Here is a 910,322-nt window from a genome sequence, read left to right as displayed (position 1 = left end):
CTTCTCGAGCGTGTTCCCGGACGAGGTGGACGGCGGCTACGTCGCCACCCGGCAGCTGATCGAGGCGGGTCACGAGCGGATCGGCTACATCGACATCCAGCCGCCCGAGAGCACGCTCCCCGCCGGAATCGGCCGACGCGAGGGCTACCGTCGCGCGCTCGAGGACGCCGGACTCGCCGCCGACCCCCGGCTCGTCCGGTACGGAACGGGCGTCGTCGAGGACGGGCTCGCGCTCACCGCCGAGCTGCTCGACGAGCACGACGCCCCCACCGCGATCTTCTGCGGCAACGACCGGACGGCCTGGGGCGCCTACCGCACCCTCGAGGCCCGCGGACTGCGGGTGCCCCACGACGTCTCGATCGTCGGCTTCGACGACCAGGACACGGTCGCCCCCTACCTCGACCCCGGCCTGACGACCATGGCGCTGCCCTACGAGCGCATGGCCCGGGAGGCCGTCTCCCTCCTCCTCGCGGAGAACCGCGAAGAGCCCCGACCCCATCCCCTCGAATGCTCACCGGTCCTCCGCGGATCGGTGGCGAGTGCAAAGGTGCGCGCATGACGGCAACGCAGTCCCCCGCCCGGGTCGCCCGACCCCGGCGCCTCCTGAGTCCGAGGCAGCGCCTCGGCTCGCATCTCCGACGAGCCCTGCGGTCCTGGCAGTTATACGTACTACTGGCTCCCGCCGTCGTCTTCGTGCTGCTCTTCAAGTACTGGCCGATGTACGGCGCGCAGATCGCCTTCCGCGACTACAACCCGTCGCTGGGCTTCTCGGGGAGCCCGTGGGTGGGCCTGGACAACTTCACGCGCTTCGTGACGTCGTTCCAGTTCGGGCGGCTGATCGAGAACACGCTGACCGTCAATGCGCTCGGCCTGCTGATCGCGTTCCCGGTGCCGATCGTGCTGGCGCTGATCGTGAACCAGCTGCAGAGCGAGCGGTTCAAGAAGTTCACGCAGACCGTGCTCTACTCGCCGTCGTTCATCTCGGTCGTGGTCGTGGTCGGGATGATCCACCTGCTGTTCTCGCCGCGCTCCGGCATCGTGAACAGCGCGATCGTGGCGCTCGGCGGCGAGCCGGTGTTCTTCATGGGGTCGCCGGAGTGGTTCCGGCCGCTCTACATCGGCTCCGACATCTGGCAGAACGCCGGCTTCTCGATGATCGTCTACCTCGCCGCACTGACCGCGATCGATCCGGCGCTGCACGAGGCCGCCAGGGTCGACGGCGCCAGCAAGTGGCAGCGGATCCGGCACATCGACATCCCCGGGATCCTGCCGGTGATCACCATCCTGTTCATCCTCGCCATCGGCAACCTCTTCAACCTCGGCTTCGAGAAGGTGCTGCTCATGCAGACCGACCTCAACCTGCCGACCTCCGAGGTCATCCAGACCTACGTCTACAAAGCCGGCCTGCAGCAAGCGCAGTTCAGCTACTCGGCCGCGATCGGCCTGTTCAACTCCCTGATCAACCTCGTCCTCCTGGCGACCTTCAACCAGGTCGCCCGCCGGGCGGGCCAATCGAGCCTGTGGTGACGACGACATGACCCAGACCCTCCGCCCCGAGCCCGCCCTCCGCCCCCGGACCGCACCGACGGCCCGCAGGCAACCGGCCCCGCCCACCCGCGCACGCTTCGCGGATCCCGTCTTCAACACAGTCGCGATCGGCGTCCTGCTGCTGGCGATCGTCGCGATCGTCTACCCGATGTACTTCATCGTCATCGCCTCGTTCAGCGAGCCGTCCCAGATCCTCAACGGCAACGTCTGGCTCTGGCCCGAGGGCTTCACGCTCGAGGGCTACGCCCGGATCTTCTCGGACGGGGCGATCTGGCAGGGCTTCGGCAACTCGGTCCTCTACACGGTCGTCGGCACCGCCATCAGCGTCGCGACGATCCTCTGCGCCGCGTACGCGCTGTCGAGGAAGGACCTCTACGGGAGGACCTTCTTCCTCCTGCTGTTCATCGTCACGATGTTCATCGACGGAGGCCTCATCGCCCGCTACCTCGTGGTGCGCGATCTCGGGCTGCTCGACAGCATCTGGGCGGTGGTCCTGCCGGGAGCGGTCGGCGTCTGGAACCTGATCATCGCCCGCTCGTTCTTCGAGAACAACGTGCCCGGGGAGCTGCGGGACGCGGCGCAGATGGACGGCGCCAGCGACTTCCGCTTCTTCTTCAGCATCGTCCTGCCGCTGTCGAAGCCGCTGATCTTCCTGATGATCATGATCCACCTCGTGGCCAACTGGAACGCCTTCTTCGACGCCCTCATCTACCTCGACGACGAGAGCAAGTACCCGCTCCAGCTGGTGCTGCGCAACGTGCTCATCCAGTCCGAGGTCACGTCCGCCGGCGGCTCCGGAGCGATGGACTCCTACGCCGCGGCGCAGCGCCTGGGCGAGCTGATCAAGTACGGAATGATCGTCGTCTCGACGATCCCCCTCCTGATCGTGCTGCCCTTCATGCAGAAGCACTTCACCAAGGGCGCCCTCCTCGGCGCCGTGAAGAGCTGACCCCTCCCTCCTGCACCACCCGCGGCTCCGCCGTTCCCTCCCGCTGCCCCGCAGCACCCTCCCGCGACCCCGTCGCACCCTCACACGAGAGAGATCACACCGATGAGACACCGCAGTTTCCTCACCCTCACCGCCCTCGGCCTGTCCGGGAGCCTCCTGCTCGCCGGCTGCACGGGCGGCGGCGGCTCCGACCCGGTCGAGGACCGCTCCGCCGAGGCCGGCTTCCACGAGACCGGCCTGCCGATCGTCGACGAGAAGCTGTCGCTGACCTTCGGCGGCACGAAGTCGGCGCTCGCCCCCGAGTACTCGACTATGCAGCTCGTGCAGCAGTGGGAGGCGGACACCAACATCGCGATCGAGTGGAAGAACCTGCCCGAGCAGGTCTACGCCGAGAAGAAGAACCTCCTCCTCGCCAGCGACGACGTGCCGAACGTGCTCTTCAACTCCGGTCTCACCGACGCCGAGATCGTGCAGTACGGCGAGAACGGCACCCTCCTGCCGCTCGAGGACCTGATCGAGGAGCACGCGCCGACGCTCTCGGGGATCCTCGACGAGCGGCCCGACATCCGCGCGGCACTGACCGCCTCGGACGGGCACATCTACACGCTGCCCTCGGTCGAGGAGCTCGGGATCCTGCAGTACCCGAACTTCCTCTTCATCAACACGGCCTGGCTCGAGAAGCTCGGCATCCCGATGCCCACCACGATCGAGGAGTACCGCGCGGCCCTCGAGGCGTTCACGACGCAGGACCCGAACGGGAACGGGAAGGCCGACGAGCTGCCGCTGTCGTTCCGCACCGACTCCTTCTGCGCGAACCCCCACGACCTGATCGCGGCGCTCGGCGGCCAGCCCGAGAACAACGACCACCGCATCGTCGTCGACGGGGAGGTGCAGTTCACCGCCGACACCGACGGCTACAAGCAGGGCGTCGAGGCCCTCGCCGACTGGTACGCCGACGGCCTGATCGATCCGGAGTCGTTCTCGCAGGACGACGTCGCCTACCTCTCGAAGGGCAAGGCCGACACCGAGATCCTCGGCTCGTTCTTCTGGTGGGAGGCGAAGGAGATGATCGGCGAGGACCGCCTCGGCGACTACGCCGTGCTCGGCGTGCTCGAGGGCGTGGACGGCGAGAAGCGCGCCAGCGTCACCAGCAACCAGGAGATCAACCGCGGGGCGATGGCCATCACCCGCTCCAACGAGTACCCCGCCGCCACCATGCGCTGGGCCGACCGCCTCTTCGACCCCGAGATGAGCGCTCAGACCAGCTGGGGCCCGATCGGCACGACGCTCGAGAAGGACGCCTCCGGGATGCTCGTGCAGATCCCCGCCGCGGCCGGAGAGGCCGAGGGCGAGCGCCGGCAGAAGGTCGCCCCCGGCGGCCCGAAGATCACCACCGAGGAGGACTTCGCGACCGTCGTGGCTCCGGAGCCGCGCGCGAAGGAGCGCCAGGACCTCGTGAACGAGTACTACCTCCCGTTCAAGGCGAACGACGCCTACCCGCCGGTGCTGCTCTCGAACGACGAGCTCGACCGCGTCTCGTACGCCCTCACCGACATCAACACGCTGGTGAAGGAGAAGTTCGCGGCCTGGATCGTCAACGGCACCGTCGAGGACGAGTGGGACTCCTACGTCTCGCAGCTCGAGTCGATGGGCGTCGAGGACGTCACGGCCACGTACCAGGAGGCGTACGACCGCTTCCAGAGCGGCGGCGAGTAGTCCCGGAGGCGCGGGCGGACGTCCGTCCGCGCCTCCCCTCCCTCCCGCGCTTCGCCGACCGGCCGCACCGACCCCCTCGCACCCAGGAGCCCCTGTGACCCTCACCACGACCACCGACGCCTGGCGTCCGTCCGCGCACTTCACCGCCCGCGACACCTGGCTGAACGACCCCAACGGACTGCTCTTCCACAACGGCGTCTACCACCTGTTCTTCCAGAACAACCCGACCGGCAGCACCTGGGGCAACATGTCGTGGGGCCACGCGACCTCGACCGATCTCGTGTCGTGGGAGGAGCAGCCCGTCGCGATCCCCGCCCTCGACGGCGAGATGGCCTTCTCGGGTAGCGCGGTCGCCGACGTCCGCAACACCGCGGGCTTCGCGGGGCCGGGCGAGACCGCCCTCGTCGCGGTCTACACCGCCGCCCGTGCGCCGGGTGCCGACGGCACGGGCGCCTCCCAGGCGCAGGCGCTCGCCTTCAGCGTCGACGACGGGCGCACGTGGACGCGGTACGCCGGCAACCCGGTGCTCGACATCGGCTCGGCCGAGTTCCGCGACCCGAAGGTGTTCCGGTTCGGCGGGGACGACGGCCACTGGGTGATGGTGGCCGTCGAGGCCGTCGACCGCCGCGTCGTCGTCTACACCTCGGACGATCTGAAGGAGTGGACCCGGCGCTCGCACTTCGGCCCCGCGCACGCCGTCGGCGGCGTCTGGGAGTGCCCCGACCTGTTCCCCCTGCGCGTGCGCGGCACGGACGAGGTCCGCTGGCTGATGATCGTGAGCCTCAACCCGGGCGGCATCGCGGGCGGGTCCGGCAGCCAGTACTTCGTCGGCCGCTTCGACGGCGAGCGGTTCACGGCCGACCGGATCAGCGACTCCGACGACCCGGCCGACTACGACTGGCTCGACTACGGCCGCGACTACTACGCCGCCGTCTCGTTCAACGACGCCCCGGACGACCGCCGCCTCACCATCGCGTGGGCGAGCAACTGGGACTACGCGAACGAGACGCCGACCGGCCCCTGGCGCTCGTCGATGTCGCTCGTGCGCGAGCTCGACCTGGTCGCGGGAGCCGACGGCCGCCTCGCCCTGGCGCAGCGTCCGATCCTGCCCGCCTCCTCCGCTCTGCGCGTCTTCGACGTCGACGTCCCGCGCCGGCCCGGTGACCGCACGGAGCTGCGCCTGCTCACCGACGCGACGGACGAGGTGGTGATCCTCACGGTCGACGCCGACGAGGGGGTCCTCACCTGCGACCGGACCCGGAGCGGAGCCGTGGACTTCGCGGCCTCGTTCCCGTCGGTCGACTGGGCCCCGCTGCCTCCTCGCGGGGACGCGGACCGCGTGTCGATCCGGATCGTCGTCGATGCGACGGTGCTCGAGGTGTTCCTCGGCGGCGGGCTGAGCACGCTGACCCAGCTCGTGTTCCCGTCGGCTCCGTTCACGATGCTGCAGGTGCGCCCAGCGGCGGAGTGAGCGGCGGGCTCGCGCGCGGGCCCCGGACCTGCACGGCCCGCCCGCTTCCGCGCGAGTGGACGCGGAGCGGGCGCTGAGGCCGGCGCAGGGCCCGGAACGCGTCCCGTCGGAGCCGGCCCGAGCCGTGAGTGGACGCGGAACGGGCACTGGACTCCCCGCAGGGCCCGGGGCGCGACCACTCGTGCGTCAGGGGCGCCCGCCCCGGGACGACGGACGGCCGATCCCCTCCGACCCGAACGGAGGGAACCGGCCCCTGGAGCCCCGCCCGCGCGCCGGCCTCGATGGGCGGACGCGGGGCGGGGAGTGCTCGCTAGAAGACCTGCCACTCCTTGATGCCCAGGCTCCCCTTGCCCGAGACGGTGCCGCGGGCGGTCAGCAGCAGGCGCAGTCGCGTGGTGCTGACGGGCGCGAACGTCACCGTGTTCCAGCCGTTCGCCGCGGTGCCGTAGGCGCTCGGCGAGCCCACCGGCCGCCACGCCGCTCCGTCCCAGTACTCGGCGCTCCACGACGCGGGCACCGAGATGCCCGTGCCGGAGGCATCGAGGTTGTCGACGAAGTACGTCGCGAGGCGGCGGACCGTGGTCGCGGCGCCCCAGGTGTACTGCACCCACTGCGGCCCGACCTGCGGGTAGGCGCCCCAGGTCGTGGCGTTGTCGTCGGGGACGACGTCGCGCGAGGTCTGCGGCTCGGAGCCGTCGTTCAGACCGGTCACCCGGTTCCAGCTCGCGGTGAAGGACGCGGCCGCGGTGGCGGTGGCCGCGACGTTCGCGTCGCGGACGATCCGCACGACCGGGGCGGCCGCGCTCGTGGCCGGCACCGCGACCCGCACCGGCGAGCGGCCGTCGCTGCGGACGGTGGCGACCGCGGCTCCGCCGTCGACCGTCACCGAATAGCTCCCGGCGGGCAGGTTGACGAGGTCGATCCGCGGAGCGAAGCCCGCGCCGCGGGTGTTGCGCAGCGTGAGCCGGATGTCGGCTCCGCGCTGCTGGATCTCGGCGCGGGTGTAGGTGCCGCGCTCGATCCGGATGTCGAGCTTGCCGAGGGTGAAGAGCGTCATCCGGCGGCGGACGCCGTCCTTCGGGACGAGCACGATGCCCGTCGCCGTCGTCGTCATGTCAGCGCCGTACGCGTAGGGGCCGACGATCGGGTCGTCGACGACCGACACCGTCGCGGTGCGCAGTCCGCCCCAGAAGCCCAGCGCCGCCTCGCCCGACCAGGCCCACCAGCCGTCGAGGATCGGCATGAAGCCGTACTCGTTGGTGCCCTTCTCGCTCTGGTAGATCCACGACGCGGCGCCGATGTTGCCGGCGAGCGGGCTGATCTGACCGGAGTTGATGTTCGCCCAGCCCGAGAAGTAGGCGCCGTTGGTCGAGCGCACCGAGTCGGCGAAGTCGCGGCTCGCCGTGTCGCCGTAGGTGAGGAGGTAGTCGTGCTGCTGCCACGCTCCGAGCTGGCACTCGTAGCCGAGGTTCCACCACGACTCGCCCATGTGCCGGTTGTCGGAGCCGTAGAAGTACCAGAGCGGCTGCATCCCGCGGCAGGTCAGCGAGGCCTTCTGCACCTTGTCGGCGAGCGCCCGGTTGCCGTACTTCTTCGCCAGCAGGTACGAGACCTCGAACCCGGTCGTGTCGATGCTCATCTCGGAGCCGAACGGGTACTTCTCGGCGAAGAAGAAGTCGCGCTTGGGGAGGAGGAAGCGCTCGATCGCGTCGGCGTCCGCCGCCATCCCCTCGGCGCGCAGCGCGGCGATGATGTCGGGGTAGGTGTGCTCGCCCATCATCCCGTGCTTGATCGCGCCGTCCCCGATCGGGCTGGGCAGCGGGATCTTCGTGAACATCGCCTCGAGCGTCTTGAACGCGAGCCGGAGGTACTCGGACGCCGACCGCCTGGTCAGCGTCGGCTGCCCCTGCGCGATCCGGTACATCGCGTAGTACGTGTTCGCGATGTGGATGTAGTTGTAGGAGCGCCAGACGCCCTCGTCGTTCGGGGTGCCGTCGCGGCCGTCGTACCAGCGGTACACCTGGTATGTGAGCTGACCGGCCGAGTCCCTCCGCCCCTGCAGGTAGCTCAGGAGGAAGGTGTCGATGTAGGTGTCCACCGCCGCGATCTCGCCGGCGACGGGGGTGTCCACGTTCTTCTCGGCGAGGAAGACGGCCGGAGCGTGGCCGAGGTCGTCCGATCCGCCCGCCATCCACTCCTTCCAGCCGCCGCCGGGGTAGTCGTCCCAGGTGACGAGCTTCTGGTTGCTCATGTCCCACTGCAGGAACGCGCCGTTGTAGCCGCGGGTGGTCTTCGCCTGCTGCTTGGCAGCGATGAAGGCGGCGTGCATCCCGATCAGCTTCTCGATCGGCTCGATCGAGTAGTACTGCAGGACCGAGGTCTTCGTGCCGCCGTAGGTGACGGTGACGGAGCTCGCCCCCAGCTGGGGCAGTCCGATCTCGTAGAGGGAGTAGCCGTTGCGGACACCCTTCGCCACGACGGTGACGCCCCGTCCGGCCTGGCCGACGACGGAGGTGATGCCGGCCTTGGCCCGCAGCGCGAGCGTCGCCTTCGTGTCCTGCGGCACGACCATGCCGGGGAGCGAGACGACGTCGACGACTCCGGAGTCGAAGAGCACGTCGCGCAGGTCGGTCGCGTCGGCGGCCCAGCGGAAGGTGAAGCCGTAGGTCTTCTCCTGACCCGGTGCGAGCGTGAGCGAGGTCGAGGGCAGGTAGGACCCCGCCTGATTGCGGCGCCGGGGCACGACGGCCGTGGAGTGGAGGTAGAACTCGACGAGCCCCTCCCACGACGGGTCCTGCTCGGCGAAGGGCCCTCGCCCGGGCGGGCCTTGTCCTTGAACTCGAGCGAGGTGCCGTCCTGCGGGACGAGGACGAGAGTGGAGCCGTCGCCGTTCGGCCGCTGCCAGGTGATGTACGAGCCGTCGCGGCCGAGGAAGGAGTGCCGGGCCACGTTCTTCTCGTAGATGCCGGTCTGGTTGCCGCCGTCCCACCAGGCGTTCATGAGGAACGGGATGCCGATGTCGAGGAACTCGAGCGACTCGGTGGAGGTGTTGCGGAGCGTCATCGTCCAGCTGACGCGATCGCGCTGGGTGCCGGTCAGCTGGTAGCGCTGCGTGAGGGCGAAGTCGCGGATGCCGTTCGCGTCGGCGGCGCGGCCGGAGTAGGCGACGGTGACGGCGTCGGCCGAGGTCGAGACCGTGCGGATGTCGTCGGAGCGGCCGGTGACCATCGCGGTCCCGCCGGTCGCGGCGCCCTTGCGCACCGAGAAGACGGCGTCGCCGGTCCAGCGGGAGTCGTCGACCGAGAAGATCGGGCGGACGTCGGGGTTGGCCACGTAGTTCGTCCCGTAGCCGTCGCGCGGATCCGAGAGGACGAACACGCCTCCGGTGGCCCGGTCGACGCGGAAGTCGAAGGCCGGGGAGGAGAGGTCGGCAGTGGGGCCGAGTGCGAAGGCGGACGACGGGGCGGCGTTCGCGACGAGGGCCGCTGTGCCGGCGGCGCCGGCCGCGCCGAGGAGGACGGTGCGGCGGCGGGGGCCGGGGCCGGCGTTCGAGGAGGACGAGGGGACGAGGGTCATGGGGTCTGCTTTCACATCGATGGGAAAGAGGAGGCCGAGGAGGCGGGCGGCGCCGAGGACCCACGAAAGCTTTCTTCGCGAGAACGGCGGCGGACGGCCCTTCGGTCGAAACCGGCGAAATGCCTTTCGACAGTAAAGACCGCGCAGTGCGGTGTCGTCAAGGCGGGGACACGGGACGCACAGGAAGCAGATCCGGCGACAGCGGCCCGGCCGTCCGCGACGGGTCGCCGCACACCGGCTCCTCCTCGGGAGCACCCACGGCTGGTCCCCTCCGCTCCGGGCGGTCTGGCCCGCCCGTCGCGCCGTGCACGGGTCAGACTCGACGGACCCCTCGATCCCGGAACGGAGAACCGTGCTCACCGGACTCGGCGCCGTCCCGCTCACGCCCCTCCGCGACGCGCCCGCCGCGGCCGATCCGCGGTCCGGGCGCCTCCGCCCGGGCTCGGGTCGCGGAGGTCGTCGCGGCGCTCGACCGGGATGCGCGCGCCGGCTGAGGAGCGGTCGCTCCTCCGGCCGTCAGCGCCGCGCGATCGTCGAGCCGCGGATCACCAGTCGCGTCGGCAGGTACTCCGTGCCCGCGGCGGGCGAGCCGCCGATCGCCTCGAAGACCCGGTGAGCCGCGGCGCGCCCGAGCTCCTGCAGGTCGGCGTCGATGCTCGTCAGCTGGGGACGCGCGTTGGTGGCGAGGACGAGCCAGTTGTCGAAGCCGACGACGGCGACGTCCTCCGGCACCTTCCGGCCGAGGTCGCGAGCGCTGTCGAGGGCGCCGCGGGCGATCTGGTCGGAGCCGCAGACGATGCCGTCGAGGTCGGCGTGGCGCTCGAGCAGCACCGCCGTGCCGTCGCGTCCCCACGACTCCGACCACTCCGAGAACATCACGTCGCTCACGAGCTCGAGATCGGCGTCGCGCATCGCATCGCGGACGCCGCGCGCGCGGTCCTGCGCGGCCTGGTAGCTCGGGTCGCCGGTGAGGTGGGCGATCCTGCGCCGGCCCAGCCCGAGGAGGTGCTCGGTCGCGAGCCGGCCGCCCTGGTAGTTGTCGGCGGCGAGGGAGACGTCGGTCGGGTCCTCGGACGGCGCGTAGACGTAGACCACCGGGACCGGCAGATCGTGCCCGAGCGACGGGCGGGGGTTCGTGCTGCTGCCGACGACGAGGATCCCGTCGACCCGGCGGTTGAGCAGCGCCGCGAGGTGGTGCTGCTCGCGGATCGCATCGCCCCGGGCGTCGCAGAGGAACACGTTGACGGCACCGGCGCCGAACGCGTCCTCGGCGCCCATCAGGATCGGGATGACGAAGCGGCCCTCGAGGTCGTTCGTGAGGATGCCGACGGTGCCGGTGCGGCCCTCGACGAGACTCCGGGCGAGCGCGTTCGGCGTGAAGGAGAGCTCGCGCGCCGCCTCCATGACCTTGACCCGGGTGGCGGGTGCCACGCTCCGCCCGTTGATCGCCTTCGACGCGGTCGCCATCGACACGCCCGCGAGCTTCGCGACGTCGCTCAGGGTCGAGGTCCTGGACCCTGACGATCGTGATTGCGCCATGTTTTCGCCTCCGTTACGCAACGGTAACAGTCGGCTCTCTTGACGGTGGTGCGTCGCGTCGTCTTTACTGAGCGAAACGCATTTCGGTGTTTTCGCTAGACCTGGCTCCAGCCCCCACCAGGTCGGCTCAATGAAGAGCAATGAGGAGAAAGATGAACGTCACTCATCGTCGGTTCGGCCGCCTGGCCGCCGCAGCACTCGCCGGAGCGATGGCCCTGTCGCTGGCCGCCTGCTCGGCCTCGGCCGGAGGCGGCACCGCCGACCCGGCCGCCGGCGGCGCGGAGGGAACGGACGACGGCACCACGCTCACCCTGTGGACCCGCGCCCCGCTCGAGAAGCAGGCCAAGGCACTCGTCGAGGCCTACAACGCCAGCCACGAGAACCAGGTCGACCTGACCGTCGTCCCCAACGACGACTACGTCGCGAAGGTCGGAGCCGCCGCCGGCTCCGACGGACTCCCCGACCTCTTCGCGGCCGACATCGTCTACATGCCCAACTGGACCGAGCAGGGCCTGTTCCAGGACCTCACCTCGAGCATCGACGGCCTCGACTTCAAGGACTCGATCAACGAGGGCCACCTCGCGGCCGGCACCTACGACGACAAGGAGTACGCGCTCCCCTTCGTCCTGGACCTGTCGATGCTGTTCTGGAACAAGGAGCTCTACGCCGAGGCCGGTCTCGACCCCGAGCAGGGCCCGAAGGACATGGCCGAGTTCGCCGAGCACGCCAAGGCGATCCAGGCCCTGAACAAGCCCGACACCTACGGCACCGCGACCGGCCTCAACTGCGGCGGCTGCCTCGTCTTCACCTGGTTCCCCACCATCTGGGCGGGCGGCGACGAGGTCATGAACGAGGACGGCACCGAGTCGCTCCTCGCGAGCGACACCGCCAAGGAGGTCTACTCCACCTGGAAGGACCTCTGGGACTCCGGCGCGGTCCTCCCCTCGTCGCAGGACGAAGCCGGTCCGACCTGGACCGCCGGCTTCACCGAGGGCAAGGTCGGACTGCAGTTCTACCCGGCCACGCTGCTCTCCTCCACCCCGTTCGAGGCGGGCGTCTCGGGCATCCCGGGACCCGACGGCGGCAGCTCCACATTCGTGGGCGGCGACGGCATCGGCATCTCGAAGGACTCCGAGAAGTCGCCCCAGGCGTGGAACTTCCTCAACTGGATGATGTCGGAGGACGCCCAGGTCGGCGTCCTCGCCAAGAACAACGACGTCGTCTCGCGCTCGGACCTCGCCAGCAACCAGTACTCGGAGCTCGACCCCCGTCTGGTCACGATCAACGAGGTCGCGTCCGAGGGCGACACCCCGTTCTCGACGAGCTTCCAGCAGGCCTTCAACGCACCCAGCAGCCCCTGGCTGACCCTCGTGCGCGACGCGGTCCTCGGTGACGGCGAGTCCGTCGACGCCGACAACGACGCCATCACGTCGATCCTCGGTCAGTAGGCCGCTCCACCCGCCCGCTCGGGCCGGACGCCTCCCCGGCTCCGGCCCGAGCGCCCCACAGAAAGCGTCAGCACACGATGACAGCCACCGCCAGCGACGTCGGCCGCACCCGGGTCCGCCGCCGCGCCCCCGGCCTCCTCGGCTGGGCGTACGCCGCCCCGACAGCGCTGTTCGTCGCGCTGCTCTTCCTCGTCCCCCTCGGACTCGTCCTGCAGATGTCGGTCTCGGACTGGCCGCTGCTCGCCGGGAACCGCGGGGTGAACTTCCCCACCAACTTCGGCGACGCCGTGACGGACCGCTTCTTCTGGGCGTCGATCCGGTTCACGCTGCTGTACACCGTCCTGACGACGGTGATCCTGCTGGCCCTGAGCCTGACCCTCGCGCTGATCGTGCAGGAGTCGACGCGCTGGAAGACCTTCCTCCGCACCGCGTTCCTCATCCCGACCGCGCTCGGCCTCGCCTCGGCGTCGCTCCTCTTCTACGTCCTCTACTCCCCGCTCGCCGGGCCGTTCGCGGGGTTGATGGAGAGCTGGGGCATCACGTTCCTCGGCACCCCGACCGGCGCGCTCTGGTCGACGATCTTCCTGATCGTCTGGCGCTTCGCCGGCTTCTACATGCTGCTGATGATGGTCGGCCTCCAGGGCATCCCCGAGGAGGTCTACGAGGCCGCGCGCATCGACGGCGCCTCGCGACTGCAGACGTTCACCGGAGTGACGCTGCCGCTGCTCAAGCCCACCCTCGCCCTCACCACCGTGCTCTGCGTCACCGGGTCGCTGCTCGCGTTCGAGCAGTTCTACATCCTCACCAAGGGCGGACCGGACAACTCCACGATCACCGTGGTGCAGCTGATCTACAGCGTCGCCTTCCAGGGCCAGAACGATCTCGGGGTCGCCGGCGCCCTCTCGGTGATCGTGCTGCTGGCCCTCGTGATCCTCAACATCGTCCAGATCCGCTCCTTCGGCAAGAAAGACGACTGATGACCAGCTCTCTCGAAATCGACCGCCTCTCGACCCGCGCGATCGCCACCGCGGACTCGAGCACGCCGTCGCCGCGCCGACCGCGCGGCTCGCGCCTGGCCGGCATCGCCGTGCAGACCCCGTTCTACGTCCTCACGGGCGGTCTCGCCGTGATCTTCCTCTACCCGCTGATCTGGACCGCGGTCTCCTCCGTCGCCCCGCGCGCCGGCACCGGTCAGACCGACGGCTGGGGGCTCGGCAACTACGGGACCCTCGTCGACTACCAGGCGGGGATCTGGGTCTACCTCGGCAACTCGCTGCTCGTCTCGGGGCTCACCGTCGTGCTGACGCTGGGCACCTCGCTGCTGGGCGGCTACGCGTTCTCGCGCTTCGAGTTCCCGGGCAAGAACCTGCTGTTCCTCTCGACCCTCGCGATCCTGATGGTCCCGTACGCGACGCTCCTGATCCCGCTCTACGTGCTGCTGAACATCGTCGGCCTCTCGAACTCACTCGTCGGAGTCGCCCTGGTCCTGACGATGTTCCAGCTGCCGCTGTCGACGTTCCTCATGCGGATCGGCTTCGACGCGGTGCCGCGCGAGCTCGACGAGGCGGCGAAGATGGACGGCTGCACGACCTGGTCGGTCCTCTGGAAGGTGCTGCTGCCGGCCGTGAAGCCGGGGCTGATCACCGTCGGACTCTTCGCGTTCCTCGCCGCCTGGAACGACTTCATGGCGCCGCTGATCCTCATCACCGACTCCGACCGCATGACCATGCCGCTCGCGATCTCGAACCTCCGCGGGCAGGTGCAGGGAGTCGTCGACTACGGAGCGACCGAGGCCGGCGTCGTCGTCCTCGCACTGCCGTGCATCCTCCTGTTCCTGCTCCTGCAACGCCACTACGTCCGCGGCTTCATGTCCGGCGCCTTCAAGGGATGACCATGACCATCGACACGCACCCCCGCACCCCCTCCTCCCGCGACCGCGACGCCCTCGCCCGCACCATCGCCCCGGCCGTCCCCGCCGCCGGCGCCCTCACTCCGCTCGGCCTGGACGAGGTCGTGCTGACCTCGGGCTTCTGGGCCGACCGCCAGCGCACCAACGGCTCCGCCACCCTCGACCACATCGAGTACTGGCTCGAGCGCGAGGGCTGGCTGCCCAACTTCGACCTCGCCGCCGCCGGCACCCTCTCCGGGCGCCGGACGGGCCGCGAGTTCGCGGACTCGGAGGTCTACAAGTACCTCGAGGCGCTCGCCTGGGAGATCGGCCGCACGGACTCCGACGCCCTGGACACCCGCTTCCGTGCGCTCGTCGCCCGGATCGGCGCGGCGCAGGAGCGCGACGGCTACCTCAACACCCGCTTCGGCCGCGAGGGGCAGCAGCCCCGCTGGTCCGACCTGGAGTGGGGCCACGAGCTCTACTGCCTCGGTCACCTCTTCCAGGCGGCGGTGGCGCGCGAGCGCACCCGCCCCGGCGCCGACGACGGACTGCTCGTCATCGCGCGCCGCGCCGCCGACCTGATCTGCCTCGTCTTCGGCGAGGGCGGCATCGAGTCGGTCTGCGGCCACGCCGAGGTCGAGACCGGGCTCGTCGAGCTGTCGCGGGTGACCGACGACGACCGCTACCTCGAGCTGGCGCGCCTGTTCGTCGAGCGCCGCGGCCACGGCGCGCTCGCCGACATCGAGTGGGGCCGCTCCTACTACCAGGACGACGAGCCGATCCGCTCCTCGACCGTGCTGCGCGGCCACGCGGTGCGGGCGAACTACCTCGCGTCCGGAGCGGCCGACCTCGCCGTCGAGACCGGCGACGAGGAACTGCTGGACGCCCTGGACCGCCAGTGGCACGCCACCGCGTCCCGCCGCACGTACATCACCGGCGGTCAGGGCTCGCACCACCAGGACGAGGCCTTCGGCGACGACCACGAGCTGCCGCCGGACCGCGCCTACTCCGAGACCTGCGCCGGCATCGCGTCGGTGCAGTTCAGCTGGCGCCTGCTGCTGGCCCGCGGCGGCAGCGAGTACGCCGACCTGATCGAGCGGACGCTGTTCAATGTCGTCGCGACCTCTCCCTCGCGCGACGGCCGGGCGTTCTACTACGCGAACACGCTGCACCAGCGCCGCCCCGGTGCTCCCGCCGACCCCTACGAGGCGTCCGTGCGGGCCTCCTCCTCGCTGCGCGCACCCTGGTTCGAGGTCTCCTGCTGCCCGACCAACGTCGCGCGCACGTTCGCCAGCCTCGGCGCCTACCTGGCGACGAAGGACGCGCACGGGATCCAGCTGCACCAGTTCGCGTCCTCGCGGATCACCACGACGCTTCCCGGCGGCCAGCCGATCGACCTCTCGGTCGAGACCGCCTACCCGGACGACGGCAGGATCACGGTGCGCGTGCTCGAGAGCGGGCCCGCGCCCTGGACCCTCAGTGTGCGCGTGCCGAGCTGGGCCGCGGAGCCCGCGGTGACGCTCCGCCGCGCCGACGGCACGACCAAGACCTTCGAGAAGCGGCTTCGCGAGGGCTACCTGGAGCTCGGCGCGACCTTCGCTCGGGGCGACGAGCTCGTGGTGGAGCTCGCGCTCTCCGCCCGCTTCGTGCGCGCCGATCCGCGGGTCGACGCGGTGCGCGGCTGCCTCGCCGTCGAGCGCGGGCCCCTCGTCTACGCGCTCGAGTCGACCGACGTGCCCGAGCAGCTGCACGCCGCCGACGTCTCGACCCTGCGTCTGGACGCGGGCGTCGAGCCGCGCGTCGTGGGCTCGGACGTGCAGGTGCGGCTGATCTCGATCGCTCCGACGGAAGGGCCGTGGCCCTACGCGTCCGGACCGTCGGGGAGCAGCCGGGTGGAGGGGCACTGGCCCGTCTCGCTGACCCCGTACTACGACTGGGCCGAGCGGGGTCCCTCGACGATGCGGGTGTGGATCCCGGTCGCCGACTGACATCGCAGCGCGGTCGCCGACCGCGCAGGAAGGGCCGTCGTGGAGCAGTGCTCCGCGGCGGCCCTTCGTCCTTCTCTGGGCCGTGCACGATCGGGGGTTTTCGAGACTTTCGCCGTGATCATGGATTCAAATGTCCTTAACGGCGGCGATCATCCTCGTTGCGAGGCGCGCCGAGCGAAACACTTAAAAAGGCTTTCGTTCGCCTGAGGAAATTGTTACCGTGCTCGTGGCCCCTCCTGCCCACCGGCGCGAGCGACCCATCCCTTCCTCACTGCCGAACAGAACGGGAGCGTCCGCGACGATGCGAACACCCAGAAGATCCCGAGCGGCCACGGCCGCACTCGCCACCGCCCTCACCGCGGTCCTCGCCGGATCGGTCCTGGTCGCGGCTCCCGCCTCCGCCGCCACCGCGTGGGATCCCTATTCCGAGGGCCTGCAGAACAGCAACGAGAGCCTCGGCTACCCCACCTTCACCAACGGCGCCTCGGCGATCCCGTCCACGACGGCGACCTACGACCCCACCGTCTCCCACCTCGGGAAGATCTACGCCGCCGATCTCGCCGCCGGCGCCGGCTCCGCTCCGGGCGAGGACTTCTGGCTCGACCGGATGCTCTCCCGCGACGGCGTCCAGCCCGACGAGCCGGGCGGTCTCGACTTCACCACCGATCAGCCGGCGAACGTCGACTACGACAACAACGGCGTCTTCTTCTCGCGCGGCCGCGCGGTCTACATGCAGAACTCCGACGCGGGCCTCGGCTTCCGCGGCCGCATCGCCTACATCGAGGACCTCGGCCAGAGCGGATCGACGCTCACCGCGAGCGTGAACGGTGCCGCCGTCACCCTCACCGAGAACCAGGCGAAGCGCCACAACACCCCCAGCTACTGGTACTCCGAGTACACCGGCGGCGGCCTGCTGGTGAAGCAGACCAAGTTCGTCTCGCGGCAGAACGTCGCGGTCGAGCGGCTGCAGATCAGCACCACCGACGGATCCACGAAGACCGTCGCCCTGCGCGCCGAGTCCGGCCTGGCCCGCACCGCGGCGGGCACCGAGCTGACCGGCTCCGTCACGACCGCGAACAACGTCACGCAGGTCTCGACCCGCTACTCGGGTGACGGCTTCGGCGTCGACGGCACCGCGCTCACCCGCACCGTCTCGGCCTCGGCCACTGCGGCCGACGTGAAGCTCCAGCTCGGCTTCACCACCACCGAGATCCCCGAGAGCACCACCGAGTTCCAGTCGATCGCCGCGGCGACGCCGGCGGCCGCGTTCACGACGCAGACGACGAGCTACAACACGTGGTGGGTCGAGAACATCCCCTACCTCGAGACCCCCTCGGGCGAGATCGACAAGACGCTCTTCTACCGCTGGTGGCTGCTGCGCACGAACTTCCTCGACGCGCAGGTGCCGGGCAACGACTACCAGTTCCCCACCTCGATGGAGGGCGTCTTCGGCGCCGCGTACAACAACGCGATCGTCCTCACGGCGGGCATGTTCATCGAGGACATGAAGTACTTCCGCGACCCCTCCAGCGCCTACGGCACCTGGCTGTCGGCCGGTGAGACCGCGCGTGAGAGCCGCTACATCGACAACCCGGGCAACCCCGCCCACTGGAACAGCAGCTACACCAACTACATCTCCGAGGCCGCGTGGAACTCCTACGCGCTCCACGGCGGTGACGCCGCGATCGCCGACAAGCTCGCGACCTACGCCGAGGACGACATCGCCGGGCAGCTGGCCGAGTTCGACAAGAACGGCAACAACCTCCTCGAGTACTCGAACCCCGCCCTCACCGGCAACGACGTCGACGCGGTCTCGTTCTCGTGGCGCAACACCGCCGCATGGAACTCGTACCCGATGGACCGCCCCGAGAGCGCCTACCTCTACTCCGGTGCCGTGGCCGCGGCCGAGGCGTACCGGCTCGCCGGCGACACCGCCGGCGCCGACCGCATGACGGCCAAGGCCGAGGCGATCAAGAAGTCGGTCCTCGACGTCCTCTGGGAGGACAAGCGCGGCACCGCCGACGAGGCGGGCTTCTTCGGCAACATGATCAAGGCCTCCTACTCCGACGGCTCCTCGGGCCTGCCCGCCGGATCGAAGATCCCGTGGAAGGAGGTCAACATGTACTACCCGTACACCGTCGGCCTCATGCCCAAGCCCGGAGACGCCGATTTCGACCAGAAGTACCTCGACGCCTTCCGCCTCTTCGTCGACAGCGAGCAGTACGCGCCGTTCCCCTTCTACACCGCCAACCAGAAGGACGCGAAGGCCCGCGCGCTGCGCGACGCCGGATCGGGCAAGCACTACTCGAACAACTTCTCGACCATCAACTCGACGGTCATGTTCCGCCTGCTGTCCTCGACGCTGCGCGACTACCCGAACTCGTACCTGACCAGCGACTACTACAAGAAGATGCTCTACTGGAACGCCTGGGCCAGCTACGAGAAGGGCGACGTGACCCGCCAGAACGAGAACGAGTTCTGGTCGCACGGCTCGGCCGCCGACGGCGGATCGATCAAGTACCGCTCCTGGATCCACCAGACGCAGCTCGGCACGACCAACTTCACGGTCGTCGAGGACGCCATGGGCCTGCAGGCCCGCACCGACTCGGTCCTCGAGCTCTCGCCCATCGACATCGACTGGGACCACTTCACGGCGAACAACCTGAAGTACCACGACAAGGACCTCACGATCGTGTGGGACGAGCCGGGCGGAACCCGCCACTACGGCGACACCCCCGAGGGCTACTCCGTCTACCTCGACGGGAAGCGCGCCTTCACGATCGACAGCCTCGTGCCCGTCGAGTTCGACACCGTCACCGGTGAGGTCACGACCGACGCGACCGTGCTCTTCTCGGCCGCGAACGCCGTGAAGCCCGCGCAGGACGTGCGCTTCGCCTCCACCGACCGGGTCGTCGACCTGCTCGGCAAGGCCGGCGTCGACGTCGACCCGGTGACCAGCGCCGCTCCCCAGCTCGCCGAGGGCAGGACCGCCACGGCCTCCTACTCGGCCGGCGGCAGCACTCCCTCCGGCAAGAGCCTCGTGCCGGCCAACGCCGTCGACGGCTCCACCGTCAACGAGCCCTTCTGGGGCACCGCGGGATCGCCGAACGCGAGCGACTGGCTCGAGATCGACCTCGGCAGCGCGCAGAAGGTGAACCAGGCGGGGATCTACTTCTACCGCACCTCCTCGGGCACGACCGTGCAGGGCTACTCCGCTCCGAAGTCGTACTCCGTGCAGTACTGGGACGGCGCGGCGTGGAAGTCGGTGACGGCCCAGGCCCGCACGCCGAAGGTCCCGACCGGCAACGAGAACACCGTCCGGTTCGCCGACGTGACCGCCCAGAAGTTCCGGGTCCTCGTCGCGCACCAGCAGGGTCAGAAGACCGGCATCAAGGAGGTGCAGCTGAAGAACGTGGCTGCGGCCTACACGCCGGCCGAGAACGCGGCACCCGTCGTGTCGATCCAGCGCCTCGCCGTCGCGGACCCGAGCATCGCCCGGTTCGTCGGCACCGCGTCCGACGACGGACTGCCGATCGGCGAGCTCACCCAGGCGTGGACCGTGGTCGCGAAGCCCGCGGACTCGACGGCGACCTTCACCGACGCGGCCTCCGCCGCGACGACGGTCCGCTTCTCGAAGCCCGGCTCGTACACGCTGCGCTTCACCGCCTCGGACACCGTGAAGCAGACGACCTCCGAGCAGGTCGTCGAGGTCTCGGACGTCCGCCCGCTGGGTCCGGAGGTGGGGTCGTACGCGACTCCGTCCGCCTCGTACGTCGCCCCGTGGAACCGCCTCGCCTCGATCAACGACGGTGAGACCGTGCCGAGTGCGCAGACCGAGCAGACGAAGCTCTGGGGCACGTACGCCGACGGCGCCCGTCCCGCCAGCCAGACGCTGACCTACACCTGGGCCACCCCGACACGGCTCGCCGGCGCGGGAGCCTCGTTCTGGAACGACGCCGAGCAGGGCAGCGGGGGCGGCGTCGCCCTCCCCGCCTCCTGGTCGCTCGAGTACCTCGACGGCACCACCTGGAAGCCGGTCGCCCTGCGCGCCGGCACCCAGTACCCGGTGAACGCGATGGGCGCGCCCAGCGAGGTGGCCTTCACCCCGGTGACGACCACGCAGCTGCGCGCGACCTTCCAGGCCAGCCGCTCGACCAGCGGCGCCTACTCGGCGATCGGCGCCTCGGAGTTCGACGTCTACGCCGACTACCCGGCCTCCTTCGAGGCCGTGGCCAAGCGCACCACCGTCAACACCCCGGTGACGCTTCCCGCGACCGTCATCGGCGTCTACTCCGACGGATCGCGCGGCGAGCTGCGCGCGACCTGGGACGCGATCCCCGCCTCCCGCTTCGCCACTCCCGGCACGATCACCGCGACCGGTGTGCTGACGGGCTCGACGCAGGTGGTCACCGCGACCATCAGCGTCGGCGACAGCGGCAGCGAGATCGCCTCGATCGAGCAGCAGACCGCCACCACCGCCCTCGGCACGGCGCCCGTCCTCCCGCGCACCGCGGTCGCCGTCTTCAGCGGCGGCACCGGGGCGAAGGAGTCGCGCCCCGTCACCTGGGACGCCGTCGCTCCGGCCTCGTACGCGACCGCGGGGACCTTCACCGTGCTCGGCGCGATGGCGGGGACCACGGTCCGGCCCAGCGTGACCGTCATGGTCGAGCCGGGCGCCGCCACCGCTCCGAAGGCACCGGCGGCACCCACCGTCACCGTCGCCGGCGACGCGGCCACCGTGTCGTGGACGGCTCCGGCCGACGGAGGAGCGGCGATCACGGGCTACACCGCGACCGTCACTCCGACCGCAGGCGCGGCGATCACGAGGACCGGCACGACCACGAGCGCGGTGTTCGCCGCCCTGCCTGCAGGGACGTACACGGCGAGCGTCGTCGCGACCAACTCGATCGGCACCTCCGCCGCGTCGCCCACCGCGTCCTTCACCATCGCCGCGGCCCCCGCGCTGAAGGTGACGGCGTCGGCGAGCTCGCGCTGCATCAGCGGCAAGGTCGTGCTCACGGTGACGGCGAAGAACGAGGAAGCGACTCCGATGGGCATCACGCTGCGCACCGCCTACGGCACCAAGGTGTTCACCGGAGTGAAGCCCGGCTCCTCGGCCACGCAGGCGTTCACGACCCGCCTCGGCTCGATCCCGGCGGGCACCGCCACGGTCGACGCCACGGCCACCGTGAACGGCGCGGCGCTGAGCCGCACCGTCGAAGCGCCCTACACCGCTCGCACCTGCTGAGCACCGGAGGGGTGGGAGCGGCCATCCGCTCCCACCCCTCCTCACCCCGCGACACCCTCCCGCGCTCGCCGCGGCGAGTCCCACCCGAAAGAAGACGCGATGACGCCTCGAACCCTCTGGACCCGCACCGCGGCCGCCGCCGCCGGCTGCCTCCTTCTCACCGCCGTCGCCGGCCAGGCGGTCGCCGCTGAGCTCGACGACGACTCCGTCTCGGTCGACGTGACCATCACTCCGCTTACCACGCCCGGTACCCTGTCGATGACCGTCGACGGGGACGCCGCCGCTCTTACCGAGACCGGATCGACTCCCGAGCTCCGCCGCTTCACCGGCTCCCTCCCCACCGTGACGGTCACCGACACCCGCGCGGCCGACGAGATCCCCGACGGCGCAGGCTGGTACGTCCTCGGCTCCGCCTCCGAGTTCATCGGCAGCGCGGGCCAGGCGCCGATCCCCGCGTCGCAGCTCGGCTGGTCGCCCCGCCTGATCGACGGCGGCGACAGCGGCATCGTGTCGGCGGGTTCCGACGTCGGCACGGTGTTCGACGACGCTCCCGGCAACGTCGGGCTCGTCGACCAGGAGTTCCTCGCCCTCACCGACGACTCGGCGGGCGTCGCGACGGAGGGCAGCTGGACGTCGACCGCCGAGCTCGCCCTCGAAGCCCTGCCCACGACCGAGGCGGGCGACTACAGCTCGACGCTGACGCTGACCCTGATGGAGTAGCGAGGCCGCCATCCCTCCGGCCCGTGCCCGCCCGACGCGGCACCACGAGGGGACGCGGAACGGGCGCTCAGTGCGAGTCAGGGGCCCGTTCGCGCCGACTCGCGCGCGTCACGCGTCCGAGTTGCCCGCCCAGCGGACCGTGCCCTCCGCCTCCTCCTTCGTGATGCGCGAGACCGTCCCGCAGTTGTCGCACTCCAGCAGGTACCGCGACGACACCGTGAACAGCGGGACGAAGAAGAGGGACAGCCTCGTCCGGCTCCTGATCACGCGCTGCTCGTCGCGCACTCCGCAGACGCGGCAGACGAAGACGAGCACGCGCAGGACGTCCTCGACGGAGCGGGTTCCGAAGATCAGCAGCATCCGGCGACTCTACGGATGCGCGGGGCGGCGGCGGAGGGGGTTGCGCGCCCTCCCCGGGGCCGTCGCCGCGTACTGCTGTGCGAAGAGGACCGTGACGAGCGCGAGTTCGAGCAGGTCGCCTCCGTAGTACAGGAGCTGCGCGGCCTGCCGCTCGACGTCGCTCGCCGCCTCGGCGTAGAGGGTCGTGCCGAGCAGCGCGTGCGCGGCGATGCTGCCGAGGACCACTCCGAGCCGCAGTCCGAACGGCGCGCGGTGCGGCGCCGGGTCGACGCCGACCAGCGCCGCGGTGAGCAGGCAGCCCGAGGCGAGGAAGTGCACGCCCAGCAGAGCGTGCAGCAGCGGATCCGCGTGCGCGGCCTCGAGCAGGCCCGTCGCGTGCACGATCCACAGCGACCCGGTCGAGAGCAGCACCGCGGGGATCGGATGCGCGAGCACGCGGGCGGGGCGGCTCCGGAGCACCCGCGACAGGCGCCGCGCGGCGGTGACGTCGAGGGCGCGCAGGGCGAGGGTGACCGGAGCCGACGCGATGATCAGGAGGGGCGCGAGCAGGCCCAGGGCGAGGTGCGAGAGCATCGCGCCGCGCGGATCCGCGTGCGACCACTCCGCGAACGGCCCGGTCAGCGAGGCGATCGCGACTCCGAGGCCCGAGAGCAGCAGGAGGAGCCGGCGCACCGGCCAGGGGCGGCCGCGACGGGACTCGGCCCGGCTCGCTCCCACGGCGAGCGCCGCCGCGACGACGAGGGGCAGGCTCAGCAGGAGCCCGGGAGCGATCAGGGGGTGGTCGTGCGGGGTCACGCGGCCCGCCGCGCGCGCACCGACAGCACGATCCCCGCGGCGAGCAGCAGCGCGCCCGAGACGATCCACGCCACGTCGTACGGCAGCAGGTCGACGTCGTAGCGGACCTGGTGCACGCGGAGGAGCTTGTGGTCGACGACGCCGTCCCACAGCTGGAAGAGGCCCGCACCGGTCAGGCCGCCGGCCACCGCGACGCCCGCCCGCAGGGCCGAACGACGCCGTGCATCCAGCAGCAGGAAGAACCCGGCGACCAGCGCGACGATCTCGACCGCGTGCAGCAGCCCGTCCGACAGCAGTCCGATGGCAGGCGTGGACCGGTCGTAGAAGTGGTGCCAACCGAGGATCTGGTGGAACACGATCTCGTCGACGGCCGCCATCAGTGCGACGCCGATCAGGAACCCGCCCTGGTAGGCGCGTTCGCGCACGAGCCGTCTCCGCGCCGTCGTCCCCGCGTGCTGCGTCGTCCCCACGGTCTCCAGACAAGCGGAGCCGCCGCGCGGACGGGAGGGGCTTGACCGGTTCGCTGCGTCGATCCGTCGCGGACGGCGGTGCGCACCCACGCGGTCGCCGATCCGTCACGAACGGCTCCCGGCGACCCGCGCGAGCCGTCGATCCGTCACGAACGGCGCCCGGACGCGGGAGCGCGGGGCCGTCCGTGACGGATCGATCCGCTCGGACAGCCGTCCGCGACGGATCGACGGGCGGGGACTCCGCGGCGGCCCCGGGGCGATGTCGCACGGGATCGGGGATCAACAGGAGCGCGCCGAGTAGTCGTGCTCGGGGTCGTGCCCCGGCCAGACCTCGGTCGCGGCCTGCGCGGCCAGGTCGGCGAGGCGGTCGATCGACGCCTGAGCCGCGTCCGCCTCGCCGGGGCGCGCGGTCCAGCCGCAGGGTGTGCGCTCGTCGAGGTTGCGGCGGAGATCGGCCGCATCGCAGGCGAGCACGACGGCGGTCTCGCCGAGCTCGACCCGGAACGACTGGTGCCCCGGCGTGTGCCCGCGGGTGTCGAGCGCCGTCACTCCGGGGGCGAGCGCGGTGTCGCCGTCGAGCAGCAGGATCTCGACGTCGGCGTCGAGCAGGTCGGCGGGGACCACCGTCTCGCGCCGGCCGATGCCCTCGGCGAGCCACTCCCACTCCCGGCGCTGCAGCGCGACGGGCGTGCCGGCGGGGACCAGCCGCAGGCCGCCGGTGTGGTCGAGATGCAGGTGCGAGAGGGCGCAGAGCGCGAGGTCCTCCCAGCGCAGGCCGGCCGCGGCGATCCCCTCGGCCAGGGCGTCGCCGGGCGGCACGACAGCGGTGTAGCTCTCGTAGTCGTAGTGCGCCGCCCGCAGTGCGGCATCGCGCACCTTCGCGAGGTCGAACCCTCCGTCGATCAGGATCCAGCCGCCCGGATGGACGATCGCGGCGGCGGTCACCGGTTCGAGCAGGAACCGCGCGGAGTCGCCGCCGCGCAGCGAGATCGACTCGGGGATCGGCTCCCAGCCCACGACGAGCGGCACGAGTCGCTCGGGCGGCCCGAGGAGCGGGAGCGGAGCGGTCCAGTCGCGGACGGTGGGCACCGGGTCTCCTTGCGGTCGGCAGAGATTGGATCCAATATGGAGGGAACGGAATCCATTCTGCACGACGGAGGAGCACATGTCCGGCGCGATCCCCCTGAACATCCCGATCAGCACCGAGATGCTGCATTGGGGCCGCCGCCCGACCTACGAGATGGTCGAGCGGATCGAGGACGGCTACCCCTCCGACGTCTCGCGCTGGCTGATCGGCGCGCACACCGGGACTCACGTCGACGCTCCCTCCCACTTCGTGCCGGGCGGCGCGACCGTCGACGAGATCGCGCTGGACAGCGTCGTCGGCCCGGTCCGCGTGCTCGATCTGCGCCACGTCGAGGTGGAGATCACCGCCGACGACCTCGCGGCGGCCGGGGCCGACGGGGCGCAGCGCGTGCTCTTCCGCACCCGCAACTCGGTCGACGCGCTGACCCGGACCACGAAGTCCGAGACCTGGGTGGGGCTCGGCCCGAGCGGAGCGCAGTGGCTCGTCGAGCGCGGAGTGCTGTTCGCCGGGATCGACTACATGACCATGGAGGCGCCCGCCCACACCGAGGAGTGGCCGACGCACGTCGCGCTCTGCGGTGCGGGCATCGTGATCCTCGAGAACGCGGACCTCTCGCGCGTGGAGCCGGGCGACTACCTGATGGTCTGCCAGCCCGTGGCGTTCGAGGGCCGCGAAGCCGCTCCCGCGCCGACCGTCCTGCTCCCACTGCCGGCGTGACCGGCGACGCCGGGGTGCGCCCGCGCTCTGCGGGGCACCCCGGCGGTGGTGTCCGGGTGCGCCCTCGCTCTGCGAGGCACCCCGGCGGTGCGGTCCGGTGCGCGTCAGACGCCCGCGGGCTCGAGGACTCCGGCCTGCTCCTCGTCGAGCTCGCGGCGCACGGTGCGCTCGTCGTCGAGCTCGCGGGAGGAGCGCGGAGCGAGCAGCCCGACGACCACGAACGTCCCGAACCCGATCGCCGCCGCGACGAGCGGTGGCGTAGCCGTCGAAGCCGGCTCCGATCAGATCGTTCGGCACGTAGAGGATGTCGTTCGGCACTCCGTAGAGCGTCGGGGTGAGCGCCAGGAACACGATCCGCACGGCGAAGCCGACGCCCGCCGCGACGAGCGCGGCCGTCACCCCCGGGCGCTTCCAGAAGAGCCCGATGAGGAACGGCGCCGCGAGGCACGCCAGCATGAGGTCGAAGGCGAGCGTCAGCAGGATGCCGGTCTGGCTCACCCGGATCGCCAGGAACGACCCGAGGATCACGATGGGGATCATCGCGACGCGGGTCCACTTCAGCAGCGGGTCCGCACCGGCGCCGGTGTGGCGGCGGACCGAGAGGACGTTGCGCACAACGATCGCCGACGTGGCCAGGATCGCTCCGGACGCGGTCGAGAACGAGGCGGCCACGACTCCCGAGAGCACCAGGATCGCGATGAGCGGTGGCGCGTAGTCGTCGAGCAGGGTGAACAGGATCGGCCCGTCGGCCGTCGTGATGCCCAGGACGGCGCTCGCGGTGAGCGCCACGATCGCGAAGATCGTGCCGATGGCCGCGGTGCCGGCGGCGGCGGCGAAGCACGCGCGACGGGCGACCTCGGGCGACTTGGCGCCGAAGATCCGCTGCATGAAGTCGATGGCGACGAGATCGCCGATGCCGAGAGCGACCAGCGTGGCCCAGTTCACGGGAGCGCCCATGGCCGGGTCGGTCAGCTGCTCGAAGTCGAACGGGCCCATGCCCTCGGGGATGACGATGCCGTAGGCCAGCGCGACCCACACGAGCAGCGAGACCGCGGCGACGACGGTGATGACGGTCTGGATCGCGGCGGTGTAGGCGTCCGAGAACAGGCCGCCGGCGATCGTGTAGGTCAGCACGAGGGCGACCGAGAGGATCACGCCCCAGGCGTAGGGGATCGCGGCGAAGCGCTCGAGCAGGAAGCCGCAGGCGACGAGGTTGCCCGCGAGCAGGATCGTGAACGAGAGCACCATGATCACCGACGCGACGATCTCGGTCGTGCGGTCGTAGCGCATCCGGAAGAAGTCGGCGAGCGTGAAGAGCTTCATCGCGTTCATGGGCCTGGCCAGGAACAGTCCGGTGATGAGCAGGCAGATCGCGAGTCCGATGGCGAGCGAGGCGCCCGCCCAGAAGCCGAACTGCGAGGTGAGGTCGGTGTTGCCGACGGTGGCGTTGGAGTCGACCGCCGCGGCGGTGAGCGAGACCGCGACGAGCGGGATGCCCAGGCGGCGGCCCGCGACGAGGTAGTTGGCGCTGTCGCCGTCGATCTTGCGGGCGACCGCGATGCCGACGGCCAGGACCACCAGGACGGTGATCCCCACTCCGAGGATGATCATGCGTGCTCCAGGATGCTCGGTGGTGCGGCGGGGTGTTTCTATCGGTTGATAGACACGGATCCTGCCGCGCCCGGAGGCGCCGAGTTTTTCGGGCGTGCAACGATCGCGTTAACTCCGGCGCGCGGGGCGGTGGGCGGAGCGGCGGGCTGGCCGGTGGGCGGGCGGCCGGGTGCCGCGGTCGAGTGTCCAGGAGTTGTCGTACTCGAGGGCCGAGTACGACGACTTCCGCGGAGTGGGCGGGTCTGGCGGGTGCGAAGGAGCGGACGCGCGAACGAGTCTCCAGGAGTTGTCGTACTCGAGGGCCGAGTACGACGACTTTTGAGGAGTGGGCAGGACGGCCCGGCGCAGAGGGAGCGACGTGCGGGCGAGTGTCCAGAAGTTGTCGTACTCGAGGGCCGAGTACGACGACTTTTGAGGAGTGGGCGGGCCGCCCCGGCGCAGAGGGACGGACGTGCGGGCGAGTATGCAGAAGTTGTCGTACTCGAGGGCCGAGTACGACAACTTCTGAGGAGTGGGCGGGCCGGCGGGTCAGCGCAGGTGCGCGAGGGCTCCGGGTCCTGCGGCGAGCGCCTCCGCGATGTCCGCGCGGTCGAGGTCGAGGACGCGCAGGGCGGCGAGCGCGACGGCCTCGCCCTGGCGCTCGAGGTCGACGCCGGGTCGCCGGCGCTGCAGGATCACGTTCTCGACGAGGGCGAGCACGAGCCCCGCTCCGACCTCGACGTCGTCGGCCCCGCACGCCGCGACGAGCGTCCGGTAGGCGGTCTCGAGCTCGGAGCGCCGCTCGCGGAACGCGGCGAAGCGCTCGTCGGCGAGCTCGGGCAGCAGGTACAGCGCGCCGACGTTGTGCTCGCCCGCCGAGAGCAGGCGCACGTCCGACACGCAGAGCGCCCACAGCCGGGCAGCGGGGGACTCGTCGCGCGCCAGGAGCTGCGCGGCCGCGTCGAGCGAGGGCTGCACGGTGCCGAGCAGGAGCTCGAGCAGCACCGCGTGCTTGCCCGCGAAGTGGTGGTAGAGCGACGCCTGGCGGATGCCGGCCGCCGCCGCGATCGCGTGAGTGCTCGTGCTGCCGAAGCCCTCGGTGCAGAAGAGCGCCGCGCCGGCGGCGAGGATGTCGGCGCGGGTGCCGAGGCCGGTGAGCGAGGCTCCGGAGGCGCGGGGCCGTCCGGTGGGTGCGCTGGCCATGCGCTCGACGGTAGCAGCGGGGCGACGCCGGCCCCGCCGGTGCCGCTTCCGCGCTCCTCCAGCCCTCATCCAGAAGTTGCGGTGATCGCACGCACTTCCCGCAACTTCTGAGGAAGGACGACGGCCCGGGTCGCCACTGCCCGCCGGAGCTGCCGCCGATGGAGCCGCGCTCCTCCAGAAGTCGCGGTGACCGCGCGCACTTCCCGCAACTTCTGGAGGACGGCGGCGAGGGCGGCGGCCGCCGCGCCCGAAACACGATCGCAACACCGGGGTCACGCCCGCGACACCGGCCCATGATCGACTTCCTGTCGACCGACAGAAAGCCCGGGCGACTCGGAGCCCCACCGAGAGAAGGCGCAGAGCGATGACCGCATCGACCACCTCCACCACGGCGGGCGCCCGCGCGCACGCCCGCGCCCAGGAGGGCACGGCCGCCGAGACGGGCCCGCTCGTGCCCGCGAGCCTGCACACCGATCCGCCGGCGGACGTCGCCGCGGGGGACCTCCGCTGGTCCGAGCGGATCGCCGGGGGCGGCTACGGCCACCGGGCGCTCGCCCGCGGCACGCACCTCCGTCTGACCGACGTCACCGGAGAGGCCTGCGTCTCGCTCCTGCTCTACAGCGCGACCGGCACCCATGAGCGCCTCAACGTCGCCGACACCGTGAAGGTGCAGTGGCAGGTCTACGCCGGCGCCGGGCAGCTGCTCCTCAGCGATCAGGGCCGCGTGCTCGCGAGCACCGTCGCCGACGACTCCGGCCGCCACGACACGATCTACGGAACCACCGCGCTCGCCCGCAACGTCGAGCGCTACGGCGACGGCTCCCCGCAGGGCCCTCCCCCGCAGGCCGCGAGCTGCTGCTGCTGGGCGCCGAGAAGCAGGGGCTCGGCCGCCGGGATCTCGCGCCGAGCGTCTCGTACTTCCAGGGCGTGCGGATCCGCGCGGACGGCTCCCCCGAGTTCCTCGGCAGCGCCGGGCCGGGCCGCTCGGTCGTCCTGCGCCTCGAGATGCCCGCGATCGTCCTCCTGGCGAACACCGCGCATTCGCTCGACCCCCGGCCGGAGTACTCGTGCGGACCGGTCGACGTCCTCGCCTGGCGCGGCGAGCCGGCGGGACCGGACGATCCGCTCCGCTCGGCCACTCCGGAGGGGCGCCGCGCGTTCCTCAACACCGACGACATCCTGCAGGCGAGGGGCATCGCATGAGCACCGACCACGGCACCGAGATCCACCGCGAGACCGTCGCCGCGCGGGCGCCCTGGTCGCGCGTGCTGCGGGCGGGCGAGATCCTCGTGATCGTCGACGTCGACGGCAACCAGGCCGTCGACTTCCTCGCGTACGACGCCGAGGACCGCACCGCGTACTCGGCGGCGGCCACCCTGCAGGCGCAGGCGAGCGTCTACCTCACCACCGGCTCGGTGCTGCGGGACGCCGAGCACCGCCCGCTGCTGAGCGTGATCGCGACCGACGTCGAGCGCCACGACACCCTCGGCGGCGCCTGCTCGAAGGAGAGCAACACGCTCCGCTACGGCTTCCACACCTACTCCCAGCACGCCTGCGCCGAGAACTTCGTCGCCGAGCTCTCGCGCCACGGGATGGGCAAGCGCGACCAGGTGTCGAACGTGAACTGGTTCATGAACGTGCCCGTCGATCCGGACGGCGCCCTCGGCATCGTCGACGGCATCTCCTCCCCCGGCCTCAGCGTCACCCTGCGCGCCGAGCGCGACACCCTCGTGGTCGTCTCGAACTGCCCGCAGATCAACAACCCGTGCAACGGATTCGACCCCCTCCCGCGCCGAGATGATCGTCTTCGACGGAGTGGCCGCGCGATGACCTTCGACACCCTGCTGGTCGCCAACCGCGGCGAGATCGCGGTCCGGATCCTGCGGACGGCGAAGCGGATGGGGCTGCGCACGGTCGCCGTCCACTCCGACGCCGACCTCGGCGCCGCCCACGTCGCGCTCGCCGACGAGGCCGTGCGGATCGGCCCGGCGGCCGCGAGCGAGAGCTACCTGCGGATCGACCGGATCCTCGAGGCCGCCCGCGCGACCGGCGCCGGCGCGATCCATCCCGGCTACGGGTTCCTCAGCGAGAACGCGGACTTCGCCCGCGCCTGCGAGGCCGCCGGGATCGTGTTCGTGGGCCCGACCCCCGAGCAGCTCGAGGTCTTCGGCGCCAAGCACACAGCGCGCGACGCCGCCGAGCGCGCCGGGGTGCCGATGCTGGCCGGAACCGGCCTGCTCGAGGACGCCGACCACGCCGCCGCCGAGGCCGCCCGCATCGGCTACCCCGTGATGCTCAAGGCGACCGCGGGAGGCGGCGGCATCGGCATGCGCGCCTGCCGCGACGAGGCCGAGCTGCGCACCGCGTGGCGCGAGGTCCGCCGCCTCGCCGAAGCCGGCTTCTCCTCGGCCGGCGTGTTCCTCGAGCGGCTCGTCGAGCGGGCGCGCCACGTCGAGGTGCAGGTCTTCGGCGACGGCCTCGGCCGAGTCGTCACCCTCGGCGACCGCGACTGCTCCCTCCAGCGCCGCAATCAGAAGGTGATCGAGGAGAGCCCCGCCCCCGATCTGCCCGAGGCCGTGCGCATCGGCATCGCGGAGGCGTCGGCCCGACTCTGCGCCGACGCGGGCTACCGCAGCGCCGGCACCGTCGAGTACATCTACGATCCGGTGCGGCAGGAGGCGGCGTTCCTCGAGGTCAACACGCGCCTGCAGGTCGAGCACCCGGTGACGGAGTCGCGCTACGGCATCGACCTCGTCGAGTGGATGCTGCGGCTCGCGCAGGGAGAGACGTCGTTCCTGGACGCGGTGCCGGAGCCGTCCGGCGCCGCCGTCGAGGCCCGCCTCTACGCCGAGAACCCGGACCTCGGCAATGTTCCGAGCTCGGGCACGATCACCGCCGTCGAGTACCCGGACGTCGCGCGGATCGACGGCTGGATCAGCGCCGGCAGCGAGGTCTCGACGGCGTACGATCCGCTCCTGGCGAAGGTGATCGTGCACGGCGAGGACCGCGCGGCGGCCTGGGCCGCGCTGGGCGAGGCTCTCGCGGCCACCCGCGTGGACGGCATCGCCACGAACACCGGCCTCCTGCGCGCGATCGCGGCCGAGCCGTCGGTGCTCGCCGCCGAGCACTCGACCGCGACCCTCGACGGGATCCGCGACGCGACTCCGCGCCTCGAGGTGCTCAAGGGCGGGATGCTCACCACGGTGCAGGACCTGCCCGGCCGGCTCGGCTACTGGCCGGTCGGCATCCCGCCGTCGGGGCCGATGGACGCGCTGTCGTTCCGACTGGGGAACGAGGCGCTCGGCAATCCGGCGTCGGCCCCCGGCCTCGAGATCACGATGACCGGACCGACCCTCCGCTTCCACAGCGCGGCCCGCGTGGTGCTGACGGGCGCCCCCGCTCCGGCGACGCTGGACGGCGCGCCGATCACCGCGTGGGAGCCGATCGAGGTTCCCGCCGGCGGCGTGCTCGCGATCGGCACGGCCGAGCGCGGCATGCGGATGTACCTGCTGGTCGAGGGCGGCCTCGACGTCCCGCTGATCCTCGGCTCGGCGAGCACCTTCGACCTCGGCGCGATCGGCGGCCACGCCGGGCGCGCCCTGGCACCGGGCGACGTCCTCGGGATCCGGACGCCCGCGACCGCGCACCCCGTCGCTCCGGTGCCAACGGCAGCGCGGCCCGAGTTCCCCACCGCGTGGGAGATCGCGGCCCTGGAGGGTCCGCACGCCGCTCCGGACTTCTTCACGGAAGACGACATGGCCGTCTTCTACGCCACCGACTGGGACGTGCACTTCAACTCCGCCCGCACCGGTGTCCGCCTCGTCGGCCCGAAGCCGCGCTGGGCCCGCTCGGACGGCGGCGAGGCGGGGCTGCACCCCTCGAACATCCACGACACCCCCTACGCGGTCGGCGCCGTCGATTACACGGGCGACCTGCCGATCCTGCTGGGACCCGACGGGCCGAGCCTGGGCGGATTCACCTGCCCCGCGACCGTCGCGACCGGGCACCTCTGGCGCCTCGGTCAGCTCCGCCCGGGCGACACCGTGCGGTTCGTGCCGGTCACGTCCGCCCAGGCCGCGACGCTGCTCGACGCGCCGCTGGACGTGCCCGCCGCGGGTCGCGCCGCCGTCGAGGACGAGGGCGTCCTGCACCGCCTCCCCGCCCGGGACGGCGCGCCCGCGGTCGTGCTGCGGCGCAGCGGGGACGCGAACCTGCTCGTCGAGGTCGGCGAGATGAGCCTCGAGATCGCCTCCCGCATGCGGGTGCACGCGATCGCGGAGACGCTCGAGGCCGCGGGACTGCCCGGTGTGATCGAGCTGACCCCGGGCATCCGCTCGCTGCAGGTGCACTTCGACCCCCGCACCACAAGCACCGAGGCGATCGCCGAGGCGGTCCTCGCGGCGGAGGCGGTGCTGCCCGCCACCGCGGACCTCCGCGTCCCGAGCCGCACCGTGCACCTCCCGCTGGCGTGGGACGACCCCTCCACGCGCGAGGCGATCCGCCGCTACACGGCCGGCGTGCGCGACGACGCTCCGTGGTGCCCCTGGAACATCGAGTTCATCCGCCGCATCAACGGGCTCGAGAGCGTCGACGACGTGTACCGCACGGTGTTCGAGGCCGAGTACCTGGTGCTGGGGCTCGGCGACGTCTACCTCGGCGCGCCCGTCGCGACTCCGCTCGACCCCCGGCACCGCCTGGTCACGACCAAGTACAACCCCGCGCGCACCTGGACCCCGCAGAACGCCGTCGGCATCGGCGGCGCGTACCTCTGCATCTACGGGATGGAGGGACCGGGCGGCTACCAGTTCGTCGGCCGCACCGTGCCGATCTGGTCGACGCACCACCAGGCCGGGGCGTTCGAGGAGGGCGTGCCGTGGCTGCTGCGGTTCTTCGACCGCATCCGCTGGTACCCGGTCGAGCCGGAGGAGCTCCTCGAGCTGCGCGCTGAGATGGCCGCCGGGCGGCTGCCGCTGCGGATCGAGGAGGGCGAGTTCTCGCTCGCCGAGTACGAGGAGTTCCTCGCGCAGAACGCGTCGGGCATCGCCGAGTTCCGCGAGGGGCAGGCCGCCGCGTTCGGCGCCGAGCGCGACGCGTGGCGCGCCTCGGGCGAGTTCGACCGCGAGGACGCGGTGCCCGCTCCCGCCGACGGCCCGGCGGTCGTCGTGCCCGAGGGCTGCGAGGCGGTCGAGGCGCCGTTCGTCGCGACGGTGTTCCGGCTCGACGTGGCCGTGGGCGACCTCGTCGAGGCCGGTCAGACCCTCGTCGCCCTCGAGGCGATGAAGATGGAGGCGCCCGTCACCGCTCCGACGAACGGCCGCGTGGTCGAGGTCGTCGCCGAGGTGGGCGTCCAGGTGGCGGCGGGCGCTGTGCTCGTCGTCCTCGAACCGATCGCCGAGGAGGCAGCGGCATGACCGTCCAGGATCCCGCGGCGCACGTCGCCGAGCGCTACGCGCGGCTGCGCTCCCGACCGGAGGCGTTCATCTCGCTCCGCCCCGAGGCCGAGGTGGCGGCCGAGCTCGCTGCGGTCGATCCGGCGCTCCCGCTCGCGGGGCTGCTCTTCGCCGTGAAGGGCAACATCGACGTGGCGGGCCTGCCGACGACGGCCGCCTGCCCGGCGTTCGCGTACGACCCGGCCGAGGACGCGACGACCGTGGCGCGGCTGCGCGCGGCCGGCGCGGTGGTGCTCGGCTCGACCAACCTCGACCAGTTCGCGACCGGGCTCGTCGGCAGCCGCTCCCCCTACGGGGCGGTGCGGCACGCGGTCGACGAGTCGCGCATCTCCGGAGGCTCGTCGTCGGGATCCGCGGTCGCCGTCGCCCTCGGTGCCGCGGACTTCGCGCTCGGGACCGACACGGCCGGCTCCGGGCGCGTTCCGGCCGCGTTCCACGGCCTCGTGGGACTGAAGCCGACGAAGGGCTGGGTCAGCGCGGCGGGCGTGGTGCCCGCGTGCCGCAGCCTCGACGTGGTGACGGTGATGGCCGCGGACGCCGAGGTGGCGCGGCGGGCGCTGGAGGTGATGGCGGGACCGGATGCCCGGGATCCGCTGAGCCGGACGGGAGCCGCTCCGCTCCTGGAGAGCGCGCCCCGGATCGGAGTGCCGCTGCCCGGGCAGCTCGGCGAGCTGGCTCCCGGCTGGGCCGAGGCCTTTGACGCGGAGGTCGCCCACTGGACCGCGACGGGAGCCGAGGTGATCGAGCTCGACATCGAGGTGTTCCTCGAGACCGCACGCGTGCTCTACGACGGCGCGTTCGTGGCCGAGCGCTACGCGGCCGTCGGCGCCTTCGTCGACGCGCACCCCGACGAGGTCGACCCGACCGTGGGACGCATCATCGGCGCGGCGCGGGAGCTGCCGGCCTGGAAGCTGTTCCAGGACCAGGAGCGCCTCGACCGCGCCCGGGTCGTGTCCGACGCGGTCTTCGAGCGGATCGACGCCCTGCTGCTGCCCACGACCGTCGAGCACCCGACGCTGGCGGCCGTGGCCGAGGATCCCATCGGCGTGAATTCGCGCCTGGGCCGCTTCACCAACTTCGCCAACCTGCTCGACCTGGCCGCCGTGGCCTACCCCGCCGGCGCCGTCGACGCTCTGCCGTTCGGCGTGCAGCTGATCGGCCCCGCCTTCACCGACCACCGACTCGCCGACCTCGTCTGGAACCGCTCATGACCGTCCTCCTCGCCGTCGCCGGCGCCCACCTGACCGGCCAGCCGCTGAACGCGCAACTCACGGATCGCGGAGCCGAGCTCGTCTCGACCACCGCGACGAGCGCCGACTACCGCCTGGTCGCGCTCGCGACGACTCCGCCGAAGCCCGGAGTGGTGCGCGTCGCCGACGGCGGTGCGGCACTGGAGGTGGAGGTGTGGCGGCTGGACGACGCCGGCTTCGGCTCGTTCGTCGCCGCGCTACCGCAGCCGATGGCGATCGGGAAGGTGACGCTGGCCGACGGATCGCTGGTGAGCGGGTTCCTCGTCGAGCCGATCGCCGTCGAGGGCGCCGAGGACATCACGCGCTTCGGCGGCTGGCGCGCGTACCTCGCGTCGCGCTGAGGGTCCGGCCTCGCCGCTCGAGCAGCCGGCGCCGCCCCGAAGCGCACGCGCGGCGCGGGCGGATCTCGATACGGCCGCTGCGCGACCTACTCGATCAGCAGGGGGCGGGCGTGCGTCCATCCGGCGCGAACGGTCGCTGCGCGGGACTCTGGGGAGCCGTTCGCGACGAATCAGCGCGACTGCGCGAGAGGCGGCCCCTCCTCCGCTGGTCGAGTAGCCCCGCAGGGGCGTATCGAGACCCACCACAGACGGAGGCGCGGCAATGCGAAGCGCACGCCCGCTGCGGGCGGATCTCGATACGGCCGCTGCGCGCCCTACTCGATCAGCAGGTGGCGGGCGTGCGTCCATCCGTCACCAACGGTCGCCGCCAGCGAACGATCCGGCGCGAACGGTCGCCGCGCGGGACTGTGGGGAGCCGTTCGCGACGGATCAGCGCGACGAGCGCCCCTCCTCCGCGGGTCGAGCAGCCCCGCAGGGGCGTATCGAGACCCACCCCCACCGGAGGCGCGGCCGCGAGACGCTCACGACGCGGCGCGGCGGTCCAGGTCCTTCACGACGCGACCCGACTGCAGCACCAGGCGCACCGCGTCCGGATGGGCGAGCGCCGAGACGTCCCGCAGCGGATCCACGGTGGTCACGACGAGGTCGGCGAGCTTCCCCGCCTCGACCGAGCCGAGGTGCGCGTCGAGTCCGAGCAGGCGCGCGCCGCCGAGGGTGCCGGCGGTGATCGCCTCGAGCGGCGAGAGGCCGACGGCGACCAGCTGCTGCAGCTCGGCGAGGTTGGTGCCGTGCGGATGCACGCCCGCGTCGGTGCCGAGTGCGACCGGCACGCCCGCCGCGACCGCGCGGCGCACCGAGTCGAGGCCCTGCTCGCGCAGGAGCGCGCGCTGGCGGAGGCGCTCGGCCGTGGTGGTCACGGGGTCGAACTCCCGCACCAGGATGCTGAGCGTGGGCACCAGCACCGTGCCGCGCTCGAGCATCAGCGCGATCGTCTCGTCGCTGAGGTCGTAGCCGTGCTCGATGCTCGCCGCTCCGCCGAGGACCGCGGCCCGCGCCGCCCCGTCGCTCAGGGCGTGCGCGGTGATCGGCCGCCCGCCGCGCTCGTCGAGGAGCCGCGCGATCAGGCGCACCTGCTCCTCGGTGATCCCGACGTCGCGGGCGTCGTCGTTCGGCGAGCCGAGTCCTCCGGAGGTCGCGACCTTGATCACGTCGGCGCCGGTGCGCACGAGCGTGCGGATCATGCGGATCACGTCCTCGTCGGTGTCGACGACGCCGATCGGAGGCATGCCGGGCCGCACGGCCCAGGACGGCAGGCTGCCGTTGCGGTGCTGGGGATCGGCGTGGCCGCCGGTCGGCGACAGCATCGACAGGGCGAGGTGCAGGCGCGGGCCCTCGACGGCGCCGCGCGCGACGGCCTCCCGATAGCCCGGCGAGAGGCCGTCGAGGTCGCGCGCGGTGGTCACTCCCGCCTCGAGGGTGCGGCGGAGCAGGCCCGCGATCTCGAGCACGTCCTCCTCGGGGAAGCGCTCCCGCTGGACGGCCGGCGGCACCGGCACCATCGCGAGGTGCACATGGGCGTCGACGAAGCCGGGCAGGAGGAACGCGCCGGTCAGATCGATCGCGGGAGCGTCGCTCGGGGCCCGGCGCCGACCGGCGTAGGCGATCACTCCGTCGCGGAGCTCGACCTCGGAGTCGGGCAGCGCAGGCGCCCCCGTCCCGTCGAGGAGCGTCGCGCCGAGGAGGCGGAGGACGCCGTCGGCGCGGGGGGTCAGCGGCAGGCGAGCGGTCATGGCGGTGGTTCCTTCTGCGGAGTGCGGGACGTGCGCGCGGCGGGCGGCGCACGTCGGTGCGCGGGCGGCGACGGACGGGGCGTGGCGGGGGCGTGACGGACGGGGCGTGACGGAGGGGCGGACGTCGATCCCGGGTCAGCCCGCCAGGCTGAATCCGGGCGAGCCGGGGTCGGCGTCGAGCAGCCGCCTGGTGTACCAGTGCTGCGGGTCGGAGTAGACGGCCTCGACCGTGCCGGCCTCGACCACCTCTCCGCGGTAGAGCACGACGACCTCGTCGCTCACCCGCTGGACGACGGCGAGGTTGTGCGAGATGAACATCATCGTGAGGCCGAGCGACTCCTTGATGCCGGCGAGCAGATCGAGGATCTGGCCCTGCACCGAGACGTCGAGCGCCGAGGTGATCTCGTCGGCGATCACGAACGCGGGATCGATGATCAGTCCGCGCGCCACGGCGACGCGTTGGCGCTGGCCGCCGGAGAACTCGTGCGGGTAGCGGTGGCGCATGTCGGCGGTGAGGCCGACGCGCTCGAGCCACGAGACGATGAGCTCCTCGTGGCGCGCGACCCGCGGGCGGACCGGGTCGATCGCCTCGGCCAGCGTCTGCGCGATGGTGCGCCGCGGCGAGAGCGACGAGTAGGGGTCCTGCGGGATCATCTGCGTGCGCCGGCGCGAGGCGTGCAGAGCCGAGCGGCTCGCCCCGACGACGTCGAGGCCGTCGATGCTCGCGCTGCCGGACTCCGCCTTGACCGAGCCGACGAGGACCTTCGCGAGCGTCGACTTGCCCGAGCCGGACTCGCCGACGACGCCGACCGTGCGGCCGCGCTCGAGCACCAGGTCGATCCCGTGCAGCACGCGGGTCGCGCCGAACGAGACGTCCAGGCCGTGGATCTCGACCATGGCGCTCACGGGCGGACCTCCTCGGATGCAGCGGCGGGTGCCGTGCCCGGTGCCGCGACGGCGGCGGCGGCGCCCGGCGCCTCGACGGCGTGCACCACCGGGGTCGCCGCGAGCAGCTGGCGGGTGTACGGATGCGTCACGGTGTCCTCCGACAGGTGGGCGATGTCGTCGATGCGCTCGACGACCCGGCCGTCCTTCATCACGAGCACGCGGTCGCACAGCGCCCGGACGACGCCGAGGTCGTGCGAGATGAACAGCACCGCGGTGCCCGACTCGTCGTTGAGCCTCTTGAGCACGGTCAGGACCTCCCGCTGCACGGTCACGTCCAGCGCGGTGGTGGGCTCGTCGGCGATGAGCAGATCGGGGTGCGCGCTCATCGCCGAGGCGATCATGGCGCGCTGCTTCATCCCTCCGGAGAGCTGGTGCGGGTACTGCCGCAGCCGCCCCTCCGGGTCGGACAGCAGGACGGAGCGGAACCCGCGCAGGAGCAGATCGAGGGCCGCCCGGCGGGTGTGCCGCAGGCGGATGCGGAGGACGTCGGTGAGCTGGGTGCCGAGCACCAGGGCCGGGTTCAGCGCGGTCCCGGGGTCCTGGTAGATCAGCCCGATCTTCGCGGCCAGCACCCGGTCGGGGACGGGGCCCAGCAGGTCGGTGCCGCCCAGCTCCAGGCGGCGCGCGGACGCCTCGAGGCCCTCGCCGAGGAGCTTGGCGACGACCGACGCCGTCAGCGACTTGCCCGAGCCGGACTCGCCGACGATGCCGAGGACCTCGCCCCGGCGGATCGTGAAGGAGAGGTCGGAGACCAGTTCGCGGCCGGTGGCCCCGTGCCTCACGGTGATGCCGTCGGCCACGAGCACCGCGTCGTGCTCGACGGCGAGGGTGCTCGTTCCCTCGCCGCGCACCATGCGGGCGCGGGTGGTGTTCGAGCGCGGGTTGGCGGCCGCGGCGAGGCCGTCGCCGACGAGCAGCGCTGCGAAGGAGGCGAGGGTCAGCGCGATCGCCGGGCCGAGGATCACGACCGGGTTCACCGAGATGCGGCTGAGCCCGTCGTTGAGCAGCGTGCCCCAGTCGAAGGCCGGCGTCTGGGCCCCGAGTCCGATGAACGAGAGGCCGGAGATCTCGACCAGCGCCCCCGAGAAGGCCCCCGCGATGAGGATCAGCGTCGGCTCGGACATGTTCGGCAGCACGTGGCGCACGGCGATCAGGTGCGCGGGCACGCCCATCAGCCGCGCCGTCGTCACGTACTCGCTCGACGCGATCTTCGCGGCGAGGTTGGCGGTGAGCCGCGCGAATCCGGCGACGTTCGCGACCGCGATCGCGACCACCACCTGAACCACTCCCTGCCCGAGGATCGCGGCGACGATGATCGCGACGAGCATGGTCGGGTAGCTGACGGCGAGCTCGATGGCGCGCAGCCCGAGCTCGCGGACGCGGCGCGGCGCGAGCCACACGCCGATCCCGAGGGCGATGCCCGCGAGGGCCGACAGCACGGTCGCGGCGAGCGCCATGAGCACGGTCGAGCGCGTCGCGACCAGCGTGCGGGCGAGCATGTCGCGGCCGAGGGTGTCGGTGCCGAGCGGATGATCGGCGGAGGACCCCTGGCTGGGCGAGCCGCCGAGGCCGGTGGCCTGGGCCTGCAGGGCGATCGGGGCGATGATCGCGGTGAGCGCGATCACGCCGAGGATCGAGAGGCCCACGACGAGGCCCGCGTTCCAGCGGAACGCGCGGGGCCGATCGGTCAGGGCGCGGACGGCGGGGAGGGACTCAGCCACGCTGCTCTCCGAGGGTGCGCGGGTCGATGAGACCCAGGACGATGTCGATCACGAGGGTGATGACGAGCGAGATCAGCCCGATGACGAAGACCGCCGCCCGGATCACCGGGTAGTCCTTGTCGATCGCGATCGCCTGCACGATCACGCCGCCCAGGCCCGGCCAGGCGAAGACCGCCTCGGTGATCAGGGCGGAGCCCAGCAGGGCCGTGAGGATGATGCCCGAGAGCGTCAGGGCCGTCGTGAGCAGGTTGGGCAGCATGTGCTTCGCGTAGAGCGTGAGCGCGGGCAGGCGCCAGCCGCGGGCGGTGCGCATGTAGTCCTGCTCGAGGATCACGGCCGTCTCGCGGCGCACGATCCTGGCGACGGAGCAGGTCCCTCCGATGGTCAGCGAGGCGATCGGGAGGATCGCAGCAGTGCCGAACCCGTAGGCCGGCGAGTAGGCGGGCGGCAGCACCTTCAGCAGCACCGCGAAGACCACGACGAAGCCCGTCGCGAGCACGTAGGTGGGGATCGAGGAGACGAGGCCGGTCACCGTGCTGAACAGCACGTCGAGCCAGCGGCGCCGGTCGCCGCGGGTGGCGACTCCGACCGCCGTGCCGAGCGCGAGACCCAGGATCAGCAGGAGCAGGACCGCGGCCAGCGTGATCGACAGCGTGTACGGCATGGCGGTCATGACCAGGTCCATCGCGGGGATGCGGTACCGGTAGGAGTCGCCGAAGTCGCCCTGCACCACCTGCGCGAGGTAGGTCCACAGCTGCACGAGCACCGGCTGGTCGAGGCCGAGCTGCGTGCGCACGAGCTCCACCTGCTCGAGCGAGGCCGACTCCCCCGCGATCGCGATCGCCGGGTCGCCCGGGATCAGCTGCACGATCAGGAAGGTCACCAGCACGAGGAGTGCGAGGTTGACCAGCAGACCGAGCCCGCGGCGCAGGAGGAATCGGCGCCACGCTCCGGTCAGGCTCGCGGCGCGGACGACGTCGCCCGGGCCGGGCACGGGTGCCGCGGCGGTCGTGGTGCTCATCGCTGTGTCTCCTCGTCGTGCGGGGCGGACGGTGGGTCGGGGAACGGGGACGGAGGGACGCCCCGGCACGGCGGCCGGGGCGTCCCGAGTCGGATCAGGCCGTGATGCGCATGGCCGACGGGTCCCAGTAGCCCGAGAACACGTACGTGGCGAAGCCGGAGCGGGCGACGTAGCGGTGCGTGTCCGTGATCAGCGGCGTCATGTCGGCGCGCTCGAGGATCGTCTCCTGGGCCGCGAGCAGGTTCTCGCACTGCGTGTCGGGGTCGGACGCGGCCATCGCCGCGTCGTAGAGCGCGACACCCTCGGGGTTGACGCTCGAGGACACGTTCGTGCCGCCCTCGGCGTAGGTCGGGCCGAGGTAGCGCGCGATGGAGGTGTGGATCAGACCGGGGCCGGCGTTCTCGGCCGCGACCGCGACGTCCCAGGTGCCGGGCTCGGTGCGCATCTGCTTGGTCCAGTCGGCGGGGTCGGGAGCCGAGACCGTGACCGTCGCTCCGGCGGCGCGCAGCGACTCCGCGAGGAAGTCGGCGGCCGGGTCCCAGTTCGACATGATCAGCAGGCGGATGCTCTGCCCGGTCAGCGCGGACGCCGCCGCGGCGGGGTCGTACTCCTGCACCAGCGACTCGTCGTCGAGGGCGCAGCGGTAGGACGCCGCGTTGACCGTGTACTGCGGCACTCCGAGACCGTCGAGGCCGGCGGCGTTGAAGCCCTCGGTGTCGATGGCCTGGGCGACGGCCTCGCGCAGCTCCTGGTTCCCCTCGAAGACCGATCCGGAGCCGGCCGCCTCGTTGAAGACGAGGTTGTAGGCCGAGCTGGCGAAGGTCACCGTGGTGTATGCGTCGTCGCTCTCGAAGCGCAGCGCGTTGGAGTCGTAGAAGCGGGCGAGGTCGACGCCGCCGGACTCGAGCAGGTTCGCGCTCGTGTTCGAGTCGGACTGCACCGTGAGGTTGATGGTCGTCGCGGGGACGCCCTCGACTTCCTCCCAGGCGGGCCAGGCGTCGTAGTCGTCGCGCAGGGTGTAGCTCGCGCTGACTCCGGCCGAGAGGTCCGAGAGCGTGTACGGACCGGACCAGGCTCCGTCGACCGTGCCCGCGGCGAGGCCCTCGGGGTCGGCGAGGCCGGCGGGGCAGATGATGCCGGTGCCCGGGCGGGTCATGCCGCCCAGCAGCTGGGAGTAGGGCTCGCTGAGCGCGACGGTGAGCGTCCCTGCGGCGTCGTCCGCGGTGAAGGTCGCGTCTCCGGAGCCGAACGCCTGGTTCTTCCAGGTCTGGGCTCCCGCGTCCTCGAGGCCGGTGAGGTACTCGAAGGAGTCGGCGACGACGGTCGGCGTGATGGGAGTGCCGTCGGCGCAGGTGGCGTCGTCGCGCAGGGTGAAGACGTAGTCCAAGGCCGAGAGCGACTCCCACTCGGTGGCGAGACCGCCGATGTAGCCCTCGGTCTCGCCCTGGCGGAGCAGGGTGTCGAAGCCGAGTCGGGCGACCGTGACGTCGGCGTCGGCCGAGGCCTTCGCGGGGTCGAAGGTGGCGGGCGCGTACCAGAGCTCCGCGTTGATCGTGTCGGGCGCGGGAGCGTCGGCGTCGGGCTCGGCGCTCGAGGTCCCGCAGGCGCTGAGCGCGAGACTCGCGATCGCCGCGAGCGCGACACCGCCGAGCATGCTCTTCCTGACCATGGTGCTGTCCTCCAGGGGATTCGGGTGGTGCGTCGGGGCGGATCAGGGGGCTGCGGGCGGAGCCCGCCGGCCGGGGTCGAGGCAGGACGAGCAGGGCCCGTCTCTTCAACTTGGATCCAATGTAACCGGGACCGCATCCAATTGTGTTTCGTCTGGATTACATCTGCCGAGACACCGAGTGGACGAGCACGCCTCCGACCTCCGTCCGCAGCACCCGCGCGGCGCCGAACCCGTCCGGCGTGCACGAGAGCGGATCGACGTCCAGCTCGACCAGATCGGCGAGGAACCCCGTGCGGAGCACGCCTCGAGAAGCCTCGGAGAACGAGGCGTGCGCGGCCCCGCGCGTGCAGGCCTCCACGGCCTCCTGCACCGAGAGCGCCTGGGCGCCGCCCACGGGCCTCACGAGGCCGCGCATCCGCCTGCCCGCCGCCATCGCGACGAGCGCCCGCGGATCGAACGGGAAGTACGGGGCGTCGGAGCCCATCGCGATCACCGCGCCCGCGTCGTGCCAGGCCCGCATCGGATTGACCTCCTCGACCCGCTCCCCCAGCCGCCGGGCGAGGCCTGCGGCGTTGCTCCAGGCGATGGAGGGCTGCAGGGACGCGACGACGCCGAGGCTGGCGGCTCGCTCGAGGCTCGCGGCGGAGGGGCTCGAGGTACGCGTGGATGAGCTGGCAGCGCAGCGGCTCGAGCACCTCGGCGGGTGCGGCGTCCTCGAGCGCGTCGAGCACCTCGGCGACCGCCCGGCTGCCGACGGCGTGCACGCCCAGCCCCCAGCCCGCGGCGACGCAGGCCGCGGCGAGCCGCGCGAACTCCGCGGTCGCCAGGCGCTGGACGCCGTGGTCGCCGCCCGGCCAGGCCTCCTCGAGCAGCGCCTGCCCCTTCATGCCCTCGCCGTCGTAGTAGACCTTGATCGGCCCGAGGCGCAGCCGGTCGTCGCCGTCGCTTGTGACTCCGTCGATCCCCGCGAGCACCGCGAGCGCCTCGTCGACCCCGGGCACGGCGTCCGACCCGAGCTGCGGCCAGGGCATCGCCACCACCCGCAGGCTGAGCTCGCCCCGGCTGTGCGCCTCGCGGTAGGCGGCCAGCTCGTCGAGCGTGACGGCGGGATCGATCACTCCGGTGATCCCCATCGCGTGCAGGAGCGGCTGCACGCGCAGCAGCGCCGCGCGCCGATCGGCGGGGGTGGGCGGAGTACCGCCGAGCCAGTCGGGAGCGTCCGGATCGGCGTCCGCGTCGGCCAGCATCGCCGCCGAGAAGGCGGCCGCGTCGGCCCCCTCGTCGAGGAGCTGCAGCGCCTTCAGTCCCGCTCGCTGAGCGTGGGAGTGCGCGTCGATGAAGCCCGGGAGCAGCACGCCCTCGAGCACCTCCTCGCGGGCGCCGGCCGGAGCGGCCGCCCGGACCTCCTCGACCGAGCCGACGGCTCCGATCCGCTCGCCGACGACCAGGAGCGCCTCGGCGACCGGGCGCTCCGGATCCATCGTGCGGATGCGGCCGATCAGGATCCGCGCCTCAGCCACGGCCATCGAGCCAGTCGTGCACGTCGGCGGCCGTGACCAGCGCGTCGCGCTGCAGGTACTGGATCGCCTCGAGCGCGGCGTCGTGCGCCCGCTCGCTCGAGCCCGCCACGCAGTCGGTCAGCACGCGCACCGCGTAGTCGTGCTGGTGCGCATCGGCCGCCGTGTAGTGGATGCAGACGTCGGTGAGGCCGCCGACCAGCAGCAGCGTGCCGGCGCGGTAGGCCTTCAGCACGATCTCGAGCTCCGTGCCGAAGAAGGCGGAGTAGCGGCGCTTGCGGATCACGAACTCCTCGGGCCGCGGCTCGAGCCACGAGGCCAGCTCCGTCGCCGGATCACCCTCGAGGCAGTGCGGGCCCTCGGCCCCGTCGAGCTCGCGACCGATGTCGACGAGATCGCGCTTGTGCACCTCCTGGATGAAGACCACGGGCACTCCACTGCTCCGGCAGTGGGCGATCAGATCGCGCACGCGCGGCGCCCGCTCCTGCCTCCCGCTCATCACGGGGATGCCGGGCGTCGGCGCCGTCGAAGCGGCACCGCCTTGGATGTCGACGACGACGAGGACGGGGGTGCCGGAGACGGCGAGCATGCGGGTGGATCCTTCCGGTGGTGCGCGGAGTCGGGTGAGGGTGCCCCCGCGACTCCGGCGGAACGGGGTGGTGACCCGCCCTCGTCCGCCCGGTCATTCTCGGATCCGGAGCGTTCCGGCGCGGGTCGGCACTGTTTCACCGAGGTAAAACCTCGGCTTGTTCGGGATGTGGAGGAGCCTCTGCGAGGCGCTCCGGTCAGACGGGTCGCGCCGCCTGCCGGCGCCGGAACGGCAGCAGCTCGGCGACCGGCACCGGCGCGAAGGCGTCGCCCACGGCCACCCACACCCGCGCCCGGGCCGCGTGGTCGCCGAGCAGCTCGGCGCAGACGCCGCACGGCTCGATCAGGTGCCTGCTCCTCCGGGTCGCTGCAGCACGCCCACGATCGAGACGATCGGGGACCCGGCGACGACCGCGGCGCTCAGTGCCGCCGACTCCGCGCAGACGGAGGCGCGCCCCGCGCCGGCCTCGACGTGCAGCCCTGTGACCACGCGGCCGTCCGCGAGGCGCAGGGCGGCCGCCACCTCGTGGATCCGCTCGGCGTAGAGCCTGTCGAGCAGCCCCGACGCGATGGCCAGCAGCTCGCGGTCGCCCTCGCCCATCGCCTCGGGCGGCCCGTCGAGGACCGGCCGGTCGGCGCTCACGACCAGCCCAGGATCCGCGCCATGTTGCCGCCCTCGACCAGCGCGCGGTCGGCCTCGTCCGGGATCGCCTTGGCGATCTTCATCCGCTCGAGGTCGAAATCGCTGCCGGGCCACTCCGAGCCCAGCAGGATCTTCTCGGCGCCCAGCCGCGCGTAGGCGCGCTTCACGTCCGACATCAGCGTCGCCGACGTCTCGAGGTAGATGTGCGGGTTGCGCTCGGCGACGATGATCGCCTCGGGGACGTTCCACACCGCTCCCATGTGGGCGATGATCGTCGGCACTCCCGGGAAGCCCTTGGCGATCTCCTCGATGGCGAAGGGCGCGCAGAACGCGTCGTCGAGGGCGTTGATGAGCACCGGCAGTCCGAGCTCCTCGCAGACGGCGAAGAGCGGATCGAGCAGACCGTGGTCGGCCACGTGGTAGCCGTGCAGGCTCGGGTGCAGCTTCAGCCCGACCAGGCCCGCCGCGGCGAAGCGCCGGATCTCGTCGACCGCGTTCTCCCACTGCGGCATCACCTGGCCGAAGCCGAAGAGCCGGTCGGGGTGGGCCGCGACGAGGTCGATCAGGAAGTCGTTCTCGATGCCCTGGGCGAGCGAGCAGACCATCGCCCGGTCCACGCCCGCCGCGTCCATCCGGTCGAGGATCCGCTTCGGGTCGAACGGCGTGTAGGCCGGCGGCTGCTCGCCAGGGCGGACTCCGCTGAGGTAGTCGCTGCGACCGCGGCGGTCCTGGGTGGTGTTGTAGGCGTCGATGATCATGCGGCGTGTCCTTCTCGGATTGAGGGCGTGGGGGCGGGCGGAGTCACGCGACGGACATCGCGCCCATCGCGACGATCCCGGCGAGGGAGGCGAGGCGGCGGGCGGTGTCGAGGCGGTCGGTCCGGTCGGCGAGGGCGGTGCGCGCCGCGACGACGGAGTAGGCGGCCACCCCGAGTGCGAGCGGCAGGGCGAGGGAGGAGTGCGCGTGCGCGTCGGGCGTGGCGACGGGTGCCGCCGACAGCAGCACGAGCCCCGCCGCGAGCAGCATGCCGACGCCGTGCAGGGCGTCGGTGGCGTGGCGACGGGCCGTGCCGCGATTCCGGCGGATCCGGTCGACGAGGGCGGCGGTCACCGCGCATCCCGCCAGCAGGAGCGACCAGAGCGGAGGGGGGACGAGATGCAGGGCGGGAACGTGCACGTCGAGCATCGCCGCGACCATCGCGACCTCGGCGACGAGCCAGGTGCGGCCGATCCTCCGGCGACCGGCGACGCCCAGGGCGAGGGACGCGAGCGCCGCGAGCAGGACGACGACGAGCAGTGCGGTCACACCGGCCTCCTGCTCGTGGTCGAGAGGAGCATGATCGCTCCTGATTGGATCCAATCGTAGGCGCTGCGGATCCACCCGGTCAACGAACCGCGTCATCGGAGGGCTCCGAGGCCGTCGACGACTCGGAGAAGGGATCCATCGAGTGTCATGATTGGATCCCGGCCGAGCTCGCGGCCGTCCGATCAGAGGGGATCACGACGTGACCACCCAGGGCGACAACGCACTCGTGGACGATCTCGCGGCCCGCATCCGCGCCAAGATCATGTCCGGCGAGATCCCCATCGGCGCCCCGCTGCGCCAGGCCGACCTCGCCTCGCAGTTCGGCATCAGCCGGACCCCCGTGCGCGAAGCGCTGCGCCAGCTGCAGACCGGCGGGCTGATCGAGGTCGTCCCCAACCGCGGAGCCGTCGTGCGCGTGCCCGTGCCGTGGGAGGTCCGGGAGGCGTACGAGGTCCGCGCGGAGCTCGAGTCCCTCGCCGCCCGCCGCGCCGTCGACCGGCTGGACGACGCGACCATCGCCGAGCTGCGCTCCGTCAACGCCGCGATGTACGAGCGCTCGCTGGCGGTAGCGGCCGGCACCGCGACCGAGCGCGACGGCAGCGCCAACGACCAGTTCCACGGGCTGATCTACCAGGCGTCGGGCAACACCCGCCTCGGCCGGATGCTCGTCGAGATCAACGACGCGTTCCCGCGCAACGTCTCGGGCCTCGTCCTGCGCGAGAACTCGCGCCACCGCGAAGAGAACTTCCGCGAGCACGAGGAGATCGTCGACGCCTTCGTCGCGGGCGACCACGACCGCGCGGCCGGCATCATGCGCGAGCACGTGCTGCGCGCCGGCGAGCACCTCGCCCACTGGTACGAGCGCCGCTCCTCCACGGTGTTCACGGGCTGACGGCTCCGTTCACGGGCTGACGGCTCCGTTCACGGGCTGACGGCTCCGTTCACGGGCTGACGGCTCGGTTCACGGGCTGACGGCTCCGAGACCGCCCGGGCGTCGACCAGTCGAAGACGGTCGACGGCGCCGATGGGCGGCGGCAGATCGCGACGGATCGGAACCCGCGGGCCGCGCATCCGGGATCGGCCCTACCGTCGGCGCCCCGGGATCGGCCACGGTGGACCCCGTGACCGAGATCCTCCGCCTCGCCGCCTTCCCCGCGACTCCCGACGGCGGCAATCCCGCCGGCGTCGTGCTCGACGCCTCCGCCCTCGACGACGCCGCGATGCAGGCGATCGCCGCCGACGTCGGGTACGCCGAGACGGCCTTCGCGACCGAGCGCACCGGAGAGCGGCGGTTCCGGATGCGCTACTTCTCGCCCGTCGCCGAGGTGCCGTTCTGCGGCCACGCGACGATCGCCACCGCGGTGGCGCTGGCGGAGCGGGACGGAGCCGGCCCGTTCGTCTTCGACACCCCCGTCGGCGAGGTCGCGATCGCGACCCGCGTCGAGGACGGCGCGCTGCTCGCCGCCTTCACGAGCGTCGAGCCCCGGGTCGTCCCCCTGCCGGACGCCGACACGGACGCGATCCTGGCACTGCTGGCCCTGGACCGCACCGCGCTGGACGCGCGCTTCGCGCCGGCCGAGGCGTTCGCCGGCAACCGGCATCCGATCCTCGTGCTCGAGAGCGCCGCGGTCTTCGACGGGTTCTCGTTCGAACCGGCGGCGATGCGTGCGCTCATGGACTCGCGCGGCTGGAGCGGCACGATCACGATCGCGCGCGCCCTGCCGGACGGCGCGTTCGAGACCCGCAACCTCTTCCCGGTCGGCACCCTGGCCGAGGACCCCGCCACCGGGTCGGCGGCCGCCGCGCTCGGCGGCTGGCTGCGCGCGATCGGCGCCGTCGCCCCTCCGGCGCGCGTCGTCGTGCACCAGGGCCGCCACGTCGGCCGGCCGAGCGTTCTGCTCGTCGACGTCCCCGCCTCCGGAGGCGTCACGGTGAGCGGCACGGCGCACGCGATCGAGGCGTAGCCGGCCTCGTCGGCGCGGCACCCCGCCGCTAGTGTGAGCCGCGCGCCGACCCCGCGGCGCCCCCTCGAGGAAGGCCCGCCGTGGTCCCCGACATCAACCCCTGGGCCGTCGCCCTCGCCACCCTCTCGACGATGATCGTCGGCTCGGTCTGGTACACCCCGAAGGTCTTCGGCACGCTCTGGATGCGCCTCACCGGCATCACCGACGAGAGCATGCGGACCCGCAGCGCGGTGGTGCCGATCCTGGTGACGCTCGTCGTCAGCCTCGTCACCGCGCTGGTCCTGGCCGGCTGCGTCGACATCGCGCACGCCTTCTACGGCGGCAGCTGGTTCGCGAACTCGCTGATCACCGGCCTGTTCCTCTTCGTCGGCTTCACCGCGGCCCGGATGATCACCCACGACGCCTTCGAGGGCCGCCCCGCGAAGCTCACGATCCTCAACGTCACGCACGAGCTCGTGACGATCCTCGTGATGTCGGTGATCATCGGCCTGCTGCCGGCGTGAGTCCGCGCTCAGCTGCCCGGAACGGCTCCCGACACGCCGCGAGAACGCGCCGTCTCGGGCGACTCGGCGCGCGGGCCGGAGTGGCGAGCGCTCTGGTGCTCGCGCTGGCGGGCTGTGCGCCCGGCCTCTCCGCATCCGCGACCGACGCCTGCAATCATCACGCCGACTGGGTGAGCGGGGGCGGCTGGAGGAGCGGCGCGATCGCAGCGTCGAGACCATCGCGGAGCTGCTGACGGGCGAGGATCCGGCGGAGCTCCGGAGCGCGTCGGCCGCGATGACGGCGGCGCTCGACTCCGATGACGAGGCCGGCTCCGCCACCGCGTCGGCCGCCTTCGCGGACGCCTGCCGCGACAACGGATGGGAGCCTCCGGAGGGCTGACGCCGACGGTCCGACGAACGGGCACGCGGGTCTCGATACCGCGCCTGCGGCGCTGCTCGACCTGCAAGGGGGCGCCGCTGCGCGCGCTCGATCAGCAAGGGGTGCCGCTGCTCAGCCACTCGACCAGCGACGCGGCCGACGCGCGGCTGCTCGACCAGCAGGATCCACTCCCGAGCCCGATCGCCCCTGCTGATCGAGTAGGCCGCGCAGCGGCCGTATCGAGATCCCCCCACCGATCCCCGCCAGCGCCGGAAGGGGGGTCGGATCGCCGTCAGACGACCTGCCAGGCTCGGGGCATGAGCACCCCCAGCGATCTGCTCGCCGTCCTCGTCGACGCCGACAACGTCCCTCCGTCCCGGATCGGAGCCGTCCTCGCGGAGGTCGCTCGCTTCGGCACGGCCTCGGTGAAGAGGGTCTACGGCGACTGGACGAGCACGCAGCTCACCAGCTGGAAGACCGCGGCGAGCGAGCACGTCATCCAGCCCATGCAGCAGTTCGCGCACACCAAGGGCAAGAACTCGACGGACAGCGCGCTCATCATCGACGCGATGGACCTGCTCTACACGGGCCGCTTCCAGGGGTTCTGCATCGTCTCGTCGGACAGCGACTTCACCCGACTCGCGTCCCGGATCCGCGAGCAGGGGATCACCGTCTACGGATTCGGGGAGCGCAAGACGCCGACGTCCTTCCGCAACGCCTGCGACCAGTTCACCTACCTCGAGGTCCTCGAGGTCATGGACGGCGATGTGACCGCCGTCGCCTCGATACCGGAGCGGCCGGTGACGTCGTCACCCCGAGACGACCCGCGTCTCATCGAGGGGGCTCCGGAACAGCGTGAGCACCGCGTCGTCCGAGGACGGATGGGCGAGCCTCAGCGCCGTGGGGCAGCTCCTGCGCAAGTGGCGATCGGACTTCGACTCCCGCAACTGGGGCTACGCGAAGCTGTCGGAACTCGTCCGGGCGACAGGGCAGTTCACGGTCGAGTCGACGGCGACGGGGCACCGAGTCCGCACGGGAGTCTCCTCTCCGGCACGATCCCGTCGCGAGACGGCAGGACGCGGCGCCGAGGCGTGACCCCCTCCCATCGGACCCACTGACGGAGAGACGTCCCCGTGCCGTGCCCGCCGTCCACGGTGAGGAGAACCACGCCGCGGCGCGCGCAGGCTCCGACCAGTTGGACCTCGGTCCTCTCACCCGCATGTTCGACAAGGTCGTGACGGCGCCGGAACCGGTAGACGAGCCCGACTGGTCGATCAGCGAGATCCCGCGACTCTCGATCACAGCGACCGAGACGAGCTGACCGGCGGGCGCGGACGCCGGTGGTCGACTCCTCCGAGAGATCGGGCACCCAGGAGTCCTCCGTCGCACACGATGAGCGAGCGATCGCTCGTGCCACGATGACCGGATGAGCGAATTCACGGTGCTGGGGATCGTCGCCGCGAACTTGACCCCGCAACCCGACCTGACCCTCGATGGACGTCCGGTGGGTGCCTTCGCGGACGACGCGGATCCGCCGAGCCCCCCGGGCATCTACTCGGCGCCGTGGGCCGAGTGGCCCGCCTTCCTCCTCTCGCTGCTGGGCGAAGAGCCGTCGGTCGAGGGGTCCATGCTGCCCGGACGCATCGCCGTGGCGTGCTGTGCGTCGTGCGGCGATGCGAGCTGTGGAGTCCTCTACGGCGCCGAGCTCGTGCGGAGCGAGCGCACCGTCCAGTGGAGGAACGCGCAGTGGGAGGTGGAGACCGACCGGCCACTGCCTCCTCCCTCCACCGCGCTCGCCCGCCTGGCTCGGCGAGCCGGGTTCGGTGCGACGTACGAGTTCACAGGCTGGAGGCCCGGCATCGGTCGGGTCCGGACCGTGACCTTCGACCGGGAGCAGTACGACGCCGTCATCCGCGAGGCCCTTCGCGCACTCCCGGACTCCCCTGCACCCTGACGACGAGACGTCCCCGTGCCGTCGAGACGTCCCGCCGCTGCGGGCTGTCTCGACGGTCCGAGGACGTCTCCTGGGGGTGGTTCTCGACACATTCGACCGGCCGGGGCCGATCCCGCACCGGCAGGGCATTGACTCCCGCCCCTCCGCTCCTTAGTGTTCCCACAGGTTGAAGCGCTTCAGTCTTCACCGACTCAACGACGAGGACCAGCACATGCATCTGAAGAAGGACTCCCCGACGACCCGACGAGGACGGTGGGCCGTCGTCGCGGCCACTGCTCTCGCCTTGACCGCACCCGCTCTCGGAGGTGCCACTCCCCGCCCCCGCGGCCGCCGCCGACTGCTCGACGGTCGCCTGGATGGACGCGGCGAAGACGCCGGAGCAGCGCGCCGACGCCCTCCTCGCCGCGAGCACGCAGCACCAGAAGTACCGCTGGCTCGTGGAGCAGCCGGCGAACAGCCCGCAGCAGACCGACTTCCAGGGCGTCCTCTACCCGGCTCAGCTGCCGTGCACCCCGCTCGTGACGTACACCGACGGCCCGGACGGCGTCCGCTTCACCGAGGGCGTCACTGCGTTCCCCGCGCCGATCTCGGTCGCCTCGACCTGGAACACGGCACTGGCTGAGCAGAAGGGCGCCGCACAGGGCGCCGAGGCGTTCGACAAGGGGAAGAACGCGGTCCTCGGCCCGGGTCTCGCGAGCGGCCGGACCCCGTTGTCCGGTCGCACTCCCGAGTACTTCGGCGAGGATCCGCTCCTCACCGGCCTGCTGACCGCGGCCACCGTCAACGGCCTCGGAGGACGGGAACCCCGACAAGCCGGTGATGTCCGACCTCAAGCACTACGTCGCCAACGAGCAGGAGCTCGACCGGCAGACCAGCTCGTCGAACATCGACGAGCGCACGCTGAAGCAGGTCTACGAACTGCCCTTCGAGATCGCGCTCAGCAAGAGCAGTCCCGAGAGCGTCATGTGCTCGTACAACCGGATCAACGGCGTCTACGCCTGCGAGAACCCGCTGCTGAACACGAACCTCAAGGGCGACCTCGGGTTCGACGGCTACGTGGTCTCGGACTTCGGAGCGGTCCACTCGACCGCCGCCTCGCTCGTGAACGGCCTCGACCAGGAGCTCAACCGGCCGAAGTTCTACACGCCCGCCCTGCTCGACGCGGCTCTCGCAGCGGGTGAGATCAGCCAGAAGCACATCGACGACGCCGCGAAGCGGGTGATCTCGTCCTACGTCCGGGCCGGGCTCTTCGACAACCCGGTGCCGACCACTCCGGTGGCGGACGCCTCGACCGCCGAGCACAAGGCGATCGCCCGCGAGCTCGCGGAGCAGGGCACGGTGCTGCTGAAGAACGACGGTGCGCTCCCGCTCGCCGTCGCACCGGGCGCGACGATCGCCGTGATCGGCGCCACGGCGTCCAGCACCGTCACCGACGGAGTCAGTGCCGCCTCGGTCTGCAGCATGGCCTGGCGCTTCAACAACGCAGGCACGCTGAACTGCGAGGACCTCGTGTCCCCCGAGACCGCGATCCGCGAGCGTGCGGCCGCGGCCGGCGCGTCCGTCGTCTTCAACCCCGGCACCGACCCGGCGAGCGCCGCCGCCGATGCCGCCGCGGCCGATGTCGCGATCGTCTTCGGCTACCAGCGGATGGGCGAGTTCAGCGACCTCCCCGACCTCCGCCTCGCCGGAGCGGGCGACGAGCTGATCGAGACGGTGGCCTCCGCCAATGACTCGACGATCGTGGTCCTCAACACCGGCAGCGCCGTCGAGATGCCCTGGATCGACAGCGTCTCGGGCGTCTTCGAGGCCTGGTACGGCGGCGAGCAGGTCGGACCGGCTCTCGCCGGCCTCCTCTTCGGCGACGTGAACCCCTCGGGCAAGCTGCCGATGACGTTCCCGAAGTCGCTGGCCGACACCCCGACCAGCACGTCGCCCGAGCGGTACCCCGGCGTCTTCGCCGACGGTTCGACCGTGCGGCCCGAGGGCAGCCAGGAGGTCCGCCAGGTCGAGTTCTCGGAGGGTCTCGCGGTCGGCTACAAGTGGTACGAGTCCCAGGGCATCGATCCGCTCTTCGCGTTCGGGCACGGCCTCTCGTACACGAGCTTCGACTACGCGAAGGCGAAGGTGTCGCCGAAGATCACCTTCGACAAGAAGGCGAAGTACGGCATCAAGGACATCGGCATCGACATCTCGTTCCGCGTCACGAACAGCGGCGACCGCGCCGGCACCGAGGTCGCCCAGGCGTACCTCACCCTGCCGGCCGCGACCGGGGAGCCCGCGCAGCGGCTCGTCGGCTGGGAGCGCGTGGCGCTGGAGCCCGGGCAGTCGAAGACGGTGACGGTCTCGCTGTCGGCCAAGGACGTCGCGGACCTCCGCCTCCTGCAGTACTGGGACGCGACGAGCGATTCCTGGGTCGCCTCGCGCGGCACCTACACCGTGTCGGTCGGCGGCTCGGTCGACGCGTCGACGTCGACGACCGTCCGCATCCCCTAGGCGACCTCGAGCGACGACGGCCCCGGAGATCCTCCGGGGCCGTCGTCGCGCCCGGCCCTGGTACCGTGACTGCGCCGCCGCGGCGACGGCGCGCAGCAGGACGGAGGACCGCCATGACCGGGCTCCCACCCGCTCGGCAGGGCTCTCCCCGGATGGAGGACGTGGCGCGTCGCGCCGGAGTGGCGCTGGGCACCGTCTCGAACGTCCTCAACCGGCCCGCCCTCGTCTCGGCGTCGACGCGGGCGAAGGTCCAGCAGGCGATCGACGAGCTCGGCTTCGTGCCCAACCGCGCGGCCCGCGCCCTCGCCGCCGGAACCAGCAGCACCGTCGGCTTCGTGGTCATCGACCTCAGCAACTCCTTCTTCCTCGACATGACCCGCGGGGCCGAACACGCCGCCGAGGCGGCCGGGATGACCGTGGTGCTCGGCAACACCGACATGCGCTCGGCGAAGCAGCGCACCTACCTCGACCTGTTCGTCGAGGAGCAGGTGGCGGGGATCCTGCTCGCGCCCCTTCCGGGAACCGCCGAGGAGGCGGTCGCGAAGCTGCCGCCCGGGCGCCGGCTGGTCTTCCTCAACGACTCCGCCGTCGAGGGCGCCTGCACGGTCAGCGCCGACGACGAGCACGGCGGATACCTCGCCGCCCGGCACCTCATCGACCTGGGCAGGCGCCGCCTCGCGTTCGCCGGCGACCCGGGCATCGCCGTGCCGGTGCGCGACCGCCTCCGCGGGGTCGAGCGCGCGATCGCCGAGACGAACGGCGCCGTCTCGCTCGAGCTCGACCTCACCGCCGAGGTGCAGGTCGAGGACGGCCGCCGGTTCGGGCACGCCCTCGCCGGTCGGAGCGGGGGTGAGCGTCCGGACGGCGTGGTCGCGGCCGCCGACCTGCTGGCCCTCGGGATCCTGCAGTCGCTCCTCGCCACTCCGGATCTCCGGATCCCCGAGGGCATCGCCGTGACCGGCTACGACGACAACCGGTCGGCCTGGGACAGCATCGTCCCGATCACGACCCTCGCGCAGCCCGGCGAGGCGATGGGCGCGGCCGCCACGAAGCTCCTCCTCGACGAGATCGCGGACCCGGCCGGACACGAGCACCGCCACGAGGTCCTGCGACCGCAGCTCGTCGTGCGCGGGAGCACCGTCGCGGATGCGGCGCCGCGCCGCGGGCGCTGAGGCCGCGGGCCCCGACCCCACCCCGCCCGCCGCAACGCGAGACGCGCCGTCAGCCCGCCGCCCGGGGTGTCGAGCAGCTCGATGGTGCCGGAGTCGTGCTCGACGACCTGCCGCGCGATCGCGAGTCCCCGGCCATCGCCGTGCGCGGCCGCTCGAGGGGCGGGGGCCGCTGCGCGGCTGCTCGACCGAAGAGAGAGGAGCGCCTCGTGAGGTAGTGGTCGCCGGACGGGGTCTGCCGCCTTCGCGGGCCCCGTTCCGGGTCGACTCGGTGAGCGCTGATGGTGCGAGTGGTCCCTGAATGGGGCCGGCCAGGGCCGCGAGCGCCGTTCCGCGACCGTTCGCATCCTGTGCGGGGCGGGGGGTCGAGGTTCTGTCGGACGTGGGTCTCGATACGCGCCTGCGGCGCTACTCGACCAGCGAGGGCGGCCCTGCGCAGCTGCTCGACCAGCGCGGCGAACCCTGCTGATCGAGTAGGCCGCGCAGCGGAGGTATCGAGATCCACCCCTCCAGCCCTCGCACTGACAGCGAGACGTCCCCGTGCCGTCGAGACGTCCCGCTGCTGCGGGCTGTCTCGACGGTCCGAGGACGTCTCGTGGGGGCAGGTCTCGAGACGCCGCTCCGCGGCTGCTCGACCAGCGGAGGGCTACTTCTTCCGGCGCGACTCCTTCGGCACCGTCCGGATCCCGGTCGTCCCCGTCACCTGGTTCACGCCCGTCGTGTCGATGTCGGTCGGCCGCTCGCCCGGGCGGTAGGCGGTGTCGACCGCCGACTGCACCGACTCGTCGACGACCGTCGCCGCGGCGATCGCCCGCTCCATCCGGCTCTGACGCGAGCGGAGGTAGAGGCCGAGCGCGATGATCACGATCAGCGCGAGGTACGCGAAAGCCGCGAACGGACGGGTGACCAGCGCCGTGAGGTCGCCCTGCGAGAGCTGCAGCGCGCGGCGCAGCTGCGCCTCCGCCATCGGGCCGAGGATCAGCCCGATCACCAGCGGCGCCACGGGGTAGCCGAAGCGGCGGAGGAAGTAGCCCACCACTCCGACGACCAGCAGGATCACGATGTCGACCGTCGAGAAGTTGACGGCGTACGCGCCCAGCACCGCGAAGGTCAGGATGCCCGCGTAGAGGTACGGACGCGGGATCTGCAGCAGCTTCACCCACATGCCCACCAGCGGCAGGTTGAGCACCAGCAGCATCACGTTGCCGAGGTAGAGGCTCGCGATCAGCGCCCACACGAGGCCCGGCTGGTTCGTGAACAGCTGCGGTCCCGGCTGGATGCCGTAGCTCTGGAACGCCGAGAGGATGATCGCGGCGGTCGCGGTCGTCGGCAGGCCCAGGGTCAGCAGCGGCACGAGCACGCCCGCCGCCGCCGCGTTGTTCGCCGACTCCGGACCGGCCACGCCCTCGATCGCCCCGCGGCCGAACTCGTGCTTGTGCTTCGAGAGCTTGCGCTCGGTCGCGTACGACAGGAACGTCGCCACATCCGCGCCGCCGGCCGGGATCGTGCCGATCGGGAAGCCGATCGCGGTGCCGCGCAGCCACGGCTTCCACGAGCGCTTGAAGTCGTCGCGGGTCATCCAGCTGCGCCATCCGCGGGTCACGGGGATCACCTGGATGCCGCCGTGCCGCATCCGGGACGCCACGTAGAGCGTCTCGCCGACCGCGAAGAGGCCGACCGCCACGAGCACCACGTCGATGCCGTCGGCCAGCGGCAGCAGGCCGAACGTGTAGCGCTGCTGCCCCGAGAGGATCTCGGTGCCCACCAGGCCCACGAACAGGCCCAGGCCCAGCGAGCTGAGTCCGCGCCAGACGGAGGAGCCCAGCAGGGCGCCCACGGTGATGAACGCGATGACCATCAGCGCCACGTAGTCGGCGGGAGCGAGGTTCACGGCCCAGGCCGCGATGGTCGGGGCGAGGAGGGTGAGCAGCACCGTGGCGACGGTGCCGGCCACGAACGAGCCGAGCGCCGCGGTGGCGAGGGCCGCGGCTCCGCGCCCCATCTTCGCCATCTTGTTGCCCTCGAGCGCGGTGACGATCGAGGCCGACTCCCCCGGCGTGTTCAGCAGGATGCTCGTGGTCGAGCCGCCGTACATGCCGCCGTAGTAGATGCCGGCGAAGGTGATCAGCGCCGCGGTGGGGTCGAGCGTGTAGGTCAGCGGGAGCAGCAGCGCCACCGTCATGGCCGGGCCGATGCCGGGCAGCACGCCGACGGCGGTGCCGACCAGCACGCCCAGGAACGCGAAGATCAGGTACTGGGGCTGCGCGGCGATCGCGAAGCCCTCGAGCAGTGCCGAGATGTTGTCCACGTCAGCCTCCGATCGCGTCGAGGACGGGCTGCAGCCAGCCCAGCAGCGGACCCAGCGGCAGCGAGAGCCCGAGCAGACCGCCGAAGACGATCTGCACGACCAGGCCCAGCGCCAGACCCACGAGGATCGCGACCCACCACTTCCTCGCGCCCAGCGACCACGCGACTCCGCCGAAGAGCACGGCCGCGGCGAGCGCCCAGCCGATCAGGTCGACGAGGACGATGTGCGCGATGACGAAGGCGACGAGCTTGCCGAGGGTGACCCAGTCGGTCTTGGCGGTGGAGTCGATGTCCTCGCCCTCCTCCTGCGGGCCGAGGCGGCCGCGGAGGACGTCGATCAGCACCATGACCGCCGACAGGGTGAGGATGCCGCTGACCAGGAACGGGAAGACCCGCGGGCCGACCTGCGAGCCGGCGCCGGGAGCGCGGATCGAGAACGCGCCGACGAAGACGAAGATCCCGAGGGCGACGGCGAGCACCGCGAAGACCAGCTCGCCGATCAGGCGGCCCCGGTCGGCGCGGGCCGCGTCCGTCCCCGGGGCCACCGGAGGAGCGGAGGTCGACATCAGTCGACCAGCCCGATGTTCTTCAGCGTCGCGCCGACCTCGGTGATGTCGCTCTCGAGGAAGTCGCCGAACTCGTCGCCGGTGAGGAACGCGTCGGTCCAGCCGCGGGTCGCGAGCTCCTCGGTCCACGCCTCGGTGCCGTGCAGCTCGGTGACGAGGTCCGTGAGGGCCGCGGTCTCCTCCTCCGTGATGTCGGAGGGGGCGAGCACGCCGCGCCAGTTGGTGAGGGTCACGTCGTAGCCGGCCTCGGTCATGGTCTCGACGTCCGGCAGCGATTCGACGGGCTCGGCCGACGAGACGGCGAGGGCGCGCATGGTGCCGGCCTCGATGTGCTCGAGGAACTCGCCCACGCCGGAGATGCCGGCGCCCACGTTGTTGCCGAGGATCAGCGAGACGGCCTCGCCACCGCCCGAGTTCGGGATGTAGTTGAGCTTCTCGGCGATCTCGTCGCCCGACAGGCCGGCCGACTCGAGCAGCAGGCCCGCGAGGATGTGGTCGGCGCCGCCCGCGGAGCCGCCGGTGACGGTGATCTCCTGGCCCTTGTCGACGATGGCGTCGGCGAGGTCCTCGAGGGTCTCGAACTCGGACGCGGCCGGCACGACGACGACGAGCGACTCCTCGGTGAGGCGGGCGATCGGAGTGGTGTCCTCCATCCGCACGTCGGCGGCGTTGGTCTCGACCGCGCCGACCATCACGAGGCCGGTGACCATCAGGGTGTTCGGGTCCTTCTCGTTGGCGAGGGACGCGAGGCCGACGGTGCCGCCCGCGCCGCCGACGTTGGTGACGGGGGCCGAGCCGACGAGCTCCTCCGCGGTCAGCAGCTGCGACATGGCGCGGCCGGTCTGGTCCCAGCCGCCGCCCGGGTCGGCGGGGACGATGATCTGGAGCGACTCGACGGCACCGCCGGCGGCGGGCTCCGAGGCGGTCTCGGTGCCTCCCGATGAGCAGGCGGTGAGGGCGAGGGTCGAGGCGGCGAGCACGACGAGGAAGGGCTTGGATCGCATGGTTCTTTCTCTCCTTTGAGAACTCCCGAGTGCGAGATCGGGTGGATGCGCCGCTGCGGCGCGCGAGACAGAACCTAATGAGAGGGATGCCGCGGCCGCGGCTTCGGTAACTAAGAGCGGGCTTTCGTAACTATTGGTCGGCGACCCGCGGGTCTCGATCCGGTCCCGGAGCGACGCAGCACGTCCCGTGGCGCGCCATGATGGGCGGGTGGTTCGGGCAATGTCGCTTCGAGTACAGCTCCTGCTGCTGCAGGCGCTGATCGTCGCTGTCGCCGTCGTCGCGACCGGACTCGTCGCCGGATCCCTGCAGGAGCGCTCGCTGCGCTCCTCCTACCTCGACCGCATGACCGGAGTCGCCCGCTCGGTCGCGAACCTCCCGGCGATCACCGAGGCCTTCGACGACGAGGACCCCTCGATCGTGATCCAGCCGATCGCCGAGGTGATCCGCGAGGCGTCCGACGTGACCTACGTGGTCGTCACCGACCGCGCGGGCGTGCGGTTCTCGCACCCCGACACCGAGCGGATCGGCGAGCGCGTCTCGACCGACCCTTCGGTGCCGCTCGCCGGGCAGACCTTCGTCGGCACGCAGACCGGCACGCTCGGGGAGTCGTGGCGGGTCAAGGTGCCGGTGTTCGGCTCCGACGGCGAGGTGATCGGCACGGCCTCGGTCGGGATCCTCGAGTCGGCGCTGCGGAAGGACTTCCTCGGGCACCTCAGCTGGCTGCTCTGGGCGATGGCGGGCGCCGCGGTGCTCGGGATCTTCGGGGCGGCCTGGGTCACCGCGATCATCCGCCGCCGGATCTTCCGCCTCGAGCCCGAGGAGATCGCGTCGCTCGTGACGCAGCAGGAGACGATGCTGCACCGGCTCTCGGAGGGCGTGGTGACGGTCGACGCGAGCGGGCGGATCGTGCTGGTCAACGACGCGGCGACCGCGCTGCTGGGCTGGTCCCCGGATCCGACCCAGCCTCCTCCGCTGGCGCGCGACGTGCTCGAGCCGTCGCTGCTCGAGGTGCTCGAGTCGGGCGAGCGCGAGGGCCGGCTGGTCCTCGCGGGCGAGCGGATCCTGATCGCGCGCGGCACCGGCACCCGCCGCGGGGATCGCACGGTCGGCGCGACTCTCCTGCTCCGCGACCACACCGAGCTGCACCAGCTGATGCAGGACACCGACGGCGCGCAGTCGCTCGCCGCCGGCCTGCGCGCCCAGGCCCACGAGTTCGCGAACACCATGCACGTCGTCTCCGGGCTGCTGGAGCTCGACTGCGTCGACGAGGCGCGCGCGTTCATCGCGCGGCTCGGCAGCGGTGGGCCGCTCGGAGTCGGCGGTGCCATCGCCCCCGAGATGCTGATGGAGGATCCGGAGCTCACGGCGCTGCTGATGGTCAAGAGCGCCCACGCGCGCGAGCTGCGGATCGACCTCGCCGTCTCCGCGACTCCCGAGGCCGAGTCCCTCGCCGGACGCCTGCCCTCGACCCTGCGCGACGACGTCGTCACCGTGGTCGGCAACCTCGTCGACAACGCCCTCGAGGCCTGCTCGGCCGGGCACCGCGTGCGCGTGCAGTTCTCGATCGACGACGGAGACCTCGTGATCGAGGTCGATGACGACGGAGTGGGGATCCCGCCGGAGCAGCGCGAGCAGGTCTTCGAGGAGGGCGTGTCGTCCAAGGGCGGCCGCGATTCCGGGGTGCGCGTGCACGGCCGCGGCATCGGCCTCGCGCTCGTGCGCCGGGTCGCGCAGCGCAACCGGGGCGCGGTCGCGGCCGGGGCGTCGGAGTGGGGAGGGGCGCGTCTCACCGCCCGCCTGCACCTCCCGCCCGTGGCCGTGGGGGGTGTCGTGACCACCCCGCTGTCGGTCGTCATCGTCGACGACGACTCCGCCATCGCCGCCCTGCACGAGCGCTTCGTCGCCGCGCATCCGGGCTTCGAGGTGCGGGAGGTGGCGGGAGACGGACCGTCGGCGGTCGCCGCGATCCAGGCGCACCACCCCGACGTGGTGCTGCTCGACTTCCACCTGCCCGGCTTCTCGGGGCTCGACGTGCTGCGCGCGGTGCGGGCGACGGCGGGGCCGCAGCCCGACTTCATCGCGGTCACGGCGGTGCGGGATGTGGAGAGCGTGCGCGCGGCGCGGGCGGCCGGCGTGCACCACTACCTGGTGAAGCCGTTCAGCGCGACGGCGCTGCGGAACCGGCTGGACGAGGTGGCGCACGACCGGCGGTTGTTCGAGGGGGCGGCGGGGCTGCACCAGGACGAGATCGACGTGCTCTTCACCTCGGGCGCGCGGACGCAGGCGCTGCCGAAGGGGCTGAGCACCGAGACGCTCGCCTCCGTGCAGGGGGCGCTGCGTCCGGATGCGGACGCGTCGGCCACCGAGGTCAGCGTCGCGGTCGGCATCTCACGGGTGAGCGCGCGGCGCTACCTCGAGCACCTGGTGGCGTCGGGCCGCGCGGCGCGGACGCTCCGCTACTCCACGGGGCGCCCGTCGAGCGTGTACACGCTGGTGGAGTGACCGGGCGTCCGGATCCCGCGGATCTCCCTACGCCACTGTGCGGCTACTTGATCAGCGAGACGCGCGCGAATCGGGCCCTGCGCCTCCGTCAGCGCCCGGTTCGCGACCACTCGCCGCACCAGGGCTCGCTGAGTCGGCCCGAAACGGAGCCCACGGAGACGGCAGGCCCCACCCGGCGACGACTCGCCCGCCCCCGGCTGGTCGAGGAGCACCGCGGGCGCGTATCGAGACCCCCCGGGACACGCGGATCTCGATACGCCCGCTCCGCGGGCTACTCGATCAACAGAGGAGGCTCAGGCCCCCGCGACCGTCGACCCGCGGACCAGCAGCTCCGTCGGCATGATCGTCACGCGCTCGACCGTCTCGCCGGCGAGCAGCCGCACCAGCACCTCGGCCATCGTCGAGCCGAGCTCGGTCGAGGGCTGGCGCATCGTGGTGATGGGCGGGTCGGCCGCCTGCGCGAAGTAGTCGCCGTCGAAGCCGGCGAGCGCCACGTCGCCGGGCACCGAGAAACCGCGCTCGCGCAGGGCGCCCAGCGCTCCCGCCGCCATCTGGTCGTTGGAGGCGAAGACCGCGTCGATCGGGCGGCCGGAGTCGAGCAGAAGGTGCATCGCCGCGGCTCCGTCGGCGGGCGAGTAGTCGCCGATCTCGACGCGGGAGTCGTCGAGCCCGGCCTCGCGCACCGCGTCGCGCCAGCCGAGCAGGCGGTCGACGGCGGCGGGCATGTCCTGACGGCTCGCGATCATCGCGGGCTCGCGCCGGCCCAGGCCGAGGAGGTGCTCGGTGATCTCGCGCGCCGAGGCGATGTTGTCGACGTCGACGAAGTAGCTGCCCTGGCCCTCGTCGCTGAGCGGCCGGCCGCCGAAGACCACGGGGAGGCTCGTGCCGAGCCGGGCGTAGGAGTGGTCGCCGCTGTGGTGCGAGACGACGAGCGCCCCGTCGACGTTGCCGCCGAGGAGGTAGCGCCGGGTCTTCTCGGGCGCCGCCTCCGACGCGATGACGATGTTCAGCGTGTACGCGGTGTCGGCGAGCCGGAGCGCCGCCCCCTGCACCACCGAGGCGAAGAACGGATCCGCGAACACCTTGGCGGTCGACTCCGGCACCACGAGCGCGATGACCTCGGTCTTGCGGCTGGCGAGCGAGCGGGCGGCGCGGTTCGGCACGTAGCCGAGCTCCTCGATCGCCTTGCGCACCGCCTGGGCGGCGTCGTCCTTCACCCGCGGGGAGTTGTTGACGACGCGGCTGACCGTGGAGCGCGAGACGCCGGCGCGGGCGGCGACCTCTTCGAGCGTCGGGGCGGCGGAGGCGGTGTCGGGACTCATGGGGGGCCTCTCGGTTCAGTGCTCCGAGGGTAGTGGAGCCGCGACCCCGCCTCGCACGGCCCTAGCCCTTGACCGCGCCGCTCATGATGCCGGCGATCAGCTGGCGGCCCGCGAGCACGAAGAGCACGAGCAGCGGAACGATCGACATCACGGCTCCGGTGAGCACGATCGAGTAGTCGATGTAGTAGCCGGACTGCAGCTGCGCGAGCGCCGTCTGCAGGGTCGGGTTCGTCGGGTTCAGCACGATCAGCGGCCAGAGGAAGTCGGTCCACGCCATCATGAACGTGAACAGCGCCAGGATCGCCATGGCCGGTCGGGCGGCGGGGACCGCGACGGTCAGGAACGTGCGGAACTGGTTCGCCCCGTCCATCCGGGCCGCCTCGATCAGCTCGTCCGGGATCACGTCGATCAGGTACTGGCGCATGAAGAACACGCCGAACGCGGTGACGAGGGTCGGCACGATGACCGCCCCCAGCTCGCCGGTCCAGCCGAGTTGGCGCATCAGGATGAACAGCGGGATGATGCCCAGCTGCGTCGGGATCGCCATGGTCGCCACGACCGTGATCATCAGCCCGTCGCGTCCGCGGAACCTCAGCTTCGCGAAGGCGTAGCCGGCCAGCGTCGAGAACGTCACGACCGAGACGGTGATGACGCCCGAGACGATGATGCTGTTCAGCAGCGCCGTCCAGAACGGGAGGGCGTCGAACACCTTCGCCGCGTTGGCGAGGAAGTTGCCGCCCGGCACCATCGGCAGCGTCTCGCTGCGCGTGGCGTTGGTGCCGCTCGCGACCACGAAGGACCACCACAGCGGGTAGGTCGATCCGAGGATGAACGCGCTGAGCAGTCCGTAGACGAGGAAGCCGGGGCGGTCGACCCGGCCGGCGCCCTTCCGGCGGCGGCGCGGCTCCTTCACGGCGGCCTCCCCCTCGACGGGGCGGCGGACCGGGAACGCGGCAGTGGGGGCGGGGGCGGTCATCGCTCGCTCGCTTTCTGGCCGAGGCCGGTGGAGGACAGGAGGGGGTCGGTCGCGGCGATCTCGTCGGCGCGGTCGGCCGACGCTGCCAGCACGGCGGCCGCCTTGCGCTGCGCCCGCTTGCCGAGCACCCGGTTCTCGACCGAGGCGATCCTCCGCGAGACCGCGAAGTTCACCAGCCCGATCAGCACGATCAGGAGGAACAGCAGCCAGGCGATGGCGGCCGCCTCGCCGAAGTTGCCGCGGAAGAACGCCATCTCCCAGAGGTAGAGGACGGTGGTCTGGAACTGGCGGTCCGAGCCGCCGATGCCGCCCGCGTTCGACACGTCGAAGAGGCGCGGCTCGGCGAAGATCTGCAGTCCGCCGATGGTCGCCGTGATGACGACGAAGATCAGGGTCGGGCGGATGTTCGGGATCGTGATCGAGACGAAGCGGCGGAACGCACCGGCTCCGTCGATCGCGGCCGACTCGTGCAGATCGCGGGGCACGGCCTGCATCGCGGCCAGGAGGATCAGGGCGTTGTAGCCGGTCCAGCGCCAGTTGACCATCGAGGCGATGGCGACGTGGCTGGCCAGGCGGTCGTTGATCCAGTCGATCTGGGGGACGCCGATCAGGCCGAGGAGGTTGTTGGCCAGGCCGTCCTGCTCGCTGAACACGCTCGAGAAGATGAGCGCCACGGCGACCGGGGACACGATGTAGGGCAGCAGCACGCTCATCCGCCAGAACGTCCTGGCGCGCAGCGACTGGTCGAGAGCGGCCGCCAGGAGGAGCGCGACGAGCAGCTGGGGGATCGTGGACAGCAGGAAGATGCTGACGGTGTTGACGATCGAGTTCCAGAAGAACCGGTCGCCGAGCACGGCCGCGAAGTTGCCGAGGCCGACGAAGTCGCCCTGGCCCTGCAGCAGCTCCCAGTCGTAGAGCGAGACGACGAGCGTGTAGACGAGGGGGAACGCGCCGGTGATCGCGAAGAGCAGGAAGAACGGCGAGATGTAGAGGTACGGAGAGGCCTTCACATCGAAGCGGCCGAGCCGCTGGCGGAAGGTCAGGGGGACGCGGGGCGCGGCGGGCCGCCCGCCCCTGGGCGGTGTCGCCGTCGCCGGCGGGGTCAGTGTGCTCGTCATGGCGCGATCGCTTTCCTCGGAGGGAGGGGCTCCCACCCGGCGGAACGGTGCCGCCGGGTGGGAGCCAGTCGGGAGGGAGGGGTGGGAGGGGCGCGTCAGTCGACGAGCTCGCCGAGGAGCGTCAGCGCCTCGGCCCAGGCGGCGTCGCCGTCGAGCTCACCGCGGTCGACCTTCTGCAGCACGGGGCCGAAGACGTTCTCCTGGATGAGCGAGTCGTCGGGTCCCTTGTACTGGGCGACGACGCCCTCGGCGCGCTTCGCGAGGATCGCACCGGTCGGCGAGTCGTTCAGCGCCGGGTCCGGCTCAGCGGCGGAGGCGAGCTCCTCCTGAGCGGCGAGGGTGCTCGGGAACGGACCGGCCGCCTCGAACGCCTTGATCTGCTGCTCGGGCTCGCTCAGCCACGAGGCGAGGGCCGCGGCCTCCGCCGGGTGCTCCGACTGCGTCGGGACCGAGAGGAAGGAGCCGCCCCAGTTGGCCGCGCCGCCGGGGAAGACGTCCGCGAAGTCCCAGCCGGTGCTCGCGGGGTCTCCGCCTCCGGCCTCCACGCCGCCCTTGAGGGTGCCGAACATCCACGCGGGGCAGACGAAGGTGGCGAAGGTCTGGTCGGTGAACGACTTGCCCTTGTTCCAGTCCCAGGCCTTCTGACCGGCCGAGAGGCCGGAGGCCGCGGCGTCGGTCAGCTGGCCCCAGCGCTCCTCGAGCTCGGGGTTGCCCTCGATGTTGAGCTCGCCGTCGGCGGTGTAGTACCCCTCGGGGAGCTGGTTGACCATGGCGTTCCAGACGAATCCGGAGTGGTCGAACCAGGCCTTGCCGGTCGCCTCGTTGTACTGCTCGCCCGCGGCGAAGTAGTCGTCCCAGGTCGCGTCCGCGCCGCCGAGCAGCTCGGCGACGGCCTCGCGGTCGGTGGGGAGTCCGGCGGCCTCGAAGGCGGCGGTGCTGTAGCAGAGGCCCTCGGGCCCGATGTCGGTGCCGTAGCCGATGACGCGGCCGTCGGGGTCGGTCGCCTGCTCGTACTTCCAGTCGACCCAGTCGGCCTTGCGGTCCTCGATGCCGTGGTCGCGGAGGTCCACGAACTGGTCCGAGACCTCCATGATCTGGCCGAGCCAGCCCTCCTCGATCGCGAGGACGTCCGCGAGGCCGGAGCCCGCGGCGAGCTTGGTGAAGGCGTCGGTCCGGGCGTTTCCGCCGGTGTCGATGTTGTTCGGGACGATGGTGATCCCGGGGTTCGCCTCCTCGTACTCGGCGTAGAGGTCGTCGAACCCCATCGCGTTGAACGTGGTGACGGTCAGTTCGATGTTCTCGCCCTCTGCGGCGTCGGATCCGGATGACGAGCATCCGGTGACGACGAGGGCGAGGGTTGCGGCGCCCGAGATCGCTGCGGCGATCCTGGCGCGTCGTGATGCGAGCACGGTCACTCCTTCGTGATGGGATGGGCACGTCGGGGAGCGCTCTCACGCTGGACTGCTGCGTCTGTGAGAGCGCTCTCACGAGGTGTAGGGCGAGTGTACGAACACTTCCGCAGAGAGGTCAAGAGTTTCGAGAGAGCGCTCTCATAACGGTCCGGTCACCGTCGTGAAGCCGACTGCGGGTCGGGAATTCCGGCGGGTCGCGTCCTGCGGAGGGGTGCGGCGCAGAACCTCGGCCGAGAGCGGTGCTCAGCGACGATCGTGCGCGAGCGGCACTCGTGGCCGAGGTTCTGCATCGGCGTCTGCACAGGAACCCCCGTCCACGCGGCACCGGCACCAGGAGTGAACACCCCTGGTCGATCCGTCACGGACGGTCGCCTCCGAGCGATCCGAGCGGCCGTTCGCGACGGATCGACGCGGGAGACCCGACCGTTCGTGACGGATGGACGGAGACCCGACCGTTCGCGACGGATCGACGGACACGCGCCCGCCGATCCGTCACGAACGGTCGGGCGTCAGCCGATCAGCACCGCGAAGCCCTGAGCGGGCAGCTCCACGGAGGCGCCGGCAGCCGCCGCGGACTCGCTCACGAGCACGCCGTCGGCCGAGTAGACGCGCAGCGTCCCCGAGCCTTCGAGCGTCGTCGAGCGCGCCGTCGCGGTCGAGTTCCGCAGCAGCTCCGTGCGTCCGCCGTCGCCCTCGACCACGAGGCGCGACACCACGGGGCGCACCAGCAGCGCGTCCAGCTTCGTCTCGCCGGTCAGCCCGCGCACGTCGATCGTGGTCGCACTCGCGGGCACCGTGCGGCGCAGCTTCTGCGGGAGCAGGGCTCCCGACGCCTCGGTGATCCCCTGCTCGCCGACCGTGCTCGTCAGCAGATCCAGCGGGCGGCGTCCCGTGTTCCAGGCACTCCGCGGAGTCGTCGCCGTGCCCTTCTCGACCTGCCAGAGCACCGGCTCGATCACGCGCTCCTGGATGGAGGAGCCGAGGCCGATCGTCGCCGCGCGGCGCCAGTTCGTCAGCGACAGGTACGAGCCGCTCCACGACGACTCCCCCGTCCAGCTCGATTCCGGAGTGACGACCGTGCCGCCGCGCGCCGTCTCGGCCTCGACGACCTCGAGGCCCTCGCGGCTCACCTGGGTCGCCACCGACCGCGCGCGGTCGGCCAGCTCGGGTCGGTCGTCGAGCGCGATCATGGCGAGGAGGCCGTGGATGGTGCTCTCGGCGCCGCTGTTGCGGTTGACGCTGCCGTCGGCCTGGACGCCGTCGAACGTGATGCCCGTCGCGGGGTCGTAGACGGCCGCACCGCTCCGGTTGAGGCCGAAGAACCAGGCACCCTGCACACCGGCGAGGTCGGTGTAGGCGCTCGACCCGGTCGCGTCGGCGAGGGCGAGCGAGTTCTGCAGCCGCGAATCCGCTCCGTAGGCGATCTGCACCGTCTCGGTCGGGCTCGGGTAGCGGCCGTTGTCGGGGCCGCCCGAGGTCAGCAGCTCGGGCGCGAAGCGGGAGCCGTCGACGACGGCGGGCTCGAGGAGCGAGGCGTCACCGAGGGCCACCGAGGACTCGGCGAGCGCCGCGGGCATCTGCGACGCCCAGGAGTGCCAGAGCGAGCGCGACTGCGCCCACGGCAGGATCGCGCCGTACGGCCACGACGTGGTGTCCCCCTCCGTCGTCGTGCGCGCGAGCGCCGCCACGCCCTCGGCGAGCTTCTCGGTGCTGTCGCGCACCGCGGAGTCGTCGGGCACGGCCTCGACGTACACCGAGAGGCCCAGCAGGGCCTCGGCGGTGGCGTCGGCACCGTCGACGATCAGCCACGCGGGCACGTCGACGCCGTCGGCCTTCTCGTACTCGCCGTAGCGGCCGAGCACCTCGCGGTCGACCGCGGCGACTCCGAGGCGGAGGCGCTCCTGGAGGAAGGCGGCGAACCCGGGGTCGTCGTCCTCGAACGCCGCGTAGCCCTCGCCGAGCGCCCACAGCGTGCGGGCGAGCCAGTAGCTGTCCTCGGAGTCGCTCGGGTCCGGCAGCTCGATCGGCTCGGCGCTGGGGTTCAGGTCGCCGTCGGGCTGCATCCAGAGCACCACGTTGCCGGCGTCGTCGCCGTCGGTGGTCTGGAAGTAGGCGAGGGCGCGCAGGGTCTCGTAGGCGTTCTCGCGGCTGGCCGTCGATCCGGTCTGCTGCCAGTGCCGCAGGTAGGCGACGGCGGCCCGGGAGATGTCGTCGGTGTTGAAGGCGCCCTGCCCCCAGTCGCCGGTCGCGGCATCGAGGGGACCGCCGCCGACGCGCTCGAACGTGCCGCCGTCGCGAGCGTCGGCGTACGTCCACGGCATCACCAGCTCGGGCTCCTCGGCGAGGCGGTAGGTCGTGTGGCCGGGCTCCGGAGTCGGAGTGGCGGTGTCGAGCAGGAAGTCGAGGTGCGCGGTGTTCGCGAGGGGGCCGCCGCCTGCGCGGGGGCCGCGCCGAGGGCGAGGCCCCCGGCGACGAGGGCGGTGGCGGCGAGTGCCGCCGCCGTCCGGGTTCTGGCGTTCGTCATTGAACTCTCCGATGTGTGGGTGGGGATGGAGCTTCTGGGGGTGGGGGATCTCGAGACGCCCGCTCCGCGGGCTACTCGATCAGCAGGGGTGAGGCAGCCGGCTCCACCGCCCTCATCCGTCCGTCCGCACGAGCCGGGCCGCGCCGATCCTCGAGTCGGCCATGCCGTAGAAGACGAAGTGCTGCCCGTCGATCTCCTCGATCGCCGTCGGGAAGACGACGTTCGGAACGATGCCCGAGCGCTCGTCCTCCGTCTCGGCCTCGAGCAACGGCTCGCTGGTGCGCGCGATCACGCGCGAGGGGTCGTCGCCGTCGAGGAGGATCGCTCCGGCCGCGTAGTTGACGTTCTGCTGCTGCGAGAACGCGCTGTCGATCACGCCGGTCACCCCGTGGTGGATCAGCAGCCAGCCCTCGGGCACCCGGAGTGGCGCGGGGCCGCCTCCGACCTTCAGCTCCTCGAAGGGGAACTCGGGCCCCGCGAGGAACCGGTGCCGGGTCCACCGCGTGAGGTTCGCCAGGTCGCGGTCCACCTCGGCGACCGGGACGTAGCTGATCCAGATGCTCTGGCGCGGATCCTCGGTGCCGGCGGGCAGGCGGACGCCCTCCCCCGGCTTGGTCTCGCCGAGGTCCCACATGGGCCGGTGCAGCACGGCGAAGGACCGCGTGCCGTCGGGCGCCGTCACGATCTCGGGGAAGAACACGGTGTCCTTGTTGTGGAACAGCCCGAGGTCGATGTCGAGCGCGTCGTCGTACGCGAAGGTCACGGGGCCGAGCCGACGCCAGTCGCGCAGGTCCTCCGACACCGCGAGCGCCGTCCGCGGACCCAGCGGCCCGTACGCCACGTACGTCATGACGTGCAGGCCGAGGGCCTCGATCCACGTGACGCGCGGGTCCTCGACTCCGGCGTTCGCGGCACCGCGCTCGAACCCGCGGTCGGGCGCCAGTACGACCCCCTGCCGCTCGACGCCGACGGGCACGCCGTTCTCGACGAGCACGCGGGCGAGCCCGATCCGCGAGACGTTGCCGGTCGCGACCATGCGAGGCAGCAGGTACAGCTCGCCGTCCGGGCCGCGACCGCTGCCCGGGTTGAGCACCCCCTCGGCCTCGAGCTGGTCGCCCGGCAGGGGCTCCATCACGATGCCGACGCGCTCGAGTCGGTAGGGGACGGTGGTGAGGGTGGGAGTCATGGTCATCCTTTCACTCCGGATCCGAGATCGGTCGAGACGAAGTAGCGCTGGAACACGATGAACAGCACGACGACGGGGGCGGCGAGCACGACGGCGCCCGCCAGGATCGCCCCGAACGGGTTGTCGGTCGACGACGCGACGTTCGAGATGTAGTTGGCCAGGGACACGGCGAGCGGCTGCAGCGACGCGTCCTTGGTGATGAGGAAGGGCCAGAGGAACTCGTTCCAGGGGCCGATGAAGGTGAGGAGGACCGCCGTGACGAGCGCGGGCCGCACCAGCGGGAGGGCGACGTTCCAGAGCAGCTTCAGCTCGCCGGCGCCGTCGATCCGGGCCGCCTCGAACAGCTCCTTCGGGAGCTGCAGGAAGTACTGCCGGAAGATGATCACCGCTGTGGAGTTGATGGCGAACGGCAGGATCATGCCCACGTGGCTGTCGGCGAGACCGTAGTCGCGGGCGATCAGCACGTAGAGCGGGATCTGCAGCAGCTGGAACGGGATGACCTGCACGAGCAGGGCGAGAGCGAACACGGCGTTGCGTCCGCGCCACTGCAGCATCGCGAGCGCGTAGCCGGCCAGCACGCCGAACACGACGGTGCACAGCAGCACGCCGCCCGTGAAGATCCCGGAGTTGACCAGGCCGGTGAGCAGGCTGATCCGCTCGTTCACGTTGACGTAGTTGTCGAGCGTGAGGTTCGCGGGGTCCGGGACGGCTCCGGCGAGGGTGGGGTCGGGGTCCGTCTGCAGCGAGCCGACGACCATGTAGTAGAAGGGGAACAGGAAGACGATCGCGCCCAGCCCGAGGACCACGCCGCGCAGGACGACCGCCGAGCGGCTCATCCCCACGGGGCGTCGACGCGTCCTGATCGGAGTGACGGCGGGCACGGCCGAGGCCGCTGCTCCCGCGCTGACCTGCGCGCTCATGAGTTCCTCTCCCCGGCGAACCGGTTCTGCAGGTAGGCGATGACCAGGACGCCGATGACGAGGACGACTCCGATGGCCGACGCCACGTCGGGCTGCCCCTGCTGGAGGCCCAGCTGGTACATCAGCAGCACGGGCGAGGCGGAGGCGCCGTTGGGTCCGCCGCCGCCGGTGAGGAGGTACGGCTCGGTGAAGAGGTTCGCTCCAGTGACCGTCGAGACGAGCAGCACGAGCAGGGTCGCGGGCCGCACGCTCGGCACCGTGACCGAGAAGAACTGGCGCACCCGGCCGGCTCCGTCGGTCGAGGCCGACTCGTAGAGCTCCTTCGGCACGTTCTGCAGCGCCGCGAGGTACAGCAGGATGTAGAACCCGAGCTGCTTCCACGTGACGAAGATCGCGATGACGGGCATGGCGAGGTCGTCGTTGATCAGCCACGACGGATCCGGCGCCAGCGGGCCGAGCAGGCTGTTGACCAGCCCGTTCCCGTTGAACAGGAACAGCCAGACCGCGACGATCGCGACGCTCGCCGTCACGTAGGGCACGTAGAACGAGACCCGGAGGAACGTGCGCAGGTGCACGACCTTGTCCAGCGCCGAGGCGAGCAGCAGCGCCAGGATCACCGTCAGCGGCACGTTGATGATCAGGAAGATCCCGATGTTGCCGAACGAGCGGATGACCTGCGGATTCGAGAACGCGGTGACGAAGTTCTCGAGCCCCACGAACGGCCGGTCGACCTGCACGCCGGGTGCCGCGAAGAAGAAGTCGTGGAACGCGATGTAGACCGAGTACCCGACCGGGAACGCGAACACCGCGAGCACGAAGACCAGGTACGGGCCGCCGAACAGCAGTCCGAGCGGCTGGGGTCCGAGCACGCGGCGGAGCAGGCTCCGCTTCGCGGCCGGGCCCGGGGCCCCGGCGCCCGTGGACGCCGGAGCCTTCGGGGTGAGCGTGGTCACGGCCGGCTCACTGCTGGCCGGCGAGCCCGGTGACGGTCTCGGCCGCTCCGTCGAGCGCCGACTCGACGTCGCCCTCGCCGAAGATCACGGTCTTGCCCCACGCGTCGCGGATCGCCTGCAGCATCTGCACCGTGTTCGGTCCCGACGGAACCTCGATGGTGCGGCTCGCCTGGTCGCCGAAGCGCTGGTAGGCGGGGTTCGCCTCGAAGTAGTCGGCGTAGGTGGTCTGCAGGTCGGTGCGCAGCGGCATCTGGCCGGTGGTCTCGAGGAGCGAGCGGTCCTGCTCCTCACTGGTCGCGAACTTCAGCACCTCCCACGCGGTGCCCTTGTTCTCGCAGGCGGAGTAGAGACCGACGTTCTTCGCGTCACTGAAGGTCCAGGTGTCCTCGGGCGCAGTGCCGTCGGGGGTGGGCACCGAGACGGAGCCCCAGTTCAGGTCCTCGTAGACCGAGACGGCCCACGGGCCCACGATCGACATCGCGGCCTGGCCGTCGGCGAACGCGTCGCCCTGGTACTGCTCGCGACCGGCGAGGCCCTGGTCGTACAGGCCCTTCCAGAACTCGGCGACCTCGTAGCCGTCCTCGCTCGCGAAGGTGGCCTCGCCGTCCTCGACCAGACCCGTGCCTCCGGTGGCGGCGGCGTACAGCGGCATGAAGTCGAACTGGGTCTGGAAGAACTCGCTGGTGGGCGCGGGCTGGATCGCGGCGGGCGCGGCTCCGGACTCGACGAGCGTCTTCGACGTGGCGACGAATTCGTCGTAGGTCGCCAGCGACGGGTTCTCGGGGTCGAGACCGGCCTGCGCGAAGAGGTCCTTGTTGTAGAAGATGACGACCGGATTGCTCTTCCACGGCATCTGGAAGTAGTCGCCGTCGGCGTTCTGGTACTGCTCGGCGAGGTCGCCGCTGCGGGTCTCGATGTAGTCGTCGCCGTCCTCGAACTCCGACAGGTCGACGAGGCCGCCCTGCTTCTCGAACTGGCCGACCGCGCTGGGGGCCGTGTTGAAGACGAGGCAGGGCGCGTTGCCGGCGGTGATCGCGGCTCCGATGACCTCCTCGCTGCTCTTGCCGGCCGGGATCTCCTGACCGGTGATCTCCTGGTCCGGGTTGTCCGCGTTCCAGGCCTCGACCATCGCCTCTCCCCAGGCGACCTCCTGCTCGTTGTTCGAGTACCAGATCGTGATCGGGCCGGTCGCGGTGAGGTCGGTGGAGGCGCCGCCTCCCCCGCCACTGCACGCGGTGAGGCCGATCGTCGCCAGCGAGGCGATGCCGATCCCGGTGAGCCATCGTCTCGTCGTCGAGCTGCTCATGGTGTTCTCCTTGTCCTGTGCTCGGCGCGCGCGGCGGTGCGCGCGCCTCTCAGTGGGTCGGCCGCGGCGGAGCGGTCGAGTGGCGCACGACGAGCCCGGCGGGCTCGAGGTCGACATCGGGGGCGCTCCCGGTCTCGATCAGATCGAGGAGCGTGCGGGCCGCCGCCTCTCCCCAGCGCGCGGGGCGCGTGCGGGCGGAGGTCAGCGTCGGGTAGACGTGGGCGGCGATCGCGGAGTCGTCGAACCCCGTGATCGAGAGGTCGTCGGGCAGCCGGAGCCCGCGGGTGTGCGCGACGCCGAGGCCGGCGATGGCCATCGGGTCGTTCGCGTAGACGACCGCGGTCGGCGGTTCGGCGAGGTCGAGGAGCTGCTCCGTGGCGCGCGCGCCCTGGCCGGCGCTGAAGTCGGTCGCGACGACCGGGCCGGGCTCGAGCCCCGCGTCGCCGCACGAGCCGAGGAACGCCGCGCGGCGGCGGCGCGAGTGCAGCAGGTGATCGGGACCGGCGACATGGGCGATGCGCCGGTGGCCGAGCGCGGCGAGGTGCGCGACGGCGTCCGCGATGCCGGCGGCGTCGTCCATGACGACCGCGGGCGACGGCGATCCGTGGAAGCGGCCGAGGGTGACGGCGGGCAGGCCGAGCTCGGCGAGCAGGGCGGGACGGGAGTCGTCCCCGCGCAGATCCGTCAGGAAGATCCCGTCGACGCGGCGGTCGGCGGCGAGGGTGCGGTACACCGCCTCCTCCGAGGCGCCGGGCTCGACCACGCTGAGCACGAGCACCCGGCCGTTCTCGGCGAGCACGCGCTCGACGCCCGAGATGAACGAGGGGAAGAACGGATCCGCGGCGATCACTTCGGGATCGCGCGCGACGACGAGGCCCACCGCGAACGAGACGCTGATCGAGAGGGAGCGGGCGGTGACGCTGGGGCGGTAGCCGAGGTCGGCCGCGACCTGGAGGATCCGCTCGCGGGTGCCGGCGGAGACACCGGGCCTGTCGTTCAGCGCGAACGAGACGAGCGCCTTGCTGACGCCGGCCTCGCGGGCGACGTCGAGGATCGTGGGCCTGTCGGCCATCTCGCGCCTCCCTCTCGATTCTGAACCGGTTTACTCAACCGGTTCAGAGCACGCTAGCAGGGGGAATGGCTTGGGCGGAAGGGCCCCGAAGCGACCGCCCGCTGCAGAACGTCGGGTGAGAGGGGGGTGCGTCGGGCTGTCGGTCGACAGGGGTGCCTCCTGGCCGAGATCGCGCCGGGACGAGCTGCCCCTCGCGCTCGTCGAGGTCCGGTCAGGCGCCGAGGCGTGCGGTGACGCGGCAGAGCACCTGGATGTGCGGCGGGGCGTCGGGGCTGACCTTCTCGGCGACGGCATCGAACCGCCAGCCCGATCCCGCGAGCTCGGCGATCTCGCCGCAGAGCCAGTCGGGGATGCGGCCGATCGGCTCGCCCCGCCGACAAAGGACCCGGTAGGCGTCCGGATTCTTCGTGTTGTCCGGCTCCGGCTCGAGGATCAGCGGGTCTCCGTCGGACATGACGGCCAGCAGTTCCGGGGTCTCGGGCTGGTGACGGACCCCTGAGACGAAGAAGCGGCTGGTGAAGTTCCGCGCGCCCCGAGAAGGCATCTCGACCACGTGGAAGGTGTCGGTCGCGCGACCCGCCCCGGTTCGCACGAGGATCTCGAGCGGGAGCTCGGGAGAGCCCTGGGCGAGTCCGAGCCAGCCGAGGTAAGAGTCGTAGGAGTCTCTGGCGGACGACATGATCCTGTTCGCGAAGAACGGAGGGATCGACGACGACGCGTACTCGTCCTCGAGGCGAGGGAACTCGTCGAGCGGGAAGAAATCGGGGTCGGCCCCTACGTCTTCTGCGTAGCGGAACACGAAGCCCGCGTCCGACACGGAAAGGATCCCGACCTTCGAGAAGCGGCCGGTCCGGCGGTTCTGCCAGATCAGCAGCAACTCGCGAGTACCGCCCTCGTGGAAGACGGCGGGACGATCAACGAGCAAGGTCATCGAGCAACCTCCTCCGGTTCAACGCGAGCAGCTCTTCTGTGAAGCTAGCGCAGGCCGCCGACATCAGCTCCCGGGGAACGGCGGCGATGACCGAACTCACGCGATCGAGGCTCACTGCCGAGAGTCGATCGAACCAGAACGTCCTCGCTTCCGGCGAGGCCATGCCGAGCGCCTCGCCCGCGAGGTCGGTCAGCAGCGGGCGTCCGGGAAAGTGGTGGCTGCGGCCGCGACGGAGCCACCCCTCGAACACCAGCGGGTCGGAGAGGCATGCGAGCCGCTTCGCGTCCGACTCCTGGAATCCGAGAGAGTTGCCGTGGTCGTAGGACGGGGACAGTCGACGATGTCCTCTGCCGCTGATCACGCCCCAGTTCTCGTGATGCCGGTCGCGGCCCGCGACCCAGGCGTCGAAGAGCAGGTAACCGGCCCAGACGTCGAATCCCGACATCCCGCGGGGGCCGACGAAGGCGAACGGCGCGTCGACACCGTCGAGTGCGGCGAAGACCGCCGACACGGTGTAGCGCTCGTTACCTCGCGTACGGCTCGACTCGTAGAAGCGATCCGACTCGGCGAGCACGCTGTTCCCGTTCTCGAGTCGCTGGCCGATGTCGATCTCGACGACGTTGCGCGACATGATGCCCCGGCGTCCCGCCACCGTGGCTGGTCGGACCTCCGCGCAGGGAACGGCGAGCTCTCCGGCGAGGTGGAAGGACACCCACTCCGCCCAGTCCTCACCGCGCGTCGTCTCGCCACTCCCTCGAGCGAACTTGAAGAGCCAGAGCTCGCGCTCGGCGACCAGCCAGAACTTCTCCTTCGTGCCCAACGGCTCGTCGAAGGCATGGCCGTCCTGCGCCCTCTCGATGTCCGTCGACACCCACTGCACAGCCATGCCTCACCGTAACGCGATCGATTTCGGGACCGTTCGCGCGCACGAGCGGAGGCGCGGACCGTGTCAGAACGACGGAACCCGGGCGATCCAGCCCGTCGCCTCCTCGATCGCGCGGGTCACCGCGAGCAGCTGCAGCTCGCGGCCGTGGCGGCCCACGACCTGCACGCCCACCGGCAGCCCGTCGGCGGTGAAGCCTGCCGAGGTGACGACCACCGGATGCGCGGCGAGCGTCAGGCGGTTCGCGAGCATCTGCCAGGTGAAGTAGCGGTCGAACCGCACGCCGTCGACCTCGGGGACCCACTCGAGCTCGGCGGGCGGTGCGGCGACGGGGGTCGCGGGCAGGATCAGCACGTCGTGCCGCTCCAGCACCGCGGCGGTGTCGCGGAACAGGCGCGTGCGGCGCTCGTAGGCGTCGGCGAGCTGCGTGGCCGACATCGCCCGGCCCTGCTCGACGTTGCGCACGTAGTCCGGGCGGAAGCCCGTCGCTCCCGCGTCGACGGCGTGCCGGCCGCCGAGGAAGAACTCGAAGGTCTCGATGGTCTCCCAGGCCTCGTCGGCGCCCGCGAAGTCGGGCTCGTCGGCCTCGACGACGGCCCCGAGGGACGAGAGCTGCGCCGCGAACGCCGCGTGCACCCGCCGCACCTCGGGGTCGATCGGCAGGCCGCCGGCGTCCGCGCTCCACGCGATCCGCAGGCCGCCGACGGCCACCGGGCGCGGCTCGTGCACGGGCAGGGACGACAGCGGCCACACGCTCTTCTCGACCGAGAGGCCGCGGAGGAACAGAACGGCGTCGGCGGAGTCGCGCGCCATCGGTCCGGTGACGCCGTGCGGGGTCCACGCGTTGCCCGTCCGTCCGCTCGCGACGCGGCCGGGGCTCGGGCGCACGCCGACGACGTTGCAGAACGCGGCCGGGTAGCGGAGGCTCCCACCGCTGTCGGAGCCGTCGGCGATCGGCAGCATGCGCGCGGCGAGGGCGGCGGCCGCCCCTCCGCTCGACCCGCCTGCGTGGCGCGTCGTGTCCCACGGGTTCACGGTCGTGCCGAAGACCGGGTTGAAGGTCAGCACGCCCTGGCCCATCTCGGGGGTGTTCGTCTTGCCGATGATCAGCGCGCCCGCCTCGCGGAGCAGGGTCGCGAGAACACTGTCGTGCGCGGCGGGCGCGGCGTCGGCGAACGCGGCCGAGCCGTTCGTGGTCGGGAAGCCGGCCACGTCCATCAGGTCCTTCACCGCAGTCGGCAGACCGTGCAGCGGAGGCAGGGGCTCCCCCGATGCGCGCGCCTCGGCGGTGCGGCGGTCGGCCGCCTCCGCCGCTGCGAGCGACACCGAGTCCGGCTGCTGCGAGACCACGGAGCGGAGCGCGGGGTTCCGCTCCTCGATCCGCTCGAGGTGCGCCCGCATCACCTCCACGGCCGAGACCTCGCGGGAGGAGATCGCCGCTGCCAGCGCGGTGGCGCTGCGGTCGGCGAGGTGCTCCTCGGCCATCAGCGGCCGCCCTCGTGGCCGTGCTGCTGCTCGGCGTGCGCGTGGCCGGCGTGGGCGTCGTGCCCGTGGGCGTCGTGCCCGTGCCCGGCGGAGTCGTGCCCGGAGTGGTCGTGCCCGGCGTGTCCCTGCCCCGGCGCGCAGTGCGCCGACTCCGACGCCGGCACGTCCAGCGACGGATTGCGGTCGAAGAACCCGTCCGGCTCGAGCCTCAGGCTGATCCGGTCCACCGGCATGATCGGCCACTGCTCCGGGCGCGGGAAGTGGTGCACGCCGAGCACCGGCCAGAGCACGAGGCGCTCGTTCTCGAGTGAGCGGTCGGCCCGCTGCCACACGTGCACGCCGTCGTCGCCGAGCTCGCCCTGGTTGGGGTACTCGCCCGCGATGAAGCGCTCCTCCGCGTCGAAGGCGCTCGCCCACAGGTGCTGCGCGACGAACGGCGCCTTGCGCTCGACCACGCTGCCGGGGCGCGCGTAGAGCTGCGCGGTGTTCTGGATCGCGAGGCGGTAGGCGGTGCTCTCGCCGTAGCGGTTGGTGGCCGACTCGCTCTCGACGCGCCAGTGCAGCGCCCGAGCAGGGTCCGCGCGCCGCGCGCCCTGAGCCTCCGAGGCGATCGGGGTCTCGACGGCGAGGCACGCGTTGCCGTACGGGTTCGTCGTCTCGTCCGGGTCCACCTCGGCGTGCACCTCGACGAGGCGGTTCAGCGGTCCGTCGATCGCGGTGTCCAGGCGCACGGCGAAGTAGTGCTGGTGGGTCGGCGCCTGCACGTTCGGAGCGACGAGGCGCCCCGACCGCGGGGTCTCGCCGTCGGCGATGCCCGAGACCGACATCAGGCCGGTGAGCTTCACCTCGAGCTCGATCGAGCCGTCCTGGTGCAGCGACCAGTAGAAGCCGTAGTCGTAGTTCGCGACCGTGGCGAAGCTCGAGACCACGAGCTTGCGGCTGCGGCGCACCTCGGCGCTGCCGGTGCGCGTGTTCACGTGCTTCCAGAGGATCGAGTCGTCCTCCTCGTGCAGGCAGATGCCGTTCGCGATGGTCTGCGGCTCGCCGTGCCCGTCGAGGTACTCGACGTCGAAGTAGCGGATCTCGCCCAGGCAGTCGCAGCCCAGCTCGAGGCTCGCGGTCAGGGGGCCGGCGCCGTACTCGCCCCAGTCGAAGAAGTTCTTGCGGTAGGCGGTCGGGTCGCTGTCGAGGTAGGGCACGTACATCTCGTTGACCGCGGCGCGCTGGAGCACGGGGCGCTCGACATCGCCGTCGCGGTAGGTCAGCTCGTGCAGCACGAGCCCCTCCCGGTGGCTGAAGCCCACCCGGAACGACCAGTTCTGCCAGGTGACGCGGTGCCCCTCGATCGCGAAGCCGGGGCCGTCCGCCTGCACGATGTCGAGCATCGACACCTCACGGTCGGGACCCCAGGTGCCCGCCGTGTAGACGCCGGTCTCGCTCGCCATCGGGATCACGCCGTGGTCCTCGATCCGGATCACCTCGAGCGTGTCGAGGTCGAGGATCGGCACGAGTCCGGCGACCGGGCGCGCGTAGCCGTTGTCCTCCGGGAACTCGCGGTACCAGACCGTGCCCCAGCTGAGCCGGCGGTCGGCGAGGTCCTCGGGCACGAAGCCGGTGATCGACTCCGGGTCGACCCAGACGAGCGAGGTGTCGGTGATGCCGCGCAGGGCCAGAGCGTCCTTGAGCAGGGGCGAGTTGCGGGCGGCCTGTGCGATCATCCGGGCCTCGTCGCTCGGGACGCCCGGGCGGCGGTGGTCGACGTCGGTCCACACCTCGACGACGGCGGAGCCGCCCGGCGCCGCGGTCCAGCCGCGCACCTCCCAGGCGGCGCGGGCGTCCGGATCCATGACCACCAGGCGCACCGGTCGCGGGTCGCCCGGCGACGTGCCCCGCGCCTTCTCCTCGTCCAGGGCGATGCCCCAGAAGCGCGGTCGCTCGCCGAGTCGGCCGCTCGCGCGCACGGCGGCGACGAAGGAGGAGATCTCGGCGGAGGTGAGCGGGTCGAGGACGTGGGCGGTGGAGCTCATCGGGTTCCTTCGGGTCGGAGGGTCGGGTTCGGGGACGCGGGGACGACGGCGGCGCGGCCGTCCGCGCGCGGGTCGCTCGCCGCGTCGAGCCGCCCGTCGGAGTGCAGGCGCACCAGCTGCACGTGACCGGCCTCGTCGACGGGTCCGGCGGTGCGGACGATGGGCAGACCGAGCGCCTCGGCCGCCGCGATCGCCTCGCCGGCCCCGGGCTCGGCGACGAGCGTCGTGCGCTCGTGGCCGAGGTCGCGGGCGCCGACGACGAAGCGCGGCCGTGCGAGCACCTCGTCGGGCTGCGACGTCGGCCGCAGCAGGTCGCGCACCAGCTGGGCGAGGATCCACGGCTGAGCGCTGCCGCCCTGGCAGCCGAGCCCGAGCACCAGCTCGTCGGTCTCGGCGACGACCGGCAGCAGGGTGTGCGGCGGCCGCAGTCCCGGCCCCACGTGCCCCGGATGGGCGGGATCGGTGCTGAAGGCCGAGCCGCGGTTGTGCAGAACGACGCCCGTGCCGGGATCGAGGATCCCGGAGCCGAAGAGCTGGTAGACGCTCTGGATCAGGGTGACGACAGTGCCGTCGGCGTCCGCCGCGGTCACCGCCACGGTGTCGCCGAGGGCACGTCCGGCGCGGGGCAGGGAGCCGTCGCGACCGCGCGGGTTCCGCAGCGCGTCGACGTCGATCGCTCCTCCGCGGGGATCGCCCAGCTCGGCCTGGCGCACGAGCGCGGCCTCGCGCACGGCGGCGACGAGCTCGGCGGTCTCGCCCCCGAGCGCCTCGGGCAGGACTCCCAGCAGCACCGCGCCCTGGCTGGGCGGCGGGGCGACCCACCAGCGCGCGCCTCCGATCGTCTCGGTGAGCGGCTCGACGAGCTCGGCCTCGTGCGCGGCGAAGTCGTCCTCGGTGTGAGTGCCGCCGAGCGAGCGGAGCCGCGCGGCGAGCGAGGCGGCGATCCGCCCGGAGTAGAAGGCGGCCGGGTCCTCGGCCAGCTCGCCGAGGGTCGCGGCGAGCGCCGGCTGCACGAGCGCGTCGCCCTCGCCCAGCAGTCCGCCGCGGCCGTCGCCGAACACTCCGCGCATGCCCTCGTCGGCCTGCAGCTCCTCGCTCCGCTGGCCGATCGCCCGCGCCAGACCGGCCGAGACGGGCACGCCCTCGGCGGCCAGCCGCGCAGCGCGCCGCAGAGGCGCGGCGAGTCCGAGGCGACCGCCCAGGCCGGCGATCGCGCGCCAGCCGGCGACGGCTCCGGGGATCGTCACCGTCTGCGCGCCCTGGCGCGGCATCCGGTCCTCGAGCGCCAAGCGCGCGACGTCGATGCCGGCCGGTGCCGCTCCGGCCGAGATCACCGCGGTCACTCCGGCCCCCGGACGGCGCACCAGGGCGATGAGGTCGCCGCCCAGACCGCACTGGTGCGGGTAGACGACGGTGAGGGCCGTCGCGGCGGCGAGGGCCGCGTCGATCGCGTCCCCTCCGTCGGCGATCGCCTCGGCCGCGGCGTCGAGAGCCGCCGGGTGGGGCGCGGCGACCGCGATGCGGGAAGAGGCGGAGGTCGCAGCGACGGGGCCGGTCGGCGAGGCGGGTGCGGTCATGCGGGGGTCACGCTCCGAGCGGGGGTGAGGAAGTCGAGGTCGGATCGGTCGATCCCGTCCACGAGGTCGGCGAGGGCCTCGCCGATCGCCGGGCCGAACTTGAAGCCGTGGCCGGAGCAGGCGGCCGCGACGAGCACCTCCGGCCGGCCGGGCAGCTCGCCGAGGACGAAGCGCTTGTCGGGGGTCATCGTGTAGAGGCAGGCGACGGCCTCGCCGCCCTCGACGTCGATGCCCGGCACGAAGCGGCGCAGCAGCGCCTGCAGGTGCGCGATCTCCTCCGTGGTGGGCGGGGCGACGGGCACGGCCGGGTCCCACACGGGCCCGGCGTCGATGCCGATCTTCGCTCCCGAGCCCGCGGCCTCGGGGAGCCCGAAGACGAGCCCCTCCGGCAGGTCCACCGAGAAGCAGCCGAGGGCCGGCGGGCGGGCGGCGTCCTGACCGGCGCGGGCGGTGTAGGTGAGGATCCGCTGCACCTCGAAGAACCCCGCCGCCTCGGGCAGGAGCCGCGCGATCCAACCGCCGGCGGCGAGCACGAGCCGGCGCGCGCGGAGCTCCCCCGCGGTGGTGCGGACGGTGACGACTCCCGCGTCCGTGGACCAGCCGAGGACCTCCTCCTCGAAGCGCAGCTCGGCGCCCGCGGCGGCGGCGTCGGACTGCGCGAAGGCCAGCGCCCGTGCGGCCTCGACCACTCCGGCGTCGGGGTCGTGCACCACACCCCAGCCCTCCGGCGGCGCCAACGACGCGGCGACGGCACGGGCGTCCTCGACGGGTCGGCTCCGGCCGCCCTGCAGCGTGGGGACGCCGCGGTGCGCGTACAGCCCGCCGGTCGTGTGCACGAACGGCTCTCCGGCGTGCACGCCCCAGCGCTCCCAGCCGCGGAAGGCGCGGTCGACCAGGTCGTTCCAGACCGGGCTCGGGTAGGCGCGGCGGATCATCCGCGTCGCTCCGTGCGACGAGCCGCGCGCGTGCGCCGGGCCGAACTGCTCGACCCCCACGACGTCGCGCCCGCGCCGCGCGAGCTCGCGCACCGTCGCCGACCCGTGGATCCCGAGCCCGAGCACCACCGCGTCGTGCACCGTCATCGGGCGCCTCCTGCGATCGCCGCGACCCGCTCGAGCAGGGCGTCGACGTCGGAGGCGTCGGTGTAGACGTGCGGAGACACGCGGACGACGCTCGCGATGCCCCGGGCGCCGAGGTCCCACTGCGCGTGGCCGGCCGGCACGGCGAGCGAGTCCACGCCCGCCTCGCGCAGCCCGGCCGAGACCTGCTTGGCAGCGACCCCGTCGACCGTGAAGGTCACGATGCCGGAGGGGGAGGCGGGCGGATCGGCGAGGGAGACGCCGTCGAGGGCGCCGAGCCGCTCGCGCAGCTGCGCGCCGAGGGCCACGAGGTGCTCCTGGGTGGCCGCGGGACCGCGCTCGAGGGCCTCGCGGAGCGCCACTCCGAGGCCCAGACGGGAGGCGACCGACGACTCCCAGGTCTCGAGGACCCGCGCCGTGCCGTCCATCGTCCACTCCTCCGCGCTCGTCCAGCTCGAGCCTCGCACGTCGGGCGCCCAGGGTCCGAGTCCGTCGAGCAGGCCCCTGCGCAGGTGCAGCAGGCCGGTGCCCCGCGGTCCGCGGAGGAACTTGCGCCCGGTGGTGACGAGGGCGTCGCAGCCGATCGCGCGCACGTCGATGTCGAGCTGCCCGACCGACTGCGTCGCGTCGAGCACGGTGATCGCCCCGTAGCGGCGGGCCAGTGCGCCGATCGCGGCGACGGGCTCGACGAGCCCGGAGGAGGTGGGGATGTGCACCGCGCTGACGACCGTGCGCCCGGTCGCGGTCGCCAGGGCGCTCTCGAGCGCCTCGAGATCCATCCCGCCCGAGGAGTCGTTGGGGAGCACGTCCAGACGCACGCCGTCGTGCCGACGCAGGGCGAGCATCCGCAGCGCCTGGCTGATGTAGCTCGAGCGCGGCGCGAGGACCGTGTCGCCCGGACCCAGGCGCAGGGCGTCGAAGACCGCGCGCAGACCACTCGTCGCGCTGTCGAAGAACGCGATCTCGTCGACATCGGACTTGAGCAGCTGCGCGGCCGACGCGTAGGCCGCCTCGAGGTCGTCGGCGGCGAGATTCGCGGCCTCGTAGCCGCCGATCCGCTGCTCCAGGCGCAGGTGCCCGATGACCGCGTCCAGGACGCCGTCGCTCATCAGTCCCGCTCCGGCGGCGTTGAAGTAGTGCCGCCCGACCGTGCCGGCAGTGCGGGCGCGCTCGGCCGCGACGTCGATGGTCGCGGTCGCGGCGGGGGTGCCGCCGTCCAGGCCGAGTGTCATCCAACAGGTCCTTCCGCGCGGCGTCGTCCTGCGAACGACTGAATGGATCCCATCCTAAACAGGTTGTATCCATTAATGCCACCGCCGGATACGCTGGACCGGCCGGACAGCGCGCATCGCCCTCCGGCCCGCACCCCGTCCCGCGAGAGGCCGCCATGACCCACTCCCCCGAAGCCCGCGCCCTCGAGCTCGGCCTCGTGATCCCGGACTACGCGAACCCGCCCTACGGCGGGCGCTACGGCTCCTCCCTCCGCGCGTTCCACCGCACGGGAGACCTCCTCGAGCTCAGCGGCATCACCCCCGAGTCCCGCGACGGCGCGCTCCTGCACCCGGGCGCGGTCGGGGTCGACATCACCCTCGAGCAGGCGCAGGAGGCGGCCCGCTACGCCGCCGTCAACGCCCTCGGCATGATCCGCCTCGCCCTCGGCTCGCTCGACGAGGTCGTCGCCCTGTCCCGGGGCCTCTGCTTCGTCCTCTGCCCGCCCGGTTTCGAGCGCCTCAACGAGGTCTCGAACGCCGCGAGCGACCTGCTCCTGGACGTCTTCGGCCCCGACGCCGGCCGCATGGGCCGCGCCTCCATCGGAGCCACCGCCCTCTCGCGCAGCGCCTGCTTCGAGCTGTGGCTCAGCCTGGAGTGCCGCCCGCGCTGATCACCGCGCACCGGTCGGGAACACCCGCCGCCCCTCGCGCGTTGCCCTCTGACATGACCGTTCCCCTCTCGATCCTCGACCTCGCCCCCATCGCCCCCGGAGAGACCGCGCGCGACAGCTTCGCCGCCTCGGTGGCGCTGGCGCAGCAGGCCGAGCGCAGCGGGTACCGCCGGGTCTGGTACGCCGAGCACCACAACATGGCCTCGATCGCGTCGAGCGCCACCTCGGTGCTCATCGCGCACGTGGCCTCGCAGACCTCGACCATCCGCCTCGGCTCCGGCGGCGTCATGCTGCCCAACCACTCCCCCCTCACCATCGCCGAGCAGTACGGAACGCTCGAGACCCTGCACCACGGCCGCATCGACCTCGGACTCGGTCGCGCCCCCGGCAGCGACCAGGCGACCTTCCGCGCGCTGCGCCGCGATCCCGAGTCGTCCGAGCGCTTCCCGCAGGACGTCGTCGAGCTGCAGGCGTTCCTCGCCGGCGAGTCCCGGATCCCCGGCGTCAGCGCGACGCCCGGCGCCGGCACCCGCGTGCCGCTCTACATCCTCGGCTCGTCGCTCTTCGGCGCGCAGCTGGCCGCGGCCCTCGGCCTGCCCTACGCCTTCGCCTCGCACTTCGCGCCCGACGCGCTGCACCAGGCCGTCGCCGAGTACCGCCGCGGCTTCCGCCCCTCCGAGCAGCTCGACGCGCCCTACGTCATCGCCGGAGTGAACGCCATCGCGGCCGACACGACCGCCGACGCCGAGCGCCAGTTCGCCGAGATGAAGCGCGCCCGCCTCACTGATGCTGCTGCGCCAGAGCGGCCAGATCCCGCTCGAGCAGCAGTTCTCGGACGACGAGCTCGACAGCCTGCTGAGCGCCCCGGTCGGCGCCCACGTCGCGAGCATGACCCACTACACCGGGGTCGGCACCGGCGAGGAGGTCGCGGACTACGTGGCCGGATTCGCGCGCTCGGCCGACGCCGACGAGGTCATCGTCGCCCACGCGTCGCTCGCGACCCCCGCGCGACTGCGCTCGGTCGAGCTGCTGGCCGACGCGCACGCCCGCGTCGCGGCGTAGCCACCTGCAGAAGCAAGGCTGAGCGGCCGGACACCGCGACGAACCCGCGATTCCGGCCTCTCAGCCTCCGTTGTGCGGGTCCGGCACGCGATCGCGCACGCAACCGAGGGCGAGATCCGCCGATCGGCTGCGAACGGTGCCGCCGGCGCCTCCCGACCTCGGTTGCGTACGCCTCAGGCCAGCCCCGCCCCGCCCACCGCGAGGCTCACCACCACCGTCAACGCCGTCGTCCACAGCACGATCGCGACGCCCTGCCACAGCAGCACCCGCCCCTTGGCCACTCCGGCGCCCGCGAGCATCACCGCGGTGAAGTGCGTGGGCAGCAGCAGCGGCCCGAGCAGGCTCACCCCGGGCACCCCGTAGCGGGTGAACGCCCGCTGGAACTTCTCACGGCGAGCCGACGCCCGGGGCGTCCGCCCCTTCGTCACGGCCGAGCGGACGCCCGCGCCCAGCAGCACCAGCAGGGCCACGCAGAGGAAGTTGCCGATCGCGCCCGAGACCGCGGCGATCACCGGGTTGATGCCGCCGATGATCCCGATGGTCGCGGCCCCCTCGCCCTCGATGAAGGGCACGGCCCCGGCGAGCGCCACCACCAGCGGCTGCACGAGGTCGGGGACCCGCGCGAGGAGGTCCTGGAATCCGAGGATGGCGTCTGCTGCGATGTTCGACATGTCGTCTCCGCTCTGCTGACCGCGTCGGCGGCCCTCCCGTCTCTCGGGATGACTCCATCCGACCGCGGGAGCGAGCGCCCGGGCAGTGCCGCCGGGTCACCTCCGCAGGGGAGGAACGCACCCCCGAGGGGTGACATCCGTCATGGTCGTACTGTGGGCGGCATGAGCACTGCGCCCGAGACGATCGATGTCCCGCCCTCCGGCCGTGGCGTCTCGGCCACCTGGTGGTACACCGTCCTCTCGGCGGCGTCCTTCGTGCTCGTCGTCCTGTTCGTGTGGGGGCTGCCGGTGGTCGTCGGCGCGACCGAGCTCTGGCGCGTCGTCCTCTACCTCGGCGGCACCGTGCTGTGGTCCGCCGCGTTCCTCGTCACCGCCCTGCGCTACCGAGGGGTGCCGAAGGAGGCGCCGTTCCGGCTCCGCGCGCAGGCGACCGGAGTGTTCGCCGCCGGTCTCGCAGGCTCGGCGGCCGGCGGGATCGCCACCGGCAGCGTCACCTTCGCCCTCTCGCTCGCGTTCGTCCTGGTGGGCGTGCTGCCCTGGCCGCGCGGCGTCCGCGGGCGGCTGACCGGCCTCGCCACCCTCGTCCTCGTGGTCGCCGCAGTGCTCGAGCACGACCACCTCGGCACCGGTCTGCTCGCGGACTCCCCCTCCGACATCCGCCCGCTGCTGCTGTTCTTCGCGATCGCCCTGCCGGCGTCGGTCGTCAGCATGCTCTGGTGGTGGGACATCGTGCGCGAGCTCGATCGCGCGCGGGCGGCGGAGGGGCGCCTCGCGGCCGCCCAGGAGCGGCTGATCCTCGCGGGTGACGTCCACGACCTGCAGGGGCACCACCTCCAGGTCATCGCCCTGCAGCTCGAGCTCGCCGAGCGTCTCCTCCGCGACGATCCGGACGCCGCACTGGAGCAGCTGCGCGCCGCTCAGCGCAGCGTCGACGGGGCCCGCACGGGCACCCGCGAGCTCGCCACCCGCTTCCGCAGCGTCTCGCTCTCGGACGAGCTCGAGAACGCCGCCGACCTCCTCCGCTCGGCCGGGCTGCGCGTGCAGCTCGACATCGGCGCCGGTGCGGACCTCGCGCCCGCCGATGCGCTCGGCCCGGTCGTCCGCGAGAGCACGACCAACATCCTCAAGCACGGCGGAGGCGAGTCGGCCCGGCTGCGCCTGGCCCGCGAGGGCGGCGAGTGGCGCTTCCTCGCCGAGAACGACCTGCCGCCCGAGCCCGAGGATCCCGATGAGCACGGCTCCGGCATCGCCGGCATGACCGAGCGGATCGAGCGGGCCGGCGGCACCCTGCGCACCCGCCCCACCCGCCGCGCGTTCGCGGTCGAGGCGCGCCTGCCGATCGGAGGAGCGGAGTGATCCGCGTGCTCCTCGCCGACGACGAGGACATGATCCGCACCGCGCTCGCGGCGCTGCTCCGCCTCGAGGACGACCTCGAGATCGTCGGCGAGTGCCGCGACGGCGAGGAGGCGGTGGCCGAGGCGCTGCGCCTCGAGCCCGACGTCTGCCTCTTCGACGTCGAGATGCCGGGCATGGACGGCATCGAGGCCGCGGAGCGCCTGCGCCGCTCGTCGGCGACCCGCGTGGTCGTCGTCACCCGCCACGCGCGTCCCGGAGTGCTGCGCCGCGCGCTGGCCGTCGGAGTCGCGGGCTTCCTGCCCAAGTCGCGTCGCGTCGAGGACGTCGCGCAGGTGATCCGCCTGGTCGCGAGCGGACGCCGCTACGTCGATCCCGAGATCGCCGCCGACGCCCTCGCCACCACCCGCAGCCCGCTCACCGACCGCGAGCTCGACGTGCTGAGCGCCGGCTCCCGCGGCGAGACGATCGGGCAGATCGGAGCCGCGCTGCACCTCTCGAACGGCACCGTCCGCAACCACGTCTCGTCGATCCTCCGCAAGCTGCAGGTCGACACCCGCCAGCGCGCGGTGATCGAGGCCCGCGAGCACGGCTGGATCTGACGGCCGCGCCCGCGGCCCGACGGCAGCGTTTTCGGAGGTTAGAGCGTTTTAGGAGATCTGGATAAAACGCTCTAACACTCCTAAAGTCGTCGTCATGGACGCCGCATCGACGAGGTCCAGTTCCTCGACTCGCCTCAACTCGAAGCGCTGATCCAGGCCATCCACAAGACGGTTCAGCGGAACCTGCCCGTCACCTTCGTCGGCGCCGGACTGCCGCAGATCGCCGAGCTCGTCGGAGACGCGAAGTCGTATGCGGAGCGGCTCTTCAAGTTCCCTCGCATCGATTCCCTCGATCGCGACGACGCCGCAGCAGCACTCCGGGAGCCGGCCGCGGCGGAAGGAGCAGTGTACGAGGACGAGGCCGTCGAACTCGCCGTCGAGATCACGAGCGGATACCCCTACTTCATCCAGGAGTTGGGGTATCAGGTCTGGACCGTGGCGAGGAACAACCGGATCTTCAAGGAGGACGTCGAACTCGCCAGGGAAGCTTACGAGGCCAAGCTCGACAGCTCCTTCTTCCGCGTTCGACTCGATCGAGCGACGCCGCTTCAGACCGCGTACATGCGTGCGATGGCCGAACTCGGTCCCGAACCTCAGAAGGCGGGGGACGTCGCCGTCCTCCTCGAGAGGTCGTCCCAGCAACTCGGCCCGACACGAGCCGAACTGATCGAGATGGGGCTTCTGTTCACCCCTCAGCACGGTTATGCGGCGTTCACGGTCCCGGATTTCGACCGCTTCATGAAGCGAGCCGTTCCGATCCTCGAGGTGCCGCCGATCGTGAGCCGAGGCTCCCGCCGGGCGCAGCCCAGCGGCGAGTGACAGTACTCGTGGAGGAGCATCAACGACCGCTGCCGACGACCATCCGCTGGTAGTCGATCGCTTCACGCGGTCGTGGGCATGCCGGCGGTGAGGCGCACCGTTGACGGCTCCGACCGACCTCGGCACGTCGCCTTCAGTGCCCGCGCGCGATCCACTCCTCGCGGTGCGGCGCCTCCGCCCCGATCGTCGTCGAGTCGCCGTGCCCGGTGCGCACGACCGTCTCCGCCGGCAGCGTCAGCAGCCGGTCGGTGATCGAGTCGATGATCGTGGGGAAGTCGCTGAAGGAGCGGCCGGTCGCGCCCGGTCCGCCCTGGAAGAGCGTGTCTCCGGTGAAGACCGTTGCGAGCTCCTCGGCGACGAAGCAGACCGCTCCGGGCGAGTGACCCGGCGTGTGCCGCACCTCGAGCTCGAGGCCGGCCACGGCGATCCGCTGGCCGTCGACGAGCGCCGCGCTCGGCGCGCTGTCGGGGTGCACCACGTCCCAGAGCATGCGGTCGGAGTCGTGCAGCAGCACGGGCGCACCCGTCGCCTCCCGCACTCCCGCGACCGCGTCGATGTGGTCGTCGTGCGCGTGGGTCAGCAGCACGGCGACGAGCCTGCGGTCGCCGACCGCCGCCAGGATCGCGTCGGCGTCGTGCGCCGCGTCGATCACGACGCACTCGGAGTCGTCGCCGACGATCCAGACGTTGTTGTCGACGTCCCAGGTGCCGCCGTCGAGGCTGAACGTGCCGCTGGTGACGAGGTGGTCGATCCGCGCGCCCATCAGAGCACCACCACCGAGCGCAGCACGTCGCCGCCGGCCATCGTGGCGAAGGCCTGCTCGATGTCTCGGATGCCGATCCGCTCGCTCACGAACTCGTCCAGCGGCAGCCTGCCCTGCAGGTAGAGGTCGGTCAGCATCGGGAAGTCGCGCTCGGGCAGGCAGTCGCCGTACCAGCTGGATTTGAGCGATCCGCCGCGGCCGAAGACGTCGAGCAGGGGGATCTCGAGCGTCATCTCGGGAGTCGGGACGCCGACGAGGACGACCGTGCCGGCGAGGTCGCGGGCGTAGAACGCCTGGCGCCAGGTCTCGGGCCGGCCGACCGCGTCGATCACGACGTCGGCGCCGAACGTGTCCGTCAGCTCCTGCACCGCGGAGACGACTCCCGCCTCGTCGAGACCGCTCGAGTCGACGACGTGGGTCGCGCCGAGCTTCTGCGCGGCGACCAGCTTCTTGGGGTCGCGGTCGATCGCGATGATCGTGCTCGCTCCGGCCAGCTTCGCGCCGACGACCGCGGCGGTGCCGACTCCGCCGCAGCCGATCACGGCCACGGAGTCGCCCCGCGTGACGTTGCCGGTGTTCATCGCGGCACCGAGGCCGGCCATGATGCCGCAGCCCAGCAGGCCCACGGCGGCGGGGTCGGCCGTCGGGTCGACCTTCGTGCACTGCTTCGCGTGCACCAGCGTCTTCTCGGCGAAGGCCCCGATGCCCAGCGCGGGGCTCAGCTCCGTGCCGTCCTCGAGGGTCATCTTCTGCGTGGCGTTGAACGTGTTGAAGCAGTACCAGGGCTCCGCACGGACGCAGGCGCGGCACTCGCCGCACACGGCCCGCCAGTTGAGCACGACGAAGTCGCCGACGGCGACGTGCGTCACCCCCTCGCCGATCGCGCTGACCCGGCCCGCGGCCTCGTGGCCGAGCAGGAACGGGAAGTCGTCGCTGATCCCGCCCTCGCGGTAGTGGTAGTCGGTGTGGCAGACACCGCAGGTCTCGATGTCGACGACGGCCTCGCCGGGCCCGGGGTCGGGGATCACGATGTCGACGAGCTCGACGGGAGCGCCCTTCGATCGGGCGATGACGCCGCTCACAGTGGTGGGCATGGGGGCTCCTTCGTCGGGGCGGGTGGTGCTCGGATCCGTTCCACCGTACCCGCCGGACGGGGCGCGGCCGCCGGAGCACTCGGACGGAGGCCGGGCGGAGGCTCCGCTCTCCGGAGGAGGTCTAGGGTCGGAGGGCAGCGCCGCGACCGCCGTGCTCCGAGCGACGAGGAGGACGGCGTGGAGCGTCAGCAAGCCGAGGGCCACGTCCGCACCGCGCAGAGCCGCTCCGGATCCTTCGGCCGCGGGCGCCTGGTCTCGACGTTCTCGGTGCGGCACCGCGCCGGACTCGACGTCGCCTTCGTGCTCGACGGCGCAGAGGGCGACTTCCAGATCGGCATGGGCGCCGCCTCCGAGGACTACAGCTCGGTCATGTCGCTCGGAGTCGACAGCCGCGAGGGCCGCCTGCGCGCGGTCGGGCACTGGACCGTCGACGGCCGCGCCGAGCGGCTCACCGCCCGCATCGTCCTGCACGACCGCGGGCTGATCGTCGTCGAGGCGACTCCGCTCCCCCTCGCGAAGCGCCCGCGATCGCTCAAGTGCTGGTCCTTCCTCCGTCAGGACGGCGTCGACCACCACTCCGACGTCATCGGCCTCGTCGCACCGGAGCTCGCCTCACTGCCGCCCGTGACCCTGAGGACCTACCCGCCGCGCTGACCGACGTCCACGGCCGTCTGCTCCTAGCCCAGCTCTGCCATCAACTCCTCCGGAGGAGGAGTCAGCCACATGAGGGGAGACTCCTCCTCCGAACAGCTCGAACCGGGCCGCGAGCGAGAAGGCGCCATTCGCGCAGTTCTCCTCAGCCCAGGCGAGGGCCTCGCGCACCGACGCGGCGTCGATGTCGAAGGCGCTGACTCGACGTCCGGATCTGACGAGCATGACCCGGTAGCCACTTGCTGGCATCTCCTCCACGGAGTCTCTCTCGTCGACGGAATAAACCCTCATGTTCCGAGGGTAGCCGTCGCGTTCATCGCCTCCGGAGTCCGAGAACGCCGATCGCGAGCTCCAGCTCCTCTCGTCTCACCGCGGCCAGCATCCGGCACCTCCGTGTTCAGTTCCCAACTGAACAGTCGGATCGCAGACGCGAGCGCGAGTGCTGGCATGGACTGGCGGGGGCGCCCCCTACAGCGCGATGACCACGCTCTTCGACTCGCAGAACGAGCGCAGCGCCTCCTCGCCCAGGTCGCGGCCGAGGCCGGACTCGCCGACTCCGCCGAACGACAGCGCGGGGTCGAACAGGTTGTAGGTGTTCACCCACACCGTCCCCGCGCGCAGGCGCTTCCCCAGACGGTGCGCCCGCGAGAGGTCGCGCGTCCACACCCCTGCGGCCAGTCCGTAGCTCTGGTCGTTGGCGATCGCCACGGCCTCGTCCTCGTCGTCGAACGGGATGATGCCGACCACGGGGCCGAAGATCTCCTCGCGCGCGATGGTCATCGAGTTGCTGACACCCGTGAACAGGGTCGGCTCCACGTAGTAGCCCGGCCGGTCCGGCACCCCGCCGCCGACAGCGACGACCGCCCCCTCGGCCTCGCCCTGGGCGATGTAGCCGAGCACCTGCTGCCGCTGCTCCTCCGAGACCAGCGGACCGACGGTCACTCCCCCGGCGAGACCGTCGCCCAGCGGGACGCGGCGCACCGCCGCAGCCAGACGCTCCGTCATGTCGTCGAGGATCGAGCGCTGCACCAGCAGGCGGCTGCCCGCCGTGCACATCTGACCGGAGTGGCCGAAGGACGCGCGCATCGCGGTCAGGACCGCCGCATCCAGATCCGCGTCCTCGAACACGATGTTGGGGCTCTTGCCCCCGAGCTCGAGCGTGAGCCTCTTGAAGTCGGCCCCGGCGGCGAGCATCACCTTCCGGCCCACCTCGGTGCTGCCCGTGAACGACACCTTGTCGACCCCCGGGTGCGCGGTGAGCGCCGCTCCGACGCGGCCGTCGCCGGTGAGCACCTGCACGACTCCGGAGGGGACGCCCGCCTCCTCGCAGATCGCGGCGAGCCGCAGCATGGTCACCGGAGTCTGCTCCGCCGGCTTCACGACGACGGTGCAGCCGGCGGCGAGCGCCGGGGCGAGCTTGAAGCTGGCCGTCATGATCGGGAAGTTCCAGGGCAGGATCAGCGCCGCGACTCCCACCGGCTCGAGCGTCGTGTAGACGTGGTGCGCCCCGTCGACCGGGACGACGGTGCCCGTCAGGCGCGACGGAGCGCCCGCGTAGTAGCGGAACACCCGCGCCGAGGTCGCGGTGTCGGCGCGCGAGCGCTCGATCGGCTTGCCGTTGTCGCGCGTCTCGAGCACCGCGAGCTCCTCGAGGCGCTCCTCGATCAGGTCGGCGACGCGGCCGAGGATCCGGCTGCGGTCGTGCGGGCTCATCCCGCTCCAGCGCGCGTCCTCGTGCGCCCGCCGTGCGGCGGTCACGGCGGCGTCGACGTCGGCGGCCGTCGCCTGGGGGACGCGGGTGAGCAGCTCCTGGGTCGCGGGATCGATCACGTCGAGCAGCTCGGCGCCCTCGGGCGCGATCCAGGCGCCGTCGAGGAGGAACGGCTCGAGCGGAGCCAGGGGGGCGAGGGTGTCTCTCATCGGTCGTCTCCTACGGTCGGTCGAGCAAGCGCACGGGCTCCTCGACGCTGAAGCGGTGCAGCACGGCGTCGTCGATGCCGAGCAGGCGCAGGCCCGGCAGGACCCGCGCGGCGAGGTGGTCGAAGCCGTGCCCGCCGAAGCGGCGGAGCTGGCCCTTGGTCCAGGTGCTGTGGCCGAGGACCCAGCGGCCGTCGGGATCCTCCGAGAGCAGCGCGAGCAGGGCGTCGACCCGCTGGGGGTCGCTCGCGTTCCTGATCCGCCCGACGTGGGAGCCCTCGTTGCCGAAGCACATCTCGAGAACGGCCCCGGCCTGCGAGAGGTCGCGCAGGTACGGCAGCTCGAGGAACTCGTCGACGGTGGTGAACACGACGCGCGACGGATCCACGCCCTCGGCCATCACGTGGGTCAGCACGTCCAGGCCGTTGCGGGCGTCGGCCGCGAGCCGCACGCTGATCGCCGCGCCGGTCGAGGCGGCGGCCCGCGCGGCGGCGGTGAGCCCGAGGCGCTCCTGCTCGCCCTCGGGCGCGGTGAAGGCTCCCGTGGTGCCCATCAGCCCGAGCAGACCCGCGCGGTAGGAGGTGCCCGGGATCGCCTCGGTCAGAGCCCGCTCGAAGAGCGCGGTGCGCGCGTCCACGTCGAGGTCGAGGTACCACGACGGGAGCAGCCGGGGCAGGTACGCGCCGTAGCCGGCGACGATCGCGACTCCGCTGCGCTCGGCGAGCTCGGGGAAGCGGTCGCGGTCGGGCCCGAAGCCGAGCGAGCTGAGATCGACGACGACGCTCGGCGCGGAGGGGATGCGCAACTCGTCGACGAGCAGATCGACGTCGTCGAGGCGGAGATTGTCGGCCAGCGCGAGCTGGCTCCAGCGCAGGGCCGCGGCGAGCTCGGCGGTGACGGGCTCGTGCGGATCCAGCTGCTCGACTCCCGGGCGCTGCAGAGCGCTCGCGTCGGTGAGCAGGTGCTCGTGCATCGAGACGCTGCCGACCCCCTCGGGGTCGACCGGTCCCAGAACGGTCTGGATCACCATGCACGCCTCTCCCGCGGCACCGCACCGCTGGATCCAATGTACAGCAGTGTGGATCCAGAACACGGGCGCCATCGGCCGTGGGACTGAGGTTCTTCTCAGGTTGACGCGTTACGCCTCTCCTAGAATCGTCTCCAGCAAGGGGAGTACTCCCGTCTGCGGTGAGCCCGTCATTACGGATGCGACTGAGCATCCCGGGCCATCGGCTCCGCCTCGGAAGGCCATCAGGTCGCCGGCGGAGTGGAGGAGACCTTGGTGTCGTCCACCGAACCCCTTGGAGCACCTCCGTGCAGATCACCCCCGCCGTCTGGCTCATCACGATCGCCGTGACGATCGCGTTCTTCGTCTACGAGTTCTTCGTCCACGTGCGCAAGCCGCACGAACCGACCATCGGCGAGTCCGCCCGCTGGTCCGCGTTCTACATCGGCCTCGCGCTGCTCTTCGGCGTCGGGATCGGCGTCGTCGCCGACTGGCGCTACGGCGGCGAGTACTTCGCCGGCTACCTGACCGAGAAGGCGCTGTCGCTCGACAACCTCTTCATCTTCCTCATCATCATGAGCGGCTTCGCGGTGCCGAAGAAGTACCAGCAGAAGGTGCTGATGATCGGCATCGTCATCGCGCTGATCATGCGCGGAGCCTTCATCGCCGTCGGTGCGGCGCTGATCGAGAACTTCTCGTGGGTCTTCTACCTGTTCGGCGCCCTGCTCTTCGTCCTCGCCTACCAGCAGATCAAGGGCGACCACGGCGACCCGTCGAACAACGCCTTCATGCGCCTGGTGCGCCGCATCCTCCCCGTCACCGACGAGTACCACGGCGACAAGCTGACGGTGAAGAAGGGCGGCAAGCGCTTCGTCACCCCGATGCTGCTGACCATCGTCGCGATCGGCTTCATCGACCTCGTCTTCGCGCTCGACTCGATCCCCGCGATCTACGGCCTGACCAGCGAGGCGTACATCGTGTTCACCGCGAACGCCTTCGCCCTGATGGGACTGCGCCAGCTGTTCTTCCTCATCGGCGGACTGCTCGAGCGCCTCGTCTACCTCAGCCAGGGCCTCGCCGTGATCCTCGCGTTCATCGCCGTGAAGCTCGTGTTCCACGCCCTGCACGTCAACGAGGTGCCGTTCATCAACGGCGGCGAGCCGCTGCTGTGGGTGCCCGAGATCCCGATCTGGTTCTCGCTCACCTTCATCGGAGCGACGATCGCCGTCGCCACCGTCGCGAGCCTCCTCAAGACCCGCGGCGACCGGGGCAAGGCCGACCGAGCGAGCGTCGAGGGCGAGCCGATCGAGACCGCGAAGGACGTCGAGTCCCGCACCGACGCGTAGCACTCCGCACCGTACCCAGCGCCGCCCGGGAGGCTGTTCCTCCCGGGCGGCGCTGCGTCGTCAGCGCTCGAGCACGAAGTCGACCGGTGTCGACACCACCCCGTTCGCCTGGACCGTGACGGAGTGGGCGCCCGGGTAGTGCCTCCGCGTCGTGATCTCGCGGAACGAGTGCGTCCGGGTCACGGTCGCGCTCTCGCCCGCGGCGAGGCGCCGGGTCGTGAGGCGGAAGGTCTTGGGGCGCACCGAGCCGTCGGCCCGCTGGAACCCGATCGAGTAGTCGATCACGACCGTCGCCTCCGTCCCGCCCTCGTTGACGATCTCGGCCGAGATCCCGACCGAGCCGCCCCAGGGCACGGCGTCGACGGAGAGACGCGGCCGGCCGACCCGCAGCAGCCCGCCGTCGAAGCCGGCGAGGACGAGCGCGGCCGGGCGGCCCTTCTTCAGCAGGGTCCTGAGTGCGTGGCGCACCACCCGCGGCGTGTTCGCGTCCGGATGCGCCGACCAGTCCGCAGCCGTCTCGATCACGATCTCCGGATCGACGCGACTGAGGTCGTTGAGGTGGTTGGCCGTCGAGCGGCGCACGTACTCGGACTCGTCCCGGTAGGAAGCGTCGAGGATCCCCCGGGTCGCGCGCGGGTGCGCGAGCAGCCACGGCACCCGCTTCGCCCAGGGCAGGAAGGCGCGCGAGCCCTCGGTCGCGAGCCGCCGCACGTGCTCGTTCTCGTGGTCCGTCCAGGCGAGCATCACCGCGAGCGCCCGCTCCGGCCGGGCGATCAGCAGGTCGCGGATCGCGAACTCGCCGGTCAGGCCGACGGTGAGCCGTGCGAGGAGCGCGAGCGCCGCGTCGAAGTCCTCGGCCGAGCCGCTCTCGAGAGCGCGCGCGGTGACGAGCTCGGTCACCGGCCAGATCATCCACCCCTCGAGGAGAGGCTGCTCGACGAGATCGAGCACGAGGCTCTCGACGGCCGGGAACCCGGCGGGCAGATCGCTCAGCAGCGCGTCGCGCACGAGGTCCACGCGCTGCCGGAGCCGGAGGCCGTCCAGCGATCCGCTCACCGCGGCGAGCGCCGGCAGCTCCCCCGGGCCCGCCGTCCGGATCGAGGCCGCCAGCCGCTCGACGACCTCCGGGCCGATCAGGTCGTCCATCGCGCCCATGACGCTCCCTCCGTTGCTGTCCTGCACGACATCGTTCCAGGTAGGATCCCCGGGTGGACCAGGAGCGCGCGACCGACCGGGCCACGACTCCCGATCCCGCCGACTTCCCGTACCGCTCCGCCCTGCTGGCCGATCTGAGTGCGCTGATCCTGCTCTGGGAGTCCCCCACCCTCCAAGCCCAGATCCTCGCGAAGACCGGCGAGTCGCTCGATCAGCCGTCGCACCAGACCCTCCGTCACCTCCTGGCGTGGGGGCCGATGCGCCCGACCGCCCTCGCCGAGGCCCTCGGAACCGGCGCCTCCTACATCAGCAAGATCGTCGGCCGGCTCGAGGGAGACGGGCTCGTGGTCCGGACGACGGATCCCTCCGATCGCCGCGCGAACCTGATCAGCCTGACCGAGGCCGGTGAGGCGGCCGCACGGGGCGTGTACGCGCTCGGCGACAGGATGATCGCCGAGGTGCTCGAGGACTGGTCCGACGACGACGTCCGCCGCTACACCGAGCTGACCGAGCGCTTCGTCGCCGACGCGATCGCCTCGGCGGCCCGGATGCGCGAGCGCGGGCTCCTCCCTCCCGACCGCTCCCGCTAGCGGGGCACGACCGCCGCCACCAGCACCGGGGCTCCCGGCACCGTGTCGAAGCTTTGGATGCGCTCGAGCCCGCGAGTGCTCAGCCGCTCGGCGACCTCGTCCCTGGTCAGCGTCCCGCCGCCCGTGAGCGTCGCGAGCCACGCGTCCGCCGCGCGCAGCCGCTCGTCGGCGACCGGCGGGAGGGTGCCGAGCACCAGCAGACCACCAGGCCGCAGCGCTGCCACCGCCCGGTCGAGCGCTCGGTCGACGATCGCGTCGGGCAGGAACGGCAGCGGCATCCAGACCAGGTCGTAGGCGGAGTGATCGCTCAGCTCGGTCACGTCCTCGCGGCGGAGGAGGATGCGGTCGGCGACGCGCGGGTCGGCATCGCACAGAAGGGCGCGGGCGATCGCGAGCGGGCGATCGGCGATGTCGATCCCGACGACGGCCGCCGACGGCATCCCCTCGGCGAGCGCCGTCGCGATCGCTCCGATGCCGGTGCCGACGTCGAGCACCCGGGTCGGCGTGGCGACTCCGTAGGCGGGCGCCACCGACTCCAGCAGCACACGCGCCATCAGAGCGGAGGAGCGGCCCTGGGCGATCATCACGTCGTCACCCAGATCCGACCACGCCCGCACGGTGCCGCCCGCCGCGGCCGCGGCCTGGCTCAGACCGCTGACGAGGCTGCCGCTCCTGGCCCGGCGCTGCTCCCACAGCTCGACCAGCACCGACTCCGCGTCGGGCAGGGCGGCCAGGACGGCGGCTCGGGCGGGGTCCCGCGCGAGAGCCTCGGCGGGAGTGGCCGAGTGCTCGTCGCCCAGCGCCGACGCGAGCGCCGCGGTCACCAGGGCGGAGAACCGCAGCTCCGCGAGGATGCCGGGGACTCCCGGGGCGTCCGTCATCCGCCGTTCTCCTCGTGCAGGTGACGGTCGAGGGTCATCCAGTTCTCGCGATTCAGCCGGGCCGCGCCGTCGACGTCGCCGTCGCGCAGGCTCTGCACGATCGCGCGGTGCTGCTCGACCGAGTCGCGTCCGGCCAGCGAGCCGAAGCGCCGGCGCTCGGCCCGCCGGATCAGCGGAGTCGCCTGCTCGAGGACGTCGTCGATCATCGCGTTGCCGCTGAGGCCGGTGAGCACTCCGTGGAACGCGTCGTCCGCGCGCAGCGCGCCGTCGACGTCGCCGGTCTCGAGCGCCCGCGCGAAGTCGGTGTTCGCCGACTCCATCTCCGCGAGCGACTCCGGAGTGACGGACGGGCCGGCCAGGCGCGTCGCGAGGTCGTGCATCGAGGCGGCGATCTGCTGGGCGTCGGTGATGCTCTTGCCGGTGGCGGGCGTGACGATCGTGGCCCGTCCCGGCTTCGCGCTGACCAGCCCGACGCGGGCGAGGCGGAGCAGCGCCTCGCGGATAGGAGTCCGACTGACGCCCAGCCAGGCCTCGAGCTCCTGATCCCGGAGGCGCTCGCCCGGTTCGAACGTGCCGTCGACGATCGCGTCGCGCAACGCCTGGTAGACGTCGTCGCGCAGGAGGGATCGGGGGGTGACGGCGGTCGTCTTCGGGATGGGCATGCAGCGACGATAACACCCAGCGATATATTGCATGCCGTGAAACCGAGTGCTGATCGTCATTCGGTCATAGTCGCCGCTGTCCATTCCGAGACCGCGAGACGGGTGTCGAGCGGGCAGCAGCACCGCGACGAGGCGTCCCGGAGGGATCATCGCTCCTCCTTCAGGGGAGTCGTGGACGGGGCCGGCCCGCTCCGTGCAGCGAGCCGGCCTCTCGGGGGATCGTCAGCGGGTCGCGCGCACGGCGTCGAGGATCAGGTCCGCGACGGCGTCCGTCTCCGAGACGGTGACGGCGTGCGAGGCGTCGATCTCGACCGCGTGCGACTCCGCGCGGGCGGCCATGAAGCGCTGCGAGTCGGCCGGCACCGCGAGGTCCTGACGGGTCACGAGTGTCCAGGACGGGATGCCGCGCCAGCCGGCGCGCGTGGCGGCGTCCTCGAGGGCCGCAGCGGCGATCGGACGCTGGGTCGCCGCCATCAGAGCGGCGGTCTCCTCGTCCACGTCGGCCGCGAAGACCTCGCGGAACCGGTCCTGCTGGATGTAGAGGTCGTCGCCCGAGAAGCTCCCGGCCGAGAACGGGACGGGCGTGAGAGCCGGGCCGAGCTCGCCGCCGGGGAACCTCCCCGTGAGGTCGCCGGTGCTCTCGCCCGGCTCGAGCAGGAAGCTCGCGACGTAGACCAGGGCCCGCACGTTCGAGGCGCCCTCGGTCGCCTCGCTCGCGACGGAGCCGCCGTAGGAGTGTCCCGCGACGACGACCGGTCCCTTGATCGCGTCGAGCACGGTGCGGAGGTACTCGGCGTCGGCGGCGAGCCCGCGCAGCGGATTGGCGACCGCGAGGACGGGCAGCCCCTCGGCGCGGAGCCGGGCGACGACCCCGTTCCAGCTCGACGACTCGGCGAAAGCGCCGTGGACGAGCACGACAGTGGGGTGGTCGTCCTCAGGGGCGAAGGCGGTGGCGGACATGGTCTCTCCTCGGGTGTGAAAAGGGTGTTATCGGATGCAATATATTGCATGTAGGAAGAAGAAGGCGAGAGGCCGCAGGAAATTCCCGATCGGTCAGATCGTCCCGCGGATCAGGACGGGGCGGCGCTCAGGCCGCCCGGATCTCGAGCCGTGCGATGCGGCCGGCCGTCTCGGTGACGTCGAAGGCGAAGCGCAGCGGCCCGCCGGGGAAATCGCCGTCGACGGAGGCGAGGAGTCGTCCGCTCTCGAACGACATCGGCGTGATCACCACGCGGGGCTCGATCTGGTGCACGGTCAGCCACTCGCGGATCCGGTCCTGAGTGTCGTAGGTCGTCCCGTCGTCGATGACGACGGCATCGGCCGCGAACACCGCGACCAGCGCCTCGGCGTCGTGGGCATTGGTGGCGGCGACGAACTCGTCGACGGCGTCCGGGAGGGTGATGGTGCTCATGATCGTCTCTTCTCTCGTCTCGGGGGGTTCCAAGCTCGACTTTAGCAGGTTTACTGTCCTGTACGACAGTAAATGTCCTCCGCTGGGCGAGTAGGCCCGAAGGGGCGTATCGAGGCCCCGCCACTGGCACGCGCATCCGCGCCATTCCGTCGAGGAGGTCCTCGAGTGGGTGCACCGCGAGAAGGGCGAGCGGAGGTTCGAGCTGTTCGTCGAGACCCTCGACCGCGCGCAGACACGGGAGTCGGACTGGATCGACCACGGGAAGCGGATCCGCCTCGCGGGAGACTTCCACCCGGCGGGCACGACGACCACGATCACCTTCTCGGCGACCCGAACCGAGCCGGCGTCAGTCGATCCGGAGCGGATCGACCGAGCGATCGACGTCGACGACCTCGCGCCGCAGCTCCTCGGTCGCCTCCCGCTCCCCCTTCACCGACGCCACCCGGAGCGTCACGCGCTCGACGGGCACGACGGTCCTGGTGATCCCGATCCGCTCCTCGTGCAGGATCAGGACGACCGGCTCGACAGGAGCGGCCGCTCCGTCATCCGGCAGCGGATCGTCGCCGGGCAGCGGCTCCCGCACGAGTCGGATCTCCTCGCGGCGGACGTCGACGGTGATCGTCCGCTGCTCGGTGACGACGACGCGCTCGAGCCGGACGCGCTCGGTCGCGAACCGCCGCGTCGAGACGACGAGTCGCTCCTCGTGCAGAACGACGGACGGAGGGGTCTCGGGTGACGTGCTCATGCGAGGAGCCGGGAACAGGAGTGCATGGTCTCTCCGATGCGAGGAGCGAGCCGGCCGCGGGAGCGCCGGCGGAGAAGGGAACGGCCGGCCCCGCTCGAAGGAGCAGGGCCGGCCGGAGGAGTGCTGTCGGATCAGACCGCGCGGCGGGCGCTGGTCTTCTGACCGGTCTGCTGCTTCGCGGCCTCGGCGGCACGCGAGGCCTGCTCCGTCACGGACGGGGCCTTCTTCGCCTCCTGCTGGATCTTGGGAGCCTCGGCCTCGGCCTTGGTGAGGATCGCCTCCCAGCGCTGCTGCATCGGCTTGATGAGTCCGCCACCGGCACCGACGATGATGACGCCGGCGACGATCGCGAGCACGGCGATGAGGATCGGCGTGGTGACGGTCGTGGCGACCTCGATCTGGTTCAGGGCCGCGGTGGCGCCGATGAACAGGATGAAGACGGCGACGATGTTGCCCAGGAGCTTGCCGTAGGACAGGCCGCCGAGGGTGTTCTGGATGAGGCCCTTCGCGCCGGCCGCGATGGCTGCGGCGATCACGATGATGATGATCGCGACGATGATCTTCGGCAGGAAGCCGATGATGCCCTGGAGCAGGTCGCTGACCGGGTTGGGTCCGAAGACACCGAACGCGAACTGGAGCACGAACAGCACGAGCGTGTAGTAGATGATCTTCGACACGATGTCGGAGGCGTCGAGCTTCGAGTTGGCGAGCGCCTTCTTGATGCCGCCGCGCTCGACCGCGCGGTCGAAGCCGACCTTGGTCAGCAGGCGCGAGAGGCCCTTCTCGATGAGCTTGGCGACGATGAGGCCGACGATGAGGATGAGCAGGAAGAGCAGCGCGAGCGGGACGAACGCGATGACCGCTGCCAGTCCGTTCTGCAGAGCGGCGGGGAAGTTCATGGGGGGAGCCTTTCGGGGGGTGGTGCGGGGAAGGGGAGCGCGGCCGACCCGATCGGGATCGGACCGGCCGCGCGATGACGACTAGGAGCGGGTGCCCGTTCCGTCGTCGGTGGTGGTGCGGGTGGTGGTCGGGTCCACGAGCTCGATCTCCTCGTGCGAGACCTCCTCGTCCACGCGCTGCTGCTCGGTGACGGTCTCGGTGCCGAGGCTCACGCGCTCGACGGGGACGGTCTCCTTGGCGGTGACGACGCGCTCCTCGGTGAGGACCACCTCGTGCTCCTCTTCGCTGAGGTCGGGGCCCGCGAGGGCGTTCCCGGCGTTCGCCTCGGTGATCGGCTCGCGGGTGAGGGTGACCTCGTCGTGGCTGACGGGGACGGTGCGGGTGACCTGCTCGGTGACGATGTGCTTGCGCAGGCGGGCGCGGCCGGCCTCGACGCTCTCGGTGCCGACGCGCAGACGCTCCTCGGAGCGGGTCATCGCGTCGTCGGTCGTCGGGCCGGAGGTGTCGTGGCCCTCGGTGCCGTGGCCCTCGGTGACGTGGCCCTCGGTGACGAAGTCCGTGGTCGTGCCGGCGTCGGCGTCCTGGTCGTAGAGCGGGCTCTCGGCGCGGGTTCCGCCGACTCCGTAGTACGAGTACAGGGCCTCCTCGTCGTCGGCGGTGAGCGCGCCGTCGTCGTCGATGCGCGGGGCGTCCTTGACGAACGACTTCTCGTAGGCGACGCGGACCACTCCGCCGTCGAACGAGGCGTCGCTCAGCGGGGCGAACGACTCCGAGGAGCCGAAGAGGCCGGTGCGGATGGTGACCCAGGTGGGCTGCTGGCTCTCGTTGTCGACGTAGACCTGGCCGACGGTGCCGATCTTCGCGTCGTCGGTGCCGTGGACGTCGGCGCCGATCAGGTCGTTGACGGTGCTGCTGTCGATCATGGTGCACTCTCTTTCGCCGGGCACTGGCCCGGATAGCGGTGACGGATGGACGAGCGGACCGGAGACGCGTCCGTACGGGAGCACTCTCCGATTCCTCCGGAGGAGCAGGACCGGCCGGAGAGCGAGCCCCTGCAGTCACTCCGCTGGGAACGGACTTACGGTGTAAGCCACTGGTGAACCTTACGGTGTAAGCATCAGTAGGGTGGAAGAGCTTGCGCGTTCCTCCAGGACCTGATATCCGGGCCAGGTGAGCACGCAGAGAGGTGTCTTCCGTGGCCGACCGCGAACGAACGGGCAAGTCCGGCTCCTCCGCGCCACGGCTCACTCGTGATCTGATCATCGAGACCGCTCTGGCCCACATCGACCGCTCGGGGGCCGAAGCCCTCTCGATGCGATCGCTCGCTCAGGAGCTGGGCGTCGAGGCGATGTCGCTCTACCGCTACGTGCACGGCAAGGAGGACCTCCTCGAGGGGGTCATCGCCGTGCTGATGACGGACCTGACCACGAGCCTCGCCGAGGCGGACGACCAGCACTGGCAGGAGTTCCTGCAGACGGCGGCCCACGCGGTGCGGCGCATCGCGACCGACCACCCGAGGGCGTTCCCGCTGGTCGCGACCCGGCACCCGGCCGCTCCGTGGCTGCGTCCGCCGCTGCGCAGCATCGAGGTCGTCAACACCTTCCTCACGACCCTGACGGCGAACGGCTTCACCGACGCTCAGGCCGTGGGCGCGTACCGCTCCTTCAGCAGCTTCCTGCTCGGTCAGCTGCTCCTGCAGTCGGCCGTCAAGGGCGCCGAGACGTCGCCGACGGACCTCCCGCTCGACGAGGGGGACGCCGACATCCCGCAGCGGGACGGCAACCTCTCCCTCGACACCGCGCCCGAGGTCCGGCGCCTCCGCGCTCTCCTCAGCGAGGACCGCAGTGAGGAGGAGTTCGAGATCTCCCTCGAGACCCTCCTCGACCGCCTCGACCTGCAGCTCTCGCAGTAGGGCTCGGTCGGCGAGTGCCCCCTTGCTGGTCGAGTAGCCCCAGAGGGGCGTATCGAGACCCGCCGCCGCTGGGACACGGGGATCTCGATACGCCCTCTCCGAGGGCTACTCGATCACCGGAGCTGCTGGTCGAGCAGCTGCGCAGCGGCGCATCGAGACCGGGCTGCTCTGCAGAACGCCCGCGGAGGCGCGGATCACCCGAAGATCCGCCCCTCCGCGAGCACCCCCCGATACTCCGCGATCAGAGCGCGGGAGTCCAGATCCGCATCGTCGACGGTCCGCGGTTCGCCCACGTGTAGTAGGGCCGGAACTCGGCCTCGAAGCGCTCGCCGACGAGTGCCGATCCGGCCCCGTAGGCCCATCCCGCCTCCCCCGCCGACACCGCGGCGAGCGCCACCCGGGCGCCGTCCGGCGTCACGACGGGCTCCACCGAGCGGTCGACCGCGAGGTGCTCGGTGTCGAGCCCCTCCGGCAGGTCCGCCGACTCGATCGCCAGCACGAACGGTCCGCGCTCGAGAGCGACCTGGCCGCGAACGGCGTCGATCCGCGGATGGGGTGTCACGAATCGCGCGGTCATCGGGAGCGAGAGGCGCACGGTCTCCCCGGCGCGGAACGCGCGGCGCACGGTCACCGTCTCGAGTGACGCCTCCACCGGCGCCCCGTCGAGCAGCGCTGAGCCGCGCGCCCACGGCGGGATGCGGAGGGTGAGCGCGAACTCGGCGTCCTCCTCGATGCGCACGACGATCTCCCCGTCGGCCGGGTACTCGGTCTCGACCTGCAGCGCGATGCCGTCGGTCTCGACGCGGTAGGACCCGTACTGGTGCAGCTGCACGCCCTCGTCGTCCGCGGTCGCGAAGCCCAGCTCGACGCTCGCCAGCGTCCGCGCGGTGTTCGTCGGGCAGCACGACACCCAGAACCACGGGGCCCGCAGGCTCGACTGCGCCCGGTCGGTCTCGACCGACTCGTCGGGCTCCACTCCGTCGGCCCGCTGCTGCAGCGTGTTCGTGTAGAAGAAGGCGCGCCCGTCGGCCCTGATCGCAGGCAGCACCGCGTTGAGCAGCGTGCGCTCGATCAGATCCGCGTGGGCGGTTTCCCCCGAGCGCAGCAGCAGGCGCCAGCTGAGCATGTCGGACGCGATGGCCGCGCAGGTCTCGGCGTAGGCGCGGTCCGGCGGCAGCTCGTAGTCGGCGCCGAACGCCTCGTCCTGGTGGTGCGAGCCCATCCCGCCGGTGATGTAGGTGCGCCGCGCCACGGTGCTCGACCACTGGCGGCGCACCGCCTCCTCGAGCTCGGCGTCGTCGGTCTCGACCGCCACGTCGAGCGCTCCGGAGGCGAGGTAGAGCGCGCGGACCGCATGGCCCCGCAGCACGTCCGCCTCGCGGACGGGGACGTCGTCCTGGAAGTACTCCGCGCCGAACTGCACGGGTCCGAGCGTCCCCGTTCCGCGGCGCTCCACGAAGAGCCTGGCGAGCTCGAGCCAGCGGCCCTCCCCCGTCGCCCGGGCGAGCTCGGCGAGCGCCGGCTCGATCTCGGGGTGCCCGCAGACCGCGACGCGCCCCTCCGGACCGAACTCCCGCCAGACGTGCTCCGTCAGCCGCCGTGCCACCGCGGGCAGCAGGTCGTCGTGCCCCGTGCGCAGCCGGGCCACGGCCGCCTGGATCAGGTGCCCGAACGAGTACAGCTCGTGCCCCCACTCCAGGTTCGAGTAGCGGGCCGGCTGCCCCGGGCGGCCGAAGCTCGTGTGCAGGTAGCCGTCCTCCTCCTGTGCCGCGGCGACCCGGGCGACGAGCGCCTCGTACGAGGCCGCGAGCTCCGCGTCGTCCGAGCGGCCGAGCTCCCACGCCATCGCCTCGAGCAGCTTGTAGACCTCCGAGTCGACGAACTCGATCCCCGCGTGGTGATCGCCCGAGGCGTCCGAGATCGTGCCGTCGGCCGCCCGGTCGAAGTTGCCGGCCCAGCCGACCCGCTCGATCCACGAGAGGCAGTGCCCGATCACGGCCCCCGCACCGAGCTCCTGGTACCGCTTCCAGAACCCTCCGGTCAGGCGGATCTCGTGCTGCCCGAGCGGGCGGAGCCGTCCGGAGCTCGGCGCGACCGGGCCGCCGAGGGCGGAGGCGGAGGCGGTGGCGGGAGGGAGGGTCGGAGTGGGGGACGTCGTGGTCACGGAGTTCTCCTAGGTGGGACGGTCAGTCCTTGACGGCGCCGGCGGTGACTCCTGCGGAGACGTAGCGCTGGGCGACGACGAGGAGCACGGCGGCGGGGAGGGAGGCGACGACGGCGGTGGCCATGATCGAGTTCCACTCCTGGTTGTTGTTGCCGATGTAGCGGTAGATGCCGAGCGTGATCGGCTGCAGGTCCCCTCCGCTGTCGAGCGTCGAGGCGAAGACGAAGTCGGACCACGCCCAGAGGAACGCGAAGAGCGAGACGGTGACGACGGAGTTGCGGCTGATCGGCATGATCACCGACGTGAAGGTGCGCCAGGCGTTCGCGCCGTCCATCCGTGCAGCCTGCGTCAGCTCGTCCGGGATCCCGGACATGAAGGCGGTGAAGATCAGCACTCCGAACGGCACGGCGATCGTGGAGTCGGCCACGATCAGCCCGGCCACCGAGTTCAGCAGCCCCAGGTTGAGGTAGATCGCGTAGAACCCCATCGCCATGATGATCGCCGGGATCATCTGCGCGATCAGGAGCACGAACGAGAGCCCGTTCCCTCCGCGGGGCCGCAGCTTCGCCAGCGAGTACGCGGCCGGAGCGGCGATCGCGACGGTGAGCACGACCGTCCCGAGTCCCACGATCAGGCTGGTGCCGAGGAACGGCAGCTGCTCGCGCAGCACCGCCTCGTAGCCGGTGAACGTGGGCGAGAGCGGGAACCAGTCCGGCGGATCCTTGCGCATCGAGCCGGTCGGAGTGAGCGAGACGTTCACCATCCAGTAGACGGGGAACAGCATGATCCCCGTGAGCACCAGGCCGATCGCGGTCAGCCACCAGGGCCTGCGCGCGGTCACGACTGCGCCTGCTTCCGCTGCACCCGGATGTAGACGACGCCGAAGACGAGAGCCAGGAGGATCAGCAGGTTGCCGACCGCCGCCGCGGGTCCGAAGTCGGGCAGCATCGAGCCGAAGCCGAGCTGGTAGGTCCAGGTCGCGAGCGTGGTGGACGAGTCGGCCGGGCCGCCCTTCGTCATGATCCAGATGATGTCGAACACCTTCAGCGTGTAGACGAGGCCGAGCAGGATCGTGATCGCCGAGACCGGCCGCAGCAGCGGCAGCGTGATGCGCCAGAAGGTCTGGAACCCGTTCGCACCGTCGAGCGAGGCCGCCTCGTAGAGGTCCTGCGAGATGTTCTGCAGACCGGAGTAGAGGATCACGAGGTTGAACGGGATCCCGATCCAGATGTTGGCGATCAGGACCGCGATCAGCGAGGTCGACGGCGACGTCAGCCAGTTGATCTGCCCGATGCCGAACGACTCCAGGAACGCGTTGACGATGCCCGACTCGCTGTTCAGCATCCACGACCAGGTCGACGCCGACACGATCAGCGGCAGCAGCCACGGCACCAGGAACAGCGCCCGCAGCGTCGCCGAGAGCGGGAACGTCCGGTAGAAGAAGACCGCCAGCGCGAGGCCGATCGAGAACTGGAAGGCGATCGAGACGACGGTGAAGACGGCCGTGTGCAGCAGCGCGGGCCCGAAGGTCGCGTCCTGGAACACCCGCAGGTAGTTGTCGACGCCGATGAACGCCGCATCGCCCTGCACGAACGAGCGGACCGTGTAGTCCTTCAGGCTCAGCTCGAGGTTGCGGTAGAGCGGGAGGGCGTAGAAGACGAGCAGGTAGGCGACGAGCGGAGCGAGGAAGGCCCACGCGATCAGCTGGCTCCCGTCCGGGCGCGCTCGGCGCCGGCGGGGGGCGACGTCCGCGGGGGCGGAGTCCCTCCGCTCGCCGCCGCGCTGCAGCAGCCGGGCGGTCTCGGTGGTGGTGGTCATGATTCCCTCTTCCGGGGTGGGGCGGGGGTCAGGGGGGCCGGGCCGGTGCGCACGGCACCGGCCCGGCCGTCCGCCTACTTCGTGGCCGACTCGGCCGCGGCCTGCGCGGCCTTCAGTGCGTCCTCGGGCGACTGCGCGCCGCTCAGCGCGTTCTGCACGGCCGTCCAGAGCTGCTCCGAGATGCGCGGGTACTGCGTGCCGAGGTTGTCGGAGGTGCGGCCCTTCGCGGCCTGCACCGCCTCGACCCACGGCTCGAGGTCGGCGTTCGCCGCCACCTGCGCCGCCTGGGCGTCCGCGGTCGGCGCGATGTACGAGAGCGTCGTGTCGGTGGTGACGAGGTTGTCGGTCGACGTCAGGCACTCGGCGATCGCCGCGGTGGTCTCGTAGCGCGCGTCGTCGTCCTGCACCGGGATCGTCAGGAACTCGCCTCCGGTCGGTGCCGGAGCCGAGCCGCCGTCGATCGCGGGGATGGTCAGGATCCCGTAGTCGATGCCGGACGCCTTCGCATTGGCCAGCTGCCAGGTCCCGTTCTCGCCGAACGCGTACTCGCCGGTCTCGAACTCCTGCCAGCTCGTCGTCTGCGTGTTGCCGATGACGGAGTCGGGCGCGTAGCCCTTCTGCACCCAGTCGGTCCAGAGCGAGACGGCCTCGACGGCCTCCGGCGAGTCGAGCTCGGTGAGCTCTGCGCCCGATCCCCAGAACCACGGGAGGAACTGGAAGCTCCCCTCCTCGGTGCCGATGCCCGAGAACGTGATGCCCTTGCCGCCCGAGGCGGTGACCTTCGCGAGCGCCTCGGTCAGGCTCGCCCAGTCGGTGACCGAGGCGATGTCCACTCCGGCCGCCGCGAGCACCGCCGTGTTGTAGTACAGCGCGAGCGTGTTGGCTCCGATCGGGACGCCGTAGGTGTCGCCGTCGACCTCGCCCGCGGCCAGGATGTTCGCGTCGATGTCACCGGTCTCGAGTCCGTTCTCGGCGGTGGTCGTCAGGATGCCCGACTCGGCCAGCGTGGACACGACAGGGTTGTCGACGAGCAGGATGTCGGGCGAGTTCCCCTGCTGCCCGGCGAGCAGCGCCTTGTTCGTGAGGTCCGTGGTGTCGTACCCGGTGCGCTCGATGCTCACGCCCGCCTCCGTGCCGCAGGCGTCGATCAGGGTGGCCCAGTCGCTGCTCTCGTCGAACTGGGGGTACGGGTCCCAGAACGTGTAGGTGCCCCCGGCGGCCGAGGTGGAGTCGCCTCCCGAGCCCCCCGCGCAGCCGGTCAGCACGGCCGCGGCCGCTCCCAGAGCGACGGCGGCGCTGAGGCCCCGTGCGTACTTCCTCGTCCTCACGAGATGATCCCTTCGTCGTTGACGGGTCGCCGGTCCGCTTCACCGCGGCACCGAAACTACTTTCTGCCGTTGAACCTAGGCATCGACGGGGGCTGCGTCAAGAGACGTGATCGTTTCGGTCTTTTCGGTTTCCATGCGAGGATCGTGCGGAGCGCCGACCAGCGCCGCCGATCGGAGGACGCCGTGACCCCGCGCAAGCCCACTGGCACCATCACCCTGACCGACGTGGCACGGGTCGCCGGAGTCTCGGTCGCCACCGCGTCGAAGGCGCTCAACAACCGCGATCAGGTCCGCGCCGAGACCCGTCAGCGAGTCCTCGACGCCGCCACCTCGCTCTCCTTCACGCCGAACCCCTTCGCGAAGGCGTTGAACTCGACGCGCACCGGCACGATCGGCATGCTCACCAGCGACCTCGACAACCGCTTCGTGCTCCCGGTCCTCCTCGGCGCCGAGGACGCCTTCGGTGCCGGCTCCACCTCGGTGCTCCTCTGCGACGCCCGCGGCGACGCCGTCCGCGAGCAGCACCACATCAAGAACCTGCTCGCCAAGCGCGTGGACGGCATCGTGGTCCTCGGTCGCACGACCAACTCGCGCCCCTCGATCACGAGCACGATCCCCGTGCCCGTCGTCTACGCGTACGCCCCCTCCGAGGATCCCGCCGACTCGTCCTTCACCCCCGACAACGCGCAGGCCGGTGTCCTCGCCGCCCGCCACCTCGTCGAGAGGGGCCGCCGCCGCATCGCCCTCATCAACGGCGAGCCCAGCTACGCCGCCGCCCGCGACCGCGCCGCCGGCGTCCAGGAGGCGTTGACGGAGGCGGGCCTGCCGCTGGTCGGCGGCGACGTCCTCTACGGCCAGTGGTCCGAGCGCTGGGGCCGCCAGTGCGCGGAGGAGCTCGTGAACTCCCACCCCGATCTCGACGCCCTCATCTGCGCGAGCGACCAGATCGCCCGCGGCGCCCTCGACCACCTCCGCGAGAGCGGCCGCCGCGTCCCGCGGGACGTCGCAGTGGTCGGCTTCGACAACTGGGACCTGCTCGTCGAGGCGGCCCGCCCCCCGCTCTCGAGCATCGACATGCAGCTCGAGACCCTGGGCCGCGCCGCGGCGGAGGAGCTGTCGCACGCGATCCGCGGCGGAGCCACTCCGGGCGTCCGGCGGATGCCGGTGCGGCTCGTTCCGCGCGAGTCCTCGGCCTGAGGAACCCCGCTCGAGCAATCGTGCGGCCGCGATGGATTGCTCAGAGGCCCAGCGGGACGCGCCTCTCCGTCGGATCAGCATCGGGTGCTGCTTCCACGTCCGCTTCTGGGAGGAGCGGCTGGGATTCGATGTGGACGTAGGCGGTGAAGCGCGGGTCTCGGTTCCGTGCCTGTGCTGCGGTGAAGTCCGTGTCCGGCGCGAAGGCGATACCGGGACCGGGCCAGTCGGAAACGGTGAGGGCATCGACTCGACGGTATCGCTCACGCAACGAGTCCAGGACGGGCCGGGCCGCCTCTGCGACGAGGGTCCGCACAGCGTCGATGAGATCGTCGAATTCTGCGGCGATCGCGCCCGGCATCTGCTGTGTGACGGAGAGCCCACGCACATCGGTGACGAGACCGCGAGTGTCGAGGACCGCGAGAGCGACTGGCAGCACGAGAGTCGACTGGGAGTGCGCGACCGTCGTGTTCCGGTACCTCCGGATGGTCTCGTGGAGCGAGCGCCGCTCGTCCGGAATGCCGGGGAAGCAGGACATCTCATCGAGGCGGGGTCGCACGGCGGAGAGTATGAACGGCCGGACATACGCAGTGACCGCGTGCATGGTGAGCGGCATCCACAAGGCGCTGCCTTCGCCCGCCTCCCGCGCGAGCTCGAGGCTCTGAGCAGCTTCCGAAAGGTCTGATGCGTGACTGACGAGGGCTGTGGCCAGCCTGTTCTCCGGACTGTCGGGCAGAAGCGCGAAGCCGGTACCGCGGGAATCGGTCATCGCCGCCGCACGGGGGACGCGGTCGAGACGAGCTGCCCGAGCCGACCGCGGACCGCCGAGTACGCCGCGGCTCCATCGCCATCGAGGACGGGGACGCGAACGATCGGAGGACGGCCCATGGCGGGTGCCGTGATGTCTCGAAGAGAATCGTTGTACGCCCGCTGGCGGGGCCTGCCGGAGGGGCCGAAGCCGACCGCTCGTCTGCCGTGACGATACCTGTCCGCGCGAGGGCTCCACTCGTCGCAGAGCTCCAGGTAGCGAGTCAGGGAGTATCCGAGTGGAGTATCGCTCGGGTAGAGCATGAGTGCCTGGCGTCGGAAGCTCGTGAAGTGCTGGAACTCGTCGATCTCGATGAGGGTCCCGGTCGGCTGGTGGATGAAGTCGCCCGGAAGGGACTGCGTCCCCTTCGCGGTTTGATCCGCGCGGATGCCGCCCAGCGCGTCGAAGATCACCTGCAACGGCTCACGGGCGGCGGCTGCTGCCTCCGGGAGATGGAAATGCCCGCGCCGATTGACCCAGGGGAGTCGAGCTCGTTCCAGTTCGATCCCGTCAGCCGCCGCCGCGGCCTGAAAGGCTCGCTCCGCATCTCCTACTGGCATGCGCGCAGGCTACAGGGGTCCGGCAGGACGCTGATCCGGTAGGGCGTCCCGCTCTCCAGACTGTCGGCCGGAGGCGCGGACCAGACGTGTCAGCGGCCGCCTCGATCCACACTCGGAGTCGTTCCCACTCGTCCGTCGACGACGCCGATGAGGCCTGGAAGCGCCTCATCTCGGTACAGTCGCGGCTGGCCACTGCCACCCTTCTAGCCGCAAGAATGAGTAATCCATCGACCGAAGCACCCGTCTACTGGGGTCGCCGACCGGATGAATTCGGCACCGATGTGCACTATCGACCGCGACTCCCGCGGCGCTACGGTCAGGTGCCCGAGTAGCACACCGATCCGAACGGTGCCCTCGGCTTCTCAAAGGAGAGAAGATGACAGCCACGACACGCGGCCGAATCGCCGCTGCAGCCATCGCGCTGCTGACTTCCGCCGCACTGATGCCACTGGGGGCCGGCGCGGCCTCCGCGGCGACCAGCGGCGGACCGGTGGTGCTGATGGGCATCGACGCCGAGGACGGAGGGGTGGGCGGTCACGGCCCCCTGAGTGTCTACGTCGACGTGGTCGAGAGCATCCTGGCCGAGAGCTCGGGCGGCGACGGCATCGCCGTGATCGGAGCGAACGGCTGCGGTGCCAGCGAGTTCTGGGACGCGATCGGTGTCGAGACAGCCGAGACGATCGACTACCTGAACGGCGCCGAGATCACGACGACGGCCTTCGCGCCGTACCTGATGGTCGCCGTCGTGAGCTCCTCGTTCGACACCTGCGGCGGGATCACCGAGCCCGAGAACATCCTCCTCACCGAGCGGCGGATCGACATCGCCGACTACGTGAACTCCGGACGCGGACTGCTCGGGTTCAACCAGCAGGGGCTCAGCCAGCCCTACGGCTACATCAGCGGGCTGGGATCGTTCACCTTCAGCTTCCCCGACCAGTACCGCGACATCACCCCCACCGCCGACGGCCTCGAGATCGGGATCACCGACGCGCTCGACATCTGCTGCTGGCACGACGAGTACGACACCTTCCCGGCCTTCCTCTCCGTGCTCGCGACGAACTCCGTCACCGGTGAGGCGGCGGCGCTGGGCGGCGCCAACGTCGTCCTCCCCGGAGCGATCACCCTCGACCCGGCGACGGCGACGCTCGATGTCGGCGCGACCCACACGGTCACCGCCACCGTCCTCGACGGCGAGGGGAACCCGGTACCGGGCGAGCTCGTCACGTTCCAGGTCACCGGCGCGAACACCGCCGCAGGGACGGCGACGACCGATGCGAACGGCCGAGCCGTCTTCAGCTACGTCGGCACCGTCGCCGGCACCGACTCGATCTCGGCGAGCTTCGACGATGACGGCGACATCCGCACCGCCACGGCCGAAGCGATCTGGGAGCTCCGCAACCTGCCGCCGGTCTGCACGACCGCGACGGCCGGCCAGTCGGTCTGGCCGCCGAACCACAAGCTGGTCCCGGTCACCATCACCGGCATCACCGATCCCGACGGCGACCCCGTCACGGTGACCGTCACCTCGATCTACCAGGACGAGCCGGTCAACACGGTGGGTGACGGCAGCACCGCCGTGGACGGCGCAGGCGTCGGAACGAGCACGGCCCTGATCCGAGCGGAGCGCAGCGGATCCCCGAAGGTCCCCGGCAACGGACGCGTCTACCACGTCTCGTTCACCGCGGCCGACGGCAACGGCGGCACCTGCTCCGGCACCGTGAAGGTCTCCGTGCCTCACGACCAGCGAGGCGCTGCGGCGAAGGACGACGGTCCGCTCTACGACTCGACCCGGCCGTGAGGTGAGGTGACGGTCTGACCGACTGCGAAGTCCTGTACGACGACCGAGGGGTCCCCATCCGGGGGCCCCTCTCTCGTGTCGGCGGGCGTCAGAGCCCCGCCGCAGGCACGTACCGCGGCGGGGCATCCGTCGTCACGGCGACGTCCTCCCCGACGCCCCGTGACCCTCCGCCACCCGCATCGTCCCGCCCGCCTGCGCCGCGAAGGCCCGTGCCGTCGCCGCGATCGTCCGCTGCATCACCTGCACCGCCGCCGTCGGCGCCAGATCCGCCGGCCTCGCCAGGCTGATCGTCCGCGTGAGCCGCGGCCGATCCGACGCTGTCTCCTCGATCCGAATCGACCGCAGCCCCGGCCGACCCTGCAGCACCATCGCCGGGACGATCGCGATGCCGAGGCCGCGCTCGGCGAAGCGCAGCACCGCGTCCATCTCGGCTCCCTCCAGCACGACGTCGGGCGTCAGGCCGGCCGCCGAGAACGCGGCGTCCGTCGTGCGGCGCAGGTCGTAGCTCGAGTTGAAGACGATCTGCGGGAGGCGGGACACCGCCGCGAGATCCAGGGCGCCCGACTCCGCCAGCGCGGGCTCCGCGGCGGAGGAGACCACGACGAGCTCCTCGACGAGCAGCGGAGTCACGGTGAAGGCGCCGACGGTCGCCGCGGTCGACGTCGTCACGAGCGCGAGATCGAGCTCGCCCCGCGCGAGGCGGTCGAAGAGACTCCGCGATCCGTCCTCGGCGAGGTGCAGCTCGATGGCGGGATGCGCCGCGTGGAACGCGTGCAGCACCTCCGCGACGAGGCTGATGCAGAGGGTCGGAGTCGCGCCGAAGCGCACCCGGCCGCGCTCGAGTCCGGCCAGCTCGGCCAGCTCGCGGCGCACCGACTCCGCGTCGGCGAGCATGCGCCGCGCGAGCGGCAGGAGGAGCTCGCCGGCCGGGGTGAGGGTATTGCCGCCGCGGGCGCGGTGGAACAGCTCCGATCCCAGATCCTGCTCCAGCGCGGCGATCTGCCGGCTCAGCGAGGGCTGCGCCAGGTGCAGCTCCTCGGCCGCGCGGGTGAAGCTGCCCTGGCGCGCGACCTCGACGAATCCGGTCAGCTGCTCGAGGTTCATGGTCATACCCTAAGCGCATGGTCCGTAGCCGATATATGCATTGGAGTAATCGATGCGCGAAACCTAGCGTGGGGTCATGACCACTTCAGGCACCACCACTCCGGAGCGTCGGATCTCCACCTCCGTCCTCGTCATCGGCACGGGCGGATCGGGCCTGCGCGCCGCGATCGAGCTGGCCGAGGCCGGCGTCGACGTGCTCGCGCTGGGCAAGCGCTCCAAGTCGGACGCGCACACCTCGCTCGCCGCCGGTGGGATCAACGCCGCTCTCGCCACGATGGACCCCGACGACAGCTGGCAGCAGCACGCGGCCGACACGATCACCGAGTCCTACCTGCTCGCCAACCCGCACACCGTCGAGATCGTCACCTCAAACGCCGCCCGCGGCATCCAGGACCTCGAGCGCTACGGCATGCCGTTCGCCCGCGAGGACGACGGACGCATCTCCCAGCGCTTCTTCGGCGCGCACACCTATCGCCGCACCGCCTTCGCGGGCGACTACACCGGCCTCGAGATCCAGCGCACGCTCGTCAACCGCGCCGCGCAGCTCGAGATCCCGATCCTCGACACCGTCTACGTCACGCGCATCCTCGTCAACGACGACGGAGCCGTCTTCGGCGCCTACGGCTTCGACCTCGTCGACGGCACCCGCTACCTCATCCACGCCGACGCGGTGATCCTCGCCGCCGGCGGGCACAACCGCATCTGGCGCCGCACGTCCTCGCGCCGCGATGAGAACACGGGAGACTCGTTCCGCCTGGCCGTCGAGGCCGGCGGTCGCCTGCGCGATCCCGAGCTGGTGCAGTTCCACCCGTCGGGCATCATCGAGCCCGAGAACGCGACCGGCACCCTCATCTCCGAGGCGGCACGCGGCGAGGGCGGAATCCTCCGCAACGGACTCGGTGAGCGCTTCATGGGGAAGTACGACCCGGAGCGCCTCGAGCTCTCGACCCGCGACCGGGTCGCGCTCGCCTGCTACACCGAGATCAAGGAGGGTCGCGGGACGCCGAACGGTGGAGTGTGGCTCGACGTCTCTCACCTGCCGCGCGAGACGATCATGACCCGGCTCCCCCGCGTCTACCAGACGATGCTCGAGCTGCAGATGCTCGACATCACGAAGGACCCGATCGAGATCGCGCCGACCGCGCACTACTCGATGGGCGGAGTATGGGTCCGCTCGGACGATCACAGCACCGACGTCCCCGGGCTCTACGCCATCGGCGAGGCGTCCAGCGGACTGCACGGCGCGAACCGGCTCGGCGGCAACTCGCTGATCGAGCTGCTCGTCTTCGGACGGATCGTCGGACAGGCTGCCGCGGAATACTCCGCCTCACTGACGGCGCAGACCCGCTCGGCCGCCTCACTGCAGGTGGCCCGCGACGAGATCGCGGATCTGCTCGCTGCCGACGGCACCGAGAACGTCCGCGCCCTGCAGCGCGCGATCCGCAACACGATGACCGAGCACGCCGGAGTCGTCCGCGACGAGGCGGGTCTGGTGGCCGGCCTCGCCGAGCTCGACGCGATCGAGGCGCGCATCGCCGACATCGGAGTGCACCCGGACATCGCCGGGTTCCAGGACCTCGCGCACGCCTTCGACCTCAAGTCGGCCGCCATGGCGGCGCGGGCCACCCTCGAGGCGGCGCTCGAACGCCGCGAGAGCCGTGGCTGCCACAACCGCAGCGACTACCCGGACCTCGACCCGGCCCTGCAGGTGAACCTCGTCTGGTCGCCCTCGACGGGCATCACCCGCGAGGAGATCCCCGCAGTCCCCGAGGAGATCCAGTCCCTCATCCGCGAGGTCGCCACCGCAGGCAAGCTCCTCGAGTAGTGGACCGCTAACGACGAAACGCCGACCCGGAGCACACCGGGTCGGCGTTTCGTCAGTGACGGACCAGCTCCGCCCTGTCTGCGCGTCGATCTGACCTGCAAAGCCTTGCCGATAAGCCGACCCGGTCGCAGGCACAAGCGGCAACCGTCTTCTCAGTCGGAGAGAGAACCCTCGTTGAGCCGGCAGTTGGAGAGCGACGGAGGTGAGCGCACTCGTCGTCGAGCGCCATCAGAGTCTCCGACGCGTGCATCGGGATGGCGGGTTAGAACAGCGATGGCCACCCAGTGTCTGGGTGGCCATCGTGTATGGTGTCCGGCGGTGTCCTACTCTCCCACAGGGTCCCCCCTGCAGTACCATCGGCGCTGAGAGTCTTAGCTTCCGGGTTCGGAATGTGACCGGGCGTTTCCCTCTCGCTATAGCCGCCGTAACCCTTGCGACACACCCGCCAGCGAACTGGTGGGGGTCAAATCTGGGGTTACACGTCTTGCGTGTATTCAATTATGTGCACCACCCCTCACAGGGTGGTGCGGTGCCCGTCTTCTGGGAACCACAAAGTGGACGCGAGCAATCTTCTAACCACTCCTACCAGCCTTTACAACGGTATGAGTGTAGTGATTGTCAAGTTATCGGCTTATTAGTACCGGTCAGCTCCGACAGTCTTTAGTCCTGTCTTCCACATCCGGCCTATCAACCCAGTAATCTGGCTGGGAGCCTCTCCCCCGAAGGGATGGAAATCTCATCTCGAAGCCGGCTTCCCGCTTAGATGCTTTCAGCGGTTATCCGTTCCGAACGTAGCTAATCAGCGGTGCTCCTGGCGGAACAACTGACACACCAGAGGTTCGTCCATCCCGGTCCTCTCGTACTAGGGATAGATCTTCTCAAATTTCCTACGCGCGCAGCGGATAGGGACCGAACTGTCTCACGACGTTCTAAACCCAGCTCGCGTACCGCTTTAATGGGCGAACAGCCCAACCCTTGGGACCTACTCCAGCCCCAGGATGCGACGAGCCGACATCGAGGTGCCAAACCATGCCGTCGATATGGACTCTTGGGCAAGATCAGCCTGTTATCCCCGAGGTACCTTTTATCCGTTGAGCGACAGCGCTTCCACAAGCCACTGCCGGATCACTAGTCCCGACTTTCGTCCCTGCTCGACTTGTCAGTCTCACAGTCAAGCTCCCTTGTGCACTTACACTCGCCACCTGATTGCCAACCAGGTTGAGGGAACCTTTGGGCGCCTCCGTTACTTTTTAGGAGGCAACCGCCCCAGTTAAACTACCCATCAGGCACTGTCCCTGAACCCGATTAGGGTTCGAAGTTAGATATCCAGAGTGACCAGAGTGGTATTTCAACAATGACTCCACGAACACTAGCGTGCCCGCTTCACAGTCTCCCACCTATCCTACACAAGCCACACCGAACACCAATACCAAACTATAGTAAAGGTCACGGGGTCTTTCCGTCCTGCTGCGCGTAACGAGCATCTTTACTCGTAATGCAATTTCGCCGAGTTCGCGGTTGAGACAGCTGGGAAGTCGTTACGCCATTCGTGCAGGTCGGAACTTACCCGACAAGGAATTTCGCTACCTTAGGATGGTTATAGTTACCACCGCCGTTTACTGGGGCTTAAATTCTCAGCTTCGCCTTGCGGCTAACCGTTCCTCTTAACCTTCCAGCACCGGGCAGGCGTCAGTCCGTATACATCGTCTTGCGACTTAGCACGGACCTGTGTTTTTAGTAAACAGTCGCTTCCCACTGGTCTCTGCGGCCATCGAACGCTCCCGGAGCAAGTCCGTTCACGCCTCAGGCCCCCCTTCTCCCGAAGTTACGGGGGCATTTTGCCGAGTTCCTTAACCACGATTCTCTCGATCTCCTTGGTATTCTCTACCTGACCACCTGAGTCGGTTTGGGGTACGGGCAGCTAGAACCTCGCGTCGATGCTTTTCTTGGCAGCATAGGATCACCGATTTCGACTTGCGTCTACCCATCAGATCTCAGGCTGTGTGAACGACGGATTTGCCTATCGTTCGCCCTACATCCTTAGACCGGGACAACCATCGCCCGGCTCGGCTACCTTCCTGCGTCACACCTGTTAATACGCTAAACGCACCAGCACGGGGTCGTACGCTAGGCCCAACGCTTCACCCCGAAGGGATCCATCAGAGGGATTCAGATACTTAGCACTACTGGATTGTCTTGGGCGGTTCTTCGCCGGTACGGGAATATCAACCCGTTGTCCATCGACTACGCCTGTCGGCCTCGCCTTAGGTCCCGACTTACCCAGGGAAGATTAGCTTGACCCTGGAACCCTTGGTCTTCCGGAGGACGGGTTTCTCACCCGTCTTTCGCTACTCATGCCTGCATTCTCACTCGTGTGGCGTCCACGGCTGGTTCACACCGCCGCTTCACTCGCCACACGACGCTCTCCTACCCATCAACACGGCTGGACCACGAAGGCCTACCACAAAATGTCAATGCCACAACTTCGGTGGCGTGCTTGAGCCCCGTTACATTGTCGGCGCGGAATCACTTGACCAGTGAGCTATTACGCACTCTTTCAAGGGTGGCTGCTTCTAAGCCAACCTCCTGGTTGTCTGTGCAACTCCACATCCTTTCCCACTTAGCACGCGCTTAGGGACCTTAGTTGGTGGTCTGGGTTGTTTCCCTCTCGACTATGAAGCTTATCCCCCACAGTCTCACTGCTGCGCTCTCACTTACCGGCATTCGGAGTTTGGCTGACGTCAGTAAGCTTTTGGGCCCCATCGGCCATCCAGTAGCTCTACCTCCGGCAAGAAACACGCAACGCTGCACCTAAATGCATTTCGGAGAGAACCAGCTATCACGAAGTTTGATTGGCCTTTCACCCCTATCCACAGCTCATCCCCTCCATTTTCAACTGAAGTGGGTTCGGTCCTCCACGACGTCTTACCGTCGCTTCAACCTGGCCATGGATAGATCACTTCGCTTCGGGTCTAGACCCTGCGACTAAAATCGCCCTATTCGGACTCGCTTTCGCTACGGCTGCCCCACACGGGTTAACCTCGCCACAGAGCACTAACTCGCAGGCTCATTCTTCAAAAGGCACGCCGTCACCCCAACAAGGAGGCTCCGACGGTTTGTAAGCAAACGGTTTCAGGTACTATTTCACTCCCCTCCCGGGGTACTTTTCACCTTTCCCTCACGGTACTTGTCCGCTATCGGTCATCTGGGAGTATTTAGGCTTATCAGGTGGTCCTGACAGATTCACACGGGATTTCTCGGGCCCCGTGCTACTTGGGATACTCTTCACGCCATAACACCATTTCGACTACGGGGCTCGCACCCGCTCTGGCCAGGCATTCAAACCTGTTCGTCTATGATGCGCTGTAACGTTCCGTGCTCGGCAGAACACGACGAAAAGTCCCACAACCCCGACCATGCAACCCCTGCCGGGTATCACACATGGCTCGGTTTAGCCTCTTCCGCGTTCGCTCGCCACTACTAACGGAATCACTGTTGTTTTCTCTTCCTGTGGGTACTGAGATGTTTCACTTCCCCACGTTCCCTCTACCCGCCCTATATATTCAGGCGGGAGTCACCAGGTCACCACAAGGGGCCTGGCGGGGTTTCCCCATTCGGAGATCCTCGGATCACAGCTCGTTTATCAGCTCCCCGAGGCTTATCGCAGATTACGACGTCCTTCTTCGGCTCCAGATGCCAAGGCATCCACCGTTTGCTCTTAAAAACTTGAAAATCACATGAGTTAAGAAACTACAATTCGAAGATTGCAGATTTCAATGATTTGCAGGAACACCCGAAAGCATCCCTGCGCCTCTATCGACCCAACACCCGAAAGTGTTGAATCTAAAGATGCTCGCGTCCACTGTGTAGTTCTCAAAATACGGGCGGTACCCTCCCCCCACACACCCAGGCATGGAGAAAGGATCCAGAAGGTCGACCCGAACCACCCGAAGGCAGCCGGCCCGGTCCCTCAGGACCCAACAGCGTGCATGTGCAAGCCACCCTCCGTACCGTGCGTTCCCAACCCGAAGGCTGTACTGACACGAGACGAACTCGACCTGCACCCAGTTCAATGTTCCACCCATGAGCTACCAGCGAAGACATTCGCTTCGATCTGGCGCCTGGAACACACAACGCTCACAAGGAACGCGGTGTCCAGATGCTCCTTAGAAAGGAGGTGATCCAGCCGCACCTTCCGGTACGGCTACCTTGTTACGACTTAGTCCTAATCACCGATCCCACCTTCGACGGCTCCCTCCCACAAGGGGTTAGGCCACCGGCTTCGGGTGTTACCGACTTTCATGACTTGACGGGCGGTGTGTACAAGGCCCGGGAACGTATTCACCGCAGCGTTGCTGATCTGCGATTACTAGCGACTCCGACTTCATGAGGTCGAGTTGCAGACCTCAATCCGAACTGAGACCGGCTTTTTGGGATTCGCTCCACCTTACGGTATCGCAGCCCTTTGTACCGGCCATTGTAGCATGCGTGAAGCCCAAGACATAAGGGGCATGATGATTTGACGTCATCCCCACCTTCCTCCGAGTTGACCCCGGCAGTCTCCTATGAGTTCCCACCATGACGTGCTGGCAACATAGAACGAGGGTTGCGCTCGTTGCGGGACTTAACCCAACATCTCACGACACGAGCTGACGACAACCATGCACCACCTGTATACCGACCTTGCGGGGCAACCATTTCTGGAAGTTTCCGGTATATGTCAAGCCTTGGTAAGGTTCTTCGCGTTGCATCGAATTAATCCGCATGCTCCGCCGCTTGTGCGGGCCCCCGTCAATTCCTTTGAGTTTTAGCCTTGCGGCCGTACTCCCCAGGCGGGGAACTTAATGCGTTAGCTGCGACACGGAGACCGTGGAAAGGTCCCCACATCTAGTTCCCAACGTTTACGGCGTGGACTACCAGGGTATCTAATCCTGTTCGCTCCCCACGCTTTCGCTCCTCAGCGTCAGTAACGGCCCAGAGAACTGCCTTCGCCATCGGTGTTCCTCCTGATATCTGCGCATTCCACCGCTACACCAGGAATTCCATTCTCCCCTACCGCACTCTAGTCTGCCCGTACCCACTGCAGGCCCGAGGTTGAGCCTCGGGTTTTCACAGCAGACGCGACAAACCGCCTACGAGCTCTTTACGCCCAATAATTCCGGACAACGCTTGCACCCTACGTATTACCGCGGCTGCTGGCACGTAGTTAGCCGGTGCTTTTTCTGCAGGTACCGTCAAACCGAAGTCCTTCTTCCCTACTAAAAGAGGTTTACAACCCGAAGGCCGTCATCCCCCACGCGGCGTTGCTGCATCAGGCTTTCGCCCATTGTGCAATATTCCCCACTGCTGCCTCCCGTAGGAGTCTGGGCCGTGTCTCAGTCCCAGTGTGGCCGGTCACCCTCTCAGGCCGGCTACCCGTCGTCGCCTTGGTGAGCCATTACCTCACCAACAAGCTGATAGGCCGCGAGTCCATCCTTGACCGAAAAACTTTCCACCCGCACCCGATGCCGGGGCAGGTCGTATCCGGTATTAGACGCCGTTTCCAGCGCTTATCCCAGAGTCAAGGGCAGGTTACTCACGTGTTACTCACCCGTTCGCCACTAATCCACCCAGCAAGCTGGGCATCATCGTTCGACTTGCATGTGTTAAGCACGCCGCCAGCGTTCGTCCTGAGCCAGGATCAAACTCTCCGTAAAAAAATTACGACAACCAACCCCGAAGAGAAGGAAGTCAAGTTTGACCTCTAGCAAATAAGACATCATTACTGACATCAATTTCCAAAGGAATCCCAACCAGATCAAAAACCCGGCCGGGGTATAAAATTGGCATTGAACATAGTGCACGCTGTTGAGTTCTCAAGAATCGGACACACCCCGCCTCCACACCACAAAAAGTGCTTCACAACGAGAGTGATCGAAAATGTTGTTCTGTTGCTGTTGCGCTAGGACCTGCACTGCAGATCGCCGGGACTATCGAACCGCTTTCGCGGCGACCGTTCCGGCCGTTGGCAACTCGAATAACTTAGCACACCCGCGGGCCGTGTCAAGTCCACGGCGGAGAACTTCTGGGGTCCGTCTCCTCGAGGACCGCTCCGTCACTCCTCCGGCATCGAGAAGTCGGCGAAGTCGAACCCCGGTGAGACGAGGCAGCTGACCAGCGCGGCCTCTGCCGACGGCAGCGTCCGCTGCCAGACGTCGGCCGGCACGAGCGCCTGAACCGCGAACCCGTCGACCGCGGATCCCAGCACGACGGTCTCCCCGTCCTCCGGCTCCTCGCCGCTCCCGCCGTACTGCAGGTCCACCCGACCCGGTCCGTTCCAGATCCACGTCTCGGCGGACGACACCCTGTGCCATGCCGACGACTCCCCCGGCGGCAGCAGGAACACGATCAGCGTCGCCGCCGGTCGTTCGCGCACCGAGCCGTCGGGCGCCGTCAACGTCAACCGCTCCGGCGAGGTCCAGGTGCGGCGGTACCAGCCGCCCTCCGGATGCGGCTCCAGCCCCATCGACGCGGCGAGCGCGGGTCGGCGCACGCTCTCGAGCACGCGTCCGTCCACGCTCAACCGGTCCACCAGCTCGCCCGTCAGCTCCGCGCCCATCGGACCTCCCCCGAGATGATCGTGGCGAGGGCCGTGCCCTCACCGGCTTCCACTATCGCGGCGACCAGGTCGTCCGCGGTCGCGGCGCTCACGTCGAGCACCGCCAGGTCGGCGAGGGCTCCCGGCACCAGCGCGCCGAACGAGTCGGCCGCCCCCATCGCCAGCGCCCCGCCGAACGTCGCCGCGTGCAGGAGCCGCGTGTGCAGATCCCTCCCCGTGTAGCCCTGCTCCCGCGCGATGCGGTGCAGCTCGGCCACATCGCCGAGGAGGTCCAGCGAGGGAGTCGACGAGAGCGAGTCCGTGCCCACGGCGATCGCGTTGCCCTCGCGCAGGTAGTCGGCGACCGGGGCCTCGTCGAGTCCGATCACCGCGTTCGAGCGCGGGCACAGGGCGACCGAGGTGCCGGAGCGGCGCAGCGTCGCCCTGTCCTCGGCGTCCACGTAGATGCCGTGCGCGATGTGCACGTCGTCGCCGAGCGCTCCGATCGTCTCGGCGTAGGCCACGGGCCGGAGCGCGCTGCCGCCGTTGCGGAGCAGGTGGAAGCCGTCGTACCCCCAGCGGCGCCACTGCTCGGCCAGCGCACCGCGGCCGTGCATCGTGTACTCCGCCTCCCACGCGGACTCGGCCAGGTGCAGGTGCCGGCGCACGCCGAGCTCCTGCGACAGGCCGGTCAGATCGCTGAGCACCGGGGTGTCCAGGGAGTAGGGGGCGTGCGGAGAGAGGCCGATGCGCGTGACCCCGGAGGTCCGCACGAGCTCCGCGGTGATCGCGCGGCCGCTGCCGCGCCAGTCGTCCTCGAGGAGGCTCATCAGCTCCCAGTAGGCGATGCCGTGCACGCGGCCGGCCTCGAGCACGTCCAGCGCCTCGAGGTCGGTGACGATGTCGGCGATCGCGGTCGTGCCGGTCGAGACCGCGATCGCGAGTCCGTCGGCGGCCGAGGCGGCCCAGTCGTGGGGCTGCTCGTAGACCACCTGGAACGCGCGAGACCAGTCCTCGAAGCCCTCGTAGCGACCGGCGCCGACGGCCGCCATGCAGGTGTACTGCAGGTGGGAGTGCGCGTTGACGAGCCCCGGAGTGATCACTCCGACCCACTCCCGCACCCGGTCGGCCCCCTCGGCGAGGACCTCGTCGCGCGGACCGACCGCGAGGATCCGCTCGCCGCGCACCGCCACGGCGCCGCCGCGGATCGGCTCGCCGGCCACCGGCACCACCCAGGGCGCCAGGTGGACCTCGACGCCCGTCACGGGATCCACGCCGACGGCATGATCCCCGCGATGCTCGCGACCGAGGCGGCGGCGGCGAGCAGCACGGCGAGCGCCGTCACCGCCCAGTCGGCCGGCGCGTAGCGGATCTCGCGGAGCCAGGTGCGCTTCGCGGTGCCGAAGCCCCGCAGGTCCAGCGCGTCGACCGTGTCCTCCGCGTCGACGAACGAGGTGATGGTCACGGGCACCATGAGCGGGGCCACCTCGCGCAGGCGCCGCACCGGGTTGCGGGTCTCGGCGCGCTCGTAGCCGCGCAGCCGCTGGGCGGCGGCCGTCTCCTGCAGGTTCGCGGCGGCGCTGGGCAGGAACTTGAAGGTCAGGTCGATGCCGTACGCGAAGCGCGCCGGCACTCCCAGCCGTGCGAACGCGACCGCGAGGTCGCCCGGGCGGATCGCGAAGGCCAGGGGGAAGCCGACCGCGACCAGGGCGAGGAAGCGCAGCAGCATGTTCACCGCGTACGAGACGGCTCCCTCCGTGATCGGCAGCCCGATCAGCGGCACGGTGAACAGCGTCGCGCCCGTCTCGGGCTCGCCCGAGCTCGTCGCCCCGACGATCAGCCCGTTGATCCCCGCGAAGACCACCACGAACACGGCCACGACGGCCCAGTTCGAGCGGACCTCGCGGAACGGGATCCGCGCGCTGAGGTAGTAGGCGAACGCCACCACGGCGAGCGCCGCCATCCACCTCAGGTCCTTCACCTGCGTCGCGGTGATCACGAGCATCACCGGGACGACGATGAGCACGCGCGGATCCCGACGGCCGAGGAAGGAGTCGCCGCCGAGGTATCGAGGCGAGACCTCCATCTGTCAGCGTCCGGCGAGGTTCTGGAGCGGCTTCCAGACCCGGTCGAGCACGGGGACCAGGATCGCCGCGGTGATGCCGGTCGCGAGGATCGCGAGGAGGTAGGAGCCGAAGAACCAGTACTCCACGGTGACGCCGAGCAGCAGGTCGGTGACGGTGAAGAGCAGTCCCACGACGACCGCGGCGACCGCGATGGCGGCGGCCCAGACGACCTGTCGGCCGGTGGTGCGCGGCTCCTTGGCGTAGTAGCCGATGAGGCCCGCGAGCAGGCCGACGAGTCCGTTCGCGATGCTCCAGTTCCAGTACGTCAGGAATCCGTAGCCCATGATCTGGTCGACGATCGCGTTGCCGACGGCGCCGGTGAAGAAGCCGGCGATCGGGCCGAAGCGCAGGCCCACGAAGGGGATGATCGCGATCGCCGGGCGGATCGAGATCATCGTGCCGGGGAGCACGAAGCTGAGCGCCCCGAGCGCGCCGTAGAGCGCGGCGCCGACGGCGCCGAAGACGATCGTGCGGGACGAGACGGCCCAGGGGCCGGTCCGGGCGGGAGTCGCGGTGGTGGTCACGGGTGTGTCCTTTCGAGGGGATGGGGAGGAGCGTCGAGGGAGTGAGGAGCGTCGAGGGCGAGGCGCAGGCGCCGGGCCAGGTCGAGGGGGCGCGGGAGGCGGCCGGCAGCCGGTCCGTGCTCGCGGGCGGCGCGCACGAAGTCGGTCCCGCGCAGCACGGCGCGCCCGCCGACGGCCTCGCCGGGCTCGTGCCACAGCTCGAGGTCGTGCACGATCTCGGCCGGGGTCGCGTCGGCGACGATCCCGCCGCCGTCGACGACCACGACGCGGTCGGCCCGCGCGAGCGCCATGTCGACGTCGTGGGTGATGAAGTAGACGCTGTCGATGCCCTCGATCGCCCAGACGGCGTCGAGGAAGTGGCGCGACGAGCGCTCGTCCTGGCCGGCGGTCGGCTCGTCGAGGATCAGCGTGCGCGGGCGGAGCGTGAGGGCCAGCGCCACGGCCAGCCGCCGCTGCTGCCCGAAGGACAGCGTGCGCGGCGGCCTCTCCATGATTCCGGGCACGTCGTGCAGCGAGACGGCGCGCAGCGCGGCGTCCGAGATCGCGGGGATCTCCTCCTCCGGGACACCCAGATTGCGCGGCCCGAAGGCCAGCTCGGCGCCGACGTTCTCGCTGAACAGCGCCTGCCCTGGGTTCTGGAAGAGGTAGCCGCAGGTCGAGACGAGCTCGGCGGCGCTGAGCTCGTGCACCGGCCTCGCGTCGAGCAGCACCCGTCCGCGCGTCGGAGCGACGAGCCCGACGGCGGCGCGCATGAGGGTCGACTTGCCCGCACCGTTGCGGCCGAGGATCGCGACGCGCTCCCCCGCCTCGAAGCGGCGTTCGACGGCCGAGACGATCGTGCGCGCTCCGTAGCCGAGCTCCGCCCCCTCGAAGTGCAGGCGGGCCGCGGCTCCCGGAGCGATCGGCGCCGACTCCGGCAGCGCCTCCTCCTCGCCCGACGCGCTCGCGAGCAGCGCCGAGAACGGCAGCTTCACCGACTCCGGTGACGCGACCTCGAGGAAGCCGTCGACGCCGCCCGAGTAGACGACACCGCCCTCCTCGAGGTAGACCACGCGGTCGGGTGCGAGGGCGAGCACCTCGTCGACGCGGTGCTCGACGATCACCGCCGCCCCGCCGCCGTCGACGTAGGCGCGGACGGCGGCGAGCAGCACGTCGGCCGCATCGGGATCGAGATTGGCGAGCGGCTCGTCGATCACGATGACCTTCGGATCGAGCACGAGGATCCCGGCGAAGGCGACGAGCTGCAGCTGACCGCCCGAGAGCTCGTGCGGCGGGGTCGAGAGCAGCGCGGAGAGCCCGAGCCGCTCGGCGACCCGGTGGGCGCGCTCGCGGATCTCGCTCGGCGGCGTGCCCCGGTTCTCGAGTCCGAACGCGATCTCGGCGAGCACGCTGTGGCCCACGACCTGCTTCGCCGGGTCCTGGAGCAGCGTGCCGACGACCTCGGAGATGTCGCGGAGGGCGAGCGGAGCGGCGTCGCGGCCCTCGACCTCGATCCGGCCCGTCACCTCGGCCCGGTACGAGCGCGGCACGAGGCCGTTGAGCACGCGCAGCAGAGTGCTCTTGCCGCAGCCCGACGGGCCGGCGATCAGCACGACCTCACCGCTCGAGACCGAGAAGGACGCATCGACGAGAGCGGGCACGGTGGCGCTGCGGTAGGTGACTCCGACGCCCTCGAGGCGGAGCAGCTCGCTCACGAGCGCGCTCCGTCGCGCTGGGGAGCGGCACGGCGACCCGTCGGGGTCCAGCTGCCGAGGAAGTCCTGCTGGGCGCGGCTGGCGCTGTCGATCGCGACGCCGAGGGAGGCCAGCTTGGCGCGCGCCACCCGGTCGTCGACCTCGGGTGGGAGCAGGTGGACCGCCGGAGCGAGAGTCCCCGCCTCCCGTGCCAGCACGTCGATCGCCGCCGCCTGCACACCGAAGGAGAGGTCCATGATCTCGATCGGGTTGCCTTCTCCCGCCGTGCAGTTGATGCAGCCGCCGTCGTCGAGCACCACGATCGAGCGCCCGGTCGGCAGCACGAAGCGCTCGAGTGCGTGGCCGATGCTCTCGCGGACCGCGCCCGCGGCGACGGCCGCGTCGATCGCGATCTCCTGCGCCACTCCGCCCGACACCGCGACCGCTGCTCCCTCGGGCAGGACGAGCAGGTGCTCGACGTCGATCGTGTGCGCGATGCCGGTGGCCGACACGAGGAGGTCGGCCGTCCGTGCGGCGTCCTCCAGCGGAGCGACGTCGTAGCCCGCGAAGGCCGCCTCCAGCGCGCGCACCGGATCGACCTCCGACACCGTCACCCGCGCGCCGAGTGCGCGGGCGTGCTGCGCCACTCCGCGGCCCACGTGGCCGAAGCCGGCCACGACGACGTGCGCGCGGTCCAGCGGAGCGGCGAGCAGGTCGAGCATCGTGAGCAGCGTCGACTGCCCGGTGCCGTGCCGGTTGTCGAAGAGCGTCTTGCAGCGCGCGTCGTTCACGGCGAGGACCGGGATGCGCAGGGCGCCCTCGCGCTCCATGACCCGCAGCGGGCGGAGTCCGCTGGTGGTCTCCTCCGTGGCGCCGCGCAGGGTCTCGAAGACGGCGGGGCGCTCGGTGTGCGCGAGGCGGGTCACGGAGGAGCCGTCGTCGACCAGGATGTCGAGCCGGCGGTCGAGGAGGTCGAGCGCGAAGGCGTGGTCCTCGGCGGCGGTCGCGTCCGAGCGGGCGAACACGCTCACTCCCGCGTGCTCGAGGGCGGCCGCGGTGTCGTCGTGGGTGTTGGAGGCGCCGCACATCACGCTGACCTCGGCACCGGCCGCCGCGAGCTCGAGGGCGAGGGTCGCGGTCTTGGGCTCGAGCACCAGGACGAGCCCGATGCGCAGCCCCGCGATCGATCCGCTCTCGCGCAGCTGCCCGACGACGCTGCCGGTCACGGGCATGAAGCGGGATGCCCAGTCGATCTTGTCCTGGCCCTGCCGCCAGAGCGAGGCGTCGCGGATGCGGCCGCTCACGCGAGCACCTCGAGGGCGAGGGCCCGGTCGGCGCGGGCCGCGAGCTCGGCACCGTCGGCTCCCGGGTCGGCCGCGCGCGCTTCGGCGAGCGCCGCCGAGAAGGCGGAGGAGAGCTGCTCACGGGTCCGCCGGGTCGAGCCGTCGGCCGCCTCGCGCGCGATGAGCACGAAGGCCTCGCGGTCGGCGCCGAGGATCCTCGCGATGCCCGGCCGGCCGGAGGAGGAGTCGGTCTGGGCGGAGACCGCGGGCGCGTCCTCCGCCGCGTCGACGACCAGCACGGGGCCTCCGCGGCCGAGTGCGGCGGCGTCGACCGGGCGGTCGAGCTCCCCCGTCGCGAAGGCGAGCACGACGTCGTCGAGGCGGGCGCCGTCCGTGACCGAGACGGCCAGGCCGAGCTGCGCGAGCTCGACGAGGGCCACCGGGTCGTCCCCGACGACGAGGACACGGGCGCCCATCGCCGCCGTGCGGGTCGCCAGCTCTCGGGCGAGCGGACCGGCGCCGAGGACGGCGATGCGGGTGTGCGCGAGGGAGAGATTGCTCGCCGACGCCGCGGCCCGCAGCACGGCCTGCGCCCACGCGGCCCGGGCGATCGCCGTCACGACGCGGGAGTCGGAGGCCTCGACCGGCTGCGGCTCGAGCCGGGCGAGCCGCTCGTCCAGGAGCGCCCGCGCGCGCTCTCGGCGCAGCGGGGTGAGGGTGGCGGACATCGGCGCTCCAGGGGGTCGGGTGCTGCTGGCGCTCCGCGGGCGCACAAGGCTCTAAGCGGTTAGCGTGTGACCATAGTCGCGCTGTGTTTCGCGGCCGCGCTCGTTTATTACGGCGACGTGAAACATTGCGAACGGCGGGGCGCTGGGATCCGCAGTCAGCCGGCCAACCGCCCGCGCAGCACCAGCGAGGTCGGCAGGACGAGCCGCCGCGGCTCTCCGTCCAGATCCGCGAGCCGGGCGAGTGCGAGTCCGACCGCCTCCGCCCCCATCCGCCGCGGGTCGTGCGCGACCACGCTGATGCCCAGCTCCTGGGCGACCTCCGAATCGTCGAAGCCGATCAGCGCCACGTCGCGCCCCGCGAGGGCGCGGTGCACGCCGAGCGTCGCGCGGTTGTTGCCCGCGAAGACGGCGTCCGGAGGCGTCGCACCGGCGAGGAGGTCGCGCGCGGCCGCCTCCGCCCCCTCGGCGCTGACGCCGTCCTCCCGCACCGGACCGGAACCCTCCAGCGCGTCCTCGAACCCCGCGAGCCGCTGCCCGTGCGTGTAGAGCGTGCGCGGACTGCCGACGAACGCGATCCGTCGACGACCGGCGGCGAGCAGGGCGGTGACCGCGGCGCGCGCCCCGCCCCGGTCGTCCAGCAGCACGCTGTCGGACTCGGCGCCGACGAGGGGACGGTCGAGCGCGACCACCGGGGTGCCGAGGCGCCGCTCGCCGTCGAGGTAGCCGTGATCGTGGGCGCTCGGCACGAGCAGCAGCGCGCGCACCCTCCGCTCGAGCATGCCGGCGACCGCGGGCCGCTCCCCCTCCGCCACGTCCCCCGACGCGGCGACGAGCACCGTCAGCCCGCGAGCGGACGCGGCGTCGATCGCGCCTGCCGCGAGCGCGCCCGAGAACGGGTTCGTGATCTCGCCCACGAGGAGCCCGATCGTCGAGCTCACCCCTCCGGTCCGCAGCTCGCGGGCCAGCGCGTTCGGACGGAACCGCAGTGCCGCCGCCGCCTGCTCCACCCGGGTGCGGGTCGCCTCCGCCACCTTCGCCGAGCCACCGAGCGCGCGGGACGCGGTGCGGATGCTCACCCCCGCCGCCAGTGCGACGTCGGCGATCGTGGCGCGGCCTCGGCGAGCGTCGCGCGGGTCGGTGCTCACCCTGCGAGTGTACGGAGGCGGCGCCCGGCGACGGTCCCGCCGCACGACCCGCAGCAGGTGCTCCGCCCCGACTCCTCCTCGGCCGGCATCGTGCGCGAGCACCGGTGGGAGCCGATGTCGCGCGCGGTTTCGCAGGCCCGGTCGGGGTGCTCGGGTGTCCTAGGCTGACCGGATGTCCCCCCGGCCCCGGCGACCGACGCTCGCCGACGTGGCGCGCGCGGCCGGGACGTCGAGCACGGTCGTCAGCTACGTCGTGAACGACGGACCGCGCCCGGTGTCGGCGGAGCTCCGCCAGCGCGTGGAGGAGGCCATCGCCGAGCTCGGCTACCGCCGCAACTCCCTGGCGGAGGCGCTCAGCATCGGCCGCTCGAGTCTGGTCGGCCTGCTCGTCCCCGATTCCTCCAACGCCTTCTTCGGCGAGCTGGTGCGGCACATCGAGCACGAGGCCCGCCGACGCTCGCTGCTGACGCTGCTCGGCAACACCGAGTACGAGCCCGAGGTCGAGCGCGGCTACGAGCGCACCTTCGCCGACCTGCGCACCGCGGGCGTCCTGCTCGTCACGATCGATCCGGCGAGCGCCGCCGACACCGCCCCGCGCGTCTTCCTGCACTCCTCGCCGCCCACGGGCGACGAGCCGAGCGTCGTGTTCGACGACGAGCAGGGCACCCGCTCGGCCGTCGAGCACCTCCTCGCCCACGGCTACGACGACGTGCACTGCGTCACCGGACCCGACGACTTCGGTCCGTCGGGCCTGCGCGCGCGCTCGTGGGCCGGAGCGGTCGCGGAGGCAGGAGTCGGCGGTCGCCTGCACCGCGTCCCGATGGACCGCGTCTCCTCCGAGCAGGCGCTCCGCTCCGTGCTGCGCGAGGAGCGGCCCCGCGCCATCTTCGCGACGACCGACGAGCACGCACTCGCCCTCCTCCGCGCCGCGTCGCAGGAGGGGATCCACGTCCCGTCCGAGCTCGCGGTGGTCGGCTTCGACGGCATCCGGGAGGCGCTGCTCGGAGGGGTGCGCGTCACCACCGTGGCCGTGCCCGTTCCCGAGATGGCGCGCATCGCGTTCGAACTCCTGGGCGACACCTACAGCGACGCTCCCGTCCGCCACGTCCGCCTGCAGACGACCCTGGTCCTCGGCGAGACCTGCGGTTGCCCGACCGCGCCTGCGCCGGTCGAGTAGTCCCGCCCCCCCGCTGGTCGAGTAGCGCCGCCCTTCCTGCCGATCGAGCAGCCCCGCAGGCGCGTCTTCTGCCGGGCGACCAGCCCCGCAGGCGCGTCTTCTGCCGGGCGACCAGCCCCGCAGGCGCGTCTTCTGCTGGTCGAGCAGCGCCGCAGGCGCGTCTTCTGCTGGTCGAGCAGCGCCGCAGGCGCGTATCGAGACCCCGGGAACGCGGATCTCGATACGGCCGCGCGCGGCCTACTCGATCAGCAAGGGAGCCGCCGGTGGCAGCAGACGACGGGACGCTAGCCCAGCTCCCCCAGCCGCCCGATCACGCTCTCGCCCAACCGCGCCACGTACCCCTCCGGGTCCGGCCCCTGCGGCGCCAGCTCCACCAGCGTGATCCCGATCGCCGCGTACTCCTCCATCGCCCGCACGAAGCCGTCCGGGTCGCCGATCGGATCCCCGCCGCCGATGATCGTCTTCGTGATCGCGTCGTAGTCGCGCCCGAGCTCGTCGCAGTGGCGCCGCAGCACGTCCAGCTTGTGCGCGACCGCCTCGGCGCCCGTCGCGAACAGGTTGCACGCGTCGCCGTACTGCGCCACGAGCCGCAGCGTCTTCTTCTCGCCCCCGCCGCCGATCAGGATCGGCGGACCCGGCTTCTGGATCGGCTCCGGGTGGTTCAGCGTCTCGGCCAGCCGGTAGTGCTCGCCCTCGAACGGCCCGTCGTCCTCGCTCCACATCTGCCGGCAGATCCGCAGCGTCTCCTCGAGGCGCTCGAACCGCTCCTTCAGCGGCGGGTACGGCACGCCGAGCCCGAGGTGCTCTCGCTCGTACCAGGCGGCGCCGATGCCGAGCATCGCCCGCCCGCCCGACAGCACGTCGAGCGTCGTCACGATCTTGGCGAGCAGCCCCGGGTGCCGATAGGTCACTCCGGTCACGAGCAGTCCCAGGCGGAGCCGCTCCGTCCGCCCCGCGAGGAACCCGAGCGAGGTGTACCCCTCGAGCATCGGATCCTCGCTGGTCGCGAACTGCTCCATCTGGAAGTAGTGGTCCATCAGCGTGAACCACTCGCAGCCCACGTCCTCGGCCGTCCGCGCCGTGGCGCCCAGGATCGGAGCGATCCCCGTGCTGCCTCCCGGCAGCGTGAAGTCCATGAAATGAATGCCTACCTGCATGCAAGATCCCCTGTCGTCCGCGAGGCGACGTCCGGGTCCGCGCGGATCACGCGGAGCACCCGGGTGCCGAAGTACTCCGAGCCTGGCACCCGCGCCCCCGCGGAGGTTCTGCTTGACAGCATCCACGGCTGCGCACCGCGCCGCCCTCAGCAGGACGGGATCGCCCCTGCATCGCCGCCCGGTGGACGATCAGTGCTGGAGGCTCGCTGTCACGCCGTGACGCGGTATCGCCGCCCGCCGAACCCGACCACGTCGCCGACCGCCAGCTGGCGCCCGCGACGCCGGTCGACCTCGCCGTTCACGCTCACGAGTCCGTCCGCAACGGCCTCCTTCACCTCGCCACCCGAGTCGAGGATCCCGGCGAACTTCAGGAACTGCCCCAGGCGGATGGCCTCCCCGTCGAGGGGGACGTCGTCGATGGGTGCGGGCACAGGCGCTACACCGCCGGGATGTCGGCGAAGCGCGAGAAGTGGCCGTGGAAGCCCACGGTGACCGTGCGGGTCGGGCCGTTGCGGTGCTTCGCCACGATCAGGTCGGCCTCGCCGGCGCGCGGGTTGTCCTTCTCGTACGCGCTCTCGCGGTGCAGGAGGATCACCATGTCGGCGTCCTGCTCGATCGAGCCGGACTCGCGGAGGTCGGAGATCGCGGGGAGCTTGTCGGCACGCTGCTCCGGACCACGGTTCAGCTGCGACAGCGCGATGACCGGCACCTGGAGCTCCTTCGCGAGGAGCTTGAGCGCACGGGAGAACTCCGAGACCTCCTGCTGGCGGCTCTCGACCTTCTTGCCCGAGGTCATCAGCTGCAGGTAGTCGATGACGACCATCTTGAGTCCGATGCGCTGCTTGAGCCGGCGGCACTTCGCGCGGATCTCGACGAGCGTGAGGTTGGGCGAATCGTCGATGTAGAGCGGAGCGTCGTTGATGCGGCCGCGGGTGGATGCGATGGTCGTCCAGTCGCGCTGGTCGACGGTGCCCTTGCGCATGTGCTGCAGCGGCACGGAGGCCTCGGCCGAGAGCAGACGCATCGCGATCTCGCTGCGCCCCATCTCGAGAGAGAAGAAGATCGTCGGCATCTGGTGCTTGATCGCGGCGGCGCGGGCGAAGTCGAGGGCGAGCGTCGACTTTCCGAGCGCGGGTCGCGCGGCGACGATGATCATCTGGCCCGGGTGGAATCCGTTGGTGAGGTCATCGAGGTCGGCGAAGCCGGTCGGCACGCCGGTGAAGGCGCCGTCCTTGTGCGCGGCCGCCTCGATCTCGTCGATGGCGACGGTGACCGCGTCGGTCAGCGGAACGTAGTCCTCAGCCGCCTCGGACCCGGTGACGTTGTAGATCTCGGCCTGCGCGGTGTTGACGAGATCGAGGACCTCGCCCTCGCCCTGGTAGCCCATCTGCACGATGCGGGTGCCGGCCTCGACGAGGCGCCGCAGCAGTGCGCGTTCGGCGACGATCGAGGCGTAGTAGCCGGCGTTCGCGGCCGTCGGCACCATCGCGGTGAGCGAGTGCAGGTAGTCGGCGCCGCCCGCGCGCTGCAGCTCGCCCTGCTTGGTGAGCTCGTCGGTGACCGCGATGACGTCGGTCGGCTCTCCGTGCGAGTAGAGCTGCAGGATCGCGTCGAAGACGATCTCGTGCTTGGGGATGTAGAAGTCGGTTGCCTTGACGCTCTCGACGACGTCGGCGACCGCGTCCTTCGAGAGCAGCATGCCTCCGAGTGCCGACTGCTCGGCGAGCAGGTCGTGCGGAGGGGTGCGCTCGTGGCGCGGGGAGTCGCCCCGGCCCTCGCCTCGAGCCTCGCTCCGTCCGTCCGAACCGGGAACCGCCAGGTGCGCGATCGTCATGCCTTCGCCTCCTGTCGTGGGGTGCCTCGCGGGAACGGTAGGACCGCCGGCCGAGCCGTGATCACGTGCGTCGGATCCGGTCTACCAGCGACCTCCGACAGCGTCGGCGCCGGTCGTCCGGACGCCTCGACCCGCTCCCCTCGCGGGGCGCTGCGCCACACTACGTACCGCTCGCCGCCACGGTCAAACCGCCCTGTGGAGGAAACTGTGGACAACTGTGGTGAAACGCCGGACCACGTGTGGGGAACATGTGGAGAATCCTGTGGAATCGTGAGCCCTGGTGATCTTTTTTCTACCCTTTGACCTGGGCTTTACCTCATTCCACAGGTGTGTGTGGAAAAGAGTCTCCAGACCACGTTGAAGGTTGTCCCCGCGATTGGGTGTATGTGGATGGAGCTGTGGAGAACGGGACGACGAAGGGCGGTGCAGCAGGACCCGGAGATCCCGCCGCACCGCCCTTCGAGGCGTGTCTCGCGGCCTTACTTGGCCGCGACCACCTGGAGCTTCACGGTGGCCTGGATGTCGTCGCGCAGACGCACCACGGCCTCGTGCTCGCCGACCGTCTTGATCGCGTTCGCGATGACGATCTTGCGCTTGTCGAGGTCGCCGAAGCCGGCGGCCGCCACAGCGGTGGCGATGTCGCTCGTCTTGACCGAGCCGAACAGGCGGCCGTCGCGGCCCGCCTTGACGGTGAGCTTCACCCGGTTGGCCTCGAGGACCTGCTTGGTGTGCTGCGCCTCTTCGATCGTCTTGTGCTCGCGCGCGGCGCGGGCCGACTTGATCTGCTCGACCTGCTTCTCGCCTCCACGGGTCCACGCGACGCCGAAGCCCTGCGGGATGAGGAAGTTGCGGGCGTAGCCGTTCTTGACGTCGACGACGTCACCGGCGGAGCCGAGACCGTCGACCTCGTGGGTCAGGATGACCTTGGACATACCGTTACCTACCTTCCGCTGCCGGCGTAGGGCAGGAGCGCCATCTCGCGGGCGTTCTTGACGGCACGGGCGATGAGGCGCTGCTCCTGGACGGAGACGCCGGTGATACGACGGGCGCGGATCTTCCCGCGCTCCGAGATGAACTTGCGGAGGGTCGCGACATCCTTGTAGTCGATGACACCCACGCGGACCGACTTCGCGGGGGCCGCGTTCTTCGCGCCCTTGCCGCGGATCGGCTTGCGGCGGTCGCCGCTGCTCTTTCCAGCCATAGTGGTTTCCTTAGATTCTGGTTCGCCCCCCTCCGCGGCCGCTCGTGCGGCGTGCGGAGAGAGCGTGATTCAGGTGAGGTCGCGTCCGAGCCCGAGGCTCAGAACGGAGTCTCGTCGTTGTAGCTGCCCGGCGTGCTCCAGACGTCGCCACCGGCCGGCGCGCTCGGCGCCCACGGCTCCTCGGCCTGGCCACCGCGGTTGCCTCCCGCGTTGCCGCCGGAGCCCCCCTGGTTGCCGCCGAAGCCGCCCTGTCCGCCCTGGCTCGCGCCCTGACCTCCGCCGACCTGTCCGCGTCCGCCGCCCGCGCCTCCACCGGAGGCACGCGTGACCTGTGCGGTCGCGTAGCGGAGCGAGGGACCGATCTCGTCGATCTCGAGCTCGATGCTGGTGCGCTTCTCGCCTTCCTTCGTCTCGTACGAGCGCTGCTTCAGGCGGCCGGTCGCGATGACGCGGCTCCCCTTGGTCAGCGATCCCGCGACGTGCTCGGCGAACTCGCGCCAGACGGAGGCCCGGAGGAACAGCGCTTCGCCGTCCTTCCAGTCGTTCGCCTGACGGTCGAAGGTGCGCGGAGTGGAGGCGATGGTGAAGTTCGCGACCGCGAGCCCGTTCTGCGTGTAGCGCAGCTCGGGGTCGGAGGTGAGGTTCCCCACCACGGTGATGATCGTCTCGCCGGCCATGAGCGCTACGCCTTGGGAGCGGCCGAGGCCTTGGCAGCCTTGCGGGCGGCCTTCTCGTCGGCGAGCTTCGCAGCGGCGGCGACCTGGGCAATGCCCTCTTCGGCCCGCAGCACCTTGGTGCGCATGACGGCCTCGGACAGCTTCAGCTGACGGTCGAGCTCGTTCGCAGCGGCAGAGGTCGACGTGAAGTCGACGACGGCGTAGATGCCCTCGGACTTCTTGTTGATCTCGTACGCCAGACGACGACGGCCCCAGACGTCCACCTTGTCGATGGATCCACCATCGGTGCGGATGACGTTGAGGAACTTGTCGAGACTCGGAGCGACGGTGCGCTCATCGATCTCGGGGTCCAGGATGACCATGATTTCGTACTGATGCGTCACTAACCCACCTCCTTCGGACTGAACGGCCACGGTATTTCCGTGACAGGAGGGTATGTAGCATCTGCCCACCTCCCGCGGACGCGAGTGCGTCTGGTCGTGGACAACCTGGACACCTTACCACCGCGGCCGTTCCCGCGGTCGGGAGATCTGCGCCCGATCCGGCGGCCCGACCGGGTACCCCGGGCCGGCGGATCAGCGATGCGGATCGGCGATGCGGCTCAGCGCGCCGCCCACCACTCCTTCAGCCGCTGCGTCGCGAGCTCCTCGCCCAGCGGTCCCTCCTCGAGCCGCAGCTCGAGCAGGAAGCGGTACGCCGCACCGACCTCCGGCCCCGGCGGCAGGTCGAGGATCCGCATGATCGCGGTGCCGTCGAGGTCGGGCCGCTTGGACGCGAGCTCCTCCTTCTCGGCGAGCTCGGCGATGCGCGTCTCGAGGTCGTCGTACGCGTGCGCCAGCCGGTCGGCCTTGCGCTTGTTGCGCGTGGTCACGTCGGCCCGCGTGAGGATGTGCAGCCGCTCGAGCAGGGGCCCGGCGTCCGTCACGTAGCGGCGCACGGCGGAGTCGGTCCAGGCGCCGTCGGTGTAGCCGAAGAACCGCAGGTGCAGCTCGATCAGCCGGGCCACCTCGGTCGTCGACTGCTTGTCGAACTTGAGCGCGCGCATCCGCTTGATCGCCAGCTTGGACCCGACGAGGTCGTGGTGGTGGAAGCTCACGGCGCCGCCGGCCTCGAGGCGGCGCGTCGCGGGCTTGCCGATGTCGTGCAGCAGCGCGGCGAGGCGCAGCACGACGTCCGGGGCCGCTCCGGGGTTCCGCGACTCCTCGAGCGAGATCGCCTGCTCCAGCACGGTCAGGCTGTGCACGTAGACGTCCTTGTGGTGGTGGTGCTCGTCCTGCTCCAGGCGCAGGGCGGGCAGCTCCGGGAGGAAGTAACCGGCTAGACCGGTGTCGACGAGGAGCTCCAGGCCCGCGCGCGGGGACGCGGTGGACAGCAGCTTGCGCAGCTCCTCCTGCACCCGCTCGGCCGAGACGTCCCGGATGCGCGGTGCGAGCTCGGCCATCGCCCACTCGACCTCCTCGGTGGTGCGGAACCCCAGCTGCGACGTGAAGCGGGCGCCCCGCAGCATGCGGAGCGGATCGTCGCCGAAGGACACGTCGGCGTCGGCGGGCGTGCGCAGGCGGCCGGCCAGCAGGTCCTCCACACCCCCTGAGGGATCGACGAGGACGACCTCCGGGATCCGGAGCGCCATCGCGTTCACCGTGAAGTCCCGCCGCACCAGGTCGCCCTCGAGGGTGTCGCCGAACTCGACCTCGGGCTTGCGGCTGACTCCGTCGTAGCTGTCGCTGCGGTAGGTCGTGATCTCGACCGTCTCGCCCGCGATCCGAGCGCCGATGGTGCCGAACGCTCGGCCGATGTCCCAGTGCGCCTCGGCGATGGGAGCGACGACGCGCTCGATGTCGTCCGGGCGCGCCGAGGTGGTGAAGTCGAGGTCGTGCACTCCGTGCCCCAGGAACGCGTCGCGGACGGGACCGCCCACCAGGGCGAGCTCGTGCCCCTGGGCGGCGAACGCCTCCGCCAGTCGCGCCACGGTCGGCGTCGCCGCCAGAGCACGGAGGGTCTCGAGGGCGGCCTGGACGCTGTGCATTCGCACGAGTGTAGTCGCGGCGCACGGCTGGAGAAGGGGGCCGGGAGAGGCCCTAACCTGTTTAGCCGGTTACCGGTCCCGCCACGCCCGCCGTCGTCCGCCGCGGGCCTGCACGTAGAATCAGCCGCATGGAGGCCGAGTGAGTTCGATGCATCGGCGCGGCCCCACTCTCTCCGACCGCCTCGCGGTCCCGCAGCTGCTCCGCGCCGTCGGCGCGGCGGCTCTCGCCGTCGCGCTCGTGGGGGTCGCGCCGCCGGCTCTCGCGACCACGCCGACGCCCGGCACCACAGCCTCGCCCCTGGCCGAGGAGCCGGCCGAGGGGATCGTGACCGCCACCGTCGGCGCCGCGGACGACGGCGTCCTCTTCCCGGGCCAGGACCTGCAGATGTCGGTCTCGGTGCGCAACGGCACGACCGAGACGATCGACGGCGCCCGCATCGAGGTGACGATCGACTCCGACACCCTCGACTCGCGAGCCGAGCTCGCGGACTGGCTCGGGGGAGAGGACGACGACGCGGGCTCGCCCGTCGGCGACGGCGCCGACGTCCGCCTGCTGCCGTCGAGCTCCGCGCAGGTGCCGCTGACGGTGCCCGCGGCAGGCATCCCCTTCTCCTCCGATCCGAGCGCCCGCGGCACCCACGCCGTCGCCGTCACCGTGACCGGTCCGGGCGGCACCGTCGCCACGGCGCGCACGGCGGTCGAGCTGACCGACGGCGTGCCGTCCGGAGAGGAGACCGGCGTCGACGTCCTCGTCCCCCTCACCGTGCCCGGCAGCAGCGACGGCCTCATCCCCGCCGACGCGCTCCAGGACTACACGCAGTCCACCGGCACCCTCTCGCGCCAGCTCGACTCCGTCATCGGCCGCGGAGTCGCGATCGGGGTCGACCCGCGGATCCTCGCGTCGATCCGGATCCTGGGCGAATCGGCACCCGAGTCGGCCGTCTCGTGGCTCGACCGCCTGGAGGCCGCGCCCAACGAGGTGTTCCCCCTGGCTTACGCCGATGCGGACGTCGCGGCCCAGGCCCAGTCGGGCCTGTCGACGCTCCTCACCCCCCACCTCGTTCGAGTACGGCATCGACGCCGCCCTCTTCGCCGAGCCCGCGACCACACCGGCTCCGGGAGCCACTCCCGAGCCGACGCCGACCGAGGCGCCCGCCGGCGAGGAGCTCGAGCCGCGTCCCACGGCGGAGTCGCTCCTGGACTTCCGCTGGTCGCCCACCGTCGGCAGCCTCGCCTGGCCCGACGATCTGACCGTCCGCGCCGAGGACCTCGCCGTCTATGCCACGAGCGGCATGAACCGCACCGCCGTCGCCTCCGCGAATCTCGAGCTCCCGTCCGCGACGGGGACCGCCACGCGCGCGGTCATCGACGGGCACGACGTCGTCATCACGGACAGCGCCCTCTCGACCGCCCTCGACGGGGCGGCGACGGCGACGACCGACGCGGAGTGGCGCGCGCACATGACAGCGCTCACCGTCGATCTCGCCCAGGTCCAGCGCGAAGGGGAGGTTCCCCGCGTCGTCCTCGCGCTCGAGCGCGGGGCGGCGGTCGACGGCGTCCGGCTCGCGCAGACGCTCGACGCTCTCGACCGGCTGCCCTGGGCCGAGGGCACCTCGCTCGGCGCCGCCCTCGCCGTCCCCGCGACCGACGACGTGGTCCTCGTCGACGCACCGGAGTCCGAGGAGCGTCTCGAGCGGGTCTCCGACCTCCTCACCGCCGCCTCCCGCGTCGAGGCCTTCTCGGCGGTGCTCACCGACCCGCAGCTGTTGAGCGGGAAGCGCCGCAACGACCTGCTCGCCCTCCTCGCCGTCGTCTGGCGCGAGGACGAGGCAGGCTGGGACGAGGCCGTCACCGGGAGCGTCGACATGGCCGACACGACGCTCGGCTCGGTCTCGATCGAGGCGACCAGCACCCTCCTCCAGGTCTCCCGCGACTCGAGCATCCCCGTGTACGTCCGCAACGACCTGCCGTGGCCCGTCTCGGTCGAGATCAGCGCCTCCACGTCGAACGCCGTGCTCGACATCGACGAGAGCTCGGTCGAGCCCACCGCCATCGACGGCCGCTCCCAGGGCCGGGTGCTCATCCCCGTGAAGGCCCGGGTCGGCAGTGGCGAGACGACGCTCCGGATGCAGCTCACCGCCCTCGACGGCACGCCGATCGGCGCCCCGGCGAGCGTCGGGACGAGCGTGAGGGCCGACTGGGAGACCGTCGGGACCCTCGTCCTGGGTCTCGTCCTCGTCGTGGTCTTCGGCGCCGGCATCCTCCGCAACATCCGCCGCCGCCGCCGTGGCGGCGCAGCTCCGGAGGAGGACGACGAGGACCCCAACGCCCCCCTCGCCGTCCAACCCGGCCTCGACGAACGAACGGACCCGCGTGGCTAGCTTCTCCCTCGGACGCGCGAGCGCCGTCCTCGCCTCCGGCACGATGGTCTCGCGCATCCTCGGCTTCGTCATGTCGCTGGTCTTCACCCAGACCATCGGACTCACGGGTCAGGGGTCGGATGCGTTCACCGTCGCCAACGGGCTGCCCAACACGATCTACGCGATCCTCGCGGGCGGTGCTCTGAACGCCGTCCTGGTGCCGCAGATCGTGCGGGCGGGCCTGCAGGCCGACGGCGGGCGCAAGTACATCGACAAGCTCCTGACGCTCGCTCTTCTCGTGCTCGTCGCCGCGGCCGCCGTCGCCACGCTCGCGGCTCCGCTGCTCGTCCAGCTCGCCGCGGGGCAGTTCGGACCGGAGCAGACCCGGCTCGCGGTCACGTTCGCCTACTGGTGCCTCCCGCAGGTCTTCTTCTACGGGCTCTACACGATCCTCGGCGAGGTCCTGAACGCCCGCGGGTCCTTCGGTCCGTTCACCTGGACCCCGGTCGTCAACAACGTCGTGACCATCGCCGGCCTGATCGCCTTCCAGCAGCTGTTCGGATCGGACACCGAGGGCGATCTCCTCGCCACCGACTGGACTCCGGCGATGATCACGCTCCTCGCCGGCTCCGCGACCCTCGGAGTCGCACTGCAGGCGATCCTGCTGGTCTTCTTCTGGAAGCGGGTGGGGCTGCGCTACCGCCCCGACTTCCACTTCCGCGGCGTCGGGCTCAGCCGCGCGGGCCGCATCGCCGGCTGGACCTTCGCGACCCTCCTGCTGACCGTCGCCGTCGGATTCCTCGAGAACAACGTGGTCAGCGGCGCCTCCGGTGAGAACGCCTCCGCCACCGCCCTGCAGAAGGCCTGGCTGGTCTTCATGCTGCCGCACTCCATCGTCGCCGTGTCGATCGCGACGGCGTACTTCACCAAGATGAGCGGGCACGCCTCGCGCGGCGAGATGACCGACTTCCGCCGCGACGTCTCGACGTCGATCCGCGTGGTCGGCCTCCTCCTCTTCTTCTGCGCCGCCGCCCTCGTGGTCTGCGCCACCTCGTTCGCCAGGATGTTCTCCTCGGATCCCGGCGACACCTTCCAGATGGCCCAGATCATCACCGCCCACGTGGTCGTCCTCCCCTTTTCTCCACGCTCGCGATCGTCCAGCGCGCGTTCTACGCCCTCAACGACGGTCGGACGCCGTTCTTCTACACGCTCGTGCAGGCGGTGGTGATCACCATCGGCTGCCTCCTCGCCTTCGGGCTCCCGCCGGAGTTCACGACGATCTTCGTCGCGTCCTCGATCTCGGTCGGAGTCGCCGTGCAGTCGCTGCTCGCCTGCGTCCTCCTCCGCCGCAAGCTCGGCGGCTGGGGCGGCACCCGGATCGTCTTCCGCTTCGCGCAGTTCACCCTCGCGACGCTCCCTGCGATCGGTGCGGGAGTGCTCGTCATGTTCGTCCTCGCGCAGAACGACGGCTACCCGACGAGCGGTGTGCTGGAGGCGCTCCTGTCGATGATCCTCACCGGCGTCGCGATGGCGGTCGTCTACTTCGGCATCCTCTGGGTCGTCCGCAACCCGGAGCTGCGCCTGATGGCCGCTCCCGTCCTCCGCCGCCTGGGCCGCTAGCCGCAGCGGAGAGGGGGTCGCGGGGCCGCCGCCGAGCAGGTGCACGGCGGCGCGCCACGTGCAAGGGTGGAGGCGTCCGGCAGAGCCGCTCCTCCTCACCCGCCGATCCGGAAGGCGCGATGCGCTCCACCTTCGTCCTCGTCCGACTGCTCGTCGCCGTCGCGATCCTCGCGGCGACCGTCGTGAGCTTCCTCGACTCCTACTCCTTCTGGGTCGAGGCCCGGTTCCGCGACCGCGCGACCCTCGTCGTGAACTTCTTCAGCTACATCACGGTCGAGACCTGTCTGGCGGCGGCCGTCGTGCTCCTGATCGGAGCGGTCCTCCTCGCGCGGGATCGGCTCCCGGACCCGCGCTGGTTCTCGTGGCTGCGGGCGGGCGTGGTCGCCTGCATGGTGGTCATCGGAGTGGTCTACAACCTGCTCCTGCGCGGCACGGTGGTCACCGGTGCCGGCGCACCGCTGGAGTGGACGAACGAGGTGATGCACGTCGTCGCCCCGCTCGCGCTCGTGCTCGACTGGCTGTTCGCTCCGGGCCGCCGCCGGTTGTCCTGGGGAGTGATCCCGGGTGTCCTGGCGGTCCCGATCGCCTGGTTCGCCTACACGGTGCTGCGGGCCCCGCTCGTCTACGACCAGATGAAGCACGAGCAGGTCTGGTACCCGTACCCGTTCCTCGACCCCCGCCTGGCGGATCCGCCGATCCTCCCCGGGGGAGGCATCGCGGTGGTGTTCTACGTCGTCGCCCTGACGTCACTCTTCGCGGCCTCGGCCTGGTTCACCGTGTGGATCTCGCGTCGTCCGAGCCGCCGGCAGGGGCCGGCTGTGACGAGGAGAGAGGAAAACCAGGTCAGAGCTCGGATCGGTGGATCCGCGAAGAAGTGTTTCCCTCGACCCTGATCGGCGGCCGAGTGCCCGCCCGGGGCTGGAATAGCCCCGCCTAGGATGTGTTGTAGCCCGTGGAGCCGGGAACGACCGAGCGACCGGATCCGGGCTCCGCAGGCGAGACGAACACGGTGCACCGCGCTGGCGGTGCACGACGAAGACCCAGCAAGACGACGGCGCAGCACTTCGGGCGCCGTCCCCCGATCAGCCCCCGCTCAGCACAGACCTCAGGAGTTGCCGTGCAGGACATCGTCATCATCGGATCCGGCCCCGCCGGCTGGACCGCCGCCATCTACGCGGCCCGCGCCGACCTGAAGCCGATCGTGGTCGCCTCCTCGGTCGAGATCGGCGGCGACCTCATGAACACCACCGAGGTCGAGAACTTCCCCGGCTTCCCCCAGGGCATCCTCGGACCCGAGCTCATGGCCGCCATGCAGGCTCAGGCCGAGCGCTTCGGAGCGACGACGTTCTACGACGACGTCGCCGGGCTCGACCTCGAGGGAGAGACGAAGACGGTCCACCTCGGATCGGGTGAGAGCATCCAGGCCAAGACGGTCGTCGTCGCCACCGGCTCCGCGTACCGCAAGCTGGGTCTCCACGACGAGGAGCGCCTGTCGGGACACGGTGTCTCATGGTGCGCCACCTGCGACGGCTTCTTCTTCAAGGGGAAGACGATCGCGGTCGTCGGCGGCGGCGACTCGGCGATGGAGGAGGCGACCTTCCTCACCAAGTTCGCCGAGAAGGTGTACGTCATCCACCGCAAGGACACCCTCCGCGCGTCGAAGGTGATGCAGAAGCGCGCCCACGACAACGAGAAGATCGAGTTCGTCTGGAACTCCGAGGTGACCGGCATCGCCGGTGAGAGCCACGTCAACGGCGCCAAGCTCCGCAACACGGTCGACGGCACCGAGTCGCGACTCGACATCGACGGGCTCTTCATCGCGATCGGCAACGACCCGCGGACCCACATCGTCCACGGGAAGCTCGACCTGACGACCGACGGCACCATCTCGGTCGTCGGCCGCTCCTCGCAGACCTCCGTTCCCGGCGTCTTCGCCGCGGGCGACGTCATCGACCCGACCTACCGTCAGGCCGTCACCGCCGCCGCCTCCGGAACGGTCGCCGCCCTCGACGCGGAGCACTACCTCGCCGCGCTCGCCGACGGCACCGCCCACACCGAGGGCACCCCCCAGGTCGACGCATCGGTCGAAGCCGAACTCGTCACCCGCTGACCCACCCCATCACCACGAGTGGAACCGGCTCGTCCGGCTCACGAAGGAGAATCCCTATGTCCACCGCGAAGAGCGTCACCGACGCCTCGTTCCAGTCCGACGTCCTCGACTCCGAGAAGACCGTCCTCGTCGACTTCTGGGCCGAGTGGTGCGGCCCCTGCCGCATGGTCTCGCCGATCCTCGACCAGATCTCGGCCGAGCACGGCGACAAGATCGAGATCGTCAAGCTGAACGTCGACGAGAACCCGCAGACCGCGGCCAAGTACCAGATCACGTCGATCCCCGCGATGAAGGTCTACCAGAAGGGTGAGGTCGTCAAGACCGTCATCGGCGCCAAGCCGAAGCCGGCCCTCGAGGCCGACCTCGCCGCCTTCCTCTGATCATTCCCGATCGGATCGCCGAAGCCCTCGTCTCCTCCGGGAGACGGGGGCTTCGTGCCGTTCGAGAGCGTTTCACGTGAAACACCGGACGGTCCACCCGCACCGGAGTGGAGCCGCCGTGACCCGACCCGCCGTCGGACCTCCCGGATAGGGTGGATCAACCCCGGCCTCCGCACCGGACTCCCCGCCCGACGACCGAAGCGACGTGATCGTGATCAACCACGGAACCACTCTCGACCCCTGGTACGACTCCTACGCGGAGCGCACAGCCGGCCTCGCCGCCAGCGAGGTCCGAGCACTGTTCGCTGTGGCATCCCGACCCGAGGTCGTCTCGCTCGCGGGCGGCATGCCGTACGTCGCCGCACTCCCGCAGGATCTCGTCAGCAGTGCCATCGACTCCGTCATGCGCGAGCAGGGCCCGGTCGCGCTGCAGTACGGATCGGGCCAGGGGGTGCCGAAGCTGCGCGAGCAGATCCTCGAGGTCATGGCGCTCGAGGGCATCTCGGCCAGCGCGGACGACGTGGTCGTCACCACCGGATCGCAGCACGCCCTCGAGCTCTTCTCGAAGATCTTCCTCGATCCCGGCGATGTCGTCCTGTCCGAGGGACCCAGCTATGTGACCGCCATGGTGATCTTCCGGTCCTATCAGGCCGAGATCGAGCACGTCGCCATGGACGAGCACGGCCTGATCCCCGCGGCCCTGCGGGAGCACATCGCTCGCGTGCGTTCCTCCGGCAAGCGGATCAAGTTCCTGTACACGATCCCCACCTTCCACAATCCCGCGGGAGTCACCCTCAGCTGGGAGCGGCGCGTCGAGATCCTCGAGATCTGCAAGAGCGAGGGGATCCTCGTTCTCGAGGACAACCCGTACGGCCTCCTGTACTTCGACGGAGCGCCACCCAAAGCGATGCGGTCGCTCGAAGAGGACGGCGTCGTCTACCTGGGTACCTTCTCGAAGACCCTCGCCCCCGGCTTCCGGGTCGGTTGGGCTCTCGCGCCGCACGCCATCCGCGAGCGTCTGATCCTCGCGAACGAGGCCGCGGTACTCAGTCCCTCGTCGTTCAGTCAACTGGTCATCTCGAAGTACCTCGACTCCGCGGACTGGAAGGGTCAGATCGACATCTTCCGGGGCGTGTACCGGGAGCGCAAGGAAGCGATGCTGCGCGGACTCGAGACCCACCTGCCGTCTCTCACCTGGACGGATCCGAGCGGCGGCTTCTACGTCTGGGTGACGCTTCCCGACGGGCTCGACTCGAAGGCCATGCTGCCCCGGGCCGTGAAGGAGCTCGTGGCCTACACACCCGGTACCGCTTTCTACGGGAACGGAGACGGACGCCGCAACATCCGACTCTCCTTCTGCTATCCGACGCCGGACCGGATCACCGAGGGGATCAGGCGGCTCGCCAAGGTTATCGACGGCGAACTCGACCTCCTCACGACCTTCGCCGGCACGGGAGCTCTGCGGACCGCCGACGCCGGCCGTCCGGCGCACACCCTTCCTCCGAGCGTCGCGTGACGATGCCCGTCCGCTTCGCGATCCCGAAAAAGGCCTGGTCATGACCGATTTCTCCATCGGGTCCCGCGCACTCGACATCGTCGTGGTCAGCGGAGGCATCAGCCACGAGCGGGACGTCTCGCTCCGCTCCGGGCGCCGCGTCAGAGATCGGCTCGTCGCCATGGGCCACCGTGTCGTGACGCGCGAGCCCGACGCCGAGCTGCTGCCGTTCCTCGTCTCCCGCCGACCAGATCTCGTCTGGCCGGCCGTCCACGGGGCCAGCGGAGAGGATGGAGCTCTGCTGGGGCTTCTCGAGGCTGCAGGCCTGCCCTACGTCGGGTCCGACGCGGACTCAGCCCGACTCGCTTGGTCCAAGCCCACCGCGAAGACCCTGGTGCGTCGTTCCGGACTCGCCACGCCGGACTCACTCACGCTCCCCCGCGACACCTTCCGCGAACTCGGCGCAGCGGCGATCCTCTCGCAGGTCCGGGCGATGCTGCCCGGCGCCCTCGTGGTGAAGCCCGCACAGGGCGGTTCCGCACAGGGGGTCACCCTCGTCGACGAAGACTCCGAACTCCCCCAGGCCATGGTTTCGGCGTACACGTACGGAGATGTCGTCCTCGTCGAGCAGCTCGTCCGCGGCACGGAGGTTTCTGTCGGTGTCATCGATCTCGGAGACGGGCCCCTCGCACTTCCGCCAGTCGAGATCGAGCCCGTCGCAGGCTCGTACACGTTCGACGCCCGGTACAACGCCGGTGAAACTCGGTTCTTCACGCCCGCTCGGCTCGACACCTCAACGACCGCCGAGGTCTCCCGCGCCGCAGTGCAGATCCACGAGCTCCTCGGCCTGCGTCATCTCTCCCGCATCGACTTCATCATCTCTGAAGACGGCACGCCCTGGTTCTTCGATGCGAACGTACTGCCCGGGATGACCGAGACCTCCCTCGTCCCTCAGGCCATCGAGGCGTCGGGCCGATTCCTCGGCGATGTCTACTCGACGCTTGCACATCTCGCCGCTGCGCTGACCACTTCGCGCGACTGAACGCCCTTCGAGCTGTGATCCCCGCTGCCGAAGTTTCACGTGAAACGGTGCCTCAGCCGGGCATACTTCGTGTGCGAACTGGGATAGCCGCGGCGCTCGAGCGTTCCACGTGAAACATCGGTCTGGCGATGGCTCTTGAGCGTCCCAGTCCGGAACCACGAAGCACTCTTCAGATCGCTTGTGTGCAACCGCGGACCGCTGTGCACCGTCCGACGTGAGGGAGGAGCCGATCGGTCAAGGCGCCATGAGGCCGATCCATTGCAGATCTCGGGATGCGCTGCATCTGTCCGAACGTTTCACGTGAAACGGAGATGAAGGAGTCTCTCACCAGCTTGGCGCGCAAGCCTTATAGGATCCGCGCACGCGGGAGCTCCCTTCAACGAGGCGTCGGCTCTGTGAGCAAGCCTCTCTGACGCATCGGGCGAATCTGCTCAGAGCGAAGAAAAGCCCCGGCGGGAGAGACCACCGGGGCGTTTCACGTGAAACATCAGAGAGCTACGGGGCAAGAGACACTTCGGACGGCTCGCCGATCTCGGCCAGAATGCGGTTCAAGTCCTGAATAGTGGCGAAGTCGATGACCATCTGGCCTTTGCGAGCCCCCAGAGTCACCTTCACGCGAGTGTTCAGGCGATCCCCGAGGTGATCCGCGATCGAGCTGAGGTGTCCAGCGTGTCCCCCACGCTCCTCGGGCAACTCCCGGACCGACGTCCGCGGCTTCTTCATCTGCGCCGCCGCAGCCTCAGCGGCGCGGACCGACAGGTCTTCGTTCACGATCTTGTCCGCGAGCCGGCGCATCTGATCGACATCCTCGAGCGACAGCACCGCACGAGCATGTCCCGCGGTGAGCACTCCGGCAGCCACCCGTGCCTGCACGTCCGCAGGCAGGCGGAGCAACCGGAGCGTGTTCGAGATCTGCGGACGGGATCGCCCGAGCCGGGACGCGAGCGCCTCCTGCGTGATTCCGAAGTCACTCAGGAGCTGCTGGTAGGCGGACGCCTCCTCGAGGGGGTTCAGCTCCGCCCTGTGCAGATTCTCGAGCAGAGCATCACGGAGCATGTTCTCGTCTGCGGTGTCCTTGATGACGGCCGGGATCGTCGTCAGTCCTGCCGCCTTCGACGCACGGAACCGACGCTCCCCCATGACGAGCTCGAACTTCGCACCACCGCGGCCCGACACCGGACGCACGACGATCGGCTGCAGCACCCCGAACTCGCGGACACTGTGGACCAGCTCGGCGAGATCGTCCTGGTCGAAGACCGCACGGGGCTGCGCAGCATTCGGCACGATGTCCTCGAGGGGGAGTCGTGCCAACCGCGCACCGGGGACATCCAGCAGATCGTCGGCCGGCTCCACGCCGAGGTTCTGGTCCGGGAAGAAGACGTCGACGGGTCGCGACCGCGTCTCGTCGCTGGTCGGGATCAGCGAGCCGATTCCACGGCCCAGTCCTGTGCGCTTCGTCGCCATCAGCGTGCCTGCCCTTCGTTCTCGGTGGTAGCGGCCTTCCGTGCACCTCGGCGTGCGATCTCCGCAGCGGCCTCCAGGTAGGCCAGCGAGCCGGAGGACTGCGGGTCGTAGGTGATCACGCTCTGCCCGTAGCTCGGTGCCTCCGAGATGCGCACGTTCCGCGGGATGACCGCCCTCAGCACTTCCTTCGGGAAGTGCTCGCGCACGTCCGCGGCGACCTGATGCGAGAGGTTCGTCCTGCCGTCGAACATGGTCAGCAGGATCGTCGAGACCGCGAGGTTGGGATTGAGGTGACGCTCGATCAGGTCGATGTTCTTCAACAGCTGACTGAGACCTTCGAGTGCGTAGTACTCGCACTGGATCGGGATCAGCACCTCGCGGGCGGCGACGAAGGCGTTGATCGTCAGGAGCCCGAGCGACGGCGGGCAGTCGATGAACACGTAGTCGAACGGGTCGTCCATGCCCTCGAGCATCCGATCGAGCGCTCGACGGAGGCGCTGCTCGCGCGCCACGAGGGACACGAGCTCGATCTCGGCGCCGGCGAGATGGATCGTCGCCGGAACGCCGTACAGAGAATCGAACTCCGGGCTCTTCTGGACCACTTCGGCCAGCGGGGTGTCGTTCACGATCACGTCGTAGACGCTGCGCGTGTCCGCGCGGTGCTCGATGCCCAGCGCGGTCGACGCATTGCCCTGGGGGTCGAGGTCGATGACGAGAACCTTGGCGTCACCGCGCGCCAGCCCCGCCGCCAGGTTGACGGTGGTCGTCGTCTTGCCGACCCCGCCCTTCTGGTTCGAGATCGTGATCACCCTGGTCGACTCCGGCTTCGGCAGAGGCTGTGCGTTGAGCAACGCTCGTCGACGGGTCATATCGGCGATCTCGCGGGCCAGGGGAGTGGAGGAGTCGAAACCCCCGGCCTGTCCGGTCACGTCGGAATCGGGTCGTTTCACGTGAAACCTTCGCTCAGCAGATGGATCAGGGCGGGTGCCACCGAGGCCGGGAGTCGAGGATCCGAGACGGATCGCGCGCGACAGGGCCGGATCAACCCACTGTAGCCCGGACCACGCGCGTGACCTCGGAGAGCACGCCGTCGCCGAGCACGACGACCTCGGGCGTCGAGACCTTGAACCGTCGGAGCACCTTCTCGGCCGCCAGGATCTCCTTCTCGGCGTTGATCCCCTTGAGGAGCACGAGCTCGCCCCCCGGTCGCAGGAGCGGTGCTGTGAGAGGAACGAGCTTCGAGAGAGCACTGACGGCGCGTGCCGTCACCTGATCGAGCGGTTCCGGGAGGCGGACCTCCTCGGCCCGGGCACGGAGAACCGAGACATTCTCGAGTTCCAGCTCTTCGACCTGCTCGCGGAGCCAGAGGATGCGCCGCTCCATCGGCTCGATCAGCACGAAGCGCACGTCGGGCCGCACGATGCCCAGGACGAGGCCGGGAAGGCCCGCACCACTACCGACGTCACCCACCAGCCCCGGACGCAGCAGAGGCGCCACCAGGGCGCTGTTGAGCACGTGCCGGGTCCAGAGGCGGGGAAGCTCCAACGGGCCGATGAGGCCGCGCTCCTCGCCCTGCGCGGCGAGCGACTGCGTGAACCGGCGCAGGACCGGCAGTCGGTCGCCGGCGATCGCTGCGGCGGCGGCGGGTTCGGCCTCGAGGGTCGGCTCCACGGGTCTCAGCCGCGGGTGATGACGGTGTGGCGCTCGCGTGCCTCGCCGCGCGACTCCGACACGAAGCCGCGCTCGCTCACCATGTCGTGCACCAGCTTGCGCTCGTAGGAGGACATCGGGGGCAGGGACGCCGACGTGGCGCCCTCCTCGATGCGCTCGATCGCCCGGTCGACGAGCTGCGCGAGCTCGGTCTCGCGGGCATCGCGCGAGCCGCCGATGTCGAGGATGAGGCGCGAGAAGGCACCGGTGCGGGTCTGCACTGCGAGGCGGGTCAGTTCCTGGAGGGCCTGAACGGCATCGGGGCGCGACAGCACGCGGAGGTTGGAATCTCCGGACGCGGTGACGGACAGGTAGGCGCGGCCGTTCCGCACCTCGATGTCGATGTCGCCGTCGAGGTCGCAGATGTCGAGGAACTCCTCGATGTAGTCCGCAGCGACGTCGCCCTCGTCCTCGAGCTGCTTGAGGGTCGACTCCGGAGCCGGCGCGGCGCTCTCGCCGGCGGGCACGATCGTGGCCTCGTCCACGGCGGGTGCACCGTCGAACGACGGTGCCTGCGCGGGGACGGCGGTGGTCTGCGTCGAGTCGGTCATGACGGTCCTACTTCTTTCCGGCTTGCTTCTTGGCGCGGTTCTTGCCGACGGGCTGCTGGCGCTGAACGGCCTTCTTCTCGACGAGCGTGGTCTCGCCGGCGACGTTCGTCTCCTCGACGAGCTTGCCCTTGCGGCGCAGGCGCTCCTCGCGGGCCTTGGCGGCCTCGCTGCCCGGGGTGGGCATGTTCCGGATGACGATGAACTGCTGGACCATCGTCCAGATGTTCGAGGTCAGCCAGTAGAACATCACGCCGAGGGGGAACGCGAAGCCCGAGAAGGCGAACACGAGGGGGAGGATGTACAGCAGGATCCGCTGCTGCTTGAAGGTCGGCGAGGCCTTGGCCTCGGGCGACATGTTCTTCGAGACGATCTGCAGCTGCGTGATGAACTGCGAGGCGGTCATCAGGACCACCATGATGACGGCGATCACGACGACGAGCTCCTGGCCGCCCTCCTGGAGGGCGCCCTGGATCGACTGGTGCAGGGGCGCGATGCCGAAGAGGTTCGCCTCGCCGAACTGGCGGGCGAGGGCCGCATCGAGGGGTCCGACGCCCCGCTCGCTCCGCTGAGCGTCGTTCAGCACAGAGAAGAGGCTGAAGAAGATCGGCATCTGGATCAGCAGCGGCAGGCAGGAGGCGAGCGGGTTGGTGCCCGTGCGCTTGTAGAGCTCCATGGTCTCGCGCGACATCGCCTCGCGGGAGAGCTGGTCGCGCTTGCCCTTGTACTTGTCCTGGATCTTCTTGAGCTGCGGCGCCACCTCCATCATGCGGCGCTGGCTCTTGATCTGCTTCACGAAGATCGGGATCAGAGCGGCACGGATGACGAGGACGAGGCCCACGATCGACAGCACCCAGGTGATGCCGGCCGCCGCCTCCAGACCGGTCAGCGTCAGCAGCTGATGGAAGGCGACGAGGATCAGCTCGACGACCCATTTGAGGGGCCAGAGGATCGTGCCAAGGAGGTCCATGGGAGGGGGTCAGTCCTTTCGAGGGCCCGCGACGAACCCGAGACGCGTCACAGCGAATCGGATGCGACCCGGAGCCGGCCGGTGCAGAGGGATCGAGGTCGGTACGTCATCGACGCCGCCGGCCGCCCACGGGGTGGCAGCGGAGGAGTCGACGCGCAGCGAGGACGGAGCCGAGTACGAGTCCGTGGAGCTGGACGGCCTGCAGCGCGTACGAGGAGCACGAGGGGTAGTAGCGGCAGACGTCGCCGTACAGAGGGGAGACGACGGTTCGGTAGACCAGCAGGAGCAGGATCCCGAGATTGCGGGGGAGGAGGAGCAGGCCCCAGCCCAGTCGCGCCGGCCACGAGAGCGGACGGCCGACGACGGAAGTGGTCACGAGCGGACCTCGGACGACCGGCCGGAGCGCGGGTTCCGCGACATCGCGCCCACGACCTCCCGGCGGAGATCCGCCCACGGAGCCGTCGCGCTGCTGGGCAGCGCGCGGATCACGATGTCGGTCCCGTGCTCGGTCTGCGCCACCAGCTCGAACGCGATCGCCTTCAGGCGCCGGCGCACGGTGTTGCGCGTCACGGCCGATCCGACGGTCTTGGCCACGATGAAACCGAATCGCGGGGGAGTCGCCGAAGACGACCTCCGGACATACGTGACGGTGTGCGGTCCTGTGGACCGCACACCGCGACGGACGACTGCCCGGTACTCGTCACCTCGGACGATGCGATGGGCTCTGGCCAGCACCGCTGGTCGGTACCAGTGGGCTCTACGCCGAGAGCTCGGTGCGGCCCTTGGCGCGGCGTGCGCTCAGGATGCCGCGGCCGGCGCGGGTGCGCATGCGCAGGCGGAAGCCGTGCACCTTGGCGCGACGACGGTTGTTCGGCTGGAAGGTTCGCTTGCTCATAGTTCAATCTCCACGTACGTGTTCCTCGGTACCGGCGGGGCGACCGCCGGGGCGGTGCTCCGGTCTCCCGGGAAGAAAGGGAGCCCGGCTCCGATCAGGACGTGTCCCTGAGGACCGACCGAGCGACCCCGGGCAGGCGTCAACTGATTAAAACTACGGCCTGTCCCGCCACCGGTCAAATGGGACCGGGCCGAAACCTCGATTCTGCCCGCGCGACGGCGTGTTCCGCGCATTGACACGCGGAGTCGGCTGTGGTGGATTTGTCTCCCGTCGGCTCCTTCGTTACCGTGTTGAGCCGCAGTTATCCACAGGCCCAGGCCGCCCGTTCCCGCGTCCGCGCTGGCATCGGCTCCCTCCTGTGGAGGGCCCTGTGGACGACGTTCGACCCCCGGACGGGCCGGATCACCGACGGACTCCGCGCGTTCGCACTGCGAACGGCGCCGCCGCACGGCGATGAGCATTTCGACAGCGACCGAGGACCGGAGACAGATGCCAGAGGACACGTCGATCGTCGACGCGTGGAAGGTGATCCTCGGGGCCCTCTCGCAGGACGATCGCATCACGGCTCCGCTCTACGGATTCGTCTCGCTCGTGGAGCCCAAGGGCATCATGGCGGGCACCTTCTACCTGGAGGTCCCGAACGAGTTCACCCGCGGCATGCTCGAGCAGCGCGTGCGCGTGCCGCTGCTCAGCGCGATCGGCACCCTCGACGACTCCTTCGGCGTCTCCACCTTCGCCTTCGTCGTGAACCCGGACATCGAGCACGAGCCGTTGAGCTCGCCCGCCTCGTCCGAGTCGCTGAACCCGTTCGAGCCGATCACCGGTTCCTCCCCCGCCCTCACCCCGGTGCGCGTGGTCGAGGAGATGCGGACCGTCCCGGCGACGGACACCCGGCTGAACCCCAAGTACAGCTTCGACAACTTCGTCATCGGCGGATCCAACCGGTTCGCGCACGCCGCGGCGGTCGCGGTCGCGGAGGCGCCGGCCAAGGCGTACAACCCGCTCTTCGTCTACGGCGACTCCGGACTGGGCAAGACCCACCTCCTGCACGCCATCGGCCACTACGCGATGAGTCTCTACCCGGGCATCCGCGTGCGCTACGTGTCATCCGAGGAGTTCACCAACGACTTCATCAACTCGATCGCCAACAACCGGGGCAACGCGTTCCACGGCCGGTACCGCAACGTCGACATCCTCCTGATCGACGACATCCAGTTCCTGCAGGGCAAGGCGGAGACGCAGGAGGCGTTCTTCCACACCTTCAACCAGTTGCACGATCACAACAAGCAGGTCGTGATCACGTCGGATCTGCCGCCGAAGGCCCTGACGGGGTTCGAGGACCGGATGCGCTCGCGCTTCGAGTGGGGCCTGATCACGGACGTCCAGGCGCCCGACCTCGAGACGCGCATCGCGATCCTCCGGAAGAAGGCCGTCAGCGAGAAGCTGCTCGTGCCCGACGACATCCTCGAGTTCATGGCGTCGAAGGTGTCGAGCAACATCCGCGAGCTCGAGGGGACGCTCATCCGCGTCACCGCGTTCGCGAGCCTCAACCGCACTCCGGTCGACATGTCGCTCGTGCAGACGGTGCTGAAGGACCTGATCACGCTCGACGAGGACAACGTCATCTCGCCGGTCGACATCATCAATCACACCGCGGACTACTTCAAGCTCACCGTCGACGACCTCTACGGCTCGTCCCGCTCGCAGGCCGTCGCCACCGCACGTCAGATCGCCATGTACCTCTGCCGCGAGCTGACCAACCTGTCGCTGCCCAAGATCGGCCAGCTCTTCGGCAACCGCGACCACACGACGGTCATGTACGCGAACAAGAAGATCTCGGAGCTCATGAAGGAGCGCCGCAGCATCTACAACCAGGTCACTGAGCTGACCACCCGCATCAAGACGAACCGCTAGCGGCCCTCCACGGCTCACTCCTCTGCCGGTCGAGCACCCGCGCTACGGGCCCCGAGCTGCTCGTCGGACCCCCTTCCCGCTGGTCGAGTAGCCGCACCGCGGCGTATCGAGACCCGCCCACCCTGTGACGGGGATCTCGATACGCGCCCTGCGGCCGCTACTCGATCAGCAAGCAGAGGGTGCAGGCCGTCTCCGGTCGGCACCGCGAATTCCTCCCGCTGGTCGAGTAGCCGCACCGCGGCGTCTCGAGACCCTGCCCTCGACGACTCCGACACGCCGTCGCCCCCCTCCGCGTTCGACGCATCGAACGGATTCCGACGCTTTCCACACGTGTGCAGAACCTGTGGATAACTGTGGACAACCGAGCTCGAACTGTGCGGCCGATCGGCCCGCCTGTGGAATCCGGTCGACGCGCTCGGATCTCTCAACAGGGCGTCCACCGGCGCGCTCACAACTCCTCCACAGAGGCAGGGGGTCCGGATGCCAGCGGGGAGTAGGGGCCACCAGCGCTTTCCACAGTTTCCACACGTGTTAACACTGTTAACGCAGTTCTCTCTTTAATCAGGGCGCGAACGACAACCTTGTGGACGGCGCGAGGAGAGGTCGGAGGAGTCCACCCCTTCTGAGCGCGGCGAGACACCCGGGTACGATGGGCGACGGTCTTCGTCCGCGACTCGTCAGGGGTGTTCTCGTGAGGTTCCAAGCCAACCGCGATGTCTTCAGCGAGGCCGTGTCCTTCGCGGTCAAGCTGCTGCCGCAGCGCACCACCCTGCCGATCCTCTCCGGCGTCCTCATCGAGGCGACGAGCGAGGGCCTCACGCTCTCCTCGTTCGACTACGAGGTCTCGGCGCAGACGCAGATCGCGGCCGACGTCGAGGAGCCCGGCACTGTCCTCGTCTCGGGACGCCTTCTCGCCGACATCGCCAACCGTCTGCCCAACGCCCCCGTCCGCATCGCGACGGAGGAGTCCCGCGTGACGGTCTCGGCCGGATCCGCGCGCTTCACCTTGCTGCAGATGCCCGTGGAGGAGTACCCGTCGATCCCCGAGATCGACGCGTCGACCGGGCTGGTCCCCGCCGATGCCTTCTCGGCCGCCATCTCGCAGGTCGCCGTCGCCGCCTCCCGCGACGACGTGACTCCGGTGATCACCGGCGTGCAGCTCGAGATCACCGAGAACACCATCGGCCTCGTCGCGACGGACCGCTACCGCGTCGCCGTCCGCGAGATCGACTGGGACAACGGCGACAACCCCGCTCCGAGCCAGCCGCTCACCGCTCTCGTGCCGGCGCGGACCCTGCAGGAGGTCGGCAAGACGTTCGGCCACTCCGGCACTGTCTCGGTCGCGATCACGCAACGCGACGAGCGCGAGCTCATCGCCTTCACGGCCGACCGCAAGACGGTCACGTCGCTCCTGATCAAGGGGAACTTCCCCCCGGTCAAGCGCCTCTTCCCCGCCTCGGTCGAGAACTACGCGGTCATGGCGACCAGCGACCTCATCGAGGCCACGCGCCGCGTCTCGCTCGTCCTCGAGCGCGAGGCCGCCCTCCGCTTCAGCTTCAGCAGCGACGGCCTCACCCTCGAAGCCATCGGATCGGAGCAGGCGCAGGCGTCCGAGAGCATCGACGCGATCCTGACGGGCGGCGACGTCGTCGTCTCGCTCAAGCCGCAGTTCCTGCTCGACGGGCTCGCCGCGGTGCACTCGGAGTTCGTGCGCATCGCGTTCACGAAGACCGAGAATCCCAACAAGCCCGGTCCGGTCCTGCTCACGGCCCAGACCTCGCGCGAGCAGCCCGGCAACGACAGCTACCGCTACCTGCTGCAGCCCAACCTGCTCCTGCGCTGACCCCCCTCTTCGATCGCACCGTCGCGACCCTCCCCGCTCCCGACGAGCGCCCGCCCGCCGGCTCATGAATCCAGGAAGGTTCACCATGCACATCGGACTCGTCGGACTCGGCAAGATGGGCGACAACATGCGCTCCCGCCTCCGTGAGAAGGGGGTGGAGGTGACCGGATACGACCGCAACCCGGACGTCTCCGACGCCGCCTCCCTCGACGACATGATCGCCGCTCTGCCCGCGCCCCGCGTGGTGTGGGTCATGGTCCCCGCCGGAGCGATCACCGACAGCGTCGTCACCGACCTGTCCGAGAAGCTCTCGGAGGGCGATCTCGTCATCGACGGCGGCAACTCCCGTTTCACCGAGGACTTCAAGCACGACGCGCTGCTGAAGCCCAAGGGGATCCACTACATCGACGCCGGCGTCTCGGGCGGCGTCTGGGGTCCCGAGAACGGCTACGGCCTCATGGTCGGCGGTCCGAGCGAGCTCGTCGAGTACGCGATGCCCGTCTTCGACGCACTGCGCCCCGAGGGACCCCGCGAGGAGGGCTTCGTCCACGTGGGCGAGGTCGGCGCGGGCCACTACGCGAAGATGGTGCACAACGGCATCGAGTACGCGCTCATGCAGGCGTTCGCCGAGGGCTACGAGCTGCTCGACACCCGCAAGGACATCATCAAGGACGTCACCGGCACCTTCAAGGCGTGGCAGCGCGGCACGGTCGTGCGCTCCTGGCTCCTCGAGCTCCTCGTGCGCGCGCTCGAGCAGGACCCGGAGTTCGAGCACATCGAGGGCTACGTCCAGGACTCCGGCGAGGGCCGCTGGACCATCGAGGAGGCCATCAACAACGCCGTCCCGGTGCCCACGATCAGCGCCTCGATCTTCGCGCGCTTCGTCTCACGCCAGGAGGACTCCCCCGCGATGAAGGCCGTGGCGGCGCTGCGGAACCAGTTCGGCGGGCACTCCGTCAAGGCCGTGGACTGAGTTCACGGGCTCGGACCGGCTGTGCCGGTCCTCGCGGCGGTCGGCTTCCTGAGGCGGTCACGTTCCGCAGAGCCGGTCGCGTCCGGCGACCTGCGGCCCGCCGCCACCCTGAGGCAGAGATGCTCTCAGGGCGTCGGCGGGCCTCCGGCCGCCTGCTGCGTTCATCGGCGAGGACTGCCTGCGGCGGTCCTCCGGCGGTCGGCTTTTCGAGGTGGGCGCGTTTCGCAGAGCCGGTCGCGTCCGGCGACCTGCGGCTCCGCCGCCACCCTGAGGCAGCAGATGCTTCAGGGCGTCGGCGGGCCTCCGGCCGCCTCCCTCCTTGCTTCCGCAGGGTGCGCGTCCTGCGGACGGCGGCGCTCGATGCTTGCTGGTCGAGTAGCCCCGCAGGGGCGTATCGAGACCCACGTGATCCAGCAGCCGGGCCGATCGTCGGGTCGGTGTCACGGACACGGGGCGGCGGGGATCCCGGCTGATCCCTCCGCTGGTCGAGGGGCCCCGGAGGGCCGAGTGCTCCAGCGGAGGAGGGCACAGGCGCATCGGGCAGAGTGGGACGGAGGAGGTGGTGACGTGCACGTGGTGCAGCTGGCGCTGAGCGACTTCCGGAACTACGGATCCGTCGACGTCGCGCTCGTGCCCGGGCCGAACCTCTTCGTGGGGCGCAACGGGCAGGGCAAGACGAACCTGGTCGAGTCGCTCGGGTACCTCTCCACCCTGGGGTCGCACCGGGTCTCGAGCGATCAGGCGCTCATCCGGGCCGGCCGGGACAGCGCCGTGGTGCGGGCCCGACTCCGCAACGGCGATCGCGAGCTGCTGGCCGAGGTGCAGATCAACCGCTCCTCCCCCAACCGCGCCCAGATCAACCGCGGCGGCATCAAGCCGCGCGAGCTGCCGCGCTTCTTCTCCAGCGTCCTCTTCGCACCGGAGGACCTCCTCCTGATCCGCGGCGACCCGTCGGCCCGGCGCCGCTTCCTCGACCAGCTGGTGATCCTGCTCTCCCCCCGGATGAGCGCGGTGCAGGCCGACTACGAGCGGGTGCTGCGCCAGCGCAACTCGCTGCTGAAGTCGGCGCGGGCGAGCGGCATCCGCGACGTCTCCAAGCTGAGCACCCTCGACATCTGGGACGAGCGGCTGATCGCCCTCGGCTCCGAGATCATGCAGTCGCGCCTCGCTCTCGTCGACGAGCTGAGCGGACCGGTGCGCCGCGCCTACGAGGCGGTGGCCGGGGCGGACCAGCGGCCGGTCCTGCGCTCGCGCCTGAGCATCGAGGGCGCGGTCGACGACGACGGCGAGCCCGTCGAGAGCGCCGAGCCGGGCTCACCCGTCGAGCGCGCAGGGCTGACCGATGCCTTCGCCACGGCGCTGACGGCGGTGCGCCGCAAGGAGCTCGACCGCGGGATCTCGCTGGTCGGACCGCACCGCGACGACGTGCAGTTCGAGCTGAACGACCTGCCGGCCAAGGGGTACGCGAGCCACGGCGAGAGCTGGTCGTTCGCCCTCGCCCTCAAGCTGGGCGCCGCGGAGCTGCTGCGCCGCGACTCCCCCATGGGCGATCCCGTCCTGATGCTCGACGACGTGTTCGCGGAGCTGGACTCGCGCCGCCGCGAGCGGCTCGCCTCCGTCGTCGCCGACTACGAGCAGGTGCTCATCACCGCGGCGGTCCTCGACGACGTGCCGGCCGCACTGGCGGCGCACACGGTGAGGATCGAGGCGGGCAGCATCGTCGAGCCCGAGACCCCGGGTGGCGCGGCGATCGCACCCGAGCCGGGGGTCTCCGGTTCGGAGCGGTCGGCCGACGCGACGGATTCGGACCTCGCGCACTCCGAGCAGTCGGCCGACGCGGCACCCGAGGCCGAGCCCGCCGCCGAGGAGCCGGCCCGTGGCTGACACCCCTCGTCGCGGCTCCCCCGCGCCCGAGACCGAGGCCGCGCGCGTCTACCGGCACCTCAAGGAGGTGTTCGGCGGCGACGGTCCGCGCCGCGTCCGCAGGACCGTCGAGCGCGCGGAGCCCAAGGGCGACGCGATCCCGTTCGGGAAAGGACGCGACCCGCACGACCTCGGCGACGTGCTCGAGTCGCTCACCCGCAAGATGGACTGGACCGCTCCGCTCGCGCAGGGCGACCTCATCTCGTCGTGGACGGCGATCGCCGGCGAGGAGACCGCGAAGCACTCCACTCCGCTGGGCGTCGTCGACGGAGTGCTGAGCGTCGCGTGCGAGTCGACGGCCTGGGCGACGCAGCTGCGGCTCATGCGGATCGAGATCATGAACCACATCGCGGTGAACTACCCCGAGGCGGGGATCGCGTCGATCCGATTCCAGGGCCCTGACGTACCGAACTGGAAAAGGGGCCCCAGGTCGATTCCAGGGCGTGGTCCGCGCGACACCTACGGCTGAGGACGCATTTTCGGTCGACCCCGCCGATCCAGGGCGTCAGATCGCCGCAGAGCGCCGCGGATCGTCCTCCCGCGCGGTAGAATGGAGGGCCGCCGAACCGCAGCGACGCCGCTCCCGAGTCCGTTCGGGAGCAGCGCGGTCCACCACTCGTGGGACCTCGCGCAGCGGGAGCGATCTCCAGATCCTCCCCCGCGTCGCATCGGACCGTCAGAGGAGAACTCCACAGCTATGACATCTGAGCCGACCGACTCCACGTCAGCCCCCGCAGCGAACGACCTGGACGCGAACGGCTCCACCGACGCACCGTCCTCCGGGATGTCGACCAAGTCCTCCGGCGACTACGGCGCCAGCCAGATCCAGGTCCTCGAGGGCCTCGAGGCGGTGCGCAAGCGCCCCGGCATGTACATCGGATCCACGGGGCCGCGCGGTCTGCACCACCTGGTCTACGAGATCGTCGACAACGCCGTCGACGAGGCGCTCGCCGGGTACTGCGACAACATCGAGGTCGTCATGCGGGCCGACGGAGGCGTGACGGTCGCCGACAACGGCCGCGGCATCCCCGTCGACATGCACCCGACCGAGGGCATCTCGACCGTCGAGCTCGTCCTGACCGTGCTGCACGCCGGCGGCAAGTTCGGCGGCGGCGGCTACGCGGTGTCCGGCGGACTGCACGGCGTCGGCTCGTCCGTCGTCAACGCCCTCTCGACGAAGCTCGAGGTCGAGGTCAAGCGCCAGGGCAGCGTCTACCGGATGTCCTTCGCTGACGGCGTGCCCGTCGCGCCCCTCGAGAAGGGCGAGGCGAGCGACGAGACCGGCACCACGATCACCTTCTGGCCCAACGGCGAGATCTTCGAGACCACCGAGTTCGACTACGAGACCCTCCGTGCCCGCTTCCAGCAGATGGCGTTCCTCAACAAGGGCCTGCGGATCGCGCTGACCGACCAGAACGAGGTCGAGTTCGACGGCGAGGGGGAGGACGAGACCGTGGGCGTCCGCGGCGACGTCTTCCACTACGAGAAGGGCCTCGTCGACTACGTCGAGTACATCAACTCGCTCAAGAAGTCCGATCTCGTGCACTCCGAGATCATCGACTTCGAGAGCGAGGACAAGGAGCGCCGCATCTCGCTCGAGGTCGCGATGCAGTGGACGACGGCCTACACCGAGAGCGTCCACACCTACGCGAACACCATCAACACCCACGAGGGCGGCACCCACGAGGAGGGCTTCCGCGCGGCGCTCACGACCCTCGTGAACAAGTACGCCCGCGCGAAGAACCTCCTGAAAGAGAAGGACGACAACCTCTCGGGCGAGGACATCCGCGAAGGCCTCACCGCGGTCGTCTCGATCAAGCTCGGCGAGCCGCAGTTCGAAGGCCAGACGAAGACCAAGCTCGGCAACACCGAGGCCAAGGCGTTCGTGCAGCGCGTGACCGGCGAGCAGCTCGCCGACTGGTTCGACCGCAACCCCACCCAGGCCAGGGACATCATCAGCAAGTCGATCCAGGCCGCGTCGGCCCGGATGGCGGCCCGCAAGGCGCGCGAGACCGCCCGCCGCAAGGGCCTGCTCGAGGGCGGCGGCATGCCCGGCAAGCTCAAGGACTGCCAGTCGAAGGACCCGTCGCTCTCCGAGATCTTCATCGTCGAGGGCGACTCGGCGGGCGGATCCGCGGTGCAGGGCCGCAATCCCGAGACGCAGGCGATCCTCCCCCTCCGAGGCAAGATCCTGAACGTCGAGAAGGCGCGCCTCGATCGCGCACTCGGCAACAACGAGGTCCAGGCCATGATCACGGCCTTCGGCGCCGGCATCGGGGAGGACTTCAACCCCGACAAGGCCCGGTACCACAAGATCATCCTGATGGCCGACGCCGACGTCGACGGCCAGCACATCACGACGCTGCTGCTGACGCTGCTGTTCCGCTACATGCGACCGCTGATCGACCTCGGTTACGTCTACCTCGCGCAGCCGCCGCTGTACCGCCTCAAGTGGTCGAACTCGCCGCACGAGTACGTCTACAGCGACCGCGAACGCGACGCCTTGATCGCGCACGGCGCCGCGTCGAACAAGCGCATGCCGAAGGAGAACGGGATCCAGCGCTACAAGGGTCTCGGCGAGATGGACTACAAGGAGCTGTGGGAGACCACGATGGATCCGGCCACCCGGACCCTCCTCCAGGTCACGCTCGACGACGCGGCCGCCGCCGACGAGATCTTCTCGACCCTGATGGGCGAGGACGTCGAGTCGCGGCGCTCCTTCATCCAGAAGAACGCCAAGGACGTGCGCTTCCTCGACATCTAGATCGCATCGCGATCTACAAGGCGGCAGCCCCGCGGCACACGGCCGCGGCGAGCGACCATCTCGACAACGTGACGGCGGCCCTCAATGGGCCGCATCAGCCCTATAACGACTGACACCCAGCGCGACCGCCGCCCCCGTCCACCCGGGGCCCGGACCCACCTGAGAGACCAGAGATCATGGCAGACGAACCCACCACCCCCACCGGTCCGGACGACAGCGAGGACATCGTCACCGAGACCGGTGTGGTGATCCACGGGCACGACAAGATCGAGCCCGTCGATCTGCAGCTCGAGATGCAGCGCTCGTACCTCGACTACGCGATGAGCGTCATCGTGGGTCGCGCGCTGCCGGAGGTGCGCGACGGGCTGAAGCCCGTGCACCGCCGCGTCATCTACGCCATGTACGACGGCGGCTACCGCCCGGACAAGGCGTTCTCGAAGTGCTCCCGCGTCGTCGGCGACGTGATGGGCCAGTTCCACCCCCACGGCGACTCCGCCATCTACGACGCACTCGTGCGCCTGGTCCAGCCGTGGAGCCTCCGCTACCCGCTCGCGCTCGGCCAGGGCAACTTCGGCTCCCCCGGCAACGACGGCGCCGCAGCACCCCGGTACACCGAGACCAAGATGGCCCCGCTGGCCCTCGAGATGGTCCGCGACATCGACAAGAACACCGTCGACTTCCAGGACAACTACGACGGCCGCACCCGCGAGCCCGCCATCCTGCCGGCGCGATTCCCCAACCTGCTCGTCAACGGCTCGGTCGGCATCGCGGTCGGCATGGCCACGAACATCCCGCCGCACAACCTCCGCGAGGTCGCGTCGGGTGCGAAGTGGGCGCTCGAGCACCCGGAGGCGTCCCGCGAGGAGCTGCTCGAGGCGCTGCTGCAGCGCATCAAGGGCCCCGACTTCCCCACCGGCGCCCAGATCCTCGGCGTCCGCGGCATCCAGGACGCCTACCGGACCGGTCGCGGCTCGATCACCATGCGCGCCGTCGTCTCGATCGAGGAGATCCAGGGCCGCACCTGCCTCGTCGTCACCGAGCTCCCGTACCAGGTGAACCCCGACAACCTCGCGATCAAGATCGCCGAGCTCGTCAAGGACGGCCGCGTCTCGGGCATCGCCGACATCCGAGACGAGACCTCGGGACGCACCGGTCAGCGCCTCGTCGTCGTGCTCAAGCGCGACGCCGTCGCCAAGGTCGTGCTGAACAACCTCTACAAGCACACCCCGCTGCAGGAGAACTTCGGCGCGAACATGCTCGCGATCGTCGACGGCATCCCGCGCACGCTCTCGCTCGACGGCTTCATCCGAGCGTGGGTCGACCACCAGGTCGAGGTCATCGTCCGGCGCACGCAGTACCTCCTCGACGAGGCCGAGGCGCGCATCCACATCCTGCGCGGCTACCTCAAGGCGCTCGACGCGCTCGACGAGGTCATCGCCCTCATCCGCCGCTCCCCCACGGTCGAGGAGGCGCGCGACGGCCTGATGGAGCTCCTCGACATCGACGAGGTGCAGTCGCGGGCGATCCTCGACATGCAGCTGCGCCGCCTGGCCGCGCTCGAGCGCCAGAAGATCATCGACGAGCACGACCGAATCCAGGCCGAGATCGAGGACTACAAGTCGATCCTCGCGAGCCCGGAGCGCCAGCGCAGCATCATCTCGGACGAACTCGACGAGATCGTCGACCGCTTCGGCGACGACCGCCGCACCGAGATCCTCTTCGGCTTCGACGGCGACATGAGCGTCGAGGACCTGATCCCCGAGGAGGAGATGGTCGTCACCGTCACCCGCGGCGGCTACCTCAAGCGCACCCGGAGCGATTCGTACCGCGCGCAGCACCGCGGCGGTCGGGGGTCCGTGGCGCGCAGCTGAAGGCCGACGACATCGTCGAGCACTTCTTCGTGACCACCACGCACCACTGGCTCCTCTTCTTCACGAACACCGGACGCGTGTACCGCGCCAAGACGTACGAGCTGCAGGAGGCGAGTCGCGACGCGAAGGGTCAGCACATCGCGAACCTGCTCGCACTGGAGCCGGGCGAGCAGATCGCGCAGATCCTCGACATCCGCGACTACGAGGCGGCGCGCTACCTGGTGCTCGCCACCCGCGACGGACTGGTGAAGAAGACCGCGCTCGCGGAGTACGACACCAACCGCTCCGGCGGCATCATCGCGATCAAGCTCCGTGAGGGCGACGAGCTCGTCTCGGCGCTGCTGGTGGACGAGGACAGCGACGTGCTGCTGGTCTCGCGCAAGGGCATGTCGATCCGCTTCACCGCCTCCGACGAGGCGCTGCGGCCCATGGGCCGCTCGACCTCGGGAGTGCGCGGGATGTCGTTCCGCGGCGAGGACCGTCTGCTCGACGCGAACGTCGTGAGCGACGAGGGCTTCGTCTTCATCGTGACCGAGGGCGGCTACGCGAAGCGCACCGCGGTCGACCAGTACCGCCTGCAGGGCCGGGGCGGACTGGGCATCAAGGTGGCCAAGCTGGAGGAGAAGCGCGGCGACCTGGTGGGCGCGATCATCACGGGGGAGGACGACGAGGTGCTCGTCGTCCTCGCCGGAGGCAAGGTGGTACGCTCTGCCGTGGCCGAGGTACCGGCCAAGGGTCGCGACACCATGGGAGTCGTCTTCGCACGATTCGCAGAGGACGACCGCATCATCGCACTCGCCAAGAACACCGAACGCAATCTCGACGCCCCGGACGAGGATCCCGACGCCGCAGCGGCGTCCTCCGACTCCGACACGGTGTCGGAGGAGGATGGGTCCGTAGATGAGTAGCACGGTCGCCGAGAAGCTCGCCAGGAAGTCCGCGAAGAGCCCGGCGGCGAAGCAGGTCCGCCTGAAGCTCGTCTACGTCGACTTCTGGTCGGCGGTGAAGCTCTCGTTCCTGCTCGGGCTCACGCTCGCGATCATCACGATCGTCGTCGTCTACCTTGTCTACACGGTGCTCGCGCAGACCGGAGTCTTCGACCAGGTCAACGGCCTCGTCCAGGACATCGCCGGCGCCGAGGCGTTCGATCTCAACACGATCATCTCGCTCCCCCAGATCATGGGCTTCGCGGTCGTCGTGGCCGTGCTGAACACCATCGTCACCACTGCGCTGGGTGCGATCGTGGCGCTGCTGTACAACCTCAGCGTCAAGATCACGGGCGGTCTGCTCGTCGGCTTCACCAACCAGTGAGCCGCACGGGCCTCGGTACGCGCCGGGGCCCGGGGCCCGATTGGGATTCTGGCGGTTCGTCAGGTAGAGTCTCATCTGGCCATTTCGGGGGTATAGCTCAGGCGGTTAGAGCGCTTCACTGATAATGAAGAGGTCCCAGGTTCAAGTCCTGGTACCCCCACCCGTGCCGAACGGCCCGTCACCTCGCGGTGACGGGCCGTTCAGCTCTCGGGGACGGATCGCCCCGTCTCCGGCCCGGGGCCTTAGCTCAGTTGGTAGAGCGCCTGCTTTGCAAGCAGGATGTCGGGAGTTCGATTCTCCCAGGCTCCACAGTCCTCATCGTCCGGTGTTCCCGGACATGCGCTCCCTAGCCTCCAGATCGCCTGGAGCGGGATCGACGTCATCCGTAGCGTGAATCTCTCGACGCAGACAGCATGCTCGATCGTTCACTGCCCTGGGCGTTGTCGGCGTGCGCGAGCGCCGAAGTCATCCAGCGCCTGGAGCACCTCCGATGATTGGAAGTGCCTATTGCGTCGGCCCGCGCTCGATTGAGTCAGGATGTCGGCTTGCACGAGTTTCTGGACTGAGGCGTCTGCTGCTGGGAAGCTCACGTTCAACTCATTCGCGACGATTCCGGTCGTGACGACCGGTTGCCGCAGGAGGAGGCGCTTGAGGGCGTGAACCGAGGAATCCCGTCGGGCTCGGACAAGTTCATCCCAGCGCGCCGCGATCCGCGTGATGTCTCTCTCCAGAGTGCGGCCGTTGGAGATCGCGGAGAAGACTGCTTCTGAGAGGGTTTCGATGATCGGGCGAAGATCGCCCGCCCTGTAGGCAGTCAGAGCGTCGAAATAATGCTCCGTGCTTCCGAGCAGGCCGGCAGACACGGGAACAGTGACGTTGGTGGTCACGCCACCGGCGCGGAGCATGCCCTGAATGAGGGCACGACCTGTACGACCGTTGCCGTCCGGAAACGGATGGATCGTCTCGAACTGGGCGTGCGCGATGGCGAGTTGTGCGATGACGGGAAGATCGACTCTTCTCGAGAACTCCATGACATCGTCCATCAATTCGGGCACGAGGTCGTGGTGCGGCGGGACGAAAGAAGCTCCGTGCGGGGACACGCTTCCTCCTCCGATCCAGACCTGCTCCCTGCGCCACATTCCGACGATCTCAGGATTCGTCTTCTCAAGCAGCACTCGGTGCATCGTGAGGATCGCTTCCCCGTCGAGATCGTCGCAAAGCGCTACGGCGGCCTTCATCGCTTCAGCATTTCTCACCACGAGTCTCGCGTTGGCTGACGTCGAATCACCGATCTCCGCAAGGGCGACCTGCTTCGCGCTCGCCGTGAGATTCTCTACTTCCGAGCTTGATGCGCTCTCCGTGCGGAGCAGGATCGACGCGAAAGGCGCAGCCAGGCTTCCGACTTCTGTGTCGAACCTTGTTAGTTCGCGGCCTGCGTCCTCGCTGAGAGCCACGAGGTCGGCAGGGAGCGTCACATCACGGGCTGCGATGAGAGGCGGTACTGCGGCGAGGTACGGTCCGTGAGCAGCTCGTATGCGTCGCCGGGATCCGACTTCGTCGCCTGTGGGCGTCCACGGCCTGGTCTCGTAGGAAGTGGACGGCCACGCCGTCATGACTCCGGCCGATTCTGCATCACTGGACATGACACCATCATATTAAAGGATCAGGTCCTAACATAGAATATAAACGGGTTCGCACCAGCCCTTGTCGGTGTGGCGGGTGGGGGACCATGGCCGTCACGCGCCCTCGCAGGCCAGTCCGAGGAAGTTCTCGACCGACAGGACCTCCGACGTCTCGTCACGGACGTCGCCGACGATGATCTCGCCGACCGACAGGGTGTCGAACTGCTCCGCGCGGAACACCACGGGGCGCGCCGACATCGAGCGGTCCTCCGCATAGGCGCTCAGCGCGTAGTCGACTCCCGGAGCGAAGCGCTCGACGACAGGGTCGGCCGGCCAGACCGTGCGACCGACGAGATCCGTGGCTCCGAGATCGACGATCGTGTCCGGCGACTCCCACCGGGTGATGCGGCGCAGCCCGTCTCCGAGGATCAGCGGGGCTGAGTCGTCGACCGCGAGATCCAGGCCGTCCACCGCTCCGGAGCAGACGACGACCACGCCGATGACCTCGCCGCGCTGTCCGCCGCGTCCGAGTCCGACGACGGCGCTGGCCTCCTCGGCACTCGAGCATCCTGAGAGGGTCGCCGCGGCGATCGAGGCGAGCGCAACGGCGGCGCTCACGACCGCGAGGCGATGCCGCATGAGACCTCCTGCGGCCACCCTACGGCGCGTCGGCGGCAGCGGACTCCGGCAGGGCCCGGGCGAGGGCGGCGAGGGCCTGGGGGAGCGACGGCGCCCCCTCGGCGCGGAACACGGCACTGCCGTCGGACGACCGGACGACCACGGTCGGAGTCGAGCGGACCTGCTCCGCCTCGGCCAGATCGGCCCGGAAGGCCACGTCGTACTCGCGCAGCACGGCCGCCGGCACCAGCTCGACGGCGTGCTCCAGGACCGCGCGAGCCGCGTGGCAGGCGCCGCAGAAGGCGGAGGAGTACAGCTCGACGATCACACGGGGGACAACGTGCCGGCGGAGCGTGCGATTCCCGTCAGCGGACGAGCCAGGCCTCGTTCATGCCGAGCGCGACGTCGACGAGCTCGACCCGCTCGGAGAGCCTCGACGTCGCCGAGGGGGAACCAGGATGCGGCGTCCGTGGATCCGTCGACCTCGTGGGTCAGCTCTCCGCCGGTGATGCGGGCGCGGTAGACGATGCGGATGGCGTGCAGCGGGCCGGCCTCGGGGTCGCTGCGGCGGTGCGCCGGGATCACGTGGGAGTCGACGCCGATGAGGGCCTCGAGCTCGGAGTGGTAGCCGGTCTCCTCGAAGATCTCGCGCACGGCGGCGTCGGCCGGGGACTCGCCCTCGTCGATGCCGCCGCCGGGCAGCGTCCACGCCTGCCAGGGTCCCTGGCTCCAGTGCGCGAGGAGCATGCGGTCCCCGTCGATGATCACGCCGTACGCGGCGACACGGATATCCACGGCAGAAGCCTAACTCCGGACGCTTCCGGACATGCGGCAGGCCCGGACCCCGCGAGGCGGAGTCCGGGCCGGACGGGGAGGATCAGGAGGCGGTCGATGCCGCGGACTGCGCGGCGCTGGCCGGCTCGTCCTCGGCGACCCACAGCTCGTCGTCCGCGCGGAACGTCTGCCAGACGGCGTAGCCGATGCCGCCGACCGCGACGAGCGCAGCGCCGATGGCGACGACCATGCCGGCGCCCGACTTCTTCTTGGGGGGAGTGGTCAGCTCCTCCCAGCGCGCCTTCGAGATCTCGCCCAGCTTGGCGCGGTTCTTCGAGTCCTTGGCCGCCTCGAACGCGGCAGCGGCGGTTCCTCCGACAGCGGCGAAGGTCGGGACGACCTTGTGCAGCACGGTGTCGCGAGCCGAGGAGTAGGTGCCCTCGACCGCGTGGACGCCGTTGTCGTACACGGGCTTCACCCGCGTCTGGTACGTGTCCTTCGCGAAGGGGACGAGCTCCTTCTTCGCGTACTTGGTGGCGTGAGCGCGGCTCTTCTCGAGAACGGAAGCCGCGTGCGCCAGCACCTCCTGCTGCTCACTCCAGACCGCCTCGGCGTTCTTGCGGAGGCGCTTGAGATCCTTCTTGTGCTTACGTGACAGACCCATGTGTGGTCCTCCATCGGCTACGAGCAGCGAACTCTTCAATACTGCCACTCATCGTTCCGGCTCCGCATCGCGCACCCAGCGCATTGACACCGGGCACAGGGGACCCCTACATACGCGCTGTGCGAGAATCCCCCCATGCCTTTGCACACCGCAGTCGCGACGTTCCACACCAACAAGGGCGACATCGTCGTCAACCTCTACGGGAATCACGCTCCCAAGACGGTCCGCAACTTCGTCGGTCTCGCGACCGGCGACATCGAGTGGACCCACCCGGCCACCGGCGCGAAGACGAAGGAGCCGCTCTACAACGGCACCGTCTTCCACCGCGTGATTCCGGACTTCATGCTCCAGGGCGGCGACCCCCTCGGCCAGGGCATCGGAGGCCCGGGCTTCCAGTTCGACGACGAGATCAACCCCGAGCTCGACTTCACGCAGCCGTACATCCTCGCGATGGCCAACGCCGGCAAGCAGGCGGGGCGCGGGACCAACGGCTCGCAGTTCTTCATCACCGTGGCGCCGACGACCTGGCTCCAGGGCAAGCACACGATCTTCGGTGCCGTCGCCGACGACGCGTCGAAGCAGCTGGTCCAGTCCCTGTCGACCGTGGCCACCGACGGCCGCGACAAGCCGCTCGAGGACGTCGTCATCGAGAGCGTCGAGATCACCGAGGTCTGATCCCCTCTTCCACCTTCTCCTCGAGGGCCGGGTCCGTCTGGATCCGGCCCTCGTTCTCCCCGGAGGCGAATCCGTGACCCAGGTCCCGCCGACCAGCGCGTACGCGTGCTACCGCCACCCCGACCGGCAGAGCTTCGTGCGCTGCCAACGGTGCGGCCGCACGATCTGCGGCGAGTGCCAGACGCCGGCCCCGGTGGGAGTGATCTGCCCGGACGACATGGCGCAGCAGCGCTCGGAGGCCCCGCGCACGCGCAGCCCGCTGGTCTCGAGGGTCCGCGCCATGACCCGCGCCGATCAGCCGACCGTCACGTACGCGATCATCGCCCTCTGTGTGTTCCTCTGGATCCTCGAGGTCCTCCCCGTCGTGGGCAACCTCGTCATCGGCGGGCTGGCCTACGTCCCCGCCTACACGCTCCCCGGCTTCGGCGCCGGGTTCGAGCCGTGGCGGATGCTCACCTCGGTCTTCCTCCACAGCACCTCGGTCTTCTTCGTCATCCCGTTCCACCTGGCGCTGAACATGTACACGCTGTGGATCTTCGGCATGGCTCTCGAGCGGATGCTCGGCCGCGGCCGCTACCTCGCGCTGTTCCTGCTCAGCGGCTTCGCGGGGTCCGTCGGCGTCCTCCTGCTCGCCGGACCGCTCACCACGGTCATCGGCGCCTCCGGAGCGATCTTCGGCCTGATGGGGGCCTACCTGGTGATCCTCCGGCACCTCGGCGGCCAGGCGTCGCAGCTGCTGGTGCTCGTCGGCCTCAACCTCGTCATCGGATTCCTGCCCGGGATGAACGTGGCGTGGCAGGCGCACGTCGGCGGCCTCGTGGCCGGCGCGCTCATCGGTCTCGTGTTCACGAAGACGCGGCAGCGTGCGCAGCGCCGGACGCAGAACCTGCTCGTCGGCCTGATCGGCGCCGGCCTGGTCGCGATCACCGCGGGAGCGTACCTCCTGGGCTGAGGCGCTCGTCGGCCGCGATCCGCGAGGGCGGGGCGGGGTCTCTGAGGAGAAGTCACCACCCGGGTCGGCTGCAGCCTGCTGATCGACCATCCCGCGCAGCGGGCGTCTCGAGATCCACCGGAAGGCCGGACGATGACCCGGATCCGCGGGCGGACGCGGGTCCCGGGACGCCCCAGCGGGGCTACTCGGCCGACGAGCTGACGGGCAGGCACTCCTTCGCCCACTCACCGGGACGCGACGCGGCTCCTCCGCTCGACACGTGCTCGGGGCGGCCGCCTGACCAGCGGGAGGACGCTTGCCTCCGGACGTAACCGCATCGTGAGGTTAGTGCTGGAACCGCGGAGTAACCGGTCGAAGTGGTTGCGGCGCGAGGCGATGTAACCGGCTCGAGGGGTTCTTCCACAGGCACTCTCCCCAGGTGGGGAGAAAGTTATCCACAGGGTTGTTAACAATGGGGAGAACTACGCGGCTGTCATTCCGCGGACCCCGAGCGAGGTGGTCGGGGGCCCTCGATCCTGCCGCGTCCTGATGCGGATCGCTCTCGGGAGCCGCGGGATCCCGGGGATGCGCGCGCCGCCCCCGTCTCTCCACAGGAGTTTGCACAGCTGGGGATAATTACAGGCGTGTAGTTCGGACGAGCCGAGCCACGACGACCGTCGCGCCCCGCTCGTCGTCCCTCCGCACCTCGGCGGTGAAGCCCGCGTCGGCGAACGCCGCGGCGCTGACGGGTGCCTGCTCCCGACCGACCTCGATCACGACCGCACCGCCCGGAGAGAGCCACGCGGGCGCCTCCCGGGCGATGCGTCGGTGCAGCACCAGGCCGTCGGTCCCGCCGTCGAGCGAGACGGTCGGCTCGTGCAGACGCGCCTCCGGCGGCATCAGCGCGATCGCCTCCGTCGGCACGTAGGGGGCGTTGACGACGACGAGGTCGAGAAGGCCGCGCTCTCCCACAGGCAGGGCGTCGAAGAGATCGCCCTCGACGACCGTCGCGAGTCCGGCGAGATTCGCCCGCGCACACGCCACGGCCTCGGGGGAGACGTCGGCGGCCAGCAGGCGCAGACCGCTCCGCTCGTCGAGGAGGGCACGACCGATGGCGCCGGAGCCGCAGCACAGGTCGAGCACCGTGGTGCCGTCTCCGACGGCGTCGCCGAGGACGGTCAGGGCCGCATCCACGACGAACGCGGTGCGCTGCCGGGGGACGAAGACGCCCGGAGCGATCCCGATCCGCAGACCGCGGAACTCGACCCACCCCAGGATCTGCTCGAGGGGCTCGCCCGTCTCGCGGCGCCGCAGGAGCGGCTCGAGCTCCTCCTCGGAGTGCGCCGCCTCCTCGAGGAGTGCGGCCTCCTCCTCGGCGAAGACGCAGCCGGCGGCCCGCAACCGCGCCACCGACGACGAACGCCCCGTCGGAGGTCCGGACGGGGCGTCGTTCACGCGAGGGGCGCGGTCAGCGCCAGCGGGTGGTCATCAGGAAGCCGATGAAGGCGATCCCGAAGCCGATGAGGATGTTGACGTTGCCGAGATCGGGGATGGGCAGGAGGCCCTGGCTCACGTAGAAGACGATGATCCAGGCGAGTCCGAGCAGCATGAAGCCGAACATCACCGGCTTGAACCAGACCGGGTTGGGGGAGTTCTCTCCGGTCCGGGCCTCGTCGCGCTCCGGCTTCGGGCTCTTCGTCGCTCGTGCCATGGGGAACACTGTACCGGGCCGAGCCCTCGGACCGGGAGCGGGGTGCCCTCGACGAGCCGCGGCACCGGTTCTCCACAGGGCGCGGAGGGCGTCTCCCCAGGCGGCCGAGGAGGCCGGAGCCCGCGGGAACGGCCCGATTAGACTCGAGCCATGTCCGCCCCGCAGCCCTCCGACGCCCCTCGGCGGCGTCGATCGACGCGCACCGCCGCCCGTCCGCGGCGCCGCCTCTCGTTCTTCGGAGTCGTGGGTGAGCTCCTGATGACCGCCGGGGTGCTGGTGCTCCTCTTCCTCGGCTGGCAGCTGTGGTGGAACGACGCAGTCATCGCGAACCAGCAGACCTCCGAGGCCGCGGAGCTGCGGCAGAGCTGGGGAGGACCGCAGTCGTCGGAGTCGCCCTCCGCCGAGGTCCCGCCCGCTGCCGAGGGTGCTCCGGTCGACTTCGGGGCGCCCGTCGTCTCTCCGGCGTCGGCGATCGACGCCTCGTTCGGCAATCTGTACATCCCGAGGTACGGCGAGGGATGGGTGCGCACGATCGCCGAGGGCGTCGACGCGGCGAACGTCCTCGACGAGGGCAGCATCGGCCACTACCCGACCACGCAGATGCCGGGCGAGGTGGGCAACTTCGCCCTCGCCGCGCACCGCAGCGCCTACGGCGGCGGGATGCACCTGATCGACGAGCTGCAGCTGGGCGATGCGATCTACATCGAGACCGCCGACGGCTGGTACACCTACCGCTTCCGCAACCTCGAGTACGTGCAGCCGTCGGACGTGCAGGTCATCGACCCGGTGCCGTGGACGACCGACGTCGCTCCCACCGACCGGCTGATCACGCTGACCAGCTGCAACCCGCTCTACTCGACCGCCGAGCGGATCATCGCCTACGGCGTGCTCGAGTCGTGGCAGCCCCGTTCCGCGGGTCCGCCCGCCGAGATCGCGGCCACGGTCGCCGAGGAGGGCTGACGTGTACGCGGCACTGTGGCGGGTCCTGCCCGGACCCTGGTGGGTCCGGCTCCTGATCGTCCTCGTCCTGGTGGCGGCGGTCCTCGTCGCCCTCGCCGAGTGGGTGTTCCCGTGGGTGCAGTCGCTGGTCCTGGACCGGGACGTCACCGTCCAGGAGTGAGCAGGCCGAGGAGCGCGCGGTGATCCGGATCCTCGTCGTCGACAACTACGACAGCTTCGTCTTCACCCTGGTCGCCTACCTGCGCGAGCTGGGGGCCGAGGTCGAGGTGGTCGAGGGCGCCGAACTCGCGGCGCCCGAGGCGATCCGCCGTGCCGAGGCGGTCGACGCCGTGCTCGTCTCTCCGGGGCCGGGACGACCCGAGGACGTGCCGACGTCGGTCGCCCTCGTGAGGCACGCGGTCGAGCACGCGCATCCGCTGCTGGGCGTGTGCCTCGGCCATCAGGTGATCGCGCACGCGCTCGGCGCGCGCGTCGGCGAGGCGCCCGAGCCGCTCCACGGGCGCACCTCGCCCGTCGAGCACAGGGGGGATGCGCTCTTCGCGGGCATCCCCTCCGGATTCGACGCCATGCGCTACCACTCGCTGGCCGTCGAGCGCACCTCGCTGCCCGTGGAGCTCGAGGTGACCGCGACGTCGTCCGAGGGCGTCGTGATGGCCCTCCGGCACCGCTCCGCGCCGGTGGTGGGCGTGCAGTTCCATCCGGAATCGGTCCTCACGCCCCACGGGCGCGCGCTTCTGGCGAACTGGCTGACGGAGGTGGGAGCACGGCGCTCGGCTCCTCCCGTGGCGGACCTCCCGGCGTAGAAGCCCTCGGCGCCCCGTCCGTTCGCGACGTGCACCGCGAGGTCCCGGTCATCAAATTGCCGCCCACAGTGGGGACGCGTTCGCCCGCCACGACCCGCGCGGATTGCGCCTGAAATGCGCTATGGATGTCGGATAGAGGGGAGCGATCCGCGGATCTACAGGGGTCGTCCCGCACGATGCGAGGCTCCGTCGACCGGCCTGCTGGCGTGTTTTGACGGGCCTCCGGCGGAGGATGCGGTAGTCCTTCCCGGCATAATCGGAGGACATCCGGCAAGGGGATCGACTGCCGGAACGACACATCCGGGGGCGCAGATGGTGGAACAGATCTCCTGGGCGTACACGGGCATACGGGAACTCGAGAGCCTCGGACCGCGCATCGTCGTGAAGCCGGGAACGGTGCCTCGCATCACGGGCTCGGGCTTCGGCTCCCAGGACGTCAGCGTCGTCCTGATCACCTCCTCCCCGCTCCGGGTCCTGCGCGGAACCTGGGGGGCCGATGACTGCTCGGTGCTCACCTTCTCGTTCCTCCTCGAGGGCTTCGTGCGGATGGTCGGTCCGGAGCGCACCACTCTGCTGCGTCCGGGCTCGATCTCGTACCAGCCCGGCACGACCACGTTCACCACGGAGTCGACGACGCCCGTGAGCCTGCTGCAGGTCTCCCTCCGCGCGGACGAGATGCGCCGCTACGGCTTCGACACGAGCTCGGGCGTGCACGCGCTCGATCCCGATGCGCGGACCACGCGCGCGGCCGCCGCGTTCACGACGGCGTTCGCGCTCGCGGCGGAGTCGGGAACGGGCGTCCCCGGCGAGGCCGAGCTCGCGAACTTCGCCCACGTCGTGAAGCAGCTGCTGGTGAGCGCGTTCCTCGCCTCGCACGGCGCGCAGTCGGGTGCGACGAGCATCCGGGCCGCGACCCTGGGGCGGGCGAGGACCGTGATCGACCGCACGCACCGCACCCCGCGCTGCACCCCTGAGGCGGTGGCCGACGCGGTGAACGTCTCGACCCGCTCGCTGCAGCGCCTGTTCGAGGACGCCGGCACCACGGTCGCGAGCGAGATCGAGCGCGCCCGCGTGGCCAGTGCGGTCGAGCTGCTGCGGCGTCGTCCGCGCGAGGTGCCGCTCGAGACCATCGCGGCCTCCTCCGGGTTCTCCTCGGCCGATCATCTGCGCCGGGCTCTGAAGCGCCGCGAAGGGCTCACTCCGAGCGACATCCGGGGCAGGATCTCGCCTGCGGCGGAGTCGGCGGCGTCGAGCGACCTGCTCCGCCTGGAGCAGCCGCTGGTCGACGCCCGCCGCGCCTGAGACCGGGCGCGCCTCCGACTCGTCCGGGCGCTCCTCCGTCTCGGTGATGCGGAGCATCCGCTCGTCGCGGCGCCTCCGAGGAGCGGCGGCCGGCCCCGTGCTCGTCGGTCGGCCCGACTCCGTCAGCCGGCGCAGTACCCGAGCTCGACGGTGGAGCCCTGCGGCACCTCGCCGGGGGCGAGCGACTGCGTGATGATCGGCGGGTTCGCCCGCACCGACTCGCACGACTCGTCGGGCGCCTCGACGCCGACGAGCTGCAGCTCCTCGGCCTCGAGGGCCGCCAGAGCCGCGCTGAGCGACTGGCCGACCAGATCGGGCAGAACGACCGTGCCGGAGGAGACGACGAGATCGACCGGCGTGCCGGGGACGACCTGCTCGCCCGCCGACGGAGTGGTGGAGAGCACCACATCGGCGGCGATCGTCGGGGAGTTCTGGCGCGTCTGCGACCCCTCCGCGAGGCCCGCCCCGGTGAGAGCGGCGATCGCCTCGCCGAGGCTCGTGCCGGCGGTGCCCGGAACGGCGACGGGCTGGACGCCCTGCGAGACGTAGACGCGGATCACGGTGTCCGGAGCGACGATGGTGCCGGATCCGGGATCGGTGCGGACCACCTCGCCCTCCGGGACGGAGTCGCTGAACTCGGTGACCTGACTCGGGACGAGATCGAGCGCCGTCAGTGTCGACTGCGCGCTGTCGTAGCTCGTGCCCGTGAGGGTCGGCACCTCGCGCGACTGCGAGGGGAGCGTGGTCGTGGGCTGGAGGGTGAGCACCCAGATCACCAGGGCGGCCACGATCACCGCGAGCACGACGATCGACGACCAGATCCAGAGGACCGGCGGGCGGCGCTGCGTGCGCACGGCCGAGTTGTCCTCGGCGAGCTGACGCAGCGCGAGCTCGGAGTCGTTCATGCCGCCCTGGCTGCGCGCGGCGAAGAGCGAGGTGGTGAGCTCGTCGATCGGCCGGTGCTCGGCGAGGCGGCCGGCCGCGGCGTCGCGGAGGTCGTCGCGGAACTCGGCCGCCCCCTGGAACCGCTCGTAGCGGTCCTTCGACAGCGCCCGGGCCACGATCGAGTCGAGGGCGGGGCTGACGGCGGGGTTGATGGAGCTCGGCGCGGGAGGCGTCTCGCTGACGTGCTGGTAGGCGACGGCCACCGGGGTGTCGCCGCGGAACGGCGCCCGCCCGGTGAGGAGCTCGAAGAGCACGATGCCCGCGGAGTAGAGGTCGCTGCGCGCGTCGACCTGCTCGCCCTTCGCCTGCTCGGGCGAGAAGTAGGCGGCGGTGCCGAGGATCGCGGTCGTCTGGGCGACGGTCGCCGCCGAATCGGAGACGGCGCGGGCGATGCCGAAGTCCATCACCTTCACCTGGCCCGACGGGGTCAGCATGATGTTGCCGGGCTTGATGTCGCGGTGGACCACACCGGCGCGGTGGGAGTACTCGAGCGCGGTGAGGATGCCCTCGGTGATGCGGACGGCCTCGTCCACGTCGACCGGGCCCTCGGCGATGACGTCCTTGAGCAGGCGTCCCTCGATGTGCTCCATCACGATGAACGGGCGGCGCGACTCGGCGCCCTGCTCGTCGACGGTGACCTCCTCGCCGGCGTCGAAGACGCGGACGATGGTGGGGTGCGACATGCGCGAGGCGGACTGGGCCTCCTGTCGGAACCGCAGGCGGAACGCGGAGTCGGAGGACAGCGAGAGCTTGAGCTCCTTGATCGCCACGGTGCGTCCGAGCCGGGTGTCGGTGCCGAGGTAGACCTCGGACATGCCGCCGCGTCCGAGCCGGGGCCCGACCTGATACCGTCCCGCGATCAGGCGACCCTCTTCCGTCACGCGTGCGCTCCCGCCCTGAATCCCGTATGGCCCTGCCCCCGCAGGAGCCACGGCAAGTGTACCCGCGGGTCCGACGTGATCCCGCTGGACGCGTCGGGGACGACGACGGGCCCGGAGGATCGCTCCTCCGGGCCCGGTGCGTCGCCTGCTGCCTACTCCTCGGGAGCGTCGGTGGGAGGCGCGGTCGCCGAGCTCGAGTTGGTCGGGGTCGGCGTCGGCGTCGGGGCGGGGGCGTCGACGGTGACCGTCAGGGTCGGCGAGGCGGCCGACTCCGTCTCGCCGCAGATCACCGTGTAGGTGACGTCGATCGAGCCGGCGGCGGGCCCCGCCTGGATCGCCGCCGTGGTGGAGTTCGACGGGTTTGTGCTCGTGACGGAGGCGCCCTCGCCGGTCGCGGTCACTCGGTAGCCGGAGACCGAGGTGCCGCTCGGGCACTGGTTGTAGTTGCTCCAGGTGACGTTGAACGTCGCACCGGCGTCGACGCTCGACGCGGCCGGAGTCACGGTCGGCACCGCCGTCGGAGCATCAGGAGTGGCCACGTCGGTGAAGACGGACACCTCGATGGTCGTGCCCTTGACCACGTTCGCCGTGGGGTTCACGCCCTCGACGAGGCCGACCTGATCGGCGCTCGGCGCGTTCGGGCCGTCGACCCGGTCGACGCCCATGCCGAGCGCGGCGAGCTCGGCCTCGACCTCGTCGAACGGACGGCCGACGTAGTCGGCCTCGTTGATTGGCACGAAGTTCGAGGTCTGCGTGGGGGTCGGCGTCGGAGTGGGGGTCGGCGTCGGGGAGGGGGCCTGGGTCTGCGTGACGGTGGGCGTCGGCTCGGCCTGGTCGCCGTCGCCCGTGGTCAGCGCGAAGATCGTGCCGCCGATGACGATGGCGAGGATCACGATGAGCGCGATCAGCGGCCAGGTCCACGGGCTGCGCTTGCGCGGCTCCTCGACCTCGTCCTGGAGCTCGGGGGCGCCGACGAGCGAGCCGGCGGCGACGGCCGCCGTGTTGGAGGGCAGCACGGTGGTGGCCTGGGTGGCGCCCGCGGCCGAGGGCAGAACCGTGGTCGCCTGCGTGGTCGGAAGGTCGCCTGCGACGGCGGGGACCGCGAGGGCCGCTCCGCGGACGTCTCCGGTGCGCAGCGCCTGCGCGGCCCGCGCCAGGTGCGCGGCGGTGGCCGGACGGTCGGCGGGCTTCTTGGCGATGCACGAGTAGACGAGGTTGCGCACCGGCTCGGCCACCGTGACGGGCAGCTCCGGGGGAGTGTCGTTGATCTGCGCCATCGCGATGGCAACCTGCGACTCGCCCGTGAACGGACGGCGCCCGGCGAGGCACTCGTAGGCGACGATCCCCAGCGAGTAGATGTCGGTGGCGGGCGATGCGGGCTGGCCGCTCGCCTGCTCCGGCGACAGGTACTGGACCGTGCCCATGACCTGGCCGGTCGCGGTGAGGGGGACCTGGTCGGCGATGCGGGCGATGCCGAAGTCGGTGATCTTGACGCGGCCGTCGGGCGTGATGAGCAGGTTGCCCGGCTTCACGTCACGGTGGACCAGGCCGGCGGCGTGGGCCGCGTGCAGCGCGAGCGCGGTCTGCGCGACGATGTCGAGGACCTTGTCGGTCGAGAGCACGCGCTCGCGCTCGAGCACGGTCGAGAGGGCCTCGCCGGGCACGAGCTCCATGACGAGGTACGCGGAGCCGTCCTCCTCGCCGTAGTCGTAGACGTTGGCGATGCCCTCGTGGTTGACGAGCGCGGCGTGGCGGGCCTCGGCGCGGAAGCGCTCGAGGAAGCCCGGATCGCCGAGGTACTCGTCCTTCAGGATCTTGATCGCGATGGTCCGGCCGATCACCAGGTCCGTCGCCTGCCACACCTCGCCCATGCCGCCGATGGCGATCCTGGACTGCAGTTCGTAGCGTCCCCCGAAGGTGAGGCCTGTGGTGGGTCTCATTTGTTCAGCACCGCCTCTAGTACCTGTTGTGCGATGGGTGCGGCGAGAAGATTGCCGTACCCGTTCTGTCCGAGTCCTCCGCCGTTCTCGACGAGGACGGTGATGGCGTACTGCGGATCGTCCGCAGGAGCGAATCCGGTGAACCAGAGGGTGTAGGGGTCGTCCCCGCCGTTCTCGGCTGTGCCGGTCTTGCCGGCCACGGTGACGCCACCTATTGTCGCATTGGTCGCGGCGCCGTCCTCGACGCTGGCGACCATCATCGCCTTCACGGCGTCCGCCGTCTCCTCGCTCACGGCGCGGCCCAGCGGGTTCTCCTCGAACTGCTCCAGCACGCTCAGATCCTGCGAGCGGATGACGTCGACGAGACTCGGCTCCATCACCTCGCCGCCGTTCGCGATCGCCGCCGAGACCATCGCGATCTGCAGCGGAGTGGCGCGCACCTCGTACTGGCCGAACGCGGTGAGCGCGGTCTGCGCGTCGTCCGTCGTCGCGGGGTAGGTGCTGGCCTCGACCGACATCGGGATCTCGAGCTCGGTGTCGAAGCCGAACTTCTCGGCCGTCTCGCGGATCGCGGAGGCGCCCAGCTGCACGCCCATCTCGGCCATCGGCACGTTGCAGGAGAGCTTCACCGCGGTGGCGAGCGTGACCGTGTCCCCGGGGCCGCAGAGGCCCCCTCCGGAGTTCGTGACCTGGGTGCTGGTGCCGGGCAGGGTGAACGCCTGCTGGTTCGGGAAGCTCGAGTCGGGCGTGAAGCGACCGGACTCGAGCGCCGCCGAGGCGACGACGAGCTTGAAGACGGAGCCGGGCGGGTTCAGCGAGCCGCCGATGGCGCGGTTGATCAACGGATCGCCCGGGTCGTCGTTCAGCGCCTGGTACGCGGCCAGCACGTCGTTCGTGTCGTGCGACGCGAGGGAGGTGGGGTCGAAGGTGGGCTTGGAGACCATCGCGAGGATGCGGCCGGTCGCCGGCTCCGTCACCACGACCGCGCCGGTGTAGTCGCCGAGGGCGTCGAAGGCCGCCTGCTGCGCGACCGGGTCGATCGAGAGCTCGACGGAGGCGCCGGTGGGGTCCTGACCCGAGACGAGGTTGTCGATCTCGTCGAAGAACTGCGAGTTCGAGGTGCCCGAGAGGTAGTCGTTGAGCGAGCGCTCGATGCCGGTCGTCCCCTGGTTCAGGGTGAAGTAGCCCGTGACGCCCGAGTAGAGGGGCCCGTTCGCGTACTGGCGCTGGAACTTGTACAGGTCGTCGCTCGGCACGGAGGAGGCGATCGGCTGGCCGTCGACCAGGATCGCTCCGCGCTCGGTCGAGAAGCTCTCGTAGAGCGTGCGGGTGTTGCGCGAGTCCTCGGACAGCGCATCCGCCTGGATCACCTGGATCGTGGTCGTGGAGAGGAAGAGGGCGACGAACATCGTCAGGACGACGATGCTCACGCGCTTGAGTTCACGGTTCATCGACGGATCACACCACCAGACGGGGCTGGCTGCGGACTGTGTCCGAGAGGCGGAGGAGGACCGCGACGATCATCCAGTTGGCGACGAGGGAGGAGCCTCCCGCGGCGAGGAACGGCGTCGTGAGGCCGGTCAGCGGGATCACCCGGGTGACGCCTCCGATCACGATGAAGCACTGCAGGGCGATGACGAACGAGAGGCCGACGCCCAGCAGGCGGCCGAAGTCGTCCTGCCCGGCGAAGCCGATGCGGAAGCCGCGCGAGACGAGCAGCAGGTAGAGGCCGAAGATCGCGAAGAGACCGGCGAGGCCGAGCTCCTCGCCGAGGCTCGCGATGATGTAGTCCGACTGGGGGACCGGCGTGATGTCGGGCATGCCCTGACCGAGTCCGGTGCCCAGCAGGCCGCCGTGCGCGAGTCCGAACAGGCCCTGCACGAGCTGGAAGCTGCCGCCCGGGTCGGCGCCGTATCGGTCGGGGTTGAAGGGGTCGAGCCAGTTCGCGAAGCGGTTGCCGACGTAGCCCAGCGTCTGGCTCGCGAGGATCGCGCCGCCGAGGAAGAGGCCGACGCCGATGATCACCCAGCTGGTGCGGCCCGTGGCGACGTAGAGCATCACGAGGAACAGGCCGAAGTAGAGCAGCGCGGTGCCGAGATCGCGCTGGAAGACGATGACCGACATCGAGACGGCCCAGACCACGAGGATCGGGCCGAGATCGCGCAGACGCGGGAACCGCATCCGGAGGAACGTCCTGCCGACCATCGAGAGGGAGTCGCGGTTGCGCACCAGGTAGCCCGCGAAGAAGACCGCGAGCGCGATCTTCGCGATCTCGCCGGGCTGGAAGCTGAAGAAGTCGCCGATGCCGATCCAGACGCGCGCACCGCTGACCTCGCGGCCGATGAACGGCAGCAGCGGCAGCAGGAGCAGCACGATCGCGGCGAAGCCGGCCACGTAGGTGTACCGGAAGAGGATGCGGTGGTTGCGGATGACGACGAGCACCACGACGGCCGCGACGATCGCGAGGCCGCTCCAGATGATCTGGCGCACCGCGACCGACTCCCAGCCGGTGGCTCCGTCGGCGATGTCGATCCGGTAGATCTCGGCGACGCCGAGGCCGTTGAGGACCGTCGCGATGGGGAGGAGGAACGGGTCCGCCTCCGGAGCCGCGAAGCGCAGCACCACGTGCACCACCAGCACGAGCGCCGAGAGGCCGGCGCCCAGCGAGACGAGGGTGGTGTCGACGGCGCCGAGGGCGCCCAGCTGGACCAGCAGGATCGCGGAGGCGTCGATCAGGCAGGCGCCGATCAGGAGCAGGAGCTCGAGGTTGCGCATCTTCTGCTTGTGGAGGCGGGGGCGTCGGCGCTCGACGGCCGCGGGGGCGGGGGGCGCGGTCACGGTGCTCCGTTCGCGTCGGTCAGGCGCTCGACGATGTCGACCGCTCCGGCGTAGGACTCGGCGCTGATGGTCTGCTCCAGCTGCTCCACGTCGTACTCGCGGAGGGAGTCGAGGGGGATGCCCGTGTCCTCCTTCACGCTGGAGAGCGAGAGCGGGCCCACGGACTGCTGGATGCCCTGGTAGATGATCACGGTGTCGCCGTCGGTGCCGACGTAGAAGCGCGACTGCGTCCAGTCGTAGGCGAGCAGGACGCCGAGGAAGCCGGCGATCAGGACGAGCGAGAGGCCGACGAGCCAGGTGATCCGGCGGCGCAGGTGGCGGCGGCGGTCCTCCTCGATCAGCTCGTCGAGGTAGTCCTCGGACTCCGGCTCGAAGTGGGTCGGGCCCTGCGCGGCCGGGGCGCGGGTGTGCAGACGGAGCCCGGGGATGCGGAGGCGGTTCTGCGAGTCGTCGGTGCTGATGGGCGTCGGTGCCGCGGCCGACCCGACGACGACCGGCTCCGGGGTCGGCACGAGCGCCTGCGCGGTGTCGTTCTCGCCGGGGACGTCGAGGATCACGACGGTCACGTTGTCGGGAGCTCCGTGCGAGAGGCTGTCGCGGATCAGGCGGTCGGCCACCTGCTGGGCGGTCTCGCTGCGCGACAGCTCCTTGAGGATCTCGTCGTGCGGGACCACGCCCGAGAGGCCGTCGGAGCAGATCAGCCAGCGGTCGCCGGGCTCGGTCTCGAGCGTGAGCGTGTCGATCTCGGGGTTCGTGTGGACGTCGCCGAGCACCCGCATGAGGACGGAGCGGCGCGGGTGCGTCATCGCCTCCTCCTCGGTGATGCGACCGGAGTCGACGAGGCGCTGCACGAAGGTGTGGTCGGTGGTGACCTGCTCGAGCTTGCCGTCGCGCAGCACGTAGATGCGGGAGTCGCCGATGTGGGCGATCGCGACGGAGGCGCCGACGCGCACGATCGCGCTGACCGTGGTGCCCATGCCGGTGAGCTCGGGGTGGTCGATGACGGCCTCGGCCAGGAGGGTGTTCGCGGCGAGGAGGGTGCGCTTGAGCTCGTCCTCGGCCTCGTAGGTCGACGCGTAGGTGCGGTCGGCCTGGGCGATGCGCTTGATCGCGATGGAGGAGGCGACGTCGCCTCCCGCGTGCCCGCCCATGCCGTCGGCGACGACGAAGAGCTGCCGGCCCGCGTAGCCGGAGTCCTGGTTGTTGGAGCGGATGCGGCCGACGTGCGACACGGCGGCGCTCTCGCGCGCCGCGCCGACGGCGCTGTCAGGAGTGGGTGTCACAGGTCGCCTACGACCGTCGCAGTTCGAAGGTGGTCGTGCCGACCTTGACGGGGGTGTTCAGCGGCACCTTGGTCGGCGCGCCCACGCGGCGGCCGTCGAGGAACGTGCCGTTGGTGGAGTCGAGATCCTGGATCATCCACTCGTCGTTCCAGATCAGCAGGCGCGCGTGGTGCGTGGAGGTGTAGTCGTCGCGGATCACGAGGGCCGACTCGGAGGAGCGGCCGATGGTGAGCGGCTCGCCGTTCAACTCGAGCTCGGTGCCGCGCTTGGGGCCCGAGGTGATGACGAGGCGTTGCGCCGTGTGGACCGTGGCGACGCCTCCGGAATCGGTGCGCTCGGCCGCGGCCTCGCGGGAGCGGCGGGCCGACGGGGCCTGCTGCTGCACGGGCGCCGGCTGCTGCGGGGGGAGCCGAGGCCGCCACGACCGGCTGGGCCGCGGTGACGAACGGAGCGTCGTCGGTGCCCGCCTGCGCGGCGGTCGGGAGCTTGCGCACCCGCTGCCCGAACAGGTCGGAGCGCAGCGCGTAGACGATGCCGAACACGAAGAACCACAGCAGCGCGAGGAACGCGATGCGCAGGAGGAAGAGGGTGAGCTCGCTCATAGCCGGTCGTCCCAGAATCCGTCGGAGGCGCGTCCGGAGCGACCGGACGGCGAGCGGTCGGCGCGCGCGGGTGCGGCGCCCTGAACGATGCGGAACACGATCGACGTGCGCCCGATCGTGATGGTCTGCTCGGGGGAGAGGACGGCCTGCGTCACGGGCTTGCCGTCGAGCTTGGAGCCGTTCGTCGATCCGAGGTCGTGCACCTGGGCGCGGGAGCCGTCCCAGAGGATCTCGACGTGCTTGCGGGAGGTGCCGGAGTCGTCGACGGTGATGTCGGCGTCCGCTCCCCGGCCGATGACGGTGCGGGACTTGGTGATCGGGTGGCGACGGCCGGCGATGTCGAGGACCGGCGTGTAGGCGACGGTGCCCTTGACGCTACGGGAGTCGACCTCGACCATGCCGGCGCTGAGCGAGGCGTCCTCGGCGAGGCGGATGTCGATGGGACCGGGGAAGCGGAAGCCCTGCTTCTTCGCGTGCTCGGTGGCGACGGTCGTGAGCTCGTCGATCAGCGTGGCCCCCATCCGCTCCATGCGGGCGAGATCTGCGGCGGACATGCGCAGGGTCAGGCTGTTCGGCACGAGGATGCGGTCGCGGGTGACGACGGCGGCCGTGGTGTCGAGCTCCCTGCGGAGAGCGGACGCGAGCTCGACCGGCTGCAGCCCCGATTTGAAGGTCCTCGCGAACGCGCCGTTGACGACGCGCTCGAGTCCCTTCTCGAAGTTGTCCAGTATGCCCACAGTCTTCCGATCTCCCGTTTCGTCGCCTTCTCGGCGGTCGCGCACGGATCGAGCTGTCTGCGCGCTCACGTGGCTTCCGATGTCGTCTGCGCCGCGCACGGCTACGGGCATGTTACTGGGATGCTCTGGATACGGGCGCCTCGGGGCGTTTTCGCGGGGTTGTCGGAGGGTGCGGGGATCGCCCGGCCGAGGCGCGCGCCTCCGATCGACGCCTCGATCCGTCGCGAACGGATGACCGCTGCCGCTGATCCGTCGGGGACGGTCGTCGTCTGCGCCGGTGGGGAGCGTTCTCCGACGGATCAGGGGACGCGAGGCGGGTCGACGAGGTCGAGTTCACGGGTGGGCTCGGAGGGTGGTAGTCTTTCTCGTCGGTGCTCAGGCATCGTGGTGAGCGCGAGTGGCGGAATAGGCAGACGCGCACGGTTCAGGTCCGTGTGCCCGAAAGGGCGTGGGGGTTCAACTCCCCCTCGCGCACCAGCAGAAGACGAAGCCCCCGATCGGATGTCCGGTCGGGGGGCTTCGTCGTTCGCGGACTCCTGCCGGTCAGGAGTCGCCGCGGACGCGGTGGACCCGGGCGGTGCGGGGGTAGGCGGCGGGGTCGCGCGGGCCCTCCTCCGGGAACTCGAAGAGGTCGATCATGAGCTGCAGGGGGTAGGGGAGCGACTGGGCGACGCGGTGCACGACGGCGCCGTCGACCGAGAGGGACACTCCGTCCTCGGACCAGTTGGCGGAGTAGAGGTGCGGCTCGGCGGTGTCGATCGGCAGGTCGACGTCGACGACGTCGGTGCGCAGGCGCGGGTCGTTCACGGCCTTCACGCCAGTGCGGACGATCGAGCGGCGCTCGCCGCGGAGGGAGCCGAAGAGCTCGGCGACGGTGATCTCGCCCGAGTCGTCGGGGCCGGACTCCTCGGTGCCGACCAGCCAGATCGCGAGCATGCACGAGGGGTCGGGGCTCGCCGAGAGGAGCGCCTCGACGTGTCCGCCGGTGGGGGTCCAGAGGCGGCGGGTCGGCACCTCGGTGCGCACGCGCAGGTCGGGGCGGTGGCGGTGGGTGCCGCGGGTGCTGCCGAGCGGACCCGAGAACGACGCGGTCTGCAGGTTCGAGACGCGCATCGCTCCGTCGTCCTCGTGCCACGGCGGCTGGTCGGCGTCGATGCGGAGCAGCAGCCCGTCGTCGTCGAGGGACCAGCGGGCACGGGAGCGCTCGGGCTCGGTCCACTGGGGGAGGTAGTGGTCGATCCAGCGCTCGGGGTCGAGGCGGCCCTCGTCGAAGCCGTCGGTGAAACGGGTCATGGCGGTCATCCTGCCGTGGTGCGCCGCCGCGGGCCGCTCCGTGCGGTGCGTCCTGTGCTGAGCCGGTGTCTCGTGGAGCGGAGCAGGGGGAAGGGGACGCCGGAGGGACACCGGGGGAGGGGCCGACGTTCACCCGGCGGACGTCGGCGGGCGCGACGCTTCGCGGGTGATCCCGCTGCGTGCCGATGTGACTCCGCTCGATGCCCTCGCTCTGCCCGTTCTGCTGCGCCGGCTGCGCGACCACCGGCACGTGCAGGTCGATGCGCAGCGGTTCCTCGCCCTGATCCCGGGAGTGGGATCGACGCTCGTCACGGAGGCGGGAGTGCTCGCGATCGACGTGATGGTCGAGCACCGCGGGCTGGCCCCGCTCGTGATCGACGCGCTCGAGACGGAGCTGCGGCGAGACGGGTTCCGCGAGCGGATCGCGCTGCGCTGGAGCACTCCGGACATCGTGCCGGTGCCGTTCCGCTGATCGCGACCTCGTCTCCTCCGGACGAGATGCCACTCCGGTGCGCCTTCTCCGGCGCGTCGCGCACCGGAGAGGCATCTCGCGGCGGGGGTCAGCGGCGGGTGAGCTCCACGACGGGGATGACGACACGGGCGCGGACGGGGACCGTTCCGTCGTCGGGGGTCTCGATCGCGGTGTCGGGCTCGGCGACGAGGTCGTGGAACCAGGCGGGGTGCTTCGGCGCGCCCGCGGCGGAGGCGGCCAGAAACCGGACGTCGGCGGAGGGGTGCAGCGCCATGAGGGGGGCGACGCGCTCCTCTCCGGAGCGTGCGCCGACGTGGTGCAGGAGCGCGAGCGAGCGGCCGAAGCCGGCGGTCGTCACCGTTCCGCCGTTCGCGCGGAACTCCTCGATGATCATCTCGTCGACGTCGGCCACGGCGTTCCCCTTCTTCTGCGGCGAGCGGCGCTCACCGGTCCCGGGCGCCGGTCGGCGCTCACCAGCGGGCGTCGACGGAAGCGGTCGCGTCGACCGCATCCGACTCGGGGGATCCGGCGCCGACGGCGGCGGGATCCGCGAGTGCCCGCCGCCAGGGCAGCTCCGCCGCGCCCACGAGCTCCAGGCGCGATCGGAGCGCCGCGCGCTCGATCCGGACCCCGCGGGCCAGGTCGCTGAGGGCGCGCGCCGACACTCGGGCGGCGAGGCGCTCGCGGTCGACGGTGAGGAGGGAGCCGAGGAAGCCGCCGAGGACGACGGAGGTGGGGTTGAAGAGGTTGACGAAGGTGGACAGGCCCTCGGCCAGCAGGTCGACCTGGCGGGCGACCTCGGCGAGGACGGCGGGGTCGCGGGAGGTGCCCAGCGCGATGTCGAGCTCGTCCTGGTCGAGGACCCGCGCGCCGAGGACGTCGAGGAGGGAGCGCATCCGCACCTCGGCCTCGAGGCAGCCGTGGCGGCCGCAGCCGCAGCGGGTCCCGCCGGCCGCGACGAGGGTGTGGCCGAGCTCGGCCGCGAAACCGGAGGAGCCGCGCAGCGGGAGGCCGTCGATGATCACTCCGCCGCCGATGCCGCTCGCGCCCCCGGTGACGTAGACGACGTCGGCGACGCCGCGTGCGGCTCCGAAGAGCGACTCGCCGATCGCGCCCAGGCTCGCGTCGTTGCCGACCGAGACCGGCAGAGCGAGTGCGCGGCCCAGGCGCTTCGCGAGATCGACGTCCCTCCAGCCCAGGTGGGGCGCGATCTGCACGAATCCGGAGTCGGCGTGCACCAGGCCGGGTACCGCGACTCCCGCGCCGACCAGGATGCGGTGCCCCTCCTTCTCGGAGCGGAAGCCGTCGACGATGCCCGAGACGACGCGCGCGACGGTGTCGGGGGTGGCCGGAGTGGGAGTGTCGAAGCGCACGCGGCGCAGGAGGTCGCCGTTCATCCCGACGAGGCCGACGACGATCGCGTCGGTGTCGAGGTGCACTCCGACGACGGCGAAGGCCCGGCCGGGGACGACGGTGGCGCTCGGGCGGCCGATGCGTCCGGTGGGGGCGGTCGTCTCCTCCTCCACCCAGCCCAGGCCGGTCAGCTCGCCGACCAGGTTCGCGACGGCGGATCGGTTGAGGCCGGTCCGCTGACCGAGCTCGGCGCGGCTGAGGGGCCCTGAGCGGTGGACGAGCGTCGCGATCGCGGCGAGGTTGTGGCGGCGGAGCAGAGCGTTGCTCGACGCGCCGACTGCTCCTGCCATGCTGATCCGTCTCTCGTCGGTGCGGCCCGCGGCGCGGTCGGACGACTCGGGCGGGCCCCGTCATAGTAGAGGGCCCCGCCCGAGGCGGTCCGGGAGCGGCTAGCGGCCGCCCGCCCGCCGCTTGTTGAAGATGTCGAACGCGACGGCGAGGAGCAGCACGAAGCCCTTGATGGCCATCTGCCAGGCGGCGTCGACCGACAGGATCGACAGTCCCATGTTGAGCACGCCCATGACGAGTCCGCCGATGACCGCGCCGACCACGGTGCCGACTCCGCCCTGCACCGCCGCGCCTCCGATGAAGACGGCCGCGATCGCGTCGAGCTCGTAGTTCTGACCGGCGGAGGCGACGGCGCCGCCCGCGCGGGCCGTGCTCACGACGCCCGCGACTCCGGCCAGCACGCCCATGTTCACGAAGATGAAGAAGTTGACCCACTTCGTCTTCACGCCGGACATCATCGCGGCGAAGAGGTTGCCGCCCATCGCGTAGATGTGGCGGCCGAACACGGTGCGGCCGAGGACGAAGCTGTAGGCGAGGATCAGCGCGGCGAGCACGATCAGGATGATCGGGGTTCCGCTGTAGCCCGCGAGCAGCCAGGCGAGGGCCATGATCGCGACGACCGCGATGCCGGCCTTGATCCAGAAGGACGCGATCGGCTCGCGCGGCAGCTCCAGGCGGCGGAGCGTGGCGCGGGTGCGCAGCTGCTGCACGACGAGGACCGCCGAGACGACGACTCCGAGCAGGAGGGTGAGCGCGTCGCGGCCGAGGATGCCGCCGAGCACGCCCGGGAGCCAGCCGGCCCCGATGGCGGTGAAGGCGGTCGGGAGGCCGTTGATCGTGCCGCCGGTGAGTAGCACCAGCGTGAATCCGCGGAAGATCAGCATGCCCGCGAGGGTCACGATGAACGCGGGTATGCCCACGAATGCCACCCAGAAGCCCTGCCAGGCGCCGACCAGCGCTCCGGTGAGCAGCGCCACCACGACGGCGACCCCCCAGGGCAGGCCCCAGTTGTTCATCGCGATCGCCGAGATCGCTCCGACCATCGCCACGACCGAGCCGACCGAGAGGTCGATGTGGCCGGCGATGATCACCATCACCATGCCGATCGCGAGGATCAGCACGTAGGCGTTCTGCTGGATCAGGTTGTTGACGTTGCCGGGCAGCAGCAGGCGCCCGCCGGTCAGGAGCTGGAAGAGCAGGATGATGACGCCGAGCGCGGCGAGGATGCCGTACTGCCGCAGGTTGACGTTCATCCGGAGCCCGCGCCGCGGCGGCGTGGACGGCGTGTTCGCGGGCGTGCCGCTCGGCGCTGTGGTGGTCGTGGCGCTCATCGGGCCTGGTCCTTCCCTGCGGTCATGAAGTGCATGAGGTGCTCCTGGGTCGCATCGGCACGGGCGACCTCGCCCGAGATGCGGCCTTCGGAGATGGTGTAGATGCGGTCGGAGAGCCCGATCAGCTCGGGCAGCTCGGACGAGATCACGACGACGGCCTTGCCCTGGGCCGCGAGCTCGTTGATGATCCCGTAGATCTCGTACTTGGCCCCCACGTCGATGCCGCGGGTGGGCTCGTCGAGGATCAGCACGTCGGGACCCGAGAAGATCCACTTCGAGAGGACGACCTTCTGCTGGTTGCCTCCGGAGAGCTTGCCGGTGACGGCCGAGACGCTCGGGGCCTTGATGTTCATCTTCGAGCGGTACGAGTCGGCGACCTTGTACTCGCGGTGCTTGTCGATCACTCCGAGACGGGCGAGGCGCGAGAGCGCGGCGGCCGAGACGTTGACGGTGATGTCGCCGATGAGGTTCAGGCCGTAGCGCTTGCGGTCCTCGGTCGCGTAGGCGAGGCCGTTGCGGATCGCCTCGTCGACGGTGCGGGTCTGGATCTCCTTCCCGTCCTTGAAGACGCGGCCCGAGATGCCGGTGCCGTAGCTGCGGCCGAAGATGCTCATCGCGAGCTCGGTGCGGCCGGCGCCCATCAGCCCCGCGAATCCGACGATCTCGCCGGCGCGCACGGTGAAGGAGGCGTTCTCGACGACCACGCGGTCGACGTCGACGGGGTGGTGCACGGTCCAGTTCTCGACGCGGAGCTTCTCCTCGCCGATCTGCGGATCGCGCGGCGGGAACATGCTGTTGAGGTCGCGGCCGACCATCGCGCGGATGATGCGGCTCTCGCTCGCCTGCTCCGCCGTCATCGCGAAGCTCTCGATCGTGCGGCCGTCGCGGATGATCGTGACGGTGTCCGCGATCGCTCGGATCTCCTTCAGCTTGTGGCTGATGATGATGCAGGTGATGCCCTGGCGGCGCAGCTGGTCGATCAGCCCGAGCAGGTGGTCGCTGTCGCCCTCGTTCAGGGCCGCCGTGGGCTCGTCGAGGATGAGGAGCTTCACGCGCTTGGCGAGGGCCTTGGCGATCTCGACGAGCTGCTGCTTGCCGACTCCGAGCTCGAGGATCTTGGTGGCGGGGTTCTCGGCGAGGCCGACCCGCGCGAGCAGCGTCGCGGCCTCGGCGTTCGTCGCGTTCCAGTCGATGACTCCGCGCTTGGACTTCTCGTTGCCGAGGAAGATGTTCTCGGCGATGGAGAGGTAGGGGCTGAGGGCGAGCTCCTGGTGGATGATCACGATGCCGTCGGCCTCGCTGTCGTTGATCGAGCGGTACTGGGCCGCCCGGCCCTCGAACTCGATCGAGCCCTCGAAGCTGCCGGTGGGGTAGACGCCGGAGAGGACTTTCATCAGCGTCGACTTGCCGGCGCCGTTCTCGCCGCAGATCGCGTGCACCTCGCCGGGCTGCACCGAGAGCGAGACGCCGTCGAGAGCGCGGACGCCGCCGCCGAACTCCTTGACGATGTCGCGCATGATGAGGATGGGACTGGCCAACGGGGCCTCGCTTCGTGGTCGTGGTGGGTGAGGACGGGGTGGGCGGGAGCGGGGAGGACGTCGCTCCCCCCGCCCCCGCCTCGGGATCAGAGCCCGACGTCACCGGCCTTCAGGAAGCCGGAGTCGACGAGGGTCGACTGCACGTCGTCCTTCACGACGACCTGCGGCTCGAGGAGGTAGGAGGGGACGACCTTCTCGCCGTTGTCGTACGTCTCGGTGTCGTTCACCTCGGGCTCCTCGCCCGCGACGATCGACTGAACCATCTGGAAGACGCGGTCGCCCAGGGTGCGGGTGTCCTTCCACACGGTCATCGACTGCTCGTCGGCGAGGATCGCCTTGACGTTGGCCTTGTCGGCGTCCTGACCGGTGATCACCGGGTAGTCGGCGCCCGGCGCGTAGCCGGCCGACTTCAGCGAGGCCTCGATGCCGATCGCGAGGCTGTCGTTGGGCGAGAGCACGACGTCGACCTTCTGGTCTCCCGTGTAGAAGGAGGAGAGGCGGTTGTCCATCTCGGACTGCGCCTTGTCGGAGGCCCAGCCCTGGATGCCGATGGAGGCCCAGTCGTCGTTCGAGGCGGGCGACTTGCCCGAGGGGACGACGAGCTTGCCGCTCTCGACGTAGGGCTGCAGGACGTCCCACGCACCCGAGAAGAAGAACTTGGCGTTGTTGTCGTCGGGGCTGCCGGCGAAGGGCTCGAGGGTGAAGGGACCCGCGGCGTTCGCGAGGTCGAGGGTCTCCTCGATGTACTGGCCCTGGAGCTGGCCGACCTTGTAGTTGTCGAACGTCGCGTAGTAGTCGACGTCGGCGGTGCCGTTGATGAGGCGGTCGTACGCGATGACGGTCGCGTTCTGCTTCTTCGCCTCGGACAGGACCGGCGCGAGCGCCTCTCCGTCGATGGCCGCGATCACGAGGATCTTGGAGCCGCCGGCGATCTGGTTCTGGATCTGCGAGATCTGCTGGTCGGTCTTGTTGTCGGCGTACTGGAGGTCGACGGTGCAGCCCTCGTCCTCGAGCTGGGACTGGAGCCCCTCGCCGTCGTTGATCCAGCGCTCGAGGCTGCGGGTGGGCATCGAGATGCCGACGGTGCAGTCGCCTTCGGCGCTCTCGCCGCTCGCGGCGCCGCCGGAGTTGGCGGGGCTGGCCGAGCAGGCGGCGAGGCCGAGGGAGATGATGCCGGCGGTGGCCAGCGTCGTGAGTCCACGCGAGAACTTCATGGAGTGCATTCCTCTCTGAAAGCAGTGTCCGAGTGAGAAGGACGGCGCGAGAGCGTGCACGGATGGATGCACGCCGTCGTGTCGTCGCCCGGGAGGGGCGGGGAGCCCCGAGGGGCTTTGTCCACGGAGACAACATATTGCGCAGTGTGTCCTCTGTAAAGCGCGCAGGGGACCGATGCGAAACCGTGACCTTCGCGGCAGCACCCCCGCTGCTGCAGGGGGAGACCGCTCTCACGGTCGTCGCCGTAGGGGAACCGTGAGCATTCGGCGGCGGGCCGTAGGGAAACCGTGAGGAGCGGATCCGGGGGCCTCGGGCGGGTGTTGCATCGGGACTCGTGCGCTCGATCGAGCGCCGTCCGCCTCCGGATGGAGTCCTCCGTGCTCGACCTCGCCTACCTCCTCGGCGTGCTCGCCCTGTTCCTCGTCATCGGCCTCGCGGCGAAGGGGGTCGAGAAGATCGGCCCTCCTGTCCGCTCCGCCGACCCCCGTGCGGCCCGCGTGCCGGAGGAGTCCCGGTGATCGTCTTCGATGTCCTCGCCGTGGTCCTCGCGATCGGCGCCGTGGTGCTCCTGCTCGTCGCCCTCGTCCGACCGGAGCGCTTCTGATGGACACACTCCTCGCCGTCCTCCAGGTCGCGACCGTCGGCCTCGCCCTGGCCCTGCTGCACCGCCCGCTGGGCGACGGCATGGCCCGCCTCTACACGTCGAGCCGCGACCTCGCCCTCGAGCGCGGCCTCTACCGGGTGATCGGAGTCGACTCCTCGTCCGAGCAGAGCTGGCGCGCGTACCTGCGCGCCGTGCTCGCGTTCTCGCTGGTCGGGATCCTCCTCCTGTACGGGATGCAGCGGCTGCAGGCCGTGCTGCCCGGCTCGCTCGGTCTGCCCGCCGTGCCCGAGGGGCTCGCGTTCAACACGGCGGTCTCGTTCGTCACCAACACGAACTGGCAGTCGTACTCCCCCGAGCTCACCCTCGGCTACGCCGTGCAGCTCGGCGGGCTCGCGGTGCAGAACTTCGTCTCGGCCGCGGTGGGCCTGGCCGTCGCGGTGGCGCTGATCCGCGGCTTCGCGCGGCGCTCCTCCGGCACGCTCGGCAACTTCTGGGTCGACCTGACCCGCGGCGTCCTGCGCCTGCTGCTGCCGCTGTCGGTCGTCGGCGCGATCGTCCTCGTCGCGGGCGGAGTGGTGCAGAACCTCTCGTCGCCCCTCGAGGTCGAGACGCTCACCGGCGGAGCGCAGAGCATCCCGGGCGGGATGGTCGCGTCGCAGGAGGCGATCAAGATGCTGGGGACGAACGGCGGCGGGTACTTCAACGCCAACTCCGCGCATCCGTTCGAGAACCCCTCCGCCTGGACGAATCTCCTGCAGATCGTGCTCATGCTGGCGATCCCGTTCAGCCTGCCCCGCACCTTCGGCCGCATGGTCGGCGACGTGCGGCAGGGGCGCGCGATCCTCGCCGCGATGGCCGTGGTCTTCACCGTGTCGCTCGGCGCCTTCACCGCGCTCGAGCTGGCCGGCGGCGGATCCGCGGCGCAGGCCGCAGGAGCCGCGATGGAGGGCAAGGAGACGCGCTTCGGTATCGCCGGCTCGACGCTGTTCGGCAGCGCGAGCACGCTCACCTCGACCGGTGCGGTGAACGCGATGCACGACTCCGCGACTCCGCTGGGCGGCATGATGCCGATGCTGAACATGATGCTCGGAGAGGTCGCGCCGGGCGGGGTCGGCTCGGGGCTCTACGGGATGCTCGTGCTCGCGATCCTCGCCGTGTTCGTCGGCGGGCTGCTCGTCGGCCGCACGCCCGAGTACCTCGGCAAGAAACTCGGTCCGCGCGAGATCACCCTCGCGAGCCTGTACATCCTCGTCACTCCGACGCTCGTGCTCGCCGGAACGGCGCTGAGCTTCGCGATCCCCGGAGTGCGCGAGGACGTCGAGAGCACGTCGATCTGGAACCCCGGACTGCACGGGCTGTCGGAGGTGCTCTACGCGTTCACATCGGCCGCGAACAACAACGGCTCGGCGTTCGCGGGGCTCACCGCGAACACTCCGTGGCTCAACACGGCCCTCGGAGTCGCGATGCTGCTCGGCCGGTTCCTGCCGATGGTGCTGGTCCTCGCGCTCGCCGGATCGCTCGCCGCGCAGAAGGCGGTGCCCGCGAGTGCGGGCACCCTGCCGACCGCACGGCCGCAGTTCGTCGGCCTCCTCGTGGGCGTGACGGTCGTCGTCACCGCTCTCACCTACTTCCCCGTACTCGCGCTGGGACCCCTGGCGGAAGGGCTCTGATCATGTCGTCCACTCTCACCGCACCGCCTGTCGAGCCGGCTCCGGCTCCCCGCTCGGCGCGTGCCGCGTTCGGCCCGCGCCAGCTCGCCGCGGCACTCCCGGGTGCCGTCCGCAAGCTCGATCCGCGCCTGATGCGGCACAACCCGGTGATGCTCCTCGTCGAGGTCGGCGCGGTGCTGCTCACCCTGCTCGCGATCGCCGAGCCGTTCCTCGGCGGGCCGGAGCCGTCCGGCGGCTCGGCCGTGCCCGTCACCTTCACCGCGGGCATCGCCCTGTGGCTCTGGCTCACCGTGGTCTTCGCGAACCTCGCGGAGTCGGTGGCCGAGGGCCGCGGCAAGGCGCAGGCCGAGAGCCTGCGGAGGACGCGCACCAGCACTCCGGCTCGCCGCGTCCTGGACTACGACCCGGCCGATCCGTCGGCGGCGTCGGCGGAGCTGCGCGAGGTGCCGTCCTCGTCGCTGCAGCTCGGCGACGTGGTCGTGGCGGAGGCCGGCGACCTCGTGCCCGGCGACGGCGACATCGTCTGGGGCATCGCCTCCCTGGACGAATCCGCGATCACGGGAGAGTCGGCTCCGGTCGTCCGCGAGAGCGGTGGGGACCGCAGCGCGGTCACCGGCGGTACCCGGGTGCTCTCGGACCGCATCGTCGTGCGCATCACCTCGAAGCCTGGCGAGACCTTCGTCGACCGCATGATCGGACTCGTCGAAGGCGCCTCCCGGCAGAAGACGCCGAACGAGATCGCGCTCGACATCCTGCTGGCGAGCCTGTCGATCGTGTTCCTGATCGTCGTGCTGACCCTGAATCCGATCGCGTCGTACGCGGCGGCGCCGGTCAGTGTTCCCGTGCTCGTGGCGCTGCTCGTCTGCCTCATCCCGACCACCATCGGAGCGCTGCTCTCGGCGATCGGCATCGCCGGGATGGACCGCCTCGTGCAGCGCAACGTGCTCGCGATGTCGGGCCGCGCGGTCGAGGCGGCGGGCGACGTGACGACGCTGCTGCTCGACAAGACCGGCACCATCACGTACGGCAACCGTCGGGCCACCGAGTTCCTCCCGGTGGCGGGAGTGGCGCAGGCCGCGCTCGCGGACGCCGCCGCGTCGTCGTCGCTCAGCGATCCGACTCCGGAGGGCCGGTCGATCGTGGATCTGGCGATCGCCTCCGGTCGTGTCGTCCTCGAGCCCGAGCGCGCGGTCGTCGTGCCGTTCACGGCGCAGACCCGGATGAGCGGGCTCGACCTGCTCGACGGGACCGCGATCCGCAAGGGCGCCGCCTCGGCGGTCCGCGCCTGGGTGGAGCAGGAGGGGCCGCTCGCCGCGCCCCTGGCCGAGCAGCTCGCGCAGACGGTCGACGCGGTCTCGGGCAGCGGAGGCACTCCGCTCGTCGTCGCCGTGAAGGACGCCTCGGGCGCCCGGGTGCTGGGCGTCGTGCACCTCAAGGACGTCGTCAAGGACGGTCTCGCGGAGCGCTTCGCGGAGCTGCGCGAGATGGGCATCCGCACCGTGATGATCACGGGCGACAACCCGCTGACCGCGCGGGCGATCGCGGCCGAGGCGGGGGTCGACGACTTCCTCGCCGAGGCGACTCCCGAGGACAAGCTCGCCCTGATCAGGCGCGAGCAGGAGGGCGGGAGCCTCGTCGCGATGACCGGCGACGGCACGAACGACGCGCCCGCGCTCGCGCAGGCCGACGTGGGCGTGGCGATGAACACGGGCACCTCGGCGGCGAAGGAGGCCGGCAACATGGTCGACCTCGACTCCGACCCGACCAAGCTCATCGACATCGTGCGGATCGGCAAGCAGCTGCTGATCACCCGCGGGGCGCTCACCACGTTCTCGATCGCGAACGACGTGGCGAAGTACTTCGCGATCATCCCGGCGATGTTCGCGGGGGTGTTCCCGGGTCTCGCGGTGCTCAACGTGATGCAGCTGCACTCGCCCGCCTCGGCGATCCTCTCGGCGATCGTGTTCAACGCCCTCGTGATCGTGGCCCTCATCCCTCTGGCGCTGCGGGGGGTCGCCTACCGGCCGCTGTCGGCCTCGAAGGTGCTCGGCCGCAACCTGCTCGTCTACGGGCTCGGCGGCGTCGTCGCCCCGTTCGTCGGGATCAAGCTCATCGACCTCGTGGTCGCGACGATCCCCGGGTTCTGACACCCGTTCCTTCCCGCGAGATGCCACTCGCGTCCGCCCTCACCGGGGTGTCGCTCACTGGAGTGGCATCTCGCGGGGCCCACCCACTGCTTCCGGAAGAAGAGAGACCATGTCACTCCGCCCCTACTCCGTCGCCCTGCGCGCGATGATCGTGATGACCGCGGTCCTCGGGCTCGGGTACCCCCTGGTCGTCCTCGGCGTCGGTCAGCTCGCCCTGCCCGCTCAGGCGAACGGCTCGCTCGTGTCCGCCGACGGGCGGGTCGTCGGCTCGTCGCTGATCGGCCAGTCGTTCACGGACGCCGACGGCGCTCCGCTGCCGGAGTGGTTCCAGTCGCGGCCGTCCGCCGCCGGCGACGGCTACGACGCGGGCGCCTCCAGCGGCAGCAACCTCGGCCCCGAGAACGCCGACCTGGTCGCCGCGATCCAGGAGCGCCGCGCCTCGATCGCCGCGGTCGAGGGTGTCGACCCGGCCGAGGTGCCCGCCTCCGCGCTGACCGCCTCCGCCTCGGGCCTCGACCCCGACATCAGCCCCGAGTACGCCCTGCTGCAGGCACCGCGGGTCGCCCAGGCGCGCGGACTCGCCGTCGACGACGTCCGCGAGCTCGTCGAGAGCTCGGTGCAGCCGCGTGCGCTCGGCTACCTGGGCGAGCCCACCGTGAACGTGCTCGAGCTGAACCTCGCGCTGGCCCGGCTGTGACGCGCCGCGCCACGGCTCGTAGACTCGCGACCGGCCCGCTGGTTCCCGCGAGCCGGGGCCGGTCCGGCGAGCCGAAGGTGAGGCCTGGAGCATGACGAAGGGCCGCCTGCGCGTGCTGCTCGGGGCGGCGCCCGGCGTCGGCAAGACCTACACGATGCTCGAGGAGGGCCGCCGGCTCGCCGACGAGGGCCGCGACGTCGTGGTCGCCGTGGTCGAGACGCACGGCCGCTCGGCCACCGCCGCCGTGCTCGAGGGCCTCGAGGTGGTGCCGCGCCGCCGCCTCGAGCACCGCGGAGTCGCGCTCGAGGAGATGGATCTGGAGGCGGTGCTCGAGCGCCGCCCGGACATCGCGCTGGTCGACGAGCTCGCGCACACCAACGCCCCCGGTTCGCGGAACACCAAGCGCTGGGAGGACGTCCGCACCCTGCTCGAGGCCGGCATCACCGTGTTCTCGACGGTCAACATCCAGCACATCGAGTCGCTCAACGACGTGGTGCAGGCGATCACCGGGGCACCGCAGCGCGAGACGATCCCGGACGCGGTGCTCCGCTCCGCCGACCAGATCGAGGTCGTCGACTTGGCGCCCCAGGCCCTGCGCGACCGGCTCGCCGACGGCCGCGTCTACCCGCCGGAGCGCATCGACGCGGCGCTCTCGAACTACTTCCGCCTCGGCAACCTCACCGCGCTGCGCGAGCTCGCCCTGCTCTGGCTCGCGGACGAGGTCGACAGCGCGCTGCGCGACTACCGCGTCGAGAACGGCATCGACAGCACCTGGGAGGCGCGCGAGCGCGTGGTCGTGACGCTCACCGGAGGGCCGGAGGGCGAGACGCTGCTGCGGCGAGGGGCGCGGATCGCGGCGCGCTCCTCCGGGGGCGACCTGCTGGCCGTGCATGTGGTGACGCCGGACGGACTGCGCACCCCTCGGCCGGACCTGCTCGAGGCGCAGCGCGCGCTGGTCGAGTCGCTCGGCGGCAGCTACCACCAGGTCGTCGGCGAGGACGTGCCGCGCGCGCTCGTCGAGTTCGCCCGCTCGGTCAACGCGACCCAGCTGGTGCTCGGCGTCAGCCGCCGCAGCCGGATCGCCGCGGCGCTCACCCCCGGCATCGGCGCGACGGTCATCCGCGAGTCCGGCAACATCGACGTGCACATCGTCAGCCACTCGGCCGCGGGGCGGAGCGCACTGCTCCCCGGCGCGCGGGCGCGCTGACAGTGCGGCGCCGGCTGGCCGGGGCGGGCCTCGCCCTCGTCGGCGGACCGCTGCTCACCTGGCTGCTGTCGATGCTCAGGAACGACGAGTCGATCACGAGCGACGTGCTCTCGTACCAGCTGCTCGTGGTGCTGGTCGCGCTCGTCGGCGGCATCTGGCCCGCGCTGTTCGCGGCCGTGCTCTCGGGACTGACGCTCGACTTCTTCTTCGTCGATCCGCTCTACACGATCACCGTCGACGAGCCGCTGCACGCGCTCGCGCTGGTCCTCTACGTGGTCAACGCGGTGCTGGTGAGCTCGGTGGTCGACGTGGCAGCACGGCGCTCGCGGGCGGCGAAGCGCTCGGGGGCGGAGTCGGAGCTGCTCGCGACGATCGCCGGCGGGGTCATCCGCGGCCAGGGCGCGGTGCAGGCGATCCTCGAGCGCGCGCGCGAAGCCTTCGGGCTGACGGGGGTGCGGCTCGTGCGCGACGGGACCGTGGTCGCCGTCGACGGAGAGCCTCAGGAGGAGCCGGTCTCGGTTCCGGTCGGGCGCAGCGCCGTGCTCGAGCTGCACGGCCGCGAGCTGGAGGCGAGCGAGCGGCGGTTGCTGCAGGTGGTCGCGGCGCAGCTCGACTCCGTCCTCGAGAACGCGGCGCTCACCGAGACGGCGAGCGAGCTCGCTCCGCTGGCCGAGACCGACCGGGTGCGCAGCGCTCTGCTGTCGGCGGTCAGCCACGACCTGCGCCGCCCACTGGCCGCCGCGACCGCCGCGGTCAGCGGGCTGCGCTCACCCGACATCGCATGGAGCGATCGCGACCGGCAGGAGCTGCTCGCCACCGCCGACGAGAGCCTGACCGTGCTGGCGGCCCTCGTCACCGATCTGCTCGACGTCACGCGGCTCGAGGCGGGGGCGCTCGCCGTGGCGCTCGCCCCGCTGGACGCGGCCGACGTCGTGCTGCCGGCGCTCGACGAGCTGGGGCTCGGACCGGGCGAGGTCGACCTCGACCTGGACCTCGACGGGCCGGAGCTGCTCGCCGATGCGGGACTCCTGCAGCGCGTGATCGTGAACCTGCTGGCGAACGCCTCGCGCTACGCGCCTCCCGGGACCCGTGTGCGCATCGCGACCAGCGCCTTCGGCCGCTCGGGGCAGATCCGCATCGTCGACCACGGCCCCGGGGTCGCTCCCGAGCGGCGGGAGGAGATCTTCGTGCCGTTCCAGCGCCTGGGCGACGACGACAACCTGACCGGGCTGGGGCTGGGGCTCGCACTGTCGAAGGGGTTCACGGAGGGGATGGGCGGCACGCTCGAGACCGAGGACACCCCGGGGGGCGGGCTGACGATGGTGGTGACGCTGCCGCTGGCTCCGGCCGCTCCTGCTCCCATCGCTCCTGAGGAGGACGCGTGAAGATCCTGATCGCCGACGACGACCCGCAGATCCTGCGGGCGCTGCGCATCACCCTGACCGCCCGCGGCTACGAGGTGGTGACGGCGGGAGACGGGACGGAGGCGGTGAACCGCGCGGTGGACGAGCATCCGGACCTCTACATGATCGATCTGGGCATGCCGCGGCTCGACGGCGTCGAGGTGATCCACGCGCTGCGCGGCTGGACGAGCGCGCCGATCCTCGTGGTGTCGGGGCGGACGGGGGCGGCCGACAAGGTCGACGCGCTCGACGCCGGAGCGGACGACTACGTGACCAAGCCGTTCTCGATGGACGAGGTGCTCGCGCGCATCCGGGCGCTGTCGCGGCGCGTGCAGCCGGCCGACGGCGAGCCGCTCGTGGTGATCGGCGACGTGACGATCGACCTGGTCGCCAAGAGCGCGACGCGGGCGGGCGCGGGGGTGCGGCTCACTCCGACGGAGTGGCAGGTGCTCGAGATCCTGGTGAGGAACGCGGGGAAGCTGGTGACGCGACGCTCGCTCCTGGACGAGATCTGGGGGCCCGCACACGTCACCGACACGGGCTACCTGCGGCTGTACCTCGCGCAGCTGCGGAAGAAGCTCGAGCCGGATCCGTCGCATCCGCGGTACCTGCTGACGGAGGCGGGGATGGGGTACCGGTTCGTTCCGGGGGTGTGAGGGGGGTTCTCGATACGCCCCTTCGGCCTGATCGACCAGCGCCGACGGTGCTCGACATGCGGTTCTCCGGTGATCGAGTAGCCCGCGCATCGAGATCCACCCGTCCCGGTACAGGCGTCAGCCGGCGTGCGGGAGCAGCACTTCCACGACACCTTCGGTGACGCGGGTCTCGAACCTCGGCTGGGGCGACGTGGCGGGGCCGCGGAGCACCTCGCCCGACTCCAGGGAGAAGGAGCTGCCGTGCCAGGGGCACGAGACGCAGGCCTCGCCGTCCTTCGCCTCCTGCAGCTCGCCCTCGTCGAGGGGGCCCGAGAGGTGGCTGCAGACGTTCGACAGCACGTTCACCTTCCCGCCGTGGCGGAAGGCGAGCAGCGGAGTGCCGGCGACGACCTTATTCACGAGCTCCTTCTCGGGCAGCTCGCTCAGGGGGCCCAGCTCCTGCCAGCCGGCGGGGAAGCGGTGCGGCACGTCCTCGGTGTGGTTCGCTCCGGACGCCTGCCGGTAGCTGAGGTGCCCGCCGAGGTACCCGCCGCCCGAGACGACGGCCAGGCCCAGCATGCCCAGGACCTTCCCGCTCGTGCGGTGGCCGCGCCCGCGCTCGATGAAGGAGGCCGCGTAGAGGGCCGTCGCGACGATGTTGGCGGTGGCGTGGACGAGTCCGACGCGGGTCTGCTGCTCGTGCAGCTCGGACCAGTCCGTCCAGCCCGTCGCGGCGGTCGGCAGGACGCTGACCACTCCCAGCCCGACCAGGGCGCGGGCGGCGCGGTCGTTGCCGGGCAGGAGGTCCAGGACCGCGGCCGACACCCAGGCGCCGGTAGGGACGAGGACGAGCAGCGGATGCACGGGGTGCCCGACCGGGACGCCGTGCAGAACGTCGCGCACCGGCTGAGGGCGGACGACCGCGTTCACGACGTTCTTCACGCGCCCGACGAGCGGGTCGAGGGCGGCGGCGTTCTCGAGGCGGCTGACGAGCTTGACGAACTTCATTTCGCGCATGCCCCCAGCGCACTCCGCCGGGGCCCGCGACAACAGGGGTTGCGGTGTGCGCCGTGAGGGAACCCCGGACCGTCGAGGGAACCGGCTGTTGCGGGATGTCTCGACGGTTCGGGGTTCCCCCGGTGCGGGCGGAGGAGAATGGGAGGACCCCCAGCGAAGGAGAACCCGTGGATCAGCCGCGCATGAACGTCGAGTCGTTCAACCTCGATCACCGCACCGTCGCCGCGCCGTACGTGCGCCTCGCCGACGCCAAGACGCTGCCGGGCGGCGACCACCTCGTGAAGTACGACGTGCGCTTCACCCAGCCCAACCGCACCCACCTCGAGATGCCGACCGTGCACTCCCTCGAGCACCTGTTCGCCGAGAAGTCGCGCAACCACTCCGACCGCGTCGTCGACTTCTCGCCGATGGGCTGCCAGACCGGCTTCTACCTGATCCTCTCGGGCGAGCCCGAGCTGCCCGAGGTGCTCTCGCTCGTCGAGGACACCCTCCGCGACATCACCGAGGCCGACGAGGTCCCCGCCGCCAACGAGACGCAGTGCGGCTGGGGGGCCAACCACTCGCTCGAGGGCGCTCAGGAGGCGGCGCGCGCGTTCCTCGCGCAGCGCTCCGAGTGGGAGACGGTGACCGCGTGAGCGACGCGATCGTCCTGGTGGCGATGGACGAGGAGGCGCAGCCGTTCCTCGAGAAGGCCGAGCGCGCCTCCGAGCCGCGGACCGTCGGCAACGCTCTGCAGTACGACCTCGAGATCGACGGCGGCACCGTGCTGCTCGTGCGCACGGGCGTGGGCCTCGTGAACGCGGCGGGCGGACTGACGGCCGCGGTCCTCCAGGATCCGTCGCCGCTGGTGATCAGCGCCGGCTCGGCCGGCGGGCTGGGCGCGGAGGTGCGGGTCGGCGATGTGGTCGTCGGCGACGAGTACGTGCAGACGGACGCCGACGCCCGGGCCTTCGGCTACGAGCTGGGGCAGGTCCCCGGCATGCCGGCGCGCTACTCCGGGCACGCCCCCGCCCTGGCGGCCGAGCTGGTCGCGGAGGTGCCGAACGGTGCCGTCCCGGTGCGTCGCGGGTTGATCGTGTCGGGGGACGTCTTCGTCTCGGGCGACCACGTCGAGCGCGTGCGCGGAGCGTTCCCCGCGGCGCTCGCGACCGACATGGAGTCGGTGTCGCTCGCGCAGACGGCGCACGTGCACGGCGTGCCGTTCGTCTCGGTGCGCGGCATCTCGGACCTCTGCGCTCCGGGGCAGTTCGAGGCCCACGTCGATGACGCGGCGGACCGCTCGGCGGTCGTCGTGCTGGCGCTGCTGCGGGCGCTGCGCGCCGCCTGAGCCGGCCACCGCTCGCGAGTCGACCCCCTCCGGGGTCTGCGTGGACTGCAGGCCCCGTTCCGCGCCGACTCGGTCGAGCGGTCAGGACCGGGTGGACGCGGAACGGGGCCCGCGCCGTGCGCAGGGCCCCGTTCACGTCGAGTCGACGGAGGCGCTACTCGTCGCCGATGCGCTGGTCGGCGGCCTTCTCGGCACCGTCGATCTGGCCGTCGAACTTCCCGCCGGAGGCCTTGCCCGCGGCGTCGCCCGCCTTGTCCAGACCCTGATCGGTCATCTTCTCGCCCTTGTCGCTGTTCGCGAAGTCCTTGGCCTTGTCGCCGAGTCCGCCGAGGTCCATGGTTGTTCCTTCCATCGGAGAGCGCCCGCCGGTCGGCGGGTCCAGGCCAGTCTGCGCGCGCTGCGGGGAGTCCCCCAGGGGTTGCCGCGGGCCCGCCGCCGGGTGCACCCTCGGCGCCGACGTCCTGCTGCCGGCGCGGGCTGCGACTCGACGCGAACCGGGCGCGCTCACGGCATCAGCGGCAGCCGCCCCACGATCTTGTCGACGCGGTTCCGCGGGCCGACCAGGCTCACGGCCAGGTACTCGACCACGTCCGACCCGCTTCCCGCGACCGAGGCGAGGAACTCGTCGTACACCCGCGTCGCCTGCGCGGCGACCGGCACGTCCGCGACGAACACGTCGGGGTGCGCCTCGGCCTTCGCGCGGAGGGAGGCGAGCGCCGCCGCGTCGGCGACCAGGATCGAGCAGCCCGCCCAGGGCAGTCCGACGTGCACCGAGCCGTCGGCGTCGGGAGCATCCGGACCGAGCAGGCCCGCGACTCCGGACGACGTGGCCGCCGCCGCGCAGACGGCCGCGTTGACCGCGCGGCCCGCGGGCAGCGACCCGTCGACGACGATCACCCACTTCAGTCGGGCGGAGCGGGTGGATGCGGCGGTGTCGATCTCGTCGGGCGCGAATCCGATGGTCATGGTGGTCTCCTCCTGAGCGGTGTGCGGGGTCGATGCTAGGGGGATGTGCGGAGCAGCTGCGCGATGACCGTACGAAGTACGGAGGCGACCCTAGAATCGCCCCCATGGACGAACTCGATGCGGCGATCCTCCGCGAACTGCAGTCGGATGCACGGAAGTCGAACCGCGACGTCGCGGCCGCCGTCGGGGTCTCGCCCACCACGGCGCTGGATCGCACGCGGGCGCTCCGGGCCCGCGGAGTGATCCGCGGGGCGGTGCTCGACGTCGATCTCGGAGCGATCGGCCGTCCCGTCCAGGCCCTGATCGCGGTCCGCATCCGCCCGCCGTCGCGCGTCGCGATCGAGGCGTTCCGCGACTGGGTGTCGGCGCTGCCCGAGACGATCGGCCTGTTCGTCACCGCGGGCACCGACGACTTCGTGATCCACGTCGCCGTGCCCGACAACGACGCTCTGTACGCGTTCGTCATCGATCGGCTGACCCAGCGGCGCGAGGTCGCGGACGTGCGCACCTCGGTGGTCTACGAGCACCTGCGGAGCACTCCGGCGATCCCGTGACGGGAATTCCTCCGGAGATGTCGATATCCGTCCTCGCCGTTCGACGTCACAGTAGGAGGACGCATCCGGCGCCCCGGACACGAAGGAGAGAACCGTGAAGTACATGCTCATCATGCGCGCGACCGACGAGGCCAAGAAGGCCTACGAGTCGATCCCGTTCGACGAGATCATCACCCGGATGGGCCAGTACAACGAGACCCTGATGACCGCTGGCGTCCTGCTCGCCGGAGAGGGCCTCGCGGACGACGTCGACACGACGGGCTTCGTCGTCGACTTCTCGTCCGAGCCGCCCGCCGTCACCGACGGCCCGTACGGCGAGACCCATGAGCTGTTCAACGGGTTCTGGATGATCCAGGTCTCGTCCAAGGAGGAGGCGAAGGAGTGGGCGCTGCGCTGCCCGCTCGTCCCCGGCAACAAGCTCGAGGTGCGCCGCGTCACCGACGAGAGCGACTTCGCGGACTTCGCCGACAACGAATTCCTCCAGAAGGAGGAGGGCTGGCGCGACGAGCTCGGGCAGGCCCGCTGACGATGGACGCAAGCAGGGCGGCCGTCGACGCGGTCTGGCGCATCGAGAGCGCCAGGATCGTCGCGACGCTCGTGCGGACGACCGGCGACGTCGGCCTCGCCGAGGACCTCGCCCAGGAGGCCCTCGTCGAAGCGCTGAAGCAGTGGCCGGAGTCGGGGGTGCCGCGGAACCCGGGCGCGTGGCTGACCGCGGTCGCGAAGCGCCGGGCGGTCGACGGCTGGCGGCGGCGCGAGCGGCTCGACGAGCGGTACCGCGCGCTGGCCCACGACCTGCAGGAGGGCGCGGAGGACGAGTGGGAGCCGATCGGCGACGACGTCCTCCGCCTCGTCTTCGTCGCGTGCCACCCGGTGCTCTCGCGCGAGGCGAGCATCGCGCTGACCCTGCGACTGGTCGGGGGCCTCAGTGCCGAGGCGATCGCGCGGCTGTTCCTCGTGCCCGTCGCGACGGTGCAGCAGCGCATCGTCCGGGCGAAGAAGTCGCTGGCCGCGGCCGGCGTGCCGTTCGAGACTCCCGAGCCGGCGGAGTGGAAGGGGCGGCTCTCCGCCGTGCTCGGCGTGGTCTACCTGATCTTCACCGAGGGGTACGCCGCCACCTCCGGCGACCGCTGGGTGCGGAGCGAGGTGGCGCAGGAGGCGCTGCGGCTGGGCCGCGTCCTCGCCGGCCTGCTGCCGCGCGAGCCGGAGGTGCTGGGGCTGCTCGCCCTGATGGAGCTGCAGGCGTCGCGCCTCGCCGCGCGCACCGCGGCCGACGGCACTCCGGTGCTGCTCGAGGACCAGGACCGCACGCGCTGGGACCGCGCGCAGATCACTCGGGGCCGCGAGGCGCTGCTCCGCTCGGATCGGCTGGGCCGCGGGCGCGGCTCCTACGCGCTGCAGGCGGCGATCGCCGAGTGCCACGCCGTCGCCCCGAGCGTCTCCGCGACCGAATGGGAGCGGATCGCGCTGCTCTACGAGGTGCTGGGGCGCATCGCTCCGAGCCCCGTCGTGGAGCTCAACCGCGCGGTGGCGGTGTCGATGGCGACGGGTCCCGCGTCTGCCCTGCTGATCGTCGACCGCCTGGCGTCGGAGGGGGCGCTGCGGGGATCGCACCTGCTGCCGAGCGTGCGGGGGGAGCTGCTCGCGCGCTTGGACCGGAGGGAGGAGGCGCGCTCGGAGTTCGCGACGGCCGCCGCCCTGGCCGGCAACGACCGCACGCGCGCGCTGCTGGAGGCGCGGGCCGCGTCGCTGTGATGCCGCACCTGCCCGCCCCGCGAACCGGGTCCAGTTCCACTCTCCAGAAGTTGTCGTACTCGAGGTGCCGAGTACGACAACTTGTGAGGACTCGCTTCTTCGGCCGGAAACGAGTGTCCAAGAGTCGTCGTACTCGAGCTCGAGTACGACGACTTTCGAGAGTGGTGTGGGGCGGGGCGGGGCCGGGCTACGCCTCCGTCACCACGCCGCCCTCGACGCGCCACTGCCGGTTCAGCTGCACCGTCTCGAGCATGCGCCGGTCGTGGGTGACCAGCAGCAGCGTGCCCTCGTACGACTCCAGGGCCTGCTCGAGCTGCTCGATCGCCGGCAGGTCGAGGTGGTTGGTCGGCTCGTCGAGGACCAGCAGGTTCGTGCCGCGCGCCTGGAGCAGCGCCAGCGCCGCGCGGGTGCGCTCGCCCGGAGACAGCTCGCCCACCGGCCGCCCCACGTGGTCGGCCTTCAGGCCGAACTTCGCCAGCAGTGTGCGCACCTCGGCGGTCAGGTACTCCGGAACGAGCGCCTCGAAGGCGTCGGCGAGTGGTGCGTCGGAGGCGAGCATCGCCCTCGCCTGGTCGATCTCGCCGATCGCGACGCTGGTGCCGAGCGAGGCCGACCCGTCCTCGGGCGCGGCGCGGCCGAGCAGCAGCGACAGGAGGGTCGACTTGCCGGCGCCGTTGGGTCCGGTGATCCCGATCCGGTCGCCCGCGTCGACCTGCAGCGAGACGGGGCCGAGCGTGAAGGAGCCGCGGCGCGCGACCGCTCCGCTCAGCGTCGACACGACCGAGCTCGAGCGCGGCGCCGTGCCGATCGTGAAGGCCAGCTGCCACTCCTTGCGCGGCTCCTCGACCTCCTCGAGGCGCGCGATGCGGCTCTCCATCTGGCGCACCTTCTGCGCCTGCTTCTCGCTCGACTCCGACGACGCCTTGCGCCGGATCTTGTCGTTGTCGGGCGCCTTCTTCATCGCGTTCCGGACGCCCTGACTCGACCACTCGCGCTGCGTGCGGGCCCGCGAGACCAGGTCGGACTTCTGCTCCGCGAAGTCCTCGTACTTCTCGCGGCGCTGGCGGCGCGCGGTCTCGCGCTCCTCGAGGTACGACTCGTAGCCGCCGCCGAACACGGTGGTGGTGCCCTGCGCGAGATCGAGCTCGAGCACGCGCGTGACGCTGCGGCGCAGGAACTCCCGGTCGTGGCTGACCAGCACGACCCCTCCGCGCAGGCCGCGGACGAACGCCTCGAGGCGCTCGAGCCCGTCGAGGTCGAGGTCGTTCGTCGGCTCGTCCAGCAGCACGACGTCGAACCGCGACAGCAGGAGCGCCGCGAGCCCCACGCGCGCCGCCTGCCCGCCCGACAGGGAGGTCATGAGGGAGGAGGCCGCCACTCCGCCCTGCCCCAGCGCGAGTCCGAGGTCGGCCAGCACCACGGGGGTCCGCTCGTCGAGGTCGGCCGCGCCGCTCGCGAGCCAGCGGTCGAGCGCGAGGGCGTAGCGGTCGGCGATGCTGCCGTCCGGATCGGGGTCGGCGAGAGCGGAGGCGGCCGCGTCCAGCTCGGCCGACGCCTCGGCGCAGCCCGTGCGGCGGGCCAGGTACGCCGAGACGGTCGCGCCCTCGCGCCGCTCGTGCTCCTGGGGCAGCCAGCCGACGAACGCGTCGCCCGGGGCCAGCACGACCCGGCCGTCCAGCGGAGCGGTCTCGCCGGCGAGGATGCGCAGCAGGGTGGACTTGCCGGCTCCGTTCGCTCCCACGACGCCGACCACGTCCCCGGGGGCGACCGTGAGGTCGAGTCCGTCGAACAGGGTGCGGTGCGCATAGCCTCCGGAGAGGCCCTTGGCGACGAGGGTGGCGGTCACCGGTCCAGCGTAGGCGGCGCCGGGAGGTCGGTCCGGATCGCTAGAGGCTCTGATAGCACGCGCGTCTAGGATGGCCGGATGAGCGAGACGACCCAGAGGAGCGGCGCCGGGTACTGGTATCCCGACGAGTCCTCCACCCGGCGCGCCGTCGAGGTGCTCAGCGCGATGCGCACCTACCGCGTCTCGGAGGTGGCGATGCGCCGCCGCACCCGCGAGAAGATGGCGATGGGCGAGACCGATCTGATCGCCATCCAGTACCTCCTGCGGCGCCAGCGGAGCGACGAGATCGTGAGCGCGAAGGACCTCGCTGCGCACCTCTCCATCTCCTCCGCCTCGACCACCGTGCTGATCGACCGGCTCGTCCGCAGCGGCCACCTCGTGCGGAAGCCGCACCCCACCGACCGGCGCGGCATCGTCGTCGAGGCCACCGTGGACAGCGACCGCGAGGTGCGCGAGACGCTCGAGCACATGCACCGGCGCATGCTCGAGATCGCCGAGGGCCTCGAGGCCGGCGAGGCCGAGGTCGTCGTCAACTTCCTCCGCCGGATGAGCTCCGCAGTCGACGAGATCGACGCCGAGATCGAGGACGAGGACGCCGATCAGCCGCATTCCGAGAGTTAGCTAGATTCTCTAGTAGAAAGTCTGTCTAGAGATAGGCTGAGGCCATGGGTCAATTCCTCTACGGCACGCCGCCGGCCGTCATCGAGATCGAGGACCGGACCCTGGCTCATCTCCAGATCGTGATCTACGCCAAGTTCCGCCGCGACGAGCGCTTCCCGCTCACCCTCGACGCCATGCCCGAGGGGGCCCGTGGCCGCCACTCCTTCTGGATGAATCCCAACATCGCTCTGCAGTTCCACTTCGCGGGCAGCCGCCAGCCGACGATCAACCCGGCCTGGGTCGAGCTGCTCATGGACGCGGCGAACGGCGGAGGCGGCCTGCGCATGCTGCCCGAGCCGCACGCCTGAGCCGGACGCGGCGCGTCCGACGCCGGCGCCCGTCTCCTAGGGTGGACCCGAGTGCCCGGGGCGGGGGCTCCACGAGGGGCGGGGACACATGCGCGCAGCACGGGCGGGATCGGCACGGCGCCACGCGGTACGGAGTGACGCGGCACGGAGCGGGGGCGCGCTGCTGGCGCTCGCCGCGGCCCTCGCGCTCGCCGGCTGCTCGGCGCCGAGCCCGACCCCGACGGTCACCGTCACGGTCTTCGCGGAGGCGACTCCCACTCCCGACCCCACCGTGACCGCCGCGCTGCCGCAGGCCACGGCCACCGTGTTCGTGCCGCAGCCCGAGGTCACCGTGACCATCACTCCGAATCCCGTTCCCGAGATCCCCGAGACCGCCTTCGCGACCGACTTCGGCTCGGCTCCGGGAGCGACCGGCACGCCGACGACGAACGGCGCGGGCGCGATCGTCAGCTACACGGTCGTGGCGGGCGACACGTTCTTCGACATCGCGCAGCGCTTCGGGATCCCCGTGCAGCAGCTGCTCCGGATGAACACGGAGGTGGCGGGGGCCGGCGAGGCCGTCTACATCGGGCGCGTGATCAACCTCGACGCGAGCACGCTCGGCTGACCGGCCGAGGGGGGACGGGCCGGACGGACCGGCCGAGCCGACCGGCACGCTACTGCGATTTCGGCAGGATGTGGAACGCGACGGCCAGCGACAGCGAGATCGCCGCGATGCCGCCGAAGAAGATGAACCCGGCCAGCTCGGGGAACAGGAAGGCGTTCCCGAGGGCGAGGATCCCGCCGAGGAACAGCGCGAACGCGAGGACGACGCCCAGACCAGTCATTCCCTCATCGTACCGGGCTCACGGGAGCAGGAGGGTCGCGAGCTCCTCCGCCTCGGACACCACGGCCACCGTGCCGGCCGCCTCGGCGGGGGACCCGTAGCCCCACTCGACCATGATCGTCGGGATCCCGTGCGCCGCGGCGCCGTGGACGTCGTGCTCGCGGTCGCCGACCATGACCGGCGCCGAGAGGTCGACGTCGAGCTCGCGGAGGCGGCGGAGCGCCTCCTCGACGACATCGGCTTTGGCGCTGCGCACCTCGTCCTCGGAGGCGCCGCAGATGACCGTGAAGTACTGCGCGAGACCGTAGTGCTCGAGGACCCGGCGCGCGGCCGACTCGGGCTTCGACGTCGCCAGCGACAGGGGCACGCCCGCCTCGGCGATGCGCGCGAGGACGTCGGGGACGCCGGGGTAGACGGAGGAGTCGAAGAGACCGCCGGCGTTGTAGCGGCGGCGGTACACGACGAGGGCGGCCTGCGCCTCCTCGGCGCTCATCCCGCCGAGCGCGCGGAACGCGTCGAGCAGGGGCGGGCCGACGTAGGCCAGGAGCTCGACCGGCGTGGGGACGGGGCGGCCCAGCTCGACGAAGGTGTCGACGAGCGTCCCGGTGATGCCGGGCGCCGAGTCGGTGATGGTGCCGTCGAGGTCGAAGAGGATGCAGGTCCAGGTTCCGGCGCGTTCGCCGAGTCCGGTCGGGGCGAGTGTCGTGTCGGACATGGCGGGGCTCCTGACCTCGGGTGACGCGGGGGACGCCGACGCTGCCCCGTCGGGGGAGAACACTCTACGGGCGCTCGGTGCTCTCGAGTGCGTTCTCGATGAACGAGCGGGTCACGACCTGGGCGATCGAGCCGGCGTCGAGCTGCACGGCGACGAAGTCGGCGGTGCGGATGAGCGCGAACGCCTCGCGCCCGGGCAGCACCAGCATCTGCACGCGGGGGTGCTGCTGGCGCGGGATCGCGGTGCGGACCTCGTCGGTCGAGGTGAAGAGCGGGAGCACCTGCTCACCGGTCGTCGTCGCGACCGTCCGCACGTGCGGCACGCCTCCGGGCTGCGAGCCCGTGACGTCGACCACGAGCGAGCCCTCGAGGCAGGCGGTGAGGAGGCGATCGACGGCCTCCGTGGACGGAGCGGCGACCAGTGCCTCCAGAGCCTCGCGCGCCGGGGCGTTGCGGTAGGGCCCGGGCCGTGCCGGGCGGGCGGGGGGTCCGACTCTCCGTGCCATGCCTCTCACGCTATCCGGGATCGCTTCGCACTCCGAATCGGCGGATCGGTTCTGATCGGCGCCTTTCCCGCGTGAATCCCCCGCGGAGAAGTCGTCCTCCGAGAGGAATGCCGTCATCGGCGAATGCAGTGTCCGACGAGTGCTGTGCAAGTCGTGGGAGTCCGCTATTGCGGCGATTCTTCGCGACAAGGGACCGGATAAAGAGCGCGACGGGCTCGAATCATCACCGAGAATGATCTCTGCTCGGGAGAAAAGGGGTAATGTCTTCTCTCGTCCAGTACTTAACAGGAGGAAAAGTGGCTCAGAAGATCACTCTCGTCGACGACATCGACGGAACGCCCATCGATTCCGGAGAAGGCGGAACCGTCCGCTTCAGCATCGACGGCGCCAACTACGAGATCGATCTCGGCCCCGACAACATCGAGGCTCTGCACTCCGCTCTCGGAGAAGTTCGTCTCCAGCGCCCGTCGGGTCGGCTCCCGCCCCGCGGCCGCCTCCTCGGTCGCCTCGGCGTCCAAGAGCGACCCCAAGCAGCTCAAGGCGATCCGCGAGTGGGCGAACGCCAACGGGCACCAGGTGTCCGACCGCGGCCGCATCCCGGCCGAGGTCCAGGCGGCCTACGCCGCCGCCAACAAGTAGAGCGTCCCGCTCGAACGGCGAAGGCCCCCGCGGAATCCCGCGGGGGCCTTCGCCATGAGCACTAGAACAATCTGGTGTGCGAATCGTCCACGCCGCGCATGGACTCGTAATCGAGGACGACGCAGCGGATACCGCGGTCCTGCGCCAGAGTCCGCGCCTGCGGCTTGATCTCCTGCGCGGCGAACACTCCGGTGACGGGCGCGAGATGAGGATCGCGATTCATCAGCTCGAGATAGCGGGTGAGCTGCTCGACTCCGTCGATGTCTCCGCGGCGCTTGATCTCGACCGCCACACTCGCTCCACGGGAATCCCGCGCGAGGATGTCGACCGGCCCGATCGCCGTCATGTACTCACGGCGGACGAGGGTGTGACCGTCGCCGAGGAGATCGATCTGCTCGGCGAGCAGGCGCTGCAGGTGCGCCTCCACTCCGTCCTTCACGAGACCTGGATCCACGCCCAGTTCGTGGGCGGAGTCGTGCAGCACCTCGTGGATCGAGACGACGAGGGCGTCTCCGGTCTTCTTGTGCGCGACCGTCCACTGCTCGACGACGCCCGACTCCCGGGCGGTCTCGTCCGGCTCCGCGGCGATCAGCGTGCACGGCGGGCTCATCCAGTTCAGCGGCTTGTAGGAGCCGCCGTCGGAGTGGACGAGCACGCTGCCGTCGGCCTTGACCAGCAGCAGTCGGGTGGCGAGGGGGAGGTGGGCGCTGAGACGGCCGGTGTAGTCGACGGAGCAGCGCGCGATGACGAGACGCACCCGTCGAGGATAGACGCGGGCGCGGGCGGCCGCTCGGGGTTCAGGCCATGCGGACGACGTTGCCGGTGACGCGCCGGCCGGCCGGGGACACGAGGTACGAGACGAGGTCGCCGACCTCCTCCGGCTCGGCGACGTCGAAGAACGAGTCGTTCGCGGCGACGGCCTCGCGGACGTCGTCGGTCACCCAGCCCGTGTCGGTGACGGGCGGGTGGACGGCGTTGGCCGTGATGCCCAGGGGGCTCAGCTCGAGCGACGCCGAGATCGTGTAGTTCACGAGGGCGGCCTTAGCGGCTCCGTAGGAGACCTCGCCGGGGAAGCCCCGCTCGCCGCCGGAGGTGAGCGAGACGATGCGGCCGCCGTGGCCGCCGCGGGCCTCGAGCCGCGCGGCGAGCTCCGAGATCAGCAGGGCGGCGGCGCGGGCGTCGACCGAGAGGACGGCGTCGATGCTCGCGGCGTCGACCCGGCGCTGCGGGCGCCCCATCCAGTCGCTCTCGCGGGCGCGGAAGGTGTCGATGACCGATCCGGTCGCGTTGTTGACGAGCACGTCGACCGGGCCGAGCGCCTGCTCCGCGGCGTCGAACAGCGCGGCGGCCGAGCCGGCGTCGCGCAGGTCGGCCGAGACGGCGATCGCCCGCCCGCCCGCGGCGCGGATCCGCTCGGCGACCCTCTCGCCGTCGCTCGCGTGGGCGCGGCGCTGGCGCTCGGGCTCGTACTCGGGCAGGTCCTCGGCGAGGAACGCGACCAGCACGGCGAGGCCGTCGGCCGCGAGGCGCTCGGCGATCGCGGCTCCGATGCCGTGGTTCGCCCCGGTGACCAGGGCGACCCGGCAGGGCTCGAGGCTCGGGGCGGTCATGCGGACTCCGTCACGCGCGCGGGACGAGCCGCGGGGGAGGCGAGGCCGGCGACGACCACGAGCGTCAGCACCAGGAAGAGGGCGTTCAGGAGGCCGAAGTGCTCGCCGAGGAAGCCGATCGCGGGCGGGCCCACGAGGAAGGCGACGTAGCCGAGCATCGCGACCGCGCTGACCCGGGCGGCCGAGTGGGCGCCCTCCGCGGCGGCCGACATGCCCACGGGGAAGCCGAGCGAGCAGCCCAGACCCCAGGCGACGGCTCCGGCGATCACCAGCGCGTCGACGGGAGCGAGGATGAAGAGCAGGATGCCCACCACGGCCAGCAGCGCGGAGGCGCGCAGCACGGGCACGCGGCCGAAGCGGTCGAGCACGGGCCCGCCGATCACGCGGCCGACCGTCATCGCCGCCACGAAGACCCCGAAGACGACGGCGGCCGTGGTCTGGTCGGTGCCGTGGCCGTCGACCATCGCCAGCGTCATCCAGTCGTTCGCGGACCCCTCGGCGAAGGCCATGCCGAGCATGATCAGGCCGATGAAGACCAGGCGCGGATCGCGCCAGACGCCGAGCGAGGCGGCCACGCGCTCGCGCACCGGCGCCTTGGCGGTGGCGACGCCCTGCGTGTCGAGATCGGTGCGCACGGGCACGGAGCGGATCGCGACGAGGACGGTCGCGACGATGACCACGGCGACGCCGACGAGGTGCGCGGCCACGGGGACACCGAGGGCGGAGGCCCCGGCGCCGATCAGCGCGCCCGCGACGGTGCCGAGGCTGAAGAAGGCGTGGAAGAGCGGGAGGAGGGTCGTGCCGAAGGCCTTCTCGTTCGCGGCTCCCTCCACGTTCATCATCACGTCGACCGCGCCGTTGCCGAAGCCGAGCAGCGCCATGCCCGCGAAGGCGAGGGGGAGGGTGCCGAGCGAGTCGGCGGCGACGCCGAGGATCGCGACTCCCGAGGCGCACACGGTGAGGCCCGCGATCATGCCGCGGCGCGCGCCGAGCATCGACATGATCGCCGTCGAGAGCGCCAGGCCGACGATCGCGCCGATCGACATCGCCAGGATCAGCACGCCGACGTCGGCGGTGCTGAGGCCCAGCTCGTCGCGGATCGCCGGGGTGCGCGACACCCAGGTGGCGACGGCGAGACCGCTCAGCACGAAGATCGTGAAGACGGCGTTGCGCCACGCGACGAGCTGTCGGCGGGTGAGGTCGGAGGTGCTGGTCATGATCGTGTTCCTGGAGCGGGCGCGGCCCGAGCGCCCGCTGCGGCGTCTCGGGCCCGCGAGGCGGGACGGGGGCCCTTGTCGAATCGATTCGAGAGGGGCCGGACTAAGCTATCCAGAACCTGCGGGACGGTCAAGGACACGGTCTCGGCGGTGGAGTCGAGGAGGATCGTGGAGTCGCAGAAGCCCCGCGCCGAGGAGCGCCCCGGACGTCCGACGCTGGCCCGGGTGGCGAGCCTCGCCGGAGTCTCGGCCTCGACCGCCTCACTCGTGTTCAGCGGCGCCGGCCCCGTCTCGGCCTCGACCCGCGAGCGGGTGCTGAAGGCGGCGGCCGACCTCGACTACGCCGGTCCGGACCCGCGCGCGCAGTCGCTCCGCCGGGGCCGCTCGGGCATCGTCGGCGTCGTCGTCGACGAGCGCGTGCTGCACGCGTTCCGCGATCCGATCAAGATCGCGATGCTCGACGGCATCGCCGACGTGCTGGGCGGCGCGGACGCCGGGATCCTGCTGCTCACCGAGACCGGCGACGGCTCGGGGCTGATGGCGACGGCGCCCGTCGACGCCATGATCCTGATCGGCTGCAGCCCGACCGTCGACGAGTCGGTGGCGCTGCTGCAGCGCCGTCGCGTCCCGGTCGTCGTGGTGGAGGGGGTGTCCGAGTTCGGCTCGGCGATCGTCACCCTCGACAACCGCGACGCCACCCGGGCCCTGGCCGAGCACCTCCGCGACCTCGGGCACGAGCGCCCGGCGACGGTGACGCTCCCGTTCTCGAAGGACCGCCGCCGCGGGCCCGTGCCGGACGACTGGCGCTCGAGCTCGAGCATCACGGCCGTCGAGCGGCTGCTCGGGGCGCGCGACGTGTTCGACGGGCTCGAGGCCGTGGCGGCGTCGGCCAGCACGGTCGACGAGGGGGTGGCCGCCGGGCGGGTGCTGCTCGATGTGCCGGAGCCACCGACCGCGGTCCTCGCCCAGAGTGATCTGCTGGCGGCGGGCGTGATCCTGGCTGCCGAGCAGCTGGGGCTGCGGGTGCCGGAGGACGTGTCGGTCGTCGGCTTCGACGGCGTGCAGGTGCCGGGGCTCGCGGCGGGCTACGACCTCACGACGATGGTGCAGCCGGCGGTCGACAAGGGCCGGGCGGCGGGACGAGCGGCGCTGGCGCTGCTCGCGGGCGAGGAGGCGGCTCCGGTGTGCTTCCACGCGGTCTTCCACCCCGGGAACACGAGCGCCGCGCCGCGCTGATCCCGGCCTCCCAGCCGGAGTTCTCCACAGGGTTCTCCACAGCCTGTTCGAAACTTCGTTCGAGCGCTCAGCGGAGCCACGCCTCGCCCCGGACGCGCAGTCCGAGGGTCAGCGCACGGGCCCCCAGGTAGCCCACGGCGAAGGCGATCCAGAGCGCCAGCAGGCGCCCGTCCGCCGGCGCCGAGGACGCCAGGGCGGCCAGCGGCACGAACACGGCCAGGTTCACGAGCCCGCTGAGGGCGAGGTAGCGGCCGTCCCCGGCGCCGATCAGGACCCCGTCCAGCACGAACACGTAGCCCCCCAGCGGAGCGGTGACGCCGACCACCGCGATCAGCGCGGGCAGCAGCCGCAGCACCTCCGGGTCGCTCGAGAAGGCGAACGGCAGCACTCCGCTCAGTCCCGCGACCACCGCGCCCAGCACGAGACCGGCACCGATTCCCCAGGTCACACAGCGTTTCGTGACCGCGCGGGCCTGCGCGCGATCGCCGGCTCCGAGCAGGCGTCCGAGCAGCGCCTGCGCGGCGATCGCGACGGCGTCGAGGGCGAAGGCGACCGCGCTGAAGAGCGTCATCGCCACCTGGAACGCGCCGAGCTCCTCCGCCCCGAGGGAGCCGGCGACGGCCACGGCGAGCAGGATCGCGGCCCGGAGGCTCGCGGTGCGCAGCAGCATCCACCCGCCCGACCCCGCGGAGCCGAGAACGCCCCCGAGGTGGGGACGCAGCGGTGCGCCGACCCGCCGCGCGAGCCGGGCCGCGATCAGCGCGTAGGCGGCGAACATGGCCCATTGGGCGATCACCGTCCCCAGAGCGGACCCGGTTATCCCCAGGCCCGCGGGGTAGATCAGCACGGCGTTCAGGCCCGCGTTGAGCGCGAATCCGGCCACCGCGATGACGAGCGGAGTGCGGGTGTCCTGGAAGCCCCGGAGCAGGCCCGTGAGTGCGAAGACGCCGAGCATCGCGGGGATCCCGGCCATGCTGACGGCGAGGTAGCGCACACCCGCCTCGGTGACGGCGGGCTCGGCTCCGAAGAGGCCGATGACGGCCGGAGCGCCCACCGCGCCGGCCACCGCGAGCACGGCTCCGAGCGCCAGTGCGAGCCAGCCGCCGTCGATCCCGGCCGCGACCGCTCGGCGCTCGTCGCCCTCGCCGAGGGCGCGGCCGACCCGGGGGTCGTGCTGTAGGCGAGGAACACCATCAGTCCGACGACCGTCTGCAGCACCGCCGCGCCGAGTGCGAGGCCCGCCAGCGGCACCGCGCCGAGGTGCCCGACCAGCGCCGAGTCGGTGAGGAGGAACAGCGGCTCGGCGACGAGGGAGCCGAGCGCGGGCACGGCGAGCCGCAGGATCCTGCGGTCCAGGGTGCGGCGATCGGGCGAGGTCACCGTCCGACGCTACGCGAGCGGCGTCGGCGGCGCTCCCGCCCGATCCGGAGTCAGCCGCCCTCGCGCCCCGCGGTCTCGCGGAGCTTGCGGCCGTCGGCGACGTCCTCGGCGTGCTTCTCGGCCTTCTTGTCGCTGGAGCGGGTGTCGCGCGGCGGGAGCTGGATGTGCTCCTCCGCCTCGATGCCCGCCTGCAGCTGGCGGCCGCGCTCGAGCTCGGCGTCGAACTCGGCCCCGAAGAGCAGTGCGAGGTTCGTGATCCAGATCCACAGGAGGAAGACGATCACGCCACCGAGGGCGCCGTAGGTCTTGTTGTAGTTGCCGAAGTTGGCGACGTAGAACGCGAAGCCGGCGGACGCGAGCGCCCACACCACGAGCGCGAGGATCGAACCCAGGCTGGTCCAGCGGAACTTCGGCTGCTTCACGTTGGGCGACCAGTGGTAGAGCACCGCGATGATGACGATCATCAGCGCGATGAGCACGGGCCACTTCACGATGCTCCACACGGTGAGCGCGACCTCGCCGAGGCCGATCGCCTCGCCGATCGTCTCCGCGACCGGGCCGCTGAGCACCAGGAGCAGCCCCGCGATCACGAGCAGCGCGACGGTGAAGAGGGTGATGCCGAGCATCGTCGGGCGCAGCTTCCAGACCGGCCGGCCCTCGTCGATCTCGTAGACGCGGTTCATGGCGCGGCCGAACGCGCCGACGTAGCCGGAGGCGGACCACAGGGCGCCCAGCAGACCGGTCACGAACGCGACACCGGCGGCCGGGGAGGAGGTCAGCTCCTGCACCGGGCCGCGGATCGTGTCGAGCACCTCGGGTGACGCGAACCCGCCGAGGATGTCGAGCACCGTGTCGGTGGTCGTCTCGGCCTGGCCGAAGAGGCCCAGGATCGACACCACGGCCAGCAGGCCGGGGAACAGCGCGAGGACCGCGTAGTAGGTGAGCGCCGCGGCGAGGTCGGTGCACTGATCGGCGCCGAACTCGCGCAGCGTCTTCTTGAGGACGTAGCCCCAGGAGCGCTTGGTGACGTCGGTGGGGTCGTCGGGCTTGCGGGTGTCGTCGGGGTCGGGCGCGGTGCGCTCGCGCTCGGTGCTGGTCTGGGCCACGGGGATCCTCCGGTGCTGGCTGCTCGCGCCGGAGCATGCGGGAACCGGCGCGAGGACGTAGGGGCGTCCTCGCCTTCGACGGTAGGGCGGGACGTCGCGGAAGGGACGGAGGTTGACAGGCCGCCGCACGGCGCGGGATCCTCCGCGGGCGCGCGGGCCTCCGCGGCCGGCGCGCGGGTCCGCGCGGGGTCGGCGCTCCGCAGTCAGCGCTCCGGGATCACACGCGGCACGATCCGCACCAGCAGCACCATCGCGATCAGCTCCACGAGCGTCTGCGTGACCACGACGACCGGCGCCACCGACAGCGCAGGAGGCAGCGCCAGCGCGAGCGGCAGCACCACCAGCGAGTTGCGGGTGACTCCGCTGAACAGCAGGGCGCGACGCGCGGGCACGTCCAGACGGGCGACCCGACCCGCCCCCGCACCGAGCGCGGTCATGATCACGACGAAGGCCGCGTACAGCAGCACGAGCAGCCCGAGCCGCGGCAGGGCGTCGGCGACGGCTCCGGCCTGGGACGCGACCACCGTGAACAGGGTCGCGACCATCAGCGGCACCATCGAGCCCAGCACCGCGTCCCGGAGGCGCCGCCCGAGCGCCGACCGGGTGGCGAGCAGCTGCAGCCCCGCCGCCGCGGCCAGCGGCAGCACGATCAGCAGCACGAAGGCCTCGGCGAACGGCCTGATCTCGACCGCGGCCGCTCCGGTCGGCCCGAGGAAGAGCAGCAGGAGCAGGGGCAGCAGGAGGATCTGCACGAGCATCAGGAGCGGCGCGGCGGCGAGCAGCCGGGCCGACGCCCCTCCCGCCAGAGCGCTGAACACGATCACGTAGTCGATGCAGGGCGTCAGCAGCACGAGCAGCACCCCGATCAGCAGGGCGGGCTCGCCCGCGATCGGCCGGGTGAGCACGAAGACGACCGCGGGCACGACGCCGAAGTTCAGCACGAGCACCGAGGCGAGGAAGCGGCGGTCGCGCAACGCCCGCAGCACCGAGCCGAACGGCACGCCGAGGAACGTCGCGAACAGCAGCAGGGCGAGCACCGGCGTCACGGCCGCGTCGAGCTCCTCGGCCGCCGGCACCAGCGCTCCCGCGCCGAGGGCGACCGCGAGGGCCAGCAGGTACAGCGCGACCTGGTGCCGCTCGAGTGCGGCGACCAGGGTCCGTCCGTCACCGCTCACGGGTCGATTCTCCCGTGCGAGCACCGGCGCCTCGTACTGTGAGCGGATGAGCGGCCCCGAGCACGAGCACCGGACGGCGCGCCTGCTGCTGCGTCCCCTCCGCCTCGACGACGAGTCGGCCGTGACGGCCTACCGGGGGGATGCGCGCGCCGCGCGGTTCCTCCGCCACCCGCCGCTGGCGCCCGGCGGCTACCCCGCGTGGTTCGCCGAGCGCTCGGCCGAGTGGGAGCTCGCGCAGCCGGGGCACCGTCGCGTCCTCGGCATCGAGGAGCTCGCGACCGGACGGCTCGTCGGGGACGCGGTCATCGTGCGGCGGACGGACGAGTGCGAGCTCGGGATGTTCCTGCATCCGGACACCGCGGGTCTGGGCTACTCGCTCGAGGCCGGACGCGCGCTGCTCCGCCTGGTCTTCGAGACCCTCGGCTCCCGGCGGGTCGTCGGACGGGCCGACCCGCGCAATCGCGGCTCGGTGAGAGCGATGGAGCTGCTGGGGCTGCGGCGTCGCGAGCAGGCGGAGGGCGACGCCTTGGTCGAGTACGCGGTGACGGTGGAGGCCTGGCGGGCCGGACTGCAGCGCGCGCCGCGTCCCGCCGCGTCTACGGTGGGGGCACCCCTCCCGGACGGAACGAGCACCATGGCACCCAGCACCGCGAGCATCGGACTCGGCCTGGCGGCCGTCGGCCGGCCGGCCTACATCACCGCGGGTCGCGACGGCGACCTGGGCCCGCCCGGCCTGCGCAGCGTCGACGCCCTCCGCGCCCGCACGCACGAGCTGCTCGACACGGCCTGGAGCGAGGGCGTGCGGTTCGTCGACGTCGCCCGCTCGTACGGCCGTGCGGAGGAGTTCCTCGGGAGCTGGCTCGCCGCGCATCCCGAGCGTCGAGCCGGGCTGACCGTCGAGTCGAAGTGGGGCTACGAGTACGTCGGCGACTGGGCGATGGACGCGCCGGTGCACGAGCGCAAGGAGCACTCGGTGGCGATGTTCGAGCGGCAGTGGTCGTCGACGCTCGAGGCGCTGGGCTCGGCCCCCGACTGCTACCTCGTGCACTCGATCACGCCCGAGAGCCCGGCGCTGACCGACCGGGCGCTCCTCGACCGGCTTCGGGGCCTCGCGGCGTCAGGGGTCCGGGTGGGCCTCTCGACGAGCGGACCAGGGCAGGGCAGGACGATCGCACTCGCGCTCGCGATCCCGGAGTCGCCCTTCAGCGCTGTGCAGACCACCTGGAACCTGCTCGAGCGGTCGGCGGAGGCGGCGCTCGCCGACGCGCACGACGCCGGGTGGCTCGTGGTGGTGAAGGAGGCGCTCGCCAACGGTCGGCTGGTGGGCGAGCGCGCTCCCGAGTCGGTGCGCCGACTGGTCGATGCGCCCGAGGACCGGGCGCTCGGCGCCGCGCTCGCCCAGCCGTGGGCCGACCGGGTGCTCAGCGGTGCGGCGACCCCCGCGCAGCTCCTCGAGAACCTGCGCGCACGTCCGGCGGCGCTGCCGGAGGGTCTGGAGCCGCAGGATCCCGAGCAGTACTGGGCCGAGCGGTCGGCTCTCACCTGGCGGTGATGCAGAACCTCGGCTGAGACCCTCCCTCGGCCGCGATCGTGGCCGGCGCTCGGTCTCAGCAGAGGTTCTGCAGAGGTCGATCCGGTCGGACGACGGGCCGCGCTGCGTGAACGGACTGGCCGGATCAGACCGGAGGGGCCACCAGGAGCAGCGCACCGGCGGCCGCGCTGATCGCCGCGAGGACGCACCAGCGGTCGGCGCGCGTGCCGCAGCCGCCGGCCCGCGCGAGGGCGGCGAGGCCGGTGGCGAGCACCGCGACTCCGATCTGCAGGGTCGACGACGTGCGCATCAGCGACCACGCCTCGAACGCGGGCACCGGCGCGGGGGCGGGCAGCAGACCGGCGAGGCTCGCGGACACAGCGAGCAGCAGCAGCGATCCCATGACCAGGGCCACCACGAGGTGCGCCAGGACCTCCGCCGCGGCGCGCTGGCGGGCGCGGACGGCGGAGGAGCGCGGAGCTGCGGAATGGACGATCGCGACGCTGCGGAGGTGCATGCGCCGAGAGTAGATCCGAGCGCCTCCCCGACGGACCCCCTTGTCGGTCCCCCGTCCGGGAGTGATCCGAGTGGGACTTCCTCCCGAACCCGCCCCGAACGGTTCCCGAGTGGTGGCTGAGCGCTGCGGAGGGGGATCGACCCGCCGCGCGAGCCCGATCTAGCCTGGAGGGACGGAGGTGACCGATGTCCGAGGCCAGGAACCACGCCGCCCGCTACCTCGCGAAGCGGGCGGAGGGCGAGTCGTCGCCCGACACCTCCGAGGAGGACGAGGCGACGATCCCGGAGGATCCCGCCGAGCGCGCCGCCTTCATCGAGACGACGATCCAGCAGGCCATCCGCCGAGGGGACTTCGACGACCTGCCCGGCGCGGGCAAGCCGCTGGAGGGGCTGAACGGCGGCCACGATCCCGACTGGTGGATCCGCCGCAAGATCGAGCGCGAGAACCTCACCGGCATCGGACCGGCCGCGTTCCTCCTCCGCGCCGAGGACCGTCAGCTCGACGAGCGCCTCGACCGACTGCACCGCGAGTCGGAGGTGCGAGCGCACCTCGAGGAGTTCAACACGCGCGTCGTCGAGGCGCGTCGGCAGCTGCTGGGCGGGCCCCCGGTCGTGACGCCGCTGCGCGACATCGACGTCGAGCTCGCCCGCTGGGCCGAGCGGCGCACCGCCCGCGCGACTCCGGCGCCCGAGCCCGAGCGGCCGCGCCGACGCTGGTGGCGCGGCCGCTAGGGCGCGCCGATCACGAGATCGCCGTCGCCGCAGATCGTGCGGAGCGCGCGGGATCCTGTTCGACGGACCCTAGGACGTCGTTCCCCTGCGCAGCCGCAGCCGCGTCTCCTCGAGATCGAGCAGCGACTGCGCCTGGGTCAGGATCCGCTGCGGGTAGGCGCGGCGCGAGCGCGCGTCGAGCAGGGCCTCCCGCTCGGCGGTGACCACGGCCAGCCGCAGAGCCCGGTAGAGGCGGTGCGGAGTGTCGACGACGTCGCGCTCCGCTCCGCGCGCCCGCTCCCAGGCGGCCTCCGAGCGGAGGAAGGAGGTCTGCCGCACCCGCTCGAGGACGTCCGGATCGACGTCCGTCGCGCCCTCCACGACGTCGGCCGGGTGCTCGAGGATCGAGAGCCCCTTCTCGGTGATCTCGTCGAGCAGCCCCGCCAGGTAGCGCTGGTCCTCCGGCTCGTCGACGCCGCGGATCCCCGTCGCCCGGATGAGCAGCGGCAGGGTGCTGCCCTGGATCAGGAGCGTCGCGACCGCGACCGTGAAGGCGATGAGCACGAGCTGATTGCGGTACGGGATGTCCTCGGGCAGCGACTGCGCGGCCGCGAGGGTCACCACTCCGCGCATCCCCGACCAGCCCAGCACGAGCCCGCCGCGCCAGCCGAGGCCGCTGGTGCTGAAGTGGCGGTAGTCGGCGCGGCGCAGCTGGTAGCGGCGGCGCGCCTTCGTCCGCTCCTCCCGGGGGAGCTCGGCGGACGCGTCGAGCACCTCCTTCTGCTCACGGGCCCGACGCTCCGCTCGACGGGTCTGCCAGCGCTCGCCGACCAGCACCGGCCCGACCCAGAGGAAGCGGACGACGATGAGCCCCACGGTGGCGAGGAGTCCGATGCCGACCGCGGCGGGGACCGTGAGCGCGGAGTCGTCCGCATCCTGGATCAGACTGCGGATCTCGAGCCCGATCAGGAGGAACACGCCGTTCTCGAGGAGGAACTGCACGGTGCGCCAGTTGACGCGATCGTTCACCCGGGACTGGGCGGTGAAGGAGCGGGAGGAGGCGTGACCCGTGTGCAGGCCCGCGACGACCACCGCCAGCACGCCCGAGGCGCCCAGGCCCTCTGCCGGGATGAAGGCGACGAACGGCACGGTGAAAGAGACGACGGTGTTGAGCACCGGGTCCTCCAGGCACGAGCGCACGAAGACGGTGAGGATGCTCGCCACGAGGCCGACCACGACCGCGACGGCGACCGCGTAGAGGAAGTCGCCGATCGCGGCCCACGGCGTGGCGAGCGTGCCGGCGGCCGCGGCGAGGGCCGAGCGCAGCAGCACCAGCGCGGTCGCGTCGTTGATGAGGCCCTCGCCCTCGAGCAGGGTGAGCAGTCGCGGCGGGAGGCCCAGGCGTCGGCCGACGGACGTGGCGGCGACGGCGTCGGGCGGGCTGATGACGGCGCCCACGGCGATCGCGAGCGGGAGCCCGAGCTCGGGCAGGAGGACGAACAGCAGAGCGCCGACGCCGGCGGCCGAGATGACGACCAGCACGACCGAGAGGCCGGTGATGGTGGTCAGGTTCCGGCGGAAGTCGATGAACGGGACGCTGATCGCGGCGGCGTAGAGCAGCGGCGGCAGCACTCCGTCGAGCACCCACTCGTGCGGGACCACGACCTCCGGCACGCCGGGGAGGTACGAGAGGGCGACTCCGGCGAGCACGAGGACGATCGGAGCGGCGACGCCCAGCCGCCGCGCGAACACGGCGACCGAGACCAGGACCGCCACGGCCACGATCCCCGCGATCCCGAGCATCATCGGTGATCGCTCCTGCGGGCGCGGGGCGGGCGGTGGTCGGGCATCGGTCTCGTCTCCGGTCGTCCCGCGCCGTGCCCGGGAGGGGCGGGCGTCGGGGACCGTCGTCGAGTCTGCGCCCGGCGCCCGCCGCCGACCAGGGGGTTGCGGGCTACCGCCGGTCGAGGACCCGCTCGAGGCCGATCAGCAGCGCCAGCCCGCCGAGGGCGGCGACGACGACGGCGGTGACGGCCCCCGGCGAGAGGGTCAGGGCGGCGTCGACCAGCTCGGATCGCAGCCGCTCGTCGCCCGTGGTCATCAGGAGCCCGACGGCGACCGCGCCGGCGAACAGCCCCCAGACGATCGCGCCGAGGCGGATCCGCGGGCGCTTCGGCGTCAGCGCGCCGGGAAGGGGAGTGGTCTCGGTGCTGCTCATCGCGGGTCCTCCGTCGTGGTCTGCGGGATGCCGGCCTCGCCGGTGCCCGTGGTGCTGTCGTCGGTGGTGCTCTCGTCGGCGGGCTCGGCGACGGTGGTCTGGTCGTGCACCGTGATCGTCCCGGCGCCCTGCTCGATCCGGACGACGACCGGCTCGGCCGTCGGATCGCCGAAGGTCTGCGTCCACCGGGAGCGGCCGTCGACGATCGGGACGTCCTCGGGCGCCGTCACGTTCCGGCCGTCCGCCGAGACGATCTGGAGCTGCCCGCTCGCGGAGACGGCCTCGACCCGGACGGTCGTCCCGGGCAGCGGCCAGATCGAGACCTCGCCGGCGCCCTGCCAGACGTCGATGACCGCACCGTCCTCGCCCGCACCGGGGACGACCGTCACGTCGAGGAGACCGGAGAGCATCGCGTAGTCGCCTGAGCGCTGGTTCGACAGGCCGTACGTCCCGCTCAGGGGCAGGATCTCGCGATCCGGGGGCAGCATCGCCGCGATCAGCGCCGTCGCCAGCGCGAGCACCGACGCGGCGACCAGGAGGGCCGCCCTCCTGCGCACGAGACCCGCCAGCACGATCGCCGCGGCGAGCACGAGCGCGGCGGCGGCGAAGCCGGCCGCCACCGCGGTGGTGCCGGTGGCGGTGAGCGAGACGATCGCTCCGACCACCGCCGCGGCGCCCAGCACGACGAGGGTGATGCTCGCCCGCAGGCGCGGATTCTGCGCCCGGCGCACCCGGCGGCGCTCCTCGCGCACCGCGGCGACCGCGCGGGACCGCGCCCGCGCCTCCTCCGCGCGCTGACGGGCCGTCTCGCGCGCCGACGCCGACTGCTGGGCGCGGAACGCCTCGCGCTCGGTCTTCCAGGCGTCCTGCCGGGCGCGCCAGGCGGCGACGTCCTCGGGCGACTCGGGGCGCACGTCCGTGGGACGAGGCGGCGGGAAGAGGGGGACGGAGCCGGGACGGTCGTCGGTGGTCGCGGGCGCCTCCTCCGGGCCGGCGCCGCGGGCGGAGCGGCCGGAGTTGCGCGCCACCCAGACGACGAGGGCGATGACGAGCCCGATGACCACGAGCGTCCAGATCGTGCGGCCGGCGGCGGGCGACCAGGGGGAGGCGCCGGTGTAGGCGCCGCCGAGCGACCAGAACCCCTGCGCGAGGGGGAGCATCGACGCGAGGACCATCGCTCCGATGCCCGCGTGGACGCGGTCGATCCGGCCGCGGAGCAGCCGCTCGATCGGCAGCACGTCGTCCTCGTCGGGGAGCAGGAGCCAGGCGGCGGCGTAGAAGAGGAGCGCCGGGCCGCCGAGGACCGCCACGACGGCGAAGATCCCGCGGACGATCAGGGGGTCGATGCCGAGGCGCTCCGAGATGCCGGCGCAGACGCCGCCGATCCAGCCGGGGCGGCGGGTCAGGCCGAGGCCGCGCAGCCAGAGGAGGAAGCGGTTGTCGGTGCAGGGCTCGGTGCCGTCGCCGGCCGCGGCCGGGTCGGGCGCCGCTCCGGAGCGCTCCTGCTCCTCGGAGTCGGGAGCCGTCGTGGTGCGGGTGGAGTCGTCGCCGCCCGGTCCGTCCGCGCCGCCGATCGGCGGGGGAGTGCTCGCTGCTGTCATGGTGAGAGTGTCCCGCTCCTCCCCAGGCGGCGACCATCGGGGGAACCCCTGACTCGACCCTCGTTTCCTCCCCGGCGACCCCGACGACCTGTTTGGATGCACGTGTGAGCATCTCGAGCACCGCGGTCAGACCGCCGTTGCGACGCCCCAGGAGGGTCGTCCTCGGCGGTGTCTGCGCGGCGCTCGCCGAGCACCTCGGCTGGACCCTCTACTCCACCCGGTTCTTCACGGTCTTCGCCGCTCTGCTGGGCGGGGGCGGCGTGCTCCTCTACCTGTGGCTGTGGGCCCTCGTGCCGCTCGCCCCGTCCGAGGGCGAGTCCGATCGGGCCGTCCGCCGCGTCGTCCCCGTCGCCGGGCTGCTGTCGGTCGCCGCCGTCGTGGCCGCCGGAGCCGTGCTCCTCGCGCTCGAGGCGCGCGACGACGTCGCGGTGACGCGCGCGCTGGCGGCGGTCGCGGCGCTCGCCGGATCGGCGGTCGCCTGGGCGCTCGGGCCGGGCCGCGACGATCCGTCCGCGACGGCCCGCGCCTCGCTGCAGGTGCGCCTCGCCTCCTGCGCCGCCCTGCTCGTCGCCGGAGTCGCGGTGCTCGTCGCCCGGCCGAGCGCCGTCAACGCGGTCCTCGCGGTGGGCCTGCTGATCGCCGTCGCAGGCGTCCTCGCCGCACCGGGCGTCGTCCGGCTCTGGACCGAGCTGATGGGCGAGCGGGCGGCCCGGGTGCGCGAGGAGCAGCGCGCCGAGATCGCCGCGCACCTGCACGACTCCGTGCTGCAGACCCTCGCCCTCATCCAGAACCGCGCCGGAGCCTCGAGCGAGGTCGCCCGCATCGCCCGCGCCCAGGAGCGCGAGCTGCGCGACTGGTTGTTCGAGCGCGACGTGCCGGTCGCCAACGATCTCGCCGCCGAGATCCGCGCCATCGCGGCCGCCGTCGAGCTCGACTACCCCGCCACCATCGAGGTCGTGGCGGTCGGGGTCTCGCTGCCGGGCGCCGCTTCGCTGCTCGCCGCGACCCGCGAGGCCGTGCTCAACGCGGCACGCCACGCGGGCGGCGAGATCTCGGTCTACGTCGAGTCGGCCGTCGACGGCGTCGACGTCTTCGTGCGCGACCGGGGCCCGGGCGTCGATCTGGGCGCGCTGCCCGGCGACCGGCTCGGCATCCGCGAGTCGATCATCGGCCGGATGACCCGCGCCGGCGGCAGCGCCGTCGTGCGCCCGGGGGTCGGCGGCTCGGGCACCGAGGTGCACCTGCGGCTGGGGGCCGCGTCGTGACGCGCGTCGTGCTGGTCGACGACCACTCCATCTTCCGGTCGGGGCTGCGCGCCGATCTGGCGCCGGGTCTCGAGGTCATCGGCGAGGCGGCCGACGTCGACTCGGCCGTGCGCCTGGTCGCCGAGACGCGGCCCGAGGTGGTGCTGCTCGACGTGCACCTGCCGGGCGGTGCGGGCGGGGGCGGCGCCGAGGTCCTCCGGCGCAGCGCCGCGCTCCTCGACTCGGTGCGGTTCCTCGCGCTCAGCGTCTCGGACGCGGCCGAGGACGTGGTGGGCGTGATCCGCGCGGGGGCCCGCGGCTACATCACCAAGACGAGCTCCGGCGCCGAGGTGAGCCGCGCGGTCGAGGCGGTCGCGGGCGGCGACGCCGTGTTCTCCCCGCGTCTCGCCGGGTTCGTCCTCGATGCGTTCGGCGCTCTCGCGGGCGAGCAGGCCGAGTCGGTCGACGAGCTCGACCGGCTCTCGGCCCGCGAGCGCGAGGTGATGCGCCTGATCGCCCGCGGCTACGCCTACAAGGAGGCGGCCGCCGAGCTCTTCATCTCGGTCAAGACCGTCGAGTCCCACGTCTCCGCGGTGCTGCGCAAGCTCCAGCTCTCGTCGCGGTACGAGCTCACGGCCTGGGCGTCGGCGCGGCGCCTGCTCTGAGGCGCCCGAGCTCCATCCCGACTGCTGACGCGCCCTGCGAGATGCGCTCTCCTGGAGAAGCCGCCTCCCTCGTACGGCCCCCTCCACCGTGCTGATCGAGTAGCCCGCCTTGCGGGCGTATCAAGATCCACCACTACGAGAAGGCCCGGTCGGAGGCGCGATCTGCTGGCTGCGGCCGGTCTCGATACGCCCCCGCGGGACTAGTCGACCAATGGGCGTTCCGCCACCGAGACGCGGAGTGGCTTCGCCGTTGATACTCGACCCGCGAGGGCGCCAGGGTGCATCGAGTGGCCGCGAAGCGGGGTCCGCCGTGGGTGCACGCCCCGACGCGGGTCCAGTCGCGGCATGCCGGGACCCCCGGTCGCCGCGAAGCGGGGTCCGACGCATGCGCCAGGCCCGGCTCGCGTCGACTCGCGGGACGAGCGACTCCCCCGGCCCCGCTGATCGAGTAGGCCGCGCAGCGGCCGTATCGAGATCTGCACCACCTGGACACGGGGGTCTCGATACGCGGCCTGCGGCCGCTACTCGACCAGCGAGGGCGCGGGGGTCTCTCAGGAGAAGTCACGTCGTGTGTGTGGTGATCGGATCGGCTGCGGGGCAGCCGACTCCTCCCTCACAACCGAGACGCGAGGGGGTTCCACCGCTCGAGACGACCGCGAGCGGACCTCGCAGAGACCGTCAGTCGCGCGAGACCAGCACCTGCACGTCCCAGGGTCCGAGCTCCAGCACGTCCCCGGCCGCAGACGCCTCACCCGAGAGCACGTCCTCGACCGCCTCGGGCAGCGCGAACGTCGACGGCTCCCACGACCAGTTGTGCACGAAGCGCACGCGCTCGCCGTGCCGGTTGGTCGCGCTCGTCACGGTCTGCGTCGGCGAGGCCGCACGCCACGGGGTCGTCGCCGCGGACGACTCCGACACCGCCCACTCCATCAGCGCCTTCGCGAGCGCGAGGTCGGGCACCGTGCCCACGTAGGTCACGCGTCCGGCTCCGTGCGAGCGGGTCGTGACCGCCGCGAAGCGCCCGTAGTGCGGGTGCCGGTAGCGCACGAGCACGGTCGCGTCGTCGACCTGCACCCCGTCGGCCCAGACCGTCGCGCGGGCGCCGTCGGGCAGCGGGAAGCCCGACTCCGCCTCCACCGGCAGGGGCACCGCGAGGTTCGCGAACTCGTCGTAGTGCACGCCGGCGGCCGCGTCGAGGAACGCGGGCTTGCGCTGCAGGCGGGCCCGGCCCTCCTCGTCCTCGTAGCCGGTGCGGACGCCCACGACGAGGTGGCCGCCCGCCGCCGCGTAGGCCTCGAGCCACTGCAGCTGCGCGTCGTCCGCGATCGTGAACGCCGCGGCGACGAGGACCGGATGCGCGGCCGCGTACTCTGCGGCCGACACGGCGGTCAGCTGCGACGGGTGCACGGTCGAGGCCTGCAGCCCCGCGTCGAAGGCACCGCGCGCGAAGGCGTCGCGGGCCGTCTGGAAGCTTCGGCGGTCCGGCACCGGCATGCCGCTCGCCGCGTCGGCACCGAGGGCGGAGTCGCTGAAGGCGGGGTGCTCCTCCAGCGCCCACTTGCTCTCGTTCGAGAACAGGATCGCGACGTCGGAGTCGGGCACCAGCTCGGACACCCGGTCGCCCGCCGCGGCGAAGTCGGCGCCCAGCGCGGCGATCTGCTCGTAGGCGCGGCCGGGCTCCTGCGAGTGCGGCAGCACCCCGCCCCAGTACGTCTCCGCGCCGTGGTGGAGCGTGTGCCAGTGCCAGTACTCGATCATCGTCGCGCCGCGCGAGACCAGCGCCCAGGCCGCCTGGCGCCACTGGCCGTCGTAGGCGGGCTCGTTCGACCATGACATGCCGATCGCCTGCGCGTCGGTCTCGGTGACGAGGAACGGCGCCTGCTTCGAGCCGTACATCCGGTCGGCGGTCGCGTAGAGCGCCCACGTGCCGGAGGTGGTCCAGTGCTGGTCGAACGGACGCGCGTCGGGCAGTTCGAGGCCGTCCTGCATCCGGTAGTACGGGTTGCCGGCGGTCACGTCGAGGCGGCGCACCAGCTCCTCGTCCTGCACGGTCGTCCGCTCGTACGAGATGCAGGTGGTGACGAACTGGTCGTCGCGCCCGACCCGCTCGGTGATGCCGCGCACCAGGTCGGCCTGCCAGCCGATGAAGTCCGTCGTCAGCGAGGCCTGGAAGCGGCGCCACGCGAGGTCGTACTGCGGCTGCGCGTTCGCATCCGGGGTCCACAGGTCGGACCAGGTCGAGAGCCGGTGCGACCAGTAGGTCAACCCCCATTCGTCGTTGAGCGCCTCGACCGTGCCGTACGTGGCGCGCAGGTGGTCGACGAAGCGCTCGAAGACCTGCCGGTTGTGGAAGATCTCGTTGCCCGGCTCGTTGTCGACCTGGAAGCCGATGACCGCGGGGTGCGCGGCGTAGCGCTCGACGATGCGGCGGATCACGCGCTCGGCGTGGAAGAGGAACGCGGGGTGCGTGTAGTCGATCTCCTGGCGCGCGCCCCAGCCGATCGGCTGCCCGGTCGCGCGGTGCGCGTTGATCTCGGGGTACAGCCGCGCGAGCCACATCGGCACCGCGTAGGTCGGCGTACCCAGCACGACCGAGATGCCGTGCTCGTGCGCCCCGTCGAGGACCGGCTGCAGCCAGTCGAGGTCGAAGACGCCGTTCTCGGGCTCCCAGGTCGACCAGACGGACTCGCCCACGCGGATCACGGTGAACCCGGCGGCCTTCATGAGCCGGAGGTCCTCGGCCAGGTCGCGGCTGCCGAGCCGCGAGGTGGGCTGGTACTCGTGGTAGTAGGCCGCGCCGAACAGGATGCGATCGGTGAGGTGCTGCATGGTCGCCTTTCAGTGGTGGGGAGGTGGTGGGCGTCAGCTCCTTGACGGCGCCCGCGGTCAGACCGTCGAGCAGCTGCCTGCGCAGGAGGAAGAAGACCAGGATGGTCGGTACCGAGGCCAGCACCGCGCCGGCGAGGACGAGATCGTACGAGCGGTTCTCGGAGGCGAAGAGGATGTTGAGCCCCAGCGGGATCGTGTACTGCGACGAGTCCGAGAGCAGCACGAGCGGCCAGAGGAAGCTGTTGTAGCTCTGCAGGAACCCCCAGACTCCCAGCGCGCCGAGCGACGGGCGCAGCAGCGGCAGCACCACTCGCCAGAAGATGCCGAACTCGGAGTTGCCGTCGATGCGGGCCGCCTCGATGATCTCGTCCGGGATCGATTGCACGATGAACTGCTGCATCATGAAGATCCCGAACGCGGGAGCCACCCAGGGCACGATCAGCGCGAACCACGGATTCGAGAGTCCCGCCTTCACGACCAGGATGAACAGCGGCACCAGGATCACGACGAACGGCACCGACAGCGACGAGAACATGATCGTGAACAGCACCCGCTTGCCGCGGAAGGCGAACTTCGCGAAGCCGTAGCCGGCCATCGCGCAGACGAACACCGAGACGGCGGTCGCGATCAGCGAGGTGCCGATGCTCATCCCGAACCAGTTCCAGAACGGCTGGGTGGTGAGCAGATTGGTGTAGTTCTCGGTGGTCGCGGGGTTCGGGAGGAGCGACGGCGGCGTCGAGAAGATGTCGCCGCGGTTCTTGAACGAGCCGCTGAGCGCCCAGACCAGGGGCAGGACGAACACCAGCAGCAGTGCCGAGAGGGTGACGTAGAGCAGCCCGCGACGGGCGCGCTCGCCGCCGGACGCCTTCCGCTGCCGAGGACCGGGGGTGCGTCCGGAGCGGGCGGTGACGATTCCCGTGGTGGCGGTCATGAGGTTCTCCCGATGGCGAGGGCGCGGTTGAGGATCTGGCTGACGGCGAAGACGAGCACGAAGAGCACGACTCCGGCAGCGGCGGCGTAGCCGAACTGCTGGCGCTCGAAGGCGGCGCGGTAGATGAACATCGAGACCGAGAGCGTCGCTTCTCCGGGTCCGCCTCGGGTCAGCAGGTACGGCTCGTCGAAGAGCTGGGCCGCGCTGATGAACGAGGTGACGACGACGAACGCCGTCACCGGTCGGATCGCGGGCAGGGTGACGGTGCGGAACTTGGCGAGGACTCCGGCGCCGTCCAGCTCGGCGGCCTCGTACAGCTCCTTCGGCACCGCCTGCAGAGCGGCGAGGAAGAAGATCGTGAGGTAGCCGACCGTGCGCCAGAGCAGCACGAAGCCGATCGCGACCTTCGCGAGCGAGGGGTCGCCGAGCCAGTCGATGTCGCCCAGGCCGAAGAGGGCCCGCAGGAGCGAGTTCAGCAGTCCGTAGCTGCGGTCGAAGATCAGGCTGTAGATCAGCGCGATCACGATCGGCGAGAGCACCATCGGGATGAAGAAGGTGAGCCGGAACAGGTCGCGCGCCTTGAGCCCGCGGGCGTTCAGGCCCTGCGCGATCATCAGCGAGCACGGCACGATCACGAACACCGCGATGAGCGTGTAGATCAGCGTGTTGACGAGGGCGACGCCGAAGCTGGTGTCGCCGAGCAGGTCGGCGTAGTTGCCCAGCCCGATGAACTCCGGCGATCCCAGGCCCACCCACTCGGTGAGGCTGAGCCAGATCGCCGCGCCGACCGGCACGATCATGAACAGTGCGTAGAGCACGTAGAACGGCGCGATGAAGAGGTACGGAGCGTTCCCGCCCGTCGTGTTCAGGCGCTTGCGCTTCGATCCGCGCGCCTCGAGCGAGGAGCCGCCGCGGCCGTCCTGGGCGGAGGCGGGGGCTCCGGCCGTGGTGAGAGTCGACATCATCGATCCTTAGCTGCGGGCCTGGCCGCGGAAGTCCTCGGCCGTCGCGCGGAGCGCCTGCGCCGGGGAGAGGGTGCCCTTGTAGGCCTGGAGGAGGTAGCCCGACAGCACGGTCGTGAGGATCTGCTGGTCCTGGCTCTGGTACAGCGACGGGACCTCGTCGATGATCTCGCCGTAGACGTCGAACAGCGCCTGGCCGCCGAAGTACTCGTCGGTGATCACGGCCAGCTCCGGGTCGTCGAAGACCGAGCGGAGGGTCGGGAGGTAGCCGAGATCGCGGTAGCGCTTCACCTGCTGCGCCGGGTCGAGGTACGCCGCGAGGATCAGCTCGACCGCCGCGTCGCTGTTCGCCTTGCCGGTGACCGCCGCGAAGCCGGTGCCGCCTCCGACGGCCGTGCGGCCGCCTCCGTTCTCGAAGCGCGGCAGCGCCTTCACGCGCCAGAGCCCCGCCTGCTCGGGCACGTTGGGCTTGATGCCGTAGCTCGAGTACCAGGTGGGCATGTCGACGCCGAGGATCGTGCCGTCCTTGAGACCGCTCTGCATGCTCGGGCCGTAGTAGTCGGCGACGGTCGTGAGGAACCCGGTGGCGAGGCCGTCGACGGCGAATCGCAGCGCCTCCTCCGCCTCGGGGGTCTCGAGGTCGAGCCGGCCGTCGCGGTCGAAGAGCTGCCCGCCGCGCTGCATCAGCAGCAGCTGATAGCCCTGCACGACCTGCGGCAGGTCGCTGCCGACCGAGAGGGCGCCGAACGACACCCCCTCGCGGGCACTGATCTCTCCGCCGACCTGGGCGAACTCCTCCCAGGTCTCGACGTCGACCGGCACCCCCAGGCGCTCGAACTCGTCGGCGCGGTAGTAGTAGACGGCCAGCGGGGTGTCGGAGTCGAGCGCGTAGAGGCTGCCGTCCTTGCTGAACGCGTCGACCCGCGCGGCGATCAGGTCGTCGCGGTAGGGCGCGGTCGCCTCGGTCAGATCGACGAGCAGCTCGGGGGCGATGGAGCCGCGCAGCGTGCGGGCGAAGTTCGCGACCTCCAGGCCGACGACGTCCGGAGTGCCGGTGCCGGCGACGGCCTGCGCGATCAGCTTGGTCACGATGTCGGTCGCACCGATCTTGGTGACGTCGAGCGAGTAGTCGAACGCGCTGCGCTGGGCCGCGAGGGGGAGCGCCTCGGTGAAGAACGAGACGTAGCCGTCGTCGTGCGTCCAGAACGAGAGGTCGACGGCGCCGGACTCGAGGGCGGCCTGCGGGCCCTGGGTCGAGCAGGCGGCGAGGAGGGACGCGAGGGCGGCCGATCCGCCGGCGGCGGCTCCGAGGCGCAGGAGGCCCCGGCGCGAGAGCGCCGAGCGGGGCGGTGGGGAGAAGGGATGCATTCAGGTGCTCCTCGGGGAGGGACAGGGACAGCGGAGGGCCGGCGGGCGCGCCAGAGGGACCGCGGTGCGGGTGCAGTGCGGTCGGAAGGGAGAGGCGGGTCTAGGGGACGGCGGTCGGGGGCGCCGGCCGCACCGGAGCGCGCTCGGGGTTCGCGGGCCCCGAGGACGAGCGGACGATCAGCTGGGCGGGCACCGAGCGGTGCCGGTCGGCGGGGGCGTGTCCTTCGAGCGTCCGGATCAGGCGGTGCATGGCGATGCGCGTGACCTCGGCGAAGTCCTGCTTCACCGTGGTGAGAGGGCGATGCAGGTACTCCGAGAACGGGTCGTCGTCGAAGCCGACCACGCTGACGTCCTCGGGGACGCGCAGGCCCGCGGCCTCGACGGCGTGGATCGCTCCGACCGCCATGTGGTCGTTCGCCGCGAACACGGCGGTGACGTCGGGTCGGTGCAGGATCGACGCCATCGCCTCCGACCCGGAGCGCGGACTCCAGTCGCCGCTGAGCACCGGCGGCTCGGGGGCGTCGGCGTCGGCGAGGGCGGCGCGCCAGCCGTCGATGCGGCGGCGGGTCGCCGACCAGGTGCTCGCCCCGGCGATGTGCCAGACGGTCTCGTGGCCGAGGGCCAGGAGGTGCTCGGTCGCGCTGCGGGCGGCACCGGCCTCGTCGGTGCCGACGACGAGCTCCTCCGGCCGGTGGTCCTCGCTCGGGTGGTCGAAGCTCAGCACGGTGACGCCCTCGGGGATCCGCAGCCGCGGGTGGCCGAAGTCGACGGGCTCCGAGAGGATGATCCCGTCGACGCCCTGGTCGACCAGCGTGTCGACCGCCTCCTGCAGCTCGGCGCCGCTGTTCTCGTGCGTGCGCACGACGCTGAGGAAGTACCCGGCGGCGCGGGACGCCTGCTCGACGCCGTCGAGGATCGAGGACGGCCCGTAGAGGGACGTGCCCATGGTGACCATGCCGATCCGGCGGCTGCGCTGGGTGGCGAGCGCGCGGGCGGTGGCGTTGGGGCGGAAGCCGAGTTCCGCGATCGCGTCGGCGACCCTCCGCTCGATCGCGGGGGAGACGTGGGCCTCGCGGTTCACCACCCGTGAGACGGTCTTCTGCGAGACGCCCGCGACGCGGGCCACGTCGGCCATGGAAACCCGGCGGCCGCGCTCCTCCGCGCCGGTGCCGGCTGCTGATGCGTCCACGGGGCTCCTTCGCTCACTCGTCCTGACAGCGCAGTCAACCGCGCTGTGGTAGGAGTAGACCACGGATTGACAGCGCAGTCAATCACGCGGCCGTCCGGTCCCGCACCCCGGAGTCAACCCCGTGGAGCCCACCGGGCCCCTCGTCGGAGACTGTCCGGACCCCGATGGGAAAGGACGACACGGATGCCGACCATTCACGCACTGCGGACCCTCGCCGACGTCTACCGCGACCTCCGACCGGTCTCGCAGGTCTACCTCGACGTCTCGATCGACTCGGGCGACCCGCCGGACATCGCTTTCGAGCGCGGCACCGCCGTCGCCGACGAGCTGCGGCGGCAGGGCGCCCCGCAGGGCGACATCGACGCGCTGACCGCGCTGCTGACCGGAGCGGGCCGGCCGCAGGGCCGCTCCTGCCTCTTCGCGGTCGCCGCCGCGGGCTCGATCGTGCTGTCCGAGGTGCTGCCCGGGCTCGCCGTCGCCCCCGAGCACATCTCCTACGGGCGCCTGCCCGACGTGGTGCCGCTGCTGCAGCACCGCCCCGACGTCCGCTACCTCGTGGTCGAGACCTCGCGCGACGGCGGAGAGATCCGCCTGCACCGTCTCGGCGCCGAGCGGGCGGAGTCGGAGGAGTCGATCCAGGGCAGGACCGACACGCTGCACAAGCCGCAGGCCGGCGGCTGGCGGCGCGACCGCTTCCAGAACCACGCCGAGGAGATCTGGCGGCAGACGCAGGCCGAGCTCGCCTCCTCGGTCGACGAGATCGTGCGGACCCGGCGCCCGCAGCTGCTCGTGGTCGCCGGGGACATCCGCGCCCGGCAGCTGCTCGCCGACCAGCTCTCGCCGTCGAGCGCGGCGATCCTGGCGGTGCTGCCCACCAACACCCGAGCCCCCGGGAGTGACGACAGCGCTCTCGACGAGTTCGTGCGGGAGCAGATCGACCGTCTCCTCCGGCGCGAGAAGGAGGACGTGCTCGACGCCCTGCGCACGCACGAGGGCCGGCACGACAACACGGTCGAGTTCTCGCTGGGCGCGATCGTGCAGGCGCTCGCCGCGGCCCAGGTGTCGACGCTCGTGATCGACCCGGAGCGGCTGCGCGAGCGCGAGCTCCTCGCACTCGCGGGCGAGCCGTGGGTCGCGGCGGCCCCGGAGGAGGCGCTGGGCGCCGAGGTCATCGGCCCGGTCGACGCGGCCGTCGCCCTCGTGCGCGCCGCCCTGCTGACGGATGCGCGCGTGCTGTGCACCGACTCCCGCACCGCTCGGGACGGGGAGGACGTGGTCGCACTGCCGAACGACGCTCCCGTCGCGGCACTGCTGCGCTGGCGCACGGGGCCGCCGGTGCCCGGCGCCTGAGAGGACCGGCCGGACGTCGTGCAGGACCTCGGCTGAGGAGGGGGTCTCTCCGCTGTCGGCGGACATCCCCTTCTCTCAGCCGACGTTCGCGGCCTACGACACCAGCGGCAGAAGCGGCAGCACGGCCAGCGCCGTGAGGGCGCCGAGCGCCGCTCCCGCGAGCACGTCCGTCGGGAAGTGCATGCCGAGCGCGAGGCGCGAGAGCATCATCGCGACCACGAGGAGCACCGCGAGCGGCCAGAGCGCCGGCAGCATCACCGCGAACACGATCGCGGCGGCGGTGGTCGAGGTGGCGTGCGAGCTCGGGAAGCTGAGCTTGCTGGGCGCCTTGCCGCGCACCTCGACGCCCTCGCCGAGCGGGCGCGGGCGCCGTACGACGCGCTTCACGCCGATCGAGAGCGCGTGCGCGACGACGATCGCGACGTCGCACAGGGCCCAGGCCCAGAACCGCGACGGGTCCAGGAACGCGGCCAGCACGCCGAGCAGGAGCCAGCCCGCGGCGTGCTCGCCGACGAAGCTCAGCCCGCGCGCGACCGGCAGCAGGGGGCGGGTCAGCGGGAACCGCTGCACGGCGGTGATGATCGCCGACTCGCGGCTCCTGAGGGTCGGCATCGGGTCATCCTAGCGAGGTCGCGGGGAGGGGGCGGCGGAGGATCGCTCCGCCGCCCCGGTGGGTCACGCCTCGGCGTCGCCCTCGGCCTCGACCTTGCGGCGACGGGCGTTCAGGCCCAGGGCTGCGGCGCCGGCGGCCAGCAGGGCCGTGGCTCCGCCGATCAGGCCGACCGACTCGACACCGGTCGAGGCGAGGCCTCCACCCGAGCCGCCGACGGGCAGCGGAGCGGCGGTGCCGGTGGGCACCGCGGTCGGCACGGGGCCGGCCGTGGGGGCCGTGGTCGGCGCGGCGGTGGGAGCCGTCGTCGGGCCGGCGGTCGGAGCCGTGGTGGGCGCGGCCGTCGGCGTCGAGGTCGGAGCAGTGGTCGGTCCGGCGGTCGGCGTCGGAGTCGGCGCCACGACCTGCGAGGCGGGCAGGATCTGCACGATCGAGGGACGCGGGGCCGCGAAGGCGCCGGAGGGGATCGCTCCGGTGCCCGCGAAGTCGGGGAAGTACGAGGTCGGCGCCTCGAACGTCCCCTCCTCGCCCGGGTGCTGCACGGCGACGAAGACGTGCTGGTCCTGGTCGTGCACGATCGGGCCGCAGGTCTCGGCGTCGCGCGGGACCGACAGGAACTGCTCGACCTTGCCGCGCTCGGCGCCCTCGAGCGCCACCTTGAACAGGCCGTCGTTGTAGCCGATGCCGCTGGGCGCGCCGTCGGTCGAGATCCAGAGGTTGCCGACGGAGTCGAAGGCCAGGTTGTCGGGGCACGAGATCGGCGAGACCTTCTCGGCCGGGAAGCCGGAGAAGTAGACGACGTCGCCCTGCGCCGCGTCGCCGCAGAGCATCAGCAGGTTCCAGGTGAAGGTGCGGCCGGTCTGGTCGCCGCCGTCCTCGATGATCTCGACGATGTGGCCGTCGCGGTTCTCGGTGCGCGGGTTGACCTCGGTCGGCCCCTCCTTGCCCTCCGTGCCGCGGTTGGAGTTGTTGGTGCAGGCGACGTAGATGCGGCCGCTGATCAGGTTGGGCTGCACGTCCTCGCAGCGGTCCATCTTGGTCGCGCCGGCGAGGTCGGCCGCCTGGCGGGTGTGCACCAGGACCTGCTCGACGCTCATGCCGGGGATCGTCGAGGCGCCGTCGAGCACGAGCGGCAGCCACTCGCCGATGCCGTCGAAGCCGCCGTCGGAGGGAACGGCGCCGGTGCCGGTGATCTCGGCCACGGGCGAGTCACCGGTGAAGCGGGCGACGTACAGGTCGCCCTCCTCGAGCAGCGTCTTGTTGTGGGCGCGGTCGCCCTCGAGGTAGCGCTTCTTCGAGACGAACTTGTAGAGGTAGTCGAAGCGCTCGTCGTCGCCCTGGTAGGCGACCACGCGGCCGCCGGGCGCGATGATGACGTTCGCGCCCTCGTGCTTGAGGCGGCCGAGCGCGGTGTGCTTCTTCGGGGTCGACTCCGGCTCGAAGGGGTCGAACTCGACGATCCAGCCGAAGCGGTTCGGCTCGTTCTCGTAGCCGGGGGTGCGGGCGTCGAAGCGCGGGTCGTCGAGCTCCCAGAGGCGGGAGGTCTCGGCGTCGGTCAGGCCGTAGCGCTTCTCCTCGGCGCTGAGCCCCGTCGCGCGGAAGTAGCCGTTGAAGTTCTCCTCGCCCGAGAGGATGGTGCCCCACGGGGTCGTGCCGCCGGCGCAGTTGCCGAGCGTGCCCAGGACGGTGCGTCCCTCCGGGTCGGCGACGGTCGTCAGGAGCGGCGAGCCGGCGGCCGCGCCGGTCACCTCGTAGGGGGTGTCGAGCAGGTAGCGGCGGTTGTGCTCGCCCCCGCGGACGTACGCCCAGGGGCGGTCGACGGCGGTGCGGACGAGCTCCACGACGCTGAGGCCGTGGGCGGCACGGCCCACCTCGCGCACGCGCTCCGGCTCGGACTCGAGCTGCGCGGCCGGGAACATGATGTTCTCGTTCGTGTACTCGTGGTTCACGACCAGCAGGGCGCGCAGGCGCTTGGAGCCGGGGATCTCGACGATGTCGGTGTAGTCGTTGTTGTAGCCGAACTGGCCGGACTGCGCCGCGCCGGTCTGGTCGGCGATGTCGAACTCGGTGCTGTCGGCGAAGAGCGGGTCGCCCCAGCGGATGATCGGCTGCCAGGCGAAGCCCTCGGGCACCGTGAACTCGTCGACGGTGTACGGCACCGGCGCGATCGGCGAGAAGACGAGCGGGGAGCCGTCGCCGGCGGCGGTGGCGGTGGCGGCCTCGGCGGTCGGGGCGCCGGGGGAGGCGACGGCGATCGTGACGGCACCGGCGAGGCCGAGGCCCAGGGCGCCGCGGCGCGAGATCTGCGCTCCGACGATGTCGCGGAAGTAGCTGTTGTGCGAGGTGTTGCAGGTCGCGGCCGAGCACGCGTTGGCGCACTTCAGCGCGCACGTGACGGGGCTGCGCTTCCCCCGGGTGTGCCCGGCCATGGGCAGCAGCAGTCGGCGGGAGGTGTCGGTCATCGTCGTCTCGTCCTTCGATTCGCAAGCGGGGGAGGTCTCGAGGGAACCAAAGCGAGCGGGCGGGCACGTCACCCGGCGGCGGATCCGCCCTGAACGGGAGGTGAACGTCGATCGACGTAGGAGAGGCTGTCCTCACTCGCCGGGCGTCGCCACACTTCGCCGGGGAGTCTCGGTACGGCGCTGCGCTGCTACTCGGTCAGCAGGGGCGGCGAGTCGCCGCGAACCGGCCCGTGCGCCTGGGCTGGGCACCGGTTCATGGCCACTCGCCGCAGCAGCCCGCACCGAGTCGACCCGGAACGGGGTCTGCGACGGCGCCAGACCCTGAGGTGCGACCACTCGGGACGAGGCGCCCGCCCCGGCCGGTCGAGCGCCCCTCGCCGGCTGGTCGAGCGCGCCTCCCGGCCGGTCGAGCGCCCCTCCCGGCCGGTCGAAAGGCCCGACCCCTGCTTGTCGAGCGCCCGACCCCTTGCTGGTCGAGTAGCCCCGAAGGGGCGTATCGAGACCCGCGCTCTCTTACCGGCCTCAGCGCTGCCGCGCCTCCCGCGCCGCGAGCAGCGGCACCGCGTGCTCCTCGATCCAGTCGACGACCGGCAGGAGCCGCTCGGCCAGCTCCGCGCCCAGCGGGGTCAGGCTGTAGTCGACCCGCGGCGGGATCACCGGGTGCGCCTCGCGGTGCACGAACCCGTCCTCCTCCAGCGTGCGCAGGGTCTGCGCGAGCATCTTCTCGCTGATGCCGCCGATCCGCCGCCGCAGCTCGGCCCAGCGCTGGGTCCCGGGGGCGAGCGCGGCGAGCACGAGCACCGCCCACTTGCTGGTGACGTGCCCGAAGATCTCGCGGCTGCCGCAGTCGGCCGAGTAGACGTCGGCGACGAGGGGAGTGCTGGCGGTGGTGAACACGGGTCCTCCTGAAGTGGTGTCACTGAGTACTAACGAAATAGTGCGTACTGCATTCCGGGAAGTACTCGCGCGGGTCCGCGGTTGCAGGGTGGGTCGGCGGAACCTCGTCGCACCGCCCTACGGAAGGACCACCTCATGACCCTCGTCGTCACCGGAGCCACCGGCCACCTCGGCCGCCTCGCCGTCCAGCACCTGCTCGCCCGCGGCACCGCCGCCTCCGAGATCGTCGCCACCGGCCGCGACGCCGCGAAGCTCGAGGCGCTCGCCGCCGACCTCGGCGTGCGCACCGCCGTCGCCGACTTCGAGGACCCGGCTTCGCTCGACGCCGCATTCGCGGGTGCCGTGGCCGTGCTGCTCGTCTCGGGCTCCGAGGTCGGCAAGCGCGTCGCGCAGCACACCGCCGCGATCGACGCCGCCGTCCGCGCCGGCGCGCGCCTGGTCTACACCAGCGCTCCGAAGGCGACCACGAGCACGCTGATCCTCGCGCCCGAGCACAAGGCGACGGAGGAGGCCATCGCCGCCTCCGGCGTCCCCGCCGTCGTCCTCCGCAACGGCTGGTACAACGAGAACTACGAGCAGACCGTCGCCGAGCTCGCCTCCACCGGCACCACGCTCTCCAGCGCCGGCGAGGGACGCGTCGCGAGCGCCGCCCGCAGCGACTACGCCGAAGCGGCCGCGGTCGCCCTGGTCGACCCCTCCCTCGTCGGGACGGTGCACGAGCTCTCCGGCGACACGGCCTGGACGTTCGACGAGTTCGCCGCCGTCGTCGGCGAGGTCGCCGGTCGCGAGACCTCGATCACCCACGTCGACTCCGCCGAGCACGCCCGGATCCTCACGGACGCGGGCGTCCCCGAGGGCGGCGTCGGCTTCGTCGTCGGGCTCGACGCGAACATCGCGGAGGGACTGCTCGGCGACACCGACGGCTCGCTCGCGCGCCTGATCGGCCGCCCGACCACCCCGATCCGCGCGTACGTCGAGTCGCAGGTCGGCTCCTCCGCGACGCAGGCCTGACCGACCTCCGGCTCGCGGGATCCCGCTCGGCTCGCGGAATCCCGCGGTTCCCGCGAGCCGGACCCGTTCCCGCGAGCCGGACCCGTTCCCGCGAGCCGGACGCCCGCTCCGGGCCCGCGCCCGGCGTCACATTCCGTCATCCTCCGTCACGCGCCGTCATCGCGCCCCGTAGCCTGAAAGACCGTTCATCCCGCACCGACGGCCGTCAGGAGCCCTGCCCGTGATCACCGCGACCGGACTCTCGAAGACGTTCGGGGGCGCCCGCGCCGTCCGCGCGCTCGACGACGTCAGCCTCCACGTCGACGAGGGGACCATCTTCGGCGTCGTCGGCCAGTCCGGCGCGGGCAAGAGCACGCTGCTGCGCGCGGTCAACCTGCTCGAGCGCCCCGACTCCGGCACCGTCGAGGTCGGCGGAGTGACGCTCACCGACCTCGACGAGCGGGCATTGCGCCGTGCCCGCCACGACATAGGCATGGTGTTCCAGCACTTCAACCTGCTCTCGAACCGCACCGTGCAGCAGAACGTCGAGTTCGCGCTCGAGACCATCGGCGTCCGCGGCTCCGAGCGCCCCCGGCGCGCGGCCGAGATGCTCGACCTGGTCGGCCTCTCGGCGCACGCCGGCAGCTTCCCCTCCCAGCTCTCCGGCGGTCAGAAGCAGCGCGTCGGCATCGCGCGCGCGCTCGCCGGCCGTCCGAGGGTCCTCCTCTCGGACGAGGCGACCAGCGCCCTCGACCCCGAGACGACCCGCTCGATCCTCGACCTGCTCCGCCGCCTCAACCGCGAGCTGGGGCTCACGGTGCTGCTGATCACGCACGAGATGGACGTCGTCAAGCGCGTCTGCGACTCCGCCGCTCTGATGGAGTCGGGCCGGATCCTCGAGCAGGGCGAGCTGGTCCAGCTCGTGTCGACCCCGGGTTCCGCCCTCGCGCGCGAGCTCTTCCCCCTGGGCGCGCTGCCCGAGGACGACGGCTCGGCGATCATCGACATCACCTTCTCGGGCGGCTCGGCCGATCGCCCGGTGATCGCGCAGCTCGCCCGCGGCTACGACATGGACGTCTCGATCCTCGGCGCCGTCATCGAGACGATCGGAGGCAGCCAGGCCGGCCGCACCCGCCTCGCGCTCCCGGGCGATCGCGGCACCGTCGCCCGCGCCGTCGCCGACCTGCGCTCGCAGGGGCTCGCGGTCGAGTGGCTGCGGGGAGGCGAGGCCGCGTGATCGACGTGAACTCGCCCACGTTCTGGAGCGACCTCATCGAGGTCGTGCTCAAGGGCCTCGGCGAGACCCTCTACATGGTCGGCGTCGCCACCCTGGTCACGATCCTCGTCGGCCTGCCGCTGGGCATCGTCCTCGTCGGCACCGAGCGCGGCGGGTTCCTCGAGCGCCTGGGCGGATCGAGGGCGCTGGGCGCCGGGGTGAACCGCGTCCTCGGCTTCATCGTCAACCTCGGCCGCTCCGTGCCGTTCATCGTGCTGATGATCGCCCTCATCCCGCTCACGCGCCTGATCATCGGCACGTTCATCGGATCGACGGCCGCCATCGTGCCGCTGGCCATCATCGCCATCCCCTTCTTCGCGCGCATGGTCGAGATCGCGCTGAAGGAGGTGGACCCCGGGCTGTACGAGGCCGCCGCGTCGCTCGGCGCCTCCCGTTGGCAGCTCGTGCGCCGGGTCCTGCTCACCGAGGCCCGCCCGGCGATCGTGCTCGGCCTCTCGACGACCATCACCTCGATCATCAACTTCTCGGCCATGGTCGGCGTCGTCGGCGGCGGCGGACTGGGCAACGTCGCCCTCACCTACGGCTACCAGCGCTACAGCTGGATCCACATCGTCGCGGTCATCGTCGTGCTCTTCGTCATCGTGCAGATCGTGCAGGCGTTGGCGACCCTCGCCGCGCGCCTGGTCGGGCACGACCGGCGTGCGAAGCCCGAGCAGGCGATCGCGGCGCTGGAGTCGGACTCCGCCGGCTCCCCGCACCCCTCCCCTCAGAACCCGGACCGAGAGAAGACGTCATGACCCGCTCCCGCACCACCCGCACCGCCGCCCTCGCCGCCGCGGGGATCCTGATGCTCGGCCTGTCCGCGTGCTCGAGCGACTCCGGCTCCGACGCGTCCGCCGACTCCGGCGACCTCGGCACGATCAAGGTCGGCGCCCTCGCGACCCCCGCCGGCGACCTGCTGACCTGGGTCGACGAGAACCTCGCCGAGGAGAAGGGACTCGACATCGAGTGGGTCGAGTTCAGCGACTACAACACCCCGAACCCCGCGCTCTCGGACGGCAGCACCGACGCGAACCTCTTCCAGAACGCCACGTTCCTCGAGACCTACAACTCGCAGGCGGGCGGCTCGCTGGTGAGCGCGGGCGAGGTCTACCTCCCCGCCGCGGCCTTCTACTCCGAGTCGCTCGAGAGCCTCGACGACCTCGAGGACGGCGCGACCGTCGCGATCCCCAACGACCCGACCAACGAGGGCCGTGCGCTCAAGCTCCTCGCCTCGGAGGGGATCATCGAGGTCGACGACGACGTGACGAACCTGCAGGGCATCACCTCGAACCCGCGGGACCTGCAGTTCACCGAGATCGAGAACGCCTCGCTGGCCCTCGCCCTCCCCGACCAGGACGCCGTCTTCGTGACCGCCACCTTCGCTCTGCCCGCCGGCCTCACCGAGGACCAGTCGATCCTGATCGAGGGCACCGACAGCACCTACTACAACGTGCTCGCCACGACCCCCGAGCTCGAGGACGACCCGCGTGTCACCGCGCTCTACGAGCTGCTCACCGACCAGCGCACCAAGGACCACCTGCTGGAGGAGTGGGACGGCCTGATCGTCCCCGTGTCCTGAGGTGGCCCCGTCTCGGAGGTCCCGGTCGCCGGTGACCACCTCCGGCTCGTGAGAACGCATTCGGCTCGCAGGAATCCACGGATCCTGCGAGCCGGACGTGCTTCTGCGAGCCGGAGTTGATTCTGCGAGCCGAAGGTCCGCCGTGGTTCTCGCCGGTCTCGACGAGAACCCAGCAGTCCTGGGGGATGTCGGCGGAAGCTGCACCGGTCGTGGTGAGGGCGATGCTCGATGCGAAGGCGGTACTGGCGAGCCCAGTGAGGAGCCGGCGTGCGATCCGAGAGTTCATGAAGGTTTCTGTCTGACGAAGTGACGTGGGAGAGGAGCCGGCCGGACTCACGGCCGTCAAGTAGCGTTCGGCGTTCGTGGGCCGGAAGACGTTTGAGACGGTTTCTCGGTTGTGGAAACTCATGGGCAGAACACCCCGTCCCACGGGTGACACCACGACCAGACTTTGAGACGACCTCATCTCTCGACACACTCTTCTCGGAGCGGAAGGACGGCCAGCAGATGCAGTCATTAGCGTCGGACCTCGAGCTGCTGCGGCGGTTGAGCGGTGACAGCTCGGCGGCGATGCGCTCCCTCTACGACAGGCACGCGCCCGCAGTGTTCCGTCTCGTCGGCAGCCGAGCGACCGACGCCGCCTCTGCCGACGACATCGTCCAGGAGACGTTCGTCGTGCTCTGGAGAAAGCGCGCCGTCGTGCGGATCGCCGGCGATTCGGTGCTGCCCTGGCTGCTCGTGACCGCCCGGAACCTCACCATGAACGAGAACCGGGCAGGCTCACGGCGATCGCTCGCCAGTGACCTCGAGGCCGCGGAGACGGATGCCGTCGACGGCCCGGAGCGTGCAGCCGAGATCGCCGCGCTTCTGCGCTCCGTCCAAGACATCGTCGCGACTCTGCCCGATCTCGACCAGCGCCTCTACCGGGCCTGCATAGAGCAGGGGCTCAACTACGAACAAGCGGCAGCTGCCCTCGATGTGAGCCCGGCTGCAGTGCGCAGCAGAAGATTATCGAATCTTGTCAAGAGGGGTGAGAGGGGCCTGAGCGGAGTGCATCTGGTGGGTCAACCACTCCGAGCTTCACATGGGCGCCCTGCCGCTCACAGAGAAGCCACTCACGGGCGCGACGGACGAGAACCTGCCGGGTGACTCACTGCCGTACGAGAAGCCGCATTAGGGGATGTTCGACCCGACAGGAACCCGTAGCGCGGCCCCTGGTGGCGCTGCGGCCGGGGACAGAAGAGGGCTCTGTCCACGTACGAACTCGAGAGCACTCGTGAATGCTCATTCACTCGCTGCAGAGGACGGTGACCGACGACATCGCGGTCTCGCTGATGTACAGGTCAACGCTGCCGAGAAGCTCCAGTTGCGTGTCGCGGACGAGCCGCTTGCTCAGTCCGGGCTGCGCGAGAACGATGTTCAGCTTCGGGCGGAGAGCCTCCGATCTCTCGTAGAGCCGTTGTAGGTCTTCGAACGAACCGTGAACGAATCCGGACTTGCCCTGTGACGCTCGAGTCCGCTCCCGACGCAAGAGGCGCTGTAGCATCTTCTCCACGTTCCGGCGCCATCCGGCGGAGCGTTGGGCCTGACCTGCGAGCTCGTAAAGATCCGCTAGCCGCCCCCCAGGCTGGTCTTCGCTGGAGAACTTGCAGTGTGTGAGCTCGACAACGAGGGTCCCGTCGACCTCGCGCAGGGCGACGATGTCGGCCACCTCCCCCGAGCCATCGTCGTCGAGAATGACGTCCCACACTTCGCCGGAGACACGACCCATGACGTGGCCCTGCACCGTAAGTGGGTCCCGGGCCGCTCCCCACGCTTCGCGGCGGATATTCACATCGCCCCAGTCGATCGCGGTAAGGGCTGTGGCTGCGTATGGCGGCACGTCGCGGTTCGGTTTGAGCAGCAGTCCGGGCGGCTCGATGACGGAATCTTTGTCGAGGAGCACTCGCATCCCTAGCTTGTTCGCCAGCATCGAGAAGTTCTGCAAGCTCCTGGGCCGGACGATACCGACCTCCTGACCGGCGGTGGCCGGCTGGACGTTCAAACCTGCGGGTGTGAGGTGCATGACGTAGGGCGCTGACCACGAGGGCGCCTCGACGGTGAAGGCATGGCCGGTCTCCGATTCCCGATCTCCGACGACGATGGAGACGTCTGCAAATGATGCCGATACGCCGTTGAAGGCGACGTCTGACGGTTCAAGTACGTCACTCAGAGCTGTCGTCGGTTCGAATCCGAGGACGATCTGATCGGGCCATTCCTCGATGGAAACGGGGCGGATGAATCCGCGCATGATCTCGTCGACGCTCAATGTGCCGTCTATGATCTTGGGTCCGACTACGTCGCACCAGTCTGTCCACTGCTTGAGACCGGCCGCTGTTCGGTGGCTCCAGACTCGTCCTTTCAGGGATCCGGCGATGGAGTAGGAGGCGCCGTTGAGGAAGCCCGATCCGGCGATGTGGGTCTGCGTCTTCGTCTGCGCCTCTACTACGGGGAAGGCCTCCGTGACATCACTCCCATGGTGGCTGGTGTATCGCCGACTTCTGTTTCTCGCATCCACGAGTCCCACATTGGTCGGCGTTAGCCGTTGCACCTCATGGAAGACCCGAAAGACGTTCTCGCCGGAGAGAGGGGTGATCCCGGCCTGTCCGGTGATGGCGGCGGCGAGTTCCTCGTGGACGGAGCTGTTGTCGGAGCTGTGGATGTAGAGAAGTCCGTTCTGATCGTCCCAGTAGGCGATGAAGAGGTCGTAGGTGATGGCCTCCACGTCTTCGACGCGGCCCCAGCGAGGTTCTGCCCTGGTGGCAGTGACGTACCAGAGCACGTGGTCACGTTCGTTGGTCGGGATGGGTGACGTGAGCAACGTCTCCGGAGGGACAAAGTCGTTGACGTTCTCTGGATGCCAGGTCAGGGTCCCCGGCTGGTACACGACGGCGCTGAGTGCTGGCGTGAGCGAGTGAATCGAGATGGCGTCCGGCAAGCTCCCGAATGCTTTGGAGAACTCGTCAATCTCCTGCTGCTGTTCTACCGCCTGCTTGGTCAGGTCCTCGATGAGGAGGTTCCAGTCCGCGTCCTGTGCGTAGAGCCGACGAAGCTCGTCGGTATGGCGGACCTCGCTCCGCGCTGCGATGACGGTGGCGGGACCAAGCGCTTCGCCACCGCTGCGGGCGAACCGCCCGACGAACTGCAACGTGACGCCCAGAGTCCGATGCTGGTCGTGCAGGGCGGCGATCTTAAGCTGGGGAAAGTCGAACCCCTCGCCGAACATGTCGACGCAGACGAGGATCCTCGATTCGCGAGAGGCGAGTTTCGCTAGTGCCTCCGTGGTTTTCGTCTTACCCGTACCGTGATGGATGAGGATCGGCTGGAGGTCAGGCGCCTCTTTCTCGTAGATCTCGAGGATGGCCTGAGCTCGGATGATCGACTTCGCCCGCGCCATCACGAGATGGTCGAATCCTGCCTCCAGGTCGGCGCGGAGTGCCCCGAGCGCTGTCGTTGCTACAGCGACGTCTGGGGTCACCAGCTCGAGCACGGATTCGAATCGGATCTTCGAGAAGTAGCCCTGTCTCTGTAGCTTCGCGGAGCGGGAAGGCGAAGATCAGGTTCCCTCCGAGGTGCTGACCGTCCTCTCGGTGAGGGGTGGCGGTGAACTGCACGACCGGCTTCGGCCTGAAGGCGTCCCGGATCGCTCGCCACGTTGTTGCTGAGACGTGGTGTGCCTCGTCGATGAAGAGGTGAGTGAACTCAGAGAGGAAGCTCGAACGAACCTCGGGGGACGTGTTCGTCAGAGCGTTCGGAGTAGAGACCACGACGTTGCAGGCAGACGCGAGTGCCCTCGCGTCAGCGTCGTCCTTGAGCGCCCCCGAAAGCTTGCCGACGACCGGCATCGCGGCCGAATTGGGAACCAGTCCGAGCGTGGACAGGACGCCGAGCGTCTCGAACTTCGAGGCAAGCTGATCACGGAGGGCATCCGAGGGCACCACGACCAGCAATCGCTCAATCCGAGCGGCCACCAGCGCGGCGACCATCGTGTCCGTCTTGCCCGTCCCGGTCGGCATGACGATCGTTGCCGGATCTCGTGGGTCAGTCGTCCAGTAGCCAAGGAGCGCGTGTAGCGCACCGACTTGGGGTCTTCTAAGACCTTTCACCTCCTCGCTCTCTTCGATGAGCTGGAAGCCGCGTGGCCACGATTCGACGACGGCGGCGGGCTCCATCGACCGCTCGTCCTCGCTGCCGACACCGGATCTGAGCTGTCGAGCACGCCACTTGGCCCCTCGCGCCCCCTCGACGTATGACCACGTCGTTACATTGCCATCCGTCATCAAGTGCCCCAAATGTTCTCGGCGATGGTGATCTCCTTCGCGCCGCAATGCGCGAGGTCCGAAGATCCTTTGTCAGCATCATCCCGGACACGGTGATAACCACGTCGAATTCAGGATGCCCTGCGAGCACCCCGTCTCGGATACCGACGACCGGCACGGAGCCCGATTGATATTGAGGATTAATCAATATCCCCCCAGGCCGTGGGACTATTCCTCCGTCACCTCGCTGCCGTCGATCGCGGCGATAATGCGTTGCTTGTCAGGGAGCGCCAGGCGCTCGGCATCGGGGAGAGCGTCGTAGGTGTAGTTCGCGACAGCTCGATGTCAGGTAAGTGACATGACGTCCATTATCGGGTTTGCGTAAACTGAAATAGACGCGCCTGTCGTGCCTCGGGCTCTGTGAGCAGTCCTGCCACGCGAACATCGACGCCTGCAGCGTCGGCTGTTCGAACAAGCCGTCGACCTCGATGCGTCGACCGCTCACTGCGCTCCAGCATTCGACGCCGCGCTCTCCCTCTCGGATCCGAGTGAGACGTACCGGGTGCGCGACAGCTGCTCCATCTCCGAGAGCTCCCTCTGGATTCCGCTGGGCGTGGGCAGCTCGGCAGTCCATCCGGTGTCGACGGCCGCAGCCCTGATCGTCGCCGGCGATGGTCCGTCGCGGCCTCCGCAACGGGCAGGCCGGAGGACGGGTCGTCCTCGGGCGGGTGTCGGCGGCCCGTCGTAGGGTGGTCGCCATGACCTCGACGACGCCTCGCTCCGGTATCGACCGCTCCGAACTCGACCCCGCGACGCGCCCGCAGGACGACCTCTACCGCCACGTCAACGGGCTCTGGATCGACCGCACCGAGATCCCGAGCGACAAGGCGCGCTACGGCTCCTTCCACGTGCTCCAGGAGGAGGCCGAGAAGGCGGTCCGCGACATCATCGTCGAGGCCGCGACCGCTCCGCAGGGCTCCGAGGAGCGCCGCTTCGGCGACCTCTACACCTCCTTCATGGACGAGGCCAGGGCCGAGGAGCTCGGTGCCGCTCCGATCGCCGACGACCTCGCCGCCGTCCAGCGCGTCGACTCGGTCGCAGGCCTGCTGGCCGCCGTCGGCGCCTTCGAGCGCACGGGCGTGCCCGGGCTCTTCGGGCTCTTCGTCGACAACGACCCGGGCGACCCCGAGCGCTACCTCGTCTTCGTCAACCAGGGCGGCCTCGGCCTGCCCGACGAGAGCTACTACCGCGAGGAGGAGTTCGCCTCCGTCCGCGAGAAGTACACGCCCTTCGTGGCGCGCATGCTCGAGCTCGCGGGCGTCGGAGCACCCGAGGAGCGCGCCGCGCGCATCGTCGCCCTCGAGACAGAGCTCGCCGCCGTGCACTGGGACAAGGTGCGCAGCCGCGACAGCCAGGCCACCTACAACCTCCGCTCCTGGGCCGAGGTCGAGGAGCTCGCCGCCGGCATCGACCTGGGAGTCTGGCTGACCGCGATGGGCGCTCCGGAGGGGGCGCTCGCCGAGGTCGTCGTCCGCCAGCCGAGCTTCCTCCAGGGCCTGGCCGGCCTCCTGACCGACGAGAACCTGCCCGCATGGCGCGACTGGCTGTCGTGGCAGGTGGTCCGCGGGGCGGCCGCCTACCTCTCGAGCGACTTCGTCGACGCGAACTTCGACTTCTACGGCCGCACCCTGACCGGCACCCCGCAGAAGCGCGAGCGCTGGAAGCGCGGCGTCTCGCTCGTCGAGGGGTCCCTCGGCGAGGCGGTCGGCCGCATCTACGTCGAGCGCCACTTCCCCGAGAGCGCCAAGACCGAGATGGACGTCCTGGTCGCGAACCTCATCGAGGCGTACCGCCGCTCGATCGGCGAACTCGACTGGATGGGCGCCGAGACCCGCGGACGGGCGCTCGAGAAGCTCGAGAAGTTCACCCCCAAGATCGGCTACCCGGTCCGCTGGCGCGACTACTCCGCCCTGTCGATCGACCCGGCCGACCTGGTGGGCAACGCGCGCCGCGTGGCCGCGTTCGAGTTCGACCGCGAACTCGGCAAGATCGGGAAGCCGCTCGATCGCGACGAGTGGTTCATGACTCCGCAGACCATCAACGCGTACTACAACCCGGGCTTCAACGAGATCGTGTTCCCCGCGGCGATCCTGCAGTTCCCCTTCTTCGACGAGACCCGCGATCCCGCGGCCAACTACGGCGCGATCGGCGCGGTCATCGGCCACGAGATCGGCCACGGCTTCGACGACCAGGGCTCGCGCTTCGACGGCGACGGCCGCCTGACCGACTGGTGGACGCAGGCCGACCGCGAGGCGTTCGAGGAGCGGACCAAGGCGCTCATCGCGCAGTACGACGCCCTCGCTCCCGCGACCACCCCCGGGCACCACGTGAACGGCGCCCTGACCATCGGCGAGAACATCGGCGACCTGGGCGGGCTGAGCATCGCGTGGAAGGCGTACGTGCTCTCGCTCGAGGGGCAGGAGCCTCCCGTGATCGACGGTCTGACCGGCGCCGAGCGCTTCTTCCTGTCGTGGGCGCAGGCCTGGCAGCAGAAGTCCCGCGACGAGGAGACGATCCGCCTGCTGGCCATCGATCCGCATGCCCCGGCAGAGTTCCGGTGCAACCAGATCGTCCGCAACATCGACGAGTTCTACGCTACTTTTGACGTCACCGAAGGCGACGCCCTCTGGCTCTCCCCGAGCGAGCGCGTCACCATCTGGTAGTCACCGGCGACTGCCGTTCCGCACCGCGGACGTCCACCCCCGGGCATCGAGAGCCGACCGATGCCGACGGGGCCGTCCGTGCATCGCGCGCCGTCCCGACGCGTCGACGGACCCCCGCGTCCGCCCCTCCGCACGACCCGCTCAGCCGACCCGTAGAGGGGCCCGACCCGTGGTGATCCCCACCCACGACACCCGCCGTGACAACCGACGAGCCCGCCGCGGCCGGCACAAGGGCTCGCACGATCACGACAACTTCCAGCGCGGCTTCGACGCGCTCGGCCGGCTCGCACTCGACGGAGTCGTGGTCTCGGCCCGTGCCGTCGACGTCGCGACCGGGCGCACCCTGTTCGCGGTCGACGACTCCGTCTCGATGCCCACCGCCGGCATCGGCAAGATCCTGCTCCTGATCGAGGTGGCGGCCCGCCTCGCGAGCGACCCGCAGGAGAACCTCCGCCTGGTCGACCGCACGGCGGCCGACGCCGTCGCCGGCTCGGGCGTCTGGCAGCACCTGCAGGTGCCGTCGATGCCGATCGCCGATCTGGCGGCGCTGGTCGGCGCGACGAGCGACACGCTGGCGACCAACGTGCTGCTGCGCCGCGTGGGGCTCGACGCCGTGCGTGAGCGTGCCGAGGGCCTCGGGCTCTCGCGCACCGCGCTGCTCGACGTCGTCCGCGACGACCGCGGCCCCGACGACGCCCCGCAGCTCTCCATCGGCTCCGCCCGCGAGCTGACCTGGCTGCTGGCGACGCTGGCGAACGGCGAGATCGTCGACTCCGCCGTCAGCTCGCGCGTCATCGGCTGGCTGTCGCTCAACTCCGACCTGTCGATGGTCGCCTCCGCCTTCGGCCTCGACCCGCTCACGCACCGTCAGCCCGACCACGGCGTGCTGCTCGTCAACAAGACCGGCGCCGACGCCGGCGTGCGCGCCGAGACCGGAGTGCTGCGCGGCCCCCGCGCCTCGGTCGCCTACGCGGTGACGACCCAGTTCGACGACACGACCCTGCACTACCGCCTCGCGGTGCTCGAGGGCATGCGCACCCTGGGTGTCGATTTGCTGGAGTACGTGCACTGACGCGGGCGGCGTGCGATGTCCTCGGACTCGGCGACGCGGCGTTCGCCGCGGGTGCGGCGCGCGGTGTCCGCCGATTCCGCGTGAAGCCCGCGGGTCGGGGGCCCTGCGTGCCGCGGCGATCGTGCGGGGTTCGCCGGTCCGGGTGCTCGATCGCCGACGTCGCAGCCGCCGGATCGAGTGGGCGGCGGCCGCCCGTCAAGTCCATGACCGGCGTGCGGACCGCGACCTAGGCTGCCGACAGCGGGACCGCCTCCGGTGCGGGCCGCGGAGGAGGAACCATGAGCAGCTTCGGCTTCGACGCCCCCGAGGACGTCACCGACACCACCCGCCCCGACCCCGACTCGATCCCCGCGCCTCCCGAGGACCCGGCGCAGATCGACGACCCCGAGGCCCTCGACGAGGCGCTCGACGAGGGCGCCGACGCCCGCCTCGGCGACGACCAGGATCCGCCGGAGCAGCCGGTCGTCCCGTCGCCGAGCTGAGGCCCGCGGGAGCGCTGCGGCTTCCCTTTTGCTGATCGAGTAGCCCGCGTACCGGGCGTATCGAGATCAACCATCGCCAGAAGGCCTGGTCCTCAGCGGATCTGCTGGCGGACGTGGGTCTCGATACGCCGCTGCGCTGCTACTCGACCAACAGGCTGACGATCAGCCGAGACGCAACGCGGCTTCGCCGCCCGAGGCGCCCCTGTGGAGTTGGTCGACCGGCGGGAACGACGGCGCTACCGGATCCCGCTGCGCGCGAAGCCCTGCACGAAGTACCGCTGGAACGCCAGGAACAGCACCACCATCGGCAGCACCGACACGAGGGCCAGCGCCATGCTCGCGCTGTAGTCCGGCGTCGACTGCCCCTTGAGGTAGAGCAGCCCGATCGGCAGCGTGAACAGGTCGTTGTCCTTGAGCGCGATCAGCGGCCAGGCGAAGTCGTTCCACGAGCCGAGCAGCGTCAGCAGCACCAGCACCGCGATCAGCGGGCGGCTGAGCGGCAGCACCACCTGCAGGAAGACGCGCAGCTGACCGGCTCCGTCGATCCGCGCGGCCTCGAGCAGCTCCTCCGGGATCGACAGGAAGAACTGCCGGGCGAGGAAGATGCCGAACGCCGCAGCGGCTCCCGGCAGGATCACCGACCAGTACGTGCCGTAGATCTGCAGGCCGGCGACGAGCCGGAACTGGGCGACCATGATCGCCTGCACCGGGATCATCATCGTCGCCAGCGCCAGGAGGAACAGCGCGTTGCGCCCCGGGAAGCGCAGCCGGGCGAACGCCCAGCCCGCCGTGAGGTTCACCACCACCGTCAGTGCCGTCACGAAGGCCCCGATCACGACGGAGTTGACGAACCAGTCGCCGACCGGGAACCGCTCGAACACGGTGGCGAAGTTCTCGAGGCTGAGGGTGCTCGGCCAGAACCGGGGCGGGCCCGGCGCGAAGACCTCTCCGCGGGGCGAGAACGCGATGACGAGCATCCAGTAGAGCGGGAAGAAGACGATCGCCGAGGCGATCACGGCGACGACGATGCGCAGGGCGACGCCGGCGCGGGAGCCGTCGCGGCCGCCGCGGCGACGGCGAGTACCGGAGGCGGTGCGCGTCGCGTCGACCGCGGGGGCGATCTGAGTGAGGGTCGAGGAGGTCATCGGGGGTCCTATTCGACGAGATCGCGGGTGCGGCTGGTGCGCCACTGGACGTAGGTGAAGGCGAGCGTGATGAGCAGGATCACGACGCCCAGCGCCGCTCCGTAGCCCTGCTCGCGCACCTGGAAGCCGTTGCGGTACGCGTAGGTGCCGAGCACCGAGGTCGAGAAGCCCGGTCCTCCGCCGGTCATCACGAAGACGATGTCGAAGACCTGGAACGAGGCGATCACGTTCATGATCAGCAGGAAGAACGTCGACGGGCCGACCAGCGGCACCGTCAGTGCGCGGAACTGCTGCCAGCGCGTCGCTCCGTCGATCCGCGCCGCCTCGTAGAGCTCGGGCGAGACGCTCTGCAGGCCGGCGATGTAGATCACCATGTTGAAGCCGATCCGGAGCCAGATCGCGGTGATCATCACCGAGACCATCGCCGGGCCGCCCTCGGACTGCCACGACACGGGCGAGGCGCCGAGCGAGGTCAGCACCTTGTTGACGATGCCCGAGGACTCGCTGAAGATCGTGACCGCGATCATGCCGGAGGCGACTCCGGAGATGACCAGCGGCAGCACGATGATCGTGCGGTAGACACCGCGCGCGGGCAGCACCGAGTTCAGCAGCACGGCCAGGCCCAGCCCGCCGATCAGCTCGAGCGGCACCGTGACGGCCGTGAAGAGCAGCGTGTTCGCGAGGCTCTGCCAGAAGACCGGATCCGCGCCCATCCGCAGGTAGTTCGCGAATCCGACCCACTCCGGCGTGCCGAAGCCGCGCGAGTCCTGGAACGAGAGCTGGACCGCCCAGAGGATCGGCACGAAGAGGAACAGCGCCATCAGCAGCATGTTCGGCGCCACGAAGCCGTAGCCGGTGAGCACCTCGCGGGTGCGGGCGGCCGACCGCCGCCGAGCGGGCGCGGGGGCGCCCTCCCGGCGGCGGAGTGCGGCGGTGGTCATCAGCTGGTCGCCTGCCCGATGGCGTCGGACAGATCGGCCAGCGTCTCCTCGGTGCTGCGGCCGTTCACGAAGGCCTGCTCGAGCTGGTCCTGCATCGCGACCGAGATCTGCGCGAGGAACGGCGAGGTGAGCTGCTGCACGTCGCGCGGCGTGATCGTCGAGGCCTGCTCGACGAAGACGGGCATGACGTCCGGGCGCACCGCGAACTCGATCGAGGCGGGGTCGATGTCGGAGCGGGTGGGCAGCTCGTTGGTCGCCGCGCAGAACTCGGCCATGTTCTCGGCCTCCGTCATGAACGTCAGGAAGTCGGTGGCGAGCTCGGGGTTCTCGGTCTCGGCCGTCGCGACCAGCGCGTTGCCGCCGAGGTCGGTGGCTCCGCGCTCGTCGACGGGCATCGGAGTCGCGACCCAGTCGAAGTCGGCGAGATCGTCGATGTCGGGCACGAGGAACGAGCCGGCGAACGCCATCGCGACGGTCTCCTCCGTGAAGAAGGAGTCGGCGTAGGTGGCCGACTTGACCGAGCTGGTCGGGGGCACCCATCCGTTCTCGAAGAAGCTCTTGGTGTAGTCGAGCGCCTTCGCGCCCTCGGCGGAGTCGATGGCGGGGGTCGTGCCGTCCTCCTCGAGCAGGGCGCCGTCGGCCTCGAACAGCCAGCTCAGCCAGCGCGGGGTACCGCCGAGCTGCCAGTTGTAGACGAAGGGGTACTGCTCGGCGGGGAGGGAGGCGCGCAGCGTGGTGGCCACGTCGGCGAACTCCTCCCAGGTCCAGGCCTCGTCGAGCGTGGTCGGCACGTCGGTGATGCCCGCGGCGGCGAGCAGCTCGGTGTTGACGAGCAGCGCCGAGACGTCGGTCTGGTGCGGGACTCCGTAGGGCACGCCCTCGAAAGAGACCGCCTCCCAGAAGGCGGGGGTGAACGCGTCGATCTGCTCCTGCGAGACGTACTCGCTCACGTCGAGCAGCTGCTCCTGGCTCGAGTAGACGCCGAGGTTGCCGTAGTCGACGCGGAACACGTCGGGCGCCTCGCCCGAGCTCAGCTGCGCGTCGATGTTGCTGAACATCTGGTCGTAGGGCACGACGTTGAGCTGCACGTCGACGCCGTCGTTCGCGGCCTCGAAGTCGGCGATCAGGGTCTCGAAGGCCGCCTCCTCCGACTCGCTGGCCCAGGTGGTGAAGGTGAGGGAGCCGGCCTCGGATCCGCCGCCGCCCCCTCCTCCGAAGCCGCTGCAGCCGGTGAGGGCGGCGGTGACCGCCAGGACGGTGGCGGTGGGTATCAGTCGTCGTGTCGTCATGATCGTGTCCTCTGCTGTGGTGTGCGGTGCGGTGCGGTGTGCGGAGTGGTGTGCGTGCGGTGGTCAGGGGTCCAGGCGGTCGAGCGCGTGCTCGACCAGCGAGACGAGGCCGTGCGGGCCGAGCTGTCCCTCGAGCGACTCGACGAGCTCGCGACGGTCGGCGGGCGCGTCGCATTCGAGGGCGGCGTGGGCGGTGGCGGTCGCGTCCTCGATCGCGCGGACGCAGCCGAAGCGGGCGATGCGGGCGTCGTCGAGAGCGGCCTCGCCGTACCCGGAGCGGAACGAGCGGCGCTGCTCGTCGGTGATCGGCTGCGAGAAGATCACGCCGAGCTCGATCAGCAGCAGGTCGACCTCGCGCGGGGCGACCGTCGCCTCGTCGAAGTCGATCAGCCAGGGGCTGCCGTCGGTGCCGATCACCACGTTGCCGGGGTGCGGATCGCCGTGCAGCGGGACGCGCGCGGTCGGCGTGCGCTCCCGCTTGAGGCGCCGCTCCGCCCGGGCGAGCGCCTCCAGGCGCGGACGGTGGGCGCGCCAGAGCCGGGCGGTCTCGTCGTCGGGGGCGTCGCGCATCCGCTCGTCGAGGCCTGCCAGACGCGCCGTCGGCGGCGCGCCGGCCCGGCGGATCCCGCGGCGGACCGGGGTGCCGGCCGGGGGAGCGGAGTCGTGCACGGCGCGCAGCACGACGCCGAGCCCCTCCCACGAGAGGGCATCGGGGCCGGAGTCGACGGCGTCCTCGCCCAGGATCCACGGGGCGACCGACACGAGCACGCCGTCGTCCTCGCTCCAGGGACGGCCGTCGGCGGCGCGCAGGGGGGCGATGACGCCCGGGACCCCGGCCTCGGCGAGGGATGCGGCCAGCGACAGCCCGAAGCGCCCGTCACGGCGGCTCGCCTTCACGCTCCACAGGGCTCCGGAGTCGTCGACTGCGCACCAGACGCGGGCGCGGTCGTCGAGGCCGCCCGTCACCGGCTCGAGCGCGGTGATCGGCACGCCGAACTCCCGGCGGACACGATCGTCCACGGCGGCTTCGAGAATGCTCATCCCTGTCATCGTGACGCCCGAACAGGGCTGAAACACGGACTTGCGGATCCGGCGCGGAGGTGCGCGGAGGGCGGGAGAGCTGGGAGTGGGGGAGCGGGGCGCGAGGCGTGCGGGCCCGCGTGGCTCAGTGCGGAGCGACCGCCGCCAGCCACTGCCGCACGAGCGGCACGAGGAGGGCCGGGTCCTCGTCCGCCTCGAGCGCGCGCACCGCCCGGTCCGCCGCACGCCATTGGACCCGGTCGTCGTCGAGCACCGGTGCGACGTCGTCCGCGCGCGCCGCGACTCCGCGGTGCAGCACGACCTCGACCCGGTCGCCCGGCCGCAGGCGCAGCGTGACCAGGTGCTCGCCGATCGCATAGCTGGGCGCGTTCCACTTCACCGATTCGACGAGCCGCGGATCCGCCGACAGCACCGCCTCGCGTACGCGCCCGATCTGCTCGTGGCGCGGGTGCCGCATCGCGGCGACGTGGGCGGTGGCGGCGGCGTCGAGTCGTGACATGGAGTCACCGTGGCACGGGATCGGACGCGGCGGGTGTTCGCAACCGAGGTCAGGATCCGGAGAAGGGCACCGGGAGGGCCGCCGCGGCCCTCCGGACCTCGGCTGCGCACTGCGTCAGGCCGCGACTCGGTGCGCGGACGCCCCACTCGGCCGCGGACGTGCGCAAGGCTGGAGCAATGCAGTTCAGAGTCTTCACCGAACCCCAGGAGGGCGCGAGCTACGAGGACCTCCTCGCCGTCGCCCAGGCGACCGAGGCCCTCGGCTTCGACGGCTTCTTCCGCTCCGACCACTACCTCCGCATGGGCGAGGGCGATCCGGGCCCCGGACCCTCCGACGCCTGGACCTCGCTCGCCGGCCTCGCCCGCGAGACCGAGCGGATCGCGCTCGGCACGCTGGTCTCCTCCGTCACCTACCGCCCGCCGGGGATCCTCGCGATCCAGGTCGCCCAGGTCGACGCCATGTCGGGCGGACGCGTCGAGCTCGGACTCGGCACCGGCTGGTTCGAGAAGGAGCACGCCGCGTACGGCATTCCCTTCCCGCCCCGCCGCTTCGACCTGCTCGAGGAGCAGCTCGAGATCGTCACCGGCCTCTGGTCGACCCCGGTCGGCGAGCGCTACTCGTTCACGGGCGAGCACTACACGCTCACCGACTCGCCGGCGCTGCCCAAGCCCGCGCGGCTGCCCGTCCCGGTGATCGTGGGCGGAGGAGGCCCGAAGCGCACCCCGCGCCTCGCGGCCCGCTTCGCCAGCGAGTTCAACCTGCCGTTCCCCGAGTTCGACTCGATCCGCGGCTCCTTCGACCGCGTCGACGAGGCGTGCCGCGCCATCGGGCGCGAGCCGTCGTCGTTGGTGCACTCCGTCGCGCTGATCGCGGTCGCAGGATCGTCCGAGGCGGAGTTCGCGCGCCGGGCCGCGGCCGTCGGGCGCGAGCCGGCCGAGCTGCGCGAGCACGGCATCGCGGGCGGCGTGCAGGAGGCGGTGGACCGCCTGGAGTCGCTGCGCGAGTCGGGCGTCGAGCGCGTGTACCTGCAGATCATGGACCTGCACGACCTCGAGCACCTCGACCTGTTCGCCCGCGAGGTCCTGCCGCGCCTGTCGTCCTGAGTCGGCGCCCGCGCCTCCCTCCTCCCTCCTCCAGAAGTTGCGGTGACCGCTCGCGCTTCCCGCAACTTCTGGAGAGTCGACGGCTCGGCCGGCTCCACTCCGCAATAGTCGTCGCACTCGAGCGCGAGTACGACGACTTCTGCGGACTCGAATGCTCGTGCGCCGTCTCCGGAGTCGCTTCGTTCCTCGACTCCGCGAAAGTTGTCGTACTCGAGCCTGAGTACGACAACTTCTGCGGACTCGGCGGCGCCACACTCCGGCCCGACGGCTACGGCCTCCTGCAGCCCGCGCTCCTCGAGAAGTTGCGGTGACCGCTCGCGCTTCCCGCAACTTCTGGAGAAACGACGGCTCGGCGGCTCGACTACGCGAAAGTCGTCGTACTCGAGCGCGAGTACGACGACTTCTGCGGACTCGATGGTGACTTCTGCGCGCGAAGCGGCGGCTTCCGCGGAGGCGCGGGCCGCGCCTCGCGGCCCGGCCCCGACCTAGGCTGGACACGTGCCTGAGACCATCGAGCGCCCCGACGAGCGGCTGCGGACCCGCTCCGCCGCCGACGTCCCGTGGATCGTGCTCGTCTGGGACGACCCGGTGAACCTCATGTCGTACGTCTCGTTCGTCTTCCGCAGCTACTTCGGTTTCGGGCGCGCCGAGGCGGAGCGGCTGATGCTGCAGGTGCACACGGAGGGTCGTGCGGTGGTCGCGACCGGCAACCGCGAGGAGATGGAGCGGCACGTGGAAGCGATGCACGGCTACGGCCTGTGGGCGACGCTGCAGAAGGCCGACGCGTGAACAGCGCCGTGCGGACTGCGCCCCCGATGACGCCCGCGGACGCCCCCACCCCCTTCCCCGCCCCCGCGATCGGCCCCCGCTGATGCGCGCGTTCCGTCGCGACGCCTCCGGAGCCGCTGTCGCCCGCTTCGATCGCGAAGAGGCCGGGATCCTCCGCCACCTCGCCGGCGAGATGCTCGAGCTCCTGGACCGCAGTGCCGACGACGACCAAGCGCGGAGCGATCCGGCGCTCGCCCGGCTGCTCCCCGACGCCTACCGTGACGACGCCGAGGCCGCGGCCGAGTTCCGGCGCTTCACCGCTCCCGACCTCGCCGGCCGCAAGATGGACGACGCGCGGGCGGTGGCTGCGGCGCTCGACGCGGGGGACGACTCCGCTCACCGCGGTGTCTTCGCAGGGCTGGGCGAGGTCTCGGTGCGCCTCGAGGAGCGGCAGGCGCTCTCGTGGATGCGCGCGCTCACCGACATGAGGCTGGCGCTCGCCGCACGACTCGGCATCCTCGACTCCGACGACGGCCTCGAGCCCGCCGACGAGAACGCCGCCGCCATCCTCAGCGTCTACGACTGGCTCGGCGCTGTGCAGGACGGCCTCGTCCGCGCGGTCGACGTGTAGCCGCTCCGCCAGGCCCGGGTGACCACGATCCCGCGTCAGGCTGTGCTGGCGACGGCGCTCTCGCGTCCACCGGCCCGCTAGTCGTTCTAGGGAATCCACAGCTGTGGACAACCCTGTGGAGAACTGTGGACAAGGGTGGGGAGAACCCGCTCCGGATCTCGCAGAACCGCGGCGCGCCTGTGCAAGGGGCTGTGGGGACCTGTGGAAACGCGTACCGTCCATCCTGTGAATACACCGAGTGGCAACCAGGCCAAGCAGGCAGCGGACGACGCGCAGGACTCGACGGCGGTGCGCACGCTCGCCCGGTTCGGCTACGCGGCGAACGGGCTCGTGCACATCCTGATCGGAGTGATCGCCCTCGGAGTCGCCCAGGGCGGAGGAGGCTCGGCGGACCAGTCGGGCGCGCTCGGCGCGCTCTCGTCGACTCCGGGCGGAACCGTCGTGCTCTGGGTCTGCACGATCGGACTCTTCGGACTGGCGCTGTGGGGGATCCTCGAGGCGTTCCTCGTCGTCAAGGGCGACACCGAGCTGAAGAAGTGGGGCAGCAGGCTCAAGGAGGCGGCGAAGGCCGTCGTCTACGCGGCGCTCGGCGTCACCGCGCTCCGCTTCGCGATGGGCGACGGGGCGAACTCGTCGGAGTCCTCGAAGAGCGCGAGCGCGCAGGTCCTGGCGGCTCCGGGCGGCGTGGTGCTGCTCGTGCTGGTCGGCGTGGCCGTCCTCGCGGTCGGCGGCGTGTTCGTCTACCGGGGTGTGTCGAAGAAGTTCCTCGAGAACATCGCGGAGCCCGGCGGCACGGCCGGCACCGTCGTCACCTGGCTCGGCATCGTCGGCTACACCGCCAAGGGCATCGTGCTGGGAGCACTGGGCGTGCTGCTGATCGTCGCCGCCGTCCGGCACGACCCGGAGCAGGCGGGCGGACTCGACGAGGCGCTGAAGTCTCTGACCGAGCTGCCGTTCGGAGTCTTCCTGCTCGGCTTCGTCGCCCTCGGACTCATCGCCTACGGCGTGTACTGCTTCGCGCGGGCGCGCTGGCCGCGCCTCTGACCGGTCCTACTCCTCGGCAGCCTCCCGCGCAACTGGTGACACGGTCACCGTCGCGGTGACACGCTGAGCCTGTGAGCGCAGGGACCGACGACGAGGTCGCGATCGGGGTCTACTCGGTCGGGATCTCGGCCGCGCGCCTGCTGCGCTCCGCCGCCACCGGCGACCGGGCCGCGTTCGCCGAGCTGTTCGACCGCTTCAGCGGTCTCTTCTCGGCCTCGATCGCCGCCGTCCACTCCGATCCGGCGACGCGCGACCGGCTCTGCACCGAGGCCTTCGCCGAGGTCTGGCGGCGCTCGGCCGAAGGGGCCGGCTCCCGGACCCCGGTGCTCTGGCTGCTCGAGGTGCTCTGCGAGACCCTCGGCTCCTCCCGCGCGATCGCTCGACGCCCCCTCGGCGAGGGCCTGCTCGCGCTCGCCTGCCCCGACCGGGAGCTGCTGCTCCTGGCCGTCGCGGGGCGGTACTCCCAAGCCGAGATCGCGGCGCTCACCGGAGTGGGCGAGCCCGCTCTGCGCAGGATGCTGCGGAACGCCCTCTCGTCCCTCCGCGAGCTCGACGACGGTCGTCTCACCGCCTGAGGCCCTTCGGGAATACACCGCCCCGCGGTAAAGTTGAGTCAATCGAACTCAACTCTCGATCATCAGGAGGACACCCCAGATGCAGGCCGGTCGCACGCCCCAGCAGGACGAGCAGCAGTCCGCCCTCGAGCAGTACGGAGTCGACCTCACCGCGATCGCTGCGAGCGGCAAGCTCGATCCGGTGATCGGCCGCGACGCCGAGATCCGCCGCGTCAGCCAGGTGCTGACCCGGCGCACCAAGAACAACCCTGTGCTCATCGGCGAGCCCGGCGTCGGCAAGACCGCCGTCGTCGAGGGGCTCGCCCAGCGCATCGTCGCCGGCGACGTCGCCGACAGCCTCAAGGGCAAGCGCCTCGTCAGCCTCGACCTGTCCGCCCTCATCGCGGGCGCCAAGTACCGCGGCGAGTTCGAGGAGCGGCTGAAGGCGGTCCTGAAGGAGATCAACGACTCCGACGGCCGCATCATCACGTTCATCGACGAGCTGCACACGCTCATGGGCGCGGGAGGCGGCGACGGCTCGGTCGCGGCCGCCAACATGCTCAAGCCCATGCTCGCGCGCGGCGAGCTGCGGATGATCGGCGCCACGACCCTCGACGAGTACCGCGAGTACATCGAGAAGGACGCCGCACTCGAGCGCCGCTTCCAGCAGGTGTTCGTCGGTGAGCCGAGCGTCGAGGACACGGTCGCGATCCTCCGCGGCCTGAAGGAGCGCTACGAGGCGCACCACAAGGTCGCCATCGCCGACTCCGCCCTGGTCGCCGCCGCCTCGCTCTCGAGCCGCTACATCACCGCGCGTCAGCTGCCGGACAAGGCCATCGACCTCATCGACGAGGCCGCGTCGCGGCTGCGGATGGAGATCGACTCCGCTCCCGTCGAGATCGACGAGCTGCGCCGCTCCGTCGACCGGCTGAAGCTCGAGGAGCTCGCGCTGAAGAAGGAGAAGGACGAGGGCCTCGAAGGCGCGGCTCGAGAAGCTGCGCGAGGACCTCGCGCGGCGCGGCGCCCAGCTCGAGGAGCTGCAGAAGCGGTGGGAGCGCGAGCGCGCCTCCCTCAACCGCGTCGGCGACCTCAAGAACAAGCTCGACGCCTTGCGGATCGAGGCCGAGCGCGCCCAGCGCGAGGGCCGGCTCGAGCGCGCCTCGCGGCTGCTCTACGGCGACATCCCCGTGATCGAGCGCGACCTCGCCGCCGCCGAGAAGGAGGAGGAGCCGGCAGAGGGCCGCATGGTCAACGAGCAGGTCACCTCCGACGACATCGCGGCCGTGATCGCCGCCTGGACGGGGATCCCCGTCGGCCGGCTGATGCAGGGCGAGACCGAGAAGCTGCTGCACCTCGAGCGCGAGCTGCACCGCCGCCTGATCGGGCAGGAGCGGGCCGTGTCGGCCGTGTCGGACGCGGTGCGCCGCACCCGCGCGGGCATCTCGGACCCCGACCGGCCCACCGGCTCGTTCCTCTTCCTCGGCCCGACCGGTGTCGGCAAGACCGAGCTCGCGAAGGCGCTCGCCGACCATCTCTTCGACGACGAGAAGGCGCTGGTGCGCATCGACATGTCGGAGTACGGCGAGAAGTTCGCCGTCTCGCGCCTGGTCGGCGCCCCTCCCGGCTACATCGGCTACGAGCAGGGCGGCCAGCTGACGGAGGCGGTGCGGCGGCGCCCGTACTCGGTGGTGCTGCTCGACGAGATCGAGAAGGCGCACCCCGAGGTCTTCGACGTGCTGCTGCAGGTCCTCGACGACGGCCGCCTCACCGACGGGCAGGGGCGGACGGTCGACTTCCGCAACACGATCCTGATCCTCACCTCGAACCTCGGCTCGCAGTACCTCGTCGATCCGACGCTGTCGATCGAGCAGAAGGAGGAGGCGGTGCAGCAGATGGTGCGCCAGGCCTTCAAGCCCGAGTTCGTGAACCGCCTCGATGACATCGTGATCTTCCGGACGCTGGACGAGACCGAGCTGGGCGAGATCGTGTCGCTGTACGTCGACCGGCTGTCGCGCCGGCTGTCGGAGCGACGGCTCGACCTGGCCGTCACGCCCAGCGCCCGCGGGTGGCTGGCCGAGCGCGGCTACGACCCGCAGTACGGCGCCCGGCCGCTGCGCCGACTGATGCAGCACGAGATCGACGACCAGCTCGCGACCGCTCTGCTGGACGGCTCGATCCGCGACGGCGACGTGGTGCTGGTCGACGTCTCGGACGACGGCGAGGGCCTCGTGGTGAGCGCCGGGCTGCCGGCTGCGGCGTAGGGCGGCTCCACTCCGCGGAAGTCGTCGTACTCGAGCTCGAGTACGACGATTTCTGCGGACTCGAGCGCGCGGCTGCCGGCGGAGGCTCCTCCACAGAGGGGAGGGGCCGCGAAGTCGTCCACAGCGTCGGGGGAGCGGCCCTCGCGGCCCCGGCCGCACCGGTACCGTCGCCGCCGTGTCCCTCCCTCCACCGGCTCCGCGCATGGCCGACCTCGCTCCCGAGCAGCGCCCACGCGAGCGGCTGCGCGCGCACGGCCCGGCGGCGCTGACCGACGCAGAGACCCTGGCCGTCCTGATCGGCAACGGCATCCGCGGGGCGAACGCCACCGTCGTCGCGCAGCAGCTGCTCGCCCGGTTCGGCGGCATCGACGCGGTCGCGCGGGCCGGAGTCGTCGATCTCGCCCGGCAGCGCGGCATCGGCGAGGTCGCGGCGTGCCGCATCGTCGCGTCCTTCGAGCTGCGCCGGCGGATGAACCGCGCGCACCGGGCGCCGCGCGTCACCACCGCCGCCGAGCTCGCCGCTCTCGTGGGCCCCCTGCTGAGCGCGCGGCCCGACGAGACCGTGCTCGCCGTCGCGCTCGACGCCTCCGGGGCGGTGCGCGACGTCCTCGCCCTGGCCGACGGAGGCGCCTCCCACGCCGATCTCCCCGTGCCCGCGGTCCTGGCCGAGGTCCTCTCCCGCGGAGCCGCCGGCGTCGCACTCGCGCACAGCCACTCCGGCGACGCGACCGTGCTCCCCCTCCGACCGCGCAGCCACCCGCGTGCTCGCCGAGGGAGCCCGAGCGTGCGGCCTCGGGTTCCTGGCGCACGTGATCGTCGGGCGCGACGGCTGGGCGGAGGCGCCGCCCTGACGGCCGCCCTGACGAGCGGGGCGGCTGCGCCTCGGCGCCTCTCCTCCATGCCCCGTCTCCTCCGTGCCCCGTTCCGCACGCCCGTGCAAGCCCCCGCCCCGCGCCGCCTCCCGCGCGCACCCGGGCGTAGCGTGGAGACGACCCCACCCCACTTCTCGAGCAGGAGATCCCTCATGCGAGCAACACTCATCCACGGCGAGCGCGACGTCCGAGTCGAGGACGTGCCCGAGCCGACCCTCTCGACCGGCCGTGACGCGATCGTCCGCGTGACCGCGGCCTGCGTGTGCGGCTCCGACCTCTGGCCCTACCGCGGTGTCACTCCCACGAAGGAGGCGCACCGCATCGGCCACGAGTTCGTCGGCGTCGTCGAGTCGGTCGGCGACGACGTGCGCGACATCTCCGTCGGTGACTTCGTGATCGCTCCGTTCTACGTCTGCGACGGCACCTGCGCCAACTGCGCCAACGGCGTCTCGACCTCGTGCCTCACCGGCGGCTGGTGGGGCTCCGAGGTCGGCGACGAGGGCTTCGCCGACGGCGCGCAGGGCGAGAAGGTCCGCGTCCCGCTGGCCGACGGCACGCTCTTCAAGGTCGGCACCGACCCCGACCCGGCGCTCATCCCGAGCCTGCTGACCCTGGCCGACGTCATGGGCACCGGCCACCACGCGGCAGTCTCGGCCGGCGTGACCGAGGGCTCGACCGTCGCGGTCGTGGGCGACGGAGCGGTCGGCCTCTGCGCCGTGCTCGCCGCCAAGCGGCTCGGCGCCACCACGATCATCGCGATGTCGCGCCACGAGTCCCGGCAGAATCTCGCCACCCGCTTCGGAGCCACCCACATCGTCGAGACGCGCGGAGACGAGGGAGTGGCTCGCGTGAAGGAGCTCACCGGCGGCATCGGCGCCGACTGCGTGCTCGAGTGCGTCGGCACCAAGGAGTCGATGCAGCAGGCGCTCGACTCGGCCCGCCCCGGCGGCATGGTCGGGTACGTCGGTGTCCCGAACGGCGGCCCGGAGCTGCCCGTCCGCCAGATGTTCGGCTCGAACGTGGGCGTGAACGGCGGAGTCGCCCCTGTCCGCGGCTACATGGAGGAGCTGCTCCCGGACGTCCTCAGCGGTGCGATCGAGCCCGGCCTGGTCTTCGACCTCGAGCTCCCGCTCGAGGAGATCGCGGAGGCGTACGCCGCGATGGACGAGCGCCGCGCGATCAAGACGCTGGTCCGCCCGTAGTGGGGGAGAGGGGCGTCCGCGCCGACGGAGGGAGTAGCCTCCCGCGCATGACCGCGTCAGCCCGCGCCGCCGCGACGGCGTCCCTCTTCCACCCGGATCTCGCACTCGGCCGCTGGATCCCGCCCGTCTCGCTCGGCCCGCGCCTGCTCCGCCTCGCCACTCGGCGCGAGGCGGCGGGCGGGAGGCGCCGGCCGACCTCCTCGTCGAGGACCTCGAGATCCCAGGTGCTGACGGCGCGCCTTCGATCCGCGCGCGCAGCTACCGCCCCCGCATCCTGCGCGGCGCCGCTCCCGCCCTCGTCTGGGTCCACGGCGGCGGCATGGTCCTGGGCAGCCACCTCCAGGACGAGTCCTCGAACATCGCGTTCGCCCGCACCCTGGGCATCAGCGTCCTCTCCATCGACTACCGACTCTCGCCGGCCCACCCCGCCCCGGCCGCGCTCGAGGATGTCGTCGCCGCGTTCCGCTGGCTCGTGGAGCACGCGGACGAGCGCGGTGTCGATCCGGCCCGCATCGCGATCGGCGGGGCCAGCGCCGGTGGAGGCCTCGCCGCCGGCGCGACCCTGCTCGCCCACGACCGCGGAGGAGCGCAGCCCGCCTTCCAGCTCCTCGTCTACCCGATGCTCGACGACCGCACGGTGACCCGTCCCGGCCCGACTTCCCGGGGCGTGCGCGTCTGGACCCCCGGCAGCAACCGCTTCGGCTGGACCTCCTACCTCGGCACCGAGCCCGGCGGCGCGCACGTCTCGCCCTACGCCGCCCCCGCCCGACGCGACGACCTCGCCGGCCTCCCGCCCGCCTGGATCGGCGTCGGCTCCCTCGACCTCTTCCACAACGAGGACGTCCGCTACGCCGAGCGCCTCCGCGCGGCCGGGGTGCCCTGCGAGCTCGAGATCGTGCAGGGTGCGTTCCACGGCTTCGACGCCCTGTTCCGCCGCACCGGAGTGGCGAAGCGCTTCTGGGCCGCACAGGCCGCCGCGCTCGAGGTGGCGCTCACCCCGTAACGAGAGCGTGCCGCGAAGGTAATCCGCTCGAAACAGCCGGGGCCTAGGTTCGTTCTCGACCCTGCACCGACCGGGTCTCGCCCGACGCACTTCTGCTACAACGTCGCATAATCCGGACCGAACCGGAGCGAGCGACCCCCGCACCTCCTCCGCACCACCTCGCCCTGCGCCCACTTCCGCTACAAAGTAGCGAAAAGCGCCCGGACTCCAGGAGCCTCCATGAAGCGCACCGCCCGCACCGCCCGCACCTCCCGCCTCGCCCTCGCCGGCACCGTCGTCGCGGCACTCGCCCTCACCGGATGCGGCCGCTCGGCCGACACCGGAGCCGCCGCCGACACCACCACGGTCGACGACTCCGCCGCCACCGGCACCGTCACCCTCTGGGCCCCCGACGGCGACGCCACCCAGCTCGACGCGGTGCTCGCCGACTACACGGCCGAGAATCCGGACCTCGACCTCGAGATCACGCTGGTCCCCTCCGACGAGTACAACACCAAGCTGCAGACGGCGGTCGCCGCCGGCACCGCCCCCGACATCGCGTTCCTCTACACGGAGGCGCAGACGCAGTTCCTCGCGTCCGACGCCTTCGCGCCGGTGCCCGACGGCCTCGTCGACTCCGACAGCTTCTTCGAGGGCTCGTGGGAGGCGGGCGAGCACGACGGCACGACCTACTCGGTGCCCTGGTACGCCTACACGCGCGTCCTCATCTACCGCTCCGATCTCGCGGAGGCCGGCGGAGTGAGCGCGCCGTCGACGTGGGACGAGGCGATCCCGTTCTTCGAGGGCCTCCAGGCAGGCGGCGCCGAGAGCGGATTCGGCGCCGACGTCGGCTGGGACACCTACAACGGCCAGACCCTCGCGACCTTCGCGCACCAGGCCGGCGCCGACCTCCTGAGCGAGGACGGCTCGGAGTGGACGATCGACACCCCCGAGATGCTCGCGGCCGCCGAGTACAACGCCTCCGTCTTCGCCGACGGCATCTCCTCGCCCGACACCCCGCAGTTCCTCGACGCGCAGCCCTACCTGGTGTCGGGGAAGACGGGATCGATGATCAGCGGCCCGTGGGTCGTCGCGACGCTCGACACCACCGCCGAGCAGGAGGGCTGGACCGAGGAGCACATCGGCACCGCCGTGCTCCCCGCCGGCCCCGACAACGCGTCCGGTCAGCTCGCGGGCGGCAGCTGGGGCGTGACCGCCTCCTCCGACAACGCCGCCTCGGCCTGGAAGGTCGTGCGGGCCACCGCCGAGCAGGACACCCAGATCGCGCAGTACGAGGCCGCCGGCAGCATGCCCGCCGTGGTCGACGCCTGGCAGGACCCGGCGATCGCCGACCAGCCCCTGCTCGACGCGTTCTTCGAGCAGCTGCAGAACGTCGAGCCGCTGCCCGCCGTCTCCACGTGGACGCAGGTCTCGACACTGCTCGGCCAGGAGATGGAGAAGGTCGCCCGCGGCAACGAATCGGCCGCCGACGCTCTGAAGGCCGTCCAGCGCCAGGCCGACTCGATCGGCACGGAGTGATCCTGTGGCTCTGACCGCCCTCGCCGGCCGGTCCACGGCGGGAGCGCTGCGCGAGCGCCGCTCCCGCCACGGACGCCACTCCGGCATCGCCTGGCTCTTCCTCGCGCCGTTCGCCGTGATCTTCGCGGTGTTCACGGCGGTCCCGGTGCTCGCCTCCGTCGGCATGAGCCTCACCGACATCCGCGGCACCGATCTGCAGCAGCCGTTCGGAGTCGACTTCACGGGCCTCGAGAACTACGCGGTCCTCCTCGGCGACGGCGCGTTCCTCCGCTCGGTGCTCAACACCCTCTACTTCGTCGTGATCGGGGTGCCGCTGACGATGATGGTGGGCTTCGTGCTGGCCCTGGCGCTGAACTCGGGCATCCGGCGGCTGCGCGGTGTGTTCCGGGCGCTCTTCTACGCTCCGGTCGTCACCAACATCGTCTCGGTGGCGCTGATCTGGCAGTACGCGTTCAACCAGAACGGCACCGTCAACGAGGTGCTCGGAGCGATCGGCTTCGCGGGGCCCAACTGGCTCGGCGACGAGCAGCTCGCCATGCCCGTCGTGATCCTGCTGGGCGTCTGGCGCAACTTCGGCACCGCGATGCTCCTGTTCCTCGCGGGGCTCCAGTCGGTCCCCGAGGACGTCCACGAGGCCGCCTCGCTCGACGGCGCGACCCCCTGGCGCCGCCTGGTCTCGATCACCGTGCCGCTGCTGATGCCCACGACCCTGCTCATCTCGGTGCTGCTCTCGGTCTTCTTCCTCCAGGTGTTCGACGAGCCGTACCTGCTCACGGGCGGCGGTCCGGTCGGCTCCACGGAGTCGATGGCGCTGTACACCTACCGCCAGTTCGGCTTCGGCAACATCGGTGTCTCGTCGGCGGCGTCCTTCCTGCTCCTGCTCATCGTCGCGCTCGTCAGCGCGCTGCAGTTCCGTCTGCTGAGGTCCCGCTCATGACCACCACCGCCGCTCGTCCGCCCGTCGCCCCGCCGCCCGCCGCACCGCGTCCGCCGGCCCGCGAGACCACCACGCGCGCGATCGCCGAGCGCCGACGGCACCTCGTGCTCTATCCGGTGCTCGCCGTTCTCGCGGCGATCACCCTGCTCCCCTTCGTCTGGGTGATCTCCGGGTCGCTCCGCACCACGGCCGACATCAGCGCGGACCCCGGCGCTTGGCTCCCGTCGGCGGTGACGCTCGACAACTTCGCGCGCCTGTTCTCGCAGGCGGGCTTCAGCGGCTACCTCGCCAACAGCCTCGTCGTCGCCGGCGTCGTGGTGGCGGGTAACGTCGTGGCCGCGGCCGCCGCCGGCTACGCCCTCGCGAAGCTCGACTTCGCCGGGAAGCGGTTCGCGATGGCCGCGGTGCTGATCTCGCTGATGATGCCGTTCTCGGCGGTCTTCGTGCCGCAGTTCGTCGTCACGGTGCGCCTGGGGCTCGTGAACACCCTGGCCGGCATCGCGCTGCCCTCGCTCGTGCTGCCGATCTCGATCTTCATCGTCCGCCAGTTCGCCGAGAGCATCCCGGAGGAGCTGCTCGAGGCCGCGCGGATCGACGGGGCGAGCGAGCTGCGGATCTTCGCGCAGGTGTTCCTGCCGCTGGCCGGACCCGCTCTCGCGACGGTGACGATCATGTCGTTCCTCGCCGCGTGGAACAACTTCATCTGGCCGCTCCTGGTCGCGCAGGACGCCTCGACCTACACGCTCCCCGTCGGGCTCGCGGCGACGCGGCAGGCGGCCCAGAACGTGACCGACTACGGGCTCGTGCTGGCCGGCGCGGTCGTCGTGATGCTGCCGGTTCTGGTGCTCTTCCTGCTCCTGCAGCGTTACTTCGTGCAGGGTATCGTCGCGACGGGGATGAAGTGAGCGGAGCGTCGGGCGTGGAGATCGTGGTCGAGGCCGCTTGCGGAGCCGTCGTCGGACGGGCGGCGGGGGGCGTCGCCCGGTTCCTCGGGGTGCCGTTCGCCGAGGCGCCGACGGGTGCGCGCCGCTTCACCCCGCCCGAGCCCCGAGCCGCCTTCACGGCGCCGTTCGACGCCTCGAGCTACGGAGCGACCCCGCAGCGGGGCCGGCCGTTCGAGTTCACGACGATCCCCGAGCACTCGATCCCCGGCGAGGACTCGCTGAGCGTCAACGTGTTCGCCCCGCTCGGCGCCGACGCCCTCCCCGTGCTGGTCTACCTGCACGGCGGCGGATACGTGACCGGAGCCGCCTCCAGCGACTGGCACGAGGGTTCGGCCTTCGCGCGGGACGGCGTGATCGTCGTGACCGCGTCCTACCGGCTCGGCGTCGACGGCTTCGGCGTGGTCGACGGCGACGCCAACCGCGGTGTCCGCGACTGGCTGCAGGCGCTGCGCTGGGTCCGGGTGAACATCGCGTCCTTCGGCGGTGACCCCGATCGGGTGACGATCGCCGGGCAGTCCGCCGGGGGCGGCGCGGTCCTGACCCTCCTCGGCTGCGCGGAGGCGCAGCCCCTGTTCGCCCGCGCCGTCGCGATCTCGCCGACCGACCGCAGCGTGCCGCTCGCGGAGGCGGAGGAGCAGCTCGCGGCGTTCGCCCACTCCCTCGGCGTCCCGCCGACCGCCGTGGGGCTCGCCTCGCTCGACCGCGACGGCCTGTCCGAGACGGTCGCGCTGACGATGATGCCCGGGTCCGCGCACTCGATCGTGCTCGCGCCCGTCTGGGGCGACGCGCTGCTCCCGCTCCCGGTGGCGGAGGCGACCGCGCACGCCGGCCGCGACACGCCGCTCCTGATCGGGGCGACCGCCGACGAGTTCGACAGCCCGCGCATCGAGCGCGCGGAGGGCGCACCCCGCGCGCCACCGACCTGCTGTTCCGCCGGGCGGTCCTGCAGGCCGCGCGCAACCGCGGCTCCGCGCCCACCTGGCTGTACTCCTTCGACTGGGTCTCGCCGGTGGTCGGCGGCGCCGCGCACTGCCTCGATCTGCCGTTCCTCTTCGACCACCTCGACGCCGAGGGCGCCGAGCGCGTGCTGGGAGCGGTTCCTCCGCAGGCGCTCGCCGACGTGATGCACGCCGAGCTCGTCGCCTTCGTCCGCGGCGAGGATCCGCACTGGCCGTCGGCGAGCGGAGTCGCGGGAGACGCGGTCCGCGTCTACGACATCGCCCCCTCTGTCGTGCCCGGGCGCTTCGACGACGTGCTTCCCCTCCTCGCGGATGTCCGCGCATGAGGGCCGGAGTCGACCCGAGCACCCTCCGCCGCCTCAACTCCGGAGTCGTGCTGCGCGCGCTCGCCGAGCACGACGCGCCGGTGACCACGGCGGTCCTGGTGCGCGAAGTCGCCCTGTCGCGCCGCACGGTCGAGCTGATCCTCGCGGGCCTGTCCGCCGCGGGCTGGGTGGACGAGACGGCGCCCGACCCGGCGCGATCGGACGTCGGCCGCCCGCCGCGCACCTTCCGCTTCCGCGCCGACCGCGCGCTCGTCGCAGCGGTCCGCATCGACACGGACTTCGCCACCGCGGTCGTCTGCGACATCCGCGGCCGGATCCTCGGCCGGTCGATGCGGGCCCTGCGCGACTACCACTCGCCCGAGGCCGCCGTCGAGGACGCCGTCCTCGCGGTCGAGGCCGCGGTCGCCGAGTCGGGGCTTCCGCGCGAGCGGATCCGCGCGGGTGCGATCGCCGCGGGTGGCGCGATCGACGAGGACGGCGTCGTCAGCCGACTCGTCAACTCCGAGCGGTGGAACGGGTTCGCCCTGGCCGACGCCGTGTCGGCGCGGCTGGGCGTGCCGGTCTTCGCCGACAACGACGCCAACCTCGCGGCGCTCGCCGAGCGCTGGCGAGGGGTGTCGTCCGACGCCCCCACGTCGGCCTGGTGCATCTTCGGCAACCGCACCGGCATCGGCCTGGTCATCGGCGGCTCCGTGCACCGCGGCTTCCGCGGAGCGGCGGGCGAGGTGGTCGAGGCCGGCGCGATGGGGGCGAGCCGGATGGAGGACACTCCGTTCGGCCGTCTGACCTCGCCTCGGCGCAGCGACCGGGAGGCGGCTCTCGCGGCCGTGGAGGCGGCGCGCGCCGGCGATCCGGTCGCGTTGCGGGAGCTCGACGCCTTCGCCGCGCACCTCGCCGAACTGCTCTCGACCCTGGCCTGGACGGTGTCGCCCGATCTGTTCGTCCTCGGCGGCGGGCTGGAGGATGCGGACGACCTGCTGCTCCCGCGCGTGGCCGAGGCGATGCGCCGGCTGCGCACCCTCGACGTGTCCGTCCGCTCGACGGGCCTCGGGGCCGACGCGCCGCTGATCGGCGCCGTCAAGTCCGTGCTGGACCGCATGGACGCCGAGTTCTTCGGTCCGACCCTGGCCGCCACGGCCGACTGACCCCTCTTCTTCCCCTCACCCGCGCCGCCGCGCGGCACGACAGGAGCACCATGCCCGAGACCACCACCCCCGTCGACGTCCTGCTCGTCGGCAGCGGCATCATGGGGGCCGCGATCGCCCGGGGGCTGCGCGACGCCGACCCCGCCGTCCGCCTCCTGATGATCGACGGCGGCCCGGCCGTCGGCTCCGTCCCCGGACTGCACCTGCACGACAGCGAGGAGCCCGAGATCTGGAGCCGCTACAACCAGCGCGTGGCGACCGGGGTGCAGGGCATGTACACCGGCGCCGACGTCACTCCGGACATCACCGACGAGCTCCGCTCGGTCGCGCCCGGCATGTACAACCTCTCGGCGATGGGCGAGGACGCGGCCGCGATGCCCGCGACCGCGGTGTCGTGGAACGTCGGCGGCATGGGCGTGCACTGGACGGCGGCGACCCCGTGGCCGGCCGGTGACGAGGTCTTCGACGGCGGCGACCCGGTGCAGTGGGAGGAGGACCTCGCCCGGGCGCGCGAGCTGCTCGACGTGCACGACTCCCCGCTGGGTCCGACCGCTCCGGGACGCATCGTGCTGGACGTGCTCGAGGACGCGTTCGGCGCGATCAGCGCCGACGGGCGCCACCCCCAGCCGATGCCGATGGCCGTCGCCGGCAACCCCTCCGGCCCCCTGCTGCGCACCGGCCCCAGCCGGATCTTCCCGCCGATCGCGCACGGCGGCGACGAGGCGTTCGAGCTGCGTCCCGGCACCCTGGCGATCGCGATCCTCCGCGACGGCGATCGCGCCGTCGGAGTCCGCGTGCGCGAGACGGCCACGGGCCGCGAGTACGACATCGAGGCGCGCACCGTGATCGTCTGCGCCGACGTGGTGCGCACTCCCCAGCTGCTGTTCGCGTCGGGCATCCGGCCGGCGGCGCTCGGCCGGTACCTCAACGAGCACGCCTTCGTCACCGGCCGGGTCGTGATGGACCTCGAGCGCTTCGGTCTGACCCCGGAGTCGCTCCCGCGCCTGCGCGAGGGCGAGTTCGCCGTCGATTCGCTCTGGCTGCCGCAGAACGGCGAGGACCAGCCGTTCCACGGGCAGATCATGAACACCGTCTTCATCGATGAGGAGCACCGTCCGTTCGCCTACTCGGTCGGGCTGTCGTTCTACACGCCGGTCGAATCGCGCTCCGAGAACCGGCTCGTGTTCTCGGAGGAGGAGACCGACGTGACCGGTCTGCCCCGGCTCCGCGTCGAGTTCGAGTACAGCGACCGCGACCGCGAGCTGATCGCGGCGGCGCAGGAGCGGATCCGCGACATCGCCGAGCGCTTCGGGTTCTTCGACCCGCTGACCGAGAGCGCGGTGCTCGCTCCCGGCTCCTCGCTGCACCTCACCGGCACCGTCCGCTCGGGAGCCGTGGACGACGGGACGAGCGTCTGCGACCCGTCCGGCCGCGTCTGGGGCGTCGACGGCCTCTACGTCGCTGGCAACGGAGTGATCCCGACCCCGGTCGTCTGCAATGCCACGCTGACGGGGACGGTCACCGCCGTCCGCGCGACGCGGGCCGTGCTCGCCGAGCTCGCCGCCGCCCGCGTCTGATCCCCTCTTACCCACCCGAACCGTCCCCAGGAGGACCCGTGAAGATCGACCAGCTCGCCACCCGCTACGAGATCGCCCTGCCCGCGTGGATCGAGGACGCCCTCCGCGACGTCCCCGAGGTCCTGCCCGAGCGCGAGGACCGCATGGCCCTCGTGCACGCGCTCGCCGACCGCAACTTCCGCGAGGGCAACGGCGGCCCGTTCGCCGCGATCGTCGTCGAGCGCGACTCCGGCCGCCTCGTCTCGGTCGGAGTGAACGTCGTCCTCGCGAGCGGAGTCTCCTCCGGGCACGCGGAGGTCACCGCCCTCGGCCTCGCCCAGACCGCGATCGGCGCCTGGGACCTCGGCGGCGAGGGGCAGCCCGCGCACGAGCTCGTCGTCAACTGGCGCCCGTGCGTGCAGTGCTACGGAGCCACGCTGTGGTCGGGCGTGCGCCGTCTCGTCGTCGCGGGGTCGGGCCCCGAGCTCGAGGAGATCACGACGTTCGACGAGGGCCCCATGCGCGAGGACTGGGCCGCCGCCTTCGAGGCGCGCGGCATCGAGGTCGTCGACGGCGTGCTCCGCGACGAGGCGCTCGCCGTCTTCCACGCCTACCGCGCCCACGTCGACGAGGGCTCCGTCCTCGTCTACAACGCCCGCGCCGCCGACTGACCGACCGCACCACCGCTTCAGGAAAGAGGACCGCCGTGCTCCGCCGCTCCCAGTTCGCGCTCAACGCCATCCAGTGGATCAACGTCAAGGCTGATCCGACCGACCCGTCGAGCGAGTCGCTCTGGCGGTTCGCCGATCCGCACTTCCGTGCCGAGTACCCGGACGTGCTCCGCGAGATCCGCGAGGCGGGCTTCGGGGCGACCATGCTCGAGGTGCTCTCGACGCAGACGCTGCAGGACTACGCCCGCATGATCGAGGAGTCGGGGCTCGCGCTCGCCCCCGGCTACGCCTCCGTCGCGCTGCCGGAGGACTCCGGCCGGAAGTTCGCCCGCGGCTCGGCGGAGTGGATCCACTGGTTCGACGGAGTGCGGCGCAAGGCCGAGGAGTCGAACTACGTCGGCCTCGACACGGTCTTCCTCGCCCCCGAGGTGAGCTTCGAGCCGGGCGTCGTGCGCACTCGCGAGGCGGTGGCGGTCGGAGCCGTCTTCGACGAGGGCCGGCTGGACCGCGTCATCGAGATCCTGGGCGAGGCGGCGGAGGTGCTGCGTGCGGAGGGGGTGCACGCGGGCCTGCACAACCACGTGGGCACGTGGGTCGAGACCGAGTACGAGATCGACCGCGTCCTCGGCGCGATCGACGCCGACCTGCTGGGCGCCTCGTTCGACATCGGCCACCTCGTCTGGGCGGGCATCGACCCGATCGCGATCCTCGAGCGCCACTCCGATCGCCTCGTCGATCTGCACGTGAAGGACCTGCACCTGGGCATCGCGGAGTCGAGCCGGGCCGTGCCCACGGCCTACGACCGCGCGACCGACGCCGGGATCTTCCTCGAGCCCGGGCTCGGCGGCATCGACCTCGACGGCGTGCTCGCGGCGCTGCCCGAGGACTTCGGCGGCTGGATCATCGTCGAGGTCGACCGGGCGAGCATGCCCCCGGCCGAGAGCGCGAAGGTCAGCGGGGCCTGGCTCGACCGGGTCGCGATGGCCTGAACGGGCGAGCCGCCCCCGATCGGTCGGGGGCGTCTCGGGAGTCAGCTGCTGCCGGGCGTGTACGTCTCGGAGGCGCGCCACCAGTCGTCGAACATCGAGAGCGGCACCTGCCGCTTGTGCTCGGTGGCGGCGTAGCGCGCCTCGATCGCCTCGGCGACGGCGGGATCGACGTCTCCGCCTTCGAGGTACTCGTCGAGATCGGCGTAGACGAGTCCCAGGTTCGACTCGTCGGTCTGCCCGGGGTTCTCATCGAGGAGGTCGGCCGTCGGCGCCTTCTCGTACAGGCGCGCGGGGGCGTCGAGGTGCTCGAGGAGGGAGCGGCCCTGGCGCTTGGTGAGGCCCGTCAGCGGGAGGACGTCGGCTCCGCCGTCGCCGAACTTCGTGAAGAAGCCGGTCACGGCCTCGGCCGCGTGGTCAGTGCCGACGACGAGCATGCCCGCCTGCCCGGCGATCGCGTACTGCGCGATCATGCGCGCGCGGGCCTTGACGTTGCCCTTCACGAAGTCCGAGATCGGCTCGCCGACCGCGTCGCCGAAGGCCGCGGCGATGCCGTCGACGCCCTGGTGGATGTCGAAGGTCACCTGCCGGTCCGGACGGATGAAGGACAGCGCGAGCTGCGCGTCCTCCTCGTCGGCCTGGACCCGGTAGGGCAGGCGCACCGCGATGAAGGAGGCGTCGCCTCCGCCCGCGCGCACCTGCTCGACGGCGAGCTGGCAGAGCCGGCCGGCCAGGCTCGAGTCCTGCCCGCCGCTGATGCCGAGCACGAGGCCCTTGGCGCCGGTGTGGCGGAGGTAGTCGGCGAGGAAGTCGACGCGCCGTTCGACCTCGACGGCCGGATCGACGGTGGGGGAGACGTGGAGCTCGGAGATGATCTGCTGCTGGAGGTCACGCACGGCTTCACGCTACTCCCGATGCCGCCGCCCGTCCGGAGTTCCGAGCCGACCCGGAGTGTTCGACCCGCCTCTGCTGGTCGAGTAGCCGCCGCAGGGGGCGTATCGACTCGGCGCGGCGCGCGTCCTCGAGTCGCCGCGAGTCGGGCTCCGCAGTGTCCGCGGACCGCGTTCCGCGACCACTCGCGGACGCGCTCTCCTGTGCGCGACGCCCCGCGTCCCCCTCAGCCGCGCGCCGCGACGATCCGCGCGATCCGCTCGGGCACCGTGTCGTCCTGCAGGCTCGTCACATCGCCCAGGGCCCGTCCGTCGCGGATGTCGCCGAGCAGGCGCCGCATGATCTTGCCCGAGCGGGTCTTCGGCAGGTCCGGCACGATCACCACGTCGCGCGGCTTCGCGATCGGCCCGATCGCCGTCGCGACGTGCTCGCGCAGCACGTTCGAGAGGTCCGAGGCGAGCCCGTTCCAGTAGGCGGGGTCGTCCTGCGCCCGATCGACCGCCTCGTCGGAGGGGATCACGAAGGCCGCGATCGCCTGACCGGTCGTGGCGTCCTCGACTCCGACGACCCCCGCTTCTCCGACGGCCGGGTGCGCGACGAGCGCCGATTCGATCTCGATCGTCGACAGCCGGTGGCCGGACACGTTGATCACGTCGTCCACGCGCCCCAGCACCCAGATGTCACCGTCGGCGTCGTACTTCGCGCCGTCGCCCGAGAAGAAGTAGCCCTGCTCGGCGAAGCGCGCCCAGTAGGAGTCGCGGTACCGCTCCGGGTTCCCCCAGACGGTGCGCGCGAGCGCCGGCCCGGTGCGGTCGACGACGAGGTAGCCGCCCGACCCGTTCGGCACCCGCTGCCCCGCGTCGTCGACGACGAGCGTCGTGAGCCCCGGCAGCGCACCGAGCGAGGATCCGGGCTTGAGCGTCGAGACGCCCGGCAGCGGGCACATCACGGCCGCCCCGGTCTCGGACTGCCACCACGTGTCGACGATCGGGCAGCGTCCGCCGCCGATCCGCTCGTGGAACCACACCCACGCCTCGGGGTTGATCGACTCGCCGACCGTGCCGAGCAGTCGCAGGCTCGACAGGTCGTACTGCGCGGGCACCCCCTCGGGGAACCAGGTCATCAGCGTGCGGATGAGGGTGGGAGCCGTGTAGTAGACGGTCACTCCGTAGCGCTCGATGATCTCGAAGTGCCGCGCCGTGTGCGGGGTGTTCGGCGTGCCCTCGTAGATCACCTGCGTCAGTCCGTTCGAGAGCGGACCGTAGATCTCGTAGGTGTGCGCGGTCACCCAGGCGAGGTCGGCCGTGCACCAGTGCACGTCGTCGGGCTTCGCGTCGAAGAGGGCCCAGTGCGTCCACGACGCCTGCGTGAGGTAGCCGCCGCTGGTGTGCACGAGGCCCTTGGGCTTCCCGGTCGTGCCCGAGGTATAGATGATGAACAGCGGCGTCTCGGAGTCGAAGGCCTCGGCCTCGTGGACCTCGCTCGCGGTGTCGACGACGTCGTGCCACCAGACGTCGCGGCCGGGAGTCCAGGGCAGGTCGGGCGTCTCGTCGCCGGTGCGTCGGACGACCAGCACGTGCTCGATCGACTCGACGCCCGCGACGGCGTGGTCGGCGTTCGCCTTGACCGGAACGGCCGCCCCGCGGCGGAACTGGCCGTCGGTCGTGACGAGCAGCTTCGCTCCGGTGTCCTCCACGCGGAACCGGACCGCCTCGGCCGAGAAGCCGCCGAAGACGAGGGAGTGGATCGCTCCGATGCGGGCGATCGCGAGGGTGATCACGACGGTCTCGGGGATCACCGGGAGGTACACGACGACGCGGTCGCCCTTCCCGACGCCCAGCGCCGTCAGGGCGTTCGCGGCCTTCGAGACCTCGCGCTGCAGGTCGGAGTAGGTCAGGGTGCGGCGGTCGCCGCGCTCACCCTCGAAGTGCAGGGCCGCCTTGTCGCCGCGCCCGGCGTCGACGTGGCGGTCGACGCAGTTCACCGCGACGTTCAGGCGACCGCCCTCGAACCAGGTCGCGCGGGGCACCGAGAGGGTGCCGTCGGCCTGTGGCAGCGCGGGCTCCCAGGTGTGCGCGGTCGTCCACGGCTCGGCCCAGTCGAGGCGCCGGGCGGCCTCCTCCCAGAACGCGACCGGATCGGCGGCCGCCCGCGCGTACTCGTCCGCGCCCACGTTCGCCTGCGCGGCGAACGACTCGGGGGCGGGGAAGCGGCGGGTCTCCTCGAGGAGGTTCGCGATCGTGTCGGTCATGACGTCGTCCTTTCGGAGGGGGAGGGCACGGTGCTCACGCCCACTTCGCCACGGCGTAGCGCTGGAACACGCCCACCACGGCGTCGGTGAGCTTGCCGAGCACCGCGAGCAGGATGATCGCGAGGAACACGCGGTCGATCCGCCCGTTGTTCTGGCTGTCGATGAGCCGGAAGCCCAGACCCATCGACGAGGCGATCAGCTCGGACGCGACGAGGAACAGCCACGACTGGGCGAGGGCGAGCCGGAGCCCCGCGATGACCGCGGGCACGACGGCCGGCAGCTGCACGGTGGTGAAGAGCCGGACGCCGGACAGCCCGAAGGCGCGCCCCGCCTCGACCAGGTGGCGGTCGACGTGGCCCAGAGCCGTGGCGACGGTGGTGAACACGGGGAAGAACGCACCGATCGTGATCAGCGTGATCTTCGACTCCTCGCCGATGCCGAGCCAGAGCAGCAGCAGGGGCACCCACGCGAGCGAGGGCACCGCCCGGATCGCGCCGAGGGTCGGGCCGAGCACGACCTCCCAGACCCGCGAGAGCCCGAAGAGCGCCCCGATCACGAGGCCGAGGGCCGAGCCGATCGCGAAGCCGATCAGCACGCGCTGCGTCGAGATCGCGACGTCCTGGCCGAGGTCGCCGCGCTGGGCGAGATCCAGCCCCGCCGCCCACACCATCGCCGGCGAGGGGAACACCGACAGCGACACGAGGCCCGTGGTGGTCGCGATCTGCCAGGCGAGCAGCAGCACGATCGGCAGGACCGCCCCGCCGACCACGACGAACCAGCGCTTCGACGTCAGCGGACGGGCGTGCGCGGCGGAGTCGTCACGGAGCCGCTTCTGCGACGCCCCCACGCTGGGCCCCACGACCGCGGTGCCGACCGCACCCGGCGCCTGCACCGTCCCGGTGCTGCGCCTGATCAGGTCGGCGTCGGTCGTCTCGACGTCGGTCGTCCGGTCGTCACGGATCGCCATGGTCGTCTCCTCGTGAGCGGTGGATCGGGGACGGAGCGGCTCAGCCGATCGCGTCGGGGTCGGCGGCCTTCGCGTAGGTGTCGTCGAGCAGCGTGTCGAGCGCCTCGTCGACCTGGTCCTGCGAGGCGACGTCGCCGTTCGCGACGAAGATCGGGCCGATCACCGCGAGCACGTCCGTCTGCGCGGAGCCGGGCACGTTGTCGACGTCGAGGTTGCTGCGCTCGGTGACGACCGTGGTGGCGACCGCGACGTCGAGACCGGCGACGGAGGCGAGGATGCTCGCGGTCTCCTCCTGGTTCTCGAGCGCCCAGGCCCGGGCGTGCTCGTAGGCGTTCACGACGGTCTGCGCGAGGTCCGGCTTCTCGGCGAGGAAGCTCTCGGTGGCGTTGAGCAGGCCGTAGGAGTTGAAGTCGACGTTGCGGTAGAGCAGGGTCGCTCCGGCCGCCTCGGCGCCCGCCATGATCGGGTCGAGCCCGGCCCACGCGTCCACCGAGCCGTTCTGCAGCGCGGCCCAGCCGTCGGCGTGCTGCAGGTTCTGCACGGTGACGTCGTCGATGCCGAGACCGGCCTCCTCGAGCGCCTGCACGAGGAAGAAGTAGGGGTCGGTGCCCTTGGTCGCGGCGATCTGCTTGCCCGCGAGCTGCTCGACGCTCGTGATTCCCGAGCCTGCGGGGACGACGAGCGCGGACCACTCCGGCTGCGAGAAGATGTCGATCGTCTTGATCGTCGAGCCGTTGGAGCGGGCGAGCAGGGCCGCGGAGCCGGCGGTCGAGCCGACGTCGATCGCTCCGGCGCGCAGCGCCTCGTTGGCCTTGTTGGACCCGGCCGACTGCACCCAGGTGACCGTGACCTGCTGCTCGGCGAGAGCGGTCTCGAGCCAGCCCTTCTCCTTGATCACCAGGCTCAGCGGGTTGTAGGTGGCGAAGTCGAGCGTCAGCGTGCCGCCCTGCGTGACGGCGCCCTCGGCCGCATCGGCGGTGGCGGCCGCGGCGCCGCCGGAGCCCTCGCCCTGCACGCAGCCCGCGAGCAGGGGAACGGCGGCGGCGGTGAGCAGGCCGGCGAGGGCGGTGCGGCGCGTGAGCGCGGTGGTGGTGAACGACATGGTGGCCTCTGCTTCGGTGCGGTTCCGGGGGTGGAACGAGTGTGGGGCGGGGGAGACGGGGGAGGGGAGGGGAACGGAGGAACGGGGGAGGACCGGGCGGATCCGAGCCTGGGGAGGGCTCAGTGCCGGTCGATGCCGAGACCGGCGAGCAGCTCGGCACGGCGCTCCGCCAACTCGGCCGACCCGCGGTCCCGCGGGCGTGCGCCGGGGACCGTCATGACCTGCTGGATGCGCGAGACGCCTCCCGGCTCGTCGCGGCCGAGCAGCACGATGCGGTCGGCCAGCTGCAGCGCCTCGTCGACGTCGTGGGTGACCAGCAGGATCGTCGCGGGTGCTGCGGCGTGCACGTCCAGGAGGAGGTCCTGCATCCGGATGCGGGTGAGGGCGTCCAGTGCGCCGAACGGCTCGTCGAGCAGCAGCACACCGGGATTCCGCGCCAGCGCGCGGGCGAGCGAGGCGCGCTGCGCCATCCCTCCCGACACCTCGCGGGGTCGCGAGGAGGCGTGCGCCGTCAGCCCGACGAGCGAGAGCAGTTCGTCGACGGCGTGCCGGGCCGCGGCGCGCGCGGTGCCGCGGGGCAGTCCGAGCGCCACGTTGGCGGCGATCGTGCGCCACGGCAGCAGTCGCGGCTCCTGGAAGGCGACGGCGCAGCGGGTGTCGATGCCCGACACCGGGCGCCCGTCGATCAGCACCGAGCCCGCCGATGCCGTGTCCAGGCCCGCCGCGATGCGCAGAAGCGTCGACTTGCCGCATCCGCTGGGTCCGAGGATCGCGATGACCTCTCCGGCCGCGACCTCGAGGTCGACCCCCTCGAGCACCGGTGCTCCGGGCGAGAACGTGCGGCCGACCCCGTCGAAGCGCACCGGGAACGCCGACTGACCGAGATCGGCGTCGAAGGCCAGGCTCGTGCGGGAGGGCGTGTCGGACATGGGGCTCCGGGGCGGCGGGGCGGGCGGGCGGACCGTCCCGATCGTACGGACGGCGGCTCATCCCTCCGATTCCGCGATGACACGCGGAGTAACAGAGCGATCGAGCGGAGTGACGCCCCGCGTCCGCAGCGCCCGCCGCCCGCTCCTCCTCCCGCGCCCGCAGAGCGGCCCCCAGCGCCCGCCGCAGCCCCGGACGTCGCCCCGGACGCAGAACGGCCCGGCCCGCGGAGAACCGCGGACCGGGCCGAGCAGTGCGGCGACTACGCGCTGACGAGCACGAGCTCCTCGAGGGGGAGGCGGGTGCGCGGGGCGACCTCGCGCTCGCGCAGCACGTCGTTCTCGAGCGACTCCGGGTCGCCGACGACGCCGATCGCGGCGACGGTCACGGGGTCGAAGCGCTCGTCGATCGCGAACTCCTCGCGGAGCCCGTCCTTCTCGAAGCCGGCCATCTGGTGCACGTGCAGCCCGTCGTGGTGGGCCTGGATGCTCAGGTGCGCGACGGCCTGGCCGAGGTCGTAGACGGCCCAGGGGCGCGGCTTCCCGTCGGTGTCCACGGTCTCGGCGAGGGCGACGACGAGCGCCGCGGCCGAGCCGGCCCAGGCGGCGTTGAAGCCGACGAGGTTCTTCGCCACGCGGTCGAACTCCGGCGTGCCGCGGCGGGCCACGATGAAGCGCCAGGGCTGGGAGTTGCTGGCGGAGGGGGACCAGCGTGCGGCCTCGAGCAGCGAGGCGAGGGTCTCGTCCGAGATCGCGGCCGTCGTGTCGAACGAGCGCGGGCTCCAGCGCTCGGCGAGGACGTCGAGGATCGGCGCGCTGGTGGTGGCGGTGCGGGACGCGGTGGCGAGGGGCATCGGGGGAGCTTCTTTCCGGGAGGGGGCGGATTCGACCGGGGCTCCATCGCCCGCGCGGTACAACGCCGCACGGCGAGCACGCATTCCCGCCGACGGGGTCCGGGTAAGGCATACCAGGACCGTTCGCCCTCGGAGGACCCCCGGGTCGGGCGCGCTCGGAACGGTACGCTCGGAGACGGCGTGGTTCCCCGCGCGCAACGTTCACGACTCTGATGGAGGATCATCCATGGCCCAGCACTTCGACGTCGTCGTCCTGGGGGCGGGTCCCGGCGGGTACGTGGCTGCGATCCGAGCGGCGCAGCTCGGCAAGTCGGTCGCGATCGTCGAGAAGCAGTACTGGGGCGGCGTCTGCCTCAACGTGGGCTGCATCCCGTCCAAGGCGCTCCTGCGCAACGCGGAGCTCGCCCACATCTTCCACTCGCAGGCCAAGCAGTTCGGCATCTCGGGCGACGTCTCCTTCGACTTCGGCGCGGCGTTCGACCGCAGCCGCACGGTCGCGGACGGACGCACCAAGGGCGTCCACTTCCTGATGAAGAAGAACAAGATCACCGAGTTCGACGGCACCGGCGCCTTCACCGGCCCGAAGGGCCTCGACGTGCAGCTCACCAAGGGCGGCTCGGAGTCGCTGACCTTCGACGACGCGATCATCGCGACCGGCGCGTACGTCCGCCTCCTGCCCGGCGTCGAGCTCTCGGAGAACGTCGTCACCTACGAGACCCAGATCATGACGCGCGACCTGCCCGACACGATGGCCATCGTGGGCGCCGGCGCGATCGGCATGGAGTTCGCGTACGTCCTGAAGAACTACGGCGTCGACGTCACGATCATCGAGTTCATGGACCGTGCCCTCCCCAACGAGGACCCGGACGTCTCCAAGGAGATCCAGAAGCAGTACAAGAAGCTCGGCGTCGAGATCCTGACCTCGACCAAGGTCGAGTCGGTCGTCGACAAGGACGGCTACGTCACCGTGACCTACACCGCGAAGGACGGCACCCAGTCGACCCTCGAGGTCGACAAGGTCATGATGTCGATCGGCTGGGTCCCCCGGGTCGAGGGCTTCGGCCTCGAGAACACGGGCGTCGAGCTGACCGAGCGCGGAGCGATCGCGATCGACGACCACATGCGCACCAACGTCCCGAACATCTACGCCATCGGCGACGTGACCGCGAAGCTGCAGCTCGCGCACGTGGCCGAGGCGCAGGGCGTCGTCGCCGCCGAGACCCTGGCCGGCGCCGAGACCCAGACCCTGGGCGACTACCGCATGATGCCGCGCGCGACGTTCTGCCAGCCGCAGATCGCCTCCTTCGGCCTCACCGAGAAGCAGGCGACCGACGAGGGCCACGAGATCACCGTCTCGACCTTCCCGTTCATGGCGAACGGCAAGGCGCACGGCCTCGGCGAGCCGACCGGCTTCGTGAAGCTCATCGCGAGCAAGCAGTACGGCGAGCTCCTCGGCGCGCACATGATCGGCCCGGACGTGTCCGAGCTGCTCCCCGAGCTCACGCTCGCGCAGAAGTGGGACCTCACCGCGACCGAGCTCGCGCGCAACGTGCACACCCACCCGACGCTGTCGGAGGCGCTGCAGGAGGGCTTCCACGGCCTCAAGGGGCACATGATCAACATGTAGGTGCCCGCACCTGCACCGCACCTCCGGCTCGCAGGAACCGGTCCGGCTCGTCCGGATCACCGGTTCCCGCGGGCCGGAGGTGTTTCCACGCGCCGGAAGCAGTCCCCCGTGCCGGAGGCGTTCGCGTGCAGGAGGCGTTCCCGCCCCTCCCGCTACCGTCGACCGCATGGACCCCCGCCTCCTCGACCACCTCGCCGCCGACGCCTGGCCGCCGCTCGAGAGCCGCGCGCTCGACGGCTGGCGTCTGCGCGCCGCCTCGGGAGTCACGAAGCGCGCGAACTCGGTCCTCACCTCCGGACCCGTCGCCGACCCCGAGCGCGCGATCGACGCCGCCGAGGCGTTCGCCCGCGAGCACGGCATCCCTCCGCTCCTGCAGCTCGGCCCCGCGACCCTCCCCGCCGACCTCGCCGACCGCCTGAGCGCCCGCGGCTACTCCCCGCACGATCGCACGCTCGTCCTCACGGGCACCGTCGGGGAGGCGCTCGCCGCGCTGAGCTGCCGCCCCGCCGAGATCGAGGCGCACCCGTCCGACGAGTGGATGCGGCTCTGGTGGTCGGTCGACGGCCGGGGAGGCGACGCCGAGCTCGACGTCGCGCGGCGGATCCTCGCGGGCTGCGACTCCTCCTACGCCCTCCTCCGCGATGAGGAGGGCCCCGCCGCGTGCGGCAGGCTCGCCTTCGCGACCGCGCTCGACGGCGAGGCGTGGTGCGGCCTGTTCGGAGTCGCCACGCGTCCCGATGCGCGCCGCCGGGGGCACGCCTCCTCGGTTCTCCGCTCCCTGCTCGGGCAGGCGCGGGACCGCGGGATCGAGCGCCTCTGGATCCAGGTCCTCGGAGTCCAACTCCGGCGCCCGTCGCCTCTACGCGGCACTGGGCTGCGAGCAGTCCTCCTGGTACGAGTACTGGCGCCGCCCCTGACCCGCTCGCCCGGCCCCGGCTGATCCCCCGCCACGAGACGCCACTCCGGTACGCGACACCCCGGCCGGGGCGTAGCGGAGTGGCATCTCGCGAGGACGTCAGTCCAGGACCGCCCGGGCCACGGAGTCCGCGCGCGCCGAGTCCCCGGTCACGAGCACCCGCCACCACACGTCGTCCGCGAGCACGTCGACCTCGCAGGTGCCGGCCGAGCAGCCCGAGATCGCGCGCTCGCCGAGGCCGTCCACGGGCGAGAGCGGGATCGCCAGCCCCGTGGTGAGCGAGAGAGTGCGCCAGCCCTCCTCGCCCGAGGGGAGGGCGTCGACGCTGATCCCGGAGTAGGCGGCGTCGGCCGCATCCGTCCAGGTGCACGAGGTGTAGCCCGCGCGGGCCGCGGCGGCGGCTCCGGCGGTCGTGATCGGCGCCCCCTCGGTGCCGGCTCCCGGAGTCGGCTGCGCGAGTCCCGCGAGCGACGTCAGCTGCTCGGTCGTCAGCAGGTCGGCGCAGACCGGCCCGGAGCCCGCGACGACCTCGTCGAGCCGACCGGAGGCGGAGTCGGCCGTCGCGGAGGCGAGCGCGGCGAGATCCAGTGCCGTCGGTGCGCCGGTCAGCGCGAGCGAGACCCAGGTCGAGCCGACGAGCACCTGGGCGGTGCAGCTCCCGTCGGTGCACGATCCGGAGGCGGAGTCGCCCGCGGCCAGCGCGGGACCGGCGGGGAGGGCGGCGAACGCGTCGGCCGCGTCCTCGGCCGCCGAGGCGACGACCGACGCGGGCCCGTCCGTCTCGAACCAGGAGCAGGTCAGCAGCCCGCCGTTCTCCTCGGCGGCCGCGCGGATCAGCTCGGCGGAGCTCTGCACCGCGCCGTCCCGGCTGCCCTCGAGCCGATCCGCGGGGAGCCTCAGCGCCTCCGACGCCCTCGAGACCGGCAGCAGGGAGTCGCAGTCGAGCTCGGAGGCGGGCGCCGCGGAAGCGGAGGCCGAAGCCGACGCCGAAGCGGAAGCGGACGCCGAGACGGAAGCGCTCCCCTCCGGAGCCGGCGCCCCCGAGCATCCCGCGAGCGCGAGCCCCGCGATCAGCCCGAGCGCGACGAGCCGCGCCCTCACGCCGAGAGCTCGCGCTCGATCGCCGCCGTGAACACGTCGATGTCGTCCTCGGTGGTGTCGAACGAGCAGACCCAGCGCACCTCGCCCGTCGCCGGGTTCCAGTCGTAGAAGCGCGACACCTCGCGCAGGCGGTCGGCCACTCCGGCCGGCAGTGTCGCGAAGACCGCGTTCGCCTGCGTCGGCTGCGTGAAGGCCAGGCCCTCGATGCGACCCGCCGCCACCGCCTCCTCGAGCCGGGAGCGCAGCCGCGCGGCCATGGCGTTCGCGCTCCGCGCCGAGCGCAGCCACAGCGGCTCCGTCTCGCCGTCCTCGCCGAGCATCGCGAGCAGCTGCGCCGAGAGGAAGCGCATCTTCGACGACAGCTGCATGTTGGTCTTGCGCAGATAGTGCAGTCCGCTCGACGCCTCGGGATCGAGCACCACGATCGCCTCGCCCAGCAGCATGCCGTTCTTCGTGCCGCCGAACGAGAGCACGTCGACGCCGGCATCGGTCGTGAAGGAGCGCAGCGGCACTCCGAGCGCCGCCGCCGCGTTCGCGATCCGGGCGCCGTCGAGGTGCAGCCGCATGCCGTGCGCGTGAGCGTGGTCGGCGAGCGCGCGCACCTCCTCGGGCGTGTAGACCGTGCCGAGCTCGGTGGACTGGGTGATCGAGACGACCAGCGGCTGCGAGCGGTGCTCGTCGCCGTAGCCCCAGGCCTGCTCGTCCACCAGCGCCGGAGTGAGCTTGCCGTCGGGGGAGGTCACCGTGAGGATCTTGATCCCGGCGACCTTCTCGGGCGCTCCGCCCTCGTCGGAGTTGATGTGCGCGGTGCCCGCCGAGATCACGGCGCCCCAGCGCGGCAGCATCGACTGCAGTCCGGTGACGTTCGCGCCGGTGCCGTTGAAGACCGGGAACGCCTGCGCCTGCTCGCCGAACTCGCGCCGGAACGCGTGCTGCAGGCGCTCGGTGTAGACGTCCTCGCCGTACGCGACCTGGTGCGCGCCGTTGGCCGCGGCGATCGCGGCGAGCACCTCCTCGTGGACCCCGGAGTAGTTGTCGGAGGCGAAGCCGCGGACCGTCGGATCGTGCAGAGAGCTCATGGCTTCATCCTCGCAGCCCGTCGCCGGAGGGTCCCTCCGGGTGCGCGTTCAGCGGGTGCTCATGTTTCCGGCATGTGAACAGCCCGGGAGCGACGAGCCGATCTCCGTCAAGAAGTTGGTATCGGCTGAGCGAACGGCCACTCTTGTCCTATGCGCATGGACACATCGGGGGCGGTCCGCGATATGCCGGCCCCTCCCGGGGTGGACGAGATCGCGGCGCGCTTCGGCGACCCGGTCCTCGCGTTCGCCCCGCAGCCCCGACTCGAGGAGTTCGCGGCGGCTCAGACCATGGCGCTCGGGCGGTTCGTCGAGATCTCCCTGTCGTACTCGTTCTTCAAGAATCCGCGCAATCGCGCCGATCCTGTGAACCACGTCCCGCTCACTCCGGAGCAGAAGCGGGCGATCGACCGGGCCGAGAACGACCACCTGCCGCCGTGGATGGTCGACCAGGTCACGCGGATGCGGTACCCCGTTCTGTGGGAGGCCGTGCGCACCTCGGTGCCGATCCCCGCCGAGCGCAGCAGGCCGCTGGAGTCGCGCCTCGCCGCCCACATGGGCGATGTGCTCCGCAACACGTTCCCCGGCCGCGTCCGCAGCCGTCGGGGCGGCATGCCCGTGGTCGCCGCGGCGCTGCGCGACGAGGACGTCGTGCGAGGCGTGCCGGTCGTGGTCGACGGAGAGGCCCTGCGCGGCTACCGCGTCGACACCGATCCCGACGTGGTCGCCATCGGCGCCCGCGTGGACGGCCGCTACATGACCGTGGTGCTCGACCGGAAGATCGTCCCGGACATCCGCATGGAGTTCGTGCGCCGCACGCCTCCGCGCGGTTCGGCTCCGATCGCCCGCCGCTGACGCGCTCTCCGCGATCCCCCGCCGGGCGCCGACGAGGTCAGGACCGCCCGGGCACCGCGATCCCGTGCTCGTAGGCGAACACGACCGCCTGGATCCGGTCCCGCACCCGCAGCTTCATCAGGATCTTCGACACGTGGGTCTTCACCGTGGCCTCGCCCACGAACAGCTGGGCGGCGATCTCGGCGTTCGACCAGCCCCGCGCGAGGTACACCAGCACCTCGCGCTCGCGATCGGTGAGCTCGGCGACGCCCGGGTGCTCCCGGGGGCTCCGGGCGGGGTCCGCGGCGAAGCGCTCGATCACACGGCGGGTGACGTCCGGGGCGAGCATCGCGTCGCCGCGGGCCACGACCTGCACGGCGTCGACCAGGTCCTCGGGCGAGGCGTTCTTGAGCAGGAAGCCGCTCGCTCCGGCCGACAGCGCGTCGAAGAGGTAGTCGTCGCGGTCGAAGGTCGTCAGGATCAGGACGCTCGAGCACAGCCGCGGGTCCTTCACGATCTCGCGGGTCGCGGCGAGCCCGTCCATGCCCGGCATCTGCACGTCCATGCAGATCACGTCGGGGCACAGTTCGGTCGCCCGCGCGATCGCCTCGGAGCCGGTCCGGGCCTCGCCCACGATGACGATGCCCGGCTCGGACTCCAGGATGATGCGGAACCCCGCGCGCACCAGCTCCTGGTCGTCCACCAGGAGGACGCGGATGTCGTCGGTCATGCGCGGCCCCCGCTCGCTGCGTCGAGGCGCCCCCGCGACGCCCCGGTCGACGCTACCGGGTCCGGGAGCGGCTGCGGGCCGACCACCGGCGCCAGCGGGACGTGCACGTGCACGAGGTAGCCCTCTCCGCGCCGGCCCATCTCGATCCGCCCGCCCACGGCCGCGGCGCGCTCGCGCATGCCGGTCTGCCCCAGGCCGCAGGAGGCGGGTGCGGTCGGGTGCGGACCCGTCCCGCCGTCGTCGGCGACCTCGAGCTCGACCGCGTCGGGCAGGTAGCGCAGGCGCAGCTCGGCCCGTGCGCCGGGGCCCGCGTGCTTGCGGACGTTCGTGAGCGACTCCTGCGCGATGCGGTAGAGGCTGAGGCCCACCGTCGCGGGGATCTCGCGCGGGAAGCCGATCGTGCGGAACGCCGTCGGGAGCCCCGAGCCGGCGGAGGCGCCGACGAGCTCCTCGAGCTGCGCGACGCCGCGGGTGGAGGCGGAGTCGGTCGGGACGGTGTCGAGGGGCCCGGCCGCGGGCGACTCCTCGGCGCGGAGTGCGACGAGGATCCGGTGCAGCTCGTCGATCGCCGAGCGGGCGTCGCTCTCGATCGCGCTGAGCGAGCGCGCGGCCTTCTCGGGGTCGCGGGCGAGGACGCGGCGCGCTGCTCCCGCCTGCACCCCCATGACGCTGACGTGGTGCGCCACGACGTCGTGCAGCTCGCGGGCGATGCGCAGGCGCTCCGAGGTGACCGCCTGGCGCGAGGAGCGCTCGCGCTCGTCGTCCAGCTCGGCTGTGCGCGCCTCGAGCGCCTCGAGCCGGCGCGCCGACTGCCACGACGCCTCACCGAAGACGAAGGCGCTGCCGAAGTAGAGCAGGTTGACCAGCAGGACCAGCGCCGATTCGGCGACGTAGGGCGAGAGCGGTCCGACGGACTCGGTGGCGGGCAGCGCCCGGTCGAGCCACTCGCCCGTGATCAGGGAGGTCACCAGCCATCCGAGCATGGCGATCGCGATCACCAGGCGCACTGCGAGGGCGGTACGGCGGTCGCGGCTCCACGCGCCGACCGTGTAGATCGCGAGGAACAGGCAGATCTGGTTGAAGAGCGACTCCGGCACCTGGAGCACGAGACCGAGCGTGTAGACCACCGCGAGGACGATCGCGACGGTGGCCGGGTACCTCCGCCGCAGCGCCAGCGGCAGGGTCAGCGCGACGGCCCAGTGGGCGCTCACGACGGGGTGCGCCGCGGCGGGGAACCCGGCCGAGGTGTACAGCAGCACCGAGATCACGGTCGCGAGCAGGAGGATCCCGGCGGCGACGGCGTCGCGGATGTACTGCGGCCGCGTGGGGGGTCGCCTCGTCCAGCCGGCGTCGAAGGGATCGGCGGCGGCGACGGCGTCGGCACCTCGGGACATGACGTCCACGGTACGCGACCGGGCCGCGGCGGAGGCGGATCCGCAGTCGCCCGCCCCCGCCGCCGGCTCAGTCGCGCCCCGTGATCCCCTTCGTCGACGCGATCACGTCGCGCATCTTCTTCTCGAGGGCCTCGTAGAACATCGACAGCGGGAACTCGTCGTCCAGCACCGCGTCGGTGAGGCCGCGGGGCGGCCCGAGCAGCACCTCGTCAGGCAGTCCGCGGGCCCAGGCCGACGCGGGATGCGGGTGAGCACCGACGCGATCAGGGCGTGCGCGGCCAGCCAGTGCGCGGTCTTCGGGCGGTCGATCGAGCGCCAGTACAGGTCGTCGATCGCGTCCGACAGGGCGACGACCACGTCGGCGACGCCGTCCCACTCGAAGGCGAGGCGCGTGTCCGTCCAGTGCAGCACCCCGTGCCGGTGCAGCCAGGCGAACAGCAGCTGGCCGCCCAGACCGTCGTAGTTGCGCACGCGCGAGCCGGTGAGCGGGAAGCGGAAGAGGCGGTCGAACAGGATCGCGTACTGCACCGAGCGCGCTCGCCCGGACAGGCGCTCCTCGTCCTCGTCGCGGTGCTCGGCCGCGGCGAGACGGCGCTCGATCGCGACCGATTCGCGGAACGCCGTCAGATCGCAGCGCAGCTCCTCGAGCGAGTAGAGGAAGAAGGGCATGCGCTGCTTGATCATGAAGGGGTCGAAGGGCAGGTCGCCGCGCATGTGCGTGCGGTCGTGGATGAGGTCCCACATCACGAAGGCCTCCTCCGCGAGGTGCTGATGGGCGATCAGGCGGCGTGCGTCCTCGGGCAGGTCGAGGCGCGTGACCTCGGCGGCGCTGCTCACGACGCGGCGGAAGCGGGCGGCCTCGCGGTCGGCGAAGATCGCTCCCCAGGTGAAGGTCGGGATCGCGCGCATCGCCACGGTCTCGGGGAAGAGCACCGCGCTGTCGGTGTCGTAGCCGGCGGTGAAGTCGACGAAGCGGACCGGCACGAAGAGCGCGTTCGAGTACTCGCCCGCCTCGAGCTCGGCGACGAAGCGCGGCCAGACCACCTCGACCAGCACGGCCTCGACGTGCCGGTCGCGGCTGCCGTTCTGGGTGAGCATCGGGAAGACGACGAGGTGGCGCAGCCCGTCGATCCGGTCGAGCTGCGGCTGGAAGGCCTGCAGCGAGTCGAGGAAGTCGGGGACGCCGAGCCCGTCGGCGCTCCACCGCTCCAGGTCGACGACGAGCGCGTCGAGGTACGCGGCGTCGTGCGGGAAGCGCGGGGCCAGGGCGCGGACGGCGGCGACGATCCGCTCGAGCGCGGTGCGCGCCTCGAGCAGCATCGCCGGGTCGGCGAGGGAGCCGTCGGACGTCTGCAGAGGCTGCAGGTCGCCGACCGCGGCCTTGAGGTCGAGCCAGGCGGAGGAGGACTCGACGCGGTCCTCGAGGACCTCCGGCTCTCCGACGACTGTGCTCTGCACGAACTGCGACATGGTGATCCTCCTCACGCTTCGAATCCTCGGTGGAACGGGTCGGATGCGACCCGACTCCGAGCGTAGGGCCGCGTGCGCGCGCTTTTCTTGCGTGGGAGCGGAGCGGAGCGGCGACGTCGGCGCTCGCCGCGCACGTCTGCGCCGCGGGGGCGGCAACGGCGCTCAGGAGCGGTTCCGGACGTCGTCGGCGCAGGATCCCGGGGACTTCTCCACGTGTCCGATCAGCACTCCACCAGGGCTCTCGCAGGTTGGACCCCCCGTCCGGGGCTAGATTCCTCCACGACCCACCGTGGCCCCGGTCAGGGGGTCAGGATGGTGCGGACATCGCGGCCGCATCCCGAGTGCGGCCCATCCGATCGACCGGCCACTCCGAACACCTGGCGGAGGAGCACGGCCGACGAGCCATCCTGAGAGAGAGGATCGGAGCGCGTGACGGGACCCGAACCCGGAAGCGACCACAGCACAGTCAGCATCGATCAGCACTCCTCGACCCTCCGCCTGCTGCCCTGGCCGCAGGCGGGCACCGCCGCACTCCGCGTCACCCGCGCGGAGTCCGACACGGGTCGTGGGCACGACGAGGACGGAACCCTGCACGACCGCTACCTGCGCGGTTGGGCCGAGGGCACCGCCTTCTTCTACGCGATCGAGCTCGACGGCGACTGCGTCGGCTCCATCGGCTATTGGTACGGCCACTCTCGCGGCATCGTCGCGTACGAGACGGCCTGGAGCCTCGCTCCCGAGGCGAGGGACGCGGCGTGGCCGCGCGCTCTGTGCGCCTGCTGCTCGACGAGGCCGCGGCGTTCCCGCTGCCCCGCTTCGTGCACGCGTTCGTGCGCACGGACGACGCGGAGGACAGCGCGATCTGCGTCGAGGTCGGCTTCGACCGCGTCGACATCGTCGAGAAGGGCGATCCGCCGAGCCTCTGGGCCGACTGGGCGTTCGATCTGGCGGCGGTCGCCTAGGGGCGGATGAGCGCTCGAGCTCGGCCCGATCGTGCGGTCGAGCCGAGCTGAGCACGCGGGATCGTGTTCACCGGGCCCTGAGGGCGAGCGCCGCCCGACCCGCCGCGTCGCGCGGCGCTCACACCCCGTGAGCGGCGAGCCACGGCCGCAGGACCGCGAGGAACTCCTCCGGCCGCTCGACGCTGGGCAGGTGCGCCGCCTCGTCGAAGACGCAGGAGTCGGCGCCGGGGATCGTCTCGGCGAGGTACTCGTGCACGGGGAACGACTCCGAGAGGTCGTGCGCGCCCACCACGATCAGCGCCGGCAGCGCCAGATCGACCACCCGGTCGTAGGCGGGCGGCTCGAGCGGGATCGGCCGGGGCTTCTCGTGCTCGTGGCCCGCGCGGCCGCGCGCGAGCTCCCGCACGGCCTCGACGAAGGACGCATCGAGCGAGTCCGCGGAGCGCTCCGGCCCGAAGGCCCACAGCTCCGCTTCCCGCCGGGCGACCAGCTCGTGGTCGCCGCGCGTCAGCAGGGCGTCGATCTCGTCGAAGAGGGCGTCCTCCCGCGCGGTCAGCTCCGGATACGGGAAGCCGCCGACACCCGGGCAGATCGCGACGAGCGCACTCACCCGGTCGGGATGGGCGATCGCGAGGTCGAGCGCTGCGGATCCGCCCCGCGAGCAGCCGATGACGGCGGCGCGCTCCACGCCCAGGTGCTCGAGCACCGCGAGGAGGTCGGCCCGCTCGTCGAAGTCGACGTCGTCCGTCGTGGTGCCGCCGAAGCCGCGGGAGTCCAGGCGCACGACGAGATGGTCCTCGGCCAGGGCCGGGACGATCGGGTCCCACATCCTCAGATCGGCGATGCCGGCGTGCACCAGCAGCAGCGCGGGGGAGGAGGCGTGGCCGTCCGCCTCCCAGTGGAGGCTCGCGCCGGGGACGTCGAGATGCGGCATGCGGCCACCGTAGGCCCGGCCCCGTCGGGGTGCAACGGCACCCGACCCTAGGCTGGAGGGACGCCTGCGAGCCGCCCGCTCGCCCGAGGGACGGAGGACGCCGTGGAGGGAGTGCTCACCGGATTCGCGATCATCGGCGTGATCATCGCCGTCGGCTACCTGATCGCCCGCTTCGGCCTGGTGCCTCCCGAGGGCCGCCTGGTCCTCTCCCGCATCGCCTTCTTCGTGACGACCCCCGCTCTGCTGTTCACGGTGCTCTCGAGGGCCGACGTCACGGTGCTCTTCTCCTCCTTCCTCCTGGTGTCGCTCTGCACGGTGCTGCTCGTGGCGGCGGTCTACGTGCTCGCTTCGCGCCTCTTCTTCCGCCGGCCGCTGCCCGAGACCGTGATCGGCACGGCGTCCTCCTCCTACGTCAACGCCAACAACATCGGGCTGCCCGTGGCCATCTACGTCCTGGGCGACCCGCAGTGGGTGGCTCCGACCCTGTTGCTGCAGCTGCTCCTGCTCGCGCCGACGATCCTCACCGTGCTCGACATCTCGACGAGCGGGCGCACCTCGGTCGGCGCGATCCTGACCCAGCCGCTGCGGAACCCCATGATCATCGCGTCCGGGCTCGGCCTGCTCGTCGCCGTCACGGGGGTCGATGTGCCGGCCCCCGTGCTCGAGCCGTTCTCGATCATCGGCAACGCGTCGATCCCGCTGGTCCTCATGGCCTTCGGCATGTCGCTGCGCGGGCAGCGGCCGCTGGAGGCGGGTCCCGCGCGGATCGAGGTCGTCGTCGCGTCGACGCTGAAGTCGCTCGTGATGCCGGCGGTGGCGTGGAGTCTGGGGCGCTTCGTCTTCCAGCTCGACGCCGAGCACCTCTTCGCGGTCACCGTGACCGCCGCGCTCCCCACCGCGCAGAACATCTTCAACTTCGCGACGCGCTACGACCGCGGAGTCGCCGTGGCGCGGGACACGGCCCTGGTGAGCACTGTCGCGGCCGTTCCCGTGCTCATCGCCGTGTCCCTCCTCCTGGGTTGACGCGAACGCGCCCAGCCCGACCCGTCGCGGTGGCCGTCGCCTAGGCTCTCTCGAATGAGCACCACGACGACCTCCTCTCGCCGCGCCTCCGGACAGCCCCGCCGCCGTCGCCGCGGCCTCTGGATCACGCTGAGCATCCTGCTGGTCCTCGTGATCGGCGCGATCGTCGCGGTGCTCCTGGCCGTCCAGACGTACGACAAGGCGATGACGGTCCGCGCCAAGCTCACCTCCGCCATCCCGCTCGTCTCGCAGGTCGCCGACCAGCTCACCGGATTCGACACCGCGGGAGCCGAGGCGACGGCGGGTCAGATCGCGACCCTCACCGGCGAGGCGCGCGACGAGACCGACGACGGCGTGTGGCGCGTGATGGAGATCGTGCCGATCCTCGGGCCCAACCTCTCTGCAGTCCGCGCCGCGACCGAGATCGCCGACGACGTGTCGGGCAAGATCGTCACTCCGCTCTCGGGCACCTCGCTCGACGTGCTGAAGCCGGTCGACGGCCGTGTCGACATCGCCGCGATCACCGACCTGTCGGCCAAGATCGACGTCGCGAAGCAGGTCGTCGACGAGTCGCAGGCGCGCGTCGAGGCGATCGACCGCGGCGCCCTCGTGCCGCAGGTCGCCTCGGCCCTCGACGCCTTCGCTCCGCAGCTCGAGACCGCCACGAAGGCGATGGACCAGGTGCAGCCGATCACGGCGATCCTGCCCGACGCGCTCGGGGCGAACGGGCCCCGCAACTACCTCGTCATGTTCCAGAACCTCGCCGAGGCGCAGGCTCTCGGAGGCGGCGCCTCCTCGGTCATGCTGCTGCAGGCCGACGGCGGAGCGATCTCGATCACGGAGCAGCAGTCCAGCCAGGACTTCCGCGGGCTGGAGTCGGTGGACGTCGATCAGAGCGCGCTCGACACCTTCGGCGGCAACCTCGCCACGACCTTCAACGTGTCGACGAGCCGGCCCGACTTCCCGACCGCGTCGTCCATCGCGACGCAGTTCTGGGCCCAGAAGTTCCCCGACCAGAAGATCGACGGAGTGCTGGCGATCGACCCGGTCGCGCTCTCGTACCTGCTCGACTCGACCGGCCCGGTGGTGCTCACCGACGGCACGGAGCTGACGAGCGAGAACACCGTCTCGACGCTCCTGAACAAGATCTACTTCCGCTACCCGGCCGAGACGGTCGGCGAGCAGACCGACGAGTTCTTCTCGGAGGCGAGCGCCACGATCCTCGGGAAGATCCTCGGCGGCGAGATGGAGCCGACGCGCATGCTGCCGGCGATCGTCAAGGCGGTCGGCGAGAGCCGCATCCTCGCGTACAGCACCGACCCCGACGAGCAGGCCCTCCTCGCTCCGACGCCCATCGCGGGCATCCTGCCCACCGCGAACACCGACACGACCACCACCGGCGTCTTCTTCCAGGACGCGTCGATCGGCTCGAAGATGGACTACTACCTCGACACGGCGGTGACGCAGGCGAGCGCGAACCGCTGCGCCGCCTCCGGAGCGACCTTCACCACGCAGGTCACGCTGACCAACACGATCACCGAGAAGGTGGCGCGCACCCTGCCGCCCTACGTCGCGGCGAACGGCGGCAACAGGTTCCCGCTCGGCGACTTCGTGACCAACGTCTACGTCTACGGCCCTCCCGGCACGAGCGTGACCGGCGCGACCTGGGCCTCCGGGCTCGGCACCGTCGTGCAGACGACGGACGACCTCGGGCGACCGGTCTCGAAGATCGCGGTGCAGCTCTCGCCCGGCGAGTCCGACACCGCCACGGTCACCTTCACGGCGGCCCAGGCGGGCGAGTACGGCGAGCAGGCCGTCCGCGTCACCCCGATGATCAACTCGACCGAGGTCACGCTCCAGGACGACCCGAGCTGCGTCGGCTGACCGGTCGCGCCCTCTGCGGCCGGACGGTCAGCCTGCTGGTCGAGCAGCCCCGCAGGGGCGTCTCCAGACCCGCTACCGCCCCGCATCCCGGCGCGGAGGCAGCCCTCGCGTCAGACCAGCGCCGATCCCGGGATCGAGCTGGTGACCAGCCACGAGGCGAGCAGCGCCGCGCCGAAGCACAGGGCGAGGCCGACGAGCGGGACCCACCAGGCCCGGCGTCCGACGAGGTAGCGCACGACCGTCACGGCCACGGCGATCAGCGTCAGGATCGGCGGACCGAGGAGGGCGAGCGAGACGCCCCAGTCGATGCGGTCGTAGTCGCACGCGATGTTCTGCCCCTCGCACTGCGCGGGGAACACCGAGAGCACGGCGGCGAGGTAGCCGAGGACGATCGCCACCAGGCCCAGCGCGAGGCAGCCGAGGATCGAGAGCACGAGGTCCCAGCGGCGGCGCAGCGGCCGCCCGGCCGCGACCACCTCCCGGACGGTGCGGTAGGCGTCCGTCCGCAGCTCGTCGTGCGCGCGACCGGCCGGACCCGGGCGCGGTGCCGGCCGCGCGGCCGGTGTCCGGGATGCGGCCGGACGGGCGGAGGACGAGCCGCTCGCGGCCGCGCGCGCCCGCTTCTTCTTCGAGGAGGCCACGGTCAGAAGATCATCGGGCGGTCGTCGTCGAGGGTCGTCTCGAGATCGAGGTCGACCACCACGGGGACGTGATCGCTCGGGGCGTCGCCCTTGCGCTCGTCGCGGTGGATCGAGGCGCCCGTGACGAGCTCGCCGAACGCGTGCGAGCCGAGCACGAAGTCGATCCGGAGCCCCTCGTTGCGCGGGAAGCGCAGCTGCTTGTAGTCCCAGTAGGTGTAGCCCTCGGGGACGAGCGGGCGCACGACGTCGTGCAGCCCGGCGGCCTTGAAGGCGGCGAAGGCCTCGCGCTCCGGCGGCGAGACGTGCGTGGATCCGGGGCCCAGCGTCGGGTCGCCGACGTCGCTGTCGAGCGGAGCGACGTTCCAGTCGCCCATCAGCGCCAGCGGCAGGTCGGGTTCGGCGGCGAGCCACTCGCGGGTGCTCGCCTCGAGCGCGGCGAACCACTCGAGCTTGTAGAAGTAGTGCGGGTCGCCGACCGCGCGGCCGTTGGGCACGTAGAGGCTCCAGACGCGCACGCCGTCGACGGTCGCGCCGATCGCCCGCGCCTCGAGGGGGAGGGTGCCGTCCTCGGCGGGGGCCTTGGCGAAGCCGGGCATGCCGGGGAAGCCGATCCGCACGTCCTCCATCGGCAGGCGCGAGGCGATGCCGACGCCGTTCCACTGGCTGATCCCCGCCATCTCGACGTGGTACCCCGCCTCGGCGAAGGCCTCGTGCGGGAACTGCTCGGGCTTGCACTTGAGCTCCTGCATGGCGAGGACGTCGACGTCCTCGCGGACCAGCCAGTCGACGACGCGGCCCGTGCGGGCCCGGATGGAGTTCACGTTCCACGTGGCGATGCGCATCCTCGAAGTGTAGGAGCCGCCGCCGACAGCACGGTGCGGACGGCGGCCGTCCCCCGCGCTCCGGTCATCCGTCCGGCGGATTGCGGAACCGGTGTCGGTGGTCGATGGTTGTCTTGCGCCGTCCCGATCGGCGCCCCGCGTCGTCCCCGCGCCGCCGCCCGCGGCCCGCCTCCCCGCCCGACTCCGACCAGGCGGCCGTTCCGGCGGATCCGCCGTCGATCCGCCCGAGCCGTTCCCGCGGCCGTCCCCGCTCCCGCCCGCTCCAGCCGTCTCGAGGAACCCCGTGATCCTGCTCCGACTCGCGTCGTCCTACGCGAAGCCCTACTCCCGGTGGATCGTCGCGGTCGTGGTGCTGCAGCTGATCTCGACCCTCGCGGCGCTCTACCTGCCGAGCCTCAACGCCGAGATCATCGACCAGGGCATCGGCACCGGCGACACCGACTTCATCTGGGCCACGGGCATGACCATGCTCGTCGTCTGCCTCGTGCAGGTCGTCACCGCGATCGGGGGCGTGTACTTCGGCGCCCGCACCGCCATGGCCGTCGGCCGCGACCTGCGCCGCGACGTCTACCGCCGCGTCGACTCGCTGAGCGGGCTCGAGGTCGGCCGCTTCGGCACCGCCACCCTCATCACCCGCGGCACGAACGACGTGCAGCAGGTCCAGATGCTGGTCCTGATGACCCTCAACTTCATGGTGTCGACGCCGATCATGTGCATCGGAGGCATCGTCTTCGCCCTCCGCGAGGACGTGGGCCTCTCGTGGCTGGTCTGGGTCTCGGTGCCGGTGCTGTTCGTCGTGGTCGGCGTGCTCGTCTTCCTCCTGCTGCCGCTGTTCCGCCTCATGCAGGACCGCATCGACGGCATCAACGGCGTGCTGCGCGAGCAGATCACGGGCATCCGCGTGGTCCGAGCCTTCGTGCGCGAGCCCTTCGAGTCCGAGCGCTACCGCCGCGCGAACGCCGCGATCACCGAGGTGTCGATCAAGGTCGGCAACATCTTCGTGCTGATGTTCCCGGCGATCATGATGATCCTGCACCTCGCCACGGCCGCCGTCCTCTGGTTCGGCGGGCAGCGCGTGGATGCGGGTCAGATGCAGATCGGCTCGCTGACGGCGTTCCTCCAGTACCTGCTCCAGATCCTCACCGCGGTGATGATGGGCGTCTTCATGGTGATGATGATCCCGAGGGCCGTCGTCTGCGCCGAGCGCATCGACGAGGTGCTCGGCACCCGCACGAGCCTCACGAACCCCGAGGGGGAGCGGTCACGCCGACCCTCGGCCGCGTCGAGTTCCGCGACGTCGTCTTCGGCTACCCCGGCGCCGAGCGCCCCGTGCTCTCGGGAGTCGACCTCGTCGCCGAGCCCGGCCGCACGACCGCGATCGTCGGCTCCACCGGCGCCGGCAAGACGACGCTGCTCGGTCTCGTGCCCCGCCTGTTCGACCCGCAGGAGGGGTCGGTGACGATCGACAGCGTGCCCGTCTCGTCGCTCGACCGCGCCCAGCTCGCCGAGGTCATCGGCCTCGTCCCGCAGCGCCCCTACCTCTTCTCGGGCACGATCGCCTCGAACCTCCGCTTCGGCCGCCCCGACGCCACCGACGCCGAGCTGTGGGAGGCGCTGCGCATCGCCCAGGGCGAGGACTTCGTCCGCGGCAAGGAGCACGGGCTCGACGAGCCGGTGTCGCAGGGCGGCACGAACGTGTCCGGCGGCCAGCGCCAGCGCCTGTGCATCGCGCGGGCGCTCGTGGCCCGTCCCCGCGTCTACCTCTTCGACGACTCCTTCTCGGCGCTCGATGTGGCGACCGACGCGAGGCTGCGCGAGTCGCTCGCGGCGGCGACCACCGACGCGACGGTGATCATCGTCGCCCAGCGCGTCTCCACCATCCGCCACGCCGACCAGATCGTGGTCCTCGACGCCGGCCGCGTCGTCGGCAAGGGCACCCACGACGACCTCCTCGAGACGAACGCGACCTACCGCGAGATCGTCGAATCGCAGCTGAGCACCGAAGGGGTGGCCTGAGATGGCACGCGTCCGCGACACCGCGCAGGAGCAGCCGACCGAGCCGGAGTCGCTCGCCCCCGAGTTCGAGCCCGGCGAGGCCGACGGCGGCATGTTCGGCGACGGCCCGCCCGCCCGCAAGGCCCAGCACTTCTGGCCCTCGGCCAAGCGGCTGTTCAGCCTCCTCGGCCCAGAGAAGGCCCGGATGATCGTGGTCGTCGCCCTGGTCTCGGCGTCGGTCGTCCTCACCGTCATCGCGCCGAAGATCCTCGGCCAGGCGATGGACACGATCTTCAACGGCGTGATCGGCTCGCAGCTGCCCGCAGGAGTGCCGCTCGAGCAGATCATCGAGCAGCAGCGGGCCTCGGGCAACGGCACCTTCGCCGACATGCTCTCCAAGACCGACATCGTGCCCGGGCAGGGCATCGACTTCGTCGTGCTCGGCCGGCTCATCATCATCGTGCTGCTGATGTACGTGGTCGCCTCCGTCCTCATGTGGGCGCAGGGCTTCCTCCTCAACGGGCTCGTGATGCGCGTCGTCTACGGCCTGCGCCAGGACATCGAGGCCAAGCTCAACCGCCTGCCGCTGCGCTACTTCGACACCCGGCAGCGCGGCGACGTGATGTCGCGCGTCACGAACGACGTCGACAACATCCAGACCGCCCTGCAGCAGGCGTTCTCGCAGCTCGTCCAGTCGGTGCTGACGATCATCGGCATCGCCGCGATGATGTTCATCGTCTCGTGGCAGCTCGCGCTGATCGCGCTGATCTCGCTGCCGCTGTCGGGCATCATCGCCGGGGTCATCGGCGCCCGCTCGCAGAAGCTGTTCGCCGCCCAGTGGAAGAACACCGGCGCGCTGAACGGCCACATCGAGGAGTCGTTCTCGGGCCTCGAGATCGTGCGCGCCTTCGGTCGCGACCGCGAGATGCTCGAGGAGTTCGACCGTCGCAACGACGACCTCTACAGCGCCTCGTTCGGCGCCCAGTTCGTCTCGGGCATGATCATGCCCGCGATGACCTTCGTCTCGTACCTCTCCTACGTCCTGATCGCCGTCGTCGGCGGGCTGCGCGTGGCCTCGGGCCAGCTCACCCTCGGAGACGCCACCGCCTTCATCCAGTACTCCCGCGAGTTCACCCAGCCCGTCACGCAGCTCGCGAGCATGGCCAACATGCTGCAGTCGGGCGTCGCCTCGGCCGAGCGCACCTTCGAGCTGCTCGACGCCGACGAGCAGGACCCCGAGACGATCACCGACTCGCTGCCCGAGCGGACCGACGGCCACGTCGAGTTCCAGGACGTCTCGTTCTCGTACGACCCGGAGCAGCCGCTCATCGAGGGCCTCTCGTTCTCGGCGCAGCCGGGCCAGACCGTCGCGATCGTCGGCCCGACCGGCGCGGGCAAGACGACCCTCGTGAATCTCGTGATGCGCTTCTACGAGCTCACCGGCGGCCGCATCCTGCTCGACGGAGTCGACATCACCCGCCTCGCCCGCGGCGACCTCCGCTCGCGGGTGGGCATGGTGCTCCAGGACGCCTGGCTCTTCCAGGGCACCATCCGCGAGAACATCCGCTACGGCCGACTCGACGCGACCGACGACGAGATCGCCGACGCGGCGCGCGCCACCATGGTCGACCGCTTCGTGCAGCAGCTGCCCGACGGCTACGACACCGTCCTCGACGCCGACGGAGGGAGCGTGTCGGCGGGTGAGCGCCAGCTGATCACGATCGCCCGCGCGTTCCTCGCCAATCCCTCGCTGCTGATCCTCGACGAGGCCACGTCCTCCGTCGACACCCGGACCGAGCTCCTGGTGCAGCACGCCATGGCCGCGCTGCGCACCGACCGCACGTCCTTCGTCATCGCCCACCGCCTCTCGACGATCCGCGACGCCGACACGATCCTCGTGATGGAGGCGGGGCGCATCGTCGAGCAGGGCGCGCACGACGAGCTGCTGCGCCGTCGGGGCGCCTACTACGAGCTCTACATGACGCAGTTCCGCGGAGGGAGCGAGGAGCAGACCGCTGCGATCTCGCCCGCGGGCCTGCCCGGAGGCGCCGAGACCGCACCGTAGAGTGGCCCTGTGAACGACGCACGCCAGCAGCTCATCGAGTACATCGGCTCCGACGCCGTCTTCCACGGGGACTTCACCCTGACGAGCGGCAAGAAGGCGAGCTACTACGTCGACCTGCGCCGCGTCAGCCTCGACCACCGCGTCGCTCCCCTGATCGGGCAGGTCATGCTCGACCTCATCGCGCCGATCGAGCGCGTCGACGCCGTCGGCGGACTGACGATGGGCGCCGACCCCATCGCCTCGGCGATCCTGCACCAGGGCGCCGCCCGCGGTCTCGCCTACGACGCGTTCGTCGTGCGCAAGGAGCCGAAGGACCACGGACGCGGCCGTCAGGTCGAGGGCCCGGATCTCGAGGGCAAGCGCGTGGTGGTCGTCGAGGACACCTCCACCACCGGCGGCTCCCCGCTGAAGGCGATCGAGGCGCTGCTGAAGGTCGGCGCCGAGATCGCCGGAGTCGCGGTCGTCGTGGACCGCGCCACCGGTGCCCGGGAGATCATCGAGGACGCGGGCTACCCGTACTTCGCGGCGATCGGGCTGGCCGACCTCGGACTGAGCTGATGGTCGACGAGGGGGACCGCACGCGCCGCGGCGACTCCGGGGGCGAGGAGCGTCCGAGGGAGCAGGAGCGACAGGCCGGCGGCAGCGAGTGGCTGCTGCAGCAGCTCAGCGGCGGGCGTCTGAAGAGCATCTTCGAGGCGCCGCGGCAGGCCGCTCCGGAGTCGACCGGGACGACTCCCGCGCCGGCTCGGGACTCCGAGGACGAGCCGACCGGGATGCCTGACGAGGCGGCCCTCCCCGAGGAGTCCGACGCGGCGGAGCGCGAGGACGCGGCCGAGCCCGCGGAGCGCGCCGAGTCCTCGCCCGCGGACGACGCGGAGAAGCCCCCTGCGGAGACGACCGCGCAGGTGCCGCCGCCCGCCGCGGCGGAGGCGTCGGCTCCGCCGGAGCCCGTGGTCGTCCTCGAGCCGACCGCCCCGCTGCAGTCGGCCCAGCAGCCCGAGCCCGCGGAGGAGGTGCGGGAGACCGCGCCCGAGCAGGACCCCGAGATCCACCCCGTGGCCGAGCAGGCGGCCGAGCCGGACAGCTCCGTCGGGTCGCTGAGCGCGCCCGAGCCTGCGCCGGCCCCCGAGCACGAGAGCCGCCCTGAGCCGGAAGCCGGCGACGAGCCGGAGCACCAGCGCGAGGCCGAGCTCGAGCACGAATCGGAGCCCGAGCACGCACCCGAGCCTGAGCGCTCACCCGCTCCTGAGCGCTCACCCGCTCCGGAGCCCGAGCGCTCACCGGAGCCCGAGCAGGTGCAGCAGCCGGAGAGCGCACCGGCACCCGCGCCCGTCCCTCCCGTGGCCCCCGAGCGCGAGCGCCCGCAGCCCCGCTTCGACGCCGCCCGCCGCGACCCGGCGGAGGAGCGCGCCTCCGCTTCCCGTCCGGTGCTGCCGGTCGCCGAGCCGCCGCGCGATCTGCCGACCGCGCCGCCCGCGCTCCGCGTCGAGCCCGAGCACCGCGAGCCGCGCGGCGACCGTCCCGAGGGCGCGACACCGCCGTCGCAGCGCGACACCGCTCCGAGCGGCACCGTCTACCACTGGCCGGACCCCCGCGGCGGGTGGGACGAGCCTCCGGTGTGGGAGGACGTCGTCGCTCCGCAGGAGGACCCGGACGACGACGGCGGCGACGAGGAGCTCTGGCGCGGCACCGCCTTCGCCTGGAACCTCGAGCCCACCGAGCCCGGCACCGAGGCGAGCGGAGACGGCGCGGACGCCGGAGAGACCTCCGACCCGGACGCCCCGCCGACGCCCACGACCGCCGGGACCGCGGACGACGGGAAGCCGTTCTCCACCACGCCCGCCGCGGCTCACGTCAACGCGCCCGCCGCGCGGGAGAGGACTCCTCGCAGCCGGCCCGCCAAGGAGCCGCGCGAGAAGACGCCGCGCACGCCTCGCGAGAAGACCCCGAGGACGCCTCGCGAGAAGACCCCGCGGACCCCGCGAGGGAGGACGGCACCGCCCGCCGCCACGGCTCCTCGGTCCGACAGCGCCGCGTCCGTCGGCTCGGCCACCGAGCCGCCCAGCATCACCGCGCTCGCCGCGCCCTCCCCCGACCGCACCAGGAGCCGTCGTCGACTCCTGATCGGGCTGATCGCGCTCGGCGTCGTCGTGCTGCTCGCCGCGCTCGCGGTCGTGGGCTACCGGATCGCGGCGGGGAACGACTCCGATGCCTCGGCACCCGCTCCGGCCGCCACGACTCCCTCGGAGCAGGCGAGCGCCGCACCGACCGCGGAGCCCACGGCCGAGCTGCCGACCGTCGGACCGCTGCCCGCCGGCACCTACGCGTGGAGCGACCTGCTCGGCGGCGAGTGCCTGCAGCCCTTCGACTCCGTCTGGGCCGAGGAGTTCACCGTCGTCGACTGCGCCACCGCGCACACCGGCGAGATGGTCGCGACCGCTCAGCTGACCGAGGAGGCGTTCCCCGGCCAGGACGCGCTCGCGCTCTCGGTCGCCTCGCTCTGCCAGGCCACCGGAGTCGTCGACGTGCTCGGCGCCGAGGCGTACGGCGACGTCCAGGTCTCGGCGTCCTTCCCGGTCACCCAGGAGCAGTGGGACGCCGGCGAGCGGCGCTACTTCTGCTTCGTCGACCGCGCGGGCGGCGGCGAGCTGATCGGCGCGCTCACCGGCACCCCCGCCGGCTGAGGCTCAGACGAGCCCGCAGCTGTAGGGCCCCCCGTCGCTCGCGTAGAGCACGAGGGGCTCCTCGGTCAGAGCGTCCACGTGGGCGAAGACGACCAGATCGGTCGACTTCAGCACCTCGAAGGTCACGCTCGAGCGATCGCCGACGAGCGTGTACGCGTCCACGTAGTCCGGCGAGTCGGAGCGGGTCTCGATCGCCGTGCCGCCGTACGCCTCCTCGACGGCGGAGCGGGGCGAGCCGATGCCGACGCCCTCATCGGTGGTGATCGACGGACTGCCGATGACCAGGCTGAGCAGGGGACCGGACTCCCCGTCCACGAGGGGCCAGAACGGAGCGCCGCCGAGCGCCTCGGACGCGGGATCGCGCGGGTAGTTCGCGAGCCAGCGAGCGGGGGAGCCGATCGGCTCGACTCCGTTCTCCGCCCAGACCTGCTCGCAGAAGTCCGGATCGACGATCGCGACGGCGGCGCCTCCGGCATCGGCCGGCACGGGCTCGCCCTGGATCAGCGAGCCCGCGCCGTCGGGGGTGTGCAGACCGTCGACGTCGAGCACGAGGTCGGTCAGGGCCGGCGGAGCGGTGGGAGCGGCACCGCTCGCCGTCGGAGTGCTCGAGGGAGCGCTCGTCGCACTGCTCGTCGGGGTCGTCGCGGGAGTGGACGGCGCGGGTGCGGTCCCCGACGCGGTGGGCTCGGGTGCGCTCGGAGTGCAGCCCGCGACGGCGAGCAGGACGGCGCCGGCGACGGCGGTGGCGCGCAGGGCCGGGTGGAAGCGGATCATCGTGGTCTCCTCGCGGGAGCCGTCTCGTCGTGCCCCCGCGCCAGTATCGAGCCGCGCGGCGAGGTGGCGGAAGGCGCCCCGCGCGCTCGTCACCGAAGCGTGTCCTGCTTGTAGGGTTGCCGATCGTGGACGAGAACGAGACGCCGCGCGAGGCCGGCCCGGCCGCCTCCGTCGAGGCCACGACGAACGGCGTGGGGCCGTGGATCGGCGAGCGTCCGCAGGACGAGCGCCTCGACCCGGAGCTGCTCGAGAAGGGCGATTCCCGCAACGTCGTCGACCGCTTCCGCTACTGGCGGATGGAGGCGATCGTCGCCGAGCTCGACCGCACCCGCCATCCGTTCCACGTCGCCGTCGAGAACTGGCAGCACGACATGAACATCGGCTCGATCGTGCGCAGCGCCAACGCATTCGGCGCGCGGGGCGTGCACATCGTGGGCAGACGGCGGTGGAACAAGCGCGGCGCGATGGTGACCGACCGCTACCAGCACGTCCAGCACCACGAGGCGGTCGCCGGTCTCGTCGACTGGGCGCGCGAGGAGGGCCTGCCGATCATCGCGATCGACAACGTGCCCGGGTGCGTGCCGATCGAGACCTTCGCCCTGCCCGAGCGCTGCGTGCTGCTGTTCGGGCAGGAGGGACCGGGGCTGTCGGAGGAGGCGCTCGCCGCCTCCGAGGCCGTGCTCGAGATCTCGCAGTTCGGCTCGACGCGCTCGATCAACGCGTCGGCGGCCGCCGCGGTCGCGATGCACGCCTGGGTGCTGCAGCACGTCCGGTTCTGAGCGCGACCGGTTCTGAGCGCGACCCCGGGATCAGACCACGACGTCCGGCGGGAACTCCGACTCGAGCGGCTCGCCCGACAGCAGCTCGTGGACGCCGCTGAGCACCTCATCGGGGCGGAACGGGTAGCGCTCGATCTCGGCCGCATCGCTGATGCCCGTCATCACGAGGACCGTGTGCAGACCGGCCTCGATGCCCGCGACGATGTCGGTGTCCATCCGGTCGCCGATCATGCCGGTGTTCTCGCTGTGCGCGCCGATCTTGTTCATCGCCGAGCGGAACATCATGGGGTTCGGCTTGCCGACCACGTACGGGTCCTTGCCGGTCGCCTTCGTGATCAGCGCGGCGATCGCCCCCGTCGCGGGCATGACGCCCTCGGAGCTCGGACCCGTGGCGTCCGGGTTCGTGACGATGAAGCGGGCGCCGCCGATGATCAGCCGGATCGCCTTGGTGATCGCCTCGAAGGAGTAGTTGCGGGTCTCGCCCACGACGACGTAGTCGGGGGAGGTCTCGGTCATGATGAAGCCGGCCTCGTGCAGCGCGGTCGTGATGCCGGCCTCGCCGATCACGAAGGCGCTGCCGCCGGGCATCTGCGAGGCGCAGAAGTCGGCGGTGGCGAGCGCGCTCGTCCAGATGCGCTCCTCCGGGACGTGCAGGCCCGAGGCGCGCAGTCGCGCGGCCAGGTCGCGCGGAGTGAAGATCGAGTTGTTGGTCAGCACCAGGAACGGGACGCCCGCGTCGGTCCACTCCTGGATCAGCTCGGGCGCGCCGGGGAGCGCCTTGTTCTCGTGCACGAGCACGCCGTCCATGTCCGTGAGCCAGGCCTCGACCTCGCCGCGATGTGCTGCCATCCCCCGATGCTATCGGCGGGGCCTCCGCTCCGCAGGGTGCGGGCGGAGGCCCCGCATCAGCCGATCAGCGAGGGCTGCAGGTCGCGCAGGGTGCGGAACCGCGTCATGCGGACCACTCCGATCATCGCGAGCGCGAGGCCACCGGCGAGCCAGCAGAGCAGCACGAGGGAGTCGCGCAGCGCCGCTGCGCCGTCGCCGCCGTACATCAGCTGCCGGACGGCGTCCGTCGCGAAGCCCATCGGCAGCACGTGGTGCAGGGCGGCGAGCGGAGCGGGCAGCGTCTGCCAGGGGAAGGTGCCGCCCGCGGTCACGAGCTGCACCACCATCAGCACGAGGCCGAGGAACTGCCCCACGCTGCCGAGCCAGACGTTGAGCGCGAGGATCATCGCGGCGAACGTGAGCGAGGCGAGCGCCATCACGCCGTAGACGCCGACCGGCGACGCGACGTCGAAGCCCAGCGCCAGTGAGATGATCGCGAACAGCCCGGCCATCTGGACCACCCCGAGCAGTCCGGGGGTCAGCCAGCCGGCGAGGGTCACCCGGATCGGCGAGTGCAGGGCGGTGATGGCGCGGCGCGAGACCGGCTTCACGATGAGGAACAGCGCGTAGATCCCGATCCAGCCGGCGAGGCTCGCGAAGAACGGGGCGAGGCCGGCGCCGTAGGTCCCGGCCGAGGCGACCTCGCTCCGGTCGACCTCGACCGGATCGGCGATCGCCGAGGCCTGGGCCGCCTGCTGCTCGGCCGAGCGGTCGGGGATCGCGACGACTCCGTCCTCGAGGCCGTCGCGGAGCGTCGCGGCACCCGTGGTGAGGTCGTCGAGGCCGGTGGTGAGATCTCCCAGCCCGTCGCGGAGCGTCGCCGATCCGTCGCGGAGGGAGCCGGCGCCGTCGCGGACGGTCGCGGCGCCGTCGGCCGCGGACCGCGCTCCGGTCGCGGCGGTCGCCGCTCCGCTCGCCAGCTGCGACGATCCGTCGGCGGCGGTCGAGATGCCGGCGGTGAGGGTCGGCGTCGCGTCGGCGAGCGCCTGCGCGCCGGTGGCGACCTGCTGCGCTCCTCCCGCGAGCCGGTCGATCAGGGCGACCTGGCCCTGCGCCTGCGCGTTCGCGGCCAGGGCGTCGTCGCCCAGTGGGTCGAGCAGCGCGAGGATCTCGGCGGTCCGGGCGGGGTCGACCCCCGACTCCTGGAGGCTCGCCTCGATGTCGCCGCGGACCACCGGGACGCTGTCGGCGACCTGCTGGGAGGCGGCCCCGACGGCGTCGACCTGCGTCGCGAGGGCGGCGTCGCCGGCGGCCACCTGCGCCGCGCCGTCGGCGAGGGTCGCGGTCTGCGCCGGCAGGTCGGCGGTCGCGGTGCGGAGCTGCTGCAGCCCGGAGTCGAGCGCGGTGCCGCCGTCGGCCAGCTGCTGCACCCCGCCCGCGAGGGAGGCGGTGCCGTCGGCGAGCGAGGACGCTCCGTCGGCGAGCTGCGCGGCTCCGTCGGCCAGGGTTCCGGCACCGGCCTGCGCGGACGCGGCGCCGCTCGAGAGGGTCGTGGCGCCGTCGACGAGCTGCGTGCCTCCGTCGACCGCGGTGGTGAGGTCGCCGCGGATCGTCGCGAGGCCGACCAGGAACTGCGCGGCCGCCTCCTCGTCCACCTTCTCGACGATGGAGGCGCGCAGGGTCTTCGCCGCCTGCTCGCCGATCGTGCTCGCGAGGTAGCTCGTGGCGTCGTTCGTGGTGAGGACGACGCTCGCGCGGTGCGGCGCATCGCTCCCCGCCGAGGCCAGCGCGGCGGAGAAGTCGGCGGGGAGGGTGACGCTGAAGTCGTACGTCCCGTCGTCCACACCCGCTGCGGCGTCGGCGGACGAGACGCGGTGCCAGTCGAACGCGTGGTCCTCGAGGAGCTGGTCGGCGACCTCGTCGCCCGTGTTCGTGACGGTGCCGTCGTCGGCCGTCGTGCCGGTGTCGTCGACGACCAGGGCCACCGGGACGTCGGTGAGCTTCGCGTACGGGTCCTGGTTGGCCCAGAGGTAGAGGCCGCCGTAGAGGATCGGCACGAGCATCAGTGCGATCAGCGCGAGGCGGGCCATCGGAGTGGCGGTGAGGCGGCGTAGCTCCGCCTGGATCATCTGGGGGATGCGGATTCTCATGAGCGGGTTCCGTCGAGAGGTTCGGGGTCGGCCGCGGTGGGGTCGATCGGTGGGGTGGGGAGCGGAAAGGCGTCCTGGGACGCGTGCGGAAGGGCGGCGGCGAGTGCGCCGACCGTCTCCTCCTCGAAGCCGTCCTCGAGGGTCCGGAGGGCGACGGGTGCCGTCTGCACCGGATCGAACTGCGTGCGCAGCAGATCCGTCGCCGCGATCGCCGACGCGGAGGCGGTGCCGGCGATCACGAGGACGGCGACGCCGCGGGCGGCGAGCTCCTTGGCGAGCGCCCACCAGCCGGCCGGGTCGCCGCCGTGCCGGTCGGGCGACACGATCACGAGGGCCTGCACCCCCGAGCGGAGCAGGGCCAGCTCGGCGAGCACGCGGACGCGCTCGAGTGCGGGGACCTCGGACATCGGCCGACGCGCCAGAGCGGTGACGCCCAGGCCCTCGAGGGCGCGGGCGACGGCCCGGGGGTGCGAGGGGCGGCCGGCGAAGACGAGCTCCTCGGCGGTGACTCCGCCCAGCGTGACGTCGGGGGCCGGCTCGCTGACGGCGGGGGCGTCGACGAGCGCGACGGCGGCGCGCATCCGCTTCGGGTCCTCGGCGCCGTCGACGGTGATCCGGCCGGTGCCGGGGCGCATGCGGCCGCTCGCGAGCAGGCCGAGGACCGTGGGGCGCTGTTCCGTCTCGGTGAGGGCGAGGGTCGCGGATCCGCTCGAGAACGAGAGCGAGACGGGTGGGAGCGCGCCGTCCTTGGCGACGTCGTGCAGCTCGATCCTCACGCGCGGCCCCTCGGCGAGGACCCGGGTCGCGAGGGCGTCGGCGTCGGCCCAGCCGAAGCCCGCGATGGCGAGCACGTCGACCATGACGAGGCGCTCGGCCTGCGCCTCGCCGAGACCGGAGTCGGCCGCCTCGTCGAGCACGGCGATGGCGGCGTCCTCGATCAGGCGGGCCAGGCGTCCGGGGTCGACGTCCGGACGGAAGCGGCCGGAGGAGATCCCGCGGGCGGCGGTCGCCCGCAGCTGGGCCCGCACGGGCTCCAGCGTCCCGGCGACGATCTCGGCGTAGGGCGAGCGGAGCGCGGCGCGAGCGGGGAGGCGGATCGCCTCGACCTCGTGCCACATCCGCGCGCCGATCAGGGCGAGCTCGCAGGCCGCATCCTCGTGCCGCACGGGGGAGAGGGCGGCGGCGATGCGCGCCGCTCCCTCCTGGAACACGGTGGTCAGCAGCTGCTCCCGGGACGAGAAGTGGCCGTAGACGGTGCGGCGGGTCACCCCGGCCTCGGCCGCGATCGCCTCGAGGGAGGCGTCGGGGTCGGTGCGGAGGAGGGTCCTCGCCGCGAGGAGGATCGCGGCGCGGTTGTCGGTCGCGTCCCGCCGGGGAGCTCTGCTGGTGGTCACCGGTCCATCGTACGAAGTTGCACAACGCTGTGCAAGATAGGAGAGGCGATCCCCGGCCCCGCACAGGGGACGGGGTTAGCCTGGACACATGAACGGCGAGAACCTGCTGGGCCCCGAACCGACCCTCCTCCCCGAGGACCCCGCGGTCACCGCGGCCCTCGCGAAGCACGCGACCCCGGGAGCCGTCGAATTCGCCGCCCTCGCTGCGGCCCACCCGCGCTCACCGCTGGCCTGGGCGCTGCTCGCCGACAGTGTGTGGGGCATCGACGCTGCCCTCCCCTCCTACGCCTACGCGCGCGTCGGCTACCACCGCGGCCTCGACCTGCTCCGCGGCGCCGGCTGGCGCGGCCAAGGCCCCATCCCCTGGCGCCACGGCCCCAACCGCGGCTTCCTCCTCGCCCTCTACGCCCTCCGCCGCGCCGCCGAATCGATCGGCGAGACCGAAGAGGTCGACCGCCTCACCACGTTCCTCCAGCAGGCCGACCCCGCCGCGATCCCCGAGATCGAGCGGTACCACGAGGACGCGTTACCCCCCACCGCCTCCATAGTCATCCTCGGCGCAGACTGATCGGCGCCCGGTCACGGTGCTCGCGGCGTTGTCGTCGGGCGCCGTAGCTCCGCTACGACTTCCTCCTCCGCCTTGCGATCACCGCAACCGGACGCCGATCAGTCCCCCCTCCTGGAGAGGAGGGGCGCCGTGCCTGCGGCACGAGCGGACGGGGGCCGTGCCTGCGGCACGAGCCGGTCGAGGTGCCGTGCCTGGGCACGAGCCGGTCGAGGGGCCGTGCCTGCGGCACGAGCGAGGGGCCGCTTCTCGGATATGCCGTCCCCTTGCTGGTCGAGTAGCCCCGCAGGGCGTATCGAGACCCGCGTCCGCCGGAGGGCGGTGTCAGCGGCGGCGCAGGGTCGCGGACGTGGCCAGGGTCAGGAGGGCGCCGAGGGCGGCGGAGGCCGCGGTCACGGCGAAGCCGGACTGGGGGCCCAGGGACTCGACGGCGAGGCCGCTCAGGGAGGAGCCGGCGGTGACTCCGATGGCGAGGCCGGTGGGCGGCCAGGCGAGGGCCTCGGTGAGGCGGGCGCGGGGTGAGATCGACTCCACCAGGCTGGAGCCGGTGATGAGCAGCGGCGACGTCGCGAGGCCCGCGACGAAGGCGAGTGCCACGAGGACGGGCAGAGAGCCCGAGAAGACGAGGACCGGCACGACGAGGCCGAACACGACGCCCGCGACGACGAAGCGCGAGAGCGGGCCGCCGGGCAGCCGCGCGGCGCCCACGACGACTCCGGTCAGCACGCTGCCGATGCTGTAGACCGACAGCAGCAGGCCCGACGCGGCGTCGGCGCCCGCGGCCTCGGCCGTCGCGATGGCGGCGACGTTGAACGAGCCGAACACCCCTCCGATCGTCGCGAACACCGCGGTGACGCCGACCAGCGCGAGCGGGAGGCGCACGGCGGCCGCCCTGCTCTCCGGCGTGCGCGCGGCGAGCGGCGGCTGCGTGCGCACCTGCGCGAGGAGCGCCGTGCTGCCGATCACGCCGATCCCGAGGCCGACCAGCACCCCTGCCGCCGGGTGCACGAGCGAGGCCAGCAGGGTGACGATCGGCGGAGCGACGACGAACGCCGCTTCGTCCGCCACCGACTCCACCGAGTAGGCGGTGTGGCGGAGGCCGGGGTCCGAGGTGGCCGCACTCCAGCGCGAGCGCACGGCCGAGCCGATGTCGATGACGGCGAGTCCGGCGAGCACCGCGAGCGCGAACCAGGTCCACACCGGCGCCCCGAGCAGCACGGCGGCGACGAGTCCGAGCGAGGCGGCGACCAGCACCGGGAGCGACAGGGCGAGCGCGCGGCGCTGGCCCCAGCGGTCCATCACCCGCGACCAGACCGGGCCCGCGGCGGCGAGCGAGAGGGTCAGCGTGCCCGACACCGCGCCGCCGAGCGCGTAGCTGCCCGAGACATCGGTGACGAGGACCAGCACGCCGATCGCGAGGCTGCCCTTGGGGAACCGGCCGAACCAGCCCGAGGAGGAGAAGGCGAGCGATCCGGGGAGGGCGAACGCCTGCGCGTAGCGGCCCGCCGCACGGCCGAGCGCCGAGGACCGCGGCGCGGAGGGAGCGGCGGACGAGGAGGGCGCCGAGGAGTCAGGCATGCGTCGGTTTCCGATTCCGGCCGACCGAAAGCGGAGGCGCTCCACTGGCTGCTCGGACGACCCGGCGAGTCTACCGGCCGCCTCCACGACGCCTCCGGATGCGTCGACGCCCCGTCTCGCGGCACACTTGCTCCGTGGATCCCGACGCGCTCGAGCAGCTCCTCTCCGACCTCCCCGGCGCCGAGCCGGGGTTCCCGTTCGGGCCTGGCACCCGCGTCTGGAAGGTCGGCGGCAAGGTCTTCGCCCTCGAGTCGGAGCTGCAGGGCCGCGCCTGCATCAGCGTGAAGGCGCTGCCCGAGAACGTCGTGCACCTGGTCGCGGGCGCCGACGGCGTCGGTCCGGGGTACCACCTCAACAAGACCCACTGGGTGACGGTCGACCTCGACCGGGTCGATCCTGGGCTCGCCGCCGAGCTGGTGCAGGAGTCGCACGCGATCATCGTCGCGAAGCTGCAGCCCCGCCTCCGCCTCGCCCTCGACGGCACCGCGAGCGGCTCGCTCTCGGAGGACGTCTGACGCGCTGTTGCGCCGTGTGACGCGGCCGGATGCGGGCCGCCGCGCGGCGATCTAGCGTGGCTGCACCCACCCGCTCCCCCGAGAGGACGCGCCATGCCACCCCGCACCCGCCTGCAGTCGACGGTCGAGACCGCCTGCGAGCGCGGGGCGATGTGCGTGCACGACCGGGCCAGGCCACGGGCTCGGCGCACTGCAGCTGCGTCTGGCGCGCGCCACTCCGGGGGGCTGGGCCGACGCGCTCGTCACCGCGGTCGACGGGGACGGCTGGATCTCGCTCGAACTCTGGGAGTCGGGCGGCGTCGAGCGCGTCTGGCACCACGCGGAGGCGGCGCTCGCCGTCGGCGCGCCGGTGTCGCTCCACGTGCGCTACGGCGTGCTGGCCTCGGGCGCACTGCAGATCAGCGTCGCCCGCGGCTGACGCTCAGGCCGGCATCGACGCGAGCATCGCCTCGCACGCCGACGCGCAGTCCTCGCACGCCATCGCGCAGAGACGGCAGGTCTCGCTCATCTCGGCGTGGGAGGAGCACTCGGCGGCGCACGCGCGGCACATCGCGAGGCACGCCTCGAGCATCGGGCGCAGCACGGCGGCGTCCATGCTCTTCGGGCGCATCATCATGCGCATCATCGCGAGGCACACGTCGGCGCAGGTGGCGCACATCGACGCGCACCGGCCCATGCCGTCCATCGACGCCATGGCGTCCGAGCACATCGTGCAGGCCTGGAGACAGGCGGAGCACGCGTCGATGCAGGCCTGCATCGCGGTCGTGTCCATCGTCGCGGCGTCGGCCATCGGCATGGCCTTCATCATCTCGTCGGTGCTCATGTCGCTTCTCCCTCGATCGGGGCGGTGCGGAGGCACGTCCAGCGGGCGTCCGCGGTGGCTGCCTCCGATGCTAGGCCGGTCGACTCCTCGCGTCACCCCCGCCGAGGCGCTCGCCCGGACGGATCCGTCACCCCCTGCCGAGGTGCGCGCCTGGACGACGCGAGGCCCCTGCCGGAGCAGAGGGCCTCGCGGGGCGGTTCGATCCCGCGGGTCAGATGCCGTACGACTCCAGGTACGCGGCGGTGTCGTGCCAGCCCTCGACCGCGAAGCACTCGACGCCCATGGCCTTCACCGGGTAGTCGTTGCCGTCGGGGTCGAGGCGGTCGCCGACGAAGATCATGTCGTCGAGGGGGATGCCGGTGAGCTCGGTGAGCTTGTTCATGCCGTAGGACTTGTCGATGCCCTTGCGGGTGATGTCGACCGAGGTGGAGCCGCCGGAGCGGACCTCGAGGTCGGGCAGCACGGCCTGGACGGCCTCGCGGAGGGTGTTCTTCTTCTCGCCGGTCGGGTCCCAGGCCTGCTTGACGGGGACGGGCGCCGCCTGACCGAGGGCCGAGAAGGTGATCTGCGACTCGCGGTCCTCGAGGATCGGGCCCCAGGTCTCGGACTCCCAGTAGCCGAGCTCCTTCGCCTTCTCCTCCACGGCCGCGAGGGCGCGGGACTTCTCGTCCTCGGTGAGGTTCTCGGCGTAGATCTGCGTCCAGTCGCCGCTCTCGAAGCGGTAGTACTGGGTGCCGCAGGTGGGCATGAGGTGGAGCTTGGCGAGCGCCTCGGGGTCGGCGCCCTGGAGGCGGTCGAGCACCTGCATCCGGAACTGACCGATCTGCCCGCCCGAGATGATGCAGACCTCGGTCGCCTTCAGCAGGCGGACGAGGAGGTCGGCCATCGCCGGGTCGACGGGGGACTTCGAGGCGGCGAGGGTGTCGTCGAGGTCGAAGGCCATCAGGCGGGGCAGGGTGCTCATGGGTCTCGTTTCACGGTCTGCGGACGGGGCGGTATAGAGGATACGGGGCGGCGCCGGAACGCGCGTCCGGCGGGACGCGCGACTGCTCGGGGGCGAGTGCGGCGAGCCGGCGGGCGGTCCTCCCGCCGAGGAGATCGCCGTCCGAGCGCAGACTGGGGGCATGCCCGACTCGCCGTCCCCCGCCCGCCGAGCGCGGCGCTCCGTTCCGCGCACGTTCGCCCGGATCCTCCTGGGCCTCGTGCTCGTCTTCGCGGGGGTGGGCCACCTGACCTTCGCGCGCCAGGCGTTCCAGGCGCAGGTGCCGCCGTGGCTCCCGCTCGATCCGGATCTCGTGGTCGTCGCCTCGGGAGTGGTCGAGATCGCGCTCGGGTCGGCGCTCGTGCTGCTGGCCCGGTGGCAGGTGGTCGTCGGAGTCGTGGTCGCCGCGTTCTTCGTCGCCGTGTTCCCGGGCAATGTCTCGCAGCTCGTCACGCGGACGCCGGCCTTCGGGCTCGAGACGGACGCTGCGCGTGCGATCCGCCTCCTCTTCCAGCCGCTGCTGGTGATCTGGGCGCTCTGGTCGACCGGCGCGTACTCGGCGTTTCGGTTCCGCCGGCATCGACCCTGACGCCTCACCGAGGGAACCCCGGTCGGTCGACGGAACCCGCTGTTCGAGGCTCCCTCGACGGGTCGGGGTTCCCTCGCGGAGTCGGACGGGGGCTCAGCCGCCCGACGACCGCGCCAGGTACGCGGCCTCGGTGCGCGTCGCCGCGCCGAGCTTGCGGAGGATGTTCGAGACGTGCACGCTCGCCGTCTTCACGCTGATGAAGAGCTCCTCGGCGATGGCGCGGTTGCCCAGGCCCTGCGCCACGAGTGCGAGGACCTGGCGCTCGCGGTCGGTCAGAGGCTCCGCGCCGCCCGGAGCGGCGCCGGCGCCCACGACGGGATCGCCGCGCCCGAGGCGCCGCTCGAACCGGTCGAGGCCGTCGACGAGGAGCCCGAGCCCGGCGCGCTCAGCGATGACGCGGGCCTCGCGCGCCTCCCGCTCGGCCTCCTCGCGCCGACCGGCGGCCGCCAGCGCCTCGGCGAGGCGGAGCCGCGAGTAGGGGAGCAGGTGCACCTCCGCGGTGTCCGCCTCGTTCGCCGTGGCGGCGGCCGCCCAGGCGGCGGGGTCGTCGCCGGTTCCGGAGGCGCCGCTCAGCTCTGCCTCGATCACCGCGATCAGCGCGGCACCCGTCGGCCAGAGGGCGGCCGTCGCGAGGATCTCGCGCAGTCGCGCCTCCGCCTCCATCCGCTCGCCCCGCTCGTCGAGGAGCCCGACGCCCTCGCGTCGGGCGGCGGCGATGATGCGCGCCACCACCACGAGCAGGAAGAGGTCGGCGGAGGGGAGGGGGCGGTGGCCGGGTCCGATGGCGTCGCGGACCTCGGCCCACGCGGCCGCGACGTCGCCGTTCTCGAGTGCGATCGCTCCGGCGACCTTGGCCAGACCGACGAGCGAGAGCCGCTCGGTGCGCAGCTGACGGCTGAGCTGCTGCCGCCACCGGGCGAGCAGGGACGCCGCCTGCGCGGGATCACCGCGCCAGAGCACGATCCAGATCTTGCGGCGCTGGAGGTGCGCCGCGAAGCCCAGCGGGGCGTCCAGCTCGAGCGCGCGGTCGAGCAGCTCCTCGGCGCGGCGCCACTCGCCGGTCGAGGCGAGTGCATCGGCCGTGTTGGCCATCAGCATCGCGCCGAGGGTGCGCGCGACCCCGTGCCGCCGGGCGTGCTCGGCGCCCTGCTCACCCGCGGCGATCGCCTCGCGGAACCGCCCGAGGAGCGAGAGGGCGTCCGACAGGTTGAGCCAGTACCGCAGGCGGGCGGAGTCGTCCTCGCCCGCGAGGGCGCCGGCCAGCTCGAGCTGCTCCAGCCCGTCGTCGGTCCGGCCGAGCTCGACGAGCGCCATGCCGCGGATGTTCGCCGCGACGCTCCTGCGCCCCTGCGAGCCGACCGCCTCGGCCTCGGCGGACGCCGCATCGGCGACCGAGACCGCCTCGACGAGATCGGCCTCGAGCATCAGCCGGGCGGCCAGCTCGCCCAGGATCCGCGCGCGCAGCACGCTCGGCTCACCGCCCTCGAGCAGGGCGAGCGCCTCGCGCAGCAGGGCGACGGAGCCGACCTGACCGAGGTTGGCGAGGTAGGACGCCTTGTCGCGCAGGAGCGTCGCCCGGCACGGGGCGCCCAGGCCCTGGATCGCGAGCGCCTCGTCGACCAGCGCGACCGCGCGCTCGCTCTCGCCCGCGTCGCGGAAGTGGTGGGCGGTGGAGCCGAGGAGGTCGGCTCGATCGCGCCCGTGCGACCCGGCTGGCACCTGCTCCCACAGCTCGAGCGCGCGCTCGCCCATCCGCGCGGCCAGCGCGTGGGCGAAGGAGGCCCGCGCGTGCGCCATGGCGTCGAGCGAGGCGGCGAAGGCCCGCTCGGAGTCGTGCGCCGCCATCCAGTGGTACGAGATCTCGGAGGCGGCGGCCGGCCCCTGCTCTCGAGGGCCTCGGCGTAGCAGGTGTGCGCCCGCACGCGCTCGCCCGGCAGCAGCTCGTCGTGGATCGCGTCGCGCACGAGCGCGTGCCGGAAGCTGTAGCTGCTGCCGTCGACGACGAGCACGCCGCCCGCGATCGCCTCGCGCGCCGCCGTCTCGACGGCGTCGGCGTCGCCGTCCACCACGGCGATCAGGTCGTGCTCGACGCACGTGCCGCCTGCCGAGAGCGTGCGCAGGATCCTCTGCGTCGGCTCGCTGAGCCCGTCGTACCGGGCGAGGAGGACGTCGCGGAGCGATTCGGGGTAGCACTCGGGCACGTTCGCCGCCTCGGCGCGGGCGAACTCCTCGACGAAGAACGGCACCCCCTCCGTCCGCTCGACCACGAGGGCGAGATCGCGCGGAGCGACGGCCGTGCCGCGGAGGAGGCGACCATCGCCTCGACGCCGCGCCGGTCGAGCCGCGCCAGCTCGCGCCGCTGCACCCGGTCGCTCCGCTCGAGCTCGGGGAGCCAGGCGCGCATCGGATCGCCGCGGCGCAGCTGATCGCTCCGGAACGTGAGGACCACGAGGATCCGGCCGGCGCTCGCGACGCGCACCAGGAAGCGCAGGACCCCGATCGTGGCCGGGTCGACCCAGTGCAGGTCCTCGACCACCAGCACGATCGGACGCAGCCGCGACGCGGTCTCGAGCGCCACCGTGACCGCCTCGAGCACCGGGGAGCGGCCGCCGCCGGTTCACCGCTCGCGGGCAGCTCGGGGAGCAGGATGCGCAGCCCCTCGGCCGACGGACCGGCCATCGCCGCGAGCTCGTCGGAGCCGACCACGCGCGCCAGCTCGCGCAGCGGTGCGGTGATCGGGGCGTAGGGAGGGGCGTCGCGGTCGAGATCGACGCACTGGCCGCGCAGCACGAGCGCCTCGGCCGGAAGCCGCTCGGTGAACTCCGCGACGAGCCGGCTCTTGCCGATGCCGGCCTCGCCGCCGACGACCACGGTCCGCGCCCCCTCGACGAGCATCCGCTCGTAGGCGCGCCGGAGGGCGGCGAGGTCGTCGTCCCGTCCGACGAGGACGGACGGAGAGGGGGGAAGGGGCATGGGAGTCATGGTGCCAGCGGACGCCGACACCGGAGGGGTCCGATGGCGTGCGATGTCGGTTTCCCGCGGGTCCTCGACCGGAACCCGGCGCGCGGCACTTCAGGCGCCGGCGTGATGGGCCCGGTGCGCGAGCGCGCGGCGCAGGATCGCACGGAGTCGCGGCCGTGCGGGACGTGCTTCACGACGCTCCCGGCGGACCCGCTCGTGCTCGAGCTCGCGTTCGAGGCTGCGCTCGCGCTCCTCGAGCAGCGCGGGGAAGGAGTACTCGCTCAGCATCATCTCGGTCCTCTCGTCGTCGTGGGGACGACGCTCCTACAGGACCGGTGCCGAGGGCATCGGGCGGTCGCCCTATCCCGGGCGGTGCTCGGCGCGTCCGGTCTGAGGCGGGAGGGGATCGGCGCGCTCCTGCGCGGGCAGAACCGGCGGAGCAGTCGCGCGGATCCGCGCCGTTCCGGGCCGGGACGGGGATAGGGCGATCGCCCGATGCGCGGAGGGTGGGCTCGGGCGGACCGTTGTCGCAGGGCGCAGAGCACGCCCGGTGCAGAGCAAGGAGTTCGAGATGGTCTTCCTCATCGTCGTCGCCGCCGTCATCGTCTGGGCGGTCGCCGCGGCCGTCGTCGCCGTCCTGCGGGACGGTCACGGCCCCCGGCCGACATGGACGGGCACCGAGCGCATCGTCGCCCGCCGCTGAGGCGGCCCGAGCCGGACGGTGTCTCACGAGGCGGAGCCCGGCCGGCTCGCTCGTGCACGGGTTTCGGCTCGCGGAACGACGTCCGGCTCGCGGAACCAGGACGATTCCGCGAGCCGGACGCGATTCTGCGAGCCGGAGGTGCCGCTAGGCGGTGCGACGACGGCGCAGCACCGTCAGCGCCGCTCCCGAGAGCAGCAGCACGAGTGCTCCGCCGAGGAACCCGGACGCGTCGGCACCGGTGTTCGCGAGCGAGCCGTTGTGGCCCCCTCCCGTCACCGGCACCGCCGTCGCGGTGGGCTGCGGCGACGGAGCGATGGTCGGCTGCTCGGTCGGCGTCGGGGTGCCCGGCTCGGTCGGAGCGGGGACGACCGGAGCCGCGACCGACGTCAGCGACCAGTTCGCGTCGAAGAAGTCGGCCTGGTCGATCACTCCGCGCGCAGTGGCCCAGTCGATGAGCAGCTGACGGATCTCGAGGCGCTCGTCGTAGACCAGCGGAGCCGCGGCGACGGCCGGGTAGGCGCCTCCACCGCTCTGGCGGTAATTGTTGACCGCCATCACGAAGACGTCGTCATCGGCCACAGGGGTGCCGTCGGGGTGCGCGAGGTCGCGGATCCGCGAGCCGGCCGGCTGCGAGATGTCGATCACGTAGTCCACGCCCGAGAGCGCGTCGTAGTTGTAGTCCGGGATGCCCGTGGGCCGGTCCTCGGTGACCGCGTTCGTGCCCGTGGCCGGATCGAACGGGGCGCCGGGGGCGACCTGGGTGAAGTACCGGGCCGAGAACTCGAGGTACTCGCGCACCTCGGCACCCGTCATCTCGACTCCGCGCAGGGTGTTCTCGTAGATGTAGAGACCGGCGATGTCGCGGATGGTGACCTGCCCCTTCGGGAAGACCGCGGTGCGCGAGAACGGCGAGGCCTGCGAGATCACCGGGACGTCCGCCCACTCCGTGCCCTCGAGCGCCGTGTCGACGGTCTCGGCCTGGACGTTGTTGATGAAGTCGATGATCGGGGTGTCCTCGTAGCGCGAGGTCTCGGCCGAGAGCTCCTCGAGCGACTCCGCGACGGGGGTGTTCACGTAGTCGATGGTCGTCGCGTGCTGCTCGGCGACCGCGTCGAGGACGGCGGCCGACTCCTCCGGGATGTCGCGCGCGTAGACGGCTTCGGCGACGGGCGCCTCGCCCTCCGACCAGTCGACCTGCAGGTCGCCGGCGGCGTCGGGCACCAGGTTCAGCGTGACCTCGGTCAGGCCCTGCGCCCAGTAGTAGGGCTGCGTGACGAGCACCTGCTCGCCGGCGACGTTCGTGAAGAGCGTCTGCGGCACGTCCTGATGGCTGTGCCCGGCGACGAGCACGTCGATGCCGGGGACCTGGGTCGCGATGTTGTTCACGACGTCCTCGTTGAGGTCGGCCGGGTCGTAGTCGGCGTCGGCGACGGTGCCCTGACCGGTGTGCGCGAGCACGACGACCACGTCGGCCTCGGCCTGCACCTTCGGGACCCACTCCTTCGCGGTCTCGACCATGTCGCGGAACTCGAGCACGCCGTCGACGTACTGCTTGTCCCAGACGCGGACGCCCGGGGTGACGAGGCCGAGGACGCCGACCTTCACGGTCTCGCCGTCGATCTCGCGCTCGATCACGGTGAACGGCCTGTGGTACGGATCGCCGGTGGCGACGTCGACGACGTTCGCGCCCAGGAGCGGGGCGTCGAGGTCGTTCTCGTACGCGCTGAGCATGTCGAGCCCGTAGTTGTACTCGTGGTTGCCGACGACCTGGGCGTCGTAGCCGATCGTGTTGAAGGCGGCGGCCATCGGATGCGTCGTCTCGTCCGCGAGGACGCCCGCGGCTCCGTCGCCGAGTCCGTAGTAGTAGGTGAGGGGAGTGCCCTGGATCGCGTCGCCGTTGTCGAAGACCAGGACGGACTCGTCGCCCTTCTCGGCGCGGAGGCGGTCGACCTCGGTCGCGACGCGCGTGAGTCCGAGGGTGTCCTCGCCCTCGTACGGCGCGTTCGCGAAGTAGTCCCAGTTGTAGACGTGGCCGTGGGTGTCGGTCGTCGACACGAGCGTGAGCTCGAGGCCGTCGTCGGTGGTGGCCGCGGTCGCCGAGGGGGCGACGGTGGCCGCTCCGAGGGCGGCGACGACGAGGAGGCTGGCAGCGCGGTATCGGCGCATCGGTGTCCTGTTCGCGTGATGGGTGGAGAGTGAACGTCTTCGAACCTAGGCCGGATGTGTGAACGCGTCATTACGTGTTCGAGAGCATTGCTCGGCAATGCGGTCGGCCCGCGGTCCCCGGAGCGGTGCCGGAGCCGCTCCGCTAGAATCGAGCGGCTGGTCGCGCAGAAGCGGCATCTCGATGCCGGGCCGGCCCGCCGAGGCCCGGTGGACCCGAAACGGGCCGGGCGCCCACCTCCCCGTCGAGAAGGACACGCCATGCCAGCAATCGTCATCACCGGCGCCCAGTGGGGCGACGAGGGCAAGGGACGCGCCACCGACCTCCTCGGCAGCCGCGTCGACTACGTCGTCAAGTTCAACGGCGGCAACAACGCCGGCCACACCGTCGTCGTGGGCGACGAGAAGTACGCGCTGCACCTGCTCCCCTCGGGCATCCTGACGCCGGGCGTCGTCCCCGTCATCGCGAACGGCGTCGTCGTCGACATCGAGGTGCTCTTCCACGAGCTCGAGGCGCTGAGCGCCCGCGGCGTCGACGTCTCGAAGCTGCTCGTCAGCGCCAACGCGCACGTCATCACGAGCTACCACCGCACCCTCGACAAGGTGACGGAGCGGTTCCTCGGCAAGCGCCAGATCGGCACCACGGGCCGCGGCATCGGCCCCGCCTACGCCGACAAGATCAACCGCGTCGGCATCCGGATCCAGGACCTCTTCGACGAGAACATCCTGCGCCAGAAGGTCGAGGGCGCCCTCGACCAGAAGAACCACCTGCTGGTGAAGGTCTACAACCGCCGCGCGATCCTGGTCGAGCAGGTCATGGAGGACCTGCTGCAGTACACCGAGCGCCTGCGCCCCATGGTCGCCGACACCTCGCTCGTGCTCGCCCAGGCGCTCGACGCCGGCAAGACCGTGCTGTTCGAGGCGGGTCAGGCCACCATGCTCGACGTCGACCACGGCACCTACCCGTTCGTCACGTCCTCGAACGCGACCTCCGGAGGAGCGGCCACCGGCTCCGGAGTCGCCCCCAACCGCATCGAACGCGTCATCGCGGTCATCAAGGCGTACACGACCCGCGTCGGTGCGGGCCCCTTCCCGACCGAGCTCTTCGACGAGTGGGGCGAGTACCTCCGCAAGCAGGGCTTCGAGTTCGGCACCACGACCGGCCGCCCGCGCCGCTGCGGCTGGTACGACGCCCCGATCGCCCGCTACTCCGCCCGGATCAACGGCGTCACCGACTTCGTCCTCACCAAGCTCGACGTGCTCTCGGGCCTCGAGACGATCCCCGTCTGCGTCGCGTACGACGTCGACGGCGTGCGCCACGACGAGGTCCCGGTCTCGCAGAGCGACTTCCACCACGCGAAGCCGATCTACGAGGAGTTCCCCGGCTGGCAGGAGGACATCACCGGCTGCCGCACGTTCGCCGATCTCCCGCAGGCCGCGCAGGACTACGTCCGCGCGCTCGAGGCGATGAGCGGCGCGCGTTTCTCGGCCATCGGAGTCGGCCCGGAGCGCGAGCAGGTCGTCGTCCTGCACGACCTCCTCGACTGACCGGGTCAGAGGCGGTGCAGGCCGCGTGAGATCGCGGTCACGATCGCACGCTCGACCTCCGGCCACCGCGTCAGCACCTGCGCTGCGGAGAAGCGGAGGGTGACGTAGCCGTCGACCGCGGCGGCCGTGTCACGGCGGCGGTCGTTCTCGAAGTCGTGCGTCGACCGGCCGTCGAGCTCGACGATGAGGCTGCGGCCGATCAGGAGGTCGACCCGTCCGACGCCGGGGATCCACGCCTGTGCGACGGCGGTGATACCGAGCAGATGGAGCCGCCAGCGCGCGAGGGACTCGAGACCGCTCTGGGCGTCGTCGCGGCAGAAGTCGAGCACCTCGTGGAGTCGGACCGGGCAGAGCCGTCGCAGCTCGACGAGATCGTCGCGGGAGACGAGACGCTGCTCCCTCGCCGACTCGACGGCGACCAGCATGTCCTCGACTCCCACGGAACGTCCGAGCTGCAGTAGCGAGTGCGGGGGAGAGACGCGCAGGGGCTCGTCGTCGGGCCACGCGGGATCCCAGTGGAGCCGGACACCTCGGGGTGCGCCGATCCGGGCAGCGTTCGGCACGACGTGCACGTGGAGCTGCGGTGATCGCAGGACCCACAGCCCGTGGGACCGCGCCGCATCGGTCGCGCCGAGCCTGCCCCCGATCCGGAAGGCCGTGAGCACCTCCGGAGGCAGCCGAGGAGAGGCGTACTGCCCCCGGCGGCCCCGCACGAGCGCGCCGTCGGCGACGGCGGCGGCGAGACGGCGGGTGCTCATCCCCGATTCGACCAGTGCCGCCCGACTGGCGGTGCCGCCGTGGCGGAGCAGTACCGCTTCGATGTCCATGGGCGGAGTGTCGCGGAGGAGAGCCGGACCAGGAGTGCACGGCCTGGTCCCTCGGCGCGGATCTCCTGGGTGGGAGGGCTGGGGAGGAGTGCCGGCGCTCGGGTCGCGTTCACAACGAAGGAAGGATCTGCAGGCGGCGGCGGGGCGGCGGGGTTCGCAGGCCCGGCAGACCAGTTCTTCCTTCGTTGTGAACACGAGTGGACCCGGGCGGGGCATGATCGGCGGATGCAGATCTACGCCGACCTCCCCGCCGTGCGCGCCCGGCAGATCACGGCCGACGCCCTGGCGATCGCCGTCGCCGCCGTCGCGATCGCCGCCGGCATCGCCGTCGGCAGCCTGATCGCCGGGCTCGCCGAGATCGGCCGCCGCCTCGGAGAGCGCGGGCAGCGGCTTCGGCTCGACGATGACCGACGCCGGATCCACGCTCGGCGGCATCCCGCTGCTCGGCGACGCCGTGCGCGCGCCCTTCGACGAGGCGAGCGGAGCCGCCTCCGTGCTGGCCGCCGCAGGACGCGATCAGCAGCAGCTCGCGGGAGCCCTCGCGATCGTGGCGGGCCTCGCGGTCGGTGGACTGCCCCTCCTGCTCCTGGCGGTGCTCTGGCTGCGCCCGCGCCTGCGCTTCGCCCGGCGCGCCGCCGAGCTCCGAGCCCTCGGCGCCACCCCGGCGGGCGGCGAGCTCCTGGCGCTGCGCGCGCTGACGGAGGCGACCCCGCGCGAGATCCTCGCGGCCCACCCCGACGCCGTCCCCGGCTGGCGCACCGGCGACCCCGCCGCGACGCAGGCGCTCGCCGCGCTCGCCCTCCGGCGCGCGGGGCTGAGCCCCCGCTGATCCGCCCGGGAGCACAGAGGACCATTCCCCGTCCCCCGCAGGGATGACCTCCCGACCACCCCGGGGCGACGCCCGCGACGGGACCCGCTCCGTAGCGTCGAGGACATGCAGAACCAGACCTCCACCGTTGTGGCGCGCGTCGAGAACGTGCGCAAGCTGTACGGCAGCACGCCCCCCGTCGTCGCCCTCGACGGCGTCACCCTCTCGATCCAGCGCGGCGAGTTCACCGCCGTCATGGGACCGAGCGGATCCGGCAAGTCCACCCTCATGCACGTCCTCGCCGGTCTCGACACGGCCACCGACGGCCGTGTGTTCCTCGGCGACACCGAGATCAGCGGCCTCGGCGACGCCGAGCTCACGCTGCTGCGCCGCCGCCAGGTCGGCTTCGTCTTCCAGGCGTTCAACCTCATCCCCACGCTCGACGTGCGCGGCAACATCCGTCTGCCCTTCGAGCTCGACGGACGCCGCGTCACCGCCGACGAGGAGGCGTGGATCGCGAGCCTCATCGAGTCGCTCGGGCTGCGCGACCGCCTCACGCACCGGCCCTACGAGCTGTCGGGCGGCCAGCAGCAGCGCGTCGCCATCGCCCGCGCGCTCGCCACCCGGCCCCAGCTGATCTTCGCCGACGAGCCCACCGGCAACCTCGACTCCCGCACCGGCCGCGAGGTCCTCACCCTGCTGCGCGCCTCCACCCGCGAGTACGGCCAGTCGATCGCGATGGTCACCCACGACCCGATCGCGGCCGCCTACGCCGACCGCATCGTCTTCCTCCGCGACGGGGCGGTCGTCGACGACCGCCGCGGCATGACCGCGGAAGAGGTCTCGCGCACGATGCTCGAGATGGAGACCGCGGCGTGAGCGGCGTGCGCACGGGCTCGAAGCAGGGCGGAGGCGCGATCGTCACGGTCGCCGCCCTGTCCGCCGCATTCGGCGGAGTGCTCGTCATGGTCGTCGCCGACATGGTCGCCGCGTTCGAGGCCGCCGGCCTGGACGGCATCGAGCAGGCCGCGACGACGCTCGGAGTGGTCGGCGTCGTGTTCTTCGGCATCGCCGTGTTCGTGGGCGGCATCGTCACCTCGAACGCGGTCTCCACGGTGATCGCGGGCCGCACCCGCGAGATCTCGCTCCTGCGCCTGCTGGGAGCCTCCGGTCGCTCGCTGCGCGCCGAGGTCGTGCGCAACGGCCTGATGCAGGGCCTGCTCGGCGCGGTGATCGGCCTCGTCGCCGCGGTCGTGCTCGTCGCGGCCGGTGCCGAGCTCGCGTTCGCCACGGGGACGTTCACCCGAATCGAGCTCCCGCTCGTCTCGCCGGGACTGCTGCTGCCGGCGGTGGCCGTCATCGCGTCGACCGTCATCGCCTCCTGGGCCGGATCGCGCCGCGTGCTCTCGGTCTCGCCGTCCGAGGCTGCGGGCTCCTCCGCCGAGCCGCGCTACGACGAGCTGAGGGGCCGCCGAGGCCGCAACGCCCTGGCGATCGCGTTCGTCGTGCTCGGATTCCTCCTGCTGGGCGCGGGCGTCGTGGTCGGGCTGCTGAGTCCGTTCGGGGTGCTGATCGGCCTGGTCGGCGGCATGGTCTCGTTCTCCGGCATCATCCTCGGCGCGCCGGTGCTGCTGCCTCCGCTGACGTCGCTGGTCGGTCGGGCCTTCGGCGCCGGACCGGTCGCGCGCCTCGCCTCCGCCAATGCGATCAGGAACCCCGCCCGCAGCGCGCGGGCCGTCATCGGCCTCGTGATCGGAGTGACGCTCGTCACGATGTTCGCGGTCGCCGCGGCGACCTTCGCCACCATCATGCGGATGTCCGAGGACATGAGCCCCGAGGTCTTCGAGGCGCTCGACCAGTTCGTCTCGGTCAGCACCGCGATCATGAGCGTCCTGCTCGGCTTCTCGGTGCTCCTCGCCGCCGTCGGCATGGTCAACACGCTCTCGCTCAGCGTGCTCCAGCGACGCCGCGAGCTGGGGCTGCTCCGGGCACTCGGATTCACGGGTTCGCAGGTGCGCTGGATGGTCGTCGTCGAAGCGGCGCAGATGGTGATCGCCGCGGCCCTGCTGGGCCTGGTCCTCGGCGTGGTCTACGGATGGAGCGGGGCGATCGCGATCTTCGGTTCGATGAAGGGCATCGGCCTCGTGCCGCCGACGATCCCGGTGGGGATCCTCGTCTCGGTGGTCGTCGTCGGTGTGCTGATCACGGTGGTCTCGGCGGTGCTGCCCGCCCGACGCGCGACGACCGTCTCGCCGGTCGCGGCGCTCGCCGTGGCCTGAGCGGCACGCGAGGTCTGCAGGAGGGCCGTCGCCCCGGAGGGATCCGGAGCGGCGGCCCTCCGTCGTGCACGGACCGATGGAGCCGGAGTCACACCACCGAGAACCCGGCCGCCAGCCGCTCGCGCCCGCTGACCGCCATCAGGAACTCCTCCGCCCGACCGCCGCGTGCCGCGAGGGACCCGGTCAGCGCACAGCTCGCCTCGACGGCGGGAGCGGGCAGCTCGTGCGGCACGCCGGTCGCCCGCGACAGGTCGATCGTGTGCACGACCAGCTCGAGCACGCGCGTGCGGAGGTACTCGTCGAGGGCGATCGCGTGCGGGCCGATCGCGACCAGGCGACCGGGCCGCTGTTCCGCGAGCAGAGCGGTCGCGCGCCGCAGCGCGTCGCGAGCGGTCTCCTCGGGACGGTCGCCCAGCGCCGTTCCCGCCTCCACTCCTCGTCGTGCGACGGCCGCCGGGTCGCCGACGTTCCCGGCGAGTGCTGCGTAGTAGGCGAGCGCGTCGGGCACCGTCGCTTCGGCGGGCTCCTCGGCGCCGAGGTACGTCTCGACGGTGAGGATCGCGCGCGACGTATGCCCGGCGAGCCCGCGGACGTCCCAGTCGCCGAGTCCGGGGAGCGCCCACTCATCGTCGCCGATCCGCGAGAGCAGGCGGACGAAGGCGGCGACGGAGGTCTCGAACAGCGCGGAGTCGGCCATGGACCCCATGCTGGCACGCGGTCTGGACCACCCGCGGCGGCGGTGGCGACCCCAGAATGGCCGGGTGACCGACTCCGCCCCCGCCTCCCCCCGCCGGCCGAGCCCTGTGCGCCTCCTCGGAAGGACCGTGGTCCTCGAGCCGCTCGCCGACGAGCACCTCGACGGACTGCGCGACGCGATCGCGCGGCCCGAGGTCTTCGCGGGCGGCTACGGAGGAGGGGCCGCCGGCCTGGACCCCGACCCGGTCGCGTTCCGGGCGTTCCTCCTCCGCTACTACCCCTGGGGGACGGGTCTGCCGTACGCCGTGCTGGTCGACGGGCGCGTGGTCGGAGCGACGGCGCTCGCCGACTTCGACGAGACGCGCGAGGCCGCGCACCTGGGCTGGACCGCGTACGCCCCCGAGGTGTGGGGCACCGCGGTGAATCCCGAGACGAAGCGCCTGCTGCTCGGGCTCGCCTTCGACAGCGGCTATTCGCGCGTGAAGCTGCAGGCCGACGCGGCCAACGCCCGATCGCGGGCGGCGATCCTGCGGCTGGGCGCGACGTTCGAGGGGGTGCTGCGGCACGACCAGCGCAGGGCCGACGGATCGTGGCGCGACACGGCGGTGCACTCGATCCTGCGCGAGGAGTGGCCGGCGGTTCGCGAGGGACTGGAACGCCGGCTCACCGCCCTGCGCTAGCAACCGCAGCGCCGCTCCCGCAACCGGTGACCGCTGTCGGAGGAGAGGAGTAGGAAAGAGGGATGGAACGGATTCACTACGCGGGCAGCTCGGTGCTGACCGGCAGCGCCATCGCCCGCTCGCTGGTGCACTACGCCGAGGCGCTCGCGCAGCGGAGGGGATCCGCGGCGGTCCGGATCCCCGTGCGTCTCGAGGACGGTGGGATCGGCAGCGCCGATCTGCTCATCGGCCCCGCCAGCCAGCTCCTCAGCGAGCCCGAGGAGAGCGACGCCGAGGAGATCGTCGACGACGCGCTCGTCGAGCGGATGGACCGCGAGGCCGGTCGACTCGGGGTGTCGCATCCGGTCGCCGAGGCCGACGACGAGATCGTGCGGCTCCCCGACCTGGACCTGCCCGAGTACGACGACGAGGGCCGCTGACATGGCCGCGCGAGGTGCTCTCGGTAGGATCGGCTCCTGCCGCGGGTACCGGAGCGGGAGCGCTGCCCCGGCGTCACCCGGCCCCCACCGAGCACCGCAGGCTGAACGGAGAGTGCCCTGATGGGCCGATTGATCTACGACTCCACCCTGGAGGCCGACTTCGACGACCGCCTGCTGGCGCACCTGCAGATCGTCATCGGGTCCAAGCTCGCACGCAACGAGTCCTTCTACTTCTCGTGGAAGGACTCGCAGGCGGTCGGCGACGGACGCACCTCGATCTGGGTGCACCCCGCGATCCCGCTGCGGTTCAAGTACCACGGGGGCCGCGCGCCCTCGATCAATCCCGAATGGATCCGCCAGCTCCTGGCCGATTCGCACACCGCACACGGTCTGCGCATCAGCGAGGAGCCGAGAGGAGCCGGTCGGCCGAGCGAGGAGCCCATCCTGTGAAGCGCGTCGAGATCACCTACGGCGGATCGCCGTACAGCCTGTCGGACACGACCGCCGAGGCGGTGCAGGCCGACGTCGAGCGCGCGCTCGACGGCGAGGCCTCGCGCTGGCTCGTCGTGAACCAGGGCGAGGGGGAGCCGCGGCAGACGTCGATCCTCATCACTCCCGGAGTCGCGTTCTCGGTCGCCGACGTCGCGCTCTGAGCGCTCGGCGAGCAGCGCATCTTCTGCTGATCGGGTAGGCCGCGCAGCGGCCGTATCGAGATCCACGTCCTCCGGGAGTCGTGGGTCTCGACACGCCCCCGCGTGGCTGCTCGACCCGCAGGGGTCAGCTGCGCAGCAGCGCCGGGAACTCGGCGGGGATCTCGCTCGCGAGGTAGCCGGCGGGGCCGATGCGCTCCGCGAGGCGGGTGTCCGCCTCCGTGTGCAGGTGCACGCCCCACGCCGCCGCGCCCGCTCCGTCGATGCCGCGCGCTCGGAGGCCCGCCGTCGCACCGGCGAGCACGTCGCCGCTGCCGGCCGTCGCCAGCCCCGGGTGCTCGCCCTCGGCGCGCACGAGCACGCCGTCCGGATCCGCGACGACGTTGAAGAGGCTCACGACCGCCTCGTAGCGGCGGGCGATCGCCCTGGCGGCGGTCTCGACGTCCTCGATCTCGGCGCCCAGCAGCCGCTCGGCCTCCGCGGTGTTCGGAGTGATCAGCAGGCGTCCGGCGAGAGAGCGGGCGACGCGCTTCTGACCCGGCAGCACGCCGAGCGGGAACGCGTCCAGGTGCACGGCGGGCACGTCGCGCAGCAGCGGTGCGAGCGCCCGGAGGGTCGCGGCGGTCGCCTTCGGGTCGTCCAGTCCCGGGCCGACGAGGGCCACGTCGGCCGAGGCCAGCTCGCCCTCGAGCGCCTCGAGTCCGCGGCCGGTGATGGATCCGGTGCGCGACTCCTGCAGCGGGACGACGCCGCACTCGGGCAGCGCGACCGCCGTGGCGGAGGCGACGGACTCGGCGACGCACAACGTGATGCGGCCGGCGCCGACCCGCAGCGCCGCGATGCCCGCGAGCAGAGCGGCTCCGGGGGTCTTGCGGGCACCGCCGACGATGACGACGTCGCCGCGGGCGTGCTTGGATCCGGACGGCTCGGGCAGCGGCCAGCGCTGCTCCAGCAGGGCACGGTCGATGGTCTCAGTCATGCGGGTCTCCCTCTCCCTCGTCGCGGTCGTCGTGCCGGGTGACGGGCGCGCCCGTGCGCTCCAGGTGCTCGGTGCTCGAGAAGCGCTCGACGCTCCAGCCGTCGTCGCCGCGCAGGAGCCGCGTCACCGACGCGTTGGCGACCGGGGTGGAGGCGCCGATGTCGAGGAGCTCGCGCTCGGACAGGCCCTCGCAGACGTAGCGGGTGATGAGCACCACGGCGTCGTGGCAGAACAGCACGGCGGGACCGGTGGGCGCGGCGGCGTCGAGGTGGTCGAGGAACGACCGCATCCGCAGGGCGAGATCGGTCCAGGACTCGCCCCCCGGCGGTCGGTAGTAGAACTTGCCGTGCCACTCGCGGCGCTGCGCCTCCTCGGGGAAGCGCTCGCGGAACCCTGCGGAGGTGAGCCGGTCGGCGATGCCGAGGTCGCGGTCGCGGAGCCGCTCGTCGACTCCGAGCGGCAGATCGAGCCCGGCCTCGGCCAGGGCGATCCTCGCCGTCGAGGACGCGCGGACGAAGGGCGAGCTCCAGGCGGAGGCGGGTGCAGCCTCGCCGGCCAGCCAGCGTCCGAGGGCGTGCGCCTGCTCCTGCCCGGCGTCCGAGAGCTCGACGTCGGCGTCGCGGCGGTCGACGGCGATCTCGAGCGCCCCCTGCGCCTCGGCTGCGCTCGCTGCGACGTTGGCGACGCTCTCGCCGTGACGCACCAGGAGGAGCTCGGTCGGTCCGGTCGTTCTCGCGGGGGCCATGACTCCACCCTCCGCTTCCCGGCCCACGCCCGGAAGGGAGTTGCGGGCGGGTCGGAGCGCGCGCTACAGGCGCCCGCCCACCAGGCCCTAGGGTCGTTCTCGTGACTCGGATGCGGACGGCACTGGCGGCGGCGACCCTCCTCGGCGCCCTCGCGCTCGCCGGCTGCACGGACCCCGCTCCCGCCGTTCCGGAGCGGACCGACAGCGCCTCGCTGCTCGGTGCCCGCGACGACGCCCGCGAGCGGTTGCGCACCCTGACCGCCGCGCTCACCGGCCCGCAGGACGACGCGTTCGACTTCGCCCGCGCGGCCGATGCCGCACCCGTCGAAGGGGTCGAGCTGATCGGCATCGAGTCGTACGACGCGCCGAGCGCGGAGGAGCCGTTCGGCTCGCTGTCGTTCCGCACGCCGGTCGACGCGTCCGAGTACCCCGAGGCCGACGACGTGCCCGAGGCCTTCTGCTTCCAGGTCCCCTTCGCGTCGACGGGTGCCGTCGAGGGCGATTTCGCCGCGGTCGAGATCGACTGCCCGGCCGACGCCGTCGTCATCACCCCGCCGCCGACGAGGGCTGAGCTCAGTCCGCCGACACCGCGGTGATCACGGCCGCGAGGGTCTCGGTGTTCCCGAGGATCCGGAAGTGGCCACCGGTCTCGATCCGCACGTTGACCGCGCCCTCGAGCATGCTGCCCTCGGGGATGTGCGGGTCGAAGACGCCGAAGACCGAGGTGATGCGGGCGTTCGCCCCGGCCCGGCTCGCGAGCAGGAGGGTCGTCGCATCGCGGGGCGAGAACGAGCGGAGGCTCTTCAGTACGAGGTAGGGCGCGTAACGCGAGCCGCCGAACGGGGTCGACACGGCGACCATGCGGTCGACGCGGCCGTCGGGGTCGAGCTCGGTCATGACGTACTTGCCGATCAGGCCGCCCTTGCTGTGGGCGACGATGACGACGTCGCGGAGGTCGTGCCGCTCGAGGTAGGCGGCGACGTCCTCCGCGGTGCGCGCCACGGGCCGGCCGTTCCGGCCGAGGTCGTCGAGCACGTGCAGCGGGTGACCGCGCCGGTGCAGCGGATCGATGATCGGGCGGAGGAAGGACCACGTCTCCCAGATCCCGGGCAGCACGAGCACGGGTCGGCGATCGCCGTCGAGGTAGTCGTCGGGGGCGCGTCGCGAGACGAAGCCGCGCACCTGCCAGGCGACGGCGTAGGCGTAGTCCTGGATCCACCAGAGGCCGTCGCGGACGATCCGGTTCACCGGGCGACCTCGACGACGGCGGTGCCGGCGGGCGGCTCGACGGAGGTCTCGGCGGCGGTCGCGGGGGACGTGCCGATCGAGGCGGCGAAGCGCCCGAGCTCGCGGGCGAGCTCCTCGGGCTCCGTGCGCGGGACCACGTGGCGGGAGCGGCCGAGCTCGAGCACGCGGGCGTCGGAGCAGGCGGCGGCGAGCCGTGCGCACCAGTCGCGCGTGCCGATCGGGTCGTCGTGGCCGCGGACGATCAGGACGGGCTGAGCGAGCACCGCGGCCCGGGCGACGATCGGGTGGTGCAGCATCTCGGGGAGTTGGCGGAGGTACCAGCCGATGCCTCCGCGCAGGTAGTCGCCGAGGACCAGCGCGTCCACTCCGATCGGCTCGCCGAGGCAGTCGCGGGCGAGCGCGAGGCCCTGCCGGACTGCTCCGGGCCGTTCCGGATCGACGACGGGACCGATCAGCACCACGCCCTCGACGAGGTCGGGGGAGAGGGCGGCGAGCTCGACGGCGACCTGGGTGCCCATGGAGTGCCCGACGGCGATCGCGCGCGTGACGCCGCGATCCTCCAGCACCCGTGCGACGAACCGGGCGTGGTCGGCGATGCCGACGCGGCGCCGCGGCGAGCGGTTGGCTCCGAAGCCCGCGAGGTCGACGGCGACCACGCGGCCGTGCCGCCGCAGCGGGGCGACCAGGCGCGAGAACGTGCGGTGGGACATCCCGATGCCGTGGAGGAGCACGAAGGTGTGCGGCGCGTCGAGCGAGCCGACGGCGTACGAGCGCAGCTGCACGCCGTCGACCTCGTGATGGACGGCGGAGACGCGGCGGGGCATTGCTCCAGGCTAGGCAGCCGGTGGCTGCGGCGCGGGGGGATGCGCGGGGGCGGTGGGCTGGGGTAGGGAGCGGCGGGGCGCAGCGCTCGCTCCGGAGCCGCGGTGGTAGGTGGTTCCGCTCACCGCGGACGCGAGCGGGAACGGTCGATGATCTCCCTCGGATCCGAGACAACCCCGCCGCGGCGGGCTCGAGGCGGGTCGGCTGTGCACCGGACCCCCCGAACGGGTCCCTCGGGCTGCCTGTGAATCCACCAAGATGAGACGCCTCCCCCGATGGACGCGGTCTCGACGCACTCGGACTCTGCAGGCGCAGCACCACCACCCGATCGCACGCCCTGGAGTCCCGACATGCCCTCGTTCCGTCCTGCCCGCTCGCGGGTCCTCGCCCTCGCCACCGCCCTCGCGGTCGGCTTCGGCGTCCTCGTGGCTCCGGCCGCCGTCGCGGCGGCCGCCGAGCCGCCGACCGCGGTCGCGGGTGCATGGCACACCGAGGAGCCTGCCGCGCGCCTCGCCGCGCCGGAGGCCGCCGCTCCCCAGGCGCTCGCCGCAGTCGCGCCTCCTGCGAACGACCTGCGCGAGAACGCGACGGTCGTCGCGAGCCTGCCGTTCTCGACCTCCAACGCGCAGTACGAAGGCGCGACCCTGTCCGAGGGTGAGGACTCGACGTGTCGGACGACCGATCCGGACTACTCGGAGTTCTTCGAGAGCGGCAACGGCTCGATCTGGTTCAAGTACGTCTCCACGAAGAGGCAGACGCTGACCTTCGGAGGGTCCTCGCCGGGCGGACCGTCGATCGTCAGCGCCTTCGCCGACGGGCCGACGACGGACGCCACCCGGATCAGCTGCACGGAGGTCGGATTCCGCCATGAGAACCACGTGCAGGCGGAAGCCGGCAAGACCTACTTCTTCCAGGTCAGCTCCGAGTACTACTCGTCCGAGGAGCCGGCAGGATTCGCCGAGTTCTTCCTGACCGCCAGTGCCGCGGTCCCGAACACGACCTATTCGACGGCATCCGTCGTCTCGACGCTGCCGGCCACGATCCAGGGCTCGACCGCGAAGGTCGACAACAACTGGTACGAGCCGTACGCGGGGTGCGACTACAACCCCTTCATGGGCTCCGTCTGGTACAAGTACCGCGCGACCTCCAACGGAAGCGTCGAGGCGGACCTCGGAGACAGCTTCTCGCCCGTGAACCTCGGGGTCTACGACTCCGATGGAGTCACTCCGGGCGCAATGCTCGAGTGCCCGTTCCAGTACACGGAGACGGGCAGCACGGGCGAGTACGACTACTCCTTCGACCGAGCTCACGCGAGCTTCGCCGTCCAGGCGGGCAAGACCTACTTCCTGCAGGTCTCGAACTTCGACTTCAACAAGGGTGAGTTCGTTCTGGAGCTGACGAACGTCGGCACCCTCACCTCTCCGACTCCGACCATCACCGGCTCCGGTGCTGTCGGTGACACTCTGACCGCCGTGCCCGGCGCCTGGGGCCCTCAGCCCGTCGCGCTGAGCTACCAGTGGCTGAACAACGGCTACCCGATCGAGGGTGCGACCGGCTCGCAGTACGTCGTCCCCGACTACTCCAGCGGCACCTTGAGCGTCGAGGTCACCGGCACGAAGGCCGGCTACGCGGAGGCGACACGCACCAGCGCCGCCGTCGCCGTCACCCTCGGCTCGCTCACCAACTCCGTGCCGACCGTCACCGGTTCCTCCTCGGTCGGCGGCACCCTGACGGCGAACCCGGGCAACTGGGGCCCGGCGCCGGTCACCCTCTCGTACCAGTGGAAGCGCAACGGCACCGCGATCACCGGTGCCACCAGGAGCACCTACGTCGTCGCGTCGGCCGACTCCGGCACCGCGCTCACCGTCAGCGTGACGGGAACGAAGCAGGGCTACACGACGGCCACCCGGACCAGTGCCGCGGTGCAGGTCGGCCTGCCGCTGATGACGCTGATGCCCACTCCGACGATCTCGGGCTCGACCATCGTCGGCTCGACCCTCACGGCCAACCCGGGCACCTGGGATGCGGGCACCGTGCTCACGTATCAGTGGAAGAAGAACGGCGGGGTCTACCTCTCGGGAGCCACCGCGAAGACCTACGTCCTGAAGGCGGCCGACGCCGGGGCGACGCTCACCGTGTCCGTCACCGGCACCAAGCCCGGGTTCTCGCCCGCCACGAAGACGAGCGCCACGACCGCGGCCGTCACGAACGGCGCCGTGCTCACCGGGCCCATCCCGACGATCACCGGCACGGCGACCGTGGGGCAGAAGCTGACCGCTGTTCCCGGAACCTGGGCTCCCGCGCCGGTGACCCTCGCGTACCAGTGGAAGCGCGCTGGAGTCGCGATCAGCGGAGCCACTGCGTCCACCTACACGCTCGTCGCCGCCGATGCGGGCGCCGCGATCACGGTGAGCGTCACCGGGACCAAGACCGGCTACTCCGCCCTGACGAAGACCAGCACCGCGACCACGGTCAAGGCCGCGCTGCAGACCCTCATGCCCACCCCGACCATCACCGGCACCAAGACCGTCGGCGCGACCCTCACCGCGAATCCCGGCACCTGGGACGCGGGGACCACGCTCACGTACCAGTGGAAGAAGAACGGCGGCACGTACATCACCGGCGCCACCTCGAAGACCTACGTCCTCAAGGGAACCGACGCGGGCGCCACGATCACCGTCTCGGTCACCTCGACCAAGCCCGGCTTCGCGCCGGCGACGAAGACGAGCGCCGCCACGGCGACGGTCGCGAAGGGCACGCTGACCGGCGCGACCCCGACGATCTCGGGCACCGCGCGGGTCGGATACACCCTCACCGCAGCCCCGGGCGCGTGGACGCCGTCACCCGTCACCCTGAGCTACCAGTGGTACCGCGGCACGACCGCGATCACCGGAGCGACGGCGGCGACCTACAAGCTCGTCACCGCCGACAAGGCCGCGTCGATCACCGTCAAGGTCACCGGCACGAAGGTCGGCTACACGACCCTCGTCAAGACGAGCGCGGCGGTCAAGCCGAGCTGATCGACGGAGGCGTGCGCGGCGCGAGCGCGCACGCCTCCGCCCCGCGACCGGCCGGAGCGGCACTCCGACCTGGCGCTCCGGGCCGAGCATCGACCGGTGAGCGGCGCGGGACGGCTGCACCGTCACAGAGCCAGGTCCACGAGCACCCCCTGTCAAGCCGCCGCGTCCCTCCAGCACCACTGCCTAGCCTCGAACCACGGCGGCGCCTGCCGACCGGGGAGGACATCGACATGCGGATCGCGATCGTCGGAGCGACGGGCAATCTGGGCACGGCACTGCTGCGGCGGCTCGAGCGGGAGGAGTCGGTGGAGGTCGTCGGCATCGCGCGCCGGGCGCCCCGGCCCGACTCCTCCGAGTACCGGGGAGCGACGTGGAAGGAGATCGACGTGGCGTCGAGCGCGGCGCCGCGGCAGCTGCGCGAGGCGTTCGCGGGCGTCGACGCGGTGGTGCACCTCGCCTGGGCGATCCAGCCCAGCCACGACCCGGCGTTCCAGCGGCTCGTCGACGTGGGAGGGACCGCGAAGGTGCTCGAGGCGGCGGCCGACAGCGGGGTGGGCCAGGTGCTGGTCGCCTCCTCGGTCGGCGCCTACAGCGCGGCGCCCAAGTCGGAGCGGGTCGACGAGAGCTGGCCCACCGGCGGGCTGCACACGTCGACGTACAGCATGCACAAAGCGGCGAACGAGCGCGCGCTCGACGTGTTCGAGGCGGAGCATCCGGAGATCGTCGTCACGCGGCTGCGGCCGGGGATCGTGTTCCAGAAGGCCGCGGCCACCGAGATCGCCGGTCTCTTCGCGGGACCCCGCTACCCGACGCGGTGGCTCGGAGCGATCCGGCCGCCGGTGCTGCCGCTGCCGCGCACGATGATCTTCCAGGCCGTGCACGCGGACGACGTCGCCGACGCCTTCTGGCGGGCGATCGACCGGCGGGCAGGCGGGGCGTTCAACATCGCGGCGGAGCCGGTGCTCACGCCGAAGCGGATCGCGGACCTCGTCGGCGCGCGGTGGATCCCGGCGCCGACCGGCCTGATCCGCTCGCTCGTCACCGCCACCTGGCACCTGCGCATCCAGCGGACGGACGCCGGATGGATCGACATCGCGACCAACGTGCCGGTGATGTCGACGGACCGGGCGCGCGAGGTGCTCGGCTGGGAGCCGACGCGCTCGGCCGAGGACGCGTTCCGCGAGCTGCTCGACGGGCTCGGCGACCGCACCACGAAAGCCGGATCAGCGCCGCTGCGGGGCTGAGGGAACACGGAAGGGCGGCGGATCCGAGGATCCGCCGCCCTTCCGGCGTGAGGGGAGAGGCTAGGCCTGTCCGTTCTCCTGCACCGCGTGCTTGGCCTCGCGGGCCGAGTCCTTCACGTCCTCGGTCGCCGAGGTGCCGGCGCCCTTGACGTTCGCGGCGGCGTCGGTCGCGGTCTCCTTGACGGAGGCGAAGGCCTGCTTGGCGGGCTCCTGGAGCTCGCTCGCGGCCTCCTTCGCGGCGTCGGTCACCTTGTCGACGACCGGCTGGGCCGACTCCTTGACCTTCGAGGCCGCCTGCTTCTCGGCGCTGGACGCCGGGATGAGGGAGGCGACGAGGAGGCCGGCGCCGAGCGCGATCAGCCCGACCGCGAGCGGGTTGCCCTCGGCCTTGCCCTTGACCGAGCCGGCGGCGCCCTTGACGGAGTCGCCCGCGCCCGAGACGCTGCCCGACACGGAGTCGGTCGCGTCGTGGACGCTGCCCATGACCCGGTCGCGGACCGAGCCGACGGCGTTCTTCACCTTGTCGGTCTGGCGCTGCGCGATGGCGTGGGGGCTGACCTTCTCGGCCAGCGCGTCCACGTCGGTGCCCAGCTCTCCGCGGGTGCGCTCGATGTCGGCGCGGATCTCGTCCGCGGTCTTGTTCTGTGCTGCGTCGTACGTCATCGTCCTGCCCCGTTCGGCTTGAGTGATTCGGGAATCTTCTTGAGGGAGTCGACCGTCTCGGGAGCGCCCTCCACCTGCTTCAGGCTCTTGCGCCCGATGGAGTAGAGGACCGCGGCGATGATGCCCCAGATCACCGCGACGACGACGGCGGACCAGCCGTTGTCGATCAGGTGGCCCAGGCCCCACCAGAGGGCGATCGAGAGGAACAGCACGGCCATCGCGCCGGCGTACCCGGCGCCGCCGAGGAGGCCTGCCCCTTGCCTGCCTTGCCGGCGGATTCCTTGATCTCGGCCTTGGCGAGGGCCATCTCCTGACGGATCAGGGTGGAGAGATCGCGGGAGACCTCGCCGAGCAGATCGCCCAGCGACGTGGTGGCGGCGCGTTCGTCGGGGGTCGGCTCACCGAACCCGGCGCGATGCGCTCCGGTCGGATCGCTCACAGCCGGCCTCCGCCCGGGAAGGTGTCACCGCTCGAGTAGGTGCCGCCGGTCGAGGTCGGCGGCACGCTGAGCGGGTCGGCGATCGGCTCGGTCGGCAGGTGGTCGCGCTCGAGCGAGCTGCCACCGGTGGTGCCGGTGTAGGTGCTGCCCGGGTAGGTCGTGTCGAGGGTCGACGCGCTCGGCGCTGCGAGCTCGGGGCCGGACGTGGAGGCGGCGGCCTCCTTCTCGTCCTTGGCCTCGGAGGTGAGAGCGCGGATGAGGCGCCCGCCGACGAGCCCGGTGGCCGCGGCGATCAGGATGAAGGCTCCCGGGCGGCGGCGCGCGAAGGACTTGACGTCCTCGAGCAGCTCGGCGGGCTCGCGGTCCTCGAGCCAGGACGCGACGCCCTGGGCGCGGTCGGCGAGCTGCGAGACGAGGTTCGTGGCGGCGTTGCTCCCGCCCTCGCCGTTGGCGAGCGACGTGAGGTCGTCACCGAAGGCGCGGACGCCCTTGGCGGCGTTGTCCTTCTGGGCGTGCGCTTGCTCGGTCAGCTGGCCGCGGCTCTGGTCGAGCAGGTCCTTGACCTGGACCTTCGCCTCGTGGGCGACGTTGGCCGCCTCGTCCTTGCCGGTGGAGAGGACGTCTCCGGCAGCCTGCTTGGCGTCGCCGGCGACGGAGCCGGCCTGCTCCTTCGCGGTGCCCGCGGCCTGCTTGGCGGTGTCGACCGCCCCGGAGGTTCCGGAGCCGCTGGTGCTCCCGGAGGTGGTCCCGGTGGTCGTCGTGGTGTCGTAGCTCGCCTCGGTCGCGCCGTAGTTGGCTGCGCCGTTGCCGAACGGAGGTGAATCGGGATCGATGGTGGACATCGTCAGTCCCTTCCAGGATCGAGTCGGGGGATGGTGGGTGCGCCGCCCTCGCCGATCGGGTGGGACCGGTTCGTGCGGCAGTGGCCAGTCTGGGCAGGGGGCGGGAGCGGCGGGAAGGGCGTAGCGCTCGAGGCTCGAACGGGGCTACCATCGCGCCCCCGCCCGCGGCACGACGGCGGTTCGAGGGTCGGGGTCGCGCCGCCTCGGAACAGACTGCGGCGAGGCCGTGAAACGCCTGTGGAACGTGTCGGTCCTGTCCGGCCGCGCGGCCCCGTCAAGCCCCTTCTGGCCCACGAACAGGGCTGCCTACGGTCGAAGGGACACCGGGGTCGCACCCGCCCGTATCTGTGAGGAAAGGGAACCATCAGCATGTTCTTCCACAAGCAGGAATTGCAGTTCACGTCGTCGCCGTCCAAGCCCGACGCGGTCTTCGCGAGGAGGTTCCAGGAGGTGCTCGGCGGCCAGTACGGCGAGATCAGCGTGGCGATGCAGTACGGCTTCCAGGCGTGGAACTCGCACGAGCCCGGCAAGTACCGCGACCTCCTGTTCGGCATCGGCGCGGAGGAGTTCGGCCACGTCGAGATGATCGCCGTGATGATCGCGCAGCTGCTCGAGAAGGCTCCGATCGAGCAGTCCGAGGACGCGATGAAGAAGGACCCGGTCCTCGCGGCGGTCATCGGAGGCACCGACATCCAGCACGCGATCGTCGCCGGCGCCGGCGCCCGCCCGGTCGACAGCATGGGCAACCCGTGGCAGGGCTCCTACATCACCGCGAGCGGCAACCTGCTCGCCGACTTCACCGCCAACGCGAACGCCGAGATGCAGGGCCGCCTGCAGGTGGCGCGGCTGTACCACATGACCGACGACCACGGCGTGCGCGACCTGATGTCGTTCCTCCTGGCCCGCGACACCATGCACCAGAACCAGTGGATGGCGGCTGCGGCCGAGCTGCGCGCCGAGGGCAAGGAGGACCTGCCGGTGCCCTCGAACTTCCCGCTCGCGAACGAGGAGCGCTCGGTCTCGTACCAGTACCTCAACTTCTCGGACGGGCAGGCCGCCAAGGAGGGCACCTGGGCCTCGGGCCCCACGCCCGACGGCAAGGGCGAGTTCACCTATCACGACGGGCCGACCACCAGCGCGCCGATGCCGCCGGCCACGCAGCCGGACCCGCGCTTCTACGGCACCGACCCGAAGCCGAACATCGTCGAGAAGGTCACCGGCGCCGTGAAGGACGCGGTGAGCAAGAAGTGAGCGCCCGACGGATGGCCGGGGCGCTCGGCGCCTCCGCGCTGATGCTGGGACTCCTCGCCGGCTGCACCGGGGACGCGCAGACGCCGAACCAGTCGGGCAGCGCGGTGCCCACCAGCGCCGACGACGGCTCGACGCAGACGCCGACGAATCCGCCCTCGGACACTCCGGCATCCGAGACGGCGACGCCGGCCACGTGACGCGAGCGGGGGAGGAGCTTGGCCCTCCGACTGGCGGGACGCAACCCCCTCCCCCTGTTCAGGTAGCCGAGAGCTTCGGTGCCTAACGTCGTGCTCAACGATCAGTGAAGGAGGCACCACCTATGGGGCTCGATGACAAGATCAAGAACGCCGCTCAGGACATCGCCGGAAAGGCGAAGGAAGCCGTCGGCGACCACAACAACGACAGGGACCTGAAGGCCGAAGGCCAGAAGGACCAGACCGCCGCATCGACCAAGAAGGTCGGCGAGGACGTCAAGGACGTCTTCAAGTAGGCAGTCGCTCACGTCGGCGGCGCTCCCCTCGCGGGGGCGCCGCCTTCGTGCGTCAACGGGCACGGAGGCCTCGGTCGGGCAGAACGTCGGCCAGGGAGTGCCCGTCAGCCACGATGGTGGCTGAGCCCTGCTCCTGGCCGACGTTCCGAACGCGGGAGGGGGAGTCCCTACGGCTGCAGCACGACCTTGATGCAGCCGTCCTCCTTCTTCTGGAACGTCTCGTAGAGACCCGGGGCGTCCTCGAGCGGCGCGTGGTGCGTGACGAGGTCCATGACGCCCAGCGGGTCGCTCGGGTCCTCGACCAGCGGCAGCAGCTCGTCGATCCAGCGCTTGACGTTGCACTGGCCCATCTTGAGCGTGACCTGCTTGTCGAACATCGACTTCAGCGGCAGCGGGTCGGCCTCGCCGCCGTACACGCCGCTCAGTGACACGGTCCCACCGCGCCGCACCAGCTCGAGTCCGCCCTGGATCGCGGCGAGCCGGTCCACTCCGACCGTGTCCATCGCCTTCCGCGCGAGCGGGTCGGGCAGCAGCCCGGCCATCGACTGCGCGAGCGAGCCGACCGGCGAGCCGTGCGCCTCCATGCCGACCGCGTCGACGACGGAGTCGGGGCCGCGGCCCTCGGTCAGGTCGCGCAGCTCGGCGACCACGTCGTCCGTGAGGTCGAACACCTCGACCCCGTGGCGCGCCGCCATGGCGCGGCGCTCGGCGACCGGGTCGATCGCGAGCACCCGGAAGCCCTTGTGCACCCCGATGCGGGCGGCGAACTGACCCACCGGACCGAGCCCGTAGACGGCCAGCGTGCCTCCCTCCGGGACCTGCGCGTAGTCGACGCCCTGCCAGGCGGTCGGCACGATGTCGCTGAGGAAGAGGTAGCGGTCGTCGGGCAGGTCGGTGCCGACCTTGACGGTGTTGTAGTCGGCGAGCGGCACGCGGAGGAACTCCGCCTGGCCGCCCGGGACCTGGCCGTACATCTTCGTGTAGCCGAAGAGCGCGGCGCCCGACTGGTACTCGGTGACCTGCGTCGTCTCGCACTGCGACTGCAGTCCGCGGCGGCACATGAAGCACTCGCCGCAGGCGATGTTGAAGGGGACGACGACGCGGTCGCCGACCGACAGCGAGGTCACTCCGGCGCCCACCTCCTCGACGACGCCCATCGGCTCGTGGCCGAGGATGTCGCCCTTGTCGAGGTACGGGCCCAGGAGGCGGTAGAGGTGCAGGTCCGAGCCGCAGATCGCGGTCGAGGTGATCCGGACGATCGCGTCCGTGGGCTGCTGGATGCGGGGGTCGGGAACGGTCTCGACCGAGACCTTCTCGATGCCCTGCCACGTGAGTGCGCGCATGCTTGCTCCGTTCTGACCGGCGCTCGCCGGTCGTGCCCCTCCAGGCCACACCGCGGGGGCGGGAGCTGTCACGGGGTTGACGCCCTGCTGGAGCGGATGTCCCCGGACGGCGAACGGGCGGCGCTGAGCACACGTGCATCCGGCGTTCACCCTCCACACGGGCGCCGAGTGGTGTGATGGGGGGATGGAAGCTCTCTACACCGCTATCGCCCACGCCTCCGGTGGAGGACGCGACGGCCACGTCCGCACCGAGGACGACCGCCTCGACCTCGACACCCGCCCGCCCCAGGAGCTCGGCGGCTCCGGGGACGGCACCAACCCCGAGCAGCTCTTCGCGGCGGGGTACTCGGCCTGCTTCCTCGGCGCGCTGCACGGCGCCGGACGCGAGCTGAAGATCGACACGACCGACGCCGCCGTCTCGGCGAGCGTCTCGATCGGCAAGAACGACGACGGCGGGTTCGGCCTCGCGGTCGAGCTCGACATCCACGTGCCGAACGCGAGCCCGGAGCAGGCGCAGGCCGTCGCCGACAAGGCGCACACGCTGTGCCCGTACTCGAACGCGACCCGCGGCAACATCCCCGTGGAGCTGACGATCGTCTCCTGACGATCGTCTCCTGACGACCGGCCCCGATGACGGCCCCTGCTCCTCGCGGAGCGGGGGCCTTCGTCGTCGAACCGGGTCCGTTAGGGTCGGACGCATGACCGAGAACCCGTCGCTCGAGGAGTCGGAGGCCCGGGCCGAGCTCGAGCAGATCCGGCAGAGCATCGACAACATCGACGCCGCCCTGATCCACCTGCTCGCGGAGCGCTTCAAGTTCACGCAGAAGGTCGGACGGCTGAAGGCGGCGCACGGACTTCCGGCCGCCGACCTCGACCGCGAGGCGCGCCAGATCGCTCGCCTGCGGTCGCTCGCGGAGGAGTCGCACCTGGATCCGGCGTTCGCCGAGAAGTTCCTCGGCTTCATCGTCGCCGAGGTCATCCACCACCACGAGCAGATCGCGAGCGGCGCGGAGGGCTGAGGGGCGCCGGGCTTGCTGATCGAGTAGGTCGCGGAGCGGCCGTCTCGAGATCCGCGTCTCCTGGGGTGGTGGGTCTCGATACGCCCCTGCGGGGCTACTCGACCAGCAGGGGGTCTTGCTGATCGAGTAGGTCGCGGAGCGGCCGTCTCGAGATCCGCGTCTGCTGGGGTGGTGGGTCTCGATACGCCCCTGCGGGGCTACTCGACCAGCAACGGGGGGCCTACGCCGCCGCGGGCCGGCCCAGCGCGCGCACCGAGGTGACGCGGCGGCGGGCGATCGCGGCGACCGTCAGCAGCAGGCCGAACAGCAGCCAGATCACGAGGCCGACGACTGCGCCGCCGACGCCTCCCGTGCTCTCGACCACTCCCGACAGCGCGTTCTGCGCGGCCGACAGCGGCAGGAAGCCGAGGGCGTCCTCGAAGATCCCGGGCACCGTCGAGATGATGCCGGCGCCGAGTCCGATGACCGCGGCCAGCATCGCGAGGAAGCGCCCCACTCCGCCCAGCAGCGCCACCAGGCCCTGGTTGACGGAGGCGAAGGACGCGCCGACGAGCATCGAGAGCAGCGCGAACCCGACGAACGAGCCGGCGTCGAGGTCGGCGACGAACTGCATCACGATCGCGACGGCGAGGCCCTGCACGAGCCCGATCACCAGCGCGGGTGCGTAGGACGAGAGCGCGAGCGCCGCGGAGGAGCGGGTCGACGACAGCGCGCGGTGCGAGAAGGCGGCGAGCACCAGGAACGTCGCCAGGGCGCCGAGCCAGAGGGCGATCGTCGTGAAGAACGGCACGGAGGAGGCGCCGAACAGCGAGGTGTCGCTGCTCGCGTTCTCGACCGGGTCCGCGACCACGTCGGCCAGGTTCTGCGACTCCGACTCGGTGTACGTCGGCAGCTGGGCGACCGCCGCGTCGAGGCCCGTCGCGAGGGTGCGGGTGCCGTCGGCGAGCTGCAGAGCTCCGTCCGAGACGCCGGTCGCGCCCTCGGCGAGCTGGTCCGCCCCGTCGGCGGCGGAGGACGCTCCGGTCGAGAGCTGCTCGGCGCCCTCGGCGGCCGAGGTCGCGCCGGTGGCGAGCTGCGCGGCTCCGGCGGCGGCGGATCCCGCTCCGGTCGAGAGCTGGGCGGCGCCGGCGGCGGCCGAGTCGGCCCCGTCGGCGAGCTGCCCGAGCCCGGTCGAGAGCGACGTCACTCCGGTCGCGACCTGGCGGGCGCCGCCCGCGGCCTGCTGCGTGCCCGCGACGAGCGACGGCGTCTCGGGGAGTGCCGACGCGGATGCCCGCGTCGAGCGCCTGCGTCGCTCCGGCGGCGGTCGCGGTCAGCACGACCGGTCCGTCGGGAGCGGTCAGCGCGTTCGCGACGATGCCGCTCGCGGCCAGGCACTGCGGAGTCTCGCAACCGGCCAGCGCCTGCTGCAGAGCCGCGAAGGTGCCCGCGGTCGACTGCGCGGCGCCGCCCGAGAGCGTCGCGATCTGCTGCGTGCTCTCGCCGATCGTGACGGTGCTGGCGCTCAGCTGGTCGAGTCCGTCGGCGACGGCGGTCGCTCCGGTTCCGAGCTGGGCCGCGCCGGTCGCCGAGTCGCGCGCGCCCGTGGCGAGCTGCGCGACTCCGCCCGACAGATCGGAGGCGCCCGTGCCCAGCTGCGCGACGCCGCTGGAGAGGGAGGACGCGCCGGTGCCGAGCTGCGCGACTCCGTCCGACAGCGACGACGCGCCGGTGGCCAGCTCGTCGATGCCGTCGGCGAGGGAGCTGGTGCCGTCGGCGAGCGAGGACGCGCCGGTGCCGAGCTGGGTCGCTCCGTCGGCGAGGGTGCCGGCGCCCTCGGCCGCCTGCCCGATCTGCTCGTTGAGCGTGTTGAAGCCGACGTAGACGTTCTCGAGGTACGAGGTGGTCAGCTGCGTGTTCAGGAGCGAGGTCGCAGTGCTCGTGACGGTGGCCGAGATGGCGTCGTCGACGAGCTTGGCCTTGTCGCTGGTGGCGATGTCGATCGTGGCCTTGGTCGCCTCGGCGGCGTCGCCCGCGTACGACGTGGCCGCGGCCGAGAAGTTCGAGGGGATCGTGACGACGGTCGCGTACGAGCCGTCGGCCAGGCCCTCGGCCGCGTCGTCCTTGTCGGTGAGCACCCAGGTGAAGTTCGAGGTGGAGTCGGAGCCGGAGACGTTGGGGGCGGGCGTCGCGCTCGCGGAGGGCGAGGGAGTCGACTCCTCCGTCCCTCCGGTCACGAGCCCCGCCGCGAGCTGGCGCCCGAGCGGCACGGTCTGCCCGTTCAGCTCGACCGGGGTGTCCTCGTTCACGACCGCGGCCGTCACCTGGTCGAGGCGCTGGGTCGGGTCCCACAGGGCCCAGACGAGCAGCCCGCCGATGGCGAGGGGGACCAGGACGATCCCGAGGAGGGTGAACCAGGACACCTTCTTGGCGCCGCGGGGGCGCTCGAGGGAGAAGAGAGCCATCTGTCAGAGGACCTTTGCGATCGCGCGGCCGGCGGCCGCAGTCGAGACCGCGCGCACGTCGCGGTCGGAGGGGAGGAGATCGTCGAGCGCGTCGGGCTCGACGGCGGAGGCGACGACGGTGAAGGAGCGCTCGTTCTCGAGTGCGTAGGCCAGGGCGCCGTCGAGCTCGACCCGCAGGCCGTCGCGCAGCCGCGGGTCGGTGACCGTGTCTACGTCGTCGAGCACCAGGAGCGCCGGGTGCGTCGAGAGCGCCGCGCGCACCTCCTCGATCGGATCGGCGGCACCGGCCAGGCGCACGAGCCCGACCCGGCCGCGCACCGCGGAGGCGCGGATCGGCACCACGAGTCCGTCGACCTTGAGGCGTCCGGAGTCGGGCGCCAGCCGGCCCGCGAGGGTCAGCAGCAGGGCGGTGCGGCCCGAGCGGTGCGGGCCGTGCACGACGAGCGCGGCGCCGGCGGGCACCCGCACGGCGACGTCGCGGTAGAGCGGTCCGTCGGGCCCGTCGAGCGAGAGTCCCTCGGCGGCGATCGCGTCGGTCGCTCCGCGCTCGGGCCAGTCGGCGAGCGCGAGCTCCTTCGTCAGGCCCTCGCCCTCCACGTCGAACGACGGGAGGATCCGGTCGAGCCAGCGCGGCATGTGCCAGGCGCGGTCGCCGAGCAGGTGCAGGACCGCCGGGACCAGCGTCATCCGCACGATGAACGCGTCGACGAAGACGCCGACGGCCAGGCCGAGCGCGATCGGCTTGATGTTGGTGTCGCCCTCGGGGACGAACGCGGCGAAGACCGAGAACATGATGACCGCGGCCGCGGTGACGACCTTCGCCGAGCCCACGAAGCCCGACTCGACCGCCGCGCGCGCCGACCGGCCGTGCACGTAGTCCTCGCGCATCCGCGAGACGAGGAAGACCTCGTAGTCCATCGCGAGGCCGAACAGCACGCCCATCAGGATGATCGGCATGAAGCTGATGATCGGGCCCGTCTTGTCGACGTGCAGGGCGTCGGCGAACCAGCCCCACTCGAACACCGCGGCGACCGCGCCGAACGAGGCGCCGACCGACAGCAGGTAGCCCAGCGTCGCCTTCAGCGGCACCCAGAGCGAGCGGAACACCATCGTCAGCAGGACCAGGGAGAGGCCGACGACCAGGATGCCGAACGGCAGCAGGGCGTTCGCCAGCGTGTCCGAGATGTCGATGCCGACCGCGGTCTGGCCGGTCACGGCGAGGTCGACGCCGTACTCCTCCTGGAAGTAGTCGTGCTTGTCGCGGATCTCGGCGACCAGCGCCTTGGTCTCCTCGGAGTCCGGGCCGCCCTCGGGGATCACCTGGATGATCCCGGTGTCGGCGGTCTCGTTCGGAGTGGCCAGCGGCACCGAGGCGACGCCGTCCAGGCCCTCGATCTCGGTCTTGAGGTCGGCCATCAGGCCCAGCGGATCGGTCGAGCCGATGATCGTTCCCGTGACGATGAGCGGGCCGTTGTAGCCGTCGCCGAAGTTCTCGGCGAGGAGGTCGTAGGTGTCGCGGGCGGGGGTGCCCTCGGCCTGGTAGCCGGCGTCGGGCAGCGCGAGGCGCAGGCTCAGCGCGGGGATGCTCGCGACTCCGAGCACGCCGACCACGGCGATGATCGTGACGATCGGGAACCGGGTGACGGCGCGGACCCAGCCGCGGAAGAAGCCGCGCGGGACCTCGGCGTGCACGTGGGTGCCGGGCGAGGCGGGCGCGGTGTCGGGCTCGACCTCGGGGTCGGCGTGGGCGCCGGCGACCTGCTTCGCGGTCGCCGCCTTCTTCTTCGCGCGGCGCTCCTTCGGGCGCAGACGCTCGCCGGCGAAGCCGAGCAGCGCCGGAGTGAGGGTGAGCGCGATGACCACCGCGATCGCGACTCCGCCCGCCGCCGCGATGCCCATGGTCGTCAGGAACGGGATGTTGGCGACCGAGAGTCCGACGAGGGCGATGATGACGGTCAGGCCGGCGAACACGACCGCGGAGCCGGCGGTCGCGACCGAGCGGGCGGTCGACTCCTCCGGGTGCATGCCCTGCTTCAGCTGGTCCTGGTGGCGGCTGATGATGAAGAGGGCGTAGTCGATGCCGACGGCGAGCCCGAGCATCAGGGCGAGCAGCGGAGTCGTCGACGAGATCGACGCGAACCGGGTCGCGATGAAGATGGCCGACATCGAGAGGGCGACGCCGAGCAGGGCGGTGACGAGCGGCATGCCGGCGGCGAGGAACGAGCCGAAGGTCAGCACGAGGACCACCAGCGCGACGATGAGGCCGATGGCCTCGGTGATCGTCACTCCGGGCAGGTTCTGCGAGAAGAGGTCGCCGCCGAGCGAGACGACGGAGCCGGCGGGCAGCGCGTCCTCGAGCGTCGTGGCCTCGGCCTTCAGCGCGTCGCGCGACTCGACCGAGGTCGTGGTGGCGGAGCCGTCCATCTGCGCGGTGATGACGAGGGCGTTCCCCTCGTCCGAGATCGTGCCCTCGACGGTGTCGGAGTAGGGGTCGGTGACCGCTGCGACGCCTTCGATGCCGGTCAGCGCCGCGACGGCGTCGGCCACGGGTCCGGTGATGTCCGCGTCGTCGACGCTGCCGCCGTCGGGTGCGACGACCACGTAGCGCGCGGACGTGCCGCTGACCTGCGGGAAGGTGCGCTCGAGCTGGTCGAGCGCGGTCTGCGACTCGGTGCCCGGGATCGAGAAGCTGTTGTCGGTGCCCTGGTTCAGCAGCACGGCGCCGCCTCCCGCGAGCACGACGACGGCGAGCCAGAGGACGGCGACGAGACGGTGGGCCTGGTAGACCCATCGCCCGAGTCGGTAGAGCAGCGACGACACGCGGTCTCCTGATGATCGAGGGAGAGGAGGACGATACGACGGTGTACCCGATACACGAATGTATCCGATACAGGAACGTATCCGATACAGTGATCCCGCTCAACGCCCCTTGACAGCTCTCGGAGAGGATCCAGGAATGACGGTGGTCGACGCTCCCGAGCAGTCTTCCCGACGCAGCCGCACCCGCGAGCGGCTGCTCGACGCGGCCTACGACGTGTTCGCCGAGACCGGAGTGCACTCGGCCTCGGTCGAGCAGGTGTCGGAGCGGGCCGGTTTCACCCGCGGCGCGTTCTACTCGAACTTCACGAGCAAGGAGGAGCTGTTCTTCGCCCTGATGGAGCGCGAGAACGGCGCCCGCCTCGCCGGGCTCGTCGACCAGATGGGCCGCACGCTGCCCAAGCTCGCCGGCACCGCGGAGCCGCTGACCACCGAGGCGCTCGGCGCGGTGGTGCTCGACTTCCTGCACGGCCCCTTCGACGACGACCGCCGCTGGTGCCTCGTGCAGGCCGAGTTCGAGCTGCTGGCCCTGCGTGACCCCGCCATCGCGACGCGCTACAGCGGGTTCCGGGCGCGCTTCGACGCCTCCCTCGTCGACATCATCGGCTCGGCTCTGCGGGAGGTCGGCCGGGACTTCGCACTCGAGCCCACCGCTGCGGTCCGGCTGGTGCTGGCGAGCTACGAGGGTGCCGTGAAGCAGTCCCTCCTCGACGGCGACTCCGACGACCAGAGTCTCGAGCGGCTCCGCTCGTCCCTCACAGGAGTCGTGATCGCGGTCTCGACGCCCGTCTGAGCCCCGGGTCCCCGACGGCGCCCGCGCGCGGCGAAGATGGACCCATGGAACTGCGTCAGCTCGAACACTTCCTCGCCGTGGCGAAGGAGCAGCACTTCACCCGCGCCGCGAGCGCGCTGCAGATCTCGCAGTCGGGCCTGTCGGCGTCCATCCGCGCGCTCGAGAGCGAGCTCGGCAGTCCGCTGTTCACCCGCAGCACCCGGCGCGTGGAGCTGACGCCCGCCGGTCACGCGATGCTCGAGGAGTCGGAGCGCTCGGTCGCCAGCGCGCTCGCCGCCCGCGACGCCGTGCGCGCGGTGCAGGGCGTGCTGCGGGGGAGCCTCGCGGTGGGCACCGAGGAGTGCCTGGGCGGCGTGCACCTGCCGCGCGAGCTCGCGACCTTCCGCGGGGAGCATCCCGGAGTGGCGCTGCGGCTGACGCACGACGGATCCGGCGCGCTGCTCGAGGCCGTGGCGGCGGGCCGGCTCGATCTGGCGCTCGTCGCCGACATCGGAGCGACGCCCGCGGGCGTGCGGACCCTGCCGCTCGCGAGCGAGGGCTTCGCGGTCCTGACGCACCCCGATCATCCGCTCGCCGACCGCGTCTCGTGCCGCGTTCCCGACCTCGTCGGCGAGACGATCGTGGGGCTGCAGGACCACTGGGGTGCGAGCCATCTGGCCGCGCGGGCCTTCGCGGAGCACGGGCTGCCGTTCGAGGTCGAGCTCGAGGTGAACGACGTGCACACGCTGCTCGACCTGGTCGAGTACGGGATGGGCGTCGCGGTGGTGCCGGCGCACTTCGCCGAGAAGCGGCCGGGTGCGCTGACGGCGGTGCCCCTCGAGGATCCGCTGCTCGTCTGGCGCACGATGGTGGCGCTGCCGGAGCGGGCGACGTCGGCGGCCCGCGCGTTCGTGGCCGCACTGCCGTCGCCGTCGGCGGTGCCGGTCGAGTAGCGCCGTCCTGCTGCGGGTCGAGTAGCCCCGGAGGGGCGTATCGAGACCCACGAGCCCGGCGCTGGTGGATCTCGATACGCGCGCTGCGCGGGCTACTCGATCAGCAGGAGCTGCCGCAGGTCGCGTGTCCCGATCCCTGCTGGTCGAGTAGCCCCGGAGGGGCGTATCGAGACCGCCCGGCGCTCAGTCGAGCGACGCGAGCTCCTCCGGGGTCAGCTCCAGGTCGGCCGCCGTGGCCGAGTCGCGGATGCTCTCGGGACGCGAGGCGCCCGGGATCGGCAGCACGACGGGGGCCTTGGCCAGCTCCCACGCGAGGCAGACCACCTGCGGCGAGACTCCGTGCGCCTCGGCGACGGTGGCGAACGCGGAGTAGCGCGAGCCCAGGTCGGCCGCCGACGAAATGCCGCCGAGCGGGCTCCACGGCAGGAACGCGATGCCCAGCTCCGCGCAGAGCTCGAGCTCCGGCTCGCTCGAGCGGAACGACGGCGAGAACTGGTTCTGCACCGAGACGAGGCGGTCGCCCAGGATCCCGTGCGCCTCCCGGATCTGCGCCGGATCGGCGTTCGAGATGCCGGCGCGCAGGATGACCCCCTCGTCGAGCAGCTCGACGAGCGCGCCGAGGGAGTCGGCGTAGGGCACCTCCGGGTCGGGCCGGTGGTACTGGTACAGGTCGATCGCTTCGACCCCGAGGCGCTGCGCAGAGGCGCGGGCCGCCTCCTTCAGGTACTCGGGACGTCCGTCCTGCGTCCAGACGCCGGGCTCGGGGCGCAGGTGCCCGCCCTTGGTGGCGACGAGCACTCCGGAGGTGTCGCCCCCGTAGCTCCGCAGCGCCTCGGCGATCAGCAGCTCGTTGTGGCCGAGGTCGCCGTCGCCGCCCTGGTGATAGGCGTCGGCGGTGTCGATCAGGGTGACGCCGGCGTCGAGCGCGGCGTGGAGGGTGGCGATCGACCGCTCGCGGTCGGGTCGGCCCTCGATCGACATCGGCATGCCGCCGAGGCCGATCGCGCCGACGGAGACGTCGCCGAGAGTGCGCTGCTTCATGGGTCCTCTTCGTTCGTGGGGGAGTGGGGGGACGGGGGTCACCAGGCGTAGTCCTCGGGCGCCGTGCGGTGCCCGGGGAAGATCTCGTCGAGGCGGGCCAGGTCGTCGGAGTCGAGCGTCACGTCGACGGCCGCGACCGCGCTCTCGAGCTGCTCCATCGTGCGCGGGCCGGTGATCGGCCCGGTCACCGCGGGCTGGTGCAGGAGCCACGCGAGCGCGAGCTCGCCGGGCGCCACACCGCGCTCGCGGGCGAAGGCCTCGTACTGCTCGAGCGCGGGGCGGTTCTTCTCGATCGCCTCCGCGGCGCGACCGGCGTTGCGCCGGCTGCCCGACTCCGTCTTCTCGATCACTCCGCCCAGCAGGCCGCCCTGCAGCGGCGACCAGGGGATCACGCCGAGTCCGTAGTGCAGCGCGGCGGGCAGCACCTCGCGCTCGATGTCGCGGGTGAGCAGGTTGTAGATCGACTGCTCCGACGCGAGACCGGTGAAGTGCCGCGACCGGGCCGCCTCCTGCGCCTGGGCGATGTGCCAGCCCGCGAAGTTGCTGGAGCCGACGTAGAGCACCTTGCCCTGCTGCACGGCGACCTCCATCGCCTGCCAGATCTCGTCCCACGGCGTCGTGCGGTCGACGTGGTGGAACTGGTACAGGTCGATGTGGTCGGTCTGCAGGCGGCGCAGGCTGTCGTCGAGGGCCCGGCGGATGCTGAGCGCCGAGAGGCGGCCGCCGTTGGGCCAGGAGTCGCGGCCGCGCTCGGCGCCGGGCGCCGCGTACTGCTCCATGTCTCCGTAGACCTTCGTCGCCAGGACCGTGCGCTCGCGGCGCTCGCCGCCCTGGGCGAACCAGCGGCCGACGATCTCCTCGGTGCCGCCGCGGTTCGCCCCGCCCCCGTAGACGTTCGCCGTGTCGAAGAAGTTCACGCCCAGCTCCTGCGCGCGGTCCATGATCGCGAACGAGTCGGGCTCGCTGGTCTCGGGGCCGAAGTTCATGGTGCCGAGGACGGCGCGGGAGACGGACAGGCCGGTGCGGCCGAGATGCGTGTACTTCATGCTCCCAGCCAACGCCTCGCGGGCCGCGGTGTCCAACAGGGGCTCGTCATGGGTCCCATCGACGGCGGAGGTCAATGCGCCCCGGTGCGGGGACGCGGTGCTCCGGCCCCCGCGGGTTAGAGTCGCCGAGTGGCACGGCAGACGACGACCCAGCGCATCCTGATCGCCCTCTCCTCGACCCTCCTGGTGGCGGGGCTGTCGGGCTGCACCGCGGCGGAGCCCGTCGCGAGCGCACCGGTCGAGTCGAGCTCCGAGTCCGCCTCCGCTCCCGCCTCTGAGTCCGCTTCCGAGACGGAGGGCCCGCGCCCCGTCCCGAGCGCCGTCCTCACCCCGGCCCCCGTGTCGGTCGTCCCGGGCGGATCCACTCCCCTGCCCTCGACGGGACCGTGCGAGATCGCCTACGTCGATGCGGCCGAGGCCGGCACGATCGGCGGCGTCGACATCGAGTTCGCGCGCGACCGCGGATCGCGCACCGGTGCCACGGGATCCGTGACGACCGCGGACGACGGCACCCCCGCCTCCTACCTCGTCGCCGCGGGCGACATCACCGCGCAGATCGCCGACCGCTTCTGCATCAGCACCGACTTCCTCGACGCGCTGAACTCGGTGCGCCGCGACGGCGTGAGCATCGACAGCCTCTTCGGCGGCGACACCCTCAACCTCGCCCCGTCGACCGTCCTGAGCGTCGGCGATCAGAACGGCGCGGTGCTCGACAACCCCGAGCCCGATCCCCTGCCCGAGCAGGCGGAGTAGCGGGCCGCGCGCTCCGGTTCAGACCGCGACGAGGCCGATCAGGGCCGCGGTGACCGCCGCGGAGGCCGCGAGCCCCGCGCTGCGACGACCGACCCGGGCTCCCTCCTCGAGCCAGGGCAGCGACTCCCACCGGAGGGCGGCCCCCGCCGCGGCCGCCGCCGTGACCGCGACCAGCAGGAACCAGGGCGCGAGCGTCACGGCGCCCCAGTCGGCGAAGACGCGCACGAGGGCCAGCACGGCGACGGAGTCGATCAGGTGCGACAGCACGCGGAGCCGATCGCGGGCGAGCAGCTTCGCGGACCCGCGCACCGGGAGCAGGGCGAGAGCGGTGCGCCCGACGACCCAGACTCCGATCGCGAGCGCGACGAGTGTAGGGACGATCACGACTCCTCCTCCAGCACGTGGGCGAGCAGCCGCATGCCGAGCTCGTCGACGGAGGCGGCGGTGTTCCCGGTGACGAAGACGGCGACGCCGCGCTCGCGGTCCAGGGCGAGCAGCGTGGAGTAGCCCCCGGTCCCGCCGTTGTGCCAGGTCGTCTCGCCGCCGTCCTCGCGCTCTGCGATGAGCCAGGCGAGGCCGATGCGGCCCAGATCGCCCGCCTCGTGCCGCGGTGCGAGCACCTCGGCGGCCGGGACTCCGAGCGCCGGATCGTCGGTGAGCAGCGCCTGCGCGTAGCGGGCCATGTCGGCGGCGGTCGAGCGGACGCCTCCCGCCGGCGCGTAGCCCTCCATCGCCCACGCGTCGACCGCGCGGCCGGTCGCGGAGTATCCGGTGGGAGCGTCGGGTCCGAGGCCGTCCGCAGTCGTGGGGACGCGGCTGGCGGTCATGCCGAGCGGGGCGAGGATCCGCTCCTGCACGAGATCGGCGTACGCGGCGCCCTCGGCCCGGGCGAGCACCTGCCCGAGCACGGCCGGCCCGAGGTTGGAGTAGAGGACGGTGCCGTCTCCGCGCGTGGCATCGGCCGCGTGGCGCAGGACGTCGTCAGCGGAGTAGCCCGCGTACGGATCGGTGCCGCGCAGCTGCGACAGCACCGACCGCACGAGCACGCCGGCGTCTCCCGGCAGCCGCGGCAGGCCCGAGCGGTGGGTCGCGAGCTCCTCGAGCGTCGCGGGGAGGCCGCCGACATCGGCGTGATCGGCGGCGCGGTCCTCGAGGGAGACGGTGCCGGAGGCGGCGCTCTGCGCGAGCAGCAGCGCGGTCATGGTCTTGGTGACGGAGCCGATCTCGACCTCGGTGCTCTCGTCGGCCCCGAAGCCGGCGAAGCGCACGTCGTCGGGAGTGACGACCGCGGCGACGAGCTGGTCGCGGGCGCCGTCGCCGAGGTGATCGGCGATCCAGGTCGTGAGCTCGGCGTCTCCCGTGGTCTGGGGTGAGAGGGACGGCGTCGGCGGGCGCAGGAGCACGCCGGCGGTGAGGACGGCGACGGCCGCGGAGGCGGCGACGACGAGGGTGCGGGTGCGGGTGCGTGCGGTGCTCGTGCGGGTCATCGGGGGCCTCCGGAGGCGAGCAGGATCACGAGCAGGGGGACGAGGCGCTCGGGCGGGATGCCGTAGCGGCCTCGCCCGCGGGCCTCGAGCCAGCCCGCCGCGACGAGCTGGTTGACGTGGTGGTAGATCTGCCCGGTCGTCCCGGCGCCCTCGCTCTCGGCGAGCTGCGCGACGGTCTCGACTCCGCCGGCGATCGCCTGGAGGAAGCGCAGGCGCACCGGGCTGCCGAGCGCGGCCAGGGCGGTGGGGCCGGGGCTCGCGCCCCAGTCGCGCTCGAAGAACGCGTCGGTGGTGAGGCCGTACTGCCATTCCACCGGGCCGGCGGGGGTGCCGACGGAGCCGGCGAAGACGACTCCGCCCGGTGGGGAGAGCCGCTCGCGGAGTGCGGTGAGGGCCCAGAAGGGGTCGTCGCGGGCCGATTCCGGATCAGCCGCGACGGCTCCGCTCGCTTCGAGCAGATCGAGGCGAGCGCGGAGCTCGTCGAGCTCGGCGGCGAGATCGCGGGAGGTCATGCCTCCACTATTACAAGAATTCCGTAATGACGGAACCCGGTCTCGCCGCCTCCGCCCCTCCCTCCTCCGGAAGTCGCGGTGACCGCGAGCCCTTCCCGCAGCTTCCGGCGAACCGCGCGAGCCTGCACGCTCCCACTCGCGCCGCGCGCCTCGAGTCCGCAGAAGTTGTCGTACTCGAGCCCGAGCACGACAACTTCTGGACACTCGACGGGCGCGACGGCGCCGTCGGCGGCTGCACTCTCCACGAGCTGCGGGACGCGCGCCGTTGCCGCAACTTCTGGCACAGCGTGCGCGCTGAAATCCGCTTGCCGGGCGGCGACCCCTAGTCCGCATGATTCGTCGTACTCGAGCCCCAGTACGACAACTTCTGAACAGTCGACGGGCGCGACGGCCATGTGGGCGGATCCATTCGCCACAAGTTGCGGGAAGCGCGAGCCGTTACCGCAACTTCTGGTACAGCGTGCGCGCTGAAACCCGCTTGCCGGGCGGCGACCCTCGAGTCTTCTGGTCGGTCGACGGGCGCGGCGGCCCTAGCGGCAAGCCACTCGCCAGAAGTTGCGGGAAGCGCGCGCCGTTACCGCAACTTCTGCGGAAGCGCGCGGCCTCAGCCGAAGTGCTTCGGCAGCACCGCGCCGTTCACCGCGCGCAGCTCCTCGAGCGGCAGCGAGAACAGGCCCTGCACCTCGACGGCCGGAGTCGCCGCATCCGTCACGCCGATGCGCAGCACGGGGTAGCCGCGCCCCTCGCACAGACCGCGGAACTTCACGTCGTCCTCGCGGGGCACCGACACCAGCACGCGGGCGGTCGACTCCGAGAAGAGCGCCGCGGTCGCGTCGACCCCGTCGCGCTCCATCAGCTCGTCGAGCCAGATCCGCACGCCCACGCCGAAGCGCAGCGCCGACTCGGCGACGGCGACCACGAGTCCGCCGTCGGCGAGGTCGTGGGCGGAGGCGATGAGCGACTCCCGAGCGCCCGCCGCGATCAACTCGGCGAGAGCCTTCTCCTGGCCCAGGTTCAGCTGGGGCGGCAGGCCGCCGAGGTGGTCGTGCACGGTGCCGGCCCATGCTGAGCCGTCGAGCTCGTCGCGGGTCGTGCCCAGGAGGTAGACGTTGTCGCCCTCGTCCTGCCAGCCCGACGGGATGCGGCGCGCGACGTCGTCGATCACGCCGAGCACGCCGACGACCGGAGTCGGGAAGATCGGCACGTCGCCGGTCTGGTTGTAGAACGAGACGTTGCCGCCCGTGACGGGGATCTCGAGCTCGAGGCACGCGTCGGCGAGGGCGGTGACCGCCTCGCGGAACTGCCACATGACCTCGGGGTTCTCGGGGCTGCCGAAGTTGAGGCAGTCGGAGACGGCGACGGGGGAGGCGCCGGTGACGGCGACGTTGCGGTACGCCTCCGCCAGCGCGAGACGGGCGCCCTGCGCCGGGTCGAGCTGGCACCAGCGGCCGTTGGCGTCGGTCGCGACGGCGAAGCCGAGGCCCGACTCCTCGTCGACGCGGACCATTCCGCCGTCGTCGGGGTAGCTGAGGGCCGTGTTGCCGAGCACGTAGCGGTCGTACTGGGAGGTGATCCAGCTCTTGTCGGCGAGGTTGGCCGAGCCCAGCAGCGCGAGCGTCTCGGCGCGCAGCCCGTCTCCGGACGACTTGCGGGGCAGGCGCGAGGAGGAGTCGGCCTGCAGGGCGTCGAGCCACGCGGGGTACTCGAGGGGACGCTCGTAGACCGGTCCGTCGACGGCGACGGTGCGCGGGTCGACGTTGACGATCTCCTCGCCGTGCCAGTTGATGATCAGGCGGCCGGAGTCGGTGACCTCGCCGAGCACGCTGGTCTCGACGTCCCACTTGCCGACGACCTCGAGGAACGCGTCGAGCTTCTCGGGCTTCACGACCGCCATCATGCGCTCCTGCGACTCCGACATGAGGATCTCCTCGGCCGTGAGCGAGGGGTCGCGCAGCAGCACGGAGTCGAGCTCGATGAACATGCCGCCGTCGCCGTTGGACGCGAGCTCGGAGGTCGCGCACGAGATGCCGGCCGCGCCGAGGTCCTGGATGCCCTCGACGAGGTCGCCGCGGAACAGCTCGAGGCAGCACTCGATGAGCACCTTCTCGGCGAACGGGTCGCCGACCTGGACGGCCGGGCGCTTGGTCGGGCCGCCGTCGGCGAAGGTGTCGGAGGCGAGGATCGACGCGCCGCCGATGCCGTCGCCGCCCGTGCGCGCCCCGAAGAGCACGACCTTGTTGCCGACTCCGCGGGCGTTCGCGAGGTGCAGGTCCTCGTGGCGCAGCACTCCGACCGCGAGGGCGTTCACGAGCGGGTTGCCCTGGTAGACGGAGTCGAAGTAGGTCTCGCCGCCGATGTTCGGCAGGCCGAGGCAGTTGCCGTAGAAGGAGATGCCGGCGACCACGCCGTGCACGACGCGGGCGGTGTCGGGGTCGTCGATCGCTCCGAAGCGCAGCGCGTCCATGACCGCGACGGGCCGCGCGCCCATCGAGATGATGTCGCGGACGATGCCGCCCACTCCGGTCGCCGCGCCCTGGAACGGCTCGATGTAGCTGGGGTGGTTGTGGCTCTCGATCTTGAAGGTGACGGCCCAGCCCTCGCCGACGTCGACCACTCCGGCGTTCTCGCCCATGCCGACCATGAGGTTCTTCTTCATGGCGGGGGAGACCTTCTGCCCGAACTGGCGGAGGTACATCTTCGACGACTTGTACGAGCAGTGCTCGCTCCACATCACCGAGTACATCGCCAGCTCGCCGCTCGTGGGGCGCCGGCCGAGGATCTCGCGGATGCTCGCGTACTCGTCGGGCTTGAGGCCGAGGGCCGCGTACGGCTGCTCCTTCTCGGGAGTCGCCTCCGCGTTCGCGGTGGTGTCGGGGACGGCGATGCGGCTCTGTGCCATGTGCTCGAGGCTCCTGGAGAGGGGGCGGGGGATGCGCGACGATCCTACCGGCCGCCGCCCGCCGGGCTCCGGCCGGGAGGCGGCGCCTCGAGAGGTCGCTCCGATCGGGCGGGAGGCCGTGCCTCGATCCTGCCCGCGCTCCGGGACTCGCCGACCTCAGCGCGAGACGCAGGCCCCCGGGTCGACCGCCGCGGTCAGGGACGGCGCCTGCGCCGCGACCGGAGACAGCACCGAGAGCGGGATCGCGTAGCCGACGTTGTCGACCGAGGCCGCCTTGCCGAACACCACTCCCGAGACCGAGCCCTCGAGCGACAGCAGCGGGCCGCCCGAGTTGCCCTGGTTGACGACGGCGGCGAGCGTGAGCACCTCGCGCGAGGTCGGCGCGCCGTCGACCATCAGCGAGACGGTGGAGTCGGAGGAGACCTGCGCGGATCCCAGAGTCAGCGGCCCGCCGAAGGGGTAGCCGGCGACCACCGCGGCGTCGCCCGCGGCGACCGCGTCGTCGAGCGGGAGCGGAGCGGCCGAGAGCCCGTCGACCGCGACGACCGCCAGATCGGCGGCAGCGTCGACGTAGACGACCCGGCCGGTGCGCGGGGGCTCTCCGGGAGCCTCGACGACCGGCTCCGTCACTCCCGCGACCACGTGCGCGTTGGTGATCACGCGGTCGTCCGCGACGACGAAGCCGCTGCCGGTCACTCCCACATCGCAGGCCCAGGCCGTGCCCGAGACCCGCACGACGGAGTCGGACGCCGTCGCGACCTCGGGGTCGTCGGTCGCCACGTCCGGGATGCTCGGCGCCTGCGTCGGCCCGTCGATGGCCTCGACGATCCACGACGTGCCCTCGTCGACCACGGTCGACTGCAGCTGCGCGAGGAACCCGCGGACCGGGCTGGGGGTCAGGTCGTCGATGGTGCGGATGACGGTGGAGCCCGCGACGGAGGTGGTCACGAGCGGCACGCCCAGCAGCGAGACGGCCGAGGTGATCGCGATCCAGACGAGGGCCGAGATCGCCACTCCGGCGACTCCTCCGGCCAGGCGGTCGAGCAGGCCGAGCTTCACCTTGTCGGCTCCGCGGCTGAACGCGGCGCCGATCGACGCGCCGATCGCGTAGCCGAGGCCCAGGCACAGCACCGCGGTGCCGATGACGGCCAGCAGGCGCCACTCGCTCCCCGCAGCCCAGCTCGAGACGGCGGGCACGGCGAAGGAGGCGCCGATCGCGCCGGCGACGATGCCCGCGAGCCCTCCCGCGGTGCGGAGGAACCCGCGACGCAGCCCGTCGACGAGCGCGCCGATCAGGCTCAGCACGACGATGACGTCGACGATCACGGATGCGCCCACACGGACCTCCAGGTTGGGGTCCTCCAGCATGACCGACGCCGCATGCGCGGACGCCCGGAGGAGCCTGCGAGTCGCGAGGCCCACGGAACGAAGGCTCAGCGAGCGGATCGAGCGGATCGCGACCCGTTCGGGCTGTCAGCCTCACTTCCGCGGGCGCGGAGGCGATCCTCCTGGCGCGGAGACGCCCACCGGAGAGACGACTCTCCGGTGGAACGACTCTCCGGATCAGAAGAACGAGATGCAGTACGGCTCCGCGACCGGCGCGAAGAAGCGGTCGACCCGCTCGCGGTCCTCGGGAGCCAGGACGACGGCGCCCGCGCGGGCGAGCGTCGACGGGCGGGCCGAGCCGAGCAGCAGGGTGCCGAGATCGGCCACGTCGAGCTCGAGCACCGGGGAGTCGTCGGTGCGCTCGACGCGCCCCTCTCCGCCCTCGACCGTGATGCGGTAGCCGCCGTCGACGAGTCCGAGCGCGTCGCGGACCGCGATCACCAGCTCGCCGTCGCTCGTCCACGGCCGAGCGCCGAACGCCGCGGCCACGTCCAGCACGCGGGTCCAGATGAGGTCGCCGACGGTGGTGACCTGCACCACGCGCGCGTCGCGCAGCGCCCAGGTCAGCGGGTCGTCCAGCGGAGCCATGTCCCACGTCACGGTCGAGGCGAGGTCGACGGCGCCGAGGAAGCCCCAGAGCCCGAGGTACGCGTCCTCGGTCGCGGCGACGAGGTCGACGACAGCGAGCGTGCGGTCGTCGTCGTCCGGACCGGTCGCGCGGTAGGTGACGTAGCCGTCGAGCACGCCGTCGGAGTCGAGGTGCACCGCCGAGCGGACGGAGCGTCCGGGCTCGGTCTCGCCCGTCTCCATGCCCACCGCGTTGCCCGCCGCGCGCGACTGCCGCGTGATCGAGCCGGGGGTGCGCGCGTGGAAGGCCGCGAAGACCTCCTCCGCGTGCGACTGCAGCCACGAGGTCGTGACGACCTCGACGCGCCCGGCCGGCTCTGCCTGCAGGGCGAAGCGCGGACCGGTGTCGACGCGGATCGAGCGCGTGAACGCCGAGCGGCCGAAGCCGAAGCGGCGGTAGATCGAGGCCTCGCTCGCGGTGAGCAGCGCGACGGCGGCTCCCGACTCGCGGGCGCGATCGAGGTCGTCGGTGATCATGGCGCGCAGGATCCCGCGGCGCCGGTGGGTCGCCCGCACCGTGACCTGCGAGACGAGGTGAGCGTCGAGCGTTCGCCCGCGGCCGACCTGCAGGGTGCCGGGGAACGCGGCGTACGTGGCGACGGGCACCGCCGCTCCGTCGAGGCCCTCGGGGGAGGAGGAGTCGTGCACCGCCGTCAGGAAGCGCTGGTCGGCGACCATGTGCTCGGCCCAGTCGCGCCACTGAGCGGGCGTGTACTCCTTCTCGTGGAACCCCGCGTTGATCGCGGCGCCCCAGGCGGCCGTGGCGGCGTCGGGGCCGCCCTCGGCGGTCAGGGCGGCGGGGAAGTGGCGGAACTCGAGACCGGGGAGGGACATCCGTCCAGCCTATTCACCCGGCCTGCGGGTCCGCTCGGCGGGCGCGCGACGACCACGCCTCAGAGCACCCCCCACCGCTTCTCCAGCGCCGCGTCCACCGCGACGGCCAGCTCCTCCACGCGCGCCGATCCGTCCGCCGCCCGGATCCGCTCCGCCGCCGCCGCGATCGCCGTGCGCCGCCGGGGAAGCGTCGCCGTGAACGCGCAGTCCCGCAGCACCAGCAGCAGCTCCTCCGCCGGCGCCGCGACGCGCGAGAGCACCGACAGGCGTCGCTCGAACGGCGACTCCGGCGCGATCACCCGGAGGAACCCCTCCGGATCCTGGAACGCCGCCGGCGGATCCGGCACCCGCGCGAGCAGCGCGAGGGCCGAGGCCAGCGCGTCGAGATTCCCGGCCGCAGCGAGCGCCCTCAACCGGGTGTCGATGTCCGGACCGGGCCCCGGTCCGAGCGCGACCGCGGCGAGCGCCGCCGCGTCGATCCGCCGCTCCTGTGCCTCGTCGGGCACCGTCCCGACGGCCGACCACCACGAGAGCAGCGGAGTCGCGGCTACGGCGAACTCGCCCGCCCGCCGCTCCAGCGCGACGAACAGGTCCTCCCGCGCCGCGAGCGCGACGAGCGCGTCGACGTCGATCGCGAGCACCGTTCCCGAGACCTCGGGCGGCATCACGAGATGGCGACCCGAGGGAGGAGTGAGCTCCGCGCGGGTCCGCGCCCCCGGCCCGCGCGTGCTCGCCTGCAGGATCGCGTCCTCGAGAGTCGGCTCCGCGCGTCGTCGTCCGCTTCCCAGCACCATGCCGTCACGCTACCGTCGCGGCATGTCCCGCTACCTGGCGCTGCTGCGCGGAGTGAACGTCAACGGCCGCACCGTCCGCAGCGCGGATCTCGCCGCGGTCGTCGAGAGCGTCGGGGGCGCCCGGGTCCGGACCGTGCTCGCGAGCGGCAACGCCGCCTTCGACTCCGATCGCGCCCCCGCCGAGCTGAAGCCGGCGCTCGAGGCCGCCCTCGGCGAGCGCTTCGGCTACGACGCGTGGATCGTGCTGGTCGAGCAGGAGGCGCTCGCCGCGGTGGCCCGCGCGTACCCGTTCGAGCGGATCGACGCGGTCGCGCATCCGTACGTCGTCTTCGGCTCGAGCGACGCCGCCCTCGACGCCGTGCTCGAGGCGGTCGGCGAGAGCCCCGTCGATCTCCTGCAGCGCGGCGCCGGAGTCCTCTACTGGCGCTGCCCTCGGGGCTCGTCGACCGACACCCCCGCCGCGAGGATCCTGGCCCGCGCCGCCTACCGCTCCACCACGACCACCCGGAATCTGCGCACCGTCGAGAAGCTCGCCTCCGCCTGAAGAATCCCTCACATATTGGTTAGGCTATCCTTACTCTCGGTCCTCCCGACCGACACTCCAGGATCCGTCTTCCGAAAGGGAACAATGCCCCGCGTCACCCAGCCGATCGCCCTGCTCGCGACCGCACTGCTCACCGTCGGCCTCGCCGGCTGCTCGTCGGCCGCGACCGGGTCCGAGGGCACTGACAGCGACTTCACGCCCATCACCATCGAGCACGCCCTCGGCACGACGACCATCGAGTCGCAGCCCGAGCGCGTCGCCACGGTCAACTGGGCCAACCACGAGGTCCCGCTCGCACTGGGCGTCGTCCCCGTGGGCATGGCCGCCGCGAACTTCGGCGACGACGACGGCGACGGGCTGCTCCCGTGGGTCTCCGAGAAGCTCGAGGAGCTCGGCGGCGAGACCCCCGTCCTCTTCGACGAGACCGACGGCATCGACTTCGAGGCCGTGGCCGACACGCAGCCCGACGTGATCCTCGCCGCCTACTCCGGCCTCACGCAGGAGGACTACGACACCCTGAGCGAGATCGCTCCCGTCGTCGCCTACCCCGAGACCGCGTGGGGCACCTCATGGCGCGACACCATCACCTTCAACAGCGAGGCCATGGGCATGGCCGCCGAGGGCGAGGAGCTCGTCACCGAGCTCGAGGGCGAGATCGAGGAGGCCGCCGCCGCCTACCCGCAGCTGGAGGGCACCTCGGCGATGTTCCTCACGCACGTCGACCCGACCGATCTCAGCCAGGTCAGCTTCTACACGACCCACGACACCCGTCCCGCGTTCTTCGCGGACCTCGGCCTCATCACTCCCGGCAGCATCGAGACCGCCTCGGCGACCACCGACGCGTTCTCGCTCACGCAGAGCGCCGAGCAGGCCGATGCGTTCGACGACGTCGACGTCATCGTGACCTACGGCGACGACGAGCTCGTGAACACCCTCAAGGCCGACCCGCTGCTCTCGCAGATCCCGGCCGTCGCGAACGACGCCATCGTCCGCCTCCCCTCCACCCCGCTGGGCACCGCCGCGAACCCGACTCCGCTGTCGATCTCGTACGTCCTCGACGACTACCTGGGCCTCCTGGCCGAGGCCGCCGACAAGGCGAAGTGACCCTCACCGCCCCTCCTGCCGCCTCGGGCGTCGCCGCCGTGCGACGTCCGAGGCGTCTTCGCGCGCTCTGGCTGCTCGTCGCGATCGCGGCGCTCGTCGGCGCGGGCGTGCTCTCGGTCATGATCGGCTCGCGCGACGTCTCGTGGAGCGACGTGGTCGCGGCGTTCGGAGGATCGACCGACGGCTTCGAGCAGGCCGCGGTGGCCAAGCGCCTCCCGCGCACCGTGCTCGCGATGATCGCCGGGGCCGCCCTGGGCGTCGCCGGCGTGCTCATGCAGGGCGTCACCCGCAATCCGCTGGCCGACCCCGGCATCCTCGGCGTCAACACCGGCGCCTCGCTCGCCGTCGTCACCGGCATCGTCTTCTTCGGCCTGAGCACCGCCACCGGCTTCATCTGGGTCGCGATCGGAGGCGCCGCCGTCGCGGCCGTCTTCGTCTACGTCGTCGGATCCCTCGGCCGCGGGGGAGCGACTCCGCTCAAACTCGCGCTCGCCGGGGCCGCGACGTCGGCCGCCCTCGTCTCGGTGATCAGCGCGATCGTCCTGCCGCGCGCCGACCTGTCGGGCGGCATCCGCTCGTGGCAGATCGGCGGAGTGGGCGGCGCCACCTTCGCGAGCCTGGGCCAGGTGCTGCCGTTCCTCGCCGCGGGACTCGCGATCTGCGTGCTGTCGGCGAAGAGCCTCAACACCCTCGCGCTCGGCGACGAGCTGGCCGCGGGCCTCGGCGAGCGCGTGGCGGTGGCGCGCGGTGCGGCCGCCCTGGGCGCCGTGATCCTCTGCGGAGCGACCACCGCGATCACCGGCCCGATCGGCTTCGTCGGCCTGGTCGTCCCGCATGCCTGCCGCCTGATCGTCGGCGTCGACCACCGCTGGCTGCTCCCCTTCTCCGCGGTCACCGGCGCGATCCTGCTCACCGGCGCCGATGTCGTGGGCCGCATCGTCGCCCGCCCGAGCGAGATCGACGTCGGCATCATCACCGCGCTGATCGGCGCTCCCGTCTTCATCGCGATCGTCCGCCGCCAGAAGGTGCGCGAGCTGTGACCGCCGTGCTCGAGCGGAGCCACTCCGCCACCGCCGCCGCCGTCGCGTCCGGCCGCCGTCGCCGCGGGGCCCGCCGCCGCACGGTCGTCGCCGTGCTCGCCGTCTCGGTCGTCCTCGCCTTCGCGCTCTCGCTCGTCTTCGGCCAGACCGTCTACACCCCCGACGAGGTGCTGCGCGTGATCCTCGGGGAGCAGGTGCCCGGCGCCTCCTTCACCGTCGGGCGCCTCCGCCTCCCGCGCGCGGTGCTCGCCGTGCTCGTCGGCCTCTGCTTCGGCCTCGGCGGCGTCAGCTTCCAGACCATGCTGCGGAACCCCCTCGCGAGCCCCGACATCATCGGCATCAGCGCGGGCGCCTCGGCCGCCGCGGCGTTCGCCATCGTGACGCTGTCGCTGGGATCCACACAGGTGTCCGTCCTCGCGATCACCGCCGGCCTCGCGGTCGCCCTGGTCGTCTACGCGCTCGCGTACCGCAGCGGAGTCGCGGGCACCCGGCTCATCCTCATCGGCATCGGCGTCGCCGCCATGCTCGACAGCGTCACCGCCTACGTCCTGTCCCGCGCCGCCGCCTTCGACTTCCAGGAGGCGAGCCGCTGGCTCACCGGCAGCCTTAACGGCGCGCGCTGGGAGGAGGTCGTCCCGGTCCTCGTCGCCGTGGTCGTGCTGACCCCGGTGCTGCTGCTCAGCTCCCGCGACCTCGCCGGCACGCAGCTCGGCGACGACACCGCCTCGGCCCTGGGCATCCGGGTGAACCGAACGCGCCTCGTGGTGATCGTGGCGGCCGTCGGCCTCATCGCCTTCGCCACCGCGGCCGCCGGGCCGATCGCCTTCGTCGCGTTCCTCTCCGGACCCATCGCCGCGCGCCTGATCGGCCCGGGCGCCTCCCTCCTGGTGCCGTCGGCCCTGGTCGGAGCCCTGCTCGTGCTCGTCGCCGATCTGGTCGGCCAGTACGCGCTGGGGCTGCGCTACCCGGTCGGAGTCGTGACCGGGGTCCTCGGCGCCCCGTACCTGATCTACCTCATCGTCCGCAGCAACCGATCGGGAGGCTCCCTGTGAGCGCCGAGCACACCCTGACCGTCGAGCACCTGACGCTCGGCTACGGCGACCGCACCGTGGTCGACGGCCTCGACCTCGTCGTCCCGCCCGGCCGCATCACCGCGATCGTCGGCGCGAACGCCTGCGGCAAGTCGACGCTCCTGCGCTCGATGTCGCGCCTGCTCGCCCCGCGCGCCGGCACCGTGCTGCTCGACGGCAAGGCCGTGCACCGGATGCCCGCGAAGCAGCTCGCGCGCACGCTCGGCCTCCTCCCGCAGTCGCCGATCGCACCGGAGGGGATCACCGTCGCCGATCTCGTCGGTCGTGGACGCCATCCGCACCAGGGCATCCTGAGCCGCTGGAACGCGCACGACGACGAGGCCGTCGCGACGGCGCTGGACGCGACCGACACCGCCGCCCTCGCCGACCGCGCCGTCGACGAGCTCTCGGGCGGGCAGCGCCAGCGGGTCTGGATCGCGATGGCCCTCGCGCAGGAGACCGACCTGCTGCTGCTGGACGAGCCGACCACGTTCCTCGACGTCAGCCACCAGGTCGAGGTGCTCGACCTCCTCGTCGATCTCAACCGCACGCGCGGCACGACCGTCGTCATGGTGCTGCACGACCTCAACCTCGCCGCTCGGTACGCCGACCACCTGGTCGCCCTGGCCGGCGGCACGGTGCACGCCTCGGGCGCCCCGGTCGACGTGCTCACCGAGGACACGGTGCGCGCCGTGTTCGGCCTCGACAGCCGCATCATCACCGACCCGACCTCCGGCACGCCGCTGATGCTCCCGCTCGGGCGGCACCGGCTCGCGCCGCACGGGGAGGACGCCTCGGTCCCGCAGAAGTAAGGCCCGTCGGCCCGAAGCGCCGAGAACCGCCTCGGGGAGCGATCCGGCCTTCTCCTGCGGTGCGCCTCGGGACGGCGGACGGGTGCCGGGTGCGATGACGACGGATCGCGTGACGCGAGCTCGGCGATTCGCGCCGGTCCCGGTGTAGAACGCCGTGCCGGACGGCGCGCACATGACGGACGTGTAAACGGTTCCACACGGCGCCCGGGCGGCGTATACGATTCTTTCCAGTCCGCGTCGGATGGCCGTCGTCGGTCGACGCCCCCGCCAGCCTGCCCCCGACCAGAGGTCCCCCGCCGTGTCTGCTCCCTCCGCGCGCCCCGACGCCTCCGCTCTCCGCGGGCTCCGTGCGCTCCTGTTCGACCTCGACGGCGTGCTGACGCCGACCGCCGACGTGCACATGCACGCCTGGGCGCGGCTCTTCACTCCGTACCTGGAGTCGAAGGGCATCACCGAGGGCTACACCGACGCCGACTACTTCCGCTACATCGACGGCCGCCCGCGCTACGACGGCGTCCGGGCGCTGCTGGCGTCGCGCGGCATCGTCCTGCCCGACGGCGATCCGAGCGACGATCCCGCGCTCGAGACCGTGTGCGGTCTCGGCAACCGCAAGAACGACGCCTTCAACGCCGTGCTCGCGGCCGACGGAGTGGCACCGTACCCGGGCTCGCTCGCGTTCCTCGACGCCGCCATCGCGGCGGGCGTCGAGGTCGCCGTCGTGACCTCCTCGCGCAACGGCGTGCCCGTGCTCGTCGCGGCCGGCATCCGCGACCGCTTCGAGATCGTCGTCGACGGACTCCTCGCCGCCGAGCGCTCCATCGCCGGCAAGCCCGCCCCCGACACCTACCTCTACGCGGCCGAACTGCTGGGCCTCACCGCGGCCGAGTGCGCCGTCGTCGAGGACGCCCACTCCGGAGTCGCCGCCGGCCGCGCGGGCGCCTTCGGCCTGGTCGTGGGCGTCGACCGCGGAGTCGGCGCCGAGACCCTCCTCGAGCACGGAGCCGACATCGTCGTCGACGACCTCGCCGAGCTCCTCCCCTTCCTCCCCGTCTCCATCCCCGAGGACGCCGCATGAACCCCATCACCTCCGACCCGCTCGACCGCAACCGCTTCCCGGTCGACGAGTGGGCCCTCGTCGAGACCGAGTTCGCGAGCGAGCTGCAGGGCCGCACCGAGACGCTCTTCGCGACCGGCAACGGCTACCTCGGCCTCCGCGGGAACGTCGAGGAGGGCCGCGACGGCTACGCCTACGGCTCCTTCATCAACGGCTTCCACGAGACCTGGCCGATCCGCCACGCCGAGGAGGCGTTCGGCTTCGCCCGCGTCGGCCAGACGATCGTCAACGTGCCGGACGCCAAGATCATCCGCCTCTACGTCGACGACGAGCCGTTCGTGCTCAGCGAGGCCGACATCCTCTCGTACTCGCGGCGCCTCGACTTCGCGAACGGCGTGCTGCACCGCGAGCTCGAGTGGCGCACGCCCTCGGGCAAGCGGGTGCTCATCCGCTCGCGTCGGCTCGTGTCGTTCACCGACCGCCACCTCGCGATCCTCGACTACGAGGTCGAGCTGCTCGACGGCGACGCGTCCGTGCTCATCTCGAGCCAGATCCTCAACCGTCAGGACGGCGTGGACGAGTACCACGCGCCCTCCGGCAGCGAGGCGGCCGGCTTCGACCCGCGCAAGGCCGAGTCCTTCGAGGACCGCGTGCTCCAGCCGCGCCTCAAGCGCGTGAACGGCACCCGCTACCTGCTGGGCTACCGCACCACCAACTCGCAGATGACGGTCGCGTGCGGCGCCGAGCACGTCCTCGAGACCGAGAACGAGTGGGACCAGACCTCCCAGATCGACGACGACCTGGCCAAGCACGTCTACCGCGTCAAGGCGAAGGCCGGCCGTCCGATCCGCCTGGTCAAGACCCTGACCTATCACACGTCCCGCGGCGTGCCGGTGCGCGAGCTCGCCGACCGCTGCGACCGCACGCTCGACCGCGCCCGCGAGACCCCGGTCGAGGAGCAGTTCGTCAAGCAGCGCGAGTGGCTCGACGACTACTGGGCCCGCTCCGACGTGCAGATCGACGGTCAGGCCGCGATCCAGCAGGCCACCCGCTGGAACCTCTTCCAGCTCGCGCAGTCCACCGCGCGCACCGACGGCGGCGGAGTCGCGGCCAAGGGCGTCTCGGGGTCGGGCTACGGCGGCCACTACTTCTGGGACACCGAGGTCTACGTCCTCCCGTTCCTCAGCTACACCGCCCCGCTGGTGGCGCGGAACGCCCTGCGCTTCCGGCAGAACATGCTCGAGGCGGCCCGCTCTCGCGCGGCCGAGCTCAACCAGCGCGGCGCGCTCTTCCCGTGGCGCACCATCAACGGGCAGGAGTCGTCGGCGTACTACGCCGCCGGCACCGCGCAGTACCACATCGACGCCGACATCTCGTACGCCCTGATGCAGTACGTGGCCGCGACGGGCGACGACGACTTCCTCGCCCGGGGGGCCATCGACATCCTCGTCGAGACCGCGCGCATGTGGGCCGATCTCGGCTTCTGGCGCAGCAACGGCGACGACCACTTCCACATCCACGGAGTGACGGGGCCGGACGAGTACACGACGGTCGTCAACGACAACCTCTACACGAACGTCATGGCGCGCTCGAACCTGCGTGCCGCGGCCCGTGCGGTGGAGCTGCTCAAGGCGGTCGAGCCCGCCGCGTTCGAGCGGATGGCGTCGCGTCTCGCCCTCGACGAGGACGAGGTCCTCGAGTGGGCCCGCGCGGCCGACAAGATGCACATCCCGTTCGACCAGCGCGCCGGGATCCACCCGCAGGACGCCGCGTTCCTCGAGAAGGAGCTGTGGGACCTCGAGAACACGCCGGCGAGCAAGCGGCCGCTGCTGCTGCACTTCCACCCGCTGGTGATCTACCGCTTCCAGGTCCTCAAGCAGGCCGACGTCGTGCTGGCGCTCCTCCTGCAGGGCAACGAGTTCACCGCCGAGCAGAAGCGCGCCGACTTCGAGTACTACGACGCGCTCACCACGGGCGACTCGACGCTGTCGGCGGTCGTGCAGTCGATCATCGCGGCCGAGGTCGGCTACCACGAGCTCTCGAAGCACTACTTCCTGTCGGCCCTGTTCGTCGACCTGGCCGATCTGCACCGCAACACCGCCGACGGCATCCACGTCGCCTCGACCGGCGGCGTCTGGAGCGCCCTCGTCTACGGCTTCGGCGGCATGCGCGACCACGGCGGACGGATCACGTTCGACCCGCGACTGCCCGGCGACTGGGAGCGGCTGACCTTCCGCATCACGCTGCACGGCACGCGCGTGCGGGTCGAGGTCACGCAGGACGCGGTGCTGCTCACGGTCGAGGAGGGCGACGCCGCGGCGATCACCGTCCGCGACGAGCGCGTGCACGTCGAGGCCGGCAACCCCGTCCGCGTCGCCCTGGGGCACCAGGGCCCGCGCCTCACGGGAGCGCCGACCACGTCCGACATCGAGGGCACCCGTCGCTCGGACGGCACGGTCATCACGGCGTCCATCCCCACCATCTCGATGACCCCGGAGCCCGAGGTCCTGACCGGCCCGTAGGCCTCCGCTGATCGAGCAGCCCTCGGAGAGGGCTCCTTCCTGCTGATCGAGTAGCCCGCGCAGCGGGCGTATCGAGATCCCCGTCGGCCAGCAGCGCCCCCGGGGAACGACGAACGGCCGGGACCCCGAAGGATCCCGGCCGTTCCGGTGGAGCGTCGAGCGCTACGCCGCCGCGACCAGCGCGCGGACCGCCGACGTGAAGAACGTCAACCCGTCCACGCCCGAGCGCATCGCGGCGCGGGTGTCCGGACCGAAGCCCGCCTCGACCGCGTGCTCGGGGTGCGGCATCAGGCCGACGACGTTGCCGCGGGCGTTGCTGATGCCGGCGATGTTGTTCATCGAGCCGTTCGGGTTCTCGCCGAGGTAGCGGACGACGACGCGCCCCTCCGCCTCGAGCCGCAGCAGCGTGTCGGCCGAGGCGATGTAGCCGCCCTCGCCGTTCTTCAGCGGGATCGTGATCTCCTGACCGGGCTCGAAACCGTTGGTCCAGGCGGTCGCGGTGCTCGCGACCATCAGGCGCTGGTCGCGGCAGACGAAGGATCCGGCGTCGTTGCGGATGAGGCCGCCGGGCAGCAGGTGCGCCTCGGTCAGCATCTGGAAGCCGTTGCAGATGCCGAGCACCGGGGTGCCGGCGTTCGCCGCATCGATGACCTCGCGCATGATCGGCGAGTGCGAGGCGATCGCTCCGCAGCGCAGGTAGTCGCCGTACGAGAACCCGCCGGGCAGCACGATCGCGTCGACGCCCTGCAGGTCGTGGTCGCCGTGCCAGAGCGCGACGGGCTCGGCATCGGCGAACCGGATCGCGCGCTGCGCGTCGCGGTCGTCGAGGGAGCCGGGGAACGTGATGACGCCGATCCGCATGTCGGTCAGACCTCCGGGTAGTGGATGCCGACGACGTCCTCGATGACCGAGTTCGAGAGCATCTCGTCGGCGATGCGGGCGATCGCGGTGCGCACCTCGTCGGTGACCTCGTCGACCGTGATCTCGAAGCGCTTGCCGACGCGGACGCCGCTCACCGACGAGTGGCCGAGGCGCGAGAGGGCGCCGGCGACGGCCTTCCCCTGGGGGTCGAGCAGCTCTGCCTTGGGCATGACCTCAACGACGATCGTGGGCATCGTGTCTCTCCGGAGTGTCGGGGGAGTGTGCGGGAGTCCGCGCGCCCATGGTACCGCCCGTCGAATCCCGGAGGCGGTGCCGTCAGCGACCAGCGGCCGTCACCCGGATCGCGTTCGCCCACGGGTCCTCGAACCCCAGCGTCCGCCCGTCGTCCTGCGTCGCGACGCGCGCGTGACGGAGCCGCTCCTCGAGCGCTCCGACGTCGTCGGCTCCCGGCACCACGATCTCGACCTGCCCGAGTCCGAGCGCGAGCTGCCGCCGACCCGCGCCGAGCGAGTTCCACGTGTTCATGGCCATGTGGTGGTGGTAGCCGCCGGCCGAGACGAAGAGCGCCTGACCGCCGTACGCGATCGTCGTCTCGAAGCCGAGCCGGTCGACGTAGAACTCCTTCGCCGTCGCCACGTCGCCGACGCTGAGGTGCACGTGGCCCACCGAGGCGCCGCCCAGGCGCGGCTGCGCGATCGACTGCTCGGTGAGGTGCTCCTGGAGGAACGTGTTCGGGTCCAGGAACACGGTGCCCATCTCGATCCGTCCGTGCGTCCACGACCACTGGGTGCGGTCGCGGTCCCAGTAGAGCTCGACGCCGTTGTGCTCGGGGTCGTCGAAGTAGAAGGCCTTGCTGACCAGGTGGTCGGAGCTGCCGGTGAAGGAGCCGGGGTGGCGGGTGGCGACGCTGTAGACCGCGGCCGCGAGTGCCGCCTCCGACTCGAAGAGGATCGCGGTGTGGAAGAGCCCGGCGGCGCGGGGGCCCGCGTGGCGCAGCTCCGGCGCGTGCTGCAGGATCACGGCGGCGGTGCCTCCGCGCCCGAGCACGGCGACGGAGCCGTCCTGCGAGAGGACGTCGAGGGTCACGGCGTCGCGGTAGTACGCGACCATGCCGTCGAGGTCGGCGACGCGCAGCGTGACCGCGCCCATCGTGGTGTCGGGAGCGAGCAGGTCGGGGGAGACGGTGTCCATCGTGTTCACGCTAGACCCAACTCAGTTGTAGCCACAACTATTTCCCCGACGCGACGTCTGTCTCATAGGCGGCTCATCGGATCCGTCCAGCCCGCCCCGAACGCGCGGGCGTCCACTGGGTCCTGCCGCCGAGAAGGGCGGCACCGGCTGGAGGACGAACCATGAACGAGACGCACGCACCCGATGGAGCAGAGCACGGGCCCGAGACGGCGCCGGCACCGGAGCCGGTCGAGGACCGCACGGCGCTCCGCCTCGACGACCGGCGCCGCCGCCGTCGCGCGCTGATCGCCGGCGGCGCCGGGCTCGCCGTGCTGATCGCCGTCGCGGCGGGCGGGGTCTCGTACGCCGGCGCCGCCGAGGCCGCGTCGTCGTCCTCCTCGAGCACGGCGACGATCGTCTACCCGGGCGGCTCCCGCGGATCCTTCGGCGGCGGCTCCACGATCTCCCCTTACGGCAGCGGGTCGGGCTACGGGTCCGGGTCCTCGTCGAGCGCCGGCGCGGCCACCTCGACCGACGCCGTCCCCGCCTCGACCGCGCAGACCGCGGGAGTCGTCACGATCGTGTCCGACCTGACCTACGAGGGAGCGCGCTCGGCCGGGACCGGCGTGATCCTCACCTCGGACGGCATGATCCTGACCAACAACCACGTCGTCGAGGGCTCGACGAGCATCGCCGTCACCGTCGAGTCGACCGGCGAGACCTACACCGCCCGGGTGGTGGGCACCGACGCGACGAACGACGTCGCCGTGCTGCAGCTGGAGGACGCCTCCGGCCTCACTCCCGCGACCCTCGACACCGACGGCGTCGCGATCGGCGACGCCGTGACCGCGGTCGGCAATGCGGAGGGGACCGGCGACCTCGTCGCCGCCGCCGGCACCGTGACCGCTCTCGGCCAGAGCATCACGACGCAGTCCGAGACCGGCATCGCGGGGGAGACCCTCGCAGGGCTGATCCAGGTCGACGCCGACATCGTCTCGGGCGACTCCGGCGGACCCCTGGTGGACGCCTCCGGCGCGGTCGTCGGGATCGACACCGCGGCGTCGAGCGGATCGGCGGACATCACCGGCTTCGCGATCCCGATCGCCACCGCGCTCGACATCGTCGCGCAGATCGAGGCCGGAGCCGACACCGCCACCATCGAGATCGGCTACCCGGCGTTCCTCGGAGTCGCGCTCTCGTCGGGCGCGAGCCCGTACGCGTCCGATGCCGCGGGCGCCGTGATCGGCGGAGTGATCGAGGGCACCCCGGCCGCGTCGGCCGGCCTCGCCGCCGGCGACGTGGTCACGGCCGTCGACGGCACTCCGGTCGCCTCGGCCGACGCGCTCTCGGCGGCGCTGGCCGAACGCGAGCCCGGCGAGTCCGTCACCCTCTCCTGGACCGACGCCTCCGGCACCGCCCACTCCGCCCCCGTCATCCTCACCGAGGGCCCCGTCGCCTGACCTCCGCGGGAGGCCGTCCGTCCTTCCGGCACGCTCGTGCATCCGCACGATCTGCAGGCACTTGTGCGATCTGGAGGGGATCCGGCCCGCACGCGTTCCGCGCTTGCGGCGGAAGGGGCATTCCCGGCCGGATCACCTGCAGATCGCACATCCGCCCCGCTCGACCCGCCGCGTTGTTTTGACTCACTCAACACAACTCCGGTAGTGTCACCGGCATGACGACACCGGACGACCGCCTCCGAGCCTCTGGGCTCAAGGCCACCGCCACGCGGCGGGCCGTCCTGCACGCACTCGAGGAGCATCCGCACTCCGGGGTCGACGAGGTGCTGGCGCGAGTGCGTGCCGAGCTCCCCGACACGTCCGCGCAGGCGGTCTACGGAGTGCTGTCCGCCTTCACCGACGCCGGCCTCACCCGCCGCATCGAGCCGGAGGGGCATCCGCGCCGCTTCGAGCTGCGCGTCGGCGACAACCACCACCACGTCGTCTGCCGCGCGTGCGGAGCCGTCGCCGACGTCGACTGTGTCGTCGGAGCAGCACCGTGCCTGCACCCGTCCACGTCGAGCGGCTTCACCGTCGACACGGCCGAGGTCACGTTCTGGGGCACCTGCCCCGACTGCCTCCGGGCATCCGCGAACTGACCCGACACCATCACCGCAGCGGCGCGCCGGAAGGCCCGCCGCCGACAGGAGGAACATGACCGAGGAACGATTCACGACGACGAACTCCGGAGCGCCGGTCGCGAGCGACCAGCACTCCCTGAGCGTCGGGGCCGACGGCCCCCTCGCGCTCCACGACCACTACCTCCTCGAGAAGCTCGCCCAGTTCAACCGCGAGCGCATCCCGGAGCGCGTCGTCCACGCCAAGGGCGGCGGAGCGTTCGGACGCTTCATCACCACGGCCGACGTCAGCGCCTACACCCGTGCCGCGCTCTTCCAGCCCGGCGTCGAGACCGAGATGCTCGCGCGCTTCTCCACCGTCGCCGGTGAGCAGGGCTCGCCCGACACGTGGCGCGACCCCCGCGGCTTCGCGCTGAAGTTCTACACGAGCGAGGGCAACTACGACCTCGTGGGCAACAACACCCCGGTGTTCTTCCTCCGCGACGGCATCAAGTTCCCCGACTTCATCCGCTCGCAGAAGCGCCTCCCCGGCACGCACCTGCGCGATCACGACATGCAGTGGGACTTCTGGACGCTGTCCCCGGAGTCGGCCCACCAGGTCACGTGGCTCATGGGCGACCGCGGTCTGCCGAGCTCGTGGCGCCACATGGACGGCTTCGGATCGCACACCTACCAGTGGATCAACGCGGCCGGCGAGCGCTTCTGGGTGAAGTACCACTTCAAGACCGACCAGGGCGTCGAGATCCTCAGCCAGGAGCAGGCCGACCAGATCGCCGGAGAGGACGCCGACTTCCACATCCGCGACCTGTCCACCGCGATCGACAGCGGCGACTACCCGACCTGGACCCTGTCCGTGCAGGTCATGCCCTACGAGGACGCGAAGTCGTACCGGTTCAACCCGTTCGACCTCACCAAGGTCTGGCCGCACGCGGACTACCCGCTGATCGAGGTCGGCACGATGATCCTCGACCGCAACCCCGAGAACTACTTCGCGCAGATCGAGCAGGCCGCGTTCGCCCCGTCGAACTTCGTGCCCGGCATCGCGGCGAGCCCCGACAAGATGCTGCTCGCGCGCATCTTCAGCTACGCCGACGCGCACCGCTACCGCGTGGGCGCGAACCACGCGCAGCTCCCGGTCAACGCTCCGAAGTCGCCGGTGCACTCGTACTCGAAGGACGGGGCCATGCGCTTCGACTTCCAGAAGTCCGAGGTCCCGGTCTACGCGCCCAACACGATGGGCGGCGCGCACGCCGACCCCGCTCGTGCGGCGGAGTCCACCGGCTGGGAGAGCGACGGCGAGCTGACGCGCGCGGCGGCGACCCTGCACCCGGAGGACGACGACTTCGGCCAGGCGGGCACGCTCTACCGCGAGGTCCTCGACGACGCCGCCCGTGCGCGTCTCGTCGCGAACATCGCCGGGCACGTGTCGAAGGTCACGCGCCCCGAGCTCCGCCAGCGGGTGCTGCAGTACTGGGCGAACGTCGACAGCTCGCTGTCGCAGCGCGTCGCCGAGGCGCTCGAGCCGTCCGCGCCGGGTGCCGGTGTGGCCCCGGAGGAAGTGGGCATCGGGGCCTGACCCCGCCGCCCGAACGAGTGCGCGGTGCCGGGCTGGACCCCGGCACCGCGCGAGTCCGATGAGATACCCGACCGTGAAAGACGAGAGATGACCACCGAACGATCTTCAGAGTACGTGCCCGCGCCCCTGTGGGGCTCCTACGTGTCGAGCGGATCGGCGAACGCGCCGATCGTCGGCCGGTACACCGATGTCGAGCCCGCCCGGCCCCGCCGGTCGAGGGAGTACGCGGCCGCTGCGACCGGCGCCGTCGCGCTGCCGTCGACCTGACCTCCGCCTCCGCGGACCACGATCAGCGGACGGTGCGGGCTGTCGCGTGCGGCCCCGCACCGTCCGCTTCCCCTGTGCGGCGGCCTCCCGCTGGGCGGCCTTCCGCTCAGTGCTGGAGGGCGGCCTCGCGAGCGCCCGTGCTCCCGCGGCGCACTCCCGGCCACCAGAACGCGTCCCCGGTGAGGAACACGAGCGCCGGCACCAGCACCGTGCGCACCACCAGGGTGTCCAGCAGCACTCCGATGCAGACGATCACGCCGATCTGGGTCAGCGCGACCACCGGCAGCACTCCGAGCACCGCGAACACCGCGGCGAGGAGGATCCCGGCGCTGGTGATGACGCCGCCGGTCGAGGCGAGCGCGCGCACCATGCCCTCGCGCGTGCCGTGGGCCGCCCGCTCCTCCCGGGCCCGTGTGACGAGGAAGATGTTGTAGTCGACGCCCAGCGCCACGAGGAACAGGAACGCGAAGAGCACCACGTTCGCGTCGAAGGCCGGGAAGCCGAGCACCCCGCGGAACAGCAGGTTCGCGGCGCCGAGGCTGGCGAAGAAGGTCGCGAGCACGCTCGCGATCAGCAGCACCGGAGCGACGAGCGAGCGCAGCAGCAGCGCGAGGATCAGGAACACGATCGCGAGGATGATCGGGATGATCAGCGCCTGGTCCCGCTCCGAGGCGGTCTGCGTGTCGAGCGCGGTCGCGTCGCTCCCGCCGACGAGGCTCTCGGAGGCGTCGCCGTCCGCGTCCGCGTAGGCGTCGCGGAGCGCGGTGATCGTCTCGAACGCCTCGGCGCTCTCGGGCTCGCCGGCCAGGGTGAGGCTGAGGGCGGTCCTCCCGTTCGCGCTCTCGCCGGGGCGCACGGAGTCGACGCCGTCGGTCGCCTCGGCGATCGTGACCGCGTCGCCCACCGCGTCGTCCGGAGCGAGGACCGTCGTCTGCGCGGTGAGCCCCGCGCCGAAGGACTCGTCGATCACGACCTGCGCCCGCACCGACTCCGGATCGCCGAGCAGCTGGTCCGTCTGCGACAGCCCGACCTTCGCGCCGATCAGGCCGAGCGAGAGGAGGGCCACGCCCAGGGTCGCGACGACGGCGATGCGGCCCGGTCGGCGCGCGACCCCGCGGCCGAGCCGGGTCCAGAGCCCCGGAGTCCGCTCGCGGTGCACGTGCTTCTCGTCGCGCTCGGCGTCGGGGCGGGGGACGAACGGCCAGAACAGGCCTCGGCCGCAGAGCACGAGAGCGGAGGGGAGCACCGCCAGGGCGAACAGGATCGCGATCGCGACGCCGATCGCGCAGGCGAAGCCGAGGGCGCGGTTGCCGGCGAGTTCGGCGAGCAGCAGGGTCAGCAGACTCAGCGCGACGGTGCCGCCACTGGCCGCGATCGCGGGGCCGGCGCTGCGGACGGCGGTCGACATCGCCCGGTGCCGGTCCGGCTCGTGGAGCAGCTCCTCCCGGTAGCGCGCCACGAGCAGCAGTGCGTAGTTCGTGCCGGCACCGAAGACGAGGACCGAGAGGATCCCGCTGATGGAGGCGTCCAGCGGCACCCCGGCCGCGTCGGCGAGGGCCGCGACGACGACCCGCGCGAGGCCGTCGGCGATGCCGACCACCACGAGGGGCACGATCCACAGCACGGGACTCCGATAGGTCGCGATCAGCAGGACCGCCACGACCAGCACCGTGATCAGCAGCAGTCGGAAGTCCGCTCCCGCGAAGGCGTTCGAGATGTCGGCCTGGAATCCCACCGCTCCGGTGAGGTAGCTGTCCAGGCCCGCCGGCAGCCCCTCGGATCCGGCGGCGCGCAGCTCCGTCGCGACCGACTCGACGTCGTCCACCACCGAGGACTGCGCGAGCGGCACCGCGACCAGTGCCGCCGCGCCGTCGTCGCTGAACTGCGGTCGCACCGCCTCCGGAGCGGTGGACAGATCCGCGAGGGCGACGGCCCGTTCGGCGATCGCGGCCCGGTCCTCCTCGGTGAGCCCGTCCGTCCGGTTCCAGAGCAGGATGCCGGCCGTCATGTCGGCCGAGGGGAACGCGTCGAGCAGCGCGGCGACCTCGGAGGACTGCGCCGAGTCCGGCAGCCCGGACTGCGGGAACCCCGACTCCGAGCTCTGCGGCAGGAGGGCGAACAGCGCGCCGACCGCGAGGAGCGCGGCGAGCAGGGTCAGCCACGCGTGGCGGCGGGTGCGGACGAGGAGGACGAGCGGTGTCATGGTTCACTTCCGGCGGGATCGAGGAATTAGTCAGCCTACTGACTAGTAGAAAAACTAGCTATCCAGGAACCCCGGGAACCCGAGCCGGCGCTTCCACTCGTCGAGGACCTCCCCGCTCACATCGAAGAGCTCCGTTCCGCGGTGCGGCGCCTCGATCTCGGTGCTCGTCACCCGGACCCCGCTCGGCAGGACGTCGACGATCGCCGCTCCCGACGCCGCGACCGACCTCTCGTGCGACGGCCCTGCGAGGACGTCCGTCCGATTGGCGGCACCCGGGGCGACGACGACAGGAGCCGGCCCGCTCGTGTCGACGAACGCGTGGTGCCAGTGCCCGGAGAGCACGGCCAGGACGGTGGCGCCCGAGACCGCCTCCCAGAGGTCGTGCGGATTCACGAGTCCCATCACCGTGTGCAGCGGAGCCACCGCGGCGATCGGCGGATGGTGCAGGACGAGGACCACCGGGGCGCCGGGGTCCTCGGCGATCCGCTCCCGGAGCCACGCGAGGGTCGGCTCGGTCAGCAGTCCCCACGAGGCGCCGCCCGGCACGGAGGAGTCCAGCGTCAGGATCCGGACTCCCCGCACCTCGGTCGCGGCGTTGCCGGGGCCGGTGGATCCGAAGCCCTCCCGATCGTCGTGGTTGCCGAGCGCGAGCACGAGCTCGGCGGCTCGGGCAGAGCACCAGGCCGAGAGGCGCTCCCTGAGCGCGGAGTACGACGCCGGGTCGCCGTCGTCGGCCAGATCCCCCGAGACCACCACGGCGTCGATCCCCTCGACCGCCTCGTGCGCCTCGAGCACCGCGTCGAGGCTCGCCCTCGTGTCCACGACCCGGTTGTACCGCGCGTCCGGGTCGGCGAGCAGGTGGGTGTCCGAGAGGTGCAGGAGTCGGAGCGGCCGGGGTGCCGCGATCTCGAGGATCGCGTCCGCCCGGGAGGCGGCCTCCTCGATCAGTCGCGCGTTCGCCTCGTCCGGACCGTCGGTCCAGGCGAGAGCCTCCTCGAGCGTCTTCCCGTAGCGGAGGTGCCGGGCCGCGAGGCGACTGCGCCGGATCCGGGGCGCGAGTGCGAGGTGCAGACGCAGGTCGAGGAGCGGAGCGACGTCCGCCCAGCCGTCCTGCTCGAGCAGCAGATGGTTGCCTTCGACGAACACGACCGTCCCCTCCTCGACGGGAAGGGGGAGAGAGTCGGGCACCGGCTCCTCGATCGAGCGATCGAACGACGAGACGCGCACGACGGACCCGGGCGCCGCGTCGCGCAGCCGGTGGAGCGCGTCGACGAAGGCGCTCGTGTCGAAGGTGTCGGGAGCACCCATCCGCTCCCGGCGACCGAGCTCGCGGAGACGCTCCTGCGAGAGGTGGTAGCCGTCGAGGGGGAGCACCACTGAACCGGGGACCTGCGCCCGCAGTTGCTCGGCGAGGGTGGACTTGCCCGACCCGGGGGAGCCCGAGAGCCCGACGAGCAGCAGCGCTCGGCCGACCCGCGCCGACGCGACGAGCCGAAGCGCCTCGGGCAGCGAGGTGAGCACCGGCGGGCCGGTGCGGGAGGAGGGGGGACCGTCGACAGGAGGCATGCGCCCATTCTCGTGACGCGAGCAGTCGAGAGGTGGGCGAGGCCGCCCGGCTGGGGAGGGTTCCGCCGACCGTCGTCCTGGGGAGGGCGGTGGCCTCGACACGCCCGGGATGATCGATTCCACCCCGCCGTTTGACACAGTCCCGATCGCTGCGTAACTTATTCCGAGTCGCCACATAGGCCGCAGGGAAACGGAAGAGACCGGCTCGCAAGAGCCTCTCCTACGTCCCGGCCTCAATCGGGACCATCCACTCAGACAGCAGCTCTTCGGAGCAGGCTCCCTGCAGAGGATGTAAAGCCTCCGCAGGATCCTCGGGTCCAGCAGCTTCGCCGCCCGCGAAGGACTTCGGTCCCGATCGGGAAGCTTCGGAGCGCCTCTCGGCGCGAAGACATGGCGAAGAAGCCGGATTTGACACGGCCTGCGAATGTGCTAAGTTATCCAAGTTGCCAAAGCGGCGAAAGAGAATAGCTTCTCTCAAGCTTAGCCGGTCACAGGATGACAAGCAACAAGGATTTACAGCAACATCTTCGATCACTCTCGTTGTGAAGCACTTTTTGTGGTGTGGAGGCGGGGTGTGTCCGATTCTTGAGAACTCAACAGCGTGCACTATGTTCAATGCCAATTTTATACCCCGGCCGGGTTTTTGACCTGGTTGGGATTCCTTTGGAAATTGATGTCAGTAATGATGTCTTATTTGCTAGAGGTCAAACTTGACTTCCTTCTCTTCGGGGTCGGTTGTCGTAAATTTTTTTACGGAGAGTTTGATCCTGGCTCAGGACGAACGCTGGCGGCGTGCTTAACACATGCAAGTCGAACGATGAAGCCCAGCTTGCTGGGTGGATTAGTGGCGAACGGGTGAGTAACACGTGAGTAACCTGCCCTTGACTCTGGGATAAGCGCTGGAAACGGCGTCTAATACCGGATACGACCTGCCCCGGCATCGGGTGCGGGTGGAAAGTTTTTCGGTCAAGGATGGACTCGCGGCCTATCAGCTTGTTGGTGAGGTAATGGCTCACCAAGGCGACGACGGGTAGCCGGCCTGAGAGGGTGACCGGCCACACTGGGACTGAGACACGGCCCAGACTCCTACGGGAGGCAGCAGTGGGGAATATTGCACAATGGGCGAAAGCCTGATGCAGCAACGCCGCGTGGGGGATGACGGCCTTCGGGTTGTAAACCTCTTTTAGTAGGGAAGAAGGACTTCGGTTTGACGGTACCTGCAGAAAAAGCACCGGCTAACTACGTGCCAGCAGCCGCGGTAATACGTAGGGTGCAAGCGTTGTCCGGAATTATTGGGCGTAAAGAGCTCGTAGGCGGTTTGTCGCGTCTGCTGTGAAAACCCGAGGCTCAACCTCGGGCCTGCAGTGGGTACGGGCAGACTAGAGTGCGGTAGGGGAGAATGGAATTCCTGGTGTAGCGGTGGAATGCGCAGATATCAGGAGGAACACCGATGGCGAAGGCAGTTCTCTGGGCCGTTACTGACGCTGAGGAGCGAAAGCGTGGGGAGCGAACAGGATTAGATACCCTGGTAGTCCACGCCGTAAACGTTGGGAACTAGATGTGGGGACCTTTCCACGGTCTCCGTGTCGCAGCTAACGCATTAAGTTCCCCGCCTGGGGAGTACGGCCGCAAGGCTAAAACTCAAAGGAATTGACGGGGGCCCGCACAAGCGGCGGAGCATGCGGATTAATTCGATGCAACGCGAAGAACCTTACCAAGGCTTGACATATACCGGAAACTTCCAGAAATGGTTGCCCCGCAAGGTCGGTATACAGGTGGTGCATGGTTGTCGTCAGCTCGTGTCGTGAGATGTTGGGTTAAGTCCCGCAACGAGCGCAACCCTCGTTCTATGTTGCCAGCACGTCATGGTGGGAACTCATAGGAGACTGCCGGGGTCAACTCGGAGGAAGGTGGGGATGACGTCAAATCATCATGCCCCTTATGTCTTGGGCTTCACGCATGCTACAATGGCCGGTACAAAGGGCTGCGATACCGTAAGGTGGAGCGAATCCCAAAAAGCCGGTCTCAGTTCGGATTGAGGTCTGCAACTCGACCTCATGAAGTCGGAGTCGCTAGTAATCGCAGATCAGCAACGCTGCGGTGAATACGTTCCCGGGCCTTGTACACACCGCCCGTCAAGTCATGAAAGTCGGTAACACCCGAAGCCGGTGGCCTAACCCCTTGTGGGAGGGAGCCGTCGAAGGTGGGATCGGTGATTAGGACTAAGTCGTAACAAGGTAGCCGTACCGGAAGGTGCGGCTGGATCACCTCCTTTCTAAGGAGCATCTGGACACCGCGTTCCTTGTGAGCGTTGTGTGTTCCAGGCGCCAGATCGAAGCGAATGTCTTCGCTGGTAGCTCATGGGTGGAACATTGAACTGGGTGCAGGTCGAGTTCGTCTCGTGTCAGTACAGCCTTCGGGTTGGGAACGCACGGTACGGAGGGTGGCTTGCACATGCACGCTGTTGGGTCCTGAGGGACCGGGCCGGCTGCCTTCGGGTGGTTCGGGTCGACCTTCTGGATCCTTTCTCCATGCCTGGGTGTGTGGGGGAAGGGTACCGCCCGTATTTTGAGAACTACACAGTGGACGCGAGCATCTTTAGATTCAGAACTTCGGTTCTGGATCGACAGAGGCGCAGGAATGCTTTCGGGTGTTCCTGCAAATCATTGAAATCTGCAATCTTCGAATTGTAGTTTCTTAACTCATGTGATTTTCAAGTTTTTAAGAGCAAACGGTGGATGCCTTGGCATCTGGAGCCGAAGAAGGACGTCGTAATCTGCGATAAGCCTCGGGGAGCTGATAAACGAGCTGTGATCCGAGGATCTCCGAATGGGGAAACCCCGCCAGGCCCCTTGTGGTGACCTGGTGACTCCCGCCTGAATATATAGGGCGGGTAGAGGGAACGTGGGGAAGTGAAACATCTCAGTACCCACAGGAAGAGAAAACAACAGTGATTCCGTTAGTAGTGGCGAGCGAACGCGGAAGAGGCTAAACCGAGCCATGTGTGATACCCGGCAGGGGTTGCATGGTCGGGGTTGTGGGACTTTTCGTCGTGTTCTGCCGAGCACGGAACGTTACAGCGCATCATAGACGAACAGGTTTGAATGCCTGGCCAGAGCGGGTGCGAGCCCCGTAGTCGAAATGGTGTTATGGCGTGAAGAGTATCCCAAGTAGCACGGGGCCCGAGAAATCCCGTGTGAATCTGTCAGGACCACCTGATAAGCCTAAATACTCCCAGATGACCGATAGCGGACAAGTACCGTGAGGGAAAGGTGAAAAGTACCCCGGGAGGGGAGTGAAATAGTACCTGAAACCGTTTGCTTACAAACCGTCGGAGCCTCCTTGTTGGGGTGACGGCGTGCCTTTTGAAGAATGAGCCTGCGAGTTAGTGCTCTGTGGCGAGGTTAACCCGTGTGGGGCAGCCGTAGCGAAAGCGAGTCCGAATAGGGCGATGTAGTCGCAGGGTCTAGACCCGAAGCGAAGTGATCTATCCATGGCCAGGTTGAAGCGACGGTAAGACGTCGTGGAGGACCGAACCCACTTCAGTTGAAAATGGAGGGGATGAGCTGTGGATAGGGGTGAAAGGCCAATCAAACTTCGTGATAGCTGGTTCTCTCCGAAATGCATTTAGGTGCAGCGTTGCGTGTTTCTTGCCGGAGGTAGAGCTACTGGATGGCCGATGGGGCCCAAAAGCTTACTGACGTCAGCCAAACTCCGAATGCCGGTAAGTGAGAGCGCAGCAGTGAGACTGTGGGGGATAAGCTTCATAGTCGAGAGGGAAACAACCCAGACCACCAACTAAGGTCCCTAAGCGCGTGCTAAGTGGGAAAGGATGTGGAGTTGCACAGACAACCAGGAGGTTGGCTTAGAAGCAGCCACCCTTGAAAGAGTGCGTAATAGCTCACTGGTCAAGTGATTCCGCGCCGACAATGTAACGGGGCTCAAGCACGCCACCGAAGTTGTGGCATTGACATTTTGTGGTAGGCCTTCGTGGTCCAGCCGTGTTGATGGGTAGGAGAGCGTCGTGTGGCGAGTGAAGCGGCGGTGTGAACCAGCCGTGGACGCCACACGAGTGAGAATGCAGGCATGAGTAGCGAAAGACGGGTGAGAAACCCGTCCTCCGGAAGACCAAGGGTTCCAGGGTCAAGCTAATCTTCCCTGGGTAAGTCGGGACCTAAGGCGAGGCCGACAGGCGTAGTCGATGGACAACGGGTTGATATTCCCGTACCGGCGAAGAACCGCCCAAGACAATCCAGTAGTGCTAAGTATCTGAATCCCTTTGATGGATCCCTTCGGGGTGAAGCGTTGGGCCTAGCGTACGACCCCGTGCTGGTGCGTTTAGCGTATTAACAGGTGTGACGCAGGAAGGTAGCCGAGCCGGGCGATGGTTGTCCCGGTCTAAGGATGTAGGGCGAACGATAGGCAAATCCGTCGTTCACACAGCCTGAGATCTGATGGGTAGACGCAAGTCGAAATCGGTGATCCTATGCTGCCAAGAAAAGCATCGACGCGAGGTTCTAGCTGCCCGTACCCCAAACCGACTCAGGTGGTCAGGTAGAGAATACCAAGGAGATCGAGAGAATCGTGGTTAAGGAACTCGGCAAAATGCCCCCGTAACTTCGGGAGAAGGGGGGCCTGAGGCGTGAACGGACTTGCTCCGGGAGCGTTCGATGGCCGCAGAGACCAGTGGGAAGCGACTGTTTACTAAAAACACAGGTCCGTGCTAAGTCGCAAGACGATGTATACGGACTGACGCCTGCCCGGTGCTGGAAGGTTAAGAGGAACGGTTAGCCGCAAGGCGAAGCTGAGAATTTAAGCCCCAGTAAACGGCGGTGGTAACTATAACCATCCTAAGGTAGCGAAATTCCTTGTCGGGTAAGTTCCGACCTGCACGAATGGCGTAACGACTTCCCAGCTGTCTCAACCGCGAACTCGGCGAAATTGCATTACGAGTAAAGATGCTCGTTACGCGCAGCAGGACGGAAAGACCCCGTGACCTTTACTATAGTTTGGTATTGGTGTTCGGTGTGGCTTGTGTAGGATAGGTGGGAGACTGTGAAGCGGGCACGCTAGTGTTCGTGGAGTCATTGTTGAAATACCACTCTGGTCACTCTGGATATCTAACTTCGAACCCTAATCGGGTTCAGGGACAGTGCCTGATGGGTAGTTTAACTGGGGCGGTTGCCTCCTAAAAAGTAACGGAGGCGCCCAAAGGTTCCCTCAACCTGGTTGGCAATCAGGTGGCGAGTGTAAGTGCACAAGGGAGCTTGACTGTGAGACTGACAAGTCGAGCAGGGACGAAAGTCGGGACTAGTGATCCGGCAGTGGCTTGTGGAAGCGCTGTCGCTCAACGGATAAAAGGTACCTCGGGGATAACAGGCTGATCTTGCCCAAGAGTCCATATCGACGGCATGGTTTGGCACCTCGATGTCGGCTCGTCGCATCCTGGGGCTGGAGTAGGTCCCAAGGGTTGGGCTGTTCGCCCATTAAAGCGGTACGCGAGCTGGGTTTAGAACGTCGTGAGACAGTTCGGTCCCTATCCGCTGCGCGCGTAGGAAATTTGAGAAGATCTATCCCTAGTACGAGAGGACCGGGATGGACGAACCTCTGGTGTGTCAGTTGTTCCGCCAGGAGCACCGCTGATTAGCTACGTTCGGAACGGATAACCGCTGAAAGCATCTAAGCGGGAAGCCGGCTTCGAGATGAGATTTCCATCCCTTCGGGGGAGAGGCTCCCAGCCAGATTACTGGGTTGATAGGCCGGATGTGGAAGACAGGACTAAAGACTGTCGGAGCTGACCGGTACTAATAAGCCGATAACTTGACAATCACTACACTCATACCGTTGTAAAGGCTGGTAGGAGTGGTCAGAAGATTGCTCGCGTCCACTTTGTGGTTCCCAGAAGACGGGCACCGCACCACCCTGTGAGGGGTGGTGCACATAATTGAATACACGCAAGACGTGTAACCCCAGATTTGACCCCCACCAGCTGACTGGCGGGTGTGTCGCAAGGGTTACGGCGGCTATAGCGAGAGGGAAACGCCCGGTCACATTCCGAACCCGGAAGCTAAGACTCTCAGCGCCGATGGTACTGCAGGGGGGACCCTGTGGGAGAGTAGGACACCGCCGGACACCATTCACGATGGCCACCCAGACACTGGGTGGCCATCGCTGTCTAACCCGCCATCCCGAGACCGACGGCCCTGTGCGAGCAGGAGAGCCGGGGTTAGGGTGGACGGGACGACGGCCTCGAGCCGTCCGCCGCCTCGAGCGGTTCAACTCCACAGCGCACGATCACGACAGGCGAGGAACGCATGGACGACAGAGCACCCGAGGGCGACGACCGGGGAGCCGGCAGGCGCGACCAGCGTCCGGATCGTGCGGCAGGAGCGGGCCGCTCCTCCGCCCCGCGCAGCGGCGGACGTGACGAGCGTCCTCGGCGCGAGGGCGATCAGCGTCCGCGCCGGGAGGCCGACTTCCGTCCCCGGACCGAGGGCGATTCCCGTCCCTCGCGGGGTGGCGACGCACGTCCCGCGCGTGACGGCGACTCCCGTCCTCGTCGGGAGGGCGACTACCGTCCTCGGACGGACGGCGACTCCCGTCCTCGCCGTGAGGGTGATTCGCGTCCGCGTCGGGAGGGCGACTTCCGTCCCCGGACCGATGGTGATTTCCGCCCCCGCCGTGATGGCGATTCGCGTCCGTCTCGTGATGGTGGTTCGCGTCCTCGCAGGGAGGGCGACTACCGTCCCCGGACCGATGGTGATCCCCGTCCCCGCCGGGACGGCGACGCACGTCCCGCCCGTGACGGTGACTCCCGTCCCCGCCGTGAGGGCGACTACCGTCCCCGGACGGACAGCGACTCCCGTCCGCGCCGGGACGGTGATTCCCGCCCTCGTCGTGATGGTGATTCCCGTCCCTCGCGTGACGGCGATTCGCGTCCGCGGCGGGAGGGCGATTTCCGTCCCCGTGCCGATGGTGATCCGCGTCCTCGCCGCGACGGAGACTCTCGACCTCCGCGTGACGGCGATTCACGTCCGCGGCGGGAGGGCGACTTCCGTCCCCGGACCGACGGCGATTCGCGTCCTCGTCGTGACGGCGACTCGCGTCCTCGTCGCGAGGGCGACTTCCGTCCTCGGACCGACGGGGATCCGCGTCCCCGTCGTGACGGTGACGCGAGGGGTGGCCGCGATGGTGGGCGGTCCTTCTCGGACGATCGGCGTGGCGCCGGTGACCGTCAGGGCGGTCGCGGCTTCGCCGGCCGAGGTGCTCCTCGTGAGGAGCCGGAGATCACGGAGGAGGAGCGCGAGCGCCGGTCGCTCCAGTCCGTCCGCCCGCGTCACGACGACCCCGAGCTCCCGGACGACGTGCAGGCCAAGGACCTCGACCGCGTCGCGCGCAACGAGCTCAAGACGCTGACGAAGGAGAACGCCGAGTGGGTGGCGATGCACCTGGTGATGGCGGGGAGGCTCCTCGAGGAGGATCCCGAACTCGCGCACCGGCACGTGCTCTCTGCCGCCCGTCGGGCGGGGCGCATCGCCATCGTCCGCGAGTCGCTCGCCATCTCTGCCTACGCGATCGGCGACTTCGCTCTCGCGCTGCGGGAGCTGCGCACCTACCGCCGCATCTCCGGATCGGATGAGCAGGTCCCGCTGATGGTCGACAGTGAGCGCGGGGTCGGACGTCCTGACAAGGCGCTCGAGCTCGGCCGCTCCGTCGACCGCAGCACGCTCAGCGTCGGGGCGCAGGTCTCGCTCGCGATCGCGATGTCGGGCGCCCGCCTCGACCTCGGTCAGACCGAGCTGGCTCTGATGGAGCTCGAGATCCCGCAGCTCGAGCCCGACCGCGCCTTCTCGTACAGCCCTGATCTGTTCGCGGCCTACGCGGCGGTGCTCGAGGAGCTCGGTCGTACGGAGGAGGCCGCCCAGTGGCAGCGCCGCGCCGACGTCGCGGCCCGTGCCGTGTTCGTCGCGGAGGGCGGTGGAGACGACGAGACCATCGAGGTCGTGGAGGAGGAGGACGACGCGTTCGCGGTGCTCGACTCCGAGGACGACCTCGACAGGGACGAGCCGTCCGACGCTCCGCGCGCGGAGCAGGACGACGAGGACGACGACTCGGCCTTCGGGGACGAGTCCGGTGACGACGACGAGCCCGTCCAGGACGACGCGCCCGTCCAGGACGACGAGTCGGCTGAGGACGACGAGCCCGCCGAGGTCGACGAGCCGATCGAGCTCGACGATCCTGCCGACGCCGACGCCGACGCCGACGCCGACGCCGACGCCGTTCTCGAGCGGGACGGCGACATCGACGAGCAGGCGGACGCCATCGGTACGCCGGCTTCCGACGTCGACGTCCCGGACGACGGCGCACCCGTCACCGACGATGCACCCGTGACCGACGACCCGTCCGACGCCGACAGCCCGTCCCACACCGACGGCACCCCCGACACCGACGAGGAGCCCCGTGTTCAGAACTCCGAAGGCTGACCCCTCTCCGCTCGACGGACGCGATGCGGTCCTCGCCGACCTCGACGGCGTCGTCTACAAGGGCGCCGACGCGATCCCCTTCGCGGTCGAGAGCCTGAACAGGGCCGGCGAGACCCTCCGCGTGGGGTACATCACGAACAACGCGTCGCGGACCGACGCCTCTGTCGCGGGGCACCTCTCCGACCTCGGTCTGAGCGTCGTCCCCGAGGACGTCGTGACGTCGCCGCAGGCGGCGGTCGTGCTGCTCGCCGATCTCGTGCCGGCGGGGGCGACGATCCTCGTCGTCGGCGGAGAGGGCCTGACGACCGAGGTCGAGCGTGCGGGCTTCACCGTCACGCGCAGCGCCCAGGACTCTCCCGCCGCGGTGATCCAGGGCTTCGCTCCGACCGTCGGCTGGGAGCAGCTCGCCGAGGCGTCGTTCGCGCTGCACACCGGGATCCCGTGGGTCGCCACGAACACCGACTGGACGATCCCCGTCGCGCGGGGCATCGCTCCGGGCAACGGCACCCTCGTCTCGGCCGTGCACACCGCCGTCGGCCGACTGCCCGTCGTCGCGGGCAAGCCGGAGCGCGCCATCTTCGACGCGGCGACGGCTCGGTTCGGCTCGACGAACCCGCTGTTCCTCGGCGACCGGCTCGACACCGACATCAAGGGCGCGAACGCCGCCGGGATGGAGAGCGCGCACGTGCTCACGGGCATCGATCGCGCCAAGCAGCTGCTGGCGGCCGACGCGAGCCTGCGGCCGACGTACATCCTCGGCGACCTGCGCGAGCTGCATCTGCCCTACCCGGCGACGTCGATCGCGCGGAACGGGACCCACTCGGTGCGCTCGGCGAAGGTGCGCCTCGACGGCGACTCCGTCGTGATCGTCGCCGCGGGCGACGACGAGGTCGACCTCCTGCGCGCGGCCTGCTCCGTCATCTGGAGCTCGGGCCGCGCCATCTACGGCCTCGAGGTGCCGGAGTCGCTCTACAGCTGACCGCCGCCGGCGGGCTCCTCGACACGGAGGAGCCCGCCGAGGCGAGCCGCGAGCAGCACCGCGAGCAGCGCGATCAGCGCCCCGTACGCGAAGGTGACGGTGAACACGGCCGATCCGGCGCCGACCAGTCCGGTGACCGCCGCGGCGATGAGCCCCGTCAGGGCCAGCGAGACGGAGGCGCCCGCCGAGTCCGAGATCTGGAGCGCGGAGCTGTTGAAGCCCTCGCGGCCGGGCTCCGACCGGGCGAGCGTCAGCGTCCCCATCCTCGGGAACATGGAGCCCATGCCGCCGCCGGCGACGAACCAGCCGACCGCGGCGGTCCACGGCGGAAGAGCGAGGGCGGAGGTGAGCAGCACCACCAGGACGCCGGCCAGCAGGAGGGACGTGCCCAGCCGCATGGCGCCCGCGTGCGAGAGCCGCGTCCCCGGCCGCCCCTGGAGGTTCGACCCCAGGGCCCAGGACACGGCGCCGGCGGTCAGCGTCGCGCCGGCGAGCCACGGCGGGAGCCCGTACTGCTCCGAGAGCAGCAGCGGCAGGTAGACCTCCGTGCCGAAGAACGCGGCGGCGACGGTGCCGCGCAGCAGGATCGTCGACGGCAGGACACCGCGCGCACGCAGGGTCCCGGCGGGCAGGAGCGCGCGAACGGCGAGGACGACGACCGCGATGGCCGCCACGGCGATCACGCCGGACGCGTCGGGGGCGAGTTCGGCGCTGGTGCTGAGCACCACGACTCCGCCCGCCACGATCACGGCTCGGACGATGCGGGTCACCGCCCCGCGGTCGAACGCCCGCACGTCCTGGCGCTCGAGGGCGCGCAGCGTCGGGGCGACGATCGCGCTCGCGACCGCCACCAGCAGGACCACGCCGAGGAAGACCCAGTGCCAGCTCGCCAGCTCGGCGACGACTCCGGCGGCGAACGGCCCGACGAGCGACGGCACCACCCAGGCGGCGGCGAAGGCCCCGAAGATCCGCGGATGCAGATCGGCGGGGAACACCCGCGCGACGAGCACGTAGAGGGTGACGGTGATCCCTCCGCTGCCCAGGCCCTGCAGCAGGCGCGCCGCCACGAAGACCTCCATCGAGGTCGCGAGCCCGGCCGCGATCAGTCCGAGGGTGAAGAGCAGGATCGCCGTGACGAGCGCCGGGGTGGGACCGCGCCGATCGGCGGAGGAGCCCGCCGCGACCATCCCGACGACGCCCGCGGCCAGAGTGGCGGCGAACGCGAGCGGGTAGAGCGCCCGCCCGTCGAGGTCGGCCGAGACGATCGGCATGATCGTCGTCACCGCCAGCGCCTCGAAGGCGCAGAGGAACACGAGGCTCGTCGCGCCGATCGTGGTCAGGAGGTAGGGCGCGGAGGTGATGCCGCGGCGATCGACTGCACGCACCCGCTCCACACTACGCCGGGCGCGCGCGCTCAGCGGTAGACGGCCCAGTCGTCTTTCGCGAGCACGGTGGGGGTGCCGTCGACCTCGACGAGCCAGCCGGCGTCGTCGCGCTCGAGGTAGCGGCCCTGCACGATCTCGGGCGCCCAGCCGCCGTCGCGCGAGGAGACCCAGCGGACGAAGCGGACCGTGCCGCCTCGGCGGAAGAGTGTGCCGTTGTGATCGCTCATGCGTGTGCCGTCCTCGCTCGGGACGGGTCCATCTCCGTCGTGGGTTCGGGGAGGAGGTGCAGGCCGCGGCGCCCGTTCGCGGCGGCCGAGAGCTCGCGCAGCCAGTGCGCGTTGACCTCCGGGCCGACGGGGGCGTCGTACTCGTACTGCAGCGGGATCGCGGGGTGCAGCCACAGCTCGCTGTGCTTGCCGCAGTCGTCGGCCTCGATCGTCAGGATGAAGCCCTCGCTGCGTCGCAGCTTGGCCGTGACGACGAGCTGCAGATGCGCGAGCGCACGGTCGTCGAACGGGTGAGCGCTCGGCGGCGTTCCGTACAGCAGGCGACCCATCACGCTGCCTTCCTCTTCCGGGGGCGCTCAGGTCGGGGATCCCGCAGCGTCTCCCTGGACTCTAGGTACTCGCTAAGTCGGTTAGCTAATGAATGATGGGCTCAGTGCGCTTTCGGTACAGACGGCATCGGAGGCGGTCCGAGGTGCTTCTATGGAGGGAGCGAGTACCCGCCCGGGGCGCCTGCCCCGGCCCAGGAAGGCGCACCGCATGGAAGCCCGCCCCGATCTCTTCTCGCTGCTGACCCGACTCCGTTCGGCCGAGCGCGAGTACGACGGCAGGGTCGAGGCCCGCCTCGGCATCGGCACCACGGATCTCGCCGCGCTCCGGCTGATCGGACTCGGCGCGGATCGCGACGAGATCGTGCGCGCGGTCGACCTGGCCGCGGCCATCCGCATCACGACCGCGGCCGTCTCGCTGATGATCGATCGGCTGGCGCGTGCCGGATACGTCGACCGGGTGCTGGACCCCTCCGACGGCCGCGGCCGCATCCTCTGCCTGACGGACAGCGCCCGGAGCGCGATCAGCGGTACGGACGTGCCGACGTACGGGGCGATCCGCACGCTCTCGGCCGGCATCCCCGACGAGGAGGCGGTGCGCTTCGCCGCGCTGCTGACCGGTGTGAGCGCGATCCTCGAGGGTCACCCGCCGCCCCTGGTCGCGTCCCAGGCCTGATCCCGCGTGCTCCGCTCGGCCTTCTCGCACGGCCCGCGGCGTCCGGATCCTCGTTCGCCTAGCGCTGCAGGGTGGCACTCGGGTACTCGCCGAAGCGGGCGAGGTACGCGGAGCTGAACCGCCCGGGATTGCCGAAGCCCCAGGCGTGCGCGATCTCCGTGACGCTCCTGGTGCGCGGATCCGCCGCCGCGAGCTCGGCGTGCGCCGCGTCGAGGCGGACCAGGCGGATGTAGGCGATGGGGCGCACGTCGAGAACCCGCTGGAACGCGGACTGCAGTCCGCGGACGCTCAGCCCGGCGGACGCGGCGACCTCGGTCGGCCCGATCGGCTCGGACGCGTGCGCGTGGATGAACTCGACGGCGGTGCGCAGTCGCGCGTTCCGCGGCAGGAGGAGCTCGGGCGGGGCGACCGCCGCCTCCGGAGGGTAGAGCTCGAGCAGCGCCGACACCGTGCCCCGGGTCAGCTCGTCCCACAGCAGGTGGCTGACGCGCTCGCTCCGCAGGGCCTGGGCCGATGCGGACACCGCGCGGCGCCAGTGCTGCACGGCGTCCGCGGTCGGCCGGGCGCGGTGGTCGAAGCGCAGCGGCCCCAGCAGACCCCGCTCGGCCGCCACCTTCTCGACCGCCGAGCGCCCCAGGTGGACGAGCTTCTGCTCGTAGTCGACGTACTCGAAGGCGAACGAGCGGCCGACGGGGAAGAGCTGCGGCCGGCCGTGCACCAGGGCGATCGGCTCCTGGCCGTCGTCGACCGTCGCGCGACCGGCGACGATCCACTGCACGACCACCTCGTCCGTGACTCCGACGGCTCCCTGCAGGTCGCCGGTCATGCGGGAGGTGCGCAGGGTCATCGCGGCGTCGCCCAGTGCGGCGTACCGGTACGAGAAGGCGGAGTCGGTGGGCAGCGCCGACCACTCCTCGCCGTTGTACAGCACGGCGAGGCGGTGGCGGGCCTCCTCGGGGTCTCCGCCACCGGTGTCCAGTCGGACGCGGGTGCGCTCGTCGTTCACGGGTCGTTCCGAGGGGTTCTCAGCGGGTCAGGCGCTCGATGAGCTCGCGGTAGCGGGCGGCGGTCCGCTCGACGATCTCGTGCGGGAGCGTCGGGGGGAGGCCCTGGCCGTCCCAGTTGTCGCTGAGCCAGTCGCGGACGATCTGCTTGTCGAAGGACTGGCCGCGGACGCCCGCCTCGTACTCGTCGGCGTCCCAGTAGCGGGAGGAGTCGCTCGTCAGGACCTCGTCGCCGAGCGTCACGAGGCCGTCGGCGTCGACGCCGAACTCGAACTTCGTGTCGGCGAGGATCACGCCGCGTGCCAGGGCGATCGTGGCCGCCTCCTCGTACACGTGCAGCGAGAGGGTGCGCAGCGCCTCCGCGGCCTCGTCGCCCACGATCTCGACGGTGCGCTCGAAGGTGATGTTCTCGTCGTGCTCGCCCTGCGGAGCCTTCCAGGCGGGCGTGTAGATCGGCTCGGGCAGGCGATCGCCGTCGGACAGGCCCTCCGGCAGCTCGACACCGCAGACCGTGCCGCTCGCGCGGTACTCCTTCCAGCCGCTGCCCGAGAGGTAGCCGCGCACGACGCACTCGATCGGGAACATGTCGAGCGTGGTGACGAGCATCGCCCGGCGGGCCACCGCCTCCGGGATCGCACCGCGCACGAGGTGGTTGGGAACGTCCTTCAGCTGGTGGAACCACCACATCGACAGCTCGGTGAGCAGCTCGCCCTTGCCGGGGATGCCCGGCTCGAGGACGTGGTCGTACGCGCTGACGCGGTCGCTCGCGACGACGAGCATGCGGTCGGCGCCGAGCACCGGATCGGCGTCCTCGGGGGTGTAGAGGTCCCGGACCTTGCCCGAGTAGGCGTGCTGCCAGCCGGGGAGCGGGGTGGAGGAGTCGAAGGAGACGGTCACCCCTCCATTCTCCCGGTTTCCGGCGCCTGCGCGGAGCGCTCTCTCGGAAGCGTTCCGCTGTCAACCACCGGCGCTCGCAGGGGGTGCGCGCCTACCGTCGAAGAATGACTTCCGAGAGCACTGCAGACCAGTACACGTTCCAGGACCCGACGAAGATGTACTCCGAGATCGACACGGAGGAGCAGTACCAGGAGGGCTCCGGCCTGGACTCGAAGATGGACGACCTCGCCGACCGCGGCGAGTCGACCTACCGCGGCTCCGGCCGCCTGACCGGCCGCAAGGCGCTCGTCACCGGTGGCGACTCCGGGATCGGCGCGGCCGTCGCGATCGCCTACGCCCGCGAGGGCGCCGACGTCGCGATCGTCTACCTCCCCGAGGAGGAGAGCGACGCGAAGAAGGTCGTCGCGCTGATCGAGGACGCCGGCCGCACCGCGGTCGCGATCCCCGGCGACATCACCGACCACGACTTCGCGGTCGGCGCGGTGGCCACCGCGGTCGAGGGCCTCGGCGGCCTCGACATCCTCGTCAACAACGCCGGCAAGCAGCAGTTCGTCGAGGACTTCCTCGAGCTCTCCGACGAGCAGTTCGACGAGACCTTCAAGACCAACGTCTACGCGATGTTCTGGATGACGAAGGCGGCCCTGCCGCACCTCGCCCCCGGATCCTCGATCATCAGCACCTCGTCGATCCAGGCCTACCAGCCGTCGCCGACGCTGGTCGACTACGCCAGCACCAAGGCCACGATCAACACGTTCTCGAAGGCGCTCGCGCAGCAGCTGGCTCCCAAGGGCATCCGCGTGAACGTCGTCGCACCCGGCCCGATCTGGACTCCGCTGCAGACGGCCGGCGGCCAGCCGCCCGAGAAGCTGCCCGAGGTCGGCTCGCAGACGCCGCTCGGACGCTGGGGCCAGCCGGCGGAGCTCGCTCCCGCCTACGTGTTCCTCGCCTCGCCCGAGTCGAGCTACGTCGTCGGCGAGACGCTGCACGTCAACGGCGGCATGCCCACGCCGTGATCCTCGGCGGCACTCGTTCGCCGTAACACTCGGCGACGCTGAAGGCCCGGCAGGCGCTCGGGGACCACGGTCCTCCGTGCGCTTGCTGGGTCTTCGCTTTTGGTTGTCGTAACAATCGCTCCGGAGAAGGCGAACTGCGCAAGGCTTTCCCCATGACCGATTCCCTGCCGATCCTCGACCTCTCCCGTCTCGACCAGGGCGAGGACGAAGCCGCCGCCTTCCGCCGCGACCTCCGCGAGACCACGCACGACGTGGGCTTCTTCTACCTCGTCGGCCACGGCGTGCCGCAGGAGCTCCTCGACGACGTCGTCGCCGTCTCCCGCCGCTTCTTCGACCTCCCGGAGGAGGACAAGCTCGCGATCGAGAACACGGCCAGCCCGCAGTTCCGCGGCTACACCCGCTTCGGCGCCGAGCTCACCAACGGCGACGTCGACTACCGCGAGCAGGTCGACATCGGCATCGAGCGCGAGGTCGTCCCGGCCGGCCCCGACGTGCCGGACTACCAGCGCCTCGAGGGCCCGAACCTCTGGCCCGAGGCCCTGCCCGAGTTCCGCACCCTCTTCGAGCGCTGGCACGCGGAGCTCGCCGCCGTCGCGATCCGCCTCCTGCGCACCTGGGCGGTCGCCCTCGACGCGCCGGCCGACGTCTTCGACGAGGCCTTCGCCGAGAAGGCGTTCCCCCTGGTAAAGGTCGTCCGCTACCCCGGCACCTCCGACCCCGAGCCCAAGCAGGGCGTCGGCGCGCACCGCGACGGCGGCGTGCTGACCCTGCTGCTGGTCGAGCCCGGAAAGGGCGGACTGCAGGTCGAGCACGACGGCGAGTGGATCGAGGCGCCCGCGCTTCCCGGCGCGTTCGTCGTCAACATCGGCGAGATGCTCGAGCTGGCGACCGGCGGCTACCTCAAGGCCACGCTGCACCGCGTGATCTCGCCGCTGATCGGCACCGACCGCATCTCGATCCCGTACTTCTTCAACCCCTCGCTCGACGCGACCATGCCCTCGCTGCCGCTGCCCGAGGAGCTCAAGTCGGGCCTGTCGGTCGACCCGACCAACAGCCCGATCCTCGAGACGTACGGCGAGAACGCGCTGCGCTACCGCCTGCGCGCGCACCCGAACGTGGCCGAGGTGCACCACGCGGATCTGCTGGCGCCGACGAGCTGACGCTCGGCGCTTTCCGGGACGGGGCGTCCCTCCTCCGCTGCGTGCGGGGCGAGGGGCGCCCCGTTCGTCGTTCCGACGCCGTTCGGCAGGATCCGCTGCTTCTGCGGGTGCGGAGCAGCGAGAAGTGTCGAACGGCGGTGGCGAAGCACAGGTCGCGCACGTGTCATCGCGCAGGACGCGCCAGGCGACCGTCCCGCACGAATCGGGGGAAGGATCGAGGGATGCGGAGATCCGGGACGCGGGCCGCGGTGACGGCCGCGGTGGTGTGCTGCTTCCTCGTTCTCGCGGTGCTCATGGTCGGTTCGGTGCCGCACGCGTGCAACGGAGTCCAGCTGTGCCCGACCGCGGGACTCCGGGCGTCGCGAGCACTCGGGTGGGTCGCGGCCGTCGTCGTCGGCGGGGTCGCCGCGTGCGCATCGTGTCTCCTACGGCCGGCGTCCGCGCCGATCGCGCTCGTCCTCCTCGCCGTTCTGGGCGCTGTCGGCGCGGCAGCAACTCTCCTGGCTGCGGGATTCTGAGGGCTCAGAGCCAGAGCACCACGTGCCGGCCGGCGATCGGCTCGACCGCGACCGGGGTGTCGTAGAGCGCCTCGAGGTGCGGCGCCGTCAGCACCTCGGCCACGGGGCCGTGGTGCACGACGCGGCCGTCGCGGATCGCGACGATGTCGTCGGCGAACTGCGCGGCCACATTGATGTCGTGCAGGACCACGACCACGGTCATCCGCCTCTCGTCGGCGAGCCGGCGCAGGAGCTTCATCAGCACGACGCCGTGGCGCGGGTCGAGGTTGTTGAGCGGCTCGTCGAGGAGGAGGTGGTCGGTGTCCTGCGCGAGGGCCATCGCCACGAAGGCGCGCTGGCGCTGGCCTCCCGAGAGCTCGTCGAGGTAGCGCTCGCGGACGGCGCCCAGATCGAGGGCGTCGATCGCGGCGTCGACGAGGGCGCGATCCTCGGGGGTGCGGCCCGTTCCTCCGTGCGGGAAGCGGCCGTAGGCGACGAGGTCGTCGACGCTGAGGCGGATCGCGAAGTGGTTGTCCTGGCGGAGGATCGCCAGGCGCTTCGCGATGTCGCGGGAGCGGGTGGTCGCGACGTCCAGGTCGTCGACGGAGACGGCTCCGCTCTCGGCCTTCAGGAGGCGCCCGATGGTCGACAGCAGCGTCGACTTGCCGGAGCCGTTGGGCCCGATGATCGCGGTGAGGCCGGTGCCGAGCTCGAGCGAGACGCCGTCGACCGCGAGGGTGCGGCCGTGGCGGGTGGTGACCGAGGTGGTGCGGATCATGTCAGCGAGCCCTTCCGGTGAGCACGAGCAGGATGAAGAGGACGCCGCCGACGAACTCGACGACGACCGGCAGCTCGGTGCCGAAGCCGAGCACCCGGTCGAGCACGAGCTGCCCGCCGACCAGCGCGACGACTCCGATCGCCACCGCCGCGGGGATGCTGCGCGCGTGCCGGTGGCCGACCGCCCCGTAGGCGACGTTCGCGACGATGAGCCCGAAGAAGGCGACGGGCCCGACGAGAGCGGTCGACGCGGCGACCATGAGGGCGATCGCGACGATCGTGTGCAGCACGACCCTGCGGTGCTCGACTCCGAGCGACACCGCGGTCGCCTCGCCGAGGGCGAGCACGTCGAGGGAGCGGCGGATCGGCCACAGCGACGCGATGGCCGCGACGACCACGAGGCCGGTCGGCAGCAGCAGCTCGCGGTCGACCGAGGTGAAGCTCGCGAAGGTCAGGTTCTGCACGATCGCGAAGGTGTCCGGATCGAGGAGCCGCTGCAGGAACGACGTCACCGACCGCAGCAGCACGCCGAGCACGAGCCCCGCGAGCACGATCACGTGCAGGTCGAGCCTGCGGCGGACGAACAGCCAGGAGTAGAGGGCGACGACGACGCCGGCCATCAGCAGGAGCTCGACCAGCCACGAGGCGAGCGGCGGCGCGGCGACCAGGATCGTGGGGCCGATCGCGAACGCGCTCACCACCTGGATCATCAGGAAGACGGCGTCGAAGCCCATGATGCCGGGGGTGAGGATGCGGTTGGCCGTGACGGTCTGGAACAGGACGGTCGCGACTCCGATGGCCGCGGCGGCGATGACCATGCCCAGCACGGTGCGCCCGCGGAGGCCCAGGGCGTACTCCCACTTCCCGGGCAGATCGGTGAGCAGGTAGAGCGCGATCGAGACGGCGGCGGCGCCCGTCAGTAGCGCCAGGCGGACGGAGGGGGAGCGCAGCGCGGTCACGGGGCGACGCTCCGCCGGCGGCGGCGCGCGGTGTCGGCCGGGCCGATGAGCAGGCGGAGGAAGACGACTCCGCCGACGACGCCCATCACGAGCGAGATCGGCAGCTCGAAGGGGAAGCGGACCGTGCGGCCGATGAGGTCGCAGACCAGGACCAGCGCGGCTCCGAGCAGCGCGACGAGCGGGACGGAGCGGCGCATGCTGTCGCCGACCATCCTGCTGACGAGGTTGGGGACGATGAGACCCAGGAACGGGAGCGCGCCGGTGACCACGATCATCACTCCGGTGACCGCGGCGATGATGACGACGCCGGTGAGCATGACCGCCCGGGTGTCGAGGCCGAGACCGCGCGCGGTGTCCTCGCCGAGGGCGGCGACGGTGAAGCGGTCCGCCGCGATCCAGGCGACCGCCGCGGCGGCCGCGGCGACCCAGAGCATCTCGTAGCGGCCGCGGAGGATGCCCGAGAAGTCGCCGATGCCCCAGTTGAGCAGCTCCTGGAGGGTGTCGGTGCGGTAGGCGACGAACGCGGCGACGGCGCCGATCACTCCGCCGTAGAGGATGCCGACGACCGGCACGAGCACGCTCGAGCGGGACGGGATGCGGCGCGCGAGCGCGAGGAAGCCGAGCACGCCCGCGAGGGCGCCGAGCGCGGCCAGCGCGGCCTTCGCTCCGACGGGCAGCTCGGGGGCGAGGAGGAGGACCGCGAGCAGGGCGAGGGTCGCGGCATCCGTCGCTCCGGTCGTGCCCGGCTCGACGAGGCGGTTGCGGGTGAGCAGCTGCATGATCAGGCCGGTGACGGCGAAGGCCGACCCGGCGAGCACGAGGGCGAGGGTGCGGGGGAGGCGGCTCTCGACGAGCACGAACAGGTCGAGCTCGGCGACGCCGAGGAACAGCGAGATCGCCGCGAGGACGGCCACGAGGACCGTCCCCGCGACGATCAGCGCGCGGGGGGAGGGGCGGGTCACGCTCGGGAGCGGCTCCGGTCAGCTCTGCATCGCGTCGTGCACGGTCTCGAGCACGTTCTGCACGGCGGTCAGGCCGTTGATGACGATGTAGAGCTCGCTCGCGGGCAGCAGCACGACGTGGTCGTCCTGCGCGGCGGGCGTCTGGGCGACGAGCGCGTTGTCGAGGGTCTGCTCGGCGGTGCTGCCCTCACCGGTCGCGGCACCGCGGTCGAACGCGAAGATCCACTCGGGAGCGGCGCTGAGGATGAACTCGTTCGTGACGGTGTCGCCGTGCGGGGAGCCCTCTGCTCCGGGCAGCTCGGCCGCGGCCACCGCGGGGGTGAAGCCGAGGCCGTCGAAGAAGTAGCCGAAGCGCGAGCCCTCGCCGAAGGCGCCGTACTCGCCGCCCGAGACCGAGAGGACGAGGGCGGTGCCGGAGGCGTCGGCGGTGATGGACTCGACGAGCTCCTCGGTCGCGGCGGCCTGCTCGGCGACCTCGTCCTCGCGCTCGAAGATCTCGCCGAGCTGCGTGGCGCGCTCGAGGGCTGCGGCCGGGTCGAACGTGCCGGCGTAGCTGCCGGTCAGGTCGATCGTGGTCGCGATCTCGGACAGCTCGTCGTACTGGCCGGTGCTGCGCGCCGCCGTGACGATGAGGTCGGGCTCGAGCTCGGCGACGGCCTCGAAGTCCGGCTCGAAGAGGGTGCCCACCTTGGGCAGGTCGGCGTACTCCGAGAGGTAGTCGGGGAGCGTGACGTCGGGGATCGCGACGACCGCGTCTCCGGCGCCGATCGTGTGCAGCGTGTCGAGCGTGGCGATGTCGAAGGTGACGACGGCCTCGGGGGAGGCGGGCACCTCGACCGACGCGCGGGCGGTCTCGCGGTCCTCCTGGTACGACTGCTCGCCGTTCTCGTCGACGAGGACGAGGGTGGGCTTCGCGTTCTCGACGACGATCGTCTCGACGGTGGCCGGGGCGGCTTCGGACGCGCCGGAGGAGCACGCCGAGAGGGCGAGTGCGGCGACGGCGAGGCCGGCGAGGGGCAGGGCGGAACGGAGTCTCGGTGAAGGCTGCATGAGGGTAGGCTACCCTAAGTGTGAGAGCGGCTCTCAGGTGTGGCGCGGGAGGCGGCGGGTGCCTCGCGGTGTCCCGGCGGGGCTACGCGCCGCACCAGAACTGCAGCTCGGCGCCCGCGCTGTACACGTAGTGCAGACCGGTGAAGCCGTGACCGCCCGCGTACTCGGTCCGGAACGCGTCGGTCGTCGCGTCGAGCTGGTAGAGGATCCGCATCAGCTCACGACCCTCCGCGTCGGACGCCGCGATCGAGACGGACGTGCCCTCGTAGTCATCGCTCGGGTAGGAGACGGTGAGGGTGATCTCGGGGTGGGCGGCGGTCGCCGAGGCTCCGAGGTCGACGGGGAGCGCGACGGCCTCCTGGTCGTTCTCGGCTCCGCTGACCGGGTTGTAGTACGTGCTGCACGCCAGCTGGTCGGGCGGAGCGATCCTGTCGGAGCCTCCGCCGCTCGCGGTCGCGCATCCGCTCATCGCACTGCCGATCAGCAGCACCGCGCCGACGGCCTGGAACGTTCGAGACCTCATCCGCTGACCCCTCTCCCCGGCGGCACCGTAGCAGGGGAGGGTATCGACGCGGGTCCGCGGGCCCGACGGGCGTCGAGTGCGGTGCCGCTGCCCGCCGTTCGCCACTTCCCGCTGCTCCGAGTGCGTCGGAGCCGCAGAACGTGTCCAATCGCGATCGGCCTGAACGGGGGAGCCCGCCGTGGCTGCCGACGCGCCAGACTCAGGTGCCGCCGCTCGGCGCCCCCGCAGGAGGAGACCGCCATGACCGCGACCGGCCAGCGCCCCACCGACGACGGCATGACCGAGTTCGGCTACCGGCCGTCGCTGCGGCGCGGAATCGGCCGCTTCGGCAGCTTCGCGGCGGGAGTGAGCTACATCTCGATCCTGACCGGCACGTTCCAGCTCTTCTACTTCGGCTTCGGACTCGGCGGCCCCGCCTACTGGTGGTCGTGGCCGATCGTGTTCGCGGGTCAGCTGACCGTGGCGCTCTGCTTCGCCGAGCTGGCCGGCCGCTACCCGGTCGCCGGCTCCGTCTACAACTGGAGCAAGCGGATCGCGGGCCCGACGGTCGGCTGGCTCGCGGGCTGGATGATGGCCACGGCCTCGGTCGTCACGCTCGCGGCCGTGGTGCTCGCGTACCAGGCGACGCTGCCGCGCATCTGGAGCGGCTTCCAGCTCGTCGGCGACGGCACGGGCGCGAGCTTCGGCGTCAGCGCGGTGATCTGGGGCGCGATCCTCATCCTCTTCACGACCTTCGTGAACGCGGTCGGCGTGAAGCTGATGGCGCGGATCAACAGCACCGGAGTGCTGATCGAGCTGATCGCGGCCGTGCTGCTGGTGATCGTCCTCGCGGCGAGCGTCGTGAATCCGCCGACCGTGCTGCTCGACACGACGGGCTACGGGGACGCGGGCGGCTACGCGGGCGCCTTCCTGATCGCGGCCATCGCCTCCGCCTACGTGATGTACGGCTTCGACACCGCCGGCTCCCTCGCGGAGGAGACGGTCGATCCGCGCAGGACCGGCCCGGCCGCGATCCTCCGCGCCGTGATCGCGTCGTTCGTGCTGGGCGGTCTGATCCTGCTGCTCGGGATCCTCGCGGCGCCCGACCTCGCCGACCCGGCGCTCGGCGAGGCCTCGGGTGGACTGCAGCTGATCGTGCTGCAGGCGCTCGGCGGGCCGCTCGGCACCGTCTTCCTGCTCTGCATCGTGGTCGCGATCACGGTCTGCGCGCTCGCGGTGCACACGGCGGGCATCCGACTCGTCTTCGCGATGGCGCGCGACAACGCCCTGCCGGGCAGCGCGGTGCTCGCCCGCATCGATCCGCGGCGACGCACCCCTCTCGCGCCCGCGATCGTGATCGGCGTGCTCGCGGTGCTGATCCTGGCGGTGAACATCGGCACCCCCGAGATCTTCACGGCGGTGACGAGCGTGGCGGTGGTGCTGATCTACCTGGCGTACCTGCTGGTCACGGTGCCGCTGCTCGTGCGGCGCCTCCGCGGGGAGTGGCCGCGCGTCACGGGCTCGTTCTCGCTCGGGCGGCTGGGGCTGCCGGTGAACGTCGTCGCGGTGCTGTGGGGTGCGGCGATGACGGTCAACCTGGCCTGGCCGCGCGTCGAGGTGTACGGCGACGCGGGGGCGCTGCAGTACATCGCGCTGATCGCGGTCGCGGTGGTCGTGGTGGTCGGACTGGGTTGGTACCTGCTGCGCGGGCGCCACCGCCTGGGGACGCTGCCGGAGCACGCTCGGGAGGAGTGACCGACGCGCGCCCTCCGCGAGAGCTCAGTCGCGTGCCAGCTCGACGGTCGTCGTCACTCCGAGGGCCGACACCTTGTAGCTGATGACGTCGTCGTCGTAGCTGAAGGTCTTCGTGGCGTCGCTCGACGCCAGCATCGCCGTCGCGGTCTGCGTCGTGTCGTTCTGGGAGTCCCAGGTGTACGAGGTCCCGGCGTCGGTCGGTGCCGCGTACGTCCCTGCCCAGTAGAGGGCGGTCGTGTCTCCACCGTCCGAAACCCATTCGACTGTGATCGCGGAGTCGGTGATCGTCGCGGTCTGGAAGCTGTCCGGTGAGTTCTTGTTCGACTGGGTCCACGTGCCGGTGAGGTCGAGCGGGGCGGCCGCAGGCTGACTCGCTTCCGTTCCGGCTTCGGCGGGCGTCGTCTCGGATGCTGTCGAGGAGCATCCCGAGAGAAGGAGGAGGGCCAGGGCGAGGGGAGCGGCGCGGCGGATCACCACCGAAGCCTATGGTCCGCTGCGGACTCTGCTGCACCTGACTTCTTTCGAGGTCAAGCTGACCTTCGCGAAACGAGTTGCCCGAATCGGTCGGCGTCGGCGGCGTGCCGGGGACCTTTCCGGGCAACTCGGCGGAGGCGGACGCTCACGCCGGCCGCGTCACTCCGCGCGGACCTCGCTCGCGGACTTGTCGGCGCGCCAGCCGCGCCAGACCGGCTGGCGCAGGGTGCCGGAGGAGGTGCGCTCGCGGTAGCGGACCTCGCCGACCAGCACGGGCTCGACCCAGTGCACGCCGCGGGCGTCGAGCGGCGGGACCGAGACGGCGGGCTCGTCCGTCTCGTGCTCGCCGAGACGGGCGACGAGGCCGCGGCGCTCGCGGTCGCTGAAGCCGGTGCCGACGCGGCCGGAGTAGGCGAGGCGGCCGTCCTCGCCGGGGATCGCGGTGAGCAGCGAGCCGACCGAGCCCTGCAGGCCGCCCTCGCCGGGCCGCCAGCCGACGATCACGACCTCCTGCACGCGGTGGTGGGTCAGCTTGATCCAGTCGCCCGAGCGCGCGCCGACCCGGTAGCGGGAGTCGCGGCGCTTCGCGACGACGCCCTCGAGGCCGAGCGCGAGGCTGGTGGCCATCGCCTCGTCGAGGTCGCCGTCGAAGACGTCGGGCACGTGCACGCGCTCGTTCTCGGCGACGAGCTCGACCAGGGCCTCGCGGCGAGCGGAGTAGGGGGAGGCGGTGAGGTCCTCGCCGGCGCGCTCGAGCAGGTCGAACACCATCAGATGCACCGGGGTGGAGCGCGCGGCGGCCTCGATCTCGCGCGCCTTCGTCAGGCCGCCGCGGGTCTGCAGGGCGCCGAAGTCGGGGCGTCCGCGGGCGTCGAGCGCGACGATCTCGCCGTCGAGGACCGCGTCGCCGGCGGCCTCCGCGAGCGGTGCGTGCAGGTCGGGGAAGGCGGGGGTGAGGTCGTTGCCGTTCCGGCTGGTCAGGGTCACGGCGCCGTTCTGCACGCGGACGATCGCGCGGTAGCCGTCCCACTTCATCTCGACGGCGGAGTCGTCGCCGATGTCGAGCGGGCGGCCCTTGGTCGCGAGCATGGGGCGGTACTCGCGGCGCGGCTCCGGTGCCCCGGTCTCGACCGGGGACTCGTCGAGGGCGGCCGTCGTCGCCTTCGCGGCCCGCGCCTTCCCGGCCGCCGGCCGGCCCTTGGTCCCGTGCCCCCCGTGCGCCCCCGGCAGCATCAGGTGCAGCAGCCAGTTCTTCTCGTCCCCGCGCCCGCCCTTCGCCCCCGTGTGCAGCAGCGCGTACCGGCGCGGCTCTCCGCCGAGCCCGCCGTCGGGCCGCCCGGTCAGCACCGCGATGACCTCCTCGCCCTCGCGCCACTTCTCGAGCGCGAACGTGCCCTCGTCCCAGATCCGCACCTCGCCTCCGCCGTACTCGCCCGCCGGGATCGTGCCCTCGAAGGTCGCGTACTCGAGCGGATGGTCCTCGGTCTGCACCGCCAGCCGATTCGGGTCGCCCTCGAGCGGCGGCCCCTTCGGCACGGCCCAGCTCACGAGCACCCCGTCGTGCTCGAGTCGGAAGTCGTAGTGCAGGCGCCGCGCGTGGTGCTCCTGGATCACGAACGAGTCGCCCGACGACGTCGCTCCGGTGCCCGGTTCGGGGACGGGCTCGGGCGTCTTCGCGGCGTCGCGCATACTGCGGTAGGCGGCGAGGCGGTCGGCGGAGGCGTCGGTCGCCGCGAACCCGGAGAGGCGCTCCGGAGTCGGCTCGAGACCCGCCTCCCGCGCGGCGAGCAGCGGGCGCAGCAGGTCGCCGCTCTCGCGCAGGCGCTCGACGACCTCCTCCGGAGAGAGATGGCGCAGTCCCTCCGCCCCGATCTCCTCCCAGGTGCGCGGCGCGGCGGCGAACGGCCGCAGCCGGCCCCGGAGCGAGTAGGGCGCGATCGTGGTCTTCGCCGCGTTGTTCTGACTCCAGTCGACGAGCACCTTGCCCTCGCGCAGGGTCTTCTTCATGTCCGAGACGACGAGGTCGCGGTGATCGGCCTCGAGCGCCTTCGCGAGCTCGTGCGCCACCGCCGAGATCTGATCGCTCGAGGCGGACGCGTCGAGCGGGCAGTAGAGGTGGAGTCCCTTGCTGCCGCTGGTCACCGGGTAGGGCTCGAGCCCCATGCCCTCGAGCAGATCGCGGGCGAGGAACGCGACTTCGGCGCACTCCGCGAGCCCGGCTCCCTCGCCCGGGTCGAGGTCGAGCACGAGGCGGTCGGGCGGGCGGCGCTCGCCGCCGGATCCGACCCGCCACTGCGGCACGTGCAGCTCGAGCGCGGCCTGCTGCGCGAGCCAGGTGAGGCCGGCGACGTCGTCGACGAGCGGGTACTCGACGTCGCGCGAGCTGTGCGCGAGGCGCGTGCGGCTCAGCCAGTAGGGGGCGGAGGAGGGCAGGTTCTTCTCGAAGAAGACCTCGCCCGGCTTCTCGGCCGTGCCCACTCCGTCGACCCAGCGCTTGCGGGTGACGGGTCGGCGGGCCAGGTGCGGCAGCAGGGCGTCGGCGACGGACGCGTAGTACGCGAGGACGTCGGCCTTGGTGAACCCCGCCTCCGGGTACACGAGCTTGTCGAGGTTGGTCAGCTTCAGCCGCCGCCCGCCGACCGAGACGAGCTGCTGCGCGGATGCCATCTCCTCATCGTGGAGCCCCGCACCCGCCGAGGGAACCCCGGACCGTCGAGGGAGCCCAGTACTGCGGGTTCCCTGGACCGTCCGGGGTTCCCTCGGCGACGGCGAGTAGCGTCGAGCCACCACTTCGAAGGAGACACGTGCTCACCGACATCCCCCTGACCACCATCGACGGAGCCGCGTCGACCCTCGCCGACTACGCCCCGGTGAAGCTCATCGTCAATGTGGCCTCGCGCTGCGGCCTCGCTCCCCAGTACGAGAAGCTCGAGGAGCTGCAGAAGACCTACGGCGACCGCGGATTCACGGTGCTCGGCTTCCCCAGCAACCAGTTCCTGCAGGAGCTGAGCGACGAGGACAAGATCAAGGAGTACTGCTCGACGACGTGGGGCGTGACGTTCCCGATGTTCGAGAAGGTCAAGGTGAACGGCAAGTCCGCGCACCCGCTCTACGCGGAGCTGACGAAGGCCGAGGACGAGGCGGGCGAGGCGGGCAAGGTGAAGTGGAACTTCGAGAAGTTCCTGGTCACGGCCGACGGCACCGTGCACCGCTTCCGCCCCACCGTCGAGCCCGACGACCCGCGGATCGTCTCGCTGATCGAGGCGTCGCTGCCCACTCAGTAGCGGGGGACGCGCAGAACGTCGGACGGGGAGAGGCGGACAGTCGCCTCTCCCCGTCGACGTCGGGGGAGTCAGCCCGCTCGCAGACCCGCTTCGACACGCGCCGCCGACGGCTCGACGCCCTCGGGGCACACGATGTCGGTCACCTCGAAGGGCGTGCGGCGCGTGATCGGGATCATCTCGATCCCGTCGACGTGACGCAGCAGCACGAGTCCGCCGTCGCCCGCGCGGAGGCTGCGGCGCACCTGGCGCAGGAAGATGCCGGCCATGTCGAGCTCGACGACGAACTCGCGTCCGTTGACGGTGATCCGCGAGCCGATGACCGGCTGCGACGAGGTCGTGACCGAGTCGGGCAGCCGTCGCACGTCGGCCGCGGCCCTGCGGGCGAACGGTGCGGGGGTGGCCGGTCCGGAAGTGGTCAGGGTGCTGAATCCGGTCGCTCGCGCGGTCTCGGTCATCGTCGTCTCCGTCCGTGACGCGCACGGTCAGTATCGACCGGCGCTGTCAGTTCAGGCTAGGATCCGGCCCCTGATCGGGGGATGGGCTTGACTGCCGGGCGAAGCGGTTCGGTCCTGTCAGCCGCGCGACTCCTCCGGTTCGGGGGTCACTGCGAGCTCGCCGCGCATGCTCGCGGCGCTGAGCATCTGCTCGATCCAGGCGCGGTTGAGCCTCTGGGCGTGGGCCTCGCGGAAGCGGAAGTGCAGGGGCACCGCGGGGTGCAGCCAGACGGAGCTGCGGCCGTGGCCGGTGGAGGCGTCCTCGGCCCAGGACAGGGAGAACGCCTCGTTGCGCCGCAGCTTCGAGAGCACGGCGACCTTCAGGTGGGCGAGGACGCGCTCCTCGAACTCGATCTCGAGGTTCTGCGGTCCGTAGATGAGAGTGGCCACGGGCCCCCTTCGTGTCAGCGGGCGGCCCGGCGCGGACGGCTCCGCTGGGAAGGTATCCGCTGCTCCCGCTCGAGCGGGAATCGGCCGGGAGACACGCCGTACCCCCCATTGACACCCCGCGCGGGGTGCGGCAGTCAGTCCTCGTCCCATCCGGTCTGCGGAGTCGCGCACGTGCCGCGGAACACGTACTGCGAGGGCGCCTTCCGCTGGTGGGAGGACCAGTCGATCGCCGGTCGCCGCTGCTCGGGGGGCAGGTAGCCGAGCCGGTAGACCGCCATCAGCTCGAGCTCGTCCGGCACCGCCAGGAGCGACTCGATGCGCGCCCAGGCGCCGGGCACCTCCATCGGGAACGAGACGAACTGGATCCCCATCCCGAGTTCCACAGTGCTCAGCCAGACGTTCTCCATCGCCGCGCCCATGCTGAACACGGAGTAGAAGGAGGAGAGCTCGCCCGGCCGGTACTCGGAGCGGTCGAGCATCACGCCGAGCAGGAGCGGCGACCCGGCGACGAGCTTCCGGTTCTCCTCGCCGAGGGTCTGCGGCACGCGCAGCGAGTTCATCAGGAGCTGCCCGCGCTTGGTGAACACCTGCTTGGTGAAGGGGCGCAGCGGAGCGGGGAGCTTGTCGAACAGCATGCCGTCGCGGCGCTGCTCCATCTCCTCCCGACTGAAGCGGAAGTAGGGCTTGTAGCGCTCGAAGAAGGTGCCGTTCGACATGGCGGTGGTCATGCTCGAGCCGCTGATCTCGGCGATCCGCTCGATCGTGTCCCGCTCCTCGATCAGCACGAAGCGCCACGGCTGGCTGTTCAGCTGCGAGGGAGCACGGCCCGCGACCTCCATGAGGAGGCGCTGGTGCTCCTCGGAGACGGGGTCGGGCAGGAAGGGTCCGTTGGTGGTCGAGCGGCGACGCACGACGTCGAGGAAGTCCATGCCCTCATCCTGCCCACTCGCCCCGGAAGGGGCACGGGGCTGGACCGGGTACGATTTCCGAGCCCGCGCCTCGGCGGGCCGACAGGAGCGGTGCCCGATGAAGAACTCCCGAGTGGTCTTCTACCTCATCGGAGGCGTCCTCATCCTCGGCTCCGGCATCTCGTCGGCGATGCAGGGCGACGTCTCGGTCCCCGACATCATCACGATCGTCTGCGGACTCGCGATCCTGGCGCTCGCCGCGTGGGAGTACTTCCGCACCCAGAAGCGCGAGTCGGGGTCGAACGACCCGAAGGCCGGACCGCCCCGCTGACCCCGCGCCGACCGTCAGCGCTGCGAGGGCGCTGAGCGCCGCCGCGAGAGCACGAGCCCGGCGGCGACGAACGGAGCCGCGGCCAGCGCGATCGCAGGATGCCGGCGTCCGCGCGTCCCCGCGAACGGGACGACCGCGAGCGGCAGCGCCGCCGGGGCGAGCGCGGCGGCGGCCCTCGGCTCCGAGCGCAGCAGCGCGACGAACGCCGCGGCCGCCAGCGACGAGGTCGCGATGTACAGCGCGTGGTGGATCCAGTGCCAGCGCCCGGTCCGGACGGCACCGGTCGCCACGGCCGTGCCGAGCGCGCAGTTGGCCGCGTAGCTCGCCGCGGCGGCGCGCATCAGAGCGCGACCGGCGCTCACTCCGCGAGGCCCCGGGTCAGCAGCAGCCGGTACGGAGCCGCCCGCTCGACGCTCCAGCCCGCGGGCGCGACCGCGCGCAGCTCGGCAGCGGTGTAGCTGCGCCGCACCGACAGCGAGCCGTCGTAGTGCAGGAACGAGCCCGCGGCGAGCGGGCGGGTGGCGACGGAGTAGGCCGTGTACGCCAGGCGCGAGCGCTCGATGTCGTTGTGCAGCGCGCGGGGGGCGAGGCGCTCGCTGTCCTCGAGGAGCGAGGCGAGCGACTCCGGGGTCAGGTGGTGCAGCAGGTGGTTCGAGACCACGACGTCGAACTCGGCTCCCTCGTCGACCAGTTCCGAGCTGCTCGCCCGGCGGAACTCGACGCCGGGCGTCCCGGGTCGGGCGGTCGCGAAGGCGTAGGCGCGCTCGTCCGGATCGGCGGCCGTGATCGCGAGCCGCAGACCGTCCTCCCGCGCCCAGCCGGCGAGGGCGAGTGCGACGTCGCCGCCGCCCGAGCCGATGTCGAGCAGCCGGGTCGGCTCGTCGCGGTTCAGCAGGGTGCGCAGGCGCGAGCGGTACAGCCCGCGCCAGCCCGAGACCAGGCGGTTCACGGCGCCGAAGCGCGCGTAGGTCGCGTCGAGCAGCGTGCGATCGCAGTCCGGGTCGTCCATCAGCTCCCGGGCGTCGAGTTCGCGGTGCCGCAGGTCGGGAGCGAGGGGAGCCCTCACTCCCCGCCCCGCTTCGTCAGCAGGCCCATCTCGACGGTCAGGCCCGGTCCGAAGGCCATCGCCCCGATCCGCTCGCCGTCGGCCGCCTCGCCGTGCAGCAGGCGGCGCAGGATGAACAGCACGGTGGCGCTCGACATGTTGCCGTTCGTGCGCAGCACCTCGCGCGACGGGTGCATCTGCTCGTCGTCGAGCCCGAGCGCGGTCTGCACGCGGTCGAGGATGCTGCGGCCGCCCGGGTGGACGGCCCAGCGCTGGACGCCGCCCGCGCCCGCCTCGCCCAGCAGCGGAGCCAGCGCCCCGGTGATGTTCTGGCCGATGATCGCGGGCACGTAGGTGCTCAGCCGCATCGTGAAGCCGTGGTCGCCGATGGTCCAGGCCATCTCGTTCTCGCCCTCGGGGGTGAGGGTCGTGTCGAGCGCGTCGATCTCGAGGACCGCGGCACCCGGCTCGGGGGCGCGCGCGGTGACGACGGCCGCCGCCCCTCCGTCGGCGAAGACCGAGGTGGCGACGATCTGCTCGGGATCGTTCGAGGAGGTGAGGTGGATCGTGCAGATCTCGACGGCGACGACGAGGACCACCGCGTCCGGGTCCGCCTCGCAGAACGCCGTCGCGGCGCGCAGCCCGGGGAAGGCGCCGTAGCAGCCCATGAAGCCGAGGTGGAAGCGCTGGGTCGACGGCGAGAGGCCGAGCGCGCGGACCAGCTGGTAGTCGGGGCCGGGCGCGTAGAAGCCGGTGCACGACACGGTGACGACGTGGGTGACGTCCGAGGCGGTGAGCGACGCCGCCTCGAGGGCGCGGCGGGCGGAGTCGGCGAAGAGCTCGGGAGCGCGCGCCGCGTAGAGCGCGTTGCGCTCGGCGGTGCCCGGGTTCAGGACGGCGTTCGAGCGGGCGTCGTAGAAGGCGCTCGCGCCCTCCCGCACCTCGCGGTCGAGCTCGTCGACGACGGTGTGCCGGGAGTCGATGGCCGACGCGTCGAACGCGGCACCGAGGATCCTCGAGCCCAGCCGGGTGATGCCGTCCTGCGACGCGAAGAGATCGCGCACGTCGGACTGGCGGAGGACCGTCGCGGGGACGGCCGTCTCGATGCTGCGGATGTGCACGCTCACCCGCAGGAACCTATCCCAGGAACCTGCGGGTGAGCGCTCGTGAGCGGAATCAGAGGATCGGCTTCCCGCCGGTGACGGCGATCGTCGCTCCGCTCATGTAGCTGCCCTCGTCGGACGCGAGCAGGACGTAGGCGTGCGCGACCTCGGCCGGCTGGCCGGGGCGGCCCAGCGGCACGTTCTCGCCGAAGGAGGCGACCGCCTCCGGGGGCATCGTCGAGGGGATCAGCGGGGTCCAGATCGGGCCGGGGGCGACCGCGTTGGCGCGGATGCCCTTCTCGCCGAGAGCCTGCGCGAACGAGGCGGTCATGCTCAGCATCCCCGACTTCGTGGCGGCGTAGGGGAGCAGCTGGTAGGACGGCTGGTCCGACTGCACCGAGCTGGTCGCGATGATCGACGCGCCGGGCTGCAGATGCGGGATCGCCGCCTTGACCAGGTGGAAGTAGGCGCCGAGGTTGGTCTCGATCGTGCGGTCCCACTCCTCGTCGGGGATGTCGGTGATCTCCTCGTGGCTCATCTGGAAGGCCGCGTTGCTCACGAGCACCTCCAGGTGGCCCAGCGTCGAGACGGTGCTCGAGACGATCTCGCGGCAGTGCGCGGGGTCGCGCAGGTCGCCGGGCAGCAGCAGCGCCTCCCGGCCGGCCTCGCGGATCCACTTCGCCGTGTCCTCGGCGTCCTCGTGCTCGTCCAGGTACGAGACGGCGACGTCGGCGCCCTCGCGGGCGAACGCGATGGCGACGGCCTTGCCGATGCCGCTGTCGGCTCCCGTGACGAGTGCGACCTTGCCGCTCAGTCGGCCGGTGCCGCGGTAGCTCTGCTCGCCGTGGTCGGCCTTCGGGGTCAGCTCCGCCTCGGTGCCGGGCGGTGTCTGCTCAGGGGATTCCGGAGTCATGACTCTCCCTCTCGTGTCGGTGGGTGGGTCGTTCCATGGAAGCCGACGCCGGCGCGGGAGCGCAGGGGGTTGACGCCCCTCCGGGGCCGCACGAGGCGTCGGGCCCGCGCCGGAACGGCCGGATCCGAGCGCTGCCGCTCGCCGTCAAGCCCGCGACACCGAGGCCCCGCAGGGCCCGACTGGCCTCACCGCCGAACTCCGTCGGCGGTCCCCCAGGAGGTCGTCATGAGCATCCCCACCGACTCCGGTCGCGACAGCAGCGACCCGCGACGCGACGACACGACGGCCCACGCCGCCGGAGAGACGCGCCGTTTCGAGACCGCCCCGCAGGGCGGGAGCACCTCGAGCACCACCTCGACGAGCACTCCGGACCGGTCCGACCGGTCCGACTCGTCGAGCGCCCCCGAGCACCGCGCGCCGGTCGCCCCCGACTCCGCCGAGGCGAAGCAGGCCAGGGCCGCCGCCCGCAAGGACATCCACGACCGCGAGCGCGAGCGCTTCGGCGGGCTGAAGATCGGCTGCGCCTTCTTCGGCTGGCTCGCCGCGACCGGCCTCGCGGTCATCCTCACCGCCCTGGTCACGGCGATCGGAGCGGCCGTCGTCGGCACGCAGGACGTCACCGCCGATCTCGCCGCCGACCCGGTCGCCTTCGGCTGGGTGGGCGCGATCGCGCTGCTGGTCATCCTCTTCGTCGCCTACTACTCCGGCGGCTACGTCGCGGGCCGCATGGCGCGCTTCAACGGAGCGAAGCAGGGCGTGGCCGTCTGGGCGTGGGCCGTCGTGGTCGCGATCCTCGTCGGCATCGCCTCGGCGATCACCGGAGGCACGCAGCTGCTCTCGGCGGTCAGCAGCTTCCCCCGCATCCCGCTCGACGGGAGCGACGCCACGATCGCCGCGGTCCTGACCGCGCTCGCCGCGCTCGTCGTCGCGCTGATCGCGGCCGTGCTCGGCGGACTCGCCGGTATGCGCTTCCACCGCCGCGTCGACCGCGAAGGACTGGCCGGCCTCGCCGTCTGATCCCCCCTCTGCCGAGACGCCACCTGCACGGCCCTCCCCCGGGTGCCGCTGCAGGTGGCGTCTCGTCTACGCTCGCGGGGTGATCCCCCGCGCCGCCGCTCTCGCCCTCGATCTGCAGGAGTGGGCGGCCCCCGCTCGGCTCTCGGCACTCCGCGCCGAGTACCTCGCGTTCCTCGCCGAGCACGGCGAGCAGGCTCTGGAGCGCTCGCTCGGTCCCGAGCACATCACCGCGAGCTGCTTCGTGCTCTCGCCGGGGCTCGACCGTGTGCTGCTCTGCTTCCACCGCAAGGGCCGGTTCTGGGTGCAACTCGGCGGGCACATCGAGCCCGGCGACTCCTCCGTCGCCGAGGCTGCTCTGCGCGAGGCGCGCGAGGAGAGCGGAGTCGCGGCGCTCACTCCACTCGGATCGCTGCCGCTGGATGTCGACCGGCACGGTCTCGGCGACGGCTTCGGCCGGTGCGCCCGGCACTGGGACGTCGGCTACGGCGCGATCGCGGACCCGTCGGCCCCCGTCGCGGTGAGCGAGGAGAGCGAGGACGTGGCCTGGTTCGCGGTCGATGCGCTTCCCGAGCAGGTGCCGCCCGGGTTCGCGGGGCGGCTGGCGGGTGCGGTGCGGGCCGCTCGCGCCGTGGCGCGTCCGTAACCGAGGTCGGATGGCGCCGGGCCTGCGCTGGAGCGGGCCCGAGCCGCGCTCACCCTCGGTTGCGCACCGGTCGCGCAGTGCCGTGCGGCACGATGGGGCGATGAGCACCGCGCAGCGCCCCGTCGTCGTCCTCGCGGGGGCGAGCGGCTTCCTCGGCACCGATCTCGCCCGCCGCTTCGAGCTGGAGGGCTGGAGCGTGCGCCGTATCGGCCGCTCGGGTCCCGACGCCCGCTGGGGCGACTCCGCGGGGCTCGTCCGCGCCGTCGACGGAGCGCGCCTGCTCGTGAACCTCGCGGGGAAGAGCGTCGACTGCCGCTACACGGCCGCGAATCGCGCCGAGATCCTCCGCTCGCGCGTCGAGACGACCGCCGAGCTGCACCGCGCGGTCGCGGCGGCCGCGACTCCGCCGCACGTCTGGATGAACTCGAGCACCGCGACGATCTACCGGCACGAGGAGGAGCGCGCGAACACCGAGCGCGACGGCGTGATCGGCGAGGGCTTCTCGGTCGACGTGGCCACGGCCTGGGAGGCGGAGTTCTTCCGCGGGGACACGCCCGCCACCCGCCGGATCGCGCTGCGCATGGCGATCGTGCTGGGCGACGGACCGGCGACCGGCATCCTGCTGCGCCTCGCGCGCCTGGGTCTCGGCGGTCCGCAGTACGACGGCCGCTGGCCTGCGACCCGCGATCGCCGCGAGGCGGGCGTGCACCACGAGTACCGGCCCACGCGCGGTCGTCAGCACTTCAGCTGGATCCACGTGGAGGACGTGTTCCGCTCGATCCTGTTCCTGGAGGAGTCCGCGCTCGAGGGCCCGGTTAACCTCGCGTCGCCGAATCCCAGCGACAACACGGAGCTGTCGCGCCTGCTGCGCGCCGCGGTGGGCCGCCGCGTCGGCCTGCCCGCCCCGCGCTTCGTCCTCGAGCCCGCGATGCTGCTGCTGCGCACCGAGCCCGAGCTGCTCCTGAAGAGCCGCTGGGTCGTCCCCGGCCGCCTCGAGGACGCCGGCTTCGCCTTCGCCCACCCGGACCTCGCCGAGGCCCTCCGCGACGTCGCCGCCCCCGCCTGACCCGTCGGCTCCCTCCGAGCGCCTGCACGACTAAGGCTCACCGCCCCGATCCGACCACTTCCCCCGGTTCTCGGCCGCCCAGCCTCACTTCTGCCTCCGCCCGCCGTGGAAGGCGCCACCCCGGCGACCCCCCATTCCCGAGAGGCACCCCTTGCAGACCGCTTCAGCCCGCGGAGCCCCCAGTCCCGGCACCGTCAGTTCCGCAAACCGACAGCCCCGGAAGGCCCGAGTCCCGGGAGGCATCATTCCCGGCAGGCCCTAGTCCCGGAACCACAGTCCCGTGAACTAACAGTCCCGGCAGGCATCAGTCCCGGGAGTCAACGGTCGCGGCAGGCATCAGTCCCGGGAGTCAACGTTCGCGGGAGGCATCAGTCCCGGGAGGCTCGAGTCCCGGGAGGCATCAGTTCCCGGCGGCAGCAGTCCCGGGAGGCCCCGGTCGCGGAAGGCTCGAGTCCCGGGAGGCAGCAGTCCCGGGAACTCACAGTCCCTGGAGGCATCAGTCCCTGGAAGCTCTCGTCCCGGAAGGCTCGAGTCCCGGGAGGCGCACCCTCCCGAATCCCCGCACCCCGCGACGAGGCGAAGCCGAGAACGCGTGCCAAGCGTTGTCGGCGAGCCGTGCGCAGGACGCTCTGCGGTACGCAACCGTCTCTGCAAGCCGACCGCGCCACGCCGCACAAGGGGCGGCGTGGACGACATCGCGCGAAGCGGTCGCGCTACTGCGCGACCCTGAGCGCGATGTCGCGACGGTACTGCCCGCCGTCGAGGTGGATCAGGTCGAGGGCCTGGTATGCCCGCGCCCGCGCCTCGGCGAAGTCCGCGCCGCGTGCGACCACGTTGAGCACGCGCCCGCCGGTGGCGACGAAGCGCCCGTCGACCAGCTGCGTCGCGGCGTGCGCGATGGTCACGCCGGGGACGGCCTCGGCCGCCTCGAGTCCGCTGATGCCGCGGCCGGTGACGGAGTTCTCGGGGTAGCCCTCGCTGGCCAGCACGACGGTGACGGCGACCTCCTCGGTGAAGGCGGGCCACGGCACGGAGGCGAGCGAGCCCGTGGACGCGGCGAGCAGCAGCGCCGAGAGGGGGGAGGCGAGGCGGGGCAGGACGACCTGCGTCTCGGGGTCGCCGAAGCGGGCGTTGAACTCGATCACGCGGATGCCGGCGTCGGTGACGATGAGGCCGCAGTAGAGGAGTCCGACGAACGGCGTGCGCTCGCGCTCGAGCTGGCGGATGGTCGGGATGGCGACGGTGTCGATGACCTCGTCGACGAAGGCGCGCTCGCTCTGCCAGCGGTCGGCGAGCCAGGGCAGGGGGGAGTAGGCGCCCATGCCGCCCGTGTTGGGACCCTCGTCGCCGTCCGCGAGGCGCTTGTAGTCCTGGGCGGGCGAGAGCGGGACGACGTCGTGGCCGTCGGAGAGGAGGAAGAGCGAGACCTCCTGACCGGCGAGGAACTCCTCGATGAGGACGTCGCCCGACTGCAGCCAGAACTCGGCGTGCGCGACGGCGGCGCTGCGCGACTCCGTCACCAGGACGCCCTTGCCGGCGGCCAGGCCGTCGGCCTTGACGACGTAGGGGGCGCCGAACTCGTCGATGACGCGGGTGGCGTCGACGAGGGTCGAGACCCGGGTGGCGCGGCCGGTGGGCACGCGGGCCATGTCCATGACGCGCTTCGCGAAGGTCTTCGAGCCCTCGAGCGCGGCGGCGGCCCTGTCGGGTCCGAAGGTGGGGATGCGGCGCTGGCGCAGGGCGTCGGCGACTCCGGCGACCAGCGGCGCCTCGGGGCCGATGACGACGAGCTCGATGCCCTGCTCGACGGCGAAGTCGGTGACCAGGCGCGGGCTGTTGGTGTCGAAGTGGATCACCTCGACGTCGCGGGCGATGCCCGCGTTGCCGGGCGCGGCGATGATCTCGTGCTGCTCCTCCTCTGCGAGGAGAGCCGTGATGATGGCGTGCTCACGGGCACCCGAACCGAGGACGAGGATCTTCACCTGAACAGGATAGGCCCGGGGCCTCGCGGGGCGGACTTCCGCCGTCACGCCCCCGCACGGCCCGCTCGGGCCGGTTCTGCGGACCCGCCGCGAGATGCCGCTCCGGTACGGGTTCTCCGGCGTGTCGCGTACCGGACCGGCATCTCGCGGAGGGGGCCGCACGTCCCCGGCACGGCAGGATGGGATGCATGGCCAAGGGGAAGATCGACGAAGCGTCCGGTCAGGCGGCGGTGCGCGCGGCGCTCGCCGGAGCGGCGGACCGCACCACCACCGCGACCGCCGTGCGGTTCCTCCTGCAGATCATCGAGACGCGCGTACCGGGTCGCAGCGTCGAGGTGCGCGTGCCCCCCTTCGGCGCTGCGCAGTGCGTCGAGGGCCCGGGCCACACCCGCGGCACCCCGCCGAACGTGATCGAGATGGACGCCGCCACCTGGCTGGCCCTGGCGACCGGCGGCCTCCCGTGGACCGATGGCCTCGCGAGCGGGCGGATCCACGCGTCCGGGGTCCGCGCGGACCTCACGCCGTTCCTCCCTCTCCTGCGCGTCGGCTGACCGCGTCCCTCCGCCGTGCCTCCGCGTCGGCTGGGAGAACCCCGGCAGTCGTCGGATTAACTTCTCGTAAACGAGGCCGCCGAAGCACGGACCGGCGTTTGACCTGGGGCCGACCCTCAGCTTGGCTGGGAAAGTCCCCCTCATGCGGCCGGAGTCCTCTCCGAGTCCCCGCTCGACGCTTGGAGATCTCGACCAGATGCGAAGCAACACCCCCGGCCGTCGACGCGGCCTGATCAGAACACTCTCGGCGACCGCGGTCGGCGCCGTCGCCGGCGCCGCCCTGCTCGGCGCGGCCCCCGCGATGGCCGCCGAAGCGAAGGTCATCGACATCTACACGATGAACGACTTCCACGGCCGCCTCGAGGCGTCCGCAGGGAGCTCGGTCGACAACAGCTTCCCCGGTGCCGCCTCGCTGGCCTCGGCCTTCGCGACGCTCAAGGCCGAGAACCCCGAGAACTCGATCCTCGTCTCCGCCGGCGACAACATCGGCGCCTCGACCTTCACGTCCTTCGTGCAGCAGGACAACCCGACCCTCGACGCGCTGGGCCTCATGGGAGTGAGCGTCTCGGCGATCGGCAACCACGAGTTCGACCAGGGCCGTGCCGACCTCGACGACCGCGTCATCCCGCGGGCCGAGTTCGAGTACATCTCGTCGAACGTGCTCGAGAAGGGCACGAGCAAGCACGCCTACGCCTCGTCCTCCGTCGAGGACTTCGACGGCGTGACGGTCGGCTTCATCGGCGCGACCACCGCGAGCCTCCCCTCGCTCGTGACGCCGTCCGGCATCGCCACGCTCGACATCGCCCCGATCATCGACTCGGTCAACGCCGAGGCGGCACGCCTGCAGGACGGCGTCGACGACTCCGCCGACGCCGCAGTGCCCGCCGAGTCCAAGAACCTCGAGGCCGACGTCCTCGTCGCAGTGATCCACGAGGGCGCCGAGAGCGCCTCCGCGGACCTCGATGACGAGAACACGCTCTTCGGCGGCATCGTCGACGGCATCGGCGGCGGGATGGACGCGATCGTCTCGGCGCACACGCACCAGGCCTACGCCTCCGAGGTCACGGTCGACGGCAACACGCTCCCCGTCGTCCAGGCGGGCCAGTACGGCAACCGCCTCGGTCACATCGAGCTCACCGTCGACCCCGAGACGAAGGAGGTGACCTCGAGCGCGCAGAACCTCGTCGAGACGCTGGCTCCCGTCCAGGTCACCAACCCGACCACCGGAGTCGTCTCGACGGCCTACCAGCCCGCGTACGCCGCTGATTCCACCCCCGAGGGCGTGGCGGTCGCCGCGGTCGTCGCCGACGCCGTCGCGGTCGCCGAGGTCGAGGGCGCCGTGCCGGTCGGCGAGATCACCGCCGACGTCCGCCGCGGCTCCCAGTCGGACGGCTCCGAGAACCGCGGTGCCGAGTCGACCATGGGCAACCTCGTCGCCGACGCCCAGCTCTGGGCCACGCAGGAGGACCTCGGCACGCAGATCGCGTTCATGAACCCCGGCGGAGTGCGCGCCGACCTGCTCTTCGCCGCGAGCGGCGCGGGCGACGAGGACGGCAAGGTCTCCTACAAGGAGGCGGCCGCCGTTCAGAACTTCGCGAACACCCTCGTCACCGAGACGCTCACGGGTGCTCAGATCAAGACGGTCCTCGAGCAGCAGTGGCAGCCGGCGACCTCCAGCCGTCCGGAGCTGCACCTGGGCATCTCGGCCGACCTGTCGTACACCTACGACCCGACCGCCGAGGCTGGCTCGCACGTGACCGGCGTCTTCTTCCAGGGCGAGCCGGTCGCGGACGACGAGACGTTCAAGATCGTGACGAACTCGTTCCTCGCTTCCGGCGGCGACAACTTCACCGAGCTCGCCAACGGCGCGGACAAGGCCGACTCCGGCCGCGTCGACCTCACGGCCTTCACCGACTACATCGCCGCGTTCTCGCCGGTCACCCCGGACCCCGCGTCGCGCTCGATCGGCATCGTCGACACCAGCGCGGAGGGAGCCCGGACGCTCACCTACGACCTGTCCTCGCTCGACGTCAACAACTCGACGGTCCGCGACGACGAGGTGCAGGTGCTGATCGACGGTGAGCAGGTCTCCTCGGCTCCGATCGACCACACGGTCGTCGACACCACCGACGAGCAGGGCCGGGCCTCGGTGAGCGTCGACATCAGCGGCCTCGCCGCCGGTGACCACGAGCTCGAGTTCCGCCTCCCCGTCACGGGAGTGTCGGTCGGCTCGACCCTCACCGTCACCGGAGCCCCGGAGGCGACGCCCACCCCGGCGCCGACCCCCGTCGAGACCGTGATCCCGACGACCCCCGCCACCACCGCTCCGGTGGCCGGCGGCTCGACCGGCGGCGGCACGCACCAGCTCGCCGCGACCGGGTTCGACACCACCCCGGCGCTGCTCGCCGGTGCCGTCGCGCTCCTGCTCGGAGCGGCGATGAGCGTGGCGCACCTGCGCCGCCGCACCGTCTCGAAGTAGCGGACAGCACGGAGGGCCCCCGACGACTCGTCGGGGGCCCTCCGTCGTTCCCGGGGACGACGGAACGCCGCCTCCCTGTCGGGACGGCGGCGTTCGGGTGCGTGCTGGAGCCGGAGGCTCAGTAGCGGGTCGGGACCTGGCGGTACCCGTCGCGACGCGTCACGAGAACGGTGGCGACGGCGCCCCAGGCGGAGACGGCGGCGAGGAGGACGGCGACGGCGATGCTCATGAGTGTTCTGCCTTTCGTTGCGGCGGAACCTGATCCATCCGCCGGGATGCTGTGTACAACGTCCACTCTGGCCACTCCTGTTCCTAAGGACAATCGATGAGTTCTTGCCCTGACGTGTAGCGTTGCTTCATGGACGTGCGGCGGCTGGAACTGCTCAGAGAGCTCTCGATGCGGCGCTCGATCACCGCGGTGGCGGAGGCGACGCACCGCACTCCGTCGGCCGTCTCGCAGCAGCTGAAGGTGCTCGAGCGCGAGGCCGGCGTGCCGCTGATCGAGCGCTCGGGACGCGGTGTGGTCCTGACCGGAGCCGGCCGGGAGCTGGCCCGCAGCGCGACCGAGATCGCCATCGCCCTCGAGCGGGCGGACGCGGTCTGGCAGACGTTCAAGAACAACCCGATCGGCGAGGTGACGATCGCCACGTTCCCCACGGCCGGGCAGATGCTGCTCCCGGACGCCCTGGTGGCGCTGCGCAGCGTGGAGGGACTCGTCGTGCAGTGCGAGGACGTCGATCCCGGCACGGACGAGTTCGCCGACCTCACCGCCGACTTCGACATCGTGCTCGGGCACTCGCCGACGGGTCGCAGCGCCTGGGCGGGGCGCGGCCTGGCGATGGCCGAGCTGATGGTGGAGCCGCTCGACATCGCCCTGCCGGTGGGGCACAGGCTCGCCGACCGGGCCACGGTGACCGCGGCCGACCTGGTCGGGGAGACCTGGATCGGAGTGCCCGACGGCTTCCCGTTCGAGCGGGTCATGCAGGAGATCGAGACCGCCTCGGGCGAGGCCGTGCGGGTCGAGCAGCGCTTCGCCTCCACCCGCGTGACGGAGGCGTTCGTCGCGGCCGGGCTCGGCATCGCGGTGCTGCCCCGCTACACGGCCGGCGGTGTCGGAGTGGTGGTGAAGCCGCTCCGGGGGGTCAGCTCGGTACGGCACATCGTGGCGCTGATGCGGCCGGACAGGGCCGAGCGGCTGTCGGTCCGGACCGTGGTGCGCGAGCTGCGCGCGCAGGCGGGGCGGATCGTCCATTCGCTCTGAGGGGCAGCTCCGTCGAGTGGGCGCGATCCGGGGTCCGGAGGAGGGGTGAGGCCCGGTTCGGGGCGACTCGCGCAGGTGCGCACGGTCGAGTGGACGCGATCCGGGGCGCGGAGGGACGGGCAGGCCCGGTTCGGGGCGAGTCGCGCAGGTGCGCACGGTCGAGTGGACGCGATCCGGGGTGCGGAGGGGCGCGAGGGCCCGGAACGCGACCATTCGCGAACCCGGCGTGCCTGCAGAGCCGCTCGGCGGCCGGGTCCCGCCCGCTGGGCACCGCACGGCCCGCTCCGAGCCGCGTTCGGGGGAGAATGGAGGCATGACCGATCCGCTCGACCCCCCGCAGCACTCCGACGACGTCGAGGTGACCCGCGAGGAGGTCGAGGTGCGCCGATCGCCGCGCATCTGGCGCATCCTGGCGCTGGGCGCCGGGCTCGGAGCGATCGTCGCGTTCGTGCTGACCTTCGCGCTGCCCGAGACGCAGGGCTTCTCGCAGGGTCAGGTCTTCGGCTTCAGCCTTCTGCTGTTCGTCACGCTCTTCGGAGCCCTCGCGGGGCTCGTCGTCGTCGTCCTCGACCGCGTCGTCGGTCGGCGCGTGGTCCGCGCCACGGCCGAGCGCACGGTCGCCCGCGAGACGCCGGCCGGTGAGCCGGAGGCGGACGGCGGCTCGCCGGAGGATCCGGGCACCGCCGTCCGCTGACGGGTCAGCGGCCCTTGCGCGCGGTCCTGCGCGCGGCGTTCTGCATCGTGCGCTTCGCCTTCTGCGACTTCGTGAGCTTGCGCGCGATGAACATCAGCAGGTAGGGGATCAGGCGGTAGATCACGGGAGGCTCCTCGTCTGCGCGCCCGGGTGGCGCGCGGATTCGAGTCTGGACGCCCGGGCGCCGCCCCGGCACCCGGTTGCGGACGCTCGGAGGCTGTGCTGGTCGCGAGCGCGCCGAGCGGACAGGCCGACCCGGCGCTCCGGTCCCGCGCTCTGCTCGGGGCCCGATCCGTCCTCACTCCAGGCCCCGGCTCGGCGCCCGGAGTCAGCTGAGCTGCGTGCGCTCCACCCAGTCCAGGTACTCCGGAGTCACGGTGCCCGTGATGTAGTCGCCCGTGAAGCAGCTGGTCTCGAGGTCGGTGACGTCGGATCCCTCGAGGATCGCCGCCTTCATGTCCGCGACCTCCTGGTAGATCAGGTAGTCGGCGCCGATGGCGTCCGCGATCTCGGGGATCCGCCGGTTGTGGGCGACGAGCTCCTGACGCGAGGGCATGTTGATGCCGTACACGTGCGGGTAGCGGACGGGCGGCGCGGCGGAGGCGAACGTGACGGTGTTCGCTCCGGCCGTGCGGGCCATGTCGACGATCTCCTTCGACGTCGTGCCGCGCACGATCGAGTCGTCGACGATCAGCACGTTCTTGCCCTTGAACTCGCTCGACATGGCGTTGAGCTTCTGGCGCACCGACTTCTTGCGCACCGCCTGGCCCGGCATGATGAACGTCCGGCCGACGTAGCGGTTCTTGTAGAAGCCCTCGCGGTACTCGATGCCGAGCTTCTGCGCGACCTGCATCGCGGCGGGGCGGGACGAGTCCGGGATCGGCATGACGACGTCGATCGCCCCGCCCGGCGTGTACGCGGCGATGGTGTCGGCGAGGCGGTCGCCCAGGCGCAGTCGCGCCTCGTAGACCGAGATGCCCGACATGACGGAGTCGGGGCGCGCGAGGTAGACGTACTCGAACGAGCAGGGGATGAGGCGCGGGTCCTTCGCGCACTGGCGGCTGGCCATGGTGCCGTCGGGGGTGATGAAGACCGCCTCGCCCGGCGCGACGTCGCGCACGATCTCGAAGCCCTGGGCCTCGAGCACCAGCGACTCGGAGGCGACGACCCAGTCGTCGGTCGCGCCGACGTTCGAGCGGCGGCCGACGATCAGCGGGCGGATGCCGAAGGGGTCGCGGAACGCGAGGAGTCCGACTCCAGCGATCAGCGCGATGGTGGCGTAGGAGCCCTCGACGCGCTCGTGCACGCGGGCGACGGCGTCGAACACCTCGTCGGCGTCGAGGTCGCGGCCGGACATCGAGGCCTGCAGCTCGTTCGCGAGGACGTTCACCAGCAGCTCGGTGTCGGAGGTGGTGTTGAGGTGGCGGCGGTCGACGCGGAAGAGCTCCTCGGTGAGCTCGCGCGTGTTCGTCAGGTTGCCGTTGTGGACGAGGATGATGCCGTAGGGCGCGTTCACGTAGAACGGCTGCGCCTCCTCCTCGCGCTCCGCGTTGCCCTTGGTGGCGTAGCGGACGTGCCCGAGGCCCATGGTCCCGAGCAGCGAGCGCATGTCGCGGGTGCGGAACGCCTCGCGGACCTGGCCCGCGGCCTTCTTGATGTGGAGGGTGCTGCCGTCGGCCGTCGCGATGCCGGTCGAATCCTGACCGCGGTGCTGCAGGAGCGACAGGCTGTCGTAGATGGACTGGTTGACGGGTCCCGAGGAGACGATTCCTACGATTCCGCACATGCCGGATGGGCTCCCAATCGGGTAGCAGGGGGGGATGACGGTCCATCCTGACATGCGGCGACCGCATCCCCTAATGGTTCGCCGTGGGCGGATCGGCCGGAGCGCGGCGGTGCCCGGGCGCGGTGTCGGGCGGATCCGCCGAGGTCGTCGCCGGTGCGCAGAAGCCTCGTCGCGGGCTCTCGGCCGGGCGGGCCAGTCGGTAGGGTCGTCGCGTGAGTGATGAGACGAGCAGCTACGCCCGCGCCGGAGTCGACACCGCGGCGGGTGATCTCGCGGTCGAGCTGATGAAGTCGGCCGTGTCGGCCACGCACGACCGGCACGTGCTCGGCGGAGTCGGCGGGTTCGCCGGCCTCTACGACGTGTCGTTCCTCAAGGACTTCCGCGCGCCGCTGCTCGCGACCTCGACCGACGGAGTGGGCACCAAGGTCGCGCTCGCGCAGGCGATCGACAAGCACGACACGATCGGCCAGGACCTCGTCGGCATGGTGGTCGACGACATCGTCGTGGTCGGCGCCCGTCCCCTCTTCATGACCGACTACATCGCCTGCGGCAAGGTCGTCCCCGCGCGCATCGCCGACATCGTCGCCGGGATCGCACGCGCCTGCTCCGCCACCGGCACCGCGCTCGTCGGCGGCGAGACCGCCGAGCACCCCGGCCTGCTCGGGCCCGACGACTACGACGTGGCCGGAGCGGCGACCGGAGTGGTCGAGGCGGACGCGGTGCGCGGCGCCGACCGCGTGCGCGACGGCGACGTCGTGATCGCGATGGCCTCCTCCGGTCTGCACTCCAACGGCTACTCGCTCGTGCGCCACATCCTCGCCGAGCGCGGCATCGGCTTCACCGACCACTCGGCCGAGCTCGGCGGAGTGGTGGGCGAGGTCCTCCTCGAGCCGACCCGCCTCTACACGCGGCCGCTGCTCGACGTGCTCGAGCACGGGACGCTCGGCTCGGCCGTGCACTCGATCAGCCACGTGACCGGGGGCGGCATCGCCGCGAACCTGGCCCGCGTGCTGCCGCGCGGCTCGTGGGTCGAGGTCGAGCGCTCCTCCTGGAACCCGTCCGACGTGTTCCGCGCGCTCGCCGGGATGTCGGGCGCGACGCTCGAGAGCACGGAGGGCACCTGGAACCTCGGCATCGGGATGTTCGCGGTGGTCGACGCGGCCGCCGCCGAGCCGGTCATCGCCTCGCTCGAGGCGTCGGGGGTGCCGTCGTGGATCGCCGGGCGCGTGTCGATGAGCAGCCGGTCGTTCGAGGGCTTCGAGCAGGGCGCCAAGGGCGTCGACGGCGGCGCGGTGCGCCTGATCGGGGCGTACGCGGGCTGACGCCGCGGCTCCGGAGTCGACCTCCTGCTGGTCGAGCAGCCGCCGCAGCCGGCGTATCGCGACCCGCGTCTCCGGGAGGCGTGGATCTCGATACGCCCGCTGCGCGGGCTACTCGGTCAGCAAGGGAGCTCAGGCCGCGCGGTGGTGCCGGGCGCGGGAGTGCTCGCGCTCCCAGGCGTGCTCGTGCCGGGTCAGCAGCCACGAGCCCCACGCGCACAGCGCGAAGGCCGCAGCGGTCGCCAGCAGCGCCGCGATCCAGGTCGGAGCGTCGCGGCTGACCAGCAGGTTCGCCGCCGCGATCAGGACGCCGAGCGCGGATCCCGAGCTCGTGCCCGCGACGAAGGCGGCGTCCCTCCGGCTGACCGCGCGGATCGTGACCATGCCGGCTATCGCCCCGGCTCCGCCCGCGAGGCCGATGCCCGCTCCGGAGAGCACGCCCATCAGCATCCCGAAGCTCACGAGCCCCGACGGGTCGAGTGGTCCGGACGCGAGCGCGGCCGGGAGGTAGAGCACCAGGGCGACGGCGGCGCCGACAGCGCCTCCGACGAGGACCGCACCCAGCAGCAGGGCGGTGGTGACGTAGCTGAGCCGTGCGACAGGGTGCACGGATCCTTCGGGTTCGAACATCGCGGCTCCATCGACGCGAACGCGCGGACCGTTCCGCGCGCCGTCCTCGGACACTACGCCCGCGGGGGCCGCCGCGGTGAGGGCTTGCGGCGGCGGCGGGTCAGCGCGTGAGGATCCACGCGAGGAGGTAGCTCCGCGAGTTCGCGCTGTCGATCTCCGCGTCCGTCAGCTGCGCCGCCCTCGACAGGGCCGCCTCCGGATCGCTCGTCGCCTGCAGCATCACGACGTAGTCGGCGAGCGGCGAGCCCGGCGCCCCGGCGACGAGCTCGTCCACGCGGTCCGGGCTCGGGAGGAACGCGGTCGCGGGCGGGAGGGGGAGCAGCTCGATTCCCAGGATCGCCGACGGCGTCGCGTCGAAGAACGTGGCGTAGTCGCGCTTGCCGCCCCAGTTGATCGCGAGGAAGGGGGCGTCGAAGCCCGGAGGCGTCGTCGGGCTCAGCCAGAGGTCGGCGGCGGCCTCGGTCTCCAGGCTCAGCATCCAGCGCGCCTGCTCGAGCAGGGCCTCGTTCTCGGACGCCGAGGCCCAGAGCGCGAGCCCGTTCCACGCGTTGACCGCCTCGGACACCGACTCCTGGTTGTTGCCGTCGCGGGCGGGGGCGAGGCCCGAGGCCCAGGAGTGGCCGCGGTAGGCGTCGAACACGCGCAGGCGCGGGAACTCCGCGGTGTCGACGGGGGAGGCCAGATCGAGCGCGAGCAGGTCGGCGACGGTGCGGTAGCGCTCGACGAGCGAAGGGTCCTCCTCCGCCAGCATGCCCAGCGCCGAGAGGAAGTACCCGTAGTGGAAGTGGTGGTCGTTGAACTCCTCCGATCCGAACGAGGGGGCGGAGCCGACCATCCCGCCCAGCACGGGGTCGTAGACGAAGCACTTCACGGCACCGGCGGTGCAGCCGGTCGGATCCAGCCACAGGTCGAGCTCCGCCAGGAGCTGCTCGTGGAGGACGGCGGCGGTCTCGTCCAGGCCGAGGTCGGTGGCGAGCCGGTGGAGGGTGGCCGCCCGGTAGAGCTCCTTGCCGGCGCCGTAGGTGTCGGTGGCGGCGAAGCGGACGTCGGCGGCGTCGAGCGGCACCTGCCGGCGGAGGGCGCCGCGCTCGTCGTCGGTGAGGCGCGTGAGATCGAGCGCCCCCGACTCCGCGATCGCCGCAGTGCTGCGAGAGAAGGTCGTGCCGGATTCGAGCCCGACCCGTCCGTAGAGGGTGTCGTAGCCCGGATCCCCCTGCGAGCCGAGACCGAAGAACGTCGACGCGCTGCCTTCCGTCCGCAGCGTGTAGGTCGTCGTCGTGCGGCCCCCCGCGGTCGAGTGCGCGACGGTCGCGCCCTCGAGCGCGACGGCCCCCCTGCGCAGTGCGTCGATCTGCACCCGGCTCGCCCCCTCCGGCACGGCGAAGACGACGAGGCGCCCCTCGAGCCTCATCCGGGGGAACGCGTCGAGGGCGGAGGCGGGCGCCACCAGGGCGTACCGCTGCCCGCCCGCCGAGACGAGCAGCAGGCCGTCGGCCGCTCGCTCCGGCTCCGTGGCGCCCTCGACGATCACGTCCTGCGGCTCCCGCGCGCGGTAGGAGGCGTACGGCCAGCCCTCGGCGGTGACGAGCTCTCCGGCGCCGGCGAAGCTCCAGGTCGAGACGAGGTCGTCGAGCGCGGTGAGCTCGACCGACGACGACGGCACGGTCACCGTGAGGTCGTCGCGCGCGAGTCCGAAGAGGGCCCGCGGCGTCGCGTCGACCTGCGGCAGCCCCACCGAGAAGCCGTCGGGGCGCGGAGTGACCGAGAGGATCCCCGTGTAGAGCGGGAGGCCGTCGGTGAAGACCGGCCCCGACACCCACGAGTTCGTCGGAGGGGGGACCTCCTCGGCGAGCCGCGGTGCCCCCGCGTACGGCCCGGCGACCTGAGGCAGGCGCCCGGCGTGCGCGGAGGCCTCGACAGCCCAGTCGGGGAGGGGTGCACGGGTGGCGTGCATCCGACGAGCAGGAGCAGCGCGAGGGCGGAGGCTGCCCCCGCGCCGCGCCTCACCGGGCGAACCCGCCGGGTGTGACGAGGTCCCCGAGGCGGGCGACGAGCCACCCGCCGAAGCTCTCGTCGTCCTGCAGTCGGAGCTCCGCCCGCACCGGCGCGCCGATCACGTTGTAGTCCTGCGTGGTGATCTCGTCGGTGCGGGCGCGCACGACGGTCGTCGCCCGCCCGTTGCGGTACCGCTCCACCTCGACGTCGTAGATCTCGGCGTCGACAGTGGTGCCGTCGGGCATCGCGACGGCGACGGTGCCGCCGACGGGGATGCGCGAGTAGTCGCGCGCGCCGAGCGAGAACTCGCTCTCGAGGTGGATGGAGTCGGCGATCGCGACGACGGCGAGGATCTCGTCCTCCTCGACGAACGCCCCGATCTCGGTGTCGACCTGCTTCACGACGCCGTCGAGGGCGGCGGTGAAGACCATCAGCCCCCCGGGCTCGATCGTGTAGCCGACGTCGGCGCTGGTGAAGTCCTTCGTCTGCATGTCCGACTCGAGGATCGCGCTCTGCAAGCTGAAGAGCACGTCGCCCTTCTGCACGGAGTCGCCGCGCGAGATCGTGAGGTCCTGGATCGTGCCGGCGAACGGCGTCCCCAGGGAGTAGTCCTCGGTGATCAGCTGGGCGCTCGCCGCCCTGACGGTCAGCGACGAGACGTTGGCGTAGACGAGGCCGGCGGCGGCGATCCCCACGGCGGCGACGCAGGAGAGCACGAAGCCGAGCCAGCGCAGCGGCTTCATGCCGCACCCGCTGCGAGCCGGCGGCGTCCGGTGACGAGGACGGTGCCGGCGAGCTCGGCTCTCGCCGCCCGCTTGAGGGCGATGTGCTCCCGCGCCGCGATCACGGCGAAGGCGCCGAGGGTGAGCGTGTTCAGGATGTTCCAGACGAGCGCCACCGAGTACTCGGCCGTCCACTCCGCCTTGAGGAAGCCGACGACGGTCGTCGCCGACAGGAAGACCAGGAACACCATCTGCACCTTGATGAAGTCGAACGGGGAGGCCGCCCGGCCCGTCGCTCCGGTCGAGGTCCAGCTGGGCTTGCGGCCGGCCACCGCCAGGAAGAACGCCTTGGTGTACATCGGGAAGGTGACGGTCGACAGCAGCAGCGTCTCCCACCGGAAGGAGCCGATGATGAAGAGCGCGAGTCCGATCTGCAGCACGTAGAAGCCGCAGTAGAAGAGGATCCACTGCAGCAGCGGCACCTCGAGGCTCACGGGAGTGATGTTCAGGTAGATCTGCATCGGGGGCAGCACGATCAGGCCCAGCGGCACGATGCCGGTGAAGTAGAAGGTCACCGTCATGAAGTACTGCATGCGCTGATCGGTCGTCAGGCGGCGCCGGGGCGAGAACGGGTTGTGCCGGAGGAAGATCTCGAACCCGCCGACCGCCCAGCGGACCTGCTGCCGCACGAAGGCCTCGATGGTCTCCGGAGTGCGCCCGACCGCCAGGGTCATCGGCACGAAGATCGAGCGCCAGCCGCGCTCGTGCACGAAGATCGATGTCCAGATGTCCTCGGACTGGGAGCCCTCGTACATGCCGCCGATGTCGTCCAGCGCCGTCCGGCGGAAGACGGCGTTGGTGCCGACGCAGAACGCGGAGTTGTACTTGTTCTTGCCGGGCTGCGTCAGCGCGTAGAAGACGATCTGCATGTACGCGGATCCCCGCGAGATGAAGTTGTGCGCGTTGCCGTAGACCTGCAGGGCCTGCACGAACGCGACGTCGTCGTGCAGGAAGAACGGCAGCGTCTCCTCGAGGAACTCGGGGACCACGACGAAGTCGGCGTCGATCATCACGGCGAAGTCCGCGGTCGAGAGCCGCAGGGCGTGGTTCACGTTGCCGGCCTTCGCGCCGGAGCGGTCCTCGCGCACCACGTAGCGGATGCCCAGGCGCTCGGCGATCTCGGCGACCCGGGGGTCGTCCCCGTCGTCGAGCAGCCAGGTCCCGTGGGTGCCGTGCGTGTCGCGCGCCGCCCGGGCGGTGCCCTCGATGATCACCGGATCCTCGTTGTAGGTGGTGATCAGGACGTCGACCGTGATGCGACGGCGACCGAGGAAGAGGTCGTCCCCGATGGGGATCCCGTCGACGGGGCTGCCGAAGAGCGTCGCGCGGGCCGCGTGGAACGTCGCATCCCGCGGGTCGTACGTGCTCGAGAGCGCCGTCCACATGGTGAGGGCGGCCTGGCCGATGAGGTACAGCTCGCAGATGATCACGATGGCGAAGGGGAGCGGATCGCCGATGTTGCGCGGGTTGAGCAGGAAGCCGCCGTAGAGCAGCGCGCCCAGTCCGGCGAGCAGCACGATCGAGATGAGCGACGGCGACTGCAGCCGCGCCCGGCTCGTGACGGTGCGGGGGCTGGCCACGCGCGCCTGCTTGATCTGCAGACGCGTGAGGGCGGGGGGCGGGGTCTCGGGGGCGGGCAGGGCGTGCGTGGGGAAGGTGGGGCTGAGGAGGGCGGTGTCGGGGGTGTCTGGGGTGTCTTGCGTGTCGGCTCCGGAGGCGGAGGGTCGGCGGACGAGGGTTCGACCAGGGTGTCTGAGGGTCACGGGTACGGCTTTTCGGGTAGGCGGGAGCGGGTGCTCGGGCGCCGATCCGGAGGACGGGTTCTGCGGAGGCGCGCCGAAGAGGGCCTGCGGTGCGCGGTGCGCGGCAGGGGGAGAGCCGGGTGGGCGCCACGTGTGCCGTCGGGGTGCGGCGTGGCGGTCTCAGTGTCTGTGCCCCACCCCGGGGGGACAAGATCCGCTTCAGGACACGTCCGGAAGCGGACACGGTGTCCGCGGTCGCGATCAGCGCCGCAGCGTCTGGCGCGGGAGCTCGCCGAAGCGGCGGGCGTAGTGCTGGGCGAAGCGCCCGGTGTTCACGAAGCCCCAGCGGGCGGCGACGTCGCCGACGACGAGCTCGCCGGGAACGGCGGCGCTCGGCCGGTCGGGTGCTCGAGAACCACGTGCGGCGTCGTGGTCGCCGGTGCGCGCTCGCTGAACGGCTCCGCCTCCACCTCGAGAATCCGCCTGCTGGTTCGGACGCCCCGGACACGGAAGCCGTCAGAGCAGCGGCCGTAGCGCTCCCCTCGCAGCAGCGCGACCTCGTCACCCTCGTGCACGGGGAAGGGTTCACCATCGCGGAGGCCGCCGCGATCCTCCGACTCACTGCGTTGACCGCTCGCAGTCGTCACGCGCGGGCGAAAGGACAGCTCGCGAGGGAACTCCATCCTTCCGCGATCACCCGATCGGGGTCCCGTATGGGGATGGCTCTCCGGTCATCGCTGGCGCCGCCTCAGCTCACGTCGTACTGATCCTTCCTCGTCGCGGAGTCGGCGCTGCAATAGGTGAGTCGGGGCGGAGGAGTTCACGGAGTGTGTTGCGGGCGCGTTGGTGTCGTCCGTGCGCAGTCGACGTGCTGACCCCGAGGATCGCGGCGGCTTGGGGGAGGGTGAAGCCGTCCCAGAGGATCAGACGCACGAGCTCGCTCTGGTCGGGGGGCAACTGGTCGAGTGCGTCCTGCACGTCGAGGGTCGCGGTATCGGTCGGTTCGATGGGCTGGGTTTCGAGGTGCTGGCGCAGCTTGAGGGTGAGTTCGGCGTGTCGGAGCGTTCCGCGGGCTGCGTTGGCGAGGAGTCGGCGGGCGACTCCGAACAGCCACATCCGCGCCTGCTCCGGATCGGAGGGCAGCTGGTCGATGCGTCGCCAGGCGACGACGAACGTCTCGCTGAGCAGATCAGCGGCATCGGCCTGGACGCTGACGCGCCGGCCGAAGTAGCTGAGGAGGTCGGCTGCGTTGGCGTCGTGCAGGCCCTCGAGAGTCGCCTCCCGGTGATCGCGGCGCCTCCTCCCCATCACTCGGCACCCCCGGCGCCGCACTGGCCCGCCATCTCGAGTGAGACGCCGCCGGCCAGGTGGCCGGCATCCTCGAACACGCGGGAGATCTCGTCGCCCATCAGCGTGCTCGCGACGACCCCGCGATCCGCATCGGGAACGTCGCCCGGGTTCCCGCCCTCGGCCGCGATCCGTTCCTTCAGCGCCTGCCGCTCGGCCTGCTCCTCGACCAGTCCGGTGTCGATGTCCTGGACGGTGATCGCCGTCACGAGGGGAGACCAGTCGTATCCGGCCAGGAAGTCACGGGCTTCCTCGGTGCGCTCGTTCACCTCGGCGTCCGAGAGCTGTCCGCCGTACTCGGGGACGACGCGCGCGACGACGGCGCAGAGACCGACGTCGCTTCCTGCGCTGAGCTCGAAGGTGCGTTGCACGGCGGCATCCGGAGCCCAGCCGACCCAGCTCAGCAGAGTCGGCCCGGCGACCGCGGCCGTTGTCCCGACGCCCACGAGCCCGATGCTCAGGGCCGCGACGCCGAGACCGGACCGCAGCCGGAAGCGTCGCGGACGGCGCTCGTCCGCGACGGCGCGAGCGATCGCCCGCGCCTGCGCCGCGTTCCCCGGATCCGACCCCAACGCCGGCGGTGCAGCTCGACGCACCCGCTCATCGATGTCATCCATGTCGTTCCCCCTCAGTGATCGCCCTTCACTGTGGACATGTCCGGACAGCGCTCCGTCGTAATGCGAAGCCTCAGATCGTTTCGCGAACCGAGCGCAGAGCGCGCGAACTGTGTGTCTCACGCGCAACGCTTGGCACTACCTTCCGGCTATGACCAATCGCACGCTCGGCAACGCGTACGCCGCCGTCCTTCTGATCGTCGGTGCGGCACTGACCCTCATCGGCTCGCTCACCTCAGGGTCAGTGGGTGCCACTGCCGCCGTCGCCTTCGGCGCAGCGGCGGTGGCGGCGGGGCTCGTGCTCATCGGCATCCGCTTGATCATCCCCGCCCGTTAGCCGCGCCACGAGGAGACTCGGCGAGCTGTCCCGTATCGGGATCGTCGTCCGGACGGTAGAACTACCCACTGCCGTCCGGGCGCCCGGTAGGGACCGCAACGACGTGACGTCGCCGAGCGTCGGATTGGGGGCGGCTATCGTTCGCTCGAAGCGGCTTCCTGGTCGACTGTGGTGGTGAGGTGTATGCGGAGGAGTTCCTTGGCGCGCGCGTAACGACTCCGAGTCGTCGACGCTGGGATGCCCAGGTGCGCCGCCGCTTGCTCGAGCGTGAATCCGTCCCAGTGGATGAGGCGAATCAGCTCGGCGTGTCCAGCGGAGATTTTGGTGAGGGCGAGACGGACGTCGAGATCCTGGTCGAGGGTGTCCGCGGTGACCTCCGAGATGGTGTGCCCGAGGGTCGACAGGAGAGCGTCACGTCGGATCCGACCTCGATCGTGATGGCGGAGGACGTTGCGGGCCACTCCGAACAGCCACATACGTGCCTTTTCGCTGTCGTCCGGCAAGCGTCGTGCGACTCGCCAGGCTTCCGAGAGTGTCTCTCCGACGAGGTCGGCGGCGTCTTGGGGGTCGGTGGTGCGGTGGAGGAAGTAGCCGAGGAGGTCTGCTGCTGTCTCTGTCAGCACCGATTCGACGTGGGACCGGTTCATCGGCTGTCAGTGTCGGTGGGGAGTGCATCGGTGGAGCACTGCGTCTCGGAGTTGCTCTGGAGGGTGTTGGCGAGGTCGGGCCACTGGGTCACGAGATCGGCCGTCAGCGAGTTGAACACCACCTGCGTGAGACCGTCTTGCAGAATCCGGGCGTCGGACGCGATCGGCCCGGTCCACACTTCCCCGTCGTTGTGCACGTTGAAGTCCTCGATGTCCGCACCCGCGACCAACCGGCCGAGGTCGTCCGGTCGTCCCACGGCGAGCAGCCGGCTGGCGATGAACTCCGGGTCGGGCTGCAAGGAGTCGACGTCGAGAGCTTTCAAGTAGGCCTGGGTGGCAGCGCGCTCGTCGCCGGAGAGCGAGTCGGTCGCGAAATGGGTCTCGCAGGAGCCCAGAGCGCGGCCTTCCACGTCGAACCACTCTCTCGAGAACACGACGTCCGGCTCGGTGACGTACGTCCATGGTGCCCACTGCGAAGCTGCTGCGGCTCCCGTCCCCAGCACTCCAAGGGCCAGGCCGATGGCGACGGCGGGGCCGAGGCGACGGCGGGGCCGAGGCGCCGGCGCGGCCGCATCCGTGCGGATGCCGCACGATCCTCAACGAGAGCGTGAAGAGCGATCCTCACGCGCACGTCGTCGGTCGGTCGGCGTCCTGCGGAGTCGAGTCGGTTGTCGAGCTGGTCGGTCATGATGCCCCCTGAGAAGTGCGGTCATCTTGTACATGCCCGCTCAGGTGCGTTTCGTCCATCGTGATCCGAGATTGCCTGGTCGGGGCAAATCGGAGGTTTCAGTCAGCTGTTTCGGTAGGGGGTGGTTCGCCGGACGCCTCCGGGGCGTCGAGAGATATCGCGAGTTTTCGAGGTATCAACCGAATGTGAGCAGCTTCGTCCGGTGTCGTCGTTCTCGCACCGCTCCGTGTCGTGATCATGTCCCGGGTCATTCGAGCGGGGAGGACGCTGAAGCCGGACTGGAGAATCGTGGCTGCTCAGGAAGCCCTGTCCTGTGGAGGGTCAGGTGACCCAGACGTAACCGTCGATGCGTTCGCCACCGAACCCGGGCTCGTAGGAATTGAGGTCGTAGACGTCGCCGGGTCTGGCCCAGGGGGCGAGCGTGCCGGTGAAAGTGGCGAGACCCGTGGCATCGGTCGGGGCGTATGCCGTGGTATCGAGCACCCCGGGAGTGCTGTACGCGCTGGCGAGGCCCAGTCCAAGGCCAGGGCCGGGATCATCCGGACCTGCGTAGCCGTTTGTGCTGGTCGGGCCGGTGCTGAGCATGAGGAAGTCGTCGGTCACCTGGCCCGCAGCGCCACGATAGGTGAGCTGGATGGAGAAGGTGGCGCCAGGAGCCGCGTGGATCTCCGACTGGACGAATCGCAGACCGGGCATCGAGGCGGGCGCACTCGCGGCGGAAGCAGGGGTGGCGACGGAGAGAGCGATGACCGGGGCACTCCACGCCAATCCGGTCATCGACCGGCGCGTCAACGGTCGGGCAGGCGGCTGCTGGATGTCGTGGTGCTCCATGAGACTCCTTCAAGAGGGGGGCGGCGACGCGATGGATCGCTGGCAGGCGGAAGAAGTTCCGAAGAGTTCAAGCGTGCGCGCTCAGCAGATCACAGGTCGCCGCCTGCGCGCACCTCGTTCGGCCGCTCACCGCCCACCGGCAGCAGCAGGGGATCAGCGTCGCAGCGTCTGGCGCGGGAGCTCGCCGAAGCGGCGGGCGTAGTGCTGGGCGAAGCGCCCGGCGTTCACGAAGCCCCAGCGGGCGGCGACGTCGCCGACGACGAGCTCGCCGGGAGCAGCGGCGCTCAACTCGTCACGCGCGCGTTCGAGGCGCACGCCGCGGAGGTAGTGGCGCGGAGTGGTGGCGAAGGAGCGCTGGAAGGCCAGCTGGAGTCCGCGGGTCGAGAGCCCGGCGGCCTCGGCGATGTCCGCGATTCCGAGCGGGAGGTCGGCGTTCGCATGGAGGAACTCGACCGCTCGGCGCAGGCGCCGGGCGCTCACGGTCGGCGGAGTGACGGGGAGCGGCACGACGCGGTGGACGAAGGTGCGCAGCACGGCCTGCGCCGCGAAGCGCGAGGCGGAATCGCGCTGCAGCGTGGTGGGCGCGTCGGCGACGGCCAGGGTGTCGCGCAGCCCGCGCACCGCAGCCCACCAGGGCGCCGGATCGCTCGCGACGGGGGCGAACAGGATCGGCCCCGGCTCGGTGCCGTGCAGCTCGGCGGCCGCGCGCTCGAGGTAGGCGGCCTCGAAGTGGACGAGCGCGTCCCGGTACTCGTGCGCCTCGAAGCCGAAGGGGCGGCCCGTCGGGAACACGGCGGGCCGCCCGACGACGAGCCGGTTGTCGTCGCGCCCCAGATCGACGACGGCGCGGCCCTGGGTCAGCCAGAGCACCACGTAGATGCCCGCGGGCTCGACGGATCCGCGCACGTGGCCGAGGAACGACGCGGAGTGCAGGCTCACCGGGCCCTCGCCGGTCGTCGCGTAGCGGTAGGCGAACGGCGTCGTGGAGCGCTCGGCGCGGAAGCCGGAGCCGTTGTACCCCTGCTCGTAGAAGGCGCGGGCCTCGTCGAGGTCGCGGCCGCGGCGCTCGGACCGCCACACGGGGAGCGGCACGGCGGGGGTCCGCGGCGGGGGCGGCGGAGTCATCCGCCGAGCATGCCGGTGACCACCGACATCGCGCGGATCACGGGACGAGCCCGCGGTCCATCCAGAACAGCCCGAGCGCCGCGACGGCGGCCGTCTCGACGATTCCGCCCGAACGGACGAGCTCCGCGACCTCGTGGTCGGAGAACCACCGCTGCTCCATGTCGGACTCGGTCGCCTCGCGCGCGTGCTCGCCGTGCTCGAGCTCCTCCGCGAGGAACACGTCGACCGCCTGCGACACGAAGCCGTAGGCCTCGCTCAGGCGCCCCAGGTGCCGGAGGCGTCCCGCGCGCAGCCCGGTCTCCTCCCGCAGCTCGGCGGCGGCGAGGGCGAGCGGGTCGCCGCCGGGGGAGCCGTGCGGCCAGCCGCCGGCCGGGAACTCCCACGCCCGGCGCCCGATCGGGTAGCGGAACTGCTCGACGAGCCAGAAGCCCTCGCCCTCGCGCGGCAGCACGAGGGCGTAGTCGTCGCGCTCGACGACCGAGTAGACGCCCGTGCTCCCGCCCGGCCAGAGCACCTCGTCCTCGCGCACGCGGATCCACGGTGTCTCGTAGGCGATGCGGGTCGACAGCTGCTCGACGCGGGCCGCGGACGCGGTGCCCTCGCCGATCGGCGGCTCGGTGCCCGAACGCAGATCGGGGCCGTCCGAACCGGACGACCCCGACGACGACTGCGCGTCACGCACGCTTCTGGTGCTGCTCCTCGACGAAGTCGGTGTCGTCGCCGTCGTCCTCGGCGTCGATCCACTTCGAGTAGTCCGGCTCGTCCGGGTGGCTGAGCTCGCGCTCGAGCGCACTGTAATCGACCGCCGGGCTGAACGACTTCAGCTCCCGGGCGATCTTGGTGTTCTTCGCCTTCTGACGGCCGCGCCCCATGGGTGACCCCCTCACGATGACAGGCCAGACGGGCGATGAAGCCGGCTGGATGTGTGATTGACAGAACAGGTTGTGATCGGTCCGAGCGGATGGAGAAGAGCCCGAACTGAGAACAGTGAAATCTACCCGGTAGTTTAGCAGACGGGGCACACGCCACTCCGGGGCTCCGGCATCCCGGCAGCGACCGCCCCTCGAGGACGTGGGGAGCGGCGTGGACACCACCCCCGATCCGCGCCCGGTCGTCGTCATCGGCGCCGGTCAGGCGGGCCTCGCGGTCGCCTACTACCTGCGCAGACTCGGCCTCGAGCCCGGTCGCGACGTCGCCGTGCTCGACCGGGGACCGTGGCCGGGAGGTGCCTGGCAGTTCCGCTGGGAGGCCCTGCGGCTGGGGTCGGCGCACCGCGTGCACGACCTGCCCGGGATGGACCGCATCGGCTTCTCCTTCGCCACTGCCGACCGTCGCCGCCCCGCCCGCGACGTGGTCCGCGAGTACTACGCGCGCTACGAGGACGCCTACGAGCTGGCCGTGCGCCGGCCGGAGGCGGTGCGCAGCGTCACGAGTGCGACGCCGGGCGACCGCTCCTCCGCTCTCGTGATCGAGACCGACCGCGGGGTCGAGCACGCTCGGATCGTCGTGAACGCGACCGGCACGTGGGGCTCGCCCTTCGTGCCCTACTACCCCGGCCGCGACCGGTTCCGGGGCGTGCAGATCGACACCACCGAGTACGTGCGCGCCGAGGACTTCGCGGGGAAGCAGGTCGTCGTGGTGGGCGGCGGCACGTCGGCGATCGGCTTCCTGCTCGAGCTCGAGCGCGTCGCCCGCACCGTCACCTGGGCGACGCGCCGCCCGGTCGACTACCGCGACGGCGAGCAGCTCGCCCTCGAGTCGGCGGTCGAGGCGGTGCGCGAGCAGGACCGGGCCGCCCGCGAGGGCCGCGCCCTCCCGAGCATCGTCGGCGGCACGGGCGTGCAGCGCACCCGACGCGTCGTGGCCGGCATCGAGCGCGGGGTGCTCCGCGAGCGCGGCGTGTTCCGCTCGATCGAGGAGGACGGGGTGCGCTGGCCCGACGGGAGCTTCACCCGCGCCGACGCGATCATCTGGGCGACGGGGTTCCGCCCCGAGCTGCGCCATCTCGCGCTGCTCGGCCTGCGCGAGCGCGAGGGCGGAGTGGCGGTGGCCGACGGGGCGTCCCTCACCGATCCGCGGGTGTTCTTCGCGGGCTACGGCCCGACCGCCTCGACGATCGGGGCGAACCGCTCGGGGCGCACGATCGCGCGCGCGGTGGTGGCGCGACTGCCCTGACGGCTGCCCGGTGCGACCCCGTCGCGCAGCCGCGACCCGGTCGCCAGCCGTCTCCTCAGAGGCGCCCGTCCCAGTCGACCGGCACGAGGGAGCCGCGGTGGCGGATCCCGTCGACCCGGATCGGTCCCGCGAGTGCCGGCGAGAGCGGAGCGACGACCAGCGTCTCCCCGCCCGGAGCGAGGCCGAGCGCGGCCGACAGCACGGCGACGGCCGATGCCGCCGACCAGGCCTGCGGGCGGCAGGCCGCGGGGTAGGGCACGGGTGCGGGCGATACGTCGGCGGAGTCGCCGGAGTGCAGCTCGGGCATCCGGTAGCCGAAGCCCTCGGCGGCGGCGAGGAGGCCGCGCGCGAGCGTCGTCGCCTCGGCGCCGAAGCCGTCGCGGGCGAGCCCCGTCACGGCGATGGCGGTGTCGTGCGCCCAGACGGTGCCTCCGTGGTACGAGAGCGGCCAGTAGCCGTCGGAGTCGGTCGACATCGTGCGCAGGCCGTAGCCGGACGAGAGCTCCGGCGAGACGAGCAGCTCGGCCACGCGCGCGGCGCGGTCGGGGGCCAGGATGCCGGTGCCCAGCAGGTGGCCGATGTTGCTCGTGACGGTGTCGACGGGGCGCTTCTGCGCATCCAGGGCGATGGCGGGGTAGCCGCCGTCGGCCGTGTCGATCCAGAACGACTCGGCGAAGCGGGTCTTGAGCGCGGCGGCCCACTCGCGCCAGTCGGAGCCGTCGCGGCCGAACCGGTCGAGCAGCGCCGCGCCTCCGATGGCCGCCTCGTAGGCGTAGGCCTGCACCTCGCAGAGCGCGATCGGACCCTCGGCGAGGGAGCCGTCGCGCCACTGGATCGAGTCCCCCGAGTCCTTCCAGCCCTGGTTGGCCAGGCCGTGACCGGTGGTGTCGACGTACTCGAGCAGGCCGTCGCCGTCGGAGTCACCGGAGTCGCGGAGCCAGCGCAGCGCCGCCTCGAGAGCGGGCAGCAGCGCCTCGACCTCGGAGTCGGGGAGCCCCCAGCGCCAGGCGTCGTGCAGCAGGCAGACCCAGAGCGCCGTGGCGTCGACGGTGCCGAAGTAGAGCGGCGGGAGCGAGACGCCCTCTCCCGGGATCTCGAGGGTCGTCGAGCGCAGCTCGTGCATGATCTTGCCGGGCTGCTCGGCGGTGCCGGCCACGTGCTCGGTGCCCTGGAGCCCCGCGAGCACGCGCAGGGTCGACCCGGCGATGCCGGTGCCGAGCGGGAGCAGCATCCGCGCCGCCCAGATCGAGTCGCGGCCGAAGAGGGTGAAGAACCAGGGCGCTCCGGCGGCGAGGAACGGCTCGTCGGGGCGGTCGACGGTGACCATCCGCAGCGCGTCGAGGTCGTCGAGGGCGACCCGGCACCAGGAGGCGAGCCGCGAGTCGCCCGCGTCGACCGTCGTGCCGCTCCACTCCGCGGGTCCGGGGGCCCCAGCGACGACGGCGGCCGAGTCCTCCATCGCGATGCTCCACTCCACCTCCACGGCGCCGTGGGCGGGGACCACGACGTCCCACGCGAGGGTCGTGGTCGATCCCGCCGCGATCGAGGCGCCCGGGGCGCGCACGTCGGCGCGGGTGCTGCCCGAGGTCCAGACGACGGAGCCGTCGCCCGCCTCGGTGCGGACGTCGGCATCGCCGCGCAGCCCGGCCTTCACCACGTGCACGAGCGAGAAGTCGGGCTCGAGCGCGAGCTCGAGACGGGTGGCGACGGCGTCGGGCAGAGCCGACTCGAGCCGGATGCTCTCGCGGAGCGACCCGGCGGCGACCGTGCGCGAGCGGACCACGCGGAAGCGCGGGTCGGCCGCGGCGTCGTCGAGGCGCCGGGCGAGGCCGGTGAAGCGGGCGGAGGAGGCGCCGTCGCGACCCGCCGAGATCGGCTCGAGGGGGAGTCCGCCGACGAGGAGGGCCGCGCCAGCGAGGACCCGGACGTCGCCGTGGTACAGCCCGTGGATCGGCTGCCCGCCGACCTCTCCGGCCTCGTCGCACCACAGCTGCGAGGGCGCGCGGAGGAGGACGACGGCCTCGTGGAGGAGGGGCTGGAGGGGCGTGCTGCTGCGGTCGTCGCGCTCGGTCGTCACGGTCGACTCCTCACTGAATCGTCGGTGCGGGGCGCGTCGTGCGGCGCCCGGGGGATCGGTCCGTCGGTGGCTGCCGGTTGACAGCACCGCGGTCGGAGGTAATGTAGCACTCAGATTGGATCGATCAAATCAGCGGTCCGCGCACGATTTGAACGATCAAAGCACCGGGACCCGTCGAGGAGGACGCATGGCACTGCCGACCGTCGAGGACGTCGCCCGCGCTGCCGGCGTCTCACGCCAGACCGTCTCGAACGTGCTCAACAGCCCGTCGATCGTGCGTCCGGCCACCCGCGAGCGCGTCGAGAAGGCGATCGCCGATCTCAAGTACCGGCCGCACGCCTCCGCCCGCCGCCTGCGCACCCGCAAGTCGGGCACCATCGGGGTCCGGATGGACCGGGTGCTCGACGGCATCTCGGGCAGCCTGCTCGACCGGTTCCTCCACGCGGTCACCGAGCAGGCGGACGCCCGCGGCATGCGGATCCTGCTCTACACGGCGAGCACCCCCGAGGACGAGATCGCGCAGATCGGACGGCTCCGCGACGGGGCCGACGTGGACGCCTTCGTCCTCACCTCGACCTTCTACGGCGACCCGCGCACCGCGTGGCTCCGCCAGCAGGGCGTGCCCTTCGTCACCTTCGGGCGCCCCTGGGGACTGGACGATCAGGGCGATCCGCAGCACCTCTGGGTCGACGTCGACGGCGCCTCCGGGGTCGAGCAGGCCAGCCGCCACCTCGCCGACGAGGGATGCGAGACGCTCGCGTTCTTCGGCTGGCCGAGCGGATCCGCGACCGGCGACGACCGCCGCAGCGGCTGGGAGCGGGTGATGGGGGAGCGGTTCCCCGGAGTCGCGCTGCTGCAGGCCGAGGCGGAGGACGACGTGCAGCAGGCGCGGTCCGCCGCGATCGCGTTCCTCGAGGCGAACCCCGCGGTCGACGGTCTGGTCTGCGTGTCGGACTCCCTCGCGCTCGGCGCCTCGATGGCCGCCGTCGCCGTCGGGCGCCCGGACCTCTCGATCGTCGGCTTCGACAACACCCCGGTCGCGGCCGCCGTCGGCCTCTCGAGCGTCGAGCAGGACCTCGGTGCGGTCGCCGCCGGCGCCCTCGAGCTGCTCCTCGGCGAGCACGGCGACGACATCGTGCACCGCGAGCTCGCCGCCGGAGAGGCCCACCGCCTCATCGAGCCGCACCTCGTCGTGCGGACCCCCCTCCACCTCTGACTCCCACAGCCCCGAGCACCTCCCGGTGCGCCTCCCGATCACGAAAGGTCAGGCCATGACAACCACCTCCACCGCGGCACGCTGGGGTGCCGCGATCCTCGCGAGCGGCCTCGCGGTCACGCTCGCCGCCTGCTCGAGCGGCGGCTCCTCCTCCGACTCGTCGTCCGACGCCGGACTCACGGTGATGATCGGATCGTCCGGCGACGCCGAGACGACCGCGGTCACCGACGCCGTGAACGCCTGGGGCGAGGAGAACGGCACCACCGTCGAGGTCGTCGCCGCGAGCGATCTGACCCAGCAGCTCGGCCAGGGCTTCTCGGGCGGCAACCCGCCCGACCTCTTCTACATGAGCTGGGACCAGTTCCAGACCTACGCGAGCAACCGCTACCTCGAGCCCTACGCCCAGGACGCCGGCAACGCCGACGCGTTCTACCCGGCGCTGCGCGAGGCGTTCACCTACGACGACCAGTTCTACTGCGAGCCGAAAGACTTCTCGACGCTGGGTCTCGTCATCAACACCGACCTCTGGGCGGCCGCCGGTCTCACCGACGCCGACATCCCGACCGACTGGGCGGGCCTCGAGTCGGCTGCGGCGAAGCTCACCGCGAACGGAGTGACCGGACTCTCCTTCGGCGCCGAGTACGCGCGCATCGGCACCTTCATGAACCAGGCCGGCGGCTCGCTGCTGTCCGAGGACGGCGAGACCGTCACCGCGGACACCCCCGAGAACGTGGCCGGACTCACCGAGGTGAAGAAGCTGCTGACCGACGGGACGCTGAAGTTCCCCGCCGACCTCGACTCCGGCTGGGCCGGTGAGGCCTTCGGCAAGGGCGCCGCGGCGATGGTCGTCGAGGGTCCGTGGATCAACGGCGCGCTCGAGGCCGACTACCCGGACGTGAACTACACCGTCGCCGAGCTCCCCGCGGGCCCCGGCGGGAAGTCGACCTTCACGTTCAGCAACTGCTGGGGCATCCCGGTCGGCAGCGAGACGGCGGAGCAGGCGCAGTCGCTCGTCGAGTCCCTGACCGCGGACGAGCAGCAGCTCGCCTTCTCGGACGCGTTCGGCGTGATCCCCTCGACCGAGTCGGGTGCTGCGGAGTACGCGACGAAGTACCCCGAGAACGCCGCGTTCGTGACCGGCAACGACTACGCCGTGAGCCCCGTCGCCTTCGCGGGCGCTGCCACCGTGATCACCGACTTCAACTCGGCCCTCGAGGGCCTGGCGTCGGGCGACCCGGAGGCGATCCTCGCCGACCTGCAGACGAACCTGCAGGACGCGCTCGACACCGCGAACGCGAAGTAGCCGCGCGAGGAGGGCCGGGGCTCCCCGCCCCGGCCCTCCTCCTCCCCGAGGCACGGCGGTCCTCACGAAGACCGCCCCCGACACGTCGAAGGAGACGCATCGATGACCGCCCCCGCACCCGCCCGCAGGCGCCGCTCCGGCATCCGCGGGCACGAGGCCCGCTACGGCTGGCTCTTCACCCTCCCCGCGATCCTCGTCATCGGCGTCTTCCTCGTGCTGCCCATCGGCCTCGCCCTGTGGGTCAGCGTCAGCAACTGGAACGGCCTCGGCTCCCCGCTGGGACCGACCGCGCAGTTCGTCGGCGGAGAGAACTACCAGGCGGTGCTCACCGAGCCCGGCCTGGCGCAGAAGGACTTCGGCACTGCGATCCGCAACAACCTTTACTACGTGCTGCTCGTCGTGCCGCTCCAGACGGCCCTCGCGCTGTTCCTCGCGGTGCAGGTGAACCGGCGGATCCTCCGCGGGCGCGGCTTCTTCCGCACCGCCTTCTACTTCCCCTCCGTCACGTCCTCGATCGCGATCACCGTGATCTTCCTGTTCCTCTTCAGCGCTTCGGGCGTCGTGAACGCGGTGCTCGGCTGGTTCGGCGCCGACGGTCCGACCTGGATGGCGGACCCCTCCGGGATCCTGCACAGCGCGCTGGGCGCCGTCGGCGTCGACGGCTCCGGTCCGCTGGCCGCCGCTGCTCCGCTCGGCCTCACCTGGTGGGACTGGCTGTCGGGCCCCTCCGTCGCGATGTGCGTGCTGATCACGATGGCGATCTTCACCACCTCGGGCACCTTCATGCTGCTGTTCCTCGCGGCGCTGCAGAACATCGGAGCCGAGATCGACGAGGCCGCACTGATGGACGGGGCGGGGCCGCTGCGCAAGTTCTTCTCGGTCACCCTGCCGATGCTCAAGCCGACGCTCTTCACGGTGCTGACCCTCGGCCTCATCGGCACGTGGCAGGTCTTCGACCAGATCTACCTGACCGGAGGGGGCTCGCCCGGCAAGACGCTGCTCACGCCCGCGTTCCTCGCGTACGAGTCCTCGTTCACGGACCTCCGCTGGGGCCAGGGCGCGGCGATCGCGTTCATCCTGTTCTTCATCATCGTCGTGCTCACGCTGCTGCAGCGGGCGCTGCTGCGCGACAAGGGCGAGCCGCGCACCCGCCGCCGTGCCGCCCGGGCCGACGCCGCCACGACCCTCACCACGGGAGGTGTGCGATGAGCACCCTGATCGACTCCGGCACCCGCACCGCCGAGGAGACGCCGGCCGCGCCGCTCCGCGCCGCCGCGTGCACCTCGGGGCCCGCGGCCGTGCCTCGCTGATCGGCGGCTACCTGCTGCTGATCGCGCTGGCGCTCGTGTACATCTACCCGTTCCTGATCTCGGTCGCGTCGTCGTTCAAGACCGACGCCGACGCGACCTCGAACCCTCTGTCGCTGCTCCCGGCGACCTGGTCCTTCGCCTCGTACGAGCGGCTCTTCACCGATGTGCCGCTGCCGCTGTGGACGCTGAACTCGGTCATCGTGACGGTGTTCGTCACCGTCGGACGCGTCTTCTTCGACTCGCTCGCGGGCTACGCGCTGTCGCGGCTGAACTTCCGCGGGCGGGGCTTCCTGTTCGCGCTGTTCATCGGAGTGATGAGCGTGCCGGCGGTCGTGCTGCTGATCCCGCGGTTCCTGATCCTCAAGCAGCTCGGTCTGTACGACAGCTACGCCGGGATGATCGTGCCGCTGATCGTGGACGCGGCGGGCATCTTCATCATGAAGCAGTTCTTCGACTCGATCCCGCTGTCGATCGAGGAGGCCGCGCGGATCGACGGGGCCGGCGTGTTCCGCACCTTCCGCTCCATCGTGGTGCCGATGGCGCGGCCGGCGATCGTGACGCTGTTCATCCTGTCGTTCCAGGGCTCGTGGAACGAGTTCTCGCACTTCGTGGTCTCGCGGCAGTCGCCGGAGCTGAACACGCTGACGACCGGAGTCGCCTCGCTCGTCTCGGGGCAGCTGGGCACGGGCAACCAGTACCCGCTGCAGTTGGCGGCGGCGGTGCTGATGTCGATCCCGGTGGCGGTGCTGTTCTTCGTCTTCCAGAAGCGGATCATGAACACGACGGAGGGCGCCGAGAAGGGCTGAGCCCCGGGGGCGGGCGGATCTCGAGACGGCCTGCGGCCTACTCGATCAGCAGGAGAGGGGGGATCGGCCCCGCCTCGCTGGTCGAGCAGCCCCGCAGGGGCGTATCGAGACCCGCGTCTCAAGGAGTGGCGGGATCTCGAGACGGCCTGCGGCCTACTCGATCAGCGAGGGGGAGGAGGTGCCGCCGCCTACTTCGCGAGGAACTCGAGGACGCGGGCGTTCCACTCCTCCGCGTGGCTGACGTTGACGCCGTGGGGGCCGCCCTCGACGACGTGCAGCTCGGAGCCGGGGATCGCCGCGTGCGTGCGCGCGCCCGAGCCCTCGAACGGCACGGTCGCGTCGCTGTCGCCGTGGATGACGAGCGTCGGGACGGTGACGAGCGGCAGGTCCTCGCGGAAGTCCGTGGTCGCGAACGCCGTCATGCAGGCGAGCGCGGCGACCTTCGACGACTGCTTCGCGAGCGCGAGCGCGTCCTGGCGCTGCTGCTCCGTCACGACGAGCGTGCCCTCCGCCGAGAAGAACTGGGTCGTGAAGTCGTCGTAGAACGCGTCCTGGTCCTTCGTGAGACCGGCCGTCATCTCGGCGGCCTGGGACTTCTCGAGCGGGCCGTCCGGGTTGTCCGAGCCCTTCATCAGGTACGGCGGCACGGCCGACGCGAACACGACGCTGCGCAGGCGCTCGGTGCCGTACTTCGAGAAGTAGCGGGCGACCTCGCCGCCGCCCATCGAGAAGCCGACGAGCGTGACGTCCTGCAGGTCGAGCTCGGTGAGCAGCGCGTGCAGGTCCTCGGTGAGGGTGTCGTAGGTGTAGCCGGTGAGCGGCTTGTCGCTGCGTCCGAAGCCGCGGCGGTCGTAGCTGACGACGCGGTAGCCGGCCGCGGTGAGCGCCGGGACCTGCTCCGACCAGGACTCGCCCGAGAGGGGCCAGCCGTGGATCAGGACGACCGGGCGTCCCGATCCGCCCGTGTCGTCGACGTGGAGGTTCGTGTCCTTGAAGAGTCCGTGGTGCGCGGTGATCTCGGTCATCGGTGAGTTCTCCTTCCGGCGCCGACCCTCGGCGTCGATGGTGCTTCGAAGAAGAGTAGGGAGCCGGATGGGGAGGACGCCCGGGCGGGAGGGAGGCTTGACAGCCCCCTCCCGCTCCGGCAGGGGTCAGGCCAGGTCGTCGACCGCCGCGAGGATCTCGGCCGTCTCGGTGCGCGTCGTGTAGTCGACGTGCACGTCGGCGAAGCGCACGACGCGCCCCGCATCGACGACGAGCACGGTGGGGAAGGGGATCGCGGGGGTCTCGTCCGCGTTCGAGTCCTTCACCGCGAAGCCGAGGGAGGTGTGCGCCTCGATCGCGGCGTCGCTGGGCGCGGTCACGATGCCCAGGCGCCCGGCGAGGGCGTTGCCCGGGTCCGAGAGGACGGTGAAGCCGAGCTCGCCGTCGCCCGTCGAGCGGGAGCCGTCGGCGCTCTGCGGGCTGATCGCGACGAAGGCGACTCCGCGCTCGCGCAGCGCCGGGGCGAGGGTGGCGTCGTAGTGGCGCAGCGTGAGGTTGCAGTACGGGCACCAGGCGCCGCGGTAGAACACCAGCACGGCGGCTCCGGCGCCGAGCGCGGAGGAGAGCGCGACCGGCTCGCCGTCGACGGTGAGGACCGTCGCGTCCGGCAGCTCGTCGCCCGCGGACACGGCGTGGTCGGGGACGCCCGCCGACACGAGGTCGGCCTGCTCGCCCGCGAAGACGGCCGCGAGGTCGTCGCCGATGGCGGCGGTGAATCCGGTGGTGAACTCGGCGGACTGCTCGCCGATCGTGGGGGTCGTGGTCGCGGGCATCGTCGTCTCCGTCCGGCGCCCGCTGCTCGGCCGCTCCAGCGGCGATCGTAGACGTGCCGCCATGACACCCGCAGGGGGGACGTCATGCTTCGTCACAGAGAACGAGGGACGCCGCCCCGGCCGAGGCCGGGACGGCGTCCCTGGAATGTCGCGACTACTGGAATCCGCCGCCGCGGTCCTCGTGGTCCTCGATCGGGTCGGAGTCGGGGGCGTCGAGCGTGAAGGTCACGTGGACCGACTCGCCGACCTCCTTCGCGGCGACGGCGGTGTAGACGAGGTGCGTCTCCTGGCCGTCCACGGCCGCGTAGACGTCGACCTCCTTCTCGTAGCCGCCGTCGGTGCTGACGCGGGTCTCGGTCTGCCCGTCGAAGGGGCCGCCCTGGAAGAAGGCGAGGTAGCTCTCGCCCTCGGCGAGTTCGCGGATGTCGTTGCTCATGGGTCCAGGTCTACCACTCGCGGCGGGGCGTCCGCCGGGCCTTGCGGCGGACGCCCGCCTCCGGGCAGGGGGCGGCGCAGCAGCCGAGGGCCGCGCCCGGAGGCGAGAACGTAGGATGTCGGGGATGACGATCGGACGCCGCACCTTCCTCTCGGGAGCCGCCACGGGGGTCGGCCTCCTGGTCCTCGCGGGCTGCACTCCGCCGCGTCCGACGCCGACCCGCTCCGTGACGGAGGCCCCGGTGCCGACGCCGAGCACCACCGCCGTGCCGACGCCCTCCGCCTTCGTGCGCTCCGCCTGGGGCACCGACCCGTACGCGCTCGGCAGCACCTCCTACCTGCCCGTCGGAGCGACCCCCGAGCATCGCGAGGATCTCGCGCAGAACGTGCTCGACCGGGTGTTCTTCGCGGGCGAGGCGACCGACTCCTCCGCGCCGGGCACCCTGCAGGGGGCGTGGAACTCGGGCGTGCGGGCGGCCGGCGAGATCGCCGCGATCGCGGCCGACGGCGAGCGCATCGCGATCATCGGCGCCGGCCTCGCCGGAGCCGTCGCCGCCCGCCGCCTCGTCGACGCCGGCTACGACGTCACCCTGGTCGAGGCGCGCGAGCGCACCGGCGGTCGCATCGCCACCTCGCAGCCGGACGGCTGGCCCGTGGCGGTCGACAGCGGAGCGTGGGCGCTCGCCGGAGCGGGCCCCGCCCTGCGCGAGAGCGTGCTCGACGCCGGCGTCACGACGTCGCCGATCGACCTGGCGACGATCCGCTCGATCGCGGCGGACGGCTCCGTCGTCGACGCGGGCACGACCGGCGCCGACGCGCTGACCAGGGCGCTGGAGTGGGGCGCCGAGCAGTCCGAGGACGTGCCGCTCGCCGTCGCGTTCGCGGAATCCGGTGCTGCCGACCCCGCCGAGGCCGAGCCCGGCAGCGGTGACGGCGAGCCCGAGCGGGTCGCGGCCCACCTCGCCGGCGGTGCGGCGCTCACGACGGGCGCGGCGGCGGCCGAGCTCTCCTCCTGGTACGGGCTCGGCGACGCGTCGGCCGCGACCACCGCGGAGGAGCTCGACGACGACTCCGAGCGCGAGGACGCGGTGATCACCGACGGACTGGCTCCGCTCGTCGAGACGCTGCTCGAGGACGTCGAGGTCTCGCTGCGCGCCGTCGTCAGCGGCATCGGCTACGACGAGGAGGGGCGCGAGCGTCCGCCTCGCGACGGGGGAGTCGTTCTCGGCGGACCGGGTCCTGGTCACCGTGCCGATCGGCGTGCTCAAGACCGACGCGATCGTGTTCGATCCGCCGCTGCCGTTCGCGCACCGCACCGCGATCGCGGCGATCGGCTCCGGAGTCGTGGAGTCGCTCTGGCTGCGCTTCGACGAGTCCTTCTGGGACGCCGACTCCGACGCCGTATCGGCCGTGCGCTGGTCGCTGATCGGCTCGGAGGCGGGCATCACCGAGTGGGTGAACCTGCAGCCGGTCACGGGCGAGGCCGTGCTGATCGGGCTCGTCGGCGCGGATCAGGCCCTGTCGCTCCAGTCGCTCAGCGACGAGGAGCTGCTCACGGTCGCGGTGACGGCCCTGGAGCCGTTCGCCGTCGTCCCCGACTGAGCAGCTCGCGCAGCCTCGAGAACCCGCCCCGCCACTCCGCCGTCTGCGCGGCGCCGAGCGGCCGCACCCGGCTGAGCGCGATCACGAACGCCGCGATGCCCGAGATGAGCCCGAGCACGATCACGTCGTAGACGACGTACATCACCGGCCCGTCGACCTGGTCGGGGTCGAGGAAGAAGTAGGGGTACCAGCCGATCAGGGCGCCGCGCACGAGCGTGATCACCCCCCAGACGATCGGGAAGCCGAGCACCGTCAGCGCCCCGCGCCACGGCACCGGACGGCGCCCGGGTCCCAGGATCCAGTCGAGCAGGGCGAGCGTCGGGATCACGAAGTGCAGCAGCGCGCTCGACCACGGCACGTCGACGCGCACTCCGCGGTTGCCCGCCTCGACGGCGATCAGTCCGAACACGATGCCCGACACGACCATGTAGGTCAGCACCAGCGCGCGGACCGTGCTGAGCCAGCGCGGCTCGCGGGGGCGGGCCAGCGCGACGAGGCCCGAGAGGCCCAGGAGCACGACCCCGGCCATGTTCGACTGCGTGGTGAAGTAGGCGAAGAAGTTGTCGATCTGGAACGCGCGGAAGCCCAGCGTGTAGAGGAAGTCGGCGATCAGGCCCACGACGCCCAGACCCGCGAGCGCGAGTCGGAGGATCGCGAACGCCTTCCGCACACCCGCTCCGATCCGTCGTCACCTGAGTCCGGCGGGCCGGACGTCCGTGCGATTCTACGGTCGCCCTCCTCGGAGGTCTCCGGGCGGGCGGCCCGGGGCGATCGGCGGATCCGCGTCGCGCAGCGGTCGCGGAGCGTCCCGGCCGGGCGGGACGGGGCGGGCGCGGGATACCGTGAGGCATGCCGTTCACGCCGAGCCACGCCGTCGTCGCTCTGGCCTTCTCGAACGGCCGGATCCCCGCGAGCGCCGTCGCCGCCGGAGCGGTGATGCCCGACATCGGCCTCTACCTGCCGTGGACGGCGGCGCGGCAGGCGACTCACTCCCTCGCGGGCATCGTGTCGGTCGACCTGGCGCTCGGCGCCCTCGGGCTGCTGCTCTGGGCGCTGCTGCTCGAGCCCGCCTGGCGCGATCTCGCTCCGTGGATCGTGCGGGTGCGGCTGCGTCCCCGACGGCCGCGACCGCGTGGCACGCGGGCCTGGATCACCGCGTCGCTCCTCGCTGCGGCGGGCATCGTCATCGGCGCGGCCACCCACGTGCTGTGGGACGGTTTCACGCACCTCGGCGGTCCGTTCGTGGCCGCCGTGCCCGCGCTGCAGCAGTCCTTCGGCCCGTTCCCCGGCTACAAGTGGGCGCAGTACGCGAGCGGAGTGCTCGGGCTGCTGGGCCTGGGGATCGGCGCGGTCGTCTGGTACGTCACCCGGCGCCCGCACCCCGTGCCCTCGGACGGCCGCGGACCGGTGCGCGTCGCAGCATGGACCGTGGTGCTGGTCGCGGCCGTCGTGCCCGCGGGCGTCGTGCTGGCCGGCACGGGCCTGGATCCGTTCGAGCCGGACTACCGCCCCTACGTGGTCGACGCGGCGATCCTCGCGGTCCTCGGCACCAGCGCCGCCCTCCTCTCCATCGCCCTCCTCTGGCGCCTCGTGCTCCCGGCACCCCTCCCCGCGACGGGCAGGGATCCGTCGTGAGGAGGATGCGCGGGTCCATAGCCCGCCGATAGCGTCGATCACGGCCCGTTGGGGCGGGCCGCCTTCGGGGGAAGGCACAAGGGGAAATCGGGGGCTCGCGGCTACAGGCCGCGGGCCCTCTACCTGTTTCCGGGGAGTCGCGTCCGTCTCCGGGGAGTCGCGCCCGACTTCGCGGGGATCGCGGCGGCGAGTGCCTGCAGAACATCGGTCAGAGGGGGCGGCCGAGGGCTGACAGCCGTCAGCCACCCCTCTCAGCCGATGTTCTGCACCGGATCAGCGGCGCTTGCCGCCCTTCTTCGTGCGCACGGAGGCGGCCGAGCGGGACGTGCTGCGCGGCGCCCCTCGCCGGCGGCACCCTTGGGCAGCACCGAGGCCGGCGGGATCGGCCGACGGGTCACCGGGCGCACGGGCTCGCCGCGGCGCGCCTGGCCCGGGATCGGCCGCGAGCGGCGGCCGTAGATCAGCTCGGAGGAATCGAGGAGCCAGGGCACCAGCGCCACGGTGACGCCGTGCACCAGCAGGAGCTTCTGGCGGATCCGGCGCGACTTGTGGTTGTGGAGGAACGACTCCCACCAGTGGCCGACGATGTACTGCGGCATGTAGACGGTGGTGATCTCGGAGCCGTGCTCGAGGCGGTGCGCCTTGATGTACTTGATCAGCGGGTACGAGATGTCGCGGTAAGGCGATGCGACGCAGCGCAGCGGCACCTGGATGTCCATCCGCTCCCAGTCGGCCTTGAGCTGCGCGGTCTGGGCGTCGTCGATGGAGGAGTGGACCGCCTCGAGGGTCTCGTGGCGGGCGGCGATCGCGTAGTCCAGCGCCTTCAGGGTCGGCTTGTTCATCCGGCCCACGAGGACGATCGCGTGGTCGCCGTTGGCGCCGAAGGTCGTGGTCGGGTCGACCTCGATCTCCTTCTCGACGTCGCGGTAGTAGCGGTACACGCCCGCCATCAGGAACCCGAGGATCGGCATGACCAGGTAGACGAGCCAGGCGCCGTGGGTGAACTTGGTGATCGTGACGATGACGAGGACGACGAAGGTCAGCGTCGCTCCGAAGAGGTTGATGCCGAGGCTCGTGTAGACGGTGCGCGAGCCCTCACCGGCGCGGATCAGCCGGATCCAGTGCTTCACCATGCCGGTCTGCCCGAGGGTGAACGAGACGAAGACGCCGATGATGTACAGCTGCACCAGGCTGGTCAGCGAGGCCTGGTAGACGAGCAGGATCACCGCTGCGACGAAGGCGAGGATGATCACGCCGTTGGAGTAGATGAGGCGGTCGCCGCGGGTGTTGAGCGACTTCGGGGCGAAGCCGTCGCGGGCGAGCACGGAGCCCAGCAGCGGGAACCCGTTGAACGCGGTGTTGGCCGCGAGCAGCAGGACGGCGGCGGTCGCCGCCTGGATGACGAAGAAGAGGATCGAGCCGTTGCCGAAGGTCGCGGCCGCCACCTGCGCGATGACGGAGCGCTGCGGAGTGGTCTCGCACCCGGCGAAGCCGACGAGGTGGCAGGCGTCCTCGGCGTAGTGCACGTCCGAGACCAGGGCCAGAGCGGTGAGTCCGACGAAGAGGACGATCGCGATCGAGCCCATCGCCACGAGTGTGCGCTGCGCGTTCTTCACCTTGGGCGCCCGGAACGCGGGCACGCCGTTCGAGATCGCCTCGACGCCGGTGAGTGCCGCGCATCCGCTCGCGAAGGAGCGCAGCAGGAGGAGGACGACCGCGGCCTGGGTGAGCTCCTCGGCGCGCACGGTGTACCCCGCCGACTCCGCGACCGGGGCGTCGCCCAGCAGGGTGCGGACGAGTCCGACGACGACCATCACGAAGACGCTCGCGACGAAGAGATAGGTCGGGATCGCGAACGCCCTGCTCGACTCCGAGACGCCGCGGAGGTTCACGGCGGCCAGCAGCACCACGAAGAGGATCGCGAGCTCGACCCGCAGGGGGGCGAGCTCGGGGACGGCGGAGATGATGTTGTCGACTCCGGAGGCGACCGACACGGCGACGGTGAGCACGTAGTCGACCAGGAGCGCGGAGGCGACCGTGAGGCCCGCGGTCTCGCCGAGGTTGGTGCGCGCGACCTCGTAGTCGCCGCCGCCCGAGGGGTACGCGCGGATCAGCTGGCGGTAGCTCAGCACGACGACCAGCAGCAGCACGATGACGCAGGCGGCGACCCAGGGCGCGAAGGTGAGGAACGAGAGTCCGCCCAGGAGCAGGATCATCAGCAGCTCCTGCGGCGCGTAGGCCACGGAGGAGAGCGGGTCGCTCGCGAAGATGGGGAGCGCGAGGCGCTTCTTGAGCAGCTGGCCCTCGAGCTTGTCGCTCGGGAGGGGCTCCCCGATGAAGAAGTGCTTCGCGGTGCGCAGTTCACCGGCGTCGGTGGGCGATTCCCCCGCGTCGGACCCGGGGCCCTGTTTTGTCACGAGCGACGACACTACTCCGTGAGCGGGACCAGTCAAGACTCCGGAACCGCAGCCGTGAGCGCGCTGATCCCGGGCTGTGACCGGGGGTTTCTCGACAATCGTCGGTCAGGGCCCCCGCCCAGGCTTCCCTAGTCTGAAACCCTCCTCAGACCCAGGGCTTCTGCGCGAAATTACCCCCGTACTGGGTACACGTGCGATGCTGTGCAAAACCGAGAACTCTGTTGGAGTCATGGGTGGGCCACTCCGATGAGGGAGTGGGCGGGCCACGGGCCCGCCACAGCTCGACGCGGCCTCCCCAGCCGCCGCCTCCCGGCCTCGCAGCCGCGGTGGATGCCCGCGCCCCGCGATCTCGCACCCCTCTCATGACCCGTCGGCCCCGCCGCCGACAGAATCGACGGATCTCCTTGACCTCCCCCTCCTCCGCCACGGCGTCCGCGCCGCCGGCCGGGTCCCTCCTCCGCCGCTTCGGAGCCCTCGCCACGGCGCTCGCCGTGGTCGCCGGCCTCGCCGTCGCCGGGTCCGCTCCCGCCCAGGCCGCCGGCACCGCCGGTCGCTACGCGGTCACCGTGGACTCGACCGCCGTCTCGCAGCAGGTCGTCCGCTCGCTCGGCGTCGCCGACTACGTGACGTACCAGGGAGGCACCGCCGGATTCACCGCGACGCTCACCGCCCGCCAGCAGGCCGCGCTCGTCGCCGACTCCCGCGTCGTCTCGGTCGCTCCGGCCGACGTCGTGGTCGAGGGCCAGGCGCAGGTCATCCCGTCGCACGTGCTCACCGCGGAGGCCGACAAGGCCCCGGTGCTCGCCGGCGACGGCGTCACGAACTACAACGGTCCCGCCGTCGCGGTCATCGACTCCGGTGTGAACCCGAACGCCGACTACAACCTGAAGGAGCAGATCAACTGCTTCGGCTCGGGAGACGCGTCCGACAAGAACGGGCACGGCACCGCGGTCTCCGGCTACATGGCCGCCTACGACGACGGCCTGGGCACGGTGGGCGTCGCCCCCGGCGCTCCGATCTACTCGGTCCGCGTCCTCGACGAGAATAACAAGGGCACCACCGAGGGCATCGTCTGCGGCCTCGACTGGGTGTCGAAGAACGCCGCCGCCAACAACATCAAGGTCGTCAACATGTCGCTCGCCGCTGTCGGCGCCGACGACAGCAACTGCGGCCGCACGAACAACGACGTGATGCACCAGATGGTCTGCGAGCTCGTGGGCAAGGGCATCACCGTCGTCAGCTCGGCGGGCAACGCCTCCACCCCGAAGAACCTCGCCGGCGCCGTCCCCGCCGCCTACGACGAGGTCCTGACCGCCACGAACATCGCGAACTACGACGGCAAGCCCGGCTCCCTCGCCGCCGTGCCGTGCGCGAACGTGACCACCAAGGACGACTCGGTCGCCATCAACAGCAACTTCGCCGTCTCGGCCGCCGACCAGGCGCACACCATCGCCGCTCCCGGCATGTGCCCGTACACCACCAAGCTCGGCGGCGGCTACGCCTACGTCCAGTCCGGCACCAGCATGTCGGCCGCGGCCGTCAGCGGCGTCGTCCTCGACTGCCTGAGCGCCGGTGGATCGTGCGTCGGCAAGACCCCGGCGCAGGTCCGCGCCCAGGTCATCGCCCAGGCCAAGGCGGGCGCCGAGCGCGGCCGCACCTTCGCCGGCGACCCGACCCGCCCCACCACGGGCAAGTACTTCGGCTACGCGATCAGCACCCTGCCGACGACCGCCGCTCCGGAGCCGACCCCGACTCCCACCGCGACGCCGACGGCCACGCCGACTGCGACTCCGACGGCCACGCCCACCGCGACTCCGACGGCGACGCCCACCGCGACGCCCACGGCCACGCCGACCGCGACTGCGTCTCCGACCCCGGTTCCGACCACGGCCCCGGACACGCAGAAGCCGACCGCGACGATCACCTCGCCGGCCACGAACACCACCGTCTCGGGCTCCATCCGCCTGGTCGCCACCGCGAACGACAACGTCGGCGTGACGGCGGTCGTGTTCTACGCGAGCGGCACCAAGCTCGGCAACGGAGTGAAGCAGCCCGACGGCTCGTGGGCGCTCTCGACGAGCTCGGCCGCATACCCGAACGGCGCGTACAACGTGACCGCGAAGGCGCAGGACAAGGCCGGCAACATCGGCACGAGCACGGCGATCGTGCTGCGAGTCGCGAACTGAGCCAGTACTTCTGAGAACGACCGAGGGCCGAGTGGCCGTGCCGTGTGCACGCCCACTCGGCCCTCGGCCGTTCCCGGGTGCCCTCTCGCTGGTCGGGCAGCAGCCGGAGGCGCGTGTCGGGGCACGCGTTCCCTGAGGGGTGGGGATCTCGATACGCCCGCTGCGCGGGCTAATCGACCAGCAGGAAGGCATTGCTGGTCGAGTAGCCGCGGACCGCGGCGTATCGAGACCCACCAACTCCTGGAGGGCGGGGATCTCGATACGCCCGCTGGGTGGGCTACTCGATCAGCCGGGCGGCCGGCGTGCGGGACGCGGCGCCGATGAGGTGGGTCAGGCTGTCGCGGATCGCGACGAGGTCCTCGAGCGGAAGGTCCAGGCGCTCGACGATCTGCGGGGGCACCTGCAGGGCCTGCTCGCGGAGTGCGGCCCCTGAGGGGGTGAGCGCGACGTCGAGGCGGCGCTCGTCCTCGCTGCTGCGGGTGCGCGTGACGTGGCCGCTCGTCTCGAGGCGCTTGACGAGCGGGCTGAGGGTCGCGGGCTCGAGGTGCAGCGCCTCGCCGAGGTCGCCGAGCGAGCGCGGACTGCTCTCCCACAGCGCGAGCATCACGAGGTACTGCGGGTGGGTCAGGCCCATCGGCTCCAGCACCGGGCGGTAGAGGCCGATCACGGTGCGCGCAGCGACGGCGAGCGAGAAGCACACCTGGTTCTGCAGGGCGAGCGGGTCCGGTTCCACCCGTTCATCCTGCCACTCGTCGCCGCACGAATCATTCGTGCCCTCACGATCCGGGGTCCCTCTGCCTCTAGTCCGGCCCGATCGGCTGTCCGCGAGGCGCACGTCCCCGTTCGGGGGTCACCGGTTCTCGCCCGAGGAGGAACAGGATGAGCCCATGAACCGTCTGCGCTCCGACTCCGCCCGTGTGGTCCAGTACTCCCGCTTCGGCGGGGTCGAGGTGCTCGAGGTGGCCGAGGTCCCCCGGCCGGTCCCGGGGAGGGGCGAGGTGCTCGTCGAGGTGCTCTCGGCCGGCGTGAACCACATGGAGGCGTTCATCCGCGAGGGGCGCTTCGACTCCGATCACTCCGCCGTCTTCCCCATGCGCCAGGGCACCGATCTGGCCGGCGTCGTCGTCGGTCTCGGCGAGGGGGTCACGGACCTCAAGCTCAAGAGCGACGTGGTCGGCCACGCCCTCGTCGGCTCGCACGCCACGCACGTGGTCGTGCCGCGGGAGAACCTCGTGCCCAAGCCCGCCTCGGTCAGCTGGGAGGTCGGCGGCGCGCTGTTCCTCGCCGGAGTGACCGCCTGGCGCGCGCTCGAGGCGGTGCACGTCGCAGCGGGCGACACGGTGGTCGTCTCGGCCGCGGCGGGCGGGGTCGGCAGTCTCGAGATCCAACTCGCGAAGCTGCGCGGGGCGACTGTCATCGGCACCTGCGGCGAGCGCAACTTCGACTACCTCCGCCAGATCGGAGTGAAGCCGATCGTCTACGGCGACGGCATCGCCGATCGCATCCGCGAGGTCGCTCCGGGCGGCGTCACGGCGTTCCTGGACAACTTCGGCGGCAACGACGGGCTCGCCGCGTCGCTGGGCATCGAGGGCGGCCGGTACCACTCGAGCGACGACCGCAAGGAGATCGAGCTCCGAGCGGTCTGGCCCGATGCCGAGACGGCGGCGCAGGACACCGAGATCCTCGGCGAGCTGGTCGGACTCGTCGCCGCGCAGAAGCTGCGCGTGCTCGTGTCCGGCTTCTACCCGTACGGCCTCGTGCAGGACGCGTTCGACGACCTCGAGAAGCGGCACTCCCGCGGCAAGATCGTGCTCGGCATGAACCCCGTCGACTCGGCCCGGGTGATGAAGGCGCGCGACGTGCACGACTCCCGCCGCTGACCCGCCTGGGCGACCCTCTCCACGCGGCCGCCGCGAGCGCCATGATGGTGCCCGGAGGCGCGCCGCACGCGCCTGCGGAGAGGGCCCCGTGGAGGAACCGGTCGTCGCGATCGTCTGGATCGTCTCGTTCGTCGTCGTCACCGTCCTGGTCACCGGCCTCTCGGGCCGGGTGAACTGGTCGGCGCCGGTCGCGCTCGTCGCGGTCGGCGCGCTGGCCTCGTTCGTGCCCGGGATCCCCGAGGTGGTCGTCGAGCCCGACGTGGTGCTGTTCGGGATCCTGCCGCCGCTGCTCTACGCGGCGGCGATCCGGACCTCGGTGCTCGACGTGCGCGCCCGCGGCGACAGCATCCTCCTGCTCTCGGTCGGCCTCGTCGTCTTCACGATGCTCGTGGTCGGATCGGTGGCCTGGGCGGTGGTGCCGGCGATCTCGATCGCGGCGGCCCTCGCGTTCGGCGCCATCGTCGCTCCGACAGACGCGGTGGCCGTGACCGCGATCGCCGGGCGGCTCCGACTGCCGCGGCGCATGCTCACGGTGCTCGAGGGCGAGAGCCTGCTCAACGACGCGACCGCGCTCGTGGCGCTGAACGCGTCGATCCTGGCCCTGGTGAGCACGGTCACGCCGGGCGGGGTCGCGCTCGACTTCGTGCTCGCCGTGGTCGTCGGCGGGGGAGTCGGCATCGTCGTCGCCGTGGTGCTGGGGGCGGTGCGCAAGCAGGTGCAGTCCTCGGTGCTCGACACGAGCCTGTCGCTCGTGACCCCGTACCTCGCCTTCATCCCCGCGCAGCTGCTGCACGGCTCCGGAGTGCTCGCGGTCGTGGTGGCCGGGCTGTACCTCGGCTTCCGGGCGCCGGTGATCCAGTCGGCGCAGGCGCGGATCGCGGAGTCGCTGAACTGGCGGACGATCCAGTTCCTGCTCGAGAACGCGGTGTTCCTCTTCATCGGGCTGAGCCTCGCGTCGGTCGTCGAGGCGACCGCCGACTCCGGGATCGGCCTCTGGCAGACCGTGGGCATCAGCGCGGCCCTGCTCGGGGCGCTGATCGGCAGCCGGGTGCTCTGGATGGTCATGACGACCGTGCTCTACCGGCACGGTCCGTCGCGGCTGCAGCAGCGCGGGGTGGACCTGGCCGACGGCGATCGGGGTCTCGTTCGCGGGCATCCGCGGCGTGGTCACGCTGGCCGCCGCGTTCCTCCTGCCCGAGGAGACGCCGCAGCGGGAGTTCCTGCAGTTCCTCGCGTTCGTGGTGGTGGCGGGCACGCTCGTGGAGGGTCTCGCGCTGCCGAGCCTGATCCGGGTGCTGAAGCTGCCGCCGCCCAACGACATGCAGGAGCACGTCGAGAAGCAGATGCTGCTCGCGGAGGCGCAGACCGCCGGTCTCGCGCGGCTGGACGAGGAGCCGCAGGACGGGGTGGAGGAGCGGGTGCTCGACCGGCTGCGGCGCAACGCCACCTTCCTCGCGGACGCGCTCGAGAACCCTCCGGCCGCCGAGGACTCGGAGCCGCTGACGCACTCGTACAACCGGTTGCGGCGGGTGATGATCGCGGCCGAGCGGGAGGCGGTGCTGCGGGCCCGCGCCGAGGGGCGGTACCAGGAGCCGGCGGTGGTCAGCGCGCTCGCGTTCCTCGACGTCGAGGAGGAAGCGCTCGCGGTGGGGCGCGAGTAACCGACTGCCTGGTCTCGTCGGGGAAAAATCCTATAGGATCGAGTCTGTCAGGCCTCCGGGCCGGAGAACTCGATGATGAGGAGCCGACGCGCACATGACCCGTCTCTGGAACGAACCGGCGGATTTCGCCGACGACATGGTGGACGGCTTCGTCCGCGCCAACGGCCGCTGGGTGCGGAAGGTGCACGGCGGCGTCTCGCGCTCGACCCGCTCCGCCGAGCCCGAGGTCGCCGTGGTGATCGGCGGCGGCTCGGGCCACTACCCGGCCTTCGCCGGGCTGGTGGGGCCCGGTCTCGCGCACGGAGCGGCGATGGGCAACCTGTTCGCCTCGCCCTCCGCGCACCAGGTCGAATCCGTCATCCGCGCCAGCGAGCAGGGCCGCGGAGTGCTGCTCAGCTACGGCAACTACGCGGGCGACGTGCTGCACTTCACCGCGGCGCAGGACGCGGTGCGCGCCGACGGCATCGACTGCCGGACCATCACGGTCACGGACGACGTCTTCAGCGCCCCTCCCGCCGAGGCGCACCGACGCCGGGGCATCGCCGGCGACCTCACCGTCTTCAAGGTCGCCGGAGCAGCGGCCGCCGCGGGCTACGACCTCGACGGAGTCGAGCGGGTCGCCGCCGCCGCGAACGCGCGCACCCGCTCGCTGGGTGTCGCCTTCAGCGGCTGCACGCTGCCGGGCGCCGACGAGCCGCTGTTCTCGGTGCCCGAGGGGCGGATGGCCGTCGGCCTCGGCATCCACGGCGAGCCCGGGATCGACGAGGTCGACGTGCCCAGCGCGGCCGGGCTCGCCGAGCTGCTCGTCACGCACCTGCTCGACGACGCCGAGATCCCGGAGGGGGTCGCCGTCGAGGGCGCCCGCGTCGTGCCGATCCTCAACGGCCTGGGCTCGGTGAAGAGCGAGGAGCTGTTCGTCGTGTTCAGCACCGTCGCCGATCTGCTCGAGGCGCGCGGGGCGGTCCTCGTCGATCCGCAGGTGGGCGAGTTCTGCACGAGCTTCGACATGGCCGGCGTCTCGCTGACGCTGCTCTGGATCGACGACGAGCTCGAGACCCTGTGGTCGGCTCCGGCCGACACCCCCGCCTACCGCACGGGCGCGGTCGACTCCGGCTCGCTGACCGCCGTCACGGCCTCGGACGAGGACGTCGCCGAGGCCGCGCTCGGCGAGGCGAGCGATGAGTCGCGCGAGGCGGCGGCCCGTGCGGCCGACGCGCTCGGCGCGATCCGCACGGTCATCGACGAGAACGCCGACGAGCTCGGGCGCCTCGACTCGATCGCGGGCGACGGCGACCACGGCATCGGCATGCAGCGCGGAGCCCGCGCGGCGGCCGAGGAGGCCGGGTCCGTGCTGGCTCGGGGCGCCGGAGCCGGCTCGCTGCTCACGCGCGCCGGCGACGCCTGGTCGGACCGTGCGGGAGGCACCTCGGGAGCGCTCTGGGGCGTGATCCTGCGCAGCCTCGGCGACGCGCTGGGCGACGACCGGCCCGTCAGCGCTGCCGAGGTGAGCGCGGGCGCGACCGCCGCCTCCGACGCCGTGCGCGCCTACGGCAAGGCGGCGCCCGGCGACAAGACCATGGTCGACGCGCTCGTGCCGTTCGCCGAGACGCTCGCCGAGCGGGTCGCGGCCGGCTCGCCGCTCCGTGAGGCCTGGGCGGCCGCGGCCGTCGCCGCGCGCACCGCGGCCGATGCGACGAGCGAGCTGATGCCCGGCCTCGGCCGCGCGCGCTCGCACGGCAGCAAGTCCCTCGGCACCCCCGACCCCGGAGCGGTGTCGCTGGCCCTGATCGTCGAGACCGTCGGACGACGGCTCGCCACCCCGATGGAGGAGGAGACCCCGTGAGCACCACCTGGAGACTCGTGATCGGCTCGGACGACGCCGGCTACGACTACAAGGAGGCCCTGAAGCGCGACCTCGAGGCCGACGACCGCGTCGTCTCGGTGGTCGACGTGGGAGTGGACGCCGACGGGCACACGGCGTACCCGACCGTCGCGACCACCGCCGCCGAGATCGTGGCGCGCGGCGACGCCGACCGCGCCCTGCTCATCTGCGGCACGGGCCTCGGAGTCGCGATCGCCGCGAACAAGGTGCCGGGCATCCGCGCGGTGACCGCCCAGGACTCCTACTCGGTGGAGCGCAGCGTGCTCTCGAACGACGCGCAGGTGCTCTGCATGGGCCAGCGCGTCGTGGGACTGGAGCTCGCGCGCCGGAACGTGAAGGAGTGGCTGGGCTACGTCTTCGACACCTCGAGCGCCTCGGCGGCGAAGGTCGACGAGATCCGCGAGTACGAGCGCGGGACGTCCGGCGGGGAGTGATCGGGCGGCTGCCGGGCCGCGGATGCGTAAGCTTCTCCCGGGCCCGGCAGCCGTCGCCCCTCCTGCAGCACTCACCCCGCGAGGCCTCATGACCGACCCCGTGTTCCGACTCACCGGCTCGGAGTCGATCGAGCGGCGGGGACTGCGCGACCACGTCTACGACCGCGTCCTCGACGTGCTGCTCGGCCCCGGCGTCGAGCCCGGCATGCGGCTCTCCATCGACGCGGTCGCCCGCGAGCTCGGCGTCTCGCCGACCCCCGTGCGCGAGGCGCTCGTGCAGCTCGAGCGGACCGGCCTGGTGACCCGGGTGGCCAACAAGGGCTACCGCGTCGCTCCTCCGCTCGCCGACGACCAGCTCGACGCGCTCTTCGACGCCCGGGTGGTGCTCGAGAGCGGAGCCGCGGCACTCGCCTCGGCGCACGAGGCCGCACTCGTGCCGCGCCTCGAGGCGGCGCTCGCCGAGCACGAGGCGATGACGGCGGTGGTGCGGGCCGCGTCGTCGACCGGCGACCTGCCCGTCGACCTGCTGCGCGAGTACTTCGAGGTGGACTGGAACTTCCACCACCTCATCTTCGAGGGCACGCACAACCCGTTCCTCATCGACATGTCCGAGGCCATCTCGACCCGCGTGCACCGCATGCGCCAGACGGTGCAGACCGGGGTGAGCGACGCCGACGACGCGGTCGTCGAGCACCGCGCGATCGTCGACGCGTTCGCCGAGGGGCCGGAGGCGGCGGCCGCGGCGATGCGGTCGCACATCGAGCGGGTGCGCGAGCGCTCGCGACGGGACTCGGTGCGCTGAGCGCCGGGCGGGCGTTCGCGGCGCCGGTCGTCGCGTCGATCCGTCGCGAACGGCGGGGTTCCGGGGGCGCCGGGGACCGTCTGCGACGGATCGCGGCCTCTGCCGCTCGGTCGGGGCGCGGAGGCGTCGGTCCGTCGCGAACGGCGGGGTCCCGGGGGTGCGGACGACTGTTCGTGGCGGATCGCGGCGCCGACGCGCGGCTCCGTCGCGCCGCTCCGCGGGTCGGAACGCGCCGACGAGGGCGGAGAATGGGGTGTCCTGCGCGCGCGGGCGGGGGAGGAGCGGCATGACGGGGCCCGAGGTGCTGCCCGAGACGACGGCGATCGTCGTGCCGAGCCCGGCCGACCGGCTCCGCGGGACCCTCGCCGACACCTACGAGCGCGGAGTGCTGCTCGTCGGACTCGGCGTGCCCGTCAGCGTCCTCGTCGTGCTCGGCAAGATCGCCCTGACGGCCGCCTCGCCGTCGGTCTTCCTCTTCGCGAACGTGCTCGTCACCGCGGCCGTCGCCGTGTCGCGCGTGCTCGTCTTCCGCGCGCACCGCTCCAAGCGCGCGATCGGCGTGCGCGCCGACTTCCCCGTGCAGCGCCGGCTCTACCGCGTGATCGGGCGCCTGATCGCCGGGACGGCTCTCCTCTACACGGCGGCGTCGGCCTGGGAGTTCGTCGACGACTCCCCGGAGGCGGCGTTCCCGCAGCCGATCGCGCTCGCCCTCGCCGTCATCGCCCTGACCGAGCTGGTCTTCGCGATCGTCGGCACGATCACCGCCCGGCGGCAGCGGGCGCTCCTGCTCGAGGCGGCGCGCCTGGCCAACATCGCGGCGGCCCTCGTGCTGCTCGTGCTCGCGCAGACGGCGCTGCTCAGCCTCGTGAACGCCGAGTCGCAGGGCCGGATCGACGCGGTGAGCGGCATCGTGCTCGGCGCCGCGGCGACGCTGATCGGAGTCGGCATGCTGGTGCGCTCGCGGATCCCGCGCGGCCGGTTCTCCCCGGATCCGCGGGTGCGGGCGCGGCTCGACGACTGACGCGGGTCGGGCCCGGCCGGGATCCCGATCCGCCGGTCGGTCCCTGCTCGGCGCCGCTGCGCATCAGGATCCGCTCGCGCTCCTCACGGGGTCACGGGCGCGCCTGCGCCACGAGTCGACGGACGGCTTCTCGAGGAGCGCTCTCGACGACGGGAGGATGCGCCAGGACGAGTGTGGACCGGCGGGCCGCCGAGTACTCGGGCCAGCCGTCCGGCGCCCGTCCCGCGATGAAGGCTGCCCATCGGTCGGTGATCGCATCGCTCAGCGCGAGCGCGTCCCCGTCCTCCTCCTCGAGGAGGGCGGCATCGGCCCTGTCGAGGTTCCGGAAGAGGAACGGAAGCTCGAGCGAGTGCGCCGCACCGCGCGCATCATCGACGCGATGGGCGAACAGGAACGCGCGCGTCGACGCCTCTGCGCCCGCGCGCGCATCGAGGAGCCGGTGGCTCGGCTGCCGGTAGATCTCGTCGGCCAGGCATGCTTCGAGCGCCTCCGCATCCGACGGGGGACGACCGAGGACGAGGGCGAGCGCGTCGCGGTAGGCGGAGGAGCGATCGCCCTGCAGCCGGGGGAGCAGCGCCTGCAGCCGCTCGTCCAGTCGGCGACGCCACGCCTCGTCGTCACCGGCCTCGAGGTCGACAGCGCCGGACGCATCGTTGACGTTCGTGCCCACGATGAGGTCGACGTTCGTCGAGGCACCCTGTCGGAGGGCGGCTACGGGCGGGCGGGTCAGCAGACGCCCGTCGAGAGCGGCGCGGAACACCGCGACGGTCGTCGGGCTGCGCGAGGACCGCTGGGCGAGGAGCCGGTTCTGCGCCTCGAGGATCAGCGGTACCGGCAGGTCGAGGAGTCGGCGGGGTGCTGCGTGGAGGTCGAGGAGGCCGAGGAGATCGTCCGTGACGGCTTCGCCGTAGTCCCGGTCGCCGATCCGCTCGGGATCGGCGCTGTGCAGGATCGCCCGGTGGAAGAGCCCCGCGGCGGCATCGGCGGCGAGGAGCATCGCGACCGTCGTCGCGCCGGCCGATTGGCCCGCGAGGGTCACAGCCGAGGGATCGCCTCCGAACGCGCCGATGTTCTCCCGCACCCACTCGAGCGCGGCGATCACGTCGTGGAGTGCGGCGTTCCCCGAGTCGCGGTACTCCTCGCCGAGGAGGTGGTCGAGGGTGAGGAATCCGAGGGCGCCGAGTCTGTGGTTGACTGCGACGACGACGGTGCCCGTGCGGGTGGCGAGGCGAGCACCGTCGCACAGGGGGTCGGAGTTCGATCCCGCCACGTGCAGCCCGCCGTGGATCCAGACGAGCACGGGCGCCGCGCCGTCCCGCCTCGACGGTGCCCAGATGTTCAGGGTGAGGCAGGCGTCCTCGTCGCCGAGCGGGTCGCCGGAGCCCTGTGCGCTCTGCGGCGCCGACGGCCCGATCCGGGTCGCGGCCCGCACCCCGCCCCACCGTGCGACGGGAGCGGCAGGGCGGAAGCGGCGGGTCGCCCGGGCGAACGGGACGCCGAGGAAGGCGTGAGCGTCCCCGTCGGGAGTCCGTGCCGTCAGTCCGCGGACGCGGCCGGCGGGAGTATCACGCTCCGGCACGGTCGTCCTCGTGCCGCTGCAGGATCGGCCCGTGCCCTGGGGAGAGCGTGCTCTGCAGCACGAGCGACGAGGCGCCGACGGCGGCGGCGTCGCGGGGGTTGCTCGAGAGCGAGACGTCGAGGGGGTGGGCGCGACGAGCGAAGCGGCGCTCGTCGAGCTTCGAGCGGATCGCCCGGGTGTAGATCGAGCCGGCGATGGCGACCCCCGGCCCGGTGAGCACGAGCTCGTCCAGGTCGAAGAGGTTGACGAGGGTGAGAGCGCCCTCCGCGAGGTGGTCGGCGGCCTTCCCGATGAGCGCGAGCGCTGCGGGGTGACCGTTGATGGCGGCGAGGCTCAGCACGTCGAGGTCGCGACCCTGCTCCTCCGGCCGGAACGCCAGCTCGAGGTCGATGAACGACTCGGGATCGTCGCGGGCGCCCTCGACGATGACGGCGGGGGCCGCGTAGCGCTCGAGGCAGCCGCGATTGCCGCAGAAGCACTCGCGACCGCCGGGGACGATCGAGATGTGGCCGACCTCGACCGCATTGGAGCTCGCGCCGCGGAGGAGAGCCCCGTCGAGGACGACTCCCGCGCCGATGCCGGTGCCGACGTAGATGGTGCCGAACGTGCGGTGTCGCGAGACGCCGCGGCTCCAGTACTCGCCGATGCCGGCCGCCGCGGCATCGTTGTCGAGGAGGATCGGAGCGCCGATGCCGGCGCCGAGTGCTCGCCGGAGCGGGAAGTCCCGCCAGTGGTGCAGTGTCGGAGGGCCCAGGACGCGGCCGGCCTGCTGGTCGATCGGACCGGGCGCCACAGCGGCGACCCCAGCGATCGAGCGCCGGTCGATCGCGGTCCCACGCACGAAGTCCTCGTAGGCGCCCACGATGCGCTCGGTGACCTCCTCTGGTGAGGCGAGCGCGGCTCCATCGATCTGCTGGCGCGCGATGACGCCGCCTCCGGTGTCGGTGGCCACGAGCGTGATCGACTCGAAGCCGAGCTGCACGCCGATGCCGATCCGGGCACGGGCGTTGATCTCGAGGAGCTGACGGGGCTTGCCGCCCGTCGAGGTCGAGCCGGTCTGCCGGATGATCCCGTCCGTGAGCAGCTTGCGGACGATCATCGAGATCGCCGGCTGCGTGAGGCCGGTCGCGGCCGTCAGCTCGACCCGGCTGATCGGACCGGACGAGCGGATGAGGTCGACCACGAGGGCACGGCTGCCGGGTGCGGCGGGAGTCGCTTCACGACGAGCCATGGGGGGGCTCCTCTCATCACGTTCGACAGCGTACGGGACGGCCGACGGCCGGCTTCCGCGAAGAAGGGGAGCCGTGACGGAGCGCCCTACGCTGAGGGTCTGTGCAGAGAGGACTACGTCGATGACTCGGACGGCACTTCCCCGACCGATCGGCCTCGCGCTCGTCCGTGCGACCGAGATCATGGGTGCGGAGCCCTACTTCCACGAGTTCATCGCCGGAGTGGAGCGGACGGTGCGGCCCGCGGGGTACTCGGTGCTCCTGAACGTCCTGCCCGACGAGGCGGCCGAGTTCGAGACCTACCGGCGCTGGAGCGAGGACGGCGAGGTGAGCGCGGTCATCGTGGTCGACCTCGAGGTCGACGATCGCCGGCCCGAGTACGTCCGGAGCCTGGGGCTGCCGGCCGTCGTCGTCGGCCCCCCCAGCGCGGCGGACGGCTTCCGGGCCGTGTGGACGGACGACGACAACGCGATGCGCAGCGCCGTGGAGTTCCTCGAGGGCCTCGGGCATCGGCGGATCGCTCACGTCGCCGGCCCGGCGGAGCTCCTCCACACGCGGATCCGACAGGAGACGTTCGAGCACGAGTGCGGGCGGAGGGGAATCGCCGTGACGCATGCCTCCGGCGACTACTCGAGGGCCTCGGGCGCCCGCGCCCTGCGGTCGCTGCTGGAGGGCGCCGAGAAGCCCACTGCAGTCATCTTCGACAGCGACCTGATGGCGCTCGGCGGGCTCGACGAGGCCCGCGACGGCGGGAGGCAGGTCCCCAGCGAGCTGTCCCTCCTCGCGTGGGACGACTCCGCGCAGTGCCAGCTGAGCGAGCCGCCGCTGTCCGCGGTCTCGCACGACGTGCAGGTGATCGGGATGCTGGCCGGTCGCGAGCTGCTCGAGGAGATCGCCGGGCGAGGGGGCGACCCGATCAGCAGCCCGGCCGTGGTCATCGTCCCTCGCGGTTCCACGGGGGCTCCGACGACTTAGCTCGGGCCGGCGGCGGGAGCAAGCGGGAGGAAGCACTCGTCGATCGTTCCATAAATTATTTACTTTTGTATTGACGAGGCCCCGCTGCGTCGACGAGTCTGTGGGGGCACCGCGAAAGAGCGCCCTTGCCGCCGGTGCGTCCCACCCGGTCGAAGGAGCCCTGGAGAACACATGACCCGATCAGCCCTGCCCGCCTCCCTGAGGACGCCTGTGCGTACCTGCCTCGCCGGTGCCGCTCTCATCGCTGTGACCGCGTCGACTCTCGTCGTCGCTGCCCCCGCCTCTGCCGACCCGCCGCTCGACTGGACCAGTGAGAACACCGATTTCGTCCAGCGCGAGGGCAGCTCGCTGATGCTCGACGGGGAGCGCTTCCGCGCGAGCGGCACCAACATCTACTGGCTCGGCCTCGACGAGAACGTCGGGGGAGTGGACTACCCGACGTACTTCCGGATCAAGGACGCACTCGATACCGCCGCGCAGATGGGTGTCACCGTCGTCCGATCGCACATGATGACCTCGACGGGCCAGAACGATCAGAACCCCCTCGCGCTGATGCCCCGCCTCGGCGAGTACAACGAGGAGGCGTTCCGCACGATCGATTTCGCCGTCGCCTACGCGGGCACGCTCGGCATCCGGCTCGTGCTGCCGCTGACCGACGAGTGGCAGTACTACCACGGCGGTCACCGCGACTTCACGACACCGCTCGGCTTGGAGCCGGCCGACTTCTACGCCGACCCCGCCGCGATCGACAGCTACCAGGACTACGTCGACCACATCCTCGGGCACACCAACTCGATCACGGGGATCCCGTTCGTCGACGACCCCACGATCATGGCCTGGGAGCTCGGCAACGAGCTCGAGGGGATGACCCTCGACTGGATCGACGAGCAGGTCGCCCACATCAAGGAGCAGGCGCCCGAGCAGCTCGTCGCTGCAGGCCGTCGCTTCGACATCGACCCCGACACCCTCGCGGCCGAGGACCTCGACATCGTCGACGTCCACTACTACCCGCCGACCGCGGAGCGCGTTTCGGCGGACGCCGCGACCGTCGCCGGCGCAGGCAAGGTCTACATCGCCGGTGAGTACGCTTCGACCGCTGCCAGCCAGGAGCTCCTCGGAGCCGTTGCAGCGGACGAGAACGTCTCGGGGATGTTCTTCTGGTCGCTCTTCGGCAACAACGACCGCGGCGGATTCGTGCCGCACGACGATGGCTTCACGCTCCACTACCCGGGCGACTCCGCTCGAGAGAAGGAGAGCGTCGCCGCCATCGAGGCGTACGGCGTAGAGACCGGCAGCACGCCGGGGGAGCTCGAGCTCGGTTCGCCGCTGATCACAGCCATCGATCAGAACTACGGCATCAACGTCGTCTCCTGGCGCGGCACCGCCGGGGCTGAGGGCTACGTGGTCCAGCGCTCCGTCGAGGACGGAGAGTGGACCGATCTGACGGAGGGGACCGTGTCCGCCTCCGCCTCGCCCGTCACCGATCTCGAATCACCGGCCGGCGCCCGCTACCGCGTCATCCCGGTGGGTGCGGGCGACGAGCGCGGACCCGCGTCCGACGTCCTTGCCGCACCGACCGGAGGAGCCGTGCTCGTCGACCCGCTGCAGAGCTGGTCGCTCACGTCCGCACACGAGGGCGCCCGGATCACCGCCACCGTGGACGGTGGAGTCGTCACGGCGGCCGCCGACGCGCCCGCCAGCATCACGTGGCAGCGCGACGGAATCAGCGAGGCCTCCTTCCTCGTCTCCGACGTGGACGCCACTGTCGAGACCACCGCGGACGGATCGACCTGGACGCCCGTACGGACCACGGCCACCGAACTCGACGGACGCACGACGATCACCGCCGCCGACCTCGCAGGCAGCGCTGTGCGACTCAGCTGGACGGGTGCCGGCTCCGTCGAGCGCGCCACGATCACGAGCGCCGCGGAGAAGGTGGCTCTATTCGACCCGCTGGACGACTTCTCGAAGACGACCTCGCACGACGGCAGCCTCTCCTTCGACAGCGGGAACCCCGCGCTGTTCGGCGGTGACAGCTCCCGCGTGAAGCGCGACAGCGCCGACCCGGCGAGCCTGACCTACTCCCTCGACGACATCAGCGGCGCCGACATCACCGCCTACTACTGGCCCGACCAGCCGGTCGCACCGTTGATGATCGAGGGCTCCGCGGACGGGACCACCTGGACGTCCCTCACCGTGGACGCACGCGGCGGAACCGGAAACTGGAAGGCCTACACGTACAGCGCCCGCGGCCTCTCGGGCGTCGATCGCCTCCGGATCTCCTGGCCTCAGGCTCCGGGCGAGGTGTGGACGCCCCAGATCGGCTCCGTCAGCCTCTTCTCGCCGAACGCGGCAGAGCTCGGAGCTCCCGGCGCCGCTGCGCTCGGAACCCCCGAGGACGACGCCACCGCGATCCGGGCGACACCGACCTTCACGTGGCAGCCCGCCGTCGACGCCGCGTACTACCGATTCGAACTGTCGACCTCGAGCGACCTCTCGGATCCGCTCGTCTCAACCACCGGGCTGTCCGCGACCAGCTACCGCCCGGCGACCGACCTGACCCCCGGCACCCGCTACTACTGGCAGGTCACGGCGGTGAACGGAGTCGGCACTACCACCTCCGAGGTCCGCTCGTTCGAGGCGGCCGCCCTGCCCACCGAACCCGTCATCATCGACGACTTCGAGAGCTACGCCGACGACGCGGCCCTGCAGGCCGCCTACGTCCGCAACACGGGCGGCGGCACCATCACACCGACGCTCGTACCGGACGCCGTCACCGGCTCCACTGCCGCACGCTTCGACTACGACCTCGCCACCGCGGGATACGCCGGAGTCGTGAAGACCTTCGACACCGCCCAGGACTGGTGGGGCCGCACCGGTCTCTCTTTCCAGGTCGACACCGACGCGGACGACTCCCTCGCGGTGCAGTTCGTCGCGAACGGCGCCTACTGGGAGGCCTCGGTCACGCCCGACGCCGACGGACCGCAGACCATCGTGATCCCGTTCGAGGACTTCGCCCCGCCGGCGTGGGCCCCGGAGGCGGACCTCGACCTGACGTCGGTCAGCCAGTACGCCCTCTACATCAACGGAAGCGGAACCGGCGCCCTCACCGTCGACGACGTGCAGGCAGTACCCGCCGAGGTGACGCCCACGCCGACGCCGACGCCGACCCCGACCGGGACGCCGACCGCAACGCCGACGCCGACCGCGTCACCGACGCCGACTGCGACCCCCACGCCGACTGCGACGCCCGCACCTGGGGGGCCGTCCACTCCCTCGGTGCCTTCGTGGCTGGAGTGGCTGGTCAAGCGGTACCTGCCCGCCGTCTGGCAGTGGTGGCACGGCCGCCACTAGCCCCCACTCCTCCCTTCCTCACACAGCACTGCACCCCGTCGCCGATGGCGGCGACGGCCTACCAAGGAGAACAACCGTGCACCGATACCACCCCACCCGCCGAACGGCGCTGATCGGCATCGCCGCCGTCGCCGTCTCGACATCCCTCGCCCTCTCCGGATGCTCCGCCGGCGCGAGCAACGACTCCGGAGAGCCCTCGGGCGAGATCACCGTCCTCACCAACCGCACCGACATCGTCGACACGACCTTCGCCGACTACGCGAAGGCGTTCGAGGAGAAGTACCCCGGCACGACCGTGAAGTTCGAGGCGCTGACCGACTACGAGGGCGACACCAAGATCCGCCTGAACTCGAAGGACTACGGCGACGTACTGCTCATCCCGAGCTCGAACGTCACCAAGGACGACTACGCGAACTACTTCGAGCCGCTCGGCAGCACCGAGGAGCTGTCGTCGCAGTACCGCTTCACCAATGAGGGTTCGTTCGACGGCACCGCCTACGGCATCTCGACCTTCGGCTCCGCCATGGGCTACGTCTTCAACCGCGACGTGTGGACCGCCGCCGGTGTCACGACGCCGCCGACGACGGAGGAGGAGTACCTCGCCGCTCTCGAGAAGATCAAGGCGAACGGCGTCACTCCGTACTACACGAACTACAAGGACGGATGGCCCTCGCCACCATCGAGGGCAACCTCGGCACGGTGCAGGGCGAGGACGTGCGCACCGAGATGATCGCCGACGACGCTCCGTGGACTGAGGGCAACGACCAGTACAACATCGACGGTCTGCTCTACGACACGGTCGCCGCCGGCCTCAGCGAGGACGACCCGACCACCACCAACTGGGAGGAGTCGAAGGACCTGCTCGCCAGCGGCGACATCGGCTCGATGGTGCTCGGCTCCTGGGCCGTCTCGCAGATGCAGGACGCTGCCGAGAAGGCCGGCAAGCCGCGCGACACCATCGGCTTCTGGCCGATGCCCTGGGCACAGGACGGTGTCTTCACCTCGGTGACCGCCTCGGACAAGTTCCTCGCGATCAACAAGAACTCCGAGAACAAGGCCACCGCTCGCGCCTGGATCGACTGGTTCACGAACGAGTCCGGCTACGCGGCGAGCCAGGGCGCGATCAGCCCGGTCATCACCGACCCCGCTCCCGACACCCTCGCCGACTTCGACGCACTCGGCGTGCAGTACCTCGAGCTCGCCCCCGACCCGGTCGGCAAGGAGGCGGTCATCAACGACATCGCCAACGAGGCCGAGATCGACCTCTTCGGCAACGCCTACCGCCAGGAGCTCATCGACGCCGCACGTGGCGCCGGCGACGGCGACAAGGAGACCCTCTTCGCCGACCTCAACGAGCGCTGGGCCACCGCCCGCGCCGTCGTCGCGGAGTAAGACCCCGGGGGTGGCCCGCCGACCACGGCGGGCCACCCCCTCGACCGCATCCGAGAGATGCCGAAAGGATCGACATGGCGATCACCGATGCTCCGCCTCTCGAGGTCGGAGCGAGCAAGAGGATCCGCACCCGACGCGGGCAGCGGCTCACCGGGCGCCGGATCACTCCGTGGCTCTTCCTGGCGGTGCCGCTCGCCTTCCTCGTCGTTCTGACCTACATCCCGGTCGCGAACATGTTCTGGTACAGCGTCACCGACTGGGACGGCCTCGACCCGGACAAGACCTTCGTCGGCCTCGAGAACTACGTCGAGATCTTCACCCGGCCCGAGATCTTCCGCGTCTTCTTCGTCAGCCTCTTCTACCTCGCGGGCGCCGTCGCGCAACTCGGACTCGCACTGTTCTTCGCGACGCTGCTGAGCTTCAACACCCGGTTCCGCAACTTCTTCAAGGGCGTCATCTTCTTCCCCTACCTGATCAACGGCGTCGCCATCGGGCTGATGTTCCTCTACTTCTTCCGACCCGACGGCACCCTCGACGCGGTCCTCGGCGCTCTCGGAGTGCAGGACACTCCGCAGTGGCTCGGCGACCCCTCGGTGGTGAACGTCTCCCTCGCCGCCACCTCGGTCTGGCGGTACATGGGACTGAACTTCGTGCTGTTCCTCGGCGCCATCCAGTCGGTGCCCGAAGAGCAGTACGAGGCCGCCGACATCGACGGCGCGACCGCCTTCGACAAGTTCCGCTTCATCATCGTGCCGAGCATCCGGCGCATCCTCGGGCTCTCGTTCATCCTCGCGATCGCCGGAGCCCTGTCGGCGTTCGAGATGCCGTACATCATGACCGGCGGCGCCAACGGGTCCGAGACCTTTGTCATCCAGACCGTCGACACCGCCTTCCGCTACTCGAAGGTCGGCCTCGCCTCGGCCATGGCCGTCGTCCTGCTCGCGATCGTCCTCATCATCACCGCGGTCCAGCGCCGCGTCTTCCCCGACGAGAAAGGCGGCCAGGAATGACCGACACTCAGCCGCGACAGGCCGACGTCACCGGTCTGCCCGTCGAGCAGCGGCCCGCGATCACCTCGCCCGCGCCGGCTCGGCGTCGACGCGGCCGATCCCGCTCCACCCTCGCCGGCCTCGGCAAGTACGGCTCGCTCGTGATCGCCTGCGTGTTCGCGCTGCTCCCGATCGTCACCATCTTCATGCTCGCGTTCAAGACGTCGGCGGAATACCGCAGCACCGGCCCCCTCGTGCCCCCGAGCAACTGGTTCAACTTCGAGAACTTCGCGATCGCCTTCACCCAGGGCGGGATGGTCACGGGCTTCCTCAACACCGGGATCATCCTGGTGGTGTCGATCGCCGGCACCGTCTTCATCGGGACGATGGCGGCGTACGCGATCGACCGCTTCCGCTTCCGCGGACGGCGCCTCGTGACCGGGCTCTTCCTGCTGGCGACCCTCGTGCCGGGAGTCACGACGCAGGTCGCGACCTTCCAGGTGATCAACGCGCTCGACCTCTTCAACACCCGCTGGTCGGCGATCCTGCTCTTCACCGGCACCGACATCGTCGCGATCTACATCTTCCTGCAGTTCATGCAGTCGATCCCCGTCTCCCTCGACGAGGCCGCGATGCTCGACGGCGCGAGCCGCTTCACCGTGTACTGGCGGATCATCCTGCCGCTGCTCAAGCCCGCGATCGCGACCGTCGTGATCATCAAGGGCATCGCGGTCTACAACGAGTTCTACATCCCCTTCCTCTACATGCCCTCGCGCGATCTCGGCGTGATCTCGACCTCCCTCTTCCGCTTCATGGGGCCCTTCGGGGCGCAGTGGGAGGTCATCGCCGCCGGCACGATCCTCGTGATCGTCCCGACGCTGATCGCGTTCCTCTTCCTCCAGCGCTTCATCTACAACGGACTGACATCAGGAGCTACGAAGTGACCCACACCCTCGACACCACCCCTCGCACCGCGGCGGCCACCAGCCGTCCGCTGCACGACGGCTGGAGCGTCCGCGCGACCCGCGGGCCGATTCCCGCCGAGCTGGTCTCGGCCGTCGTCCCCGCGGTCGTCCCCGGCCTCGTCCACACCGACCTGCTCGCGGCCGGGCTCATCCCCGACCCGTACCTCGACCAGAACGAGAAGAAGGTGACCTGGATCGGCGAGACCGACTGGGAGTACTCCACCTCCTTCGACTGGACGCCCGACGACCACGACGTGCACGAGCTCGTCTTCGAAGGCCTCGACACCGTCGCCACCGTGTCCCTCAACGGTCACGAGATCGCGAGCACCCGCAACCAGCACCGCACCTACCGCGTGCGCGTCGACGGCGTGCTGCACGAAGGCGCGAACGAACTCGTCGTGCGCTTCGCGTCTCCCGTCGCGGAGGCGGACCGGGCCAGCCTCGAGATCGGCTACCGTCCGCACACCTACTCCCACCCCTTCAACGCGCTCCGCAAGGCCGCCTGCAACTTCGGCTGGGACTGGGGCCTGGACGCCGCCTCCGTCGGTATCTGGAAGCCGCTCACCCTGGCGGCCTGGACCACCGCGCGGCTCGCTTCCGTGCGACCCGTCGTCACCGTCGACGGAAGCACGGGCCGAGTGGCCGTGCACATCGACCTCGACCGCACCTCCGACGTCGAGGTCGAGCTGAACGCCACCGTCGCCGGAGTGACGGCGACCACCGCTGTCCCCGCCGACGAGAGCTCGGCAGTGCTCGAGCTCTCGGTCGAGGACGTCGCTGTGTGGTGGCCGCGCGGCTTCGGCGAGCAGCCCCTCTTCGACCTCGAGGTCGTCCTGAGCATCGACGGCGAGTCGATCGACTCCCGCTCGCACCGCATCGGCTTCCGCACCATCGACGTCCAGCTCGACCAGGACGCGGAGGGGACCTCGTTCCGCTTCGTCGTGAACGGCGAGCCCGTCTGGATCCGCGGTGCGAACTGGATCCCCGACGACGCCTTCGCCACCCGCGTCGACCGCGCCCGTCTCGCCCGACGGATGGACCAGGCTGAGTTCGCCAACATGAACCTGCTGCGCATCTGGGGCGGCGGCTACTTCGAGTCCGACGACTTCTACGAGCTCTGCGACGAGCGCGGGATCCTCGTCTGGCAGGACTTCCTCTTCGCCTGCGCCGCCTACGCCGAGGAGGAGCCGCTGCGCAGCGAGGTCGAGGCCGAGGTGCGCGACAACGTGACCCGCATCATGCCGCACCCGAGCCTCGCGCTCTGGAACGGCAACAACGAGAACATCTGGGGCTTCGAGGAGTGGGGCTGGGAGAAGCGTCTCCAGGGCCGCACCTGGGGGCTCGGGTACTACCTCGACCTCCTGCCGCGCCTGGTCGCGGAGCTCGACCCCGAGCGCGCCTACACCCCGGGCAGCCCGTGGTCCGGTGACCCGCAGATCTTCGCGAACGACGTCGATCACGGCTCCGTGCACCTCTGGGAGCTGTGGAACCGCGTGGACTACCCCGCGTACCGCGACGTGCACGCCCGATTCGTCGCCGAGTTCGGCTGGCAGGGGCCGGCGAGCTGGTCCACGATCCAGCGCTCGATCTCGGATTCTCCGCTGACCCCGGAGTCGCCCGGGATGATCCACCACCAGAAGGCGACCGACGGCAACGACAAGCTCACGGACGGACTCGTCGCGCACCTGCCGCTGCCGGACGACACCGAGGACTGGCACTGGGCCATGTCCCTGAATCAGGCGCTCGCGGTCACCCTGGCGATCGAGCACCAGCGCTCCGAGAGCCCGCGCTGCATGGGCTCGATCGTCTGGCAGCTGAACGACTGCTGGCCCGTCACCTCCTGGGCGGCGGTGGACGGCTACGGCGTCGCCAAGCCGCTGCTCTACGCGCTCAAGCACGTCTACGAGGACCGCCTGCTCACCGTGCAGCCCCGGGACGAGGGCCTCGCGGTGGTCGCGGTGAACGACAGTGCTCTCGAGTGGTCGGGGGAGTGCATCGTCCGCCGCATGAGCTTCGAGGGACGAGTGCTGGCGGAGGAGCGGCACGAGGTGGCTCTGGCTGCGCGCTCGACCGCGACGCTCGCGGTCGGCATCGGCGCGGCGGGTGACGCCGCCTCCGAGCTCCTCGTGGTCGACCTCGCCGGGGAACGCGCCTTCTGGTTCTTCGCCGAGTACCGCGCCTCTGCGCTCGAGGCGGCCGTGGTCACGACGTCGGTGCGGCAGCTCGACGGCGTCGCGGAGGTGACGGTCACGGCCGAGAACCTCGTGCGCGACCTCACCCTCCTCGTCGACAAGCTCGACCAGGCCGCGACGGTCGACGACCAGCTCGTCACCCTGCTGCCGGGCGAGGCCGTGACGTTCCGGGTCAGAGCGCAGTCGCCGCTGGACGCGGACGCCCTGGTCTCGTCGAGCGTGCTGCGGACCGCGAACCAGCTCGTCGCCGACTGGGCCTGACGCCCACCGGGGCTGAGCGGTGGCGTCGCTTCGACCCGCTGCTCAGCCCCCTGCCGCTTCTCGAGGAGAACCGATGCGCTTCCTGCTCACCTCTGGCGTCGCTGCGCCCTCCGGCGACGCCTGTTCGCCGGCGGGCGCGGTCCCCCTCGCTGCCCGGCGCGCTGCCGCCGCGGGACGCCTCGGCTCAGGCCCGCGCCCCTCGGCCGACCTGCCGTGAGCGCGCGATCGGAGCGAGCGCGCACCAGGACCGCGATCGACGCGGACCATCCGCTGCGCTCCGCTCTACGGCCCTCCGGGTGGCGACTCGTGTCGGCCGCGATCGCCTTCGCCGTCAAGGACAGCCCGCTGTGGATCCTGCCGCTGGTGACGGCGGCCGTCGTCGACGCCCTGGTGGCCGGGGATCCCCCCGAGGCGCTGCTGCTCCCGGCCGCCGCGGGGGCGGCCACCATCGTGGTCAACGTGGCCGCGAACGGCGTCTTCGTACGGCTCTTCTCGTCGTCCGTCCGTTCCATGGGCGCACGTCTCCGTGAGGCGCTCGCAGAGCGCCTCCAGCTGTTGTCCTTCGGCTACCACGCTCGGGGCAGCGCGTCGGTGCTGCAGACCAAGATCGTGCGCGATGTGGAGAACCTGGAGCTCATGCTCCAGCAGGCGTTCGGGCCGCTGCTCAACGCTGTGGTGATCCTCGTCGGGGCCGGCGTGGCGACCGCGCTCCGAGTGCCCCAGTTCCTCCCGGTCCTCGCGCTCACCCTCCCGCTCGCTGCGGGGCTCATCCTCTGGCTCCGCTCCCGCACCGCGGCGAGCAACGAGACCTTCCGCCTCGACGTCGAGACCATGTCGTCGGCCGTCGGCGAGATGTCGTCTCTCCAGGAGGTCACCCGGGCCCACGGGCTGGAGCAGGTCTCGGCGCGGAGAGTGGTCGAGGCGGCGCATCGCGTCGAGCGCGCCGGCTTGCGGCTCGACCGCCTCAACGGCCGCTTCGGCGCACTGTCGTGGAGCAGCTATCAGGTGATCACGCTCGGATCCCTGTTCGGCGCCGCGCTGGTGACGATGACGGGCGCTCTCCCGATCTCGGTCGGCGAGGTAGTGCTGCTGAGCTCGTACTTCGCCCTGCTCACCGGCGCGATCACGGGCGCGTTCCAGACCGCGCCGCTGATCACCCGCGGACTGGCGTCGCGACGCTCCATCGCCGAGGTCCTCACCGATCCTGATGTCGAGAGGAACGAGGGAGGCGCTGTCGTCGAGGCGCTCGATGGCGCGATCGACTTCGAGTCCGTCTCGTTCTCGTACCGGGAGGAGGAGGTCCTCTCGGAGGTGACCCTGCACATCGCGCCGGGACAGACGGTCGCCTTCGTCGGCGCGTCCGGATCGGGCAAGTCGACCCTGACCAGGCTCGTTCTCGGCTTCCTGCGGCCGACCCGCGGGCAGGTGCTGCTCGATGGTCGCGACGTCGGCGAGCTCGACATGCGCAGTGTGCGGCGCTTCGTCTCGGTGGTGCCGCAGGAATCGGTCCTGTTCCGCGGGAGCATCCGCGACAACATCCTGTACGGCTCTCCGGACACGAGCGACGAGCAGCTCGTGGCGGCACTGCATGCCGCGAACGCCGACTTCGTCCTCTCGCTCCCCGACGGCTGGAACACCACCGTGGGTGAGCGGGGTGGGCAACTCTCCGGAGGGCAGAGGCAGCGACTCGCGATCGCTCGCGCGCTCATCCGCGATCCGCGACTGCTGATCCTCGACGAGGCGACCGCCGCGCTCGATCCGCGAGCGGAAGCCGAGGTGCGCGAGGCCCTCGAGCGTCTCCGGGAAGGCCGGACGACTCTGATCGTGGCGCATCGGCTGAGCACGGTCAGAACGGCCGATCGGATCGTCGTCCTCGACGGCGGGCGCGTGATCGAGGAGGGGACCCACGAGCAGCTGCTCTCTGCGCGAGGGCGTTACGCCGAGATGAGCGGAGCCGTCTGACGGTGCCGGGGAGCGGATCCCCGGCACCGCCGCTCCTCAGGGCAGCGTCAGCTCGCCCTGGTTGAGCACGCGCGGATGGAAGTAGGCGCTCTGGATCGCGGCGTTGGTGTTGCCGCCGCGCAGCTGCTCCGACCAGATCATGAAGTACGACCACCGCGGCTGACCCTGCAGGAGCGTCGCATCGGGGACCTTCCCCATCTCGGCGAGGGCGATCGGCTTCGGTCCGGCGATGGACTGCATCTGCTGGTAGTCCGAAGCACTCGGGAAGCTCTTGTACCAGACATCGAGCGAGACGACGTCGACGTACGAGGCCCCCGGATAGTAGGTGGACCAGCCGCCCTGCGGGTTGTCCTGGACGTTCCACACCCAGATCAGGTTCGTCAGGCCCTGGGAGTCGAAGTAGTCGCGCATCTGCTGGTAGATCTTCGCCCCGCCGTTCGCTCCTGGGCGTCCGCCCCACCAGTTCCAGGTCTCGTTCATCTCATGGAACGGGCGGAACAGAACGGGGACGCCGGCGTCCTTGAGCTGGCGGAGGTACGGCACGACCTCGCTCATCCGCTGCCGCCACGTGGTGTTCAGCGCGGTGCCCCCGGTGACGATCTGCTGGAACTGCGCGTCGGTGATCGAGCTCTTCACACCCCCGTCGAAGGCGCAGGTGCTCGGCCCGGTCGGCGGGCAGACGTGCCAGGCCAGCGTCACGAGGGAGCCGTTCGCCCACTCCGTCTTCGCCTGGTCGACCACCCGCTGCCTGTTCGCGGCGTCGGACGCGGTGAAGAACAGGTCGCCGCCCCAGAGCCCCGGGTACTGCCCCGTGACGTCCTTCACCTGCTGGGTGTACTGAGCCGGCGCACTCGCGGGCTCCTTGTTGTGCTGCCCTGAGACGATGCTCGTCCCGGTGATCGACTGCAGATACTGCAGAACGGCGGCCTTCGGCTTCGCCGGGAACGCCTGCGCGGTCTCGGGCGACGGGGTGAGGAGGGGAGTGAGCAGTGCGGCGGTGAGGGCTGTGGCCAGGAGGAGGCGGCGAGTGCGGGCTCTTCGTCGAGTCATGGGTCTTCCTCTCTGCGGATGCTCCTCGATGAGCAACCGCACGGCCACCCTCGCGTGCGCGCACGCCTCCGTCAACCATTACGTTAATTAATTATGATTTGCGAGGAGCAGGAAGGGCCCGGCCGCCGCAGCGACCGGGCCCCCTCGACGCCGCGCTCAGTGCCCGGTGTTGATGCTCGTGGTCTCGAGCAGCTCGTCCGCCTTCGCGCCGCGGAAGAACTTGGTGCTGAACATCATCGCGGCCGCCAGGAACGCGAAGACGCCCAGCGAGACGACTCCCCACACCCCGCTCTCGGTCGGGATCGCCTCGTTGAAGCCGTTGCGCATGAGGGGCGCGACGAAGCCGCCGAGGTTTCCGAGCGAGTTGATGAGGCCGATTCCCGCCGCCGCGGCCGCACCCGTGAGGAACGCGGTCGGGTAGGCCCAGGTGATCGGTCCGACCGAGAGGAAGCTCGACACCGCGAGGGTGATGAACAGCAGGCCCAGGATCGGCTGGCCGTTCGCTCCCGCCCACGCCGATCCGAAGATCGACAGGCCGGTGAAGATGTAGAACAGCGAGCCCCAGGAGCGGCGGCGGCGGATGGTGTTCGCGTGCCGGCCCACGTAGTAGCAGGCGAAGAGGCCCACGAGCCACGGGATGGCCGACACGAGTCCGACCTGGAAGCCGACGTCCTGCCCGATCAGGTTCGCGACCTGCTGCGGGAGGTAGAAGGTGGTGCCGTAGACCGCGATCTGCAGGCAGAAGTAGATGATCGTGAAGTACCAGACCTTCCAGCTGCCCATGGCGCGCCAGATGCCGGTCGGGCCGTCGGCCTGCCGCACGGTGTCCTCGCGCTCCATCGCGGCCGTCAGCGAGTCCTTCTCCTCCTGGGTCAGCCACTTCGCCTTCTGCGGATGGTTCGTCAGGAACTTCAGCGCCGCGAATCCGGCGATCACCGCGAGCATGCCCTCGGCGAAGAACATCACCTGCCAGCCCTCCCAGGGGGTGATCTGGTTGCCGATGCTGATCAGGCCGCCGCTGAGCGGGGCGCCGAGCATCTGCGAGAACGGCTGCGCCAGGTAGAAGATCGAGAACATCTGCACGCGCACCTTGTTCGGGAACCACTCCGACAGGAACATGATGACGCCCGGGAACAGGCCCGCCTCGGTCACGCCGAGGAGGAAGCGCAGGATGATGAACATCGTGTCGTTCGTCGTGAAGGCGAACAGCGCCGCGACGATGCCCCAGGTCACCGCGATGCGGGCGAGCCAGAAGCGGGCGCCGAAGCGCTTGAGGAGCAGGTTGCTCGGGATCTCGAAGATCGCGTAGCCGATGAAGAAGATGCCGGCGCCGAGGGCGAACGCGCCGTCCGAGATGCCGCGGTCGACGCGGAGCGCCTCCTCCGCGAATCCGACGTTGGTGCGGTCGAGGAACGCGACGAAGTAGAGGATGACGAGCATCGGCATGAGATGCCGGCCCGCCTTGGTGATCGCGGACTTCAGCGCGGGATCCCGCGTGGATCCGACGGCCGCGGACGGCGAGGGGTTGGACAAGGCACTCTCCTTTGAGATGACCGGTGCGAGGGGGAGGCGCTGCTGCGCCGGACGGCCGGAGCCGCCGCGGAGGACGGGGAGGTCAGCCGCCGAGGGCGGGCAGGATCTGGGCGGCGCCGACGCCGACCAGCAGGACGCCGACGGCGAGGAAGAGCACGCGGCCGATCGACCAGGTGCCGAAGGTCTTGTTCATGAGGGCTCCGATCAGTGCATGTAGAGGCCGCCGTCGACGTTCAGGGTCTGACCCGTCACGAATCCGGCGTCCTCGCTGATGAGGTAGGAGACGGCCGCGGCGATGTCGCGCGGGGTCCCGATGCGGGGGAGCACGCCGTCGGCCGCCATGGCCGTCTTGCGCTCCTCGGTGAGGGTGCCGCCCATGATGTCGGTGTCGATCGGGCCGGGCGAGATCGCGTTGACCGTGATCCCCTGGTGGCCGAGCTCGCGGGCGACGCTCCGGGTGAAGCCGATGACGCCGGCCTTGGCGGCCGAGTAGGCGGTCTTGCTGAAGGTGCCGCCGCCGCGCTGGGCCGAGACGGAGGAGAGGTTGACGACGCGGCCGACTCCGCGCGCCGTCATCGACTCGACGGCGCGACGCGTGCTGAAATGCACGCCGTTCAGGTTGATGTCGATCACGCGCTGCCACTCCTCGGGGGTGACGTCGAGGTAGGAGACGGGCGAGGCGACTCCCGCCAGGTTCACGAGGGCGACGACCGGGGGCAGGGCGGCCTCGAGGGAGTCGAAGGCGGCGCGGACCTGCGCGTCCTTCGAGACGTCGGCGCCGGCGCCGGCCGCCTGCACGCCGTGCTGCTCGGCGATCTCGGCGGCGACCTCGCGGGCGGCGTCGTCGGCGAGGTCGATGACGCCGACGTTCCAGCCCTGCTCGGCGAGGTGGTGGGCGGTGTAGCGGCCGATGCCGCGGGAGAGGCGGCGCCGGTGAGGACGACGGTGCGGGATTCGGGGAACGCGGGCATGCGGTGGCCTTTCTGACGACTCTGTCGGGGGTGGTGCGCGCGGTGGCGCGTGCGCGCCGGCGGGTGCGCGACGGCCCGCGGAGGGCGATCGCGCGGATCAGCGCCGCGTCGCGGGTCAGGCGATCGGGGCGGGGCCCAGCTCGTCCATCAGCTTCTTGATCGCGACGTAGGCGCGGTTGCGGTAGGCGATGAGCTCGGCGGTCCGCTCGGCGGGCACGTCGAGGTAGCCGGCGCCCGACTTCGTGCCGAACTTGCCGGCCTCGACCAGTTGCGCGAGCGACTCCGGGGTCGCGAAGCGCTCGGGCCAGCGGGTCTGCAGCGACGCGTAGCAGAAGGCGTAGACGTCGAGCCCGGCCATGTCGGCGATCGCGAACGGGCCGAACACGGGCAGCCGGAAGCCGAAGGTGGTCCGCACGATCGTGTCGATGTCCTCGGGGGTCGCGATGCCCTCCTCGACGATCTGCGTCGCCTCGTGGAACAGCGCGTACTGCAGGCGGTTGAGCACGAAGCCGGTCGAGTCCTTCACCCGCGCCGTCTCCTTGCCGGTCGCCGCGACGATCTCCTCGGCGAGGGCGATCGCGCTCTCGGAAGTCGCGGCGTGCGGGATCAGCTCGACACCGGGGATGAACGGCGCCGGGTTCGAGAAGTGCACGCCGAGGAAGCGCTCGGGGCCGGTGACCGCCTCGGCGAGCGAGCCGATCAGGATCGTGGAGGTGTTGGATCCGATGACCGCGTCCGGACGTGCGGCCGCGCTGATCCGCCGCAGGGTCTCGTGCTTGATCTCGATCTTCTCGGGCACCGCCTCTTCGATGAAGTCGGCGTCGGCGACGGCCTCCTCGATCGAGGCGGCGGGGGAGAGGTTCTCGCGGATGCGCTCCACGGCGTCCTCGGGGAAGAGCCCGTCGGCGACGAACTGCGCGGTCTCGGTGAGCAGGCGCTCGTAGTTGCTGCGGGCGATCTCCTCCGAGATGTCGGCGATGACGACGGTGGCGCCCGAGAGGGCGAGCACCTGGGCCATGCCCCCGCCCATGTAGCCGGAGCCGACGACGGCGATTCTGCGTGCGGTCATGGTGCTGCGTCCTTACTTCGAGGTCCGGGCTGCCCGCGGGAGCAGGGTGCGGAGGTAGGTCTGGTTGGTGGAGCACATGCCGAGGCTGTCGCCGCCGTAGTGCTCGGCGAGGAGGATCCCGCGGAATCCGCCCTCGACGGCGTCGCGCATCACCTGCCGGTAGTTGATGAGCCCTGCCTCCATGCTCGAGGGGACCGAGGTCGCCCAGCTGCCGTCGGCCGACTCGTCGCGCGTGTAGTTCTTGACGTGCATGTAGTTGGCGTAGGGGAGGGTCTTGGCGAAGAGCTCGCGCCAGTCCTCGACCGGGCGGTGCAGGCGGATGAGGTTGGCGACGTCGGGGTTGAGGCCCACGTTGTCCAGTCCCACGTCCTCGACGAAGCACACGGCGCTGTCGGCGGTGCCGAGGTAGGTGTCCTCGTAGAGCTCGAGGGCGAGCGGCAGTCCGACGTCGGCGGCGTGCTTCCCGAGCTCGCGGATGCGGCTGACCGCGGCGTTCCAGACGTCCGGGTCGTCGGGGTCCTTCGGTCCCTCGGCGGTCCAGAACCACAGCGCGCGCTTCTGCGCCTCGCTGAAGGGCTGGTGCAGCCCGGTCGAGAAGACCTTCATGCCCCACTCGGCCGCGGCGTCGATGGTGCGGTGCGCGTAGGCGAGGTTCTCCTCCTCGCGGCCCGGCATGATCACGCTCTGGCGCTGCAGGTGCACGGAGGGGATGCCGACGCCGTGCGAGCGCGCGATGTCGAGGAACTCGTCGCGGCGCGAGGGCTCGAGGTCGGCGGGGCGGACGTGGCTGTCGGCCAGCTCGGCGAGCGTGAATCCGACGCCCTCGACCTGGGCGAACAGGTCGTCCCACACCTCGGGGGCCGCGTCGTGCAGGGCGACTCCGTCGCGCGAGACCGGGGGGATGCCGTGGAGGCAGGTGGCGATGGGCCAGGTCTCGGCGGTCCAGGTGTCGGGGTCCCAGTCGACGGCGTCCCAGGTCTGGGCTCCGGTCGGGGCTTCGGCGTCTGCTGCGCCGGTCGTGACGTCGGTCATCCGTGCTCCCTCGCACTCGTTGCGCCCGGCCCTGGACGCACAAAAGATCCTATAGGAAATATAGTCCGGATCGAGGGGAGCGCAAGGGGGGTGGTGGCGGGAAGCCTTTGTGCGGGATGCCGCTCCGGTGCGCCCCGCGCGGCGTAGCGCAGACCGGGGTGGCGTCTCGAGGGGGTGTTCTCGAGGGTGTGCGGGGCGGGTCTGGGAGGACTCGGTAGCGGACGCGCTGATGGCGGGGACCCAGGGAGGGATCCCCGCCATCAGCGGTGGTGGTGCGGGTCAGTCCAGGGTCGAGCGGACCGCGGTGCGCGCCTGCTCGAGCGCGGTGCGCAGGGCGTCGACGCTCTCGGGAGTGACGTCGCCGCGCGAGGCGGCCGTCCGCAGCTCGGCGCGCAGCTCGTCGCGGAACTCGGTGAGCAGCACCTCCGCGTCGCGGAGCGCGAGACGCGACGCCGTGCGCGCATCGGTCGGGGCGGGCATCGGCTCGCGGGCGGGCTCGGCGGCCGACTCGTCCTGCGTGCGCGGCGGCTGCTCCGACGAGTGCTCGGGAGTGCGGGACTCACCGCGGTCGCCCCGGTCGCCCCGCGCGTCGCGGGCGGCGCTGGCGAGGTCGGCGCGGAGGCTCTTCATCGCCTCCGCGACGCCCAGGCGGACCTCGTCGGCGAGACGGCGGACCGAGTCCGTCAGCTCGTCCTCGATGTCGCCCAGGTCCGTCGCCCGGTTCGCGAGCTCGGCGCGGCCGTCGTCGGTGATGGAGTAGACGGTCTTGCGGCCGTCGGCCTCCTTCGTCACGAGGCCCTCCTCCTCGAGCTTCGCGAGGCGCGGGTACACCGTGCCGGCGCTCGGCGCGTAGGTGCCGCCGAAGCGGTCGCTCAGAGCCTGGATCAGCTCGTAGCCGTGCTTGGGGGCCTCGGCGAGGAGGCTGAGCAGGTAGAGGCGCAGGCGTCCGTGCGCGAAGACGGGGCTCACAGGGCACCTCCGTCGACGGGGCGCTGGTCGTCGGTCGAGGTGCCGGCGTCGGGCGAGCCCCAGCCTGCGCTCTCGCCGCTCGGAGCGGAGGCGGTGACGGGGCTGCGGCGCACGACGGTCACGTCTCCCGTGACCGAGTTGGCGGCGATGTCGACCCACTTCGAGTCGAGCGAGCCGGTGGTCGAGGTGTAGCCGCGGCCGAAGGTGCCGCGCACGACCGAGCCGTCGAGCTGGAGAGTGCCCGAGACGGTGTTGATGCGGTAGCGGGCGCCCAGGCCCTCGTCGACGCGGACGGTGAGGTCGCCGCTGACGGTGTTGGCCTGGATCTGGTCGGGCGTGCCCTCGGCGTCGACGAAGACGCTTCCCGAGACCCCGTCGACCGAGAAGCGCGTGAGCTCTCCGGCCGCGGTGACGTCGCCCGAGACGGTGTGCGCCGTGACGCGTCCGGTGTGGTTGCGCACAGAGAGCTCGCCGTGGACGGTGTTCACGTCGATGTCGCCGTGCAGTCCGTCGACCACGACGTCGCCGCCGACGGTCGAGATGCGGGCGTCGCTGTGCAGGCCCGAGACGAGCCCGTCGGCCGAGACGGTGTCGAACTTGAGAGCCACGCCGCGGGGGACGAGCAGGCTGATGTCGGCGCGGTCGCCGCGACGGCCCAGTCCCTTCACGACCTCGACGATCGAGTCCCAGCGCAGCTGCACGTGGTCGATCTCGAGGCGGTCGCCCTCCATCGAGACCTTGAGCGCACGGCCGCCGACGCTGTGCACCTCGACGCGGGCCGTCGGCTCGTCGTGCGCGATGACGTCGATCTGGCCGCCCACGAGGGCGATCTTGACCGAGCGGACGACGTCGAGGTCGATGACCTTCGACTCGCCCGCCTGCACGAGCCATTTCTCGAGCGACATGAGCTCCTCCTTCTTCCGGCCCCGGTGAGGAGCCCTTGCTTGTAACGCGATATATCGCGAGTGGTGGAAGTCACGATATATCTCGACTCGTCGGCGGGGCAAGCCCGCTCAGCGAGTCCGCAGTTCCGGCCGTCTTGACTCTGACGCCGCGTCAACCCGTACCGTCGCTCCCACCGCCGCCGGATCCGGTCGGCGGGCGGAGGAGGGGAGCGTGCGGTGGATCGGGAGTGGTCGGTGCACGAGGTGGCGCGCCTGGCGGGAACGACCAGCCGGACGCTGCGGTACTACGGAGCCGAGGGGCTCCTGCCGCCGAGCCGCGTGGGGGCGAACGGGTACCGCTACTACGACGCCGCCGCGCTCGTGACGCTGCAGCGGATCCTGCTGCTGCGCGACCTCGGTCTCGGGCTCTCCGAGATCGGGCGGATCCTGCGGCGCGACACCGAGCCGGTGGCCGCCCTCGAGCGGCACCTCAACGTGCTGCAGGAGGAGCGGCGGCGGCTGGACCGCCGCATCCGAGCGGTCGCCGGGACCGTCGGGACGATGAAGGAGGGGACAGGGCCCATGGCCGAGGAGATGTTCGACGGGTTCGACCACGCGGAGCACCGCGAGGAGGTGGAGCGCCGCTGGGGTGCGCCGGCCTACGCCGACGGCGACCGCTGGTGGCGCTCGATGAGCGAGGAGCAGCGGGAGCAGTGGCGCCGGAGGCAGGCGGACCTGGCCGGCGCGTGGACCGCCGCGGCGGCGAGCGGAGCGGATCCGGAGGGGGAGGAGGCGCTCGCACTCGCCGAGCGGCACCGCGCATGGCTCGCCGAGGTGCCGAGCACGCCTCGGGACGCGACGGGCGGGCCGAGTGACGAGTACCTGCTCGGACTCGGCGCGATGTACGTCGAGGACGAGCGCTTCGCCGCGGCCTACGGCGGGGTCGCGGGCGCACGGTTCGTGCAGGACGCGCTGCGGGCGCTGGTCGAGCGCCGAGGGTGATCCCCCGCACGGGCGACCGCGTCTGCTAGACCGGGGGACATGGATCCCCTCGACGCACTGCACGAGATCGCGACACTGCTCGAGCGGGAGCGCGCCTCGAAGTACCGCGCCAAGGCGTTCCGCACGGCGATCGCAGTGCTCGAGGGCATGACGGAGGCCGAGCGCGAGGATCTCGGTGCCGTCCGCCGCGCGGCCGGGATCGGGGACACGACCTTCGCCGTGATCAGCCAGGCGCGGGAGGGCCGGGTGCCGGACTACCTCGCCGACCTGCGCGGGAGCGACCCGCTGCCGACGAGCGCCCTGCGCGGCAGACTGCGGGGCGATCTGCACAGCCACAGCGAGTGGTCGGACGGCGCGACTCCGATCCTCGCGATGGCGGACGCGGCCCGCGCGCTCGGGCACGAGTACCTGGCGCTGACCGATCACTCCCCTCGTCTGCGCGTCGCGCACGGCCTCAGCGCAGAGCGCCTCGAGGAGCAGCTCGCCCACCTCGCGACCCTCGACACCGGGCCGCTCCGTCTGCTGAGCGGGATCGAGGTCGACGTGCTCGAGGACGGCTCGCTCGATCAGACGCCGGAGCTGCTCGACCGCCTGGACGTCGTCGTGGCGAGCGCGCACTCGAAGCTGCGGACCCCGCGGCGCGAGATGACGGCGCGCCTGGTCGCGGCGGCGTCCGATCCGCGGACGGACGTGCTCGGGCACGTCACCGGCAGGCTCGTCGGCGGGGAGCGGGGCACTCGTCCGCCGTCGGAGTTCGACGCCGTCGCCGTCTTCCGCGCGTGCGCCGATCACGGGACGGCCGTCGAGATCAACTCCCGGCCCGAGCGGGAGGATCCGCCGGACGAGCTGATCGCCCTGGCTCTGGACGCGGGCTGCCTCTTCTCGATCGACAGCGACGCCCACGCTCCGGGCCAGCTCGGCCTGCTGGACTACGGGGCCGAGCGCGCCGAGCGGCTCGGCGTGCCCGAGGAGCGGATCGTCACGACGTGGCCCGTCGACCGGCTGCTGGAGTGGCTCGGGCGCTCCTGACGGCTGCTCCGCGCCGCGCGAGCGCCCGCCCGCGCGCGTGGAGGATCGAGATCGGAGGCGGTACCCCCTTGACAGTGCGCACAGTCCGGGGTGCTCCGCAAGTGGTGACATCCCAGCTTCGACCGGGCCATGCTCGTACTCGGTCCGCCGACACCGCGATCCGTCGAGCCCGAGGGCTCCGAAGGACGAGCGGTGCGGATGTGCCGCCCCATCCGCCCCGACGAGACCAGGTGAACCGTGGCCACCCAGACCGTTCTCGATGCCGTGCGCGGCGCGCCCACCCTGCTCGAGGCGATCCGGGCCGCCGACGAGCTCACCATCGCCGCGGTCAGCGATGGAGGCGGTCGCGCGGTGCGACTGCTGACCCGCGCCGCTCTCGACCCCTCCGACCAGCTGACGGCCATCGCCGCGGTGCACTCGCTCGCCCAGGTCTTCGACGAGGAGGCCGATCTGGCGCTGCTGCGCCTGCTCGCCGATGAGCGGCCCTTCGTCCGCGAGCACGCGGCATGGGCGTTCGGCGGACGCCTCCCCCGCCCCAGCGCCGTCGGCCCTCTGCTCCGGATGATCGGCGCGGGCGGTTTCGCCGGCATGCTCGCCCAGCGCACCCTGCTGCTGTGGGCGCCCTCGACGCCCGATCCGATCTCGCTCGCCCTGGAGGGCGTGCTGATCGGCGAGCGCGATCCGGGCGCCCGCTCGCGCGTCGTCGAGACCCTGGGCCTCGTGCCCGGTGCAATCGCCGAGCGGACCCTGCTCGAAGTGGCCGCCGACGAGGCCGAGGGCTTCGACGCCCGGGCCGCGGCCATCGACGCGCTCGGGGAGCGCCGCTCCGACGACGCCGAGCTGCTGCTGTCGCGCCTGACCGCACTGGACGGCGCGCTGGGCTCGATCGCGCGCACCGCGCTCCTCGACCACGCTCCGGCTCCGGTCTCTGACGCGGGACCGACCATCGCGCAGCTCTTCGTGCACGCCGACATCGACGGCACGCTCACGCGAGTGGGCGCCGGGGACAACGGCGGCATCGCGACGCTGCTGGTCCGGCTCGGCGACGCGCTCGAGGGCGAGGACGGCATCGAGCGCGTCCTCACGCTCTCGCGCGGGACACCGGCCGAGGCGGAGCGCGCTCTCGCCGAGCTGCCCTCCTCCGGCCACGGCTTCGCGCCCGTGCCCTTCGCGGGACCCGCGGTGCCCATGCCCGAGGCCTGGCCGCGCCGGGTCGCGGCCGAGCGGGGGATCCGCCGGATCCTGCGCGCCGCGGGACGGGTCGACGTGCTGCACCTGCGGATGGCCGACGTGGGGTCGCTGGCCGCCGCCGCGGTCGCCCGCGAGCTCGAGATCCCCGTCGTGTTCACCGTCGCCCCGGATCCGCACGCGCTCATCGCGGGCCTGGACGCCTCCGGCGCTCTGTCGCGGGCCGACTTCGGCGACCGCGACGCCGCGGACCACTTCTGGTTCCGCGTGCGCCTCGTGCAGCGACTCGCCGCCGATGCCGCCCACACCGTCCTGTTCCCGCGGGCGGAGCTGGAGCGGAGCATGCGCGAGCTGATCGGCATCGACATCACCGCGCACCCGGAGCGGCACACGATCGTCCCCGAGGGGATCGACGTGCGCCTGGTCGAGCGGGGCGAGCGGGCCGCGCGGAGTGCCGCCGCGGGCGAGCCCGTCGCGCTCGACGCGGGCGACGACCTCTCGGCCCTCGACGAGCTCCTCCGCGAGCTCCCGGAGGAGCGGCGCGGCCTGCCCCTGCTGCTCAGCGTCGGTCGCCTGCACCGGGTCAAGGGCATGGCCGCCCTGGCCGAGGCGTGGGCCGGCGATCCGTCGCTGCGCCGGCGCGCCAACCTCGTGCTGGTGGGCGGCGATCTCGCCCACCCCAGCCCGGACGAGCGCGAGCAGCTCGACCGCATCGGCGCCGCGGGCGGCTCCTCGGCGGGTCTCCTGCTCGCCGGTCACCGGCCCAACGGCACGGTCGCCCGGTGGCTGGGCGCGGTCCGGCACGGCAGGCCGGGTCTCGCCGCCCCGGGAGGCGCGTACGTCTGCGCCAGTGTGAAGGAGGAGTTCGGCATCGCCCTGCTCGAGGCGCTCGCCGCGGGCCTCGTCGTCGTCGCTCCCGCGACCGGCGGTCCGGTCACCTACGTCGAGGACGGCGTCACCGGCTTCCTGATCGACACCGCCGACTGCGCCGCACTGGGCCGTGCCGCCGCGGACGCCCTCGATCTGGCGGGCGGTCCGCTGGCCGAGGACGCCTCCGAGCGCGGCCGCGCGATGGTCGCCGAGCGGTACACGATCGAGGCCATGGCGCGTGCCCTCTCGGGCGTCTACGCGCACGCGACGGCCGACCAGGAGCGGCCGCTGCGCTCGGATCTCGTGCTGGGGGGCGTCGTGACCCTGCTGATCGTGAGTCCGGACTACGCCTCCCACCTGCTCCCGCTCGCGACCCTCGGCACCGCCTGGCGCGACGCCGGGGAGCGGGTGGTCGTGGCGACGGGGGACGCGACCCGGTCGATCGTGGACGACTTCGGCTTCGACCACGTCGCGCTGCGACTGGGCCGGGGCTCGAACCCCGGCACGATCCGCGCCGAGGAGCAGGCTCCGGACGAGGGCGCCTCGCTCCGCGGGTTCTTCGACGCCACCCGGCGCGGCATGGTGCCGACCCTCGCCTACCAGGCGCGGGAGCGGCTGACCGATCTGCTGTGGGATCCGGCGGGTGTCGCCGCGCGGCTGCGCGAGATCCTCGACGAGGTGCAGCCCGACGCGATCGTCGTCGACCACCTCGCCTTCACCGCCCGGGTGGCGCTGCGCGCGCTCGGCGTGCCCTACGGCGACGTGGTGCTCGGGCATCCGACCGCCCTCACGGTGCCCGGCGAGGTCTACGGGTTCCCGCCCGTCTGGCCCGACGCCTTCGCTCCCGACCCGGACGGGCTCGCCGCCCTGCGCGCCCTGTGCGACGAGGTCCGCGACGCGTTCACCGCCGAGTGGAACGCCGCCCTCGCCTCGCTGGACCTCTCCGCCCCGTCGAGTCAGGACGCCTTCGCCGAGTCCGGCGACGTGCTGCTGCTGAACTACCCGGGCGGCCTGCACGACCCCGCGCGCACCGCCCAGCTGCCTCCGCACGCCTTCCTCGGCTCGGCCGTCCGCTCCGAGCCGGTCGACGACGAGGTCGAGGAGTGGCTCGCCGCCTCGGACGACCCGGTCGTCTACGTGAGCTTCGGCAGCTTCCTCTCGGTGCGCGACGACGTGCTCGCGCGCGTCGCGGCGGCGCTCGCGGACGTCTCGGTCGACGGCCGGCCGGTGCGCGTCGCGCTCGCCTCCGGAGCGACGGACCGCTCTGCGCTGGGCGAGCTGCCCCCGACCTGGCTGGTGCGCGGGTTCCTCCCGCAGGTCACGCTGCTGGGCCGCGCGGCTCTCGCGATCACCCACGGCGGCAACAACAGCGTCACCGAGTCGATGACCGCCGGCGTGCCGCTCGTGGTGCTGCCCTTCTCGACCGATCAGTTCGCCGGCGCGGCGGCGCTCGAGGACGCGGGAGTCGCCGAGGTGCTCGACCCGAACAGCGCCGGATCCGGGGCGATCGCCGCGGCGGCCCGGCGGCTGCTCGCCGCCGACCACCCGGGACGGGAGCGGCTCGCCGCCCTCTCGGCGGAGCTCACGGGGACGACCGGCCCCCAGCGCGCCTTCGCAGCCCTGTCCGGACTCGTCTCGCGCCGCTAGCCTGACCGGATGAGCGCCCTCCACGCCGAGACCGACCCGGAGCGGGGCCGCTGGGTGCTCGACGCGCTGGGCCCCTTCGCCACGTTCGAGGGCATCGTTCCGCCTCTGTTCGAGGCCGCCGTGCGGATCCTGCATCCCGCCTCCGATGACGCGGGGGAGCGGCTCAGGTGGCGCGATGTCGCGGAGCGCGCCGGGACGGTGCTGCATCCGCTCGCGCAGTGGGAGGACCTCTCGCGCCACGACCGGACGCTCGGCGCCCCGCGGCTCGGGGAGCTCGACCTCGACGAGCTGGCGGCGATCGCCGATGTCCTCGCCGGCGCCACCACGACTCGCGAGCGGTGCTCGGCGGCGTTCTGGGAGGGGACGGGCGTGATCAGCACGATCGTTCTCGGATCCCGTGACGTTCCGGAGGATCGGAGCGGGGCCGCCCGGGTCTCGGGAAGCGGACGTCGGGTGACGTCGCGACTCGAGAGCATCGCGCTGCCTCAGCGGGAGTCGCTCCTGGTCGACCTCGACGTCCGAGCGCTCGTCGACCCGGCCTGGGCTCTCGACGCAGGACTCGCGACCGCCGACGGCAGAGTCCTCCAGACGCCGATCGCACTCTGGCCGGACGACCGCGCCTGGTACCTCGCGAGCGAGATCGACTTCGACTCGACGCTGATCGGCGGCTCGGAGGAGCTTCGTCGCCCGGATCCTCGCGCTCGCCGATCGCGGCGTGATCGAGGCGCTGCGGCTGCCCGAATCCGTCGACCTGACGAGCACCGGCGATCGGATCAACGGGCGTGGCTGACCAGCACGACGAGCAGGACGCCGACGAGCAGGACGCCGTCGAGCAAGACGTCGAGCAGGCCGCCGCCCGGCAGGACGCGGAGCGCTGGCTCGTCGTGAACGGCCGCCGCTGGCGCCGCACCGACCCGATCCTCCCCGAGGAGCTCGTCGCCGCCCTGACCTCCCACCTCGGCCGAGGCCGATCGGGCACCCGGTCGGCGAAGCGCGCCGGGGACGAGGACGCGGTGGCCGCCGCCCGCACCCGCACCGGGCTCGCCAAGCACGGGCTCGGGGAGCGGGGCCCCGCCTGGTGGGACGAGCCCGAGGAGGCGCGGCTCTCGCGCGCCCGGGACGCGCTCCGCGACCTGGACGCTCTCGACGACGGGGACTGACTCGACACCTGCATGCCGCGAGGATGCCCCGGCGCTGGCCGGCGCGGATCCGGAGTGACGCGATCGGTGGAGACGCTCCGTCCCGCGCCCCTGGGGAGGACGTCAGGCCCGGAACGTCACCACGAAGCCGTCCGCCGGCTCCGTCGGGAACGAGCGGAGGCTGATCGAGAAGTCCTGCCCGGGCATCACGTCGTACGGGTGCCCGGTCGCGAGCAGTTCCAGCGCCTCGGCCAGCAGGTCGACGGTCGCGGGCTCGCCGGGGCAGCGGTGGCCGTCGCCGTAGTGGCCGCCGCCCTGCGCGATGAAGCCGTTGCGGTCGACGGGGGCGAGGAAGCGCTCGGGATCGAAGGTCTCCGGCGCGTCCCAGTGCGCGGTCGCGTGGTCGGTCGCGTACAGGTCGAGCAGGAACCACTGCCGGTCGGGCAGGGTCTCGCCCTGGAACTCCAGACCGCCGCGGGCCCGTCCGCCGACCATCGGGAAGAAGGGGTGGAACCGGCGCACCTCGTTCGCGAAGGCCGCGCGCTCCTCCGGGTGCACGAAACGCTCGCGCCACTCGGGGTGCTCGTGCAGCGCCAGCGCGGCGAAGACGACGAAGCGCCCTACCGCCACCGTCGGCCGAAGCAGGTTGAGCAGCTCCACGGCGGCGACCTCGATCGGCAGCGGGGCGCCGTCCTCCTCGGCATGCGCGATCCGGTCGACGATCGACGCCGCGCCGTCCTCGGGCGGCAGTCCCGCCGCCCGGCTCGCCTCGAGCAGGCCGCGTGCCCAGCTCTCGGTGCGCCGGCGCCGCAGCCGAGCCGCCCAGTTCGGCGGTCCGAAGCGGCCCGCGTTGTCGACCATGCTGCGCAGCTCGTCCGACCGCTGCTGCGCCTCCCGATCGGGGAGCGCGACACCGGCCCAGACGAGGACCGCGCGTCCGAGCACCTCGGCCGCCATGTCCTGCAGCGGCACCGGAGCGCCCGCGAAGCGCGCGGCGGCCCGCTGCCACTCGACCGCGAAGGCGTCGACGAGCCGCGAGCGCTCCTCCGGCGCCTCGATCAGCGAGAGGAAGAGCTTCTTGCGGCGCCGGTGCCGCTCGTCCTCGAGGGTCTGCACGCTGCCCTCGTCCTGCAGAAGGTGCAGCACCGAGCCGGGCAGGGCGCCCGCCCGGTCGAAGCGACCGCCCTCGTAGAAGAAGCGCGCGGCCTCGATCCCCCGGGCGACCACGACGGGCCGCCCGAGGATCCGGGTGCGGAAGGCGTCGCCTTCGACCTGCGCGAAGCGCCTCGTCCCGAACAGGTAGCCGTCCGAGAGGACCGCCGCGGTGCTGTCCAGGGCGCTCAGCGCGGGGATCACGCTCAGTCCGTCGGCTCGCTGACGCCCGCGTCGAGGTCGTCGTCGTCGACCGCGGTCGTGACGTCCTCGGCGGTGCTCTCGGCGTCGCTGACCTGCGCGTCGTCGCCCTCGGCCTGCGAGGGCTTGTCCACTCCGGCGTCGCTCACCGTGTCGTGGTTCTGCGGGTTGTCCTGGGGTCCGTCGATGCCGCTCATGCCCGATCTCCTCTCGCGCGCGGCGCGGGATGCGCCGACGTCACCACGCTAGGGAGCGCCGCGCGAGGCCTGCAGCCGGTTGACTCCGTCCGCTCCCGCCTGGCATCCTCGCGCGACCGCGTCGGGCGCAGGAGCGCCGTGCGCCCTCAGCTCCGCCGCAGGATCACGGGCGCGGTCACCCACACCAGCGCGATGATCAGCAGGACCGCGCCGCCCGCCACGAGCCCCGCCGCCTGGGTGAGGACGAAGTCGAACACGAACGTCACGACTCCCACGAAGAGGAGGGAGCCGGCAGCGAGGCAGGTCAGGACGATGCGGTTGCCGAAGCGCACCAGCTCCGCCTTGCGTCCGCGTGCGAACAGCAGGCGGTGCACGGTGACCGGGGCCAGCGCCAGCACGGTCACCGACGCGGCGAGGAACACGAGCACCAGGTAGAGCGCGACATCCGGGGCGGCGAGCTCGGTGAAGCGCTGCTGGAAGCAGAGGGTGAGCAGGAAGCCGCCGAGGATCTGCGTGCCGGTCTGCACGACGCGCAGCTCCTGCAGGATCTCGTTCCAGTTGCGATCGGAGCGCTCCTCCGGCGTCTCGTCGCGGCCCGCTCCCGGCTGCGGTCGGCTCTCGTGTCCAGTCATGGACAGGAGGGTAGCGCCGCCGCAGGTCTCCCCGTGTTCACCGTCCGCCGTCATACTCGTCAGGCCGATCCCCATCCCCACTCCGAGGAGCCCCCCCATGAGCGACGCCCCCGCCGTCCTGTTCGTCTGCATCCACAACGCCGGCCGCTCGCAGATGGCCGCCGGCTATCTGACGAGCCTGTCCGGCGGCCGGGTCCAGGTCCGCTCCGGCGGCTCGGAGCCGGGTGCGAGCATCAACCCCGTCGCGGTCGCCGCGATGGCGGAGGAGGGCATCGACATCTCGCAGGAGGTGCCCCAGCAGATGACGACCGAGCAGGTGCGCGTGTCGGACGTCGTGATCACCATGGGCTGCGGCGACGTCTGCCCGATCTTCCCCGGCAAGCGCTACGAGGACTGGGAGCTCGCCGATCCGGCCGGTCTGCCGCTCGAGCAGGTGCGCCCGATCCGCGACGACATCCGCGGTCGCGTGGAGCGCCTGGTCGCCGAGCTGCTCGGCTGACCCGCAGGCTCAGACCAGGGACTGCGCGAGCGACAGCGCGCCGCGCACGCCCGACTCGTCGCCCAGGCCCGGACGCACGATGCGGATGCGCCCCGCCGACGTGCCCGTCGCTCCCGGCGCGCCCATCAACCGCTGCACCTCGGCCTCGACCGCCTCGAGCAGTCCGGGCGTCTTTGACACCCCGCCGCCGAGGATCGCCAGGCGCACTCCGGCGACGTACGCGAGCGTCGTGACGAGCTGGGCGAGGTAGAACGAGCTGAAGCGGAGGTTCGCCGCCGCGTCCTCGGGCCCCAGGCTCGAGCCGTCGACGCCCCAGCGCGCCGAGATCGCGGGCCCGGCGACGAGGCCCTCGAGGCAGTCGCCGTGGAACGGGCAGGTGCCGGCGAAGGTGTCCTCGGGATGGCGGCGGGGGAGGAGGTGCGCGATCTCGGGCCAGCCGCTGCCGGCGAGGAGGCGGCCGCCGGCGAGCAGGCCACCGCCCACTCCGGTGCCGACGGTGACGTAGACGAAGTCGGGCTCCCCGGCGGCGGCGCCCCAGCGCGCCTCGCCGAGGGCGGCGCCGTTGACGTCGGTGACCAGGGCGGTGCGGGCGCCGGGCGCGGCCTCGCCCAACGGACCGAGGACGTCGACGCCCTCCCAGCCGATCTTGGGCGTCGAGGTGAGGTGGCCGTAGGAGGGTGAGCCGGGGTCGACGTCGAGCGGCCCGAACGAGGCGACGCCGATCGCCGAGACGGAGCCCTCGACGCCGTGCCCGCGGACGAACGCCGCGATGTCGGCGAGGGTCTCGACGGGGCCGCGGGTGGGCAGCGTGGTCGTCGCGAGCAGCCGCTCCGGTTCGTCGAGGGCGGCGACGGCGGCGACGACCTTGGTGCCTCCGGTCTCGATCCCGACGAGGAGGGGGCGTGCGGTGGCAGTGCTCATGGGGGTCTCCGGAATGAATGTCCTACGTTGGCACTCCGACAGTAGCGGCCCGCGGTCGCGCCGTCACGCGATCCGCGGGCCGCAGCCGCGAGGAGGTGTCAGCAGGCCGTGAAGCGGGTGACTCCGATCGACAGGGTCAGCTCGCTCCCGAGCACGACGGCGGTGTCGAGGTGCTGGCGCTTGAGCGAGTCGATCGTCTCGGCGGGCACGCAGTCGGGACGGGCGAGCGAGAGCGGCGCCCCCTGTGCGGCGGCGACGGCCGCTCCGGACAGGGCGTCCGCGGCGCCCTCGCCCGAGGCGAGGTACGTCGTGGCGCTGAGGCCCTGGGCCGGATAGGCCTCGTTGATCAGCCGGCTCGTGGCGTACCGGCTGGCGCCGCCGATGCGGGTGGTGTCGCCGACCAGGGCGTCCACGTCGGCCTCGATCCCCGCCGAGACGGACGGCGCCTGGCCGAGGATCACCGCGCTCTCGGGGTCGAGGCGGGTGATGGCGGAGCGGGTGGCGTCGTCGACGTCGGGCTCGGCGCCGTCGACCAGCAGGACGGCCTGGCCCCTCCGGCCCGCGACCGGGGCGACGGACAGGGCGTCGGGGAAGCTGCCGCCGGTGGCGAGGAACAGCTCGTCGGCCGAGCCGGCTCCGAACGCGTCCGCCACGATCCTCCGTGACGTGTCGTAGCGGTCCGTCCCGCCGATGCGGGTGATCGGGCCGGCGACGAGTGCGTCGATCTGCTGGTAGACGGCTGCGGACACGGTCGCGTCGCTGCCGACGACGACGGTCTTCTTCGGAGCGAGCCGCGTGATCTCGGCGGAGGTGCTCGCGAAGAGCGCGTTCGGGTCGGTGAGCAGGAGCGCTCCGTCCTGCACGGAGGCGGCGGGGGCGGCGCTCAGGGCGTCCGCCCATCCCGCGCCGCTGGCGATGTAGAGCACGGGCACCCCGGGCTCGAAGGACTGCGTGGAGGCGACTGAGGTGGCGTAGCGATCGCTGCCCTCGACGCGGGTGGTGGAGAAGAAGTACGGGTCCGGCGCGAAGTCGATGCCCGTGACGGTCGTGCCGGCGACGTCCACGCGGGTCGAGGAGCCCACCCAGTCGGTGTCCTGCCAGAAGAGGTCGCCGACGGTCGGGACGGCGCCCTGCAAGGGTGTCTCGAGGACGCGGACGACGTAGGAGCCGTCGGGCAGGGCGGGAAGGGTGTAGCCGCCCGTGGCTCCGCTCGCGAGGGTCGTGACCGTCGAGGCGACCAGCTTCGCCTCGGCGACGTCGCCCGCCAGGGTCCAGGCCTGCACCGTGTACGTGTGCGAGCCGGGCACCGAGGCCGGGGAGGTGATCGAGCCGACCACCGGCGCCGGAGCGGCGTGCGCGGGCGAGGCGACGAGTCCGGTCAGCGCGACGGCGCCGACGGTGGAGAGGGTGAGCGCGAGCAGACGCGCGGAGGGCCGACGGCGGCGAGGAGTCACGGGAGTCTTTCCGATGGTCGCGGCGGACCGCGGCGGACACGAGGTCTTCTGAATCTAACGGGGCGGTGCGGGGGCGACGCCCCCTGTCAGGGGGCAGATCGGCGGCGGTCGAGTGGAATCCCGCGGTCGCGCCGGGGCTCGTGGCCGCGGGCGCGGTCTTCTGCAGGCGCCCCGTCGCTCCGCAGATGCGCGAGGCGACGGGGCGTCCCGACCGTTCTAGCGGCAGGTCGTGAGCGAGTCGACCGACGCCTGGAACGTGGGCAGTCCGCCGAGCAGCGTCACGTAGTCGAGCTCGTGCGCCTGCAGCTCGACCCGGGTGTCGTACGGGACGCAGTCCCGGTAGCCGAGGTAGAGCGGGGCGCCCAGGGCGGCGGCCGTCGGGCCGATCGAGAGGGCGTCGGCGAACGAGTCGGCCCGGGCGAGGAACGCGCGGTCCTGGAGCTCGAACGGCGGGTACGCGGCGTTGAGGAGGCGGCTCGTGGCGTCGCGGTTCACTCCGGCGATCCGGTCGACGTCGCCGACGAGGCCGGAGGCGACGAGATCGGCCTCGATGCCCGCCGAGATGGACGGGGTGCCGCCGACCAGCTGGCCCAGGTCCGCGTCCAGACGGTCGATCGCCGCACGGGTCGGCGCATCGAGGGCGTTCTGCGCCCCGTCCACGAGGATGACCGGCTGGCCCTCGCGCCCGGCGATGGGTGCGACGGAGAGGGCGTCGGGGAAGTTGAGCCCGGTGGGCAGGAACACCTCGCGGTACGCGCCGGCGGGGAACGCGTCCTCGACGATCATGCGGCTCGTCTCGTAGCGGTCCAGTCCGCCGATGCGCCGGACGGTGTCCGTCGGCGACAGCGCGTCGATCGCGCGGAGGACGTCCTCGCTGACGGAGGGAGCGCCGCCCACCACGATGATCTCCTCGGGCTGGAGCCGCTGGATCTCGGCGGCGGTGACGGGGAACAGCTGCCCGGGATCGGTGAGCAGCAGCGCTCCGCCCTGGAACGAGGCCGCCGGACCGGCGGTGAGGGCGTCCGGCCAGTTCGCACCGCTCGCGACGTAGAGCACCGGGACCGTCCCGGGGAAGGCCAGCTGCGTGGTCTTCGCCGAGGTGCCGTACCGGTCGTCGCCCGCGATGCGGTCGGTGGCGGACCCGAAGTCGCGCATGGTGAAGTCGATGCCGGTGCGACCAGCGGTCGTCAGCGGGACGACCCGCGCGTCCTTGAGCCTCGACCTGTCGAAGTAGTACTGGTCGTCGAAGTCCGGGTAGCCGGGCTGCGTGACGCGGAACTTGTACGAGCCGACCGGCAGCGCCGCGGCACCGCTGAACGACCAGTCCGAGGTGCTGAGCGCGGCGCCCGAGGTCGCCGTCTCGCCGAGGAGGCGGGGCCGCTCGCTGCTCGCCGGGTCGATCCACCAGGCCTGGACCGTGTAGTCGGCGACGCCCTCGAGGTAGCTGCTGTCGGGGGTGCCGACTGTCCCCGCGACGGAGGCGGTGCGCGGCAGGGTGACGACGATCTCGGCGCTGGCGCTGATCGGGTCGGCGTCCTCGGGGCTCGGGGTGTCGCCGTACCAGGTGGGGTACCAGGTCGTGCTGCCGGTCACCGACGCCTGCAGGTGGTACGGGCCGCCGGCGGGGAGGGGCACGCTGAAGGCCGCTCCGGTGACCGTCTCGCTGACGGTCTCGAGGTCCTCGTTCGTGACGCGCACTGTGTACGCGTCGCCCTCCGGTGCCGGGTGCGCCTCGTCGACGCCCGACAGGGCGAGGGTGCCCGTCACCACGATGTCGCCCTCAGCGGCCACGGCGACGGGGTCAGCGGACGCGGCGGAGGGTGCGGGGGCCGCTGACGGAGCGGTCTCGGCGGACGTCGCCGATCCCAGCGGAGGGAGCGGAGCGGCGCTCGCTGCAGGGCCGGTGGCGAGACCGGCGAGCAGCACGGCGGCGAGACCGACGGAGCTGAGGGGGACGAGGCGCGGCGCGCGACGGCGGCGTGTGGGCACGGCAGATCTTTCGAGAGGATTCGCGGCGGGCCGCGGCGGACACGGTGTCTGCATGCTAGCTGCGGGCCGAGGACGGCTCACGGGGGCGGGGGTCGCGCGGGTTCCCCGAACGGTGGGTACGACGTCGGGCGAGGACGTCGGCGGAGGAGGGCCGGGGGAGACGCCGCCGTCGCGCACTCCGCACGGATCGAGCGTCAAGGCGCGCGTTCTCAGCGGATCCCTGCGCCGAGCGGTGGAAATCGCAGGATCCGCGCGTGCGAGACTGGGCGGGAGCGTGCGCCACCCCGTGATGATCTTCCGCGGGATCCGGCGCCACTGGACCCGGTCCGCTCATCCGCAGCCTTTCGCAGGAGGACTCGAATGACCGACACCGCTGTGCTTTCCGCCGCCCCGACCCGCACCCCCGTCGCCAAGACGATCCTGATGTGCCGACCCGAGCACTTCACCGTCGTGTACCGGATCAACCCGTGGATGGATCCGCAGGTCCCGACCGACACCGCGCTGGCCGTGCGCCAGTGGCAGACCCTCTACGACACCTACGTCGGCCTCGGCTTCGACGTGCAGCTGATCGACCCCGAGCCGGGCCTGCCCGACATGGTCTACGCCGCGAACGGCGGCTTCGTCATCGACGGCATCGCCTACGGCGCCTCCTTCACCTACCCGGAGCGGCAGCCCGAGGGTCCGGCGTACATGGACTGGTTCCGCGGCGCCGGCTTCGACGTGCGCGTCCCCGAGGAGGTGAACGAGGGCGAGGGCGACTTCCTCCTCGTCGGCGAGCGGATCCTCGCGGGCACCGGCTTCCGCTCCGCCTCGGACTCGCACGCCGAGGTGGCCCGCGTCTTCGGCCGCGAGGTCGTGACCCTCGAGCTCGTGAACCCGTCGTTCTACCACCTCGACACGGCGATCGCCGTGCTCGACGACCAGAACATCGCCTACCTGCCCAGCGCGTTCAGCGACGAGGGCAACCGCGTGCTGCAGGAGCTCTACCCCGACGCGATCCTGGTGTCGGAGGAGGACGCCTCCGTCCTCGGGCTCAACTCCTTCTCGGACGGACTGCACGTCGTCATCGCCTCGCGCGCCGTGGGCTTCGAGCGCCAGCTGCGCGAGCGCGGCTACGAGCCGATCGGCGTCGACCTGTCCGAGCTGCTGCTCGGCGGCGGCGGCGTGAAGTGCTGCACCCTCGAGCTGCGCCGCTGACCCCCGATCACGAGAGGACCGACATGAGCATCCTGGCCACGACCACCGCCTCCGCCGCCCTGATCGCCGAGGAGGAGGCGCACGCCGCGCACAACTACCACCCGCTGCCCGTCGTCGCCGCGACGGGCGAGGGCGCCTGGATCACCGACGTCGAGGGGCGCCGCTACCTCGACTGCCTGGCCGCCTACTCCGCCGTCAACTTCGGCCACTCGCACCCGGTGCTGCTGGCCGCGGCCCGCGACCAGCTCGACCGCGTCACGCTCACCAGTCGCGCGTTCCACAACGACCGGCTCGGCCCGTTCGTCACCGCGCTCGCGGCGCTCGCCGGCAAGGACATGGTCCTGCCGATGAACACGGGCGCCGAGGCCGTGGAGTCGGGCATCAAGGTCGCGCGCGCCTGGGGCTACCGGGTGAAGGGCGTGACGCCGGGACGCGCGAACATCATCGTCGCCGCGGGCAACTTCCACGGGCGCACGACCACGATCATCTCGTTCAGCGACGACGCGGAGGCGCGCGACGGCTTCGCTCCGTTCACTCCGGGGTTCCGCACGGTGCCGTTCGGCGACGCGGCGGCGCTGGAGGCGGCGATCGACGAGGACACCGTCGCCGTGCTGATCGAGCCGATCCAGGGCGAGGCCGGCATCGTCGTGCCCCCGGCCGACTACCTGCCCGCCGTCCGCGAGATCACCGCTCGCCGGAACGTGCTCTTCATCGCCGACGAGATCCAGTCGGGACTGGGCCGTACCGGTGCGACCTTCGCCTGCGATCTGGTCGGAGTCGTCCCCGACGTGTACCTGCTGGGCAAGGCCCTCGGCGGCGGCATCGTGCCGGTCTCGGCCGTGGTCGCGAACGCCGACGTGCTCGGAGTGCTGCAGCCCGGTCAGCACGGCTCGACCTTCGGAGGCAACCCGCTCGCCGCCGCCGTGGGCCTCGCGGTCGTCGAGATGCTCGCCACCGGCGAGTACCAGGCGCTCGCCGTCGCCCGCGGCGCACAGCTGCACGCGCGGCTCACCGCCCTGATCGGCCGCGGCGTCGTCGCCGTGCGCGGAGCCGGACTCTGGGCGGGCATCGACATCGACCCCGCGCTCGCCACGGGCCGGGCCGTCTGCGAGGCGCTGATGGCGCGCGGTGTGCTGGCCAAGGACACGCACGGATCCACGATCCGCCTCGCTCCTCCGCTGGTCGTCACCGAGGACGAGATCGACTTCGCGGTCGACGAGCTCGAGGCGGTGCTCGACGGACTGCGCTGACCGAGGACCGCTGGAGCGCTGTCAACCCACTCCCAGGAAGGGGCGCTGAGCGGCAGCCTTGCACGATGGATGACAGGGTGCCGACGACGACCATGTCGAGTCCGCATCCGGTGCGACGGCAGGGACGGGAGTCCCCGCTCGATCCGGCGCCGCGGCGTCGACCCTCTCTCCACTCGCGGCGTGCCCTGGACCCCGGCGCGAGACCCACCACCGGATCGGCAGTGGTCGACGTGAACGAACCCGAACAGCTTCCCGTCCCTCCGGAGCGCGTGCTCCGCGACCTCCTCGACGCGTTCGATCCGCCGGGCGCCGTCGATGCGGGGTTCAGCGCGCACGTGCTCGCCCATGCGCGCGAGGCGCTCGCACTGACCGAGCGGCAGCGGATGCCCACCGTCATCTGGCCGCGGTCGGCGGTGGACGAGATCCCGGATCCGCCGCCGGTCCCGCCCGCGGCGCTCTGACCCGGGGAACGTCGGCCGAGGGAGTGGTCCGGCGGCTGCCGTTCGCGACGGATCGGACCGCAGCGGCTCCCCGTTGGACACGATCTGCTGCTCTGAGCGGCTCAGAGCAGCGGGAAGTGCCCGACGGTGGCCGCTGGGCGAGGAGATCGGGCTCGGCCGAGGAGCGCCGGGTGCCACTCGGCGTCGGTGGTCTGCAGAACGTCGGCCAGGAGCGCCCGTCGGCCACGATCGTGGCTGAGCAGCACTCCCGACCGACGTTCTGCGCGGTCAGTCCCCGTCGCGGACCGTCGAGAGCGGCTCCGTGATGCTCTCGAGGCTGCGGCGCTCGGCGTCGACCCCGAAGATCAGCGCCACGACGCCGCCCACGATCATCACCCCGGCCCCGACGAAGTAGCCGACGGTGAGCGGACCGCGGTCGCTGCCGTCGCCGATCAGCACGCCGTACAGGGTGGGAGCGATCGCGCCGGCGATCTGGCCGAGGGTGAAGAAGTACGAGATGGCCTGGCTGCGCAGCTCCAGCGGGAAGATCTCGCTGACGGTGAGGTAGGCGCTCGAAGCGCCCGCGGAGGCGAAGAAGAAGGACACGCACCAGAGGATCGTCTGCGTCGTCGCGGTGAGCACGTCCATGCTGAACAGCACGGCCGACAGGGCGAGGACCGCTCCCGAGACGCCGTAGGTGAGGAAGATCATCTTGCGGCGGCCCCACACGTCGAACAGGTGGCCCAGCACCAGCGGGCCGATCAGGTTGCCGATCGCGAACGGGAAGAAGAAGTACGAGACGGCGCTCTGCTCCACGTCGTAGAAGTTCTCGAGCACCAGTGCGTAGGTGAAGAAGATGGCGTTGTACAGGAAGGACTGCGTGACCATCATGGTCGCGCCCACCAGCGTCCGCTTCGGATACTGCCGGATGAGGACCCGCGCGATCGTGCGGAACGGGATGCTCTCGGTGGCCTTCACCGTGATGGCCTTCGCGTCATCGACCGGCTCGAGCACGCCCCCCTCCTTCTCCACGCGCCGCTCGATCTCGTCGACGGTGCGCTCCGCCTCCTCCTCGCGGCCGTGCGTCATCAGCCAGCGGGGGCTCTCGGGGATGTGCCGGCGGAGGTAGATGATCGCGAGGCCCAGGATCGGGCCGAGGAAGAAGCCGAGCCGCCAGCCGATGTTCTCGGCGAAGATCTCGTCGTTGAGGAAGAAGAGGTTGGCGGCGGAGCCCAGCGCGGCGCCGCCCCAGTAGGTGCCGTTGATCGCGATGTCGACGCGTCCGCGGTACTTGGAGGGGATCAGCTCGTCGATCGCGGAGTTGATCGCCGCGTACTCGCCGCCGATGCCCATGCCCGCGAAGAAGCGGAACACGGCCAGGAACGCGTAGTTCGGCGAGAGTCCCGCGATGCCGCTGGCGAGGAGGTAGATCACCAGGGTCAGGATGAAGAGCTTGCGGCGGCCCAGCTTGTCGCTCAGTCGGCCGAAGATCAGGGCGCCCGCGATCTGGCCGACGAGGTAGACCGTGCCGAGCACGCCGACCTGGGCGGCCGAGAGGTCGAACTCTCTCGCGAAGCCGGCGCTCGCGACGATCTGGATCTCGAGTCCGTCGAGGACCCAGGAGAATCCGAGTCCGACGACGATCGACCAGTGGAACCGGGTCCACGGGAGCCGGTCGATCCGGGCGGGGACGAGGCTCCGGACGGGGCCCCGAGGGGTGTCGGTGGTCGACATGGCGAACGCCTTCCTGTCGCCCCGGTTCGCTCGGTGCAGCCCTCATCCGGTCGCGGCGAGATCAGACGATAGCCCTGCGGCGGATTCGTATCGCCGGGCTATCGGAGTGGTGCCGCGCGGGTGTAGAACAGTGCGTTTCGGGAGGCGGCGCTCCTCCCCACTCGTGGGTCGGCACGCTTCTCCACCGGCTCGTCCACCCCGGAGCCCGTGCCGGGGCGGCTTGGCTAGGTTGAGTCCATGATCGTCGCGACGCCCGCGGGCACCCCCTCCTACGTCCTCAGCGAAGGCCCCGTCTGGGACGCCTCCACCGGCCGCCTCACCTGGGTCGACATCGAGTCCGGAGCGGTGCTGTCGGCGCCGCTCGGGGCCGAGGGGCTGGGCGCCGTCTCGCGCTCGGACGTCGGCGAGCAGGTGGGCTGCGCGCTGCCGCTGGGCGACGGGCGCGTGCTCGTCGCGCTGACCCGCCGCCTCGCGATCCTCGAGGTCGACGGGTCGCTCACGCGCGGCTCCGAGCTGCTGCCCGAGGGGCACCGCTTCAACGACGGCTCGATCGACCCGCAGGGCCGGCTCGTCGTCGGCTCCCTGACCCTCGGCGAGTCCGTCGGCGACGACGTGCTGCTGCGCCTCGAGCACGACGGATCCGTCACCGTCCTCGACCACGACCTGCGGCTCTCGAACGGGCTCGGCTGGTCGCCGGACGGCGCGGTGATGTACTCGATCGACACCGAGTCCGGCGTGATCTTCCGCCGCCCCTACTCCGACGGGTCGCACGGCGCGCGCGAGACGTTCGTCGAGCTCGAGGAGGGCGTCTTCGCCGACGGGATGACCGTCGACGCCGACGGGCGCCTCTGGGTCGCGATCTGGGGCGGCTCCGGGGTGCGGGTCTACGACTCCGAGGGGCGCCTCGTCGAGGGTGAGGGCATCGAGGTCGACGCGCCGCACTCCTCGAGCATCGCCTTCGCGGGCGAGGGGCTCGACGTGGCGGTCGTGAGCTCGGCGTCGCGCGACCTGTCGGCCGACGAGCGGGCGGCGCACCCGTTCGCGGGCGGGCTCTGGCTCGCGCGTCCGGGGGTGCGCGGGCTCCCGGCGACGCGGTGGGTCGAGACGCGGCTGCCGTGAGGGGTCGGGACGCGGCTGCCGGAGAAGGGCGCGGGGGCGCGCGGCTCGGCCGCTGCGACTCGGTCGCCGCGGGACGCGGGGGCTACGCGCTCGGCTCGGCCGGGTCCGCGGAGGTCGACGAGGCCGGCTGCGGGGTGAGCGTCACGCGCGAGATGCGGTAGCGATCCGTCTCGGCGACGCGGAGGAGGTGCTCGCCGATGACGATCGAGTCGCCCACCACGGCCACTCGGCCGATGCGGTCGAGGATGTAGCCGCCGACCGTCTCGTAGGGGCCGTCGGGCAGCTCGACGCCGAGCATCTCCTCGAGGTCCTCGAGGATCATGCCTCCGTCGAGGTCGTGCAGCTGCTCGGCCGCCTTCGCGTCGACCTCCTGCCGGGCGCCGTCGTACTCGTCGTAGATCTCGCCGACCAGCTCCTCGAGCAGGTCCTCGAGCGTGATGATGCCGTCGGTCCCGCCGTACTCGTCGACGACGACGGCGATCTGATGGCCGTCCTGCCGCATCGTGCGCAGCGCTGCGAGCACCTTCGTCGATCCCGGGACCGCGAGGATCGGCCGGGTGATGTCGGCGACGCTGCTCGCGGTGCCCTCCTGGGCGGCGTCCGGGAACGCGGCCATCAGGTCGCGGACGTGCACGAAGCCCAGCACGTCGTCGCGGTTCTCGCCCACCACGGGGTAGCGGGAGTGCGGCTGGTCGAGGACGGCGCGGTAGCCCTCCTCGAGGGGGAGCTCGCCGCGGAGGAAGTCCACGTCCGGTCGCGGGCGCATGACCTCGGCGACGCGGCGGTCGTCGGCGCGGAAGATGTCGGTCAGCAGGCGGCGGCTGTCCTCGTGGATCTCGGTGTTGCTCGAGATCATGTCGCGCACCTCGTCGGCCGAGACGCTCTCGCCCTTCTCGCGCGGGTCGGCGCCGAGCAGGCGCACGACGCCGTCGGTCGAGACCGAGAGCAGCCAGATGACGGGGCGCATCAGGCGCGCGAAACCGTTGAGCGGCGGGGCCAGGACCTTGGTGAACGCGACCGACTTCTGCATCGCGAGGCGCTTGGGCACCAGCTCGCCGAGCACGAGCGAGAGGTAGGCGATGACCAGCGTGAGGCCGATGAAGGCGACGGTGGAGGCGACTCCGGCCGACAGGCCCAGAGCCTCGAGCGGCGGGGCGAGGTCGGGCGCGATGGTCGACGCTCCGTAGGCGGACGAGAAGAAGCCGGCCAGCGTGACGCCGATCTGCACGGCCGAGAGGAACGTGTTGGGGTTCCGCACGAGGGTCGCGATGCGGGCCCCGCGCTCGCCCTGCGCCTCGATCGCGCGGACCTGGCTCTCGCGGAGGCTGACGATCGCCATCTCGGTGCCGGCGAACACTCCTCCGATCAGCACGAAGAGGACGACGAGGCCGATGTTGAGAAGGGTGTCGAGATCCACGGAGCAACAGTAGGGATGCTCGCCGTGAGAACGCCTCGCGAATTCTCAGGGGTGCGCTGAGCGGCCCGACCCCGCGGCTGCCGGACTCCCTTCGAGTCCGCAGGAGTTGTCGTACTGGGTGGTCGAGTACGACGACTTCTGCGGAGTCGCCGGCCGGGTGGGTTCGGGCGCGGTGAGCATCGCCCCCGAGTACGCGGAAGTTGTCGTATTGGGCGTCGAGTACGACAACTTCTGCGGGGTCGCAGCCGCAGTCGGAGTCGGGCGACCGGGCGCCCGCGTCAGACCAGGCGGCGGGAGCCGTCCGACAGCAGGCGGAACCAGCGGCCGCCGTAGCCGTCGATCGGGATCGACACCGCGCCGTCGTCCCCGACGGGGTACTCCTCCGAGCTCAGCGAGTCGACCAGGCGCGCGCCGGGCTGCACGTCGGGCAGGGTCAGCGCCGCCGTCCGCGGGCTCGAGGCGAAGTTGTGCACCGCGACGGTCGAACCGGTCGAGGCCGACATCCGGTGCGCGAAGACGCACGACTCGTCGGCGGGGAGGTGCGTGTACTCGCCCCAGCCGATCTCGGGGGAGCGGCGGTAGAGCCACGCGAGGCCCTTCAGATGCGCGAGCAGCGACTCCGGGGCCTTGAGCTGATCGGCGGCGTTCACGTGCTCGGGGCCGAAGCCGTCCCCGGTGACGGGCGCGATCAGATCCGACGCGTCGGCCCGCGAGAAGCCGCCGTTCGCGGCCGAGCTCCACTGCATCGGGGTCCGCACGGCGCTGCGGCCCGGGACCGACGCGTTCTCGCCCATGCCGATCTCCTCGCCGTAGTAGAGCACCGGGGCGCCGGGCAGCGAGAACAGCAGGCTGTAGACCATGCGGAGGCGTCGGGGATCGCCGCCCAGCATCGGTGGGAGGCGGCGGACGATGCCGCGTCCGTGGATCCGCTGCGACTCGTCCGGGGCGAACGCTGCGAAGACCTCGTCGCGCTCCGAGTCCTCGAGCTGGTCGAGGGTCAGCTCGTCGTGGTTGCGCGCGAAGTTCGCCCACTGGCTGCCGACCGAGATCTCGGGACGGCTCGCGAGCGCCTCGACCAGCGGCGCGGAGTCGCCGCGGGCGAGCGCCAGGTAGAGGCGCTGGTTCGCGATGAAGTCGAACTGCATCGAGAGCTCGTCGGCGTCGGATCCGCCGAAGAAGGCGAGCTGCTGGTCGCGGCTCACGTTGACCTCGCCGAGCATCATCGCCTCGCCCGAGCGGCGCGAGACGAAGCGGCGCAGCAGGCGGAGCCACTCGTGCTCGTCGTGCGCGCCGGGCTCGATCAGGAACGGGACCGCGTCGACGCGGAAGCCGTCGACTCCGAGCTGCAGCCAGAATCCGACCAGCTTCGCGATCTCGTCCCGCACCGCCGGGTTGTCCGTCTTGAGGTCGGGCTGGTGCCGGTAGAAGTTGTGCAGGTAGTACTGGCCGGCCTCCTCGTCGAATGACCAGACGCCGTCCTCCGCATCGGGGAAGACGTTCGCGGGCTGGTCGGCCGGCGGCTCGTCGCGCCAGACGTAGTAGTCGCGGTACGGGCTGTCGGGGGAGGAGCGCGCGGCCTGGAACCAGGGGTGCTGGTCGGACGTGTGGTTCACGACCAGGTCGATGATCACGCGCATGCCGCGGTCGTGCGCCGTGCGGATCACCTCGACGACGTCGCCGTGGTGGCCGTAGCGCTCGTCGACCCCGAAGAAGTCGCTGATGTCGTAGCCGTTGTCCTTGCCGGGCGAACGGTAGAACGGCGCCAGCCAGAGGCAGCTCACGCCGAGCTCGGCGAGGTAGTCGATGCGGTGCGCGAGGCCCTCGAGGTCGCCGACCCCGTCGTCGTTCCAGTCCATGAAGGTCTTCACGTCGAGGTTGTAGTAGACGGCGGAGCGCCACCACAGGTCGCTGGTGTCGGTCAGTCTCATGCGGAGCGCTCCTGGAAGTCGGGGAGGACGGTGGTGCCCATCGCGTCGAGGAACTCGTCCTGCTCCTTGCCGACGTGGTGGAGGTAGACGCGGTCGGCGCCGCAGTCGGCGTAGAGCGCGATCGCGTCCGAGAGCTCCTGGGCCGAGTCGGTGCAGAGCACGGACTCGGCGACCTGGTCCTCGGTGGTGCGCTCGGCGGCGAGATCGAAGTGCTCGGTCGTGTCGAGGTCCCAGCAGAGCGGCGGCTCGAAGATGTTGGTGCGCCACTGGTCGTGGGCGAGTCTGCGGGCGGCGCGCGCGCCTCCGCTCTGCGAGGGCACGTACGCGACCTGGGCCTGCACGATGACCTCGCCGCGACCGCCCGCGTCGCGGTAGGCGGCGATGGTGCGGCGCAGCTTGTCCTCGGGCTGGGAGATGGTCGCGAAGCCGTCGGCCCACTCGGCGAGCCAGCCCGCGGTGGCGGCCGTCACTCCGGCTCCGACGAACGGCGGAGGGATCGCGGGCAGCGACCAGACGCGGGCCCGATCGACCGTGACGAGACCGCGGTGGCTGACCTCCTCGCCGGCGAGCAGGGCGCGCATGATGTCGACGCACTCGCGGAGGCGGGCGTTGCGCTCGGGCTTGGCGGGCCAGCGCTCGCCGGTGACGTGCTCGTTCATCGCCTCACCGCTGCCGAGTGCGACCCAGAAGCGGCCCGGATTCATGAGCTCGAGGGTCGCGGCGGCCTGCGCGATGATCACCGGGTGGTAGCGCTGGCCGGGTGCGTTGACGACTCCGAAGCCCAGCGGAGTCGACGCGAGCGCGGCGCCGAGCCACGACCAGGCGAAGCCGGACTCGCCCTGCCGCTCGCTCCACGGCGTGAGGTGGTCGGAGCACATGCCCTCGGTGAAGCCGACTTCGCCGGCGCGGCGGGCGACGTCGAGGGCGGTGCGGGGGTCGAGCTGCTCGTGCGAGACGTGCAGGCCGATGGTGGGTGCGGGCATGGGGCGGCTCCGGAGGGTCGAGGGTGGGGGTCGTCCTGCATCGACGGTAGGTGCAGGGCGGATCCGCGTCTGCTCGTTGATTTCTCAGGGTCGTGGGGGTGCTGGGAAAGCGGGCTGGTGCTCGAGTCCGCAGGAGTTGTCGTACTGGGGCTCGAGTACGACGATTCTCGAGGAGTCGGCGGCGGCGGCAGCGGGGGCGAGAGAGTGAAGGTGCTCGAGTCCGCAGGAGTTGTCGTACTGGGGCTCGAGGTACGACGACTTTCGAGGAGTGGGTCGCGAGAAGCGGGCGCCGTCCACCCCCGGAGCCGCACGCGCCGCGACCGTAGGGTGAGGGCATGCATCCCCTCGACGCCCGGGACCCGCTCGCGCAGTACCCCGAGCTCTTCGTCCGCACCCCCGAGGTGCGCTCCTACCTCGACGGCAACTCGCTCGGGCGGCCGTTGCGCGCCAGTATCGAGCGGCTCCAGCGCTTCGCCGAGGAGGAGTGGGGCGGCCGCCTCATCCGCGGCTGGTCCGAGAGCTGGCTCGAGATGCCGCTCACCGTCGGCGACGCGCTCGGTGCCGCGGCGCTGGGAGCGGCGGCCGGGCAGACCGTCGTCGCCGACTCCACCACCGTGCTGCTCTACAAGCTCGCCCGCGCGGCCCTCGCGCACCAGCTGCCCCTCGGCCGCGACGAGATCGTGGTCGACAGCGACAACTTCCCGACCGACCGCTACGTGCTCGAGGGCATCGCGGCCGAGACCGGAGCAACGCTGCTCTGGGTCGCGTCCGATCCGAACGCGGGAGTGCGGCCCGAGGAGCTCGCGCCCGTCCTCGGCGACCGCACCGCTCTCGTGCTCCTCAGTCACGTGGCCTACCGCTCGGGCTTCCTCGCCGACGCCGCGGCGATCACCGCGCAGGCGCACGACGCGGGCGCGCTCGTGCTGTGGGACGCCTCCCACTCTGTCGGGTCCGTGCCGATGCGGCTCGACGCGTGGGGCGCCGACCTCGCCGTGGGCTGCTCCTACAAGTACCTGAACGGGGGTCCCGGAGCGCCGGCCTGGGCGTACGTCGCCGTGCGGCACCAGGAGTCGCTGGCGCAGCCGATCCAGGGCTGGATGGGCGTCGCGGACATGTTCGAGATGGGTCCCGGCTACCGTCCCGCCGAGGGGATGCGGCGCTTCCTCAGCGGCACGCCGCCGATCACCGGGATGCTCGCGATGCAGGACATGATCGCGCTGATCGCCGAGGTGGGGATGCCCGCGATCCGCGCCAAGTCCGAGGCGATGACGGCGTACGCGCTCGAGCTGATCGACGAGTGGCTGGTGCCGCTCGGCGCCCGCGTGGCGACTCCGCGCGATCCCGCCGCCCGCGGATCGCACGTCACCGTCGACCACGAGAAGTCGGCCGCGCTGGTGCCGGAGCTGCAGGCGAGGGGCGTGATCCCCGACTTCCGGAACCCGGACGGCATCCGGATCGGACTGTCGCCGCTGTCGACGACGTTCGCCGAGCTCGAGCTCGGGCTCGCGGAGGTGCGCGACTCGCTGCGCTGAGCGCGCCCGTCCCGCTCTGCCCCGCCCCTCCGCGACCTGTCAAGCGGCCCCCGCTCCGCGCCCCGCATGCCTAGCGTCGAACAGAGGTCGCGAGCCGCGCGGCCGACGCGAGGAGGGCATCCGATGGGTTTCTGGGGACAGCACGACGCCGGACGCGAGACCAGGCCGGTCGACGAGCCGGTCGGCGAGCTCGAGCTGGTGCACGCGTTCGAGAGCGGGCCGATGCCCACCGGGGTGAGCGTGTCGCACACCGGGCGGATCTTCGTGAACTTCCCGAAGTGGGGCGACGAGGTGCCGGCGACGGTCGTCGAGCTGCGCGACGGAGTGGCGGTGCCGTTCCCGAGCGAGGAGTGGAACAGCCCCGCGAGCGACCACGACGAGACCGCGCTCGTCTCGGTGCAGAGCATCGTCGTCGATCCGGCCGACCGGCTGTGGATCCTCGACACCGGCAGTCCGCTGTTCCAGCCGACGGAGCGGGGCGGACCGAAGCTCGTCTGCGTCGACCTCGCCACCGACACGGTCGAGAAGGTCATCGTCTTCGAGCCCGACGTCGCCCTGCCGACGACCTACCTCAACGACGTGCGCTTCGATCTGCGCCGCGGGGTCGCGTACATCACCGACTCCGCCGACTCCGGCCCCAACGGGCTGATCGTGGTCGACCTCGAATCGGGCACGGCCTGGCGCCGCTTGCACGAGCACCCCTCGACCAAGGCGCTCACGCCGCCCGAGATGGTGGCTGTGGCGGAGGGACGCGTCCTGATGAAGCGGCCCGAGGACGGCGATCCGCAGCCCGTCACCATGGGTGCCGACGGCATCGCGATCTCGGCCGACGGCGAGCGGCTCTGGTACTGCCCGCTCGTCTCGCGGCGCTGGTGGAGCGTCTCGACGGCGGCGCTCGCCGACCGGGCGGTGTCCGACGACGAGGTCTCGGCGACGGTCGTCGACGAGGGCGACAAGGGCGGCGGATCGGACGGACTCGAGACCGACGCGCTCGGCCGCTTCTACGCCACCGACTACGAGCACAACGCGATCCTGCGCCGGCGCACCGACGGCGTGCTCGAGACGCTGGTCCACGACGAGCGGATGCTGTGGCCCGACACGATGTCGGTCGCGACGGACGAGCACCTCTACTTCACGGCGAACCAGCTGCACCGCCAGGCCGACTACCAGGGCGGAGTGGACCTGCGCGCGTATCCGTACTCGCTGTTCCGCGTCGCGATCGGAGCGGGGCCGGTACTGCTGCGGTGACGGGGCGGGGAGGGTCTCTATACGCCGCCGGCGGCGGCTACTCGACCAGCAGGGTCTGCCGATCGAGTAGCCCGAGGAGCGGGCGTATCGAGATCCCCGTCTCCGGGCGGTGGCGGGTCTCGATACGCCGCTGCGCGGCCACTCGACCAGCAGGGGAGTCAGCGGGCCTTGCGGGTCTGCCGGGCGTTCTCCTTCTGCAGTGCCTCGACGAGCTCGTCCTTCGTCATGCGGGAGCGGCCGGAGATCTTGAGGCGCTTGGCGAGGTCCATCAGGTGCGCCTTCGAGGCGTTCGCGTCGACTCCGCCCGCCGTCTCTCCGCCGCCGTCGGTGCCGCGCTCGGCGGCCCGCGAGGTCGGACGGACCCTTCTCGTCCTTGCGCTCCCAGTGGTCGCCGACCTTCTCGTACTCGTGCTTCAGCGCGGCGAAGGCGGTGCGGTGGGCGCGCTCGCCCTCTCCGTAGCTCTCGACGGCGGAGTCGTGCGCGGCCGACCAGAGGTCCTGCGCGTGCTTGTCGGAGCGCTCGATGGTCGACGGGATCTCGTCGCGTGCGGGCATGGTGCCTCCCTCTCGTCCCCTCCGACGCTACGACCCGACTCCCGCCGCCATCACCCCGTTGACGAGCCCGCGAGATGCCACTCCGGTACGCCGGCATCGGCGTGTCGTGTACCGGAGTGGCATCTCGTGGAAGGGCGTCAGCCCAGCAGGCGCTCGCGCACGAAGTCGCTCGCGAAGCGTCCGGAGGGATCCCATTCGCCCACCAGCGCGCGCCACTCGGGCAGGTGCGGGTAGAGCGGGGCGATCTCGTCCGCTCCGACCAGGAAGTGCTTGCCCCAGTGCGGGCGCGCGCCCAGCGGCAGCAGCGCGCCCTCGACGGCGGGCAGCACGGCGTCGACTCCGGCGCGGTCCTTCGCGAACGTGAAGTGGATGCCGACGCTGTCGCGACCGGACGCCGGGGACAGCCACTGGTCGTCGCCCGCCATGGTGCGCAGCTCCGTGATCAGCAGCACCTCGTCGATCCGGTCGCCGATGGCGCGCAGTGCGACGATCGCCTCGCGGATGCGGTCGCGCGGCACCATGTACTCGCTCTGGATCTCGTCGCCCGCGCTCGGCTCGCGGTCCAGGCGGAAGTGCGGCAGCCGCTCGGACCACGGCCCGACCGACCCGCCGAACGGGTTCAGGTTCGAGTCCACTCCCTCCGACACGGCGAAGAGGCTCGCGGAGGCGGCGACCGCGCCCAGGTGCGTCGCGTCGACGTCGGCGACGCTCCCCTTCTCGACCTTCGTCTTCAGCCACAGCTGCTCGACGGTCGGGCTCGACCAGTGCGTCATGAGGCTGACGCTGTAGGCGGAGGAGGTGATCGCGTCGAAGTCGTCGAGCACGCGGTCCCAGGGCAGGTCGACGAACGCGTCCTGCCGCACGTCGAAGGTGGGCTGGATGTCGAGGGTGACGCGGGTCACGATGCCGAAGGCGCCGAGTCCGACGACCACGCCCTCGAAGCCGGGCTCGCCGCGGCGGATCGTGCGGAGCGAGCCGTCGGCGGTGACGATCTCGAGCGCCGAGACGGCGGAGGAGAGGTTGGCGTTGCGGTCGCCGGACCCGTGGGTGCCGGTCGAGATCGCACCGGCGACCGAGATGTGCGGGAGCGAGCCCATGTTGTGCAGGGCGTAGCCGGCCGCGTGCAGGTGCGAGGCGACGATGCCGTAGCGCGTCGATCCGCCGACCGTGATCGTGCTCGCCTCGGCGTCGATGACCGGTTCGGGCGCGATCCGGCCCAGGTGCACCAGGGTGCCGGGGGTGTCGGGCAGGGCGTTGAAGGAGTGGCGGGTCCCGAGGGCGCGGATCCGGTCGCTCGAGCGGACCAGGGACTGCACCTCCTCGATCGACTCGGGCTCGGGGATGTCGGCGGCGTGGTACTCGTACGTGCCCGCCCAGTTGCTCCGTTGCGTCATGCGCTCATTCTGCCCGGTGCTCGCAGGATTTGTTGCCATGGCCAACGAAATTCGGGCGCGGTGGCGGCGCTTCCTCAGGAGTTGCGGGAAGCGCGAGCGTTCACCGCAACTTCTGGCGAGTGGCGGGCCGGTTGGTCGGCTCTGCTCGGGTCGAGTCCTCGGAAGTCGTCGTACTCGGGCTCGAGTGCGACGACCTCCGCGGAGTGGGGCGAGCGACCCGTCGTCGAGTCCTCAGAAGTCGTCGTGCTCGGAGTCGAGTACGACGATTTTCGCGGAGTGGGCGGACGGAGCGGCGGAGCGGGCGGCAGAGCGCGACGACGGAGCGGCGGAGTGGGCGGACGGAGCGGCAGAGCGGGCGGACGGAGCGGCGGAGCGAGCGGCGGCCGGAGTCGACGCCGGCAGTGTCACGCGGAAGCACGCACTGCCGGATCGCGGCTCGCAGACGAGGTCGCCGCCCTGCGCTCGCGCGAGTCCGCGGGCGATCGGCAGTCCCAGTCCGGCGCCGCCGTCGGCGCGGTTGCGGGCATCGTCCAGGCGCACCAGCCGATCGAAGACCCGCTCGCGATCGGCCTCGGCGACGCCCGGCCCGTCGTCGGCGACGCTCAGCGCGACTCCGCCCGATGTCGCGGCGATCGACACCTCGATGCGCGAGCGGGCGAAGCGCCCCGCGTTCTCGACCAGGTTGCCCACGATCTGCTCGAGCCGGTCGGGATCCGCCAGAACGAGCGGCGCCGCGTCCGCGCTCCGCAGCTCGAGCGCGATCCCGGGTCGGCGCAGGCGCTGCCGCTCGAGCACCGCGGCGCAGACCGCCGACGCGTCGACCGGCTCGCAGCGCACGGCCAGCCCCTCGTCCAGCCGCGCCATCAGCAGCATGTCCTGGATCAGCCGCCCTGCACGCAGCGATTCCTGCACGACGAGCACGGCCAGCCGCTCGCGCTCCTCGCTCGAGCCGTCGGCGCGCACGAGGGCATCGGCGGCGGCTCGGATGCCGGCCACCGGGGTGCGGAGCTCGTGCGCCGCGTCGGACACGAAGGCGCGCATCCGCTGCTCGGCCGCCAGAGCGCTGCTCTCCGCGGCCTCGAGGTCGTCGAGCATCTCGTCGAACGCGGACGCCGTGCGGCCCAGCTCGGTCGAGGGGCGCGAGGGGCGGAGCCTGCGGCCGCGGTCGCCGCGGGCGATCGAGCGGGCGACGGTGGTCATCCGCTCGAGGGGCCGGAGGGTCGCCCGGACGACCACGATCAGCGCCGCCGCCGCGAGCAGGAGGACTGCGGCCGAGGCCCCGAGCAGGATCCCGTTCAGCGAGGCGAGCGTCGCTCCGACCGAGCTCCCGTCGGCCGTCAGGACCAGCTCGGTGCCGTCGCTGAGGGTCGAGGCGAGGGTGACGAGATCGTCGTCGGCGGTGACGGCGGAGGAGACGACGGTGACGGTGTCCGCCGGATCAGCCGGAGCGCTCGCCGCCGCCGGAGTCTCGGGCGCGGGACCGGGGCCGGAGGGCAGACCGCTGCCGGGTCCGCGGCGCAGCTCTTCCGGGCTCGGCCCCGCGACGACCGCCTCGCCGTCGGGGCTCGTGATGCGCACCGAGACGCCCTGCGCCGACAGGCGGGCGGCCAGGTCGTCGTCGCCGAGGGTGCCCACGAGTGCGGCCGCGGCGGCGGCGCGATCGGCCAGCCGCCCCTCGATCTGCGAGCGGAGGCGCTCGCCGAGGACGGCCTGCACCGTCACCGACAGGGCCGCCAGCAGCACGGTGAGCAGCACCAGCACCGCGACGACGGTGCGGAGGCGGAGCGATCCGGTGCGCAGCGGCACGGTGCTCACGCGTCCACCCGGTAGCCGAGTCCGCGGACGGTGTGGACGAGGCGATCGCCGTGTACTTCCATCTTCTTGCGCAGCGAGCTGAGGTGGACTTCGACGAGGTTGGGGTCGACATGGTCGTAGCCCCAGACCTGGGTGAGGATCTGCGTCTTCGTCAGCGTGCGTCCACGACTGCCCGCGAGGAACGCGAGCAGTCGGAACTCGGTCGCGGTGAGGTCGAGCAGTGCACCGGCGCGGCGCGCGCGACCGGCCTCGGGATCCACGACCAGGTCGCCGATCTCGATGATCGACGGGACGCGCCCGCGTCGCCGCAGCACCGCGGTCACCCGGGCGACGAGCTCCGCGAGGGAGAACGGCTTGACCACGTAGTCGTCCACTCCCTCGCCGAACGCGCGGAGCCGATCGTCGACCGCGTCGCGGGCGGTGAGCATGATCACGGCGGCGTCGCTGGAGCGGCGGATCCGCTCGGCCAGCACGATGCCGCTCGGGCCCGGCAGCATCCAGTCGAGGACGACGAGGTCGGGTGCGAACGCGGTGACCTCCCGCGCGAGGTCCTCGCCGCTCGCGAGGGCGCGGACCGTGAAGCGCTCGCTGCGCAGAGCGGTGTCGACGGAGGAGCGGAGGACGTCGTCGTCCTCGACGAGGAGGACGCGGGCGGCGGAGGGCATCCGCTGAGCGTAGGAGCGGCCGTTATCGGCCGGCACAGCGCCACCTGTGCGGACGCTGTTCTTAAGCGGGGCTTCAGAACCGCTTCGGAGTCTGATGAGGAACCGGCGGCGAGCCGGGCCCGACCGGGTCCGCCGCAACGCCGGACGGAGGAGAGAAGCACCATGGACGAGACCACCACCGACACGCCCCGCGGCCCCCGCCGCCCCCGCACCCGGCTCGTGGTCGGCATCGCGGCGGGAGCTCTCGGGCTCGCGGCCCTCGGCTCGACGGCCGCCTTCGCAGCGGCACCCGGGCCCTCGTCGACTCCGGGATCGAGTGCGATGGCGACGCCGAGCGCCGCCCCCGTGCCCGGGTCGAGCACGGCGCCGACGCCCGGAGCGACGGATGCGGCCGGTGAGGGCACGGCTCCGGCGCTCCCCGCGCCGGGCGAGTGCGGACCCGCCGGACCGGGCGCCGCCGGGCTCCCGACTCCGCCGGCCGACGGGGAGCGCCCGACGCCCCCCGCGCCCGGGGCCGACGGCGAGCTGCCCACACCTCCCGAGGGCGCCCCGACTCCGCCCGCCGACGGCGAGCGCCCGACCCCGCCCGCGGAGGGCGAGCGCCCGACCGCGCCCGCGGAGGGCGAGCACCCGACCCCGCCCGCGGAGCGCGGGGACGAGGCGCCGCGCCCGACTCCGCCCGCCGAGGACGACTCCGAGGCTCCGACGGATCTCGACACTCCGTCCCTCGGCAGCTGACCGCCACCCGGTCCGGCGCGGCGCGCGAGCTCAGTACTCGATGCGCCCGCGCCGGTCGTGGAACTCGCCGGTCGGGCCGTCGGCGCCGAGCAGGGCGAGCGCGACGGTCGCGTCGGTCCCCTCCGTCACCGTCTGGTGCCCGCTGTTGCCGTTGAAGTCGGTCGCCGTGTAGCCGGGGTCGCTCGCGTTGATCCGCATCGCGGGCAGGTTCTTCGCGTACTGCACGGTCAGCGCGATCACGGCCGCCTTCGACGCCGCGTAGGGCACCGCGAGCACGGGGAACTCGTCGTGCCCCTCCGTCGACAGGGAGCGCGGCCAGCCGACGCCCGACGCCACGTTGACGATCACGGGGGCGGAGGAGCGGCGCAGCAGCGGCAGCGCGGCCTGCGTCACCCGCACGAGGCCGACCACGTTGGTCTCGAGCACGCTCGCCATCGCCTCCGCCGAGAGGTCGTCGACGCCGAACGAGGTGCCGAGCACGCCGGCGTTGTTCACGAGGACGTCGAGGGAGGGGAGCGAGGCGAGGGCGGAGTCGACGCTCGCCTGGTCGGCGACGTCGAGTTGCACGGGATGGGCGCCGAGCGCGCGGACGTCGTCGCCCGTGGCGGGGTCGCGCAGGCCGGCATAGACGGTGTGGCCGGCCTCGACGAGGCGGCGGGCGGTCTCGAGTCCGAGGCCGCGGTTGGCCCCGGTGATCAGTGTCGTTGTCATGTCCCCAGCGTGCGGCAGGTCGACGACGGCGCCCAGGTACCGCTCGACAGGGGGACCACCGGTACCAGGACCGGCGCCCGAGAACGGAGGACGATGGGGGCATGAGCGAGTTCGCGAGTGTCCTGCGGTCCTGGCGCGAGCGCGTCCGCCCGGCCGAGGTCGGCCTGCCCGCCGGGTCCGGCCGTCGCACCGCCGGGCTGCGGCGCGAGGAGCTCGCCGCCCTCGCCGGCGTCAGCGTCGACTACGTCGTCCGCCTGGAGCAGGGGAGGGCCGTGAACCCGTCGGCCCAGCTGCTCGGCGCGCTCGCCGTCGCCCTGCGGCTGACGGAGGAGGAGCGCGACCACCTCTTCCGGGTCGCCGGAGTCGCGCCGCCGACCCGCGCGCAGGTCCCGCGCCACATCACGCCGGGCGTGCAGCGGATCGTCGACCGGCTCGGCGACGTGCCGCTCGCCGTGTTCAGCGCGGCCCACGACATTCTGCTGTGGAACCCGCTCTGGGCCGCGGTGAACGGCGATCCCTCGGCGCTCACGGGGCTCGACCGCAACCTGGTGTGGCGGCACTTCACGCAGGGGCACGCGGGCACCGACTTCGACGAGTGGCACGAGGAGGAGTTCGCGGCCGACCTCACGGCGGATCTGCGCACCGCGGTGGGCCGCTACCCCGACGATCGCGCGCTCGCGCAGCTCGTGACGCGGCTGCTGGCGGAGTCCCCCGACTTCGCCCGCCGCTGGTCCGAGGCGCGCGTCGCCGAGCACCGGTCGAGCCGCAAGACGCTCACCTCGACTCCGGTCGGACCCCTGACGATCGACTGCGACGTGCTGAGCGTGCCGGGCAGCGACCTGCGGATCGTCGTCTACACGGCCGCCCCCGGATCGGGCGACGAGGCGCGCCTCGACCTGCTGCGGGTGACGGGCCTGCAGGAGCTGGCGCCGGCCTGAGGCGGCGCTCCGCTCAGAAGCCCACCGACGTCACCGTCGCGGCCATCACGGCGAACGCACCGACGGGGACGGCGAGAGAGCCGACGAGCGCCGTGAGCACCCAGGCGTTCCTGCGTCGAGCGGCGGCGCGGACGCGGTCGCGGAGGTCGAGGAACCACACGAGGTGATCGGTCGAGAGCTCCGGTGCCGTGCTGCCGCGCGTCCAGGTCCGCGGCTGGACGACCGCGTGGCGCACGAGCTCCGTCGAGACCGCGCTCTGCGTCGGAGACGCGTTCCGGGCGAGGAACGCCGACAGCTCGCGGATCGTGATCACCGCGACGCCCTCGGGCGTGCCCTTCCGGGTGAGCTTCGCGCCCACCACCACGATGACGGCGAGCACGTCGACGCTCCCGCCGGTCTCCGTGCTCAGGAGCCGCGCGGCGCGAGCGGCCTCGTGGCCCGAGTTGCGGAGGTACGGCCGCCGCTGCCCGTTCACGAGGAAGGCCCTCGGGGAGACCCATACCCGTCCGCCCGGGCTGTGCTTGGTGTTCACCGTGAGCACCCGGCCGGCGGGGCTGACGAGGACGTGGTCGATGTCGCTCCCGCGGTCGCCCACCGGCACGGAGTGCAGCACCAGCCACCCTTCGGGCAGGGAGCGGAGCTCGTCGGCGACCGCGAGCTCACCGAGGAGGCCGGTGTACCAGCTGCGCGCGGAGGTCGGGATCGGGCTCGCCCCGAAGAGCCGGGCGGCGGAGGCCTGCGGCTGCTCCGGTGACATGGCCTCCCGCAGCGCCTGCATCAGCGCTTCTCCGGGCACACGGGTGACGAGCGACGGATCGGACACGGGCGGCTCCTGGGGGCGATGCCCGCGGCGGCGGGTGTCCCTCAACCTAGAAGCGCACCCCCGAGGTCCGCTGGCACCCGTCAGGGGTTCGGGTGGGCGAGCGGGTGGGCCGAATGCGCTCGAGGCGGCGTCGCGGGGCGTCCTTCGGAGTGACCGATCGCAGAACCTCAGCTGAAAAGGGGGTCTGTCCGTTGTCAGCCGTCGGACCCCCTTCTCAGCTGAGGTTGTGCGCGGCGTGGGCCTCCCGGGGGTGCCCGGAGCGGCTCGGCCCGATCGCATCGTGGCCGCCTCCCGCCAGGTTCCTCGAATCGTGCAGCACTCCAGGTGCGACTCTTTCCCACACTCCACGCAGAGCGGAGTCGAAACCCGCGATGGCAGGCTGGAAACCTGACCGCAACACGGTTTCCCCCTGCATCGAGGAGCGCGCGCGGACCGCGGACGGAAATCCTCCGTGCGACGAGGCGCTCGGCGTCCCGACTGCGGTCGACTGGAACCCGCCTCCCCCCGGCCCGCCCCACCTCACCCGTCGCCTCATTGGAGCCCGCATGCCCCTCACCGTCCTCACCCGGTCGCGCCGCCGCGCCGCGCTCGGCGTCCTCGCCGTCGCCCTGGCCGCCACCACCGCCCTCACCGCCTGCTCGAGCGGCTCCGACGCGAGCGCCTCCGGGACCGGCGAGGAGGGCTCGTTCGGCGAGGCCGCGATGCAGCTCTCCTGGGTCCCCCACGTGGAGTTCGCCGGCGAGTACCTCGCCGACGCGAACGGCCACTTCACCGACGCCGGCTTCGACTCGGTCACCCTGACCCCCGGCGGCACCGGCGCGACCGGCGCCGAGACCGCCATCGCGAGCGGATCCGCGTTCGCGGGCGTCTCCTCCCCCTGATCACCGGCCCCGCGATCTCGGAGGGCGCCGAGATGAAGATCGTCGGAGCGACCTACCAGAAGAACCCGTTCGCGATCGTGTCGCTCACCGACGCCCCGATCGAGACCCCCGAGGACATGGTCGGCAAGACCATCGGAGTCAGCGACAGCAACGACCTCGTCTGGCGCGCGTTCCTCGCCGCCAACGACATCGACGAGTCCGACGTGAACCGCGTGCCCCTCACCGACTCCACGCTGCTCACCACCGGCCAGGTCGACGGCTACATCGGCTACGCGACCGCCGGGGCGAACACGCTCAACCAGCGCGGCTTCTCGGCGCAGCAGTTCCTGCTCGCCGACACCGGCCTGCCGATGGTGGGCGAGACGATCGTGGTCGCGCAGTCGAGCATCGACGACGAGCGCGAGAAGGTGAAGGCGCTGCTGCTGGCCCTCGTGCAGGGCTGGCAGGACGCCGTCGCCGACCCCGAGGCCACCGCCGAGACCGTCGTCACCGACTACGCGGCCGACCAGAACTACAAGGTCGAGGAGCAGGCGCAGGTCATGGTCACCCAGACCGAGCTGATCAGCACTCCCGAGACCGACGAGAACGGCCTGCTCACCATCAGCGACGAGCTGCAGGAGCAGTCGGTCGCCTCCCTCGCGCTGACCGGCATCGAGCTCGACGCCGACGAGCTGTTCGACACCACGCTGATCGACGAGGTCTACGAGGAGCACCCGGAGCTGCTCGAGGGCTAGGCCCCGAGCACCCGGAGCTGCTCGAGGGCCGAGCCCCGAGCACCCCCTGACGACCCGCGCGAGAGGACGAGACGTTGACCACCACCGAGAACGGCACCGAGGGCATCCGCCTGTCGGGCCTGAGCAAGCGCTTCGACCTGGGCTCCCGGTCGGTGCAGGCGCTCGCCGAGGTCGACCTCGTCACGCCGCGCGGGTCGTTCCTGTCGCTGCTGGGGCCCTCCGGCTGCGGCAAGTCGACGATCCTGCGGATGCTGGCCGGGCTCGAGAAGCCGACGACCGGCTCGGTCTCGATCCACGGCACGCCCGTCGTCGGCACCAAGCGGAAGGCCGAGCTGGGCATCGCGTTCCAGGACTCGGCGCTGCTGCCCTGGCGCTCGGTGCGCTCCAACGTGCGCCTGCCGCTCGAGCTGACGCGGCAGGCGTCCAAGCGCGACAGCATCCCCGACCTGCTCGACCTGGTCGGGCTGACCGGCTTCGAGGACGCCTACCCGTCGCAGCTGTCGGGCGGCATGCGCCAGCGCGCCTCGATCGCCCGCGCGCTCGTGGTGCAGCCCGATCTGCTCCTGCTCGACGAGCCGTTCGGAGCGCTCGACGACATGACGCGCCAGCGGCTCAACCTCGAGCTGCAGCGCATCTGGACCGCGCGGCCGGCGACCACCCTGATGGTGACGCACGGCATCGCCGAGGCGATCCTCCTGTCGGACACGGTGGCCGTGATGTCGCCCCGGCCCGGCCGTATCGTCGAGGTCATCGACATCGACCTCCCGCGTCCGCGCACCGTCGAGATGCTGCGCAGCCCCGAGTTCCACGCGATCGAGGACCGCATCACCGACCTGCTGTTCTCTCAGCACGGCGTGGCGATGGAGGACGAGGGGGTGACCCGGCTGCGCACGAACTGGCGCGTCCTCGCCGGCCTCGCGGTCTTCGTCGCGGTCTGGTGGATCCTCGCCGAGACCGTCTACCGCGAGAGCCGCGCCGTGCCGAGCCCCGGCGCGATCGTCGCCGCGTTCCTCCGCGACGGCCCGCTCTTCTACCTCCGCAATGTCGGCGACACCGTGCTCGCGGCCGGGTGGGGCTACCTCTGGGGCACCCTCGCGGCGCTGGCGCTCGCCGTCGTCGCGCTGCTGCTGCCGTGGACCCACCGCGTGATCGAGCAGATCGGCGTGATCAGCCACTGCCTCCCGTTGACGGCGGTCGGACCCGTGATCCTCGTGATCTTCGGCGGCCGGACCACCTCGATCTTCCTCGCCGCGCTGCTGGTCTTCTTCACCACCCTCATCGGCGCGCTGCTGGGCGTCCGCTCGGCGCCGCGCACCGCGCTCGACCTCGTCGCGGCCTACCGCGGCGGCCGCTGGGCGCAGATCGTGAAGGTGCAGGCCGTCGCGGCCGTGCCCGCGACGCTCACGGCGCTGCAGGTCGGCGTGCCCGCGGCGATCCTCGGCGCCGTGCTCGGCGAGTACCTCGGCGGAGTGACGACGGGCCTCGGAGTCGCGCTCGCGGTCGCGCAGCGCCAGATGGACGTCGAGCGCGCCTGGGCCTTCGCGGTGCTGAGCGGAGTGGTCACGATCCTCGGCTACGCCCTCATCGCGGCCGTCGGCCGCTGGGTCATGCCCCGCGTGACCGGCACTCCGCGCGCCACGCGCCGCTCGATCCTGCGCCGCACAGGAGGAGTCGTATGACCGCCACCGCCACCCGCACCCCCGCGCGCCGCGCCCGCGACCTCACGCCGCGCCTCGCGCTCCGCATCGTCCGCGCCGAGCTGGTCCCGCTCGCCCTCGCCGCGCTGCTCGCGATCGGCTTCTGGTACGCATTCCTCGCGATCGCCGACGTCTCGCCGCTGCTGGGCAAGACGCCGACCGACGTCGCGACTTACCTCTTCGTCGAGGAGGACGCCGCCGCGAACCGCGCCGTCGTCTTCGGCAATCTCGGCGTCACCGCGCTCGACGCTCTGATCGGCTACGCCGCGGGCATGCTCGTCGCCCTCGCGATCGCAGTGCTCTTCGTGCTCGTCCGGTCGCTCGAGGCCACGGTGATGCCGATCGCGATGCTGCTCAAGTCGATGCCGCTGATCGTGATCACCCCGCTGATCACGCTCGCGATCGGCAACGGGCTCGCGGCGGTCGCCGTGGTCGGAGCGGTCGCGGTCTTCTTCCCGGCGCTCGTGACCGTCGTCTTCGGGCTCCGCTCGCTGTCCCGCGAGTCGTTCGAGCTGGTGACGGTCTACGGAGGATCGCCGCTGGACGTGCTGCTCAAGGTCGCCCTGCCGACCGCGGTGCCGGCGATCTTCGCGGCGGCCAAGGTGGCGGTCCCCTCCGCTCTGAGCGGGGCGATGCTGGCCGAGTGGCTGGCGACGGGGAAGGGCCTGGGCGGAGCCGTGCAGCGCGCGTCGGCGGGCTTCCGCTACGACGAGCTGTGGGCGTCGCTCGCGGTGATCACGGCGCTGGGAGTCGTGGCCTACGCGGTCGTGGCGATCGGCGAGAGACTGGCGGCCGTCCGCTTCGGCGGACAGAACTGAGGAACGGCATGAGCAGCAACGGAACCATCACCGGCACGGTCTGGGACGGGCAGCGCGCCCTCGGCACCGCGACCCTCGCGTGGAGCGGCGACGAGATCGTCTCCGTCGACCCCGCCGTCGACCCCGCCCGCGGGCAGGCGCCCGGCGGCGAGGAGGCCCTTTCGATCATCCCGGGCCTCGTCGACACCCACGTGCACCTCGGCGCCTACTCCGGCGCGGGCACGGCCGACTTCGCCTCCTGGCCGCTGATCACCCCGCGCGAGGAGCGGGTGTTCCACATCGCCAACAACGCCCGCAAGGCGGCCCGCGCCGGAGTCACGACCCTGCGCGATCTCGGCGCCGACGAGCTGCAGATGACGGTCGCGCGGATGTTCGAGCAGGGCATCGCCGACGGGCCGCGGCTCGTCACGCACGGCGCGGTCGGCATGACGGCCGGTCACGGCGACCTCTTCGTGCCTCCGCACTACCCGCACCGCGACCGCGTCGCCGACAGCCCCGACGAGTGCCGACGGCTGGTCCGCACCTGGGCGCGGGCGGGCGCCGACGGCATCAAGATCTACACGAGCGGCGGAGTGCTCTCGATGGGCGACCGGGTCGGCTGGCGCAACCAGACCGACGCCGAGATCGCCGCGACGATCGACGAGGCGCACGCGCTGGGCATGCCCGTCGCCGCGCACACCCACTCCGTCGAGGGCCTCGACCGTGCGCTCGCGTTGGGCATCGACTCGATCGAGCACGGCACCGCGATCGGGCCGCAGCACTGGGCGACGCTCGTCGAGCGGAACCTCCCGGTCGCCCCCACCCTCTTCATCAACGACGTGATCGCCGCCGGTCGTGCGCCGTCGTCTCCGGAGGCGTCGCTCAAGGCGCAGGACGTCGTCGCCACCCGCGACGCCGGCTTCCTCGCGGCGGGCGAGGCCGGGGTGCGCTTCGTGCTCGGCACCGACGCCAACGGGGTCTACGTCGACTGGGGCGAGCAGCTCGACGAGGTGCGGCGGATGCGCACGGCGTTCGGCTGGAGCTCCGAGCGCGCCTTGATCGCGGCGACCTCCGACGCGGCCGCCGTCGTCGGGCTCGGCTCCCGCGTAGGGCGGCTCGCCGCCGGTTTCGGCGCCGACTTCGTCGTGCTGCGCGGGCGCCCGTGGGAGAGCATCGACGACCTGCTGGCCGAGAGCATCGTGGCCGTCGTGTCCCGCGGCCGGGTCGTGTCGGGCGCGCTTCCCACGGCGCTCCGATGACCGCCGCACCCCGCCGGTTCGTCTCGGCCGAAGCGCTCGGCGCGCCCCGCGGGGCCTACAGCCACGCGGTCGAGGCGCACGGAGTGGTCTACGGATCCGCCATCGGCCCTTTCGCGCCGGGCGACGGCTCGGTGCCCGAGGGCGTCGCGGCGCAGACCGCGGCCGCGCTCGACAACATCGAGCGGCTGCTCGGCACCGAGTTCGGCCTGGAGCTGCGCGACGTGGTGCGGATCACGATGATCCTCGCCGACTTCGAGCGCGACTTCGCCGCCTCCTCGGCCGTCTACGCCGAGCGCTTCCCCGTCGATCCGCCCGCCCGCACCGTGCTCGGCGCGGCACTGCCCGGACCCCTCGTCGCGATGGACTTCATCGCGGCGGCCCGCTGAACCGGAAGGCCCCCGTGACCCTCGACTCCTTCGTCCGCGGCCTCCCCAAGGCCGAGCTCCACGTGCACCTCGAGGGGACGCTCGAGCCGGAGCTGCGCGCCCGCCTCGCCGAGCGGAACGGGCTGCCGGTACCCGCGGCGCTCTCGTACGACTTCGACTCGCTCGCCTCGTTCCTCGCCGTCTACTACCCGGCGATGGACGTGCTGCGCGAGGAGCAGGACTTCTACGACCTGGCGACGGAGTACTTCCGCCGCGCCGCCGCCGACGGAGTGGTGCGCGCCGAGGTCTTCTTCGACCCCCAGGCGCACACCTCGCGCGGCGTGCCGTTCGAGTCGGTGATCGGCGGCTACCACCGCGCCGCCGTCGACGCGGCCGAGCTCGGGATCGACGCCGCGCTCATCCTCTGCTTCCTCCGCGACCTGTCGGCCGAGAGCGCGCGCGAGACGCTCGAGCGCGCCCTGCCGTTCGCCGACCGGCTGATCGGCGTGGGGCTCGACTCCGACGAGCGCGGCAACCCGCCGGCCAAGTTCCGCGAGGTGTTCGCGCTCGCCCGCGAGGCGGGGCTGCGCCTGACCATGCACTGCGACGTGGACCAGCCCAACAGCATCGAGCACCTGCGCCAGGTGCTTGAAGAGATCGGCGTCGACCGGATCGACCACGGCACGAACATCGTCGAGGCGCCCGAGCTCGTCGAGCGCGTGCTCGAGCGCGGGCTCGCGCTGACCTGCTGCCCCCTGTCGAACTCGTTCGTCTCGAGCGACATGAAGGCGGTCGAGCTGCGCGCGCTGCTCGAGCGCGGCGTGCGGGTGACGGTCAACTCCGACGACCCGGCCTACTTCGGCGGGTACATCGCCGACAACTACCTCGCACTGGCCTCCCGCGCCGGGTTCACGCGCGACGAGCTGGTGCAGCTGGCACGCAACTCGGTGCTCGGCTCGTGGGCGTCCCCCGAGGTCCAGGAGGAGCTGCTCGCGCGGATCGACGCGCACGCGGTGACGGCGTAGGGCTTTGCAGCGGAGTTTCAGCGAGGCGATCAAGGTCGGGAGAAGCCGGAGCCCTCATCGAGGGCACCAGCCGCGGCGACGGCACCGCCGAGATCCTGAAGGCGTTCGGCTGGCGCTGGGGCCGCTCCATCGGCGCCTGGTACGTCCCGCAGTCCAGGGACAGCCTGCCGAAGTGGTGGACCATCAACCGCGCCGCGACCGCCCTGCGCGACGCGGGACACGAGGTCACCATCGAGGCCGAAGAGCCGATCCGCCCGACCATTGAGGCGGAGGCGGCGACCATCGAGCGCCAGGCCGCCAGACCGCCAGGGTCGACGCGCTCGACGCGAAGGCCGACCGCCGCGCCGCCGACGCTGACACCGCCGACGCGGCCGCGCGCCGCGCGTTCGACCGGCTCCCGGAGGGTAGCGAGCCGATCAAGATCGGCCACCACTCCGAGACCCGGCACCGCAACGCGATCGAGAAGGCCCACAACGCGATGGGCCGCAGCGTCGAGGCCGACCGCGGGGCCACCCGCGCCCGCACCCGCGCCGACGTCGCCGCCCACACCACCGAATCCCGCTACGCGCCCGCGATGGTCGCCCGCCGGATCGACCGGCTCGACACCGATATTCGCGGCTGCACGCGGAAGATCGAGGGCAGCTCGCACAACTTCGGCGGCGGCTACATCGAGACGACCGCCCCCGCGACCGGCGCCTACCGGGAGCGCCTGCTCACCCAGCGCGCGCAGCTCGAAGACCAGCGCGACTACTGGGCCGCCGTCCGCGAGGCGCAGGCCGCAGCCGGACAGGTCACAATCCACAGCCGCGAGACGATCAACAAGGGGGACATGATCAATCACCGGTTCGGCTGGCACGTCGTGACCCGCGTGAATCCCAAGAGCGTGACCGTCGCCCTCGACTGGAACGACACCACCCGCCCCTACAAAGTCGCCTACGCCGACGTGCAGGGACACCACGCCGCTGCCGAGGTCGAGGCGGCCCGTACCACGGCCGCCACCGAGACGGCCGCCGCGAGCTGAACGAGCACGGGCTACCTACCTATATAGGTAGGTAGCCCACGACGAATCGCTCGGGGTTCTCCGCTGAGCGCGACGGTTCGAAGAGGCGGTTGCCCGGCTCTGCGCGGACGGTCATTGCGTAGTCGCTGAGCAGCTCCGCGATCAGGTCCCCTTTCCCACGTCGAGCGGTGAAGGTCGCGAGCAGAGCCACGGTTCCTCGATCGAGGGAGGCGGGGTGACGGCTCGTGCTGTCACGGTCGGCCACCCTGGTGGAAGTGGGAATCCTCGGGGGTGTACCAGACGGTCGTGTCGGGTGGGACGCATCCGTCGTGGAGCGGCTGGCTGGCGAGAAGGACGGTCCCGCCGGGCAGCGGCCTGGCCGCGTCGGAAAAGTTGGTGAGCACACTCCACGTGGGGGTGCGGCTGAAGAGGAGACTGCCGCTCGGGGAAGGCTGCCACTGCATCGTCTCGCCGTGGAGGAGAGTTCGCCTGAGGGCGAGAGCGTCGCGGTAGAACGAGAGGGTGGAGGAGGGGTCGTCCGCGAGGCGGTCTGCCGCGTGCTCCGCGAACCAGTTCACACCATGCCTCATAATGATCCTCACAAGAGGACGGGGTGGTCGTTGACTTCTGAAGAGCAGCTTGCAAATTGGACGGGACCGTCCAGTGCTACGGAGCAGGAAAAGCAAACACGAACTGAGACGATGATTAAGGATGCGATCGATTCGCATCCTGCGTTCAGTGATATGTCGTATTCAGTGTATGCAAAAGGCTCGTACGCGAACAACACCAATGTGCGAAGTGATAGCGACGTTGATGTTGCGGTGGAGTGCCAAAGCGTTTATTACTATGATGACAGAGATCCGAACCGAGACCATTCCGGAACTCCCTATACCGGGCAGTGGACGCCTCGGTATCTACGTGAGCAAGTAGAGATTGCGATTCGAGCGAAATTCGGGAACGCCGTCGATACTTCAGGATCCACTGCAATTAAAGTAAATTCGAACACATCGCGTATTGACGCGGATGTTGTGCCGAGTTTCACTTTGAAGGAATATTTCGCTAATGGCGCTGTGCGGGAAGGAACGCGCGTTTTCAAGAAGGACGGCGGCTTCCTCGATAATTATGCGAAACTTCAGCTCAGTAACGGAATCGCGAAGAATAACCGTACTAACTACCGCTACAAGAAAACCGTACGGATTCTTAAGCGTCTAGAAAACGTGCTGGTCAGCGCGGGAAAAACAGACGAACTTCCTTCTTATCTTCTAGAGTGCCTGATTTATCAATGTCCTGACTCCAATTTCTTGACGAATACTTGGACCGCCACTCTTCGTGCGTGTCTTGCTGACATTTTCAATTACACTCTAGTGGCCGAGCCCTCCGAGGAGTCCGAACGATGGCTCGAAGTGAACGAAGCTAAGTATCTCTTCCACTCTTCTCAAAAGTGGACTCGCAGCCAAGTTCACTCATTCGCCGCCGCCGCATGGGAATACATGGGATTTAAATGATTAGCGGAGCAACGATCCGCATAATCGCTGTTTTGATCTCAGCGGTGTTCGTCGGTGGTTCCTGGTTGAATGGAGACTCGGCTGATTTCGCATTTTTGCGGTATTTTTCGATAGCAGTGTTTCTTGCTACAAGCGCCTTTACTCTATGGGATCGCGTAGTTTGGAAGTGGCCAATAGTTCAGCGGTTTGCCGGCGTGACTCGCAATCTCAGCGGCACTTGGGAGGCGCAGCTGGAGTCCTTCTGGATCGATCCTAATACCGGTGTTCGCATCTCGCCAAAGGTGGTCTACATTGTCGTCAGGCAGACGAGCTCGCAAGTAAGCGTGACCATGCTCTCGAATGAGTCGCGTTCTAAATCGTCGACCGCTCGCGTGCTTCGAGAGGATGAGACGTGGGTTCTTCATTACTTGTATTCCAATGAACCCGAGCTGAGGTTTAGGGGCCGAAGTCCAATTCATCACGGGTCCGGAGTGCTTCGCGCCTCAGGTGACCCAACGACGCGCATGAGTGGGAGCTACTGGACGGACCGCGAGTCGAAGGGCGAATTGGTGCTCGGTCGTCGCCTTGCAAAATGCGCTGATGATTTTCTCGGTGCTACAGAACAGTTTGAGGCATCCGACGCCATGAGCCAGAAGTCTTAGCAGATGCGGCGCAATACGTTGATTTCAATCTTCCACGGCGGCATTCTCAGGCCGTTGCGCGGCGTCATACAAATCAGGGCATCGCGGTCACGGGGGCGTGACGAACAGGAATCAGGACGGGACCGTGCTCTTGGGCACGGTGAGTCCCGCCCTGAAGAAACCGGATGCGTCGGTTCCGTGGAGGCTCGAGCGGAGACATCCGTGGCCTGGGTTCAGCTCGTCGTACTCGCGGGAAGGTTGGCGTGGATGAAGTCGTTCACGCGGGCTCGGGCGTCGCGGTCTTCGACCCACGGCATGCCGGTGAAGCGGTGGGTGCCGTTAGGCCAGATTCCGAGCTGAACGTCGACGCCGTCTTCACGCATCTTCGCCGCCATGCGGGGGGAGGGGGGCATTGTGGATGAGGTCGCGCGTGCCGGTGAAGATGTAGGTCTTCGGGAGTCCGGCGGAGGAGCCGAACAGTGGGGAGATGCCGGGCTTGCGGAGATCGTGGTCGCCGGCGTAGAGGGCGGCGACCTTGAGGATGTCGTCGCGTTTGAGGATGTCTTTCGTCCGGTCCGTGATCGAGCTCTGCCTGCTCGTGGTGAGGTCGGTGTATGGGAACTGCAGCAGCAGCGCCGAGGGCTGGGGGACACCCTCCGCGCGCGCGCTGCACGAGCGCGAGAACGAGGCCGGCGCCGACGTTCTCGCCGGACACGGGCCCGCGATCGGCTCCGGGCACCACGAGTTCCGGTGGTCTACCGCAGTCTGATGCGCATCCTCCGTATCCTGCTGGGCGTCGCGGTCCAGCAGGGCACGGAACCCTCGGATATCTGAGCACAAAGGTCTCGCGCGTCAGAGTGTCAGAGCGTCAGTGTAGCCGCAGCCAGCCTGGTGCTCGTGCTCTGTCGGCGCCGATCGATAAGCTCCGGGAACACGCAGCAGTAACGGCGCCGGGGGAGGGTACGAGATGTACGGGGACAGGCTCGCATCCGTCCTAACCGGCGTAACCCCGTCCCAGCTCCGACTCTGGCGCAAGAAGAGGATTCTGGTTCCGGAGATCAGTCCCGGACGGCCGCCGCTCTACTCGTTCCGAGACCTTGCTGCGCTGCGTACGATTGCCCGCCTTCGCGGCCAAGCGAGCGCGCAGCGCATTGCCAAGGCGTTCGAGACCCTCCCCCTCATCGGTCTCATCGACCATCCCTCCGAGTACCGGTTCGGGTATGCCAAGCCTGAGATCTTCGTCGAGGGCCCGGATGGCCTCGTGATCGGCCTCGCAGCCAGTCCGGGGTCGGTACCGATCTACACCTTCGAGGACATCTCCGAGAGCTTCCAAAACTTCCGCGGAGACGAAGTCGCTGACTTCCGTCGGCCCTCCAAGTTCGTTGAGCTCGACCCTCACCGGATGAGCGGCATGCCGACCGTGGCAGGCACCCGCGTCGACATCGAGACCGTCCTCGAGCAGGTCGACCCGCTCGAGGACGATTCCGTCGAGGCATTCATTGACGACTACCCCGGGGTGACGCGCGAGGCGATCGCCGATGTTCTCCGCTTCGACCAGCGCGTGAGGATGGTCGCGTGACCCGGCACGACGGCCGGCGCATGTTCTTCGTCGACGAGTGCCTTGGCGAGAGCACCACCACGGCCCTGCGCATTCTTTTTCGAGGGTCGCTGTTTCAGAGCGCGAAGGATCTCCAGACGCGTGGGGCCTCGGATGTGCATCTCCTGGCGCGCCTATCGGACGAGCAGTTCGACGGCATCATCACCCGCGACCGTCAGCAACTCATTCACGACGACGAGCGCGCCGCACTGCGTCGTGCGGGCCTGCATTGGATTGGTATCGACTCATTTGGTGCGGGCCGTGGATCTTCGACGAGGATGAGCCCGATGCGTGTGCGGTCCGCCACTATGGCAACACTCACTCTAGGTATTCCACTCGTGCTCGAGACGTGGGCTGACCGACCGACGGCCTACCATCTCGCTTCGCGATCGGTCGGGCGCGTCGACGAGCTCAAGGTTCACCCGATCTGAGCGACGCTGCCACTGCGGGTCGTCAAAAAAAGCGGTAGCGAGACTGCAATGGCGTCTGTTTAGCGTCGCTTCCGGCTAGATCCTTGGGTCAGCATCTGGTGCGGCAGCAGTAGGGAGAAGGCTCTCAAGTTTTCGCACCCGGGCAACCTCACGCGCGAGATCGATGTTGGCTCTGAAGCCAGGCTGGGCGAGCGCAAGCTTGAACACCAACTCCGCATACGGGCCCGTCTCGCCGTTTCGGACGCCCCCGGAGGCATTGAAGACCTGATCGTTGTCCCGCACCGCAGTTAGAAGCCCGCCCACTTCCTGCGCACCCATGCCAGTCGCTGCATGCAACCGTGCCCAGATCAAGTCTGTGCGGTTGAAGCTCCGCGATGCTTTGAGTGCTTCAACCAAAGATGCATTGCGCTTGGATACCAGGACAGGTTTGGTGCCGACCCAGTCGATGATCGCGTCGCCCACCTGCGCTGCTGTCATGCCGCTGCGAACAGTGAAGGCCTGCTTTTTTCCGAGTGGTCCATAGGGGTCTTCCCCCTGAAACTTCAGCGGGTAGGAGGGCACGTCACGGCCGAGGAGCCAACCCACCTCCTGGTCGCACCACCGACTCTCAACGAACCCCGGAAAGAGGAACACGATGCCCGCGTCACAGGTGCGTAGCGCGCGCTCAATCTCCGCGTGCCACTCCTGATCCGGCTCAATCGAATCGTGGGCAACGAACAGCGTGACACCCCAGTCGGCGAGGTGCTCTCCCACCTCACTAACCAGAGCCCGCTGTGACGCCAGGTGGGACGCGAATAGGAATAGGGGTGTTGCCTCCTCTTCGGCCTGCACCTCAATCGACACCTCGAACAGTTGGCGAACGGCCAATGCAAGCTCGTCCACCTCCGCACGAGGCAGATCCCGGATCGTATCCAGCACGGCCCCCGAGCGGTCAGCTTCGGTAACGTCCCACTGGTCGTTGTCGTGCCAACGTTCCCATCGAATTTCACCTAGTCCCGCCTCATGAAAGAGCAGATTGACGTCCGTCAGATCGCGCTCCGCTAGTGCGTTCGCAATAGATCGAAGAAGCGCCAGCTTCTCTACGTCAATGGCCACAAGGTCTCCAAATCAACCGGGTTAGGAATCGCAAGTGCAACCCCAAAGCAACACCAAAGATATTCAAGCATCGAACGTCGCTGATGCCGACCCCCGCCACGCAACCGCGTACCGTGCGGTTGCAGAGACGACCCCGCGGTCATGCCCATGACGTCTCCCGTGCTGTGTGACGTCGAAGCCGCCATCGACGCAGCCACGTCTTGGAGACGTTGAGGCTGCAGTGCGTTGTCGTCGAGGAAGGCGCCTCGTCAGGACCGCCGCCGAGGGCCTAGCTCGAAACCCGACCCCCTGTTCAGGGAAGGGGGACCTTGTCCTTGGCTGCCCGGAAACCATTAGCTTTTCGAGACGCACCGTTCAGCGGTCGTTTCGCTCTCGGCGGGTCCGGGTTCTCGGAAGGTCTGCTGTCTTGGAAAGACCTCTTGCCGCGTCTCGTCTCAGGAAGAGGCGCGGCGGGTGTTTCCGAGTCAGAACGAGGTCGTGAGGCTTCTCGGCCATACAGGTATGAGCACGTCGAGTCAGGACGCGCGGTTGCAGCTCGACGCGCTCGTCGCAGCGGGGGTGCAGAAGCGCGACGTGTTCGCGGACGTCACCTCGGGGAGCAAGACCGCGATCGAGCGGACCGGGATGAAGAAGCTCCTCGAGTAGGCCGAGGACGGGGACACCGTCGTCGTGTGGCGAGTCGACCGGCTGGCCGCTCCCTGATCGACGTGCTGAACACGGTGAACCTGCTGCGCGAGCGCGGTGTGCAGGTCCGGACGATTTCTGACGGCATCGATCCGCCGACGTCGACGGGCCGGTTGATGCTGAACATGCTTGCCACGCTCGCGGAGTACGAGCGCGAACTGATCGTCGAACGGGTCAACGCCGGTATCGCGGCCGCCCGCGCGAACGGCGCCCAGTTCAGTAGGCCTCTGTCAGATCCGGTCGTGATTGCGGTCAAGCTCGCGATCGCCTCGGACGCGCGAGCACGCGGCCGCACCGCCGAGGACGCTGCCCGTCTCGTGAGGTGGAGCCGTGCGACGCTCTACCGGCACCAGCAGGCCCACGCGGCTTGCGAGCTGGTCGCGATGGACAGCCTCCGACTCGCGTCGGCGCCGCTCAGAGGTACCGCAGCGCCAGGTGCAGGTCGACGCGGTCGGACATCGAGCCGAGGTCGCGGCCGGTCAGCGCCTCGATGCGCTGCACCCGGTAGCGGAGCGTGCTGGCGTGCAGGTGCAGGAGGTCCGCGGCCCGGCGCCACGCGCCTCCGCTCTCGAGGAACACGCGAAGGGTCTCGACCATGTCGGAGCGGTGCTCGTCGTCGTAGCGGACCAGCTCGCCGAGCACCTCGCGGGCGAAGGCGGCGCGGGTGCGCGGCGAGATCAGCTCGAGCAGAGCACCGCTCGAGACCGGCACCGTGTGCGCGAGCACCGTGACGGGGTCTGCGGAGGAGTCGGCGGCCGCGGTCGCCCGGGCGCGGGCGGCGAGCAGGGAGGCTCCGAGCTGCCCGACGGAGCGGGAGCCGTCACCGACGCCGATCGACACCCGACGTCCTCGCAGGAGCCACGGCTCGGCCTCGACGGCGGCGCGGAGGGCGGGCCCCGACTGCCTCTCCTCGTCGTGCGGATCGCCCAGGAGCAGCACCGCGCCTCCGTCGAGCACACCACCGAGGGTCAGAGCGTGCTCGCGCTCGCCCGCCTCGCGCAACGGCCGCAGCAGAGCCTCGGGAGGGAGCGACGGATCGTCCGAGCGGGCGAGCACCACCCGCAGCGGCGCTCCGAGCCGTGCTCCGAGCAGGCGCAGCCGCACCGAGACCTCGCCGTCCGGCAGCTCGTCGTTCTCGACGGCGCGCAGCAGGTCGATCAGCGGTTCCGCCGCCTCCTGCTCGCGGCGGCGGGCGAGCGCGAGGCGACCGGCGACGGTGCTGGCGAGCAGGTCGGCGGCGTCGGCCGACTCCTCCGACCAGCCCCTCTGATCGCCGGTCACCACGAGCACGCCGAGCCGTTCGCCGGAGGAGGAGAACAGGGCCTTGCGGGACAGGGTGCGGCTGCCGGGCGCGACGTCCCAGCGGTCGTCGGAGGAGGCGAGCGAGGCGTCCCACGCGGATCCGGACTCGGCGGGGGACGGCATGCCGCCCGCCGACGCGACGAGCGTGCCCGCGCGGTCGATCGCCCAGCTGCCGTGCGCGAACTCCTCGAAGAAGGCGCGGAGGGCGGCGTGCACGCCCTCGCCCGCGGCGAGGTCCTGGAGCAGCCGCCGGGCGAAGCGGGCGTCGCGGCCGAGCGTGGGTAGATCGGCCTGCGCGAGCACCCCTGCGACGGTCTGGCCGATCGTCTTGAACGACACCTCGGGCGAGACCGTCAGCAGCGCGACTCCGTGCCGACGGCAGATCTCGGCCATGCCGGCGGGCAGCGTGCCGACGGCGATGAGGCCGACGACGATCGCCACGACTCCGCGGTCGGCGACCTGGCCGACGAACCGCTCGACGCTCTCGCGCCCGGAGGTCCACAGCGCGCTCGTGAGCACGACGTCGCCGGGGGAGAGGAAGCGGCCGGGATCGGGGAGGTCGATCGTGTAGGTGCCCGAGATCGCTCGGGAGAGCTGCACCTCGTCGCCGGTCACCAGGGTCAGCTGGAGCTCGGGATGGGTGAGGAGCTCGCGGACGTTCACGCTGGGGCGGCCTCTTCGATCGGGGGACCCGCGACCGGGCGGGGGCTCCAGACTACGGGGGCGGTGGAGGCGTGCTGCGGAACGTCGGCTGAGAGAGGGGTCTCTCGGCTGTCAGGCGACAGACCCCTCTCTCAGCTGATGTTCTGCGCGGGTCTCGGCCGAAGCGGCGCCTCCACGACGGAGGAGCCGACCCCCGGGGACGCGCAGGGCGTCTCGCGGGGGCCGGCTCCTCGGCTCAGTGCTGTCAGCGCGCGGAGCGGCGGCGTCCGAGTCCGAGTGCGACGGCGCCGGCGGCCAGCAGGCCGAGGGCCGCGGCCGAGAGCCAGCCGCCCTCGACGCCGGTGCTGGCGAGTCCGCCGGTCGGCTTCGCGGGGGTGCGCGGCGGCACGGCGGCGGCCGGGGTGGTGGCGTGCGGGGCCGGCGCGGCGGTGGGGGCCGCGGTCGGGGCGACCGTCGGCTGCGCGGTCGGCGCCGGGGTGGGCTCCGCCGTCGGCGCGGTGGTCGGCGCGACCGTGGGCTCCGCCGTGGGCTCTCCCGTCGGCACCGGCGTCGGCTCGGGCGTGACCGCCGTGCCGAACACCGACTCCGCCGAGCCGAGCGACGCCAGCACGGTCTCGCCGTTCGCGTCGTCGACTGCGTCGTTGTCCGTGACCACGAAGACCTCGCCCGCGCCCGTGATGCCGAGCCCCTCGAGCTTCTCCTGGGTCCAGCCGTTGCCCGCCTCGAGCGCCGGCAGCACGTCGGCTGCGAGCGTCTTCTCGAGCACCGGCAGCTCCTCGCCGACCGCGGCACCCGCGCCCGTGGGCAGCGGGACCGTGTAGACGGCCTTGAGCGACGCATCCGGACCGTTGCGCTTGTCGCGCTCGATCACGGCGAGCGTGCCCGCCGGGGTCAGCGTGATCTCGGACAGTCCGTTCCAGTCGCCCTCGACTCCGGACGGAGCCTCGAGCGGGTAGCCGAAGAAGCTCCAGGTCCCGACGGCGACGTCGTAGCGGCCCAGGCGCACCACTCCGTCCGCGTCGATCGAGGCCTCGCGCTGCAGCGCGGTCCAGACGATCTCGCCGTCCGTTCCGGACTCGACGGTCACGCCCTCGAAGCCCTGCGAGCCCAGTGCGTCGGCGACCTCGGCCGGGAGGGCGATGCGCTCGAGCACCGCGGCGGAGTCGTCGAGGCGCAGCAGGGCGTTCTCGGGTCCGGTCGCGCCCTCGGTCACGGCCCAGAAGCCGCCGTCGGCGCGCGCCGCGATGCCCTCGAGGTCGAGGGCGGCCGGCTCACCCGCCTCGGTGACGGTCGTCGTCGCGTCCAGCACCGCAGGGGTGACGGAGGTGTCGATCGAGTGGATCGTGCTCGGGGCGTAGGCGCTGTCGCTTACCGCGTAGAGGCGGTCGGCGTCGGCCGGGTCGGTCGAGAGGCCAGAGAGGGCGCCCCAGGGCAGCGGCGATCCGTCGACGTCGGCCGAGACGAGAGTGGGGAACGCGGGGGCGGAGGCGCCGAGCCCGTAGAGCTGCACCGTGGCGCGCAGAGCGGCCTCGGCGTCGTCGGTCTCGCTCGAGACGACGAGCAGGTCGCGCTCGGGCAGGGCGAGCAGCCCCTCCGGACCGGGCGTGGACGGCAGAGCCTGCACGAGACGCGGCGCGGTGGGGTCCGAGACGTCGTAGACCGCGACGAAGTTGGCGCGCTCGGCGCCGACGAAGACGTAGGGCACGCCGTCGAAGGTCGCCGAGAGCAGGCCCTCGGGCTCGGAGCCCTTCGCGTCGGAGCGCTTGTCGGGGTAGAGGCCGAGGCTCACGGCGAGGTGGTCGAAGGAGTTCCCCGCGTCCCACTGCACCGCTCCGGTGGCCGCGTCGAGGATGGACCAGCCGCGCGTGCCGCCCTTCCAGTCGCCCTCGTTCGCGATCGCGACGTGCGCGTCGCCGACCCAGCCGATGGCGTCGGGCTCGCGCGGCACGTCGGTGATCGATCCGGTGAGCGAGATCGTGTCGTCGTCGAGGGTGTCGATGCCGTCGACCGAGACGGTGCCCGCGGAGTAGGAGGTGAGCACCTCGCGCGAGGCCAGGTCGACGATCGCGACGGCGTTGTTCTCCTGCAGGGTCACGGCCACGGCCGTGTCGGAGGGGTTGATCGAGACGTACTCGGGCTCGGGGTCCTCGGGGGTGTCGAGGCCCGCGAGTCCGGTGAGCGAGACGTGCTCGGCGACCCAGGCGGAGGGGTCCCCGGCCAGGTCCATGACGACGAGCTCGCCGGCGGGCGCCTGCGGCAGGTCGCCCTCCTCGGCGCCCTCGGGGGTGAACTCCTCGTCGCGCTGGTTCTCGATCGCGATGACGGCGGTGTCGCCGGCGGTGGTGACGTCGATGGAGTCGGGCTGCCCGCCGAGCTCGATCGTCGCGACCGGCGCGAGGTCGGAGGCGTGCAGGACCCTCACGTGCCCGGAGGGGTTCGCGAAGTCGCCGTCGCTCGTGTCGACGACCGCGAGGACGTACTCGCCCGTCGCGTAGACCGAGGTCGGCTCTCCGCCGACGCCCACGCCGCCGAGCGGCTCGGGCGACTCGGGGTCGCTGATGTCCAGGACGTTGATGCGCTGGCCGGCCGAGTCGGTCGAGTAGACGAGGCGGCCGTCGGGCGACGCGCTCGAGATCTCGGCGACGGCGGAGTCGACGGCCGGGTCGGCGGCGTTGAGGTACGCGGGCACGGTGGCGACGCGGGTGAAGAAGGAGTCGCCGCTCGCCGCGGCGGGCAGGGCGGCTCCGAGCGTGCAGCTCGCGAGGGTGAGGACGATCGCGGCGCCGGCGGCGCGACGGGGGGCATGAGGACGGGGCACGGGTCTCCTGAGCGGGTTCGAAGGGAACCCGACCACGCTGGTCGGCCCGGGTGAACGCGGGGTCGCTCTCGGGTGTCCGCCGGGGGAACGCGAGGTGTCCGCGGCCCCGTGAGCGGGAGGCCGGGGGCCTCGCTCCGCCGGCGCCGACCCGTGGCGCTCGGTGCGCCGTTCGGAACCGAGGTCGGGAGTGCGCCGGCGGCCGCTGCGGCGCCCAAGGGAGGCTCCCGCCCTCGATTCCGTGCGGTCCGGCGCTCAGAGCGCGTGCTCAGAGCGTGTTCGGACCGGTCCAGGCTCCCAGTCGGCCCTGGTTGTACGTGCCGTCGCCGGCTGTCGACGAGACCGTCATCGACCACTCGGTGGCCGCTCCCACGCCGGACACGCCGGTGCCGACGCGGAACGTGATGTCGAACGCCGCGGATCCGCCGTCCCGCAGGATCGCCTGCGGGTTGAGGAAGGTCACCGTCGAAGTGCCGATGCCCGTGACGCCCAGCGGCGCCGGGAGACCAGCCGGGGCGGTCAGCGAGGTGACCACCAGCGAGCCCGCCGGGAACGAGGGCCCGGCGGTCTGCGCGACGGTGATCGTGATGGTCGCGGCGCCCGCGGGTACGTCCTCCGCGGAGCTGTAGTTGAAGAGGCGGACCTGACGCGGTCCTTGACCGAGCACGTTCACCGTCGTCCGGGCCCAGACGAGGTTCGAGGATCCGAGGGCGAACTGCGGGAACAGGTTGTTCTCCCAGCGCTCGGCCTCGGGAACGGGCTCGCCGGACGCGGCCGCGGCGGGGGTTGCGAGGGCGACGGCGACGATCGGGGCCGTCCACATGCCGGCGGTGACGAGGGAGCGTCGGGGCAGAGGAGCATCGGGCAGGAGCATGGCGGACTCTTTCTCGAGAGGGGCATCACGACGAGGGTCGGAGGGCGGAGCTCGGAGTGCGCGTCGTTCGGGTACCGGCGCACCCCGAGCCGCTTCCCGAACGCTACGGAGGAGGCGATCGACGGCATCCGGCCGCATCAACAGGCGTCTACACGGCCGTCTGGCTCCCGTCAGCGGGGCGGAACCCGGGCGGCCAGGTCCTCCGATCCGGCGCGGAGGAGCCCTCGATGGACGGAACCGCCGCCTCGCCCGCCGTCTCCGGGTCCGCCTCGACGCTCCGCTCGGAGAGCCTGGCGCCTACCGGGTGGAGGCGGTGCGGCTGCCGACCGGTGTCGTCACCGCGATGACGATCGGCGCGCATCCAGGGCCACGCTGTCGAGCGTGAGCGTGCTCTTCTCGCTCGTCCACTCGTTCAGCTCGCCCGCGGGCCCGATCGCCGCCCTGTTCGTCTTCCTGTCGGCCAGCCCCTGACGAGGACGACGTCGGTGACCACCGGCGCGGACGCCTCCGCACCGATCAGTCCGGCAGCGATCGTCTGAGCCCGGAACGCCGTCGTCGCGCGCGGTCGGCGCTCGCACTCCACCTTGGCAACGCTGTGGACGTCCGCCGCTGCGTCATCGCCTCATCCTGCCCGATTCCGCCGCTCCCCTGGACGCCCCGAGCGGGGCGTCCACTCACGGGCTCGTCGCCCACCGGGAAGGCGGCGGAGGAGGTGCGGGACGGCGTGCCGCAGCGTCGACAGGCGTCTTCACGCCGACCGGCCACGGGTGGACGGAGCAGACCGGGTCCGCGTGCGCCCCGCTCAGCGCGGCTCCTCCACGCCCTCGACGAGCAGGACCCCCGCCTGGACCGCTGTCGCCAGCTCCACCCGCGTGCGCACGCCGACCTTGTCGAACAATCGGGAGACGTAGGTGCGGACGGTGCTCGACGAGAGGCCGAGCGCGACCGCGATCTCGTCGTTGCCCCGGCCCGCGGCCACGGCGGCAGCGACCTCGCGCTCGCGGGCCGACAGCGCTGCGCGGGGTGCCGGTGCGGGGGCGACTCCCGCCACGCGGCGGATCACCTGCGAGAACGACGCGACTGGAGCGACCTTCGGCAGGAACGCGTCGGCTCCCGCGAGCAGGACCGCCGCCTCCGCCTGCTCCCCCAGGAACGAGGACATCACGACGATGCCCAGCCCGGGGAGGGCGCGTCGCAGCGGGCCGATCACCTGCGGGGCCGAGACCGCCTTCATCCGGACGTCGAGCAGAACCACGTCCGGACGCAGCCGCCGCGCCTGTGCGAGGACGAGCTCGCCGTCGTCGAGTGCGCCCACGACCTCCAGGAGCGGATCGGTGCGGAGCACCTGGCGGAGAGCGAGGAGCACGAGCGGGTCGTCGTCGACGAGGAGGACGCGCACCCGTACTCCTGGTGCGGGGAGTGCAGCGGGGTCGTCGGCACCCATGTCCTCTCCCGTCTCGGGCCTGCGCAGGGCGGAGGGACCCCGCGCAGCCACTAGCATCTCCCTTCGCCGGACCCCCCGCGGCGCACGACTCTCCGAGAGAACCCCACCATGACCTCCACCCCCTGGCTCGAGCGGCGCACGGCCGGTCCGCTGCTGATGAGCGGCAACCTCGTCCTCGGACTCGCGATCTTCTCTCTCGTCGCACCGCGGCTCCCGCTCTGGAACCTCCTCCTGACCCTGGTGATCGGCCTCGCCGCGATCCTCCCCCTCGGCGTCCAGCGCCGGCACCCGAGGACCGCCGGCGTCTTCGCGATCGTCGGAGCCGCCCTCACTCCCATCGCCACTCCGGCACTGTGGACCGCGCTCGTCGTGCTGGGACTGCGCCTGCCGCGCAGGACCGCACTGAGGTTCGTGCTCGCCGGTGCCCTCGCCAACGGCTTCCTGCTCGGGCTCTACATCGTGAGGTGGGCGACTCCGCAGACCCTCGGCGCGTCGATCCTCGTCGGCGTCTTCTCGATGGCGGTCACGGTCGTCATCGGCCTCGCGGGCATGCTCGGCGGCGCGAAGCTCCGGAGCGACCGTGCGGCGGAGGAGCGCCTCCTCGCCGCCGTCGACCGGAGCACGGTGGAGGCGGAGCGCTCGCGGGACGGAGAGCGGGAGCGGATCGCGGCCGAGATCCACGACTCCCTCGGGCACTCGCTGACTCTTCTGAGCTTGCACTCCGCAGCGCTGCGCGACGTCGACTCCCTGTCGCAGGAAGAGTTGCGGGCGCTCTCGAACTCCATCCGGCGGCAGACGCGCGCTGCGGTGGACTCGCTCACGGCGACGCTCCGGGCCGCGCCGGACGCGCGCTCGACCGAGGCGGCGGCGAGCCTGGACGGCCTCTTCGCGGGCGTGCAGGCCACGGGGCGGCCGCTCGACGTGCAGATCGAGGGCGATCCCGGCACGCTCAGCGGCGATACGACGGCCGTGCTGGTGCGCTTCTGCCGGGAGGGACTGACCAACGCCCTGAAGTACGCGGGTGAGGGGCCGCTCGGGGTCGCCGTGCGGATCGACGAACGCGGGGGCGTGGTCGCCGCGGTGACGTCACCCGAGCGCCCGCCGGATATCCCGGCGGGGCCGGTCATGTCGTCGTCCGAGCGGGGCCTGCGCGATCTCGGCGCGGCCGCGGGCTCGATGGGCGGTGAGGTCGTCCTCACGAGGGAGGGAGGCGTGGTGACGACGAGCCTGCGCGTCCCGGCCGCGGATCGGCCGCCTCAGTCTCAGTCGTGAGGGCGAGGGCTCTCCGGCTCGCTGATCGAGCAGCCCGCGGAGCGGGCGTCTCGAGTTCCCTGTGCTCCAAGGGGGGGGTGGGTCTCGATACGCCGCTGCGCGGCTACTCGACCAGCAGAACTGAGGCTGAGCGCGGCGATCCGGGCGGATCGATCTCCTCAGCCTTACTTGTGAGGCGAGGGCTCTCCGGCCTGCTGATCGAGTAGCCCGCGGAGCGGGCGCATCGAGATTTACGTGGCCCAGGAGGGCGGGTCTCGATACGCCGCTGCGCGGCTACTCGACCAGCAGGGGAGGGGCCGCCGCGAGGCCCGCGGCCGCCGTCCCCCACGCGCCCAGCGCCTCCCGCACGCGCTGGTCGCGCGCCAGTCCCAGCGCCTCCGCGTACGCGCCCTCGAGCACGTCCTCGATCCGCACCCTCGAGCCCGTCTCGGAGGAGCGCACCGCCGCCTCCACCATCGCCAGGCTCCGCACGTTCGCGTGCACCTCGCCCGACGGCGTGCCACCGGTGCGCAGTGCGGAGACGAACTCGGCGAGCGAGCCGTGGATCTCCTCCGGGACCGGCTCGAGCGACGCCGTCCGCACCTCGGAGGACTCCCGGGCCTGCACCTCCGGCGCCCCGTCGCCGTCCCAGCGGGCCGTGCCGCCCGCGCCGTTCACGCGCCAGCTGCCGTTCCACGACGTCTCGAACCCGTCGGCGCACCAGCTGCCCGTGTAGGTGAAGCGCAGCCCGCCGGCGAACTCGAACACCGCGGTCGCCGCGGCGCCGTCGGCGTACCAGCTCCAACCCGGGTTGTACTCCTCGCAGTAGACCGACACCGGATCGCTGTCGAGCAGGTACCGCGCCGCATCGAACGCGTGGATCGCCATGTCGACGAGCAGCACGTGCGGCATCTCCTCGCGGAACCCGCCGAAGTGCGGCGCCTTCGCGAAGTCGACGGTCGCGGTCCCGAGCGTCCCGAGCTCGGCGATCTGCGCGCGGAACGCGGCGATCGCGGCGTAGTACCGGCGCGACTGGCTCGTCATCAGCAGTCGCCCGGAGGCCTCGGCGGTCGCCGCGAGCACGAGCGCCTCGGCGACCGTCGGCGCGATCGGCTTCTCGCAGAGCACCGGCAGACCGGCGAACAGCGCCTCGGTGCTCACCGGCAGGTGCGCGCGCGGCACGGTCACGTTGACCACGGCGTCGGCGCCGGAGCGCGCGGCGACCTCGGCGACGGAGGTGCCGATCGCGACCGGGGCGACCCCCTCCTCCGCCGCGGCCTGCTCGGCCAGGGCGGTGTCGAGGTCGACGAGCCCGACCAGCTCGACGTCGGCCGAGTCGCGCAGCGCGCGCAGCCACGCGCGCCCCATCGCCCCCGCGCCGACCTGGACGATGCGCACCGGAGCGCTCATCGGACGAGCGCTCCCTGGTAGTCGTGCCCGGTGTAGAAGTCCTCGGTCTCGTAGCGCTGCAGCACCGGAAGCGTGCGCTCGGGTCGGACGGTCCGCGCCCACTCCACTCCGTTCGCGATCACGCGGCGCACGTCGGCGTGGTGATACACGGGGTAGTCCTGGTCGCCGGGCGAGAAGAAGAAGATCTTGCCGTGCCCCCGCTTCCAGGTCATGCCCGAGCGGAACACCTCGCCGCCCGAGAACGTCGAGAGGAACACCAGCTCGTCGGGTGCCGGCACGTCGAAGAACTCCCCGTACATCTCCTGCTGCGGGATCACGAACGGGTGGGGCACGCCCTGGGCGATCGGATGCGTCGGGTCGACGGTCCAGACCAGCTCGCGGTCCTGCTCCGATCGCCAGCGCAGCGTGCAGGTCGTGCCCATGAGCTTCCCGAAGATCTTCGACCAGTGGCCGGAGTGGAGCACCAGCAGTCCCATGCCCGACAGCACGTGCCGGTGCACGCGCTCGACGACCTCGTCGGCGACCTCGCCGTGCGCGGCGTGCCCCCACCAGACGAGCACGTCGGTGGCGGCGAGGACGTCCTCGGTCATTCCGTGCTCGGGCTCGTCGAGCGTCGTGGTCGACACCTGCGCGCGCTCGCCGAGGTTCTCGGAGATGCCCGCGGCGATCGTCGTGTGCATGCCGTCGGGGTAGATCGCGCGCACCTCCTCCTCGATCTGCTCGTGGCGGTTCTCGCCCCAGACGAGTACGCGGACGGGGGAGGAGGGAGTGGTCACGGGAGGGTCCTTCACTGGTCGGCACTGACGTGGTCGCGGTGGTCGGTTAACCGCTTTACCGCGACGTCCAGGATGATGGACGTCACCGTCGCTCGTCAACCGCGAGGGGCGACGAGCGGAGGAGCACCATGGCGACCATGCGCGACGTCGCCGAGCGCGCCGGCGTCTCGATCGCCACCGTCTCGTTCGTCGTCAACGACTCCAAGCCCGTGACCGCCGAGACGCGTCAGCGCGTCGTCGACGCGATGGCCGAGCTCGACTACCGCCCGCACGCCCTCGCCCGAGCGCTCGCTCGCCGCCGCTCGATGATCCTCGCGGTCGTGTTCCCGCTGGTGCGCCCGCGCCTGCTCAACACCGCCACCCTCTTCTTCGCGGGAGCGGCCGAGGCGGCGGCCGAGCGCGGCTACTCGATCGTGCTCTGGCCCTCGCTCGACTCCTCCGAGCGCCTCGCCGGCCTCCGCGCCGACGGTCTCGTCGACGGCGTGGTGCTGATGGAGGTGGCCCTCGACGACGACCGGGTCGACGTGCTGCGCGCCTCCGGAACGCCTTTCGCGCTCATCGGGCGCACGCGCGACCCCTCCGCCCTCGACTGGGTCGACATCGACATCGAGGGCATGGTCGAGGAGTCGCTCGCGCGCCTGTCGTCGCTCGGCCACGAGCGCATCGCCCTGGTGCTCGGCGGTCCCGAGCGTGTCGAGGGCTTCGGAGCGAACGCCCGCGCCCGCGAGACGTTCCGCCGCGTGTCGGGGGAGCGGGGTCTCTCCGGAGTGCTGCTCGAGGCCGAGGAGTCGGCTCGCGGCGGACGCGCGCTCGCCGAGGAGCTCGGCGACGCGACGGCGGTGCTCGTGTTCGACGGAGGCATCGCCCTCGGCCTCGCGCACGAGCTGCGGCACCGCGGAGTGAGCGTGCCGGAGGACGTGTCGATCGTGCTGCTCGCCTCGACCCCGGATGTCGCCGACTTCGGCGATCCCGAGCTCGACGTGCTCGTCTCGCCGGCGCACGAGCTGGGGCGGAGGGGAGTGGAGGCGCTGCTCGCGCGCCTCGAGGACCCGGCGGCGCCGCTCGTGCAGGAGCGCATCGGCGGGGAGTGGCGGACCGGCGGATCGGTCGCGCCGGTTCGTAGCGTAGTCGGGGCGGATCGGTCCGCGAGCGACCGCGGGTAGGGCTCGCGCGGGTCGCACGTGCCCCGGTCGCGTTCGCGCCGGTCTCACGTCCAGCTCGCGGAATCGAGTTCGGCTCGCAGATCCCGCCGGTTCCGACGAGCCGAACCGGTTTCCACGAGCCGAACCGGTTCTCGCGAGCCGGAGGTGCTGCCGAGGGGGTGCGTCAGGCGGTGGTCACGGCACGATCGCGTCGATGTACCCGCCGTCGACCCGCACGGCCGCGCCCGTGGTCGCCGAGGCGAGCGGCGACGCGAGGTAGACGACCATGTTGGCGATCTCCTCCGGTTCGATCAGCCGCTGCAGCAGCGAGTTCGGCCGGTGCAGCCGCATGAAATCGCGCTGCGCCTCGTCCCACGGGAGCGACGCGTCGACCAGCTCGCGCACGAAGTCCTCGACCCCACCCGTGTGCGTCGGGCCCGCGAGCACGCTGTTCACCGTGACTCCGCTGCCCGCTGCCGCCTTCGCGAAGCCCCGCGAGACTCCGAGCAGCGCCGTCTTCGACACCCCGTAGTGGATCATCTCGGCCGGCGTCGCGACGGCGGAGTCGCTGCCGATGTGCTGCACGCGCCCCCAGCCCCGCTCGATCATGCCGGGCAGGTACGCGCGGGTCAGGCGCACCCCGGTCAGCACGTTCACCTCGAAGTAGCGCCGCCACTCGTCGTCGCTGATCGTCAGCGGATCGGCGCTGCCGAAGATCCCGAGGTTGTTGACGAGGACGTCGACGGTCGGAACGGCCTCGAGCAGCGCCGCGCTGCCGTCGTCGGTGGCGAGGTCGGCGGCGACTCCGCGGACGGTCGCCTCCGGAACCTGCTGCAGCACCTCCGCGACCGCCGTGTCGATCGAGCCCTGCGAGCGGGCGTTGACGACCACGTCCGCGCCGGCCCGTGCGAGCCCGACGGCGATCGCCAGCCCGATGCCCTGCCCGGATCCGGTGACCAGTGCCGTCCTGCCGATGAGATCGATCGCGATCATGCTGCCCCGTCCTGCGGCGCGCGCGGTGCGGGCCGTGCTCTCGATGACAGTAGTAGCGACGGGGTGCCCGCAGATGTTGCTGCAGGGGGTCTTCTTGAGGTGCTTGCCGCGAGGAGTGCCCGGCGAAGACGCCTTGAACCGGGTCTGAAGTCGACAGACCGATCGAAGCCGATGCAGCCCTGTCCCTTCTGTTCCCCGCGCAGAGCCGCTGAGGCACTGCGATGTGACGAGAAGATTCGGCGTGACCGATCGGCCCGAGGCGAATCAAGCCGGCATGGCGCCGCACAGGTGACCCGTTCGATCTGGTGGTGAGCTGCAGTCAGCTCTTATTCCGTGCGGGAGTGCCGTGCGTTGCGAGAGTGGATGTGGTGCACATGCGCTTGGAACGCACGAACCGAGCCACCACGGTAGTCGACGACGGACTACTTCGCCTAGCCGCCGAATGACGCATCTCAATTCACGGCAGACGATGGCAGAATCTCGCGATTTCTCCCCTTGAGGTGAAGAAATGCGGTGGCGAGAAACTGCTTGCAGTGACGATTCTTGTCCGACCTGCGCCACTCGCGTCTCCATTCATGCCACATCGTTCTGCCTGAAACCCCTCTCATATGAGAAGTCGTCATGTTTAGTTAGCGTTCCTCGCATCAGCACCAACACATCGCTGAGGGATTGGGGAATCGCGTGTTCTTGAGCAGAAAACCCTCGAGAGAGAGCCGCTTCACGAAGGTGGCCGCGGCTACGGCAGTGATCTTCGGGGTGCTCGGCGCAGGGGCGGTCATCGCCACCTCTGCCCAGGCTTCCGAATGCAGCTTCGGGTGGTGTGGCATCGTCCACAGCGCAAAGGACTCGACACGTACCGTGTTCGTCGGCTCTGCATGGAGCGGCTCAGCGCCGTCCGGCAAGATCGCCGCTCTGTCGCCCGGCCAGTCGTCGAAGTCGTTCATGGTGGACGCCGACGCCTACAAGCTCATGCCAGGTGCCTGCGCCTGGTGGTACACCGAGGCCGGAACCAAGCAGGCACCCGCTCGCGTGCGCGGCGATGGCAGGTGGCACCAGATTCACAACAGCTTCAACTACACGATGCACACCTATGCCTGCTGAGGTGCTACCGTCCACGTCACTGCCGACTGCCGCCCCTTGAGAAAGAGAGTCAGCTGATGAAGAAGATCGCCGTCCTGTTGCCGTTGGTGCTGACTTTTTCGCTGTCATTGATGGCCGCATACGCATTGCCAGAGGTGGTGTGGGCTCTAGCTAATCCCACATCGGCAGATACCGACCCGGCATTCTTCTTCGCCGGATTCATTGGACTCTTCATCGCGTTCCTCGCTCTGCACGTCTGGGGGGTCGTATGGCTGCTTCGCGGGCAGAGTGCTGAAGACTAGCTCGAGCTGGTCGGAGAGGGCCGGCGCCCGCGGGGGCCGGCCCTCTCCGCATTTCGGCGACGCTCTCGAAAGGCGCTGCGCTGCGCTGTTGCTTGAGTGCAATTCAGATTTCAGGCAACCCGCCGATTCGCTGCCCGGATCCGGTGACCACTGTCGTACTGCTCGTGCGAGCATCGCTGCTCCGTTCTGCCACGCGCCGTGCGCGCCGTGCCTCCGATCGTGTCGGTTGCGTCGCGAGAGCGGACCCCGGACGAGTCGCTGGAAAGCATCGCGGACCCGGCACCGCTCCTGCGCGCAGAACTCGTCGGCACTTGGGACGCGGGCGTTCAGTTCACCTACGCGTTCTGGATCCCGCTGCTGTTCTTCGACGCACCTCACTCGAACAGCGCTGCCGCTCATCTCTTCGTCGCGCGCGGAGAGCTCCTGCTGGGTGACGGCGAGACGTTCGACCGCTCGTGTCTCGAGCGGTATCCCGCTGGTTCCTTCCTCTGGGTTCCAGCCGGCGCGGCGCACTTCGACGGGGCCGACACCGAGACGGTGCTCATCGGCACGGCGACCGGCCGTGAAGCGCCGACTACAGGTGAGGCGTCGGCCACGAGGGGCTGGTTCTCCGCAGCGGTCGGATCCGGTTCCTCGGAGGTCGGAGAACCCCCGATCCCGGAAAGGACGGCCGAGAGGTGTCGCGCCCGATGAAGGGGCGCGTCGTCGCGGCGCCACACCTTGCGCCCTCCCGCGCCCCGCGCGTACCGTGCTCGAGTACCTCGTCGCGAGCCGCGACGTCGGTGCGGCCACCTCACCGGCCGACCGGACGGCTCGCGGACACGGGGGCTCCCCGCACGGAAGACGGTCCTTTGCGCATCAGCACCGGTACTGCGTCCACGACGCAGACGCTGACCTCGCACTGACGACCCCCGTGCCCGCCCGCTGAGGGCGAGGCTCCCGCATGCCGGGAGCCCGGTGGTCGTCGCGCGCCGACACACCATCACCGGGAGCAACCGTGCCCTCCATCACCACACCCTCCGTCGTCCTCACCGACTGCTCGTTCGCCTGGCCCGACGGCGACGTCGTCCTCGACCGGGTCACCACCGCGTTCGGCCGTGGCCGCATCGGGCTCGTCGGGGCCAACGGCGCCGGCAAGTCGACGCTCGTCCGGCTCGTCACGGGCGACCTCGCCCCCACGCACGGCTCCGTCTCGACGACGGGGCCGGTCGACCTGCTGCCGCAGCGGCTCCGGCGCGGGCCCGACGACACCGTCGCCGATCTGCTCGGGATCCGCGGGAAGCTCGACGCCCTGCACGCGATCCTCGGCGGGGACGCCGATCCGCGGCACTTCGACGTGCTCGACGACGACTGGGACCTCGACGCCCGGGCGGTCGCGGCGCTCGGGGAGGCAGGGCTTCCGGAAGATCTGCGTCGGCCCGTCGCGACCCTCTCGGGCGGGCAGGCGGTCCTCACCGCGGTGACGGGCGTCCTCCTCCGGAACAAGCCGATCGCCGTGCTCGACGAGCCCACCAACGACCTCGACCGGCGGTCGCGCGGCCTGCTGCTCGACCTGGTCGACCGGTGGAGCGGCACGCTGATCGTGGTCAGCCACGACCGCGAGCTGCTCGAGCACGTCGACGAGATCGCCGAGCTGCGGGGCGGTGCGCTCCGCACCTCCGGAGGCACGTTCTCGGACTTCGAGGAGCGCCTCGCCGTCGAGCGGGCGGCGGCCGAGCGCGATCTGCGCGACGCCGATCAGCTGCTGCGCGCCGAGAAGCGGCAGCGGATCGAGGCCGAGACGACCATCGCGCGGCGGGCGAGGGCGGGCGCCCGATCGGCGGAGTCGATGCCGAAGATCCTCGCGAACGCACGGAAGAACAGGGCCGAGGGAACGGCCGGGCGGCTCCGCTCGGGTCACGGCGAGGCGGAGGCGCGCGCCCGCGAACAGGTCGACGCCGCGTCGCGCGCGGTGCGGGACGACGACGCGGTCCGCATCGAGCTGCCGGACCCGGGGGTGCCAGCCGGGCGGCGGCTCGCCGAGATCACGGTGCGCGGCCGCACCACGGTGCTGCAGGGATCCGAGCGGATCGCCGTGGTCGGCGCGAACGGCACGGGCAAGACCACGCTGCTCGAGCAGCTCGTGCGGGCGGAGGCGCGGCCGCATCCGATCGCCGACACGCACGCCACCGCGCTCACCGACCGGATCGGCCGGCTCCCGCAGCGCCGGGAGGGACTGCTCGACGACGACCGCACGGTGCTCGAGCACGTCGCGCGCGCGGCCCCCGCCGTGCCGGCCGGCGAGCTGCGCAACGCGCTGGCCCGGCTGCTGCTCCGGGGCGCGATCGTCGACCGGACGGCGGCGACCCTGTCGGGAGGGGAGCGGTTCCGCGCCGCCCTCGCCGGACTCGTGCTCGCGCAGCCGGCTCCGCAGCTCCTCGTGCTCGACGAGCCGACCAATGACCTCGATCTGGCGACGACCGACCATCTCGTGGAGGTGCTCGCGGCCTGGCGGGGCGGGCTGGTCGTGGTGAGCCACGACGAGGCGTTCCTGGAGCGGCTGGGGCTCGACGGGCGGGTGGTGCTGGACGCGGACTGAGCGGGAGCGCGGCCGTCCCACTCCGTTCTCGCGGCCGCCGAGTCGACGCGGGGCGGGCTCCGGGGTCGGGACGGGCCCCGGTTCGAGTCCACTCGGGTCGGGCTGCGCGGTGGAGTCGACGCGGGGCGGGCTCTGGACCCGGACCGAGCCCCGTTCCGAGTCGAGTCGCGTCGTGCCGCACGCCCGAGTCGACGCGGGCCGGGCTCCGGACTCCGAGCAGGCCCCGTCCCGCGACCACTCGCGCCCCGGATGCGCCCCGCCGGCACTCGCGGACGCGTCGACTCCGCAGTAGTTGTCGTACTCGCGCTCGAGTACGACGACTTTCGAGGAGTGGACCAGGACGTCAGCCCGAGTGGTGCCGCCCGATCGGCAGCACCAGCGGCGTGCGCGAGACCGGGTCCTCGATGATCCGCGACTCCATCCCGAACACCGCGCGCACGACCTCCGACGTCACGACCTCGGCCGGCGTGCCCGAGGCGTACAGCGCGCCGGCCCGTACGGCGAAGAGGTGATCGGCGTACCGCGCCGCGAGGTTCAGGTCGTGCAGCACGATCACGATCGTCGTGCCGCGCGAGCGATTGAGGTCGGTGAGCAGGTCGAGCACCTCGATCTGGTGCGAGACGTCGAGGTACGTGGTCGGCTCGTCGAGCAGGAGCACGTCGGTGCGCTGGGCGAGTGCCAGGGCGATCCAGACGCGCTGGCGCTGGCCGCCCGAGAGCTCGTCGACCGGGCGGTCGGCGATCTCGAGGGTTCCGGTGGCGCGCAGGGCGTCCTCGACGATCGCGTCGTCGTCGGCGGAGGAGCCGCGTCCGAACCAGCCGCGGTGCGGGTAGCGGCCGCGCGCCACCAGGTCCGAGACCGCGATGCCCTCCGGCGCGATCGGGGTCTGCGGCAGCAGGCCCACCTGCGTCGCGACCTGCTTGGTCGGCAGCCTGTGGATCGCCCGCCCGTCGAGCAGGACCGCTCCGGCGCGCGGGGTGATCAGCCGCGCCATCGCGCGCAGGAGCGTCGACTTGCCGCAGGCGTTCGCTCCGACGATCACACTGATCGCTCCCGTCGGCACCTCGAGTGAGAGGCCGTCGACGACGACGCGCTCGTCGTAGGCGAGCGTCACGCCGTCGACCGCGAGCGAGCGGTGGGCGGAGGCGACCCCGGGGTCGCGGACGTGGGCGATGCGGTCACAGGGTGCCTCCGGTGCGGGTGCGTCGGGCGAGGAGCCAGAGCAGGAACGGCGCGCCGAGCGCACCGGTCACCACTCCGACGGGGAAGCGGGCGCCCGAGAAGGCGAGCCCCGCGACGTACTGGGCGACGAGGTCGGCCGCGAGCACGACCACCACGCCGACGAGGGCGGACGGCACGAGCAGCGACCGCGCCTCCGGAACGATGCGCCGGGCGATCGGACCCGACACGAACGCGATGAACGCGATCGGCCCCGTGGCGGCGGTCGCGACCGAGACGAGGCCCACGGCCACCGCGAGCAGCGCCGTGCGGTCGCGCCCGACGGAGGCGCCGAGCGCGGTGGCGGAGTCGTCGTCGAGCTGGAGCACCTGCAGCCGCCCCGAGAGCAGCAGCGCCAGCGGCACCAGCACCAGCATCGCCAGCGCGAGCGGCGGCACGCCCTCCCACATCGCCGAGTTGAGGCTGCCGGTCAGCCAGCGCAGCGACTCCTGCACGTCCTCGAAGTCGGCCCGCGTCTGCACGTACGCGATGACGCTCTGGAGCATCGCGCCCACCCCGATGCCGATCAGGATCAGGCGCGCCCCCGCGACTCCGCCCCGCCCCGCCAGCCCGGCGATGGCGAGCGCGGTCAGGAGGCCGGCGACGACGGCGATCACCGAGACGGCGACGCCCGACAGCCCGAGGAACGCGATCGCGACGACGGCCGCGGCGCTCGCCCCGGACGTGATGCCGATGATGTCGGGGCTGGCGAGTGCGTTGCGCAGCAGCGTCTGGAAGATCACGCCGCCCATGCCGAAGCCCGTGCCGACCAGCACCGCGGTGAGGGTCCGAGGCAGGCGCAGGGTGCCGACGGTGAACGACGCCCCGGGCACCGTGTCGCCGAGGATCACCCGCACGACCTCGACGGGGGAGTAGAAGGTGTTGCCGACGCTCAGCGACACGAGCACGAGTGCGAGCGCGACGGCGGCGAGGACCGCGCAGCCGAACGCGGTGCGGCGGGCGCGCCGGGTCCGCCCGGCGATGATGCCCGGCGCCACTGCGGAACCGTCACCGGACGAGCGGAGTGACGTGGCAGCACTCACAGGGCCCTCACCTTCGAGCGGCGCACGATCGCGATCAGCACGGGCGCTCCGATCAGGGCGGTGACGATGCCGACCTCGACGTCGCTGGGCCGCGCGACGACGCGCCCGACGACGTCGGCGGTGAGCAGGAGCAGGGCGCCGAGCAGGGCGGAGGCGGGCAGCAGCCACGTGTGCGCGGGACCGGTCAACCGGCGCGCGAGGTGCGGGACCACGAGGCCGATGAATCCGATGGGCCCTGCGACGGCGGTCGCGGCGCCGCAGAGCAGCACGGTGGCGATGCCGGCGACCAGGCGGATGCGGCCCACACGGCGGCCGAGACCTGTCGCGAGGTCGTCGCCCAGCGCCAGGGCGTCCAGGCCGCGCGCGCTGCCGAGCGCGAGCACCGCGCCGACGGCGAGGAACGGCAGCACCTGCAGGATCCCGGTCGTCTCGGCGCCGCCGACGCCGCCGACCTGCCAGAAGCGGAAGCGGTTGAGCGTCTCGTCCTGCGTGAGCAGCACGGCGCTGATCAGAGAGGTGAGCGCGGCGGCGGTCGCGGCTCCGGCGAGGGCGAGCGTGAGCGGAGTCGCTCCGTCGCGGCCGAGCGACGCCACGGCGTAGACGAAGGCCCCGGCGGCCGCCGCGCCGAGGAACGCGAGCCAGACGAACTGCGGGAGGGTCGTCACTCCGAGGACCGAGATGCCCAGGACCACCGCGAGGGACGCACCCGCGTTCAGCCCCAGGATGCCCGGGTCGGCGAGCGGATTGCGGGTCATGCCCTGCATGACCGCCCCGGCGAGCCCGAGGGAGGCGCCGACCAGCAGAGCGAGCACGGTGCGCGGGACGCGGTTCTGCACGGCGGCGTCGACGATCGAGGCGGGGTCGGGCGCGGTGAGCGCCGGCCAGATCTCGGCGAGCGGGATCTCGCGCGAGCCGTAGACGAGCGAGGCGATCGAGGCCAGGGCGAGCGCGACGACGACGGCGCCGAGCCCGAGGGGGCGCAGGCGCCGAGCGGCGCCCCGCCCGCGAGTGTCGTCGCGGGCGGGGCGCCGGGGAGGAGCGGAGGCGCCGGTGCTCACGACACCTTGTCGGCGGCCGCCGCGATCCCCGCCGTGTACTCGTCGAGACCCCACGGGATGCTCAGCAGGTTGGGCGAGGAGGTCGCCATCGCGAGGGACGAGCCGTCGGTGAGGACGTAGACCGAGCCGCGCGCGACGGCCGGGATCTTCGAGAGCAGCGGGTCGGCCTGCAGGGCCGCGAAGGTGGTCTCGTCGCCGTAGACGATGAGCACGTCGGCGTCGAGCTGGTCGGCGTTCTCGGAGCTGAGGGTGCCGCTGAACGCCTCGGAGTCGCCCGAGAGCTCGACGACGCTGGGCGCGACCTCGAGGCCGAGGTCCTCGACGTACTTCACTCGCGCGTCGTTCGGCGTGTAGTAGGTGAAGGAGCTGGCGTCGGTGGGGTCGTACCAGCCGTAGGTGAAGGTCGTCCCCTCGAGAGAGGGGTGCTCGGCCACCGTGGAGGCGATCTCGTCCTCGACCTCGGCGACCTTCGCCTCGGCCTCGTCCGCGAGCCCGAGGGCGGCGCCGTCGAGCTTCGCGGAGTCCTGCCACGTCGTGCCCCAGGGCAGACCCGGGTACGCGACGGTCGGGGCGATCTGCGACATCGTGTCGTAGTCCTCCTGCGAGATGCCGGAGTAGGCCGAGAGGATCACGTCGGGCGCGAGGTCGGCGATCGCCTCGAAGGGCACGCCGTCGGTCTCGTCGAAGAGCTCGGGAGTCTCGGCGCCGCTCGCGTCGAGGGCCTCCTTCGTCCAGGCCAGCAGCCCGTCGCCGTCCTCGTCGCCGTAGGAGGCGCGGGCGAAGCCGACGGGAACAACGCCCAGCGCGAGCGCGACGTCCTGGTTGGTCCAGCTGGTGGCGACGACGCGGTCGGCCGACTCGACGGTGGTCTCGCCGAAGGCGTGCTCGACGGTGACGGGGAAGCCGGCCGACGCGCCAGAGGGGGCGGAGTCGGAGCCGGCGTCGGCGCCTCCGGAGCAGGCCGTGAGAAGCAGGGCGGTGAGGCCGAGCGAGGCGACGGCGGTGAGGCGGCGGGGGGTGCGGATGGCGGGCACTGGTGTCCTTCGGCAGGGGAGGTACGGGGTTGCGAAGGTTAACCTAACCTAACTTCCTCGGAGTCGCCACGGCGGGGCGGTGTTCTGCCCGGGCTCGCAGGAACGCGCGAGCCTAGGGTGGAGGCCATGGTCCCGACGCAGCCGCCCACCGATCCGGGCGAGGAGCCGCGGAACCCCGAGCCCACGCCGGAGGAGCGCGCGCTGCGCGCCATCCGGAACACGAGCGCCGGAGCCGACCCGGGCGCCGAGGCACTGGCCCTCTCGAACGACTTCACCGACCGCTGGACGGAGCGGCTCCGAGGGGTGTGGCGGCGGCTCCGCCTGCGCGGTCGCGGGCCCCGGGCATGAGCCGGCACCGGGGCGGGTCTCGGCACGGGGTCTCGCGTCGACGCGTTCGACGCCCCTACGGTCGCACGACGCGTCCCACCGCACGGACGCCGGGTCCGGACGTCGGCCTCGAGGTCGTGAGGAGGGCCGGCGGATGATCCGAGTACTGACCGTGGGCACGGGGACGATCACGACCGGGTTCTGCCGCGCGGTGGACGTGGTCTCCGGGATCCGCGTCGACGCGGTGCACTCCCGCGACGCGGGTCGGGCGAGGATCCTGGCGGACAGCGTCGGTGCGGTTCCCGCTCCGACCGATCTCGAGCGCGCGCTGGCGCTCGACGACATCGACGCCGTGTACGTCGCGACCCCGAATCGGCTGCACGCCGAGCACGTGCGTCTCGCGATCGAGCAGGGCAAGCACGTCCTGGTGGAGAAGCCGGGAGTGACGGACGCGCCCGCGTGGGCGGACCTCGTCGCGCAGGCCGACCGAGCCGGTGTCGTCCTGATGGAGGCTGTTCGATCCGCCTACGACCCCGGCACGCTCGAGCTGGAGCGCCTTCTGCCCCTCGCCGGTCGCCTCCGTCGCGCCTCGTTCCGGTTCGAGAAGGTCTCCTCCCGGTACCCCGCGGTGCTGCGCGGCGAGTCCAGCTCGACCTTCGACCCGGACGGCGGCGGGGCCCTCCTCGATCTCGGTGTCTACGCCGTGAATACGGTGATCGGGCTGTTCGGCGAGCCCCGCGGAGTCGCCGGCCTGCGCGTGGCCGTGGCGGGGGGAGTCGACGGCGCGGGGATCGCGCTCCTCGACTACGGCGACGTCGTCGTCGATGTGAGCGTCTCGAAGATCACGACCTCGTTCGCGTCGAGCACGATCCAGGAGAGGACGCCACGCTGGAGATCGACCGCGTCGTCGCGCCCCGCTCGATCACCGTCCGACCGGTCGACGGCGCCGCGCCGACGGTGCGCGAGATCCCGCCCCCGGCGCACCTGCTCGCCCCGGAGGTGGCCCGCTTCGTGGACCTGGTCCGCGGCGCCGATCCGGGGCCGGACCAGCGCCGCACCGCCGCGACGCTGCGGACCCTGGACCGCATCCGCGCCGCGTGGACCGACCACCCGGACCGGGTGTGAGCGTCCGGGGATCGAGGATCCGGTCGGTCCTCGAGCGACGATCTCTTAGACGACGCACTGGTCCGCACCGCAGGATTCGGCCTCGAGGACGAGCGACGGTCGACGCTACTTCTGTTCGGGCAGGGGATCAGGCGGGCTGTTGTCGGAGACCTCGCCGTTCTCCGATCCGACCGATGTCACGGTGTACGGGCTGAGGTTCAGGGTGTCTCCGGCGTACAACGTGAATGCCGAGTTCCGCCGCACCTGGTTGAGTGCGTTGATGTAGTCGACGTGGAGGCAGAAACGCTCAGCCACGACGGTCCACACGTCATCGGGTGCGACGACATAGGCGACTGGTCGGCCGGCCTCGTCCGCCACGACGTCGCCGTTCGCGTGCTCCCGCGGACCCTGGTCCGACGGGATGCGCAGGCGCTGCCCACCCAACGACGACACCGATGGTCGTTCGGACGACCACGGCTCGTACAGCTCGATCGGCGCGCACGTCGATGCGGCTGAGGGCGTCGGTCGAGCTGAAGCCAGCACGTCGGCTTCGACCGTCGCTGCCGGCGCGGGCTGCTCCGGCACTGGTTCTGCAGACGTCGGAGTCGTTCCCGCGGCAGCGTCGGGCGACTCGCGAGGCGTCACGCATCCTGACAGCGAGACGAGCAGCAGCAGCGCGGCCCCGATGGATGCACTGACACTCGTGATCCCCCGACCCATGTGGTGAGCGTAACGAGTCGCCGGGGCGTCGGATCCGCTCGACTCGGCGGGAACTCGTCGACGGGTCCCGGCGAAGAGGCGTGCGCTCAGTGGAAGTCGAGAGTGGAGGGCGCGGGCGCCAGCACGGTCGACACGATGACCGCTCTCGTCCTCGTCGCAGTGCGGAATCCGTGGTGAGCAGACCCCCGGACAGGCCGTGCGTGCCCGACGTGCAGTCCGTCGGGATGTTGTGATCAGCGTGGTGTGAGTCGACGGAGCGAGGATCTCCACGCTCCGGGCCGAGGATGCTCCGGCCCGCCGATCTGCTGCACGTCAGCAGTGCCGGATCGACCCGCTCGGCCGTCGGATCCGGGGCGCCGCACCCCCTCGGAAGCTGAGTTCGATCACGATCGACTCCGTCCGTTGCGTCAACGCGATTGACGACTTTACGGTCGCATCAATCGTTTGACGGAGGGAGTGTCGATGCTGACGCTGAAGGACATCGCACGGCACGTGGGCGTGTCCGCGTCGACCGTGTCGCTCGTCCTCAACGACCGCGACCGCGGTCGGGTGAACCCCTCGGTCGCGGCGACGATCCGCAGGACCGCGGACGACATGGGCTACGTGCCCAACCTCCTGGCCCGCGGTCTGAAGACCCGGAAGTCGCACACCATCGGCATGCTCTCGGACGGCGTCGCGAGCATCCCGTTCGCGGGGGGCATGGTGCGCGGCGCGCAGGACACCGCCTGGACGCTCGGCTACCTGCTCATGCTGATCGACTCCGGCGGCAACCACGACCTCGACTCGGCGGCGGTCAAGTCGCTGCTGCAGCGCGACATCGAGGCCCTCGTCTTCGCTGCCGAGTTCCACCGCGACGTCGAGCTGCCCCTGGTGCCGACGTCGGTGCCCGTCGTCGTCCTCGACGGACGCTCCGCCGACCGGACCGACGTCGACTCCGTCGTCCCCGACGAGGAGCAGGGCGGCTACGACGCCGTCCGGCACCTCCTCGAGGCGGGGCACCGCCGCATCGCCTACTGCGGCGTCGCGGACGAGCGCTACATCGCCGCCACCCTGCGCCGCCGCGGCTACGAGCGGGCGCTCGCCGACGCGGGCATCGCGCTCGACGAGTCGATCGTCGTGGCGGCCCCGGGTCCGGAGACGCGCGACGGATTCCCTTCCGCCACCGCACTCCTCTCCCTCTCCGACCGGCCGACCGCGGTCTTCTGCTTCTCGGACCGGCTCGCGTTCGCGTTCTACCAGGCGGCGGGACGGCTGGGCCTGCGCGTGCCAGAGGACCTCTCGATCGTGGGCTTCGACAACCAGATCGCCGTCGCCGACTCGGTCCTCCCCGGACTCACCAGCGTCGCCCTGCCCCACGCCGAGATGGGCTCCTGGGCGATGGAGCGGGCCGTGCTGCGGATCCGCGGCGAGTCCTCGCTCCCGTACGAGCACCGGCTGATGCGCTGCCCGCTCGTCCTGCGCGAGTCGGTCGGGCCGCCGGGTTGACCCGCCGCCGTCGTCCGGCGCCCTCGCGCCGCCCTCCGGCCGACCCGCACTGCTGATCCGAGGATCACCCGCTCACCTCCCTCCCGTCGTCGCGCCTGCGGCGACCCTCCGACCCCTGCCATGGGCGCACGCCCGCGGCAGTCCCTCCCCATCACGAAAGCAAGGAAGCTGGCATGAGACACCCCCGACGACCCCGTCGCGCACTCGCCCTCGCCGCCGCCGCACTTCTGAGCGCGACCACCCTGGTCTCCTGCTCGTCCGCCGGCGGAGCAGCCGAGAGCGACGGGACCTTCACGATCCTGCAGTACGAGAACCCCGACTCGGCGCAGGGTCAGGGCTGGGCGCGCGCGGTCGAGCTCTTCGAGGAGCAGCACCCCGATGTCGAGGTCGACTACCAGACCACGAGCTTCGACGCGATCCGGCAGAACGCCAAGATCCTGCTGACCGGCAACGACGTCCCCGACGTGATCGAGTTCAACAAGGGCAACTCCGACGGCGGCCAGCTCGCCGCGCAGGGCCTGCTCGACCCGATCACCGACCTCGTCGAGGAGCGCGGCTGGGACGAGAAGGTGTCGGGCGGGATGTCGTCCTTCGCCCGCTACGACGAGAGCGGCAACGCCGGCTCCGGCGACTGGTACGGCGTCCCGAACATCGGCGAGTACGTGATGCTCTACTACAACAAGGACCTCTTCGCGAAGGCCGGCATCACCGAGCCGCCGACCACGATCGAGGACTTCGAGGCCGCGATGGACGAGCTCCTCGCGCAGGGTGTCACCCCGATCTCGAGCTCGGCGGCGACCAGTCAGGGCTTCAACCAGATGTGGGTCTGGTACTCGCTGGTCTCGCAGGCCGCCGGGGACGACCGCACCCCCATCGACGACTTCATGTTCCTGCGGAAGGACATCGACTTCAGCCAGGACCCGTGGGCGTCGGGCACGCAGCGCTTCCAGGACTGGATCGAGAAGGGGTACGTCGGTGAGGACCTCGGGGGGCTCTCGTTCGAGCAGGCCACGGTGAACTTCCTCGGCCAGGACGCGGCGATGCTCATCTGGAACAACGGCGAGTTCGCCCGCATCGGCGAGCAGGCCGAGTTCCCGTGGGGCTACTTCACCCTCCCCGGGGCGGACCTCTCGATGGGCTCGTCGGGGCACCTCTGGGGCATCCCCGCGAAGGCCGGCGACAAGGACCTCGCGGCCGACTGGATCGACATCACGCTGAGCGACGAGGTGCAGAACCTCATCGGCGGGAAGGGCGGGCTCCCGCTGGCGGGCGACACCGCCACCATCGAGGACCCGCTCACCCAGGAGTTCACCGCGCGCTTCGACGAGCTCGTCGCGGACGACGCCCTGACCTTCTACCCGGACTACCCGGTCCCCGGGCTCCTCGACTTCATCCAGAACAACATGCAGGCGATGTCCAACGGCAACGAGACCGCCGACGAGTACCTGCAGAAGCTGCAGGAGTTCTACGACGACGGCCGCGCGGTCGTCGAAGAGGGCTGACCCGGATCCACGGAAGGACCATCATGACCTCCGCACCACCCCGTCCTCCGGCGGCGCCCCCGCGCCCGCCGCCCCGGTCGGCGCGCCCCCGCGGCGCGCCGACCGGGGCGGCGGGGGCCGCGCCGGCTACTGGCTCTACCTCCTCCCCATCGCCGTCGGCTTCGTCGTCGTGGTGGTGGCCCCCTTCGCCATGAACGTCTTCTTCAGCCTGTTCCGCTGGAAGGGCGGGCTGGCGCCGATGCGCTGGAACGGCCTCGGCAACTACACCGCGCTGCTGGCCGACGAGCAGTTCTGGCAGTCGTTCTCGAACTCGGTGGCGATGATCGTGGCGATCGTCGTCATCCCGACCGCGATCGGCATCGTCCTGGCCGCGCTGCTCTTCGACTACCTCGGCAGGAGCTTCGGCGCCCGCGCGGCCTCGTTCCTCCGGGCCACCTTCTACCTGCCGCAGATCCTGCCGATCGCGGTGGCCGGCTTCATCTGGAGCTGGATCCTCGACTCCGGTGACGGAAGCCTCAACGCCGCCCTCCGCGCCATCGGGATCTCGGATCCGCCCGACTGGCTCGGCGATCCGACCACGGCGATCTACGCCGTGATGCTGATGCTCGTCTGGCTGCAGATCGGCTACCCGGTCGTCATCTTCATGGCCGCGCTCCAGCGGGTCGACCCCGAGCTCTACGAGGCCGCCGAGCTCGACGGCGCCGGCTGGTGGCGGCGCTTCACGGCCATCACCGTCCCGCAGATCCGTCCGGAGGTCTTCATCGTGGTCCTCACCGCCACCGTCGGCGCACTCAAGGTGTTCGCGCCGATCCTGATCCTGACCGGCGGCGGGCCCGAGAGCTCGACCGTCGTGCCCTCCTACTACGCGTACCGCAACTTCTTCGAGCTGTCGCAGGTCGGCTACGGGTCGACGATCGCCACGTTGATGTCGGTCCTGATCTTCGCGATCGCCGGCGTCCTGCTCTGGTGGCAGCGGCGCGGAGACGGCGAGAAGGTGGTGGCGCGATGACCGCCGTGGACGCTCCCCGCGCGGAGCACCGCTTCCGCCGCACCCCGATGCACTGGCTGATGCTCGTGCTGGCGGCCGCCTTCGCCCTGCTGATGCTCGCTCCGTTCTGGCTGCTCGTGCTCAACGCCTTCAAGACCGGAGCGGACTACTCCGCGAACGGGCCCCTCGCCTTCCCGACGTCCTTCACCCTCGAGGCGTTCACCTCGTATCTGGGGCGGGTCGACTACCCGGTGGCGCTGGGCAACTCGCTGCTCATCTCGGGTGTCGTCGCCGTGGCCGGCGTCGGCGTCGCGCTCCTGGCGGCCTACGCGATCGGCGTCGGCCGGATCCGCGGAAGCGGCATCGTGCTGGCGCTGCTCCTGATCTCGACGATGCTCCCGCACGAGGCGCTCATCTACCCGCTCTTCTACGGGGCGCAGGCCACCGGCACGCTGAACACCCCGTGGGCCGTGATCATCGTCTTCACGGTGCTGCAGGGCGCGTTCGGCACCTACATCCTCGCGAGCGTGATGGCCACCGTCCCCAAGGAGCTGCTCGAGGCCGCGGCGATCGACGGCGCCGGCCGCTGGCAGATCCTGTGGCGCGTGGTGTTCCCGGTGCTCCGGCCGACGCTCTCGGTGCTGCTGGTGTTCTTCTTCATCTGGACCTGGAACGAGTTCTACATCCCGCTCATCCTGCTCAGCGACCCGGCCTCCCAGACCGTCCCGATCGCCCTGTCGACCCTGCGGGGCCAGCACTCGATCGACATCACGGTCGTGAACGCGGGCTCGCTGCTCTCGCTCATCCCCACGCTGATCTTCTTCCTGCTCTTCCAGCGGACGTTGAGCCGCGGCGTCACCGCGGGAGCCGTCAAGTGATCCGCCCCACCCTCCTGCCCACCTCCGTCTCCGAGGAGTACCGATGAACATCCCCTGGCACACCACCACCCGCGAGCGCGGCGTCCGCAGCCGCTCCATCAACGCCGAGAACCCGACCGGAGCGTCGGGCGCGGCGGCCAGGACCGCCTCCGATCTCGGTCCCGGCCGCAAGGGCACGGCGTTCCTGCCGCTGGCCGCGGGCGAGACGCTGACCCTGGCCGAGATCGAGGGCCCGGGGGTGATCGGGCACATCTGGATCACCGTGGCCGACCGCACCGAGGCAGGTCCCTTCGTCCTGCGCGATCTGGTCCTCCGGGCGTACTGGGACGACTCCGACCAGCCCGCCGTCGAGGTCCCCCTCGGCGACTTCTTCTGCAACGGCTTCGCGACCCGGGCGCTGGTGACCTCGATCCCGATCGTCGTCGCGCCGACCGGGGGGATGAACAGCTACATCCCCATGCCGTTCCGCCGCTGCGCCCGCCTCACCCTCGAGAACCAGCACGGCGGCGACCTGCCGCACGTGTTCTTCCAGGTCGACTACACGACGGGCGACGCCCTGGACGCCGGCACCGAGTACTTCCACGCCCAGTGGCGGCGCTCGGACGGCACCACCGCACTGGGAAGCGATCACGTCGTGCTCGACGGCGTGGAGGGCCGGGGCACCTACCTCGGCACCTACATCGCGCTGGCCTCCCTCCAGCGCTACTGGTGGGGCGAGGGCGAGATGAAGTTCTTCGTCGACGACGACGACGAGTTCCCGAGCCTGTGCAGCACCGGTCTCGAGGACTACGCGGGCGGTGCGTGGGCGTTCCAGGACGAGCTCCGCGCCGACCCCGAACCTGAGATCCTCACCTTCAGCGCGCCGTACTTCGGCTACCCCTTCCACAGCACGCGCGACGTCACCAGGGCCTCGCCGTTCTCGACGGAGGCGGTGCCGATGCATGCGCTCTACCGCTGGCACCTGCCCGACCCGATCTACTTCGACGAGCGCCTCCGCGTGACGCTGCAGCAGATCGGGGCCTGGGACCACGGGCTGTTCGAGCGGCAGGACGATCTCCTCGAGCACCGCCTACTGGTACCAGTCCGGGCCGCCGGCGGCGTTCCCGCCGCTGCCTCCGGTCGAGCAGCGCCGACCGCGCTGACGGGTCAGATCGGGCGGACGCACGCCTCCTCGATCGCCGCCTCCTCCTCGAGCGTGAACGAGGACTCGGCGGTGGTCGGGAACCAGCCCTGCTGCGGCCACTGCGCGACGAAGTCGGCGCGCGACGGAGCGGCGGTGATCGTCGCTCCGTTCGCCTCGTAGCAGGGCACGAGGTACTCGGTCAGGTAGCTGTAGAGGTAGTCGATCTGCTCCGTCGTCATCGGCGCGATCGGAGTGGTCGGGTAGGTGCTCCAGCAGGTGAACGAGGCGACGGACTCCGCCTCGTCCACGGGGCTCACCATCAGCCCGGCGGGTCCCTCGCCGTCGGCGTCCGTGCCGATGTCGACGGGGACCCCCGCCGCCTCGAGGCAGTCGACGAGCTCCGGGGCGGCGGCCTCCTCGCGGTACTGCAGGAACGGGTCCGCGGGCCGCACGGCGCTCGGGTAGCCGGCGACGACGCCCTGCCACTGCTCGTCCTGCTGCTCGATCCGGAGCTCCTCGAGCCGGTCGGCGTCGAGGGGCGCCGGCGCCGGGGACGGGCCGAGATCCGGCATCGGGTACACGACGGCTCCCTCCGCGCTGGGGGAGGAGGTCGGGGCGTCCGACGCGGACGGGGCGGCTCCCGCGCATCCCGTCGCCCCGAGGGTGAGGCAGGCGCCGAGCAGGAGCGGGACGAGGTGCCGTGAGCGCGTGCGAGTCATGTGGTCCCCCCGGAAGCCGACCGGTCCCGAGAGGGCGCCGGTCGCTCGATTCTGCCCGATGCGAGGCGCCGCGCGCTCAGCCCGCCGCCCGGCGGATCGCGACCACGGTCACGTCGTCCGGCAGCACGCCCGCGGACGCCAGCCGGGTGATGCTCGCGACCGCCGCCGAGGCGGTGGGCGCGGCGGCCGCAGCGGCGTCGGCCACGCGCTCCAGCGCCTCCATCGTCCCGTCGAACAGGTCGAGCACCCCGTCGCTGCAGATCAGCAGCAGATCGCCGGGGCCCAGTCGGAAGGCGCTCGTCTCCCACTCCTGCGTGCCGAGGACGCCGAGCGGCAGGTTGTGCGAGGGGACGCGCTCGCGGGAGCCGTCGGCCCGGCAGATCACCCCGAGGCCGTGACCGGCGTCGACCGCGGTGACATCGCCGGTCGCGGCGTCGAGCCGCAGGTGCAGCAGCGTGACGAAGGCCTCGTTCGCATCGAGGTCGGGCTCCACCGCGCGGTCGACGAGGGCCATCGTGCTCCCCGGATCGAGCGAGGGCGGGGTGATCCGCAGCGCCGCGCGGACCGTCGCCGCGATCATCGCCGCTCCGACGCCCTTGCCCATGACGTCGGCGAGCGTGACGACGAGACCGTCGGAGGTGCGCTGCCAGTCGAAGAAGTCGCCGCTGACCGCGCCGCTGGGCACGCAGGCGCCCGCCACCTCGTAACCCGGGAGGTCCGGGACCGACTTGGGCTGCAGGCGGCGCTGCACCCCTCCGCCGTCGGCGAGCTCCTGCCGGGTCCGGGCGGCCCGGGCGGTGAGCATCCTCGCGACCTGCTCGCCGCTGAGCGACGCCATGCTGAACGACACCACGACCAGCAGCACCAGGGTGATGAGGGTCGTCGACGGCGTGCCGAACCAGGTCGTGAACAGCACGCTCCGCGGACCGACCGCCAGGAACACGCCGAACCGCACCGCGTAGTAGGCCGCGAGGGCTCCGGAGGAGAGCAGCAGCGGCCAGCGCGTGCGCGAGTGCCCGGCGGCGAGGAGGGCGATCTCGCGGGTCGACAGCCCGATCAGGGTCGCCATGAGGGCGAGGTAGAGCGGGCCTCCCGACCAGTCGTTCACGGCGGGCGAGTCGAACGCCGAGACCGAGACGACCAGCACCGTCGGAGCGATCACGAGCCACCACGGCGTCGGCCGGCCGCGCAGCGAGCGGCTGCCCATCCACACGCTCGCGGCGCCCGCGACGATCAGGCCGTTGCCCAGCGGATTCGCCCACACCTGCTCCGGCGTGCCGTCGCGCAGGTAGGCGAGCGAGCCGCCCATGAACAGCGCGAGCGCGGTGCACCACCAGAAGCTGAAGGCCGACCGGGTGGTGCGGAACGTGACGAGGGCGAAGAGCAGGAAGAGGGTGAGAGTGGTGACCCCGAAGGCGACTCGGAGGGTCGTGGAGTCGAGCAAGGCGGTCCCGTGGTCCTTCCGTCAGACCGAGCGCGGAGCCGGCGGAGGAGCGACCGGCACGAGACGGATCCTCCCACGAGACGGACCCCCGCGTCGCCCGAGCGGGGGTCCTCGGGCGTGACCGCCCCGGGGACGGGGGGCACGGCGGGGGACGGGGCGGTCAGGGCCGCACGAGGACGACCACCTTGCCGCTGCCGCTCTCGGCGACGGTGTGCGCGCGGGCGATGTCGGCCAGCGGGAGCACGTGGTCGACGCGCGGCGTGTAGAGGCCGCTGCCGCCCAGCGCGGCGGCGTGCCGCAGCAGCGCCGACTCGTTGCGGGCGTCGACCTTCCGCAGGCCCAGCCGGGCGGCGCCGCGGTCGTCGATCACGGTGACGACGCGGGAGGGGTCGCCCACGATCGCCAGCAGGTCCGGCAGGGAGTCGGACGGGGCCGAGTGCAGTGCGGCGTCCACACCGTGGGGTGCGAGCCGGGCCACCCGCTCGGCGAGACCCGGGCCGTAGGTCGTGGCGGCGACTCCGAGCGCGTCGAGGAACGCGAGGTTGCTCTCGCGCGCCGTGCCGATCACGGTCGCGCCGGCGGCGAGGGCGAACGCGGCGGCCGCGCTGCCGACGGCGCCCGAGGCGCCCTCGATGAGCAGCGTCGCGCCGTCGAGGTCGCCCAGAGCACCGAGGGCGGCGGCCGCCGTGGCGGAGGCGAGCCCGGCCGCCGCGGCCTGCTCGGTCGACCACTGCTCGGGGACGCTGCTCCAGGCGGTGAGGACCGCGTACTCGGCCGTCGTGTCGCTCACTCCGCCCAGTCCGAAGACGAGATCGCCGACCTGCGCGTCCGTCACTCCGGCGCCGACCTCGTCGACGACGCCGACGGCGTCGCGACCGGGGATCGCCGGCAGGTCAAGGGGCAGGTAGGGGGCGAGGTGGCCGGCGCGGAGCAGGACGTCGATCGGATTCACGCTCGTCGCGAGCACGCGGATCCGCACCGCTCCCTCGCCGGCGCGGGGCTCGGGGGCTTCCTCGACGGTGAGGACGTCGGGGGCTCCGTAGGAGTGGAAGCGGGCAGCGCGCACGGGGTTCTGCTTTCTGACGGGGTTCGCAGCAGCGGATGCTTGCTGCGGAAAGGAAGCTATCCCCGAATGCTTTCCGTGGCAAGTGAATGTAGTCTGCGAGGGTGACCGCGGCCGATCGACTCTCGCCCCAGCAGGACCGGACCTGGACCCTGCTGGTGGGCGTCATGATGTGGCTGCCCGCCGAGCTCGACGCCTACCTCGAGCAGGCCGCCGATCTCAGCCACGCCGAGTTCGGGGTGCTGCGCTGCCTCTCGCTCGGCGAGGACCGCGAGATCCACATGAGCCGCCTGGCCGCGACGGCCAGCGTCACTCCGTCGCACCTGTCGCGCATCGTGGGGCGACTCGAGAAGCGCGGCCTCCTCGCCCGCAGCACCGACCCCTCGGATGCGCGGCGCACGCTCGCGAGGCTGACGGCCGCGGGCGCGAGGCTCCTCGCCGAGGTCGAGCCCGGGTACGTCGCCGAGGTCCGCGCACGGGTGTTCGCCCTGCTCGAGGACTCGCAGCTCGATCAGCTCGAGGACGTCGCGGAGGCGATCCTCACTCCGCTCCGGGGCGAGTGCGTCGACCTGCTGCCGCCGCGATCGGCGCGCTGACGACTGGGTGGGCACGGGATCGACGCCGCAGCTCGTGCGATCAGGACGAGCGGACCGCGCGAGCTGGTCTCCCCCAGGCGCTACGTGTGCTGGGTCAGCTCGTTGGTGACACACGTGTTGCGAGTGTGAGGCCATGGCTCGAGTGGATACGGCCAGTGTTGTAGTGCTGGATCCAGGGTGCAAGGGCGGCGGTGCGGGCTTGGTCGCTGGTGAACGGTTGCCGATAGGCCCAGTCGGCGGCGAGGGTGCGGTTGAAGCGTTCGACTCTCCCGTTCTGCCAGGGGCAGTGAGGTGTGATGCACTTCTGTCGTGCCCCGAGGTCTGCGACGGCTGAGCGGAATGCGAAGGAGTCGTCCGAGAGGACGCGGTGGATACGGGTGATGCCCCGTCGGGCGAAGTAGGCGGCCGCTCGGGTCAGGAATGCGGCTGCGGTGACGCCATCTCGTCGGGGGTTGATCTCCACGTGCGTCAACACCGTCGTCCCCGGCTACACCGAGACGCCGCTCGTCACCGCGATCTCCGGCGACGCGGACGCCCGAGCGGCGATCACCTCACGCATCCCGCGCGACCGCCCCGGCTCCGCCGTGGACGTCGAGGGGATCATGGTCTCCCTCGTCAGCGACGAGTCGAGCTACGCCACCGGCGCTCTCTTCCGCGTCGACGGCGGCATGACCACCCTCTGACGTCTCCGCCCATCGCCTCATCGCCGTGATGTTCTCCGATCAGTATTTGCGCAACGCTTTTGACGACTCACACCGCCTCTTCTAGCGTCGGCCGCACCTCCGCACCGTTGTAGCGACGATGAGAGGAGGCCCTGGAGCAGTCACGGCCCTCGAGCTCAGCGCGACCGGCGCCGCGACTTCTCCCATCCACCGATGAAGATGGAGAGATCACCATGAACACTGGCGTTCCACGACCGGTGAGCCGGTCATCGCGAACCCCGAGCGACCGGAACGCACGGCGCGCCCTGCTCGGAACCGTCGCCGCCGCCACACTCATCCTCGGGCTCGCGGCAGCACCGCCCGTCACCGCAGCGGAGGCTGCGGCATGCCCGACCGGCCCGACCGGTGCAGTCCTCGTCGACGCGACCTGCGTCGACCCGCTCTACTCCACCCCTGTCATCGACAGCACGACCGATGTGCAGAGTCCGGTGCCTGTCCGGAAGGTCATGGGGCACTTCGACGGGACGCAGACGCGCTTCACGATCTACCTGCCGCCGGCCGCGCAGTGGGAAGGCCGCTTCTTCCAGAGGGTCTACCCGATCCAGGACGAGAACGCGGAGGACCGCGTCGTCGCCTTCGGTGCCGCGAGCGGCGGCTACACGGTCCAGACGACCGGCACGGTCGGCTACCGCCACGACGCCGCCGCCGCGAAATTCGCCCGTACTGTCGCCGCCGAGTACTACAGCGCGCCGCACCGGACGATCTACGGGTACGTCTACGGCGGCAGCGGTGGCTCCTACCAGTCGGTCGGTGCAGCAGAGAACACGCGAGACGTGTGGCAGGGTGCCGTGCCATCCATTCTCGCGACGCCGGTGTCGTTCGCGAACACCGCCAGCATGCGAGCACTCGCGGGCTTCGTCCTCAAGGACAAGGCCGCGCAGATCGAGGACATCGCATCGGTCGGTGGCCGGATCGACTCCGTCGCAGGCCTGACGGCGCTCCAGAAGACTCTCGCCGTGCAGGTGACCCGCTTCGGAGTACCTCCGCGCGCCTGGGAGGACTTCGACTACGTCGACCTCTCCGACGACGGCATCTTCGTCGACACCGTGAGGAACATCGACCGCACGTACGCTGCGGATTTCTGGTCCCTGCCCGGCTACCTCGGAACCGAGAAGTCCGAGCTCGGCGACAAGATCCGCGCCGCGAAGTTCGACACCACTGGGACGGTGACGGCTGTCAGCGTCGGCGCTGACGGCCGCACGAGCATCGCCCTCAGCGGTGTCCCGGCCGGCGCGGACAAGACCACGGACTTCACGCTGCAGGGTTCAGCCGGAGCCGCTCCGGTCGGTCGTCTGACGGGCACCTTCGATGCGAACACGGACGTCTTCATCCTCAACGCCGACGCGGATCCCGCGGTCGTCTCGGCTCTGGCGGTCGGCAGCTCGGTGCGCATCGACAACCTCTGGCACCTCGCGATGTTCGGCTACCACCGCCATCAGGTCCCCACCAGCCGCGAGTTCACGCAGTGGGACCAGTTCCGCAAGGCGGACGGAACGCCGATCTACCCCCAGCGCCCGGTTCAGGTCTCCCCGATCATCGCGAACGTCACCACGGGCGGCGCCGCCTACAGCGGTGCTGTGACGATGAAGACGATCGTCGTCGACAACCTCTACGACAGCGACGCCGTGCCGTGGGGTGCGACGTGGTACGCCGACAAGGTGAAGGCGTCCCTCGGAGCTTCGTTCGACGACACCTTCCGCGTCTACTTCAACGATCACGCGGATCACCAGGAGGGTCCGGTCACCGGCGAGAAGGCCTCCCGGCTCGTCGAGTTCACGGACAGTGTCGAGCAGGCTCTGCGCGATGTGAGCGCCTGGGCCGAGCGCGGAATCGCTCCTCCCGCATCCACGCGGTACTCCGTCTTGCAGAACCAGGTCCTCGTGCCGGCGACGGCATCGCAGCGCGAGGGCGTTCAGCCCGTAGTGACCCTGACCGCGGCTGGGAAGGACAGGATCGAGGTACGCGTCGGCGAGAAGGTGACCTTCACCGCGAAGGCGCAGGCTCCCACCGGCACCGGATCGATCGTCAGCGCCGAGTGGGACCTGCGCGGCTCGGGGGAGTACGGACCTTCGACCTTGACGTCGCCTGCCGCGAGCGTGACGACGACGAACAGCACGACCTTCTCGAAGCCCGGCACGTACTTCGTGACGGTGCAGGTCGCGTCGCAGCGCGACGGCGATACGGCGAGCCCCTTCGCGAACGTGGCGAACCTCGCGAGAGTCCGCGTCATCGTGAAGTAGTCCGCGGACGAGCAGTTCTGCCCGGCGCAGCCGGAAGACTCGTCGGGCAGAGCTGTCGTCGTTGCTTGGGCCGTGATGGTGCGCTCTGAGTTGAGCTAGCCGGACCTTACTGGCGAGGAGCTCATCCCCCGCTGGCCCCGTGAGCAGCGCGGCCAGCAGGGTCCCGAGGACTCGGGTCCGTCAGGAGCCGCGGTGCTCCAGGTCGGTCGTCGGCCTGTAGGAGATCGACCGGATGCGCCCTGCGGGGAGTGGGAGCCGACAGCGAGTGTGCGTCCGGTGAAGCCGGCGGCGACCTCCGTGGAGAAGTAGCGACCGTCGAGCCGGGCGAGCTCGGTCGAGACCCCGCCCGAGCGCACGGAGAGGACGACGTCGTCCGGGCCGGCGTAGCCGAACGGCACCGGACGAGTCTTCGGTTCCACCGTTTCGAGCACGAGGATCACATCTTCACCTGTGACCTGGACGCCCGCGGTCTCCTGCCGCAGGTCGCCGATCCTCACGATCACCCGGACGCGACCGTCCTCGAGGACGAGCCCGCACCAGTGCCGGTCGTCGAGTCGGAGGCCGAACGACCCATCGATGGAGACATCCGCCTCCGCCCGCCAGGAGAAGTCGCGGACCCGGCAGCAGAGATGATCGACCGTCTGACCGCTGCTGCGGAAAGCAAGCCCAGTAGCTGTGCTGACGACGAGGGACTCCGGCTCACCATCGGGGACCACCCATCGCGGGTCAAGCTGCTCGGAGGTGAAATCGTCATGGAACGCCGTCTCGGCCGCAGGGATGCGGAAGCGGTCCTCCTCAAACACAGGCCAGCCGTCGATCCAGTCGATGCCCGCGAGGAACGTCTCGCGACCGAGGACGTGGAATCCCGGTGTGGATCCCCGTGGCCTGGCTCCGAGGTAGACGGCAGCCCACTCTCCCGTCGGCGTCGGCACGAGGTCGGCGTGGCCGACGTTCTGCACCGAGTGTGAGCTGCTGCGGTGGGTGAAGACGGGATTGCGGGGATCGCCCTCGAAGGGGCCGCGTGGTGAGGTGCCGCGCGCGACGGTGACGCAGTGCCCTCGCTCGGTGCCGCCCTCAGCGAGGAGCAGGTACCAGTACGAGCCGATGTGGTGAAGATGCGGACCCTCCGCGGCCTGCATGCCGCTGCCCTGCCAGATCGGGTAGTCGGGCTCGAGGAAGGACCCCGTCTCCGGATCGATCGGCGCTTGGCGGATCCCCTGTCCTCCGACGGTGAAGTCGAGCAGGTGCCAGGTGAGATAGCACTGCCCGTCGTCGTCCCAGCACAGGTCGGGGTCGATGCCCTGCGCTTCGGGAACGAAGACGGGGTCGCTCCACGGTCCGGCGGGATCCTCGGCGTGCACGATCACCTGGCCGGATTCGAAATCGCTGACGTTGGTGGTGATGAACCAGAAGCGTCCGCCGTGGTAGCGCAGGGTCGAGCCGTAGATCCCGGTGGAGGGCCCTGTCGTGCCGCGGCGGAACTGGTCCCTCGTGGTCAGGATGTTGCCGATCTGCTCCCAGGTGATGAGGTCGCGGCTGTGGAAGATGGGGGCGCCGGGGAAGTACTCGAAGCTCGACGTGGCGAGGTAGTAGTCCTCGCCCTTCCGGCAGATGGTCGGGTCGGGGAAGAACCCGGGGATGATCGGCCTCACCGCGCTGCTCGCGAGATCTCTCTCGAGAGCCACCTCCTCCGCGCGCGCAGCCTCACCGGCCTGGTGGCCAGCGGAGGTGCTCGGCGCGAGGTGCTCGATCGTGCTCATCGTGGCTCTCCGGGTGTGGTCGTGGGGGCGGCTGCCGGTGTGCTGCTCGACGAGAGCAGTGGGGCGAGGACATCGGCGAGGGATTCGAGCGCTGCAGGCGAGGGCCACCCCTTCGTCCACACCGCCGGGAGGAGGTCGTCGACGGGTCGGTCCAGGAAGGGGCCGAGAAGGAGGGCGAGGCGGACGTCGCCAGGGGCGAGCCCCGCGTCGAGTGCTGTCGCTTCGAATTCCGCCCAGCGCTCGGGGTCGTCTACGAGCTCGCGCACGGTTCTCGGCGACGTCCGGCTCTGCTCCTCGTCGGCGATCGTCCAGATGTGGTGGCCGTGCCGCACGAGTAGCGGGGACGATTCACCAGGCAGCGTCACTTCAGCACTCGCTCCGACCGGGACGGTCACGTCGAAGGTCAGGGTGCCGTCCCCTCTGCGCCAGCTGGCGGCCGCCTCGCCGTACGGAGTGAGGTGCCACGTCGACGCTCGATCGAGGTGAGCCGGCGGGAGCGGCTTGACCTCGATGAGGCGGTAGCCGGGCTCGCGCGGGGCGAGGCCGGCGAGGCGGCGGTGCATCCAGTCGATGACGCTGCCGAGGGCGTAGTGGTTGAAGGAGGTCATTCCGCTGGGGTTGATCGTCCCGTCCGGCAGAAGGCTGTCCCAGCGCTCCCAGACGGTGGTGGCGCCCATCGTGATCGGGTACAGCCAGGACGGTGCCTTCGTCTGCTGGAGCAGGCGGTGGGCGAGCTCCGGGTAGCCGGCGTTCGCGAGTGCGTCGGTGATCAGCGGGGTGCCGATGAAGCCGGTGGCGATTCGGAAGGCTCCGGTGCGCACGAGGTCGGCGAGGCGGGCGCCGGCCGCCGCTCGGCTCCGGGCGGGGAGGAGGTCCCACTCGAGGGCGAGGACGTACACGGTCTGAGCGTCGGAGAGGATGCGGCCGGCGGGGGTCACGAATTCTCGGCGGAAGGCGTCACTCACGGCGTCGGCGAGGTCGCTGTATCGGTCTGCGTCCCCCGAGTGTCCGAGTTCTCGGGCCGTGTCGGCGAGGAGTCGTGCGGAGTGCGCGAAGTAGGCCGTCGCGACGACGTCCGGATCCGCTTTCGCTTCCGCCGCGTCGTCGTGGGGTGCTGTCGGGTCGAGCCAGTCGCCGTACTGGAAGCCGCCGCGCCAGATGAGATCGTCGCCGGCGAGGCTTGTCACCTTGTCGACCCAGGCGCGCATGCTGGCGTACTGCTGTCGCAGGATGCCGGTGTCTCCGGTGCGCTGCCAGAGGACCCAGGGGACCACTGTCGCGGCGTCGCCCCAGGCGGCTGCGGGTGCGGAGGTGAGCGCCGTTCGCAGGATGTCCGGGACGACGTGCGGAACGCTGCCGTCCGGCGCCTGCTCGGCGGCGAGGTCGGCGAGCCACGAGGTGAGGAATCCGGCGCTGTCGAAGAGGAACGTCGCGGTCGGGGCGAAGGCCTGGATGTCTCCGGTCCAGCCGAGCCGTTCGTCCCGTTGCGGGCAGTCGGTCGGCACGTCGAGGAAGTTGCCGCGCATTCCCCAGACCACGTTCTCGTGCAGGCGGTTCAGCATCGGGTCGGAGGAGTCGAACCAGCCGGTCCTCCGCAGGTCGGTGCCGATGACGACGGCGTGCACGTCCTTCGTCTGGATGTCGCGCAGGCCGGTGATCTCGGCGTAGCGGAAGCCGTGGAAGGTGAGGGACGGCTCGAGAATCTCCGAGTTGGCGCCGCTGAGGCAGTAGATGTCCGTCGCTTTCGCGCTGCGCAGTGGTCCGGTTCCGAGTTCGCCCGCTTCGAGGACCTCCGCGTGCCGGATGATCACCTCGTCGCCGGCCTGGCCGTTCTCGGCCGTGATCCGCACCCAGCCCACCACGTTCTGCCCGAAGTCCACGAGAGTCGCGCCACTGGGCGTCGTCCACACCGAGACGGCGGGGATCTCTTCGGTTTCACGCATCGGTGGACCGTCGGCTCCGACGAGCCGGGTGAGATCGGCGTCCACCTGCTCGACTGCTCCATCGAAAGGGGAGGAGCCATCGATGCGGAGGTCGGTGGTCTGTCCGTCGTAGATGTCGTCGGCGAGGATGCCGGTGGAACGCGCGGTCCACCGCTCGTCCGTGTCGAGGACGAGGAGGGTGCCGTCGGCGGTCGTCACCTCGAGCTGTGCAAGGAGGGCGAGGCGGTCGCCGTAGATGGCCCGCTCTCCGAGGAATCCGAAGCGTCCGCGCCACCAGCCGTTGCCGAGCACGACGTCGAGGGTGTTCGCCCCTTCGACGACGAGATCCGTGACGTCGTAGACCTGGTAGCGCAGGCGGTGCTGGTAGGCGGTCCATCCGGGGGCGAGGACGCTGTCGTCCACTGGCTGGCCGTTCAGCCGTGCGGAGTAGATGCCGTGCGCTGTCGCGTAGAGACGCGCGCTGACCACTCCTGCGGGAACTGCGAGGACTCCACGCAGCTCGGGAGCGGCCTGGCGAAGACCACCCTTCTCGACCGGGCTGATGAAGTGCGCCGTCCAGTCGGATTCATCGAAGAGTCCGGCCTCCGCGGTGGTCGGCTCGCTCCATCCGCTCCACTCGTCCTGGGCGACACGCACGCGGACCGCGATTCTCTCGCGGGAGAGGAGGGGCTCGTCGGGCCACGGGACGAGCACCTGATCCGCCGTGTCGACGGTGAAGCTGCGCGTTCCGCTTTCCCTAGCGATCTCGATCTCGTATCGGAGCTGCGTGTAGTCGGGGTCGGCTGAGGGCACGGTCCAGGACAGCGCGGGTGTCCTGCCGGCGAGTCCGAGAACGTTGCCGGTGTCGGTGCGGTGGTCGAGTCGGGGAGCGGTTGGGGTGGCTGAATGAGCCATCGGTTTCCTTACGGGTGAGGCGGCGGCTCGCGGCTCCACTCAGGTGGAGGTCGTGCCGTCCGCGGGAACCGGTGCGGCGAGTGCGTCGAGGCGGGCCTGTCGGCGGGCGCGCTGTCGCGGTGGGTCGGCGACGGGGGCGGCCATCTGCAGCCGACGTGTGTACGGGTGCTGGGGAGACGTCGCGACCTGGTGGGCGTCTCCGAGTTCCACGATGTGCCCGCCGTTGAGGACGGCGATGCGGTCGCTGATGGAGTGCACGACGCCGAGGTCGTGGCTGATGAAGAGGTAGGCGACGCCGGTGTCCTGCTGCAGTGCCTTGAGCAGTGCGAGGACGCGGGCCTGCGTGGTCACGTCCAGGGCGCTCGTCGGTTCGTCGCAGACGATCACCGCGGGTTCCATGGCGAGGGCGCGAGCGATGGCGACGCGCTGTCGCTGGCCGCCGGAGAACTCCCTCGGGTACCGCCCGGCGGCGTCGTCGGGGAGTCCGACGGCGTCGAGCAGTTCGCGGACGCGGGTGCGTCCGGTGGAGGCTCCGGCGGCGCGGAGTGGCTCGACCAGGATGCTCTCGATCGTCATCGAAGGGTTCAGGGAGGAGTACGGGTCTTGGAAGATGACCTGGATGTCCTTGGCGATGACGCGCCGGCGCGCTCGCGAGAGCGAGTCGATCCGCTGCCCGCGGAACTCGATGGAGCCTCCCGTGACGGGTGCGAGTCCGAGGATGGCGCGGCCGATCGTCGTCTTCCCGGATCCGGATTCGCCGACGAGGCTGACGGTCTCTCCAGCGGCCAGATCGAGGGAGACGTTCTCGATGACCGTCTTCCCGCCGCGCTTGCCTCCGTAGCGGACGGCCAGGTCGGCGATGCGCAGGAGCGGTTCAGTCATCGGACACCTCCAGGAGTTCGACCTGACGCGAGGAGGCCAGGAGGTCCTGCGTATACGGGTTCTGTGGTGCGGCGAAGAGCTCGTCGACAGTGCCTGTCTCGACGATGCGTCCCGCCCGCATCACGCTGACCGTGTCGCAGATGTCGGCGACGACGCCGAGATTGTGGGTGACGATGATCATGGCGAGTCCTCGTTCCGTGCTCAGTTCGCGGAGCAGTTCGAGCACCTCGGCCTGGACGGTGACGTCGAGAGCGGTGGTCGGTTCGTCGGCGATGATCAGCTGCGGGTTCGATGCGACTGCGCCGCAGATCAGGACGCGCTGCGCCATGCCGCCGGAGATCTCGTGCGGGTAGAGCTTCATGACGCGTTCCGCGTCCGTGATCCCCACTCGCTTCAGAAGTGCGGACAGCTGGTCCCGCGCATCCTTCTTCGAGGCTCCGGTAGCGGCTCGGAGGCCGTAGACGAGCTGGGCTCCGACGGTGAAGGACGGGTCGAGGTTCGACATCGGCTCTTGCGGGATGTAGGCGATGCTCCGACCGCGGACCTTGCGCAGACGTGCCTTGTCGGCGAGCAGGTCCTTGCCCTCGAAGAAGACGCTGCCGCCGAGGACGACCGCCTCGCGGGGAAGGATGCCGAGGATGGAGAAGGCGATCTGGGACTTCCCGGAGCCGGATTCACCGACCAGCCCGTGGATCTCGCCGCGGCTGAGATCGAAGTCGACGCCGTGCACGACCTCTGTCACTTCCTGCGCTGTCCGGGGGTACCCGACTCGGAGGTCGCGGATCGTCAGGATGTCGTCGCGTCGAGGCGTCAGATCGTTGGCACCGGCGACGCGCTCGTCGTGTGCCGAGCGCAGGAGCGCCTTGCGTCGGGCGGGCTTGAGCACGGCACTGCGGTTGGAGGCCTGGAGAGTGTCGCGAAGGCCGTTTCCGAGCAGGACGAGCGCCAGGATCGACATGCTGATCAGCAGGGCCGGCCAGAGGACGTTCGCCGGGTTCGTGTAGATGTTGTTGAATGCCTCCTGCAGGATCCGACCCCAGGAGGGCTGCGATGGATCGCCGAGACCGAGGAAGTCGACGCCGGCGAGGATCGCGATCGCAGTCGCGAGGACGAAGGAGCTCTGCACGATCACGGGAGCGCGGACTGCGGAGAGGACGTGCCGACCCACGATCCGGAAATCGGACAAGCCGACGACCTTCGCCGCGTCGATGTAGAGCTCGGAGCGTACCGAGACGACGACCGAGCGCACGAGGCGGTAGAAGGACGGGGCGACGATCACGCCGAAGACGGTCATGGCCGCGGGGATGTTCGGGCCGGTCAGTGCGTACAGGGCGATCAGCATGACGATGCCGGGCAGGGACTGGACCACGTCCGAGACGAAGTTGATGATCGCCTCGGCCTTGCCGCGGTAGTAGCCGGCGATCAGCCCGAAGGTGAGGCCGAGCAGGAGCGAGACGCCTAGGACGAGGACGCAGGCGATGATCGTCTGCTGAGTTCCCCACATCAGGCGCGAGAGGATGTCGCGACCCGAGGCGTCGGCTCCGAAGAGATGTCCCTCTGTGAAGGGCGCCGCGTTCGTCGATGCGAGATCGGTCGCGTTGGGGGCGAAGGGGGCGATCCAGGTGCTGGCGAGGCCGATGATGACGACGGCCAGGAGGAAGACGAGGCTGATCGCGGCGAGAGGGTTGCGGAGCAGGGAGCCGAAGGTCGAGCGGCGCCGCGGTGCGACGAGAGCTGCGGTTCCGTCGGCGACCGGATCCACCCCGTGCTGGTCGATGGTCATCGGATCCGCGCTTTCGGGTTGAGGGCGGCACTGAGGAGATCGGTGAGGAAGTTGACGACGAGCACGAGGACGATCACGAAGATGACCGTTCCCATCACCATCGGCACGTCTCCCGCCTGAGCGGAGAGGTTGGCGAGCTGGCCGACGCCGGGAAGCGCGAACACCTCCTCGATGAAGAGGGTGCCTCCGAACAGGCCCAGCGTGAGCAGACCGAGGGCGACGAGACCCGGGCCGGCTGCGTTGCGCAGGACGTGCCGGAACACGAGCTGCGACTCCGGAATGCCGCGAGCGCGCAGCGTGCGGACGAAGTCCCGAGACAGGGTGTCGGCGACGGCTCCACGGAACTGCGCGGCGGCATTGGCCACGCTCCCGACGATGAGGGCGAGAACGGGGAGGGTGAGCGCCCAGATCCACCCCTGCACGCTGTCCGTCGCCTTGATGTAGCCGGTGGCGGGGAAGTAGGGCACAGCGATCGCGAAAGCGAAGACGAGTCCGATCGCCACGATGAACGGCGGGACGGCGGCGCCGAGGACGGAGATGAACTGGACCAGGCGGTCGATCCAGCCTCCGTAGAGCGCCGCCGTCACGCCGAGGAGCACGCTGATGACGGTCGTGATGAGGAGGGTGATGAGGATGAGCGAGAGCGTCACGGGAACGCGTGACGAGAGCGCATCCGTCACCGACTGTCCGGTGAGATAGGAGGACCCGAGGTCGCCCCTGACGGCTCCGGAGAGCCAGTCGATGTACTGGACGACGAGCGGTCGATCGAGCCCCAGTCGTGCCACTTCCGCCTGAACCTGTTCGTCCGAAGCGGTCAGCCCGAGCACGGACCGGGCGATGCCGGTGCCGTTGCTGAACATCAGGCTGAAGGTGGCGAAGCTCACGAGGAGCAGTACCGCGAGTGCTCGGAGAAGGCTTTTGCAAGAGAGAGCAGCATGGTGGGGCCCGTCGACGTCGATTACTGGAAGTCGCGCAGCAGGGGGTGCAGCGCTGCGAAGTCGGAGACGGTCGGGATCTCGACGCTCGGGTTGTGAGCGTAGAAGCCGTCGGGATAGGCCATCGGTACGAACCAGGCCTGGTCGATGATGTACTGGTTGATCTCCTGCTCGGCAGCGACCCGCTCCTCGGGGGTTCCCGCGAGGATCTGCTGCCAGAGGCCGTCGATGGTCGCGTCGGTCTGGTGCGACACGTTCCAGATACCGTCAGGGAGGACGTAGTCCTTGATGTCCTGGAGCGACTCGCCGTAGTTGCCGAGCTGCCAGAGCGGAACGGGGTAGTCGCCGCTGAGGAGGTTCGTGATCGCGTCCGGACCGGACAGGTTCGCCTGCTCGACGGTGATGTTCAGCTCCGCCAGCTGCGCGGTGATGTAGGGGAACAGCAGGTCGTGGTTCTGGCCCTCGAGGAACGGGATCTGCAGCGTGAAGCCATCGGCGTAGCCGGCTTCGGCCATGAGCGCCTTCGCCTTCTCGACGTCGTACGGGTACGGGTCCGTCGCATCGTCGAGGTAGGCATCGCTGCCGGGACGGAAGATCTGGAACGCAGGGTCGGCGTAGCCGCGGTAGAGCTGCTCGGCGATGGAGTCGCGGTCGAAGACCATGTTCATCGCCTGGCGCACACGGAGGTCACCGAGCGCGGGGATCTTCTCTCCGTTGTGGTCGGTCAGAAGCAGGCGGGTGGTCACACCTCGCAGAGTGACGATGTCCTGACCCGAGCTCTTCGCCTCGTCGACGGTCGCAGCGGACACGAGAGTGCCGTTGATCTGGTCCGTCTTCAGCGCGTTGAGTGCAGCGGTCTCGTTGGTGAAGACCTTGAGGACGAGCTTGTCGTAGGGGTAGGTCTCGGCGTCCCAGTAGTCGGGGTTCTTGGTGAGCGTGTAGGTGGAGCCGACGGTGCTGTCGCCGGGCTGGTAGGTGTAGGGGCCGGAGCCGACGACCTCGTTGTCCAGGTTGCCGCTTTCGATCGCCTCGGACGAGGTGATGTTCGCTTCGCACATGATGAGGTCGAGGGTGGGGATGGGCTGGGGGAAATTGATGGTGATGGTATTCGCGTCAGGGCTGTCGTACGTGAGCCCCTCGAATCGAGCGCTCACCTCGCCAGCGGCTGTAAGGCTCGCCTCGACGTCTGCGGCATCGAAGTCCGAACCGTCAGAGAACTTCACTCCCTCGCGCAGCTTCAGGGTCGCGGACGACCGGTCTTCGTTGTACTCCCATTCCTCGGCGAGCTGTGGGGAGGGCTTTCCGAACTCGTCGCAGATGAGGAGGGTGTCCCAGGCGGCATCGGCGAACCAGCCCTGATAGGCGGGCTGGATGAGGACGCTCAGTCCGGGGATGTCCGCGGTCATGCCGAGGGTGAGGGTGTTGTCGCCGCCGGAGGAGGCGGTCGTTCCTCCACCGGGGGCGCAAGCCGAGAGGGCGAGGACTGCGGCGGTGGGCAGTGCCAGCGCCATCGCCGCGCGGCGTCGGGTCGATCGCATTGCAACTCCTTTGTTGTGAGGGATCTCGGCTCGTGAGCCGGGCGGTCGAGATCTGTGCTGTCGGATCAGGCCGCGTCAGGAGACTAAGTGGGGAGTTTCACCTGATCAATGTAAGGTCTGTTTATTGCGCAATTCCGTCCACACCCACTCTTGAGGAGAGACAATGCTTATTGCGCAAGGAAGTTGAGGAGCGGGTATGGAGTCGACCGAACCGACACTGAAGGACGTCGCCACCGCGTCGGGAGTATCGGTCGCAACCGCCTCCCGTGCTCTCGCCGGGCGCGGGGACCTCTCCCGCGCCACCCGCGAGCGAGTGGCGGACGCTGCCGACTCCCTGGGATACCTGCGCAAGGAGCGAGGGCGAGGCCGGCCCCGGACTCTGGATCCTCATCTGATCGAGCTGGTCCTCGGCAGCTTCGACGACGCCTGGACGACGGCCGTCACCTCCGGCGCCCGCGACGCGGCCTTCCGTCTCAATTTCGATCTGGTGCTCACGCTCGAGCGTGAGAACCCCGCCGAGGACTGGCCGACGCGCGTAGCGACACGACGTCCTTCCGGGGTGATCGTCGGAATCATCCGTCCGACCGCCCGACAGCTGGCTGAGCTGCAGGGTCTGCGGATCCCGGTTCTCCTCCTCGATCCGCGATCGGATCCCGAGGGGGAACTACCCAGCGTCGGCACCACCGATCGGCAGGGCGGCTACGACGCCGGCGTGCATCTCGCTAGCACGGGCGTCGACCACTTCGTGATCGTGTCCGGAGTTCCGCAGTACCGATTCGGCCGGGCACGAGAAGAGGGCTTCCGAGCGGCCCTTGCCGAGCATCGACCAGGCGCGCGGGTGGAGCACCTGAATTCGGACTGGAGCAACGCCACCGTGACCGAGGAGCTGATGCGCGCTTTCGCGTCGCACCGAGCGCCGGTGGGCGTCTTCGCCTGCAACGACGAGATGGCGCTCGTCGTCTACGAGGTGGCCAGGCGACTCGGGCGCCGCATCCCGGACGACATCAGCGTCGTCGGCTTCAACGACGAACCACGCGCCTCGCTGGTGTCACCGCCCCTCACGTCCGTCCGTCAGCCACTGCGCGCCATGGCCGCGCGTGCGGTCGAACGGGTGGGCGAGTTGCGCGAGCGGAACGAGCAGCATCACGAGCGAATAGAACTGCCGACCGAGCTGATCGTCAGAGAGTCGACGCTCTCGAGCTCGCTGAAAGGTCCCGCGTCACCCGCAGTCCGTTGAGCCCGGGGAGGAGCCGCCGCAACGACCACCACGCATTGCGCAAAAGTCGGTGCGCCGTTGAAGGAGTTCGACCGGGAACGAGAGCATGAGAGAGCTGGTGGACGAGGACCGTCACCTCTTCGCGCCGCGCAGCGTCGACAAGAGAGGTCCTCATGCCCGTCTTCAGCGCCCGATCGCGCCTCAGCGATGTCCTCGCCTCGGAGGCGGCACGCGCCGCGATCACCAGGGTCGCACCGCGCTTCCTCACCTCGCCGTGGGTCGAGATCGGCGCCGACTTCCCACTGGGGACGACGATACGCGCCGCCCTCGGTGTCGAGGAGGAGCTCGCGGAGGAGGTCATCGCCCTCGTCTCCACGATCACCGACCCGACTGTGCGGCGAGGCGAGTCCCCGGCGATGCTCGTGGATCCGGATCTCGAGGGGCCGTCCGTGCCGCGAGCATCGGCGTTGGTCGAGCTCCCGGCGAGGACGTCGACGGATGCTCCGGTCGACGTCGTCCTCACCGGGCCCCGCGTCGGGAACCCGTTCGTCGACGTCGAGCTCACCGCCGTCTTCCGAGGCGACGACACCGAGGTCCGGGTCGGCGGCTTCTATGACGGCGAGGGCCGGTACGTCCTCCGCTTCCTCCCGCCGGCCGCCGGTGTCTGGTCGTTCGAGAGCGCTTCGACGGCGCGGTCGCTCGACGGTGTGCAGGGGGAGATCGAGGTCGCCGCCGGCCACGGACACGGTCCGGTGTGGGTGGCGGACGCGTTCCACTTCGAGCACGCGGACGGCACGCCGTATCGTCCTGTCGGGACGACGGCCTACGCCTGGACGCACCAGGATCAGCAGCTCCAGGAGGAGACGCTGAACTCGCTCGCGGGCACGCCCTTTACGAAGCTGCGGATGGGGCTCTTCCCGAAGTCGTTCCTCTACAACGAGAACGAACCGGAGGAGTTCGTCTTCGAGCGGGCTGACGACGGGGCGTGGGACACGACCCGTTTCGACCTCGACTACTTCCGTCACCTCGAGAAGAGGATCCGCCAGCTCGACGAGCTCGGGATCCAGGCCGATCTGATCCTCTTCCACCCCTACGACCGCTGGGGGTTCGCCGACCTCGGACGTGCTGCGGACGACCGCTACATCTCCTACGTCGTTCGACGCCTGTCCGCGTTCCCGAACGTGTGGTGGTCGATGGCGAACGAGTACGACCTGCTCCTCAGCAAGACCGCCGAGGACTGGGACCGACTCGCCGACCTCGTGCAGAAGAACGATCCCGTCGGCCATCCGCTCTCCATCCACAACTGGGTCGAGATCTTCGACTACTCCGCTCCCTGGGCCACGCACGCCAGCATCCAGAACGGCGACTCGACGGCGGCGAACGTCGACAAGTGGCGCCACCGCTGGGGCAAGCCGGTGGTCATCGATGAATTCGGCTACGAGGGCGATCTCGACCAGGGCTGGGGCAACCTCACCGCTGAAGCGGCGCTGTCCCGGCACTGGCTCGGCACCCTGCGCGGCGGCTACCTGACGCATGGCGAGACCTTCTACCGCGACGACCACGTGATCTTCTGGGCGAAAGGCGGGACCCTGACCGGCGCCGTGCCGGGCAAGCTGCGCTTCCTCGAGCAGATCGTCGCCGAGTCGCCGACGGGACGCCTCGAGCCGCTGTCCTCCGACTTCGACGCCGTCCGCGGGGGAGTGGCGGAGCAGTACGTGCTCATCTACTTCGCGGACCGGCGACCGCTTTTCCGGGACGTGCAGATCCCCGAGGGGTCGACGGCTCGCATCGACGTCCTGGACACATGGAACTGCACAGCGACGCCGCTCACCGGTCGACACGAGGGAACGGTACGTGTCCCGCTGCCGGCTCGTCCGTGGATGGCGATCAGGCTCGTCCTCGAGTGAGGTCCCTGGGATCCCGCGGCCGAGCGCGGACGGCGGACGATCCCGGCCGCATTTCTCCGCTCTCGGACCACGAAGCCTGCGCCACTGGATCCGGCCTCTCTACCGAGCCGAATGTCCTCGTACCCTGCGGACGGCCGAGACGGAGCAGGACCGCGGCCCTCCTCGGTCGGGGCGCGATCATCCAGTCCTCTCAGCCCGTGTAAGTGACCGCTCGGAGCACCCCGGTCGAGCGGATGTTCTGGCGGATGGGGAACAGCTCGGACTGCTGCTGGTGGAGCGTCGGGAGCCGCACCCATTCGCCGCTCCCGGTCTCGTCCCCGTTGTAGCGCCTGCGGACGAGCAGCTGATCGTCGATCAGTGTCAGCTCCTCCACCGAGAGCCACCCGGCCCGCGCTCCCTCGGCATCCAGCGGTCGAACCGCGAAGCCCCGCCCGATGATGACATAGGAGTCGGGTGTCAGACGTGCGATGCAGCCCACTCCGTTCTGCTCGGCGGGGAAGACGTCGGTCATGTGCGCGGACGAGACCTCGAGTCGTCCGTCGAAGAGCTGCCGTGTCGCCGAACCCTCCAAGAGAGTGAAGCCGCGGAGCTCAGCCTCCGGGTGATCGGCCAGGACCGTCCGAAGGGCGCCGAGGAGTCGGAACGTGTCCTGGAAGGCCTCGTAAGAGGGGTCGTCCGGCGTCATCAGATCGAACGCGAAAGGCGCGGCGCCGATGGCTCCGAGTTCTCCGACGGCGCGGAAGAGCTGCTCGACGCCGGTGCGATTGCACTGCAGCTCGGGGATGAAGAGGACGCCGTTCTGCTCGCGGTATTCGCTCGCGATCGCGTCGAAGTCGCCGAAGTAGAGATCGGGCGCCAGGAAGTCGAGCGACGGCGCGAGCGCCTGCCAGAGAACGGCGGTGTGCCGTAGCGGTCCACCGCTCGGGTAGACACCTGGCTGAGCACCGCCGGCGAGGGCGTTGGCTCCGGCCCCGCCGGTGTTGCCGCCGGCCGGGTCGACATCGACCCATGCGTTGACGAAGAGCGGGATGTCGAACTCGGCCTTGCCCTGCGACGCGACGCTCTCGACGTAGGTCGCGTAGGCCGCCGCCATGAAGGCCTCCTCCGCTTCCGCCCCGAAGAGGCCGAGCCAGTTTTCTGCTCCCGAGGTCGAGGCCTCGAGCGCGTCACGCAGTCGTCCCTCGCCGCCGTTCAGGACGGCAGAACGCACGTCGGCGGGCACCGGCAGGTTCCAGTGCTTCTCGGCGAGTTCGCTCCGGTCGCGGGTGTCGCTGAGGACGCCGACCTCGTTCTCGACCTGCACCATCAGGACGGTCTCGCCGTCATCGGTGGAGGCGAGGTGCTGCAGCAGCGCGGCGAAGGCACGGCCGTCCGCATCGCGGGCGGCGTCGCAGAACGGAGAGACGGACTCGAGGACTTCGCCGACCGAGTTCACCATGCGGGGGAAGCGCTCGCGGTCTCGCTTGACCCACGAGGGCGCGTAAGTCGACATCCCGTTCTTCCAGGTGCCGAACCACAGGGGGACGAGGCGCAGAGAGCGCTCGCGGGCGGCGTCCAGCAGAGAGTCGACGAGGGAGAAGTCGAATCGACCCTCTTCGGGCTCCACGTCCTCCCACGCGACCGAGGCGAGAACCGTGTCCACTCCCAGGCGGACGGCTGCGTCGAGGGACTCCCGGATGACGAGAGGTGCGCTCGCACCCGAGTTGTGAAGTTCTCCCGCGACGATGAGGTAGGGGCGGCCGTGCAGCAGGTATCGGCCGTTGACGAGTCGGCGGTGCAGGGTGTCGTTCATGGTGATGCTCCTAGAGAGGGAAGAAGAGAGAAGGGGCGGCGAGGATCGGCGAAGACTCAGGGCCGCGGTGGAAGGCGGCAGCTCGTGGCCCCCGTCCGATCGCACTGTGGCGTGGTCACGGCTTCGCAGCCGTCGCTGCAGAATTACGACTCACGAGTGCTCCGAGTAGAACGGTCGCGAGGGTCATCGCAGAGGAGATCACCAGCCCGAGGGGCACCGCACTCGTGAGTCCGAGCGCGCCGACGATCGGAGCCGCGATGCCGGCGAGGCCGAAGTTCGCCGCACCGAGGAGTGCTGCAGCCGTCCCTGCCCGTTCCGCTTGATCGGCGAGAGCGATCGCGCCCAAGCAGGGACCGCAGCCGCCTGCGAGGGTGAAGAACACGATCATCACGCCGACCAGGGGCGCCACTTCGGTCGAGCCGATCGAGACGAGACTGAGGAGGAGCCCCGAGGTCGCCATCAGGGGGAGGATGCACCACAGCACTCGGACCGGTGAGTACCTCTGGGCGAAGAACGCCGCGACCTGGGTGCCGACCACGAACGCGACCGCGTTCACCGCGGAGATCGCTCCGTAGCTCTGCGGCGACAGCCGGTACTCCTCCTGGAAGAGGAACGAGGAGCTGGACAGGTGGGCGAACACCGACGACACCATCAGCCCGCCGATGAGAGCGATGCCGACGAATCGCCGGTTCCTCAGCAGCGTCCGATAGCTGTGCCAGACCGCCTGCGTGGTCGATCGCTCGGCCCGGCGGTGCTGCGGAAGGGTTTCGGGCAGCCGGACCAGGCAGAGCAGGGCCACCGACGCTCCGTAGACCGCGACGACCGCGAAGATGCCACGCCAGTCCGTCACGCTCATCAGCTGCGCGCCGACGAACGGGGCTGCAATCGGCGCGATACCGGTGAAGAGCGCGACCCTGGCGAGTCCCCGGATGAGCTGTCGACCCTCGGTCACGTCACGGATCATCGCCGTCGCGACGACGCCGCCCCCCGCTGCGCCCGCCCCCTGGACGACTCGGAGCATCAGCACCCAGGTGATGTCGGGCGCGGCGATGATGGCGATGCTCGCCAGAACGTGCGCGGATGTGGCGACGAGCAGCGGTCGTCGCCGCCCGATCGCATCGCTCCAGGGCCCGACGACGAGCTGCCCGAGCGCGAAGCCGATCGTCGCGGCGGTCAGCGTGAGTTGCACCTGCGAGGGTGACGTCGCCAGGTCGCCCTGCATCTCGGGGAAGGCCGGGAGGTAGAGATCGATCGTGAGCGGACCGAGAACGGCGAGGAGTCCGAGGAGGACGATCAGAGTGGCGGGGACCCGCTCAGTGGGCGCGTTGGACGCGGTCGTTGCAGACACGTGGATGCCTCTTCCGGAAAATCGTGAGTTTCCGGGACGGAACCGGGCGGGACAGTAGCCCGTCCACAGCGTTGCACGATGCTCGCTCGCGACCGATCTCGTTGCGCAAATACGACCGCTCGCTTCGAGCCCTGATGCATCCCGCCCGGACCTCAGCGGCGCTCCAGGACCGCGCGCACTCGCCGCGCTCAGCCGGCCTGCACCTCGAGCCGGACGTCCTCGAATCCTTCCGCGCTCACTGTGATGCGGAGCACGCCGGTGTCGGTCGGCCGGACGACCGCGAGGGCACGGCCCTCATACGTGCTCGTGCTCGCGGCGAGGAAACCCTCCTCCGTCACCGGGTTCGCGCTACCGAGGCCCTGCAGCACGCCCGGCCCCTCGATCTCGACGCGCACGCTCGCCCCGGCCGAGGTCGACAGGACGCCGGACGCGTCCCTCAGCTCGACGGCGATGTACGCGAGGTCCGTGTCGTCGGCGTTGATCCTCGAGCGATCCGCCTGCGCGGTCAGGACGATAGGACCTCGGGGGGATCGGACGGCCGTCCGTCCGATCTCCACACCGTCGACGAAGGCGACGGCGGTCAGCTCTCCTCGCTCGTACGGGACCTCGAACGCCGCTCGGAAGCGTTGTGCAGGGCCGGCGGCTGCCCGGCCGACCGGCCGGCCGTCGAGCAGCAGCTCGACCTCGTCCGCCGCGCTGTAAACCTCGAGGGGGACCGGCGTTCCGTCGGACACCCCCAGATCCCACGTGGAGAGCGAGTCGGTCCAGGCCCAGCCGAGTCGCTGCGGTGTGCGGCCGTACCCGCGGGGTCGGTCGACGGCGATGTAGGGCTCGTCGCGGAGCCCGAAGACGATCTCGCGGTAGTAGGAGGCGGGGCGGCGGTGGCCCGTGATGTCAATGTCGCCGCACCAGGCGGTCAGCCAGGGGTACGGAGCATAGGCGTCGTCGTCGAAGCGCGTGCCGCCGATGCCCGCCTCGCCGAGGTAGTCCCAGCCCGTCCAGGTGAAGTCGCCGATCACGTGGGGGTTCTCGGCGACGAGGGCCCACAGCTCGTCGATCTCGTTCGCGAGCGTCTCGGAGCCGACGACCACACGGTCGGGGAAGCGCGCGAGGTCGTCACGGTAGCGGCTGTGCGCGTAGTTGTGGCCGACGACGTCGACCACGGAGTGCGACTCCTCGGTCAGGTCGGTGACCTGCTCCGAGAGGCTGATCTCGTCGAACAAGTGATGCATCTCGCCGAGGAGGTCGTTCACGCCGACCTTCCCGCGCAGATCCCCGGCGCGCTTCTTCAGCTCGGGGAGGAGCTGGGTGATCGTCCCGACGAAGCCGCTGACGGCGTTCGTCGTGTATCTCGTCGGGTCCAGTTCGCGGACCTTCTCTGCGAGGGCGCGTCCCCAGCGCGCGCCGTGCGGGTTGCCGGCGTCGAGCACCTCGTTTCCGATGGAGTAGACGATGACGCTCGGGTGGTTGAAGTCCTTGGCGACGAGGGCTTCGACGTCGCGCTCCCACCACTCGGGAAACGCCAGGGAGTAGTCGAACGCGTTCTTCGCCGTCGTCCACATGTCGAAGGTCTCGTCGATCACGAGCATGCCGAAGCGGTCGCAGGCCTCGATCATCGCGATGCTCAGCGGATTGTGGGACGCACGGATCGCGTTGAAGCCGGCCTCCTTGAGGATCTCGATCCGGCGCTCCTCCGCTCGGCCGATCGCGGCCGCGCCGAGGAGGCCGTTGTCGTGGTGGATGCAGGCTCCGCGCAGCTTCACGGTCTCGCCGTTGATGCGCAGTCCGCGGACGGGGTCCAGGGTGAGGCTGCGGATGCCGAACGGGGTCTCGACGGAGTCGATGAGGGCGTCGCCGTCCCACAGTTCGGTAACGGAACGGTAGAGGTTCGGGTGCTCGACGCTCCATCGCAGCGGATGCGCCACGTACGCCTTCTGGCGCGCGACCGCGGAGTCACCGGGCTGCACGGTGACCGGGGACGACACAGTCGCGACCTCCTTCCCGTTCCCGTCGAGAACGGAGGAGCGCAGCGTCAAGAACCGTGTGACGACGTCCTCGTTCTGCACGGCGGCGGCGAGGGACACGACGGCCTGGTCGTCGTCGATCTCCGGCGTGGTGATCCGGACGCCGTCCGTCGCGAGGTGCGCGAGGTCCGTGACGCAGAGGACGGTGTCCCGGTGGATGCCGAGCCCGGAGTACCAGCGCGAGTCCTGGTGGGCGCGTGCCTCGACGACGATCTCGTTCTCGCGGCCGTAGCGGAGGAAGGCGTCCAGCGGGACGTGGAAGACGGAGTAGCCGTTCGGCCGCTGGGCGGCGAACGCGCCGTTGACCAGCACGACGGCGTCACGGTAGACGCCCTGCAGTTCGAGCGTGATGCGGCGGCGACTCCACTCGTCGGGGACGGAGAACACCTTGCGGTACTCGACCACTCCGCCGGGGAAGTACCCCGACCCCTCCGACAGTGCGGGATCGCGACGAAGCGCGAGCATCGCATCGTGGGGGAGCGTCACCGGCGTCCGCGCGTCCGGATCGTCGTTGAGCTGGCTGAAGATGCTGACCTTCGGCCGGACCGTCCAGTCCTGGTTGAACGACGTGCGCGACATGGCGACTCCTTCGGCGGCCAGCATGGTCATCCGGTCCGTCTTCACGTTGTCAAAGCCGGTCCGAGCGGGCAAGGCGGAATACTTTATTGCGCAAAATATGCCCACCTCGAGCACCGTCTCTTGCTCTCGAACGAGCAGCCCTTCAGGGTGAAGAGGCGTCACCGTCGGCCCTGCTCCGCTCGGGACAGCGGAGCGCACCTTCCCGCCTCCGCGGCCCACTCTCCGATGAAGGAGCCGTCGTGCACCACCTCGATGCCACGCTGACCGTCGACGAGCGGGTCGGAGCCCTTCTGGGCGTGATGACACTTCCCGAGAAGACGCACCAGCTGACCGGCATCATGGCCTTCGACCTGATCCGGCCCGACGGATCGGATCTGGACACCGCCGACGATGTGCTCACTCGCCCGCCCGGTCACGTCGCGCAGCTCATCCGCGACGACCCGCGTCTCCTCGCCGACGACGTCATCGCACTGCAACGACGCTTCCTCGAGCGCACCCGCCTCGGCATCCCGGCGCTCTTCCACGCGGAGGCGCTGAACGGACTGCTCGCGGGGGGCCACATGACCTTCCCCACCGCGATCGGGCTGGCCGCAGCCTGGAAGCCCGAGCTCGTCGAGCAGATGGCTCGCCTCATGCGGCATCAGCTGCGTCGGGTCGGGATGCGCCACGTCCTCTCCCCGGTGATGGACGTCGCCCTCGACCCGCGCTGGGGGAGGGTGCACGAGACCTACGGGGAGGACCCCTACCTCGTCGCCGCCAACTCGGTCGCCTACGTCCGGGGCATGCAGGGCGACGACCTCCGCGACGGCGTGATCGCGACCGGCAAGCACTTCCTCGGCTACGCGGCCCCTGAGGCCGGACTGAACGCCGCGACCATCCCGGTCGGGCCGCGTCGACTCCGGGACCTGTTCGCGGTGCCCTTCGAAGCCGCCATCCAGCTCGCCGGGCTGGGCTCGATCATGAACTCGTACTCCGACATCGACGGCGCACCGGTCGCCGCCTCCCGGGAGATCCTCACGGGTCTCCTGCGGGACGAGTTGGGCTTCGACGGCTTCGTCTCGGCCGACTACGCCAGCGTCGAGCAGCTCATGACGGTCAAGGGCGTCGCGCGGGACCTCTCGGAGGCCGGCCGCCTCGCGATCGAGGCCGGGCTCGACGTCGAGTTCCCCCGCCCCGCGGCCTACGGCGACCGACTCGTCGAGGAGGTCGAGTCCGGTCGGCTCGCCGTCGACGTCGTGGACACCGCCGTCGCCCGCGTCCTGGCGGCGAAGTTCCGCGTCGGGCTGTTCGAGCAGCCGTATCCGCAGGAGGTCATCGACCTCCCCGCCATCGCGGCCGAAGGTGATGAGCTCTCCCTCGAGCTGGCCCGCCGCAGCGTCGTCCTCCTCGAGAACGACGGCCTCGTGCCGCTCGAACCGCGTGGCCGGCGAATCGCGATCGTGGGACCGCACGCGGACGCACCGGAGCTGCAGTTCGCCGCCTACAGCTACCCGTCCTGGCGCCAGGCCGTGGACGCGATACACCTCGGCGGCGAGATCACGATGGTCGGCGTCGACGAGCGCGCGGACGCCTGGCACCAGGCTCTCCTCCCCGCCGGCGAGGCGCAGCACCTCGCCCGGGAGCGCCTCGGGACCCTGTCGCTCGCGGAGGCGCTGTCCGCTGCCGGCGCCGAGGTCGTGCACGCCACAGGGTCGGGCATCACCGAGCGGCTGGGCGACGCCGTGATCGCGGAGGCGGTCGACGCGTCTCGGGCGGCAGACCTGACGATCCTCGCCCTCGGCGGCGCCAGCCTGTGGTTCAGCGGCGAGCGGACGGAGGGGGAAGCCAGCGACACCGCGGACATCGCCCTTCCCGCTGCCCAGGCCGAACTCGTCGACCGGATCGCCGAGACCGGCCGGCCCTTCGCGATCGTGCTGGTCCAAGGACGTCCGTACACCCTCCCCGCGAGCTCAACGCAGGCCCGCGCTTTGATCGTCTCGAGCTTCGGAGGCCCGCACGGTGCTCGCGCCGTCGTCGACATCCTCACCGGAGTCGTCCCGCCGATCGGCCGGCTGCCCTACTCGATCCCCCGGCACGGCGGCCAGATCCCGATCTATCACCACCGCGCGACCGGGAGCGGCGGCCGTCCCGCTACCGGGGAGCTGCACCAGCCCGCCTACCTCGACATGCCGGCGACGCCCGCTCATCCATTCGGATCCGGTCTGAGCACCACGACGTTCGAGCTCGGACAGCTTCAGGTCCCAGCCCGGATCGGCACCAGCGACGAGCTCTCCGTCGCGGTCGACATCCGGAACACGGGTGCTCGGGACGGCGCGACGATCGTGCAGCTCTACCTCCGCGTCCGCGGAAGCGGCCTGACCCGGCCCTTCCAGCAGCTCGCGGGCTTCCAGGAGGTGTCACTCGCACGCGGCGCCGCGGCGCGAGTGAGGTTCATGGTCGACTCCTCGCAGCTCGCTCACACTCGACCGGACCTGCGGCTCGTCGTCGACCCTGTCGACATCGACGTCGTCGTCGGTCTACATGCGGAGGACGACTCCCGGCGTACTCATGTCGTGGTTGCTGGTCCGAGCCACGAAATCAAGCGGGAGCTCCGTATCCACTTCTCGCGATCCTCGGTCGTTCAGCCCTCGTGACCCACCGATCCACTGTCTCCTCGAAACACCCCTACTAGACGGAAGAAACACCATGAGAAGAAGACTGCTGATCAGTTCAGACGCGAAGAACGAAGTCGACGACCAGTTCGCCATTGTCCACGCACTCCTCTCGCCCTCGATCGACATCGTCGGCATCGTGCCCGCGCACTTCGGTCAGCGGACATCCGCCACGAGCATGCTCGACAGCCGAGCAGAGGTGGACCTGCTCCTGCGTCTGCTCGACATGACCGGCGACATCGTCGTCGAGAACGGGGCCGCGACAGCGATGACGGATGCGGCGACTCCGCTGCCGTCCGACGGGGCCCAGTTGATCGCTCGCGAGTGCCTGCGACCGGGGCCGCTGTTCGTGGCAGTGTTGGGACCGCTCACCGACGTCGCCGCGGCGATCCTGCTGGAGCCGCGAATCGTCGAGAACCCGGAAGTTACGATCGTCTGGATCGGCGGCGACCCCTACGACGAGGTCCATGCGGCGGGTCTCGGTTACGAGTACAACCTCAGCAACGACGTGATCGCCGCGAACATCGTGTTGCAATCAGGGATCCGCGTCCAGCAGATTCCGTGGACGGTGTACTCGATGGTTGGCGTCGGCTTCGCTGAACTTGACGAGAAGATCGCGCCCTTCGGCGCCATCGGCGACTACCTGGTCGGGCAGGTGCGTGAGTACAGCAGCGAGTTCGGAGACGAAGTGCGTTCACTCGGAGACTCACCGGCGATCGGCGTCGTGCTCCACCCCGTGGGCGTACGGTGGCGTCACCACCCGGTGCGCCACTTCGAGGAACCCGGACGCATGACCAACCGCTCGGTCGAGGGGCGGACGGTCGCCGTAGCCGACTCGGTGGACGTCCGCTTCCTCCTCGAGGACATGTTCGCCAAGTTCCAGCGCCTCGGGCGTCGCGAAACCTAGGGCGAGCGCACGTCGAACGACGACTTCGGAGCGGGGTAGGTGCTGAACGGCGCTGCTGGTCGCTCTCGAGCCAGGCGGCGCGGGCGGCCTGCATACAGGCGAAGACTGTGCCGACGACCGCGGCCGCTCGCGGGTCGTCGGGTGGCTCCTCGAAGCGACGCACTTGAGCCGAAGGGGCACCGAATACGTGGAGTGGGACCGCGCGTGAACAAGGGAGAACCACTCAACGGAAAGCTTGGAGAAGAGTGGTGCGATGTAGCTGACCTGCTCACCCGAAGCGCTCGAATCGTCCGGAGTTCTCGTGTCCGCGGATGAAGAATGCGTGCTGCTCACAGGCAGGAAGTCGCTCCGACCCGAGCGCCCTCCGGGAACTCGGCGCTCGCTTCTCGTTCGTCGGCCGCCGGATGCGCGTCGGCGTCGATGGCGAGGACATCTCTGCTTGACCTGCTCGTCTTCCGCGCCGAGCAGCGGCGGTTCATGGTGATCGAGTCGACGACCGGACGGTGTGAGCCGACCTTCACCTGTCAACGAGGCGTCTCCGTCGCGTAGGCGGCGTCAGCCGCCGCCGGGTCCGCCGGCTGACCGGGCGCGAGTGCGCCGACCTGCTGGCGCCCCGACCGGCGCGCTGAGGCCTGGTGGGCACGGGATCGACGCGGCGAGCACGCGCGATCAGGGCGAGCGGAGCACGCGAGTCGGTCTCCCCCGGGCCCTAGGCGTCGGAGTCGAGGCGGCTCGACGAGGGGCGGTCCCGCGCAGGCGCGCCCGTGTCCGGAGGCGACGGCTGCGGCTCCGCGAGTCCGATGGTGCTGACGATCGGAAGGGTGCCCGTGCGGGGGAGGGGCTCCGCGGCGATCGAGGGCGGACCGGAGGCGCCGGCCGGCGCCGGGGCGGCGGAGGCGGTGCCGTCGGCGTAGAGGACGTCGGCGGCCAGGGCCTCCTCGAGGCCGCGGTCCCGGCGCGTGCGTGCGCGGACGGGAGCGACGGCGCGGACGACCGGGGTGCGCAGTCGGCGGTACGCGAGGCGGCCGAGGGTGACGCCCCCGGCGAGGCCGACGGCGATCATGCCCGCCTGGAGCAGCAGGTCGATCCCGCTGGTCGGCGAGCCGCCCGAGGTGAGGTCGAGCACGCCGCGGTAGAGCGTGAGGCCGGGGAGTAGGGGGACGATGGCGCAGGCCGTGGTCACCACGGCGGGAATCCGCATCCGCTCGGACAGCGCCTCGCCCAGCAGGCCGATGGCGAGGGCGGGGACGGCGCTGGCCATGAGGGGTGCGGCGCCCAGATCGAGGAGCGTGTCGGAGGCGAGCCAGGCACCGGCGCCGGTGATCGCGGTGAGGAGCGCCGCGCGCGGGGGCGTGTGCGACGAGAGCGCCCAGGCGCCGGCGGCGACGCCCGCTCCGAGCACCTGCACCTCGGCCGGCCAGGGACGGGCGTAGGAGTCGACGAGCACGAGGTCGACGCCGAGCGTGCGCGCGACGTCGAGCACCGCGGCGATGCCCACCACGATGCCGAGAGTGAGCAGCCCGACCTCCAGGAGCCGCCCGCCCGCGGTGATCGGGAACCCGTTGATCGCGTCGTCCGCGGCGCCGACGAACGAGAGCCCGGCCAGGAGCACGACCACCCCCGACGCGACGACGAGCGCCGGAGGCAGCACGGCCAGCTCGATCGGCAGCTGCGGCACGACCGCGAGCAGCAGCACCGCGACCCCCGTCGCGATCGCGGCGCCGGCGATCTGCTGGAAGAAGGCGGGCAGCCCCCAGCGCCCGAGCAGCCGGCCGGCGGAGTCGATGAGCGCGGCGGTCGCCGCGGCGACGAGGACGACGAGCGGTCCGCCTCCCAGCAGCAGCGCGACTCCCGCCGCCATCAGCGCCAGAGTGAGCGTGACGACGCCCCGGCGGTAGCGGTGCGGCTGCACGAGGATCGCGTCGAGCCGGTCGTGCGCCGCCTCGAACTGGTGCCGCGCCTCGTCGCGCGCGTCGGAGGAGTCGACGGCGTCGGCCACCCTCACCTCGGGCGAGCCCTCGGTGATCGCGGCGACGAGCGCCGTGACCCGGGCGAGCCGCTCGTAGTCGGCGCTGCGGGTCTGCACCACGCGCAGCACGCTCACGCTGGGCGAGTCCTCGCCTCCGTCGTGCACCACGAGGATCGACGTGAAGGTGAGGTCGACCTGGACCTCGATGCCGTACGCGCGGCAGACGCGCTGGATCGTCTCGGTGACCTCGGCCGCCGCGGACCCGAGCGACAGCAGCGTCTCGCCCAGCCGGACGGCGAGGTCGAGCACGCCGCGCACGGTCTGCTCGGCGAGCAGCGCCCGCTGGGTGCGCCGGCTGACCGGCGCGGCGGGGGTCTGCCCGCTGAGCTTGCCGACGACCTGCTGCAGGAGACGAGGGGAGCGCATCCTCCGAGGGTAGGTCCGGGGGCGGGTGCCCGGGGCCGCCTCGGGGGCGGTCGGGCTGTCGTCACTCCGCGGCCCCTGGGAGGGACGTCGGGCCCGTTCCGCGTCCACTCGCGCGCAGCGGCGCGGGCGGCAGGACGCCGAACGGGGTGCGGCGGAGGATCAGCGCCCGGACTGCGTCGACTCGGCGAGCGCTCCCGGATCTCTCCGGGATCGGCGGGGCAGGTAGGGCTCTGCGCGAGGCAGCCCCTGGCTCCGGACGCCGCTCGGGCGTCCGGAGCCGCGCCGCGGTCAGCGCCCGAGGCGGAGGAGCTGCTGCCTCCGCTCGCGCTCGAGCAGGTCGGCGCGCTCTCGGCGGAGGGCGGCGACGTCGGCGTGGTCGAGAGGCCGGCGGCGCTCCCGCCTGCTCCACGCGACGAGCGCGACTCCGACCCGCAGAGCGAGCCGGTCGAGCAGGCCGGCGAGGCGGCGGTGAGGGGGGTGGGCGTACCGGGTCGCCCGGAGTGCGGTGTTCATGAGGTGTCCTTGCCGTGCAGGCGCGCGGGCGCGCCGAAGAGCGCCGCGAGGGCGCGAGGAGGAGCGCGCTCGAGGGCGCGCGGAGGCACCGCCGCGGAGGCGGTGCGGGACCAGCGGAGGTCCGGGACGGGACGACGGTCCGTGCGGGGGACCCGCGGGACCGGGAGCTTCTCGAGCGTCGTCACCGTCTGAGCGATGACGAGCGCGGGGCTCGACCGGTCAGGCGGAGTGGACGCCGGAGAAGCCGGCGGTGAAGTGCGCGAAGTGCGGCATGCCTGGCTCCTTTCGTTGGTTCGGCTCCGTCGACCGTAGCGGGACCGGTGCGGACCTGGCAAGAGCCTGGGAGCGGCGGATCGCCGATTCGCCGGATTCCGGCTCCTGGGGGCACGTTCGGCTCGTGAGAACACGTCCGGCTCGCGGGAACACGTCCGGCTCGCAGGATCCCCCGACTCCGACGAGCCGAACGGATTCCTGCGAGCCGGAGGTGATCCGGAGGCGCCGCGTCCGCGTGCGCAGACGGGTCAGTGCGCTCGGGGCGTGTACCGCACCGGAGGGAACGCGGTCCGCACGATCGCGCGAAGCGATTCCAGCGACCCGGTCACGAGTCCCTGCGCCCGCGCCTGCACCAGGATGTTGCCGATCGCGGTCGCCTCGACCGGGCCGGCGAGCACGGTGCGGCCCGTGCGGTCGGCGGTCAGCTGGCACAGCAGCTCGTTCTGCGATCCTCCGCCGACCACGTGCACCGCGTCGATCCGCACGCCCGAGAGCGCCGAGGCCTGCTCGAGGGTCACCGCGTACGCCTCGGCGAGCGACTCGAGGATCGAGCGCACGAACTCCGCCCGGGTGCGCGGCTGGGCGAGGCCGCGCTCGACGCACCACTCCACGATGCGGCCCGGGATGTTGCCCGGGGCGACGAAGCGCTCGTCGGCGGCGTCGAACGTGGTGATCGGCCCGCGGATCGCGGCGGCCTCGGAGAGCAGCAGCGGCAGCTCGATGCGCTCGCCCGTCTGCTTCTCCCAGGTGCGGATGGATTCGGACAGCAGCCACAGACCCGAGACGTTCTTCAGGTAGCGGATGCGCCCGTCGACGCCGCCCTCGTTGGTGAAGTTGGCGGCCCGACCCTCCAGCGAGACCACCGGCTTCTCGAGTTCGACGCCGACGAGCGACCAGGTTCCGCTCGAGATGTACGCCACGTTGTCGTCGGTCGAAGGCACCGCGACGACGGCCGAGGCCGTGTCGTGGGAGCCGACGGCGACGACGCCCAGGCTCTCCGGCGCGCCGAGATCGGCGGCGACGGAGGGCAGGAGCGAGCCGAGCCGGGAGCCCGGCTCGATCAGCGGCGCGAGGATCCCGCGCGGAAGGTCGAGGCGCGTGAGGAGGTCGTCGTCCCACGCGCGGGTGTGCGGGCTCAGCAGGCCCGTGGTCGAGGCGTTCGTGATCTCGGTCGCCGCGACCCCGGTCAGCCAGTAGCCGATGAGATCCGGAACGAGCAGCGCCTGATCGGCGAGCGCGAGCACGTCCCGCTCCGCCGCGAACTGGAACAGCGTGTTGAACGGCAGGTGCTGCAGGCCGTTCCGCTGGTAGAGCTCCTCCGCGCCGATGCGGGAGTGCACATCGGCGACGCCGCGCGCCGTCCGCTCGTCGCGGTAGTGGTACGGGGCGCCGAGCATCCGCCCCTGGCGCAGCAGCGCGTAGTCGACGGCCCAGGAGTCGACGCCGATCGAGACGACCTCCGGCTCCTCGCGGAGGGCGTTCGTCAGCCCCGCGGTGAGCGAGCGGTACAGCTCCAGGATGTTCCAGTGCAGAGCGGAGGAGTCGCCCTCGTGGGTGCGCACCGGCTGGTTCGGGAACCGCGCGACGTGGCGCATCCGCAGCTCGTCGTGGCCGACGTAGCCGAGGATCACGCGTCCGCTGGTCGCCCCGAGGTCGACAGCGGCGACGGCCTTCATCGCAGGAGCCCTTCGGTGGCGGTCATCGGAGGAACGCCGCCGCGACTCCAGCGTCAACGGGGACGTGCAGCCCCGTCGTGTGCGAGAAGTCGGACGTGCAGAGCGCGAACACGGCGTTGGCCACGTTCTCGGGGACGACCTCGCGCTTGAGGATCGTGCGCTGGGCGTAGAACTTGCCCAGGTCCTCCTCCTCGATGCCGTAGGTCTTGGCGCGGTTCGCGCCCCAGCCCGACGCGAAGATGCCGGAGCCGCGCACGACGCCGTCGGGGTTGATGCCGTTCACCTTGATGCCGTGCTCGCCGAGCTCGGCGGCCAGCAGGCGCACCTGGTGGGCCTGGTCGGCCTTGGTGGCCGAGTACGCGATGTTGTTCGGGCCGGCGAAGACCGAGTTCTTCGACGAGATGTAGATGATGTCGCCGCCGAGCTTCTGGTCGACGAGCACGCGGGCCGCGGCCTTCGAGACGAGGAACGAGCCCTTCGCCATCACGTTGTGCTGCAGGTCCCAGTCGGCGACGGTGGTGTCGAAGAGCGACTTCGAGAGCGAGAGCCCGGCGTTGTTGACGACGAGGTCGAGCCCGCCGAACGCGAGCACGGTGGCGTCGATCGCGGCCTGCACGGCGGCCTCGTCCGAGACGTTCGCGGCGACTCCTATCGCGACGTCCGTCGATCCGAGCTCGGCCGCGGCGGCCTGCGCCTTGGCGAGGTCGAGGTCGGCGATGACGACGCAGGCGCCCTCGGCGGCCAGGCGCACGGCGATGGCCTTGCCGATGCCGGAGGCGGCTCCGGTCACCAGTGCGATGCGGGACGCGAGCGGCTTGGGCTTCGGCATCCGCTGCAGCTTCGCCTCCTCGAGCGCCCAGTACTCGATGCGGAACTTCTCGGCCTCGTCGATGGGCGCGTAGGTCGAGATGGCCTCGGCGCCGCGCATCACGTTGATCGCGTTGACGTAGAACTCGCCGGCGACGCGGGCGGTCTGCTTGTTCGCTCCGTACGAGAACATGCCCACGCCCGGCACGAGGACGATCAGCGGGTCGGCGCCGCGGATCGCAGGGCTCTCGGGCGTCGCGTGAGCGTCGTAGTAGGCCTGGTAGTCGGCGCGGTACGCCTCGTGCAGCGCGGGGAGACGCTCGAGGATCTCCGCGACGGAGGCGGTCGACGGCAGGTCGACGAGCAGCGGCTTCACCTTGGTGCGGAGGAAGTGGTCGGGGCAGGAGGTGCCGAGCGCGGCGAGGCGCGGGTGCTCGGTGCTCGCGAGGAAGTCGAGCACCTCGGGGGAGTCGGTGAAGTGGCCGACCCGAGGGCTGTCGTGCGAGGCGATGGCGCGCAGGTGCGGGGCGAGGGCGGCGGCCTTGGCGCGGCGCTCCTCCTCGGGCAGGGCGGCGTAGCCCTCGAGGGCGGGGCCGAAGGGCTCCGGAGCGCCGTGCTCGGCGATGTAGGCGGCCGCGGTCTCGATGATGCGGAGCGAGTTCGCCTCCGCCTCCTCGCTCGTGTCGCCCCAGGCGGTGATGCCGTGGCCGCCGAGGATCGCGCCGATCACTCCGGGGTTCGCGTCCTTGATGGCGGCGATGTCGAGGCCGAGCTGGAAGCCGGGGCGGCGCCACGGGACCCAGGCGACGGTGCCGCCGAAGGCCTCGGCGGTGAGCTTCTCGCCGTCGGCGGCGGTCGCGAAGGCGATGCCGGAGTCGGGGTGCAGGTGGTCGACGTGCGCGGCGTCGACAAGGCCGTGCATGGCGGTGTCGATCGAGGGGGCGGCGCCGCCCTTGCCGTGGAGCGTGTAGTCGAACGCGGCGACCATCTCGTCCTCGCGGTCGAGGCCGGGGTAGACGTTGACGAGCGCGCGCAGGCGGTCGAGGCGGAGGACGGCGAGGCCGGACTCCGTCAGGGTGCCGAGGTCTCCTCCGGAGCCCTTGACCCAGAGCAGCTCGACGGGCTCGCCGGTGACGGGGTCGGTCTCGACACCCTTCGCGGAGGTGTTGCCCCCCGCGTAGTTCGTGTTCTTCGGATCGGCGCCGAGGCGGTTCGAGCGGGCGATGAGCTCCGCGGCGGTCGAGGACGAGGCCATGACTTCTCCGTCTGATTGAACGAACTTGTTAACTGTTACAGAAGCTAACAGGACGCGCGGTCCGGGTCAACGGCCCGGCGCCGTGGAACCGGCGCGCAGCCGTCGAGGGAACCCCCGACCGTCGAGACGTCCCGCTGCTCCTGGCTGTCTCGACCATCCGGGGTTCCCTCGAGGATCGGGTCAGCGCAGCTCGACCAGTGCGCGGAACGGCTCCAGCCGTGCGTCCGACGGAGCGAGCTCGGTCACCATGACGCTGATCGCGTCCCAGTCGAGCGCCCGGGCGAGCGCCGAGCGCTCGAGCTTGGTCGAGTCGACCAGCAGCACCGTCTCGGTCGACGCGGAGACGAACACGCGCTTGACCTGCGCCTCCTGCAGGGTGACCTCGCTGGTGCCTTCCGTCGAGACGGCGGAGGCGGAGGTGAAGAAGCGGTCGTAGTGCAGCTCGGCGGCGCTCGAGCAGGCGAGGGGTCCGACGAAGCTGTCCGTCTCCTCCTCCAGCTCGCCGCCGATGAGCACCACCCGCGCCCTCGTGGTGCGGGCCGAGGCGTGGTTCTCGAGCGAGTTGGTGGCGACGAGCAGTCGAGGGGATTCGGCGGCGGCGCTCAGCAGGGTGCCCGCGGTGGAGGAGGCGTCGACGGCGATGGCGCCGGTGGCGGGCACCAGGTCGACGGCCTTCCTCGCGATCTCGCGCTTGGCGGCGGCTCCGGCGGCGAGGCGCTCGGCGAAGGGGCGCGGACGCAGAGCAGGCACCGCCCCTCCGCGGACCCGGCTGAGCCGGCCCTCGGCCTCGAGATCGGCGAGGTCGCGGCGCACGGTCATGGTCGAGACGTCGAGCTCGGCGGCCGCCTCGTCGAGCCGCACGGCGCCGTCGCGCTCGAGGAGCCCGATCAGGCGCGCTCGCCGCTCCGCCGAGTCCACCGTGGCCATGCCGCTCCCGTCCGCGGCGCGTCGGCGCCCGCGGCCTCGAGCGTATCGCCCGGCCGCGAGCACACTCCGGTTCGCAGAACCTCGGCTGGGCGAGGGTGGCGGCGGCCGACGGATCCCGGCCGCGCAGCCGAGGTTCCGCGGGCGAGGGGCATCGACTAGCCGGAGGTGCGCCCGGTGCCGTCGGTCGGCACGTCGGCCGCCGCTCCGGGCCGTTCCTCCGGCGACCGACGCCGGCGCGCTCGCTCGCGGCCGATGACGACCGCCACGAGTCCGGCGCACACGACCGCGATCACCGCGACGGTGCCTCCCGGCCCGATCGACGGGGCGAGGGTCGGCGCCACGAGCACTGCGGCCGCGGCGGGCAGCACGACCCCGGCGTGCAGGGGCTGCCTGCTGCCCAGCGGAGCGTGCACCAGCCACATCAGGAGCAGGTACGAGGCCACGGGCACGGCGACCGCCGCCCCGAGCACGACCTCGGACGCCTCGAGATGCCCCGCCGTCGCTGCGACCGCGGCCTCCAGACCGGACCCCAGGGCGGCGAGCGCCGCGAAGACGAGGAAGTGGGCGTAGCCCCACCGGTAGGACAGGCTCCGCCGCGCTTCGAGGAGTTCGCCCGACGGGTGCAGGTACGACAGCCACCACAGGGCGAAGACGAGGACGAGGGCCGCCAGCGACACGAGGACGAGTGGTGAGCTGACCCCGCGCTCCGCGAGTGATCGCTGCATCCCGGTCACCGCCGCGAGCACGCCCTCGCCCAGCAGGATGATCGTGAACAGCCCGTACCGCTCGGCGATGTGGTGCGGATGCCAGCTCGGCTCGCCCGCCCGGGCGGCGTACAGGGGGACGCAGAGCTCGAGCGCCGCCAGCAGGACGAAGCTCGCGACCTCGGCCTGCTCGGGGAGCAGGAGCCGCAGCAGCCAGCCGACCTGGACGAGGGTGAAGCCGACCGCGCTGCGGAGGGCCGATCGTCGATCGGCCGCCGAGGACATCGCCACGCGGACCCACTGCGCGACCAGTGCCAGCCTCATCACGGCGTACCCGACGGTGATGGCGGTGAAGTCCCCCTCCTCGAACGCCGACGGCACCCCCGCGGCGAGCACCAGCACGCCCGCCATCTGCGCGAGGGTCAGCAGGCGGTACGGCACGTCATCCGTGTCGTAGCCGGAGGCGAACCAGGTGAAGTTCATCCAGGCCCACCAGATCGCGAAGAAGACCATGCCGAAGGGGAGGAGCGTCTCTCCGGCGTGGCCCTCCTCGACGGCGTGGGCGAGCTGCTGCACGATCTGGGCGATCGCGACCACGAAGGTCAGATCGACGAGCAGTTCGAGTGGACTGGCCGCTCGGTGCTGCTCGTCGACGGGACGCGGGCGCATCCGGACGACGAGGGGGAGGACGGCGCCTGTCACGGAGTGCTCCTTCGGGGGCGGGATGCGGGGGGAGGGCATGCGGTCATCCTCCACCTCGTGGCCCTCCTGCCGGGAGAGTGCGCGGGGCTCGGTGCAGGAGCGCGGCGGAACCCGGCCTGTGAGGGGAGCAGGACGGGTCGTGGCGATCGGGTCGCGTCGCCCGGCGCGAGTACACCGCCTCCGCTTCTGTCAACGCCCTCCAGTTGCGGCTGCCCGCGGTTCTACGGTGGCGGCGTGATGCAGAAGAGCGGACGGATCCCCGCGGTGCTCGTGCTCGTGCTCGCCCTGGCGGGCTGCTCCGGGCCCGACACGGCGGCGGCCGAGAGCACGGCCGCCGCCTTCGAGGCGGCGCTCGCGCAGGGCGACGCGGAGACGGCGTGCGCGCTGCTGACCCCGCAGGCCGCGGCGGCCGTCGCGGAGGAGGAGGGCGCGGACTGCGCTCAGGCGATCGGCTCGCTCGGGCTCGAGGCGGGCCGCGGCGTCCCGCGCGCCGAGGCGTACGGGCAGGGCGCCATCGTGGAGCTCGACGGCGACATCGTGTTCCTGGCGGCGAGCGGGGACGGCTGGCGCGTCCGCGCTGCGGGCTGTGTGGCGACGACGGAGGACGCCCCCTTCGACTGCAGGATCGACGGTTCGTGATGCGCGCCGTCTTCGCCGGCTGCCTGACCCTCGTCTCGGTCGGCCTGGTCTACTTCGTCGCTCTGGGGGTGCTGCACCGATGACCGCGATGCTGCACGGGGAGCGGACGGCGGCGCCCGCCCGCTCCTTCCTCCGCGACGACTCGCTGACGCTCCTCTTCGCCGGCCTCTTCCTCCTGAGTCTGGCGGGGCAGTCGGTCGCGGGGCTGCTCTCGTACCGGCAGGAGCTGGAGGCCGCCGGTCTCGAGCCGGTCGACTGGCTCCGATACGTGACGTCGTCGAGCTTCGCCGGCGACGTCGCCGAGAACTGGCAGTCGGAGTACCTGCAGTTCTTCCTCTACATCGCCGCAACCGTGTGGTTCGTGCAGCGAGGCTCCTCGGAGTCGAAGAAGGTGTCAGAGCGGGGTCCGGGGACCGACGAGGAGCAGCGGGTGGGGGAGCACGCGGAGGAGTCGTCGCCGCACCCCGCGAAGGCGCCGCCCGGTCTCCGTCGCTGGGTCTACTCCCACTCCCTGCTCCTGGTGATGGGCGCGATCTTCCTCGGCTCGTGGTTCGCGCAGTCGGTGACCGGCGCCGTCGCCTACTCCGAGCAGCAGCTGATGGACCTGTCGGCACCGGTCTCGTGGGCGGAGTACCTGGTCACCTCCGACTTCTGGAACCGCACGCTGCAGAACTGGCAGTCCGAGTTCCTGGCGGTCGGCAGCATGGCCGCGCTCTCGGTGTACCTCCGCGAGCGCGGGTCGCCGGAGTCGAAGGCCGTCGGGGCCCCGCACGCCGAGACGGGCGGGGCCGAGTAGGGCGGTGCGGGTCAGGCCGCCCGGACCGCCTCGACGTCGAGCACCCAGGTGACGCCGAAGCGGTCGCGGAGCATCCCGTAGAGAGGGGCCCATGACGCGGGAGCGAGCGGGGCGACGATCTCGGACCCCTCCGACAGTGCTTCCCAGTACCGGGTGATCTCGTCGGCGTCGGCGCCGCGCACCGAGACGAAGACGGGGATCGTGCCGGGCTGGTACGGGGTGCGCGACGGCACGTCGTAGGCCATGACGTGGAAGCCGGCTTCGGAGACCACCTGGCCGAACGAGAGCTGGTCCGCCTCGGCGGGATCCGTCACGGCGTGGGCGTCGGCGTAGGTGAACGCGTCGAGCCGTCCGCCGAAGACCGAGCGGTAGTACTCGAGCGCCGCGCGGGCGTCTCCGCGGAAGTTCAGGTGGGTGGTGGTGGTGATGCTCATGTCGGCTCCTCGTGATCGGCCGGGACGTCCTCCCGGTGACGCTCACGCTGCCAGGGGAAGCGGACGGATCCTGTCCTCTTCTCGATCTAGGCTTCGTGACATGGCTTCTCCCAGTGCTCGGATGCTCCAGCTGCTCTCCCTGCTGCAGTTGAGGCGGGACTGGCCGGGTGCGGTGCTCGCCGAGCGGCTGGGCACGACACCGCGGACGGTGCGGCGCGACGTCGATCGGCTGCGCGAGCTGGGCTACCGCATCCGCGGGGCGAAGGGGCCCGACGGGGGCTACCGGCTGGAGGCCGGGTCGGAACTGCCGCCGTTCCTGTTCGACGACGATCAGGCTCTGGCGCTCGCCGTGGCGCTGCGGTCGGCTCCGCTGACGGGCACGGGGCTCGAGGAGGCGTCGGCGCGAGCGCTCGCGACGCTGCGGCAGATGCTGCCGCAGCGAGTGGCGCACCGGCTCGACGCCCTGCGGTTCACGACGGCGCCCGCAGCGGGGCCGACGGTCGCTCCGGAGGTGCTGATCGCCGTCTCGACGGCGGTGCGGGCGTCGGAGGAGCTGCGGTTCGCGTACTCGGAAGCGCCGCGGCGGGTCGAGCCGCACCACCTCGTGGCCCGGCAGGGGCGCTGGTACCTGATCGCGTTCGATCTCGAGCGCGAGGACTGGCGGGTGTTCCGCGCCGATCGCGTCGTGGCGCCGGAAGCCGGCGGTGGACGGTTCGCGCGCCGAGCGGTGCCGGGAGGGGAGCCGGCGGCGTTCCTGACCGCGCGGTTCCGCGGGTCCGAGGACGGGGCGTGGCCGTGCGTCGGGAGCGCGGTGCTGCGCGCGCCGGCCTCCGCGGTGCTGCCGTTCGCCGAGGAGGTCGAGGATCTCGGCGACGGGAGCTGCCGCGTGAGGGCCGGTTCGTGGTCGTGGGAGGCGCTCGCGGCATCGTTCGGGCGCTTCGGTGCCGAGCTGGATGAGGCCGAGCCGCGGGAGCTGGCCTCGGCGTTCGAGGTGCTGGCGCGGCGGTTCGCGGCGGCGGGTGCGGGTCCGGTGCCGGGGGCGGCATCGGCGGAGGCTCCTCCACAGGGCTGATTCCGCGCCGGGCTTCCCGGATGCGGGAGAGAGGTGACCATACTCGGATGGGTCCGGGCGTACGGTTCCGGAACTGCTCCATCGGGCAGCCCGCCCCGCAGGCGGTCCACCTCTGCTGAACGGAATCCCCATGTCCCTCTCGCTCACGTCGCCCTCGTTCTCCCGCGCGCCCGGCTCGCGCCGCTCCTTCGTCGCCGCCCTCGCGCTCGCGGGCACGATGCTCGTCGCACCCGCTGCGGCGGCGGCGTACACGACCGCGTACCCGGAAGGGGGCACCTGGTACTACGGCGTGAGCAACGGCACCGTGCTGTCGTCGTACAACCATCCCTCGAAGTGGCACCGGGCCTCGGTCAACAACGGCACCAACTGGCGATCGAACTGCACCCAGCCGAATCGTCCCGCCTCGGTGAGCGCGCCCGCGCGCAAGAACGTCGTGGACAGCGCCTACTACTCCTTCTGCTGAACCGAGAACCGAGGGAGGGTGCGACGAGTGGTCTTCCCCTCCCTCGCACCTGGAGGGTGCCGTGAGAAGTCGAAGTGTCATCACGGGGTACGTGCTCGCCGTCGTTCTGGCGGCCGTCTTCGCGTTCCTCTTCGTCAGGGCGTCCGACGCGCGGGGAGCCGTCTGGAACGGAGGCTGGCAGCTCCGGGTCTCGGGGGCGGCCGAGCCGCGGATCCCTGCTGCGGAGCTCTACCGGGAGCTGACCGCGCTCGCAGAAGAGGGCGACCTCGATGTCGTCCGTCTCCTGAGCGATCCCGACGATCCGGAGGGTGTCCGCCACCTCTTCGTCGCGGGCCCCGGCGCCGCGGCCGACCTGCTCGACAGCGGCTACGAGGCCGTCGACACGTCGATCTCGACGACCGTCGCTCCGCTCGTCGACCTCGGTTCGATCGACGCGAGGGGCGCCTACCTCGTCGGCGGTGATCGGGCGGACGCGGACGCCGTTCTCGGCGTGATCGAGGACGCGGGCTGGTCGGGTGCCGTCCACCCGTACCCGGTCGGATTCGACATCGACTCGTACCGCGAGTACGGCGATCTCTCGCGGGCGCTGATGGTGGCATGTCTCGCTGTGATCGTGCTGGTGGGCGCGGGAACCGTCCTCCGCAGTCGGGCTCACGGAGTTCAGCGGCTTCACGGCGCGGGGTTCCTCGGGATCCTGGTCCGGGAGTGGCGATCGCTCGGACCGCCCGTCGCGGCCTGGGCCGCCGCCGGCCTCGCCGCCCTGGCCCTGACCCTGGCGGCGTACAACGGCGTGGCGCAGCTCCCCACTCTCGCGATGCTCTTCGCTCGTCTCGTCTCCGTGCTCCTCGGTGCCGCCCTCGGCGCACATGCCGTCGGGATCGCCCTGACCGACGACCGTCGTCTCCTCGACCAGGTCAAGGGCGAGATCGACGGCTGGTGGGTTCTCCTCGGCGTCTACGCGGTGCGCGTGCCCGCCGTGCTCGTGCTGCTGGCCGTCATCGCCGCACTCGGGCAGAGTGCTCGCGTCGCGGAGCTCGAGAACCGCACTCGGGAGTTCTGGGGCTCCGCTCAGGACGCTGCGATCCTCGGGATCAGCGGTTATCTGAGCGAGGACGAGTATCTCCGCACGATCCCCGCGTTCGCCGACCTCGTCTCCTCGCAGGCGTCCGGGGGCGCGGTCATCCTGGCGGAGCCGGGGCTCTCGGAGGAGCGGAACGTCCTCCTCGTCGACGAGGGCTATCTCCGATCCGTCGAGGTCCTCGGAGAAGGAGGATCGCGGATCACCGATGTCGCGGAGGGGGTCATCACCGTCCTCGAACCGGAGGGCACCAGTGCCGAGCGCAGGCAGGTCGTTCTTGAGGAGCTCCGCTGGTGGCAGGAGACGCAGTCGAGAGTCGCTGTTCCCGCCCCGGCCACTGCGGCTCTGCCAGTCGAGGAGCGGATCACCCCACGGGGCCAGACCCTCTTCACCTTCCGCAGCACCGACGTCGATGTCCTCGCCCGGGCGACGTCCCTGGAGGATCCGATCCTCGTGGTGCTTCCCTCGATCAACGCCTACGCGCCCTCCGAGGTCTACTCGGCGATCACCCGAGGTGCCGTCCTCTTCACCGAGCCCGAGGCGATCCCGGCCGCCCTCGACGAGCGCGGCCTCACCGACGTCGTCGTGTCGATCACCCCCGTCGCCTACCAGGCGAACGAGCAGTACCAGCGGGCGCTCGGCACGCTCTCGATCAACGTGCTGGGGCTCGTCAGCGGGACGCTCGTGGTCCTGCTCACCGGGCTCGTGTCCGCGATGGTGATCGCCGAGAAGGACCGGCGGCGGGCGTTCGTCCACCGCATCGCCGGCCTCCCTCCGCCGTCGGCGCACCGGAGCGGTCTCGCGCTCGAGGGCGTCCTCCTAGCGGGGGGCGGTCACCGTCGCCGTCGTGCCGATGTGGCTCCGGGATCCCCGCGACGTGCGGACCGTCCTCGACCTCGGCACCGTCGACACCGAGGAGTTCGTCCTCGAGCAGTCGCTGCTCGCGCTCGGCGTGACGGCGCTCAGTTCGCTGCTGCTCGTCGTCTGTCTCGCCCTCGCCCGTCGTCGCGCCGCCCGCCCGCGGTCCGACGACTCCTGACCGCCCGTCCCGGCCCGCCTCTCGAAAGGACTCCCGTGATCCACGCCACCGCCCTCACCAAGGGCTTCGCCCGCCGCCCCCTCTGGACCGGCATCGACGTCTCCGTCCCCTCGGGCCGCAGTCTCGCGCTCACCGGCGCGAGCGGCAGCGGCAAATCCACGCTCCTCAACTGCCTCGGCCTGCTCGACGCCCCCGATTCGGGCTCCATCGAGGTCGACGGGGAGGGAGCTCACCCGGCTGCGAGCCGGCGGGCGGAGGAGGTTCCGGAGGCACCGCCTCGGCTACCTCTTCCAGAACTACGCCCTCGTCGACACCGCCACGGTCGAGCAGAACCTCGCTCTCGCGCTCGGCGAGCGGCGCGGCCGAGCCGGCCGCTTCGAGGGCGCCCTCGACCGGGTCGGCCTCGGCGGGCGGAGCCGGGAGCGGGTGTCGCGGCTGAGCGGCGGCGAGCAGCAGCGCGTCGCCCTGGCCCGGCTCCTGGTGAAGAGCCCGACCGTCGTGCTGGCCGACGAGCCCACGGGCGCCCTCGACGCCGGCAACTCGGCGATGGTCCTCGACGTGCTGGCCGAGCTCGCGGGTCACGGCGCGAGCATCGTCGTCGCCACCCACGACGAGGCGGTCGCCGCATGGTGCGACGACCGCCTGCACCTCACGTCTCCGTGAGCACCCCCGCGCCGATGGCGCCCTCAGAGCGCCACCGTCTCCCGCACCGCAGCCACCGCCGAGTGCCGTCCCGGCCCGAGAGTGCGCGGCTCCGCGCCCTCGAGATCCAGCACCGCCGTCGTCCCCACCGGCACCTCGACCTCGACGCGGAGCTCGCCGTCCGCGAGGGACCAGGCGATCGACGCCCGTCCGTAGGGCGTGAGGTGCGCCGCGCTCGCCGAGGTGAGGCCGCCGCCGGGGCGCGGCCGGAAGGCGATCGAGCGGTAGCCGGGCTCCGCGGGAGCGAGGCCCGCGACCACGCGGTGCAGCCAGTCCGCCACTGCTCCCAGCGCGTAGTGGTTGAACGAGGTCATGGTGCCGGGGTTCACCGTGCCGTCCGGGAGCTGGCTGTCCCAGCGCTCCCAGATCGTCGTCGCGCCCTGCGTCACCGGGTAGAGCCACGACGGGCAGCCCCGCTCGAGCAGCAGGGCGTAGGCGCGCTCGGTCCAGCCCGTGCCCGACAGGGCGTCCGAGACGATCGGAGTGCCGACGAAGCCGGTCGAGATGCGGTCGCCCGCGGCGGCCACCAGCTCGGCGAGACGGGCGCCGGCGGCCGGGCGCAGCTCCGCGGGCAGCAGCTCGAACTCGAGGGCGAGCGCGTAGGCGGTCTGCGCGTCGCTGCTCATGCGTCCGTCGTCGGCGACGTAGCGGGCGACGAAGGCGGCCCGCACCTCCGCGGCCAGTGCCAGGAACCGTCTCGCGTCCTCCGTGCGGCCGAGCACCTCGGCGCTCTGACCGAGCCGGCGCGCGGAGTGGGCGAAGTACGCGGTCGCGACGAGGTGCCGGTCGGTCTTGGCGTCCGCGGGATCCTGCGGCGGGGCGTCCGGGTCGAGCCAGTCGCCGAGCTGGAAGCCCTCGTCCCAGAGCCGGGTGGGCCCTGCCAGGCGCTCGACGAGCTCGACCCAGGCCTTCGCGCTGCCGTACTGCGCCTCGAGCACCCCGGTGTCGCCGAAGCGCTCGTAGAGAGTCCACGGCACGAGCACGGCGGCGTCGCCCCAGGCTGCTCCGGGGCGGATCGGCGTCCACATGTGGTGGGCCGGGATCACCGGCACGTACCAGGGCACGGTGCCGTCCGGCAGCTGCTCGGCCTCGACGTCGCGCAGCCAGGACGAGAGCATCCCCGAGACGTCGAAGAGGAACGAGGCGGTCGGTGCGAACACCTGGATGTCGCCCGTCCAGCCCACCCGCTCGTCGCGCTGCGGGCAGTCGGTGGGGATGTCGACCATGTTGCCGCGCATGCTCCAGAGCACGTTCTCGTGCAGGCGCTCGACGAGCGGATCGGAGCAGGCGAACCAGCCGGTGCGCTCGAAGTCGGTGTGCAGGACCCGCGCGACGACGTCGCCCGCGGCGACCGCCGCCTCCAGATCGCCCGGCCAGCCCTCCACCTCGACGAACCGGAAGCCGTGGAAGGTGAACCGCGGCTCCCACTCCTCCCGGGCGCGTCCCGCGAGCGTGTAGACGTCCGTCGAGCGGGCGTCGCGCAGCGGGCGGGTGTAGAGCTCGCCGTCCTGCATGATCTCGGCGGTCCGCAGGGTGACGGTCGCGCCACGCGGACCGCTCACCCGGATCCGCATCCGGCCCACCAGGTTCTGCCCCAGGTCGAGGACCCGGCGACCGCTCGGGGTGCGCAGCACGGCCACGGGGCGCACCTCCTGGGAGCAGCGCACGGGCGGACCCTGGGGAGCCACGAGGGTCGCGGGGTCGCGCTCGGCGACGGCGACCGGCGCCCAGTCCGAGTCGTCGAAGCCGGGGAGGACCAGCCGGCGCGCTCCTCGCGGGCGTCGTGCACCTCGCCGTCGTAGTTGCCCGAGAAGAGGATCGGACCGGTCGCGGCGCGCCAGGAGTGGTCGGTCGCGACGGTCTGCCGACGGCCGTCGGTGTAGACGATCTCGAGCTGCGCGATCAGCGACAGGTCCGAGCCGTAGAGATTGCGGAACCCGCCGCGCCAGCCCAGCCGGCCCCGGTACCAGCCGTCGCCGAGCCACGAGCCGATCGCGTTGCCGCCGGTCGTCAGAGCGTCGGTCACGTCGTAGCTGTAGTAGCGCAGGCGGCTCGGGTAGGCGGTCCAGCCGGGCGAGAGGGTGTCGTCTCCGACGCGCGCGCCGTTGAGCTCGATCTCGTACATCCCGTGCGCGCTGGCGTAGAGCCTGGCCGAGGCGACCTCGCCGTCGACGACGAAGGAGCGGCGTACGAGCGGGGGTCGGCGGTCCGACTCCGGATCCTCGGGCCACGGGGCGCCCACCGGCACCGCGACCCAGTCCTCCGGGTCGAGCAGCCCGACCTCGACCGCGGTCGGGCGGCTCCACGGGGCGTCGTCGTCGCGGCGTCCGAAGACCCGCACGCGCACCTCGACCCGCTCCCGGCTCGTGAGCGGCGCGAACGGCCACGGCACGAGCACCGAGTCGGCGGAGTCGACGCGGATCCGCTCGACGGCGCCCGCGGCGTCGCGGCGCTCGAGCTCGTACGACGCCTGGCGCCAGTCGTCGTGGGCCCTGCTCGTCCACGAGATCCGGGGGCGGCGCTCGCCGATCCCGAGGGCCTCGCGGTGGTGCTCGATGCGGGGGGAGGAGGGGATGGCCACCGGGGAGCCTCGTTCCTGCTGGGGCGGCGCGGGAGGTCCCGAGCACCGACGGACGACGTGCCCCTCGCTCCGCCACCTCGGCGTCTCGACTCTGACACGTTTCAAGTGAGCGCCAGCATAGCCGCGCGAACGCTGTTTGACACGTTTCAAAATTCCGATCAGGATGAGCGGTGTCGGCGCGAAGGCCCGACGCACCACGACGACGTGGACCGGACGAGCTCCGGCCCCAGGAGGAGCAGAGCGATGCCGCGATCACCCCGGGTGGCCCTCGTGGGCACTCTCGACACCAAGGGCGCCGAGTACGCCTGGATCGCCGAACGGCTCACCGCGCTCGGCGTCGAGGTCGTGCTGGTCGACGTCGGAGTCGGAGCCCACTCCGGGACCGCCGACGTCACCGCCGCCGAGATTGCGCGCGCGGCCGGAGCCGACCTGGGCGGGCTGCGCGAGCGCGGCGACCGCGGAGTGGCGATGACCGCGATGGGCGAGGGCGCCGCGACCGTGCTCGAGGGCCTGCGCCGCGACGGCGCCCTCGACGGCGTCCTCGCGCTCGCCGGCAGCGGAGGCACCTCCATCGCCGCCCGGGCCGTCCGCGACCTCCCCGTCGGGCTCCCCAAGATGCTCGTCTCGACCATGGCCGCCGGTGACGTCTCGCCCTACGTCGGGGCCGGCGACGTGACGATGACGTACAGCGTCGTCGACATCGCCGGCATCAACAGCCTCTCGCGCGAGGTCCTCGACAACGCGGCGGGCGGCATCGCCGGCATGGCCGCCGCCCACGCAGCGCGCCGCGAGCAGCCCGAGCCCGAGGGCGCTCGCCCCCTCATCGCCGCCACGATGTTCGGAGTGACGACCGCGGCCGTCGACGTCGCCCGCGCCCGCCTCGACGAGCTCGGCTACGAGGTGCTCGTCTTCCACGCCACCGGATCCGGCGGTCGCGCCGTCGAGGCGCTCGCCCGGTCGGGCCACCTCGCAGGGGTGCTCGACCTCACCACCACCGAGCTGGCGGACGAGCTCGTCGGCGGCGTGCTGAGCGCCGGGCCGGATCGCCTCGAGGCGGCCGGGCGGGCGGGGATCCCGCAGGTGGTCGGCCTGGGCGCGCTCGACATGGTCAACTTCGGACCGCGCGAGAGCGTGCCCGAGCGCTTCGCCGACCGGCACTTCTTCGTGCACAACCCCACTGTCACCCTGATGCGCACCACGGCCGCCGAGAGCGCAGAGCTGGGTGCGATCGTCGGCCGCAAGCTCGCGGCGGCGACCGGACCGACCGTGCTCGCCGTGTCGCGGGGCGGAGTGTCCGCGATCGACGTGCCGGGCGCCGTCTTCGACGACCCCCGGGCGCGCGCAGCCCTCGTCGACGCCGTCCTCGAGGGCGTGGCCGGCTCGTCCGTCGGGGTGGTCGACTCCCCGCTCGACGTCAACGACCCGGAGTTCGCCCGGGCCGCCGCCGACGCTCTCGACTCCCTGATCCGCACGTCCCAGGAGAGGAACTGACATGGACCGCTCGAGCGCACTCGCCCGCCTCCGCGCCACGATCGACGCGGGGAAGCCCGTCATCGGCGCCGGCGCGGGAACCGGCCTCTCGGCCAAGGCCGCCGAGGCCGGCGGCGTCGACCTCATCATCATCTACAACTCCGGCCGGTACCGGATGGCGGGCCGCGGCTCGCTCTCGGGCCTGCTGCCCTACGGCGACGCCAATCAGATCGTCGTCGAGATGAGCCGTGAGGTGCTGCCGATCATCCGCGAGACGCCGGTGCTCGCGGGGGTGAACGGCACCGATCCCTTCCGCCGGATGGAGGTGTTCCTCGATGAGCTGCAGCGGCTCGGCTTCACGGGGGTGCAGAACTTCCCCACGGTCGGGCTCTTCGACGGGGTCTTCCGGCAGAACCTCGAGGAGACGGGCATGGGCTTCGATCTCGAGGTCGACATGATCCGCCTCGCCGCCGAGCGCGACCTGCTCACCGCGCCCTACGTCTTCGACGTCGAGTCGACCGTCGCGATGACCGAGGCCGGAGCCGATGTCCTCGTGCCGCACATGGGGCTCACCACGAGCGGCACCATCGGCGCGCAGACGGCCCTCACCCTCGAGGAGTCGGCGGCGCGCGTGCAGGAGATGCGCGACGCGGCCGTGGCCGTGAATCCGGACGTGATCGTGCTCTGCCACGGCGGACCGATCGCCGAGCCCGCCGACGCCGCCTACGTCCTCCAGCACACCGAGGGGGTCGTCGGCTTCTTCGGCGCCTCCTCCGTCGAGCGCCTCCCCACCGAGCGCGCCATCCGGCAGCAGCTCGTCGACTTCAAGTCCCTCCCGATCGCGTAAGGAGACCACCGTGTCCGTCACCCCCACCTCCGCCCAGTCCGGCCGCCGCCCCGACGAGGTGCCCACCCGGGTCTTCGACTGGGGCACCATCAAGTGGCTCGTCACCCCGCACCTCGACGGCCCCGTCGGCCTCACCACCGGCGAGGTGATCATCTACCCCGGTCAGGGCCACGACCCGCACGCGCACCCCGGAGAGGAGGAGGTCATCTACGTCGTCTCGGGCGAGGGGGAGCAGACCGTCGGCGACGGCCCCGCGTTCCCGATCCGCGAGGGCGACGCCCTGCACATCCCGCGCGACACCGTGCACTCGACGTACAACACCACCTGGCGGCCGCTGCGCCTCCTCGTCGTGTACACGCCCGGCGGCGCCGAGACCGGTCTCGACTCGCTGCCCGGCGCGCGGATCCTCGAGCCCGGGACCGCCCCGCGCTGGGCGCAGGCCTGATGCCGGTCTACGAGCCCGGCACCTGGCTGCATCCTGGCGATCGGCCCGACTGGTGCGCCGTCGGCACGATCGGCCGCTTCGCCGTCGGACTCGAGGGCGGACGGTTCGACCGGCACCACCACGACGACCACGAGGTGTGGTTCTTCGCCGAGGGCAAGGGCCGGATCCTGGTGGACGGCGCCGAGCGCTACGTCCAGGCCGGCGACATCGTGCTGACGCAGGCCGGCGACGTGCACGACATCGTCGCGGTCTACGAGCCGCTCCGGGGGTTCTTCACCGAGACGGGGCTGCCCGCCGGCGGGCGCACCGGCCACCTCCACGCCGACGACGCGGACGCCGCGGGGCACGACGTCCCGGCCCTGCCGCTGCCCGCCGACTTCCCCCTACGCTGACGGGGCCCGCCCTTGGAGAGGACTCCCATGCGCATCGCCGTCACCGGCTGCTCCGGCACGCTCGGCACCGCGACCCTCGAGCGCCTGCTCGCCGAGGGCCACGAGCCGATCGGGCTCGACCTGACCCCGCCGTCGGTCCCCGTCCCGTTCACCCGCGTCGACTTCTCCGACTACGGGCAGGCACTCGACGCGGTGCTCGGAGTGACCGCGCGGCACAGCGGGGTCGACGCGATCGTGCACCTCGCGGCGATCCCGGTGAACGGGCTGGTCCCGGATGCGACGACCTTCCACTCCAACATGGCCGTCTCGTTCAACGTGTTCCACGCGGCCATGCGCGCCGGTGTGCGGCGCCTGGTGTACGCCTCCAGCATCACCGCGATGGGCTTCCCGTTCGTCGAGCCGCCCGCCTCGCTGCCGCTGAGCGAGGACGGCGGCGACCGGGCCAACAACACCTACGGCCTGGTCAAGATCCTCGAGGAGGCGATGACGAAGCAGCTCGTGCGCTGGGACCGCGAGTCCTCGATCACCGCGCTGCGCTTCACCAACGTCACGCGCGCGGGGGAGTACGGCCGCTTCGTCGAGCGCTCGGGAGACCCGGGCTACCGGCGCGACCTGCTCTGGAGCTACGTCGACGCCCGCGACGGAGCGAGCGCGATCGCGCGGGCGCTCGAGGTCGGCCGGCCCGGCTTCGCCGTGTACGACATCGCCGCCTCCGACACCGGATCCACGATCCCGTCGGCCGCGCTCGTCGCGTCGGCGTTCCCCGACGTGCCGCTCACCCGTCCGCTCGAGGGCTTCGAGACGGTCGTCTCGATCGACCGGGCGCGCGAGGGCCTGGGCTGGGAGCCGGTGCACCTGTGGCGCCGCGAGGCGGGCCTCGAGGAAATACCGGACTGAGCACCGGACGCGCAAGTGCTGGTTCCCGATCCGTCCATTTGGTCGAGTAGCGGGATGCAGGAAATCACCTACGCGTCCAAGTGCATCGTGACGACGGACGCCGTCGCCGACGCGCTCCTCGAACTGGTCACCGCGATCAACCGGCACGACCACTCCGAGGCGGTGACCGTTCCCGCGTTCACCGACGAGGGCGACCTCATCGACGCGCGGATGACGCTGGATGCGAGCAGCGAGCTCGTGGCCGTGCCGGTGGAGCTCGGCATCGACCAGGACCCGTCGGTCGCCGAGGCGCTCGAGGCGGCCGTGGCCGACCTGCGCCGGCGCATCGCCCGGAACCGGCCCGAGAACTCCTTCGTCGCGCAGCCCATCGCCCTGCCGGACGGCGAGCGCGAGACCGTCGACTTCGACGACTTCTGACCCGCGCCGCGGCGGCCTGCTCCGCCCCGTGCCGATCGAGCAGGCCGCCCTGCGGCCCCGCTTCTGCTGATCGAGCAGGCCGCCCCGTGGCCGTATCGAGATCCACGTCCTCCGGACACCGGACCCCGCCGCCCGATCAGCTGACGGGCGTCAGGAGATCCCGTAGCTGAAGTCCAGGTCGTACCCCGCCTGGTCGCCGTCCCAGGTGAACTCGACCGGGGCGTCCGGGTGCTCCTCCAGACGGACGCTGCTCGCCGGAGTGATCAGCGCGTGCACGAGGCCGCGGTTCAGCGACGCGAAGCCGACCCACCTGCCCACGCTCGAGACGCCGTCCAGCAGTGCCGAGCGCAGCGCGTCCAGGTCGATCTCGGGCGCCAACGTGTAGTCGAAGCCGTCGAGCGTCAAGCGCGTCACAGCCATCCAGGTCCTCCTCGGGTGCTCTCTCACGGTAGGTCGGAGCGGGGCCCCGGGCGAGACGGTTGACTTCCCCTCCTCCGCCTCGGTAGAACTCGGCCTCGGTGGTGCTGCGCGTCGCAGACGGGCCGCCGCCGGGACGACCGCCCCGCGGGACCAGCTGCTCCGGCGGCGCTCAGCGGCTCGCGGCGGCGAGCAGCTCGCGCGCCTCGGTGCTCTCGGGGTACTGCACCAGCACCCGTTCGAGGTCCCGCCGCGCGGGCGCGCGACGCCCGTCGGCGAGGTGGGTGCTGGCCCGCTCGAACAGCGCCTCGGCCCGCAGCTCGAACGGACGGGCGGTCGTGACGTTGGGCCGCACGACCTTGTCGAGCGCGTCCAGAGCGCTCTCGATGAGGCCCAGCTCGCGCAGCGCCGCCCCGCGTCGGATGAGCGCGGCCGCCGACGCCGCGTCGACGTTCACGATGCCCGCCGTCAGCACCGCCACATCGGCCCAGCGCCGACGGGCGGAGTAGAGGGACGCGAGCGCCGCGGCGGCGAGCGTCGAGGGAGGGAGGGTCTCGAGTGCCGCGGCCGCTACCGCGTGGTCGTCGGCTCCGGCGAGCTCCGCGAAGACCAGGCGCAGCGCTGCGACGTCCAGGGGGACCGTGACGTCCAGACCGGCGCTGAGGGGGAGGCGCACCGAGAGCGAGAGGCCGTAGCGCGCCAGGAAGGGATCGGACGCGGGGTCGTAGCGGGAGCGCACCAGCCGGCCCGCGATCCGCTGTGCCCGGTCGTCGTCCCCGCGGCCGAGTGCGTCGCGCGCGAGCTCGATCACGGCGGCGACCCTCGCGCCCTCGGGCGACGACGCCGTCGCCTCGCGCAGCTCGACGGCGGGGGCGCCCGCGCGGACGAGGCGGATCAGCGCCGACTCCCAGGGCTGGGCGAGGGGGAGGGCCGCACCAGACCGGGCCCGGAGGGCATGGACAGCCCGGCCGCCAGGCGGCTGCGGCGGGGTGCGCGAGCGGCATCGGCGTCGGCGACCGGCTGCAGCCGGGCCCGACCGAGAGGGCGGAGGGGACCGTCCTGGCGGAATCCGACTGCCACTGCGACCCTCCCGCACCTCGCGGAGAGCCCGGCCCCCGGGCTGCTCCGAAGGTCCGAGTTTACGGGCTCCTCCTGTCCGTTTCCCCCCGAACGGGAGCATTCGTCGTGGCGCGCAACGAACGGTCCGGCGGGGCGGATCTCAGGACGGCGCAGCTCGGTCGCCGACCGCGGACAGCACGGAGGGCCCGCCGCGCGACGCGACGGGCCCTCCGGCGGCAGGCGCTACAGCCCCTGCGACAGCCGGTAGTACGCCGCGTTCGCGCGCAGCTCGTTCTCGAAGCCGCGGAGCGTGGTGCCCTCGTCGATGACGAGCAGCTCGACGCCGGCGATGCGGGCGAAGTCCTCCCATGCCTCCACGCCGATCTGCGTCGTCATGACCGTGTGGTGGGCCGCTCCCGCGGTGATCCACGCGGCGGCGCTGGTGCTGAAGTCCGGAGCGGGCTGCCAGACCGCGCGGCCGACCGGCAGGTGCGGCAGCGTCTGCGGCGGCTCGACGTTCTGCACGGCGTTCGCGACGAGGCGGAAGCGCTCGCGCACGTCGCTGAGCGCGACGACGACGGCGGGTCCCGCGTCCGCGGTGAAGACCAGGCGCACCGGGTCCTCGCGGCCGCCGATGCCCAGCGGGTGGATCTCGAGCGTGGCGCGCTTCGACGACAGCGTCGGCGAGACCTCGAGCATGTGCGCACCGAGGATCAGCTCCTCGCCGGGCGTCATGTCGTAGGTGTAGTCCTCCATGAGGCTGGTGCCGCCGGGGAGGCCCGCGCCCATGACGGCGGCGATGCGGATGAGGACGGCCGTCTTCCAGTCGCCCTCCCCGCCGAAGCCGTAGCCGTCGGCCATCAGGCGCTGCACCGCGAGGCCGGGGAGCTGGCGGAGTCCGCCGAGGTCCTCGAAGCTGTCGGTGAACGCCTCGAATCCGCCCTCCTCCAGGAACGAGCGCAGGCCGATCTCGACCGCCGCGCCGTAGCGGAGCGACTCGTGGCGCTCGCCGCCCGGGAGCAGCTCGGCGACCACGTCGTAGCTCTCGACGTACTCGGCGACGAGGGCGTCGATCTGCTCGGCCGTCGCCGCGTCGACGCGCTCGACGAGCTCGTTGACGCCCCAGGTGTTGACGCTGACGCCGAGGCGGATCTCGGCCTCGGTCTTGTCGCCCTCGGTGACGGCGACGTTGCGCATGTTGTCGCCGAAGCGGGCGACCTTCATGCTCTGCGAGGCGGCCCAGCCGGACGCGGCGCGCGACCAGATGCCGATCGACTCCGTCACGCGGGCGTCGCTGGCGTGGCCGACGACCGTCTTCCGCGGCACGCTCATGCGGCTGAGGATGTAGCCGTGCTCGCGGTCGCCGTGCGCGGCCTGGTTGAGGTTCATGAAGTCGAAGTCGATGTCCTGCCACGGCAGGGCCACGTTCGCCTGGGTGTGGAAGTGCAGCAGCGGCTTGGCGAGCGCGTCGAAGCCGTGGATCCACATCTTCGAGGGGCTGAAGGTGTGCATCCAGGTGATGACGCCCACGACGGAGTCGTCCGCGTTGGCGTCGATCATGGTGCGGCGGATCGCGTCGGAGCTCTTCAGCACCGGCTTCCACTCGATCGTGACGGGGATCGCGCTCGCCGCGTTCAGCTCGGCGACGACGGCCTGCGACTGCTCGGCGACCTGGCGGAGGGTGTCCTCGCCGTAGAGGTCCTGGCTGCCGGTCAGGAACCAGACGGTGCGCGTGGCGAGGTCGGGGATGATGCTGCCGGATCGGGGGGTGCTGGTCGTGCTCATGCGATGGCTCCGGTGGGGTTCTGTCCGTAGACGTTCTGGTAGCGGTCGAACAGGGCGTCGATCGACTCCTGCGGGATGGGGACGACCTCGCCGCCCTGGCGCGCGAGGTGCACGGTGCGGGCGACGTCCTCGGCCATGACGGCCGCCTTCACGGCGTCCTTCGCGTCCTTGCCGATGGTGAAGACTCCGTGGTTCTGCATCAGGACCGCGCGCGAGCGGTGCCCGGTCAGGGTCGCGACGATGCCGCGGCCGATGGAGTCGTCGCCGATGATGGCGAACGGGCCGATCGGGATCTCGCCGCCGAACTCGTCGGCCATCGCCGTGATGACACAGGGGATCGCCTCGGCGCGCGCCGCCCAGGCCGTGGCGTAGGTGGAGTGCGTGTGCACCACTCCGCCGACCTCGGGCATCTCGCGGTACACGTACGCGTGCGCCGCGGTGTCGCTGGACGGGCTGCGGTCGCTGCCGGCGCTGCCCGGGACGACGACGCCGTCGAGGTCGCACAGGATCATGTTCTCGGGCGCGAGGTCGTCGTACGAGACTCCGCTGGGCTTGATCACGAACAGGTCGGCGCCCGGTACGCGGCCCGAGATGTTGCCGCCGGTCCAGATGACCAGGCCGTAGCGGACGAGCTCGGAGTGCAGGCGGGCGACGTCCTCGCGGACGCGCGCGATCGCCTCCTCGGTGGCCGGATCGAAGGTCATGCGGTCTCTCCCTGTGCGGTGGGTCGGGTGTCGGTGAGGGTCTCGACGGCAGTCCGCTCGACGGCGAGGCCGTCGCGGTAGCGCTCGAGGTAGGAGGCGAAGCCAGCGACGTCGGCGGCGTCGGGGGCGACGCTGTCGAAGGAGTAGCCGGTGAAGACGCGGTCGGTGAGGTACGCGCTGAGGTCGCCCCCGCCGTCGCGGCGGAAGGCGGCGAGCACGGCGATGCCCCAGGGCCCGCCCTCGGAGGCGGTCTCGGCGACGGCCACGGGCGCGTCGAGCGCTCCGGCGAGGAAGCGCTGCGCGACTCCGGCCGTGCGGAACATGCCGCCGTGCGCGTACATCGCGTCGAGCTCGACGCCCTCCTCGGCGAGCACGCGCATGCCGAGCGCGAGGGTGCCGAAGACGCCGTAGAGCTGCGCGCGGACGAAGTTGGGCAGCGTCAGCCGCGAGTCCGGGGTGCGGACGACGAGCGGACGGCCCTCGACCAGGCCCGCGATCGGCTCGCCGGCGAGGTGGTTGTAGGCGAGGAGTCCGCCGGCGTCGGCGTCGCCCTCGAGCGCCGCGCGGAACAGCGTGCCGTAGACGGCGTCGCTGTCGGCGGGGAGGCCCTGCGCCGCCGCGAACTGCGAGAACAGGCCGACCCACGTCGCGAGCTCGCTCGCTCCGTTGTTGCAGTGCACCATCGCGACGAGGTCGCCGGCCGGAGTCGCGACCAGGTCGAGCTCGTGGTGGACGCCCGCGAGCGGCCGCTCCAGGACGACCATCGCGAAGATGCTCGTGCCGGCGCTGACGTTGCCGGTGCGCGGGGCGACGGAGTTGGTGGCCACCATGCCGGTGCCGGCGTCGCCCTCGGGCGGGCAGAACGGCACGCCGGCCTGCAGCGCGCCGGTGGGGTCGAGCAGCAGTGCGCCCTCGGCGGTGAGCTCGCCCGCCTCGGCGCCCGCGGGGAGCACCTCGGGCAGCAGGTCGCGCAGTGCGGGCAGACCGCGGCCGGCCACGAGGCCGTCGTACGCCTCGAGCACGGAGGCGTCGTAGTCGGTGGTCGCCGGATCGGTGGGGACCATGCCCGACGCGTCGCCGACTCCGAGGACCTTGCGGCCCGTCAGCCTCCAGTGCACGTAGCCCGCGAGGGTCGTGAGGAAGTCGACGTCGGCCACGTGCGGCTCGTCGTCGAGGACGGCCTGGTGGAAGTGCGCGAGCGACCAGCGCAGCGGGATGTTGGCGCCGAACAGCTCGGTGAGCTGCTCCGAGGCCGGACCGGTGCTGGTGTTGCGCCAGGTGCGGAACGGCACGAGCAGCTCGCCGCTCGCGTCGAAGGGGAGGTAGCCGTGCATCATCGCCGAGACGCCGAGCGCCCCGAAGGTGGTGGGAGCGACTCCGTGGCGCTCCTGCGCGTCGGCGACCAGGTCGGCGAACGCGGCCTGCAGGCCCGACCAGACGTCCTCGAGGGAGTAGGTCCAGCGCCGGTCGACGAACCGGTTCTCCCACTCGTGACTGCCCGTCGCGAGCACGACCGACGGATCGGCGGCGTCGACGAGACAGGCCTTGATGCGGGTGGATCCGAGTTCGATCCCGAGGGCGGTCGCGCCGCTCGTGATCGCGTCTCCACCGGGGGCGGAAGGGGGGCCGTCGCTGGTCCATCGTGCTCCTCGCTCGGGCGATGTGACCGTTCACAAAGCCAGGAGTCAGAGTAGGCGACTCGCGTCCGGCTTGGCAACGAGGCCGCCGCGTGCAGAACCTCGGCTGTGCTCGTGCCTCAGCGATGATCGCGGCTGACGAGCAGCCTCAGCAGAGGTTCTGCTCAGCGGACGGAGCGCGCGGTCGACGCCCGCTCGACCAGCTGCGGCGCGACGGGCAGGTCGACCGCCGCGGTCTCGCCGCGCAGCTCCGCCAGCACGACGCCGATGGTGCGGCGGCCGACCTCGGCGAAGTCCTGGCGGATCGTGGTCAGCGGCGGCAGGTAGTGCGCCGCCTCCGGGACGTCGTCGAAGCCGATGACGCTCAGGTCCGTGGGCACCCGCACGCCGCGATCGGCGCATGCGTGCAGGAGTCCGAGCGCCATCTGGTCGTTCCCCGCGAAGACCGCGTCGAGGTCCGCGACCCCGTCGAGCAGCCGGAGTCCGGCGCGGTAGCCGGACTCGGCGCTCCAGTCGCCCTCGATCACGCGGGCGGGCTCGAGTCCGTCCTCGGCGAGCCGCGTCGTGAATCCCTCGAGGCGCGCGTGGGCCTCGACCCAGTGCTGCGGACCCGCGACGTGCGCGATCCGCCGGTGCCCGAGGGCGAGCAGATGCTCGGTGGCCAGCCGCCCGCCGGCGGCCTGATCGACCAGGAGTCGAGGATCCGCTCCGCGCCCCGCCGCGCCCAGGGTGACGAACGGCACCCCGATCGACAGGCTCTCGATGGCCTCGAGCGCGCGCTCCTGAGGTGCCAGCACGACGATCGCCTCGACGGACTCGCGCTGCAGGTGCTCGAGCCCGTCGGCGAGCGACTCCGCATCGGGCGACGCGACGTTGACGACCGGCACCCGGTAGCCGGCGTCGCGTGCCGCCTGCTCGATCGCGGCCATCGCGGTGGCGGTGCCGTAGAAGCTGTGGCTCTCGGCAGCGAGGATCCCGATCAGCCCGCTGCGGCTCGTCGCGAGCGCCCGTGCCGCCGCGCTGGGCCGGAAGCCGAGGTCGCTGATCGCGGCGAGCACCCGCTCCCGGGTCCGCGGGCGCAGCTGAGGACTGTCGTTGAGCACGCGCGACACGGTCTGGTAGGAGACACCCGCCCGCACCGCGACGTCGCGGATCGTCGGCTGTCTCTCGGTCGTCATCCGCACACCGTAGCGCGGCGCCCACCTCCGCCCCGGGAGGGAGGCGGGTCCAGGGGGCCCTGCCTAGGCTGGCCGCGACGCGCACCGGGCGCGCAGCGAGCGAGCGGAGTCGTCATGGGTGGGAGTGCGATAGGAACGGCCGTGGCGCTGGTCGTCGGAGTGCTGGTCGTGGGGTCCGTGATCGTGCTGCTCCTGCAGAAGCGGAGCATGCTGAACGGGCCTGGCGGGCCGAGCGGTCCTGGCGGTCCCGGGGCGCCGGATCGGCGAGCGGGTGATGGAGGCGGCGGTGCCGCGACCGGATCGACGGACGGTCGCTCGGACGACCGCGCCGACACCGGGCCGGACGACGGCGGGTCGGGATCCTCGGACTCCGGCGGCTCCTCGGGCGGAGGCGATGGAGGCGGCGGCGGAGGCGACTGAGCCCGCCGCCTCCGGAGGGACTTCAGGACGCCTGGTCGTAGCTCTTCTGAATCACTGCCTTCGCGAAAGCAAGCTGCTCCTGCTCTCCCGGACGGAGGATGATTTCGAATCCGCCGAACCCGTGATGGCCTCTCGCGGAGGCGTCGTGCACGTAGCCTCGGGCCAGATCCTCGGGAGTCAGAGGGATCGGCGCGTAGATCAGGACAATTCCCTTGCTGGGTCGGAAATTGATGCTGGCGAAGATCTTCGGTCGGCCGAAGCCGAGGTAGGTCCGGTTGTCCCGAGGCTTCACATCCGCGCCGAGGTTCTGCGCGTAGCTCACCAGTTCGTGCACAAGATCCGACAGAGCCTCCGGCGCCGCAGAAAGCCGGGTGGCGAAGTTGGACAGTCCGACCAGCTGTGCGGGCTCGGTCTGCGTGGTCGCCGCCGTGAGCGCCATCGCCTGAGTCAGGTAGTCGATACGAGTCTCCTCAGCGAAGAACGAGACCAGGAAGTCGGTGAACCCGCTCCTCTCCCTCTCCTCCTCCGGCGTGTTCTCGGCGAACTCCGCCCCGAGGTCGATCGCGGTGGAGTCGTCGTCGTCCCCCTGGTAGTGCATCTTCAACCAGGAGAGACCGCCGAGCGTCTCCACGTCGTTCTCATCCGCCAGATGGATGTTCCGGTGGAAGGCAGCGAAGAGTCCCGGCCATCGGAGCTGCAGAGCGAGCAGGATCAACAGGGTCTCGTCCGAGATGGTCGATCCCCACGCGATGTGCTTCGTCATCAGGAGCGAATTGATGAGGCGTTTGACCTGCCGAGGATTGGATCGGAGCGCGGCGCTGATCACGCGCGTCATTAGCTCGTCCTCCAGGCCGGGGAACCACTCCGACTTGATGCTCGCCCACTTCGGAATGACCGCCTCGAGCAATGCTTCTGCGGCTCCGTCGAGTGCCGGAATCCGGAAGGGGACCTGGATGATCTTCTCGACGAACTGATCTGGATTGACATTCTCGTAGCGCTTCTTGATGGCGGTCGTGAGCACGGCGTAGTCGAGAGCGAGTACGAACACGAACCCTTCAACATCCGTCAGGACGTGTATCGCTTCGATCAGATCGACGATGTTGTCGGGGGAGCATCGGTCTAGATCGTCGACCAGGACGACGATCCTCTTGTCCTTGCCGATTCCGGCGGAGAGCTTGTGGAGATCCTCGAAGGGCATCGAGTACGCTTCGCCGCGCTCCGACTCTCCACGCTCGACACGGACGCCGACACCCATGAAAGACACTTCCAGGTTCTGCAGCAGTCCGCTCAGGGCGTTGCGAATGGTCGCGCTCTTGGCGGAGGACGCTGAGGTGACGGCCCGTTTGACGGAGTAGAGAAGCGGGAACAGGATGTTCTCGTACTTCTCATACCTCCACGCATCGAAGTGCACGACGAACAGCTCGTCAGAGGCGTCCTTCAGCTTGTTCTCGAGCGCGGCGAGAATCGAGCTCTTACCCGTACCCCACGCCCCGTACAGACCGATCGTGTACCGGGCGGGATCACCGCCTCGCACAACTCCGACGAGGCCGTCGACGTAGCGGTCGAAGTTCAGGCCGGGGAGATTCTTGAGGAATGTCCACGATGATCGGGATCTTGACCGGTTTGGGATTCTGTCGGGGCGCTGGCACGACAGAACTCTAAGTCCTCGGCATCGTGCCTGATATGAGTGAAAATACTGTCTCGAGCGGTGTTCGACCGATTTCGGCGCGCATCGACTTCGCTTCAGAAGGTGACGCACCTCCGCTGCACCCGGTCGGCGCGACGACTCCGGCGGAGCCCCACGCCGCGTCAGCCGCGGTGGGCGACGGTGGCGAGGTAGAAGTCGACGCTGTCGCCGAGTTCGATGACGGTCAGCGGCAGGGCGCCGGCGCCGAGGAGGGCGAGGGCGGAGTCGGGGCGGGCGGAGTCGGTCGAGAGCATGGGAGGCCTTCCGGAGTCGGTGCGGACGGGGTGCGGGTAGGTCAGAGCGAGTGCGGCTCGTCGAGCGCGCGGAGGCCGACGTTGCTGAGGTAGCCGACGCCCTGCAGCACGCTGCCGGCGACGACGGTCGTGATGAACACGACCGAGAGGGCACCGCGGAGGGGAGCGGTGGCGATCCGGCGGAGACGGTGCCGCGAGTCGGTCGGCGTGACGGCGGTCGGGAAGCGCGCTACGGACTCGGCGGTCGGAGCAGGCTGGGCGGCGGCCACCGGTGCAGTGCTGGCGGGTGCGGTGGCGACGGGTGCGGCGGCGATCGGCATCGGATCCTCCTCGGGTCGGAGCGCGGGGTGCGCTCCGACCTGCTCCACGATCCTCGGATCCGCGTGCCGCGTCGTCGTCCCGCAGGACCGACCGCGGTCATCCGCTCGCACGACATGCATTGCGCCATGCGGGTGACGCGCGGCGCTGGTGGGCTAGGGGGTCGGGTCGTCGCTTCGCGAGAAGGCGATCGCGACGAGGCGGCGCAGCACGTCGAGGTCGACGTCGTCGAGGGTGCGCACGTAGACGCAGCCGGCACCCTCGGTGAATCGGCCGAGCTCAGGCAGCAGCGCGGCTCCCTCGGGCAGGTCCTTGAGCCCGTAGAGCGAGAGCTGCGCCTTCCGCGGTGAGAACGCCGTCTTCGGCCAGACGCCGGTGCGGCGCGGATCGGAGGGGGAGACGTAGCGGTAGCTGCCGAAGCCGACCATCGACGGCCCCCACATCACCGGCTCCGTACCGGTGACCTCGCGGAAGAGCGCGGCGAGCGCGACTCCGTCTTCTCGACGGCGGGCCGGAACAGCCGCCGCGAGGAACTCGTCGACGCTCGCGTCGGTGGGGCCGGTCTTCTGCGCGCTCATTCTCCGAGGGTGCCACCTCGAGCCGCTCGAAAGCGCGCCTCATCACGGGCGGTGCTGGCGTTCCCACGCAACCAGCGAGCGTCACCGGGTGATGCGGAGAGGGCCGGCAACTCGTGCGCCGGCCCACTCCATGGCCCGCGGGCAGCACCGCTCGCTCAATCCACTCGTCGGTGCCGTCGTTGATGTTGTCAACGGCGTTTTGTTGCATGGCCGGCGACCTCGGCTGAGGCGACTAATCTCGAGGAAGTAGGCCATTCCTATAAGCCCAAGCAAAAAGCCCTGCACCAGACGTTACGGGTAGCCACATGCCTGTTAGTAGTAAATCATCTACAACTTTCTCAGCTTTCGCGCGGTCGCGATCAAAAATTGTCAAATAGGCCTCAATGACGATCCAAATAGTACCCACATTATCGACGCCGCGAAAATTCGCTTGATTTACAGCCTCGCGTTCGTCAATAACAGCAGTAAACCCGCGGTGTCGGGCGATCGCGATGACTGCGCATTCGCCAATATGCTGGGTGGGGCCGCCAGCCATGTCGGCTTTCACCTCAAGCATGGTCTCTTCTTCGTCTTCCGTCAGAATGGCTAGTTCTGCCCAGGAGGAGCCACTGACTGACGGAATGCTTGTATGCGTGTTACGCCCGTTTTCTATCTCCCAGTTTACGTAGGTGGGTACAAGCACCGATCCTGCTGGTGCAAGTTTCTCAAGTATGTATGCGTGTCCAGCGCGGCACAGGTGAGTGTAAGCGCTCGTATCGATCACCCACCTGCCGCCGCTATTTCTCATGACCGGCAAACTGATCCCGCAGATCTTCTATTTTTTCCCTCCGGCCGCTGCGGTAAATCTGCCGTCGAAAGCGTTCCTCTCAGAAGTTCGATCGCTCGCGCGGCGGTCAATTGTTCTGCAACGTAGGCGTTAAGGATTGAAGAAGTGAGCGCCGGAGAAAGATACGACTCCTTAAATTCATCAGACCAGATAAGCCCGAGCCGTAAGTAGTCGCCCGCCGTTGGCTCGTAACTGCCGAAAGTGCGATGTTCGTCGAAGGAGATGAGGTGCAGGTTGCGCAATTGACTGATTGTGGCAGACCAACTAAGTCGATATATCGCACCGACGGCAAGAGCCCGGTCTCGGACCTTCCAAGAACTGTAGGCATTCCATAGTTTGGTCACCCCGGCTCGTGGGGCCAGGAAGTGGATGGCAAATGAGTTGATCATTCTCTCCGTCTCGGAGGATGCTTCCGAGTCGTAGGCGTCGCCGAACAGCCAGTGTCCTAATTCGTGTGCAAGAGTCATCCGCCGACGACCCGATGGCATATCCCCATTGAGAACCGCCGCACCGACGGTCGCGGTTGAGCCGTCGACCTCGACGCAACCACCATCTGCGCCGCGATCTCCCAAGGAGGAGGAGAGGACGTAGAGGCCGAGGGTTTCGCAGGCACGACCGAGATCCTCGATTGGGTCTGTCCCAAGAGAAGCTTGCGTGCGGGCGCGACTTGCAGCTGATTCAGTGGCCGAGTGATCCTGTGGGACGTCCAGCTGTAGCCGGTCAGGCGTCGGGATTAGATTTCGCCGCAGGAGAAACTGGATATCCAGCGCAAAGTGGTCTAATTCCGCGTCCAGTTTCTTCGTGCTTCCGTGAGCATTTGTAAGGTCGTTTCGCCTGCTGACTACGGCCTGAACGGGGTCAGAGACGAAATAGGACAGTGGCCGTTTAAGAGCTTCGGCGATTTGAACCAACTCAGGGACGTTTATTTTGCGTTCGCCCTTCTCGAGGCGTGAGATTGCTGAGCGATCAAGGCCGACGGCTCGTCCGAGACCGTCTTGAGTCACGCCCGCGTCGTCGCGAGCTTGTGCAACACGTTGGCCGAGAGCAAGTTTGTCCATGCGTGTGATTTTCGCACAACTTCAGCAAGGGCACGACTGGCGACCTGCTCATCAGTCCCGTCAGGCGGGTGTCTACGCCAGCGAACCCCAAGGCGAGGCGTCTCGAAGGGGGTGCAGGCACGGTGGCCTACTCGTGATCGCGCTGGCCGCCGTGACTATTGAGGCTGCGGAGGGGGACGGCGTGCGCTCCCGGGGAAGCCGTCTCGTGATGCCGCTCGTCGCCGCGCTCGATGCCGCTCGTCGCCGCGCTCGATGGCGCTGCGAGCGAGTGCCGGTGGATGAACCTCCTCGACCTGCACTCACACTATGGCTCGCGGACGCCAGGACGTCACCCCGTCAGCACCAGCGGCCCGTCCTCCGTGATCGCGAGCGTGTGCTCCGTGTGCGCGGCGCGGCTGCCGTCGGCGGTGCGCACGGTCCAGCCGTCGGGGTCCATCCGGATGCGCGACGTCGTCTTCGCCCACCACGGCTCGAGCGCGATCACCATGCCGGGCCGCAGCCGGTAGCCGCGGCCCGCGCGCCCGTCGTTGGGGATGTGCAGGTCGCCGTGCATCGTGCGGCCCACGCTGTGCCCGCCGAACTCGAGGTTCACCGGGTAGCCGGCGGAGGCGGCGACCGCGCCGATCGCGGCGGACAGGTCGCCGACGCGGTTGCCCGGCACGGCGGCCGCGATGCCGGCCGCGAGGGCGTCGCGGGTCGAGCGGATCAGCTCCTCGTCGCTCCGCTCGGCTCGCCCGACGATCGTGGTCACCGCGGCATCGGCCACCCAGCCGTCGACCGAGACGGCGAAGTCCAGGCTCAGCACGTCTCCGTCGCGCAGCCGGTAGTCGTGCGGGAGCCCGTGCTGCGCGGCGTCGTTGACGGAGGTGCAGATCACGTTGCGGAAAGGCCCGTTGCCGAACGACGGCGCGTAGTCCCAGTAGCAGGAGACGGCGCCGCGCTCGTCGACGGCCCGGCGGGCGGCCTGCTCGATCTCGAGCAGGTTCATGCCCACCTCGGCGCGGGCGGAGAGGGAGGCGAGCGTGTCGCGGACGAAGGCGCCCGCCGCGCGCATCTCGTCGATCTCGGCGGAGGTGTGCAGCTCGATCATTTCGGTATACTAATACCGGTCGGCTGGTATGAAAATACCAGCCACTGGCCACCGCCCGCCGCCCGCCCGATCGAAGGAGCCCGCCGTGATGGTCCGCGCACCCCTCACCCCCGAGCAGCTCGAGGCCGGCCGTCGGCTCGGCGAGACACTCCGGCGCGCCCGCGGCACCCGCACGCTGAACGAGGTCGCCGCGCAGGCCGGGCTCTCGCCCGAGACGCTCCGCAAGATCGAGACCGGCCGCCTCCCCAGCCCGGCGTTCGGCACCGTCGCGGCCCTCGCCTCGGCGCTCGACCTCTCGCTCGACGCCCTCGCGCTCGAATGGGCCGGAGCCTCGGCCCGCGTCGTGCGCCGGGCCTAGGCCCCCAGCTGCTCCCGCCAGTCCGCCGGCAGCCGGTCGGCAGGCCCTGGCGCCGTCTGGTCGAGCGGGTGCTCCTGCGGATCCGCGAGCCGCGGCCCGTCCGCGTAGTCGCCGGTGCGGTAGTCCCAGAACCAGTCCTCACCCGGCTCGAAGCTGCGGATGACGGCGTGGCCGATCGACTCGTAGTGCGCGGTCGCGTGGCGGTTCGGCGAGTCGTCGCAGCAGCCGATGCGCCCGCAGAGCGCGCACCGGCGCAGGTGCACCCACCACGCTCCGGTGCGATCGCACTCGACGCAGCCGGCGCCGGAGGGAGGGACGGAGGGGTCGATCATCGACGTCGCGGTCATGCCACCAGTGTGCTCCGTCGCCCGTGCGAGCTCACGCTCGGAAGGGTTCAGCTTCCGGCCCGGAGCCTCGCGAAGGCCTCGTCGACCATCGTGCGGAAGTCGGCGTCCTCGTGCGCGGCCCACTCCTCCCACACCACGTCGACCGCGGCGAGGCCGGCGGCGGCGAGCACCCGGGCGGTGAGCGGCTCGACACCCCTCGCGGCGATCGAGTCGGCGAGCGCCTCCGCTCCCTCGGCGCGGCGCTCGCGCAGCCGCGCTTTGAGTGCGAACTCGCTCGAGATCAAGCGGAGTCGCGCCCGGTAGACCTCGGGCTCGCGGGTCGCCACGACGACGACGGGCTCGACGGAGGCGCGCACCAGCTCCCAGCCCGAGAGTGCGGCGTCGGCGGGCAGGGCGCGGACGGGAGCGGCGTAATCGACGCGGTCGCCCTCGACGGCGGCGACGACCACGTCCTCCTTGCTGCGGAAGTAGCGGAAGAAGGTCGCGCGCGAGACTCCGGCCTCGCGCGCGGCCTCCTCCACCGTCACCGCGGAGTAGCCGCGCTCGAGGAACACGGCCAGCACCGCGTCGGCGAGCTCGGCGCGCAGGAGGGCGCGCGTGCGGTCGCGGAGCGGTGCGGTCATGCGGTCAGCCTAGGAGCCGCGGCGCGGAGGCCGCGGCGCCCGGCTCAGTTGGCGGCCGAGATCTCGAGCGCGATGCCGTCGGGGTCGCGGAACTCGAGGATGCTCTGCGGGCCGGTGTCCTTGATGGGCTCGTGCGCGATGCCGAGCTCGTCGAGCACGGCGACGGCGGCCTGCAGCTCGTCCGGTCCGGCGACGGCGAAGCTCAGGTGGTCCAGGCCCACGCGGTCCTCGTCGAAGCGGTCGTCGGCGGCGGCGACGGGGCGCAGGCCCAGCAGTCCGCCGGGGAAGGAGTAGATCACTCCGCCGAAGAGGAAGGCCAGCTGCTCCTGCTGTTCGGCGGGTGCGTCGGCCGGCGGTGCCTCGAAGGCGACGTCGAAGCCGAAGACGGAGTCGTAGAAGGCGCGCGAGACGGCGATGTCGCGGACGGTGAGGCGGATGTGGGCGTAGTCCACGGCGGGGATGGGCATGCGGGGTCCTTCCGGAGGCGGCGGGCCGGAACGCCCGCCGAGAGGACTTCGGAGCCGAGGCGCCGCCGGAGGGGTTCCGATCCGCGGTTGAGACTCAGTCTCAAATGAGATATTTACTATCACAGCACCGATGCCGCCCCGATCGAAGGAGACCCGCATGACCCTCACCTCGAAGAACACGCTGCAGGAGTGGCTCGACGACGCCGTCGGCGGTCGGATCCTCCGCGGGATCCTCGCCCAGGGCGGTCAGTCGGAGGAGGCGCTGCGCCCCGCGGCGAGCCTGTCGCTGCGCGCGATGGTCGAGCTCGGCGGCGGCGCGTTCCCGCAGGAGCTCGTCGACACTCTCGTGAAGCAGGCGAACGGCGGCGTGATCCCGCCGGAGGAGACGGAGGAGGAGGCGCAGGACGGCTCCGGCCGCTTCGTCGGGAAGACGGTGATCGTCACCGGCGCCGGGTCCGGCATCGGCCGGGCGACCGCCCGCCGGATCGTGCGCGAGGGCGGCCGGGTGATCGCGGTCGACGTCGTGCCGACCGGGATCGAGGCGCTCGCCGCAGCCTCGCCGGAGGGCTCGATCGTGACGGTGACGGCCGACATCACCTCGACGGACGGGGTCGCCTCGATCGTCGCCGCGGCCGGCGAGCGGATCGACGGCCTCGCCAACATCGCCGGGATCATGGACGGCATGACCCCGCTGCACGAGACCGAGGACGCGCTCTGGCGCCGGGTGTTCTCGGTGAACGTCGACGGCACGTTCGCGCTCAGCCGCGCGGTGCTGCCGGCGATGCTCGAGGCCGGTCGCGGGGCGATCGTGAACGTGGCGTCGGAGGCGTCGCTGCGCGGCAACGCGGCCGGCACCGCCTACACGGCGTCCAAGCACGCGGTCGTGGGCATCACGAAGAGCTCGGCGTTCCTCTACGGGCGCTCCGGCATCCGCACGAACGCGGTCGCTCCCGGCCCCACCGCCACGGGGATCGAGGGGACGATGTCGAGCGACTTCGCCCGCGAGCGCCTCGCACCGTTCTTCGCGCTGATCCCGCCGGTGGTCGAGGCCGACACGATGGCCGCGTCGATCACCTGGCTGCTCAGCGACGACTCCGCGAACGTGAACGGGATCGTGCTCGCCTCGGACGGCGGCTGGTCGGTGCAGTAGGGCCCGGAGCGGCCTGTCGGCGGCCGTGCGCGGCGGCGACAGTACACCGGATCGTGTACTGTCGCCGCATGAGCACGGCGACCCTCACCCACACCGCCGCCCTGGCCCGGATGGGCTCGGCGCTGTCGGATCCGACCCGCGCGAGCATCCTGCTGACGCTGCGGGAGGCGCCGGCGTTCCCCTCCGACCTCGCCGAGGCGCTCGGCGTCTCGCGGCAGTCGATGTCGAACCACCTCGCGTGCCTGCGGGGCTGCGGGCTGGTCGAGGCGGTCCCGGAGGGGCGCCGCACCTGGTACCGGCTGGCCGATCCGCACCTCGCGGACGCCCTCGGCGACCTGCTGCGCGTCGTGCTGTACGTCGAGCCCGACTGCTGCTCCGGCGACGGGTGCACCTGCTCGTGACCGCGCTCGCCGAGCCCCGCCGCGCGCTGCTGCTGCGCCGCGTCCGCCTGATCGTCGCCGTGACGATCGGCTACAACCTCGTCGAGGCGGTCGTCGCCCTGAGCGCGGGAGCCGCCGCGTCGTCGACGGCGCTGATCGGCTTCGGGCTCGACTCCGGCATCGAGGTGCTCTCGGCCGCGGCAGTCGCGTGGCAGTTCTCCCGCCGCGACCCCGAGCGCTACGAGCGCGGAACCCTCCGCGTGATCGCCGTGGCGTTCTTCGCGCTCGCCGCCTACGTCGCCGTGTCGTCGATCCTGTCGCTGGCGGCCGGCAGCGAGCCCGCGATCAGCCCGCTCGGGCTCGCGATCACCGCGCTGAGCGTGGTCGTGATGCCGTTCCTCTCGCTCGCCGAGCGGCGCGCGGGGCGGGAGCTCGGCTCCGCCACCGCGGTCGCCGACTCGAAGCAGACCCTCGTCTGCACGTGGCTGTCGGCGGCGGTCCTGATCGGGCTGGCGCTCAACGCCCTGCTCGGCTGGTGGTGGGCCGACGCCGTGGCCGGACTCGTGATCGTCGTCTTCGCGGTGCGCGAGGGGATCGAGGCGTGGCGCGGCGACGCGTGCGCCACCTCGGTCGGCATGCTGCTGGAGGAGGAGGGGCGCTGAGGCCCGAGCGGGCGTACGGTCTCGGCATGGACACCTCGCGCATCTGGCACTCCGTCTCGGGTGAGGGCGATCCGCTCGTCGCGCTGCACCCGGGCGGCACCGACTCCCGCTCGATGGCGCCGTTGCTCGAGAACCTGCCCGAGTACCGCTGGGTCGTCGTCGATCGGCCGGGTCACGGCCGCAGCCCCGATGTCCTGGGCGAGTGGAGCTTCGTGGACGCGGCGGACGCGGTGGCGGCGGTCCTCGACGAGCTCGCACTCGGACCTGCGCACGTGGTCGGCTGGAGCGACGGTGCGATCGTCGGCCTGCTTCTCGCCCTGCGACGCCCCGACCTCGTCCGCACCCTGGTGGTCGGCGCAGGGGTCTTCCACCGCGACGGCTGGCGGGCGGGGGTGCTGAACGGGGAGGCTCCCGAGTTCCTCGGCGACGCGTACGGCGAGGTGTCCCCGGACGGGCGTGAGCACTGGCCGGTCGTCGTCGCGAAGTCCGCCCGGCTGCACGCCCTCGAGCCGCAGCTGGATCCCGGTGATCTCGGCCGGCTGGCGATGCCCGTGCTCGTCGTCGCGGGGGACGACGACGAGGTGCGGTTCGAGCACCTCGTGTCGATGTTCGAGGCGCTGCCGGACGGTGAGCTGGCGATCCTGCCCCGGGCGACTCACGGCGCGCTCGTCGAGAAGCCGGACCTGCTCGCGCGCCTGATCCGGGATCTGCACCATCCGCTCGGGAACGGGGTCGCCCCGATCCGGCGGTCCTGACGCCCAGCGTCCGCGCACCGGGAGAGGCGATGCTCACGGCATGACCCTCTCGGTGCCCGACGCCCTCGTCCCGCTCGCGCTGCGGCTCGCCCGCGCGAACCGCACCTTCGTGACGGAGGAGGGGGCGAGGCGGCGCATCCGCGAGGCGCAGCTGCGGCCCGCTCCGTACGGACCGCCGGCGCGCCTCGCGTCCGGGATCCGCGTCGACGTCGAGCACGTGGCCGGCTGGCCGGTGTACACGCTGCGCCCGCGCGACCGCGTGCTCGGAGGCGCGGTGTACGCGCACGGCGGCGGCTGGGTGAACGAGATCCACCCGCAGCACTGGCGCCTCGCCGCCCGCATCGCGGCGGACGCGTCGATCGCCGTGACCCTGCCGATCTACCCGCTCGTGCCGTTCGGCACGGCGCGCGAGGCCCGCGACGGGGTGCTCGCCCTGGTGCGCAGGAGCCTGGACCGGTACGGCCCGACCTGCCTCGCGGGCGACTCCGCGGGCGGTCAGATCGCTCTGTCGACGGCGCTCGCACTGCGCGACGAGGGCGTGGTGCTGCCGCGGACCGTGCTGATCTCTCCCGCCCTCGATCTGTCGTGGAGCAACCCGCGCATCCCGCTCGTGCAGCCGACGGATCCGTGGCTCGGCACCCCCGGCGGGCGCGTGCTCGCCGAGCACTGGCGCGGCGACCTCGACCTGCTCGACCCGGCGGTCAGCCCGCTGTTCGGCGACTACGCGGGGCTGGGGCCGCTGACCGTGTTCACCGGCACCCGCGATGTGCTGAACCCCGACGTGCACCTGCTCGCCGAGAAGGCGGCCGCGGCGGGAGTGCCGTTCGAGCTGCACGAGGCCGTCGGGCAGCTGCACGTGTACCCGCTGGTGCCGACGCGGGCGGGCCACCACGCGCAGCACGACCTGATCGAGGGCCTGAGCCGCGCCGTGCGGCGAGGCGATCCGCAGAAGCAAGGCTGAGCGGCCCGATCCGGGGGTGATCCGCTCCGATCGGCCCGCTCAGCCTTCGTTCTGCAGCTCGTTCGTGGACGACGACGGGTGAGAGCGGCCTGACCGTCATGACGGCAGTTCACGGCAAGGCCCCTCCCATGTGAGCATCGTGGAGAGGCTGGGGAGGGGGCGATTGGTCGAAACGCTACTGGAGGCCCCTGGTTCCGAGGAGGGGTGGCGCGGACCGTCGTGGCTCCAGGGAGAGGCCTCCTTCAGTGACGTCGACCGTCAGCCCGGCGCCAGCACCCGGAACGTCAGCGACAGCGCCGCATCCTCCACCGGCACGCGGTAGCGCTCGGGCAGCGCCGGGCCGCACGAGGCGCTGCCGACGCCCTGCTGCCGCACGTCGAGGTTCAGCAGCACGCGCCCCGAGTCGCGCAGCTCGTGCGGGTGCGCCGCCGCGGCGAGGTCCTCGCTCGACCAGCGCCGCGCGGTGAAGTCGAACAGCCCTGTCACCTCGAGCGTCGGAAGCCCTGCCCCCGAGAGCGCCAGCCGCCGCGTGCCCACGTGGTTCCCGTTCTCCTGCGGCACCACGTACGGCGTCTGCAGCGCGTCGATGCTCGAGCGCCAGAGACCGAGACGGGAGGCGCCGACGGTGTCCGCGTAGGACTCGCCGGGGCCGTGGCCGCGCCACTCCGCGTCCGCGTAGGCCGGCAGCCCCATCCGCAGACCGAGGCGCGGCGGAGTGACCGAGAGGTGTCCGTAGGCGGTGTCGCTCCAGTCGCCCGTGAACGAGAAGCGCGCATCGAGGTGCACCGCGTCGCCGTCTGCCGTCCAGGTCAACGTGCTGACGACGGCGAGCGTCCGCGTCGCCGGGCCGCTGCGCGTCACGACCGTGACGGAGTCGGCGCTCGCCGCCACCTCGAGGGTGCGGTGCACGATCCGGTCGAGTCCCGCAGCGACCCACTCGGCGGCCAGGGCGTTCAGCACGCCCTGGCCGCGGTCGTTCTCGGTCGGGGCGCGCCACAGATCGAGGCGGGGCCCGTCGACGAGCACGCCCGCGAGCTCCAGCAGGGCGCCGGTCCGGGCGTCGAGGGAGGCGGCGCCGACCTGCAGTCGCTCGCCCGCGACGACCGGGGTCGGGGCTCCCCGCTCGACATCGGCCTCCGGCACCAGCACCGCCTGCCCCCACGCGGCCTCGTGCCCCTGCGGGGCCCAGGACGCGGGATCCGCGAGCTCCGCCGTCACGGTCAGCACCCGCTCGCCGTCCCCCTCCGGGGCATTCGGCGCCGCGACCGTCACGGACCCCCGCGCGGGCACCGCCGGCACGTCGAGCACCCCCTCCGCGACCGTCGCCCCCTCGTCCGCGATGCTCCAGCGGAACAGCAGCGCGGAGGTGTCGACGACGTCCTGCCGGCTGCGCACGGTCACGGTCGCGGCCGTCACGTCGATCACGACGGGCGCGTAGGCGCGCGCCAGCGAGGCGAGGCCGGGCGACGGCGTCCGGTCGGGGAAGAGCAGTCCGTCGATGCAGTAGCTGCCGCCGTTGGGCGAGAAGTCGATGTCGCCGCCGTGGCGGAAGCCCCTGGCCGCGCGGAAGCCGTGGTCGATCCACTCCCAGACGAAGCCGCCGACCATGCGCGAGGACGACTCGAGGATCCGCTGGTACTCGTCCAGCGATCCCGGCCCGTTGCCCATCGCGTGCCCGTACTCGCAGAGCACGAACGGCAGGCGGCGGCGCCGGACGTCGTCGAACGATCCCGGCACGACCCCCTCGGGAGTCGGCTCCCGTCGCTCCGCGATCGCCTCGAGATCGCTCAGCGACGGGTACATCACCGAGTACACGTCCGAGTCGCGGTAGCTCGGATCGCGCTCGTAGTGGATCGGCCGGGTCGGATCGAGCTCCAGCACGACCCGCCGCAGCTCGTCGAAGGCCTCGCCGACCATGCTCTCGTTCGCGAGCGACCACATCACGATGCTCGGGCGGCTCCGGTCGCGGGCGACCATGCGCGTCACGCGGTCCACGAGCGCGTCGCGCCACCGCGGATCCGTCGGCGGGTTGCCCTCCCACCCCGCGTAGATGAAGCCGTGGGTCTCGATGTCGCACTCCTCGAGCACCCAGAGGCCGAGCTCGTCGCAGAGGCGGACGAAGGCGGGGTGCGGCGGGTAGTGCGAGGTGCGGACGGCGTTGACGTTCGCCCGCTTCATCAGCTCGATGTCCAGGCGCATCGTGGCCTCGTCGAGCGCGCGTCCGCGGTCGGGGTCGTGCTCGTGCCGGTTCACCCCGCGCAGCCGCACCGGCACTCCGTTCACGGTGAAGACGCCGTCGCGGATCAGCACGGTGCGGAAGCCGATGCTCAGCTCGATGCGCTCGCCCGCGGCCTCGAGCGTGCCGCGGTACAGGCGCGGCGACTCCGCGCTCCACGGCTCGGCCGCGACCGACACGGCCTCGCCCGCCGTCGTCTCGATCCCGAGCTCCGGCACGCGCACCACTGCGGCCACCGGTCCGCCGTCGGCGTCGAGCGCCTGCACCAGCAGGGTGCCCGTGCCGTCCCGCCAGTCGGCGGTCACTACGACGTCGTCGACCGCGCCGTCGGGACGCCAGAGCAGCTCGACCTCGCGGAAGATCCCGGGGAGCCACCACATGTCCTGGTCCTCGAGGTAGCTGCCGGCCGACCAGCGCTGCACCCGTACGGCGAGCAGATTCGATCCGCGGCGCAGCGACGAGGTGACGTCGAACTCGAACGGCAGGCGGCTGCCGGTCGACCAGCCGAGCTCGACTCCGTTCAGCACCGCGGCCCCGCAGGAGTCGACGCCCTGGAACCGCAGGACGGCACGGCCGCCCTCCGGCCAGTCGGCGGGGAGGTCGAAGCGGAGGCGGTGGTCGCCGGTCGGGTTCTCGTCGGGCAGGTGCGGCGGATCGAGCGGGAAGGGGTAGGCGGTGTTCGTGTAGAGCGGGTCGCCGTGGCCCTCGAGCACCCAGTGCGAGGGGATGCGGAGCAGGTCCCAGTCGGAGTCGTCGAGGTCGACGTCCGCGAACGAGGGCCCGGTGCCGGCGGCGGTCGGCGCGAGCCGGAACCGCCACTCCCCGTCGAACCGCAGGCGGGGAGCGTCGCTCAGCACGTCCGCGCGGGGCCGCCGCCGCCCGCGTCCCGGCGCCGTCTCCTCCCAGTACGCGGCGGCCTCTCGCGGAGCGGACCCGGCGTCAGAGCCCACCGGTCAGCCCTTCACCGATCCGGCCGCCAGGCCCGCCATGATCTGCTTGTTCAGGAACAGGTAGAGCACGAGCATCCCGAGGATGTTGATGCTGATCGACGCGAACAGCGGACCGTACTGCGTCGATCCGTACTCGTCGCTGAAGTTCAGCAGCCCGACCTGCACCGTGGCGAGCTCGTCGTTCGTGGTGAACGTCAGCGCGATCAGCAGGTCGTTCCAGACCGCGAAGAACTCGACCAGCGCGATGGTGATGATGGCGTTGCGCATCATGGGCACGCCGACGCGGAAGAACGCGGTGATCATGCTCGCGCCGTCGATCGCCGCCGCCTCGAAGATCTCGCGGGGGATCGCGCGGAAGTAGGCGGTCATCAGGAACACCGTCAGCGGCAGTCCCATCACCGTGTAGGTGATGATCAGCGGCCAGAGCGAGTTCGTCAGCCCGGTGCGGAAGTACACGGTGAACAGCGGGACCAGGATCATCTGCCCCGGGATCATGATGCCCGCGATGAACAGCAGCAGGACCGTGTTGCGGCCCTTCCACACGAGAACCTCGAGGGCGTACGCGGCCGCGACTCCGAGCGCGATCATCAGCGCCAGCGAGGGCACCGTGACCAGGACGCTGTTGCGCAGGTTCGTCGCGAGGTCGCCCTCGGTCAGCGCCGAGACGTAGTTCGAGAAGTCGAGGCTCTCGGGCAGGGCCCAGGTGGGGTTCGCGAAGAACTCGTTCTGCGTCTTGAACGAGCCCATCACGATCCAGAAGATCGGATACGCCTCGACGACGACGAGCAGCGCGATCAGCGCGCGGCCGATCCAGCGGCGGGTGCCCCGGCCGAGGCGGCGGGCCTGCCGGTGCGGGCCCGCGGGGACGGAGGGGCGGACGCGGGCGGCGGGGCGCGGGAGGGTTCCGGTGGACACCTCAGGCCTCCTTCGTGTTGTCGCGGCGCGACGATCGGAAGATGAAGAGGGTGACCAGGAAGCACATGATCGTCAGCACGAGGGCGATCGTCGAGCCGTACCCGTAGTCGGAGTAGCTGAAGACGGTCCGGTACATGTAGAGCGTCAGCGGAGTGGTCGAGCTGCCCGGTCCGCCGTTGTTGAGCGCCAGGAGGGTGTCGAACACCTTGAGCGTGTTGTTGAAGCTGAAGATGACGGAGGAGAGCAGCACCGGCAGCGAGAGCGGGATGACGATCGAGCGCACGAGGCGCCAGCCGGTGGCGCCGTCCAGGCGGGCCGACTCGAGCGTCTCCTCGGGGATGTCGACGAGTCCGGCATAGAGCAGGATCGCGAAGAAGCCCATCGAGCGCCACAGCTCCATGCCGACCGCCACGGCGAAGGTGCCCTCGGCGGTGGCGAACCAGTCGATGCCGTCGAGTCCGAAGACGCCCAGACCGGCGTTGACCGGCCCCTCCTGGCTCCCGACCGCGAACATGCTCTTGAACAGCAGCGCGACGGCGACGGTCGGCAGCACGGTCGGGAAGAACACGACGGTGCGGACGAACGAGGACGAGTTCTTGAGGACGAACACGTAGAGCAGCGCGAGCGAGTAGCCCAGCACGACCTGCCCCACGGTGATCACGATCGAGTAGCGGACCGTGAACCACAGCGCCTCCAGCGCCTGCGGATCCTGGACGAAGCGCACGAAGTTGGCACCGCCCGCGAACTCGAAGCCGCCGAGCGGGTTGCCGGTGAAGAAGGTGAGCCCGAGCGACCAGAGCACCGGGACGAGCTTGATGAGCGTGTAGACGGCGAGTGCCGGTCCGAGAAGGATCAGGATCGCCTTCTTGTCACCCAGAACGCTGTTCACGGGAGTCCTTTCGAGGTGCGCGCGGGGCACGCACGCGGGGGAGAAGAGGGGTGCGACCGGGGCGGGGAGGGATGAGCCCCGCCCCGGTCGTCGTCCGAGGCCCGCCCGGCGGGGCGCGACCTCGGGTCGATCGGGCCTACTGGGCCTGGTCGAGGTCAACCTGGAGGGCCGCCATGTAGTCCTCGGCGCTCATGCCGCCCGAGACGAGGAGCGAGACGTTGGTCTGCGCGTCCGAGGTGGTCTTGGCGTCGAAGAGCGCCTCGAACCAGAGCACGGTCTCGTCGGCCTCGTTGACGTACTCCTGCACGACGGTGGTCAGCGCGGGGACGTCCGAGACCTCCTCGTTGAGCGCGAAGCCCGAGATGACGCCCTGGTTCTGCAGCGCGCTCGAGCCGTAGTTCTCGGCGATGCACGAGAGCCAGTCGCCGACGCCGTCGGTGTAGGCCTTCGCCGACATCGCGGTCGCGGCTCCGGCGTTCGCGGGCCACTGGCTGCGGTCGCCCGCGCCGCCCTCGACGTCCGGGAACGGCAGGAACCCGACGTTCTCCTCGCCGATCTGATTCTGCGCCGGGTCGTTGAGGTTCGCGAGGAACCAGGAGCCGTTGTAGGTCATCGCGGCCTCGCCGGTGAGGAACTGCGTGTTCGCGGTGTCGGTGTCGCGGGAGGTGACTCCCTCGCCGAACAGCCCGGCGGAGCCGAGATCGGCGATCGCCTGAGCGCCCTCGACGTACTCGGGGTCGGTGAGCTTCGCGTCGCCCGACTGGACGTCCTTCATGGCGTCGGGGCCGATGGAGCGGAAGAGGTAGTTCCCGATCAGGCGGGTGAGGGCCAGCCCTGGCTGCCCGCCTCGGTCAGCGGCACCACTCCGGCGCCCTTGAGCGTCTCGAGCGCGGTCACGAGCTCGTCCCAGGTCTGCGGCTCGGCGATGCCGTTCTCGCTGAGGATCTGCTTGTTGTACCAGATGCCCTCGACGTTGTACTGGAACGGCAGCGAGACCATGCCGCCGTACACCGAGGTGATCGTGGACTTGGCGGCGGGGAGCACGTCGTCCCAGACTCCGAGCTCGGTGAGCTTCTCCTCGTAGTCGACGATGAGGTCGTTCTTGCCGAGGTCGCCGTCCGGGCGGACCTGCGCGGTGCCGGCCACGAAGGCGGTCGGCAGTGCGTCCTGGCTGGCGAGCAGGGTGATCTTCTGGACGACGTCGGCCTGGGCGACCGTCTGGTCCTCCAGCGGCATGGCCTCGTTCTCGGTGGCGCAGGCGCCCTCGGAGAGAGTGGTCAGCTCGTCGCGGATGATCGCGTTCTCGGCCGGAGTGAGGACCGAGAAGGAGCCGGCGTCGGCGGACTCTGACGAGCCCCCGCCGTCTCCGGATGCGCAGCCGGTGAGCAGCAGCACGGCGGCTCCCGTTCCGGCGATCAGACCGTGGACGACGCGGCGGGAGCCACGTTCCTGGGGGCGTGAAGTGCGGGACACATTTCCTCCTTGAAAGGTGCGGGAACGTTTGAAACGTTACAATTTGCGAGGCTAGCCACGCGGATCGGCGGTGTCAAGAACGAGTCCGGAGCGAATCCCTGCGCAGTAGAAGAGCGGAGCGACCGGATCGGCCCCGCTCACGACCTTTCGGATTGACACGTTTCAAAGAATCCCGCACCATGGGGTCGATGAACGGGCGGAGCAGCCCGCGCCCGCCGCTGGTGCGGCGAGGCCGAGATCGGAGAGCACGCGCATGGAACTCACGGGTCGACGAGCACTGGTCACCGGAGGCGCAGGGGCGCTGGGCCGGATCATCTGCCGGGAGCTGGCCCGCGCCGGAGCCGACGTCGTCGTCGTCGATCTCGACGGTGCGGGAGCCGAGGAGGTGGCCCGCAGCGTCCGCGAGCAGGGCCGTGCGGCGCGAGCCGTCGCCGTCGACCTCACCGACTTCGACGCCGTGCAGATCGCCCTCGGAGCCGTGATCGAGGAGGACGGCGCGATCGACGTGCTGGTCAACGGCGCGGGAGGCGGTGCCGTCTCCTTCTTCCACGAGATGACCGAGCAGACCTGGCGCACGCAGATCGAGCGCAACCTCGACACCGTCTTCGCCGTCACCCGCGCGGTGCTGCCCGCGATGCTCGAGCAGCGCTCGGGGCGGATCGTGAACATCGCCTCCGTGGCCGCGGTCGCCGGTGGCCGTCTCGTGCGCGGCGCGACCGCCTACGCGGCCGCGAAGGCCGGCGTGGTCGGGCTGACCAAGGCGCTCGCGATCGAGGTCGCCGATCAGGGAGTGACGGTCAACGCGCTCGCGCCCGGCGCCCAGCGCACCCCCGGCCGCGACAACGACACCGCGGAGCGACGCGAGGCGCTGCTCGCGCAGATCCCCTCGCGGCTGCTCGGCGAGCCGGAGCACCTGGCGCAGACCATCGTGTTCCTCGCCTCGCCCGCCGCCGTCAACATCACCGGGGTGATCCTGCCGCTCGACGGCGGGCACTCGATCTGACGCCCCGATCCCAGGAGGAACGACGTGACCACTCCCGACCCCGAGCGTCTCGCGCGCGGCAAGGCCGCCTTCGACGCCGTCTACGGCGAGGGGAAGGCCGACGGCCTGATCGCGCTGCAGAGCGGCCGCGCCCAGGACCTCGCCCGCTACGGCCTCGAGTTCAACTTCGGCGACGTCAACTCGCGTCCCGGCCTGACCCTGCGCGAGCGCGAGCTGATCACGCTCGGCGTGCTGACCGCGCTGGGCGGCGTCGATGCGCAGCTGCGCGGGCACACCCGGGCCGCCATCAACACCGGTGCCACCGCGGAGGAGGTCGTCGAGGCGGTCATCCACGCGGTGCAGTACGTGGGGTTCCCCCGCGCGCTGAACGCGGTGAAGGTCGTCTCCGAGGCCCTCGAGGCGCACGGCGTCGCCCTGCCGGAGCCGCTGCTGCCGGAGTGATCCGGCCGCGCGTGAGAGCATCGAAACCCGTCCGGCGCCTCGCCGCGACGACCCCGACACCCAGGAGGCAGCGATGGCGAAGGTCGGCATCCGCGACGTCGCCGCCGCCGCGGGCGTCTCGATGGGCACCGTCTCGCACTTCCTGAACCACCCCGCGCGGGTGTCCCAGGAGAAGGCGCAGCGGATCCAGGCGGCCATCGAGTCGCTCGGATTCGTCCGCAACAACGCGGGGCGCCAGCTCCGCCTCGGGCAGAGCTCGACCATCGCCTACATCGCTCCCGACGTGTCGAACCCGTTCTTCGCGATGATCGCCGAGGGGGCGGAGCGCCGAGCCGCCGAGCTCGGCCTGTCGCTGTTCCTCGCCAACTCCGGTGGCGAGCGCACCCGCGAGGACGCCTACCTCGAGCTCTTCGAGGAGCACGGCGTCCGCGGCATGCTCGTCGCCTCGCACGGCGCCATCGAGGACAGGCTCGCCTCGGTCCGCTCGCGCGGCACCCCGACCGTGCTGGTCGGCCGCCGCGCCGGCTCCGAGGTGCAGCCCTCGGTCTCGCTCGACGACGTCGCGGGCGGACGCCTCGCCGCCCAGCACCTGCTCGAGCTCGGTCGCCGCCGACTCGCGTTCGTGGGCGGACCGCTGTCGATCCAGCAGGTGGGCGAGCGGCTCTCGGGCGCCAGCCGGGCCGTGGCCGAGGTGCCGGGGGCGACCCTCGAGATGATCGATGTCGAGCACCGCGTCATCGCGGAGGGCCACGAGGTCGGCGAGGCGATCGCGGCGCGCGATCCCGCCTCCCGCCCCGACGCGGTCTTCGCGGTCAACGACCTGCTGGCGATCGGCCTCGAGCAGGTCCTGGTCAGCCACGGCATCCGCGTTCCCGAGGACATCGCCCTGATCGGCTACGACGACATCGAGTACGCCGAGGCGTCCCTCGTGCCGCTCAGCTCCATCCGCGCGCCGCAGGAGTCGTTCGGCGCCTCCGCCGTCGACCTGTTGCAGGACGTGATCGGCGCGCCGTCGGACGGCGCCGACCGCCGCCGCGTCTTCGCCCCGGAGCTGATGGCCCGCGCGTCGACCCTCGGCCGCTGACCCGCCGCTGCCGGCGGAGCAGCCCCGGGAGGCTTCCCTGCTGGTCGAGCAGCCCCGGAGGGGCGTATCGAGACCCGACGTCACCGGGAGGGTGGATCTCGATACGCCCGCTGCGCGGGCTACTCGATCAGCGAGGGGTGCGTGCGGGATTCCCTGCTGGTCGAGTAGCCCCGGAGGGGCGTGTCGAGACCCGACGTCACCGGGAGGGTGGATCTCGATACGCCCGCTGCACGGGCTACTCGATCAGCAAGGGGTCCACTGCGCGGCCTGCTCCCTCAGCGAGGGGAAGGCTGCAGTGCGCTTGCTCGATCCACAGAGGGACGCGAGGGTTTCCTGCTGGTCGAGTAGCCCCGGAGGGGCGTATCGAGACCCGACGTCACCGGGAGGGTGGATCTCGATACGCCCGCTGCACGGGCTACTCGATCAGCAAGGGGAGGGTCGCTGCGCGAGCAGCGGACCCGTCACGCGCCCCAGCTCGACTGGGTGCCGCCGACGCGCTCCTCCGCGAGCTGCTGCGCGCGCCCGGAGTCGGCGTAGGCCTTCATCGGGTCCGCCGGCAGGCCGCGGGTCTCGCGCCACGCGGCCAGCGCGGGGCGGACGTCCGAGTAGAAGGCGTCCATCAGGATCCCGTTCGCGCCGAGCACGTCGCCCGCGAGCTGCGCCTTCTCGAGCTCCGCGCGGTCGACGAGCAGCGCGCGCGCGGTCATCTCCTGCACGTTGAGCACCGAGCGGATCTGCCCGGGGATCTTGTCCTCGACGTTGTGGCACTGGTCGAGCATGAAGGCGACCGGCGAATCCGGGCCGTAGCCGCCTCCGCGCACGACCTCGTAGAGGATCCGGAACAGCTGGAACGGGTCGGCCGAGCCGACGATGAGGTCGTCGTCGGCGTAGAAGCGCGAGTTGAAGTCGAACGAGCCGAGCTTCCCGAGGCGCAGCAGCTGGGCGACGATGAACTCGATGTTGGTGCCCGGCGCGTGGTGTCCGGTGTCCAGGCACACCAGGGCGCGGTCGCCCAGCGCGGCCACGTGGGCGTAGGAGGTTCCCCAGTCCGGCACATCCATGTGGTAGAACGCGGGCTCGAAGAACTTGTACTCGAGCACCATCCGCTGCTCGGCGCCCAGGCGCTCGTAGATGGTCGCGAGGGAGTCGGCGAGGCGGTCCTGGCGCCCGCGGATGTCCTGCTGTCCGGGGTAGTTGGAGCCGTCGGCGAGCCAGATCTTGAGGTCGCGCGAGCCGGTCGCGTCCATGATGTCGATGCAGGCGAGGTGGTGGTCGATCGCCTTCTGGCGGATCACCGGGTCGGAGTGCGTGAGCGAGCCGAACTTGTACTCGTCGTCCTGGAACGTGTTCGAGTTGATGGTGCCGAGCGAGACGCCCTTCGACGCGGCGTAGTCGCCGAGCGCCGAGTAGTCGTCGACCTTGTCCCACGGGATGTGCAGCGCGACGGTCGGAGCGAGGCCGGTGAGCTCGTTCACGGTCGCCGCGTCCGAGATCTTCTCCTCGATCGTGCGGGGCGTACCGGGAGTCGTGAAGACCTTGAAGCGGGTGCCGGCGTTGCCGAAGGCCCACGAGGGCAGTTCGATCGCCTGCTGCTCGAGCTGGCTGAGGACGTCGGGGGAGAGTTCGGTCACGAGGCGTGTCCTTCTGCGAGGGTGTCGGGAGTGGGAGCGGCGTCGAGGGCCGCGAGCTGGTCCTCCAGGTGGAAGACCTCGGTCAGGGGGAGGAAGCCCTCGTCCGGGGCACCGTCGAGGTCGACGAAGAACTCGCCCATCTCGGCCTGCCAGCGGGCGTTGACCTCGGTCCGCGCCATGGCGGCCTGCGCGTCGACGATCGAGGGGGTCTCGACGTAGCCGATCAGCAGTCCGTCCTCGCGGACGAAGAGCGAGTAGTTGTTCCAGCCGGTGTCCTTGAGGGCGCGGAGCATGTCGGGCCAGACGGCCGCGTGGCGCTCCTGGTACTCCTCGAGGCGGTCGGGCTTCACCTGGAGCTGGAAGCAGACCCGGGTGAGGGGGGTGTCACTCGACATCGAGCGGCTCCTTCGGATGGAGGGGTGCGTGGTACTCGTGAATCGTTTCACGACGGTGCTCGGCGAGCGTATCGCGGGCGCTGGGAGCGTGTCAAAGACGGCGTCCCGGAGTCGAGCGCCGCTGTCGTCCTCAGCGCCGCCCGGCCCGGTGCCATACTTCCGGGACCGCCGCCCGCCGCGGCCCGACCCCGAGGAGGCGCCGTGCCGTCCGTGAGCGTCCGCGACGTCGCCGCCCGAGCCGGCGTCTCCGTCGGCACCGTCTCGAACGTGCTGAACCGCCCCGAGAAGGTCGGCGCCGAGTCGGTCCGCCGGGTGCAGGAGGCGATCGCCGAGCTCGGCTTCGTCCGCAACGACGCCGCGCGCCAGCTCCGCGCCGGCCGCAGCCGCAGCATCGGCCTGATCGTGCTCGACGCCGGCAACCCCTTCTTCTCGGACCTCGCCCGCGGAGCCGAGGCGCGGGCCGCCGAGTCCGGCCTCGCTGTCCTGCTCGGCAACACCGACGACGACCCCGGCCGCGAGGCCGCCTACCTCGACCTCTTCGAGGAGCAGCGCGTGAGCGGTGTCCTCATCTCGCCGCTGGGGGAGGAGTCGTCGCGGCTCGACAGGCTCCGCTCGCACGGCATCCCGTGCGTCCTCGTCGACCGGGAGTCGCACGACTCCGCGCTCTCGTCGGTCGCCGTCGACGACGTGGCCGGCGGGCGCCTCGCCGTGGAGCACCTCCTGAGCCTCGGCCGCCGCCGCCTCGCGGTCATCGGCGGTCCGGAGTCGATCCGCCAGGTCGCCGACCGCCTCGCCGGCGCCCGCGCGGCGGTACAGGAGGTCGAGGGCGCCGTGCTCGAGGAGATCGCAACGGAGTCGCTGTCCGTGCTCGCGGGGCGCGAGGCGGGGCGCGCTCTCGCCGCGCGCGACGCCTCCGATCGCCCCGACGCCGTGTTCTGCGCCAACGACCTGCTCGCGGTCGGGGTGCTGCAGGCCCTGATGCTGCTGGGCGACGTGCGCGTGCCCGAGGACGTCGCGCTGATCGGGTACGACGACATCGCCTTCGCGACGGCGACCGTGGTGCCGCTGTCGAGCATCCGCCAGCCGAGCGCGCTCATCGGCGCGACGGCGGTCGAGCTGCTGCTCGAGTCGGAGCCGCGGCAGGTGCTCTTCCAGCCCGAGCTGGTCGTGCGCGCGTCGACCGCCGGCTGACGCGGCGCCCTCCTCGGCGGGCGGTCCGCGGTGCGCGGAGGGCGCAGCGCGCTCGACGGCACCGCCGACCTCACCGCTCCCGACGACGCGAGAACAGGAGCACGGCCGCGACGATCGTCGCGGTGCCGACGGCGGCCGCTGTCACGCCGCCGACGACCCGTCCTGCTGGGACGTCGGGCGCCACCGCGAGGCCGACGGCCGTACCGACGAGGGCGAGGGCGAGCGGGAGGAGGGCCACCAGTGCCCGACTCCGAGGCCGGCGGGGTCTCGGGGTCACGGGTGTCCCTCCTCGTGGGTCGCCGGTCAGGCGCAGCGCGCCAGGTACTGGAGCACGTCGGCGCGCGTGAGCGCCTTCAGCGCACCGGCGTCGTGGTGGCTCCGGAGGAACGCGCGGACGGCCGACGTCGCCTTCGAGACCGTCAGGGTCGAGACGTCGACGCAGGGGACGGTGTCGAGCGGGTTCGTCCGCGTGCGCAGGTCGGCGTCGATCCCCGTCACGGCCTCGTCGAGGCTGGTGAGGACGATGGTCTCGGCGCCGTCCTGGGTCGGGCTGTCGCGCCACCACTCCTGGGCGCCGCCGTCGCCGTCCGAGCCGAAGGCGACGGTGACGGCGCCGAGGTCGGGGTCGAGACCACGCACGGTGTAGTCGCCGTTCGCCTCGGTCACGGTGTCGGTGTAGCCGACGAGGGGGCCCTGGTAGGCGGACACCGGGACGGGGAGGCCGTCGTCGGTCGTGACGTGGCCGCTGATCGTCGCTCCGAGCGGGATCACGTACTCGGGCAGCGCCAGCGTCTCTCCGGCGTCGGCCGAGAAGACCGTGCCGCGCTCGAAGCGGCCGGTCGCGCCGAGACTGCGGGGAACGTGCAGGCCGTCCTCGACGGTGGCGAGGACCGTGTACTCGACGCCGGGCACGACGTTCGCGGCGAAGGAGCCGTCCGCGGCCGTGGCCGACGGGACGACGGGCTCCACCTCGCTGGTCGTCGCGGGGAGCAGGAGCACCCCGGTTCCGGCGGCCGGAGGAGCGTCCGGCGCTCCCTCGAACAGGACCCGGCCCGTGATCGTGGCGGTCCCCTCCGGGGCATCCGCGTACGCGGGCGTGGCGAGCGCGGAGCCCGCGACCAGGACGGCGGCGGCGAGAGCGAGTGTGCGCCGGACGGCGGCACGCGAGAGCAATGGCATGGAGTTCCCCCTAGCGGGGGCACGACGCCCCCTCGCCCCCGACCCTACGGGTCGGTGCCGACAGGCGGGAGGGCGGGCCGTCGACGCCGGAGTGAACGCGGAGACGACTCCCGGATCCGTTGCGCGGGGGTCAGCCGACCAGCTGCGCCGCCCGCTCGAAGGCGCGCTTGAGCTCGTCGCGCTTGCGGGGCTGGCTCATCGCGCGCTGCCCGGGGCTCCAGGAGCCGATGACGGTGGGCCCGCCGCTCAGATACGGAGCGATGTTCGCGGCCCAGCCCTTCGTCGGCGCGGTGCCGGCGGTGACGACGACGTGCAGATCGGGGAGCAGCGGCAGGAGGCGGCGCAGCTCCATCGCGCCCTGGCGCAGCTCGTCCGCATCGGGCGCGCCGTCGCCGAGGTGCCAGGGCACGATGTTCCAGACCAGCGTGCGCTCGTGCAGACCGACCTCGTCGCGCAGCGTCCAGGTGGTGGCGGCGGTCTGATCGTCGTTGTCGACCGAGACGAAGCCCGATCCGGCGAGGCCGGCCGCCATCGGGCCCGGGGCCTCGAGCACGAGGAGGGCGCGGGCGCGGATCCCGGCCTCCGCGGGGTCGAAGTCGGGCACGACCGCTCCGGGGCTCCTCCGCGTGCGCCGGGCGAGGAGCTCCTCGCGGAACACGCGCAGGGGCTGCACCGAGGGCTCGTCCTCCAGCATCAGTCGACGCGCATCGACGGCGGAACGATCGCGGAAGCCCTGGGGCGCACTGAGGAACACGCTCCGAGGCTAGGGCCTGGCGGCCTCGATCCGGCATGCTCCGCTCGTTCCGATCGCGCCGTAAGGACGCGGGTGGATCCGGGCGACTCGTCCCGCAGCCCCGCCCCTCCTGCTAGCGTTTCCTGGGCCGCGTCCAAGAAACCCGGCACTCCCGACCCTCCACGAAAGACGTCATGCGCCGCTCTCTCCTCCTCCCCGCCGCGCTCGCCGTGGGCGCCCTCCTGCTCAGCGGCTGCACCGCCGAGTCCGACGCGGGAGGCGACTCCGCGACTCCGGTCGCCGACGGCGTGCTCACCTACGCGTCCGGCGACGCGGAGCCGACCTGCCTCGACCCCCACGTCGGCGGCAACTACCCGCAGGCGCTGCTCGCGACCCAGGTGCTCGAGTCGCTCGTCTCGCGCGAGGCCGACGGCACGATCACGCCGTGGCTCGCGGAGTCGTGGACCGTCTCGGACGACGCGCTCAGCTACGACTTCACCCTGCGCGAGGGCGTCGAGTTCACCGACGGCACGCCGTTGGACGCCGAGGCGGTCGCCGCCAACATCGCGCACCTGCAGGACCCGGCCACCAAGTCCTCCACCGGCTACCTCGCCGTCGCCAAGGTCGAGTCGGTCACGGCCGTCTCGCCGACCGTCGCGCGCTTCACGCTCAGCGCCCCCGACAGCGCTCTGCTCGAGTCGCTCGCGCAGCCGTGGACGGCGATCCAGTCGCCGACCGGCATCGCCCGCGGCGAGGCCGCCAACTGCGAGGCGCCCGTCGGCACCGGTCCGTTCACGGTGACGGAGTGGGTCAAGCAGGACCACGTGACCCTCACCCGCAACGACGCCTACGACGCCTCGACCGGCCCCACCGGCGACGGCCACGAGGGGCCCGCGTACCTCTCGAGCATCGAGTGGCGCTTCCTGCCCGACTCCGCCACCCGCTACGCGGCGCTCCAGGCCGGCGAGGTCGACGTGATCGACAACGCGCAGCCGGACACGCTGCAGGCCGCGACCGACGCGTCGGACCTCGTCGAGCTCGACGCTCCCCGCCCCGGCTCGGTCAACCGCATCGAGCTGAACGGCGGCCAGTCGCCCTTCGACGACGCGAGCGTGCGCGAGGCGTTCATCCGGGCCGTCGGCGTGAACGACGCCATCGACTCCCTCTTCTTCGGCACCGCCGAGCGCTCCTACTCGCCGCTCTCGAGCAGCGAGGCGACCGCCTACTCCGACCCCTCGCTCTTCGAGGACGCCGGATCGGACGACGAGGTCGCCGCGGCCGAGGAGCTCCTCGAGACCGCCGGCTGGACCGACTCGGACGGCGACGGCGTCCGAGAGAAGGACGGGAAGCCGCTCACGCTGCGCTTCCCGGTCAGCACCAACCAGTCGATCCCGGCCGAGCAGTCGCTCTTCGAGCAGATCCAGGCCTCGGCGAAGACCGCCGGCTTCGACGTCGAGATCAGCCTGCTGGACCTCTCGAGCTGGTACGCGGCCCTCGCGGCGAACGAGTACGAGCTGGTCAGCGCGCCGTACACGAAGGTCGGCCCCGACGTGCTGCGGATCCTGTACTCGTCCTCGGGGATCACCCCCGCGCCCAGCGGCTACTTCGCCAACCACGCGCAGATCGCCGACCCCGCGCTCGACGCGCTGCTCGAGCAGGCCAGCGCGACGACGGACGCGGACGAGCGCGCCGACCTGTACCGCCAGGCGCAGGAGATCGTGCTCTCGGGCTACTGGATCCTGCCGCTGTACGACCAGCAGAACCACTACCTGCTCCGCTCGTCGGTGCAGGGCGTGGAGGCGCTCGCCACGGTCTCGACACCGTGGTTCGCGGACGCCTGGGTCTGACCCGACGCCCCGCCTCGCTGATCGAGCAGCCCGCGCCCCCGGGCTGCTCGACCAGCAGATGCGCGCGCGACGTCAGCTGTCAGTGGGGTCTTTCGGCTGTCAGCCGTCAGACCCCTCTCTCAGCGGAGGTTCCGCGCGGACCGTCCGGCATGCTGGTGCCGTGACCCCCTGGAAGGAGCAGCCCGCATGATCCGCCGCGTCCTCCTCCGCCTCGGCGGCGCGGTCGTCGTGCTCTGGGCCGTCGCGACCGCGGTCTTCTTCCTCATCCGCCTCATCCCCGGCGATCCCGCTGAGGCGATCCTCGGCGGTCCGGGCTCGCAGGCCTCGGCCGAGGCGCTCGCCGCGGTCCGCCAGGAGTACGGGCTCGACCAGCCGCTCCTCCTGCAGTACCTGACCCAGCTGGGCCGGCTCGCGCGGGGCGACCTCGGCACGTCCTACTCCCTCCGAGTCCCGGTGGTCGAGCTGCTCGGGCAGCAGCTGCCGGGCACGCTGCTGCTGGCCGTCCTCGCGCTCGCACTGGCGTGGATCCTGGCCCTCGGCACCGCGCTCTGGTCCACCCGCGGCGGCCGTCTCGCCGCGGCCCTCGGCGCGGGTCTCGAGCTGACCGCCGCCGCCCTCCCGCACTTCTGGCTGGCCACGGTGCTCATCGCCGTGTTCGCCACGACCCTCCGCTGGCTGCCGCCGGTGAGCACCGGATCGCCGAACGGCCTCGTCCTGCCCGCGCTCACCCTCGCGATCCCGCTCGCGGGCTTCCTCGGCCAGGTGATGCGCCGCTCGCTCCTCGACGCCCTGGAGTCGCCGTTCGTCCTCGCGGCCCGCGCGCGCGGGAGAGCGAGCTCGGACTCCGCCTCCGCCACGCCCTGCGCCACGCGGTGCTGCCCGGCATCGCGCTCTCGGGCTGGGCGTTCGGCTACCTCATCGGCGGGGCGGTGGTCGTCGAGACGATCTTCGCGCGGCCCGGGCTCGGGCGCTCGCTGCTGTCGGCGGTCACCGTCCGCGACGTGCCGGTGGTGACCGGGGTCGTCCTCGTCACCGCCCTCGCCTACATCCTCGTGACCGTCGCCACCGACCTCGTGGCGCGCCTCGTCGATCCGCGCCTCGCTCCCGCCCGGGTCGTCCGGGCGCAGTCCGTCGAGGAGGCGGCCGCGTGAGCGAGCTCGAGCTGCGCACCTCCGCGGCACCCGTGCGCCGTCGTGGCGCCCGCCTGCGCGCCGGCGAGATCGTCTCGCTCGCCTTCGTCGCCCTGCTGCTGCTCGCCGCGGCCGCTCCCGGCCTCCTCGCCCCGTTCGACCCCCTCGCGATCGCGCCCACCGACTCCTTCTCGCCGCCGTCCGCCACGCACCTGCTCGGCACCGACGAGTCCGGTCGCGACGTGCTCAGCCGCGTGATCGCCGGCGCGGGCGCGTCCCTCCTGATCGGCGTCAGCGCGACCGCCATCGGCCTCGCCCTCGGCGCGGTCCTCGGCGTGATCGCCGCGTTCGGCGGCCGGTTCGTCGACGGGCTGATCGGGCGCGTCCTGGAGGTGCTGTTCGCGTTCCCCGCACTGCTCCTGGCGCTCCTGGTGATCGTGGTGACGGGTCCCGGAGTGGTCCCCGCCACGATCGCGGTCGGCCTGTCCACGGCGCCGGGGTACGCCCGCATCCTGCGCACGCAGCTGCTCGGCATCCGCGACTCCGGCTACGTCGAGGCCGCGCGGGTCCTCGGCCACGGCCCCGCGCGCATCCTGCTGCGGCATGTGCTGCCCAACACCTTCGCCCCCCTCGCGGTGCTCGCGACGCTCGGCGTGGGGCAGGCGATCGTCTGGGCGTCGGCGCTCAGCTACCTGGGCCTCGGGGCCGAGCCGCCGGCTCCGGAGTGGGGAGCGATGCTCTCGGCGGGCCGCACCTACCTCGCGAGCGCGTGGTGGCTGACGGTGTTCCCGGGACTCGTCATCGTGCTGACGACGATCGCCACCACCGTGCTCGGCGGTCGGCTGCGGGGTGCGCGATGAGCGCCGTCGTCGTCGACGGCCTGCGCGTCGCGTTCGACGGCGTCGAGGTGGTGCACGGGGTGTCGTTCCGCGTGGAGCCGGGCGAGTGCGTCGCGATCGTGGGGGAGTCGGGCTCGGGCAAGAGCGTCACGGCCAGAGCGCTGCTGGGGCTGAGCGGGGGCGCGGTCTCGGGCAGCGTGCGCGTGGGCGGCACGGAGGTGGTCGGTGCGGGCGAGCCGACGCTGCGGCGGCTCCGCGGGGCCGGTGCCGGGTTCGTACCCCAGGACGCCCTCCTCTCCCTCGACCCGCTGCGTCCGATCGGGCGCGAGATCGGCGACGCCTGGCGTCTGCACGGGCGCCTGCCCGCGGCCGAGCGCTCGCGGCGCGCGGCCGAGGCCCTGACGAGCGTCGGCATGCCCGACGCGGCCGAGCGGATGCGCGACCGCTCGGGCGAGCTCTCGGGCGGGCTCCGGCAGCGGGCACTGCTGGCCTCGGCGATCGCGCTGGATCCTCCGCTGCTCGTCGCCGACGAGCCGACGACCGCGCTCGACGTGACCGTGCAGGCCCGCGTGCTCGAGCTGTTCGCCGAGCAGAAGGCGCGCGGACGGGCGTTGCTGCTGGTCTCGCACGACCTCGCGGTCGTCGCCGGGCTCGCCGACCGCATCCTCGTGCTGGCCGACGGCCGCGTGGTCGAGGAGGGTCCCGCCGCGCAGGTGCTGGGTGCTCCGACGAGCCGTGAGGCCCGCACCCTCGTCGCGGCGGTGCCGACCGGGCGGCCGCGCGGCACGCGGCTGTCGTCCTCGAGCGCCGAGGTCGTTCCTCCGCCGCCCCCGGGCGACGTGGTGCTGCGCGCCGAGGGGCTGCGCACGAGCTTCGCGCGCCCGGACGGAGGGACGCGGGTCGCCGTCGACGACATCGGCCTGGAGCTGCGGCGCGGCGAGACCCTGGGGCTGGTGGGCGAGTCCGGATCGGGCAAGAGCACGGTGGCGCGCCTCCTGCTGGCCCTGCGGCGTCCCCAGGAGGGGAGCGTCGAGTTCCTCGGCCGGCCGTGGTCGGCGGCGCGCGAACGCGACCGGCGCCCGCTGCGACCGCGCATCGGGGCCGTCTACCAGGACAGCCTCTCGTCGTTCGACCCGCGCTGGAGCGTCGGCCGTCTGCTGCGCGACGCGGGGGCGGGCGACGTCGACGAGCTGCTGGGCCGCGTGGGCCTGGCTCCCTCGCTCGCCTCGCGGTCGCCTCGGACCCTGTCGGGCGGCCAGCGCCAGCGGGTCTCGATCGCGCGCGCCCTGGCCACGCGGCCCGACGTGCTGATCTGCGACGAACCGGTGTCGGCGCTGGACGTCTCGGTGCAGGCGCAGATCCTCGACCTGCTCGACGATCTGCAGCGGAGGCACGGACTGGCGCTGCTGATCATCTCGCACGATCTCGGTGTGATCGCGCACATGAGCGACCGCATCGCGGTGATGCGCGAGGGGCGGGTGGTGGAGTCGGGGCCGGTCGCTGCGGTGCTCGGGGCGCCGGCGTCGGAGTACACGCGGAGGCTGCTGGCCGACGCGCCGCGGCTCGACCGCCGCTGAGCCGGCGGGCGCGGTCGTCGTCCTCGAGTCGTCGCGGAGCGGGGTGCAGCGCTGCTTCGGGGCCCGTCTCGCGCCCACTCGCGGCCGTGCAGGTTCCTGGGTGGTCGCGAACCGGGGTGCGCGCCGGAGTCGGAGCCCGTTCCGAGTCGACTCGCGTCTGTGAGCGTCGTCGAGTGGTCGCGAACCGGGGTGCGCTTCGGAGTCGGAGCCCGTTCCGAGTCGACTCGCGACCGTGGACCTCGTCGAGTGGACGCGGATCGGGCTGCGCTTCTCGGTCGGAGCCCGTCTCGAGTCGACTCGCGATGCGAGGACCCCCGCGACGTCTCGCGCCCCCGTCAGCCCGCCAGTGCCCGCGTCCGCTGCACCGCCCACACCGTCAGCCCGAAGCCCAGCACCGTCGCGGCCACCAGCATCAGCGCCGTCCAGCCGCCCGCCTGCCACAGCACGCCCGCGAGCGCCGATCCGATCGCGCCGCCCGCGAAGTTCCCCACGATGTACACCGTGTTCAGCCGGCTCCGCGCCCCCGGGTCGATCGAGAGCATGCGCGTCTGCGCGAGCACCTGCACGCCCTGCAGCCCGATCGAGAAGACGGCCACCGCGATCAGCACGACCACGATCGAGCCGGAGCCCACTCCGGCGATCACGAGCCCGAGCAGCGCCACGGCGAGTCCGACGCCCATCGCGGGCAGCGACAGCCCGCGGTCGTACAGGCGCCCGACCCGCTGCGCGGAGACGGCCCCCGCGATGCCGACGAGGCTCACGAGCCCGATCGCGGTGGCGGAGTAGGAGTACGGCTCGGCGCCGAGAAGGAAGGTGAGCCCGGTCCAGAACAGGGTGAACGCGCACATCGCCGAGGCGCCGATCAGGACCGTCACGCGCACCGCGCGGCTGCTCCCGACCGTCCGCAGCACCGACGCGAGCAGGCTCCCGTACCGCACCCGGGCGCGCGGAGGCAGGTGCGGCAGCCGACGGGCCATCACGAGAGCGAGCACCAGGATCAGCCCGGCGGCGATGCCGAACACCGCACGCCAGCCGAGCAGATCGGCCAGGATCCCGCTGATCGCGCGAGAGATCAGCAGGCCCAGCAGCAGTCCGGAGGCGACCGCGCCGAGCACCCGCCCGCGCTGCTCGTCGGTGGCCAGGTCGCCGGCCAGCGGAGTGAGCAGCTGGCCGGCCACCGTCGTCACCCCGATCAGCGCGAGGCTCGCGAGCAGCACCGGGAACGCGGGCGCCAGCGCCGTGGCGGCCAGGAACACCGCGGCCAGGGTCATCAGAGCGGGGATCAGGCGCCGCCGGTCGAGCGTGTCGCCGAGCGGGACCAGGAGGAACACCCCGGCGGCGTAGCCGATCTGCGTGACCGTCACGAGCAGCCCCGCGGCACCCGCCGAGACTCGAAGTCCCCGCCGATCACCCCCAGCAGCGGCTGCGCCCAGTACAGGTTGCCGACCGCGGCGCCGCCGGCGATCGCGAAGAGGAGCGTGAGGCCGCGGGTCATGCCGACGGGCAGGTTCTCGGCGGTGCTCATGGAACGGCGGGAGTCGTGACGGCGGGCATGGAGTGATCCTCTCGCGGCGCGGGGACGGGGGCGCGCCGATCCAGACAACTCCTCCCCAGGAGGGTTCCGGGAGGTTCTCTCCCGAGGTGTTCCGACAGGGCACCCCGCCGATCCGGGGCGCGACGTAGCGTGAACCCATGCCCCACGATCCCGAGGTGAAGGACTTCCTCGTCTCCCGCCGCGCCCGCCTCTCGCCCGACAGGGTCGGGCTGCCCTCCGGCGGAGTCCGGCGCGTGCCGGGCCTGCGCCGCAGCGAGGTCGCGCAGCTCGCGGGGGTCAGCATCGAGTACTACTCCCGGCTCGAGCGCGGCGACCTGCGCGGAGCCTCCGAGGGGGTGCTCGAGGCGCTCGCCGCTGCGCTGCGTCTCGACGACGCCGAGCGCGCACACCTGTTCGATCTCGCCCGAGCGGCCGGAGGGTCGCCCGTCCGCCGCCGTCCCCGCCGCATCGCCTCCGTGCGCCCCGGCCTGCGCCTCGCGGTCGAGTCGATCAGCAGCGCTCCCGCCTTCGTCCGCAACGGCCGGCTCGACGTCCTCGCCGAGAACGAGCTGTTCCGCGCCCTGTACGCCGACGAGTACGAGCGCCCCGAGCGACCGGTGAACCTCGCTCGCTTCACCTTCCTCCGCCGTGACCTCTCCGAGCGCTTCCACCCCGACTGGGCGACGGCCGCCGACATCAGCGTCGGCATCCTGCGGACCGAGGCCGGCCGCACCCCCGACGACGCCGGTCTCCAGGCGCTCATCGGCGAGCTCTCCACCCGGAGCGATGAGTTCCGCCGCCGCTGGGGCGCCCACGACGTGCGGCATCACGCCAGCGGCGCCAAGTTCTTCCACCATCCGGTCGTCGGCGATCTGCACCTCAGCTACGAGGCGTTCGAGCCGATGGGCGAGCAAGGGCTGAACTTCCTGATCTACTGCGCCGAGCCCGGCTCGCCGAGCGCCGACGCGCTGAGCCTGCTCGCCTCGTGGTGGGCGACGCGGCAGCGGGAGGCGCCGCCCGGCACGATCCGCGATGCGCCCGCCGCGGTGCTCTCTCCGCCCCCGACTCCGAGGAGCCCCGAATGACCTTGAGTCCAGCGACGCTCGCTGCGATCGCCGCCTCCGATGATCTGCACGTGTCGCCCTTCCGCGCCGACGGCACGACCTACGGCACTCCCACCTGGATCTGGTCGGTCGTCGTCGGCGGCGATCTGCTCGCCCGCGCCTGGAACGGGCGGAGTTCGCGCTGGTACCGCGCCGCGATCGAGCAGGGCGCCGGGCGGATCCGCGCCGCCGGCACCGAGCACGAGGTGGCGTTCGAGCAGGCCGACCCAGCGATGCACGAGGCGGTCGACGCCGCCTACCGCGCGAAGTACGCGGGCAGCCCCTACCTCTCGCCCATGCTCGAGGCGGGCCCGGTCTCGGCGACCGTGCGACTGCTCCCGCTCTGACCCCGCCACCGCCGAGAGGATCCCCGTGAACATCGAACCCACCGCTCCCACCGTCGAGAACCCGCCCGAGCAGTTCGCCGGCCATGTCTGGCTCGACCTGATCGCGGTCCCGCACGACGCCGATCAGCGCGCCACCCTCGCCCGGGTGCGCTTCGCGCCCGGCGCCCGCACCGCCTGGCACGCGCACGCGCGCGGCCAGTACCTGCACGTGGCCAGCGGAGTCGCCCGCTTCGGCAGCCGAGACGGCACGGTCCTCGAGGTCCACGCGGGGCAGACCCTCTACACGCCGCCCGGCGAGGAGCACTGGCACGCGAGCGCACCCGGCGTCTTCATGGAGCACCTCGCCCTCTTCGAGAGCGCGGACGATCCCGCCGCGAGCACGATCTGGGCCGAGCACGTCACCGATGCCGAGTACGAGGGCCGCTGACCCCTCCTCCGGCGCGCCGCCGCGGCGAGGTCGCACCGAGGTGGTCGGCTTCGTCGGGGGACCACTCCGGGAGGACACCGTGACCGACAGCACCAGCACCGACAGCACCACAGATGAGGTCGGAGCCGCGACCGCCCTCGTCGCCGAGCTCGAGCAGCAGGAGCGCGAGCTCGTGCTCGACTCGTTCGACCACAGCACCGCGTGGGAGCTGGGCTGCCGCATCGCGGAGCTGGCGCGCGAGGCCCGAGCGGCCGTCTCGGTCGACATCCGCCGCCCCGGCCTGATCCTCTTCCGGGCCGCGCTGCCGGGGAGCACGCCCGATCAGGAGTCGTGGATCTCCCGCAAGTCGGCCGTGGTCCTCCGCCTCGAGACGAGCAGTGCTCTGGCCGACGCCCGCTTCGTCGCCGCGGGCGCCGATCCGACCGACCGCGGCTGGCTCGGTCCCGAGTACGCCGTCACCGGCGGCTCGGTCCCGATCCGCGTGCGCGGGGTCGGAGTGGTCGCTGCCGCCACCGTCTCGGGCCTCGCCTCCCTCGACGACCACGCCCTCGTCGTGCAGGCCCTCCGCGAGCTCGTCGCGGCGCAGGGCTGAGCGGCCCTGCCGCCCGCGCGTCCCGCGGTGCGGACGCGTCCCCGCTGATCCAGCATCCCTCGGGGCGCGCACGTCCTTGCTGATCGACCACCCTCCGGAGCGGGCGCGCTCTTGTTGATCGAGTAGCCCGCGGAGCGGGCGTATCGAGATCCACCCTCCCGGTGACGGAGGTCTCGGTACGCCGCTGCGCGGCTCCTCGATCAGCAGGGGGTGGGCGCTGCGCGGCTCCTCGATCAGCGAGGGGGCGAGCAGTGTCGCCGCGCTACTCCGCCGCCCCGGAGGACGACCCGGCGATCCGCGGCAGCAGCCGCTGGATCGCCGTCGCCGCCGCCCCGCGCGCCCACTCGATGAGCCCGCCGTCGTCGACCAGGAGCACGGGCGGTGCCGCATCCGGATCCCGCGTCGCCGCGATGGTCGCGTCGACGAGCTCCGACTGCTCCGAGTAGAGCGCCACACCCTCGCCGGCCAGGATCACCGTGTCGACCATCGCCAGGTTCGCGATCGCCGAGATCATCGTGCCGAGCGCGCGGGCGGCGTCCCCGAGGATCCGAGCGGCGCCCGGGTCGCCCGACCGCGCGAGCGAGAGCCCCTCGCCCAGCGTCAGCTCGCGTCCCGTCGCCACCAGGAGCTGCCGCGACAGCGACGGCAGCGTGAGCATCGCGGTGGAGCAGCCCCGATGCCCCGCCTCGCAGACCGGTCCGCCGGAGTCGAGGGGGAAGTGCCCGCCGAGCCCGAGGCCCGCCGCGGGAGGCGCGACCACGCGGTCGTGCACGACCAGTCCGTAGCCCACTCCCGCGCCCATCGTGAGCACGGCGAAGTGCGCCACGCCGCGGCCTTGACCGAACCAGTGCTCCGCCGCGGTCAGCGCGACCACGTCGTTCTCGAGTGCGACGGGCAGGGCGAGCGCCTCGGAGAGCGGCCCGGCGAGATCGACGTCGCGCCAGCCGAGGAACGGCGCACGGCTCACGCGGCCGGCCGCGTCGACGCTGCCGCCGATCGTGACTCCGAGACCCGCGAACGCGGCGGCCCCACCGAGATCCTCGACCACTCCGACGATCGCCTCGACGACCTCGGCGGGCGAGGTGCCCGCGAGATCGCGGACGAGCTCGACCTCGGTCCGGGCGCGCAGGTCGGTGCGGACCGCGAGCACCTGCGTGCCCGTCACCTTGACTCCGACGAAGCGGAGGGAGTCGGGGCGGATGTCGAGCGGGCGGGCCGGGCGGCCCACTCCGGTGCTCTGCTCGGGTCCCTCGACGAAGAGCCCGCCCTCGATGAAGGGGCGCGCCAGCCGGGTGAGGCTGGCGGGGGAGAGGCGGAGGCGGCGGCCGAGCTCGCTGCGGGAGATGGGACCGTGGATGAGGACCTCGCGGGCGAGCAGCTCCGCGGAGGTCCCCGCGGTGTCCTCGGGGGCGACGGTGTCGGTGATGGCCATGCTGCCTCTTCTTTCCACTCCGGTAGCAATGTAGCGGTCGTCGACCCGTGGTGGGCTCGGGGAAGCCTCTTGACACCCCCATTAGTTCTGCCGTAGAAAGAACACATGCAGCGAAGCACAGCAGAGACGAGCAGTCCCGCCACCCGTCGGTCCGCGGATCGTGCGGTCCTCCATCTCCGGAACGGAGGGACGAGCGTCGTCCTCGACGCCCGGCACGACACGTTCCCCTCGATCACGCACTGGGGCGCCGACCTCGGTGATCTTTCCGGCGCTGAACTATCCGCCCTCGCCGACGCCGCCGTTCCGCAGCGCGTCTCGGGCGGGCTCGACGCTTTCGCTCCGTTCGGGCTCGTCGCCGTCGAGGCCGACGGCTGGCAGCACGCCCCCACCCTCGAGGGCACCCACGACCGCACGACGGCGAGCGAGCGCTTCGCCGTCGAGAGCGTCGAGGTCCTCGGATCCGCGCTCCGGCTGATCGCGGCCGGCGCCCGCCTCCGCGTCACGATCGACCTCGAGGTCGACTCCGCCGGACTCCTCACCCAGCGCGCCCGCGTCGAGAACCTCGACGAGCGGCCCTTCCGCCTCGACCGCCTCGAGCTCGGCTTCCCCCTCCCTGCGACCGCCCGCGAGATCCTCGACACCACCGGGCACCACCTCCGCGAGCGCCACCCGCAGCGCCACGAGCTGACCATCGGCGAGCACGTGCGCTCCAGCCGCCGAGGCCGCCCCGGCGCCGACTCCACCCTCCTGCTCGCCGTCGGCACCCCCGGCTTCGGCTGGGAGCGCGGCCTCGTGCACGGCCTGCACCTCGGCTGGAGCGGCAACACCTCGATCCGCGCCGAGCGCACCCCCGAGGGGGTCTCGCTCCTCGCGGCCTGCGAGCTGCTGCGTCCCGCCGAGATCGAGCTGGCGCAGGGCGAGAGCTACGAGACGCCGATCGCCTCGGGCTCGTGGGGCGACGGACTGTCCCAGCTGCAGGCCCGCTTCCACGCCTCGGTCCGTGCGCGGCCGCAGCACCCGTCGACGCCGCGCCCGGTGACCCTGAACACCTGGGAGGCCGTCTACTTCGACCACGACCTCGAGCGGCTCACCGCCCTCGCCGAGCGGGCGTCGCGCCTGGGAGTCGAGCGGTTCGTGCTCGACGACGGCTGGTTCCTCGGCCGCCGCGACGACACCTCCGGACTCGGAGACTGGAGCGTCGACCGCTCCGTCTGGCCCGACGGCCTCACTCCGATCATCGACGCCGTTACGTCGCGCGGCATGCAGTTCGGGCTCTGGGTCGAGCCCGAGATGATCAGCCCCGACTCGGATCTCGCCCGTGCGCACCCGGAGTGGATCCTCGGCCCCGCCGGACACCTCCCGCTCCCCGGTCGCCAGCAGCAGGTCCTCGACCTCTCGCAGCAGGGCGCCTACGACCACGTCCTCGCGGCCCTCGACGCCCTGCTGGTCGAGTACCCGATCGCGTACCTCAAGTGGGACCACAACCGCGACCTGCTCGAGGCCGTCTCGCCCGCCACCGGTCGCGCGGCCGTGCACGACAACGTGCTCGCCCTCTACCGCCTGCTCGACGAGCTGCGCGCCCGCCACCCCGGGCTCGAGATCGAGGCGTGCGCCTCCGGAGGGGCCCGGGTCGACCTCGGGATCCTCGCGCGCACCGACCGCATCTGGACGAGCGACTGCATCGACCCGCTCGAGCGCGCCACGATCCAGCCGTACACGCAGCTGGTGGTGCCGCCGGAGCTGATGGGCCAGCACGTGGGCGGGCCGCGGTCGCACTCGACGTCGCGCACCCACTCGCTGTCCTTCCGTGCCGGCACCGCGCTCACCGGCCACTTCGGCATCGAGTGGGACATCTCCGACCTCGCCCCGGAGGTCGAGGAGGAGCTCGCCCGCTGGGTCGCGTTCCACCGCGAGCACCGCGCCCTGCTGCACTCGGGCGTCGCGGTGCGGACCGATCTCGCCGACGACTCGGCCTCGCTCTCGGGAGTGGTCGCGGTGGACGGGGCCGAGGCGCTCTTCGTCTACGCCCGCCTCCGCACGAGCGAGAGCTATCCGCCCGGACCCCTGACGTTCCCGGGTCTGGATCCGGAGCGGTCGTACTCGGTGGCCCTCGCACCGGTCAGTGCGCCGCTGGGCGGCCCCGGGCAGTCCGAGCTCGGCTGGACCGGCCGCACGACCGTGCTCAGCGGCCGCGTCCTCGCGACGGTCGGCGTCCAGGCGCCCGTCCTCGATCCGGAGCAGCTCGTGGTGCTCACCCTCACCGCCGTCTGACCGCCGCCCCCACCCCGCTGATCCAGCAGTCCACCCCTCCCTCACCACACCCCTTCCACCGCAAGGAGACGCCGATGTCCCCCCGATCAGACCTCGCGAGACGACACCTCTCGCGCAGGACCCTCCTCACCGTGCCCCTGGCCGCCGCCTCCGCGGCCGCCCTCGCCTCCTGCGCCTCGCCGGGCGCTTCGAGCGGAGTCACCACTCTCGACTTCTTCCAGTTCAAGGCCGAGGCGGTCGAGGACTTCGCGCGCATCATCCGCGACTTCGAGGCGGCGAACCCCGACATCCGCGTGATCGCCAACAACGTGCCCGACCCGGACACGGCGATCCGCACCCTCCTCGTCAAGGACAAGGTCCCCGACGTGCTCACCCTGAACGGCAGCGGGTACTACGCGGACCTCGCGAAGGCCGGCGTCTTCCACGACTTCACGGGCGACGAGCTCGTCGACCGGGTGAACCCGGCGGCGCTCGAGATCCTCGCCGACCTCGGGAGCTTCGAGGGCGACGAGATCAACGCCCTGGCGTTCGCGAACAACGCCGACGGCATCCTCTACAACCGCACGATCTTCGCCGAGAACGGCCTCGAGGTGCCGACGACCTGGAGCGAGCTGATCGCGGTCTGCGACGCCCTGGTCGCCGCGGGCGTCACTCCGTTCTACGGCGCCCTGCTCGACAACTGGACCGGCGCCCCCGCCTTCAACGCCATCGGCGGTCAGCTCCAGCCCGAGGGCTTCTTCGAGGCGCTGCGGGAGGAGGGGGCGAGCCTCGGCCCCGACTCTCCCGTCTCGTTCTCGAAGGACTACGCGAGCACCATGGAGCGCCTCGGCACCCTCTTCTCGTACACCCAGGAGGGCGCGTTCGGCCGCGGCTACGACGACGGCAACCAGGCATTCGCCGCCGGCGAGGCCGCGATGTACGCGCAGGGCATCTGGGCGATCAACCCGGTCCGCACGAACAACCCCGACATCGACCTCGGCGTCTTCCCCTACCCCGTGCTCGACGACCCCGCCGAGACCCGCGTCACCTCCGGGGTCGACGTCGCGATCGCGATCGGGCGCGGCACCCCCAAGCTCGAGGCGGCCCGCCGCTTCGTCGACTACCTGCTCACGCCCGGAGTCGTCGAGCCGTACGTCGCCAGCCAGGCCGCGTACTCGCCGCTCGTGGACGCCGCGCCCAACGCCGATCCGACCCTCGCCGAGCTGCAGCCGTACTTCGCCGAGGGCCGCCTGATCGGCTTCGTCGACCACCAGATCCCCGCGAGCATCCCGCTCAACCCCACCCTCCAGGCGTTCCTCGCCGACGGGGACGCCGATGCGGCGCTCCGGACCCTCGACAGTGAGTGGCGCAAAGTCGCGGCACGCACGACCAGGAAGTGACCCGGCCCATGACCACGACCACCACGGCGCCCGCGCAGACGCTCGCGACGACTCCGCCCCGCTCGCCGCGCAAGCGCACGATCGGCCGCACCTCGAAGACCTTCTACTGGATGACGATCCCCGCCGTCCTCCTCTTCTTCGTGCTGCACACCGTGCCGGTGCTCACCGGCATCTTCTTCAGCTTCACGAACTACGCCGGCTACGGCGCGTGGGACCTGATCGGCTTCTCCAACTACGTCGCCCTCCTCCAGGACGACCGCGTCTGGAAGGCCTACGGCTTCACCTTCGGCTTCGCGATCGTGGCGACGATCCTCGTCAACGTCATCTCGCTGGCCATCGCCATCGCGCTGAACGCGAAGATCAAGTTCCAGACCGCGTTCCGGGGCATCTACTTCATCCCGTACGTGCTCTCGACGCTGGTCATCGGGTACGTGTTCCAGTACCTCTTCGCGAACTCGCTGCCGCAGATCCTCGGAGGCATCCCCGTCATCGGGGAGAACATCCTCGCGAACCCCGACTGGGCCTGGGTCGCGATCGTGGTCCTGGCGGTCTGGCAGGCCTCGGCCTTCTCGATCATCATCTACCTCGCCGGCCTGCAGACGATCCCGGGGGAGCTGTACGAGGCGACCTCGCTCGACGGAGCGTCGACCTGGCGCCAGTTCACGTCGATCACGTTCCCGCTGATCGCCTCGTTCTTCACCATCAACATGGTCATCTCGATGAAGAACTTCCTGCAGGTCTTCGACCACATCGTGGCGCTGACCAACGGCGGACCGGGCACCTCGACGGAGTCGATCACGCTGCTCATCTACCGCGGCGGCTTCCAGGGCGGCGAGTACGCCTACCAGACGGCCAACGCCGTCCTCTACTTCCTCATCATCATCGTGGTCTCGCTGATCCAGTTCCGGGTCCTCAGCCGCAGAGAGGCGTCGTTCTGATGACCGCCACCGTCACTCCCACCACCGCCATCGCCCTCGGCCAGGACGAGGAGCGGCGGACGCGCCGCCCCTCCCGCGACACCTACCGGATCAACTGGTGGGCGACCGCGCTGATCGCCGTCTGCTCGCTCACGATCCTCCTGCCGCTCTACTTCGCCGTCGTGACGGCGCTGAAGACGCCGGACCAGCTCGGCGGCACCGGCTTCGAGCTGCCGACCTCGATCTCGTGGGGCAACTTCGCCGAGGCCTGGACCGCGACCCGGTTCCCGCAGGCGTTCGTGAACACGGCGCTGATCACGGTCGGAGCCGTCGTCCTGACGCTCTTCTCGAACTCGATGGTCGCCTACGCCGTCGCTCGGAACCTGGACAAGCCGTTCTTCAAGGGCGTCTACTTCTACCTGCTCGCCGCGGTCTTCGTGCCGTTCCCGATCATCATGCTGCCGGTCGTGAAGGAGACGGCTCTGCTGGGCCTGGACAACCAGGTCGGCCTGATCCTGCTCTACGCGGTCTTCGGCCTGTCGATCAACACGTTCATCTACACCGCCTTCATCCGCTCGATCCCGATCGAGCTCGAGGAGGCGGCGCGCACCGACGGCGCGTCCACCTGGCGCACCTACTGGCAGGTGATCTTCCCGCTGCTCGGACCGATGAACGCGACGGTCGGCATCCTGACCTGCGTCTGGGCGTGGAACGACTTCATCCTGCCGCTCGTCGTGCTCTCGGACCCCGCCGCCCGCACGCTCCCGCTCGCCGAGTACGTGTTCCAGGGGCAGTTCAACACGAACTACACCGTCGCCTTCGCGTCCTACCTCATGGCGATGGCGCCGCTGCTGATCGTCTACCTGTTCGCTCAGCGCTGGGTGGTCAGCGGAGTGATGCGCGGCTCGATCAAGTAGCGCACAGGCTGGGCCGTCCGACCGGGCGGCCCCGCCTGTTCCTGCTGGTCGAGCAGCCCCGGCCGCAGGGGCGTATCGAGACCCGCCACCCCAGGTGCTCCTGGTCCTTCCGCCCCCTCTTGCTGGTCGAGTAGCCCCGCAGGGGCGTATCGCGCCTTCCTGCTGGTCGAATGGCCCCGCAGGGGGCGTATCGGGACCTGAGGACTCCCGACGCCGCACGCCCGCGTCCCCGACGGAGCCGACGCCGACGCCGCCGCACCCACCTCCACCGACCCCGATCTCCCCCGATCCGCAGAACATGAGCGAATGTCAGTGGTTTCCGCTGTACTGCTCGCATGACATCACCTTCCCCCTCGCCCACCGAGGAGGTCGCGCCCGACACGGTCCGCGCCCTCTCCGATCTCGCCGCACGCCTCGCCCGCTCCACGGCCCCGATCCTCCTCGCGAGGGCCGCGGCGCTGCACGCCGCCCACCGCGCGGCGCTCGCGGTGCCGGAGTCGTTCGCGCGCGGGGGAGGCCTCTCCCGCAGCGAGGCGGGCGACCTCGTGGAGCGGTCGCTCCGCGCCGAGATGGCGGTCGCCCTCGGCGTCTCCGAGCGGGCCGCGACCCGAATGCTCGAGCACGCGCAGCTGCTCGTCGAGCATCTCCCGTGCACCCGCGCCGCGCTGGCAGAGGCCCGCATCCTCTGGGAGTCGGGCGAGGTGATCTGCGCGACGGCGAGCACCCTGCCCGCCGAGTCCCGAGCGGTGTTCGACGAGCGGGCGGCCGAGGCGGCCTCGTCGTCGACTCCGACGCAGCTGAGGCGCATCACGGCCCGACTGCGGGACGAGCTGCACGAGCAGCCGCTCGCCCAGCGCCACTCCCGCGCGCGCGAGGATCGCGCCGTCTGGGTCAGCCCCGAGATCGACGGCATGGCCACCCTCTGCGCTCTGCTCCCGGCGACCGCCGCACTCGGCGCGTACCACCGCCTCGACCGCATCGCCCGCTCCCTCCGCGACGGCGCCGCCGAGGGGGAGGGCCCCGGCTCCGGCGACGGGCGGACGCTCGCGCAGCTCCGCGCCGACGCCTGCGCCGATCTGCTGTGCGACGGTGAGATCACCGGCACCGCGCCCCGGTCAGAACCCCGCTCGGCGCCCGCCGGGGATGGCGACGGCATCGACCGCGCTGTCAGGATCGGCGGCGACGCTCGCGCTCCGACGTTCGTGCCCGGGTTGCGTGCGGAGGTCCGACTGACGCTCGCCGCGAGCACCGCTGCCGGGCGCGACGACGCCCCGGCGGTGCTCGACGGCTACGGCCTCGTGCCCGCCGGGCTCGCCCGTGAGCTGATCGTCGAGGGAGCCTCCCTGACGCGCGTCCTGACCGATCCGGAGACGGGAGGGGTCGTCTCGGTCGGTCGCACCCACCGCGTGCCTCCGCCTCGGATGAGGCTGGCGCTCCAGCTGCGGGATCGGACCTGCCGGTTCCCCGGGTGCACCCGCTCCGCCATGACCGCCGAGGCCGACCACACGATCGAGTGGCGCCACGGAGGCGAGACCGCACTCGACAACCTGGCGTCGCTCTGCACGAGCCATCACCACGTCCGACACGGCGACCGCTGGACCTACGTTCTGCATCCCGACGGCACCGCCGACTGGACCACTCCCACCGGCCGTCGGGTCAGTACGCGCGCGCCGGCGCTCGTCGCACCACGTCGGACGGTCGGAAGCGAGAGGGGTCCCCGCTTCGACGACCCGCCCCCGTTCTGACGGACCCCCCCACCGGGAGGGGGCTCGGACCGCGTTCTCAGCGCCCCGAGGGAATGCTCGGGCTCAGGCGGCCCGCGCGATCATCACCGCGTGGCCGGCCTCGCCGAGGGCGGTGCGCACCTGCGTGCCCAGGTGCGCGGCGAACGCCGGGTTCAGGGCGCCGGGCGTCTCGGAGAGCGCCGAGGAGGTCGCGCAGGATGGTCAGGGTCTCGGTGGCAGCGTTCTCGGGCATGGCTGCATCTCTTTTCGGGTAGGAGGATCCGGCCGATTCCAGGGTGGACGGATCGAGGAGGGGGCGAGTGCGCGAGATCATCCCACCGGTTTCGGGCCGGTCGTCTCGCTTCAGCAGGCGCTTCGGATGCGCTGAGGGAGCGGGAGCAGACGAGGGGGAGGACGTCGAGTCGTGCGATCTAGCTTGATCATCAAGGAACCTACTCCGCCGCGACCGCTTCGGCAAGTGCTCGGCGAGTCGTCCTCCCAGCGCTCCAGCCCCGCCCGTCGGATCACCGATTGATCACCTCCGGATCACGGTCGGATCAGCACCTTCAGCGCCTCGCGCGAGTCCATCAGCCGGTACGCCTCGGCGATGTCCGACAGCGGCAGTTCCCGATCGAACACCAGACCGGGCTCGATCGAGCCGTCGAGCACCTGGGGGAGCGCGGCCTCGAGGTAGGCGCGCACCGTCGCCGGCCCTCCCGTGAGCGTCGCGTTCTTGCCGAAGAGCGAGGCGAAGCCGACCGGGGCGTCCTCGTACTGCGGCACTCCGACCCTCGAGATCGTGCCGCCGGGGCGGACCACGCCGTACGCCTGCTCGTAGGCGGGCAGGTGTCCGACGGCCTCGAGGACCACGTGCGAGCCCTCGCCGCCCGTGATCGCCAGCACCTCCGCCACGCCCTCCTCACCGCGCGCGGCCACGACGTGCGTCGCTCCGAACGTGCGGCCGAGATCGGTGCGGGCGGTGTGACGGCCCATCAGGATGATCGTCTCGGCGCCGAGGCGCTGCGATGCGAGGACGGCCGAGAGCCCGACGGCGCCGTCTCCGATGACCGTCACCGTCAGCCCCGGGCGGACCCCGCCGCGCACGGCGGCGTGGTGACCGGTGAGGTAGACGTCCGAGAGGGCCAGGAGCGAGGGCATGAGCGCCTCGTCGGTGCCCTCGGGGATCACCACGGCGGTCGCGTCGGCGAAGGGCACCCGCAGCTTCTCGGCCTGGGTCGCGGAGGCCGCGCCGTCGAAGAACCCTCCGTGCACGCACGAGGTGGTGATGCCGTCGCGGCAGAACGCGCAGGTGCCGTCGGACCAGGCGAAGGGCACGACGACCGTGTCGCCGACCTGCAGCACGGCGACGTCGGAGCCGATCTGCTCGACGACGCCGATGGCCTCGTGGCCCATGCGCCGTCCCTCGGGAGTGCTCTCGAGGTCGTGGTACGGGTGCAGATCGGAGCCGCAGACGCAGGCGTGCGTGACCCGGAGGATCGCGTCGGTCGGCTCCTGGATCTCGGGGTCGGGGACCTCGACGACGCGGACGTCGCCGGATCCGTACATCAGGGTGGCGCGCATGGTTCTCCTTCACTCGGCGGTCCTCCGGAGCGCTCCCGTGCTCGGCGCGGGTCCCGGAGGAGGACGGCCTCAGTCAACGGCGCGTCCCGTCGCCCGAGCCAGGGCTCCACCGAGACGGGTTCCAGCAGACCCTCCCACCCCTGCGGCTCGCCCCCGTAGCGTTCCCGGCATGGACAACCGAGCCGAGATCCGCGAGTTCCTCGCCTCCCGCCGCGGGCGCCTCAGCCCAGAGGAGGCCGGCGTGGATCCGATCGGCGGGCGGCGGCGCGTCCCCGGACTGCGCCGCGAGGAGGTCGCGCGCCTGGCCGGCGTGAGCGTCGACTACTACACCCGCCTCGAGCGCGGGAACCTCGAGGGCGTCTCCGACAGCGTCCTCGACGCGATCTCCCGCGCGCTCGTCCTCGACCGCGCCGAGCGCGATCACCTCCACGACCTCGCCCGCGCCGCCGCTCCGGCCTCCCGTCGCGTCCGCGCCGTCCCCGTCGCCGCGACCGTCCGCCCCGAGCTGCAGTACCTGCTCGACGCCGTCACCGGCGCTCCCGCGTTCATCACGAACAACCGGATGGACATGCTGGCCGCCAACCCGCTCGGCTACGCCCTCTACTCCGAGATGTACCGCGGACCGCAGCGACCCGCGAACCACTCGCGCTTCATCTTCCTCGATCCCCGCGCCCACGACTTCTACCCCGACTGGGAGCGCGCGGCGCACGTGAACGTCGCGATCCTCCGTCGCGACGCCGGACGCAGCCCGCACGACAAGCAGCTCGCCGAGCTCGTCGGCGAGCTCTCGATGCGGAGCGAGGAGTTCCGCGCCCTCTGGGCCGCGCACGACGTCCGCCGCCACTACGCCGGCCGCAAGCAGTTCCGGCATCCCGTCGTCGGGCTCCTCGAGCTCACCTTCCAGGCCGTCGAGCTCGTCGAGGACCCCGGCCACTCGCTCACGGTCTACCCCGCCGTCCCCGGCAGCCCGTCCGACGAGGGCCTGCGACTGCTGGCCAGCTGGGCCGCGACGGACGGCGTCGTCGAGCGCGCCCGCGCGACCGCCTCCTGACACCCGTTCCCCCTCCTGACGCCCGTTCCCCCTGGACGCCCCCGCGCGGGGCTTCTCCGTGCTGCCCTCGAGAGGACGCCATGACCGCCACCGCCCCGACCGCCACCGCCCCGACCGGTTCCCGCACGCCCGATCCGCGCTCCGAGCGCATGCCCTGGGCCGCCCTGGCGATCCTCGCCGCGATGGGCTTCCTCCTAGTCGCCGCCGAGACGATGCCCGCCGGCCTGCTGCCCGTGATCGCCGAGGGCATGCGCACCAGCGAGGGCGTCGTCGGCCAGTTCATCAGCGTCTAGGCGCTCGGCACCGTCGTCGTCACCGTGCCCGCCATCAGCCTCACCCGCGGGTTCCGGAGGAAGCCGCTGATCCTCGCCGCGATCGTCGGTCTCGTGCTCGCCAACACCGTCACCGCGCTGTCGGGCGACGTCGCCCTCTCGCTGGCGTCCCGATTCGTCGCCGGCGCCTTCACCGGCGTGATCTGGGGGATGCTCGCCGCCTACGGGCGCCGGATCAGCCCCGAGAGCCGCGGCGGCCTCTCCCTGGCGATCGTGTCGACCGGCGCCCCGCTCGGCTTCGCCCTGGGCACTCCGCTGGGAGCGTGGCTCGGCACCGTGCTCGACTGGCGCTGGTCCTTCGGTGGCCTCTCGCTGCTCGCCGTCGTCGTCCTCGTGCTGATCGTGCTGGTCGTCCCCGACGCGCCGGGTCAGCAGGCGTCCTCGCGACTGCCCCTCGCCCGGGTGATCGCGAAGCCGGGCATCGCGATCGTCCTCGCCGTGATCGCCGTCTGGATGCTCGCCCACAACACGATCTACACCTACGTCGCCCCGTATCTCCGCGGAACCGGATCGGGCCTCGGCGCCGACGTGACCCTGCTCGTCTACGGCATCGCGTCGGTGGTCGGAGTCGCGCTCACCGCGGTGCTGATCGACCGCTTCTCGCGCCCGCTGCTGCACGGCAGCGTCGCCGTCTTCGTCGTCGCCGCCGTGATCCTCCTGCTCGCCGGCGACTCGACCGCGGCGATCGTCGTCGGCGCCGTGCTCTGGGGCATCGGCTTCGGCGGCGCGTCCGCCCAGCTGCAGGCGGCGCTCACGAAGGCGGGCGGAGCCGACTCCGACGTCGCTAACGCGTTCCTCCCGGTCGCCTTCAACCTCGCGATCTTCGCAGCGGGGATCGTCGGCGCCGTGCTGCTCGGCTCCTTCGAGGGCTCGGTTCTCCCGCTCCTGATGGCGGTCCTCGGAGTCGCCGCGCTGCTCCTGACGCTCGTCGGCCGCCGCACGGCCTTCACGGGCGTCGTCTGAGCCGCGGGACCGAGTCGGCCTCGCCGCGCGTCCCGGCTTCCGGCGGGCAGCGTTCGGCATGAAGTGGGGGCAGCGGTGCCGGGACCGGACCCGGGACAGTGATCCCGTCGCCCTCGCCGGTGCCCGCCCGCGACCCCGCGCCCGACCCCGCCCCGGACTCCCCGTCCTCGTCCTCGAACGGATCCCATGCTCCCCACCGACTCCTTCCCCCCGTCCGACGCACCCGTCGTCGACCCGGCGGGAGCGGTCGATCCAGCCGTCGCGCACACCGTCCGGATCAGCGACGGCACGCGGATCGTGCTGACCGTCGTGCCGCCGAGAGGCCCCGACACCGGCCAGCACGTGTACGTCCTCCCGGCCATGGGGATCCGCTCGGGCTACTACCGCGCGCTCGCCGACTCCTTCTCCGCCCGCGGCTTCACCGTGGTGCTGACCGATCTGCGCGGCGAAGGCGAGGCGACCCCCTCGGCGAGTCGCACCACGACGCACGGCTACGTCGAGATCGTCGAGCGCGACATCCCCGAGTCGGTCGCGTACCTGCGCCGCGAACTGGGCGCCGAGCGGATCTGGCTGCTCGGCCACAGCCTCGGGGGGCAGCTCGGTCTCATCGCCGACTCCCGGACGAGCGCGACGGGTGCTCCCGAGGGTGCCGGTTTCGCCGGTGTCGTGCTCGTCGGCTCCGGGTCCTCGTGGCACCGGGCGCAGAACGGCTGGCGGGCACCGCGCAACAGGATCGTGCCGCAGCTGTTCGTCCTCCTCTCGCACGCGGTCGGGTACTTCCCCGGCGACAGGCTCGGCTTCGCCCACCGGCAGTCGACCCGCCTGATGATCGACTGCGCCCGCCAGAGCCGCACCGGGCGCTTCGCGGCACCGGGCGCGGCCGAGGACTACGACGAGAGCCTGACCCGACTCGAGCGCCCGCTCCTCGTGTTCGACATCGACGGCGACCGCCTGACCTCGCGCCGCGCCGTCGACCATCTCTGCGCGGCCGTCCCGCGTGCTCGGATCACGCGCCGCCGTCATCCCATCCAGGGGCGGCCCCTGCGCGACCCCCATGTCGCCTGGGTGCGGCAGAGCCCGCGGCTGCCCGACGAGATCGCCGACTGGATCCTCGACCAGGACTGAGCGGTGCTCCCCGGCTCAGTCCAGGAACCGCGTGTACCGCCCCGGAGCCTCGAGGAACGCCCGCCAGTTCCGCACGAGATCGAGGTCGTCGTAGTCGCACCTCCGCAGCCCCCACTCGCCGATCTCGTAGAGGTCGGCCCCGGTGGCCGCCGCGAGGATCGGCGAGTGGGTCGAGAGCACGATCTGTGACCCGTTCGCGAGCAGGTCGCGGAAGAGCCCGAGCAGCGCGAGGCAGCCCGAGAACGACAGGGCCGACTCCGGCTCGTCGAAGATCCACAAGCCACTGATCCGCGAGCGGGTCAGCACGACGTCCAGGAACGACTCACCGTGCGAGCGGTCGTGGTACGAGACGCTCTCTCCGCCCAGGTCCTCCAGGTAGGTGAAGAGCCCGTGCATCGTCTCGGCCCGGAGGAAGAAGCCCTTCTTCGAGGCGCCGCCGGATCGCACGACCTGCAGGTGCTCGCCGAGCACCGACTCCGAGGGCCGCGTCGCGTGCCGGGCGCTGATCGTCCCGCCCTCGGCGTTCAGCCCGTAGGCGATCGCCAGCGCCTCGACCAGCGTCGACTTGCCCGCGCCGTTGTCGCCCACCAGGACGGTCATCGCGCCGAGGTCGAGCCCGTCGTCGAGCACCTGGCGCACCGCGGGGATCGTGAACGGCCACGAGTCGGCGGGCGGGGGAGCGGCGCGGTGCAGCTCGATCCGGCGCACAGGGAGGGTCCGCATGCCCCCGAGCCTAGGAGCCGACCGCCCCGGACGCGCGTCCCCCGCGAGCTCCCTGCCGACTTCCGCAGACCTCCGCCACGCGGCCGCACCCGGGCGTAGCGTTGCCGGAGTGATGCGTCCGACGATCCAGACCCTCGGCCAGCTCCGCGCCTCCGGGCACGTGCAGAAGAGCCTCCGCACCGAGATCCGCGACAACCTGCTCGACGCCCTGCGCGAGGGCCGCGACCCGTGGCCCGGGCTGCACGGATTCGCCGACACGGTGATCCCGCAGGTCGAGCGCGCGGTGATCGCCGGCCACGACATCGTGCTGCTGGGCGAGCGCGGCCAGGGCAAGACCCGGCTCCTGCGCACCCTCAACGGCCTCCTCGACGAGTGGTCGCCGGTCATCGCCGGCTCCGAGCTCGGCGAGCACCCCTACGAGCCGATCACCACGGTGAGCATCCGCCGCGCCGAGGAGCTCGGCGACGAGCTGCCCGTCGCCTGGCGCTCGCGCGAGGAGCGCTACGTCGAGAAGCTCGCCACCCCCGACACCAGCGTCGCCGACCTCATCGGCGACGTGGACCCCATGAAGGTGGCCGAGGGGCGCAGCCTCGGCGATCCCGAGACCATCCACTTCGGTCTCATCCCGCGCAGCCACCGCGGCATCGTCGCGATCAACGAGCTGCCGGACCTCGCCGAGCGCATCCAGGTCGCGATGCTCAACGTGATGGAGGAGCGCGACATCCAGATCCGCGGCTACGTCCTCCGTCTGCCGCTCGACGTGCTCGTCGTCGCCAGCGCGAACCCCGAGGACTACACGAATCGCGGCCGCATCATCACTCCGCTGAAGGACCGCTTCGGCGCCGAGATCCGCACGCACTACCCGACCGAGCTCGACGACGAGATCGCCGTGATCCGTCAGGAGGCGGACCTCGTCGCGACCGTGCCCGACGCGCTCATCGAGATCCTCGCCCGCTTCACCCGGGCCCTGCGCGAGTCGAGCTCCGTCGACCAGCGCAGCGGAGTGAGCGCCCGCTTCGCCATCGCCGGCGCCGAGACCATCGCCGCGGCAGCGCTGCACCGCGCCACCCGCCGGGGCGAGGCCGAGGCCGTCGCGCGCCCCATCGACCTCGAGACCGCGGTGGACGTGCTCGGCGGCAAGATCGAGTTCGAGTCGGGGGAGGAGGGGCGCGAGGAGGAGATCCTCGAGCACCTCCTGCGCCAGGCCACCGCCGAGACGGTGCGCGCGCACCTGCGCGGCATCGATCTCGGCCCGCTCGTCACCGCCGTCGAGGACGGCGCCATGATCACGACCGGCGAGCAGGTGACCGCGCGCGAGTTCCTCGCCGGACTGCCGATCCTGGGCGAGGCCACCGTCTACGAGGACCTCGCCGAGCGCCTGGGCGCGACGAACGAGGGCCAGCGCGCCGGAGCCGTCGAGCTCGCGCTCGAGGGCCTCTACCTCTCGCGCCGGCTGAGCAAGGAGACCGGCGGCGGCGAGGCCGTGTATGGCTGAGCCGGGGCGCCGGACCAACCGCCGCCTGCACCGCGACGCGCGCTACTCCGAGTACCGGGGCGGCCCGGACCCGCTCGCTCCGCCCGTCGACCTCGCCGAGGCCCTCGAGGCGATCGGCCAGGACGTGATGGCCGGCACCTCGCCCGAGCGGGCCCTGCGCGAGTTCCTCCGCCGCGGCGGCCGCGACGCCTTCGGCCTCGACGATCTCGGTCGCCGCGTGGCCGAGCGCCGCCGCGACCTCGCGCAGAAGCACAACCTCGACGGCACGCTCCGCGAGGTCCGCGAACTGCTCGACCGGGCGGTCCTCGCCGAGCGCAAGCAGCTGGCCCGTGACACGCAGATGGACGACGGCGACCGCGCGCTCGCCGAGATCCAGCTCGACAGCCTGCCGCCGTCGGCCGCGGCCGCCGTGTCCGAGCTCGCCGACTACTCCTGGCGGAGCCCCGAGGCGCGCGCCGACTTCGAGCGGATCAAGCAGCTCCTCGGCGCCGAGATGCTCGAGCAGCGCTTCGCGGGCATGAAGCAGGCCCTCGAGAACGCGAGCGACGAGGACCGCGCCGCGATCGACGCCATGCTCCGCGACCTCAACGACCTGCTCGAGTCGCACGCCCGCGGCGAGGACACCCCGGAGCAGTTCGACGCGTTCCTGGCGCAGCACGGCGAGTACTTCCCCGAGAACCCCGAGACCGTCGACGAGCTGATCGACGCCCTCGCCGCCCGGGCGGCCGCGGCGCAGCGGATGCGCAACTCGATGACCCAGGAGCAGCGCGACGAGCTCGACGCCCTCGCGCAGCAGGCCTTCGGCACCCCCGAGCTGATGCAGTCGCTCGGGAAGCTCGACGAGACCCTGCGGGGCCTGCGACCCGGCGAGGACTGGGGCGGCTCCGAGCGGATGGACGGCGAGCAGGGGCTCGGCCTCGGCGACGGCACCGGCGTGTTCCAGGAGCTCGCCGACCTCGACGCGCTCGCCGAGCAGCTCGCGCAGTCGCAGAACGGCTCGCAGCTCGACGACCTCGACCTCGATCTGCTCGCGAAGCGGATCGGCGACGACGCGGCGGTCGACGCGCAGACGCTGAAGCAGCTCGAGCGGGCGCTGCGCGACTCCGGCACCCTGCGCCGCGGCTCCGACGGCTCGCTCGCCCTCAGCCCCAAGGCGATGCGCCAGCTCGGCAAGTCCCTCCTGCGCGACATCGCCGAGACGATGTCGGGTCGTCAGGGCGCGCGCGACGTGCGCCGGGCGGGTGCCGCGGGCGAGCGATCCGGAGCGACGCGCGCGTGGGAGTTCGGCGACACCGAGGCCTGGGACCTCCCGCGCACGATCACCAACGCCCTCACCCGCACCGCCGGCGAGGGCCGGTCCACCGCCTCCGGAGTGCGCATCGAGATCGGCGACGTCGAGGTGCAGGAGACGGAGGCGCGCACGCAGGCCTGCGTCGCCCTGCTCGTCGACACCTCCTTCTCGATGGCGATGGACGGCCGCTGGGTCCCGATGAAGCGCACCGCCCTCGCCCTGCACACGCTCATCACGAGCCGGTTCCGCGGCGACGAGCTGCAGCTGATCGCCTTCGGCCGCCAGGCCGAGGTGATGGGCATCGAGCAGCTCGTCGGCCTCGACGCCGAGTGGGACAAGGGCACGAACCTGCACCACGCCCTGCTGCTGGCCAACCGGCACTTCCGCAAGCACCCGGGGGCGCAGCCCGGTGCTGCTGATCGTCACCGACGGCGAGCCGACCGCGCACCTCGAGCCCGCCGGCGACGTCTTCTTCGACTACCCGCCCGACCCGGTCACGATCGCCGTCTCGGTGCGCGAGCTCGACGCCTCCGTGCGGCTCGGCGCGCACACCACGTTCTTCCGCCTGGGCGAGGACCCGGGCCTCGCGCGGTTCCTCGACTCGCTCGCCAGGCGGGCCGGCGGCACGGTCGTGAACCCCGAGGCCGACGACCTCGGCGCGGCGGTCGTGAGCTCGTACCTCGGCTCGCGCGACCGCTCCGACGGCGGGCGTCCCACCGGCGACGAGATGTTCGGCCGCGGCTGGGCCTTCTAGGCCGGCGTCGCCGTCCGCGTCAGAACAGCGGCCACGGCACCGCGGGCATCCCGCCCCGCGGTGCCGGGAAGCGGCCCGACGAGCGCAGCCGGTCGCAGCGGCGCCCCAGCACCTCGATCTCCTCGTTCAGCAGCAGCTCCGACAGCGCCGCGCCGAGCGGCCCGTCGATCGCGCTCCGGAGCCGCCCCAGCGCGTCGATCTCGTCGGCCGTCAGCGGCTCGCCGATCCAGCCCCAGAGCACCGTCCGCAGCTTGTGCTCGACGTGGAACGTCAGGCCGTGGTCGACGCCGTAGCGGTGGCCGTCGGGCATGGCGAGCACGTGCCCGCCCTTGCGGTCGGCGTTGTTGACGACCACGTCGAAGACCGCCATCCGCCGCAGCGCCGCCGAGTCCTCGTGCACGAGCGAGACGTCGCGGTCCTCCTCGTCGCTGCCGTCGAGCACGTGCCGCCAGCCCTCGGCGACCTCCGCCGACGGCACGAGGTCCACCGCGTCCTGCTCGGGGTCGATGTCCTGCCAGAGCTGCACCATGCCGGGGCCCAGCGGCCCGTCGCGGAGCCACGTCCGCGGCACCACGTTCCAGCCCAGGGCCTCGGAGGCGAGGTACGCCGCCGCCTCGCGCCCCGCGAGATCGCCGTCGGGGAAGTCCCAGAGCGGCTTCTCGCCGGACACCGGCTTGTAGACGACGGACGTGTCGCCGATCCGCGCGAGGAACGTGGCGTTGGAGGCGGTGGTGATCCGGCCGGTGAGCTCGAGCGCGCCGGTCGTGAGCTCCTCGCCGCTCGGCTCCGCGTCCTCGCTCATGCCAGCGGGCAGTCGTGCCCGTCGGGGTCCATCGGATCTCCGCAGCGCGGGCACAGCGGACGCCCCGCACCCACCACCTCGAGGGTGCGCTTGGCGAACGCGCGGGCGGTGCCGACGGGGATCCGAAGCACGACCATCTCCTCGGGCTCCGCGTCCTCGGCCGACTCCTCGGCTTCGGTCAGCGGGTACGCCTCGATGACGATCTGGGCGGTCGTCGGATCCCAGCCGAGGCTGAGACCGCCGACGCGGAACTCGGGCTCGACCGGCTGGTCGAGCGGCTCGTTGTCGACGAGCTCCGCGGGCGTGCCGGAGGGGACGCTCGCGGGGTTGCCCTCCGCGGTCATCAGCTGATCGAGGATCTCGTCGATCTTCTCGGCGAGCAGGGCCGACTGCTGCTTCTCGAGTCCGACGCTGACGACGCGGGGACCCGTGCGGGCCTGCAGGTAGAAGGAGCGGGCGCCGGGCGAGCCGACGGTGCCGACCACGACGCGGTCGGGCCAGTCGAACGCGTGGACGATGGGCATGACTCCAGTGTACGAGCCGCGTCCCGGAGGGTGGCTCCTCGCGTGGACCTACTCGTGACCGGCTCCGCCGCCGACAGCGGCCTCGGCCGCGGGCGCCGGGGCCGCGCGCAGCCAGCCCAGGTCCCCCGCCTCGGTGTTCGTGGCGACGACCTCGGGCCGTCCCGCGCCGTAGCGGATGATCGACACCGACGCCGGTCCGACCGACAGCCGCTGGAACAGGTCGAGGTGCATCCCGAGCGCATCGGCGAGGATCGCCTTGATCGTGTCGCCGTGGCTGACGGCGGCCCACACCGCGGCCGGGCCGTGCTGCTCGGCGACGGCCGCGTCGTGCCTCCGGATCGCCGCGACGGCGCGGGCCTGCATCGCCGCGAGCCCCTCGCCGCCGGGGAACACCACCGCCGACGGCTGGTTCTGCACCGTCGCCCACAGCGGCTCCTTCGCCAGATCGCGCAGGTGCCGGCCCGACCACTGCCCGTAGTCGGCCTCGGTGATCCCCTTCTCGACGACGGCTTCGGGAGGCGTCCCCTGCCGGTCGAGGATCGCCCGCGACGTCTGCCGGCAGCGCTCGAGCGGGCTCGTCACGAGGGCGGCCAGCGGCACCGCCGCCAGGCGCTCCGCCGTGCGAGCGGCCTGCGCGCGCCCCACGTCGTCGAGCCGGACCCCGGCGGTGCGGCCGGCCAGGATCCCGGCGGTGTTCGCGGTCGTGCGCCCGTGCCGGACGAGGAGGAGCGTGGGCATGGAGTCAGCGTAGGCGGCGCGGATCCCTCCCGAGGCGGATGCCCCGTGCCACGAGGCCTGGTTACCGTGGGAGGAGCGGCCGCCCACCGCGGCCCGCGGTCATGCACCGAAGGGACTCCCATGGACGGGACGAACGGAACGGCGCCCACCAGCGCCCCCGACGACGCTACCGAGCACGCAGCTCCGGCCTGGGCCGCCCCGGACGCGGCGGGCCGCTCCGGCGAGATCGCGCTGCGGATCCGCGGTCTGCGCAAGCGCTTCGGCGACAAGGAGGCGGTCAAGGGCATCGACCTCGACGTCCCCGCCGGCTCGTTCTTCGGCCTGGTCGGCCCGAATGGAGCGGGCAAGACCACGACGCTCTCGATGGCCACCGCCCTGCTCCGCCCCGACGAGGGCGTCGTCACGATCCACGAGGTCGACGTCTGGCAGCGGCCGCTCGAGGCCAAGCGCCTGATCGGCGTCCTCGCCGACGGCGTCAAGCTGTTCGACCGGCTCACCGGACTCCAGCTCATCACCTACTACGGCCTGCTCTGCGGCATCGACCGGCCCACCGTCCTCGAGCGCGCCGACGACCTGCTGGCGCTGCTCGGACTCGATCCGGCCGACCGCACCCTCGTCGTCGACTACTCCGCGGGCATGACCAAGAAGATCGCGCTCGCCTGCGCCCTCGTGCGCGCCCCGCGGCTCCTCGTGCTCGACGAGCCGTTCGAGTCGGTCGACCCCGTCTCCGCGGCCAACATCCGCGACATCCTGACCGGCTTCGTCGCCTCCGGCGGCACCGTGATCGTGTCGAGCCACTCGATGGACCTGGTCGAGCGGATGTGCGACCGCGTCGCCGTCATCGCCGACGGCCGCGTCCTCGCCGCCGGCACGCTCGCCGAGGTGCGGGCGGGGTCCAGCCTCGAGGAGCGCTTCGTCGAGCTCGTCGGCGGACGCACCCACCAGGAGGGCCCGGCATGGTTGCGCATCTCCTGAGGCTGCGCCTGCTGCTGCTGCGCAACACGCTCACGCGCAACGTGTGGCAGCTGATCGGGGTGATCTTCGGGGGCCTGTACGCGGTCTTCGTCCTGGGCCTCGTCGTCGTCGGCCTCGTCGCGCTCGGCGGCACCGATCCCGCGCTCGTGAACGTCGTGATCGTGCTCGGCGGCTCCGCCCTGCTGCTGGGCTGGGTACTCGGCCCCATCTTCGTGTCGGGCTCGGATCAGAGCCTCGACCTCTCGACGCTCGCCACCTTCCCGATCCCCCTGAGGACCCTGATGCTGGGCCTCGCCGCCGCCGGCATCGCGGGCATCCCCGGCATCGTCACCTCGCTCGCCGCCCTCGCGACCGCCGCCGCCTGGTGGAGGCAGCCGATCGGCGTCGTCCCCGCGCTCGTCTGCGCCGTGATCGGCGTCGCGACCTGCGTCGTCGCCTCCCGCCTGATCGGCGCGCTCACCACCGGGCTGGGCTCGAGCCGCCGCTACCGCGAGGTGATCGGCGGAGTGGTCCTCGTCGTGATGGTCCTGCTCGGGCCGTTGCTCATCGGAGTGATGGGCGTGCTTCAAGAGGGAGTCGACGTCCTCCCCGTCGTCGCCACGGCCCTCGGCTGGTCGCCGCTCGGAGCGATCTGGGCGGTGCCCGGGTCGATCGTGGCGGGGGAGTGGCTCGCCGCGCTCGCGCGCTCCGCGATCGGAGTGGGGACGCTCGCCGTGCTCGTGCGGGGCTGGTCGCTCGCGCTGCGCCGCGCCCTGCGCGAGCCCGCCGCGTCAGCGTCCGGCACCGCCTCCGGATCCGCCGGCATCGGCCTCTTCGGCCGGTTCCCCGGCACCCCCACCGGGGCGATCGCCGCGCGGGCCCTCGGCTACTGGTGGCGCGACCCGCGCTACAGCCGCGGCCTGCTCGTGATCCCGGCGGTCGTCGTCCTCACGCTCTTCTACGGCACCCTCGGCGGCGGCGGGAGCTCGTTCGCCACCTTCTCGGCCGTCTTCATCGCCTTGATCTTCGGCGTGACGCTCTGCGCCGACGTCTCGTACGACGGCACCGCGTGGGCCGCGCACGTCAGCTCGGAGTGACGGGGGCGGCCGACCGCGCCGGCCGCGTCATCGCCGCCGCGATCGTCGGCGTCCCGGCCGTGGTGATCGTCGCGGTGGGCACCTGCCTCTACGCCGGGCGGCCCGAGGCGATCCCCGCGATCCTGGGCATCTCGCTCGCCCTGGTCCTCAGCGGCTTCGGAGTGTCGAGCATCGCGTCGGCGCTCGTCGTCTACCCGGTGCCGGCGCCCGGTGACAGCCCGCTGAAGACGCCGCCGGGTTCCGGCATGATCTCGAGCGTCGTGATGCTCGGCAGCATGGGCGCCACCGCGCTGCTGTCGCTCCCGTCGATCGTCGTCGGCGCGATCTCCCTGGTCGGCAGCGACCCGGTCCTCGGAACGGTGTCGCTGGTCCTCGCGCTCGTGCTCGGCGGGCTGTTCGCGGTGCTCGGGATCCGCCTCGGCGGGCGCCTCGTCGACCGCCGCGCCCCCGAGCTCTTCGCCACCCTCGTGACGATCGGCTGACGCCCCGCCCGCCCCCCACTCCTCGAAAGTCGTCGTACTCGAGCTCGAGTACGACAACCTCTGCGTACTCGACGTCGTCGCCCGTCCTCGAGCCCGCGGATCCTCCACAAGTTGCGGTGAGCGCGCGCCGTTACCGCAACTTCTGCGGAAGCAGGGCGGCGCAGAGCCGCTCGTCCCTCCCGTCCCGCCTGCCCCGCCCGCCCCGTCGACTCCTCGAAAGTCGTCGTACTCGCGCTCGAGGTACGACAACTTCTGCGTACTCGACGTCGTCGCCCGTCCTCGAGCCCGCGGATCCTCCACAAGTTGCGGTGAGCGCGCGCCGTTACCGCAACTTCTGCGGAACGGCGAGCCCGCGCCGGGCGCCGCCCTTCGCGGCAGGATAGGACGCGTGCGCAGCGTCGAACTCCTCCTCGACCCGGAGTCCGAGGCCCGCATCCGGAGCCAGTGGGAGGCGCTCGAGAGCGCCGGGCTGCCGAGCCTCGCCCTGCACCGCTCCGAGAGCAACCGCCCGCACATCACCCTCGTCGCCGGCCCCGAGCTCGAGTGCCCGGAGCCCGGGGCCCTCGGCCCGCTCCCCGCGAGCGTCGACCTCGGCGCCGTCCTCCTCTTCCCCCACTCCGGCCGCTTCGTGCTCGCCTGGGGCGCCGTCCGCTCGCCCGCGCTCGACGCCCTGCACCGCGCCACCGTCGCGGCGGTCCCGGGCGGCGTGCCCACGTCGCTCCCGGAGGCGTGGACCCCGCACGTGAGCGCCTCGCGCCGCCTGCGCGCCGAGCAGCTGGGCGCGGCCGTGCCCCTGCTGGGCGAGCCGTTCCCCGTGGGCCTCTCGAGCGTGCGCTTCTGGGACGGCGACACGAAGACGATCACCGCGCTCTGACCTCTCCTCCCCAACCGGAGGCGCTCCGGCGCCGTCCCCAGCGGTCCCCGTCGCCCGGAGCGGAGTCGGAGGCGGCGGGTAGAGTTCCCCGGGTGACAGAGCCCACCGCGACCGCCCTCCCGCTCGCCGAGCAGCCCGGTACTCAGACGCCCGCGCAGGAGATCCTCGAGCGCGTCTTCGGCTACTCCTCCTTCCGCGGCGAGCAGGAGCAGATCGTCGAGCAGGTCATCGAGGGCGGCGACGCGGTCGTCCTGATGCCCACCGGCGGCGGCAAGTCGCTCTGCTACCAGATCCCCTCGATCGTCCGCGAGGGCACCGGAGTGGTCGTCTCGCCGCTCATCGCCCTCATGCAGGACCAGGTCGACGCCCTGCGCGCCAACGGCGTCCGCGCCGAGTTCCTCAACTCCACCCAGGACTCGGGCGAGCGCGCCCGGGTCGAGCGCGCCTACCTCGACGGCGAGCTCGACCTGCTCTACGTCGCGCCCGAGCGGCTCGGCAACGAGGGGATGAAGCAGTTCCTCGCCCGCGGCCGCATCGCCCTCTTCGCGATCGACGAGGCCCACTGCGTGAGCCAGTGGGGACACGACTTCCGCCCCGACTACCTCGCCCTCGGCGAGCTGGCCGAGCGCTGGCCCGACGTGCCGCGCATCGCGCTCACCGCCACGGCGACCGAGGCGACGCACCGCGAGATCACCACGCGCCTGCACATGGGCGAGGCCCGGCACTTCGTCTCGAGCTTCGACCGTCCCAACATCCAGTACCGCATCGTCAACAAGGTCGAGCCGCGCAAGCAGCTGATCGACTTCCTGCGCCGCGAGCACGCCGACGACGCGGGCATCGTCTACGCCCTCTCGCGCAAGAGCGTCGAGGCGACGGCCGAGGCGCTGCGCGGCGCCGGCTTCGACGCGGTGGCGTACCACGCGGGCCTCGACGCCCGCGTCCGCGCCGCCGCGCAGTCGCGCTTCCTCCGCGAGGAGGGCGTGATCGTCTGCGCCACCATCGCGTTCGGCATGGGCATCGACAAGCCCGACGTCCGCTTCGTGGCGCACATCGACCTGCCCAAGTCGGTCGAGGGCTACTACCAGGAGACGGGCCGCGCCGGTCGCGACGGCCTGCCGTCCACCGCCTGGCTCGCCTACGGCCTGCAGGACGTCGTGCAGCAGCGCCGCATGATCGACGAGTCGCCGGGCGACCTGGCCCACCGCCGCCGGATGTCCGCGCACCTCGACGCGATGCTGGCGCTCTCCGAGACCGTGCAGTGCCGTCGCGTGAACCTGCTCGCCTACTTCGGCCAGGAGAGCACCGCCTGCGGCAACTGCGACACCTGCCTCGAGCCGCCCGCCTCGTGGGACGGCACGGTCGCCGCGCAGAAGTTCCTCTCGACCGTCGTGCGGCTCAAGCGCGAGCGCAACCAGCAGTTCGGCGCCGGGCACGTCATCGACATCCTCCGCGGCAAGACCACCCCGCGCACCACCCAGCACGGCCACGACGCGCTCTCCACCTGGGGCATCGGCGCCGACCTGAGCGACACCCAGTGGCGCGGAGTCGCGCGCCAGCTGCTCGCGCAGGGGCTGCTCGGGGTCAACGACGACGGCTTCGGCACGCTCGTGATCACCCCGGCGTCCGGGTCGGTCCTCGGCGGCGAGCGCAAGGTCGAGCTGCGGCAGGAGCCCGAGAAGCCCGCCCGCTCGAGCGGCTCGTCGCGCTCCGGTCGCTCGACCGTGTCCGATCTGCCGACCGAGGCGCAGCCGCTGTTCGAGCGGCTCCGCGAGTGGCGCGCCGCGCAGGCGCGGGCGCAGTCGGTCCCCGCCTACATCGTCTTCAACGACGCGACCCTGCGCGAGATCGCCACCGCCGAGCCCGCCACGATCGACGCGCTCAGCATCATCGGCGGTGTCGGCCAGAAGAAGCTCGTGACCTACGGAGCCGCGGTGCTCGCCGTCGTCGCGGGCGAGACGCCCGAGATCGCCGAGCCCGATGCGAACCAGGAGGAGCCGGCGCCCCGGCGTCCGGCCCGCTCCGGTGCCGCCCGTTCCGGTGGCGCCGCGGCGAAGGGCGCCCGCCCGGCGTTCGGCGGCGCCTCGTCCGAGCGCACCGCCGGTCCGCCCGTCTCCTCCGCCGCGCCCGAGGACGACTGGGTGCCGCCGGAGGAGCCCGACTGGGAGCCCGGATGGGACAGCTACTGAGCGCCGATCAGTCCGTGCTGACCGTCACCATCCAGATGCCGATCGCCGTCGCGGCGAACGACAGGCCCGTGCCGGCGATCGGCACCCAGAAGGCGATCCGCCGCCGCACCAGCAGCACGATCGACACGACGAGCGCGGCGAGCATCCCGATCCAGACCCCACCCGCCGCGATGAGGACCCCCCAGTTCAGCAGGGTGAAGTCGCAGTCGTCGCGGCCGAGGCAGCCGTCGCTCGCCATGCTCGAGGAAGAGGCCGACGTAGGTCAGCAGCAGCGTCGCGCAGACCTCGGCCAGGAGCAGCACGACCGTGAGGACGAGGTCCCACACGCGCACCGGGCGCCGCTGCGGTGCCGGCGCTCCGCTCACGTCCCCGTCCCGGCCATCGCCATCCACGAGCCGATGATCGTGGCGGCGAACGACAGCACCGTGCCGGCGATCGGCACCCAGAAGGCGATCCGCCGCAGCACCAGCAGCACGATCGACACCACCAGCGCCACGAGCATCCCGATCCAGACCCCGCCCGCGGCCACGAGCACTCCGCCGCCGATGAGTCCGGAGTCGCAGTCGTTGCCGCCCATGCAGGCGTCGCTCGCCATCGCGAGGAACAGCCCGAAGTACGACAGCAGCGCCGTCAGCAGGAACTCGCCCGCCAGCAGCACGATCGTCAGCACCAGGTCCCAGACCCGCACCGGGCGGCGCAGGCGCGCCGCGGTCCACGGAGTGCCCGGCCCCGACGGCATCCGCCCGGGGGCCGACGGCGTCGAGAGGCCCGACGGCGTCGCACCGGGAGACGCCCACTCCGGCTGCACCGGCTCCCGGCGGGGCGGCGGGGGCGGAGGCAGCGGCGGCTCGCTCATACCGCGAGCCTAGCCACGCCGTCCCGGCTCGCCCACGCCCGCCTGGCCCGATCCGACAACGCCCCGCCGCATCCGCCCGGCCGCCTTTGTCGGCCCGCGACGGAACTTTTCCGCGTTCCGCGACCGCGACCTAGCGTGCAGTCACCGCCGTCGGTCGAAGGGATCCTCCACTCATGGTCACCACTGCTCCCCGCCCCCGTTCCGCCGCGGACGCCGCCGAGAAGGCGGCCACCGGCTCCTCCCGCAAGCGCCGCTCCCGCTCCGGCGCCATCGCCCCCACTCCGCCCGTCGACGCGCTCGGCACCGAGGTCGACGCCCGCCTCGACGAGGACGGCGCACCGTCGGTCGACGTCGAGGTCCTCGGCGAGCTGCTCCTGGGCGCCTGGAAGGAGCAGCGCCTCGCCTCGCGCGCGCTGACCGCCCGTCCGGAGCTGCACGGCGAGAGCGGCCTCCCCATGGCCGAGCACCGTGCGCGCGTCACGCGGCAGATGCGGATCCTCGCCGCCGAGAAGGGCGTGCTGCGGGCGTTCCCGGCCGACCTCGGCGGAGGCGCCGACCACGGCGGCAACATCGCCGGCTTCGAGGAGCTGGTCACCGCCGACCCGTCGCTGCAGATCAAGTCGGGCGTGCAGTGGGGCCTCTTCGGCGCCGCGGTCCTGCACCTGGGGACCCGCGAGCACCACGAGAAGTGGCTGCCCGGCATCATGGATCTCCGCATCCCCGGCGCGTTCGCGATGACCGAGACCGGTCACGGCTCCGACGTCGCGTCCATCGCCACGTCCGCCACGTTCGACGAGGAGACGGGCGACTTCGTCCTCAACACCCCGTTCCGCGCCGCGTGGAAGGACTACCTCGGCAACGCCGCGATCGACGGCCGCGCCGCCGTCGTGTTCGCCCAGCTGGTGACTCGGGGCGTCGGCCACGGCGTGCACGCGTTCTTCGTGCCGCTGCGCGACGAGTCCGGCGCGTTCCTCCCGGGCATCGGCGGCGAGGACGACGGCCTCAAGGGCGGCTTGAACGGCATTGACAACGGCCGCCTGCACTTCGACCACGTCCGAGTGCCGCGCGAGAACCTGCTGAACCGCTACGGCTCCGTCGCGGCCGACGGCACCTACTCCTCGCCCATCGCGAGCCCGGGCCGCCGCTTCTTCACCATGCTCGGCACCCTGGTGCAGGGCCGCGTCTCGCTCGACGGAGCAGCGGTCGCCGCGTCCCGCATCGCCCTCGCGATCGCCGTGACGTACGGCGACCAGCGCCGGCAGTTCACCGGGGGAGGGGACCGCGAGGAGGTCCTCCTCGACTACCAGCGCCACCAGCGCCGTCTGCTCCCGCGCCTCGCGACGACGTACGCCGCCGGCTTCGCGCACGACAAGCTGCTGCGCGCGTTCGACGACGTCTTCTCGGGCAGGAACGACACCGACGAGTCGCGCCAGGACCTCGAGACCCTCGCCGCCGGGCTGAAGGCGGTCTCCACCTGGCACGCCCTCGACACGCTGCAGGAGGCGCGCGAGGCCTGCGGAGGCGCGGGCTTCCTCGCCGAGAACCGGCTCACGCAGCTGCGCGCCGACCTCGACGTCTACGTCACCTTCGAGGGCGACAACACGGTCCTGCTCCAGCTCGTCGCGAAGCGCCTGCTCACCGACGTCGGGCGCCGCTTCAAGGACGCCCAGCCCACCGAGCTGGCGCGCTACGCCGTCGGCCAGGTCGCGGGGGCGACGGTCGACAACTCCGGTCTGCGCCGCCTCGCCCAGGTCGTCTCGGACCGCGGATCCACGGCCCGCTCCGTCGGCCAGCTCCGCGAGGACCAGCGCGAGCTGCTCACCGGACGCGTCGAGACCATGGTCTCCGGCATTGCCTCACGCCTGCGCGCGGCGCGCAAGCTCCCCGCCGACGAGGCCGCGCGCCTCTTCAACGCCCACCAGGACCAGCTGATCGAGGCGGCCCGCGCGCACGCCGAGCTGCTGCAGTGGGAGGCGTTCACCGAGGCGCTCGCCGGCATCGAGGACGAGGGGACCCGCACGGTCCTCACCTGGCTCCGCGACCTCTTCGGCCTCGGCCTCGTCGAGAAGCACCTCGACTGGTACCTGCTGCACGGGCGGCTCTCGTCGCAGCGCGCGGTCGCCGTGACGTCGTACATGGACCGCCTGCTCGCCCGGCTCCGTCCCCACGCCGGCGACCTCGTCGCGTCCTTCGGCTACGGCCCCGAGCACCTGCGCGCGGCCATCGCGACCGGCGCCGAGCAGACCCGGCAGGAGGAGGCGCACGCCTGGTACGAGGCGGCCCGCGCCGACGGCAGCCTCCCGCGCCCCGAGAAGGCTCCGCGCCACTGACGCCGGGACCAGAGGCGGCCGGGCCGCGGGCTCAGCGCTGCAGGTACGCCAGTGCCGCGTCGCGCTCGGCCCGCAGCTCGAGCACCGACTCGTCGATCTTGCGCCGCGAGTACTCGTCGATCTCGAGCCCCTCGACGATGCGCCACTCGCCGTCCACCGAGCGCACCGGGAACGACGAGATCAGCCCCTCCTCCACCCCGTAGGAGCCGTCCGACTCGACGGCCGCCGAGGTCCACTCGGTGCCCGTCATCCAGTCGTGCACGTGGTCGATCGCGGCGGACGCTGCCGAGGCGGCCGACGACGCTCCGCGCACCTCGATGATCTCGGCCCCGCGCTTCGCGACGCGCGGCTCGAACTCGTCGTGCAACCACGCGGCGTCGACCAGCTCGGTCACGGGCCGTCCGTCGACGCTCGCGTGCGTCGCGTCCGGGTACTGGGAGGCGGAGTGGTTGCCCCAGATCGCGACTCCCGCGATCGAGCCGACCGGGGCGTCCAGCTTCGCGGCCAGCTGCGCGACGGCGCGGTTGTGGTCGAGCCGCGTCATCGCGGTGAAGCGACCGCGCGGGATGTCCGGCGCGCTCGCGCGGGCGATCCAGGCGTTCGTGTTCGCCGGGTTCCCGACGACCAGCACGCGGACGTCGTCCGCGGCGTGCGCGTTCAGCGCGGCGCCCTGCGGCCCGAAGATGCCGGCGTTCGCGGCGAGCAGGTCGGCGCGCTCCATCCCCGCCGAACGGGGCCGGGCGCCGACCAGGAGTGCGACGTTCGCGGCGTCGAAGGCCGCGCGGGGATCGTCGGTCACCTCGACGCCGTGCAGGAGCCCGAACGCTCCGTCCTGCAGCTCGAGGGCGGTGCCGGCCGCGGCCCGGAGCCCGGCCGGGATCTCGAGCAGGCTCAGCCGCACGGGCACGTCCGGCCCGAGGAGCTGACCCGAGGCGATGCGGAACAGCAGGGCGTAGCCGATGGCGCCCCCCGCTCCCGTGACTGCGACCTTCACCGGCGTGCGCTGCGTGCTCATGCCGACGAGCGTAGGCGCGCGTGCTGCGAGCGGGGTAGGAGGAGCGGTCGCTCTCTACACTCGGGGGCAGCGGCAGGGAGGGGCCCGATGACGACTGCGTCCGATCGACCTCCGGTGATCGCCCACTCCGTCATGGCGGGCATCGCCGTCAGCGCCGTCGCCTTCGCCGGATCGATCCTCGCCGTGCCGCTGCTCTTCGCCGGGTCCGCCGGTCTGGCCGCGCTGGCCGTCCTGCCGCTGATCGCCACCGCGCTGCTGCTGAGCGTGTCCCGGATCGTCACGGGTCGACTCCACGTCGGCGCGAATCTCGCGCTCGGCACGCTGCTGACCCTCGCGACGCTCGCCGCTGTGGTCGCGCCGCTCGTGACCGAGGCGCCGCCTCTCCCGCCTCCCCTCCTCGCTGCCGTTCCGCTGCTGCTCGGAGCCGCGGCGGCGTCCGGGTCGCTCGTCGTCCATCCGGGTCGCCCCCGGGTGATCGGAGCAGTGGCGACCGCCGCCCTCCTGGCTGTGGTGGCATCACCCGTGGCGCAGACGGTGGTCGGGCGGACCACGGCGGTGCGCGCCTCGCAGGAGACGGAGTACGAGTACCGGCTCGACTACTCCGTCGTGCCGTTCGAGTCCGATCGACTCACGACGACGGCCGTCGTCATCGGGCAGTACGAGTCCTCCGTCCGGGCGTCGGAGGATCCGCTCGCCCGGCAGGACACCGACCACCTTCCCGACCCGGGGGACATCACGATCCTCACGAGTCGGTTCGACCCGGAGTTCGCGCTCGAGATCCAGGTCTGCAGCCGCTACACGGCTCCGGAGCTGGCGGGGACGGCGGGGAACACCTGCGAGCGCCGCGACGACGGCGTCTGGGTGCTCGAGGTCGACGGATCCCGGATGCTCGCTCGGCTCATCGACTACTCCATCGTCTCCGTGACGGGCTCCGACCAGGAGCGGCTCGAGGAGCTGCTCGTCGCGGTGGTGCCGATGGAGCAGGACGAGTACGAGCGCCGCGTCCGTCTCGCTTTCGAGCGGGATCTGCGCGCCTAGACCCCCGCCGTCCGTCCGGCCACCTCCTGCAGCACCGCGAGCACCCGGCGCACCGGCGGGTGCGCGAGCGCCCCCGGTCGGGCGAGCACGTCCACGTGCCGGACGAGCGCCCCGCCCTCGACGGGGCGCAGCACCATCCCGTCCACCGCGAGCGTCGAGGCGGTGATCCGGGGCATGACCGCGATCGCCGCTCCCGAGCGGACCACCTCGGCCGCCACGAAGAACTCGTTGATCCGGTGCTCGATGCGCGGGGCCCGGCCGCCGAGCGCGCCGAGGTGCTCGAGCACTCCCGCCAGCGGGAAGCCGTCGTGCGTCGAGATCCAGCGCTCGTCGCGGAGCTGCTCGGGGCGGATGCTCGCCTGCGCGGCGAGCGGGTGCGCGGCGTGCAGGGCGATGTCGAGCGGCTCGACGAGCAGCGGAGTGCTGACGATCCTGGCCGACGGCCACTCCGGATCGTGCGCGAGGCGGTGCGCGATCACGAGGTCGTGGTCGGCGGTCAGCCCGGCGAAGCGGTCCTGGGCGACGTCGGCGTCGGTCAGCGAGACGCGCAGGTCCTCGCCCAGCGCTCGCAGCAGCGGCCCGAAAAGGGTGAGGCCTGCGCTGTGGAAGGCCGAGACCCGCACCGCCCGGTCGTCGCGCTCCAGATGCGCGTCGACCGCCGCCTGCGCCTCGGCCAGCGCCTCCTCGACGCGCGCCCCGGCGACGGCGAGCGCCTCGCCCGCCTCCGTGAGCACGAGCCGGCGACCGCTGCGCACCGTGAGAGGGACGGCGACCCCGGCCTGCAGAGCGCCGAGCTGCTGCGACACCGCCGAGGCGCTGATGTGCAGGGCGGCGGCGACCGCCGCGACGCTCCCGCGGTCACCGAGCTCGCGGAGCAGGCGGAGTCGCGCGGGATCCATAAGCATCTGCTTCCTCATCGATCAAGACGATGCCCGTTGTTCTTCATCGTCCGTGGGGACGACAGTAGCCCCATGCCCTCCCGCCGCTCCTCCGACACCGCCGCCGATCTGCTCCTGCTCGGCGTCGCCGCGGTGTGGGGTGCCAGCTTCCTCGCCGCGAAGGACCTCGCGGCCGTGACCGGAGTGCCCTCGGCCGTCGCCCTCCGCTTCCTGGTGGCCGCCGCGGCCCTCGCCCTGGTGTGCCTGGTGCGCCGCGAGCGCCTCCCGCGCGGGCGCGGCCTCGTGATCGCCGCCGTCCTCGGCTGCTCCCAGGCCGCGGTCATCGGTCTCGAGACGTGGGGCGTGCACCTCACCTCCGCCACCAACGCCGGGCTGCTGATCAGCCTCGCGCTCGTGATGACCCCCGTGCTCGAGGGGCTGGCCTCGCGCTCGTGGCTGCCGCGCTCGTTCTTCGTCGCCGCGGTCGCCGCGGTGGTCGGAGTCGCACTGCTCGTCTCGGAGGGCGGGTTCCGCACGCCGACGCCGGGCGACGCGCTCGTGATCGCCGCCGCGGTCGTGCGCGCGTTCCACGTCACCGCCAGCGCGCACCTGACCCGGGGCCGCACCGACGGCACGCTCGGAGTCGTCCTCGTGCAGGTGCTCGTCTGCGCCGGCGCGTTCTCCCTGCTCGCGGGTCCCTCGCTCCCCGTCTCGGCCGCCGCTCTCGACGCGGCGGGCTGGGGGAGCGTCCTCTTCCTCGGGCTGCTCTGCTCGGTCTTCGCCTTCGTCGTGCAGCTCTGGGCGGTCCGGCGCACCTCGGCCGCGCGGGCGAGCATCCTGATGGGCACCGAGCCGGTCTGGGCGCTGCTGGTCGGCACGGTGCTCGCGGGCGAGGCGATCGGGCCCCTCGGCGCGCTGGGCGCGGCGCTCATCGTGGCGGCGGCCTACGCCGGGCAGGCGATCGAGCGGAGGCACCGCCGCGCGCGGTCGATCGCGCACCGCGCCGCCGAGATCGCGGAACGCGCCACTGCGACTCCGTAGAGTGCCGAGCATGCGCACCCTGTACCCCGAGATCGAGCCGTACGAGACCGGCATGCTCGACGTCGGCGACGGCCACTCCGTCTACTGGGAGGTCTCGGGCAACCCCGACGGCAAGCCCGTCGTCTTCCTGCACGGCGGCCCCGGTGCCGGCACCTCGCCCGCGCACCGCCGCCTCTTCGACCCCGAGAAGTACCGCATCGTCCTCTTCGACCAGCGGATGTGCGGACGCTCCACCCCGCACGCCAGCGAGCCCGGCGCGGACCTCTCGACGAACACCACCTGGTACCTCGTCGCCGACATCGAGCGCCTGCGCGAGCACCTCGGCGTCGACACCTGGCTGGTCCTCGGCGGTTCCTGGGGCTCCACCCTCGCCCTGGCCTACGCCGAGACGCACCCGGAGCGGGTCAGCGAGATCGTGCTCCGCGGGATCTTCACCCTCCGCCGCGCCGAGCTCGAGTGGTTCTACGAGGGCGGGGCCGCCGCGGTCTACCCCGACCTGTGGGAGTCGTACACCTCGGTCGTCCCCGCCTCGGAGCGCGGCAGCTTCATCGAGGCGTACTACCGCCTCCTGCACGACGAGGACCCGGCCGTGCACGGTCCGGCCGGCGTCGCCTGGACAACGTGGGAGGCGTCGACCATCTCGCTCCTGCAGAAGCCCGAGATGATCCAGGCGTGGTCCGACCCCGCCTTCGCCCTCGCCTTCGCGCGGATCGAGAACCACTTCTTCGTGCACCGGGGCTGGTTCGAGGAGGGGCAGCTCCTCCGCGACGCCGAGGTGCTGCGCCGCATCCCCGCCGTGATCGTGCAGGGCCGCTACGACATGTGCACCCCGGCCTTCACCGCCTGGGACCTGCACCGCGCCTGGCCCGAGGCCGAGTTCCACCTCATCGCCGACGCGGGGCACGCGTTCGACGAGCCCGGCATCCTGAACGCGCTGATCGAGGCCACCGACCGCTTCGCGTCCTGAGCCCCCACCGCTTCGCGTCCTGAGCCCCCCACCGCTTCGCGTCCTGAGCCGGGAGGCGCCGGCACGCGGGGCTATCCTGAGCGGATGCGCGCGGACGACGACTCCGGGATGGACAGCTGGCCCACGGGCCGACTGCTGTCGACCGCGTCCCGCATGGTCGAGCACGCCTGGCACGGGGCGCTCGCCGAGATCGGCCTCACCCACGCCGGACTCATCGTCCTGCACCTGCTGCAGGCCGGGCCCGTCGCGCAGAAGGAGCTCGCCGCCTCCGCGCACGTCGAGGTGCAGACCATGTCGCGCACCATCGAGCGGCTCGAGCGCGAGGGCCACGTCGAGCGCCGGAGCGACCCGGCCGACCGGCGCCGCCAGCTCGTCTCGCTGACCGCGAAGGGCACCGAGGCGTGGCAGCGTGCGCACCGGCTCGAGGTCGACATGTTCCCGGGCAGCCTCGAGCACGGTCCGCTCCGCGACGCGCTGCTCGAGATCATCCGCTCGACGAGCGAGTCGCGCTGGGGCTGACCCGCGCCTCCGCAAGCCCCGGCGGGGAGCGGCGCCGGACCACTACCGTGACCGCATGACCTTCAACGACGACTCCCAGCTCAGCGGCGGCAAGGTCCGCCGGCGCGGACGCACCACGGGCATCGCAGTCGGCGGCGGCGCGGGCGTCGTCGTCGTGCTCGCGCTGCTGTCGCAGCTGCTCGGCGTGAACCTGACGGGACTCGGCGAGGTCCTCGGCGGCGGAGGCGGCACCTCGCCCGAGCAGATCACCAGCACCGCAGTCGCCTGCGACAGCGGTGCCGACGCGAACACCGAGGTCGACTGCCGCCTCGAGGGCGCCGCCGAGTCGCTCGACCGCTACTGGGCCACCGCGACCGGCACGATCGGCGCGACCTACGCGACTCCGGGTGGCGTCATCGTGTTCGACACCGAGACGAGCACCGGATGCGGCGGCGCGACGGCCGCGGTCGGCCCGTTCTACTGCCCGCCGGATCAGACCATCTACCTCGACACGGAGTTCTTCGACGAGCTGCGGACCCGGTTCGACACCTCAGGCGGATCGCTCGCGCAGATGTACATCCTCGCCCACGAGTGGGGGCACCACATCCAGAACCTGACCGGTGCGATGGAGTCCGCGGACCGCTCCGGCACCGGGCCCGACTCCGACTCGGTGCGCCTCGAGCTGCAGGCCGACTGCTTCGCCGGCGCGTGGGTCGGCGACGCCTCGACCGTGCCCGACGAGACGGGAACGCCCTACCTCAAGCCCGTCACCGCGCAGGAGTACCAGGACGCGCTCGGCGCGGCGGCGGCCGTCGGCGACGACCGCATCCAGGAGCAGGCGACCGGCACGGTCGACCCCGAGGGCTGGACCCACGGCTCGGCCGAGCAGCGCCAGCGCTGGTTCGAGGCCGGCTTCGAGGGCGACGCGGTCGACTGCGACACCTTCGCGGTGCCGGGCGCCCAGCTCTGACTCGAGCCCCTGCTGGTCGAGTAGCCGCGCAGCGGCGTATCGAGACCCGCGCTTCTAGGACACCGAGTCGGCGGGCTCCTCCATGAACCACTCCGTGAACGAGCACGCCCGCCCGTCCGGAGCGAAGCGGATGATCCACAGGTTCAGGTACGTCTCCGCCCCCGGGTAGACGGTCCGCCCCTGCACCACCGCCGTCGCGTCCGTCAGGGCCACGAGACCCCACGCGAAGGTCGGCTCGGCGGGCTCCGACTCCGCTCGCCACCACTCGACGATCGCGTCGCGCGGAGTGATCGCGTCGCGGTGCGGGGCGGTGAAGTACTCGGCGTCCTCGGTGAAGAGCGCGGCCATGTCGGCGGGGTCGTCGCTCGCCCACGCCCTCTCGTAGCCGGCGATCCAGTTCTCGATGTCGATCATCCGCACATCCTCGTCCCGCCCGACCGACTGCGGAAGGGCGCGGAGCGGGAAGGTTCCGGAGCCCTCCGCGGTTCGAGTACCCGGCCGGCGACTGCAAAGCTGGGCAATACATCCCCGACTCGAAGGACCCGCGTGCCCGACTCCGACAGACGCTCCCTCACCCGCACGCCCGACCCGCGTCTGATCACCGCCGTCCTCGCCTTCGCGGGGATGAGCGCGTCGTTCATGCAGACGCTGGTGGTGCCCATCCAGTCCGAGCTGCCGCGACTGCTCGACGCCGACCGCGGCGAGACCGCGTGGGTGATCACAGCGACCCTCCTGAGCGCCTGCATCCTCACTCCGGTCTCGGGCCGCCTGGGCGACCTCTACGGGAAGCGGAGGATGGCGGTCGCGGCGCTCGTGGTGCTGGTGCTCGGCTCGATCGTCTGCGCGTTCGCCGGCGACGTGTGGACCCTCGTCGTCGGGCGCGCGCTCCAGGGCGCGGTCATGGGAGTGATCCCGCTGGGCATCTCGATCCTCCGCGACACCCTGCACCGCGATCGACTGCCCGGCGCGATCGCCCTGGTCAGCGCCACGCTCGGCATCGGTGGTGCACTCGGGCTGCCGCTGAGCGCCCTGATCGCCCAGAGCACCGACTGGCACGTCCTGTTCTGGATGTCCGCCGGGCTCGGCGTCCTCGACATCGTGCTGATCCTGCTCGTCGTCCCGGTGTCGACCCTGCGCTCGCCCGGCCGCTTCGACGTGGTCGGCGCGATCGGGCTCGCGATCGGACTCAGCGGCGTGCTGATCGCCGTCTCACGCGGCAACGACGCGGGCTGGACGAGCCCCGCGATCCTCGGCTCGGGGCTCGGCGGCGTCGCCGTGCTCGTGCTCTGGGGCTGGTTCGAGCTGCGGCAGTCGAGCCCGCTCGTCGATCTCCGCGTCGCCGTGCGGCCCGCCGTCCTCTTCACGAACCTCGCCTCCGTGGCCGTGGGCTTCGCGTTCTTCGGCGCGCAGATCACGCTGCCGCAGATGCTCGAGCTGCCGACCGCCTCCGGGGTCGGCTTCGGCCTCAGCCTGATCGTGGCGAGCCTCGTGCTGGCCCCCTCCGGCCTCGCGATGATGGCGACCTCTCCCGTCGCGGCCGGTCTCTCCTCGCGCTCGGGACCCCGGGTGGTCCTGATCTCGGGCGCCGCTCTGATCGCGGTGTCGTACCTCCTGGTGCTGCCCTTCGGCAGCGAGGTGTGGCAGATCCTCGTGATCAACGCCCTGATCGGAGTGGGCCTCGGGCTCGCGTACGCCGCCATGCCGACGCTCATCATGCACGCCGTGCCCGCCTCCGAGACGGCTGCGGCCAACGGGCTCAACTCGCTGATGCGCACCCTCGGCACGACCCTGTCGTCGGCGGTCACCGCCGCCGTGCTGGCGCAGCTGACCGTCTCGGTCGGCGCCGTCGAGGTGCCGAGCTCCGAGGGGGTTCCGGCTGACCTTCGTGATCGGCGCGGTGGGCGCCGTCGTCGCGGTCGTGCTCGGGCTGCTCATCCCGCGGGTGCCGAAGCCCGACCCGCGCCCCGCGCTGCCCTAGCCCGAGCCGTACCGCCCTAGCCGAGGTCCTGCGGTGTGATCCCGTCCTCGTCCTCCTCGAGCAGCCGCACGATCTGCAGCTCGCGGAGTCGCGTCGTGGTCTGCAGCGTCTCGCGCGCCGCGATCGCCAGGCGGCACAGCAGCACCACGAGGACCACGGCGAGCACGGCGCCCACGACCAGGACGACGACGTACAAGGAGAAGAAGAGGGTGGACGGCAGAGTGGTCATAGCTCCACGCTAGGCGGGTCGCGGTCCGGATCCCTCCCCCGAGCGGCGGAGGTCGGCCGGCCCGGACTCAGGCGAACGCGCCCCGGTAGGCCCGCGCCGGATGCGTCGAGGGCAGCTCGTCCGTCCCGAAGAGCTTGCGCCGCAGCGTGCCCTCCGCGTACTCCGTCTGAGCGAGCCCGCGCTCCTGCAGCACCGGCATCACCCGGTCGACGAACTCCTCGTAGCTGCCGGGCAGGATCCAGTTGACGACGTTGATGCCGTCGATGCCCGCGTCGCGCCACTCGGCGAGATGGTCGGCGATCTGCTCGGGTGTGCCCACCACGCGCCCGCGGAGCTTCGCCGAGAGCCGCGCGAGGTCGCGCACCGTCGGCTCGCGATCGGGCGACGCGTCGCGGATCCACTGCAGGTGGCTCTGCCCGGCGTAGGTCTCGATCGCCGAGAGCGGCAGATCCGGATCGAGCTTCTCGCCCGTCTTCGGATCGAAGCCGAGGTTCGAGTGCAGCAGGAACGCGTCCGACGACAGGTACTCGTCGATCTCGCGCTCGGCGCGGCGAGCCTCCTCCTCGGTGTCGCCCGTGATGAACGAGAGACCGAGGTAGAAGGCCGGGACGCCGTCCCCGCGACCCGCCTCCGCGGCGAGCCGGCGCGTGTCGACGATCAGCTCGCGCGTCTTCTCGGGCGACCCCGAGAAGACGAACTGCGCCTCCGCGTTGCGCGCCGCGAAGCGCCGGCCGGCGGGGGAGGAGCCGGCCTGGAACAGCACGGGCGTGCGCTGCGGCGACGGGGCGGACAGGTGCGGCCCCTGCACGCGGTAGCGCTTCCCGACGTGGTCGATGCGGTGGATGCGCGACGCGTCGGCGAACGCGCCGGCCTTGTCGCGCAGCAGTGCGCCGTCGTCCCACGAGCCCTCCCACAGCTTGTAGACGACGTCGAGGTACTCCTGCGCCCAGGCGTAGCGCTCGTCGTGCTCCTCGAGCCGGTCGTAGCCGAAGTTGCGCGCGGCGCCGTCGAGGGCGCTCGTGACGATGTTCCAGCCGATCCGCCCGTTCGAGACGTGGTCGAGCGTCGAGACCTTGCGGGCGAAGTCGAATGGGTGCGACTGCAGCACCGAGCTCGTGAACGCGAAGCCGAGGTGCTCGGTGCTCACGGCGAGGGCCGAGAGCAGCACGGCCGGATCGTTGCTCGGCAGCTGCAGGCCCTCGCGCGCGTTGACCTCCCAGTCGCCGTCCGCCGGGCCGTAGAGGCCGGCGACGTCGGCGAAGAACATCGCGTCGAAGCGGCCGCGCTCGAGGGTGCGGGCGAGGTCGATCCACAGCTGCACGTCGTCGAACTCGTGCTGACGGGCGTCGGGGTGGCGCCAGAGCCCGTGCTGGATGTGGGAGGCGGTGTTCATGACGAACGCGCAGTAGCGCAGCGGACGCGGCTCGGTGCTCATCGCCCCAGGCTAGGACGCATCACCGGCATCCGGCGGCGACGGCGATCGCGTCGTCGCCCGGGGAGCCGTAGGGCTCGACCCCCGAACCCTCGGTGTACCCCAGGGAGAGCGCCCAGGCGGTCGCCCACTTCTCGTCGTCGCCGTCGAAGGGCGCTGCCCGGTACAGGTCGTAGCAGCTCTGCTTCGAGGTGATGGCGTGCCCGACCTCGTGCGCGACGAGCCCCACGGTCCAGCCCGCGTCCCAGTAGCGCTGGATGCTCTCGGTGAGCTGGATCCGCGACGGCGCCCCCTCCTGCAGGCTCCACGTCGCCAGGCCGGCCCCGGAGTCGCGGTCGCCGTACGCGACGCCGTCCACCTCGATGCTCTCCTCCCAGGAGATGTCGATCGGCACGCCGCCCCCGATCGAGTCGGCGAAGTCGAGCACCTGCTGCTTCCTCGGCCAGTCCGCTGCGGCACGCTCGACGAGACCCTCCTCCTGCGACGCCTGCAGCGCCTCGACCTGCGCGAGGTACGCGCGCAGGGCGCCCGGGTCCGAGAAGTCGAGCGGGACCGGGTCGCTGCCGTACCCGTAGAGCGCCTTCTCGACCAGCCAGCGCGACTGGTGCGTGGCGGCGGTGCTGCTCGCGATCAGCGCCTCGGCCGTGGCGGCGGTGCTCCGGGTGAACGCGGTCGCGGCGGCGCCCGTCGCGGACAGGAGCGGACGGACGCGGACCCGCTGCTCCTCCTGCTCCCGGGCCTCCTCGGCCAGCTCCGCCGCCCGGGCGTCGAGGTCGTCGGCCGCCGCGAAGCGCTCGTCGGCTCCCTCCGGCGCCTCGGGCACCGCGACCGCCGCCCGCGCGGCGACGGGGACGTCGTCGGCCGCATCGACGAGGGCGTCGATCGCCGCCTCGTAGGCGTCGCGCGCCGACGGATCCACGGCCGCGTCGTCCGCCTCGTCCAGCACCGGTCGGATCCCCTCCGTCTCCTCCCCGACGGACTCCTCGAGCGCCGCCCACGCATCGACGGCCCGATCGTGGTCGGCGGCCACCCGTTCGAGCCCCTCGGACGCCTCGGCGAACCGCTGCTGCGACACGGAGTCGCGGACGAGGACCGCCGTGCCCGCGCCCGCGGCGAGGAGCAGGAGCGCCGCACCGCCCGCGATCGCGCGCCGAGCCGTCTGCGGGATCCGGCGCCGGGGCGGTCGGCCCGGCGAGACGGTGGCCGGATCGGGAGGCGGGAAGGTCGGACCCGGGGCGGCGGTGCTCACACGATCCAGTATGGCCACGCGTCCCGGTCCCGCCGCAGGGCGTCCTGTGAGCAGACGCTCCTCCCGCTCACACCGGGCCGCTGGCTGCGCCCGCGTAGGGTGTCCGACTGTGGATCGCCGCCCCTCCGAACCCTCGCTCGCCGCCCTGCCTCCGCTCACGGACGCCGGTGCGCAGGCCCTCGACGCGGGCACCGTCGCCGAGATCCGAGCGCTGCGCGACGACTTCGCGCGGTTCATGCTCCAGTACAAGTTCGGCATGGACGAGATCGTCACCAAGGTGTCGATCCTGCAGGAGGAGTTCCGGGAGCTCCACGACTACAACCCGATCGAGCACGTCTCGAGCAGGCTCAAGTCGGCCGACAGCCTCATCGAGAAGATCGAGCGCAAGGGCTGCGACACCACGTTCGAGGGCATCTCGGGAGCGATCACCGACATCGCGGGCGTGCGGATCACGTGCAGCTTCGTCTCGGACGTCTACCGCGTCTTCGAGCTGCTCACGTCGCAGCCGGACGTGACGGTGCTCGAGGTGAAGGACTACATCGCCTCCCCCAAGGAGAACGGCTACAAGAGCCTGCACGCGATCGTCGAGGTGCCGGTGTTCCTCTCGGGCGGATCCGTCGACGTCTGCGTCGAGGTCCAGTTCCGCACGATCGCGATGGACTTCTGGGCGAGCCTCGAGCACAAGATCTACTACAAGTACGACCGCCAGGTGCCCACGGAGCTGCTCGACGGACTCGCCGACGCGGCCCGCACGGCCGCCGCTCTCGACTCCGACATGGAGCGCCTGCACCGGCAGGTGCGCGGCGAGCTCCCGATCGAGCGCCCGCCGCTGCGCGCCCTCGATGTCTGAGACGTCGGGCCGGCTCAGCCCAGCGCCGTCACCAGCACCAGCAGCAGCACCGCGGTGCCGTTCAGCGTCGCGTGCGAGATGATCGCCGCGCCGAGCCGACCGGTGACGGTCGAGATCCAGCCGTGCGCGAGACCCGCCACCACCGTGGTCACTCCGAGCGTGGCGATCGTCGCGGGGTTCACCATCTGGTGCCCGTGCAGCAGTGCGAAGACGAGCGTCGAGGCGATGATGCTGAACACGGCCGCCCAGACGCGCCGCCCCCGGGTCGGGGGAGCGGCCTCGGTCCTCGTGCGGAGCATGCGGTTGCGCACCGCCCGCATCACGACGCCGCGGCAGAGGATCTCCTCCACGATCGGCGCGACGACCACGGGGATGACCACGGAGCTGAGGACGAACCACAGCGGATCCGGTTCGAGCTCGAGGTTCCCCTGCGCGTCCTGGAGGAACGGGGAGAAGCCCAGGAGCACCAGCACGATGGCGATCCGCACCGCGATCCCGAGGCCGATCCCGATCGGCACGTCGATCCAGCGGAACCGCAGGCCGAAATCGGCAGCCAGCGACTTCAGCCCGCGCAGCCGCGAGGCGAGGATCGGCACGACCAGGCCGATCAGGTAGCTGCCGAAGGCGCCGGCGAAGGCGAGCCCGGGGGAGTAGGGCAGCACGCCGAAGCCGAACAGCAGGATGAGCACCGCGAGCGGCACCACGATCCCCGCGATCGTGAGCACGGCGGTCGGCAGTCCCCAGCGAACGCGCGGATCGGGGAGGTAGAGGAGCGACGAGTACGGCGCATGGATCGACGGCTGCGGCTCGGGCGCCTGCTGAGGCGCCGGCCAGGCGGTCGGCGTGGGCCATCCGCTGGGCGCCGCGGCGTACGGAGGCGCGACCGGAGGCTGCTCGGGAGCGACGGTCGACGGATCGGGCGGCGGGAAGGCGGCGGGATTCATGGCCTCACCAGGCTACGCAGGCAGGCTGGGCGAACGGCCCGGCACGCGTGCTCTGCAGGACGAGTCCTCCTCGCACGCGTCCGGACATGAAGAAACCCCCGCCATGTAGAAGCTAGGCGAGGGTTTCCGTGGCTCCGACGGGCGTCGATCCCGTGACCTCACGATTTTCAGTCGTGCGCTCTACCAACTGAGCTACAGAGCCGTTGCGACGTTCCGCCGCTGAAAAAGGCCCTTCCTCTCGGAAGGGCCCCTTTGCGACCCTGACGGGACTTGAACCCGCGACCTCCGCCGTGACAGGGCGGCACGCTAACCAGCTGCGCTACAGGGCCTCGTTGCGAAGACAAGCATACTGCCTTCGAGGCTATTCGATTTCCACCCGCTCGTTTCCGACCGGTTCTTGCTCGGTGCCGTCTTCGTGACCCCAACGGGATTCGAACCCGTGCTACCGCCGTGAAAGGGCGGCGTCCTAGGCCACTAAACGATGGGGCCGGAAGCTGCAGGGCGACCCTGCGGCCGACCCCACCATGACTACCGACACGCAAGCATACGGATGATCGCGCCAGATGCAAAATCCGAACGTTTCGCACACGTGAACAACCCCGTCCGGGGTTGCCGCATCTCTAGGCGCGGCGGTAGGGGCTTGGTTAGGGTTGGTCGGAATTGCCCTTCCCCCGGCGACGGCCCGCGTCGTCCTGCCGTGGTGAGGGATCCCCCGATCACCCCGAGGTCCCATGCTCTCTCTCCCGCGCCGCCGTCGCCCCGCACCGTCATCGGGCGCGCCACGGCTCGGGCGGCTCCGCTCCGCCGCGCTCGCGTCCGCGGTGCTCGCGCTCGTCGCCGGTCTCCTCGTCGCCACTCCCGCGCAGGCGGCCGAGTACCCGACGTGGGCCGACGTGGAGGCCGCCAAGGGCGACACCCAAGCGGCCGCCGCGCAGGTCGAGAACATCACCTCGCTGATCGCCGGACTGCAGGACGAGGTCGCCGCGGCCCAGGAGCTCGCGCAGAAGCGCGGCGAGGAGTACTTCACGGCACAGGAGGCGTTCGACCTCGCCGCCGACCGCGCCACGTCGCTCGACACCAAGGCCACCGCGAGCGCCGACGAGGCCGACGCCGCGTCGCAGCAGGCCGGCCTGCTCGCCGCCCAGCTCTACCGCACCACCGGCACGGACCTGTCCGTCAACATCTTCCTCGACGGCGAGAGCACCGGATCCGATGATCTGCTCGGCCGCATCGGCAACATGACCAAGCTCGTCGAGCGCTCCAACGCGATCTACGAGCAGGCGAGCACCGCCCGCAACACCGCTTCATCGCTGGCCGACCAGGCCGAGGTGGCGCAGACGGAGCGCGAGCGCCTCCGGGTCGCCGCCGAGGCCGCCCTCGCCGAGGCCACGAGCGCCCAGCAGGCGTCCGAGGCCGCGCTCGTCGAGCAGCAGGAGCAGAGCATCGTGCTCGAGCAGCAGCTCGCCGCGCTGCGCGACACGGAGTCGCGCACCGTCGCCGAGTACCAGGCGGGAGTCGCCGCGCGCGAGGCCGAACGTCAGCGCAAGCTCGCCGAGGAGGCCGCCGCCCGCCAGGCCGCGGCCGACGCCCAGCGCGCCGCCGCGCAGGCCGCCGCCGCAGCGGCTGCGGCCGCGGCTCCCCGTCCCAGCTCCGGGGGTGGCGGTGGCGGCTACTCTGCCCCTGCTCCGGCCCCCGTCGCGGGCGGCGGATCGACCGCGGTCAGCGACTCCGGCTGGGTGAAGCCCGTCAACGGGCGCATCACCGGCACGTTCGGACCGCGCGGCAGCCTCTCGACCGGCGGAGGATCGACCAGCTCGTTCCACCGCGGCACCGACCTCGCGGCTCCCTGCGGCACCCCGATCTTCGCCGCTCACAGCGGCACCGTCACCTACGCCGGCGTGTTCGGCACGTACGGCAACTGGATCGAGATCAACCACGGTGAGGGCATCAGCACCGGCTACGCCCACATCATCGCGGGCGGCATCTACGTGAGCGTCGGCGAGCGGGTCGAGGCCGGTCAGCAGATCGCCGCGGTCGGCTCCACCGGCGCCTCCACCGGCTGCCACCTGCACTACGAGACCCGCGTGAACGGCACCGCCGTCAACGCCCAGCCCTTCATGGCCGCACGAGGAGTGACCCTTGGTTGACGCCCGGACCACCGCACGAGGATTCACGCCGGCGCCGCGCGAGCGGGCCTGGAAGGGCCGGCTGCCGCTCGCGGTGTCCGCGGCCTTCGCCGTGACCGCGATCACCGCGTCCTTCGGACTCACCCCGCCTCGGCGGACGATCCGCAGTACCCCTCGTGGGACGACGTGCAGAACGCGAAGCTCGACGAGGCGGCGAAGCAGGCCGAGATCGACTCGATCACCGGTCTGGTCGCCGGGCTGCAGAGCGCGGTCGACGAGGCCTCGGTCGAGGCGATGCGCAGGGCCGAGACCTGGCGTCAGGCGTCGGACGCCCTCGCCGCCGCCGCGCAGGCCGTCACCGACCTCGAGGACCGCGCCGCCGAGGCCTCCGCCAAGGCACAGACCTCCCGGATGCGCGCGGGCCTGCTCGCCGCGCACCTGTCCAAGGCCGCCGGAGGCGACCTCTCGATGAGCCTCGTCGCGAGCGGAGAGAACGCGGGAGACCTGCTCTACCAGCTCGGGGCGATGTCGCAGCTGACGGAGCAGTCGCAGAAGGTCTACGCCGACGCCCTCGGCGACAAGCAGAACGCCGAGTCCCTCGCCGCGCAGGCCGACGTCGCGGTCGACGAGCACCGGGCGCTCTCGGACGAGGCCGACCGCGCCCGCGCGATCGCCGACGACGCCGCGCGCTCGGCGCAGTCGGCCCTCGCCGCGCAGGAGGCGAAGTCGTCCGAGCTCATCGCCCAGCTCGCGCTGCTGAAGGACTCCACCGTCGAGGTCGAGACCGCGTTCCTCGCGGGCGAGCTGGAGCGCAGGGCTGCGGCTGCGGCGGCCGCCGCAGCGGCTCAGGCTCAGGCCGACGCCGAGGAGACCTCGCAGGAGCAGGGCTCGCAGCCGGCAGGCGCTCCGTCCCGTCCCGCGGCTCCCGCCCCGGCGGCGCCCCAGCCCGCAGCGCCGCGACCGGCCGCTCCCGCGGCTCCGGCCCCCGCTCCCGCGGCTCCGCAGCCGGCTCCCGCTGCGCCGCAGCCCGTCCCCGCCGCGCCGCAGCCCGCGCCTCCCGTCCAGGCTCCGGCGCCGGCTCCCGCTCCCGCGGCACCGGCCCCCGCTCCTGCGCCCGCCCCGGCACCGGCCCCCGCGCCCGCTCCGGTCGGCCAGCCGAACACCAGCGAGGTCGAGACCGCGATCGCGTACGCGTCCGCGCAGCTCGGCGAGCGGTACCTGCTCGGCGGCATGGGTCCGGACGTCTGGGACTGCTCGGGACTGACAAAGCAGTCCTACGCCTCCGCGGGTCGCTACATCGGCACCCACTCGGCGACGAACCAGTACAACACCATGGCGGCGGACGGCAAGCTCGTCCCCTACAGCGAGCGCCAGCGCGGCGACCTGATCTTCTGGGGCGGAGCCGGCGACTACTACCACGTCGCCATCTTCCTCGGGAACGGCCAGATCATCGAGGCGCCGAACCCCAACGCGCCGGTGCGCATCCACTCCATCTGGGGCACCCCGACCGGCATGGTCGGCCGCCCGGCCTCCTAGGGCGCCGGCTCGGTCCCGCAACGCGAAGAACCCGCCCCCACCGGCGATCCAGCAGCCGCTGGACTCCGGAGGGAGCGGGTTCTCGTCATTCGCGAGGGGTCAGTGACCCTCTTCGGCCAGCTTCTTGATGCCGTCCTGGACGATCTGCTCGGCCTCGGCCGCGTCGCCCCACGCCTCGACCTTGACCCACTTGCCGGGCTCCAGGTCCTTGTAGCGCTCGAAGAAGTGCTTGATCTCGTTCTTCGTCTGCTCCGGGACGTCGCCGATGTCCTGGATGTGCTGCCAGCGCGGGTCCTTCGCGGGGACCACGACCACCTTGGCGTCGGAACCGGCCTCGTCGCTCATGTTGAGGACGCCCACGGGGCGCACCGAGACGCCCACGCCCGGGAAGACGGGGTACTCGAGCAGCACCAGCGCGTCGACGGGGTCGCCGTCGAGGCCGAGGGTGTTCTCGAAGTAGCCGTAGTCCGTCGGGTAGACGAAGGAGGTGAAGAGCACCCGGTCGAGGTACACGCGACCGGTCTCGTGGTCGACCTCGTACTTGTTGCGGCTGCCCTTGGGGATCTCTACGACGACGTCGTATGCGGCCATGTTCGCTCCTTGAGTCGGTGGCGCCGCGGGCGGCGCATCGGCGGATCGGATCCGCCTCCCCGAGCGCGTGCACAGGCCAGCGCTCGCAGGCCGGATCGCTGGCCTAACGTTACTTGATGTGCCCGATCGCCCCCGTCTGACCCCCGCCGTCGCCGACATCCGGCGGGCCGTCCGCGCCGGCTTCGACGGGCTCGAGCGCGACTCGCTCGTCCTCGTCGCCCTGAGCGGAGGAGCGGACTCGCTCGCGCTGGCCGCGGCCGTCGCGTTCGAGGCGCCCCGCGCGGGCCTCCGCGCCGGCGCCGTGATCGTCGACCACGGCCTGCAGGAGGGCTCAGCAGGCGTCGCCCGCCGGTCCGCCGACCAGGCGCGCGCTCTGGGCCTCGCGCCCGTCCTCGTCGAGGTCGTCTCGGTACCGGAGGGCGAGGACGGGCCGGAGGCGGCCGCCCGCACCGCGCGCCACCGCGCCCTCGCCGATGCCGTCGAGGCGACGGGCGCCGCGGCCGTCCTCCTCGCGCACACCCTCGACGACCAGGCCGAGACGGTCCTCCTGGGCCTCGCGCGCGGAGCCGGAGCCGCGAGCCTGCACGGCATGGCGGCCGTGAGCGGACCGCTGCGCCGGCCACTGCTCGGGATCCGCCGCGCGAGCACCCGCGCCGCCTGCGCCGACGCCGGCCTCGAGCCCTGGGACGACCCCCACAACGACGACCTCCGCTACTCCCGGGTCCGCGTCCGCCGCTCGGTGCTGCCGGTGCTCGAGGACGAGCTCGGTCCGGGCATCGCCGAGGCACTCGCCCGCACCGCCGAGCAGCTGCGCGAGGACGGCGACGCGCTCGACGCGATGGCGCTCGACTGGGCCCTCGAGCTCGTCGGCCAGAACGACGAGGGGCACGTGACCGTCGACGCCCGAGGGCTGGCGGCCGATCCGCCCGCGCTGCGGCAGCGCATCATCCGCCTGGTCGTCTCGAACGAGTTCGGAGTCGCGCTCTCGCGCGCGCAGACGCTGGCCGTCGCCGCCCTCGTCACCGACTGGCACGGACAGAAGGGCGTCGACCTGCCCGGCGTCGTCGCGACCCGCTCGGGCTCGGACCTCGTGTTCGCGCCGGCCCGACCGCACTGACCTCTTGCGGACCGGCCGTAGAGTGATCGGGTGGAAGCAGCCGACATCGCCGACGACATCACCGAGGTCCTCTACACCGAGGCCGAGATCCACGCGCGGATCCGCGACCTGGCTCGCGCGATCGAGCGCGACTACCAGGGCGAGAACCTGCTGATCGTGGGCGTCCTGCGCGGCGCGGTCATGGTCATGGCCGATCTGGCGCGCGAGCTCAAGCTCGACATCGTCATGGACTGGATGGCCGTCTCCTCCTACGGCAGCAGCACCAAGTCCTCGGGCGTCGTGCGGATCCTGAAGGACCTCGACACCGACATCACGGACCGCAAGGTCCTGATCGTCGAGGACATCATCGACTCGGGCCTCACCCTCTCGTGGCTGCAGGGCAACCTGCGCAGCCGAGGAGCGGAGTCGGTCGAGATCTGCGCGCTGTTCCGCAAGCCCCGCGCCGCCAAGGTCGAGGTCGACGTCGCCTACGTGGGCTTCGACATCCCCAACGACTTCGTCATCGGCTACGGGCTCGACTACGCCGAGCGCTACCGCAACCTCCGCGATGTCGCGATCCTCGCGCCCCACGTCTACGAGTAGCCCGACCCCGCCCGAGCAGCGGGCGGACGTCGCGCAGCGCAGTCTCGACCTGCTGTTCCGGGCGCCCCTGATCGGGTACCACGCGAGCTATCCGACCTCGGTCGCCGCCGACGCGCCGTTCCACTACTGGTGGCTGGCGCACGCGATCGATGCGGCGGTCGACGCCTTCGAGCGCACCGGAGACGAGACGCACCTCGATCGGGCGCGCCGCGTGCACCGGGCGATCCGGCTCCGCAACGGCGGCCGACTGGTGAACGGCTACTTCGACGACATGATGTGGCTCGGAGGCGCTCTCGCGCGTCTCGGTGCCGCGACGGGCGAGCCGCGCTGGCTGGACCGTGCGGACCGGCTCTGGCGCTTCTCCGTCCGGAAGGGCTGGAACCTCCGCCACGGCGCCAGCCTCGCCTGGCGCCGCAGGCAGCTCGACTACAAGAACGCCCCGGCGAACGGGCCGTTCGCGATCCTCGGAGCTCGGCTCGAGCTGCTGCGTCCCGATGGGCGGGAGGTGCTCGCGCGCGCGGCGTTCGACTGGATGCACGTGCGGCTGCGCGACGACGAGTCCGGCTTCGTCGCCGACGGCATCGGCCGCGAGGGGGGCTCCGCCCGCGACGACTGGGCCTTCAGCTACAACCACGGCGTCTACATGGGCGCGGCGCTCGCCCTGCACCGCCTGCGACCGGACGTCCGACTCGTCGCCCACGCGGCTCTCACGGCCGAGGACCTCCTCGACCGCCTCGCCCCCGACGGCGTCCTGATCGACCAGGGCACGGGCGACGGCGCCCTGTTCGGAGGGATCGCCTACCGCCACCTCGTCGACCTCGCGCTGACGGAGGGGGTCGCCCCCGCGACCGCCGAGCGCCTGCGCTCCTTCGTCCTGGGCAGCGTCGACGCCCTCTGGCGGTCGGGGGAGAGGCGCGGAGTCCTGCTCGCCGGCCCCCGCTGGGACGCCCCGCCGACCCTGCCCGCCACCCTCTCGGCCCAGCTCGGCGCCGTCCTCGCCACCGAGGTGGCCGCCCGCCTCCTGCCGTCCGCCTGACCCGGCACCGCACGCACGATCTGCAGGCCCTCCACCCGGGAACGTGCTTGCCTCCGCTCGTCACCGTCCTGCCTGTCCCGGATCCCCTGCAGATCGGACAGCCCCTCCATCGGACCGCCCCCGCCCCCCCCAGGGCCGCGATCCGAGAACGCGTGCCAGCGTTCTCGGCCAGCCCGGCCGAGCCGGACAGCACGACGCATGCCCACGGCGAACGCGCGGCACGCGCCCAGAGTGCGGGAGGTAGCCTGACACTCACATTTCTTCGTCAGAAAGGTGCCGGGTCTCCACCCGCAACATTCATGAACGTCAAGCGCATCTTCCGGGGTCCCATTCTCTACGTCGTCCTCGCGATCGTGGCGGTCTGGATCGGATCCTCTCTGATCACGATGTCCGGATTCCGGCAGATCAGCACGCAGGAGGGCCTCCAGCTCCTGCAGGACGGCCAGGTCGAGTCGGCGAAGATCGTCGACGGGGAGCAGCGCGTGGATCTCACGCTCTCGCAGGCCGACGGCGACAACGGCACCCAGGTGCAGTTCTACTACGTGGCTCCGCGCGGACCCGAGGTCATCGAGGCGGTCACGTCCGCCGACCCGTCGGACGGCTACGACGACGAGGTGCCGCAGACCAACTGGTTCCTGTCGGCGCTCGGCTTCCTGCTCCCGATCCTCCTGATCGGCGCGTTCTTCTGGCTGATGCTCTCGGGCATGCAGGGCGGCGGCAACCGCGTCATGCAGTTCGGCAAGTCGAAGGCGAAGCTGGTCTCGAAGGAGTCCCCGAAGGTCACGTTCCAGGACGTCGCCGGCGCCGACGAGGCGATCGAGGAGCTGCACGAGATCAAGGAGTTCCTCAAGGAGCCGGCCAAGTTCCAGGCGGTCGGCGCGCGGATCCCGAAGGGCGTGCTGCTGTACGGCCCTCCCGGCACCGGCAAGACCCTGCTCGCCCGCGCCGTCGCGGGTGAGGCGGGAGTGCCCTTCTACTCCATCTCGGGCTCCGACTTCGTCGAGATGTTCGTCGGCGTCGGCGCGAGCCGCGTGCGCGACCTGTTCCAGCAGGCGAAGGAGAACTCGCCGGCGATCATCTTCGTCGACGAGATCGACGCCGTCGGCCGACACCGCGGCGCCGGAATGGGCGGCGGTCACGACGAGCGCGAGCAGACGCTGAACCAGCTCCTCGTCGAGATGGACGGCTTCGACGTCAAGACCAACGTCATCCTGATCGCGGCGACGAACCGCCCCGACATCCTCGACCCGGCGCTGCTGCGCCCGGGCCGCTTCGATCGCCAGATCGGCGTCGACGCCCCCGACCTGCTCGGCCGCAAGCGCATCCTCGAGGTGCACGGCCGCGGCAAGCCGCTGGCCGAGGGGGTCGACCTCGAGGTCGTCGCCCGAAAGACGCCCGGCTTCACCGGTGCCGACCTGGCGAACGTCCTCAACGAGGCCGCGCTGCTCACCGCCCGCTCCAACGCGCAGCTGATCGACAACCGCGCGCTCGACGAGGCGATCGACCGCGTCATCGCCGGCCCGCAGCGCCGCACCCGCGTCATGCGCGACAAGGAGAAGCTGATCACGGCGTACCACGAGGGCGGCCACGCCCTCGCCGCCGCCGCGATGCGCCACACCGACCCCGTCACCAAGGTGACGATCCTGCCGCGCGGCCGCGCCCTCGGCTACACGATGGTCCTGCCGCTCGAGGACAAGTACTCCACCACCCGCAACGAGCTGCTCGACCAGCTGACCTACGCCATGGGCGGCCGCGTCGCCGAGGAGATCGTCTTCCACGACCCCACCACCGGGGCCTCGAACGACATCGAGAAGGCGACCGCGATCGCCCGCAAGATGGTCACCGAGTACGGCATGTCCTCGAACGTCGGAGCCGTCAAGCTCGGCCAGTCCTCGGGCGAGATGTTCCTCGGCCGCGACATGGGCCACCAGCGCGACTACTCCGAGCAGATCGCCGAGCGGGTCGACGCCGAGACGCGGCAGCTGATCGAGCAGGCGCACGACGAGGCGTGGCAGGTCATCAACGCCAACCGCGACATCCTCGACCGCCTCGCCGCGGACCTGCTCGAGAAGGAGACGCTCGACCACGACCAGCTGGCCGACATCTTCAAGGACGTGCGCCGCATCGACGAGCGCCCGCAGTGGCTCTCGAGCGACAAGCGTCCGCTGTCCGATCTCCCGCCCATCGCGATCCCCGCCGCCAAGGCGCCGATCGACGCGGGTGCCACCGACGGCGGAGTCACCTCCGCCGGCACCGAGGAGACCGCACCGCAGCGCCCGCCGCTGATCAACCCGCGTCCCGCGACGGCGTAGCCTCCGATGCCCGTCGACAAGGCGCGCATCGAGGCGGCCGTCGTCGAGCTCCTCGCGGCCATCGGGGACGACCCGGGCCGCGAGGGGCTCGCCTCCACCCCCCGGCGCTTCGCCGAGGCCTACGAGGAGTTCTTCGGCGAGAGCGACCTCGATCCGGCCGCGCACCTCGACGAGACCTTCGCGGTCGTCGAGGGCGACGCGACGGTGCACCCCGACGGGCAGACCGTGATCGTCCGCGATCTCGCGTTCCGCTCCGTCTGCGAGCACCACCTGCTGCCGTTCCTCGGGGTGGCGCACATCGCCTACCGCGCGGGTGAGCGCGTCGTCGGCCTCGGCCGACTGCCGCGCGTCGTCGAGACCGTCGCCTCGCGGCTGCAGCTGCAGGAGCGGCTCACGGAGCAGATCGCCGACGTGATCCAGACGGGACTCGCTCCCGAGGGCGTCGTCGTCGTCGTCGACGCCGAGCACGGGTGCGTGCGGATGCGCGGCCCGCGCCAGACCCGCAGCTCCACCGTCACGGTCGCCGCCCGCGGCTCCCTCGCCCAGCCCGCCGCCCGTGCCGAGATCATCGCGCTGATCGGCGCCGCGCGAGGGGAGTGACGTGCCTCCCTCCGCTGCGGATCTCGCGCCGCCCGATCGCGCCGCCCTCCTCGGGATCCTGAACGTCACCCCCGACTCCTTCAGCGACGGCGGTCGCTGGTTCTCCGTCGACGACGCCGTGCGCCACGGCATCGGCATGACCCGCTCCAGCGGCGAGGGCCCCGCCTCCTTCGGCGCCGACCTCGTCGACGTCGGCGGCGAGTCCACCCGCCCCGGGGCGGCGCGGGTCGACGCCGACGCCGAGCAGGCGCGCGTGCTGCCCGTGGTCCGCGCGCTCGCGACGGAGGGGGTGCAGGTCAGCATCGACACGATGAGCGCGTCCACGGCCGAGGCCGCTCTCGACGCGGGAGCGCTCGTCGTGAACGACGTCTCGGGCGGACTCGCCGACCCGGCGATGCTGCCGCTCGTCGCCGAGCGCGGCGCGGTCTACATCGCCATGCACTGGCGCGGCCACAGTGCCGACATGAACTCCCTCGCGTCCTACTCCGACGTCGTCGGCGAGGTGCGGGGCGAGCTCGAGCGCCGGATCGACGCGGCGCGGGAGGCCGGGATCCGCGACGACCGCCTGATCCTGGACCCGGGCCTCGGCTTCGCGAAGAACGGCGGGCACGACTGGGCGCTGCTCGCCCGCCTCGACGCGATCGTCTCGCTCGGGTTCCCGGTGCTCGTCGGGCACTCCCGCAAGCGCTTCCTCGCCCCGTTCGCCCCCGTCGACGCCCCGGCCGCCGAGCGGGACGACGTGACCGCGATGCTCAGCCTGATCGCGGCCGATCGCGGCGCCTGGGGAGTCCGCGTGCACGACGTCCGCTCCAGCGCCCGCGCCCTGGCGCTCTCCGCCCGCCTGCACGAGGAGCTCCCGTGACCGCCGTCGACCCCGCCTCCCTCGCCCTCCGCGACTCGATCACGCTGACGGGCCTGCGCGTGCGCGCGCACCACGGCGTCTTCGACTTCGAGCGCGAGAACGGCCAGGACTTCGTCATCGACGCGACCGTGTGGCTCGACGTCGCCCCTGCGGCGGGCGCCGACGCCCTGGCCGAGACCGTGCACTACGGCGAGCTCGCGATCGCGCTGGCGGATGCGGTCACCCGCGACCCGGTCGACCTCATCGAGACCGTCGCCGAGCGCCTGGCCGCCGTCGCGCTCGGCTTCGCCGCGGCCGACGTCGTCCGCATCACGGTGCACAAGCCCGACGCCCCCATCCCGCTGCCCTTCGACGACGTCGCCGTGCAGATCACGAGGGCGCGCTCGTGAGGCCCCGGCAGGAGCGGATCCGCCCCAAGCGCCGCGTCGTGCTCGCGCTCGGCAGCAACCTCGGCGACCGCCTCGCCCACCTGGAGGAGGCGGTGCGCGCACTCGCCACCACTCCGGGTCTGCGCCTGCACGCCGTGTCGAAGGTCGTCGAGACGCCCGCCTGGAAGCTCGACGGCGTCGATCCGGACGCCCCCGGCTACCTCAACGCGGTCGCCACCGGATCGACGACCCTCGATCCCGAGGACCTGCTCGCGGCGACCTCGGCGATCGAGCGCGCCGGCGGTCGGATCCGGGGCGAGGGCGAGGAGCGCTGGGGGGACCGCACGCTCGACATCGACCTGATCGCCGTCGGAGCGGTCGTCCGCGACGACGCGCACCTCACGCTGCCGCACCCCCGCGCCGCCGAGCGCGCGTTCGTGCTCGAGCCGTGGCTCGACGTCGAGCCCGACGCCGTCCTGCCGGGGCACGGTCCGGTCGCCCTCCTCCGCGCCCGCGCGACCGACCCGGTCAGCCCCTGGCCGGAGGCGATAGCGTGGCGGGACGCCCGCCCCCCGGGCGCACCGACGAGCACCGCCCCCGGCACGTCCGACACCGAGAGCAGCACTCCGTGAAGCGCACCCGACTCAGCACCCTGCTCGGCCTGGGCCTCGCCGGCGCCGTGGTCGGCTTCCTCCTCGACCTCGCCATCGCCTCCTCCGGCCGCGCCGTTCTCGTGCCGCCGCTGACGGTGCCGCTGACGCTGGTCGTCGTGGCCGCGCTGGTGCTCGGCTTCGCGATCCCGATTCACCGCGCCACGAAGGGGACGCTGCGGCGGCGCATCGACCCGTTCCGCGCGATGCGGGTCGTCGTGCTCGCCAAGGCCTCGAGCCTGGTCGGCGCGCTGCTGCTCGGAGCCTCCGGCGGGATCCTGCTCTACCTGCTGAGCCGCGCGGTGGTGCCTTCGCTAGGCTCCGTGTGGCAGGACGTCGCCACGATCGCGGGATCGATCGTCCTGCTGGTGGCCGGACTGGTCGCCGAGCACCTCTGCACCATCCCGCCGAGCGATGACGACGACGACGCAGTAGTCGGCGAGGCGAACCACGCCTGACGCCGGCTCCGGGCCCGCCGCCGACAGGAGTACCCGAGCATGACGGACGAGTCGCGCCCCCAACCGGCGCCCGAGCCCCGGCCGTCCGTCGACGCTCCGCCCGAGCCGCGGCACGGATCCGAGCCGCAGCCGCAGCCGCTGTCGCGCCGCGAGGCCAGGCGCGAGCAGGAGGCGCAGCGGGAGTCCGCTCCTGCGCCCGTCGCCCCGAGCGCTCCCGGCACCCGGCTCGAGGTGACGGGGGGAGTGGCGGCGCGTCTCGCCGAAGTACGTCGCCGTCGAGTTCGTGCAGGCGATCGTCTCGAGCGTCGTGCTGCTGATCGCCCCTGTGGTGCTGCTGCTGATCGGAGTCGGCTGGGCCTGGATCGCGCTCGTGGCCGCCGCCGTGCTCGCCGTGACCCTCCTGATCGTCGCTCCGCGCCGGGCCCGCTCCTACGGCTACCTGCTGCGCGCCGACGACCTGCTCTTCCGCCGCGGCATCATGTTCCAGCGCTTCGTCTCGGTGCCCTACGGCCGGATGCAGCTCATCGACGTCAACCGGGGCCCGCTCGCCCGAGCGCTCGGCCTCGCCGATCTGCGCTTCGTGACCGCGGCCGCCGCGACCGGCGTGAGCATCCCCGGCCTCGTCGAAGCCGAGGCGGAGGAGCTGCGCGACCGCCTCGTCGCGCTGGCCGAGTCGCGCCGGGCCGGACTGTGAGCGGCGCCGCCGAGGAACACGTCCGCGGCATCGAGACCGACCTCGCCGACGGCGAGTGGCACCGCCTGCATCCGGCGACCCCCGTCCTCAAGGGCGGCATCGGACTGCTCGTCGTCCTGGGCATCCTGATCACGAATCTGCGCGAGCGCCTCGTCGAGTTCTTCCTGCCCGCGCCCGGCGGCTACGAGAGCGGGGACCCCGTCGACCAGCTGGTGGACCGCGGGCTCATCGGCTGGGCGCTGCTGGCGGTCGCGGTCGGACTCGCCGTCGCCGTGCTCGCCTTCTGGCTCTCGTGGCGCATGCACACCTTCCGCATCACCGACGAGGTGGTGGAGGTGCGCTCGGGCGTGCTGTTCCGGACGAACCGCCGCGCGCGCCTGGACCGCATCCAGGGCATCGCGGTGCAGCGTCCGCTCGTCGCGCGGCTCGTCGGCGCCGCGAAGCTCGAGGTCGGCGTCGCCGGCCAGGACGCCAACGTGCAGCTCTCGTATCTCGGCTCCCGCCTGGTCGACGCCCTCCGGCGCGACATCCTCCGCCTGGCCTCCGGGGTCCGCGAGCGCGAGGCGGAGGTGCCGGGCGCCGTGCCCGCCGGCGGCTTCCTCGCCCGCAGGATCGAGGAGTTCGGCGAGGCGGACGACGGCACGCCTCCCGAGTCCGTGGTGACGATCCCACCCGGGCGACTGCTGGGCTCGCTCGTCTTCAGCGGATTCACGCTGTTCCTCGCCGCGGCGATCGTCGCGGTGGTCCTCGTGGCCGTCCAGGGCACTCCCGTCGTCCTGTTCGCGATCCTGCCGGGCCTGATCGGCTCCGGCAGCTACTACATCCGCAAGTTCGTGCGCTCCCTGCGGTACTCGATCTCGGGCACCGCCGACGGGGTGCGCGTGGGCTACGGCGTCTTCTCGACCAGCAGCGACACGCTCCCGCCGGGCCGCATCCACGCGGTCGAGATCGCCCAGCCGCTGCTCTGGCGCCCGTTCGGCTGGTGGCAGGTCAGGATCGACCGGGCCGGCCACGCGGCGTCCCAGGGGGCCAACGGCGAGCCGAACACGACGATCCTGCCGGTGGGCGATCTGCGCGACGTCGAGAAGGTGCTCGGCCTGCTGCTGCCGGGGGCGGCGGAGGGAGCGGAGGCGACCCCCGTCGGCGATGCGCTGCGGCAGCGCGACGCGGCCGGCTTCACGAGCGCGCCCCGTGCGGCCGCCTGGCTCCGTCCCTTCTCGTGGCGCCGCACCGGCTACCGCCTGACCGAGGACGTGGCGGTCCTGCGCAGCGGAGCGGTGTGGCGGCACGTCGTGGTGGTCCCGCTCGCCCGGATGCAGAGCATCGGCGTGCAGCAGGGTCCGCTCCAGCGCCTGCTCGGAGTCTCGTCGGCGCACGTGCACACCGTCGCCGGTCCCGTCACCGCGACGATCCCGGTGATGGGCGCCGCCGACGCCCTGGCCTTCTTCGAGAGGCTCTCCCGGGCGGGCGTCCGCGCCGCCGAGCGCGACGGGAGCCACCTGTGGGGGCGCCGCGCCGCATCCGCATCCGCACCCTGGCCGGCGCCCTCGCCCTGGCCCGCTCCGGAGGGGGAGCCCCATGCCTGACACCCGCCGTGACGGCCGCCTCGGCGTCGGAGTGATCGGAGCCGGCCGCGTCGGACCCGTGCTCGGAGCGGCGCTCGCGAACGCCGGCCACGCGATCACCGGAGTCGCCACCACGAGCGAGACCGGCCGCGAGCGCGCCGACGCGCTGCTCCCGGGCGCCCCGATCCTCGCGATCCCGGACCTCGTCGAGCGCAGCGAGCTCGTGGTGCTCGCCGTGCCGGGGGACGAGCTGGGCGCGCTGGTGGCGGGGCTCGCCGCGGCGGGCGTCTGGCAGCCCGGGCAGCTGGTGCTGCACACGGCGCCCGAGCACGGCTACGGCGTGCTCGCTCCCGCACTCGCAGGAGGGGGCGATCCCGCTCGCCGTGCACCCCGCGATGGCGTTCAGCGGCACGAGCCTGGACCTCGCCCGCCTCGCCGAGACCTACTTCGCGGTCACGGCCCCCGGACCCGTGCTCCCGATCGCGCAGGCGCTCGTCGTCGAGATGGGCGGCGAGCCCGTCACCGTGGCCGAGGCCGACCGCGCCGCCTACGCGGAGGCCGTCTCGACCGCCACCACCTTCTCGAGCGCCATCGTCGATCAGGCGGCGGGCCTGCTCGCGGGCATCGGCGTCGAGAAGCCGGGCTTCTTCCTCTCGAGCCTCGTGCGCTCCTCCGTCGACGACGCCCTGCGCCGCGCCGCCGGCTGAGAGCCGCCCCCTTCGTGCCGATCGAGCAGCCCCGGAGGGGCGTCTCGGAACCCCGTCGCCCGGGAGTACCGCCCGGGCGCCGCCGGTAGCATCGTCGGGTGATCAGCACCATCGAACGCGTCGACGCCCTCCGCGAGCGGCTGGCCGAGGCGCGGCGCGCCGGATCCCGCATCGCCCTGGTCCCCACCATGGGAGCGCTGCACGAGGGGCACCTCGCCCTCGTCGACGCGGCGCGCGGGAGCGCCGACCTCGTCGTGGTCTCGATCTTCGTCAATCCGCTGCAGTTCGGCCCCACCGAGGACCTCGACCGCTACCCGCGCGACCTCGCCGCCGACACCGAGCTGCTGGAGGCCGAGGGCGTGGACGTCGTGTTCGCCCCGACCGTCGCCGAGATGTACCCCGACGGCCCCTCCTCCACCCGAGTCGTCGCCGGGCACGTCGGCACCCTCTACGAGGGCCGCTCCCGCCCCGGTCACTTCGACGGCATGCTCACCGTCGTCGCGAAGCTCCTGCACATCGTGCAGCCCGACATCGCGTTCTTCGGGCAGAAGGACGCGCAGCAGCTGTTCCTGGTGCGCCGCATGGTGCGCGACCTCGACGTCCCGGTCACGATCGAGGCCGTCGAGACGGTGCGCGAGGAGGACGGCCTCGCGCTCTCGAGCCGCAACCGCTACCTCGACGCCCGCGAGCGCCGAGCGGCCCGCACGATCCCGCACGTCCTCGAAGCCGCCGCGTCGGCGGCCGACCGAGGGATCGACGCCGTGATCGCGGCCGCGCAGTCCGCGGCGATGGGCGAGTCGCTGAGTCAAGCTGGACTACCTCGTCGTCGTGAACCCGGCGACGCTCCTGCCGGTCGACGACGACCATCGCGGCCCGGCCCTCGTGCTGGTCGCCGCGATCGTCGGATCCACCCGGCTCCTCGACAACGGTCCGATCCTGCTCGCCTGATCGCGTCCCTCCGCCCCCGATCGAAAGCACCTGCGCCCCGACATGGCCGACACCCCCGACGCCCCCGTGACCCCCGACGAGCTCTCCCCCGAGGAGGCGTCGGAGCAGAAGGCCGTGCGGCTCGCCAAGCGCGAGCGCCTGATCGAGCGCGCGGGCGAGGACCTCGGCGGCGGTGCGTACCCGGTCGCCGTCGGAGTCACCGACACGATCGCCGCGGTGCGCGCGCGCCACGAGGGCATCGAGCCGGACGTCCGCACGGGCGAGAAGGTCGGCCTCGCCGGCCGCGTCGTCTTCCAGCGCAACACGGGCAAGCTCTGCTTCGCGACGCTGCAGTCCGGCGACGGCTCCCGCATCCAGGCCATGGTCTCGCTCGGCGACGTGGGCGAGGAGTCGCTGGCCGCCTGGAAGGAGCTCGTCGACCTCGGGGACCACCTGTTCGTCGAGGGCGAGGTCATCTCGAGCAAGCGCGGCGAACTGAGCGTCTGGGTGTCCGACTGGACGATCGCCGCGAAGGCGATCCTCCCGCTCCCGAACCTGCACAACGAGCTCGGCGACGAGACCCGGATGCGCCAGCGCTACCTCGACCTCATCGTGCGCCCGCAGGCCCGCGAGACGGTCGTCACCCGCGCGGCGGTCAACGCGTCGCTCCGCAGCACCTTCACCTCGCACGGCTTCCTCGAGGTCGAGACGCCGATGCTGCAGGTCATGCACGGCGGCGCCTCCGCCCGTCCGTTCGCCACGCACTCGAACGCGTTCGACACCGAGCTCTACCTGCGCATCGCGCCGGAGCTCTACCTCAAGCGCGCCGTCGTCGGAGGCATCGACCGCGTCTTCGAGATCAACCGCAACTTCCGCAACGAGGGCGCCGACTCCACGCACTCGCCCGAGTTCGCGATGCTCGAGGCGTACCAGGCGTACGGCGACTACACGTCGATCGCCGACCTGACCCAGGAGCTGATCCAGAACGCGGCGCTCGCCGTCGCCGGATCTCACGTGGTCACGTGGGCCGACGGCACCGAGTTCGACCTCGGCGGCGAGTGGGACCGCATCTCGATGTACGAGAGCCTCTCGCAGGCCGCCGGCATCGCGATCACCCCCGAGACCCCGATCGTCGAGCTCGAGACGCTCGCCGAGCGCGAGGGCGTCGAGGTGCACGTGCCGACCCACGGCAAGTACGTCGAGGAGCTGTGGGAGCACTTCGTCAAGGGCGGGCTCACCCGCCCCACCTTCGTGCTCGACTTCCCGGTCGACACGTCGCCGCTCGTCCGCGCGCACCGCAGCATCCCGGGCGTCGTCGAGAAGTGGGACCTGTACGTCCGCGGATTCGAGCTCGCCACCGGCTACTCCGAGCTCATCGACCCCGTCGTGCAGCGCGAGCGCTTCGTCGAGCAGGCGCGCCAGGCGGCGGCCGGCGACGACGAGGCGATGCGACTGGACGAGGACTTCCTCCGCGCCCTCGAGCACGGCATGCCGCCCACCGGCGGCATGGGCATGGGCATCGACCGCCTGCTCATGGCGATCACCGGCCTCGGGATCCGCGAGACGATCCTGTTCCCGCTGGTCAAGTAGCCTGGTTCGGCGGCGGAGTAGGTCCCCGCCGCGAACGACGACGGCCTCCTGGCCGGACGGGGGAGACGTGGTCCGCGCATCCAGCATCGTCGCGATCGCCGTCGCGGGCGTGCTCACCGTCGCCCAGTTCGGCGTCGGCACCGTGGTCGCCGGCTCCGTGCTCGCCGACTCGGCGGACCTCGGCACGGCCGTCGCCGACCAGCGCGCGGCCGAGTCGTTCACGCCCGACGCCGTGATCGAGGGCTTCGCCGAGCGGACGGCCATGTCGACCCGCGGACGGGCCTTGTACTACGCCTCGCACCCCTCGGTGGAGCCGACGTCCGGCTTCAACGAGCTCTGCGGCTACGGCGCTTCGGACGAGATCGTCCTGGGCTGCTACACCGGCACCGACATCTTCATCTCGGACGTCGACAACCCCGATCTCGACGGCATCCGCGACGTCACGGCGGCGCACGAGATGCTGCACGCCGCCTGGGTCCGACTCGGCGACGACGAGCGGAGCGAGTTGGGTGCGGAGCTCGAGACGGCGTACGAGGGCCTCCCCGAGGGCGGCGAGATCGCCGAGCGCCTGGAGCTGTACCGCACCGGCGGCCTGGGCGAGCGCGTCAACGAGCTGCACTCCATCCTGGGCACCGAGGTCGCCGACCTGCCGCCCGCGCTCGAGGCGCACTACGCGCAGTTCTTCACCGATCGCTCCGTCGTCGTCGGCTTGAACGAGCGCTACGAGGCCGTGTTCACCGATCTCGAGAACCGCATCACCGATCTGGTCGCCCGGATCGACGCGATGTACACCGACCTCACCGCCCGCGTCGACGCGAACAACGCCGAGTACGACGCGCTGAACGCCGAGATCGACGCGTTCAACACCCGCGCCGACAGCGGTGACTTCTCCTCCGAGGCGGCGTTCGACGCCGAGCGCGCGGAGCTGCTGGACCGCGGCGAGGAGATCGACGCGACCCGCGACGCCATCGACGCGGACATCGCAGAGTACGACGCCCTCCGCACCGAGCTCGAGGGGCTGAACGCCGACGCGTCCGCCCTCAACCGGTCGCTCGAGAGCCGCTGACGCTCGTCCGACGGCCATCCCCGGCTCGGGTACGGCTCGCCCGGGTAGGATCGCCCCATGGACTGGGAGATCTGGAATCAGGGGCTGTGGGCTCTTCTGCCGACCGTCAGCATCGGCCTGATCTTCTGGTACATCATGCGCGCCCTGATCCGCTCCGACCGCAACGAGCGCCGCGCCTACGACCGCATCGAGGCGAAGGAGCGCGCCCGCCGCGGTCTGCCGCCGCGCGACGCCTCCTGACCGACCCCGCGGGGGTGCGGGGCGCGGAAGCGCCCGCCTCCTGCACGCGAGCGACACACGGCGAGGAGACCCGGTGACCCCACCCGACTGGTCGCTCGTGCTCGCCGTGGCCGCGATCGTCGTCGAGCTCGTCGTCCGAGTCGTGGCGGTGATCGTCGTGCCGCGCAACCGCCGCCCGACCACGGGGCTCGCGTGGCTGATGGCGATCTTCCTGATCCCCTACGTCGGCATCCTGCTGTTCCTCTTCATCGGCAGCTACCGGCTCCCGCGCAAGCGCCGGCGCAAGCAGGAGGAGATCAACCGGTTCATCCTCGAGTCGACCGAGGGGATCGACCGCGTCGCGCGCAACCATCCGTGGCCGCAGTGGCTCGAGTCGGTCGTGACGCTGAACCGCAACCTCGGAGCGATGCCGCTGGTCGGCGGCAACGACGCGCGCCTGCAGGGCGGGTACGAGGAGACGATCCGGGCGATGGCGGCCGAGATCGACCGCGCCCGCCGCTACGTGCACTGCGAGTTCTACATCCTCGCCGCCGACTCGACCACCGAGCCCTTCTTCGCCGCCCTCGACCGCGCCGTCGCGCGCGGTGTGACCGTGCGGATCCTGCTCGATCACATCGCGTCCATCCGCGTGCCGGGCTACGCCGGCGGCACCTACCGCCGGCTCCGGGCGCTGCGGGACGCCGGGGCGCACTGGTCGTACATGCTGCCCGTGCGCCCGTGGCGCGGCCAGTACCAGCGGCCCGATCTCCGCAACCACCGCAAGCTGCTGATCGTGGACGGCAACGCCGCCTTCATGGGATCGCAGAACGTCGTCGACTCGAGCTACAACAAGCGCGGCAACATCCGCCGCGGCCTGCACTGGCACGACCTGATGGTGCGCCTCGAGGGGCCGGTCGTGCAGGGTTTGAACGCGATCTTCATCACCGACTGGTACAGCGAGACGGACGAGCTGCTCCTGCGCGAGTCGGAGCCGATGGAGGCCCTCCAGCAGCGCGACACGATCGACTGCCAGGTCGTGCCGAGCGGGCCCGGATTCGCCGGCGAGAACAACCTGCGCCTCTTCCTGGCCCTGCTCTACTCGGCGCAGAAGTCGATCATCATCACGAGCCCCTACTTCGTGCCGGACGAGGCGATGCTCTACGCCATCACGACGGCGACCCGCCGCGGTGTGCACGTCGAGCTGTTCGTGTCCGAGATCGGCGATCAGGCCGTCGTCTACCACGCGCAGCGCTCCTACTACGAGACGCTGCTGACGGCGGGCGTGCGCATCTGGATGTACCGCAAGCCCACGATCCTGCACGCGAAGCACTTCACGATCGACGACGACGTCGCCGTCATCGGCTCGAGCAACATGGACATGCGCTCGTTCACCCTGAACCTCGAGGTCTCGCTGATGGTGCGCGGCTCCGAGTTCGTCGAGGACCTGCGCCAGGTGCAGCAGGACTACCGCGAGCACTCGCGCGAGCTCACGCTGCGGGAGTGGCGCGGTCAGCCGCTGCGCTCCACGATCCTCGACAACCTGGCGAGGCTCACCTCCGCCCTCCAGTGACCCTTTCGGGGTCGAGCCGAGGAACCCTCACCTCTTGTAGGCTCCGAGCGACGGCGCCTCCGTGGCGGCCGTGCTCACGATCGGAGTCGCCACCGTGGTCCCACGCCCCGTCCTGCAGAACCCCGCGAGCATCCCGCTGAGCGCGGGGGCGCGCACCGTCCGGCTGCGCGGTGCCGACGGGATCGCCGCGCTGCGCCGGTCGATCGACGTGGACGTCCCGTCGCCGCCCGCCTTCCGGATGGACCTCGCCGTCGCGGCGTTCGACGGGGTGCGGATCCTGCACGTCGTCTCGACACCGCTCGTGCTCCGCTGGCCGAACGACCGCGTCGTCGAGGCGGCGACGATCTTCGTGCTGCCGATGGAGGGCGAGCTGCTGGTCGAGTCGGAGGCCGGATGCGCGACGGTGTCGGACGGCGTCCTCATCCTCTCGGCCGACGTCCCGGTCGTGGTGACGGCCTCGCGCCCCGTGCGGTTCCTCCTGCTGCGCCTCGCGCTGCCCGCCTCCGAGCGGCCGCGCCGGGCGGAGCCGCCGCGCCGTCTGCCGCCGTCGCCCGTGGCGCTCACGGCCCGCTCCGTACTGCGCGCCGTCCTCGCCGACCTCGACATCGCGCACGCGGTGCAGGCCGACTACCTCCGGGACGCAGTGCAGCGTCTGGGCCGGGTGCTCGACGGCGAGCGTGCCGACGCACCCGCCGAGCGGATGGGCCTGCACGACATGGTCGACGCCGCCGAGCAGGTCATCCGGTCCGACTACACCGACCCGACGCTCGACCCCGGAACCGTCGCGCGCCGCTGCCGCGTGAGTCTGCGGACCCTGCAGAGGGCCGTCGCCGACGAGCGGGGCACGACGCTGCGCGACCTCCTCTCCGCCGTCCGCACCGAGAACGCGCTCCGCATCGTCGCCGGGCCCGAGGGGGCGGAGCTCCCGCTCAGCGACGTCGCGCGGCGCTCGGGCTTCTCGTCGCCCGAGCGCCTGCGGCGCGCGATCGCCACCGAGACCGGGCTCTCGCCCAGCGAGTACCGCCGCCGCCTGCGCCGGGAGGAGCGCGCGGTCGGCTGAGTGCGGCACCGTCGACCGGCGCGCACTCTCGCTCCTCCGCCCTTCGGGCGCAAGGCCCTGTGCGCGTCGAGGGCGTCGGCGTAGCGTCGATCACTCCTCTGCACCGCTGCACCCGGCCCGCCTCGTCGCGCCGGGTCCGAGAAGGGATCGACATGACGGCATCCGGAACCACGCGCATCCTCATCCTGGGCGGCGGGTACGTCGGCCTCTACACGGCCTGGGGGCTCGAGAAGCTCCGCGGCCTCGCTCCGATCGACGTCACGGTCGTCGAGCCGAACCCCTACATGACCTACCAGCCGCTGCTGCCCGAGGTCGCCGGCGGCCACGTCCAGCCGCGCCACGTCACCGTGCCGCTGATCTCGGCGCTCAAGCGCACCCGCGTCATCCGCGGGGCGATCACCGGGGTGAGCCTCGAGGAGCGCACAGCGTCCGTCGCCGCGCTCGACGGGTCCACGCGCACGCTCCCGTTCGACCAGGTGGTCTTCGCCCTCGGCGCCGTCACGCGCACGTTCCCCACCCCCGGCCTCGCCGAGCACGGCATCGGCTTCAAGACGCTCGAGGAGGCCGCGCACCTGCGCGACCGCGTCATCGAGAGCATCGCCCGCGCCGCCCTCACCACGGACCCGGCCGAGCGCCGCCGCCTGCTCACCTTCGTCTTCGTCGGCGGCGGCTACACCGGCGTCGAGGCCCTCAGCGAGCTGCTCGACCTCAGCCGACGCACCCTCGCGGCGCAGCCGTCGCTCTCGATGGGCGACGTGAGCTGGCACCTCGTCGAGGCCCTCGACCGCGTGGCTCCGGAGGTGGGCCCCGAGCTCTCGAAGTGGACGCTCGAGCACCTGCGCGCCCGCGGCGTGAACGTGCACCTGAAGACCACCATGCCCTCGTGCGAGGACGGCGTCGTCGAGCTCTCGAGCGGCGAGCGCATCCCGACCGCCACGCTCGTGTGGACGGCCGGCGTCAAGCCGAACCCGATCCTGGAGGCGACGGACGCGCCGCGCGGTCCCCGCGGCCACGTCATGGCCGACGCCCGCCTGCGCGTGATCCGCAAGGACGGCACGCCCGTCCCCGGAGCCTGGGCGGCCGGCGACGGCGCGCAGGTCCCCGACCTCACCGCCGAGAAGCAGCCGGCGTACTACCCGCCGAACGCTCAGAACGCGGTGCGCCAGGCCAAGCTCCTCGCGCGCAACATCATGGCCGACCTCACCGAGGGGCCCGTCGAGGAGTACCGCCACGTCTCGGTCGGCACCGTCGCCGAGTACGGCATCGGCAAGGGCGCGGGCGTGATCAAGGGCGTGAAGCTGCGCGGTCCCCTCGCCTGGCTCGCCCACCGGGCGTACCACGGCGCGGCCATGCCGAGCCTGGACCGCAAGTGGCGCGTGATCTCGGGCTGGATCGTCGATGCGATCGGCTCGCGCGATCTCTCGCCGATGAGCGCGATGCAGGATCCTCGGCGCGCGTTCCGCGAGAGTGCGGAGGCGACCGATCGGGCGGCGGCGGCGAAAGCGGCGCAGAAGACGGCGGACGAGGCCGTCGAGGAGACGAGCGGGGCCGAGAAGGCGAGTGCGGCGAAGGAGTAGCGGCCTGCCGGTCCGTCAGGCCCGGCGCCGGGGCTTCAGCCGGACCGACGGCAGCGTCGGCGCGGGGAGCGCGGGGCCGTCGTAGCCGGCGACCGCGCCGAACGGACCGGAGGGGTCGCTCCCCGCGATGACGTCGGCCTGCCAGCGCTCGCGCGCGGCGGCGACGTCGTCGTGGCTGCGCCCGACGAAGTTCCACCACATCACGAGGTCCTCCTCGAACGGCTCGCCGCCGAGCAGCATCACGCGCCCGCCGCCCTCGCCCGCCGAGAGGCGGAGTGTCGAGAGCCCGGGCGCGACGTAGCCGAGATCGGCGCGCGCCACCTCGATGCCCTCGACCTGAACGGGGCCCGCGTCCACCAGGACCCCGTGCTCCCAGGCGGCGTCGACCGGCAGCTCGAGGGAGGCTCCGGGCTCGAGGTCGATCTGCGCGGCGAGGAGCGGGGTGAACGTGCTCGCGGGGACGGACGCGCCCAGCATCGCTCCGACGACGACGCGGACCACGGCGCCCGGCAGCTCGACCCGCACGCCGCGGTGGTGCTCGAAGAACGGCGCGACCCCCAGCGCGCTCTCCGGCAGGGCGACCCACAGCTGCACGCCGTGCAGCACGGGCGCGCCGCCGGTCGAGACCTCGGAGTGCGAGATCCCCGTGCCGGCGGTCATCAGGTTGAGCTCGCCGGGCCGCACGAGCTGGTGGCTGCCGACGCTGTCGCGATGGTCGATCTCGCCCTCGAAGAGCCAGCTGACGGTCTGGAGACCGGTGTGCGGATGCGGCGGAACGTCCATCCCGGCCTCCTCGCCCAGGGTGACGGGGCCGTAGTGGTCGGCGAAGCACCAGGCGCCGATCGTGGAGCGAGAGCGCTGGGGGAGGGTGCGGCGCACCTCGATGGCGCGCGGGCCGCCCAGGGGCACGAGGCGCGCCTCGAGGATCTCGACCGGCGGAGTCCGGATCGACTCGGGCTCGGCCGTCGTCCCGCGGGCGGAGGGCACCGGGTGCTCGTCCGGGTGCTTCTCCAGGTTGCTCATGCGGGAAGTGTATGCCTCTGCATGGAGCTGCGGAGGAGGGTCACGGGACGCTGCACGCGGGCTCGACCGGCTCCGGCGAGAGGGGGCGCTGCGGGCGCCGCGACCGCGGGCGCCCTGACCGCGGGACCCTCCACCGGCGTCCCCGCCTCGGGCACCTCGATCGTCGTCGCGTCGTCCTCCCGCGCGCCCGCGATCGCGTCGGCGACGCTGCGGTGGACGAGCTCCGTGTCGGGCTGCTCGGGGACGGTCAGGGGCAGGCCGAGCTCCACCCGCACGAACGGGTGCTCGCGGGCGGCGACGGCCAGGCGGGCGAGCGCGGGGAGGGAGGAGGCCGGCAGGCTCGTCGAGACGTTCTCGCCGCCCGCGCGGGCGATCGCGCCGAAGCGGGTCAGGACGGTCAGCGGGTCGGCCTGGCGGAACAGGGCGGCCTGCAGGCAGCCCTGGCGCTCGGAGCGGTCGGCGTCGGAGGTGTTCACGCGCGAGCGGGCGAACCAGAGCGCCTCGCCGCCGTCGAGATGCTGCAGACCGGTCGCGATCGGCGGGCCGTACTCGACGGGACGGCCGCTGCCGTCGTCGGGCACTCCGGCCTGCAGGACGGGGCGGTTCACCACGACCGAGACCCCGCCGAGGGCGTCGACGAGGTCGACGAAGCCGGTCATGCGGATCGAGACCGTGGCCGAGACGGGCAGACCGGTGTAGCCCTCGACCGCGTCCCGCATCGCGTCGGCGCCGGGGTCCGCGCTGCCGGGGTAGAGCTCCGGATGCTCGAGGCCGTACTGGTAGGTGTGGTTGATGCCGCAGCCGGCGATGCAGCGGGTGCCCTGCGGGAGCGCGCCCGCGAGCGCCGAGTCCGCGGGGTAGAGGAAGTTCGACGCGGTGCGCGGGATCCCGAAGAGGACGCTCCGCCCGGTCACGGCGTCGACGCTGACGAGGGTCAGGGAGTCGGGCAGCAGCACCTGGTCGCGCAGCGGATCCTCGTCGATCCCCATCAGCAGGATGTTGTAGCGGCCGTCGACGGGCTCGGCGCCGGCGCCGGAGGCGGAGATCGCGGTCAGGAGGCGGTGCTGGGCCGAGACGGTCGAGACCCACCAGGTCGTCGCTCCGAGGGGCGCCAGGACGGCCAGCACGGTGACCACGGCGAGGGCGGGAACCGGTGCGGGGCCCTGCCGGGCGAGGAGGGCCGCCGCGATCGGACCCGAGGCCCAGAACACCCCGATGAGCGCCCCGACGACGCCCAGCAGCAGCAGCGCCCGGGTGTCGGTGGCGAGACCGACGAGGGTGCGGGGATCCCGCAGCACGACCGCCGCCGTCAGGGCGACGACCAGCACGGCGACGACGGCTGCTCCCGCTCGGACGATCGCCGCCCGGGGTCGGCCGAGCATCCGATGGCCGAGCCCGGGCACGACGGAGGCGAGCACCGCCAGCAGTGCTCGCCCCGTGGTCATCGGGGCGCCCGGACCGGAGTGCTCGCGCACCTCGGGCTCGGACGCCCCTTCGTCGCGCGTCAGGCGCTCGCGCTGCGGCGTCGGGCGACGACGAGGCCGCCGGCGAGGAAAGCGCTGCCGAGCAGTGGACGGGTGGTGCGGTTCATGCAGACGGTTCCCCGGGATGACGACGCGCCACCACTGCGGCAGCGCATCGCCATCCTGCCGTCGCGGAACGCCGTGCGCATCCTCCAGAGGACGGACGGTGCGCAATCGAGACGTCGCGTCCCGGAGCCCTCGTCGGCGACCCTCCGCGATCGCCCTCACGCCCAGGGCGAACAGGGGGTCCGACCCGGGGGAGCGCTGGTTACAGTCGTCTCTATCGGAGCCCACCCCTGCGGGTTCCGTAGGGAGTGACAGCATGTTCGAGAGATTCACCGATCGCGCACGGCGCGTCGTCGTCCTGGCCCAGGAAGAGGCCAAGATGCTCAATCACAACTACATCGGCACGGAGCACATCCTGCTCGGGCTGATCCACGAGGGCGAGGGAGTGGCCGCCAAGGCGCTCGAGTCCCTCGGCATCTCGCTCGACGCGGTGCGCGAGCAGGTCCAGGACATCATCGGCCAGGGGCAGCAGCAGCCGACGGGGCACATCCCCTTCACGCCGCGCGCCAAGAAGGTGCTCGAGCTCTGCTCCGCGAGGCTCTGCAGCTCGGCCACAACTACATCGGCACCGAGCACATCCTGCTCGGGCTCATCCGCGAGGGCGAGGGCGTCGCCGCGCAGGTGCTCGTGAAGCTCGGCGCCGACCTCAACCGCGTGCGCCAGCAGGTCATCCAGCTCCTCTCCGGCTACCAGGGCAAGGAGCAGGTCGCGGTCGGGGGAGAGCAGCAGCAGCCCCAGGGCGGCTCGCAGATCCTCGACCAGTTCGGCCGCAACCTCACGCAGGCCGCGCGCGACAACAAGCTCGACCCGGTCATCGGGCGCGAGAAGGAGATCGAGCGCGTGATGCAGATCCTCTCGCGCCGCTCCAAGAACAACCCGGTCCTGATCGGCGAGCCCGGCGTCGGCAAGACCGCCGTCGTCGAGGGCCTCGCCCAGGCGATCGTGCGCGGCGACGTGCCCGAGACGCTGAAGGACAAGCAGCTCTACACGCTCGACCTCGGCTCGCTCATCGCCGGTTCCCGCTACCGCGGCGACTTCGAGGAGCGCCTGAAGAAGGTGACGAAGGAGATCCGCACCCGCGGCGACATCATCACCTTCATCGACGAGATCCACACGCTCGTCGGCGCAGGGGCCGCGGAGGGCGCGATCGACGCCGCCTCGATCCTCAAGCCGCTGCTCGCCCGCGGCGAGCTGCAGACGATCGGCGCGACCACGCTCGACGAGTACCGCAAGCACTTCGAGAAGGACGCCGCTCTCGAGCGCCGCTTCCAGCCGATCCAGGTGGCGGAGCCGTCGCTCCCTCACACGATCAACATCCTCAAGGGCCTGCGCGACCGCTACGAGGCGCACCACAAGGTTTCCATCACCGACGGCGCCATCGTGTCGGCCGCGAACCTGGCCGATCGCTACATCAGCGACCGCTTCCTCCCGGACAAGGCGATCGACCTGATCGACGAGGCCGGCGCGCGCCTGCGCCTCTCGATCCTGTCGGCGCCCCCGGAGCTGCGCGACTTCGACGACCGCATCGCCGTCGTCCGCGCCGCGAAGGAGGCCGCGATCGAGGACCAGGACTTCGAGAAGGCCGCCTCGCTCCGCGACGAGGAGAAGCAGCTGCTCGGTGAGCGCCTGCGCCTCGAGAAGCAGTGGAAGTCGGGCGACGTCAAGGCGACCGGTGTCGTCGACGAGGGCCTGATCGCCGAGGTCCTCGCCCAGGCGACCGGCATCCCGGTGTTCAAGCTGACCGAGGAGGAGTCCTCGCGGCTCGTCTTCATGGAGAAGGCGCTGCACCAGCGCGTCATCGGTCAGGAGGAGGCCATCGCGGCCCTCTCGCGCACCATCCGCCGCACCCGCGCCGGGCTCAAGGACCCCAAGCGCCCCTCCGGGTCGTTCATCTTCGCCGGCCCCACGGGCGTCGGCAAGACCGAGCTGGCGAAGGCGCTCGCCGAGTTCCTCTTCGACGACGAGAACGCGATGATCTCGCTCGACATGTCGGAGTACGGCGAGAAGCACACCGTCTCGCGGCTGTTCGGCGCCCCTCCCGGGTTCGTCGGCTTCGAGGAGGGCGGCCAGCTCACCGAGAAGGTCCGCCGCAAGCCGTTCAGCGTGGTCCTCTTCGACGAGATCGAGAAGGCGCACCCCGACATCTTCAACTCCCTCCTCCAGATCCTGGAGGAGGGACGCCTGACCGACGGTCAAGGCCGGGTGGTCGACTTCAAGAACACCGTCATCATCATGACCACCAACCTCGGAGCGCGCGACATCGCCGGCGGCCCCGTCGGCTTCCAGATCGAGGGCGACAACGCCACCGGCTACGACCGCATGAAGGGCAAGGTCAACGAGGAGCTCAAGAAGCACTTCAAGCCCGAGTTCCTCAACCGCGTGGACGACACCATCGTCTTCCCGCAGCTGTCCAAGCCCGAGCTGCTCCAGATCGTCGACCTGTTCATCAAGCGCCTGGGCGACCGTCTGCTGGACCGCGACATGACCGTCGAGCTGACGCAGCCGGCGAAGGAGCGCCTCATCGAGGTCGGGTTCGACCCGGCCCTCGGTGCCCGCCCCTCCGCCGCGCGATCCAGCGCGAGATCGAGGACCAGCTGTCCGAGCAGATCCTGCACGGCCAGCTCGGCTCCGGAGACCACATCCACGTGGACTTCGCCGAGGGGAAGTTCGTCTTCACGACGACTCCGCGCCTCATCTCGATCAGCGCCGGTGCGACGACCGGAGCGGCGACCGCCGGCCCGGCGACGCCCGACCTGATGGCGTAGCACGCACGACCACGACGAGCCCGTCCCTCTCTCCGGAGGGGGGCGGGCTCGTCGTCGTTCCGGCCCCGTGCTCACCAGGACCTGCGTCCACCAGGCCCTACGCTTGTCCGATGGCCGATTGGAAGTACCCGGTGCGCCGGGCCCGCACGAGCGACGTCCCCTTCATCCAGGAGCTGAGCGAACCCCTGGTCAACGAGCGCATCCTGCTCGGGAAGGACCGCGTCGTGCTCTACGGGGCGGTGCAGGAGTTCCGCATCGCCGAGGACGGCGAGGGCAACGCCATCGGATGCGGCGCCCTGCACGTCATGTGGGACGACATCGCGGAGGTGCGCACCCTCGCCGTCGCCGACGGCTGGCTCGGCCGCGGCGTCGGCCACCACATCCTGGAGAGGCTCGAGAACGACGCCCGCGAGCTCGGGCTGAAGCGCCTGTTCTGCCTGACCTTCGAGGTCGACTTCTTCGCGCGGCACGGGGTACTCGCCCATCGGCGAGAAGGTCGTCGACCCCGAGGTGTACGCCGAGCTGCTGCGCTCGCCTGACGAAGGCGTCGCCGAGTTCCTCGACCTGGCGCGGGTGAAGCCGAACACGCTCGGCAACACCCGCATGCTCAAGACGCTCTGACGGCTGCGGCGTCGTAGCCTGTTCCGGTGACTCCGCCACCCCGCCGCCTGCCCTCCGCGGTCTACCGCAGGCGCAGGGCGGGGGTCCTGCTCGCCCTCCTCGTGATCGTGGCGGGGCTGGCGGTCGTGCTGTCGCTGCAGCCCTGGGCCGGATCATCGCGCGCGGGCAGTGCGAGCCCCACGGCCACTCCGCTGCCCACGCTCTACCCGTCGTCGATGCCCGCCGCGTCCGGGGCGGTCCCCGACTGCACGGCCGACATGGTCGCGGTCACGGCGGTGACGGACGCGACGAGCTACGCCTCCGGGGAGAACCCGCAGCTCTCGCTGTCGCTGGCGAACATCTCGAACTCGGACTGCGTCATCGACGCGGGGACCTCGCAGCAGGTCTTCACCATCACGAGCGGCTCCGACCCGATCTGGACGTCGACGGACTGCCAGATCGGCGCCTCGATCCCGAGGTCCTCCTGCAGGCGGGCCGGACCGTGACCGGCAGCCCCATCACGTGGGACCGCACCCGCTCTTCGCCCGACACCTGCTCCGGCGGGCGGGAGGCCGTCTCGGCCGAAGGGGCGGCCTACGCTCTGTCGGTGTCGATCGCGGGGATCCCGTCGGGGTCGACGACGCAGTTCCTGCTGCAGTAGTTCTCGCCCGTCCGACGGACGCGGCCCGCCACGTCGCGCGCCTACGCTCGGGAGCATGAGGGCGATTCCCACCGGTGTCCTGTCCGCCGTCACCGCAGCCGGGCTGCTCCTCGCTCCGCTGCTCGCCGCGCCCGCCGCGTCGGCGAGCGGTCTCGTGGCCGGAGTCGACGACTTCCGCTTCTCGGAGTACTCGGCCGACTTCGTGCTCGACCGCGACGACGAGGGCCGCTCGACGCTGACGACCGAGGAGACCTTCGTCGCCGAGTTCCCGCGGAACCAGAACCGCGGGATGCAGCGCGCGATCCCGCTCCGCTTCGACGGGCATCCGACGGACGTCGAGCTGGTGTCGGTGACGGACGAGGACGGAGCGCCGCGTCCGATCGAGACCGAGACGGAGGACGATGTCCTGATCGTCACGAGTGCCTCCGACGACTACGTCGCGGGTGAGCAGACGTACGTCTTCACCTACCGGCAGCGCAACGTGACCCTGCCCGCCTCCGGCACTTCGAGCGGAGAGGACGAGTTCTACTGGGACACGAACGGCACCGCCTGGCGGCAGCCGTTCGACGACTACCGGATCCGGATCGAGCTCGGCCCAGGGCTCGCGGAGGCGGCGACCGGCACGGCCTCGTGCTACCGCGGTGCCGCCGGCTCGACGGAGGGGTGCGTCCTCGAGGAGGGGGACTCGGTGGTGACGGCGACGGGCGCTGATCTGGCGGCCGGCGAGAACGTGACCGTCGCGGTGGGCTTCGCTCCGGGCACCTTCACTCCGCGGGACGACAGCTACTTCGCCTCGGCGTGGGGGTGGGTGCAGCTGGTCGGACTGGTGGCGCTGCTGGCGCTCCTCGCCGCGGCGGCGCACCGCAGGGCGACGGTGCTGAAGGACGCGCCGGGGCGGCCGACGATCATCGCCGAGTACGAGCCGCCGCTGCAGGGGCTGTTCCTGTCGGCGCAGCTGCGGTCGAAGACCACCCGGGCCGCGGCGGCCGCGCTGGTCGACGCGGCGGTGCGGCGCTTCGCGCGGATCGAGGAGATCGAGGGGCCCAGGGGGAAGCCGGCCTTCCTGCTGCGGGTGCTCGATCCGGCGCAGGTGTCGCTGCGGGGCGCCGGTCGACCGCGGCCCTGGCGGTCGACGAGCAGCGCTTCCGCGACATCGCGTTCGGGCCCTCGCCCGCGCCGGGTGCTGTTCGCGACCTGTCGGACAAGGACAAGGAGTTCGGCAAGGCGGTCACGGGGTTCCTGAGCGCCCTGCCGAAGCGGCTGGAGGAGGAGGGCCTGCGGCGTCCGGGGACCGTCCGCGGGTCGGTGTGGCTGATCCTGGCCACCGTCGTGGCCGCGATTCTCGCGGTGGTCGGCGGTGCGGGTCTGCTCGTCGCGTCGCTGGGCGGAGCGCTGCCGTTCGTCCTGGTGCTGGTCGCGATCGCGGTGGGCGCGACGGTGTGCGTTCTTCTGGCGAAGGTGCCGCTGACCTCTGCGGGGGCGGAGCTGCGGGACCATCTGCGCGGGTTGGAGCTGTACCTGAAGCTGGCGGAGGCCGACCGGTTCGCGATGCTGCAGTCGCCCGAGGGGGCGCAACGGAGCCGGCTCGGTCCGGTGGAGGTCGTGGAGGTGACCGAGCGGCTGCTGCCGTGGGCGGTGCTGCTCGGACTCGAATCGGAGTGGGCGAGCGCGCTGGCCGTGGCGTACGAGCGGGCGGGTGAGGACCCGGTCTGGTACTCGGGGTCGAGCGGGTTCCACGCGGCGGCCTTCGCGGGCAGTGTGTCGTCGTTCTCGTCGTCGGCGTCGAGCTTCGTGGGCTCGTCGACGAGCTCGTCGAGCGGCGGTGCCGGAGGGGGCGGCAGCTCGGGGAGGCGGCGGCGGGGGCGGCGGAGGCGGCGGGGTCTAAGCGCCCTGCATCCTCGATCGAGGGCCGGAGCGGCCCTCCGGGATGCGCTCCGGCACCGGTACGAGGGCGTGGGTGATCGCGCTCGAGAGGGTGAAGGCGCCGGAGTCGAGGTGCGAGGAGTGCCCGAGGCGGGTGGCCTCGTTGGCGCGCTGCTTCGCTCCGGAGGCGGGTCGGATGTCGCCGGAGAGGCTGATCTCGCCGAACGCGGCGATGCCGGGGCGGAGCGGCGTGTAGGCGTGGGCGGAGGCGATCGCGACGGCGATGGCGAGGTCGGCGGCGGGCTCCATCAGCTTCACTCCACCGACCGTCGAGACGTACACGTCGCAGCGCCGCAGCGGGATGCCCGCCTGCCGTTCGAGGACCGCGAGGATCATCGCGACGCGGGAGGCGTCGACTCCGTTCGTCACCCGGCGCGGGTGCTCGCCGTCGTTGGCGATGACGAGGGCCTGGATCTCGACGGGCAGGGCGCGCCGCCCCTCCATCGCCACGGTGACGCAGATGCCCGGGGTGGGGAAGCGGGTACGCGACAGGAAGAGGCCGCTCGGATCGGGGATCTCGGCGATGCCCTCGGCGGTCATCTCGAAGCAGCCGACCTCGTCGGTCGGGCCGAACCGGTTCTTGAGCGAGCGGACGAACCGCAGTGCCGTCTGGCGGTCGCCCTCGAAGTGGCAGACCACGTCGACCAGGTGCTCGAGCAGGCGCGGGCCGGCGATCGAGCCGTCCTTCGTCACGTGCCCGACGAGCACGAGCGGAAGCGCGCGCTCCTTGCAGACCCGGATCAGGGTGGCCGCGACCTCGCGGACCTGGCTCGGGCCGCCGGGCAGGCCGTCGACGGTGTCGCTCGCGACGGTCTGCACCGAGTCGACGATGAGGAGGTCGGGCTGCACCTCGTCGATCTGACCGAGGACCGTCGCGAGGTCGGTCTCGGCCGCGAGGTAGAGGCTGTCGTGCATCGCTCCGGTGCGCTCGGCGCGCATGCGGACCTGCGCGGCCGACTCCTCGGCGCTGACGTAGAGGACGCGCTGGCCCTCGGCGGCGGCGCGCGACGCGACCTCGAGCAGCAGCGTCGACTTGCCCACGCCGGGCTCGCCCGAGAGCAGGACGACCGCACCCGAGACGATGCCGCCGCCGAGCACGCGATCGAGCTCGCCGACGCCGGTCGGCCGGTGGTGCGCCCCGGACGTGGTGGGGATCTCGGTGATCGGCCGGGCGACGCGCCCCGCGGACGGGGCCACCGCCGCGACCGCGCGGACCAGCCCCGTGCGCTCGGTGCTCTCGACGACCGTGCCCCACTGCTGGCACTCGCCGCAGCGGCCGACCCACTTGGCGGTCGTCCAGCCGCACTCCGAGCAGCGGTAGGCGGCGGTGCGCGTCTTCGAGGCGGCCATGAGGTCCTTCCGGAGCGGGTGGGAGGTGGGGGAGGGGGTCTGCAACGAGGCTAGGAGCCGCCTCCGACATCGGACGTTCCTTCGAACGTGTCTTCGACGATACCGGGCGGCACCGACACGCGAGGGTGCCGCGCCCGCGCCGGGGAGAACGGTGCAGGATCGCCGCCTGTGGAGAGAGGCTCGCCCCGAGCGGCGCGCCGGCGCTGTCGGAGGTCTGCGGGAGGATGACCCCATGGCGTCGACAGTGCACCACCTCAAATCCGGCCGCGCGCTCGGGGTCTCCTGGACAGGTCCGGAGGACGCCGAGCACGTCGTCGTGCTGGCGCACCCCGCCCCCGGCTCGGCCGATCTCGATCCCGACCCCGCGGCGACCGCCCGGCACGGCGTCCGGCTGCTGTCGTTCGACCGCCCCGGCTACGGCGACTCCGAGCTGCTGAACGACCTCGACCAGGCGGGGGCCGGCGCCCCCGCGACCCCCGAGCAGGCCGCCGCCGACATCGCCGAGTACCTCGCCACCATCGGCATCGCCTCCGTCGCCGCCGCGGGCTGGTCGGCCGGTGGCCGCGTCGCGCTCGCGCTCTCGGCCAACTACCCGGGCCTCGTCGAGCGCGTGGCCGTGCTCGCGACTCCGGCGCCCGACGACGCCGTGCCGTGGGTCGGCGACGAGAACCGGGCGATGCTCGAGTCGCTGCGCGCGCTGCCGGTGGCCGACGCCGTCCAGACCCTCCGCGCCGCGCTCGAGCAGGCGTTCGGCCCGGCTCCCGCTCCGGCCGCCCTCCTCGGGATGCTCGGCGCGAGCGAGGCCGACGCCCCGCTGCTCGAGGCGCCCGGCGTTCGCGACCGCCTCCTCCGCATGCTCGGGCGAGCCGCTGCCCAGGGCGCCACCGGCATGGCCGCCGACATCATCGGCTACACGCTGCTCGACTGGGGCTTCGCGGTCGACGCCGTCGCCTCGCCCGCGCTCCTGCTCTACGGAGCCGAGGACGCCGAGGTCGGGCCGCCTCCACGGCGAGTGGTACGCCGCCCGACTGGCCGACTCGCGCCTCGAGGAGGTCCCCGGCCGCGGACACCTGCTCGCCGTCTCGGAGTGGGACCGCGTGCTCTCGTTCCTCCTGCCCGCGGTGGTCTGACCCGTCCGGCCCCTCGATCCCGCGCCGATTGGCGCGACTTGTGAGCGTCGCGTACACTCGACCCCGGTACCGTGTCCGAGCGGCCGAAGGAGCATGTCTCGAAAACATGTGTGGGCTTGCGTCCACCGTGGGTTCAAATCCCACCGGTACCGCCACTGTCGAAGGCCCCCTGCTTCCCGGAAGCAGGGGGCCTTCGTCGTTCCCGGTGTACGAGATCCATATCGGGAGGTCGAGTCGCTTCCGAGTGAGCCCGTGAGCTGCGATGGAGTAGACGTACGGTCCCGGTTTGGTGCCGAGCTCGTGGATCCTGTCGGCGAACTCGATGCAGAGATCGCCCATCCGCACCGCTCGTCAGGTCACCGCGAGCGAACACCACGACTTGGGCGGAGACTCGTGCGATGGACTGCGCCTCCAGAGGCCGACTGGCTATGCGGTGATCCTTGGCAAGAAGGACGAACCCCGCGTCGGTTCCTTCGCTGATCCACTCCTCATCCCGCATGCCCTGCGCCCGGTGGTCGCCGAATTCCTCGGCCAGAGTGCGCGCGTCCCATCCGGCGGCTCGCAACCTCCCGATCAGCGCTCTCTGGCCGAGTGATCTGTCGAGGAGGAAGCGAGCCACCGGCACGTCACGCCGCCTTGAGGATCAGAGACTTCACTTCGGCACGCCGAAGTCCGAAGTCGTCGGCGACATCCTCCATCGGCTCGCCACCTCGAACCCGACTGACGATGTCCTCCACGCGCACGCCGATTCGATCGACCGTCGGCTGACCGGCGTTCCGATGCGGGTCGACGACCACATCCACCGCTTCGAAGGCGGGGAGGCGAACGGCGTCAGCGAATCCCCCTCGGTAGGTGATGTGCTGCAGGAACTCGGCGACCACCTCGTTGAACACGCCTTGATGATTGCGAACGACGACCAGCTCGTTCTCCCCGTTCCGGTAGGGGATCTCGGCGCCGTCGGTCTGGAGGCGCTCGCTGAGAAGAGCGTGCTAGAGGCCGATCTCCTTCCGAAGGACTTCGATCGCCGGTCGAATCCTGGCCATCGGAAGCCCGACCCGACGGAAGGACTCGATGATGAAACCTTCGGCGAGGGCCGCGAACGGCACCGTCAGCCTGCGCCCGTCGGTCACTCCTGTGAGAAGAGGGGCGCTCCACCCCCACTCACCGGCGGTGCGCTGGGGGAAGCGATGACCGTGCGCCCACCGCGCGAACGATGAAGCGGGAGCCTGAATGATGCCTGCCGCTTCGCTCTGACCGTAGATCGGCGTCAGGACGCCGGATCAGTGAGCTGCGTTTGCATGCAAACAGGTGAGACGCGCACGAGTGCGGATGGAGGTCGAGCGCGGAAAGGCGCCTCGTGATCGTGGAACGGGGTTCTACGGCCGGCGGCGGGACGACGCCGCGTGCGCGAGGAGCGTCGCGACGACTCCGACGGCCACGCCGATGGCGGTTTCGAGGGCGCGGTCGCGGAGGAGGACGAGCTCGTCGGTGCGGTGGGCCAGCTCGACCATGAGGATCGCGAGCGGGGTCACGAAGGCCAGGGTGAGTCCGTAGTTGCGTCCGACGAAGAGCTCGGCGAGGACCTGGAGCAGGACGACGACGGCGATCGTGGCGAGCGGCGACAGGGGGAGGGCGAGGAGGGCGGCGGCGATCGCGACTCCGACGACGGTGCCGAGCATCCGGTGGCCCGCGCGGACCAGGCGGGCGGTGACGTCGGCGCCCGAGACGGCGGCGACAGCGGCGACCATCGCCCAGTAGGGGTGACCGAGGCCGGTGGCGGTGGGGATCGCGCCCGAGACGAGGACGACCGCGCCGAAGCGGAGCATCGCGGCGCGGGTCGTCGAGCGGGCGGCGGCGGCGCGGAACGAGGTGCGCCACGGGGTCGGCGGGAGGCGGCGGGCGCTCGGGGCGGCGACTCCCACCACTCCGACGAGGAGGGCGAAGGCGGCGGACGCGGCCGAGAGGAGGAACGCCTCCGGGATGCGCGAGGCGTCGGTGGGCACGGAGGCGCACGCGGTCACGGCGAACACGGGGAAGAGGGGGCCCGGCGGGTGCCAGTGCAGGGCATCGGTGAGGTAGGCGGCCGCCACCGCGACGGCGACGACCACGGGGATGATCAGCCACTCGCGGGCGGGGGAGAGGGCGACGGCGGTGCCGATCGTGACCGTCGCGACGAGGTAGCCGGCGGCCGAGAGCTGCATCCACAGGCGCGGGCGGTGCGTGTGCTGGCGACCGTAGAGCGCCGTGAAGGCGCCGAAGGTGGCGTAGAGCGCGAGATCGGTGCGCCCGAAGGCCCAGAGCACGAGGAGCGGCACGGCCATCGAGACGCCGGCGCGGATCGCGACGCGGTGGGCGCCGGCGTGCGGGCCGAGGGCGACGAGCTCCTTGGGGTGCGGGAGTGGGGGCAGGAGGGTGGTGGGCACGGCGTCCTCTCGGTGGGTGGATCCGAGCGGCGGCGGCCGGAAGTGGTTCACGGGTGAACCGGATATACTTTACTCGTGAACGATCGAGAGAGTCCAGCCCGCGACGCCGTCGACGAGATCCGGGCCGGCTGGGCGATGCTGCGGCCCGAGCTCGATACCGAGGCGGTCGACGTGATCGGCAGGCTGATCCGCGCCTCCGCGCTCGTCGTGCGGGCGACGGAGGAGCGGCTCGCCGCCCACGGACTCACCCGTGGCGAGTTCGACGTGCTGACGACGCTGCGGCGGGCGGGGGAGCCGCGGTCGCCGAGCGCGCTGCGGACCATCGGACTCGCCTCCGCTCCCGCGATCACGAAGCGGCTGCACGCGCTCGAGACGCGCGGGCTCGTCGTGCGGTCGGCGAACCCGGCCGACGGGCGGGGGGCGCTGATCGCGCTGACCGAGGACGGCGTCGAGCTGATCGACCGGGCGTTCCCCGAGGTGCTCGCGGTCGAGCGCGAGCTGCTGGCGGGCGTGTCCGCGGCGCAGCGGGCCGAGGCGGCGCGCTCGCTCCGCGCGGTCCTCGCGAGCGTGGAGTCGGCGCACGAGCGCTGAGATCCTCGGCCTCCGCTCCGCCGTGCTCGCTACCGTGGGAGCATGCGCCTGACCTCCAGCTTCACTGTGGCCACCCGGCCGCCGCTGCTGCAGCTGGTCAAGACGGCCGTCGCCACCGTGGTCACGTGGGGTGTCGCGGCCGCGATCTTCCCCGGCACGCTGCCGGTGTTCGGCGCCATCGCGGCCCTGCTCGTCGTGGCGCCGAGCGTGAACCAGTCGTTCGCGAAAGCGCTCGAGCGCAGCGTCGGGGTGATCCTGGGCGTCGTCCTCGGCTCGGTCATCGGCACGCTCTTCGGCGGCGAGAGCGTGATCGTGCTGATCGCGATCGTCGCGGCGATCGCGGTGGGCTGGGCCGTGCGGCTGACGCCGGCGTCGGCGGTGCAGATCCCGATCAGCGCGATGCTCGTGCTCTCGGTGGGCGCCGTCACTCCGAACTACGCGTTCGACCGCATCGTCGAGACGCTGATCGGGGCGGCGGTCGGAGTCGTCGTCAACGGTCTCATCGTGCCGCCGGTGGTCCTCGGTCCGGCCGAGCGGGCGGTGGGCGACCTGACGGCCCAGGTCGCCGCGGCGCTCGACGACCTGGGCGACGCCCTGCAGACCCCGGTCGAGCGGCGGCGGCTCGACGAGCTGCTGATCAACGCGCGGCTGCTGCAGACGATGCAGCTGAAGGCCGAGGCCGCGATCGCCACCGGGGAGGAATCGCTGCGGCTGAACCCGCGCCGCTCCGCGCACCGCGACCGGCTCGAGGCGCTCGACTCCGTCACTCCGCGGCTCGCCAGGATCGTGACCCGAGTCCGCGGCATGACCCGGACCGTGCACGACCTGTACGACGTGGAGCTAGTGCGCGAGCCGACGATCTCGGACATCGCCGTGCAGCTGCACCGGGCGGCGCACGACCTGCGGCTGCTGGTGCAGTCGGCCGTGGACGTGCCCGAGCCGGAGGCGATCACGGACGAGCTGCCCGCGCTCACCGCGCCGCTCGTGATCGCGACGCCGCATCCGGAGCACTGGATCCTGGTGGGGGCGCTCGCCGAGGACCTGCGCCGGATCCGCGAGGAGATCGTGGGCGAGGAGTCCTGAGGCTCAGCCCGTTCAGCCCCTGTGCGCGTTCTCGGCGTCGTCGTCGCGCAGGGCTGCCGGATCGGTCGCCTCGGCGTGCTGGGTCTTGCCCTCGGCGATGAGCGAGTCGTCGTCGGTGAGGATGCCGACCAGCTCGGTCACGCGACCGCGGGCGGCGCCGAGCGGATCGGCGATCGGAGCGTCCTCCTCGGAGTGGTCGATCTCGTCGTCGGGGTAGCGCTTCAGCTCGGCCTCGCCGCGGTCGGGCTGCGGGGCGCGCGCGTGCTCGACGCAGAGCCGCGCCACCTCCTCGGCGTGCGCGTGCATGACGGAGTGCGCGGCCTCCGGGATCTCCCACGCGCGGGCGAACGGCATCGACCCGGCCAGCTCCTCGATCCACTCCCGGGGCACGAGCCGGTCGTGCTCGCCCCGGATGAGGAGTGCGGACGCCTGGACGCGCGGCACCGTCCGCTCGATCGGGTAGTGCATCATCTCGGGAAGCACCCGCGAGAACCAGCGCGGGCCGCAGAGCAGGTAGGCGCCGGCGGCCAACACGGCCACCCGCCGCGGCTCCCGGAGGCTCGACTGGGCGAAGCGGAGGCCCGCGATCGGGACCCGGCGCTCGTGCCGGTTCATCACGGGGCCCAGCAGCACGATCGTCGTGAGCTCGGGGCGCTGAGCGGCGAGCTCGGCGACGACCTGGGTGCCCATCGAGTGGCCGAGGACGACGGGATCCACGAGCCCCAGCTCGTCGATCACCCGGCCGACGAGCGCGGCGTAGTCCGGAATGGTCATGTGCCGGGCGTGCGGCGGGTGCGGGACGCCGCCGAAGCCGGGCAGGTCGAGGGCGTGCACCGGACCGAACTCGTTGAGCGCGGGGGCGAGGCGCTCGAAGTAGGTGGCGGCGACCCCGATGCCGGGGACGAGCACGAAGGTGCGCTCGCCCGTGCGGCCGACGGTGCTGACGCGGGCCCAGACGTCCTCGTGGTGGATCCGCTGGACGGAGACGTCGGTGCGTCTGTAGCGGCGGCGCGGATCGCGGCGGCGGGAGCGTGCGGTGGCGAACGCGTCGCGGAGGCGGGCGCGGGCGCCGAGGGCGACCGAGGGGAGGCTTCGGGGCACGGGCGCCTCCTTCGACGGCGGGGTGGTCGCAGTGAGCCTAGGGGCTCGCCGGAGCCCTCAGATGAGCATGTCCTCCGAACGGTGGAGGATCAGCCGCGCGGGGCCGAGGTGGAGGACGCCGTTGCCCAGGGGCGCCGTGCGCACGCCGCCGCGTCGCCGCAGGGCTTGGTGGGCGCCGGGTGCTAGGGCGGTGTTCATCCACGCGCACGGGTTGGCCGGCCGGCCGCCCTGGAACTCGATGCGCTGATCGTCCTGCTCCAGCGCGAACGTGCGGCCCGCGAGGGCGTCGACGTCGGCGCCGCGGAGGGTGATGTTCCTGCGCGCGTCGGCCGGGTCGAAGGGCCCTGCTCCGAGTTCGGCGGCCGCGTGCTCGAGCGACTCGATCGCGAACAGGGTAATCGCCGCGGTGCGGTGCGCCCGCTGGGCGAAGTAGCGGTCGCCGACGATGCCGAGGCCGGCGCGGATCTCGATCCGATCGGGCTGCTCGTTGCCCTCGAACGGGATCGCCCCGTCGGCGGGCCGGCCCTCGTAGCGGTGCAGCGGCGACACGACGAAGCGCACGATCTCGATCGAGGCGGCTTCCATGCGCTCCACGCTACGCGGGCTCGGCACACGGAAGGGGGCGTCGGGACGTCTACGAACGCTGATCCTGTCGCCCGGGGAAGTCGACCTGCACCTCGGCGGTGTCGGCCTGCTCGCCGCATCCGTCGCCGTTCGGTTCCCGGATCCCGCTCCACTCGACCGGGTGGTCCGCGTCGAGCACCGTGCGGCCCGCGAAGTCGACGGCGCTGACCGCGATCTCGTCGGGCAGCTCCTGGGCGATGCCGAGGAGCCACGGTCCGCCCACGTTGTGCGTCCTGAAGTACTCGCGCATCTCGTCGTCCGCAGCGACGTCGGACGCCGTCGAGCAGGTGTCACCGGCGCAGACGGTGACATCGGCCACCTCCTGCAGCCCCGGACCGCTGCCGACCACGAGGACGGAGTTGTGCCAGTAGCTCTCGGCGCAGGAGATCCCGGCGGTGGTGCAGCCGCCCAGGGCGAGTACGAGCAGGAGCGCCGCACCCGATCCCGCTCCGCGCCCCATGCCTCCGGCAGTAGGTCTTCCCGGCGTCCGGCGGCAGGCCTACAGTGAGCCGCGATCCCCGATCCTCTGGAGGCGCCGTGTCCCTCGTCCGCGTGCACAACTTCTCGGTCTCGCTCGACGGCTTCGGCGCCGGAGAGGGGCAGACGCTCGAGTCGCCGTTCGGCCACGCCGGGCACCGGCTGATGGGCTGGGCCACGCCCACCCGCACCTTCCGCGACATGGGGCTGCCCGGTGACGGCCCCGGCTCGCGCGGAGTCGACGACGCCCTCGCGAGCGGCTGGGGCGAGGGCATCGGCGCCGAGATCATGGGGCGCAACAAGTTCGGCCCCCAGCGCGGGCCGTGGGAGGACGAGGACTGGCGCGGCTGGTGGGGCGAGGACCCCGTCTTCCACACGCCGGTCGTCGTCCTGACGCACCATCCGCGCCCGGTCCTCGAGATGGCCGGGGGCACGAGCTTCCACTTCGTCGACGCCGACCCGGTGACCGCGCTTGCGAGGGCGCGCGAGCTGGCCGGCGGTCTCGACGTGCGGATCGGCGGAGGCGTCGCCACGGTGCGGCAGTTCCTCGAGGCGGATCTGATCGACCACCTGCACGTGGTCGTCGTGCCGATCGTGCTGGGCCGCGGCGAGCGGCTGTGGGACGGGCTCGAGGGGCTGGAGGAGCGCTTCGACATCGAGGCCGTGCCGTCGCCGTCCGGAGTGGTGCATCTCGTGATGGAGCGGAGGGCCCGGTAGCCGCGTCCCGACTACTCTGGGGAACCACATGGCATCCGACAGCGAACCCACCGTCATCCTCACCGATCCCCTCGAGGAGCGCCTGCGCGCCCAGATCGCCCGCGAGGGCGAGCGCACCGTCGCGCTGCGCTCCGCCGCCCTGCTCACGGGCGGCTACGAGGGGGAGTCCTTCCTCCTCGTGGTCGGCGGCGAGCACGCCGACGGCGTGCTCAAGGGCGCACCGTCGCTGTACTGGCCCGAGCTCTGGGGTGCCCGCGCGCTGCTCTACGTGTGGGACGACGAGGCGGCCGACGCCGTCGTCGCGGGTCTCGCCAACGCCTCGTGGCGGGTGCGCGAGATGTGCGCCAGGGTCTGCACCGAGCGCGTCCTCGGTGGTCAGAAGAAGCTCGCGCGCCTCACCACCGACGAGCACCCGCGCGTGCGGTCCGCGGGAGCGCGTGCGCTGCTCGCCGTGGCGACCGCGGGCATCCGCTCCGGACGCGACGAGAAGGGCGAGTTCGCGGCGAGCGTCGAGCAGACGCTCACGGCGATGCTCCGCGATCCCGACCGCGACGTGAAGCGCGCGGCGCAGCAGGCCATCGACTCCCTCCGGAGTGCGCGGGCCTGAGTCCCGGGGCTCGGAACAGGCCGACGCGCGGCGTCAGCCGCCGACGCTCGAGCCGAAGCCCGACTTGCCGGTCGAGCCGAAGCCGCCCGAGAGCGTCTGCTTCGAGCCGACGGTCGCGCCGGCGGGGGCCCTCTGCACGACGTCGGGCTGAGTCGCCCCGCGGGCGGCGAACCCTCCGCTGGTCACGGGCGCCCAGCTGGTCGCGCGCGTCGAGTTCCAGCGCGAGGACGCGAAGATGAGCGGACCGAGCCAGAAGCCGCCCGCGTAGTGGCCGCGGTACTCGTCGGTCGCCTCGCAGAGCTGCTCCGGATCGTCGGCGACCGTCTCGCCCTCGGCCTGCAGCTTCGCGATCTGCTCGCGGACGTCCGCCAGGCAGTCCTCGCGGCTCGCGTAGACGGGTCGCTCGGCGTTCTCGGGGATCACGTAGTCCTCGCCGTCGGCGCCGGTGGTGACGACTCCGTCCGTCGACGGATCGCCGGCGCTCAGCGCGACGGCCAGGCCGATCGCCCCGACCGCGACGACCCCGCCGATGATGAGGCCGCGGCGCTTGGAGGCGATGCCGCTGATGCCGACATCGCCCGAGCGGCGGCGGTCGGTGCGGGTGGTGCCGGCGGCGTCGTCGCCGTCGGGGCGGGCGTCGCGAGGACGGTCCTCGGGGTCGGTCATCGGGTCTCCTCGTCCTGCGGGCGGGCGTCGCGGGCGTCGCGGGCGTCGTGGGGGCGGGCCTGCTCCCGGGGGCTGCCGAAGACGGGGTCCGTGCGCCCGCCCTCGATGTAGTGCGGCACGAACTCGGCGAGGTCGCCCGTGATGGGTCCGCTCGTCTCGCGGACGTCGATGCCGGCCGGGGTCTCGCCGACGATCCAGCTGCCGATCACGACCGTCTTCCCGTCGATGCGGGCGAGCTCGGCGCGGGCCTGGTGGATGAAGCCCTCCTCGCCGTAGGCGCCGCCGTTCTCGGCGACCACCGAGCCGTCGGCGTCGAGGACGGTGACGTTCGCCCCCTCGCGGCCCAGCCGCGGCTTGCGCACCTGGGCGGTGCCGACGAGCGGCTCGACGGAGGCGGGGAGCAGGTTGGGGTGCCCGCGGAACATCTCCCAGAGCACCACGAGCAGCTGCTTGTTGCTGAGCAGGAGCTTCCACGCGGGCTCGACCCAGCGGGTGCGCTCGCGCCGGTCGAGCAGGAGCCCGCCGAACTGCTCGCCGAGCATCCACTCCCACGGGTACAGCTTGAAGATGCACCGGATCGGCTCGCCGTCGGCATCGACGAAGCCGGTGCCGTCGAGTTCGTAGCGGATGTCCTCGACGAAGATCAGCTTGGGGTCGAAGCCCGCCTGCGCCGCCGTCTCGGCCATGTAGGCGACGGTGTCCGCATCCTCGACGATCAGCTCGCCGTCGCCGGAGTCCCGCAGCGACGCGAGGTGCAGCCGGGCGCCCTCGTCCAGCGTCCAGCGCTCGAGCCGGAGGTGGCGCCACTGCTCGACGAGCTGCTCGTGCAGGCTGTTGAACTGGTCGGCGTCCGGGCCGTGCACGTCGATCAGCCACTGCCACTGCGCCGCGGCCGTCTCGACGAGCGAGGTCGGGGTGTCGGCGTTGAACTCGAGCAGCTTCACCGCGCCGCGGTCGTCGTAGGCGAGGTCGAAGCGCCCGTAGACGGTGGGGTCGTCCTCGTCCCAGGAGGTGCGGACGAGTTCGTGGAAGCGCTCGGGGATGCCGAACTCCGCGAAGCGGCCGGTGCGCACGATCTTCTCGCACGCCTCCATGCAGAGGTCGAACAGCTCCTTCGTCACGCCCTCGAGCAGGTCGATCTCGGCGGGGGCGAAGCTGTAGGCCGCGAGCTCGTTCCAGTAGGGCCGACCGCCTTCCGAGGGGAGGTCGTAGAAGCTGAAGCCGACCTCGTCGAGGCGGGCGCGCCACTGGGGACGCGGGGCCGAGCTGTGTCTGCGCATGGTGTCCCGTCAGTGTACGTCCGGCCTCCGACAGCCAGGAGGGGGTGGACTCCCGCCTCCCTGGGGCGCTCGGAACAGGGCACACTCGGAGTGGTGCGCGATCGACGTCCGCTCCGCAGCGGGCGGCGCGCCCGTCCTCGTCCGACCCGACCGGAAGGCGGATCATGACCCCCGCACCCCGCATCGCCCCGCTCGACGGGCTCCGCGTGCTCGAGCTCGGCAACTTCATCGCGGCCCCCACTGCGGGCCGCCTGCTGGCCGACTTCGGGGCCGAGGTGATCAAGGTCGAGCGGCCCGGCACCGGAGACGAGCTGCGCAAGTGGCGTCTGCATCCCGGGTCGACGACGTCGATGCTCTTCCACGCCGTCAACCGCAACAAGAAGTCGATCACGCTCGATCTCCGCACCGAGGAGGGGCGCGACGCCGTGCGCCGCCTGGCCGCCGAGTGCGACGTCGTGCTCGAGAACTTCCGTCCGGGGACGATCGAGAAGTGGGGCATCGGGCCGGACGTGCTGAACGAGGCGAACCCCGACATCGTGATCGGGCGGATCTCGGCGTTCGGGCAGACCGGGCCCTCTCCGAGCGCCCCGGGTTCGCGGCGGTCGCGGAGGCGATGGGCGGTTTCCGCGAGCTCGTGGGCGATCCTGATCGTCCGCCCGTCCGCGTCGGCGTCTCGATCGGCGACTCCATCGCGGGGCTCTACGCCGGCTACGGAGTGATGATGGCGCTGTTCCAGCGGCAGACCCGGCGGGCGGCCGGGCTCGGACCCGCTCCGCTCGAGGAGCGCGTGATCGATGTGGCGCTCAACGAGGCGATGTTCTCGATGATGGAGTCGCTGATCCCGGACTACCAGGCGCACGGCATCGTCCGCGAGCGCGTCGGCGGGCGGATGGAGGGCATCGCGCCGACCAACGCCTACTCGTGCTCCGACGGGTCGAGCATCGTCATCGCGGGCAACGGCGACGCCATCTTCCAGCGCTTCATGGAGATCATCGGCCGCGAGGACCTGGCCGCCGACGAGGGCCTGGCGACCAACGACCTGCGCTGGCAGCGCCGCGACGAGCTCGACGCCGCGATCGGCGCATGGACCGCGACGCGGACCTCCGCCGAGGCCCTCGCGATCCTCGACGAGAGCGGCGTCCCCTCCGGCCCGATCTACACGGCGGCCGACATCAGCTCGAGCGAGCAGTACGCGGCTCGCGACATGATCCAGAAGTTCGACGTCGAGACCGGGTCGGGCGTGATCGAGGGCGTCGGGTTCCCCGGCGTCGTCCCCGTGCTCGGCGGCCGGTCGCTCCCCCTCCGCACACTCGCCCCCGCGCTGGGGCACGACACCGAGGAGGTCCTGGCCATGCTGCAGGGCGCCACCACCACCCGCACTTCCGGAGCGGGGGACGAGCGATGACCGCCCGCCTGCGCGACGTGACCCTCCGCGACGGACTGCAGCTCACGGGGCGGATGCTCTCGACCGAGCGCAAAGTGCGGCTCGCCCGCTCGCTCTTCGCCGCGGGGGTGCCCGAGCTCGAGATCGGCTCGATGGCCCGCGGTGACGTGGTGCCTCCGATGGCGAACACGCTCGAGGTGATCGAGGCGCTGACCCCCGAGGAGCTCGAGGAGGAGCTGGGTGTGGGTCGCCACTCCGCGGCACATCGAGAAGGCCGCGGCCGCCGGGGCCCGCAACTTCCAGTACTGCTTCTCGGCCTCGGACTCGCACAACCGGGCGAACATCGGCCGCCCCACCGAGGCGAGCCTGGACGCCATGCCGGACGCCGTCGCGCTCGCCCACGGAGTCGGCGGGCGCATCCAGCTCTGCATCGCCACGTCCTTCACCTGCCCGTTCGAGGGCGAGGTACCGGAGGAGCGGGTGCTCGCGATCGCGAACGACGCCCGGGCCGAGGGTGCGGAGGACATCGTCATCTGCGACACGCTCGGACAGGCGCACCCCGGCCAGGTCGCGTCGCTCGTCTCGCGGGTCGTCGCCGAGACGCCCCCGCGCGAGATCGTCTTCCACGGGCACGACACCTGGGGCTCGGGAGTCGTCAACGCGCTGACCGCGGTGCAGGCCGGCGCGTCGGTCGTCGACGGAGCGCTCGGCGGCCTCGGCGGCTGCCCCTTCGCTCCGGGTGCCAGCGGGAACACCGCGACCGAGGACCTCCTGTTCGCGATGCGGCCGGAGTGGCTCGACACCGCGGCGTTCGCGGCGCTGGTCCGCGAGTCGGAGGACCTCCTGGGCGATCTCGACGAGGCGAACCGGTCGAAGGCGCGCCAGGGGCCCGCTCGACCTCGACCGCGTTCCCGTGGGTTCTGGCCGAGGGCTGAGCGGCCTGGAACCTTCCCGGGAGGCGCGTCGGGCACCGGGAGGAGCGCGCTACGCTCATTAGTCAGCCAGCTGATCGATTGAGGAGCGACATGACCCCTGCAGAAGCCCCCGACCCGCGCCGACCGGATCCGGCAGTCGATCGTCGCCGTGAGCGCCGGGCTCGCGCTCGTCGGCTCGTTCCTCGGCTCCGGTGCCGCCGGCGGGACGCAGATCGCCGACGCCGCGGGCGGCGCCCTGAGCGCCTCCTCGACGCCCGTCGCTCCGGACGGACCCGCCTTCGCGATCTGGAGCGTGATCTACACGGGGCTGATCGCCTACGCGATCTGGCAGTTCCTCCCCTCGCAGGCCGCGAGGATCCGCCATCGCCGACTCGGCTACTGGGCCGCCGCGAGCCTGCTGCTGAACGCCGCGTGGATCCTGGTCGTGCAGGCCGGACTGCTCGCGCTGAGCGTCGTGGTGATCGTCCTGCTGCTCGCGGTCCTCGCCCGGATCTTCGTGCTGCTGCGCACGACGCGCACCGCGGGGGTCGTGGACGCGGTCGTCACCGACGGCACGTTCGGCCTCTACCTCGGCTGGGTCTGCGTGGCGACCGTCGCCAACGTCACGGCGGCGCTCGTGGGCGCAGGAGTCGGCAGCGCCGACGGTCCCAGCGCCTCGGCGTGGGCGGTCGTCGTGCTGGCCGTCGCCGCGCTGATCGGAGTGGCGCTCACCGTGGCCGGCCGCGGTCGCCTCGCCCCGATGCTCTCGCTGTGCTGGGGGCTGGTGTGGGTGGCCGTGGGGCGGTTCGGCGGGGAGCTGGTGTCGGTGCCGGCGGGGATCGCGGCGCTCGCCGCAGCGGGCGTGGTGCTCGTGGTGACGGTCGCGGTGCGGTTCACCGCGGGGCGGCGCGTCGCGGCCTGACGGGAGCCCTCGACCAAGGGCGAGGGGTCAGCGCCGGACGCGCAGCGTGTCCATCCCGCCGTCGACGGCCAGCGCGGTGCCGGTGATGGAGGAGGCGGTGCGGCCGGCCAGGAAGAGGACCGCTTCGGCGACCTCGCGAACGGTGATCATGCGCCCGATCGGCTGGCGGCGGTTCAGCGCGTCCAGCTCGGCCTCGGGATCCGCGAACGCGCGCAGGTTCTTCTCGACGAAGCCGGTGTGGACGGTGCCGGGGTTCACGCAGTTCACGCGGACCCCGTCGGCGACGTGATCGGTCGCCATCGCGAGGGTCAGGGCGTGCACGGCGCCCTTGGATGCGGAATAGACGGCGCGCTGGGGGAGTCCGCTGGTGGCGGCGACGGAGCAGAGGTTGACGATCGACGCGGCTCCGGAGTCGCGGAGCGCGGGCAGAGCCGCCGCACTCATGCGCGCGATGCCGATCACGTTGACGTCCAGTACGGTTCGCCAGGTCTCCTCGGTGCTCTCCTCGATCGTGCCCACCGCTCCGATGCCGGCGTTGTTCACGACGACGTCGAGGCGACCGAAGCGCTCGAGCACGGTGGACACCGCCGCATCGACGGAGTCGCGGTCGGTCACGTCGCACGGCACCCCGAGCAGGTCCGCGGGTACACCCTCGATGCTCCGGTCGAGGACGGCGACCTGCGCGCCGCGGTCGGCGAGCAGGGCCGCGCACTCGGCGCCGATACCAGAGGCTCCGCCCGTGACGATCGCGACGAGGCCCTCGACCCCGGACGCGGCGGTCATCGCTCCTCCGCCTGCGCGAACGTCTGCTCGGCCTCGCCGAGGCCCTCGATCGAGAGGCGGACGACGTCGCCCGCGCGCAGGTACGGGGTGCCGGGCAGGCCGAGGGCCACGCCGGCCGGGGTGCCGGTGTTCACCAGATCGCCCGGGTGCAGCACCATGAAGCGGCTGAGGTACCAGACGATGAAGGCGGGGTCGAAGACCATGTCGGCGGTCGTCCCGTTCTGCCGTGCGACGCCGTTCACCGAGAGGGTGAGCCGCAGGTCGGAGGTGTCGACCTCCTCGGCAGGTACGAACGACGGGCCGAGCGGGTTGAAGGTCTCGCAGCTCTTGCCCTTGTCCCACTGGCCGCCGCGCTCGAGCTGGAACTCGCGCTCGGAGACGTCGTGCGAGAGGACGTAGCCGGCGATGCAGGCCCGGGCCTCCTCCGGTGAGGCGAGGTAGCGGGCCTCGGCGCCGATGACGACGCCCAGCTCCACCTCCCAGTCGGTCTTCACGGAATCGACCGGGATGAGCACCTCGTCGAACGGTCCGACGATCGTCGACGGGTCCTTGAAGAAGACCACGGGCTCGTCGGGCACGGCGGCGCCGGTCTCGGCGGCGTGGTCCCGGTAGTTCAGCCCGATGCAGACGATCTTGCCCGGTCGTGCGATCGGCGCACCGACCCGCGCGCTCTCGGCGTCGACCCGCGGGAGGCTTCCGTTCGCGAGGGCGTCGCGGACGCGGTCGAGGCCGCTCGACGCGAGGAAGGGGCCGTCGATGTCCGCGGTAAGACTGCTGAGGTCGTAGGAGACGCCCTTCTCGACGACGAGTGGACGCTCCTCGCCTCGAACGCCTGATCGTTGGATGTGCATCGTGTCCTCTTCTCGCCGTGACAGGGTCGCAGCGAGCTTACATCAGACGTTAAGGGGCGTGAAGAGGCTGAAAAAAGGTGGAAGCCGGGCTCTTGCGCTGATACATCCGATGAAAGGAGTGGGCTCCGATCGGCACGGCTACCATCGGGTCATGCCGCACTCCGAGATTCGCGACCCGGCCGTCCGCTCGCAGACCGACGTCGTGGTGCACGGGATCCGCGAGCTCGTCGTCCGCGGCGCGCTGCGCCCCGGTGACCGCCTCCCCATCGAGAAGGAGCTCGCCGCGGAGCTCGGCGTCTCGCGGGGGTCGCTGCGGGAGGGTGTCCGTGCACTGGCTCTCATGGGAGTCCTCGAGACCCGGCAGGGGGACGGGACCTACGTGACCGCTCTGGATGCGTCTCTCCTGATCGCGCCGATGGGCTTCGTCATCGACATGCAGGCCGATGGGCAGAGCGCGCACATCGCCTCGGTGCGTCGGGTCCTCGAAGCGGAGGCCGCTGCGATCGCCGCCCGATCGTTCGATGCCGAGGGGATCGCCGGCCTGCGGGAGATCCTCGCCCTCATCGCGCCTCTGCTCGAGGACCCGAGCGAGGAGGATCACGAGCGGATGCTCGAGGCGGACATCGCCCTGCACACGGCCATCGCCCGCGCGGCGGGGAACCCGGTGCTCGAGGCACTGATCCAGGCGCTCTCGAGCCGGACGCTCCGCACCCGCCTCTGGCGCTCGGTCTCCGAGGAGGGGGCCATCGCGAGGACCTTCCAGCAGCACACCGCGATCGTCGACGCGCTGGAGACCGGTGATCCCGACCGCGCGCGAACCGCGATGAACGTGCACCTCTACGACGTGCAGGAGTTCGCGGCCTCGCGCACCGTCGAGGATCCGTCCAGACCGTAGACGCGGGTCGCGGTCCCTGCGAGCACCGCGTGACGCTCGTCGTCCGCGAGTCCGGCGACGAGATGCTGCACGGCCGAGAGTGCCCTGCCGTAGCCGCCGGCGAGCTCGCACACCGGCCAGTCACCGCCGAACATCAGCCGCTCCGGCCCGAGTGACTCGAGTGCGGCGCCGACGACGGGTCGCAGTTCCTCGACACTCCACTCCGAGGCGTCCGCGCGCAGCGATTGGAAGCCCGAGAGCTTCGCGGTGACGGTGGGCAGCGGAGACATCCTTCTCAGCGCCGCTTCCCACTCGCCCTCCCGCCACGGCCCGAGCGCGCCGACGGGCGGCTTGCCCAGGTGGTCGATGACGATGCGGAGGGAGGGGTGGCGCTCGACGAGCTCGGGCACGAGAGCCAGATGCCGGGGCAGCACGGCCGGCACATCCAGCGTCAGCCCTGCCCGCTCCACCAGGTCCAGGCTGGCGCGGACGGACGGGCGGAGGAGCCAGTCGGAGTCGGCGCGGTCGTGCACGAGCACGCGCACTCCCACGACCAGCGGCTCCCCGCTCAGCTCCTCGAGACGCTGAGCGGTGCGGTCCGGGTCCTCGAGGGGGAGGTGCGCGACCACTCCGACCAGCTCCGGGTGCTCGCGCGCCGCGGCCAGCATGGCGTCGGTGTCCTCTGCGGTATCGGCCGCCTGCACCAGCACCGCGCGGTGCACTCCCTCGGACCGCAGGACGCCGAGGGCCTCCTGCGCCGTGACCACGCGGTCGATCGGAGCGTGCTGCGGACCCAGCCAGGCGTAGCGGTGCCGGACCGGGTCCCAGACGTGCAGGTGCGCGTCGACGATCACAGGGTCAGACCGCGGCGCTCGAGGCGGTGGCCCAGTACGACCCGTCCGGGAAGCGGAACTCCTCGATCGTCGACTCGTGGATCTGGGCGGAATAGCCGGGCTGAGAGGGCACGACGTAGGCGCCGTCGCGCACGACGCACGGATCGACGAAGTGCTCGTGCAGGTGGTCGACGAACTCCGTGACCCGGCCGTCGAGCGATCCGGACACCGCGACGTAGTCGAACACCGAGAGGTGCTGCACGAGCTCGCAGAGTCCGACCCCGCCCGCATGCGGGCACACCGGCACATCGAACTTCTGCGCCATCAAATAGACGGCGAGGATCTCGTTCACGCTGCCCAGTCTCGCGGAATCGAGCTGGCAGTAGTCGATCGCCTCGGCCTGGAACATCTGCTTGAAGAGCACCCGGTTCATCCCGTGCTCTCCTGTCGCGACGCCGATCGGCGCGACCGCCGCGCGCACAGCGGCATGGCCGAGCACGTCGTCCGGGCTGGTGGGCTCCTCGATCCAGAGGGGGCGGAACTGCGCGAGCGCCTTCGTGTGCTCGATCGCCTCGGGCACGTCCCAGACCTGGTTCGCATCGATCATCAGGGCGACGTCCCAGCCGATCACGTCCCGCGCGATGCCCAGGCGGCGCACGTCGTCCTCGAGCGAGCCGCCGACCTTCAGCTTCACGTGCCGGTACCCGGCATCGACGGCCTCCTGGCAGAGGCGCCGCAGCTTCTCGTCCGAGTAGCCGAGCCAGCCGGCGCTCGTGGTGTAGCAGGGGTAGCCGGAGCCTTCGAGCTCGGCGATCCGCGCGCTCCGCGTCGGCTGCTTCTCGGCGAGGATCGCGAGCGCCTCGTCCTTCGTCAGCGCGTCGGACAGGTAGCGCAGGTCGGCGACAGCCACCAGTTCCTCGGGCGACATCTCGGCGAGCAGGCGCCAGAGGGGCTTCCCTGCGCGGCGGGCCGCGAGGTCCCAGACCGCGTTCATCACCGCGGCCAGGGCGAGGTGCACGACGCCCTTGTCCGGTCCCAGCCAGCGGACCTGCGAGTCGGACTGCAGCTCGCGGTAGAGGCCGCCGAGATCGGAGACGATCTCCTCGACGTCGCGGCCCACGAGAGCGGCGCCGCGCAGGCGTGCCGCGAGCACGCAGAGCTCGTTGCCGCGCCCGATCGTGAAGGTGAACCCGTACCCGCTGAGCGCGGGGTCGTCGGTGTCGAGGCGCACGTAGGCGGCGGAGTAGTCCGCATCCTTGTTCATCGCGTCCGAACCGTCGGCGCTGAGCGAGGTCGGGAAGCGGAGGTCGGTGACGGTCACGGCCGTGATCCGGGTCATGAGGAGAGCCTTTCGGAGTCGGGACCCGAGAGGTCCCTGATCGGGGTCCCGCTCTCGAGCAGACCGAGCTCGAGGAGCTCGGTCCAGAGGGCGGCCGGGGGAGCGGCCCGGAAGCGGGCGACGTTGGAGGAGACCTGCTCGGCCGTGCGCATGCCGAGGACGACCGAGGCGACGGCGGGGTGGGTCAGGGGGAAGGCGGCGGCGGCGTCCGGCAGCGTCGATCCGTGCCGCTCGCAGACCTCGGCGATCGCGGTCGCCCGCGCGATCATCGCGGCGGGGGCCGGGGCGTAGTCGAACCGGGCATCCACCGCCGGACGTCGGCGCGAGAGCAGCCCGGAGTTGTAGACGCCGGCCGCGACGATGCCGACGCCCCGCTCGAGCGCCACGGGGAGCAGATCGTGCAGAGCCCCCTGATCGAGAAGCGTGTACCGGCCGGCGAGCATGACCAGGTCGAGGTCGCTCTCGCGGACGAAGCGGGCGGGAGCGGCCGACTGGTTCATCCCGACCCCGACGGCGCCGATCACTCCCTGCTCGCGCAGCTCGATCAGCGCGGGAAGGGCGGAGTCGAGGGTCTGCTCGGCGTGGTCGTCGGGGTCGTGCACGTAGACGATGTCGAGCCGGTCGAGCCCGAGGCGCTCGAGGCTCGCCTCGATCGAGCGCAGGACGCCGTCACGTGAGTAGTCGAGCCGCCGTCGCAGGGTCGCAGGGACGACGAAGCCCTCGTCGTCGACTGCGTCCTCGGGGGCGTCGGCGGGCTCGAGGAGCCGGCCGACCTTGCTCGACACGACGATCGAGTCGCGGTCCGCTCCCGCGAGCGCGGCGCCCAGTCGTCGCTCCGAGAGGCCGAGGCCGTAGTGCGGTGCCGTGTCGTACATCCGGATGCCGCACTCGAGGGCGCGGGCGACGGCGGTCGACGCCTCCTCCTCGGTCGTCTCGCGGTACAGATTGCCGATCTGCGCTCCGCCGAACGCGAGTGCGCCCGCTCGGAGCGCCGTGACGCTGCTTCTCATGCTGTTCTCCCTGGGGTCTGCCCGGTCGTGCTCTCCGCGGCACCGACGATCCGGTCCACCGCTCGGGCTGCGCGCTCCACCGAGGTCGCGGTGTCCGTTCCGTCGTGCACGACGCTCTGCACCAGACGGCCGAGCACAGCGGTCAGTTCTGGCAGTCGCGGGTGGACGGGAAGCGGACGGGAGCGGCGGTACGCCTGCTCGAAGACACGGAGTGCGGGATTCTTCTGCAGGAGAACGGGGTGGCACCACGTGCTGCGTCGGACCCCCGTGGATCCCGCGACCGTCGTGGCGCGGTCTCCTGCGGCAGTGGCGCACTGCTGGAGGAAGCGCCAGGCGGCCTGGGGCCTCGAGGACCCGGCGGTGATCGCCAGGGCCCAGAAAGCGTTGACCGTCTCGACACCCGGCACCGCGACGGCGCCGATGCGCTCGTCACCCAGAGCCGCATAGCCCGCCCAGTTGACCATCAGGGCGACGCGGCCCTCGGCGAACGCCCGCCCCGAGCGCACCGAGTCCCAGTTCCTGGCCGCCGGGTCGACCACCGTGTCGAAGCTGCGGCGCAGGCTCTGCAGGGCCGCAGCCCCCGCCTCGTCCTCGAACCCGTTCGAGCGGCCGTCCGCGGTGAGCACGTCACCGCCGGCCAGTCGCATCCGGAGGACGAGGTCGTAGACGTTGCTGTGCCCGTCCGGGGCGCCGGCGAGCACCGTGCCGTACAGGCCCTCTCCGGGTCGGGTGAACCAGACGGCGTGATCGTCGATGTCCGCCCAGGTCGACGGGGGAGAAGGGGGCGACCGTGAGCCGCGGCGAAGCGCTCGCGTTCCCGGGGGTCCTCGTAGAGGTCCCGTCGGTAGAGGACGAGCTGCGGTCCGCAGTGGAAGGCCGAGCCCCAGAGGCGGGCACCGCCGCCGGTGTCGAAGACGAGGGAGGCGTCGAACGCGCCCGACCGATCCGTGCTCCCGCCCGGGAGGGGAGAGCGCGCCGCGAGGTCGTCGAGCGGGCGGATCGCTCCGGCGGCGGCGAGGCTCGGCAGGAGATCGGCGGGGACGAGTACGGCGTCGACGGATCCATCGGTGCACACGGGTGAGTGCAGGAGCGCCTGCTCCAAGGCCGGCAGGGGCAGCCAGCGGCCCACTACCCCGGCCTCCTGCGCCTCGACGGACGCCTCGAACGCGTCACCGGCGCGACCGAGGAGAGTGATCCCGTGCACATCGGCTCCGTTCGACGACCTCGCCCGGCCGAGGTATTCATCGGACCATAGCAGACAGCAGATCGGGTTCATGGTTCCCGGATCCGAACTTAGGCAACAGAAGGGGATCATTCATCGGATCAATCCGTAACAAGACGGTTACATCGAAACGGCGCCACGCTCTTGCGCCGGGGTTAGTTAGTTCCACATACTTTCGAAATCGAATCGTCGCCGTCGACCGAGAGGAGAGCACGTGCCGAACCCGCATCACCCCCGATCCCGTCGTCGCGGCGCTCTGATCACCGCCGGCGTGCTCTGTCTGGCCGCCCTCGCCTCCGGAGTCGTCGTCCTCGCCGTGGACCACGCCGACCGTCCCGTCTCCGTCGTCGGCGACCGTGCGATCTCGGCCGATGAGATCCGATTCCAGATGGGGCTACTTGACGACTCCGTGTCGAACGCCGTCCGGGCCGGCACCGTTCCCGCCGCCGAGGCGGACGCCGAGCTGCGAAAGCGCGCACTCGAGCAGTCCCTCCGCGATGCGCAGCTGTTCGGCCTCGCCCGTGCCCACGGACTGATCGACTTCGACGACTTCGACGGCTTCCTCCGCTCCTTGGAGGAGGAGAACGACTCCCGCGCCGCCGCACTGGCCGCCGGTGAGATCGTCTACGGGACCACCGAGTTCTCGGCGCCGGAGTACTACTCCCGGACGATCACGCTGCTGCGCACCGAGCTCACCGATCTGCTTGCGGAGGACGGCGGACCGCTGCATGTGACGGACGCCGACGTCCGCGCCTACTACGACGCGAACGCGGCCGACTGGGCGGCGAAAGCGAGCACGTGGAGCATCCGTTCGCTGAGCCTCCCCGCCACCGCGGCCGAGGACACCGGCTGCGCCGCGGCGCTCGCCGTCGCACCGCCGTCGCTCGGCGCCGTCGAGTCCGCCTGCCGAGCGACTGCCACGGACTCGACGATCGACGGCGCCACCGATCTCCCGGCCGGCTCACCCGCAGCCGAGGCGCTCGCCTCGGTCCAGGGCCTCGAGGCGGGAGCGACTTCCGCCCCCGTCGTCGCCGACGGTGCCGTCCACCTGTTCCAGCTCGTCTCGTCGTCGGTCGACTCCGACGCCGCGTTCGAGCTCTACGCCGACCGCATCCGGTCGGTGGTCGTCTCGGACCGTCTCGACGGCTACCTCGACGACCTCGTCTCCACCGCCTCGCCCGACACGGACGAAGCGCTCCTCTCGACGATCGAACCGAAGGACTAGATGATGACCCGACACTCCGGAGCGACGAGGCGGCTCCCGCTCTCCCTCGCCGCCCTCGGCACCGCCGCGCTGGTAGCCCTGGGCTGCCTCGCCGGCGCACCCGCGGCGACCGCCGCGGAGCCCTCGACGGGCTGGGCGGGCAACACCGCCAACAGCCTCGGCGGCACCGACTACTTCCTCGACGCGACCGCCGGCGATGACGCCGCCGCGGGTACCTCGCGCACCACCGCGTGGAAGTCGCTCACCAAGGCCAGCACGATGACGTACTCCGCCGGTGACCGGATCCTCCTCAAGGCGGGCGAGACCTGGAACGGCCAGCAGCTGCTGCCCCAGGGCTCCGGCTCCGCAGGCCGCCCGATCGTGATCGACGCCTACGGCGACTCCGCGACGAAGCCGTCCATCGCCACCGATGGCCGGGTCGCCAGCCCCTTCCTCCCCGGCACTCAGACCAAGAACCCCGAGACCGTCGGCCTGACCGGCGCGATCAGCCTGCGCAACCAGCAGTACTGGGAGATCCACGACCTCTCGATCAGCAACGACGACGACTTCGCGACCGACATCACCACCGGATCCATCGTCCGAGACGGTGTCAGCATCTCGATCAACGCCGACAAGCTCACGGGCGACGACTCGGTGATGGACTACTTCCGCATCTCAGGGCTCGACATCCACGACATCGACGGCCCGAGCACCTGGCAGCGGATCCACTACGGCGGCATCAACTTCCAGGTCTTCGGCTCGAAGCAGTACACGGAGTACGGCACGGGCGGCCACCACTTCCAGGACGTCCGCATCGAGGACAACACCTTCACCAAGGTGGAGCTGCACGCCGTGCAGTTCGCGTTCAACTGGTTCGGCGACGCCCAGGGCCAGACCGATTCGACCGGGAAGTACCACGAGGGGTGGGAGCAGGCCTGGGTCCGCGACCGGGACCTCTACAGCCGCAACGTCTACATCGGCCACAACTACGCCGCCGACACCGGTCAGGGCGCGATCCAGCTCGCGAACACCAAGGACATGGTCGTCGAGTACAACGAGGTCAACGGCTTCCTCCGCCGCTACAACCAGGTCTCGGCCGGTCTCTACCTCTGGGCGGGCGCCGATTCGGTGATGCGCTACAACGAGGTCTACGACGGACCCGCGAACGAGTACGACGCGACTCCCTGGGACCTCGAGTTCACCAACTTCGACGTGACCTACGAGTACAACTACTCGCACGACAACAAGGGCGGGTGGATGTCCTACATGGGCAACAGCTCGAACTCCGTCGCGCGGTACAACCTGAGCGTCAACGACAACGGCGTTCTCGTGAAGAACATGCTCTCGACGAACTACTCGCCGACCTACTTCACCAACAACGTCTTCGTCTACGACGGAGCGCAGCTGCATCAGGTCCACGACGAGGTCTTCAAGAGCCCCGTCTACTTCCTCAACAACGTCTTTTACAACACGTCGACGACGACTCCCACGACGTGGTTCCGGAAGCCCGGCGCTCTCGACAACGCCCGCTTCTCGAACAACGCCATGTTCGAGGCCTCCGGGACGCACTCGCCGCAGGAGCCCGCCGACGCGGGCAAGGTGACGGCCGATCCGCAGTTCGTCTCGCCCGTCTCGTCCTACTCGACGCGTGCGGGAGTGGAGAACATCCTCACGTCAGCCGCGAAGTTCCAGGTCGCCGACACCTCGCCGCTGATCGACGCGGGACGCTACAACGTCCACGTCGGGCAGAAGGACTTCTTCGGCACCGACCTCTACTACGGCGCCGGCATGGACATCGGCATCCAGGAGAAGCGGATCGGCGCTCAGGTCGCGAACCCCGTCGACACCGACCCGATCGAGGACGACGGCATCGACACCCGGACGAACCTCGCGATCGGCTCCACGGCGACCGCGAGCTCCACCCACCCGCACCAGAACTTCTCGCTCAACGCGTCCAAGCTCGTCGACGGCGACGCCACCACCCGCTGGGCGGCCGCCGACGACGCGACCTACCCGCTGACGGTGGACCTCGACTTCGGCAAGGACGTCGTCTTCTCCGAGGTGCAGCTCTCGGAGTTCCTCGACTCGGGCACCGGTCCGCGCATCCAGGACTACGACCTGCAGAAGTGGGACGCGGCGACCTCGTCGTGGAGCACCTTCGCCTCGCGCACCGACGGAGTCGGCTCCTCGAAGACGATCACCGGATTCGGCGACGTCACCTCCAGCAAGCTCCGCGTCTCCATCACGGCGAAGGTCGCGGGGGAGCAGTACTCGCCCTCGATGACCGAGATCCGCGTCTTCGGCCCGACCACCCCGGTCTCGGCCGACCCGCAGGTCACCCCCGCCGCCGGCGCCTACGACACGAACGCCTCCGCGGCGTCGCTGCCCGGAAACACGGTGTCCTACGACATCGCGCTCGACGGCGACACCCTCTCGACCGTCCGGTACGTCGGACCCGAGGGCAACGTGCTCGGCAGCCTGACCCAGGGCACCGACTACACCGCTACGACGACCGACGGCAGCACCCGGATCGACCTCTCGAGCTCCTTCCTCTCGAGCCGCATCGTCGGCGAGTCGGGACTGCGCTTCGAGTTCGCCTCCGGCGCCACCCGCGACGTCGACCTGACCATCGTCGACACGACCGAGCTCGAGGCCGCGCTGACCCGCGCCCGCGCGATCCCGGTCGCCGCCACTCCCGAGTACTCCGTGCTGAAGACCGAGATCGACGAGGCCCAGGCCGTCCTCGACTCCGCCAACCGCACCGTCACCGGAACGGGCAATTCGACCGTCACGCCCGCCAAGGTGCAGACCGCGACGAGCGAGCTGACCGCGGCGACCACGGCCTACACCCCGCCCGTGCAGCAGGGGATCATCTCGGTGATCGCCCCCGCGATCACCGGCACCGCCAAGGTCGGCTCGATCCTCCGGGCGAGCGCCGGCACCTGGAGCGAGGCGGGCGTCACGCTCTCCTATTCCTGGCAGCGCAACGGAACGGCGATCCCCTCCGCGACGAAGTCCTCCTACCGCCTCCTGAAGGCGGATGCCGGCCAGTCGATCACGGTCGTGGTGAAGGCGTCCAAGCCCGGGTTCACCAGCGGGTCCGCGACCAGCGCGCCGGTGACGGTGGCGGCCGGCACCACCGCGAGCGCCACGACGACGAAGGGGATCGCGGCGGTGCACGCTCGCACGATCACCTACCGCGTGACCGTGTCCGCCGCGGACGGAGCAACTGCCAAGGGCGGCACCGTGACCGTGTACGACCGGGGTGTCGTGGTCGCTGTCAAGAAGGTGAACGCGACCAACGGCAAGGTCGTCTTCACCCTGCCGAAGTCGTCGAAGGGCCGGCACGTGCTGACCGCGTCGTACTCGGGCACGACGACCGCAGCGCCGTCCACGAGCGCCGAGACGGTCGTCGTCGTCCGCTGAGGCCGACCCGACCGCACCACCGCCACCACCCGCCGACCGGCCCTGCGACACCTGAGGAGCACCAGATGATGACCGAGCTCACCCTCGCTCCCGTCGAGCGCGACGACTCCTCCGCGGCGTCGCAGGGCCGGAAGGCCAGCCAGCGCGACACGCGACACCACAATCGAGGCCTGGTGCTGCGCACGCTGTTCGCGCAGGACGGCCTGTCCCGCGCGGACATCGGTCGACTGACCGGGCTGACCAAGGTCACGGTCTCGGACCTGATCGCCGACCTCATCGACGACGGCATCGTCGAGGAGATCGGCCAGCGTCCCGGCTCCCGGCCCGGCAAGCCGGCCACGGTCCTGGGAGTCGTCGCCGCGGGGCGCTGCGTCGTGGCTCTCGACCTCTCCTCCTCGACCCATGTGCGGGCCGCTCTCGTCGATCTCCGCGGCGAGGTCGGCGCGGTCGTCATCAGCGAACTGGGCACGCCCACGGAGTCGGTGGACCGCATGATCGCCGCGGCCCTCGAGGTCGTCGCATCGGCGGCCACTGTCGTGGTCGGCATCGCGGTCGGCACGCAGGGCACGGTCCTCCCCGACGGGACCGTGGCCGAGGCGCCGCGTCTCGGCTGGCGCTCCGTCCCCCTCCGCGCACTGCTCGAGAAGGCCTCCGGGCTGCCGGTCGTCGTCCAGAACGACGCCGACAGCTCGGCCCTCGCCGAGCAGCGCTACGGCGGCGGCGACGACACGCTCGTGCTGCTCCAGATCTCGAGCGGAGTCGGCGCCGGTGTGCTGATCGAGGGTCGCGTCTACTCGGGGCGCTCCAGCGCCGCGGGCGAGATCGGCCACGTCGTGGTCGAGGACGGCGGTCGCCCGTGCACCTGCGGGAAGAACGGCTGCCTCGAGACCTACGCGGCCGCCGTCGTCCTCGAGGAGCAGATCGCCCGCGATCCCGCCCGGACCGCCGAGATCCTCGGCGCCGCCGGCGGACGGATCGGAGCAGCCCTCGCCCCCGTGGTCGGACTGCTCGACCTCTCCGAGATCGTGATCGCCGGTCCGGCGGCGCTGGTCGAGGGCCCCTCCTCTCGGCGGCGGCCGCCACCGTCCATTCCCGGACCCGCTCCAGCTTCCGCCCCGACGTGCGCCTGCGCACCTCCCGCCTGGGCGAGGACGCGGTGCTGCTGGGCGCGAGCGCTCAGCTGCTCCGCGAGCAGCTCGCCCTCTACTGACCCACCTGTCCGTCCCCTCGGACTTCTCCCCTCCCGAATCACCCACCCTGCACAGAAGGACACCTGACAATGACGAAACGAGCCCTGAGCCTCGCCGCCCTGGTCGCCGCCTCCGCGATCGCCCTGAGCGGCTGCAGCGCCGGCACCACCGGATCCACCTCCGGTGGCGACTCCGGCGGCGTGCTGAAGATCGCCGCCCTCGAGGGCGGCTACGGCGCCGACATGTACGACGAGGTCGCCGCGGCCTACGAGAAGCTCAACCCGGACATCGACGTCCAGGTGCAGACCAGCAAGAGCATCGAGGACGAGCTGACCCCGAACCTCCAGGCGGGCGACTACCCCGACCTGGTCGTGCTCGGCCAGGGCCGCCAGGCCGGCCTCACCGAGACGCTGATCAAGGACAAGGCCCTCGAGGACGTCTCCGACGTGCTCACGACGACGGTCCCCGGCGAGGACGTGACCGTCGGCGACAAGCTCGTCGACGGCGTCGTGGGCAACCTCAACACCGACCCCTACGGCGACGGCAAGACCTACCTGATGCCGATGTACTACTCGCCGACCGGCCTCTTCTACGACACCAACCTCCTGGAGTCCAAGGGCTGGGCCGTCCCGACCACCTGGGACGAGCTCTTCGCGCTCGGCGACAAGGCGAAGGCGGAGGGCCTGTCGCTCTTCACCTACCCGACGGCGGGCTACCTCGACGGCTACTTCTTCTCGCTCCTGGCCGACGTCGGGGGAGAGGACTTCTACACCGACGTCATGACGTACAAGGAGGACGTCTGGGAGACCCCCGAGGCCCGCGAGGCGCTCGAGCTCACCGCGAAGCTGCTGTCCTACGCCGCCCCGACCACCGTCGGCTACGCCAACCAGCAGGACTTCACCAAGAACCAGCAGTCGATCCTCGACGGCACCACGCTGTTCATGCCCAACGGCACCTGGATCGTCGGCGAGATGGCCGACGCGCCCCGCACCGACGGCTTCGCCTGGGGCCTGACCCCGCTGCCCGCCGTCGAGGCCGGAGGCGAGCGCTACATCACGACGTCCGTCGAGTCGGCGTGGATCCCCGCCGCCGCCGAGAACAAGGACGCCGCGAAGGACTTCATGGCGTACCTCTACTCGGACGAGGCCGCGGCGATCTTCGCCGCCTCCGACGCGATCCAGCCGATCACCGGCCTCGCCGACTCGCTCGACGGCGACACGAAGGAGTTCTACTCCGTCTACTCCGACGAGGGCACGAAGGCACTGGTCGGCGGATTCGCCAGCACCGCGCCCGTCGAGGGCGTCGACATCAAGACGACGCTGCTGAACTCGGCCGACTCGATCATCTCGGGCGACCTGAGCGTCGACGAGTGGCAGGCCGAGCTCAACGAGGCCAGCAACCGCCTGGGCGCTGCGAGCTGATGACCGAGAGCTCGACGGTCCTGCCCGTCACCCCCCAGACCACGCACGCGGGCGGGTCCGTCGAGACCGCGGCCGCCGTTCCGGGACTCCGGTCCCGGCGGCGGCCGCCCCGGCGGGCCGGGCACCAGAAGGGGCTCCGGCGATTCCTCGTCGCCTGCCTGGCCCCCGCGTTCCTGCTGTACGTCCTCTTCATGATCGTGCCGACGATCGACGTGTTCCGCATGTCGCTCTTCCGCACGAGCAGCCTCTCGAACACCTCGACCTTCATCGGCTTCGAGAACTTCGTGCTGCTGGCCTCCGACCCCGCGTTCCTCCGGGCCTTCCAGAACACCGTGCTGATGCTCGTGGTCGTGACCATCGTCACGATGGGCTCCGCGCTGGTGCTCGCCGCCGTGATGACCCGGCAGAACCTGCCCGGCCGCAACGTCTACCGCTTCGTCCTCTACGTTCCCAGCGTGCTGTCGATCGTCGTGATCGCGGCGATCTTCTCGGCCGTCTACGACCAGTCCAACGGGTTGCTCAACTCCGCCCTGGGCCTCCTCGGCGGCGGTCAGGGCCCGGTCTGGCTCGGCGATCAGTCGCTCGTGATGTTCAGCATCGCGATCGCGATGGTCTGGCAGTCGGTCGGCTACTACCTCGTCCTCTACATGGCCTCGATGTCGGCCGTGCCCGAGGACCTCTACGAGGCGTCGTCCCTCGACGGAGCGAGCCCGGTGCGGCAGTTCCTCGAGGTCACCCTGCCGATGATCTGGCCGAGCATCCGCACCAGCCTCACCTTCTTCATCATCAGCTCCGTCAACCTCAGCTTCGTGCTGGTGCGGGCGATGACCGGAGGCGGACCGGACGGCGCGTCCGAGGTGCTCCTCAGCTACATGTACCAGCAGGCCTACACGAACTCGTCCTACGGCTACGGCATGGCCATCGGAGTCGTCATCTTCGTGTTCTCCTTCGCCCTCGCGCTGATCGTCAACCGCGTCACCAAGAGAGAGGATGTGGAGTTCTGATGGCTCTCACCATCGCTTCCCCCCGCTGCGGCGACGCCCGTCGTGCTCGGCGCCTCGGGAAGGTGCTCACCACCGTCGTGCTGGTGGCCGCCTCCCTCGCGATCGCGATCCCCGTCGTCTGGGTGCTGGTCGCCTCGCTCAAGCAGAAGGGCGAGTTCTACGGCAGCCCGTGGACCCTGCCGGAGACGGCGTTCTGGCAGAACTTCGCCGACGCTTTCATCGACGCCGAGATGGGGCGCTACTTCCTGACGTCGATCCTCGTCGTCTCGCTCGCCCTCGTGCTGTGCCTGGTGATCTCGGTCCCGGCGGCCTACGCCCTCGCCCGGTTCGACTTCCGCGGCAAGGCGATCCTGGAGACGCTGCTGCTCGGCGGCCTCTTCGTCAACGTCAACTACATCGTCGTGCCGATCTTCCTGATGCTGATCGGGTGGGACCGCGCTCTGCGCGGGATGCTGCCGGGCGGCTTCTTCATCAACAACCCGGTGATGCTCGCCGTCGTGTACGCGGCGACATCGATCCCGTTCACCGTCTACCTGCTCGCGACCTACCTCCGCACGGTGCCGGTCGTGTACCAGGAGGCCGCGGTGCTCGACGGCGCGTCGCGCCTGCGGATCATGGTGTCGGTGATCATCCCGATGGCGCTGCCGGCCATCAACACGGCGATCCTCTTCAACTTCCTGTCCTTCTGGAACGACTTCATCATCTCCCTCACCCTCATGCCGGGCGAGAACAAGACGATCCAGGTCGGACTGCTGAACCTCTTCACGGCGCAGAAGGCCGCCGCCGACTACGGCCGCCTCTACGCGGGCATGGTGATCGTCATGGTCCCCGCCCTGATCCTCTACGCCCTCGTGCAGAAGCGCCTCCTCCAGGGCGTCTCGACGGCGGCCGACAAATGAACGGAGCATCTCGCATGACCCCCCGGACCCCCGGACGCTTCACGATCCCCAGCGAAGAGGACTTCGCCGACGAGACCGCGCGCCTCGCGCGCCTCTGGGGCGCCGACGCGATCCGCAACAGCGACGGCACCCGACTCGACGACGCGGTGGTGGACCTCGGACTCGCCGTCTACGGCGCGTACTTCCCGGTGCGGGGCGACAACGCCTTCATCCGGGAGCACCTCGAGGAGCGACCGCAGATGTTCCTGCTGTCCGACCGCGTCCTCGCCCGCGCGACCGAGGTCGAGATCGGCTACGCGGACGGCTACTTCGACCAGCAGCTCGAGCCCAACCGCGACGCGGAGGCGCTGCCCTACTGGGAGGTCGTCGACCGGACGACGGGATCGCTCGTCCCGCGCGAGCAGTGGAGGCTGAGCGCGGACGGCGCGGCCGTCGTGCTCTCGGGCGCGCAGCTTTGGCACGAGTACACCGTCGCGTTCCTCGCCTACGTGGCCTGGGACCCGGTCGAGATGTACAACCACCTCACCAACGGGTGGGGCGATCGCGAGCACGAGATCCCCTACGACCCTCGCCACCCCGCCACCGCCGCGCATCTGCGTTCCGCCATGACCCGCTGGCTCGAGGAGAATCCGAAGGTGGACGTCGTCCGCTTCACGACGTTCTTCTACCAGTTCTCGCTCGTCTTCGACGAGCAGGGCCGCGAGAAGTTCGTCGACTGGTTCGGCTACGGCGCGACCGTCTCGCCGCGCGCGCTGCGCGACTTCGAGGCCGAGCGCGGCTTCGCGCTGCGCGCCGAGGACTTCGTCGACCAGGGCTACTACAACTCGTCCTTCCGGGTCCCCTCCGACAGCTACCGGGCCTGGACCGCCTTCGTCCGCGCCTTCGTCCAGGAGACGGCCGCCGAGCTCGTCGCGCAGGTCAAGGCCGACGGCCGCGAGGCGATGATGTTCCTCGGCGACCAGTGGATCGGCATGGAGCCCTACAGCGAGGGCTTCGCCGACATCGGGCTCGACGCCGTCGTCGGCAGCGTCGGCGACGGCACGACCCTGCGGATGATCTCGGACATCCCGGGACTGCGCTACACCGAGGGGCGGTTCCTCCCGTACTTCTTCCCGGACACCTTCTACGAGGGCAACGACCCCCGCGACGAGGCCCTCGACAACTGGCTGCAGGCCCGCCGCGCGATCCTCCGCTCTCCGATCGACCGCATGGGCTACGGCGGCTATCTCAGCCTCGCGGCGAAGGCGCCCGAGTTCGTGCGGACCGTCGAGGAGATCGCGGAGGAGTTCCGCGGGCTCCATGAGAGGATCGCGGGCACCCCGCCGCGCAGCTCCTCGTCGTGGCCGTGCTGAACCACTGGGGCGCACTGCGCTCCTGGCAGGCGTTCACGGTCGCGCACGCGCTGCACTCCAAGCAGGCGTACTCCTACTACGGCGTGCTCGAGGCGTTGAGCGGCATGCCCGTCGACGTCCGGTTCCTCTCGTTCGACGACGTCCTCGAGCGGGGGATCGACGCCGACATCGACGTGATCATCACCGCGGGTGCCGCGGACACCGCCTTCTCGGGCGGGGACGTGTGGCGCCGACCCGAGCTCGTCGCGCTGCTGCGCTCGTGGGTCGACGCCGGTGGCGGGCTCGTCGGGGTCGGCGAGCCGACCGCCACGAGCCACCAGGGCCGGTTCTTCCAGCTCGCCGACTGCTTCGGAGTGGACCGCGAGCGCGGTTTCAGCCTCTCCTCGGACAAGCACGACTGGTCGGTGACGGGCGAGCACTTCATCACCGAGGGCATCGACCTCGGGTCCTTCTCCTTCGGCGAGCCGCTGCCGGACGTCTACGCGATCTCCCCCGAGACCGAGATCCTGCACCTCTCGGAGTCCCGCGACGTGCACCTCGCTGCGCGCGCCTCGGGCGGAGGCCGCGCGGTCTACGCGACGGGGCTGCCCTACAGCCCGATCGCCGCCCGGCTGCTCTCGCGCGCCCTGCACTGGGCCGCGGGGAAGGAGGAGGAGCTGGACCGCTTCACGAGCAGCAACCCGGTCTGCGAGGTCAACGTCTACCCCGACTCCGGCGTGTACTGCGTCGTCAACAACACCCGTGAACCGCAGAGCACCACGGTCGTCCTCGAGGACGGCACGGCGGTGCCGCTCGACCTCGAGGCCGCCGGTCTCGTCTGGAAGGAGCTCCGATGAGCGCCGTCGTCCGGTCGACCCTGACCTCCGTCGCGATCCTCGCGGTCCTCGCGGGGGCGGTCGTCCTGGTGGTCGTCGGCCACGCCGCCGACGGCTGGGGAGCGCTGGGCCTGATGCTCGCCGGCCTCGCGCTGCTGCTCGTCCTGCTCGCCGCCTACAACCGGAGCCGGCGATGATCCCGGCGCCCGCGCAGGATCCGCGCTACCTCGGCCACGTGGCTCCGTCGGCGAGGCAGCTCGCCTGGCAGCGCCTCGAGTTCTACGGCTTCCTGCACTTCGGGATGAACACGATGACCGATTGCGAGTGGGGCGACGGCACGGAGTCGCCGTCGCTGTTCGACCCCGCCGACGTCGACGCGGACGAGTGGGTGCGCACCTGCCGCGGCGCGGGGATGAGCGCGGTGATCCTCACCTGCAAGCACCACGACGGCTTCGCGCTCTGGCCGACCGCCGTCAGCGACCACTCCGTCGCCTCGAGTCCGTGGCGCGATGGTGCGGGCGACCTCGTCGCCGAGGTGGCCGAGGCCTGCCGTCGGCACGGTCTCGCGTTCGGCGTCTACCTCTCGCCCTGGGACCGGGCCGAGGCGTCCTACGGTTCGGGCCGCGCCTACGACGACTTCTACGTCGCCCAGCTCACCGAGCTGCTGACGGGCTACGGCGAGATCTTCTGCGTCTGGCTCGACGGAGCGAACGGCGAGGGGCCGGACGGCCGCAGGCAGCTCTACGACTGGGACCGCTACTACCGGGTCGTCCGGGCCCTGCAGCCCGGCGCGGTGATCAGCGTCTGCGGACCGGACGTCCGCTGGTGCGGCAACGAGGCGGGCGAGACCCGCCGCGACGAGTGGAGTGTCGTCCCCTGGGAGCTCCGTGACGCGGAAGGCACCGCCTCCCGCTCGCAGCAGGTCGACGACGGCGAGTTCTCGCGCGCCTCCGCCCGCAGCGACGAGGACGACCTCGGGAGCCGCGCGGCGCTCGCCGACTACCGCGGCGAGCCCGTCTGGTACCCCGCCGAGGTGAACACCTCGACGCGCCCCGGCTGGTTCCACCACGACGAGGAGGACGACCGGGTGCGCAGCGCCGAGGAGCTCTTCGCGATCCACCAGCGCTCCGTCGGCGGCAACTCGACCTTCCTGCTCAACGTGCCTCCGCGACGCGACGGCCGGCTGAGCCCGGCCGACATCCACTCCCTGCGCGGTCTCGGCGAGCTCCTGCGGGAGTGGAACGCGGCCGACATCTCGGCTGAGGCGTCGATGGTCTGCTCCTCCGGCAGCGCGCGCGAGATGCGCGCCGGCGGCACCTGGTCCCCGGACGCCGCCGACGCCGCTCCGACCGTGCTGCTGCGCTTCGACCGGCCACGGACGGTCCGCGCGGTGGTGCTGGAGGAGGAGATCGCCCTCGGCCAGAGGATCGAGGGCGTCGAGGCCGCGGCGATCGTGGACGGTCGGCGGATCGTACTCACCCGCGCGTCGAGCGTCGGCTACCGCCGGATCCTCGCCTTCGAGCCCGTCGCCGTCGAGGCGATCGAGATCGTCGTGACCGCCTCGCGGACACGGCCCGTGCTCGCTGCGCTGCGCGTGATCCAGGCGCACGGCGGGGAGGAGCGCGCATGAGGGTCGGCATCGACATCGGCGGTACGAAGACGCACGCGATCCTCCTGGAGGAGGGCGAGATCGTCGACGAGCTCGTCACCGAGTCGGGCCGCGGTGAGGAGGGAGTGGTGCGGGGCACCCTCGGCGTGCTGCGGATCCTCGCGCAGCGGCACGGGCGCGCACTGGACGACTCCGCCTTCCGCACGATCGGCATCGGCATCCCCGGAACCGTCGACGTCGGCACCGGGGTGATCACCCATGCCGTAAACCTCGGGATCCGCGGGTCCGGTCTGGCCCTCAGACAGCGACTGCGGGAGGCCGTCGGGATCGAGGTCTCGGTGGACAACGACGTGAAGGCGACCGCGCTGGGGGCGGCGAGCACCCTCGGGCTGCTCGCGCACCACGACGTGACCTACCTCAACGTCGGCACCGGCGTCGCCGCGGCGACCACGCTCGACGGCGTGATCCTGCGCGGAGTCGGCTCCATGGCGGGGGAGATCGGCCACCTGTCCGTCGATCCCCGCGGTGAGCGCTGCATCTGCGGTCAGACGGGCTGCCTCGAGACGATCCTCGGCGGGGGCGGCATCGAGCGCCGGCTGCGCGCCGTGGACGAGGACCTGACTCCGACCGACCTCTTCCTCGACCGCCCCGACCTCCCGGGGCTGGCCCGGGAGCGCGAGCGCATCGTCGGCGCACTCGCCCACGCGTGCACTCTGCTCGCGACCACCTACGGAGCCGACACGATCGTGCTCGGAGGCGGTGTCATCCGGCACGTCGACGGTCTCGTCGAGGCGGCCGCGTCGCTCCTCGAGCGCCAGGCCGAGCAGTCGCCGTTCCTGTCGGCCCTCGCCGTCGCCGAGCGACTCGTCACCGTCCCGTCCTCCCTCCCGATCGCCGCCCTCGGTGCCGCGGTCGTGGGGATCCCCCAGGGGGAGCGCCGCCGGACGGCGCTGCCCACCGCTGCGAGCAGGAGCCGCCCGTGACCGTCACCGTCCACATCGAGACCGACGCGCGGGCGGTCGCCCGCCGCGCGGCCGGCGTCGTCCTCGACGACCTCGCCGGGCACGAGCGCTACGCGCTCGGAGTCGCGACGGGGTCGAGCCCCTCGGGTCTCTACCGCGAGCTCGCCGTCGCCGTCGCCCGCGAGCCCGGGCTCTTCGCGGACGTCCGCGCGGTCGCACTGGACGAGTACGTGGGCCTGTCGCCGGAGGATCCGCGCAGCTACCACGCGACCGTCCGGAAGGAGGTCGTGGAGCCTCTCGGGCTCGATCCGGAGCGCGTGCGCGTGCCGAGCGAGCGGAGCGCCGAGGAGTACGACGAGACGGTCGCGCGCGAGGGCGGCGTCGATCTGCAGATCCTCGGGATCGGATCCAACGGCCACATCGCCTTCAACGAGCCGGGATCGCCGCACGACTCGGCCACACGGATCGTGGCGCTGACGGAGGCGACCCGGCGCGACAACGCCCGCTTCTTCGACAGCGTCGCCCAGGTGCCGACCCACGCGGTGACCCAGGGCATCGGCACCGTCCTGCGCGCACGCAGGCTCCTGCTGATCGCGCAGGGGGCGGGCAAGGCCGCGGCGGTCGCCGCCGCCCTGGAGGGACCCGTCACCGAGGACCTGCCCGGCAGTGCGCTCCAACGGCACGGCGACGTCACGGTGGTGCTCGATCGGGAGGCGGCCTCGCTGCTGGGGCAGCGCCGGTCGTGAGCAGCGCCGACTCCTTCGTCCTGCACGGTGCGCGGACGGTTGACGCGTCCGGCGTCGTGCCGGACGCGTGGCTGCTCATCGAGGACGGCGTCATCGGGGCCGCGGGCCGCGGCGGGGAGTGGCCGCGACGGCCCGGCCTCGACGTCGTCGACGCGCGCGGTCTCACGGCGACCCCGGGGTTCCTCGACCTCCACGTGCACGGGGGAGCGGGCGAGTCCTTCGAGGACGGAGCCGACGCGATCCGCGCCGCGCTGCGTCTGCACCGCTCGAGGGGCACGACCCGCTCGCTCGTCAGCCTCGTCTCGCAGCCGATCGAGGTGCTCGAGGGGTCGCTCGCCACGGTCGCCGCTCTCGCCGCCGAGGATCCGCTCCTGCTCGGCGCGCACCTGGAGGGCCCCTTCCTCGCGCCGTCGCGACGCGGCGCCCACGACCCCTCCGCCCTCTCCGCGCCCGACGACGAGTCGGTCTCCCGGCTCCTGGACGCGGCGGACGGCGCGCTCCGCCAGATCACGCTCGCTCCCGAGCTCCCGGGTGCCGCTGCGGCGATCGAGCGCTTCACCGCGGCCGGAGTCGTGGTGGCCGTCGGTCACACGGCGACCGACGCCGAGGGCGCGCGAGCGGCCTTCGATCGCGGCGCGACACTGCTGACCCACGCCTTCAACGCGATGCCCGGCATCCACCACCGCGACCCGGGGCCCGTCGTCGCCGCCTTCGAGGACGAGCGGGTGACCCTGGAGATCGTCCTCGACGGCGAGCACGTCGATCCGCGCGTCGCCGCCCTCGCCTTCCGCGAGGCCCCCGGCCGGATCGCGCTCGTCACCGACGCGATGGCGGCGGCCGGATCGGCCGACGGGTCGTACCGCCTGGGCGCGCTGGACGTCGACGTCTCAGGAGGACGGGCCGTCCTCCGCGGCTCGAGCACGCTCGCCGGCTCCACCCTGACGCAGGACCGGGCGCTGCGGATCGGCCTCGCCGCCGGCCTTGACGAGGCGAGCCTCGTCTCGGCGCTGACCGCGGCACCCGCGAGGGTGCTGGGCCGCGCGGATCTCGGGTCTCTCGCGCCGGGATTCCGCGCGGACGTCGTGCTGCTGGACGCGGCGTCGGAGGTCCGCGCCGTGTGGGCGGAGGGGCGGCGCGTGGACGGTCGGTGAGGGCGGTGCCTCCGGCGTGCTCGCCGCGTCGTCAGGGCGGCAGGCCGTCCTCCTCCGCCGGTCGACGGGACTGCCGCGTCTGCGGTCGCAGCGCGGGACCGTCCGCCGCTCCGGCGACCCTCCCGTCCGTCAGTTCTTCGGGGAACCGGGACGCTGGTTCACGGTCACGGTGACGGGATCGCTCGCCGAGACGTTGCCCGCGGCATCGGTCGCGCGGGCGGTCAGCGGGTAGGTCCCCTGGATGCCGGCGGTCCTCGTCCTCCACGACCAGGTGGTCTCGTCGGTCTGGACGGCGTCGCCGACCTTCAGGCTGCCGACGTAGAACGTCACGGCGGTGACCCCGGTGTCGTCGGTGGCGGTGACCGTCGCGGTCGTCGTGCCGCTGATCTGGGCGCCGGACTCGGGCGAGGTGATCGCGACCGCAGGAGCGGTGGTGTCGGCGACGGGCGCCTCGGGCTCGGCGGGCGCGTCGGGCCGCGGTCGGGGCGGCGTCGGAGCCGCCGTCGGCGTCGGTCGGGGGGACGCGGTCGCGGTCGGCGTCGGGGTGGCGGACGCCGTCGAGGTCGGCGTGGACGTGGGCGTCGGGGTGGGCGAGGGCTCGGGGAGCTCGACACCGTCCCAGATGCTGCTGAGGTACTTCCCGGTCGGCCGGGTGCTGACCGCGTCGAGGTCGGCGGCGGTCGTCGAGGAGAGCGTCTCGTCGACGGTGAAGCCGCCCTTCGCGGCGGTCTTGCCGGGAAGGCTCGTGCGGGTGTTCACGACGCTGTCCCAGGCGGGCTGGAGCGATCCGATGAACGTCGAGTCGGAGGCGTCGACGTTGCCGCCGCCGGACCCCTGGACGGCGCTGAGGCTGCCCGGTCCGTTGACGGCTCCGTCGAAGCCGGCGCCGCCGGGGAGGAAGGGGTAGCGCTGGGTGGTGACGGAGCCGCCGACCACGTAGGACTCCTCGAACGCGACGTTCCTGACCCCTCCGATGATGACGGCGCTGTTGTTCGAGCTGAACACGACGGTGTCCCTCACGGTCACCTGTCCGGTCACGCCGCCGCCCTCGATCTGGAGGCTGTCGGTGTGCGGGCGGGCCGCGTCGTCGCCGCCGTACGGCTGGTCGACGTAGAACGACGGGGCGATGTAGCCGCCCTCGACCAGCACGTCCTTCATCGCATCGGGCGCGTACGCCTTGATCTGCGCCGAGTCGGAGTTCTTCACCGTGGAGTCGGGCTCGACGACCTCGATGAGCTCCACGTCGCGCACGGGGACTCCCGCGGAGGCGCTGAGGCCGAGCCAGTTCTCGTTGATGCGCAGCCACGCGAACGACGAGTGGGTCGCGCCCTTGACGTCGAGCGCGTCGATGTCGAAGCGCATGAGCGTGATGCCCGTCACGTCGCGGAGCGCCCAGCTGCCTCCGGTGACCGACTGGAAGCCGTCGCGCGCGGTGATCAGGACCTTGGCGCTCCCGGTGTTCGTGTAGCCGTTGAGCGCCGACAGGTCGTCGATGCGCCCCGGCGCCACCCTGATGACGACGCCCGCCGCGATCTCGCGCGACGTCAGGGCGTCGAGCGCCTCCCGGATCGCCGGACCCGACGCCTCGACGTCGACGACGACGTGGTCGGAGGACGCGCTGCGGATGTCGGGGGTGTCCGACGGGTAGTGCGTGCCGTCGGGCCCGTAGGTCGAGCCGGCCGCGGCGGCCGGAGCGACCTGGAACGATGCCGCCGTGACGGCGATCCCCGCTGCAGCGACGACCGCGAGGATGCGCACGAGGTGCGTCTTCGTCCGCCACGCCGATCCCGCCGTCTCTCGTGCCCGGCGCAGAGCATCCGTGGTCGCGGTCCGCGGCTGCTCGGTGCAGGAGGGGGTGGCTCTGGCCATGGGGAGTGTCGTCCGATCGACTCGTGCTGCGGGGGAGGGGTGCCCGGAGCACGTCGCGGCGGAGGCCTCGAAACGCTGAACGGACCGGGCTCCTCCCGTCGAGGACGGAGCTCCGGCTGTACGCGTCAGTGCGTTCCGAGCGGATGGTGCGGTGAACGACGGCTGCCGCTGCTGCTTCGCGGCAGAGCGGTAATGGGGACCGTCGCGTTCGGTCTTGCAGGGTCGGGGGTGATCGCCACGGTAGTACCCATTCGCACATCGCCGGGCTATGGAGTTTGCTTCTTGCCCGGGGCTCGCTCAGGGCGTAGAGGGAGCGGGGCGCGCGGGGACGTGCGGCGGGGGCTCGAGGTCCGCCGGCGGAGGCGCTCCGGGGGCGGGCGGTGGAGGGCTCGCTCCGCGGAGAGCCCGCGGAGTTCGAGGGTCGCCGACGTGTGGAGACGCGGTAGTCGCTGACGCAGAATTGGCACCTGACGTCCGCACGCCGAGCGAGGACCAGGTCACCCGTCGCTGCTGATCGGGCCGGCCCCGATCGGGAGCACGCTGCGCTCCTGGTTCTCGCCGAGTAGCTCGGGGAATCGGTCTTCCCACAGGAGCCGCACTCGGTCGGGGAGGGTCAGAACGGGCCAGACGGCGAGAAGGATCTCGCGGTTCAGCAGTGCCTTCTGGTCTACCGCGGTGCCCTCGTTGAGTAGCGCCTGATATGCCTTCGTCACGCCGCCCGTCGTGTCGAGATCGACGGTCGGCTCAGGCCCCCAGTAGAGGTGATGGGGCAGTTCGAGGAGCCCCGCCGATGGGCCGGTCAGCTCATCCAGTGTGCCGGGGATCTCGTACGGCTTGACGTCGCGGAGGAAGACCCGTCGCTCGGGCTCGGCCGTCCGCGGCGTCTCCTTGCCGAGCGCGCGGGCGACGGAGGACTTGCCGACTCCGAGGACCTCGGCGATCTGGGCGAAGCTGCGACCGGCCTCGCGCATCCGTCGCGCTTCGCGCAGCCGAGCGGAGGTCATCACCGACGGGCGGCCACCGACGCGGCCCTGGGAGCGTGCATGATCTAGACCGAGCCGAGTGTTCTGTCGGATCGTGTCCACTCGCAGTTGCGCGAAGACGGCAACGATCCCGAACAGTGCCCGTCCCATCGGCGTCGTCGTGTCGATCAGCGGCTCGGTGAGGCTCCGTATGTTCACGCCCCGGCGTTCGAGGTCGTTGATCGTCTCGATCACGATCCGCTCGGTTCCGCCGAGTCGATCGAGACGGCGAAGGAGCAGAGTGTCTCCTTCGCGCAGGAAGTCAAGGCACGCGAGCCACTGCGGCCGATCAGCAATCCGGCTCGACTCCCCGTGATCGACGAAGACCCGGACCGCACCTGCGGCGTGGAGTTCAGCTTCCTGAGCTGCCGGGTTCTGGTCGCGGCGGGAGACACGGGCGTAGCCCACGATGCTGCTCAACATGATCCCTTCCCGCCGTGGCCAGCGTATCCCGAAAACGGGTGTGAAAGCGTTCTGGCACGATCTGGTTTCGGGACGCAAGCGTGTGGAGTTGCCCGCTCGGTGGCGGTGTTCTGTGATCGCTCCGTGTCACTAGGTCAGTTGCCGATGACGAGGACGCTGGCGGCGGCTTCGATGACGTCGTCGGTGATCGTCTCGAGCTCGTTGATCTTGAGGACGCGACTGATCTGGGGGAACAGGCGCTCGAGGAGGCGGAAGTTGCCTCGGGTGATGCGTTCGATGGCTGCGACGGCTTGGGCGTCGGTGAAGTCGTCGGGGTTGAGTGTGCGGCCGAGGTGTTTCCAGTGTCGGTCGAGGACGAAGAGGAGTTCGTCGCGGCCGAGGGCGCGGTAGCGGTGGGAGAAGCCGAGTCGGCTGTAGAGCTGGGGGTAGTGGCGGAAGCGTTGGTCGATGCCGGGCATGCCGATCAGGATCATCGCGAGGTGGGTGCGGTCGTGTTCGTCGCGGAGCAGCTCGAGGGCGGTGGGCGTGAGCCGTTCGGCTTCGTCGACGATGAGCATCTCGACCCACCGAGTGGTGTCGCCGTTGTGCACGCCGGCGACCTTCCCGATGGTGCGGAGGTGCTCGTCGATGCAAATGCCGAGGTGAGCCTGCCACTTGCCGATCTCTCGCATGAGGTCTTTGGGTCGCGGCAGCACCTCGGGTGTGTAGAAGACGGTGCGGGAGCGATGCGCGAGCGCGTTGTGTTTCGCGTCGTCTTCGCCGCGCGGGCCCCACGCGGTGATGTAGGGCTCGAGGGTGTCCCAGTTGGCGTAGCGGCGGGCGGAGTTGGTCTTGCCGACTCCGGCGTCGCCGTGGCAGATGCCGATGGTGCGTTCCTTCTTCACCGCGTTCGCGAACTCGGTGAAGCGGCGGTGTTCCTTGGTGGCGATGAAGGTCTGGGTCATCACTCCTCCTCGTAGGTGCGGAGTCGTTTCTTGCGCGGGGTGGGGTCCGCGAGGTGGGGTTCCTCGCGGTGGGCGATGGTGGGAATGCGATCGTTGATGGTCCGGCGGAGCTCATGGCGGCGAGCACGGCGGGCGGCTTCGATGTCGCGGAGGCTGAGGCGGATGTTGGGGTGGGCTTCGTCGACGGCGACGCAGATGAACGTGTCGTGGTCGTAGACGCGGATCTCGGAGACGTCGCGGGGGTCGTAGCGGATGGTGACGGTATGTCCAACGAAGGGGGCGAGGGTGGGCGCGAGGTAGCGCTGACCCTGGAAGTGGATTCCGTCTCGTTGCACGGTCCGATGCGTGGGCACGGTGAGTAGCAGGCCGTCGAGCTCGTCGAGGGTGTCGGGCATGCGGGGCATCCAGCCGTCCGCGACCCACGCGTCGCGCGGGGAGACACCGAGCTCCTGGTGGGTGCGCTGGTTGTAAGTGGCGATGAAGGCGCCTATCGCCCCGTCGACGCCCGGGAGATCGAGCACGGGCTGCGGGCTGCGGTTCCCGGGGCCGAGGTGGCCGGGGAGGGTCGGGAGGACTTCGGTGTTGATGGTGCCGAAGAAGCGCTCGATCTTGCCTCGCCCCTGGGGTCGGCCGACGGTCGAGAAGATGAGCCGGAGGTGCAGCTCGACGGCGGTGCGTTCGAGGTGGTGGCTGGTGAAGTCGGAGCCGTGGTCGACGTGCAGCACGTCGGGGATCCCGCACATCGCCCATGCCGGGTCGGTCTTCCGCCAGATCGCCTGCCGCAAGGCGAGAGCGGTGTTCAGCGAAGAGGGTGCTCCGGTGAAGACCATGTAGCCGCAGATCGCGCGGGAGTGATCATCCATCACGGTCGTCAGCCAGGGGCGGTCGGGCTTCCCGTTCGCGCCGACAATGAGGATGTCGAGTTCGGTGTGGTCGGCCTGCCAGATCTGGTTCGGCCGTTCCGCGCGACGGCGAAACACCAGCTCGTGCCGGTCGCGGTAGGAAGCGGGACCCTCCAACGCGAGAGTGACGAGCGCCGGGTCGAGGGCCTGCACGATCTCGCGGACGGTCGCGTAGCTCGGCGCCGGCCTGCCTTCGCGCAGGCACTCCTCAACGGTGAGGCGATGCAACGTCGCGATCGACGGACGAGGCCGGATCAGGGCCAGCCCCTCGATGGCGGCGACAGTCGCCGGGTCAGTGCGCCGGCCGCCCCTGTCTGTCCTCGCAGTGTCGTCGAGCCCGGCGAGCCCGTCCCTCTTATAGAGCTGATGCCAGCGCTGCAGCGTCCGCGTGCCGACGCCGCTCTCGCGGGCGAGGGCCGCGAGAGAGACCTGATCTTCGACGTGAAGTCGAAGGATCCGCCACCGCTCGAGGCCGTCCATCAGCCGCTACATCGCTGCACTCTCGCGGGCCGCGTGAGCCTGCTGGTGGCGATACAGCGTCGCGCGACTCCACCCGACGAGACGAGCAGCGTCCTCAGCGGTGCGACCGCGCGCTCGTGCATCCGCGGCGATCGCGAGCTTGTCCGCAATCACGACCGGATCCGACAGAGGCCGACCGAACCGGGTGCCGTTCGCGCGGGCGGCCGCGATGCCGGCGTTGACCCGTTCCACGATGAGTTCTCGCTCGTACTCCGCGAGCGTGGCGAGCATGTTCAACATCAGCCGGCCCGTCGATGTCGACGGATCGATGCTGTCCGAGATCGACCGGACCTGCACCCCGCGCTCGCGCAGCAGGTTCACCGTGTTCAGCACGTCGATCAGGGAGCGGCCGAGGCGGTCGACTCGCCACACGACCACGGTGTCCCCGTCCTCGGCGTACTCGAGGAGCTTCTTCATCCCGGTCCGCTCGATCGCGGTCTTGCTCCCCGAGGTGACGTCCGCGAAGACGTCGCGCTTCTGCACGCCGGCGGCGACGAGCGCGTCGAGCTGCAGCTGCGCGTCCTGACTCGACGTACTCACACGCGTATAACCCAGAAGCCTCACGGCCTCATTCTGACTCGGAAACACCCTCCGCGTCCCCTCCTGAGACGAAACGTGTCAAGACATCTTTCCGAGACAGCCGACGTCCCGAGAATCCGGATCCGTTGACCGTGGTGCGACCGCCGTAAGGCACGTCTCAAAAAGCTACTGGATTTTGCATCACGACACTCCCGTCGACGTGCGACGACCGGGCTGCCCCCTAGGGGAGGGGTATGCGTCGACAGACGCACTGTGTATCGTTCCTCGATAACATTGATTTTCGATAAGGAGGCGTCATGGGACGTGCGAATGCGATCGCGAGCGGTCGGGTCCGGGATCGTCCGCTGCTGCTTCGCCTGGTGCGGGGAGTTCTGCTCATCGTCGCCGCCTTCACGGCCCTCTCGGACGTCGTCCAGGTGATCACGATCGTGACGGGCCGAGTGCTGTTCACCTTCGGAGACGTCGACGGCAGGCTTCCGCTGAGCTACCTTCCTCAGCTACTGCAGGCTGATCTCCGGGACGGGGCCGCCGGAACCCTCGCCGATGCTGACCTGTCACTGCGTCTTCTCTGCGCGCTCCCGACTGCAGTCCACGCTGCGACCGTCGTTCTCGGCACTGTCTTCCTGTTGAGGGTCCTTCGAGGAATTGCACTCGCTCGGCCGTTCGACGCTTACGTGCTCGAGAGCTGGCGACGCCTCAGCATCGCCGTTCTGACAGGCGGTCTCGTGCAGGGCCTGATCGACACCGCGGCAAGCACCTACCTGAACACGAGGATCGGCTTGCTCTTCGGCACGGGCCTGGTGAACGAGCAGCAGCAGAGCGCCTTTCTGGGCGGCAACTACCAGGCGGTCGGCACCAACCTGCCCCAATGGCCGGTTCCCGTCGTCATCGCCGGACTGATCGCCACTGCTCTCATGGCCGCCTTCCGGGCGGGAGCGCGCTTGGAAGAGGACGTCGATGGCGTCGTCTAGCGCACCGGATGAGGACGTCGGTGCGCACCGCATCCTGTGTCACCTCGATTCGGTCCTCGCCGAGCGCGGGATGACTCTCACCGAGCTCTCCACGCGAACCGGGATCACCATGGCCAACCTCTCCATCCTCAAGAACAACCGAGCCAAGGCCATCCGATTCACCACGCTGACCCTCATCTGCGACGCCCTCTCCACCACCCCACAAGACCTCTTCTCGATCCGCCCTTGACTCCGACGGCAGCACCACCCAGAACACCGTCACCACCATCTCAGCGCACAGAAGTGAGCACTTCGACATGACTGACACCTCCACCATCGACACGCGCAAACCCTCCGTTACCGATCGCGCTCCGTCCGCGTCACCGTCAAAACGCAGCACGAAAGCCCTCGTTCAGCCACTCGATCTCGTTGCCGCCCTGACCGGACTGGCGTTGCTGTTCTTCTCTCTCTTCGTCTATGCCGTCGCCGAATGGCGCTACCTCGGTACAGACGTCGACCACTTCACGCCACTCGGGTGGATCGCGCCGCTGGTTGCCGGCGGCCTGTGTCTGCTCGCTACAGCCATCACTGTCGCCAGCCGCGCCGCATCCAACGCTCGCGCCCGGTAACTGCACATGAACACTCCGCTCTACTCCCTTCAGCTCACCGTGCGGGCGAGCCGAGAACTCTTGGCCCGGGCCGGCCTCGCCCACTCGTCGAGACCGTGGGTCATCTCTGCAAGAGACGGCAGCCACTCCATCGATTACGACGTGCTGACGGCACATGCTCACGACCTCGACCTGTCCGAGGAATGCATTGCACGAATCGCCGCTTCCCTCGCCACAGGCGTCGAGGTCAACCTCCACTGCGCGATCGGATACCTCACCCGCGACCACGCCGCACTCGTCATGACCGCCATCGCCTGCGCCAGCGGACACGACCGGCCGGAAACACGCATTACCAGCACCATCGAGGGTCGTCGACACCTCGAAGACGCTCCCGCACTGGATAGCTGGACCTAGACGGCGGTAATCCATCTCGCGTTCATACTCGGAAGCTTCGCGCCTAGCCAGGCGCGAGGTGTCTGCATCACGCCACAAAAGAACCAGACTACATAAGTCCGGCCCGACAGAAAGTAGAAGTGAACAACATGTTTGGTAACGCAAATCTCCCTCTCACGGTGGTCATCCTCGTATTACTTTTCGCTGTGTTCATTGGCGTCGTGTGTTATGTCGCGAAGCAGGTGATTAGTCGACGCTCGTCGGCTAAGTCCGACCTGGCCAATCTGAGAAAATAACTAGTTGCGCACTCATGATCGCTTATGGCAATGTCCTCCTCGAAAGTCATCAACTGAACCTTATTGGGGGAATACAATCATGCAGTTTTCGAAATTTTCTCGGCGAAAGCCCGTCGGTATCGCCGCGCTGGCACTTCTCGCCTGTGTTGCATTCGGACCGCACGCTGCCGCCAACGAAGCAACCTCTGGCTACCTGACCGCCACTCAAATCGAAACCGTCCGGGCGAACATGACCGACGCGGGAATCCCCGCTTCGTCGCAGGCGGGACTAATTGCCACTCTGAACGGCGGCAACGCCATCGAATCCCAGATCAGCAGCTCGATTCCGCTTTCCAGCTTCACCGAGCAGCGCGACGGCTTCACGCGCAATGTCAGTGTGTTCAGCGACGGCTCTCGACGGTGGACGGAGCAGCAGAACCCGACGAAGGACACCGGTCTCGCGACGCGGGCCATCAATCCGCAGAAAAGTGAATGCAGCTACAGCGGGGGCTGGTACAACAACTGCAAGATCGGCATCAGCGACGCCGTCAGCAACGCCTCGTTCCGCATCGACTACACAACCAACAAGGTCCGCGACTACCGCGGAGCCGGCTGCAACAACTCCGTAGGTAGTTGCTCCGTCAGCGGCGGAATCAAGCGCGCGACAGCCGGAACCGCCGGACCCGCATGGGCCGAAATGCAGTTCCACGCGAATGTCGGACCGATCGTCAATGTCGCCAATGGCGCCTTCGGCATCCGCGTTCAGGGACTGTCCGTCTCGCTCTACGGGTCCTGATGATCAACGCCTAAGGGGAGGGGAAGGAGGAGGATCAGTCCAAATCCTTCCCCGCCCTCAACGGCGACACGCATCGGGGCGTCGCGAGGTTCTTGTACCGCACGACCGAGCGGGGGATGAGGGCGCCTGCTTGAATGACCCACATGACAACAACAGTGGTAATCGTCGGTGCTGCCCTTGCTGGTTTCCTCCTCGGACGAGGGCGCGCGGTACCTCGACGCCCCCTCCTGCTCCTCTCCGGTGCTTTCTTGACCGCCGCGCTCGTCGGGGTTTGCGCACTCTCGTCGACTCCCTTGTTAAACGCCGTCCTCCTGGTACTCACCTGCACCGTCAGTTCCGTGTACACCGCGGCCACGGGCTGGAGGCAAACCTTTCCCGACGTTAACATTTCCGTGCACGAGTGGGCACGGCGGGAGATCATTCACCCGCGGTACGCGCGTGATCTGTACGCCAACCGTTCACATTGAGCACCACCCGGGCGCGAGTTGTCATCTCCAAGGCAAGTACCGGACCCGAGGTTCCACCGAATGGTTCGGACGGTCAGGCTTTAGAAGTTGATAGTGGGAAGAGCTGCGGCCAATCCGCTGTTCGATCACTACTGAAACCCGTTCGGCTGTAAGTCGGAGAATTTGCGACTGTGAGGGACCGTGACCTACACCGTCGGCAAGAGCACTAACAGCCGTGCTGGCCGCGCCCGCCAAGGCCTGGAATGAGCGACTGGGCGATGCCGCCACGGAACGGTCACAGCACACCGCTACAGAGCGATCAATCCCACAACGCAAGCGAACGGCGTGTCCGGTTCACCTGCCGCCTCTGCCTCTAGCGTCCCGGAAACGGTCGTTACCGGTTCCTCTGGCCTCGTTGTTCCCTGAGCAGGGACGGCGTCGCGAAAGCGCGTCGCTCCTCGTTCGCCTTGGTGAGAACAGGCGGATAGCCGGAAGCCTCGGGCGCACGAGGTCACTGGCGCCGCGACCCGTCTGGGCTCGGGAGCCCAACCGGTGGGACTGATTCGCATCCGTTGCGGACGGAAGCATTACACTCACTCTCCCGAGCTAGCTGAACGCAGCTGCGGCGGTCGACACGACGGGGGCCGCCATCAGCGATTTCCGCTTCATCCTCATCGAGCATCACGCTCGAACGCTCCACTGGGACCTCCGGCTCGAGGGCGAAGGGGTCCTGCTCAGCTGGGCGCTCCCCAAGGGGGTACCCGTGCAACTCGGTGAGAAGCGATTGGCGGTGCGGACAGAGAACCACCAGGTCGCGGTCCTCGATTTTGTGGCGGTGAGAGCACGAGCCGTGGCGGCTGGGTTCTCAGTAGTGCTGAGGGACAGCGGCGGATTCGAGCGAGCGACCTGGCTCCCCGACTCCCGCATCGTCGTCACGTTGCACGGCAGATATTGGGGACTCGACGTATCGGTCTGATCCGCACGTCGAGGGCCGGACGGAACGGCGCGTGGCTGGCGCAGCGGCTTGATTCGATGGACTGAGGACCCCTTCGGCCGCGACCGTGTTCCGCGTGTCGCAGGCCATCTGCTTCGCGCGCAGCGAGTGACGGCAATCAAGCTCGGTCCGTGTAGAAGACCGCAGTACGGAAACGAGTCTGATCCCATCGGAGCGTCGTCGCCCGCTTCGCCCGAGCGCTTCCGCCGAATCCGTGCGCTGGAATGCGAGGGGTCGGGCTCCTTCACGAGGCCGGAACACGGCTACGCCGATTCCCGGAGCACGAGCGAGATCTGCGGCCCCGACCTGCGGGAAGGCGGAGGTGTTCCGGCCGCCGCGCTGAGGGCGAGTTCCGCGAAGTACCGGCCCAGGCCCGCGTCGTCGACGTGGACCGACGTCAGCGAGGGAACGAACATCTGCGCGAGGGGGGAGTCGTCGTGTCCGATGACGGCGAGGTCGTCGGGAAGGGTGAACCCGCTCCTGATCGCCGCACCGGCGACCAGAGCCGCTATGTCGTCGTTGTACGCGATGACGCCCGTCACTCCCGCTCGATGCCACGCCGCCACGAGCTCGGCGACCCGGGTGGACTCCACCTCTGCTTGGTCGAGGAGGTCGAGGTCGTGCTCGCGGGCGGCTCGAGCGGCCACCGCGTACCGCGAGGACACCAGGTCGACGAGTCGCGGGTCGGGGGAGGACGCGAAGACGAGGCGTCGGTGCCCCTGGGCGACCAGGTGCTCGACCTGGAGCCGAGGTCCGTCGCTGAACGAGAGGTCCTCGTTCCGGGGCGTGTCGTCGGGGGAAGGGATGACGGCGGGGACACCGGCGGCGCGGATCTCGTCGTAGCGCTCCCGGGAGAACGGTGTCATGCCCATCACGACGTCCGGCTGCAGCGTCTCCCAGAGCGGACGTGCGCGTCCGCCCGCGTGGGGGGTCATCGTGACGAGGGAGTAGCCGGCCTCGTCGAGCGCGGTTGACGCCTCGTCGACGTGCCGGCGCATGCTGTACTCCATCGGCCAGTCGGGGAGGACCAGGAGGACGATCCTGCTGCGTCCGCTCGCGAGAGCCTGGGCGGCGAGGTGGGGGCGATAGCCCAGACGCCGGGCGGCCTCGAGGACCTTCGCGCGGGTCGCCTCCGAGATCGTCTGCCCGGCGGTCTCATTCAGCACGAAGCCGACGGTGGCGCGCGAGACGCCGACCTCGCGGGCGATGTCGACCGCGGTTACGCGCCGTGAGGGTGCCGTGCTCGTCATACTGCGCTCCGCCTCCATCTCGCTGACGAGAGTATCGCTTGTGCGTGCTAGCCCTCGTCCAGTGAGTGTTCGTGCGTTGCTTGCGCGCGCTAGCTGCGTTCAGCTACTCTCTCGTCAGCTAGCTCGCGCTAGTTCTACCTTCGCGGCATCTCTCGACAATGGAGTCCTTCATGGCCACACATCCCGGCGATCTTCCCGCCGCCCCGCCCCCGGCCCCGCAGCCGATCCCTCCGGTTCCGGCGGCCTCGGACGAGGTGCTGCGCACCGAGGCTCCGGTCGAGGGGAAGGCCAGCACCTCTTACATCTGGTTCCAGGTGCTCGGCCAGTTCGGCGTCTTCGTCGCCTTCATCACCCCTCTGGCGATCTCGCTCTCGATCCGCCTGTCGACGCTCGCCCCCGGCCGCGAGGAGTACCTCGGGTACATCACCGGCTCGGGAGCGCTCGTGGTGATGCTGACGGCTCCGCTCTTCGGCGTGCTGAGCGATCGCATGCGGACGAGGATCGGGCGCCGCCGCCCGATCATGATCGTCGGCATGCTCGTCGGCGTCGTCTCGCTGCTCGTCATGGCCACGGCGCCCACCGTGCTCCTGCTCGGCCTCGGCTGGATCCTCGCTCAGGTCGGCTGGGGCCAGGTGCTGCAGAACCTGCAGACGTCGATGGCCGACAAGCTATCCGAGACGCAGCGCGGAAAGGTAGCCGGTCTGACCGGCTTTGCGACCCAGGTCGCCCCCGTCTTCGGAGTCGTGATCGCGGGCAGCGTCGCGGGCGACCCGCTCCTGCTCTTCCTGCTCCCCGGAGTGGTCGGCGTCGTCTTCGTGACGCTCTTCGTGCTCTTCACGAGAGAGGCGGACACCCGCGGCGTGCGGTTCGACGAGCGACTCTCGCTGGGCACCCTGTTCAGCAAGTACCTTTACGACCCGCGCAGCCACCCCGACTTCTCGTGGGTGTGGCTCGGGCGCTTCCTCTTCTACTTCGGCCTCACGCTCAACACCACTTTCACGGCGTTCTTCTTCGCCTCGCGGCTCGGCGTCGACGTGACCGAGGTCGCGCCGATCATCGCGACGCTGGGACTGTTCGGCATCCTCGCCACCACGCTCGGCGCCATCGGCGGCGGGTTCCTCTCGGACCGCCTCCGGCGCCGACGCACCTTCGTCCTCGGTGGCGCGGTCCTCTTCGCGATCGGCGCCGTCGTGATGGCTCTCGCGTCGGACGTTCCGGTCCTCATCGCCGGATCGCTCATCACCTCGGTCGGGATCGGCATGTTCGCCGCGGTCGACCAGGCGCTGATCCTCGACGTGCTCCCCGAGAAGGCGACCGCCGCCGGCCGGTTCATGGGGATCATCGGCTTCGCCGTCTCGATCCCGCAGGCCGTCGCTCCCTTCGTCGCGCCGCTCTTCCTGGCGATCGGGGCCGCAGGGGATGACGAGAAGAACTACACGCTCCTGTACATCATCGCCGCCGCCTTCACCGTCCTCGGCGGGCTCGTCGTGATGCGCGTCCGCTCCGTCCGCTGATCCCGTTCCTCACTTCACAGGAGTCCTCCGTGACCGCAGTCCTCATCACCCCCGTCGCCTCGACCGGGGACGCCGGCGAGCCAGCCGCCTACCTCCGCCGCTCGTTCGACGTCGCCGAGCGGCCCGTTCGCGCGACGCTCCGCTCTACCGCGGTGGGACTCGTCGAGCCGCACCTCAACGGCGCGGTGGTCGGCGACGAAGTGCTGGCGCCGGGCTGGACCTCGTACCGCCACCGCCTCGTGGTGAGCAGCCACGACGTCACGGACCGGATCGAGGTCGGCGCCAACGCTCTCGGCGCGGTCCTCGGAGAGGGATGGGCGGTGGGGCGCCTGGGCTGGGAGGAGAAGCGTCGGCACTACTCCGACCGGCCCGCCGCGTGGCTCGAGCTCGAGCTCGAGTATGCCGACGGCCGCCTCGAGACGATTGCGAGCGGGACCGGCTTCCGCGCCGCCCAGGGCGGGGTGCGGGCGAACAGCATCTACGACGGCGAGGAGTTCGACGCCCGGCTCGAACCGCTCGGCTGGGACGGCCCCGGCTTCGACGACTCCTCGTGGAGCGCGGTCGAGGTCCTGGACTGGCCCTCCGAGTCGCTGGTCGACCCGATCGCACCCCCGATCCGGCGGATCGAGGAGCTGGCTCCGGTCGAGGTCCTGACGACTCCGGAGGGGCGCACGGTCGTCGACTTCGGTCAGAACGTCTCCGGCTGGGTGCGCGTGAGTGTCTCCGGGCCGGCAGGCACGACCGTCGTACTGCGCCACTCCGAGGTTGTGATCGACGGAGAGGCCGACTTCGAGACGACCCGCACCGCGGCGGCGACCGATCGGTACACCCTCCGCGGCGGGGAGGTCGAGACGTGGGAGCCGCGCTTCACGTTCCACGGGTTCCGGTACGTCGAGGTCGACGGCTGGCCCGGCGAGCTGACAGCCGAGTCCCTCCGCGCCGTCGTGGTCCACTCCGACATGATCCGCACCGGCTGGCTCGAGACGTCGGACCCGCTCCTGAACCGGCTGCACTCGAACGCCGTCTGGTCGATGCGGGACAACTTCGTGGGCGTGCCCACCGACTGCCCGCAGCGCGACGAGCGGCTCGGCTGGACCGGCGACATCAACGCCTTCGCGCCGACCGCCGCGTTCCTCTACGACGTGCGCGGCGTCCTCAGATCGTGGCTGCGCGACCTCGCGGTGGAGCAGCAGGAGAAGGGGTACGTGCCGTGGGTCGTCCCGGACGTGCTCTCGACGCCGTCCTCGCCGACGGCGCTCTGGAGCGACGTCGCCGTGAGCCTGCCCTGGGCGCTCTACCGCGAGTACGGAGACGAGCGGATCCTCGCCGAGGCGTACGACTCGATGACCGCCTTCCTCCGCCAGGCCGCCGACCTGCTCGACGAGAACGGGCTCTGGAGCAGCGGATTCCAGTACGGCGACTGGCTCGATCCCGACGCCCCCGACGACAACCCCGCCGGCGGCAAGACCGACCGGCACCTGGTGGCCGCCGCCTACCTCTGCCGCACCACCCGCGAGACCGCCGATACTGCGCGGATCCTCGGGCGCACGGAGGACGCGGAGGAGTTCTCGCGCCTGGCCGAGCGGGTGCGCACGGCGTTCCTCGACGAGTACGTCTCCCAGCGCGGCCGGGTCGTGAACGAGACCGCGACCGCGTACGCGCTTGCGATCACGTTCGGGATCCTCGACGACGACCAGCGGCAGCACGCGGGCGACCGGCTCGCGGCGATCGTCGCGCGATCCGGGTACCGCATCTCGACCGGGTTCGCCGGGACTCCGCTCGTCACCGACGCTCTGTCGTCCACGGGACACCTCGCCGAGGCGTACCTGATGCTGCTCGAGAAGGGCTGCCCGTCCTTCCTCTACCCCGTCACGCAGGGCGCCACCACGATCTGGGAACGCTGGGACTCGGTCCGACCCGACGGCACGCTCAATCCCTCCGGGATGACCTCGCTCAACCACTACGCCCTCGGCGCCGTCGTCGACTGGATGCACCGCACCATCGGCGGACTCAGCGCGATCGAGCCCGGGTACCGGAGGATGCGCATCGCGCCGCAGCCGGGAGGGGGTCTGACCTCGGCGACCCTGCGTCACACGACCGTGCACGGGGAGGTCCTCGTCGCCTGGAGCCTCGCGGACGACGAGATGGACGTCACCGTGCGGGTGCCGGGCGGAACCTCGGCCGAGGTCGTTCTCCCGACGCATCCCGAATACGCTGCGCTGCACGTCGAGTCGGGGGAGCACCGCTGGACCTACGCCGTCGAGCGTCCCGCCGCCCCGACGTCGTTCGACCTGAGCTCGACACTGGGCGAGGTCGCCGCCGACCCCTCGGCCTGGCGCCGCTTCCTAGACGTCTTCGGCCGCCACTACCCCGGGGTCCCGCTCGACGGCGCCTCGCCCGAAGCGGCCGCGATGCCTATTACCACCCTGCTCGACTACATCCCCGGTGCCTCCGCCGAGTTCCGCGTCGAGCTCGCCGACGCCCTCACCGCCGACACCGACGGAGCCTCCGCATGAGCCACGACATCAGCACCCTGACTCTCGAGCAGAAGGCGTCCCTGCTGTCGGGCGGTGGCTTCTGGACGACGAAGGCCCTCGACGAGGTTGGGATCCCCTCGATCCTCCTCACCGACGGCCCCCACGGCATCCGCCGGCAGGACGGCCCCGCCGATCACCTCGGCATCAACGACGCGCTCCCGTCCACGTGCTTCCCGCCCGCGGTCGCCGTCGGCTCGAGCTGGGATCCCGAGATCGCAGCGCAGGTCGGCGCCGCGGTGGGTCGGGAGGCTCTCGCTGCAGGCGTGGCCGTCGTGCTCGGCCCGGGCGTCAACATCAAGCGCTCCCCGCTCTGCGGCCGCAACTTCGAGTACTACTCCGAGGATCCGCTCCTGTCGGGAGTGCTCGGTGCCGCGCACGTCTCGGCGATGCAGGAGGTCGGCCCCGGAGCGTCCGTGAAGCACTTCGCGGCCAACAACCAGGAGACGGAGCGGATGCGCATCAGCGCCGACGTCGACGAGCGCACGCTGCGCGAGATCTACCTCCCGGCCTTCGAGCGGGTGGTGAAGGAGGCCGCGCCGGCCACCGTGATGGCCTCGTACAACAAGGTCAACGGCACCTACGCCTCCCAGAACCGCAGGCTGCTCACCGACGTGCTGCGCACCGAATGGGGCTTCGAGGGCGCGGTCGTCTCGGACTGGGGCGCGGTCAGCGACCGCGTCGCCGGCGTCGAGTCGGGCATGGATCTCGAGATGCCGGCGAGCGGCGGTGCCACCGATCAGCGGATCGTCGACGCCGTCCGCTCCGGGCGGCTGTCGGAGGAGGCCGTCGACACCGCGGTGCGCCGCGTGCTCGCACTCACCGAGCTGCCCCACGAGCCCAGCGGAGCCGTGGACGTCGACGGCCATCACGCACTCGCGCGCCGTCTGGCCGCGGACTCGGCTGTGCTGCTCAAGAACGACGCCGGTGTCCTGCCACTGCACTCCGCTCCCCGCCTGGCGGTCATAGGCGCCTTCGCCGCCGAGCCGCGCTTCCAGGGTGGGGGGAGCTCGCATCTGACCCCGACCCGGGTCGACACGGCGCTCGACGCGATCCGCGAACTGGCCGATGAGCGCGGCACCACCGTCGAGTACGCCGACGGCTTCCTCGTCGGGGCCGATGATCCGGACGAGGCCGAGCGTCGCGCGCGCGCGGTCGATGTCGCCGCTCGCGCCGACATCGCGATCGTGTTCGCGGGACTCGGCGACAGGGAGGAGTCCGAGGGCTTCGACCGCAGCTCCCTCGAGCTCCCGGCTGCGCAGGTCGAGCTGCTGGGCGCGGTCGCCGCGGCGGCCCCTCGCACCGTCGTCGTGCTCTCGAACGGCGGAGTCGTGTCGCTCGAGGGCTGGCACGACGACGTCGACGCGATCCTCGAGGGCTGGCTGCTCGGCCAGGCCGGCGGATCCGCGATCGCCGATCTCCTCTTTGGAGTGGTGAACCCGTCCGGGCGCCTCGCCGAGACGATCCCGCTGAGGCTGCAGGACACCCCTAGCGTGCACACCTTCCCCGGGGAGCAGGGCCACGTCCGCTACGGCGAGGGCGTGATGGTCGGCTACCGCCACTACGAGACGGCCGCCGCTCCCGTCCGCTACCCGTTCGGCCACGGCCTCGGCTACACGGCCTTCGCCACGTCTGACCTCCTGGTCGAGAAGACGGGAGACGACTCCGCCCGGGTCGAGCTCGTCGTCACCAACACCGGAGCCGTCGCCGGCCGGCACGTCGTACAGGTCTACGTCTCTACCGACGCCGGACCGGTGCGCCGACCGAGACGGGAGCTGCGCGCCTTCGCGAAGATCGGCCTCCGGCCGGGCGAGTCCCGGACGGTGTCGCTGGAGCTCGACCGGCGCGCGTTCGCGTACTGGGACATCGAGCAGTCGGATTGGATCGTGCCCGGAGGCGAGTACGCGGTCCAGATCGGCGAGAACGCCTCGCGGATCGTGGCTGAGAAGGCGATCGTGCTCGCCGGAGACGTGCTGGTGCGTCCGCTGACCCTTGACTCGACGGTCGGAGAGTGGTTCGCGCACCCGGTCGTCGGACCCGCCCTGCGGCAGGGCCTGGCGGCGGGAATGAGCGAGGAGCAGGCCCGCGAGGCGGAGGCGAACGAGGACGGCCTGAAGATGGTCGAGTCGATGCCGATGCAGCAGTTCGTCGCGTTCACGGGCGGCGCGTTCCCGCCCGAGGCGCTCGAGCAGCTCATGGCGCTGAGCACGGCGGACCCGGTGCCTGCGTGAGCGCCGCGTTCGAGGTGCCCGCCTCCGTCGAGGTGACGGAGGACGAGGTCATCGGCCGGCACGGGAGCATCCCCGTGCGGCGCTACCGCGGGCGCGTGGCGCGGGGCGACTCCGCTCTGCTCGTCTGGGCGCACGGCGGAGCGTTCGCCTGGGGCGGTCTCGACCAGCTGGAGGCCCACGCCGTCGCGGCAAGCACGGCGGCGGCGGGTCATGAGGTGGTCTCGGTCGACTATCGCCTGGCGCCTCATTTCTCATGGTTCCTCCCGCCGTCCCGCCGCGCATCGGCCCGGGGGCACCGCGCTCCGGTGCCGATGGAGGACCTCGTCGACTCCTTCTCGAGCATCGCCGCCTCGGCCGCGCAGCCCGTGGTCCTCGGCGGTGCGAGCGCGGGCGCCTGCCTCGCCGCGGCCGCCGCGATGCGGCTCCGGGACGAGGACGCCACGCCGCCCGCCCGGCTGGTGCTCGCCTACGGCACCTTCCACGCCGAGCTGCCCCCGATCGACGCCGCCCTGCGCTCCCGCACCCGGGGACGCCACTCCTTCACCCAGTTCAGTCCGAGGCTGGTCAGGCGCATGAACGCGAACTACGCCGGTGACGCACCGCGCCCGGTCTTCCCCGGCGACGGCCGCCTGGCCGGTCTGCCGCCGACGACGATGATCGACGCCGACCGCGACACGCTCCGCGCCTCGGGCGCCGCGTTCGCCCGCGGACTCCGCGACACGGGAGTGACCGTCGACTACTCCGTCGTGCCGGAGGCACCGCACGGGTTCCTCGATCGGCCTGATACCCCCTTCTTCGCGGCCGGCGTCGACCTGCTCCTCGGTGCGCTCGACCGAGCGGCCGTCCCTCGCTCAGGATCGGACACTCGATGACCCGCAGAACTACCGCCCGCCGACGTGTGTTCCTGACCGGAGCCGCGGGCAACTGGGGGCGCCGCGTCCTCGACGCCTTCCGCGAGCGGGCGGACGACTTCGAGGTCGTCGCGCTCGTCCTCCCGACGCCGAAGGACCTCGCTGTGATCCGGAAGTACGAGGAGATGGAGAACCTCGAGGTCGTCTTCGGCGACATGACCGACTACCCCGCCGTCGAGCGCTGCGTTCGCGGAGCGGACGTCGTGCTGCACATCGGCGCTGTCGTCTCGCCTTTCGCCGATGACCACCCCGAGCTGGCGCACCGGATCAACGTCGGCAGCATCCGCACGATCATCCGCGCGGTCCGGGCTCAGCCCGACCCCTCGAGTATCGCCGTCGTCGGAGTCGGCACGGTCGCGCAGACGGGCGACCGCACGCCCCCGCACCACTGGGGTCGGGTCGGGGATCCGCTGCGGGTCTCGCGCTACGACGAGTACGGGCAGAGCAAGGTGATCGCCGAGAAGGAGCTCGTCGACTCCGGGCTCCCGAAGTGGGTGCAGCTGCGCCAGACAGGCATCCTCCACCCCGGCATGCTCGAGATCCGGGACCCGATCATGACCCACTCCACGCTCGGCGGGGTCATGGAGTGGGTCTCGGCCGAGGACGCCGCGCGACTCGCGATCGCGGTCTCCGAGCGCGACGTTCCGGACGAGCTGTGGGGCGGGATCCACAACATCGGGGAGGGGACGCCTGGCGCCTGACCAACTGGGACATGCAGCTGCGCATCTCGCGTGCCCTCGGGGTCCGCGACGTGCGCGGCTGGTACGAGCGCGACTGGTTCGCGACCCGCAACTTCCACGGGCACTGGTACACCGACTCCGACCGCCTGCACGAGCTCGTGCCGTTCCGGCAGGACACGCCGGAGGACGCCCTGCGGCGCGCAGTCGCGGCGAATCCGGCCCTGCGGGTAGCCGGCCGGCTGCCGGCGGGCCTCGTCAAGAACCTCGTGATGAAGCCGCTCACCCTGCGGCACCGCGGAACGATGGACTACGTCCGGCGCGGCGACCTCGAGGCGGTGGCGGCCTACTTCGGCTCGCCCGCTGATCGCGAGGCGATCGGAGGCTGGGACACGTTCTGGCCGCCGCGCCCGGGCCGCGTCCCGACGCTCCTCGACCACGGCTACGACGAGTCGCTCCCGACCGCGGAGTGGGACGGACCGCTGCTCGGAGAGGTCGCCCGCCACCGCGGAGGACGACTGCTCACCGACGTCGTCGTCACCGGGGACGTCACGACCGCGCTCTCATGGGAGTGCGCGTTCGGGCACCGGTTCGCAGGCAGCCCGCGCCTGATCCTCCGAGCGGGACACTGGTGCCCGGAGTGCGTGCGCGACGTCGCCGGGTACCCGGCGCAGGCCGAGCGCAGCCCGTTCCTGGCGCAGCTCGAGCCCGCGCCGATCACGGCCTGATCGTTGCGGAAGAGGGCTGGCCCAGCGCCTTCTCGAAGAAACCGCTGATCGTGTCGAACGGGATCAGATCGGTCCGGTCGTAGAGGTCGATGTGACGGGCTCCGGGGACCACGACCAGCGACGTCGGCCCGGTCGCCTGCGCCAGGGCGTCGTCCGTGAAGTATCGGGAGTGCGCCCGGTCTCCCGTGATGAACAGGATCGGGCGCGGTGCGACGTCCGCGAGATGACGCAGCGCACCGAAGTTCACGTGCGCGACGCTGCTGGTGATCGTGAACGCGCCGATCGATCTCTCGTGGTGCCCTCGATCGGTGACGTAGAACTCCTGGAACTCGGCCGTGATCGGATCGAGTGCGTCCGGTTCGTAGACGTCGGGGAAAGCAGGGGAGAGTGCGGCCGAACCGCTGTCGACGTCGCGCCAGCGCTGCTCCGCGAGCGACTCGAGGGCTGCGCGCCGATCGTCGTCGGTGGACGAGCTCTGCCAGCCGTCGCGTGAGATCCCGCTGATGTCGTACATCGCCGACGTCACGACGGCCTTGATGCGGGTGTCGACCTGGGCGGCGCTGAGGGCGAATCCGCCGCTCCCGCAGATCCCGAGGACCCCGATCCGGTCGCGGTCGACGAAGGCGAGTGCTCCGAGGTGATCGACGCCGGCGCTGAAGTCCTCGGCGAACAGCTCCGGAGAGGTGATGTGCCGGGGCTCGCCGCCGCTCTCGCCGTTGTACGAGGGATCGAAGGCGAGGGCGACGAGACCGAGCCGCGCGAGCTCCTGCGCGTAGACGCTCGGACCCTGCTCCTTCACTCCGCCGTGCGGAGGGCCGATGACGACGCCGGCCCGCTGGATGGTTGCGTCGAGGTCGGTGGAGACGTAGAGGTCTGCGGCGATCTCGATGCCGTACCGGTTCCGGTAGCGGACAGGAGTGCGCGACACGTCCGGCGCGAGCGCGGAGATGTAGCCGTCCGAGTGGTGGGACATGGTTCCTCTTCTCGTGGGTTCGGGGGGCTCGATGGACGCTATGCCGCTTCGGGCACGGCGTGAAGGGCTCTGACAGCACCTCCTCGGTCGTCGTCCGTCGTCGAGGCGGAGAGGAGGCTGATTCCTCGGCTGGGGTCGGTGCCGGCCGAGCGCTGATGTCGACGCGGTCGGGCGGACCGCCGCTCGCAGGGCGGTCCACCCGACCTCACATGGTCGGCAGGGACCTACTCGGCGTTCAATCGCTCGTACGTCACGCGCCAGCCCTCGGACGGGTCCGCAGGAGTCAGGACCAGCGTGTCCCCCTCGACCTCGAACCTGCGCTCGAGGGTCTGCCCGACGAGGTCGCGAGCGAGGGCGTTCTCGACCTCGACGGTGAAGCTCCCCTCGTCCTCGTCGACGTCGACGAGGCCGTAGTAGGCCTCGTAGCCGCTGACCGTGTACGCAGTGTCCGGCGCCGCCACGTCCGGGTTCGAAGCCTGCACCGAGAAGAGGTCGCCGTCGAAGATCACCTGTCCGGAGTACGGGACCTCGAGATAGTTCCCTTCCCCTCCCGCTTCGAGCGACGTCATGCGCCACTGGCCGTCAATGGGGGCGGATGCATCACCGGCCGGTTCTGCAGAGCATGCGGAGAGTGCGAGCAGCAGGCCTGCGCCGAGAGCGACGGCACTGCTGGAGGTCTTGATCGTCATGGTTCACCTAGCGGTAGGGGCGGGCGGTAGGGGGAGCTCGGAGCGTATGTCCGCATCGGCACGAGCAAGGAGGTCCTGTCCGAGCCCCCCGAGCGAGCTGCATCGGAGGTAGTACGAGGGCAGGGCTGAACGCGCCCTGGGAATGCGCGCCAGTGATCGAGGCGGAGCGGGCTCCCTCCGTGCCGCCCGCAACGCCGCCGGTGCAGCGATCGGAGAGCCGACCGCGAGAGGGGCCCTGCCGGAACGCGTTTGGGCGGACCCCTCGCTGGCGTCCGGCTCTGCGGCTTCGGTGGGCTCCGTGCAGCCGATCCTCTCGGCCGCCCGGCACGACCGGGACCTCCGATCCTTCCCCCCGCCGCCCGTTCCGATGATCTCCGAGGAGACACCATGACCGACACCACGACCACCGGCACTTCCCCCGATCCCGAGCGCGAGGAGACGCGGGGACTGAGGCGGCGGCACCTGCTCGCCTTGGCCGGCGCAGGCGGTGCCGCCGCTGTCGGTGCCGTCGCGCTCGGCAATCTGTTCAGTGAGGACGCCGGCGAGGCGGAAGAGCGCATCGCCACCACCGAATGGGACAAGACCTTCCCCCGCGATCCGGCCGTCAACCACGAGAAGGTCACGTTCACGAACCGGCTCGGTCTGACCCTCGTCGGCGATCTCTACTCGCCCTCGGGGGCGAGGCGCTCCCTCCCGTCCCGCGCCCTGATCGTGGGTCACCCGTTCGGTGGCGTGAAGGAGCAGACCTCGGGCCTCTACGCCCAGACGCTGGCGGCTCGCGGTTTCGTCACCCTCGCCTTCGATGCCTCGTACAACGGCGAGAGCGGAGGAGAGCCCCACTTCATCGCGTCTCCCGAAGCCTTCGTGGAGGACTTCAGCGCCGCGGCGGACTACCTCGGACTGCACCCTCTCGTCGATCCGGAACGACTCGGGGTCCTGGGCGTCTGCGGCAGCGGAGGCTTCTCGATCGCCGCGGCGCAGACCGACACCCGGATGAAGGCCGTCGCCACCGTCAGCATGTACGACATGGGGCGCGACCGCCGGCAGAGCCTCGGTGACACGATGACCGAGGAGGAGCGTCGCGAGCAGGTCGACGCCATGAGCCGTCAGCGGTGGGCCGAGGCGCGCGGGGACGACACGGAGTACGTGGTCGGGACTCCGGAGGCGATCACCGCCGACTCGCCGGCGGTCGCGAGGAGTTCTACGACTACTACCGCACCCCGCGCGGGCAGCACCCGCGGTCGACCACCGAGATGTCGCTCACGAGCAACGGGGCGCTCATGCGCTTCCACCCGTTCCAGAGCATCGAGTGGATCTCGCCCCGGCCGATCCTCCTCGTGCACGGGGAGATCGCGAACTCCCGCTACTTCAGCGAGGACGCGTACCAGCGCGCCGCGGAGCCGAAGGAGCTCTACATCGTGCCGGGAGCGGGCCACGTGGACCTCTACGACCGCGTCGATCTGATCCCGTGGGACACGCTCACGGAGTTCTTCACGCAGAACCTCTGAGCACTCGCGTCATGAGCGTGCGCAGGACGAGTCCTCCCGGGGCTCGTCCTGCGCACGTGCGCCGTGGGACCGACGCTCGACTGCACGCAGCGCCAGGGGAGCGGTTCGCCGAGACGCTCGTCGCTCTGCGAAGCGAATATCGCCCTGTTGACTAAGTCCCACAATGTCGGATATCTTCCTTCTATCGCAGGACCGATGCAACGACGCTCTCCTGGCGTCGACGCGTCCCTCTCGCGCCCTACCGCCCGACTCACCTCCTCGCCCCTGGCCTCCGCTGCGCGGTCGCCGTGCTCGCGGGTTCGGCACCGACGCCACCTCTCCCGGAGGCGCGGGACGTCGATCCGGGAGGCGGTCGACGGTCGCAGGACCGGACTCGACGACGAGGACGACGCTCGAATCGATGAGGAGAGAGCCCATGCCGATCAGGCAGCGCACGGCCGACGACCGCCCCGGCACCGCCGACACCGGAATGCTCGCCGCGCAGACCCACGAGGACAGGCTCGAATCGAGCCGGAGAACGAGGGCCCGCACCCGACGACGCACTCGGTCCGTGGCATGGGCGATGGTGCCACCGCTGGTATTCCTCGCGATCCTCGTCGCCTGGGCGGCGGTCGTCGAGGTCTTCGCGATCCCGACCTATCTGCTCCCCGGCCCCGTCGACGTCTTCACCCGCCTGTTCGAGGACGCCGAGAGCCTCTGGCGTCACACTCAGGCCACGCTCACGGCGATCGTCATCGGCTTCGTCCTGAGCATCGCGATCGGCATCCCTCTCGGCTTGGTCATCGCGCTCTCCCGCGCTGCGAAGCAGACGCTCTACCCGCCGGTCATGGTCCTCCAGCTGATCCCCAAGATCGCGATAGCACCGCTGCTGCTCGTCTGGCTCGGGTTCGGACCCGAGACGAAGATCATGCTGGTGGTCCTCATCACGTTCTTCCCTGTGCTTCTGGCCAGCGTCAGCGAGTTCTCGATCCTCGACGACCGCCTGCTCTACCTGACGAAGTCGATGGGCGCCAGCCGATGGCAGACCTTCTGGTCACTGCGGTTCCCCGCCGCACTCCCCGTGATCTTCTCCGGCATCAAGACCTCGGCGACTCTGGCCATCACCGGAGCTCTGGTCGCCGAGTTCCTCGGTTCGAACAGCGGACTCGGCTACGCCCTGCTGCGGGCCAGCAGCGCCCTGGACACCGAGTACATGTTCGCGACGCTCGTGATCCTCACGGTGATCGGCATCGTCATCAACTACCTCCTCGAGTTCATCGAATGGCTGCTGACGCCCTGGCAGCGCGGACGCCTCGAGAAGTGATCCATCGCGATCGGAGTCGTTCCGATCGCGACTCAGAAACCCAGGCACCGATCGTGGGCGGATCCCGACCCCGTTCGGCTGCCGACGATGAAAGGTCTTCCGATGCGACGAAGCATTCACAGCCTGACCGCGGCGACCGTGGCGGCGGCCGCACTCCTCCTCACCGGCTGCTCGGCGAGCAGTCCGGCCAGTGGCTCCGGTGGGAGCCCCGATGCCCCTGAGGCGACGATGTCCGCGAGCCTGCAGCTCCACTGGGCGTGGTCCGCCTCGACGGCGGGGTTCGCGCTGGCCCAGACCGACGGCCTCTTCCAGGACGCCGGGCTCGACCTGCAGGTCGAGCAGGGGACGGGTTCCGGAACCGCGGTGCAGCTCGTCTCGAGCGGCCAGGCCGACATCGGGATCGCCGACGCGACCGCGATCGCCCAGGCCGTGGCCCAGGGAGCGCCGCTGGTCGTGGTGTCCACGATCAATCAGGTGACCAACACCGCGATGCAGACGCTCACGTCGGAAGGCATCGAGACGGTCGAGGACCTCCGCGGCAAGACCGTGGCCGTCCCCCAGGGCGGGGCCTTCTCGTTCCTCTTCCCCCTCTTCCTCGAGCAGAACGGCCTTACGGAGGACGACGTCACCATCGCCAACGTCCCCTTCGAGTCGATGGTCCCCTCCCTGCTCCAGGGGAACGTCGACGCGATCGTCGGCGGGCAGGACTCCAACGTCTCCCTGACGAACCTCGACGCCGACTTCGACGAGTTCCTCTTCGGCGACTACGGCGTGACTCTCGTCGCGCACTCGCTCTTCACGACCCAGGCCTTCCTCGACGAGCAGCCCGACACCGTGAGAGCCGTCGTGGCCGCCAGCCTCGACGGCTGGAGCGAGGCGCTCGACGACCCGCAGCGCGCGCTGGACGCGATCCAGGAGCTCCAGCCCGACAGTGTCGAGGAGAACGCCGAGGCGGAGCTCGAGTTCCTTCTTCCCCTGCTGTGCGCCGCGGACGCCACCCACGTAGGTGAGGCCGCTCCCGAACGATGGACGACGAGCAACGAGCTCATGGTGCGCGCCGGTCTGCTCGAAGCGCCTCTGGACCCCGCCACGTACACCAGCTACGACTATCTGCCGGCCGAGGCCGACCTCCGCAGCTGCGAGTAGAGCCCTTCACGACGGCCGCGGGTGATGCCCGCGGCCGTCCGGGTCCGTGAGACCCGGTCCGACACCCACTCCTGCTCCTGCACGCAGAAAGGCTCCACCCGTGACCTCACCCTCCGCCACCTCGACCACGGTCGGTCTCCCGATCTCGATCGAGGGCGCGTCGAAGACCTTCGGTCTCGACTCGGCCAAGCCGTTCCCAGCACTCGACACGGTGTCGGTCGACATCCAGCCCGGCGAGTTCGTCTCGATCGTCGGACCGTCCGGGTGCGGCAAGAGCACGCTCATGCTCATGGTCGCCGGCCTGCTCTCGCGGTCAAGCGGGGAGATCCGCATCGGCGGCACCTCGATCACCAAGCCATTCACCGACGTCGGCATCGCCTTCCAGGACCACCTGCTCCTGGACTTCCGCACCGCGATGGACAACGTGCTGATCCAGGCCGACGTGCGCCACCTCGACAAGGCCGCGCAGCGGGCGAAGGCGACCGAGCTCTTCCAGCAGCTGCACATCGAGAAGGCGATGGGGAAGTACCCCAAGCAGCTCTCGGGAGGCATGCGCCAGCGGGTCTCGCTGATCCGGACCATCGTGCACGACCCCTCCGTCCTCCTCCTCGACGAGCCGTTCGGGGCGCTCGACGCCCTGACCCGGCTGCAGGTGCGGGCCGACCTCGAGGAGCTGTGGTTGCGCAACCGGCCGACGGTGCTCTTCATCACGCACAGCGTGGAGGAGGCGGTCGGGCTGTCCGACCGGATCCTGGTGATGAGCCCGAGCCCGGGCCGGATCGTCGACGAGATCGTCGTCGACCTGCCGCGCCCGCGCCCGCTCGCGCTGGTCGAATCGCCCGACTTCGCCACCTACGTCGAGCGCATCTACAACCACTTCGAGCGCATGGGCGTGCTCCACGGGATCAAGGTTCCGGGCCGCTCCTAGCACCGCGCCTCCACGAACGGCCGCTCCTCCTTCCGAGGGGCGGCCGTTCCGCTGTGCGGTGATCGTCGGGTGCGGATCGCTCGGCGCGCCCGGCCCCGCCGCTCGCGACCGATGAGGGCGGGGTTCCGGGGGCGCCGAGCGGAGGCGAGGTCCGCCCGCGGATGGTGCTGTGCTCGGCGACTCGGATGCGAGCACGGAACCGGCCGTGGTGCCGGTCCGGGCTCGACGACGGGTGCGGCTGTCGACGTCGGTCGCGGCTCCGGTCTCGGCGGTGGGACGACCTGTCGGAGACGGGGGGACCTGAGCCTGCTGGTCGATCAGGGGGGGCGACTCGGAACGGCGGCCTGTCATCGAGCACCACGTCCGCTCGACGCGGCTCGATCCCGTTCTGCGGGTGGACCGTCCGTCGGGCTGCCTCCACAGCGGAGCAGCGCGGAGTGCAGCGGCTTCGCGCCGACCGGAGCGCAGCGGACCCGCGCCCACCGGGGGCACGGGTCCGCTGCAGTGCTCAGTCCGTCTCGGGGCCGCTGCAGTAGTCGCAGTCGGGTGAGCACGGGCTCGCCTCCGACGACGGGAGCACCAGCGGCGCGGTCAGGGTGCCCGTGCTCATCGACGCGCCCGTGCCCGAGCGAGGATCGCGTACAGCGAGATGGCGATGACCAGGATCGCTCCGTTGACCATCTGCGAGACAGCGGGCGGCACATTCAGGAACGGCATCGCGTTGTTCAGGAGCGAGATGAAGATCGAGCCGAGCAGTGCGCCGATGAAGGAGCCGCGGCCGCCGGTCATCACGGCACCGCCGAGGAACACCGCGGTGAAGCAGGCGAGGGCGTAGCTGCTGCCGACGGCGTTCGATCCGACCCCCGTCTGCGAGGCGAGGAAGACGCCGGCGACCACCGCGCCGAGAGCGCAGAGGATGAGGGCGCGGGAGCGGATCGCGTTGACGTTCCACCCGATCCGGCTGCTGGCCTCGTCGTTGAAACCGACAGCGCGCAGAGCGAGGCCCGAGGTGCTGCGGGAGAGCCAGATCTCGAGGCCGATGGCGACGGCGACGAGGGCCGCGAACGGAGCAGGGATGAAGGCGACACCGAGGCTCACGAGCGACCCCAGGTCCGGGGCGATGACTCCGCCCGACTGGGGGCGGAGCACGATGGCAGTACCGGCGACGATGCCGAGGGTTCCGATGGTGGCCACGACCGAATTGACCTTGAGGCCGATCACCATGAGGGCGTTGAGCCCGCCGATGGCGAGCGCGATCGCGATCAGGACGAGCAGCGTCACGAGGATCGGGCCGCCCTCGAGACTCGGCAGAGTGAACGACATGGCGACCACGGTGAGACTCATCGTCGATCCGATCGAGATGTCGAACCCTCCGGAGAGCAGGGCGAGTTGCTGACCCAGGGCGACGATCGCGAGGGGGAGCGTCGCGAGGAGGAGGTTCGCGAGGTTGCGCGAGCTCCAGAAGACGTCGGAGTCGACGCCGGTGTAGATCGCGACGATCGCGATCAGAGCCACCAGGATCAGGACGGGAACGTTGACCGGCAGCCGGGCCTTCCACTTCTCGAAGAAGGTCGGCTTCCTGATGGTCCGAGTGGCGGCGGTGTCGGTGGTGTTGACGAAGCTGCGCACGATCGCCGCCTCGGAGGGCGGCTCGACGATCTCCTCGACGATCTGCCCCCGCGACATCACGTAGACCCGATCGCAGAGTCCCGCGAGCTCGCCGGCATCGGAGGAGTTGACGACGACGGCGACGCCTTCTTCGGCGGCGCTGACGAGCATGCGGTAGATGTCCATGCGTGCCAGGGCGTCGACGCCCTGAGTGGGCTCGTCGACGATGAGGACCTTCGGCTTCTTCAGCGCGGGCCGGGCGAGGACGGCTTTCTGCTGGTTGCCGCCCGAGAGTGCGCCGATCGGCTGGTATGGCGAGGCGGCGACGATGTTCAGTTGCTTCGAGGCCGCCGCGAACGCGGTTCGGAGACGCCCGCCCGGTGCGGTGCCGGCTGGCCCGGCGTCGGAGCCGAGCTGAGTGGTGACGTTGTCCATGACCGAGAGCGGGGCGAAGACGGACTCGATTGCGCGGTCGCCGCTCTGGAAGCTGATCCCGGCCTTCAGGGCCGAGGACGGGCTGGGGGAGGACAGCTCGGCGCTGTCCACGAGGATCGTTCCGCTGTCGTACTCGAGACCGATGACGCCGCGGAGGAGGGCTCGCTGCCCGTTGCCCTCGGCGCCGGCGAAACCGACGATCTCGCCCCCGCGCACCGCGAACGACACGGGACCGTAGCCGGGGCCGGTGAGCTCGCGCGCCTCGAGGCGGTTCTCCTCGCCGGGGGTCGCCAGCCGGTCGGGGAACTTGAGATCGGCGGGCACGCCCACCATCAGCTCGACGATGGTGTCGACATCCCAGTCGTCGGCGTCGTAGGTGCCCTGGATGACGCCGGAGCGGATGACGGTCAAGCGGTCCGCGAGACGGCGGACCTCGGCCAGGCGGTGGCTGACGTAGATGATCGCCATGCCCTCCTCGCGGCAGAGCTGGATCAAGTGTTCGAGGTGCGCGGCGAGGTTCATGTCGAGCGCGGCGGTCGGCTCATCGAGGATCAGCACGTGCGGCTTCTGGATCATCGCGCGGATGACCTCGAGCAGCTGACGGGAGCCGGGGCCGAGATCGTCGACGATGTCGGTCGGCGCGAAGGGTGCTGCGTACGTGCCGAGGATCGCCACGAGATCGTCGGGGCAGGGCTTCCCGATCGCGGTGAAGGAAAGTGCGATGTTGTCCGCGACCGAGAGCTCGTGGACGAGCGAGGTGTCCTGGTATGCGGTGCCGAGCCCGAGGATCCGAGCTCGCTTCACACCGCTGCCGGTGGAGACCTCGCCGCCGATGCGGACTTCGCCCGCATCCGGGGTGAGCACCCCCGAGGCGACCTTGATCAGGGTCGACTTGCCCGAGCCGTTCTCGCCCACCAGCGCGTGGACCTCCCCGGGTCGGCACTCGAAATCGACCTGATCGAGGGCCTTCACGCCCGGGTAGGTCTTCGTGACTCCGCGGAGGGAGAGTGCGGGGACCGCCAGGTTCTGCGCTTCCTGCAGCGGTGTCGACAGGGTGTCGGCCATGGGAGGGACCTTTCGGAAGAACGTGCTGGTCGAGGACCGGAGAGTGGGGTGGTGCGGGGTCCGAGGGATCAGGACCCCGCACCAGGTGCAGGACGTCGGATCAGTTGGCGGCGAGGGCCTGGCTGATCTGCTCGTTGGTGAGCAGGCTCGAGATGATGGCGTCGGCCGGGATCTCCTGCCAGTCGGTCTCGAGGACATCGCTGGTGGGGGCCATCGGCAGGTCGACGGTCACCTGCTCGGGGAGCTCCTCGCCGTGAGCGAGCTGCATCGCGGCGGTCACCGCGAGACGGCCGAACCAGACGTGCCCGTTCGAGACCCACGAGTCGAGCTGGACGCCGGCGGACTGGGCGTTCTGCACGGTGCCGAGCCAGGCGTAGGTCGAGACACCCGAGATGACGGCCGGCGGCTGCTCCCCGGCGTCGATGAACGGCTGAACCAGGCGGTCGGCCGAGAAGTCGTACGCGATGGCGCCGGGCACCTGCCCGGAAGCGCGCAGCGCGTTCGCGGCCTGCGCCTCGCCCTGCGAGTTCCAGTTCGTGAATCCACCGGCGATCTCGGTCCAGCCGGCGGCGTCGAAGGCCTCGCGAGCGCAGGGCTGCCAGGCGCCGGCGTTGTCGTTGCCGGCGATGCCGGTGAAGAGCATGTACGTCGACGGCTCGGTGATCGAACTCGTCAGCGCCTCGACGCCGTTGGTGTAGGTCTGGCAGAGCCCGGTGGGGAAGTCCATCGTCAGCAGCTCGGCGGTGTCGTCGGACACGGGAGTGTTGACGTTGATGATGGTGATGCCCGCGTCGGCCGCCTCCTGCAGCGCCGAGTTCATCGCTCCGCCGAGAGCGAGATCGACGATGATCACGTCGACGCCCTGGGTGATGAGGCTCTGCACGTTCGAGATCGACGCGGCGATGTCTCCGTTGGAGATGCTGTAGTGGATCTCGCTGACTTCGGGGTACGCGAGCAGCTGCGCGGTCGATTCTGCGCGGTTGACGTTCGTGTAGGCGTTTGCGGTGACGAAGATCGGGATCCCGACCTTCAGGGATCCGCGTCCCGTCTCGCAGACAGGCTGGCGGAGGCACTCCTCGAAGAGGGCCTGGTCGTCGGCGCTCAGCGGCTCGGAGGCGACGGCGAGGGCGTCGGCGACCACCGGATCGAGGTCTGCGACGGGGACATCGGTCAGGAACGCCTTGCGGATCGTGGCCGCGAACTGCTCCTGGTCGACGTTCTCGGGGGTGATCGTCGTGGTCTCGTCCGACAGCTCGGCGGTCTCGCCGCCACCGCCGCCGCTCGTGGTGGTCGAGCAGCCGGTGAGGATCAGGGCGAGCGCGCCGCCGAGGGCGAGGGTGCTCGTGGCGAGGCGACGGCTGCGTCGTGCCTGCCCGAGAGAGGTGAACTTCATTGTCGGGTCTCTTCTCTAGAAGTGGTGGTGGGGGAAGGGTCCTCGCGAGGAGGAGGAGTCGTGGTCCGCTCGAGGTGGTGCGGACCTCAGGGAGTCGTGCGGCGGAGACGGCCCAGCCGGCGCGCTCCGGTGTCGAGTGCCCGCCAGATGGCGATCGCTGCGACGGCGACGACGAGGGACACGCCCTGGAAGATCGTCCCGACGCCCGTGGGGAGCCCGGCGATCGCGATGACCTGATCGAGGAGCTGGAGGAACACGCTGGCGGCGATGACCGGGGCGACGCTGCCCGGGCCGCCGTTCATGGCGACTCCGGCGATGGCGGCGACCGTGACGGTCGCCAGCTGATAGGGGGTCCCGATCGAGGTGTCGGGGGTGCCTATGAAGGAGGCGACGAGGACGCCGGCCGACCCGTAGAGCAGTCCGGCGAGGGCGAAGACGCCGAGTTCGATCGCGAGGACGTGCGTGCCGAGCGTGCGGGCAGCGCGCCGGTTGGCGCCGACTGCGCCCACCATGCGGCCGGGCCGGGTGCGCGACAGGCCGAGTCCGAGCAGCACCGCGACGACGATCGCGACGAGGAAGCAGACGTTGACGTTGAAGAAGGAGCTGCGAGCGAAGTCGGTCAACGCGGCGGGTGCAGCTCCGGTGATCGAGAAGGAGACTCCCGTCCAGAGCCCGATGGCGCCGGACGCGATGCCCAGGGTGCCGAGCGTGACGATCAGCGAGTTCAGGCGCAGGACCGAGATCAGCAGGCCGTTGAGCAGGCTGAAACCGACGGCCGTGGCGAGGGCCAGGGCGATCACGAGCGCGAGATTCGCGCCGGGCACTCCGTAGCGGACGACGATGCCGGCCGAGATGGCGACCATCGCCGGCACGGAGAGGTCGAGGCCTCCGATCATGAGGATCAGCATCTGACCGAGCGCGGCCAGAGTCAGGATGCCCGCGAGGGCGGTGACCACCGAGATCGACGGCCCGCGCATGCTCGACGGCGCGAAGGCCGCCGCGACGAGGACCAGGAGCGCGAGCGCCGCCCAAGCGGCCAGGTAGCGCGTGGGGAGTCGGTACTTCAGGTCCGTCAGCCATCGCTGGTTCGACCGGCGGGCGGTCGGTGCCGCGTCGAGTTCGATGTCGAAGCTGCGGTCGTGCTCGGCGAGTGGCACCGGTGCCTCCAGCGGTCTCAGGGGGAGTCGACCCCCACGGCTGAGGGAGCGGAGTGTGTCTCTGCGCTGCGCGATCGGCCGTGCACGGTCCTCCCGTCCACCACGAAGCCGCGCTGCTTACGAGTGAAGATATCCCGCAGTATGGGACTTGTCAACGAGAATAGCTTCTCTGTGGCGACGTCTCGCAATGAAGCGCTTTCCCGAGGGATGCCGAGCCGGTCGGACGACGAAGAAGCGGCCCGCCGCGTCCGAGGACGTGCAGCGGGCCACTTCGAAGGGGAGCGGGGCGGGATCGGTCAGCGCGTGGCGCTGACGTGCACCGCCGAGATGACGCAGGGGTGGTCGCTCCGGTTGCTCCACGCGTGCTTGACCCCGCGGATGACCGTGGTGTCGCCCGCCACCAGGAGCTTCTCGCCCTCGTCGACGAGCAGATGGACCTCGCCCGAGAGGACCGAGACGATGTCGATCGTGTCGGTCGCGTGCATCCCCGGCGCATCACCCGGCTCCGGAACGACTCCCGACTGGGCGAGGAGCCGGGCGTAGCCGGCCTCGTAGTCCCAGTCCGAATCCGGAGCGAAGGCGGTGATGTCGTAGCCGTAGCCGTTCGGCGGCGGCGGGATCACCGACGCGTCTCCCGGCCCGTTGGGAGCCGTGACCGGAGTGGGGACCGTGAGGCCCTGCCACAGCTGGTTGCGGGTGTAGCCGTCCCCGACCAGACGATCGCTCGTCGGTTCGTCGCTCAGGAACACCGACCGGCCGTCGTCGTCGACGCCGGTGACGATCAACCGCGCGCGGTGCTCCCGGTGCGAGCCCGGTCGAGGGCCTCGTCCTCCGACCCCCGGAGCTCCTCGGCGAGCGCTTCGTCGACCGGGGAGTTGTCGACGAAGATCCGCTGGTCGGTGAATCGTCCGTCGATGATCGTGATCCTCGACGCGGCTGCGATCTCGACGACGGCGCCGCTGTGCAGCGTCCACCGTCCGATCGACTCGAAGAAGACGATCCCACCGTCCTCCTCCCAGGCGTTCACGAGCTCGTGCCCCAGCGAGACGACGCGGTCGAGCATCGCGCCGAAGGCCGCGACGATCTGCTCCCGGCCCCGGATCTCCCCTCCGCTGTTGAACGTCAGTGTCATGTCGTCGGCGTAGTAGGACCCGAACAGATCGGGATCGTTCGCCTCCATCGCCGAGTAGTACTCGGTCAGCAACTTCGTCGTTTCCGGACGTGCACGCACGCGGAGCCTTCCTTTCGGGACGGGAGAGGGGGTGTCGGCCGCAGCCGGTCGCGCCTAGCGCTGAAGGGGGAACGACGTGTAGACGAACGTCGCGGTCTGCGCGGAGGTGTTGCGCAGATCATGCATGCTCGCAGGCAGCACGATGCTGTCGCCGGGGGCCAGCGAGACGTGGCCGTTCTCCAGGACGACGTCGAGAAGGCCTGTCGTCATCGTGATGATGTGGAGCGAGTCGTCGTAGTGCAGGTCGGCGACCCACTCGGACGGCGAGCCGCTGAACGGCGCGATCGTGAGGATCCGCACGACCGCCCCGTGCGGCGGGGCCGGGAGCGATCCCTCGCGCCGCGGGTCCGTGTCGTCGTCGAGGCGAACAGGCACGGTGTCCTGCCGCCACACTTCCTGAAGCGCGACCGTGGAGGAGGGGGTGGACGATCGGCAGATCCGACGCGTCGTTCACGACGGTCGAGCGGCCGCTCTCGTCGAGCCCGACGATGACGCGGCGGTTCGCCGAACCGCCCCCGCCGACCATCAGAGGCCCACAGTCTGGCCGCCGTCGACGACCAGCGCGTGTCCGAGGGTGAATCCGCCGAGGTCCGAGCACAGCCAGAGGATCGCCGACGCGATCTCCTCCGGGCGACCCATCCGGCCGATCGGCTCCTGCGCGATGACCCGGGCGCGACCCTCGGGCGTCCCGCCGGAGAAGCGGTCCATCATCGGCGTCTCGATGATCCCCGGGCAGACCGCGTTGATCCGGATGCCGCGCGCCGCGTAGTCGAGCGATGCCGCCTTCGTGAGGCCGATCAGTCCCCATTTGGTCGCGCAGTAGGCGGCCTGGCCGCTGATCCCCACGACTCCGGCGCCGGACGAGATGTTGACGATCGCTCCGCCGTGCTCGCCCATCGCGATGACCTCGTGCTTCATCGAGACGAAGACGCCGCGGAGGTTGATGCTCATGAGGCGGTCCCACTCCTCGTCGCTGGTCTCGGTAAGCGAGGAAGGGGCCTGCTCGACACCTGCGTTGTTGATGCCGAAGTCGAGGCGTCCGAGTGCAGCGACGGTCGAGTTCACGGCGCTCTCGACGGAGGCGCTGTCGGACACGTCGCAGAGCGCGGTGTGGGCGCGGCGGCCGGTCGCCTCGATCAGCTCGACGGTCTCGCGGAGCGACTGCTCGCTCCGATCGGCGATGGCGACATCGGCGCCGGCCTGGGCGAAGGCGAGAGCGGTCGCTCGACCGATGCCCGATCCTCCGCCCGTGATGAACGCGACCGTGCCGCTGAACTGCTCTGACGTGGTCATGGGTGTGCCCTTCTTTAAGCGTGAAGCACTCGCGCGGCTGTGCGCGGTGCCGGGACGTCGAGGTGACGTCGGATCAGACGGCGAGTTCGGAGACGCGCTGCGCGAGGTGGTCGACGCCCATGCGCGGGCTGGAGAGCACCGTCAGGCCGGTCTTCTCCGCGAGAACGCTCGCGAGGCGCGACATCGATGCCTGCGCCAGGACGATCAGGTCGACCGACTTCGCGAGGTCGACGGCCTGCTCGATGATCAGGGCGTCGTGCGCGTCGCGGTCGCCCGCCATCAGGACGGCGAAGGCGCCATCGCAGAGGCGCTGCTCGATGGTGATGCTCCGCCCGATGCCGTCGGCGGCCGCCTGGATGAGGTCGGAGGTCGGGCCCAGCGTGGTCGGCACCGTCGCCAGGACGCCGATGCCGGTGCCCTCGCGGGCGGCACGCAGCGCCATCGCCTCGTCGATCTTGACGACGGGCGTGTGCACGTTCTGCGCGGCGACGTCGAGCGCCGGGCCGAGCGAGGAGCACGCCGAGAAGATGATGTCGGCGCCCGCCTCTTCGGCGGCCTGTGCCAGGTGCACCATGCGGGCCTCGCTTCTGGGCGAGATCCCCTGCTCTCGGACGACCGTGGCGAGGACGTCGGAGTCGACGAAGTGCATGACCTCGGCGTCCGGGATCAGCTCGGCGATCAGGTCGTTGATCACCGGCTCCACTGAGACGAACACGAAACTCGTGTGCAGGATTGCGATCTTCTTGGGCACGGTGATCTCCTTCGATTCAGAGCGGGATGACGATATCCCGCACCATTGGATTTAATAACTACTTCGGTGCTCGGCACCTCGCCTGATGACAAGGGAGGTGCCGCCCTCGCCTCGCGGGTCAGAGCTGGATGTAGACGCTCTTCGTGTAGAGGTAGGTGTCGAGGTGCGCTGCGGTCCCCTTCGCCCCGTACCCGCTGGTCTTCGTGCCGCTGAACCCCACCATGGGGTCGACGAGTCCGTAGCAGTTCACCCACATGGTTCCGGTGTGCACTCCGCGGACGACGCGCAGGGCGGTCGAGATGCTCTGGGACCACACCGCTCCGCCGAGGCCGTACTCGCTGTCGTTGGCGATGGCGATGGCCTCGTCGATGTCGTCGAAGGGCAGGATCGACAGCACCGGGCCGAAGATCTCCTCCTGCGCGATGCGCATGCTGTTGGACACTCCGCCGAAGACGGTCGGCTCCATGAAGTAGCCGTTCCCCAGACCCTCGGTCAGCCGGTTGCCGCCGGAGAGGAGCTCGGCTCCCTCCGCGACACCGATCTCGACGTAGGACAGCACGGTGTCCAGCTGCGACTCCGAGATGACCGGCCCCAGGGCGGCGGAGTCATCGAGGCTGTGCCCGACGCGGAGGCCGTGGACGTAGGCGAGCAGCCGCTTCGTGAACTCCTCGACGATCGAGCGCTGCACGAGCACGCGGGTACCGGCGTAGCAGATCTGCCCGGAGTTGGCGAAGACGCCCATGGCGACGGCCGGCACCGCGGCGTCGAGGTCGGCGTCGGCGCAGACGATGTCGGCTGACTTGCCGCCCAGTTCGAGCTGGAGCTTCTTGATGTTCGAGGTGGACGCCTCGATGATCCTTCGCCCCGTCTCGGTCGAGCCCGTGAAGGCGACCCGGTCAACGTCCAGGTGCGCCGCGAGCGCGGTGCCGGCCTCGCTGCCGCGGCCGGTGACGACGTTCACGACGCCGGCGGGGACACCGGCCTCGAGGAGGATCTCGGCCACGCGCAGCACCGAGAGCGACGCGTACTGCGCGGGCTTCAGCACGGCGGTGCATCCGCTGGCGAGGACCGCGCCGATGATCCAGAGCTGGCTGTTCAGCGGTCCGTTCCACGGGATGATCCCGCCGATCACGCCGACCGGCGCCTTGAAGGTCATGGTGGCGACGTCGCCCGGCAGGCCGTTCATCAGCGTCTCGCCCGAGATCGTCAGCGCCTGGGCCGCGAAGAACGCGAGCATCTTCTTCATGGTCGCCTTTGAGGCGCGCACCCGCGCGATCGGCGAGCCCATGTCGAGCGACTCGATCTGAGCGAGCTCCTCGAACCGCTCCTCCAGCACGGCGGCGACACGGTGGAGCAGCGCCTGACGCTGGTAGGGGGTCCAAGTGCTCCACTCGCCCTCGAACGCGGCGCGGGCGGCGGCGACGGCGCGGTCGATGTCGGAGGCGTCTCCCGATGAGAAGCGCGCGAGCACCTCGCCGCTCGAGGGGGAGACAGTGGAGAGTGTCTGCCCCGACGATGCAGGGACCAGCCGGCCGTCGATGACGAGCAAGTGCTCAGGGCGCTCCAGGAAGCGGCGAGCCTCGTCGCCGAGAGGGAAGTCGCCGTAGGTGGTGGTCATGACAGTCCTTTCGCAGTGGTCTGGAACGTCGCTCAGTCGAAGAGGAAGACGCCTTTGCCGATCTCGCGGCGGTCGAAGAGGTCGTAGGCGCGCTCGGCGTCGTCCAACCGGAAGTCGTCGGTGAAGAGGGATTCGACGTCCAGGCCGCGCTCGGCGACGAAGAGGGCGCACTCCTCCTGCTGGTTCTTGCTGAAGGTCAGCGAGCCGAGGATCGTCTTGTGCCGGTGGATCAGTTCGTCGCTGTCGAGCTCGAACGAGCCGAAGACGCCCACCATGCAGGCGGTGCCCCAGGGGCGGATGGACTGGATCGCCTGACGTCGCACGGCCGAGACGGCGCTGCACTCGATCGCCTTGTCCGCGCCCTCCCCGTTGCGGGTGAGCTCTCGGACGGCGGCCACGGGGTCAGTCGCGCTCGAGGTCGATCAGGTGGTCGGCGCCGAAGGAAGCGGCCATGGCCAGGCGGGAGGCGTCGACGTCGACCGCGATCACCCGCGCGCCCAGCGCCTTCGCCAGCATCGTGCAGCTGAGCCCGACGGGGCCCTGGCCGAAGACCACCACCGTGTCGTCCGCGGTCAGCTCGACGCGCTGCAGAGCGCCCCACGCGGTCCCGGTGCCGCAGGAGATCGCGGCTCCGGTGGTGAAGGACAGGGAGTCGGGCAGCCGGATGAGGGTGTGAGCGGGCACCTTCATCAGGTCCGCGTGCGCACCGTCGCCGTCGAGCCCGCCGAACACGGTGCGTCCGTTGGGGCAGTACTGGGTCCATCCGGAGCGGCAGAACCGGCAGGTGCGGCAGCCGTCGTAGTGGTGCACCATCACGCGGTCGCCCACGCGAGCCTCGCTCGGGCGCACCGCGTCGCCGACGACCTCGACCACTCCGCACGGCTCGTGGCCCTCGATGACCTGCTCGGCGGGGGAGCGACGCGGCCCGCGGAGGTGGTGCAGGTCGCTCCCGCACATCCCCGACGCCTTGATGCGCACGACGACCTCGTCCGGTCCGGGGACCGGATCGGCGTACTCGCGCAGCTCCAACTCGCCCTCGCCGAGGAACACGACGGCTTTCATGCGCAGCTGTTCTCGGTCATGACGGATCTCCTTCGATCGGACGTGTGCGGGGGTGGGTCACGCTGGAGCGGTGTCGCGGTACAGGCCGGCCGCGCGGGCTCGCTGGGTGGCGAGCTCGAGGACGAGCGTGAGCGCGGGGGTCTCGATCCCCGCGAGGGCACCGAGTTCGAGAGGGACGCGGAAGAGGGCGTCGATCTCCATCGCCCGACCGGACAGCAGATCCTGCACGACGCTCTGCACGTGGTGCGAGGCCTTCAGGCGAGTGAGGCCCTCGGTGGTGTCGCCCGGATCGCAGCCGAGGGCGCGCGCAACGGCACCGGCCTCGGCCGCCATCGAGCCGGCGAGGCCGGCGACAGCGGGAGCGGCGAGGGCGTCCTGCATGGCGGAGGCGGTGAGCACGCCCAGTGATCCTCCGATCATGTTCATCACCAGCTTGCCCCAGACGGCGTCGCGGATCGCCGGAGTGATCGACACCTCGAGACCGCTGCCGTCGAAGGCCGAGGCGAGTGCCGTGAGACGCGGGTCGTTCCGCCCGTCGGGGCGGCCGATCAGGAGGCGGTTGCGCGGATTCTCGGCGCGGACGACCCCCGGTGCGACAGCCGAGCAGGCGGTGTACGCGACAGCTCCGACGACCTGCTCGGCCGCGAGCTGCGTACCGAGCACGGCGTTGGGGTCCAGTCGCGGAAGGGGCCTCCCGTCGAGGGGGCCGCCGTGCGACCGGAAGTACCACCACGGGATTCCGTTCGTCACGAACAGCACGAAGCCGTCGCTCGCGAGCAGGGGAGCGAGGCTCCGGGCGATGCTCGGCAGCGCCGGAGCCTTCACGGCGACGACGACGACGTCCTGCGGCTCCAGCTGCTCGGGCCGGTCGGTGGCGAGCGGATGCGAGAGCAGGGTGCCGTCGCGCGTCTCGACGCGCAGGCCGTTCTCACGGATCGCGGCGAGGCTCTCGCCCCGCGCGATCAGCGAGACCTCGGCCGCACTCGACGCGAGCCGGCCGGCGAGGTGACCGCCGACTGCGCCCGCGCCGTACACGCAGACCTTCATGCGCGTGCTCCGCCGGTCATGCGCGATCCTCGAACTGCCGACGCTTCGCGGTCGCCGCGCCGAGGAGGAACGAGATGTCGTTGCCGGTCGAGACGTAGCTCGCCCCGAGGTCGAGGTACTTCTCGATGAGGTCCGGCCATCCGCCCAGTCCGCCGATGCCGATCGCGGTGCCCGACGCCGTGCAGGCGGCGATCACGCGCAGGTAGGCCTCGTGCACCGATGGGTGGTCCATCTGCCCGGCGACGCCGAGCTCGACGCTGAGATCGTTCGCACCGACCAGCAGCATGTCCACGCCGTCGACCGCCGCGATCTCCTCCACGGCCTCGGGCCGACGCGCGACTCGATCATCGCGACCACGAGGGAGGCGCCGTCGAGCTCGCGGATGACCTGCTCGGGCGGGAAGGTCCGGTAGTTCAACTGCGGGGCGGCGCCCGCGAGCGAGGCGCTCGCCGACCGGCACGTGCTTGACGGCGCGCACCAGCGCGCGCGCCTCCTCGGCCGACTGCACCCCGGGCAGGATGATGCCCATCGCACCCGAGTCCATGACCCGGGCGATGAGGGGGGCGTCGAGGCCGGGGACCCGGACCAGCGGAGTGACTCCGAGGGCGTTGCAGGCCATGCAGATCTGGCCGGCGTCCTCGAGCGAGACGCTGCTGTGCTCCAGGTCGATGTAGACCGAGTCGAAGCCGGCTGTCGAGGCGATCGAAGCGATGTCGACGGTCCGGACGAGTCGGACGGTCATCGAGTAGACGGTCTCGCCCTTGGCGAGCTTGTCTTTCGCGCGGTTGACGAGGATGCGGGGGACGTCGTCGTTCATGGTGGCTGCTCTCCTGGTGGGGTCGGTGTCTCAGCCGAAGGGCGTCGGCAGGGTCTGCGCCTCGTTGTCGAATCCGTACTCGGATTTGACTTCGAGGTACTCCTCGAAGCCGAAGCGGCCCATCGAGCGACCGATCCCGGACTGCTTGTAGCCGCCCATGGGGGCGTACGAGTCGGTCGCGGCGCCGTTGTAGCTGATGCGGCCGGCGCGGAGGCTGTTCGCGATGCGGCGGGCATCCGCCGCCTGGCCGGCGAAGACAAAGCCGGCGAGACCGTAGGGGGAGTCGTTGGCGATGCGCACCGCCTCCTCCTCGTCGCGGTAGGGCAGGACGGCCAGCACGGGACCGAAGATCTCCTCGCGGGCGATCGTCATGTCGGGCGAGACCCCGACGAACACGGTGGGCTGCACGAAGTAGCCGTGCTCCAGGCCCTCGGGTCGGTCGAGGCCGCCCGTGACGAGCTGAGCACCCTCGTCGATGCCGCTCCGGATGTGGGCGCGGACGGAGTCGCGCTGTGCCGCGCTGACCATGGGCCCCATGGTCGTCGCTTCGTCCAGCGGGTCGCCGAGGGTGAAGCGCCGGGCCTCGTCGACGAGGAACGGGACGACCTCGTCCATCTGGCTCTCGTGCACGAGCATCCGGGTCGGTGCGTGACAGGACTGGCCGGCGTTGAAGAAGCCGCGCTGGATGTTCCAGCGTGCGGCCTTCTCGAGGTCGGCGTCGGGCAGCACGATGTTGGCCGACTTGCCGCCGAGCTCTAGGCACACGCGCTTCACGGTGGCGGAGGCGGCGGCGCCGACCTGCGCACCCGCTGCCGTCGATCCGGTGAACGAGATCATGTCGACGTCGGGGTGGCGCGAGAGGGTGTCGCCGACCTCACGGCCCGGGCCGTTGACGAGGTTGAACACGCCCGCGGGCACGCCGGCCTCGTGCATCACCTGGGCGAGCAGCGCTCCGCTCGCAGCCGACACGACACTGGGTTTGGCCACGATGGTGCAGCCGGCGGCCAGGCCGTAGATCGTCTTGATCACTCCGGTCTGCACGGGCCAGTTCCACGGTGAGATCAGCGCGCAGACGCCGACCGGCTCTCGGCGCACGATGGCGTTCCCGACCCGCGACTCGAAGGGGTAGTCCCGGAGGATCTCGCGCGCCACCCGCATGTGCTCGGCGGGGCCGGCGACCTGAGCGCGGTTGCCGACGGGGATGCCGACCTCGCGGGCGATGAGCTCCGAGAACTCGTCGGCGTACGACTCGTACATGTCGATGATGCGGTCGATGAGGGCGATGCGCTCCCCGACCGTGCTGAGCGAGTAGGTCTCGAACGCGCGTCGGGCTGCGGCGATCGCGAGCTCGGCGTCGGCGGAGCCGCCGAGGGCGACCCGCGCGAACGGCTCCTCGCGGGTCGGGTCGATGAGGTCGGTGGTTCGCGGAGTGATCGGTTCGACCCAGCGGCCGTCGATGTAGAGATGCGGGTACTGCTTCATGAGAGGGGTCCTCCTCGGGCCGGGCGGGACAGGTCGGGGTCGGCTGCAGCGGGTGGTCAGCTGCTGTGGGTGTAGCCGCCGTCGCAGGCGATGGTCTGACCCGTGATGAAGCCCGACGCCGGGGTGGAGAGGAAGATCATGATCCCGACGAGGTCGGTGGGGACCATGCCGCGGGGGATGCACTGCCGCGACGCGGCGCGCTCGCGCACGGCGACGGTCGGGTTGACGGTGCGTTCGACCTCGGTGGCGACGCTTCCCGGGCGGATGCAGTTGACCGTGACCCCGGACGGGCCGAGCTCGCGCGCCAGGGAGTTGGTCATGCCGATGACCGCCGACTTGGACGTGACGTAGTGCAGGTAGTCGACGGTGCCGTTGGTGACGGCGTCCGAGGAGACGTTGATGATGCGGCCGAATCCCGCCTCGCGCATGGGGGTGGCGACGGCTCGAGCGCAGAGATAGCTGCCGGTGATGTTCACCTTCAGGACCTGCTCCCATCTCCGGAGAGGGATGAGATCGAACGGGCCCTTCTCGATCGTCGCGAAGACCGACGCGTTGTTGATCAGCACGTCGACCCGGCCCCACTTGTCGAGCACGGAGGCGACCATCGCGGTCACCGACGGCTCGTCCGCCACGTCGACCGAGACCGCGAAGCCCACACCGCCGGCGCTCTCGATCTCGGCCACGACCGATTCCGCTTTCAGGACGTCGAGATCGGCGACGACGCTGAAAGCTCCGGCGGCGGCGAACTGACGGGCGAGCTCGCGGCCGATTCCCTGGGCGGCACCGGTGATGATCACGACGCGCCCCTCGACGCTGAAATCGCGCGCCGAGGCGGGGACTCCCGAGTCCTGCGGGGCGTGGGTGAGCGGAATCGTCGTCATGTCATTCCTCGGAGGGCTGGATGCGCGGACAGGTGAGGTTCGAAGCGCCGTCACCTTCCGCGCATCGCCTCCAGATCGGAAGCGGTTCGGAAGCGACCTCGCTTCTGTCATTGAACATATCCCGTCATCTGGGATACCGTCAATCAACGGCACCGTCAGCTCCTGGAGCGAGAGGGGACCGGACACGCCGATCGTCGGCTCTCGCCGACGGCGCATCGAATCGTGAAGGAGCAGACATGCGCGTGAGCACAGCAGCGGACACCGACGTCGAGAAGGTCGGGACCATGCGCGAAGGAGTACTGGAGCAGAAGCACCTGCTCTTCGGCGAGGACGGCTCGCCGAACAACTACGACCTGAACATGGGTCAGACCGGGGGAGGTGGATGGCGGACCCCGCGTCACCGCCACACCTTCGACCAGATCCGGTACGTGATCAAGGGGAAGCTCCCCTACACCGAGACCGAGGTCCTCGAAGAGGGCTGGGTCGGCTACTTCCCCGAGAGCGTCCACTACGGACCTCAGGAGCGCGCCGAGGGTCTGCGCACGATGGTGCTGCAGAGCGGCGGCGCCAGCGGAGGCGGCTACCTCAGCGTCGCCCAGCGCGAGGCCACCAACGCCGAGCTCAACGAGAAGGGCGAGTTCAAGAAGGGCCTGTACTACTACACCGACGAGAACGGCGTGGAGCAGAGCGTCGACGGGTCGCAGGCGATCTTCGAGCACGCGATGGGCCACCCTCTCGAGTTCGCGCCTCCTCGCTACACCGACGTGATCGCGATGGACCCGGAGGCTTACGCCTGGACCCCTCAGGGCGCTGAGGGTGTCGAGGAGAAGTGGCTCGGCCGCTTCACCGAGCGCGACCTCCGCATCGGCTTCATCCGCCTGGAGGCCGGTGCGGTCTACGAGGCCGGTCAGTTCGACTCGATCGAGATCCTCTTCCAGATCGATGGCGAGGTGACCGCCGAGAGCGGTTCCTACGGACCCGAGACCGGGTACGAGTTCCTCGCCCACGAGGGCCCGGTCGCCCTCGAGGCCGTCGAGCCGACGACCTTCCTCCGGACGGTGCTGCACCGCTTCTGACCCCGGGACGCACGACGCTGCAGCGGGCTCTCGCGAGGCCGCTGCGCCGTCGTGCGCGGGGAGAGGAGCCGGTGGCGACGGGACCGACAGCGGCTGAGCGGTGTCAGAGCAGGGTGTCCACGTCGGGGAAGCCGCTCCGAGATGACGGCTGCCGCGTCGCGGACGGCGAGGATCGCCTGCTCCACTTCGACGTCGCGGCGCTCGTTCTCGTCCCATGCGACGCCGACGCTGCCCAGGACCGTCTTCCGGTCCGTCAGGATCGGAGCGGCGCACCCCCAGACACCGGGGTTGAACTCTCCCCGGGTCACGAGGAAGCCGTCCTTCTTGATCTGACCCAGCGCCGATCTGAACTCGCTCCAGTCGCCGCCCAGCCCCGCGGCCTCGATCTGCTCGCTCTGCCGCGGATAGATCGCCTTGAGCCGGTGGTGCGGGAAATGGGCCATGATCACCTTCGACACCGCACCCTGGAAGAGCGGGCGCCGCTGCCCACGGCTGAAGCGGTTCGCGGGACTCAGGGGGGCGCGGAACTCGCCGACGCACAGCACCGAGTCGCGGAACGCGGTGCACAGCAGGGCCGAGTGGCCGATCCTCTCGACCAGATCCTCGAGGACTCCGTGGCTCGCGAGCAGCAGAGGGTCCGTCTGGCGGATCTGCAGATCCATCTCGATGATGCGCGGTCCGAGACGGTAGTAGCCGTTCTTGACGGCTGTGAGGAGGCCGCGTCGTGGAGGGTCTTGATGTACCGGTAGCCGGTCGACCGGGACGTGTCGAGCGCCGTGATCAGATCCGCTGTCGACCAGACGGGATGCTCCTCGGTGTAGAGCTCGAGGATCGCGAGCATCCTCGCCAGGCTGCCGGCGCCGTCGGCGGCGTCGGACAGGGCGCCGGCCGACGGGGTCACCTGGGTCATGCCGGTCTCCCTCTTCCCGCGGAGTGGAACGACGATCCCCCGATCGACGCGAAGTCCCACAGTATCGGATGCCCGATGCGGCATCGAGATCCTGCTTCTGGAGCCGCCGCCGCGTCTGTGCGGGCGCGGGACGTCGTCCGCACCTGTCGGTGGACACCGGCACCCAGCATTCCTCCCCCCGCGCGGAACATCCGTGCCCAGTGATCGCGACCGAGAGGCGACGCATGTCGTGGCAGCAGGATTCCGACCGGATGTTCATCGGCGGGCGGTGGTGGGCGCCGTCGTCGCCCGAGCGCATCCCGGTCGTCTCGCCGACGACCGAGCAGGAGTTCGCCTCCGTGCCCGCCACCGACGCCGAAGTGATCGACTGTGCCGTCCGGCGCGAGGAGGGCGCGACTCTCGTTCTCGGCGAAGGCCGACCCGCGGGCCTGGACCTCGGCTGGTTCGTCGGACCGACCGTCTTCACGGGCGTCGACCCGAGCAGCCTCGACGCCCGCACCGGGGTCAGGTCGCTCGGTCTGCCGCTCGACAGCCTCGCCGGATGAGTGCGACGCGCGCCTCTCCGGTGCTTGACGACGACCTCGCCCGGCACTTCGCCCACCTCGCCGCGGACATCGATCCCGTGGCCGTCCCGCACGATGCTGTCGAGGCCGCGAAGAAGAGCATCCTCGACACGGTCGGCGTGAGTCTGGCCGCTTCCGGTCTCGACTCCACTGCGCGCAGCGTCCTCGCGCTCGTCCGTGAAGGCTCCGCCTCCGAGGCGACCGTGCTCGGGTACGGCGGACGCGCCTCCGCGACGGACGCCGCCTTCGTTAACGGGGCCCTCGCGCATGCGCTCGACTTCGACGACCAGACGCCGTGGGGGCAGCATGCGGCGAGCTCGATCGTTCCTGCCTCACTGGCCCTGGCCGAGCGGGTGGGGGGAGTGTCGGGCGCCACCCTCATCACGGCCGTCGCAGTCGGCCAGGACCTCTTCGCCCGATTGCGCCGGCACGTGGGCTGGCGCAAGGACTGGAACCTGTCCTCGGTGCTCGGCGTCTACGCGGCGACGGCGGCTGCGGGCCGGGTGCTGGGGCTTCCCGCCGACCGTCTCGAGCACGCGCTGGGCATCGCGAGCATGCACTCGAGTGGGGTGATGACCATGGTCGCCGGCACGGGCGGCGATCTGCGAGGCGCGTACGCGGCGTTCTCGGCGCGGGGCGCGGTCACGTCGGCACTCCTGGCCGAGCAGGGCCTGTCCGGCGTCCCGGGGCTGTTCGAGGGCGAGTCCGGAGTCCTCGCCACCTACTTCCGGGGCGACTACGATCGCGGGGCGATACTCCGAGACCTCGGTACCGACTTCCGCGGGTCCGGGACGCTGTACAAGCTCTGGCCGTCGGTGGGGACCTCGCACAGCCACATCCACGCGACGCTGACGCTGATGGAGGAGCTGCGCATCACGGCCGGGGACATCGAGTCGCTGCGCGTCCACGTGGGCGACTACCACGCCGTCATGTGCAGGCCGCTGGCCGAGAGGAGGGCTCCGGCGTCGGCGGCCGATGCCCGGTTCAGCCTGCCGTTCCTGGTCGCTCTGGCTGCGGTCCGGGGTGGGGTGGGAGCGGCCGACTTCACCGAGTCGGGCCTGCGCGACCCGGTCGTCCTCGCACTGGCGCATCGCGTGCTGCCGGTCCCGGACCCCGATCTCGACTGGAAGGACGTCCTGCCGCCGGGGCGGGTGGACATCCTCACGCGCGACGGACGCGCGGCGACCCTTGTCGGCACGAGCGTCCCGGGGGGCTCCGAGGATCCGCTCGGCTGGGACCGGCTCGCGACGAAGTTCAGGAGTTGCGCCGGTGCCTCGGCGACGCCGTTCGAAGTGTCGCGCGTCGATCGGGCACTCGAGTCGATCCAGCGCCTCGAGACGGTCCCTGACGTGCGCGATGTCATGGCGGTGCTGGCTGTATGAGCGCTTGCTTAGCACTGCCTGCGTTGAGAAGTCTCATAATGCCGGATATAGTCGAGTCCGTTCGACGTGGTGCCGCGACGTCCTGCCGCAGGGGTGGAACTCGGTCGACGCCACGTCCGTTCACGGTTCCGGCGGGGAGCGCGACACCCCGAAGCGAAGACGAAGACGTTCGGCGCCGATCCCTCGAAGGCCGCGGAAGAGCCGCAGCACCGGGGCCGGCCACGACGACAGTATGCCCTCGGGCACTTGACGATGGAGACGACGATGTCGACTGAGAACCCGATGACCGACGAGGTCCCCGTCCGGATCGGGATGATCTCCGCCGACGGCGTGATCGTTCCCCACGGCGGTGTCGAGATGGAGATTCTCAACCCCGCCACGGGCCGGGTGATCGGCGTCCTCCACGAGGCCGACGTCGCCGACGTCGACGCGGTGGTGGCGGGAGCGAAGAAGGCCTACGAGACGATCTGGCGGCGCACGGCGCCGGAGGTGCGCGGTCGCATGCTCGCCGCGTGGGCCTCGGCCATCGCCGACCACCGCGAGGAGCTCGCCGACATCGAGGTCGCGGACGTCGGACATCTGCGACGGGAGGTGACCGCGGACCTCGATTCGTGCGTGCGCATCCTGCGCTACTACTCCGGTCTCGCCGACAAGCTCGAGGGCCGCACCTTCGCTCAGCTGCCGGACCGCCTGTCGTACGGGCTCGACGAGCCCTTCGGCGTCGTCGCGGGTGTCAGCCCCTACAACGGCAACGCGAACTTCCTCGCGCTGAAAGCGGGCCCCGCCCTCGTCGCGGGCAACTGCATCGTCGTCAAGGCGCCCGAGGTCGCGCCGTTGCTGAACTACCGGCTGGTCGAACTGGCCCTCGAGGCGGGTCTGCCCGCCGGCGTCGTCAGCGTCGTCACGGGCCGCGGCGAGACCGTAGGTCCGCTCCTCACCGAGCACCCCGACATCGGCATGATCGCGTTCACAGGCGGGCCGGACTCCGGTCGCGCGATCATCCACCAGTCGGCGGCGAACATCGTGCCCACGTTCCTCGAGCTCGGCGGGAAGAGCCCGGCGATCCTCCTGCCGGACGCCGACCTCGACATCGCGCTTCCGTCACTCCTGCACTCGAACTTCGCCAAGAGCGGGCAGAGCTGCGTGACGGGATCGCGGATCTTCGTGCCGGACTCGATGTACGCGGAGGTCAGTGACCGGCTGGGGCGGAAGGCCGCGACGGTGCGGGTCGGACTGCCGACCGAGGAGTCCTCCCAGATGGGCTCCCTGATCACGCGACGTCACCGCTCCAAGGTCGACGCCCTCGTGCAGCGGGCGGTCGCAGCGGGCGCCGAGGTCCTGGCCGGTGGCGCCCCCGCCGAGGACGGCCCGCTCGCCGACGGCGCCTTCTACCGCCCGACCGTTCTCGGCGGAGTCACCGACGACAACCCCGCCGCCCTCACCGAGGCGTTCGGGCCGATGGCGAGCGTGCTGTCCTACTCCGACGTCGATGAGGTGCTGGCCCGGGCGAACTCGTCCGAGTTCGGTCTCAGCGCCCAGATCTGGGGCAATGACGCGCGCACCCTCCAGTTCCTCGCCAAGAATCTCATCGCCGGCACCGTGTGGGTGAACACCTACCGCTCCTTCCACCCCACGGTCCCGTTCGGCGGGATGAAGCAGAGCGGATTCGGGAAGGAGAACGGCTTCGACTCGGTCGCGATGTACACGCGGCGCAAGGCCGTCGTCTGGGACCTCACCACCGAGCGCGAGCTTCCCTACTCCTGACTGATCACCCCTGACCCCTCCCGCGGAACGGCCCGGGCCTTCGCGCATCCGAGCAGAGAGACGACGACATGACGACGAACCACGACGCAGCGGAACCGACCGGACGACTGACCGGACGCAGGGTCGTCATCACCGGAGCGGCTTCGGGGATCGGACGGAGCACAGCGGAGCTCTTCGTCCGCGAAGGAGCGTCGGTCGCCCTCCTGGACCGCGATCGCGACCTCGTCCACCGTACCGCCGCGGAGATCGGCGGCACCGCTGTCGCGGTGGACGTGACCGACGACGAGGCGGTGAGTGCCGCGGTGGCCGATGCGGCGGCAGCGCTCGGAGGGATCGACGGCGTCGCCCATGCAGCGGGGATCATGTTCCGCGGCCTGGCGGTCGACGTCGCGCCGCAGGATTGGCAGCGGGTGATCGACGTGAACCTCACGGGCACCTACACCCTGATCCGGGCATGCGTGCCGTTCCTGATGCGGGAGCCGGCGGCGACGGTCGTCACGATCGCGTCGGCAGCGGGACTCCTGCCCAACAGCCCCGGCTACACCGCCTACGCGGCGTCGAAGGGAGGCGTGATCGCCCTGTCGAAGGCGTTCGCGGCAGAGTTGGCGCCGACCGTGCGGGTGAACACCGTCTGCCCCGGAATGGTCGACACGGCCATGGCCGACGGGTTCCGCGCGAACGCCGTGAACTACGCTCTCGGGCGGCTGGCGGACCCGGTCGAGATCGCCAGGGCCCTCCTCTTCCTCACGAGCTGGGAGTCGTCGTACATCACCGCTTCGACGCTCGCCGCCGACGGCGGGCGGACCTTCCATTGACCGCCGGTCGACCCGAGACGAGCCGCGTCGAGAGCCGCGGTCGCGAGCTCATCGCACTGCACCGTGCGCCCGAGATCCTCAGTGTGGTCAATGTGTGGGACGTGATCTCGGCGACCACTATCGCCGCCATGCCCGAGACGAGGGCGCTGGCGACCGCGAGCCACTCGATCGCGGCGTCCTTCGGCTACGAGGACGGTGAGAAGATCCCGCTGGAGCTTCACCTCGACATGATCAGCCGCATCTGCGCCGCTGTCGATCTTCCCGTCTCCGCGGATCTCGAGGCAGGCTACGGGGATGCCGGCGAGACGATCCGCAGAGCGGTGGGCGTCGGGGCGGTCGGCGCCAACCTCGAGGACCAGGCGAAGCCGTTCGCGCAGTCGCTCCGGGCGGTCGAGGCCGCCGTGCGCGCGGCCGAGGCGGAGGGCGTCCCGTTCGCCCTCAACGCCCGCACCGATGTGATCGCCCAGGCCGGCGAGCGACCGGACAACGAGGTCGTCGCCGACGCGATCGAGCGCGGCCGGGCGTATCTGGAGGCCGGAGCGACCTCGGTCTTCATCGCCGGGCGTGTCTCGGACGAGACGGTCGCACGCCTGGTCGAGGCACTCGGTCGGCAGCGGATCAGCGTGATCGGTCTGATCGGATCCCAGTCGGCCCTCCGCTTCGAGGAGCTCGGTGTGGCACGCGTCTCGTACGGTCCGTGGACCCAGCGTGTCGCTCTGACCGCTCTGCAGGACACGGCTGCTGTCCTCTACCGAGGGGGAGTGCTGCCCGGGAGGACTCGACGCCTGACCTGACCGGGTGCACTGGACCCTCCGAGCGGTGCCCCGGCTAAACAGGTTCCAGCAGAACCCTTCAAGTGCTGGTCAGCGCGCCATACCGTTGCAGTCATGGATCACCGAGCTGAGGTACGCGAATTCCTGGCGTCGCGCCGTGCGCGCAGAACGCCGGAGCAGGCCGGGATCGAGCCGGGTGGTGGACGCCGCCGAGTCGCCGGCCTCCGCCGTGACGAGACCGCGCGTCTTGCGGGAGTGAGCGTCGACTACTACACCCGACTGGAGCGGGGGAACCTCTCCGGAGTGTCCGACTCCGTTCTGGACGCGATCGCCCGGGCACTCGACCTCGACCGCGCCGAGCACGACCACCTCTACGACCTCGCCCGCACGGCGAACGAAGCCGGGGTGCGCTCTCGCCCGCGTCCCCGGGTCGCGAAGACCATCCGACCCGAGCTGCAGTTCCTCCTCGACTCCATCACGGAGGCTCCGGCGTTCGTGTCGAACACCCGGATGGACATCGTCGCTGCGAACACTCTCGGCTTCGCGCTCTACTCCGAGATGTACAAGAGCCCGGCGCGCCCCGCCAACCACTCGCGCTTCATCTTCTTCGACCCGCGCGCGTACGTCTTTTACCCCGATTGGGAGCGGGCCGCCGACGTCAACGTCGCGATCCTCCGGCGCGATGCGGGCCGCAATCCTCACGACAAGCAGCTCGCCGAGCTGATCGGCGAGCTGTCGATGCGCAGTGACGACTTCCGGACACGGTGGGCCGAGCACAACGTGCGGCGCCACTACACGGGACTGAAGCAGTTCAACCATCCCGCGGTCGGTCTGATGGAGCTGACCTTCCAGGCGATCGACCTGCAGGACGACCCGGGGTACTCGATGACCGTCTACCCGGCAATGCCCGGCAGCGCCACCGATGACAAGCTCCGGCTCCTCGCCACCTGGGCCGCGACCGAGGAGATCGCGCGGCTCGCCACCAGCTCAGCGAACTGAGCTCTCCCTGTCACGGCCGATGACGGTGCGGCTCCTGTCTGCCGTGGCGCCGCCCTGAACCCGAAAGATGCCATGACCTCCACCATGCCCGTGTTCCTCCCCGACGCGAGCGATCGAGCCGAACCGCGGACGATGCCGTGGCTGGCGCTCTCCCTGCTCGCCACGATGGGGTTCGTCCTTGTCGCCGCAGAGACCATGCCCGCCGGCCTCCTGCCGGTGATCGCCGAGGGGATGGGAACCAGCGAAGGGACCGTCGGTCAGTTCATCAGTGTCTGGGCCCTCGGAACCGTGATCGTGACGATCCCGGCGATCAGCCTGACCCGAGGTCTCCGCCGCAAGCCGCTGATCCTGGTCGCGATCGCACTCCTCGTCGTCGCGAACACCGTCACCGCACTCTCGAGCGATGTCGTGGTGTCGCTCGTCTCGCGCTTCTTCGCGGGGGCGTTCACCGGCGTCATCTGGGGAGTGCTCGCAGCCTACGGTCGCCGGATCAGCCCGCGCCACCGCGCAGGGCTGGCGCTGTCGATCGTGTCGGTCGGCGCCCCCGTCGGTTTCGCGCTCGGCACTCCGCTGGGCGCGTGGCTCGGCACGACCTTCGACTGGCGCTGGTCGTTCGGCGGGCTGAGCCTGATCGCGCTCCTTACCCTCGTGCTGATCGCCCTCTTCGTCCCGGACGCTCCCGGCCAACCGAGATCCGCCGAGGGAAGCCTGCCTCTGGTCGAGGTCTTCACCATGCCGGGCGTCGCGATCGTGTGTCTGACGATCTTCGTCTGGATGCTCGCGCACAACACGATCTACACGTACATCGCGCTGTTCCTCCGCGACGGCGGCTCGGGCCTCGGCCCCGACCTCGTGCTCCTCGTCTACGGGGTGTCCTCGATCGTCGGCGTCGCGATCACCGCGGCGGTCATCGACCGCTTCCCCCGCGCCCTTCTGCACCTCAGCCTCGCGGTCTTCGTCCTCGCGGGCCTGGTCCTGCTGCTGGGTCGCGGCGCTCCCGCGGCCGTGCTGGTGGCGGGCGTGCTGTGGGGCGTCGCGTTCGGAGGTGCGTCGGCGCAGCTCCAGGCGGCGCTGAGCCGATCGGGTCGCGAGAACTCCGACGTCGCGAACTCCTTCCTGCCCGTCGCGTTCAACCTCGCGATCTTCTCTGCGGGCGTGCTCGGCGCGGTGCTGCTCCAGAGCTTCGACGCTCTCGTCCTCGCCGTCCTCATGGCCGTACTCGGTGCTGTCGCTCTCGTGATCACCTTCTACGGACGCCGAACGGCGTACTCCGTGGACCACCTCGGCGCGCGCTGAGCGCGACCGCAGAGCAGGAGCTCCCGATGACCATCGCAGGCACCCCGACGGCGATCGTCGTGACGATCGACGGCGTCGAGATCGCAGGACGGCTCGATGACAGCGCGACGAGCGCGTCCCTCCTCGCCCGGCTACCGCTGACGCTGCCGTTCCGCGACATGGGCGGGCAGGAGAAGCTCGCCGACCTGGGCGAGGCCCTCAGCCTCCGCGGTGCGCCGTCACGGAGTGACGCGCAGCCGCGCACCATCGGGTACTACAGCCCGACCCGCAACCTCGTCCTCTACTACGAGTACGTGGGCGCCTACCCGGGCATCGTGCCTCTCGGGTCCTTCGACGACGTCGGCCCGGTCAGGGACCTCGCCGACGGCACGCTCGTCACTCTCCGACGCGCGGACTGAATCCCTCCATCCTCCGCCTCTAGACGACCAGGAGTCCACCATGAAGGCCGCATACATGTTCGGTGCCGGCGACGTCCGCATCATCGACGCCCCCGATCCCGTCATCCGACACTCCACCGACGCCGTCGTCCGCATCGTCCGCGCCTGCGTGTGCGGATCGGACCTGCACCCGTACCACGACATGGAGGAGAACTCCGAGGGAGTCTCGATGGGGCACGAGTTCCTCGGCGTCGTCGAGGAGATCGGCGCCGAGGTCCGGACGCTCGCTGTGGGCGACCTCGTCATCTCCCCGTTCTCCTTCTCGGACGGCACGTGCGAGTTCTGCCGGGAGGGGCTGTTCACCTCCTGCGTGCACGGCGGCTTCTGGGACATGCCCGGCATGGGAGGCGGCCAGGCGGAGGCCGTCCGCGTCCCCCTCGCCGACGGCACGCTCGTCGCGGTGCCCGACGTCGACGAGACATCGCCGCTGCTCACCTCGCTGCTGACGCTCTCGGACGTGTACGGCACCGGATGGCACGCCGCCACCCGCGCCGATGTCTCGCCCGGCGACTCCGTCGCGGTGATCGGCGACGGTGCAGTCGGGCTGCTGGCCGTGCTGTCGGCCAAGCAGAAGGGTGCCGAGCGCATCATCCTGATGGGCCGTCACAAGGCCCGCACCGACCTCGGGATCGAGTTCGGCGCCACCGATGTCGTCGCCGAGCGGGGCGAGGAGGGCATCGCGAAGGTCCGCGACCTCACCGGGGGCTCGGGCGTGAAGAAGGTCCTCGAGGCCGTCGGCCACCTGCCCGCATACGAGCAGGCGTACAGGATCGTCCGCCCGGGCGGCATCATCAGCCGCGTCGGCGTCCCGCAGTACGAGGAGGCGTCCGTCGGGTTCGCCAGCCTCTTCGGCGGCAACATCACGCTCACCGGCGGCCCCGCCCCCGTCCGCGGCTACATCGAGCAGCTCATGCCCGCGATCCTCGACGGCAGCATCGATCCCGGCAGGGTCTTCGACCGCACCGTGAGCCTGGACGAGGTCCCGGATGCGTATCGCGCGATGAACGATCGCCGGATCCTGAAGGCGATGATCACCTTCTGACCCCCCCGCGTTCCCCATCGAGCGGGACGCACTGCTCCGCGCACCCACTGGAAGACGAAGGAGACCACCGTGAACATCGAACCCTCCCGGCCGACGGTCAAGAACCCACCCGAGCAGTTCCTCGGCGATGTCTGGCTCGACATGATCGCCGTCCCGCACGAGGACGGCCAGCACATGACCGTCGCCACCGTCCGCTTCGCCCCCGGTGCTCGGACCGCCTGGCACTCGCACGCCCGCGGGCAGTACCTCCGCGTGACGGAGGGGGTCGGCCGGTTCGGGACCCGCGACGGCGCGGTCATCGAGGTGCTTCCCGGCCAGACCCTCTACACCCCGCCCGGCCAGGAGCACTGGCACTCAGCGCCGGCGGACCGCTTCATGGCGCACATCGCCATGACGGAGAACGGAGACGATCCCGCCACGACCACGACCTGGCTTGAGCACGTCACCGACGCCGGGTGCTCCGGTGCCGATGCGTGAACGTCGAAGCCCGGCTCACCGGAAGGACGGCACCGTGACCGCGCACGAGGAGGCTCAGGACGAGTTCACGACTCTGTTCGCCGGGCGTTCCCCGGAGCGCGGCGCACCACTCGACGAGACCGATCCCGAACTCGTCGCACTCCACCGCGACTTCGCGTTCGGCGAGACGCTCGGGCACGTCCGCCTCGGCCGTCGCGAGCGGCTCCTCCTGCAGCTCGCCGCTGCTCTCGCGGTCGGGGCGGTCGACCACTTCCGCGTGCTTCTAGGGGCCGCGCTCGAGGTCGGAGTTCCCCCGATCCAGGTGAAGGAGGTGACGTATCAGGCCGTCGCGTACGTCGGCATGGCGCGAGCAGTCGACTTCATCGTCCTGAGCAACGAGATCTTCACCGCTCGGGGGATCGCGCTGCCCCTCGAGGGGCAGTCGACCACGACTCCCGGCACCCGTCGCGAGGCCGGGCTCGCCGCGCAGACCGCCGTTTTCGGCGCCGAGGTCGTCGAGGGGCTCTTCTCGGGCCCGGTCGACGCGAGGCGCTTCTCGGAGTTCCTCGCGGGCAACTGCTTCGGCGACTACTACACGCGCTCCGGTCTCGACGTGAAGCAGCGCGAGCTCGTCACCTTCGCGCTGCTCGCCGCTCTCGGCGGTGCCGATAGTCAGCTCAGGAGCCACGTCACGGCGAATCTGACCGTCGGGAACACGCGAGGAGACCTCCTCGACGTCCTCACCGTGCTGGTCGCCTCCCTCGGCTACCCCCGCACCCTGAACGCCCTCGCTCAGGTGAACGCCGCGGCTCCCGCTCCTGCGTGACCTCCGCCTGAGAGGCTCTGCGGCGACCCGTTCGAGCAGACCTCTCGCTCGCCGCGCACCATGCTCTGCCCTGGAGGGGAGCGCCCCTTCGAAGGAGAATCCATGACAGACATCCGCGGTTCCGGCAACGGGTCGGCACCCGATCGGGCGGGCGGACGATGACGGTCGTCGTCGCCGCCCGGGGACGACCCGCCGCCCTCCTCGCCTCCGCCGCCGTCATGGTGCTGGCGATCTCCGGCTGCAGCGTCTCGGGCGACGGCTCGGAGCCGACCTCGACGACCCGTGCCAGCTCCCCGACGGCATCCACTCCGTCGTCGACCGCAGCTGCCGAGGCGCCTGCTCCGGCCGCCACGGCACCCGAGACGCCCGCTCCGGTCGCGGAGGACCCTGCCGGCCCGGCGTCGATCTCGCTGCAGTTCGGCGATGCCGTCGTCACCGCGACGGTGGAGGACACCGCTGCCGGACGCTCGCTCCTCGCCCAGCTCCCCGCCGAGCTCGACTTCCGCGACTACGGCGGTCAGGAGAAGATCGCGACCCTCCCTGCTCCGATCGATCTCGACGGAGCGCCGGATCGCGCGACAGCTCCCGCGGGAACCCTCGCCTACTACGCGCCGGATCAGGGTCTCGTCCTCTACTACGACGCCGTCGGCTCGTATCCGGGCATCGTGCCGCTGGGCACCTTCGACGACGTCGAGGCGCTGAGGGACGCGAGCGACGGACCGGTGACGGTGCGGGTGAGCGGATGACGCCCGGAGGGGCGCTCCGAGGCTCGTGCGCACCCGGACGCGCCCCTGAAGCCACCACTCGACGGTGACGGGATGACCACGACACGGAACGGGCGGCGGTTCCTCCTGACCGAGCATCGAGCTCGAGCCCTCCACTGGGATCTCCGGCTCGAGGACGGGGACGTGCTGCTCAGCTGGACGCTGCCCAAGGGGGAGCCCGCCGAGCCCGGACAGAAGCGGCTGGCGGTGCGAACGGACGACCACGGACTAGAGTTCCTCGACCCCGCGGCGACGACCGCGCGCGCCGAGGCGGCGGGCTCGTCGGTCGTGCTCACCGACCTGGGTCTCTACGAGCGTGAAACATGGCTTCCCGACTCCCGCATCGTCGTGACGCTGCACGGCGAGCTTCTCGGCAGACGGCGTCTCCGCCTCATCCGTACTGCTCGAGCCGGGGGAGGGGGTGCATGGCTGGCTCAGCGGCTCGAGGAGCCCGGCTGACCGACGCCGCCGGACGCGGCGTTCGTCCCCGCGAGACCGAGTTTGTGGGACGGCTCCGGGCGCGCCCGGACCTGGGCGAGCGGAATGCGCCCGTCGTCGGCCGGGTCGTTCCGCGACTCCGCCTGGAGGGTCACTCCAGCGGGGCTGCGAAGGTTCGGAAGGCGCCACGGGCGGTGTGGAGATCCCAGAGGACGTCGGCGAGGACGGAGGGCTCGTGATCGGGCTCGCCGTCGCCGATGCCGAACGGGACGATCAGCTGGGCGACGTGGATCCCCTCGGGGGCGAGCGCGTCGTGCAGCATCTGCGCGTACGCGCCCTCGGCGGCGAAGGCGACCGAGACCCCCGCCACGTCGCCGTTCGGTCGGACCGCGCTGCCGCCGTTGACGAACAGGATGCTGCCCGTTCCGCTCGCGCGCATGTCCGGGAGCACCTGGTGCACGGCGGTCGCCGGCCCGTACACCGAGAGCTGGATGGGCCCGACGAGGTCTTCGGCGGTCGTCTCGAGGAGCGGCTTCATGAACTCAGCCGCCGGAACGGGGCTGTACTGAAGGACCTCGATCGCGCCGAGTTCCGCCGATGCCGTCTCCAGGGCCGAGGTGAGCTGTGCGGGATCACGGATGTCGGCGGGGAACGCCGCCGCGTGGTGCCCGTCCGCCGTCAGCTCGGCCACGAGTTCCGCGAGCTTGTCGGCACTGCGGGACACGAGGGCGATCGCGAAGCCCTCGCGGGCGAATCGGCGGGCGACAGCGAGGCCGAGGCCTGGTCCGGCGCCGATGACGGCGAGAGTGCTCATGCGTGGATCTCCTTGGTCGCGACGTCGGTCGCATAGTGGGTTGCTCGAAGCCGCTCCGGAGGTCGGCTGGAAGCACTGAAGGACGCGAACTGAGAAGAAGAGCGCCGTGTCGATCGAACCTCCCGGTGTCACAAGTAGCGAGGGGTCTGTCGGAACCCCCCTCCGGCGCCGTTCTCCGCGAGTGGATCGAATCTCTCGGCGGGCAGGAGACCAGCACGGCTCTGTCGAAGTGCCGGCGCGCCAGGGGACGCATGCGGGGACTGTCACGCGGATGAGGGGGCCTGAGAGAGCCTCTCAGGCCCGCGCGGTCTCCACGTACCGTCGGCCGTGTTCGTCCGTTGACACCCGAAGGACCTTGATGATGAGCAAGAGAACGACCATTCCTCCACGCCGGCCGATGCGCCTGACCGGATCGCTCGTCACGGTGATCGCCGCGACGATGGTGATGGTGCCGGCGGCGCCGGCCGCCGCCCATCACGGCTGGGACGGCTTCGAGACGGACCGCCTCCTCTACATCGCGGGCACGGTCTCGTCGGACGGCAGCTGGGGGGAGCCTCACTCGTACTTCGATGCCGAGCTCGACGGCACTCTCCCCGCGGAGACGCCCGAGCTCGCGATACCCGAGGAGCTGCAGGGGCCCGAGGACAGCATCCGGGTCGAGTCCGCGCTCGCCTACTCCGGAGCGCAGGAGCGGCTGGAGATCATCATCGCGCCGCCCGCCTACACGGGGCGGTGGGGGTTGGATCGACCGCTGGAGGTCGGCGAGCGCTTCCAGGGTGTCGGCTACATCAACCGATCCGACGACGCCCTGTTCCGTCCGGTCGCGTTCTGGTACGGAGACGACGCAGTGCCGGTGAATCAGGTGCTCGGCAGCACGCTCCCAGTGCGGGCTCCGCTGCCCGACTCCGCCGTTCCGTCGGGGGCGGCCACGGCTCCCGCCCCGTCGACGACGTCGACAGCGGCGGACCCGCTGGAGGAGCTCGAACCCTCGACGGAGGCGACCGGTGCGGACACCGCGACAGGAGCGGAGGGCGTCGGCGCTGCCGGCGTCTGGGGCGTGTTCGGAGTGATCGTCCTCGCGGGTGTCGTCGGCGGGGGCCTCTACCTGCGCAGCCGATCGCGGCAGAGCTGAGCGGCGACGAGATGCCGGACTGGCTCGAGGTCGCTCTCGGATGGTTGCAGGCCTCCGCTCTCGGCGAGGCGGTGCGAGGCACGCCGTTCCTCTACCCCACGCTCGAGAGCGTCCACATCCTGGGGATCGCCGTCCTCATCGGGCCGGCGTTCGTCTTCGATCTGCGACTGCTCGGGATCGGGCGACGAGTGGTGTCTGTCAGAACCGCCGCCCACCACCTCCTGCCCGTCTCACACGTCGGCCTGGTCGTCGCCCTCGCCACCGGTGTCGCACTGTTCAGCGCCCAGACGACTGCGGTCGCCGGCGCCGCCGCCGCCCCCTGGAAGCTCGGGCTCCTGATCGTGGCGGGAGTGAACGTCCTGGTGTTCCACCGCGGCGTCTACCGAACCGCCGGCGAGTGGACGGACGCAGCGGTGACTCCGATCGCGGCACGGCTGGCCGCGGGCGTGTCTCTGGCGACGTGGACGGGAGTCGTCTTCGCCGGACGGTTCCTGGCCTACACCTGAGGATCCGGGCGGCGTGAGCCGGTGTCCGGGCACGACGGTGATCCGGGTTGCGTGGTCGTGCAAGTGCCCTCGCCGTCCCCGGAGTCGAGAGCTGGGGGGTCTCAGCAGGGCCTCCCAGCCGAAGGGTGGACGGATCACCCTGGAATCCGCGGATTCCGGTCGACGCTCCACTCGAAAGTGAAGCTCTCCTCAGCGTTCACGGAGTGGACGCACAGAGATCGACCAGAAGTCCCCCTCACGATCACCGCTACCGAGTGCGAGCGGACCGCGGAGATCGCGGCGACCTCCCCTCGGCTCCACCCGGCTGCGACGACGCGGCACCCGATCGCCCGCGTCCTGCCCGGGCGACCTCTCTCCGCCCACGAAGGGACCGCCCGTGACCACTGCAGCCTCAGGAGTCGTCGACTCCTGCTCCCTCGACGACTGCGACTCGACGCCCGCCGGCACCACGGCGTCGTCCTCCCCGCCCGCGCCCGGTTCCGCAGTCCCTGGGCGTCCCTCCGCTCTCGGTCTGCGAGCCGTCGTCGCCCTGCTCGCCGGGCGGACGATTCGTCGAGCTCTGCGGATCGTGCGGCCTGGTGGTGGCACAGCCGTTCCCGGCCTGATCATGGAGCGTCTCTGCCCCGACCTTCTGGGCCTCCTGCTCGCGCAGCCCCCGCAGGGTCTCGTGGTCGTGAGCGGATCGAGTGGCAAGTCGACCACGACGAGCATGCTCGTCGCGATCGTGCGCGCGCACGGCCTGCGCGTCGTGACCAATCCGGACACCGCGAACATCGGCAGGGGGATGCTCTCGGAGCTCGTCGATCAGGCCGATCGGCGCGGTCGGCTGCCCGGCGACATCGCGATCCTCGAGATGGACGAGGGGCACGCGGCGCTGACGACGCGTCGGTGCGCCCCGCGGGTGAGCGTGCTGCTGAACGTGATGGTCGACCAGCTGCACCGCTGGCAGGAGCCGGAGCGAGTGGCGGGCTACCTCGAGCACGTGGCCGACGACACCCTCGAGACCGTCGTGATCACTCGGAGCGACCCGCACCTCGCCCGGCTCGGCGCGCGACTCGCGCAGGAGGACCGCCTCGTCGTCCGGCGCGTGGGAGTCGCTCCGGAGATCCTCGCGACGCTGCGGAACGGTCTCGGGTCTGCTCCCGACTTCAGCGCCGCCGTGGATCAGGGCATCGCCTCCGCGGACGTTCTGGTCGTCGAGACCGATGGCCGGCATGTGCGTCTCGCGCTCGGCGCGGGTGTCCATGTCGAGGTGAGTCTGCCCGCCGCCGGAGTGCACATCGCCGTGGATGCGGCGGCCGCCGTCGAGGGAGCGCGCGCCGTGCTCGGTGTCGACTTCGACCCGCGTCTCGTCGTACGAGCCCTCGCCGAGCTCCCGACCGTCTTCGGCCGTGACGAGCACGCGCGTGTCGAGGGCCAACCCGTGGACTTCGTCCTGACGAAGAGTCCGAGCAGCATGCAGATGAACCTCGACCTGATGGAGTCCGAGCCGGAGCGCGTCTACGTCGCCGTCGGCCGCGACATCCTCGACGCGTCTCAACTGTGGATCCCCGAGTGGAGCGCGCTCGGTCACGCCGATGTCGTCTCGGGCTGGCAGGCGTGGGACACGGCACTGCGACTCGCGTACGACGACGTGCCGGTCGACCTCGTCGAACCGGACATCGACGCCGCCACCCGGCGGTTCCTGCAGCTCCCCGCGCCGACGAGCGGACGCCCGAAGACCGTCGTCTTCACCCCCGAGAGCATGCGCCGCATCCGCCGATCACTCGGCATGACGGGGAAGGCGGTGATCCGATGAGCGCGATCGAGATCCTCGATGTCTTCCCGACCCACTTCAACGTGAACGGGGACTCGGGGAACGTCCTCGCGCTCCGCCGGCGGCTCGAGTGGGCCGGCATCCCGGCGCGCACTGCGGTCGTTCATCCGGGGGAGCGGTGGCACCGGCTCGCCCGACCCGACGTCGTGCACATCGGAGGCGGATCCGTCGCAGCGCAGCGCGCGGTGATGGGCGACGTCCTCGCGAACGCCGCAGTGCTGCTCGAGTGGCTGGAGCAGGGGACGACACTGCTCGGGGTGGCGGGCGGCTTCCAGCTCCTGATGGCCGAGGTCACTCTGCCCGGCGACGGCATCGCCCGCCCCGGCTTCGGCGTCTTCGAGGGAGAGAGCCTGCCCACCGCGGAGCGGGTGAGCGAGTTCGTGGTCCTCGACTCGCCCCTCGGGATCCTCCACGGCTACCAGAACCTCGGCCAGACCGTGCGCCTGGGCCGCTCGGTCCAGCCGCTCGGCACGCCGGTGACCGGTTCGGGCAACATGCTGACGCCCGGAACGGAGGGCGCTCGTTCGGACTCCGCGATCGGCAGCAACCTGCACGGCCCCCTCCTTCCGAAGAATCCCGCGCTGGCCGATCTGGTCCTGCGACGGGCGACGGAGGGGTCCGGGCACGACTACCGGACCGGTCCGCGGCACGCGACGGCGGACGGCTACGCCGACGCCGGCAACGCCGTTCTCCGTGATCGCCTGCGTCGATCCTCCGGCCGGAGGTCCTCCGCGAGGAGCCTCGTCACGCAGGTGCCGCGATGAGGGGCGCCGCGTCCCTCGGGCGAGCCGTCGGTGTCCTGGGCGGAATGATCGGCCTGAGCGTGGTCGCCGGCGTGCTCGTCGTGGCGATGATCATCCCGGTCGTCGCGGTGACCGGGGTGTCGGTGCGCTCGTCGCTGGCCTTCTTCCGGGCACCGGAGCAGCTGGAGATCTCAGTCGGCTCCCAGCAGAACACCATCGCCGTCGTGGAGGCGGGCGCCGTCGTCCCCCTCGCGACCGTCTTCGACCAGAACCGCCGCGTCGTGCCGCTGGAGCGGATGAGCGAGTCACTGCGCAACGCCGCGATCGCGGGGGAGGACCGGCGCTACTTCGAGCACAGCGGCGTGGATCTGCCGTCCGTCGCCCGTGCAGCGCTGGGGCAGATCACGGGATCCAGCGACAGTGGCGCCTCGACGGTGACGATGCAGCTCGTCCGGAACATCCTCATCCAGGAGGCCGTCAACGACCCGGCACTCACCGATGAGGAGGTCGCGGTCCTCGCTCAGGAGGCCACGGAGACGACGATCGAGCGGAAGGTGCTCGAGATGCGGCAGGCGGTCGACCTCGAGGAGTCCTACACGAAGGAGCAGATCCTCGAGGCCTACCTGAACATCGCCGGCTTCGGAGCCAACACCTACGGTGTCGAGGCGGCGGCGCAGCGGTACTTCTCCCGCAGCGCGTCCGACGTGACACTCGCGCAGGCGGCGAGCATCATCGCCGTCGTGCAGTCACCCTCAGCGCGCAACCTCGTCGACCCGGCGAACTACGCCGCGAACCAGGAGCGGCGCGACGTGATCCTTACCGCTATGCGCGATGAGGGGTACGTCACGCCCGCGGAGTTCGACGAGGCGCTCGCCACGCCGGTCGACGATCGGTTCGTCCAGCTGTCCGACACCGGTCAGGGCTGCTACTTCGCCCGAGAGGGCTTCGAATTCGTCTGCGACTACGCTGCGACCGTCGTGCCCGAGCTCCCCGCCCTCGGCGCGACCCCTGAGGAGCGCGCCGCGAACTGGCGTGCCGGCGGCTACACGCTCGTCACCTCCATCGATCCCACCCTGCAGGAGACGGCGAACTCCCTCGTGCAGAGCACCGCCGACCCGTCACGGGCCCGCTTCGAGATCGGTGCCGCGTCCTCCTCCGTGGAGGCGGGCACGGGACGGATCCTCGTCATGGCGCAGAACCGGACCTACGACAGCACTCCCGCGGCTCCCGCCGGGACGACAGGGGTCAACCTGAACGCCGACCTCACCCACGGCGGGTCGATCGGGTTCCAGCCGGGCTCGACCTACAAGCCGTTCGTGCTCCTCGCGCACCTCGCGGAGGGAGGGTCGGTGAACGACTCCTACGACGCCGGAGTGGGCCGGGTGGACATGCGGAGGTTCGCCGACAGCTGCGGCGGCCCGTGGGTGGGTTCCTACTCCTTCCGGAACGACGCGAACGAGTCGGGTCGCTACACGGTCGCCCGGGCGACGGCGCAGTCCGTCAACTCCGTGTTCGTCCAGATGGCGCAGGAGCTCGACCAGTGCGAGATCGCCGGCGTCGCCGAGTCGCTCGGCGTCCGCGCAGCAAGCGGTGAGCCTCTGGCTACGCGGCCCTCGTGCTCGATCGGCGGATGCGAGAACACCGTTGCGCCGCTGGCGATGGCCGCTGCGTACGCCGCGATAGCATTCGGCGGCACCTACTGCTCGCCCGTCCTCGTGGACCGCGTCATCACCCCGGACGGTTCCGACGCTCCCGGGCAGTCGGCCGGATGCGGGCCCTCGCGCGTCGGTTCCGACGTCGCCGCCTCGGGGATCTCCGCGATGCGCGGTGTGATGACGGGAACGGCCGCCGCGTCGGATCCGAACGACGGCACGCCGTACTTCGGCAAGACGGGCACCACCGACGACGCCGTGCACACCTGGATGGTCGGCTCCTCGAGCGAGGTCGCGACGGCCGTCTGGGTCGGCAACGTCAACGGCGAGCAGAACCTCCGCTCGGTCTCCGTCGGGGGGCGTCCGGCAGCTGTCCTGCGGCACGCGATCTTCCGACCTCTCGCCCGCGCGATCGACGCCGCGCATCCAGGATCTGCTTTCACAGATCCGCCACAGCGCGGCTGATGATCTACTCCAGTCGATGATCTGATTGTCAAAAGCTCGAGCGAGCACGCCATCTCCGTGCTGATCGAAAGGTGTCGCCACGCGTCGATGTTTGGTTTCCGCACGTGCGAAGACGGAGCTCTGCGTGAAGGCGGCAGAGGAATCGATGGCAAGGATCGCAGAGCGATCCGCGGCAGATCCATCCTCATCAGGTTCCACCGGCTTCAGATGTAGAGACCCTCGAACCTGCCGGAGTCAGCTCCGGCCGGACAGATCAGGCTCCAATCCAACGCGCTCCGCCTCGATGGCGAAGATCGTGACAAGCCCGGGGGCGATGTCCTCGTCTACTGCCGTGTTCCGGTTGCGCACAAACTCCACGACCCCTTCGATCCACCACTCCTCGTGCTCGGCGAACTGGGTTGGAGCCATGAGCCGCTCGTCTACTCGCACCTCGCCGAGAACGACGTCACGGGAGCGACTGGCCGCGATGGGGAACGCCCGGTCTCCCGAGTCGAGTCGGAGAGGAGGTGCAAGGATCACCGCCCGGATCAGGATGTCTGAAGGGGGAGCGTCTAGGTGGACTGGGGCGGCAAGCTTGAGGATCATAGAATTATCCTAGAGTCGCTCGTCGATCGTTGCGTAGTGTCCGCGAAACTTGGCGTGTGACAACCCGAGATTCCTTCGAACTTCCCGACGACGTGCTTGCAGCCTCGGATGCGTTCGGCAACCGGGTCCGGCTGGCGATCATCGACTTCCTGGTGCAGAGCGGGCCGTCGACCAGAGGAGCGATCGCAAGCGCGCTCAGCGTCAATCTGAAGACCCTCCAGTTCCACCTGGCCGGGCTCAGAAGCCTCGGCGTTCTTCGCGTACGCGCACTTCAAGCCTCGACGGGTGATTGGCATCGGCAGGAGTACGTGCTGGATCGCGCTCGACTCGACGTCCTGGTGCTCGCCCTGCAGAAGTGGTCCGCGCCACCGCAGTCGTGACGTCGCTGCCCACCCGGACAGTAGCTGGTGGCAGTCGTTCATCTACGGACTTGCTGCACTACTGCATCACGTATCTGCTGAGCTAATGGTGATCCGTCCCCCGCGAGCTCGATGAGAGCCCGGATGACCTCTACTTGATGCACTCGAGGTCGAGCTAGCGCGGCCGCCAGATCTTGCGTCAGCGCGTTCAAGGTTCGATAGGTACTCGGCGGCAGATCCGCCGTCACCCTGATCGGTTTTGTCCGGATCGGAGGCCCTGCTGGTAGTGCGCGCGCCGGCTCGACGGTCGCGGAAGGTGTGCGGGCGGCGTCGCGAAGTCGCTCGGCCAAGTGCTGCGCGGACGAGTTCACGGCAACTCCAGTAGTTCAGCGACCTCGCGCGCAACGGCCTCGAATACAGAACCGAATGCAACTCGAGACCCGAAGGATTGTGCGACCACTTCTCTTCGGGCTACTTCCGACTCGAGAACCTGATGTCCGAGCTCGGTGATGATCTCACGGTACATCCGCGTCGATCGAGCGTTCGTGACTGTTCGGTTCAGCAGCACGACCGTCCTCGAGGCTTCAGGTCGGTTAGCACGCTCGAGTTCGATGAGTGCTGAGACGTCTTTGAGCCTTTCAAAATCGAGCAACGTGGGCGCCATGGGGACGACCAGGACATCAGCACTCCGGATCGCTGCCGCGGTGATGCCTCGCTGGTCATCGGTCGGTGGAGTGTCCACGACGACTATCTCTACACCGGGCGGCACGATGCCGCCGAGGCGAGAGTCCAAGTTCCGGACCGGCAGTGCGATCGTCGGGATAGCCCATGCCGCACTCTCGCTCCATCGAAGAAGAGAGCCCTGAGGGTCGGCATCCACCATGAGGACGGCGCGATCGGTGCTGGCGAGCTGATGAGAGACGAAAGCAGTCGACGTCGTCTTCCCTGTTCCGCCTTTCGGGTTGACGAATGCCAGCGTCTTGTGGTTCATGTGCAAGTACTCACTTCAGTAGGTCCTTCATCAAGTAGTGCGGTAGCTACTGCATCTCGGATTCGGTTCGGTCCTCGAGCAGCCGCCCATGGACGGCCCGCACTTCGTCAGTGCTCGGCGACAGTGTTGGCCTGCGCCTGAAGGCCCTCGAGGGTGCTCTCGCATGCAGGGCAGGGAACCCAGACGTCACCCGAACGCACCAGTCGCGTCGTCGAGTCGCACCCGCCGCACCAGGGGGACTGAGCGCTGCATCGTCGGCACCAGCCATGCCTTTCCCAGAGGTGTCCTTTCGTGGCACAGAGCGCGTTCGTCGTCTCGCGGGGGGCCGGGCGTTCGCGGTCGTCGGCCGCTCGAAGCCACTCGTACGGGCTTGCTTCGATTCCCGCAGCCACGAACGCGACTGGGTCGACCACAGTCGCTCGCGCTCTACCGAGGATGGCGCTGGAAGCCTGAAGAAGATCGATCATCTGAACGCCATTGTGAAGGAGACCAGCGGAACGCAAATCGAGCAGCTTCCTCTCGAGTCGCGATCGATCCAGCCTCGGATGCAATTGACGTAGCAGTTCGCCCGTCTCGTCGGTGTACTCCGAAGTGGGCGCAGGCACTTTCGATAGTCGAGATGATGAGATTCTTCTCGAGGGGTGTTCTTGAGAATGGTCTTTCTTAAGGGCGGGATGGCCCGTTGTCGGTTGCTCCGCGGCGGGTGACCGGACTTCGGTCGATCCGTGTGCGGGTATTCCTCCTCGGCTTATGGCTTTCGGGAGATCGTCGTCCGTGGATCGTGCGCTCGACCTACCAGCCCCCGACTCGTCCGGCTCGTCCACCGCGAGAATCGAAGCCCGACCCGTTGTCGGGTTTCCCTCCTTGGCCTGGTCCGCTTGGTCGGCGGCTGGTTCAGGGTCCAGCACGTGGAAGACGAGCTTCCGGGGCTGGCCACCGATCTTCTTGCCGGCCTCATCGACGGACCCTGCTGGCCAGCGAACGGTCTCTGCGCGGAGGTATCCAGCACTCTCGAGCCGCCGTCGCGCTGCGAGAAACGCATCCTTGCCGAGCCCGAGGTCCCGCTGCGCGCGAGCTTGCGTGATTGCGTAGTCGCGACGATGGCTCAGGAGATACAGATAGATGCTCAGGGCGTTGCCGACGACTCGTCGGTCGCGAGTCCACCAGTTCCGGTACTGGCCGAACTCGCGCTCGAAGGTCAACTCTGGTCGGACAACCTCGGACTCAACGGCCATGGTTGGCTCGGGATCGATCGCCGGTTGGCTGCTGACCGTTCTGCTTCTGACCTATGTGTAAGCATTCGTTACGCATGAGCCAGACGGTAGCGCCAAGGTGGACAATCCTCACTTTCTCGGCGAGAGTTGGCGCATGAGCAACGTTTTCAGCATCCCGGGCGGTGACCACGCCGCGACCCCGGAGCGCATCACGCTCCTGGCGTTCCGACGACGTATGACGATGGCATCCCTCGCACGGGCGTCAGGCATCCAGCGCACCTACCTGAGCCAGAAAATGCACGGGAAGACGCGCTGGTATCTCAAGGACGTGGAGGCGATCGCGGCGGCGCTCGACACGACCATCGCGTTCCTGACCGGCGAGACCGACGATCCGGAGCGCATGGCCGGCGGTGTCTTCGTCCCCTCCGAGGAGTACCGGGCGTTCTGCGATTGGCGCGAAACGTACGCCCGGAACCACGGAAGGCCCGCCGAAGCGGGCCTTCCAGCACTCTCGCGAGTGGCACTTGTGTGCGGTGCACTGTCTCAACCAGTACTCGGTGGCTCCGAACCACCGAGTGGTCTGGATTCCGAGTGCGCCCGGAGGGATTCGAACCCCCAACCTTCTGATCCGTAGTCAGATGCTCTATCCGTTGAGCTACGGGCGCAGTCCATCGCGTGGCCCCGGGGGGCGCACGCAACGAGGTACGACTATACACGGCGGGCGGCCCCTCCGCGAATCGGCGGCGGGCCCGCGGGGACTCCACTCCTCCGCGGACCCGCCGGTGCTCAGTCGGCCGCGGTCATGCGGGCTCCCGCGCCCGTCAGCTTCGCGACGGTGAGGGTTCCGATGGGCTGCGGAGCGCCCTCGGGCGAGATCACGAACGCGTTGCGCGCCACGTAGAGAGCGCCGTTCTTCAGCTCGATCGCGGCGGGTGAGGTGACGTCGAGACCGGTGATCGGCGTCGACGTGCGCGGCAGGATCAGGGCGACGCGGCCCGTGCCCTGCGCTCCTCCGAACAGCTCGGTCACCGCGATCGTGCCGGTGACGCGGTCGACGGCGAGGCCGGTGGCGCTGATCAGCCCCGTGGCGACGGTCCGGACCGCTCCTGTGGCCGGGTCGACCTTCAGCACGGAGCCGCGGGCGCCCAGGCTCGCGTCCTCGGGGCCGCCGGGCAGCGAGGTGACGTACAGCTGCCCTCCGGGGCCCACCTCGACGTCGGTCGGGACGGGCTCGAAGGAGTAGCGGGAGCCGACGGTGCAGGCGGGGAACCCGTTCGCCGCGGCCGCTTCCGCGGTGACGACGACCGGTGCAGTCGGCGGCAGGACGGCGACGGTCGAGACCGATCCGTTCGGCGCCACCTTCACGATCGCGTTGCCGGCGGCGTCGGCCACGTAGACGCCGGCGGCCGTGGCGGTCGAGGCGTACGGGTGCACGTCCACGACCCCCGAGTAGGAGGCCGGCCCGGGCAGCTGCGCGGCGCAGTCCGACGGCAGGTCGACGAAGCCGTAGGTGCTCCCGGCGTCGGGGTTCGCGCTCGTCTCGTAGGCGCCGAGGTCGGCGAGCACGGTCGGCGCGCCGCCCCCGGTCGGGATCGACTTCAGCAGTGCGACTCCCTGCTCCTGGATCCCCTCGGTGTAGTAGACGGTGGAGCCGCGGACCGAGACCGAGCCGATCTCGGAGCCGGGGGCGGCGGCGGCGATCGACGTGCTGCCGTCGGGCGCGACCTTCGTGAGCAGTCCGGCGAAGTTCTGCGCGACGAAGGCGGTGCCGCGATCGTCGACGGCGAAGCTCAGCGGCGAGACCAGGCCCGTGGCCCGGTCGGTGACGGAGACGAAGGAGAGGGGGAGGGGGCGGCCTGCGCGGCGGGGGCGAGACCGAGGGTGGTGGCGGCGACGGCTGCGGTCGCTGCAATGAGGTGGCGCTTGTTCACGAGGTGCTCCTTTGCACTCGGGGTGCGGGCGGAGCCGAAGACGGATCGAGCGGTCCGCTTCTCCGACCGCGACGGCGGGAACGCCGATGCGGGCAGGCTAGGACTGCGGGCAGCCGATGTCCAGGTGCCGGGGATCGATGTCCCCTCGGCGGGGACGCGTCACTCCTGGGCGCGGTAGTCCGCCCGGTACTGCGACGGGCTCGTGCCGGCGACGGCGCGGAACTGGCGTGAGAAGTAGAAGGCGTCGGAGTAGCCGACCGCGCGGGCGATCTCGGCGACGGAGTCGTCGGTCGTGACGAGGAGCTCGCGGGCGCGCGCACTGCGCAGCCGCTTCACGTACTCCACCGCGCCGAGGCCGGTCGCGCGGGTGAACAGCGCCGAGAAGTGCGAGGGGCTGAGACCCGCCAGGGCGGCGAGCTCGGTGAGGCTCGTCGGCGAGGCGAAGTGCTCGCGGAGGTGCTCCTGTGCCAGGCGGATGCGGTCGCCGGACTCGACGGGGCCGCGGGAGCGGTCGGCGGCGAGCTGCGCGAGGAGGTGGAACGCGGCTCCGCTCGCGCGGTACAGGCTCGAGGCGGTCTCGTCGCGCTCGAGTGCGAGGACGGCCTGCTCGATCAGGGCCTTGGCGGCGAAGGCGTCGCCGACGGGGACGACGGGGGAGGGGGAGCCGCCGAGGACGGCCTCGACGAGGGCCGGCGCGTCCGCTCCCCGCACGTGCAGCCACCAGATCGACCACGGGTCGGCGGGGTCGGCTCCGTAGTGGTGCGGCACCGAGGCCGGGATCACGACGGCCTGCCCGGAGGCGACGGCGGAGGTCGCGTCGCCCGTCCGCACCCGGCCGCGACCGGCCGTGCAGAGGATGACGATCGCCTCCTCCGCCCCGCTCGGCCGGCTGCGGCTGTGCGCGAGTGCGTGCGGGAAGTGTCCAGCATCCGTCACGAGGAGCCGGTCGGTGATCGGCTCGGTCAGGGCCCGCTGCACCAGTGGCGCCGGGAGGACCCGCAGCCTCTGCCCGAGGAATCCGTCCGTCATCGTCACGTCACCGAGTGTAGGAGCACCGGAGGATCGTCCAGCAGGGCCCGTCCGATCCGCCATGGGATCGGCGCGGACCGCTGCCTAGGCTGGCGCCATGACGGCTCCGAGCTCCGCCCTGCACCCCGACTCCCGCTACTCGCCGGTCCCGCTGCCCGCCCATCTGCCCGAGAAGCTCACGATCACTCTCTGGGACTTCTCCTGGTACGTCCGGACGGGGCCGGGCGAGCCGTTCGAGGACCTCGACGCGGCCTTCGCCGGCGCCCTCGAGCGCGGGTACAACACGATCCGCATCTGTGCGATGCCGTTCCTCCTCTTCGGCTCGGGACTCGACACGAGCGCGCTGCGGCTCGGCCCGCTCGGCGGCGACTACGCGCAGCGCGTGCGCTGGTACGACGTGAAGGAGGAGACGGTGCTCGACGGGCGCGCGCACCTGCTCGCGCTGCTCGAGGCGGCCCGCCGCCACGGCGTGTTCGTGATCGTGTCGTCGTGGGAGTACCAGCAGTCCTCCTCCTTCGCCCTCGAGCGCGACTGGTTCGACGCCCTGATGGCGGTGGACCCGGAGGATCGGGCCGTGCGGCTCGCCGAGGCGCAGGCCGCCCTCGTCGCGTTCGCCGCGGAGCACGAGCTCGACGACCGCATCGCCTACGTCGAGCTGCACAACGAGGTGCAGGCCGGCCATCTGACCGAGGGGCTCGACGTCGACCTCGCCGACATCGACGCGGCGACCGTCGCGCTCGCTCCGCGACTGACCCGCGGCATCGACCGGTTCCACGAGCTCGCACCGGGAGTGCCGTGCGCGGTGAACTACGCGCACGTGCCCGTCGGCGGCATGCGCGGGATCCCGTGGAACTCGGACGTGCTGGCGCTGCACCCCTACATCTACGGGGTGCTCAACGAGATGATCCGCGAGTTCGGCCTGCGCGGGCCTCTCGAGGGGTTCGAGCAGGAGCGCGCCGAGCGGGCCTTCCTGCTGCCCGGCGCCCCTCCGATCGCCGAGTGGACGCTGCCGCCCGAGTCGCAGTGGAAGCTGACGGCCACGATCGTGGGCCGGGGCGAGATCTACGCGCACGACTGGGGCGACGCCTCCGCCATCGACCGCTGGCTCGAGGAGCACTACGACCGGCACCACCTCGAGATGCGCTCGACGCTGCGCCAGTGGATCGCGGTCGCGGCCGACCACGCGGCGATGCGCGGCGTTCCGCTCGTCTTCGGCGAGGGCTGGGTCGGCTACACGCCGCTCGAGGGGCGCTTCGAGGAGGGGCCGATCGGCGCCGAGTACTGCCGACTCGCGATGGCGGAGTCGCGGCGCGTCGGTGCGTGGGGCTCGATCGTCTGCTCGAACGCGGCTCCGCAGCACCCGATGTGGGACGACGCCGCCCTGCAGGTGGAGTGCAACGCGCTGTTCACGGGGGAGTAGGGCCGGCGCGGGAAGGGCCGTCCGCCCTTCCCGCGCTCACTCGCGGTTGAACAGCAGCAGCTCGGGCAGGCTCGTCGCGAAGTAGTCGGTCGAGCCGTCCTCGCGCACGGCGGCGGGCGCGGTGAACTGCGGTCGCGCCTCGCCGAGACTCACGGGGGGAGTGCCCAGGGGAAGGCCCAGGGCGGTGCGGGCGGCGTCCCAGGCCGCGAGTGCGCGCCCCTCCCCGCCCTCCCAGGGCTGGAAGCGCCGCGATTCGAGCAGGTCCAGCGCCTCCGCGGCCCGGCCGGCCGAGGTGAGCAGCTCCGCGTATCCGACCGTGAGATCGTCGCGCGAGAGCACGAGGGGCAGCTCGCGGTCGAGCCGCTCGAGCCGGTCCCCGTGCCCGAGGCGGGCGGCGAGCTGGTCGAGCTCGTAGAGGATCCGGGCGTCGTCGGGGGCGAGCTCCCGCGCGCGGAGGTAGAAGGACCACGCCGCGTCGTCGTCGCCCGCGTCGTTGCAGGCCGAGAGCCCCGCGTTGCGGTGGGTGACCGCGTCGGTGCTGCCGCCCTCGATCGCGCGGCGCCACTGCTCGGCCGCCTCGCCGCGGCGGCCGGCGTCGTAGAGGAGCATGCCGAGCAGCGAGCGCGCGCGGAGGTCGGAGGGGTCGGCGACGATCGCCGCGGTGAGCGCGTCGTGCGCATCGAGGCCGGCGGGGAAGGCGCGCACGGCATCGGCCGCCGCGGCGTCCCGGCGCGCGAGGGCCGCCTCCTCGGCGAGGCCGCGCCGCTCGAGGAGGTGGCCGAGCAGGTAGCCGGCGATCGCCGCGGCGCTGCCGGCCCCCTCCGGTGCCGGCGCCCCGTGCAGGACCGACGCGAGCAGTCGCTCCGCCTCAGCCGCCTCGCCGAACGAGGCCAGGTCGAGCGCCACGTCGATCCGCTCGAAGGGGTCCTCGGGGTCGCGGCCGTCGAGGGTGCGGGCGAGCTGGTCGAGCGGATCGGTGCGCAGCGTCTCGCGGAGCAGCCGCGTCGCCTCGTCGTCGCGATCGAGGGCGCGGAGGCAGACGGTCGCGAGTGCGCGGGCGCGCAGGTCGTCGGTGTCGAGGCGGAGGGCGGTGCGCAGGTCGTCGAGGGCGGCGGAGTGATCGCCCGCCGAGGCGAGCAGGCACGCGCTCTCGACGAGCGCCGCGTGCGCCCACTTCCCGTCCCAGGCGGCCTTGCCGAAGGCGGCGGCGGCCTCGCGGAGTCGTCCGAGGCGCACGAGGACCAGTCCGCGCAGGTGCATCGCCTCGGTGTCGGCGGGGTTGCCGTTCAGCGCGGTCAGACGACGGAGCGACGCGTCGCAGTGCTCCAGCGCCTCGGCGTACTCGCCGCGGCGGTAGGCGTGGTCGGCGAGGGCGAGACGGACCTGCGCGTGCCCGGGATCCCGGCGCAGCGCCTCCTGCCAGTAGGGCAGCGGGGAGCGCGTCGGGTGCCGGTACTGCGCGAGGTGGACGCCGATCAGATGCAGCTCGTCGACCGACGCGGCCTCTCGGGGTGACGGGGGCTCGGTCGCCGTCGCGGGCTCCTCCTGGGCCGCCGACTCCGGGACCTCGTAGGAGAGCAGGGTCTCACCCTCGGCGCGGACGACCAGCGAGAGGCCCTCGGGCCCGGGTCGCGAGGTGGAAACGTCGGCCACGAGCGGCGCTCCGGGCGCGAGATCGACGGTCCAGGACTCGAGCACGGCGCCCGCCGCTCGCAGCTCGACGACGGCACCGGGGTGCGACCGGGTGACCGCCACTCCGATCCGGATCCGGCCGCCCTCCACGTCCAGGTGCACGGCGGTCCCACGGGTGGCCTGGTGCGCCACTCCGATGCCGCTGATCGGGAACCAGTACTGCGAGAACGTCTTCGTCTCGCCGGGCATCAGCCACGAGAAGTCGGGCTGGTTGTCGGTGAAGACGCCCGCCATCAGCTCCACGTAGGGTCCGTCCTCGTCGGTCAGCTGCGCGTCCCAGGCGTGGCCGAAGGGCGCGTCGCCCCAGGTCCACTGCTTCTTCCCGGGCGCGAAGCGGCGGTCGGCCCAGTGCACGAAGCCGGCTCCGGCCCGGTGGTCGTAGCCGCCGAAGAACGAGTCCTCGGTGCGCAGCACCATGTAGGAGGTGGGCACGGGGATGTTCCGGTAGAAGTCGAGGCGGTCGGCCCCGGGCTCGTCGGCGGCCCTCGCCGGGTAGTCGACGCCGTAGTAGGGGCGGTCGGCCGCGGGGAAAGCGGTGATCGCCCGGCGCGCGTGGTCGGCGACGTGCTGCACGTCGCGCGGGAAGAAGGACTGGTAGTCGTCGTGCACGCGCGCGGCGACGTTGGCCCACCAGAGGAAGGTGCGGCGCTCGCGGGTGCGGTTGTGCAGGCGCACGTCGAGCTCGACGACGCTGGATCCCGGGCGCAAGCGCACGCCGTGCAGGCCCTTCATGCGGCTGAGCGGGTCGTGGTCGCCGCACCACACGACGACGGAGCCGTCCACGGCGCGCTCGATCTCGTGCCGCGTGGGGAGGAAGGTGCCCGGGCGGTGGTGCTGCGGCCAGTTGAACTCGACCCCGCCGCTGATCCAGGGTCCGGCGAGGCCCACGAGGGCGGGCTTGATCACGCCGTTGCGGTAGAAGAAGTCGTAGCCGGTGGTCTTGTCGTGGCCGGAGTGGATCCGCCCGCCGAGCTCGGGCAGGACGACGACCTGCACGAACTCGTTCTCGAGCACGACGGCGCTCCAGTCGCGGTCGACGGGCTCCGCGGTGATGCGGTCGATGTACGGCAGCGGGTACACGCGTCCGCTCGAGCCCTGGTAGACGCGGCGGTCGAGGAACATCGGCAGCCGGCTCGGCTCCTCCGGCGCCCAGGTGGGCAGTGTCAACACCGTGTGCCAGACCGCGGCGCCGCCCTCGGCGAGGACGGCGGCGGCGTCGGCGGGCGCGGGCAGGAGCGGGGAGGAGACGGCGGTGGATCCCATGCTGCCGAGGCTAGGGAGGAGCGCGGCCGTTCAGGAATGGGCGGATCGGGTGCGGGCCTGGACGATCCTCCGGTGGCGTCGCTGTCGGCGGTCCTCCTCCCCTCCGCGCGGTGGAGCGAGTTCTCCACAGGTCGGCTGGGAGCCGCCGACACCACACCTGGATGGGTACTACTCTCCTGCCACGGGGCTGAAGCGGACCGTCGCCGGCGCGGATGCGCACGAGCGGCTGAGGAGAGGACTACGGATGAGCAGAACGGAACGAGCGGGGCGGGCCGGCCGTCGGAGGGGGCGCCGACGGGTCGCCGCGGCGGCGACGGGATGCGCTCTCATCGGCGGGCTGCTGGGCTCGGGAGCGCTCGCACTGCCCGCCGCGGCCGCGGGCGAGCCCCCGCGCACCACGATCGACAACACCCTGCTCCACGGCGGAGCGACGAACGAGGGGGTCACGACGGTCTCGGCCTGGCTCCGCGCGGGCGAGGTGCTGCAGGTCGATCTGCATCCGCTCAAGGGCGGCTCGGGAGCGGGCGAGGGCGAGACGGGAGGCGGGACGGCGGCGATCGCGGCACCCGACGGTTCCGTGCTCGACTCGCAGGTGTTCCCGCGGGGTGCCCCGCCCGGAACGACGGCGGGCGGGTCCTTCGTCGCGGAGCGGACGGGCGTGTTCCGCGTGAGCGTCACGGATGACGACGTGGCGACCCCCGTGAACCTCGTCTGGAGCGTCGGGGTCGCGTCATCGTCCGGCGCGGCGATCGCGGGCAGGGTGTGGTCCACGTCGTACGGGATCCAGTCCGGTGCTCGCGAGAGCTACGCGAGTGCCGACGAGCGCAGCTCCTCCTTCACCCTGCACGCCGTCACCGAGACGGGTGCGCGCTACGACATGACGCTGCGCGACTACGACGGAGTCGCGTCCACGCTGCAGGCGACGAACAAGGGCAACGTGCGGGTCGGCTCCTCCGACCCCTCGTACCTCTCGGTGCCGATGCCGCAGTCGAGCGAGGCGGGAGGGATCGGCGCGCAGTACCTGCAGCCGTCAGGCCGCGCCGGCGTCGACGGCCTGCAGACGTACAAGCTCTTCCTCGACCCGCCCTCCGCCGACCTGCCGGCGTCGATCGCGCCGGCGTACGAGGCTCCGACGATCGGGTCGCTGGCCTACCGCCGATCGGGTTCCGGGTCGAACGCCGGGGCGCTCACCGGGGTGCTGGGTACCCAGCCGGGCACCGTGGCGGTCGACATCGACGCCGACGGCGACGGCGCCTACGACGGGGAGCGAGACGTCCACCTGTCCGAGATCCTCGCCCGGCCCGGTGCGTTCTCGATCGACTGGAACGGCCTCGACGCTCAGGGCGACGCCGTCGACACGGCCGATCCGGACGTCCGGTTCCGCGCCTCGATCGGCCGCACCAACGAGTTCCACTTCACGCGCGTCGACGCCGAGACCTCGGTCGGCGGCGTCTCGATCGTGCGCTCGAGCGGCGGTGGCGGTGATCCCGCCTCCGTGCACTGGGACGACTCCCTCCTCGCGGGCTCGAACTCCGAGCGCTACTCCGTCACCGCGCCGACCGTCTCCGGCGACGCGGGGGCCGATTCGCGCGGCGGTGTGCACCGCTGGCGCAGCGACGACTCCGGCGCCGGTCGTGCGCCCAACGCCAACGACTCCGTCCACGGGTCCTACGGCGATCTCCGTGCGATCGACGACTGGTCCTACGGGGCCGACGGCGCGGTCGCCGAGGCGGGGCTCGGAGCACTGAGCCCCCACGTCACGATCGCCAAGACCTCGTCGGTGCCGTCCGACGTCCCTCTCGTGCCGGGCAGTCGGGTGCCCTACCGGGTCGCCCTCACCTCGGACGGCACGGGCGACGTGGTCGACGCGGCGGTCGTCGACCACCTCGACGAGGGGGTCCTCGACGACGCCGATCTCGATGCGGCGTCGATCCGCACCTCCCACGGCACCGCGACGATCGATCCCGTGACCGGGCGCATCGAGTGGGCCGCGGGCACGCTGCCCGTCGGCACGGTCGCCGAGCTCCTCTTCGACGTCGTGCTGCACGTCGGCGGCGACGGCGACCGGGCGCTCGTGAACACGGCGTGCCTCGCCGGGGCCCCGTTCCAGCCGTCTGAGTCGACCGTCGGCACCGACGCGAACCCGTGCGCGACCGTGCCGCACACCGTCGGCGAGGCGCAGCTCCGGCTCCGGAAGACGGCGTCCCAGCCCTCGGCCGAGCACGGCGGCGTGGCCGGCTTCGACGTCGTCGTGAGCAACTCCGGCACCGTCGACGCCACCGGAGTGACGGTGAGGGACGTCCCGACCCTCGAGCATCTCACCGAGGCCGTGATCGAGAACGGCACCGGAGGAACGCAGCCGGCCACCGAGCCGGTCACGGGCCTCAGCATCCCGGCGGGAGGGCGGATCGTCCTGCACGTCAGCGGGCGCGTGGCCGACGGCTACGACGCTCTGACCCTGCCCAACCGCGCCTCGATCACCGAGCAGCCTCCGGGCTTCGAGCCGCCCGTCGTCGAGGACCCGTGCGCCGATGACGCCACCGCCTCCTGCGCCGAGATCCCCGTGCCCGGAGTCGAGGGGCGTCTCGAGATCGTGAAGACGGCGCTGAAGGACACCGTGGCGCACGGAGGACGCGCGGGCTTCGAGATCGTGGTCCGCAACACAGGACCGCGCCCGGCGGAGGGCTTCACCCTCGTCGATGTGCCCATGCTCGCCCACCTGTCGGGAGTGACGATCTCCCAGGACGGCGGCCCCGCGAGCACCGACCTCTCGGTCGAGGGGCTGAGCCTGGCTCCGGGCGCCTCGACGACGTTCCGGGTGACCGGCCGCGTGGCGGACGGGGTCGACGCGTGGACGATCCCGAATCGCGCGCGGATCGATGATCTGCCCGCGGGCTTCGCGCCGACCGGCGTCGGCCACCCGTGCGCCGATGAGGCGGCGGCGTCCTGCGCTCAGGTCGCCGTGCCCCCGGTGGGAGTCGTCCCGACGGTGCTCGCATCGACCGGTGCGCTCGCGTCGACCGGTGTCGCGGGCGGAGCGGGAGTGCTGGGAGCGGGGGTGCTCCTGCTGACCGGCGGCGGGCTCCTCCTCGCCCGTCGACTCCGCTCGGCCTCGACCGCCGCACGACCCTGATCGATCGGATCCCCGGCGCCGCTGACGCCGGGGATCCGGTCCTCCCTCTCCACCCGCTACTCGAAGGCGACGATGACCTCCCCCTCACCTCTTCCGCTCCACGTCACCGAGCGCTTCCCGCTGCCCGGTGGGCTCACCGGCGTCAGCACCTGGTCGGCGCCCGACCCGGAGCGCCTCGAGCAGCTGCTCCGGACCCGCGTCGGCCACGCGCACCCGGATCGCGAGCCGCCGCGGCGACTGCACCTGGTCACCGCGTCCGTCGTCCTCATCGAGGAGTGGCGGGCGGGGGAGCTCCGTGCGGTCGATCCGATCCGAGAGGCCCGCTCCGACGTCCGCTGGGCACGAGCGCTGCGGCGCTCGCGGCGGCCGACGTGGCTCCGCCGCCTGATCGGACCCGCTGATCTCGCGGATCCCGGTGCTCCCCACGCCCTCGCGCGGCGCACGGAGCGCGGTCCGGCCGATCGGAGCGGGGGATGACGTCAGGCCCTGAGCGTCCACTCCACCGTCGCCGGGCCCGGAGTCTCGCGGCCGTCGGCCAGCAGCACCGCGCCGTCGGGGACGTCCACCACCACCGACCCCCGGTCGGCCGAGACCACGAGGTCGCCGAACGGCGTCGGCACGACGGCGGCCGCCCAGTCGAGGTCGCCGAGCTCCGGGTCCACGGCGATCCGCGACCAGCCGTCCGCGAGCGGTGCGATGCCGAGCACCAGCTCGGGCAGCAGCGCGGCGGGGCCGGCTCCCCAGGCGTGAGCGAGGCTCCTGCCGAAGGGTCGGCCGTACATCGCGAGGGGCTCGCCGTCGCCGGGGAACTCCTCCCAGAAGGTCGTGGCTCCCGCGTCGAGCATCGGCATCCAGCGCGAGCGGAGGAGTGCCACCGCCTCGCGGCGACGACCCGCGGCACCGAGAGCGCGGAGCGCGAACGCCGCCATCCAGGGCGTGCGCGGGCGGGCGGCGCGGATCGCCGCGACGACCGGCTCCGTCGGCTCGATCAGACCGGCGAGCGCACCGAGGAAGCACGTGTGCGGGTCGTCGACGCGAGGTGCGCCGCGGTGCTCCTGGGGCTGGTCGAGGTACCGGCTCCACGCGCCGATCGCGCGCGCCCGCTCCTCGAGCGTCGAGCGGAGGGTCGCGGCGAGGTCCCGCCAGCGGCGCTCGCCGGGGTGGCCGACGCGGGCGAGCAGATCCGCCCCTGTCGAGAGCGCCCAGAACCAGAGCGCCTGCAGTGCGGTCGAGTCGCGTCCCGGTTCCGGTTCGACACCCCAGTCGATCAGCACCGGGCCGGTCTCCTCCGAGAAGCCGCCCGGGCGTCGGGGTCGCAGCACGGCGTCCGGTCCCGCCTCCTCGGCGAGCCGCTCGAGGAACGCGTGGACGCCCTCCGCCTCGCGCTCCAGGTGCTCGCGCTCGCCGAAGAAGCGCTGCAGGAACCCCTGTCCGATCACCCACCAGAGGGAGTAGTCGGCGAGCCCGTTCACATACCCGCGGCGCTGCCGTCCCAGCGCGACGAGACCGTCGCAGACGATCGCCGGATCGGCGACCGTGTACGCGTTCACCGCGGTGGCGAGCGCCTGGTCGCCGATCCACGGCATCCGGTCGCGCTTGGCACCGTCGAGCACGAGCCCCTGGAGGCAAGTGCGCAGGGTCCAGGACGCGACGGCCGCGATCCGCGTCAGGCCCTCGTCCGAGCAGGCGAACGCACCGGCCGGTCGAGAGGGCCGGATCGACGCGTCCACCGCGGCGTCCGTCACCTCCGCGTCGTGCACGGCGAGGAAGCGGAAGCCCAGCCGGTGCCGCGTGGTCCAGCGTCCGCCGCCCAGGTCGACGACGTCGTGCCGCGTCTCGGGCACGGCGTCCGAGAGCGCCTCCTCCCGCGACTCCCCGCTGACGACGCGCGGAGTGCCGGAGCAGGTGAGCACGGGGCGGCCGAGGAGGGTGCGGCCCGCGTCGAGCAGTCCCGCGCTCGCGACCAGCGGCAGTCGCACCACGGGTTCGTCGTCGAGGTGCGGAGGAGTCGCGCCACCGGGCCGCACTCGCGCCGGCACCCAGCGGTCCCCGTCGAGGACCTCCCAGCCGGTCGCGTCACCGACCGCCAGCGCGGCGGCTCCCTCGGCCCCGACGGTGACGACGAGATCCCGCCCACCGGCGTCGAGTGCCGACCATCCGGTGGGGAGGGCGGTGGCGGGCGCAGCGGCCGTCCACTCGCCTCCCGGCAGAATCTCCACCGCCCCGGCGTCGCGGAGCCGGAACGCGGTCCACCGGTCGGGGCGCCAGTGGTCGTCGGAGTAGTCGACGAAGCGCCCCGCCGCCCGTCCCTCGGCGACGATGCGCTCGAGGAGGCCGAGCTCGAACTGCGCCGGGCCGTAGAGCCAGACGGTCTCGGCTGACGGAGCGGCGTGCCCGGGCGCCGGGTCCGGGGAGACCGCCCGCGCGTGCGCGCGGATCCCCCCGGCCGTGCGCGGGGTCATCCCTTGACGGCTCCCGAGGTCATGCCCGCCACGATCTGGCGGTTGAAGAAGATGTACATCACCAGCGGCGGGATCGTGATGAGCAGCACGTCCATGAAGAGGAGGTTCCACGACGACACCGACTGCGAGGAGAAGTTGTACAGCGTCAGCTGCACGGTCGCGTTCTCGTCGCCCGGCAGGAAGTACAGGGCGTAGGTGAAGTCGTTGAACACCGTCACCGCCTGCACCACGATCACCGTCACGATGACGGGCTTCAGCAGCGGCAGCACCACGGTGAAGAACAGGCGGAACGGACCGGCTCCGTCGATCGTCGCCGCCTCGTCGAGCTCGCGCGGGATCGTCGAGACGAAGGCGCGGAACAGGAGGATGCAGAACGAGAGTCCGAAGGCGATGTGCACCGCGATCAGGCCGGGGAGGGTCTTGAAGAGCTCGAGGCCCTGCAGCACCCAGATCGTCGGGACGACGGCGGGCGGGATGATGAGGCCGGCGAGGACGAGTCCGTTGACGAGCGGGTTCCACCTGGAGCGGCGGCGCTGCAGCACGTAGCCGACCATGGCGGCCAGCACCACCATGACCGCGACCGAGACGATCGTCAGGATCGCGCTGTTGACGAAGGCCCGCAGCAGCACGAAGTTCCGGGCCGAGACGACCTCCTGGAGGTTCTCGACGAAGTTCCACTGCGTCGGCATCGTGAAGCCCAGCAGGGACGCCTCCTGCTGCGTCTTGGACGCGGTGAGGACGATGAAGACGAAGGGGACGATGAACACGAGGACGGCGAGGACGATCGCGGTGATCCCTCCGCCCCAGCGCCACAGGCGGGAGCCGCGGCCGACACCGCGCTGACGCACCTTGGCGCGGAGCGGGTCGGCCTCGAGAGGGGCGGTCGAGAGCGGAGTCGGGGTGAGCGGGGTGGTGGTCACAGCTCCTTGTCCTTCCGGTTGAGCCAGGCCGAGAGCGGGAAGATCAGCGCTGCCACGACGAGGAAGAGGATCACGTTGCCGGCGGTCGAGAGACCGTAGAAGCCCGCCTGGTACTGCTTGTAGATGACCGAGGCGACGACGTCGCTCGTGAAGCCGGGGCCGCCCTTGGTCATCGCCCAGATCAGGTCGAACGAGCGCAGCCCGCCGATGAGGGAGAGGAGGATCACGGTCACCGTCGCGGGGCGCAGCAGCGGCAGCGTGATGTGGCGGAAGTTGTGCCAGGCGCCCGCGCCGTCGACGCGGGCGGCCTCGAAGTAGTCCTGCGGGATCGCGACGATGCCCGCGATGTAGATGAGGGTCGCGAGTCCGACGCCCTTCCAGACGTCGACCAGGGCGACCGAGAGCAGCGCCCACTGCGGGTCGGTCAGCCAGCCCGGGCCGGCGACGCCGATCGTCGCGAGGCCCTGGTTGATCAGGCCGTCGAAGGGGTCGAGCAGCACCTTGAACGTGATGCCGATGCCGATCGTCGACACGAGGACGGGGAAGAACACGACGCTGCGGAGGAAGCCGCGTCCGATGATCTGCGAGCTGAGCAGGAGGCCGAGCAGCATCCCGAGCACGATCTTCAGCCCCGAGGTGATGGCCGCGTAGATGAAGGTGTTGACGAAGCCCGTGGTCAGCGCCGGGTCCTGGAAGAACTCGACGAAGTTCTCCAGACCGATGAAGGTCGAGTCGAACAGCGTCCACCGCGTGAGGGAGAAGTAGAGGGAGGCCGCCGTCGGCACGAGGAACAGGACCACGTAGAAGACGCCGGCGGGCAGGTAGAACCAGGTGGGGTAGGGGCTCTTCATCGCCCGGCGCCGCGGAGGCTTCCCGGGGGAGCGGGCGGGCGCGGGGGCGGGGCGCTCCTGCGTGAGTGCGGTCATCGGATCTCCGTCGATCGGGCGAGAGGAAGAAGGAAGGGGGCGGCGCACTGGGCGCCGCCCCGGGATCAGGGGCTCGGTGGAGCCCCGTCGGTCACCAGCCCTCGAGGCCCAGCTGCTTGGCCTGCTTGGTCACGTCGTCGTCGTACTGCTTCGCGCCCTCGGCGGCCGGGGTGATGCCCGAGCCCACCGCGACGGTGATCTGCTCGAGCGCCGGTCCCTTGATCGGCGACAGGAACTCGAGCGCCAGGCCCGTGTTGCCCGAGTCGAAGTAGGGCTGCATGTCCGAGATCATCGGCGGCACGTCGTCGGGGAGCGCGCAGCCCTCGATCACGTACGGGCCCTGGGGAGCGGTGGTCTCGCTCTGGATCTCGCAGCTCTCGGGCGTCGCCAGCCAGGCGGCGAACTCCTTCGCCGCGTCGAGCGTGGCGCCCTCGGTCGACTTCGGGATGTAGACGCCGAACGGCTGCCACACGGTCAGCGGCGAGTCGGTCTCGTCGCCGGGGATCGCGAACAGTCCGACGTTGTCGGCGTCGTCCGGGTAGTTGAGCATCAGCGGCTGCGCGGCGAAGGTCAGGATCGGGTAGTGCGCACCCTCGCCCGTGGCGATCATGCGGACGCCGTCGTCGTAGGTCGCCGACGCGAAGTCCTCGTTGAACAGCCCGGCCTCACTGAGCTGCTCGAGGTGCTCGAACCCGGCGAAGGCGGGCTCGTCGACGTACTTGGCCTCGTTCGCCGTGTACGACTCGGCCCACTCCGGGTCCTCGGCGAGCACGTTGGCGAAGTCGCCGAGCAGGAACAGCTGCGAGGTCCAGGTGTCGCCGTAGGTCTGGATGATGGGAGCGACGGTGCCGGCGGCCTTGACGGCCTCCGCGTTCGAGACGAACTCCTCCCACGAGGTCGGGACGCTGAGGCCCAGCTCGCTGTAGACGTCCTTGTTGTAGAGCATCGCGCCCGCCATCGACTGCCCGAGCGGCACGCCGTAGAGGCCGTCGTCGCCCGACAGCGCGCGGACGGCGTTCTCGTCGACCTTGCCCGCCCACTCCTCGCCGGAGAGGTCGACGAGGTTCTGGTCCGGGTTGATCGCCTTCAGCAGCGAGCCGGAGTTGTACCAGAACAGGTCGTTCATCTCGCCCGTGGAGAGGCGCGTCTTGACGACGTTGTCGCCCTCGCTGCCCTGCGGCCGGGTCTCGACGTCGATCGTGACGTCGGGGTTCTCCTCCTGGTACGCCGCCACGAGCGCGTTCATCGTCGTGACGGTCGCCTCCTGGTTGTCGATGAGGATCGAGAGCTGGGATCCGTCGGCGGAGTCGCCGCCGCCGGTGCTGCAGCCGGTGAGCGCGAGAGCGAGGGCCGCTCCTCCTGCGCCGAGGGCGAGCACTGCTCGCCGGTTCTGTCGGGTCGACATCCTTTACCTCCATGTAAAGACAACTTCTTCGTTGCGGGGGGTGCCCGGGGCGGTCGTCCGCTGCGGTCCGGAAGGCCGGTCGGCGGGCGATGCAGGGAGAACATACGTCGGCTCCGTGAAACGTGTCAATCGATCTACGAAAATATGTGGACCGATCTACACGATCGCGACCGAAGCGTTACAGTGGCGTTCGCGGCGTCGCATCGAGGCCGTCCGGCGGGTGACCACCGGGGGCGGAGAAGGCGAAAGGACCGCGATGAGCTCGACCGACGGCGCGACTCGCGGACCCGCCACCATCCAGGACGTCGCCCTGCGCGCAGGAGTCTCCCGCGCCGCCGTCTCGAAGGTGATCCGCAACGCCTACGGCGTCAGCCCGGCGATGCGCGAGCGCGTCGCCGCCGCGATCGACGAGCTCGGCTACCGGCCCAGCGTCGCCGCCCGGGCCATGCGCGGCGCGAGCTTCACCATCGGCGTCGAGGTGCCGCACCTGGGCAACGCCTTCTTCAACCGCATCGTCACAGGAGCCGCCGCCGCCCTCGACGGCACCCGGTACCAGCTGATCGTCGCGCCCGCCCAGAGCGACTCGGGCGAGGGGTTCCGGGCGATCGAGGCCCTCGTCGACCGCCAGGTCGACGGGTTGATCGCCGTCTCGCCGATGGTCGAGCCGTCGTGGCTCGAGAAGCTCTCGGTCCGCACCCCGATCGTCATGCTCGGCCGGCACGACGCCTCCGTCGGCTACGACACCGTCACCAACGACGACGTCGCCGGCACGGACCAGGTGATGGACCACCTCCTCGCCCTCGGTCACCGCCGCATCTCGCACCTCACCGTGAGCGAGGAGATCGTGCGGCGCGTGACCGGCGCCCCGCACGCCGTCCGCCTCGCCCGGTACGAGCAGCGGATGCGCGAGGCGGGTCTCTCGACCGACGTGCTCTACCTCAGTCCCAGCCAGGACGACGCCTATGCGCGCACCCTCGAGGTGCTCCGCTCGCCCGAGCGCCCCACCGCGCTCTTCGCGGGCAACGACGCCCTCGCGCTCGACGCGCTCTGGGCGCGGGCCGATGCGGGCCTGGGCGCCGAGCACTTCTCGATCGTCGGCTACGACGACATCGAGGTCGCCGGGCACCCGGGCATCGCGCTGACCACCGTCGACCAGTCCGGCGAGGAGCTCGGCGAGCGCGCCGTGCAGCTGCTCCTCGGACGGCTCGACGGCCGCACCGACCCGGTGCACTTCGAGGTGGACCCGGTGCTGCGCATCCGCTCCTCCTCCGCGCCGCTCGCCGGCGCCGATGCCTCCACGACCGTTTCCGCACTCCACTACGCAGAAGGACGATGATGACCGACTGGACCGCCCGCTTCCTGGCGCCCGACGACGAGCTCCCCGGCTCGCCCCTGCTCCGTCGCGAGACCCCGCTCGAGACCGGCCACGGAGCCGTGACCGAGGCGGTCCTGCGCCTGTCGGCGCTCGGGATCGTCGAGGCGTGGATCGACGGCACCCCCGTCTCGGACGAGCTCTTCACCCCGGGCTGGACCAGCTACGAGTGGCGCCTGCGCTACTCCGAGCACGACGTCACGGCCCTCGTGACCGGCGACTCCGTGACCCTCGCCCTCGCCCTCGGCGACGGCTGGTACCGCGGACGCCTCACCTGGGGCGAGGGCGCCGCGCCCTACGGCCCCGAGATCGCGGGCTCCGCCGAGCTGCGGATCCGCTTCGAGGACGGCGCCGAGCAGATCGTCACGACCGACGGCGGATGGAAGGCAGGCTCGGGAGCGACCACCGCCGACAGCCTCTACGACGGCCAGGACATCGACGCCCGCCTCGAGCCGCAGGGCTGGAAGCAGGCCGGCTTCGACGACTCCGGCTGGAGCGCCGTGCACGAGGTCGACGTCGACCCGGGACTGCTCGAGCCCTACACCGCCCCGCCGGTGCGGCGCCTGCGCGAGGTCGCCCCGCAGAGCATCTGGACCAGCCCGTCCGGGCGCACGCTCGTCGACTTCGGCGAGAACCTCGTCGGCTGGCTCCGCGTCGAGGTGCAGGGTCCGGAGGGATCCGTCATCACCCTGCGACACGCGGAGGTCCTCGAGGACGACGAGCTGGGGGTCCGCCCGCTGCGTGCGGCGGAGGCCACCGACCGCTTCACGCTCTCGGGCGGCCGCGACGTGTTCGAGCCGACGCTGACCTTCCACGGCTTCCGCTACGCGGAGGTCGACGGGTGGCCCGGCGACATCGAGCCCGGCGCCCTGACCGCGGTCGTCGTGAGCAGCGACCTGCGCCGCATCGGCACCTTCCGCAGCTCCGAGCCGCTGCTCGACCAGCTGCACGACAACGTCTACCGCGGCATGGTCGGCAACTTCCTCGACGTGCCCACCGACTGCCCCCAGCGCGACGAGCGCCTCGGCTGGACCGGCGACATCGCCGCGTTCGCGCCGACCGCCGTCTACCTCGCCGACGCGAAGGACTTCCTCCGCGACTGGCTGCGCGACCTCGCCCTCGAGCAGACCCACCACGACGGCGCCGTGCCGTTCGTCGTGCCGGACGTGCTGAAGTACCGCGAGGCCGAGACCAGCTTCCCGCCCATGGACTCGACGGCACTCTGGAGCGACGCCGCGGCCTGGGTGCCGTGGGCGGTCTGGGAGGCCTACGGCGACCCGGTCGTGCTCGAGGAGTCGTTCCCCTCGATGGCCTCGCACGCCCGCCGAGTCCGCTCGAAACTGTCCGAAACGGGTGTCTGGGACACCGGCTTCCAGTTCGGCGACTGGCTCGACCCCGACGCCGCGCCCGACGCGCCCGCCGACGCGAAGGCCGACACCGGAGTCGTCGCCACGGCGTGCGCGTACCGCACGGCCCGCATCGTTGCCGACTCCGCCGCCGTGCTCGGCCGCACCGAGGAGCAGGCCGAGTTCACCGAGCTGGCCGAGCGCCTGCGCGCCGGATTCCGGTCGCGGTACGTCGCCGACCAGCGCGTCTTCAGCGACTGCACGACCGTCTACTCCCTCGCGATCGTCTTCGGCCTGCTCGACGACGACGAGCTGGGCTGGGCGGGCGACCGCCTCGCCGAACTCGTCGCCGAGAGCGGCTACACGATCTCGACCGGCTTCGCGGGCACTCCGTTCATCACCGACGCCCTGTCGTCGACCGGCCACATCGACGCCGCGTACCGCCTCCTCCTGCAGCGCGAGTGCCCGTCGTGGCTCTACCCGGTGACCATGGGCGCGACCACCATCTGGGAGCGCTGGGACTCGATGCTGCCCGACGGCACCATCAACCCCGGCGAGATGACGAGCTTCAACCACTACGCGCTCGGCGCCGTCGCCGACTGGCTGCACCGCGTCGTCGGCGGCCTCGCCCCGCTCGACCCCGGCTACTCCCGGATCCTCGTCGCCCCTCAGCCCGGCGACGAGCTGCAGTGGGCGGAGTCGACCCTCGAGACCCCCCACGGCCTCGCGCGGGTGCGCTGGGACCGCACCGCCGACGGGGTCTCGCTCGCCGTCACGGTGCCGGAGGGGGCGACCGCGGTCGTCCGCTCGGCCGGCGCCGAGGACCGCGAGCTGACCGCGGGGGAGCACGCGCTGACGCTGTAGGGCCGGTGCACCGGGGTCGATGTCGATCATCGGCCCCGGTGCGTCAGTCGTCCGCGACGTAGGTGCGGACGAGGGCGGCGAAGCGTCCCTCGGGCACGTCCGATCCCCGCAGCATCAGGCGGAGTCCCGGCGCTCCGACCAGTCGGTGCAGAGCGAGCGCCGCGTCGCGGCGGGCTCCGGATCCGGCGTCGTACCCGATCCGCCAGCCACCGAGGGAGTCGGGGTCGTGAGCCTCCCGGATGAGGAGGAGCGCGTAGAGGTCCACCAGGTCCTTCTGCGCGCGACGCGACTCGTATGCGAGCGCTTTGACGATCAGCGCTCGCTCGACTCCGGGTACTCGTGTGGCGAATGTCAGGGGGCCGTCCACGAGGAGGACGGCCGTCACGTCGAGTGCGAGCGTCTCGCTCAGCGCGAGATGCAGCCCCGGCGCGCCGTCGAATCCGCGCCCTCCGTACTCCGCCTTCTCGAATCCGCCGCCGGTGGCCGGAACCAGGACGTCGATCTCGCGATCGCCTTGGATGTAGTGGTTGCCCGAGGTCGAGGTGTATCCGCCGGCCGTCAGGAGCGCGTGGAGCGCGCCCGACGCGGCGACGACGGGCGACACGGCGGCGTCCGCGTCGACCGTCCGGCGCAGGATCGACGACCGGCTCGGGAATGCTCCGGACAGGAGGGCCACCATCTGACCGCCGACGATGCAGGCCTCCTCCAGGCCGGCGATCGCGAGCGAGGCGTCGCGAAGGGCGTGGAACGCCGCGTCATCGGCGCGGGACCGGGAAGGGAGCACGACCGCTCTCACCGCGTCCACGTCGTCACCGCCGTGCTCAGGAGACGTTCGACGGCCTCGCCGGAGTCGGCGCCGCCGCTGGAGCGGAGGTCCCACGCTGCGAGCAGCGGATCTACCGTGCGGCCCTCGGGGTACCAGGCGATCGCAGTGGCCCGGAGGGTCCGATCCGCCGGGACCGTGACCCGCAGCGTCGCCTCGCGGGGGTCGCTGCGGCCGAACCCGGCTTCCTCGAGCGGAAGGCCCTGGTCCGAGTACGCGACAGCGCGCCTCGGGATCCTCCACGGGGCGAGGAGGTCGGCAGCCGCGTCCCCGGAGAGCAGAGCCCGCCCGCCGGCGGTCGCCGCGAGTTCCCCCTGCTCGATGACAGGTCGAAGGGAGAACCAGAACTGGGAGAGACCGCCCGGGCCCGGATAGTCGTCGAGGAACCGCTCCACGAGCGACTCCGGGTCGTTCGCGACCCAGCCGCCCGGGACTCGGGCGGCCAGTGCCGGGTCGGCTGAGAGGAGCTTCGAGACGGTCATCTGCGAGACGCCGCACTCCCGCGCGAGGGCGGCCTGCGACCGGGGCTCGCGAGTGCGCACGAGTACCCGGTGGAGCGCGAAGCGAGCGTACGGCACCCGACGCCTCATCGGGTCCGCCGCCTCTTCCTGCCGATCGATGCTCCGATCCTCTCCTCGGAGGATGACGCCCCCGTCGTCGAGGCCGAACAGGGCGAAGCGGGGATCCTCCAGCGCGACTCCGCGGGCGGCGGCATTGAGCCGTGGCATCACGAAACCCGTGGTACTGCCCGCCCGTGCGGACGCGGCGCGAGCGCGCATCTCCGAGGGAGTGGGGGGGCGCGCGGTGAAGACGAGGTGGACGTCGACGTCGTCGCCGGAAGCGGAGGAGATCCGCAGGTCACGAGCGCCGACGATGTGCGCGGCGATCCCCGTGTCGAGAAGCAGCTCGGTGAGGGACGACGCCGAGTCGGAGGTGCTCATAACGCCATTCTAAAACCTTTTGGAGCAAAGCGTTCGTAGAGGTTTTGAAAGGGTCCCTGCGACCGGGAGTGCTGTGCCCGGAAGGCCGTGACGACTATCTGCAGAGTGTGCAAGAATGCACTCCATGTCCGAGAGTGCAACGACCACCGCGCGAGCGCGCCAGGTCGCGGAGCGGCGCGAGCAGCTCGCCCGACGCGCCCGCGAGCTCGCGGTCGAGCACGGGATCCAGGGCTTCACGATCGACGGGCTCTGCGAGGACGTCGGGCTCTCGCGCCGCACGTTCTTCAACCACTTCCCCTCCAAGGAGCAGGCCGTCCTCGGCCGCCCGGAGGAGGGGCTCGAAGGCGAGGCCGTCGCGCGCTTCCTCGCCGGGGGCGGCGCGCCCGGACGGGTGTCCGACGACCTGCCCGAGGCCCTCGCCGACCTGGCCATCGAGCACTTCGAGGCCATCGGACTCACGCCGGAGCGCGCGCACGAGCTCGTGGCCCTGCTCGAGCGCGAGCCGAAGCTGCTCGCTGCGCTGCTGAAGGTCGGCAGCGAGCGCGATCGCCTGCTCGAGCGCCTGTCGGCTGAGCGCGAGGGACTGGAGCCGGGCGATCCGCGACTCCGACTCGCCGTGCAGCTGGTCGGCACCGTCGCGCGCCTGTCCGTGGAGGAGGCGCTCACCGCCGAGTCCCCGGCCCCGTTCCCCGAGATCCTCCGCTCCCGTCTCGCCCAGGCCCGCGCCCTGTTCGCTCCCGCCGCCCCCACCACTCCCGAAGAGGACCGATGACCGCCGCCACCGCCAAGCCGCTCCTGCTGACGCAGCGCAGGATCTGGATCATCTTCTCGGCGCTCATCGCCGGAATGCTGCTCTCGAGCCTCGACCAGACCATCGTCTCGACCGCGATGCCCACCATCGTGGGGCAGCTCGGCGGAGTCGAGCACCAGGCCTGGATCACCACCGCCTACCTCCTCGCGACCACGATCGTCATGCCGATCTACGGCAAGTTCGGCGACGTGCTCGGCCGGCGCAACCTGTTCCTGATCGCGATCGCGCTGTTCACCGTCGCCTCGATCGGCTGCGCGTTCGCGGGCGACTTCTGGAGCTTCGTGGTGTTCCGCGCCCTGCAGGGCCTCGGCGGCGGCGGGCTGATGATCCTCTCGCAGGCGATCATCGCCGACATCGTGCCGGCCAACGAGCGCGGCAAGTACCTCGGCCCGATCGGCGCGGTGTTCGGCCTCTCGGCCATCGCCGGACCGCTGCTCGGCGGCCTGTTCGTCGACCACCTCACCTGGCAGTGGGCGTTCTACATCAACATCCCGGTCGGCATCGCCGCCTTCGCCATCGCGTGGTTCGCGCTCACCCTGCCCAGCAGGAAGGCGCAGAAGAGGATCGACATCCCCGGCGTCGTGCTGCTCTCGGCCGCGACGACGTTCCTCATCTTCTTCAGCGACTTCGGCGGCGACGCGCAGCACGGCTGGGGCGCTCCCGAGACCTGGCTCTTCGGCGCCGGCCTCGTGCTCTCGGTCGCCGGCTTCGTCTGGGTGGAATCGCGCGCTGAGGATCCGATCATCCCGCTGAGCCTGTTCCGCAACCCGATCTTCCTCAACGCCACCGCGATCGGCCTGACCCTGGGGCTGGGCATGTTCGCGGCGATCGGATTCATCCCCACGTTCCTGCAGATGGCGTCCGGAACCTCCGCGGCCGCGTCGGGCCTGCTGATGCTGCCGATGATGGCGGGCCTGATGGGCACGTCGATCCTGTCCGGCATCGCGATCACGAAGACGGGGAAGTACAAGGCGTACCCGATCGTCGGTACGATCCTCACCGCGATCGCGATGACGGCGATGACCACGCTCGCCGCCGACACCCCGATCTGGCTGATCTGCGTCTACCTCTTCGTCTTCGGCGCAGGACTCGGCCTGATCATGCAGGTCGTGGTCCTGGTCGTGCAGAACGCCGTCCCCGCCGAGCAGATCGGCACCGCGACCAGCACCAACAACTACTTCCGCGAGGTCGGCGCCGCGCTCGGAGTCGCGATCTTCGGCACGATCTTCACCAACTCGCTCACCGAGAAGCTGACGACGGTCTTCGCCGGAGCGGGTGACGCTGCCGCGGGCGCCTCCGCGGCGACGCTGGACCCGCAGACGCTGAGCACCCTGCCCGACGAGGTGCGCGACGGAGTCGTGTCGGCCTACGCCGACTCGCTCGCGCCGGTGTTCTGGTACCTGATCCCGTTCATCCTGCTGGCCCTCGTGCTCGCGATCCTCCTCAAGCAGATCCCGCTGTCGGACCAGGCCGGCATGGTCGCGCGCGGCGAGGCCGTGGGCGGAGAGGAGGCCGAGCGGATGTTCCGCGAGGAGAGCGCGGCGGGTCCGGCCGGGTCTGACTCGACCGCGACCGGCTCCGTGTCGACGCGCTAGCTCCTTCCGATCGCGATCGCGCCCTCATCCCCACGCCGAGGCCGCGGAGAGCAGGATGAAGGGCGCCATCACCAGGAGGCACACGCCGCCGTAGTGCCGGAACTCCCGCCACCCCTCGGACCCTCCGCTCGATCGCCCCGCCGCGCCCGTCACGAGGGGCGGGAGGAGGAACAGCAGGAGCCACGGCGCGATGTCGAGCAGGCTCGGACCGGTCCAGCCCGGGAAGTCCTCGGGATCGAGCAGGGGTGGCTCCTGCACGACGAAGAAGGCCGTCGTCAGCAGCCCTGCGGGGAGGACGGACAGCCAGGTGAGGGTGACGGCGACGACCTTCGCCACGCGTTCGCGCCGGCGACTGCCGTCCGGAACCTCGCTGTGGATGCTGCTCCCTATGAGGTGATCCTGCCGCAGGGAGGGAGGGGGCGTGCGCTCCCGGCCTTCCGTGCGGCCGACGCGACTACTTCGTGAGCGCGACGGATCCGAGAGACGGGTAGTCGGGGCCGCCGTAGTCCATCACGGTGAGGGTGGTGATCGCCGGCATGGTCCCCGCCCCGGGTATCGCGATCTCCTGGTCCGGCAGGTCGGGATCCACCGGGGCGATCTCGAACGAGTATCCGGCGGTGTCGACCCAGGCGCCCGAGCCGTCCTGCTCGAGCGCACCCTCCTTGAGGTAGAGCCTCGGATCGGAGGCGTCACCGGTCGAGAACCCGGAGAGGACCGCCCAGGTCGATCCGTCCGCTCGGCGCTCGATCAGGACCGATCCGGTCGTCTCGGACTGCTGGCTGAGGAAGTCGCCATCGAGGGGGAGCTGCTGCTCGAACGCGCTGAGCGGGGAGGCGTCGGACGCGGACGACCCCGGCGCTCCGGCCGAGTCCACGGTCGTCGATCCGGCGGGGCTCGTCGACGGCGCGTTCCCGGGCGGCGCGCTGCTGGTGCACGCCGAGAGGAGGAGCACGGCTGCGGCCGCCGCGCCGAAGCATGCGATTCCGGTCTTCGTCATCCCCATCGCTCGATCCTGGCAGACGCCCTTCCGGCGCGCACTGCATCTGCCGGAGGCTCAGGCGGCGATCCCGTCCTCCTCCGACGCGATCGCCGCCTCCTCCACGAGCTCCCGCACCGTCAGCGGCGCGACCGGTCCTGCGACCTCCGCCTCGGCGGCGATCCGCGCCCGCTCGACCCCCGCGAGCAGCACGGCGAAGGCCTCCTCGAGGGCGTCGGTGTCGCGCAGCAGGAGCCGCTCACCGCTGGGATCCAGGCGGATCGTCCGGTAGACGGGCCGTGCCAGATCGGCTGCGAGCGTGATCACGCCGACGACGGCCCCCGCGCGGCGGGCGCGCGCGATCCAGCGGTTGGAGTGGGTGCGGAGCAGGATCATGGCCGGTGCCGTCCTCGGGAGAAGTGGTGCGGCGGAAGGGTGAGTGGATCCTCTCCGAGCTTCCTGCAGGAGTGCCCGCCGTGTCCTGTGGTTGACATCAGAGCGCTCGTCAGTGGAAGCCGACTCATCGGGGCCATCTGATCAAGACGATCTTTCAGTGCTCTTGATTCATGACTCAGATCCTTCCGGTCTCCGACGCCAAGCGGCAGCTCGGCGCCCTCGTCGACCGCGCACACCTCGCGCACGAAGCGGTCTCTCTGTCTCGGCGCGGCAGGCGGGTCGTCGCGATCGTGGATGCCGACGAGTACGACCGCCTCCTGGAGCTGGCGGAGGATGCGGAGGACGCCATGGCCGCAGTGGCCGCTCGGGAGGAGCGGGAGCGCACCCGTTCGACGCCGGTTCCGTGGGACGAGGTGAAGGCGGAGCTCGGGCTCTCGTGACGTTCCGCATCGAGCTCGAACCCTCGGCGGTCCGGCAGCTGAGAAAGCTCGACCCGCAGGACAGGCGGAGAGTCCAGGCCGCTCTCGAACTCCTCGCCGACGACCCCCGTCCGCCGGCGTCGACGATGCTCGTGAACAGCGGCGGTGCCTGGCGCGTCAGGGTCGGCGACGTCCGGATCGTCTACGAGATCGAGGACGACCGGCTCATCGTCCTCGTCCTGGCGCTGGGACACCGGCACCGCAGCTGACAGAGCGTCAGTCGACGACGCGCCCCCGCGCTCCCGCCGCGACGCGCAGCGCCCGCACGAACTCGGGCACCACCGGGTTGCCCGTCGCCGCGACGAGCACTCCGATCTCGCGCATCGCCCGCGGATCGTCGATCGGGATCTCGCGCACGCCGTCGTCGATCGACGACGGGCTCGGCGGCAGGATCGTCACTCCGAGACCGGCGGCGGCCAGCCCGCGCGCGGCCCGGTAGTCGCCCACCTCGAAGACCGGCTCCGGGTCGCGGCCGTCGTGGCGGAGCAGGCGCCTGGCCGACTCGTGCAGTCCGTAACCGGCCGACAGCATGATCAGGTCGAGCCCGTGCAGGTCCTCCACCGTCACCGAGCGGCGCGAGGCGAGCGGATGCCGGTGGTGCACGACCGCGAGCAGCGGCTCGGTGTAGAGGGTGGTCGTGGTGGTGCCGGGCAGGGTCGGCGGATCCGCGATGATCGCGAGCTCCGCCTCCTGATCGGCCACCGCCCGCAGGCACAGCGCCCGCGAGCCGTGGCGCAGGCCGAAGCCGACCCGGGGCCATCGGCGGCGGAACCGGCGGATCACGTCGGGCACGTAGCTCTCGCCGAGGAGCGTCTGGAATGCGATCGAGATGCGCCCGTTCTCGAGCTCGCCGGCCTGGCGCACCTCCGCGAGCCCCGTCCGGATGACCGCCATGCCGTCCTGCGCGGCCTCGGCCAGACGGAGTCCCGCCTCCGTCAGCACGACGCCGCGGCCCTCGCGGCGCACGAGCGGTGCGCGCACCAGCTCGGCCAGCCGCGCGAGCGAGCGGCTCGCCGTGGGCTGCGGCACGCCGAGCTCCTCGGCTGCGGCGGTCACGCTGCCCGTCTGCGCGACCGCGACGAGCACGGGCAGCAGCTTCAGGATCGCGGGCCAGTCGGAGTCGTCACTCATTCGTTCAGCGTATAGATGTGCCGCGAGACGGCATTGGTCATCCGATCCCCGCGCTCCTAGCCTCGAGAGCATGAGCATCGTCGAGCGCGCCCCGGTCCAGGAGCGCTCCGACCTCCGCATGACCCTCGCGCTCCTGGCCGCCGGAGTCGCCACCTTCGCCGAGCTCTACGCGGTGCAGAGCGTCCTGCCGCAGCTCGCGCGGGAGTTCGCGCTCACTCCGGCCGACGCGGCACTCACCGTCTCGGCCGCGACCCTCGGACTCGCGCTGATGGTGCTGCCGTGGGCCTCGATCGCCGAGCGGATCGGGCGCCTCGCGTCGATGCGGATCGCCGTGCTGTCCTCGGTGGTGCTCGCACTGCTCGCCTGCGCCGCCCCGTCGTTCGAGGTGCTGCTGGTGCTCCGCTTCCTCGGCGGTGCCGTCCTCGGAGCGGTGCCGGCCCTCGCGGTCGCCGCGATCCACGACCGGGTCGGCGGTGCGGTCGCCACCGCCGCCGCGGCCGCGTACGTCTCGGGGACCACGATCGGGGGAGCAGCGGGGCGGCTGATCGCCGGGCCCCTCGCTCCGCTCGTCGGCTGGCGCCCCGCGCTGCTCGTCGTGACCCTCGTCTGCGCCGTCGCCGCGATCGCCTTCGCGCTCCTCGCGCCGCGCGGACCCTCGCCGCGGGCCGTCGCTCCGGAGCCCGGGAGCGGCCGGGCGAAGACCGCGCGGGTCCTGCGCGACCCCGTGCTGCTCGCGCTCGCCGTGCAGACCGTGCTCGTGGTCGGGGTCTTCGTCGCCGTCTACAACTACCTCGCCTTCCGCCTCGAGGCGCCGCCGTTCGCACTGCCGCCGGCCCTCGTCTCGCTCCTGTTCGCCACCTACCTGGCGGGCACCGTGTCCTCCCGGCTGGCCGGGCGGTGGGCGCCGCGGATCGGATCCAGGACGCTCATGCGCCTGGGCATCGCCGCGATGATCGTCGGTCTGCTCGTCATGCTCGTCGACGTCGTCGCCGTGGTGATCGCGGGGCTCGTCGTGCTCACCGCCGGGTTCTTCGCGGTCCACGCGACCGGAGCGGCGTGGACGGGCGCGCGAGCGGCTCCGGCCCTGCGCGGCCACGCCGGCGCCGTCTACACGATCGCGTTCTACGTCGGCTCGGGCGTGGGCGGCTGGCTGCTCGGCCTCGCCGTCGAGGCTGGCGGCTGGCCCCTGTTCACCGGAGTGACGATCGCGCTGCTCCTCGTCGGCGCGGCCGTCGCGAGCCTCCCGTCCCGCGCGGCCGTCGCCGGCTGATCCTCGCTCCCGCCCCGCGCATGGGCCAGGATGGGCGGAACGCACGAGCCCGGGGGGACCTGTGACCGACACACGCGAGACGAACGACACCGACCCGCGCTACCACGCGGCGTTCCAGCGGGGCTACGACGGCCCCGCTCCCGAGCGCGGAGCCCGGGCCGAGGCGCGGTTCCGCCGTCCGGGGCGCCGCGAGGAACCCGCCGCTCGTCCCCGCACCATGGTGCTCCCGACGTCGGAGCCGGTGCTCGACCCGGTCCGGCCGCTCGGCGTCGAGCGGCCGCTGGAGCGTCCGACGATCCCACCGGCGGAGTCGGACGACGAGCCGCCCCAGGAGGCGGACGGGACCGAGCCGTCGTCGTGGCGGGCGACCGACGTCCGTGTGCCCCTCGCCCTCGTCCTGATGGGAGTGCTCCTGATCGTTCTCGGGGCCGTCGTCATCTGGTCGGGGTCCTCGATCATGTACACCGGGGCCTCGACCTCGAGCGAGCGGTTCGCGATGTACGTGGTCAATTTCGTGCCCGGTCCGGCGGTGACGGTCGGCCTCCTCTCGATCGGCGCGGCTCTCGCCGTCCGCGCGGTCCGCCGATGAACGGCCGCTGGATCGCCCTCGTCGCCTACACGCTGGCGCTCTGGGCGCTCGCCCTCGTCGCGCCGCTGGGGCTCTCGATGGTGCCGATGGAGTGGTCCTCGTCCAACGGATCGATCCCGATCGAGGCGGTCCTGCAGAACGTCTTCTACGTCCTCGGACCCGCGATGGTCACTGCCGCCCTCGCGATGACGGTGGCGACCATCGCCGTGGCCGTCGCCCGCACGAAGCGCCCCGCCCCTGCCCCTGCGCAGCCCGAGGACCCCTGGGAGCAGGACGCCGTCCTCCTCACCCGCTGACGCCCCGCCCCTCGACCGAGGGAACCTCGAACCGACGAGGGAACCCGCGGCAGCGGGACGTCTCGACGGTCCGGGGTTCCCTCGGCGGCAGGCCTTCTCGGCCGGGCCCTACTTCCCCAGCGCCGAGAACCGGAACAGGTACGTCGCGTCGAGCGTGTCCTCCAGCCCCGTCACTCCGGCGGCGGCGACCACCGTCTCGCGGCCCTGCAGCAGCGGGATGATCGGCGCGTCCGCCGCGGTCACCCGCTGCAGCTCCTGGATCGCCGCCGTGCGCGCGCCCAGGTCGGTGGCGGTCGCCTCCGTGTCGATGAGCGCGTCGACGGCGCCGCTCGCGTAGCCGTTCGCGACGGAGGAGCCGGTCGACGAGTAGGCGGCGCGGAGGAAGTTGTCGGGGTCCGGGTAGTCGGGGAAGAAGCCGAGCTGGTAAGCGGGGTAGCCCGACTCCGGCACGAGCTCGGTGACGTAGCTGGTCCACTCCGTCGACTGCAGGTCGACCGTGAAGAGGCCGGACTCCTCGAGCTGCGCCTTCACGAGCGCGTACTCCTGAGCGGAGTCGGGCCCGTAGTGGTCGCTCGTGTACTGGATCGGCAGCGCGACCGGGGTCTGCACGCCCGCGGCGGCGAGCAGCGCGGCGGCGGCGTCCGGATCGGGAGCGGCCCCGTACGCGTCGGCGAACGCCTCCGTCGCACCGGTCTGCCCGTCGAGCACGACCGAGTAGGCGGGCGCGTAGGTGCCGCGGTAGACCTGCTCGGCCAGCTCTTCGCGGTCGACGAGCGACGCGACGGCCTGGCGGATCGCGAGCTTCTGCTCCGGGGTGCCGCCGGGCTGCGTGTTCACGTTGAAGGTGAGGAAGCGCACCGAGCCGCCCGGGCCGTCGACGACCTGCAGGGCGGAGTCGTCGCGCAGGTCCTCCACGTCGGTCGCGGTGAGCGAGCGGTAGGCCACGTCGACGCCGCCGTTCTCCACGTCCAGGCGCAGGTTCGTCGACGAGGTGTAGGGCTTCAGCACGACCTGCGCGGTCACGGGAGCGTCTCCCGAGTACGCCTCGTTCGCGGCGAGCAGCAGCAGTCCGCCGTCCTCGTAGCTCTCGACCGCGTAGGGCCCCGAGCCGATCACGTCGGCGTCGTCGAGCAGGGCGTCGGCGGGGTACACCCCCTCGTCCACGATCGGCCCGGCCATGCTCGAGAGCACGTACGGCCAGGTCTGGTCGTCGGGCACGGCGAGCGTGAAGACGACGTCGTCGCCGTCCTGCGCGACCGACTCCATGTTCGCGAGCAGAGGCGAGGGCCCGTTGTCGGCCGCGATGTCGACCACCCGCTGGAACGAGAAGACCACGTCGGACGCGGTCAGCTCGTTCCCGTTCGAGAAGGTCAGGTCGGGCGCGATCGAGCAGCGGTAGGTGGTCCGGTCGTCGAACCCGCACTCCTCGGCGGCCTCGGGCACGGGCGTGGTGTCGCCGTCCTCGTAGCTCAGCAGGTGCTGGTAGATCTGGTTCTGCGGAGTGAAGCTGCCGCGGTCCCAGGCGCCGGCCGGGTCGAGCGAGACGATCGAGTCGGTCGTGCCGATCACGAGGCGGGCGGAGGAGTCGCCGCCGTTCGTCGCCCCGGTGCAGGCGGCGAGGAGGGCGGTCGTGCCGAGCACGGCGAGGACGCCGAGCGCGCGGGAGGAGTGCATGCTGCTGCTTTCGTCGGAGGGAAGGGGACTCAGCCGAGCCGGAAGCGTGCGAGGGGCTCGCCCCCGTCGACCAGGTCGGCGAGCAGGTCGCCGAGGACCGGCCCGAACTTGAAGCCGTGGCCCGAGAAGCCCGTCGCGAGCGCCACGCGCCCGACCCGGTCGATCACGAAGTCCTCGGTCGGGGTGATGTCGTAGAGGCAGCTGATCGCGTCGGCGCTCGCCGCGTCGACTCCGGGCAGCCAGTCCCGCACGTAGGCGACGAGGCGCGCCAGCCGCTCGGGCTCGGCGCGGAAGTCGCGGCGGTCGGGATCGACGACCCGCCCGGTGCCGTGCTCGCCCGCCTTCACTCCGACTCCCGGAGTGGCGAGGCCGTAGATCACGGGCAGGTCGCCGCGGTGGTGCACGAAGCTCGGCCACGCGTCCAGCGGCAGGTCCGTCGTGAAGTGCGCGGGCTGCTCCTGGGTCACGCGCAGCGGAGGCAGGCGCCGGCCCGCCGCCTCGACCAGTCCGCCCACGAGCACCGGGGTCCACGACCCGCCGGCCACGACGACCGCGTCGGCCGTCAGCGGGCCCTCGTCGGTGACGACGCGCACGCCGCCCTCGCGCTCCTCGATGCTCTGCACGCCGGCGCTGTCGCGGACGATCGCGCCGTGCGACTCGGCCGCCGCGAGCAGCGCCTCGATCGCGGCGGCCGCGTCGATCCGGCCGCCCTCGGGGTGCAGCAGCACGTCGGTCTCGAAGCGCAGCCCCGGCCAGCGGCGCGAGGCCTCGGCGGCGTCGAGGCGCTCGACGGGGATGCCGTCGCGTCCGAACGCGTCCTCGATCTCGCGGAGGGCCCGGGCATCGCCGTGGTCGATCGCGCCGGTCGCGGTGAAGAGGCGCCGTCCGCTCTCCTGCTCGAGCCTCGCCCACTCGCGGGCGGCGCGGCCGGTGAGCGCGCGGTAGTCGTCCTGCGGGTAGCCGCGGCGGAAGATGCGGGTCTCGCCGTGCGAGGACCCGCGGTCGTGCCCGCGCTCGAACCGCTCGAAGACGATCACGCGGTCGCCGCGCTCGGCGAGGGAGCGGGCGGCCGCCGCTCCCACGAGCCCGGCTCCGACGACGACGACGTCGCGCCCGGTCATCGCGGCACCTCGGCGTCGACCTCGCGCCGGGGCGGCATCGCGGCGAGCACCGCGGCCTCGTCGGTGAAGGACTGGGGGGCGAAGCGGCCCGGCGCGTAGCGGCTCGCGTCGCCGAGCGTGCCGCGCCCGTCGAGCACGAGCTCGGCGACGAGCCGGCCGAGCCCCGGTCCGTGCGTCACTCCGGACTCGTTGTCGCCGGCCGCGACGAACAGTCCCGGCAGCTCGGGCACGGGCCCGGCGAGGAAGCGCCGGTCGGCCGTGTACGAGACGACCCCCTGCGTCCACTCGGTCGCGCGCACCGCGTCGGCGGAGGAGGGGAGGAGGCGGGCGAGGACCGGCGCGAGGTGCGCGTCCATCCGCTCGATCAGGTCGGTGCGCTGCGGTCGGCGGTCAGCCGCCGCCTCGCCCAGCGGCTCGTAGCCGACGCCGTTGCCGTAGGTCAGGCCGCCCAGGTGCTCGCGCACCCAGAGCCCGTCGAGCTCGGGCAGCATCAGCGTCGGCAGCGGATCCAGGCCGAAGGGGGCGGTGGTCAGGCGGCTCGCCACGACCCGCGCGAGGGGGAGTCGGCGGCCGAGCGGGGCGAGCAGGGCGTTCGTCCAGGAGCCCGCCGCGAGGACCACCGCGTCGGCGTCGAGCACGCGGCCGTCGGCGGTGCGGACGCCCGTGGCGCGCCCGTCGGTCGCGACGACTCCGGTGACGGCGGTGTGCTCGACGACCTCGACCCCCGCGGCGCGCGCGGCGGCGACGAGCGCGAGCCCGGCATCCGGAGCACTGATCTGGATGCCGCCGGGGTGCACGAATCCACCGGACACGGCGCGGGGATCGAGCCCCGGGATCAGCTCGGCGGCCTCATCGGGCGAGAGCGCGCGGGCGCCCTCGGGGCGGAGCGGGTGCGCGGCGAGCGGTCCGAGGTGGTCGCGGACCCCGGCCTCGCTGACGGCGAGCCAGGCGCTGCCGGTCTCGCGGAGGTGGATCGGGTGCTCCGCAGCGAGTCCTCGGTAGAAGTCGATCCCGTACTGCTCGAGGTCGCGCTCGGACTCGTTCCAGTACCAGGCGTAGCCCGCGGCCCAGAGCCCGACGAAGCCCGCGCCGGCGGCGGTCGTGCCGCCGGCCGCGGCTCCGGAGTCGAGCAGCACGACCCGTGCACCCGCCCGCGCGAGGTGCAGCGCGGTGGCGGTCCCGAAGAGACCGGCTCCGACGACGACGACATCCCTACTCATGCTAGGTAGTGAAGCAGCCGGTCCGGCCGGGGTCGAATCGATGTGACGCCGGGTGTCCCGGGGTGCTCGCAGGCGGCCTCCCGGCGGCCGGGCTCGCGGCTACGCCGACCGCACCAGGAAGTCGACGAGCCGCCGCACCGCCGCCGGCACGCTCCCGCGCCGCCCGACGGTCGGCAGGATGATGGCGCCGAGGATCGCGTAGCCGATCTCGTCGACCGGGGTGTCCTCGGGCAGCTGGCCGGCGCGCACGGCGCTCGCGAAGCGCTCCGAGAGGGTGCGGTCCACGCCGAACGCGGTGATCAGCCGCTCGCCCACGGCCGCGTCCTCGGAGCCGGCGGCGACGAGCGAGCGGATGAGCGCGGTGCCCCGCTCGGTCTCGGCGAGCGCCAGGATCGGCGTCAGCCACTCCTCCAGATCGCGGCGCAGGTCGCCGGAGTCGGCGATCGCGATCTCGACGGCGACCAGGCGCCCCTCGATCATGCAGTCGGCGATGAGGGAGCCGCGCGAGGGCCACCAGCGGTACACGGTCTGCTTCGAGACGCCCGCCTCCTTGGCGACGCCCTCCATCGTGAGGTGGTCCCAGCCCTGCTGTGCGAACAGCCGCGCGGTCGCCTCGAGGACCGACTCGCGCGCCGCGGCGCTGCGGACCGGGCCGCTCCGATGCTCCGTCATGCTCTCAGGCTACTCCCACTGACTAGACGAGACGTCGCGTATGATCTGGCGCACCCCCCGCTTCCCGCCCGTCTGGAGACCTCCGTGGCCACCCTGCTCTTCCGTCTCGGCTCCTTCGCCGCCCGCCGCGCCTGGGCGGTGATCGTCGCGTGGGTCGTGATCCTCGGCGTCTCCGTCGGCGCGTTCCTCGCCGCCGGCGGCACGCTCACCAACAGCTTCGACATCCCGGGCACGGCCTCCGGCGCCGTGACCGATCAGCTCGCCGAGAAGCTGCCCGACACGGCCGGCGGCACCGGCACGGTCGTCTACCGCACCTCCGACGGCTCGGCGCTGACCGCCGAGCAGGAGTCGGCGATCTCGGCGCTCGCCGACTCGGCCGCCGGGCTCGACGGCGTCGCGGCCGTCGTCGATCCGTTCGAGGCCCGGCAGTCGCAGATCGACGGAGCCGCGCAGCTGGCCGACGGCCGCGCGCAGCTCGAGCAGGGCACCGCGCAGCTCGAGGCGGGGCAGGCGCAGCTCGACGCGGGACGCGCTCAGCTCGACGCCGCCCGGCAGCAGCTGAGCGCCGCCCGCGAGCAAGCCGTCGCTGCCGGCGCCCCGGCCCAGCAGCTCGCGGCGATCGACGCGCAGCAGGCGCAGCTCGACGCGCAGGCGGGCGTGCTGCAGGAGCAGCAGGCGACCCTCGACGCCTCCCGGCAGGAGCTCGAGGCCGGCGCCGAGCCGCTCGACCTCGGCGAGGAGCTGCTCGGCTACGCCGACGGCATCGGCGTCGTGTCCGACGACGGCTCCACCGCCGTCGTGAACGTCTCGTTCACCGACCCGCGCCTCGAGCTGTCCGAGGAGGTCAAGCAGGGCGTCATCGACCACTTCGAGGACGCCCCCGTTCCCGGCGCCGACGTCACGTTCGCCACCGACCTCGCCCAGGGCGTCCCGCAGATCTTCGGAGTCGGCGAGGTCGTGGGCCTCGTCTTCGCCGCCGTCGTGCTGATCGTGATGCTCGGCTCGCTCGTCGCGGCGGCGCTGCCGATCGTCACCGCGCTCGTCGGAGTCGGAGTGGGCGTCACCGCCTCGCTCGCCTTCTCCGGCGTCATCGACATGGCCTCGGTCACTCCGGTCCTGGGCGTGATGCTGGGCCTCGCGGTCGGCATCGACTACTCCCTCTTCATCGTGAACCGGCACCGGAGGCAGGTGCTCGCGGGCGTCGAGGTCCGCGAGTCGATCGGCCTCGCCAATGGCACCTCCGGCACCGCGGTGGTCTTCGCCGGCTCGACCGTCGTCGTCGCGCTGCTGGCGCTCAACGTGACCGGCATCCCGTTCCTCGGCCTCATGGGCACGGTCGGAGCGGTCTGCGTCGCGGTCGCCGTGCTCATCGCGGTCACGCTCGCCCCGGCGATCCTCGGGCTCCTCGGCACGCGACTGCTGCGCCGGAAGGCGCGGTCGACGATCGGCCGGCAGAAGGCGCTCACTCCCGCCCGCCCGATGTCGACGCTGCGCGCGGTCGTCACGGTCGTCGGCACGGTCGTCGCCCTGCTGATCATCGCGATCCCGTCGCTCTCGATGCGCCTCGGACTGCCCGACGGCTCGAGCGAGCCCGAGGGGTCGACGAGCGCCCGCACCTTCGAGATCGTCGGCGACGAGTTCGGGGCCGGCGCGAACGGTCCGCTGCTCGTCAGCGCCTCCGTCCCCGACGGGGTCGCCGACGACGACCTCCTGCGCACCCAGGTCGAGATCGCCCGCGTGATCGCGGAGCAGGACGACGTGGTCGCCGTGGCGCCGATCGCCGCCTCCGACGACGGCACGCTGCTGGCCTTCCAGGTGCTGCCCGCCGAGGGGCCCAACAGCGCCTCGACCGAGCAGCTCGTGCAGGACCTCCGCGCCCTCCCGCCGGTCGGCGACGGCGTCGTGCTCGGAGTCGCGGGTCAGGCCGCGACGAACATCGACATCTCGGAGGGGCTGAACGCGGTGCTGCCGACCTACCTCGCGGTCGTCGTCGGGCTCTCGCTGCTCATCATGATCGTGGTGTTCCGCTCGCTGCTGGTCCCGGTCATCGCCACCGGCGGCTTCATCCTGTCGCTGTTCGCGACCTACGGCCTGATCGTGTCGGTGTTCCAGTTCGGCTGGGGAGCCGATCTGATCGGCCTGCACGCGACCGGCCCGATCCTGAGCTTCCTGCCGGTGATCCTCGTGGGCATCCTGTTCGGCCTCGCGATGGACTACCAGCTGTTCCTGGCGTCGGGCATGCGGGAGGCGTACGTGCACGGCGCGTCCGCGCGCCTCGCCGTGGCGCAGGGGTTCCAGGCGGGGAAGTCGGTCGTGATCGCGGCGGCGCTGATCATGATCGCGGTGTTCGGCGGCTTCGTCTTCTCGGAATCGACGATCATCCGCTCGATCGGGTTCGGTCTCGCGTTCGGCGTGCTGCTCGACGCGTTCGTCGTGCGGATGCTGCTGATGCCCGCGCTGATGCACCTGCTCGGCCGCTCCGCCTGGTGGCTGCCCCGCTGGCTCGACCGCCTGCTGCCGGACGTCGACATCGAGGGCGCATCCCTCGAGCGCACCCACCCGCACGCCTGACCCCGGCCCTGCTCCAGGCCCCCGGCTCCCCGCCCGCGAGATGCCACGTGCGCACGCCTCCCTCGGCGCGTCGCGCACCGGAGTGGCATCCCGCGGGGGCCGGAGCCGGGCGTCAGGCCGGGGTAACCAGCACGCGCACGTCCCACGGGCCGAGCGCGAGCTCCGAGCCGCCCGCGACCGCCTCGCCCGAGTGCAGGTCCTCGGCCGCGAACGGCACGGTGACGACCGCCCGGTCCCACGACCAGTTCTGCACCACGTGCAGGCGCTCGGCCCGTGCGTTGACGGCGGAGTGGACGCGCACCGAGCCCGCCTCCGGGCGCCAGGGCGCGACGCCCGCGACCTCGCCCGCCCAGCCGAGCACGGCCGCGGCGAAGCGCGGGTCGGGCAGCCCGCCCACCGTCGAGACGCGTCCCGCTCCGTGCGCCCGCGAGGTCAGCGCGGCGTAGTCGCCGTGGAACGGGTGCTCGTAGCGAGCGAGGACCTCGGCGTCCGTCGTCTCGTAGCTCTCGATCCACGAGGTGACCGCGGCGCCGTCGGGCAGCTCGAGTGCGGGCAGCCCGGGGGCCGCCACCGCCACGACCGGCACGGGCTGCTCCGGGTTCGTGTACTCGTCGTACCAGGCGCCCGCGGCCGCCGAGGAGGCCGCCGCCCGGCGCGACCTCCAGCCGGGCCCGCGCCTGGGTGTCGGCGTAGCCGGTGCGGGGGCCGAGCACCAGGTGCCCGCCGGCCGCGGCGTACGCGAGCAGCCACTCCAGCACCGCGTCGTCGGCCGCGTAGTAGGCCGACGCCACGAACACCGGCTGCTCGGCCGCCACCGTCGCCGCCTCGTGCTCGAGCAGCCCGCTCGCGTGGAAGAGCCGGGTCTGCAGCCCCGCGTCGAACGCGCCGCGCACGAAGGCCTCGACGAGGGGGGAGTAGGAGTCGGGCACGGGCATGCCGTCCGGCCCGCCGAGCGGTCCGAAGCGCTCGAACGTCCACTTCGAGGCGTGGTCGTAGAGGACGCCGACCTGCGCGTCCGGCGCGAGCCCGACGATCCGATCGCCCAGCTCGCCGAGCTCGGCCCCGATCGCGGCGATCTCGCGGTAGGTGCGCCCCGGCTTCTGCGAGTGCGGCAGCACTCCGCCCCAGTAGGTCTCGGGGCCGAAGTGCAGGGTGTGCCAGTGCCAGTACTCGATCATCTGGGCGCCGCGGCTGATCAGCGCCCAGACCCCCTGGCGGCGCTGGCCCGGATAGGCCGGGTTGTTCATCGACGAGAAGCCGATCGACTGGGCGCCCACCTCGGTGACGAGGAAGGGCTCGTGCCGGGTGCCGTACATCCAGTCGGCGGAGTGGTAGAGCGCCCAGGTGCCCTGCGTCCACCAGGTCTGCGGCTTCACCTCGGCGTCGGGCAGCGCGAGCGAGTCCTGCGCCTTGTAGTACGGGTTGCCCGCGGTGACCGTCATCATCGCGCCGACGGCGTCATCGCGGATGGTCGGCCGCGTGTACGACAGGCAGGTCATCACGAAGCGCTCGCCCGCGTACTCCGCCACGATGTCCGTCTGCCACTGCAGGTATTCCGTGACCAGGTCGGCCTGGAACAGCCGCCACGCGAGGTCGTACTGCGGCAGGAAGTTGGCGTCGGGCCGCCAGAGATCGCTCCAGTCGGTGAGGCGGTGCGACCAGTAGGTCAGCCCCCACTCCTCGTTGAGGCGCTCGACGGTGCCGTAGGTCGTGCGGAGCCGGTCGCGGAACCGCTCGAACGCCTGGTGGTTGAAGATCTGCCAGGCCCCCGGCTCGTTGTCGACCTGGAAGCCGATGATCGAGGGGTGCTCGGCGTGCCGCACGAGGATCCGGCGGATGACGCGGTCGACGTGGAAGCGGAACGCCGCGTGGGCCACGTCGATCTCCTGGCGCATGCCCCAGCCGAACGGCCTGCCCGTCGCGATCTCGACGTTGATCTCGGGGTAGCGGCGCTGCAGCCACGGCGGGATCGCGTAGGTCGGCGTGCCGAGGATCACGCCGATGCCGAACTCCCGGGCGGTGTCGAGTACCGGAGTGATCCACTCCAGATCGAAGACGCCGTCCTCCGGCTCCCACGTCGACCAGACCGACTCGCCGACGCGGACGACCGTGAAGCCGGCCTCGCGCATCTCCTCGAAGTCCTGCCGCAGCCGCGGCGTGGGCTGGTACTCGTGGTAGTACGCGGCGCCGAAGAGCACCTGGGGCGGGGTGTAGGTCATGCGGAAGCCCTCCTGGAAACTGTTTCGCTTAGTTTCGCGATCGGGCTCAGCGTAGGCGGCTGCCGCGGCGCGCGCAACGCCCGACGTCTCGCACCTTCCCCGCCTCATCCTTCCCGCGCTCTTCCAGAAGTTGCGGTAAGTGCTGGCGCTCACCGCAACTTCTGGAGGAGTGCCGAGGCGCGCCGAGGGGAGCGGAGGAGAAACAGTTTCCGCTACGCTCGTCCCACCCGCTCGAGTCCGCACCCGAGCCGTCCCCTCCACTCGAAGTCCGCACCCGAACCGCCCCGCCCGCCGCCCGCGCGGCTCCCCGCCCCCCCACCGGAAGGCCCCCGTGGCTCGCACCCCCGACGTCCGCGTCACCCTCGACGTCGTCGCCGCCCGCGCCGGCGTCTCGAAGGCCACCGCGTCCAAGGTCCTCAACGGCCGCCCCGGCGCGTCCCCGGCCACCCGCGAGCGGGTCGAGCGGGCCCTGCGCGAGCTCGGCTACACGCCCAGCACCCGCGCCCGGCGCGTCGGCGGGTCGATCACCGTCGTCTTCGACACGCTGCTCTCCCTCTACTCCCTGCGCGTCCTCGAGGGCGTCGTCGGAGGAGCTCAGAGCGAGCGCGTCGATGTCGCGACCCGCGTCCTCGCCCCGGGCGGCTCCGCGGAGGAGGGGATGCGCTTCGACCGCGAGTTCGTCCGCTCCGTCGCCGCGCAGGGCCACCTGGGCCTGCTCGCCGTCACCACGGCCATCGACTCGGGCCTGGTCGCCGAGTGCGCCGACGCGGGCCTCGCGCTCGTCGCGGTCGACGCCCCGAATCCGCTCGACCCCTCCGTCGCGAGCATCGGCTCGAACCACTGGGTCGGCGGCCAGCAGTCGACCGAGCACCTCGTCGCCCTCGGCCACCGCAGGATCGCCTTCGTCGGCGGGCACGCCGCGAACCCGGGGCTCCGCGCCCGCTACGGCGGCTACCGCGAGGCCCTCGCCGCAGCGGGCCTCGCGGAAGACCCGGCCCTCGTCTCCGAGCACGGCATGGCGAGCGCCGAGCGCATCGTCCCCGGACTCCTCGCGCTCCCCGATCCGCCCACCGCGATCGTCGCCACCACCGACCTCGCCGCGTTCCAGGCGGTCCGCGCCGTGCTCGCCGCGGGCCTGCGGGTCCCCGGGGACGTCAGCGTCATGGGCTACGACGACACCTACGCCGATCTGCCCACCGCGCCGCTGCTCTCCACCGTCCACACGCCCCTGCACGACATCGGCCGCCTCGCCGTCGAGACCCTGATCCGGATGCACGACGGCATCCCCCCGGTCTCGCACCGCCTCGAGCTCGCCACCACCCTCGTCGTCCGCGAGTCGACCGCACCGCCGCCCGCCTGACGGCGTTTGGCCTCTCGCGGAGGGGTCTGCATACTGGAATGCCGCCCCCAACAGGGAGCGTTCAGCTGCGACAGCGGAGGGTGGACCGGTGTCGACCGTCCTCAACCGGGCCCCCGCGGCCCGTCGTTCCGCCCGTGCGCTGCCCCTGATCGTGGGCGCGACGGGCTTCGCGGCGAGCCTGATCCTCGCGATCGCGGCCCTCGCGACGGCCGCCGCCCCCGTGCGCGTGCTCGGCGTCCCGCTCCCGCTGGTGCAGGGCGGCGCGGTCTGGATGAGCGCCGTCGGCTACGTCCTCACTCCGGTGCTCGTGTTCCTCGCGACCGGCTGGGATCTCGCGAGCCAGCGCTCGCACGCCCTCCGCGACGCCCGGCACTTCGTGCCGAACCCCCTCTACTCGCGGGCACTGCTCTGGATCTCGGGCGCGGGCCTCGTGCTCGGCGCCTGGCACATCCTCAACATCAGCGTGCCCGTGTCCGAATGGCTCACCGCGTGATCCGGCGGGCCCTCGCGGTCGTCGTCGCGGTGCTCCTGCTGGTCCTGGCCGGCGGATCCGCCGCGATCGCCACGACCACCACCTCCACACCCACCGCGTCCCTCACCGACACAGGCCGCGGCGCGATCGAGGACCTGCGCACCTGCCTCTCCTCCTCCGATGTGCTGAACGTGTACTACCTCATCGACAGCTCCGGCTCGCTGAACACCGGCGGCGACGACGGCCGCGGCTCCGACCCCGACGTCGCCCGGGCAGACATCCTCGGGGGCAGCCTCGCCGAGCTCGGCGGACTCCGCGACTCGCTCACGGTCAACTGGGGCGCCGCGTTCTTCAGCCGCGCCTTCGAGCCCGCGGTCGACTGGCGGCCGTGGACCGCCGACAGCCCGGGCGTCCTCGCCACCGAGATCCGCGAGAAGACGCCGGGCGGAGGCACGAACTGGCTCGCAGGGCTCGAGGGCGTGCAGACCGCGCTGCAGAACCAGCCGAGCGCCGGCTCCGCCTGCCAGCTCGTCGTCTGGCTGACCGACGGCGAGATCGACCTCGGCTCGGCCTCGGCCACCGCGGATGCCACCAACGCGCTGTGCGGCGTCCGCATCGACCCCGACGGCGCCGAGCCGGAGGGCAACGGCGTGCTCGCCGCGCTCCGCCAGGCCGGCGTCGTGGTCCTCGGCACCCTCCTCGCCGACGGCGAGCAGCGCGAGCAGGCCGGCATCATGTGGCCCCTCGTCGAGGGCACGGGCGAGTACGGAGGCGGCACCGCGTCGTGCGGACCCGCCACCGCGCCCGAGGGGGCCGTCCGCGGCGCCGTCGTCGACGCCTCCGACCCCGACGCGCTCGCGTCCGTGTTCCTCGAGCTCGGCAGCCGCATCGCCGGCGGCTCCGCCCAGCCCCTCGCCGCCGACGGCACCTTCTGGATCGACGCCGGCGTCTCGCGCATCCAGGCCGTCGTGTCCGACCCCGCGTGGACCCTCACCCCTCCCGCCGGGTCCGGCCTGCCCGTGCTGTCGGCCGACTCCGGCACCGCGGGGCTCGAGGTCACCGGCTCGTCCGGCGTCTCGCTCGTCACGCTGACCGTCGACCGCCCCGAGCTGCAGGGTCAGTGGACGCTGAGCGCCGCCGGCACCGAGGACGTCTTCTTCTTCAGCGACCTCCGCATCGTCTTCGACGAGGCCAACTCGGTCGAGCGCGCCGAGGACGGCTCGCTCTCGGCCACCCTCAGCGCCCGCGTCGAGAACGCCGACGGCACTGCGGCCGACCTCTCGGTCTTCGACGAGGCCGTCTTCACCGCCACCTCGACCGCCGACGGCGCGACCTCGCCGCTCGAGGGCGCGCGCATCGACGAGGCGTCCGGAGCGATCACCCTCCCGCTGCCCGCCGACGTGACGGCGTCCGAGATCCTCGTCACCGCCTCCCTCGACCCGCTCAGCACCGCGCCGCACGCGGTCGCCCTCGCGCCGGTCACCACGCAGCAGCGGGTCGCCACCGTGCTGCCCGCGTCGTTCCCGAGCGTCGCCTCGCCGCTCGTGCTGAGCGAGCTCACGGGAGCGGAGGGCCGAGCGGAGGGGACCCTCGCGCTCCAGGGACCGACCGCCGGCGGCGACGGCCGGGTCTGCCTCGCCGCGCCCCCCGAGATCACGAGCGACAACGCCGACCGCGCCGGCAGCTGGACCTGGACCTTCACCGACGACAGCGGCGCCGCGCTCGCACCGGGCGACTGCGTCGTCGTCGCCCCCGGCAGCGCCCGGACCCTCGCCGTCTCCGCCGAGAACCCGGTGCCCGCCGACTCCACCGTCTCGGCCACCCTGCCCCTCGACATCCGCACCGCCGACGGAGGCAGCGCCCCGCAGACCGTCGCCGTCTCGTTCCCGTCGACCTTCCCCGTGAACGCGGCGGCGATCGGGCTGATCGCGCTGGTCCTCCTCCTGCTCGGGCTCCTGCTCCCTCTCGTCGTCCTGTACCTCTTCAACCGCTGGAACGCGAAGATCGCGATGCAGGGCTCGTTCCAGCGCGGCACGATCCCCGTCGAGATCACCCCCGACGGCGTCCGCTCGACGCTCCCGTCGGACCGCCTCGACGACCGCTTCCGCTACCTGAGGAGCGAGACCGGGGTGCACGAGATCCCGGATCCCGACCTCGGCCGTCTGCGCGTGCATGTGCCGTGGTGGCCGCTCAAGGCTCCCGGCTACCGCGTCGGCCCGCCCGCCGGCGGAGTCGTCGTGGCGTCCCGCACCGGCACCCGCAGCACCTCCGCGGGCACCCGGCTCCCCGACGGCGGGATGGGCTTCCGCACCCTGCCGCTGGATGCGTTCTGGGCGATCGTCGTGCCCGAGCGCGAGCTCGACCGGCCCCGCTCGGACGACCCGGTGCGCGCCCTCGCGGTGCTCTACCACCGCGTCGACCGCGACGACGAGGCGCAGTACGCGCGCCGCCTCGACGATCTGCTCCGCGACTCCGGGGCCCCCGCATGGACGACCCTCGAGGCCCTGCGCCGCGAGCGGGCCGCGAAGCGCCCGGAGCCCGCGCAGCCGGAGCGCCCGCAGAACCAGCGCCCGCAGCCAGAGCGCCCCGAGCGCCCCTCGCGCCCGCCGGCCCCGCCCCGCGGCGGCACCCCCACCGCCACTCCGCCCCGCCCGCCGTCGCCCCCGCGCCCCGGCGGCCCGCCCGCCCGCTCGGGCGGTGCTCCCGGCCGCCCGTCCTCTCCGCCGCCGCCGAGGCCGGGAGGCGCCCCGCCGCCCCCGCCGCCCGGACGCTCCGGCCCCCGTACCCCTCCGCCCCGCGGTCGCTGACAGCGCCGCCGAAGAAAGCAGACAGTCATGCTCAAACCCTTCCTTCTCATCGGAGTCGGCGGCTCCGGCGGCAAGACCCTCCGCGGCATCAAGTACCAGCTCGAGCTCAAGCTCCAGCAGCTCGGCTGGGAGGGCGGCATCCCCTCCGCCTGGCGCTTCCTGCACTTCGACACCCCGACCGTGCAGGACGGCATGGAGTACCAGGCGCCGTTCCTGCCCCGGCAGGACTACCGCGGCCTCGTGAGCACCGCCGCGACGTTCGACATCGTGCACGGCTCGATCACGAGCGCCCACGCGACCAACAACGCGATGCGCCACGACATCGAGCGCCAGCTGCCCGACCCCCGTCAGGTCAAGGTCGACGTCACCAAGGGCGCGGGCCAGTACCGCGCCGTCGGCCGCGCCGTCGCGCTCGCGGCCACCAAGGAGATCGCCCAGGCCGCGCGCTTCGCGATCGGCAAGATGAACGACGCGGAGTCGCTCGCCGAGCTGCAGACGCTCGGCCAGCGCCTGCGCGCCCGCGACGACGGGGGAGACGGCAGCCCGATCGTCATCGTGATCTCGTCGGTCGCGGGAGGCTCAGGAGCGGGCCAGTTCCTCGACGTGATCGAGATCGTCAAGTCGACCGCCAAGCAGTACCCGTGGTCGAACCAGTTCTTCAGCATGCTCTACGCGCCCGACGTCTTCGACCAGCTGAACGTGACCGCCGGGATGCCCGGCAACGCGCTCGCCGCGATCTCGGAGACGATGAACGGCTTCTGGACCGACACCCCCTCGGCCGCCACCCTCGAGCTCCTGCGCACCAAGGGCGTCGCCCCCTCGTACGGAGCCGCGATGGACCGCGTCGGCGCCGCGTACCCCTTCATCGTGGGCCGCAGCAACAGCAAGGTCACCTTCGAGGACCAGAACGCCGTCTACGACGCCGTCGCCACCAGCCTCACCGCGTGGATGATCGACGAGCGCGTGCAGGACGACATGATCGCCTACTCCTCGGGCAACTGGCAGGCCCGCTCGGCCGCGAACGTGCTGCCCGACAACTCCGGTCTCATGAGCCCCGCGCACCACTCGCCGCCCTTCTCCTCCATCGGCTTCGGCCGGGTGACCCTGGGCCGCGAGCGCTTCCTCGAGTACTCCGCCGAGCGCTTCGCCCGCTCGGCCATCGACCGGATGCTCTTCGCGCACTCCGAGGAGGACCCGCAGTTCGAGCGGATGACCGAGCGCGAGTACATCGAGAAGTCGGCCGACAGCGAGTACCAGCGCTTCATCCGCGATCTGCGCCTGAACGAGGAGACCGCCGAGCACAACGACGTCACCGACGCGCTGCGCGACACCGCGGTGCTCGACGTGATCAAGGCGGAGCTGCAGCGCGGCGCCGACGAGGAGCTCAGCCGTCCGGAGTCGCTCGACCGCCAGGGCGGCGCCGACATCACCACCTGGTCGGACCGCCTCGTCAACGAGTACACGCGCACGAGCCCCCGGCTCCTCCAGCGCGACCGCGAGGCGCGCCAGCGCCGCCTCGACGAGTGGACGCGCACGATGCCCGGCCACCTCCTCGAGACGGTGTCGCGCTACGTTGCCCAGGACGGCTGCCCGGTCGTCGTGGCGATGCTCCGCCGCCTCGAGCGCGGTCTCAAGGGCACGGTCGACGCGCTCCGGATCGACGCGCGCCAGCACGAGGAGTGGGTGGCCGGCCTCGGCTCCCTCGTCTCGGACGAGCTGCGCACGGCCGCGAACCAGCAGTCCATCCGCCCGGATCAGGAGGCGGTGCAGTTCGCGATCCAGCGGCTCGGGCAGGCGCTGGAGTGGTCCTCCGAGGCCGCGCTCCGCGACTCCGCCTCGGCCCTGCTCGCCGAGCTGCGCGAGACCTTCCTCGGCCCGCTCGCCGACTACCTCGACGGCTCGCGCACCGCGCTCCTGCAGCGCGTGAACGCGCGCAAGACGATCGACGACCGCGAGAACGCCTACGAGTTCTGGCCCCGCCGCGTCGACGAGACCGTGCCGCGCAAGTACACCCCGGCGCCCAACGAGCGGATGCTCGTGGAGCCCGAGAAGTACCCCGCCGAGTTCCAGAAGCTGGTGCGCGCCTCCGTCGACGGCGACGCCAAGTACCAGGACGCCGTGCTGCGCGTCCTCACCGATCTCCTGGTGGGCGTCAGCCCCGATTCCGAGGGCTCGGACGAGACCTGGTCGCTGGTCGCGAACCCGCGCACCTGGAAGCCGACCGTCACCGCGGATCCGGCCGTCGCGAACCCCGCGCAGCGCGCGACCTTCGACCTCGCCACCGACCCCGAGACCTACGTCGCCCGGGCCCGCGCGTGGATGAAGCGCGACGGCACCCCGTTCGCCGCCTACATCGGCGAGGACCTGCTCGGCTTCTTCGACTCCGAGGTGCTGCCGCCGAACGTCTTCGCCGAGCGGCGCGACCGCTACCGCGAGCAGCTCCAGGCCGCCCTCGGCGCGAGCGAGCCGCTGGTGAAGCTCAATCCGGCGCTCCTGCGCGCCGTGCACGGCAAGGCGATCAACGAGGACACCTCGCTCGTCTTCAGCTCCATCCCGTTCCGCACGGGCACCGAGATGTACGAGGTGACCAAGGGCGTGCTCGGCCAGATGGGCGTCTGGGACGACGCGACCAGCGAGTCGTGGTTCCAGGACCAGAAGGTCGACGGCATCGAGGTCTTCGCGATGTCCGGCTTCCCCTACCAGCCCATCGTGATGGACTCGGTGATGGAGCCCATCGCCCGCGGCTGGCTCGCGCAGTCGAACACCCAGGACAGCCGCGAGGCGTTCTGGAAGTTCAAGCGCGCGCGACTGCTCGGCGAGAGCATCCCGGCGGATCCGCGCGCGATCGAGTCGATGATCCGCGGCTGGTACGTCGCCAAGGCCCTCGGCCGCCTCGCCGTCGACTCGACGCAGGGCGAGAAGGGCCCGAAGCTCTCGGTCTGGGATCCGGCGGCGCGCGGCTTCGCCGACTTCCCGCACCCGCTGCTCAGCGAGCGCAACGCCCGCCCCGCCGACTTCCCCGGAGTGGTGCTGCAGTCGCTCGCGATCGCGATGGCGCTCTGCAACGTCGACGGCACGCTCGCTCCGCTCGCCCCCTACCGCGTGCTCACGTCGCTCGGTGGCAGCCGCGGCGAGGAGACCGAGCTGGCCGAGTGGCTGCAGACGGGCGCCCTGCCCACCGGCGCCCCCACTCCGGAGCCGTCGCGCGCCGGCACCGCCGAGGGCGACCTCGCGTCGCGCCGGACCGCCGTGCAGGCGTACCTCTCGGCCGAGCTGGCCAAGTTCGAGAGCGACATCGTGGCGCAGGACGACCGGGTGTCGGTCTACGACTACCCGGTGACCTGGGAGATGCGGGAGCAGTTCCGCGACGCCCTGCAGGGTCTGGTCTCGTCGGTCCTGTCCACCGGTCCGCGCGACACCGGGGTCTGAGCGTGGAGTCGGATCCGCGGACCGGCGGTTTCTGGCCCGACGGCAAGGCGGCGATCGTGCTGCTGCCCAGCGGCGCGCAGGGCGAGACCCTGCTCGAGCTCGCGGCGCAGTGGACGAAGACCGGCCTGCTGGGCCAGGCCCTCTGGGTGCTGCCCGAGCACGTGAAGACCTCGCCCTACGCGCCTCCGCAGATCGAGGCCGTGGTGCTGGGAGTGGGCGCCGACCTCGAGTCGGTGGCGATCTCGGTCGACCTCTTCGAGGCACTGGCCGAGGAGCAGCTCGCCCTGGTGCGCCTGATCACCCTCCGCTCGTCCCTGCCCGAGCGCGAGACCGACCAGGCGCAGGACGAGGTCGCCGACCTGGTGCGCTCGTGGGTGCGCACTTCGATGCCGCTGCCCAATCCCTCCGCGACGCTGGCCGACCAGACGACGGAGCTGCGCCACGTCACCCTGATCTGCGCGCCCACCGCGTTCCAGCTGCGCGAGCGCGTCGAGAGCCACGAGCACGGCTTCGTGGTCATCGCCTCGCCCGAGGACCGCTCGAGCCCGTGGTCCGGCGACGCCTTCGTGCGCGACGACGAGCGCTTCACCGGCTTCACGCTCACCCACCTCGCCTCGGTCGCCGGTCTCTGGAACGGCGTCAGCGAGGGCAGCGTCGAGCTGATGTCGCGCGAGAGCGACGGCGGAGCCTCGGTCTGGATCTCGCGCGTGTTCCTCAACGCGGTGCTGACGGAGTCGCTCGGCCGCCGCGTCGCCGCCGGCGTGCTCGAGAACGCGGCCCGCCCCGACTCCCTCCTGATCGACCCCAGCGTCAGCCCGCCGCCGCCCGGCACCGCCTTCATCGAGGACGGCCGCATCGCCGGCTACGTCGACGGCATGGTCGAGGGCGCCCTCCGGCTCGACGGGGGAGCCCTCACCTACGACGCCGCCGGTGCACTCGCCCTGCCCGAGGTGGACCGCATCGGCCTCGCCTCGCAGGGCGGCCGCTTCCTGGTGTTCGCGTCGAGCAAGCTCGCGCAGATGCCCAAGTGGGCGCTGCGCCGCCTGACCTCGAGCACCTACCGCGCCGTCACCCGCGCCCTGCACACCGAGGAGGGCTCCGCCGTCGTCGGCACCTCCTTCGACGAGGTGCTCGACGTGCGCGACCGGCTGCTGCTCGCCGATCTGCGGCGCCTGCAGGAGGACGAGGCCCGGGCCCGCACCGAGGCCGACGCCCCCGCGGCCATGGCGCACGTGCGCACCACCCCCGAGCTCTGGGCCGGGCTGCGCGAACTCGTCTTCGGCTCGCTCGACGGCAGCGCCGACCTGCGCGACGCCGGATTCGCCCCCGTGGAGGGAGCCGTGCCGGTCTTCGGCCGCGTCGCCGACGTCCTCGCCCTGCCGGACGACGCGTGGAACCCGGCCGGGCACGACGTGCCGCCCGTATTCCCGAAGCGGGTGGACTGGTACGCGCTGACTCTGGACGACCCCAGGCGGAGGCTCGAGGACTGGGTGACGGCGGCGGAGGGATCGGTGGCGGCGGTTCCCGCGGCTGTTGCTCCTCCTGCTGTTGTTCCGGCTCCCGAGCCCGCCCCGTTCGCCCCTCCCGAGGACGGCACCCGGATCGAGGAGCCGACCGCCGAGCCTGCCGAGCCCGCCGAGACCACCTCGCCCGCCGAGAACCCCGAGACCCCCGCCCGCGTCCGCATCGAGCTCCCCGCCGAGCCCGACCCCGACCCGGTCCTCGCCGAGGAGCGCCGCTCGAGCCGCCTCCGCGCCCTGGCCGAGTACGACCTCTGGGCCGGCGCGCAGAGCACCTCCTTCGTCTGGCGCTTCCTCGACCGCCTCGCCGGCGAGCGTCGCCGCGCCGAGGACGAGGCGGCGACCTTCGTCCGCGAGATCGACGCCCTCCGCCCGCAGCGCCCCGGAGAGCTCCTCGGACTCCGCCGCGACTTCCACCGCTCGATGCTCGTCGGCTGGATCCTCGTGATCGCCCTGGCGCTCGCCGTCGGCTTCGGCCTCTGGCAGGTGAACGACTACGCCGCGCGCGATGCCGACGGCTCCTTCAATCCGGATCCGATCTCGGCCGTGCTGTGGTGGATCCTCGCCGGCCTCGGCGTCGCCGGGGTGACCCTCACCGTCGTCGCCCTGGCCCGCTACCACGCGGGCTGGTCGCGCTTCGAGCGCAGGATCCGCCTCGAGCGCGCCCGCCTCGCCCACCTCGGTGCGAGCGCCCGCCGCGCCCGCGAGGAGGCCGCGCGCCTGCGTTCCGTGCACCGCCAGGCCGTGGAGTGGCTGGTGCTGCTCTCGAAGGCCATCCACCGCCCGTGGCACGTGCCGCCGGTGTGGACGCAGCACGAGACGTTCGACGTCGAGCGCGGCCACATGCCCTTCGCCGTGCGCCTCGCCACGGTGAGCGGAGAGGAGACCGCCGCCGTCGCCCGGATGCGCGCCGCCATGACCGCGCAGCTCGTCCGCCGCGGCTGGCGGCACGACGCATTCGAGTCCCTCGTACGCGAGATGGCCGCCGACTACGGATCCGGCCAGGGCTTCGGTCTCTCGGCCCTCGACGAGGACCTCCCGCACTCGTCCAACCACACCCGGCGGATGCTGCTGCGCGCCCTGGACGACGAGTCGCTCCTCACCCGCGTCGCCGCTCCGCGCCTCGCCGACATCGTCGCCTCCGTCACCCGCGACGAGGAGGCCATCGCCCGCCCCCGCGTCCGCCCGATGGGCACCAACCCGCTCAACGCCCTGCGCCGCCCCGAGGACTGGGACGGCGTCGAGCTCGACGTCCCGTGGGACGACTTCCTGCTCGACTCGCTGACCCGCCCCGACCCCATGACCCCCGTCAGCGCCACCGTGCTGACCGAGCTGCAGGTCGGCGAGCGCTACCACGAGCGCGTCACGAGCTTCCTCGTCGCCCCCGCCCGCCTGCAGGACCGGCTGCGCTTCGACCCCGGCACCCCCCTCCACGTGCTGCCCTACGAGAGCGCCACCGGCTCCCCGGTCGACCTCGTCTGGCGCGTCGACGTCGTCGGCCCCGTGCCCCGCTCGGCGATCCGCCTGTGGGACGCCGCGGCGCGCCCCACCGAGCCGGACGCCCCCGTCGACACCGACTCGGGCGTCTAGCGCGCGTGGCAGGCAGACCCCCGCCGCCGCGTCCGGGAGCGCGGCGGCCGGCGCCTCGCGTGCCCCGCGTGCCCCGTGCGCCCCGTGCGCGCCGTCGTCGCCGGCCCGCGCTCGCCGTGACGCTGGCGCTGGTCGCGGCCGTCGCCGTGGCGTTCGCGGTTATGGCGGTGTCGGAGTCGGTGGCGCCGATGGGCCCGTGGCTCACGTCTCCGGCACCGTCGTCGTCCTCCGCTGGTCCCACTGCATCAGCTCCCACCCCGTCGTCCCCGGAGTCGCCCGCCCCGTCGGCTCCGGACTCACCCGCCCTCGCCCTCCTCGCCGCCCTCCCCACCGACGACGGCCGCGCCGACGTGCCGTACGACCGCGACCTCTTCGGCCAGTCCTGGTCGGACGTCGACCGCAACGGCTGTGACACCCGCAACGACGTCCTCGGCCGCGACCTCCTCGACCCCGTCTTCAAGCCCGGCACCCGCGACTGCAAGGTCCTCTCGGGCCTCCTGATCGACCCCTACGACGGCACCGCTGTGCAGTTCACCTCCGGCACCGACACCTCCCGTCTCGTCCAGATCGACCACGTCGTCGCCCTCGGCTGGGCGTGGCACCACGGGGCGTGGGCGTGGACCGACGAGCAGCGCCTCGCCTTCGCGAACGATCCGGCGAACCTCGTCGCGGCGTCGGAGGAGACGAACCAGTCGAAGAGCGACGCGGGGCCGGGGGAGTGGCTGCCGCCGGCTGTGGAGCTGCGGTGCGGGTACGTGGAGCAGTTCGTGGGAGTGCTGAGCACGTACGGGCTGGGGATCAAGGCAAGGGACCGTGAAGCGGCGGCGGCAGTCCTCACGTCTTGTCCGCGGATCTGATTCCGCCTCCGTCCCCGTCCGGACAGGGCGTAGCTCAACGGCAACTGCCGCGCACGGATTCGATCTGGCCGTCGCTCCACAGGTTCCGAACCAAGCGACATTCGACGCCAGAGAGGTGCTTCCGGCGCCGACTCATTGACACCTCGGTCCGTGACCGAAAACATGCGGTCGTCTCAGTTACAAATCGGAAGGATCACTAATGCCGAAGAAACGAGCCGCAGGCTTTATGCTCGCCGCCGCAGCTGGCCTTATGCTGCTCAGTACACCAGCTACAGCGTCCGCATCCGACGAAGTGCGCGCACCGTCGTCAACCGAACGCTTCGAATCGGAGATGACGTTCTCCGGATTCGATTCAAAGGTGGCCGCAGCGAATGGCTACAAGATCGTCGCCTTGCCCGACGGAAGAGAGAAGTCCGTCGCCGTGAGCCCTGAAGCTCGAAACCTGGAGAAGCGGCTTTCGAAAAGTTCTTCAGTAGCAAAGACGGAAATCAACGGCTCCTGCGGAAAATCCTGGATCGACATCACCTCCTACGGTCAGCGGAAAGTGGTACTGACTGGCTACACGGTGCCCCGTCCTGTGATCTCCAAGCTGTGGATCACTCAGATCTACGGCGGTGCTGGTCTTCCGTCGAAGTCATGGATTGGACCCGGAGGAGCGACGTGGTCGAGTTCCTGGTCCCTTTTCTACACCGGCGGTGGATTCATCAACATCACGCCCGGGTCGAATGTTGTCATGAACAACGGGACGGTTTGCTCGTCCGGGTCTCCGGGCGAGAACTTCTAACTCGTGCAGGAAGCCCCCGGCTACATCGCAGCCGGGGGCTTCCTCTTCAGCTGAAGGAACTCAGGAGTGTCGCATATTTTCGTTCGCTGGCACGAAGCGCTCCCGAAACGAGCAAGACGTGGTCGTCATACTGCCGACCGTAATCCCCCCGGAGTGGGAGTTCGATGATCACCCTCAGGCCTTTCGACCAGGCATCGTGCATCTCCTCTGGGATCTCGTCCCTGACCGCCGTCCGGTTCCGTAGACGCCGCTTCCACTCATGAGCGCCGGCGAGCGACACACCCACAGACCGGGCGAGTGCGACCGGATGTGACAGTTCCCAAAGCTCGGACAGATTTCTCATGCGTTCGGGGCTAGTCGTATGGACCTGTGCGCTTGACTGCAACGCCTTACTCCACTCCTCCGCCCATACAGGCTCGTACTCCGAGAAGTCCGCACCGGTGCTCGACGGACCGGGCAGGTCCGCCGAGGGGAGTCGAGGAAGGGCCCGAAGATTGGCGTGATGTCGGATCCAAAGAAGCTCTAGGAGATGAATTTCCCCACTTGCGACGGTGATGGACATCTCGGCTGGCCAGCCATTGTCGCGCAGTTCTTCGAAGAACATGGCATCCTCTCACTCGATGAGTGACCATCATCCCTTGCCGTGCCGCAATTCGCCCGGGTCAGTAACTGACCGGCGCAAGCCGCACCCAGAATGTCGTCGCCCATCGGGTCGCTCCACTCTGGTGCGGGGCGGGATCAAGTCCGACAGATCTGCCTTCGTGACGACGTGCGGCGCGCGCGCTGCGTCGGCCATTTCTCGGCCGATGCCGATGCCGATGCCGATGCCGATGCCGATGCCGATGCCGATGCCGATGCCGATGCCATCGGCTACGACACCCCCATCCACGTCTTCGGCCGCGACCTCCTCGACCCGGTCTTCACTCCCGGCACCCGCGACTGCAAGGTCCTCTCGGGCCTCCTGATCGACCCCTACGACGGCACCACGGTCTCCTTCGCCAGCGACACCACCCGCCTCGTCCAGATCGACATAGTCGCGTCGGGCTCTAGTCTCGAGCGATGTCATGGGCTTCGAGCGACGGTGTCCGGCGGTCGATGCTCTCGAATCGCGGGCGTGACACGAAGGTCGAGTTGCGGGTGCGATCTGCACTTCACGCGGCAGGGCTGCGCTACCGCCTGCAGGTGAGGATTCCCGGGTCCACGCGACGCACGATCGACGTCGCCTTCCCGAAGCAGCGGGTCGCGGTGTTCCTCGACGGCTGCTTCTGGCACGGCTGTCCGATCCACCACACGGTGTCGAAGACGAACGCCGGCTTCTGGGCCGACAAGGTGGCCACGAACCGCGCGCGTGATCGGGACACCGACCGCCTGCTGGGAGAAGCGGGTTGGGTCTCCCTCCGATTCTGGGAACACGAGGACGTCGAGGTCGTGGTCGAGATCGTCTCGGCGTCGGTTGCCACTGGGCGGAATCGGCTCCGCAAGCGCTCGCCCGGAGGCCGACGACTGAACGACTCCTGCTCTCGGTCGGAGCGGTGTTCGACCGGAACATCGGCGCCTCCGCCGGCTGCGAGATGCTCGGCTCGATCTCGGCTGTGGCTGATCGAGGCTCAGGCCCCGGCGATCAGCTTCGCCACAGCCGGAAGATCAGGCGCCGCCCACTCGGGCTTGCCAGCTCTTTCCGACCCAGCCAGCGAAGCGCGTCGTGGTCGGTGCTCGCAACCGGAGCGGAACCCTGCAGAATCGTCCACCAGCAGCTCAACCGGATGACCCGAGAACCCACCTCGGTGTCGTCGACGCTCAGCCGACTTCCCACGCTGACAGCTACTCCCAGCTCTTCTGCGATCTCACGTTCCAGCGCCTGCTCGGGCGTCTCTCCGGGTTCGATCTTCCCGCCCGGGAACTCCCACAGGCCGCCGGACGCCTTCTCCGGACGGCGCCGGCACGCGAGGATCCGGTCCCCGTCGGTGATCACGGCGGCCACGACCTCGAGGATCTGCATTCCTCGATCATGGTCGCTCGCCAGTGACCCCCGTCACTTCTTCAGCGGGTCGTTCCCCCAGTTCATCAGCGAGTACCGCCACTTCGTCTCCGTGACGTCGCCGTCCGGACGCTGCGCCGAGTGCCGGTGCACGTAGCCGACGACCTTCTTCATGTGCGCGTAGTCGTCGTCGCCGAGGTCGGCCTGCTTCGTGCCGAGGATCTCGATGATGCGGCGGCCGCTGTGGTGGCCGACCGACTCGCCGCCGTCGGACTTCTGACCGACCTCCTTCCGACTCGTCCGTCTCGAGCCAGCTCTCGATCTGCTTGGCCGTCATGTTCACGGCCTCGTGGAAGTCGTCGCGGATGCTCTTCTGCTCGTCCTGGTCCGCCATGTCGCTCCTCCTGTCGGTGCGCGTCGGCGCGCTCTTCTACCAGAGCGGCTGCGGAGGGAGAGGTCAAGCCCCGACCGCTCGACCCGCCCCGCGCGTAGCGTCACCCATATACGGGGGTCGCAGCCCCTCCTGTCGACCGAAGAAAGAGACACGCATGCCGTCACGGAACACGCTCGTCCGAAGCCTCCACGACCTCGGCGCCGCCGCCTGGTTCGGCGGATCCCTCATGGGTGCCGTCGGCCTGAACGGTGCCGCCGCGACCTCCTCCGACCCGTCGGAGCGCCTCCGCATCGCATCCGTGGGCTGGGCCCGCTGGACGCCCGTGCAGCTCGCCGCGATCGTCGCCCACGGCGTCGGAGGCATCGGCCTGATCCTCGCGAACAAGACCCGCCTGGCGAACCAGCAGGAGAGCCGCACCAACACGGTCATCAAGACCGTCGTCACCGGCCTCGCCGGCGCCGCGTCGGTCACCGCCGCGATCGCCGGAGCCAGTCAGGCCAAGCACATCGAGGAGGGCGCGAAGGGCGTCACCGAGGCGTTGCCGCAGAACTCGGCCGAGCTGACCACCGCCCTGCGCGTGCAGAAGGCGACTCAGTGGCTGATCCCGGTGCTGACCTCGGTCATCATCATCCTCGGCGCCCAGCAGGGCGAGCAGCAGCGCCCGGTGAAGGGCCTCTTCGAGACCACGGCGCGCATGTTCCGCAAGTAGTCCCGGAGCACACCGGAGGAGGACGGACCCGCCGGCACTGGCGATCCGTCCTTCTCCGTGCGCGGTGGGCGAGAATCTCCCCGGGCCCGTCCGGGACCCGCTCACCAGGGAGGTCACCGTGTCCTTCGATGCCGACGACCCCTACCCGGATCCGCCCCCGCGCGTCCGCCGCCCGGCCGAACGCGAGCCGGCAGGGCTCGCGAGCCGCATCGAGGCGGTCCTGCTCCTCATCCTGCTGGTGGGCCTCGGCGCCGGCCTCTCGTTCCTCGTCCTGATCCTGCAGATGGGGATGGACGCGTGCGGAGGGAACCCCTCCGGGTGCGACCTCTCCCTCCTGAGCGTCGCGACGTGGATCGTCCCCGCCGTGGTCGGCGTGTTCGCGGTGCTGACACTCGTCGCGGTCGTCCGCCGGTCGACCACCTCGCGCCGGGCGTGGTCCATCCCGGTGCTCGGGATGGCGGCGGCCGTTGCGGCCTTCCTCCTCGCGGGGGGTGCTCGTCGCCGTCGCGCTTCAGGGTGTGAGCGGGTGACCGTTCTCTGAGGTGACGTGCCTTCGGTCGGCGACCAGTTCCGCAGCCAGGGCGGAGACCTCCTCGAGCAGCCGGCCCGGTGCGGCCGCGAGATCCAGTCGACGGATGTGGAGCTCCACCGCGGCGCCGCGCACCGAGTACGAGGAGCTGCCCCGGCCGACCGAGATCAGCCACCCGTCGCGCAGACCCAGGACGGTGCAGTAGGCGTGCATCTGATAGAGATCCTCCACGCGGGAGGCGCCGGTCTTGTACTTCGCGTCCGCCACGATCCGCGGGCGCCCGGAGCGGACGTGGACGATGTCCGGCCGCACCGGCTGCCGCCCGCGCTCGTCGAGGGTGGCGGGGTACTGCGCGAGCGTGACGCCCGACGAGAGCGGAGCGAGAGCCTCCCGCAGCGCCGTCGTGACGAAGCTCTCGAAGAGCACGGCCATGTCGACGACGAACGAGGCGAGAGGCGATTCGCCTTCGGCACTGGAGGGGGACCGGCGCTCGAGGATCAGCATCGCGAAGGCGAGTGCCGGCGCGTAGTGCGCATTCAGGCGGCTCTGACGCACGGCGGGCGCCGGCGCACCACGGCGGAGCCGCTCGACCCCGTCGAGGCGTCCGTCGAGATGCAGGAGGCGACGACGCAGCGCATCGCGGAGTCGGGGCAGCGTCAGCAGGGCGCTGAGAGCAGCGCGCAGCACGATGTTCTCGGCGATGTCGATCGTGTACTCGTCGACGGACAGTTCGACCGGCAGCAGTCGCCCGCCTCGGAGAGACCTGGTCGGACATCCGGATGCGCCCGCGGACGGTGACCGCGGTCTCGTCGTAGGTGCGGTAGCCCTGCAGAACGCCGCGGGCGAGAGCACGTTCGGCGAGCCGGGCGAACGTCTCTGCGACGGCGGGGGCGAGGTCGTCGTCCGGCGTCGCATCGACGTCCTCCGGGCGGAAATCCGGGTCGCGCGCGTATCCGAGCAGGAACAGCAGCGACCCGAGAGGAGTCTTCGGATGGACCAGGATCTCGTCGTCGCCCCAGCGCACCGCTCCCACCTTGTTCGACGCTGCGGCGATCTCGATCCCGGTGCGACTCAGCCGGGAGTCGACGAGCCCCGCTGACGTGGCGGCGGCGATGACCTCGGAGGAGAGGTCGCACGGCCGCCAGCCTCCGTTCTCCTCGAGCGAGACGCGTGTCACGGCTCGTCGATCTCGTCGTCCACCACCGGTGCGGTCAGATCGAGGGCGTCGAGCCCGAACCGCGCCCGGACCTCGTCTCCGAGACAGCCGGCCGTAGTAGTGCTCATCGAGCAGAGGCAGGATGTCGTGCTCCCAGATCCGAGCGAGTCCCTCCTCCGTGCGAGCACTGTCGCGGAGCAGATAGGAGGGGCCGATCTGGAAGTCGCGGTCCGTCTCGCCGATGCGGTCGTTCAGCGTGTCGAGCAGCGCACCGCGTCGCGTCGTCCGCCCCTCGACACGGTGGATCAGACCGCGCACCGGCTGCTGGGCCGGATGGAGTTCGAAGAAGGCGAAGCGCCGCCTGATCGCGGCGTCGACGAGCGAGATCGAGCGGTCCGCCGTGTTCATCGTGCCGATGACGAACAGGTTCTTGGGCAGCGCGAACGGCTCCTCGGGGGAGTACTGCAGCGACACCTGCTCGTCGCGGTACTCGAGGAGGAAGTACAGCTCGCCGAAGATCTTCGCCATGTTGCCGCGGTTGATCTCATCGATGATCAGCACGTGGGGGACGGCCGGGTTGCGTACGGCCGAATCGGCGAGGAGCCGGAGGGGCCCCTTCGCGAGGCGGAACACGGCGGAGCCGCTCGCGTCGGTCGCGGGACGGAAGCCCTCGAAGAAGTCCTCGTAGGAGTAGGAGGGATGGAACTGCACGATCCGCACGGCGCTCGCGGGGGCGGCGAACCGGGCCAGGGCCCGCGCGACGAACGTCTTCCCCGTGCCGGGAGGGCCGAAGAGGATGATCTGCCTCCGCTCCTCGAGGACCGCGGTCACGTCGTCCAGCCACACCCGGTCGTAATGGAGACCGGCCGCGAACTCGGCGGTGGGGCGCGGGAGGCGCAGGTCGAGCGGTGCGGGTGTGGGCATGGATAGTGGTTCGACCCGGGTGAAGCCCACCTCCTCCGAGAGCGCGGCCAGGACCGCCTCCGGAAGGGCCTCCTCTGGCACGCGCTCGTCCTCCCACCGGACTGACCGCTGAGCACGGTCGCCGGGCATCCATCGTCCGCTCCGCAGCGTCCCCACCCGGATCCCACGACCGTCCCGCACGAGGATCTGCTCGCCTGGACGCATCCCGCTGAGCACGGCTGCGGTGGCGTCGACCCGCTGCAGGAGTGCAGGCATCGGTTCCGCCCCGTCCCACCGCGCCAGCGCCGTCGATCGGATGACGGAGCGGCTCGCTCCGAAGTCGGCGGCGATCGCGCCGGGGTAGCCGATCGTGTCCCCGAGTACCGCTGCGCTCGGGACGCACCAGGCGGCCGGAGCGTCGCTCCGATCGGCGTCCCGCCACTCTGTGCTCCACGGCGGCAGATACCAGTCGATGTCCAGGTGCCCCTGCGGATCCAGGCTGTCGCGCAGATGCAGCAGATCCCGGTCGAGGTCCCCAGTCGGCCCCGCTGGCAGCGCCGGAGCGAAGGTGTCGCGGATCTTCGTCTTGTCCGCCGTCGACACGATGCGTTCGAAGACGCTCGGCCAGGTGAGCGCGAGCAGGGAGTTCTGAATGGCAGGGGAGGCGGGATCGACGGCGGCGGTCTGCTCTCGGAAGAGCCACGGATCTCCGAGAGCGGCGTCCCGCATCTCGGCATCCAGTCCGTCCCAGTGCTCTATGAACGAGCAGAGCCACTGCAGATGGCGGGCGATCTGCGGGGTGAACCCCGCCCCGCCGTTGAATGTGCCGCGGACGTCGAACGCGGCCGCGACCGCTTCGGGGAGGACGGGCGCGTCGGGGAGCAGCGCCAGGATCTCCCGCAGCAGCTCGCGCTTCGTCTCGGCGCCGACGTTGGTGAGCGGAAGGCGCTGGACGAAGCACAGCTCGGCCGCGAGCAGGACGACCTCCCGTGGAGCCTCGGCGAGCTGCCGCAGAAGCCGCCCTCGGAACCCGCCCGACGCGTCGGGTAGCGAGTCCAGGGCGCCGCGAAGAAGCTCGGGCGGTGGGCGCGGTCCAGGTCCGCACGGTCGAGTCGAGCGCCGAGGAGCCGCCGCTCAGGGCCGGCGTGAGGATCACACCTGCCGCCGCCGCGATGGCTCGACGCTCGGCACTGCCGGTTGGCGGCCACTCCTCCGAGCGCGTCACCTCCTCCTCGAGCCCGCGCACCATGAGGCAATCGGAGCACCAGCCGGGCGACGTCAGCTCGCGGGGATCGGTGTCCGGTGCTGCGAGCCACGCATCGAGGACCTCGGCCTCGCTCCAGGAGCGGCGCGGCTGGGTGACGCCGTGCCGACAGGTCGGCACGTGGAGCCGCCCTGATCGGGCCTCGAGGTAGTCGTCGTCCGAGGCCGCCAGGCTCCAGCTCACGCCGCCGAAGGTGCGCTGCGAGCCGTCGAGGGGGGTGCGAGCGGTGTGGTCGCCTACGACCACGAACCCCAGCTGCTTGAGGACTCGTTGCGCTGTGCCGGAGTCGAACGGCTTCGATCCCAGCCCGGTCGCCACCGCGAGCACCTGCTTCACCGGCCACCGCCGCCCGAGTGCCTCGATCGAGTACTTCGTGACGGCAGCCGGTTCAACGGCGCCGAGCGCAGCCTCCACCGACTCCCGCGTGAGCTCGTACGGATCTCCGTCGATCGTGAACTGCAAAGCGCCTCCTGCTGTCAGGGCGATTCTGCCGGACGCCACCGACGCAGGAGGCAGCGCCCTGCCCTCAGTCCGACGTCGTCGTGCAGAACGCCGCCGCGAACGCGCCCGTGCTCGTCTGCTCCGCGATGACCTCGCCGTCGAGGGTCACGCGGCAGGTGATGGCTCCGGTGTCGTCGGGGCCGTTGGTCGCGGTGAGGGAGAAGACGTTCATCGAGTACTCGCCGCCTTCCTCGACCTGGACCTCCTTCGTGAAGGGGAGGGACTGGTCCAGGAGCGAGTCGGAGCCGTCCTCCGTACCCGCCACTCCCGACGTCGAGTAGCCGATCGAGGCGCTCGTGGCGTCGCCGGTCACCTCGTAGACGACGGTCCGCGTCGGGCCCGCGGGGGCGGCGGAGGCACTGGGGGCGGCGGAGACACCGGGGCTGTTCGAGGCCCGGCTCGCCTCGGCGTCCTCGACGGCGCTCGAGATGCCCGTGACGAGACCCGCGGTGTAGACGATGGCGAGCACGATCGACAGGATCAGCGCCACGAGGTTCAGGATCGAGCCGGCGATCGCCGTGCCCCGCGTCCGGTTCTTCAGGAACAGGGCGATGACTCCGAGCACCAGGCCCACGAAGGCGACGAAGCCCGAGACGTAGTTCACGAGCGGGATCACCGCTCCGACGAGCGCGACGATGCCGATGATCAGGGACGCGAGGCCGAGTCCGTTCCCCGACTTCTGCGACGGCGGCGTCGACGACGGGCCGGAGGCGGGCTCGGGGAACACGGCGGGGTTGTACAGAGTCATGCATCGATCCTCTCAAGGTGCGCCAAGGGGCGCCGCATCCGCATTGACGCCCTATCTCTACATAGCTAGATTTGCGCGCATGACCCCGCTCGCCCGCCTCACGCCCGCCACGGTCGACGTGCTCCGCGTCCTCCTCGACGACGGCGCGTCCGTGTGGGGGATGCTCGTGATCAAGCGCACGGGCCGTCCGGCCGGCAGCGTCTACCCGATCCTCGAGCGGCTCGAGGGGCGCGGGCTGGGTCGCGTCGTCGTGGGAGCCGGACACCGATCGCAGCGGTCCGCGGCGGCGGCTCTACGAGCTCACGGGCGACGGCGCGGAGGCGGCCCGCTCGGCCGTCGCGCGCTTCGACGCCGTGAAGGCCCGGCCCGCCTCCCGCCTCTCCGGAGCGGAGGCCCGCGCGTGATCGACCTGCTGCTGCGCCTGCTCGCCCGACTCCTCCCTCCGCTGGCCCGCGAACGCTACGTCGAGGAGTGGCGGGCCGACGCGGCCGGCACCGCCGAGGCGGGACTGCGCCGCCGCGACGTGGTGCTCGGCGCGCTCGTGCTCAGCGCGACCCTCGACCGGGCGCTGCCCGCGCACTCGGGGGAGCCCCTCTTCCTCCGCCCGCGCCGCCTCGCCCGCCGCGGACTCGGCCTGCTGACGGCCGCGGCCGTCGTCCTGATCGGCTACTACCTGACGGCCGGCGGCATCGTGCCCGAGAACGCGTCGGCCGGAGTCGTCGCCGCGCTGCAGCTGACCGGTCGGCTGGTCGTCGCGCTGGCGCTCGTCGCGGGGGTGATCGGGGTGGTCCACCTCGCCGGTGCCGCCCGCTCGGCCGCGACCCGCACGGCCCGCGTCTCCCTCCTCCTGGCGATCGTCGGGCCCGCCACGGTCGTCCTCGGCGCCCTGATCCCCGGAGCGCCGTGGTGGCTCCCGCTTCTGGGCTTCGTTCTCGTGCTCGCCGGTCTCTCCACCGGAGTCGCCGTGCTCGGCGGCACCCGCCCGATCGCGCCGGCGCACCGCGTCGCGACCCGGCGGCAGCGCGTCCCGGTCGCTCTCGGGGGAGCAGCGCTGATGCTCGCCGTCGTCGTGCTCGGCACGATCGACCTGCTCGTCTGGAACCCGCTCGCGAAGGTGCCGGGGACCGACCTCGCGACGATCTACGCGCTGATGGCCGAGCGCGACGGGTTCTCCCTCCAGCCGACGCTCGTGATGACCGCGATCTGGGTCGCGTTCTGGACCGTGCCCGCCCTGCTGGTGGCGGCGCTCGCCGTGCACCGGACCGCCGCCGCCCTCACCCCGCGGCGCCTCGCGATCGTGATGCTCGCGCTGGTGGGCGCCGCCATCTTCCTGCGCTTCTTCACCGGCTTCGGCATCGGCATGTCGATCGCCGACTCCTTCGCGACCTCGGGTGGCGACGGCTCCGTGGTGTCGGCCGTGCTGCCGTACGTCGGCCAGCTGTCGCTCGGGGGCGCCGCGATCCTGCTGGGCTGGGCCCCGCGGGTCGTCGTGCGGCCGGCCGAGAGAGCCGTGGCCGCGTGAGCGCAGCAGAACCTCCGCTGCGAGTGGGGTCGCTCGGCTGTCAGCGGTCGGGCCCCTTCTCAGCTGACGTTCTGCACGCGGGGGCGGGGGCCTGCGCCCGTGGCGGTCCTCAGCCGCGGTCGAGGAGCACCGCAAGCGCCCCGCTCGTCACGAGGGCCCAGCCCACGAGCAGGGCGGCGCCGACCGCCCCGAGCAGGATCGCGACCGCGCGCCGCTCGCTCCGGGTCACCGCGCGGCCTCGGGAACGGGGAGTTCCTCCGGGACGAACGTCAGGATGTCGCCCGGCTGGCAGCCCAGCACCGAGCAGATCGCCTCGAGCGTCGAGAAGCGGATCGCCTTCGCCCGCCCGTTCTTGAGGATCGACACGTTCGCGGTCGTGATGCCGATGGCCGACGCCAGATCGGTGACCGACATCTTCCGCTTCGCGAGCTCGACGTCCAGGTGCAGCACGATCGCCATCAGACCACCTCCGCGAGCTCGCTGCGCTGCTCGACGGCGAGGTGCAGGAGCCGCCGCATCACCATGACGAGCAGGGCGAGCGTCGCGCTCGACACGGCGACGAGTCCGAAGGCGAGCGCGGGGATCGGAGCCGGCACCACCGCGAGCACCGCGACCGCGCCCCCGAGGGCCAGCACCGCCCCGAAGAGGAACGCGCCGATCGCGAGGTCGACCCAGAGATCGGAGCGGTGGTCGCCCGAGAAGAGCACGTCGTCGCGCACCAGCGACACCAGCCGCCAGACCGACACCAGGACCACCTCGATGCAGAGCACGCCGGCGACGATCACGGCGACGAGGACCCCGTCGATCGGTCCGCCGTCGAGCGCGTTCCAGAGCGAAGGGGCCGACCGCCACCTGCACGAGGACGCAGCCGAGCAGCAGCACGGCGAGCAGGCCGCGGAGCGCGACGAGGAGTGGGCGGGGCATCGGGTCCTCCAGAGGGGGCGGCGTATCGTTGGTCGTGCGATTCGTATCGAAAGTCGATACTGTCACCACCCATCACTCTGCGACAAGACTCCCCTCCGCGAGTCGGCCGCCCGGGTCGGCCGGAATGCGTCCTCGCAAGTAAGGCTGAGCGGGCCGATCCGCGGCCTTTCGCCGTTCTCGGCCGTCCCAGCCTGAGTTGTGCGGGTCGGACCCGGGCGCCTGGGACCCCGGACAACTCAGACCCCGGCCTCTCAGGCCGCAGACCACTCAGATCCCGGCGCCCCCGAACGCGTCCCGGTACAGCCCGGTCAGCTCGGGCGAGCTCGGACCGGTCAGTCCGCAGCCCAGGAGCGACTCGGCGTCGGCCGCGACCAGGTAGTCGATGCCCGTCTCCCACTGCGCGGTGGCGCCGCGCGGCGTGCTGACGGTGACGCTGTCCCCGATGTCGCCCCGGTAGCGCTCGATCACGCGCAGGGTCACCGCTCCGTCGTCGATCGAGGCGGACCTCCGCGCGGAACGCGACCTGCGCCTCGCCGAGTGCGGCGGCCGGGTCCGTCGGGCAGCCGTTGCTCGTGCTCGCCAGGCGCGCCGAGGACGTCGCGAGGGCGAAGGCGAGCGGCAGGAGGAGGGAGGGCGATCGCCGCGACGGCGAGCGCACCGACCCCCGCGATGAGCCAGGGCGAGCGCCGCCGGGGCGCCGCGTCGTCGCGGTCGGCGCCCGAGAGGACCGTCGAGAGATCGGCCCCCGAGAGCGGGGGGAGGGCCGCGGCCGGATCGATCGAGCGCAGCAGGCCGCGCAGCTCGGCGCCGACCTCCGGTGCGCCGGGCTGCCGCAGGGCGTCCGCCATCCGCGCACGTCCCCTCGCCAGCTGGATCGACGCCTCCTCCTCGGGCATGCCGAGCACGATGCCGATCGCGTGCGCGTCCAGGCCGTCCCACGCCCAGAGCCGCAGGGGCTCCGCGTCCGACTCCGCCACGCGCGCGAGTGCCAGGCGCACGCACTCGTGCAGCGCCCGCGACTCCTCGTCGGACTGCAGCTGCGGCGGCTCGACCAGGGCGAGGCGCTGGGCCAGGAGGGACTGCCGGCGCTGGGCGCGGAGGGAGCTGCGCAGGAGCGCTCGGGCGACGGCGAGCGACTTCGCGACGGGGTCGGGCGGGCCGATCCGCCGTTCGCGGAGCACGCCGAGCGTCAGCCCGAGGACGGCGTCGGCCGTGGCGGCGTCGGCGCGGCGCCACAGGTAGCGGCGGACCGGGTCGGCGACCGCGGCGGCGACCGCGTCGAAGCGTCCGGCGTCGGCGAGAGGATCGTGCATGTCCTCATGGTCCCCCGCCGGAGCATCTCGCGCACGTCGAGGGGCCGGTCCGGGCGCCGCTAGCGCGACATCGAGGCGCCGCTAGCGCGTCAGGGAAGCGATCGTCCCGACGAGGGCGACGACCTGGACCGCGGTCAGCAGCCAGCCCACTATCACCGCGTAGGTGGCGAACCCCCAGCCCGCGCGACCGGAGCGGCGGATCCGCGACCGCGCGAGCACGCCGCAGACGACCGCGGCCGGCCCCACCAGGAACGCGAGCACGAACGCCGCGATCGCCAGCGGCTCCACGACGGGATCCGAGACCAGTCCCGCCTCCCTGCGCGCACGCCCTGCGCGAACGACACGGGAACGGCGATCGCGAGCACGAGCACGGGCGAGAGCACGAGGAGGACGATCGCGAGATGCCAGCCGACGAGACCTGAGACCATCCCGCGAGCCTACGGAGGCCGGACGCGAGGGGCGTCACCCGCGCGGGGGAGTTCACCGCCACTCCCGCGGCGGCCGTCGATCGCTAGCCTGTACCCCGGCGATCCGCCCGCCCCTTCTCCTTCCCCGCATCCCTTCTTCTCCGCATCCCTCTTTCTCCGCCCCCTTCTTCCCCGCCCGAGGAGCCCCCATGCCCACCTGGTCCCTGCACGGAGACGGCCGCACCGTCGAGCCCGGCGCCGTCGTCGCCCCCGACGAGCGGCTCAGCTGGCCCGCCACGATCGCGATCGGCGTGCAGCACGTCGTCGCGATGTTCGGAGCGACGTTCCTCGTTCCCGTCCTCACCGGCTTCCCCGTCGCCACCACGCTCCTCTTCTCGGGTGTCGGCACGCTCCTCTTCCTCCTGATCACCCGCAACAAGCTGCCCAGCTACCTCGGCTCGAGCTTCGCGTTCATCGCCCCCGTCACCGCCGCCACGGCGGTCGGCGGCACCGGATCGGCGCTCGCCGGGATCGTCGCCGTCGGCCTCCTGCTCGCCGCGGTCGGCGTCGTGGTGCAGTTCGTCGGCCTCGGCTGGATCGACCGCCTGATGCCTCCGGTCGTGTCGGGTGCGATCGTGGCCCTGATCGGCTTCAACCTCGCTCCCACCGCCTGGTCGAGCTACCAGCAGGCCCCCGTCACGGCGACGGTCACCCTCGCCGCGATCATCCTCGGCGGAGTGTTCTTCCGGGGCTTCCTCGGCCGCGTCTCGATCTTCGTCGGCGTCGTCATCGGCTACGTCGTGGCCCTGCTGCGCGGCGAGATCGACTACTCCGCGGTTGGCGACGCCGCCTGGGTCGGCCTGCCGCCCTTCTCCTTCCCCGACTTCGCGTCCGGATCGACGTGGTCGGGCATCGCGATGTTCCTCCCCGTCGTGCTCGTGCTCATCGCCGAGAACGTCGGCCACGTGCGCGGCGTCGCGACCATGACCGACCCCTCCGTCAACGCCCACACCGGCCGCGCGCTGATCGCCGACGGCGTCGCGACCGCGGTCTCGGGAACCTTCGGCGGCTCGGGCACCACGACCTACGGCGAGAACATCGGAGTGATGGCCGCCACCCGCGTGTACTCGACCGCGGCGTACTGGGTCGCCGGCGTCACCGCGGTGCTGCTCAGCCTCTCTCCCAAGGTCGGGGCGATCTTCAACTCGATCCCCGCGGGCGTCCTGGGCGGCGCGACCACCGCGCTCTACGGCCTGATCGGCGTCATCGGCATCAAGATCTGGGTCGACAACCGCGTCGACTTCTCGCGCCCGGTCAACCAGTACACGGCCGCCGTGGCCCTGGTCATCGCGATCGCGGGCTTCAGCTTCTCCTCCGGCGGCTTCCAGCTCGGCGGAATCGTCCTGGGCGCGGGCGCGGCGCTCGTGATCTACCACCTGGGCAACGCGATCGCCCGCTGGCGCCGCACGGGCGCCGACGACGGCGGACCGCTGCCCGCCATCGGGCAGCTGGGCGGGGACGTGCAGAAGTAGGGGGGTCGGTTGCCGCGCTCGGTCAGGCTCCCGCGAAGAATGTGAAGGATCCGGAGTCGACGAGGGAGGAGATCCTCCATGTGCCTCCCGCAACGTCGGCGATCGGAGCCTGGGCGCATGCGAGGAAGTCCGCCTCGGCGCCGCCGTACATCGTTCCCACTTCCGTGAGGGTGCCTGGCGCCGGCAGGACGACGTTGCACGTCGTCGCGTCGAAGCTGTTGCCGGCGGCGGTGACGTACTCGATGGTGAACGACGACCACGGGTCTGCGCCGTCGATCGCGGCCTCCCGGTCCGCGATCATCACGTGGACGGGGGCCGTTACGTAGGTCTGATCGAGGGCAGCCTGTTCGTTGTACTCGTTCTCAGCAGCGATCTCGGGTGCAGCATCCGCGTCCGTGGACCCGACCGAGAAGGTCCAGATGGAGTCCTCGGCGTACTTGACGGGCACGTCCATCGGAGTCGGATTCGCACGAGTCCCCGATTCGGACGCCGGCGTCGAGGTCGCAGGAGGATCTGACACGACAGGGGTCGAACTCGAGGTGACAGCGGTCGCGTCGGAATCGGCGCTCTGAGGAGCGTCGGCAGTGCATCCCGCCAGTGCGAGAGCGGCAGCGCTCGTGAAGAGGAGTGCGGCGGTGCGGGAGAGCTTCACTGGGACCTCGTTCTGTCGAAGACACGAGAGTAGAGGGCAACTGCTTCGCGTAGAAATCCTCTGAGCGGAACTTCCCCATCGCCCTCACATCTCGGGGATGAAGCTGCTCTCCACCGATCGAGAAGACCTCACCTCCGTGTGTCGGTGGTCGGTGCCATCATCCGGGTATGGCAACGATCGATCCGTACGCAGCACCCGCCGGGGGCGGGCCCTCTGTGCACGCCTGCTTCGAGGAGGCCTACGGGCACGCGATCGAGGCGGCGGGAGCGCTGCGGCGGTTCCGGTCGCGCATCGACGGCGAGCAGGCCGAGCTGATCGAGCTGTCGCGCCGCACGGCGATGGCGGTGCCCGAGGCCCTCGTAGATGCGGGAGTGCTCGGGAAGGGCGAGCGGATCGAGGCCGCCGCTCGCGCGCACGTCGCCGAGATCGCGACCTCCTACCGCCTGTCCGAGGCGCACGCCGGTGCGCTCGTCGAGGAGAGCCGCCTCCTCGTGAACGAGCTGCCGGCCGTGCTCGCCGCCCTCAAGGCGGGGGTCTGCGCGAGCGAGCACTCGCGCGTGGTGACGGCCGAGGTGGTGGCGGTGCCGGCGGAGTCGCGGACGCGGTTCGACGAGGAGGCGGCCGTGCTCGCGGCGACCTGCACTCCGCCCCAGCTGCGCCGTCGGTTGAGGGCGCTCCGCGAGCGGCTGCATCCCGAGACCCTGCGCGAGCGCCACCGGCGGTGCCGGGAGGATCGCGCGGTCTGGATCGACGGCGAGCTCGACGGCATGGCGACGCTGCACCTGCACGTCCCCGCGCAGGACGCGTTCGGCGCCTACGACCGCATCGACCGAGCTGCTCGCTCGGTGCAGTCGGCGAGCGGCGGAGGCGCCGAGCCGGACGGGCGCCTCCTCCGGCAGATCCGCGCCGACGTCGCGACCGCGCTGCTGCTCGACGGTGAGACGTCGCCCGCCCCGGAGTCGGCGGAGTCGGCGGCTCGAAGCACCTCTCCGACCGGATCCGCCTCGCCGCGGGTCCGCCCCCGCACCGCCGTCCCGCGCGGCATCCGCGCCGTCGTCGCCGTGACGGTGCCGGTCCTCACGCTGCTCGGCCGCTCCGACGAGCCCGCGGTGCTCGACGGCTACGGTCTGATCGACGCCGAGACGGCACGGGAGCTGGCCGCAGGAGCACCGAGCCTCACGCGGATCCTCACCGACCCGCACACCGGAGCGACCCTCGCCGTCGGTCGCACGAGCTACCGACCACCGGCCGAGCTGCGCCGAGCCCTCGCCCACCGCGATGGGACCTGCCGCTTCCCCGGCTGCCTCCGCACCGCCCGCACGAGCGAGCTCGACCACACCGTTCCGTGGCAGTACGGAGGCGCCACCGACGCCGCGAACCTCGCCCACCTCTGCGCCGCGCACCACCGGCTCCGGCACCTCAGCACCTGGAGCCCCGAGAACCTGGGCGACGGCGGCGTCCGCTGGCGCAGCCCCGCGGGTCGCATCCTGACGGTCGAGCCGCCAGGTCCGCCGCCAGAAGGGACGCGGCAGCCGATGAGGGTGCCGCCACCCGGTCCACGAGCGGCTCCCTTCTGACCGGGCGGCAGTGAGTGCCGTCGCGCTCCTCTGCCCCTGCCACAGTGCCACTGCAACCGCGTTCACGCCCCCGAAACCTTCCGAAACGCGCCGGTGACCGGCGCCTGCCAGGGTCGGGGGAGCGAGGGTGGAGCCACCCCGCCCACTGCGCGGATCACCGAGCGGACGGGGCGCCTCAGCCCCGATCCCCGCCTCCCGACCCCCGCCGTCCCATCCACGAGAGGTCCCACCATGCCCGTCCACGTCTACCTCGCCGGCGTCGAGGTCTTCGCCCCCGACGCCCGCGAGCGGGCCGAGCGCACGCGCGAGCTCTGCCGCCGTTACGGACTCGAGCCGATCTCGCCCCTCGACAAGGGCGACGTCACCGAGAAGAGCGGAGCCGGGGCCGGCAGCACCGCTCTCGCCGACGCGATCTACGCGAAGAACATCGCCCTCATCGAGCGGGCGGACGTGATCGTCGCCGACCTCAACCACTTCCGCGGACCCGAGCCCGACTCGGGCACCTCTTTCGAGGTCGGCTACGCGGTCGGCCGCGGGAAGCCGTCCTACGTCCACTCCGCCGACGGCGACACCGCGGTCGACCGCGTGCGCGCCTTCCACGGACCGGTCACGGCGACTCCGACCGGCTACGTCGACGCCGAGGGCATGTCGGTCGAGAACTTCGGCGCGCCGTTCAACCTCATGCTGTCCTCCTCGAGCACCGTCGTCCGCGGCGATCTCGAGGCGTGTCTGGCTCGGGTCGCAGCGGATGTCGAGGCCGGCGTGCTCGCGGGAACCACGTCGAGCCTCCGATGATCGGGAGGACCGCCGCCGTCCCGTTCTCGAGCATCACGGAGCTGCTCCGCGCCCTGGAGTCCCGCGAGGTGTCGGCCGTCGAGGTGGCCGCCGACCGGCTCGCGGCGCTCGACGCGCAGAGCGGGACGGTCGTCGCCTGGGATCCGGAGGCGGTGCTCGTCGCGGCGCGGTCCGTCGACGACCGGCGCAGGAGGAGCGAGCCGCTCGGGCCTCTCGCCGGGGTGCCGCTGACCGTGAAGGACTCCTTCGAGGTCCGCGGCCTCCCGGGCAGCGCCGGAACGTCCGGCACGCTCCACCTCTCACGGCAGGACGCTCCCGCGGTCGCCGCCCTGCGCGCGGCCGATGCGATCCTCCTCGGCAAGACGAACGTGCCTCCGCTGCTCGACTCCTACGACACCGTGAACGACCTGCACGGTCGCGCCGCCAATCCGTGGGGAGCCGACCGCTCGGCGGGGGGATCGTCGGGCGGGTCGGCGGCGGCCGTCGCCGCGGGGCTCTCGTGGGGCGACCTCGGGAGCGATCTGACCGGCTCGATCCGCATCCCGGCGGCCTGGAACGGGGTCTGCGGGCATCGGCCGAGCGCGGGGCTCGTGTCCAAGCGCGGCCATCTGCCCTGGCCGACGGCGACCCGCCTCGAGCCCACGGCCTCCGTCGCCGGACCGCTCGCGCGCTCGGCCGAGGACCTGTCCGCGCTCGTCGCGGTGCTCGCAGGCACGGTCGACTCCGGGCCCTGGCGGCTGGACCTGCCGAGACCGCCGTTCACCGACGTCCGCGGGCTGCGGGTGGGGCTCTGGCTGTCGGAGGAGTCCGCCCCGGTCGACGACGAGACCGCCGCGGCGCTCGACGACCTCGCCCGGCGGCTGAGCGGGGCGGGGGCGACGCTCGTGCCGATCACGGGCTCGGTCCTCGCCGCGGAGGAGGCGGAGCAGCTCTTCGACCGCCTGGTGCAGCACGAGATCGCCTTCGGGGTGCTGCTCGAGAGCGGCACCGGGCCCGAGCGCGAGCGCGCCCTCGACACGGTCGGCGACCCCGCGGCCGGCGCCGCCGTCGCGCAAGCGTGGGCCGACTGGGACGCCCAGCTGCGACTCCGCGAGCGTTGGGAGCATCAGCTCGACGGCGTCGACGTGGTCCTCGCCCCGACCGTGCCCTCCGCGGCACCGCTCGCGCCGCTCGAGGCCGGATCCACGCGCGTGATCGGGCGCTGGAGCTGTCTGGCGAACCTCGCCGGCGGACCGTCGACGGTCGTCCCGATCGCTCTCGGTCGCGACTCCGGACTGCCGATCGCGGCGCAGCTGATCGGACGGCACGGACACGACCTGGCGACGCTCGCGGCGGCGAGGCTGCTCGCCGACGAGGGCCTGGTGCCGAGGACGCTGCGCGCGCCCGACTCTGCCGTGCTGGGCCCCGCCGCCCCCGGCCTCAGCGGGTGAGGGAGTGCAGCGCCAGCTTCGCGTAGAGGTCCTCGAGCAGCAGCCGCGTGTCCACCTGCGTGAACACGCGCAGGTCCGGCCCGCCGTTCCCCGCGCAGTACTGCCCGTCGGCGTCGATGCCCGGCCGCGGCACGAGGACGCTCCGGCTCGACGACGTGTCGGGCTCGAACGCCGACAGCAGGGCCGTGGCGAGCACGAGCGGGCTGTCGCCGAGGGCGTAGGTCTCGCCCAGGCTCAGGCCGTGCCGCTCGGCCATCCGGGCGACCGAGTCGAGCGCGTCGAACAGGTGCCGGCCCAGCTCGCCGGCGCCGCCCATCCGCACGCGCAGCTCGGCGACGGAGGCGAGCACGGTGCGGTACGCGTCGCGCGGGAACTGCTGCACGGGCACGGCCGAGGCCAGCACCTCGGCGGCGGCGGGCACGTCGATCAGGAGGTTGTACTCGATCGGCATCGCGCCGGGCGGCGGTGAGGCGAGGCCGGGGTGCTCCGGCCCGCCGATCCAGACGAGGGTCATCCGCGAGGCGATCGCCGGCTCGAGGCGCAGCGCGGCGGCGATCTCGGTGAGCCCCGCGCCGGCGCAGACGTACAGCGGTCGCGGGTCGTCCCGCAGAGCCTCGGCCACCAGGGCGCGCGCGGCGGGGGAGGGCGTCGGGTTCGCCGCGAGCGCGACGGGCGAGCCCGCGATCACCGGCACGTCGGAGCGACCGCACAGCTCGAGCACCCGTCGCGCCGCAACGGCCGCGTTCTCGGAGGTGCGGTCGGAGGGGTCGAACGGATCGCCGGGCCGCAGATGCGAGCCGATCACGAGCGCGAGCTCGACCGAGGGCGAGAGCGCGTGCTGCGCGAGCTGCACCAGTCCGTCGGGGTCGCCGGAGTAGTCGTTGTCCGAGACGACGCGGAGGCGGGCGCTCATGCGGGGACCCCCGCGGAAGAAGAGGCTCCGGCGGCCTCCGCGACCTTCGTCAGCCGGATCGCCACGTACTGCCGGCCCGGCAGCTCCACGCGGAAGGACCCCGAGAAGACCCCCGGCACGCGGTCCACCGTCATGCACCAGGTGTCGATCACATCGACGATCCAGCGGTCGGCGGGATCGCGCACGATCGTGCGGAACCGCGGCCGGTTGAAGCCGAAGTAGACGAGCTGCACTCCTCCCGAGGCGCCCCACGGCGCGTCCCACTCGGACGCCATCGGGTCGATGCGGCCGTCGGGCATCTCGGCGGTGATGCGGCGGAGGAACGCGATGCGGTCGGGACTGTCGCCGACGAGCTCGCCGCCCTTGGACCACCACAGCTCCTCGCGGTCGTTGAGGTAGGTCTCGCCGTGGCCGACGTAGCCGCCGCGCACCGCTCCCTCCCAGAACCGCCGGGTCATCTCCTCGCCGGTGATGCTGCCCCAGCCCTGGTCGATGTCGCCCTCGTAGGCGCATTCGTCGATCACGACGGGCTTGCCCCACTCCTCGCGCCATGCGTCGGTGTTCTCGGCGGTGCGGTACACGTCGATCCGCTGCACGCTCGCGTGGGTGATCCAGGGGCGCGAGTAGTCGTAGAAGCCGAAGCAGTTGTGGATCGACAGCAGGTGCCCCACGGGGTCCTCGTCGACGACGATCGCCGCGAGCCGCTCCCAGTCCTCGACGCTCTTGGACCACAGCAGGTCGTACTCGTTCGCGAGCGACCACCAGACGTTCGGCAGGGCCGAGAGTCGGCGCACGACGTGCCGCGTGACGAGGTCGTCGGCGGCACGTCCGAGGTCCGAGAAGCCCCAGCGGTCGTAGGCGTGGAAGAGGATCACGTCGGCCTGGATCCCCAGCCGGTCGAGGTCGGCGACGCGCTCCTCGAAGTGGCGGAAGAACTCGGGCACGGGTCGCTCGACGTCCCACCCGCCGTCGGCGTCGCGCTCGAACGGGTACCGCTCGGGCTCGTTCGCGTTGTAGAGGTACGCCTTCGGGAAGAGGCACATCCGCACCTTCGTGAAGGGCCCCTCGGCGAGCGTCGCGAGGGTCGCCTCCTCGAGCTCGGCGCTCTGGTGCGTCCAGGCGTAGGCGGTCGTGCCGAGCGGGACGTGGCGGACGCCGTCCGCGTGGGCGAAGTGGAAGCCGTCGGCGACGCGGACGGGACCGTGCGCGTCCGGCAGCGCCGGCCCCACCTCGACGGCACCGGTCAGACCGTCGAGCGAGCGGGCGGTGGAGGAGGTGCGGAAGGTCCACGTCCCCGCGGCGCTCGGGAGGAAGCGGGCGCGGTAGACGCCGTCGCCGTCGTAGAAGCCGCCGACGCGCACGACCGAGGCGGCGGTTCGCACTGCCGAGGCTCCCGTGCCGTCGTCATCGAGCCGGAACTCGACCGAGAACTCGACGTCGACGAAGGGGTTCCCGTGCGACGGGCCGTCGACGACGATCTCGCAGGGCGCGTGCACCGACCCGGCCGTGGGCGGTCGCAGCGCAGCGGATCCGCGCGGCGACGACTGCAGTTCGTAGTCGTCGCGGGGCACCGCGATCACGCGCTCGGGTCGTGGCGGCGCGAGGGCGGAGTCATCGACCTCGGCGAGGGCCGACCAGAACGCCGCGGCGCGCGCCTCGTCGCCTCCGAGCAGCGGATCCAGGCCCACCACCAGGCCCAGCGGAGCCGAGCGCAGCTGCACGAGCAGCGGCGAGTTCACGACGCCGGGCGCGTGGCGGCGGACGAGAGCGGCGGCCTCCGGCGTGTCCAGGACGCTCGCCAGAGTCGAGTCGCGGGTGAAGGCCATCTCACACCTCCACGGTGATCAGCGTCTGCACGGTCCGGCGGAACTCGGCCTGCATGTCGAGGGAGTCGCGCTGCAGGAGCCACTGCACCTGGAGGCCGTCCATGGTCGCGACGATGCGGATCGCGGCGCTGCGGGGGTCCACTCCGGGCACGAGCTGGCCCCGGGTGAGCATGTCGCCGAACGCGTCGGTGAACAGGTCGATGACGAAGCGGTAGCGCTTCGCGAAGTACTCGTGCGCGGGGTGGTCGGCGTGCGTCGCCTCGGCCGAGAGGACGCACTGCAGCTCGACGAGCCCGGGGATGCGGGTGTTGTAGGCGACGAGGTCGACGAGCGCGCGGACGGTCTGGATGCCGGGCACGGATCCGCCGCTGGGCACCCGGGTGATCGAGTGGTCGTCGCGGAGGGTGAGGACCGCCGAGAGCAGCTCCCACTTGTTGGCGAAGTGGTGCAGCACGCCGGCCTGGCTGAGCCCGACCTTCTCGGCGATCTCGCGGAGGGACGCGGCGTGGTAGCCGCTCGCCGAGAAGACCTCCAGGCCCGCGGCGACGATCTCGGCCCGGCGCGCGGCGGTCTTCGCGTACTGCCCGCGCGGTCGGCGCGGTGGCGAGGTGGGGAGTGCCATGGGGTTCCTCCTGGCGCGTCGTTGCGAGGGGTGTGGGCGAGTGCTGTGAGCGGGTGCCGAGGGCGAGTGCTGAGCCCGAGTGCTGAGGCCGGGTGCTGCGGCCGGGAGCCGAGGGCGAGCGGTGCCGACGCCGGTCGCCGGGGGAGGTCGATCACGGCCCCCGGTGTGAGAAACCTAGCCCGTCGAGGTTTCTGCGTCAAAAGCCTTTCCCGAGAACTTTTTCATCACAGGGCCGGAACGGCGCGGATCGAGCCGCATCTGAAGCACCGGCCAGACCGCCGAGATCACGAAAACCTAACGCCGAGAAGTTTTTTCCACCAAAACCTAGGGGTCGTCTGTTTTTCGTGTTAGCTTCCTCGGCACCGGCTCATGGACGTGCCGGGAGAACCGGGAGACCAAAGATGTTCCGATGGAAGAGGCTGGCGGCCGCTGCGATCGCCGTCACGACGATGGTCGGTCTGACCAGCTGCGCTGCCGATGCAGGAGGAGGCTCCTCCGGCGGCTCGGGCGACACGCTCACCCTCGGCGCCATCCAGACCCTGTCGACGTTCGCCGCGGCGGACTCCTACTGGGCGAACGAGTCGCCCTACATGCAGGCCGTGTACGACACGGTGCTGCGCGCCGACCCCGACGGCACGATCGTCGAGGGGCTCGCCACCGAGTGGACCTGGAACGAGGACAACACCGTCCTCACGCTGACGATCCGCGACGGAGTCACGTTCAGCGACGGCACGCCGCTGGACGCCGAGGCGGTCGCCGCGAACCTGATCCGCTTCCGCGACGGCAACTCTCCCGACACCAACAAGATGGCCGACCTCGCCGACGCCGTCGCGACCGACGCCTCCACCGTCACCGTCACGCTGAAGCAGGCGAACCCCACCTTCCTCTTCTACCTGACGCAGAACGCCGGCCTCGTCGAGGCGCCCTCCGCGTTCGACTCGGCCGACATCCAGACCACCCCGGTCGGCTCCGGCCCGTACGAGCTCGACGCGTCCAAGACCGTCATCGGCACCTCCTACGCCTTCACGGCCCGCGAGGACTACTGGGACGAGGAGTCCGTCCACTACGACGACCTCGTCATCAACGTCTACAGCGACTCCACCGCTCTGGTGAACGCCATCAAGGGCGGCCAGGTCAACGCGGCGAACACCGTCGACAACAACGACCTGAAGGAGATCGAGGCGTCAGGCTTCACCGTCAACGCGTTCGAGCTCAACTGGACCGGCCTCCTCCTCCTGGACCGCGACGGCACCCTCGCCCCCGCCCTCGGCGACGTCCGCGTCCGCCAGGCCATCAACCACGCCTTCGACAAGGAGGCGCTGCTCAAGGCGATCGGCCAGGGCTACGGCACGCCGACCACCCAGATCTTCCCGACCTCGTCCGAGGGCTACGACGAGTCGCTCGACGACGCCTACCCCTACGACCCCGAGAAGGCGAAGGACCTGCTCGCCGAGGCCGGCTACCCCGACGGCTTCACCCTCGAGATGCCCTCCTCCTCGCTCGTCGGCTCCGCGACCTTCACGCTGATCCAGCAGCAGCTGTCCGAGGTCGGCATCACCGTGAACTACACCGACGTGGGCAACAACTTCATCGCCGACGTGCTGGCGCCCAAGTACCCCGCCACCTGGCTGACGCTGCAGCAGGACCCCGACTGGGCGCTGCTCAACTTCGAGCTCACCCCGAACGCGATCTTCAACCCGTTCAAGAACGAGGACCCGGAGCTGCAGGCGCTCGTCGAGGCCGTGCGCACCGCCGACGAGGCCGGCTACGCCGACGCGGTGAAGGCCGTCAACGCCTACACGGTCGAGAACGCCTGGTTCGCCCCCTGGTACCGCCAGCAGTCGAGCTTCGTCACCGACGCGAACACGAAGGTCGAGACCCAGACGGGCAACGCCTACCCGTACCTCTGGAACATCACCCCGGCCTGATCGCCGCCGCGGGCCGGTCTCCGTCGAGGCCGGCCCGCCCCTCTCCTTCTTCCCGCTCCGTCGGTCTCCGACCGGAAGGACCACTGATGACCAGGTTCATCCTGCGACGCGTCATCTCGGGGATCATCCTCGTGGTGCTGATCTCGATCGTCGCGTACGCCCTCCTCTACCTCGGCGGCGGCGACATCGCCCGCCGCATCCTCGGACAGAACGCGACACCGGAGGCGGTGGCCCAGCGCGCCGCGCAGCTCGGCCTCGATCAGCCCATCTGGCTGCAGTACGCGTCCTGGCTCGGCCAGGCCGTCACCGGGAACCTCGGCAACTCGTGGTTCACCGGCCAGCCCGTCACCGCGGCCATCTCCACCCGCCTGACGGTCACGCTCTCGCTCGTCGTCGGCGCCACCGTGATCTCCGCGGTCGTCGCCGTGGTGCTCGGAGTGTGGGCCGCGGTCCGCCGCGGCTGGGCCGACAAGCTCGTGCAGCTCGTCTCGATCCTCGGCTTCGCGATCCCCGGCTTCCTCATCGCCCTGGGCCTGGTGACCGTGTTCGCGATCAACCTGCGCTGGTTCAAGCCCACCGGGTACGTGAACTTCACCGACTCGCCCTCGGGCTGGATCGCCACGGTGACCCTCCCGATCCTCGCCCTCGCGATCGGAGGCATCGCCGGCGTCGCCCAGCAGGTGCGCGGCTCGGTCATCGACGCCCTCCGGCAGGACTACGTCCGCACGCTCCGCTCCCGCGGCATCCCCGCCTCCCGCGTCGTGTTCCAGCACGTGCTGCGCAACGCCGGCGGTCCGGCGCTGGCGGTCCTGGCCGTGCAGTTCATCGGCCTCCTCGGCGGCGCGGTGATCGTGGAGCAGATCTTCGCGATCCCGGGTCTCGGCCAGGTCGCGGTCACCGCGACCACCCAGGGCGACATCCCGCTCGTGATGGGCCTCGTGCTCGTCACCGCGATCATCGTCGTCATCGTCAACCTGCTCATCGACCTGGCCCAGGGCTGGCTCAACCCGAAGGTGCGCCTCTCATGACCGCGACCGCCCCGCTGCCCGATCCCGCTCTCACCGTCGGCGTGGAGGAGCGCGCCGCGCGCTCGCACCTCTTCCGCCGTCTCCTGAAGAACCCGGTCGGCCTCGCGTCGCTGGTGTTCCTGGCCCTCGTGGTGCTCTCGGCGCTGCTCGCTCCGCTGCTCGCCCCCGCCGACCCCAACCG

At 71.4% G+C, this 910,322-nt stretch carries 798 protein-coding genes, 8 tRNA genes, 6 rRNA genes and 46 pseudogenes (2 of these 858 cut by a window edge); 436 read left to right on the top strand and 422 right to left on the bottom strand.

Annotated elements, in window-relative coordinates:
• The 5 genes from AC0CID_RS13800 to AC0CID_RS13780 all read left to right on the top strand — a co-directional run.
• Nucleotides 1-559: the 3' portion of a LacI family DNA-binding transcriptional regulator gene (locus tag AC0CID_RS13800; protein WP_465227237.1), read on the top strand. It extends 473 nt beyond the left edge of the window; the window shows 559 of its 1,032 coding nt (coding positions 474-1,032); its start codon lies off the left edge, out of view; the stop codon is at nt 557-559.
• Nucleotides 556-1,527, top strand: coding sequence for an ABC transporter permease (locus AC0CID_RS13795; protein ID WP_207404067.1), 972 nt, complete (start codon nt 556-558; stop codon nt 1,525-1,527). The genes AC0CID_RS13800 and AC0CID_RS13795 overlap by 4 nt, the downstream gene beginning before the upstream one ends.
• A 7-nt stretch (nt 1,528-1,534) precedes the next feature.
• The gene (locus AC0CID_RS13790; RefSeq protein ID WP_465227236.1) at nt 1,535-2,497 is read left to right on the top strand and encodes a carbohydrate ABC transporter permease; all 963 of its coding nucleotides are present in this window, start codon (nt 1,535-1,537) and stop codon (nt 2,495-2,497) included.
• 102 nt (nt 2,498-2,599) lie between these two features.
• A complete protein-coding gene (locus AC0CID_RS13785) occupies nt 2,600-4,213 on the top strand; it encodes an ABC transporter substrate-binding protein (protein ID WP_465227235.1) in 1,614 nt (537 codons plus the stop codon).
• 94 nt (nt 4,214-4,307) lie between these two features.
• Nucleotides 4,308-5,684 carry a glycoside hydrolase family 32 protein gene (locus tag AC0CID_RS13780; protein ID WP_465227234.1) on the top strand — a complete coding sequence of 459 codons (1,377 nt, stop codon included), beginning with the start codon at nt 4,308-4,310 and terminating at the stop codon, nt 5,682-5,684.
• A gap of 310 nt (nt 5,685-5,994) precedes the next feature.
• On the opposite strand, the gene AC0CID_RS13775 is transcribed toward AC0CID_RS13780, so the two are convergent.
• The 3 genes and pseudogenes from AC0CID_RS13775 to AC0CID_RS13765 all read right to left on the bottom strand — a co-directional run bounded on the left by AC0CID_RS13775 (nt 5,995) and on the right by AC0CID_RS13765 (nt 10,799).
• Nucleotides 5,995-8,673, bottom strand: a complete 2,679-nt coding sequence (locus tag AC0CID_RS13775) for a DUF5695 domain-containing protein (protein WP_465227233.1) — start codon at nt 8,671-8,673, stop codon at nt 5,995-5,997.
• Nucleotides 8,583-9,260 (bottom strand): annotated as a pseudogene (locus AC0CID_RS13770) (hypothetical protein); the annotation flags it as partial. The pseudogene AC0CID_RS13770 and the gene AC0CID_RS13775, both read right to left, overlap by 91 nt.
• A 516-nt stretch (nt 9,261-9,776) precedes the next feature.
• Nucleotides 9,777-10,799, bottom strand: coding sequence for a LacI family DNA-binding transcriptional regulator (locus AC0CID_RS13765; RefSeq protein WP_465227232.1), 1,023 nt, complete (start codon nt 10,797-10,799; stop codon nt 9,777-9,779).
• A gap of 152 nt (nt 10,800-10,951) precedes the next feature.
• On the opposite strand from AC0CID_RS13765, the gene AC0CID_RS13760 reads away from it, so the two are divergent.
• The 6 genes from AC0CID_RS13760 to AC0CID_RS13735 all read left to right on the top strand — a co-directional run bounded on the left by AC0CID_RS13760 (nt 10,952) and on the right by AC0CID_RS13735 (nt 22,094).
• Entirely contained in the window at nt 10,952-12,247 is a 1,296-nt protein-coding gene (locus AC0CID_RS13760; RefSeq protein ID WP_251943838.1) for an ABC transporter substrate-binding protein, read from the top strand.
• Nucleotides 12,248-12,324: 77 nt separating this feature from the next.
• Entirely contained in the window at nt 12,325-13,224 is a 900-nt protein-coding gene (locus AC0CID_RS13755) for a carbohydrate ABC transporter permease (RefSeq protein ID WP_465227231.1), read from the top strand.
• Nucleotides 13,224-14,138, top strand: coding sequence for a carbohydrate ABC transporter permease (locus AC0CID_RS13750; RefSeq protein ID WP_465227230.1), 915 nt, complete (start codon nt 13,224-13,226; stop codon nt 14,136-14,138). The genes AC0CID_RS13755 and AC0CID_RS13750 overlap by 1 nt, the downstream gene beginning before the upstream one ends.
• Before the next feature lie 2 nt (nt 14,139-14,140).
• The gene (locus tag AC0CID_RS13745; RefSeq protein WP_465227229.1) at nt 14,141-16,126 is read left to right on the top strand and encodes a glycoside hydrolase family 127 protein; all 1,986 of its coding nucleotides are present in this window, start codon (nt 14,141-14,143) and stop codon (nt 16,124-16,126) included.
• A gap of 301 nt (nt 16,127-16,427) precedes the next feature.
• Nucleotides 16,428-21,374 carry an Ig-like domain-containing protein gene (locus AC0CID_RS13740; protein ID WP_465227228.1) on the top strand — a complete coding sequence of 1,649 codons (4,947 nt, stop codon included), beginning with the start codon at nt 16,428-16,430 and terminating at the stop codon, nt 21,372-21,374.
• Between the two features lie 99 nt (nt 21,375-21,473).
• Entirely contained in the window at nt 21,474-22,094 is a 621-nt protein-coding gene (locus AC0CID_RS13735; RefSeq protein ID WP_465227227.1) for a hypothetical protein, read from the top strand.
• A gap of 108 nt (nt 22,095-22,202) precedes the next feature.
• Here the strand turns inward: AC0CID_RS13735 and AC0CID_RS13730 are convergent, their stop codons facing one another.
• From AC0CID_RS13730 to AC0CID_RS13715, 4 genes are all read right to left on the bottom strand, one after another.
• Complete coding sequence (locus AC0CID_RS13730; protein WP_465227226.1) at nt 22,203-22,454, bottom strand: zinc-ribbon domain-containing protein; 252 nt, start codon at nt 22,452-22,454, stop codon at nt 22,203-22,205.
• Nucleotides 22,455-22,463: 9 nt separating this feature from the next.
• The gene (locus AC0CID_RS13725; protein WP_465228106.1) at nt 22,464-23,249 is read right to left on the bottom strand and encodes a cytochrome c oxidase assembly protein; all 786 of its coding nucleotides are present in this window, start codon (nt 23,247-23,249) and stop codon (nt 22,464-22,466) included.
• Complete coding sequence (locus tag AC0CID_RS13720) at nt 23,246-23,674, bottom strand: DUF2243 domain-containing protein (RefSeq protein WP_465227225.1); 429 nt, start codon at nt 23,672-23,674, stop codon at nt 23,246-23,248. The genes AC0CID_RS13725 and AC0CID_RS13720 overlap by 4 nt, the downstream gene beginning before the upstream one ends.
• A 324-nt stretch (nt 23,675-23,998) precedes the next feature.
• The gene (locus AC0CID_RS13715; protein ID WP_465227224.1) at nt 23,999-24,808 is read right to left on the bottom strand and encodes an N-acyl homoserine lactonase family protein; all 810 of its coding nucleotides are present in this window, start codon (nt 24,806-24,808) and stop codon (nt 23,999-24,001) included.
• A 76-nt stretch (nt 24,809-24,884) separates the two neighbouring features.
• Between AC0CID_RS13715 and AC0CID_RS13710 the strand changes: the two genes are divergently transcribed.
• Nucleotides 24,885-25,523: a cyclase family protein gene (locus AC0CID_RS13710; RefSeq protein WP_465227223.1), complete on the top strand. Its 639-nt coding sequence runs from the start codon at nt 24,885-24,887 to the stop codon at nt 25,521-25,523.
• Between the two features lie 429 nt (nt 25,524-25,952).
• Here AC0CID_RS13710 and AC0CID_RS13705 read toward each other — a convergent pair.
• The 3 genes and pseudogenes from AC0CID_RS13705 to AC0CID_RS13695 form a co-directional block, all read right to left on the bottom strand.
• A pseudogene (locus AC0CID_RS13705) lies at nt 25,953-27,134 on the bottom strand (sodium:solute symporter family transporter); the annotation flags it as partial.
• A 108-nt stretch (nt 27,135-27,242) separates the two neighbouring features.
• Nucleotides 27,243-27,635 carry a hypothetical protein gene (locus AC0CID_RS13700; RefSeq protein ID WP_465227222.1) on the bottom strand — a complete coding sequence of 131 codons (393 nt, stop codon included), beginning with the start codon at nt 27,633-27,635 and terminating at the stop codon, nt 27,243-27,245.
• A 27-nt stretch (nt 27,636-27,662) separates the two neighbouring features.
• Nucleotides 27,663-28,316 carry a TetR/AcrR family transcriptional regulator gene (locus AC0CID_RS13695; RefSeq protein WP_465227221.1) on the bottom strand — a complete coding sequence of 218 codons (654 nt, stop codon included), beginning with the start codon at nt 28,314-28,316 and terminating at the stop codon, nt 27,663-27,665.
• Nucleotides 28,317-28,680: 364 nt separating this feature from the next.
• Here AC0CID_RS13695 and AC0CID_RS13690 point away from each other — a divergent pair.
• The 5 genes and pseudogenes from AC0CID_RS13690 to AC0CID_RS13670 all read left to right on the top strand — a co-directional run.
• Nucleotides 28,681-29,073 (top strand): annotated as a pseudogene (locus AC0CID_RS13690) (DUF1989 domain-containing protein); the annotation flags it as partial.
• The gene (locus tag AC0CID_RS13685; protein ID WP_465227220.1) at nt 28,989-29,519 is read left to right on the top strand and encodes a DUF1989 domain-containing protein; all 531 of its coding nucleotides are present in this window, start codon (nt 28,989-28,991) and stop codon (nt 29,517-29,519) included. The pseudogene AC0CID_RS13690 and the gene AC0CID_RS13685, both read left to right, overlap by 85 nt.
• Nucleotides 29,516-33,727, top strand: coding sequence for an urea carboxylase (gene uca, locus AC0CID_RS13680; protein WP_465227219.1), 4,212 nt, complete (start codon nt 29,516-29,518; stop codon nt 33,725-33,727). The genes AC0CID_RS13685 and uca overlap by 4 nt, the downstream gene beginning before the upstream one ends.
• Nucleotides 33,724-34,977, top strand: coding sequence for an allophanate hydrolase (gene atzF / locus AC0CID_RS13675; RefSeq protein WP_465227218.1), 1,254 nt, complete (start codon nt 33,724-33,726; stop codon nt 34,975-34,977). Before uca ends, atzF begins: the two co-directional genes overlap by 4 nt.
• The gene (locus AC0CID_RS13670) at nt 34,974-35,357 is read left to right on the top strand and encodes an allophanate hydrolase-related protein (RefSeq protein WP_465227217.1); all 384 of its coding nucleotides are present in this window, start codon (nt 34,974-34,976) and stop codon (nt 35,355-35,357) included. The genes atzF and AC0CID_RS13670 overlap by 4 nt, the downstream gene beginning before the upstream one ends.
• 521 nt (nt 35,358-35,878) lie before the next feature.
• On the opposite strand, the gene AC0CID_RS13665 is transcribed toward AC0CID_RS13670, so the two are convergent.
• The 11 genes and pseudogenes from AC0CID_RS13665 to AC0CID_RS13615 all read right to left on the bottom strand — a co-directional run bounded on the left by AC0CID_RS13665 (nt 35,879) and on the right by AC0CID_RS13615 (nt 46,559).
• Nucleotides 35,879-37,147, bottom strand: a complete 1,269-nt coding sequence (locus AC0CID_RS13665; RefSeq protein ID WP_465227216.1) for a metal-dependent hydrolase family protein — start codon at nt 37,145-37,147, stop codon at nt 35,879-35,881.
• A 135-nt stretch (nt 37,148-37,282) separates the two neighbouring features.
• Nucleotides 37,283-38,044, bottom strand: coding sequence for an ABC transporter ATP-binding protein (locus AC0CID_RS13660; RefSeq protein WP_207403824.1), 762 nt, complete (start codon nt 38,042-38,044; stop codon nt 37,283-37,285).
• 5 nt (nt 38,045-38,049) lie between these two features.
• Entirely contained in the window at nt 38,050-39,816 is a 1,767-nt protein-coding gene (locus AC0CID_RS13655) for a dipeptide/oligopeptide/nickel ABC transporter permease/ATP-binding protein (protein WP_465227215.1), read from the bottom strand.
• Nucleotides 39,809-40,837: an ABC transporter permease gene (locus AC0CID_RS13650; RefSeq protein WP_465227214.1), complete on the bottom strand. Its 1,029-nt coding sequence runs from the start codon at nt 40,835-40,837 to the stop codon at nt 39,809-39,811. The genes AC0CID_RS13655 and AC0CID_RS13650 overlap by 8 nt, the downstream gene beginning before the upstream one ends.
• Nucleotides 40,838-40,931: 94 nt before the next feature.
• A complete protein-coding gene (locus AC0CID_RS13645; RefSeq protein ID WP_465227212.1) occupies nt 40,932-42,506 on the bottom strand; it encodes an ABC transporter substrate-binding protein in 1,575 nt (524 codons plus the stop codon).
• A gap of 157 nt (nt 42,507-42,663) precedes the next feature.
• Nucleotides 42,664-43,140 (bottom strand): annotated as a pseudogene (locus AC0CID_RS13640) (amidohydrolase family protein); the annotation flags it as partial.
• A 79-nt stretch (nt 43,141-43,219) separates the two neighbouring features.
• Nucleotides 43,220-43,639: pseudogene (locus AC0CID_RS13635) on the bottom strand (amidohydrolase family protein); the annotation flags it as partial.
• A gap of 379 nt (nt 43,640-44,018) precedes the next feature.
• Nucleotides 44,019-44,612 carry a cysteine hydrolase family protein gene (locus AC0CID_RS13630; RefSeq protein ID WP_465227211.1) on the bottom strand — a complete coding sequence of 198 codons (594 nt, stop codon included), beginning with the start codon at nt 44,610-44,612 and terminating at the stop codon, nt 44,019-44,021.
• Nucleotides 44,613-44,954: 342 nt separating this feature from the next.
• Nucleotides 44,955-45,254, bottom strand: coding sequence for a cytidine/deoxycytidylate deaminase family protein (locus AC0CID_RS13625; RefSeq protein ID WP_465227210.1), 300 nt, complete (start codon nt 45,252-45,254; stop codon nt 44,955-44,957).
• Nucleotides 45,251-46,012, bottom strand: coding sequence for an amidohydrolase family protein (locus tag AC0CID_RS13620; protein ID WP_207403689.1), 762 nt, complete (start codon nt 46,010-46,012; stop codon nt 45,251-45,253). Before AC0CID_RS13620 ends, AC0CID_RS13625 begins: the two co-directional genes overlap by 4 nt.
• Nucleotides 46,013-46,055: 43 nt before the next feature.
• Nucleotides 46,056-46,559 (bottom strand): hypothetical protein, encoded by a 504-nt coding sequence (locus AC0CID_RS13615; protein ID WP_465227209.1) that lies wholly within the window; start codon nt 46,557-46,559, stop codon nt 46,056-46,058.
• A 199-nt stretch (nt 46,560-46,758) separates the two neighbouring features.
• Between AC0CID_RS13615 and AC0CID_RS13610 the strand changes: the two genes are divergently transcribed.
• From AC0CID_RS13610 to AC0CID_RS13570, 9 genes and pseudogenes are all read left to right on the top strand, one after another.
• The gene (locus AC0CID_RS13610; protein WP_207403693.1) at nt 46,759-47,451 is read left to right on the top strand and encodes a GntR family transcriptional regulator; all 693 of its coding nucleotides are present in this window, start codon (nt 46,759-46,761) and stop codon (nt 47,449-47,451) included.
• 229 nt (nt 47,452-47,680) lie between these two features.
• Complete coding sequence (locus AC0CID_RS13605; RefSeq protein ID WP_465227208.1) at nt 47,681-48,523, top strand: PhzF family phenazine biosynthesis protein; 843 nt, start codon at nt 47,681-47,683, stop codon at nt 48,521-48,523.
• 80 nt (nt 48,524-48,603) lie between these two features.
• Nucleotides 48,604-49,026 carry a DUF1761 domain-containing protein gene (locus AC0CID_RS13600; RefSeq protein ID WP_055784746.1) on the top strand — a complete coding sequence of 141 codons (423 nt, stop codon included), beginning with the start codon at nt 48,604-48,606 and terminating at the stop codon, nt 49,024-49,026.
• Nucleotides 49,027-49,701: 675 nt separating this feature from the next.
• Nucleotides 49,702-50,502, top strand: coding sequence for an NYN domain-containing protein (locus tag AC0CID_RS13595; RefSeq protein WP_465227207.1), 801 nt, complete (start codon nt 49,702-49,704; stop codon nt 50,500-50,502).
• A gap of 20 nt (nt 50,503-50,522) precedes the next feature.
• Nucleotides 50,523-50,705, top strand: coding sequence for a hypothetical protein (locus tag AC0CID_RS13590; protein WP_465227206.1), 183 nt, complete (start codon nt 50,523-50,525; stop codon nt 50,703-50,705).
• Between the two features lie 105 nt (nt 50,706-50,810).
• Entirely contained in the window at nt 50,811-51,338 is a 528-nt protein-coding gene (locus tag AC0CID_RS13585; RefSeq protein WP_465227205.1) for a hypothetical protein, read from the top strand.
• A gap of 356 nt (nt 51,339-51,694) precedes the next feature.
• Nucleotides 51,695-52,123, top strand: a pseudogene (locus AC0CID_RS13580) (glycoside hydrolase family 3 N-terminal domain-containing protein); the annotation flags it as partial.
• 34 nt (nt 52,124-52,157) lie between these two features.
• On the top strand, nt 52,158-53,831 hold the full coding sequence (locus AC0CID_RS13575; RefSeq protein WP_465227204.1) for a glycoside hydrolase family 3 C-terminal domain-containing protein: 1,674 nt from the start codon (nt 52,158-52,160) through the stop codon (nt 53,829-53,831).
• Nucleotides 53,832-53,944: 113 nt separating this feature from the next.
• Nucleotides 53,945-55,003, top strand: coding sequence for a LacI family DNA-binding transcriptional regulator (locus AC0CID_RS13570; protein WP_465227203.1), 1,059 nt, complete (start codon nt 53,945-53,947; stop codon nt 55,001-55,003).
• Nucleotides 55,004-55,646: 643 nt separating this feature from the next.
• Here AC0CID_RS13570 and AC0CID_RS13565 read toward each other — a convergent pair.
• The 3 genes from AC0CID_RS13565 to AC0CID_RS13555 are packed head-to-tail and all read right to left on the bottom strand — an operon-like array spanning nt 55,647 to nt 58,877.
• On the bottom strand, nt 55,647-57,308 hold the full coding sequence (locus AC0CID_RS13565) for a tripartite tricarboxylate transporter permease (RefSeq protein WP_465227202.1): 1,662 nt from the start codon (nt 57,306-57,308) through the stop codon (nt 55,647-55,649).
• A gap of 1 nt (nt 57,309) precedes the next feature.
• A complete protein-coding gene (locus AC0CID_RS13560; protein WP_465227201.1) occupies nt 57,310-57,852 on the bottom strand; it encodes a tripartite tricarboxylate transporter TctB family protein in 543 nt (180 codons plus the stop codon).
• A 20-nt stretch (nt 57,853-57,872) separates the two neighbouring features.
• The gene (locus AC0CID_RS13555; RefSeq protein WP_465227200.1) at nt 57,873-58,877 is read right to left on the bottom strand and encodes a Bug family tripartite tricarboxylate transporter substrate binding protein; all 1,005 of its coding nucleotides are present in this window, start codon (nt 58,875-58,877) and stop codon (nt 57,873-57,875) included.
• A 220-nt stretch (nt 58,878-59,097) separates the two neighbouring features.
• Between AC0CID_RS13555 and AC0CID_RS13550 the strand changes: the two genes are divergently transcribed.
• Nucleotides 59,098-61,380: a response regulator gene (locus AC0CID_RS13550; RefSeq protein WP_465227199.1), complete on the top strand. Its 2,283-nt coding sequence runs from the start codon at nt 59,098-59,100 to the stop codon at nt 61,378-61,380.
• 293 nt (nt 61,381-61,673) lie between these two features.
• On the opposite strand, the gene AC0CID_RS13545 is transcribed toward AC0CID_RS13550, so the two are convergent.
• From AC0CID_RS13545 to AC0CID_RS13465, 17 genes are all read right to left on the bottom strand, one after another.
• Nucleotides 61,674-62,702 (bottom strand): LacI family DNA-binding transcriptional regulator, encoded by a 1,029-nt coding sequence (locus AC0CID_RS13545; RefSeq protein ID WP_465227198.1) that lies wholly within the window; start codon nt 62,700-62,702, stop codon nt 61,674-61,676.
• Between the two features lie 61 nt (nt 62,703-62,763).
• A complete protein-coding gene (locus AC0CID_RS13540; RefSeq protein ID WP_465227197.1) occupies nt 62,764-63,678 on the bottom strand; it encodes a carbohydrate ABC transporter permease in 915 nt (304 codons plus the stop codon).
• Complete coding sequence (locus tag AC0CID_RS13535) at nt 63,675-64,796, bottom strand: carbohydrate ABC transporter permease (protein ID WP_465227196.1); 1,122 nt, start codon at nt 64,794-64,796, stop codon at nt 63,675-63,677. The genes AC0CID_RS13540 and AC0CID_RS13535 overlap by 4 nt, the downstream gene beginning before the upstream one ends.
• Nucleotides 64,797-64,891: 95 nt before the next feature.
• Entirely contained in the window at nt 64,892-66,205 is a 1,314-nt protein-coding gene (locus tag AC0CID_RS13530) for an ABC transporter substrate-binding protein (protein ID WP_465227195.1), read from the bottom strand.
• Nucleotides 66,206-66,717: 512 nt separating this feature from the next.
• The gene (locus AC0CID_RS13525) at nt 66,718-68,532 is read right to left on the bottom strand and encodes a hypothetical protein (RefSeq protein ID WP_465227194.1); all 1,815 of its coding nucleotides are present in this window, start codon (nt 68,530-68,532) and stop codon (nt 66,718-66,720) included.
• A 312-nt stretch (nt 68,533-68,844) separates the two neighbouring features.
• A complete protein-coding gene (locus AC0CID_RS13520) occupies nt 68,845-69,918 on the bottom strand; it encodes a glycoside hydrolase family 130 protein (RefSeq protein WP_465227193.1) in 1,074 nt (357 codons plus the stop codon).
• Between the two features lie 2 nt (nt 69,919-69,920).
• Nucleotides 69,921-70,754 (bottom strand): carbohydrate ABC transporter permease, encoded by an 834-nt coding sequence (locus AC0CID_RS13515; RefSeq protein WP_465228105.1) that lies wholly within the window; start codon nt 70,752-70,754, stop codon nt 69,921-69,923.
• An 80-nt stretch (nt 70,755-70,834) separates the two neighbouring features.
• On the bottom strand, nt 70,835-71,791 hold the full coding sequence (locus AC0CID_RS13510) for a carbohydrate ABC transporter permease (RefSeq protein ID WP_465227192.1): 957 nt from the start codon (nt 71,789-71,791) through the stop codon (nt 70,835-70,837).
• A 7-nt stretch (nt 71,792-71,798) separates the two neighbouring features.
• A complete protein-coding gene (locus tag AC0CID_RS13505) occupies nt 71,799-73,097 on the bottom strand; it encodes an extracellular solute-binding protein (protein WP_465227191.1) in 1,299 nt (432 codons plus the stop codon).
• Nucleotides 73,098-73,146: 49 nt separating this feature from the next.
• Nucleotides 73,147-74,169, bottom strand: a complete 1,023-nt coding sequence (locus AC0CID_RS13500) for a LacI family DNA-binding transcriptional regulator (RefSeq protein ID WP_207403743.1) — start codon at nt 74,167-74,169, stop codon at nt 73,147-73,149.
• A 211-nt stretch (nt 74,170-74,380) separates the two neighbouring features.
• Nucleotides 74,381-75,100, bottom strand: coding sequence for an HIRAN domain-containing protein (locus tag AC0CID_RS13495; RefSeq protein WP_465227190.1), 720 nt, complete (start codon nt 75,098-75,100; stop codon nt 74,381-74,383).
• The gene (locus tag AC0CID_RS13490; RefSeq protein ID WP_465227189.1) at nt 75,084-75,986 is read right to left on the bottom strand and encodes a HipA domain-containing protein; all 903 of its coding nucleotides are present in this window, start codon (nt 75,984-75,986) and stop codon (nt 75,084-75,086) included. The genes AC0CID_RS13495 and AC0CID_RS13490 overlap by 17 nt, the downstream gene beginning before the upstream one ends.
• A gap of 63 nt (nt 75,987-76,049) precedes the next feature.
• Nucleotides 76,050-77,468, bottom strand: coding sequence for an amidase (locus tag AC0CID_RS13485; RefSeq protein ID WP_465227188.1), 1,419 nt, complete (start codon nt 77,466-77,468; stop codon nt 76,050-76,052).
• Entirely contained in the window at nt 77,468-79,495 is a 2,028-nt protein-coding gene (locus AC0CID_RS13480; RefSeq protein WP_465227187.1) for a primary-amine oxidase, read from the bottom strand. The genes AC0CID_RS13485 and AC0CID_RS13480 overlap by 1 nt, the downstream gene beginning before the upstream one ends.
• The gene (locus AC0CID_RS13475) at nt 79,492-81,072 is read right to left on the bottom strand and encodes a gamma-glutamyltransferase (protein WP_465227186.1); all 1,581 of its coding nucleotides are present in this window, start codon (nt 81,070-81,072) and stop codon (nt 79,492-79,494) included. Before AC0CID_RS13475 ends, AC0CID_RS13480 begins: the two co-directional genes overlap by 4 nt.
• A complete protein-coding gene (locus AC0CID_RS13470; RefSeq protein WP_465227185.1) occupies nt 81,069-82,154 on the bottom strand; it encodes an FAD-dependent oxidoreductase in 1,086 nt (361 codons plus the stop codon). Before AC0CID_RS13470 ends, AC0CID_RS13475 begins: the two co-directional genes overlap by 4 nt.
• The gene (locus AC0CID_RS13465) at nt 82,151-83,383 is read right to left on the bottom strand and encodes an aminotransferase class V-fold PLP-dependent enzyme (protein ID WP_465227184.1); all 1,233 of its coding nucleotides are present in this window, start codon (nt 83,381-83,383) and stop codon (nt 82,151-82,153) included. Before AC0CID_RS13465 ends, AC0CID_RS13470 begins: the two co-directional genes overlap by 4 nt.
• Nucleotides 83,384-83,538: 155 nt before the next feature.
• On the opposite strand from AC0CID_RS13465, the gene AC0CID_RS13460 reads away from it, so the two are divergent.
• The 3 genes and pseudogenes from AC0CID_RS13460 (at nt 83,539) to AC0CID_RS13450 (ending at nt 85,095) form a co-directional block, all read left to right on the top strand.
• Nucleotides 83,539-84,033, top strand: a complete 495-nt coding sequence (locus tag AC0CID_RS13460; RefSeq protein ID WP_207403756.1) for a RidA family protein — start codon at nt 83,539-83,541, stop codon at nt 84,031-84,033.
• A 53-nt stretch (nt 84,034-84,086) separates the two neighbouring features.
• Nucleotides 84,087-84,854 (top strand): annotated as a pseudogene (locus tag AC0CID_RS13455) (LLM class flavin-dependent oxidoreductase); the annotation flags it as partial.
• Nucleotides 84,820-85,095 (top strand): hypothetical protein, encoded by a 276-nt coding sequence (locus tag AC0CID_RS13450; protein WP_465228151.1) that lies wholly within the window; start codon nt 84,820-84,822, stop codon nt 85,093-85,095. The pseudogene AC0CID_RS13455 and the gene AC0CID_RS13450, both read left to right, overlap by 35 nt.
• 173 nt (nt 85,096-85,268) lie before the next feature.
• On the opposite strand, the gene AC0CID_RS13445 is transcribed toward AC0CID_RS13450, so the two are convergent.
• Complete coding sequence (locus AC0CID_RS13445) at nt 85,269-85,766, bottom strand: small multidrug efflux protein (RefSeq protein WP_207403760.1); 498 nt, start codon at nt 85,764-85,766, stop codon at nt 85,269-85,271.
• A 162-nt stretch (nt 85,767-85,928) separates the two neighbouring features.
• Here AC0CID_RS13445 and AC0CID_RS13440 point away from each other — a divergent pair, with 162 nt between their 5' ends.
• The 3 genes from AC0CID_RS13440 to AC0CID_RS13430 all read left to right on the top strand — a co-directional run bounded on the left by AC0CID_RS13440 (nt 85,929) and on the right by AC0CID_RS13430 (nt 88,540).
• Entirely contained in the window at nt 85,929-87,122 is a 1,194-nt protein-coding gene (locus AC0CID_RS13440; RefSeq protein ID WP_465228104.1) for a sensor histidine kinase, read from the top strand.
• Nucleotides 87,119-87,721: a response regulator transcription factor gene (locus AC0CID_RS13435; protein ID WP_207403764.1), complete on the top strand. Its 603-nt coding sequence runs from the start codon at nt 87,119-87,121 to the stop codon at nt 87,719-87,721. The genes AC0CID_RS13440 and AC0CID_RS13435 overlap by 4 nt, the downstream gene beginning before the upstream one ends.
• 345 nt (nt 87,722-88,066) lie before the next feature.
• Entirely contained in the window at nt 88,067-88,540 is a 474-nt protein-coding gene (locus AC0CID_RS13430; protein ID WP_465227183.1) for a hypothetical protein, read from the top strand.
• Nucleotides 88,541-88,673: 133 nt separating this feature from the next.
• On the opposite strand, the gene AC0CID_RS13425 is transcribed toward AC0CID_RS13430, so the two are convergent.
• Both AC0CID_RS13425 and AC0CID_RS13420 read right to left on the bottom strand, forming a co-directional pair.
• Nucleotides 88,674-89,303, bottom strand: a complete 630-nt coding sequence (locus AC0CID_RS13425) for an MBL fold metallo-hydrolase (RefSeq protein WP_465227182.1) — start codon at nt 89,301-89,303, stop codon at nt 88,674-88,676.
• Nucleotides 89,303-90,397, bottom strand: a complete 1,095-nt coding sequence (locus AC0CID_RS13420) for an S-(hydroxymethyl)mycothiol dehydrogenase (RefSeq protein ID WP_465227181.1) — start codon at nt 90,395-90,397, stop codon at nt 89,303-89,305. The genes AC0CID_RS13425 and AC0CID_RS13420 overlap by 1 nt, the downstream gene beginning before the upstream one ends.
• 177 nt (nt 90,398-90,574) lie before the next feature.
• Here AC0CID_RS13420 and AC0CID_RS13415 point away from each other — a divergent pair, with 177 nt between their 5' ends.
• Nucleotides 90,575-91,051, top strand: coding sequence for a hypothetical protein (locus tag AC0CID_RS13415; RefSeq protein ID WP_465227180.1), 477 nt, complete (start codon nt 90,575-90,577; stop codon nt 91,049-91,051).
• 465 nt (nt 91,052-91,516) lie between these two features.
• On the opposite strand, the gene AC0CID_RS13410 is transcribed toward AC0CID_RS13415, so the two are convergent.
• Both AC0CID_RS13410 and AC0CID_RS13405 read right to left on the bottom strand, forming a co-directional pair.
• On the bottom strand, nt 91,517-92,968 hold the full coding sequence (locus AC0CID_RS13410) for an aldehyde dehydrogenase family protein (RefSeq protein ID WP_465227179.1): 1,452 nt from the start codon (nt 92,966-92,968) through the stop codon (nt 91,517-91,519).
• A 10-nt stretch (nt 92,969-92,978) separates the two neighbouring features.
• Nucleotides 92,979-93,992 (bottom strand): phosphotriesterase family protein, encoded by a 1,014-nt coding sequence (locus AC0CID_RS13405; protein WP_465227178.1) that lies wholly within the window; start codon nt 93,990-93,992, stop codon nt 92,979-92,981.
• A 287-nt stretch (nt 93,993-94,279) separates the two neighbouring features.
• Between AC0CID_RS13405 and AC0CID_RS13400 the strand changes: the two genes are divergently transcribed.
• Nucleotides 94,280-95,317, top strand: a complete 1,038-nt coding sequence (locus tag AC0CID_RS13400; RefSeq protein ID WP_207403810.1) for a TerC family protein — start codon at nt 94,280-94,282, stop codon at nt 95,315-95,317.
• Between the two features lie 60 nt (nt 95,318-95,377).
• Here the strand turns inward: AC0CID_RS13400 and AC0CID_RS13395 are convergent, their stop codons facing one another.
• The gene (locus tag AC0CID_RS13395) at nt 95,378-96,499 is read right to left on the bottom strand and encodes a DNA alkylation repair protein (protein ID WP_465227177.1); all 1,122 of its coding nucleotides are present in this window, start codon (nt 96,497-96,499) and stop codon (nt 95,378-95,380) included.
• A 26-nt stretch (nt 96,500-96,525) separates the two neighbouring features.
• Here AC0CID_RS13395 and AC0CID_RS13390 point away from each other — a divergent pair, with 26 nt between their 5' ends.
• Nucleotides 96,526-97,062: a MarR family winged helix-turn-helix transcriptional regulator gene (locus AC0CID_RS13390; RefSeq protein WP_465227176.1), complete on the top strand. Its 537-nt coding sequence runs from the start codon at nt 96,526-96,528 to the stop codon at nt 97,060-97,062.
• On the opposite strand, the gene AC0CID_RS13385 is transcribed toward AC0CID_RS13390, so the two are convergent.
• From AC0CID_RS13385 to AC0CID_RS13355, 7 genes are all read right to left on the bottom strand, one after another.
• Nucleotides 97,059-97,943, bottom strand: a complete 885-nt coding sequence (locus AC0CID_RS13385; RefSeq protein WP_465227175.1) for a class I SAM-dependent methyltransferase — start codon at nt 97,941-97,943, stop codon at nt 97,059-97,061. The genes AC0CID_RS13390 and AC0CID_RS13385 overlap by 4 nt on opposite strands.
• Entirely contained in the window at nt 97,940-98,605 is a 666-nt protein-coding gene (locus AC0CID_RS13380; protein WP_465227174.1) for a GntR family transcriptional regulator, read from the bottom strand. The genes AC0CID_RS13385 and AC0CID_RS13380 overlap by 4 nt, the downstream gene beginning before the upstream one ends.
• Nucleotides 98,606-98,827: 222 nt before the next feature.
• The gene (locus AC0CID_RS13375) at nt 98,828-99,565 is read right to left on the bottom strand and encodes an alpha/beta fold hydrolase (RefSeq protein ID WP_465227173.1); all 738 of its coding nucleotides are present in this window, start codon (nt 99,563-99,565) and stop codon (nt 98,828-98,830) included.
• 127 nt (nt 99,566-99,692) lie between these two features.
• Nucleotides 99,693-100,016 carry a nuclear transport factor 2 family protein gene (locus AC0CID_RS13370; protein ID WP_207403818.1) on the bottom strand — a complete coding sequence of 108 codons (324 nt, stop codon included), beginning with the start codon at nt 100,014-100,016 and terminating at the stop codon, nt 99,693-99,695.
• 346 nt (nt 100,017-100,362) lie between these two features.
• The gene (locus AC0CID_RS13365) at nt 100,363-100,761 is read right to left on the bottom strand and encodes a YsnF/AvaK domain-containing protein (RefSeq protein ID WP_465227172.1); all 399 of its coding nucleotides are present in this window, start codon (nt 100,759-100,761) and stop codon (nt 100,363-100,365) included.
• A 131-nt stretch (nt 100,762-100,892) separates the two neighbouring features.
• Nucleotides 100,893-101,660, bottom strand: a complete 768-nt coding sequence (locus AC0CID_RS13360) for a mechanosensitive ion channel family protein (RefSeq protein WP_465227171.1) — start codon at nt 101,658-101,660, stop codon at nt 100,893-100,895.
• A gap of 81 nt (nt 101,661-101,741) precedes the next feature.
• Complete coding sequence (locus tag AC0CID_RS13355; RefSeq protein WP_465227170.1) at nt 101,742-102,584, bottom strand: DUF2382 domain-containing protein; 843 nt, start codon at nt 102,582-102,584, stop codon at nt 101,742-101,744.
• Nucleotides 102,585-102,856: 272 nt separating this feature from the next.
• Here AC0CID_RS13355 and AC0CID_RS13350 point away from each other — a divergent pair, with 272 nt between their 5' ends.
• A complete protein-coding gene (locus AC0CID_RS13350) occupies nt 102,857-103,573 on the top strand; it encodes a TetR/AcrR family transcriptional regulator C-terminal domain-containing protein (protein WP_465227169.1) in 717 nt (238 codons plus the stop codon).
• 241 nt (nt 103,574-103,814) lie between these two features.
• Here the strand turns inward: AC0CID_RS13350 and AC0CID_RS13345 are convergent, their stop codons facing one another.
• The 4 genes from AC0CID_RS13345 to AC0CID_RS13330 form a co-directional block, all read right to left on the bottom strand.
• Nucleotides 103,815-105,737 (bottom strand): glycoside hydrolase family 127 protein, encoded by a 1,923-nt coding sequence (locus AC0CID_RS13345; RefSeq protein WP_465227168.1) that lies wholly within the window; start codon nt 105,735-105,737, stop codon nt 103,815-103,817.
• Nucleotides 105,738-105,759: 22 nt separating this feature from the next.
• Nucleotides 105,760-106,578: a carbohydrate ABC transporter permease gene (locus AC0CID_RS13340; RefSeq protein ID WP_307786258.1), complete on the bottom strand. Its 819-nt coding sequence runs from the start codon at nt 106,576-106,578 to the stop codon at nt 105,760-105,762.
• Nucleotides 106,575-107,555, bottom strand: coding sequence for a carbohydrate ABC transporter permease (locus AC0CID_RS13335; RefSeq protein WP_465227167.1), 981 nt, complete (start codon nt 107,553-107,555; stop codon nt 106,575-106,577). The genes AC0CID_RS13340 and AC0CID_RS13335 overlap by 4 nt, the downstream gene beginning before the upstream one ends.
• A gap of 74 nt (nt 107,556-107,629) precedes the next feature.
• Nucleotides 107,630-108,883: a sugar ABC transporter substrate-binding protein gene (locus tag AC0CID_RS13330; protein WP_465227166.1), complete on the bottom strand. Its 1,254-nt coding sequence runs from the start codon at nt 108,881-108,883 to the stop codon at nt 107,630-107,632.
• A gap of 183 nt (nt 108,884-109,066) precedes the next feature.
• Here AC0CID_RS13330 and AC0CID_RS13325 point away from each other — a divergent pair, with 183 nt between their 5' ends.
• Nucleotides 109,067-110,080, top strand: coding sequence for a LacI family DNA-binding transcriptional regulator (locus AC0CID_RS13325; RefSeq protein ID WP_465227165.1), 1,014 nt, complete (start codon nt 109,067-109,069; stop codon nt 110,078-110,080).
• Between the two features lie 40 nt (nt 110,081-110,120).
• On the opposite strand, the gene AC0CID_RS13320 is transcribed toward AC0CID_RS13325, so the two are convergent.
• The gene (locus tag AC0CID_RS13320) at nt 110,121-110,846 is read right to left on the bottom strand and encodes a hypothetical protein (RefSeq protein ID WP_465227164.1); all 726 of its coding nucleotides are present in this window, start codon (nt 110,844-110,846) and stop codon (nt 110,121-110,123) included.
• Between the two features lie 329 nt (nt 110,847-111,175).
• Here AC0CID_RS13320 and AC0CID_RS13315 point away from each other — a divergent pair, with 329 nt between their 5' ends.
• The gene (locus AC0CID_RS13315) at nt 111,176-111,487 is read left to right on the top strand and encodes a hypothetical protein (protein ID WP_465227163.1); all 312 of its coding nucleotides are present in this window, start codon (nt 111,176-111,178) and stop codon (nt 111,485-111,487) included.
• Nucleotides 111,488-111,821: 334 nt separating this feature from the next.
• Nucleotides 111,822-113,243 carry an Ig-like domain-containing protein gene (locus tag AC0CID_RS13310; protein ID WP_465227162.1) on the top strand — a complete coding sequence of 474 codons (1,422 nt, stop codon included), beginning with the start codon at nt 111,822-111,824 and terminating at the stop codon, nt 113,241-113,243.
• A gap of 132 nt (nt 113,244-113,375) precedes the next feature.
• Here AC0CID_RS13310 and AC0CID_RS13305 read toward each other — a convergent pair whose 3' ends face one another.
• The gene (locus AC0CID_RS13305) at nt 113,376-114,353 is read right to left on the bottom strand and encodes a LysR family transcriptional regulator (protein WP_465227161.1); all 978 of its coding nucleotides are present in this window, start codon (nt 114,351-114,353) and stop codon (nt 113,376-113,378) included.
• Nucleotides 114,354-114,423: 70 nt separating this feature from the next.
• Between AC0CID_RS13305 and AC0CID_RS13300 the strand changes: the two genes are divergently transcribed.
• The gene (locus AC0CID_RS13300) at nt 114,424-116,172 is read left to right on the top strand and encodes an L-aspartate oxidase (protein WP_465227160.1); all 1,749 of its coding nucleotides are present in this window, start codon (nt 114,424-114,426) and stop codon (nt 116,170-116,172) included.
• 310 nt (nt 116,173-116,482) lie between these two features.
• On the opposite strand, the gene rrf (AC0CID_RS13295) is transcribed toward AC0CID_RS13300, so the two are convergent.
• From rrf (AC0CID_RS13295) to AC0CID_RS13245, 11 genes are all read right to left on the bottom strand, one after another.
• Nucleotides 116,483-116,599 (bottom strand): 5S ribosomal RNA (gene rrf / locus AC0CID_RS13295).
• 187 nt (nt 116,600-116,786) lie between these two features.
• Nucleotides 116,787-119,904 (bottom strand): 23S ribosomal RNA (locus AC0CID_RS13290).
• Nucleotides 119,905-120,342: 438 nt separating this feature from the next.
• Nucleotides 120,343-121,868 (bottom strand): 16S ribosomal RNA (locus AC0CID_RS13285).
• A 398-nt stretch (nt 121,869-122,266) separates the two neighbouring features.
• Entirely contained in the window at nt 122,267-122,770 is a 504-nt protein-coding gene (locus AC0CID_RS13280; protein ID WP_465227159.1) for a cupin domain-containing protein, read from the bottom strand.
• Nucleotides 122,755-124,023 carry an amidohydrolase family protein gene (locus AC0CID_RS13275; RefSeq protein ID WP_465227158.1) on the bottom strand — a complete coding sequence of 423 codons (1,269 nt, stop codon included), beginning with the start codon at nt 124,021-124,023 and terminating at the stop codon, nt 122,755-122,757. Before AC0CID_RS13275 ends, AC0CID_RS13280 begins: the two co-directional genes overlap by 16 nt.
• The gene (locus tag AC0CID_RS13270) at nt 124,011-124,775 is read right to left on the bottom strand and encodes an energy-coupling factor transporter transmembrane component T family protein (RefSeq protein ID WP_465227157.1); all 765 of its coding nucleotides are present in this window, start codon (nt 124,773-124,775) and stop codon (nt 124,011-124,013) included. Before AC0CID_RS13270 ends, AC0CID_RS13275 begins: the two co-directional genes overlap by 13 nt.
• 63 nt (nt 124,776-124,838) lie before the next feature.
• Nucleotides 124,839-125,399 (bottom strand): ECF transporter S component, encoded by a 561-nt coding sequence (locus tag AC0CID_RS13265; RefSeq protein WP_465227156.1) that lies wholly within the window; start codon nt 125,397-125,399, stop codon nt 124,839-124,841.
• On the bottom strand, nt 125,396-127,093 hold the full coding sequence (locus tag AC0CID_RS13260) for an ABC transporter ATP-binding protein (protein WP_465227155.1): 1,698 nt from the start codon (nt 127,091-127,093) through the stop codon (nt 125,396-125,398). Before AC0CID_RS13260 ends, AC0CID_RS13265 begins: the two co-directional genes overlap by 4 nt.
• Complete coding sequence (locus tag AC0CID_RS13255; protein ID WP_465227154.1) at nt 127,090-128,376, bottom strand: adenosylhomocysteinase; 1,287 nt, start codon at nt 128,374-128,376, stop codon at nt 127,090-127,092. Before AC0CID_RS13255 ends, AC0CID_RS13260 begins: the two co-directional genes overlap by 4 nt.
• A complete protein-coding gene (locus AC0CID_RS13250) occupies nt 128,373-129,083 on the bottom strand; it encodes a Rossmann-fold NAD(P)-binding domain-containing protein (RefSeq protein WP_465227153.1) in 711 nt (236 codons plus the stop codon). The genes AC0CID_RS13255 and AC0CID_RS13250 overlap by 4 nt, the downstream gene beginning before the upstream one ends.
• Nucleotides 129,084-129,238: 155 nt before the next feature.
• A complete protein-coding gene (locus AC0CID_RS13245) occupies nt 129,239-130,228 on the bottom strand; it encodes a LacI family DNA-binding transcriptional regulator (protein WP_465227152.1) in 990 nt (329 codons plus the stop codon).
• A 172-nt stretch (nt 130,229-130,400) separates the two neighbouring features.
• On the opposite strand from AC0CID_RS13245, the gene AC0CID_RS13240 reads away from it, so the two are divergent.
• The gene (locus tag AC0CID_RS13240; protein WP_465227151.1) at nt 130,401-131,405 is read left to right on the top strand and encodes a LacI family DNA-binding transcriptional regulator; all 1,005 of its coding nucleotides are present in this window, start codon (nt 130,401-130,403) and stop codon (nt 131,403-131,405) included.
• 284 nt (nt 131,406-131,689) lie between these two features.
• Here AC0CID_RS13240 and AC0CID_RS13235 read toward each other — a convergent pair whose 3' ends face one another.
• From AC0CID_RS13235 to AC0CID_RS13200, 8 genes are all read right to left on the bottom strand, one after another.
• Nucleotides 131,690-132,541: an LLM class F420-dependent oxidoreductase gene (locus AC0CID_RS13235; protein WP_465227150.1), complete on the bottom strand. Its 852-nt coding sequence runs from the start codon at nt 132,539-132,541 to the stop codon at nt 131,690-131,692.
• 230 nt (nt 132,542-132,771) lie between these two features.
• A complete protein-coding gene (locus AC0CID_RS13230; RefSeq protein ID WP_465227149.1) occupies nt 132,772-132,993 on the bottom strand; it encodes an RNA-binding S4 domain-containing protein in 222 nt (73 codons plus the stop codon).
• Between the two features lie 5 nt (nt 132,994-132,998).
• Nucleotides 132,999-134,396 carry a replicative DNA helicase gene (dnaB, locus tag AC0CID_RS13225; protein ID WP_465227148.1) on the bottom strand — a complete coding sequence of 466 codons (1,398 nt, stop codon included), beginning with the start codon at nt 134,394-134,396 and terminating at the stop codon, nt 132,999-133,001.
• 479 nt (nt 134,397-134,875) lie between these two features.
• Complete coding sequence (gene rplI, locus AC0CID_RS13220) at nt 134,876-135,328, bottom strand: 50S ribosomal protein L9 (RefSeq protein ID WP_207403329.1); 453 nt, start codon at nt 135,326-135,328, stop codon at nt 134,876-134,878.
• Nucleotides 135,329-135,336: 8 nt separating this feature from the next.
• Nucleotides 135,337-135,597 (bottom strand): 30S ribosomal protein S18, encoded by a 261-nt coding sequence (gene rpsR / locus AC0CID_RS13215; protein ID WP_055784551.1) that lies wholly within the window; start codon nt 135,595-135,597, stop codon nt 135,337-135,339.
• 98 nt (nt 135,598-135,695) lie between these two features.
• Nucleotides 135,696-136,274 (bottom strand): single-stranded DNA-binding protein, encoded by a 579-nt coding sequence (locus AC0CID_RS13210; RefSeq protein ID WP_207403328.1) that lies wholly within the window; start codon nt 136,272-136,274, stop codon nt 135,696-135,698.
• 5 nt (nt 136,275-136,279) lie between these two features.
• A complete protein-coding gene (rpsF, locus tag AC0CID_RS13205) occupies nt 136,280-136,657 on the bottom strand; it encodes a 30S ribosomal protein S6 (RefSeq protein ID WP_068207796.1) in 378 nt (125 codons plus the stop codon).
• Between the two features lie 218 nt (nt 136,658-136,875).
• Entirely contained in the window at nt 136,876-138,300 is a 1,425-nt protein-coding gene (locus AC0CID_RS13200) for a CCA tRNA nucleotidyltransferase (protein ID WP_465227147.1), read from the bottom strand.
• 148 nt (nt 138,301-138,448) lie between these two features.
• On the opposite strand from AC0CID_RS13200, the pseudogene AC0CID_RS13195 reads away from it, so the two are divergent.
• The 8 genes and pseudogenes from AC0CID_RS13195 to AC0CID_RS13160 form a co-directional block, all read left to right on the top strand.
• A pseudogene (locus AC0CID_RS13195) lies at nt 138,449-139,285 on the top strand (DUF6049 family protein); the annotation flags it as partial.
• A gap of 16 nt (nt 139,286-139,301) precedes the next feature.
• Nucleotides 139,302-140,681, top strand: coding sequence for a DUF6049 family protein (locus tag AC0CID_RS13190; RefSeq protein WP_465227146.1), 1,380 nt, complete (start codon nt 139,302-139,304; stop codon nt 140,679-140,681).
• A 43-nt stretch (nt 140,682-140,724) separates the two neighbouring features.
• Nucleotides 140,725-142,280, top strand: a pseudogene (gene murJ, locus AC0CID_RS13185) (murein biosynthesis integral membrane protein MurJ).
• A gap of 119 nt (nt 142,281-142,399) precedes the next feature.
• The gene (locus AC0CID_RS13180; protein ID WP_465227145.1) at nt 142,400-143,173 is read left to right on the top strand and encodes a Pr6Pr family membrane protein; all 774 of its coding nucleotides are present in this window, start codon (nt 142,400-142,402) and stop codon (nt 143,171-143,173) included.
• 224 nt (nt 143,174-143,397) lie between these two features.
• Nucleotides 143,398-144,390 (top strand): thioredoxin-disulfide reductase, encoded by a 993-nt coding sequence (gene trxB, locus AC0CID_RS13175; RefSeq protein WP_465227144.1) that lies wholly within the window; start codon nt 143,398-143,400, stop codon nt 144,388-144,390.
• Nucleotides 144,391-144,446: 56 nt separating this feature from the next.
• Entirely contained in the window at nt 144,447-144,770 is a 324-nt protein-coding gene (gene trxA, locus AC0CID_RS13170) for a thioredoxin (RefSeq protein ID WP_055784535.1), read from the top strand.
• Nucleotides 144,771-144,984: 214 nt separating this feature from the next.
• Nucleotides 144,985-146,286 (top strand): aminotransferase-like domain-containing protein, encoded by a 1,302-nt coding sequence (locus AC0CID_RS13165; protein ID WP_465228103.1) that lies wholly within the window; start codon nt 144,985-144,987, stop codon nt 146,284-146,286.
• A gap of 40 nt (nt 146,287-146,326) precedes the next feature.
• A complete protein-coding gene (locus AC0CID_RS13160) occupies nt 146,327-147,307 on the top strand; it encodes a D-alanine--D-alanine ligase family protein (RefSeq protein ID WP_465227143.1) in 981 nt (326 codons plus the stop codon).
• A 495-nt stretch (nt 147,308-147,802) separates the two neighbouring features.
• On the opposite strand, the gene AC0CID_RS13155 is transcribed toward AC0CID_RS13160, so the two are convergent.
• The 8 genes from AC0CID_RS13155 to rpmH all read right to left on the bottom strand — a co-directional run bounded on the left by AC0CID_RS13155 (nt 147,803) and on the right by rpmH (nt 152,894).
• Nucleotides 147,803-148,771, bottom strand: coding sequence for a ParB/RepB/Spo0J family partition protein (locus tag AC0CID_RS13155; protein ID WP_207403322.1), 969 nt, complete (start codon nt 148,769-148,771; stop codon nt 147,803-147,805).
• The gene (locus AC0CID_RS13150; protein ID WP_465227142.1) at nt 148,771-149,721 is read right to left on the bottom strand and encodes a ParA family protein; all 951 of its coding nucleotides are present in this window, start codon (nt 149,719-149,721) and stop codon (nt 148,771-148,773) included. Before AC0CID_RS13150 ends, AC0CID_RS13155 begins: the two co-directional genes overlap by 1 nt.
• Nucleotides 149,722-149,812: 91 nt before the next feature.
• Nucleotides 149,813-150,451, bottom strand: a complete 639-nt coding sequence (gene rsmG, locus AC0CID_RS13145) for a 16S rRNA (guanine(527)-N(7))-methyltransferase RsmG (protein WP_465228102.1) — start codon at nt 150,449-150,451, stop codon at nt 149,813-149,815.
• Nucleotides 150,448-151,032, bottom strand: coding sequence for a Jag family protein (locus tag AC0CID_RS13140; RefSeq protein WP_465227141.1), 585 nt, complete (start codon nt 151,030-151,032; stop codon nt 150,448-150,450). Before AC0CID_RS13140 ends, rsmG begins: the two co-directional genes overlap by 4 nt.
• A gap of 7 nt (nt 151,033-151,039) precedes the next feature.
• Complete coding sequence (yidC, locus tag AC0CID_RS13135; protein ID WP_207403319.1) at nt 151,040-151,999, bottom strand: membrane protein insertase YidC; 960 nt, start codon at nt 151,997-151,999, stop codon at nt 151,040-151,042.
• A 106-nt stretch (nt 152,000-152,105) separates the two neighbouring features.
• Entirely contained in the window at nt 152,106-152,375 is a 270-nt protein-coding gene (gene yidD, locus AC0CID_RS13130) for a membrane protein insertion efficiency factor YidD (protein WP_465227140.1), read from the bottom strand.
• The gene (gene rnpA / locus AC0CID_RS13125) at nt 152,372-152,734 is read right to left on the bottom strand and encodes a ribonuclease P protein component (protein ID WP_465227139.1); all 363 of its coding nucleotides are present in this window, start codon (nt 152,732-152,734) and stop codon (nt 152,372-152,374) included. The genes yidD and rnpA overlap by 4 nt, the downstream gene beginning before the upstream one ends.
• Nucleotides 152,735-152,756: 22 nt before the next feature.
• On the bottom strand, nt 152,757-152,894 hold the full coding sequence (gene rpmH, locus AC0CID_RS13120; protein WP_055784512.1) for a 50S ribosomal protein L34: 138 nt from the start codon (nt 152,892-152,894) through the stop codon (nt 152,757-152,759).
• 453 nt (nt 152,895-153,347) lie between these two features.
• On the opposite strand from rpmH, the gene dnaA reads away from it, so the two are divergent.
• From dnaA to AC0CID_RS13070, 10 genes and pseudogenes are all read left to right on the top strand, one after another.
• Nucleotides 153,348-154,808 (top strand): chromosomal replication initiator protein DnaA, encoded by a 1,461-nt coding sequence (gene dnaA, locus AC0CID_RS13115; protein ID WP_374070300.1) that lies wholly within the window; start codon nt 153,348-153,350, stop codon nt 154,806-154,808.
• 691 nt (nt 154,809-155,499) lie between these two features.
• Nucleotides 155,500-156,651, top strand: a complete 1,152-nt coding sequence (gene dnaN, locus AC0CID_RS13110; RefSeq protein WP_207403315.1) for a DNA polymerase III subunit beta — start codon at nt 155,500-155,502, stop codon at nt 156,649-156,651.
• Between the two features lie 85 nt (nt 156,652-156,736).
• Entirely contained in the window at nt 156,737-157,624 is an 888-nt protein-coding gene (gene gnd, locus AC0CID_RS13105; RefSeq protein WP_465227138.1) for a phosphogluconate dehydrogenase (NAD(+)-dependent, decarboxylating), read from the top strand.
• A 567-nt stretch (nt 157,625-158,191) separates the two neighbouring features.
• A complete protein-coding gene (gene recF, locus AC0CID_RS13100; protein WP_465227137.1) occupies nt 158,192-159,508 on the top strand; it encodes a DNA replication/repair protein RecF in 1,317 nt (438 codons plus the stop codon).
• Complete coding sequence (locus tag AC0CID_RS13095; RefSeq protein WP_465227136.1) at nt 159,501-160,016, top strand: DciA family protein; 516 nt, start codon at nt 159,501-159,503, stop codon at nt 160,014-160,016. Before recF ends, AC0CID_RS13095 begins: the two co-directional genes overlap by 8 nt.
• A gap of 315 nt (nt 160,017-160,331) precedes the next feature.
• On the top strand, nt 160,332-162,311 hold the full coding sequence (gene gyrB, locus AC0CID_RS13090) for a DNA topoisomerase (ATP-hydrolyzing) subunit B (protein ID WP_242682961.1): 1,980 nt from the start codon (nt 160,332-160,334) through the stop codon (nt 162,309-162,311).
• A gap of 176 nt (nt 162,312-162,487) precedes the next feature.
• A pseudogene (gene gyrA, locus AC0CID_RS13085) lies at nt 162,488-165,090 on the top strand (DNA gyrase subunit A).
• Entirely contained in the window at nt 165,083-165,493 is a 411-nt protein-coding gene (locus AC0CID_RS13080) for a DUF3566 domain-containing protein (protein ID WP_207403309.1), read from the top strand. The pseudogene gyrA and the gene AC0CID_RS13080 overlap by 8 nt, the downstream one beginning before the upstream one ends.
• Nucleotides 165,494-165,579: 86 nt before the next feature.
• Nucleotides 165,580-165,653, top strand: a tRNA-Ile gene (locus AC0CID_RS13075).
• A gap of 76 nt (nt 165,654-165,729) precedes the next feature.
• Nucleotides 165,730-165,802, top strand: a tRNA-Ala gene (locus tag AC0CID_RS13070).
• 116 nt (nt 165,803-165,918) lie between these two features.
• Here the strand turns inward: AC0CID_RS13070 and AC0CID_RS13065 are convergent.
• The 5 genes from AC0CID_RS13065 to AC0CID_RS13045 all read right to left on the bottom strand — a co-directional run bounded on the left by AC0CID_RS13065 (nt 165,919) and on the right by AC0CID_RS13045 (nt 169,171).
• Nucleotides 165,919-167,136, bottom strand: coding sequence for a Fic family protein (locus tag AC0CID_RS13065; protein WP_465227135.1), 1,218 nt, complete (start codon nt 167,134-167,136; stop codon nt 165,919-165,921).
• A 93-nt stretch (nt 167,137-167,229) separates the two neighbouring features.
• A complete protein-coding gene (locus tag AC0CID_RS13060) occupies nt 167,230-167,754 on the bottom strand; it encodes a hypothetical protein (RefSeq protein WP_465227134.1) in 525 nt (174 codons plus the stop codon).
• Between the two features lie 19 nt (nt 167,755-167,773).
• On the bottom strand, nt 167,774-168,061 hold the full coding sequence (locus AC0CID_RS13055; RefSeq protein WP_465227133.1) for a glutaredoxin family protein: 288 nt from the start codon (nt 168,059-168,061) through the stop codon (nt 167,774-167,776).
• Entirely contained in the window at nt 168,058-168,528 is a 471-nt protein-coding gene (locus AC0CID_RS13050) for an NUDIX hydrolase (RefSeq protein WP_465227132.1), read from the bottom strand. Before AC0CID_RS13050 ends, AC0CID_RS13055 begins: the two co-directional genes overlap by 4 nt.
• A gap of 82 nt (nt 168,529-168,610) precedes the next feature.
• Nucleotides 168,611-169,171: a hypothetical protein gene (locus AC0CID_RS13045; RefSeq protein WP_465227131.1), complete on the bottom strand. Its 561-nt coding sequence runs from the start codon at nt 169,169-169,171 to the stop codon at nt 168,611-168,613.
• A gap of 135 nt (nt 169,172-169,306) precedes the next feature.
• Between AC0CID_RS13045 and AC0CID_RS13040 the strand changes: the two genes are divergently transcribed.
• On the top strand, nt 169,307-169,846 hold the full coding sequence (locus tag AC0CID_RS13040) for a peptidylprolyl isomerase (RefSeq protein WP_056868835.1): 540 nt from the start codon (nt 169,307-169,309) through the stop codon (nt 169,844-169,846).
• Nucleotides 169,847-169,919: 73 nt separating this feature from the next.
• Complete coding sequence (locus AC0CID_RS13035) at nt 169,920-170,798, top strand: rhomboid family intramembrane serine protease (protein ID WP_465227130.1); 879 nt, start codon at nt 169,920-169,922, stop codon at nt 170,796-170,798.
• Between the two features lie 615 nt (nt 170,799-171,413).
• Here AC0CID_RS13035 and AC0CID_RS13030 read toward each other — a convergent pair.
• Both AC0CID_RS13030 and AC0CID_RS13025 read right to left on the bottom strand, forming a co-directional pair.
• On the bottom strand, nt 171,414-172,187 hold the full coding sequence (locus tag AC0CID_RS13030) for a putative protein N(5)-glutamine methyltransferase (protein ID WP_465227129.1): 774 nt from the start codon (nt 172,185-172,187) through the stop codon (nt 171,414-171,416).
• A gap of 58 nt (nt 172,188-172,245) precedes the next feature.
• Nucleotides 172,246-172,488 (bottom strand): cell division protein CrgA, encoded by a 243-nt coding sequence (locus tag AC0CID_RS13025; RefSeq protein WP_207403302.1) that lies wholly within the window; start codon nt 172,486-172,488, stop codon nt 172,246-172,248.
• Between the two features lie 150 nt (nt 172,489-172,638).
• Between AC0CID_RS13025 and AC0CID_RS13020 the strand changes: the two genes are divergently transcribed.
• The 4 genes from AC0CID_RS13020 (at nt 172,639) to AC0CID_RS13005 (ending at nt 175,553) form a co-directional block, all read left to right on the top strand.
• Complete coding sequence (locus AC0CID_RS13020; protein ID WP_465227128.1) at nt 172,639-173,448, top strand: class E sortase; 810 nt, start codon at nt 172,639-172,641, stop codon at nt 173,446-173,448.
• Between the two features lies 1 nt (nt 173,449).
• Entirely contained in the window at nt 173,450-173,608 is a 159-nt protein-coding gene (locus tag AC0CID_RS13015) for a hypothetical protein (protein WP_207403300.1), read from the top strand.
• Nucleotides 173,609-173,627: 19 nt separating this feature from the next.
• Nucleotides 173,628-174,251, top strand: a complete 624-nt coding sequence (locus AC0CID_RS13010) for an anthranilate synthase component II (protein WP_465227127.1) — start codon at nt 173,628-173,630, stop codon at nt 174,249-174,251.
• Between the two features lie 312 nt (nt 174,252-174,563).
• The gene (locus tag AC0CID_RS13005) at nt 174,564-175,553 is read left to right on the top strand and encodes a helix-turn-helix domain-containing protein (RefSeq protein ID WP_465227126.1); all 990 of its coding nucleotides are present in this window, start codon (nt 174,564-174,566) and stop codon (nt 175,551-175,553) included.
• A gap of 122 nt (nt 175,554-175,675) precedes the next feature.
• Here AC0CID_RS13005 and pknB read toward each other — a convergent pair whose 3' ends face one another.
• The 7 genes from pknB to AC0CID_RS12970 form a co-directional block, all read right to left on the bottom strand.
• Nucleotides 175,676-177,379, bottom strand: a complete 1,704-nt coding sequence (gene pknB / locus AC0CID_RS13000) for a Stk1 family PASTA domain-containing Ser/Thr kinase (protein ID WP_207403297.1) — start codon at nt 177,377-177,379, stop codon at nt 175,676-175,678.
• 152 nt (nt 177,380-177,531) lie between these two features.
• Entirely contained in the window at nt 177,532-179,319 is a 1,788-nt protein-coding gene (locus tag AC0CID_RS12995; RefSeq protein WP_465227125.1) for a protein kinase domain-containing protein, read from the bottom strand.
• The gene (locus AC0CID_RS12990; protein ID WP_207403295.1) at nt 179,316-180,770 is read right to left on the bottom strand and encodes a peptidoglycan D,D-transpeptidase FtsI family protein; all 1,455 of its coding nucleotides are present in this window, start codon (nt 180,768-180,770) and stop codon (nt 179,316-179,318) included. The genes AC0CID_RS12995 and AC0CID_RS12990 overlap by 4 nt, the downstream gene beginning before the upstream one ends.
• Before the next feature lie 7 nt (nt 180,771-180,777).
• Complete coding sequence (locus AC0CID_RS12985; RefSeq protein WP_207403346.1) at nt 180,778-182,094, bottom strand: FtsW/RodA/SpoVE family cell cycle protein; 1,317 nt, start codon at nt 182,092-182,094, stop codon at nt 180,778-180,780.
• Nucleotides 182,095-182,153: 59 nt separating this feature from the next.
• Complete coding sequence (locus AC0CID_RS12980; protein ID WP_465227124.1) at nt 182,154-183,440, bottom strand: Stp1/IreP family PP2C-type Ser/Thr phosphatase; 1,287 nt, start codon at nt 183,438-183,440, stop codon at nt 182,154-182,156.
• Between the two features lie 7 nt (nt 183,441-183,447).
• A complete protein-coding gene (locus AC0CID_RS12975; RefSeq protein WP_465227123.1) occupies nt 183,448-183,825 on the bottom strand; it encodes an FHA domain-containing protein FhaB/FipA in 378 nt (125 codons plus the stop codon).
• Between the two features lie 213 nt (nt 183,826-184,038).
• Nucleotides 184,039-184,779, bottom strand: a complete 741-nt coding sequence (locus AC0CID_RS12970) for an FhaA domain-containing protein (protein WP_465227122.1) — start codon at nt 184,777-184,779, stop codon at nt 184,039-184,041.
• Nucleotides 184,780-185,170: 391 nt separating this feature from the next.
• Between AC0CID_RS12970 and AC0CID_RS12965 the strand changes: the two genes are divergently transcribed.
• Nucleotides 185,171-185,256 (top strand) — tRNA-Leu (locus AC0CID_RS12965).
• A gap of 66 nt (nt 185,257-185,322) precedes the next feature.
• Here the strand turns inward: AC0CID_RS12965 and AC0CID_RS12960 are convergent.
• The gene (locus AC0CID_RS12960) at nt 185,323-186,072 is read right to left on the bottom strand and encodes a glycoside hydrolase family 16 protein (protein WP_465227121.1); all 750 of its coding nucleotides are present in this window, start codon (nt 186,070-186,072) and stop codon (nt 185,323-185,325) included.
• Between the two features lie 166 nt (nt 186,073-186,238).
• Here AC0CID_RS12960 and AC0CID_RS12955 point away from each other — a divergent pair, with 166 nt between their 5' ends.
• Complete coding sequence (locus AC0CID_RS12955) at nt 186,239-186,544, top strand: hypothetical protein (RefSeq protein ID WP_465227120.1); 306 nt, start codon at nt 186,239-186,241, stop codon at nt 186,542-186,544.
• Between the two features lie 88 nt (nt 186,545-186,632).
• On the opposite strand, the gene AC0CID_RS12950 is transcribed toward AC0CID_RS12955, so the two are convergent.
• From AC0CID_RS12950 to chvE, 5 genes are all read right to left on the bottom strand, one after another.
• A complete protein-coding gene (locus tag AC0CID_RS12950) occupies nt 186,633-186,956 on the bottom strand; it encodes a nitroreductase/quinone reductase family protein (RefSeq protein WP_465227119.1) in 324 nt (107 codons plus the stop codon).
• A 58-nt stretch (nt 186,957-187,014) separates the two neighbouring features.
• Nucleotides 187,015-188,247: an ROK family transcriptional regulator gene (locus AC0CID_RS12945; RefSeq protein WP_207403288.1), complete on the bottom strand. Its 1,233-nt coding sequence runs from the start codon at nt 188,245-188,247 to the stop codon at nt 187,015-187,017.
• 99 nt (nt 188,248-188,346) lie between these two features.
• Nucleotides 188,347-189,576 carry a multiple monosaccharide ABC transporter permease gene (gene mmsB, locus AC0CID_RS12940; protein WP_465227118.1) on the bottom strand — a complete coding sequence of 410 codons (1,230 nt, stop codon included), beginning with the start codon at nt 189,574-189,576 and terminating at the stop codon, nt 188,347-188,349.
• Nucleotides 189,573-191,093, bottom strand: a complete 1,521-nt coding sequence (gene mmsA / locus AC0CID_RS12935; protein ID WP_465227117.1) for a multiple monosaccharide ABC transporter ATP-binding protein — start codon at nt 191,091-191,093, stop codon at nt 189,573-189,575. The genes mmsB and mmsA overlap by 4 nt, the downstream gene beginning before the upstream one ends.
• Before the next feature lie 107 nt (nt 191,094-191,200).
• A complete protein-coding gene (gene chvE / locus AC0CID_RS12930; protein WP_372490677.1) occupies nt 191,201-192,328 on the bottom strand; it encodes a multiple monosaccharide ABC transporter substrate-binding protein in 1,128 nt (375 codons plus the stop codon).
• Nucleotides 192,329-192,706: 378 nt separating this feature from the next.
• Between chvE and AC0CID_RS12925 the strand changes: the two genes are divergently transcribed.
• From AC0CID_RS12925 to AC0CID_RS12895, 7 genes and pseudogenes are all read left to right on the top strand, one after another.
• Nucleotides 192,707-192,847: a hypothetical protein gene (locus tag AC0CID_RS12925; protein ID WP_207403352.1), complete on the top strand. Its 141-nt coding sequence runs from the start codon at nt 192,707-192,709 to the stop codon at nt 192,845-192,847.
• The gene (locus AC0CID_RS12920; protein WP_207403285.1) at nt 192,844-192,933 is read left to right on the top strand and encodes a potassium-transporting ATPase subunit F; all 90 of its coding nucleotides are present in this window, start codon (nt 192,844-192,846) and stop codon (nt 192,931-192,933) included. The genes AC0CID_RS12925 and AC0CID_RS12920 overlap by 4 nt, the downstream gene beginning before the upstream one ends.
• Nucleotides 192,933-194,603 carry a potassium-transporting ATPase subunit KdpA gene (gene kdpA, locus AC0CID_RS12915; protein ID WP_465227116.1) on the top strand — a complete coding sequence of 557 codons (1,671 nt, stop codon included), beginning with the start codon at nt 192,933-192,935 and terminating at the stop codon, nt 194,601-194,603. Before AC0CID_RS12920 ends, kdpA begins: the two co-directional genes overlap by 1 nt.
• A 2-nt stretch (nt 194,604-194,605) precedes the next feature.
• Nucleotides 194,606-196,750: a potassium-transporting ATPase subunit KdpB gene (gene kdpB / locus AC0CID_RS12910; RefSeq protein WP_465227115.1), complete on the top strand. Its 2,145-nt coding sequence runs from the start codon at nt 194,606-194,608 to the stop codon at nt 196,748-196,750.
• A 109-nt stretch (nt 196,751-196,859) separates the two neighbouring features.
• Nucleotides 196,860-197,447 (top strand): potassium-transporting ATPase subunit KdpC, encoded by a 588-nt coding sequence (kdpC, locus tag AC0CID_RS12905; protein WP_465227114.1) that lies wholly within the window; start codon nt 196,860-196,862, stop codon nt 197,445-197,447.
• Between the two features lie 91 nt (nt 197,448-197,538).
• Nucleotides 197,539-200,039: pseudogene (locus AC0CID_RS12900) on the top strand (sensor histidine kinase).
• Nucleotides 200,036-200,713 (top strand): response regulator, encoded by a 678-nt coding sequence (locus tag AC0CID_RS12895; protein ID WP_465227113.1) that lies wholly within the window; start codon nt 200,036-200,038, stop codon nt 200,711-200,713. The pseudogene AC0CID_RS12900 and the gene AC0CID_RS12895 overlap by 4 nt, the downstream one beginning before the upstream one ends.
• Before the next feature lie 117 nt (nt 200,714-200,830).
• On the opposite strand, the gene AC0CID_RS12890 is transcribed toward AC0CID_RS12895, so the two are convergent.
• Complete coding sequence (locus AC0CID_RS12890; RefSeq protein WP_465227112.1) at nt 200,831-201,709, bottom strand: Rieske (2Fe-2S) protein; 879 nt, start codon at nt 201,707-201,709, stop codon at nt 200,831-200,833.
• A gap of 182 nt (nt 201,710-201,891) precedes the next feature.
• Between AC0CID_RS12890 and AC0CID_RS12885 the strand changes: the two genes are divergently transcribed.
• Both AC0CID_RS12885 and mtnN read left to right on the top strand, forming a co-directional pair.
• Nucleotides 201,892-202,344, top strand: coding sequence for an S-ribosylhomocysteine lyase (locus tag AC0CID_RS12885; RefSeq protein ID WP_465228101.1), 453 nt, complete (start codon nt 201,892-201,894; stop codon nt 202,342-202,344).
• Nucleotides 202,341-203,036, top strand: a complete 696-nt coding sequence (gene mtnN, locus AC0CID_RS12880; protein WP_307786071.1) for a 5'-methylthioadenosine/S-adenosylhomocysteine nucleosidase — start codon at nt 202,341-202,343, stop codon at nt 203,034-203,036. Before AC0CID_RS12885 ends, mtnN begins: the two co-directional genes overlap by 4 nt.
• A 154-nt stretch (nt 203,037-203,190) precedes the next feature.
• On the opposite strand, the gene AC0CID_RS12875 is transcribed toward mtnN, so the two are convergent.
• Nucleotides 203,191-203,373 (bottom strand): antitoxin, encoded by a 183-nt coding sequence (locus AC0CID_RS12875; RefSeq protein ID WP_207403278.1) that lies wholly within the window; start codon nt 203,371-203,373, stop codon nt 203,191-203,193.
• A gap of 167 nt (nt 203,374-203,540) precedes the next feature.
• Nucleotides 203,541-204,002, bottom strand: a complete 462-nt coding sequence (locus AC0CID_RS12870) for a DUF2000 domain-containing protein (protein WP_465227111.1) — start codon at nt 204,000-204,002, stop codon at nt 203,541-203,543.
• Between the two features lie 104 nt (nt 204,003-204,106).
• Between AC0CID_RS12870 and AC0CID_RS12865 the strand changes: the two genes are divergently transcribed.
• From AC0CID_RS12865 to AC0CID_RS12855, 3 genes are all read left to right on the top strand, one after another.
• Entirely contained in the window at nt 204,107-204,556 is a 450-nt protein-coding gene (locus AC0CID_RS12865) for an Lrp/AsnC family transcriptional regulator (protein ID WP_465227110.1), read from the top strand.
• A gap of 94 nt (nt 204,557-204,650) precedes the next feature.
• Nucleotides 204,651-205,082 carry a YciI family protein gene (locus AC0CID_RS12860; protein ID WP_465227109.1) on the top strand — a complete coding sequence of 144 codons (432 nt, stop codon included), beginning with the start codon at nt 204,651-204,653 and terminating at the stop codon, nt 205,080-205,082.
• Between the two features lie 2 nt (nt 205,083-205,084).
• The gene (locus tag AC0CID_RS12855; RefSeq protein WP_465227108.1) at nt 205,085-206,311 is read left to right on the top strand and encodes an RNA polymerase sigma factor; all 1,227 of its coding nucleotides are present in this window, start codon (nt 205,085-205,087) and stop codon (nt 206,309-206,311) included.
• A 187-nt stretch (nt 206,312-206,498) separates the two neighbouring features.
• Here AC0CID_RS12855 and AC0CID_RS12850 read toward each other — a convergent pair whose 3' ends face one another.
• Nucleotides 206,499-208,157, bottom strand: a complete 1,659-nt coding sequence (locus AC0CID_RS12850; protein ID WP_465227107.1) for an ABC-F family ATP-binding cassette domain-containing protein — start codon at nt 208,155-208,157, stop codon at nt 206,499-206,501.
• 78 nt (nt 208,158-208,235) lie between these two features.
• Here AC0CID_RS12850 and AC0CID_RS12845 point away from each other — a divergent pair, with 78 nt between their 5' ends.
• The 3 genes from AC0CID_RS12845 (at nt 208,236) to AC0CID_RS12835 (ending at nt 209,732) form a co-directional block, all read left to right on the top strand.
• The gene (locus tag AC0CID_RS12845) at nt 208,236-208,778 is read left to right on the top strand and encodes a MarR family winged helix-turn-helix transcriptional regulator (RefSeq protein ID WP_207403272.1); all 543 of its coding nucleotides are present in this window, start codon (nt 208,236-208,238) and stop codon (nt 208,776-208,778) included.
• Between the two features lie 44 nt (nt 208,779-208,822).
• Nucleotides 208,823-209,125, top strand: coding sequence for a DUF7882 family protein (locus AC0CID_RS12840; protein WP_207403271.1), 303 nt, complete (start codon nt 208,823-208,825; stop codon nt 209,123-209,125).
• An 88-nt stretch (nt 209,126-209,213) separates the two neighbouring features.
• On the top strand, nt 209,214-209,732 hold the full coding sequence (locus AC0CID_RS12835) for a LysM peptidoglycan-binding domain-containing protein (RefSeq protein WP_465227106.1): 519 nt from the start codon (nt 209,214-209,216) through the stop codon (nt 209,730-209,732).
• A 49-nt stretch (nt 209,733-209,781) separates the two neighbouring features.
• Here the strand turns inward: AC0CID_RS12835 and AC0CID_RS12830 are convergent, their stop codons facing one another.
• The 3 genes from AC0CID_RS12830 to AC0CID_RS12820 form a co-directional block, all read right to left on the bottom strand.
• Nucleotides 209,782-209,952, bottom strand: a complete 171-nt coding sequence (locus AC0CID_RS12830) for a hypothetical protein (RefSeq protein ID WP_207403269.1) — start codon at nt 209,950-209,952, stop codon at nt 209,782-209,784.
• A gap of 18 nt (nt 209,953-209,970) precedes the next feature.
• Nucleotides 209,971-210,666, bottom strand: a complete 696-nt coding sequence (locus tag AC0CID_RS12825) for an HAD hydrolase-like protein (RefSeq protein ID WP_465227105.1) — start codon at nt 210,664-210,666, stop codon at nt 209,971-209,973.
• A gap of 64 nt (nt 210,667-210,730) precedes the next feature.
• Entirely contained in the window at nt 210,731-211,171 is a 441-nt protein-coding gene (locus AC0CID_RS12820) for an SseB family protein (RefSeq protein WP_207403267.1), read from the bottom strand.
• Nucleotides 211,172-211,431: 260 nt separating this feature from the next.
• Between AC0CID_RS12820 and AC0CID_RS12815 the strand changes: the two are divergent.
• A pseudogene (locus AC0CID_RS12815) lies at nt 211,432-211,557 on the top strand (hypothetical protein); the annotation flags it as partial.
• Nucleotides 211,517-211,810, top strand: coding sequence for an Lsr2 family DNA-binding protein (locus AC0CID_RS12810; protein WP_465228100.1), 294 nt, complete (start codon nt 211,517-211,519; stop codon nt 211,808-211,810). The pseudogene AC0CID_RS12815 and the gene AC0CID_RS12810, both read left to right, overlap by 41 nt.
• Before the next feature lie 61 nt (nt 211,811-211,871).
• On the opposite strand, the gene nucS is transcribed toward AC0CID_RS12810, so the two are convergent.
• Genes nucS through AC0CID_RS12795 form a run of 3 tightly spaced genes read right to left on the bottom strand, consistent with a single transcriptional unit; the run spans nt 211,872 to nt 214,721 of the window.
• On the bottom strand, nt 211,872-212,567 hold the full coding sequence (gene nucS, locus AC0CID_RS12805) for an endonuclease NucS (protein ID WP_465227104.1): 696 nt from the start codon (nt 212,565-212,567) through the stop codon (nt 211,872-211,874).
• A gap of 40 nt (nt 212,568-212,607) precedes the next feature.
• A complete protein-coding gene (locus tag AC0CID_RS12800; protein WP_465227103.1) occupies nt 212,608-213,420 on the bottom strand; it encodes an SDR family NAD(P)-dependent oxidoreductase in 813 nt (270 codons plus the stop codon).
• The gene (locus AC0CID_RS12795; RefSeq protein WP_465228099.1) at nt 213,417-214,721 is read right to left on the bottom strand and encodes an MFS transporter; all 1,305 of its coding nucleotides are present in this window, start codon (nt 214,719-214,721) and stop codon (nt 213,417-213,419) included. The genes AC0CID_RS12800 and AC0CID_RS12795 overlap by 4 nt, the downstream gene beginning before the upstream one ends.
• 84 nt (nt 214,722-214,805) lie before the next feature.
• Here AC0CID_RS12795 and AC0CID_RS12790 point away from each other — a divergent pair, with 84 nt between their 5' ends.
• Nucleotides 214,806-215,873 (top strand): LacI family DNA-binding transcriptional regulator, encoded by a 1,068-nt coding sequence (locus AC0CID_RS12790; RefSeq protein ID WP_465227102.1) that lies wholly within the window; start codon nt 214,806-214,808, stop codon nt 215,871-215,873.
• Nucleotides 215,874-215,940: 67 nt separating this feature from the next.
• Here the strand turns inward: AC0CID_RS12790 and AC0CID_RS12785 are convergent.
• The 3 genes and pseudogenes from AC0CID_RS12785 to AC0CID_RS12775 form a co-directional block, all read right to left on the bottom strand.
• Nucleotides 215,941-217,253 (bottom strand): annotated as a pseudogene (locus AC0CID_RS12785) (MATE family efflux transporter).
• Nucleotides 217,254-217,303: 50 nt separating this feature from the next.
• Entirely contained in the window at nt 217,304-218,359 is a 1,056-nt protein-coding gene (locus tag AC0CID_RS12780) for a YihY/virulence factor BrkB family protein (RefSeq protein WP_207403262.1), read from the bottom strand.
• Nucleotides 218,360-218,562: 203 nt separating this feature from the next.
• On the bottom strand, nt 218,563-219,534 hold the full coding sequence (locus AC0CID_RS12775; protein WP_465227101.1) for a bile acid:sodium symporter: 972 nt from the start codon (nt 219,532-219,534) through the stop codon (nt 218,563-218,565).
• Between the two features lie 46 nt (nt 219,535-219,580).
• On the opposite strand from AC0CID_RS12775, the gene AC0CID_RS12770 reads away from it, so the two are divergent.
• Complete coding sequence (locus AC0CID_RS12770) at nt 219,581-221,086, top strand: GNAT family N-acetyltransferase (RefSeq protein WP_465227100.1); 1,506 nt, start codon at nt 219,581-219,583, stop codon at nt 221,084-221,086.
• A 124-nt stretch (nt 221,087-221,210) separates the two neighbouring features.
• Here the strand turns inward: AC0CID_RS12770 and AC0CID_RS12765 are convergent, their stop codons facing one another.
• The gene (locus AC0CID_RS12765) at nt 221,211-221,582 is read right to left on the bottom strand and encodes a hypothetical protein (RefSeq protein ID WP_465227099.1); all 372 of its coding nucleotides are present in this window, start codon (nt 221,580-221,582) and stop codon (nt 221,211-221,213) included.
• A 185-nt stretch (nt 221,583-221,767) separates the two neighbouring features.
• On the opposite strand from AC0CID_RS12765, the gene AC0CID_RS12760 reads away from it, so the two are divergent.
• Entirely contained in the window at nt 221,768-222,313 is a 546-nt protein-coding gene (locus AC0CID_RS12760; RefSeq protein WP_465227098.1) for a DnaJ family domain-containing protein, read from the top strand.
• 69 nt (nt 222,314-222,382) lie between these two features.
• Here AC0CID_RS12760 and AC0CID_RS12755 read toward each other — a convergent pair whose 3' ends face one another.
• The 3 genes from AC0CID_RS12755 to AC0CID_RS12745 all read right to left on the bottom strand — a co-directional run bounded on the left by AC0CID_RS12755 (nt 222,383) and on the right by AC0CID_RS12745 (nt 226,111).
• The gene (locus AC0CID_RS12755; RefSeq protein ID WP_465227097.1) at nt 222,383-224,098 is read right to left on the bottom strand and encodes a cation:proton antiporter; all 1,716 of its coding nucleotides are present in this window, start codon (nt 224,096-224,098) and stop codon (nt 222,383-222,385) included.
• 148 nt (nt 224,099-224,246) lie between these two features.
• Nucleotides 224,247-224,510 (bottom strand): hypothetical protein, encoded by a 264-nt coding sequence (locus AC0CID_RS12750; protein ID WP_207403256.1) that lies wholly within the window; start codon nt 224,508-224,510, stop codon nt 224,247-224,249.
• Entirely contained in the window at nt 224,507-226,111 is a 1,605-nt protein-coding gene (locus AC0CID_RS12745) for a PspC domain-containing protein (RefSeq protein WP_465227096.1), read from the bottom strand. Before AC0CID_RS12745 ends, AC0CID_RS12750 begins: the two co-directional genes overlap by 4 nt.
• Nucleotides 226,112-226,215: 104 nt before the next feature.
• Here AC0CID_RS12745 and AC0CID_RS12740 point away from each other — a divergent pair, with 104 nt between their 5' ends.
• Both AC0CID_RS12740 and AC0CID_RS12735 read left to right on the top strand, forming a co-directional pair.
• The gene (locus AC0CID_RS12740) at nt 226,216-227,376 is read left to right on the top strand and encodes a sensor histidine kinase (RefSeq protein WP_465227095.1); all 1,161 of its coding nucleotides are present in this window, start codon (nt 226,216-226,218) and stop codon (nt 227,374-227,376) included.
• Nucleotides 227,373-228,020 (top strand): LuxR C-terminal-related transcriptional regulator, encoded by a 648-nt coding sequence (locus AC0CID_RS12735; RefSeq protein WP_465227094.1) that lies wholly within the window; start codon nt 227,373-227,375, stop codon nt 228,018-228,020. Before AC0CID_RS12740 ends, AC0CID_RS12735 begins: the two co-directional genes overlap by 4 nt.
• A 678-nt stretch (nt 228,021-228,698) precedes the next feature.
• Here AC0CID_RS12735 and AC0CID_RS12730 read toward each other — a convergent pair.
• From AC0CID_RS12730 to AC0CID_RS12710, 5 genes and pseudogenes are all read right to left on the bottom strand, one after another.
• Complete coding sequence (locus AC0CID_RS12730) at nt 228,699-230,849, bottom strand: beta-galactosidase (protein ID WP_465227093.1); 2,151 nt, start codon at nt 230,847-230,849, stop codon at nt 228,699-228,701.
• Between the two features lie 139 nt (nt 230,850-230,988).
• Nucleotides 230,989-231,384 (bottom strand): annotated as a pseudogene (locus tag AC0CID_RS12725) (carbohydrate ABC transporter permease); the annotation flags it as partial.
• Between the two features lie 392 nt (nt 231,385-231,776).
• Nucleotides 231,777-232,742, bottom strand: coding sequence for a carbohydrate ABC transporter permease (locus AC0CID_RS12720; protein WP_465227092.1), 966 nt, complete (start codon nt 232,740-232,742; stop codon nt 231,777-231,779).
• A 9-nt stretch (nt 232,743-232,751) separates the two neighbouring features.
• Nucleotides 232,752-234,110, bottom strand: a complete 1,359-nt coding sequence (locus tag AC0CID_RS12715; protein WP_465227091.1) for an ABC transporter substrate-binding protein — start codon at nt 234,108-234,110, stop codon at nt 232,752-232,754.
• A 100-nt stretch (nt 234,111-234,210) separates the two neighbouring features.
• Nucleotides 234,211-235,299: a LacI family DNA-binding transcriptional regulator gene (locus tag AC0CID_RS12710; protein ID WP_465227090.1), complete on the bottom strand. Its 1,089-nt coding sequence runs from the start codon at nt 235,297-235,299 to the stop codon at nt 234,211-234,213.
• A gap of 183 nt (nt 235,300-235,482) precedes the next feature.
• Here AC0CID_RS12710 and AC0CID_RS12705 point away from each other — a divergent pair, with 183 nt between their 5' ends.
• A complete protein-coding gene (locus AC0CID_RS12705; RefSeq protein ID WP_465227089.1) occupies nt 235,483-236,649 on the top strand; it encodes a baeRF2 domain-containing protein in 1,167 nt (388 codons plus the stop codon).
• A 93-nt stretch (nt 236,650-236,742) separates the two neighbouring features.
• Here the strand turns inward: AC0CID_RS12705 and AC0CID_RS12700 are convergent, their stop codons facing one another.
• The 3 genes and pseudogenes from AC0CID_RS12700 to AC0CID_RS12690 form a co-directional block, all read right to left on the bottom strand.
• Nucleotides 236,743-237,261, bottom strand: coding sequence for a phosphatase PAP2 family protein (locus AC0CID_RS12700; protein WP_465227088.1), 519 nt, complete (start codon nt 237,259-237,261; stop codon nt 236,743-236,745).
• A gap of 411 nt (nt 237,262-237,672) precedes the next feature.
• Nucleotides 237,673-239,721 (bottom strand): annotated as a pseudogene (locus AC0CID_RS12695) (PhoX family protein); the annotation flags it as partial.
• A 522-nt stretch (nt 239,722-240,243) separates the two neighbouring features.
• Entirely contained in the window at nt 240,244-240,618 is a 375-nt protein-coding gene (locus AC0CID_RS12690; protein ID WP_465227087.1) for a winged helix-turn-helix transcriptional regulator, read from the bottom strand.
• 135 nt (nt 240,619-240,753) lie between these two features.
• Here AC0CID_RS12690 and AC0CID_RS12685 point away from each other — a divergent pair, with 135 nt between their 5' ends.
• From AC0CID_RS12685 to AC0CID_RS12665, 5 genes are all read left to right on the top strand, one after another.
• Nucleotides 240,754-241,629, top strand: coding sequence for an NAD(P)H-binding protein (locus AC0CID_RS12685; RefSeq protein WP_465227086.1), 876 nt, complete (start codon nt 240,754-240,756; stop codon nt 241,627-241,629).
• Nucleotides 241,630-241,849: 220 nt separating this feature from the next.
• A complete protein-coding gene (locus AC0CID_RS12680) occupies nt 241,850-242,845 on the top strand; it encodes a methionine ABC transporter ATP-binding protein (RefSeq protein WP_465227085.1) in 996 nt (331 codons plus the stop codon).
• A complete protein-coding gene (locus AC0CID_RS12675; protein WP_465227084.1) occupies nt 242,842-243,642 on the top strand; it encodes a methionine ABC transporter permease in 801 nt (266 codons plus the stop codon). Before AC0CID_RS12680 ends, AC0CID_RS12675 begins: the two co-directional genes overlap by 4 nt.
• Nucleotides 243,639-244,466 (top strand): MetQ/NlpA family ABC transporter substrate-binding protein, encoded by an 828-nt coding sequence (locus tag AC0CID_RS12670; RefSeq protein ID WP_465227083.1) that lies wholly within the window; start codon nt 243,639-243,641, stop codon nt 244,464-244,466. Before AC0CID_RS12675 ends, AC0CID_RS12670 begins: the two co-directional genes overlap by 4 nt.
• Nucleotides 244,467-244,973: 507 nt before the next feature.
• The gene (locus AC0CID_RS12665) at nt 244,974-245,615 is read left to right on the top strand and encodes an RNA polymerase sigma factor (protein WP_465227082.1); all 642 of its coding nucleotides are present in this window, start codon (nt 244,974-244,976) and stop codon (nt 245,613-245,615) included.
• Between the two features lie 139 nt (nt 245,616-245,754).
• On the opposite strand, the gene AC0CID_RS12660 is transcribed toward AC0CID_RS12665, so the two are convergent.
• Both AC0CID_RS12660 and AC0CID_RS12655 read right to left on the bottom strand, forming a co-directional pair.
• The gene (locus tag AC0CID_RS12660) at nt 245,755-247,902 is read right to left on the bottom strand and encodes a DEAD/DEAH box helicase (RefSeq protein ID WP_465228098.1); all 2,148 of its coding nucleotides are present in this window, start codon (nt 247,900-247,902) and stop codon (nt 245,755-245,757) included.
• Nucleotides 247,835-248,785: a DEAD/DEAH box helicase family protein gene (locus AC0CID_RS12655; protein ID WP_465227081.1), complete on the bottom strand. Its 951-nt coding sequence runs from the start codon at nt 248,783-248,785 to the stop codon at nt 247,835-247,837. Before AC0CID_RS12655 ends, AC0CID_RS12660 begins: the two co-directional genes overlap by 68 nt.
• 737 nt (nt 248,786-249,522) lie before the next feature.
• On the opposite strand from AC0CID_RS12655, the gene AC0CID_RS12650 reads away from it, so the two are divergent.
• The 3 genes from AC0CID_RS12650 (at nt 249,523) to AC0CID_RS12640 (ending at nt 253,041) form a co-directional block, all read left to right on the top strand.
• Nucleotides 249,523-251,487, top strand: coding sequence for a M13 family metallopeptidase (locus tag AC0CID_RS12650; RefSeq protein ID WP_465227080.1), 1,965 nt, complete (start codon nt 249,523-249,525; stop codon nt 251,485-251,487).
• Between the two features lie 169 nt (nt 251,488-251,656).
• A complete protein-coding gene (locus AC0CID_RS12645; RefSeq protein ID WP_465227079.1) occupies nt 251,657-252,559 on the top strand; it encodes a serine hydrolase in 903 nt (300 codons plus the stop codon).
• Nucleotides 252,560-252,837: 278 nt separating this feature from the next.
• Entirely contained in the window at nt 252,838-253,041 is a 204-nt protein-coding gene (locus tag AC0CID_RS12640; RefSeq protein WP_465227078.1) for a hypothetical protein, read from the top strand.
• Nucleotides 253,042-253,277: 236 nt separating this feature from the next.
• On the opposite strand, the gene AC0CID_RS12635 is transcribed toward AC0CID_RS12640, so the two are convergent.
• The 5 genes from AC0CID_RS12635 to AC0CID_RS12615 all read right to left on the bottom strand — a co-directional run bounded on the left by AC0CID_RS12635 (nt 253,278) and on the right by AC0CID_RS12615 (nt 257,956).
• Nucleotides 253,278-254,186: a carbohydrate ABC transporter permease gene (locus AC0CID_RS12635; protein WP_465227077.1), complete on the bottom strand. Its 909-nt coding sequence runs from the start codon at nt 254,184-254,186 to the stop codon at nt 253,278-253,280.
• Between the two features lie 8 nt (nt 254,187-254,194).
• Nucleotides 254,195-255,127 carry a carbohydrate ABC transporter permease gene (locus AC0CID_RS12630; protein WP_465227076.1) on the bottom strand — a complete coding sequence of 311 codons (933 nt, stop codon included), beginning with the start codon at nt 255,125-255,127 and terminating at the stop codon, nt 254,195-254,197.
• Nucleotides 255,127-256,416 carry an ABC transporter substrate-binding protein gene (locus AC0CID_RS12625; protein WP_465227075.1) on the bottom strand — a complete coding sequence of 430 codons (1,290 nt, stop codon included), beginning with the start codon at nt 256,414-256,416 and terminating at the stop codon, nt 255,127-255,129. Before AC0CID_RS12625 ends, AC0CID_RS12630 begins: the two co-directional genes overlap by 1 nt.
• Before the next feature lie 63 nt (nt 256,417-256,479).
• Nucleotides 256,480-257,457 carry a phosphotransferase gene (locus AC0CID_RS12620; RefSeq protein ID WP_465227074.1) on the bottom strand — a complete coding sequence of 326 codons (978 nt, stop codon included), beginning with the start codon at nt 257,455-257,457 and terminating at the stop codon, nt 256,480-256,482.
• A 124-nt stretch (nt 257,458-257,581) separates the two neighbouring features.
• Nucleotides 257,582-257,956, bottom strand: a complete 375-nt coding sequence (locus tag AC0CID_RS12615; RefSeq protein WP_465227073.1) for a DUF1801 domain-containing protein — start codon at nt 257,954-257,956, stop codon at nt 257,582-257,584.
• A gap of 176 nt (nt 257,957-258,132) precedes the next feature.
• Here AC0CID_RS12615 and AC0CID_RS12610 point away from each other — a divergent pair, with 176 nt between their 5' ends.
• The 18 genes and pseudogenes from AC0CID_RS12610 to AC0CID_RS12525 all read left to right on the top strand — a co-directional run bounded on the left by AC0CID_RS12610 (nt 258,133) and on the right by AC0CID_RS12525 (nt 276,439).
• Nucleotides 258,133-259,059, top strand: coding sequence for an LLM class F420-dependent oxidoreductase (locus AC0CID_RS12610; protein ID WP_465227072.1), 927 nt, complete (start codon nt 258,133-258,135; stop codon nt 259,057-259,059).
• Nucleotides 259,060-259,557: 498 nt separating this feature from the next.
• Entirely contained in the window at nt 259,558-259,848 is a 291-nt protein-coding gene (clpS, locus tag AC0CID_RS12605; RefSeq protein ID WP_465227071.1) for an ATP-dependent Clp protease adapter ClpS, read from the top strand.
• Nucleotides 259,849-259,930: 82 nt separating this feature from the next.
• Entirely contained in the window at nt 259,931-260,458 is a 528-nt protein-coding gene (locus tag AC0CID_RS12600) for a DUF2017 family protein (RefSeq protein ID WP_465227070.1), read from the top strand.
• A 225-nt stretch (nt 260,459-260,683) separates the two neighbouring features.
• Nucleotides 260,684-261,502, top strand: a complete 819-nt coding sequence (locus AC0CID_RS12595) for a DUF1206 domain-containing protein (RefSeq protein WP_465227069.1) — start codon at nt 260,684-260,686, stop codon at nt 261,500-261,502.
• A gap of 71 nt (nt 261,503-261,573) precedes the next feature.
• Nucleotides 261,574-262,077: an RNA polymerase sigma factor gene (locus AC0CID_RS12590; RefSeq protein ID WP_465227068.1), complete on the top strand. Its 504-nt coding sequence runs from the start codon at nt 261,574-261,576 to the stop codon at nt 262,075-262,077.
• A 79-nt stretch (nt 262,078-262,156) separates the two neighbouring features.
• A pseudogene (locus AC0CID_RS12585) lies at nt 262,157-264,317 on the top strand (ATP-dependent Clp protease ATP-binding subunit).
• Nucleotides 264,318-264,519: 202 nt separating this feature from the next.
• A pseudogene (locus AC0CID_RS12580) lies at nt 264,520-265,023 on the top strand (JAB domain-containing protein); the annotation flags it as partial.
• Between the two features lie 318 nt (nt 265,024-265,341).
• Nucleotides 265,342-266,391: a zinc-dependent alcohol dehydrogenase family protein gene (locus AC0CID_RS12575; RefSeq protein WP_465228097.1), complete on the top strand. Its 1,050-nt coding sequence runs from the start codon at nt 265,342-265,344 to the stop codon at nt 266,389-266,391.
• Nucleotides 266,392-266,710: 319 nt separating this feature from the next.
• Nucleotides 266,711-267,394 (top strand): alpha/beta hydrolase, encoded by a 684-nt coding sequence (locus AC0CID_RS12570; RefSeq protein ID WP_465227067.1) that lies wholly within the window; start codon nt 266,711-266,713, stop codon nt 267,392-267,394.
• Nucleotides 267,395-267,613: 219 nt separating this feature from the next.
• Nucleotides 267,614-268,912: an extracellular solute-binding protein gene (locus AC0CID_RS12565; protein WP_465227066.1), complete on the top strand. Its 1,299-nt coding sequence runs from the start codon at nt 267,614-267,616 to the stop codon at nt 268,910-268,912.
• Nucleotides 268,913-268,916: 4 nt separating this feature from the next.
• Complete coding sequence (locus AC0CID_RS12560) at nt 268,917-269,849, top strand: carbohydrate ABC transporter permease (protein ID WP_307786238.1); 933 nt, start codon at nt 268,917-268,919, stop codon at nt 269,847-269,849.
• A complete protein-coding gene (locus tag AC0CID_RS12555; RefSeq protein ID WP_207407644.1) occupies nt 269,846-270,754 on the top strand; it encodes a carbohydrate ABC transporter permease in 909 nt (302 codons plus the stop codon). The genes AC0CID_RS12560 and AC0CID_RS12555 overlap by 4 nt, the downstream gene beginning before the upstream one ends.
• A 14-nt stretch (nt 270,755-270,768) precedes the next feature.
• A complete protein-coding gene (locus tag AC0CID_RS12550) occupies nt 270,769-271,917 on the top strand; it encodes a carboxylesterase family protein (RefSeq protein ID WP_465227065.1) in 1,149 nt (382 codons plus the stop codon).
• Nucleotides 271,914-272,078 carry a hypothetical protein gene (locus AC0CID_RS12545; protein ID WP_465227064.1) on the top strand — a complete coding sequence of 55 codons (165 nt, stop codon included), beginning with the start codon at nt 271,914-271,916 and terminating at the stop codon, nt 272,076-272,078. The genes AC0CID_RS12550 and AC0CID_RS12545 overlap by 4 nt, the downstream gene beginning before the upstream one ends.
• The gene (locus AC0CID_RS12540; protein WP_465227063.1) at nt 272,075-273,223 is read left to right on the top strand and encodes an ROK family protein; all 1,149 of its coding nucleotides are present in this window, start codon (nt 272,075-272,077) and stop codon (nt 273,221-273,223) included. The genes AC0CID_RS12545 and AC0CID_RS12540 overlap by 4 nt, the downstream gene beginning before the upstream one ends.
• A 50-nt stretch (nt 273,224-273,273) precedes the next feature.
• A complete protein-coding gene (locus AC0CID_RS12535; protein ID WP_465227062.1) occupies nt 273,274-274,800 on the top strand; it encodes a GMC oxidoreductase in 1,527 nt (508 codons plus the stop codon).
• Between the two features lie 38 nt (nt 274,801-274,838).
• Entirely contained in the window at nt 274,839-275,450 is a 612-nt protein-coding gene (locus AC0CID_RS12530; protein WP_465227061.1) for a nucleoside deaminase, read from the top strand.
• A 35-nt stretch (nt 275,451-275,485) separates the two neighbouring features.
• Complete coding sequence (locus AC0CID_RS12525) at nt 275,486-276,439, top strand: sugar phosphate isomerase/epimerase family protein (protein WP_465227060.1); 954 nt, start codon at nt 275,486-275,488, stop codon at nt 276,437-276,439.
• A gap of 41 nt (nt 276,440-276,480) precedes the next feature.
• On the opposite strand, the gene nadE is transcribed toward AC0CID_RS12525, so the two are convergent.
• From nadE to AC0CID_RS12495, 6 genes are all read right to left on the bottom strand, one after another.
• The gene (nadE, locus tag AC0CID_RS12520) at nt 276,481-277,332 is read right to left on the bottom strand and encodes an ammonia-dependent NAD(+) synthetase (protein WP_465227059.1); all 852 of its coding nucleotides are present in this window, start codon (nt 277,330-277,332) and stop codon (nt 276,481-276,483) included.
• A 221-nt stretch (nt 277,333-277,553) separates the two neighbouring features.
• The gene (acs, locus tag AC0CID_RS12515) at nt 277,554-279,578 is read right to left on the bottom strand and encodes an acetate--CoA ligase (protein WP_465227058.1); all 2,025 of its coding nucleotides are present in this window, start codon (nt 279,576-279,578) and stop codon (nt 277,554-277,556) included.
• Between the two features lie 34 nt (nt 279,579-279,612).
• Nucleotides 279,613-280,545 carry an ABC transporter permease gene (locus AC0CID_RS12510; RefSeq protein WP_465227057.1) on the bottom strand — a complete coding sequence of 311 codons (933 nt, stop codon included), beginning with the start codon at nt 280,543-280,545 and terminating at the stop codon, nt 279,613-279,615.
• Nucleotides 280,546-280,585: 40 nt separating this feature from the next.
• Nucleotides 280,586-281,647: an aliphatic sulfonate ABC transporter substrate-binding protein gene (locus tag AC0CID_RS12505; protein ID WP_465227056.1), complete on the bottom strand. Its 1,062-nt coding sequence runs from the start codon at nt 281,645-281,647 to the stop codon at nt 280,586-280,588.
• A gap of 119 nt (nt 281,648-281,766) precedes the next feature.
• The gene (locus AC0CID_RS12500; RefSeq protein WP_465227055.1) at nt 281,767-282,576 is read right to left on the bottom strand and encodes an ABC transporter ATP-binding protein; all 810 of its coding nucleotides are present in this window, start codon (nt 282,574-282,576) and stop codon (nt 281,767-281,769) included.
• A 260-nt stretch (nt 282,577-282,836) separates the two neighbouring features.
• Nucleotides 282,837-283,427: a nitroreductase family protein gene (locus tag AC0CID_RS12495; protein WP_465227054.1), complete on the bottom strand. Its 591-nt coding sequence runs from the start codon at nt 283,425-283,427 to the stop codon at nt 282,837-282,839.
• A 226-nt stretch (nt 283,428-283,653) separates the two neighbouring features.
• On the opposite strand from AC0CID_RS12495, the gene lpdA reads away from it, so the two are divergent.
• Together lpdA and AC0CID_RS12485 are read left to right on the top strand one after the other, a co-directional pair.
• Nucleotides 283,654-285,054, top strand: a complete 1,401-nt coding sequence (gene lpdA / locus AC0CID_RS12490; RefSeq protein ID WP_465227053.1) for a dihydrolipoyl dehydrogenase — start codon at nt 283,654-283,656, stop codon at nt 285,052-285,054.
• Between the two features lie 166 nt (nt 285,055-285,220).
• Nucleotides 285,221-285,994, top strand: a complete 774-nt coding sequence (locus AC0CID_RS12485; protein WP_465227052.1) for a GNAT family N-acetyltransferase — start codon at nt 285,221-285,223, stop codon at nt 285,992-285,994.
• 75 nt (nt 285,995-286,069) lie between these two features.
• Here the strand turns inward: AC0CID_RS12485 and AC0CID_RS12480 are convergent, their stop codons facing one another.
• Entirely contained in the window at nt 286,070-287,071 is a 1,002-nt protein-coding gene (locus tag AC0CID_RS12480) for a hypothetical protein (protein ID WP_465227051.1), read from the bottom strand.
• The gene (locus AC0CID_RS12475) at nt 287,068-288,150 is read right to left on the bottom strand and encodes a threonine aldolase family protein (RefSeq protein WP_465227050.1); all 1,083 of its coding nucleotides are present in this window, start codon (nt 288,148-288,150) and stop codon (nt 287,068-287,070) included. The genes AC0CID_RS12480 and AC0CID_RS12475 overlap by 4 nt, the downstream gene beginning before the upstream one ends.
• Before the next feature lie 201 nt (nt 288,151-288,351).
• Between AC0CID_RS12475 and AC0CID_RS12470 the strand changes: the two genes are divergently transcribed.
• Nucleotides 288,352-289,002 carry a hypothetical protein gene (locus AC0CID_RS12470; protein WP_207403358.1) on the top strand — a complete coding sequence of 217 codons (651 nt, stop codon included), beginning with the start codon at nt 288,352-288,354 and terminating at the stop codon, nt 289,000-289,002.
• A gap of 37 nt (nt 289,003-289,039) precedes the next feature.
• Here the strand turns inward: AC0CID_RS12470 and AC0CID_RS12465 are convergent, their stop codons facing one another.
• The 3 genes and pseudogenes from AC0CID_RS12465 to AC0CID_RS12455 all read right to left on the bottom strand — a co-directional run bounded on the left by AC0CID_RS12465 (nt 289,040) and on the right by AC0CID_RS12455 (nt 292,575).
• Nucleotides 289,040-289,711, bottom strand: a complete 672-nt coding sequence (locus AC0CID_RS12465) for a response regulator (RefSeq protein ID WP_207403359.1) — start codon at nt 289,709-289,711, stop codon at nt 289,040-289,042.
• On the bottom strand, nt 289,708-291,105 hold the full coding sequence (locus AC0CID_RS12460; protein ID WP_465227049.1) for a sensor histidine kinase: 1,398 nt from the start codon (nt 291,103-291,105) through the stop codon (nt 289,708-289,710). Before AC0CID_RS12460 ends, AC0CID_RS12465 begins: the two co-directional genes overlap by 4 nt.
• Before the next feature lie 67 nt (nt 291,106-291,172).
• Nucleotides 291,173-292,575, bottom strand: a pseudogene (locus tag AC0CID_RS12455) (DUF6421 family protein).
• Nucleotides 292,576-293,330: 755 nt separating this feature from the next.
• Here AC0CID_RS12455 and AC0CID_RS12450 point away from each other — a divergent pair.
• Entirely contained in the window at nt 293,331-293,537 is a 207-nt protein-coding gene (locus AC0CID_RS12450; protein WP_465227048.1) for a hypothetical protein, read from the top strand.
• A gap of 118 nt (nt 293,538-293,655) precedes the next feature.
• On the opposite strand, the gene AC0CID_RS12445 is transcribed toward AC0CID_RS12450, so the two are convergent.
• Nucleotides 293,656-294,471 carry an alpha/beta fold hydrolase gene (locus AC0CID_RS12445; protein ID WP_465227047.1) on the bottom strand — a complete coding sequence of 272 codons (816 nt, stop codon included), beginning with the start codon at nt 294,469-294,471 and terminating at the stop codon, nt 293,656-293,658.
• Nucleotides 294,472-294,573: 102 nt separating this feature from the next.
• On the opposite strand from AC0CID_RS12445, the gene AC0CID_RS12440 reads away from it, so the two are divergent.
• Together AC0CID_RS12440 and AC0CID_RS12435 are read left to right on the top strand one after the other, a co-directional pair.
• On the top strand, nt 294,574-295,494 hold the full coding sequence (locus AC0CID_RS12440) for an AEC family transporter (RefSeq protein WP_465227046.1): 921 nt from the start codon (nt 294,574-294,576) through the stop codon (nt 295,492-295,494).
• A 54-nt stretch (nt 295,495-295,548) separates the two neighbouring features.
• Nucleotides 295,549-297,378, top strand: coding sequence for a DUF4012 domain-containing protein (locus AC0CID_RS12435; RefSeq protein ID WP_465227045.1), 1,830 nt, complete (start codon nt 295,549-295,551; stop codon nt 297,376-297,378).
• Between the two features lie 110 nt (nt 297,379-297,488).
• Here the strand turns inward: AC0CID_RS12435 and AC0CID_RS12430 are convergent, their stop codons facing one another.
• Both AC0CID_RS12430 and AC0CID_RS12425 read right to left on the bottom strand, forming a co-directional pair.
• Nucleotides 297,489-298,019 (bottom strand): hypothetical protein, encoded by a 531-nt coding sequence (locus AC0CID_RS12430; RefSeq protein WP_207403365.1) that lies wholly within the window; start codon nt 298,017-298,019, stop codon nt 297,489-297,491.
• Nucleotides 298,020-298,021: 2 nt separating this feature from the next.
• On the bottom strand, nt 298,022-298,861 hold the full coding sequence (locus AC0CID_RS12425; RefSeq protein ID WP_465227044.1) for an exodeoxyribonuclease III: 840 nt from the start codon (nt 298,859-298,861) through the stop codon (nt 298,022-298,024).
• Nucleotides 298,862-299,147: 286 nt separating this feature from the next.
• Here AC0CID_RS12425 and AC0CID_RS12420 point away from each other — a divergent pair.
• The 4 genes and pseudogenes from AC0CID_RS12420 to AC0CID_RS12405 all read left to right on the top strand — a co-directional run bounded on the left by AC0CID_RS12420 (nt 299,148) and on the right by AC0CID_RS12405 (nt 305,605).
• Nucleotides 299,148-300,877: pseudogene (locus AC0CID_RS12420) on the top strand (ABC transporter ATP-binding protein).
• 1 nt (nt 300,878) lies between these two features.
• The gene (locus tag AC0CID_RS12415; protein ID WP_465227043.1) at nt 300,879-302,921 is read left to right on the top strand and encodes an ABC transporter ATP-binding protein; all 2,043 of its coding nucleotides are present in this window, start codon (nt 300,879-300,881) and stop codon (nt 302,919-302,921) included.
• 9 nt (nt 302,922-302,930) lie between these two features.
• Nucleotides 302,931-303,479, top strand: a complete 549-nt coding sequence (pyrE, locus tag AC0CID_RS12410; protein ID WP_055794176.1) for an orotate phosphoribosyltransferase — start codon at nt 302,931-302,933, stop codon at nt 303,477-303,479.
• A complete protein-coding gene (locus AC0CID_RS12405; protein ID WP_465227042.1) occupies nt 303,479-305,605 on the top strand; it encodes a septum formation family protein in 2,127 nt (708 codons plus the stop codon). The genes pyrE and AC0CID_RS12405 overlap by 1 nt, the downstream gene beginning before the upstream one ends.
• A gap of 3 nt (nt 305,606-305,608) precedes the next feature.
• Here the strand turns inward: AC0CID_RS12405 and AC0CID_RS12400 are convergent, their stop codons facing one another.
• The gene (locus AC0CID_RS12400; RefSeq protein WP_465227041.1) at nt 305,609-306,379 is read right to left on the bottom strand and encodes a hypothetical protein; all 771 of its coding nucleotides are present in this window, start codon (nt 306,377-306,379) and stop codon (nt 305,609-305,611) included.
• Between the two features lie 125 nt (nt 306,380-306,504).
• Between AC0CID_RS12400 and AC0CID_RS12395 the strand changes: the two genes are divergently transcribed.
• Nucleotides 306,505-307,158, top strand: a complete 654-nt coding sequence (locus tag AC0CID_RS12395; protein ID WP_465227040.1) for a TrmH family RNA methyltransferase — start codon at nt 306,505-306,507, stop codon at nt 307,156-307,158.
• 30 nt (nt 307,159-307,188) lie between these two features.
• Here the strand turns inward: AC0CID_RS12395 and AC0CID_RS12390 are convergent, their stop codons facing one another.
• Genes AC0CID_RS12390 through AC0CID_RS12380 form a run of 3 tightly spaced genes read right to left on the bottom strand, consistent with a single transcriptional unit; the run spans nt 307,189 to nt 311,530 of the window.
• Entirely contained in the window at nt 307,189-308,007 is an 819-nt protein-coding gene (locus AC0CID_RS12390; RefSeq protein ID WP_077224455.1) for an HAD-IIA family hydrolase, read from the bottom strand.
• Nucleotides 308,008-308,063: 56 nt separating this feature from the next.
• The gene (locus AC0CID_RS12385; protein ID WP_465228096.1) at nt 308,064-310,130 is read right to left on the bottom strand and encodes a YhgE/Pip family protein; all 2,067 of its coding nucleotides are present in this window, start codon (nt 310,128-310,130) and stop codon (nt 308,064-308,066) included.
• Between the two features lie 2 nt (nt 310,131-310,132).
• Nucleotides 310,133-311,530, bottom strand: coding sequence for a TetR/AcrR family transcriptional regulator (locus AC0CID_RS12380; RefSeq protein WP_465227039.1), 1,398 nt, complete (start codon nt 311,528-311,530; stop codon nt 310,133-310,135).
• A gap of 88 nt (nt 311,531-311,618) precedes the next feature.
• Between AC0CID_RS12380 and AC0CID_RS12375 the strand changes: the two genes are divergently transcribed.
• Nucleotides 311,619-312,098, top strand: a complete 480-nt coding sequence (locus AC0CID_RS12375) for a DUF3151 domain-containing protein (RefSeq protein WP_207403374.1) — start codon at nt 311,619-311,621, stop codon at nt 312,096-312,098.
• A gap of 321 nt (nt 312,099-312,419) precedes the next feature.
• Here the strand turns inward: AC0CID_RS12375 and AC0CID_RS12370 are convergent, their stop codons facing one another.
• Nucleotides 312,420-313,673 carry an MFS transporter gene (locus AC0CID_RS12370; protein ID WP_465227038.1) on the bottom strand — a complete coding sequence of 418 codons (1,254 nt, stop codon included), beginning with the start codon at nt 313,671-313,673 and terminating at the stop codon, nt 312,420-312,422.
• Nucleotides 313,674-313,807: 134 nt separating this feature from the next.
• On the opposite strand from AC0CID_RS12370, the gene AC0CID_RS12365 reads away from it, so the two are divergent.
• Nucleotides 313,808-314,188, top strand: coding sequence for an MmcQ/YjbR family DNA-binding protein (locus AC0CID_RS12365; protein ID WP_465227037.1), 381 nt, complete (start codon nt 313,808-313,810; stop codon nt 314,186-314,188).
• 421 nt (nt 314,189-314,609) lie between these two features.
• Here AC0CID_RS12365 and AC0CID_RS12360 read toward each other — a convergent pair whose 3' ends face one another.
• The gene (locus tag AC0CID_RS12360) at nt 314,610-315,011 is read right to left on the bottom strand and encodes a four-helix bundle copper-binding protein (protein ID WP_465227036.1); all 402 of its coding nucleotides are present in this window, start codon (nt 315,009-315,011) and stop codon (nt 314,610-314,612) included.
• Between the two features lie 211 nt (nt 315,012-315,222).
• Entirely contained in the window at nt 315,223-315,975 is a 753-nt protein-coding gene (locus AC0CID_RS12355; RefSeq protein ID WP_465227035.1) for an HAD-IIB family hydrolase, read from the bottom strand.
• Between the two features lie 160 nt (nt 315,976-316,135).
• Here AC0CID_RS12355 and AC0CID_RS12350 point away from each other — a divergent pair, with 160 nt between their 5' ends.
• Nucleotides 316,136-316,582: a DoxX family protein gene (locus tag AC0CID_RS12350; RefSeq protein ID WP_465227034.1), complete on the top strand. Its 447-nt coding sequence runs from the start codon at nt 316,136-316,138 to the stop codon at nt 316,580-316,582.
• Nucleotides 316,583-316,675: 93 nt separating this feature from the next.
• On the opposite strand, the gene AC0CID_RS12345 is transcribed toward AC0CID_RS12350, so the two are convergent.
• On the bottom strand, nt 316,676-318,427 hold the full coding sequence (locus AC0CID_RS12345; RefSeq protein WP_465228095.1) for a helix-turn-helix transcriptional regulator: 1,752 nt from the start codon (nt 318,425-318,427) through the stop codon (nt 316,676-316,678).
• A gap of 65 nt (nt 318,428-318,492) precedes the next feature.
• Here AC0CID_RS12345 and AC0CID_RS12340 point away from each other — a divergent pair, with 65 nt between their 5' ends.
• On the top strand, nt 318,493-319,008 hold the full coding sequence (locus tag AC0CID_RS12340) for a hypothetical protein (protein WP_465228150.1): 516 nt from the start codon (nt 318,493-318,495) through the stop codon (nt 319,006-319,008).
• Nucleotides 319,009-319,219: 211 nt separating this feature from the next.
• On the opposite strand, the pseudogene AC0CID_RS12335 reads toward AC0CID_RS12340, so the two are convergent.
• Nucleotides 319,220-319,555, bottom strand: a pseudogene (locus AC0CID_RS12335) (AAA family ATPase); the annotation flags it as partial.
• A 99-nt stretch (nt 319,556-319,654) separates the two neighbouring features.
• Nucleotides 319,655-319,834, bottom strand: a complete 180-nt coding sequence (locus AC0CID_RS12330) for a hypothetical protein (RefSeq protein ID WP_465227033.1) — start codon at nt 319,832-319,834, stop codon at nt 319,655-319,657.
• 280 nt (nt 319,835-320,114) lie between these two features.
• On the opposite strand from AC0CID_RS12330, the gene AC0CID_RS12325 reads away from it, so the two are divergent.
• On the top strand, nt 320,115-320,246 hold the full coding sequence (locus tag AC0CID_RS12325; RefSeq protein ID WP_278250022.1) for a hypothetical protein: 132 nt from the start codon (nt 320,115-320,117) through the stop codon (nt 320,244-320,246).
• Nucleotides 320,247-320,390: 144 nt separating this feature from the next.
• On the opposite strand, the gene AC0CID_RS12320 is transcribed toward AC0CID_RS12325, so the two are convergent.
• The gene (locus AC0CID_RS12320; RefSeq protein ID WP_465227032.1) at nt 320,391-322,412 is read right to left on the bottom strand and encodes a bifunctional metallophosphatase/5'-nucleotidase; all 2,022 of its coding nucleotides are present in this window, start codon (nt 322,410-322,412) and stop codon (nt 320,391-320,393) included.
• Nucleotides 322,413-322,670: 258 nt separating this feature from the next.
• Here AC0CID_RS12320 and AC0CID_RS12315 point away from each other — a divergent pair, with 258 nt between their 5' ends.
• Complete coding sequence (locus AC0CID_RS12315; RefSeq protein ID WP_055794202.1) at nt 322,671-323,957, top strand: adenylosuccinate synthase; 1,287 nt, start codon at nt 322,671-322,673, stop codon at nt 323,955-323,957.
• 5 nt (nt 323,958-323,962) lie between these two features.
• On the opposite strand, the gene AC0CID_RS12310 is transcribed toward AC0CID_RS12315, so the two are convergent.
• Nucleotides 323,963-324,784, bottom strand: a complete 822-nt coding sequence (locus AC0CID_RS12310) for a type IV toxin-antitoxin system AbiEi family antitoxin domain-containing protein (RefSeq protein WP_207403384.1) — start codon at nt 324,782-324,784, stop codon at nt 323,963-323,965.
• 403 nt (nt 324,785-325,187) lie between these two features.
• Here AC0CID_RS12310 and AC0CID_RS12305 point away from each other — a divergent pair, with 403 nt between their 5' ends.
• From AC0CID_RS12305 to AC0CID_RS12295, 3 genes are all read left to right on the top strand, one after another.
• Complete coding sequence (locus tag AC0CID_RS12305; protein ID WP_465227031.1) at nt 325,188-325,613, top strand: hypothetical protein; 426 nt, start codon at nt 325,188-325,190, stop codon at nt 325,611-325,613.
• Nucleotides 325,614-325,718: 105 nt separating this feature from the next.
• Entirely contained in the window at nt 325,719-326,471 is a 753-nt protein-coding gene (locus AC0CID_RS12300) for an ABC transporter ATP-binding protein (RefSeq protein ID WP_207403386.1), read from the top strand.
• Nucleotides 326,468-327,871 (top strand): ABC transporter permease, encoded by a 1,404-nt coding sequence (locus tag AC0CID_RS12295; protein ID WP_465227030.1) that lies wholly within the window; start codon nt 326,468-326,470, stop codon nt 327,869-327,871. Before AC0CID_RS12300 ends, AC0CID_RS12295 begins: the two co-directional genes overlap by 4 nt.
• Before the next feature lie 88 nt (nt 327,872-327,959).
• Here AC0CID_RS12295 and AC0CID_RS12290 read toward each other — a convergent pair whose 3' ends face one another.
• The gene (locus AC0CID_RS12290) at nt 327,960-328,568 is read right to left on the bottom strand and encodes a maleylpyruvate isomerase family mycothiol-dependent enzyme (RefSeq protein WP_465227029.1); all 609 of its coding nucleotides are present in this window, start codon (nt 328,566-328,568) and stop codon (nt 327,960-327,962) included.
• 64 nt (nt 328,569-328,632) lie between these two features.
• Here AC0CID_RS12290 and AC0CID_RS12285 point away from each other — a divergent pair, with 64 nt between their 5' ends.
• The 4 genes from AC0CID_RS12285 to AC0CID_RS12270 all read left to right on the top strand — a co-directional run bounded on the left by AC0CID_RS12285 (nt 328,633) and on the right by AC0CID_RS12270 (nt 330,319).
• On the top strand, nt 328,633-329,247 hold the full coding sequence (locus AC0CID_RS12285; protein ID WP_465227028.1) for a GNAT family N-acetyltransferase: 615 nt from the start codon (nt 328,633-328,635) through the stop codon (nt 329,245-329,247).
• A 62-nt stretch (nt 329,248-329,309) separates the two neighbouring features.
• The gene (locus AC0CID_RS12280; RefSeq protein WP_465227027.1) at nt 329,310-329,666 is read left to right on the top strand and encodes a hypothetical protein; all 357 of its coding nucleotides are present in this window, start codon (nt 329,310-329,312) and stop codon (nt 329,664-329,666) included.
• Between the two features lie 120 nt (nt 329,667-329,786).
• Nucleotides 329,787-330,116, top strand: a complete 330-nt coding sequence (locus AC0CID_RS12275; protein WP_465227026.1) for a DUF7882 family protein — start codon at nt 329,787-329,789, stop codon at nt 330,114-330,116.
• Nucleotides 330,113-330,319, top strand: a complete 207-nt coding sequence (locus AC0CID_RS12270; protein ID WP_207403390.1) for a hypothetical protein — start codon at nt 330,113-330,115, stop codon at nt 330,317-330,319. The genes AC0CID_RS12275 and AC0CID_RS12270 overlap by 4 nt, the downstream gene beginning before the upstream one ends.
• Before the next feature lie 124 nt (nt 330,320-330,443).
• Here AC0CID_RS12270 and AC0CID_RS12265 read toward each other — a convergent pair whose 3' ends face one another.
• Nucleotides 330,444-331,295, bottom strand: a complete 852-nt coding sequence (locus tag AC0CID_RS12265) for an ADP-dependent NAD(P)H-hydrate dehydratase (RefSeq protein ID WP_465227025.1) — start codon at nt 331,293-331,295, stop codon at nt 330,444-330,446.
• Entirely contained in the window at nt 331,288-332,040 is a 753-nt protein-coding gene (locus AC0CID_RS12260; RefSeq protein WP_207403392.1) for a histidine phosphatase family protein, read from the bottom strand. The genes AC0CID_RS12265 and AC0CID_RS12260 overlap by 8 nt, the downstream gene beginning before the upstream one ends.
• Nucleotides 332,041-332,141: 101 nt before the next feature.
• Here AC0CID_RS12260 and AC0CID_RS12255 point away from each other — a divergent pair, with 101 nt between their 5' ends.
• Nucleotides 332,142-332,636: a hypothetical protein gene (locus AC0CID_RS12255; protein ID WP_465227024.1), complete on the top strand. Its 495-nt coding sequence runs from the start codon at nt 332,142-332,144 to the stop codon at nt 332,634-332,636.
• Here the strand turns inward: AC0CID_RS12255 and AC0CID_RS12250 are convergent.
• Complete coding sequence (locus AC0CID_RS12250) at nt 332,614-333,288, bottom strand: esterase/lipase family protein (RefSeq protein WP_207403394.1); 675 nt, start codon at nt 333,286-333,288, stop codon at nt 332,614-332,616. The two genes, AC0CID_RS12255 and AC0CID_RS12250, sit on opposite strands and share 23 nt — an antisense overlap.
• Complete coding sequence (locus AC0CID_RS12245; protein WP_465227023.1) at nt 333,285-334,112, bottom strand: alpha/beta fold hydrolase; 828 nt, start codon at nt 334,110-334,112, stop codon at nt 333,285-333,287. The genes AC0CID_RS12250 and AC0CID_RS12245 overlap by 4 nt, the downstream gene beginning before the upstream one ends.
• Nucleotides 334,113-334,460: 348 nt before the next feature.
• Here AC0CID_RS12245 and AC0CID_RS12240 point away from each other — a divergent pair, with 348 nt between their 5' ends.
• Nucleotides 334,461-337,130, top strand: coding sequence for a hypothetical protein (locus tag AC0CID_RS12240; RefSeq protein WP_465227022.1), 2,670 nt, complete (start codon nt 334,461-334,463; stop codon nt 337,128-337,130).
• 230 nt (nt 337,131-337,360) lie between these two features.
• Complete coding sequence (locus AC0CID_RS12235) at nt 337,361-338,374, top strand: NAD-dependent epimerase/dehydratase family protein (RefSeq protein WP_465227021.1); 1,014 nt, start codon at nt 337,361-337,363, stop codon at nt 338,372-338,374.
• A 60-nt stretch (nt 338,375-338,434) separates the two neighbouring features.
• Here the strand turns inward: AC0CID_RS12235 and AC0CID_RS12230 are convergent, their stop codons facing one another.
• The 3 genes and pseudogenes from AC0CID_RS12230 to AC0CID_RS12220 form a co-directional block, all read right to left on the bottom strand.
• Nucleotides 338,435-339,037 carry a DUF3618 domain-containing protein gene (locus tag AC0CID_RS12230; protein ID WP_465227020.1) on the bottom strand — a complete coding sequence of 201 codons (603 nt, stop codon included), beginning with the start codon at nt 339,035-339,037 and terminating at the stop codon, nt 338,435-338,437.
• Nucleotides 339,034-339,476, bottom strand: a pseudogene (locus AC0CID_RS12225) (phage holin family protein). Before AC0CID_RS12225 ends, AC0CID_RS12230 begins: the two are co-directional and overlap by 4 nt.
• Nucleotides 339,473-340,318: a hypothetical protein gene (locus AC0CID_RS12220; protein ID WP_465227019.1), complete on the bottom strand. Its 846-nt coding sequence runs from the start codon at nt 340,316-340,318 to the stop codon at nt 339,473-339,475. The pseudogene AC0CID_RS12225 and the gene AC0CID_RS12220 overlap by 4 nt, the downstream one beginning before the upstream one ends.
• A gap of 369 nt (nt 340,319-340,687) precedes the next feature.
• On the opposite strand from AC0CID_RS12220, the gene AC0CID_RS12215 reads away from it, so the two are divergent.
• The 3 genes from AC0CID_RS12215 to AC0CID_RS12205 all read left to right on the top strand — a co-directional run bounded on the left by AC0CID_RS12215 (nt 340,688) and on the right by AC0CID_RS12205 (nt 342,059).
• A complete protein-coding gene (locus AC0CID_RS12215; RefSeq protein ID WP_465227018.1) occupies nt 340,688-341,569 on the top strand; it encodes a manganese catalase in 882 nt (293 codons plus the stop codon).
• Nucleotides 341,566-341,766 (top strand): hypothetical protein, encoded by a 201-nt coding sequence (locus tag AC0CID_RS12210; RefSeq protein ID WP_207403407.1) that lies wholly within the window; start codon nt 341,566-341,568, stop codon nt 341,764-341,766. Before AC0CID_RS12215 ends, AC0CID_RS12210 begins: the two co-directional genes overlap by 4 nt.
• Before the next feature lie 122 nt (nt 341,767-341,888).
• Nucleotides 341,889-342,059: a CsbD family protein gene (locus AC0CID_RS12205; RefSeq protein WP_077222734.1), complete on the top strand. Its 171-nt coding sequence runs from the start codon at nt 341,889-341,891 to the stop codon at nt 342,057-342,059.
• A gap of 167 nt (nt 342,060-342,226) precedes the next feature.
• On the opposite strand, the gene AC0CID_RS12200 is transcribed toward AC0CID_RS12205, so the two are convergent.
• Nucleotides 342,227-343,402 (bottom strand): zinc-dependent alcohol dehydrogenase, encoded by a 1,176-nt coding sequence (locus AC0CID_RS12200; protein WP_056868687.1) that lies wholly within the window; start codon nt 343,400-343,402, stop codon nt 342,227-342,229.
• Between the two features lie 184 nt (nt 343,403-343,586).
• On the opposite strand from AC0CID_RS12200, the gene AC0CID_RS12195 reads away from it, so the two are divergent.
• On the top strand, nt 343,587-344,006 hold the full coding sequence (locus AC0CID_RS12195) for an organic hydroperoxide resistance protein (protein WP_465227017.1): 420 nt from the start codon (nt 343,587-343,589) through the stop codon (nt 344,004-344,006).
• Nucleotides 344,007-344,100: 94 nt separating this feature from the next.
• The gene (locus AC0CID_RS12190; protein ID WP_207403409.1) at nt 344,101-344,421 is read left to right on the top strand and encodes a chorismate mutase; all 321 of its coding nucleotides are present in this window, start codon (nt 344,101-344,103) and stop codon (nt 344,419-344,421) included.
• Between the two features lie 220 nt (nt 344,422-344,641).
• Here the strand turns inward: AC0CID_RS12190 and AC0CID_RS12185 are convergent, their stop codons facing one another.
• The 3 genes and pseudogenes from AC0CID_RS12185 to AC0CID_RS12175 form a co-directional block, all read right to left on the bottom strand.
• Nucleotides 344,642-345,607: an ABC-2 transporter permease gene (locus AC0CID_RS12185; protein WP_465227016.1), complete on the bottom strand. Its 966-nt coding sequence runs from the start codon at nt 345,605-345,607 to the stop codon at nt 344,642-344,644.
• A 514-nt stretch (nt 345,608-346,121) separates the two neighbouring features.
• Nucleotides 346,122-346,865 (bottom strand): annotated as a pseudogene (locus AC0CID_RS12180) (YhgE/Pip domain-containing protein); the annotation flags it as partial.
• A 3-nt stretch (nt 346,866-346,868) separates the two neighbouring features.
• On the bottom strand, nt 346,869-349,685 hold the full coding sequence (locus tag AC0CID_RS12175; RefSeq protein ID WP_465227015.1) for an MMPL family transporter: 2,817 nt from the start codon (nt 349,683-349,685) through the stop codon (nt 346,869-346,871).
• 136 nt (nt 349,686-349,821) lie between these two features.
• On the opposite strand from AC0CID_RS12175, the gene AC0CID_RS12170 reads away from it, so the two are divergent.
• A complete protein-coding gene (locus AC0CID_RS12170; protein WP_465227014.1) occupies nt 349,822-350,475 on the top strand; it encodes a TetR/AcrR family transcriptional regulator in 654 nt (217 codons plus the stop codon).
• 44 nt (nt 350,476-350,519) lie between these two features.
• Nucleotides 350,520-351,407, top strand: a complete 888-nt coding sequence (locus AC0CID_RS12165; protein WP_465227013.1) for a LysR family transcriptional regulator — start codon at nt 350,520-350,522, stop codon at nt 351,405-351,407.
• A 183-nt stretch (nt 351,408-351,590) separates the two neighbouring features.
• Here AC0CID_RS12165 and AC0CID_RS12160 read toward each other — a convergent pair whose 3' ends face one another.
• Together AC0CID_RS12160 and AC0CID_RS12155 are read right to left on the bottom strand one after the other, a co-directional pair.
• Nucleotides 351,591-352,448 carry an aldo/keto reductase gene (locus AC0CID_RS12160; RefSeq protein ID WP_207403414.1) on the bottom strand — a complete coding sequence of 286 codons (858 nt, stop codon included), beginning with the start codon at nt 352,446-352,448 and terminating at the stop codon, nt 351,591-351,593.
• 38 nt (nt 352,449-352,486) lie between these two features.
• Nucleotides 352,487-353,494 (bottom strand): aldo/keto reductase, encoded by a 1,008-nt coding sequence (locus AC0CID_RS12155; RefSeq protein WP_465227012.1) that lies wholly within the window; start codon nt 353,492-353,494, stop codon nt 352,487-352,489.
• Between the two features lie 129 nt (nt 353,495-353,623).
• On the opposite strand from AC0CID_RS12155, the gene AC0CID_RS12150 reads away from it, so the two are divergent.
• Nucleotides 353,624-354,247: a hypothetical protein gene (locus AC0CID_RS12150; RefSeq protein WP_207403416.1), complete on the top strand. Its 624-nt coding sequence runs from the start codon at nt 353,624-353,626 to the stop codon at nt 354,245-354,247.
• A gap of 18 nt (nt 354,248-354,265) precedes the next feature.
• On the opposite strand, the gene AC0CID_RS12145 is transcribed toward AC0CID_RS12150, so the two are convergent.
• From AC0CID_RS12145 to AC0CID_RS12135, 3 genes are read right to left on the bottom strand one after another with little or no spacing between them, the layout of a single operon-like run.
• Nucleotides 354,266-354,631 (bottom strand): hypothetical protein, encoded by a 366-nt coding sequence (locus tag AC0CID_RS12145; protein ID WP_465227011.1) that lies wholly within the window; start codon nt 354,629-354,631, stop codon nt 354,266-354,268.
• Nucleotides 354,628-355,734 carry a serine hydrolase domain-containing protein gene (locus tag AC0CID_RS12140; RefSeq protein ID WP_465227010.1) on the bottom strand — a complete coding sequence of 369 codons (1,107 nt, stop codon included), beginning with the start codon at nt 355,732-355,734 and terminating at the stop codon, nt 354,628-354,630. Before AC0CID_RS12140 ends, AC0CID_RS12145 begins: the two co-directional genes overlap by 4 nt.
• Complete coding sequence (locus AC0CID_RS12135) at nt 355,731-356,246, bottom strand: winged helix-turn-helix domain-containing protein (RefSeq protein ID WP_465227009.1); 516 nt, start codon at nt 356,244-356,246, stop codon at nt 355,731-355,733. The genes AC0CID_RS12140 and AC0CID_RS12135 overlap by 4 nt, the downstream gene beginning before the upstream one ends.
• Before the next feature lie 26 nt (nt 356,247-356,272).
• Here AC0CID_RS12135 and AC0CID_RS12130 point away from each other — a divergent pair, with 26 nt between their 5' ends.
• The gene (locus tag AC0CID_RS12130) at nt 356,273-356,572 is read left to right on the top strand and encodes a hypothetical protein (protein WP_465227008.1); all 300 of its coding nucleotides are present in this window, start codon (nt 356,273-356,275) and stop codon (nt 356,570-356,572) included.
• Nucleotides 356,573-356,850: 278 nt separating this feature from the next.
• Here the strand turns inward: AC0CID_RS12130 and purL are convergent, their stop codons facing one another.
• The 4 genes from purL to AC0CID_RS12110 all read right to left on the bottom strand — a co-directional run bounded on the left by purL (nt 356,851) and on the right by AC0CID_RS12110 (nt 362,786).
• Nucleotides 356,851-359,145: a phosphoribosylformylglycinamidine synthase subunit PurL gene (purL, locus tag AC0CID_RS12125; protein WP_465227007.1), complete on the bottom strand. Its 2,295-nt coding sequence runs from the start codon at nt 359,143-359,145 to the stop codon at nt 356,851-356,853.
• A 156-nt stretch (nt 359,146-359,301) separates the two neighbouring features.
• Nucleotides 359,302-360,567, bottom strand: coding sequence for a MarP family serine protease (locus AC0CID_RS12120; RefSeq protein WP_465227006.1), 1,266 nt, complete (start codon nt 360,565-360,567; stop codon nt 359,302-359,304).
• Nucleotides 360,568-360,708: 141 nt separating this feature from the next.
• Nucleotides 360,709-361,992 carry a GNAT family N-acetyltransferase gene (locus AC0CID_RS12115; protein WP_465227005.1) on the bottom strand — a complete coding sequence of 428 codons (1,284 nt, stop codon included), beginning with the start codon at nt 361,990-361,992 and terminating at the stop codon, nt 360,709-360,711.
• Nucleotides 361,993-362,051: 59 nt separating this feature from the next.
• Nucleotides 362,052-362,786 (bottom strand): DUF2254 family protein, encoded by a 735-nt coding sequence (locus AC0CID_RS12110; RefSeq protein ID WP_465227004.1) that lies wholly within the window; start codon nt 362,784-362,786, stop codon nt 362,052-362,054.
• A gap of 22 nt (nt 362,787-362,808) precedes the next feature.
• On the opposite strand from AC0CID_RS12110, the gene AC0CID_RS12105 reads away from it, so the two are divergent.
• The 7 genes from AC0CID_RS12105 to AC0CID_RS12075 all read left to right on the top strand — a co-directional run bounded on the left by AC0CID_RS12105 (nt 362,809) and on the right by AC0CID_RS12075 (nt 370,932).
• Nucleotides 362,809-363,330, top strand: a complete 522-nt coding sequence (locus tag AC0CID_RS12105) for a DUF1697 domain-containing protein (protein WP_465227003.1) — start codon at nt 362,809-362,811, stop codon at nt 363,328-363,330.
• Between the two features lie 84 nt (nt 363,331-363,414).
• Nucleotides 363,415-364,434: an iron-siderophore ABC transporter substrate-binding protein gene (locus AC0CID_RS12100; protein WP_465227002.1), complete on the top strand. Its 1,020-nt coding sequence runs from the start codon at nt 363,415-363,417 to the stop codon at nt 364,432-364,434.
• Nucleotides 364,431-365,474 carry a FecCD family ABC transporter permease gene (locus AC0CID_RS12095; RefSeq protein ID WP_465227001.1) on the top strand — a complete coding sequence of 348 codons (1,044 nt, stop codon included), beginning with the start codon at nt 364,431-364,433 and terminating at the stop codon, nt 365,472-365,474. Before AC0CID_RS12100 ends, AC0CID_RS12095 begins: the two co-directional genes overlap by 4 nt.
• Nucleotides 365,471-366,526: a FecCD family ABC transporter permease gene (locus AC0CID_RS12090; protein ID WP_207403427.1), complete on the top strand. Its 1,056-nt coding sequence runs from the start codon at nt 365,471-365,473 to the stop codon at nt 366,524-366,526. The genes AC0CID_RS12095 and AC0CID_RS12090 overlap by 4 nt, the downstream gene beginning before the upstream one ends.
• Complete coding sequence (locus AC0CID_RS12085; RefSeq protein ID WP_207403428.1) at nt 366,523-367,356, top strand: ABC transporter ATP-binding protein; 834 nt, start codon at nt 366,523-366,525, stop codon at nt 367,354-367,356. The genes AC0CID_RS12090 and AC0CID_RS12085 overlap by 4 nt, the downstream gene beginning before the upstream one ends.
• Before the next feature lie 298 nt (nt 367,357-367,654).
• A complete protein-coding gene (locus AC0CID_RS12080) occupies nt 367,655-368,431 on the top strand; it encodes an HAD family hydrolase (protein WP_465227000.1) in 777 nt (258 codons plus the stop codon).
• Entirely contained in the window at nt 368,428-370,932 is a 2,505-nt protein-coding gene (locus AC0CID_RS12075; protein ID WP_207403430.1) for a glycoside hydrolase family 65 protein, read from the top strand. Before AC0CID_RS12080 ends, AC0CID_RS12075 begins: the two co-directional genes overlap by 4 nt.
• A 162-nt stretch (nt 370,933-371,094) precedes the next feature.
• On the opposite strand, the gene purQ is transcribed toward AC0CID_RS12075, so the two are convergent.
• The 3 genes from purQ to AC0CID_RS12060 form a co-directional block, all read right to left on the bottom strand.
• Complete coding sequence (gene purQ / locus AC0CID_RS12070; RefSeq protein ID WP_207403431.1) at nt 371,095-371,793, bottom strand: phosphoribosylformylglycinamidine synthase subunit PurQ; 699 nt, start codon at nt 371,791-371,793, stop codon at nt 371,095-371,097.
• Nucleotides 371,794-371,798: 5 nt separating this feature from the next.
• Nucleotides 371,799-372,047, bottom strand: coding sequence for a phosphoribosylformylglycinamidine synthase subunit PurS (gene purS / locus AC0CID_RS12065; protein WP_465226999.1), 249 nt, complete (start codon nt 372,045-372,047; stop codon nt 371,799-371,801).
• An 82-nt stretch (nt 372,048-372,129) separates the two neighbouring features.
• A complete protein-coding gene (locus AC0CID_RS12060; protein ID WP_465226998.1) occupies nt 372,130-373,005 on the bottom strand; it encodes a VOC family protein in 876 nt (291 codons plus the stop codon).
• A gap of 161 nt (nt 373,006-373,166) precedes the next feature.
• Between AC0CID_RS12060 and AC0CID_RS12055 the strand changes: the two genes are divergently transcribed.
• The 4 genes from AC0CID_RS12055 (at nt 373,167) to AC0CID_RS12040 (ending at nt 376,904) form a co-directional block, all read left to right on the top strand.
• Nucleotides 373,167-374,444 carry a S1C family serine protease gene (locus AC0CID_RS12055; protein WP_465226997.1) on the top strand — a complete coding sequence of 426 codons (1,278 nt, stop codon included), beginning with the start codon at nt 373,167-373,169 and terminating at the stop codon, nt 374,442-374,444.
• A gap of 215 nt (nt 374,445-374,659) precedes the next feature.
• Nucleotides 374,660-375,082, top strand: coding sequence for a Fur family transcriptional regulator (locus AC0CID_RS12050; protein WP_207403435.1), 423 nt, complete (start codon nt 374,660-374,662; stop codon nt 375,080-375,082).
• 55 nt (nt 375,083-375,137) lie between these two features.
• On the top strand, nt 375,138-376,637 hold the full coding sequence (locus tag AC0CID_RS12045) for a catalase (protein WP_465226996.1): 1,500 nt from the start codon (nt 375,138-375,140) through the stop codon (nt 376,635-376,637).
• A gap of 87 nt (nt 376,638-376,724) precedes the next feature.
• Complete coding sequence (locus tag AC0CID_RS12040) at nt 376,725-376,904, top strand: hypothetical protein (RefSeq protein WP_465226995.1); 180 nt, start codon at nt 376,725-376,727, stop codon at nt 376,902-376,904.
• A gap of 106 nt (nt 376,905-377,010) precedes the next feature.
• On the opposite strand, the gene AC0CID_RS12035 is transcribed toward AC0CID_RS12040, so the two are convergent.
• Nucleotides 377,011-379,107 carry an MMPL family transporter gene (locus AC0CID_RS12035; protein WP_465226994.1) on the bottom strand — a complete coding sequence of 699 codons (2,097 nt, stop codon included), beginning with the start codon at nt 379,105-379,107 and terminating at the stop codon, nt 377,011-377,013.
• Nucleotides 379,108-379,161: 54 nt separating this feature from the next.
• Complete coding sequence (locus tag AC0CID_RS12030) at nt 379,162-380,673, bottom strand: metallophosphoesterase (protein ID WP_465226993.1); 1,512 nt, start codon at nt 380,671-380,673, stop codon at nt 379,162-379,164.
• 749 nt (nt 380,674-381,422) lie between these two features.
• Here AC0CID_RS12030 and AC0CID_RS12025 point away from each other — a divergent pair.
• From AC0CID_RS12025 to AC0CID_RS12005, 5 genes are all read left to right on the top strand, one after another.
• A 16S ribosomal RNA gene (locus AC0CID_RS12025) occupies nt 381,423-382,948 on the top strand.
• A gap of 436 nt (nt 382,949-383,384) precedes the next feature.
• Nucleotides 383,385-386,501 (top strand): 23S ribosomal RNA (locus tag AC0CID_RS12020).
• A gap of 187 nt (nt 386,502-386,688) precedes the next feature.
• Nucleotides 386,689-386,805, top strand: a 5S ribosomal RNA gene (gene rrf, locus AC0CID_RS12015).
• A gap of 1,232 nt (nt 386,806-388,037) precedes the next feature.
• On the top strand, nt 388,038-389,156 hold the full coding sequence (locus AC0CID_RS12010) for a hypothetical protein (RefSeq protein WP_465226992.1): 1,119 nt from the start codon (nt 388,038-388,040) through the stop codon (nt 389,154-389,156).
• On the top strand, nt 389,134-390,135 hold the full coding sequence (locus AC0CID_RS12005) for an HAD-IIA family hydrolase (protein ID WP_465226990.1): 1,002 nt from the start codon (nt 389,134-389,136) through the stop codon (nt 390,133-390,135). The genes AC0CID_RS12010 and AC0CID_RS12005 overlap by 23 nt, the downstream gene beginning before the upstream one ends.
• Here the strand turns inward: AC0CID_RS12005 and AC0CID_RS12000 are convergent.
• The 3 genes from AC0CID_RS12000 to AC0CID_RS11990 are packed head-to-tail and all read right to left on the bottom strand — an operon-like array spanning nt 390,126 to nt 392,076.
• Nucleotides 390,126-391,520 (bottom strand): MFS transporter, encoded by a 1,395-nt coding sequence (locus tag AC0CID_RS12000; RefSeq protein ID WP_465226989.1) that lies wholly within the window; start codon nt 391,518-391,520, stop codon nt 390,126-390,128. The two genes, AC0CID_RS12005 and AC0CID_RS12000, sit on opposite strands and share 10 nt — an antisense overlap.
• A gap of 29 nt (nt 391,521-391,549) precedes the next feature.
• A complete protein-coding gene (locus tag AC0CID_RS11995) occupies nt 391,550-391,747 on the bottom strand; it encodes a hypothetical protein (protein ID WP_207406312.1) in 198 nt (65 codons plus the stop codon).
• Nucleotides 391,744-392,076, bottom strand: coding sequence for a DUF7882 family protein (locus AC0CID_RS11990; RefSeq protein WP_465228094.1), 333 nt, complete (start codon nt 392,074-392,076; stop codon nt 391,744-391,746). The genes AC0CID_RS11995 and AC0CID_RS11990 overlap by 4 nt, the downstream gene beginning before the upstream one ends.
• Before the next feature lie 208 nt (nt 392,077-392,284).
• On the opposite strand from AC0CID_RS11990, the gene AC0CID_RS11985 reads away from it, so the two are divergent.
• Nucleotides 392,285-392,749 carry a MarR family winged helix-turn-helix transcriptional regulator gene (locus AC0CID_RS11985; RefSeq protein ID WP_207406310.1) on the top strand — a complete coding sequence of 155 codons (465 nt, stop codon included), beginning with the start codon at nt 392,285-392,287 and terminating at the stop codon, nt 392,747-392,749.
• Nucleotides 392,750-392,807: 58 nt separating this feature from the next.
• Here AC0CID_RS11985 and AC0CID_RS11980 read toward each other — a convergent pair whose 3' ends face one another.
• Both AC0CID_RS11980 and AC0CID_RS11975 read right to left on the bottom strand, forming a co-directional pair.
• A complete protein-coding gene (locus AC0CID_RS11980; RefSeq protein WP_207406309.1) occupies nt 392,808-393,755 on the bottom strand; it encodes an AraC family transcriptional regulator in 948 nt (315 codons plus the stop codon).
• Between the two features lie 19 nt (nt 393,756-393,774).
• Nucleotides 393,775-394,650, bottom strand: coding sequence for a phosphoribosylaminoimidazolesuccinocarboxamide synthase (locus AC0CID_RS11975; protein ID WP_207406308.1), 876 nt, complete (start codon nt 394,648-394,650; stop codon nt 393,775-393,777).
• Nucleotides 394,651-394,754: 104 nt separating this feature from the next.
• On the opposite strand from AC0CID_RS11975, the gene AC0CID_RS11970 reads away from it, so the two are divergent.
• Both AC0CID_RS11970 and AC0CID_RS11965 read left to right on the top strand, forming a co-directional pair.
• Nucleotides 394,755-395,663: a glucose 1-dehydrogenase gene (locus AC0CID_RS11970; RefSeq protein WP_465226988.1), complete on the top strand. Its 909-nt coding sequence runs from the start codon at nt 394,755-394,757 to the stop codon at nt 395,661-395,663.
• A gap of 152 nt (nt 395,664-395,815) precedes the next feature.
• Nucleotides 395,816-396,823 carry an isopenicillin N synthase family dioxygenase gene (locus AC0CID_RS11965; RefSeq protein WP_465226987.1) on the top strand — a complete coding sequence of 336 codons (1,008 nt, stop codon included), beginning with the start codon at nt 395,816-395,818 and terminating at the stop codon, nt 396,821-396,823.
• 522 nt (nt 396,824-397,345) lie between these two features.
• Here the strand turns inward: AC0CID_RS11965 and AC0CID_RS11960 are convergent.
• The 5 genes from AC0CID_RS11960 to AC0CID_RS11940 form a co-directional block, all read right to left on the bottom strand.
• Complete coding sequence (locus AC0CID_RS11960) at nt 397,346-398,098, bottom strand: iron ABC transporter ATP-binding protein (protein WP_207406305.1); 753 nt, start codon at nt 398,096-398,098, stop codon at nt 397,346-397,348.
• Between the two features lies 1 nt (nt 398,099).
• On the bottom strand, nt 398,100-399,056 hold the full coding sequence (locus AC0CID_RS11955) for an iron chelate uptake ABC transporter family permease subunit (protein ID WP_207406303.1): 957 nt from the start codon (nt 399,054-399,056) through the stop codon (nt 398,100-398,102).
• Nucleotides 399,053-400,018 (bottom strand): iron chelate uptake ABC transporter family permease subunit, encoded by a 966-nt coding sequence (locus AC0CID_RS11950; RefSeq protein ID WP_465226986.1) that lies wholly within the window; start codon nt 400,016-400,018, stop codon nt 399,053-399,055. The genes AC0CID_RS11955 and AC0CID_RS11950 overlap by 4 nt, the downstream gene beginning before the upstream one ends.
• An 18-nt stretch (nt 400,019-400,036) precedes the next feature.
• Nucleotides 400,037-401,068 carry a siderophore ABC transporter substrate-binding protein gene (locus AC0CID_RS11945; RefSeq protein WP_465226985.1) on the bottom strand — a complete coding sequence of 344 codons (1,032 nt, stop codon included), beginning with the start codon at nt 401,066-401,068 and terminating at the stop codon, nt 400,037-400,039.
• An 82-nt stretch (nt 401,069-401,150) separates the two neighbouring features.
• Nucleotides 401,151-401,591: a hypothetical protein gene (locus tag AC0CID_RS11940; RefSeq protein WP_465226984.1), complete on the bottom strand. Its 441-nt coding sequence runs from the start codon at nt 401,589-401,591 to the stop codon at nt 401,151-401,153.
• Between the two features lie 240 nt (nt 401,592-401,831).
• Between AC0CID_RS11940 and AC0CID_RS11935 the strand changes: the two genes are divergently transcribed.
• Nucleotides 401,832-403,325, top strand: coding sequence for an APC family permease (locus tag AC0CID_RS11935; protein ID WP_465226983.1), 1,494 nt, complete (start codon nt 401,832-401,834; stop codon nt 403,323-403,325).
• A gap of 24 nt (nt 403,326-403,349) precedes the next feature.
• Here AC0CID_RS11935 and AC0CID_RS11930 read toward each other — a convergent pair whose 3' ends face one another.
• Together AC0CID_RS11930 and AC0CID_RS11925 are read right to left on the bottom strand one after the other, a co-directional pair.
• Complete coding sequence (locus AC0CID_RS11930) at nt 403,350-403,799, bottom strand: hypothetical protein (protein WP_465226982.1); 450 nt, start codon at nt 403,797-403,799, stop codon at nt 403,350-403,352.
• Between the two features lie 159 nt (nt 403,800-403,958).
• Entirely contained in the window at nt 403,959-406,466 is a 2,508-nt protein-coding gene (locus tag AC0CID_RS11925) for an ATP-dependent DNA ligase (protein ID WP_465226981.1), read from the bottom strand.
• 137 nt (nt 406,467-406,603) lie between these two features.
• On the opposite strand from AC0CID_RS11925, the gene AC0CID_RS11920 reads away from it, so the two are divergent.
• The gene (locus AC0CID_RS11920; RefSeq protein WP_465226980.1) at nt 406,604-407,083 is read left to right on the top strand and encodes a glutathione peroxidase; all 480 of its coding nucleotides are present in this window, start codon (nt 406,604-406,606) and stop codon (nt 407,081-407,083) included.
• 68 nt (nt 407,084-407,151) lie between these two features.
• Here the strand turns inward: AC0CID_RS11920 and AC0CID_RS11915 are convergent, their stop codons facing one another.
• The 3 genes from AC0CID_RS11915 to AC0CID_RS11905 form a co-directional block, all read right to left on the bottom strand.
• Entirely contained in the window at nt 407,152-407,538 is a 387-nt protein-coding gene (locus tag AC0CID_RS11915; protein WP_465226979.1) for a hypothetical protein, read from the bottom strand.
• Between the two features lie 117 nt (nt 407,539-407,655).
• Nucleotides 407,656-407,967: a DUF7882 family protein gene (locus AC0CID_RS11910; protein ID WP_465226978.1), complete on the bottom strand. Its 312-nt coding sequence runs from the start codon at nt 407,965-407,967 to the stop codon at nt 407,656-407,658.
• A gap of 134 nt (nt 407,968-408,101) precedes the next feature.
• Nucleotides 408,102-408,896 (bottom strand): nitroreductase family protein, encoded by a 795-nt coding sequence (locus tag AC0CID_RS11905; RefSeq protein ID WP_465226977.1) that lies wholly within the window; start codon nt 408,894-408,896, stop codon nt 408,102-408,104.
• A gap of 97 nt (nt 408,897-408,993) precedes the next feature.
• Here AC0CID_RS11905 and AC0CID_RS11900 point away from each other — a divergent pair, with 97 nt between their 5' ends.
• Nucleotides 408,994-409,206 carry a hypothetical protein gene (locus AC0CID_RS11900; RefSeq protein ID WP_465226976.1) on the top strand — a complete coding sequence of 71 codons (213 nt, stop codon included), beginning with the start codon at nt 408,994-408,996 and terminating at the stop codon, nt 409,204-409,206.
• Between the two features lie 14 nt (nt 409,207-409,220).
• Here AC0CID_RS11900 and AC0CID_RS11895 read toward each other — a convergent pair whose 3' ends face one another.
• The 4 genes from AC0CID_RS11895 to AC0CID_RS11880 are packed head-to-tail and all read right to left on the bottom strand — an operon-like array spanning nt 409,221 to nt 412,267.
• Nucleotides 409,221-409,568, bottom strand: a complete 348-nt coding sequence (locus AC0CID_RS11895; protein WP_307786188.1) for a hypothetical protein — start codon at nt 409,566-409,568, stop codon at nt 409,221-409,223.
• Nucleotides 409,565-410,272 carry a class I SAM-dependent methyltransferase gene (locus AC0CID_RS11890; RefSeq protein ID WP_465226975.1) on the bottom strand — a complete coding sequence of 236 codons (708 nt, stop codon included), beginning with the start codon at nt 410,270-410,272 and terminating at the stop codon, nt 409,565-409,567. Before AC0CID_RS11890 ends, AC0CID_RS11895 begins: the two co-directional genes overlap by 4 nt.
• The gene (locus AC0CID_RS11885; protein ID WP_465226974.1) at nt 410,269-411,378 is read right to left on the bottom strand and encodes a type III polyketide synthase; all 1,110 of its coding nucleotides are present in this window, start codon (nt 411,376-411,378) and stop codon (nt 410,269-410,271) included. The genes AC0CID_RS11890 and AC0CID_RS11885 overlap by 4 nt, the downstream gene beginning before the upstream one ends.
• 49 nt (nt 411,379-411,427) lie before the next feature.
• Nucleotides 411,428-412,267 carry an SDR family oxidoreductase gene (locus tag AC0CID_RS11880; protein ID WP_207406282.1) on the bottom strand — a complete coding sequence of 280 codons (840 nt, stop codon included), beginning with the start codon at nt 412,265-412,267 and terminating at the stop codon, nt 411,428-411,430.
• A gap of 225 nt (nt 412,268-412,492) precedes the next feature.
• Between AC0CID_RS11880 and AC0CID_RS11875 the strand changes: the two genes are divergently transcribed.
• From AC0CID_RS11875 to AC0CID_RS11865, 3 genes are all read left to right on the top strand, one after another.
• On the top strand, nt 412,493-413,284 hold the full coding sequence (locus tag AC0CID_RS11875) for a hypothetical protein (RefSeq protein ID WP_207406281.1): 792 nt from the start codon (nt 412,493-412,495) through the stop codon (nt 413,282-413,284).
• Between the two features lie 79 nt (nt 413,285-413,363).
• Nucleotides 413,364-413,927 (top strand): NUDIX hydrolase, encoded by a 564-nt coding sequence (locus AC0CID_RS11870; RefSeq protein ID WP_465226973.1) that lies wholly within the window; start codon nt 413,364-413,366, stop codon nt 413,925-413,927.
• A gap of 100 nt (nt 413,928-414,027) precedes the next feature.
• Entirely contained in the window at nt 414,028-414,993 is a 966-nt protein-coding gene (locus tag AC0CID_RS11865) for an epimerase (protein ID WP_465226972.1), read from the top strand.
• A 713-nt stretch (nt 414,994-415,706) separates the two neighbouring features.
• Here the strand turns inward: AC0CID_RS11865 and purD are convergent.
• Nucleotides 415,707-416,975 carry a phosphoribosylamine--glycine ligase gene (gene purD / locus AC0CID_RS11860; RefSeq protein ID WP_465226971.1) on the bottom strand — a complete coding sequence of 423 codons (1,269 nt, stop codon included), beginning with the start codon at nt 416,973-416,975 and terminating at the stop codon, nt 415,707-415,709.
• A 188-nt stretch (nt 416,976-417,163) separates the two neighbouring features.
• On the opposite strand from purD, the gene AC0CID_RS11855 reads away from it, so the two are divergent.
• The 4 genes from AC0CID_RS11855 to AC0CID_RS11840 all read left to right on the top strand — a co-directional run bounded on the left by AC0CID_RS11855 (nt 417,164) and on the right by AC0CID_RS11840 (nt 421,960).
• Nucleotides 417,164-417,526 (top strand): sterol carrier family protein, encoded by a 363-nt coding sequence (locus AC0CID_RS11855; RefSeq protein ID WP_465226970.1) that lies wholly within the window; start codon nt 417,164-417,166, stop codon nt 417,524-417,526.
• A gap of 196 nt (nt 417,527-417,722) precedes the next feature.
• Nucleotides 417,723-420,005 carry a bifunctional metallophosphatase/5'-nucleotidase gene (locus AC0CID_RS11850; protein ID WP_465226969.1) on the top strand — a complete coding sequence of 761 codons (2,283 nt, stop codon included), beginning with the start codon at nt 417,723-417,725 and terminating at the stop codon, nt 420,003-420,005.
• Between the two features lie 358 nt (nt 420,006-420,363).
• Nucleotides 420,364-421,266 (top strand): LysR family transcriptional regulator, encoded by a 903-nt coding sequence (locus AC0CID_RS11845; RefSeq protein ID WP_207406276.1) that lies wholly within the window; start codon nt 420,364-420,366, stop codon nt 421,264-421,266.
• A gap of 313 nt (nt 421,267-421,579) precedes the next feature.
• Nucleotides 421,580-421,960: a hypothetical protein gene (locus AC0CID_RS11840; protein WP_465226968.1), complete on the top strand. Its 381-nt coding sequence runs from the start codon at nt 421,580-421,582 to the stop codon at nt 421,958-421,960.
• A gap of 328 nt (nt 421,961-422,288) precedes the next feature.
• Here the strand turns inward: AC0CID_RS11840 and purF are convergent, their stop codons facing one another.
• Complete coding sequence (purF, locus tag AC0CID_RS11835; protein ID WP_465226967.1) at nt 422,289-423,746, bottom strand: amidophosphoribosyltransferase; 1,458 nt, start codon at nt 423,744-423,746, stop codon at nt 422,289-422,291.
• A gap of 212 nt (nt 423,747-423,958) precedes the next feature.
• On the opposite strand from purF, the gene purM reads away from it, so the two are divergent.
• Nucleotides 423,959-425,068 (top strand): phosphoribosylformylglycinamidine cyclo-ligase, encoded by a 1,110-nt coding sequence (gene purM, locus AC0CID_RS11830; RefSeq protein WP_465226966.1) that lies wholly within the window; start codon nt 423,959-423,961, stop codon nt 425,066-425,068.
• 129 nt (nt 425,069-425,197) lie between these two features.
• On the opposite strand, the gene AC0CID_RS11825 is transcribed toward purM, so the two are convergent.
• The 4 genes from AC0CID_RS11825 to AC0CID_RS11810 all read right to left on the bottom strand — a co-directional run bounded on the left by AC0CID_RS11825 (nt 425,198) and on the right by AC0CID_RS11810 (nt 430,235).
• Nucleotides 425,198-425,695, bottom strand: a complete 498-nt coding sequence (locus AC0CID_RS11825; RefSeq protein WP_465226965.1) for a hypothetical protein — start codon at nt 425,693-425,695, stop codon at nt 425,198-425,200.
• A 100-nt stretch (nt 425,696-425,795) separates the two neighbouring features.
• Entirely contained in the window at nt 425,796-427,649 is a 1,854-nt protein-coding gene (locus AC0CID_RS11820; RefSeq protein ID WP_465226964.1) for a glycosyl hydrolase, read from the bottom strand.
• A 49-nt stretch (nt 427,650-427,698) separates the two neighbouring features.
• Complete coding sequence (locus AC0CID_RS11815; protein ID WP_465226963.1) at nt 427,699-428,433, bottom strand: biotin/lipoyl attachment domain-containing protein; 735 nt, start codon at nt 428,431-428,433, stop codon at nt 427,699-427,701.
• Complete coding sequence (locus tag AC0CID_RS11810; RefSeq protein ID WP_465226962.1) at nt 428,430-430,235, bottom strand: glycosyltransferase family 2 protein; 1,806 nt, start codon at nt 430,233-430,235, stop codon at nt 428,430-428,432. The genes AC0CID_RS11815 and AC0CID_RS11810 overlap by 4 nt, the downstream gene beginning before the upstream one ends.
• 89 nt (nt 430,236-430,324) lie before the next feature.
• On the opposite strand from AC0CID_RS11810, the gene AC0CID_RS11805 reads away from it, so the two are divergent.
• Nucleotides 430,325-430,981, top strand: coding sequence for an RNA polymerase sigma factor (locus tag AC0CID_RS11805; protein WP_465226961.1), 657 nt, complete (start codon nt 430,325-430,327; stop codon nt 430,979-430,981).
• Here the strand turns inward: AC0CID_RS11805 and AC0CID_RS11800 are convergent.
• Both AC0CID_RS11800 and AC0CID_RS11795 read right to left on the bottom strand, forming a co-directional pair.
• On the bottom strand, nt 430,968-431,522 hold the full coding sequence (locus AC0CID_RS11800) for an RNA polymerase sigma factor (protein WP_465226960.1): 555 nt from the start codon (nt 431,520-431,522) through the stop codon (nt 430,968-430,970). The two genes, AC0CID_RS11805 and AC0CID_RS11800, sit on opposite strands and share 14 nt — an antisense overlap.
• Complete coding sequence (locus AC0CID_RS11795; RefSeq protein ID WP_465226959.1) at nt 431,522-432,178, bottom strand: hypothetical protein; 657 nt, start codon at nt 432,176-432,178, stop codon at nt 431,522-431,524. Before AC0CID_RS11795 ends, AC0CID_RS11800 begins: the two co-directional genes overlap by 1 nt.
• A 148-nt stretch (nt 432,179-432,326) precedes the next feature.
• Between AC0CID_RS11795 and AC0CID_RS11790 the strand changes: the two genes are divergently transcribed.
• A complete protein-coding gene (locus AC0CID_RS11790; RefSeq protein WP_465226958.1) occupies nt 432,327-432,512 on the top strand; it encodes a hypothetical protein in 186 nt (61 codons plus the stop codon).
• 134 nt (nt 432,513-432,646) lie between these two features.
• On the opposite strand, the gene AC0CID_RS11785 is transcribed toward AC0CID_RS11790, so the two are convergent.
• The 6 genes from AC0CID_RS11785 to AC0CID_RS11760 form a co-directional block, all read right to left on the bottom strand.
• Nucleotides 432,647-433,159: an RNA polymerase sigma factor gene (locus tag AC0CID_RS11785; protein ID WP_465226957.1), complete on the bottom strand. Its 513-nt coding sequence runs from the start codon at nt 433,157-433,159 to the stop codon at nt 432,647-432,649.
• Nucleotides 433,156-433,593, bottom strand: coding sequence for a hypothetical protein (locus AC0CID_RS11780; RefSeq protein ID WP_465226956.1), 438 nt, complete (start codon nt 433,591-433,593; stop codon nt 433,156-433,158). The genes AC0CID_RS11785 and AC0CID_RS11780 overlap by 4 nt, the downstream gene beginning before the upstream one ends.
• Before the next feature lie 575 nt (nt 433,594-434,168).
• Nucleotides 434,169-434,678, bottom strand: coding sequence for a hypothetical protein (locus tag AC0CID_RS11775; protein WP_465226955.1), 510 nt, complete (start codon nt 434,676-434,678; stop codon nt 434,169-434,171).
• Nucleotides 434,679-434,831: 153 nt separating this feature from the next.
• Complete coding sequence (locus AC0CID_RS11770; RefSeq protein WP_465226954.1) at nt 434,832-435,803, bottom strand: helix-turn-helix transcriptional regulator; 972 nt, start codon at nt 435,801-435,803, stop codon at nt 434,832-434,834.
• A 37-nt stretch (nt 435,804-435,840) separates the two neighbouring features.
• Nucleotides 435,841-436,485 (bottom strand): NUDIX domain-containing protein, encoded by a 645-nt coding sequence (locus AC0CID_RS11765; RefSeq protein ID WP_465226953.1) that lies wholly within the window; start codon nt 436,483-436,485, stop codon nt 435,841-435,843.
• Nucleotides 436,478-436,675 carry a DUF3073 domain-containing protein gene (locus tag AC0CID_RS11760; RefSeq protein ID WP_055789263.1) on the bottom strand — a complete coding sequence of 66 codons (198 nt, stop codon included), beginning with the start codon at nt 436,673-436,675 and terminating at the stop codon, nt 436,478-436,480. Before AC0CID_RS11760 ends, AC0CID_RS11765 begins: the two co-directional genes overlap by 8 nt.
• A 211-nt stretch (nt 436,676-436,886) precedes the next feature.
• On the opposite strand from AC0CID_RS11760, the gene AC0CID_RS11755 reads away from it, so the two are divergent.
• The gene (locus AC0CID_RS11755; RefSeq protein WP_465226952.1) at nt 436,887-437,978 is read left to right on the top strand and encodes an FAD-dependent oxidoreductase; all 1,092 of its coding nucleotides are present in this window, start codon (nt 436,887-436,889) and stop codon (nt 437,976-437,978) included.
• 55 nt (nt 437,979-438,033) lie between these two features.
• Here AC0CID_RS11755 and AC0CID_RS11750 read toward each other — a convergent pair whose 3' ends face one another.
• Nucleotides 438,034-440,055 (bottom strand): glycogen debranching N-terminal domain-containing protein, encoded by a 2,022-nt coding sequence (locus AC0CID_RS11750; RefSeq protein ID WP_465226951.1) that lies wholly within the window; start codon nt 440,053-440,055, stop codon nt 438,034-438,036.
• 187 nt (nt 440,056-440,242) lie between these two features.
• Here AC0CID_RS11750 and AC0CID_RS11745 point away from each other — a divergent pair, with 187 nt between their 5' ends.
• The 4 genes from AC0CID_RS11745 to AC0CID_RS11730 all read left to right on the top strand — a co-directional run bounded on the left by AC0CID_RS11745 (nt 440,243) and on the right by AC0CID_RS11730 (nt 444,690).
• Nucleotides 440,243-441,271 carry a LacI family DNA-binding transcriptional regulator gene (locus tag AC0CID_RS11745; protein ID WP_465226950.1) on the top strand — a complete coding sequence of 343 codons (1,029 nt, stop codon included), beginning with the start codon at nt 440,243-440,245 and terminating at the stop codon, nt 441,269-441,271.
• 55 nt (nt 441,272-441,326) lie between these two features.
• A complete protein-coding gene (locus AC0CID_RS11740) occupies nt 441,327-442,574 on the top strand; it encodes a sugar ABC transporter substrate-binding protein (protein ID WP_465226949.1) in 1,248 nt (415 codons plus the stop codon).
• A 102-nt stretch (nt 442,575-442,676) separates the two neighbouring features.
• Nucleotides 442,677-443,783 (top strand): carbohydrate ABC transporter permease, encoded by a 1,107-nt coding sequence (locus AC0CID_RS11735; protein ID WP_465226948.1) that lies wholly within the window; start codon nt 442,677-442,679, stop codon nt 443,781-443,783.
• A 67-nt stretch (nt 443,784-443,850) separates the two neighbouring features.
• Nucleotides 443,851-444,690: a carbohydrate ABC transporter permease gene (locus tag AC0CID_RS11730; RefSeq protein WP_465226947.1), complete on the top strand. Its 840-nt coding sequence runs from the start codon at nt 443,851-443,853 to the stop codon at nt 444,688-444,690.
• Nucleotides 444,691-444,878: 188 nt separating this feature from the next.
• On the opposite strand, the gene AC0CID_RS11725 is transcribed toward AC0CID_RS11730, so the two are convergent.
• The 3 genes from AC0CID_RS11725 to AC0CID_RS11715 all read right to left on the bottom strand — a co-directional run bounded on the left by AC0CID_RS11725 (nt 444,879) and on the right by AC0CID_RS11715 (nt 446,943).
• Nucleotides 444,879-445,715 (bottom strand): alpha/beta fold hydrolase, encoded by an 837-nt coding sequence (locus AC0CID_RS11725; protein WP_207403608.1) that lies wholly within the window; start codon nt 445,713-445,715, stop codon nt 444,879-444,881.
• A gap of 126 nt (nt 445,716-445,841) precedes the next feature.
• Nucleotides 445,842-446,507: a peroxiredoxin-like family protein gene (locus AC0CID_RS11720; RefSeq protein ID WP_465226946.1), complete on the bottom strand. Its 666-nt coding sequence runs from the start codon at nt 446,505-446,507 to the stop codon at nt 445,842-445,844.
• Between the two features lie 154 nt (nt 446,508-446,661).
• Nucleotides 446,662-446,943 carry a hypothetical protein gene (locus tag AC0CID_RS11715; RefSeq protein WP_055789301.1) on the bottom strand — a complete coding sequence of 94 codons (282 nt, stop codon included), beginning with the start codon at nt 446,941-446,943 and terminating at the stop codon, nt 446,662-446,664.
• Here AC0CID_RS11715 and AC0CID_RS11710 point away from each other — a divergent pair.
• A pseudogene (locus AC0CID_RS11710) lies at nt 446,930-448,126 on the top strand (FAD-dependent oxidoreductase); the annotation flags it as partial. The gene AC0CID_RS11715 and the pseudogene AC0CID_RS11710 sit on opposite strands and share 14 nt — an antisense overlap.
• A 64-nt stretch (nt 448,127-448,190) precedes the next feature.
• Entirely contained in the window at nt 448,191-448,544 is a 354-nt protein-coding gene (locus tag AC0CID_RS11705; RefSeq protein ID WP_465226945.1) for an FAD-dependent oxidoreductase, read from the top strand.
• Here the strand turns inward: AC0CID_RS11705 and AC0CID_RS11700 are convergent.
• Entirely contained in the window at nt 448,495-449,214 is a 720-nt protein-coding gene (locus AC0CID_RS11700; RefSeq protein WP_207403594.1) for a Pr6Pr family membrane protein, read from the bottom strand. The genes AC0CID_RS11705 and AC0CID_RS11700 overlap by 50 nt on opposite strands.
• 179 nt (nt 449,215-449,393) lie before the next feature.
• Between AC0CID_RS11700 and AC0CID_RS11695 the strand changes: the two genes are divergently transcribed.
• A complete protein-coding gene (locus tag AC0CID_RS11695; protein WP_465226944.1) occupies nt 449,394-450,179 on the top strand; it encodes a DUF4184 family protein in 786 nt (261 codons plus the stop codon).
• Nucleotides 450,180-450,430: 251 nt separating this feature from the next.
• On the opposite strand, the gene AC0CID_RS11690 is transcribed toward AC0CID_RS11695, so the two are convergent.
• The gene (locus AC0CID_RS11690; RefSeq protein WP_465228093.1) at nt 450,431-452,539 is read right to left on the bottom strand and encodes an APC family permease; all 2,109 of its coding nucleotides are present in this window, start codon (nt 452,537-452,539) and stop codon (nt 450,431-450,433) included.
• A gap of 461 nt (nt 452,540-453,000) precedes the next feature.
• Between AC0CID_RS11690 and AC0CID_RS11685 the strand changes: the two genes are divergently transcribed.
• Nucleotides 453,001-454,782: a S8 family serine peptidase gene (locus AC0CID_RS11685; RefSeq protein WP_465226943.1), complete on the top strand. Its 1,782-nt coding sequence runs from the start codon at nt 453,001-453,003 to the stop codon at nt 454,780-454,782.
• 277 nt (nt 454,783-455,059) lie between these two features.
• On the opposite strand, the gene AC0CID_RS11680 is transcribed toward AC0CID_RS11685, so the two are convergent.
• Nucleotides 455,060-455,515 carry a MarR family winged helix-turn-helix transcriptional regulator gene (locus AC0CID_RS11680; RefSeq protein WP_207403588.1) on the bottom strand — a complete coding sequence of 152 codons (456 nt, stop codon included), beginning with the start codon at nt 455,513-455,515 and terminating at the stop codon, nt 455,060-455,062.
• A 154-nt stretch (nt 455,516-455,669) separates the two neighbouring features.
• On the opposite strand from AC0CID_RS11680, the gene AC0CID_RS11675 reads away from it, so the two are divergent.
• The 7 genes and pseudogenes from AC0CID_RS11675 (at nt 455,670) to AC0CID_RS11645 (ending at nt 462,462) form a co-directional block, all read left to right on the top strand.
• The gene (locus tag AC0CID_RS11675) at nt 455,670-456,662 is read left to right on the top strand and encodes an NADP-dependent oxidoreductase (RefSeq protein WP_465226942.1); all 993 of its coding nucleotides are present in this window, start codon (nt 455,670-455,672) and stop codon (nt 456,660-456,662) included.
• An 88-nt stretch (nt 456,663-456,750) separates the two neighbouring features.
• A pseudogene (locus AC0CID_RS11670) lies at nt 456,751-457,683 on the top strand (cation:proton antiporter); the annotation flags it as partial.
• A gap of 142 nt (nt 457,684-457,825) precedes the next feature.
• Nucleotides 457,826-458,323 carry a hypothetical protein gene (locus AC0CID_RS11665; protein ID WP_465228149.1) on the top strand — a complete coding sequence of 166 codons (498 nt, stop codon included), beginning with the start codon at nt 457,826-457,828 and terminating at the stop codon, nt 458,321-458,323.
• Between the two features lie 94 nt (nt 458,324-458,417).
• The gene (locus AC0CID_RS11660; protein WP_465226941.1) at nt 458,418-460,166 is read left to right on the top strand and encodes a dihydroxyacetone kinase family protein; all 1,749 of its coding nucleotides are present in this window, start codon (nt 458,418-458,420) and stop codon (nt 460,164-460,166) included.
• Nucleotides 460,163-460,639, top strand: coding sequence for a ribose-5-phosphate isomerase (locus AC0CID_RS11655; protein ID WP_465226940.1), 477 nt, complete (start codon nt 460,163-460,165; stop codon nt 460,637-460,639). Before AC0CID_RS11660 ends, AC0CID_RS11655 begins: the two co-directional genes overlap by 4 nt.
• 88 nt (nt 460,640-460,727) lie before the next feature.
• The gene (locus AC0CID_RS11650) at nt 460,728-461,441 is read left to right on the top strand and encodes a GntR family transcriptional regulator (protein WP_465226939.1); all 714 of its coding nucleotides are present in this window, start codon (nt 460,728-460,730) and stop codon (nt 461,439-461,441) included.
• A 286-nt stretch (nt 461,442-461,727) separates the two neighbouring features.
• Entirely contained in the window at nt 461,728-462,462 is a 735-nt protein-coding gene (locus tag AC0CID_RS11645) for a hypothetical protein (protein ID WP_465226938.1), read from the top strand.
• A gap of 91 nt (nt 462,463-462,553) precedes the next feature.
• Here AC0CID_RS11645 and AC0CID_RS11640 read toward each other — a convergent pair whose 3' ends face one another.
• Nucleotides 462,554-464,041: a carboxylesterase/lipase family protein gene (locus AC0CID_RS11640; RefSeq protein WP_465226937.1), complete on the bottom strand. Its 1,488-nt coding sequence runs from the start codon at nt 464,039-464,041 to the stop codon at nt 462,554-462,556.
• Nucleotides 464,028-465,272, bottom strand: a complete 1,245-nt coding sequence (locus AC0CID_RS11635) for an ROK family protein (RefSeq protein ID WP_465226936.1) — start codon at nt 465,270-465,272, stop codon at nt 464,028-464,030. The genes AC0CID_RS11640 and AC0CID_RS11635 overlap by 14 nt, the downstream gene beginning before the upstream one ends.
• Before the next feature lie 121 nt (nt 465,273-465,393).
• Between AC0CID_RS11635 and AC0CID_RS11630 the strand changes: the two genes are divergently transcribed.
• From AC0CID_RS11630 to AC0CID_RS11595, 8 genes are all read left to right on the top strand, one after another.
• The gene (locus tag AC0CID_RS11630; protein WP_465226935.1) at nt 465,394-466,245 is read left to right on the top strand and encodes a LacI family DNA-binding transcriptional regulator; all 852 of its coding nucleotides are present in this window, start codon (nt 465,394-465,396) and stop codon (nt 466,243-466,245) included.
• A 171-nt stretch (nt 466,246-466,416) separates the two neighbouring features.
• Nucleotides 466,417-469,599, top strand: coding sequence for a carbohydrate binding domain-containing protein (locus AC0CID_RS11625; protein WP_465226934.1), 3,183 nt, complete (start codon nt 466,417-466,419; stop codon nt 469,597-469,599).
• A gap of 76 nt (nt 469,600-469,675) precedes the next feature.
• The gene (locus AC0CID_RS11620; protein ID WP_465226933.1) at nt 469,676-470,329 is read left to right on the top strand and encodes an ABC transporter substrate-binding protein; all 654 of its coding nucleotides are present in this window, start codon (nt 469,676-469,678) and stop codon (nt 470,327-470,329) included.
• Nucleotides 470,263-470,991, top strand: coding sequence for an extracellular solute-binding protein (locus AC0CID_RS11615; protein ID WP_465226932.1), 729 nt, complete (start codon nt 470,263-470,265; stop codon nt 470,989-470,991). The genes AC0CID_RS11620 and AC0CID_RS11615 overlap by 67 nt, the downstream gene beginning before the upstream one ends.
• A gap of 74 nt (nt 470,992-471,065) precedes the next feature.
• Nucleotides 471,066-472,001: a carbohydrate ABC transporter permease gene (locus AC0CID_RS11610; RefSeq protein WP_207403564.1), complete on the top strand. Its 936-nt coding sequence runs from the start codon at nt 471,066-471,068 to the stop codon at nt 471,999-472,001.
• Nucleotides 471,998-472,924, top strand: coding sequence for a carbohydrate ABC transporter permease (locus tag AC0CID_RS11605; protein WP_207403563.1), 927 nt, complete (start codon nt 471,998-472,000; stop codon nt 472,922-472,924). The genes AC0CID_RS11610 and AC0CID_RS11605 overlap by 4 nt, the downstream gene beginning before the upstream one ends.
• Nucleotides 472,921-475,398: a glycoside hydrolase family 2 protein gene (locus AC0CID_RS11600; protein ID WP_465226931.1), complete on the top strand. Its 2,478-nt coding sequence runs from the start codon at nt 472,921-472,923 to the stop codon at nt 475,396-475,398. Before AC0CID_RS11605 ends, AC0CID_RS11600 begins: the two co-directional genes overlap by 4 nt.
• Before the next feature lie 306 nt (nt 475,399-475,704).
• Nucleotides 475,705-477,360 carry an ABC transporter ATP-binding protein gene (locus AC0CID_RS11595; protein WP_465226930.1) on the top strand — a complete coding sequence of 552 codons (1,656 nt, stop codon included), beginning with the start codon at nt 475,705-475,707 and terminating at the stop codon, nt 477,358-477,360.
• Between the two features lie 36 nt (nt 477,361-477,396).
• Here the strand turns inward: AC0CID_RS11595 and AC0CID_RS11590 are convergent, their stop codons facing one another.
• From AC0CID_RS11590 to AC0CID_RS11560, 7 genes and pseudogenes are all read right to left on the bottom strand, one after another.
• Nucleotides 477,397-478,410, bottom strand: coding sequence for a glycosyl hydrolase (locus AC0CID_RS11590; RefSeq protein ID WP_465226929.1), 1,014 nt, complete (start codon nt 478,408-478,410; stop codon nt 477,397-477,399).
• Between the two features lie 156 nt (nt 478,411-478,566).
• Entirely contained in the window at nt 478,567-479,943 is a 1,377-nt protein-coding gene (locus AC0CID_RS11585; RefSeq protein ID WP_465226928.1) for an MFS transporter, read from the bottom strand.
• Nucleotides 479,944-480,147: 204 nt separating this feature from the next.
• Nucleotides 480,148-480,914: pseudogene (locus tag AC0CID_RS11580) on the bottom strand (SDR family NAD(P)-dependent oxidoreductase).
• A 115-nt stretch (nt 480,915-481,029) separates the two neighbouring features.
• On the bottom strand, nt 481,030-481,983 hold the full coding sequence (locus tag AC0CID_RS11575) for a 3-hydroxyacyl-CoA dehydrogenase family protein (protein WP_465226927.1): 954 nt from the start codon (nt 481,981-481,983) through the stop codon (nt 481,030-481,032).
• Between the two features lie 12 nt (nt 481,984-481,995).
• Entirely contained in the window at nt 481,996-483,015 is a 1,020-nt protein-coding gene (locus tag AC0CID_RS11570) for a sugar phosphate isomerase/epimerase family protein (protein WP_465226926.1), read from the bottom strand.
• 279 nt (nt 483,016-483,294) lie between these two features.
• Nucleotides 483,295-483,984 (bottom strand): PadR family transcriptional regulator, encoded by a 690-nt coding sequence (locus tag AC0CID_RS11565; protein WP_465226925.1) that lies wholly within the window; start codon nt 483,982-483,984, stop codon nt 483,295-483,297.
• Entirely contained in the window at nt 483,981-484,889 is a 909-nt protein-coding gene (locus AC0CID_RS11560) for a DUF4097 family beta strand repeat-containing protein (protein WP_465226924.1), read from the bottom strand. Before AC0CID_RS11560 ends, AC0CID_RS11565 begins: the two co-directional genes overlap by 4 nt.
• A gap of 216 nt (nt 484,890-485,105) precedes the next feature.
• On the opposite strand from AC0CID_RS11560, the gene AC0CID_RS11555 reads away from it, so the two are divergent.
• The 5 genes from AC0CID_RS11555 to AC0CID_RS11535 all read left to right on the top strand — a co-directional run bounded on the left by AC0CID_RS11555 (nt 485,106) and on the right by AC0CID_RS11535 (nt 491,764).
• A complete protein-coding gene (locus tag AC0CID_RS11555; protein WP_465226923.1) occupies nt 485,106-485,870 on the top strand; it encodes a MerR family transcriptional regulator in 765 nt (254 codons plus the stop codon).
• Nucleotides 485,871-485,909: 39 nt separating this feature from the next.
• On the top strand, nt 485,910-486,899 hold the full coding sequence (locus AC0CID_RS11550) for a PHP domain-containing protein (RefSeq protein ID WP_465226922.1): 990 nt from the start codon (nt 485,910-485,912) through the stop codon (nt 486,897-486,899).
• Nucleotides 486,900-487,136: 237 nt separating this feature from the next.
• Nucleotides 487,137-490,604, top strand: a complete 3,468-nt coding sequence (locus tag AC0CID_RS11545) for a glycosyltransferase (protein ID WP_465226921.1) — start codon at nt 487,137-487,139, stop codon at nt 490,602-490,604.
• A 9-nt stretch (nt 490,605-490,613) separates the two neighbouring features.
• Nucleotides 490,614-491,492, top strand: a complete 879-nt coding sequence (locus AC0CID_RS11540) for a hypothetical protein (protein ID WP_465226920.1) — start codon at nt 490,614-490,616, stop codon at nt 491,490-491,492.
• Complete coding sequence (locus tag AC0CID_RS11535) at nt 491,489-491,764, top strand: biopolymer transporter Tol (RefSeq protein WP_465228092.1); 276 nt, start codon at nt 491,489-491,491, stop codon at nt 491,762-491,764. Before AC0CID_RS11540 ends, AC0CID_RS11535 begins: the two co-directional genes overlap by 4 nt.
• A 102-nt stretch (nt 491,765-491,866) precedes the next feature.
• On the opposite strand, the gene AC0CID_RS11530 is transcribed toward AC0CID_RS11535, so the two are convergent.
• From AC0CID_RS11530 to AC0CID_RS11520, 3 genes are all read right to left on the bottom strand, one after another.
• Entirely contained in the window at nt 491,867-493,099 is a 1,233-nt protein-coding gene (locus AC0CID_RS11530) for a cytochrome P450 (protein ID WP_465226919.1), read from the bottom strand.
• Between the two features lie 2 nt (nt 493,100-493,101).
• The gene (locus AC0CID_RS11525) at nt 493,102-493,293 is read right to left on the bottom strand and encodes a hypothetical protein (protein ID WP_465226918.1); all 192 of its coding nucleotides are present in this window, start codon (nt 493,291-493,293) and stop codon (nt 493,102-493,104) included.
• A 146-nt stretch (nt 493,294-493,439) separates the two neighbouring features.
• Nucleotides 493,440-493,925, bottom strand: coding sequence for a DUF6328 family protein (locus AC0CID_RS11520; protein WP_207403547.1), 486 nt, complete (start codon nt 493,923-493,925; stop codon nt 493,440-493,442).
• Between the two features lie 97 nt (nt 493,926-494,022).
• Between AC0CID_RS11520 and AC0CID_RS11515 the strand changes: the two genes are divergently transcribed.
• Complete coding sequence (locus AC0CID_RS11515; RefSeq protein ID WP_465226917.1) at nt 494,023-494,424, top strand: arsenate reductase ArsC; 402 nt, start codon at nt 494,023-494,025, stop codon at nt 494,422-494,424.
• Nucleotides 494,425-494,433: 9 nt separating this feature from the next.
• On the opposite strand, the gene AC0CID_RS11510 is transcribed toward AC0CID_RS11515, so the two are convergent.
• The 3 genes from AC0CID_RS11510 to AC0CID_RS11500 all read right to left on the bottom strand — a co-directional run bounded on the left by AC0CID_RS11510 (nt 494,434) and on the right by AC0CID_RS11500 (nt 498,788).
• Nucleotides 494,434-495,345 carry an ROK family protein gene (locus AC0CID_RS11510; RefSeq protein ID WP_465226916.1) on the bottom strand — a complete coding sequence of 304 codons (912 nt, stop codon included), beginning with the start codon at nt 495,343-495,345 and terminating at the stop codon, nt 494,434-494,436.
• Between the two features lie 98 nt (nt 495,346-495,443).
• Nucleotides 495,444-496,799 (bottom strand): cell wall-binding repeat-containing protein, encoded by a 1,356-nt coding sequence (locus AC0CID_RS11505; protein ID WP_465226915.1) that lies wholly within the window; start codon nt 496,797-496,799, stop codon nt 495,444-495,446.
• Between the two features lie 216 nt (nt 496,800-497,015).
• Nucleotides 497,016-498,788, bottom strand: a complete 1,773-nt coding sequence (locus AC0CID_RS11500; RefSeq protein ID WP_465226914.1) for a cell wall-binding repeat-containing protein — start codon at nt 498,786-498,788, stop codon at nt 497,016-497,018.
• A 360-nt stretch (nt 498,789-499,148) separates the two neighbouring features.
• On the opposite strand from AC0CID_RS11500, the gene ddaH reads away from it, so the two are divergent.
• From ddaH to AC0CID_RS11485, 3 genes are all read left to right on the top strand, one after another.
• Entirely contained in the window at nt 499,149-499,985 is an 837-nt protein-coding gene (gene ddaH / locus AC0CID_RS11495; RefSeq protein WP_251946905.1) for a dimethylargininase, read from the top strand.
• 23 nt (nt 499,986-500,008) lie between these two features.
• Nucleotides 500,009-501,235: an ornithine--oxo-acid transaminase gene (gene rocD, locus AC0CID_RS11490; RefSeq protein WP_465226913.1), complete on the top strand. Its 1,227-nt coding sequence runs from the start codon at nt 500,009-500,011 to the stop codon at nt 501,233-501,235.
• Between the two features lie 230 nt (nt 501,236-501,465).
• Complete coding sequence (locus AC0CID_RS11485) at nt 501,466-501,696, top strand: hypothetical protein (protein ID WP_465226912.1); 231 nt, start codon at nt 501,466-501,468, stop codon at nt 501,694-501,696.
• A 267-nt stretch (nt 501,697-501,963) separates the two neighbouring features.
• Here the strand turns inward: AC0CID_RS11485 and AC0CID_RS11480 are convergent, their stop codons facing one another.
• Nucleotides 501,964-503,409, bottom strand: a complete 1,446-nt coding sequence (locus tag AC0CID_RS11480; protein ID WP_465226911.1) for an MFS transporter — start codon at nt 503,407-503,409, stop codon at nt 501,964-501,966.
• 237 nt (nt 503,410-503,646) lie between these two features.
• Between AC0CID_RS11480 and AC0CID_RS11475 the strand changes: the two genes are divergently transcribed.
• A complete protein-coding gene (locus AC0CID_RS11475) occupies nt 503,647-504,528 on the top strand; it encodes an SMP-30/gluconolactonase/LRE family protein (RefSeq protein ID WP_465226910.1) in 882 nt (293 codons plus the stop codon).
• 82 nt (nt 504,529-504,610) lie between these two features.
• Here AC0CID_RS11475 and AC0CID_RS11470 read toward each other — a convergent pair whose 3' ends face one another.
• From AC0CID_RS11470 to AC0CID_RS11460, 3 genes are all read right to left on the bottom strand, one after another.
• Nucleotides 504,611-505,945, bottom strand: coding sequence for a hemolysin family protein (locus AC0CID_RS11470; RefSeq protein WP_465226909.1), 1,335 nt, complete (start codon nt 505,943-505,945; stop codon nt 504,611-504,613).
• A 278-nt stretch (nt 505,946-506,223) separates the two neighbouring features.
• On the bottom strand, nt 506,224-507,873 hold the full coding sequence (locus AC0CID_RS11465) for an alpha-amylase family protein (protein ID WP_465226908.1): 1,650 nt from the start codon (nt 507,871-507,873) through the stop codon (nt 506,224-506,226).
• On the bottom strand, nt 507,870-508,856 hold the full coding sequence (locus AC0CID_RS11460; protein ID WP_465226907.1) for a TIGR03885 family FMN-dependent LLM class oxidoreductase: 987 nt from the start codon (nt 508,854-508,856) through the stop codon (nt 507,870-507,872). Before AC0CID_RS11460 ends, AC0CID_RS11465 begins: the two co-directional genes overlap by 4 nt.
• A 335-nt stretch (nt 508,857-509,191) precedes the next feature.
• Between AC0CID_RS11460 and AC0CID_RS11455 the strand changes: the two genes are divergently transcribed.
• Nucleotides 509,192-510,388, top strand: a complete 1,197-nt coding sequence (locus tag AC0CID_RS11455) for a kynureninase (protein ID WP_465226906.1) — start codon at nt 509,192-509,194, stop codon at nt 510,386-510,388.
• 123 nt (nt 510,389-510,511) lie between these two features.
• On the top strand, nt 510,512-511,636 hold the full coding sequence (locus AC0CID_RS11450; protein ID WP_465226905.1) for an L-dopachrome tautomerase-related protein: 1,125 nt from the start codon (nt 510,512-510,514) through the stop codon (nt 511,634-511,636).
• 158 nt (nt 511,637-511,794) lie between these two features.
• Here AC0CID_RS11450 and AC0CID_RS11445 read toward each other — a convergent pair.
• From AC0CID_RS11445 to AC0CID_RS11430, 4 genes and pseudogenes are all read right to left on the bottom strand, one after another.
• Nucleotides 511,795-512,191 (bottom strand): annotated as a pseudogene (locus AC0CID_RS11445) (ChaB family protein).
• Between the two features lie 137 nt (nt 512,192-512,328).
• Nucleotides 512,329-513,585, bottom strand: a complete 1,257-nt coding sequence (locus tag AC0CID_RS11440; protein ID WP_465226904.1) for a D-arabinono-1,4-lactone oxidase — start codon at nt 513,583-513,585, stop codon at nt 512,329-512,331.
• Between the two features lie 231 nt (nt 513,586-513,816).
• A complete protein-coding gene (locus AC0CID_RS11435) occupies nt 513,817-515,400 on the bottom strand; it encodes a HAMP domain-containing sensor histidine kinase (RefSeq protein ID WP_465226903.1) in 1,584 nt (527 codons plus the stop codon).
• A complete protein-coding gene (locus AC0CID_RS11430) occupies nt 515,397-516,065 on the bottom strand; it encodes a response regulator transcription factor (RefSeq protein ID WP_465226902.1) in 669 nt (222 codons plus the stop codon). The genes AC0CID_RS11435 and AC0CID_RS11430 overlap by 4 nt, the downstream gene beginning before the upstream one ends.
• A 162-nt stretch (nt 516,066-516,227) precedes the next feature.
• Between AC0CID_RS11430 and AC0CID_RS11425 the strand changes: the two genes are divergently transcribed.
• Nucleotides 516,228-516,803 (top strand): hypothetical protein, encoded by a 576-nt coding sequence (locus AC0CID_RS11425; RefSeq protein ID WP_465226901.1) that lies wholly within the window; start codon nt 516,228-516,230, stop codon nt 516,801-516,803.
• A gap of 30 nt (nt 516,804-516,833) precedes the next feature.
• Here the strand turns inward: AC0CID_RS11425 and AC0CID_RS11420 are convergent, their stop codons facing one another.
• Nucleotides 516,834-517,514, bottom strand: a complete 681-nt coding sequence (locus AC0CID_RS11420) for an SDR family NAD(P)-dependent oxidoreductase (RefSeq protein ID WP_465226900.1) — start codon at nt 517,512-517,514, stop codon at nt 516,834-516,836.
• 101 nt (nt 517,515-517,615) lie between these two features.
• On the opposite strand from AC0CID_RS11420, the gene AC0CID_RS11415 reads away from it, so the two are divergent.
• A complete protein-coding gene (locus AC0CID_RS11415) occupies nt 517,616-518,452 on the top strand; it encodes a helix-turn-helix transcriptional regulator (RefSeq protein ID WP_465226899.1) in 837 nt (278 codons plus the stop codon).
• A gap of 13 nt (nt 518,453-518,465) precedes the next feature.
• On the opposite strand, the gene AC0CID_RS11410 is transcribed toward AC0CID_RS11415, so the two are convergent.
• Nucleotides 518,466-519,275, bottom strand: coding sequence for a nuclease-related domain-containing protein (locus tag AC0CID_RS11410; RefSeq protein ID WP_465226898.1), 810 nt, complete (start codon nt 519,273-519,275; stop codon nt 518,466-518,468).
• A 545-nt stretch (nt 519,276-519,820) separates the two neighbouring features.
• Between AC0CID_RS11410 and AC0CID_RS11405 the strand changes: the two genes are divergently transcribed.
• The 8 genes and pseudogenes from AC0CID_RS11405 to AC0CID_RS11370 form a co-directional block, all read left to right on the top strand.
• Nucleotides 519,821-520,156, top strand: a complete 336-nt coding sequence (locus AC0CID_RS11405; protein ID WP_465228148.1) for a hypothetical protein — start codon at nt 519,821-519,823, stop codon at nt 520,154-520,156.
• Nucleotides 520,126-520,890, top strand: coding sequence for an ABC transporter substrate-binding protein (locus AC0CID_RS11400; RefSeq protein WP_465228091.1), 765 nt, complete (start codon nt 520,126-520,128; stop codon nt 520,888-520,890). Before AC0CID_RS11405 ends, AC0CID_RS11400 begins: the two co-directional genes overlap by 31 nt.
• Nucleotides 520,891-520,964: 74 nt before the next feature.
• On the top strand, nt 520,965-522,569 hold the full coding sequence (locus tag AC0CID_RS11395) for an ATP-binding cassette domain-containing protein (RefSeq protein WP_465226897.1): 1,605 nt from the start codon (nt 520,965-520,967) through the stop codon (nt 522,567-522,569).
• A complete protein-coding gene (locus AC0CID_RS11390; RefSeq protein WP_465226896.1) occupies nt 522,566-523,405 on the top strand; it encodes an ABC transporter permease in 840 nt (279 codons plus the stop codon). Before AC0CID_RS11395 ends, AC0CID_RS11390 begins: the two co-directional genes overlap by 4 nt.
• Before the next feature lie 8 nt (nt 523,406-523,413).
• A complete protein-coding gene (locus AC0CID_RS11385; protein WP_465226895.1) occupies nt 523,414-524,643 on the top strand; it encodes an amidohydrolase family protein in 1,230 nt (409 codons plus the stop codon).
• A complete protein-coding gene (locus AC0CID_RS11380; protein ID WP_207407932.1) occupies nt 524,640-525,029 on the top strand; it encodes a RidA family protein in 390 nt (129 codons plus the stop codon). Before AC0CID_RS11385 ends, AC0CID_RS11380 begins: the two co-directional genes overlap by 4 nt.
• Before the next feature lie 14 nt (nt 525,030-525,043).
• Nucleotides 525,044-526,033, top strand: a complete 990-nt coding sequence (gene add, locus AC0CID_RS11375) for an adenosine deaminase (protein WP_465226894.1) — start codon at nt 525,044-525,046, stop codon at nt 526,031-526,033.
• A 307-nt stretch (nt 526,034-526,340) separates the two neighbouring features.
• Nucleotides 526,341-527,054 (top strand): annotated as a pseudogene (locus AC0CID_RS11370) (DUF3560 domain-containing protein); the annotation flags it as partial.
• 19 nt (nt 527,055-527,073) lie between these two features.
• Here AC0CID_RS11370 and AC0CID_RS11365 read toward each other — a convergent pair.
• Entirely contained in the window at nt 527,074-527,244 is a 171-nt protein-coding gene (locus AC0CID_RS11365; protein WP_465226893.1) for a putative quinol monooxygenase, read from the bottom strand.
• Nucleotides 527,245-527,362: 118 nt separating this feature from the next.
• Between AC0CID_RS11365 and AC0CID_RS11360 the strand changes: the two genes are divergently transcribed.
• Both AC0CID_RS11360 and AC0CID_RS11355 read left to right on the top strand, forming a co-directional pair.
• Nucleotides 527,363-528,538, top strand: a complete 1,176-nt coding sequence (locus AC0CID_RS11360; protein WP_465226892.1) for a nucleotidyltransferase domain-containing protein — start codon at nt 527,363-527,365, stop codon at nt 528,536-528,538.
• A complete protein-coding gene (locus tag AC0CID_RS11355) occupies nt 528,535-529,179 on the top strand; it encodes a Cap15 family cyclic dinucleotide receptor domain-containing protein (RefSeq protein ID WP_465226891.1) in 645 nt (214 codons plus the stop codon). Before AC0CID_RS11360 ends, AC0CID_RS11355 begins: the two co-directional genes overlap by 4 nt.
• Nucleotides 529,180-529,533: 354 nt before the next feature.
• Here AC0CID_RS11355 and AC0CID_RS11350 read toward each other — a convergent pair whose 3' ends face one another.
• Complete coding sequence (locus AC0CID_RS11350) at nt 529,534-529,998, bottom strand: alpha/beta hydrolase fold domain-containing protein (RefSeq protein WP_465226890.1); 465 nt, start codon at nt 529,996-529,998, stop codon at nt 529,534-529,536.
• Nucleotides 529,999-530,125: 127 nt separating this feature from the next.
• On the opposite strand from AC0CID_RS11350, the gene AC0CID_RS11345 reads away from it, so the two are divergent.
• Both AC0CID_RS11345 and AC0CID_RS11340 read left to right on the top strand, forming a co-directional pair.
• Nucleotides 530,126-530,737, top strand: coding sequence for a DUF433 domain-containing protein (locus tag AC0CID_RS11345; RefSeq protein ID WP_465226889.1), 612 nt, complete (start codon nt 530,126-530,128; stop codon nt 530,735-530,737).
• Nucleotides 530,734-531,186, top strand: a complete 453-nt coding sequence (locus AC0CID_RS11340; RefSeq protein ID WP_465226888.1) for a PIN-like domain-containing protein — start codon at nt 530,734-530,736, stop codon at nt 531,184-531,186. Before AC0CID_RS11345 ends, AC0CID_RS11340 begins: the two co-directional genes overlap by 4 nt.
• 75 nt (nt 531,187-531,261) lie before the next feature.
• On the opposite strand, the gene AC0CID_RS11335 is transcribed toward AC0CID_RS11340, so the two are convergent.
• Nucleotides 531,262-532,281: a toll/interleukin-1 receptor domain-containing protein gene (locus AC0CID_RS11335; RefSeq protein WP_465226887.1), complete on the bottom strand. Its 1,020-nt coding sequence runs from the start codon at nt 532,279-532,281 to the stop codon at nt 531,262-531,264.
• A 477-nt stretch (nt 532,282-532,758) separates the two neighbouring features.
• Here AC0CID_RS11335 and AC0CID_RS11330 point away from each other — a divergent pair.
• Nucleotides 532,759-533,324: pseudogene (locus tag AC0CID_RS11330) on the top strand (recombinase family protein); the annotation flags it as partial.
• Nucleotides 533,325-533,379: 55 nt separating this feature from the next.
• Here AC0CID_RS11330 and AC0CID_RS11325 read toward each other — a convergent pair.
• The 4 genes from AC0CID_RS11325 to AC0CID_RS11310 all read right to left on the bottom strand — a co-directional run bounded on the left by AC0CID_RS11325 (nt 533,380) and on the right by AC0CID_RS11310 (nt 540,018).
• A complete protein-coding gene (locus AC0CID_RS11325; RefSeq protein ID WP_465226886.1) occupies nt 533,380-534,930 on the bottom strand; it encodes a PucR family transcriptional regulator in 1,551 nt (516 codons plus the stop codon).
• 244 nt (nt 534,931-535,174) lie between these two features.
• Nucleotides 535,175-537,748: an esterase-like activity of phytase family protein gene (locus AC0CID_RS11320; RefSeq protein ID WP_465226885.1), complete on the bottom strand. Its 2,574-nt coding sequence runs from the start codon at nt 537,746-537,748 to the stop codon at nt 535,175-535,177.
• Between the two features lie 265 nt (nt 537,749-538,013).
• Nucleotides 538,014-538,619 (bottom strand): hypothetical protein, encoded by a 606-nt coding sequence (locus AC0CID_RS11315; protein WP_465226884.1) that lies wholly within the window; start codon nt 538,617-538,619, stop codon nt 538,014-538,016.
• Nucleotides 538,620-539,421: 802 nt separating this feature from the next.
• On the bottom strand, nt 539,422-540,018 hold the full coding sequence (locus AC0CID_RS11310) for a response regulator (RefSeq protein ID WP_465226883.1): 597 nt from the start codon (nt 540,016-540,018) through the stop codon (nt 539,422-539,424).
• Between the two features lie 153 nt (nt 540,019-540,171).
• Between AC0CID_RS11310 and AC0CID_RS11305 the strand changes: the two genes are divergently transcribed.
• Entirely contained in the window at nt 540,172-541,335 is a 1,164-nt protein-coding gene (locus tag AC0CID_RS11305) for a sensor histidine kinase (RefSeq protein ID WP_465226882.1), read from the top strand.
• A 273-nt stretch (nt 541,336-541,608) separates the two neighbouring features.
• Here AC0CID_RS11305 and AC0CID_RS11300 read toward each other — a convergent pair whose 3' ends face one another.
• Together AC0CID_RS11300 and AC0CID_RS11295 are read right to left on the bottom strand one after the other, a co-directional pair.
• Nucleotides 541,609-542,724 (bottom strand): Gfo/Idh/MocA family protein, encoded by a 1,116-nt coding sequence (locus tag AC0CID_RS11300; RefSeq protein ID WP_465226881.1) that lies wholly within the window; start codon nt 542,722-542,724, stop codon nt 541,609-541,611.
• The gene (locus AC0CID_RS11295) at nt 542,721-543,500 is read right to left on the bottom strand and encodes a ThuA domain-containing protein (protein WP_465226880.1); all 780 of its coding nucleotides are present in this window, start codon (nt 543,498-543,500) and stop codon (nt 542,721-542,723) included. Before AC0CID_RS11295 ends, AC0CID_RS11300 begins: the two co-directional genes overlap by 4 nt.
• Nucleotides 543,501-543,628: 128 nt before the next feature.
• On the opposite strand from AC0CID_RS11295, the gene AC0CID_RS11290 reads away from it, so the two are divergent.
• Nucleotides 543,629-544,663 (top strand): LacI family DNA-binding transcriptional regulator, encoded by a 1,035-nt coding sequence (locus AC0CID_RS11290; protein WP_465226879.1) that lies wholly within the window; start codon nt 543,629-543,631, stop codon nt 544,661-544,663.
• Between the two features lie 174 nt (nt 544,664-544,837).
• Here AC0CID_RS11290 and AC0CID_RS11285 read toward each other — a convergent pair whose 3' ends face one another.
• Complete coding sequence (locus AC0CID_RS11285) at nt 544,838-545,632, bottom strand: SDR family NAD(P)-dependent oxidoreductase (RefSeq protein WP_465228090.1); 795 nt, start codon at nt 545,630-545,632, stop codon at nt 544,838-544,840.
• Nucleotides 545,633-546,379: 747 nt separating this feature from the next.
• Here AC0CID_RS11285 and AC0CID_RS11280 point away from each other — a divergent pair.
• From AC0CID_RS11280 to AC0CID_RS11265, 4 genes are all read left to right on the top strand, one after another.
• On the top strand, nt 546,380-546,736 hold the full coding sequence (locus AC0CID_RS11280) for a hypothetical protein (protein ID WP_465226878.1): 357 nt from the start codon (nt 546,380-546,382) through the stop codon (nt 546,734-546,736).
• 56 nt (nt 546,737-546,792) lie between these two features.
• Complete coding sequence (locus AC0CID_RS11275; protein ID WP_207406753.1) at nt 546,793-547,017, top strand: hypothetical protein; 225 nt, start codon at nt 546,793-546,795, stop codon at nt 547,015-547,017.
• Between the two features lie 207 nt (nt 547,018-547,224).
• Nucleotides 547,225-547,710 (top strand): cupin domain-containing protein, encoded by a 486-nt coding sequence (locus AC0CID_RS11270; RefSeq protein WP_465226877.1) that lies wholly within the window; start codon nt 547,225-547,227, stop codon nt 547,708-547,710.
• Between the two features lie 304 nt (nt 547,711-548,014).
• Entirely contained in the window at nt 548,015-549,595 is a 1,581-nt protein-coding gene (locus AC0CID_RS11265; RefSeq protein WP_465226876.1) for an ATP-binding cassette domain-containing protein, read from the top strand.
• 343 nt (nt 549,596-549,938) lie between these two features.
• On the opposite strand, the gene AC0CID_RS11260 is transcribed toward AC0CID_RS11265, so the two are convergent.
• From AC0CID_RS11260 to AC0CID_RS11245, 4 genes are all read right to left on the bottom strand, one after another.
• On the bottom strand, nt 549,939-550,709 hold the full coding sequence (locus AC0CID_RS11260) for an ABC transporter ATP-binding protein (protein ID WP_465226875.1): 771 nt from the start codon (nt 550,707-550,709) through the stop codon (nt 549,939-549,941).
• 64 nt (nt 550,710-550,773) lie between these two features.
• The gene (locus AC0CID_RS11255; protein ID WP_465226874.1) at nt 550,774-551,811 is read right to left on the bottom strand and encodes a FecCD family ABC transporter permease; all 1,038 of its coding nucleotides are present in this window, start codon (nt 551,809-551,811) and stop codon (nt 550,774-550,776) included.
• A 41-nt stretch (nt 551,812-551,852) separates the two neighbouring features.
• A complete protein-coding gene (locus AC0CID_RS11250; RefSeq protein WP_465226873.1) occupies nt 551,853-552,914 on the bottom strand; it encodes a FecCD family ABC transporter permease in 1,062 nt (353 codons plus the stop codon).
• A complete protein-coding gene (locus AC0CID_RS11245; RefSeq protein ID WP_465226872.1) occupies nt 552,911-553,948 on the bottom strand; it encodes an iron-siderophore ABC transporter substrate-binding protein in 1,038 nt (345 codons plus the stop codon). Before AC0CID_RS11245 ends, AC0CID_RS11250 begins: the two co-directional genes overlap by 4 nt.
• 126 nt (nt 553,949-554,074) lie before the next feature.
• On the opposite strand from AC0CID_RS11245, the gene AC0CID_RS11240 reads away from it, so the two are divergent.
• Nucleotides 554,075-554,296 carry a hypothetical protein gene (locus AC0CID_RS11240; RefSeq protein WP_465226871.1) on the top strand — a complete coding sequence of 74 codons (222 nt, stop codon included), beginning with the start codon at nt 554,075-554,077 and terminating at the stop codon, nt 554,294-554,296.
• 133 nt (nt 554,297-554,429) lie between these two features.
• Nucleotides 554,430-555,449: a Gfo/Idh/MocA family protein gene (locus AC0CID_RS11235; protein WP_465226870.1), complete on the top strand. Its 1,020-nt coding sequence runs from the start codon at nt 554,430-554,432 to the stop codon at nt 555,447-555,449.
• Nucleotides 555,450-555,505: 56 nt separating this feature from the next.
• Here the strand turns inward: AC0CID_RS11235 and AC0CID_RS11230 are convergent, their stop codons facing one another.
• Nucleotides 555,506-556,099: a hypothetical protein gene (locus tag AC0CID_RS11230; RefSeq protein ID WP_207406763.1), complete on the bottom strand. Its 594-nt coding sequence runs from the start codon at nt 556,097-556,099 to the stop codon at nt 555,506-555,508.
• Nucleotides 556,100-556,561: 462 nt separating this feature from the next.
• Between AC0CID_RS11230 and AC0CID_RS11225 the strand changes: the two genes are divergently transcribed.
• The 5 genes from AC0CID_RS11225 (at nt 556,562) to AC0CID_RS11205 (ending at nt 562,255) form a co-directional block, all read left to right on the top strand.
• Nucleotides 556,562-557,584 carry a LacI family DNA-binding transcriptional regulator gene (locus AC0CID_RS11225; protein ID WP_465226869.1) on the top strand — a complete coding sequence of 341 codons (1,023 nt, stop codon included), beginning with the start codon at nt 556,562-556,564 and terminating at the stop codon, nt 557,582-557,584.
• Nucleotides 557,585-557,757: 173 nt separating this feature from the next.
• A complete protein-coding gene (locus AC0CID_RS11220) occupies nt 557,758-559,086 on the top strand; it encodes an ABC transporter substrate-binding protein (protein WP_465226868.1) in 1,329 nt (442 codons plus the stop codon).
• A 148-nt stretch (nt 559,087-559,234) separates the two neighbouring features.
• Complete coding sequence (locus AC0CID_RS11215) at nt 559,235-560,095, top strand: carbohydrate ABC transporter permease (RefSeq protein WP_465228089.1); 861 nt, start codon at nt 559,235-559,237, stop codon at nt 560,093-560,095.
• Nucleotides 560,092-560,952, top strand: coding sequence for a carbohydrate ABC transporter permease (locus AC0CID_RS11210; RefSeq protein ID WP_465226867.1), 861 nt, complete (start codon nt 560,092-560,094; stop codon nt 560,950-560,952). Before AC0CID_RS11215 ends, AC0CID_RS11210 begins: the two co-directional genes overlap by 4 nt.
• A 43-nt stretch (nt 560,953-560,995) precedes the next feature.
• The gene (locus AC0CID_RS11205) at nt 560,996-562,255 is read left to right on the top strand and encodes a glycoside hydrolase family 172 protein (protein ID WP_465226866.1); all 1,260 of its coding nucleotides are present in this window, start codon (nt 560,996-560,998) and stop codon (nt 562,253-562,255) included.
• Between the two features lie 615 nt (nt 562,256-562,870).
• On the opposite strand, the gene AC0CID_RS11200 is transcribed toward AC0CID_RS11205, so the two are convergent.
• Complete coding sequence (locus AC0CID_RS11200; protein ID WP_465226865.1) at nt 562,871-564,238, bottom strand: PP2C family protein-serine/threonine phosphatase; 1,368 nt, start codon at nt 564,236-564,238, stop codon at nt 562,871-562,873.
• Nucleotides 564,239-564,398: 160 nt separating this feature from the next.
• Nucleotides 564,399-565,304, bottom strand: a complete 906-nt coding sequence (locus tag AC0CID_RS11195) for an alcohol dehydrogenase catalytic domain-containing protein (RefSeq protein ID WP_207406776.1) — start codon at nt 565,302-565,304, stop codon at nt 564,399-564,401.
• Between the two features lie 101 nt (nt 565,305-565,405).
• Between AC0CID_RS11195 and AC0CID_RS11190 the strand changes: the two genes are divergently transcribed.
• A complete protein-coding gene (locus AC0CID_RS11190; RefSeq protein ID WP_465226864.1) occupies nt 565,406-565,897 on the top strand; it encodes a MarR family winged helix-turn-helix transcriptional regulator in 492 nt (163 codons plus the stop codon).
• A gap of 94 nt (nt 565,898-565,991) precedes the next feature.
• On the opposite strand, the pseudogene AC0CID_RS11185 reads toward AC0CID_RS11190, so the two are convergent.
• Nucleotides 565,992-566,375: pseudogene (locus AC0CID_RS11185) on the bottom strand (integrase core domain-containing protein); the annotation flags it as partial.
• Between AC0CID_RS11185 and AC0CID_RS11180 the strand changes: the two are divergent.
• Nucleotides 566,329-566,580 (top strand): SDR family oxidoreductase, encoded by a 252-nt coding sequence (locus AC0CID_RS11180; protein ID WP_465226863.1) that lies wholly within the window; start codon nt 566,329-566,331, stop codon nt 566,578-566,580. The pseudogene AC0CID_RS11185 and the gene AC0CID_RS11180 overlap by 47 nt on opposite strands.
• Before the next feature lie 212 nt (nt 566,581-566,792).
• A complete protein-coding gene (locus tag AC0CID_RS11175; protein ID WP_465226862.1) occupies nt 566,793-568,859 on the top strand; it encodes a PKD domain-containing protein in 2,067 nt (688 codons plus the stop codon).
• A 95-nt stretch (nt 568,860-568,954) separates the two neighbouring features.
• On the opposite strand, the gene AC0CID_RS11170 is transcribed toward AC0CID_RS11175, so the two are convergent.
• The 6 genes from AC0CID_RS11170 to AC0CID_RS11145 are packed head-to-tail and all read right to left on the bottom strand — an operon-like array spanning nt 568,955 to nt 578,594.
• Entirely contained in the window at nt 568,955-570,619 is a 1,665-nt protein-coding gene (locus AC0CID_RS11170) for a glycoside hydrolase family 43 protein (protein WP_465226861.1), read from the bottom strand.
• Entirely contained in the window at nt 570,616-573,456 is a 2,841-nt protein-coding gene (locus AC0CID_RS11165; RefSeq protein WP_465226860.1) for an alpha-L-rhamnosidase, read from the bottom strand. Before AC0CID_RS11165 ends, AC0CID_RS11170 begins: the two co-directional genes overlap by 4 nt.
• A 39-nt stretch (nt 573,457-573,495) precedes the next feature.
• The gene (locus AC0CID_RS11160; protein WP_465226859.1) at nt 573,496-574,338 is read right to left on the bottom strand and encodes an ABC transporter ATP-binding protein; all 843 of its coding nucleotides are present in this window, start codon (nt 574,336-574,338) and stop codon (nt 573,496-573,498) included.
• On the bottom strand, nt 574,331-576,121 hold the full coding sequence (locus AC0CID_RS11155) for a dipeptide/oligopeptide/nickel ABC transporter permease/ATP-binding protein (RefSeq protein ID WP_465226858.1): 1,791 nt from the start codon (nt 576,119-576,121) through the stop codon (nt 574,331-574,333). The genes AC0CID_RS11160 and AC0CID_RS11155 overlap by 8 nt, the downstream gene beginning before the upstream one ends.
• Complete coding sequence (locus tag AC0CID_RS11150) at nt 576,118-577,080, bottom strand: ABC transporter permease (RefSeq protein ID WP_465228088.1); 963 nt, start codon at nt 577,078-577,080, stop codon at nt 576,118-576,120. Before AC0CID_RS11150 ends, AC0CID_RS11155 begins: the two co-directional genes overlap by 4 nt.
• Nucleotides 577,080-578,594, bottom strand: a complete 1,515-nt coding sequence (locus tag AC0CID_RS11145) for an ABC transporter substrate-binding protein (RefSeq protein WP_465226857.1) — start codon at nt 578,592-578,594, stop codon at nt 577,080-577,082. The genes AC0CID_RS11150 and AC0CID_RS11145 overlap by 1 nt, the downstream gene beginning before the upstream one ends.
• 196 nt (nt 578,595-578,790) lie before the next feature.
• Here AC0CID_RS11145 and AC0CID_RS11140 point away from each other — a divergent pair, with 196 nt between their 5' ends.
• Together AC0CID_RS11140 and AC0CID_RS11135 are read left to right on the top strand one after the other, a co-directional pair.
• Nucleotides 578,791-579,831 carry a LacI family DNA-binding transcriptional regulator gene (locus tag AC0CID_RS11140; RefSeq protein ID WP_465226856.1) on the top strand — a complete coding sequence of 347 codons (1,041 nt, stop codon included), beginning with the start codon at nt 578,791-578,793 and terminating at the stop codon, nt 579,829-579,831.
• Nucleotides 579,832-579,983: 152 nt separating this feature from the next.
• The gene (locus tag AC0CID_RS11135; protein ID WP_465226855.1) at nt 579,984-581,717 is read left to right on the top strand and encodes a DUF5605 domain-containing protein; all 1,734 of its coding nucleotides are present in this window, start codon (nt 579,984-579,986) and stop codon (nt 581,715-581,717) included.
• Between the two features lie 190 nt (nt 581,718-581,907).
• Here the strand turns inward: AC0CID_RS11135 and AC0CID_RS11130 are convergent, their stop codons facing one another.
• From AC0CID_RS11130 to AC0CID_RS11120, 3 genes are all read right to left on the bottom strand, one after another.
• Complete coding sequence (locus AC0CID_RS11130; RefSeq protein ID WP_465226854.1) at nt 581,908-583,509, bottom strand: DUF5597 domain-containing protein; 1,602 nt, start codon at nt 583,507-583,509, stop codon at nt 581,908-581,910.
• Nucleotides 583,510-583,624: 115 nt separating this feature from the next.
• Nucleotides 583,625-584,857, bottom strand: coding sequence for a multidrug effflux MFS transporter (locus AC0CID_RS11125; protein ID WP_465226853.1), 1,233 nt, complete (start codon nt 584,855-584,857; stop codon nt 583,625-583,627).
• A gap of 188 nt (nt 584,858-585,045) precedes the next feature.
• Entirely contained in the window at nt 585,046-587,532 is a 2,487-nt protein-coding gene (locus AC0CID_RS11120) for a glycoside hydrolase family 2 TIM barrel-domain containing protein (protein ID WP_465226852.1), read from the bottom strand.
• A gap of 167 nt (nt 587,533-587,699) precedes the next feature.
• Here AC0CID_RS11120 and AC0CID_RS11115 point away from each other — a divergent pair, with 167 nt between their 5' ends.
• Complete coding sequence (locus AC0CID_RS11115; RefSeq protein WP_465226851.1) at nt 587,700-590,093, top strand: glycoside hydrolase family 3 N-terminal domain-containing protein; 2,394 nt, start codon at nt 587,700-587,702, stop codon at nt 590,091-590,093.
• Between the two features lie 52 nt (nt 590,094-590,145).
• Nucleotides 590,146-591,018: a nucleoside hydrolase gene (locus AC0CID_RS11110; protein ID WP_465226850.1), complete on the top strand. Its 873-nt coding sequence runs from the start codon at nt 590,146-590,148 to the stop codon at nt 591,016-591,018.
• Nucleotides 591,019-591,727: 709 nt separating this feature from the next.
• Here the strand turns inward: AC0CID_RS11110 and AC0CID_RS11105 are convergent.
• The 7 genes from AC0CID_RS11105 to AC0CID_RS11075 form a co-directional block, all read right to left on the bottom strand.
• The gene (locus tag AC0CID_RS11105) at nt 591,728-593,413 is read right to left on the bottom strand and encodes a threonine/serine exporter family protein (RefSeq protein ID WP_465226849.1); all 1,686 of its coding nucleotides are present in this window, start codon (nt 593,411-593,413) and stop codon (nt 591,728-591,730) included.
• A gap of 288 nt (nt 593,414-593,701) precedes the next feature.
• Nucleotides 593,702-593,926, bottom strand: a complete 225-nt coding sequence (locus AC0CID_RS11100) for a hypothetical protein (protein ID WP_465226848.1) — start codon at nt 593,924-593,926, stop codon at nt 593,702-593,704.
• Nucleotides 593,923-594,111 (bottom strand): hypothetical protein, encoded by a 189-nt coding sequence (locus tag AC0CID_RS11095; protein WP_465226847.1) that lies wholly within the window; start codon nt 594,109-594,111, stop codon nt 593,923-593,925. Before AC0CID_RS11095 ends, AC0CID_RS11100 begins: the two co-directional genes overlap by 4 nt.
• Before the next feature lie 336 nt (nt 594,112-594,447).
• Complete coding sequence (locus AC0CID_RS11090; RefSeq protein ID WP_465226846.1) at nt 594,448-595,875, bottom strand: rhamnulokinase; 1,428 nt, start codon at nt 595,873-595,875, stop codon at nt 594,448-594,450.
• Between the two features lie 22 nt (nt 595,876-595,897).
• Nucleotides 595,898-597,937 carry a bifunctional aldolase/short-chain dehydrogenase gene (locus tag AC0CID_RS11085; protein WP_465226845.1) on the bottom strand — a complete coding sequence of 680 codons (2,040 nt, stop codon included), beginning with the start codon at nt 597,935-597,937 and terminating at the stop codon, nt 595,898-595,900.
• 180 nt (nt 597,938-598,117) lie between these two features.
• The gene (locus AC0CID_RS11080; RefSeq protein WP_465226844.1) at nt 598,118-598,864 is read right to left on the bottom strand and encodes a DeoR/GlpR family DNA-binding transcription regulator; all 747 of its coding nucleotides are present in this window, start codon (nt 598,862-598,864) and stop codon (nt 598,118-598,120) included.
• Nucleotides 598,865-599,019: 155 nt separating this feature from the next.
• Nucleotides 599,020-600,309, bottom strand: a complete 1,290-nt coding sequence (locus AC0CID_RS11075) for a low temperature requirement protein A (RefSeq protein WP_465226843.1) — start codon at nt 600,307-600,309, stop codon at nt 599,020-599,022.
• 195 nt (nt 600,310-600,504) lie between these two features.
• Between AC0CID_RS11075 and AC0CID_RS11070 the strand changes: the two genes are divergently transcribed.
• Together AC0CID_RS11070 and AC0CID_RS11065 are read left to right on the top strand one after the other, a co-directional pair.
• The gene (locus AC0CID_RS11070) at nt 600,505-600,909 is read left to right on the top strand and encodes a hypothetical protein (RefSeq protein ID WP_465226842.1); all 405 of its coding nucleotides are present in this window, start codon (nt 600,505-600,507) and stop codon (nt 600,907-600,909) included.
• Between the two features lie 79 nt (nt 600,910-600,988).
• Nucleotides 600,989-601,705 (top strand): DUF6766 family protein, encoded by a 717-nt coding sequence (locus AC0CID_RS11065; protein ID WP_465226841.1) that lies wholly within the window; start codon nt 600,989-600,991, stop codon nt 601,703-601,705.
• Nucleotides 601,706-601,716: 11 nt separating this feature from the next.
• Here AC0CID_RS11065 and AC0CID_RS11060 read toward each other — a convergent pair whose 3' ends face one another.
• Nucleotides 601,717-602,139, bottom strand: a complete 423-nt coding sequence (locus tag AC0CID_RS11060) for a VOC family protein (RefSeq protein WP_465226840.1) — start codon at nt 602,137-602,139, stop codon at nt 601,717-601,719.
• Between the two features lie 100 nt (nt 602,140-602,239).
• On the opposite strand from AC0CID_RS11060, the gene AC0CID_RS11055 reads away from it, so the two are divergent.
• Nucleotides 602,240-603,211 (top strand): helix-turn-helix transcriptional regulator, encoded by a 972-nt coding sequence (locus AC0CID_RS11055; protein ID WP_465226839.1) that lies wholly within the window; start codon nt 602,240-602,242, stop codon nt 603,209-603,211.
• Nucleotides 603,212-603,341: 130 nt separating this feature from the next.
• Entirely contained in the window at nt 603,342-603,674 is a 333-nt protein-coding gene (locus tag AC0CID_RS11050; RefSeq protein ID WP_465226838.1) for a lactococcin 972 family bacteriocin, read from the top strand.
• Here AC0CID_RS11050 and AC0CID_RS11045 read toward each other — a convergent pair.
• Nucleotides 603,562-605,508 carry a hypothetical protein gene (locus AC0CID_RS11045; RefSeq protein WP_465226837.1) on the bottom strand — a complete coding sequence of 649 codons (1,947 nt, stop codon included), beginning with the start codon at nt 605,506-605,508 and terminating at the stop codon, nt 603,562-603,564. The two genes, AC0CID_RS11050 and AC0CID_RS11045, sit on opposite strands and share 113 nt — an antisense overlap.
• 91 nt (nt 605,509-605,599) lie before the next feature.
• Between AC0CID_RS11045 and AC0CID_RS11040 the strand changes: the two genes are divergently transcribed.
• The 3 genes and pseudogenes from AC0CID_RS11040 (at nt 605,600) to AC0CID_RS11030 (ending at nt 606,454) form a co-directional block, all read left to right on the top strand.
• Complete coding sequence (locus AC0CID_RS11040; protein ID WP_465226836.1) at nt 605,600-605,791, top strand: hypothetical protein; 192 nt, start codon at nt 605,600-605,602, stop codon at nt 605,789-605,791.
• Between the two features lie 35 nt (nt 605,792-605,826).
• Nucleotides 605,827-605,967 (top strand): annotated as a pseudogene (locus AC0CID_RS11035) (ATP-binding cassette domain-containing protein); the annotation flags it as partial.
• A gap of 19 nt (nt 605,968-605,986) precedes the next feature.
• Nucleotides 605,987-606,454, top strand: coding sequence for an ATP-binding cassette domain-containing protein (locus AC0CID_RS11030; RefSeq protein ID WP_465228087.1), 468 nt, complete (start codon nt 605,987-605,989; stop codon nt 606,452-606,454).
• 23 nt (nt 606,455-606,477) lie between these two features.
• Here the strand turns inward: AC0CID_RS11030 and AC0CID_RS11025 are convergent, their stop codons facing one another.
• Together AC0CID_RS11025 and AC0CID_RS11020 are read right to left on the bottom strand one after the other, a co-directional pair.
• Complete coding sequence (locus AC0CID_RS11025) at nt 606,478-608,133, bottom strand: family 78 glycoside hydrolase catalytic domain (RefSeq protein WP_465226835.1); 1,656 nt, start codon at nt 608,131-608,133, stop codon at nt 606,478-606,480.
• Nucleotides 608,052-609,074 (bottom strand): alpha-L-rhamnosidase N-terminal domain-containing protein, encoded by a 1,023-nt coding sequence (locus AC0CID_RS11020; protein ID WP_465226834.1) that lies wholly within the window; start codon nt 609,072-609,074, stop codon nt 608,052-608,054. Before AC0CID_RS11020 ends, AC0CID_RS11025 begins: the two co-directional genes overlap by 82 nt.
• A gap of 243 nt (nt 609,075-609,317) precedes the next feature.
• Between AC0CID_RS11020 and AC0CID_RS11015 the strand changes: the two genes are divergently transcribed.
• Genes AC0CID_RS11015 through AC0CID_RS10990 form a run of 6 tightly spaced genes read left to right on the top strand, consistent with a single transcriptional unit; the run spans nt 609,318 to nt 613,542 of the window.
• Nucleotides 609,318-610,565: a Tm-1-like ATP-binding domain-containing protein gene (locus AC0CID_RS11015; protein WP_465226833.1), complete on the top strand. Its 1,248-nt coding sequence runs from the start codon at nt 609,318-609,320 to the stop codon at nt 610,563-610,565.
• Nucleotide 610,566: 1 nt separating this feature from the next.
• Nucleotides 610,567-611,391 (top strand): phosphoenolpyruvate hydrolase family protein, encoded by an 825-nt coding sequence (locus tag AC0CID_RS11010; RefSeq protein WP_207406999.1) that lies wholly within the window; start codon nt 610,567-610,569, stop codon nt 611,389-611,391.
• A 10-nt stretch (nt 611,392-611,401) separates the two neighbouring features.
• Complete coding sequence (locus AC0CID_RS11005) at nt 611,402-611,836, top strand: cupin domain-containing protein (RefSeq protein ID WP_465226832.1); 435 nt, start codon at nt 611,402-611,404, stop codon at nt 611,834-611,836.
• Entirely contained in the window at nt 611,836-612,228 is a 393-nt protein-coding gene (locus tag AC0CID_RS11000; RefSeq protein WP_207406996.1) for an AraC family ligand binding domain-containing protein, read from the top strand. Before AC0CID_RS11005 ends, AC0CID_RS11000 begins: the two co-directional genes overlap by 1 nt.
• 27 nt (nt 612,229-612,255) lie before the next feature.
• On the top strand, nt 612,256-613,125 hold the full coding sequence (locus AC0CID_RS10995) for an NAD-dependent epimerase/dehydratase family protein (protein ID WP_465226831.1): 870 nt from the start codon (nt 612,256-612,258) through the stop codon (nt 613,123-613,125).
• A 54-nt stretch (nt 613,126-613,179) separates the two neighbouring features.
• Nucleotides 613,180-613,542 carry a hypothetical protein gene (locus AC0CID_RS10990; protein ID WP_207406993.1) on the top strand — a complete coding sequence of 121 codons (363 nt, stop codon included), beginning with the start codon at nt 613,180-613,182 and terminating at the stop codon, nt 613,540-613,542.
• A 150-nt stretch (nt 613,543-613,692) separates the two neighbouring features.
• Here AC0CID_RS10990 and AC0CID_RS10985 read toward each other — a convergent pair whose 3' ends face one another.
• The 6 genes from AC0CID_RS10985 to AC0CID_RS10960 all read right to left on the bottom strand — a co-directional run bounded on the left by AC0CID_RS10985 (nt 613,693) and on the right by AC0CID_RS10960 (nt 620,322).
• Entirely contained in the window at nt 613,693-613,962 is a 270-nt protein-coding gene (locus AC0CID_RS10985; RefSeq protein ID WP_465226830.1) for a hypothetical protein, read from the bottom strand.
• A 169-nt stretch (nt 613,963-614,131) separates the two neighbouring features.
• Nucleotides 614,132-614,770: a tetratricopeptide repeat protein gene (locus AC0CID_RS10980; protein WP_465226829.1), complete on the bottom strand. Its 639-nt coding sequence runs from the start codon at nt 614,768-614,770 to the stop codon at nt 614,132-614,134.
• 491 nt (nt 614,771-615,261) lie between these two features.
• Nucleotides 615,262-616,803: an L-arabinose isomerase gene (gene araA / locus AC0CID_RS10975; protein ID WP_465226828.1), complete on the bottom strand. Its 1,542-nt coding sequence runs from the start codon at nt 616,801-616,803 to the stop codon at nt 615,262-615,264.
• On the bottom strand, nt 616,800-617,507 hold the full coding sequence (locus tag AC0CID_RS10970) for an L-ribulose-5-phosphate 4-epimerase (protein ID WP_207406989.1): 708 nt from the start codon (nt 617,505-617,507) through the stop codon (nt 616,800-616,802). Before AC0CID_RS10970 ends, araA begins: the two co-directional genes overlap by 4 nt.
• A complete protein-coding gene (locus AC0CID_RS10965; protein WP_465228086.1) occupies nt 617,504-619,105 on the bottom strand; it encodes a xylulokinase in 1,602 nt (533 codons plus the stop codon). Before AC0CID_RS10965 ends, AC0CID_RS10970 begins: the two co-directional genes overlap by 4 nt.
• Before the next feature lie 203 nt (nt 619,106-619,308).
• Nucleotides 619,309-620,322, bottom strand: a complete 1,014-nt coding sequence (locus AC0CID_RS10960) for a LacI family DNA-binding transcriptional regulator (RefSeq protein ID WP_465226827.1) — start codon at nt 620,320-620,322, stop codon at nt 619,309-619,311.
• 141 nt (nt 620,323-620,463) lie between these two features.
• Between AC0CID_RS10960 and AC0CID_RS10955 the strand changes: the two genes are divergently transcribed.
• Complete coding sequence (locus tag AC0CID_RS10955; protein ID WP_465226826.1) at nt 620,464-620,742, top strand: hypothetical protein; 279 nt, start codon at nt 620,464-620,466, stop codon at nt 620,740-620,742.
• Nucleotides 620,743-620,764: 22 nt separating this feature from the next.
• Here the strand turns inward: AC0CID_RS10955 and AC0CID_RS10950 are convergent, their stop codons facing one another.
• From AC0CID_RS10950 to map, 7 genes are all read right to left on the bottom strand, one after another.
• Nucleotides 620,765-622,276 carry a P-loop NTPase fold protein gene (locus tag AC0CID_RS10950; RefSeq protein WP_465226825.1) on the bottom strand — a complete coding sequence of 504 codons (1,512 nt, stop codon included), beginning with the start codon at nt 622,274-622,276 and terminating at the stop codon, nt 620,765-620,767.
• A gap of 275 nt (nt 622,277-622,551) precedes the next feature.
• Nucleotides 622,552-622,683: a hypothetical protein gene (locus AC0CID_RS10945; RefSeq protein WP_465226824.1), complete on the bottom strand. Its 132-nt coding sequence runs from the start codon at nt 622,681-622,683 to the stop codon at nt 622,552-622,554.
• 41 nt (nt 622,684-622,724) lie between these two features.
• Nucleotides 622,725-623,003, bottom strand: a complete 279-nt coding sequence (locus AC0CID_RS10940) for a hypothetical protein (protein WP_465226823.1) — start codon at nt 623,001-623,003, stop codon at nt 622,725-622,727.
• 153 nt (nt 623,004-623,156) lie between these two features.
• A complete protein-coding gene (locus AC0CID_RS10935; RefSeq protein ID WP_465226822.1) occupies nt 623,157-623,579 on the bottom strand; it encodes a DUF1801 domain-containing protein in 423 nt (140 codons plus the stop codon).
• A 232-nt stretch (nt 623,580-623,811) separates the two neighbouring features.
• Entirely contained in the window at nt 623,812-624,366 is a 555-nt protein-coding gene (locus AC0CID_RS10930; protein ID WP_465226821.1) for a PIN domain-containing protein, read from the bottom strand.
• Nucleotides 624,363-625,463, bottom strand: a complete 1,101-nt coding sequence (locus AC0CID_RS10925) for a helix-turn-helix domain-containing protein (RefSeq protein WP_465226820.1) — start codon at nt 625,461-625,463, stop codon at nt 624,363-624,365. Before AC0CID_RS10925 ends, AC0CID_RS10930 begins: the two co-directional genes overlap by 4 nt.
• A gap of 328 nt (nt 625,464-625,791) precedes the next feature.
• Entirely contained in the window at nt 625,792-626,553 is a 762-nt protein-coding gene (gene map / locus AC0CID_RS10920; RefSeq protein ID WP_465226819.1) for a type I methionyl aminopeptidase, read from the bottom strand.
• Between the two features lie 88 nt (nt 626,554-626,641).
• On the opposite strand from map, the gene AC0CID_RS10915 reads away from it, so the two are divergent.
• Nucleotides 626,642-626,911: a helix-turn-helix domain-containing protein gene (locus tag AC0CID_RS10915; protein ID WP_465226818.1), complete on the top strand. Its 270-nt coding sequence runs from the start codon at nt 626,642-626,644 to the stop codon at nt 626,909-626,911.
• Here the strand turns inward: AC0CID_RS10915 and AC0CID_RS10910 are convergent.
• Genes AC0CID_RS10910 through AC0CID_RS10900 form a run of 3 tightly spaced genes read right to left on the bottom strand, consistent with a single transcriptional unit; the run spans nt 626,908 to nt 628,348 of the window.
• Entirely contained in the window at nt 626,908-627,258 is a 351-nt protein-coding gene (locus AC0CID_RS10910; protein ID WP_465226817.1) for a UBP-type zinc finger domain-containing protein, read from the bottom strand. The two genes, AC0CID_RS10915 and AC0CID_RS10910, sit on opposite strands and share 4 nt — an antisense overlap.
• A gap of 47 nt (nt 627,259-627,305) precedes the next feature.
• Entirely contained in the window at nt 627,306-627,881 is a 576-nt protein-coding gene (locus tag AC0CID_RS10905; RefSeq protein WP_465226816.1) for a TetR family transcriptional regulator, read from the bottom strand.
• Nucleotides 627,882-627,925: 44 nt separating this feature from the next.
• The gene (locus AC0CID_RS10900) at nt 627,926-628,348 is read right to left on the bottom strand and encodes a VOC family protein (RefSeq protein ID WP_465226815.1); all 423 of its coding nucleotides are present in this window, start codon (nt 628,346-628,348) and stop codon (nt 627,926-627,928) included.
• 157 nt (nt 628,349-628,505) lie between these two features.
• Between AC0CID_RS10900 and AC0CID_RS10895 the strand changes: the two genes are divergently transcribed.
• From AC0CID_RS10895 to AC0CID_RS10875, 5 genes are all read left to right on the top strand, one after another.
• On the top strand, nt 628,506-629,498 hold the full coding sequence (locus AC0CID_RS10895; protein WP_465226814.1) for an SDR family NAD(P)-dependent oxidoreductase: 993 nt from the start codon (nt 628,506-628,508) through the stop codon (nt 629,496-629,498).
• A gap of 68 nt (nt 629,499-629,566) precedes the next feature.
• A complete protein-coding gene (locus tag AC0CID_RS10890) occupies nt 629,567-629,899 on the top strand; it encodes an ArsR/SmtB family transcription factor (RefSeq protein ID WP_465226813.1) in 333 nt (110 codons plus the stop codon).
• Nucleotides 629,896-630,540: a cation diffusion facilitator family transporter gene (locus AC0CID_RS10885; protein ID WP_465226812.1), complete on the top strand. Its 645-nt coding sequence runs from the start codon at nt 629,896-629,898 to the stop codon at nt 630,538-630,540. The genes AC0CID_RS10890 and AC0CID_RS10885 overlap by 4 nt, the downstream gene beginning before the upstream one ends.
• Nucleotides 630,541-630,566: 26 nt before the next feature.
• Entirely contained in the window at nt 630,567-631,295 is a 729-nt protein-coding gene (locus AC0CID_RS10880; protein ID WP_465226811.1) for an alpha/beta fold hydrolase, read from the top strand.
• A 40-nt stretch (nt 631,296-631,335) separates the two neighbouring features.
• Nucleotides 631,336-632,256 (top strand): alpha/beta hydrolase fold domain-containing protein, encoded by a 921-nt coding sequence (locus AC0CID_RS10875; protein ID WP_465226810.1) that lies wholly within the window; start codon nt 631,336-631,338, stop codon nt 632,254-632,256.
• 258 nt (nt 632,257-632,514) lie between these two features.
• Here AC0CID_RS10875 and AC0CID_RS10870 read toward each other — a convergent pair whose 3' ends face one another.
• The 5 genes from AC0CID_RS10870 to AC0CID_RS10850 form a co-directional block, all read right to left on the bottom strand.
• Complete coding sequence (locus AC0CID_RS10870; RefSeq protein ID WP_465226809.1) at nt 632,515-635,442, bottom strand: glycoside hydrolase family 2 TIM barrel-domain containing protein; 2,928 nt, start codon at nt 635,440-635,442, stop codon at nt 632,515-632,517.
• Nucleotides 635,443-635,445: 3 nt separating this feature from the next.
• The gene (locus tag AC0CID_RS10865; RefSeq protein ID WP_251943715.1) at nt 635,446-636,357 is read right to left on the bottom strand and encodes a carbohydrate ABC transporter permease; all 912 of its coding nucleotides are present in this window, start codon (nt 636,355-636,357) and stop codon (nt 635,446-635,448) included.
• A 1-nt stretch (nt 636,358) separates the two neighbouring features.
• The gene (locus tag AC0CID_RS10860; protein ID WP_207407013.1) at nt 636,359-637,246 is read right to left on the bottom strand and encodes a carbohydrate ABC transporter permease; all 888 of its coding nucleotides are present in this window, start codon (nt 637,244-637,246) and stop codon (nt 636,359-636,361) included.
• A 136-nt stretch (nt 637,247-637,382) separates the two neighbouring features.
• Nucleotides 637,383-638,021 carry a hypothetical protein gene (locus AC0CID_RS10855; RefSeq protein WP_465226808.1) on the bottom strand — a complete coding sequence of 213 codons (639 nt, stop codon included), beginning with the start codon at nt 638,019-638,021 and terminating at the stop codon, nt 637,383-637,385.
• A 38-nt stretch (nt 638,022-638,059) separates the two neighbouring features.
• Nucleotides 638,060-638,719: an ABC transporter substrate-binding protein gene (locus AC0CID_RS10850; RefSeq protein WP_465226807.1), complete on the bottom strand. Its 660-nt coding sequence runs from the start codon at nt 638,717-638,719 to the stop codon at nt 638,060-638,062.
• A gap of 253 nt (nt 638,720-638,972) precedes the next feature.
• Here AC0CID_RS10850 and AC0CID_RS10845 point away from each other — a divergent pair, with 253 nt between their 5' ends.
• From AC0CID_RS10845 to AC0CID_RS10835, 3 genes are all read left to right on the top strand, one after another.
• Entirely contained in the window at nt 638,973-639,722 is a 750-nt protein-coding gene (locus tag AC0CID_RS10845; RefSeq protein ID WP_465226806.1) for an SDR family oxidoreductase, read from the top strand.
• A 24-nt stretch (nt 639,723-639,746) separates the two neighbouring features.
• Nucleotides 639,747-640,163 carry a carboxymuconolactone decarboxylase family protein gene (locus tag AC0CID_RS10840; RefSeq protein WP_465226805.1) on the top strand — a complete coding sequence of 139 codons (417 nt, stop codon included), beginning with the start codon at nt 639,747-639,749 and terminating at the stop codon, nt 640,161-640,163.
• Between the two features lie 73 nt (nt 640,164-640,236).
• On the top strand, nt 640,237-641,247 hold the full coding sequence (locus AC0CID_RS10835) for a LacI family DNA-binding transcriptional regulator (RefSeq protein WP_465226804.1): 1,011 nt from the start codon (nt 640,237-640,239) through the stop codon (nt 641,245-641,247).
• Nucleotides 641,248-641,708: 461 nt separating this feature from the next.
• On the opposite strand, the gene rhaI is transcribed toward AC0CID_RS10835, so the two are convergent.
• Together rhaI and AC0CID_RS10825 are read right to left on the bottom strand one after the other, a co-directional pair.
• A complete protein-coding gene (rhaI, locus tag AC0CID_RS10830) occupies nt 641,709-642,878 on the bottom strand; it encodes an L-rhamnose isomerase (RefSeq protein ID WP_207407303.1) in 1,170 nt (389 codons plus the stop codon).
• Nucleotides 642,875-643,273 carry an L-rhamnose mutarotase gene (locus AC0CID_RS10825; protein WP_465226803.1) on the bottom strand — a complete coding sequence of 133 codons (399 nt, stop codon included), beginning with the start codon at nt 643,271-643,273 and terminating at the stop codon, nt 642,875-642,877. The genes rhaI and AC0CID_RS10825 overlap by 4 nt, the downstream gene beginning before the upstream one ends.
• Nucleotides 643,274-643,474: 201 nt before the next feature.
• Here AC0CID_RS10825 and AC0CID_RS10820 point away from each other — a divergent pair, with 201 nt between their 5' ends.
• Nucleotides 643,475-644,464: a LacI family DNA-binding transcriptional regulator gene (locus AC0CID_RS10820; RefSeq protein ID WP_465226802.1), complete on the top strand. Its 990-nt coding sequence runs from the start codon at nt 643,475-643,477 to the stop codon at nt 644,462-644,464.
• Between the two features lie 70 nt (nt 644,465-644,534).
• Here AC0CID_RS10820 and AC0CID_RS10815 read toward each other — a convergent pair whose 3' ends face one another.
• From AC0CID_RS10815 to AC0CID_RS10805, 3 genes are all read right to left on the bottom strand, one after another.
• Nucleotides 644,535-644,741, bottom strand: a complete 207-nt coding sequence (locus tag AC0CID_RS10815) for a hypothetical protein (RefSeq protein ID WP_465226801.1) — start codon at nt 644,739-644,741, stop codon at nt 644,535-644,537.
• A gap of 26 nt (nt 644,742-644,767) precedes the next feature.
• Nucleotides 644,768-645,643, bottom strand: a complete 876-nt coding sequence (locus tag AC0CID_RS10810) for a hypothetical protein (RefSeq protein ID WP_465226800.1) — start codon at nt 645,641-645,643, stop codon at nt 644,768-644,770.
• Nucleotides 645,644-645,773: 130 nt separating this feature from the next.
• The gene (locus AC0CID_RS10805) at nt 645,774-646,397 is read right to left on the bottom strand and encodes a uracil-DNA glycosylase family protein (RefSeq protein ID WP_207407309.1); all 624 of its coding nucleotides are present in this window, start codon (nt 646,395-646,397) and stop codon (nt 645,774-645,776) included.
• A gap of 173 nt (nt 646,398-646,570) precedes the next feature.
• On the opposite strand from AC0CID_RS10805, the gene AC0CID_RS10800 reads away from it, so the two are divergent.
• The 5 genes and pseudogenes from AC0CID_RS10800 (at nt 646,571) to AC0CID_RS10780 (ending at nt 651,769) form a co-directional block, all read left to right on the top strand.
• Entirely contained in the window at nt 646,571-648,223 is a 1,653-nt protein-coding gene (locus tag AC0CID_RS10800; protein ID WP_465226799.1) for an ABC transporter substrate-binding protein, read from the top strand.
• A gap of 186 nt (nt 648,224-648,409) precedes the next feature.
• Nucleotides 648,410-648,583 (top strand): annotated as a pseudogene (locus AC0CID_RS10795) (ABC transporter permease); the annotation flags it as partial.
• Nucleotides 648,584-648,744: 161 nt separating this feature from the next.
• Nucleotides 648,745-649,374: an ABC transporter permease subunit gene (locus tag AC0CID_RS10790; RefSeq protein ID WP_465228085.1), complete on the top strand. Its 630-nt coding sequence runs from the start codon at nt 648,745-648,747 to the stop codon at nt 649,372-649,374.
• Nucleotides 649,371-650,213 (top strand): ABC transporter permease, encoded by an 843-nt coding sequence (locus AC0CID_RS10785; RefSeq protein ID WP_207407316.1) that lies wholly within the window; start codon nt 649,371-649,373, stop codon nt 650,211-650,213. Before AC0CID_RS10790 ends, AC0CID_RS10785 begins: the two co-directional genes overlap by 4 nt.
• Nucleotides 650,210-651,769, top strand: a complete 1,560-nt coding sequence (locus AC0CID_RS10780; protein ID WP_465226798.1) for an ATP-binding cassette domain-containing protein — start codon at nt 650,210-650,212, stop codon at nt 651,767-651,769. Before AC0CID_RS10785 ends, AC0CID_RS10780 begins: the two co-directional genes overlap by 4 nt.
• Before the next feature lie 335 nt (nt 651,770-652,104).
• On the opposite strand, the gene AC0CID_RS10775 is transcribed toward AC0CID_RS10780, so the two are convergent.
• On the bottom strand, nt 652,105-653,133 hold the full coding sequence (locus AC0CID_RS10775; RefSeq protein WP_465226797.1) for an MFS transporter: 1,029 nt from the start codon (nt 653,131-653,133) through the stop codon (nt 652,105-652,107).
• Nucleotides 653,130-653,294: a hypothetical protein gene (locus AC0CID_RS10770; RefSeq protein ID WP_465226796.1), complete on the bottom strand. Its 165-nt coding sequence runs from the start codon at nt 653,292-653,294 to the stop codon at nt 653,130-653,132. The genes AC0CID_RS10775 and AC0CID_RS10770 overlap by 4 nt, the downstream gene beginning before the upstream one ends.
• Nucleotides 653,295-653,461: 167 nt before the next feature.
• On the opposite strand from AC0CID_RS10770, the gene AC0CID_RS10765 reads away from it, so the two are divergent.
• The 4 genes from AC0CID_RS10765 (at nt 653,462) to AC0CID_RS10750 (ending at nt 655,772) form a co-directional block, all read left to right on the top strand.
• The gene (locus AC0CID_RS10765) at nt 653,462-654,388 is read left to right on the top strand and encodes a helix-turn-helix domain-containing protein (RefSeq protein ID WP_207407322.1); all 927 of its coding nucleotides are present in this window, start codon (nt 653,462-653,464) and stop codon (nt 654,386-654,388) included.
• Nucleotides 654,385-654,753 (top strand): DUF2255 family protein, encoded by a 369-nt coding sequence (locus AC0CID_RS10760; RefSeq protein ID WP_465226795.1) that lies wholly within the window; start codon nt 654,385-654,387, stop codon nt 654,751-654,753. The genes AC0CID_RS10765 and AC0CID_RS10760 overlap by 4 nt, the downstream gene beginning before the upstream one ends.
• A 25-nt stretch (nt 654,754-654,778) precedes the next feature.
• On the top strand, nt 654,779-655,180 hold the full coding sequence (locus AC0CID_RS10755; protein WP_465226794.1) for a cupin domain-containing protein: 402 nt from the start codon (nt 654,779-654,781) through the stop codon (nt 655,178-655,180).
• A gap of 79 nt (nt 655,181-655,259) precedes the next feature.
• Entirely contained in the window at nt 655,260-655,772 is a 513-nt protein-coding gene (locus tag AC0CID_RS10750) for a heme-degrading domain-containing protein (RefSeq protein ID WP_465226793.1), read from the top strand.
• Between the two features lie 262 nt (nt 655,773-656,034).
• Here the strand turns inward: AC0CID_RS10750 and AC0CID_RS10745 are convergent, their stop codons facing one another.
• Nucleotides 656,035-657,204 (bottom strand): ROK family protein, encoded by a 1,170-nt coding sequence (locus AC0CID_RS10745; RefSeq protein ID WP_465226792.1) that lies wholly within the window; start codon nt 657,202-657,204, stop codon nt 656,035-656,037.
• A 105-nt stretch (nt 657,205-657,309) separates the two neighbouring features.
• Between AC0CID_RS10745 and AC0CID_RS10740 the strand changes: the two genes are divergently transcribed.
• The 5 genes from AC0CID_RS10740 (at nt 657,310) to AC0CID_RS10720 (ending at nt 664,433) form a co-directional block, all read left to right on the top strand.
• Complete coding sequence (locus tag AC0CID_RS10740) at nt 657,310-659,475, top strand: alpha-galactosidase (RefSeq protein ID WP_465226791.1); 2,166 nt, start codon at nt 657,310-657,312, stop codon at nt 659,473-659,475.
• Nucleotides 659,476-659,549: 74 nt separating this feature from the next.
• The gene (locus tag AC0CID_RS10735) at nt 659,550-660,854 is read left to right on the top strand and encodes an ABC transporter substrate-binding protein (RefSeq protein WP_465226790.1); all 1,305 of its coding nucleotides are present in this window, start codon (nt 659,550-659,552) and stop codon (nt 660,852-660,854) included.
• Between the two features lie 8 nt (nt 660,855-660,862).
• The gene (locus AC0CID_RS10730; protein WP_107574274.1) at nt 660,863-661,792 is read left to right on the top strand and encodes a carbohydrate ABC transporter permease; all 930 of its coding nucleotides are present in this window, start codon (nt 660,863-660,865) and stop codon (nt 661,790-661,792) included.
• Nucleotides 661,792-662,688, top strand: coding sequence for a carbohydrate ABC transporter permease (locus tag AC0CID_RS10725; protein WP_207407331.1), 897 nt, complete (start codon nt 661,792-661,794; stop codon nt 662,686-662,688). Before AC0CID_RS10730 ends, AC0CID_RS10725 begins: the two co-directional genes overlap by 1 nt.
• Before the next feature lie 335 nt (nt 662,689-663,023).
• Complete coding sequence (locus AC0CID_RS10720; protein WP_465226789.1) at nt 663,024-664,433, top strand: HNH endonuclease signature motif containing protein; 1,410 nt, start codon at nt 663,024-663,026, stop codon at nt 664,431-664,433.
• A gap of 525 nt (nt 664,434-664,958) precedes the next feature.
• Here the strand turns inward: AC0CID_RS10720 and AC0CID_RS10715 are convergent.
• On the bottom strand, nt 664,959-665,993 hold the full coding sequence (locus AC0CID_RS10715) for a zinc-binding dehydrogenase (protein ID WP_207408053.1): 1,035 nt from the start codon (nt 665,991-665,993) through the stop codon (nt 664,959-664,961).
• A gap of 169 nt (nt 665,994-666,162) precedes the next feature.
• On the opposite strand from AC0CID_RS10715, the gene AC0CID_RS10710 reads away from it, so the two are divergent.
• The 4 genes and pseudogenes from AC0CID_RS10710 to AC0CID_RS10695 all read left to right on the top strand — a co-directional run bounded on the left by AC0CID_RS10710 (nt 666,163) and on the right by AC0CID_RS10695 (nt 669,464).
• Entirely contained in the window at nt 666,163-667,044 is an 882-nt protein-coding gene (locus AC0CID_RS10710) for a helix-turn-helix transcriptional regulator (RefSeq protein WP_465226788.1), read from the top strand.
• 80 nt (nt 667,045-667,124) lie between these two features.
• Nucleotides 667,125-667,337: a hypothetical protein gene (locus AC0CID_RS10705; RefSeq protein WP_465226786.1), complete on the top strand. Its 213-nt coding sequence runs from the start codon at nt 667,125-667,127 to the stop codon at nt 667,335-667,337.
• A gap of 15 nt (nt 667,338-667,352) precedes the next feature.
• A pseudogene (locus AC0CID_RS10700) lies at nt 667,353-668,339 on the top strand (MFS transporter); the annotation flags it as partial.
• A gap of 186 nt (nt 668,340-668,525) precedes the next feature.
• Complete coding sequence (locus AC0CID_RS10695) at nt 668,526-669,464, top strand: alpha/beta hydrolase family protein (protein ID WP_465226785.1); 939 nt, start codon at nt 668,526-668,528, stop codon at nt 669,462-669,464.
• Nucleotides 669,465-669,479: 15 nt separating this feature from the next.
• On the opposite strand, the gene AC0CID_RS10690 is transcribed toward AC0CID_RS10695, so the two are convergent.
• A complete protein-coding gene (locus AC0CID_RS10690) occupies nt 669,480-670,187 on the bottom strand; it encodes an AAA family ATPase (RefSeq protein WP_465226784.1) in 708 nt (235 codons plus the stop codon).
• Between the two features lie 112 nt (nt 670,188-670,299).
• Between AC0CID_RS10690 and AC0CID_RS10685 the strand changes: the two genes are divergently transcribed.
• Nucleotides 670,300-671,682 (top strand): magnesium chelatase, encoded by a 1,383-nt coding sequence (locus AC0CID_RS10685; protein WP_465228084.1) that lies wholly within the window; start codon nt 670,300-670,302, stop codon nt 671,680-671,682.
• A pseudogene (locus tag AC0CID_RS10680) lies at nt 671,675-673,727 on the top strand (vWA domain-containing protein). Before AC0CID_RS10685 ends, AC0CID_RS10680 begins: the two are co-directional and overlap by 8 nt.
• A gap of 19 nt (nt 673,728-673,746) precedes the next feature.
• Here the strand turns inward: AC0CID_RS10680 and AC0CID_RS10675 are convergent.
• Genes AC0CID_RS10675 through AC0CID_RS10665 form a run of 3 tightly spaced genes read right to left on the bottom strand, consistent with a single transcriptional unit; the run spans nt 673,747 to nt 675,791 of the window.
• The gene (locus tag AC0CID_RS10675; RefSeq protein WP_465226783.1) at nt 673,747-674,529 is read right to left on the bottom strand and encodes an SCO1664 family protein; all 783 of its coding nucleotides are present in this window, start codon (nt 674,527-674,529) and stop codon (nt 673,747-673,749) included.
• On the bottom strand, nt 674,526-675,053 hold the full coding sequence (locus AC0CID_RS10670) for a DUF3090 domain-containing protein (RefSeq protein ID WP_207406657.1): 528 nt from the start codon (nt 675,051-675,053) through the stop codon (nt 674,526-674,528). The genes AC0CID_RS10675 and AC0CID_RS10670 overlap by 4 nt, the downstream gene beginning before the upstream one ends.
• 48 nt (nt 675,054-675,101) lie before the next feature.
• Nucleotides 675,102-675,791, bottom strand: a complete 690-nt coding sequence (locus AC0CID_RS10665) for an MSMEG_4193 family putative phosphomutase (RefSeq protein ID WP_207406656.1) — start codon at nt 675,789-675,791, stop codon at nt 675,102-675,104.
• A 120-nt stretch (nt 675,792-675,911) separates the two neighbouring features.
• Between AC0CID_RS10665 and AC0CID_RS10660 the strand changes: the two genes are divergently transcribed.
• The 5 genes from AC0CID_RS10660 (at nt 675,912) to recQ (ending at nt 681,384) form a co-directional block, all read left to right on the top strand.
• Nucleotides 675,912-676,766, top strand: coding sequence for an ABC transporter ATP-binding protein (locus AC0CID_RS10660; protein WP_465226782.1), 855 nt, complete (start codon nt 675,912-675,914; stop codon nt 676,764-676,766).
• Nucleotides 676,748-677,842 carry a hypothetical protein gene (locus AC0CID_RS10655; RefSeq protein WP_465226781.1) on the top strand — a complete coding sequence of 365 codons (1,095 nt, stop codon included), beginning with the start codon at nt 676,748-676,750 and terminating at the stop codon, nt 677,840-677,842. Before AC0CID_RS10660 ends, AC0CID_RS10655 begins: the two co-directional genes overlap by 19 nt.
• Complete coding sequence (locus AC0CID_RS10650; protein ID WP_465226780.1) at nt 677,815-678,324, top strand: hypothetical protein; 510 nt, start codon at nt 677,815-677,817, stop codon at nt 678,322-678,324. Before AC0CID_RS10655 ends, AC0CID_RS10650 begins: the two co-directional genes overlap by 28 nt.
• 388 nt (nt 678,325-678,712) lie before the next feature.
• Nucleotides 678,713-679,198 carry a 2'-5' RNA ligase family protein gene (locus AC0CID_RS10645; RefSeq protein WP_465226779.1) on the top strand — a complete coding sequence of 162 codons (486 nt, stop codon included), beginning with the start codon at nt 678,713-678,715 and terminating at the stop codon, nt 679,196-679,198.
• Nucleotides 679,195-681,384 carry a DNA helicase RecQ gene (gene recQ / locus AC0CID_RS10640; protein WP_465228083.1) on the top strand — a complete coding sequence of 730 codons (2,190 nt, stop codon included), beginning with the start codon at nt 679,195-679,197 and terminating at the stop codon, nt 681,382-681,384. The genes AC0CID_RS10645 and recQ overlap by 4 nt, the downstream gene beginning before the upstream one ends.
• Nucleotides 681,385-681,391: 7 nt before the next feature.
• On the opposite strand, the gene AC0CID_RS10635 is transcribed toward recQ, so the two are convergent.
• The gene (locus AC0CID_RS10635; protein WP_465226778.1) at nt 681,392-681,622 is read right to left on the bottom strand and encodes a hypothetical protein; all 231 of its coding nucleotides are present in this window, start codon (nt 681,620-681,622) and stop codon (nt 681,392-681,394) included.
• 123 nt (nt 681,623-681,745) lie between these two features.
• The gene (locus AC0CID_RS10630; RefSeq protein ID WP_465226777.1) at nt 681,746-682,240 is read right to left on the bottom strand and encodes a DUF6264 family protein; all 495 of its coding nucleotides are present in this window, start codon (nt 682,238-682,240) and stop codon (nt 681,746-681,748) included.
• 173 nt (nt 682,241-682,413) lie between these two features.
• Between AC0CID_RS10630 and AC0CID_RS10625 the strand changes: the two genes are divergently transcribed.
• Complete coding sequence (locus AC0CID_RS10625) at nt 682,414-684,570, top strand: acyl-CoA dehydrogenase family protein (protein WP_465226776.1); 2,157 nt, start codon at nt 682,414-682,416, stop codon at nt 684,568-684,570.
• A gap of 31 nt (nt 684,571-684,601) precedes the next feature.
• Here the strand turns inward: AC0CID_RS10625 and AC0CID_RS10620 are convergent, their stop codons facing one another.
• Complete coding sequence (locus AC0CID_RS10620) at nt 684,602-685,585, bottom strand: malate dehydrogenase (RefSeq protein ID WP_465226775.1); 984 nt, start codon at nt 685,583-685,585, stop codon at nt 684,602-684,604.
• An 87-nt stretch (nt 685,586-685,672) separates the two neighbouring features.
• On the opposite strand from AC0CID_RS10620, the gene AC0CID_RS10615 reads away from it, so the two are divergent.
• Nucleotides 685,673-686,623 carry a hypothetical protein gene (locus AC0CID_RS10615; protein ID WP_465226774.1) on the top strand — a complete coding sequence of 317 codons (951 nt, stop codon included), beginning with the start codon at nt 685,673-685,675 and terminating at the stop codon, nt 686,621-686,623.
• Here AC0CID_RS10615 and AC0CID_RS10610 read toward each other — a convergent pair.
• Complete coding sequence (locus AC0CID_RS10610) at nt 686,620-687,528, bottom strand: LysR family transcriptional regulator (protein ID WP_465226773.1); 909 nt, start codon at nt 687,526-687,528, stop codon at nt 686,620-686,622. The two genes, AC0CID_RS10615 and AC0CID_RS10610, sit on opposite strands and share 4 nt — an antisense overlap.
• Before the next feature lie 66 nt (nt 687,529-687,594).
• Between AC0CID_RS10610 and AC0CID_RS10605 the strand changes: the two genes are divergently transcribed.
• The 4 genes from AC0CID_RS10605 (at nt 687,595) to ypfJ (ending at nt 690,977) form a co-directional block, all read left to right on the top strand.
• Nucleotides 687,595-688,542 carry a DMT family transporter gene (locus AC0CID_RS10605; protein WP_465226772.1) on the top strand — a complete coding sequence of 316 codons (948 nt, stop codon included), beginning with the start codon at nt 687,595-687,597 and terminating at the stop codon, nt 688,540-688,542.
• 10 nt (nt 688,543-688,552) lie between these two features.
• Nucleotides 688,553-689,509, top strand: a complete 957-nt coding sequence (gene pip / locus AC0CID_RS10600) for a prolyl aminopeptidase (protein WP_465226771.1) — start codon at nt 688,553-688,555, stop codon at nt 689,507-689,509.
• 84 nt (nt 689,510-689,593) lie between these two features.
• A complete protein-coding gene (locus AC0CID_RS10595; RefSeq protein WP_465226770.1) occupies nt 689,594-690,028 on the top strand; it encodes a MarR family winged helix-turn-helix transcriptional regulator in 435 nt (144 codons plus the stop codon).
• A 55-nt stretch (nt 690,029-690,083) separates the two neighbouring features.
• Entirely contained in the window at nt 690,084-690,977 is an 894-nt protein-coding gene (gene ypfJ / locus AC0CID_RS10590; RefSeq protein ID WP_207406636.1) for a KPN_02809 family neutral zinc metallopeptidase, read from the top strand.
• 54 nt (nt 690,978-691,031) lie between these two features.
• Here the strand turns inward: ypfJ and AC0CID_RS10585 are convergent, their stop codons facing one another.
• On the bottom strand, nt 691,032-691,391 hold the full coding sequence (locus AC0CID_RS10585) for a nuclear transport factor 2 family protein (RefSeq protein WP_465226769.1): 360 nt from the start codon (nt 691,389-691,391) through the stop codon (nt 691,032-691,034).
• Nucleotides 691,392-691,523: 132 nt separating this feature from the next.
• On the opposite strand from AC0CID_RS10585, the gene AC0CID_RS10580 reads away from it, so the two are divergent.
• Complete coding sequence (locus AC0CID_RS10580) at nt 691,524-692,975, top strand: MFS transporter (protein WP_465226768.1); 1,452 nt, start codon at nt 691,524-691,526, stop codon at nt 692,973-692,975.
• Here AC0CID_RS10580 and AC0CID_RS10575 read toward each other — a convergent pair.
• The 3 genes from AC0CID_RS10575 to AC0CID_RS10565 all read right to left on the bottom strand — a co-directional run bounded on the left by AC0CID_RS10575 (nt 692,972) and on the right by AC0CID_RS10565 (nt 695,865).
• Complete coding sequence (locus AC0CID_RS10575; RefSeq protein ID WP_465226767.1) at nt 692,972-693,184, bottom strand: hypothetical protein; 213 nt, start codon at nt 693,182-693,184, stop codon at nt 692,972-692,974. The two genes, AC0CID_RS10580 and AC0CID_RS10575, sit on opposite strands and share 4 nt — an antisense overlap.
• Nucleotides 693,185-693,251: 67 nt before the next feature.
• A complete protein-coding gene (locus AC0CID_RS10570; RefSeq protein WP_465226766.1) occupies nt 693,252-694,619 on the bottom strand; it encodes an LLM class flavin-dependent oxidoreductase in 1,368 nt (455 codons plus the stop codon).
• 19 nt (nt 694,620-694,638) lie between these two features.
• On the bottom strand, nt 694,639-695,865 hold the full coding sequence (locus AC0CID_RS10565; protein WP_465226765.1) for a hypothetical protein: 1,227 nt from the start codon (nt 695,863-695,865) through the stop codon (nt 694,639-694,641).
• Between the two features lie 235 nt (nt 695,866-696,100).
• Here AC0CID_RS10565 and AC0CID_RS10560 point away from each other — a divergent pair, with 235 nt between their 5' ends.
• Entirely contained in the window at nt 696,101-696,715 is a 615-nt protein-coding gene (locus AC0CID_RS10560; protein ID WP_465228082.1) for a GTP pyrophosphokinase, read from the top strand.
• 14 nt (nt 696,716-696,729) lie between these two features.
• Here AC0CID_RS10560 and AC0CID_RS10555 read toward each other — a convergent pair whose 3' ends face one another.
• The 4 genes from AC0CID_RS10555 to AC0CID_RS10540 all read right to left on the bottom strand — a co-directional run bounded on the left by AC0CID_RS10555 (nt 696,730) and on the right by AC0CID_RS10540 (nt 698,148).
• Nucleotides 696,730-697,659 (bottom strand): lysostaphin resistance A-like protein, encoded by a 930-nt coding sequence (locus tag AC0CID_RS10555; RefSeq protein WP_465226764.1) that lies wholly within the window; start codon nt 697,657-697,659, stop codon nt 696,730-696,732.
• Nucleotides 697,660-697,788: 129 nt separating this feature from the next.
• Nucleotides 697,789-697,861 (bottom strand) — tRNA-Phe (locus tag AC0CID_RS10550).
• 53 nt (nt 697,862-697,914) lie between these two features.
• Nucleotides 697,915-697,988, bottom strand: a tRNA-Asp gene (locus tag AC0CID_RS10545).
• A gap of 87 nt (nt 697,989-698,075) precedes the next feature.
• Nucleotides 698,076-698,148: transfer RNA gene (locus tag AC0CID_RS10540), tRNA-Glu, on the bottom strand.
• A 242-nt stretch (nt 698,149-698,390) separates the two neighbouring features.
• On the opposite strand from AC0CID_RS10540, the gene AC0CID_RS10535 reads away from it, so the two are divergent.
• Together AC0CID_RS10535 and AC0CID_RS10530 are read left to right on the top strand one after the other, a co-directional pair.
• A complete protein-coding gene (locus AC0CID_RS10535; RefSeq protein ID WP_465226763.1) occupies nt 698,391-699,806 on the top strand; it encodes a peptidoglycan DD-metalloendopeptidase family protein in 1,416 nt (471 codons plus the stop codon).
• A 165-nt stretch (nt 699,807-699,971) separates the two neighbouring features.
• Entirely contained in the window at nt 699,972-701,321 is a 1,350-nt protein-coding gene (locus tag AC0CID_RS10530) for a C40 family peptidase (RefSeq protein ID WP_465226762.1), read from the top strand.
• 99 nt (nt 701,322-701,420) lie between these two features.
• On the opposite strand, the gene ppa is transcribed toward AC0CID_RS10530, so the two are convergent.
• Nucleotides 701,421-701,912, bottom strand: a complete 492-nt coding sequence (gene ppa, locus AC0CID_RS10525; protein ID WP_056868278.1) for an inorganic diphosphatase — start codon at nt 701,910-701,912, stop codon at nt 701,421-701,423.
• Nucleotides 701,913-702,030: 118 nt separating this feature from the next.
• Between ppa and tilS the strand changes: the two genes are divergently transcribed.
• The 20 genes and pseudogenes from tilS (at nt 702,031) to AC0CID_RS10425 (ending at nt 720,872) form a co-directional block, all read left to right on the top strand.
• Entirely contained in the window at nt 702,031-703,029 is a 999-nt protein-coding gene (tilS, locus tag AC0CID_RS10520) for a tRNA lysidine(34) synthetase TilS (protein WP_465226761.1), read from the top strand.
• A gap of 30 nt (nt 703,030-703,059) precedes the next feature.
• The gene (hpt, locus tag AC0CID_RS10515) at nt 703,060-703,611 is read left to right on the top strand and encodes a hypoxanthine phosphoribosyltransferase (protein WP_207407822.1); all 552 of its coding nucleotides are present in this window, start codon (nt 703,060-703,062) and stop codon (nt 703,609-703,611) included.
• Complete coding sequence (locus AC0CID_RS10510) at nt 703,577-704,647, top strand: glycoside hydrolase family 76 protein (RefSeq protein ID WP_465226760.1); 1,071 nt, start codon at nt 703,577-703,579, stop codon at nt 704,645-704,647. The genes hpt and AC0CID_RS10510 overlap by 35 nt, the downstream gene beginning before the upstream one ends.
• 299 nt (nt 704,648-704,946) lie before the next feature.
• Entirely contained in the window at nt 704,947-706,959 is a 2,013-nt protein-coding gene (gene ftsH, locus AC0CID_RS10505) for an ATP-dependent zinc metalloprotease FtsH (protein ID WP_207407817.1), read from the top strand.
• Between the two features lie 6 nt (nt 706,960-706,965).
• The gene (gene folE, locus AC0CID_RS10500) at nt 706,966-707,559 is read left to right on the top strand and encodes a GTP cyclohydrolase I (protein WP_465226759.1); all 594 of its coding nucleotides are present in this window, start codon (nt 706,966-706,968) and stop codon (nt 707,557-707,559) included.
• Between the two features lies 1 nt (nt 707,560).
• Nucleotides 707,561-708,421, top strand: a complete 861-nt coding sequence (folP, locus tag AC0CID_RS10495) for a dihydropteroate synthase (RefSeq protein ID WP_465226758.1) — start codon at nt 707,561-707,563, stop codon at nt 708,419-708,421.
• Complete coding sequence (gene folB / locus AC0CID_RS10490; RefSeq protein ID WP_307786248.1) at nt 708,418-708,810, top strand: dihydroneopterin aldolase; 393 nt, start codon at nt 708,418-708,420, stop codon at nt 708,808-708,810. Before folP ends, folB begins: the two co-directional genes overlap by 4 nt.
• Nucleotides 708,807-709,421 (top strand): 2-amino-4-hydroxy-6-hydroxymethyldihydropteridine diphosphokinase, encoded by a 615-nt coding sequence (folK, locus tag AC0CID_RS10485; RefSeq protein WP_465226757.1) that lies wholly within the window; start codon nt 708,807-708,809, stop codon nt 709,419-709,421. The genes folB and folK overlap by 4 nt, the downstream gene beginning before the upstream one ends.
• Entirely contained in the window at nt 709,418-709,897 is a 480-nt protein-coding gene (locus AC0CID_RS10480) for a DUF3180 domain-containing protein (protein ID WP_207407811.1), read from the top strand. The genes folK and AC0CID_RS10480 overlap by 4 nt, the downstream gene beginning before the upstream one ends.
• Before the next feature lie 283 nt (nt 709,898-710,180).
• Nucleotides 710,181-710,591 carry a PH domain-containing protein gene (locus AC0CID_RS10475; RefSeq protein WP_465226756.1) on the top strand — a complete coding sequence of 137 codons (411 nt, stop codon included), beginning with the start codon at nt 710,181-710,183 and terminating at the stop codon, nt 710,589-710,591.
• Nucleotides 710,588-712,177, top strand: coding sequence for a PH domain-containing protein (locus AC0CID_RS10470; protein WP_465226755.1), 1,590 nt, complete (start codon nt 710,588-710,590; stop codon nt 712,175-712,177). The genes AC0CID_RS10475 and AC0CID_RS10470 overlap by 4 nt, the downstream gene beginning before the upstream one ends.
• Nucleotides 712,170-712,863, top strand: a pseudogene (locus AC0CID_RS10465) (Rossmann-like and DUF2520 domain-containing protein). Before AC0CID_RS10470 ends, AC0CID_RS10465 begins: the two are co-directional and overlap by 8 nt.
• A 98-nt stretch (nt 712,864-712,961) precedes the next feature.
• Nucleotides 712,962-713,585: pseudogene (gene panC / locus AC0CID_RS10460) on the top strand (pantoate--beta-alanine ligase); the annotation flags it as partial.
• A 106-nt stretch (nt 713,586-713,691) separates the two neighbouring features.
• Nucleotides 713,692-713,811 carry a hypothetical protein gene (locus tag AC0CID_RS10455; protein ID WP_465226754.1) on the top strand — a complete coding sequence of 40 codons (120 nt, stop codon included), beginning with the start codon at nt 713,692-713,694 and terminating at the stop codon, nt 713,809-713,811.
• Nucleotides 713,812-713,853: 42 nt separating this feature from the next.
• Nucleotides 713,854-715,380 carry a lysine--tRNA ligase gene (lysS, locus tag AC0CID_RS10450; protein ID WP_465226753.1) on the top strand — a complete coding sequence of 509 codons (1,527 nt, stop codon included), beginning with the start codon at nt 713,854-713,856 and terminating at the stop codon, nt 715,378-715,380.
• Between the two features lie 67 nt (nt 715,381-715,447).
• Nucleotides 715,448-716,446 (top strand): zinc ribbon domain-containing protein, encoded by a 999-nt coding sequence (locus tag AC0CID_RS10445; protein WP_465226752.1) that lies wholly within the window; start codon nt 715,448-715,450, stop codon nt 716,444-716,446.
• 57 nt (nt 716,447-716,503) lie between these two features.
• Complete coding sequence (locus AC0CID_RS10440) at nt 716,504-716,686, top strand: hypothetical protein (protein WP_465226751.1); 183 nt, start codon at nt 716,504-716,506, stop codon at nt 716,684-716,686.
• 73 nt (nt 716,687-716,759) lie between these two features.
• Nucleotides 716,760-718,235, top strand: a complete 1,476-nt coding sequence (cls, locus tag AC0CID_RS10435) for a cardiolipin synthase (RefSeq protein ID WP_207407711.1) — start codon at nt 716,760-716,762, stop codon at nt 718,233-718,235.
• Nucleotides 718,236-718,296: 61 nt separating this feature from the next.
• The gene (locus AC0CID_RS10430) at nt 718,297-719,295 is read left to right on the top strand and encodes a helix-turn-helix domain-containing protein (RefSeq protein WP_465226750.1); all 999 of its coding nucleotides are present in this window, start codon (nt 718,297-718,299) and stop codon (nt 719,293-719,295) included.
• A gap of 152 nt (nt 719,296-719,447) precedes the next feature.
• The gene (locus tag AC0CID_RS10425) at nt 719,448-720,872 is read left to right on the top strand and encodes an NAD(P)/FAD-dependent oxidoreductase (protein ID WP_465226749.1); all 1,425 of its coding nucleotides are present in this window, start codon (nt 719,448-719,450) and stop codon (nt 720,870-720,872) included.
• A 15-nt stretch (nt 720,873-720,887) separates the two neighbouring features.
• Here the strand turns inward: AC0CID_RS10425 and AC0CID_RS10420 are convergent, their stop codons facing one another.
• Both AC0CID_RS10420 and AC0CID_RS10415 read right to left on the bottom strand, forming a co-directional pair.
• Nucleotides 720,888-721,895 carry a pirin family protein gene (locus AC0CID_RS10420; RefSeq protein WP_465226748.1) on the bottom strand — a complete coding sequence of 336 codons (1,008 nt, stop codon included), beginning with the start codon at nt 721,893-721,895 and terminating at the stop codon, nt 720,888-720,890.
• Nucleotides 721,892-723,340, bottom strand: a complete 1,449-nt coding sequence (locus AC0CID_RS10415; protein WP_465226747.1) for an LCP family protein — start codon at nt 723,338-723,340, stop codon at nt 721,892-721,894. The genes AC0CID_RS10420 and AC0CID_RS10415 overlap by 4 nt, the downstream gene beginning before the upstream one ends.
• 400 nt (nt 723,341-723,740) lie before the next feature.
• Here AC0CID_RS10415 and AC0CID_RS10410 point away from each other — a divergent pair.
• From AC0CID_RS10410 to AC0CID_RS10385, 6 genes and pseudogenes are all read left to right on the top strand, one after another.
• Nucleotides 723,741-726,249, top strand: a pseudogene (locus tag AC0CID_RS10410) (ATP-dependent Clp protease ATP-binding subunit).
• A gap of 110 nt (nt 726,250-726,359) precedes the next feature.
• Nucleotides 726,360-726,870 (top strand): annotated as a pseudogene (locus AC0CID_RS10405) (amino-acid N-acetyltransferase).
• Between the two features lie 26 nt (nt 726,871-726,896).
• Complete coding sequence (locus AC0CID_RS10400; RefSeq protein WP_465226746.1) at nt 726,897-727,355, top strand: hypothetical protein; 459 nt, start codon at nt 726,897-726,899, stop codon at nt 727,353-727,355.
• Entirely contained in the window at nt 727,352-727,510 is a 159-nt protein-coding gene (locus tag AC0CID_RS10395; RefSeq protein WP_465226745.1) for a hypothetical protein, read from the top strand. Before AC0CID_RS10400 ends, AC0CID_RS10395 begins: the two co-directional genes overlap by 4 nt.
• A gap of 55 nt (nt 727,511-727,565) precedes the next feature.
• A complete protein-coding gene (locus tag AC0CID_RS10390) occupies nt 727,566-728,753 on the top strand; it encodes a DUF2207 domain-containing protein (RefSeq protein ID WP_465226744.1) in 1,188 nt (395 codons plus the stop codon).
• Nucleotides 728,663-729,124 (top strand): annotated as a pseudogene (locus tag AC0CID_RS10385) (DUF2207 family protein); the annotation flags it as partial. The gene AC0CID_RS10390 and the pseudogene AC0CID_RS10385, both read left to right, overlap by 91 nt.
• Nucleotides 729,125-729,391: 267 nt before the next feature.
• On the opposite strand, the gene radA reads toward AC0CID_RS10385, so the two are convergent.
• Nucleotides 729,392-730,783: a DNA repair protein RadA gene (radA, locus tag AC0CID_RS10380; protein ID WP_207408009.1), complete on the bottom strand. Its 1,392-nt coding sequence runs from the start codon at nt 730,781-730,783 to the stop codon at nt 729,392-729,394.
• Between the two features lie 232 nt (nt 730,784-731,015).
• On the opposite strand from radA, the gene AC0CID_RS10375 reads away from it, so the two are divergent.
• Together AC0CID_RS10375 and AC0CID_RS10370 are read left to right on the top strand one after the other, a co-directional pair.
• Nucleotides 731,016-731,957, top strand: coding sequence for an alpha/beta fold hydrolase (locus tag AC0CID_RS10375; protein ID WP_465226743.1), 942 nt, complete (start codon nt 731,016-731,018; stop codon nt 731,955-731,957).
• A gap of 21 nt (nt 731,958-731,978) precedes the next feature.
• Nucleotides 731,979-732,068 (top strand) — tRNA-Ser (locus AC0CID_RS10370).
• On the opposite strand, the gene AC0CID_RS10365 is transcribed toward AC0CID_RS10370, so the two are convergent.
• The 4 genes from AC0CID_RS10365 to AC0CID_RS10350 form a co-directional block, all read right to left on the bottom strand.
• Nucleotides 732,047-732,532: a PIN-like domain-containing protein gene (locus AC0CID_RS10365; protein WP_465228081.1), complete on the bottom strand. Its 486-nt coding sequence runs from the start codon at nt 732,530-732,532 to the stop codon at nt 732,047-732,049. The genes AC0CID_RS10370 and AC0CID_RS10365 overlap by 22 nt on opposite strands.
• A 7-nt stretch (nt 732,533-732,539) precedes the next feature.
• Complete coding sequence (locus AC0CID_RS10360) at nt 732,540-732,806, bottom strand: DUF433 domain-containing protein (protein ID WP_465226742.1); 267 nt, start codon at nt 732,804-732,806, stop codon at nt 732,540-732,542.
• Between the two features lie 96 nt (nt 732,807-732,902).
• A complete protein-coding gene (locus AC0CID_RS10355; protein ID WP_465228080.1) occupies nt 732,903-733,175 on the bottom strand; it encodes a hypothetical protein in 273 nt (90 codons plus the stop codon).
• Between the two features lie 114 nt (nt 733,176-733,289).
• Nucleotides 733,290-734,336 (bottom strand): FUSC family protein, encoded by a 1,047-nt coding sequence (locus tag AC0CID_RS10350; RefSeq protein ID WP_465226741.1) that lies wholly within the window; start codon nt 734,334-734,336, stop codon nt 733,290-733,292.
• 75 nt (nt 734,337-734,411) lie between these two features.
• On the opposite strand from AC0CID_RS10350, the gene AC0CID_RS10345 reads away from it, so the two are divergent.
• Both AC0CID_RS10345 and AC0CID_RS10340 read left to right on the top strand, forming a co-directional pair.
• Entirely contained in the window at nt 734,412-734,927 is a 516-nt protein-coding gene (locus AC0CID_RS10345) for a MarR family winged helix-turn-helix transcriptional regulator (RefSeq protein WP_465226740.1), read from the top strand.
• 42 nt (nt 734,928-734,969) lie between these two features.
• Complete coding sequence (locus AC0CID_RS10340; protein WP_465226739.1) at nt 734,970-736,010, top strand: FUSC family protein; 1,041 nt, start codon at nt 734,970-734,972, stop codon at nt 736,008-736,010.
• 12 nt (nt 736,011-736,022) lie between these two features.
• On the opposite strand, the gene AC0CID_RS10335 is transcribed toward AC0CID_RS10340, so the two are convergent.
• Genes AC0CID_RS10335 through AC0CID_RS10325 form a run of 3 tightly spaced genes read right to left on the bottom strand, consistent with a single transcriptional unit; the run spans nt 736,023 to nt 738,195 of the window.
• On the bottom strand, nt 736,023-737,111 hold the full coding sequence (locus tag AC0CID_RS10335; protein ID WP_465226738.1) for an alpha/beta fold hydrolase: 1,089 nt from the start codon (nt 737,109-737,111) through the stop codon (nt 736,023-736,025).
• Between the two features lie 57 nt (nt 737,112-737,168).
• A complete protein-coding gene (locus tag AC0CID_RS10330) occupies nt 737,169-737,696 on the bottom strand; it encodes an MOSC domain-containing protein (RefSeq protein ID WP_465226737.1) in 528 nt (175 codons plus the stop codon).
• A gap of 49 nt (nt 737,697-737,745) precedes the next feature.
• Nucleotides 737,746-738,195 (bottom strand): hypothetical protein, encoded by a 450-nt coding sequence (locus AC0CID_RS10325; RefSeq protein ID WP_465226736.1) that lies wholly within the window; start codon nt 738,193-738,195, stop codon nt 737,746-737,748.
• 77 nt (nt 738,196-738,272) lie between these two features.
• Between AC0CID_RS10325 and AC0CID_RS10320 the strand changes: the two genes are divergently transcribed.
• Both AC0CID_RS10320 and AC0CID_RS10315 read left to right on the top strand, forming a co-directional pair.
• Nucleotides 738,273-738,929, top strand: a complete 657-nt coding sequence (locus AC0CID_RS10320) for a dihydrofolate reductase family protein (RefSeq protein ID WP_465226735.1) — start codon at nt 738,273-738,275, stop codon at nt 738,927-738,929.
• 28 nt (nt 738,930-738,957) lie between these two features.
• Nucleotides 738,958-739,536, top strand: a complete 579-nt coding sequence (locus AC0CID_RS10315; protein WP_242683438.1) for a HEAT repeat domain-containing protein — start codon at nt 738,958-738,960, stop codon at nt 739,534-739,536.
• A gap of 33 nt (nt 739,537-739,569) precedes the next feature.
• On the opposite strand, the gene AC0CID_RS10310 is transcribed toward AC0CID_RS10315, so the two are convergent.
• Together AC0CID_RS10310 and AC0CID_RS10305 are read right to left on the bottom strand one after the other, a co-directional pair.
• On the bottom strand, nt 739,570-740,202 hold the full coding sequence (locus AC0CID_RS10310) for a hypothetical protein (RefSeq protein WP_207407363.1): 633 nt from the start codon (nt 740,200-740,202) through the stop codon (nt 739,570-739,572).
• A complete protein-coding gene (locus tag AC0CID_RS10305) occupies nt 740,199-741,482 on the bottom strand; it encodes a glutathionylspermidine synthase family protein (protein WP_465226734.1) in 1,284 nt (427 codons plus the stop codon). Before AC0CID_RS10305 ends, AC0CID_RS10310 begins: the two co-directional genes overlap by 4 nt.
• A 164-nt stretch (nt 741,483-741,646) precedes the next feature.
• Between AC0CID_RS10305 and AC0CID_RS10300 the strand changes: the two are divergent.
• The 3 genes and pseudogenes from AC0CID_RS10300 (at nt 741,647) to AC0CID_RS10290 (ending at nt 744,702) form a co-directional block, all read left to right on the top strand.
• Nucleotides 741,647-742,887, top strand: a pseudogene (locus tag AC0CID_RS10300) (CaiB/BaiF CoA transferase family protein).
• A pseudogene (locus AC0CID_RS10295) lies at nt 742,884-743,801 on the top strand (beta/alpha barrel domain-containing protein). The pseudogenes AC0CID_RS10300 and AC0CID_RS10295 overlap by 4 nt, the downstream one beginning before the upstream one ends.
• A gap of 148 nt (nt 743,802-743,949) precedes the next feature.
• Nucleotides 743,950-744,702, top strand: a complete 753-nt coding sequence (locus tag AC0CID_RS10290) for a tryptophan-rich sensory protein (protein WP_465226733.1) — start codon at nt 743,950-743,952, stop codon at nt 744,700-744,702.
• Nucleotides 744,703-744,729: 27 nt separating this feature from the next.
• Here AC0CID_RS10290 and AC0CID_RS10285 read toward each other — a convergent pair whose 3' ends face one another.
• Together AC0CID_RS10285 and AC0CID_RS10280 are read right to left on the bottom strand one after the other, a co-directional pair.
• Nucleotides 744,730-745,485, bottom strand: a complete 756-nt coding sequence (locus tag AC0CID_RS10285; protein WP_465226732.1) for an SDR family NAD(P)-dependent oxidoreductase — start codon at nt 745,483-745,485, stop codon at nt 744,730-744,732.
• A complete protein-coding gene (locus tag AC0CID_RS10280) occupies nt 745,482-746,336 on the bottom strand; it encodes a fumarylacetoacetate hydrolase family protein (RefSeq protein ID WP_465226731.1) in 855 nt (284 codons plus the stop codon). Before AC0CID_RS10280 ends, AC0CID_RS10285 begins: the two co-directional genes overlap by 4 nt.
• 151 nt (nt 746,337-746,487) lie before the next feature.
• On the opposite strand from AC0CID_RS10280, the gene AC0CID_RS10275 reads away from it, so the two are divergent.
• On the top strand, nt 746,488-747,231 hold the full coding sequence (locus AC0CID_RS10275; RefSeq protein WP_465226730.1) for a FadR/GntR family transcriptional regulator: 744 nt from the start codon (nt 746,488-746,490) through the stop codon (nt 747,229-747,231).
• On the opposite strand, the gene AC0CID_RS10270 is transcribed toward AC0CID_RS10275, so the two are convergent.
• From AC0CID_RS10270 to AC0CID_RS10255, 4 genes are read right to left on the bottom strand one after another with little or no spacing between them, the layout of a single operon-like run.
• A complete protein-coding gene (locus tag AC0CID_RS10270) occupies nt 747,174-748,064 on the bottom strand; it encodes an amidohydrolase family protein (protein WP_465226729.1) in 891 nt (296 codons plus the stop codon). The genes AC0CID_RS10275 and AC0CID_RS10270 overlap by 58 nt on opposite strands.
• 4 nt (nt 748,065-748,068) lie before the next feature.
• Nucleotides 748,069-749,382, bottom strand: a complete 1,314-nt coding sequence (locus AC0CID_RS10265) for an L-fuconate dehydratase (protein ID WP_465226728.1) — start codon at nt 749,380-749,382, stop codon at nt 748,069-748,071.
• Nucleotides 749,379-750,392: an aldo/keto reductase gene (locus AC0CID_RS10260; RefSeq protein ID WP_465226727.1), complete on the bottom strand. Its 1,014-nt coding sequence runs from the start codon at nt 750,390-750,392 to the stop codon at nt 749,379-749,381. Before AC0CID_RS10260 ends, AC0CID_RS10265 begins: the two co-directional genes overlap by 4 nt.
• On the bottom strand, nt 750,389-751,261 hold the full coding sequence (locus tag AC0CID_RS10255; protein WP_465228079.1) for an extracellular solute-binding protein: 873 nt from the start codon (nt 751,259-751,261) through the stop codon (nt 750,389-750,391). Before AC0CID_RS10255 ends, AC0CID_RS10260 begins: the two co-directional genes overlap by 4 nt.
• Here AC0CID_RS10255 and AC0CID_RS10250 point away from each other — a divergent pair.
• The 14 genes from AC0CID_RS10250 (at nt 751,183) to AC0CID_RS10185 (ending at nt 767,393) form a co-directional block, all read left to right on the top strand.
• Nucleotides 751,183-751,473: a hypothetical protein gene (locus AC0CID_RS10250; RefSeq protein WP_465228147.1), complete on the top strand. Its 291-nt coding sequence runs from the start codon at nt 751,183-751,185 to the stop codon at nt 751,471-751,473. The genes AC0CID_RS10255 and AC0CID_RS10250 overlap by 79 nt on opposite strands.
• 355 nt (nt 751,474-751,828) lie before the next feature.
• Nucleotides 751,829-752,839 (top strand): hypothetical protein, encoded by a 1,011-nt coding sequence (locus tag AC0CID_RS10245; RefSeq protein WP_465226726.1) that lies wholly within the window; start codon nt 751,829-751,831, stop codon nt 752,837-752,839.
• Nucleotides 752,840-752,842: 3 nt separating this feature from the next.
• On the top strand, nt 752,843-756,244 hold the full coding sequence (locus AC0CID_RS10240) for a galactose-binding domain-containing protein (RefSeq protein WP_465226725.1): 3,402 nt from the start codon (nt 752,843-752,845) through the stop codon (nt 756,242-756,244).
• A gap of 65 nt (nt 756,245-756,309) precedes the next feature.
• On the top strand, nt 756,310-757,521 hold the full coding sequence (locus AC0CID_RS10235) for an ROK family transcriptional regulator (RefSeq protein ID WP_465226724.1): 1,212 nt from the start codon (nt 756,310-756,312) through the stop codon (nt 757,519-757,521).
• Between the two features lie 2 nt (nt 757,522-757,523).
• Nucleotides 757,524-758,855 carry a carbohydrate ABC transporter substrate-binding protein gene (locus AC0CID_RS10230; protein ID WP_465226723.1) on the top strand — a complete coding sequence of 444 codons (1,332 nt, stop codon included), beginning with the start codon at nt 757,524-757,526 and terminating at the stop codon, nt 758,853-758,855.
• Nucleotides 758,855-759,859 (top strand): carbohydrate ABC transporter permease, encoded by a 1,005-nt coding sequence (locus tag AC0CID_RS10225; protein WP_465226722.1) that lies wholly within the window; start codon nt 758,855-758,857, stop codon nt 759,857-759,859. The genes AC0CID_RS10230 and AC0CID_RS10225 overlap by 1 nt, the downstream gene beginning before the upstream one ends.
• Nucleotides 759,859-760,758, top strand: coding sequence for a carbohydrate ABC transporter permease (locus AC0CID_RS10220; protein ID WP_465226721.1), 900 nt, complete (start codon nt 759,859-759,861; stop codon nt 760,756-760,758). Before AC0CID_RS10225 ends, AC0CID_RS10220 begins: the two co-directional genes overlap by 1 nt.
• A gap of 14 nt (nt 760,759-760,772) precedes the next feature.
• Nucleotides 760,773-762,110, top strand: coding sequence for a 1,3-beta-galactosyl-N-acetylhexosamine phosphorylase (gene gnpA, locus AC0CID_RS10215; protein WP_465226720.1), 1,338 nt, complete (start codon nt 760,773-760,775; stop codon nt 762,108-762,110).
• Nucleotides 762,098-762,946: a lacto-N-biose phosphorylase central domain-containing protein gene (locus AC0CID_RS10210; RefSeq protein ID WP_465226719.1), complete on the top strand. Its 849-nt coding sequence runs from the start codon at nt 762,098-762,100 to the stop codon at nt 762,944-762,946. Before gnpA ends, AC0CID_RS10210 begins: the two co-directional genes overlap by 13 nt.
• On the top strand, nt 762,943-763,122 hold the full coding sequence (locus tag AC0CID_RS10205) for a DUF6903 family protein (protein WP_465226718.1): 180 nt from the start codon (nt 762,943-762,945) through the stop codon (nt 763,120-763,122). The genes AC0CID_RS10210 and AC0CID_RS10205 overlap by 4 nt, the downstream gene beginning before the upstream one ends.
• Nucleotides 763,119-764,555, top strand: coding sequence for an alpha-L-fucosidase (locus AC0CID_RS10200; protein WP_465226717.1), 1,437 nt, complete (start codon nt 763,119-763,121; stop codon nt 764,553-764,555). Before AC0CID_RS10205 ends, AC0CID_RS10200 begins: the two co-directional genes overlap by 4 nt.
• The gene (locus AC0CID_RS10195) at nt 764,552-765,517 is read left to right on the top strand and encodes an ROK family protein (protein ID WP_465226716.1); all 966 of its coding nucleotides are present in this window, start codon (nt 764,552-764,554) and stop codon (nt 765,515-765,517) included. The genes AC0CID_RS10200 and AC0CID_RS10195 overlap by 4 nt, the downstream gene beginning before the upstream one ends.
• Nucleotides 765,514-766,242, top strand: coding sequence for a glucosamine-6-phosphate deaminase (locus AC0CID_RS10190; RefSeq protein WP_465226715.1), 729 nt, complete (start codon nt 765,514-765,516; stop codon nt 766,240-766,242). The genes AC0CID_RS10195 and AC0CID_RS10190 overlap by 4 nt, the downstream gene beginning before the upstream one ends.
• The gene (locus AC0CID_RS10185; protein WP_465226714.1) at nt 766,239-767,393 is read left to right on the top strand and encodes an N-acetylglucosamine-6-phosphate deacetylase; all 1,155 of its coding nucleotides are present in this window, start codon (nt 766,239-766,241) and stop codon (nt 767,391-767,393) included. Before AC0CID_RS10190 ends, AC0CID_RS10185 begins: the two co-directional genes overlap by 4 nt.
• A gap of 129 nt (nt 767,394-767,522) precedes the next feature.
• On the opposite strand, the gene AC0CID_RS10180 is transcribed toward AC0CID_RS10185, so the two are convergent.
• The 5 genes from AC0CID_RS10180 to AC0CID_RS10160 all read right to left on the bottom strand — a co-directional run bounded on the left by AC0CID_RS10180 (nt 767,523) and on the right by AC0CID_RS10160 (nt 773,636).
• Complete coding sequence (locus AC0CID_RS10180) at nt 767,523-769,262, bottom strand: Ig-like domain-containing protein (RefSeq protein WP_465226713.1); 1,740 nt, start codon at nt 769,260-769,262, stop codon at nt 767,523-767,525.
• A gap of 497 nt (nt 769,263-769,759) precedes the next feature.
• Nucleotides 769,760-770,785 carry a recombinase family protein gene (locus AC0CID_RS10175; RefSeq protein ID WP_465226712.1) on the bottom strand — a complete coding sequence of 342 codons (1,026 nt, stop codon included), beginning with the start codon at nt 770,783-770,785 and terminating at the stop codon, nt 769,760-769,762.
• 56 nt (nt 770,786-770,841) lie between these two features.
• On the bottom strand, nt 770,842-771,651 hold the full coding sequence (locus AC0CID_RS10170; RefSeq protein WP_465226711.1) for an AAA family ATPase: 810 nt from the start codon (nt 771,649-771,651) through the stop codon (nt 770,842-770,844).
• The gene (locus tag AC0CID_RS10165; protein WP_465226710.1) at nt 771,651-773,033 is read right to left on the bottom strand and encodes a transposase; all 1,383 of its coding nucleotides are present in this window, start codon (nt 773,031-773,033) and stop codon (nt 771,651-771,653) included. The genes AC0CID_RS10170 and AC0CID_RS10165 overlap by 1 nt, the downstream gene beginning before the upstream one ends.
• Nucleotides 773,034-773,039: 6 nt before the next feature.
• Nucleotides 773,040-773,636 carry a recombinase family protein gene (locus tag AC0CID_RS10160; RefSeq protein ID WP_465226709.1) on the bottom strand — a complete coding sequence of 199 codons (597 nt, stop codon included), beginning with the start codon at nt 773,634-773,636 and terminating at the stop codon, nt 773,040-773,042.
• 272 nt (nt 773,637-773,908) lie between these two features.
• Here AC0CID_RS10160 and AC0CID_RS10155 point away from each other — a divergent pair, with 272 nt between their 5' ends.
• The 6 genes from AC0CID_RS10155 to AC0CID_RS10130 all read left to right on the top strand — a co-directional run bounded on the left by AC0CID_RS10155 (nt 773,909) and on the right by AC0CID_RS10130 (nt 778,056).
• Nucleotides 773,909-774,583, top strand: a complete 675-nt coding sequence (locus tag AC0CID_RS10155; protein WP_465226708.1) for a hypothetical protein — start codon at nt 773,909-773,911, stop codon at nt 774,581-774,583.
• Nucleotides 774,570-774,812 carry a helix-turn-helix domain-containing protein gene (locus AC0CID_RS10150; protein WP_465226707.1) on the top strand — a complete coding sequence of 81 codons (243 nt, stop codon included), beginning with the start codon at nt 774,570-774,572 and terminating at the stop codon, nt 774,810-774,812. The genes AC0CID_RS10155 and AC0CID_RS10150 overlap by 14 nt, the downstream gene beginning before the upstream one ends.
• 67 nt (nt 774,813-774,879) lie before the next feature.
• Nucleotides 774,880-775,191, top strand: a complete 312-nt coding sequence (locus tag AC0CID_RS10145) for a hypothetical protein (protein WP_465226706.1) — start codon at nt 774,880-774,882, stop codon at nt 775,189-775,191.
• 6 nt (nt 775,192-775,197) lie between these two features.
• Nucleotides 775,198-775,584 (top strand): hypothetical protein, encoded by a 387-nt coding sequence (locus tag AC0CID_RS10140; RefSeq protein ID WP_465226705.1) that lies wholly within the window; start codon nt 775,198-775,200, stop codon nt 775,582-775,584.
• Nucleotides 775,585-775,938: 354 nt separating this feature from the next.
• Nucleotides 775,939-776,634, top strand: coding sequence for a hypothetical protein (locus AC0CID_RS10135; protein ID WP_465226704.1), 696 nt, complete (start codon nt 775,939-775,941; stop codon nt 776,632-776,634).
• A 1,056-nt stretch (nt 776,635-777,690) separates the two neighbouring features.
• A complete protein-coding gene (locus AC0CID_RS10130) occupies nt 777,691-778,056 on the top strand; it encodes a DNA polymerase ligase N-terminal domain-containing protein (protein WP_082481165.1) in 366 nt (121 codons plus the stop codon).
• A 281-nt stretch (nt 778,057-778,337) separates the two neighbouring features.
• Here the strand turns inward: AC0CID_RS10130 and AC0CID_RS10125 are convergent, their stop codons facing one another.
• Nucleotides 778,338-779,324 carry a LacI family DNA-binding transcriptional regulator gene (locus tag AC0CID_RS10125; protein ID WP_465226703.1) on the bottom strand — a complete coding sequence of 329 codons (987 nt, stop codon included), beginning with the start codon at nt 779,322-779,324 and terminating at the stop codon, nt 778,338-778,340.
• A 170-nt stretch (nt 779,325-779,494) separates the two neighbouring features.
• Between AC0CID_RS10125 and AC0CID_RS10120 the strand changes: the two genes are divergently transcribed.
• The 6 genes from AC0CID_RS10120 to AC0CID_RS10095 are packed head-to-tail and all read left to right on the top strand — an operon-like array spanning nt 779,495 to nt 787,919.
• Nucleotides 779,495-780,838 carry an MFS transporter gene (locus AC0CID_RS10120; protein WP_465226702.1) on the top strand — a complete coding sequence of 448 codons (1,344 nt, stop codon included), beginning with the start codon at nt 779,495-779,497 and terminating at the stop codon, nt 780,836-780,838.
• Between the two features lie 29 nt (nt 780,839-780,867).
• Entirely contained in the window at nt 780,868-783,354 is a 2,487-nt protein-coding gene (locus AC0CID_RS10115) for an alpha-L-rhamnosidase (RefSeq protein WP_465226701.1), read from the top strand.
• A complete protein-coding gene (locus tag AC0CID_RS10110) occupies nt 783,351-785,603 on the top strand; it encodes a glycoside hydrolase family 3 C-terminal domain-containing protein (protein ID WP_465226700.1) in 2,253 nt (750 codons plus the stop codon). The genes AC0CID_RS10115 and AC0CID_RS10110 overlap by 4 nt, the downstream gene beginning before the upstream one ends.
• The gene (locus AC0CID_RS10105; protein WP_465226699.1) at nt 785,600-786,475 is read left to right on the top strand and encodes an alpha/beta hydrolase fold domain-containing protein; all 876 of its coding nucleotides are present in this window, start codon (nt 785,600-785,602) and stop codon (nt 786,473-786,475) included. Before AC0CID_RS10110 ends, AC0CID_RS10105 begins: the two co-directional genes overlap by 4 nt.
• Nucleotides 786,472-787,215 carry an NAD-dependent epimerase/dehydratase family protein gene (locus AC0CID_RS10100; protein ID WP_465226698.1) on the top strand — a complete coding sequence of 248 codons (744 nt, stop codon included), beginning with the start codon at nt 786,472-786,474 and terminating at the stop codon, nt 787,213-787,215. Before AC0CID_RS10105 ends, AC0CID_RS10100 begins: the two co-directional genes overlap by 4 nt.
• Nucleotides 787,216-787,226: 11 nt before the next feature.
• The gene (locus tag AC0CID_RS10095) at nt 787,227-787,919 is read left to right on the top strand and encodes a hypothetical protein (RefSeq protein ID WP_465226697.1); all 693 of its coding nucleotides are present in this window, start codon (nt 787,227-787,229) and stop codon (nt 787,917-787,919) included.
• On the opposite strand, the gene AC0CID_RS10090 is transcribed toward AC0CID_RS10095, so the two are convergent.
• Together AC0CID_RS10090 and AC0CID_RS10085 are read right to left on the bottom strand one after the other, a co-directional pair.
• A complete protein-coding gene (locus AC0CID_RS10090) occupies nt 787,909-788,892 on the bottom strand; it encodes an alpha/beta hydrolase (protein WP_465226696.1) in 984 nt (327 codons plus the stop codon). The genes AC0CID_RS10095 and AC0CID_RS10090 overlap by 11 nt on opposite strands.
• A gap of 224 nt (nt 788,893-789,116) precedes the next feature.
• Entirely contained in the window at nt 789,117-789,581 is a 465-nt protein-coding gene (locus AC0CID_RS10085) for a lipocalin-like domain-containing protein (protein WP_465226695.1), read from the bottom strand.
• A 387-nt stretch (nt 789,582-789,968) separates the two neighbouring features.
• Here AC0CID_RS10085 and AC0CID_RS10080 point away from each other — a divergent pair.
• From AC0CID_RS10080 to AC0CID_RS10060, 5 genes and pseudogenes are all read left to right on the top strand, one after another.
• Nucleotides 789,969-790,532, top strand: a pseudogene (locus AC0CID_RS10080) (alpha/beta hydrolase); the annotation flags it as partial.
• 161 nt (nt 790,533-790,693) lie between these two features.
• Nucleotides 790,694-791,089 (top strand): alpha/beta hydrolase, encoded by a 396-nt coding sequence (locus AC0CID_RS10075; protein WP_465228146.1) that lies wholly within the window; start codon nt 790,694-790,696, stop codon nt 791,087-791,089.
• Nucleotides 791,090-791,504: 415 nt separating this feature from the next.
• On the top strand, nt 791,505-792,392 hold the full coding sequence (locus AC0CID_RS10070; protein ID WP_465226694.1) for an ABC transporter permease: 888 nt from the start codon (nt 791,505-791,507) through the stop codon (nt 792,390-792,392).
• A 102-nt stretch (nt 792,393-792,494) separates the two neighbouring features.
• Complete coding sequence (locus AC0CID_RS10065; RefSeq protein WP_465226693.1) at nt 792,495-793,538, top strand: ABC transporter substrate-binding protein; 1,044 nt, start codon at nt 792,495-792,497, stop codon at nt 793,536-793,538.
• A gap of 100 nt (nt 793,539-793,638) precedes the next feature.
• Nucleotides 793,639-794,466: an ABC transporter ATP-binding protein gene (locus AC0CID_RS10060; protein ID WP_465226692.1), complete on the top strand. Its 828-nt coding sequence runs from the start codon at nt 793,639-793,641 to the stop codon at nt 794,464-794,466.
• A gap of 606 nt (nt 794,467-795,072) precedes the next feature.
• On the opposite strand, the gene AC0CID_RS10055 is transcribed toward AC0CID_RS10060, so the two are convergent.
• The 15 genes from AC0CID_RS10055 to AC0CID_RS09985 all read right to left on the bottom strand — a co-directional run bounded on the left by AC0CID_RS10055 (nt 795,073) and on the right by AC0CID_RS09985 (nt 810,306).
• Nucleotides 795,073-797,574 carry an ATP-binding cassette domain-containing protein gene (locus AC0CID_RS10055; protein WP_465226691.1) on the bottom strand — a complete coding sequence of 834 codons (2,502 nt, stop codon included), beginning with the start codon at nt 797,572-797,574 and terminating at the stop codon, nt 795,073-795,075.
• Between the two features lie 100 nt (nt 797,575-797,674).
• Nucleotides 797,675-798,967 (bottom strand): substrate-binding domain-containing protein, encoded by a 1,293-nt coding sequence (locus AC0CID_RS10050; protein WP_465226690.1) that lies wholly within the window; start codon nt 798,965-798,967, stop codon nt 797,675-797,677.
• 86 nt (nt 798,968-799,053) lie between these two features.
• Nucleotides 799,054-800,124, bottom strand: coding sequence for an ABC transporter permease (locus AC0CID_RS10045; protein WP_465226689.1), 1,071 nt, complete (start codon nt 800,122-800,124; stop codon nt 799,054-799,056).
• A 296-nt stretch (nt 800,125-800,420) separates the two neighbouring features.
• The gene (locus AC0CID_RS10040) at nt 800,421-800,909 is read right to left on the bottom strand and encodes a cupin domain-containing protein (RefSeq protein ID WP_465226688.1); all 489 of its coding nucleotides are present in this window, start codon (nt 800,907-800,909) and stop codon (nt 800,421-800,423) included.
• A complete protein-coding gene (locus AC0CID_RS10035; RefSeq protein ID WP_465226687.1) occupies nt 800,906-801,355 on the bottom strand; it encodes a nuclear transport factor 2 family protein in 450 nt (149 codons plus the stop codon). Before AC0CID_RS10035 ends, AC0CID_RS10040 begins: the two co-directional genes overlap by 4 nt.
• Before the next feature lie 54 nt (nt 801,356-801,409).
• Nucleotides 801,410-801,730: a cupin domain-containing protein gene (locus AC0CID_RS10030; RefSeq protein WP_465226686.1), complete on the bottom strand. Its 321-nt coding sequence runs from the start codon at nt 801,728-801,730 to the stop codon at nt 801,410-801,412.
• Between the two features lie 150 nt (nt 801,731-801,880).
• Nucleotides 801,881-802,648, bottom strand: coding sequence for a glucose 1-dehydrogenase (locus AC0CID_RS10025; protein ID WP_465226685.1), 768 nt, complete (start codon nt 802,646-802,648; stop codon nt 801,881-801,883).
• 73 nt (nt 802,649-802,721) lie between these two features.
• On the bottom strand, nt 802,722-803,399 hold the full coding sequence (locus tag AC0CID_RS10020; RefSeq protein ID WP_465226684.1) for an aspartate/glutamate racemase family protein: 678 nt from the start codon (nt 803,397-803,399) through the stop codon (nt 802,722-802,724).
• A gap of 118 nt (nt 803,400-803,517) precedes the next feature.
• Entirely contained in the window at nt 803,518-805,017 is a 1,500-nt protein-coding gene (locus tag AC0CID_RS10015; protein ID WP_465226683.1) for an aldehyde dehydrogenase family protein, read from the bottom strand.
• A 32-nt stretch (nt 805,018-805,049) separates the two neighbouring features.
• Nucleotides 805,050-805,415: a zinc-binding dehydrogenase gene (locus AC0CID_RS10010; RefSeq protein ID WP_465226682.1), complete on the bottom strand. Its 366-nt coding sequence runs from the start codon at nt 805,413-805,415 to the stop codon at nt 805,050-805,052.
• 4 nt (nt 805,416-805,419) lie between these two features.
• Entirely contained in the window at nt 805,420-806,079 is a 660-nt protein-coding gene (locus tag AC0CID_RS10005) for an alcohol dehydrogenase catalytic domain-containing protein (protein WP_465226681.1), read from the bottom strand.
• A 57-nt stretch (nt 806,080-806,136) separates the two neighbouring features.
• A complete protein-coding gene (locus tag AC0CID_RS10000; RefSeq protein WP_465226680.1) occupies nt 806,137-807,126 on the bottom strand; it encodes a ketopantoate reductase family protein in 990 nt (329 codons plus the stop codon).
• Between the two features lie 16 nt (nt 807,127-807,142).
• Entirely contained in the window at nt 807,143-807,943 is an 801-nt protein-coding gene (locus AC0CID_RS09995; protein WP_465226679.1) for an HpcH/HpaI aldolase family protein, read from the bottom strand.
• A gap of 30 nt (nt 807,944-807,973) precedes the next feature.
• Nucleotides 807,974-809,425 (bottom strand): aldehyde dehydrogenase family protein, encoded by a 1,452-nt coding sequence (locus AC0CID_RS09990; RefSeq protein ID WP_465226678.1) that lies wholly within the window; start codon nt 809,423-809,425, stop codon nt 807,974-807,976.
• Between the two features lie 56 nt (nt 809,426-809,481).
• Entirely contained in the window at nt 809,482-810,306 is an 825-nt protein-coding gene (locus tag AC0CID_RS09985) for an SDR family NAD(P)-dependent oxidoreductase (RefSeq protein WP_465226677.1), read from the bottom strand.
• 236 nt (nt 810,307-810,542) lie between these two features.
• Between AC0CID_RS09985 and AC0CID_RS09980 the strand changes: the two genes are divergently transcribed.
• On the top strand, nt 810,543-811,382 hold the full coding sequence (locus AC0CID_RS09980; RefSeq protein WP_465226676.1) for a hypothetical protein: 840 nt from the start codon (nt 810,543-810,545) through the stop codon (nt 811,380-811,382).
• Here AC0CID_RS09980 and AC0CID_RS09975 read toward each other — a convergent pair.
• Nucleotides 811,277-812,044, bottom strand: a complete 768-nt coding sequence (locus tag AC0CID_RS09975; protein ID WP_465226675.1) for an IclR family transcriptional regulator — start codon at nt 812,042-812,044, stop codon at nt 811,277-811,279. The two genes, AC0CID_RS09980 and AC0CID_RS09975, sit on opposite strands and share 106 nt — an antisense overlap.
• A gap of 472 nt (nt 812,045-812,516) precedes the next feature.
• Between AC0CID_RS09975 and AC0CID_RS09970 the strand changes: the two genes are divergently transcribed.
• The 13 genes from AC0CID_RS09970 to AC0CID_RS09910 all read left to right on the top strand — a co-directional run bounded on the left by AC0CID_RS09970 (nt 812,517) and on the right by AC0CID_RS09910 (nt 823,868).
• Nucleotides 812,517-812,837 carry a hypothetical protein gene (locus tag AC0CID_RS09970; RefSeq protein WP_465226674.1) on the top strand — a complete coding sequence of 107 codons (321 nt, stop codon included), beginning with the start codon at nt 812,517-812,519 and terminating at the stop codon, nt 812,835-812,837.
• The gene (locus AC0CID_RS09965) at nt 812,834-814,237 is read left to right on the top strand and encodes an MmgE/PrpD family protein (RefSeq protein ID WP_465226673.1); all 1,404 of its coding nucleotides are present in this window, start codon (nt 812,834-812,836) and stop codon (nt 814,235-814,237) included. The genes AC0CID_RS09970 and AC0CID_RS09965 overlap by 4 nt, the downstream gene beginning before the upstream one ends.
• 264 nt (nt 814,238-814,501) lie before the next feature.
• Nucleotides 814,502-816,001 carry an aldehyde dehydrogenase family protein gene (locus AC0CID_RS09960; RefSeq protein ID WP_465226672.1) on the top strand — a complete coding sequence of 500 codons (1,500 nt, stop codon included), beginning with the start codon at nt 814,502-814,504 and terminating at the stop codon, nt 815,999-816,001.
• A 68-nt stretch (nt 816,002-816,069) separates the two neighbouring features.
• Nucleotides 816,070-816,816 (top strand): SDR family NAD(P)-dependent oxidoreductase, encoded by a 747-nt coding sequence (locus AC0CID_RS09955; protein ID WP_465226671.1) that lies wholly within the window; start codon nt 816,070-816,072, stop codon nt 816,814-816,816.
• Nucleotides 816,813-817,610: an isocitrate lyase/PEP mutase family protein gene (locus AC0CID_RS09950; protein WP_465226670.1), complete on the top strand. Its 798-nt coding sequence runs from the start codon at nt 816,813-816,815 to the stop codon at nt 817,608-817,610. The genes AC0CID_RS09955 and AC0CID_RS09950 overlap by 4 nt, the downstream gene beginning before the upstream one ends.
• A gap of 93 nt (nt 817,611-817,703) precedes the next feature.
• Nucleotides 817,704-818,588, top strand: a complete 885-nt coding sequence (locus AC0CID_RS09945) for a helix-turn-helix transcriptional regulator (protein WP_465226669.1) — start codon at nt 817,704-817,706, stop codon at nt 818,586-818,588.
• 72 nt (nt 818,589-818,660) lie between these two features.
• Nucleotides 818,661-819,884, top strand: a complete 1,224-nt coding sequence (locus AC0CID_RS09940; protein WP_465226668.1) for an MFS transporter — start codon at nt 818,661-818,663, stop codon at nt 819,882-819,884.
• Nucleotides 819,885-819,910: 26 nt separating this feature from the next.
• The gene (locus tag AC0CID_RS09935) at nt 819,911-820,282 is read left to right on the top strand and encodes a cyclophilin-like fold protein (protein WP_465226667.1); all 372 of its coding nucleotides are present in this window, start codon (nt 819,911-819,913) and stop codon (nt 820,280-820,282) included.
• Between the two features lie 40 nt (nt 820,283-820,322).
• Nucleotides 820,323-821,363 carry an alcohol dehydrogenase catalytic domain-containing protein gene (locus tag AC0CID_RS09930; RefSeq protein ID WP_465226666.1) on the top strand — a complete coding sequence of 347 codons (1,041 nt, stop codon included), beginning with the start codon at nt 820,323-820,325 and terminating at the stop codon, nt 821,361-821,363.
• A gap of 69 nt (nt 821,364-821,432) precedes the next feature.
• Complete coding sequence (locus AC0CID_RS09925) at nt 821,433-821,840, top strand: (R)-mandelonitrile lyase (RefSeq protein ID WP_465226665.1); 408 nt, start codon at nt 821,433-821,435, stop codon at nt 821,838-821,840.
• A 34-nt stretch (nt 821,841-821,874) separates the two neighbouring features.
• Nucleotides 821,875-822,645 (top strand): carboxymuconolactone decarboxylase family protein, encoded by a 771-nt coding sequence (locus tag AC0CID_RS09920; protein WP_465226664.1) that lies wholly within the window; start codon nt 821,875-821,877, stop codon nt 822,643-822,645.
• Between the two features lie 158 nt (nt 822,646-822,803).
• Nucleotides 822,804-823,391, top strand: a complete 588-nt coding sequence (locus tag AC0CID_RS09915) for a cyclophilin-like fold protein (protein WP_465226663.1) — start codon at nt 822,804-822,806, stop codon at nt 823,389-823,391.
• A 72-nt stretch (nt 823,392-823,463) separates the two neighbouring features.
• Nucleotides 823,464-823,868, top strand: a complete 405-nt coding sequence (locus AC0CID_RS09910) for a DNA polymerase ligase N-terminal domain-containing protein (protein ID WP_465226662.1) — start codon at nt 823,464-823,466, stop codon at nt 823,866-823,868.
• A 130-nt stretch (nt 823,869-823,998) separates the two neighbouring features.
• Here AC0CID_RS09910 and AC0CID_RS09905 read toward each other — a convergent pair whose 3' ends face one another.
• Nucleotides 823,999-824,661: an SDR family NAD(P)-dependent oxidoreductase gene (locus AC0CID_RS09905; protein WP_465226661.1), complete on the bottom strand. Its 663-nt coding sequence runs from the start codon at nt 824,659-824,661 to the stop codon at nt 823,999-824,001.
• 361 nt (nt 824,662-825,022) lie between these two features.
• Between AC0CID_RS09905 and AC0CID_RS09900 the strand changes: the two genes are divergently transcribed.
• From AC0CID_RS09900 to AC0CID_RS09880, 5 genes are all read left to right on the top strand, one after another.
• Nucleotides 825,023-825,793 carry a hypothetical protein gene (locus tag AC0CID_RS09900; RefSeq protein WP_465226660.1) on the top strand — a complete coding sequence of 257 codons (771 nt, stop codon included), beginning with the start codon at nt 825,023-825,025 and terminating at the stop codon, nt 825,791-825,793.
• A gap of 11 nt (nt 825,794-825,804) precedes the next feature.
• Nucleotides 825,805-826,299: a DUF6644 family protein gene (locus tag AC0CID_RS09895; RefSeq protein WP_465226659.1), complete on the top strand. Its 495-nt coding sequence runs from the start codon at nt 825,805-825,807 to the stop codon at nt 826,297-826,299.
• A gap of 376 nt (nt 826,300-826,675) precedes the next feature.
• A complete protein-coding gene (locus AC0CID_RS09890; protein ID WP_465226658.1) occupies nt 826,676-828,097 on the top strand; it encodes a DUF1727 domain-containing protein in 1,422 nt (473 codons plus the stop codon).
• Complete coding sequence (locus AC0CID_RS09885; RefSeq protein ID WP_465226657.1) at nt 828,094-828,879, top strand: type 1 glutamine amidotransferase; 786 nt, start codon at nt 828,094-828,096, stop codon at nt 828,877-828,879. Before AC0CID_RS09890 ends, AC0CID_RS09885 begins: the two co-directional genes overlap by 4 nt.
• 44 nt (nt 828,880-828,923) lie before the next feature.
• Nucleotides 828,924-830,975, top strand: coding sequence for a transglycosylase domain-containing protein (locus AC0CID_RS09880; RefSeq protein ID WP_465226656.1), 2,052 nt, complete (start codon nt 828,924-828,926; stop codon nt 830,973-830,975).
• Nucleotides 830,976-831,209: 234 nt separating this feature from the next.
• Here AC0CID_RS09880 and AC0CID_RS09875 read toward each other — a convergent pair whose 3' ends face one another.
• Nucleotides 831,210-831,560, bottom strand: a complete 351-nt coding sequence (locus AC0CID_RS09875) for a hypothetical protein (protein WP_465226655.1) — start codon at nt 831,558-831,560, stop codon at nt 831,210-831,212.
• Nucleotides 831,561-831,616: 56 nt separating this feature from the next.
• Here AC0CID_RS09875 and AC0CID_RS09870 point away from each other — a divergent pair, with 56 nt between their 5' ends.
• Entirely contained in the window at nt 831,617-831,940 is a 324-nt protein-coding gene (locus AC0CID_RS09870) for a winged helix-turn-helix domain-containing protein (protein WP_465226654.1), read from the top strand.
• 346 nt (nt 831,941-832,286) lie between these two features.
• Here the strand turns inward: AC0CID_RS09870 and AC0CID_RS09865 are convergent, their stop codons facing one another.
• Nucleotides 832,287-832,910: a nucleotide-binding protein gene (locus AC0CID_RS09865; protein ID WP_465226653.1), complete on the bottom strand. Its 624-nt coding sequence runs from the start codon at nt 832,908-832,910 to the stop codon at nt 832,287-832,289.
• A 908-nt stretch (nt 832,911-833,818) separates the two neighbouring features.
• On the opposite strand from AC0CID_RS09865, the gene AC0CID_RS09860 reads away from it, so the two are divergent.
• Together AC0CID_RS09860 and AC0CID_RS09855 are read left to right on the top strand one after the other, a co-directional pair.
• On the top strand, nt 833,819-834,223 hold the full coding sequence (locus AC0CID_RS09860; RefSeq protein ID WP_465226652.1) for a hypothetical protein: 405 nt from the start codon (nt 833,819-833,821) through the stop codon (nt 834,221-834,223).
• Between the two features lie 55 nt (nt 834,224-834,278).
• Nucleotides 834,279-834,758 (top strand): helix-turn-helix domain-containing protein, encoded by a 480-nt coding sequence (locus AC0CID_RS09855; protein ID WP_465228078.1) that lies wholly within the window; start codon nt 834,279-834,281, stop codon nt 834,756-834,758.
• On the opposite strand, the gene AC0CID_RS09850 is transcribed toward AC0CID_RS09855, so the two are convergent.
• The 4 genes from AC0CID_RS09850 to AC0CID_RS09835 all read right to left on the bottom strand — a co-directional run bounded on the left by AC0CID_RS09850 (nt 834,717) and on the right by AC0CID_RS09835 (nt 837,084).
• A tRNA-Arg gene (locus tag AC0CID_RS09850) sits at nt 834,717-834,789 on the bottom strand. The genes AC0CID_RS09855 and AC0CID_RS09850 overlap by 42 nt on opposite strands.
• A gap of 121 nt (nt 834,790-834,910) precedes the next feature.
• Nucleotides 834,911-835,918 (bottom strand): ScyD/ScyE family protein, encoded by a 1,008-nt coding sequence (locus tag AC0CID_RS09845; RefSeq protein WP_465228077.1) that lies wholly within the window; start codon nt 835,916-835,918, stop codon nt 834,911-834,913.
• Nucleotides 835,915-836,055: a hypothetical protein gene (locus AC0CID_RS09840; protein WP_465226651.1), complete on the bottom strand. Its 141-nt coding sequence runs from the start codon at nt 836,053-836,055 to the stop codon at nt 835,915-835,917. Before AC0CID_RS09840 ends, AC0CID_RS09845 begins: the two co-directional genes overlap by 4 nt.
• Before the next feature lie 159 nt (nt 836,056-836,214).
• Nucleotides 836,215-837,084, bottom strand: a complete 870-nt coding sequence (locus AC0CID_RS09835; protein ID WP_465228076.1) for a helix-turn-helix domain-containing protein — start codon at nt 837,082-837,084, stop codon at nt 836,215-836,217.
• Between the two features lie 97 nt (nt 837,085-837,181).
• Here AC0CID_RS09835 and AC0CID_RS09830 point away from each other — a divergent pair, with 97 nt between their 5' ends.
• Nucleotides 837,182-838,504, top strand: coding sequence for a cellulase-like family protein (locus tag AC0CID_RS09830; protein ID WP_465226650.1), 1,323 nt, complete (start codon nt 837,182-837,184; stop codon nt 838,502-838,504).
• A gap of 36 nt (nt 838,505-838,540) precedes the next feature.
• Here the strand turns inward: AC0CID_RS09830 and AC0CID_RS09825 are convergent, their stop codons facing one another.
• Nucleotides 838,541-841,459: a DUF5107 domain-containing protein gene (locus tag AC0CID_RS09825; RefSeq protein ID WP_465226649.1), complete on the bottom strand. Its 2,919-nt coding sequence runs from the start codon at nt 841,457-841,459 to the stop codon at nt 838,541-838,543.
• 244 nt (nt 841,460-841,703) lie between these two features.
• Between AC0CID_RS09825 and AC0CID_RS09820 the strand changes: the two genes are divergently transcribed.
• Together AC0CID_RS09820 and AC0CID_RS09815 are read left to right on the top strand one after the other, a co-directional pair.
• A complete protein-coding gene (locus tag AC0CID_RS09820; protein ID WP_465226648.1) occupies nt 841,704-844,592 on the top strand; it encodes a DUF7927 domain-containing protein in 2,889 nt (962 codons plus the stop codon).
• A gap of 72 nt (nt 844,593-844,664) precedes the next feature.
• A complete protein-coding gene (locus AC0CID_RS09815) occupies nt 844,665-845,069 on the top strand; it encodes a hypothetical protein (RefSeq protein WP_465226647.1) in 405 nt (134 codons plus the stop codon).
• A 2-nt stretch (nt 845,070-845,071) separates the two neighbouring features.
• Here the strand turns inward: AC0CID_RS09815 and AC0CID_RS09810 are convergent, their stop codons facing one another.
• The 4 genes from AC0CID_RS09810 to AC0CID_RS09795 form a co-directional block, all read right to left on the bottom strand.
• The gene (locus AC0CID_RS09810) at nt 845,072-847,054 is read right to left on the bottom strand and encodes an alpha-L-rhamnosidase-related protein (protein ID WP_465226646.1); all 1,983 of its coding nucleotides are present in this window, start codon (nt 847,052-847,054) and stop codon (nt 845,072-845,074) included.
• Nucleotides 847,051-847,902, bottom strand: coding sequence for a carbohydrate ABC transporter permease (locus AC0CID_RS09805; protein WP_465228075.1), 852 nt, complete (start codon nt 847,900-847,902; stop codon nt 847,051-847,053). The genes AC0CID_RS09810 and AC0CID_RS09805 overlap by 4 nt, the downstream gene beginning before the upstream one ends.
• Nucleotides 847,903-847,970: 68 nt before the next feature.
• The gene (locus AC0CID_RS09800) at nt 847,971-848,900 is read right to left on the bottom strand and encodes a carbohydrate ABC transporter permease (protein WP_465226645.1); all 930 of its coding nucleotides are present in this window, start codon (nt 848,898-848,900) and stop codon (nt 847,971-847,973) included.
• Nucleotides 848,901-848,991: 91 nt separating this feature from the next.
• On the bottom strand, nt 848,992-850,305 hold the full coding sequence (locus AC0CID_RS09795; RefSeq protein ID WP_465226644.1) for an ABC transporter substrate-binding protein: 1,314 nt from the start codon (nt 850,303-850,305) through the stop codon (nt 848,992-848,994).
• A gap of 256 nt (nt 850,306-850,561) precedes the next feature.
• Between AC0CID_RS09795 and AC0CID_RS09790 the strand changes: the two genes are divergently transcribed.
• Together AC0CID_RS09790 and AC0CID_RS09785 are read left to right on the top strand one after the other, a co-directional pair.
• Complete coding sequence (locus AC0CID_RS09790; RefSeq protein ID WP_465226643.1) at nt 850,562-851,641, top strand: LacI family DNA-binding transcriptional regulator; 1,080 nt, start codon at nt 850,562-850,564, stop codon at nt 851,639-851,641.
• Entirely contained in the window at nt 851,641-853,887 is a 2,247-nt protein-coding gene (locus AC0CID_RS09785) for a family 78 glycoside hydrolase catalytic domain (protein ID WP_465226642.1), read from the top strand. The genes AC0CID_RS09790 and AC0CID_RS09785 overlap by 1 nt, the downstream gene beginning before the upstream one ends.
• 43 nt (nt 853,888-853,930) lie before the next feature.
• Here AC0CID_RS09785 and AC0CID_RS09780 read toward each other — a convergent pair whose 3' ends face one another.
• Both AC0CID_RS09780 and AC0CID_RS09775 read right to left on the bottom strand, forming a co-directional pair.
• Entirely contained in the window at nt 853,931-854,692 is a 762-nt protein-coding gene (locus AC0CID_RS09780; protein WP_207407472.1) for a hypothetical protein, read from the bottom strand.
• Complete coding sequence (locus AC0CID_RS09775; RefSeq protein WP_465226641.1) at nt 854,680-855,651, bottom strand: hypothetical protein; 972 nt, start codon at nt 855,649-855,651, stop codon at nt 854,680-854,682. The genes AC0CID_RS09780 and AC0CID_RS09775 overlap by 13 nt, the downstream gene beginning before the upstream one ends.
• 124 nt (nt 855,652-855,775) lie before the next feature.
• Between AC0CID_RS09775 and AC0CID_RS09770 the strand changes: the two genes are divergently transcribed.
• Nucleotides 855,776-856,423 (top strand): TetR/AcrR family transcriptional regulator, encoded by a 648-nt coding sequence (locus AC0CID_RS09770; RefSeq protein ID WP_465226640.1) that lies wholly within the window; start codon nt 855,776-855,778, stop codon nt 856,421-856,423.
• Nucleotides 856,420-858,057 carry an MDR family MFS transporter gene (locus tag AC0CID_RS09765; protein WP_465226639.1) on the top strand — a complete coding sequence of 546 codons (1,638 nt, stop codon included), beginning with the start codon at nt 856,420-856,422 and terminating at the stop codon, nt 858,055-858,057. Before AC0CID_RS09770 ends, AC0CID_RS09765 begins: the two co-directional genes overlap by 4 nt.
• A 24-nt stretch (nt 858,058-858,081) precedes the next feature.
• On the opposite strand, the gene AC0CID_RS09760 is transcribed toward AC0CID_RS09765, so the two are convergent.
• The 3 genes from AC0CID_RS09760 to AC0CID_RS09750 form a co-directional block, all read right to left on the bottom strand.
• Nucleotides 858,082-858,393, bottom strand: coding sequence for a hypothetical protein (locus tag AC0CID_RS09760; RefSeq protein ID WP_465226638.1), 312 nt, complete (start codon nt 858,391-858,393; stop codon nt 858,082-858,084).
• 118 nt (nt 858,394-858,511) lie between these two features.
• Nucleotides 858,512-859,054, bottom strand: a complete 543-nt coding sequence (locus tag AC0CID_RS09755; RefSeq protein ID WP_465226637.1) for a hypothetical protein — start codon at nt 859,052-859,054, stop codon at nt 858,512-858,514.
• Nucleotides 859,055-859,111: 57 nt separating this feature from the next.
• The gene (locus AC0CID_RS09750) at nt 859,112-859,429 is read right to left on the bottom strand and encodes a hypothetical protein (RefSeq protein ID WP_465226636.1); all 318 of its coding nucleotides are present in this window, start codon (nt 859,427-859,429) and stop codon (nt 859,112-859,114) included.
• 170 nt (nt 859,430-859,599) lie between these two features.
• On the opposite strand from AC0CID_RS09750, the gene AC0CID_RS09745 reads away from it, so the two are divergent.
• Together AC0CID_RS09745 and AC0CID_RS09740 are read left to right on the top strand one after the other, a co-directional pair.
• A complete protein-coding gene (locus AC0CID_RS09745; protein WP_465226635.1) occupies nt 859,600-859,869 on the top strand; it encodes a type II toxin-antitoxin system Phd/YefM family antitoxin in 270 nt (89 codons plus the stop codon).
• Entirely contained in the window at nt 859,866-860,117 is a 252-nt protein-coding gene (locus AC0CID_RS09740; RefSeq protein WP_465226634.1) for a type II toxin-antitoxin system RelE family toxin, read from the top strand. The genes AC0CID_RS09745 and AC0CID_RS09740 overlap by 4 nt, the downstream gene beginning before the upstream one ends.
• A gap of 7 nt (nt 860,118-860,124) precedes the next feature.
• On the opposite strand, the gene AC0CID_RS09735 is transcribed toward AC0CID_RS09740, so the two are convergent.
• Complete coding sequence (locus AC0CID_RS09735; RefSeq protein ID WP_207407485.1) at nt 860,125-861,039, bottom strand: LysR family transcriptional regulator; 915 nt, start codon at nt 861,037-861,039, stop codon at nt 860,125-860,127.
• Between the two features lie 70 nt (nt 861,040-861,109).
• Between AC0CID_RS09735 and AC0CID_RS09730 the strand changes: the two genes are divergently transcribed.
• The 3 genes from AC0CID_RS09730 (at nt 861,110) to AC0CID_RS09720 (ending at nt 863,194) form a co-directional block, all read left to right on the top strand.
• A complete protein-coding gene (locus AC0CID_RS09730) occupies nt 861,110-862,309 on the top strand; it encodes an MFS transporter (protein WP_465226633.1) in 1,200 nt (399 codons plus the stop codon).
• A gap of 61 nt (nt 862,310-862,370) precedes the next feature.
• Nucleotides 862,371-862,898 (top strand): hypothetical protein, encoded by a 528-nt coding sequence (locus AC0CID_RS09725; RefSeq protein ID WP_465226632.1) that lies wholly within the window; start codon nt 862,371-862,373, stop codon nt 862,896-862,898.
• On the top strand, nt 862,895-863,194 hold the full coding sequence (locus AC0CID_RS09720; RefSeq protein WP_465226631.1) for a hypothetical protein: 300 nt from the start codon (nt 862,895-862,897) through the stop codon (nt 863,192-863,194). The genes AC0CID_RS09725 and AC0CID_RS09720 overlap by 4 nt, the downstream gene beginning before the upstream one ends.
• A gap of 108 nt (nt 863,195-863,302) precedes the next feature.
• Here AC0CID_RS09720 and AC0CID_RS09715 read toward each other — a convergent pair whose 3' ends face one another.
• From AC0CID_RS09715 to AC0CID_RS09700, 4 genes are all read right to left on the bottom strand, one after another.
• A complete protein-coding gene (locus AC0CID_RS09715) occupies nt 863,303-864,868 on the bottom strand; it encodes an ABC transporter substrate-binding protein (RefSeq protein WP_465226630.1) in 1,566 nt (521 codons plus the stop codon).
• 29 nt (nt 864,869-864,897) lie between these two features.
• A complete protein-coding gene (locus tag AC0CID_RS09710) occupies nt 864,898-865,989 on the bottom strand; it encodes an FAD-dependent oxidoreductase (RefSeq protein ID WP_465226629.1) in 1,092 nt (363 codons plus the stop codon).
• Nucleotides 865,986-867,209: an NAD(P)/FAD-dependent oxidoreductase gene (locus AC0CID_RS09705; RefSeq protein WP_465226628.1), complete on the bottom strand. Its 1,224-nt coding sequence runs from the start codon at nt 867,207-867,209 to the stop codon at nt 865,986-865,988. Before AC0CID_RS09705 ends, AC0CID_RS09710 begins: the two co-directional genes overlap by 4 nt.
• Nucleotides 867,210-867,308: 99 nt before the next feature.
• A complete protein-coding gene (locus AC0CID_RS09700) occupies nt 867,309-867,881 on the bottom strand; it encodes a TetR/AcrR family transcriptional regulator (RefSeq protein ID WP_207407498.1) in 573 nt (190 codons plus the stop codon).
• 84 nt (nt 867,882-867,965) lie between these two features.
• Here AC0CID_RS09700 and AC0CID_RS09695 point away from each other — a divergent pair, with 84 nt between their 5' ends.
• The gene (locus AC0CID_RS09695) at nt 867,966-870,452 is read left to right on the top strand and encodes an MMPL family transporter (RefSeq protein ID WP_465226627.1); all 2,487 of its coding nucleotides are present in this window, start codon (nt 867,966-867,968) and stop codon (nt 870,450-870,452) included.
• A 707-nt stretch (nt 870,453-871,159) separates the two neighbouring features.
• Here the strand turns inward: AC0CID_RS09695 and AC0CID_RS09690 are convergent.
• Nucleotides 871,160-872,581 (bottom strand): annotated as a pseudogene (locus tag AC0CID_RS09690) (beta-galactosidase); the annotation flags it as partial.
• A 421-nt stretch (nt 872,582-873,002) separates the two neighbouring features.
• Between AC0CID_RS09690 and AC0CID_RS09685 the strand changes: the two are divergent.
• The 7 genes from AC0CID_RS09685 to AC0CID_RS09655 all read left to right on the top strand — a co-directional run bounded on the left by AC0CID_RS09685 (nt 873,003) and on the right by AC0CID_RS09655 (nt 885,490).
• Nucleotides 873,003-874,031, top strand: coding sequence for a substrate-binding domain-containing protein (locus AC0CID_RS09685; RefSeq protein ID WP_465226626.1), 1,029 nt, complete (start codon nt 873,003-873,005; stop codon nt 874,029-874,031).
• Between the two features lie 88 nt (nt 874,032-874,119).
• Complete coding sequence (locus AC0CID_RS09680; RefSeq protein ID WP_465226625.1) at nt 874,120-874,524, top strand: hypothetical protein; 405 nt, start codon at nt 874,120-874,122, stop codon at nt 874,522-874,524.
• Entirely contained in the window at nt 874,509-877,310 is a 2,802-nt protein-coding gene (locus tag AC0CID_RS09675; RefSeq protein ID WP_465226624.1) for a hypothetical protein, read from the top strand. The genes AC0CID_RS09680 and AC0CID_RS09675 overlap by 16 nt, the downstream gene beginning before the upstream one ends.
• A gap of 27 nt (nt 877,311-877,337) precedes the next feature.
• On the top strand, nt 877,338-880,739 hold the full coding sequence (locus AC0CID_RS09670; RefSeq protein ID WP_465226623.1) for a tubulin-like doman-containing protein: 3,402 nt from the start codon (nt 877,338-877,340) through the stop codon (nt 880,737-880,739).
• Between the two features lie 2 nt (nt 880,740-880,741).
• Nucleotides 880,742-883,849, top strand: a complete 3,108-nt coding sequence (locus tag AC0CID_RS09665) for a hypothetical protein (protein ID WP_465226622.1) — start codon at nt 880,742-880,744, stop codon at nt 883,847-883,849.
• Between the two features lie 68 nt (nt 883,850-883,917).
• Nucleotides 883,918-884,706 (top strand): HNH endonuclease family protein, encoded by a 789-nt coding sequence (locus AC0CID_RS09660; protein ID WP_465226621.1) that lies wholly within the window; start codon nt 883,918-883,920, stop codon nt 884,704-884,706.
• Nucleotides 884,707-884,905: 199 nt separating this feature from the next.
• The gene (locus AC0CID_RS09655; protein WP_465226620.1) at nt 884,906-885,490 is read left to right on the top strand and encodes a hypothetical protein; all 585 of its coding nucleotides are present in this window, start codon (nt 884,906-884,908) and stop codon (nt 885,488-885,490) included.
• 46 nt (nt 885,491-885,536) lie between these two features.
• Here AC0CID_RS09655 and AC0CID_RS09650 read toward each other — a convergent pair whose 3' ends face one another.
• A complete protein-coding gene (locus tag AC0CID_RS09650; protein WP_465226619.1) occupies nt 885,537-886,094 on the bottom strand; it encodes a hypothetical protein in 558 nt (185 codons plus the stop codon).
• 27 nt (nt 886,095-886,121) lie between these two features.
• Nucleotides 886,122-886,556 carry a hypothetical protein gene (locus AC0CID_RS09645; RefSeq protein ID WP_465226618.1) on the bottom strand — a complete coding sequence of 145 codons (435 nt, stop codon included), beginning with the start codon at nt 886,554-886,556 and terminating at the stop codon, nt 886,122-886,124.
• Between the two features lie 29 nt (nt 886,557-886,585).
• Here AC0CID_RS09645 and AC0CID_RS09640 point away from each other — a divergent pair.
• Nucleotides 886,586-886,846: pseudogene (locus AC0CID_RS09640) on the top strand (very short patch repair endonuclease); the annotation flags it as partial.
• Between the two features lie 265 nt (nt 886,847-887,111).
• Here the strand turns inward: AC0CID_RS09640 and AC0CID_RS09635 are convergent.
• Both AC0CID_RS09635 and AC0CID_RS09630 read right to left on the bottom strand, forming a co-directional pair.
• Nucleotides 887,112-887,489: a (deoxy)nucleoside triphosphate pyrophosphohydrolase gene (locus tag AC0CID_RS09635; RefSeq protein WP_465226617.1), complete on the bottom strand. Its 378-nt coding sequence runs from the start codon at nt 887,487-887,489 to the stop codon at nt 887,112-887,114.
• 33 nt (nt 887,490-887,522) lie between these two features.
• Nucleotides 887,523-887,702 (bottom strand): annotated as a pseudogene (locus AC0CID_RS09630) (DUF3140 domain-containing protein); the annotation flags it as partial.
• Nucleotides 887,703-888,016: 314 nt separating this feature from the next.
• On the opposite strand from AC0CID_RS09630, the gene AC0CID_RS09625 reads away from it, so the two are divergent.
• Complete coding sequence (locus tag AC0CID_RS09625; RefSeq protein WP_465226616.1) at nt 888,017-888,571, top strand: hypothetical protein; 555 nt, start codon at nt 888,017-888,019, stop codon at nt 888,569-888,571.
• A gap of 118 nt (nt 888,572-888,689) precedes the next feature.
• A complete protein-coding gene (locus AC0CID_RS09620; RefSeq protein WP_465226615.1) occupies nt 888,690-889,112 on the top strand; it encodes a hypothetical protein in 423 nt (140 codons plus the stop codon).
• Here the strand turns inward: AC0CID_RS09620 and AC0CID_RS09615 are convergent.
• Nucleotides 889,083-890,085, bottom strand: a pseudogene (locus tag AC0CID_RS09615) (McrC family protein); the annotation flags it as partial. The gene AC0CID_RS09620 and the pseudogene AC0CID_RS09615 sit on opposite strands and share 30 nt — an antisense overlap.
• Nucleotides 890,086-890,661: 576 nt before the next feature.
• Nucleotides 890,662-891,180 (bottom strand): annotated as a pseudogene (locus tag AC0CID_RS09610) (McrB family protein); the annotation flags it as partial.
• A 459-nt stretch (nt 891,181-891,639) separates the two neighbouring features.
• On the opposite strand from AC0CID_RS09610, the gene AC0CID_RS09605 reads away from it, so the two are divergent.
• Nucleotides 891,640-892,209 (top strand): hypothetical protein, encoded by a 570-nt coding sequence (locus AC0CID_RS09605; RefSeq protein ID WP_465228145.1) that lies wholly within the window; start codon nt 891,640-891,642, stop codon nt 892,207-892,209.
• Between the two features lie 740 nt (nt 892,210-892,949).
• Here AC0CID_RS09605 and AC0CID_RS09600 read toward each other — a convergent pair.
• Entirely contained in the window at nt 892,950-893,672 is a 723-nt protein-coding gene (locus tag AC0CID_RS09600) for a DUF308 domain-containing protein (RefSeq protein WP_465226614.1), read from the bottom strand.
• Nucleotides 893,673-893,751: 79 nt separating this feature from the next.
• Between AC0CID_RS09600 and AC0CID_RS09595 the strand changes: the two genes are divergently transcribed.
• Nucleotides 893,752-895,194, top strand: a complete 1,443-nt coding sequence (locus tag AC0CID_RS09595) for a hypothetical protein (RefSeq protein WP_465226613.1) — start codon at nt 893,752-893,754, stop codon at nt 895,192-895,194.
• Nucleotides 895,195-895,419: 225 nt separating this feature from the next.
• Here the strand turns inward: AC0CID_RS09595 and AC0CID_RS09590 are convergent, their stop codons facing one another.
• The 5 genes from AC0CID_RS09590 to AC0CID_RS09570 all read right to left on the bottom strand — a co-directional run bounded on the left by AC0CID_RS09590 (nt 895,420) and on the right by AC0CID_RS09570 (nt 897,719).
• Nucleotides 895,420-895,653: a helix-turn-helix domain-containing protein gene (locus tag AC0CID_RS09590; protein ID WP_465226612.1), complete on the bottom strand. Its 234-nt coding sequence runs from the start codon at nt 895,651-895,653 to the stop codon at nt 895,420-895,422.
• Nucleotides 895,653-895,979: a DUF2975 domain-containing protein gene (locus AC0CID_RS09585; protein ID WP_465226611.1), complete on the bottom strand. Its 327-nt coding sequence runs from the start codon at nt 895,977-895,979 to the stop codon at nt 895,653-895,655. Before AC0CID_RS09585 ends, AC0CID_RS09590 begins: the two co-directional genes overlap by 1 nt.
• A 406-nt stretch (nt 895,980-896,385) precedes the next feature.
• The gene (locus AC0CID_RS09580; protein WP_465226610.1) at nt 896,386-896,598 is read right to left on the bottom strand and encodes a hypothetical protein; all 213 of its coding nucleotides are present in this window, start codon (nt 896,596-896,598) and stop codon (nt 896,386-896,388) included.
• A complete protein-coding gene (locus AC0CID_RS09575; protein ID WP_465226609.1) occupies nt 896,595-897,431 on the bottom strand; it encodes an RNA polymerase sigma factor in 837 nt (278 codons plus the stop codon). The genes AC0CID_RS09580 and AC0CID_RS09575 overlap by 4 nt, the downstream gene beginning before the upstream one ends.
• A gap of 81 nt (nt 897,432-897,512) precedes the next feature.
• The gene (locus AC0CID_RS09570; RefSeq protein ID WP_465226608.1) at nt 897,513-897,719 is read right to left on the bottom strand and encodes a DUF4190 domain-containing protein; all 207 of its coding nucleotides are present in this window, start codon (nt 897,717-897,719) and stop codon (nt 897,513-897,515) included.
• 328 nt (nt 897,720-898,047) lie between these two features.
• On the opposite strand from AC0CID_RS09570, the gene AC0CID_RS09565 reads away from it, so the two are divergent.
• Nucleotides 898,048-899,370: a uracil-xanthine permease family protein gene (locus AC0CID_RS09565; RefSeq protein ID WP_465226607.1), complete on the top strand. Its 1,323-nt coding sequence runs from the start codon at nt 898,048-898,050 to the stop codon at nt 899,368-899,370.
• Between the two features lie 22 nt (nt 899,371-899,392).
• On the opposite strand, the gene AC0CID_RS09560 is transcribed toward AC0CID_RS09565, so the two are convergent.
• Nucleotides 899,393-899,824: a hypothetical protein gene (locus AC0CID_RS09560; RefSeq protein ID WP_465226606.1), complete on the bottom strand. Its 432-nt coding sequence runs from the start codon at nt 899,822-899,824 to the stop codon at nt 899,393-899,395.
• A gap of 365 nt (nt 899,825-900,189) precedes the next feature.
• On the opposite strand from AC0CID_RS09560, the gene AC0CID_RS09555 reads away from it, so the two are divergent.
• From AC0CID_RS09555 to AC0CID_RS09545, 3 genes are all read left to right on the top strand, one after another.
• Nucleotides 900,190-901,599 (top strand): HNH endonuclease signature motif containing protein, encoded by a 1,410-nt coding sequence (locus AC0CID_RS09555; protein ID WP_465226605.1) that lies wholly within the window; start codon nt 900,190-900,192, stop codon nt 901,597-901,599.
• A 231-nt stretch (nt 901,600-901,830) separates the two neighbouring features.
• Nucleotides 901,831-902,394: a nucleoside 2-deoxyribosyltransferase gene (locus tag AC0CID_RS09550; protein ID WP_465226604.1), complete on the top strand. Its 564-nt coding sequence runs from the start codon at nt 901,831-901,833 to the stop codon at nt 902,392-902,394.
• Nucleotides 902,391-903,824: an amidase gene (locus tag AC0CID_RS09545; protein ID WP_465226603.1), complete on the top strand. Its 1,434-nt coding sequence runs from the start codon at nt 902,391-902,393 to the stop codon at nt 903,822-903,824. Before AC0CID_RS09550 ends, AC0CID_RS09545 begins: the two co-directional genes overlap by 4 nt.
• Here AC0CID_RS09545 and AC0CID_RS09540 read toward each other — a convergent pair.
• From AC0CID_RS09540 to AC0CID_RS09530, 3 genes are read right to left on the bottom strand one after another with little or no spacing between them, the layout of a single operon-like run.
• Nucleotides 903,814-904,737, bottom strand: a complete 924-nt coding sequence (locus tag AC0CID_RS09540; protein WP_465226602.1) for a nucleoside hydrolase — start codon at nt 904,735-904,737, stop codon at nt 903,814-903,816. The genes AC0CID_RS09545 and AC0CID_RS09540 overlap by 11 nt on opposite strands.
• A complete protein-coding gene (locus tag AC0CID_RS09535) occupies nt 904,734-906,563 on the bottom strand; it encodes a DUF5605 domain-containing protein (protein WP_465226601.1) in 1,830 nt (609 codons plus the stop codon). Before AC0CID_RS09535 ends, AC0CID_RS09540 begins: the two co-directional genes overlap by 4 nt.
• A gap of 1 nt (nt 906,564) precedes the next feature.
• Complete coding sequence (locus tag AC0CID_RS09530) at nt 906,565-907,185, bottom strand: TetR/AcrR family transcriptional regulator (RefSeq protein ID WP_465226600.1); 621 nt, start codon at nt 907,183-907,185, stop codon at nt 906,565-906,567.
• Nucleotides 907,186-907,586: 401 nt separating this feature from the next.
• Here AC0CID_RS09530 and AC0CID_RS09525 point away from each other — a divergent pair, with 401 nt between their 5' ends.
• From AC0CID_RS09525 to AC0CID_RS09515, 3 genes are all read left to right on the top strand, one after another.
• Nucleotides 907,587-909,113 (top strand): ABC transporter substrate-binding protein, encoded by a 1,527-nt coding sequence (locus AC0CID_RS09525; RefSeq protein WP_251947138.1) that lies wholly within the window; start codon nt 907,587-907,589, stop codon nt 909,111-909,113.
• A gap of 86 nt (nt 909,114-909,199) precedes the next feature.
• Nucleotides 909,200-910,141, top strand: a complete 942-nt coding sequence (locus tag AC0CID_RS09520) for an ABC transporter permease (protein ID WP_207407614.1) — start codon at nt 909,200-909,202, stop codon at nt 910,139-910,141.
• Nucleotides 910,138-910,322, top strand: the 5' portion of a protein-coding gene (locus AC0CID_RS09515; protein WP_465226599.1) for a dipeptide/oligopeptide/nickel ABC transporter permease/ATP-binding protein. Its footprint extends 1,726 nt past the window's final position; only the first 185 of its 1,911 coding nucleotides appear in the window; its start codon is at nt 910,138-910,140; the stop codon falls past the right edge of the window. Before AC0CID_RS09520 ends, AC0CID_RS09515 begins: the two co-directional genes overlap by 4 nt.

The organism is Rathayibacter sp. AC451, from assembly GCF_979253095.1.
The sequence above is the reverse complement of the archived record's forward strand: the minus strand, read 5'-3'. Positions and strand labels throughout refer to the sequence as shown.

What these genes read in the sequence shown, in the direction of transcription:
- AC0CID_RS13795 (WP_207404067.1), top strand. Translation starts at nt 556, where the DNA reads ATGACGGCAACGCAGTCCCCCGCCCGGGTCGCCCGACCCCGGCGCCTC.
- AC0CID_RS13790 (WP_465227236.1), top strand. Translation starts at nt 1,535, where the DNA reads ATGACCCAGACCCTCCGCCCCGAGCCCGCCCTCCGCCCCCGGACCGCA.
- AC0CID_RS13785 (WP_465227235.1), top strand. Translation starts at nt 2,600, where the DNA reads ATGAGACACCGCAGTTTCCTCACCCTCACCGCCCTCGGCCTGTCCGGG.
- AC0CID_RS13765 (WP_465227232.1), bottom strand. Translation starts at nt 10,799, where the DNA reads ATGGCGCAATCACGATCGTCAGGGTCCAGGACCTCGACCCTGAGCGAC.
- AC0CID_RS13760 (WP_251943838.1), top strand. Translation starts at nt 10,952, where the DNA reads ATGAACGTCACTCATCGTCGGTTCGGCCGCCTGGCCGCCGCAGCACTC.
- AC0CID_RS13755 (WP_465227231.1), top strand. Translation starts at nt 12,325, where the DNA reads ATGACAGCCACCGCCAGCGACGTCGGCCGCACCCGGGTCCGCCGCCGC.
- AC0CID_RS13750 (WP_465227230.1), top strand. Translation starts at nt 13,224, where the DNA reads ATGACCAGCTCTCTCGAAATCGACCGCCTCTCGACCCGCGCGATCGCC.
- AC0CID_RS13745 (WP_465227229.1), top strand. Translation starts at nt 14,141, where the DNA reads ATGACCATCGACACGCACCCCCGCACCCCCTCCTCCCGCGACCGCGAC.
- AC0CID_RS13740 (WP_465227228.1), top strand. Translation starts at nt 16,428, where the DNA reads ATGCGAACACCCAGAAGATCCCGAGCGGCCACGGCCGCACTCGCCACC.
- AC0CID_RS13735 (WP_465227227.1), top strand. Translation starts at nt 21,474, where the DNA reads ATGACGCCTCGAACCCTCTGGACCCGCACCGCGGCCGCCGCCGCCGGC.
- AC0CID_RS13730 (WP_465227226.1), bottom strand. Translation starts at nt 22,454, where the DNA reads ATGCTGCTGATCTTCGGAACCCGCTCCGTCGAGGACGTCCTGCGCGTG.
- AC0CID_RS13710 (WP_465227223.1), top strand. Translation starts at nt 24,885, where the DNA reads ATGTCCGGCGCGATCCCCCTGAACATCCCGATCAGCACCGAGATGCTG.
- AC0CID_RS13695 (WP_465227221.1), bottom strand. Translation starts at nt 28,316, where the DNA reads ATGGCCAGCGCACCCACCGGACGGCCCCGCGCCTCCGGAGCCTCGCTC.
- uca (WP_465227219.1), top strand. Translation starts at nt 29,516, where the DNA reads ATGAGCACCGACCACGGCACCGAGATCCACCGCGAGACCGTCGCCGCG.
- atzF (WP_465227218.1), top strand. Translation starts at nt 33,724, where the DNA reads ATGACCGTCCAGGATCCCGCGGCGCACGTCGCCGAGCGCTACGCGCGG.
- AC0CID_RS13670 (WP_465227217.1), top strand. Translation starts at nt 34,974, where the DNA reads ATGACCGTCCTCCTCGCCGTCGCCGGCGCCCACCTGACCGGCCAGCCG.
- AC0CID_RS13665 (WP_465227216.1), bottom strand. Translation starts at nt 37,147, where the DNA reads ATGACCGCTCGCCTGCCGCTGACCCCCCGCGCCGACGGCGTCCTCCGC.
- AC0CID_RS13660 (WP_207403824.1), bottom strand. Translation starts at nt 38,044, where the DNA reads ATGGTCGAGATCCACGGCCTGGACGTCTCGTTCGGCGCGACCCGCGTG.
- AC0CID_RS13650 (WP_465227214.1), bottom strand. Translation starts at nt 40,837, where the DNA reads ATGAGCACCACGACCGCCGCGGCACCCGTGCCCGGCCCGGGCGACGTC.
- AC0CID_RS13645 (WP_465227212.1), bottom strand. Translation starts at nt 42,506, where the DNA reads ATGGTCAGGAAGAGCATGCTCGGCGGTGTCGCGCTCGCGGCGATCGCG.
- AC0CID_RS13630 (WP_465227211.1), bottom strand. Translation starts at nt 44,612, where the DNA reads ATGCTCGCCGTCTCCGGCACCCCCGTCCTCGTCGTCGTCGACATCCAA.
- AC0CID_RS13620 (WP_207403689.1), bottom strand. Translation starts at nt 46,012, where the DNA reads ATGATCATCGACGCCTACAACACCACCCAGGACCGCCGCGGTCGCAGC.
- AC0CID_RS13595 (WP_465227207.1), top strand. Translation starts at nt 49,702, where the DNA reads ATGAGCACCCCCAGCGATCTGCTCGCCGTCCTCGTCGACGCCGACAAC.
- AC0CID_RS13585 (WP_465227205.1), top strand. Translation starts at nt 50,811, where the DNA reads ATGAGCGAATTCACGGTGCTGGGGATCGTCGCCGCGAACTTGACCCCG.
- AC0CID_RS13575 (WP_465227204.1), top strand. Translation starts at nt 52,158, where the DNA reads ATGTCCGACCTCAAGCACTACGTCGCCAACGAGCAGGAGCTCGACCGG.
- AC0CID_RS13570 (WP_465227203.1), top strand. Translation starts at nt 53,945, where the DNA reads ATGACCGGGCTCCCACCCGCTCGGCAGGGCTCTCCCCGGATGGAGGAC.
- AC0CID_RS13555 (WP_465227200.1), bottom strand. Translation starts at nt 58,877, where the DNA reads ATGCGATCCAAGCCCTTCCTCGTCGTGCTCGCCGCCTCGACCCTCGCC.
- AC0CID_RS13550 (WP_465227199.1), top strand. Translation starts at nt 59,098, where the DNA reads ATGTCGCTTCGAGTACAGCTCCTGCTGCTGCAGGCGCTGATCGTCGCT.
- AC0CID_RS13545 (WP_465227198.1), bottom strand. Translation starts at nt 62,702, where the DNA reads ATGAGTCCCGACACCGCCTCCGCCGCCCCGACGCTCGAAGAGGTCGCC.
- AC0CID_RS13540 (WP_465227197.1), bottom strand. Translation starts at nt 63,678, where the DNA reads ATGACCGCCCCCGCCCCCACTGCCGCGTTCCCGGTCCGCCGCCCCGTC.
- AC0CID_RS13535 (WP_465227196.1), bottom strand. Translation starts at nt 64,796, where the DNA reads ATGACGAGCACACTGACCCCGCCGGCGACGGCGACACCGCCCAGGGGC.
- AC0CID_RS13520 (WP_465227193.1), bottom strand. Translation starts at nt 69,918, where the DNA reads ATGACTCCCACCCTCACCACCGTCCCCTACCGACTCGAGCGCGTCGGC.
- AC0CID_RS13515 (WP_465228105.1), bottom strand. Translation starts at nt 70,754, where the DNA reads ATGAGCCGCTCGGCGGTCGTCCTGCGCGGCGTGGTCCTCGGGCTGGGC.
- AC0CID_RS13505 (WP_465227191.1), bottom strand. Translation starts at nt 73,097, where the DNA reads ATGAGCAGCTCGACGACGAGACGATGGCTCACCGGGATCGGCATCGCC.
- AC0CID_RS13500 (WP_207403743.1), bottom strand. Translation starts at nt 74,169, where the DNA reads ATGGCCGACAGGCCCACGATCCTCGACGTCGCCCGCGAGGCCGGCGTC.
- AC0CID_RS13495 (WP_465227190.1), bottom strand. Translation starts at nt 75,100, where the DNA reads ATGACCTTGCTCGTTGATCGTCCCGCCGTCTTCCACGAGGGCGGTACT.
- AC0CID_RS13490 (WP_465227189.1), bottom strand. Translation starts at nt 75,986, where the DNA reads ATGGCTGTGCAGTGGGTGTCGACGGACATCGAGAGGGCGCAGGACGGC.
- AC0CID_RS13485 (WP_465227188.1), bottom strand. Translation starts at nt 77,468, where the DNA reads ATGGCCGAGGAGCACCTCGCCGACCGCAGCGCCACCGCGCTGGCAGCG.
- AC0CID_RS13480 (WP_465227187.1), bottom strand. Translation starts at nt 79,495, where the DNA reads ATGAGCTCCACCGCCCACGTCCTCGACCCGCTCACCTCCGCCGAGATC.
- AC0CID_RS13475 (WP_465227186.1), bottom strand. Translation starts at nt 81,072, where the DNA reads ATGACCGCACCCGCCTCGCCGACCGGCCCCGTCGCTGCGACCTCCGCC.
- AC0CID_RS13470 (WP_465227185.1), bottom strand. Translation starts at nt 82,154, where the DNA reads ATGACGGTGCACGACGCGGTGGTGCTCGGGCTCGGGATCCACGGGTCG.
- AC0CID_RS13465 (WP_465227184.1), bottom strand. Translation starts at nt 83,383, where the DNA reads ATGACACTCGGCCTGGACGGCGGCACCCCCGCCGCGACCGCGACCATC.
- AC0CID_RS13460 (WP_207403756.1), top strand. Translation starts at nt 83,539, where the DNA reads ATGACCCACTCCCCCGAAGCCCGCGCCCTCGAGCTCGGCCTCGTGATC.
- AC0CID_RS13450 (WP_465228151.1), top strand. Translation starts at nt 84,820, where the DNA reads ATGCTGCTGCGCCAGAGCGGCCAGATCCCGCTCGAGCAGCAGTTCTCG.
- AC0CID_RS13445 (WP_207403760.1), bottom strand. Translation starts at nt 85,766, where the DNA reads ATGTCGAACATCGCAGCAGACGCCATCCTCGGATTCCAGGACCTCCTC.
- AC0CID_RS13440 (WP_465228104.1), top strand. Translation starts at nt 85,929, where the DNA reads ATGAGCACTGCGCCCGAGACGATCGATGTCCCGCCCTCCGGCCGTGGC.
- AC0CID_RS13425 (WP_465227182.1), bottom strand. Translation starts at nt 89,303, where the DNA reads ATGGGCGCGCGGATCGACCACCTCGTCACCAGCGGCACGTTCAGCCTC.
- AC0CID_RS13420 (WP_465227181.1), bottom strand. Translation starts at nt 90,397, where the DNA reads ATGCCCACCACTGTGAGCGGCGTCATCGCCCGATCGAAGGGCGCTCCC.
- AC0CID_RS13410 (WP_465227179.1), bottom strand. Translation starts at nt 92,968, where the DNA reads ATGAGAGACACCCTCGCCCCCCTGGCTCCGCTCGAGCCGTTCCTCCTC.
- AC0CID_RS13385 (WP_465227175.1), bottom strand. Translation starts at nt 97,943, where the DNA reads ATGACGGACGCCCCGGGAGTCCCCGGCATCCTCGCGGAGCTGCGGTTC.
- AC0CID_RS13380 (WP_465227174.1), bottom strand. Translation starts at nt 98,605, where the DNA reads ATGCCCATCCCGAAGACGACCGCCGTCACCCCCCGATCCCTCCTGCGC.
- AC0CID_RS13375 (WP_465227173.1), bottom strand. Translation starts at nt 99,565, where the DNA reads ATGTCCGCCACCGCCTTCGCCCCTGAGGACGACCACCCCACTGTCGTG.
- AC0CID_RS13370 (WP_207403818.1), bottom strand. Translation starts at nt 100,016, where the DNA reads ATGAGCACCATCACCCTCCCGGACGCCGTCGACGAGTTCGTCGCCGCC.
- AC0CID_RS13365 (WP_465227172.1), bottom strand. Translation starts at nt 100,761, where the DNA reads ATGAGCACGTCACCCGAGACCCCTCCGTCCGTCGTTCTGCACGAGGAG.
- AC0CID_RS13360 (WP_465227171.1), bottom strand. Translation starts at nt 101,660, where the DNA reads ATGAACTTCCCCGCCGCTCTGCAGAACGGACTGGCAGCGGTCATCGCG.
- AC0CID_RS13355 (WP_465227170.1), bottom strand. Translation starts at nt 102,584, where the DNA reads ATGATCGACAGCAGCACCGTCAACGACCTGATCGGCGCCGACGTCCAC.
- AC0CID_RS13335 (WP_465227167.1), bottom strand. Translation starts at nt 107,555, where the DNA reads ATGACCACCACCACCGAGACCGCCCGGCTGCTGCAGCGCGGCGGCGAG.
- AC0CID_RS13320 (WP_465227164.1), bottom strand. Translation starts at nt 110,846, where the DNA reads ATGACCGATTCCCGCGGTACCGGCTTCGCGCTTCTGCCCGACAGTCCG.
- AC0CID_RS13310 (WP_465227162.1), top strand. Translation starts at nt 111,822, where the DNA reads ATGACAGCCACGACACGCGGCCGAATCGCCGCTGCAGCCATCGCGCTG.
- AC0CID_RS13305 (WP_465227161.1), bottom strand. Translation starts at nt 114,353, where the DNA reads ATGACCATGAACCTCGAGCAGCTGACCGGATTCGTCGAGGTCGCGCGC.
- AC0CID_RS13300 (WP_465227160.1), top strand. Translation starts at nt 114,424, where the DNA reads ATGACCACTTCAGGCACCACCACTCCGGAGCGTCGGATCTCCACCTCC.
- AC0CID_RS13280 (WP_465227159.1), bottom strand. Translation starts at nt 122,770, where the DNA reads ATGGGCGCGGAGCTGACGGGCGAGCTGGTGGACCGGTTGAGCGTGGAC.
- AC0CID_RS13250 (WP_465227153.1), bottom strand. Translation starts at nt 129,083, where the DNA reads ATGTCCGCCACCCTCACCCCGCTGCGCCGAGAGCGCGCGCGGGCGCTC.
- AC0CID_RS13240 (WP_465227151.1), top strand. Translation starts at nt 130,401, where the DNA reads ATGTCCCCCCGGCCCCGGCGACCGACGCTCGCCGACGTGGCGCGCGCG.
- AC0CID_RS13235 (WP_465227150.1), bottom strand. Translation starts at nt 132,541, where the DNA reads ATGGACTTCACGCTGCCGGGAGGCAGCACGGGGATCGCTCCGATCCTG.
- dnaB (WP_465227148.1), bottom strand. Translation starts at nt 134,396, where the DNA reads ATGACGATCGCGCACCTGGCGGTTCCCGGTTCGGACGGACGGAGCGAG.
- rplI (WP_207403329.1), bottom strand. Translation starts at nt 135,328, where the DNA reads ATGTCCAAGGTCATCCTGACCCACGAGGTCGACGGTCTCGGCTCCGCC.
- rpsR (WP_055784551.1), bottom strand. Translation starts at nt 135,597, where the DNA reads ATGGCTGGAAAGAGCAGCGGCGACCGCCGCAAGCCGATCCGCGGCAAG.
- AC0CID_RS13210 (WP_207403328.1), bottom strand. Translation starts at nt 136,274, where the DNA reads ATGGCCGGCGAGACGATCATCACCGTGGTGGGGAACCTCACCTCCGAC.
- AC0CID_RS13200 (WP_465227147.1), bottom strand. Translation starts at nt 138,300, where the DNA reads ATGCACAGCGTCCAGGCCGCCCTCGAGACCCTCCGTGCTCTGGCGGCG.
- AC0CID_RS13190 (WP_465227146.1), top strand. Translation starts at nt 139,302, where the DNA reads ATGCGGACGTCGCGGCCCAGGCCCAGTCGGGCCTGTCGACGCTCCTCA.
- AC0CID_RS13180 (WP_465227145.1), top strand. Translation starts at nt 142,400, where the DNA reads ATGCGCTCCACCTTCGTCCTCGTCCGACTGCTCGTCGCCGTCGCGATC.
- trxA (WP_055784535.1), top strand. Translation starts at nt 144,447, where the DNA reads ATGTCCACCGCGAAGAGCGTCACCGACGCCTCGTTCCAGTCCGACGTC.
- AC0CID_RS13160 (WP_465227143.1), top strand. Translation starts at nt 146,327, where the DNA reads ATGACCGATTTCTCCATCGGGTCCCGCGCACTCGACATCGTCGTGGTC.
- AC0CID_RS13155 (WP_207403322.1), bottom strand. Translation starts at nt 148,771, where the DNA reads ATGGCGACGAAGCGCACAGGACTGGGCCGTGGAATCGGCTCGCTGATC.
- AC0CID_RS13140 (WP_465227141.1), bottom strand. Translation starts at nt 151,032, where the DNA reads ATGACCGACTCGACGCAGACCACCGCCGTCCCCGCGCAGGCACCGTCG.
- yidC (WP_207403319.1), bottom strand. Translation starts at nt 151,999, where the DNA reads ATGGACCTCCTTGGCACGATCCTCTGGCCCCTCAAATGGGTCGTCGAG.
- rpmH (WP_055784512.1), bottom strand. Translation starts at nt 152,894, where the DNA reads ATGAGCAAGCGAACCTTCCAGCCGAACAACCGTCGTCGCGCCAAGGTG.
- dnaA (WP_374070300.1), top strand. Translation starts at nt 153,348, where the DNA reads ATGAGCATTTCGACAGCGACCGAGGACCGGAGACAGATGCCAGAGGAC.
- gnd (WP_465227138.1), top strand. Translation starts at nt 156,737, where the DNA reads ATGCACATCGGACTCGTCGGACTCGGCAAGATGGGCGACAACATGCGC.
- gyrB (WP_242682961.1), top strand. Translation starts at nt 160,332, where the DNA reads ATGTCGACCAAGTCCTCCGGCGACTACGGCGCCAGCCAGATCCAGGTC.
- AC0CID_RS13080 (WP_207403309.1), top strand. Translation starts at nt 165,083, where the DNA reads ATGAGTAGCACGGTCGCCGAGAAGCTCGCCAGGAAGTCCGCGAAGAGC.
- AC0CID_RS13065 (WP_465227135.1), bottom strand. Translation starts at nt 167,136, where the DNA reads ATGTCCAGTGATGCAGAATCGGCCGGAGTCATGACGGCGTGGCCGTCC.
- AC0CID_RS13060 (WP_465227134.1), bottom strand. Translation starts at nt 167,754, where the DNA reads ATGCGGCATCGCCTCGCGGTCGTGAGCGCCGCCGTTGCGCTCGCCTCG.
- AC0CID_RS13045 (WP_465227131.1), bottom strand. Translation starts at nt 169,171, where the DNA reads ATGGGTCTGTCACGTAAGCACAAGAAGGATCTCAAGCGCCTCCGCAAG.
- AC0CID_RS13040 (WP_056868835.1), top strand. Translation starts at nt 169,307, where the DNA reads ATGCCTTTGCACACCGCAGTCGCGACGTTCCACACCAACAAGGGCGAC.
- AC0CID_RS13025 (WP_207403302.1), bottom strand. Translation starts at nt 172,488, where the DNA reads ATGGCACGAGCGACGAAGAGCCCGAAGCCGGAGCGCGACGAGGCCCGG.
- AC0CID_RS13020 (WP_465227128.1), top strand. Translation starts at nt 172,639, where the DNA reads ATGTCCGCCCCGCAGCCCTCCGACGCCCCTCGGCGGCGTCGATCGACG.
- AC0CID_RS13005 (WP_465227126.1), top strand. Translation starts at nt 174,564, where the DNA reads ATGGTGGAACAGATCTCCTGGGCGTACACGGGCATACGGGAACTCGAG.
- AC0CID_RS12995 (WP_465227125.1), bottom strand. Translation starts at nt 179,319, where the DNA reads ATGAGACCCACCACAGGCCTCACCTTCGGGGGACGCTACGAACTGCAG.
- AC0CID_RS12990 (WP_207403295.1), bottom strand. Translation starts at nt 180,770, where the DNA reads ATGAACCGTGAACTCAAGCGCGTGAGCATCGTCGTCCTGACGATGTTC.
- AC0CID_RS12985 (WP_207403346.1), bottom strand. Translation starts at nt 182,094, where the DNA reads ATGCGCAACCTCGAGCTCCTGCTCCTGATCGGCGCCTGCCTGATCGAC.
- AC0CID_RS12960 (WP_465227121.1), bottom strand. Translation starts at nt 186,072, where the DNA reads ATGACCCGTTTCACCGACGGCTTCGACGAGGGCCGCCTCGACCCCGAG.
- AC0CID_RS12945 (WP_207403288.1), bottom strand. Translation starts at nt 188,247, where the DNA reads ATGGCAGGAGCAGTCGGCGCGTCGAGCAACGCTCTGCTCCGCCGCCAC.
- mmsB (WP_465227118.1), bottom strand. Translation starts at nt 189,576, where the DNA reads ATGAGCGCCACGACCACCACAGCGCCGAGCGGCACGCCCGCGAACACG.
- mmsA (WP_465227117.1), bottom strand. Translation starts at nt 191,093, where the DNA reads ATGCGCGACATCGTCAAGGAGTTCGGCGGCGGCGTCCGCGCTCTCGAC.
- chvE (WP_372490677.1), bottom strand. Translation starts at nt 192,328, where the DNA reads ATGAAGTTCTCGCGTGGACTCACGACGCTGGCCACCGCCGGCATCATC.
- kdpA (WP_465227116.1), top strand. Translation starts at nt 192,933, where the DNA reads ATGGACACACTCCTCGCCGTCCTCCAGGTCGCGACCGTCGGCCTCGCC.
- kdpB (WP_465227115.1), top strand. Translation starts at nt 194,606, where the DNA reads ATGTCGTCCACTCTCACCGCACCGCCTGTCGAGCCGGCTCCGGCTCCC.
- kdpC (WP_465227114.1), top strand. Translation starts at nt 196,860, where the DNA reads ATGTCACTCCGCCCCTACTCCGTCGCCCTGCGCGCGATGATCGTGATG.
- AC0CID_RS12890 (WP_465227112.1), bottom strand. Translation starts at nt 201,709, where the DNA reads ATGCGCGAAATGAAGTTCGTCAAGCTCGTCAGCCGCCTCGAGAACGCC.
- AC0CID_RS12885 (WP_465228101.1), top strand. Translation starts at nt 201,892, where the DNA reads ATGAACGTCGAGTCGTTCAACCTCGATCACCGCACCGTCGCCGCGCCG.
- AC0CID_RS12875 (WP_207403278.1), bottom strand. Translation starts at nt 203,373, where the DNA reads ATGGACCTCGGCGGACTCGGCGACAAGGCCAAGGACTTCGCGAACAGC.
- AC0CID_RS12870 (WP_465227111.1), bottom strand. Translation starts at nt 204,002, where the DNA reads ATGACCATCGGATTCGCGCCCGACGAGATCGACACCGCCGCATCCACC.
- AC0CID_RS12865 (WP_465227110.1), top strand. Translation starts at nt 204,107, where the DNA reads ATGGACGAACTCGATGCGGCGATCCTCCGCGAACTGCAGTCGGATGCA.
- AC0CID_RS12855 (WP_465227108.1), top strand. Translation starts at nt 205,085, where the DNA reads ATGGACGCAAGCAGGGCGGCCGTCGACGCGGTCTGGCGCATCGAGAGC.
- AC0CID_RS12845 (WP_207403272.1), top strand. Translation starts at nt 208,236, where the DNA reads ATGAGCGAGACGACCCAGAGGAGCGGCGCCGGGTACTGGTATCCCGAC.
- AC0CID_RS12840 (WP_207403271.1), top strand. Translation starts at nt 208,823, where the DNA reads ATGGGTCAATTCCTCTACGGCACGCCGCCGGCCGTCATCGAGATCGAG.
- AC0CID_RS12835 (WP_465227106.1), top strand. Translation starts at nt 209,214, where the DNA reads ATGCGCGCAGCACGGGCGGGATCGGCACGGCGCCACGCGGTACGGAGT.
- AC0CID_RS12830 (WP_207403269.1), bottom strand. Translation starts at nt 209,952, where the DNA reads ATGACTGGTCTGGGCGTCGTCCTCGCGTTCGCGCTGTTCCTCGGCGGG.
- AC0CID_RS12825 (WP_465227105.1), bottom strand. Translation starts at nt 210,666, where the DNA reads ATGTCCGACACGACACTCGCCCCGACCGGACTCGGCGAACGCGCCGGA.
- AC0CID_RS12820 (WP_207403267.1), bottom strand. Translation starts at nt 211,171, where the DNA reads ATGGCACGGAGAGTCGGACCCCCCGCCCGCCCGGCACGGCCCGGGCCC.
- AC0CID_RS12800 (WP_465227103.1), bottom strand. Translation starts at nt 213,420, where the DNA reads ATGACCGCCCCGAGCCTCGAGCCCTGCCGGGTCGCCCTGGTCACCGGG.
- AC0CID_RS12770 (WP_465227100.1), top strand. Translation starts at nt 219,581, where the DNA reads ATGAGCGGCCCCGAGCACGAGCACCGGACGGCGCGCCTGCTGCTGCGT.
- AC0CID_RS12765 (WP_465227099.1), bottom strand. Translation starts at nt 221,582, where the DNA reads ATGCACCTCCGCAGCGTCGCGATCGTCCATTCCGCAGCTCCGCGCTCC.
- AC0CID_RS12760 (WP_465227098.1), top strand. Translation starts at nt 221,768, where the DNA reads ATGTCCGAGGCCAGGAACCACGCCGCCCGCTACCTCGCGAAGCGGGCG.
- AC0CID_RS12755 (WP_465227097.1), bottom strand. Translation starts at nt 224,098, where the DNA reads ATGATGCTCGGGATCGCGGGGATCGTGGCCGTGGCGGTCCTGGTCTCG.
- AC0CID_RS12750 (WP_207403256.1), bottom strand. Translation starts at nt 224,510, where the DNA reads ATGAGCAGCACCGAGACCACTCCCCTTCCCGGCGCGCTGACGCCGAAG.
- AC0CID_RS12745 (WP_465227096.1), bottom strand. Translation starts at nt 226,111, where the DNA reads ATGACAGCAGCGAGCACTCCCCCGCCGATCGGCGGCGCGGACGGACCG.
- AC0CID_RS12730 (WP_465227093.1), bottom strand. Translation starts at nt 230,849, where the DNA reads ATGCAGCACCTCACCGATCGCATCCTGTTCGGCGCGGCCTACTACCAC.
- AC0CID_RS12720 (WP_465227092.1), bottom strand. Translation starts at nt 232,742, where the DNA reads ATGTCGACTCTCACCACGGCCGGAGCCCCCGCCTCCGCCCAGGACGGC.
- AC0CID_RS12715 (WP_465227091.1), bottom strand. Translation starts at nt 234,110, where the DNA reads ATGCATCCCTTCTCCCCACCGCCCCGCTCGGCGCTCTCGCGCCGGGGC.
- AC0CID_RS12705 (WP_465227089.1), top strand. Translation starts at nt 235,483, where the DNA reads ATGCCGACCATTCACGCACTGCGGACCCTCGCCGACGTCTACCGCGAC.
- AC0CID_RS12700 (WP_465227088.1), bottom strand. Translation starts at nt 237,261, where the DNA reads ATGCCGACCCTCAGGAGCCGCGAGTCGGCGATCATCACCGCCGTGCAG.
- AC0CID_RS12685 (WP_465227086.1), top strand. Translation starts at nt 240,754, where the DNA reads ATGACCCTCGTCGTCACCGGAGCCACCGGCCACCTCGGCCGCCTCGCC.
- AC0CID_RS12670 (WP_465227083.1), top strand. Translation starts at nt 243,639, where the DNA reads ATGACCCGCTCCCGCACCACCCGCACCGCCGCCCTCGCCGCCGCGGGG.
- AC0CID_RS12665 (WP_465227082.1), top strand. Translation starts at nt 244,974, where the DNA reads ATGCAGTCATTAGCGTCGGACCTCGAGCTGCTGCGGCGGTTGAGCGGT.
- AC0CID_RS12660 (WP_465228098.1), bottom strand. Translation starts at nt 247,902, where the DNA reads ATGGCGCGGGCGAAGTCGATCATCCGAGCTCAGGCCATCCTCGAGATC.
- AC0CID_RS12655 (WP_465227081.1), bottom strand. Translation starts at nt 248,785, where the DNA reads ATGACGGATGGCAATGTAACGACGTGGTCATACGTCGAGGGGGCGCGA.
- AC0CID_RS12650 (WP_465227080.1), top strand. Translation starts at nt 249,523, where the DNA reads ATGACCTCGACGACGCCTCGCTCCGGTATCGACCGCTCCGAACTCGAC.
- AC0CID_RS12640 (WP_465227078.1), top strand. Translation starts at nt 252,838, where the DNA reads ATGAGCAGCTTCGGCTTCGACGCCCCCGAGGACGTCACCGACACCACC.
- AC0CID_RS12635 (WP_465227077.1), bottom strand. Translation starts at nt 254,186, where the DNA reads ATGACCTCCTCGACCCTCACTCAGATCGCCCCCGCGGTCGACGCGACG.
- AC0CID_RS12630 (WP_465227076.1), bottom strand. Translation starts at nt 255,127, where the DNA reads ATGACCACCGCCGCACTCCGCCGCCGGGAGGGCGCCCCCGCGCCCGCT.
- AC0CID_RS12625 (WP_465227075.1), bottom strand. Translation starts at nt 256,416, where the DNA reads ATGACGACACGACGACTGATACCCACCGCCACCGTCCTGGCGGTCACC.
- AC0CID_RS12620 (WP_465227074.1), bottom strand. Translation starts at nt 257,457, where the DNA reads ATGAGCATTCTCGAAGCCGCCGTGGACGATCGTGTCCGCCGGGAGTTC.
- AC0CID_RS12615 (WP_465227073.1), bottom strand. Translation starts at nt 257,956, where the DNA reads ATGTCACGACTCGACGCCGCCGCCACCGCCCACGTCGCCGCGATGCGG.
- AC0CID_RS12610 (WP_465227072.1), top strand. Translation starts at nt 258,133, where the DNA reads ATGCAGTTCAGAGTCTTCACCGAACCCCAGGAGGGCGCGAGCTACGAG.
- AC0CID_RS12600 (WP_465227070.1), top strand. Translation starts at nt 259,931, where the DNA reads ATGCGCGCGTTCCGTCGCGACGCCTCCGGAGCCGCTGTCGCCCGCTTC.
- AC0CID_RS12575 (WP_465228097.1), top strand. Translation starts at nt 265,342, where the DNA reads ATGCGAGCAACACTCATCCACGGCGAGCGCGACGTCCGAGTCGAGGAC.
- AC0CID_RS12570 (WP_465227067.1), top strand. Translation starts at nt 266,711, where the DNA reads ATGGTCCTGGGCAGCCACCTCCAGGACGAGTCCTCGAACATCGCGTTC.
- AC0CID_RS12565 (WP_465227066.1), top strand. Translation starts at nt 267,614, where the DNA reads ATGAAGCGCACCGCCCGCACCGCCCGCACCTCCCGCCTCGCCCTCGCC.
- AC0CID_RS12555 (WP_207407644.1), top strand. Translation starts at nt 269,846, where the DNA reads ATGACCACCACCGCCGCTCGTCCGCCCGTCGCCCCGCCGCCCGCCGCA.
- AC0CID_RS12540 (WP_465227063.1), top strand. Translation starts at nt 272,075, where the DNA reads ATGAGGGCCGGAGTCGACCCGAGCACCCTCCGCCGCCTCAACTCCGGA.
- AC0CID_RS12535 (WP_465227062.1), top strand. Translation starts at nt 273,274, where the DNA reads ATGCCCGAGACCACCACCCCCGTCGACGTCCTGCTCGTCGGCAGCGGC.
- acs (WP_465227058.1), bottom strand. Translation starts at nt 279,578, where the DNA reads ATGACCGACACGATCGCGAACCTCCTCGAGGAGACCCGCCGCTTCCCC.
- AC0CID_RS12510 (WP_465227057.1), bottom strand. Translation starts at nt 280,545, where the DNA reads ATGGCGATCCGTGACGACCGGACGACCGACGTCGAGACGACCGACGCC.
- AC0CID_RS12505 (WP_465227056.1), bottom strand. Translation starts at nt 281,647, where the DNA reads ATGTCGTTCACCACCACCGCGCTCACGCGCCGCACCGCCCTCGCCGGC.
- AC0CID_RS12500 (WP_465227055.1), bottom strand. Translation starts at nt 282,576, where the DNA reads ATGTCCGACACGCCCTCCCGCACGAGCCTGGCCTTCGACGCCGATCTC.
- AC0CID_RS12495 (WP_465227054.1), bottom strand. Translation starts at nt 283,427, where the DNA reads ATGCCCCTCGCCACCGCGTCCCGCACCGCCACCACCAGCGCGCCGATC.
- lpdA (WP_465227053.1), top strand. Translation starts at nt 283,654, where the DNA reads ATGGCCCAGCACTTCGACGTCGTCGTCCTGGGGGCGGGTCCCGGCGGG.
- AC0CID_RS12485 (WP_465227052.1), top strand. Translation starts at nt 285,221, where the DNA reads ATGGACCCCCGCCTCCTCGACCACCTCGCCGCCGACGCCTGGCCGCCG.
- AC0CID_RS12475 (WP_465227050.1), bottom strand. Translation starts at nt 288,150, where the DNA reads ATGAGCTCTCTGCACGATCCGACGGTCCGCGGCTTCGCCTCCGACAAC.
- AC0CID_RS12465 (WP_207403359.1), bottom strand. Translation starts at nt 289,711, where the DNA reads ATGACCGACGACATCCGCGTCCTCCTGGTGGACGACCAGGAGCTGGTG.
- AC0CID_RS12460 (WP_465227049.1), bottom strand. Translation starts at nt 291,105, where the DNA reads ATGTCCCGAGGTGCCGACGCCGTCGCCGCCGCCGATCCCTTCGACGCC.
- AC0CID_RS12445 (WP_465227047.1), bottom strand. Translation starts at nt 294,471, where the DNA reads ATGCCGCATCTCGACGTCCCCGGCGCGAGCCTCCACTGGGAGGCGGAC.
- AC0CID_RS12435 (WP_465227045.1), top strand. Translation starts at nt 295,549, where the DNA reads ATGAGCACCACGACGACCTCCTCTCGCCGCGCCTCCGGACAGCCCCGC.
- AC0CID_RS12425 (WP_465227044.1), bottom strand. Translation starts at nt 298,861, where the DNA reads ATGCGCATCGCCACGTGGAACGTGAACTCCATCCGGGCCCGCACGGGC.
- AC0CID_RS12415 (WP_465227043.1), top strand. Translation starts at nt 300,879, where the DNA reads ATGGCACGCGTCCGCGACACCGCGCAGGAGCAGCCGACCGAGCCGGAG.
- AC0CID_RS12405 (WP_465227042.1), top strand. Translation starts at nt 303,479, where the DNA reads ATGGTCGACGAGGGGGACCGCACGCGCCGCGGCGACTCCGGGGGCGAG.
- AC0CID_RS12400 (WP_465227041.1), bottom strand. Translation starts at nt 306,379, where the DNA reads ATGATCCGCTTCCACCCGGCCCTGCGCGCCACCGCCGTCGCCGGCGCC.
- AC0CID_RS12390 (WP_077224455.1), bottom strand. Translation starts at nt 308,007, where the DNA reads ATGGCAGCACATCGCGGCGAGGTCGAGGCCTGGCTCACGGACATGGAC.
- AC0CID_RS12375 (WP_207403374.1), top strand. Translation starts at nt 311,619, where the DNA reads ATGAACGGCGAGAACCTGCTGGGCCCCGAACCGACCCTCCTCCCCGAG.
- AC0CID_RS12370 (WP_465227038.1), bottom strand. Translation starts at nt 313,673, where the DNA reads ATGCCTGACTCCTCGGCGCCCTCCTCGTCCGCCGCTCCCTCCGCGCCG.
- AC0CID_RS12360 (WP_465227036.1), bottom strand. Translation starts at nt 315,011, where the DNA reads ATGAGCACCGACGAGATGATGAAGGCCATGCCGATGGCCGACGCCGCG.
- AC0CID_RS12355 (WP_465227035.1), bottom strand. Translation starts at nt 315,975, where the DNA reads ATGAGCACCCTGCCCCGCCTGATGGCCTTCGACCTCGACGACACCCTC.
- AC0CID_RS12350 (WP_465227034.1), top strand. Translation starts at nt 316,136, where the DNA reads ATGCCCGACTCGCCGTCCCCCGCCCGCCGAGCGCGGCGCTCCGTTCCG.
- AC0CID_RS12345 (WP_465228095.1), bottom strand. Translation starts at nt 318,427, where the DNA reads ATGGCGGCGCACGACTCCGAGCGGGCCTTCGCCGCCTCGCTCGACGCC.
- AC0CID_RS12330 (WP_465227033.1), bottom strand. Translation starts at nt 319,834, where the DNA reads ATGATGCTGAGCGAGTACTCCTTCCCCGCGCTGCTCGAGGAGCGCGAG.
- AC0CID_RS12325 (WP_278250022.1), top strand. Translation starts at nt 320,115, where the DNA reads ATGGTCTTCCTCATCGTCGTCGCCGCCGTCATCGTCTGGGCGGTCGCC.
- AC0CID_RS12320 (WP_465227032.1), bottom strand. Translation starts at nt 322,412, where the DNA reads ATGCGCCGATACCGCGCTGCCAGCCTCCTCGTCGTCGCCGCCCTCGGA.
- AC0CID_RS12315 (WP_055794202.1), top strand. Translation starts at nt 322,671, where the DNA reads ATGCCAGCAATCGTCATCACCGGCGCCCAGTGGGGCGACGAGGGCAAG.
- AC0CID_RS12310 (WP_207403384.1), bottom strand. Translation starts at nt 324,784, where the DNA reads ATGGACATCGAAGCGGTACTGCTCCGCCACGGCGGCACCGCCAGTCGG.
- AC0CID_RS12305 (WP_465227031.1), top strand. Translation starts at nt 325,188, where the DNA reads ATGACCGACGCCGGATCCACGCTCGGCGGCATCCCGCTGCTCGGCGAC.
- AC0CID_RS12300 (WP_207403386.1), top strand. Translation starts at nt 325,719, where the DNA reads ATGCAGAACCAGACCTCCACCGTTGTGGCGCGCGTCGAGAACGTGCGC.
- AC0CID_RS12290 (WP_465227029.1), bottom strand. Translation starts at nt 328,568, where the DNA reads ATGGCCGACTCCGCGCTGTTCGAGACCTCCGTCGCCGCCTTCGTCCGC.
- AC0CID_RS12280 (WP_465227027.1), top strand. Translation starts at nt 329,310, where the DNA reads ATGGAACGGATTCACTACGCGGGCAGCTCGGTGCTGACCGGCAGCGCC.
- AC0CID_RS12275 (WP_465227026.1), top strand. Translation starts at nt 329,787, where the DNA reads ATGGGCCGATTGATCTACGACTCCACCCTGGAGGCCGACTTCGACGAC.
- AC0CID_RS12265 (WP_465227025.1), bottom strand. Translation starts at nt 331,295, where the DNA reads ATGACTGAGACCATCGACCGTGCCCTGCTGGAGCAGCGCTGGCCGCTG.
- AC0CID_RS12260 (WP_207403392.1), bottom strand. Translation starts at nt 332,040, where the DNA reads ATGGCCCCCGCGAGAACGACCGGACCGACCGAGCTCCTCCTGGTGCGT.
- AC0CID_RS12245 (WP_465227023.1), bottom strand. Translation starts at nt 334,112, where the DNA reads ATGCCCCGCCGCGTCTCCGCCGTCCATCACGAGGTCGACGGCGTGCAG.
- AC0CID_RS12240 (WP_465227022.1), top strand. Translation starts at nt 334,461, where the DNA reads ATGCCCTCGTTCCGTCCTGCCCGCTCGCGGGTCCTCGCCCTCGCCACC.
- AC0CID_RS12235 (WP_465227021.1), top strand. Translation starts at nt 337,361, where the DNA reads ATGCGGATCGCGATCGTCGGAGCGACGGGCAATCTGGGCACGGCACTG.
- AC0CID_RS12230 (WP_465227020.1), bottom strand. Translation starts at nt 339,037, where the DNA reads ATGACGTACGACGCAGCACAGAACAAGACCGCGGACGAGATCCGCGCC.
- AC0CID_RS12220 (WP_465227019.1), bottom strand. Translation starts at nt 340,318, where the DNA reads ATGTCCACCATCGATCCCGATTCACCTCCGTTCGGCAACGGCGCAGCC.
- AC0CID_RS12215 (WP_465227018.1), top strand. Translation starts at nt 340,688, where the DNA reads ATGTTCTTCCACAAGCAGGAATTGCAGTTCACGTCGTCGCCGTCCAAG.
- AC0CID_RS12205 (WP_077222734.1), top strand. Translation starts at nt 341,889, where the DNA reads ATGGGGCTCGATGACAAGATCAAGAACGCCGCTCAGGACATCGCCGGA.
- AC0CID_RS12200 (WP_056868687.1), bottom strand. Translation starts at nt 343,402, where the DNA reads ATGCGCGCACTCACGTGGCAGGGCATCGAGAAGGTCTCGGTCGAGACC.
- AC0CID_RS12195 (WP_465227017.1), top strand. Translation starts at nt 343,587, where the DNA reads ATGGAAGCTCTCTACACCGCTATCGCCCACGCCTCCGGTGGAGGACGC.
- AC0CID_RS12190 (WP_207403409.1), top strand. Translation starts at nt 344,101, where the DNA reads ATGACCGAGAACCCGTCGCTCGAGGAGTCGGAGGCCCGGGCCGAGCTC.
- AC0CID_RS12170 (WP_465227014.1), top strand. Translation starts at nt 349,822, where the DNA reads ATGACGGTGGTCGACGCTCCCGAGCAGTCTTCCCGACGCAGCCGCACC.
- AC0CID_RS12165 (WP_465227013.1), top strand. Translation starts at nt 350,520, where the DNA reads ATGGAACTGCGTCAGCTCGAACACTTCCTCGCCGTGGCGAAGGAGCAG.
- AC0CID_RS12160 (WP_207403414.1), bottom strand. Translation starts at nt 352,448, where the DNA reads ATGAAGCAGCGCACTCTCGGCGACGTCTCCGTCGGCGCGATCGGCCTC.
- AC0CID_RS12155 (WP_465227012.1), bottom strand. Translation starts at nt 353,494, where the DNA reads ATGAAGTACACGCATCTCGGCCGCACCGGCCTGTCCGTCTCCCGCGCC.
- AC0CID_RS12140 (WP_465227010.1), bottom strand. Translation starts at nt 355,734, where the DNA reads ATGACCCGCACGAGCACCGCACGCACCCGCACCCGCACCCTCGTCGTC.
- AC0CID_RS12135 (WP_465227009.1), bottom strand. Translation starts at nt 356,246, where the DNA reads ATGACCTCCCGCGATCTCGCCGCCGAGCTCGACGAGCTCCGCGCTCGC.
- AC0CID_RS12130 (WP_465227008.1), top strand. Translation starts at nt 356,273, where the DNA reads ATGACGGAACCCGGTCTCGCCGCCTCCGCCCCTCCCTCCTCCGGAAGT.
- purL (WP_465227007.1), bottom strand. Translation starts at nt 359,145, where the DNA reads ATGGCACAGAGCCGCATCGCCGTCCCCGACACCACCGCGAACGCGGAG.
- AC0CID_RS12115 (WP_465227005.1), bottom strand. Translation starts at nt 361,992, where the DNA reads ATGTCCCTCCCCGGTCTCGAGTTCCGCCACTTCCCCGCCGCCCTGACC.
- AC0CID_RS12110 (WP_465227004.1), bottom strand. Translation starts at nt 362,786, where the DNA reads ATGGTGCTGGGAAGCGGACGACGACGCGCGGAGCCGACTCTCGAGGAC.
- AC0CID_RS12105 (WP_465227003.1), top strand. Translation starts at nt 362,809, where the DNA reads ATGTCCCGCTACCTGGCGCTGCTGCGCGGAGTGAACGTCAACGGCCGC.
- AC0CID_RS12100 (WP_465227002.1), top strand. Translation starts at nt 363,415, where the DNA reads ATGCCCCGCGTCACCCAGCCGATCGCCCTGCTCGCGACCGCACTGCTC.
- AC0CID_RS12075 (WP_207403430.1), top strand. Translation starts at nt 368,428, where the DNA reads ATGAACCCCATCACCTCCGACCCGCTCGACCGCAACCGCTTCCCGGTC.
- purQ (WP_207403431.1), bottom strand. Translation starts at nt 371,793, where the DNA reads ATGCGGATCGGCGTCATCACGTTCCCCGGCTCCCTCGACGACCGCGAC.
- purS (WP_465226999.1), bottom strand. Translation starts at nt 372,047, where the DNA reads ATGCCCACGATCGTCGTTGAGGTCATGCCCAAGGCAGAGCTGCTCGAC.
- AC0CID_RS12060 (WP_465226998.1), bottom strand. Translation starts at nt 373,005, where the DNA reads ATGGACACCGTCTCCCCCGACCTGCTCGCTCCCGACACCACGATGGGC.
- AC0CID_RS12055 (WP_465226997.1), top strand. Translation starts at nt 373,167, where the DNA reads ATGAACGAGACGCACGCACCCGATGGAGCAGAGCACGGGCCCGAGACG.
- AC0CID_RS12050 (WP_207403435.1), top strand. Translation starts at nt 374,660, where the DNA reads ATGACGACACCGGACGACCGCCTCCGAGCCTCTGGGCTCAAGGCCACC.
- AC0CID_RS12045 (WP_465226996.1), top strand. Translation starts at nt 375,138, where the DNA reads ATGACCGAGGAACGATTCACGACGACGAACTCCGGAGCGCCGGTCGCG.
- AC0CID_RS12040 (WP_465226995.1), top strand. Translation starts at nt 376,725, where the DNA reads ATGACCACCGAACGATCTTCAGAGTACGTGCCCGCGCCCCTGTGGGGC.
- AC0CID_RS12035 (WP_465226994.1), bottom strand. Translation starts at nt 379,107, where the DNA reads ATGACACCGCTCGTCCTCCTCGTCCGCACCCGCCGCCACGCGTGGCTG.
- AC0CID_RS12030 (WP_465226993.1), bottom strand. Translation starts at nt 380,673, where the DNA reads ATGCCTCCTGTCGACGGTCCCCCCTCCTCCCGCACCGGCCCGCCGGTG.
- AC0CID_RS11995 (WP_207406312.1), bottom strand. Translation starts at nt 391,747, where the DNA reads ATGAGCGATCACAACGGCACACTCTTCCGCCGAGGCGGCACGGTCCGC.
- AC0CID_RS11990 (WP_465228094.1), bottom strand. Translation starts at nt 392,076, where the DNA reads ATGGGTCGCCTGCTGTACGGAACGCCGCCGAGCGCTCACCCGTTCGAC.
- AC0CID_RS11985 (WP_207406310.1), top strand. Translation starts at nt 392,285, where the DNA reads ATGGAAGCCCGCCCCGATCTCTTCTCGCTGCTGACCCGACTCCGTTCG.
- AC0CID_RS11970 (WP_465226988.1), top strand. Translation starts at nt 394,755, where the DNA reads ATGACTTCCGAGAGCACTGCAGACCAGTACACGTTCCAGGACCCGACG.
- AC0CID_RS11965 (WP_465226987.1), top strand. Translation starts at nt 395,816, where the DNA reads ATGACCGATTCCCTGCCGATCCTCGACCTCTCCCGTCTCGACCAGGGC.
- AC0CID_RS11960 (WP_207406305.1), bottom strand. Translation starts at nt 398,098, where the DNA reads ATGATCCGCACCACCTCGGTCACCACCCGCCACGGCCGCACCCTCGCG.
- AC0CID_RS11945 (WP_465226985.1), bottom strand. Translation starts at nt 401,068, where the DNA reads ATGCAGCCTTCACCGAGACTCCGTTCCGCCCTGCCCCTCGCCGGCCTC.
- AC0CID_RS11940 (WP_465226984.1), bottom strand. Translation starts at nt 401,591, where the DNA reads ATGAGGTCTCGAACGTTCCAGGCCGTCGGCGCGGTGCTGCTGATCGGC.
- AC0CID_RS11935 (WP_465226983.1), top strand. Translation starts at nt 401,832, where the DNA reads ATGACCGCGACCGGCCAGCGCCCCACCGACGACGGCATGACCGAGTTC.
- AC0CID_RS11925 (WP_465226981.1), bottom strand. Translation starts at nt 406,466, where the DNA reads ATGGCATCCGCGCAGCAGCTCGTCTCGGTCGGCGGGCGGCGGCTGAAG.
- AC0CID_RS11915 (WP_465226979.1), bottom strand. Translation starts at nt 407,538, where the DNA reads ATGACCGAGACCGCGCGAGCGACCGGATTCAGCACCCTGACCACTTCC.
- AC0CID_RS11905 (WP_465226977.1), bottom strand. Translation starts at nt 408,896, where the DNA reads ATGGACTTCCTCGACGTCGTGCGTCGCCGCTCGACCACCAACGGACCC.
- AC0CID_RS11900 (WP_465226976.1), top strand. Translation starts at nt 408,994, where the DNA reads ATGAAGAACTCCCGAGTGGTCTTCTACCTCATCGGAGGCGTCCTCATC.
- AC0CID_RS11880 (WP_207406282.1), bottom strand. Translation starts at nt 412,267, where the DNA reads ATGACTCCGGAATCCCCTGAGCAGACACCGCCCGGCACCGAGGCGGAG.
- AC0CID_RS11875 (WP_207406281.1), top strand. Translation starts at nt 412,493, where the DNA reads ATGAGCATCCCCACCGACTCCGGTCGCGACAGCAGCGACCCGCGACGC.
- AC0CID_RS11865 (WP_465226972.1), top strand. Translation starts at nt 414,028, where the DNA reads ATGAGCACCGCGCAGCGCCCCGTCGTCGTCCTCGCGGGGGCGAGCGGC.
- AC0CID_RS11855 (WP_465226970.1), top strand. Translation starts at nt 417,164, where the DNA reads ATGGCCAAGGGGAAGATCGACGAAGCGTCCGGTCAGGCGGCGGTGCGC.
- AC0CID_RS11850 (WP_465226969.1), top strand. Translation starts at nt 417,723, where the DNA reads ATGCGAAGCAACACCCCCGGCCGTCGACGCGGCCTGATCAGAACACTC.
- AC0CID_RS11845 (WP_207406276.1), top strand. Translation starts at nt 420,364, where the DNA reads ATGGACGTGCGGCGGCTGGAACTGCTCAGAGAGCTCTCGATGCGGCGC.
- AC0CID_RS11840 (WP_465226968.1), top strand. Translation starts at nt 421,580, where the DNA reads ATGACCGATCCGCTCGACCCCCCGCAGCACTCCGACGACGTCGAGGTG.
- purF (WP_465226967.1), bottom strand. Translation starts at nt 423,746, where the DNA reads ATGTGCGGAATCGTAGGAATCGTCTCCTCGGGACCCGTCAACCAGTCC.
- AC0CID_RS11825 (WP_465226965.1), bottom strand. Translation starts at nt 425,695, where the DNA reads ATGTTCGAACCCGAAGGATCCGTGCACCCTGTCGCACGGCTCAGCTAC.
- AC0CID_RS11820 (WP_465226964.1), bottom strand. Translation starts at nt 427,649, where the DNA reads ATGCACGCCACCCGTGCACCCCTCCCCGACTGGGCTGTCGAGGCCTCC.
- AC0CID_RS11815 (WP_465226963.1), bottom strand. Translation starts at nt 428,433, where the DNA reads ATGAAGCCGCTGCGCTGGCTCGGCTTCGTGCTCTCCTGCGTCGCCGCC.
- AC0CID_RS11800 (WP_465226960.1), bottom strand. Translation starts at nt 431,522, where the DNA reads ATGGGGAGGAGGCGCCGCGATCACCGGGAGGCGACTCTCGAGGGCCTG.
- AC0CID_RS11795 (WP_465226959.1), bottom strand. Translation starts at nt 432,178, where the DNA reads ATGGATGACATCGATGAGCGGGTGCGTCGAGCTGCACCGCCGGCGTTG.
- AC0CID_RS11790 (WP_465226958.1), top strand. Translation starts at nt 432,327, where the DNA reads ATGACCAATCGCACGCTCGGCAACGCGTACGCCGCCGTCCTTCTGATC.
- AC0CID_RS11785 (WP_465226957.1), bottom strand. Translation starts at nt 433,159, where the DNA reads ATGAACCGGTCCCACGTCGAATCGGTGCTGACAGAGACAGCAGCAGAC.
- AC0CID_RS11775 (WP_465226955.1), bottom strand. Translation starts at nt 434,678, where the DNA reads ATGGAGCACCACGACATCCAGCAGCCGCCTGCCCGACCGTTGACGCGC.
- AC0CID_RS11770 (WP_465226954.1), bottom strand. Translation starts at nt 435,803, where the DNA reads ATGACTCCGCCGCCCCCGCCGCGGACCCCCGCCGTGCCGCTCCCCGTG.
- AC0CID_RS11760 (WP_055789263.1), bottom strand. Translation starts at nt 436,675, where the DNA reads ATGGGGCGCGGCCGTCAGAAGGCGAAGAACACCAAGATCGCCCGGGAG.
- AC0CID_RS11745 (WP_465226950.1), top strand. Translation starts at nt 440,243, where the DNA reads ATGGCACTGCCGACCGTCGAGGACGTCGCCCGCGCTGCCGGCGTCTCA.
- AC0CID_RS11740 (WP_465226949.1), top strand. Translation starts at nt 441,327, where the DNA reads ATGACAACCACCTCCACCGCGGCACGCTGGGGTGCCGCGATCCTCGCG.
- AC0CID_RS11735 (WP_465226948.1), top strand. Translation starts at nt 442,677, where the DNA reads ATGACCGCCCCCGCACCCGCCCGCAGGCGCCGCTCCGGCATCCGCGGG.
- AC0CID_RS11725 (WP_207403608.1), bottom strand. Translation starts at nt 445,715, where the DNA reads ATGACCGAGATCACCGCGCACCACGGACTCTTCAAGGACACGAACCTC.
- AC0CID_RS11720 (WP_465226946.1), bottom strand. Translation starts at nt 446,507, where the DNA reads ATGCCCGCGACCACGACCCCCACGATCGGCGAGCAGTCCGCCGAGTTC.
- AC0CID_RS11715 (WP_055789301.1), bottom strand. Translation starts at nt 446,943, where the DNA reads ATGAGCAACGACATCCGCGAACTCGCCGAGGGCGAGAGCTACCTCGCC.
- AC0CID_RS11695 (WP_465226944.1), top strand. Translation starts at nt 449,394, where the DNA reads ATGCCGTTCACGCCGAGCCACGCCGTCGTCGCTCTGGCCTTCTCGAAC.
- AC0CID_RS11675 (WP_465226942.1), top strand. Translation starts at nt 455,670, where the DNA reads ATGAACCGTCTGCGCTCCGACTCCGCCCGTGTGGTCCAGTACTCCCGC.
- AC0CID_RS11660 (WP_465226941.1), top strand. Translation starts at nt 458,418, where the DNA reads ATGACCCGTCTCTGGAACGAACCGGCGGATTTCGCCGACGACATGGTG.
- AC0CID_RS11650 (WP_465226939.1), top strand. Translation starts at nt 460,728, where the DNA reads ATGACCGACCCCGTGTTCCGACTCACCGGCTCGGAGTCGATCGAGCGG.
- AC0CID_RS11645 (WP_465226938.1), top strand. Translation starts at nt 461,728, where the DNA reads ATGACGGGGCCCGAGGTGCTGCCCGAGACGACGGCGATCGTCGTGCCG.
- AC0CID_RS11635 (WP_465226936.1), bottom strand. Translation starts at nt 465,272, where the DNA reads ATGGCTCGTCGTGAAGCGACTCCCGCCGCACCCGGCAGCCGTGCCCTC.
- AC0CID_RS11630 (WP_465226935.1), top strand. Translation starts at nt 465,394, where the DNA reads ATGACTCGGACGGCACTTCCCCGACCGATCGGCCTCGCGCTCGTCCGT.
- AC0CID_RS11625 (WP_465226934.1), top strand. Translation starts at nt 466,417, where the DNA reads ATGACCCGATCAGCCCTGCCCGCCTCCCTGAGGACGCCTGTGCGTACC.
- AC0CID_RS11615 (WP_465226932.1), top strand. Translation starts at nt 470,263, where the DNA reads ATGGCCCTCGCCACCATCGAGGGCAACCTCGGCACGGTGCAGGGCGAG.
- AC0CID_RS11610 (WP_207403564.1), top strand. Translation starts at nt 471,066, where the DNA reads ATGGCGATCACCGATGCTCCGCCTCTCGAGGTCGGAGCGAGCAAGAGG.
- AC0CID_RS11605 (WP_207403563.1), top strand. Translation starts at nt 471,998, where the DNA reads ATGACCGACACTCAGCCGCGACAGGCCGACGTCACCGGTCTGCCCGTC.
- AC0CID_RS11590 (WP_465226929.1), bottom strand. Translation starts at nt 478,410, where the DNA reads ATGACTCGACGAAGAGCCCGCACTCGCCGCCTCCTCCTGGCCACAGCC.
- AC0CID_RS11575 (WP_465226927.1), bottom strand. Translation starts at nt 481,983, where the DNA reads ATGACCGCACGCAGAATCGCCGTCGTCGGCTCCGGCTACATGGGCGGG.
- AC0CID_RS11570 (WP_465226926.1), bottom strand. Translation starts at nt 483,015, where the DNA reads ATGACCGACGTCACGACCGGCGCAGCAGACGCCGAAGCCCCGACCGGA.
- AC0CID_RS11560 (WP_465226924.1), bottom strand. Translation starts at nt 484,889, where the DNA reads ATGTCGCTCGAGAAATGGCTCGTGCAGGCGGGCGAGTCGAAGGTCATC.
- AC0CID_RS11550 (WP_465226922.1), top strand. Translation starts at nt 485,910, where the DNA reads ATGGATCCCCTCGACGCACTGCACGAGATCGCGACACTGCTCGAGCGG.
- AC0CID_RS11540 (WP_465226920.1), top strand. Translation starts at nt 490,614, where the DNA reads ATGAGCGCCCTCCACGCCGAGACCGACCCGGAGCGGGGCCGCTGGGTG.
- AC0CID_RS11525 (WP_465226918.1), bottom strand. Translation starts at nt 493,293, where the DNA reads ATGAGCGGCATCGACGGACCCCAGGACAACCCGCAGAACCACGACACG.
- AC0CID_RS11520 (WP_207403547.1), bottom strand. Translation starts at nt 493,925, where the DNA reads ATGACTGGACACGAGAGCCGACCGCAGCCGGGAGCGGGCCGCGACGAG.
- AC0CID_RS11515 (WP_465226917.1), top strand. Translation starts at nt 494,023, where the DNA reads ATGAGCGACGCCCCCGCCGTCCTGTTCGTCTGCATCCACAACGCCGGC.
- AC0CID_RS11510 (WP_465226916.1), bottom strand. Translation starts at nt 495,345, where the DNA reads ATGAGCACTGCCACCGCACGCCCCCTCCTCGTCGGGATCGAGACCGGA.
- ddaH (WP_251946905.1), top strand. Translation starts at nt 499,149, where the DNA reads ATGACCGACACCGCTGTGCTTTCCGCCGCCCCGACCCGCACCCCCGTC.
- rocD (WP_465226913.1), top strand. Translation starts at nt 500,009, where the DNA reads ATGAGCATCCTGGCCACGACCACCGCCTCCGCCGCCCTGATCGCCGAG.
- AC0CID_RS11480 (WP_465226911.1), bottom strand. Translation starts at nt 503,409, where the DNA reads ATGTCGACCACCGACACCCCTCGGGGCCCCGTCCGGAGCCTCGTCCCC.
- AC0CID_RS11475 (WP_465226910.1), top strand. Translation starts at nt 503,647, where the DNA reads ATGATCGTCGCGACGCCCGCGGGCACCCCCTCCTACGTCCTCAGCGAA.
- AC0CID_RS11465 (WP_465226908.1), bottom strand. Translation starts at nt 507,873, where the DNA reads ATGAGACTGACCGACACCAGCGACCTGTGGTGGCGCTCCGCCGTCTAC.
- AC0CID_RS11460 (WP_465226907.1), bottom strand. Translation starts at nt 508,856, where the DNA reads ATGCCCGCACCCACCATCGGCCTGCACGTCTCGCACGAGCAGCTCGAC.
- AC0CID_RS11455 (WP_465226906.1), top strand. Translation starts at nt 509,192, where the DNA reads ATGCATCCCCTCGACGCCCGGGACCCGCTCGCGCAGTACCCCGAGCTC.
- AC0CID_RS11450 (WP_465226905.1), top strand. Translation starts at nt 510,512, where the DNA reads ATGGGTTTCTGGGGACAGCACGACGCCGGACGCGAGACCAGGCCGGTC.
- AC0CID_RS11440 (WP_465226904.1), bottom strand. Translation starts at nt 513,585, where the DNA reads ATGACGCAACGGAGCAACTGGGCGGGCACGTACGAGTACCACGCCGCC.
- AC0CID_RS11430 (WP_465226902.1), bottom strand. Translation starts at nt 516,065, where the DNA reads ATGCCCTCCGCCGCCCGCGTCCTCCTCGTCGAGGACGACGACGTCCTC.
- AC0CID_RS11425 (WP_465226901.1), top strand. Translation starts at nt 516,228, where the DNA reads ATGGACGAGACCACCACCGACACGCCCCGCGGCCCCCGCCGCCCCCGC.
- AC0CID_RS11420 (WP_465226900.1), bottom strand. Translation starts at nt 517,514, where the DNA reads ATGACAACGACACTGATCACCGGGGCCAACCGCGGCCTCGGACTCGAG.
- AC0CID_RS11415 (WP_465226899.1), top strand. Translation starts at nt 517,616, where the DNA reads ATGAGCGAGTTCGCGAGTGTCCTGCGGTCCTGGCGCGAGCGCGTCCGC.
- AC0CID_RS11405 (WP_465228148.1), top strand. Translation starts at nt 519,821, where the DNA reads ATGCCCCTCACCGTCCTCACCCGGTCGCGCCGCCGCGCCGCGCTCGGC.
- AC0CID_RS11390 (WP_465226896.1), top strand. Translation starts at nt 522,566, where the DNA reads ATGACCGCCACCGCCACCCGCACCCCCGCGCGCCGCGCCCGCGACCTC.
- AC0CID_RS11385 (WP_465226895.1), top strand. Translation starts at nt 523,414, where the DNA reads ATGAGCAGCAACGGAACCATCACCGGCACGGTCTGGGACGGGCAGCGC.
- AC0CID_RS11380 (WP_207407932.1), top strand. Translation starts at nt 524,640, where the DNA reads ATGACCGCCGCACCCCGCCGGTTCGTCTCGGCCGAAGCGCTCGGCGCG.
- AC0CID_RS11355 (WP_465226891.1), top strand. Translation starts at nt 528,535, where the DNA reads ATGATTAGCGGAGCAACGATCCGCATAATCGCTGTTTTGATCTCAGCG.
- AC0CID_RS11345 (WP_465226889.1), top strand. Translation starts at nt 530,126, where the DNA reads ATGTACGGGGACAGGCTCGCATCCGTCCTAACCGGCGTAACCCCGTCC.
- AC0CID_RS11315 (WP_465226884.1), bottom strand. Translation starts at nt 538,619, where the DNA reads ATGCTCCTGCCCGATGCTCCTCTGCCCCGACGCTCCCTCGTCACCGCC.
- AC0CID_RS11305 (WP_465226882.1), top strand. Translation starts at nt 540,172, where the DNA reads ATGACCTCCACCCCCTGGCTCGAGCGGCGCACGGCCGGTCCGCTGCTG.
- AC0CID_RS11300 (WP_465226881.1), bottom strand. Translation starts at nt 542,724, where the DNA reads ATGAGCGCTCCGGTGCGCATCGTCCAGGTCGGCGCGGGGGCGATGGGG.
- AC0CID_RS11290 (WP_465226879.1), top strand. Translation starts at nt 543,629, where the DNA reads ATGGCGACCATGCGCGACGTCGCCGAGCGCGCCGGCGTCTCGATCGCC.
- AC0CID_RS11275 (WP_207406753.1), top strand. Translation starts at nt 546,793, where the DNA reads ATGAAGAAGATCGCCGTCCTGTTGCCGTTGGTGCTGACTTTTTCGCTG.
- AC0CID_RS11240 (WP_465226871.1), top strand. Translation starts at nt 554,075, where the DNA reads ATGGTCCCGACGCAGCCGCCCACCGATCCGGGCGAGGAGCCGCGGAAC.
- AC0CID_RS11235 (WP_465226870.1), top strand. Translation starts at nt 554,430, where the DNA reads ATGATCCGAGTACTGACCGTGGGCACGGGGACGATCACGACCGGGTTC.
- AC0CID_RS11230 (WP_207406763.1), bottom strand. Translation starts at nt 556,099, where the DNA reads ATGGGTCGGGGGATCACGAGTGTCAGTGCATCCATCGGGGCCGCGCTG.
- AC0CID_RS11225 (WP_465226869.1), top strand. Translation starts at nt 556,562, where the DNA reads ATGCTGACGCTGAAGGACATCGCACGGCACGTGGGCGTGTCCGCGTCG.
- AC0CID_RS11220 (WP_465226868.1), top strand. Translation starts at nt 557,758, where the DNA reads ATGAGACACCCCCGACGACCCCGTCGCGCACTCGCCCTCGCCGCCGCC.
- AC0CID_RS11210 (WP_465226867.1), top strand. Translation starts at nt 560,092, where the DNA reads ATGACCGCCGTGGACGCTCCCCGCGCGGAGCACCGCTTCCGCCGCACC.
- AC0CID_RS11205 (WP_465226866.1), top strand. Translation starts at nt 560,996, where the DNA reads ATGAACATCCCCTGGCACACCACCACCCGCGAGCGCGGCGTCCGCAGC.
- AC0CID_RS11175 (WP_465226862.1), top strand. Translation starts at nt 566,793, where the DNA reads ATGAACACTGGCGTTCCACGACCGGTGAGCCGGTCATCGCGAACCCCG.
- AC0CID_RS11170 (WP_465226861.1), bottom strand. Translation starts at nt 570,619, where the DNA reads ATGAGCACGATCGAGCACCTCGCGCCGAGCACCTCCGCTGGCCACCAG.
- AC0CID_RS11165 (WP_465226860.1), bottom strand. Translation starts at nt 573,456, where the DNA reads ATGGCTCATTCAGCCACCCCAACCGCTCCCCGACTCGACCACCGCACC.
- AC0CID_RS11160 (WP_465226859.1), bottom strand. Translation starts at nt 574,338, where the DNA reads ATGACTGAACCGCTCCTGCGCATCGCCGACCTGGCCGTCCGCTACGGA.
- AC0CID_RS11155 (WP_465226858.1), bottom strand. Translation starts at nt 576,121, where the DNA reads ATGACCATCGACCAGCACGGGGTGGATCCGGTCGCCGACGGAACCGCA.
- AC0CID_RS11145 (WP_465226857.1), bottom strand. Translation starts at nt 578,594, where the DNA reads ATGCGATCGACCCGACGCCGCGCGGCGATGGCGCTGGCACTGCCCACC.
- AC0CID_RS11140 (WP_465226856.1), top strand. Translation starts at nt 578,791, where the DNA reads ATGGAGTCGACCGAACCGACACTGAAGGACGTCGCCACCGCGTCGGGA.
- AC0CID_RS11135 (WP_465226855.1), top strand. Translation starts at nt 579,984, where the DNA reads ATGCCCGTCTTCAGCGCCCGATCGCGCCTCAGCGATGTCCTCGCCTCG.
- AC0CID_RS11130 (WP_465226854.1), bottom strand. Translation starts at nt 583,509, where the DNA reads ATGAACGACACCCTGCACCGCCGACTCGTCAACGGCCGATACCTGCTG.
- AC0CID_RS11110 (WP_465226850.1), top strand. Translation starts at nt 590,146, where the DNA reads ATGAGAAGAAGACTGCTGATCAGTTCAGACGCGAAGAACGAAGTCGAC.
- AC0CID_RS11105 (WP_465226849.1), bottom strand. Translation starts at nt 593,413, where the DNA reads ATGCGCTCCCCTCGTCTCCTGCAGCAGGTCGTCGGCAAGCTCAGCGGG.
- AC0CID_RS11100 (WP_465226848.1), bottom strand. Translation starts at nt 593,926, where the DNA reads ATGAACACCGCACTCCGGGCGACCCGGTACGCCCACCCCCCTCACCGC.
- AC0CID_RS11090 (WP_465226846.1), bottom strand. Translation starts at nt 595,875, where the DNA reads ATGAAGGCCGTCGCCGCTGTCGACCTCGGGGCGACCAGCGGACGCGTG.
- AC0CID_RS11085 (WP_465226845.1), bottom strand. Translation starts at nt 597,937, where the DNA reads ATGGCCTCGTCCTCGACCGCCGCGGAGCTCATCGCCCGCTCGAACCGC.
- AC0CID_RS11080 (WP_465226844.1), bottom strand. Translation starts at nt 598,864, where the DNA reads ATGGCCACGGTGGACTCGGCGGAGCGGCGAGCGCGCCTGATCGGGCTC.
- AC0CID_RS11075 (WP_465226843.1), bottom strand. Translation starts at nt 600,309, where the DNA reads ATGCCCTCCCCCCGCATCCCGCCCCCGAAGGAGCACTCCGTGACAGGC.
- AC0CID_RS11065 (WP_465226841.1), top strand. Translation starts at nt 600,989, where the DNA reads ATGACCGCGATGCTGCACGGGGAGCGGACGGCGGCGCCCGCCCGCTCC.
- AC0CID_RS11060 (WP_465226840.1), bottom strand. Translation starts at nt 602,139, where the DNA reads ATGAGCATCACCACCACCACCCACCTGAACTTCCGCGGAGACGCCCGC.
- AC0CID_RS11055 (WP_465226839.1), top strand. Translation starts at nt 602,240, where the DNA reads ATGGCTTCTCCCAGTGCTCGGATGCTCCAGCTGCTCTCCCTGCTGCAG.
- AC0CID_RS11050 (WP_465226838.1), top strand. Translation starts at nt 603,342, where the DNA reads ATGTCCCTCTCGCTCACGTCGCCCTCGTTCTCCCGCGCGCCCGGCTCG.
- AC0CID_RS11015 (WP_465226833.1), top strand. Translation starts at nt 609,318, where the DNA reads ATGCCGCGATCACCCCGGGTGGCCCTCGTGGGCACTCTCGACACCAAG.
- AC0CID_RS11010 (WP_207406999.1), top strand. Translation starts at nt 610,567, where the DNA reads ATGGACCGCTCGAGCGCACTCGCCCGCCTCCGCGCCACGATCGACGCG.
- AC0CID_RS11000 (WP_207406996.1), top strand. Translation starts at nt 611,836, where the DNA reads ATGCCGGTCTACGAGCCCGGCACCTGGCTGCATCCTGGCGATCGGCCC.
- AC0CID_RS10995 (WP_465226831.1), top strand. Translation starts at nt 612,256, where the DNA reads ATGCGCATCGCCGTCACCGGCTGCTCCGGCACGCTCGGCACCGCGACC.
- AC0CID_RS10990 (WP_207406993.1), top strand. Translation starts at nt 613,180, where the DNA reads ATGCAGGAAATCACCTACGCGTCCAAGTGCATCGTGACGACGGACGCC.
- AC0CID_RS10985 (WP_465226830.1), bottom strand. Translation starts at nt 613,962, where the DNA reads ATGGCTGTGACGCGCTTGACGCTCGACGGCTTCGACTACACGTTGGCG.
- araA (WP_465226828.1), bottom strand. Translation starts at nt 616,803, where the DNA reads ATGAGCACGACCAGCACCCCCCGATCCGGCAGCATCATCCCCGACCTC.
- AC0CID_RS10970 (WP_207406989.1), bottom strand. Translation starts at nt 617,507, where the DNA reads ATGACCTTCGATCCGGCCACCGAGGAGGCGATCGCGCGCGTCCGCGAG.
- AC0CID_RS10960 (WP_465226827.1), bottom strand. Translation starts at nt 620,322, where the DNA reads ATGACGACCGAGAGACAGCCGACGATCCGCGACGTCGCGGTGCGGGCG.
- AC0CID_RS10945 (WP_465226824.1), bottom strand. Translation starts at nt 622,683, where the DNA reads ATGCTCTCGACCGACTCCGCCCGCCCCGACTCCGCCCTCGCCCTCCTC.
- AC0CID_RS10940 (WP_465226823.1), bottom strand. Translation starts at nt 623,003, where the DNA reads ATGCCGATCGCCGCCGCACCCGTCGCCACCGCACCCGCCAGCACTGCA.
- AC0CID_RS10935 (WP_465226822.1), bottom strand. Translation starts at nt 623,579, where the DNA reads ATGAGCGCGCAGAAGACCGGCCCCACCGACGCGAGCGTCGACGAGTTC.
- AC0CID_RS10930 (WP_465226821.1), bottom strand. Translation starts at nt 624,366, where the DNA reads ATGAGAAATAGCGGCGGCAGGTGGGTGATCGATACGAGCGCTTACACT.
- AC0CID_RS10925 (WP_465226820.1), bottom strand. Translation starts at nt 625,463, where the DNA reads ATGGACAAACTTGCTCTCGGCCAACGTGTTGCACAAGCTCGCGACGAC.
- map (WP_465226819.1), bottom strand. Translation starts at nt 626,553, where the DNA reads ATGATCGAGCTGCACACCTCCGCCGAGATCGACGAGATGCGCGCGGCG.
- AC0CID_RS10915 (WP_465226818.1), top strand. Translation starts at nt 626,642, where the DNA reads ATGGTCCGCGCACCCCTCACCCCCGAGCAGCTCGAGGCCGGCCGTCGG.
- AC0CID_RS10910 (WP_465226817.1), bottom strand. Translation starts at nt 627,258, where the DNA reads ATGACCGCGACGTCGATGATCGACCCCTCCGTCCCTCCCTCCGGCGCC.
- AC0CID_RS10905 (WP_465226816.1), bottom strand. Translation starts at nt 627,881, where the DNA reads ATGACCGCACCGCTCCGCGACCGCACGCGCGCCCTCCTGCGCGCCGAG.
- AC0CID_RS10900 (WP_465226815.1), bottom strand. Translation starts at nt 628,348, where the DNA reads ATGCCCATCCCCGCCGTGGACTACGCCCACATCCGCCTCACCGTCCGC.
- AC0CID_RS10895 (WP_465226814.1), top strand. Translation starts at nt 628,506, where the DNA reads ATGACCCTCACCTCGAAGAACACGCTGCAGGAGTGGCTCGACGACGCC.
- AC0CID_RS10890 (WP_465226813.1), top strand. Translation starts at nt 629,567, where the DNA reads ATGAGCACGGCGACCCTCACCCACACCGCCGCCCTGGCCCGGATGGGC.
- AC0CID_RS10880 (WP_465226811.1), top strand. Translation starts at nt 630,567, where the DNA reads ATGGACACCTCGCGCATCTGGCACTCCGTCTCGGGTGAGGGCGATCCG.
- AC0CID_RS10875 (WP_465226810.1), top strand. Translation starts at nt 631,336, where the DNA reads ATGACCCTCTCGGTGCCCGACGCCCTCGTCCCGCTCGCGCTGCGGCTC.
- AC0CID_RS10855 (WP_465226808.1), bottom strand. Translation starts at nt 638,021, where the DNA reads ATGAAGGACGTCCAGTCGGGCGACGCGAAGCTCACCGACCCCGAGTAC.
- AC0CID_RS10845 (WP_465226806.1), top strand. Translation starts at nt 638,973, where the DNA reads ATGGAACTCACGGGTCGACGAGCACTGGTCACCGGAGGCGCAGGGGCG.
- AC0CID_RS10835 (WP_465226804.1), top strand. Translation starts at nt 640,237, where the DNA reads ATGGCGAAGGTCGGCATCCGCGACGTCGCCGCCGCCGCGGGCGTCTCG.
- AC0CID_RS10825 (WP_465226803.1), bottom strand. Translation starts at nt 643,273, where the DNA reads ATGTCGAGTGACACCCCCCTCACCCGGGTCTGCTTCCAGCTCCAGGTG.
- AC0CID_RS10810 (WP_465226800.1), bottom strand. Translation starts at nt 645,643, where the DNA reads ATGCCATTGCTCTCGCGTGCCGCCGTCCGGCGCACACTCGCTCTCGCC.
- AC0CID_RS10800 (WP_465226799.1), top strand. Translation starts at nt 646,571, where the DNA reads ATGCGCCGCTCTCTCCTCCTCCCCGCCGCGCTCGCCGTGGGCGCCCTC.
- AC0CID_RS10780 (WP_465226798.1), top strand. Translation starts at nt 650,210, where the DNA reads ATGAGCGCCGTCGTCGTCGACGGCCTGCGCGTCGCGTTCGACGGCGTC.
- AC0CID_RS10770 (WP_465226796.1), bottom strand. Translation starts at nt 653,294, where the DNA reads ATGAGCACCGCCGAGAACCTGCCCGTCGGCATGACCCGCGGCCTCACG.
- AC0CID_RS10765 (WP_207407322.1), top strand. Translation starts at nt 653,462, where the DNA reads ATGCCCCACGATCCCGAGGTGAAGGACTTCCTCGTCTCCCGCCGCGCC.
- AC0CID_RS10760 (WP_465226795.1), top strand. Translation starts at nt 654,385, where the DNA reads ATGACCTTGAGTCCAGCGACGCTCGCTGCGATCGCCGCCTCCGATGAT.
- AC0CID_RS10745 (WP_465226792.1), bottom strand. Translation starts at nt 657,204, where the DNA reads ATGGCCATCACCGACACCGTCGCCCCCGAGGACACCGCGGGGACCTCC.
- AC0CID_RS10740 (WP_465226791.1), top strand. Translation starts at nt 657,310, where the DNA reads ATGCAGCGAAGCACAGCAGAGACGAGCAGTCCCGCCACCCGTCGGTCC.
- AC0CID_RS10735 (WP_465226790.1), top strand. Translation starts at nt 659,550, where the DNA reads ATGTCCCCCCGATCAGACCTCGCGAGACGACACCTCTCGCGCAGGACC.
- AC0CID_RS10730 (WP_107574274.1), top strand. Translation starts at nt 660,863, where the DNA reads ATGACCACGACCACCACGGCGCCCGCGCAGACGCTCGCGACGACTCCG.
- AC0CID_RS10725 (WP_207407331.1), top strand. Translation starts at nt 661,792, where the DNA reads ATGACCGCCACCGTCACTCCCACCACCGCCATCGCCCTCGGCCAGGAC.
- AC0CID_RS10720 (WP_465226789.1), top strand. Translation starts at nt 663,024, where the DNA reads ATGACATCACCTTCCCCCTCGCCCACCGAGGAGGTCGCGCCCGACACG.
- AC0CID_RS10715 (WP_207408053.1), bottom strand. Translation starts at nt 665,993, where the DNA reads ATGCGCGCCACCCTGATGTACGGATCCGGCGACGTCCGCGTCGTCGAG.
- AC0CID_RS10710 (WP_465226788.1), top strand. Translation starts at nt 666,163, where the DNA reads ATGGACAACCGAGCCGAGATCCGCGAGTTCCTCGCCTCCCGCCGCGGG.
- AC0CID_RS10705 (WP_465226786.1), top strand. Translation starts at nt 667,125, where the DNA reads ATGACCGCCACCGCCCCGACCGCCACCGCCCCGACCGGTTCCCGCACG.
- AC0CID_RS10695 (WP_465226785.1), top strand. Translation starts at nt 668,526, where the DNA reads ATGCTCCCCACCGACTCCTTCCCCCCGTCCGACGCACCCGTCGTCGAC.
- AC0CID_RS10690 (WP_465226784.1), bottom strand. Translation starts at nt 670,187, where the DNA reads ATGCGGACCCTCCCTGTGCGCCGGATCGAGCTGCACCGCGCCGCTCCC.
- AC0CID_RS10685 (WP_465228084.1), top strand. Translation starts at nt 670,300, where the DNA reads ATGCGTCCGACGATCCAGACCCTCGGCCAGCTCCGCGCCTCCGGGCAC.
- AC0CID_RS10675 (WP_465226783.1), bottom strand. Translation starts at nt 674,529, where the DNA reads ATGAGCGAGGACGCGGAGCCGAGCGGCGAGGAGCTCACGACCGGCGCG.
- AC0CID_RS10670 (WP_207406657.1), bottom strand. Translation starts at nt 675,053, where the DNA reads ATGCCCATCGTCCACGCGTTCGACTGGCCCGACCGCGTCGTGGTCGGC.
- AC0CID_RS10665 (WP_207406656.1), bottom strand. Translation starts at nt 675,791, where the DNA reads ATGCCCACGCTCCTCCTCGTCCGGCACGGGCGCACGACCGCGAACACC.
- AC0CID_RS10660 (WP_465226782.1), top strand. Translation starts at nt 675,912, where the DNA reads ATGGACGGGACGAACGGAACGGCGCCCACCAGCGCCCCCGACGACGCT.
- AC0CID_RS10655 (WP_465226781.1), top strand. Translation starts at nt 676,748, where the DNA reads ATGGTTGCGCATCTCCTGAGGCTGCGCCTGCTGCTGCTGCGCAACACG.
- AC0CID_RS10635 (WP_465226778.1), bottom strand. Translation starts at nt 681,622, where the DNA reads ATGGCGAGCGACGGCTGCCTCGGCCGCGACGACTGCGACTTCACCCTG.
- AC0CID_RS10630 (WP_465226777.1), bottom strand. Translation starts at nt 682,240, where the DNA reads ATGAGCGAGCCGCCGCTGCCTCCGCCCCCGCCGCCCCGCCGGGAGCCG.
- AC0CID_RS10625 (WP_465226776.1), top strand. Translation starts at nt 682,414, where the DNA reads ATGGTCACCACTGCTCCCCGCCCCCGTTCCGCCGCGGACGCCGCCGAG.
- AC0CID_RS10620 (WP_465226775.1), bottom strand. Translation starts at nt 685,585, where the DNA reads ATGAGCACGCAGCGCACGCCGGTGAAGGTCGCAGTCACGGGAGCGGGG.
- AC0CID_RS10615 (WP_465226774.1), top strand. Translation starts at nt 685,673, where the DNA reads ATGACGACTGCGTCCGATCGACCTCCGGTGATCGCCCACTCCGTCATG.
- AC0CID_RS10610 (WP_465226773.1), bottom strand. Translation starts at nt 687,528, where the DNA reads ATGCTTATGGATCCCGCGCGACTCCGCCTGCTCCGCGAGCTCGGTGAC.
- AC0CID_RS10605 (WP_465226772.1), top strand. Translation starts at nt 687,595, where the DNA reads ATGCCCTCCCGCCGCTCCTCCGACACCGCCGCCGATCTGCTCCTGCTC.
- pip (WP_465226771.1), top strand. Translation starts at nt 688,553, where the DNA reads ATGCGCACCCTGTACCCCGAGATCGAGCCGTACGAGACCGGCATGCTC.
- AC0CID_RS10595 (WP_465226770.1), top strand. Translation starts at nt 689,594, where the DNA reads ATGCGCGCGGACGACGACTCCGGGATGGACAGCTGGCCCACGGGCCGA.
- ypfJ (WP_207406636.1), top strand. Translation starts at nt 690,084, where the DNA reads ATGACCTTCAACGACGACTCCCAGCTCAGCGGCGGCAAGGTCCGCCGG.
- AC0CID_RS10585 (WP_465226769.1), bottom strand. Translation starts at nt 691,391, where the DNA reads ATGATCGACATCGAGAACTGGATCGCCGGCTACGAGAGGGCGTGGGCG.
- AC0CID_RS10575 (WP_465226767.1), bottom strand. Translation starts at nt 693,184, where the DNA reads ATGACCACTCTGCCGTCCACCCTCTTCTTCTCCTTGTACGTCGTCGTC.
- AC0CID_RS10570 (WP_465226766.1), bottom strand. Translation starts at nt 694,619, where the DNA reads ATGAGCACCGAGCCGCGTCCGCTGCGCTACTGCGCGTTCGTCATGAAC.
- AC0CID_RS10560 (WP_465228082.1), top strand. Translation starts at nt 696,101, where the DNA reads ATGCTCCAGTACAAGTTCGGCATGGACGAGATCGTCACCAAGGTGTCG.
- AC0CID_RS10555 (WP_465226764.1), bottom strand. Translation starts at nt 697,659, where the DNA reads ATGAATCCCGCCGCCTTCCCGCCGCCCGATCCGTCGACCGTCGCTCCC.
- AC0CID_RS10535 (WP_465226763.1), top strand. Translation starts at nt 698,391, where the DNA reads ATGCTCTCTCTCCCGCGCCGCCGTCGCCCCGCACCGTCATCGGGCGCG.
- ppa (WP_056868278.1), bottom strand. Translation starts at nt 701,912, where the DNA reads ATGGCCGCATACGACGTCGTCGTAGAGATCCCCAAGGGCAGCCGCAAC.
- AC0CID_RS10510 (WP_465226760.1), top strand. Translation starts at nt 703,577, where the DNA reads ATGTCGCGATCCTCGCGCCCCACGTCTACGAGTAGCCCGACCCCGCCC.
- ftsH (WP_207407817.1), top strand. Translation starts at nt 704,947, where the DNA reads ATGAACGTCAAGCGCATCTTCCGGGGTCCCATTCTCTACGTCGTCCTC.
- folE (WP_465226759.1), top strand. Translation starts at nt 706,966, where the DNA reads ATGCCCGTCGACAAGGCGCGCATCGAGGCGGCCGTCGTCGAGCTCCTC.
- lysS (WP_465226753.1), top strand. Translation starts at nt 713,854, where the DNA reads ATGGCCGACACCCCCGACGCCCCCGTGACCCCCGACGAGCTCTCCCCC.
- AC0CID_RS10440 (WP_465226751.1), top strand. Translation starts at nt 716,504, where the DNA reads ATGGACTGGGAGATCTGGAATCAGGGGCTGTGGGCTCTTCTGCCGACC.
- AC0CID_RS10425 (WP_465226749.1), top strand. Translation starts at nt 719,448, where the DNA reads ATGACGGCATCCGGAACCACGCGCATCCTCATCCTGGGCGGCGGGTAC.
- AC0CID_RS10420 (WP_465226748.1), bottom strand. Translation starts at nt 721,895, where the DNA reads ATGAGCAACCTGGAGAAGCACCCGGACGAGCACCCGGTGCCCTCCGCC.
- AC0CID_RS10415 (WP_465226747.1), bottom strand. Translation starts at nt 723,340, where the DNA reads ATGACCACGGGGCGAGCACTGCTGGCGGTGCTCGCCTCCGTCGTGCCC.
- AC0CID_RS10390 (WP_465226744.1), top strand. Translation starts at nt 727,566, where the DNA reads ATGAGGGCGATTCCCACCGGTGTCCTGTCCGCCGTCACCGCAGCCGGG.
- radA (WP_207408009.1), bottom strand. Translation starts at nt 730,783, where the DNA reads ATGGCCGCCTCGAAGACGCGCACCGCCGCCTACCGCTGCTCGGAGTGC.
- AC0CID_RS10375 (WP_465226743.1), top strand. Translation starts at nt 731,016, where the DNA reads ATGGCGTCGACAGTGCACCACCTCAAATCCGGCCGCGCGCTCGGGGTC.
- AC0CID_RS10340 (WP_465226739.1), top strand. Translation starts at nt 734,970, where the DNA reads ATGCGCCTGACCTCCAGCTTCACTGTGGCCACCCGGCCGCCGCTGCTG.
- AC0CID_RS10330 (WP_465226737.1), bottom strand. Translation starts at nt 737,696, where the DNA reads ATGGAAGCCGCCTCGATCGAGATCGTGCGCTTCGTCGTGTCGCCGCTG.
- AC0CID_RS10325 (WP_465226736.1), bottom strand. Translation starts at nt 738,195, where the DNA reads ATGGGGCGCGGAGCGGGATCGGGTGCGGCGCTCCTGCTCGTACTCGCC.
- AC0CID_RS10315 (WP_242683438.1), top strand. Translation starts at nt 738,958, where the DNA reads ATGGCATCCGACAGCGAACCCACCGTCATCCTCACCGATCCCCTCGAG.
- AC0CID_RS10310 (WP_207407363.1), bottom strand. Translation starts at nt 740,202, where the DNA reads ATGACCGACCCCGAGGACCGTCCTCGCGACGCCCGCCCCGACGGCGAC.
- AC0CID_RS10305 (WP_465226734.1), bottom strand. Translation starts at nt 741,482, where the DNA reads ATGCGCAGACACAGCTCGGCCCCGCGTCCCCAGTGGCGCGCCCGCCTC.
- AC0CID_RS10285 (WP_465226732.1), bottom strand. Translation starts at nt 745,485, where the DNA reads ATGACCGCCGCGTCCGGGGTCGAGGGCCTCGTCGCGATCGTCACGGGC.
- AC0CID_RS10280 (WP_465226731.1), bottom strand. Translation starts at nt 746,336, where the DNA reads ATGCACATCCAACGATCAGGCGTTCGAGGCGAGGAGCGTCCACTCGTC.
- AC0CID_RS10275 (WP_465226730.1), top strand. Translation starts at nt 746,488, where the DNA reads ATGCCGCACTCCGAGATTCGCGACCCGGCCGTCCGCTCGCAGACCGAC.
- AC0CID_RS10265 (WP_465226728.1), bottom strand. Translation starts at nt 749,382, where the DNA reads ATGACCCGGATCACGGCCGTGACCGTCACCGACCTCCGCTTCCCGACC.
- AC0CID_RS10260 (WP_465226727.1), bottom strand. Translation starts at nt 750,392, where the DNA reads ATGAGAAGCAGCGTCACGGCGCTCCGAGCGGGCGCACTCGCGTTCGGC.
- AC0CID_RS10240 (WP_465226725.1), top strand. Translation starts at nt 752,843, where the DNA reads ATGACCCGACACTCCGGAGCGACGAGGCGGCTCCCGCTCTCCCTCGCC.
- AC0CID_RS10235 (WP_465226724.1), top strand. Translation starts at nt 756,310, where the DNA reads ATGATGACCGAGCTCACCCTCGCTCCCGTCGAGCGCGACGACTCCTCC.
- AC0CID_RS10230 (WP_465226723.1), top strand. Translation starts at nt 757,524, where the DNA reads ATGACGAAACGAGCCCTGAGCCTCGCCGCCCTGGTCGCCGCCTCCGCG.
- AC0CID_RS10225 (WP_465226722.1), top strand. Translation starts at nt 758,855, where the DNA reads ATGACCGAGAGCTCGACGGTCCTGCCCGTCACCCCCCAGACCACGCAC.
- AC0CID_RS10220 (WP_465226721.1), top strand. Translation starts at nt 759,859, where the DNA reads ATGGCTCTCACCATCGCTTCCCCCCGCTGCGGCGACGCCCGTCGTGCT.
- gnpA (WP_465226720.1), top strand. Translation starts at nt 760,773, where the DNA reads ATGACCCCCCGGACCCCCGGACGCTTCACGATCCCCAGCGAAGAGGAC.
- AC0CID_RS10205 (WP_465226718.1), top strand. Translation starts at nt 762,943, where the DNA reads ATGAGCGCCGTCGTCCGGTCGACCCTGACCTCCGTCGCGATCCTCGCG.
- AC0CID_RS10200 (WP_465226717.1), top strand. Translation starts at nt 763,119, where the DNA reads ATGATCCCGGCGCCCGCGCAGGATCCGCGCTACCTCGGCCACGTGGCT.
- AC0CID_RS10195 (WP_465226716.1), top strand. Translation starts at nt 764,552, where the DNA reads ATGAGGGTCGGCATCGACATCGGCGGTACGAAGACGCACGCGATCCTC.
- AC0CID_RS10180 (WP_465226713.1), bottom strand. Translation starts at nt 769,262, where the DNA reads ATGGCCAGAGCCACCCCCTCCTGCACCGAGCAGCCGCGGACCGCGACC.
- AC0CID_RS10170 (WP_465226711.1), bottom strand. Translation starts at nt 771,651, where the DNA reads ATGACCCAGACCTTCATCGCCACCAAGGAACACCGCCGCTTCACCGAG.
- AC0CID_RS10165 (WP_465226710.1), bottom strand. Translation starts at nt 773,033, where the DNA reads ATGGACGGCCTCGAGCGGTGGCGGATCCTTCGACTTCACGTCGAAGAT.
- AC0CID_RS10155 (WP_465226708.1), top strand. Translation starts at nt 773,909, where the DNA reads ATGGGACGTGCGAATGCGATCGCGAGCGGTCGGGTCCGGGATCGTCCG.
- AC0CID_RS10150 (WP_465226707.1), top strand. Translation starts at nt 774,570, where the DNA reads ATGGCGTCGTCTAGCGCACCGGATGAGGACGTCGGTGCGCACCGCATC.
- AC0CID_RS10145 (WP_465226706.1), top strand. Translation starts at nt 774,880, where the DNA reads ATGACTGACACCTCCACCATCGACACGCGCAAACCCTCCGTTACCGAT.
- AC0CID_RS10140 (WP_465226705.1), top strand. Translation starts at nt 775,198, where the DNA reads ATGAACACTCCGCTCTACTCCCTTCAGCTCACCGTGCGGGCGAGCCGA.
- AC0CID_RS10135 (WP_465226704.1), top strand. Translation starts at nt 775,939, where the DNA reads ATGCAGTTTTCGAAATTTTCTCGGCGAAAGCCCGTCGGTATCGCCGCG.
- AC0CID_RS10125 (WP_465226703.1), bottom strand. Translation starts at nt 779,324, where the DNA reads ATGACGAGCACGGCACCCTCACGGCGCGTAACCGCGGTCGACATCGCC.
- AC0CID_RS10120 (WP_465226702.1), top strand. Translation starts at nt 779,495, where the DNA reads ATGGCCACACATCCCGGCGATCTTCCCGCCGCCCCGCCCCCGGCCCCG.
- AC0CID_RS10110 (WP_465226700.1), top strand. Translation starts at nt 783,351, where the DNA reads ATGAGCCACGACATCAGCACCCTGACTCTCGAGCAGAAGGCGTCCCTG.
- AC0CID_RS10100 (WP_465226698.1), top strand. Translation starts at nt 786,472, where the DNA reads ATGACCCGCAGAACTACCGCCCGCCGACGTGTGTTCCTGACCGGAGCC.
- AC0CID_RS10095 (WP_465226697.1), top strand. Translation starts at nt 787,227, where the DNA reads ATGCAGCTGCGCATCTCGCGTGCCCTCGGGGTCCGCGACGTGCGCGGC.
- AC0CID_RS10090 (WP_465226696.1), bottom strand. Translation starts at nt 788,892, where the DNA reads ATGTCCCACCACTCGGACGGCTACATCTCCGCGCTCGCGCCGGACGTG.
- AC0CID_RS10085 (WP_465226695.1), bottom strand. Translation starts at nt 789,581, where the DNA reads ATGACGATCAAGACCTCCAGCAGTGCCGTCGCTCTCGGCGCAGGCCTG.
- AC0CID_RS10070 (WP_465226694.1), top strand. Translation starts at nt 791,505, where the DNA reads ATGCCGATCAGGCAGCGCACGGCCGACGACCGCCCCGGCACCGCCGAC.
- AC0CID_RS10065 (WP_465226693.1), top strand. Translation starts at nt 792,495, where the DNA reads ATGCGACGAAGCATTCACAGCCTGACCGCGGCGACCGTGGCGGCGGCC.
- AC0CID_RS10055 (WP_465226691.1), bottom strand. Translation starts at nt 797,574, where the DNA reads ATGGCCGACACCCTGTCGACACCGCTGCAGGAAGCGCAGAACCTGGCG.
- AC0CID_RS10050 (WP_465226690.1), bottom strand. Translation starts at nt 798,967, where the DNA reads ATGAAGTTCACCTCTCTCGGGCAGGCACGACGCAGCCGTCGCCTCGCC.
- AC0CID_RS10025 (WP_465226685.1), bottom strand. Translation starts at nt 802,648, where the DNA reads ATGACCACGTCAGAGCAGTTCAGCGGCACGGTCGCGTTCATCACGGGC.
- AC0CID_RS10015 (WP_465226683.1), bottom strand. Translation starts at nt 805,017, where the DNA reads ATGACCACCACCTACGGCGACTTCCCTCTCGGCGACGAGGCTCGCCGC.
- AC0CID_RS10005 (WP_465226681.1), bottom strand. Translation starts at nt 806,079, where the DNA reads ATGAAAGCCGTCGTGTTCCTCGGCGAGGGCGAGTTGGAGCTGCGCGAG.
- AC0CID_RS10000 (WP_465226680.1), bottom strand. Translation starts at nt 807,126, where the DNA reads ATGAAGGTCTGCGTGTACGGCGCGGGCGCAGTCGGCGGTCACCTCGCC.
- AC0CID_RS09995 (WP_465226679.1), bottom strand. Translation starts at nt 807,943, where the DNA reads ATGAACGACGACGTCCCCCGCATCCTCGTCAACCGCGCGAAAGACAAG.
- AC0CID_RS09990 (WP_465226678.1), bottom strand. Translation starts at nt 809,425, where the DNA reads ATGAAGCAGTACCCGCATCTCTACATCGACGGCCGCTGGGTCGAACCG.
- AC0CID_RS09985 (WP_465226677.1), bottom strand. Translation starts at nt 810,306, where the DNA reads ATGACGACGATTCCGCTCACCCACGCCCCGCAGGACTCGGGAGTCCCC.
- AC0CID_RS09980 (WP_465226676.1), top strand. Translation starts at nt 810,543, where the DNA reads ATGCGCGTGAGCACAGCAGCGGACACCGACGTCGAGAAGGTCGGGACC.
- AC0CID_RS09975 (WP_465226675.1), bottom strand. Translation starts at nt 812,044, where the DNA reads ATGGATCTGCAGATCCGCCAGACGGACCCTCTGCTGCTCGCGAGCCAC.
- AC0CID_RS09970 (WP_465226674.1), top strand. Translation starts at nt 812,517, where the DNA reads ATGTCGTGGCAGCAGGATTCCGACCGGATGTTCATCGGCGGGCGGTGG.
- AC0CID_RS09965 (WP_465226673.1), top strand. Translation starts at nt 812,834, where the DNA reads ATGAGTGCGACGCGCGCCTCTCCGGTGCTTGACGACGACCTCGCCCGG.
- AC0CID_RS09960 (WP_465226672.1), top strand. Translation starts at nt 814,502, where the DNA reads ATGTCGACTGAGAACCCGATGACCGACGAGGTCCCCGTCCGGATCGGG.
- AC0CID_RS09955 (WP_465226671.1), top strand. Translation starts at nt 816,070, where the DNA reads ATGACGACGAACCACGACGCAGCGGAACCGACCGGACGACTGACCGGA.
- AC0CID_RS09945 (WP_465226669.1), top strand. Translation starts at nt 817,704, where the DNA reads ATGGATCACCGAGCTGAGGTACGCGAATTCCTGGCGTCGCGCCGTGCG.
- AC0CID_RS09940 (WP_465226668.1), top strand. Translation starts at nt 818,661, where the DNA reads ATGACCTCCACCATGCCCGTGTTCCTCCCCGACGCGAGCGATCGAGCC.
- AC0CID_RS09935 (WP_465226667.1), top strand. Translation starts at nt 819,911, where the DNA reads ATGACCATCGCAGGCACCCCGACGGCGATCGTCGTGACGATCGACGGC.
- AC0CID_RS09930 (WP_465226666.1), top strand. Translation starts at nt 820,323, where the DNA reads ATGAAGGCCGCATACATGTTCGGTGCCGGCGACGTCCGCATCATCGAC.
- AC0CID_RS09915 (WP_465226663.1), top strand. Translation starts at nt 822,804, where the DNA reads ATGACGGTCGTCGTCGCCGCCCGGGGACGACCCGCCGCCCTCCTCGCC.
- AC0CID_RS09910 (WP_465226662.1), top strand. Translation starts at nt 823,464, where the DNA reads ATGACCACGACACGGAACGGGCGGCGGTTCCTCCTGACCGAGCATCGA.
- AC0CID_RS09905 (WP_465226661.1), bottom strand. Translation starts at nt 824,661, where the DNA reads ATGAGCACTCTCGCCGTCATCGGCGCCGGACCAGGCCTCGGCCTCGCT.
- AC0CID_RS09900 (WP_465226660.1), top strand. Translation starts at nt 825,023, where the DNA reads ATGAGCAAGAGAACGACCATTCCTCCACGCCGGCCGATGCGCCTGACC.
- AC0CID_RS09895 (WP_465226659.1), top strand. Translation starts at nt 825,805, where the DNA reads ATGCCGGACTGGCTCGAGGTCGCTCTCGGATGGTTGCAGGCCTCCGCT.
- AC0CID_RS09885 (WP_465226657.1), top strand. Translation starts at nt 828,094, where the DNA reads ATGAGCGCGATCGAGATCCTCGATGTCTTCCCGACCCACTTCAACGTG.
- AC0CID_RS09880 (WP_465226656.1), top strand. Translation starts at nt 828,924, where the DNA reads ATGATCGGCCTGAGCGTGGTCGCCGGCGTGCTCGTCGTGGCGATGATC.
- AC0CID_RS09875 (WP_465226655.1), bottom strand. Translation starts at nt 831,560, where the DNA reads ATGATCCTCAAGCTTGCCGCCCCAGTCCACCTAGACGCTCCCCCTTCA.
- AC0CID_RS09865 (WP_465226653.1), bottom strand. Translation starts at nt 832,910, where the DNA reads ATGAACCACAAGACGCTGGCATTCGTCAACCCGAAAGGCGGAACAGGG.
- AC0CID_RS09855 (WP_465228078.1), top strand. Translation starts at nt 834,279, where the DNA reads ATGAGCAACGTTTTCAGCATCCCGGGCGGTGACCACGCCGCGACCCCG.
- AC0CID_RS09835 (WP_465228076.1), bottom strand. Translation starts at nt 837,084, where the DNA reads ATGACGGACGGATTCCTCGGGCAGAGGCTGCGGGTCCTCCCGGCGCCA.
- AC0CID_RS09830 (WP_465226650.1), top strand. Translation starts at nt 837,182, where the DNA reads ATGACGGCTCCGAGCTCCGCCCTGCACCCCGACTCCCGCTACTCGCCG.
- AC0CID_RS09825 (WP_465226649.1), bottom strand. Translation starts at nt 841,459, where the DNA reads ATGGGATCCACCGCCGTCTCCTCCCCGCTCCTGCCCGCGCCCGCCGAC.
- AC0CID_RS09820 (WP_465226648.1), top strand. Translation starts at nt 841,704, where the DNA reads ATGAGCAGAACGGAACGAGCGGGGCGGGCCGGCCGTCGGAGGGGGCGC.
- AC0CID_RS09815 (WP_465226647.1), top strand. Translation starts at nt 844,665, where the DNA reads ATGACCTCCCCCTCACCTCTTCCGCTCCACGTCACCGAGCGCTTCCCG.
- AC0CID_RS09810 (WP_465226646.1), bottom strand. Translation starts at nt 847,054, where the DNA reads ATGACCCCGCGCACGGCCGGGGGGATCCGCGCGCACGCGCGGGCGGTC.
- AC0CID_RS09800 (WP_465226645.1), bottom strand. Translation starts at nt 848,900, where the DNA reads ATGACCGCACTCACGCAGGAGCGCCCCGCCCCCGCGCCCGCCCGCTCC.
- AC0CID_RS09795 (WP_465226644.1), bottom strand. Translation starts at nt 850,305, where the DNA reads ATGTCGACCCGACAGAACCGGCGAGCAGTGCTCGCCCTCGGCGCAGGA.
- AC0CID_RS09790 (WP_465226643.1), top strand. Translation starts at nt 850,562, where the DNA reads ATGAGCTCGACCGACGGCGCGACTCGCGGACCCGCCACCATCCAGGAC.
- AC0CID_RS09785 (WP_465226642.1), top strand. Translation starts at nt 851,641, where the DNA reads ATGACCGACTGGACCGCCCGCTTCCTGGCGCCCGACGACGAGCTCCCC.
- AC0CID_RS09775 (WP_465226641.1), bottom strand. Translation starts at nt 855,651, where the DNA reads ATGAGCACCTCCGACTCGGCGTCGTCCCTCACCGAGCTGCTTCTCGAC.
- AC0CID_RS09770 (WP_465226640.1), top strand. Translation starts at nt 855,776, where the DNA reads ATGTCCGAGAGTGCAACGACCACCGCGCGAGCGCGCCAGGTCGCGGAG.
- AC0CID_RS09765 (WP_465226639.1), top strand. Translation starts at nt 856,420, where the DNA reads ATGACCGCCGCCACCGCCAAGCCGCTCCTGCTGACGCAGCGCAGGATC.
- AC0CID_RS09755 (WP_465226637.1), bottom strand. Translation starts at nt 859,054, where the DNA reads ATGACGAAGACCGGAATCGCATGCTTCGGCGCGGCGGCCGCAGCCGTG.
- AC0CID_RS09750 (WP_465226636.1), bottom strand. Translation starts at nt 859,429, where the DNA reads ATGATCCTGCTCCGCACCCACTCCAACCGCTGGATCGCGCGCGCCCGC.
- AC0CID_RS09745 (WP_465226635.1), top strand. Translation starts at nt 859,600, where the DNA reads ATGACTCAGATCCTTCCGGTCTCCGACGCCAAGCGGCAGCTCGGCGCC.
- AC0CID_RS09735 (WP_207407485.1), bottom strand. Translation starts at nt 861,039, where the DNA reads ATGAGTGACGACTCCGACTGGCCCGCGATCCTGAAGCTGCTGCCCGTG.
- AC0CID_RS09730 (WP_465226633.1), top strand. Translation starts at nt 861,110, where the DNA reads ATGAGCATCGTCGAGCGCGCCCCGGTCCAGGAGCGCTCCGACCTCCGC.
- AC0CID_RS09720 (WP_465226631.1), top strand. Translation starts at nt 862,895, where the DNA reads ATGAACGGCCGCTGGATCGCCCTCGTCGCCTACACGCTGGCGCTCTGG.
- AC0CID_RS09715 (WP_465226630.1), bottom strand. Translation starts at nt 864,868, where the DNA reads ATGCACTCCTCCCGCGCGCTCGGCGTCCTCGCCGTGCTCGGCACGACC.
- AC0CID_RS09710 (WP_465226629.1), bottom strand. Translation starts at nt 865,989, where the DNA reads ATGACCGGGCGCGACGTCGTCGTCGTCGGAGCCGGGCTCGTGGGAGCG.
- AC0CID_RS09705 (WP_465226628.1), bottom strand. Translation starts at nt 867,209, where the DNA reads ATGAGTAGGGATGTCGTCGTCGTCGGAGCCGGTCTCTTCGGGACCGCC.
- AC0CID_RS09700 (WP_207407498.1), bottom strand. Translation starts at nt 867,881, where the DNA reads ATGACGGAGCATCGGAGCGGCCCGGTCCGCAGCGCCGCGGCGCGCGAG.
- AC0CID_RS09675 (WP_465226624.1), top strand. Translation starts at nt 874,509, where the DNA reads ATGGCTCACCGCGTGATCCGGCGGGCCCTCGCGGTCGTCGTCGCGGTG.
- AC0CID_RS09670 (WP_465226623.1), top strand. Translation starts at nt 877,338, where the DNA reads ATGCTCAAACCCTTCCTTCTCATCGGAGTCGGCGGCTCCGGCGGCAAG.
- AC0CID_RS09655 (WP_465226620.1), top strand. Translation starts at nt 884,906, where the DNA reads ATGCCGAAGAAACGAGCCGCAGGCTTTATGCTCGCCGCCGCAGCTGGC.
- AC0CID_RS09650 (WP_465226619.1), bottom strand. Translation starts at nt 886,094, where the DNA reads ATGTTCTTCGAAGAACTGCGCGACAATGGCTGGCCAGCCGAGATGTCC.
- AC0CID_RS09645 (WP_465226618.1), bottom strand. Translation starts at nt 886,556, where the DNA reads ATGACATCGCTCGAGACTAGAGCCCGACGCGACTATGTCGATCTGGAC.
- AC0CID_RS09635 (WP_465226617.1), bottom strand. Translation starts at nt 887,489, where the DNA reads ATGCAGATCCTCGAGGTCGTGGCCGCCGTGATCACCGACGGGGACCGG.
- AC0CID_RS09625 (WP_465226616.1), top strand. Translation starts at nt 888,017, where the DNA reads ATGCCGTCACGGAACACGCTCGTCCGAAGCCTCCACGACCTCGGCGCC.
- AC0CID_RS09600 (WP_465226614.1), bottom strand. Translation starts at nt 893,672, where the DNA reads ATGACTCTGTACAACCCCGCCGTGTTCCCCGAGCCCGCCTCCGGCCCG.
- AC0CID_RS09595 (WP_465226613.1), top strand. Translation starts at nt 893,752, where the DNA reads ATGACCCCGCTCGCCCGCCTCACGCCCGCCACGGTCGACGTGCTCCGC.
- AC0CID_RS09590 (WP_465226612.1), bottom strand. Translation starts at nt 895,653, where the DNA reads ATGGCGATCGTGCTGCACCTGGACGTCGAGCTCGCGAAGCGGAAGATG.
- AC0CID_RS09575 (WP_465226609.1), bottom strand. Translation starts at nt 897,431, where the DNA reads ATGCACGATCCTCTCGCCGACGCCGGACGCTTCGACGCGGTCGCCGCC.
- AC0CID_RS09565 (WP_465226607.1), top strand. Translation starts at nt 898,048, where the DNA reads ATGCCCACCTGGTCCCTGCACGGAGACGGCCGCACCGTCGAGCCCGGC.
- AC0CID_RS09560 (WP_465226606.1), bottom strand. Translation starts at nt 899,824, where the DNA reads ATGGACGTGCCCGTCAAGTACGCCGAGGACTCCATCTGGACCTTCTCG.
- AC0CID_RS09555 (WP_465226605.1), top strand. Translation starts at nt 900,190, where the DNA reads ATGGCAACGATCGATCCGTACGCAGCACCCGCCGGGGGCGGGCCCTCT.
- AC0CID_RS09550 (WP_465226604.1), top strand. Translation starts at nt 901,831, where the DNA reads ATGCCCGTCCACGTCTACCTCGCCGGCGTCGAGGTCTTCGCCCCCGAC.
- AC0CID_RS09545 (WP_465226603.1), top strand. Translation starts at nt 902,391, where the DNA reads ATGATCGGGAGGACCGCCGCCGTCCCGTTCTCGAGCATCACGGAGCTG.
- AC0CID_RS09540 (WP_465226602.1), bottom strand. Translation starts at nt 904,737, where the DNA reads ATGAGCGCCCGCCTCCGCGTCGTCTCGGACAACGACTACTCCGGCGAC.
- AC0CID_RS09535 (WP_465226601.1), bottom strand. Translation starts at nt 906,563, where the DNA reads ATGGCCTTCACCCGCGACTCGACTCTGGCGAGCGTCCTGGACACGCCG.
- AC0CID_RS09530 (WP_465226600.1), bottom strand. Translation starts at nt 907,185, where the DNA reads ATGGCACTCCCCACCTCGCCACCGCGCCGACCGCGCGGGCAGTACGCG.
- AC0CID_RS09525 (WP_251947138.1), top strand. Translation starts at nt 907,587, where the DNA reads ATGTTCCGATGGAAGAGGCTGGCGGCCGCTGCGATCGCCGTCACGACG.
- AC0CID_RS09520 (WP_207407614.1), top strand. Translation starts at nt 909,200, where the DNA reads ATGACCAGGTTCATCCTGCGACGCGTCATCTCGGGGATCATCCTCGTG.